The sequence below is a fragment of the Vibrio sp. KUL80 genome (assembly GCF_059725495.1).
On record NZ_AP045841.1, the window covers coordinates 2,534,386 to 3,457,131 of the forward strand.

At 47.2% G+C, this 922,746-nt stretch carries 809 protein-coding genes, 59 tRNA genes, 19 rRNA genes, 2 other RNA genes, 8 pseudogenes, 3 riboswitches and 1 other annotated feature (2 of these 901 cut by a window edge); of the genes and pseudogenes, 333 read left to right on the forward strand and 564 right to left on the reverse strand.

The features are described 5' to 3' along the window. Together AC6I8U_RS11635 and AC6I8U_RS11640 are read right to left on the reverse strand one after the other, a co-directional pair. Positions 1-437 carry the 5' end (the start) of an iron-containing alcohol dehydrogenase gene (locus tag AC6I8U_RS11635; protein ID WP_498016973.1) on the reverse strand. 739 nt of this gene lie to the left of the window's left edge, so only the first 437 of its 1,176 coding nucleotides appear in the window; it begins with the start codon at positions 435-437; the stop codon falls past the left edge of the window. A 121-nt stretch (positions 438-558) separates the two neighbouring features. Further along, positions 559-1,020 (reverse strand): Lrp/AsnC family transcriptional regulator, encoded by a 462-nt coding sequence (locus tag AC6I8U_RS11640; RefSeq protein ID WP_234494204.1) that lies wholly within the window; start codon positions 1,018-1,020, stop codon positions 559-561. Positions 1,021-1,143: 123 nt separating this feature from the next. Here AC6I8U_RS11640 and AC6I8U_RS11645 point away from each other — a divergent pair, with 123 nt between their 5' ends. Continuing rightward, entirely contained in the window at positions 1,144-2,214 is a 1,071-nt protein-coding gene (locus AC6I8U_RS11645) for a PLP-dependent cysteine synthase family protein (RefSeq protein ID WP_498016974.1), read from the forward strand. A 49-nt stretch (positions 2,215-2,263) separates the two neighbouring features. Here the strand turns inward: AC6I8U_RS11645 and AC6I8U_RS11650 are convergent, their stop codons facing one another. Both AC6I8U_RS11650 and AC6I8U_RS11655 read right to left on the reverse strand, forming a co-directional pair. After that, positions 2,264-3,358, reverse strand: coding sequence for a methyl-accepting chemotaxis protein (locus tag AC6I8U_RS11650; protein ID WP_498016975.1), 1,095 nt, complete (start codon positions 3,356-3,358; stop codon positions 2,264-2,266). Positions 3,359-3,760: 402 nt separating this feature from the next. Continuing rightward, on the reverse strand, positions 3,761-4,099 hold the full coding sequence (locus AC6I8U_RS11655; RefSeq protein WP_042474195.1) for a Grx4 family monothiol glutaredoxin: 339 nt from the start codon (positions 4,097-4,099) through the stop codon (positions 3,761-3,763). Positions 4,100-4,397: 298 nt separating this feature from the next. Between AC6I8U_RS11655 and sodB the strand changes: the two genes are divergently transcribed. The 3 genes from sodB to AC6I8U_RS11670 all read left to right on the forward strand — a co-directional run bounded on the left by sodB (position 4,398) and on the right by AC6I8U_RS11670 (position 6,482). Further along, on the forward strand, positions 4,398-4,982 hold the full coding sequence (gene sodB / locus AC6I8U_RS11660; protein ID WP_042499104.1) for a superoxide dismutase [Fe]: 585 nt from the start codon (positions 4,398-4,400) through the stop codon (positions 4,980-4,982). Positions 4,983-5,094: 112 nt separating this feature from the next. Then, a complete protein-coding gene (locus AC6I8U_RS11665; protein WP_498016976.1) occupies positions 5,095-5,598 on the forward strand; it encodes a VC2046/SO_2500 family protein in 504 nt (167 codons plus the stop codon). A gap of 209 nt (positions 5,599-5,807) precedes the next feature. Then, entirely contained in the window at positions 5,808-6,482 is a 675-nt protein-coding gene (locus tag AC6I8U_RS11670) for an SDR family oxidoreductase (protein WP_498016977.1), read from the forward strand. Positions 6,483-6,610: 128 nt separating this feature from the next. Here the strand turns inward: AC6I8U_RS11670 and adhE are convergent, their stop codons facing one another. Beyond that, the gene (gene adhE, locus AC6I8U_RS11675; protein ID WP_498016978.1) at positions 6,611-9,310 is read right to left on the reverse strand and encodes a bifunctional acetaldehyde-CoA/alcohol dehydrogenase; all 2,700 of its coding nucleotides are present in this window, start codon (positions 9,308-9,310) and stop codon (positions 6,611-6,613) included. A 656-nt stretch (positions 9,311-9,966) separates the two neighbouring features. On the opposite strand from adhE, the gene AC6I8U_RS11680 reads away from it, so the two are divergent. Together AC6I8U_RS11680 and AC6I8U_RS11685 are read left to right on the forward strand one after the other, a co-directional pair. Then, positions 9,967-10,605: a YchE family NAAT transporter gene (locus AC6I8U_RS11680; protein WP_042474190.1), complete on the forward strand. Its 639-nt coding sequence runs from the start codon at positions 9,967-9,969 to the stop codon at positions 10,603-10,605. Between the two features lie 186 nt (positions 10,606-10,791). Beyond that, positions 10,792-11,646 carry an ion transporter gene (locus AC6I8U_RS11685; RefSeq protein WP_498016979.1) on the forward strand — a complete coding sequence of 285 codons (855 nt, stop codon included), beginning with the start codon at positions 10,792-10,794 and terminating at the stop codon, positions 11,644-11,646. 58 nt (positions 11,647-11,704) lie between these two features. Here the strand turns inward: AC6I8U_RS11685 and asd (AC6I8U_RS11690) are convergent, their stop codons facing one another. The 4 genes from asd (AC6I8U_RS11690) to yejK form a co-directional block, all read right to left on the reverse strand. After that, entirely contained in the window at positions 11,705-12,823 is a 1,119-nt protein-coding gene (asd, locus tag AC6I8U_RS11690) for an aspartate-semialdehyde dehydrogenase (RefSeq protein ID WP_234494210.1), read from the reverse strand. A 175-nt stretch (positions 12,824-12,998) separates the two neighbouring features. After that, positions 12,999-14,201, reverse strand: coding sequence for a chemotaxis protein (locus tag AC6I8U_RS11695; RefSeq protein ID WP_498016980.1), 1,203 nt, complete (start codon positions 14,199-14,201; stop codon positions 12,999-13,001). Positions 14,202-14,317: 116 nt separating this feature from the next. Continuing rightward, positions 14,318-15,673 (reverse strand): Hpt domain-containing protein, encoded by a 1,356-nt coding sequence (locus AC6I8U_RS11700; RefSeq protein ID WP_498016981.1) that lies wholly within the window; start codon positions 15,671-15,673, stop codon positions 14,318-14,320. A 107-nt stretch (positions 15,674-15,780) separates the two neighbouring features. Next, on the reverse strand, positions 15,781-16,779 hold the full coding sequence (yejK, locus tag AC6I8U_RS11705) for a nucleoid-associated protein YejK (protein WP_042474175.1): 999 nt from the start codon (positions 16,777-16,779) through the stop codon (positions 15,781-15,783). Positions 16,780-16,863: 84 nt separating this feature from the next. Between yejK and AC6I8U_RS11710 the strand changes: the two genes are divergently transcribed. From AC6I8U_RS11710 to AC6I8U_RS11730, 5 genes are all read left to right on the forward strand, one after another. Beyond that, the gene (locus tag AC6I8U_RS11710; protein WP_042474173.1) at positions 16,864-17,091 is read left to right on the forward strand and encodes a YejL family protein; all 228 of its coding nucleotides are present in this window, start codon (positions 16,864-16,866) and stop codon (positions 17,089-17,091) included. 29 nt (positions 17,092-17,120) lie between these two features. Beyond that, positions 17,121-18,941, forward strand: a complete 1,821-nt coding sequence (locus AC6I8U_RS11715; protein WP_498016982.1) for a DUF3413 domain-containing protein — start codon at positions 17,121-17,123, stop codon at positions 18,939-18,941. A gap of 65 nt (positions 18,942-19,006) precedes the next feature. Continuing rightward, a tRNA-Pro gene (locus tag AC6I8U_RS11720) sits at positions 19,007-19,083 on the forward strand. 160 nt (positions 19,084-19,243) lie between these two features. After that, a tRNA-Ser gene (locus AC6I8U_RS11725) sits at positions 19,244-19,334 on the forward strand. Between the two features lie 111 nt (positions 19,335-19,445). Beyond that, the gene (locus AC6I8U_RS11730) at positions 19,446-19,940 is read left to right on the forward strand and encodes a peptidylprolyl isomerase (protein WP_498016983.1); all 495 of its coding nucleotides are present in this window, start codon (positions 19,446-19,448) and stop codon (positions 19,938-19,940) included. Positions 19,941-19,987: 47 nt separating this feature from the next. Here the strand turns inward: AC6I8U_RS11730 and AC6I8U_RS11735 are convergent, their stop codons facing one another. The 3 genes from AC6I8U_RS11735 to AC6I8U_RS11745 all read right to left on the reverse strand — a co-directional run bounded on the left by AC6I8U_RS11735 (position 19,988) and on the right by AC6I8U_RS11745 (position 21,705). Next, positions 19,988-20,191, reverse strand: coding sequence for a DUF2986 domain-containing protein (locus AC6I8U_RS11735; RefSeq protein ID WP_234494215.1), 204 nt, complete (start codon positions 20,189-20,191; stop codon positions 19,988-19,990). A gap of 102 nt (positions 20,192-20,293) precedes the next feature. Beyond that, the gene (locus tag AC6I8U_RS11740; protein WP_498016984.1) at positions 20,294-20,791 is read right to left on the reverse strand and encodes an NUDIX domain-containing protein; all 498 of its coding nucleotides are present in this window, start codon (positions 20,789-20,791) and stop codon (positions 20,294-20,296) included. After that, a complete protein-coding gene (locus AC6I8U_RS11745) occupies positions 20,788-21,705 on the reverse strand; it encodes a histone deacetylase family protein (protein ID WP_498016985.1) in 918 nt (305 codons plus the stop codon). The genes AC6I8U_RS11740 and AC6I8U_RS11745 overlap by 4 nt, the downstream gene beginning before the upstream one ends. Before the next feature lie 69 nt (positions 21,706-21,774). Here AC6I8U_RS11745 and AC6I8U_RS11750 point away from each other — a divergent pair, with 69 nt between their 5' ends. Next, positions 21,775-22,461 (forward strand): SDR family oxidoreductase, encoded by a 687-nt coding sequence (locus AC6I8U_RS11750; protein ID WP_498016986.1) that lies wholly within the window; start codon positions 21,775-21,777, stop codon positions 22,459-22,461. Between the two features lie 19 nt (positions 22,462-22,480). Here the strand turns inward: AC6I8U_RS11750 and AC6I8U_RS11755 are convergent, their stop codons facing one another. From AC6I8U_RS11755 to AC6I8U_RS11765, 3 genes are all read right to left on the reverse strand, one after another. After that, positions 22,481-24,430: a DNA topoisomerase III gene (locus tag AC6I8U_RS11755; protein WP_498016987.1), complete on the reverse strand. Its 1,950-nt coding sequence runs from the start codon at positions 24,428-24,430 to the stop codon at positions 22,481-22,483. Between the two features lie 119 nt (positions 24,431-24,549). Then, positions 24,550-25,098: an NAD(P)H nitroreductase gene (locus tag AC6I8U_RS11760; protein WP_498016988.1), complete on the reverse strand. Its 549-nt coding sequence runs from the start codon at positions 25,096-25,098 to the stop codon at positions 24,550-24,552. Between the two features lie 128 nt (positions 25,099-25,226). Next, positions 25,227-27,230, reverse strand: coding sequence for a 2,4-dienoyl-CoA reductase FMN-binding domain-containing protein (locus AC6I8U_RS11765; RefSeq protein WP_498018357.1), 2,004 nt, complete (start codon positions 27,228-27,230; stop codon positions 25,227-25,229). Positions 27,231-27,527: 297 nt separating this feature from the next. Between AC6I8U_RS11765 and sppA the strand changes: the two genes are divergently transcribed. Both sppA and ansA read left to right on the forward strand, forming a co-directional pair. Continuing rightward, positions 27,528-29,381 carry a signal peptide peptidase SppA gene (gene sppA / locus AC6I8U_RS11770; protein WP_498016989.1) on the forward strand — a complete coding sequence of 618 codons (1,854 nt, stop codon included), beginning with the start codon at positions 27,528-27,530 and terminating at the stop codon, positions 29,379-29,381. A gap of 110 nt (positions 29,382-29,491) precedes the next feature. After that, on the forward strand, positions 29,492-30,505 hold the full coding sequence (ansA, locus tag AC6I8U_RS11775; RefSeq protein WP_498016990.1) for an asparaginase: 1,014 nt from the start codon (positions 29,492-29,494) through the stop codon (positions 30,503-30,505). 106 nt (positions 30,506-30,611) lie between these two features. On the opposite strand, the gene AC6I8U_RS11780 is transcribed toward ansA, so the two are convergent. The 7 genes from AC6I8U_RS11780 to AC6I8U_RS11810 all read right to left on the reverse strand — a co-directional run bounded on the left by AC6I8U_RS11780 (position 30,612) and on the right by AC6I8U_RS11810 (position 39,820). Continuing rightward, entirely contained in the window at positions 30,612-31,079 is a 468-nt protein-coding gene (locus AC6I8U_RS11780) for a low molecular weight protein-tyrosine-phosphatase (RefSeq protein ID WP_498016991.1), read from the reverse strand. Positions 31,080-31,257: 178 nt separating this feature from the next. Continuing rightward, positions 31,258-32,064, reverse strand: coding sequence for an endonuclease/exonuclease/phosphatase family protein (locus AC6I8U_RS11785; protein ID WP_498016992.1), 807 nt, complete (start codon positions 32,062-32,064; stop codon positions 31,258-31,260). A gap of 86 nt (positions 32,065-32,150) precedes the next feature. Continuing rightward, entirely contained in the window at positions 32,151-33,779 is a 1,629-nt protein-coding gene (locus AC6I8U_RS11790) for a PTS transporter subunit IIBC (protein WP_498016993.1), read from the reverse strand. Between the two features lie 59 nt (positions 33,780-33,838). Beyond that, entirely contained in the window at positions 33,839-35,572 is a 1,734-nt protein-coding gene (locus tag AC6I8U_RS11795; RefSeq protein ID WP_498016994.1) for a glycoside hydrolase family 13 protein, read from the reverse strand. A gap of 99 nt (positions 35,573-35,671) precedes the next feature. Next, positions 35,672-36,637: a LacI family DNA-binding transcriptional regulator gene (locus AC6I8U_RS11800; RefSeq protein WP_498016995.1), complete on the reverse strand. Its 966-nt coding sequence runs from the start codon at positions 36,635-36,637 to the stop codon at positions 35,672-35,674. Positions 36,638-36,851: 214 nt separating this feature from the next. Beyond that, complete coding sequence (locus tag AC6I8U_RS11805; RefSeq protein WP_498016996.1) at positions 36,852-38,165, reverse strand: DUF1501 domain-containing protein; 1,314 nt, start codon at positions 38,163-38,165, stop codon at positions 36,852-36,854. After that, positions 38,162-39,820 carry a DUF1800 domain-containing protein gene (locus AC6I8U_RS11810; protein WP_498016997.1) on the reverse strand — a complete coding sequence of 553 codons (1,659 nt, stop codon included), beginning with the start codon at positions 39,818-39,820 and terminating at the stop codon, positions 38,162-38,164. Before AC6I8U_RS11810 ends, AC6I8U_RS11805 begins: the two co-directional genes overlap by 4 nt. Positions 39,821-40,125: 305 nt before the next feature. On the opposite strand from AC6I8U_RS11810, the gene AC6I8U_RS11815 reads away from it, so the two are divergent. From AC6I8U_RS11815 to AC6I8U_RS11830, 4 genes are all read left to right on the forward strand, one after another. Beyond that, the gene (locus AC6I8U_RS11815; RefSeq protein WP_498016998.1) at positions 40,126-41,073 is read left to right on the forward strand and encodes an IS30 family transposase; all 948 of its coding nucleotides are present in this window, start codon (positions 40,126-40,128) and stop codon (positions 41,071-41,073) included. A gap of 29 nt (positions 41,074-41,102) precedes the next feature. Further along, positions 41,103-41,567 carry an arginine repressor gene (locus tag AC6I8U_RS11820; protein ID WP_498018358.1) on the forward strand — a complete coding sequence of 155 codons (465 nt, stop codon included), beginning with the start codon at positions 41,103-41,105 and terminating at the stop codon, positions 41,565-41,567. 118 nt (positions 41,568-41,685) lie between these two features. Further along, complete coding sequence (gene cobO / locus AC6I8U_RS11825) at positions 41,686-42,294, forward strand: cob(I)yrinic acid a,c-diamide adenosyltransferase (RefSeq protein ID WP_042474070.1); 609 nt, start codon at positions 41,686-41,688, stop codon at positions 42,292-42,294. A 154-nt stretch (positions 42,295-42,448) separates the two neighbouring features. After that, complete coding sequence (locus AC6I8U_RS11830) at positions 42,449-42,715, forward strand: hypothetical protein (protein ID WP_394152541.1); 267 nt, start codon at positions 42,449-42,451, stop codon at positions 42,713-42,715. A gap of 106 nt (positions 42,716-42,821) precedes the next feature. Here the strand turns inward: AC6I8U_RS11830 and AC6I8U_RS11835 are convergent, their stop codons facing one another. From AC6I8U_RS11835 to apbC, 3 genes are all read right to left on the reverse strand, one after another. Beyond that, on the reverse strand, positions 42,822-44,915 hold the full coding sequence (locus AC6I8U_RS11835; protein WP_498016999.1) for an AsmA family protein: 2,094 nt from the start codon (positions 44,913-44,915) through the stop codon (positions 42,822-42,824). A gap of 148 nt (positions 44,916-45,063) precedes the next feature. After that, positions 45,064-45,705, reverse strand: a complete 642-nt coding sequence (udk, locus tag AC6I8U_RS11840; protein ID WP_042474065.1) for a uridine kinase — start codon at positions 45,703-45,705, stop codon at positions 45,064-45,066. Between the two features lie 190 nt (positions 45,706-45,895). After that, a complete protein-coding gene (gene apbC / locus AC6I8U_RS11845) occupies positions 45,896-46,972 on the reverse strand; it encodes an iron-sulfur cluster carrier protein ApbC (protein ID WP_498017000.1) in 1,077 nt (358 codons plus the stop codon). Positions 46,973-47,149: 177 nt separating this feature from the next. Between apbC and metG the strand changes: the two genes are divergently transcribed. From metG to AC6I8U_RS11860, 3 genes are all read left to right on the forward strand, one after another. Then, the gene (metG, locus tag AC6I8U_RS11850) at positions 47,150-49,210 is read left to right on the forward strand and encodes a methionine--tRNA ligase (RefSeq protein WP_498017001.1); all 2,061 of its coding nucleotides are present in this window, start codon (positions 47,150-47,152) and stop codon (positions 49,208-49,210) included. A gap of 206 nt (positions 49,211-49,416) precedes the next feature. After that, the gene (locus AC6I8U_RS11855) at positions 49,417-50,223 is read left to right on the forward strand and encodes a hypothetical protein (RefSeq protein ID WP_498017002.1); all 807 of its coding nucleotides are present in this window, start codon (positions 49,417-49,419) and stop codon (positions 50,221-50,223) included. A 104-nt stretch (positions 50,224-50,327) separates the two neighbouring features. Continuing rightward, on the forward strand, positions 50,328-51,116 hold the full coding sequence (locus tag AC6I8U_RS11860) for a hypothetical protein (protein ID WP_498017003.1): 789 nt from the start codon (positions 50,328-50,330) through the stop codon (positions 51,114-51,116). Between the two features lie 27 nt (positions 51,117-51,143). Here the strand turns inward: AC6I8U_RS11860 and fadR are convergent, their stop codons facing one another. Continuing rightward, positions 51,144-51,983: a fatty acid metabolism transcriptional regulator FadR gene (fadR, locus tag AC6I8U_RS11865; RefSeq protein ID WP_498017004.1), complete on the reverse strand. Its 840-nt coding sequence runs from the start codon at positions 51,981-51,983 to the stop codon at positions 51,144-51,146. Between the two features lie 688 nt (positions 51,984-52,671). On the opposite strand from fadR, the gene nhaB reads away from it, so the two are divergent. Together nhaB and dsbB are read left to right on the forward strand one after the other, a co-directional pair. Continuing rightward, positions 52,672-54,264: a Na(+)/H(+) antiporter NhaB gene (gene nhaB, locus AC6I8U_RS11870; protein ID WP_498017005.1), complete on the forward strand. Its 1,593-nt coding sequence runs from the start codon at positions 52,672-52,674 to the stop codon at positions 54,262-54,264. A gap of 80 nt (positions 54,265-54,344) precedes the next feature. Further along, positions 54,345-54,887, forward strand: a complete 543-nt coding sequence (gene dsbB / locus AC6I8U_RS11875; protein ID WP_498017006.1) for a disulfide bond formation protein DsbB — start codon at positions 54,345-54,347, stop codon at positions 54,885-54,887. A gap of 323 nt (positions 54,888-55,210) precedes the next feature. Here the strand turns inward: dsbB and AC6I8U_RS11880 are convergent, their stop codons facing one another. After that, the gene (locus tag AC6I8U_RS11880) at positions 55,211-55,813 is read right to left on the reverse strand and encodes a YecA/YgfB family protein (protein WP_498017007.1); all 603 of its coding nucleotides are present in this window, start codon (positions 55,811-55,813) and stop codon (positions 55,211-55,213) included. Between the two features lie 123 nt (positions 55,814-55,936). Here AC6I8U_RS11880 and dusC point away from each other — a divergent pair, with 123 nt between their 5' ends. Next, positions 55,937-56,899 carry a tRNA dihydrouridine(16) synthase DusC gene (dusC, locus tag AC6I8U_RS11885; protein WP_498017008.1) on the forward strand — a complete coding sequence of 321 codons (963 nt, stop codon included), beginning with the start codon at positions 55,937-55,939 and terminating at the stop codon, positions 56,897-56,899. Between the two features lie 9 nt (positions 56,900-56,908). Here the strand turns inward: dusC and malZ are convergent, their stop codons facing one another. The 4 genes from malZ to AC6I8U_RS11905 all read right to left on the reverse strand — a co-directional run bounded on the left by malZ (position 56,909) and on the right by AC6I8U_RS11905 (position 61,672). Next, complete coding sequence (malZ, locus tag AC6I8U_RS11890) at positions 56,909-58,741, reverse strand: maltodextrin glucosidase (RefSeq protein WP_498017009.1); 1,833 nt, start codon at positions 58,739-58,741, stop codon at positions 56,909-56,911. A 151-nt stretch (positions 58,742-58,892) separates the two neighbouring features. Further along, positions 58,893-59,687 carry an ABC transporter ATP-binding protein gene (locus AC6I8U_RS11895; protein ID WP_042474051.1) on the reverse strand — a complete coding sequence of 265 codons (795 nt, stop codon included), beginning with the start codon at positions 59,685-59,687 and terminating at the stop codon, positions 58,893-58,895. Further along, a complete protein-coding gene (locus tag AC6I8U_RS11900; protein ID WP_042474049.1) occupies positions 59,684-60,625 on the reverse strand; it encodes an ABC transporter permease in 942 nt (313 codons plus the stop codon). Before AC6I8U_RS11900 ends, AC6I8U_RS11895 begins: the two co-directional genes overlap by 4 nt. Before the next feature lie 81 nt (positions 60,626-60,706). Continuing rightward, positions 60,707-61,672: an ABC transporter substrate-binding protein gene (locus tag AC6I8U_RS11905; protein ID WP_234494262.1), complete on the reverse strand. Its 966-nt coding sequence runs from the start codon at positions 61,670-61,672 to the stop codon at positions 60,707-60,709. A gap of 396 nt (positions 61,673-62,068) precedes the next feature. Here AC6I8U_RS11905 and AC6I8U_RS11910 point away from each other — a divergent pair, with 396 nt between their 5' ends. Then, positions 62,069-63,163 carry a PQQ-dependent sugar dehydrogenase gene (locus tag AC6I8U_RS11910; RefSeq protein WP_498017010.1) on the forward strand — a complete coding sequence of 365 codons (1,095 nt, stop codon included), beginning with the start codon at positions 62,069-62,071 and terminating at the stop codon, positions 63,161-63,163. 125 nt (positions 63,164-63,288) lie between these two features. On the opposite strand, the gene yfbV is transcribed toward AC6I8U_RS11910, so the two are convergent. Further along, on the reverse strand, positions 63,289-63,741 hold the full coding sequence (gene yfbV / locus AC6I8U_RS11915; protein WP_234494264.1) for a terminus macrodomain insulation protein YfbV: 453 nt from the start codon (positions 63,739-63,741) through the stop codon (positions 63,289-63,291). A gap of 335 nt (positions 63,742-64,076) precedes the next feature. On the opposite strand from yfbV, the gene AC6I8U_RS11920 reads away from it, so the two are divergent. Then, positions 64,077-65,273, forward strand: coding sequence for an acetate kinase (locus AC6I8U_RS11920; RefSeq protein WP_006070029.1), 1,197 nt, complete (start codon positions 64,077-64,079; stop codon positions 65,271-65,273). 131 nt (positions 65,274-65,404) lie between these two features. Continuing rightward, positions 65,405-67,549, forward strand: a complete 2,145-nt coding sequence (pta, locus tag AC6I8U_RS11925; protein ID WP_234494265.1) for a phosphate acetyltransferase — start codon at positions 65,405-65,407, stop codon at positions 67,547-67,549. A 73-nt stretch (positions 67,550-67,622) separates the two neighbouring features. Here pta and AC6I8U_RS11930 read toward each other — a convergent pair whose 3' ends face one another. Continuing rightward, positions 67,623-68,795, reverse strand: a complete 1,173-nt coding sequence (locus AC6I8U_RS11930) for a BamA/TamA family outer membrane protein (protein ID WP_498017011.1) — start codon at positions 68,793-68,795, stop codon at positions 67,623-67,625. Between the two features lie 229 nt (positions 68,796-69,024). Continuing rightward, positions 69,025-69,906 (reverse strand): Tim44 domain-containing protein, encoded by an 882-nt coding sequence (locus tag AC6I8U_RS11935; protein ID WP_498017012.1) that lies wholly within the window; start codon positions 69,904-69,906, stop codon positions 69,025-69,027. A gap of 343 nt (positions 69,907-70,249) precedes the next feature. On the opposite strand from AC6I8U_RS11935, the gene AC6I8U_RS11940 reads away from it, so the two are divergent. From AC6I8U_RS11940 to AC6I8U_RS11950, 3 genes are all read left to right on the forward strand, one after another. Further along, positions 70,250-70,840 (forward strand): TetR/AcrR family transcriptional regulator, encoded by a 591-nt coding sequence (locus AC6I8U_RS11940; RefSeq protein ID WP_498017013.1) that lies wholly within the window; start codon positions 70,250-70,252, stop codon positions 70,838-70,840. A 15-nt stretch (positions 70,841-70,855) separates the two neighbouring features. Next, the gene (locus AC6I8U_RS11945; protein ID WP_498017014.1) at positions 70,856-72,730 is read left to right on the forward strand and encodes an MFS transporter; all 1,875 of its coding nucleotides are present in this window, start codon (positions 70,856-70,858) and stop codon (positions 72,728-72,730) included. A gap of 139 nt (positions 72,731-72,869) precedes the next feature. Beyond that, a complete protein-coding gene (locus AC6I8U_RS11950; RefSeq protein WP_498017015.1) occupies positions 72,870-73,796 on the forward strand; it encodes a YeiH family protein in 927 nt (308 codons plus the stop codon). Positions 73,797-73,806: 10 nt separating this feature from the next. Here AC6I8U_RS11950 and AC6I8U_RS11955 read toward each other — a convergent pair whose 3' ends face one another. The 7 genes from AC6I8U_RS11955 to AC6I8U_RS11985 all read right to left on the reverse strand — a co-directional run bounded on the left by AC6I8U_RS11955 (position 73,807) and on the right by AC6I8U_RS11985 (position 81,417). Beyond that, positions 73,807-74,016, reverse strand: a complete 210-nt coding sequence (locus tag AC6I8U_RS11955) for a hypothetical protein (protein WP_498017016.1) — start codon at positions 74,014-74,016, stop codon at positions 73,807-73,809. A gap of 71 nt (positions 74,017-74,087) precedes the next feature. After that, complete coding sequence (gene menE / locus AC6I8U_RS11960) at positions 74,088-75,509, reverse strand: o-succinylbenzoate--CoA ligase (protein WP_498017017.1); 1,422 nt, start codon at positions 75,507-75,509, stop codon at positions 74,088-74,090. After that, entirely contained in the window at positions 75,509-76,513 is a 1,005-nt protein-coding gene (menC, locus tag AC6I8U_RS11965) for an o-succinylbenzoate synthase (protein ID WP_498017018.1), read from the reverse strand. The genes menE and menC overlap by 1 nt, the downstream gene beginning before the upstream one ends. A 176-nt stretch (positions 76,514-76,689) precedes the next feature. After that, positions 76,690-77,556 (reverse strand): 1,4-dihydroxy-2-naphthoyl-CoA synthase, encoded by an 867-nt coding sequence (menB, locus tag AC6I8U_RS11970; protein ID WP_128649945.1) that lies wholly within the window; start codon positions 77,554-77,556, stop codon positions 76,690-76,692. A gap of 12 nt (positions 77,557-77,568) precedes the next feature. Next, the gene (menH, locus tag AC6I8U_RS11975) at positions 77,569-78,408 is read right to left on the reverse strand and encodes a 2-succinyl-6-hydroxy-2,4-cyclohexadiene-1-carboxylate synthase (RefSeq protein WP_498017019.1); all 840 of its coding nucleotides are present in this window, start codon (positions 78,406-78,408) and stop codon (positions 77,569-77,571) included. A 1-nt stretch (position 78,409) separates the two neighbouring features. Then, on the reverse strand, positions 78,410-80,113 hold the full coding sequence (gene menD, locus AC6I8U_RS11980) for a 2-succinyl-5-enolpyruvyl-6-hydroxy-3-cyclohexene-1-carboxylic-acid synthase (RefSeq protein ID WP_498017020.1): 1,704 nt from the start codon (positions 80,111-80,113) through the stop codon (positions 78,410-78,412). Beyond that, positions 80,110-81,417 (reverse strand): isochorismate synthase, encoded by a 1,308-nt coding sequence (locus AC6I8U_RS11985; protein ID WP_498017021.1) that lies wholly within the window; start codon positions 81,415-81,417, stop codon positions 80,110-80,112. Before AC6I8U_RS11985 ends, menD begins: the two co-directional genes overlap by 4 nt. 228 nt (positions 81,418-81,645) lie before the next feature. Here AC6I8U_RS11985 and AC6I8U_RS11990 point away from each other — a divergent pair, with 228 nt between their 5' ends. The 3 genes from AC6I8U_RS11990 (at position 81,646) to AC6I8U_RS12000 (ending at position 84,894) form a co-directional block, all read left to right on the forward strand. Continuing rightward, positions 81,646-82,860, forward strand: a complete 1,215-nt coding sequence (locus AC6I8U_RS11990) for a pyridoxal phosphate-dependent aminotransferase (RefSeq protein ID WP_234494276.1) — start codon at positions 81,646-81,648, stop codon at positions 82,858-82,860. A gap of 81 nt (positions 82,861-82,941) precedes the next feature. Continuing rightward, a complete protein-coding gene (yfbR, locus tag AC6I8U_RS11995; RefSeq protein WP_234494277.1) occupies positions 82,942-83,526 on the forward strand; it encodes a 5'-deoxynucleotidase in 585 nt (194 codons plus the stop codon). 15 nt (positions 83,527-83,541) lie between these two features. Beyond that, positions 83,542-84,894, forward strand: a complete 1,353-nt coding sequence (locus tag AC6I8U_RS12000) for an anti-phage deoxyguanosine triphosphatase (RefSeq protein ID WP_498017022.1) — start codon at positions 83,542-83,544, stop codon at positions 84,892-84,894. Positions 84,895-84,935: 41 nt separating this feature from the next. On the opposite strand, the gene AC6I8U_RS12005 is transcribed toward AC6I8U_RS12000, so the two are convergent. Beyond that, entirely contained in the window at positions 84,936-85,547 is a 612-nt protein-coding gene (locus AC6I8U_RS12005; RefSeq protein WP_498017023.1) for a tRNA-uridine aminocarboxypropyltransferase, read from the reverse strand. Here AC6I8U_RS12005 and rrtA point away from each other — a divergent pair. Further along, complete coding sequence (rrtA, locus tag AC6I8U_RS12010) at positions 85,546-86,088, forward strand: rhombosortase (RefSeq protein ID WP_498017024.1); 543 nt, start codon at positions 85,546-85,548, stop codon at positions 86,086-86,088. The two genes, AC6I8U_RS12005 and rrtA, sit on opposite strands and share 2 nt — an antisense overlap. Before the next feature lie 31 nt (positions 86,089-86,119). Here rrtA and AC6I8U_RS12015 read toward each other — a convergent pair whose 3' ends face one another. From AC6I8U_RS12015 to tig, 7 genes are all read right to left on the reverse strand, one after another. Then, positions 86,120-86,413 (reverse strand): ComEA family DNA-binding protein, encoded by a 294-nt coding sequence (locus AC6I8U_RS12015; protein ID WP_252013739.1) that lies wholly within the window; start codon positions 86,411-86,413, stop codon positions 86,120-86,122. Between the two features lie 175 nt (positions 86,414-86,588). Then, a complete protein-coding gene (gene ppiD / locus AC6I8U_RS12020) occupies positions 86,589-88,448 on the reverse strand; it encodes a peptidylprolyl isomerase (protein WP_498017025.1) in 1,860 nt (619 codons plus the stop codon). 185 nt (positions 88,449-88,633) lie between these two features. Beyond that, a complete protein-coding gene (locus tag AC6I8U_RS12025; protein WP_006075676.1) occupies positions 88,634-88,906 on the reverse strand; it encodes an HU family DNA-binding protein in 273 nt (90 codons plus the stop codon). A gap of 194 nt (positions 88,907-89,100) precedes the next feature. Then, entirely contained in the window at positions 89,101-91,452 is a 2,352-nt protein-coding gene (gene lon / locus AC6I8U_RS12030) for an endopeptidase La (protein WP_252013737.1), read from the reverse strand. Positions 91,453-91,569: 117 nt separating this feature from the next. After that, positions 91,570-92,850: an ATP-dependent protease ATP-binding subunit ClpX gene (gene clpX, locus AC6I8U_RS12035; RefSeq protein WP_042474030.1), complete on the reverse strand. Its 1,281-nt coding sequence runs from the start codon at positions 92,848-92,850 to the stop codon at positions 91,570-91,572. A 123-nt stretch (positions 92,851-92,973) separates the two neighbouring features. Beyond that, a complete protein-coding gene (clpP, locus tag AC6I8U_RS12040) occupies positions 92,974-93,597 on the reverse strand; it encodes an ATP-dependent Clp endopeptidase proteolytic subunit ClpP (RefSeq protein WP_042474027.1) in 624 nt (207 codons plus the stop codon). Between the two features lie 105 nt (positions 93,598-93,702). Next, positions 93,703-95,007 (reverse strand): trigger factor, encoded by a 1,305-nt coding sequence (gene tig / locus AC6I8U_RS12045; RefSeq protein ID WP_234494284.1) that lies wholly within the window; start codon positions 95,005-95,007, stop codon positions 93,703-93,705. 550 nt (positions 95,008-95,557) lie between these two features. Between tig and AC6I8U_RS12050 the strand changes: the two genes are divergently transcribed. The 3 genes from AC6I8U_RS12050 (at position 95,558) to AC6I8U_RS12060 (ending at position 98,977) form a co-directional block, all read left to right on the forward strand. Then, on the forward strand, positions 95,558-97,363 hold the full coding sequence (locus AC6I8U_RS12050) for a sensor histidine kinase (protein ID WP_498017026.1): 1,806 nt from the start codon (positions 95,558-95,560) through the stop codon (positions 97,361-97,363). Continuing rightward, complete coding sequence (locus tag AC6I8U_RS12055; RefSeq protein ID WP_498017027.1) at positions 97,360-98,703, forward strand: sigma-54-dependent transcriptional regulator; 1,344 nt, start codon at positions 97,360-97,362, stop codon at positions 98,701-98,703. Before AC6I8U_RS12050 ends, AC6I8U_RS12055 begins: the two co-directional genes overlap by 4 nt. Before the next feature lie 88 nt (positions 98,704-98,791). Further along, positions 98,792-98,977, forward strand: coding sequence for a hypothetical protein (locus tag AC6I8U_RS12060; RefSeq protein WP_234494287.1), 186 nt, complete (start codon positions 98,792-98,794; stop codon positions 98,975-98,977). Between the two features lie 18 nt (positions 98,978-98,995). Here AC6I8U_RS12060 and AC6I8U_RS12065 read toward each other — a convergent pair whose 3' ends face one another. From AC6I8U_RS12065 to fdhF, 11 genes are all read right to left on the reverse strand, one after another. After that, positions 98,996-100,357 (reverse strand): TRAP transporter large permease, encoded by a 1,362-nt coding sequence (locus AC6I8U_RS12065; protein WP_234494288.1) that lies wholly within the window; start codon positions 100,355-100,357, stop codon positions 98,996-98,998. A 2-nt stretch (positions 100,358-100,359) separates the two neighbouring features. Continuing rightward, a complete protein-coding gene (locus tag AC6I8U_RS12070; RefSeq protein WP_498017028.1) occupies positions 100,360-101,013 on the reverse strand; it encodes a TRAP transporter small permease in 654 nt (217 codons plus the stop codon). Between the two features lie 75 nt (positions 101,014-101,088). Continuing rightward, positions 101,089-102,087 (reverse strand): TRAP transporter substrate-binding protein, encoded by a 999-nt coding sequence (locus AC6I8U_RS12075; RefSeq protein ID WP_446569356.1) that lies wholly within the window; start codon positions 102,085-102,087, stop codon positions 101,089-101,091. Positions 102,088-102,372: 285 nt separating this feature from the next. Next, entirely contained in the window at positions 102,373-103,485 is a 1,113-nt protein-coding gene (locus AC6I8U_RS12080; protein WP_498017029.1) for an ABC transporter ATP-binding protein, read from the reverse strand. Positions 103,486-103,490: 5 nt separating this feature from the next. After that, entirely contained in the window at positions 103,491-104,348 is an 858-nt protein-coding gene (locus AC6I8U_RS12085; protein WP_042474016.1) for a carbohydrate ABC transporter permease, read from the reverse strand. After that, positions 104,345-105,274, reverse strand: a complete 930-nt coding sequence (locus tag AC6I8U_RS12090) for a carbohydrate ABC transporter permease (protein WP_252013732.1) — start codon at positions 105,272-105,274, stop codon at positions 104,345-104,347. Before AC6I8U_RS12090 ends, AC6I8U_RS12085 begins: the two co-directional genes overlap by 4 nt. Before the next feature lie 118 nt (positions 105,275-105,392). Beyond that, a complete protein-coding gene (locus AC6I8U_RS12095) occupies positions 105,393-106,646 on the reverse strand; it encodes an ABC transporter substrate-binding protein (protein ID WP_498017030.1) in 1,254 nt (417 codons plus the stop codon). A 139-nt stretch (positions 106,647-106,785) separates the two neighbouring features. After that, a complete protein-coding gene (locus AC6I8U_RS12100) occupies positions 106,786-108,240 on the reverse strand; it encodes an ATP-binding protein (RefSeq protein WP_498017031.1) in 1,455 nt (484 codons plus the stop codon). A gap of 3 nt (positions 108,241-108,243) precedes the next feature. Then, complete coding sequence (locus AC6I8U_RS12105) at positions 108,244-108,972, reverse strand: response regulator (RefSeq protein ID WP_128649172.1); 729 nt, start codon at positions 108,970-108,972, stop codon at positions 108,244-108,246. Positions 108,973-109,120: 148 nt separating this feature from the next. Continuing rightward, entirely contained in the window at positions 109,121-110,593 is a 1,473-nt protein-coding gene (locus AC6I8U_RS12110) for a protein adenylyltransferase SelO (RefSeq protein ID WP_498017032.1), read from the reverse strand. Positions 110,594-111,309: 716 nt separating this feature from the next. Beyond that, the gene (gene fdhF, locus AC6I8U_RS12115; RefSeq protein WP_498017033.1) at positions 111,310-115,425 is read right to left on the reverse strand and encodes a formate dehydrogenase subunit alpha; all 4,116 of its coding nucleotides are present in this window, start codon (positions 115,423-115,425) and stop codon (positions 111,310-111,312) included. 462 nt (positions 115,426-115,887) lie between these two features. On the opposite strand from fdhF, the gene AC6I8U_RS12120 reads away from it, so the two are divergent. From AC6I8U_RS12120 to AC6I8U_RS12130, 3 genes and pseudogenes are all read left to right on the forward strand, one after another. Continuing rightward, positions 115,888-116,301, forward strand: coding sequence for a hypothetical protein (locus AC6I8U_RS12120; protein WP_498017034.1), 414 nt, complete (start codon positions 115,888-115,890; stop codon positions 116,299-116,301). Positions 116,302-116,605: 304 nt separating this feature from the next. Beyond that, a complete protein-coding gene (locus AC6I8U_RS12125; RefSeq protein WP_498016788.1) occupies positions 116,606-117,988 on the forward strand; it encodes an IS4 family transposase in 1,383 nt (460 codons plus the stop codon). A 354-nt stretch (positions 117,989-118,342) separates the two neighbouring features. After that, positions 118,343-119,726 (forward strand): annotated as a pseudogene (locus AC6I8U_RS12130) (IS4 family transposase). Between the two features lie 639 nt (positions 119,727-120,365). Here the strand turns inward: AC6I8U_RS12130 and AC6I8U_RS12135 are convergent. Then, positions 120,366-120,442: transfer RNA gene (locus tag AC6I8U_RS12135), tRNA-Pro, on the reverse strand. A 257-nt stretch (positions 120,443-120,699) separates the two neighbouring features. Here AC6I8U_RS12135 and AC6I8U_RS12140 point away from each other — a divergent pair. From AC6I8U_RS12140 to rluF, 3 genes are all read left to right on the forward strand, one after another. After that, positions 120,700-120,840 (forward strand): DUF3149 domain-containing protein, encoded by a 141-nt coding sequence (locus AC6I8U_RS12140; protein WP_042473952.1) that lies wholly within the window; start codon positions 120,700-120,702, stop codon positions 120,838-120,840. Positions 120,841-120,980: 140 nt separating this feature from the next. Next, positions 120,981-121,562 carry a DNA endonuclease SmrA gene (gene smrA / locus AC6I8U_RS12145; protein ID WP_042473948.1) on the forward strand — a complete coding sequence of 194 codons (582 nt, stop codon included), beginning with the start codon at positions 120,981-120,983 and terminating at the stop codon, positions 121,560-121,562. A 71-nt stretch (positions 121,563-121,633) separates the two neighbouring features. Then, a complete protein-coding gene (gene rluF, locus AC6I8U_RS12150; RefSeq protein ID WP_042473946.1) occupies positions 121,634-122,731 on the forward strand; it encodes a 23S rRNA pseudouridine(2604) synthase RluF in 1,098 nt (365 codons plus the stop codon). Between the two features lie 18 nt (positions 122,732-122,749). On the opposite strand, the gene ybaK is transcribed toward rluF, so the two are convergent. The 8 genes from ybaK to hemA form a co-directional block, all read right to left on the reverse strand. Further along, a complete protein-coding gene (gene ybaK, locus AC6I8U_RS12155) occupies positions 122,750-123,226 on the reverse strand; it encodes a Cys-tRNA(Pro) deacylase (protein WP_042473943.1) in 477 nt (158 codons plus the stop codon). A 115-nt stretch (positions 123,227-123,341) separates the two neighbouring features. Continuing rightward, on the reverse strand, positions 123,342-125,006 hold the full coding sequence (ushA, locus tag AC6I8U_RS12160) for a bifunctional UDP-sugar hydrolase/5'-nucleotidase UshA (RefSeq protein ID WP_498017035.1): 1,665 nt from the start codon (positions 125,004-125,006) through the stop codon (positions 123,342-123,344). A 373-nt stretch (positions 125,007-125,379) separates the two neighbouring features. Further along, entirely contained in the window at positions 125,380-126,231 is an 852-nt protein-coding gene (kdsA, locus tag AC6I8U_RS12165; protein WP_234494329.1) for a 3-deoxy-8-phosphooctulonate synthase, read from the reverse strand. A gap of 17 nt (positions 126,232-126,248) precedes the next feature. Then, a complete protein-coding gene (locus AC6I8U_RS12170; protein ID WP_234494330.1) occupies positions 126,249-127,058 on the reverse strand; it encodes a SirB1 family protein in 810 nt (269 codons plus the stop codon). Between the two features lie 3 nt (positions 127,059-127,061). Continuing rightward, a complete protein-coding gene (locus AC6I8U_RS12175; RefSeq protein ID WP_234494331.1) occupies positions 127,062-127,445 on the reverse strand; it encodes a SirB2 family protein in 384 nt (127 codons plus the stop codon). 30 nt (positions 127,446-127,475) lie between these two features. Then, positions 127,476-128,330, reverse strand: a complete 855-nt coding sequence (gene prmC, locus AC6I8U_RS12180; protein ID WP_498017036.1) for a peptide chain release factor N(5)-glutamine methyltransferase — start codon at positions 128,328-128,330, stop codon at positions 127,476-127,478. Positions 128,331-128,333: 3 nt separating this feature from the next. After that, complete coding sequence (prfA, locus tag AC6I8U_RS12185; RefSeq protein ID WP_252013726.1) at positions 128,334-129,422, reverse strand: peptide chain release factor 1; 1,089 nt, start codon at positions 129,420-129,422, stop codon at positions 128,334-128,336. A 26-nt stretch (positions 129,423-129,448) separates the two neighbouring features. Further along, on the reverse strand, positions 129,449-130,708 hold the full coding sequence (gene hemA / locus AC6I8U_RS12190; protein ID WP_498017037.1) for a glutamyl-tRNA reductase: 1,260 nt from the start codon (positions 130,706-130,708) through the stop codon (positions 129,449-129,451). Between the two features lie 172 nt (positions 130,709-130,880). On the opposite strand from hemA, the gene lolB reads away from it, so the two are divergent. The 25 genes from lolB to AC6I8U_RS12315 all read left to right on the forward strand — a co-directional run bounded on the left by lolB (position 130,881) and on the right by AC6I8U_RS12315 (position 139,375). Continuing rightward, a complete protein-coding gene (lolB, locus tag AC6I8U_RS12195; RefSeq protein ID WP_498017038.1) occupies positions 130,881-131,501 on the forward strand; it encodes a lipoprotein insertase outer membrane protein LolB in 621 nt (206 codons plus the stop codon). An 11-nt stretch (positions 131,502-131,512) separates the two neighbouring features. Continuing rightward, complete coding sequence (ispE, locus tag AC6I8U_RS12200) at positions 131,513-132,385, forward strand: 4-(cytidine 5'-diphospho)-2-C-methyl-D-erythritol kinase (RefSeq protein ID WP_498018359.1); 873 nt, start codon at positions 131,513-131,515, stop codon at positions 132,383-132,385. A 27-nt stretch (positions 132,386-132,412) separates the two neighbouring features. Further along, positions 132,413-133,363, forward strand: a complete 951-nt coding sequence (locus AC6I8U_RS12205) for a ribose-phosphate pyrophosphokinase (protein WP_042473932.1) — start codon at positions 132,413-132,415, stop codon at positions 133,361-133,363. A gap of 120 nt (positions 133,364-133,483) precedes the next feature. Beyond that, on the forward strand, positions 133,484-134,074 hold the full coding sequence (gene pth / locus AC6I8U_RS12210; RefSeq protein WP_234494335.1) for an aminoacyl-tRNA hydrolase: 591 nt from the start codon (positions 133,484-133,486) through the stop codon (positions 134,072-134,074). A gap of 11 nt (positions 134,075-134,085) precedes the next feature. Next, positions 134,086-135,177, forward strand: coding sequence for a redox-regulated ATPase YchF (gene ychF, locus AC6I8U_RS12215; protein ID WP_042473930.1), 1,092 nt, complete (start codon positions 134,086-134,088; stop codon positions 135,175-135,177). 293 nt (positions 135,178-135,470) lie between these two features. After that, positions 135,471-135,547, forward strand: a tRNA-Met gene (locus AC6I8U_RS12220). Between the two features lie 38 nt (positions 135,548-135,585). Next, a tRNA-Leu gene (locus tag AC6I8U_RS12225) sits at positions 135,586-135,670 on the forward strand. Between the two features lie 33 nt (positions 135,671-135,703). Beyond that, positions 135,704-135,778: transfer RNA gene (locus tag AC6I8U_RS12230), tRNA-Gln, on the forward strand. Between the two features lie 80 nt (positions 135,779-135,858). Beyond that, a tRNA-Met gene (locus AC6I8U_RS12235) sits at positions 135,859-135,935 on the forward strand. Between the two features lie 98 nt (positions 135,936-136,033). Further along, positions 136,034-136,118, forward strand: a tRNA-Leu gene (locus tag AC6I8U_RS12240). A gap of 36 nt (positions 136,119-136,154) precedes the next feature. Beyond that, positions 136,155-136,229 (forward strand) — tRNA-Gln (locus tag AC6I8U_RS12245). Positions 136,230-136,314: 85 nt separating this feature from the next. Then, positions 136,315-136,399, forward strand: a tRNA-Leu gene (locus AC6I8U_RS12250). A gap of 36 nt (positions 136,400-136,435) precedes the next feature. Next, positions 136,436-136,510 (forward strand) — tRNA-Gln (locus tag AC6I8U_RS12255). A gap of 85 nt (positions 136,511-136,595) precedes the next feature. After that, a tRNA-Leu gene (locus AC6I8U_RS12260) sits at positions 136,596-136,680 on the forward strand. A 36-nt stretch (positions 136,681-136,716) separates the two neighbouring features. After that, positions 136,717-136,791, forward strand: a tRNA-Gln gene (locus AC6I8U_RS12265). Positions 136,792-136,874: 83 nt separating this feature from the next. After that, positions 136,875-136,959: transfer RNA gene (locus AC6I8U_RS12270), tRNA-Leu, on the forward strand. 36 nt (positions 136,960-136,995) lie between these two features. Then, positions 136,996-137,070, forward strand: a tRNA-Gln gene (locus AC6I8U_RS12275). 86 nt (positions 137,071-137,156) lie between these two features. Further along, positions 137,157-137,241 (forward strand) — tRNA-Leu (locus AC6I8U_RS12280). A 40-nt stretch (positions 137,242-137,281) separates the two neighbouring features. After that, positions 137,282-137,358 (forward strand) — tRNA-Met (locus AC6I8U_RS12285). Positions 137,359-137,441: 83 nt separating this feature from the next. After that, positions 137,442-137,526: transfer RNA gene (locus AC6I8U_RS12290), tRNA-Leu, on the forward strand. A 36-nt stretch (positions 137,527-137,562) separates the two neighbouring features. Then, positions 137,563-137,637: transfer RNA gene (locus AC6I8U_RS12295), tRNA-Gln, on the forward strand. Positions 137,638-137,799: 162 nt separating this feature from the next. After that, positions 137,800-137,884, forward strand: a tRNA-Leu gene (locus AC6I8U_RS12300). Positions 137,885-137,922: 38 nt separating this feature from the next. Next, positions 137,923-137,999: transfer RNA gene (locus AC6I8U_RS12305), tRNA-Met, on the forward strand. 79 nt (positions 138,000-138,078) lie between these two features. Further along, positions 138,079-138,163 (forward strand) — tRNA-Leu (locus AC6I8U_RS12310). A gap of 189 nt (positions 138,164-138,352) precedes the next feature. Next, positions 138,353-139,375 (forward strand): lactonase family protein, encoded by a 1,023-nt coding sequence (locus AC6I8U_RS12315; RefSeq protein ID WP_498017039.1) that lies wholly within the window; start codon positions 138,353-138,355, stop codon positions 139,373-139,375. A gap of 6 nt (positions 139,376-139,381) precedes the next feature. Here the strand turns inward: AC6I8U_RS12315 and AC6I8U_RS12320 are convergent, their stop codons facing one another. Continuing rightward, on the reverse strand, positions 139,382-140,536 hold the full coding sequence (locus AC6I8U_RS12320; protein WP_498017040.1) for a 2-octaprenyl-3-methyl-6-methoxy-1,4-benzoquinol hydroxylase: 1,155 nt from the start codon (positions 140,534-140,536) through the stop codon (positions 139,382-139,384). A 265-nt stretch (positions 140,537-140,801) separates the two neighbouring features. Here AC6I8U_RS12320 and miaB point away from each other — a divergent pair, with 265 nt between their 5' ends. From miaB to crr, 9 genes are all read left to right on the forward strand, one after another. Beyond that, the gene (miaB, locus tag AC6I8U_RS12325) at positions 140,802-142,226 is read left to right on the forward strand and encodes a tRNA (N6-isopentenyl adenosine(37)-C2)-methylthiotransferase MiaB (protein WP_128647824.1); all 1,425 of its coding nucleotides are present in this window, start codon (positions 140,802-140,804) and stop codon (positions 142,224-142,226) included. A gap of 116 nt (positions 142,227-142,342) precedes the next feature. Further along, positions 142,343-143,437 (forward strand): PhoH family protein, encoded by a 1,095-nt coding sequence (locus tag AC6I8U_RS12330; RefSeq protein ID WP_042476536.1) that lies wholly within the window; start codon positions 142,343-142,345, stop codon positions 143,435-143,437. Then, entirely contained in the window at positions 143,437-143,901 is a 465-nt protein-coding gene (gene ybeY / locus AC6I8U_RS12335) for an rRNA maturation RNase YbeY (RefSeq protein WP_234494338.1), read from the forward strand. Before AC6I8U_RS12330 ends, ybeY begins: the two co-directional genes overlap by 1 nt. 97 nt (positions 143,902-143,998) lie before the next feature. After that, positions 143,999-144,895: a CNNM family magnesium/cobalt transport protein CorC gene (corC, locus tag AC6I8U_RS12340; protein WP_042476534.1), complete on the forward strand. Its 897-nt coding sequence runs from the start codon at positions 143,999-144,001 to the stop codon at positions 144,893-144,895. Positions 144,896-144,942: 47 nt separating this feature from the next. Then, the gene (gene lnt, locus AC6I8U_RS12345; protein WP_498017041.1) at positions 144,943-146,448 is read left to right on the forward strand and encodes an apolipoprotein N-acyltransferase; all 1,506 of its coding nucleotides are present in this window, start codon (positions 144,943-144,945) and stop codon (positions 146,446-146,448) included. A 193-nt stretch (positions 146,449-146,641) separates the two neighbouring features. Continuing rightward, positions 146,642-147,610 (forward strand): cysteine synthase A, encoded by a 969-nt coding sequence (cysK, locus tag AC6I8U_RS12350; RefSeq protein WP_042476530.1) that lies wholly within the window; start codon positions 146,642-146,644, stop codon positions 147,608-147,610. Between the two features lie 298 nt (positions 147,611-147,908). Next, on the forward strand, positions 147,909-148,166 hold the full coding sequence (locus AC6I8U_RS12355; protein WP_042476528.1) for an HPr family phosphocarrier protein: 258 nt from the start codon (positions 147,909-147,911) through the stop codon (positions 148,164-148,166). Positions 148,167-148,302: 136 nt separating this feature from the next. Then, on the forward strand, positions 148,303-150,030 hold the full coding sequence (gene ptsI, locus AC6I8U_RS12360) for a phosphoenolpyruvate-protein phosphotransferase PtsI (protein ID WP_042476525.1): 1,728 nt from the start codon (positions 148,303-148,305) through the stop codon (positions 150,028-150,030). 41 nt (positions 150,031-150,071) lie between these two features. Next, a complete protein-coding gene (gene crr / locus AC6I8U_RS12365) occupies positions 150,072-150,581 on the forward strand; it encodes a PTS glucose transporter subunit IIA (RefSeq protein ID WP_042476521.1) in 510 nt (169 codons plus the stop codon). 247 nt (positions 150,582-150,828) lie between these two features. Here crr and yfcE read toward each other — a convergent pair whose 3' ends face one another. From yfcE to AC6I8U_RS12390, 5 genes are all read right to left on the reverse strand, one after another. Further along, entirely contained in the window at positions 150,829-151,374 is a 546-nt protein-coding gene (gene yfcE, locus AC6I8U_RS12370; protein ID WP_234494340.1) for a phosphodiesterase, read from the reverse strand. Positions 151,375-151,436: 62 nt separating this feature from the next. After that, a complete protein-coding gene (locus AC6I8U_RS12375; protein WP_042476516.1) occupies positions 151,437-151,841 on the reverse strand; it encodes a CBS domain-containing protein in 405 nt (134 codons plus the stop codon). Next, complete coding sequence (locus tag AC6I8U_RS12380; protein ID WP_128647826.1) at positions 151,838-152,188, reverse strand: P-II family nitrogen regulator; 351 nt, start codon at positions 152,186-152,188, stop codon at positions 151,838-151,840. The genes AC6I8U_RS12375 and AC6I8U_RS12380 overlap by 4 nt, the downstream gene beginning before the upstream one ends. Continuing rightward, positions 152,178-153,020: a DUF1538 domain-containing protein gene (locus AC6I8U_RS12385; protein ID WP_498017042.1), complete on the reverse strand. Its 843-nt coding sequence runs from the start codon at positions 153,018-153,020 to the stop codon at positions 152,178-152,180. Before AC6I8U_RS12385 ends, AC6I8U_RS12380 begins: the two co-directional genes overlap by 11 nt. Further along, positions 153,017-153,751 (reverse strand): DUF1538 family protein, encoded by a 735-nt coding sequence (locus AC6I8U_RS12390; protein ID WP_498017043.1) that lies wholly within the window; start codon positions 153,749-153,751, stop codon positions 153,017-153,019. Before AC6I8U_RS12390 ends, AC6I8U_RS12385 begins: the two co-directional genes overlap by 4 nt. Positions 153,752-154,025: 274 nt before the next feature. Between AC6I8U_RS12390 and AC6I8U_RS12395 the strand changes: the two genes are divergently transcribed. From AC6I8U_RS12395 to AC6I8U_RS12415, 5 genes are all read left to right on the forward strand, one after another. Beyond that, a complete protein-coding gene (locus AC6I8U_RS12395) occupies positions 154,026-154,940 on the forward strand; it encodes a TIGR01777 family oxidoreductase (RefSeq protein ID WP_498017044.1) in 915 nt (304 codons plus the stop codon). A gap of 65 nt (positions 154,941-155,005) precedes the next feature. Then, a complete protein-coding gene (locus tag AC6I8U_RS12400) occupies positions 155,006-155,833 on the forward strand; it encodes an SDR family oxidoreductase (protein WP_498017045.1) in 828 nt (275 codons plus the stop codon). Positions 155,834-156,202: 369 nt separating this feature from the next. Further along, the gene (locus AC6I8U_RS12405; protein ID WP_498017046.1) at positions 156,203-157,057 is read left to right on the forward strand and encodes a co-chaperone YbbN; all 855 of its coding nucleotides are present in this window, start codon (positions 156,203-156,205) and stop codon (positions 157,055-157,057) included. 204 nt (positions 157,058-157,261) lie between these two features. Beyond that, complete coding sequence (locus tag AC6I8U_RS12410; protein ID WP_446569021.1) at positions 157,262-158,197, forward strand: SPFH domain-containing protein; 936 nt, start codon at positions 157,262-157,264, stop codon at positions 158,195-158,197. Next, a complete protein-coding gene (locus AC6I8U_RS12415; RefSeq protein WP_498017047.1) occupies positions 158,194-158,646 on the forward strand; it encodes an NfeD family protein in 453 nt (150 codons plus the stop codon). The genes AC6I8U_RS12410 and AC6I8U_RS12415 overlap by 4 nt, the downstream gene beginning before the upstream one ends. A gap of 33 nt (positions 158,647-158,679) precedes the next feature. On the opposite strand, the gene AC6I8U_RS12420 is transcribed toward AC6I8U_RS12415, so the two are convergent. From AC6I8U_RS12420 to AC6I8U_RS12440, 5 genes are all read right to left on the reverse strand, one after another. Then, a complete protein-coding gene (locus tag AC6I8U_RS12420) occupies positions 158,680-159,000 on the reverse strand; it encodes a hypothetical protein (RefSeq protein ID WP_234494347.1) in 321 nt (106 codons plus the stop codon). Positions 159,001-159,074: 74 nt separating this feature from the next. Further along, on the reverse strand, positions 159,075-160,271 hold the full coding sequence (locus AC6I8U_RS12425) for a DEAD/DEAH box helicase (RefSeq protein ID WP_498017048.1): 1,197 nt from the start codon (positions 160,269-160,271) through the stop codon (positions 159,075-159,077). A gap of 79 nt (positions 160,272-160,350) precedes the next feature. Next, positions 160,351-161,232 (reverse strand): hypothetical protein, encoded by an 882-nt coding sequence (locus AC6I8U_RS12430; protein WP_498017049.1) that lies wholly within the window; start codon positions 161,230-161,232, stop codon positions 160,351-160,353. Continuing rightward, positions 161,222-161,845 (reverse strand): DUF1007 family protein, encoded by a 624-nt coding sequence (locus AC6I8U_RS12435; RefSeq protein ID WP_498017050.1) that lies wholly within the window; start codon positions 161,843-161,845, stop codon positions 161,222-161,224. Before AC6I8U_RS12435 ends, AC6I8U_RS12430 begins: the two co-directional genes overlap by 11 nt. A gap of 253 nt (positions 161,846-162,098) precedes the next feature. After that, positions 162,099-162,175: transfer RNA gene (locus tag AC6I8U_RS12440), tRNA-Arg, on the reverse strand. Between the two features lie 205 nt (positions 162,176-162,380). Here AC6I8U_RS12440 and folD point away from each other — a divergent pair. Both folD and AC6I8U_RS12450 read left to right on the forward strand, forming a co-directional pair. Next, positions 162,381-163,244 carry a bifunctional methylenetetrahydrofolate dehydrogenase/methenyltetrahydrofolate cyclohydrolase FolD gene (gene folD, locus AC6I8U_RS12445; RefSeq protein ID WP_234494354.1) on the forward strand — a complete coding sequence of 288 codons (864 nt, stop codon included), beginning with the start codon at positions 162,381-162,383 and terminating at the stop codon, positions 163,242-163,244. A gap of 221 nt (positions 163,245-163,465) precedes the next feature. After that, complete coding sequence (locus tag AC6I8U_RS12450) at positions 163,466-163,717, forward strand: HPr family phosphocarrier protein (protein ID WP_234494355.1); 252 nt, start codon at positions 163,466-163,468, stop codon at positions 163,715-163,717. Positions 163,718-163,797: 80 nt separating this feature from the next. Here the strand turns inward: AC6I8U_RS12450 and AC6I8U_RS12455 are convergent, their stop codons facing one another. Next, positions 163,798-164,775 (reverse strand): lytic murein transglycosylase, encoded by a 978-nt coding sequence (locus AC6I8U_RS12455; RefSeq protein WP_498017051.1) that lies wholly within the window; start codon positions 164,773-164,775, stop codon positions 163,798-163,800. Positions 164,776-164,799: 24 nt separating this feature from the next. After that, complete coding sequence (locus AC6I8U_RS12460) at positions 164,800-165,075, reverse strand: YcgL domain-containing protein (protein ID WP_042476452.1); 276 nt, start codon at positions 165,073-165,075, stop codon at positions 164,800-164,802. Between the two features lie 216 nt (positions 165,076-165,291). On the opposite strand from AC6I8U_RS12460, the gene minC reads away from it, so the two are divergent. Genes minC through minE form a run of 3 tightly spaced genes read left to right on the forward strand, consistent with a single transcriptional unit; the run spans position 165,292 to position 167,054 of the window. Beyond that, the gene (gene minC / locus AC6I8U_RS12465) at positions 165,292-165,954 is read left to right on the forward strand and encodes a septum site-determining protein MinC (protein ID WP_446569027.1); all 663 of its coding nucleotides are present in this window, start codon (positions 165,292-165,294) and stop codon (positions 165,952-165,954) included. A 20-nt stretch (positions 165,955-165,974) separates the two neighbouring features. Next, positions 165,975-166,787 carry a septum site-determining protein MinD gene (gene minD / locus AC6I8U_RS12470; RefSeq protein WP_042476445.1) on the forward strand — a complete coding sequence of 271 codons (813 nt, stop codon included), beginning with the start codon at positions 165,975-165,977 and terminating at the stop codon, positions 166,785-166,787. A gap of 3 nt (positions 166,788-166,790) precedes the next feature. Then, positions 166,791-167,054 carry a cell division topological specificity factor MinE gene (gene minE, locus AC6I8U_RS12475; protein WP_042476441.1) on the forward strand — a complete coding sequence of 88 codons (264 nt, stop codon included), beginning with the start codon at positions 166,791-166,793 and terminating at the stop codon, positions 167,052-167,054. 45 nt (positions 167,055-167,099) lie between these two features. Here minE and rnd read toward each other — a convergent pair whose 3' ends face one another. The 7 genes from rnd to yoaA all read right to left on the reverse strand — a co-directional run bounded on the left by rnd (position 167,100) and on the right by yoaA (position 174,659). Then, positions 167,100-168,221: a ribonuclease D gene (gene rnd, locus AC6I8U_RS12480; protein WP_234494358.1), complete on the reverse strand. Its 1,122-nt coding sequence runs from the start codon at positions 168,219-168,221 to the stop codon at positions 167,100-167,102. 72 nt (positions 168,222-168,293) lie between these two features. Then, positions 168,294-169,994, reverse strand: coding sequence for a long-chain-fatty-acid--CoA ligase FadD (fadD, locus tag AC6I8U_RS12485; protein WP_252013706.1), 1,701 nt, complete (start codon positions 169,992-169,994; stop codon positions 168,294-168,296). 166 nt (positions 169,995-170,160) lie between these two features. Further along, entirely contained in the window at positions 170,161-171,027 is an 867-nt protein-coding gene (locus AC6I8U_RS12490) for an alpha/beta fold hydrolase (protein WP_498017052.1), read from the reverse strand. 2 nt (positions 171,028-171,029) lie between these two features. Next, the gene (locus AC6I8U_RS12495) at positions 171,030-171,584 is read right to left on the reverse strand and encodes a Slp family lipoprotein (RefSeq protein ID WP_498017053.1); all 555 of its coding nucleotides are present in this window, start codon (positions 171,582-171,584) and stop codon (positions 171,030-171,032) included. Between the two features lie 55 nt (positions 171,585-171,639). Continuing rightward, on the reverse strand, positions 171,640-171,957 hold the full coding sequence (locus AC6I8U_RS12500) for a chromosome partitioning protein ParA (RefSeq protein WP_498017054.1): 318 nt from the start codon (positions 171,955-171,957) through the stop codon (positions 171,640-171,642). Between the two features lie 41 nt (positions 171,958-171,998). Then, complete coding sequence (gene tsaB / locus AC6I8U_RS12505; RefSeq protein WP_234494361.1) at positions 171,999-172,700, reverse strand: tRNA (adenosine(37)-N6)-threonylcarbamoyltransferase complex dimerization subunit type 1 TsaB; 702 nt, start codon at positions 172,698-172,700, stop codon at positions 171,999-172,001. Beyond that, positions 172,701-174,659: a DNA repair helicase YoaA gene (gene yoaA, locus AC6I8U_RS12510; protein ID WP_498017055.1), complete on the reverse strand. Its 1,959-nt coding sequence runs from the start codon at positions 174,657-174,659 to the stop codon at positions 172,701-172,703. It abuts the gene before it with no gap. A 340-nt stretch (positions 174,660-174,999) separates the two neighbouring features. On the opposite strand from yoaA, the gene purU reads away from it, so the two are divergent. Then, positions 175,000-175,833, forward strand: a complete 834-nt coding sequence (gene purU, locus AC6I8U_RS12515; protein WP_234494363.1) for a formyltetrahydrofolate deformylase — start codon at positions 175,000-175,002, stop codon at positions 175,831-175,833. An 80-nt stretch (positions 175,834-175,913) separates the two neighbouring features. On the opposite strand, the gene AC6I8U_RS12520 is transcribed toward purU, so the two are convergent. Both AC6I8U_RS12520 and AC6I8U_RS12525 read right to left on the reverse strand, forming a co-directional pair. Further along, positions 175,914-176,735, reverse strand: coding sequence for a hypothetical protein (locus tag AC6I8U_RS12520; RefSeq protein ID WP_498017056.1), 822 nt, complete (start codon positions 176,733-176,735; stop codon positions 175,914-175,916). Between the two features lie 146 nt (positions 176,736-176,881). Continuing rightward, positions 176,882-177,478 (reverse strand): VOC family protein, encoded by a 597-nt coding sequence (locus AC6I8U_RS12525; protein ID WP_498017057.1) that lies wholly within the window; start codon positions 177,476-177,478, stop codon positions 176,882-176,884. Positions 177,479-177,653: 175 nt separating this feature from the next. On the opposite strand from AC6I8U_RS12525, the gene argS reads away from it, so the two are divergent. Together argS and AC6I8U_RS12535 are read left to right on the forward strand one after the other, a co-directional pair. Beyond that, positions 177,654-179,387, forward strand: coding sequence for an arginine--tRNA ligase (argS, locus tag AC6I8U_RS12530; protein WP_498017058.1), 1,734 nt, complete (start codon positions 177,654-177,656; stop codon positions 179,385-179,387). An 87-nt stretch (positions 179,388-179,474) separates the two neighbouring features. Next, entirely contained in the window at positions 179,475-179,903 is a 429-nt protein-coding gene (locus tag AC6I8U_RS12535) for an HIT domain-containing protein (protein WP_498017059.1), read from the forward strand. 62 nt (positions 179,904-179,965) lie between these two features. On the opposite strand, the gene AC6I8U_RS12540 is transcribed toward AC6I8U_RS12535, so the two are convergent. The 3 genes from AC6I8U_RS12540 to AC6I8U_RS12550 are packed head-to-tail and all read right to left on the reverse strand — an operon-like array spanning position 179,966 to position 182,690. Continuing rightward, the gene (locus AC6I8U_RS12540) at positions 179,966-180,196 is read right to left on the reverse strand and encodes a FeoC-like transcriptional regulator (protein ID WP_128647838.1); all 231 of its coding nucleotides are present in this window, start codon (positions 180,194-180,196) and stop codon (positions 179,966-179,968) included. After that, a complete protein-coding gene (feoB, locus tag AC6I8U_RS12545; RefSeq protein WP_498017060.1) occupies positions 180,193-182,463 on the reverse strand; it encodes a Fe(2+) transporter permease subunit FeoB in 2,271 nt (756 codons plus the stop codon). Before feoB ends, AC6I8U_RS12540 begins: the two co-directional genes overlap by 4 nt. Continuing rightward, positions 182,463-182,690, reverse strand: a complete 228-nt coding sequence (locus tag AC6I8U_RS12550) for a FeoA family protein (RefSeq protein WP_498017061.1) — start codon at positions 182,688-182,690, stop codon at positions 182,463-182,465. The genes feoB and AC6I8U_RS12550 overlap by 1 nt, the downstream gene beginning before the upstream one ends. 557 nt (positions 182,691-183,247) lie before the next feature. On the opposite strand from AC6I8U_RS12550, the gene AC6I8U_RS12555 reads away from it, so the two are divergent. Genes AC6I8U_RS12555 through AC6I8U_RS12565 form a run of 3 tightly spaced genes read left to right on the forward strand, consistent with a single transcriptional unit; the run spans position 183,248 to position 185,618 of the window. Further along, on the forward strand, positions 183,248-183,994 hold the full coding sequence (locus AC6I8U_RS12555; protein ID WP_498018360.1) for a 5-oxoprolinase subunit PxpA: 747 nt from the start codon (positions 183,248-183,250) through the stop codon (positions 183,992-183,994). Further along, on the forward strand, positions 183,991-184,686 hold the full coding sequence (gene pxpB / locus AC6I8U_RS12560) for a 5-oxoprolinase subunit PxpB (protein WP_498017062.1): 696 nt from the start codon (positions 183,991-183,993) through the stop codon (positions 184,684-184,686). The genes AC6I8U_RS12555 and pxpB overlap by 4 nt, the downstream gene beginning before the upstream one ends. Further along, on the forward strand, positions 184,674-185,618 hold the full coding sequence (locus tag AC6I8U_RS12565; RefSeq protein WP_498017063.1) for a 5-oxoprolinase subunit C family protein: 945 nt from the start codon (positions 184,674-184,676) through the stop codon (positions 185,616-185,618). Before pxpB ends, AC6I8U_RS12565 begins: the two co-directional genes overlap by 13 nt. Before the next feature lie 16 nt (positions 185,619-185,634). Here the strand turns inward: AC6I8U_RS12565 and AC6I8U_RS12570 are convergent, their stop codons facing one another. Further along, positions 185,635-189,093, reverse strand: coding sequence for a helix-turn-helix domain-containing protein (locus AC6I8U_RS12570; protein ID WP_498017064.1), 3,459 nt, complete (start codon positions 189,091-189,093; stop codon positions 185,635-185,637). A gap of 178 nt (positions 189,094-189,271) precedes the next feature. Beyond that, complete coding sequence (gene znuA, locus AC6I8U_RS12575; RefSeq protein WP_498017065.1) at positions 189,272-190,156, reverse strand: zinc ABC transporter substrate-binding protein ZnuA; 885 nt, start codon at positions 190,154-190,156, stop codon at positions 189,272-189,274. A gap of 80 nt (positions 190,157-190,236) precedes the next feature. On the opposite strand from znuA, the gene znuC reads away from it, so the two are divergent. Both znuC and znuB read left to right on the forward strand, forming a co-directional pair. Further along, complete coding sequence (znuC, locus tag AC6I8U_RS12580) at positions 190,237-191,025, forward strand: zinc ABC transporter ATP-binding protein ZnuC (protein WP_234494374.1); 789 nt, start codon at positions 190,237-190,239, stop codon at positions 191,023-191,025. After that, a complete protein-coding gene (gene znuB / locus AC6I8U_RS12585) occupies positions 191,018-191,803 on the forward strand; it encodes a zinc ABC transporter permease subunit ZnuB (protein WP_498017066.1) in 786 nt (261 codons plus the stop codon). Before znuC ends, znuB begins: the two co-directional genes overlap by 8 nt. 96 nt (positions 191,804-191,899) lie before the next feature. Here the strand turns inward: znuB and sucD are convergent, their stop codons facing one another. From sucD to sdhC, 8 genes are all read right to left on the reverse strand, one after another. Continuing rightward, entirely contained in the window at positions 191,900-192,772 is an 873-nt protein-coding gene (gene sucD, locus AC6I8U_RS12590) for a succinate--CoA ligase subunit alpha (RefSeq protein WP_042476406.1), read from the reverse strand. After that, positions 192,772-193,938: an ADP-forming succinate--CoA ligase subunit beta gene (gene sucC / locus AC6I8U_RS12595; protein WP_042476405.1), complete on the reverse strand. Its 1,167-nt coding sequence runs from the start codon at positions 193,936-193,938 to the stop codon at positions 192,772-192,774. Before sucC ends, sucD begins: the two co-directional genes overlap by 1 nt. 185 nt (positions 193,939-194,123) lie before the next feature. Then, a complete protein-coding gene (gene odhB / locus AC6I8U_RS12600) occupies positions 194,124-195,329 on the reverse strand; it encodes a 2-oxoglutarate dehydrogenase complex dihydrolipoyllysine-residue succinyltransferase (protein ID WP_498017067.1) in 1,206 nt (401 codons plus the stop codon). A gap of 28 nt (positions 195,330-195,357) precedes the next feature. After that, positions 195,358-198,165: a 2-oxoglutarate dehydrogenase E1 component gene (gene sucA / locus AC6I8U_RS12605; RefSeq protein WP_234494378.1), complete on the reverse strand. Its 2,808-nt coding sequence runs from the start codon at positions 198,163-198,165 to the stop codon at positions 195,358-195,360. Positions 198,166-198,264: 99 nt separating this feature from the next. Beyond that, a complete protein-coding gene (locus AC6I8U_RS12610) occupies positions 198,265-198,975 on the reverse strand; it encodes a succinate dehydrogenase iron-sulfur subunit (RefSeq protein WP_042476400.1) in 711 nt (236 codons plus the stop codon). 15 nt (positions 198,976-198,990) lie between these two features. Further along, on the reverse strand, positions 198,991-200,757 hold the full coding sequence (gene sdhA, locus AC6I8U_RS12615; protein WP_498017068.1) for a succinate dehydrogenase flavoprotein subunit: 1,767 nt from the start codon (positions 200,755-200,757) through the stop codon (positions 198,991-198,993). Then, positions 200,758-201,105: a succinate dehydrogenase, hydrophobic membrane anchor protein gene (gene sdhD / locus AC6I8U_RS12620; RefSeq protein ID WP_042476398.1), complete on the reverse strand. Its 348-nt coding sequence runs from the start codon at positions 201,103-201,105 to the stop codon at positions 200,758-200,760. Further along, the gene (gene sdhC / locus AC6I8U_RS12625; RefSeq protein WP_042476396.1) at positions 201,099-201,491 is read right to left on the reverse strand and encodes a succinate dehydrogenase cytochrome b556 subunit; all 393 of its coding nucleotides are present in this window, start codon (positions 201,489-201,491) and stop codon (positions 201,099-201,101) included. Before sdhC ends, sdhD begins: the two co-directional genes overlap by 7 nt. Positions 201,492-201,885: 394 nt before the next feature. On the opposite strand from sdhC, the gene AC6I8U_RS12630 reads away from it, so the two are divergent. Then, positions 201,886-203,175 carry a citrate synthase gene (locus AC6I8U_RS12630; protein ID WP_042476393.1) on the forward strand — a complete coding sequence of 430 codons (1,290 nt, stop codon included), beginning with the start codon at positions 201,886-201,888 and terminating at the stop codon, positions 203,173-203,175. Between the two features lie 63 nt (positions 203,176-203,238). Here AC6I8U_RS12630 and AC6I8U_RS12635 read toward each other — a convergent pair whose 3' ends face one another. Further along, positions 203,239-203,997 (reverse strand): Nif3-like dinuclear metal center hexameric protein, encoded by a 759-nt coding sequence (locus AC6I8U_RS12635; RefSeq protein WP_498017069.1) that lies wholly within the window; start codon positions 203,995-203,997, stop codon positions 203,239-203,241. An 84-nt stretch (positions 203,998-204,081) separates the two neighbouring features. On the opposite strand from AC6I8U_RS12635, the gene AC6I8U_RS12640 reads away from it, so the two are divergent. Further along, the gene (locus tag AC6I8U_RS12640) at positions 204,082-204,852 is read left to right on the forward strand and encodes a DUF1853 family protein (protein WP_498017070.1); all 771 of its coding nucleotides are present in this window, start codon (positions 204,082-204,084) and stop codon (positions 204,850-204,852) included. A gap of 14 nt (positions 204,853-204,866) precedes the next feature. Here the strand turns inward: AC6I8U_RS12640 and AC6I8U_RS12645 are convergent, their stop codons facing one another. The 21 genes from AC6I8U_RS12645 to rpsB all read right to left on the reverse strand — a co-directional run bounded on the left by AC6I8U_RS12645 (position 204,867) and on the right by rpsB (position 227,655). Beyond that, positions 204,867-205,715 (reverse strand): endonuclease/exonuclease/phosphatase family protein, encoded by an 849-nt coding sequence (locus AC6I8U_RS12645; RefSeq protein WP_498017071.1) that lies wholly within the window; start codon positions 205,713-205,715, stop codon positions 204,867-204,869. Positions 205,716-205,780: 65 nt separating this feature from the next. Further along, positions 205,781-206,119: a nitrogen regulatory protein P-II gene (gene glnB, locus AC6I8U_RS12650; protein WP_042476388.1), complete on the reverse strand. Its 339-nt coding sequence runs from the start codon at positions 206,117-206,119 to the stop codon at positions 205,781-205,783. Positions 206,120-206,287: 168 nt separating this feature from the next. Next, the gene (locus AC6I8U_RS12655) at positions 206,288-206,599 is read right to left on the reverse strand and encodes a c-type cytochrome (protein ID WP_234494383.1); all 312 of its coding nucleotides are present in this window, start codon (positions 206,597-206,599) and stop codon (positions 206,288-206,290) included. A 120-nt stretch (positions 206,600-206,719) separates the two neighbouring features. Beyond that, positions 206,720-208,039, reverse strand: a complete 1,320-nt coding sequence (gene tilS / locus AC6I8U_RS12660) for a tRNA lysidine(34) synthetase TilS (RefSeq protein ID WP_498017072.1) — start codon at positions 208,037-208,039, stop codon at positions 206,720-206,722. Between the two features lie 82 nt (positions 208,040-208,121). Next, entirely contained in the window at positions 208,122-209,081 is a 960-nt protein-coding gene (accA, locus tag AC6I8U_RS12665; protein ID WP_498017073.1) for an acetyl-CoA carboxylase carboxyl transferase subunit alpha, read from the reverse strand. Positions 209,082-209,130: 49 nt separating this feature from the next. Continuing rightward, on the reverse strand, positions 209,131-212,610 hold the full coding sequence (gene dnaE, locus AC6I8U_RS12670; protein ID WP_498017074.1) for a DNA polymerase III subunit alpha: 3,480 nt from the start codon (positions 212,608-212,610) through the stop codon (positions 209,131-209,133). 81 nt (positions 212,611-212,691) lie between these two features. After that, on the reverse strand, positions 212,692-213,318 hold the full coding sequence (gene rnhB / locus AC6I8U_RS12675) for a ribonuclease HII (RefSeq protein WP_128647850.1): 627 nt from the start codon (positions 213,316-213,318) through the stop codon (positions 212,692-212,694). After that, positions 213,315-214,457 carry a lipid-A-disaccharide synthase gene (gene lpxB, locus AC6I8U_RS12680; protein ID WP_498017075.1) on the reverse strand — a complete coding sequence of 381 codons (1,143 nt, stop codon included), beginning with the start codon at positions 214,455-214,457 and terminating at the stop codon, positions 213,315-213,317. Before lpxB ends, rnhB begins: the two co-directional genes overlap by 4 nt. A gap of 96 nt (positions 214,458-214,553) precedes the next feature. Further along, positions 214,554-215,342 (reverse strand): acyl-ACP--UDP-N-acetylglucosamine O-acyltransferase, encoded by a 789-nt coding sequence (lpxA, locus tag AC6I8U_RS12685; protein ID WP_446569058.1) that lies wholly within the window; start codon positions 215,340-215,342, stop codon positions 214,554-214,556. A gap of 1 nt (position 215,343) precedes the next feature. Then, positions 215,344-215,775 carry a 3-hydroxyacyl-ACP dehydratase FabZ gene (gene fabZ / locus AC6I8U_RS12690; RefSeq protein ID WP_394153572.1) on the reverse strand — a complete coding sequence of 144 codons (432 nt, stop codon included), beginning with the start codon at positions 215,773-215,775 and terminating at the stop codon, positions 215,344-215,346. A 177-nt stretch (positions 215,776-215,952) separates the two neighbouring features. Next, on the reverse strand, positions 215,953-216,984 hold the full coding sequence (gene lpxD, locus AC6I8U_RS12695; RefSeq protein ID WP_498017076.1) for a UDP-3-O-(3-hydroxymyristoyl)glucosamine N-acyltransferase: 1,032 nt from the start codon (positions 216,982-216,984) through the stop codon (positions 215,953-215,955). A 22-nt stretch (positions 216,985-217,006) separates the two neighbouring features. Next, complete coding sequence (locus AC6I8U_RS12700) at positions 217,007-217,507, reverse strand: OmpH family outer membrane protein (RefSeq protein ID WP_128647935.1); 501 nt, start codon at positions 217,505-217,507, stop codon at positions 217,007-217,009. Positions 217,508-217,578: 71 nt separating this feature from the next. Beyond that, positions 217,579-220,017: an outer membrane protein assembly factor BamA gene (bamA, locus tag AC6I8U_RS12705; RefSeq protein ID WP_498017077.1), complete on the reverse strand. Its 2,439-nt coding sequence runs from the start codon at positions 220,015-220,017 to the stop codon at positions 217,579-217,581. A 47-nt stretch (positions 220,018-220,064) separates the two neighbouring features. Beyond that, on the reverse strand, positions 220,065-221,423 hold the full coding sequence (gene rseP, locus AC6I8U_RS12710) for a sigma E protease regulator RseP (RefSeq protein ID WP_498017078.1): 1,359 nt from the start codon (positions 221,421-221,423) through the stop codon (positions 220,065-220,067). 39 nt (positions 221,424-221,462) lie between these two features. After that, complete coding sequence (gene ispC, locus AC6I8U_RS12715) at positions 221,463-222,662, reverse strand: 1-deoxy-D-xylulose-5-phosphate reductoisomerase (RefSeq protein WP_498017079.1); 1,200 nt, start codon at positions 222,660-222,662, stop codon at positions 221,463-221,465. Positions 222,663-222,721: 59 nt separating this feature from the next. Further along, on the reverse strand, positions 222,722-223,564 hold the full coding sequence (locus AC6I8U_RS12720) for a phosphatidate cytidylyltransferase (protein WP_498017080.1): 843 nt from the start codon (positions 223,562-223,564) through the stop codon (positions 222,722-222,724). Between the two features lie 12 nt (positions 223,565-223,576). Next, positions 223,577-224,332, reverse strand: coding sequence for an undecaprenyl pyrophosphate synthase (gene uppS, locus AC6I8U_RS12725; RefSeq protein ID WP_042476358.1), 756 nt, complete (start codon positions 224,330-224,332; stop codon positions 223,577-223,579). 94 nt (positions 224,333-224,426) lie between these two features. Next, positions 224,427-224,984 carry a ribosome recycling factor gene (gene frr, locus AC6I8U_RS12730; protein ID WP_042476355.1) on the reverse strand — a complete coding sequence of 186 codons (558 nt, stop codon included), beginning with the start codon at positions 224,982-224,984 and terminating at the stop codon, positions 224,427-224,429. A gap of 83 nt (positions 224,985-225,067) precedes the next feature. After that, positions 225,068-225,799, reverse strand: coding sequence for a UMP kinase (gene pyrH / locus AC6I8U_RS12735; RefSeq protein WP_042476351.1), 732 nt, complete (start codon positions 225,797-225,799; stop codon positions 225,068-225,070). 153 nt (positions 225,800-225,952) lie between these two features. Next, positions 225,953-226,795 (reverse strand): translation elongation factor Ts, encoded by an 843-nt coding sequence (gene tsf / locus AC6I8U_RS12740; protein ID WP_128647854.1) that lies wholly within the window; start codon positions 226,793-226,795, stop codon positions 225,953-225,955. Between the two features lie 128 nt (positions 226,796-226,923). Then, complete coding sequence (gene rpsB / locus AC6I8U_RS12745) at positions 226,924-227,655, reverse strand: 30S ribosomal protein S2 (protein WP_006072474.1); 732 nt, start codon at positions 227,653-227,655, stop codon at positions 226,924-226,926. 385 nt (positions 227,656-228,040) lie between these two features. On the opposite strand from rpsB, the gene map reads away from it, so the two are divergent. The 3 genes from map (at position 228,041) to AC6I8U_RS12760 (ending at position 232,223) form a co-directional block, all read left to right on the forward strand. Beyond that, on the forward strand, positions 228,041-228,919 hold the full coding sequence (gene map, locus AC6I8U_RS12750; protein ID WP_128647855.1) for a type I methionyl aminopeptidase: 879 nt from the start codon (positions 228,041-228,043) through the stop codon (positions 228,917-228,919). Between the two features lie 116 nt (positions 228,920-229,035). Continuing rightward, the gene (gene glnD / locus AC6I8U_RS12755) at positions 229,036-231,660 is read left to right on the forward strand and encodes a bifunctional uridylyltransferase/uridylyl-removing protein GlnD (protein WP_498017081.1); all 2,625 of its coding nucleotides are present in this window, start codon (positions 229,036-229,038) and stop codon (positions 231,658-231,660) included. Between the two features lie 179 nt (positions 231,661-231,839). Beyond that, positions 231,840-232,223 (forward strand): DUF3461 family protein, encoded by a 384-nt coding sequence (locus AC6I8U_RS12760; protein WP_234494395.1) that lies wholly within the window; start codon positions 231,840-231,842, stop codon positions 232,221-232,223. 122 nt (positions 232,224-232,345) lie between these two features. On the opposite strand, the gene AC6I8U_RS12765 is transcribed toward AC6I8U_RS12760, so the two are convergent. Both AC6I8U_RS12765 and AC6I8U_RS12770 read right to left on the reverse strand, forming a co-directional pair. Further along, positions 232,346-233,783, reverse strand: a protein-coding gene (locus tag AC6I8U_RS12765; protein WP_498017082.1) for an IS1182 family transposase whose coding sequence is annotated in 2 segments (ribosomal slippage) — positions 232,346-232,510 and positions 232,512-233,783 — 1,437 coding nt in all. Because the reading frame shifts where the segments join, the coding sequence is not laid out codon by codon here. Between the two features lie 140 nt (positions 233,784-233,923). Further along, a complete protein-coding gene (locus AC6I8U_RS12770) occupies positions 233,924-235,510 on the reverse strand; it encodes an AbgT family transporter (protein ID WP_234494396.1) in 1,587 nt (528 codons plus the stop codon). 368 nt (positions 235,511-235,878) lie between these two features. Here AC6I8U_RS12770 and tsaA point away from each other — a divergent pair, with 368 nt between their 5' ends. The 4 genes from tsaA to AC6I8U_RS12790 all read left to right on the forward strand — a co-directional run bounded on the left by tsaA (position 235,879) and on the right by AC6I8U_RS12790 (position 240,630). Further along, positions 235,879-236,577, forward strand: coding sequence for a tRNA (N6-threonylcarbamoyladenosine(37)-N6)-methyltransferase TrmO (tsaA, locus tag AC6I8U_RS12775; RefSeq protein ID WP_498017083.1), 699 nt, complete (start codon positions 235,879-235,881; stop codon positions 236,575-236,577). A gap of 148 nt (positions 236,578-236,725) precedes the next feature. After that, positions 236,726-238,441 carry a proline--tRNA ligase gene (locus tag AC6I8U_RS12780; RefSeq protein WP_498017084.1) on the forward strand — a complete coding sequence of 572 codons (1,716 nt, stop codon included), beginning with the start codon at positions 236,726-236,728 and terminating at the stop codon, positions 238,439-238,441. A gap of 291 nt (positions 238,442-238,732) precedes the next feature. Further along, entirely contained in the window at positions 238,733-239,788 is a 1,056-nt protein-coding gene (locus tag AC6I8U_RS12785) for a glycosyltransferase family 9 protein (protein WP_498017085.1), read from the forward strand. A gap of 161 nt (positions 239,789-239,949) precedes the next feature. Then, positions 239,950-240,630, forward strand: coding sequence for a tellurite resistance TerB family protein (locus AC6I8U_RS12790; RefSeq protein WP_498017086.1), 681 nt, complete (start codon positions 239,950-239,952; stop codon positions 240,628-240,630). Between the two features lie 61 nt (positions 240,631-240,691). Here AC6I8U_RS12790 and AC6I8U_RS12795 read toward each other — a convergent pair whose 3' ends face one another. Both AC6I8U_RS12795 and purL read right to left on the reverse strand, forming a co-directional pair. Next, positions 240,692-240,949, reverse strand: a complete 258-nt coding sequence (locus tag AC6I8U_RS12795) for a DUF3622 domain-containing protein (RefSeq protein WP_042476333.1) — start codon at positions 240,947-240,949, stop codon at positions 240,692-240,694. 193 nt (positions 240,950-241,142) lie between these two features. Then, positions 241,143-245,042: a phosphoribosylformylglycinamidine synthase gene (gene purL, locus AC6I8U_RS12800; protein ID WP_498017087.1), complete on the reverse strand. Its 3,900-nt coding sequence runs from the start codon at positions 245,040-245,042 to the stop codon at positions 241,143-241,145. A 296-nt stretch (positions 245,043-245,338) separates the two neighbouring features. Here purL and mltF point away from each other — a divergent pair, with 296 nt between their 5' ends. Both mltF and AC6I8U_RS12810 read left to right on the forward strand, forming a co-directional pair. Continuing rightward, positions 245,339-246,913 carry a membrane-bound lytic murein transglycosylase MltF gene (gene mltF, locus AC6I8U_RS12805; RefSeq protein ID WP_498017088.1) on the forward strand — a complete coding sequence of 525 codons (1,575 nt, stop codon included), beginning with the start codon at positions 245,339-245,341 and terminating at the stop codon, positions 246,911-246,913. Positions 246,914-247,218: 305 nt separating this feature from the next. Continuing rightward, positions 247,219-247,356, forward strand: a complete 138-nt coding sequence (locus AC6I8U_RS12810) for a hypothetical protein (RefSeq protein WP_197058801.1) — start codon at positions 247,219-247,221, stop codon at positions 247,354-247,356. Positions 247,357-247,502: 146 nt separating this feature from the next. On the opposite strand, the gene tadA is transcribed toward AC6I8U_RS12810, so the two are convergent. Beyond that, positions 247,503-248,045, reverse strand: coding sequence for a tRNA adenosine(34) deaminase TadA (gene tadA / locus AC6I8U_RS12815; protein WP_128647858.1), 543 nt, complete (start codon positions 248,043-248,045; stop codon positions 247,503-247,505). Continuing rightward, positions 248,035-248,922 carry a LysR family transcriptional regulator gene (locus tag AC6I8U_RS12820; RefSeq protein WP_234494405.1) on the reverse strand — a complete coding sequence of 296 codons (888 nt, stop codon included), beginning with the start codon at positions 248,920-248,922 and terminating at the stop codon, positions 248,035-248,037. Before AC6I8U_RS12820 ends, tadA begins: the two co-directional genes overlap by 11 nt. Positions 248,923-249,104: 182 nt before the next feature. Between AC6I8U_RS12820 and AC6I8U_RS12825 the strand changes: the two genes are divergently transcribed. Both AC6I8U_RS12825 and fghA read left to right on the forward strand, forming a co-directional pair. Then, complete coding sequence (locus AC6I8U_RS12825) at positions 249,105-250,229, forward strand: S-(hydroxymethyl)glutathione dehydrogenase/class III alcohol dehydrogenase (RefSeq protein ID WP_128647859.1); 1,125 nt, start codon at positions 249,105-249,107, stop codon at positions 250,227-250,229. A 53-nt stretch (positions 250,230-250,282) separates the two neighbouring features. Then, the gene (gene fghA / locus AC6I8U_RS12830) at positions 250,283-251,128 is read left to right on the forward strand and encodes an S-formylglutathione hydrolase (protein ID WP_498017089.1); all 846 of its coding nucleotides are present in this window, start codon (positions 250,283-250,285) and stop codon (positions 251,126-251,128) included. A gap of 94 nt (positions 251,129-251,222) precedes the next feature. Here the strand turns inward: fghA and AC6I8U_RS12835 are convergent, their stop codons facing one another. From AC6I8U_RS12835 to AC6I8U_RS12855, 5 genes are all read right to left on the reverse strand, one after another. Beyond that, positions 251,223-252,782, reverse strand: coding sequence for an AbgT family transporter (locus AC6I8U_RS12835; protein ID WP_498017090.1), 1,560 nt, complete (start codon positions 252,780-252,782; stop codon positions 251,223-251,225). Between the two features lie 412 nt (positions 252,783-253,194). Beyond that, a complete protein-coding gene (locus AC6I8U_RS12840; protein ID WP_498017091.1) occupies positions 253,195-253,605 on the reverse strand; it encodes a type IV pilus modification PilV family protein in 411 nt (136 codons plus the stop codon). Then, positions 253,595-254,842: a hypothetical protein gene (locus tag AC6I8U_RS12845; RefSeq protein WP_498017092.1), complete on the reverse strand. Its 1,248-nt coding sequence runs from the start codon at positions 254,840-254,842 to the stop codon at positions 253,595-253,597. Before AC6I8U_RS12845 ends, AC6I8U_RS12840 begins: the two co-directional genes overlap by 11 nt. Then, on the reverse strand, positions 254,839-255,480 hold the full coding sequence (locus AC6I8U_RS12850) for a PilW family protein (protein WP_498017093.1): 642 nt from the start codon (positions 255,478-255,480) through the stop codon (positions 254,839-254,841). The genes AC6I8U_RS12845 and AC6I8U_RS12850 overlap by 4 nt, the downstream gene beginning before the upstream one ends. Beyond that, a complete protein-coding gene (locus AC6I8U_RS12855; protein WP_498017094.1) occupies positions 255,449-255,961 on the reverse strand; it encodes a GspH/FimT family pseudopilin in 513 nt (170 codons plus the stop codon). The genes AC6I8U_RS12850 and AC6I8U_RS12855 overlap by 32 nt, the downstream gene beginning before the upstream one ends. A 150-nt stretch (positions 255,962-256,111) precedes the next feature. Here AC6I8U_RS12855 and AC6I8U_RS12860 point away from each other — a divergent pair, with 150 nt between their 5' ends. After that, positions 256,112-256,492 (forward strand): type IV pilin protein, encoded by a 381-nt coding sequence (locus tag AC6I8U_RS12860; protein WP_498017095.1) that lies wholly within the window; start codon positions 256,112-256,114, stop codon positions 256,490-256,492. A gap of 95 nt (positions 256,493-256,587) precedes the next feature. On the opposite strand, the gene dnaJ is transcribed toward AC6I8U_RS12860, so the two are convergent. The 5 genes and pseudogenes from dnaJ to grpE form a co-directional block, all read right to left on the reverse strand. After that, entirely contained in the window at positions 256,588-257,730 is a 1,143-nt protein-coding gene (gene dnaJ, locus AC6I8U_RS12865) for a molecular chaperone DnaJ (RefSeq protein ID WP_042476312.1), read from the reverse strand. A gap of 304 nt (positions 257,731-258,034) precedes the next feature. Next, positions 258,035-259,948: a molecular chaperone DnaK gene (gene dnaK, locus AC6I8U_RS12870; protein ID WP_112478604.1), complete on the reverse strand. Its 1,914-nt coding sequence runs from the start codon at positions 259,946-259,948 to the stop codon at positions 258,035-258,037. Positions 259,949-260,285: 337 nt separating this feature from the next. Continuing rightward, a pseudogene (locus AC6I8U_RS12875) lies at positions 260,286-261,724 on the reverse strand (IS1182 family transposase). Between the two features lie 127 nt (positions 261,725-261,851). Beyond that, positions 261,852-263,132: a dicarboxylate/amino acid:cation symporter gene (locus tag AC6I8U_RS12880; RefSeq protein ID WP_234494414.1), complete on the reverse strand. Its 1,281-nt coding sequence runs from the start codon at positions 263,130-263,132 to the stop codon at positions 261,852-261,854. A gap of 273 nt (positions 263,133-263,405) precedes the next feature. Further along, positions 263,406-264,014 (reverse strand): nucleotide exchange factor GrpE, encoded by a 609-nt coding sequence (gene grpE / locus AC6I8U_RS12885; RefSeq protein ID WP_042476307.1) that lies wholly within the window; start codon positions 264,012-264,014, stop codon positions 263,406-263,408. A 155-nt stretch (positions 264,015-264,169) separates the two neighbouring features. On the opposite strand from grpE, the gene nadK reads away from it, so the two are divergent. The 3 genes from nadK to bamE all read left to right on the forward strand — a co-directional run bounded on the left by nadK (position 264,170) and on the right by bamE (position 267,438). Beyond that, positions 264,170-265,054, forward strand: coding sequence for an NAD(+) kinase (gene nadK, locus AC6I8U_RS12890; protein ID WP_042476304.1), 885 nt, complete (start codon positions 264,170-264,172; stop codon positions 265,052-265,054). A gap of 189 nt (positions 265,055-265,243) precedes the next feature. Then, the gene (gene recN / locus AC6I8U_RS12895; RefSeq protein ID WP_498017096.1) at positions 265,244-266,908 is read left to right on the forward strand and encodes a DNA repair protein RecN; all 1,665 of its coding nucleotides are present in this window, start codon (positions 265,244-265,246) and stop codon (positions 266,906-266,908) included. A gap of 170 nt (positions 266,909-267,078) precedes the next feature. After that, positions 267,079-267,438, forward strand: coding sequence for an outer membrane protein assembly factor BamE (gene bamE / locus AC6I8U_RS12900; protein WP_128647870.1), 360 nt, complete (start codon positions 267,079-267,081; stop codon positions 267,436-267,438). Between the two features lie 64 nt (positions 267,439-267,502). On the opposite strand, the gene AC6I8U_RS12905 is transcribed toward bamE, so the two are convergent. Together AC6I8U_RS12905 and AC6I8U_RS12910 are read right to left on the reverse strand one after the other, a co-directional pair. Then, the gene (locus tag AC6I8U_RS12905; RefSeq protein ID WP_234494417.1) at positions 267,503-267,868 is read right to left on the reverse strand and encodes an RnfH family protein; all 366 of its coding nucleotides are present in this window, start codon (positions 267,866-267,868) and stop codon (positions 267,503-267,505) included. Then, positions 267,858-268,298, reverse strand: coding sequence for an SRPBCC family protein (locus AC6I8U_RS12910; RefSeq protein ID WP_042476294.1), 441 nt, complete (start codon positions 268,296-268,298; stop codon positions 267,858-267,860). Before AC6I8U_RS12910 ends, AC6I8U_RS12905 begins: the two co-directional genes overlap by 11 nt. 175 nt (positions 268,299-268,473) lie before the next feature. On the opposite strand from AC6I8U_RS12910, the gene smpB reads away from it, so the two are divergent. From smpB to AC6I8U_RS12950, 8 genes are all read left to right on the forward strand, one after another. Next, positions 268,474-268,959, forward strand: coding sequence for an SsrA-binding protein SmpB (gene smpB / locus AC6I8U_RS12915; RefSeq protein ID WP_112460957.1), 486 nt, complete (start codon positions 268,474-268,476; stop codon positions 268,957-268,959). 68 nt (positions 268,960-269,027) lie between these two features. Continuing rightward, positions 269,028-269,394: a transfer-messenger RNA gene (gene ssrA, locus AC6I8U_RS12920) on the forward strand. Between the two features lie 96 nt (positions 269,395-269,490). After that, entirely contained in the window at positions 269,491-270,807 is a 1,317-nt protein-coding gene (locus AC6I8U_RS12925; protein WP_498017097.1) for a tyrosine-type recombinase/integrase, read from the forward strand. Between the two features lie 408 nt (positions 270,808-271,215). Beyond that, entirely contained in the window at positions 271,216-272,352 is a 1,137-nt protein-coding gene (locus AC6I8U_RS12930; protein WP_498017098.1) for a site-specific integrase, read from the forward strand. A 153-nt stretch (positions 272,353-272,505) separates the two neighbouring features. After that, entirely contained in the window at positions 272,506-273,561 is a 1,056-nt protein-coding gene (locus AC6I8U_RS12935) for a helicase RepA family protein (protein WP_498017099.1), read from the forward strand. Positions 273,562-273,835: 274 nt separating this feature from the next. Beyond that, positions 273,836-275,380 carry a type I restriction-modification system subunit M gene (locus AC6I8U_RS12940; RefSeq protein WP_498017100.1) on the forward strand — a complete coding sequence of 515 codons (1,545 nt, stop codon included), beginning with the start codon at positions 273,836-273,838 and terminating at the stop codon, positions 275,378-275,380. Between the two features lie 14 nt (positions 275,381-275,394). Further along, positions 275,395-276,651, forward strand: coding sequence for a restriction endonuclease subunit S (locus tag AC6I8U_RS12945; RefSeq protein ID WP_498017101.1), 1,257 nt, complete (start codon positions 275,395-275,397; stop codon positions 276,649-276,651). 36 nt (positions 276,652-276,687) lie between these two features. After that, positions 276,688-279,621: a type I restriction endonuclease subunit R gene (locus AC6I8U_RS12950; RefSeq protein ID WP_498017102.1), complete on the forward strand. Its 2,934-nt coding sequence runs from the start codon at positions 276,688-276,690 to the stop codon at positions 279,619-279,621. Positions 279,622-279,692: 71 nt separating this feature from the next. On the opposite strand, the gene AC6I8U_RS12955 is transcribed toward AC6I8U_RS12950, so the two are convergent. After that, positions 279,693-280,028 (reverse strand): hypothetical protein, encoded by a 336-nt coding sequence (locus AC6I8U_RS12955; RefSeq protein ID WP_498017103.1) that lies wholly within the window; start codon positions 280,026-280,028, stop codon positions 279,693-279,695. 200 nt (positions 280,029-280,228) lie between these two features. Here AC6I8U_RS12955 and AC6I8U_RS12960 point away from each other — a divergent pair, with 200 nt between their 5' ends. Both AC6I8U_RS12960 and AC6I8U_RS12965 read left to right on the forward strand, forming a co-directional pair. Continuing rightward, positions 280,229-281,062 (forward strand): hypothetical protein, encoded by an 834-nt coding sequence (locus AC6I8U_RS12960; RefSeq protein WP_498017104.1) that lies wholly within the window; start codon positions 280,229-280,231, stop codon positions 281,060-281,062. A 350-nt stretch (positions 281,063-281,412) separates the two neighbouring features. After that, positions 281,413-282,607: pseudogene (locus AC6I8U_RS12965) on the forward strand (ISL3 family transposase). 21 nt (positions 282,608-282,628) lie between these two features. Here AC6I8U_RS12965 and AC6I8U_RS12970 read toward each other — a convergent pair. Further along, positions 282,629-283,702: a threonine aldolase family protein gene (locus AC6I8U_RS12970; protein ID WP_498017105.1), complete on the reverse strand. Its 1,074-nt coding sequence runs from the start codon at positions 283,700-283,702 to the stop codon at positions 282,629-282,631. A gap of 54 nt (positions 283,703-283,756) precedes the next feature. Further along, positions 283,757-284,266, reverse strand: coding sequence for a GNAT family N-acetyltransferase (locus AC6I8U_RS12975; protein WP_042476282.1), 510 nt, complete (start codon positions 284,264-284,266; stop codon positions 283,757-283,759). A 253-nt stretch (positions 284,267-284,519) separates the two neighbouring features. Then, positions 284,520-284,664, forward strand: a riboswitch (FMN riboswitch). A gap of 216 nt (positions 284,665-284,880) precedes the next feature. Between AC6I8U_RS12975 and ribB the strand changes: the two genes are divergently transcribed. Then, positions 284,881-285,543, forward strand: coding sequence for a 3,4-dihydroxy-2-butanone-4-phosphate synthase (gene ribB, locus AC6I8U_RS12980; RefSeq protein ID WP_252013658.1), 663 nt, complete (start codon positions 284,881-284,883; stop codon positions 285,541-285,543). Positions 285,544-285,699: 156 nt separating this feature from the next. Here ribB and AC6I8U_RS12985 read toward each other — a convergent pair whose 3' ends face one another. After that, positions 285,700-288,222 (reverse strand): glycosyl hydrolase family 18 protein, encoded by a 2,523-nt coding sequence (locus AC6I8U_RS12985; protein ID WP_498017106.1) that lies wholly within the window; start codon positions 288,220-288,222, stop codon positions 285,700-285,702. Positions 288,223-288,632: 410 nt separating this feature from the next. After that, positions 288,633-288,734: riboswitch (TPP riboswitch) on the forward strand. 66 nt (positions 288,735-288,800) lie between these two features. Between AC6I8U_RS12985 and thiD the strand changes: the two genes are divergently transcribed. The 6 genes from thiD to AC6I8U_RS13015 all read left to right on the forward strand — a co-directional run bounded on the left by thiD (position 288,801) and on the right by AC6I8U_RS13015 (position 294,723). Continuing rightward, positions 288,801-289,628: a bifunctional hydroxymethylpyrimidine kinase/phosphomethylpyrimidine kinase gene (thiD, locus tag AC6I8U_RS12990; RefSeq protein WP_498018361.1), complete on the forward strand. Its 828-nt coding sequence runs from the start codon at positions 288,801-288,803 to the stop codon at positions 289,626-289,628. Between the two features lie 5 nt (positions 289,629-289,633). After that, entirely contained in the window at positions 289,634-290,428 is a 795-nt protein-coding gene (locus AC6I8U_RS12995; RefSeq protein ID WP_128647899.1) for an ABC transporter ATP-binding protein, read from the forward strand. Next, positions 290,412-291,209, forward strand: a complete 798-nt coding sequence (locus AC6I8U_RS13000) for an ABC transporter permease (protein ID WP_498017107.1) — start codon at positions 290,412-290,414, stop codon at positions 291,207-291,209. Before AC6I8U_RS12995 ends, AC6I8U_RS13000 begins: the two co-directional genes overlap by 17 nt. Positions 291,210-291,226: 17 nt before the next feature. Next, positions 291,227-292,174, forward strand: coding sequence for an ABC transporter substrate-binding protein (locus AC6I8U_RS13005; RefSeq protein WP_498017108.1), 948 nt, complete (start codon positions 291,227-291,229; stop codon positions 292,172-292,174). Between the two features lie 8 nt (positions 292,175-292,182). Further along, entirely contained in the window at positions 292,183-292,845 is a 663-nt protein-coding gene (gene tenA, locus AC6I8U_RS13010) for a thiaminase II (protein WP_498017109.1), read from the forward strand. 330 nt (positions 292,846-293,175) lie between these two features. Next, positions 293,176-294,723 (forward strand): alanine/glycine:cation symporter family protein, encoded by a 1,548-nt coding sequence (locus AC6I8U_RS13015; protein WP_498017110.1) that lies wholly within the window; start codon positions 293,176-293,178, stop codon positions 294,721-294,723. Between the two features lie 137 nt (positions 294,724-294,860). On the opposite strand, the gene AC6I8U_RS13020 is transcribed toward AC6I8U_RS13015, so the two are convergent. The 3 genes from AC6I8U_RS13020 to guaB form a co-directional block, all read right to left on the reverse strand. Continuing rightward, positions 294,861-295,454 carry an acetate uptake transporter gene (locus tag AC6I8U_RS13020; RefSeq protein WP_128647903.1) on the reverse strand — a complete coding sequence of 198 codons (594 nt, stop codon included), beginning with the start codon at positions 295,452-295,454 and terminating at the stop codon, positions 294,861-294,863. A gap of 225 nt (positions 295,455-295,679) precedes the next feature. Beyond that, on the reverse strand, positions 295,680-297,233 hold the full coding sequence (gene guaA, locus AC6I8U_RS13025) for a glutamine-hydrolyzing GMP synthase (protein ID WP_498017111.1): 1,554 nt from the start codon (positions 297,231-297,233) through the stop codon (positions 295,680-295,682). 152 nt (positions 297,234-297,385) lie between these two features. Then, a complete protein-coding gene (guaB, locus tag AC6I8U_RS13030; RefSeq protein ID WP_234496115.1) occupies positions 297,386-298,849 on the reverse strand; it encodes an IMP dehydrogenase in 1,464 nt (487 codons plus the stop codon). A 207-nt stretch (positions 298,850-299,056) separates the two neighbouring features. Here guaB and xseA point away from each other — a divergent pair, with 207 nt between their 5' ends. Then, positions 299,057-300,433 carry an exodeoxyribonuclease VII large subunit gene (xseA, locus tag AC6I8U_RS13035; protein ID WP_498017112.1) on the forward strand — a complete coding sequence of 459 codons (1,377 nt, stop codon included), beginning with the start codon at positions 299,057-299,059 and terminating at the stop codon, positions 300,431-300,433. Positions 300,434-300,454: 21 nt separating this feature from the next. On the opposite strand, the gene AC6I8U_RS13040 is transcribed toward xseA, so the two are convergent. The 22 genes and pseudogenes from AC6I8U_RS13040 to trmJ all read right to left on the reverse strand — a co-directional run bounded on the left by AC6I8U_RS13040 (position 300,455) and on the right by trmJ (position 321,875). After that, positions 300,455-300,685 (reverse strand): zinc ribbon domain-containing protein, encoded by a 231-nt coding sequence (locus AC6I8U_RS13040; protein ID WP_498017113.1) that lies wholly within the window; start codon positions 300,683-300,685, stop codon positions 300,455-300,457. A gap of 35 nt (positions 300,686-300,720) precedes the next feature. Beyond that, on the reverse strand, positions 300,721-301,785 hold the full coding sequence (locus tag AC6I8U_RS13045) for a sensor domain-containing diguanylate cyclase (protein WP_234494432.1): 1,065 nt from the start codon (positions 301,783-301,785) through the stop codon (positions 300,721-300,723). A 359-nt stretch (positions 301,786-302,144) separates the two neighbouring features. Then, complete coding sequence (locus tag AC6I8U_RS13050; protein ID WP_498017114.1) at positions 302,145-303,008, reverse strand: alanyl-tRNA editing protein; 864 nt, start codon at positions 303,006-303,008, stop codon at positions 302,145-302,147. A 91-nt stretch (positions 303,009-303,099) separates the two neighbouring features. After that, positions 303,100-304,587 (reverse strand): ribosome biogenesis GTPase Der, encoded by a 1,488-nt coding sequence (gene der / locus AC6I8U_RS13055; RefSeq protein ID WP_498017115.1) that lies wholly within the window; start codon positions 304,585-304,587, stop codon positions 303,100-303,102. Positions 304,588-304,761: 174 nt separating this feature from the next. Then, positions 304,762-305,919 (reverse strand): outer membrane protein assembly factor BamB, encoded by a 1,158-nt coding sequence (bamB, locus tag AC6I8U_RS13060; protein ID WP_498017116.1) that lies wholly within the window; start codon positions 305,917-305,919, stop codon positions 304,762-304,764. Positions 305,920-305,931: 12 nt separating this feature from the next. Then, complete coding sequence (locus AC6I8U_RS13065) at positions 305,932-306,546, reverse strand: YfgM family protein (protein WP_128647907.1); 615 nt, start codon at positions 306,544-306,546, stop codon at positions 305,932-305,934. A gap of 78 nt (positions 306,547-306,624) precedes the next feature. Beyond that, the gene (gene hisS, locus AC6I8U_RS13070) at positions 306,625-307,893 is read right to left on the reverse strand and encodes a histidine--tRNA ligase (RefSeq protein ID WP_498017117.1); all 1,269 of its coding nucleotides are present in this window, start codon (positions 307,891-307,893) and stop codon (positions 306,625-306,627) included. Positions 307,894-307,919: 26 nt separating this feature from the next. Beyond that, positions 307,920-309,044, reverse strand: coding sequence for a flavodoxin-dependent (E)-4-hydroxy-3-methylbut-2-enyl-diphosphate synthase (gene ispG / locus AC6I8U_RS13075; protein ID WP_234494438.1), 1,125 nt, complete (start codon positions 309,042-309,044; stop codon positions 307,920-307,922). Between the two features lie 8 nt (positions 309,045-309,052). Next, complete coding sequence (rodZ, locus tag AC6I8U_RS13080) at positions 309,053-310,006, reverse strand: cytoskeleton protein RodZ (RefSeq protein WP_252013609.1); 954 nt, start codon at positions 310,004-310,006, stop codon at positions 309,053-309,055. A 540-nt stretch (positions 310,007-310,546) separates the two neighbouring features. Then, complete coding sequence (gene rlmN / locus AC6I8U_RS13085; protein ID WP_498017118.1) at positions 310,547-311,674, reverse strand: dual-specificity RNA methyltransferase RlmN; 1,128 nt, start codon at positions 311,672-311,674, stop codon at positions 310,547-310,549. Between the two features lie 247 nt (positions 311,675-311,921). Beyond that, positions 311,922-313,358: pseudogene (locus AC6I8U_RS13090) on the reverse strand (IS1182 family transposase). Between the two features lie 116 nt (positions 313,359-313,474). After that, complete coding sequence (gene ndk / locus AC6I8U_RS13095; protein WP_042476257.1) at positions 313,475-313,900, reverse strand: nucleoside-diphosphate kinase; 426 nt, start codon at positions 313,898-313,900, stop codon at positions 313,475-313,477. A 52-nt stretch (positions 313,901-313,952) separates the two neighbouring features. Next, a complete protein-coding gene (gene pepB, locus AC6I8U_RS13100; RefSeq protein WP_498017119.1) occupies positions 313,953-315,248 on the reverse strand; it encodes an aminopeptidase PepB in 1,296 nt (431 codons plus the stop codon). 203 nt (positions 315,249-315,451) lie between these two features. Then, on the reverse strand, positions 315,452-315,652 hold the full coding sequence (gene iscX / locus AC6I8U_RS13105) for a Fe-S cluster assembly protein IscX (protein ID WP_042476251.1): 201 nt from the start codon (positions 315,650-315,652) through the stop codon (positions 315,452-315,454). Positions 315,653-315,667: 15 nt separating this feature from the next. Then, the gene (fdx, locus tag AC6I8U_RS13110; RefSeq protein ID WP_006072576.1) at positions 315,668-316,006 is read right to left on the reverse strand and encodes an ISC system 2Fe-2S type ferredoxin; all 339 of its coding nucleotides are present in this window, start codon (positions 316,004-316,006) and stop codon (positions 315,668-315,670) included. Positions 316,007-316,024: 18 nt separating this feature from the next. Next, positions 316,025-317,875 (reverse strand): Fe-S protein assembly chaperone HscA, encoded by a 1,851-nt coding sequence (gene hscA / locus AC6I8U_RS13115; protein ID WP_498017120.1) that lies wholly within the window; start codon positions 317,873-317,875, stop codon positions 316,025-316,027. 23 nt (positions 317,876-317,898) lie between these two features. Next, positions 317,899-318,414: a co-chaperone HscB gene (gene hscB, locus AC6I8U_RS13120; RefSeq protein WP_128647911.1), complete on the reverse strand. Its 516-nt coding sequence runs from the start codon at positions 318,412-318,414 to the stop codon at positions 317,899-317,901. 56 nt (positions 318,415-318,470) lie between these two features. Continuing rightward, the gene (gene iscA, locus AC6I8U_RS13125; RefSeq protein WP_112460982.1) at positions 318,471-318,794 is read right to left on the reverse strand and encodes an iron-sulfur cluster assembly protein IscA; all 324 of its coding nucleotides are present in this window, start codon (positions 318,792-318,794) and stop codon (positions 318,471-318,473) included. A 74-nt stretch (positions 318,795-318,868) separates the two neighbouring features. Next, positions 318,869-319,249 carry a Fe-S cluster assembly scaffold IscU gene (gene iscU / locus AC6I8U_RS13130; protein WP_042500728.1) on the reverse strand — a complete coding sequence of 127 codons (381 nt, stop codon included), beginning with the start codon at positions 319,247-319,249 and terminating at the stop codon, positions 318,869-318,871. A gap of 33 nt (positions 319,250-319,282) precedes the next feature. After that, positions 319,283-320,497 carry an IscS subfamily cysteine desulfurase gene (locus AC6I8U_RS13135; protein ID WP_498017121.1) on the reverse strand — a complete coding sequence of 405 codons (1,215 nt, stop codon included), beginning with the start codon at positions 320,495-320,497 and terminating at the stop codon, positions 319,283-319,285. 28 nt (positions 320,498-320,525) lie between these two features. Further along, positions 320,526-321,032, reverse strand: a complete 507-nt coding sequence (gene iscR / locus AC6I8U_RS13140; RefSeq protein ID WP_042476234.1) for a Fe-S cluster assembly transcriptional regulator IscR — start codon at positions 321,030-321,032, stop codon at positions 320,526-320,528. Positions 321,033-321,143: 111 nt separating this feature from the next. Beyond that, positions 321,144-321,875 (reverse strand): tRNA (cytosine(32)/uridine(32)-2'-O)-methyltransferase TrmJ, encoded by a 732-nt coding sequence (trmJ, locus tag AC6I8U_RS13145; protein WP_498018362.1) that lies wholly within the window; start codon positions 321,873-321,875, stop codon positions 321,144-321,146. 177 nt (positions 321,876-322,052) lie between these two features. On the opposite strand from trmJ, the gene suhB reads away from it, so the two are divergent. Together suhB and AC6I8U_RS13155 are read left to right on the forward strand one after the other, a co-directional pair. Continuing rightward, positions 322,053-322,856 (forward strand): inositol-1-monophosphatase, encoded by an 804-nt coding sequence (gene suhB, locus AC6I8U_RS13150; protein WP_042476232.1) that lies wholly within the window; start codon positions 322,053-322,055, stop codon positions 322,854-322,856. 183 nt (positions 322,857-323,039) lie between these two features. Further along, positions 323,040-324,233, forward strand: a complete 1,194-nt coding sequence (locus AC6I8U_RS13155) for an ISL3 family transposase (RefSeq protein WP_498016666.1) — start codon at positions 323,040-323,042, stop codon at positions 324,231-324,233. A 704-nt stretch (positions 324,234-324,937) separates the two neighbouring features. Here AC6I8U_RS13155 and AC6I8U_RS13160 read toward each other — a convergent pair. The 11 genes from AC6I8U_RS13160 to queA all read right to left on the reverse strand — a co-directional run bounded on the left by AC6I8U_RS13160 (position 324,938) and on the right by queA (position 339,490). Beyond that, a complete protein-coding gene (locus AC6I8U_RS13160; protein ID WP_498017122.1) occupies positions 324,938-325,804 on the reverse strand; it encodes a hypothetical protein in 867 nt (288 codons plus the stop codon). 437 nt (positions 325,805-326,241) lie between these two features. After that, complete coding sequence (locus AC6I8U_RS13165) at positions 326,242-328,407, reverse strand: AAA family ATPase (RefSeq protein WP_498017123.1); 2,166 nt, start codon at positions 328,405-328,407, stop codon at positions 326,242-326,244. Continuing rightward, the gene (locus tag AC6I8U_RS13170; protein ID WP_498017124.1) at positions 328,404-328,841 is read right to left on the reverse strand and encodes a VPA1267 family protein; all 438 of its coding nucleotides are present in this window, start codon (positions 328,839-328,841) and stop codon (positions 328,404-328,406) included. The genes AC6I8U_RS13165 and AC6I8U_RS13170 overlap by 4 nt, the downstream gene beginning before the upstream one ends. Continuing rightward, positions 328,841-329,518: a gamma-mobile-trio protein GmtX gene (gmtX, locus tag AC6I8U_RS13175; RefSeq protein ID WP_498017125.1), complete on the reverse strand. Its 678-nt coding sequence runs from the start codon at positions 329,516-329,518 to the stop codon at positions 328,841-328,843. Before gmtX ends, AC6I8U_RS13170 begins: the two co-directional genes overlap by 1 nt. Then, the gene (gmtZ, locus tag AC6I8U_RS13180; protein ID WP_498017126.1) at positions 329,518-332,148 is read right to left on the reverse strand and encodes a gamma-mobile-trio integrase GmtZ; all 2,631 of its coding nucleotides are present in this window, start codon (positions 332,146-332,148) and stop codon (positions 329,518-329,520) included. The genes gmtX and gmtZ overlap by 1 nt, the downstream gene beginning before the upstream one ends. After that, complete coding sequence (gmtY, locus tag AC6I8U_RS13185; RefSeq protein WP_332395989.1) at positions 332,148-333,605, reverse strand: gamma-mobile-trio recombinase GmtY; 1,458 nt, start codon at positions 333,603-333,605, stop codon at positions 332,148-332,150. The genes gmtZ and gmtY overlap by 1 nt, the downstream gene beginning before the upstream one ends. A 170-nt stretch (positions 333,606-333,775) precedes the next feature. Continuing rightward, the gene (secF, locus tag AC6I8U_RS13190) at positions 333,776-334,723 is read right to left on the reverse strand and encodes a protein translocase subunit SecF (protein WP_042476228.1); all 948 of its coding nucleotides are present in this window, start codon (positions 334,721-334,723) and stop codon (positions 333,776-333,778) included. A gap of 9 nt (positions 334,724-334,732) precedes the next feature. Beyond that, positions 334,733-336,589 carry a protein translocase subunit SecD gene (gene secD / locus AC6I8U_RS13195; protein WP_267967693.1) on the reverse strand — a complete coding sequence of 619 codons (1,857 nt, stop codon included), beginning with the start codon at positions 336,587-336,589 and terminating at the stop codon, positions 334,733-334,735. Positions 336,590-336,609: 20 nt separating this feature from the next. Continuing rightward, positions 336,610-336,939, reverse strand: a complete 330-nt coding sequence (gene yajC, locus AC6I8U_RS13200) for a preprotein translocase subunit YajC (protein WP_042476222.1) — start codon at positions 336,937-336,939, stop codon at positions 336,610-336,612. A 169-nt stretch (positions 336,940-337,108) separates the two neighbouring features. Further along, the gene (tgt, locus tag AC6I8U_RS13205; RefSeq protein WP_394153387.1) at positions 337,109-338,254 is read right to left on the reverse strand and encodes a tRNA guanosine(34) transglycosylase Tgt; all 1,146 of its coding nucleotides are present in this window, start codon (positions 338,252-338,254) and stop codon (positions 337,109-337,111) included. Positions 338,255-338,437: 183 nt separating this feature from the next. After that, a complete protein-coding gene (gene queA / locus AC6I8U_RS13210) occupies positions 338,438-339,490 on the reverse strand; it encodes a tRNA preQ1(34) S-adenosylmethionine ribosyltransferase-isomerase QueA (RefSeq protein WP_498017127.1) in 1,053 nt (350 codons plus the stop codon). A gap of 255 nt (positions 339,491-339,745) precedes the next feature. Here queA and AC6I8U_RS13215 point away from each other — a divergent pair, with 255 nt between their 5' ends. Beyond that, positions 339,746-340,216 (forward strand): CBS domain-containing protein, encoded by a 471-nt coding sequence (locus AC6I8U_RS13215; protein WP_498017128.1) that lies wholly within the window; start codon positions 339,746-339,748, stop codon positions 340,214-340,216. 657 nt (positions 340,217-340,873) lie between these two features. On the opposite strand, the gene AC6I8U_RS13220 is transcribed toward AC6I8U_RS13215, so the two are convergent. Further along, positions 340,874-341,779 (reverse strand): hydrogen peroxide-inducible genes activator, encoded by a 906-nt coding sequence (locus AC6I8U_RS13220; protein WP_498017129.1) that lies wholly within the window; start codon positions 341,777-341,779, stop codon positions 340,874-340,876. Positions 341,780-341,966: 187 nt separating this feature from the next. Between AC6I8U_RS13220 and AC6I8U_RS13225 the strand changes: the two genes are divergently transcribed. From AC6I8U_RS13225 to AC6I8U_RS13245, 5 genes are all read left to right on the forward strand, one after another. Beyond that, complete coding sequence (locus AC6I8U_RS13225; RefSeq protein WP_498017130.1) at positions 341,967-342,575, forward strand: peroxiredoxin; 609 nt, start codon at positions 341,967-341,969, stop codon at positions 342,573-342,575. Positions 342,576-342,766: 191 nt separating this feature from the next. After that, the gene (locus AC6I8U_RS13230) at positions 342,767-343,516 is read left to right on the forward strand and encodes a copper homeostasis protein CutC (RefSeq protein ID WP_498017131.1); all 750 of its coding nucleotides are present in this window, start codon (positions 342,767-342,769) and stop codon (positions 343,514-343,516) included. Positions 343,517-343,547: 31 nt separating this feature from the next. Beyond that, positions 343,548-344,336 (forward strand): polyphosphate kinase 2, encoded by a 789-nt coding sequence (ppk2, locus tag AC6I8U_RS13235; protein WP_498017132.1) that lies wholly within the window; start codon positions 343,548-343,550, stop codon positions 344,334-344,336. Further along, positions 344,329-345,270: a LysR family transcriptional regulator gene (locus AC6I8U_RS13240; protein ID WP_498017133.1), complete on the forward strand. Its 942-nt coding sequence runs from the start codon at positions 344,329-344,331 to the stop codon at positions 345,268-345,270. The genes ppk2 and AC6I8U_RS13240 overlap by 8 nt, the downstream gene beginning before the upstream one ends. Before the next feature lie 90 nt (positions 345,271-345,360). Next, positions 345,361-345,849 (forward strand): hypothetical protein, encoded by a 489-nt coding sequence (locus AC6I8U_RS13245; protein ID WP_498017134.1) that lies wholly within the window; start codon positions 345,361-345,363, stop codon positions 345,847-345,849. 5 nt (positions 345,850-345,854) lie between these two features. On the opposite strand, the gene phoU is transcribed toward AC6I8U_RS13245, so the two are convergent. From phoU to AC6I8U_RS13265, 4 genes are read right to left on the reverse strand one after another with little or no spacing between them, the layout of a single operon-like run. Beyond that, the gene (gene phoU / locus AC6I8U_RS13250) at positions 345,855-346,550 is read right to left on the reverse strand and encodes a phosphate signaling complex protein PhoU (protein WP_128647928.1); all 696 of its coding nucleotides are present in this window, start codon (positions 346,548-346,550) and stop codon (positions 345,855-345,857) included. Between the two features lie 38 nt (positions 346,551-346,588). Next, complete coding sequence (pstB, locus tag AC6I8U_RS13255) at positions 346,589-347,407, reverse strand: phosphate ABC transporter ATP-binding protein PstB (RefSeq protein WP_234494455.1); 819 nt, start codon at positions 347,405-347,407, stop codon at positions 346,589-346,591. 2 nt (positions 347,408-347,409) lie between these two features. Further along, positions 347,410-349,056, reverse strand: coding sequence for a phosphate ABC transporter permease PstA (pstA, locus tag AC6I8U_RS13260; protein ID WP_498017135.1), 1,647 nt, complete (start codon positions 349,054-349,056; stop codon positions 347,410-347,412). Positions 349,057-349,076: 20 nt separating this feature from the next. Continuing rightward, positions 349,077-351,245 (reverse strand): ABC transporter permease subunit, encoded by a 2,169-nt coding sequence (locus AC6I8U_RS13265; protein ID WP_498017136.1) that lies wholly within the window; start codon positions 351,243-351,245, stop codon positions 349,077-349,079. Between the two features lie 285 nt (positions 351,246-351,530). Here AC6I8U_RS13265 and ppk1 point away from each other — a divergent pair, with 285 nt between their 5' ends. Next, positions 351,531-353,660, forward strand: a complete 2,130-nt coding sequence (ppk1, locus tag AC6I8U_RS13270; protein WP_498017137.1) for a polyphosphate kinase 1 — start codon at positions 351,531-351,533, stop codon at positions 353,658-353,660. Then, entirely contained in the window at positions 353,617-355,152 is a 1,536-nt protein-coding gene (gene ppx, locus AC6I8U_RS13275; protein WP_498017138.1) for an exopolyphosphatase, read from the forward strand. The genes ppk1 and ppx overlap by 44 nt, the downstream gene beginning before the upstream one ends. A gap of 57 nt (positions 355,153-355,209) precedes the next feature. On the opposite strand, the gene AC6I8U_RS13280 is transcribed toward ppx, so the two are convergent. The 3 genes from AC6I8U_RS13280 to phoB are packed head-to-tail and all read right to left on the reverse strand — an operon-like array spanning position 355,210 to position 358,182. Continuing rightward, positions 355,210-356,175 carry a PstS family phosphate ABC transporter substrate-binding protein gene (locus AC6I8U_RS13280; RefSeq protein ID WP_498017139.1) on the reverse strand — a complete coding sequence of 322 codons (966 nt, stop codon included), beginning with the start codon at positions 356,173-356,175 and terminating at the stop codon, positions 355,210-355,212. After that, entirely contained in the window at positions 356,175-357,473 is a 1,299-nt protein-coding gene (phoR, locus tag AC6I8U_RS13285) for a phosphate regulon sensor histidine kinase PhoR (protein ID WP_234494461.1), read from the reverse strand. The genes AC6I8U_RS13280 and phoR overlap by 1 nt, the downstream gene beginning before the upstream one ends. 19 nt (positions 357,474-357,492) lie before the next feature. Beyond that, on the reverse strand, positions 357,493-358,182 hold the full coding sequence (gene phoB, locus AC6I8U_RS13290; RefSeq protein WP_042476161.1) for a phosphate regulon transcriptional regulator PhoB: 690 nt from the start codon (positions 358,180-358,182) through the stop codon (positions 357,493-357,495). A 194-nt stretch (positions 358,183-358,376) separates the two neighbouring features. Here phoB and rdgC point away from each other — a divergent pair, with 194 nt between their 5' ends. The 3 genes from rdgC to AC6I8U_RS13305 all read left to right on the forward strand — a co-directional run bounded on the left by rdgC (position 358,377) and on the right by AC6I8U_RS13305 (position 361,087). Continuing rightward, positions 358,377-359,285, forward strand: coding sequence for a recombination-associated protein RdgC (rdgC, locus tag AC6I8U_RS13295; RefSeq protein WP_042476158.1), 909 nt, complete (start codon positions 358,377-358,379; stop codon positions 359,283-359,285). Positions 359,286-359,447: 162 nt separating this feature from the next. Next, positions 359,448-360,830 carry a prephenate-dependent tRNA uridine(34) hydroxylase TrhP gene (gene trhP, locus AC6I8U_RS13300; RefSeq protein ID WP_234494462.1) on the forward strand — a complete coding sequence of 461 codons (1,383 nt, stop codon included), beginning with the start codon at positions 359,448-359,450 and terminating at the stop codon, positions 360,828-360,830. A gap of 2 nt (positions 360,831-360,832) precedes the next feature. Beyond that, positions 360,833-361,087: a YfhL family 4Fe-4S dicluster ferredoxin gene (locus tag AC6I8U_RS13305; RefSeq protein ID WP_103881245.1), complete on the forward strand. Its 255-nt coding sequence runs from the start codon at positions 360,833-360,835 to the stop codon at positions 361,085-361,087. Positions 361,088-361,121: 34 nt separating this feature from the next. On the opposite strand, the gene AC6I8U_RS13310 is transcribed toward AC6I8U_RS13305, so the two are convergent. The 12 genes from AC6I8U_RS13310 to rluD form a co-directional block, all read right to left on the reverse strand. Next, on the reverse strand, positions 361,122-361,430 hold the full coding sequence (locus AC6I8U_RS13310; RefSeq protein ID WP_042476155.1) for a hypothetical protein: 309 nt from the start codon (positions 361,428-361,430) through the stop codon (positions 361,122-361,124). Between the two features lie 179 nt (positions 361,431-361,609). After that, positions 361,610-361,945: a DUF1904 domain-containing protein gene (locus AC6I8U_RS13315; RefSeq protein WP_498017140.1), complete on the reverse strand. Its 336-nt coding sequence runs from the start codon at positions 361,943-361,945 to the stop codon at positions 361,610-361,612. A gap of 221 nt (positions 361,946-362,166) precedes the next feature. Continuing rightward, a tRNA-Trp gene (locus AC6I8U_RS13320) sits at positions 362,167-362,243 on the reverse strand. Between the two features lie 101 nt (positions 362,244-362,344). Beyond that, positions 362,345-362,421: transfer RNA gene (locus AC6I8U_RS13325), tRNA-Asp, on the reverse strand. A 40-nt stretch (positions 362,422-362,461) separates the two neighbouring features. Next, positions 362,462-362,577, reverse strand: a 5S ribosomal RNA gene (rrf, locus tag AC6I8U_RS13330). A gap of 129 nt (positions 362,578-362,706) precedes the next feature. Beyond that, positions 362,707-365,595: ribosomal RNA gene (locus tag AC6I8U_RS13335) — 23S ribosomal RNA — on the reverse strand. A gap of 292 nt (positions 365,596-365,887) precedes the next feature. Beyond that, positions 365,888-365,963, reverse strand: a tRNA-Ala gene (locus AC6I8U_RS13340). Positions 365,964-366,005: 42 nt separating this feature from the next. After that, positions 366,006-366,082: transfer RNA gene (locus AC6I8U_RS13345), tRNA-Ile, on the reverse strand. Between the two features lie 66 nt (positions 366,083-366,148). Beyond that, a 16S ribosomal RNA gene (locus tag AC6I8U_RS13350) occupies positions 366,149-367,699 on the reverse strand. Together the 16S, 23S and 5S rRNA genes with 4 tRNA genes alongside form the textbook arrangement of a ribosomal RNA operon. Positions 367,700-368,240: 541 nt before the next feature. After that, on the reverse strand, positions 368,241-370,814 hold the full coding sequence (clpB, locus tag AC6I8U_RS13355) for an ATP-dependent chaperone ClpB (RefSeq protein WP_498017141.1): 2,574 nt from the start codon (positions 370,812-370,814) through the stop codon (positions 368,241-368,243). An 84-nt stretch (positions 370,815-370,898) separates the two neighbouring features. Then, positions 370,899-371,627 (reverse strand): peptidoglycan editing factor PgeF, encoded by a 729-nt coding sequence (gene pgeF / locus AC6I8U_RS13360; RefSeq protein ID WP_252013583.1) that lies wholly within the window; start codon positions 371,625-371,627, stop codon positions 370,899-370,901. Further along, positions 371,627-372,601 (reverse strand): 23S rRNA pseudouridine(1911/1915/1917) synthase RluD, encoded by a 975-nt coding sequence (rluD, locus tag AC6I8U_RS13365; protein ID WP_234494465.1) that lies wholly within the window; start codon positions 372,599-372,601, stop codon positions 371,627-371,629. Before rluD ends, pgeF begins: the two co-directional genes overlap by 1 nt. Before the next feature lie 130 nt (positions 372,602-372,731). Here rluD and bamD point away from each other — a divergent pair, with 130 nt between their 5' ends. The 4 genes from bamD to pheA all read left to right on the forward strand — a co-directional run bounded on the left by bamD (position 372,732) and on the right by pheA (position 377,117). Beyond that, on the forward strand, positions 372,732-373,457 hold the full coding sequence (bamD, locus tag AC6I8U_RS13370) for an outer membrane protein assembly factor BamD (protein ID WP_498017142.1): 726 nt from the start codon (positions 372,732-372,734) through the stop codon (positions 373,455-373,457). Positions 373,458-373,570: 113 nt separating this feature from the next. After that, entirely contained in the window at positions 373,571-375,034 is a 1,464-nt protein-coding gene (locus AC6I8U_RS13375; RefSeq protein ID WP_498017143.1) for an MltF family protein, read from the forward strand. 287 nt (positions 375,035-375,321) lie between these two features. Next, positions 375,322-375,654 (forward strand): ribosome hibernation-promoting factor, HPF/YfiA family, encoded by a 333-nt coding sequence (gene hpf / locus AC6I8U_RS13380; RefSeq protein WP_042476100.1) that lies wholly within the window; start codon positions 375,322-375,324, stop codon positions 375,652-375,654. A 139-nt stretch (positions 375,655-375,793) separates the two neighbouring features. Next, positions 375,794-375,915, forward strand: a sequence feature (Phe leader region). Positions 375,916-375,926: 11 nt separating this feature from the next. Beyond that, entirely contained in the window at positions 375,927-377,117 is a 1,191-nt protein-coding gene (gene pheA, locus AC6I8U_RS13385; RefSeq protein WP_252013548.1) for a prephenate dehydratase, read from the forward strand. Between the two features lie 57 nt (positions 377,118-377,174). On the opposite strand, the gene AC6I8U_RS13390 is transcribed toward pheA, so the two are convergent. Beyond that, entirely contained in the window at positions 377,175-377,834 is a 660-nt protein-coding gene (locus AC6I8U_RS13390) for a YiaD family glycine zipper/OmpA-like lipoprotein (RefSeq protein ID WP_042476135.1), read from the reverse strand. A 191-nt stretch (positions 377,835-378,025) separates the two neighbouring features. Between AC6I8U_RS13390 and yjjX the strand changes: the two genes are divergently transcribed. Further along, entirely contained in the window at positions 378,026-378,541 is a 516-nt protein-coding gene (gene yjjX / locus AC6I8U_RS13395) for an inosine/xanthosine triphosphatase (protein ID WP_042476096.1), read from the forward strand. Between the two features lie 45 nt (positions 378,542-378,586). Here the strand turns inward: yjjX and trpR are convergent, their stop codons facing one another. Continuing rightward, positions 378,587-378,874, reverse strand: a complete 288-nt coding sequence (gene trpR / locus AC6I8U_RS13400) for a trp operon repressor (protein ID WP_042476094.1) — start codon at positions 378,872-378,874, stop codon at positions 378,587-378,589. A 72-nt stretch (positions 378,875-378,946) separates the two neighbouring features. Beyond that, positions 378,947-380,905, reverse strand: a complete 1,959-nt coding sequence (gene sltY / locus AC6I8U_RS13405; protein WP_498017144.1) for a murein transglycosylase — start codon at positions 380,903-380,905, stop codon at positions 378,947-378,949. A gap of 290 nt (positions 380,906-381,195) precedes the next feature. On the opposite strand from sltY, the gene ettA reads away from it, so the two are divergent. Together ettA and AC6I8U_RS13415 are read left to right on the forward strand one after the other, a co-directional pair. Then, positions 381,196-382,863, forward strand: a complete 1,668-nt coding sequence (ettA, locus tag AC6I8U_RS13410; RefSeq protein ID WP_042503057.1) for an energy-dependent translational throttle protein EttA — start codon at positions 381,196-381,198, stop codon at positions 382,861-382,863. A 148-nt stretch (positions 382,864-383,011) separates the two neighbouring features. Then, the gene (locus AC6I8U_RS13415; protein WP_498017145.1) at positions 383,012-384,019 is read left to right on the forward strand and encodes a M23 family metallopeptidase; all 1,008 of its coding nucleotides are present in this window, start codon (positions 383,012-383,014) and stop codon (positions 384,017-384,019) included. A gap of 59 nt (positions 384,020-384,078) precedes the next feature. Here the strand turns inward: AC6I8U_RS13415 and tyrA are convergent, their stop codons facing one another. Both tyrA and AC6I8U_RS13425 read right to left on the reverse strand, forming a co-directional pair. Beyond that, on the reverse strand, positions 384,079-385,206 hold the full coding sequence (gene tyrA / locus AC6I8U_RS13420) for a bifunctional chorismate mutase/prephenate dehydrogenase (protein ID WP_498017146.1): 1,128 nt from the start codon (positions 385,204-385,206) through the stop codon (positions 384,079-384,081). A gap of 8 nt (positions 385,207-385,214) precedes the next feature. Continuing rightward, the gene (locus AC6I8U_RS13425; protein ID WP_042476071.1) at positions 385,215-386,288 is read right to left on the reverse strand and encodes a 3-deoxy-7-phosphoheptulonate synthase; all 1,074 of its coding nucleotides are present in this window, start codon (positions 386,286-386,288) and stop codon (positions 385,215-385,217) included. Positions 386,289-386,537: 249 nt separating this feature from the next. Here AC6I8U_RS13425 and AC6I8U_RS13430 point away from each other — a divergent pair, with 249 nt between their 5' ends. After that, complete coding sequence (locus AC6I8U_RS13430) at positions 386,538-388,241, forward strand: LytS/YhcK type 5TM receptor domain-containing protein (RefSeq protein ID WP_498017147.1); 1,704 nt, start codon at positions 386,538-386,540, stop codon at positions 388,239-388,241. After that, entirely contained in the window at positions 388,238-388,963 is a 726-nt protein-coding gene (gene btsR, locus AC6I8U_RS13435; protein ID WP_042476068.1) for a two-component system response regulator BtsR, read from the forward strand. The genes AC6I8U_RS13430 and btsR overlap by 4 nt, the downstream gene beginning before the upstream one ends. Positions 388,964-389,018: 55 nt before the next feature. Here the strand turns inward: btsR and nagZ are convergent, their stop codons facing one another. Next, complete coding sequence (gene nagZ / locus AC6I8U_RS13440) at positions 389,019-390,002, reverse strand: beta-N-acetylhexosaminidase (RefSeq protein ID WP_128647991.1); 984 nt, start codon at positions 390,000-390,002, stop codon at positions 389,019-389,021. A gap of 102 nt (positions 390,003-390,104) precedes the next feature. Here nagZ and AC6I8U_RS13445 point away from each other — a divergent pair, with 102 nt between their 5' ends. Then, complete coding sequence (locus tag AC6I8U_RS13445) at positions 390,105-391,223, forward strand: anhydro-N-acetylmuramic acid kinase (protein ID WP_498018363.1); 1,119 nt, start codon at positions 390,105-390,107, stop codon at positions 391,221-391,223. Between the two features lie 8 nt (positions 391,224-391,231). Continuing rightward, positions 391,232-392,161 carry an N-acetylmuramic acid 6-phosphate etherase gene (gene murQ, locus AC6I8U_RS13450; protein ID WP_498017148.1) on the forward strand — a complete coding sequence of 310 codons (930 nt, stop codon included), beginning with the start codon at positions 391,232-391,234 and terminating at the stop codon, positions 392,159-392,161. 95 nt (positions 392,162-392,256) lie between these two features. Here murQ and AC6I8U_RS13455 read toward each other — a convergent pair whose 3' ends face one another. After that, on the reverse strand, positions 392,257-392,613 hold the full coding sequence (locus AC6I8U_RS13455; RefSeq protein WP_234496120.1) for a DUF2799 domain-containing protein: 357 nt from the start codon (positions 392,611-392,613) through the stop codon (positions 392,257-392,259). A 275-nt stretch (positions 392,614-392,888) separates the two neighbouring features. On the opposite strand from AC6I8U_RS13455, the gene AC6I8U_RS13460 reads away from it, so the two are divergent. Continuing rightward, a complete protein-coding gene (locus AC6I8U_RS13460) occupies positions 392,889-394,373 on the forward strand; it encodes a carbon starvation CstA family protein (protein WP_252013526.1) in 1,485 nt (494 codons plus the stop codon). Positions 394,374-394,462: 89 nt separating this feature from the next. Here AC6I8U_RS13460 and AC6I8U_RS13465 read toward each other — a convergent pair whose 3' ends face one another. From AC6I8U_RS13465 to thrA, 4 genes are all read right to left on the reverse strand, one after another. After that, positions 394,463-395,302, reverse strand: coding sequence for an arylamine N-acetyltransferase family protein (locus tag AC6I8U_RS13465; RefSeq protein WP_498017149.1), 840 nt, complete (start codon positions 395,300-395,302; stop codon positions 394,463-394,465). A gap of 133 nt (positions 395,303-395,435) precedes the next feature. Further along, positions 395,436-396,716 carry a threonine synthase gene (thrC, locus tag AC6I8U_RS13470; RefSeq protein WP_498017150.1) on the reverse strand — a complete coding sequence of 427 codons (1,281 nt, stop codon included), beginning with the start codon at positions 396,714-396,716 and terminating at the stop codon, positions 395,436-395,438. Further along, positions 396,713-397,675, reverse strand: coding sequence for a homoserine kinase (gene thrB, locus AC6I8U_RS13475; protein WP_498017151.1), 963 nt, complete (start codon positions 397,673-397,675; stop codon positions 396,713-396,715). The genes thrC and thrB overlap by 4 nt, the downstream gene beginning before the upstream one ends. A gap of 1 nt (position 397,676) precedes the next feature. Then, positions 397,677-400,136 (reverse strand): bifunctional aspartate kinase/homoserine dehydrogenase I, encoded by a 2,460-nt coding sequence (gene thrA, locus AC6I8U_RS13480; RefSeq protein WP_234494486.1) that lies wholly within the window; start codon positions 400,134-400,136, stop codon positions 397,677-397,679. Between the two features lie 421 nt (positions 400,137-400,557). Between thrA and AC6I8U_RS13485 the strand changes: the two genes are divergently transcribed. After that, positions 400,558-401,031 (forward strand): ribonuclease regulator, encoded by a 474-nt coding sequence (locus AC6I8U_RS13485; RefSeq protein ID WP_498017152.1) that lies wholly within the window; start codon positions 400,558-400,560, stop codon positions 401,029-401,031. A gap of 18 nt (positions 401,032-401,049) precedes the next feature. Here the strand turns inward: AC6I8U_RS13485 and AC6I8U_RS13490 are convergent, their stop codons facing one another. Continuing rightward, on the reverse strand, positions 401,050-401,532 hold the full coding sequence (locus AC6I8U_RS13490) for a putative 4-hydroxy-4-methyl-2-oxoglutarate aldolase (protein WP_498017153.1): 483 nt from the start codon (positions 401,530-401,532) through the stop codon (positions 401,050-401,052). A 97-nt stretch (positions 401,533-401,629) separates the two neighbouring features. Beyond that, a complete protein-coding gene (locus AC6I8U_RS13495; protein WP_252013520.1) occupies positions 401,630-402,022 on the reverse strand; it encodes a DUF3293 domain-containing protein in 393 nt (130 codons plus the stop codon). A 329-nt stretch (positions 402,023-402,351) separates the two neighbouring features. Here AC6I8U_RS13495 and arcA point away from each other — a divergent pair, with 329 nt between their 5' ends. Further along, positions 402,352-403,068, forward strand: a complete 717-nt coding sequence (gene arcA / locus AC6I8U_RS13500) for a two-component system response regulator ArcA (RefSeq protein WP_234494490.1) — start codon at positions 402,352-402,354, stop codon at positions 403,066-403,068. Between the two features lie 69 nt (positions 403,069-403,137). Here arcA and AC6I8U_RS13505 read toward each other — a convergent pair whose 3' ends face one another. The 3 genes from AC6I8U_RS13505 to mnmL form a co-directional block, all read right to left on the reverse strand. Next, positions 403,138-403,608 carry a hypothetical protein gene (locus tag AC6I8U_RS13505; RefSeq protein WP_234494491.1) on the reverse strand — a complete coding sequence of 157 codons (471 nt, stop codon included), beginning with the start codon at positions 403,606-403,608 and terminating at the stop codon, positions 403,138-403,140. After that, on the reverse strand, positions 403,608-405,956 hold the full coding sequence (gene arcB, locus AC6I8U_RS13510; protein ID WP_498017154.1) for an aerobic respiration two-component sensor histidine kinase ArcB: 2,349 nt from the start codon (positions 405,954-405,956) through the stop codon (positions 403,608-403,610). Before arcB ends, AC6I8U_RS13505 begins: the two co-directional genes overlap by 1 nt. A gap of 68 nt (positions 405,957-406,024) precedes the next feature. After that, a complete protein-coding gene (mnmL, locus tag AC6I8U_RS13515) occupies positions 406,025-406,963 on the reverse strand; it encodes a tRNA modification radical SAM protein MnmL/YtqA (protein ID WP_252013518.1) in 939 nt (312 codons plus the stop codon). Positions 406,964-407,490: 527 nt separating this feature from the next. Here mnmL and gltB (AC6I8U_RS13520) point away from each other — a divergent pair. The 11 genes from gltB (AC6I8U_RS13520) to AC6I8U_RS13570 all read left to right on the forward strand — a co-directional run bounded on the left by gltB (AC6I8U_RS13520) (position 407,491) and on the right by AC6I8U_RS13570 (position 426,251). Beyond that, positions 407,491-412,038 carry a glutamate synthase large subunit gene (gltB, locus tag AC6I8U_RS13520; RefSeq protein WP_498017155.1) on the forward strand — a complete coding sequence of 1,516 codons (4,548 nt, stop codon included), beginning with the start codon at positions 407,491-407,493 and terminating at the stop codon, positions 412,036-412,038. Beyond that, positions 412,038-413,507: a glutamate synthase subunit beta gene (locus tag AC6I8U_RS13525; RefSeq protein ID WP_498017156.1), complete on the forward strand. Its 1,470-nt coding sequence runs from the start codon at positions 412,038-412,040 to the stop codon at positions 413,505-413,507. Before gltB (AC6I8U_RS13520) ends, AC6I8U_RS13525 begins: the two co-directional genes overlap by 1 nt. Positions 413,508-413,913: 406 nt before the next feature. Next, positions 413,914-418,377, forward strand: a complete 4,464-nt coding sequence (gene gltB / locus AC6I8U_RS13530) for a glutamate synthase large subunit (RefSeq protein ID WP_498017157.1) — start codon at positions 413,914-413,916, stop codon at positions 418,375-418,377. An 18-nt stretch (positions 418,378-418,395) separates the two neighbouring features. After that, complete coding sequence (locus AC6I8U_RS13535; protein ID WP_234494496.1) at positions 418,396-419,808, forward strand: FAD-dependent oxidoreductase; 1,413 nt, start codon at positions 418,396-418,398, stop codon at positions 419,806-419,808. Between the two features lie 58 nt (positions 419,809-419,866). Beyond that, complete coding sequence (locus AC6I8U_RS13540; RefSeq protein ID WP_498017158.1) at positions 419,867-420,307, forward strand: DUF1499 domain-containing protein; 441 nt, start codon at positions 419,867-419,869, stop codon at positions 420,305-420,307. Positions 420,308-420,393: 86 nt separating this feature from the next. Then, positions 420,394-421,089 carry a 5'-methylthioadenosine/S-adenosylhomocysteine nucleosidase gene (gene mtnN, locus AC6I8U_RS13545; protein ID WP_128647980.1) on the forward strand — a complete coding sequence of 232 codons (696 nt, stop codon included), beginning with the start codon at positions 420,394-420,396 and terminating at the stop codon, positions 421,087-421,089. A gap of 43 nt (positions 421,090-421,132) precedes the next feature. Then, positions 421,133-422,086, forward strand: a complete 954-nt coding sequence (locus AC6I8U_RS13550; protein ID WP_498017159.1) for a cobalamin biosynthesis family protein — start codon at positions 421,133-421,135, stop codon at positions 422,084-422,086. 3 nt (positions 422,087-422,089) lie between these two features. After that, positions 422,090-422,929: a vitamin B12 ABC transporter substrate-binding protein BtuF gene (gene btuF, locus AC6I8U_RS13555; RefSeq protein WP_498017160.1), complete on the forward strand. Its 840-nt coding sequence runs from the start codon at positions 422,090-422,092 to the stop codon at positions 422,927-422,929. Between the two features lie 102 nt (positions 422,930-423,031). Further along, on the forward strand, positions 423,032-423,649 hold the full coding sequence (locus tag AC6I8U_RS13560; protein ID WP_234494498.1) for a TRIC cation channel family protein: 618 nt from the start codon (positions 423,032-423,034) through the stop codon (positions 423,647-423,649). A gap of 118 nt (positions 423,650-423,767) precedes the next feature. Beyond that, positions 423,768-425,309, forward strand: a complete 1,542-nt coding sequence (modF, locus tag AC6I8U_RS13565) for a molybdate ABC transporter ATP-binding protein ModF (RefSeq protein WP_498017161.1) — start codon at positions 423,768-423,770, stop codon at positions 425,307-425,309. Between the two features lie 75 nt (positions 425,310-425,384). Next, the gene (locus AC6I8U_RS13570; RefSeq protein ID WP_498017162.1) at positions 425,385-426,251 is read left to right on the forward strand and encodes a LysR family transcriptional regulator; all 867 of its coding nucleotides are present in this window, start codon (positions 425,385-425,387) and stop codon (positions 426,249-426,251) included. On the opposite strand, the gene AC6I8U_RS13575 is transcribed toward AC6I8U_RS13570, so the two are convergent. The 22 genes from AC6I8U_RS13575 to rsmI all read right to left on the reverse strand — a co-directional run bounded on the left by AC6I8U_RS13575 (position 426,181) and on the right by rsmI (position 454,984). Then, positions 426,181-426,960, reverse strand: a complete 780-nt coding sequence (locus AC6I8U_RS13575; RefSeq protein ID WP_234494501.1) for a TSUP family transporter — start codon at positions 426,958-426,960, stop codon at positions 426,181-426,183. The two genes, AC6I8U_RS13570 and AC6I8U_RS13575, sit on opposite strands and share 71 nt — an antisense overlap. 192 nt (positions 426,961-427,152) lie before the next feature. Beyond that, complete coding sequence (carB, locus tag AC6I8U_RS13580; protein ID WP_498017163.1) at positions 427,153-430,377, reverse strand: carbamoyl-phosphate synthase large subunit; 3,225 nt, start codon at positions 430,375-430,377, stop codon at positions 427,153-427,155. 16 nt (positions 430,378-430,393) lie between these two features. Beyond that, positions 430,394-431,533, reverse strand: a complete 1,140-nt coding sequence (carA, locus tag AC6I8U_RS13585; RefSeq protein WP_112459856.1) for a glutamine-hydrolyzing carbamoyl-phosphate synthase small subunit — start codon at positions 431,531-431,533, stop codon at positions 430,394-430,396. Between the two features lie 544 nt (positions 431,534-432,077). After that, on the reverse strand, positions 432,078-432,887 hold the full coding sequence (gene dapB, locus AC6I8U_RS13590; RefSeq protein WP_498017164.1) for a 4-hydroxy-tetrahydrodipicolinate reductase: 810 nt from the start codon (positions 432,885-432,887) through the stop codon (positions 432,078-432,080). A 76-nt stretch (positions 432,888-432,963) separates the two neighbouring features. Then, on the reverse strand, positions 432,964-433,362 hold the full coding sequence (mutT, locus tag AC6I8U_RS13595) for an 8-oxo-dGTP diphosphatase MutT (protein ID WP_498017165.1): 399 nt from the start codon (positions 433,360-433,362) through the stop codon (positions 432,964-432,966). 124 nt (positions 433,363-433,486) lie between these two features. Next, positions 433,487-436,219, reverse strand: coding sequence for a preprotein translocase subunit SecA (gene secA / locus AC6I8U_RS13600; RefSeq protein WP_234494504.1), 2,733 nt, complete (start codon positions 436,217-436,219; stop codon positions 433,487-433,489). 529 nt (positions 436,220-436,748) lie between these two features. Beyond that, entirely contained in the window at positions 436,749-437,666 is a 918-nt protein-coding gene (lpxC, locus tag AC6I8U_RS13605; protein ID WP_042476021.1) for a UDP-3-O-acyl-N-acetylglucosamine deacetylase, read from the reverse strand. Between the two features lie 98 nt (positions 437,667-437,764). Continuing rightward, on the reverse strand, positions 437,765-438,991 hold the full coding sequence (gene ftsZ / locus AC6I8U_RS13610; RefSeq protein ID WP_042476019.1) for a cell division protein FtsZ: 1,227 nt from the start codon (positions 438,989-438,991) through the stop codon (positions 437,765-437,767). A gap of 29 nt (positions 438,992-439,020) precedes the next feature. Beyond that, a complete protein-coding gene (gene ftsA / locus AC6I8U_RS13615) occupies positions 439,021-440,283 on the reverse strand; it encodes a cell division protein FtsA (RefSeq protein WP_042476016.1) in 1,263 nt (420 codons plus the stop codon). Positions 440,284-440,398: 115 nt separating this feature from the next. Next, positions 440,399-441,148: a cell division protein FtsQ/DivIB gene (locus AC6I8U_RS13620; RefSeq protein ID WP_498018364.1), complete on the reverse strand. Its 750-nt coding sequence runs from the start codon at positions 441,146-441,148 to the stop codon at positions 440,399-440,401. A 284-nt stretch (positions 441,149-441,432) separates the two neighbouring features. Beyond that, a complete protein-coding gene (murC, locus tag AC6I8U_RS13625; protein WP_234494505.1) occupies positions 441,433-442,893 on the reverse strand; it encodes a UDP-N-acetylmuramate--L-alanine ligase in 1,461 nt (486 codons plus the stop codon). Positions 442,894-442,910: 17 nt separating this feature from the next. Continuing rightward, a complete protein-coding gene (gene murG / locus AC6I8U_RS13630) occupies positions 442,911-443,972 on the reverse strand; it encodes an undecaprenyldiphospho-muramoylpentapeptide beta-N-acetylglucosaminyltransferase (protein WP_498017166.1) in 1,062 nt (353 codons plus the stop codon). After that, complete coding sequence (gene ftsW / locus AC6I8U_RS13635) at positions 443,959-445,185, reverse strand: cell division protein FtsW (protein ID WP_286036896.1); 1,227 nt, start codon at positions 445,183-445,185, stop codon at positions 443,959-443,961. Before ftsW ends, murG begins: the two co-directional genes overlap by 14 nt. Positions 445,186-445,200: 15 nt before the next feature. After that, complete coding sequence (gene murD, locus AC6I8U_RS13640; RefSeq protein WP_498017167.1) at positions 445,201-446,529, reverse strand: UDP-N-acetylmuramoyl-L-alanine--D-glutamate ligase; 1,329 nt, start codon at positions 446,527-446,529, stop codon at positions 445,201-445,203. 21 nt (positions 446,530-446,550) lie between these two features. Next, positions 446,551-447,633, reverse strand: a complete 1,083-nt coding sequence (mraY, locus tag AC6I8U_RS13645; RefSeq protein ID WP_128647974.1) for a phospho-N-acetylmuramoyl-pentapeptide-transferase — start codon at positions 447,631-447,633, stop codon at positions 446,551-446,553. Next, positions 447,630-448,994: a UDP-N-acetylmuramoyl-tripeptide--D-alanyl-D-alanine ligase gene (locus tag AC6I8U_RS13650; RefSeq protein ID WP_498017168.1), complete on the reverse strand. Its 1,365-nt coding sequence runs from the start codon at positions 448,992-448,994 to the stop codon at positions 447,630-447,632. The genes mraY and AC6I8U_RS13650 overlap by 4 nt, the downstream gene beginning before the upstream one ends. Continuing rightward, positions 448,991-450,490 (reverse strand): UDP-N-acetylmuramoyl-L-alanyl-D-glutamate--2,6-diaminopimelate ligase, encoded by a 1,500-nt coding sequence (gene murE, locus AC6I8U_RS13655; RefSeq protein ID WP_498017169.1) that lies wholly within the window; start codon positions 450,488-450,490, stop codon positions 448,991-448,993. The genes AC6I8U_RS13650 and murE overlap by 4 nt, the downstream gene beginning before the upstream one ends. 10 nt (positions 450,491-450,500) lie before the next feature. Beyond that, positions 450,501-452,237 (reverse strand): penicillin-binding transpeptidase domain-containing protein, encoded by a 1,737-nt coding sequence (locus AC6I8U_RS13660; RefSeq protein ID WP_498017170.1) that lies wholly within the window; start codon positions 452,235-452,237, stop codon positions 450,501-450,503. Next, positions 452,234-452,554 carry a cell division protein FtsL gene (ftsL, locus tag AC6I8U_RS13665; RefSeq protein WP_042475995.1) on the reverse strand — a complete coding sequence of 107 codons (321 nt, stop codon included), beginning with the start codon at positions 452,552-452,554 and terminating at the stop codon, positions 452,234-452,236. The genes AC6I8U_RS13660 and ftsL overlap by 4 nt, the downstream gene beginning before the upstream one ends. An 11-nt stretch (positions 452,555-452,565) precedes the next feature. Continuing rightward, positions 452,566-453,516, reverse strand: a complete 951-nt coding sequence (gene rsmH / locus AC6I8U_RS13670; RefSeq protein ID WP_234494511.1) for a 16S rRNA (cytosine(1402)-N(4))-methyltransferase RsmH — start codon at positions 453,514-453,516, stop codon at positions 452,566-452,568. A 152-nt stretch (positions 453,517-453,668) separates the two neighbouring features. Next, positions 453,669-454,075, reverse strand: an RNA gene (rnpB, locus tag AC6I8U_RS13675) — RNase P RNA component class A. A 45-nt stretch (positions 454,076-454,120) separates the two neighbouring features. Next, complete coding sequence (gene rsmI / locus AC6I8U_RS13680) at positions 454,121-454,984, reverse strand: 16S rRNA (cytidine(1402)-2'-O)-methyltransferase (protein ID WP_498017171.1); 864 nt, start codon at positions 454,982-454,984, stop codon at positions 454,121-454,123. Between the two features lie 62 nt (positions 454,985-455,046). On the opposite strand from rsmI, the gene AC6I8U_RS13685 reads away from it, so the two are divergent. From AC6I8U_RS13685 to AC6I8U_RS13700, 4 genes are read left to right on the forward strand one after another with little or no spacing between them, the layout of a single operon-like run. Next, on the forward strand, positions 455,047-456,948 hold the full coding sequence (locus tag AC6I8U_RS13685; protein ID WP_498017172.1) for a penicillin-binding protein activator: 1,902 nt from the start codon (positions 455,047-455,049) through the stop codon (positions 456,946-456,948). After that, a complete protein-coding gene (locus tag AC6I8U_RS13690; RefSeq protein WP_042475983.1) occupies positions 456,911-457,300 on the forward strand; it encodes a YraN family protein in 390 nt (129 codons plus the stop codon). Before AC6I8U_RS13685 ends, AC6I8U_RS13690 begins: the two co-directional genes overlap by 38 nt. A gap of 2 nt (positions 457,301-457,302) precedes the next feature. Continuing rightward, the gene (locus tag AC6I8U_RS13695; protein WP_234494514.1) at positions 457,303-457,893 is read left to right on the forward strand and encodes a phosphoheptose isomerase; all 591 of its coding nucleotides are present in this window, start codon (positions 457,303-457,305) and stop codon (positions 457,891-457,893) included. A 10-nt stretch (positions 457,894-457,903) separates the two neighbouring features. Further along, positions 457,904-458,599, forward strand: a complete 696-nt coding sequence (locus AC6I8U_RS13700; RefSeq protein WP_498018365.1) for a BON domain-containing protein — start codon at positions 457,904-457,906, stop codon at positions 458,597-458,599. Between the two features lie 81 nt (positions 458,600-458,680). On the opposite strand, the gene ilvN is transcribed toward AC6I8U_RS13700, so the two are convergent. The 5 genes from ilvN to erpA all read right to left on the reverse strand — a co-directional run bounded on the left by ilvN (position 458,681) and on the right by erpA (position 466,234). Beyond that, positions 458,681-459,175, reverse strand: coding sequence for an acetolactate synthase small subunit (gene ilvN, locus AC6I8U_RS13705; RefSeq protein WP_006072691.1), 495 nt, complete (start codon positions 459,173-459,175; stop codon positions 458,681-458,683). A 1-nt stretch (position 459,176) separates the two neighbouring features. Beyond that, positions 459,177-460,913: an acetolactate synthase 3 large subunit gene (locus AC6I8U_RS13710; protein WP_252013440.1), complete on the reverse strand. Its 1,737-nt coding sequence runs from the start codon at positions 460,911-460,913 to the stop codon at positions 459,177-459,179. Positions 460,914-461,333: 420 nt separating this feature from the next. Further along, complete coding sequence (locus AC6I8U_RS13715; protein ID WP_498017173.1) at positions 461,334-464,495, reverse strand: efflux RND transporter permease subunit; 3,162 nt, start codon at positions 464,493-464,495, stop codon at positions 461,334-461,336. An 8-nt stretch (positions 464,496-464,503) separates the two neighbouring features. After that, entirely contained in the window at positions 464,504-465,610 is a 1,107-nt protein-coding gene (locus AC6I8U_RS13720) for an efflux RND transporter periplasmic adaptor subunit (protein ID WP_498017174.1), read from the reverse strand. 282 nt (positions 465,611-465,892) lie between these two features. Beyond that, positions 465,893-466,234 carry an iron-sulfur cluster insertion protein ErpA gene (gene erpA, locus AC6I8U_RS13725; protein WP_042475971.1) on the reverse strand — a complete coding sequence of 114 codons (342 nt, stop codon included), beginning with the start codon at positions 466,232-466,234 and terminating at the stop codon, positions 465,893-465,895. Between the two features lie 315 nt (positions 466,235-466,549). Here erpA and hemL point away from each other — a divergent pair, with 315 nt between their 5' ends. The 5 genes from hemL to AC6I8U_RS13750 all read left to right on the forward strand — a co-directional run bounded on the left by hemL (position 466,550) and on the right by AC6I8U_RS13750 (position 475,269). Then, on the forward strand, positions 466,550-467,842 hold the full coding sequence (gene hemL / locus AC6I8U_RS13730; protein ID WP_128648001.1) for a glutamate-1-semialdehyde 2,1-aminomutase: 1,293 nt from the start codon (positions 466,550-466,552) through the stop codon (positions 467,840-467,842). A 153-nt stretch (positions 467,843-467,995) separates the two neighbouring features. After that, positions 467,996-469,189: an ISL3 family transposase gene (locus AC6I8U_RS13735; RefSeq protein ID WP_498016666.1), complete on the forward strand. Its 1,194-nt coding sequence runs from the start codon at positions 467,996-467,998 to the stop codon at positions 469,187-469,189. A 294-nt stretch (positions 469,190-469,483) separates the two neighbouring features. After that, positions 469,484-470,557, forward strand: a complete 1,074-nt coding sequence (locus AC6I8U_RS13740) for an AI-2E family transporter (protein ID WP_394153071.1) — start codon at positions 469,484-469,486, stop codon at positions 470,555-470,557. A 66-nt stretch (positions 470,558-470,623) separates the two neighbouring features. Further along, positions 470,624-471,646: a 16S rRNA (guanine(1207)-N(2))-methyltransferase RsmC gene (rsmC, locus tag AC6I8U_RS13745; RefSeq protein ID WP_498017175.1), complete on the forward strand. Its 1,023-nt coding sequence runs from the start codon at positions 470,624-470,626 to the stop codon at positions 471,644-471,646. 236 nt (positions 471,647-471,882) lie between these two features. Beyond that, a complete protein-coding gene (locus AC6I8U_RS13750) occupies positions 471,883-475,269 on the forward strand; it encodes a hybrid sensor histidine kinase/response regulator (protein ID WP_498017176.1) in 3,387 nt (1,128 codons plus the stop codon). 151 nt (positions 475,270-475,420) lie between these two features. On the opposite strand, the gene acnB is transcribed toward AC6I8U_RS13750, so the two are convergent. From acnB to hrpB, 4 genes are all read right to left on the reverse strand, one after another. Beyond that, complete coding sequence (gene acnB, locus AC6I8U_RS13755) at positions 475,421-478,018, reverse strand: bifunctional aconitate hydratase 2/2-methylisocitrate dehydratase (protein WP_498017177.1); 2,598 nt, start codon at positions 478,016-478,018, stop codon at positions 475,421-475,423. A 318-nt stretch (positions 478,019-478,336) separates the two neighbouring features. After that, positions 478,337-480,655: a patatin-like phospholipase family protein gene (locus AC6I8U_RS13760; RefSeq protein ID WP_498017178.1), complete on the reverse strand. Its 2,319-nt coding sequence runs from the start codon at positions 480,653-480,655 to the stop codon at positions 478,337-478,339. A 76-nt stretch (positions 480,656-480,731) separates the two neighbouring features. Next, positions 480,732-483,122 carry a penicillin-binding protein 1B gene (gene mrcB, locus AC6I8U_RS13765; protein ID WP_498017179.1) on the reverse strand — a complete coding sequence of 797 codons (2,391 nt, stop codon included), beginning with the start codon at positions 483,120-483,122 and terminating at the stop codon, positions 480,732-480,734. Beyond that, positions 483,119-485,581 carry an ATP-dependent helicase HrpB gene (gene hrpB / locus AC6I8U_RS13770; RefSeq protein ID WP_498017180.1) on the reverse strand — a complete coding sequence of 821 codons (2,463 nt, stop codon included), beginning with the start codon at positions 485,579-485,581 and terminating at the stop codon, positions 483,119-483,121. Before hrpB ends, mrcB begins: the two co-directional genes overlap by 4 nt. Positions 485,582-485,637: 56 nt before the next feature. On the opposite strand from hrpB, the gene sfsA reads away from it, so the two are divergent. The 7 genes from sfsA to panC all read left to right on the forward strand — a co-directional run bounded on the left by sfsA (position 485,638) and on the right by panC (position 491,526). After that, positions 485,638-486,354, forward strand: coding sequence for a DNA/RNA nuclease SfsA (sfsA, locus tag AC6I8U_RS13775; RefSeq protein ID WP_498017181.1), 717 nt, complete (start codon positions 485,638-485,640; stop codon positions 486,352-486,354). Between the two features lie 125 nt (positions 486,355-486,479). After that, complete coding sequence (gene dksA, locus AC6I8U_RS13780; RefSeq protein ID WP_042475961.1) at positions 486,480-486,926, forward strand: RNA polymerase-binding protein DksA; 447 nt, start codon at positions 486,480-486,482, stop codon at positions 486,924-486,926. 63 nt (positions 486,927-486,989) lie between these two features. Then, positions 486,990-487,877, forward strand: coding sequence for a tRNA glutamyl-Q(34) synthetase GluQRS (gene gluQRS / locus AC6I8U_RS13785; RefSeq protein ID WP_498017182.1), 888 nt, complete (start codon positions 486,990-486,992; stop codon positions 487,875-487,877). 87 nt (positions 487,878-487,964) lie between these two features. Then, complete coding sequence (gene pcnB / locus AC6I8U_RS13790; protein WP_042475958.1) at positions 487,965-489,320, forward strand: polynucleotide adenylyltransferase PcnB; 1,356 nt, start codon at positions 487,965-487,967, stop codon at positions 489,318-489,320. Further along, positions 489,320-489,805 (forward strand): 2-amino-4-hydroxy-6-hydroxymethyldihydropteridine diphosphokinase, encoded by a 486-nt coding sequence (folK, locus tag AC6I8U_RS13795; RefSeq protein WP_042475955.1) that lies wholly within the window; start codon positions 489,320-489,322, stop codon positions 489,803-489,805. The genes pcnB and folK overlap by 1 nt, the downstream gene beginning before the upstream one ends. Positions 489,806-489,829: 24 nt before the next feature. Then, positions 489,830-490,624: a 3-methyl-2-oxobutanoate hydroxymethyltransferase gene (gene panB / locus AC6I8U_RS13800; RefSeq protein ID WP_234494526.1), complete on the forward strand. Its 795-nt coding sequence runs from the start codon at positions 489,830-489,832 to the stop codon at positions 490,622-490,624. A gap of 8 nt (positions 490,625-490,632) precedes the next feature. Continuing rightward, a complete protein-coding gene (gene panC / locus AC6I8U_RS13805) occupies positions 490,633-491,526 on the forward strand; it encodes a pantoate--beta-alanine ligase (protein WP_498017183.1) in 894 nt (297 codons plus the stop codon). 95 nt (positions 491,527-491,621) lie between these two features. Here the strand turns inward: panC and AC6I8U_RS13810 are convergent, their stop codons facing one another. Further along, entirely contained in the window at positions 491,622-492,878 is a 1,257-nt protein-coding gene (locus tag AC6I8U_RS13810; protein WP_446569562.1) for a methyl-accepting chemotaxis protein, read from the reverse strand. A 134-nt stretch (positions 492,879-493,012) separates the two neighbouring features. On the opposite strand from AC6I8U_RS13810, the gene AC6I8U_RS13815 reads away from it, so the two are divergent. Beyond that, a complete protein-coding gene (locus AC6I8U_RS13815; protein WP_234494529.1) occupies positions 493,013-493,783 on the forward strand; it encodes a potassium channel family protein in 771 nt (256 codons plus the stop codon). Between the two features lie 32 nt (positions 493,784-493,815). Here AC6I8U_RS13815 and AC6I8U_RS13820 read toward each other — a convergent pair whose 3' ends face one another. Further along, complete coding sequence (locus tag AC6I8U_RS13820) at positions 493,816-495,333, reverse strand: CYTH and CHAD domain-containing protein (RefSeq protein WP_498017184.1); 1,518 nt, start codon at positions 495,331-495,333, stop codon at positions 493,816-493,818. Between the two features lie 206 nt (positions 495,334-495,539). On the opposite strand from AC6I8U_RS13820, the gene AC6I8U_RS13825 reads away from it, so the two are divergent. The 3 genes from AC6I8U_RS13825 (at position 495,540) to AC6I8U_RS13835 (ending at position 498,439) form a co-directional block, all read left to right on the forward strand. Further along, the gene (locus AC6I8U_RS13825; RefSeq protein ID WP_042475951.1) at positions 495,540-496,220 is read left to right on the forward strand and encodes a TIGR00153 family protein; all 681 of its coding nucleotides are present in this window, start codon (positions 495,540-495,542) and stop codon (positions 496,218-496,220) included. 124 nt (positions 496,221-496,344) lie between these two features. After that, a complete protein-coding gene (locus AC6I8U_RS13830; protein ID WP_234494531.1) occupies positions 496,345-497,607 on the forward strand; it encodes an inorganic phosphate transporter in 1,263 nt (420 codons plus the stop codon). A gap of 220 nt (positions 497,608-497,827) precedes the next feature. Beyond that, positions 497,828-498,439 carry a TIGR04211 family SH3 domain-containing protein gene (locus AC6I8U_RS13835; protein WP_042475948.1) on the forward strand — a complete coding sequence of 204 codons (612 nt, stop codon included), beginning with the start codon at positions 497,828-497,830 and terminating at the stop codon, positions 498,437-498,439. Positions 498,440-498,508: 69 nt separating this feature from the next. On the opposite strand, the gene rpoS is transcribed toward AC6I8U_RS13835, so the two are convergent. From rpoS to AC6I8U_RS13880, 9 genes are all read right to left on the reverse strand, one after another. Beyond that, complete coding sequence (rpoS, locus tag AC6I8U_RS13840; protein WP_498017185.1) at positions 498,509-499,492, reverse strand: RNA polymerase sigma factor RpoS; 984 nt, start codon at positions 499,490-499,492, stop codon at positions 498,509-498,511. A 118-nt stretch (positions 499,493-499,610) separates the two neighbouring features. Continuing rightward, positions 499,611-500,570: a murein hydrolase activator NlpD gene (gene nlpD, locus AC6I8U_RS13845; protein ID WP_394152951.1), complete on the reverse strand. Its 960-nt coding sequence runs from the start codon at positions 500,568-500,570 to the stop codon at positions 499,611-499,613. A 12-nt stretch (positions 500,571-500,582) separates the two neighbouring features. Then, positions 500,583-501,206 (reverse strand): protein-L-isoaspartate(D-aspartate) O-methyltransferase, encoded by a 624-nt coding sequence (locus tag AC6I8U_RS13850; protein ID WP_042475946.1) that lies wholly within the window; start codon positions 501,204-501,206, stop codon positions 500,583-500,585. A gap of 3 nt (positions 501,207-501,209) precedes the next feature. Next, positions 501,210-501,971 carry a 5'/3'-nucleotidase SurE gene (gene surE / locus AC6I8U_RS13855; RefSeq protein ID WP_446569558.1) on the reverse strand — a complete coding sequence of 254 codons (762 nt, stop codon included), beginning with the start codon at positions 501,969-501,971 and terminating at the stop codon, positions 501,210-501,212. Between the two features lie 5 nt (positions 501,972-501,976). Then, positions 501,977-502,954, reverse strand: coding sequence for a tRNA pseudouridine(13) synthase TruD (truD, locus tag AC6I8U_RS13860; protein WP_498017186.1), 978 nt, complete (start codon positions 502,952-502,954; stop codon positions 501,977-501,979). 12 nt (positions 502,955-502,966) lie between these two features. Continuing rightward, a complete protein-coding gene (gene ispF / locus AC6I8U_RS13865) occupies positions 502,967-503,446 on the reverse strand; it encodes a 2-C-methyl-D-erythritol 2,4-cyclodiphosphate synthase (RefSeq protein WP_498017187.1) in 480 nt (159 codons plus the stop codon). Beyond that, positions 503,443-504,153 carry a 2-C-methyl-D-erythritol 4-phosphate cytidylyltransferase gene (gene ispD, locus AC6I8U_RS13870; RefSeq protein ID WP_498017188.1) on the reverse strand — a complete coding sequence of 237 codons (711 nt, stop codon included), beginning with the start codon at positions 504,151-504,153 and terminating at the stop codon, positions 503,443-503,445. Before ispD ends, ispF begins: the two co-directional genes overlap by 4 nt. Continuing rightward, positions 504,150-504,431, reverse strand: a complete 282-nt coding sequence (gene ftsB / locus AC6I8U_RS13875; protein ID WP_128647962.1) for a cell division protein FtsB — start codon at positions 504,429-504,431, stop codon at positions 504,150-504,152. Before ftsB ends, ispD begins: the two co-directional genes overlap by 4 nt. Positions 504,432-504,549: 118 nt before the next feature. Then, a complete protein-coding gene (locus AC6I8U_RS13880) occupies positions 504,550-505,200 on the reverse strand; it encodes a PilZ domain-containing protein (protein ID WP_498017189.1) in 651 nt (216 codons plus the stop codon). Positions 505,201-505,419: 219 nt separating this feature from the next. Here AC6I8U_RS13880 and AC6I8U_RS13885 point away from each other — a divergent pair, with 219 nt between their 5' ends. The 3 genes from AC6I8U_RS13885 (at position 505,420) to AC6I8U_RS13895 (ending at position 510,547) form a co-directional block, all read left to right on the forward strand. Next, positions 505,420-507,531: a TonB-dependent siderophore receptor gene (locus AC6I8U_RS13885; RefSeq protein ID WP_498017190.1), complete on the forward strand. Its 2,112-nt coding sequence runs from the start codon at positions 505,420-505,422 to the stop codon at positions 507,529-507,531. A 179-nt stretch (positions 507,532-507,710) separates the two neighbouring features. Next, on the forward strand, positions 507,711-509,468 hold the full coding sequence (locus AC6I8U_RS13890) for a bifunctional lysophospholipid acyltransferase family protein/GNAT family N-acetyltransferase (RefSeq protein WP_498017191.1): 1,758 nt from the start codon (positions 507,711-507,713) through the stop codon (positions 509,466-509,468). 164 nt (positions 509,469-509,632) lie between these two features. Then, entirely contained in the window at positions 509,633-510,547 is a 915-nt protein-coding gene (locus tag AC6I8U_RS13895; RefSeq protein ID WP_498017192.1) for a GGDEF domain-containing protein, read from the forward strand. A 65-nt stretch (positions 510,548-510,612) separates the two neighbouring features. Here the strand turns inward: AC6I8U_RS13895 and arsB are convergent, their stop codons facing one another. From arsB to AC6I8U_RS13925, 6 genes are all read right to left on the reverse strand, one after another. Next, positions 510,613-511,668, reverse strand: a complete 1,056-nt coding sequence (gene arsB / locus AC6I8U_RS13900; RefSeq protein WP_252013384.1) for an ACR3 family arsenite efflux transporter — start codon at positions 511,666-511,668, stop codon at positions 510,613-510,615. A 98-nt stretch (positions 511,669-511,766) separates the two neighbouring features. Beyond that, a complete protein-coding gene (locus AC6I8U_RS13905; protein ID WP_446569607.1) occupies positions 511,767-512,075 on the reverse strand; it encodes an ArsR/SmtB family transcription factor in 309 nt (102 codons plus the stop codon). Between the two features lie 127 nt (positions 512,076-512,202). Then, positions 512,203-513,423, reverse strand: coding sequence for an organoarsenical effux MFS transporter ArsJ (gene arsJ / locus AC6I8U_RS13910; protein WP_498017193.1), 1,221 nt, complete (start codon positions 513,421-513,423; stop codon positions 512,203-512,205). A gap of 93 nt (positions 513,424-513,516) precedes the next feature. Continuing rightward, positions 513,517-514,011 carry a cyclin-dependent kinase inhibitor 3 family protein gene (locus AC6I8U_RS13915; RefSeq protein ID WP_498018366.1) on the reverse strand — a complete coding sequence of 165 codons (495 nt, stop codon included), beginning with the start codon at positions 514,009-514,011 and terminating at the stop codon, positions 513,517-513,519. A 2-nt stretch (positions 514,012-514,013) separates the two neighbouring features. Next, positions 514,014-515,018, reverse strand: a complete 1,005-nt coding sequence (locus tag AC6I8U_RS13920; RefSeq protein ID WP_498017194.1) for an ArsJ-associated glyceraldehyde-3-phosphate dehydrogenase — start codon at positions 515,016-515,018, stop codon at positions 514,014-514,016. 47 nt (positions 515,019-515,065) lie between these two features. Then, positions 515,066-515,395 carry a metalloregulator ArsR/SmtB family transcription factor gene (locus AC6I8U_RS13925; protein ID WP_128647956.1) on the reverse strand — a complete coding sequence of 110 codons (330 nt, stop codon included), beginning with the start codon at positions 515,393-515,395 and terminating at the stop codon, positions 515,066-515,068. Between the two features lie 215 nt (positions 515,396-515,610). Between AC6I8U_RS13925 and AC6I8U_RS13930 the strand changes: the two genes are divergently transcribed. Then, complete coding sequence (locus AC6I8U_RS13930; protein ID WP_498017195.1) at positions 515,611-516,360, forward strand: metalloregulator ArsR/SmtB family transcription factor; 750 nt, start codon at positions 515,611-515,613, stop codon at positions 516,358-516,360. Positions 516,361-516,375: 15 nt separating this feature from the next. On the opposite strand, the gene AC6I8U_RS13935 is transcribed toward AC6I8U_RS13930, so the two are convergent. Further along, entirely contained in the window at positions 516,376-517,044 is a 669-nt protein-coding gene (locus AC6I8U_RS13935) for an HAD-IA family hydrolase (protein WP_498017196.1), read from the reverse strand. 533 nt (positions 517,045-517,577) lie between these two features. Here AC6I8U_RS13935 and pykF point away from each other — a divergent pair. The 3 genes from pykF (at position 517,578) to AC6I8U_RS13950 (ending at position 521,268) form a co-directional block, all read left to right on the forward strand. Then, positions 517,578-518,990, forward strand: coding sequence for a pyruvate kinase PykF (gene pykF / locus AC6I8U_RS13940; protein ID WP_042475922.1), 1,413 nt, complete (start codon positions 517,578-517,580; stop codon positions 518,988-518,990). A 136-nt stretch (positions 518,991-519,126) separates the two neighbouring features. Further along, entirely contained in the window at positions 519,127-520,440 is a 1,314-nt protein-coding gene (locus AC6I8U_RS13945; RefSeq protein WP_498017197.1) for an IS4 family transposase, read from the forward strand. A 144-nt stretch (positions 520,441-520,584) separates the two neighbouring features. Beyond that, positions 520,585-521,268 (forward strand): GntR family transcriptional regulator, encoded by a 684-nt coding sequence (locus tag AC6I8U_RS13950; protein ID WP_498018367.1) that lies wholly within the window; start codon positions 520,585-520,587, stop codon positions 521,266-521,268. Positions 521,269-521,932: 664 nt separating this feature from the next. Here the strand turns inward: AC6I8U_RS13950 and AC6I8U_RS13955 are convergent. The 9 genes from AC6I8U_RS13955 to zapE all read right to left on the reverse strand — a co-directional run bounded on the left by AC6I8U_RS13955 (position 521,933) and on the right by zapE (position 529,482). Next, the gene (locus AC6I8U_RS13955) at positions 521,933-522,946 is read right to left on the reverse strand and encodes an IS110 family RNA-guided transposase (protein WP_498017198.1); all 1,014 of its coding nucleotides are present in this window, start codon (positions 522,944-522,946) and stop codon (positions 521,933-521,935) included. Positions 522,947-523,041: 95 nt separating this feature from the next. Next, on the reverse strand, positions 523,042-523,530 hold the full coding sequence (gene sspB, locus AC6I8U_RS13960; RefSeq protein WP_234494547.1) for a ClpXP protease specificity-enhancing factor: 489 nt from the start codon (positions 523,528-523,530) through the stop codon (positions 523,042-523,044). Between the two features lie 24 nt (positions 523,531-523,554). After that, positions 523,555-524,190 (reverse strand): stringent starvation protein SspA, encoded by a 636-nt coding sequence (gene sspA / locus AC6I8U_RS13965; protein WP_042475917.1) that lies wholly within the window; start codon positions 524,188-524,190, stop codon positions 523,555-523,557. A gap of 86 nt (positions 524,191-524,276) precedes the next feature. Next, the gene (locus AC6I8U_RS13970; protein ID WP_234494548.1) at positions 524,277-525,014 is read right to left on the reverse strand and encodes a cytochrome c1; all 738 of its coding nucleotides are present in this window, start codon (positions 525,012-525,014) and stop codon (positions 524,277-524,279) included. Next, positions 525,011-526,276 (reverse strand): cytochrome b, encoded by a 1,266-nt coding sequence (locus tag AC6I8U_RS13975; RefSeq protein ID WP_042475912.1) that lies wholly within the window; start codon positions 526,274-526,276, stop codon positions 525,011-525,013. Before AC6I8U_RS13975 ends, AC6I8U_RS13970 begins: the two co-directional genes overlap by 4 nt. Then, positions 526,276-526,866 carry a ubiquinol-cytochrome c reductase iron-sulfur subunit gene (petA, locus tag AC6I8U_RS13980; RefSeq protein ID WP_234494549.1) on the reverse strand — a complete coding sequence of 197 codons (591 nt, stop codon included), beginning with the start codon at positions 526,864-526,866 and terminating at the stop codon, positions 526,276-526,278. Before petA ends, AC6I8U_RS13975 begins: the two co-directional genes overlap by 1 nt. 464 nt (positions 526,867-527,330) lie before the next feature. Beyond that, positions 527,331-527,723 (reverse strand): 30S ribosomal protein S9, encoded by a 393-nt coding sequence (rpsI, locus tag AC6I8U_RS13985; RefSeq protein WP_042475909.1) that lies wholly within the window; start codon positions 527,721-527,723, stop codon positions 527,331-527,333. Between the two features lie 15 nt (positions 527,724-527,738). Beyond that, complete coding sequence (gene rplM, locus AC6I8U_RS13990) at positions 527,739-528,167, reverse strand: 50S ribosomal protein L13 (RefSeq protein ID WP_234494550.1); 429 nt, start codon at positions 528,165-528,167, stop codon at positions 527,739-527,741. 211 nt (positions 528,168-528,378) lie between these two features. Beyond that, positions 528,379-529,482 carry a cell division protein ZapE gene (zapE, locus tag AC6I8U_RS13995; protein WP_498017199.1) on the reverse strand — a complete coding sequence of 368 codons (1,104 nt, stop codon included), beginning with the start codon at positions 529,480-529,482 and terminating at the stop codon, positions 528,379-528,381. A 141-nt stretch (positions 529,483-529,623) separates the two neighbouring features. Here zapE and zapG point away from each other — a divergent pair, with 141 nt between their 5' ends. The 3 genes from zapG (at position 529,624) to degS (ending at position 532,881) form a co-directional block, all read left to right on the forward strand. After that, positions 529,624-530,100, forward strand: coding sequence for a Z-ring associated protein ZapG (zapG, locus tag AC6I8U_RS14000; protein WP_252013366.1), 477 nt, complete (start codon positions 529,624-529,626; stop codon positions 530,098-530,100). A gap of 116 nt (positions 530,101-530,216) precedes the next feature. Continuing rightward, positions 530,217-531,584, forward strand: a complete 1,368-nt coding sequence (locus AC6I8U_RS14005) for a Do family serine endopeptidase (protein WP_498018368.1) — start codon at positions 530,217-530,219, stop codon at positions 531,582-531,584. Between the two features lie 232 nt (positions 531,585-531,816). Then, entirely contained in the window at positions 531,817-532,881 is a 1,065-nt protein-coding gene (degS, locus tag AC6I8U_RS14010; RefSeq protein ID WP_498017200.1) for an outer membrane-stress sensor serine endopeptidase DegS, read from the forward strand. Between the two features lie 68 nt (positions 532,882-532,949). On the opposite strand, the gene parC is transcribed toward degS, so the two are convergent. From parC to nudF, 6 genes are all read right to left on the reverse strand, one after another. Beyond that, on the reverse strand, positions 532,950-535,226 hold the full coding sequence (gene parC / locus AC6I8U_RS14015) for a DNA topoisomerase IV subunit A (RefSeq protein WP_498017201.1): 2,277 nt from the start codon (positions 535,224-535,226) through the stop codon (positions 532,950-532,952). A gap of 2 nt (positions 535,227-535,228) precedes the next feature. Then, positions 535,229-537,109 carry a DNA topoisomerase IV subunit B gene (gene parE / locus AC6I8U_RS14020; RefSeq protein WP_042475898.1) on the reverse strand — a complete coding sequence of 627 codons (1,881 nt, stop codon included), beginning with the start codon at positions 537,107-537,109 and terminating at the stop codon, positions 535,229-535,231. A gap of 222 nt (positions 537,110-537,331) precedes the next feature. Beyond that, positions 537,332-537,919 carry an esterase YqiA gene (yqiA, locus tag AC6I8U_RS14025; RefSeq protein ID WP_498017202.1) on the reverse strand — a complete coding sequence of 196 codons (588 nt, stop codon included), beginning with the start codon at positions 537,917-537,919 and terminating at the stop codon, positions 537,332-537,334. Further along, entirely contained in the window at positions 537,919-538,743 is an 825-nt protein-coding gene (gene cpdA / locus AC6I8U_RS14030; RefSeq protein WP_498017203.1) for a 3',5'-cyclic-AMP phosphodiesterase, read from the reverse strand. The genes yqiA and cpdA overlap by 1 nt, the downstream gene beginning before the upstream one ends. Positions 538,744-538,774: 31 nt before the next feature. Beyond that, entirely contained in the window at positions 538,775-539,221 is a 447-nt protein-coding gene (locus tag AC6I8U_RS14035; protein ID WP_042475892.1) for a DUF1249 family protein, read from the reverse strand. Between the two features lie 12 nt (positions 539,222-539,233). Next, the gene (nudF, locus tag AC6I8U_RS14040) at positions 539,234-539,857 is read right to left on the reverse strand and encodes an ADP-ribose diphosphatase (RefSeq protein WP_394152911.1); all 624 of its coding nucleotides are present in this window, start codon (positions 539,855-539,857) and stop codon (positions 539,234-539,236) included. Positions 539,858-540,093: 236 nt separating this feature from the next. Between nudF and tolC the strand changes: the two genes are divergently transcribed. Continuing rightward, entirely contained in the window at positions 540,094-541,413 is a 1,320-nt protein-coding gene (gene tolC / locus AC6I8U_RS14045) for an outer membrane channel protein TolC (RefSeq protein ID WP_234494561.1), read from the forward strand. Positions 541,414-541,492: 79 nt separating this feature from the next. On the opposite strand, the gene hldE is transcribed toward tolC, so the two are convergent. From hldE to AC6I8U_RS14070, 5 genes are all read right to left on the reverse strand, one after another. Then, a complete protein-coding gene (hldE, locus tag AC6I8U_RS14050; RefSeq protein WP_042475885.1) occupies positions 541,493-542,923 on the reverse strand; it encodes a bifunctional D-glycero-beta-D-manno-heptose-7-phosphate kinase/D-glycero-beta-D-manno-heptose 1-phosphate adenylyltransferase HldE in 1,431 nt (476 codons plus the stop codon). Between the two features lie 154 nt (positions 542,924-543,077). Continuing rightward, a complete protein-coding gene (gene glnE / locus AC6I8U_RS14055) occupies positions 543,078-545,933 on the reverse strand; it encodes a bifunctional [glutamate--ammonia ligase]-adenylyl-L-tyrosine phosphorylase/[glutamate--ammonia-ligase] adenylyltransferase (protein WP_498017204.1) in 2,856 nt (951 codons plus the stop codon). Positions 545,934-546,049: 116 nt separating this feature from the next. Beyond that, positions 546,050-546,820: an ABC transporter permease gene (locus AC6I8U_RS14060; RefSeq protein WP_042476118.1), complete on the reverse strand. Its 771-nt coding sequence runs from the start codon at positions 546,818-546,820 to the stop codon at positions 546,050-546,052. A gap of 5 nt (positions 546,821-546,825) precedes the next feature. Next, the gene (locus tag AC6I8U_RS14065; protein ID WP_042475882.1) at positions 546,826-547,746 is read right to left on the reverse strand and encodes an ABC transporter ATP-binding protein; all 921 of its coding nucleotides are present in this window, start codon (positions 547,744-547,746) and stop codon (positions 546,826-546,828) included. Positions 547,747-547,934: 188 nt separating this feature from the next. Then, positions 547,935-549,581, reverse strand: coding sequence for a SulP family inorganic anion transporter (locus AC6I8U_RS14070; RefSeq protein ID WP_498017205.1), 1,647 nt, complete (start codon positions 549,579-549,581; stop codon positions 547,935-547,937). A 234-nt stretch (positions 549,582-549,815) separates the two neighbouring features. Here AC6I8U_RS14070 and can point away from each other — a divergent pair, with 234 nt between their 5' ends. Then, positions 549,816-550,475, forward strand: coding sequence for a carbonate dehydratase (can, locus tag AC6I8U_RS14075; RefSeq protein ID WP_394152899.1), 660 nt, complete (start codon positions 549,816-549,818; stop codon positions 550,473-550,475). Between the two features lie 79 nt (positions 550,476-550,554). Here the strand turns inward: can and hpt are convergent, their stop codons facing one another. Continuing rightward, complete coding sequence (gene hpt, locus AC6I8U_RS14080; RefSeq protein ID WP_042475879.1) at positions 550,555-551,085, reverse strand: hypoxanthine phosphoribosyltransferase; 531 nt, start codon at positions 551,083-551,085, stop codon at positions 550,555-550,557. 524 nt (positions 551,086-551,609) lie between these two features. Between hpt and AC6I8U_RS14085 the strand changes: the two genes are divergently transcribed. Continuing rightward, positions 551,610-552,230: a LuxR/HapR/OpaR family quorum-sensing transcriptional regulator gene (locus tag AC6I8U_RS14085; RefSeq protein WP_042475876.1), complete on the forward strand. Its 621-nt coding sequence runs from the start codon at positions 551,610-551,612 to the stop codon at positions 552,228-552,230. Between the two features lie 76 nt (positions 552,231-552,306). Here AC6I8U_RS14085 and lpdA read toward each other — a convergent pair whose 3' ends face one another. The 5 genes from lpdA to ampD all read right to left on the reverse strand — a co-directional run bounded on the left by lpdA (position 552,307) and on the right by ampD (position 560,436). Further along, positions 552,307-553,734 carry a dihydrolipoyl dehydrogenase gene (lpdA, locus tag AC6I8U_RS14090; RefSeq protein WP_042475873.1) on the reverse strand — a complete coding sequence of 476 codons (1,428 nt, stop codon included), beginning with the start codon at positions 553,732-553,734 and terminating at the stop codon, positions 552,307-552,309. A 278-nt stretch (positions 553,735-554,012) separates the two neighbouring features. Beyond that, a complete protein-coding gene (gene aceF / locus AC6I8U_RS14095) occupies positions 554,013-555,926 on the reverse strand; it encodes a pyruvate dehydrogenase complex dihydrolipoyllysine-residue acetyltransferase (RefSeq protein WP_498017206.1) in 1,914 nt (637 codons plus the stop codon). Between the two features lie 30 nt (positions 555,927-555,956). After that, positions 555,957-558,620 (reverse strand): pyruvate dehydrogenase (acetyl-transferring), homodimeric type, encoded by a 2,664-nt coding sequence (gene aceE / locus AC6I8U_RS14100; protein WP_234494570.1) that lies wholly within the window; start codon positions 558,618-558,620, stop codon positions 555,957-555,959. Between the two features lie 56 nt (positions 558,621-558,676). Next, on the reverse strand, positions 558,677-559,444 hold the full coding sequence (gene pdhR, locus AC6I8U_RS14105; protein WP_042475867.1) for a pyruvate dehydrogenase complex transcriptional repressor PdhR: 768 nt from the start codon (positions 559,442-559,444) through the stop codon (positions 558,677-558,679). 410 nt (positions 559,445-559,854) lie between these two features. Then, a complete protein-coding gene (gene ampD / locus AC6I8U_RS14110) occupies positions 559,855-560,436 on the reverse strand; it encodes a 1,6-anhydro-N-acetylmuramyl-L-alanine amidase AmpD (RefSeq protein ID WP_498017207.1) in 582 nt (193 codons plus the stop codon). 134 nt (positions 560,437-560,570) lie between these two features. Here ampD and nadC point away from each other — a divergent pair, with 134 nt between their 5' ends. From nadC to yacG, 8 genes are all read left to right on the forward strand, one after another. Next, positions 560,571-561,461 (forward strand): carboxylating nicotinate-nucleotide diphosphorylase, encoded by an 891-nt coding sequence (gene nadC, locus AC6I8U_RS14115; RefSeq protein ID WP_234494573.1) that lies wholly within the window; start codon positions 560,571-560,573, stop codon positions 561,459-561,461. 257 nt (positions 561,462-561,718) lie between these two features. Further along, positions 561,719-562,150 (forward strand): pilin, encoded by a 432-nt coding sequence (locus tag AC6I8U_RS14120; RefSeq protein WP_234494575.1) that lies wholly within the window; start codon positions 561,719-561,721, stop codon positions 562,148-562,150. A gap of 2 nt (positions 562,151-562,152) precedes the next feature. Continuing rightward, complete coding sequence (gene pilB, locus AC6I8U_RS14125; protein WP_498017208.1) at positions 562,153-563,844, forward strand: type IV-A pilus assembly ATPase PilB; 1,692 nt, start codon at positions 562,153-562,155, stop codon at positions 563,842-563,844. Positions 563,845-563,856: 12 nt separating this feature from the next. Continuing rightward, entirely contained in the window at positions 563,857-565,083 is a 1,227-nt protein-coding gene (locus AC6I8U_RS14130) for a type II secretion system F family protein (RefSeq protein WP_498018369.1), read from the forward strand. A 42-nt stretch (positions 565,084-565,125) separates the two neighbouring features. Further along, entirely contained in the window at positions 565,126-565,998 is an 873-nt protein-coding gene (locus tag AC6I8U_RS14135) for a prepilin peptidase (protein ID WP_498017209.1), read from the forward strand. Continuing rightward, positions 565,998-566,606 (forward strand): dephospho-CoA kinase, encoded by a 609-nt coding sequence (gene coaE / locus AC6I8U_RS14140; protein WP_498017210.1) that lies wholly within the window; start codon positions 565,998-566,000, stop codon positions 566,604-566,606. The genes AC6I8U_RS14135 and coaE overlap by 1 nt, the downstream gene beginning before the upstream one ends. A gap of 31 nt (positions 566,607-566,637) precedes the next feature. Then, the gene (gene zapD / locus AC6I8U_RS14145) at positions 566,638-567,378 is read left to right on the forward strand and encodes a cell division protein ZapD (RefSeq protein ID WP_234494579.1); all 741 of its coding nucleotides are present in this window, start codon (positions 566,638-566,640) and stop codon (positions 567,376-567,378) included. Positions 567,379-567,414: 36 nt separating this feature from the next. Then, the gene (gene yacG / locus AC6I8U_RS14150; protein WP_498017211.1) at positions 567,415-567,609 is read left to right on the forward strand and encodes a DNA gyrase inhibitor YacG; all 195 of its coding nucleotides are present in this window, start codon (positions 567,415-567,417) and stop codon (positions 567,607-567,609) included. Between the two features lie 110 nt (positions 567,610-567,719). Here yacG and rplS read toward each other — a convergent pair whose 3' ends face one another. The 5 genes from rplS to ffh all read right to left on the reverse strand — a co-directional run bounded on the left by rplS (position 567,720) and on the right by ffh (position 571,351). Further along, positions 567,720-568,073, reverse strand: coding sequence for a 50S ribosomal protein L19 (gene rplS, locus AC6I8U_RS14155; protein WP_112478814.1), 354 nt, complete (start codon positions 568,071-568,073; stop codon positions 567,720-567,722). Between the two features lie 42 nt (positions 568,074-568,115). Then, positions 568,116-568,865: a tRNA (guanosine(37)-N1)-methyltransferase TrmD gene (trmD, locus tag AC6I8U_RS14160; protein WP_234494581.1), complete on the reverse strand. Its 750-nt coding sequence runs from the start codon at positions 568,863-568,865 to the stop codon at positions 568,116-568,118. Positions 568,866-568,900: 35 nt separating this feature from the next. Continuing rightward, a complete protein-coding gene (rimM, locus tag AC6I8U_RS14165) occupies positions 568,901-569,431 on the reverse strand; it encodes a ribosome maturation factor RimM (RefSeq protein ID WP_042476112.1) in 531 nt (176 codons plus the stop codon). Between the two features lie 46 nt (positions 569,432-569,477). Further along, a complete protein-coding gene (gene rpsP, locus AC6I8U_RS14170; RefSeq protein ID WP_042475851.1) occupies positions 569,478-569,726 on the reverse strand; it encodes a 30S ribosomal protein S16 in 249 nt (82 codons plus the stop codon). Between the two features lie 239 nt (positions 569,727-569,965). Then, complete coding sequence (gene ffh, locus AC6I8U_RS14175; RefSeq protein WP_042475848.1) at positions 569,966-571,351, reverse strand: signal recognition particle protein; 1,386 nt, start codon at positions 571,349-571,351, stop codon at positions 569,966-569,968. 173 nt (positions 571,352-571,524) lie between these two features. Between ffh and AC6I8U_RS14180 the strand changes: the two genes are divergently transcribed. Both AC6I8U_RS14180 and AC6I8U_RS14185 read left to right on the forward strand, forming a co-directional pair. After that, entirely contained in the window at positions 571,525-572,319 is a 795-nt protein-coding gene (locus tag AC6I8U_RS14180) for a cytochrome C assembly family protein (protein ID WP_128647936.1), read from the forward strand. A 97-nt stretch (positions 572,320-572,416) separates the two neighbouring features. Further along, positions 572,417-573,685: an HlyC/CorC family transporter gene (locus AC6I8U_RS14185; RefSeq protein ID WP_042475840.1), complete on the forward strand. Its 1,269-nt coding sequence runs from the start codon at positions 572,417-572,419 to the stop codon at positions 573,683-573,685. A gap of 63 nt (positions 573,686-573,748) precedes the next feature. Here the strand turns inward: AC6I8U_RS14185 and metH are convergent, their stop codons facing one another. After that, complete coding sequence (metH, locus tag AC6I8U_RS14190; protein WP_498018370.1) at positions 573,749-577,402, reverse strand: methionine synthase; 3,654 nt, start codon at positions 577,400-577,402, stop codon at positions 573,749-573,751. 343 nt (positions 577,403-577,745) lie between these two features. Between metH and AC6I8U_RS14195 the strand changes: the two genes are divergently transcribed. Then, positions 577,746-579,068 (forward strand): cation:proton antiporter, encoded by a 1,323-nt coding sequence (locus tag AC6I8U_RS14195; RefSeq protein ID WP_498017212.1) that lies wholly within the window; start codon positions 577,746-577,748, stop codon positions 579,066-579,068. Between the two features lie 127 nt (positions 579,069-579,195). Here the strand turns inward: AC6I8U_RS14195 and AC6I8U_RS14200 are convergent. The 7 genes from AC6I8U_RS14200 to mutY form a co-directional block, all read right to left on the reverse strand. Further along, positions 579,196-579,271: transfer RNA gene (locus AC6I8U_RS14200), tRNA-Asn, on the reverse strand. A gap of 52 nt (positions 579,272-579,323) precedes the next feature. Continuing rightward, a tRNA-Phe gene (locus tag AC6I8U_RS14205) sits at positions 579,324-579,399 on the reverse strand. A gap of 7 nt (positions 579,400-579,406) precedes the next feature. Then, positions 579,407-579,482, reverse strand: a tRNA-Thr gene (locus AC6I8U_RS14210). A gap of 56 nt (positions 579,483-579,538) precedes the next feature. Continuing rightward, positions 579,539-579,614: transfer RNA gene (locus AC6I8U_RS14215), tRNA-Phe, on the reverse strand. Between the two features lie 125 nt (positions 579,615-579,739). Further along, positions 579,740-580,876 carry a membrane-bound lytic murein transglycosylase MltC gene (gene mltC, locus AC6I8U_RS14220; RefSeq protein ID WP_042476109.1) on the reverse strand — a complete coding sequence of 379 codons (1,137 nt, stop codon included), beginning with the start codon at positions 580,874-580,876 and terminating at the stop codon, positions 579,740-579,742. A 56-nt stretch (positions 580,877-580,932) separates the two neighbouring features. Then, on the reverse strand, positions 580,933-581,205 hold the full coding sequence (locus AC6I8U_RS14225; RefSeq protein WP_042475836.1) for an oxidative damage protection protein: 273 nt from the start codon (positions 581,203-581,205) through the stop codon (positions 580,933-580,935). A gap of 14 nt (positions 581,206-581,219) precedes the next feature. Then, positions 581,220-582,311 (reverse strand): A/G-specific adenine glycosylase, encoded by a 1,092-nt coding sequence (gene mutY / locus AC6I8U_RS14230; RefSeq protein ID WP_498017213.1) that lies wholly within the window; start codon positions 582,309-582,311, stop codon positions 581,220-581,222. A gap of 108 nt (positions 582,312-582,419) precedes the next feature. Here mutY and trmB point away from each other — a divergent pair, with 108 nt between their 5' ends. Together trmB and glsB are read left to right on the forward strand one after the other, a co-directional pair. Further along, positions 582,420-583,139 (forward strand): tRNA (guanosine(46)-N7)-methyltransferase TrmB, encoded by a 720-nt coding sequence (trmB, locus tag AC6I8U_RS14235; RefSeq protein WP_042475833.1) that lies wholly within the window; start codon positions 582,420-582,422, stop codon positions 583,137-583,139. Between the two features lie 79 nt (positions 583,140-583,218). After that, positions 583,219-584,139, forward strand: coding sequence for a glutaminase B (gene glsB / locus AC6I8U_RS14240; RefSeq protein WP_042475829.1), 921 nt, complete (start codon positions 583,219-583,221; stop codon positions 584,137-584,139). Positions 584,140-584,207: 68 nt separating this feature from the next. Here glsB and hemW read toward each other — a convergent pair whose 3' ends face one another. From hemW to AC6I8U_RS14275, 7 genes are read right to left on the reverse strand one after another with little or no spacing between them, the layout of a single operon-like run. Then, positions 584,208-585,377, reverse strand: a complete 1,170-nt coding sequence (gene hemW / locus AC6I8U_RS14245) for a radical SAM family heme chaperone HemW (RefSeq protein ID WP_498017214.1) — start codon at positions 585,375-585,377, stop codon at positions 584,208-584,210. Between the two features lie 3 nt (positions 585,378-585,380). Further along, positions 585,381-585,983, reverse strand: coding sequence for an XTP/dITP diphosphatase (locus tag AC6I8U_RS14250; RefSeq protein ID WP_252013321.1), 603 nt, complete (start codon positions 585,981-585,983; stop codon positions 585,381-585,383). A gap of 15 nt (positions 585,984-585,998) precedes the next feature. After that, entirely contained in the window at positions 585,999-586,430 is a 432-nt protein-coding gene (locus AC6I8U_RS14255; RefSeq protein ID WP_234494589.1) for a DUF4426 domain-containing protein, read from the reverse strand. 24 nt (positions 586,431-586,454) lie between these two features. Further along, the gene (gene yggU, locus AC6I8U_RS14260; RefSeq protein WP_042475818.1) at positions 586,455-586,742 is read right to left on the reverse strand and encodes a DUF167 family protein YggU; all 288 of its coding nucleotides are present in this window, start codon (positions 586,740-586,742) and stop codon (positions 586,455-586,457) included. Then, positions 586,742-587,299: a YggT family protein gene (locus tag AC6I8U_RS14265; protein WP_128650533.1), complete on the reverse strand. Its 558-nt coding sequence runs from the start codon at positions 587,297-587,299 to the stop codon at positions 586,742-586,744. The genes yggU and AC6I8U_RS14265 overlap by 1 nt, the downstream gene beginning before the upstream one ends. A gap of 31 nt (positions 587,300-587,330) precedes the next feature. Further along, positions 587,331-588,149 carry a pyrroline-5-carboxylate reductase gene (proC, locus tag AC6I8U_RS14270; RefSeq protein ID WP_498017215.1) on the reverse strand — a complete coding sequence of 273 codons (819 nt, stop codon included), beginning with the start codon at positions 588,147-588,149 and terminating at the stop codon, positions 587,331-587,333. 38 nt (positions 588,150-588,187) lie between these two features. Further along, entirely contained in the window at positions 588,188-588,898 is a 711-nt protein-coding gene (locus tag AC6I8U_RS14275; protein WP_042475812.1) for a YggS family pyridoxal phosphate-dependent enzyme, read from the reverse strand. 25 nt (positions 588,899-588,923) lie between these two features. Here AC6I8U_RS14275 and AC6I8U_RS14280 point away from each other — a divergent pair, with 25 nt between their 5' ends. Both AC6I8U_RS14280 and AC6I8U_RS14285 read left to right on the forward strand, forming a co-directional pair. Beyond that, positions 588,924-589,964, forward strand: a complete 1,041-nt coding sequence (locus AC6I8U_RS14280) for a type IV pilus twitching motility protein PilT (protein WP_498017216.1) — start codon at positions 588,924-588,926, stop codon at positions 589,962-589,964. Positions 589,965-589,982: 18 nt separating this feature from the next. Further along, a complete protein-coding gene (locus AC6I8U_RS14285; protein ID WP_498018371.1) occupies positions 589,983-591,083 on the forward strand; it encodes a PilT/PilU family type 4a pilus ATPase in 1,101 nt (366 codons plus the stop codon). A 60-nt stretch (positions 591,084-591,143) separates the two neighbouring features. Here AC6I8U_RS14285 and AC6I8U_RS14290 read toward each other — a convergent pair. From AC6I8U_RS14290 to dusA, 21 genes are all read right to left on the reverse strand, one after another. Continuing rightward, positions 591,144-591,219: transfer RNA gene (locus AC6I8U_RS14290), tRNA-Asn, on the reverse strand. Positions 591,220-591,238: 19 nt separating this feature from the next. Then, positions 591,239-591,314: transfer RNA gene (locus AC6I8U_RS14295), tRNA-Thr, on the reverse strand. A 32-nt stretch (positions 591,315-591,346) separates the two neighbouring features. Continuing rightward, positions 591,347-591,422 (reverse strand) — tRNA-Asn (locus AC6I8U_RS14300). Between the two features lie 18 nt (positions 591,423-591,440). Beyond that, positions 591,441-591,516, reverse strand: a tRNA-Thr gene (locus AC6I8U_RS14305). A 56-nt stretch (positions 591,517-591,572) separates the two neighbouring features. Then, a tRNA-Phe gene (locus AC6I8U_RS14310) sits at positions 591,573-591,648 on the reverse strand. 231 nt (positions 591,649-591,879) lie between these two features. Further along, positions 591,880-593,502, reverse strand: coding sequence for a methyl-accepting chemotaxis protein (locus AC6I8U_RS14315; RefSeq protein WP_498017217.1), 1,623 nt, complete (start codon positions 593,500-593,502; stop codon positions 591,880-591,882). Between the two features lie 436 nt (positions 593,503-593,938). Next, positions 593,939-594,015 (reverse strand) — tRNA-Asp (locus AC6I8U_RS14320). Positions 594,016-594,055: 40 nt separating this feature from the next. Beyond that, positions 594,056-594,171: ribosomal RNA gene (rrf, locus tag AC6I8U_RS14325) — 5S ribosomal RNA — on the reverse strand. 126 nt (positions 594,172-594,297) lie between these two features. Beyond that, positions 594,298-597,189: ribosomal RNA gene (locus tag AC6I8U_RS14330) — 23S ribosomal RNA — on the reverse strand. A gap of 271 nt (positions 597,190-597,460) precedes the next feature. After that, positions 597,461-597,536, reverse strand: a tRNA-Ala gene (locus tag AC6I8U_RS14335). A gap of 40 nt (positions 597,537-597,576) precedes the next feature. Next, positions 597,577-597,653 (reverse strand) — tRNA-Ile (locus AC6I8U_RS14340). A gap of 67 nt (positions 597,654-597,720) precedes the next feature. Continuing rightward, positions 597,721-599,274, reverse strand: a 16S ribosomal RNA gene (locus tag AC6I8U_RS14345). A gap of 353 nt (positions 599,275-599,627) precedes the next feature. Beyond that, a 5S ribosomal RNA gene (rrf, locus tag AC6I8U_RS14350) occupies positions 599,628-599,743 on the reverse strand. Positions 599,744-599,870: 127 nt separating this feature from the next. Continuing rightward, positions 599,871-602,760 (reverse strand): 23S ribosomal RNA (locus AC6I8U_RS14355). A 386-nt stretch (positions 602,761-603,146) separates the two neighbouring features. Then, positions 603,147-604,714: ribosomal RNA gene (locus AC6I8U_RS14360) — 16S ribosomal RNA — on the reverse strand. A gap of 566 nt (positions 604,715-605,280) precedes the next feature. Then, entirely contained in the window at positions 605,281-606,114 is an 834-nt protein-coding gene (locus AC6I8U_RS14365) for a phosphoadenylyl-sulfate reductase (RefSeq protein ID WP_498017218.1), read from the reverse strand. Further along, positions 606,107-607,840 carry an assimilatory sulfite reductase (NADPH) hemoprotein subunit gene (cysI, locus tag AC6I8U_RS14370; protein ID WP_042478736.1) on the reverse strand — a complete coding sequence of 578 codons (1,734 nt, stop codon included), beginning with the start codon at positions 607,838-607,840 and terminating at the stop codon, positions 606,107-606,109. The genes AC6I8U_RS14365 and cysI overlap by 8 nt, the downstream gene beginning before the upstream one ends. Next, positions 607,840-609,714, reverse strand: coding sequence for an assimilatory sulfite reductase (NADPH) flavoprotein subunit (locus AC6I8U_RS14375; RefSeq protein WP_498017219.1), 1,875 nt, complete (start codon positions 609,712-609,714; stop codon positions 607,840-607,842). Before AC6I8U_RS14375 ends, cysI begins: the two co-directional genes overlap by 1 nt. 98 nt (positions 609,715-609,812) lie before the next feature. Then, complete coding sequence (locus AC6I8U_RS14380) at positions 609,813-610,043, reverse strand: thymidylate kinase (protein ID WP_498017220.1); 231 nt, start codon at positions 610,041-610,043, stop codon at positions 609,813-609,815. A 98-nt stretch (positions 610,044-610,141) separates the two neighbouring features. Next, the gene (locus tag AC6I8U_RS14385) at positions 610,142-610,351 is read right to left on the reverse strand and encodes an envelope stress response protein PspG (protein ID WP_042478737.1); all 210 of its coding nucleotides are present in this window, start codon (positions 610,349-610,351) and stop codon (positions 610,142-610,144) included. Positions 610,352-610,520: 169 nt separating this feature from the next. Beyond that, on the reverse strand, positions 610,521-611,525 hold the full coding sequence (gene dusA, locus AC6I8U_RS14390) for a tRNA dihydrouridine(20/20a) synthase DusA (RefSeq protein WP_252013278.1): 1,005 nt from the start codon (positions 611,523-611,525) through the stop codon (positions 610,521-610,523). Positions 611,526-611,636: 111 nt separating this feature from the next. Here dusA and AC6I8U_RS14395 point away from each other — a divergent pair, with 111 nt between their 5' ends. The 4 genes from AC6I8U_RS14395 (at position 611,637) to AC6I8U_RS14410 (ending at position 614,212) form a co-directional block, all read left to right on the forward strand. Next, positions 611,637-612,701, forward strand: coding sequence for a site-specific integrase (locus AC6I8U_RS14395; RefSeq protein ID WP_498017221.1), 1,065 nt, complete (start codon positions 611,637-611,639; stop codon positions 612,699-612,701). Between the two features lie 493 nt (positions 612,702-613,194). After that, the gene (locus AC6I8U_RS14400) at positions 613,195-613,332 is read left to right on the forward strand and encodes a hypothetical protein (protein WP_498017222.1); all 138 of its coding nucleotides are present in this window, start codon (positions 613,195-613,197) and stop codon (positions 613,330-613,332) included. Next, positions 613,313-613,741 carry a hypothetical protein gene (locus AC6I8U_RS14405; protein WP_498017223.1) on the forward strand — a complete coding sequence of 143 codons (429 nt, stop codon included), beginning with the start codon at positions 613,313-613,315 and terminating at the stop codon, positions 613,739-613,741. The genes AC6I8U_RS14400 and AC6I8U_RS14405 overlap by 20 nt, the downstream gene beginning before the upstream one ends. A 21-nt stretch (positions 613,742-613,762) precedes the next feature. Beyond that, on the forward strand, positions 613,763-614,212 hold the full coding sequence (locus AC6I8U_RS14410; RefSeq protein ID WP_498017224.1) for a type II toxin-antitoxin system YafO family toxin: 450 nt from the start codon (positions 613,763-613,765) through the stop codon (positions 614,210-614,212). A 185-nt stretch (positions 614,213-614,397) separates the two neighbouring features. On the opposite strand, the gene AC6I8U_RS14415 is transcribed toward AC6I8U_RS14410, so the two are convergent. From AC6I8U_RS14415 to AC6I8U_RS14505, 19 genes and pseudogenes are all read right to left on the reverse strand, one after another. After that, positions 614,398-614,601, reverse strand: a complete 204-nt coding sequence (locus AC6I8U_RS14415) for a hypothetical protein (protein ID WP_498017225.1) — start codon at positions 614,599-614,601, stop codon at positions 614,398-614,400. Positions 614,602-614,698: 97 nt separating this feature from the next. After that, the gene (locus AC6I8U_RS14420) at positions 614,699-615,178 is read right to left on the reverse strand and encodes a structural protein (protein ID WP_498017226.1); all 480 of its coding nucleotides are present in this window, start codon (positions 615,176-615,178) and stop codon (positions 614,699-614,701) included. A gap of 5 nt (positions 615,179-615,183) precedes the next feature. Next, positions 615,184-615,915, reverse strand: coding sequence for a hypothetical protein (locus AC6I8U_RS14425; RefSeq protein WP_498017227.1), 732 nt, complete (start codon positions 615,913-615,915; stop codon positions 615,184-615,186). A 2-nt stretch (positions 615,916-615,917) separates the two neighbouring features. Further along, positions 615,918-616,637, reverse strand: a complete 720-nt coding sequence (locus tag AC6I8U_RS14430) for a hypothetical protein (RefSeq protein WP_498017228.1) — start codon at positions 616,635-616,637, stop codon at positions 615,918-615,920. After that, complete coding sequence (locus tag AC6I8U_RS14435; protein ID WP_498017229.1) at positions 616,634-617,152, reverse strand: chemotaxis protein; 519 nt, start codon at positions 617,150-617,152, stop codon at positions 616,634-616,636. The genes AC6I8U_RS14430 and AC6I8U_RS14435 overlap by 4 nt, the downstream gene beginning before the upstream one ends. A 3-nt stretch (positions 617,153-617,155) precedes the next feature. After that, complete coding sequence (locus AC6I8U_RS14440) at positions 617,156-617,530, reverse strand: DNAase (protein WP_498017230.1); 375 nt, start codon at positions 617,528-617,530, stop codon at positions 617,156-617,158. Continuing rightward, positions 617,527-617,718 carry a hypothetical protein gene (locus tag AC6I8U_RS14445; RefSeq protein ID WP_338163419.1) on the reverse strand — a complete coding sequence of 64 codons (192 nt, stop codon included), beginning with the start codon at positions 617,716-617,718 and terminating at the stop codon, positions 617,527-617,529. The genes AC6I8U_RS14440 and AC6I8U_RS14445 overlap by 4 nt, the downstream gene beginning before the upstream one ends. A 1-nt stretch (position 617,719) precedes the next feature. Next, positions 617,720-617,845 (reverse strand): hypothetical protein, encoded by a 126-nt coding sequence (locus tag AC6I8U_RS14450; protein ID WP_498017231.1) that lies wholly within the window; start codon positions 617,843-617,845, stop codon positions 617,720-617,722. Then, a complete protein-coding gene (locus AC6I8U_RS14455) occupies positions 617,845-618,180 on the reverse strand; it encodes a hypothetical protein (RefSeq protein ID WP_353497231.1) in 336 nt (111 codons plus the stop codon). Before AC6I8U_RS14455 ends, AC6I8U_RS14450 begins: the two co-directional genes overlap by 1 nt. A gap of 11 nt (positions 618,181-618,191) precedes the next feature. After that, on the reverse strand, positions 618,192-619,025 hold the full coding sequence (locus AC6I8U_RS14460) for a major capsid protein P2 (protein WP_446568006.1): 834 nt from the start codon (positions 619,023-619,025) through the stop codon (positions 618,192-618,194). A 3-nt stretch (positions 619,026-619,028) separates the two neighbouring features. Further along, on the reverse strand, positions 619,029-619,157 hold the full coding sequence (locus AC6I8U_RS14465) for a hypothetical protein (protein WP_498017232.1): 129 nt from the start codon (positions 619,155-619,157) through the stop codon (positions 619,029-619,031). 125 nt (positions 619,158-619,282) lie between these two features. Then, positions 619,283-620,031, reverse strand: a pseudogene (locus AC6I8U_RS14470) (hypothetical protein). After that, positions 620,006-620,443 (reverse strand): hypothetical protein, encoded by a 438-nt coding sequence (locus tag AC6I8U_RS14475; RefSeq protein WP_498017233.1) that lies wholly within the window; start codon positions 620,441-620,443, stop codon positions 620,006-620,008. Before AC6I8U_RS14475 ends, AC6I8U_RS14470 begins: the two are co-directional and overlap by 26 nt. Then, positions 620,436-620,966 carry a hypothetical protein gene (locus AC6I8U_RS14480; RefSeq protein ID WP_498017234.1) on the reverse strand — a complete coding sequence of 177 codons (531 nt, stop codon included), beginning with the start codon at positions 620,964-620,966 and terminating at the stop codon, positions 620,436-620,438. The genes AC6I8U_RS14475 and AC6I8U_RS14480 overlap by 8 nt, the downstream gene beginning before the upstream one ends. Next, positions 620,959-621,267, reverse strand: a complete 309-nt coding sequence (locus AC6I8U_RS14485; RefSeq protein ID WP_498017235.1) for a hypothetical protein — start codon at positions 621,265-621,267, stop codon at positions 620,959-620,961. Before AC6I8U_RS14485 ends, AC6I8U_RS14480 begins: the two co-directional genes overlap by 8 nt. A 73-nt stretch (positions 621,268-621,340) precedes the next feature. Further along, positions 621,341-623,233, reverse strand: a complete 1,893-nt coding sequence (locus AC6I8U_RS14490; RefSeq protein WP_498017236.1) for a replication endonuclease — start codon at positions 623,231-623,233, stop codon at positions 621,341-621,343. Positions 623,234-623,236: 3 nt separating this feature from the next. Continuing rightward, positions 623,237-623,416: a hypothetical protein gene (locus tag AC6I8U_RS14495; protein ID WP_479290741.1), complete on the reverse strand. Its 180-nt coding sequence runs from the start codon at positions 623,414-623,416 to the stop codon at positions 623,237-623,239. 1 nt (position 623,417) lies between these two features. Further along, positions 623,418-623,600: a hypothetical protein gene (locus tag AC6I8U_RS14500; protein ID WP_498017237.1), complete on the reverse strand. Its 183-nt coding sequence runs from the start codon at positions 623,598-623,600 to the stop codon at positions 623,418-623,420. Further along, a complete protein-coding gene (locus AC6I8U_RS14505; RefSeq protein ID WP_498017238.1) occupies positions 623,597-623,860 on the reverse strand; it encodes a pyocin activator PrtN family protein in 264 nt (87 codons plus the stop codon). Before AC6I8U_RS14505 ends, AC6I8U_RS14500 begins: the two co-directional genes overlap by 4 nt. Before the next feature lie 133 nt (positions 623,861-623,993). Here AC6I8U_RS14505 and AC6I8U_RS14510 point away from each other — a divergent pair, with 133 nt between their 5' ends. From AC6I8U_RS14510 to AC6I8U_RS14530, 5 genes are all read left to right on the forward strand, one after another. Then, positions 623,994-624,599 (forward strand): S24 family peptidase, encoded by a 606-nt coding sequence (locus tag AC6I8U_RS14510; protein ID WP_498017239.1) that lies wholly within the window; start codon positions 623,994-623,996, stop codon positions 624,597-624,599. Between the two features lie 2 nt (positions 624,600-624,601). Beyond that, positions 624,602-625,417 (forward strand): FRG domain-containing protein, encoded by an 816-nt coding sequence (locus AC6I8U_RS14515; protein ID WP_498017240.1) that lies wholly within the window; start codon positions 624,602-624,604, stop codon positions 625,415-625,417. Between the two features lie 363 nt (positions 625,418-625,780). Continuing rightward, the gene (locus AC6I8U_RS14520; protein ID WP_498017241.1) at positions 625,781-626,083 is read left to right on the forward strand and encodes a hypothetical protein; all 303 of its coding nucleotides are present in this window, start codon (positions 625,781-625,783) and stop codon (positions 626,081-626,083) included. A 1,548-nt stretch (positions 626,084-627,631) separates the two neighbouring features. After that, on the forward strand, positions 627,632-628,084 hold the full coding sequence (zur, locus tag AC6I8U_RS14525) for a zinc uptake transcriptional repressor Zur (protein ID WP_394154643.1): 453 nt from the start codon (positions 627,632-627,634) through the stop codon (positions 628,082-628,084). An 8-nt stretch (positions 628,085-628,092) separates the two neighbouring features. Beyond that, on the forward strand, positions 628,093-628,554 hold the full coding sequence (locus tag AC6I8U_RS14530; RefSeq protein ID WP_234494614.1) for a chemotaxis protein CheX: 462 nt from the start codon (positions 628,093-628,095) through the stop codon (positions 628,552-628,554). A gap of 72 nt (positions 628,555-628,626) precedes the next feature. Here the strand turns inward: AC6I8U_RS14530 and pmbA are convergent, their stop codons facing one another. After that, positions 628,627-629,970, reverse strand: a complete 1,344-nt coding sequence (gene pmbA, locus AC6I8U_RS14535) for a metalloprotease PmbA (protein WP_498017242.1) — start codon at positions 629,968-629,970, stop codon at positions 628,627-628,629. Positions 629,971-630,087: 117 nt separating this feature from the next. Here pmbA and yjgA point away from each other — a divergent pair, with 117 nt between their 5' ends. Then, positions 630,088-630,615, forward strand: coding sequence for a ribosome biogenesis factor YjgA (gene yjgA / locus AC6I8U_RS14540; protein WP_498017243.1), 528 nt, complete (start codon positions 630,088-630,090; stop codon positions 630,613-630,615). 60 nt (positions 630,616-630,675) lie between these two features. Here yjgA and thiQ read toward each other — a convergent pair whose 3' ends face one another. The 5 genes from thiQ to mpl all read right to left on the reverse strand — a co-directional run bounded on the left by thiQ (position 630,676) and on the right by mpl (position 636,432). Then, positions 630,676-631,380, reverse strand: coding sequence for a thiamine ABC transporter ATP-binding protein (gene thiQ / locus AC6I8U_RS14545; protein WP_498017244.1), 705 nt, complete (start codon positions 631,378-631,380; stop codon positions 630,676-630,678). Continuing rightward, positions 631,364-632,998: a thiamine/thiamine pyrophosphate ABC transporter permease gene (gene thiP / locus AC6I8U_RS14550; RefSeq protein ID WP_498017245.1), complete on the reverse strand. Its 1,635-nt coding sequence runs from the start codon at positions 632,996-632,998 to the stop codon at positions 631,364-631,366. The genes thiQ and thiP overlap by 17 nt, the downstream gene beginning before the upstream one ends. A 125-nt stretch (positions 632,999-633,123) precedes the next feature. Next, positions 633,124-634,107 carry a thiamine ABC transporter substrate binding subunit gene (gene thiB / locus AC6I8U_RS14555; RefSeq protein WP_498018372.1) on the reverse strand — a complete coding sequence of 328 codons (984 nt, stop codon included), beginning with the start codon at positions 634,105-634,107 and terminating at the stop codon, positions 633,124-633,126. 355 nt (positions 634,108-634,462) lie between these two features. Further along, on the reverse strand, positions 634,463-635,083 hold the full coding sequence (locus tag AC6I8U_RS14560; RefSeq protein ID WP_498017246.1) for a flavin prenyltransferase UbiX: 621 nt from the start codon (positions 635,081-635,083) through the stop codon (positions 634,463-634,465). Continuing rightward, a complete protein-coding gene (mpl, locus tag AC6I8U_RS14565) occupies positions 635,083-636,432 on the reverse strand; it encodes a UDP-N-acetylmuramate:L-alanyl-gamma-D-glutamyl-meso-diaminopimelate ligase (protein WP_498017247.1) in 1,350 nt (449 codons plus the stop codon). The genes AC6I8U_RS14560 and mpl overlap by 1 nt, the downstream gene beginning before the upstream one ends. A 284-nt stretch (positions 636,433-636,716) precedes the next feature. On the opposite strand from mpl, the gene fbp reads away from it, so the two are divergent. Together fbp and ppa are read left to right on the forward strand one after the other, a co-directional pair. Further along, the gene (fbp, locus tag AC6I8U_RS14570; protein WP_234494623.1) at positions 636,717-637,730 is read left to right on the forward strand and encodes a class 1 fructose-bisphosphatase; all 1,014 of its coding nucleotides are present in this window, start codon (positions 636,717-636,719) and stop codon (positions 637,728-637,730) included. Positions 637,731-637,865: 135 nt separating this feature from the next. Continuing rightward, positions 637,866-638,396, forward strand: coding sequence for an inorganic diphosphatase (gene ppa / locus AC6I8U_RS14575; protein ID WP_128649142.1), 531 nt, complete (start codon positions 637,866-637,868; stop codon positions 638,394-638,396). Between the two features lie 88 nt (positions 638,397-638,484). Here ppa and AC6I8U_RS14580 read toward each other — a convergent pair whose 3' ends face one another. The 4 genes from AC6I8U_RS14580 to tamA all read right to left on the reverse strand — a co-directional run bounded on the left by AC6I8U_RS14580 (position 638,485) and on the right by tamA (position 644,772). Continuing rightward, positions 638,485-638,844, reverse strand: coding sequence for a DUF2799 domain-containing protein (locus AC6I8U_RS14580; RefSeq protein WP_498017248.1), 360 nt, complete (start codon positions 638,842-638,844; stop codon positions 638,485-638,487). Between the two features lie 12 nt (positions 638,845-638,856). After that, positions 638,857-639,222 (reverse strand): DUF2799 domain-containing protein, encoded by a 366-nt coding sequence (locus tag AC6I8U_RS14585; protein WP_498017249.1) that lies wholly within the window; start codon positions 639,220-639,222, stop codon positions 638,857-638,859. Positions 639,223-639,298: 76 nt separating this feature from the next. Beyond that, the gene (tamB, locus tag AC6I8U_RS14590) at positions 639,299-643,057 is read right to left on the reverse strand and encodes an autotransporter assembly complex protein TamB (protein WP_498017250.1); all 3,759 of its coding nucleotides are present in this window, start codon (positions 643,055-643,057) and stop codon (positions 639,299-639,301) included. Beyond that, positions 643,054-644,772 carry an autotransporter assembly complex protein TamA gene (gene tamA / locus AC6I8U_RS14595; protein WP_498017251.1) on the reverse strand — a complete coding sequence of 573 codons (1,719 nt, stop codon included), beginning with the start codon at positions 644,770-644,772 and terminating at the stop codon, positions 643,054-643,056. The genes tamB and tamA overlap by 4 nt, the downstream gene beginning before the upstream one ends. Before the next feature lie 167 nt (positions 644,773-644,939). Here tamA and msrA point away from each other — a divergent pair, with 167 nt between their 5' ends. Continuing rightward, a complete protein-coding gene (msrA, locus tag AC6I8U_RS14600; protein WP_498017252.1) occupies positions 644,940-645,566 on the forward strand; it encodes a peptide-methionine (S)-S-oxide reductase MsrA in 627 nt (208 codons plus the stop codon). A 49-nt stretch (positions 645,567-645,615) separates the two neighbouring features. On the opposite strand, the gene AC6I8U_RS14605 is transcribed toward msrA, so the two are convergent. Beyond that, complete coding sequence (locus AC6I8U_RS14605; protein WP_042478719.1) at positions 645,616-645,816, reverse strand: DUF1107 domain-containing protein; 201 nt, start codon at positions 645,814-645,816, stop codon at positions 645,616-645,618. Positions 645,817-646,097: 281 nt separating this feature from the next. Between AC6I8U_RS14605 and AC6I8U_RS14610 the strand changes: the two genes are divergently transcribed. Beyond that, positions 646,098-646,649 carry a YtfJ family protein gene (locus AC6I8U_RS14610; RefSeq protein ID WP_252013206.1) on the forward strand — a complete coding sequence of 184 codons (552 nt, stop codon included), beginning with the start codon at positions 646,098-646,100 and terminating at the stop codon, positions 646,647-646,649. 121 nt (positions 646,650-646,770) lie between these two features. On the opposite strand, the pseudogene AC6I8U_RS14615 reads toward AC6I8U_RS14610, so the two are convergent. Next, positions 646,771-648,207 (reverse strand): annotated as a pseudogene (locus AC6I8U_RS14615) (IS1182 family transposase). Between the two features lie 297 nt (positions 648,208-648,504). Here AC6I8U_RS14615 and zrgA point away from each other — a divergent pair. The 5 genes from zrgA to AC6I8U_RS14640 all read left to right on the forward strand — a co-directional run bounded on the left by zrgA (position 648,505) and on the right by AC6I8U_RS14640 (position 652,962). Continuing rightward, the gene (gene zrgA, locus AC6I8U_RS14620; RefSeq protein WP_498017253.1) at positions 648,505-649,152 is read left to right on the forward strand and encodes a zinc uptake protein ZrgA; all 648 of its coding nucleotides are present in this window, start codon (positions 648,505-648,507) and stop codon (positions 649,150-649,152) included. 56 nt (positions 649,153-649,208) lie between these two features. Continuing rightward, on the forward strand, positions 649,209-649,898 hold the full coding sequence (locus AC6I8U_RS14625; protein WP_234494632.1) for an ABC transporter ATP-binding protein: 690 nt from the start codon (positions 649,209-649,211) through the stop codon (positions 649,896-649,898). Then, positions 649,895-651,154, forward strand: coding sequence for an ABC transporter permease (locus AC6I8U_RS14630; protein WP_498017254.1), 1,260 nt, complete (start codon positions 649,895-649,897; stop codon positions 651,152-651,154). The genes AC6I8U_RS14625 and AC6I8U_RS14630 overlap by 4 nt, the downstream gene beginning before the upstream one ends. Before the next feature lie 43 nt (positions 651,155-651,197). Further along, a complete protein-coding gene (locus AC6I8U_RS14635; protein WP_498018373.1) occupies positions 651,198-651,695 on the forward strand; it encodes a DUF3299 domain-containing protein in 498 nt (165 codons plus the stop codon). Positions 651,696-652,059: 364 nt separating this feature from the next. Further along, positions 652,060-652,962, forward strand: coding sequence for a TIGR03899 family protein (locus AC6I8U_RS14640; protein ID WP_498017255.1), 903 nt, complete (start codon positions 652,060-652,062; stop codon positions 652,960-652,962). 13 nt (positions 652,963-652,975) lie between these two features. On the opposite strand, the gene cysC is transcribed toward AC6I8U_RS14640, so the two are convergent. The 5 genes from cysC to cobA form a co-directional block, all read right to left on the reverse strand. After that, on the reverse strand, positions 652,976-653,608 hold the full coding sequence (cysC, locus tag AC6I8U_RS14645) for an adenylyl-sulfate kinase (RefSeq protein ID WP_498017256.1): 633 nt from the start codon (positions 653,606-653,608) through the stop codon (positions 652,976-652,978). A gap of 22 nt (positions 653,609-653,630) precedes the next feature. Beyond that, positions 653,631-655,355 carry an SLC13 family permease gene (locus AC6I8U_RS14650; protein ID WP_498017257.1) on the reverse strand — a complete coding sequence of 575 codons (1,725 nt, stop codon included), beginning with the start codon at positions 655,353-655,355 and terminating at the stop codon, positions 653,631-653,633. A 79-nt stretch (positions 655,356-655,434) separates the two neighbouring features. Then, positions 655,435-656,847 carry a sulfate adenylyltransferase subunit CysN gene (cysN, locus tag AC6I8U_RS14655; protein WP_498017258.1) on the reverse strand — a complete coding sequence of 471 codons (1,413 nt, stop codon included), beginning with the start codon at positions 656,845-656,847 and terminating at the stop codon, positions 655,435-655,437. Between the two features lie 18 nt (positions 656,848-656,865). Next, positions 656,866-657,774, reverse strand: coding sequence for a sulfate adenylyltransferase subunit CysD (gene cysD / locus AC6I8U_RS14660; RefSeq protein ID WP_042478708.1), 909 nt, complete (start codon positions 657,772-657,774; stop codon positions 656,866-656,868). An 83-nt stretch (positions 657,775-657,857) separates the two neighbouring features. Next, positions 657,858-658,733 carry a uroporphyrinogen-III C-methyltransferase gene (gene cobA / locus AC6I8U_RS14665; RefSeq protein WP_498017259.1) on the reverse strand — a complete coding sequence of 292 codons (876 nt, stop codon included), beginning with the start codon at positions 658,731-658,733 and terminating at the stop codon, positions 657,858-657,860. 319 nt (positions 658,734-659,052) lie between these two features. Between cobA and cpdB the strand changes: the two genes are divergently transcribed. Both cpdB and AC6I8U_RS14675 read left to right on the forward strand, forming a co-directional pair. Next, positions 659,053-661,014 (forward strand): 2',3'-cyclic-nucleotide 2'-phosphodiesterase, encoded by a 1,962-nt coding sequence (gene cpdB / locus AC6I8U_RS14670; RefSeq protein WP_498017260.1) that lies wholly within the window; start codon positions 659,053-659,055, stop codon positions 661,012-661,014. 114 nt (positions 661,015-661,128) lie between these two features. Continuing rightward, positions 661,129-661,581, forward strand: coding sequence for a GNAT family N-acetyltransferase (locus tag AC6I8U_RS14675; RefSeq protein ID WP_498017261.1), 453 nt, complete (start codon positions 661,129-661,131; stop codon positions 661,579-661,581). A 33-nt stretch (positions 661,582-661,614) separates the two neighbouring features. On the opposite strand, the gene AC6I8U_RS14680 is transcribed toward AC6I8U_RS14675, so the two are convergent. Then, entirely contained in the window at positions 661,615-662,211 is a 597-nt protein-coding gene (locus AC6I8U_RS14680) for a LysM-like peptidoglycan-binding domain-containing protein (protein ID WP_252014634.1), read from the reverse strand. Positions 662,212-662,422: 211 nt separating this feature from the next. Between AC6I8U_RS14680 and bamJ the strand changes: the two genes are divergently transcribed. Both bamJ and AC6I8U_RS14690 read left to right on the forward strand, forming a co-directional pair. Beyond that, the gene (gene bamJ, locus AC6I8U_RS14685) at positions 662,423-663,046 is read left to right on the forward strand and encodes a BamJ family beta-barrel-assembly machinery protein (protein ID WP_042478697.1); all 624 of its coding nucleotides are present in this window, start codon (positions 662,423-662,425) and stop codon (positions 663,044-663,046) included. 94 nt (positions 663,047-663,140) lie between these two features. Next, positions 663,141-663,608 carry a DUF2780 domain-containing protein gene (locus tag AC6I8U_RS14690; RefSeq protein WP_498017262.1) on the forward strand — a complete coding sequence of 156 codons (468 nt, stop codon included), beginning with the start codon at positions 663,141-663,143 and terminating at the stop codon, positions 663,606-663,608. Positions 663,609-663,708: 100 nt separating this feature from the next. Here AC6I8U_RS14690 and rplQ read toward each other — a convergent pair whose 3' ends face one another. The 39 genes from rplQ to fkpA form a co-directional block, all read right to left on the reverse strand. Continuing rightward, positions 663,709-664,095 carry a 50S ribosomal protein L17 gene (rplQ, locus tag AC6I8U_RS14695; protein WP_031493230.1) on the reverse strand — a complete coding sequence of 129 codons (387 nt, stop codon included), beginning with the start codon at positions 664,093-664,095 and terminating at the stop codon, positions 663,709-663,711. A gap of 26 nt (positions 664,096-664,121) precedes the next feature. Further along, the gene (locus AC6I8U_RS14700) at positions 664,122-665,114 is read right to left on the reverse strand and encodes a DNA-directed RNA polymerase subunit alpha (protein ID WP_042478691.1); all 993 of its coding nucleotides are present in this window, start codon (positions 665,112-665,114) and stop codon (positions 664,122-664,124) included. A gap of 24 nt (positions 665,115-665,138) precedes the next feature. After that, positions 665,139-665,759, reverse strand: a complete 621-nt coding sequence (gene rpsD / locus AC6I8U_RS14705; RefSeq protein ID WP_042478689.1) for a 30S ribosomal protein S4 — start codon at positions 665,757-665,759, stop codon at positions 665,139-665,141. A 27-nt stretch (positions 665,760-665,786) separates the two neighbouring features. Beyond that, positions 665,787-666,176, reverse strand: a complete 390-nt coding sequence (gene rpsK, locus AC6I8U_RS14710; RefSeq protein ID WP_001118870.1) for a 30S ribosomal protein S11 — start codon at positions 666,174-666,176, stop codon at positions 665,787-665,789. Between the two features lie 18 nt (positions 666,177-666,194). Next, the gene (gene rpsM / locus AC6I8U_RS14715; protein WP_005450559.1) at positions 666,195-666,551 is read right to left on the reverse strand and encodes a 30S ribosomal protein S13; all 357 of its coding nucleotides are present in this window, start codon (positions 666,549-666,551) and stop codon (positions 666,195-666,197) included. A gap of 148 nt (positions 666,552-666,699) precedes the next feature. Beyond that, positions 666,700-666,816 carry a 50S ribosomal protein L36 gene (gene rpmJ / locus AC6I8U_RS14720; protein ID WP_042478686.1) on the reverse strand — a complete coding sequence of 39 codons (117 nt, stop codon included), beginning with the start codon at positions 666,814-666,816 and terminating at the stop codon, positions 666,700-666,702. A gap of 39 nt (positions 666,817-666,855) precedes the next feature. Further along, the gene (gene secY, locus AC6I8U_RS14725) at positions 666,856-668,190 is read right to left on the reverse strand and encodes a preprotein translocase subunit SecY (RefSeq protein ID WP_234494643.1); all 1,335 of its coding nucleotides are present in this window, start codon (positions 668,188-668,190) and stop codon (positions 666,856-666,858) included. Between the two features lie 20 nt (positions 668,191-668,210). Continuing rightward, positions 668,211-668,645 (reverse strand): 50S ribosomal protein L15, encoded by a 435-nt coding sequence (gene rplO / locus AC6I8U_RS14730; RefSeq protein WP_498017263.1) that lies wholly within the window; start codon positions 668,643-668,645, stop codon positions 668,211-668,213. Between the two features lie 5 nt (positions 668,646-668,650). Continuing rightward, complete coding sequence (rpmD, locus tag AC6I8U_RS14735) at positions 668,651-668,827, reverse strand: 50S ribosomal protein L30 (RefSeq protein WP_004410429.1); 177 nt, start codon at positions 668,825-668,827, stop codon at positions 668,651-668,653. Positions 668,828-668,834: 7 nt separating this feature from the next. After that, a complete protein-coding gene (gene rpsE / locus AC6I8U_RS14740; protein ID WP_042478682.1) occupies positions 668,835-669,335 on the reverse strand; it encodes a 30S ribosomal protein S5 in 501 nt (166 codons plus the stop codon). A gap of 14 nt (positions 669,336-669,349) precedes the next feature. Beyond that, on the reverse strand, positions 669,350-669,703 hold the full coding sequence (rplR, locus tag AC6I8U_RS14745) for a 50S ribosomal protein L18 (protein ID WP_038228845.1): 354 nt from the start codon (positions 669,701-669,703) through the stop codon (positions 669,350-669,352). 9 nt (positions 669,704-669,712) lie between these two features. Further along, positions 669,713-670,246: a 50S ribosomal protein L6 gene (gene rplF / locus AC6I8U_RS14750; RefSeq protein ID WP_042478679.1), complete on the reverse strand. Its 534-nt coding sequence runs from the start codon at positions 670,244-670,246 to the stop codon at positions 669,713-669,715. 12 nt (positions 670,247-670,258) lie between these two features. Then, complete coding sequence (rpsH, locus tag AC6I8U_RS14755) at positions 670,259-670,651, reverse strand: 30S ribosomal protein S8 (RefSeq protein WP_006075574.1); 393 nt, start codon at positions 670,649-670,651, stop codon at positions 670,259-670,261. A 29-nt stretch (positions 670,652-670,680) separates the two neighbouring features. Next, entirely contained in the window at positions 670,681-670,986 is a 306-nt protein-coding gene (gene rpsN, locus AC6I8U_RS14760; RefSeq protein ID WP_004398460.1) for a 30S ribosomal protein S14, read from the reverse strand. A gap of 17 nt (positions 670,987-671,003) precedes the next feature. Further along, positions 671,004-671,543 (reverse strand): 50S ribosomal protein L5, encoded by a 540-nt coding sequence (gene rplE / locus AC6I8U_RS14765; protein WP_006075572.1) that lies wholly within the window; start codon positions 671,541-671,543, stop codon positions 671,004-671,006. Positions 671,544-671,567: 24 nt separating this feature from the next. Beyond that, the gene (gene rplX, locus AC6I8U_RS14770) at positions 671,568-671,885 is read right to left on the reverse strand and encodes a 50S ribosomal protein L24 (protein WP_042478676.1); all 318 of its coding nucleotides are present in this window, start codon (positions 671,883-671,885) and stop codon (positions 671,568-671,570) included. A gap of 11 nt (positions 671,886-671,896) precedes the next feature. Beyond that, the gene (rplN, locus tag AC6I8U_RS14775; RefSeq protein WP_006075569.1) at positions 671,897-672,268 is read right to left on the reverse strand and encodes a 50S ribosomal protein L14; all 372 of its coding nucleotides are present in this window, start codon (positions 672,266-672,268) and stop codon (positions 671,897-671,899) included. Positions 672,269-672,428: 160 nt separating this feature from the next. After that, positions 672,429-672,683, reverse strand: a complete 255-nt coding sequence (rpsQ, locus tag AC6I8U_RS14780) for a 30S ribosomal protein S17 (RefSeq protein ID WP_042478674.1) — start codon at positions 672,681-672,683, stop codon at positions 672,429-672,431. Beyond that, on the reverse strand, positions 672,683-672,874 hold the full coding sequence (rpmC, locus tag AC6I8U_RS14785) for a 50S ribosomal protein L29 (RefSeq protein WP_004736737.1): 192 nt from the start codon (positions 672,872-672,874) through the stop codon (positions 672,683-672,685). Before rpmC ends, rpsQ begins: the two co-directional genes overlap by 1 nt. Further along, the gene (rplP, locus tag AC6I8U_RS14790) at positions 672,874-673,284 is read right to left on the reverse strand and encodes a 50S ribosomal protein L16 (RefSeq protein ID WP_006075723.1); all 411 of its coding nucleotides are present in this window, start codon (positions 673,282-673,284) and stop codon (positions 672,874-672,876) included. Before rplP ends, rpmC begins: the two co-directional genes overlap by 1 nt. A gap of 11 nt (positions 673,285-673,295) precedes the next feature. Continuing rightward, the gene (rpsC, locus tag AC6I8U_RS14795) at positions 673,296-673,994 is read right to left on the reverse strand and encodes a 30S ribosomal protein S3 (RefSeq protein ID WP_112481252.1); all 699 of its coding nucleotides are present in this window, start codon (positions 673,992-673,994) and stop codon (positions 673,296-673,298) included. 16 nt (positions 673,995-674,010) lie between these two features. Continuing rightward, positions 674,011-674,343, reverse strand: a complete 333-nt coding sequence (rplV, locus tag AC6I8U_RS14800) for a 50S ribosomal protein L22 (protein WP_042478670.1) — start codon at positions 674,341-674,343, stop codon at positions 674,011-674,013. Between the two features lie 10 nt (positions 674,344-674,353). Next, the gene (gene rpsS, locus AC6I8U_RS14805) at positions 674,354-674,632 is read right to left on the reverse strand and encodes a 30S ribosomal protein S19 (protein ID WP_031495622.1); all 279 of its coding nucleotides are present in this window, start codon (positions 674,630-674,632) and stop codon (positions 674,354-674,356) included. Between the two features lie 19 nt (positions 674,633-674,651). Further along, a complete protein-coding gene (gene rplB / locus AC6I8U_RS14810) occupies positions 674,652-675,476 on the reverse strand; it encodes a 50S ribosomal protein L2 (protein ID WP_042478666.1) in 825 nt (274 codons plus the stop codon). A 15-nt stretch (positions 675,477-675,491) separates the two neighbouring features. Then, positions 675,492-675,794, reverse strand: coding sequence for a 50S ribosomal protein L23 (rplW, locus tag AC6I8U_RS14815; protein ID WP_042478664.1), 303 nt, complete (start codon positions 675,792-675,794; stop codon positions 675,492-675,494). Next, the gene (gene rplD / locus AC6I8U_RS14820) at positions 675,791-676,393 is read right to left on the reverse strand and encodes a 50S ribosomal protein L4 (protein WP_042478663.1); all 603 of its coding nucleotides are present in this window, start codon (positions 676,391-676,393) and stop codon (positions 675,791-675,793) included. The genes rplW and rplD overlap by 4 nt, the downstream gene beginning before the upstream one ends. A gap of 16 nt (positions 676,394-676,409) precedes the next feature. Continuing rightward, the gene (gene rplC / locus AC6I8U_RS14825) at positions 676,410-677,039 is read right to left on the reverse strand and encodes a 50S ribosomal protein L3 (RefSeq protein WP_234494644.1); all 630 of its coding nucleotides are present in this window, start codon (positions 677,037-677,039) and stop codon (positions 676,410-676,412) included. Positions 677,040-677,053: 14 nt separating this feature from the next. Then, entirely contained in the window at positions 677,054-677,365 is a 312-nt protein-coding gene (gene rpsJ / locus AC6I8U_RS14830) for a 30S ribosomal protein S10 (RefSeq protein WP_031495630.1), read from the reverse strand. A 372-nt stretch (positions 677,366-677,737) separates the two neighbouring features. Then, a complete protein-coding gene (gene bfr, locus AC6I8U_RS14835; protein ID WP_042478657.1) occupies positions 677,738-678,214 on the reverse strand; it encodes a bacterioferritin in 477 nt (158 codons plus the stop codon). A gap of 81 nt (positions 678,215-678,295) precedes the next feature. After that, positions 678,296-678,484, reverse strand: a complete 189-nt coding sequence (locus tag AC6I8U_RS14840; RefSeq protein WP_498017264.1) for a (2Fe-2S)-binding protein — start codon at positions 678,482-678,484, stop codon at positions 678,296-678,298. A gap of 184 nt (positions 678,485-678,668) precedes the next feature. Beyond that, positions 678,669-679,853, reverse strand: coding sequence for an elongation factor Tu (gene tuf, locus AC6I8U_RS14845; protein ID WP_234494646.1), 1,185 nt, complete (start codon positions 679,851-679,853; stop codon positions 678,669-678,671). A gap of 123 nt (positions 679,854-679,976) precedes the next feature. Next, on the reverse strand, positions 679,977-682,073 hold the full coding sequence (gene fusA, locus AC6I8U_RS14850; RefSeq protein ID WP_038224544.1) for an elongation factor G: 2,097 nt from the start codon (positions 682,071-682,073) through the stop codon (positions 679,977-679,979). A gap of 77 nt (positions 682,074-682,150) precedes the next feature. Next, complete coding sequence (gene rpsG, locus AC6I8U_RS14855) at positions 682,151-682,621, reverse strand: 30S ribosomal protein S7 (protein WP_042478937.1); 471 nt, start codon at positions 682,619-682,621, stop codon at positions 682,151-682,153. A gap of 99 nt (positions 682,622-682,720) precedes the next feature. Further along, positions 682,721-683,095 carry a 30S ribosomal protein S12 gene (gene rpsL, locus AC6I8U_RS14860; protein WP_004399892.1) on the reverse strand — a complete coding sequence of 125 codons (375 nt, stop codon included), beginning with the start codon at positions 683,093-683,095 and terminating at the stop codon, positions 682,721-682,723. Positions 683,096-683,270: 175 nt separating this feature from the next. Further along, a complete protein-coding gene (locus AC6I8U_RS14865; RefSeq protein WP_042478939.1) occupies positions 683,271-683,534 on the reverse strand; it encodes a DsrH/TusB family sulfur metabolism protein in 264 nt (87 codons plus the stop codon). 7 nt (positions 683,535-683,541) lie between these two features. Further along, positions 683,542-683,898, reverse strand: a complete 357-nt coding sequence (gene tusC / locus AC6I8U_RS14870) for a sulfurtransferase complex subunit TusC (RefSeq protein WP_042478941.1) — start codon at positions 683,896-683,898, stop codon at positions 683,542-683,544. Further along, positions 683,895-684,290 carry a sulfurtransferase complex subunit TusD gene (tusD, locus tag AC6I8U_RS14875; RefSeq protein WP_498017265.1) on the reverse strand — a complete coding sequence of 132 codons (396 nt, stop codon included), beginning with the start codon at positions 684,288-684,290 and terminating at the stop codon, positions 683,895-683,897. The genes tusC and tusD overlap by 4 nt, the downstream gene beginning before the upstream one ends. Then, complete coding sequence (locus AC6I8U_RS14880) at positions 684,291-684,965, reverse strand: helix-turn-helix transcriptional regulator (protein WP_042478957.1); 675 nt, start codon at positions 684,963-684,965, stop codon at positions 684,291-684,293. It lies immediately after the preceding gene. A gap of 223 nt (positions 684,966-685,188) precedes the next feature. Beyond that, a complete protein-coding gene (gene fkpA, locus AC6I8U_RS14885) occupies positions 685,189-685,977 on the reverse strand; it encodes an FKBP-type peptidyl-prolyl cis-trans isomerase (RefSeq protein ID WP_128650077.1) in 789 nt (262 codons plus the stop codon). Between the two features lie 168 nt (positions 685,978-686,145). Here fkpA and AC6I8U_RS14890 point away from each other — a divergent pair, with 168 nt between their 5' ends. Both AC6I8U_RS14890 and AC6I8U_RS14895 read left to right on the forward strand, forming a co-directional pair. Beyond that, positions 686,146-687,126: a WD40 repeat domain-containing protein gene (locus AC6I8U_RS14890; RefSeq protein ID WP_498018374.1), complete on the forward strand. Its 981-nt coding sequence runs from the start codon at positions 686,146-686,148 to the stop codon at positions 687,124-687,126. 4 nt (positions 687,127-687,130) lie between these two features. Next, on the forward strand, positions 687,131-687,358 hold the full coding sequence (locus AC6I8U_RS14895; RefSeq protein ID WP_042478959.1) for a SlyX family protein: 228 nt from the start codon (positions 687,131-687,133) through the stop codon (positions 687,356-687,358). Between the two features lie 73 nt (positions 687,359-687,431). Here AC6I8U_RS14895 and rlmB read toward each other — a convergent pair whose 3' ends face one another. The 13 genes from rlmB to tsaE all read right to left on the reverse strand — a co-directional run bounded on the left by rlmB (position 687,432) and on the right by tsaE (position 702,560). After that, positions 687,432-688,169 (reverse strand): 23S rRNA (guanosine(2251)-2'-O)-methyltransferase RlmB, encoded by a 738-nt coding sequence (gene rlmB, locus AC6I8U_RS14900; protein WP_042478943.1) that lies wholly within the window; start codon positions 688,167-688,169, stop codon positions 687,432-687,434. A gap of 18 nt (positions 688,170-688,187) precedes the next feature. Further along, a complete protein-coding gene (gene rnr, locus AC6I8U_RS14905) occupies positions 688,188-690,668 on the reverse strand; it encodes a ribonuclease R (protein WP_498017266.1) in 2,481 nt (826 codons plus the stop codon). A 104-nt stretch (positions 690,669-690,772) separates the two neighbouring features. Then, on the reverse strand, positions 690,773-691,375 hold the full coding sequence (motX, locus tag AC6I8U_RS14910; protein WP_252014632.1) for a flagellar protein MotX: 603 nt from the start codon (positions 691,373-691,375) through the stop codon (positions 690,773-690,775). Between the two features lie 281 nt (positions 691,376-691,656). Next, on the reverse strand, positions 691,657-692,973 hold the full coding sequence (locus tag AC6I8U_RS14915; RefSeq protein ID WP_234494653.1) for an adenylosuccinate synthase: 1,317 nt from the start codon (positions 692,971-692,973) through the stop codon (positions 691,657-691,659). A 133-nt stretch (positions 692,974-693,106) separates the two neighbouring features. Continuing rightward, positions 693,107-693,295: a DUF2065 domain-containing protein gene (locus tag AC6I8U_RS14920; protein WP_498017267.1), complete on the reverse strand. Its 189-nt coding sequence runs from the start codon at positions 693,293-693,295 to the stop codon at positions 693,107-693,109. 60 nt (positions 693,296-693,355) lie between these two features. Then, positions 693,356-694,339, reverse strand: coding sequence for a protease modulator HflC (gene hflC, locus AC6I8U_RS14925; protein WP_498017268.1), 984 nt, complete (start codon positions 694,337-694,339; stop codon positions 693,356-693,358). A 2-nt stretch (positions 694,340-694,341) separates the two neighbouring features. Next, the gene (gene hflK / locus AC6I8U_RS14930; protein ID WP_498017269.1) at positions 694,342-695,556 is read right to left on the reverse strand and encodes an FtsH protease activity modulator HflK; all 1,215 of its coding nucleotides are present in this window, start codon (positions 695,554-695,556) and stop codon (positions 694,342-694,344) included. Between the two features lie 45 nt (positions 695,557-695,601). After that, a complete protein-coding gene (gene hflX / locus AC6I8U_RS14935; protein WP_128650082.1) occupies positions 695,602-696,891 on the reverse strand; it encodes a ribosome rescue GTPase HflX in 1,290 nt (429 codons plus the stop codon). 44 nt (positions 696,892-696,935) lie between these two features. Then, positions 696,936-697,199: an RNA chaperone Hfq gene (hfq, locus tag AC6I8U_RS14940; protein ID WP_042478951.1), complete on the reverse strand. Its 264-nt coding sequence runs from the start codon at positions 697,197-697,199 to the stop codon at positions 696,936-696,938. A gap of 188 nt (positions 697,200-697,387) precedes the next feature. Then, a complete protein-coding gene (miaA, locus tag AC6I8U_RS14945; RefSeq protein ID WP_234494658.1) occupies positions 697,388-698,335 on the reverse strand; it encodes a tRNA (adenosine(37)-N6)-dimethylallyltransferase MiaA in 948 nt (315 codons plus the stop codon). Next, complete coding sequence (gene mutL, locus AC6I8U_RS14950) at positions 698,332-700,350, reverse strand: DNA mismatch repair endonuclease MutL (protein WP_498017270.1); 2,019 nt, start codon at positions 700,348-700,350, stop codon at positions 698,332-698,334. Before mutL ends, miaA begins: the two co-directional genes overlap by 4 nt. A 33-nt stretch (positions 700,351-700,383) precedes the next feature. Beyond that, positions 700,384-702,075 (reverse strand): LysM peptidoglycan-binding domain-containing protein, encoded by a 1,692-nt coding sequence (locus tag AC6I8U_RS14955; RefSeq protein ID WP_498018375.1) that lies wholly within the window; start codon positions 702,073-702,075, stop codon positions 700,384-700,386. A gap of 20 nt (positions 702,076-702,095) precedes the next feature. Then, entirely contained in the window at positions 702,096-702,560 is a 465-nt protein-coding gene (gene tsaE / locus AC6I8U_RS14960; RefSeq protein ID WP_252013171.1) for a tRNA (adenosine(37)-N6)-threonylcarbamoyltransferase complex ATPase subunit type 1 TsaE, read from the reverse strand. Between the two features lie 270 nt (positions 702,561-702,830). On the opposite strand from tsaE, the gene queG reads away from it, so the two are divergent. After that, complete coding sequence (gene queG, locus AC6I8U_RS14965; protein ID WP_498018376.1) at positions 702,831-703,958, forward strand: tRNA epoxyqueuosine(34) reductase QueG; 1,128 nt, start codon at positions 702,831-702,833, stop codon at positions 703,956-703,958. A 714-nt stretch (positions 703,959-704,672) separates the two neighbouring features. Here the strand turns inward: queG and AC6I8U_RS14970 are convergent. From AC6I8U_RS14970 to orn, 14 genes are all read right to left on the reverse strand, one after another. Then, positions 704,673-704,748: transfer RNA gene (locus tag AC6I8U_RS14970), tRNA-Gly, on the reverse strand. 99 nt (positions 704,749-704,847) lie between these two features. Beyond that, positions 704,848-704,923, reverse strand: a tRNA-Gly gene (locus tag AC6I8U_RS14975). Between the two features lie 37 nt (positions 704,924-704,960). Then, positions 704,961-705,036: transfer RNA gene (locus AC6I8U_RS14980), tRNA-Gly, on the reverse strand. Positions 705,037-705,054: 18 nt separating this feature from the next. Continuing rightward, positions 705,055-705,131, reverse strand: a tRNA-Met gene (locus tag AC6I8U_RS14985). A gap of 42 nt (positions 705,132-705,173) precedes the next feature. After that, positions 705,174-705,249 (reverse strand) — tRNA-Gly (locus AC6I8U_RS14990). An 18-nt stretch (positions 705,250-705,267) separates the two neighbouring features. Beyond that, positions 705,268-705,344 (reverse strand) — tRNA-Met (locus tag AC6I8U_RS14995). Positions 705,345-705,386: 42 nt separating this feature from the next. Then, positions 705,387-705,462 (reverse strand) — tRNA-Gly (locus AC6I8U_RS15000). 18 nt (positions 705,463-705,480) lie between these two features. After that, positions 705,481-705,557 (reverse strand) — tRNA-Met (locus AC6I8U_RS15005). Between the two features lie 42 nt (positions 705,558-705,599). Next, positions 705,600-705,675, reverse strand: a tRNA-Gly gene (locus AC6I8U_RS15010). An 18-nt stretch (positions 705,676-705,693) separates the two neighbouring features. Further along, positions 705,694-705,770, reverse strand: a tRNA-Met gene (locus tag AC6I8U_RS15015). Between the two features lie 42 nt (positions 705,771-705,812). Further along, positions 705,813-705,888, reverse strand: a tRNA-Gly gene (locus AC6I8U_RS15020). A 19-nt stretch (positions 705,889-705,907) separates the two neighbouring features. Then, positions 705,908-705,984, reverse strand: a tRNA-Met gene (locus tag AC6I8U_RS15025). Positions 705,985-706,027: 43 nt separating this feature from the next. Continuing rightward, positions 706,028-706,103 (reverse strand) — tRNA-Gly (locus tag AC6I8U_RS15030). A gap of 175 nt (positions 706,104-706,278) precedes the next feature. Further along, positions 706,279-706,824, reverse strand: a complete 546-nt coding sequence (gene orn / locus AC6I8U_RS15035; RefSeq protein WP_042478877.1) for an oligoribonuclease — start codon at positions 706,822-706,824, stop codon at positions 706,279-706,281. A gap of 99 nt (positions 706,825-706,923) precedes the next feature. Between orn and rsgA the strand changes: the two genes are divergently transcribed. Then, positions 706,924-707,979, forward strand: a complete 1,056-nt coding sequence (gene rsgA, locus AC6I8U_RS15040; protein ID WP_234494664.1) for a small ribosomal subunit biogenesis GTPase RsgA — start codon at positions 706,924-706,926, stop codon at positions 707,977-707,979. Positions 707,980-708,112: 133 nt separating this feature from the next. Further along, positions 708,113-709,018 carry an archaetidylserine decarboxylase gene (asd, locus tag AC6I8U_RS15045; RefSeq protein WP_498017271.1) on the forward strand — a complete coding sequence of 302 codons (906 nt, stop codon included), beginning with the start codon at positions 708,113-708,115 and terminating at the stop codon, positions 709,016-709,018. 58 nt (positions 709,019-709,076) lie between these two features. Here the strand turns inward: asd (AC6I8U_RS15045) and tnpA are convergent. After that, positions 709,077-709,522, reverse strand: a pseudogene (tnpA, locus tag AC6I8U_RS15050) (IS200/IS605 family transposase). Positions 709,523-709,858: 336 nt separating this feature from the next. On the opposite strand from tnpA, the gene AC6I8U_RS15055 reads away from it, so the two are divergent. After that, entirely contained in the window at positions 709,859-711,274 is a 1,416-nt protein-coding gene (locus AC6I8U_RS15055) for an SLC13 family permease (RefSeq protein WP_498017272.1), read from the forward strand. 151 nt (positions 711,275-711,425) lie between these two features. Then, positions 711,426-712,340, forward strand: a complete 915-nt coding sequence (locus tag AC6I8U_RS15060; protein WP_498017273.1) for a DMT family transporter — start codon at positions 711,426-711,428, stop codon at positions 712,338-712,340. A gap of 9 nt (positions 712,341-712,349) precedes the next feature. On the opposite strand, the gene epmA is transcribed toward AC6I8U_RS15060, so the two are convergent. Next, the gene (epmA, locus tag AC6I8U_RS15065) at positions 712,350-713,321 is read right to left on the reverse strand and encodes an elongation factor P--(R)-beta-lysine ligase (protein ID WP_498018377.1); all 972 of its coding nucleotides are present in this window, start codon (positions 713,319-713,321) and stop codon (positions 712,350-712,352) included. 250 nt (positions 713,322-713,571) lie between these two features. Here epmA and frdA point away from each other — a divergent pair, with 250 nt between their 5' ends. Genes frdA through frdD form a run of 4 tightly spaced genes read left to right on the forward strand, consistent with a single transcriptional unit; the run spans position 713,572 to position 716,893 of the window. Next, on the forward strand, positions 713,572-715,395 hold the full coding sequence (gene frdA / locus AC6I8U_RS15070; RefSeq protein ID WP_498017274.1) for a fumarate reductase (quinol) flavoprotein subunit: 1,824 nt from the start codon (positions 713,572-713,574) through the stop codon (positions 715,393-715,395). Further along, a complete protein-coding gene (locus tag AC6I8U_RS15075) occupies positions 715,395-716,135 on the forward strand; it encodes a succinate dehydrogenase/fumarate reductase iron-sulfur subunit (protein ID WP_498017275.1) in 741 nt (246 codons plus the stop codon). Before frdA ends, AC6I8U_RS15075 begins: the two co-directional genes overlap by 1 nt. A 1-nt stretch (position 716,136) precedes the next feature. Then, positions 716,137-716,520, forward strand: a complete 384-nt coding sequence (gene frdC, locus AC6I8U_RS15080) for a fumarate reductase subunit FrdC (protein WP_234494670.1) — start codon at positions 716,137-716,139, stop codon at positions 716,518-716,520. Positions 716,521-716,530: 10 nt separating this feature from the next. Next, positions 716,531-716,893, forward strand: a complete 363-nt coding sequence (gene frdD / locus AC6I8U_RS15085) for a fumarate reductase subunit FrdD (RefSeq protein WP_394154060.1) — start codon at positions 716,531-716,533, stop codon at positions 716,891-716,893. Positions 716,894-716,960: 67 nt separating this feature from the next. On the opposite strand, the gene AC6I8U_RS15090 is transcribed toward frdD, so the two are convergent. Then, a complete protein-coding gene (locus tag AC6I8U_RS15090; protein WP_446569839.1) occupies positions 716,961-718,376 on the reverse strand; it encodes an SPFH domain-containing protein in 1,416 nt (471 codons plus the stop codon). A gap of 290 nt (positions 718,377-718,666) precedes the next feature. Between AC6I8U_RS15090 and AC6I8U_RS15095 the strand changes: the two genes are divergently transcribed. Beyond that, on the forward strand, positions 718,667-719,362 hold the full coding sequence (locus AC6I8U_RS15095; RefSeq protein WP_252013160.1) for a VV20781 family protein: 696 nt from the start codon (positions 718,667-718,669) through the stop codon (positions 719,360-719,362). Positions 719,363-719,515: 153 nt separating this feature from the next. Further along, positions 719,516-720,829 carry an IS4 family transposase gene (locus tag AC6I8U_RS15100; protein WP_498017197.1) on the forward strand — a complete coding sequence of 438 codons (1,314 nt, stop codon included), beginning with the start codon at positions 719,516-719,518 and terminating at the stop codon, positions 720,827-720,829. 66 nt (positions 720,830-720,895) lie between these two features. On the opposite strand, the gene efp is transcribed toward AC6I8U_RS15100, so the two are convergent. Further along, positions 720,896-721,462, reverse strand: coding sequence for an elongation factor P (gene efp / locus AC6I8U_RS15105; RefSeq protein ID WP_042478865.1), 567 nt, complete (start codon positions 721,460-721,462; stop codon positions 720,896-720,898). 33 nt (positions 721,463-721,495) lie between these two features. Here efp and epmB point away from each other — a divergent pair, with 33 nt between their 5' ends. Together epmB and AC6I8U_RS15115 are read left to right on the forward strand one after the other, a co-directional pair. Continuing rightward, entirely contained in the window at positions 721,496-722,518 is a 1,023-nt protein-coding gene (gene epmB / locus AC6I8U_RS15110) for an EF-P beta-lysylation protein EpmB (protein WP_498017276.1), read from the forward strand. Between the two features lie 101 nt (positions 722,519-722,619). After that, positions 722,620-723,078, forward strand: a complete 459-nt coding sequence (locus tag AC6I8U_RS15115; protein WP_042478882.1) for an MgtC/SapB family protein — start codon at positions 722,620-722,622, stop codon at positions 723,076-723,078. Between the two features lie 57 nt (positions 723,079-723,135). Here the strand turns inward: AC6I8U_RS15115 and AC6I8U_RS15120 are convergent, their stop codons facing one another. The 3 genes from AC6I8U_RS15120 to AC6I8U_RS15130 all read right to left on the reverse strand — a co-directional run bounded on the left by AC6I8U_RS15120 (position 723,136) and on the right by AC6I8U_RS15130 (position 725,883). Further along, positions 723,136-723,699, reverse strand: a complete 564-nt coding sequence (locus AC6I8U_RS15120) for a VC2662 family protein (protein ID WP_234494676.1) — start codon at positions 723,697-723,699, stop codon at positions 723,136-723,138. Between the two features lie 187 nt (positions 723,700-723,886). Continuing rightward, positions 723,887-725,524 (reverse strand): chaperonin GroEL, encoded by a 1,638-nt coding sequence (gene groL / locus AC6I8U_RS15125; protein WP_234494677.1) that lies wholly within the window; start codon positions 725,522-725,524, stop codon positions 723,887-723,889. Between the two features lie 68 nt (positions 725,525-725,592). Next, positions 725,593-725,883 carry a co-chaperone GroES gene (locus tag AC6I8U_RS15130; RefSeq protein ID WP_031493033.1) on the reverse strand — a complete coding sequence of 97 codons (291 nt, stop codon included), beginning with the start codon at positions 725,881-725,883 and terminating at the stop codon, positions 725,593-725,595. Between the two features lie 232 nt (positions 725,884-726,115). Here AC6I8U_RS15130 and AC6I8U_RS15135 point away from each other — a divergent pair, with 232 nt between their 5' ends. Continuing rightward, positions 726,116-727,462 carry an MATE family efflux transporter gene (locus tag AC6I8U_RS15135; RefSeq protein ID WP_234494679.1) on the forward strand — a complete coding sequence of 449 codons (1,347 nt, stop codon included), beginning with the start codon at positions 726,116-726,118 and terminating at the stop codon, positions 727,460-727,462. Positions 727,463-727,515: 53 nt separating this feature from the next. On the opposite strand, the gene cysE is transcribed toward AC6I8U_RS15135, so the two are convergent. The 4 genes from cysE to AC6I8U_RS15155 form a co-directional block, all read right to left on the reverse strand. Next, complete coding sequence (gene cysE / locus AC6I8U_RS15140; protein WP_042478859.1) at positions 727,516-728,337, reverse strand: serine O-acetyltransferase; 822 nt, start codon at positions 728,335-728,337, stop codon at positions 727,516-727,518. Positions 728,338-728,377: 40 nt separating this feature from the next. Further along, positions 728,378-729,400 carry an NAD(P)H-dependent glycerol-3-phosphate dehydrogenase gene (gpsA, locus tag AC6I8U_RS15145; RefSeq protein WP_446569844.1) on the reverse strand — a complete coding sequence of 341 codons (1,023 nt, stop codon included), beginning with the start codon at positions 729,398-729,400 and terminating at the stop codon, positions 728,378-728,380. A gap of 189 nt (positions 729,401-729,589) precedes the next feature. Beyond that, positions 729,590-730,057, reverse strand: coding sequence for a protein-export chaperone SecB (secB, locus tag AC6I8U_RS15150; RefSeq protein ID WP_042478856.1), 468 nt, complete (start codon positions 730,055-730,057; stop codon positions 729,590-729,592). A gap of 157 nt (positions 730,058-730,214) precedes the next feature. Then, complete coding sequence (locus AC6I8U_RS15155) at positions 730,215-730,649, reverse strand: rhodanese-like domain-containing protein (RefSeq protein WP_498017277.1); 435 nt, start codon at positions 730,647-730,649, stop codon at positions 730,215-730,217. Between the two features lie 410 nt (positions 730,650-731,059). Between AC6I8U_RS15155 and gpmM the strand changes: the two genes are divergently transcribed. Next, entirely contained in the window at positions 731,060-732,592 is a 1,533-nt protein-coding gene (gpmM, locus tag AC6I8U_RS15160; RefSeq protein WP_498017278.1) for a 2,3-bisphosphoglycerate-independent phosphoglycerate mutase, read from the forward strand. Between the two features lie 197 nt (positions 732,593-732,789). Further along, the gene (locus tag AC6I8U_RS15165) at positions 732,790-733,920 is read left to right on the forward strand and encodes a murein hydrolase activator EnvC family protein (RefSeq protein ID WP_252013149.1); all 1,131 of its coding nucleotides are present in this window, start codon (positions 732,790-732,792) and stop codon (positions 733,918-733,920) included. 14 nt (positions 733,921-733,934) lie between these two features. Here AC6I8U_RS15165 and AC6I8U_RS15170 read toward each other — a convergent pair whose 3' ends face one another. The 3 genes from AC6I8U_RS15170 to zapB all read right to left on the reverse strand — a co-directional run bounded on the left by AC6I8U_RS15170 (position 733,935) and on the right by zapB (position 736,096). After that, positions 733,935-734,909, reverse strand: a complete 975-nt coding sequence (locus tag AC6I8U_RS15170) for a DHH family phosphoesterase (protein ID WP_498018378.1) — start codon at positions 734,907-734,909, stop codon at positions 733,935-733,937. 103 nt (positions 734,910-735,012) lie between these two features. Then, on the reverse strand, positions 735,013-735,657 hold the full coding sequence (locus tag AC6I8U_RS15175) for a TetR/AcrR family transcriptional regulator (RefSeq protein ID WP_128649666.1): 645 nt from the start codon (positions 735,655-735,657) through the stop codon (positions 735,013-735,015). A gap of 196 nt (positions 735,658-735,853) precedes the next feature. Beyond that, the gene (gene zapB / locus AC6I8U_RS15180) at positions 735,854-736,096 is read right to left on the reverse strand and encodes a cell division protein ZapB (protein WP_042478850.1); all 243 of its coding nucleotides are present in this window, start codon (positions 736,094-736,096) and stop codon (positions 735,854-735,856) included. A 325-nt stretch (positions 736,097-736,421) separates the two neighbouring features. On the opposite strand from zapB, the gene glpX reads away from it, so the two are divergent. The 3 genes from glpX (at position 736,422) to AC6I8U_RS15195 (ending at position 738,660) form a co-directional block, all read left to right on the forward strand. Next, positions 736,422-737,429: a class II fructose-bisphosphatase gene (glpX, locus tag AC6I8U_RS15185; protein ID WP_042478847.1), complete on the forward strand. Its 1,008-nt coding sequence runs from the start codon at positions 736,422-736,424 to the stop codon at positions 737,427-737,429. Positions 737,430-737,596: 167 nt separating this feature from the next. Then, positions 737,597-738,217, forward strand: a complete 621-nt coding sequence (locus AC6I8U_RS15190) for a helix-turn-helix transcriptional regulator (RefSeq protein ID WP_498017279.1) — start codon at positions 737,597-737,599, stop codon at positions 738,215-738,217. 113 nt (positions 738,218-738,330) lie between these two features. Further along, positions 738,331-738,660, forward strand: a complete 330-nt coding sequence (locus AC6I8U_RS15195) for a DUF3135 domain-containing protein (protein ID WP_498017280.1) — start codon at positions 738,331-738,333, stop codon at positions 738,658-738,660. A 79-nt stretch (positions 738,661-738,739) separates the two neighbouring features. Here the strand turns inward: AC6I8U_RS15195 and AC6I8U_RS15200 are convergent, their stop codons facing one another. After that, positions 738,740-739,165, reverse strand: coding sequence for a DUF805 domain-containing protein (locus AC6I8U_RS15200; protein WP_042478839.1), 426 nt, complete (start codon positions 739,163-739,165; stop codon positions 738,740-738,742). A gap of 15 nt (positions 739,166-739,180) precedes the next feature. Next, positions 739,181-739,528, reverse strand: a complete 348-nt coding sequence (locus AC6I8U_RS15205) for a 5-carboxymethyl-2-hydroxymuconate Delta-isomerase (protein WP_446569850.1) — start codon at positions 739,526-739,528, stop codon at positions 739,181-739,183. 254 nt (positions 739,529-739,782) lie between these two features. On the opposite strand from AC6I8U_RS15205, the gene tpiA reads away from it, so the two are divergent. Further along, on the forward strand, positions 739,783-740,556 hold the full coding sequence (gene tpiA, locus AC6I8U_RS15210; RefSeq protein WP_498017281.1) for a triose-phosphate isomerase: 774 nt from the start codon (positions 739,783-739,785) through the stop codon (positions 740,554-740,556). 142 nt (positions 740,557-740,698) lie between these two features. On the opposite strand, the gene pfkA is transcribed toward tpiA, so the two are convergent. From pfkA to AC6I8U_RS15225, 3 genes are all read right to left on the reverse strand, one after another. Continuing rightward, on the reverse strand, positions 740,699-741,661 hold the full coding sequence (gene pfkA, locus AC6I8U_RS15215; RefSeq protein WP_498017282.1) for a 6-phosphofructokinase: 963 nt from the start codon (positions 741,659-741,661) through the stop codon (positions 740,699-740,701). Positions 741,662-741,951: 290 nt separating this feature from the next. After that, positions 741,952-742,860, reverse strand: a complete 909-nt coding sequence (gene fieF, locus AC6I8U_RS15220; protein WP_498017283.1) for a CDF family cation-efflux transporter FieF — start codon at positions 742,858-742,860, stop codon at positions 741,952-741,954. Between the two features lie 208 nt (positions 742,861-743,068). Continuing rightward, on the reverse strand, positions 743,069-743,590 hold the full coding sequence (locus tag AC6I8U_RS15225; RefSeq protein ID WP_498017284.1) for a CpxP family protein: 522 nt from the start codon (positions 743,588-743,590) through the stop codon (positions 743,069-743,071). Positions 743,591-743,759: 169 nt separating this feature from the next. Between AC6I8U_RS15225 and AC6I8U_RS15230 the strand changes: the two genes are divergently transcribed. From AC6I8U_RS15230 to trmL, 4 genes are all read left to right on the forward strand, one after another. After that, on the forward strand, positions 743,760-744,443 hold the full coding sequence (locus tag AC6I8U_RS15230; RefSeq protein ID WP_042478828.1) for a response regulator: 684 nt from the start codon (positions 743,760-743,762) through the stop codon (positions 744,441-744,443). A gap of 2 nt (positions 744,444-744,445) precedes the next feature. Then, positions 744,446-745,831, forward strand: a complete 1,386-nt coding sequence (gene cpxA, locus AC6I8U_RS15235) for an envelope stress sensor histidine kinase CpxA (protein ID WP_498017285.1) — start codon at positions 744,446-744,448, stop codon at positions 745,829-745,831. An 85-nt stretch (positions 745,832-745,916) separates the two neighbouring features. Continuing rightward, positions 745,917-747,041 carry a M14 family metallopeptidase gene (locus AC6I8U_RS15240; RefSeq protein WP_498017286.1) on the forward strand — a complete coding sequence of 375 codons (1,125 nt, stop codon included), beginning with the start codon at positions 745,917-745,919 and terminating at the stop codon, positions 747,039-747,041. Between the two features lie 237 nt (positions 747,042-747,278). Then, positions 747,279-747,755: a tRNA (uridine(34)/cytosine(34)/5-carboxymethylaminomethyluridine(34)-2'-O)-methyltransferase TrmL gene (gene trmL, locus AC6I8U_RS15245; RefSeq protein ID WP_128648823.1), complete on the forward strand. Its 477-nt coding sequence runs from the start codon at positions 747,279-747,281 to the stop codon at positions 747,753-747,755. Positions 747,756-747,853: 98 nt separating this feature from the next. Here trmL and rpmG read toward each other — a convergent pair whose 3' ends face one another. The 3 genes from rpmG to radC all read right to left on the reverse strand — a co-directional run bounded on the left by rpmG (position 747,854) and on the right by radC (position 749,245). Next, complete coding sequence (gene rpmG, locus AC6I8U_RS15250; protein WP_002535344.1) at positions 747,854-748,021, reverse strand: 50S ribosomal protein L33; 168 nt, start codon at positions 748,019-748,021, stop codon at positions 747,854-747,856. A gap of 13 nt (positions 748,022-748,034) precedes the next feature. Further along, positions 748,035-748,271 (reverse strand): 50S ribosomal protein L28, encoded by a 237-nt coding sequence (gene rpmB, locus AC6I8U_RS15255; protein WP_004728407.1) that lies wholly within the window; start codon positions 748,269-748,271, stop codon positions 748,035-748,037. 299 nt (positions 748,272-748,570) lie between these two features. Beyond that, the gene (radC, locus tag AC6I8U_RS15260) at positions 748,571-749,245 is read right to left on the reverse strand and encodes a RadC family protein (RefSeq protein WP_128648822.1); all 675 of its coding nucleotides are present in this window, start codon (positions 749,243-749,245) and stop codon (positions 748,571-748,573) included. A gap of 207 nt (positions 749,246-749,452) precedes the next feature. Between radC and coaBC the strand changes: the two genes are divergently transcribed. From coaBC to lpxM, 4 genes are all read left to right on the forward strand, one after another. Then, entirely contained in the window at positions 749,453-750,661 is a 1,209-nt protein-coding gene (gene coaBC / locus AC6I8U_RS15265) for a bifunctional phosphopantothenoylcysteine decarboxylase/phosphopantothenate--cysteine ligase CoaBC (protein ID WP_042478648.1), read from the forward strand. A 205-nt stretch (positions 750,662-750,866) separates the two neighbouring features. Further along, positions 750,867-751,457, forward strand: a complete 591-nt coding sequence (gene slmA, locus AC6I8U_RS15270; RefSeq protein WP_042478631.1) for a nucleoid occlusion factor SlmA — start codon at positions 750,867-750,869, stop codon at positions 751,455-751,457. Positions 751,458-751,462: 5 nt separating this feature from the next. Continuing rightward, the gene (locus AC6I8U_RS15275; protein ID WP_252013127.1) at positions 751,463-752,404 is read left to right on the forward strand and encodes a Kdo(2)-lipid IV(A) acyltransferase; all 942 of its coding nucleotides are present in this window, start codon (positions 751,463-751,465) and stop codon (positions 752,402-752,404) included. A 12-nt stretch (positions 752,405-752,416) separates the two neighbouring features. Next, positions 752,417-753,373 (forward strand): lauroyl-Kdo(2)-lipid IV(A) myristoyltransferase, encoded by a 957-nt coding sequence (gene lpxM / locus AC6I8U_RS15280; RefSeq protein ID WP_498017287.1) that lies wholly within the window; start codon positions 752,417-752,419, stop codon positions 753,371-753,373. A 73-nt stretch (positions 753,374-753,446) separates the two neighbouring features. On the opposite strand, the gene mutM is transcribed toward lpxM, so the two are convergent. The 3 genes from mutM to AC6I8U_RS15295 are packed head-to-tail and all read right to left on the reverse strand — an operon-like array spanning position 753,447 to position 755,301. Beyond that, positions 753,447-754,256: a bifunctional DNA-formamidopyrimidine glycosylase/DNA-(apurinic or apyrimidinic site) lyase gene (mutM, locus tag AC6I8U_RS15285; protein WP_498017288.1), complete on the reverse strand. Its 810-nt coding sequence runs from the start codon at positions 754,254-754,256 to the stop codon at positions 753,447-753,449. A 35-nt stretch (positions 754,257-754,291) separates the two neighbouring features. Then, positions 754,292-754,789, reverse strand: a complete 498-nt coding sequence (locus AC6I8U_RS15290; protein WP_498017289.1) for a hypothetical protein — start codon at positions 754,787-754,789, stop codon at positions 754,292-754,294. Continuing rightward, positions 754,789-755,301: an FxsA family protein gene (locus tag AC6I8U_RS15295; RefSeq protein ID WP_042478624.1), complete on the reverse strand. Its 513-nt coding sequence runs from the start codon at positions 755,299-755,301 to the stop codon at positions 754,789-754,791. Before AC6I8U_RS15295 ends, AC6I8U_RS15290 begins: the two co-directional genes overlap by 1 nt. Before the next feature lie 352 nt (positions 755,302-755,653). Between AC6I8U_RS15295 and aspA the strand changes: the two genes are divergently transcribed. The 4 genes from aspA (at position 755,654) to AC6I8U_RS15315 (ending at position 761,298) form a co-directional block, all read left to right on the forward strand. Continuing rightward, a complete protein-coding gene (gene aspA, locus AC6I8U_RS15300) occupies positions 755,654-757,105 on the forward strand; it encodes an aspartate ammonia-lyase (protein ID WP_394154021.1) in 1,452 nt (483 codons plus the stop codon). A gap of 136 nt (positions 757,106-757,241) precedes the next feature. Beyond that, on the forward strand, positions 757,242-758,552 hold the full coding sequence (locus AC6I8U_RS15305; RefSeq protein ID WP_234494695.1) for an anaerobic C4-dicarboxylate transporter: 1,311 nt from the start codon (positions 757,242-757,244) through the stop codon (positions 758,550-758,552). Between the two features lie 138 nt (positions 758,553-758,690). After that, positions 758,691-760,523 (forward strand): protein-disulfide reductase DsbD, encoded by a 1,833-nt coding sequence (locus AC6I8U_RS15310; protein WP_498017290.1) that lies wholly within the window; start codon positions 758,691-758,693, stop codon positions 760,521-760,523. A gap of 145 nt (positions 760,524-760,668) precedes the next feature. Then, positions 760,669-761,298: a response regulator transcription factor gene (locus tag AC6I8U_RS15315; protein WP_128648817.1), complete on the forward strand. Its 630-nt coding sequence runs from the start codon at positions 760,669-760,671 to the stop codon at positions 761,296-761,298. Here the strand turns inward: AC6I8U_RS15315 and AC6I8U_RS15320 are convergent. Then, complete coding sequence (locus AC6I8U_RS15320; RefSeq protein ID WP_446569862.1) at positions 761,295-763,040, reverse strand: potassium/proton antiporter; 1,746 nt, start codon at positions 763,038-763,040, stop codon at positions 761,295-761,297. The two genes, AC6I8U_RS15315 and AC6I8U_RS15320, sit on opposite strands and share 4 nt — an antisense overlap. A gap of 337 nt (positions 763,041-763,377) precedes the next feature. On the opposite strand from AC6I8U_RS15320, the gene AC6I8U_RS15325 reads away from it, so the two are divergent. Further along, a complete protein-coding gene (locus tag AC6I8U_RS15325; RefSeq protein ID WP_042478618.1) occupies positions 763,378-763,644 on the forward strand; it encodes a DUF4212 domain-containing protein in 267 nt (88 codons plus the stop codon). Positions 763,645-763,656: 12 nt separating this feature from the next. Further along, complete coding sequence (locus AC6I8U_RS15330; protein ID WP_234494700.1) at positions 763,657-765,360, forward strand: sodium:solute symporter family protein; 1,704 nt, start codon at positions 763,657-763,659, stop codon at positions 765,358-765,360. Positions 765,361-765,445: 85 nt separating this feature from the next. Here the strand turns inward: AC6I8U_RS15330 and AC6I8U_RS15335 are convergent, their stop codons facing one another. The 3 genes from AC6I8U_RS15335 to AC6I8U_RS15345 form a co-directional block, all read right to left on the reverse strand. Beyond that, positions 765,446-765,784 (reverse strand): DUF3316 domain-containing protein, encoded by a 339-nt coding sequence (locus tag AC6I8U_RS15335; protein ID WP_234494701.1) that lies wholly within the window; start codon positions 765,782-765,784, stop codon positions 765,446-765,448. Positions 765,785-766,266: 482 nt separating this feature from the next. Then, on the reverse strand, positions 766,267-769,695 hold the full coding sequence (locus tag AC6I8U_RS15340; protein ID WP_498017291.1) for a hybrid sensor histidine kinase/response regulator: 3,429 nt from the start codon (positions 769,693-769,695) through the stop codon (positions 766,267-766,269). Positions 769,696-769,765: 70 nt separating this feature from the next. Continuing rightward, positions 769,766-770,953: a 3-phenylpropionate MFS transporter gene (locus tag AC6I8U_RS15345; RefSeq protein WP_498017292.1), complete on the reverse strand. Its 1,188-nt coding sequence runs from the start codon at positions 770,951-770,953 to the stop codon at positions 769,766-769,768. Positions 770,954-771,170: 217 nt separating this feature from the next. On the opposite strand from AC6I8U_RS15345, the gene AC6I8U_RS15350 reads away from it, so the two are divergent. The 9 genes from AC6I8U_RS15350 to fis all read left to right on the forward strand — a co-directional run bounded on the left by AC6I8U_RS15350 (position 771,171) and on the right by fis (position 780,842). After that, positions 771,171-772,991 carry a DUF294 nucleotidyltransferase-like domain-containing protein gene (locus AC6I8U_RS15350; protein ID WP_498017293.1) on the forward strand — a complete coding sequence of 607 codons (1,821 nt, stop codon included), beginning with the start codon at positions 771,171-771,173 and terminating at the stop codon, positions 772,989-772,991. Between the two features lie 13 nt (positions 772,992-773,004). Continuing rightward, a complete protein-coding gene (locus AC6I8U_RS15355) occupies positions 773,005-773,631 on the forward strand; it encodes a 3'-5' exonuclease (RefSeq protein ID WP_042478645.1) in 627 nt (208 codons plus the stop codon). Between the two features lie 176 nt (positions 773,632-773,807). Continuing rightward, complete coding sequence (gene acs, locus AC6I8U_RS15360) at positions 773,808-775,757, forward strand: acetate--CoA ligase (protein ID WP_498017294.1); 1,950 nt, start codon at positions 773,808-773,810, stop codon at positions 775,755-775,757. A 278-nt stretch (positions 775,758-776,035) separates the two neighbouring features. After that, positions 776,036-776,485 (forward strand): type II 3-dehydroquinate dehydratase, encoded by a 450-nt coding sequence (gene aroQ / locus AC6I8U_RS15365; protein WP_498017295.1) that lies wholly within the window; start codon positions 776,036-776,038, stop codon positions 776,483-776,485. A 59-nt stretch (positions 776,486-776,544) separates the two neighbouring features. Continuing rightward, positions 776,545-777,009: an acetyl-CoA carboxylase biotin carboxyl carrier protein gene (accB, locus tag AC6I8U_RS15370; protein ID WP_128648816.1), complete on the forward strand. Its 465-nt coding sequence runs from the start codon at positions 776,545-776,547 to the stop codon at positions 777,007-777,009. 14 nt (positions 777,010-777,023) lie between these two features. Beyond that, positions 777,024-778,367 carry an acetyl-CoA carboxylase biotin carboxylase subunit gene (accC, locus tag AC6I8U_RS15375; protein ID WP_234494709.1) on the forward strand — a complete coding sequence of 448 codons (1,344 nt, stop codon included), beginning with the start codon at positions 777,024-777,026 and terminating at the stop codon, positions 778,365-778,367. 104 nt (positions 778,368-778,471) lie between these two features. Then, a complete protein-coding gene (gene prmA, locus AC6I8U_RS15380; RefSeq protein WP_234494710.1) occupies positions 778,472-779,353 on the forward strand; it encodes a 50S ribosomal protein L11 methyltransferase in 882 nt (293 codons plus the stop codon). Positions 779,354-779,553: 200 nt separating this feature from the next. After that, complete coding sequence (gene dusB / locus AC6I8U_RS15385; protein WP_394154001.1) at positions 779,554-780,522, forward strand: tRNA dihydrouridine synthase DusB; 969 nt, start codon at positions 779,554-779,556, stop codon at positions 780,520-780,522. A 23-nt stretch (positions 780,523-780,545) separates the two neighbouring features. After that, positions 780,546-780,842 (forward strand): DNA-binding transcriptional regulator Fis, encoded by a 297-nt coding sequence (gene fis / locus AC6I8U_RS15390; RefSeq protein WP_042478607.1) that lies wholly within the window; start codon positions 780,546-780,548, stop codon positions 780,840-780,842. Positions 780,843-781,128: 286 nt separating this feature from the next. On the opposite strand, the gene AC6I8U_RS15395 is transcribed toward fis, so the two are convergent. From AC6I8U_RS15395 to AC6I8U_RS15440, 10 genes are all read right to left on the reverse strand, one after another. After that, a complete protein-coding gene (locus AC6I8U_RS15395; protein ID WP_498017296.1) occupies positions 781,129-781,350 on the reverse strand; it encodes a hypothetical protein in 222 nt (73 codons plus the stop codon). A 261-nt stretch (positions 781,351-781,611) separates the two neighbouring features. Further along, positions 781,612-782,193: a hypothetical protein gene (locus AC6I8U_RS15400; RefSeq protein ID WP_498017297.1), complete on the reverse strand. Its 582-nt coding sequence runs from the start codon at positions 782,191-782,193 to the stop codon at positions 781,612-781,614. Continuing rightward, positions 782,190-782,486, reverse strand: a complete 297-nt coding sequence (locus AC6I8U_RS15405) for a hypothetical protein (protein WP_498017298.1) — start codon at positions 782,484-782,486, stop codon at positions 782,190-782,192. The genes AC6I8U_RS15400 and AC6I8U_RS15405 overlap by 4 nt, the downstream gene beginning before the upstream one ends. Then, positions 782,473-782,892, reverse strand: a complete 420-nt coding sequence (locus tag AC6I8U_RS15410) for a DUF5681 domain-containing protein (protein WP_498017299.1) — start codon at positions 782,890-782,892, stop codon at positions 782,473-782,475. Before AC6I8U_RS15410 ends, AC6I8U_RS15405 begins: the two co-directional genes overlap by 14 nt. 778 nt (positions 782,893-783,670) lie before the next feature. Then, positions 783,671-784,054, reverse strand: coding sequence for a hypothetical protein (locus tag AC6I8U_RS15415; RefSeq protein WP_498017300.1), 384 nt, complete (start codon positions 784,052-784,054; stop codon positions 783,671-783,673). Between the two features lie 229 nt (positions 784,055-784,283). After that, a complete protein-coding gene (locus tag AC6I8U_RS15420) occupies positions 784,284-786,053 on the reverse strand; it encodes a DUF5906 domain-containing protein (RefSeq protein WP_498017301.1) in 1,770 nt (589 codons plus the stop codon). 83 nt (positions 786,054-786,136) lie between these two features. Beyond that, a complete protein-coding gene (locus AC6I8U_RS15425) occupies positions 786,137-786,718 on the reverse strand; it encodes a hypothetical protein (protein WP_498017302.1) in 582 nt (193 codons plus the stop codon). Continuing rightward, complete coding sequence (locus AC6I8U_RS15430; protein WP_498017303.1) at positions 786,715-786,915, reverse strand: helix-turn-helix transcriptional regulator; 201 nt, start codon at positions 786,913-786,915, stop codon at positions 786,715-786,717. Before AC6I8U_RS15430 ends, AC6I8U_RS15425 begins: the two co-directional genes overlap by 4 nt. Positions 786,916-786,957: 42 nt before the next feature. After that, on the reverse strand, positions 786,958-787,755 hold the full coding sequence (locus AC6I8U_RS15435) for a hypothetical protein (protein WP_498017304.1): 798 nt from the start codon (positions 787,753-787,755) through the stop codon (positions 786,958-786,960). Beyond that, positions 787,755-788,957: a tyrosine-type recombinase/integrase gene (locus AC6I8U_RS15440; RefSeq protein WP_498017305.1), complete on the reverse strand. Its 1,203-nt coding sequence runs from the start codon at positions 788,955-788,957 to the stop codon at positions 787,755-787,757. The genes AC6I8U_RS15435 and AC6I8U_RS15440 overlap by 1 nt, the downstream gene beginning before the upstream one ends. Before the next feature lie 577 nt (positions 788,958-789,534). Between AC6I8U_RS15440 and AC6I8U_RS15445 the strand changes: the two genes are divergently transcribed. Further along, positions 789,535-791,178: a methyl-accepting chemotaxis protein gene (locus tag AC6I8U_RS15445; protein ID WP_498017306.1), complete on the forward strand. Its 1,644-nt coding sequence runs from the start codon at positions 789,535-789,537 to the stop codon at positions 791,176-791,178. 40 nt (positions 791,179-791,218) lie between these two features. Here AC6I8U_RS15445 and zntR read toward each other — a convergent pair whose 3' ends face one another. After that, a complete protein-coding gene (zntR, locus tag AC6I8U_RS15450; RefSeq protein WP_042478606.1) occupies positions 791,219-791,626 on the reverse strand; it encodes a Zn(2+)-responsive transcriptional regulator in 408 nt (135 codons plus the stop codon). Between the two features lie 291 nt (positions 791,627-791,917). Here zntR and purH point away from each other — a divergent pair, with 291 nt between their 5' ends. Both purH and purD read left to right on the forward strand, forming a co-directional pair. Beyond that, entirely contained in the window at positions 791,918-793,510 is a 1,593-nt protein-coding gene (gene purH, locus AC6I8U_RS15455) for a bifunctional phosphoribosylaminoimidazolecarboxamide formyltransferase/IMP cyclohydrolase (RefSeq protein ID WP_498017307.1), read from the forward strand. A 119-nt stretch (positions 793,511-793,629) separates the two neighbouring features. Continuing rightward, a complete protein-coding gene (gene purD / locus AC6I8U_RS15460; RefSeq protein ID WP_498017308.1) occupies positions 793,630-794,916 on the forward strand; it encodes a phosphoribosylamine--glycine ligase in 1,287 nt (428 codons plus the stop codon). A 60-nt stretch (positions 794,917-794,976) separates the two neighbouring features. Here purD and AC6I8U_RS15465 read toward each other — a convergent pair whose 3' ends face one another. Both AC6I8U_RS15465 and hupA read right to left on the reverse strand, forming a co-directional pair. Then, complete coding sequence (locus AC6I8U_RS15465) at positions 794,977-795,663, reverse strand: DUF1481 domain-containing protein (RefSeq protein ID WP_042478602.1); 687 nt, start codon at positions 795,661-795,663, stop codon at positions 794,977-794,979. 211 nt (positions 795,664-795,874) lie between these two features. Beyond that, positions 795,875-796,147 carry a nucleoid-associated protein HU-alpha gene (hupA, locus tag AC6I8U_RS15470; protein WP_042478600.1) on the reverse strand — a complete coding sequence of 91 codons (273 nt, stop codon included), beginning with the start codon at positions 796,145-796,147 and terminating at the stop codon, positions 795,875-795,877. A 316-nt stretch (positions 796,148-796,463) separates the two neighbouring features. On the opposite strand from hupA, the gene AC6I8U_RS15475 reads away from it, so the two are divergent. Next, positions 796,464-797,618, forward strand: coding sequence for a CNNM domain-containing protein (locus AC6I8U_RS15475; protein ID WP_234494719.1), 1,155 nt, complete (start codon positions 796,464-796,466; stop codon positions 797,616-797,618). 90 nt (positions 797,619-797,708) lie between these two features. Here AC6I8U_RS15475 and AC6I8U_RS15480 read toward each other — a convergent pair whose 3' ends face one another. Continuing rightward, on the reverse strand, positions 797,709-799,598 hold the full coding sequence (locus AC6I8U_RS15480; protein WP_498017309.1) for an ATP-dependent zinc protease family protein: 1,890 nt from the start codon (positions 799,596-799,598) through the stop codon (positions 797,709-797,711). A 273-nt stretch (positions 799,599-799,871) separates the two neighbouring features. Between AC6I8U_RS15480 and AC6I8U_RS15485 the strand changes: the two genes are divergently transcribed. Beyond that, entirely contained in the window at positions 799,872-802,190 is a 2,319-nt protein-coding gene (locus AC6I8U_RS15485; RefSeq protein ID WP_498017310.1) for a Tex family protein, read from the forward strand. 96 nt (positions 802,191-802,286) lie between these two features. Here AC6I8U_RS15485 and AC6I8U_RS15490 read toward each other — a convergent pair whose 3' ends face one another. Then, the gene (locus AC6I8U_RS15490) at positions 802,287-802,736 is read right to left on the reverse strand and encodes an ATP-dependent Lon protease (RefSeq protein WP_234494722.1); all 450 of its coding nucleotides are present in this window, start codon (positions 802,734-802,736) and stop codon (positions 802,287-802,289) included. Positions 802,737-802,871: 135 nt separating this feature from the next. Beyond that, positions 802,872-803,642, reverse strand: coding sequence for a pimeloyl-ACP methyl ester esterase BioH (gene bioH, locus AC6I8U_RS15495; RefSeq protein ID WP_498017311.1), 771 nt, complete (start codon positions 803,640-803,642; stop codon positions 802,872-802,874). An 82-nt stretch (positions 803,643-803,724) separates the two neighbouring features. On the opposite strand from bioH, the gene AC6I8U_RS15500 reads away from it, so the two are divergent. The 4 genes from AC6I8U_RS15500 (at position 803,725) to cysQ (ending at position 806,680) form a co-directional block, all read left to right on the forward strand. Beyond that, positions 803,725-804,417, forward strand: a complete 693-nt coding sequence (locus AC6I8U_RS15500) for a ComF family protein (RefSeq protein ID WP_498017312.1) — start codon at positions 803,725-803,727, stop codon at positions 804,415-804,417. Positions 804,418-804,484: 67 nt separating this feature from the next. Then, on the forward strand, positions 804,485-805,111 hold the full coding sequence (gene nfuA / locus AC6I8U_RS15505; protein ID WP_156111134.1) for a Fe-S biogenesis protein NfuA: 627 nt from the start codon (positions 804,485-804,487) through the stop codon (positions 805,109-805,111). Positions 805,112-805,293: 182 nt separating this feature from the next. Then, positions 805,294-805,851, forward strand: coding sequence for an ADP compounds hydrolase NudE (gene nudE, locus AC6I8U_RS15510; protein WP_234494725.1), 558 nt, complete (start codon positions 805,294-805,296; stop codon positions 805,849-805,851). Position 805,852: 1 nt separating this feature from the next. Then, on the forward strand, positions 805,853-806,680 hold the full coding sequence (gene cysQ, locus AC6I8U_RS15515; RefSeq protein ID WP_498017313.1) for a 3'(2'),5'-bisphosphate nucleotidase CysQ: 828 nt from the start codon (positions 805,853-805,855) through the stop codon (positions 806,678-806,680). A gap of 79 nt (positions 806,681-806,759) precedes the next feature. Here the strand turns inward: cysQ and AC6I8U_RS15520 are convergent, their stop codons facing one another. From AC6I8U_RS15520 to gspC, 12 genes are all read right to left on the reverse strand, one after another. After that, on the reverse strand, positions 806,760-807,518 hold the full coding sequence (locus tag AC6I8U_RS15520; protein ID WP_446569893.1) for a type II secretion system protein N: 759 nt from the start codon (positions 807,516-807,518) through the stop codon (positions 806,760-806,762). 3 nt (positions 807,519-807,521) lie between these two features. Continuing rightward, positions 807,522-808,016 (reverse strand): type II secretion system protein M, encoded by a 495-nt coding sequence (locus AC6I8U_RS15525; RefSeq protein WP_128648810.1) that lies wholly within the window; start codon positions 808,014-808,016, stop codon positions 807,522-807,524. A gap of 6 nt (positions 808,017-808,022) precedes the next feature. Beyond that, positions 808,023-809,255, reverse strand: a complete 1,233-nt coding sequence (gspL, locus tag AC6I8U_RS15530; RefSeq protein WP_498017314.1) for a type II secretion system protein GspL — start codon at positions 809,253-809,255, stop codon at positions 808,023-808,025. Beyond that, positions 809,224-810,237 carry a type II secretion system minor pseudopilin GspK gene (gene gspK, locus AC6I8U_RS15535; RefSeq protein ID WP_498018379.1) on the reverse strand — a complete coding sequence of 338 codons (1,014 nt, stop codon included), beginning with the start codon at positions 810,235-810,237 and terminating at the stop codon, positions 809,224-809,226. The genes gspL and gspK overlap by 32 nt, the downstream gene beginning before the upstream one ends. Before the next feature lie 8 nt (positions 810,238-810,245). Beyond that, positions 810,246-810,950, reverse strand: coding sequence for a type II secretion system minor pseudopilin GspJ (gene gspJ, locus AC6I8U_RS15540; protein ID WP_498017315.1), 705 nt, complete (start codon positions 810,948-810,950; stop codon positions 810,246-810,248). Then, positions 810,937-811,293: a type II secretion system minor pseudopilin GspI gene (gene gspI, locus AC6I8U_RS15545; RefSeq protein ID WP_081936222.1), complete on the reverse strand. Its 357-nt coding sequence runs from the start codon at positions 811,291-811,293 to the stop codon at positions 810,937-810,939. Before gspI ends, gspJ begins: the two co-directional genes overlap by 14 nt. Beyond that, positions 811,277-811,879: a type II secretion system minor pseudopilin GspH gene (gspH, locus tag AC6I8U_RS15550; RefSeq protein WP_128648807.1), complete on the reverse strand. Its 603-nt coding sequence runs from the start codon at positions 811,877-811,879 to the stop codon at positions 811,277-811,279. The genes gspI and gspH overlap by 17 nt, the downstream gene beginning before the upstream one ends. Before the next feature lie 48 nt (positions 811,880-811,927). Then, a complete protein-coding gene (gene gspG / locus AC6I8U_RS15555) occupies positions 811,928-812,371 on the reverse strand; it encodes a type II secretion system major pseudopilin GspG (RefSeq protein ID WP_128648806.1) in 444 nt (147 codons plus the stop codon). A gap of 62 nt (positions 812,372-812,433) precedes the next feature. Next, a complete protein-coding gene (gene gspF / locus AC6I8U_RS15560) occupies positions 812,434-813,666 on the reverse strand; it encodes a type II secretion system inner membrane protein GspF (RefSeq protein ID WP_498017316.1) in 1,233 nt (410 codons plus the stop codon). A gap of 1 nt (position 813,667) precedes the next feature. After that, on the reverse strand, positions 813,668-815,161 hold the full coding sequence (gspE, locus tag AC6I8U_RS15565) for a type II secretion system ATPase GspE (protein WP_498017317.1): 1,494 nt from the start codon (positions 815,159-815,161) through the stop codon (positions 813,668-813,670). 2 nt (positions 815,162-815,163) lie between these two features. Further along, complete coding sequence (gene gspD / locus AC6I8U_RS15570; RefSeq protein ID WP_498017318.1) at positions 815,164-817,188, reverse strand: type II secretion system secretin GspD; 2,025 nt, start codon at positions 817,186-817,188, stop codon at positions 815,164-815,166. Between the two features lie 31 nt (positions 817,189-817,219). After that, positions 817,220-818,146 carry a type II secretion system protein GspC gene (gspC, locus tag AC6I8U_RS15575; RefSeq protein WP_498017319.1) on the reverse strand — a complete coding sequence of 309 codons (927 nt, stop codon included), beginning with the start codon at positions 818,144-818,146 and terminating at the stop codon, positions 817,220-817,222. Between the two features lie 262 nt (positions 818,147-818,408). On the opposite strand from gspC, the gene hslR reads away from it, so the two are divergent. From hslR to AC6I8U_RS15595, 4 genes are all read left to right on the forward strand, one after another. Continuing rightward, on the forward strand, positions 818,409-818,795 hold the full coding sequence (hslR, locus tag AC6I8U_RS15580; protein ID WP_042478583.1) for a ribosome-associated heat shock protein Hsp15: 387 nt from the start codon (positions 818,409-818,411) through the stop codon (positions 818,793-818,795). Positions 818,796-818,810: 15 nt separating this feature from the next. Then, entirely contained in the window at positions 818,811-819,692 is an 882-nt protein-coding gene (gene hslO / locus AC6I8U_RS15585; RefSeq protein ID WP_498017320.1) for an Hsp33 family molecular chaperone HslO, read from the forward strand. Positions 819,693-820,039: 347 nt separating this feature from the next. Further along, the gene (gene pckA / locus AC6I8U_RS15590) at positions 820,040-821,668 is read left to right on the forward strand and encodes a phosphoenolpyruvate carboxykinase (ATP) (RefSeq protein ID WP_042478579.1); all 1,629 of its coding nucleotides are present in this window, start codon (positions 820,040-820,042) and stop codon (positions 821,666-821,668) included. A 109-nt stretch (positions 821,669-821,777) separates the two neighbouring features. Then, complete coding sequence (locus tag AC6I8U_RS15595) at positions 821,778-823,670, forward strand: AsmA family protein (protein WP_498017321.1); 1,893 nt, start codon at positions 821,778-821,780, stop codon at positions 823,668-823,670. A 35-nt stretch (positions 823,671-823,705) separates the two neighbouring features. Here AC6I8U_RS15595 and AC6I8U_RS15600 read toward each other — a convergent pair whose 3' ends face one another. From AC6I8U_RS15600 to AC6I8U_RS15700, 21 genes are all read right to left on the reverse strand, one after another. Continuing rightward, positions 823,706-824,626, reverse strand: coding sequence for a bifunctional GNAT family N-acetyltransferase/hotdog fold thioesterase (locus AC6I8U_RS15600; protein WP_234494736.1), 921 nt, complete (start codon positions 824,624-824,626; stop codon positions 823,706-823,708). A 38-nt stretch (positions 824,627-824,664) separates the two neighbouring features. Then, positions 824,665-825,099: a D-aminoacyl-tRNA deacylase gene (gene dtd, locus AC6I8U_RS15605; protein WP_042478575.1), complete on the reverse strand. Its 435-nt coding sequence runs from the start codon at positions 825,097-825,099 to the stop codon at positions 824,665-824,667. Beyond that, positions 825,071-826,006 carry a virulence factor BrkB family protein gene (locus tag AC6I8U_RS15610; RefSeq protein WP_498017322.1) on the reverse strand — a complete coding sequence of 312 codons (936 nt, stop codon included), beginning with the start codon at positions 826,004-826,006 and terminating at the stop codon, positions 825,071-825,073. The genes dtd and AC6I8U_RS15610 overlap by 29 nt, the downstream gene beginning before the upstream one ends. Before the next feature lie 7 nt (positions 826,007-826,013). Then, complete coding sequence (locus AC6I8U_RS15615; protein ID WP_498017323.1) at positions 826,014-826,598, reverse strand: AAA family ATPase; 585 nt, start codon at positions 826,596-826,598, stop codon at positions 826,014-826,016. Positions 826,599-826,885: 287 nt separating this feature from the next. After that, positions 826,886-827,001, reverse strand: a 5S ribosomal RNA gene (gene rrf / locus AC6I8U_RS15620). Positions 827,002-827,048: 47 nt separating this feature from the next. Next, positions 827,049-827,124: transfer RNA gene (locus tag AC6I8U_RS15625), tRNA-Thr, on the reverse strand. A gap of 63 nt (positions 827,125-827,187) precedes the next feature. Beyond that, positions 827,188-827,303 (reverse strand): 5S ribosomal RNA (rrf, locus tag AC6I8U_RS15630). 130 nt (positions 827,304-827,433) lie between these two features. Next, positions 827,434-830,323: ribosomal RNA gene (locus tag AC6I8U_RS15635) — 23S ribosomal RNA — on the reverse strand. A 276-nt stretch (positions 830,324-830,599) separates the two neighbouring features. Beyond that, a tRNA-Ala gene (locus AC6I8U_RS15640) sits at positions 830,600-830,675 on the reverse strand. A 40-nt stretch (positions 830,676-830,715) separates the two neighbouring features. Further along, a tRNA-Ile gene (locus tag AC6I8U_RS15645) sits at positions 830,716-830,792 on the reverse strand. A gap of 66 nt (positions 830,793-830,858) precedes the next feature. Then, positions 830,859-832,411 (reverse strand): 16S ribosomal RNA (locus AC6I8U_RS15650). Positions 832,412-832,730: 319 nt separating this feature from the next. After that, positions 832,731-832,846: ribosomal RNA gene (gene rrf / locus AC6I8U_RS15655) — 5S ribosomal RNA — on the reverse strand. 129 nt (positions 832,847-832,975) lie between these two features. Beyond that, a 23S ribosomal RNA gene (locus AC6I8U_RS15660) occupies positions 832,976-835,864 on the reverse strand. A gap of 312 nt (positions 835,865-836,176) precedes the next feature. Continuing rightward, positions 836,177-836,252: transfer RNA gene (locus AC6I8U_RS15665), tRNA-Val, on the reverse strand. A 30-nt stretch (positions 836,253-836,282) separates the two neighbouring features. Continuing rightward, positions 836,283-836,358 (reverse strand) — tRNA-Lys (locus tag AC6I8U_RS15670). 2 nt (positions 836,359-836,360) lie between these two features. Next, a tRNA-Glu gene (locus AC6I8U_RS15675) sits at positions 836,361-836,436 on the reverse strand. A 123-nt stretch (positions 836,437-836,559) separates the two neighbouring features. Continuing rightward, positions 836,560-838,110: ribosomal RNA gene (locus tag AC6I8U_RS15680) — 16S ribosomal RNA — on the reverse strand. Between the two features lie 335 nt (positions 838,111-838,445). Then, positions 838,446-838,561, reverse strand: a 5S ribosomal RNA gene (rrf, locus tag AC6I8U_RS15685). Positions 838,562-838,690: 129 nt separating this feature from the next. Then, positions 838,691-841,581 (reverse strand): 23S ribosomal RNA (locus tag AC6I8U_RS15690). A gap of 288 nt (positions 841,582-841,869) precedes the next feature. Beyond that, positions 841,870-841,945, reverse strand: a tRNA-Glu gene (locus AC6I8U_RS15695). Positions 841,946-842,009: 64 nt separating this feature from the next. Continuing rightward, positions 842,010-843,560 (reverse strand): 16S ribosomal RNA (locus AC6I8U_RS15700). A 556-nt stretch (positions 843,561-844,116) separates the two neighbouring features. On the opposite strand from AC6I8U_RS15700, the gene AC6I8U_RS15705 reads away from it, so the two are divergent. Beyond that, a complete protein-coding gene (locus AC6I8U_RS15705; protein ID WP_128648374.1) occupies positions 844,117-844,569 on the forward strand; it encodes an RNA recognition motif domain-containing protein in 453 nt (150 codons plus the stop codon). Here the strand turns inward: AC6I8U_RS15705 and murI are convergent. From murI to AC6I8U_RS15720, 3 genes are all read right to left on the reverse strand, one after another. Continuing rightward, entirely contained in the window at positions 844,526-845,323 is a 798-nt protein-coding gene (gene murI / locus AC6I8U_RS15710) for a glutamate racemase (RefSeq protein ID WP_498017324.1), read from the reverse strand. The two genes, AC6I8U_RS15705 and murI, sit on opposite strands and share 44 nt — an antisense overlap. An 80-nt stretch (positions 845,324-845,403) precedes the next feature. Further along, positions 845,404-846,063, reverse strand: a complete 660-nt coding sequence (locus AC6I8U_RS15715) for a Dph6-related ATP pyrophosphatase (protein ID WP_498017325.1) — start codon at positions 846,061-846,063, stop codon at positions 845,404-845,406. A 68-nt stretch (positions 846,064-846,131) separates the two neighbouring features. Next, the gene (locus tag AC6I8U_RS15720; RefSeq protein ID WP_498017326.1) at positions 846,132-847,970 is read right to left on the reverse strand and encodes a TonB-dependent receptor domain-containing protein; all 1,839 of its coding nucleotides are present in this window, start codon (positions 847,968-847,970) and stop codon (positions 846,132-846,134) included. Between the two features lie 55 nt (positions 847,971-848,025). Then, a riboswitch (cobalamin riboswitch) is annotated at positions 848,026-848,235 on the reverse strand. A 155-nt stretch (positions 848,236-848,390) separates the two neighbouring features. Here AC6I8U_RS15720 and trmA point away from each other — a divergent pair. Continuing rightward, the gene (gene trmA / locus AC6I8U_RS15725; protein WP_128648371.1) at positions 848,391-849,500 is read left to right on the forward strand and encodes a tRNA (uridine(54)-C5)-methyltransferase TrmA; all 1,110 of its coding nucleotides are present in this window, start codon (positions 848,391-848,393) and stop codon (positions 849,498-849,500) included. Between the two features lie 67 nt (positions 849,501-849,567). On the opposite strand, the gene AC6I8U_RS15730 is transcribed toward trmA, so the two are convergent. Both AC6I8U_RS15730 and fabR read right to left on the reverse strand, forming a co-directional pair. Next, positions 849,568-849,939 carry a YijD family membrane protein gene (locus AC6I8U_RS15730; protein ID WP_498017327.1) on the reverse strand — a complete coding sequence of 124 codons (372 nt, stop codon included), beginning with the start codon at positions 849,937-849,939 and terminating at the stop codon, positions 849,568-849,570. Next, positions 849,939-850,580, reverse strand: a complete 642-nt coding sequence (gene fabR, locus AC6I8U_RS15735; RefSeq protein ID WP_252013052.1) for an HTH-type transcriptional repressor FabR — start codon at positions 850,578-850,580, stop codon at positions 849,939-849,941. The genes AC6I8U_RS15730 and fabR overlap by 1 nt, the downstream gene beginning before the upstream one ends. A gap of 382 nt (positions 850,581-850,962) precedes the next feature. Here fabR and sthA point away from each other — a divergent pair, with 382 nt between their 5' ends. Then, positions 850,963-852,363 (forward strand): Si-specific NAD(P)(+) transhydrogenase, encoded by a 1,401-nt coding sequence (gene sthA / locus AC6I8U_RS15740; protein WP_234494745.1) that lies wholly within the window; start codon positions 850,963-850,965, stop codon positions 852,361-852,363. 66 nt (positions 852,364-852,429) lie between these two features. On the opposite strand, the gene dinF is transcribed toward sthA, so the two are convergent. Next, entirely contained in the window at positions 852,430-853,776 is a 1,347-nt protein-coding gene (dinF, locus tag AC6I8U_RS15745; protein ID WP_498017328.1) for an MATE family efflux transporter DinF, read from the reverse strand. A 97-nt stretch (positions 853,777-853,873) separates the two neighbouring features. Beyond that, entirely contained in the window at positions 853,874-854,686 is an 813-nt protein-coding gene (locus AC6I8U_RS15750; RefSeq protein ID WP_052413025.1) for a class I SAM-dependent methyltransferase, read from the reverse strand. Between the two features lie 591 nt (positions 854,687-855,277). Between AC6I8U_RS15750 and AC6I8U_RS15755 the strand changes: the two genes are divergently transcribed. Next, positions 855,278-855,421, forward strand: a complete 144-nt coding sequence (locus AC6I8U_RS15755) for a hypothetical protein (RefSeq protein WP_498017329.1) — start codon at positions 855,278-855,280, stop codon at positions 855,419-855,421. 21 nt (positions 855,422-855,442) lie between these two features. Here AC6I8U_RS15755 and AC6I8U_RS15760 read toward each other — a convergent pair whose 3' ends face one another. Continuing rightward, positions 855,443-856,060 (reverse strand): c-type cytochrome, encoded by a 618-nt coding sequence (locus AC6I8U_RS15760; RefSeq protein ID WP_252013047.1) that lies wholly within the window; start codon positions 856,058-856,060, stop codon positions 855,443-855,445. Between the two features lie 195 nt (positions 856,061-856,255). Here AC6I8U_RS15760 and yihA point away from each other — a divergent pair, with 195 nt between their 5' ends. Continuing rightward, entirely contained in the window at positions 856,256-856,915 is a 660-nt protein-coding gene (gene yihA, locus AC6I8U_RS15765) for a ribosome biogenesis GTP-binding protein YihA/YsxC (RefSeq protein WP_197058828.1), read from the forward strand. A gap of 435 nt (positions 856,916-857,350) precedes the next feature. Here the strand turns inward: yihA and spfP are convergent, their stop codons facing one another. From spfP to hemB, 3 genes are all read right to left on the reverse strand, one after another. Next, positions 857,351-857,398: a small protein SpfP gene (gene spfP, locus AC6I8U_RS15770; protein ID WP_438356636.1), complete on the reverse strand. Its 48-nt coding sequence runs from the start codon at positions 857,396-857,398 to the stop codon at positions 857,351-857,353. 193 nt (positions 857,399-857,591) lie between these two features. Next, complete coding sequence (gene polA / locus AC6I8U_RS15775; protein ID WP_498017330.1) at positions 857,592-860,381, reverse strand: DNA polymerase I; 2,790 nt, start codon at positions 860,379-860,381, stop codon at positions 857,592-857,594. Between the two features lie 675 nt (positions 860,382-861,056). After that, a complete protein-coding gene (gene hemB, locus AC6I8U_RS15780) occupies positions 861,057-862,079 on the reverse strand; it encodes a porphobilinogen synthase (RefSeq protein ID WP_446569941.1) in 1,023 nt (340 codons plus the stop codon). Between the two features lie 132 nt (positions 862,080-862,211). On the opposite strand from hemB, the gene AC6I8U_RS15785 reads away from it, so the two are divergent. Beyond that, positions 862,212-862,973, forward strand: coding sequence for a TatD family hydrolase (locus AC6I8U_RS15785; protein ID WP_498017331.1), 762 nt, complete (start codon positions 862,212-862,214; stop codon positions 862,971-862,973). Positions 862,974-863,319: 346 nt separating this feature from the next. Here the strand turns inward: AC6I8U_RS15785 and tatC are convergent, their stop codons facing one another. The 15 genes from tatC to AC6I8U_RS15860 form a co-directional block, all read right to left on the reverse strand. After that, entirely contained in the window at positions 863,320-864,066 is a 747-nt protein-coding gene (gene tatC / locus AC6I8U_RS15790) for a twin-arginine translocase subunit TatC (RefSeq protein ID WP_128648368.1), read from the reverse strand. 71 nt (positions 864,067-864,137) lie between these two features. Then, positions 864,138-864,542 (reverse strand): Sec-independent protein translocase protein TatB, encoded by a 405-nt coding sequence (gene tatB / locus AC6I8U_RS15795; RefSeq protein WP_252013043.1) that lies wholly within the window; start codon positions 864,540-864,542, stop codon positions 864,138-864,140. 3 nt (positions 864,543-864,545) lie between these two features. Then, positions 864,546-864,794 carry a Sec-independent protein translocase subunit TatA gene (gene tatA, locus AC6I8U_RS15800; protein WP_042477892.1) on the reverse strand — a complete coding sequence of 83 codons (249 nt, stop codon included), beginning with the start codon at positions 864,792-864,794 and terminating at the stop codon, positions 864,546-864,548. 55 nt (positions 864,795-864,849) lie between these two features. Beyond that, positions 864,850-866,484, reverse strand: a complete 1,635-nt coding sequence (gene ubiB, locus AC6I8U_RS15805; RefSeq protein ID WP_252013042.1) for a ubiquinone biosynthesis regulatory protein kinase UbiB — start codon at positions 866,482-866,484, stop codon at positions 864,850-864,852. Beyond that, positions 866,481-867,113 (reverse strand): ubiquinone biosynthesis accessory factor UbiJ, encoded by a 633-nt coding sequence (locus AC6I8U_RS15810; protein ID WP_498017332.1) that lies wholly within the window; start codon positions 867,111-867,113, stop codon positions 866,481-866,483. Before AC6I8U_RS15810 ends, ubiB begins: the two co-directional genes overlap by 4 nt. Positions 867,114-867,123: 10 nt before the next feature. Next, positions 867,124-867,906 (reverse strand): bifunctional demethylmenaquinone methyltransferase/2-methoxy-6-polyprenyl-1,4-benzoquinol methylase UbiE, encoded by a 783-nt coding sequence (gene ubiE / locus AC6I8U_RS15815; RefSeq protein ID WP_042477886.1) that lies wholly within the window; start codon positions 867,904-867,906, stop codon positions 867,124-867,126. Positions 867,907-867,951: 45 nt separating this feature from the next. Beyond that, positions 867,952-869,466: a DNA recombination protein RmuC gene (rmuC, locus tag AC6I8U_RS15820; RefSeq protein ID WP_498017333.1), complete on the reverse strand. Its 1,515-nt coding sequence runs from the start codon at positions 869,464-869,466 to the stop codon at positions 867,952-867,954. A gap of 67 nt (positions 869,467-869,533) precedes the next feature. After that, a complete protein-coding gene (gene fliJ / locus AC6I8U_RS15825; protein WP_252013039.1) occupies positions 869,534-869,965 on the reverse strand; it encodes a flagellar export protein FliJ in 432 nt (143 codons plus the stop codon). Positions 869,966-870,022: 57 nt separating this feature from the next. Further along, positions 870,023-871,372, reverse strand: a complete 1,350-nt coding sequence (gene fliI, locus AC6I8U_RS15830; protein ID WP_498017334.1) for a flagellar protein export ATPase FliI — start codon at positions 871,370-871,372, stop codon at positions 870,023-870,025. Continuing rightward, positions 871,365-872,114: a flagellar assembly protein FliH gene (gene fliH / locus AC6I8U_RS15835; protein ID WP_498017335.1), complete on the reverse strand. Its 750-nt coding sequence runs from the start codon at positions 872,112-872,114 to the stop codon at positions 871,365-871,367. The genes fliI and fliH overlap by 8 nt, the downstream gene beginning before the upstream one ends. 2 nt (positions 872,115-872,116) lie before the next feature. After that, a complete protein-coding gene (locus AC6I8U_RS15840; protein ID WP_394153835.1) occupies positions 872,117-873,133 on the reverse strand; it encodes a flagellar motor switch protein FliG in 1,017 nt (338 codons plus the stop codon). Continuing rightward, the gene (gene fliF, locus AC6I8U_RS15845) at positions 873,099-874,844 is read right to left on the reverse strand and encodes a flagellar basal-body MS-ring/collar protein FliF (protein WP_498017336.1); all 1,746 of its coding nucleotides are present in this window, start codon (positions 874,842-874,844) and stop codon (positions 873,099-873,101) included. Before fliF ends, AC6I8U_RS15840 begins: the two co-directional genes overlap by 35 nt. A 3-nt stretch (positions 874,845-874,847) precedes the next feature. After that, entirely contained in the window at positions 874,848-875,204 is a 357-nt protein-coding gene (gene fliE, locus AC6I8U_RS15850; protein ID WP_042477870.1) for a flagellar hook-basal body complex protein FliE, read from the reverse strand. 12 nt (positions 875,205-875,216) lie between these two features. Next, positions 875,217-876,560, reverse strand: coding sequence for a sigma-54-dependent transcriptional regulator (locus AC6I8U_RS15855; RefSeq protein WP_498017337.1), 1,344 nt, complete (start codon positions 876,558-876,560; stop codon positions 875,217-875,219). Beyond that, entirely contained in the window at positions 876,561-877,376 is an 816-nt protein-coding gene (locus AC6I8U_RS15860) for a MotY family protein (protein WP_252013034.1), read from the reverse strand. Positions 877,377-877,943: 567 nt separating this feature from the next. Between AC6I8U_RS15860 and AC6I8U_RS15865 the strand changes: the two genes are divergently transcribed. From AC6I8U_RS15865 to AC6I8U_RS15950, 18 genes are all read left to right on the forward strand, one after another. After that, positions 877,944-878,762 carry a FliM/FliN family flagellar motor switch protein gene (locus tag AC6I8U_RS15865; RefSeq protein WP_498017338.1) on the forward strand — a complete coding sequence of 273 codons (819 nt, stop codon included), beginning with the start codon at positions 877,944-877,946 and terminating at the stop codon, positions 878,760-878,762. Then, complete coding sequence (gene fliN, locus AC6I8U_RS15870; RefSeq protein WP_498017339.1) at positions 878,759-879,130, forward strand: flagellar motor switch protein FliN; 372 nt, start codon at positions 878,759-878,761, stop codon at positions 879,128-879,130. Before AC6I8U_RS15865 ends, fliN begins: the two co-directional genes overlap by 4 nt. Before the next feature lie 6 nt (positions 879,131-879,136). Then, positions 879,137-879,925, forward strand: a complete 789-nt coding sequence (fliP, locus tag AC6I8U_RS15875; RefSeq protein ID WP_498017340.1) for a flagellar type III secretion system pore protein FliP — start codon at positions 879,137-879,139, stop codon at positions 879,923-879,925. Between the two features lie 9 nt (positions 879,926-879,934). Continuing rightward, a complete protein-coding gene (gene fliQ / locus AC6I8U_RS15880) occupies positions 879,935-880,204 on the forward strand; it encodes a flagellar biosynthesis protein FliQ (protein WP_234494777.1) in 270 nt (89 codons plus the stop codon). Then, positions 880,204-880,980, forward strand: coding sequence for a flagellar biosynthetic protein FliR (fliR, locus tag AC6I8U_RS15885; protein WP_498017341.1), 777 nt, complete (start codon positions 880,204-880,206; stop codon positions 880,978-880,980). The genes fliQ and fliR overlap by 1 nt, the downstream gene beginning before the upstream one ends. After that, a complete protein-coding gene (flhB, locus tag AC6I8U_RS15890) occupies positions 880,977-882,104 on the forward strand; it encodes a flagellar biosynthesis protein FlhB (RefSeq protein WP_446569928.1) in 1,128 nt (375 codons plus the stop codon). Before fliR ends, flhB begins: the two co-directional genes overlap by 4 nt. A gap of 36 nt (positions 882,105-882,140) precedes the next feature. Next, positions 882,141-884,234 (forward strand): flagellar biosynthesis protein FlhA, encoded by a 2,094-nt coding sequence (flhA, locus tag AC6I8U_RS15895; protein ID WP_234494782.1) that lies wholly within the window; start codon positions 882,141-882,143, stop codon positions 884,232-884,234. 40 nt (positions 884,235-884,274) lie between these two features. Then, the gene (locus tag AC6I8U_RS15900; RefSeq protein ID WP_498017342.1) at positions 884,275-885,243 is read left to right on the forward strand and encodes a diguanylate phosphodiesterase; all 969 of its coding nucleotides are present in this window, start codon (positions 884,275-884,277) and stop codon (positions 885,241-885,243) included. Positions 885,244-885,417: 174 nt separating this feature from the next. After that, positions 885,418-886,269 (forward strand): lateral flagellin LafA, encoded by an 852-nt coding sequence (lafA, locus tag AC6I8U_RS15905; protein WP_498017343.1) that lies wholly within the window; start codon positions 885,418-885,420, stop codon positions 886,267-886,269. Between the two features lie 418 nt (positions 886,270-886,687). Beyond that, positions 886,688-888,022, forward strand: a complete 1,335-nt coding sequence (gene fliD, locus AC6I8U_RS15910) for a flagellar filament capping protein FliD (protein ID WP_498017344.1) — start codon at positions 886,688-886,690, stop codon at positions 888,020-888,022. A gap of 18 nt (positions 888,023-888,040) precedes the next feature. Then, a complete protein-coding gene (gene fliS, locus AC6I8U_RS15915; protein ID WP_234494787.1) occupies positions 888,041-888,427 on the forward strand; it encodes a flagellar export chaperone FliS in 387 nt (128 codons plus the stop codon). Continuing rightward, complete coding sequence (locus tag AC6I8U_RS15920) at positions 888,411-888,722, forward strand: LafD (RefSeq protein ID WP_234494788.1); 312 nt, start codon at positions 888,411-888,413, stop codon at positions 888,720-888,722. The genes fliS and AC6I8U_RS15920 overlap by 17 nt, the downstream gene beginning before the upstream one ends. A gap of 4 nt (positions 888,723-888,726) precedes the next feature. Beyond that, a complete protein-coding gene (locus AC6I8U_RS15925; RefSeq protein ID WP_498017345.1) occupies positions 888,727-889,800 on the forward strand; it encodes a flagellar hook-length control protein FliK in 1,074 nt (357 codons plus the stop codon). Between the two features lie 18 nt (positions 889,801-889,818). Next, positions 889,819-890,295: a flagellar basal body-associated FliL family protein gene (locus tag AC6I8U_RS15930; protein WP_498017346.1), complete on the forward strand. Its 477-nt coding sequence runs from the start codon at positions 889,819-889,821 to the stop codon at positions 890,293-890,295. A gap of 8 nt (positions 890,296-890,303) precedes the next feature. Then, complete coding sequence (locus AC6I8U_RS15935; protein WP_042477850.1) at positions 890,304-891,032, forward strand: FliA/WhiG family RNA polymerase sigma factor; 729 nt, start codon at positions 890,304-890,306, stop codon at positions 891,030-891,032. Between the two features lie 9 nt (positions 891,033-891,041). Next, a complete protein-coding gene (gene motA / locus AC6I8U_RS15940; RefSeq protein WP_042477846.1) occupies positions 891,042-891,899 on the forward strand; it encodes a flagellar motor stator protein MotA in 858 nt (285 codons plus the stop codon). Further along, positions 891,899-892,894 carry a flagellar motor protein MotB gene (locus tag AC6I8U_RS15945; protein ID WP_252013028.1) on the forward strand — a complete coding sequence of 332 codons (996 nt, stop codon included), beginning with the start codon at positions 891,899-891,901 and terminating at the stop codon, positions 892,892-892,894. The genes motA and AC6I8U_RS15945 overlap by 1 nt, the downstream gene beginning before the upstream one ends. Positions 892,895-892,987: 93 nt before the next feature. Further along, positions 892,988-893,290 (forward strand): hypothetical protein, encoded by a 303-nt coding sequence (locus tag AC6I8U_RS15950; RefSeq protein WP_128648354.1) that lies wholly within the window; start codon positions 892,988-892,990, stop codon positions 893,288-893,290. Between the two features lie 96 nt (positions 893,291-893,386). On the opposite strand, the gene AC6I8U_RS15955 is transcribed toward AC6I8U_RS15950, so the two are convergent. The 14 genes from AC6I8U_RS15955 to flgB form a co-directional block, all read right to left on the reverse strand. After that, positions 893,387-894,214, reverse strand: a complete 828-nt coding sequence (locus AC6I8U_RS15955) for a hypothetical protein (protein WP_498017347.1) — start codon at positions 894,212-894,214, stop codon at positions 893,387-893,389. Between the two features lie 18 nt (positions 894,215-894,232). After that, on the reverse strand, positions 894,233-894,535 hold the full coding sequence (locus tag AC6I8U_RS15960) for a hypothetical protein (RefSeq protein ID WP_498017348.1): 303 nt from the start codon (positions 894,533-894,535) through the stop codon (positions 894,233-894,235). 290 nt (positions 894,536-894,825) lie between these two features. Beyond that, positions 894,826-895,860 (reverse strand): flagellin, encoded by a 1,035-nt coding sequence (locus AC6I8U_RS15965; protein ID WP_498017349.1) that lies wholly within the window; start codon positions 895,858-895,860, stop codon positions 894,826-894,828. Positions 895,861-895,904: 44 nt separating this feature from the next. Then, entirely contained in the window at positions 895,905-896,807 is a 903-nt protein-coding gene (gene flgL, locus AC6I8U_RS15970) for a flagellar hook-associated protein FlgL (RefSeq protein WP_234494795.1), read from the reverse strand. A gap of 9 nt (positions 896,808-896,816) precedes the next feature. Beyond that, positions 896,817-898,190, reverse strand: a complete 1,374-nt coding sequence (gene flgK, locus AC6I8U_RS15975) for a flagellar hook-associated protein FlgK (RefSeq protein ID WP_234494796.1) — start codon at positions 898,188-898,190, stop codon at positions 896,817-896,819. 5 nt (positions 898,191-898,195) lie between these two features. Further along, positions 898,196-898,750, reverse strand: coding sequence for a rod-binding protein (locus tag AC6I8U_RS15980; RefSeq protein WP_128648351.1), 555 nt, complete (start codon positions 898,748-898,750; stop codon positions 898,196-898,198). A 9-nt stretch (positions 898,751-898,759) separates the two neighbouring features. After that, positions 898,760-899,848, reverse strand: a complete 1,089-nt coding sequence (locus tag AC6I8U_RS15985; protein WP_234496144.1) for a flagellar basal body P-ring protein FlgI — start codon at positions 899,846-899,848, stop codon at positions 898,760-898,762. A 44-nt stretch (positions 899,849-899,892) separates the two neighbouring features. After that, positions 899,893-900,600, reverse strand: a complete 708-nt coding sequence (gene flgH, locus AC6I8U_RS15990) for a flagellar basal body L-ring protein FlgH (RefSeq protein WP_042477837.1) — start codon at positions 900,598-900,600, stop codon at positions 899,893-899,895. Positions 900,601-900,647: 47 nt separating this feature from the next. Beyond that, positions 900,648-901,433 carry a flagellar basal-body rod protein FlgG gene (flgG, locus tag AC6I8U_RS15995; protein ID WP_252013022.1) on the reverse strand — a complete coding sequence of 262 codons (786 nt, stop codon included), beginning with the start codon at positions 901,431-901,433 and terminating at the stop codon, positions 900,648-900,650. Positions 901,434-901,454: 21 nt separating this feature from the next. After that, entirely contained in the window at positions 901,455-902,186 is a 732-nt protein-coding gene (locus AC6I8U_RS16000) for a flagellar basal body rod protein FlgF (protein ID WP_042477831.1), read from the reverse strand. 11 nt (positions 902,187-902,197) lie between these two features. Next, on the reverse strand, positions 902,198-903,394 hold the full coding sequence (gene flgE, locus AC6I8U_RS16005) for a flagellar hook protein FlgE (protein ID WP_446569917.1): 1,197 nt from the start codon (positions 903,392-903,394) through the stop codon (positions 902,198-902,200). Between the two features lie 45 nt (positions 903,395-903,439). Beyond that, positions 903,440-904,117 (reverse strand): flagellar hook assembly protein FlgD, encoded by a 678-nt coding sequence (flgD, locus tag AC6I8U_RS16010; RefSeq protein WP_498017350.1) that lies wholly within the window; start codon positions 904,115-904,117, stop codon positions 903,440-903,442. Further along, complete coding sequence (flgC, locus tag AC6I8U_RS16015) at positions 904,117-904,551, reverse strand: flagellar basal body rod protein FlgC (RefSeq protein WP_042477826.1); 435 nt, start codon at positions 904,549-904,551, stop codon at positions 904,117-904,119. Before flgC ends, flgD begins: the two co-directional genes overlap by 1 nt. 2 nt (positions 904,552-904,553) lie before the next feature. Continuing rightward, entirely contained in the window at positions 904,554-904,916 is a 363-nt protein-coding gene (gene flgB, locus AC6I8U_RS16020) for a flagellar basal body rod protein FlgB (RefSeq protein ID WP_042477824.1), read from the reverse strand. A 204-nt stretch (positions 904,917-905,120) separates the two neighbouring features. Here flgB and flgA point away from each other — a divergent pair, with 204 nt between their 5' ends. The 6 genes from flgA (at position 905,121) to AC6I8U_RS16050 (ending at position 909,982) form a co-directional block, all read left to right on the forward strand. Next, positions 905,121-905,771, forward strand: coding sequence for a flagellar basal body P-ring formation chaperone FlgA (flgA, locus tag AC6I8U_RS16025; RefSeq protein WP_498017351.1), 651 nt, complete (start codon positions 905,121-905,123; stop codon positions 905,769-905,771). A gap of 161 nt (positions 905,772-905,932) precedes the next feature. Next, a complete protein-coding gene (gene flgM / locus AC6I8U_RS16030) occupies positions 905,933-906,217 on the forward strand; it encodes a flagellar biosynthesis anti-sigma factor FlgM (RefSeq protein WP_042477817.1) in 285 nt (94 codons plus the stop codon). Between the two features lie 30 nt (positions 906,218-906,247). Beyond that, entirely contained in the window at positions 906,248-906,691 is a 444-nt protein-coding gene (locus AC6I8U_RS16035; protein WP_042477816.1) for a flagellar protein FlgN, read from the forward strand. Then, entirely contained in the window at positions 906,675-907,391 is a 717-nt protein-coding gene (locus AC6I8U_RS16040) for a lytic transglycosylase domain-containing protein (RefSeq protein ID WP_498017352.1), read from the forward strand. Before AC6I8U_RS16035 ends, AC6I8U_RS16040 begins: the two co-directional genes overlap by 17 nt. 104 nt (positions 907,392-907,495) lie before the next feature. Then, positions 907,496-908,392, forward strand: coding sequence for a DMT family transporter (locus tag AC6I8U_RS16045; protein WP_498017353.1), 897 nt, complete (start codon positions 907,496-907,498; stop codon positions 908,390-908,392). A 318-nt stretch (positions 908,393-908,710) separates the two neighbouring features. Beyond that, positions 908,711-909,982, forward strand: a complete 1,272-nt coding sequence (locus AC6I8U_RS16050) for an NRAMP family divalent metal transporter (RefSeq protein WP_498017354.1) — start codon at positions 908,711-908,713, stop codon at positions 909,980-909,982. Between the two features lie 79 nt (positions 909,983-910,061). Here the strand turns inward: AC6I8U_RS16050 and AC6I8U_RS16055 are convergent, their stop codons facing one another. Beyond that, positions 910,062-911,639 carry a PTS transporter subunit EIIC gene (locus AC6I8U_RS16055; protein WP_252013014.1) on the reverse strand — a complete coding sequence of 526 codons (1,578 nt, stop codon included), beginning with the start codon at positions 911,637-911,639 and terminating at the stop codon, positions 910,062-910,064. A gap of 174 nt (positions 911,640-911,813) precedes the next feature. Here AC6I8U_RS16055 and AC6I8U_RS16060 point away from each other — a divergent pair, with 174 nt between their 5' ends. From AC6I8U_RS16060 to AC6I8U_RS16070, 3 genes are all read left to right on the forward strand, one after another. Further along, positions 911,814-912,542: a GntR family transcriptional regulator gene (locus tag AC6I8U_RS16060; RefSeq protein ID WP_052413449.1), complete on the forward strand. Its 729-nt coding sequence runs from the start codon at positions 911,814-911,816 to the stop codon at positions 912,540-912,542. A 157-nt stretch (positions 912,543-912,699) separates the two neighbouring features. Next, entirely contained in the window at positions 912,700-914,034 is a 1,335-nt protein-coding gene (locus AC6I8U_RS16065; RefSeq protein ID WP_042502015.1) for a 6-phospho-alpha-glucosidase, read from the forward strand. Between the two features lie 38 nt (positions 914,035-914,072). Beyond that, positions 914,073-915,056: an aldo/keto reductase gene (locus AC6I8U_RS16070; protein ID WP_498017355.1), complete on the forward strand. Its 984-nt coding sequence runs from the start codon at positions 914,073-914,075 to the stop codon at positions 915,054-915,056. A 94-nt stretch (positions 915,057-915,150) separates the two neighbouring features. Here AC6I8U_RS16070 and AC6I8U_RS16075 read toward each other — a convergent pair whose 3' ends face one another. From AC6I8U_RS16075 to ftnA, 3 genes are all read right to left on the reverse strand, one after another. Next, a complete protein-coding gene (locus tag AC6I8U_RS16075; RefSeq protein ID WP_498017356.1) occupies positions 915,151-916,338 on the reverse strand; it encodes a BaiN/RdsA family NAD(P)/FAD-dependent oxidoreductase in 1,188 nt (395 codons plus the stop codon). A gap of 197 nt (positions 916,339-916,535) precedes the next feature. Then, positions 916,536-916,859, reverse strand: coding sequence for a universal stress protein UspB (gene uspB / locus AC6I8U_RS16080; protein ID WP_042477798.1), 324 nt, complete (start codon positions 916,857-916,859; stop codon positions 916,536-916,538). 69 nt (positions 916,860-916,928) lie between these two features. Next, positions 916,929-917,456 (reverse strand): non-heme ferritin, encoded by a 528-nt coding sequence (ftnA, locus tag AC6I8U_RS16085; protein WP_234494811.1) that lies wholly within the window; start codon positions 917,454-917,456, stop codon positions 916,929-916,931. 312 nt (positions 917,457-917,768) lie between these two features. Here ftnA and AC6I8U_RS16090 point away from each other — a divergent pair, with 312 nt between their 5' ends. Then, on the forward strand, positions 917,769-918,194 hold the full coding sequence (locus AC6I8U_RS16090) for a universal stress protein (RefSeq protein ID WP_042477795.1): 426 nt from the start codon (positions 917,769-917,771) through the stop codon (positions 918,192-918,194). A gap of 103 nt (positions 918,195-918,297) precedes the next feature. Further along, entirely contained in the window at positions 918,298-919,176 is an 879-nt protein-coding gene (locus AC6I8U_RS16095) for a carboxylate/amino acid/amine transporter (RefSeq protein ID WP_498017357.1), read from the forward strand. Between the two features lie 24 nt (positions 919,177-919,200). Here the strand turns inward: AC6I8U_RS16095 and AC6I8U_RS16100 are convergent, their stop codons facing one another. Next, on the reverse strand, positions 919,201-919,728 hold the full coding sequence (locus tag AC6I8U_RS16100; RefSeq protein ID WP_498017358.1) for a hypothetical protein: 528 nt from the start codon (positions 919,726-919,728) through the stop codon (positions 919,201-919,203). Between the two features lie 135 nt (positions 919,729-919,863). Next, positions 919,864-920,661 (reverse strand): class I SAM-dependent methyltransferase, encoded by a 798-nt coding sequence (locus AC6I8U_RS16105; protein ID WP_446569904.1) that lies wholly within the window; start codon positions 920,659-920,661, stop codon positions 919,864-919,866. A gap of 171 nt (positions 920,662-920,832) precedes the next feature. On the opposite strand from AC6I8U_RS16105, the gene asnC reads away from it, so the two are divergent. Then, complete coding sequence (asnC, locus tag AC6I8U_RS16110; RefSeq protein ID WP_042502002.1) at positions 920,833-921,294, forward strand: transcriptional regulator AsnC; 462 nt, start codon at positions 920,833-920,835, stop codon at positions 921,292-921,294. Positions 921,295-921,431: 137 nt separating this feature from the next. Here the strand turns inward: asnC and AC6I8U_RS16115 are convergent. Continuing rightward, a pseudogene (locus AC6I8U_RS16115) lies at positions 921,432-922,746 on the reverse strand (IS1182 family transposase); it runs 160 nt beyond the window's last position.

A 922,746-nucleotide genomic window follows, 5' to 3' on the forward strand; every position in this document is an offset into this window, starting at 1 on the left:
ATCAAGGGCATAATCGGGCGATGAATTTTGAGAAGGCCGGGAAGCTTCGCCACGTCTTTTTTGGTTTTAACGCTTCCAGCGATGGCTTTAGCACAATCAATCGGCGAGCCTCCACCAAACGCGATAACCCCATCACAGCCGTTGGCTTGATACTGTTTAACGCCTGCTCGCACAGTCGCGTAGTCGGGATCAGGCTTTACCTCATCAAAAATGGATGCATTAATGCCAGCGTTCTCCAATGACGCCAACATACCATCCAACAAACCAAGACCGAGCAACACCTTGTCCGTGACGACAAGCGGTTTTGATACTGAGTATTGCTGGCAATATTTGGCTACATCAAGCACCTTCCCCTGCCCAACAATACATTCAGGCTTAGGCACCGGTACCATTTTGATAAAGGGCTTTTTAACCGACACCAATACTTGATGCAACATAAACACTCCTTGTGTGTAGCCAGCAATCTCAGTCCATGAACTCATGTAGTTACACTAGGTTATAGAGTGATTACTCGGCGCTGGCAAGGTTACGTGGCTTAAGTTGAGAACTACTACCAAATCAACGTATTGGCAGTGCTGTGGTGTATTTTAGTGGCTCCATCGCAAAGGTAGATGTCACATTGGATAGCCCATCGATGCTATTGACGAGCTTTTTGTAGAACTCATCGAAACACTTCATATCTTTCACCAACACCTTCATCATGTAATCGTACTCACCCGCCATTCGATAGAACTCCATCACTTCGGGGAACAAAGACACCGTCTCGACAAAGGCTTTATACCACTCATGAGAGTGATTGGTGGTTTTTATCTGTACGAACGCCGTGAATGATAAACCCAGCTTTTCTGGGTCCAGCAACGCAACCCGTTTATCGATCACGCCGCTCTCTTCAAGCTTCTTAAGTCGCTTCCAACAAGGTGTGGTGGTGAGGTTAACCGCTTCGGCTAACTCGTTTAGCGACAAGGTCCCATCTTGTTGCAGCAGGGACAGTAGCTTCTTATCTGTACTATCTATATCCAAAATAGCTCCAATGTAGAAAAATTTTCTACCAACTAGCGAAATTGAAGTAAATATAGCAAAGTTTTTCTCTCTATCTGTAGGTAAATTATCACCATGCCAATCACAAAGTAGGAAACCAAGACGATGTGTACTGATCACCAATGGATTAACAACGCTGTTCGCAAAATTGAAGCTGACTTCCAGCGCTCGGCAGATACTCACCTGATCAAACTTGATCTCCCTATTATTGAAGGGATCGACGTTTATCTAAAAGACGAAAGCACACATCCAACTGGCTCACTAAAACACCGCCTAGCCCGCTCGCTATTTTTATATGCGATCTGTAATGGCTGGATTGGTCCTGAGACCACTGTGATTGAATCATCATCAGGCAGCACTGCCGTATCAGAAGCCTACTTTGCTCGTCTGCTTGGCTTACCCTTTATTGCAGTGATGCCAAAGTGCACAGCACGCAAGAAAATTGAACAGATTGAATTCTATGGTGGTAAAGCACATCTAGTAGACCGCTCTGATCAGATTTACGCGGAATCTCGCCGATTGGCTGAAGAGCTAAATGGCCACTACATGGATCAATTTACCTACGCTGAGCGTGCTACGGATTGGCGTGGTAACAACAACATTGCAAACTCTATCTTTAGCCAAATGGAGCTCGAAGATCATCCGATTCCATCTTGGGTGGTAATGAGTCCTGGTACAGGCGGTACGTCGGCTACAATTGGCCGCTTTATTCGCTATCAAAAGCACGATACTAAGCTATGCGTTGTAGACCCAGAGAACTCTGTTTTCCATGACTACTTCAAGACAGGTAACGCACAGATTACCGGTGATTGTGGCAGCAAGATAGAAGGTATTGGTCGCCCTCGCGTTGAACCAAGCTTTATTCCAGGCGTGGTTGATGAGATGCGTACCATCCCAGATGCGGCAAGTATTGCAACCATCCATTGGCTGGAAAAAACGCTAGGTCGCAAGGTGGGTGCATCGACAGGTACTAACCTATACGGTGTGTTGCAGCTGGCAAGCGAGATGAAAAGACGTGGCGAAACTGGCTCTATTGTCACTTTGCTGTGTGATAGTGGTGAGCGCTACCTAGATACTTACTACAACAGTGAGTGGATTAATAACAATATCGGGGATTTGCAACCATACCTAGACATGCTCGAAGTGTTCGAAGCAACAGGTGAGCTTGCAGAGTAACTAACCTCAGTTGGCAGGGAGTGATAATTCACTCCCTTTTTTCCGCCTGTTATTTTTGCGCGTATGAGGTTTTCACTTTCTCTTGCGCCGTTGCGATGTAGGATACGAGATCACGATACGCCATATCCATTTGGTCAATCATGTCCGAATCGTTACTGCCTTGCGCTACTAGCCTCAATCCATCATGCAGTGCCGTCGCCTTAACGTAGAAATACTCTAAAGGCCCACCAGGGGATGCAAGCTGCTGTGTCTCTTCATGACTCGCTATCACTTGACCAAAAATGGTTTCACTTTCAGCAAGCTCAAGCAAACTCGCATCATAGTCTGCCCCAATAAGCTTGGAGTGCGCCGTTGCCCACATATTCGTGTACTGCGCGATAGCACTGGACGCGTAGATATCGACCGTAGTGGTATAGATGACGTCGACCGTGTCAGAAGAAAGAGACAAAATGGACTGGGTATCTTGAACTATGTCCGAAGCACCTTTGGAAGCTTCGGCAACTTGTGACGAGACCAATTCGATATTCTCGCCCGCCTTGTTGGTACTTCCTTCTATACGCTCGACCAATCCCGAGATCTCACTCGCCGCTTCATTCGCACGCCCAGCCAGTGAACGAACCTCGTCTGCGACCACAGCGAACCCACGACCGTGCTCTCCTGCCCTTGCCGCTTCAATAGCAGCATTAAGCGCAAGTAAGTTGGTTTGTTCTGAAATTTGATGAATGATACTGATAAACTGAGTGATATCCCCTGTCAGCACTTGTAGTGCCGCCACCGTCTCTTTGCTCGCATTAGAAGATTGCGAGACCTGATCGAGCGATTGATACATCTCTTCAAGCTGCTGCTGTGTCGCGTCAAACACACCAAGGTTCGCCTGAAGCTGATCACTTTGATGGATGAGCTGATTATTCGCCTGTTCAATATTGCTCGTCGCACCCACCAGCTGGGAAGTAACAGAGCTCAAAAACAGTCGAGAGCGCTGTTTCTGTTTATCTAGTTGCGCTTCTAGTTTTCGTATTTGTTGCTCTTTGTGAGCTAACTCTTGCTGCAACTGCTCGACTTGGCAAGCGAAGGTGTCTTTCTGTTCGGATTCAGATAGCAATTGCTGTTGGAGTTGAGTGAGTTGTTTTTTGGATGCAAACATATGACCACTTATCTTTTACTGCTTTCTTTATCGTTATTGTTTTCTAACGGTAGCATTGGTGAGGGAAATATAAATGGCTTGAAGGGTAAGTTGTGATGAGGGGTATCTGGTATCACCCTATTAGGGTATGGACTTGGGGTGGTTTGGTGGAGTGCTTTTAGGTGTGGGGAACGGAATTTGGGGGATTGGTGGGTGGTTTGGGTTTCGCGTTTACCCCCTCTAGCTCCCCCTTATAAAGGGGGAGAACAACATGCTAGCTCCTATCGTCGCATCGCCTATTTAAATAAGTGAAGCGCGGTGAGCTTTTGTTCCTCCCCTTGCAAGCGGGGCGCGTAGCCGGGAGGCTAGGAGGGGTCAAGCGAAGCGTGCTTTAAGCTCTTGAGAGCTCAACAAGAAGAAGACTTAAGCGTCTCCTTCCTCCGCATTGCGTGCCGCGGCTTCTTTAATGATTGGCTGAAGTTCGCCTTTTTGGAACATCTCTACGATGATGTCACAGCCGCCGATTAGCTCGCCTTCAACCCATAGTTGAGGGAAAGTTGGCCATTGAGCGTACTTTGGTAGCTCTGCGCGGATGTCTGGGTTTTGTAGGATGTCTACATAAGCAAATTTTTCGCCACAAGCCATTAGTGCCTGAGCTGCTTGTGAAGAAAAGCCACAGCTCGGCAATTTAGGTGAACCTTTCATGTAAAGAAGAATTGTGTTCTCTTCAATTTGCTGTTTGATTTTATCGATCGTTTCCATTGCTTCCTCGAAATGCTTGTACTGCGAATGTGTTCACATTCTAGCGAATCGTCACAGAATAAAAAGCACAATAATATTGTGGTTATACTATTGTAGCTAAGATGTGATGCACGCTACCTAAACCCTAGCTATCAAGGGCTAAGTAAACAAAACATCACAATTAATTTATCACCAGCTCTTTTAATAAAGTAAAAACTTGCTAAAATAGCAAGCAGTCAGTCAACACACGACTCAATAAAAAATATACTTGGAAGCAATCAGGGTAAAAACCCGCTAATAATCAATGGAGAAGCGAGCAATGGCATTCGAACTACCAGCACTTCCTTATGCGAAAGACGCTCTAGAACCACACATCTCAGCAGAAACACTAGATTTCCACCACGGTAAGCACCACAACACTTACGTTGTTAAGCTAAACGGTCTTATCCCTGGCACTGAGTTTGAAGGTAAAACACTTGAAGAAATCGTTAAGACGTCTTCTGGTGGTGTATTCAACAACGCTGCTCAAATCTGGAACCACACGTTCTACTGGCACTGTCTAGCGCCTAACGCTGGCGGCGAGCCAACTGGTGCAGTTGCAGACGCAATCAACGCTGCATTCGGTTCATTCGAAGAGTTCAAAGCGAAGTTCACTGATTCTGCAATCAACAACTTCGGTTCATCTTGGACTTGGCTAGTTAAGAAAGCTGACGGTTCTCTAGACATCGTTAACACTTCTAACGCAGCAACACCACTAACAGAAGAAGGTGTGACTCCGCTACTAACAGTAGACCTATGGGAACACGCCTACTACATCGATTACCGTAACGTTCGTCCAGACTACATGAATGGCTTCTGGGCGCTAGTTAACTGGGCATTCGTAGAAGAAAACCTAGCTAAGTAATCCGCTCCTTACCGAGTTTTTCTTAAAGACCTGTTAATACAGGTCTTTTTTTATTTTATCTCTAAAGCTCTCTAGGCCCCTGCCGATAAAGTCTCTGTAACGAGAGGACTTTATGCAAATTCATCATTTAGACAAAGCCAATTTAATCAACGAGCTACAGTGTGGTACGTCGCTTAATCGCGCCGTAGAGCAAGGTAGACGCGCGGACTTTGCGTTGATGTTGTCTATGTTTTCTCAAGACTCTCGTGAAACCTCAGTGACTGAGGATGTTGATACCAAAATTACTGATGAAGCAATATTGAGAAAACGCTTCGACGTCCCTACCGCACAAAAACTGCAAGGCGAACTTGATGACTACGAGGTCTCTGCCAGCATCGCTAAGCAGTTTCATGATGGCGGCCTACCTAGCGCGAAGCTGCAGCACTATAGCCGACCAGAGCCACTCAACTATGCCCCTGTGGATACTCACGGCCTTGCCGAAGAGGTATACCACAACCTTTCTGGTCATACTCGCCGTCAGCTTGGTCAAAAGTCTGCTCCGAAACCTACAATAGATACTCTATATAACCAGTTATCCACCGCGCATCGTAAGGACGGATTGTCTATCCACCTTTAACCCCTATTTTTAGGTGGTTTCTAATGTAACGCTGTCCAGTTTTTCCGTACAGAGTGTGATTTATCGCTAAAATAACGGTTTGATATTTTTCCTATCCACAAAAACTTGAAGTTATTCACATTTGACTCACAGTTTTTCTACCAAGTTATTACTTCAGGGGAATGGCATTTCGCCAAACTGTATCCGAAACCGGCACTTTCGGGGTAACTATGATCATTAAAAATTCGGTAGTTTTGATTACATCTGCTGGTACCAGCTTAGGTGCAATGATTGCACTGCATTTCGCACGCCTTGGTGCAAACCTGGTGCTTTGCGATAAAGACAACAATGCGCTCAGCGCCACATTCCGGCGTTGCCAAGAAGTCACAGAGCTCGTCACTAAGGTTCACATTACCGACATGACACCCAGCTCGATAGAAAGCATTTTCGATGACATAGAAGCCCATGTCGGCAGACCACCCAATGTCTTGGTTAATCACTGGACATCACTACCGAAACAATCACTGACCGATGTCAGTGATAGCAACAAGTTTATCAACCAATTTTCGCTGCTCGCGTCCAGTCTCTTTTTATTTGGGCAGGTTGCTGCAGACAGGATGTCAGAAAAGCACTCAGGCGTTATCGTCAATGTGGTCGCTCAAGAGCCTGAGCAGTGCTTTACCGATTTAGACAACACCTCTTCTATTGTCACTGGCTTTACCAAAAGCTGGGCTCGTGAACTCAAGCCACGCAATATTCGTGTCGGTGGCGTGATTCCGGTTAGCTCTCATGGCTATCACATTGATGCTAACTGGTCGCGGATCCAGGATGAATTAACAAGAACGACCGAATACATTGTCAGCAATGACTACTTCAGTGGTCGCGTGGTAAGTGCAGAGGCATAGTGGGCGTAAAAGCGTAATCATCACTCCTTTTTCTGAATCAAACGCATAAAAAAAGCCCCTTCATTTCTGAAGGGGCTTTACTAATTTTCCCGAATTAGATTTCGTGCTAGCGAAAATCTACTACTGAATTAAGCTTCAGCTTTCTCTTTTTTAGCTTTAGCAGCTGGCTTCGCTTCTTGGTCTGCTTTCTTCTTGATAACAGTTGTACCTTCGAAAGTTTCGCCTTCAACGAATGCGTTACCGTAGTAAGCCGCTTTCAGAACTTCTTTAAGCTCAGAGATTAGTGGGTAACGTGGGTTCGCACCAGTACATTGGTCATCGAACGCTTCAACCGCTAGCTCATCAAGCTTCGCTAGGAAGTCAGACTCAGCAACACCTGCAGCTTGGATAGAAGTTGGGATGTCTAGGTCTTTCTTAAGCTCTTCCAACCATGCTAGTAGACGTTCAATCTTCTGAGCAGTACGGTCACCAGCTTGGCTTAGGCCTAGGTGGTCAGCGACTTCAGCGTAACGACGACGTGCTTGTGGACGGTCGTATTGAGAGAACGCAGTTTGCTTAGTTGGGTTGTCGTTTGCGTTGTAACGAACAACGTTAGAGATTAGTAGTGCGTTCGCCAGACCGTGTGGTAGGTGGAACTCAGCACCAATCTTGTGAGCCATTGAGTGACAAACACCTAGGAATGCGTTCGCAAATGCTACACCAGCGATAGTTGCCGCGTTGTGTACTTTTTCACGAGCGATTGGGTCATTTGCACCGTTCGCGTAGCTTGAAGGTAGGTACTCTTTCAGCATCTTAAGTGCTTGTAGAGCCTGACCGTCAGAGTATTCGTTCGCTAGAACTGATACGTAAGCTTCTAGAGCGTGAGTGACTGCATCGTAACCACCAAATGCTGTTAGAGACTTAGGCATGTTCATAACAAGGTTCGCGTCAACGATAGCCATGTTAGGAGTTAGTTCGTAGTCAGCTAGTGGGTACTTAGCACCAGTCTCGTCGTCTGTAACAACTGCGAATGGAGTAACTTCAGAACCAGTACCAGATGTTGTAGTGATACATACAAGCTCAGCTTTTTGACCCATTTTAGGGAACTTGTAGATACGTTTACGGATGTCCATAAAGCGCATTGCAAGCTCTTCGAAGTGAGTTTCTGGGTGCTCGTACATTACCCACATGATCTTAGCAGCATCCATCGGAGAACCACCACCTAGAGCGATGATTACGTCTGGTTGGAAGCTTTGCATTGCTTCAGCACCTTTCTTAACAACAGATAGCGTTGGATCCGCTTCTACATCGAAGAAAGTTTGAACTTCCATGCCTTGAGCTTTAAGAAGCTTCACTACTTCGTCGCTGTAACCGTTGTTGAATAGGAAACGGTCAGTTACTAGGAATACGCGCTTCTTACCTTCTAGGTCGCTCATTGCGATTGGAAGGCTGCCACGACGGAAGTAGATAGACTTAGGTAGTTTGTGCCACAACATGTTTTCAGCTCGCTTCGCTACAGTTTTCTTGTTGATTAGGTGCTTAGGACCTACGTTCTCAGAGATAGAGTTACCACCCCAAGAACCACAACCTAGAGTTAGAGAAGGCGCTACGTTGAAGTTGTAAAGGTCACCGATACCACCGTGAGTAGTTGGGATGTTTACAAGGATACGTGCAGTCTTCATCTTGTCACCGAAGTAACGGATGCGGTCAGCGTTAACGTCTTGGTTTGTGTACAGACCAGATGTGTGACCGATACCACCGATTTCAACCATAGTTACCGCTTGAGCAACAGCGTCTTCGAAATCGTCAGCGCGGAATAGACCTAGAGTTGGAGATAGTTTCTCGTGAGCAAATGCGTCGTCGTAAGAAACTTTACCTAGACCTTCACCAACTAGAACTTTAGTGTCAGCTGGAACTTTAACACCTGCCATCTCAGCGATTGCTGGAGCTGGTTGACCTACGATCTTAGCGTTTAGGTTACCGTCGATTAGAAGAACTTTACGTACTTTCTCAGCTTCAGCTTTGCTTAGAACGTATGCTTTGTGAGAAGCGAAACGCTCTTTAACTTCGTCGTATACAGAGTCAACAACGATTGCAGCCTGCTCAGAAGCACAAACTACGCCGTTATCGAACGTTTTAGACATAAGGATAGAAGCTACTGCACGTTTGATGTCAGCAGTTTCGTCGATAACTACAGGAACGTTACCTGCACCTACACCGATTGCTGGCTTACCAGAAGAGTATGCTGCTTTAACCATGCCTGGACCACCAGTTGCAAGGATAAGAGCGATGTCGTCGTGCTTCATAAGAGCGTTAGAAAGCTCTACAGATGGTTGGTCGATCCAACCGATGATGTCTTTTGGAGCACCTGCTGCTACTGCTGCATCTAGAACTAGTTTAGCTGCATCGTTAGTAGAGTTCTTCGCACGTGGGTGTGGCGAGAAGATGATACCGTTACGAGTCTTCAAAGAGATTAGAGATTTGAAGATTGCAGTAGAAGTTGGGTTAGTTGTTGGTACGATACCGCAGATGATGCCTACAGGCTCAGCGATAGTCATAGTGCCTAGGTTGTCGTCTTCTTCAAGAATGCCACAAGTTTGCTCGTCTTTGTACTTGTTGTAGATGAACTCAGACGCGAAGTGGTTCTTGATAACTTTGTCTTCAACGATACCCATTCCAGACTCTTCAACCGCTTGTTGTGCAAGAGGAATACGAGCTTGGTTAGCTGCTAGAGATGCTGCGCGGAAAATCTTGTCTACTTGCTCTTGCGAGTAAGTTGCAAATTCTGCTTGTGCCGCTTTGACGCGTGCAACCATTGCATCTAGTTCAGCCATATTTGTTACAGGCATAAGGAATCTCCTAAAATAAAAAAACTAAAAACTTTTTAGTAAGTTAGCTACTTCTGCTAATGAATCACTTAACAACAGAACAACTCTACTTAGTAAACTGCTTTCAGAGCTGAGTATAATCTTTCACGCTGTGAAAAAAATTGACTCAGATCAGATCTGAAAAGTAATTTACCTACATAGTAGTAACCCCAAAGGGTTGCGCGACGTAACCTGTTGTTTTAATTGATGTTACCCAAGTAAAATACCAAGCTCAAAAAAGCACCATTCAGTATTTTTTTTTCATAACACCTAACAATTGTGTAAAAAAGTTTCACTTTTGTACGCCAAAGACAAGTAAAACGTCACCCTCGTGCTACTAAGTATATGTAGATGACATTACTTTCTTTCAACCCATGACGTAAAAATAATCAAAACAAGACATGAGCAACATTTTTGCAACGCAAAGGTATGTTACCTCGGTTGTGGCACGAACTTTTCCTTCATAATCTATTCATATTTGCACACCAGACCTCCCACTTCATATCTACGAACTATTTGTCTTAAATAGCCATCAATTTTTAGTCGATTATCCCGCTGCAATGTCGTACATTACCCGCACTTTTTACTTGGACATAAATGCATAGCATTACGTCCTACTCCTTCATCGAGATAAGTCTATGAGTAGCATCGAATTTGCAATCTATTTGCAGTTTTTCCTTGGTTTGGTCGCTGCGGTAAACCCGGTTGGGATCATGCCTGTGTTTGTGTCTTTGACGGGCCATATGTCACCCGAGGACAAGAACAAAACGGCCGCCACAGCGAACATTGCGGTTGCAGTGATCCTTATTACGTCATTATTGGCAGGTCAGATCCTGTTAGATATGTTCAGCATCTCTTTAGACTCGTTCCGCGTAGCGGGTGGATTGCTGCTGCTTAGTATCGCTTTCTCGATGATGTCGGGTAAGTTGGGTGAGGATAAGCAGAACAAACAAGAAAAGTCAGAGTACGTAAGTAAAGAGCAAATCGGTGTTGTACCCCTTGCGATGCCGCTTATGGCTGGCCCTGGTGCTATCAGTTCGACGATTGTTTATGGCGCTCGCTACCCAGGCATGGTCGAAACGGTTGGTATCATTATTAGTATCATCGTCTTTGCTCTATGCTCATGGCTACTTTATCGCTCTGCACCGCTCATCGTTCGTTTCCTTGGGCAAACGGGTATCAACGTGATCACGCGTATCATGGGTCTGATCCTTGGTGCATTGGGTATTGAGTTTATGGCGAATGGCCTAAAAGCACTTTTCCCTGGTCTCGCTTAACTGACCTAGCCTTTCCCTGACATCTTTGCCCCTCTCAAGCACCTTGTTACCATGGTGCTTGAACTTCTCTGCTCTTTACTGGCACTCTCCCTTGCCATAAACGAAACGACTCTTGCCCTAGCAAAACTGCCCCTTGCCGCGTCTTGGGTATATACTAGCCATATTGAAGACTTATAAACTCTTGCTATGGAAAACAACCGCTTAAAGCACAAGCTGTACATTATCATCTTTGGTCATCACACCCGTGCAGGTCGAATTTTTGATATTACTCTTATCATCGCGATCTTAATATCGCTGGCTGTACTAGTGCTGCACTCTATTGAAGGGCTATCCGGCGAGTGGGATAACACCTTTGTCCTCCTGGAGTATTTCTTTACGGCCTTGTTTACCATTGAGTACCTGGTACGCCTATATTGCTCGCCAAAGCCAAAGGCTTACGCCACCAGCTTCTACGGCGTCGTCGACCTACTGTCGATTCTTCCGACCTACCTAGCGCTACTATTCCCGTCAGCCACTTTTATGGGGGTGATACGACTGCTTCGCGTCATGCGCATATTTCGCATCCTTAAACTGGTTCGGTATCTGCAAGACTCGAATATTTTGCTTCGTTCACTGCTGATGTCGCGTCGTAAGATCTTGGTCTTTTTTAGCACGGTTGCGATATTGGTGACGATATTTGGCTCGCTTATCTATGTTATAGAAGGACCAGAGAATGGGTTTACCAGCATCCCACAAAGTATCTACTGGGCAATTGTGACCATTACGACGGTTGGCTACGGAGATTTAGTACCAAGTACACCGCTTGGTAAAGGACTCGCCTCGCTGACAATGCTGCTCGGCTACTCCATTCTTGCCGTCCCTACGGGAATCATTACGGCAGAACTAGGCCAAGAAATGAAGACCCATAGAAGCTTGGTGAAGTGTCCAAACTGTTCAAAGTCGGGGCATGAAAGTGATGCGCTGCATTGCAAGCATTGCGGTAGTGAGTTGGCGACGCCTGACAAAAGAATTGTTGACGTCGATTCTGAAGATTTAAAATAGCAGAAACTAAAAAGCCCTCTTAAGAGGGCTTTTTCAAACTTGGATGAATGAGAGAAAATTAACCTTTCTTCTCAGCCAAGATAATGCGCAGTGTACGACGTAGTGGCTCTGCCGCACCCCACAGTAGCTGGTCACCGACGGTAAAGGCATTGAGGAAGTCGTTACCCATCGCCATTTTTCTTAGACGACCAACCGGGATAGACATAGTGCCGGTTACTTTTGCAGGCGTCAGCTCTTGAGCCGTGATATCGCGATCGTTTGGAATCACTTTCACCCAGTCGTTGTGCGTTGCGATGATTTCTTCGATTTCATCCATAGGCACGTCTTGCTTAAGCTTGATGGTCAGAGCCTGTGCGTGACAACGCATTGCGCCGATTCGAACACATGTGCCATCGATAGCAATTGGGCTATCTTGCAAACCAAGGATCTTGTTTGCTTCAACGCCAGCTTTCCATTCCTCTTTACTTTGACCGTTTTCACGCTTCACATCGATCCACGGAATGAGTGAGCCTGCTAGAGGTACACCAAATTGATCGGTTGGGAACGAAGATGAACGGATGGTCTCAGCCACTTTGCGATCAATATCTAGAATAGAGCTCGCTGGATTTGCCAGTTCAGAAGTCACACAATCATTTACTACGCCCATTTGAGAGATAAGTTCGCGCATGTTTTTCGCACCTGCGCCCGAAGCCGCTTGGTACGTCATTGCGCTCATCCATTCAACAAGACCTTTCTCGTATAGACCACCCAAGCCAAGAAGCATCAAGCTAACGGTACAGTTGCCGCCAACAAAGGTGTTGGTACCCTTGATAAGACCGTCTTGAATTTGACCAAGGTTCACTGGGTCCAAGGTAATGATTGAATCTTTGTCCATACGGAGAGTAGAAGCAGCATCAATCCAATAACCTTTCCAGCCAGCTTGGCGAAGTGCTGGGTACACTTTCTCAGTGTAGCTACCACCTTGACAGGTAATCACGGCGTCCAGTTGTTTTAGGCTTTCAATATCAAAAGCGTCTTGTAGAAGTCCGGCATCTTTACCAAAGTTTGGCGCTGGAATACCAATTTGAGACGTGCTGTAGAAAACGGGTTCGATGACATCAAAGTCTTTTTCTTCGACCATGCGTTGCATCAGAACAGAACCCACCATGCCACGCCAACCGACTAAACCTACTCTCATTGAATTACTCTCCGTGTGAATTTAAATAAAGGCTCCCCCATCTATAAAATTTTCCGAGCCATAACACAAGAGCAAATTCACATATTGATGAAGTTTTTTTCACAAACCCAACCAGTTATTGCGATTTTTACAGTCGCTATATAGCAAAAAGGCTCCGTTGGGAGCCTTTTCATTATTAGTCTGCTATTTTCCGTTCTTTCTTCACTTGAGCCCGCTTACCCAAGGCGTAACCTAATCCTAGAGGAGCAAAGAAGATCACTAAAATGAATAAGATAAAGTAAACAATCGTACTTTTAATTAACTGAATCAGCTTTTCTACAGCAAGAGTCAGTACATCCTGTGAAATCTTATCTAGGTCCTGAGCAAACAACTCGCGCTCACTATTCACAATGACCGCGATCTCTTTGCGCTCTCGCTCTATCATCTTGATCAGCTCTTCACGCTCTCGAGCAACCATGTCATCTAGTGCTTGGCGCTCGGCACTAAGTTGTGTCAACTTATCTTGTGTTTTCACGTCGAGATCATTGAGCAGTGGCTGAAGTTCAATCGCCATCTTTTGCGCGAGATCGCGCATGTATTCTGGATTGTTCTCGACAAAATCACGAAACGCTTCCGCGCTCACTTGAAAGCTCTGAATCGCACCACGGATGTCATCGCCATTCACATTACTGTTAAGCGCTATCAGTTGAGCCTTCCAAGTCATCAGCTTTGGTGTTTGCTCAGACATTAACGACAGGCGATCTGAAACGTCTGACAATGCTTCAGGCATAGTTCCCAGTGTGGTGGTCACCTCACTCTCATCAATTCCTTGAGCCTTCAACCATTCACGATACGCAGGGATACGAGCAAACATCAGATTTTCAAAAGGATGCAACGCTGCAAACTTCTGTACGAATTCTTTGGTGGTTGAATAGCTGTCAGACTTGAATAACGACTTGGCTAGCTGATCAATCTCGGTGCTGAGCTTGATTGCGGTTTGAGTAGCTTCTTCGGTAATAAACATAGATTTACCCGGACCAGACACGAAGAACTGTTCCATTTGCAGAGTAAACACCCAGGTATCGATCAGTCCTGCTGCAGGTGAAACCTGATAGGCAGACTGTTGTAGCCCCTCTTCCGCATGAATTTTCCAAAGTAGAATATGGGATTGATTCATCACATCTGTTTCATCGTACTTTGAGGATAGAGAATCAGCGGTCATTTCAACTTGAGTGAAGAACTCACGGCTGAATTCACGCGTCATCAAACGCATGTTGAGCTCTTGTTTTGTCAAAGGCGTCGTCTGGCTATCAAGCTGGATCTCCAATAACGAACAGCCAGAAACCAAGGTGACAAAGAAAAGAAGTAATGCACTGCGTAAGCGATGCAGATGTTTCATTGGAGACCTCAACGTCAGATAATTGCTCGGGTATATTACCGCCACTATAAATGAGCTACGTAAAATTCACGTTAACTATTGATATTTATAGTCTAAATTTGGCGAATTACTAAGCGTTATTGCTGACTCTGTGTTGAGATGTAGTCTTCTGCCGACAATATGGCCATACTCAAGCATCGCTCAAGCTCGCTGATGGCATCAGGTTCCAAAGACTGAGTATCTTTGAGCTGCTGCTCTGCGACAATGGCGCTTTGTCGCAGTTCTTCAGCAAAAATACTGCCTGATACGCCTTTTAACGTATGAGCTACGCGCGTTGCCTTCTCGATGTCTGAATCCACCAGGTCGCGTAACTTTTCCGCATCCTTCCTGTGTTCCGAAACGAAAACCCCAAGCAAAAGCAGCATAGACTCTTGGTCGCCATCCAACGTACTCAACATATTTTCAAACTGAATTGACGATACCGAGGTTTCTTTTTTCGCTTGTTCCGTCGACTGCTCTGACTTAACCACGGCCAATGTTGGTGGCTCTAAGTCATCGGTTTGGGCTTCACCTGATGGGACTTCTCTGTGATCCAGTTGATGATCAGGTTGTTTTGTACCACTCACTGAAGATTTGGTGTTCTGGGGTTCATCCGCAGCTGTGGATTGAGCGTTGCCCGCGGGCAGTTCGTCTTGGTAAGAGACTAGTTCTGACTCATTATCAGCTCTAGCAACGCGCCCTCCACTCAGGCTCAGTGAAAATAAACATAGTATCGCCACTAAGCTTGCCAGTGAGATAAATAATACCTGCCCACTGACTAAGCGCTCCGACTGCAGCTCTCTTAAAGACAGTTCGGTCATCACGGGATGATTAACAACACGCTCAACCAAAAATTCGGTGTTTGCAGACTGTGAAAGTAATACTGAAGCTTGTGAGTTCAGCTCAAGAAGATGGATACGGTCTGTGCTTGGCAGTCGGTAGGCTTCTCTTTGGATATCTTCTAGCTTCAAATAAACTTGTCGGGGTTCAACGGATTCGTTGAATAAGGTATCCAATACTACGGCCGATAAACGATTGCTCAGCGATAGTGCGGGGTCACTAAGATCTTGAGGTTTGTCGTTGATACTAGTGATAAAAGTATCCATTCGCGCTTCATCGCGAGCCAACAACTGCGCCTGTTCTACAAAACGCTCTAGCAGATAGACAGTATGGGAGACATCCGATAATAAATCCGACTGGGTGAGAGACTTTAATTGAACCGTTTGGGCGTGAATGAGCTGAATTTCTAGCTCTAGCTGCTCAGAAAAGCGGGCTCGGTATGGTTGAGCAAGGAACAGGGTTTGACGAAGTTTATCGATACTAAAGGTTATTTCGTCAATTAAGTGCGTTATTTTCTCTTCTTGAGATGAAACATAAACAACACTCGCGACTGCGATAGACCACAACAGTACAATGGCAACAGCAATACCATTAAGACGCTTGAATAGATTCAACAATCGGTCCCTCTCGACACAAAGCTAGGCTTTTCCTTTACCCTATATAGTTTTAGCACAAAGACGTCACCAGCAAAAAAGCGCTACAAAGTAGCGCTTTTAACGAATTAACGATTTCTAGTGAGTTGGTCTTTTAAGTTAGGTGGTGTGCCTTTAATCGTCAACGTATCTGTATCTGGATCGTAGAACACGCGCTCGCCTAACAACAGACTATCAAAGCTTAGATTTAGACCACCGCCAGCACCGACAAATTTAGTGAGTTTACGAACGGTCGAGCGATCGGCTGGGAAGCTCTCTTCTAGCTCATAACCTTGCTCTTGAGTGTAATCCAAAAAGCTTGCACCTTCATTGCTTGGTAACTCTCCAGATAACTCTTTGATTTGAACTTCATCACCAGATTTCAGCTGGTCATTACAGTAATCATAAACTTGCTTTTTGTAGTTTACCGTTTCGTCTTTGTCCAACTGTGCATCGGCACAATAGTCTTCGACCGCTTGCATCAGTATCGAGTTTTGCTGTTTGGTATCTAAGCCTACTTCGGCTTGCAAGAAGTCTAAAAAGAAATCAGCAACCTTACGACCAACACGTCCTTTAATGTAGGTCAAATAACGATTAGAGCTCTTATCAAGGTCATAGCTTGTCAGGTCGATACGTGCCGCGATATCCATTTTGGCAATATCGAGGTAATCAATAGAACCAATGTTCAAACCTTCAGTTACTTGCAAACTGTTGTAAGAAGGCAATAAACCAATGAACAGATAATCTGTAGCCAGAGACTGATATTGAGCCATCACTAAAGTGCCCGCTTCGGCAAATGGGTACTTCGCCAGTTCGGTCTTTAATCGCTCTGCGCTCTGCTGAGAAAAGCTATAGAAATCTTTCTCGCCTTTGAGCAGTTCACTTAGCCAAATTTGGAAATCACTTTCGCTCGTGAAGGAACCAAACCCTTTTCCTGCTTTCGAATTGAAGACACGATGCAGTTCAGCGACTAGAGTTTCAGTAGAACTGTCATTTTGAAGCATCTCTTGGCGATACTGAACGACAAGCTCTTCCTGCTCATTTATTGCTAACTGGTGTAAAATTACGTTAGATAGGTTCAAACTCATTGTGAATTTATCATGGTTGCTGTTTCGTTTGTGATGCAGAGTAGGGTATCATAAGCCGCTTTCATTATCATTAGCAGAGTCTTTATGCCAATTACATCTAAATATACCGATCAACAAGTTGAAGACATCCTTGCCGAAGTTGCCGCTGTTCTAGACAAACACGGTGCGAGCGCAGAACTTTCTTTGATGATCGCAGGGAATATCGCAACCAATGTCTTAAATCAAAACGTTGCTCCTTCACAACGCCAAGCAATTGCGGAAAAATTCTCTAAGGCTCTGATTTCATCCCTAGAAACAAAAGACCAACACTAAAATTTAAGAACGGATAGACTGAACGGCAGATGGTAGATAGCGGAAATTCATACGGAGAAAGAGTGTCTCGCCTAGTAGGCTGGGGACACTGGTTTGCGTTTTTTAATATTATCGCGGCGATGCTCATCGGTACGCGTTATATTGCTGCCTCGCCGTGGCCCGACACTTTGTTTGGGCAAGTCTATCTGCTCGCCTCATGGATTGGTCACTTCGGATTTTTAGTTTTTGCGCTGTACCTCTTGGTGCTCTTCCCGCTCACCTTTATTGTACCGTCGCGAAAACTGTTTAGATTACTCGCCGTCTGTTTTGCCACCTTTGGTTTGACTGTCCTACTTATAGACACGCAAGCCTATCAAACGATAAATCTCCACCTATCACCTGTCGTTTGGGATCTCTTATTCAGCGATGATACGAGTCCGATCAGCTCCGATCTTCAGCACTTATTTATCGTGTTGCCACCTATATTCCTAGCGCAGTTAGCGCTCGCTGAATGGGTGTGGCGCAAACAACGTAAACTGTCTCACAAGCACGTCGGGCGCCCAATTGCTGCACTTTTCTTCGTCTGCTTTATCGCAAGCCATATGATCTTCATGTGGGCGGATGCATTTTTCTATAACCCGATCACTGTTCAGAAAGCGAACTTTCCTCTATCGTATCCAATGACGGCTAAATCCTTTATGGAAAAACACGGTCTATTAGATAGAGACGAATACCTTCAAAAGCTTAGAGACAATGAAGGTGCTGCCGACCTCGTTAGTTACCCTTTAACTGAAATCGAGTTCAACCGTCGCTCTGAAAACCTCAATGTACTCGTGGTTAGTATCAACAATTTGCGTGCCGACATGCTCAACCCGCAAAACATGCCGGTTGCATACGGTTTTGCGTTGAACAATCAAAACTTTGTGAATCATTACAGTTCGAGTAACGATGATTTTGGTGCGTTTGGATTGATGTACGGTCTGCCGAGCAGTTATGCCAGCAGCATCAAAGCTCAGGGCTCTGAGCCGCTGATGATGTCCATTCTAGCGAATCAAGGCTATCGCTTTGAGCTTTTCAGTGGCGATAACTTCGAAGATGACCTTTATAGCGAAACCATCTTCAGAAAATTCCCAATGGCCGACTTAACCGCAACCGAGTCGGAGACACTTGATAGAAGCATTTCTGATAATGCGGCTATTGAGCAGTGGAGTGATGCCATCATTAATGGCTCAAACAAACCATGGTTTAGTTTCATAGAACTGACTACGGTAGACAACTTCAGTGACTACCAACCAGACTCTGATGCACTGACTGCTGAACAGCGTTTTGTTAGTGCTTACTCTGCCGCCGCCGCAGCAGCAGACGCTGAGTTTGGCAAGATTCTACAAACTCTAGTCGACCAAAACCTAATGAGTAACACCGTGGTCATCCTAACGTCGAATCACGGTACAGAGTTCAACGAAACGAAGACACGTAGCTGGGGATCAAACACCAACTATAGTCAGTATCAGTTGCGCGTACCTATGGTCATCCACTGGCCTGGGAAACTGGCCGCTGATTATACCCATATGACAAGTCATTTGGATTTGGCAGCGACAATAATGGAAGACTTAAGTGGTGTTTCGACCAGCGCGAAAAACTACAGTAGCGGTCGTAACCTGTTTGATGAACGTAAGCGTAAATGGATCATTGCTGGCGATACTCGCGAACTCGCCCTAATAACCAGTAAAGAGACAACCGTTGTCGATAAATTTGGTAACTATAGCCTTTACGATGAAAACTACGATCGCATTAGAGATAAGAACCCCAAGCTACCTATCTTGATGCAAGGCTTTACTGAGCTGCAGCGTTTCTACTCAAAGAGTCAGTAAATCAAGCAGTTAAACGTGATATAAACCCTTGACCAGCAAAACACTCTGGTTTAGATTGATCCCATCGGACTGTAGCGCAGCTTGGTAGCGCACCGTCATGGGGTGTCGGGGGTCGCTGGTTCAAATCCAGTCAGTCCGACCATATTTCAGCCCCAAGAGAAATCTTGGGGCTTTTTACTACTCATATGTGTAGTTTTTAGACACCCAAACCATTAATTTGCCTCAACTGCTTATAATTAAAGCAAACAGTAAAATTAAGGGTTTACAAACAGTGAGATGCCCATTATTATGCGCATCAACACGGAGAGATGGCTGAGTGGTCGAAAGCACCGGTCTTGAAAACCGGCAACCGTTAATAGCGGTTCTAGGGTTCAAATCCCTATCTCTCCGCCACATTCGAAGAAGCCGCTGATTATTCAGCGGCTTTTTTCATTTCTAGCCCTTCAATACCTAGTTCTTGAAACCTGCTACAATCAGCTACAACCCCACCTCAGAGAACATACAATGATTATCTTAACCACCACCTATGGCGACATCGAAATTGAGCTAAACATGGAACGAGCACCAGTGAGTTCAAAGAACTTTCTCCGTTATTGTGAAGAGGGATTCTATGAAGGCACGATTTTCCATCGCGTGATTGACGGCTTTATGATTCAGGGTGGTGGTCACACTGAAGATATGACCGAAAAGGATACTCACGCTCCCATTGCCAATGAAGCAAATCGCGGACTAAAAAACACGACGGGCACTATTGCTTTCGCTCGCACCGACGCCCCTCATTCGGCCACAGCACAGTTCTTTATTAACCTTGAGGACAACGACTTTTTAGACCATACCGCGAAAACCAACAACGGTTGGGGCTACGCTGTATTCGGAAAAGTGACATCTGGCATGGATATCGTCAATAACATAGGGAAAGCCATGACAGGCATTAAGAAGGGTCATGAAGACGTGCCGCTTGATACCATCAAGATAGAAAAGGTCACTATCGTCGATTAAGTTGACGAGGTCGGTCTCAATAGCACCGCCCAGATACAGTAAAGGCGCTACTCAGTAGCGCCTTTTTCATTCTGTTCATCGTTTGTCGGTTGAGCATCAGCAACCAACTCTGGGCTCGATGCCTCTTCTGCTTCCATTTTGGCACGCTCAGCCTTCGAGATATAACGCGGCTTGTTGCTCTTCTGCTTTTTCGCATTGGCTTTCTTGGCTTTGGCTTTCAAGATCTGATTGATCTTCTTTTTCCTGTTCATATCGGGCTCTTCATGGTCTAGCAGGTCAACTTTGGCTGCGCATCATAGCGCTCTACGCTGTATTTATCCATAGTGGCGTAGCTTTGTAGCCGATTCAGTGAGTCACTCGTTACCGTCAAGACGGTTGAGGCTCTCACCTTCGCCTTGAACATAACTACCTAAATGCTTGGCGTAATGACCCTTTTCAATGATTGGCAGCACCTCTTCACAAAGATTGGCTGGAAAGGTTTTATACTCAGAGAGCTTTTCGATAGGTAGCCAGACGACTTCCTGAATATACTCCTCATCGTTTAAACCTTGCAGATTCTGCAAGTTGGCGTCACCTGTCCAATCTGTAATGTGATAAAAGAGCTCGACATGGTAGCGCTCGGCGGAGGTTTCATAAAACTCCCGAACGCAAATGAGCTCACCCACCTCAACATCCAGATTGGTCTCTTCTTTAAATTCTCGCTTCAAGCCCTGCTTGGTACTGACATCACCCTTTTCAAAACCACCGCCCGGGGGAATCCAATACTCGCCTGAGTAAGGGTCTTGAACTCGCAGCATCAAAACACAATTATCTTTAACTGCTATCCCTGCAGCACGAATGCGATGTTTCATGGAATCTCCTTAAGTTGGGCTGCTGCCTCGATCAGTGAATAATGAATCGGTACTAAATCAGCATGTTGACTGCGATAACCTCCCCCTATCACACACGCAATCGGAATGCCTCGTCGGTAGCAGGTCGACAGCATCCAACTATCACGCGCTTTAATACCCTCGAGACTCACCTCCAGAAAACCAAGCTCATCATCTTGGTGAATGTCTACACCAGCATCAAATATGACGATATCAGGTTGATGGAGATCGAGTGCAAGCTGGACCACTTGTTGAAAGCCCTCTAAAAATTCTTTGTCTTTCGTTCCTCGTGAGAATGGGACATCAAAATCAGAATTCGGTTTGCGCGCAGGGAAGTTCTTATCACAGTGTAATGACAGCGTTACGATATTTGGATTGTCGTTCATCAGGGAGGCTGTGCCATCTCCGTGGTGAACGTCACTATCAACAATTAGTACCTTATCCGCTCCTCGCGTGAGGGCATGTCGTGCAGCAACCGCTAGGTCATTAAACAAGCAAAAGCCACTGCCATAATTAAAATGAGCGTGGTGATAGCCTCCGCTCAAATGGATGGCAATGCCTTGTTCAAATGCTTTTTCGACCGTCAACATCGTGCCGCCCGTAGAGGTCAACGTGCGTTCTATCAGCCGCTCACTCCAAGGAAAGCCAATACGGCGCATTTTCGCTGCTGGCAGCGTCCCTAGTACTAAATCATCGGTATAGTCACCACAGTGGGTCTGTTTAATTGTTTCGGCGCTCACAGCACTTGGCTTGAAGAACTGAAAGGGTGACCACGATGTCTCGGGGTATGCCTCTAATATCGCCTTATACAACAATTCATACTTACGAATTGGATAGCGGTGCCCTTCGGGGAGATCGAGCGCTGAGTAAATAGGGTGATAGATCAATGGAATCAAAGTATTCTATTCTCAATTAAACGTCTGAATTAAAAAGGTCACGCGTCATACTAGCGCTAGGAGAGCAACATGAAAACCGTATTCATTACTGGAGCCAATCGTGGTATCGGTCTCGCCCTGACGAAAAAGTATTTAGAGTCTGGGTATCAAGTCCACGCCACCTATCGAAGTCCTAGTGACGCCCTTGAGCTTCTCTCATTAGAAGTCAGCGAATCTCACCTATCGACTTACACGCTGGATGTAACCCATTACGAGGCTGTCGCAAAATTAGCGCAAACGCTACCTGACCTCGATATTTTTATAAACAATGCTGGCTACTACGGTCCGAAAGGCTATGGGTTTGGAAACACGGACTTAGATGAATGGCGCAAAGTACTTGAGATCAACACAATAGCGCCACTTAAATTGGTTGAGCTACTTTATCCCAAGCTTCAAAACTCACCCACTAAGATGATTGCTTGCCTCTCGTCAAAGGTAGGAAGCATGACAGAAAACACCTCAGGTGGCGGCTATATCTATCGCTCTTCAAAAGCAGCACTTAACTCGGTAGTGAAGAGCCTGAGCAATGACCTATCCTCGCAAGGGTTTACCGTTTTAGCGCTGCATCCAGGCTGGGTACAGACCGAAATGGGCGGACCCAACGCGCTGATCTCAACGACAACCTCCGCGCAAGGGCTGTTTAACGTTATCCGCCAAGCCTCTATCGCTGATTCAGGACGCTTTCTTAACTATGATGGGGCGGAGCTACCTTGGTAACTAACCACCAAATCTAATGTTACTTACTACGTCGCTTTGCGGTTCCACCCGCACTGCGGCGTTTTTTGTACTTTTTAAATGCGGGTTTTTCGACTTTCGGCAAATTCCTTAACGACTCAGGAACGGGGCCCGTTTTAACTTGATTCATTAATTGATCAAGCTTGCCGTTAAGCTCCGACATAAACGGACCATATGACTGCGTCTTCTCCGCCATACCTTGCAGCTGAAATTCCCAATGAGCCGTCATATCTGGGTACGTTGATTCATCTGGCAGGGCGTGAATAAGTCCGCGACCTGCAGGCGTGCTGAGTACTGACTTCCCTTGGCGTTTCAATAGCTGACGTTTGAACAGTGTATCTAAGATGCCTGCGCGCGTGGCTTCTGTGCCAATACCATCGGTGTCGCGAAGGATTTTCTTAAGGGATTTATCTTCAACGAAACGACTGATGCCTGTCATCGCTTGTAGCAGAGTTGCCTCAGTGAAATGTCTTGGTGGCTCGGTTTTCTTCTCACCAATCTCACCTTCACGACAAGTGAGAACCGTACCGACTTCTAACGGCGGAACCGCATCGACACCCTCTTCTTGGTCATTGGCACTATTGCCTAACAACGCACGCCAGCCAGGCTCTTGAAGACGCTTACCTTTAGCCACAAATTGCCCACCCTGAATGTCAAATTCCAGCATCGCTTCTGCATAGACGGCAGGCGGGTAAAACTGCATCACGTATTGTCTCGCGATCAGACCGTAAACCTTTTCCTCAAACCCAGACAATACCATGCTGGTTTTCTTTGGCGTGGGGATGATCGCGTGGTGCGCGTCGACTTTGCTGTCATTCCAAGCCTTGGATTTACGACTGCTATCTGCGTTATCTACTGCCGAGGCGTATTCTTTGCTGTTGTTCTTTATTGCTGCGAGCACGTCATTCGCTTGGTAGAAGTGATCTTTAGGAAGGTAGCGGTTATCGGAGCGTGGATAGGTGATGAGCTTGTGTTTCTCATACAATGCCTGACAGACATCCAATACCTGTTGAGCACTCATGTTGTAGCGCTTTGCGGCGTCAATCTGCAGCGCTGACAGAGAATACGGTAAGGGGGCATTTTGCTTCGTCGACTTGTGTTCCGACTTAACCACTTTAGCGGATTGACCTTTAATACGCTCAGCCACGTTCTCGACCAATTTGCGATTGAGTACGCGACCTTCCTCATCCTGCCACGGTTTACACGCCTCACTTGGACGCCATTTAGCTCGAATATCAAAAGCAGGACCGGTGTCTTGATATGGGATCAATGCATGCAACGTGAAATAGTCTTTAGGAATGAAGTTTTCGATTTCTTCATCACGGCGAACCACTAACCCCAGAACTGGCGTTTGAACTCGGCCAACAGAGAGTACGCCTTGGTAACCCGCTTTTTGACCCAATAAGGTGTATGCGCGAGACATGTTCATTCCATACAACCAATCGGCGCGAGAGCGTGCAAGCGCAGACACTGAGAGAGGAATAAACTCTCTGTTCATTCTCATCCCGTTGAGCGCCTTTTTTACCGCAGGCAAGTTCAAGTCGCTGATAAGAAGTCGCTGCGCTGACTCTTTTTTGGCTTTTGAGACCTTACAGTAATCAATAACCTCATCCACCAGCAGCTGCCCTTCTCTATCTGGGTCACCTGCATTAACTATTGTGGTTGCGGTCTTGAGCAGCTTTTTCACCGCTGTAAGCTGCTTAGAAGCGCTCTTTCGAGGACGCAGTTGCCATTGCTGAGGAACAATAGGCAGGTCCGCTAAATTCCACTTTTTGTAACGCTCATCGTAAGCATCTGGCTCAACTTGTTCCAACAAGTGACCAATGCACCAGGTCACTACGTCACCATTGCCACATTGGATAAAACCATCGCCTTTCTTCTGAGGATTAGGTAATGCAGCCGCAATAGCTCGGCCGAGGCTAGGTTTTTCTGCAATAAAGAGACGTGTCATAGATGTGGCGGTTTCTAGAAATAATAAAGGTAAGCTTAACTAAGCTTACCTTTGAGAATCAAGAAAAAACTGTATAAATAGCCAGTTAGTTTTGGGGCCCCTTCTAAGAAGGTATCGCTTTAAAGAAAGTGAACGAATTTACCTAGTTCTCGCTCGGGTACTTTCATTGGTGTGCAGCCAGGGGTGCCAACGTAGAGGAAACCGACGATCTGATCTTGCCCCTCCAACTTAAATGCCTGACGAACATGATCATCAAACATCCACTTGCCTGAGCGCCAAAACGCTTGAAAGCCCTGAGCAACGGCAGCCATCTGCATCGCCTGTACCGCACACCCGGCTGAAAGATACTGCTCCATTGCAGGTACTTTGTCGTGTGGCGTCACCTTAGCGATCACTGTGATAACGAGTGGCGCTCGAAACGGCGCTTTTTGAGCCTTATCAATCACCGCTTGCTCACTGCCTGCGAGTGTGGCGGCTTCGCTCAGGATATTGGCGAGTTTTTGTCTGCCTTCCCCTTGTGCTAATACAAAACGCCAAGGCGTGAGACCAGCATGGTCTGGGGCACGTAGCCCCGCTTTAATGATATTTTCTAGAGCGACCCCTTCTGGCGCGGGGTCTGAAAGTTTGGCAATTGAACGTCGGTTGAGCAACAGGTCTAAAGCATCCATAACGCGTCCCTCTTATGGTTATTATCTTGTCGTTATAATAACAAAGTGTTAACGTCTACGCACTTACAATGAGAACCGATCTCAATTAGTGACCTGTTGCCTCTTCCGAAAATAGCTTAAATGAGACACTACAGCTTGGCTGCCAGCTCCACACCTTGGCGAATTGCGCGCACTGCATCAAGCTCACCAGCATAGTCAGCTCCTCCAATGACGTGCAGTTTTTCACCGAAATCTGGCCACTCATTTTCAAACGGCTTGACGGATTCTTGTCCCGCACATATCACTACCTTGTCCGCCGGAATCAATTTCGACTCTCCTTTGACGGTAATGTGTAGACCCTTGTCATCGATCTTGTCATAAGACACACCACCAAGTAGATGCACACCCCGTTTTTCAAGCGTCTTCTTGTGTATCCAGCCCGTTGTCTTACCAGGACCTTTACCGACTCGCCCTTCTTTACGCTGCATCACCCACACGTTAGTACTGGTCGTTGAATCTGGGAACGGATACAGCCCACCAGGGTGTTCAAGGTTTTTATCGATACCCCATTCGTATAACCAGTCATCCAGAGTCTGACCTTGGGGCTCGGTAATCATACTTGCGATATCAATACCAATACCACCAGCGCCCATAATAGCGACATTTTCGCCTAGATACGTCTTGTCACGAATCACTGTTTGATAGTCGATAACCTTATCTTTATTGTCGATACCTTCCATTTTAGGCATTCTCGGTTTCACACCGGTCGCCATCACGACTTCATCGTATTCTTTCAGCAGATCAGCGGTGGCTTCGGTCTCTAGGTGGAGCTTAACGCCAGTTTGGGCGATACGGTTGGCGAAGTAGCGAATCGTTTCTCTAAACTCTTCTTTACCTGGTATCTGCATGGCAAGTCGGAACTGACCACCAATGCGATCATTCTTCTCGAATAGGTCAACCGAATGCCCCTTCTCAGCCAGTGTGGTTGCACAAGCGAGTCCCGCAGGCCCTGCCCCAACAACTGCAATGTTTTTGCTGTTCACCGTCTTTTTAATAATCAAGTCGGTCTCGTAACACGCTTGTGGGTTGACTAAACAGGTCGCTCGCTTGCCTTTAAAGGCGTTGTCCAAACACGCTTGGTTACAACCGATACACGTATTAATGAAATGCGCCTCACCCTGCTCGGCTTTGGCAACAAAATGTGGATCGGCCAAGAACGGTCTCGCCATAGAAACCATATCGGCATGACCGGATGAAAGTATGCGCTCGGCTTCATCGGGGGTGTTGATTCGGTTAGTCGTAATAACAGGGATAGAAAGGTGCGGGCGAATCTTCTCTGTCACCCACGTAAAGGCGCCGCGCGGCACTTGGGTTGCAATTGTTGGAACCTTCGCTTCGTGCCAACCAATGCCGGTGTTGATTATGGTCACGCCTGCTTGCTCTAGTGCTTTACCGAGCTGCACCACCTCTTCAAAAGTACTACCTTGCTCAACTAAGTCCAGCATGGAAAGGCGGAAAATAATAATGAAATCTTCACCCACGGCAGCACGCACGGCTTTGACTATCTCGAGCGGTAAGCGAATACGGTTGTCGTAGCTGCCACCCCATTCATCATAACGGACGTTTGTGCGCTGGCAGATGAATTGGTTGATGAAATAGCCTTCCGAGCCCATGATTTCCACACCGTCGTAGCCCGCCTCTCTTGCGAGAGCAGCGCTGTTAGCGTAAGCATCAATGGTTTTCCAGATCTGGCGACTGCTCATTTCACTTGGAGCAAAAGGGGTAATCGGTGATTTAATCTTGGAAGCACTTTGTGAAAATGGATGATAGCCATAGCGACCTGCGTGAAGGATTTGCAGTGCTATCTTACCGCCATGCTTATGAACTGCTTCTGTCACCACTTTGTGTGCTTTGGCATGTTTCGGCTTACTAAATTCTGCCGCAAATGGTGCAAGTCGACCGCGAAGGTTAGGCGCAAAACCGCCTGTTACTATCAGCCCAACTCCACCTTTTGCACGCTCTTCATAGAATGCAGCGAGCTTATGTAAACCTTCTTTGTGCTCTTCGAGACCAGTGTGCATTGATCCCATAAGTACTCGGTTCTTGAGTTGAGTGAATCCTAAATCCAGTGGCTTAAGTAAGTTCGGGTACATGGCTGACATCACTTCCATTGTTTTTGTTGTGGTCTGACCAGAATATTATGGAAAGGTTAAAAAATCAAACTAGCGTTTACATTCTGACAACATAAGCAGAAAAACTTTCTGAATCTTTGAACTTCATCTAGTATGTTAAGTCTCTAATTTATATTCACTTAACCCCTCGCTGATAGATATCGGCAACTTACACGTACAATTACACTATTCATACAGCGAATTATTAACCTCAGCGCTACACTAGTAATTGATGTTTAGGGAAATGAACACTCACCTGACGTGTGATGTGGAGAGACAATGAAAAAAGTATTCCGTTTTATAGGTATGATTTTCAAAGGCATATGGAAGTTAATTAACTTCACTAGACTTGCCATTGTGAATCTGTTTTTCTTCGCCATGATCGCTGTGTTTTACTTTGCTTTGACGCAAAGCGACGCACCTGCAAAAGTCGAAACCAAAGCGTCTGCGTTGGTTATGAATCTATCTGGACCAATAGTTGAGCAAAGCACCTACGTTAACCCGATGGATTCGTTTACGGGTTCGCTGTTTGGGCAAGATCTTCCTAAAGAAAATGTGCTGTTCGATGTTGTCGATACCATTCGTCACGCGTCGCAAGATGAGAAAGTGACCGGACTGGTGCTATCACTCCGTGACATGCCAGAAACCAGCCTGACGAAACTGCGTTACATCGCTAAAGCGATCAACGAATTCAAAGCAACCGGTAAACCCGTGTATGCCTACGGCGCGTTCTACAACCAAAGCCAATACTATCTGGCGAGCTATGCAGACAAAGTCTATCTGGCGCCAGATGGCGCAGTGTTAGTCAAAGGCTACAGCGCATACTCTATGTACTTTAAGACGCTTCTCGAAAAGCTCGACGTAACGACTCATGTTTTTCGTGTCGGAACCTACAAATCTGCTGTCGAGCCTTTCCTTCGTGACGATATGTCTGAAGACGCTAAAGCCAATGCAACTCGTTGGGTTGGGCAGCTATGGGGAGCCTATGTCGATGATGTTTCAACCAATCGTGAAATTGACCCAGGTGTGCTAACGCCGAGCATGGATGATTTCTTGGCGTCACTCAAAAACGTAGATGGTGATCTAGCGGCGCTATCTAAAGAGATGGGGTTGGTTGATGAGCTCGCGACTAAGCAGCAAGTTAACGAAGCTATGGTCGAAGAATTCGGCAGCGACGGTGACGGCGGCTTCAACGCAGTGGGTTACTATGAATACCTCGCGTCAGTACCTTTTGATTTTCCTGACAATCCAGATAGCCAAGTAGCCGTTGTTGTTGCAAGCGGGTCAATTATGGATGGTGAGCAGCCACGCGGCACCATAGGTGGTGACACAACAGCAGCGCTTCTCAAACAAGCCCGTGAGGATGACAGTGTAAAATCTGTGGTACTTCGCGTTGATAGCCCGGGGGGCAGCGCATTTGCGTCCGAAGTGATTCGTAACGAAGTTCAGGCACTAAAAGACGCCGGCAAACCTGTCGTCGTTTCGATGTCAAGTGTGGCAGCATCTGGTGGTTATTGGATCTCCATGAGTGCATCGCAAATCATGGCACAGCCAACCACGATTACGGGCTCGATCGGTATCTTTAGCGTCATAACCACCTTCGAAAAAGGTCTCAACAATATTGGCGTCAATACTGATGGTGTCGGTACGACGCCATTCTCCGGCGTAGGGATCACTCGAGGCATCAATGAAGGCGCTTCACAAGCCTTCCAAATGGGTATCGAGCATGGTTACAAACGCTTTATCTCACTAGTGTCTGATAATCGCGATATGTCCGTGACAGAAGTCGATGATGTAGCGCAGGGCCGAGTATGGACAGGACAAGACGCACTTGACCACGGTCTTATTGATAAGATTGGCGACTTTGACGATGCGGTTGCGCTTGCGGCCGAGTTAGCAAGCTTAGAGCAATACGATGTGATGTTTGTTGAAGAGCCACTAAGCCCGGCACAACAATTTGTGCAAGACTTGATGAAGCAAGTACATGTGAGTTTGGGACTTGATATCTCTTCTTGGATCCCACAAAGCTTATTGCCTGTGGCAAACGAGCTTAAGCAACATGCTTCGCTCATGGAGAGCTTCAATGACCCGAAAGGTCACTACGTGCTGTGCCTGACTTGTAACGTCCAGTAGAGGCCTCATTAGCAAAACCGTGATTCAGAGCCACCGATTGGTGGCTCTTTTATTTGTTTTGGTTATAATCGCCCCCACCTGTTCCCCCGACTAACAAAGTGATGTCTGTCATGACGAGAAAACACATCTATATCGCCTACACTGGCGGCACAATCGGCATGCAAAAGTCCGATCATGGCTACATTCCGGTAGCTGGATTTATGGAAAAACAATTGGCGAGCATGCCAGAGTTCCATCGACCAGAAATGCCAGAGTTTACTATCCATGAGTACGAGCCGCTGATCGACTCATCTGATATGACGCCTGCAGATTGGCAACAAATCGCCGATGATATTCGCGACAACTACGACAGGTATGATGGTTTTGTGATTCTGCATGGTACAGACACGATGGCGTATACAGCGTCGGCACTCTCTTTCATGTTGGAGAACTTAGGTAAGCCTGTGATTGTGACAGGCTCACAGATCCCACTCGCGGAGCTGCGCTCAGATGGTCAGGCTAACCTTTTGAATGCCCTGCACATTGCGGCGAACTACCCAATCAATGAAGTCACTTTGTTCTTCAACAATCAGCTGATGCGCGGTAACCGCAGCACTAAATCACACGCTGATGGCTTCAACGCGTTCACGTCACCAAATCTACCACCATTGCTTGAAGCGGGTATTAACATTCAGCTAAGCAGTGGCGTTGAAATCAATAAACCACCGGAAGGTGAGTTTAAGGTGCATGATATTACGCCTCAGCCGATTGGTGTCATCACCATGTACCCTGGTATCTCCCATGAGGTTATTCGCAACACCCTGCTTCAGCCAGTTAATGCGATGATTCTATTGACCTTCGGTGTCGGCAACGCGCCGCAAAATCCTGAGCTGCTTGGTCATCTTAAAGAAGCATCTGAGCGCGGTGTTATCGTGGTAAACCTGACTCAGTGTCTCGCGGGCAAGGTCAACATGGGCGGTTATGCGACAGGCTGTGCACTTGCTGACGCGGGTGTAATCAGCGGCTTCGATATGACCCCAGAGGCGGCCCTAGCGAAACTGCACTACTTACTGAGCCAAAACCTTAGCTACGAAGAAGTTAAGTCTCAAATGCTTGAAGTTCTTCGTGGTGAGATGAGCAAATAGCCTACTCGACACTAACGTTTTTATTGGCTGCGTGTATATCTGCACGTAGCCAACACCCTCTCGTTCTGAGACTTCAAAATTAAGTTATGCGTCTAGTAATACTCACCTAAGCTAGCTTGGCAAGAACACTATCCGATGCGTCCTCAATCAAGTCCAACACCAACTCAAACCCTTGGTCCCCGCCGTAATAAGGATCTGGAATCTCTTTGTAGCTAGACGATCCATGACTAAGAAATAGAGAGAGTTTGTGCTGTAAATGGCGAGGACAACGTTGCTTTAAATCAGCCAAGTTATCTTTGTCAGCCGCTAAAATCATATCGAAATCTTCAAAGTCATCATCCGTAACCTGCCTTGCTCGGATGCCAGCAAACGAGTAACCGCGTGCCTCTCCTGCTTTTTTAGCTCTGGAATCTGGCGGATTGCCTTGGTGATAACCGATGGTACCCGCTGAATCAATTTCGACGTCAATACCGGCTTGCTCTGCTCGAGCACGCAATACGGCTTCACCTGTCGGGGAGCGACAGATGTTGCCCATGCATACAACTAGAATCGATGGTTTCTTTTTATTATTCATATAGTTAGCACCTAAATTCGGCCAATTACCACATCAAAGATACAAGAAATTTTAGTCGATAAATCAGGTGCTTGTCAGGTTAATTATCTTGAAGAGCAATAAGTAATCACCAAACGGACTCTTGGGGTTTGGCCGGTTGTAGAATGTGGATTTATAAGCTGCGATAAGTTAATAAACATTAAGTAATGTCTACTTCCATCAGAACCCCAAAGTGATCCGACACAACCGGATAAAAATCGCCATTAAAAATCACCTGATGCTGCTTTACCACTACTGGTTGATTACTAAAAACCAAATCAATCCGAAGCGCTTGGCTATTTTTTTCCCAACCATCAATATTTTTAATTACTGTGGTTCCAGCATCTTTAATTTCAGCTATTTCATAACAATCTATCAATCCGCGCTGTAAAACATAATCATAACCTTCATTGCGTATATGGCTTGGGTTGTTGAAATCACCTAATAGAAAGCTCAATTCTGTGGTTAATGTTGCATTGATTCGTTTGAACTGATCCTCAAATGAGTTCTCTGAGTCATTCCACCAGCCGCAATGACAATTATAAAGATTGAAATCACCTTGTTGGGAAGTGACCTTAATACGCACTGCTCGTCTATGTTTCCAATAGTTCACGTCATAGTTATCGCTTAGGTCAATGACCTCATGTTCGATAATCGGCAGTCGCGTCAAGAACGCCAGTCCCTCGTGATATACGTCATAACTTTGATGAACGAAATCCCATGTAAGTTGGTAGTGATAACCGTATTCCATGAGCTTTTTCTGTAACAAGTAACCATAGTTATCAGCGAGCACAGTGTGATTGGTTAATATATTGGCATCAACAGCCGGGCTGTCTTGATGTTGATTCACTTCTTGTAATGCAACGACATCGCACCCTTGCTCGATAATGGCTTGCGCTACCACATCCAACTTTTCTAGCTGTTTCTCTTCTTGCCAACTATGGGTATTTAGCGTCATTAACTTCATTTATTATTCACTTATTTATTTGGAGTGAGTTAAACGCAGCGCAAGGCTGCGTTTTTCAAGGTTACTCTATCTAAATAGAGAAATAACTACGCTGGTTGTGCTGAAAACTTCGCAACCAATCTAGATTTAATGACATCCACTCCAGGACCATAAATAACTTGTACTCCTTGCTCTTTAATTACAGCGCCAAGTGCTCCCGTCGGCTTCCATAACTCATATTCGGCAACCAACTGTGGATCATTAACTGTAACGCGCAAGCGAGTCATACAAGCATCAATCTCAGCAATATTGGTACGGCCACCTAAATTCTTAATGATAGTTTCCATCTTCTCATCGTCTGACATGGATTCCGAACTGTCATCGAGGTAGTTACCCATGCGTCCCGGTGTTGGCAATTTAAGTTTGACAATAAGCACACGGAATAATCCATAGTTAACACCAAAGAAAACAATAGAAACCAATGCGAAACGAACCAAGTCACCACCGATGCCCGCTGAAGCCATCATAGGTATACGAGTGACTAATTCAATCAAACCAAAGGCATGTACACGTAGGTCCATCACATCTACTAACGCAAATGCAACCCCTGTTAACACCGCATGCGCAACATACAAAACAGGAGCAATAAACATAAACATGAATTCAATAGGCTCTGTTACACCAGTTAATAACACAGCAAGACACGCAGATAAAAACATTGGCTTGTATTGTTCGCGCTTATCGCTATCAACACAGTGATACATGGCAAGGCCAATACCAATCAATGAAGACGCTGCGATAATAACTTGGCCCGCCTTAAAACGTGCTGGATGTACCGTATCTAGTAGATGTTGGTAAGCTATCGGATCGCTTAATTTAAGATTATTTAGATCGCTCACCCAAGCAAGCCATAATGGGTCTTGACCATAAACACTTGAGCCCGCATTCGTCCCAGTCAAAAGCTCATAAGTACCACCCAACTCGGTGTAGTTCATTGGAATAGTTAACGTGTGGTGTAAACCAAATGGCAATAATAAACGCTCTAACGTACCATATAAGAAAGGAGCAGTGATCGGTGCTGTATCTTTAGAGGTTGCAATCCATTGACCAAAATCATTAAGTGCACCTTGAATTAAAGGCCATACGATTGATAAAGCAAACGCAATAATCATCGAATAGAAAATAACGACAAAAGGTACAAAACGCTTACCGTTGAAAAATGCTAATGCTTGAGGCAAACGAGCGAAGTCATGATAGCGGTTAAATAAGTTGGCACCTAAATAACCAGACATAATACCGATAAACACACCCATATTTAGAGCAGGAGCACCCAAAATATTTGTGAAGAATTGAGAGACAGGTAACTCAGAACCAAATAGGCTCATCACAACCGCCTCTGGATCACTGAGCATAGCGTTATCCACGCCCAATATAACACCAGTGATACGGTTGATTAAGATGAAAGCAATCAGAGCAGCAAATGCGCCCCCTGCTCGTTCTTTAGCCCATGAACCACCGATAGCGACAGCAAATAATAGGTGAAGGTTAACGATGACGCCCCAACCTATGTTTTCCATAATAGCGCCTAGTGTTTCAATGGCGCCAACACCACCGGCATACATTGCGACAACTTTACCGAGTGATATCATGATACCCGCGGCTGGCATCACCGCGATAACAACGATCAGGGACTTCCCGAATCGTTGCCAAAAATCAAACGACAGTAACTTACTCATAAATGATTCCTTGTTTTAAATGCAGGGTAGCTTTATAAAGGCCCTGCGATAAATATAAATTAGTGTTTTCTTACAAATATATATGCAGCATAAGCGGGAGCAATTTTCGTCGCTATAAAATCTGAACGAGCGTGTTCATTGTTGATATTCTGATTATCAAGTACTAACTCGCCTAATTGCGAGCAGTCGATATCAACGACGTTCTCTTGTGGACTTAAATTGGTAATAATGCTCCATGTCATATCTTGAGCTACACGTTGATAAGCATAAATACTAGGATCGTTAGGTAGCAGCAATTGATAACGGCCAACCACTAAGCTTTCATTTGACTTACGCAGCGCAATCAACTGCTTATAGAAACTCAAAATCGAATTTGGATCTTTCTGTTGTTGCTCAACGTTGATATCTGCGCGCTGTTGATTGACCCAGAACCAAGGTTGCACCTCAGAAAAACCGCCAAAATCTTGGTCATTCCATTGCATTGGCAAGCGACTGTGATCGCGGGATACTTGATTTAACAGGGCTAGGATATCTGTATCGCTTTGACCTTGTTGAGATAGCTTTTGAATTAAGTTTCTAGCAGACACATCATTAAATTCATCAAGAGAAGTAAACTGATGATTTACCATACCAATCTCTTGGCCCTGATAAATAAACGGAGTCCCTTTCATCAAGAAATAACAACTCGCTAATGCGGTAGCACTGGCATACCTAGAGTTAGGGTCGGCAAAAGTATCAACACTACGAGCTTGATCGTGGTTTTCTAGATAAAGCGCATTCCAACCTTTACCTTCTAATGCATCTTGCCAACGCGATAAAATGCGTTTGAACTCAACCAGATCTAAACGCTCGTTGCTTTTTTCTTCCGACCATAGCTTCATGTGTTCAAACTGAAAAATCATGTTGAAAACACCACCTTCATCGTGCTCGGTCGCTTCGGCAACCCAAGGTAATGCGTTATCGGCAGTAACGCCATTGGCCTCACCCACTGTCACAATGTCAAAGGGATCAAACGCCTGCTCTTTTAACTCATGCAGATGCTTTTCAATACCTGCCACATTCATATGATAATCAAACGAGGAGACATACTTTTCACCCTTTGGATTGGGTAAAGAAGGTAAACCTGGTTGTTTCTGTATATGACTAATGGCATCCACACGGAAACCATCAATGCCGCGCTCCAACCACCATTGAATCATTTTAAATAGTGCTTGCTTAACTTCAGGATTTTCCCAATTCAGATCAGGTTGTTTTTTAGAAAATAGGTGCAAGTAGTACTGTGCAGTTTTTTTATCATATTCCCATGCACTGCCATGAAAAATACTTTCCCAGTTGTTTGGGTCGCAAGTCGGTTTTTCAGCGGTAGCCTCACAACCATCACGCCAAATGTACCAATCGCGCTTAGGGCTATTTTTGTTATCTCGAGATTCGATGAACCATGGATGTTCATCACTGGTGTGGTTGATCACTAAATCCATAATGATGCGAATGCCACGCGTATGAGCAGCAGCGATCAGTCTATCCACATCCTCGAGGGTTCCAAAGTCAGGATGAATCGCTTGGTAGTCACTAATGTCGTAGCCGTTATCATCATTCGGTGATGCATAGAATGGGCAAATCCATATTAAATCAATGCCCAAATCAGCTAGGTAATCCAGCTTAGCAATGATTCCATTGATATCACCAATACCGTCTTGGTTCGTATCATAAAAGCTACGGGGATAAATTTGGTAGGCGGTCGCTTTTTTCCACCACTCGAGTGGGCTTGAATGTATGTTATTGGCGCAAATCATCAATGTTAGGCTATGTGTTATCGATAACACATGAGGTTAAATGTATTATGTTTAGACTCAATATAATTTCAAAGAAACTGTGAGATACCCCTCATAACCTCAAGAGAACTGTGAACTCTCTCTCATTTTCAAATCAAATGTGCCTTCAACGGAACTGAAATCGCGCTTTATCAGCTTTTTGACAGCTTGGTAGCCCACTTCATAGTAGTTAAAAGCCACAGTAGTGAGACTCGGGACCAGCAGATCGCTGTAGTCGTAGTCGCCCATGCCTACAATCCATACGTTATGACCAATCTTGAGTTGCTGTTCTTTGGCGCGACGATATAAACGAATGGCAATATTATCGGTGGCGCAAAAGTAGACATGATTGGGTTGTAAGTGAATTGCCTGGTAGTCGGCTTTTTCCTCAGAGTTAGCTAAGGCTTGCAGTGAAAAGTTTAACTCGGGTACGGTGTCAGTAATGGTGGCTTGCATCGACTTAGTTCGGCTAGAAAGCATACGCTCATCGTAAATATAATTTACGGCTACCAGCGGTGCTTGCTGCTGTTTTAATTGAGTAATGGTTTGAGAGACGAGTGCTTTAATAGCAGCATGATCGGGGTAGTATAAACAACAATGATGGGGGGAGTTTTTGCCAATAAATAACACATTATCTAAGGTTCGATAAAAAGTCTCTTCAACACTGTGTTTTGAAGCGATAATAATCGTGCCCAGTGCATTCAAGCCGTTAAACTCTCTCACAGCTTGGCATTCTGACTCATGATTAAACCCTGTGGAATGAAACAGCATTCGTACTTGTGATTCATTGGCAGCAGCCAGCGCCCCTTTGATCACTAAACTCGTCGTATATGACTCAATACGAGGCGCGACGAAACCAATAATATTGGATTGGCTACGAATAGAGCGAGCAAATATATTAGGTGTGTAATGATTATCTTTGACGATAGCTTCAATTTTAAGGCGGTTCTCAGCCGAGACATAACCGCCATTAAAGTAACGTGACACAGTCATTGTCGAAATTCCAAGCTGTCTTGAAATCTCAGCCATTGTCATCTTTTTACTCATTACATACTTCCTTCAATAATGCACTATTGTCATACACCAAAGTGACCTCAAGATACAGGATTCAGAGTGGAGTCACTTCGGCATAGTATCCAATATATTGACTTACAATACAGTAAATAAAACTGGGTGTGGGGATGAGTGCGCGATTTTTACTCACAAGATTCGGGCCTGCATGCAAGACTACGGAGCGAGCATACCTAACACAAGCTAGCGCTCATGACTTCAAAAAGCCTAAATCCTGAACCGTGAAGTTAGCGAGGTTTGGAAAGATATAGTCCATCGAGCTTTGTCTAGTTACTCCCATCCACTTAGCAATCGTCGCTCCAATCTGCTCAACAGACGTCGTCGGTATCATTCGCCCTTTATTAAAATCATTCTCTCCATCAAGGATGAGTGATGGCCACTGCCCATATAACTGGCCGCCATTTAGTGCGCCGCCCATTACAAGGTGATTGCTGGCCCAGCCATGGTCAGTACCAGTACCGTTGCTCGCTAGGCGTCGTCCGAAATCGGACATTGTCATCGTTGTGACTTTATCACCAAGCCCTGCGGCTTCGATTGATTGATTGAACGCTGCTAACGATTGGCTTAATGCGCTCATTAGCTGGGCGTGGTCTTCCAATTGGTTGGCGTGAGTGTCAAAGCCACCGAAGCCGACAAAATAGACTTGTTTTTGGTGCCCAAGTTGGTCGCTCGATTTAATCAATCTTGCGACCGTATGTAATTGCTGACTCAAAGAGATATCTGGGAAATGCTCCTCTTCAGGAACAGACTCAATGGCAGCCGCTAACTGATCTCGTATTGAAATGGAATCACCCTTAACTCGATCAAACTCTCGACCAAATGCCGTCAATGGGGAGAGACTCATCACCTGATCAAAACTCTTACGCCGCTGTGCATTGCTCACTGCGTTTACCTTTGGCAAAGATGAAGCATTAATGAGGTTTGCACTCTGAACGCTACCGTTGAGTAGCTGAGCATAACCATTGAGACTAAACGTTGGACTAATCTCATCAGAATCACTACTAAGCACATCCATCAACCGTCCGGCCCAGCCAAGTGTTGTCGTACTGCCCGACCAGCCCCGCTGCCATTCTGTTTGCTGTGAGTTGTGTGAGAACAAAAACGGAGGCATAGCATGTGTACCGTCTTTCAAACCTTCTTTTGTCGAAGGCTCAATCAACACGCCACTGTTGGCGATGGGAATGATTTTTCCACTATTAAACAGGCTTTGAATCTCGCTCATCGATGGGTGTAATCCCAGTGCCAAGCTAGAGCCAGTACTTAATGACAACGGCAATAGAGAAGCTTGCGGAATAGCAATAGCAGGACGAGCGGTCGCGTACTCGTCATAGTGCGCGTTATCGCTCGGCACCAACATGTTAAAGCCATCATTGCCGCCAAATAAAAACACACAAACCAGAGCCTTATAATCACTGTCTGGCAGAGCATGAGCAGTGCCAGTTCCCAACATCGAAACAAGTGGAGTCGACGCCATAGCCGCTAACAGTTGACGACGTGAAATCATTGGGCAAGCTCCTCAATATGAAATTCTTGACTGGTTACGACGGTGTAAAGAGCATTACGAACCTTCAAGCTTTGTTGCGTATCACGAAGATCTTCCAGCCCTTCTAGGACAATCGCTTTAAGTGGCTCGCTCATTCTTTGAGAAAGCAGTCGCCTTTCAATCTCTTCAATCAATGCTTCATGGTCATTGGCTATCGCTTCTAGCGGTGCGGTATTAATGACAATGCGCGCCGGATTATCCTCGCCATTGTAATTTGTCCTGCCCGTTGCCGACCAAAGCTGGTTGTTAGTAAGGATGAAGTTGTTCCAACTCAATATCTCAAATTCAGGTGCTACATCATTCGCATCCGCTATCTCCCCGTTCGGGGCATAATCTGGCGAGAAAAAATTGAACACACTTGGAGAGCCGAGCGGCGACTGCCCATACGCTCCAAAGGTGTTAATCGAGTTGTGAAAACGTCCAGAAGGATCAGCAGATTTCGCCTCGAGAGCTCGGAAAAAATTGGTCATCGCAATTAGAGGCTCTTTCATCTTAACGGGCGAACGGTCGCCTCCATTCAGCGCCTCATCATCCGTAAGAATCCCGCGAACTACCGTTTTAAGATCGCCTCTCACGCCGCTACCATTATCGTCAAATAGCGCACTCACTCTTGCGACATAAGCGGGAGACGGATTAGATGTCACTAACCTTTGGATAAGATGGCGACTGATAAATGGGCCTGTGTTTGGATGGTTTAGCAACATATCCATGGCCTGCGCCATATCTTGTTCGGCGGTCTGCCCTTGAGCAAACACCTCTCCCATCACCACTTTTTCCTCAAAATCATGACGTTCTGGATACGCCACCATTGGCAAAAGCCAGTTGCCATCTTTAGAGCCCCAATTAGGCTGGTTTTTCTCAGCGATGTGCCAGCCGGTAAACACTCGAGCCAGATTCTCAATATCATCCTGCGAGTACGTTGGAATCAACTGCCCTTGGTTATCAAGCTTCTCAGAGCCATCTGGGTTTAGCTCATACAGGCCGATACTAAACAGTTGCATCACTTCACGGGCGTAGTTTTCATCTGGGTAGCGATTACTCTCTGGGTCTGCCTTTTGATTTGCCATCATCGACAAATAATCCCCCATGGCAGCGTGCAGAGTCACCGATTCAATCAACTCTCGATAATTCGCAAATGCGTGTGTGATGAGCATGTCGTAATAATCGGTCATCTCCAAAACACGGCCATTCAAGCTGGCGCCATATCGCGAAATCACGAAGATCTCACTAAGGGCGAACGCAACTCGTTGCCTGAGTTGATCGGGGGCATTTAAGCTAAGATCCCACCATACCGACACGCGGTCAGATTGGTTGTAACTGTCTCGCCCATCCTCAAGTGGATACTGTTTAAGACGGGTTAAATGCAGGCTTGGAGCCATAGCAAACTGCTTATCAAGCCATCTTGAGTAGCCAAGATCGGCTAATTCTTGATAGGAGTTAGGCTTAGGTCCAAACGTAGAGCGATAGAGGATGTCGTAACGCTGATCTTGTGTTAATGGATTGGGCTCAGGAGAAAGACCTCCAGACTCCCCCTCTCCACCACATGCAGAGAGTAATGAAAGTGTGAGTAAACAGAGGCTCGATTTAAATGCGTGACGCTTTATCAGGGGAAACAACTCAAAGGCCTTACTACGACTGAAGATTTAATCGAACACTAGCGAAAAACACCAGGTGCAGCAATCTAGCCTCCGATAAACTGTGTCACGGGTTCAAATTAGCACTTTAGCCATTGTGTTTCTCTATCATTTTTGCTGATCCATTATCACTGTGTCTTTTGTTGGATTCATCGTCAATGTTGAAGAAATAAACTTAACGGCCCGATTTCAGATAATAAGTGCGACATTCATGGGAAGGTGTAGAAGAGGAAGCCAACTGCTGAAAGTGGTACGCTCTTCTCGCCAAAGAAACAAGCAGTACTACCATGAATTATCAGAAGTTGACCGAGGGCAGAAGATACCAGATTTCTGCTCTTTTGGAACGGGGAATTTCAGTTTCTGAAATAGCTAAAACAGTTCAGTGCCACCGCTCAACGGTTTATCGAGAGCTTAAAAGAGGTCGTAAAAGCAACCATTACTGTCCAAGCACGGCACAGATGCTGTCCATTACGAGACGAAGAGCTGCGCTTAAATACCGAATACCAAAGGAGCGAGTTGACTTTATTCGTCTTCTTCTAGAGGCGGATTGGAGTCCAGAGCAGATTTCGAGTGTATTGACGAAAGCTGGCGCAGCAGTCAGCCATGAGTGGATTTATCGTTTTGTTGCTAGCGACAAGCGCTCAGGCGGTAAATTATATCGTCACTTGAGACAAGGCCATAAGCGGTATCGTCGTGGTAAAAAAGAGAAAGCTCCAGCGATTAAGAATGCCGTTTCAATTGATGACAGACCAAGCATTGTTGACAGCAGAGAGCGGTTTGGTGACTGGGAAATTGACACTGTTCTCGGGAAGCATGGCACAGGCGCAATGGTGACTATTTTAGAGCGCAAAACACGGTTGTACTTGGTAAAGAAAGTACCATCTAAGTCAGCCGATGATGTTACCCAGGCCACAATAGATCTACTGATGCCTTACAAGGAGCATGTGCATACTATCACCGCAGATAACGGGCGAGAGTTCGCTGGTCATGAAGCCATCGCGAAAGCGCTCAAGGCAGATGTGTACTTTGCTCACCCCTACAGCTCTTGGGAGCGAGGTGCTAATGAAAATGCGAACGGCCTTCTAAGGCAATATGTGAAGAAAGGAACCGACCTATCGACGGTGACAGACAGTGATATAGAGTTCGCCCTATCGCGGATAAATTATCGACCAAGAAAGTGTCTAGGCTTCAAACAGCCAGCCATAATATTTAACAAAATGGCTTTGGCTGCTTGATATTGGAGAGTGTCGCACTTCGCCGTTGAATTCGGGGCGTTTCTGTCGATGACCACAAGCTCACCGAAGTCTGTAAAAAGCTTCTGCAACAGCAAAGCTTCACCACCCAAAATAAACTGAGACAAGCCTTGGTCGATCTCGGCTACACAGGTATCAGTCAATCCACTGTCTCGAGGCTCTTGGCTCATCTAGGCGTAGTAAAGATGCAAAACGCGTGTGGCAAAAAAGCCTACTGCCTAACCGCAGAGAGTACCTCTGTCCGCGTGGACTCATCCATATCTTCACAGATTGAGCTCATTACCAACAATCAATCACTGGTCGTCATTAAGACCCATCCAGGTAGCGCTCAGCTCATCGCACGTTTAATAGATATCAACCCACACGCTGATATCTTAGCCACGATAGGCGGCAATGATACGATCTTGGTGGTACCCAAACATGTCAAAGACGTCGACCGCTGTGAGCAAGTGGTACGAGCTCGATTAGGCGCTTAAACATAAGCTCTAGTGCATTAATCAAAACGGGGTATTTCCTTAGGAATTATCCCGTTTTTTTCTGCCATGATTGCTTTATGATGGTGGGCATACACTTCGAATAACAAAGGGAATGCCCATGTCACTGTCGGAAGACGCTAAACAGCAACGCCACAAAGAACGTCAGCAAAAAGTGAAAGAGAATGTTGATAAAAAAATCGCGAATGCGCAGGTAGAAAAAGGGCTGCTACTGGTCATTACTGGCAATGGTAAAGGAAAGTCGACCTCAGGCTTTGGCACAGTGGCACGCGCGGTCGGTCACGGCAAGAAATGCGCTGTGGCACAATTTATCAAAGGCACATGGGATAACGGCGAACGTAACCTGCTCGAAAAGCTAGGCGTAGAATTTCAGGTGATGGCAACCGGCTTTACTTGGGAGACACAAAATAAAGCCGCCGACACCGAAGCCGCACAAGGCGTTTGGCAAGAGTGTAAACGTATGCTGCAAGATGAATCTATCGACGTGGTGCTGTTTGATGAGCTGACCTACATGGTGAGCTATGGCTACATCGAACTGGATGAGGTTGTTGAAGCACTTAACAATCGCCCTAACATGCAGTCCGTGATCATCACTGGACGCGCAGCACATCGCACGCTTATTGATATGGCAGACACAGTATCAGAAGTGAAAAATATCAAACATGCTTTCGAGTCTGGCGTAAAGGCGCTGAAAGGCGTCGACTGGTAAATCTCGAGCTACCGCTTATGGGTGACGCTCTTGAGACCGGATTATCGAAAGTCACCCATACAGGGTACATTTCACTCAACTCTCTACATGACATTAGGTTGCGTTTCGTTTAATTTAAACATTAATGCAACACAACCTTAACATGGAGAGTTTTATGGAAAGTTGTACTCTAGCACTGTGGATGCGTACGAATGAGCATGAGTTCGTCCTAGGATGGGGCCCAATTCAAAGCTTACAAGAGTCCAAGACTTGCTGGGAATCCATTCGCGAAACAAGCGGTGACTCTAGCTACTCGTTAACCCTTCGCAAGCCGTGTGGTGCTGTCGATTCAAAGAATATAGATATGGCAGCTGCATCTGTACTCATTGAATCTTGGGGCGCTATCAAAGAAGAAGAGCAAGATCTCGATTTGCATTGGTAGTTTGCCTGGCAATTTGGATTGGTAATGAGTGGAGACACTCGGAATGTAAAAAAGCCAGCCTCTACAGGCTGGCTTTATCATTCTAATTGCAACAGGGTTACTTACATCAGTTAAACAAACCTTTTAGCAGGCCGTCTACCGCCTTTTTGGTTTTCTCATCTTTAATGCCTAGTCGCTCTGTGGCGCGTTCAACTTCTTTCTTCGCTTTCTCTTTTAATACATCGTCAAACACCAGCGCGAACTGAGGCTGAGCCCATGGACCCGTTATCTTGATAGGGATCGTCACGTCACGAAGCTCGTCAATAGATTGACCACCCTGCCCTTCTAGCGTGCCAACAACTGAAGTACGTACTAAGAAGTCTGCTGTTTCGTTAACGTAGTTTGCTGAGCCCTCACCTTGAATACGAAGCAGTGGTGATTCTGCCGTCATGTCTTTGGTCGATACGACGCCGTTTGCTAGATTGAGCGTCGCCTTCATTGCACTGAAATCCGTTTTTTGTGGGCCTTGTTTACCGTCTAAAGACTGACCTTTAAAGCGCGCATAATTCTCACGAATCATCTGCGCAACGTTAATGCCATTTACCGCACCATCAGCAAAGTTAATCTTCACCGTACCGGATAGATTTTTCTTCATTGCGGTTGGAGCAAGCCCCTTACCTTTAACATTGACATCAATGTTGCCCGTGCCTTCTAGCTTATCGTTGTCAGCGACATCTTTGAGCAAAGGTTGAACCTTGACGCCTTTAATACGCTTAACCGCGCTGTAAGTCGCTGGAGACTGGCGCGCATCTAGCTTACCTTTTGCCGTAATAGAACCGCTGTAGAGCTCTGAGCTAAATGATGTCAGCTCAGCCACACCGCGATTGACAGAAAAGTCAGCGGTTACCTTTTGCATGTGGGCGTTCGCTGCTTTGAATTTGTCGATGGTGATCTTACCTTTCACATCCAGACCTTTGAGCGCGCTTAGGTCTGGTTCCACCTCGCTCGCCGATGGTTTAGATGCGCCACCCGTTTGCTCACCACCCGTTGAAGCGGTTTTATCTGCAGGCTGATTCAAACCTAAAAACTCATCCAGGTCGATATTCGGGCTGTGAAGAGAGAAACGTACTTTAGGGATATCGGCTAACTGAACGGTCGCTTTGCCGTCTAGCTCAATCTTGTTCACCGTGAGTTTATTTAGAACAAAATCAAGAAAGCTCTTGTTCATATCAAAGCTTAGATCCGACGCCATAGTGACTTTCATCGGAGACTGCGGCAGCGCTGCGCCTTCAAGCGTCGAGTCCAAAGACAAGCCGCTCAACGTAACCATGCTTATTGCTTTATCAACTGTGAACGTTGTGCCGCCTTTAGCATCAAAGGTTAGCTCGGCTGCATTGCCTTTCATTGAGAAATCAATGGCGTTTGGCTTATCAAACTCAAAGGTTGCCAACTTAAGCTGTGCTTGCTGAATTTGATTCGCCGCATCTTGGTAGGTCGCATCAAACTCAATGTTCTTCAATGCGTACTCTGCAAAGCCTTGAGCCAGTTTAAAATCAGCCGTACCTTTGGCAGTAAACTGCTGATCATTGTTTTGACCTTTCATTTCAAAATTCGCAGTGGTCCACTGATCAATTGCGAACTCAGAAACATTTAAGCCCACATCATAGAGCTTAGTGAATGTACCTGTTTGGGCGTTAGACATCTCAAGCAGCGCATTTGAAACTGTCACGCCCGATAGAGATATCTGCCATCCGTCTGTGGCTGAAGCCGTCGAATCAGCTGGCGCATCGGATGTGGTTGTCGGCTCTGCTGCCGCTTCCGTTTGCGGCGCTGCAGTAAGTGAGTCTAGGTTAGAGCGACCATCTTTAAGTGTTTCTAAATGAACCTGTGCACCATCTAGAGTAATAGAGCCAATCTCAAGCGTTTTATCAAGCAGCGGCATAACCGCGACGCTCACACCAACTTGGCTAACGCTGAACAAATTTGGGTTTTGGAAGCCTTGCGGGTTCTTCAAGCTTGTTTGCCCAAGCTCTAGCCCCACCGATGGGAAGAATTGCCAGCTAATATCACCGCTGATCTCAAGATCAAGTCCGGTTTGGTTTTTGACTTGCTCTGCGAGCATAGGTTTGAACTGATTAGGATTCACAAACATCACCAGCGCAGCGACACCTAACACTATTACCAATACAGGTATGGCAAGAATGAGGAGGAGTTTTTTCATTAGCAACTTCCCTGAAAACAAAAAGTGGCACATAAAGTGCCACTAATCTATTAAAAAATAAAGCAATTTAAATGCGGTTCGAGCACCCATTGAGTATAGAACATTCTTACCGCGTTTCGTGTATGTTTTCGACTAGATAATGTCAGAATTACGCACGAAGTAGCTTAGCGATGTGCGCTTTTAGCACATCGATCGCGATACGGTTTTTACCGCCGCGAGGAACAATAATGTCGGCGTGTTGCTTTGATGGTTCAATGAACTGCATGAACATTGGACGCACAGTAGACTGGTACTGCTGCAAAACAGATTCCATCGTACGACCGCGCTCTTCTACATCGCGCTTCACACGACGAAGTAGACAGATATCAAGCGGTGTATCCATAAATACTGTCGCGTGCATCAATTTACGCAGGCGTGGGTCGGTCAGCAGCAAGATGCCTTCCAGGATGATCACCTTCTTTGGTGTCATAGTCGCGGTATTTTCCGTACGCGTGTGCTCTGTGTAGCTATATTCTGGTACTTCTACCGCTTCACCTTGAATCAACTGCTCTAGGTGTTCGCAAAGCAGATCATGATCAAGTGCATTTGGGTGGTCGTAGTTAGTTTTTACGCGCTCTTCCATGCTCAAATGACTTTGGTCATTGTAGTAACAATCTTCCGTGATGACACCGATTTGGTGGTCGCCTACCTTTTCACGTAGTTCGTTATAGATAGTGCTCGCAATGAGGCTTTTTCCAGAAGCAGAAGCGCCAGCGATACCGACGATGACACATTGATTATTATCAGACATTCTTTGCACCTAGTACATATATGGTGGTGAGGACAAAACCGCGTAATTATATGGACATCATTCATTAGATACTAGTCGATATCTCACTTATTTGACCTCCAATTTTGCCTTCGCTCAAAGAATGGAGAAATGCAATCGATTACCCACTAGCGCCGCGTTTTAAACATAGCCAACACATGTCATATCATGGCTATTCCACCATCTTGAACATGATCGAGTCTGGTTTGGCTTTACCGCTCCAAAATAGATCCGAACACACTCGCTCTGCGAGTTCTTGATAGATAATCGCATGTTCACTTTCTGGTTTTGACACTACGGTCGGCGCACCATTATCAATCGACTCACGAATGTCGATATGCAGAGGCACTTGGCCAAGAAGATTTAATCCGAACTTAGACGCCATCCACTCTGCGCCACCAGCGCCAAAGATATGCTCTTTCGAGCCGCATTGGCTGCAAATGTGATAGCTCATGTTCTCCACGATACCCACCACTGGTACCGAGACTTTCTCGAACATAGCAGCACCTTTAATCGCATCAGCAAGGGCAAGGTCTTGTGGTGTGGTCACAATCAGCGCCCCGGTCACAGGAATTTGCTGAGATAAGGTTAGCTGAATATCCCCCGTACCCGGTGGCATGTCGATGACTAGGTAATCCAGATCTGGCCATTCTGTTTCATTGAGAAGCTGAGCTAAAGCCTTGGACGCCATTGGGCCGCGCCATATCGCCGCGTCATCGGTACTCATTAAATAGCCAATAGATTGAGTGTAAATGCCATGAGCTGGTACAGGCTGCATCCACTTACCATCACGAACGTCTGGGTGTGCATCAATCTGGCCGAGCATAATAGGAATTGAAGGACCATAGACATCCGCATCCAAGATGCCCACTTTGGCACCCAACTTACTGATGGCCAGTGCCAAGTTCACCGCCGTGGTTGACTTACCAACGCCGCCTTTCGCTGACGTCACCGCAATGACGTTTTTGACGCCTTTTATCTCTGTCGCAACCGTGGTTTCCAGTGACTTAGTATTGACAGACACAGAGTAAGAAAATTTAGCAACCTCGCCACTGCTTTGTTTCGCGTCAATCCAGTTTGCTAGAGCTTCTCGTGCTGAGAGATTGGCAAATGGTAAGGCAATTTGAAACTCTCCAGAGGCGGCAACCTTAACCACATCAGGGACTTCGCTCCACCCCAACTTAATGTTTGAGTGCGTGAACTCCCCCAGCCATTGGCAAAAATCTTGTTTCGATTCAAACGTGCGCATCTTGCTTTCCTTATTATTGTTAGTCTTTCGCTAATCTTTCTAAGATTAGCACTCACTTAGCTGAACCAGAACCCTAAAAAAGTTGGGGAGATTGATACTGGATACCTTGGAGTCATGCCACGCATCATGTAGTATTAGCCAATATTTTTACTCTGAATAAAGAAAGCGAAACAAAGTATGGCAACCGATCCAAGAAAAATGTTGGTCACTTGTGCACTACCGTACGCTAACGGCTCTATCCACTTAGGTCATATGCTTGAGCATATCCAAGCGGATATTTGGGTGCGCTACCAACGTCTACGTGGCAACGTAGTAAACTTCATTTGTGCTGATGATGCTCACGGCACACCAATCATGCTGAAAGCGCAGCAGATGGGGATCACGCCTGAAGAAATGATCGCAGCGGTTAGCGAAGAGCACCAAAAAGACTTCGCTGGCTTTGATATCAGCTTTGATAACTATCACAGCACACACTCAGAAGAGAACCGTGAGCTTGCGTCTCACATCTATCTAGAGCTGAAAAAGAACGGCTTTATCTCTAGCCGTACCATTTCTCAGCTATTTGATCCTGAGAAAGAAATGTTCCTACCGGACCGTTTTGTAAAAGGTACTTGCCCGAACTGTAAGTCAGAAGACCAGTACGGTGACAACTGCGATAACTGTGGTGCAACGTACAGCCCAACTGAACTTATCAACCCTCAGTCTGCAGTATCTGGTGCTACACCGGTAATGAAAGATTCTGAGCACTTCTTCTTTGACTTGCCTCAGTTTGAAAGCATGCTTCAAGAGTGGACTCGCTCTGGCTCGCTTCAATCTGAAACCGCGAACAAGATGCAAGAGTGGTTCGAGTCAGGTCTACAACAGTGGGATATCTCTCGTGATGCACCTTACTTCGGATTCGAAATCCCAGGCGAGAAGAATAAGTTCTTCTACGTATGGCTAGATGCACCGGTTGGTTACATGGCGTCATTCAAGAACCTATGTGGCAAACGCGACGATCTAGATTTCGACGAGTACTGGAAGAAAGACAGCTCAACGGAGCTTTACCACTTCATCGGTAAAGACATCGTATATTTCCACAGCCTATTCTGGCCAGCCATGCTTGAAGGTGCAGGTTTCCGTAAGCCAAACAACGTGTTCGTGCACGGCTATGTCACTGTAAATGGTGCGAAGATGTCTAAGTCTAAGGGCACCTTCATCAAGGCAGCAACCTACCTTGACCACCTAGATCCTGAGTGTCTGCGTTACTATTACGCTGCTAAGCTGAACAGCCGTATCGACGATCTAGACCTTAACCTTGAAGACTTCACGCAGCGTGTCAACGCTGACGTTGTTAACAAGATTGTTAACCTAGCTTCTCGTAACGCTGGTTTCATCACTAAGCGTTTTGAAGGCAAGCTTTCTGACAACTTCGCAGAGCCAGAGCTATACGACGAATTCGTTGCTGCTGCGGACCGCATTGCAGAGCTTTACGAGTCTCGTGAGTTTGGTCGTGCAATCCGTGAGATCACGGCGCTAGCTGACAAAGCGAACCAATATGTTGATGAGAAAGCACCTTGGGTTGTTGCTAAAGAAGAAGGCAAAGACCAAGAGCTTCAAGACATCTGTTCAGTCGGTATCAACCTATTCCGCGTTCTGATGACTTACCTGAAACCGGTCATGCCAGCATTGGCTGCACGCACCGAAGCGTTCCTAAACGAAACGCTAACTTGGGAAGGCATTGCAGCGCCGCTAACTGGCCATGAAATCACTAAGTTCAAGGCGCTGTTTAACCGTATCGATCCTAAGAAGGTGGAAGCGATGATCGAAGCTTCTAAGGAAGATGCAGCAGCAGAAGTAGCAGCGAAGGAAAAAGCAGAAGCTGAGAAGAACAAAGCAAGCCAAACTGAGCTTGATAAAGATCCTATCGCTGATGAGATCGAGTTTGACGACTTTGCTAAGGTGGATATGCGTATTGCACGTATCATCTCTTGTGAAGAGGTGCCAAAAGCAAACAAGCTACTTAAGTTCCAACTAGACATCGGTGGCGAAACTCGCCAAGTGTTCTCTGGCATCAAGTCTGCATACAAGCCTGAAGAGCTAGAAGGCAAGCTAACGGTTATGGTAGCGAACCTCAAGCCTCGTAAGATGAAGTTTGGTATGTCTGAGGGCATGATCCTAGCAGCTGGCCCTGGTGGCAGTGACCTATGGATCCTAGAGCCACACGAAGGCGCTCAGCCAGGTATGCGCGTCATGTAGTTGACCGTTTTATCGCTAGACTAAAGCCAGCATTTTTGCTGGCTTTTTTTGTGACCAAACTCACAAATAAAGTGCAATTGCACCATGAGCAAGCAGTTCCTTATACCCAAAAAGTATTAACCTATTGTTTTATAAGCACATTCAATATTGGCACTCGCCTTGCTCTGATTGAAGTGAGAGCGATAAACGACGTAAAGGAGGTCGTTATGTTTGTGTTGATATCTCTAGTCCTATCATCATGTATTTTGGCTGCTATCTATCACTACGCAAAATTGACAGAGGCAAAAGTAGAACGTAAGTATCAACTTGTGGTGCATTTACGTGAGCTAGTCACTTTGATTCGACAACATCGCATGGCCACACACTATCAGCTGATGTTTGACCAAAAGAAAGTAAAGCAGTTAGAAAAAATCGAAATTGCTATGGAGGAGTACTGCCTTAAACTGGTCGATGTCGCTCATTTTGACAATAAGCCCTTGTACCGAGTATTGCATAGCAACGTTAGGCTTCTTACCCGTTCATGGAAAAAGCACAGTGTTAGTAAGAATCAGATTGTGCATGGGAAACTCATTCGACAAACGCTATTTCTTGTCGACGAGATCTTCATGGCCTGGCTCATAGATGTCGATCGCGAAGAGCTTCAGCTAGAATATCGCAATGTCTGGCAAGGCGTGATTGACTCATTAGATTGCCTTACACAGTTACGTATCTGTATCGATGGTGCTGATAGCGAACTCGGTAAACAGCGAATCCTGCATTACTGTAAGCAGATGCACAGAAAAGTGAATCACCTAAGTCTGGTTGGCCCTCTCTCGGTGCCATCACCCATGTACAGTACTACGATCACTAAGATTGAAGAGCTGATTTCGCACCCGGAAACGTCGTTAGATAAAGAGTTTTTGTATCAGCTTACTTCTGAGTTATCAGAGCTTATCTTTACTACCTACGATGGATTGGTGAGTGAAATTGCAAGAGACCTCTATCAACCTGTACCAAGTATTATAACAGTCTAATTATGTCACTTACCTTTCATAATCAATAAGTAAGGTAACCAGAAAAAAGAATTAACCCAAGTAACTTAGTGTTTATAGTGCTTGAGTTTCGCAGGGAGGCGAGAATGAATTATCCAAGAGCAAAAACCTCAAAAACAGTACGCCGCATGTTTAGCACTGCCTCTTTTCGTGGTGTCAGCGATGAGTGCTACTACCAACGCTTAGCAGACCTACGAAAGCTGATTGCATTACTTAGGCTCCATCGAGAAGCCACACACTACAGCTTGCTGTTTGGACACAATAACCAGCACCAACTGGCATCTGCACAATCTCAGTTGGTCACGCTTTTAGAAAGCAAAGCGATGGGCAAGCTAGTGGGCTTTGGCGATATAAAGGCTTCAGTGTCGCTACAGCTAAGGAGTTGGAATCAGCAAAGTGTCAGAGACAATCAGTTGGTCCACAGTCAGTTGATTCGAGATGCGCTGATCCTCGTTCAAGATACGATATCTTCTTGGGCTAAAGCGGACGGACAGACTCATTTGCTGGTGACGCAGCGCAAAAGCTGGCAAATGATTGTGCCCTATATGGATACATTGACCACTCTAAGGCTGCACATTGCGACACTTGAAGCCCAAGAGAGTCAAACGGCTATCCATTCACTGTGTCATCAACTCACGCATCAATTATCAGAGCTGTATGTCAGTCAAGATCTAAGCCTACAACAGCATTTGCATGACGGCTTATTACAGCTTCTCTCACAAGTCGACAACCACCAATCACTCGACGAACTGAAAGAGAGACTCTATCGCATCACCTCACAGCTTTCGGAGCTTATTTTCCACTGCTACGATAGAACGGTAACAACGGTTGCTCAGTCGGTTTACTCAACCTTACCCAAGATTGCTGTGGCATAAAAAAACCGCCTTTCGGCGGTTATTTAATTAGCTATCGTCTTCGGTAAAGTTTGTTGGCAGTGTGGTCTTCATCTGATTCCAGATTTGACCACTCTCCATACCATACTGACGAATCACATTTGGTAATCTGTCACGATCACCCGTTTGGCATAGCTCTAACAAGTCTTTGTAGAAGTTAAGCGCCAGAGTACGTGCCTCAGGATTCGAGAAGTAGTAAGAGCCCACACGATCATAGAGCTTCTTGAGACCGTTGAAGATCAAACCATAGATTTGGTTGCCAGAATGGAATGCCAAACGCTGGAACAACGAGTAATCGTAAAAGTTAAACGTTTGAGCAATCAGTGCTGATTGGCGAGCGCCTTCGTCTTTTTCACCATCATCTTTTACGTGCTGCTTCAACTTATCTGCATAAGGTGAAGACTCGATAAACGCATCCCAAGACTCAGCATTAAGCAAGCTTTCACAAGATTCAATGATACCTTCGATAGTACGCTCTGAATTCTCTTTATTGGCTTTAAATGCGTAACGCATAAAGATTGGGCTGATGTTTGTGCGCGCCGCAAGCAAGTCTTCAACAATTGAAGTCGCGTTATCAGCATCTAACGTCATTAACGTATCAAGGATATGCAGACCTGAGGTCTCCATAAATTGGTTTACTTTCGTTGGTTTACCGTGCTGGATAGTTAGCCATCCATCACGAGCCAAACGTTGCAACACCTCACGAAGTGTTGTTCGTGTTACCCCAATTAGTTCTGACAGCTCACGCTCAGCTGGGAGAATTGAGCCTGGAGGGAAACGGCCGTTCCAGATGCTCTCAATTATATACTTTTCAGCGAACCCTGCTGGGCTCTTCGCCTTAATTACCATTATGGGGTGTTTCCAATTTCATTTTATTCGTAGTTGTATGGAACTCATCATACCACTACTTCAAGATTTTGGTAAACCTACACTACTTATCTATGTAACAATAACAATATAGAGTAATAACTCTATTGTAGCATTTCGCGCATCGTAACCATTTATGGGTAGAAGATATAAATATTACGGAATAATTTACCTTTCCCTAACATGACAAGCTACTGAATGGTATGTTAAATGAGTCAAATATAAGACTCGACTATCAATAAGATATTTCCGATCATTTGGTCAGAATAACCCTAAAAAACATGCTTTTTTGGCTGTTCCGAATAACATATCATCCTCGTGCGACACTTTACGAAAAGTATGCGTAAGATCAAAAGAGCAATCATTGATTTCATTGATGCTTGCTTCATTTCATATAGATCGCATTTTTGACAAAAAATACATTTCAAACTGTTTCAGAAGGTGATTTTTGTTGACTAAATCTTACTGAGGAGTAGAGTTTCGGGCGAAGCAAGGAGTGCTTAGCAGCTAAGGGACTTGGCAAGTGAACATCCTTCGACGCCGTGTTAGTAGTGTGTGAAATTTGTTCGTTTTCTAAGTTTTTTAATTCTGCTGATTTATTTGGAAGCCCACTCAAATACTCTTCGTACCCTTTGCTACTGTCGATTAATAACAACATAAGAGTATTCCCATGCCGATGTCCCTTGGAAATGCATTTATCAAGAACTTTCTTGGTAAGGCACCCGATTGGTATAAACTAGCGATCATCGCTTTCCTGATTATCAACCCGATCGTTTTCTTCTTAGTTAACCCGTTCGTTGCAGGTTGGCTACTGGTCGTAGAATTCATCTTCACTCTTGCAATGGCGCTCAAATGCTACCCGTTGCAACCCGGAGGTCTACTTGCGATTCAAGCCGTTGCGATAGGAATGACCAGTCCAGAAATGGTGATGCACGAGCTCATCAATAACATTGAAGTGTTATTGCTGTTGGTCTTTATGGTTGCTGGTATCTACTTTATGAAGCAGCTTCTGCTGTTCATTTTCACCAAGATACTTCTCGGCATTCGTTCTAAAGCTATCCTGTCATTGGCATTCTGTATTGCAGCAGCGTTCCTATCTGCTTTCTTAGATGCTCTGACTGTTATTGCCGTTGTTATCAGCGTATCCGTTGGCTTCTACTCGATTTACCACAAAGTTGCTTCGGGTAAGAACTACGGTTCATCTCACGACCATACTCAAGACGGTGAGATCACTGACCTAACTCGTGATGACCTAGAAGATTACCGTGCATTCCTGCGTTCACTTCTGATGCATGCTGGTGTCGGTACAGCACTTGGCGGTGTAATGACTATGGTGGGTGAGCCGCAAAATCTTATCATTGCAGGTCAAGCCGGTTGGGAGTTTGGTGAGTTCATCATTCGTATGTTGCCTGTGACTGGTCCCGTTCTAATCTGTGGTCTGGCTACCTGTCTCATGGTAGAGAAGCTAGGAGTGTTCGGCTACGGTGCTAAACTTCCTGAGAACGTTCGTCAGATTCTGGTTGAGTTCGACCGTGAAGAGCGTAAATCTCGTACTAAACAAGATGTAGCGAAACTTTTGATTCAGGGCGCTATCGCGGTTTGGCTTATAGTTGCACTGGCGATGCACTTGGCAGCAGTAGGTCTAATCGGTCTATCTGTAATCGTTCTAGCGACGGCATTTACTGGTGTTATTGAAGAGCACTCAATGGGTAAGGCATTTGAAGAAGCGCTACCGTTTACCGCTCTACTCGCTGTTTTCTTCTCGATTGTTGCTGTTATTGTTGACCAAGGTCTGTTTAAGCCAATTATCGACGCTGTACTTCACATCGAAGACAAGGGCACACAGCTGGCGTTGTTCTATATTGCTAACGGCGTACTGTCTATGGTGTCAGATAACGTATTCGTCGGCACCGTATACATTAACGAAGTGAAGACTGCGCTTATCGAAGGCATTATCACTCGTGACCAGTTCGACCTTCTGGGCGTAGCGATCAACACCGGTACTAACTTACCTTCAGTTGCAACGCCAAACGGTCAAGCCGCATTCCTATTCTTGCTTACATCGGCATTAGCTCCGCTTATTCGTCTATCTTATGGCCGAATGGTTATCATGGCACTGCCGTACACTATCGTGCTATCTATCGTAGGTCTGCTTGGCATCATCTATCTTGTTGAGCCTATGACAGCATGGTTCTACGACGCTGGCTGGATTGTTAAGCACACTGGCGAAGTAGTTGGGAGCGCTATCTCATCTGGGCACTAATTTTTAGTTGATTGTGAAACTAATCCACGTTAAAAAGCTCTGAGTATTCAGAGCTTTTTTATTTCAACAAGGATGTGACAGTGACACTTCTATCCAACATCAAAGCATTTTCTAAGACGCGACTGTCTTGGGGCTTGCTACTTCTCTCCGTTATTTTTTTCGAACTGAGCGCTCTCTTCTTCCAGCATGTAATGCAGCTCGCACCATGCGTGATGTGTATTTATGAGCGTGTCGCGATGTTTGGCATTGGTGGCGCTGCACTTATTGGCATTATCAACCCTAAGAATACGCTGATTCGCTGGCTAGGCCTTGGTGCTTGGGGTGCTTCGTCGATTAAAGGGCTGACCTTGTCACTAGAGCATGTGGACTACCAGTTTAATCCTTCTCCGTTTAAAACATGCGACCTGTTTGTGACCTTCCCTGATTGGGCACCACTCAACGAATGGGCTCCGTGGCTGTTTGAAGCGTATGGTGATTGTTCTAAGGTTGTGTGGCAGTTCTTGTCGCTGTCTATGCCACAGTGGTTGGTTGTTATCTTTGCAGGTAACTTAGTGGCGTTGGCTGTTATTGTGATTTCTCAAGGTACGAAAGTGTCATCGGCTAGAAATCGTGGGTTTCAATAATACGGCGATGCGACAAAGGAGCTAGCCTGTGGTTCTCCCCTTAGGAGAGGGGGAGCTAGAGGGGGTATCTGTGGTGAATCTAAAATGATTGTTGAGTCTGATTTATCCTTGGAGTTCGCACCCAAGCCAATCAACCGAACACCTCAACTCCTGCGCATTTACCCCTCCCAGCCTCCCCTTAGTAAGGGGAGGAGCTAAAGGCTTGCTCACGCGCCGCTTACTAAAACAGGCGATGCGACGATAGGAGCTAGCCTACGGTTCTCCCCCTAAGATAGGGGGAGCTAGAGGGGGTACTTTCGGTGAGCTCGCAGCGTGTCGCTTAACTATTTCCCACAACACTTCTTAAACTTATTCCCACTCCCGCAAGGACAAGCATCATTGCGCCCTACCCCTTTGAACGGATTAACCGTCTGCGATTGATGACCCACCATCATTTCATCCGCCGCCATAGCAACTTCATTAACCATCGCATCCAATTGCGGTGCTAGATCAGCGTAAGTTGGCAGTTGTTCAAAGCCCGCATCGCGCATCTGTGCATGTGTCTGCTCTTCATCCATCGCTAACATTAACGTGGTTAGTAGCGCTTGAAGCATGCGCTCCGTGCCATCTGACAGCGCTTTGCCTTGCCACTGCTCCTCAACAACGGGCCAAACGGTCATAAAGCCCTCAGCAAAATCGGCTGCATACTCTTGGTTATCATCAAGCAGTGCCAAAAGAGCGTATTGATTGGTTTTGAGCAGAACGTATTGCGCATGAAGGTGCTCTACCACCCAAGACTCTTGCTCTTGGGTATAATCACTCACCACTGAAGATAGCCAAGCCTCAGGCTTTAGTGGCTCGGTCGCGAAGTTAGCCGCTAGGATTGCGCCTTCGATAAACGCGCTAGATTCGCCTGCCCAGTCTGCAGGAAGCTCGATGAATTTCATTTGCTCATTTACACTAATCAAAATTTGCCGCAAGTATATTTACCTCGTGTACGAAACACAATGGTCGATTCTTTGTTCTATAACGGGTAGAATCCCCGCTCCCTGATTATGACGAGAACTGGTATGCGTGTTGTTTTGGGCCCGATGGAGGGTGTGTTAGATCATTTAATGCGAGAAATTCTTACCGAGATCAATGACTACGATCTGTGCGTAACGGAATTCGTTCGCGTTGTTGACCAGGCGCTACCCGATCACGTGTTCTACCGCTTATGTCCCGAGCTCGCTCAAGGCTCTATGACTAAGTCAGGTACGCCAGTCCATATTCAGTTGCTCGGACAAGACCCTCACTGGATGGCAGAGAACGCCGTTAAGGCCGCGTCACTTGGCGCGCGAGGCATCGACCTTAACTTTGGCTGCCCTGCCAAACTTGTCAACAAGAGCAAAGGTGGTGCAGCGCTGCTTCAACACCCAAAGCTCATTCACAATGTTGTCAAAGCGTGCCGTGACGCGGTGGACCCGTCTATCCCCGTCACAGCGAAAATTCGCTTAGGCTGGGAAAACCCAGAGGACTGCTTTGAGATCGTTGATGCCATCGAGCAAGCAGGTGCTAACGAGCTTACCGTGCACGCGCGTACTAAAACTGGTGGCTACAAGGCGAGTGAAATCAAGTGGGAATACATCAACGAGATCCGCAAAAAGACCACTCTACCTTTGATTGCCAATGGTGAGATTTGGAACTTTGCCGATGGGCAACGCTGTATTGAAACGACAGGTGTTGATTCGTTGATGGTTTGTCGAGGTGCGTTTAACGTGCCAAACCTTGGTAATGTAGTGAAGCACAATCACACTGCAATGCCATGGCACGAAGTGGTGGAGCTCCTTCTGGTTTATTCCACTTACGAGATCAAGGGTGATAAAGGGCTTTACTATCCTAATCGCGTTAAACAGTGGTTCTCATATCTTCGTCAGCAGTATCCAGAGGCGGCGGAGCTATTTCGTGAGATCCGTACCTTCAACAAAGCCGCGCCTATTGTTGAACATATTAAACATTACCGCGACAAGGTCTTGGCGACCCTGCCGCAATAACGCTTTGTCTTATCGACGTAGCAGAATTGAACCTTCCGCTGCTATGTCGATATCAAGCTTCCCATCGATAACCTCAGCGTGCTGACCACTCAATGGACACACAAACGACGCGCTCTCAATTCCTAACTTCCAAATCGGCAGCGTTAGCTTTTTGCTCTCAGCGCTCAAGTTGAAACCACTTAGCACAACATCATCACCAAACTGTCTCGCAAAGACCAAGCTCTCTTTGTCCACATGCATCGGGACAAAACTGCCCTTTTGTAGTGCCAAAGAATCTTTTCTCAACGCAATAAGCTTTTTGCAGTAAGGAAGCCATTGGCTTGTCTCTACTCGCTCCCACGGGAAGCAGCGGCGGTTATCAGGGTCGTGCGTGCCCTCTAGACCCACTTCGACACCGTAATAGAGGCAAGGCGTACCCACGTAAGTCATGAGTAGCTGCATCGCAATAGCAAATCGCTCGCTGTTACTTTCAAGCGTAGTCAGGAAGCGTTCTGTGTCATGGCTATCAAGTTGGTTGAGCTGAGCAAGTTGATTGCTCCAAGGCACCTTGGCGGCGGCCTCTTGCAGCCAATTCAGAAACTCCACACAATCTATTTGGATTGGGTCAAACGCAATATCTTTACCTGCAAGTAACGCGCGCACAGGATGCGCAAAGCCATAGTAATTCATCGCGCCATCTTCTTGATCTCCTTGAAGCCATTGGGTCGCTTCAAAGAAGTGCTCGCCCAGCATGTAGGAGTCAGGATTCACCGACTTCATCGACGCTCGAAACTCACTGACGTAGTGCGCATTGTTCGTCGCACCTTCGCCTTCTCCCAGCATATGGATGACATCAAATCGCCAACCATCAATGCCATAAGGCGGTTTGAGCCAGTGCTTGATTACCGAGTTTTCATCCTGATAGATATGGCTTTTGACTTCTTGATTGTGGAAGTTAAGTACAGGAAGAGTATCTATACCTTTCCATCCTACATAGCGCTTAGAGTCCCCTTCAAAGAAGTAATAATCACGATGGGGGCTCTGAGAAGATGTGTAGGCTCCGTTATGCTCGCCACTGATGTCAAACCAAGGGTGCGACACCGATGTGTGATTGAGCACGGCATCGAGTACGACTTTCATGCCTCTTTGATGAAGGTTTTCTGTGAGTGATGCGAACTGCTGGTTGGTACCGAGTTTTGGATCGACGGAATAATAATCGACGGTGTCATACTTGTGGTTGCTGTATGACGTAAAAATTGGATTCAGGTACAAGGTCGTAATACCCAACTCCTGAAGGTAGTCGAGCTTAGCCTCGATACCCGCTAGGTCGCCGCCATAAAATTCAACCGCACCTGAGTCACCGTGTGTGCCAACGGGTTCACCCCACTGTTTTTTTATCGACTCACGTTTTCGGTTTGGGTATTGGTACTCACCGCTTTCAACTCCGATACTTGGATCGCCGTTATTAAAGCGGTCAGGGAAGATTTGGTAGAAGACTTGCTCAGAGACCCACTCTGGCGGCTGGTGTACTCGATTAAACTTGAAGTGATATTCGCGACCAGGCATGCGACTTTGGACGCCGCTTGCATCCAACCAGCGCTGACTCGTTGAGGTTAGTGCTTTGAACACATAATAGGTCACGTCCTTGTCGGCACTTAGCGGCAAGGTCGCTTGCCAAATCTCAAGCTCACCTTTGGCGCCAGACTTAGACATATCTATTAGATATTCTTCGTTGTCAGGCTCATGACGAAGCTTAATCTGCTCGAAAGCGCCTTTTTCAGCAAACACGCTCACGGTAAGTTGGTCACCTTGCCTAACCAAGCCATCTTGGGTTTGTGGGTGATAAAGAAATGGTTGGGTCATTATGATTCTTCTATAAAAGGGAACGAGGTACAGTAATTGTAGAAGAATCACATAGATAAAAAATCCCCCTTCAAATTGAAGAGGGATCACGGTTTGTAGGCGTAGCTAACGGTAAGAGTCAGGCTGAGCACAACCTAGTTTCAATGAGTGACTAACTCAGAAGCAAGCTATCATCAGCGAGTTCCTCACCGCGCACTTTAGAGAACATCTCGAGTAAGTCGGGTACCTGCATATTGGCGCGCTGCTCCCCTTCTACATCAAGCACAATCTCGCCTTGGTGCAGCATCACTGTTCGGTCACCACAGGCCAACGCATCTTTCATGGAATGCGTCACCATCATAACTGTCAGGTTAAACTCCTTGATCACCTTTTTAGTGAGATCGATAACGAACGCGGCCATGCGCGGATCGAGCGCAGCTGTATGCTCATCCAATAGCAGCAGTTTACTATCGGACAAAGTGGCCATCACCAAACTCACGGCTTGGCGCTGTCCGCCGGACAACAAACCAATATTGTCGCCCAATCGATCTTCTAAACCTAAGCCAAGAATGCTGATGCGCTCTTGAAACAGCTTACGGCGTTTACTGGATAGCGACAGACTCCAGCCGCGCTTCTTTCCTCGCATGTACGCCAGTGCCATATTCTCTTCAATCGAAAGGTCGCCACATGTACCAGCGAGGGGGTCCTGAAACACTCGTGCACACTGATTCGCTCGCTGATCAACGGTTTGTCGAGTCACGTCCATATCATCAATTAGCACACGACCACCAACCATAGGCGTTTCACCAGTAACCGCACCTAGTAACGTCGATTTGCCAGCTCCGTTCGAGCCTATCACCGTCAAAAACTGATGCTCTGGCACTTCAAGATTTACCCCTTTCAGTGCTCGATTCTCTAGGATAGTCCCCGGATTGAAGGTGACTTGAATATCTTCTAATCGAATCATGCTGTATTCCCCGTGTTGCCTGATTGAGAGACCGCTTTACTCTTAGCAGGCTTAACGACCTTTTTTGCTTTGAGGTTTCCTTTTATCTTCGGTGCGATAAGCGCGGCTGCGACTAGTACCGCTGTAACTAAGTTAAGATCGGAAGCTTGAAGACCAAACATTCCAGTACTCAACGCGAAGGCAACAGCAAGTCGATACAACACGGAACCGACAATAACCGCCGTGACCGCAACCCAGATCTTTCGCCCAGGAATTAAGGTTTGACCCAAAATAACCGCCGCAAGGCCAACCACTATGGTACCCACACCAGAAGTCACATCAGCGAAGCTGTTGGTCTGTGCGAACAAAGCGCCTGCAAACCCCACAAAGCCATTCGACAAGGCCAAGCAAAAATAGGTATAAAACGAGGTACTGGCACCCTGTGCTTTCACCATTCGAGCATTAACACCTGTCGCACGAAGACCTAGACCAAAATCACTATTAAGCAGCCTAACGACAAACCATGCAGAGATTAGAACAAGGACGCCAACCACTAAAGGTCGGACATACATCGCATCGCCCATCATCTCGAAAGGCGTGAGAATGGTATCTTCTCCCAGCAGCGCCATATTGGGTCTGCCCATAATTCGAATATTGATGGAGAACGCTGCAATCATGGTCAAAATAGACGCCAGCAAGTGAAGAATGCCACAGCGCACGGCGAGAAAAGCCGTTACCCAACCTGTTGCCGCACCCGCGACAATGGCCATTGCCGTTGCGACCCAAGGGTTAATGCCCGCGACAATTGCCGTCGCCGCAACAGCAGCCCCCATTGGAAAGCTGCCATCAACACTCAGATCGGGGAAGTCGAGGACTCGAAAGGTAAGGTAGACACCCAAAGCAACCAGTCCGTAGATAAGACCAATTTCAAGGGCTCCAAAAAATGCAAAAGCAGACATAACAACTCCTCTGCTGTTTAACAAATGAAGGCTCAATAAAAAAGCTGGACCCAGGGGTCCAGCTAAATCTTGATACCAGCGTTACTTGACGTCAGTTGCGCGGTCCATGACCGTTTTAGGAATCGCAAGTCCCAGTTTTTTCGCAGCCGTCGCGTTGATAACTAAGTCAGAACCTTTCGCCACCTTCACATCAATCTTACCAGGGTCTTCACCTTCTAAGATTTTCGCGACGTAATCCGCTGTTTGAACGCCGATTTGGTAGTAGTCAAAGCCAAGGCTTGCCACTGCGCCACGCTCAACGTAAGACGTTGCAGCACCAAACACAGGTGTTTTAGCTTGGTTTGCTGACACGATCATGCCTTCAATAGCACTTGCTACTGTGTTGTCGATCAAAGCGTAGATGATGTCTGATTTCGCTGCGATCGCTTGTGTTGCTGTCTGTACATCAGCACTCTTTAGCGCTGTTGCTTCTACCAGCTCAATACCACGTTTCTCAGTGCTTTCTTTCAGAAGCTTCATCAAACTCACTGCGTTCGCTTCACCTGGGTTATAAACCACACCAATGCTTTTCACATCAGGCATAATTTCTTGAATTAACTCAACGTGTTGGTCTACAGGTGATAGATCAGAAAGACCCGTAACGTTTTTGCCTGGCTGCTCAAGCTTTTTCACCAGCTTAGCGCCGACAGGATCTGTCACTGCGGTAAACACAACTGGGATATCACGAGTTGCCGAGACCAACGCTTGCGCCGTTGGTGTTGCAATACCGACAAGTACATCAGGGCGCTCACCGACATATTGACGTGCTATCTGCACGGCAATCGCTGGGTTACCTTGTGCCGTTTTATAATCAAAATCTAGGTTCTTTCCTTGCTCGTAGCCTTTCGCTTTCAAACCATCGACCAAGCCTTGGCGAGTTGCATCCAATGCCGGGTGCTCAACAATTTGAGATACCGCGACTTTTGCGGTTTTCGCCATAATGCTGGCAGACGATAGTAGCGCCACACCGGTTAATGCTGCAGTGACAATTAACTTGCTTGCTTTCATCTTAACTCCTTGATTAAGCAGCCCTGATTCGTCCTTTTAGAAGACTCATCAATCGGGGAATGAGGTGTAATTTGTAATTTACACTTTGATTGTTATTTTTTAACTTCCTGTTACTTCTACCAGTTAGCCAACCAAAATGAAAGATGTTATTAACATCCACGTTAGATAAACGTGCTATTCGTATCCTTTCGCAACCAACATTTAAACAAATGCGTACAAACAGCGATACATGCGACTAATATTTACTCAAAAACCAGCGTAATCCATTTTTGACAAAAGTGAAGCTTTGTGAATGCATTTCTGTGAAAGATGTCTATATTCATACAGATAGCGTAATCGTTGCGCATACTTGTTACGTATCACAACCATCTAGCTTTGACTCCAAGGAAGAGAGACATGCGACAGTTAATCCTTATTCCACTCCTTTTCTTCATCGCGCTTTCAGGGCAGGCACGTGAGTTTGAAGGCAGCCAACTGGAAAAAATCACCACCGTTAATGGCGTACCTTGGTCGATTGTGCATTTAGATGACAACACACTTCTCGTGGCACTTCGAGACGGTAACTTGCTATTAGTCGATACCGTTAAAAACACGCAATCAAAGGTGGCTGGAGTACCAAAGGTATATGCATCTGGTCAAGGTGGGCTAATGGATATACACCCAAGCCCTACTGAAGCTAACGTGTACTACTTCACCTACGCGAAACCCGTTGGAAAAGGCGGAGCACCCACCCTGGCTAAAGCGACGTTGGATGGTTCCAACCTGTCTGATTGGCAAGATCTGTTTACCAGCAACGTCTCCGTCTCCTCTGGCAGACACTTTGGGAGTCGCATTGCATTTGATGACAAGGGATTGGTCTACATGACTATTGGCGACTCTGGAGATAGAGATACCGCCCAACAAACGGATAATCACGCAGGCACTATCGTGCGTCTCAACCCAGATGGCTCGATTCCTACGGACAACCCATTTGTGGACAAAGAAGAGTTCCAACCGGAGATCTATTCCTACGGTCATCGCAATCCTCAAGGTATTGTATTTGACAGCGAAAGGCAGCAGTTATGGTCGATAGAGCACGGCCCAAGAGGCGGTGATGAGCTCAACCTTATCAAAGCAGGCTTGAACTATGGATGGCCAATCACGTCTCATGGGAAGGAGTACTGGGGTCCTATCAACGCCGGTGACGCGCAAGAAAAAGAAGGGATCGAATCACCAAAGAAAGTCTACATCCCTTCAATTGCGCCTGGTTCACTGCACTTATACCAAGGCGAGGAATTTCCAAGACTTAACGGCATTTTGTTGATTGGTGCACTAAAACTCACCCACATCAACATTCTCGATGTGAATGAAACAGGCCAGGTGCTGGAAGAGCGCCGCTACTATGAAGACTTAGGAGAGCGCGTTCGAGATATCACCACCGATAGCCAAGGAAATGTTTGGTTTAGTACCGATAGTGGGGCCATATACAAAATTAGTCGAGCCTTTCAGTAACAACATTGGGATCGTTCGGAAGGATACCCATTGACACAAGGCTCTTCAGTTACTCAAGGCATAGGCAAGACATGAAAAAGCCCAGCTCGATGAGCTGGGCTTTGTCGTTCCGTTCAGATGAGTCCTTAGAACCAGCGGTCAAAATCGCTGCGGTCTAACTGACGAAAAGCACGGTTCAGCGTCATCGCCAGTTCTTTGTACTTGGGTTTTGCCTTAACAGGCTCCATCGCACAACCAGATTCAACAATTTTTTGGTGAAGCTCTCGATACCAAGATGCGAGTGCCGGTGGAAGCTGTGTGTTGTAACGATTCCCCAGCCACCACATACCCTGAACCGGCATGCTAATAGCGAATAAAGCAATCACGATTGCTTGTGGCAAAGCATGAGCGTTATTGAAGGCCATTTGCGTCAGCACACTGATCGCTGCAACCGCTGGCATGACTTTTATACCGAAGCGCGTCGCCTTTATGATGCGCTGTTCTGGAAACAAGGGAGTCAGTTCCTTGCGCATCGGCCAAAGTTCCATGTACTTTTGACCATTTTTTATACTCTGAGTCAGACTTGCTCTCTCGCTCATAGCTAACCTCACTAAAAAAAAGTTGAACTATTCAACTAAATCAGCAAAATATTGACGGAAGTTAATATTCTTTCAAATTTATTTTGTTATCTTCTGTCATTATCGTTATTCTTTGCGAATCCTCAATCTCATTGTTGTCTTTATTTACAAATAAGGCAACCGTCGAGATGACCGTCGCAAGGACGCTAATGTGGTTTTCTTGGGAAAATCGCATATTATTATACGGCAATTGATGATTTTATGACCAAGAGTGATAGGCGTTTTTCGTCGCCTCTCAGTCTTGAGATACGTTTACATCCTTGATCCCCGATCAGATAAAATACAGGTAACCTCTAATGTCTAAGCTGGTTTTAGTTTTAAACTGCGGCAGTTCTTCTCTTAAGTTCGCCATCGTTGATGCAGAAAACGGTGATGAGCACCTAACAGGTCTTGCAGAATGTCTTCACCTTCCAGAAGCTCGTATCAAGTGGAAACTTGACGGAAAACACGAAGCTCAACTAGGTGACGGCGCTGCTCACGAAGAAGCACTAGCGTTCATGGTAGAAACTATCCTTGCTTCTAAGCCTGAGCTAAAAGCAAACCTAGGCGCTATCGGTCACCGTATCGTTCACGGTGGTGAGCAATTCACATCTTCTGCACTAATTACAGACGATGTACTCAAAGGTATCGAAGACTCTGCAACATTCGCACCTCTTCACAACCCTGCTCACATCATCGGTATCGAAGCGGCGAAGCACAACTTCCCAGAGCTTAAAAACGTAGCGGTATTTGACACTGCGTTCCACCAAACTATGCCTCAAGAGTCTTACCTATACGCTCTACCGTACAACCTGTACAAAGAGCACGGCATCCGTCGTTACGGCATGCACGGTACTTCTCACCTATTCATCGCACGTGAAGCAGCTGAGCTACTTGGTAAGCCAGCTAACGAACTGAACATCATCAACTGCCACCTAGGCAACGGTGCTTCTGTTTGTGCTATCAAAAACGGTGAATCTGTAGACACTTCTATGGGTCTAACTCCGCTTGAAGGTCTTGTAATGGGTACTCGTTGTGGTGACATCGACCCTGCTATCATCTTCCACCTACACGACGCTCTTGGCTACTCTGTTGAACAAATCAACAACATGCTAACGAAAGAGTCTGGTCTTCTAGGTCTAACTGAAGTGACTTCTGACTGTCGTTTCGTTGAAGACAACTACGGTGAAAAAGAAGAAGCAACACGTGCAATGGACGTGTTCTGCCACCGCCTAGCTAAATACGTAGCTGGCTACACTGCATCTCTTGACGGTCGTCTAGATGCTATCGTGTTCACTGGTGGTATCGGTGAAAACTCTGCACCAATCCGCGAGATGGTTCTAAACCGTCTAGGCGTATTCGGCATCGAAGTTGACGGTGAAGCTAACCTTAAAGCTCGATTCGGCGGCGAAGGTACTATCACTGCAGCAAGCAGCCGCATCCCAGCAATGGTTATCTCTACTAACGAAGAGCTAGTCATCGCTGAAGACACTGCACGTCTAGCAGGTCTTTAATTTCAAAACTGGCTAACCTAGGTTAGCCAGTTTTCATATTGGGCTCAGTGAAACATTTGCTTGCGCTTTTTTTGCAATTCATCGAACCACTGAGTTTCTTCCCCCTATATATAGTTTGAGGTACTCAAAGAATGTCCCGTACTATTATGCTTGTACCTACTAGCGCTGGTGTCGGTCTTACTAGTGTTAGCATGGGTGTCCTGCGTGCAATGGAGCGTAAGGGTGTAAACGTATCGTTTTACAAACCTGTTGCTCAGCCTCGCCATGGTGGCGACCAGCCAGATCTAACTTCTTCTATCGTCGGTAACAGCAGCGACATGAAAGTGGGTCAACCACTTCCTATGTCAGAAGCAGAAACCCTGATTGGTAACGAGAAGCTAGACGTGCTTCTAGAAACTATCGTTGAGCGTTACAACCAAATCAACAAAGATGCGGACGTGACTCTTATCGAAGGTCTTGTACCAACTCGTAAGCACCCGTTTGCAAATGCAATCAACGAAGAGATCGCTAAGACACTTGGCGCAGAAATCGTATTCGTTGCAACGCCAGGTACAGACAACCCGAGCCAGCTTAAAGAGCGTATCGAAGTTGCATGTTCTAACTACGGCGGCACTAAGAACAAGAAGATCTCTGGCGTTATCATCAACAAACTGAATGCCCCAGTTGATGAAGCAGGTCGTACTCGTCCAGATCTTTCTGAAATCTTTGACGATGCAGACACAGCTCAGCAAGCTAACCTTGAAGTCATGCAAATCTTCAACACTAGCCCAATTCGTGTTCTAGGCTGCGTGCCTTGGAAGATCGACTTGATTGCGACTCGTGCTGTCGACATGGCAGAGCACCTAAACGCTGAAATCATCAACGAAGGTGACATTGCTAAACGTCGTATCAAGAGCATCACGTTCTGTGCACGTTCACTACCTAACATGATCGAGCACTTCAAGCCTGGCTCTCTACTAGTAACTTCAGCGGATCGTCCAGACGTTATCGTTGCAGCAGCACTAGCAGCGATGAACGGTGTTGAAATCGGCGCTATCCTACTAACAGGTGGCTACGACGTACCAGCAGAGATCACTGACCTAATCAAGCCTGCGCTAGACACTGGTCTACCAATCTTCAAGGCACAAGGTAACACTTGGCAAACGTCTCTAAACCTACAGAGCTTCAGCCTTGAAGTTCCTGCAGACGATAAAGAGCGTATCGAGTTCGTTAACGAGCACGTTGCTGGTCACATCGACGGTCCTTGGATTGACTCTCTACTTGAAGGCACTGTTGGCGGTCGTAAGCTTAGCCCACCAGCATTCCGTTACCAGCTAACTGAGCTTGCTCGCAAAGCTGGCAAGCGTATCGTTCTTCCTGAAGGTGACGAGCCACGTACAGTTAAAGCTGCAGCTATCTGTGCTGAGCGCGGTATCGCGGAATGTGTGCTTCTTGGTAACCCTGAAGAAATCAAACGTGTTGCTGCTCAGCAAGGCGTTGAACTAGGTGCTGGCGTTACTATCATCGATTCTGATGCAGTACGTGAAAACTACGTTGCTCGCTTGGTTGAGCTACGTGGCGCGAAAGGTATGACTGAGGTTGTTGCTCGTGAGAAGCTACAAGATTCTGTATACCTAGGCACTATGATGCTTGAAGCGAACGAAGTTGACGGTCTAGTATCAGGCGCTGTTCACACAACAGCGAACACTATCGTTCCTCCGTTCCAAATCATCAAGACTGCTCCAGGTACATCTATCGTATCTTCAATCTTCTTCATGCTTCTGCCTGATCAAGTATTGGTATACGGTGACTGTGCGATCAACCCAGATCCAACGGCTGAGCAACTTGCTGAAATCGCTATCCAGTCTGCAGATTCTGCAGCAGCGTTTGGTATTGAACCACGCGTTGCAATGATCTCTTACTCTACTGGTGAGTCTGGTAAGGGTGCTGACGTAGATAAAGTACGTGAAGCAACGAAACTGGCTCAAGAGAAGCGTCCAGATCTTATCATTGACGGTCCTCTACAGTACGATGCGGCAATCATGGAGAACGTAGCGGCTTCTAAAGCACCTAACTCTCCAGTTGCAGGTAAAGCGACAGTATTTGTATTCCCAGACCTAAACACTGGTAACACAACATACAAAGCGGTACAGCGTTCAGCAGACCTAGTCTCTATCGGTCCAATGCTGCAAGGTATGCGCAAGCCAGTTAACGACCTGTCTCGTGGCGCACTAGTAGACGACATCGTTTACACAGTTGCACTGACTGCGATTCAATCTGGTCAAGAGCAAAACTAATTTTGTTCTAGCTGAATGACAAAAGCCTCCGAATGGAGGCTTTTTTAATGCGTTGAAGATGGCTATTGCTTTGTTAGAACACTTCGTTGACATGGAAGTAGAAGGTACCGCCGTGCTCGCCGTAGCCGATGTCAGCACGGACATTGACCTTGTCTTTAATCTTGAATCTAAAGCCGGTACCAGCACTTGCCAAGGTGTTATCCCAGAGCCCAGAAACATTTTCCGATACGGTGCCAGCAGCACCCCAGAACACAACCCCAACACGCCAGTAAACAGGAAGACGATACTCAACCTGCCCCATCATCATCTGGTTATCACGATAGCGACCGAGGACATAACCACGCATCGCATCTGCTCCACCAAGATCAGGTAATTGATTCCAAGGCACATTACCTGAGGTTAGGTTGGCTTGTACCTGCCATGCCAACAAGCCCGGCACTGGTGCTAGTGAATGATATTGCGACGCCTTGAGAGAGTACTTACCAAAGTTTTCAGAATTGGTCGCATCATGGTACAAGCCCAAATCGGCTTGCAGCAAGGTGCCCTTCGTTGCATTGGTGACATTATCTCGAGTATCAAAAACATTCGACACAAAAACACCGTAGCTAGTGTTATCAGTGAGCTCATCCGCTAAGTAATCACTATTTTGATCTTCGAATGTCTTGTTGTGAGGCCTCACTGATTTTATATTACCGCCAAAACCCAAGAAGTAGTCGCCAGTCACTCGTGTCAACCATGTCGGTTTTATATCAACCACCTGCTCGTTGAAGTTAATCTTGTTACCGTCTTGCTGACCGTTTTCATACCCTTGCCCGTAATACACCGCCGCATCATCAAAGACCTTGATATCGGTGTAGACTCGGTTATCGCCCCCATTGTAGAAGTGCTTATTACTGAACGTAATACCTATTGACCCGTTAGAAGAAGCGTAGGGATTAATCACCATCGATGACGGCTGACCAGCCCCATCACTAGGGTCGCCATATAGACCAACGTACAAAAGGCCAAGCCCCAGTCCTTGCTCTGGCGTATAGAACACCGCAGGAATGTAACTCGAGTTCAGCCCCTTCTCCTTTTCGTACTCTGACTCCGCACCAAACACACCAAGAAAGCTATCCAGTTTGTCCGTAGTCGAGTTGGGCGTATGTTCGAACAAAGGCTCAATATGATCATCTGCGATTGCGGAGACAGACAGACAAGCACTGCAGCCCATCGCAAGTAGAGTGTGCGCAAGTTTGGTATGCATGGATATAAGTAACTGAGGTCAATAATAAAGGCTGGGATTATAGAGGAAAAGCGTGACAAATGAGCATATTCAAATGTAAAAAAACTGCAGATTTTCATCTGCAGTTTTTTAATCATAACTTATCATTTACGTCATTCCCACGTAAGCGGGAATCTAGGTTGAGGCTTGGTGGTCACTGTGAGTCACTCCCTGCCTTCGCAAGCGCGCGGCTAATGGGATGACGAAATCGTTAACCTTGAATGCCAACAATCAACCATGGGGCATTTGGAACCGTCAAGTCACGCTCTAGGTGCCAAATGTCTTCGATATCTTCTTCAATGTTTTCTACCGCATCGCGATAACGACCAGAGAATTGTAGGCTTAGCTGCGCCTTATTCGCATCGTAGTCTGCTCGAACCACCTCAGCATCGACATACATTACATCGGTATGTTGCTCGCCTTCTAGCTTAGCACGCTCGCTGATTAGGTCTTGTAACAGGCTTGGCGACACATATTCTTCGATAGTATGTAGCTCGTTATGGTTCCAAGCACCCTGAAGGATATGGTAATGCTCACGCGCACCATTCAAGAATGCTGCTTGATCAAAGCCCGGTGGATAGTTATGAGGTACGTCGCTGTGACCTGCCGCACCAAAACCACCCGTCGATGCCGCGGATGCTGGCTGTTCAAAGTTTTGGAAGTTCGAAGGCTGCTCAAATTGCTGACGCGAGTTGCCGCCGAAGGCTGGTTGCTGTCGCTGCTGATTCATACTGCCCTGCTTAGCGCCAAGCATGCCTCGCATAAACTTAAAGATCACAAACGCAATCAGACCGAAGATCAAGATGTCCATGAAATTGATGCCTTCAAATGCGCCACCAAAGAATGCCGCAAGCAAGCCACCCGCCAATAGGCCGCCTAAGATACCACCCATCAGACCTTTCTTACTGCTTCCAGCTTTGTTTTGATCCTGACGACTGATGTTATTCGTGTTTTGTTGCTGTTGCTTTGGTGCAGGAGCGGTTTTAAAGCTCTTACCAAATGATTTACCGCCACCGAATTTCTTTGCTTCGGCTACCGGATTCACCGCAACTGCTAGTACTAGCAGCGCGACGAAAGAAAATAAACGTTTCATTCTAGACCTTTAATTATATTGTTACGTCACATCGTAAGTCCTATTACGACTTATACCCAAGCAAATCTCGCTGAACCAGCATTTGGGGCTACTTGGGTATATTACGCATCATATACTGAGCTTAGCATTAAAGAAATGTTTCTGAAGCTCCGACATGTTTCAGGATATTGCACGTTTGTTACGGAATACACAATACCAATCTGATTATTTTGTCATCAGCTCAGATTGCCGACGATCATCTCAAAAGTTAGCTGAAACCTTGAAACGCAACGCTTCATTTGTTGACGCTACAAGGTCCCACCACTAAAATAACGAACCGTGTTCAATTAAGAATCCACCAACCATGGCCCGCAGAAACGATCATACTAGGGAAGAGCTCATAGACCTGACGCTCACAACAGTCAGGGACTACCTTACAGAGAACTCCTACCATTCACTTAGCCTTCGCAAGATTGCTACGATGATCGGCTATGTGCCGAGCACTCTGGTTAATATTTTTGGCAGTTACAATTTACTGTTATTGCACGCTGTTGCTCGTACCCTTGATGAACTTTCTCAAGAAGCAAAAGACGTTGTTGATCAAGCGCAAAACACCGAAGAAGCACTGTACGCACTAGCAAGCTGCTATCATGATTTTGCTAAGAAGTATCCGTATCGTTGGCAGCTTATATTCGAACACAACATGAATGGAGACGCGCTGCCAGAATGGCAATCACAGCGAATTGACGGCATGACCGGCATGCTTGAACACCTTCTCTCTGTTTATCGTCCAGAAAAGTCATCGACCGATGTCATTAAAGCCAGCCGCGTGTTGTGGGCAGGTGTTCATGGTATTACGCTATTAAGTGTGGACGATAAATTCTTCGCGTCCGAGCCCGTTGATGGCAACGAGCTCATCAAAGACCTCATCTCAAACTATTTAAAAAGCTGGTAACAAAAAGGAAAGGTAATGCCCAACACCAAAACCGCGTCTTTGCTCTCTGAAAGGCGCTTTATGCCCTACTTTGTTACCCAGTTTTTCGGCGCATTCAACGACAACATTTTTAAAAACGTACTACTTCTATTCGTTGCGTTTGCTGGCCCGCAAGTTCTGCCTATCTCAAGCAACTTGTTTATCAACCTCGCCGCAGGCTTGTTTATTCTCCCGTTTTTCCTATTTTCTGCATCAGCTGGGGTGCTGGCCGATAAATACGAAAAGTCGTGGTTTATTCGCAAAGTAAAACTCGCTGAGATCGGCATCATGTGCCTGGGCGCAATTGGCTTTGTCACTGAAAGCTATGGCATTTTGCTGCTACTCCTATTTTTGATGGGAACCCAGTCCGCTTTCTTCGGTCCAGTTAAGTACGCTCTACTCCCTCAGCAGCTAAAACCCAATGAGCTATTGTCTGGTAATGCTCTAGTAGAAACTGGTACCTTTCTCGCTATCTTACTCGGTACGTTAGGTGCGGGGATAATTGCTTCAGCTGAACATGCCAAATACTTAGCAGCAGGAAGCGTGATCTTGTTTGCTATCGCGGGTTATATTTCTAGCCGCTCGATTCCAGAAGCGCCTGCAGCCGATCCTGAATTGAAGTTTCGCTGGCAGCCAGTAAAACAAACCAAGCAAACCCTTAAGATAGCGCACCAAGATCGGGTGGTGTTCCAGAGCATTATGGCGATCAGCTGGTTTTGGTTTCTGGGCGCGGCTTACCTAACCCAGTTCCCGAACTTTACCAAGATCCATTTGATGGGTAATGAAGCTGCGGTTTCTTTCCTCCTGGCTCTCTTCTCTGTCGGTATCGCGCTCGGCTCTATGCTGTGTGACAAAATGTCGAAAAACCGTATTGATGTTGGCATCGTACCTATTGGCAGCATTGGCATTACTATTTTTGGCGCACTTATGGCGTTCTCCGTGCCAGAAGCGCTTCCGCAGTTTGAGTCGTTTAACGAGTTTATTTCCTACTCTGCGCTTTGGCCTGTATTTGGTTACCTTCTCGCATTAGGCGCTTCAGGCGGTTTGTTTATTGTTCCTCTGTACGCCTTGATGCAGCAAGAAGCGAAACCAAACGAACGTGCTCGAGTCATTGCTGCGCTTAACATATACAACTCACTGTTTATGGTAGGTAGTGCCGTGCTGGGCATTGTCGGACTATCGATACTTGAACTCACCATCGTTGAGTTGTTCCTAGTACTCTCTGCACTTAACTTCTTGATGGCGACCTATCTATTCTTGCAAGCACCTATCTTTGTGGTTCGCTTTCTGATCTGGATTTTAACCACCATCATGTACCGCATCTCGCATAAGAACTTGCATCACCTGCCTGAAAAAGGCGGCGCATTGATCGTGTGTAATCATGTAAGTTACATGGATGCGTTGGTTATGAGTGCAGCAAGCCCGCGCTTAATTCGCTTTGTAATGGAAGAAGATTACGCCAACTATAAACCTGTCCGTCGCTTCCTCAAGCGCGCTGGTGTCATCCCTATTTCAGCCAAGCGCAAAGGCTCTATTCGTCGCGCATTTGGCGAGATTGAACAAGCGCTTTCTGAAGGTGAAATCGTCTGCATCTTCCCTGAAGGACGTCTCACTGCAGATGGTGAAATGAATGAATTTATGCGCGGTATTGATCTTGTGCTTAAGCGGTCACCGGTACCTGTTATCCCAATGGCACTAAAAGGACTCTGGGGTAGCTACTTCAGTCGCCACAAAGGTCGTGCTTGTAAAGGTTTCCCTACTCGATTTAGAGCAAAGCTCGAGCTCGAAGCAGGCGATCCAGTTCAGCCAGAAAACGCCACCAGTCAGGCAATGTTTGATAAAGTCGCCCAACTTCGCGGTGATTATCGCTAAGACTCGCTCTTGTTTTAACGGGCGTTAATAAAAACTAAACGCCCGTTAAATTTTACTGTGTTTTACTGACCCTTGTCCCTCGATACAATCCACGTCTAAGCTGGACTTAGCTCTCAATGTCTTTTTAGTAAGGTACTTAATGTTATCCCTGTTGCGTTCTTATCCTCTGTTCTTCCTTGCGTTAATTGCGTGTCTTACGCCGTGGATAAGCTCACCTTTGGCATTGATTCTAGGTTTTCTACTCACCACGTTCAACTTGGTGCCACACACACTGCCTATCGCTAAGTACACAAAAAAACTACTCGCATACTCCATTGTGGGTCTGGGTTTTGGCATACATTTAGATCAGGCAATGAAGGCAACAAGCGATGGTATCGGCATCATCATAGCCACCATCATTGGTACCTTAGTCATCGGCTGGTTTCTTGCTAAAAGAATGGGATTGGACAAACATACGGGTTATCTGATTTCATCAGGCACGGCTATTTGTGGTGGTAGCGCAATTGCTGCAGTCGCACCGGCCATAGATGCAGACGATGAAAAGATCGCTATCGCACTGGCGACCGTGTTCGTTCTCAATTCTGTCGCGCTCTTTGTTTTCCCGGTGATTGGACACGCTTTAGCGCTCGATCAGCACACTTTTGGAACTTGGGCAGCAATCGCTATCCATGATACGTCTTCTGTGGTTGGTGCCGCTTCTGCCTACGGTGAGGAAGCACTCACAACGGCAACCACGCTCAAGCTCGCGCGCGCATTATGGATTATTCCTGTCGCGTTAGTTAGCGCACTACTATTTAGAAGCAAGAGCAAAAAGATCACCATTCCCTACTTCATTCTTTTCTACTGTGTTGCGATCTTAGTAAGTGATTACTTACCGCAGTTCGAGGTTGCTTATCAAAGCATTTTTGCAGTGTCTAAAAAGTTACTGGTGGTGTGTTTGTTCTTGATTGGTAGCAGTATTTCAATTGAGAGGTTAAAACAGGCTGGCAGCAAACCTATGCTGTTTGGTGTGACGCTTTGGTTGCTGATTTCAGTATCATCACTTAGCTGGTTATTGATGGCTTAAAGCCGTCGCGTTAAGGATCGCAATGCTCTATTTGTGGTTTGTTATTAGACTGTAGTTTCTTACTCGGCGACACCGAATCAGCGTTAGCTTTCTTATAGTTAAGGTACAGAGATACCGTCAAAACAAACGCCGTCAATTCGGCTAATGCTTGTATCAGTCCATCAGACGTCAATGCTAACCCTATTTGCAATCCAATTGCGACAATTAAAAGCTTGTTCATTCCCTACGCTCACTCAACCCTAATGGAGCTATTATGGTGAGCGCTGGCAGGAATGAAAATTCCGATTTGGACTATGAAATAACAATAAAATCCGACTGAGCAGACCTTAACCAGGTCTTCACGGCTTTTCTAGAGACTTTAATCCCCGATGAAAGCAGATGTCCCGGCATCTGAACATAGCTAATTGGATGTTTGAACTTAGGTAAGTGAGGTCGCAAAATGTCATTCATTGCGGTCACCGTAGGTAAACTGTCAGACTGGACTACAGCAATACATCGAGTTCCAAACTCCGTGTCCTCCACGGGAACAACGATGCTTTGCGAAATATCACTCAATTGATTGAGCACTGCTTCCACCTCCTCACAGTGGACATTTTCGCCACCAGAGATAAACAGGTTATCAGCACGCCCAACTACAACGAGCTCGCCTTGCTCGTTCCAACGTCCCAAGTCCTTAGTATCAAACCATCCATCCACTAACTCTAGTTGGCGAAGCGCTCCTTGGACGTAATAGCCCGCGGCTAAGGTATCCCCTGCCACATAGATACGCTCACTCTCCACCTTAATCGCACGTCTTGGCAGCAAGTAGCCTGAAGATGGATGACTATCGACTCGTTTTGCCGTCACCGTCGAAGCGGTCTCTGTCATGCCGTATCCCATCCACGCTTCGATGCCTTGCAATTGCGCTTGTTTGATCAGCTCATTCGGTATGTGACTGCCTCCAAGCAGCACACGCTTTAGTTTGGTGTCCCACTTATTATCAACGATACGCTTTAGTTGAGTAGATACCAATGAGGCATGCGTCACCTTAGCAATATCACTAGCAAAGTCGCCAGACGCTATACGCAGCCCGCCACCAGTGACGAGCCAGCGCCAAAGGATAGCTAATCCCGAAACATGAAACATAGGCAGGCTGAGGAGCCAGGTATCACTGCTCGAATATTGGAACTTCTCCAGCAGCCCCTCTGCTGAGGCGACATGATGGTCAGCAGAATGTACAACCGCTTTAGGCTGACCTGTCGAGCCGGACGTAAAGACGATCGATGCGATCGGTGTGCCAGCTGGAAGATCTTTGACTGACCCTTGCGATGAGCTTTGCTCCGCTTCACCTCTGTCAATACTATGCAGCGAGTATTCATCGGCGTTTGAAGAGCTGTCAGTTCCACCCCAAACACAGGCACTTTCTGTCGGCGGATACAGAGTGTCAAACTTAGCGGTTAGCTGTTCCAGCGGTTGATTGGCGACGAGTGCAGGCACGGCGCCATACTGCAAGCAAGCAAGGTATCTGAGGACTAGGCTAAGTTCTGAACGTCCAGAAAGGCAGACTACCTTACCCACGTGGACATTTTGATATCGAAGTGTCGAAACCAGTCCATCGATTCGTTTTGCAAGGTCGAGCCAAGTAATGGATTCAGTAGCGGTGGTAATGGCAATCTTATTGGGCGCATACCGCGCCCACTTCTCGCAAAGATTCACAAAGGTCGTGTTAGACATTAAGCCGTCGCATGCCCATGAGATTGCCAATATAAAGTTTGCTCAGACAAGGTTTTGACTGGCAATAAACATCCCGGCCAAGGCGTTTCAAGTTGAGCACCAAACAATTGCATGGTATCTAGACCGGGCGTTTCATCAGGCACTTGCCAATGTGACAGCCGAGCCAATTGCCCCAACCCAACGCTCGACTCAAGACTTGAGCTAATCACAACTTTGATGGCATGGCTGTTGGCTTCTTCAATCAAACGAATACACTTTTGCACGCTACCAACCAAGGTTGGTTTGATGATCAGAGCTTTGACACCCGTCAGATGTTTAACTGAAAAATCAGGCTCACGTACGGCTGCCTGAAGGGTTTCATCCCAAGCTATGGCGATACCCGTATCAATGGCGAAGGAAACACTGTCTCCGGGGCTCTGGCACGGCTCTTCAATAAATGCGATGCGCTGCCTTAGAGACGGTGATATGTATTTAGCGAACTGCTTGGCTTTATCCAAAGTCCAAGCTCGATTGGCATCAAGCCTTAGGGTTAGATCTGGAATCGACTCTAGGAACAGGCTAACAATCATTCCGTCACGAATCGCTTCATACAAGCCGACTTTGATCTTAGCGACTTTCTTACCTTGCATGTTGTTGAGAATTGGAATGAGCTCGTCAGGATCGCCGCTGCATAGCGGCGCAGCACCATAGTTACCTTCGCTAGGTAGGCTGCCTTCGAGTTCCAACAATGCTGCCGACATACCGAACGCAACTGACGGTACGCATTGTTCGACATTGAGCTGTTGCTGATTGACCCACAGCTCGAGCTGCTCTTGAGCTTGCACGCCAGCGGTTTCTAATGATTCTTGACTAAATCCAGGAAGAGGCGCGATTTCTCCCAACGCCGTTTTGCCGCTGTCGCAAAGTTCGACAATCCAGCCCTCTCGGTTGGTAAGTTTTTGATCGCGAAGAATAACACCACTGTCCATAGGCAGACTGTAGCGGTAGAGTTTTGCTTGTCTCATGTTTGTTTCCCACTTCATAAGAAGTTATCACTACCACAGATCTAAATGTGTGGCAGTGAACAATACACCGTATTTAGGCTCGATTTTGCATTAAGAGTTCCAAACAATTGTTGCTCAAAAATGTTGCAAAATGTCACCTTGGTTTGCAGCACAATGAGAGTGCTGCAAACCCTTAATTACGGGTTTCTTGGGAACTTATCGAAGTCTGGGCGACGCTTCTCATTGAAAGCATTACGACCCTCTTGACCCTCTTCGGTCATATAGAACATCATGGTCGCATTACCCGCCAACTCCTGAAGACCTGCTTGGCCATCACAGTCTGCGTTGAGCGCAGCTTTCAGGCAGCGCAGCGCCATAGGGCTGTGTTGCAGCACTTCACGACACCAACGCACTGTCTCTTTTTCTAGGTCTTCGAGAGGCACAACTGTGTTGACTAGCCCCATATCGACAGCTTCTTGCGCATCATAGAAACGGCATAGGAACCAAATTTCACGAGCCTTCTTCTGACCTACAATGCGAGCCATATACGACGCGCCCCAGCCGCCATCAAACGAGCCTACTTTAGGGCCAGTTTGACCAAACTGAGCATTCTCTGCTGCGATAGTTAGATCGCACATCATGTGCAGAACGTGACCGCCACCAACAGCCCAACCCGCTACGGATGCAATCACAGGCTTAGGGCAGGTACGGATTTGACGTTGGAAGTCCAAAACGTTGAGGTGGTGAGTACCAGAATCATCTTGGTAACCGCCATAGTCACCACGAACGCTTTGATCACCACCTGAGCAGAACGCCTTCTCACCAAGACCAGTAAGAATGATAACGCCCACGCCTTCGTCATAGCGTGCATCTGCCAACGCCTTAATCATTTCATTGACAGTTCTTGGCGTAAACGCATTGTGTACTTGCGGGCGAGCGATCGTGATTTTTGCAATGCCATCTTTAGATTTGTGATATTTGATCTCTTCAAAATCACCCGTTACATCGGCCCAATCTACGGGTGCGTAAAGCTCTTCTTCTGTTAATCCAACGGTTTTAGCCATGATCTATTCCAATTATTTTATTAAGCCTAAGCTCTTTTGTTCTAGATAGTTACGCAGCTTTGAAGCAAAAGCTTCAGGCTGCTCTTTATGTACATTATGGCCCGCATTGGCAATCACCTCGGTTTGGAGATTGCTCTCTTTTGCAAGCTCAGTAAATTTGTGGTCAAGCGCCCCGCAGATATACAGCGGGACTCTGCCTTGATCAAACGACAAGGCCTGCACTTGAGGTAGCAAGTAAGGCTGTTTGGCTAGGGAGGTTGCTAGCAGCATGTCACTTAATGCACTCCCAAGGTTAACACTACGCTTGGCAATCAAAAGTTGTCTTTGCTCATGGTTTAGTGAGGAAAACACCGGCTGTCGATACCAGTCGGTCAAAACTGCTGCAATCTCTTCATCTCGAAAGCGCTCAGCCCATTGACTATCGTTATCTAGGCGAGCTGAGCGAAGACTCTCTGTTTCTAGACCAAAATTACCACCTTCAATGACTAATCCATTAATATTTAACAAATTAAAATCATCAGCGTTCGAGTGACAATCGGTCATTAGGTACATCGCCAAACGTGCACCCAGCGAATAACCGACCAAACATACCGACACTGTAGTGCCAAGTTTCTGTGCTTCAATACAGTTTAGTATTGTCGCACGAATCATTTTGCAAACTTGGTCAAAACTTTCACCTTTGATGGCACAACTTTTCCCATGCCCTGGAAGGTCAATCATCAAGCGAGAGTAATCAGGAAGTCGTTCAGATACGGCTAACCAGTCATCCCCAGATCCCAGAAAGCCATGTATAAACACCAGAAGGCGCGTGCTTTCTTCAGACTTCGCTGGGGAAAAATGACTTGCTAGCATGTTACTGCGCCACCGATTGGCTCAGCTCACGTATAAGAGTGCTCACTTCGTGAGGGTCTGTGGTTACTTCTAGCAAAAGCGCACCAACGCCCTGTTCAAGGTGGGTAGACAAAGCTTGGCTAAGTTCAGTTGAAGACGCTGGTACCGCATATTGCAATCCAAACTGCTTTGCGGCGTGTTCAAATCGATAGCCATGAGGCATTCGGTAGCACTGCTTTTTGTGCTCTGCGGGTGCAGGCAAAATGTCAAATATCGCACCACCATCATTGTTGGTTACCACAATGATCGATGGCGTACTAACATTCGAAAACAGGGCGAGCGAATTCAGATCGTAAAGCAGTGATGTGTCACCGATATAAAGCACCAATGGGCCTTGGATACCACGCTGCACCCCAGCCGCCGTTGCGACAAGACCATCAATACCGGAAGCGCCTCGATTAGTAAACGTCTCAATCGATGGAACACCTGTCACCATATCCACCAGCCTAACGATCAGGCTGTTGCCGATAAACAATGCGGTATCTTTCGGTAATTGCTCTATTGTTCTCGCGACATCAAACTCTGTAATGTGAGGTCGCTGTGGTACGTTCTCCAATACGCTATGAGAGGCCAAAGCAAGCATATCCGCCCACCCCTTGTGGCTACTATTGGAAATCACACTCGACGCAGACTCTAACCAGCTTTGGATATCTGCATGAATAAAGCTCACCCTCAAATGACTCGGATTCAGCCTATCGAGATAAGGCAACACAACCAAGTAATCGCATCGCTCCGACACTTGCCTATCAACCCAAGCCAAAAGACGTTTCGATACTAATCTAGACCCAAATTGGACGATCAAGTCAGTTTCGCTCAGTTTTTGGCTAAGCTTTGCGTTTTGAAGCCACATATCGTAGCACTGCCATTTATCATGAGTGCCTGACTGCGGGTCGAACAACACCGGCCATCCCAACAGCACGCCCAACGCTTTGGCTTTTTCAGCCTCCGCCAAGGTGACATTGCCGACTATGATGGTTCCTTTGTGTGAACCAAGATTAAGCGCCGTAATGTCTTCCACATCGATTCTGCTAGGTGATGGTACTGAATAGGTGACGTAACACTGTTCACTATTCAACCAGACATCAATTGCCGATAAATAGTCATGGAACGCTGATTTGTCCTCTCCGCCATACAAAGGCTCTGGGAAAGGACAATTAATATGAATGCTCGAGCCTTTCTGCTTTTGCTCAGCAAACGCGTGATCCACGGAGGTCAAAAGCCATGAAAGCGGGACCTGCGTACTTGGGGAAGGTAAATTAAGCGCATAGGTGACATGCTGAGAAAAGATCCCCGATTGCTCGATAGCTTGATTGGCGCCGCAACCAACCAGCTCAACGGGTCTATCTGACGTAAGCAGAACCAGCGGCTCTTTGGTGAGCTTTGATTCTGCAACCGCAGGCAACAAGTTCGCCACAGCGGTTCCCGAAGTCACGATAACCGCAACCGGAGTGCGCGTCGATTTGGCTAGCCCCAGCGCCAAAAAACCTAAACCTCTCTCGTCAAAATGAGTATGCACAGTCATATCAGGATGAGCGACCGCTTCAAGCGTGAGCGGCGTAGACCGTGAACCTGGCGCGATGCAGATGTGTCTTACACCTTGTCGATAGCATTCTTCTATTAAAACTTGAGTCCAAACCCGATTCAAAGCCGCCTGGTTGAGACTCATGATGCGACCCCTAGCGATGGATTGTCTGAAATAAGGCTCAATAAAGTAGACATCTTCTTATCGAGCTCTTGCCATTCATGAGCCGCAACGGACCCCGGAACAATGCCAGCGCCCGCAAAGAGCTGAACTTCATCTTTCATCAGCAGCGCACTGCGAATCGCGACGCAAAACTCGGCTTTTTCATGACTCAAATAGCCGACGGAACCGGCATACCAACCACGTGCAAAGGGTTCATTCTCTTGGATATAAGCCAGTGCTTCGCTGCGCGGCAAGCCCGCTACCGCAGCCGTTGGTTGCAGAGCTTGCAGCAGTTGAACCGCATTGATGCCCTTACTAAGCTGAGCGACAATATTTCGTTTAAGATGCTGCACTTTTCGAAGACGAACTAGGCGAAGTTCCTTCTCTAGATGCACCTCACTCGAATGTGGAGCAAGGCTCTGCAAGATGTCATCGACCACATATTGGTTCTCATTGATGTTCTTAAGATCTTGGGTCAACCAATTTGCAAGCTCCATATCTTGCGCGGCATTGTCACCACGACCGATGGTCCCCGCTAGGGCTTCAGTCTCAAGTTGCTGGCCAACACGGCGATATAAGCGCTCTGGTGTGGAACCTACAAATGCAAGTTCCTTTGATAACGCCATGAGAAAGTGAAAGCTATGGTGGTTTTCACGATAACTTGCTTTGAGAAGCTGTGCCGGTGAGATAGGGTCTTTGATGTCAATGGTGGTTTTGCGCGCTAACACCACTTTCTTGAATCTGTCCTCTTCAATCCCCGTTAACACATCATCGACCAGCTCATGCCACTGCTGCTCGTTTGGCGTATGTGTCATGCCAACAATAGAAGTTGCCAGGGGTGGCAGCTCTGTCACGTCCGCCATCAATTGCTTGAGCGCACCGATCGCCTTGTCGACACTCATACTGATGTTGACCGCGATGCGCCAAGAGGTGTCAAAACGGATTAACTCGACTTGAGGAAGAAAGAAGAAAGCCGACATACAGCGCCTGTTTTTATCGGTGTGCCCATCAAATGAGCGACCACCCCAAACACGTTGGTTGTCCGCGAGAATGGCGTAGGCAGGAGACGCTTCTGAGAAAGTGTGCAACTGACCAAGCGCAACGACCTCTTCACGCGTATCACGTGACTGCCAATAGAACTTTGGAAAGTGAGGTTGAGCTTCTAGCCAATCAATGCAATGAAATTTCGGATGACCCTGTATTTCTTGCTCAATGCGCTTGCAACCTTGTGGTGCCTTTTCGAGCTTGCTGATAAGCTGAGCGATAGCCGTTGTTAACTGAGACAAATCAACCTCATAACCTTAAAATTTGTTTCTATATACACGAAATACTCTATTTCTACCAAACGCATAGATCAAGCAACAAGCCGTTTTATTGCTCGCAATGTTAACCTGCTCAGTACAACCCTATTCATACCGTCTCTTTATTTTCCACTTTTTGCAGATTTATATTCTTTCAAATGCCAATTTGGTGTAATTTAGTAAAGAAATTATCGAATTTTTAGGAATATAACAATGAAAAATATCGGGATGTCGTCAAAACTCGATAATGTCTGCTATGACATTAGGGGACCTGTACTCAAACATGCTAAACGCATGGAGGAAGAGGGACATAAAATACTGAAACTCAATATCGGTAATCCCGCCCCATTTGGTTTTGACGCCCCTGATGAAATTTTAGTCGATGTCATCAGAAACCTACCGACTTCTCAAGGTTATTGCGATTCCAAAGGTATATACTCCGCTCGAAAAGCGGTAGTTCAACATTACCAACGCAAAGGCATTCGCAGTCTAGACGTCGAAGATGTTTACATCGGTAATGGTGTATCTGAGCTTATTGTAATGGCGATGCAAGCACTGTTAAACAACGGGGATGAAATGTTAGTTCCCGCTCCTGATTATCCACTTTGGACGGCAGCGGTATCCTTGTCTGGCGGTAACCCGGTTCACTACCTGTGTGATGAAGAAGCGGATTGGTATCCAGACCTGGATGACATCAAGAAGAAGATCACACCGAAAACACGTGGCATCGTGCTTATCAACCCGAACAATCCAACGGGCGCAGTATACAGTCGCGACTTTCTTCTCGAAGTAATTGAGATTGCTCGCCAACATAAGCTGATCATTTTTGCCGATGAGATCTACGATAAGGTTCTCTATGACGGAGCAACGCACACCTCTGTCGCGACCTTGACGGAAGATGTGCTGGTTGTGACCTTTAATGGTCTTTCAAAATCTTACCGCGTGTGTGGGTTCCGCGGCGGTTGGATGTTCATGACCGGCCCTAAAGAGTACGCCACGGGCTATATTGCAGGTCTAGAGATGCTTGCTTCAATGCGTTTATGCGCCAATGTGCCGATGCAGCATGCCATTCAAACTGCTCTTGGTGGTTATCAGAGTATTAATGAACTCATATTACCTGGCGGTCGCCTACTTGAGCAGCGTGATAAGGCCTATGATCTAATCACACAGATACCAGGAATTTCTTGTGTGAAGCCTAAAGGGGCGATGTACCTGTTCCCGAAAATTGATACCAAGATGTACAACATCAAGGATGACCAAAAAATGGTGCTCGATTTCCTTAAACAGGAAAAAGTACTGTTGGTTCAGGGGACTGGCTTCAACTGGCCGAAACCGGATCACTTCAGAATCGTCACGCTTCCTCATGTGGAAGATCTTGAAATGGCCATCGGTCGATTTGAAAAATTCCTGTCTACCTACAGCCAGTAACTCTTTCATATTTCAGCCATAAAGCCTATTCTTAATACGCGCCAAACTGTCACTCTGGCGCGTATTAAGGGGATTTGCTGTATGAAAGAAAGTCATTTTTTCGCTCACCTTGCTCGCATGAAGCTGATCCAGCGTTGGCCACTTATGCGCTCTGTCTCTACTGAAAACATCTCAGAACATAGCCTCCAAGTTGCCTTCGTCGCCCATGCACTAGCCATCATCAAAAATAAGAAATTTGGCGGCAATACCAATCCAGAGCGTATTGCAATCTTAGCCATGTATCATGACACCAGTGAAGTATTGACTGGAGACCTCCCTACTCCGGTTAAGTACTACAACCCTGAAATAGCGAAAGAATACAAAAAGATAGAAGCGGCAGCCGAGCAAAAGTTGTTATCGCTTCTCCCTGAAGAATTTCAAGAAGACTTTCGACCTTTCCTGATTTCTGATGCCGCATACGAAGAGGATACGCAGATCGTCAAGCAGGCGGATTCTATCTGTGCTTACCTTAAGTGTCTTGAAGAGCTGAGCGCGGGTAACCACGAATACGCGCTAGCAAAAAAGCGTTTGGACCAGACCTTGCAGGAGCGAAAAACGCCAGAAATGGATTACTTTCTGAATACGTTTGCTCCTAGCTTTGAATTATCGCTGGATGAAATCAGCTAGTACTCAGGAGAGAGCATGAATCACAAAAATCCCTTGCTAAGTGCAGCCACTCTTGAGCAACTGGATGTCTGGCAAGCAAGACACAGTGATGAACACAAGCTGAGAAGAAACGATCACCGCGATCCATTCCAGCGTGATAGGGCGAGAATACTCCATTCAGCCGCGTTTCGTCGCCTGCAGGCTAAAACCCAGGTCCATGGCACTGGGGTGAATGACTTTCATCGAACTCGACTTACTCACTCTCTTGAAGCGGCTCAAATTGGCTCAGGAATAGTGGCGCAATTACGACAAAAACAGCCCGAATTCGATGCATTGTTACCATGTGACGCCCTGATTGAAGCGCTCTGTTTAGCGCATGACATTGGTCATCCTCCCTATGGGCACGGTGGGGAAGTCGCGCTTAATTACATGATGCGAGAGTACGGTGGCTTTGAGGGTAATGCACAAACATTTCGGATCGTCACTCAACTCGAACCCTATACGGAATCACACGGGATGAACTTAACCAGGAGAACCTTGTTAGGCCTGTTGAAGTACCCCGCCCCACTCAGCCGTACTTGTTCTGACAAACTGCCTCAACCGGTCGCCCATCAGCGTCAGCTTAAAGCCAAAGACTGGTCGCCAGCCAAGGGCATCTACGACAAAGATGACGCTCAATTCGATTGGGTACTGCAACCATTAACGCCATCCGATAAAGCGCTGTTTCAAACCATGCGCCCCGGAAAAACATCGCCAAATGGCCACCGCAAGACACAATTTAAGTCTCTTGATTGTTCGATCATGGAGCTTGCTGATGACATCGCCTACGGTGTGCACGATCTTGAAGATGCCATTGTACTTGAGCTCGTCAATAAAGAGCGTTGGCAACTGAGTGCTGCAGAGGCATTAAAGAAACTAGAGCCCAACTGGTTAACCGAGAACATCGATTCCATTTCTGAACTGCTGTTTTCTGGTAAGCACTATGAACGTAAAGATGCCATTGGCGGCATTGTAAACGCACTTTTGACCAGCATTGAAGTAAGAGCTGTCGCTAACAATCAATTCGAGAGCCCGCTGCTTGCCTACAACGCCTACCTTGAGGAAGGTATGGCCGCAGTGCTTGACGTTCTTAAGCAGTTCGTCAGCGACTATGTGATTCAGGTACCACGGGTACAAATCTTCGAGTACAAAGGCCAGCAAATCATAATGGATTTGTTTGAGGCCTTCAGCGCTGACCCAGAACGACTATTACCGGAGTCGACGTGTAACTTATGGAAAAAAGCGTGCGGTCAACACGATGATGGTATGCGCGTTATCGCCGATTATATCTCGGCAATGACAGATGGTTATGCTCAAAAGATGCATCAACAGTTGTTTGCTGCAAGCTAGTTTTCTATCGCCTTATTATTATCGCGCTGTTTTTGAACACGCTATTTTTGAACACAATAGTTCCGCTCGAAAACGCCTTCTGGCATGTTTTTGATTTGAAAGCCAATCATCTCATTAAATGTATTAACAAGGGGGGTAAAGTCGATGTTGGGCTCAATCGTTTCAAGTAAGTGAAACCCAGCCTCTACGGTCGATAGCGCATTGCTCGACGGTGCTTTGCGAATACGGTAATCACCAATTAGATCATCGGCCAGCTTTACCAAAGGCAATGAATGTAGGTTGGTAGACAGCTTCCACATTTTAAATGCCTTTTTCCATGTACCGTCCAGTAATATCACTCTAAGAGGCTTGCTCTCACTATCATCAGCTAGAGCCTCTGCCGGCAGTGCTCCTTCACCGGGGTAAAGCACGACGGTACGATAATCTTTGTCATCAATTAAGGCATTTAATTCAGTGTGTTGACTGAAATCCTCTCCAACAAATAAAAAGGCATTGCCAAGAGACAGAGACAAAATTCGAGCGGTGCCTAAGGGGCGTTTTTCTTCGCTAGTATGCTGCAAAATGATCAATTGTGTGTCACAGTGGATGGGCTCTATCCACTGACATATACACGCCCGCTTTGCTTTGAGGCATTTTGGACAATACCGAGACATGAACACTTCTTTCGTCATAAGGCTATCGCTGTTTAGTTTTCTCTGCGCTTTGCTTCAACTGCCCACGCTTCAAGAGTGGGTTGAATGGAATAAACTAGCCATCTATTCAGGCCAGTGGTGGCGGATAGTAACAGGAAACTTCTCCCACACCAACTTAGCACACCTTGCAATGAACCTAGCCGGTCTTTGGGTTATTTGTTACCTGTTTCGTCCTAGATGGCGCACCCTAGTCGCCGTCGTTTTAGCCAGTGCCACTATCATAGGTACAGGACTGTTGATGACGTCTTTAGGTCAATATCTTGGCCTGTCCGGTGTACTGCATGCCGTCTTCGCCTTCTGGGCGTTGAAAGAAGCCTTAGAAGGAAGGCGATCCAGTTGGTTACTCGTCATAGGTGGGGTTGCTAAGGTAGGTTGGGAGTCGATTTATGGTGCCTCCGTCGCCACCGCAGCACTAATAGAAGCCAATGTGGCGACCCAAGCACATGCTATTGGATTAATAGCAGGCTTGGGTCTTGCACTTTACTACCACTATCGTAGATAAAGTGCATCTCCGATATAGTGAACTGAAGCCGCTATAGAATAATACGGTCGCGATTCTTCTCGACCGTCGCAGCACCAATGCCTTTCACCTGAGTGAGATCGTCGGCAGATTTGAACTTGCCGTTGGCTTCTCGATAATCCACTATCTTTTGTGCCTTATCGATTCCAATCCCTTTGAGAAGCTCTGCAAGCTCTTCTGGCTCCGCTTGGTTGATATTCACAGTTATCTCTATCCCTTCTAACTTATCACCTTCAGAGGCCCAAAGAGAGCCTATAGGAGCGACGAGCAAAGCGATAGCAAGCCAGATTGACGTAATTAGTTTCATGATAATCCCTATTTGTTTGGTGTTCGAGTGAGCCAAGTTAAGGGATAAGTGTGAGAGAGGAAGTCATTGGAGCAGAAACTATAACGGACTGCAAAAGCAGTCCGTTATTATTTGATTATCAGTTACATTCTTATGTGAACGCACCAACATCTATGCGGCGATTACCGCTCACCTATTACTGAGCGTCTAGGAAGTACTCGATCTCAGTATTACTGCGCAAAATCGCGATAACTGAAGTCAGATCTTTTTGAGTGGCTTCACGCGCCATTTGTGCACCGATTTGCTCGTTGTAAGCATTGTCGTAATCAGACGCTACTTTGCTCAGCTCTACGACCACAATATTACCTTGCATGTCTTTGGTTTGAGCAAAGGTTGCTGCACCTTCTTCAGGTTTAGACATAGCAAATACAGTACCTGCTAGTGGTGAGCTGCGGTCGATTGTTTCTAGCTCGCCAAACACTAGGTTATTTGCATCTAGAGTATCTGTCTTGCCTTCTTTTAGGTCATTAACCAGTTGAACACCAAGCTCCATTGCCGCTTGTTCGCCTTTCACTTTCGCTAGCTGTGTTTCAACCTGTTCTTTCACTTCTTCTAAAGGAAGAACCGTTTGATCACGAACGTCGTCAACACGAACCACAATGATGTGCTCAGGTGCGATTTCCATTGCCTCTGAGTTAAGACCATCTTCTTTCACTTCAGGTGATTCTAGTGCTTGCATAACGGCAGGCGATCTTAGGATCTCAGGTGCGTCAACTTGAGAGATGAAGTCCGTTGTGACGACTTTTTGGTTTACAGCTTTTGCTGCATCATCCAAAGAGTCTGGGTATTCAAAGGCAACTTTCTCTAGCTCATTTTGAAGGCTGTAGAACTCATCAATCGCTACCTGGTCACGCAGTTCTGCGATGATTTCGTCTTTCACTTCTGCAAGAGGCTTAGACTCAGAAGCTTTTACCGCATCCAGTTTGATGATGTGGTAGCCAAAGTCAGATTTCACTAGACCCGTGCGGTCACCAACATTAGCAAGCGAAAATGCCGCTTCTTCAAATGCTGGGTCCATGACATCACGCTCAATCCAGCCTAGGGAGCCACCTTCTTCAGAGCTACCAATGTCTTCAGATTTCTCTTTCGCGACTGTAGCAAAATCGGCACCCGCATTTAGCTCGTCAAGAATAGCTTGAGCTTTCGCTTCATCGTCACCTTGAACTAGGATATGGCTGACTTCACGCTGTTCAGACGTTGAGTACTTGTCTAGGTGCTCATCGTAGTACTGCTGTACATCCGCATCGGTGACTTCAACACTGTCTTTCAGCGCTTGCGCAGATAGCTCGATGTACGACACTTTTACTTGCTCTGGGCGAGTAAATTGAACCGGGTTTTCATCGTAATACTGTTGAATCTCTTCTTCAGTAATCGTCGCTTTGTTAGCGAACTCCTCAAGAGAAAGAGTCAGCGTTTTGATATCACGCGTTTGAGTTAACAGCTTGCCTTGAGATTCAATTTCACTTGGAAGTGTAAACTCACTGCCTTGCAGTGCACTTAGCAGTTGGTTACGAACTAGGTCACGGCGAAGGTACTCAGCAAAGCTGTCTGCGCTGAAGCCAGCACGGCGAAGCGTTGCTTGATAAATTTCTGGGTCGAACTTGCCATCGTTTTGGAACTGAGGCATTTCTAGCATCATAGTACGAATTTGAGCATCGCTAATACGAAGGCCCAAAGACTCTGCATGTTGCTCAAGAAGGACATCGTCAATCATGCGGTCCAGAACAGACTTACGGAAAGAAGCGACATAGCTTGGATCGCTAAGTAGAGTCGAGAAGTACTCGCCCATTTGCGATTGCATACGATTACGCTCGTTTTGATACGCTTGCTCAAACTCGCCACGACCGATCTCAACATTACCCACTTTTGCAGCTGTGTTGCCAATACCGCCTGCGATATAGCTGCCTACACCTGCAAACACAAAAGACAGAATAATGAGTCCTAGGATAATTTTAACCGCGATGCTATTCACGCCTTCGCGAATTCGCTCCATCATAATTTTATTACTCTCCAGATAGGAAGGGTTATCTTCTACTGCTTGGGATAATATCAGAAAAAGAAATGCGCATCAGTAAGATGCGCATATTTAAAAAAGGTTCGACTTTTTTTGTCGATTAAGCTTGTTGAAAGCTTAATTTTTGTGCAGTTAATGCAAGGTTTGCGACTAACTGCAACAAAAGATTAGTTACAAGCGTCTTTAAGCGCTTTACCTGCTTTGAATGCAGGAACTTTAGCTTCAGAGATTTGGATCTCTTCACCAGTTTTTGGGTTACGACCAGTACGCGCTGCACGAGTACGAACGCTGAATGTACCAAAGCCAACTAGAGCCACTTGATCACCTTCTTCTAGAGTAGTGCTCACTGCTTCGATGAAAGCGTCTAGTGCACGGCCAGCTGAAGCTTTAGATAGATCTGCGTTCTCTGCGATTTTTTCCACTAATTGTGTTTTATTCACTGTGTTTCCCCTTTCTGTTACCAGATTATTATTTTTAAAAGGTAACGTTAGTTCCATTCTCGTAGTTAAAGACTCCAAGCCTTGTCTATCAAGGGCTTCGGAGTTACATAGCTAAAGTTAGTGCCACAAAAAAACGCTGACAAGCTTTTTTTACCTATCAGCGTATTTCTTTTACCTAAATTTGGGGCACATCACTATTTTACAGGTTCAAACGCCGCTCCAAGCGGTGCTCGCTCTAGTGCTACCTCAAGAACTTCGTCAATCCATTGAACTGGAATCACTTTTAGATCCGCGATAACGTTGTCAGGAATCTCTTCCAGATCACGCTCGTTATCTTTAGGAATCAACACAGTTTTGATACCACCACGGTGCGCTGCTAACAGTTTTTCCTTCAAACCACCGATTGGAAGCACCTCACCACGCAGAGTAATTTCACCTGTCATGGCCACCTCAGCTTTTACTGGGTTGCCAGTCAGACTAGAAACAAGCGCAGTACACATCGCGATACCCGCACTTGGGCCATCTTTTGGTGTTGCACCTTCAGGTACGTGAACGTGGATATCACGCTTCTCGTAAAAGTCCGTGTTAATACCAAGTTTTTCAGCGCGCGAACGTACCACCGTCATTGCCGCCTGAATCGACTCTTGCATAACGTCGCCAAGTGAACCCGTTTGCGTCAGCTTACCTTTACCCACCATCGCTTCTGTTTCGATAGTCAGTAGGTCGCCGCCCACTTCTGTCCATGCAAGGCCTGTCACCTGACCAATGCGGTTGCTGTCATCAGCTTTACCGTAGTCAAAGCGCTGTACGCCAAGGTATTCTTTCAGATTGTCTTGGTTAACCGTCACTTTCTTCAGTTCTGGGTCAAGCAGGATGTTCTTCACAGCTTTACGACAGATCTTCGAGATTTCACGCTCTAGGCTACGTACGCCCGCTTCACGAGTGTAGTAACGGATGATGCCGATGATCGCTGAGTCTTCAATTTCAATCTCGTGCGCTTTCAGGCCATTGCGTTGTACCTGTTTAGAAACAAGGTGACGCTTCGCAATGTTTAGCTTTTCATCTTCGGTGTAGCCCGACAGACGAATCACTTCCATACGGTCCAAAAGTGGGCCCGGAATGTTCATCGAGTTCGATGTCGCCACAAACATCACATCCGAGAGATCGTAGTCGACCTCTAGGTAGTGGTCGTTAAATGCATTGTTCTGCTCTGGGTCTAGAACCTCAAGCAGTGCAGAAGACGGATCGCCACGCATGTCCGATGACATCTTATCGATCTCATCAAGTAGGAATAGCGGGTTCTTAACGCCTACCTTAGACATCTTCTGGATAAGCTTACCTGGCATCGAACCAATGTAAGTACGACGGTGACCACGGATTTCCGCTTCATCACGTACGCCGCCTAGTGCCATACGCACGTACTTACGGCCCGTTGCTGCCGCAATCGAGCGACCAAGAGAGGTTTTACCCACACCTGGAGGACCAACAAGACATAAGATAGGACCTTTCAGCTTATTGATGCGGTTTTGCACGGCTAAGTACTCAAGGATGCGCTCTTTGACACGCTCCAGACCATAGTGGTCTTCGTTCAGTACTTCTTCAGCTTTCGCTAGGTTTTTCTTAACCTTAGAGCGCTTCGCCCACGGTACACCTACCATCCAATCGATGTAGCTGCGTACCACAGTGGCTTCAGCGGACATTGGAGACATCATCTTAAGCTTTTGAAGCTCTTGCTCTGTCTTCTCTTTCGCTTCCGCTGGCATTTTCGATTCTTCGATTTTTGCTTTTAGCGTCTCGAACTCATCCGGCGCATCATCAAGGTCACCCAACTCTTTTTGGATAGCCTTCATTTGCTCGTTGAGGTAGTACTCGCGCTGTGATTTCTCCATCTGCTTCTTAACGCGACCACGGATTCGTTTCTCAACTTGTAATAAGTCAATCTCCGACTCCATTTGCCCCATTAGGAATTCAAGACGCTCTGTCACATCCAGCAATTCAAGCACTTGTTGCTTGTCAGCGAGTTTCAACGGCATGTGCGCAGCGATAGTGTCGGCAAGACGGGCTGCTTCATCGATACCACCTAGAGAGGTCAGTACCTCTGGTGGGATTTTTTTGTTCAGCTTGATGAAGCCTTCAAATTGGTCAATGGCACTGCGCACAATGACTTCTTCTTCGCGCTCTTCAAGCTCTGGAGTAATTAGGAATTCTGCATCCGCAACGAAAAAGTCTTCATCACGGTAACTGCTGATGTTTGCTCGCTGTTGACCCTCAACAAGCACCTTCACTGTACCGTCAGGAAGTTTTAGTAGCTGCAGGATCGTAGCAACAGTACCCGTGGTATACAGGTCATCAATGGTTGGCTCTTCAGTATCTGCTTCTTTTTGAGCTACTAGGAGTACTTGTTTGTCATTGTCCATCGCTGCTTCTAAACAGCTGATCGACTTTTCGCGGCCAACAAACAAAGGAATCACCATGTGTGGGTATACCACAACGTCGCGCAGAGGCAATACCGGGATTTCTATACGCTCGGAACGTTCCAAGTTCATATTATTCTCTCTTCCGCTTAGTATTATTTTCAGTATATGGGGGCGTATTCGTTGGATTCAATAAAGAAATAAAAAAAGGAGGTAATGATTACCTCCTTTTTGAGTGAACTTGGCAAATTACTCTGCGCTTGCCACTTGATTGTCGTTGTTGGTGTAGATAAGTAGCGGTTCTGACTCACCATTTATCACACTTTCGTCGATAACCACCTTGCTTACATCTGTTGCCGATGGAAGCTCATACATGGTCTCAAGAAGCACACCTTCAAGAATTGAACGCAGACCACGAGCACCTGTTTTACGCTCCATCGCTTTAGCGGCGATCGCACGCAGTGCATCTTCGCGGAACTCAAGTTCAACACCTTCAAGCTCGAACAAGGCACCGTACTGCTTAGTAAGGGCGTTTTTAGGCTCGTTCAAGATTTGAATCAGCGCGTCTTCATCCAGCTCAGTCAATGTTGTCGTGACTGGAAGACGGCCGATGAACTCAGGGATAAGGCCGTATTTAACCAAATCTTCTGGCTCAACTTGAGTGAACAACTCACCAACGGTTTTGGTTTCGTCTTTAGAGCGAACTTCCGCACCAAAGCCAATACCAGTTCCCGTTGCTACACGCTGGTCAATCACTTTATCTAGACCAGCAAATGCACCGCCACAGATAAATAGGATCTTAGATGTGTCCACTTGCAAGAACTCTTGCTGTGGATGCTTACGACCACCTTGAGGTGGAACAGAAGCAATCGTACCTTCAACCAGTTTTAGCAGTGCTTGCTGCACACCTTCACCGGATACATCGCGCGTAATTGATGGGTTTTCTGCTTTGCGTGAGATCTTGTCGATTTCATCGATATAAACGATACCACGCTCTGCTTTTGCTACGTCGTAGTCGCACTTTTGCAGCAGTTTCTGAATGATGTTTTCTACGTCTTCACCAACATAACCGGCTTCGGTTAGTGTCGTTGCGTCGGCCATAGTGAATGGAACATCAAGGAAACGAGCAAGCGTCTCAGCAAGTAGCGTTTTACCACTACCTGTTGGACCGATAAGGAGGATGTTACTCTTACCGAGTTCAACACCGTCTGCCGTAGTATCACCATTGCGCAAGCGCTTATAGTGGTTGTATACGGCAACAGAGAGAACTTTCTTCGCATAGTCTTGGCCGATTACGTAATCGTCTAGGTGCGCGCGAATGTCTCTTGGCGTTGGCAACGCTTCAGATTCCTTCTTCGGCAGCACATCTTTGATCTCTTCGCGGATAATGTCGTTGCACAAGTCAACGCATTCATCGCAAATGTAAACAGACGGACCTGCGATTAGCTTGCGAACTTCGTGCTGACTTTTGCCACAGAAAGAGCAGTACAATAGTTTACCACTACCGCCCTCTTTGCTTTTATCTGTCATTCGCTAACCTCTTAGCCTTTACTTTCTATGTTTTGAGTGTATATCACTTTAGACTATATTGCGCCCGAGAATTCACTTTTCAAGGGCTGCAATCCAGTCTTATTTCACTCAAACGATGACGGGTTAACCGCGGTGGGTCAAAACTTCGTCGATAATACCGTATTCAGCTGCTTGAGCCGCTGACATGAAGTTGTCACGGTCAGTATCTTTTTCAACAACTTCGAGTGGTTGACCTGAGTGCTCAGCAAGAAGTTTGTTTAGCTTCTCTTTGATGGTCAGGATTTCTTGCGCGTGAATTTGAATATCAGATGCTTGACCTTGGAAGCCGCCTAGCGGTTGGTGAATCATCACGCGAGAGTTTGGCAGCGCAAAGCGTTTACCTGGAGCACCACCAGCAAGTAGGAAGGCACCCATTGAACATGCTTGACCAGTACACAGTGTGCTGACGTTAGGTTTGATGAACTGCATGGTGTCGTAGATAGACATACCCGCTGTTACACTGCCACCTGGTGAGTTGATGTAGAGGAAAATATCTTTGTCAGGATTTTCTGATTCTAGGAAAAGCATTTGGGCGACGATAAGATTCGCCATGTTGTCTTCCACTTGACCAGTCAAGAAAATGATTCGTTCTTTTAGTAGTCGCGAATAAATATCGTAAGAGCGTTCGCCGCGGGAAGTTTGTTCAACCACCATAGGTACTAGCGCGTTCATAATTGGCGACATTGCATTTTTTTCTTGGTAGCTCATATTCTTATGTCCCTAAAATAAATGGCCCGGATGATAAACATCATACGGACCATTGTTAGCAGAGAAGTCGACTCTAAGTCAACCTTCTATACAAGATATTGCTTATTAAGCTGCAGGCTGCTGGTTCATTAGCTCGTTGAAGCTAACTTCTTTGTCAGAAACCTGTGCTTTAGCTAGGATCGCGTCGATCGCTTGCTCTTCTAGTGCAACGTTGCGCATGTTGTTCATCATTTGCTCGTTTTGCTCGTAGTAAGCGATAACTTCTGATGGATCTTCATATGCAGTTGCCATTTCAGAGATAAGCTCTTTCACTTTCTCATCGCTAGCTTCTAGCTCTTCAGACTTGATCACTTCACCTAGAAGAAGACCAACAACTACGCGACGCTTAGCTTGCTCTTCGAATAGCTCACGTGGAAGCTGAGCTGCTGCTTCTGGGTTGCCGCCGAAACGCTGTGCAGCTTGCTGACGTAGAGCACCGATCTCTTGATCGATTAGTGCAGCAGGAACGTCGATGTCGTTCTCTTTAACTAGACCGTCAAGAGCTTGCTCTTTGATACGGTTCTTGATTGCTTGCTTAAGCTCACGCTCCATGTTCTTACGAACTTCAGCTTTAAGAGCGTCAACGCCGCCTTCAGCTACACCGAACTTAGCAACGAACTCGTCGTTGATTTCTGGTAGTTCTTGAGCTTCAACTTTGTTCACTTTGATTAGGAACTTAGCTGCTTTACCTTTTAGGTTCTCAGCGTGGTAATCTTCTGGGAAGTTTACGTCGATTTCGAATTCCATACCCGCAGTCTTACCTTGGATACCGTCTTCAAAACCTGGGATCATGCGACCAGCGCCCATTTCTAGTGGGAAGTTCTCAGCTTTACCGCCTTCGAACTCTTCACCGTCGATAGAACCAGTGAAGTCGATTGTTACACGCTTGCCGTCTTCAGCTGCTTCTTCAACTTCAGTCCAAGCTGCTTGCTGCTTACGTAGAGTTTCGATCATCTCTTCAACGTCTGCGTCTTGTACTTCAGTCGTTGGTTTTTCAACTACAACGTTCTCTAGACCCTTAAGTTCAACTTCTGGGTAAACTTCGAAAGTTGCAGTGAATACTAGATCTTTACCAGCTTCGTTCTCAACAGGAGCGAAAGTTGGTGCGCCTGCTGGATTGATTTTTTCAGAAACGATTGCTTCGATGAAGTGACGTTGCATAACTTCACCCATCACGTCTTGACGTACTGCTTGGCCGTACATTTTAGCAACCATCTTCATTGGCACTTTGCCTTTACGGAAACCATCGAAACGACGGTTTTTCGCGATGTTGCGTAGTTCAGCTGTCACTGCGTCTTCGATGTTAGCAGCAGGAACAGTAATGTTTAGACGGCGCTCTAGGCCCTCTAGAGTTTCAACAGTAACTTGCATTGTATAAACCTCAGTTTGGCTCAGTGTTGGCTGAGCGTATGAGCGTCAATATCACGAGGATACTTCCGCTTCATCCTTGTTAGTACCAAACGTACTTCTTTAAAATGAGCATCGATAACCAGTCAATTGTGCCTTATACAGCACTTTGCTCTGGATATCGGACTAATGAGTGACGTCTTCTTTAGCACTGAACATGTCAGTTAGAACATGTTAGTTAAAAGGCATCTCTGATTAGTCTCAGGACAAAATTTCAGACGCGACATTCTAGCGATCTCCACCTACCCTGTCGAGTCGAACTCGGGTCAATCGACGCTTTTGTCGCTAAATACTCAAAGAAAAGGGAAATCAGTGCTGATTTCTCCTAAGTCCACATTGAAATGGGGACAATATCGACTTTTTCAAGAGATTGAAGGGCTTTTTTTGGTGAAAGACGAAAAAAGAGATCTTGCTCCTGTTTTGCTGGTCTTCCACCTCTCAGTTCTTATAACTTTTTCGCCACAATTTCCTTATATTAGTTAACCTATAGATATCGAGCTGTAGAGGTGCTGTCATGCGATTAAAACGGATTTTAGTGAGCTTTATTGCACTGTTTGTTTTTATCTCTGCGACAGCCGGTCACTGGTATTGGCGTCACAGCTTTGAAGCGATGCAATTGCAACACCAAAACTGGCTCAATCGCTTTGTCGAGACCATAGATAGTAAGCTTGATAAGTATCGTCATATTCCTCAGCTTCTATCGCAAGACAAGGAGTTGGTCGACGCTCTGCAAGCACCTAACAACTCCGCGCAGATTGAAGTGACCAATCGCTATCTTCAACAAGCCAATACCATCATCCTTGCCTCTGATACTTATCTATTGGATCGCTATGGCAATACGATCGCCTCGAGTAACTGGAATCTTCCCCATTCGTTTGTCGGCAAGAATTTTGCGTTCCGACCCTACTTTCAAAATGCAATTGAGGGTAAACAGAGTGCTTACTTTGCGCTCGGCTCGACATCAGGACAAAGAGGCTACTACTACTCGTTCCCTGTGACCTATGCCGCTGACCACATAGGCGTGGTTGTAGTTAAAATGGATCTCTCGTCAATCGAGCGCAGCTGGCAAAGTGATAACAGCATTTATGTTGCCACCGATAACAATCAGATCGTTTTCATGTCGAGTGATGCCGATTGGCTTTTTACCAGTCTCTCCGATATTGATTCTGAAACACTAACGTCAATACGTGACTCTCGACAGTACCTGCAAACCGATATCAAAAGCCTTGGCTTTCAAGGTGACTTGCTCGCTTCATCTACGTTGCTCACTAACCCAAAAGGGAATATTTTTACCAAACAGTATTTGGCTACCCAACGTGACTCCGGCATCCCAAACCTTATACTTCGCGTGCTAACGCCGCTATCCGCGCTCTATATTGACCTCTTCAGCTTTATTAGCGTCATAGCTCTGGTGTTTATTTCCCTTTATCTCGTCGTCGCGCTGGCAGAAAACCGTCGCTATCGCCATCGACAAATCGAGCAACTACAAGCAGAAGCTAAGCAAAAACTTGAGTTTCTCGTCATGGAAAGAACCGCGGAATTGCATGTGGAGATTGATGAACGAGTCAAAACAGAGAAAGCACTTCGCCAAGCCCAGGATGAACTTATTCAAGCAGCAAAACTCGCGGTGTTAGGACAGATGTCAGCCAGTATCAGTCACGAGTTGAACAACCCTCTCGCTGCAATAAGAAGCTTTGCAGAAAACGGTCAACGTTTTATCGATAAACACAAGGTCGAACGTGCCAAAGACAACCTGAATCGTATCGTCGCCCTGACCGAACGAATGGCGAAAATTAGCCAACAGCTCAAATCTTTTGCCAGACGAAGCGACGCAAATGAGCTCAGCGAAGTCAAATTGGCACCGGTACTGTTCTCAACCATTGAGCTCATACAGCCTCAGCTTAAGAGCCACCAAGTTAAGCTCGATTGTGTCATTGATCAGCAAGATATTCTCGTTGTCATTAACCCTATTCAGCTTGAGCAGGTGCTTATAAACCTAATGACCAACGCGACGCAAGCGATGGAGAACAGCCCTAAAAAGCAGTTAAATCTCAGTGTAGAAACGACAAATCAGACCGTTGTAATCCACGTCGATGATTCCGGTCCTGGACTTCAGAATTACTCAGAGGAGAATCTGTTTGAGCCTTTCTACACCACGAAGGAAAACGGTTTGGGGTTAGGACTCTCTATCTCTCAGCAAATCATTCAAAACCTGCATGGAAAAATCCATGTCACTCAATCCTCTTTAGGGGGCGCTCGCTTTAGTGTCGAACTACCGATAACCGACTCAGCACTGACGCCCACAAGGAAGCCTGTATGAGCCAAGTTTTTTTTATAGATGATGAATCCGACATTCGAATCGCCTTGGAACAAAGTTTCGAGCTTGCCGATATCGATGCCAAATTCTTTGCTAATGTCGAAGATGCGCTCCTCTGCCTCAAACAAGAGACACCACTCGCCATTATTTCAGATATCCGATTACCTGGTTTATCTGGGTTAGATCTGCTCAACACAATCAGCCACCACTATACGGGAATCCCGGTGATCCTCATTACCGGGCATGGCGATATATCTATGGCGGTTCAGGCCATTCAAGATGGCGCTTACGACTTTATTGAAAAACCTTTCTCGGCAGAGCGCCTTATCGAAATCACCGAACGTGCCATCGAAAAGCGCCAGCTAACCTTAGAAAACGAGCATTTGAAACGCTCTTTAAAAGCGAGTCAAACGCTGGGGCCAAGAATAATTGGCGACACGGCCGTGATTCAAAACCTGCGAGAAACCATCTCTGCGGTTGCGGACACTCATGCCGATATACTGCTGTTTGGAGAAACGGGTACGGGTAAAGAGTTAGTAGCACGTTCACTTCACGAACAAAGCACTCGAAAAGACGCCAATTTTGTCGCTGTGAACTGCGGCGCGGTTCCTGAGAACCTTATCGAAAGTGAGCTGTATGGCCATGAAAAGGGGGCATTTACTGGCGCAGAAACAACCCGTGTAGGTAAATTTGAGCATGCTCAAGGGGGCACTCTGTTTCTCGATGAGATAGAGTCCATGCCGATGCAAGCTCAGATCCGTCTGCTACGCGTCCTGCAAGAGCGTTCAATCGAACGTGTGGGTTCGAATACGCTAATCCCTCTTGATATTCGCGTCATTGCGGCAACCAAGACCGACCTAAACCAAGCGTCACTGGAAGGCGATTTTAGACAAGACCTCTATTACCGACTCAACATTGTCACGCTGGATCTCCCACCATTAAGAGAGCGTAAAGACGATATCGCCGCCCTATTTCACCACTTTCAGCTAGTGGCCGCTTCCCGCTATGGAAAGACTGCAAATGCGCTTAGACCACAGGAATTAAGTCAGCTAATTAGCCATGATTGGCCGGGCAATGTGAGGGAGCTACGAAACTGCGCCGAGCGTTTTGTCTTGCTGGGTAAGATTCAAGCGGGCGATCACGCTCACGACTCGAAAGACACGGGGCAAACCCTTGCAGAGCAGGTAGGGCTATTTGAGAAAAATGTCATTGAACAGGCTCTGATTGAAACCAACGGCAGCATCAAAGAAACCATGGAAAAACTCAATGTCCCGAGAAAAACTCTCTACGATAAAATGCAGAAATATCAGCTTATTAAGGAATCCTACAAAAGTAATCCCTAAAATAAACTAGAACTGTGATTGAGATCTCCTAGACTTATAAATGTAAACACAATGTTGCATAACAACTTTGGAAAGAGGGAGAGATCTGATGGGCGAAAAAACCAAGGTGCCCTTCATTTCAGACACTGTTGAGATTGATGGTATTTTTTACGTTGAGCAGCGTGTTGAAGTTGGGGACAGACGCAAACAAAAAGCGAAGCGCGTATTCTACGAAAGACGCTTCCAGCCCGACCCGAGGGCACAACATGGGAAACATATTGATGAGGAGGTCTAACGACCTCCTCTTTTTTTGTTACTTGGTAATAATTTCTGGTCCCATCAAGGTCGTTGGCAGCCAAGTCGACACCCAAGGTACATAAGTCACGATGATCAAGAATAAGAACATCACACCCACCCATGGCAAAGCAGCTTTGACCACACCCATCATCGACATCTTAGCGACACCAGCCGTCACAAACAGGTTAAGCCCAACGGGCGGCGTAATCATGCCTATCTCCATGTTTACTACCATCATGATGCCGAGGTGAATTGGATCAATCCCAAGCGCAATCGCAATTGGGAAAACCAACGGTGCGACAATGATAAGTAGACCAGACGGCTCCATAAACTGACCACCGATTAGCAGCAACACGTTAACCACAATTAGGAAGGTGATCGGTCCCAAACCCGCAGAAAGCATCGATTCAGTGATCATCTGAGGGATACGCTCTTCAGTCAGGACATGCTTGAGAATCAATGCGTTTGCAATGATAAACAGCAGCATAATAGTGAGCTTGCCTGCTTCAAACAGTGTGTGCTTGGTATCTTTGTGCACAAACGTCTCAAAGACTTTGATTAGAGCCGGTTTCTTGTTTTCCTTGTCGGCAAACGGCCCCATATCCTTATAGATGAAGTTGGCGATCAAAAATGAGTAGACCGCTGCTACCGCTGCCGCTTCCGTCGGCGTAAATACCCCGCCATAGATCCCTCCAAGGATAATCACCACCAGCAGCAAACCCCAGCTTGCTTCACGAGCAGAATCGAAGACCTCTTTCCAGCCTACAAATGGCTGCTTTGGAAGACCTTTTACTTTGGCAGCAATATAAATGGCAATCATCAGCATCAACCCAGCAAGCAAGCCGGGAATGACACCACCAAGGAACATGCGACCTACCGAAACGTCAGTTGCTGCCGCATAGACCACCATAACGATCGATGGCGGAATAAGAATGCCTAACGTCCCTGCATTACAGATAACGCCAGCGGCAAACTCTTTGGTATAACCGTTCTTAATCATACCTGCGATAACGATACTACCGATGGCGACCACCGTCGCTGGCGACGAGCCAGACAGAGCAGCAAACATCATACAAGCCACCACCGATGCCATCGCCAATCCACCTCGGAACCAGCCAACCATGGCAATCGCAAAACGGATAATTCGCTTCGCCACACCACCTGTCGACATGAAACTGGATGCCAATATAAAGAATGGAATCGCAAGCAGTGTGTAGTGCCCAGCAAAGGCATTAAATAGAGTTTGAGCAACCGAGGCCAGTGAAGCATCAGAGTGCATCAACAAAAACAGAATGCTTGATAGGCCAAGAGACACCGCAATCGGCACGCCGATAAGCATAAAGCCTATCACCATTAGAAAGAGTAATAGAATATCCATGCTTATTTATCCTTGTCCTTAACGTTATCGAATGCGTTGTCTTGCATCTCCGCTTTCAATGCTTCCAAATCCTCTTCAGCTTCATGACCTGCAATTAAGCGATCCAGCTTTCCAGTAAAGATTTGATAGGCCGCCTGAGCAAATCGAAAAGTCAGGAGAGCCATACCAATAGGAAGCGCCATGTAAGGAATAAATCGCGGCATTTTTTCGTAACGCTCACCCTCATTGAGCCAGTCCGCTAGAAACTGGAGCATTTCCGGCATAGGAATATCGTCGGTTTCATACCAAGCTCTGTCGGTGACAAACGGATACCAGTAGTTCCATGAACCAATAAGCAACAGGACTGAAAACGTCAGACAGGCTAAAACAGAGAGAATGGCAAAGAGCTTACGGTTGTTTTCCGAAACCATGTTGATCACGACATCAACACCGATATGAAAGTGTTTCTTTACACCATAAGAAGCGCCGACGAGCACCATCCAGGCAAACATAAAAACGGTAAGTTCGAGTGCCCATAAAATATTGTCGTTAAACACATAACGAGAGATAACATTGGCAAATGTTAACAGTGTCATCGCACCTAAAAAGAACGCAATCAGCGTTTCTTCAAAGGCATCGGTAACCTTGCCAATACGAGAGATAAAAGACTGTTCCATGTGATACATCGCTTTTGTAATAATTGGGACAGGGAAGATGACCTCACTTTCGTGAGGTCATGGACTGCTTAATAGTTATTGTTGGTTAGACGCAAGTGCTGCTTCGATGAGATCAGAGCCGATGTCCTTCTCAAACTTCTTCCACACTGGCTGAAGAGCTTCTACCCATTGCTGGCGCTGCTCCGGCGTCAAAGTACGCACCACACCACCAGACTCTACGATGTTGTTTTTGTTTGCTAGGTTTACTTTGGTCGACTCAGCATTACGAGTCTCAGTGACTTCTTTGAGAATCAAAGCAAACTGGTCACGCGTATCTTCTGGCATGCCATCCCAGAACTCACGAGATGTCACGACGAGGTAATCAAGGATGCCGTGGTTGGTTTCTGTCACACCGTCTTGTACTTCGAAGAATTTCTTACCGTAGATATTTGACCAAGTGTTCTCCTGACCATCGATAACCTTAGTTTGCAGACCGCCATACACCTCTTTGAACGACATCTTCTGAGGGTTAGCACCAAGCTGCTCAAACTGTGCAACCAGTACGTCTGATGCTTGAACACGGAACTTCAAATCTTTCGCGTCACCCGGTACTAGCAGTGGCTTGTTCGCCGACATCTGCTTCATACCGTTGTGCCAAAACGCTAGACCTTGGAGGCCACGACGCTTCATCGCATTCTTCAGTTTTTCACCCGACTCTGAGTTTTGGAAACGATCGACTGCTTCCACGTTTTCAAACAAGAATGGCAAATCAAAGATGCGGTATTTCTTAGTAAACTTCTCGAATTTAGAAAGTGAAGGAGCGGCAAGTTGAACATCGCCGTTCAAAAGGGCTTCGAGAACTTTGTTGTCATCGTACAGTGTTGAGTTAGGGAATACCTGCATACACGCTTTACCGTTCATTTCAGTATTCACGCGCTCTTCGAGCAGTGATGCTGCGATGCCTTTCGGGTGTTTGTCTGTATTCGTTACATGACTGAACTTAATAACAATTTCACCAGGGTCACAGTTCGCGGCAGCATTGAAGCTAACAAGTGCAAGAGCAGAGACAGACAGTAGGGATAGAGGCTTTAACATTATTATTCTCCTTTGGATTAATGCAGTCCCATCTATGGGTACTGATGGGCATTAAAGGAGCAATAAGGGTGCCAAGGTTAGATAACTTATATTTTTCAATAACATAGATCATATCTAGCAATGCACGAACGCTTCTGTCGTATGACAATGGGTGGAAAATGACACATTGGGATTTGAGGAATTGGTGGGAAATGACCAAGTATCAAAAAAAGAGCTGACCCACTCTAGCTCCCCCGGCTCTGAGGGATCAGCTCTCAAAATGCGAAGCAGTAATACCTCACATCCCTACACTAATAACCTCTCCTCGGTCCCAGCATCAAAAAACACCGCCTTAGACATATCAAAATAGAGTGGTGCGACCTGCCCTACAGAGGCATCAAACTCAGGAGATAAGCGACACGCCACCTCTTGTTCATTGACCTTAACCATCGCAATCACATCAGGGCCTGTTGGCTCAAGCACTTCCAATTTAAGGCTGACTTGAGTCGCAACGGCCGTCTCTTCTTCGAGCTTTTCCGTGATGTGTTCAGGACGCAGACCAATCACAATCTCATTGCCGTCTTGTGGACGTAATGAGTCAGGCAGTGCGACAACGTGCTGCTGATTGTCGCCAGAGACCACACGAATAATCGGCTTGTCGTTCTCATCTAAATCAACACGAGTCTTAATGAAGTTCATCGACGGAGAGCCCATAAATCCTGCGACAAACATGTTGTTTGGCTCGTTATAGATCTCTTTTGGTGTACCCAATTGCTGCAACTCACCATCCTTCATAACTGCGATGCGATCTGCGAGCGTCATCGCTTCGATTTGATCATGCGTTACATACACAATCGTTGTGTTTAACTGCTGATGTAGACGCTTTATCTGATGGCGCATCTCGACACGCAACTTCGCATCCAGGTTAGATAATGGCTCATCAAACAAGTAGAGCTTAGGACGGCGTGCGAGCGCTCGGCCCATCGCGACCCTCTGCCTCTGACCACCCGAAAGCTGCGATGGTTTGCGGTCAAGAAGGTGGTCGATTTGTAGCATCTCAGCAACGCGATTAACTTCCGCATCGATCTGCTCCTGTGGCATCTTGCGGATCTTTAATCCGAAGGCAATATTGCCACGCACTGTCATATTTGGGTAAAGAGCATAGGATTGAAACACCATAGCAATATCGCGATCTTTCGGCTGCACTTGAGCCACATCGCGACCATCAATCACAATCTCACCTGCGCTGATATCCTCAAGACCCGCGATGGTGTTCATCAAGGTTGATTTACCGCAGCCGGATGGCCCTACAAGAATAAGGAACTCACCAGAATCGATACTGATATCGATACCTTTAAGGGTTTCGTTGTCCGCATTGCGATAGGTTTTGCGGATCTGTTTAAGTTCTAAAGCTGCCATGTTGATTATCCTTTTACTGAACCCGCAGTGAGACCGCGAACAAAATACTTCCCTGCCAGTACGTAGACCACCAGCGTTGGCAACGCAGCGATGATCGCAGCGGCCATATCAACGTTGTACTCTTTGACACCAGTACTCGTGTTGACCAAGTTGTTGAGCGCCACCGTTATTGGCTGCGTCTCAGAGCCTGAATAGACGACCCCGAACAAGAAGTCATTCCAAATTGAGGTGAACTGCCAAATCACTGTCACCATAATGATAGGTGTTGAGAGTGGCAGCAGAATTTTAAAGAAGATAGTGAAAAAGCCTGCGCCATCCAATTTGGCTGCTTTGACGAGTTCATCTGGCACCGCAATGTAGAAGTTACGGAAGAACAGAGTCGTAAACGCCATACCATAGATAACGTGTACCGCCACCAAACCTGCGGTTGTGTTCGCGAGACCCAGTTTGCCGAGTAGCGCGGCCATTGGTAGCAAGATAACTTGGAATGGGATGAAGCATCCAAACAGCAGCAGGCTGAAAAACAGATCAGAGCCTCGAAACTTCCACTTAGTGATAACGTAGCCGTTAAAGGCACCAAGTAGTGTCGAGATAGCCACAGCAGGAATCACCATTTGGAATGAGTTCCAAAAGTAACTCTTTACCCCTTCACATTTCACACCAGTACAAGCGCTGCTCCAAGCTTTGCTCCATGCATCGAACACCCACTCCGTGGGCAGTGACATTAGGTTGCCCGCTTTAATGTCAGGCAGTGTCTTAAATGAGGTAATGACCATGACAAACAGCGGCATTAGATATACCAAGCAGAAGAAGGTCAGCGCCGAGTAGATAAAGAGTCTAGAAAGATTCATCGACGTATTCATGATTTCTTCTCCCTAAGCTCTGAGTACAAGTACGGAACCAAAATTGCCAATATCCCCGCTAGCATCATCATCGCACTGGCTGCACCAAGACCGATCTGGCCACGGGTAAATGAATGCGCGTACATGAACAGAGCTGGTAAGTCAGAAGAGTAACCCGGTCCGCCTGCCGTCATCGCCGTCACCAAGTCAAAGCTCTTAATGGCGATATGAGAAGTGATAATGACTGCACTAAAGAACACAGGGCGCAGACAAGGTAAAATGATTTTCCAATAGATGGTTGGCAAGCTTGCCCCATCAATTTGCGCCGCCTTAATGATTGACGAATCGATACCGCGAAGACCCGCTAAGAACATCGCCATGACAAAGCCCGATGACTGCCACACTGCCGCTATTACAAGCGTGTAGACCGCCATATCGGAGTTCACCAGCCAGTCAAACTTAAAGTTTTCGAATCCCCAGTCATGCATCAGCTTTTCGATGCCCAGACCTGGGTTTAAGATCCATTTCCATGCCGTACCCGTCACGATGAAAGAGAGCGCCATAGGATAGAGATAAATCGTACGTATCGCGCCCTCTTGGCGGATATTCTGATCGAGCAATATTGCCAGCCCTACACCAAGGACAATCGCAATAAGCATAAACAGCACCCCGAAGATGCCAAGGTTGGTGATTGAGGTGATCCATCGGTCATTGTCCATCAGCTTCTCATATTGAGCAAAGCCGACGAAATTAAACGACGGAAGAAAACGCGAGTTGGTCAATGAGACCGCCGCGGTCCAAAAAATAAACCCGTAGATACACACTACAGTGACGAGCATGGTCGGTGCCATGACAATCTTAGGTAGCCAATGTTGAAGGCGATCTACTAAGCTGAGTTTTGGCGCGGACTGCTTATTTGAGTCTTGTGCATTCAAAGCCTGCTCCATAACCTTTCCTTACTAATAACTGCTTTCGGAATTGAGCAAGCGTTAAGGGTGCAAGGCACCGCTCTCTCCCTTTTACAGGGAGAGAGTCAGCTATAACGCTTGATTTAGGAGGAAGTGACTAGATAGCCGCTTTGACAGCTTTCGCCAGTTTCTGTGCCGCTTCTTTTGGATCCGCGTTTGGATCATTAAAGAAGTTAGTGACCACGTCATAGATAGCGCCTTGCGCATAACTGGTGGTCGACATGCCGTGCGCCATACTTGGCACTAGGTCGCCCGTTTTCGCTGTCGCTTTGAAGCTCGCCATTGAGTCCAGTGCACATTGGTCAAACGCGCTCATGTCCATATCGGTACGAACTGGGATTGAGCCCTTGTTGAGGTTGAATACTTCTTGGAACTCCTTATCCAAGATGGTTGCTGCCAGTGCTTTTTGCGCAGCGACGTTAGTTTCATCTTTGATTTCAAAGAAAGCGAAGCTATCTACGTTGTGTGTGAACTGTCCATCTGTACCAGGCGCTGGTGCACAGATATAGTCTTTACCCGGAACCTTACCTGCTGCGGTAAATTCACCTTTGGCCCAGTCCCCCATGATTTGCATCGCCGCTTCACCATTGATAACCATAGACGTGGCAACGTTCCAATCACGACCTGGCGAGTTCGCATCAATGTAGTCATGGACTTTTTGGAACTTAGTGAACACTTCTACCATCTTGTCGCCAGATAGCGTGTCCATATCTAGGTCTACAAACGCTTTGCGATAGTCATCTGAACCTAGCACATCGAGAGCAATCGCTTCAAATACGGTTGCGTCTTGCCATGGCTGACCACCGTGAGCGAGAGGGATAAAACCTGCTGCTTTGATTTTTTCTGCTGCAGCGAAGAAATCATCCAAGGTCTTTGGCACTTCTACGCCCGCTTTTTTCAATACTTCTGGGTTCGCCCAAAGCCAGTTAACACGGTGTACGTTGACGGGTACCGCAACATACTCACCATTAAACTTCATGACGTCTGTGACCATGCTAGGGACACTAGCATCCCATCCACCTGACTGTGCAACGTCGTCTAGGTTAGTCAAAAAGCCAAGGCCGCCCCATTCTTGAATATCGTGACCTTTAATTTGAGCCGCTGAAGGTGGGTTACCTGATACAGCGCGCGTCTTAAGTACTGTCATCGCACTTTCACCGCCACCGCCTGCTACCGCAAAGTCTTTCCATGAGTGACCTTGCTCTTCTAGCATCGCTTTCAGTTCTTGTACGGATTTCGCCTCACCACCAGAGGTCCACCAGTGAAGGACTTCCACTTCACCTGCACTAGACAGTGAAGGTAGCGTGGCTGCAGCGAGGGATAGAGTCAGTAGGGTTTTATTCATTTTCATTGTTATCTTCCATGTATTGGATTAGACAAAAGGCCATTCTTGCCCCTGTTCGATACACAGTGTAGAAAAAACCAGCAACACTCACTGCAACAAACTGTTAACGCAAGGTAACAAGGATGTTACATTGTGAAATCTATCACTAAGCCTCTAAATTAGGCGGAATATAGATCTTCACTTCTAAACCACCTTGCTCGGCATTTTGTAGCACAAGGTCTCCGCCCAGGCCGTGCAAGATACTGCGGCAGATCCCTAAACCTAAACCGTGGCCATCTTTATCATTTGCAAGGCGCGTATAAGGCTCAAAAACCGCTTCCAATTGAGATTCTGGAATGCCGTTACCTTTGTCTAGAATTGTGACAATGATCCATGTCGGGTTCTCTTCAATGGATACAAACGCATGCTTGCCATACTTGACGGCATTGTCGATAAGGTTGGTCAGCACACGTTTAATGGCCAGTGGTTTAAGCACAACTGGCTCCATCGGTAGCGCCGTAAAGCTCACTTGCGTATGCACTTGATTGTAGGTTTCAGAGAGGTTTCGAATCATCTCATTAAGGTCAACAAAGTCGTTGTTTTCATGCAAATCCGTATCTCGAACACACTGCAGCGCACCTTTAACCATCATTTCTAGATCATCGAGATCTTGGTTGAACTTGTCGCGCTTGGCATCATCGTCAAGCAGCTCTGCGCGCAGCCGTAATCGAGTAATGGGTGTTTTTAAGTCATGAGAGATGGAAGAAAATAAATGTTCTCTATCAGACACATACTTTCGAATCCGGGTTTGCATGCGATTAAATGCTCGCGTCGCGGTGACGAGCTCCGTCGCCCCTTCCTCTTTGAGCGGCGACTGGTCAATGTCCATACTCATCTCATTCGCGGCTTTAGCAAGCCGCCTTAAAGGCTTAACCTGAGCACGAACCAGCAAGAAAGTTAACACCAGCAATAGCGAAGTAAAGATCACCAAAAAGACCAATTGGTCCTGAGAGAAAATCCGGTCATCTAGCTGCATGTAAGGCGACGGTAATAGCGCCGCCACGTAAATCCATTCTCCCTCTTTGAGCTTGAGCTGGACCACGAGAATCGGAGGGTCAAGAGGTCCTAGGGTCAACGTATGGTGAGCCCATGATCTTGGCAAGTCATTGAGAAAGATATCGTTCTTAAGCAGTCTTAAGTTTTCAGCCTTCGAGAAATCGACCTTCACCGCTTCAATCGTTGGCAACTTCTCTTTTAAAACCCGAGTAACAGATTGCATCGACGCTAGCTTGAGCGGCGTGTCAGGAATCGGATCGACAATCAGCTCTTCACTGTTAAAGGAGACGAAGAAGCGCGTTCCCCCCATATTGCGAATTTGGTCTAAAACGATATGTCGGTACTTAATCGGCAACCTTTGAAAAAAGGTCACCGTGGAGGCAAACATAGTCGCCATACTGGCTGAGGTATCACGAATACCAGAGAGTTCATCCTGCTTGGTTTTCTGATACCAAATTGCAGTAAGAACACCCTGAGAGCAAAAAACCGCCAGTAAAGTCAGTAGTAGCGTGCGGGCTACCAAGGAGTTAGGGCTCAATCGCTTGAACCAGCGTGTTCTAGACATGAATTATTGACCGTATTCGACCGGCACAGAAAGAATGTAGCCGTTACCACGCATGGTTTTAATGTAGTGAGGATACGTTTTACTGGTGCCCAGTCTGTTGCGAATTCGACTCAACTGAACATCGATTCCTCGCTCATAAGGCAGCGCTTCACGACCTCGGGTAGCAAAAGAAATCGTATCCCTATCAAGGATTTCATTCGGACGCGACAAAAATAGCATCAACAGCGCAAAGTCACTTCCAGACAAGTCATGACTGCGCCCATTAACCTTATTCGTCATACGGTGTGCAATCGTATCTAAATGCCAGTCACCAAAATCGATGGTGCGAGGTGGTGTATCATCGTGTTTATCTTCATGGATATGCGCACGGCGCAATAGTGCCTTAATGCGAGCCATCAATTGTCTCGGGCTAAATGGCTTAGCAATATAGTCATCGGCCCCTATCTCTAGACCAATGATTTGATCAGTTTCATCGGACACCGCAGTCAACATGATGATAGGTACTTGCGAATCGCGCCTAACACGCTGACAAAGGGTAAACCCATCATCACCTGGCAACATCACATCGAGCAGGATAAGATCTGGGTATCCTTTAGCTTTTATGAATAGCTCCATCTCCACGCCATCTTCAGCCCCCGACACTTCAAAGCCCGCCTTAGTTAGGTACTCTTCGAGCAATAGGCGGATTTCTTCGTCATCATCAACCACTAGAATGTGCGTCTTAGCCTGCATTATGTTCCCTTAAGTCTGCACTGCGATCCCTACAGTGTAAGGGTTTTGACGGGGAGTTATTATTGATTCGTTTATAAATTTTGCTACTTAGCTCTGCGTGAGGTCACAAAAATGACATGGAAATGACCAAATGAGCATTTGTCACCCACTAGGACGAGCAACTGATTGCCATCTTTTTACCCCAGTCGGGTGGTAACTTAGCGAGGTAGTCGTATTCTGGCTGTTCATCATAAGGGGCTTTGAGCACATCAGAGAGCCTATGGACCAACGAAAAATCCCCTTGCTCTGCGAGTTCAATAGCTTGTTGCGCCAAATAATTTCTCAGTATGTACTTAGGGTTCACCTCGCGCATTTTTTCGCAGCGCTCAGATGCGGAAAGTGTCTCTTTTTCGCAGCGCTGCAAATACTGGTTCAGCCACATCACCGCTTTATTTCGATCAACGAGCTTTTGATCAACGAATAAGTCAACAAGCGCAGAAGTGCCATCAGAATCGAGACAAGACAGCACTCTGAAAAAACGGGTATAGTCGACTTTGGCCGTTTCCATCAAATCGAAACTCTCACTAAAAAAAGCACCATCTTCAGGCTGTTTGGTGAATAAGCCAAACTTAGCGCGCATCTGAGCACTGTATTGGCTCTGAAGTCGCGGAGTAAATTTCTCAAGGGTTGAGTCCAAGTCGGCACGTTCGATAAGGGGTGTTAACGCCTGCGCTAGCGCGGTCAAATTCCAAAGCGCAATCGAGGGCTGATTATTAAACGCATAACGCCCTTGGTAATCGGAATGATTGCAGATATACCCAGGCTCATAATCGTCCAAAAAGCCAAACGGTCCATAATCAAACGTCTGACCGAGAATCGACATGTTGTCGGTATTCATCACCCCATGAGCAAACCCTTTAGTCTGCCAATGCGCAACCATGTCAGCGGTAAGCTGCACGATGTTTTCAAACATGGTTAGATAAGGTTTTTCGGAAGTTTCACAGTCAGGGAAATGCCACTCGATGACCCTATCTGCCAACTGTTTGAGCTGGTCATACTGCTCGGTATAAAAGAAATGCTCAAAATGCCCGAACCTAATGTGTGACTCTGCAAGGCGCAATAACAAGGCCCCCTGCTCAACTCTCTCTCGATACACAGGAGTATCGCTCACCATCATGCCCAGTGCACGTGTTGTCGGTACGCCCAGCCCTGCCATCGCTTCGCTGCAAAGGTACTCGCGGATCGTCGAACGCAGCACAGCACGCCCATCTCCCATGCGAGAGTATGGTGTTTGTCCTGCTCCCTTTAGGTGAAGATCGAACACAACACCTTCCAACGACACCAACTCACCCAGAAGTAGCCCCCGACCATCACCCAAATCTGGGTTGTAGATACCAAACTGGTGCCCTGCGTATTTCATCGCTAACGGCTTAAACGCGTCATGAGAGACAGTGCCAGAGAGCGCATCTAGTAAACACGCAGATTCAGGTGCGTCATGACTGAATCCAAACTGTTCAGCCAACGGTTGATTCCAGCTCACCCATCTCAGATTGTCTAGTGGTGTTGGCGCCACGAACTGATAGAAGCCAGCAGGTAACGTCGCATAGCGGTGAGTGATGGTGATTTGATCGAGCAGCGGCATATCAGTCTCATTACGTGAGCACAAAGACAGTTGATATGAGTATAGAGGTTAGGAAAATTTAAAAAAGAAACGAAAAGTGTGGGTATTGCGAAAGATTTTGAAATTTAGGACTTTGAGGTTTTGCCTAGAGGAACGCCCATTTGCGAAGATTGTTAATTGCAAAAAATGCATTGAATCGAAGCGTTTGGGCTGTCCCCTAAGAAGTACTGTTATTAGAGCATCGCTAGAACTGCGATCACTGTACCTAGAGAGAAAAGGCAAGTGCGACTAATAACGCCAAGGTTGGTAGGTTGAATCATTTCTTGATGCATAGGCAATATCTCCTTTTTATTACACTACGATTACAATGTAGGACGAAATGGGTGTTTTTACAACACATATCGCACTATTCTTTGAAATTGAGCCAAGTTTTTTCACCAAAAGAACCTCAAAGCTAGCTTAACATTAATCTGAGAGCATCTATGAACGTAACAGCCTGAGCAAAAAACTGCTTTAAATGTTAAGTAGAAACAAGGGTTACAGATTCATCTAAACGATCAATGCTAGAACGCATTTCTAAACGCTAAGACGTCATACTAAAACATAGGAATTTGTCCAACTCGAGGCCAGATAAGTCTAAACATACGTTAATGCACATTTTCTATATCAAATAGAAAAAAAAAGAGGCAAGCCAAATAGCTTACCTCCTGTCGATACTCCTAAAGCGTAGAGCAAATTTAATGAGCCATCTGAGTGACCTTCTCAAGCCGCACTGCAGATACTTTAAACTCTGGGATCTTCGCGTGCGGGTCAGTTGCTGTATTGGTCAGCTTATTCGCAGCCGATTCAGCAAAGTGGAACGGCACAAACACAACGCCCTGCTGCATCCGTTTGGTAACAAAGGCAGGTGCGGAAATCTCACCACGTCGCGACACCAACTTCACATCCTGACCATTGGTCACACCTATCATTTCAGCATCCTCGACGCTGATCATAATGCGTGGTCCAGCAAGGTTATCCAGCCCTTTGGTTTTGCGCGTCATAGTTCCTGTATGGAACTGCTCGAGTAATCGACCCGTGGTAAGAATCATTGGGAACTCGTCATCGGGAAGCTCAGCCGCATATTCAAATGGAATTGGAGCCATCGCCCCTTTACCGCGGATAAACTGGTCCTTATGCATAATGCGAGTACCGAAAGGCTTCACATCGTTACATGGCCACTGCAAACCGTTTTTACCAATCGACTGCCAACGAATACCGCTGTATTGCGGCGTAACATCGGCAATTTCCTCGGTGATCTCTTGCACCGTTTGGTACTGCCAGTCGCCGCCCATTGCATTGGCAATAGACTGAATAATACGCCAGTCCTCTTTTGCTTCACCCGGTGCTTGCACCGCAGGAACCAAGCGCTGTACGCGTCTCTCGGTGTTCGTGAAGTGCCCTGCTTTTTCCGCAAACGAGTAGGACGGTAACACCACATCCGCGAGCTCAGCCGTTTCGGTTAAGAAGATGTCCTGAACCACGAGGAAGTCTAGGGATTTCAATCCATGAACGGCGTGCGCCTGATCTGGGTCACTGAGTACTGGGTTCTCACCCATCACGTAAAGCGCTTTGATATCACCGTCGCAAGCGCCATCGATGATTTCAGTCAGTGTCTTACCACGCTCTTTAGGCAGAGTGTCTGAATTCCAAGCTTTGGCAAACTTTGCCTGCACGACTGGATTGGTCACCTTTTGATAGCCAGGGTAATCGGTCGGCAAGGCACCCATATCGCAAGAGCCCTGAACATTGGATTGACCGCGAAGCGGATTAATACCGCCACCTTCAACGCCCACGTTACCACACAGCATTTGCAGGTTGGCAATCGAGCGCACATTATCATGTCCAGTAGTGTGCTGAGTGATCCCCATTGAGTAATAGACTGATGTCACCTTCGAGGTACCAATCAACTCGGCGAGGCGCTCAATATCAAACTCAGCAACCCCAGTGACAAGTGCTGCATTGCGTGGGCTGTAGGCATCTTTACGTATCTCTTTAACGAACTCATCGTAACCTTCGGTGCGATCATTGATGTACTGGCTATCGTGCCAGCCATTTTTATCAATCACATGCATGATGGCATTGAGTAGCATGACATCTGTGCCAGGGCGATGGCGTACATAGAGCTCGGCATGATCAGCCATATCAATACGTTTTGGATCGGCAACAATCAGGCGCGCGCCCTTCGTCACCGCCTGCTTAATATGTGAAGCGATAATTGGATGCGCAGCGCTGGTGTCTGACCCAATGATAAAGATAACGTCAGAATGGGCAATGCTCGGAATATCATTGGTCATTGCACCGCTACCAAAGGAGGCTTCTAGCCCAGTCACCGTTGATGAGTGACAAAGCCTCGCACAATGGTCGATATTGTTGGTACCAATCTCTCTTCTAAATAGCTTTTGGAATGCGTAGTTATCTTCATTCGTCGTTTTCGCTGAAGAGAAGCCAGCAAGACTGTCACTGCCATACATAGACTTAATTTTGTTTAGCTTATCGGCGACATAGCTAACGGCTTCATCCCACGAGGCAGGCACTAACTCACCCGACTTACGGATAAGAGGCGTGGTCAGCCTCTCTTCGCTGTGTATAAAGTCAAAACCGAAGCGTCCCTTCACGCAAAGCATACCTTGGTTGACGGGTGAGGTTTTATCTCCCTTCACGTAGCGGATTTTGTTGTTGGCAGCATCAACATAGAGCTCAACTCGACAACCAACTCCGCAGTAAGTACAGATAGTTTTCACCGGCGTCAGCATTTCTACGCGGCTATGTGACTTATCGCGCTTATCGGCAAGTGCCCCTGTTGGGCACACCTGAACACAGGCGCCACACTGCACACAGTTACTGTCACCCATAGTCGCTCCATCTGGGAACGATGGGCGGTGCGAAGATTCAGAGAAGTTGAGAATGCCATGCACCGACTCGGTTTGACAGGCATGAACACACGAGCCACAGCTAATACAGCGGTTAGCGTCGAAGACAATGAACTCACTGGATTTATCGACTGGGAACATCTTGCGTTCTTCAGTATTAATCTCTCGATAATCGACCTGATATTCTGTAGCATAATCTCGGAGATCGCACTGAGTGTTGGCTTGGCAACCACACTCTAGACAGCGCGCAGCTTCGGCAATAGCATCCGAATCTGTCATCCCAAGCTCAACTTCTTGGTAGCTAGACTGACAAAGTTCTACATCAAGATGATCCGCTTTTGCTCGTGATTTCGCACGCTCTTGTAGGTATTCAGTTTGACGAACCTCAGTAAGACGCTCTGCCTTGCGGCTATTGAACGGCGCTGGCTCAGGTTTAAAGTGCCCTTCGAGAATATAGCGCTCAATAGCATCCGCCGCTTTCTTGCCGTCGGCAATCGCTTCAATGGCCGTAGCAGGACCACGTCTAAAATCACCAATACTGTAGACGTTGTAGCCATGGTGCATGGAGTCGTTGTCAGCAGACGCTGTACCCCAATCAGTCAGTGGCAGCGATTGTATTGCAGATTTTAGAAACTCGGTATCAGGCTTTTGTGATAGCGCTGAGATTACCGTATCAAACTCAATGGTCTCGGTTTCGCCGGTTGATACCGGACGACGACGGCCTGAGCTATCAGGCTCACCTAGAGCCATGATCTCCAACTCAATCGACTGAACACGACCTGTCGAGTCAGCATGGTTGGCTTTCGGGTTGGTTAAGAATTTAAATTTGACGCCTTCTAGCTCAGCAGCTTCAATCTCATGCAGTTCGGCTGGCATCTCGTTGCGAGTACGACGATAAATGATAGTCGTGTCGGCCCCTTCACGAACCGCAGTTCGCGCGCAGTCGATCGCCGTATTACCGCCGCCAATGATGGCGACTTTTTTGCCAATGCTAAAGTGCCTCTCGGTCATATGATCTTTGAGAAAATCAACACCCAGAATACACCCTTCCAGATCAGAGCCGGGATATGGCATGTTCACCGCTTTGGTCGCGCCAACGGCCAAACATACCGCTTCATAATTCTCAGTCAATTCATCGAGAGAAACGTCTTGGCCAAGAAGCGTATTGGTATGAATACGCATCCCGCCGCGACACATAAGTTCAATTTCTTTATCGAGAATGTCTTTTGGTAAGCGGTACTCAGGAATGCCATAGCGCAACCAACCACCAGCTTGCGGCATTGATTCAAAGACATCGACAGCAAAGCCTTGGTAACTCAGGTAGTAACCGCAAGCCAGACCACCGGGACCCGCACCGACAATCGCAACACGATGCCCGTTGTACGGCAGTTTTGGTGGTTCAAACTGCTCGGCCAGTGACAAATCAATATCTGCTGCGTGACGTTTGAGCTGGCGAATCGCTAGAGGCTCATCTACCAAGCTTCGTCGGCACTCATGCTCACAAAACGCAGGACAAACACGACCAATCGAGATTGGCATCGGCAGCGTATCTTTAATCACTTTGACGGCTTGATGATGATCAGCCTGAGCGATGTGGTGTAAGTAGGTTTGAATATCGACGTTAGCAGGGCAAGCCACTTTACATGGCGCTTCACAGTCAGCATTGTGGTCAGCGAAAATCTTATTGAGGGCTTCTCGTCGCAGATTATTAAGCTGAGCGGACTCGGTCACTATCGTCATCCCATCTTGGATCTGAGTCTCACAGGCTTTGACCACGCCTTCACCAACGACTTCAACGACGCACATGTCGCAAGACTGCTTCTCAGCATGCTTACTGATTGAGCAGAGCGATGGGACCTCAACTTTAATATCTTTGGCCACATCAAGGATGCTTTTGCGCTCTCTTAGAAGATACGTTTGACCATTGATAATTACATTCATAGAGCTATCTCTTTTTAGACAGATGACACATAACCCACTGATCTTACGCGTTGATTTGACATGGCATTTGACCATGTATGAATGGGCACCTATTAATCATACAAATTACAATTAATCATACAAATAGACCAAAGTCTATGATTTTAAATAGGAACCTATACGGCAAGTACAACGAGCCATCAGCAAGTAAGCTGCATGTGTGACTCGTGTCACAGTGGTAGAACAAATCTAAATTGAGAAATTTTGACGCTCTCAGGGGGTCCCCCGATTGGGAGATTTACAAATAGGAGCAAAACTGACCTCAGTATAACCCTACTCAAACAAAGGTCAAATAAACCCACTAAATGTGTGACAATAGAACATCAGAGTGTCTTTATCGATGGCGTAAAATGGTAAATGGCGCCGCTCCACAATTGATACCTTAGCCCTGTCAGCAAGAACAACTCCAAGAGGAATCAATTTATGAAAATGCTTAAAGATATCGCTATCAGCTCTGTTATCACGACTATCGTATTGTTGCTACTCAACGCTTCTTGGGATTGGGTTTTCATCGCGAGCTTGGAAGTGGCGGTACTCGCCTCGGTGGTCCTTGCGAGTATGCTGAAAGGGGCTATCTCACTAGAGAAAGTGATGGCATCGCACTTTCTAACCCATAAAACATTACCAAAACTGAAACGAGGTGTTTCGTCATACATTATTTTGGTGGGCTCTAAGTTTGTCGCCATGGCTGTTATTGCCGTTCTGTTTGGTCAGCATGTTGCATTTACAGGTGCGTTTGGTGGTGTGGTTGCTTTTTTCGCAATTATCTTTGCTGTGCTGGGTGTGGAAGGTGTTATTGGTAAGGTAATGGCGCGCCGTGAGGTTGTTGCAGCTTAAGCTTATAGCGTCACATCGCCTATTTTTAGTCATCGCCGCGCAGTGGGCTTTTTGCTCCCCCCCTTACCAAGGGGAGGCTGGGAGGGGTGAATGCGGTGAACTGTCAACGCGCTTGGAACGAAAGTGAACGTATTGCTCAGAGAAAGGCACTGAAACCATTAATCGCTTTGAATTAACCGCATTTTACCCCCTCTAGCTCCTGTCTTTCATACACAAATAGCGCAAGTTAATCCTTGCGCTATTTTATTAAACTTATTGATTTAACTGCGATCTAAACGATATCTAAAACAACACGGATATCGACATGTTCATCACAGATACTGCAAAATGGGCCAAAGCCACTTTTAATGATGCTCAGCTTGGTGACCCACGACGTACCCGTCGGCTTGTTTCTCTTGCGAGCTCAATAGCCAGCCATATAGGGAAATCTGTGTTGCAATCTCTCTCTAATCCAGCCGATATTGAAGCCGCTTATCGGTTCATTCGAAACGAAGACATCAAAGCAGACGACATTGCAGAAGCAGGTTTCTCTGCGACTGCTGAGTCTGCGAAAGGCTTAGGGACATTGCTTGCCCTTGAAGACACAACCTCGTTAAGCTTTACCCACAAAACTGTATCTAAAGAGCTAGGGCACACGACTCGTTACGAGAAATCGAAAGGTTTTCAAGCTCACTCAGTGTTGCTTTTTTCTCCTAAGCAACACCATGTTGTGGGCTTGATTGAACAGCACCGCTGGACCCGAAATTTAGCTGAGAAAGGAAAAAGTGAAACGCAGCCCAAGCGTCCATATAAAGAGAAAGAAAGCTATAAATGGGAACAAGCCTCTCGCAAAGTAGCAGAACGACTGGGCGATACAATGGAGCACGTCATTTCTGTATGTGATAGAGAAGCAGATCTGTATGAGTACCTGACGTATAAAACAGAAAATAATCAGAGATTTATTGTTCGCTCCATGCAGGCTCGTTGTATAGAGGAGTCAGACGATAAACTCTACTCTTTCGGTTCTTCGCTTAAAAGTGCAGGTGAGCGAACGGTTCCAGTGATGCAGAGAGGTGGGCGAAAAGCACGAGAAGCGATATGTGATATTCGCTACGCACCTGTGACGCTCAAAGTTCCATCGACCAAGAAGGGAGAGCCGGTTCAACTTAATTACGTAAGTTGCATTGAACAAGGTAATAGCAAGGGGTTGTGCTGGCATATTCTGACTTCTGAACCTGTGAGAACCAAAAAACAAGCCATCACCATCCTAGAATATTACGAGCGACGCTGGTTAATTGAAGACTTCCATAAGTCGTGGAAGACAGGAGGAACTCAAGTTGAAAACCTACGTATGCAAAGCAGAGCCAATCTAGAGAAAATGATTGTTTTACTTAGCTTTATAGCATGCCGAATTCAGCAACTTCGATACTTGGGTTTAGAAAAAGATAGAGCTAAGAAAGTGAGTTGCGAACAGATACTAAGCCCCAAGGCTTGGAAATTACTTTGGTTAAAAAGAGAGAAAAAACGTCTCCCAAAGAAGCCACCACACTTACACTGGGCATACCTCAATCTGGGGAAACTGGCCAACTGGCATGACACTAAGCGAACTGGCCGAGTTGGATGGGAACGACTCTGGGAAGGTTGGTTTAGACTGCAAGATATTGTTGAGGGGTATGATCTAGCAAAGTCTCTTGATCCAGACTTGTGATCAAGAGACAGCTCTAGCTCCCCCTATATTAGGGGGAGAACCAAGGCTAGCTCCTATCGTCGCATCGCCTATTTATAGTTAGCGGAGCGCTGCAAGCGTTGTGCTCCTCCCCTTACTAAGGGGAGGCTGGGAGGGGTGAATGCGGTGAACTGTCAATGAGCTCGGAACCAAAGTGAACTTATTGCTCAGAGAAAAGTACTGAAAACATCACTCGCTTTAACTTCATCGCATTTTACCCCCTCTAGCTCCTGTCTTTCATACACAAATAGCGCAAGGTTAATCCTTGCGCTATTTTATTAAACTTATTGATTTAACTGCGATCTAAACGATATCTAAAACAACACGGATATCGACATGTTCATCACAGATACTGCAAAATGGGCCAAAGCCACTTTTAATGATGCTCAGCTTGGTGACCCACGACGTACCCGTCGGCTTGTTTCTCTTGCGAGCTCAATAGCCAGCCATATAGGGAAATCTGTGTTGCAATCTCTCTCTAATCCAGCCGATATTGAAGCCGCTTATCGGTTCATTCGAAACGAAGACATCAAAGCAGACGACATTGCAGAAGCAGGTTTCTCTGCGACTGCTGAGTCTGCGAAAGGCTTAGGGACATTGCTTGCCCTTGAAGACACAACCTCGTTAAGCTTTACCCACAAAACTGTATCTAAAGAGCTAGGGCACACGACTCGTTACGAGAAATCGAAAGGTTTTCAAGCTCACTCAGTGTTGCTTTTTTCTCCTAAGCAACACCATGTTGTGGGCTTGATTGAACAGCACCGCTGGACCCGAAATATAGCTGAGAAAGGAAAAAGTGAAACGCAGCCCAAGCGTCCATATAAAGAGAAAGAAAGCTATAAATGGGAACAAGCCTCTCGCAAAGTAGCAGAACGACTGGGCGATACAATGGAGCACGTCATTTCTGTCTGTGATAGAGAAGCAGATCTGTATGAGTACCTGACGTATAAAACAGAAAATAATCAGAGATTTATTGTTCGCTCCATGCAGGCTCGTTGTATAGAGGAGTCAGACGATAAACTCTACTCTTTCGGTTCTTCGCTTAAAAGTGCAGGTGAGCGAACGGTTCCAGTGATGCAGAGAGGTGGGCGAAAAGCACGAGAAGCGATATGTGATATTCGCTACGCACCTGTGACGCTCAAAGTTCCATCGACCAAGAAGGGAGAGCCGGTTCAACTTAATTACGTAAGTTGCATTGAACAAGGTAATAGCAAGGGGTTGTGCTGGCATATTCTGACTTCTGAACCTGTGAGAACCAAAAAAACAAGCCATCACCATCCTAGAATATTACGAGCGACGCTGGTTAATTGAAGACTTCCATAAGTCGTGGAAGACAGGAGGAACTCAAGTTGAAAACCTACGTATGCAAAGCAGAGCCAATCTAGAGAAAATGATTGTTTTACTTAGCTTTATAGCATGCCGAATTCAGCAACTTCGATACTTGGGTTTAGAAAAAGATAGAGCTAAGAAAGTGAGTTGCGAACAGATACTAAGCCCCAAGGCTTGGAAATTACTTTGGTTAAAAAGAGAGAAAAAACGTCTCCCAAAGAAGCCACCACACTTACACTGGGCATACCTCAATCTGGGGAAACTGGCCAACTGGCATGACACTAAGCGAACTGGCCGAGTTGGATGGGAACGACTCTGGGAAGGTTGGTTTAGACTGCAAGATATTGTTGAGGGGTATGATCTAGCAAAGTCTCTTGATCCAGACTTGTGATCAAGAGACAGCTCTAGCTCCCCCTATATTGGGGGAGAACCGTAGGATAGCTCTTAGCGTCGCATCGCCTATTTTATAACTAGCGCAGCGAGCGTTGTGCTCCTCCCCTTGCTAAGGGGAGGCTGGGAGGGGTGAATGCGGTGAACTGTCAATGAGCTCGGAACCAAAGTGAACTTATTGCTCAGAGAAAAGTACTGAAAACATCACTCGCTTTAACTTCATCGCATTTTACCCACTCTAACTCCCCCTACATTAGGAGGAGAACCGTAGGCTAGCTCCTAGCGTCGCATCGCCTATTTTTAGTCATAGTCGCGTAGTGGGCTTTTTGCTCCTCCCCTTACCAAGGGGAGGCTGGGGAGGGGTGAATGCGGTGAAATGTCAACGCGCTCGAAGCAACAGTGAGCTTATTGCTCAGAGAAAGGCACTGAAACCATTAATCGCTTTGAATTAACCGCATTTTACCCCCTCTAACTCCCCCTATATTAGGAGAAGAACCGTAGGCTAGCTCCTATCGTCGCATCGCCTATTTTATAACTGGCGCAGCGCAGTGAGCGTTGTACAAACCGGGCACATCATTTACAGAATTACTTTTCGCCAAAACGCAAAAAGCCTCGCTATTAAGCGAGGCTTTTCTAAAAGTGGTCGGTGAAGAGGGATTCGAACCCCCGACCCTCTGGTCCCAAACCAGATGCGCTACCAAGCTGCGCTATTCACCGAGATTGCTGATTGGCTTATTGCCCGTCAACGGATGCGTATATTACTGATAATTCTCAGGCGCGCAAGGCTTTTGTGGCATCTTTTTTCCAAAACAGCTCTGTTTGCTCATCAACTAGCCAGAAGCACGAAAAATGTGACCGTATACACACACTCACATACAGGTTATTAACACTCCGAGTACAATTGATCCAGATCAGTGTTCACTTTTAAACCAACCGTTAACGTAACCCTGTCATCACTACTTTTTGGAGGAAACATGGATTTTTGGCTTGATCTCCTATTTGGTAATGCAGTAGGCCTCTCTTCAATGATCGTTATCTTTGGAGCGTTTGGTTTAATGCTGTTTTACGGTGCTTTCTTCATTTATAAGGTAATGAATGACAAATCTCCTCACTAGAATCGCTTAGCTTCTATTTTTGAATAGAAAACTGCTATGCACCGGAGTGGATCGCCTGTTCACTCCGGTTTTTTATTGCTCTCACTTTTTGCTCGACTTCGTATATACTCCAAATAAATTGGCTTATTCGAGATGCAGTTATGTCTCAAGACGATGATCTAGACCTATTTCAACAAATGATGGGCGATGTAAAGCCTATTCAAAACGACACCGTCGAATTAAAAAAGTCCCACCAAGTATCTGACTCGCAACTGGCAAAACGTCAGGCTGCGCTGTGGCTCTCTGAACAAGATCCTGAATACCTCTCTATCGATTTCGCCCCTATGGTGAAGCCCGATGACATCATAGAGTTCAAACGTGACGGCGTTCAGGAAGGGGTTTACCGGAAACTTCGACTAGGTAAATATCCTCTACAGGCGAAACTCGACTTACACCGCCGCACTCTCAAAGAAGCGCGAGATGAAGTCATTAAGTTCTTGCAGCAATGCATGCGAATGGATATTCGAACCGTCATCATAGTCCATGGTCGTGGTGAACGTTCTAATCCGCCTGCTTTGATGAAAAGTTACTTGGCTAACTGGCTGACTCAGATTAAGGATGTACAGTGTGTTCACAGTGCTCAACGCTTCCATGGCGGTAGTGGCGCTGTCTATGTCATGCTTAGAAAGAGCCAAGAGAAGAAGCTTGAAAACCGCGAACGTCATCAAAAACGCATGAGTTAAGTGACTTAACGCCAAGTTGGGTATAAAATACGCGACCTTTAAATCAGACCAACATAGAGTGATTACTTCGCATGTCGAACTCTGCTGACGGAAAACGTCTCAACAAATACATCAGTGAAACGGGCTTTTGCTCGCGTCGTGAAGCGGATAGGCTCATTGAGCAACAACGCGTGACGATTAACGGCAAGGTGCCAGAAATGGGCACTAAGGTTATGCCGGGTGATAATGTTGAGATTGATGGCAAGCCAGTTCGCAGTAAAGAGAAACCAATCTATATCGCTCTGAATAAGCCGACAGGCATCACGTGTACGACAGAGCGTGACGTCCCTGGAAACATCGTTGACTTCGTCGGCCACCACAAGCGCATCTTTCCTATCGGTCGCCTGGATAAGCCATCTGATGGTCTTATTTTCTTGACCAATGACGGCGATATCGTCAATAAGATCCTGCGCGCTGGTAATAACCACGAGAAAGAGTACGTGGTTCGTGTCGATAAGCCAATCACCAAGGACTTCATCAAGAAAATGGGTGCTGGTGTCGCTATCTTGGATACAGTGACTCTGCCGTGTAAGGTCGAGCAAGAAACCAAGTTCTCATTTCGTATTACGCTAACGCAGGGGCTTAACCGTCAGATCCGTCGTATGTGTGAAGCTTTGGGTTATGACGTCCTTAAGCTGCGCCGTGTGCGCATCATGAACATCTCAATCGATGGGATCCCGAACGGAAAATGGCGCTACCTCTCCGATGAAGAAGTTGCCGAGATCCTGCGTATGTGTGAAGGCTCTGTCAGCACCGAAGAAGCCTCTCGTAAAGATGCAAAAGGTCGCCACATCACTAAAGCAACGGATGCAAAACTGCATGATGCGCGCCGCGAGGCCAAACGTGACAAAGAGCGTGAAGGTAAGCGCGACAAGATGAAGACCTATTCTGGTCATGGCGCGGATGAGTACCGTCGTGGTCCTAGCAAACGTCGCCACTCAGACTCTGAGAATGGTCGTAATGAGGGCAGCCGAGGTGGCAAGCCTGGTCAGCGTAAGCCAAACCAATCAGGTAATAAGTCTCGCCCTTCAAAGCCAAATAACAAGCGACCAGTGAACCCTAAAGCAGGACAGTCTGATTCGGGGCAACGTAAGCCGCGTGTCGGTGGAACCCTATCTCTGAAAAAGTAAGCGGCATAATAACCGCTGTTAGGCCTCACAGAGATTAACAAACTTAGCTCGAGTTAGCGCTGCCAAATCGGATGGTGCTAGCTCAATCTCCAATCCCCTTTTGCCCGCACTCACACACATGGTATCGCGGTCTTGTGCCGTGCTATGAATAAACGTTGGCAGTGCTTTTTTCTGCCCTAGTGGACTAATGCCTCCAAGCACGTATCCCGTCGTCTTCTGAGCAATGTCTTTGTCTGCCATGTCTGCTTTTTTGCCACCAGCCGCTTTGGCTGCAAGTTTCAGATTCAGTTTTTCTTCAACAGGTATGACGGCAACCGCTAGGTTTTTGGGCTCACCGTTAATGGCGAACAGCAGCGTTTTGAAGACACTTTCTGGATCTTGCCCTAACGCCTCGACCGCTTCCAGTCCATAGCTTTCATGGCGTGGGTCATGATCATATTGATGCACGGTGTGGGTGATTTTCTTCTTCTTTGCCAGATTGATTGCTGGTGTCATTGCCTACTCCAAAATGCACGACGTGGCGAGTCTATGCTTACTCGGCTTACTCGCAAAACAAAAAAACGGTGCCAATTGGCACCGCTCTATTTATCGAATAAAAACCCGTTAATGTCTAGTTCTTATAGACAATTTCGCCTTTAGGCTGGTACTTATTCACATCGATTGGGCTATTTGCTTCTAGGTAGTCTTTCAATACTTCAGCATCGACGAAGCCCGTGTTTACGTGGCCAGGGTGACCTGTTAGTTTCGGATAGCCGTCACCGCCAGCAGCGTTAAAGCTCGGTACCGTGAAGCGGTAAGTGGCTTTCGGGTCAAGTGCTTTGCCGTTGATAACCACGTCAGATACTTGGTCCTTATCGACAGTCATTGAAATACCGGCGAACTGCGCATAGGCACCAGAATCAACAGGTTTGGTTGCGACAACATTCAGATAATCAAGAACTTCTGCACCTGTCATGTCAGTGTAGGTGATGATGTTGCCAAATGGCTGAACAATCAGCACGTCTTTGTACGTCACATCGCCTTCTGCGATTGAGTCACGTACACCGCCTGAGTTCATCACAGCGAAATCGGCTTTAGCACGCTCCATGTGAGCAGTACCAATTAGACGACCTAGATTGGTTTGGCTAAAGCGAACCACATTACGGTCGCCTTCCAGCTTGCCATTGGTTTCACCAATCTTAGCACCGAGTTGCTCCTGACCTTTCTCTTGGAATGGAGTCAAGAACGCCAGCAGTTCTGCATCTTGCTTGATCTCATCTTCAACAAGAACACGCTGTTTCTTACCGTCAACTTTTACTTTCTTCTTCAGGTTCACTGGAATAAGGTCGTAGCTCACCATATTCAGCTCACCATTTTTGAACTCATAGTCGGCACGACCGACATACTTGCCCCACTCGTACGCTTGAACAATCCAAGTACCATTTTGGATATCTGGTTTACACTCGTCGCTTGGCTTGAAGTTCTTCTTCACGACGTTTGGACCTTCCATACATACAGGCTCTTGAGAGTGACCACCAACGATCATATCGAGGTCGCCTTCGTTCAAGTAGCGAGCAAGCGCAACGTCACCCGGTGCGTTCACACCACGCTGACCGTTCTCGTAGTGACCCATGTGAGTTACCGCGAAAATAAGATCGGGTTTTTCTGTTTCTTTAAGCTCTGCAATCAGTTTTTTAGCTTCTACTTTCGGATCGCGGAACTCAATACCACCGATGTACTCAGGATTGCCGATTTTTGCCGTGTCTTCAGTCGTTAGACCGATAACCGCAATCTTAATGCCTTGCTTATCAAACATGTGGTAAGCATCGAACAAACGCTCACCAGTTTTCTTGTCATAGATATTGGCAGACAGCATTGGGAAGTTCGCCCACTCTTTCTGCTTAAACAGGACTTCCAGCGGGTTATCGAACTCATGGTTACCCAATGCCATTGCATCGTAACCAATCATGCTCATGCCTTTAAAGTCCGGTTCTGCATCCTGAAGGTCAGACTCAGGAACACCCGTATTGATATCACCACCTGACAGCAGTAATACGCTACCACCTTCCGCTTCTACATCAGCACGAATCTGGTCGATCAGCGTTTTACGCGCTGCCATACCATACTCACCGTATTTGTTTTGCCAGAAGCGACCGTGATGGTCATTGGTATGAAGAATCGTTAGCTTATAACTCTCATCAGCATTCCATTCTTGCTCTGGTTGAGTTGCGCATCCTGCTAATGACGCGATGATAGCCGCGCTTAGCACGGACTTAAACATAAGGCTTTTTTTCATTGTCATACCTTTAATTTTTTGGGAACCACTGCCTTGAGCATATTGGGTTTGCTCATATTTTGCCGATCTATTGTGTTGTAAGACTACGAAAAACATCGACAAAATTTGCGTTAGTTTAAAGTAAGCGTTTAAACATAACATTACGATTTCACTTTTATGTAATCTATATCACAAGTTGATATACATCAGCTGGCATTATTATCAGTAATGTAATTACGCGCTATGAAACTGTAATAGATAGCAGAAGAATAGTGGTAGGTATTCAATGGCTGGAAGGTGTTTTTTCTGCGAAGAAACGATTGCTCAACACAAATAGTGAACATAAAAAAGCCAGCTGAATTCAAGCTGGCTTTTGACTAGGTAACGTTAGAACCTATTTGATATCGATGTGCTCAAAGCCTTTAATCAGGTCATCGAGTGCCTTCATCTGCGCTAGGAATGGTTCTAGTTTATCCAATGGTAATGCAGAAGGGCCGTCACATAGTGCTTTATCTGGATTTGGGTGAGCCTCAATAAACAGACCTGCAATGCCAGTCGCCAAACCCGCTTTAGCAAGTTCTACAGTCTGCTCGCGGCGACCGCCAGAAGCTGCACCTGAAGGATCACGCATCTGAAGCGAGTGAGTCACGTCAAAAATGATTGGGCTGCCATTTGATGCTTTTTTCATTACACCGAAACCAAGCATATCAACCACTAGGTTATCGTAGCCATGGCATGAGCCACGCTCACACAGAATAATGTTGTCGTTGCCACATTCTGCAAACTTATCAACGATGTTGCCAACTTGACCTGGGCTCATGAACTGAGGCTTCTTAACGTTAATAACCGCACCCGTTTTAGCCATCGCCTCAACAAGGTCAGTTTGACGAGCTAGGAACGCAGGTAGCTGAATAACATCAACCACATCCGCTACTGGCTGTGCTTGCGCTTCGGTATGAACATCGGTAATGATTTTCACGCCAAACGTATCTTTTAGCTCTTGGAAGATTTTCATACCTTCTTCCAAGCCTGGGCCTCGGTAAGAATGAACTGAGCTACGGTTCGCCTTATCGAAAGACGCTTTGAAAACGTAAGGAATGCCAAGTTTCTCAGTAACCTTCACATAGTGCTCACAGATCTGCATCGCAAGATCGCGTGATTCCAATACGTTCATACCCGCGAACAGCGTAAAAGGCTTGTCGTTCGCGACTGGGATATCACCCACGTGTACAGTTTTCATTTCCATGTTGTTATTCTCTGAGTTTAGTGAAGAGTCACAGGGGTGCGGCTGATAGCTGACACCTGCGTTTTCAATAATTCGATAGCTGGGTCATCGGGACATTGATCGATAAAGTACTGAAAATCGCTCGCCGCTATTTGATGGCAATCCAGCTGTTGGTAAATATAGCCACGATCGCGGATTTCATAAGGATCGTCTGGAACAAAGGTTAATGCAAGATCAGTACAACGCAGCGCGAGCGTGTACTTTTCTTCACGCAATAGCGCGCTCTTAAGCAGCGCCAACCAGCGACCAATTACCGTTGGGTTATCGACCGTTTCTAGGTGTTTAGCCTCTAGCTTTGCCAAAGGACCTTCATGGCCAATTAGCCAAGCTTGCAGGCGCTTTTTACTGACGTATTCACCATCATAAGGATTGATGTATACCGGCGCTTCATTTGGCCAACAAACCTTGACTAAAAATTGCGTTGGGAACGTCACCGCTTCCAGCGGCAAGCCAAGCTTGTGACCAAGGTAGAGCAAGATAGAACCTAGGCTAACAGGTACACCCTTTCGACGCTCAAGCACCTTATCAATGAAGGCGTTATCCGACGAGAAGTACTCGTCGTGGTCACCTTTAAATTGCCATTCGGTGTAAAACAATCTTAGTAGCGAGTCGAGTCGCTGCTTATCATTTCTTTCATGGAACAGCTGTTGCTCAGCTTCTTCTGCAAGCCTAGCCAATTCTAGTTCGGCCCAATGCTGATCCGTTTCTGGATCCACTGCTTTGTTTAAGATCAGTGCACCTTCTGCTAACTCAATCGCATCAAAATCTTCATCAAACAGTTCAATCATGGTTTACCCCATAAGGAATGGCGTTTTCAGCATGGCAATCTTCGCAGCCATCATGAGCCATCCCAGCGCGCCAAAGAAGGCACACGTTCTTAATAATTTGTTCTTTGCTAGCTTTATAGTGAAAAAGGCCAAGGCAAAGTAAGCCAGTATGCAGGTCACCTTTTCCGTCATCCACGGTGCTGCGTCCGTGAAAGGAACAAACCCTGTGTATGCAATCAAGCCAAAGCCTGACAACAACAAAAGAGAGTCATTAATGTGTGGGAAACGCTTTAGAAATGGCAGGTTCACTTTTGGTGAATTTGCCATGAGCAACCCGTATCGCACAGTTAACAAGGCGACAGAAATCGCTATCGTCAAAAGGTGAAAATGCTTTAATCCTTCATACATGTTGGCGTCTCTCTTACTTTCTTTTCGTTATTATTGGTGCCACTTTCCAAGTGTCACTCTATCATTGCTTGCGTAGTCTTTCTCTGTGATGACCTCGGTAAAGCCGTTCGTTTCTAGTATGTTTCTAACCGCCTCACCTTGTTCAAACCCGTGTTCGAACAACAACCAGCCACCATCAAGCAAGTAATTGGGTGCTTGTGCACTTATGGTTTCTATATCGGCCAAGCCGTTATTTTCTGCAACCAAAGCTGACGACGGTTCAAAACGAACATCCCCTTGAGAAAGATGGGGGTCATTTTCGTCAATATAAGGGGGGTTAGAGACAATAATGGCGAACTTGTGAGCTGCATCAATCGGCTCAAACCAGCTTCCTTGGGAAAAACTTGCATTGGAAATATCAAGCTTCTTAGCATTACCTGTCGCCAACTCCACCGCATGCTCTTGGTAATCAACACCTTTTACGCGGCGTTTTGGCAGTTCAGAAGCTAAGGCCAACGCGATTGCGCCGGTTCCCGTCCCTAAATCCAACAGGTCTCCGTCAATCTGCATCGCTTTATCCAATGCCAATTCAACAAGACGCTCGGTATCAGGTCTTGGAATCAATGTGCTTGGAGCAACGTTAAGTGATAGGGACCAGAACTCTCGTTCGCCTAGAATGTAGGCAACGGGCTCGCCTTTGGTTCTTCGAGACAACAGCTCATCGAACACAATTTGCTCTGACTCGGTCAGCGGTTTCTCTGGCCACGTCATGAGGTAGCTGCGAGGCTTACCTAACGCGTGACAAAGCAGCACTGCGGCATCAAGGCTTGGTGAATCGCTGCTGGTCTCAGAAAGAACAAGCGATGCTCGTTTGAGCACCGCTTCTATCGACATATCTAACGACATGAATTAGTTGTTCTCTGCAAGCGCTGCGAGCTGGTCAGCTTGGTGCTCTTGAAGTACTGGGTCGATAAGGCTTGCCAAATCACCTTCCATTACTTCGTTCAAACGGTAGAGCGTTAAGTTGATACGGTGGTCCGATACGCGGCCTTGCGGGTAGTTGTAAGTACGAATACGGTCACTACGGTCACCAGAACCTAGTAGGTTACGACGAGCATCCGAAACTTCAGCTGCGCGGCGTGCTTCTTCTGCTTGCACAATACGTGCTGCTAGCACAGCCATCGCTTTCGCTTTGTTCTTATGCTGTGAACGCTCATCCTGACACTCTACCACAGTACCTGTTGGCAAGTGAGTAATACGAATTGCAGAATCCGTGGTGTTAACGTGCTGACCACCCGCGCCAGATGCACGGAAGGTATCGATCTTAAGATCTGCGGCTTTGATTTCTGGTAGGTCGGCTTCTGGGATCTCAGGCATGACAGCAACAGTACATGCTGACGTATGTACACGGCCTTGAGACTCAGTTTCTGGGACACGTTGTACGCGGTGACCACCAGATTCGAACTTCATTGTACCGTAGACAGCATCACCCGATACTTTTGCGATCATCTCTTTGTAACCGCCTTGCTCAGACTCGTTGCAGCTCATTACCTCAACGCGCCAGCCTTTCTTCTCGGCAAATTTAGAGTACATACGGAAAAGGTTGCCCGCGAAGATACCCGCTTCGTCGCCACCCGCGCCAGCACGGATTTCTAGGAAACAGTTGCGCTCATCGTTTGGATCTTTTGGTAGCAGAAGAATTTGTAGCTCATCTGCCAGGTTTTCGATCGACGCTTTCGCTTCTTTGATCTCTTCTTGAGCCATTTCGCGCATCTCAGCGTCGTCTTCTTTTGCCATCTCCTCCGCAGCTTCAAGATCGTCTTGCGCTTGCTGGTAGGCTTGGAAACACTTCGTCACTTCTTCAAGCTGAGAGTACTCTTTAGAAAGAGCGCGGAACTTATCTTGGTCACCGATAACACCAGGGTCACCAAGTAGATGTTGAACTTCTTCGTAGCGTTCAACCAGAGTTTCCAATTTTACTAAAATGGAGGCTTTCATAATTGCGTCTTTTCTCGGGGTGAGGCTTATTTCGTTTGGTCTAAACCCAAACTCTGTCTGATAACCGTGAGTTTCGCAGGATCACCCTGCTCTGCGGCATCTTGCAGCGCTATGGTCGGCGCATGAATAAGCTTGTTTGTTAATTTATTACTGAGCTCTAGCAGCACTTTCTCTGGGTCTCCCCCTGCGGCTAGCGCTTGTAAGCTTTTAGATAGTATATCTTGTCTGGTGTCATTCGCCTGTTTGCGATACTGCCGAATGCTATCAACGGCCTGCAGAGAACGCATCCAAGACATAAACTGCGCGCTCTCTTCACTTACGATGGCTTCCGCTTGAATCGCTTCTACTTTTCTCTGTTCGATATTGCTATCAACAATAGACTGCAAATCATCAACAGTATAAAGGTAGGCATCGTTGAGTTCGCCAACTTGCGATTCAATATCGCGCGGCACGGCAATGTCGATAAGAAGCATAGGTTGATAGCGACGCTTCTTAATCGCAGTTTCAACCATACCCTTACCAATAATCGGTAATGGACTCGCCGTAGAGCTGATCACAATGTCGGCTTTTGGCAACACTTCCGGAATATCATTAAGTGCAATCACCTCAGCACCAAACTGAGAAGCCAACACTTCAGCTCGCTCTTTGGTACGGTTGGCAACGATCATCTTCTTGCACCCTTGCCCTTCTAAGTGCTTAGCTACCAGTTCAATTGTCTCGCCTGCGCCCACAAGCAGAACCGTGGACTCAGCTAACGACTCAAAAATCTGTCTCGCAAGTGTGGTAGCGGCATAGGCAACAGAAACCGCACTGCTACCAATTTCCGTTTCGGTACGTACTCGCTTAGCTACAGAGAACGTCTTTTGAAACAGCTTCTCTATGCCACCTTCTACCGACTGGTGATCACGAGCATCACTGTACGCCTGTTTTACCTGCCCTAGGATTTGCGGCTCGCCCAATACTAGCGAGTCAAGACCACAGGAGACGCGCATCAAGTGCTTGATAGCGGCCTGCTCTTCATAGACATAGAGTGATGGTTTGAGCTCTTCAGCAGGTACGTCGTGAAAACGAACCAACCAATCGATCAATTGCGACTTATTGGTATCGCCAGTGTCACAATAGATTTCGGTACGGTTACAGGTCGAGAGAATCACTGAACCATTGACTTTGGTATTGTCTCTCAGCTCATTCAGTGCTCGGTCGAGTTTTTCAGGTGGAAACGCCACCTTCTCTCTCAGATCCACTGACGCTGTATTGTGGTTAATACCAATAGCAAGCAATGACATGTAACGCGAATTCTCTGATACGGATTTGACAAATAGGGCAGAATTTTACTTGATGGCACCATTTATTGAAAGTCTCTGACCAATATGTTTTCCTGAGTTTGTGGGATTGATGCTATAGTCTTTCAATATTGTATTGAATTTGAACAATAATCCATCACGTAAGTAGTTTCCTATGACCAGACTTTATCGTCGCTTCTTTTATACGTTCACAGCACTATTTTTGATTGGTTGTAGTACCTTGCCACCCGAGCCTCACAGTGTGGAATGGCAAGCTCACCGCCAACAACTTGAATCACTGAATCAATATACCGCCAATGGCAAGCTCGGTTATATTTCTCCTGAACAGCGCCAAACGCTCAATTTCCATTGGACGTATTCCGCCAATTTAACCCAAGTGCGTTTAACCACTTTTTTAGGTCAGACGGTGTTTAACCTCACCTCAACACCCAACGGTGCGTTTATCGAAACCTATGATGACCAGAAACTCTCCGGTCAAGACGCCAATCTACTGATCTATCAGCTGACTGGGCTCAATATCCCTATCGAGCAACTCGCAGGTTGGCTCATCGGCCTTCCGACAAATGCGGACACTTATCAGCTGAATGACCTTAATACAGTGGCAAGCCTTTCCAAAGAACTCAACCAGAAGACTTGGGCGCTTAATTACACTGAATATAGAGCATTCAATGTCGAAGACACCGAGCGCACACTGCCAATGCCAACTCGAATGCAATTGGTGCAAGACGACACTAAGCTAAACCTCGTTGTATCTAAATGGACCATCAAACAGTGACCGAACGCAACATGATCACCGAAACCACCACGTGGCCAAGCCCAGCCAAGCTCAACCTATTTCTATACATAACAGGCAGACAGCCTAATGGTTACCACGAACTGCAAACCTTATTTCAGTTTATTGACCTATGTGACTCATTAGAGATCACGGCGAACAACAGCGGTGAGATCACCTTGTCTCCCGACATTGAAGGTGTCGCAACGCAAGATAACTTAATCTGGAAGGCCGCTACCGCCCTTCAAGCCAAGGCAGAGTGCCTTTTTGGGGCACACATTAAGCTGGATAAAATACTGCCAATGGGAGGAGGTATCGGCGGTGGTTCCTCTAATGCGGCTACGGTGCTTGTCGCGCTCAACTTTTTATGGCAAACCGGCTTAAACAGCGACGAACTCGCTGAGATAGGCCTTGCGCTTGGCGCGGATGTGCCTGTGTTTGTGCGTGGATTCGCCGCATTTGCAGAAGGTGTTGGTGAGAAGCTATCTCCTGCTGACCCAGTTGAGAATTGGTACCTGGTCGTAAAACCAAAAGTCAGCATCGCAACTGTCGATATCTTTACTCATCCCGATCTTACAAGAAATACGCCAAAGCGAGAGCTAGCAACGCTTTTAGAGATCCCTCACGTAAACGATTGCGAAAAAATTGTACGAATGCTCTATCCAGAGGTTGATAACCAACTTTCTTGGCTGCTACAATACGCGCCGTCAAGATTGACGGGGACAGGATCTTGTGTGTTTTCCGAGTTTAATAGCAAAGAAAATGCCGAGAAAGTCCTTGAAATGCTTCCTGACACCGTCTCCGCTTTTGTGGCGAAAGGGTGCAACCGCTCTCCTTTGTTAGAGACCCTGGCTAACTATGAATTAGCCCATTTACAATCTGTTTAAACTGGACGCAACCCTGAGGTTTCCACCGTGCCTGATATGAAGCTATTTGCTGGTAACGCAACACCTGAACTAGCCCAACGTATTGCTGACCGTCTATACATCTCTCTAGGAGATGCTACTGTTGACCGTTTCTCTGACGGCGAAGTCGCTGTTCAAATCAACGAAAACGTTCGTGGTAGTGATGTATTCATCATTCAGTCAACTTGTGCGCCAACTAACGACAACCTAATGGAGTTAGTGGTAATGATTGATGCAATGCGCCGCGCTTCAGCAGGCCGTATTACTGCTGTTATTCCTTACTTTGGTTACGCTCGTCAAGACCGTCGTGTACGTTCTGCACGTGTACCAATCACTGCAAAAGTTGTTGCAGACTTCCTTTCAAACGTTGGCGTTGACCGCGTTCTTACTATCGACCTACACGCAGAGCAGATTCAAGGCTTCTTCGATGTACCTGTAGATAACATCTTCGGTACTCCAGTGCTTCTTGAAGACATGGCTGAGCGTGGTCTTGAGGATCCAGTTGTTGTTTCTCCTGACCTTGGTGGTGTTGTTCGTGCTCGTGCTACTGCTAAAGCACTAGGCGATATCGATATCGCAATCGTCGACAAGCGTCGTCCACGTGCTAACGTATCTGAAGTGATGAACCTAATCGGTGATGTTGAAGGTCGCGACTGTGTGATCGTTGATGACATGATCGATACTGGTGGCACGCTATGTAAAGCTGCAGAAGCGCTTAAAGAGCGCGGTGCTAAGCGTGTATTCGCTTACGCAACTCACGCAGTATTCTCTGGTAACGCAGCGAAGAACATCAAGAACTCTGTTCTAGACCAAGTTATCGTGACTGACTCTATCACGCTATCTAAAGAGATGGCTGCGACTGGTAAAGTTACTCAGCTAACTCTATCTAGCATGCTTGCTGAAGCGATTCGTCGCATCAGCAACGAAGAGTCTATCTCTGCGATGTTTACTTCAAAGTAATCCTCGTCTAGAAATGAAAAAACCACTTCCTATCGAAGTGGTTTTTTTGTATTCACATTTTTTGTGCCAATTTAGTGTGCTATCATACCGCGCTTTTGAGATTCAAGAGAGATCTTAACGTTGACTCAGCAGATAAAATTGCTTGTAGGCCTTGCCAACCCTGGACCTGAATACGCTCGCACGCGTCACAATGCCGGTGCTTGGGTGGTAGAGGAACTCGCTCGTATCCACAATGTCACTTTGAAAAACGAACCAAAGTTCTTCGGTCTCACAGGACGAATTCTGGTGAATGGCAGTGACTTAAGACTGTTAATCCCGACCACATTTATGAACCTATCTGGCAAGGCTATCGCTGCATTGGCGAAGTTTTACCAGATCAAACCTGAAGAGATCATGGTCGCTCACGATGAGCTAGACTTACCTCCAGGCGTTGCCAAGTTCAAAAAAGCGGGCGGTCACGGCGGTCATAATGGTTTAAAAGACACCATTAGCAAGCTGGGCAACAATAAAGAATTTTATCGTCTAAGGATTGGCATTGGCCACCCTGGACACAAAGACAAAGTAGCAGGTTATGTACTCGGTAAAGCACCAGCAAAAGAGCAAGAATGCCTTGATGCTGTTGTCGATGAATCCGTACGCAGTCTCGACATCTTACTCAAAGATGGCCTGACAAAAGCACAAAATCGCTTACACACCTTCAAAGCTGAATAAGGTTTACAATCATGGGTTTTAAATGTGGCATCGTTGGTCTACCAAACGTAGGTAAGTCAACTCTGTTTAACGCACTGACTAAAGCTGGTATCGAAGCAGCAAACTTCCCGTTCTGTACTATCGAACCAAACACAGGCGTGGTACCTGTGCCAGATCTACGCCTAGACGCGCTGGCGAAAATTGTTAATCCACAAAAGATCCTTCCAACAACTATGGAATTTGTGGACATCGCTGGTCTTGTTGCTGGTGCTTCTAAAGGTGAAGGCCTAGGTAACAAATTCCTGGCTAACATCCGTGAAACTGACGCTATCGGTCACGTAGTTCGCTGTTTTGAGAACGAAAACATCGTTCACGTTGCGGGTAAAGTATCGCCAATCGAAGATATCGAAGTGATCAACCTAGAGCTTGCGCTGGCTGACCTAGATTCTTGTGAGCGCGCAATTCAGCGCAACGCTAAGAAAGCAAAAGGCGGCGACAAAGACGCTAAGTTCGAGCTAACAGTACTTGAAAAACTACTGCCGGTTCTTACTGAAGGTGGCATGGCACGTACTGTTGATCTTGCGAAAGAAGAGCTAGCAGCTGTTGGTTATCTAAACTTCCTGACTCTTAAGCCAACCATGTACATCGCAAACGTGAATGAAGATGGTTTTGAAAACAACCCTTACCTTGATGCAGTGCGTGAGTACGCAGAGAAAGAAAACAACGTGGTTGTTGCGGTTTGCGCATCTATCGAATCTGAGCTTTCTGAGCTAGACGACGAAGATCGCGAAGAGTTCCTAGCAGACATGGGCATTGAAGAGCCAGGTCTTAACCGAGTAATCCGCTCTGGTTATGAGCTTCTAACGCTACAAACCTACTTCACTGCTGGCGTTAAAGAAGTGCGTGCATGGACTATCCCTGTTGGTGCAACTGCGCCGCAAGCGGCAGGTAAGATCCACACTGACTTCGAAAAAGGCTTTATCCGCGCAGAAGTCGTTGGTTATGACGACTTCATCCAGTACAACGGCGAGTCTGGTGCAAAAGATGCAGGTAAATGGCGTCTAGAAGGTAAAGAATACATCGTTAAAGATGGTGATGTAGTTCACTTCCGCTTCAACGTATAATTACGACGCACTCGTTATTGTTTAAAAAGCCAGCAACTGCTGGCTTTTGTTGTTTTACAAGGTCTATCAACTCACAATAAACGCCTACTACAAAGCAAATAGACCCTCGCGAAATCGGCAATTATCTAGCAGATTTAGATCAGAAACAGAGCGGTTTGATTAAAAAAAGCTCGAACGGCACTTTTTCGCTAATTTCTTCGCAAAATAAGTTGACGCATCAGATTCAACTCCGCATAATGCGCCCCGTTCTCAGCGATAAGGCAACTTTCAAAGAGAATCAACAATATGGAAATGGCTACGTAGCTCAGCTGGTTAGAGCACATCACTCATAATGATGGGGTCACAGGTTCGAATCCCGTCGTAGCCACCATTTCCTAAATGCTCTTTTTAGAGTCTTTAGGAAATAATGCGGAAGTGGCGGAATTGGTAGACGCACCAGATTTAGGTTCTGGCGCCGCAAGGTGTGAGAGTTCAAGTCTCTCCTTCCGCACCATTATTGTTGAACAACGTTTTCGTTGTTATCTGCAGGGCTATCGCCAAGCGGTAAGGCAGCGGCTTTTGATGCCGCCATTCCCTGGTTCGAATCCAGGTAGCCCTGCCACTTTTAAAGTGGCAAGTTTTTTTGAAAAAAACCTTGGCACATGAGACGAGTTTGTATTATATTCTCTCGCTCTCAAGAGTGGCTACGTAGCTCAGCTGGTTAGAGCACATCACTCATAATGATGGGGTCACAGGTTCGAATCCCGTCGTAGCCACCATTTATTACAACTTGCAGGTTCGCCTTCAAGTACAACGTTAAGATTGAGTTTTACCAATTACTCTCTTAACTATAAATTCTCTTAGAAATAAGAGCGTTGCGGAAGTGGCGGAATTGGTAGACGCACCAGATTTAGGTTCTGGCGCCGCAAGGTGTGAGAGTTCAAGTCTCTCCTTCCGCACCATCTTTTAGATAATAACGTTTATTCGTTGTTTTCTGCAGGGCTATCGCCAAGCGGTAAGGCAGCGGCTTTTGATGCCGCCATTCCCTGGTTCGAATCCAGGTAGCCCTGCCACTATTTAAGTGGCTCTGATTTAAAATCAGGTTACAACGTTAAGATTGAGTTTTACCAATTACTCTCTTAACTACAGAGTTTTGTTGCGGAAGTGGCGGAATTGGTAGACGCACCAGATTTAGGTTCTGGCGCCGCAAGGTGTGAGAGTTCAAGTCTCTCCTTCCGCACCATCTTTTAGATAATAACGTTTACTCGTTGTTTTCTGCAGGGCTATCGCCAAGCGGTAAGGCAGCGGCTTTTGATGCCGCCATTCCCTGGTTCGAATCCAGGTAGCCCTGCCACTATTTAAGTGGCTCTGATTTAAAATCAGGTTACAACGTTAAGATTGAGTTTTACCAATTACTCTCTTAACTACAGAGTTTTGTTGCGGAAGTGGCGGAATTGGTAGACGCACCAGATTTAGGTTCTGGCGCCGCAAGGTGTGAGAGTTCAAGTCTCTCCTTCCGCACCATCTTTTAGATAATAACGTTTACTCGTTGTTTTCTGCAGGGCTATCGCCAAGCGGTAAGGCAGCGGCTTTTGATGCCGCCATTCCCTGGTTCGAATCCAGGTAGCCCTGCCACTATTTAAGTGGCTCTGACATTGTTCAGGTTACAACGTTAAGATTGAGTTTTACCAATTACTCTCTTAACTATAAGTTTTGTTGCGGAAGTGGCGGAATTGGTAGACGCACCAGATTTAGGTTCTGGCGCCGCAAGGTGTGAGAGTTCAAGTCTCTCCTTCCGCACCATCTTTTAGATAATAACGTTTATTCGTTGTTTTCTGCAGGGCTATCGCCAAGCGGTAAGGCAGCGGCTTTTGATGCCGCCATTCCCTGGTTCGAATCCAGGTAGCCCTGCCACTATTTAAGTGGCTCTGATTAAAAAATCAGGTTACAACGTTAAGATCGAGTTTTACCAATTACTCTCTTAACTACAAAGTTTTGTTGCGGAAGTGGCGGAATTGGTAGACGCACCAGATTTAGGTTCTGGCGCCGCAAGGTGTGAGAGTTCAAGTCTCTCCTTCCGCACCATCTTTCTTTTTGAAAGAACAATAAGGCGAAAGCCTCGAGTGGCTACGTAGCTCAGCTGGTTAGAGCACATCACTCATAATGATGGGGTCACAGGTTCGAATCCCGTCGTAGCCACCATTTATTACAACTTGTAGGCTCGCCTTCAAGTACAACGTTAAGATCGAGTTTTACCGATTACTCTCTTAACTATAAGTTTTGTTGCGGAAGTGGCGGAATTGGTAGACGCACCAGATTTAGGTTCTGGCGCCGCAAGGTGTGAGAGTTCAAGTCTCTCCTTCCGCACCATCTTTTAGATAATAACGTTTACTCGTTGTTTTCTGCAGGGCTATCGCCAAGCGGTAAGGCAGCGGCTTTTGATGCCGCCATTCCCTGGTTCGAATCCAGGTAGCCCTGCCACTATTTAAAGTGGCGCGATAGAGAAGCGGCTTTTGATGCCCCATCTATTGTCTCTGGTTCGGCTCTAGTTAGCCCACCACTATTTAAGTGGCTCTGACATTGTTCAGGTTACAACGTTAAGATTGAGTTTTACCAATTACTCTCTTAACCATAAGTTTTGTTGCGGAAGTGGCGGAATTGGTAGACGCACCAGATTTAGGTTCTGGCGCCGCAAGGTGTGAGAGTTCAAGTCTCTCCTTCCGCACCATCTTTCTTTTGAAAGAATAAATGGCGAAAGCCTCGAGTGGCTACGTAGCTCAGTTGGTTAGAGCACATCACTCATAATGATGGGGTCACAGGTTCGAATCCCGTCGTAGCCACCATTTATTTTGTAAGTTATACTTACGACACAACGTTGAGATTGAGTTTTACCAATTACTCTCTTAACTATAAAGATTTGTTGCGGAAGTGGCGGAATTGGTAGACGCACCAGATTTAGGTTCTGGCGCCGCAAGGTGTGAGAGTTCAAGTCTCTCCTTCCGCACCATTACAAGAAAGGCTCGTCATTTGACGAGCCTTTTTTCTTGCCAATTGTTCGCTCTTTTTCTATCGCGAGCCGTCTAGTCCCTGTAGAGTCATATGTTTCGCAACACTCCTCACAGATTTCTCTCCTGATACTACCTTTATTGCACAACCCCAGAGATGCTTAGCAAACCTGTTACTCTTGGGAATCAAAGTGAAATCTTTACCTTTCAATATCCTCGTTGGTCAATACTCAGATCCTCACCATTTGGGCTTTTGTGCCTTAACACTGACGTCAGATGGTCAACTGGCCCAGCAGACTAAGCTTACGAATATTTGTGATGCCTCTTATCTCGTAAAAACCGATTCTGGTATTTATGTAGTCTCTGAACAATATCAGCAAGATGGTGCCGCGCTTTACTTCGTTAGCCACCAGGGAGCTATTCTTCAACGGATCGCGCTCGAGGGAGATGCTCCCTGTCACATTGCAATATCAAAAGACCTAAACTTGATTGCCGTTGCCCATTACGGTACAGGTAATTTCGAACTGTTCCGACTCACTTCAAACGGCATGATTGAGGACAGAATCTCCATTATCACCAATAAAGGCCACGGTCCGCACCCTGATAGACAGTTAGCTCCTCACGGGCACCAAGTCGCGTTTATACCAAACTGCTCTGTGTTCATGACGGTGGACCTTGGTATCGACATGCTCACGTTTTATGAGCAGCACAATGAGGAACTTGAGGAGCTGCAACGACTAGAGTTGCCACCAGGTTCGGGACCAAGGCATACCGCCTTTAGCTGCGATGGTAGAATTGGATTTGTCCTATGTGAACTCGATGAATCATTAGTAGTGATTCGACGAAATAGGGATAAGCGATGGGAGGTAATTGCAAACCAAGCAGGCTTTCCAGAACACAAATGTCATGGGGCAGCCGCAGCGATAAAACTCTCTGCCGATCAGCGCTACCTTTACCTTACAAGTCGAGGAGAGTCGATAATTTCCTGGTTTGACGTCTCCGAACCAACGAACCCTGTCTACCAAGGTCACGTCAGCTCTGGTGGCGATTTCCCGCGAGACCTCTCACTTTCTTCCGATGGTAAGTGGCTGATTACTGCTAACCAGCGCTCGCACAGTGTGGGCCTGTTTAGTTTGAATCACGAAACAGGCCAGCCAACACTTGTATCAAAGATCGAGAATATCGCTGCGCCTGCATGTATTGTGATGGACTGATTCTCGCTACTTAAGGCCAATCGCGTACTTCAGCACCTGTTGTTTTATCGGGCCAGAGTGCTCTGCAATCTTGAGCAGAGCATTTCGAACAAAAGCAATGGGGGGGAGAGTGTTGCTAAAGCCTTTGTAGAAGACATCCATCCCTGTTTGCATCAACAAGTTATCAGGGCGACGCAATCGCTCGTAACGAACTAGCGCTTCATCATTGACGCCCTTTGACTCAAAACACTCAAGCAGTGTCTCGACATCTTTAAAGCCAAGATTCACTCCCTGCCCAGCAAGCGGGTTAATCGTATGTGCCGCATCACCGACAATCACACAACCCTGTTTGTGGTAATGCTGTGCATGGCGACGAGTCAGTGGGAATGAACCATGCTGTAGCACCTTTATTGACCCAAGCTCTTTAGGGAAATGCGTGATTATTTCTTGCTCTAATTGAGCAGCGGTCATGGCTTTTAGCTGCCTAATGCGCTTAGGAGAATCATACCAAACTAACGACCCCTGATTGCCACACAACGGCAGAAACGATCGAGGTCCTGAAGTGGTAAACCATTGCCAGGTGATATCTTGCTGCGGCAGCTCCGTCTCGACATTAATCAACATGCACTCTTGACGGTAATCCCACGCAGTAATTCCGATTCCCGCCGCACTACGAACTCGTGAATTCGCACCGTCAGCACCCACCACTAAGCCTGCATTAAGAACGCGTCCGGACTCCAACGTAATGGTGGAATTGTTTGGGCTAAGTTCTAAACTCTCAACGCCATCTCCTTCAATGACTTTGAGGTTATCGAAGCGCTCGAATTGTGCCCAAAGCCCTAGCTGTATGAGACGATTCTCTACAATGTAGCCAAGCTGAGGCAGAGCAAGCACCTTGGCATTGAATCGAATACGACAGGTATCCGCTTCCCACGTTTCTAGCCGCGCATACGGACAGACGCGCATCGCCTGTATCGCCTGCCAGGCATCTAAGGACTCTAATAAGTCGACTGAGCGGTGAGAAATAGCTGAGACACGCAAATCCATTGGTTGACTGGAATCAAACGTCTTGGGTGTAAACTTCTCTATCACAGCGACGGAGCGCCCCTGCTTAGCAAGACCAAGAGCCAACGCTGCGCCGACCATGCCACCGCCTACTACTGCTATTTCAAACTGTTCCATCGTCTTATTACTGTCTTAAAATCAATATGTTCTCATTGTACGTAGCCACATACGAAAGCGCGAGTATTTTCCCGACCAAATCCCTGCTTTTGTGAGGGCTAATATCGCCTCGCAACAATTGAAATATAAGCTCTCAAAGAGTTTTTCCCCTACCCCTAGTCAGGCGGTTTTTAAAGCAGTACAATACGCCGCTTACCGCCGAGATGGTGGCTATAATTTGAACAATAGTTCAGCATAAGATTTACATAACTGACGAGCGATAGTGATGAGTAAGAAACTGCTAATTAAAACCTGGGGCTGCCAGATGAACGAATACGATTCATCAAAAATGGCCGATCTGCTTAATGCTGCAAATGGCTATGAGCTAACTGAAGAGCCAGAGGAAGCAGACGTACTACTATTGAACACTTGTTCGATCCGTGAAAAAGCGCAAGAAAAAGTGTTCCACCAACTTGGTCGTTGGAAAACGCTTAAAGACAAAAAAGAAGGCGTTGTGATCGGTGTTGGTGGCTGCGTAGCGACTCAAGAAGGTGACCATATCCGCGAACGTGCACCGTTCGTTGACGTTATTTTTGGTCCACAGACTTTGCACCGTCTGCCTGAGATGATCAAGCAATCTCAAAGCGACGAAGCACCAGTAATGGATATTTCGTTCCCAGAGATCGAGAAATTCGACCGCCTGCCTGAGCCTCGTGCTGAAGGTGCGACTGCTTTCGTTTCTATTATGGAAGGCTGCTCAAAATACTGTACTTACTGCGTAGTACCATACACTCGCGGTGAAGAAGTTAGCCGTCCAATGGATGACGTTCTATTCGAAATTGCCCAGCTTGCCGAGCAAGGCGTTCGTGAAGTAAACCTGCTAGGTCAAAACGTAAACGCATACCGTGGTCCAATGCACGATGGCGACATCTGCTCATTCGCAGAGCTGCTTCGTCTCGTTGCTTCTATCGATGGTATCGATCGTATTCGTTTCACAACGAGCCACCCGCTAGAATTTACTGACGACATCATTGCGGTATACGAAGACACGCCAGAGCTTGTTAGCTTCCTGCATCTTCCTGTACAGAGTGGTTCAGACCGCATCCTAACGATGATGAAACGTCCACACACAGCAATCGAATACAAATCAATTATTCGCAAGCTGCGTAAAGCACGTCCTGATATTCAAATCAGCTCGGACTTTATCGTTGGCTTCCCTGGTGAGACAGACAAAGACTTCCAAGACACTATGAAGCTTATCAAAGATGTCGATTTCGATATGAGCTTCAGCTTCATCTTCTCACCACGTCCAGGTACGCCAGCGGCAGATTACCCATGTGATCTTCCAGAGCAAACCAAAAAAGACCGCTTGTACGAGCTACAGCAAACTGTTAACACACAAGCGATGCGCTACTCTCGTCTAATGCTAGACACTGAGCAACGCGTTCTTGTTGAGGGACCATCTAAGAAGAACCTAATGGAGCTTCGTGCGCGTACTGAAAACAACCGCGTAGTAAACTTCGAAGGTGGCGCTGAGCTGATCGGCCAGTTTGTTGACGTGAAAATTACCGATGTATTTGCGAACTCTCTACGTGGTGAGATCGTAAGAACAGAAAAAGACATGGATCTTCGCACCGTAATTTCACCAACTCAGATGATGGCGAAAACCAAGCGCGAAGATGAGCTAGGTGTGGCTACCTTTACGCCTTAACGCCTATACCCACACCACGCCAATGTGCTATTTTGGAGTGAAGTGGGAACAAATGTGGAGCCCGGTCCCAATCGGGCTCCAATCATCGCCCTTTAAGGGCAAAATGCGAGGCAACATTGAGTAATCAAATCGTAACTCTAGAAATCAATCTAGAACCTTCAGACAACCGCCGTCTGTCCAGCTTGTGCGGTCCTTTCGATGACAACATCAAACACTTAGAGCGCCGTTTAGGTGTCGAAATCAACCACAGAAGTAACTACTTCACGATTGTGGGTAAGCCACATACCAGTGCCGCTGCACTCGACATCATTAAGTCTCTATACGTAGATACTGCGCCTGTTCGTGGTCAGATCCCAGATATCGAGCCTGAACAAATTCATCTAGCCGTAAAAGAATCTGGCGTCCTTGAGCAAAATACCGAATCTGAAATTGCTCACGGTAAAGAAGTTTTCGTGAAAACGAAAAAAGGCATCATCAAGCCACGTACGCCAAACCAAGCTCAATACCTAGTTAACATGGTGACTCATGATATTAGCTTCGGTATCGGTCCTGCGGGTACAGGTAAGACTTACCTAGCGGTAGCGGCTGCAGTTGATGCACTAGAGCGCCAAGAGATCCGTCGAATCCTGTTGACTCGCCCAGCAGTAGAAGCTGGTGAGAAACTGGGGTTCCTGCCGGGCGACTTAAGCCAAAAAGTCGACCCATATCTGCGCCCTCTTTATGATGCGCTGTTTGAAATGCTTGGCTTTGAGCGCGTTGAGAAGCTGATTGAGCGCAACGTGATTGAAGTCGCGCCACTGGCTTACATGCGCGGTCGTACTCTTAACGACGCGTTTATTATTCTTGATGAGAGCCAAAACACCACGGTTGAACAGATGAAGATGTTCTTGACCCGTATTGGTTTTAACTCTCGTGCGGTAATCACTGGTGACGTGACCCAGATTGACTTACCTCGCGGCGCAAAATCAGGCCTTCGCCATGCGATCGAAGTGCTTAACGAAGTGGATGAAATCAGCTTCAACTTCTTCCAATCTGACGACGTAGTACGCCACCCTGTGGTTGCGCGTATCGTTAACGCGTATGAGAAGTGGGAAGCCGCTGATGCCAAAGCGCGTAAAGAGATTGAACGCAAGCGTCGTGAAGAGCGTGAAGCTGCGCAAGCTCTACTAGACAAAGCGGCTAGCACAACTTCACCTGCGGAAAGTAAATAATGAGCATCGAACTTGATCTCCAACTCGCTGTCGAATCGGAACAAGGTCTGCCAAGTGCTGAAGACTTTCAGCGCTGGCTAGACAAAACCATTATTCCGTTTCAGAAGGAAGCAGAGCTCACCATTCGCATTGTTGACGAGCAGGAAAGTCACCAACTCAATCATGAGTACCGTGGTAAAGATAAGCCTACGAATGTACTGTCATTTCCATTCGAGGCCCCTCCAGGCATCGAGATGAGTCTGCTTGGCGACATGATTATTTGCCGCCAAGTGGTCGAAAAAGAGGCGATTGAGCAATCTAAGCCTTTGACAGCACACTGGGCACATATGGTTGTACATGGCAGTCTTCATCTGCTAGGTTATGATCATATTGAGGATGAAGAAGCCGAAGAAATGGAAGCTTTGGAAACCGAAATTATGCAAGAAATGGGCTTTGAAGACCCGTATCTCGCTGAAAAGGAGTAGCGGTAAAGCGTTTCTATCGGTACTTGCGATGAAACGTTAATTTACCTCTACGCATGTGCGCTATCACACATCTGATAGCATTCTGAATTGAGAAGTCATGAACGAAGAGTCTTCTCCCTCTCAGCCAGAGGGAAAAAGTAAAAAATCTGAAGGTCCGAGTAGGAAGTCCTTCTTAGAGCGCCTAGGTCAAATTTTTCAAGGTGAGCCAAAAGATCGCCAAGAGCTTGTGGATGTTATCCGCGACTCTGAAGAAAACGACCTCATTGACCACGACACCCGAGACATGCTCGAAGGCGTCATGGAAATTTCTGAAATGCGTGTACGTGACATTATGTTGCCACGTTCGCAAATGGTCACTATCGAGCGTTCCGACGACCTCGATAAGCTGATTGCTTTGATGACAGATGCTCAGCATTCACGTTATCCAGTTATCAGTGAAGACAAAGACCATGTAGAAGGCATCCTCTTAGCTAAGGACCTCCTCCGTTACTTGGGCTCTGACAGCGCCCCATTTGATATTGAAGAAGTGATCCGCCCTGCCGTTGTGGTTCCAGAAAGTAAGCGTGTAGACCGCCTACTGAAAGAGTTCCGCGAAGAGCGTTATCACATGGCCATCGTCGTTGACGAGTTCGGTGGAGTATCCGGTCTTGTGACCATTGAAGATATTCTCGAAGAAATCGTTGGTGAGATCGAAGACGAATTCGATGACGATGACGAGCTCGATATCAGAAAACTGAGTAAGCACACATTCGCTGTGAAAGCGCTCACCACTATCGAAGAGTTCAACGATACCTTTGGCTCTAACTTTAGTGATGAGGAAGTGGATACCGTTGGTGGCTTAGTCATGACTGCATTTGGTCATTTGCCGACTCGTGGTGAAGTGGTCGAAATCGAAAACTATAACTTTAAGGTGACTGCGGCGGATAATCGTCGTGTGGTTCAGGTCCAAGTAACTATCCCTGACCAAGAAACAGCCTCAAGTGTTGAAGAGTAATCTCGAATACCAAGCTTGAGCTCACCGAATAAGTGAGAAAAACATAAATGAAGAAAAGTCTTCGACTACTGCGGCCCATTGGGGCCGCTTTTGTTGGCGCAAGCACTACCCTCGCCTTCGCACCATATCAACTATGGCCCCTCGCCATTTTAAGTCCATTCCTGCTTATGATGCTCATCCGTGGAAGAAGTGCAAAAAGCGCTCTCTGGACCGGCTATGCATGGGGATTGGGACAATTTGCAACAGGCATCAGTTGGGTTCATGTCAGTATCGACACCTTCGGTGGCATGCCAAAAATAGCTAGCCTATTTCTAATGGCGCTACTCGTTGGTTACCTGTCTATTTACTCGGCTCTTTTCGCATGGTCTCTTAATCGCTTCTTCCCAAGTGACAGTAAGACACGCTATTTCATTGCCGCCCCAGCACTATGGTTGATTTTCGATTGGGCGCGCGGCTGGGTAATGACTGGCTTCCCTTGGTTATGGCTTGGTTACAGCCAGATAGACTCCCCGCTTGCAAGCTTCGCACCGATCGGCGGTGTTGAGCTAATCACCGCCTTATTGATCGTCATGGCAGGAAGCCTAACGTTTCTCACGGTCACCAAGCAATGGCAGCTCATCATCATTCCTATGGTGGTGTTTGCGACCGGATTCGGTCTCAGAAACTATGAATGGGTCGTACCTGATGCATCTAGAACCAAGACAGTGGCTCTGATTCAAGGGAATGTTGACCAAGCACTAAAATGGTTACCAAGTCATCGCTGGCCTACCATTATGAAGTACACCGATCTCAGCAGAGAAAACTGGGATGCCGACATTATCATTTGGCCTGAAGCGGCAATCCCTGCGATGGAGTTCGAGTTGCCATCATTTTTGAGCAACCTAGACTCCGCCGCTAAGATGAACGACTCTGCGATCATCACTGGGGTTATCAATAAAACGGAAACCGACCAGTACTACAACAGTATTCTTGTCGTTGGCCAGACGCCATATGGTGATTATGAAATGGATCTGGATGAGCGCTACCACAAGCATCATCTACTACCGTTTGGTGAGTTTGTACCTTTTGGCGACATTCTTCGACCAATCGCACCTTTCTTTAACCTGCCTATGTCATCCTTTAGCCGTGGCGCTTATGTGCAGCCTAATATTGTCGCCAACGGAATGCATATGGTGGCGGCTTTATGCTATGAGATCATCTTTGGTGAACAAGTTAGACAGAACGTGACTTCTGAAACCGACTATCTGTTAACACTGTCAAACGACGCGTGGTTTGGTCGCTCGATAGGACCGCTACAGCATATGGAAATTGCTCGAATGCGTGCTCTTGAGCTTGGCCTACCTCTGATTCGTTCAACAAACAATGGCGTCACTGCAGTAACGGACCACAAAGGTACGATCACCGCAGAGATCCCTCAGTTCGAAACGGCAGTACTTCGTACAGACGTTACACCTACTGACGGCACTACCTGGTATCGCGAAGTAGGCACTTGGCCTCTGTATATCTGGGTAACCTTCTGTTTAGCTTTTGGTTTCATAAGACGCAAAGCGTAAGTTAATACCCAACCACCAGTCGCTCAAACGACTGGTGGTCTATCCGTTTTGATCCCTTCCCATGTAACGTCTGCTCACTGCTGATGAACTTTCTTCCATAATATATAACTATTTGGTTCTTTTCCCTTGCCAAACAAAATCATATTCTTAACTGGTAATCAATAACCACGATGGTTGAATGAAGGAACATAAAATGAGCAAGATTTACGAAGATAATTCACTGACAATTGGTAACACCCCTCTAGTTCGTCTTAACAAAGTAAGTAACGGCAACGTGCTTGCAAAAGTTGAAGCCCGTAACCCAAGCTTCAGTGTTAAGTGCCGTATCGGTGCAAACATGATCTGGGAAGCAGAGAAAGACGGTCGTCTAAAGCCTGGAGTCGAGCTAGTTGAGCCAACCAGTGGTAACACAGGTATTGCTCTTGCTTTCGTTGCAGCTGCTCGTGGTTACAAGCTAACGCTAACCATGCCAGAGTCTATGAGTCTTGAGCGTCGTAAACTTCTTAAAGCGCTAGGTGCAAACCTTGAGCTAACAGAAGCGGCGAAAGGCATGAAAGGCGCTATCGCTAAAGCAGAAGAAATTGTTGCTTCTAACCCAGAAAAATTCCTACTGCTTCAACAATTCAACAACCCTGCTAACCCTGCTATCCACGAAAAAACAACAGGTCCAGAGATCTGGGATGCAACTGATGGTGAAGTAGACGTATTCGTAGCCGGTGTTGGTACAGGTGGTACTATCACAGGTACTAGTCGCTACATTAAAGGCGAGAAAGGTAAAGCTATCGTTTCTGTTGCTGTTGAGCCTGCAGAATCGCCAGTTATCACACAAGCACTTGCTGGTGAAGAAATCCAACCGGCACCGCACAAAATCCAGGGTATCGGCGCAGGCTTTATCCCAGAAAACTTGGATCTTGAGCTTCTAGACCGTGTTGAACAGGTTACTTCAGAAGAAGCGATCGAAATGGCACGTCGCCTAATGGAAGAGGAAGGTATCCTTGCTGGTATCTCATCTGGCGCAGCGGTTGTAGCAGCTAACAGACTGGCTGAACTACCTGAATTTAAAGGAAAAACAATCGTAACTGTACTACCAAGCTCAGGTGAGCGTTACCTAAGTTCAGCATTGTTCGCAGGCATATTTACTGACAAAGAGATTCAGCAGTAATATGTAGCTAAATCAATTTTTACACGAAAAAAGCCCCTTTAAGGGGCTTTTTTGTTGAATCTCTGTCAGCCTTTGGTAATATCAGGACAGTTTTATTTTAAGCCAAAAAATAAATAGGCTAAATACTGAATGACGTAGTACATGCATACAGCGAAGACTGCAATCATGTCCTACAATTCTAGTCCGACACAATTCTTAACGGTTACGACCTTCGCACTATAGCGGGGCATAACATTTAGCGATAAGGTTTGTTTGGTCTAGGAACTAAACAGAAAATAAATCAATTGGGGTATAAAAAATGTACGAGAAGCAAGTAGAAATCACAGCAGAAAACGGCCTTCACACTCGTCCGGCTGCACAGTTCGTTAAAGAAGCTAAAGCATTTGACGCTGACATCACTGTGACTACTAACGGCAAAAGCGCTAGCGCGAAAAGCCTGTTCAAACTACAAACTCTAGGTCTAGTTAAAGGCACTACTATCACAATCGCTGCTGAAGGCCCACAAGCTCAACAAGCAGTTGACCACCTAGTAGCTCTAATCCCTGAGCTTCACTAATAGTCCAGTTCTCCTTAAAGCCATTTTGTGAAAACAGAATGGCTTTATTGGAAATAGCTCAGGCTATCAGCTACACATTATAAGTAGCTAAAAACTATCCAATCTTTAATACACTAGACCATATAAAGGTAAAGCTATGATTTCAGGCATCCTAGCATCTCCTGGTATTGCTATTGGTAAAGCACTACTACTTCAAGAAGACGAGATTGTTCTAAACACGTCGACCATTTCAGACGACCAAGTTGAAGCAGAAGTTGCGCGTTTTTTCGACGCACGCAACAAATCTGCACAACAGCTAGAAGTTGTTAAGCAGAAAGCGCTTGAGACTTTTGGTGAAGAGAAAGAGGCTATCTTTGAAGGCCACATCATGCTTCTTGAAGATGAAGAGCTAGAAGAAGAAATCCTAGCACTAATCAAGAAAGACAAACTATCTGCAGACAATGCGATTCACACAGTAATTGAAGAGCAAGCGACTGCACTAGAATCTCTGGATGATGAATACCTTAAAGAGCGTGCAACTGATATCCGTGATATCGGTACTCGTTTCGTTAAGAACGCACTAGGCATCAACATCGTTTCACTAGGTGACATCGATGAAGAGGTTATTCTAGTTGCATACGACCTAACGCCATCTGAAACAGCGCAAATCAACCTTGATTACGTACTAGGTTTCGCATGTGATATCGGCGGTCGTACTTCGCACACTTCTATCATGGCGCGTTCACTAGAACTTCCTGCGATTGTTGGTACTAACGACATCACTAAGAAAGTGAACAACGGCGACATGTTGGTTCTTGATGCAATGAACAACAAGATCATTGTTAACCCAACTCAAGCTGAGATTGATGAAGCTAAAGCGGTACGTGAAGCGTTCCTTGCTGAAAAAGCAGAACTAGCAAAACTTAAAGACCTACCAGCAGAAACTCTAGACGGCCACCGTGTAGAAGTTTGCGGTAACATCGGTACAGTAAAAGACTGCGATGGCATCAACCGTAACGGCGGTGAAGGTGTTGGTCTGTATCGTACAGAATTCCTATTCATGGACCGCACTGCTCTTCCTACTGAAGAAGAACAGTACCAAGCTTACAAAGAAGTTGCGGAAGCAATGAATGGTCACGCGGTAATTATCCGTACTATGGATATAGGTGGTGATAAAGACCTACCATACCTAGACCTACCTCAAGAAATGAACCCGTTCCTAGGCTGGCGTGCAGTACGTATCAGCTTGGACCGTCGTGAAATTCTTCGTGACCAGTTACGTGGTATCCTACGTGCATCAGCACACGGTAAGCTACGTATCATGTTCCCAATGATCATCTCTGTTGAAGAGATTCGTGAGCTGAAAGCTGCAATCGAAGAGTACAAAGCAGAACTTCGTGCTGAAGGTCTAGCATTTGACGAAAATATCGAAATCGGTGTAATGGTTGAAACGCCTGCTGCGGCAGCGATTGCCCATCACCTAGCTAAAGAAGTTTCGTTCTTTAGTATTGGTACTAACGACTTAACTCAGTATACTCTAGCTGTAGACCGTGGTAATGAGCTGATTTCTCACCTATACAACCCACTATCACCTGCTGTACTTACAGTAATCAAGCAAGTGATTGATGCTTCTCACAAAGAAGGCAAGTGGACTGGTATGTGTGGTGAGCTTGCTGGTGACGAACGTGCGACTCTACTTCTACTAGGTATGGGCCTAGACGAGTTTAGTATGAGCGGTATTTCGATTCCTAAGGTTAAGAAAGTTATCCGTAACGCTAACTTCGCAGAAGTAAAAGCAATGGCTGATGAAGCGCTAGAAATGGCGACTGCTGCAGAAATTGAGGCACACGTCGAAAAATTTATCGCAGAAAAGACAAACAGCTAATATAATTGACTGGATTAAAATCAAACCTTTAGGAGCACGACATGGGTCTGTTTGACAAACTGAAGAAGCTAGTATCTGACGACAGCGCTGACACTGGTGCAATCGAAATCATCGCACCTCTTTCTGGTGAAATTGTAAACATCGAAGATGTGCCAGATGTAGTATTCGCTGAGAAAATCGTTGGTGACGGTATTGCAATCAAGCCAGCTGGCGACAAGATGGTAGCTCCTGTAAACGGTACTATCGGTAAGATCTTCGAAACGAACCACGCGTTCTCAATCGAATCTGACGACGGCATCGAGCTATTTGTTCACTTCGGTATCGACACAGTTGAACTGAAAGGCGAAGGCTTCAAGCGTATCGCTGAAGAAGGTCAAACTGTTAAAGCTGGCGACACTATCATTGAATTCGATCTAGCTCTTCTAGAAGAGAAAGCGAAATCAACGCTAACGCCTGTAGTTATCTCTAACATGGACGAAATCAAAGAGCTTAACAAGCTTGCTGGTGCCGTGACTGTTGGCGAAACACCTGTACTACGCGTAACTAAGTAATTAGTTAACTCGAAGTAGAAAAAACGCAGCTTATCCGCTGCGTTTTTTTATGTCTGTCATTTGGCTTTCAATCGTCAAAAAATAAGTCCGTCGTCATCTTCACACACGTGAAGATCTTTTACAGCGCGTAGCTAGCAATCCAATAGAGACTATGTCGCGTAAATGTATTTCACCACGCGCTATGTGAGATCCCCTTTTTCAAGGGGATGACTCGTTACTTGGGAATGGTTTGAGACAAAGAAGAGAGTTACAACTCGATAGACGCTAGCACTTCACCATCAAAGGTTTGAACACTGAGTCTATTATCCTCTAATAGACCAAAGCTCGCTGCAAACTCATTACGAGGGAAGGTAATAGAGCCTGGATTGAAAATGATCTGCTCTCCTTGCCATTCAGCAACTGGAATGTGCGTATGACCGTGAGCAATCACATCCCCTTTTTTTAATGCAGGTCGTTTATCACTATTGTACAAGTGGCCGTGCGTTAGGAACAAACGTTGACCCGTTGGCAGCATGACCCAGGCATAGTCGCTCATCATCGGAAACTCAAGCAGCATTTGATCCACTTCACTGTCGCAGTTGCCACGTACTGCAATGATATCTTGCTTGTATGCATTGAGAAGCTCGGCCACTTTAGGCGGGTTGTAGCTACTCGGCACAGGATTTCTTGGTCCGTGGTTTAGTACATCACCCAAAATTACAAGATGATCAGCACCTGAGCGACGGTATTGCTCCAGCACTTGCTCGGTGGCTTCTTGGCTGCCATGTAAGTCCGATGCAAAGAACAGTTTCATTGATATATCTCCAACACTTTCTATGTGGCTATTGTATCGAACTTAGTGGCCAAGGTGCAGGGCTAATCTAAACCAAGCATACCGTTCACTACGATGTTATTGTAACTAACCATACCAATGACCCGTCCATCTTCTATGACGGGGGCCCGACTTATTCCAAAGCGTTCAAATAGCCTTGCGCAGTACTTAACATTCATATCGGGGTCCACACACAATGCTGGTTTGGTCATAATTTCATAGATATTAGTACGCTGAGGAGAGCGGTTACGAGCCAACACTTTTTTGGCGATGTCATTCATCAAAACAATGCCAAACTCATCATCGTCATTGCGCTTTTCAACCACCAGCGCCTTAACTCTATGCTCTTTCGCAAGCACGATACCATCGTGTACGGTCTTTACTCCATCGACCATTACATACGTATTGGCCATTACATCGCGTACGCTAACTTTTTTTTGCTGACTCATAGTTCGTCCTCCACGACTTTGGTCAATGTCTCTACTTGATGAGCGACACCCACTGCATCCTCTATGTCTATCTGCACCGCTATCCCCTGCCCTGAGGTTTGATCAAACTCGCCAACTTGGCTAATGGTTTCCAAGATATGGCGAGATAGATGCTCTTCAACAACAAACAGCACCACATCCTTTTGCACCTCTAAAGTGAGCCCGAAAAAGGTTTGCTTCTTGTTAAGGCCTTCACCTCTCGCATTGTTGATCACTGTTGCACCGGTCGCACCAGCCTCTCGGGCGGCGTCCAATACCTTTTCCGTCTTGCTATCTTCTACAAATGCAAGGATCAGTTTAAAGCGCATTTTTCTTCTCCTTAGAGGGGATTGGGTGTTTGGCTGTTTGTTCCTCGTTGAAGTTCTGACTGACAGAGGAACGCGCCGTTAAATACTGAGTGAGCTGGGCATAGGCCATCACTGAGATGATTGGAAACAAGCTGGCAAATGCGATAAGCCCAAAACCGTCTATCATGGGATTTCTACCCGGTACAGTCGAGGCAAGACCAAGGCCCAAAGCAGTCACCAATGGCACAGTCACGGTTGAGGTCGTCACGCCGCCCGAGTCGTAAGCGAGCGGTACAATAAACTTTGGAGCATAATAGGTTTGAATAACGACCAGTATGTAGCCTGCAATGATGTAGTAATGGATTGGGTCACCGACAACGATACGATAGCTGCCAAGTGAGATGCCAACAGCGACACCCAATGCAACTGCGATTCTCAGACCGTTTACTGAGATCGCCCCTGCAGACACTTGGTTGGCTTTTATCGCAACCGCAAGAAGAGAGGGCTCGGCAATGGTGGTACTAAAACCAATACAAAATGCAAAGAGATATACCCAGTAGTAGTCGATCCACTCAAGTGAGTCTCCTATCGTCACTCTCACTTGGTTCAAAAAATCAGGGGCGGTAAGCTGCATCGCCATCGTCTCCCCCAGCGGAAACAGTGCTAGCTCTAATCCGACGAGAAATAAACTCAAGCCCACAATCACATAGCCAAACCCAATCATTACCTTGAGCGGATTAGCAATAGGCTTTTTAAGGATGGCAAACTGAAACCCGAAGATAATCACCATAATTGGCGTGACGTCTCTTATGGTCATCAGCAAAGTATAAAAAAACTCCCACACAAAGCTCATACCATCACCATCCCATAGATCATCACAAACATCATAGGAAGCAAGGAGGCGAAGGCGATTAAGCCAAATCCATCGAGCATGGGGTTTCGACCTTTAATGGTGCTCGCAAGCCCGACACCGAGCGCCGTTACCAAAGGAACAGTAATGGTTGATGTTGTCACCCCACCAGAGTCATACGCCACGCCGATAATGTACTCCGGTGCAAACCATGTCAGGATAACCACCCCAATATAGCCACCTATGATGAGCCTATGAATAGGCCACCCTTTTAGAATGCGCAGAACACCAAGAACGATGGCCAAGCCAACGGACACCGCGACCGATAAGCGCAAACCGTCAGCATAGTTTTGCATTGATTCTTCGGTCATCGCGATGATGCCGCCCTCTGCGGCCACCTCTGCCGCCTCTGCAGAGACAGCGGTCAAAGCCGGCTCTGCGATAGTAGTGCCGAAGCCCAAACAGAAAGAAAACACCATCAACCAAAACACACTCCCCTTGCGAGCAAAAGATTGCGCCATGGTCTCGCCAATAGGAAATAGCCCCATCTCAAGGCCGAATACAAAAAACGTCAGCCCCAACACCACTAGAAGCAGACCAAACAAAATTGAGAGTACATTAGGGAGAGGCTCTTGAAGCACGACAAGCTGGAAAAACAGAACGACTAGGACGATGGGCATAAGGTCCTTAAAGCTATTTATCATAGCGCCAAGGAGTGATTTCAGACCTTGCATGGTGCACCTCCCTTATCCAGCTTTCACTAATATAATCATGGCAAAGATAAATGTAAGAAAATGTGACACATGTGACACTGTCGACGCTCTTCTTTACCGAATCACGTTTTTGTGAACCAAACACGCTGTACTACATATATAACTGGGCCAAATAGGCCAAAATACGCAGGATAGATCAGTTAGTTAATTCCCTGATTCGTTGCTATATTTAAACCCAAATGCCCGAGATGAGGCGTATCGTGTGTAGCCGTTCGCTACCGGAAGAGGAGAGACAATGAAGCTGTTATTAACCGGCGGGACCGGCTTTATCGGACGAGAGTTACTCAAGCATCTCACCACCCATAGTGTGACTCTGCTTACCCGCGACATTGCCTCAGCCAAACGTACGCTAAACCACACTGACCTTGGCAACATTGACTACATAGAATCTCTCGACATCTATCACGATCTCAACGAGTTTGATGCCGTTATCAACTTGGCAGGTGAACCTATTGCCGATAAACGCTGGAGTGCAGAGCAAAAGAAGCGAATTTGCGATAGCCGCTGGAAGGTTACTGAGAAGATTGTTGAGTTAATCCACGCTAGCACGAAACCCCCATCCACCTTCATCAGTGGGTCTGCAGTTGGGTACTATGGTGACCAACAAGACCACCCGTTTGATGAAAGCTTAAAAGTACATCAAGACAACTTTGCTCATACCGTTTGTGACCGATGGGAAGAAATAGCGATGCGCGCCCAGTCTGATCAAACTCGCGTCTGTATCCTAAGAACCGGAGTGGTACTCGGAGATGGTGGCGGAGCGCTGGCAAAAATGATGCTGCCATATAAGCTAGGCGTTGGTGGCCCCATTGGCGATGGTTCTCAGTATATGCCCTGGATCCACCTTCTTGATATGGTGCGTGGTATCGTGTTCTTGTTAGAAACTGATCATGCCGTAGGTCCTTATAATCTCTGTGCTCCTCATGCGGTGTCTAACGCCACATTCAGTAAAACCCTTGCTAGTACACTTGGCAGACCTCATTTTCTCATGACTCCAAAATGGGCATTGAAACTGGCCATGGGTGAATCTTCTTGCTTGCTGTTTGACAGCGTACGAGCCAAACCCAAAAAGTTAACGGAGATGGGCTTTAACTTCTCCTTTCCCCACATTGATACCGCATTAAAAAACATAGTCAGTAACGCACGGTAATGCTTGCTACTCCCCATGAACTGTCGGTAAGGTAGATAGAAATAAATCATAGGGTTAGCTTAGTAATGGCAAAGTCAGTTCTTATCACGGGATGCTCAAGTGGCATCGGTTATGTCGCTGCGCACGCGCTGAAAAAGCATGGATATCAAGTCATCGCCTCTTGTCGAAAAGATGCCGATGTCGCGCGCCTTCAGCAAGAAGGTTTAACCTGTATCCAGCTTGATCTTGCCGATCCTAAAAGTATTAAACTTGCTGTACAGAAAACCCTCGCTCTCACAGAAGGAAAGCTTTACGGTCTTTTCAACAATGGTGCATATGGACAGCCTGGCGCACTAGAAGACCTACCTACCGAGGCGCTGCGAGCTCAATTTGAAGCCAATGTGTTCGGCTGGCATGAACTCACCAAGCAAATACTACCTATTATGCGAGCTCAGGGCGAAGGGCGCATCATCCAGAATAGTTCGGTATTAGGCTTTGCCGCCATGAAATATCGCGGCGCATATAATGCTTCAAAGTTTGCTCTCGAGGGTTGGACAGATACGCTTCGACTCGAGTTGTATCAAACTGGAATCCATATCACTTTGATTGAGCCCGGCCCTATCGAAACGCAATTTAGAGCCAATGCAAAGCGCGCCTTTCTTGAATGGATTAATGTCGAAACAAGCGCTCATCGGGCACAGTACGAGCAGCAACTCAGCCGCTTATCGGCAGATGCATCTGGCAATCAATTCGTGCTGCCGCCAGAGTCTTGTATTCCACCATTGCTGCATGCACTTGAGTCAAACACACCAAAGCTTCGTTATCGTGTGACCACGCCAACAAAAGTATTTGCCGTACTAAAACGGATCCTTCCAAGCAAGTGGTTAGATCCTATTCTGCGAAAAGCCGCATAAAAAATGATCATTTGTAATTTTAGTGTCACAAACAAACATTATATTGTTCACCGTGGTTAAACCACATAGCGCATCAAAGCCCTACTTTACTTGATGCCCGCAATAAATGACTCACAGCATTCACGTGGATTACAACGAAAATGACGCTAAATCAGCTTAACTGGTTAGCTGTGGGGGTTACACTAGCTTACTTCGTAATGTTCTAGACACCTTTGCTTGCTACCGTTCTGGAATCCATTAACGCCGCGTTCTCGGACGCGGCGTTTTGGCATCTAAAATCCCCGTTTCTCACCGCATAACCTTGAATTTTCTGTCATTGATACCAATCTTGAAAGGATAACGATAGAAATCACCAACAAGGAACACTCAATGCAACCTGCGACCATTGTGGACTTAAACGAACAGAACTTTCGCCAAGTATTAGAAGGCTCAATGACCGCTCCCGTGCTCATCCATTTCTGGGCACCAATGAGTGAAGAAAGCGCTCAGCTTATCCCATCGCTTAAAGCGCTCACCGAGCAATACGCAGGCGCTTTTACCCTAGCACTACTTAACTGTGAAGAGCAGCAAGCCATTGCCGGTCAGTTTGGTGTACAAGCGCTACCAACGATCGCTCTGTTTGTGAACGGCCAACCTGTTGATGGCCTTGGTGGTCCTCAGCCAATTGAGGCAGTGCAGGCAATGCTCGCTAAGCACCTACCCAGCGAAGATGAGTTAAATGCACGAAAAGCACTGGAGTTATCTCAGCAAGGTGAATACGAAGCCGCGATTAACCTTCTTAGCAGCTTATCTGATGAATACAAGCAAAAAGGTGAAATCAAACTAGCCCTTGCTCAGTGTTTACTGGAAACCAATCAATTTGATCTAGCGGAAGCGGTACTGAACACCATTCCAATGGAGTACAAAGATAATTTCTATAAGAGTTTGATGGCCAAACTTGAGCTACATAAACAAGCAGCAGACAGCCCAGAGATCCAATCTCTTGAAGCGGCTCTAAAAGCCACCCCTGAAGACCTTAAGATCCTTGCTGAGCTCGCCTTACAGTATCACCAAGTGAACCGTGACGAAGAAGCGCTTGAGCTTATGTGGACACCACTGTGCCGCGACCTAAACGCCCTTGACGGCGATCTTAAAAAGTCATTTATGGATATCTTATCGGCTTTAGGTCAGGGCAACCCAATTGCTGCGAAATACCGCCGTCAGCTGTATTCACTACTCTACTAGCCGCTCATTATTTCATCTTTCATAGAAGGGACCTTTGGGTCCCTTTTCTCATATTGGCATGACCAACACTGGTTAACCTTGCGTATAAACTGCTGATACATTTGATAATTATCAATCGCAAAAATACACTTCATTACACATAAATGTCTCAACTAAACTGTATACTATTGAGAAGAAGTACATTTTTAATACAGGGAAATTGTCATGGCTATTGATGCAATGATCACCATTGGCGGGTTTATACTCGTTGCCGTTGTCTTTATCGTCGCAGGTGTAAAAACCGTTCCGCAAGGTAACAACTGGACCGTAGAGCGATTTGGACGCTACACCCATACCCTCAAACCAGGCTTAAACCTCATCATTCCCTTCATCGACAGTGTGGGTAACAAAGTCAACATGATGGAGCGAGTACTGGACATTCCACCGCAAGAAGTCATCTCACGGGACAATGCGAATGTCGTGATTGATGCCGTCTGTTTCGTCCAAGTTGTCGATGCTCCAAAAGCGGCTTATGAAGTCAACGACCTAGAGCATGCGATCCGCAACCTTACCCTAACCAACATGCGTACCGTGCTTGGCTCTATGGAGCTCGATGAAATGCTCAGCCAACGCGATTCAATTAATACAAAACTGCTATCCATAGTCGATGAAGCAACTAACCCTTGGGGTGTGAAGGTAACCCGTATTGAAATCCGCGACGTTCAGCCACCAGCAGACCTAACAGCAGCGATGAATGCGCAGATGAAAGCCGAGCGTAACAAACGTGCTGAGATCCTTGAAGCTGAAGGGGTTCGTCAAGCAGAGATCCTTCGCGCTGAAGGTCAGAAACAAGCGGAGATCCTCAAGGCAGAAGGTGACAAGCAGGCAGCTATACTTCAAGCAGAGGCTCGCGAACGTGCCGCCGAGGCCGAGGCAAGGGCAACGGAAATGGTATCGAATGCGATTGCACAAGGTGACATGCAGGCGGTCAACTACTTCGTAGCTCAAGGCTATACCGATGCGCTGAAATCTATCGGGCAAGCTGAAAATGGCAAGATCATTATGCTACCACTAGAGGCGACAGGGCTAATGGGATCCATTGCTGGCGTTGCCGAAATGTTTAATCAGTCCAAGGCAAGCAACAAAGAGGATAAAGCGTGATTGAATTACTCAGCCAAGTTAACTACTGGCACTGGTTAGCACTAGGATTACTTCTGCTTTGCAGTGAACTGCTTGGCACGGCTGGGTATATGTTGTGGCTTGGTATCTCCGCGATGCTGGTTGGTATCGTGTTGACGTTTGTTCCTATCAGCTGGCAGCTACAATGGGTGAGCTTTGGTGTATTCTCTCTCGCACTCACCTGGCTCTGGTGGCGTAAGCAGCACAAGGTCGATAAACGCTCCGATCAACAGCGAGACCTTAACCAAAAAGACAAACAGCTTCTCGGTCAAACGACCATTTTAGAAGAAGATATCAACCGCGGAAAATGCCGTATCAAACTTGGCGACACCTCGTGGTCAGCATACAGTGACCAGCCTTTGCCCTCGGGCACTATGGTCAAAGTGATAGATGTTGATGGCATCACACTACTCATTGAGAAAGTCGACTAACCGCTTTTAAGAGCTCCTAGTATCTGGGAGCTCTTACTCTATAAGCGTATAGGAATACGTTTTACCTTTGGCTTTGAGACTACTCAAAGTTTGTCCCACACAACTATTTTTCGTGCTTTTGCTCGCTGCAGACACCAACCCTTTTCTATCCAGTTTAACAAACTGCTTCCCGTCGCTACTGCGATAGTAGACACTTTTATTCTCATTCTGATATTCGACAGAAAGGGTTAAAGCACCCGGGCGATATGGCTGACCGACCTCGCACACTATGATGTCAGGAAAGCCTTCAAACACGTCAGCAAAACTGAATTGTGATGCGCTACAAAGAGCGAAAATGGTGAGAAATCGTCGCACATATCCTCCGCTGTTTACATGGAATAACAATAACCTAGTAAACAGCGGTGAAAAGTCTTCTCTTTTGGAAGGAATTAATCTTGCTTTGGCTCGCGCTTGTGTTTCGGCACATAGTTCAGAATAGAAATAGGTACCGGTTTTCTCGGGATGAAACCCTCAATCTCAACGCGCTCCAGAAGGTGTCCTAGTCGACTTTCAATCATACATAGATTCTTGAAGTTATCTTTAGACACCAGAGAAACAGCTTCACCTGCAGCATCAGCGCGACCGGTACGACCGATTCGATGCACATACTCATCGGCAGGATACGGTAGATCATAGTTGATAACGACCGGCAGGTTCTCAATATCAATACCGCGAGCGGCAACACCCGTTGCGACTAAGTATTGGATCTCTCCTGCTTTAAACGACTCAATCAGTTGTTGACGAACCTTCTGATTACGCCCACTGTGGAAAGCTTCCGCTGCAATGCCGCGTTTCTCTAGTTGGCTAACAAGTTTGGCCGCACCATGTTTAGTCTCGATAAAAATCAACGCCTGCTTCCAATCGTTAGTTTGCAACATGTGGCTAAGTAACGAAGACTTCATATCTTTATCGACAGTCACGATCCACTGCTTAATGTTGCTTTTCGAGGCACTATGCTTTGTAATCGAAATCTCTTCCGGATCGCGAATCGCCGATCTCGCTAACTCTCTAACTGGATTCGAGAGCGTGGCAGAGAACAAAAGGTTCTGTGCGTCTTCTGGTACGCGAGCGATGATTTTGTTGATCGCATCGATAAAGCCCATATCAAGCATCTTATCGGCTTCATCCAGCACTAAAACTTGCAGCTCATCAAAATGAATAGCGCGCTGACCGTAAAGGTCAATCAAACGACCCGGCGTGGCCACAACAATATCCACACCATCAATCAAAGCTTGCTTCTGCGGCGCGTAATCAACACCACCAAACATGGCCATCGACTTAAGTGGTAAATGTTGTGCGTAAGCCTCAATGCTTTGATTAACCTGCAGTGCGAGTTCACGGGTTGGAGTGAGGATAATCGCACGCGCGCGTTTCTTACGCTGCGTTTCACCTTGGCTCAGCATTTCAAGAATCGGCAAAACGAAGCTTGCGGTTTTACCCGTACCAGTTTGCGCCGCCGCAATCAGGTTTTCACCTTTTAGGACAATCGGGATCGCTTTCGTTTGAATCGTGGTTGGCTTTTGGTAGCCAAGCGATGCTACTGCATCAAGAATAGGTTGGCTTAAGCCGAGTTTAGAAAAAGACATCACGAGTTCTCTTTATCAAGATGAAGACCCGCGCATTCTATAGAGCTTGAGATTGATGCACAATGTTATTGACACTTAATCACAATATCGGCGAGATCTGCAGATGACCCGTGGTCCAAAATACCCATCCTACCAGTAAATAAAATGTCGCCAGCAAAACTCGTTTGCCTGCATAGCGCCAGAAACAGCGCTGCGGAGCTTGTGTCGATACAGAAAAACGCTCAGAGGAGTAATCCAGCACTTTGCGACTGGTAAAGACCACGACGACTAAAGCGAGAAAGCTTCCTAAAAAACTGCAAACAACAAGTGCTGCGGCCAAGCTCCAATCAAACCAAAGCAACGTAAATAGCGCGATGAGCGACGTGCTGGTGCACGGTCTAAGTCCATACAAGAAAAGCCCTACTCGTGACGACTGTTCGCTAGGCGTACTGGTGGCCTCCTTCGCATTAGAGCGAAGCCACTGCTTTATCAATGCCACGATGAGCAATACGAGTAAGTACCCACCAAATAACATCATGGCAACGCCAACCCATTGATTGATTGAAGATACGTAGCCGAGTGACTGCCGATAGCCTAACGATAATACTTGGTTCGCGGCAATTACGACGCCAGCAGTGACCACACCTTGCATCACATTAAGTAGCAAGCAAGTCCCGACAATCTTTGACTTGCTGATCGACTCTGCTGATACAAGAAAAACTACTGCGCTTTTTCCATGCCCTGGACCAAGGGAATGAACAAAACCGTACACAAAAGTAAACAAACACGTCAGTACTAGAGCCGTTCTGTCGCCTGTATCAATAAGATCGAAATAGTCAGATAGGCCTGAAAGCAACGTTCTTTGAGTAGTGACTAGGTACTGCCTGATAACATTCAGCTCGTTCACAACACTGACCACCACAATCAGTGCCAGTGTGACAGCAACAAAAAATCCCCAACGCTGCTTAAAGCTACGATCCACAGGACAGACTCACTCTTTGGCTAAAGTGGCTACCGAGATCATCATCACCAACATCATCTACCCCAAGCGACATGGCATAATCAATAATGTCTTGCGAAGGTGTTGGTGTGATTAACTCATATTGACAGTGTGGATTGAGGGTTTCTCCTAAAGAAATAGTCGATCTATTTTGCCAAGAAATATCGATGTAATAAGTGTTATCAAACACTTGGATATCCAACTCTTCTTTGGTCAAATCTACGTTTCTTGATAACGGCAGGGTAAAGTTCAGCACCATTCGCCGCCCTTGCCTGCTCAGCGAATACACTTCGGGAAGTCGAAACTTAAGAGGTGCGTTGTCCGCATACAAATAGGTAAAGTAGTGAGTATTCAACAGATTCCGCATCAATCTTAACGCTTCTTTGTGAGCACTCTCCTCATTATCAAAAACCGAGAAATCCCCATCAAGCGCATACGCACTTGAGAATGGGTCAAAGGTCCACGTCATCGTCAAACTCTCCACTTCAGTGCCGTCACCGTTTACCTTCAGTTCATTGCCGATCCATGAATGTGGGTGTGAGTGAGAGGAGACAGAGAAAAGCACAAGGAGCAGTAAAGAAAAATTGCGCCGCATAGAATGAATCTCTTGAAATTAGAGCAGTGCTGTCATGTAAGCACTAAGATAATCACAACAATTATTATGTTATATCATTTCAACTATAACGGTGAAACATTGATATTGTCAGAAGATGCTAATCAGTTCTTAAAACAATAGGATTCAGACCAACGTACGAAGACTAAACGACAAATACGCGATAGTAGCTCTGTTTTGAACTAGTAATGAGGTCGACTTGAGAAAGTCTAAAAGAGAATAAAGAGGGAGAGAATGGCACGCCCTGTAGGATTCGAACCTACGACCACATCCTTAGAAGGGACGTGCTCTATCCAGCTGAGCTAAGGGCGCGCTACAGGGAAAGGATTATACGAGTTAGGAGAGGTAAATCAATGGCTTTATTGCCTAGAGCGGTTTAAACGCCCAAAAAAAAATCAACATATCAGAAAAAGACGAAAAACCCACCGATGCAAACGTTTGCGTTGTAGCTTTTGAAATAGTTTTCTGGGACAATGCACACAAAAATAACAGTCAATTAACTTTCTCAAGGAAAATTATGTCTGCTCAAAACATTGATGGGAAACTCATTTCTCAAACTGTACGCTCAGAAGTTGCCGCTCGTGTTAAAGCGAGAACGGATGCAGGGCTTCGAGCGCCGGGGTTAGCGGTTGTATTAGTGGGTGAAGACCCAGCCTCGCAAGTTTATGTGGGTAGCAAACGCCGTGCGTGTGAAGAAGTTGGTTTTGTGTCTAAGTCGTATGACTTGCCTGCTAGCGCAACAGAAGAACAGCTTCTGAGCCTTGTTGACGAACTGAATAATGACCCTGAAGTCGATGGTATCTTGGTACAGCTACCATTGCCTGCAGGTATCGACACGACGCATGTACTAGAGCGCATCATTCCAGAAAAAGATGTCGATGGCTTCCACCCTTATAATGTGGGTCGACTAGCGCAGCGCATTCCTAAGCTACGATCGTGCACACCGAAAGGCATTATCACTCTCCTTGATCGTTACAACATTCAACTTCGTGGTAAACACGCTGTGATTGTGGGTGCATCGAACATTGTTGGTCGCCCTATGACGCTAGAGCTATTACTGGCTGGCTGCACAACGACCACATGCCACCGATTCACTAAAGACCTCGAAAGCCATGTACGCCAAGCTGACGTGGTCGTTGTCGCAGTGGGTAAACCAAACTTTGTTCCTGGTCACTGGATCAAGAAAGGCGCTGTTGTGGTTGATGTAGGTATCAACCGTTTGGAAAATGGTACCTTGGTTGGCGACGTTGAGTACGATGTAGCAAAAGAAAACGCGAGCTTCATTACTCCAGTTCCTGGTGGTGTTGGCCCAATGACGGTAGCGAGTCTGATTGAGAATACTATGATTGCTTGTGAGCAATTCCATACCGCTAAAAAGTAATCTTATTGAGTAAGGGAGTTCGCTCCCTTACTATTCGCCCGCCCCTTGTCGCACACTCTTTCCTCTTTACAATCATACAGATAACGTTAACCCCCTCTCATTTTGTACTGATACTTTCTTACCTATTAGCAACTTTACTTCTTCGTCACAGATTTCAAACCGCTTGTTCGGTACAAACAACCTCAGAAGCGAATCAATCGAATAACGAGGAGATGTACCCCATGTATAAGAAAAACGCATTGATCACAGCAGAGAGCGGCTTACACACAAGGCCGGCAGCGCAGTTCGTTAAAGAAGCAAAAAAATACTCAGAAGATATCGAGATCGTCTCTAAGGGTAAGACGGCTACGGCTAAAAATTTGTTCAAGTTGCAGACATTGCAGCTTGTTAAAGGCACAGAAGTGACGGTACAGTCATCCAACAGGCAAGCCGTTGATGAACTGGCAAGCTTCTTAGAGAAAGTGACCGGCTAGCAGATAGTAAAACTAAGCGCCCATGCACGCGGCCTGAGTGCATGGGCGCTTTTTCATTTTATGTACAATGAGAGAGAGCGTTAATCCATCGCGATTCGGTCAGCAAGGTGGCTGACAGCCAAAGCGAAGTAATACGAACGATTCCACTTCATCAACACGTTATAGTTGTTATACACCAAATAAACTCGACCATTCTCGTCATCAGGCATAATAAGCCAAGCTTTAATGTCTTCATCAAGCTGAGGCAGTGGGCGACCATCGTATCTTGTCACACCGAGCTTGCTCCACTCTTGTAAGAACTTGCCTTTTTCAGGGTCGCGCCCCTGAAGCTCAGGAGAAAACCCTTTAGGAACTTTGACTTGTCGTCCCCAAGTGTATTGATCATCCCAGCCAGATTTCGCTAAGTAGTTAGCGGTTGACGCGAAGACATCGGCTTCGCTGTCCCAGATGTCTTTCTTGCCATCGCCATTCCCATCAGCAGCAAAGTTCAGGAACGAACTCGGCATGAACTGGCTTTGCCCCATTGCGCCAGCCCAAGACCCTTTCATGTCTTTAGGTGCAATATGACCTTGTTCTAGAATGGTCAGCGCAGCTAGAGCCTCACTGCGGAAGAAGGCTTCTCTTCGTCCTTCATACGCCATGGTTGATAGCGCATCGATCACTCGATAGTTACCAGTAAAGCGACCAAAGTTACTTTCAACGCCCCACAATGCGACGATAAAGCGCGGCTGGACGCCATATTCGTCACCAATGCGTTTCAGCTCAGCGTAATGTTTGTTGTGAAGCTCTTTCGCTTGCTTCACTTTCCAATCCGGCACCGCTCTTGGTATGTACTCATCCAAAGTCAGTCTTTTCTCAGGCTGGTTACGGTCGGCTTTCACCGCTCTGGGCTTATATTCCACACCAGCAAAGGCCTCTGTTAAGATTTGCTCAGAGATTCCTTGCTCTCGAGCCTCTTGCTTGAGACCCGCGACATATTCCTCGAAGGATTCCTTTTGTTGCGCGACTGCGCTTGTGGCTAGGCTTGCCCCTAGCATCACTGACAATATCTTTTTCACCGTGCCCTCCCCTGAGCAGTCGGATTATTTCTGTTGAGCTTTCTGCTCTTTGTATTTATCCAGTAAGTTTTCTGGCGGTGGTGGTAATTGTAAGAAAAAGCCCTCTTCGTTAATCGACGTTTTGACCTTCTCAACATCGACCAACGCCAGTGTACGGCCAGCAAGGTTAACCACCATGACAAACTGAGGTCTGCCAAACATGTCCATCAACGCTTCTGGTACTGGAGTGAAGTCGTCTTTCTTTGCGATGTACAGGTATGCCCCGTCTTTTTTAGTGCTTTTATAGATTGAACAAAGCATGGTTGTATCTCTTATCGTTACGTATCTTCTCAAGTAGAAGAAATAATTCGGTTAGTTTATGGAAAATTGAGAGTTAATTATCCATTTGAGAGCAAGATAGCTTGCTGTATCTAATGTTGAAATATAACATGATTATTCCCAAGTAACCTCTAGATACGGTTACATTGGCATAACCTAATCAACAGCAATGTCATTGGCACAAGGATTTGATCATCAATGTCTCAATCCCCAGATCTGAAAGGCAGTAGCTTCACCTTATCGGTGTTGCATCTTTCTGACAACGATGTTTCCAAAGCAGTTCAATTTTTACAACAAAAAGTCTCTCAAGCCCCGACATTTTTCGCCTCGGCACCCGTGGTGATCAATGTTAGTCAGGTAGATGGCGATATTAACTTTATCGACCTAAAACTGGGCGTAGAAGAGATAGGTATGATTCCCGTTGGCGTTACCGGCTGCCAAGATAAGCGCCTGCAAAACCTTGCGTCTGAAGCAGGGTTTGCGGTCATGACGGCCAGTAAAGCACCTTCTCAAGCCCCCGCCAAAATGGAACCAACCAAAATTGTCCGCAACCCAGTTCGCTCTGGGCAACAAATCTATGCCAAAAACAGTGACCTTGTCATATTAAGCCATGTGAGTGCGGGCGCCGAAGTTATCGCCGATGGCACCATTCATATCCATGGCACATTACGAGGCAGAGCAATCGCAGGGGCGAGTGGCTCACGCGATGCAAAAATTCTCTGCAACGACTTACAAGCTGAACTAGTCTCCATAGCAGGAAACTACTGGCTCAGCGATCAGATTGAACGTGAATACTGGGGTAAAAAGGTGCTATTCGGTATGACCGATGACCAACTCGATTTCGAGATCCTCACGATTTAGAATTTAAAGGAAAACAATTAATGGCACGCATTATTGTGGTAACGTCGGGTAAAGGCGGCGTAGGTAAGACGACCTCGAGCGCGGCAATCGCGTCAGGACTGGCACTAAAAGGCAAGAAAACGGCCGTTATCGACTTCGATATTGGTCTTCGTAACCTAGACCTTATCATGGGTTGTGAGCGTCGCGTGGTTTACGATTTCGTCAATGTTATTAACGGCGAAGCAACGCTAAATCAAGCACTTATCAAAGATAAGCGTACTGATAATCTGTTCATCCTACCTGCCTCACAAACTCGTGATAAAGATGCGCTGACCAAAGATGGTGTACGTCGCGTATTGGACGACCTCGACGAAATGGGTTTTGACTTCGTAATCTGTGATTCACCTGCGGGTATTGAGCAAGGTGCATTGATGGCGCTGTACTTCGCGGACGAAGCGATTGTAACTACCAACCCAGAAGTCTCGTCGGTTCGCGACTCAGACCGCATTCTTGGCATCTTAGACTCGAAGTCTCGCCGCGCTGAAGAAGGCAAAGAGCCGGTTAAACAGCACCTATTGTTGACTCGTTACAATCCAGCTCGAGTAACACAAGGCGAAATGCTGTCTGTCGAAGACGTGGAAGAGATCCTACACATTTCACTGCTTGGTGTTATTCCAGAAAGCCAAGCGGTACTCAATGCCTCTAACAAAGGTGTGCCAGTCATTTTTGATGATGAGTCTGATGCAGGTATGGCGTACTCAGACACCGTTGATCGTCTACTCGGTGAGCAAGTCGACTTCCGCTTCTTAACAGAGCAGAAGAAAGGTATCTTCAAACGTCTATTCGGGGGGTAAGCTATGTCTCTACTTGAGTTTTTCCGCCCACAGAAGAAGACCTCAGCAAACCTAGCCAAAGAACGTTTGCAAATCATCGTTGCAGAAAGACGCAGTGAAGGCTCGCCTTCTCCGTCTTACTTACCGCAATTAAAGGAAGATATCCTTAAAGTGATCGCGAAATATGTCGATGTTGATCCGTCTATGGTGGATCTGTCGTTCGAACACAAAGACGATGATATTTCGGTTCTTGAGCTCAACGTACAGCTTCCAGAAGACGAAAAGTAATTCAAAAAAGGCTCGCAATCGCGAGCCTTTTACATTTAGCTTGATTTAAACATCCATAACCTGGTCTAGCTGACGACCAAACAGCTCTAGACGCCACCCTTGCATCACATCCGGAAGCTTGGCTGGATCGCGCTGATGTTTCCAAACCCAAGAAAGGTATTGGTTAAGCTGCTTTTTGGACGCTAAAAACTCTGTGGCTAAGCCGCTGTGCTGAGCCGCCTTCTTCACTTCGTCTTTCAGCTTTTTAAACACTTGCTTGTAGCTTGGGAAATCCATCAAGCGTTCAATTTTCTCTGGATAATCTTCTTCTGGCGTTTGCTGCGCACGCTTGACGATAGCGGCAATACGTTCACCATGACGACGAATAGCTCTAGGGTCGATGCCCTCTTGTTCCATCTGTTTTGGCTTTTTCAGGCCATGACGTGCAACCGTCCAAAGCTCTTGTTCTTTGATAATGAAGTTCAAAGCTAAGTCACGTTTAAGTGCTTCATTGAAGCGCCATGTCGCCAGAGGCTTGAGTACAGCTAGCTGCTTTCGTTTAAGCTGCCACGCACCTTTGATATCTAGATAGGCTTTCTCAGGGTTTGGAGTTTTGCCGCGCTTTTGCATCAGCAAATCGGACTCTTGCTGAGCCGCTTCCCACCACTCTTTGGCTTCCACTTTAGCAAACAGCTTAAAGTACAGCGGCCACAGGTAGTACACGTCTGCCGCAGCGTAATCGAGCTGCTTGTCGGTCAGTGGACGAGCTACCCAATCGGCACGCGATTCACTCTTATCAAGCTCAACATCGAGATACTCTTGAACAAGAGTAGCAAAGCCCGTTGATAAACCGTGACCAAGAAATGCGGCCATGATCTGCGTATCCACCATTGGGTATGGCATGCAATCGAAGCTGTTCGCGAACACCTCAAGGTCTTCGCCGCAAGCATGAAGAACCTTTAATACTGACGTGTCCTTCAAGAGCTCGATGAAAGGGGTGAAATCACTGATAGTAAGTGGGTCAATAAGTGACAACTGTTCGCCGTCATAAAGCTGAATCAATCCAAGCTTTGGGTAGTAAGTACGAATGCGCACAAACTCAGTGTCCAACATCACGACATCGGATTCACGAGCCTTGCTGCATACCGACTCTAGCTCGGCAAACTCTGTTACTATTTGGAATTCCACTCAATCTCTCTTTATAAAAAATGCCAGCTTTGCGGGCTGGCATTTTAGCACTGATTGTAATCAAACGTTAACTTAAACTGTCTTCTCTGAGGTTTTCATCAGTTTTGCATCGTTTTCTTCGCGCAACACGCGGCGTAGAATCTTACCAACGTTGGTTTTTGGCAGATCTTCTCTAAATTCAACGCGTTTCGGGATCTTATAGCCCGTCAAGTGTTGACGACAATGCTCGATGACCTCTTCTTTAGTCAGAGAGTTATCCTTTTTAACGATGAAGATCTTAACGATCTCACCCGAGGCTTCGTTCGCCTCACCAATCGCTGCGACCTCGAGTACCTTGTCATTCAAGGCAACAACGTCTTCAATTTCATTTGGATAAACATTGAAGCCCGACACCAAGATCATATCTTTCTTGCGGTCGACGATATGCAAAAATCCCTCGTCGTCGAACTCAACGATATCACCTGTTGATAGCCAACCTTCTTGGTTAATCACCTCTTTGGTCGCTTCCGCACGCTGCCAGTAGCCTTGCATCACCTGAGGACCACGAACCTGGAGTTCACCTTTACCATCGCCCTCAACTGGATTGCCTTCTTCATCGACAATACGTACTTCTGTAGAAGGAACAGGAAGACCAATTGACCCGTTATATTCAACCAAATCATGCGGATAAGCGGCAACGAGAGGCGAACACTCCGTTAGACCATAACCTTCTAAAAGCAAACAGCCTGTGGTTTTTTTCCACTGCTCAGCGACAGCACGTTGAACCGCCATACCACCGCCTACGGCCAGTCTTAATCCACGGAAGTCCAACTCATGGAAATCTTCATTGTTAAGCAGAGCATTGAACAGAGTGTTTACCCCGGTTATCGCAGTGAACGGGTATTTTTGTAGCTCTTTCACAAAACCTGGAATGTCACGTGGGTTGGTAATCAGCAGGTTTTGACCACCCATTTCAATGAACAGCAGACAGTTAACCGTAAGTGCAAATACGTGATAGAGCGGCAACGCGGTGACCACAAACTCACGTCCTTCGTGCAATACTGGCGCATACATGCCCTTCGCCTGCATCACGTTAGCAATCATGTTGCGGTGAGTCAGGATCGCGCCTTTAGCGACGCCTGTCGTACCACCGGTATATTGCAAAAACGCAATATCATCACCCGTCATAAAAGGCTTAACGTATTGCAGGCGACGACCTTTATGGAGAGCCTTCTTAAAAGAAATCGCTCCTGGTAAGTCGTACTTAGGCACCATGCCTTTCACGTACTTCACAACAAAATCAACAATCGTGCCTTTCGCTGTTGGCAGCATTTGTCCAAGGCTTGTCAGCACCACGTGCTTGATCGGCGTCTTATCTACAACTTGCTCTAGAGTGTTAGCAAAGTTTGACACGATAACGATGGCTTTCGCATCTGCGTCATTCAGCTGATGCTCGAGCTCACGAGGGGTATAAAGTGGGTTAACGTTGACCGCAATAAGGCCGGCTCTAAGTACACCAAATAGCGCTATTGGGTATTGCAGCAAGTTTGGCATCATAATCGCGACGCGATCGCCTTTTTGCAACTTGAGTTCATTTTGCAGGTACGCCGCAAACGCTCGGCTACGCTCTTCCAACTTACGGAACGTCATGACTGAGCCCATGTTCACAAACGCAGGTTGGTCTGCAAATTTATGAACCGACTGTTCGAACATCTCAACTAGAGAAGGGTACTGATCCGGATTGATGTGCTCAGGCACGTCACTTGGGTATCGAGAAAGCCAAGGTTTATCCACAATTCTACTCCTTGCGTGTAAGGTCACTCTTCCGTTTCATAGCCGTAGGCAGATTTCAGTGTTGTTTTAAAATATTGTTAACACTTTATGGGACTATGAATGTTTTATTATTCCTGCTATTACAACACAGCAGACCAGTTAGCGCACGAAAGACTCAAACACTTGTTTAATTTTTGTTAACTAGTCCAAGTATTAATTCAAATACGCTTTCTGGCGACTCAAGATGACAATGATGGTCACCCGCCACCCACTCAATTTGTGCTTTGGGCAACATCGCTAAACGCTCTTTATGTTGAAGATAGGCATAACCGCGCTCGCCCAAAATCACCAAATGAGGTGTTTGAATAGCATCGACGATCGCTTGAGCATTCTGCTCCGCCATTCGGTAGACAGACTCGCATTTGAGCTTGCTGTCATGACGCCAATACCATTTACCCTGCTCACAACGAAGATCGCGCTCTACGATCGGCAACACAGCAGACTCGGAGAGTTTTGTTGCTCTGATCCGCATGTTAATCGCGTCTTGTTTCGAAGGAATGGCTTTCGCGGTTTTACCACGCCAGCGCTCGCGGCTTTCAATGCCTTTTCTTAAGCGTTCAGCACTTAGCTGAGGTGATTCAGATAAAGGGATATGCGCTTCGATTTGAACTAAACCTGAGACTTTTTCAGGAAAGGCAGCACTATAGCAACTTGCGATCAATGCACCAAGTGAATGCCCCACTAGAAACACATCGACTGCGTGAAGTTTAATCAATATGCGGTGAAGATCATCAATATAGTCGTGAAAGTTATAGAAATGATGAGGACTCTTGTGGGAAGAGTGTCCATGCCCAGGTAAGTCAATGGCGACAACACGCCAATCGGGCGATTGTTTCTCAATCAGCGCAAGTAAAGCATGAAAACTGGCCGCATTGTCCATCCAACCATGAATAAAAACGACCGTCTTGGCGGTCGTTTTTGAGGCTTCGCGTTCAAGGTAGGCAATCGTCCTGTCGTCTATCTTGAGCGATTTTTCTTTAAAGGTGGAATCCAATCCTATTTAACCTCTTTGATCACTCGACCAGTGCTAGGTCCGCTGTGGTAATAGAAACCATCGCAATAGTAACCCCAGCATGACCCATAGCTGCCAAAGTCGCGATTGATGATTAAGCGCTCTTCAACTCGCCATAGATAATTACCATAGGCATTAATAACCGGGAAGTCACCTTCATACTCACCAATGCGACCGCGCTCCATGCCATCTTTGTAACCACCAAAGGTGACTAAACGCCCTTGCGCGTAGGTGATAGGGTCAACAAACCCGTCTACATAGGCAATGAAGCGTCCATTTGGCTCTTCACTAATATCTGGCTTGCCATACTTGTCAATAGGTAGGTTAACAACTTCGATTCGCGTTCTATCGGCGAGATTTTTTACCGTGTCTATCACTCCACCCAAACGCACTTCGGCCTTGTCATTGGTATCAAGAACACCTTGATAAGTGGCAACCACGTTCTCGTTGTTGGTCGCTAAGGTGTCAGGAAGGCTGCCACAGGCACTCAAAATGGCACTTAACGCCACAATACTACTGAGTTTCAGGAGTGTTTTCATAAATGGGGATACCTTAATTAAAGCAAGTTACAGTTAAAGCAAATAACTCTTATTATCATATATAGATATCGACACCAAGCAACTGTTCGAGTTCCTCTCTTTTGGCTCGATTCATAACACTCATATACTCTTCCAGAGCCTTTTTCGATCGACCCTCCGGGAGATCATACTGAACCTGAGCCTTTGCCATGTCAGCATCGGATAAATGCTTTACTGAATGCGCGACTGCTTGCGCCACTTTCGTGACCTGCGTCGATTGATTGGTTGACTGCGAAGATTGAGATGTAGACGCTTTCGACACTGCCTTTTTTGCATTGGCTTTCTGTGTCTTGCGCTGATTGGGTATGGAAGGTAAGCCGTTAATCGAGACCATAATCAAGTTGGGCTAGCGCTGTGGACTAGCCCTCTCCTTCGTTACTCTCTGCCTGGCAGCTTTTTCCATGCGACAGTATCACGCAAATAAACTGGGCTAGCTTCTTCAGCTGGGACTGTGTTGCCCTTTGCTAACTCGAACTGAGCGAGATACGCAATATCCTGTGCCTCTGGGTAGAGAACCTCTGAAGCTTGAGTGGTGATCGCCAGTGTTGATAGTGGTTCTGAGTATGCATCCCAACCTGTACCAGCGGTTGTCCATGTATGCTCGTCTGCCACGATATTTTCGACAAGAACACTCGGCGGAATGACTTGCTCTTGATCGACCTCTTGCCAGTCTCCTGACTCTAGACGCTCAAAACGACCCCAATACACTTCGTTCATACGTGCATCAATAGCACTCGCTACGTTAGTTGCTTGAGCGATACGATATGCCCCTTGCGCCATCGCTTTTAGTGTCGAAATGCCGATCATCGGCAGATCAGCACCGAAGCCCAAACCTTGTGCGATACCAATACAAATACGCACACCGGTAAAGCTACCTGGACCGCGTGCAAACGCAAGCGCATCAAGATCAGTCAAGGTTAGATCTGCCTCTTTCAGCAGTTCATCTACCATTGGCAGTACTTTCTTAGTGTGGTCGCGCGGCGCGAGTTCACTGCGTGAGTATGTCTTGTCGCCAACTAGGAGCGCTACTGAGCAATTTTCTGTTGCGGTATCGATAGCTAAGATTTTGTAAGTCATTTATTTCTCAATTTGTTCTTCTGCTGCGCTCGGTGCTTCGCCTTGCGCTAAAAACGTTTTAATCACGCCCAAGTCTCGAGTGCGAGGAATCGGCGGGAGACTGGATAAGAAGGTCGCTCCATAGTCTCTGGTCACTAATCGGTTATCGCAAATAATCAGTGCGCCACGATCTTTTTGATCGCGTATCAAACGTCCAACACCCTGCTTGAGCGTAATCACCGCATCGGGGATCTGAACCTGCTGAAAAGGGTCTCCCCCTTGCAGCTTACAATCCTCGATCCGCGCTTTAAGCAACGGATCATCCGGAGCGGTAAACGGTAATTTGTCGATGATAACACAGCTCAAGGTGTCACCTCTAACATCTATTCCTTCCCAGAACGCCCCTGTTGCCACCAGCAAGGCGTTCCCAAGCTCCATAAACTCAGCCAGGGTTTTCTGCTTACTGGTTTCCCCCTGCAATAACACTGGAACTGATAGTGTCTCTCGGAACTTCTCCCCAAGCTCTCGCATCATGCTGTGCGACGTGCACAAGAAGAAACAGCGCCCTTGGTTTTGCTCAATGACAGGGGTAAGCATTCTTACCAGCTTATCAGCCAGACCATTACTGTTGGGCTCTGGCAAGTAACGAGGCACACAGAGTCTTGCTTGGCTTGGATAATCAAACGGACTTGGTAATGAAAACTGCTGTTTGGGCACCAAGCCCAATCGAGAGGTGAAGTGACCAAAATCATCCGATACAGCGAGTGTGGCGGAGGTAAATATCCAAGCGCCCCCTTTCATCTCAACCTGCTCATGAAACTTATCGGCCACCGTTAAAGGGGTGATATGTAAACTGAAATGGCGCGGTGATGTGTCATACCAGTAGGAGTAGCCGGTAATCGTCACATCACAGACTCGCTCGATTCTGCCCTTTACGAGGTTAGCGCGCTCAAATGCAGTATCGAGAAGTTGACTACGGCCAAGGGCAAGCTTGAGTACATCAATGACGAAGTCCAGGGCATCTGTGAGCCTTTCCATCTCACGCTTAATATTCGGCGAAGCGATTGCATCTCGCCAGTTACCGCGAAAACCAGTATCACCAAGCACAATTCGCATATCCATCGCAGCTTGAGACAAACGTTCCCCTGCTTTTTGCAGTTGACGCATATCTCTCGCTTCAGTGCGATAGCCAATCTCAATGTCCTTACACAGGTCTTGGATCTGTCGGCTAGAGATAGATTGGCCAAAGTACTGGCTGGCAATATCAGGGATCTGGTGAGCTTCATCGAAGATAAACACGTCAGCTTCTGGTATCAGTTCACCAAAACCAGTCTCTTTGATCGCCAAGTCCGCCATAAACAAGTGATGGTTCACGACCACAACGTCGGAATCGAGCGCTCGCCTTCTCGCCTTGAGTACGAAGCAATCCTCGTAACTCGGACACTCTTTACCTAAGCAATTGTCATTGGTTGAGGTAATGGTCGGAATGATTGGGCTGTCTTCAGCAATGGCATCGCACTCACCTAAATCGCCTGACTTGGTCTCCGAGGACCAGGTTCGCACTTTAACCAGCTGGGAAAGCAGATCAGTTTGCGTTTCAGTCGTGTGGCTTTCGACCATTTGTCGACTCAGCCTATCCAAACACAAATAGTTGGAACGACCTTTCAGCAGTGACACTTTTCCATGAAAGCCCAAAGCTTCAACCATCAAAGGCAGATCTCGGTGGAACAGCTGCTCCTGCAGGTTTTTCGAGCCGGTACTGATGATCGTCTTTTTTCCACTCAGTAACGCAGGAACGAGATAAGCAAATGTCTTACCCGTGCCCGTGCCCGCCTCGACAACCAGCTGCGTTTGATGCTCAATAGCTTCATCAACGGCATTCGCCATGTCCAGCTGCGGTTGGCGTGGTTGAAATCCCGGTATGACCTGCCCTAGCGCACCATCAGAGGCAAACGCTTTGGTGATTGTTCGTGAACCCATTTGGTACCACTGCTAATAAAGAATGGGGGTAGTATACCCAAACCACCAGCAGTTAAAAAACCGATTTGATAGGGGTTAGGGCTGCTAGATTGCATCGAAATCTGGCTTGCTAGAGCCTTTGTCACTAGCGCGGCAGACTTCTTTTGTTGAAACCTTGCTCAGAATAGATTAATAATGTCGGTTATATTGCGTACAACCTTAATAACACGCAGCAAAGATTAAATCCTCGAGTGAGCAAACCTCCAATGCCTTTCATTGAGTTGCATAATCACTGACACACCAAATAAATAGTTTGAGTGACCACGAGGTATGAATGACATTTTCACGGAAGCAGTAAATCATGGAAAAGAAGACCTTATTGACGCATTGCAACGATGCGCCAGGTTTGATCTCAAAGATCACTAACATCTGTTACAAGCACCAGCTAAACATTATTCACAACAACGAATTTGTGGATAACACCAGCGGTCATTTCTTTATGCGTACCGAGCTTGAAGGTTACTTCAATGACGAGACCTTCTTAGCAGACCTAGACCACGCCCTTCCTGAAGGCACTAAACGCAGACTGGTTGATTCATCTCGCAAACGCATCGTGATCTTAGTGACCAAAGAGGCACATTGTCTTGGTGATATCCTGATGAAAAACTTCGATGGCAGCCTAGACGTCGAGATTGCAGCAGTTATCGGCAACTACGACATACTTCAAGGACTAACAGAGAAGTTTGATATTCCTTATCACTGTGTGTCTCACGAAGGTCTTAGCCGCGAAGAGCACGAAGCAAAAATGTTGGAAGCCATTGATCAATATGAAGCAGACTACCTAGTGTTAGCTAAGTACATGCGCGTACTGACGCCGACTTTCGTTGAGAAGTACCATCACAAGATCATTAACATCCACCACAGCTTCTTGCCTGCTTTTATCGGCGCGAAACCTTATCAGCAAGCGTATGATCGCGGCGTTAAGATCATTGGTGCGACCGCGCACTTTGTTACCAACGATTTGGATGAAGGTCCGATCATTAAGCAAGACGTTATTCCTGTCGACCACAACTTCAGCGCTGCTGATATGGCACAAGCGGGTCGTGACGTAGAGAAGAATGTCTTATCTAAAGCGCTTAATAAAGTAGTCAATGACCACGTATTCGTCTACGGAAACAAGACAGTGATTTTGTAATTACCTATCTGATTTCATTAGATTAAAAAGCCCTTCTCATCTCAGTGTGAAGGGCTTTTTCTCTTTCATAGCGTCGACATTTACTGGTAGGTGTCACCTTTCGAATAATCCACCCGATAGCCCAAATCATCAAGCATCCCCAATGTCACCGGACCTATCAGGTTGCCATTTGCCATCAACTCTGCACTCATGTCTGGCACTGGGCGACCATTCTTATCGTAGCGTTTTTTATCTTCACTCCACTTAGAGTCGTAAAGATGCCCACCGTCATCACTGATTGGCAGCTCACGATAATCCACATCATATTGCTCATTAAACCGCTTCACCGCTTGGCTATCGCGCACCATAAACACCTTACCGAGCTGTCCGTCGTGACGTGTGTAGTCCATGGAATACGCACCGATGCCAAACACGTGCCCCATTTCATGCAGAATATTGGCATTGAACTCCACCTGTTCAAACCCAGGTTCGTAGGTGTGGCTGCCAATAAATACCGAGCCTTCGGTTGGGATTAAACGCCAATTAACGTCAATTTCAGCCTCTGGCCCCGCCATACCGTTGGCGTTATCCATGGGAACCACGTAGAAGTCAATGTCTAGGCTGTGCTGCTCGACCCCATCCACAGCAAGAATGACCTCTAGCCAGCGTTTTGATGCGGACAAATAGGGCTGAATGCGTGAATCGGTCCACTTGGCTAGCTTGCCGTCGTGAAGTGTTAGCTGATTGCAGAAGTTGAGGTTAAGTGTGAGGTGATCATTGGTGATACTGCGAGATGCTTTGACATCACATTGAGGGTTGTCGAAGTCAAACTCTTTGGCATGAGTAGCCATTGGCAGGCAAGACAACATCGCCGCAATACCAATAAGCCTTGTATTATCACCAACCACCTTGTTTAGATTCACGCGTCGTTTCCTTACAATCTGAATACATTCTTCAATTGTAGCTTGCCGACGCGCGTTCATTGGTATGAAGGTGTCTTTACCGTGTTTAACTGTTAACCACGCAAGTAACCTTTTTCACTAGGTTGTCAGATTAAGAGCGGAGTCACTTATTCGTGCTCTGAAGCGACGATGTTTTTCAAACTGTGAGGGTGGAGCTTGATGCAGATGTTATTGAATTTAAACGCGACCGTTGGGTTAGCCAGACGCTCACCTTCTCCTTTCGGACTCGATAACTTCACCTTTACGCCTTGTTGTTTCGCTTGCTCAAGCTGACGCTCAAGGTGCGGAAACAGCTTATAGAGATCTTGCAAAAAAGCCTCAGCGGTCAGCGCATTTGATGGCACCACAAATTCAACATGTTCCCAATCCTCTACTGGGTGTGTTTTACCAATCGCAGGGTAAGGCAATTCTAGACATTCAATTGACCAGCCATGACTTTGAACAGCGTTATCGAACTCAAGCACGATAATTGGACGACCGTTGATCTGCGCCTCAGAGATCACTTTCCCATATTCTAACCATGCTTGATGCGCCGCTTTTGCTAGCTCAGCATCGTTAATACGCAAAGCAATATGATCCGCCTGATAAGCAGATAAATCGATAGCTAACAGGCTGCATAAAGCCTGAATATTATCCAGAAAATCATCGATTTTATTCAACATTGCAGAAGGCACTAGACCTTTTTCTATCAGGGTTTGTTGCATTTTTTCGTGCTCACTTTGATCATCAAACGCCAAATAGTAGCAGGATTGAGCTAGAATCAGAAAAAATACAAACTTTCCCCCTAGGTCAGCGGCGTTAAAGTTGCTATTATGTGCGCCAATTTACTAGATTAAATCCAATTCCAAGAATTGAAGCCAAGTTTTGAAGGAAATGCGTGTGAATATCCAAGCACTGATCAACGACAAAGTATCTCAGGCTCTAGAAGCCGCTGGCGCACCTGCAGGCAGTCCTGCGGCTGTTCGCCAATCTGCAAAGCCACAGTTTGGTGACTACCAAGCAAACGGTGTAATGGGCGTTGCTAAGAAGTTGGGTACTAATCCACGAGAATTCGCGCAAAAAGTTCTGGATGTTTTGGACCTAGATGGAATTGCAAGCAAAACAGAAATTGCTGGTCCTGGCTTTATCAACATCTTCCTAAGTGAAAAGTTCCTAGCACAGCAAGCAGACGAGGCTCTAGCTGACTCTCGCTTGGGTGTGGCTTCTCAAGAGCAGCAAACGATCGTTGCTGACTACTCAGCGCCAAACGTGGCTAAAGAAATGCACGTTGGTCACCTGCGCTCAACCATCATCGGTGATGCGGTTGTTCGCACGCTAGAGTTTTTGGGTCACAAGGTGATTCGTGCAAACCATATCGGTGACTGGGGTACTCAGTTCGGTATGCTTATCGCAAACCTAGAGCGCGTACAACAAGAGTCTGGTGAAGTCTCTATGGAACTTTCTGACCTTGAAGCGTTTTACCGTGAGTCTAAAAAACTGTATGACGAAGATGCAGAGTTTGCCGAACGCGCACGTGGCTATGTTGTAAAACTTCAAGGTGGCGATGAGTTCTGTGGCGAGATGTGGAAGAAACTGGTTGACGTCACTATGATTCAAAACCAGCGTAACTACGACCGTCTAAACGTATCACTAACTCGCGATGACGTAATGGGCGAAAGCATGTACAACGACATGCTGCCAGGTATTGTTCAAGACCTGAAAGAAAAAGGTCTTGCAGTAGAAGATGACGGCGCGCAAGTTGTATTCCTTGATGAGTACAAGAACAAAGATGGTGAGCCAATGGGCGTTATCATCCAGAAGCGTGACGGCGGCTTCCTTTACACCACTACGGATATCGCTTGTGCTAAGTACCGCTACGAGCAGCTAGGCGCAGATCGCGTGCTTTACTTCATCGACTCACGTCAGCATCAGCACCTGCAACAGGCTTGGACAATTGTTCGTAAAGCTGGCTACGTGCCAGAGTCAACAACGCTTGAGCACCACGCATTCGGTATGATGCTAGGTAAAGATGGCCGTCCATTTAAGACACGTGCTGGCGGCACTGTTCGTCTCGCAGACCTTCTAGATGAAGCGGTTGAGCGTGCAAACACGCTTATCGAGTCTAAGAACCCTGAACTTGCAAGCGAAGAGAAAGCAAACATCGCGAACACAGTTGCAATGGCAGCGGTTAAGTACGCAGATCTTTCTAAGCACCGTACTACTGACTACGTGTTTGACTGGGACAACATGCTTGCATTTGAAGGCAACACAGCACCATACATGCAGTATGCGTATACACGCGTAGCGTCTGTATTTGCTAAAGCTGGTGTGTCGATGGATGAGCTTACTGGCGACATCAAGATCACTGACGAAAAAGAGAAAGCACTGGTTGCTAAGCTTCTACAATTTGAAGAAGCGGTTGAGTCAGTGGCTCGTGAAGGTCAGCCTCACATCATGTGTAGCTACCTATTCGAACTAGCAGGTCAATTCTCTAGCTTCTACGAAGCGTGCCCAATCCTAGTTGCCGAAGACGAAGCGGTGAAGCAAAGCCGTCTACGTCTTGCAGCCCTAACTGCTAAGACTATCAAACAAGGTCTTGAGCTATTGGGTATCGAGACACTAGAAAGAATGTAATTTGTTGAATTACCATTCATAATAGAAGGCGAGATGCGAGAGCACCTCGCCTTTTTTGTCCCTTTTATTTCGACATGAGCGCCTACCATGAGCTTTGAACTGCACCCACAACTAACAAAAGACACGAGCCTACTTGGTGAATTTCCATTGAGTCTGGCGCTACTACACAAAGATGACTCGGTTCCTTGGGTTATCTTGGTGCCTAAGAAAGCAGACTTAACTGAGCTGCATCACCTGCCAATGCATGAGCAGCAACAGTTTCTACTCGAGTCAGAGGTGGTCAACCGTGCTCTAGAGGCCCTGTTTACCCCCGATAAACTCAATTTTGGCGCTCTGGGTAATATGGTGCCGCAGCTTCACGTTCATCATATTGCGCGCTTTAAGAATGATATCGCGTGGCCCGGACCACTATGGGGAAGCACCAAGGGTGAGTATCGCAGTGATGAAGACCAACACAGCTTGGTTCAACGTATTCAGTCGCAGCTAGCGGAAAGCGAACTTTTTCAAAGCGCATGATTGACGAACAGCTGGTGGTTCAAGAAAAGAAAAGCTCCGACAAAATCGGAGCTTTTTCGTGACTACATTTTAACACTCAGCGATAAAGCATCAGCTTGATTCACATGATATCGCACGCGAATCACCTGGCCCTTCTTATCGCAATCTTCCGTCCTTGAAAGCTTTCCTTTCCGAATCCAGACCGCAAGCATGGCATCAACTCCGTCTTCGCTGAGCGAGAACTGCTTCGCTAGCTCTTGTCGGTTTGCGGCTGGGTTCGCTTCAATATACGCTTTCAACTCCGATAGAATCATGCCGTTTGCATCTCCATTTGTGCCTGCTTTTTGCCTTGGTTCTTAAGCAGTTTCCACACAAATGCGCACATCGCTAAGATTGCAACGATCCACACAGCACTCGACATCGGGTGAAGAGCAAAGTGTGTGACTTGGTAGTACAGCGTCGCACCACCGTAGGCAAGTCCCATGGTCCATACTGCAATAAAACGCGCGTACTTCTGTCCAAACTCTTTCACGTAAGCGCCCATAGCTGCAACACAAGGGGTGTAGAGCAAGATAAAGATCAAGTAAGCAAACGCTGCGTTACTGGTCACGAAGTAGCCTTTAAGGTTACCAAAGATAGAGCTATCTACCTCTTGGTCTTCTGCTACTGCTGACGAATCAGACAGATCACCGACATCGACACCCAGTGGGTCTGAGTAGCTGAGATCCGCTAGGTTCGCAGGAATAGATTCAACGGCTTCTTGAAGGCTACCCAGTAGATCATATTCACCCTCTTCACCCTCACTAGAGGTGTAGAGGCTGTTTAGCGTACCGACCACCGCTTCTTTAGCGAAGATACCCGTGATAATACCTACTGTTGCTGGCCAGTTGTCTTGCTGAACACCCATAGGTGCGAAAACAGGGGTGACCACTTGCGCTGCTTTTGACAGTACTGAGTTCTCGCTATCTTGGTTACCGAAGCTACCATCTGTACCCACAGAGTTTAGGAAGCTAAGAATGGTCACAACTACAACGATGGTTTTACCGGCACCGAGTACAAAGCGCTTTAGCTTCTGCCAGGTCTTAATCATCACATTCTGGAAAGTTGGTAGCTCATAGTCAGGCATTTCCATCACTAGGCTATCGCTGGAGCCCGGGTAAATCGTGTGCTTTAACACCAAGCCAGTAAAGACGGCTGCAACAATACCTAAAAGGTAAAGAGCAAATACCACGTTCTGACCGCTCTCTGGGAAGAATGCAGCCGCAAACAGAGCGTATACAGGCAGTCTCGCGCCACATGACATAAACGGTGCCATAGAAGCGGCGAGTTTACGCTCACGCTCTTGATCCAGCGTACGTGTCGCCATAATTGAAGGCACGTTACAACCAAAGCCAAGCACAAGAGGCACAAACGCTTTGCCTGGCAGACCAATTTTCTGCATGACTTTATCAAGTACAAACGCCGCTCGTGACATATAGCCTGAGCTCTCTAGTACCGCCAAGAACAGATAAAGCGCAGCGATCACGGGAATAAAAGTCGCCACGGTTTGGATACCGCCACCGACACCATCGGCGATCAAAGTAACAAGCCAAACTGGAAGGTGGTCATCAAGAAGGTAGTGCCCGCCATCAACAAGAAGTGCGCCAACGCCGATATCAAAGAAGTCGATGAAAGCACTGCCAATGTTAATGGAGAACATGAACATGAGATACATGACCACGAAGAAGAAAGGCACACCAACCCATTTATTGAGGATGAAGCCATCTACTTTTTCGGTAAAGCTTCGGCTCAGTTTACCCTCGCTGCGGCGAAGCTTTTTACACTGCTCATGCAAGAAGGTGTACTTGGTATCCGCCACTTGAAGGTCAATGTCGATCTCTGCTTGGTTTGATGCCAGCTCGATCTCATCTCTCTGCTCTGAGGTGAGTGAGTTCAGCACCATAACATCATTTTCTAGCGCTCGAATCGCCAAAGCGCGAGAGCTCACTGACTCACCAGCAAAGGCCGGATCAACTTTTGCGATCGCCTGTTCCATTTCAGAGCCATAGTTAATCGCAAGTGCATCGAGAGTAAGACCTTGCACAACCGTTTTATGCAAACGCTCTTTCAGGGCTCTTACCTGATCTTTATCCGTCGCAGAAAGCGTAAGCACTGGGCAGCCAAGTGCTTTTTCTAAGCCAGCGACATCCAGCTTGATACGTTCGCGCTTTAACGCATCCATTTTGTTAAGCACAACGACCATTGGACGACCAAGTTCACGAAGCTGCAGCGTCATGTACAGACTGCGCTCGAGGCTTGTTGCGTCGACAACATTGATAATAAGGTCTGCTGGATGAGTCAGTACCGCACGAGAAGCAATAGACTCATCGATACTGTTGCCATCATTTCCACTATCTAGGGCATAGATACCAGGTAGATCCGTTAGCTGAAATTGGTCACCGGCATGGCTGTATTGACCCGTTTTCTTTTCAACCGTCACGCCAGCCCAGTTACCGACTTGCTGCTTAGCACCTGTTAGGCCATTGAATAGCGTTGTTTTACCACTATTAGGATTACCAACAGTAAGGATGGTGTAGTTCATCACAATGACTCCACTTCTATTGATTGAGCAATATTGTTGCGAACCGCTAGTGACACGCCACGCACTTCGATCTGCAATGGGTCGCCCATAGGAGCACGACGAATCACCTTTACTTCGGTGTTTGGTAACAATCCCATTACCATCAATTTTTTACGGACGTCACTCGATAGCCCAGTTAGTGCAGCAATCTTGCCACTGCTTCCGATGTTCAAATCAGCAAGTTTCATTCAATTCACCCAAACTATGATTGGTAATGAGAAATATTAACATTAACGGTCATTTTATAGTTGCAAGCTTATTTTGCGCATTGCGCTACGTCAATTTAGGCCGGATTGCAAACGTATTATTTGTCAAAATATGTCCGTCAATTACGTCAAAATGTCATCTCAAAAACTTTTATCGTGACAAAACAATGACAGCCACAAAAACTAAATTTAAATAAAAGTGTATATTTTCAACAAGTTAAATGTACCCGAGAAAACTGTCGCAATCTTCATGGTAACTTGCCGTTATTTTTATAAGGAAATTAAGTCGAGTTATTTATAGTTAATACCAACAGAGCAACCTGCTCCTGTTAATCGAAATTCCAGAGGTGATGTGGGCGACCACATCACTCCGGCAGCAAGCGAAGGTGTCATTGACACCCGCGGTATGGTCCCCCGGCTATGCCGCGATTTTTTTTGTCTGCTATCTAATACCTCACAAACCTACCGTCCGCGAATTGTAAAAACACACACACCACTTCATAATTTAACTATCTCTGATAAAAGGAAATTATCCTATGATGAAGTTAAATGGAGACGTTGGTGAAAGCTTTGGTCAATGGAGTATGGGATGTGACAGCGAACTGATCCCGCTTCTCGACATGGCAAACATCGCTTGTGGCTTTCATGCATCCGACCCCGACCACATGTCGCAAACCGTTAAACTTTGCAAAGCAAATGACGTCACCATAGGAGCACATCCGGGGTATCCAGATTTACAGGGATTTGGCAGGCGCAGTCTTGCCATGGCTGGTGAGTCCATTACTCACTCTATCCTGTATCAGGTAGGTGCGTTACAAGCGGTTACAAAGCATCATCAAAGCTGTGTCGAGTACATAAAACCTCATGGCGCGCTTTATAACGATATGATGGCATCTGCTTCTGTATTTGATGCTGTGTTGCAGGCCGCTCATACGCTAGAGTTGCCTTTGATGATATTAGACACCGCAGAAGCGAACACTTATCGCTCTCTTGCTGACGAGGTGGGAGTTGCTTTGATTATGGAGGCGTTTGCCGATCGTCGGTATCTGAGCTCTGGTCGCCTTGCGCCTCGTCAGCTCGACAACGCCGTCCTTCACCAGCCTGACGAAATATTGTCACAAGCTGATGCTTTTCTGTCACAGCGCCCAATCACCACCATAGAAGGTGAGTCATTACTTCTAGCGCCAGATACACTTTGCGTCCACGGTGATAACCAAGCGTCTATAAAAGTAGCAAGTCAGTTAAAACAGCGTATCGCTCAGACTGAAGCTAAGGCTAAATCATGAAGACGCCGTCTATAGAGCAAGTGAGTGAATCGGCACTGATGTTAACCTTTGCTAGCCGTATAGATACGTCCCTTCCTACGAAAATTGCCAGTATCGCCAATCAGCTAGAGCAAGCGTTTTCAGGCTCAATTACCAACTGCACCCCCTCCTACACAACGCTTCTTATTGAGTTTCATCCGATTCGCGGCTCTGCCAACCAGATCATTCAGTTCGTAGAGGGAATTTCTGCCAAAGATGAGATTGATGAGGACACGTTAGGTGAGCCTATTATGTTGCCCACTTATTATGGTGAAGAAGTTGCTCCAGATTTGCTCGCACTAGAAGCCTCGCTGTCGTTATCTCGACAAGATATAGTCATGTACCACACCAGTACGGTTTACTCAGTGTGTGCGATTGGTTTTGCCCCTGGCTTTGCATTTCTGGCAGAGTTGCCCGAGCAGATACGGGCACCAATACACGTCACACCCCGCTCGTTTGTGCCAAAAGGCAGTGTCGGTATCGCAAACAACCAAACCGCCGTCTATCCCAACGACACTCCGGGAGGATGGCAAATTATTGGCAATTGTCCTTTACCCCTGTTTAATCAAGCGTCACCAGATCAATCACTTCTAAAAGTCGGTGACAGAGTGCAATTCCATGCCATTAGTAAACAGAAGTTTTTGTCGCTAGGAGGGCGCTTATGGGACGCCTAATTGTCATCAATGATAATCATCATATAACGACTCAAGACTTAGGCCGGTTTGGAGCCAGTAAATACGGACTCACTCAAGGTGGCGCCGCAGACCTTCATGCTCACTGTTGGGGACAAAAACTACTGGGTAACACCATGTCTAGCACCAGCCTCGAAATATTATTGGGGCGTGCCAAATTCCGAGCCGAGGGTGATATGATCCTTGTTCTCACTGGCGCAGATTGCAACGCCGAGATACTGACAGGGAGCACAGACAGTAGAAGAGTCGTCAATTGGCATCCATTTGGCCTCAGAGATGGACAAGAGTTGCATTTATCGATCCCGAGAGCGGGTTGCCGAACCTATATCTCTACAAGCGGTGGATTCGATGTCGCAACCTTTATGGGAAGCACATCGACCGTCGAGCGCGATGGGGTCGGTGGTATCAAAGCAGGTTTGCCATTAGCTAATGGAGATTCGCTAAAGTCAGTCGACAGCGATTCATCCATTCCTTCCGATAACATCCCCAGAACGGCAATGCCCAATTACGAAGGCCTGCGTACACTTCGTATTATCCCTAGCTTTCAATATCACCAATTGGATAGGCGTCTTCTGCAAAGAGTTCTGCAACAACCTTACAGCGTCAGTCCGAACAGCAACAGAATGGGAGTTAGACTACAAGCAAGCCTTGAGTCAGAGCCAGTAAATACTCACTCACTCATTTCTGAAGGTATTGTCTGTGGTGCTGTACAGATCCCACCCGACGGCAATCCTATTGTCATGTTAAGCGACCATCAAACGCTTGGCGGGTATCCAAAACTTGGTGTAGTCGCATTTCGCGATCTTTCCGTTGCGGCTCAATTAAGACCTGGAGATGCTGTACGTTTACGCCTTACTAACCTCCCACTGGAGAGACTGAAGCAGCGTGCATTTTATCGCTACTTTAATCTGTAACAAGGTCACTCAATACCTAGCTCTCGGTCACGTCCATCATGGCAAACTTAGATGGTGGAAGGCCAAAGTAGACCTTAAAGCGCTGCGAGAAGTACGATGGATCATTAAAGCCACACGCAAAGGCAACGTCCGACACCTTCTCTCCCTGCAGAAGCATCTCACAGGCTTTTTCCATGCGAACATCCGTTAAATAATCGGTAAAGGTACTGTTAAACTGCGATTTAAAGCGGCGCTGGAAGCTCCTTTCTGACAAGAATAGAGCTTTAGATACAGACGCAGTACTAAAGTCCGGGTCATTAAACTGCTCCGATACTAGTCGAGTAACTTGGCGCTTCCACTGCTCATGCTTGTCGACTTTTATTTCAACAGGCTGCTTCGAAGCCTCCACTCCGAGTATCGGTTTTCCAACTGTACGCTCTGAGATATCGCCAGAACCACTGTCTCGCTTGTCTTCTGGAGAGAGCATCCAACGAAGTGTTAAACGATTCGTGCTTCCTCTTTCGACGGGCTTTAACTCCCCACCTGAGCGATGAATATGAGCAGGGAGGCTCGAAGGGCTAAAATCGAGCTGACTCTCCTTTCCGTCAAACGATTGAGTGGAGGCCTGTTCGTTGTAGTTAGGCAAAGGTAAACCATTGTCTTCGAAAATAACATTGAGTTTGGTTAGTTCATCATCAACCGTCACCTTAAGCACCTGACCTCGAACCATTCTTCGAAGTGCATTAGCGATGACAGAGTTGAAGATGATGTCGAGATTACACGTATCGAGAACTACACGCTCACAGCTCGCTTTGACCACGAGTTCGACTTTTATGCCGTAGCTATCCAGCTCTTTTTTCCACGCATCGACGGTAAACTTGAGGATACTAACCACAGAGCAAACAACAGGTGATGTACTCTCCTCATCAAAAATAGCCTTGATGTTGTCAAGTCCATCATAATCTGGCGTTTTACTCTTTGACCAGTTAGGGATCTGCTCAAGCTTAAACTGAGCACTATGTTGGGCCGCTTGCTCCACCAGCTCTTGCAGCAATAGTTGTCGGATTTTGAAAGCCTTACGCAACTGCTGATTATTACCAACCAATACTCGACTCTGGTGCTGAAGCTGCTCAGTTTTTAAGGCGACTTGTGTCTTCAACGAGCGGTTCATAAACCGAATCCGTCTTGAGCGCCAATAGATAATGCCAGCAATAAGCAGTATGGATGCTAGCCCTAGGACGGAATAGAACATGCCCGTCATGTACCAAGGAGTACGTACTAAATAACTGAAGCGTATAGGAAGACTCTGCTCTTGCGCACCTAGTACGGCCACTTCAAGGGAGTGGATACCTGGCGTTGGCTTATCAATGTTTAGTTGGAAGCCTTGCATCATTTGCCAATCGGTATCCGGTGTTCGGTATACCAAACTTTGGCCTTGATTAGACGGCCACAAGCTCAATTGCAATGCAATGCTATCGCCATAATCAACGTCGTGGACCGCCTCCTGAATGTCACCCAAGCTGATGGGTTCGTTATTCACCGATACTTGCGAGACTAAAACCTTAGGGGTTGGCGCAGGGTTATCTAGCAGTTTGTTGGGAGAAAACTCTACGATGCCATATCGTGAACCTAAAACGACGCGATCACTGTATGAGCTATAAGCACAGCTACCGTTAATAAATTCATTGCTTATCACACCATAAGGCGCACTTAGGTGTCTGACTATCTGCCCATTATCATTGTATGCGGTGAGTCCCGCAGAGCTAATAAGCCAAAACGCATTATCACTTCGAGTAATACAAACAGGTCTAGTGCTATCCTGAAAAAGCTCCAGTCGAGAAAATAACTGATGCTCAGTATCATAGCGAAACGCACCATAGCTGCTAGCAGCCCAGATACTATTGTCATGCGCAACCATTTCGGTGACGCTTCCAAATGGCTCACTTTCACCAATATAACGACTTCGACCTTGCTCAATGATATAGAGCCCGTGATCCGTGCCAATGAGGGCCCTATCCTTCCCAAGTGCATTTATCTCGGTCACCTTTGCGGGTAAGTGACCACTCACAACCCATTCTTGCCCATAGTCTTTTGCAGAGCGAGTTTCGATGTCGATACTGAAAAGATGAAGACCGTCACTGACCCACAATACGTGACCACTCCCTAAAGCAACATGTTCGACCTGAGCCGGGAGGTTTTCTACGGTTTGATTCATTGCTGTAATTTGGTAAGCCCCAAGCTCTACATGCATGAGCCCTCGGTCTGTGGCCAACCAAAGCTCTTGCTCGCGCTGTGCAAGTGAGGTCACTGCGCCCCAAAATACCATCGCTGACTCACCCTGCTCATCAACGGAGTAGAGCGCGCTTCCGGTAATGACCCAATATCCTCCAAGCGGATTATCCATCACCTCCAGCTTTGGCTCTAAGCGATTCAGGTTTTCATCAATCGTTACCGAGCTACGTTTAAAAAGCGAACCATATTCAGAAAAATAACGGACACCGTTATTCGTCGCGATCCACATACCGAGTTCACCGTCCGCGACAAGGGCATAGATCTTCTCACCAGCAAGACCAAATTCATCGTGAGGGTTAAATTTGACTCGTTTAATTTCCTGAGACGCTTTGTCCAGAAGGTACAGTCCCTGCTCCGTTCCTACCCAAAAATGTGTCGCGGAGCTCTCAAGTGCAAGTACATGTTGACCTAGTGGAAAGAACTGTCGTTCGCCATTGTTATCTAATGGCAAAGTCTCAACACCGGAGTGGTAGCCTATGACAAGCGTATTCGACTGGGGCTCGACAAGTAACCGAGAGACTTGTCCACGATGTGTTTTCCCCACGTAGCTCAAACTATCGTTTTGCCAACGATAGAGCCCAACATTGGTTCCTATGTACCAACCATCTGAAGTGTCTATCGCTGCGGTCACCGAAACGCCAACACCACCATAAAAGCGCTCAAACGCCTTGATCTCAATGGATTCAAATCGAGAGTTTGAATCACTACCAAGATAGAGGTGTTGGTCGGTCGCAAACCAAATGTGTTCACCACCATTTCCAAGCGATTGAATATGCTCAGTCAGCTTAGTGGTATAAACCTTCTCGACGTTACCAAACGGCTTTTTAGAAAAAAGCTTGTTTGCCTTTGCATACCAAAACTGCCCCTCAAAAAAAGTGACGTCATTATATTCGAACGCGAGATTCTCTAACTCAATAAATCGAGTACCATCGTAAAAGCGCACACGACTATGGACGTCAATGGACCAAAGCCCTCCCTCAACCCCCGGAAACAACTGTTTAGCAGCTAGGAACTGCCCATTGGTTTGTAATGACAAAGGATAAAAAACAGGAGGAAGCTCTTTCGCTTTTAGGCTTAATGGACATAGCAAAAGCAAAGCGGTGAACAAACAAGTAAATATCGAGCGAGCAGACACCGTTTGACTACCCGCTCTTTTATGCGAGGTAGTAGGCGAGCTAAGTGTTTGCAGCAAGGATAGAGTCAAAGCCAAACCAGTTAATTTGCGACGATAATTATCGTAAATCTACTGGATTTGGCTTTGTTAGGAAAGGAAAAGCGTGACTTCAGTCGCCTAAATGGCTAAATGATCACAGGTAAAACTTAATTAAACGCCCATTTTGTGGAACGGCACTCACATTATGTGCAATGTCATTTGTCGGCTTTTACTGACTTAGACACCCTGCATAGCTATCTGCAACTGCCTTTAAGAAGGTGAAGTAGCTGCCTTTTTTCACCTCAATATCAGTACCTAATGGGTCGAGCTGACCAATATGCGTGCCCGTCCCGCGTGTCAATGACTCAACAACCGCAGGGGTAAATTGAGGCTCAGAGAACACGCATTTTACATTCTGCTCGCGCAGCGTTGTCTTAATTGAGATCAGTGTCTTAGCGCCAGGCTTACGTTCAGGGCTAACAGTAAAATGTCCGAGGTTGTTGAGCTTAAAGAATTCCTCGTAGTATCCGTACGCATCATGGAAAACGTAGTAGCCTTCACTACGAACCGGCTCAAGTTGTGCCTTCACTTCATCAATCGTTTTATCTAGACTAGCTTCAAACTGCGCCAACTTTTGTTGGTAAGCTTCGGTATTATCAGCGTCAAGCTCTTGAAGCTTGGTCGAGATTGCACGCGCAACCTGTCGGCTCTGCTCAGGGCCTAACCATACATGAGGATCATAGCTACCGTGATGATGACCTTCATGCCCATGGTCATGCTCATCTTCGCCAAATTCACGCAGCGATAGCCCGTCAATCGCTTCAATTTTTACCGTATTAGGCTGCCCTTCCAGAGACTTTGATAAGAAGCTCTCAAGATCGTTACCAAACCAAACCACAAGTTCACTGCTACGTAATTTCTTCACGTCAGAAGGTTTGAGTGCATAATCATGAGGAGAGGCGTTGGCATTCAATATTGAAGACGTAGATTGCCCATCGAGGATAAGCTCCTGAGAAATCATCTCAAATGGTTTAATACTGTTTAGCACTTCAAAAGCTTGCGATTTAAGCGGAAGCAGTGTAGTAAGTGCCACAATTGGAATGTAACGATGCATAGGGCTTCAAAATCCTTCTAGCTAGTAATGGCTCGAAATGTTACATTATAACACGTATCAATTGCAAATGAGTTCTATTTATGTCCGAACTGATTAAACTGGACCGCGTTAGTGTTGAGTTCAGCAAGAGAAAGGTTCTAGATAATATTAGCCTAACGATAAATCGTGGTGAAATTCTCACTCTAATAGGTCCTAATGGTGCCGGAAAGTCTACGCTGGTAAAGGTCATACTGGGTCTTCAAAATCGCTACAAGGGCCATATTACGCGCGATAAAAAACTCAAGATTGGTTATGTTCCTCAGAAGCTCAAACTCAATGATTCACTTCCGCTTAATGTGGAGCGCTTTCTGGCATTAGCCGGTAAGTACAGTGTTCAAGAAAGGCTCGATGCTCTAAAGCTTGTCGGAGCTGAACACCTAATTAAGAACAACATGCATCAACTCTCTGGTGGTGAGAACCAGCGCGTATTGCTCGCACGTGCGCTCTTGCAACGACCTGATATATTGGTCCTTGATGAGCCTGCGCAAGGTGTTGATGTGCAGGGTCAGATCGACCTCTACGAACTCATCGATTCGATACGTCATCGATTTAATTGTGCCGTGTTTATGGTGTCGCACGACCTTCATCTGGTGATGGCAAAGTCCGATAACGTTATCTGTCTGCACCACCACATTTGTTGCCAAGGTGCGCCACAAACGGTCAGACAGCACCCTTCTTACATTGCATTGTTTGGTAGTGCTACGCAAGAAACACTGGCCTTCTATCAACATCAGCACCTACATCACCACCACGACCTGTCAGGTGAACCAGTGCAAGGTGACGCCACACAATGTTCACACCATGATCACGGACACGCCCATCATGATTGAGTTTTTACTTCCTTCGATTATTGCCGGTATTGGCATTGCTTTGATTGCTGGTCCACTTGGTTCCTTCGTGGTTTGGCGCAGAATGGCTTACTTTGGCGATACGCTTGCCCATGCCTCACTAATGGGTTTAGCTCTTGGCTTTCTGTTCAACATTAATCTCTATCTCGCGCTCGTCATTTGCTGTATGGCGTTAGCTATCGTTTTGGTGACGCTGCAAAAGCAGAAACTGGTTGCGACAGATACTCTGCTTGGGATACTCGCACATAGTGCGCTCTCGCTCGGTTTGGTTGCCGTAAGCTTTTTGGATAATGTTCGCGTCGATTTGATGAGCTACCTTTTTGGTGACCTGCTTGCTGTCTCGCCGACCGATCTTTTCTACATTTATGCTGGAGTCGCGGTGATTGGCTTGTTGCTGTTCATTTTTTGGCGGCCACTTCTGTCAACGACTGTGAATGAAGATCTCGCTGCCGTTGAAGGCGTCAACGTCGATTTAATGCGCTTAATCATTATGTTAATGGTGGGTCTGGTTATCGCTATCGGAATGAAGTTTGTTGGCGCACTGATTATGACATCACTACTCATCATTCCCGCAGCCACCGCTCGCAAGTTTACTGTGACACCAGAGCAAATGGCTGTTACCGCATCTATCATTGGTATCATCTCTGTCTTTTGTGGCCTTAGCCTCTCTTGGTTCTACGATACACCCGCAGGGCCATCAGTGGTGATCAGTGCTGCAGGGTTCTTCTTACTGGCTCAGCTCGCGCCCTCAAGAGCCTAACGTTCGACGGATTCTTAGGTTTACACGTAGTTTAGATACTAGAAACAAAAAAGCTCTAGCGAATCGCTAGAGCTTTGTATTTTTAACAACTAGGCATTACCAACCGGTGATCTCACGAAGACCTTTACCAATGTCAGCAAGGCTCTTAACCGTCTTAACACCCGCAGCTTCTAGTGCTGCAAACTTGTCTTCTGCGGTACCTTTACCACCAGAGATAATCGCACCAGCGTGACCCATACGTTTACCAGGAGGCGCTGTAACACCTGCAATATAAGAGACAACCGGCTTAGTGACGTTCTCTTTGATAAACGCCGCAGCTTCTTCTTCAGCAGTACCGCCGATCTCACCGATCATAACGATAGCTTCAGTCTCTGGATCTTGTTCAAACAGCTTCAGGATATCAATGAAGTTTGAACCTGGGATTGGGTCACCACCGATACCAACACAGGTAGACTGACCAAAGCCTTCGTCAGTTGTCTGCTTAACCGCTTCGTACGTAAGCGTACCTGAACGAGATACGATACCCACTTTACCTTTCTTGTGGATATGGCCTGGCATGATACCGATCTTACACTCATCAGGAGTGATAACGCCTGGACAGTTTGGACCAATCATCACAACGCCCGCTTCATCTAGACGTACTTTAACGTCAAGTAGATCAAGCGTTGGAATGCCTTCAGTGATGGTTACGATAAGCTTGATACCAGCATCAATCGCTTCAAGAATCGCATCTTTGCAGAACGGAGCTGGTACGTAGATAACTGATGCCGTTGCACCAGTTACTTCAACCGCTTCGCGTACTGTGTTAAATACAGGAAGACCTAGATGAGTTTGACCACCTTTGCCTGGAGAAACACCGCCAACCATTTGTGTGCCGTAAGCAATAGCTTGCTCTGAGTGGAACGTACCTTGACCACCAGTGAAGCCTTGGCAGATAACTTTTGTATCTTTATTAATTAGTACAGACATTATTTGCCCTCCGCTGCAGCAACTACTTTTTCCGCTGCTTCTGTTAGCGAGCTTGCAGCAATGATATTCAGACCACTTTCCGCGAGTTTTTGTGAGCCGAGAGGCGCATTGTTACCCTCTAGACGAACCACTACTGGTACTTCAACACCCACTTCTTCAACTGCACCGATGATGCCATCCGCGATAAGGTCACAACGTACGATACCACCGAAGATGTTAACCAGAACTGCTTTCACGTTGCTGTCAGATAGGATGATCTTAAACGCTTCGGTTACGCGTTCTTTTGTCGCACCACCACCTACATCAAGGAAGTTAGCTGGCTGACCGCCGTGTAGGTTTACGATGTCCATGGTACCCATTGCAAGACCCGCACCGTTAACCATACAGCCGATGTTGCCATCAAGTGCTACGTAGTTAAGCTCCCATTGAGCCGCGTGTGCTTCACGCTCATCTTCTTGCGAAGGATCGTGCATTTCACGAAGCTTAGGCTGACGGTAAAGTGCATTTGAATCGATGTTGATCTTGCCATCAAGACATAGAAGGTTGCCTTCGCCAGTGATAACCAGTGGGTTAATTTCTAGCAATGCAAGGTCGTATTGAGCAAACATGTTGCCCAGACCCATGAAGATTTTTACGAACTGCTTGATTTGGTCGCCTTCAAGACCAAGCTTGAACGCAAGCTCACGACCTTGGTAAGCCTGTGGACCCACTAATGGATCAATCGCAGCTTTATGAATAAGCTCTGGCGTTTCTTCCGCCACTTTTTCAATCTCAACGCCACCTTCAGTTGATGCCATAAACACGATACGACGTGTAGCACGGTCAACAACGGCACCAAGATACAGCTCATTGGCGATGTTAGACGCTTCTTCAACTAGGATCTTAGTCACTGGTTGACCATTTGCGTCTGTTTGATAAGTCACTAGGTTCTTACCAAGCCACTTCTGAGCGAATTCTTTAACACCATCTTTGGTGTCATGAAGCTCCACGCCGCCCGCTTTACCGCGGCCACCAGCGTGAACCTGACATTTAACTACTTTCTTTTCAGTACTGATACGACCAGCAGCTTCGAATGCTTCTTGTGGGGTGTCACATGCGTAGCCTTCTGGTACAGGCAATCCGAATTCTGCAAACAGCTGTTTGGCTTGATATTCATGCAAATTCATTGTGCGATTCCATTTGTTATATCCCTGAGGGATTTTATATTTCCATATACCGATTATCGGTAATACGTCTGTAGGAGTACTCGTTAGAGCCGCCTCTTCGGGGCTTACTAAGGAGCTAGACGTTGAGCTAGTCTAGCTCCATTTATTTTGGACGTCTATACATCCAAAATAAAAACAACGCTTAACTATACATCCAGTAGCAAGCGTGCTGGATCTTCCAGTAGTTCCTTGATAGTCACCAAGAAACCTACTGACTCACGACCATCGATTAAACGGTGGTCATAAGAAAGCGCTAAATACATCATCGGCAGGATCTCTACCTTGCCATCAACAGCCATCGGACGGTCTTGAATCTTGTGCATACCCAAGATTGCCGCTTGTGGTGGGTTGATGATAGGCGTAGACATTAGTGAGCCAAACACACCGCCGTTAGTGATGGTGAAGTTACCACCCGTCAACTCTTCAACCGTTAGTTTGCCGTCACGACCTTTGATCGCTAGCTCTTTAATACCTTTCTCGATATCAGCAAAGCCTAGTGAATCACAGTCTTTTAGTACTGGTGTCACAAGACCACGTGGCGTTGAAACTGCCATGCTGATGTCAAAGTAGTTGTGATAAACGATGTCATCACCGTCGATAGATGCGTTCACTTCTGGGTAGCGTTTTAGCGCTTCCGTTACGGCCTTCACGTAGAAAGACATAAAGCCTAGACGAGTGCCGTGGCGCTCTTCAAACTGGTCTTTGTACTGCTTACGAAGATCCATAATTGGCTTCATGTTCACTTCGTTAAACGTCGTCAGCATCGCGGTGCTGTTCTTCGCTTCAAGCAGACGCTCCGCTACACGTTTACGTAGGCGAGTCATAGGTACACGTTTTTGGCTACGAGCCAATACAGGTGCTACCGCTGCCTCAGCCTCAGCTTTAGGTGCGTTCTTCGCTGTAGCCAGATGCGCTTCGATGTCTTCACGCGTAATACGACCGCCAACACCAGTGCCTTTTACATCCTCAGCTCTGAGGTCGTTCTCTGCAAGAAGACGACGAACGGCTGGGCTCAGAGCGTCATTAGACTCTTCCGTTAGCGCCGCTTTGTGACGCTTGTCTGGAGAAGCTTCTGTTGATTCAGTGGTATCTGTGGTTGGTTCACCAGCGACTGCACCAGGCTTAAGCTTGGCAATCAGCTGCTTAGATAGAACCGTTGCGCCTTCTTCTTCAATAATCTCTTCAAGAACACCGTCTTCAGGTGCAGGGACTTCAAGAACCACTTTATCGGTTTCGATATCAACGATAACTTCATCACGCGCTACCGCTTCGCCTGGTTTCTTGTGCCAAGTCGCGACTGTCGCGTCTGCAACTGATTCAGGTAAGTCTGGAACCAGAATTTCAATTGTCATATCTGTTTCTTCCTTTTTCTTCTAGTTCTTAATCTAGGGTCAACGCGTCAGAAATTAACGCTTTCTGTTGTTTCAAGTGTACCGACATATAACCAACCGCCGGAGATGCTGATGCTGGACGACCAGCGTATTTCAAGTCAGCGCCAGCAGGGATAGCTGCACGGAAATTGTGTTGACTTGAATACCAAGCACCTTGGTTTTGAGGCTCTTCCTGACACCAAACGAAATCTTGAGCATTGGTGTATTCAGCAATCTTGGCTTTTACATCATCCAGTGGGAATGGATATAGCTGTTCAATACGAACAATCGCCACATCTTCTTGCTCGTTGCTACGACGTTGCTCTAGCAAGTCGAAATAGACTTTACCGGAGCAGAATACAACGCGCTTGACGTTTTCTGGCTTAAGCTCATCGACTTCACCGATCGCAGGTTCAAACGTACCCTCTGCCAAATCTTCAATGCTAGACGTACACAATGGGTGTCTTAGCAGTGACTTAGGTGACATGACGATAAGCGGACGACGCATTGGACGAACGACCTGACGGCGAATCATGTGATAAACCTGAGCTGGCGTTGATGGAATCACCACCTGCATGTTTTGTTCAGCACATAATTGAAGGTAACGCTCTAGACGAGCCGAAGAGTGCTCTGGACCTTGACCTTCATAACCGTGCGGCAACAGCATTGTCAGACCGCACAGACGACCCCACTTTTGCTCACCAGACGAAATAAATTGGTCGATAACAACTTGAGCACCGTTGGCGAAATCACCAAACTGTGCTTCCCAAATCGTGAGACCACTTGGCTCTGCTGTTGCATAGCCATACTCAAATGCCAGTACCGCTTCTTCCGATAGAACCGAGTCAAATACCTGGAATGGACCCTGTTTATCGTGAAGGTTAGCAAGTGGAATGTAGGTACTTGCATCTTCTTGGTTGTGCAGCACTGAGTGACGGTGGAAGAACGTACCACGACCAGAATCCTGACCTGAAATACGGATGCGCTTACCATCATCGAGCAGCGTTGCATACGCCAACGTCTCTGCCATACCCCAGTCGATCATCTTCTCGCCACTCATCATGGCAGCACGATCGTTGTAGAGCTTGTTGACTCGACTTTGGAGCTTATGGCTATCTGGATATTGACCAAGCTTCTGACCAAGCGCAACTAGGCGCTCAGTACCGACCTGACCACCCCATTCTTCGTCCCAATCTCGACCAAGATACGGAGACCAGTCAACAGAGTGAAGTGCCATTGGGCGCCACTCTTTACAAACCACTTCACCACGATCCAGCGCGTCACGGTACTCATTGATCATCTGCGTTGCAGTTTCAATGTCACTCTCTTCACGCTCGATCAGGACATCCGCATACAGCTTACGCGGTGTTGGGTGCTTTTTGATCTTCTGGTACATCAGTGGCTGAGTAGCGTTCGGCTCATCAGCTTCGTTGTGACCATGACGACGATAACAAACTAGGTCAATAACCACGTCTTTCGCGAACTCGTTGCGGAAATCTAAAGCAATCTGAGTAACAAATGCCACCGCTTCTGGATCATCTGCGTTAACGTGGAAAATCGGCGCCTGAACCATTTTCGCGATATCGGTACAGTACATCGTTGAACGAGTATCGCGCGGATTAGAGGTCGTAAAGCCAACTTGGTTATTCACTACGATGCGAATAGTACCGCCAACTTTAAAGCCACGTGCTTGCGACATGTTAAAGGTTTCTTGTACGACACCTTGACCCGCAATCGCAGAGTCGCCGTGAATCGTAATAGGCAGAACCATACCGCCATCTTTATCGCCTAAGCGATCTTGACGAGCACGAACTGAACCAATAACAACCGGGTTAACGATTTCAAGGTGAGATGGGTTGAATGCTAATGCTAAATGCACATCTCCACCTGGCGTCGCGAAGTCAGCAGAGAAACCTTGGTGGTACTTAACATCACCTGTACCCCATGTTTCATCGTGCTTACCAGCAAACTCATCGAAAAGGTCTTGAGGTTTTTTACCCAAGACGTTAACCAACATGTTCAAACGACCACGGTGCGCCATACCAATGACCACTTCACGCATGCCTTGGCTACCAGCATGTCGAATCAGTTCTTTTGTCATTGGGATTAGAGCATCACCACCCTCTAGCGAGAAACGCTTAGCACCTGGGAATTTAGCACCAAGATAGCGCTCTAGACCTTCAGCGGCGGTAAGTTCTGCTAAGAAAGTGTGTTTATGTTCGGAATCAAAGGAGGGTTGACCAACAACCGACTCTAGACGTTGCTGAATCCAACGTTTTTGAGCAGTGTTCGTCATGTGCATGTATTCTGCACCGATAGAGCCACAGTAGGTTTTTTGCAGCGCCTTGTGAAGATCACGTAACGTCATGCTCTCTTGCCCGATAGCAAAAGAGCCCACATTGAACGTTTCGTCTAAGTCATCTTCGGTGAGTGAATGGAACGCAGGCTCCAATTCATCAACAGTTGGACGTTTCCATAAACCAAGTGGGTCCAGATTAGCAGCTTGATGCCCGCGGAAGCGGTAAGCATTGATAAGCTGTAGAACCTTTACTTGTTTTGCATCGACCTCGGGGTCACTTACTTGAGCACTTGAATGCTTTGTTTCTTGAGCGAGTCGTCGGAAGTAATCACGGACACGTGAGTGCGGTTGTTCAACCACATCAGGCTGCACAGGCAACCCATCAAATACACGTTTCCACTCCTCACTTACCTGTTCGGGATCACTTAGATACAGTTCGTAGAGGTCTTCTACGTACGTTGCATTGGCGCCTGCCAAGTGTGAAGACTCGAGCCATGCCTTCATCACACTATTGTGCATATTTTCCCTTAACCAGTAGTTTTCACGTATGCATCGGTCTACGCCGAGCTATAAGAAGCCGACTCTCCAGGGCGTCGAGTCGGCAATTTTTATTTGTTATTACACCGAACGATTCACAAGCATTGACTTGATATGGCCAATCGCTTTCGTCGGGTTTAGTCCCTTAGGACATACACTGACACAGTTCATAATGCCGTGACAACGGAAAACGCTAAATGCATCATCAAGATTTGATAAGCGTTCATCTGTTGCCGTATCACGACTGTCAATCAGCCAGCGATACGCCGCGAGAAGACCTGCAGGTCCAATGAACTTGTCTGGGTTCCACCAGAATGATGGGCAAGAAGTCGTACAACACGCACACATGATGCACTCATAGAGACCATCAAGGTGTGCTCGTTCTTCTGGCATTTGCAGGTTTTCACGCGATGGTGGCACATTTCCATCAGAAATGAGAAATGGCTTAACTTTCGCGTAGTTATCATAAAACTGAGTCATGTCGACAATCAAGTCTCGAACGACCGGAAGTCCCGGTAACGGACGAATGACTATCTTGCCACCCTCAAGCGCTGATAATGGTGTGATACAAGCAAGGCCGTTCTTACCATTCATGTTCAGACCGTCGGAGCCACAAACCCCCTCACGGCATGAACGACGAAAAGCGATCGTTGGGTCTTGCTCTTTCAGCAAAATCAGAGCATCAAGTACCATCATGTCCGACCCTTCATCCACCTCTAGGGTGTAGTCTTTCATGTATGGCTTGTTATCTACATCCGGATTGTAACGGTAAAGAGAGAAATTAAGTTTCATAGTCGTGTCCTCCCTTTAGTACGTACGTGCTTTCGGCGGGAAAGCTTCACGGTGAACAGGCGTCATATTGACATCACGCTTCGACATCTGCTCAGTTTCAGGGTTATAGATAGAGTGACATAGCCACTGCTCATCATCACGCTCTGGGAAGTCAAAGCGAGCATGAGCGCCGCGACTCTCGGTACGATAGTTTGCCGCTACCGCCGTAGAGAACGCTGTCTCCATCAGGTTATCAAGCTCTAGACACTCAACGCGCTGGGTGTTGAATTCTTTCGACTTGTCAGCAAGGTGTGCTTCTTTAAGACGCTCACGAATCACTTTCAGCTCTTCTAGACCCGTTGCCATCGCATCACCTTCGCGGAATACCGAGAAGCTGTTTTGCATACAAGTCTGCAGGTCTTTACGGATTTGAGCTGGATCTTCGCCTGATGCACTGTTTTCCCAGCGCATAGTACGAGCAAGAGATGCCTCGATGTCAGATTCAGTTGCAGGGCGTGCCTCTGTTTGTGCTGCCAATGTCTCACCAAGGTGTAGACCCGTCGCGCGACCAAATACCACAAGGTCAAGCAGCGAGTTACCACCCAAGCGGTTAGCGCCGTGAACCGATACTGATGCAATTTCACCACAAGCGAATAGACCTTGAACCTCAAGATCGTTACCTGATGCGTCTTGCTTAATCGCTTGACCAGAAACTTGAGTTGGTACGCCACCCATCATGTAGTGACAAGTTGGAATAACTGGAATTGGTTCTTTCACCGGATCGACGTGTGCGAAGGTACGAGAAAGCTCACAGATACCTGGTAGACGAGACTCAAGTACGTCTTTACCTAGGTGGTCCATCTTCAGCTTGATGTGTGGACCCCAAGGACCATCACAGCCGCGACCTTCTCGGATTTCGATCATCATTGAACGAGCCACAACGTCTCGACCCGCCAGGTCTTTCGCGTTCGGTGCATAGCGCTCCATGAAACGCTCACCATCTTTATTAAGAAGATAACCACCCTCACCACGACAGCCTTCTGTTACAAGTACACCTGCGCCAGCGATACCCGTTGGGTGGAACTGCCACATTTCCATGTCTTGCATTGGAACGCCAGCACGAAGTGCCATGCCAACACCATCACCTGTATTAATGTGTGCGTTGGTTGTTGAAGCGTAGATACGACCTGCACCACCCGTTGCAAGGATGGTCGCTTTCGATTTGAAGTAACAAATCTCACCAGTTTCCATACACAGAGCAGTACAACCCAACACCGCTCCATCTTGGTTCTTAACAAGATCCAACGCATACCACTCTGAGAAGATAGTGGTCTTGTGTTTGATGTTTTGCTGGTAAAGCGTATGAAGTAGAGCGTGACCAGTACGGTCAGCAGCCGCTGCGGTACGAGCCGCTTGCTCACCACCAAACTCTTTAGACTGACCACCAAATGGACGTTGATAAATCGAACCATTATCAAAACGAGAGAAAGGAAGACCCATTTTCTCTAGTTCGATAACCGACTTAGGACCATTTTTACACATGTACTCGATAGCGTCTTGGTCACCGATATAATCTGAACCCTTAACAGTGTCATACATATGCCACTGCCAATCGTCTTTATGAGAGTTACCAAGCGCGACTGTAATACCGCCTTGGGCAGATACAGTATGCGAACGAGTAGGAAAAACCTTAGATAGCAAAGCACAAGAAAGACCTTGCTCTGAAATTTGCAGTGCGGCACGCATACCTGCACCACCAGCGCCGATTACTACGGCATCAAACTCACGAACTGGAATAGACACTTACGCACCCCACAGAATAAAGAAACCAGAGAAGAAATAACCAAGCAGTACCGCAACAAACGTCAGTTGCAGTGCGCCACGTAGTAGCGTGTGCTTGATGTAGTCTGTAAGAACTTGCCATAGACCGATCCAGGCATGAATTAGCACTGAGGCTAACGCAAGCATGGTGAACACCTTAGTGAAAGTGCCACCGAAGAAGTTGGTCCACGATACGTAGGAAATATCCCCTGCAAACGCGCAGAAGCTCACGAGATAAATTGTGTACAAGGTCATAATGATGGCGGTCGCACGAATTAATAGAAAATCGTGTACGCCGTTACGACCAAAAGTTGAAACGTTGCTTACCATACCAATACTCCAGCCAGCAGTGACAGAACACCTGTCACGATGAAGGCAACCTTGGCACTCTTCGCGCCCGATTCGAGCTCTTCAAAGTAACCTAGGTCCATAATCAAGTGGCGAACACCACCCACGATGTGATACGCAAGTGCTGTCAAAATGCCCCAAAGGATAAATTTGACGAAGAAACCGTCGACAATGTCGGCTGCCTCCGCAAACCCAATCGGGGATGAGAGTGACTTGGCTAGTAACCAAAGGAGAATACCGATCGACACAAACGTAATCACACCTGACACACGGTGCAGGATGGAAGCGATTGCGGTGATCGGAAAGCGGATTGTCTGTAAATCTAAATTAACAGGTCTGGACTTTCTTTCTTTCACGGGCTTGCTCACTCAGCTCCATTGAGCATTTATTGTTATGAATAATTTTTGGTCTCTAAGCCTCAAAAGTTAACATAAAGTTAACAATAATTTCGTGTTACAAGGGAGATAATTGTAACGATAATGTTAACAGACGAGAATTCAAATCGACCTCACTTCGGTTTGCATCCTCGAGTTTACAAGGTTTTGACCAACAATTTCACCGAAACTATACGGTTGGCAACATTCTAATACAATTGGTGTAACAAAATATGCTACACAGAACAGATTTTTAACCATTTTTCTATAAAAAATCATAACAAGTGCACACAAAACCGTATAAAAATTGACTTTGCCCACGAAGCGAAGTAAAAAATTGGCACACAAACATCCTGGACGGATTAAATAATAAACAAAGGAGATTGTTATGGCAGATAAGAAAGCGACCCTTCATATTGAAGGTCAAGCGCCAATCGAGCTGCCGATTATGGAAGGTTCTATCGGACCAGAAGTAGTCGATGTTCGTAAACTTGGAGCCAATGGTTACTTTACATTTGACCCGGGTTTTCTTGCCACTGCATCCTGTGAATCTCAAATCACTTATATCGACGGCGGTAAAGGTGTCCTGTTGCACCGTGGTTTCCCTATCGATCAGTTAGCTAACAACGCAGACTACCTAGAGGTTTGCTACATTCTTCTCGTTGGTGAAGCCCCTACACGCGAAGAATACGAAAGCTTTAAACAAATCGTGACCCGTCACACCATGGTTCATGAGCAAATTGCGAGTTTCTTCCACGGTTTCCGTCGCGACGCTCACCCAATGGCCGTAATGTGTGGTGTGGTTGGTGCTCTTGCCGCCTTCTACCACGATTCTCTCGATATCAACAACGACTCACACCGTGAAATTGCAGCTTACCGCTTGATTTCTAAGATGCCTACGCTTGCAGCAATGTGTTACAAGTATTCTATCGGTCAACCATTCATCTACCCACGTAACGACCTAACCTACGCGGAAAACTTCCTACACATGATGTTCGCTAACCCATGTGAAGAGTATGAAGTTAACCCAATCGTTGCACGCGCAATGGATAAGATCTTTACGCTGCACGCAGACCACGAGCAAAATGCGTCTACGTCGACTGTACGTCTTGCTGGTTCGTCAGGTGCTAACCCATTCGCATGTATTGCGGCTGGTATTGCCTCTCTATGGGGTCCTGCTCACGGCGGTGCTAACGAAGCGTGTCTTCGTATGCTTGAGGAGATTGGCTCTGTAGATAAGATCCCTGAGTACATCGAGCGCGCGAAAGACAAAGATGACCCATTCCGACTAATGGGCTTCGGTCACCGTGTTTACAAAAACTACGACCCACGTGCGACAGTTATGCGTGAAGCATGTCACGACGTACTTAAAGAGCTTAACATTCAAGATCCTCTATTGGATGTTGCAATGGAGCTTGAACGTATTGCTCTGTCTGACGAGTACTTCGTTGAGAAGAAACTGTATCCAAACGTAGATTTCTACTCAGGTATCATCCTTAAAGCGATTGGTATCCCAGTCTCTATGTTCACAGTAATCTTCGCGATGTCTCGCACAGTAGGTTGGATTGCTCACTGGAATGAAATGCACAGCGATCCAGGCAACCGTATCGGTCGTCCACGTCAGCTTTACACTGGTGAAGCAATGCGTGACTTTAAACCGCTACACGAACGCGAATAACGATAAACACAACATCAAAAGCAAAAGAGCAGCCTAGGCTGCTCTTTTTTTGTTTGCTCGCCGTTAAACCGGATTATCGATATCCTTAAACTCAACCTCGAGTCCATGCTCTTTAGCCAACCATTCACCCAACGCCTTAATGCCATAGCGCTCGGTTGCATGATGTCCTGCAGCGAAATAGTGAATATTGAGTTCGCGTGCTGTGTAGGTCGTGCGCTCAGAGATCTCTCCCGAAATAAACGCATCCAAGCCTTTTGACGCAGCAAGCTCAATGTAATCTTGACCACCACCTGTACACCAACCAACGGTTTCAATCAGCTTATCCGCCATATCTGGAGCGATATGCAAAGGTTCACGATTCAACGTCTTTGCAATCTTTGCGGCAAAGTCAGCCCCCGTCACTGGCGTCGCCAGTTTGCCGAACATAGCCACAGATTGTGGGTGCCCTTCAAGACCATCAATGACTTCAATATCAAGCAGCTCGGCTAATCTTGCGTTATTACCAAGCTCAGGGTGGATATCAAGCGGAAGGTGATAACCAAACAAGTTCACGTCGTTCTTGATCAGAGTGCGAATTCGCTTACCTTTCATCCCACGAATCGGCTCAGGTTCACCTTTCCAGAAATAACCATGATGTACTAACACAGCATCCGCTTCTACGCTCACCGCATAATCGATAAGCGCTTGAGAGGCCGTTACACCAGTGATCACTTTTTTGATTTCACTCGCACCTTCAACTTGAAGTCCGTTAGGGCTGTAATCTTTAATTAATTGCGGCGATAGTTTTTCATTGAGGATAGCTTCAAGCTTTAAGTTATTCATGGCACTTCCTGAGCAAATTCTTGATTTCCGTGGTTATAGCAATTTACTCTAGCAATGTCGAAAGGAAAACGTAAAGAATACGCCATGCAATCAATTAGGGACTTCATCACTTGGATAAGCGAAAGCCAAAGCCTCATCACAGGACACGAAAGCGTGGCAGAGCGTTTCCCAAAGTCATCGAGTATTTCAAGCACACAGGACGACTCTGAGTACCAAGGTAACCCTAGACTCGGTTTTCTTTATCAGGAACTCTGCAGACGCTTGTTCGAGCAGAGCAAACAACACAATGTGTTTGCGGAAGAGATACAACTGCAGCAAGATGGGCGAACCTTAGGCGCCATCGATTTCCTTATTGAGAAAAGAGGTGAACCAAGGCTTGAACACTGGGAAGTCGCGATTAAATTCTATTTGCTCAAAGACGGTCTTTGGTATGGTCCGAACGCTACAGATAGGCTGGATAAAAAGCTAAGCCGTATGCTCGACCATCAACTTAAGATGTCGGATACCCCCGCGTTCAAATCGCAGTACCCTGACCTACTCAGCCCATCTCAACACCTACTGATGCAAGGTCGACTCCATATCAACCCATTTGAGCAAGAGGACGTGCCAACAGAGTGCGTGGGACTGCGCATCAATCCACAGCGGATCACTGGTTACTGGTGTTACCAATCTCAGTTTCACCGCATTAATGAACCTGTGTTCAGATTGGAGAAACCACTTTGGGCGACTGGAAAACGTCAACGCGGTGACAGCGATTCTGTATCGGCTCTCCCAAAGCACTTTATTCACTGCCAAGCCGAGAGTGGTCAATTCTGGTTTATTGTCCCTGATGACTGGCCGCAAAGCAGTATGTAAAAAGTTGATATCGTCTACTGAGACAAAACAAACTCAGCCAGCATTGGATTATGATCCGACGCGTCACTTTCAGGGGTGCTCATCGCCTCTAACGACATGCCTCGATAGAAGATATGATCGAGTGGCAGTCCGGTAACAAAGCGTTTTCGATGATCAGGGCTAAACTTGACCTCTTTGATTTGATAGTTGCGAAGGACATTTTTTAGTACTTCCATTCGTGATTCGCTCCAACTGTTGAAGTCACCTGCGATGAGTAAGGGGCCGGAGTGAGATTCAAGCACTTGCTTAAACGAGTCCAGTTGTTGCTTATACTCTTGCGTCCCTAAGGTAAAGTTCACTGAGTGCAGGTTAAGCGCTATCAAAGTCTGTCCATTAGAGAGCTTATATTCTGCATAGAGACCGGATTTAGGGAGTTGCAGCCAAGGTTCAACCTGAAGGTTTGCACAGGCGACTTTTGGCATGGCACGGCTCAAGTTTAAAACTCCACTTGAAACATCAAATGCTTTAAATGCGCTGACCTGATTACTTCCCCACTCCGAGCGCTGTAGCCAATCGAGGAACTGATCATCAAGGCTTGCCTCTTGAAGTAACACCAACTGTCTGTCTTGGGAGCGCTCTGTAAGCTCTGAGAGAAGGTTATCTCTGTTTTGCTTATACACATTCCACACCAACACATTAAGTCGCCCTGCGTCATCAAGCGCCTCTGGCGTGGGATTGTGATAACACTTTAACTCGGTATCAACCTGCGCGCCGCGCACGGTGGTGATTTCTGGCGTATCTGAGACCGTAAACACCGCTTGAAACCCACCAACCGCCATACCAAGCGCAGCCAATGCACCGACTAAAAGCCACTTTAACTTCATTGCTCACCCTAAGAGTAAAAAAGGAGTAGTTGCCTACTCCTTTTAATGTTAGTGCTAAACGCGTTTTAGATCGCGTCTTCGTCTTCTTCGCCAGTGCGGATACGAACAACACGCTCGATATCAGTGATGAAGATTTTGCCATCTCCAATCTTGCCGGTTTGAGCCGTTTCAATGATGGTCTCAACACACTGGTCAGCCACATCACCCGCAACAACAATCTCGAGTTTCACTTTTGGTAAGAAATCGACCATGTACTCAGCGCCTCGATAAAGCTCAGTGTGGCCTTTCTGGCGACCAAAACCTTTCACTTCAGAAACGGTCATACCTGTAATGCCCACTTCAGCCAGTGCTTCGCGCACATCATCAAGTTTGAATGGTTTGATAATCGCTTCGATCTTTTTCATGTTCTTCCCTTACATCAATTTTGTTAGCGACATTATCTGGTAGGTCGCATCAACAATCAACGAAAACAAAAAGCCCGAAGCGTAGCTTCGAGCTTTGTGTCAAACATTCTTGCAACCGACTGAGTCGTTGCGTTGTTTCTAGCTTACGTTCGGAACGATAAGTGGTCGTTACTTCAAGCTAGCGTAGTATGCGGCTAGGTTAGCAATGTCCTCATCACTAAGCATCGATGCTTGAGCTTGCATGACTGCTGCCAAACCACCATTGCGCTCTTTGTTTTTATACGCCTTGATGGACGTCACTAGGTACTGCTCATTTTGTCCTTTAAGGTTTGGGTAACCAGGGATAACCGCAATCCCATCAGCACCATGACACGCTGCGCAAACCGCTGCTTTCGCTTTACCCGCGGCGATGTCACCTGCCATTGCTGGTCCACTCAGTAACCCCACTACTGCGATTGCTCCAATCATCAATTTTTTCATTGCTTTACCTTGTACTTTTTATCAATGTTAGTCAGAAAGCAGTGCATCCATCACACAAATTGAACAGTTCTAACCGCTTCCTGCGTTTTATTATCTTTACGATTGTGACATGAAAAAGGGTCATTTGTCCCAGACAAGTTCACAATCTGAGCCGTAAAAATCCTTATCTACAAACAGGTTACCGACGGCAACCACAATGCCGTTCATCATCAGGATTGGCGTGCGGCGACGTTGCCAACTTGGCACCTGATATTCTTGAAACAGCTTCTTTAACTTGCGAGAGCCAGAGCGTCCATGGGGATGGGCGCTCAGTCCTTCAGGGTTGAACGTAACGCTCAAAGCCCCGGTGAGTTTAGCGCATTCTAGCGTCATCGTGCTGTCGCCTGAACGACCACTTTTTAAACTTAAGATCCCTAAATCATCTGGCAAAGCTAACGGCTCCTCCAATGTCAGGGCATGTGTCCAACTCGTCACATCAGCTAGCTTCGCAATCCAATAAAGGTAGCCACGAAATCGGCGGACTACTCCGCCGGACAATTCTATCTGAGGGTTGGCATCAACCCTAGCTAACGCGACTTCCTGCCAAAGTTTTTGTAGCTGAACTTCACTAGGCAAAACTGTCACTTGAGATTCTAACCACATACGCAATAGCTGGTCGCGTTTTAGCTCTGAAAAGTGATTTAACGCCTCTACCTTGATACCCATAAAGCTATTAAGGCAGGAATCAAGCTCCGGCTTTAGCAGCTCTTCTAGTAACCGCTCTTGCTTGGCACATAGCCTTGCACTGCGATTCACCGCCTTGGAAAAGCTAGGCCAACGAGAACTGAGCAAAGGCATGACCTCATGTCGCAAAAAGTTTCTATCAAAGCGGGTATCTTGATTGCTTTCATCCTCAAGCCATTGCAGCGCTTCATCATTGGCAAACTGTTCAATGTCCTGACGTTGCGCACCAAGAAGAGGTCGAACAAGAGTGCCCTTACCGAAAGGCATACAGGCCGCCATTGATGATAGCCCCTTAGGTCCGCTGCCACGCTTAACGGCAAGCAGAAAAGTTTCGGCTTGATCATCCAAATGCTGCCCGGTGATCAGAACGTCGTCATGCGTCATATGTTGATTGATAGCCTGATAACGAGCATGACGCGCCTGCTGCTCAATGCTATCACCACTATTGAGGTTCAGTTGTACATGCTCTGCAACAAACTCAACCTTTTCTTCTTTCGCCCACTGCTTGCATAGCGCTAGCCAATGGTCAGCTTTGTCGCTCAACCCATGATGAACGTGAACTGCGACAATCGAAGTAGATGGGTAGCATGTACGATACTCAACGGCCAGTCTCAGCAATACTCGGGAGTCAACGCCGCCACTGAATCCGACAACAATGCGCCCTCCATCAGGAAGATAACGGAGCATAGATTCGGTGAACTGTTGACGTAGCGACATTGGTATTTCCTAGATAGCGTAGGGACTCAAAATACAAAAAAGGCGAGCATAATGCTCGCCTTATTATATAAATCAATTTCGTTTAGCAGTAGCCATAACTCATCAATCGTTGATAGCGACGCTCAAGAAGGTGCTCTTCTTCTAGCTGATCGAGCTCTTCTAGCTGGCGAAGCAGGGTTGCTTTCATGTTTTCAGCCATTTGGATCGCATCTCGGTGTGCGCCACCAAGCGGCTCTTCGATGATCTCGTCAATAAGCTCAAGCTCTTTAAGGCGCGGCGCAATAAGACCCATCGCCTCTGCTGCTTGTGGTGCTTTATCCGAATCACGCCACAAGATAGACGCACAGCCTTCAGGAGAAATTACTGAGTACGTTGAGTACTGAAGCATGTTCACGTAATCGCCCACACCGATAGCGAGTGCACCACCAGAACCGCCTTCACCGACAACGTTACAGATAACTGGCACCTTCAAACCCGCCATCACTTTAAGGTTCATCGCGATAGCTTCAGACTGACCACGTTCTTCAGCGCCAACACCTGGATATGCACCCGCCGTGTCAATAAAGGTAATGATTGGCATGTTGAAACGTTCCGCCATGCGCATCAGACGAAGCGCTTTGCGGTAGCCTTCTGGCTTAGGCATGCCGAAGTTACGTTTTACTTTTTCTTTGGTTTCACGACCCTTCTGGTGACCAATGACCATCACTGGACGTCCTTCTAGGCGAGCCATACCACCCACGATCGCTTTGTCGTCTGCAAAAGCGCGATCACCAGCAAGCTCATCGAATTCCGTAAATACGTGCTCAATGTAGTCCAATGTATATGGACGTTGTGGGTGACGAGCGAGCTGTGCTACTTGCCACGCACCAAGATCACTAAAGATTTTTTTCTTAAGCTCTAAGCTTTTCTTCTCTAGTTGTTCAATTTCTTTATCTAAGTCAATTGCGCTGTCACCACCGTGACGAGATACATCACGTAGTGCTTCAATTTTTGCTTCTAGTTCGGCAATTGGCTTTTCAAATTCAAGAAAGTTCAAGCTCATCTATGAATCCTTTTCGATTCTGCTCTGGGACTAAAGTCCCAAAGCTATATTAGTTAAATTCGAGTTCTACCTGGTCTTTACCAAGTAACTGCTGTAATTCTTCTAGCAGCGTATCATTTGGTGTAACACGCCATTCTGTACCCAGCGTAAGTTTTGCTCGTGCATTCGAACGCTGATAGTAAATATTGACCGGCACAGTCCCCGCTTTATGAGGGGTAAGTATTTCCATAAAGCGCTGATAAAAGCGCTCATCAATTTGTTGCTCTAACAAAGAGATGGATAATCCTCGCGTAAATTTCTCGCGAGCGCTACCAAGATCTAAAACTTCGCGGGCAGACATTTTAAGTCCACCATTGAAGTCATCAAAGCTGACCTGTCCAGAAACGACCACTATTTTATCTTTTTCTAACAATTCAGCATATTTATCTAGTGCATCTGAGAACAACATCACTTCCATACGACCACTTCGGTCGTCCAAAGTCATAATTCCGATGCGTGTGCCACGTTTCGTAGTCATCACACGAGCAGCGATCACCAGACCCGCAACCGTCAGCGATTGATCACGACGTGTTGGCGTGGCGTCTTTTAATCGACAACTTGTATACTTAGTTAGTTCCTTGAGGTAGGCGTTAATTGGGTGCCCGGTCAAATAAAGACCCAACGTCTCCCTTTCGCCCTCCAGCCAAACCTTTTCTGGCCAAGCAGGAACCTGAGTATATTTGTTCTCGACTTCTTCTGGAGCATCGGTCAAGACGCCAAACATATCGCCCTGCCCAAAAGCTTCAGCTTGGTGATGTTGACTCGCCGCCTTCACGGCATCATTTAGTGATGCCATAAGTGCCGCTCGGTGTGGCCCCAGTTTATCAAGCGCCCCCGCCATAATGAGTTTTTCAATCACTCGCTTGTTCACTTTTTTAAGGTCAATGCGAGCGCAAAAATCAAACAAGTCACGGAAATAGCCATCTTTGTTTCTGGCTTCGATAATGGCATCAATAGGGCCTTCACCAACCCCTTTGATCGCGCCGATTCCGTAAACTATCGCCCCTTCATCATTGACATTAAATCGGAACAAACCAGCGTTGATATCTGGTGGCAATACCTTGAGCTTCATGCGGAAGCACTCATCAACAAGGCCAACGACTTTCTCGGTGTTATCCATATCCGCGGTCATTACCGCTGCCATAAACTCAGCTGGATAGTGTGTCTTTAGCCATAGCGTTTGATAAGAAACCAGAGCATAGGCTGCCGAGTGCGATTTGTTAAAACCGTACCCTGCAAACTTCTCTACCAAGTCGAAGATCTTCATCGCCAGTTCGCCGTCGACGCCATTCTTAATGGCCCCTTCTTCGAACACGGCACGCTGCTTGGCCATCTCTTCAGGTTTTTTCTTACCCATCGCACGACGCAGCATGTCTGCGCCGCCTAGCGTATAACCCGCTAGGATCTGCGCGATCTGCATCACCTGCTCTTGATAAAGGATGATGCCATAGGTTGGCTCAAGCGTCTCTTTTAGCGATTCATGCTGCCAGGTTTCATCCGGATAGGAGACCGCCTCTCGTCCGTGTTTACGGTCGATAAAGTTATCTACCATGCCCGATTGAAGCGGCCCCGGACGGAACAGGGCTACCAGTGCGATAATATCTTCAAAACAGTCCGGCTGAAGGCGTTTGATAAGCTCCTTCATACCTCGAGATTCCAGCTGGAATACCGCGGTGGTTTCTGAATTTTGTAGCAGTTGGAAAGATGGCTGATCGTCGAGTGGAATGGACTCGATACGAACCGGCTCTTTACCTTCTCTCTCTAAACGTGGGTTGATAAGCCCCAATGCCCAATCAATGATGGTTAACGTTCTCAGGCCCAAAAAGTCAAACTTAACCAGACCCGCGGTTTCCACATCGTTTTTATCAAACTGTGTAACTGGGAAATGGCCCTCTGAATCTGCGTAGATCGGCGCAAAATCCGTGATCGTGGTTGGTGAGATTACAACACCACCCGCGTGCTTACCGGCGTTACGTGTACAACCCTCTAGGATTCGACACATGTCGATAAGGTCACGAACCTCTTCATCGTTGTCATATAACTGCGGTAGAGCGGGCTCTACATCAAACGCCTTTTGTAGCGTCATACCAGGATCGCCCGGAATAAGCTTCGAGATACGATCGACAAAGCCAAATGGGTGACCAAGTACGCGACCTACATCGCGAATAACCGCCTTGGCAGCCATGGTACCGAATGTGATGATCTGAGATACCGCATCACGACCATACATTTCTGCTACGTGATCAATAACTTGGTCACGTTTATCCATACAGAAGTCGACATCGAAATCGGGCATGGAAACACGCTCAGGGTTCAAGAAGCGCTCGAATAGCAGATCGTATTCTAGAGGATCAAGGTCGGTGATTTTCAGCGCATACGCAACCAAAGAGCCGGCACCCGAACCACGACCAGGACCTACAGGGATCGCATTATCTTTCGACCACTGGATGAATTCCATTACGATCAAGAAATAGCCAGGAAAGCCCATTTGGTTGATAACGTCGAGCTCTACTTGTAAGCGCTCATCATACTCCGGTCGGCGCTCAAGACGGACCTGCTCATCAGGGAATAGGAACTCTAAACGCTCTTCTAGACCTTCTCGAGACTTCATCACCAAGAAGTCTGTCTCTTCCATACCCTCTGTTGGGAACGCGGGTAGGAAGTACTCTCCCAGCCTGACCGTGACATTACATCGCTTGGCTATCTCGACAGAGTTTTGCAGTGCTTCTGGAATATCAGCGAATAGCTCGCACATCTCTTCTTCACTACGCAAATACTGCTGGTCACTGTAGCGTTTAGGGCGACGTGGATCATCGAGCGTATACCCATCGTGAATCGCGACTCGGATCTCGTGAGCGTCGAACAGTTCTTTATCGACAAACACAACCTCGTTAGTTGCCACAACAGGTAGCTCTAGCTCTTCGGCTAACTCAATCGCAAAATGCAGGTAACTTTCTTCGTCTGAACGTCCCGTACGGATTAACTCGAGGTAGTAGCGATCTGGAAAGTGGGTCTGATAGAAAGCTGCACACTGCTTGGCAAGCGCTTGGTTGCCTTTGAGTAGGGCTTTACCAACCTCACCTTCTTTGGCACCCGACAGGACAATCAATCCCTCTGAAAGCTCTGCAAGCCACGCCTTGTCAATCACAGGTTGATGCTGTACGTGTCCTCGAAGATAGGCTTTTGAGATCAGCAGCGTTAGGTTGTTGTAGCCCTTGTTATCCGCAGCCAGCACAGTAATACGAGTCAGCTCTTCGCCAAACTCGTCTGACTGCATGGAAAAGTCGGCCCCAATCAGTGGCTTAATACCCGAGGAATGAGCATTGCCATAAAACTTTACGAGACCACAAAGGTTAGTGAAGTCGGTCAATGCCATAGCTGGCATACCCATCTCCGCTACCTTCTTCACTAGTGGCGGTACTTTGGAAAGCCCATCCACCATTGAGAAGTCACTGTGAACACGTAAGTGTATAAACTTGGGGTCTGACATAATGAATCCTAAATCGTCACGACATTCTAATGGCTATATCTGAAGCCACTAGCCTTTCAATAGCGTTAATCTTTAATACTGTTAGTCTTCTAAACCTAGGGCGCGCTTTACTGGCTTAAAGCTTTTTCGATGCTGAGCAATAACGCCATGCTGCTCAATCGCTTCAAAGTGCGCCTTGGTCGGGTATCCTTTGTGCTTAGCAAATCCAAATTCCGGATGCTCTTTATCGAGCTCTTCCATTTCTTGGTCACGCACTACCTTGGCGATGATAGAGGCAGCACTGATTTCCGCGACGCGAAGATCGCCTTTCACCACAGCCTGTGCGTCCATCGGAAGCGCCGGCGTTCGGTTGCCATCGATAAGCACGAGATCTGGTGTAGCACTCAGCCCAGCGACCGCTCGCTGCATCGCAACCATGGTAGCTTGAAGGATATTAAGCTGATCAATTTCTTCCGGTGAACAGCGACCCACAGACCAAGCTAACGCTTTCTCTTTTATCTCTGGATAGAGCGCGAGACGTTTTTTCTCTGACAGCTTCTTAGAGTCGTTGAGACCTTCTATCGGATTGTTAGGGTCAAGTATAACGGCAGCAGTGACTACGTCACCAACCAAGGGACCACGTCCTACTTCATCCACACCAGCTACTGCAAGGTAACCTTGAGGATATTCAAAAGGAGGTAACTCTACTGGTGTTTTCTTTTTGGTCATAATCTATCAATCAATTTAAGTACGGCGTCGGCGGCCTGTTTATCCGCATCTTTGCGGATCCAATGATGCATTTCGGTGAACTTTTCAATCATATCGCGATTGTCGCCACTCAGCAGTCGCGTCAGCTCAGCGTGCAGGTTCTCAGGTGTGCAGGCTTCGAGTAGGAACTCTTTGACTATCTCGTCGTCCGCCAAAATATTAGGTAAAGAGACATACTTAGTCTTAACCAGACGCTTTGCCAAAAATGCGGTGATGGCATTCATCTTGTAACCAACAACCATAGGTCTCTTGAGTAACATGCACTCTAATGCCACCGTACCAGACGCCAGCAACACCGCATCGGAGGCTGCAATCACATTACGGGCCGTGTCTTGAACAATATGAAAATCTAACTCTGGGGCATATTGCTGCCAAGCATCAATAAACTGCTGTTTACGTTTATCATTTACGGCTGCAACGACAAAGCCGAGTGTCGGATCATCCTTGCTGAGCTTTAAGCAGGTCTCGATAAATGGCTGCGAGAGCATTTTGAGCTCATTACCACGACTACCCGGTAGCACAGCGAGCCATTTTCTATCTTTATCAAGTCCCAGCAGCTCTTGAGCTGCCCCTTTATCAGACTCCAAAGGAATCGCATCGGCAAGGGTGTGACCAACAAACTCACACGGTACGTTGAACTTGTCATAAAACGCTTTTTCAAACGGCAGAAATGCTAACACTAAGTTCGTCGCTTCAGCGATGCCGTAGATGCGCTTTTGCCGCCAAGCCCACACAGAAGGGCTGACGTAATGTACTGTTTTAGTGCCTGCTTTTTTCAGGTCCAACTCAAGTCTTAAGTTGAAATCAGGGGCATCAATCCCGACAAATACATCGACCGGATTCTCAGTAAAGTACTTCACCAACTCAGCCTTAACATGCAGCAGTCTTCTTAGCCTACCCAAGACCTCCACAAGCCCCATCACAGCTAGCTCTTCCATATCGAATAGAGACTCGCAGCCCTGGGCAATCATCTTTGGTCCGCCAATACCGACAAACTCAGCATCCGGGTAGCGCACTTTAAGAGCCTTGATAAAGCCCTCGCCAAGCGTATCACCAGAAAGTTCGCCAGCGACGATGCCGATGCGTAATGGTCGTTCCATTGATAGTCCCTATTTGCGATAAGTTTATGGTTTTCTTAAAACAGAAAAAGACCGCCAGTCCAACTGGCGATCTTTTAAGCTTGCTGAGATGCTGAGCTAGCGAATAATGCCACGCTCTGACGTTTCCAAGATCTCAATGAAGCGTCCAACAGAGGCCCATTCTTGCGCCATCTCTTCCAGTACCGGCTTCACTTCGGCTAAGGTCTTACCCGAGCGATAAATCTCTTTGTAAGCTTTCTGCAATGCGCGAAGCTCTGGCTTCTCAAAGCCATTACGCTTTAGGCCAACAAGGTTTAGACCAAACGGCGTAGCATGGTTGCCTTGTGCTAAAACATAAGGTGGCACATCTTGAACGACAGCAGAACAACCGCCTACATAGGCGTATGCGCCGACCGTGCAGAATGGGTGAATCGCTGATAGAGCCATCACGCCAGCATAATCGCCAACGGTAACATGCCCACCAAGGATTGCATTGTTGCCAATATGAGTGTGATTACCAACGATCACGTCATGAGCGATGTGCGCGTTGACACACAGCAGGTTGTCGTCACCAACAACAGTCTGTGTTTTGTCCTGCGTGGTGCCACGATGGATCTGTACACTCTCACGGATCACGTTGCGGTCACCCACAATTACACGTGTATCTTCGCCGCCATACTTCTTATCTTGGTTTTCTTCACCGATAATCGCTTGCGGGAACACTCGGTTGTCATTGCCAATCGTCGTGTTACCTTTAATCACGACGTGCGACATAATTTCATTGTTTTCACCGATGGTGACGTCACCCGCAATGTAGGTAAATGGTCCTACCGTGGTGTTCGCACCAATAGTGACGTTACCTTCGATAACGGCACTTGGGTGTATCTTTGCAGACTCATGAATCATATTAAAACTCTCTACGAGCACATTTCAGTTCAGCAGAACAAACAATCTCACCATCAACTTTCGCCACACCGTTAAACGCAGCAATACCGCGGCGCTCTTTGACGAACTCCACTTCGATAATGAGTTGATCACCAGGCACTACTGGCTTACGGAATTTCGCTTTGTCGACACTTGCAAAGTAGTAAAGCTCATTGTCTTTTGGTGCACCAAAAGATTTAAACGCTAAAAGGCCGGTTGCTTGCGCCATCGCTTCTAGGATTAATACACCAGGGAAGACCGGCAGCTGTGGAAAGTGACCTGTGAATTGTGGTTCGTTCACCGAAACATTCTTGATAGCGGTCAGATACTTTTCTTCTTGATAATCGGTCACACGATCGATAAGCAGAAACGGATAGCGATGTGGCAGAAGTTCCTGAATCTCAGTGATGTTCATTGTTTTAGTATCGGTGCTCAAAGTAAAAATCCTATATCAATTCTTTTCTAGTCTAGGGGCATTATATACCCAAATACCCCACAGTGTCAGTTAGGGAGCCAAGCTCGACCTGAACCAAGTTCACGCACATAAAAAGACTCGCTTAAAGCGAGCCTTTTTTGTTTAAGCGACTGAGGATTAGTCCTCTTGTTGCTCGAGCAGTTTCTCGACTGCTTTTAGGCGCTTGTTCATCTCATCAATGCGATGAACACGAGTTGCGGTCTTACGCCACTCTTTATTGGTTTGAAGCGGTATACCTGACGAGTAGATACCTTTCTCTGGTAAGCTGCGCATAACCATGCCCATTCCCGTCACGATAACACCATCGGCGATTTCAATGTGGCCGTTAAGAACACTTGCTCCACCGATTTGGCAGTATTTACCAATCTTCGTACTACCAGCGACGATAGTACCACCAGCCATCGCTGTGCCATATCCGATGTGCACGTTGTGTGCAATCTGCATCTGGTTATCGATGATGACATTGTCTTCGATAATCGTATCGTCGAGTGCACCACGGTCGATAGTTGTACAGGCACCAATTTCTACTCGATTGCCAATTCTTACTGTACCAAGCTGAGGGATCTTAACCCACTCACCTTTTTCATTGGCATAACCGAAGCCGTCAGAGCCAATCACTGTGCTTGATTGAACAAGGCAGTCAGTTCCCATCACAACATCATGGTAGATGGCAACGTTCGCCCAAAGCTTAGTGTTCGCACCAAGCTTTGCGCCTTTACCGATAAAGCAGCCTGCACCAATAACAACGTTGTCGCCTAGCTCAGCACCGGCTTCAATAACAGCGTTAGCACCGATAGAGACATTGCTACCTAATTTTGCTTCCGGTGATACTACAGCGCTTGCTGCAATGCCCGCAGAAGCCGGACTAGGTGTACTATCTAATGCTTGAGCAACTTTCGCGTAAGCCACATAAGGGTCAGCAACCACTAAAGCATTCGTTTTACAATGCTCTAATTCCGTTGCCTTCACCATTACTGCTGAAGCTTTACACTCTCCGAGGTGCTTTGCGTACTTAACGTTGGTTAAGAACGTAATTTCACCTTCACCTGCGCGATCCATTGGGGCAACTGTGCGAATCGAGACATTCCCGTCACCGTGTAGTTCACCACCAGTGATCTCAGCAAGCTGTGCTAACGTCAATGCTGTCATGTTATTCCTACTAGCTAACTAATTACTTAAGAGTGTCGATAACTTTGCTTGAGATGTTGAACTCTTCTTTCGCATAACCCACCGCTTGAATGTCGATGATCATGTCGTAGCCTTCTTTCTCAGCCACTTTCTCAACAGCTTGTTGGATAGTTTGGAAAAGCTTTTGCTTCTCTTCTGCTTCACGACGCTGGCTCTCTTTCTCTAGAGCTTGCCCCTTGATCTTGTATTTGCTGTCTAGCTGACCAATTTCAATACGTAGTTTCTCTACTTCTTCAGTGCCCAGTAGCTCGCCATCGCGCTGAAGTTTTTCCATTTTCTTAGTCGCTTCTGCTTGGATAGCTTGAAGCTCTGCCGCTTTGTCTTTGAACTCGTTTTGCAGTTTCTGAAGCGTAGCTTCACGTTGTGGAAGCGCTTGGAAAACTTGTAGCGTGTTCACGTAGCCAATTTTCTGAGCCGCTTCTGCTGCTGTTGCAAACATTGAAGAGGTAAGGATAACTAGGCCAAGACCAGCCGCTTTCATCATATTTTTCAAGGTCGATTCCTCTGTTTAAAAATCTTGTATTTACTTAAGCTGTGGGGCGATGCCCCACAGAATTAGAATGTGTTACCAATCGTGAAGGTAAAGGCTTCTGTTTTATCGCCTTCAAACTTCTTAACTGGCGTCGCTAATGAGAAGACCAACGGTCCCATTGGCGACATCCATTGGAGTGCCACACCTACCGATGCACGGTAGTTAGATGGGTCCGAATAGTCGTAGTAATATTGTTTACCCGGCATGTTTGGATCTGGGGATACATAAGTAAACTCGGTATCCCATAGGCTTGCCGCATCAAAGAACACACTGGTTCGAATTTGATTTCGGAACTCATCCGATGCAAATGGTGTTGGAACAATTAGCTCCACACTCGCTAGTGCTACCGCGTTACCACCCACCGATTGTTCTGTCGCTGAGTAACACGGGTTGTTACCGCCGACGTTACCACAACCACCGCCGTTTGGATCGTTATAAACCGCTTTCGGACCTACCGAGTTCTGACGGAAGCCTCGCAGTGTTGAGAAACCACCGACATAGAAGTTCTCGTAGAACGGCAACAGGTTGTCATTACCGTTGGTTTGACCATAACCGTTACCGTAGCCTAAACGACCCTTCAACAATAACGTAAAGTTGTGGCTTTGTGTAATCGGAAAGTACTGCCTAATGTCGTATTGTGTCTTAAAGTATTGAACATCCGAACCAGGTACTGTCACTTTTCCGTAAAGTTTTTGATGGTTGCCCGCTGTAGGGAAACGACCACGGTTAAGATTGTTACGAGTCCATGCTGCTGTCAGATGGAAATCATCGGTAATCAAGTTACCTTCTGCATCTCGGTTCTTCTCCTGAGCTTGCAGGAATTTTTCAATCTGAACGTATTCTTTGATGTTACCCAGACGGCTATGGGTATAGCCACCACCGAACTCAAGATAGTTAAGTTCGTCGACCGGGAAGCCCCACGTCAACGTACCGCCGTAGCTTTGGTCGGTATAGTCGATGATGCCCGCTTTAGACGCTTCGAACTCGTTGTAGAAGATCTGACCACCCAAACTGACGCCGTCTAGGTTCCAGTATGGGTCACGATAATCTAGAGTAATGTTCTTTTGGTATTTGTTGGTCATAGCACTGATACCAACGCGGTCACCTGAACCTGCGAAGTTATCTTGTTGAAGGCCGACCTGGAAGCTGATACCCGATTCGGTACCATAGCCGACACCAAAGTTAACACTACCCGAGTTAGCTTCTTTTACGTCATAGACCAAATCCACTTGGTCATCAGAACCAGGAACGCGGACAGTTTGTACGTCTACGGTCTCAAAGAAACCCAGTCGGTTCAGACGGTTTTTACCCGTTTCGATGGACTTAGAGTTCAGCCAGCTCGATTCCATCTGACGCATTTCTCGACGAAGTACTTCATCTTTTGTCGAGTTGTTGCCAGTAAAGCGAATGTCACGCACATAGATACGATTTCCCGCTTCCACATTGATAACTAGCGATACTTCATTGGTTTCGTCGTTAAACTCTGGGATCGTTCTTACCTGAGGATACGCATAGCCGGACTCACCCAGCACTCGCTTAATGTTCTCTTCCAGCGCGGTTACACTAGAGCCATTATAGGTATCGCCCGCAGCAAACGGCACCATGCCTTCAAACTCAGCTTGCTTACCAATCAACTGACCACGGAAATTCACGTCTTTGACGGTGTAAGCTTCACCCTCGTCGATACCTAGGGTGATGTACACACCTTTTTTATCTGGAGAGATAGAAACCTGAGTCGTGTCGACCTTAAATTTCAGATAACCACGGTCTAGGTAGAATGACTTCAAGGCTTCAATATCACCGGCCAGTACCTGTTTCTGGTACTTGTCATCGGCCAAGAAGTTCCACCAAGCGACATCCACATTGAGGTTGAAGCGAGACAGTAGTTCTTCGTCAGCAAAGACGGTGTTGCCAATAAAGTTAATCTGCTTAATTTTCGCAGACACACCTTCTGTAAAGACAAACTTCAAGTCAGCACGGTTACGTGGAAGTGGTGTGACAACGGCTTGTACTTTTGCGTTGTATTTACCCACACTGTAGTAAAAGTCCTCTAGACCTTTTTCTATGTTACTCAAGGTCGTTCTATCAAGTGCTTCACCTACCACGACGCCTGACGCATCAAGGTTTTGTTGCAGTTGTTCTTCCTTGATAGCCTTGTTGCCCGAGAATGAAATGCTTGCAATGGTTGGGCGCTCTTTCACTCGAACGACTAACGCATCGTTATCTCGAAGGACTTTAATGTCTTCAAAGTTGCCAGACTGGTACAAAGCGTTGATGATTTCGGAAATATCTTTACCGTCAACGGTATCACCAATACGTACAGGCATCTTCAATAGCGCCGCACCCAGTGCAACCCTTTGCAATCCCTCTATACGAATGTCCTGTACAACAAAATCCTCAGCCCCATTCGCCGACACACTTGTCGCCAGTAGAGATGCGAATAAAATATGCTTAATCGCCATACCTGCTCTAATTATTCCTTGCTAATACTGCTGCCTGAATTCTGATATCAAAGGCGTGTAAAATCATTAAAAATTGCTATCAGCATTAATGAGAAGATGATGGCACCTCCCACTCGATAGCCCATTTCTTGTACTTTTTCTGGGACTGGTCGTCTAATCACTGCCTCTACAGCGAAGAACATCAAATGACCGCCATCTAACATTGGTAACGGTACTAAGTTGATTATCCCTAGGTTGACACTAATCAGCGCCAAGAAACCTAAGAAGTAGACCAAACCATAATCTGCCGTCGTTCCCGCACCTTTCGCGATCGAGATCGGTCCACTCAGATTATTTAGCCCCACATCGCCAACAATCAGCTTTTTAAGCATCGTCATTGTCAGCTCAATAATTTGTCCTGTTTTTACGATGGCCTTACCCACCGCTTCTACCGGTCCATATTGAAGCTCAAATCGATAATCCGCTGGCCATTCGCCCAGCTCTGGAGCAATGCCCGCAAACCCTATATTGCTCCCATCAGCCAACTCGCGAGAGCCAGGGACTAGGGTGATTGAAACACTCTCCCCCGCTCGATTAACCGTCATTGGTAGTGGGGTATTTGCACTGCCTTGAATCGCTTCGACAACCTGGTTCCAACTTTCAACAGCGACACCGTCAATCTGAGTGATGGTATCGCCTACAAGAAGACCAGCCTGTGCACCTGCACCATCCGCACTGACGTTAACCAGCGTCATCTTTATCTCAGGAGAGAAAGGAACAAAACCAAGCGTCCCCATAGCAGACTCTGTTTCTGGATTAAAGTTCCACGTTTGAAGATCAAGTGTTAACTTTTTGTCCATTCCTATTTGGCTTTCTGATGACACTGTGATCGTCATCTGACTATCACCAATATGAGAAACCAAACCGAGGTTTACCGACTCCCAGTCTAGAGTTTGTTTACCATCAACAGACAGAATCTGCATGCCTGGCTCTAAACCCGCTTGAGCGGCTATTGAGCTTGGAGTCACCTCTCCCACCACAGGCTTAACCGCAGGTACACCGATAAGAAATACCAACCAGTATGCGAATACGGCAAAGAAGAAATTGAATGCTGGACCCGCTCCTACAATAGCGGTTCTTTTCCATAGAGGCTTTTTATCGAAAGCATACTTGTGATCTACCTCAGAGACTTCATCGACTCGACTGTCGAGCATCTTGACATAGCCGCCTAGGGGGATCATTGAAATGCTGTATTCGGTGCCGTCTCTACCAACCTTAGACCAGATTGACTTACCAAAACCAATCGAGAACTTTTCAACATAAACGCCACAACGTCGAGCAACCCAAAAGTGCCCAAATTCATGAACGGCGACAAGAATGCCTAATGCGACAATAAAGGACGCCAGATTCCACAAAATATCAGTCATAGCTATATCTCAAAAAGAGGTCTGTTAAAGAGTCTTGTATTAATACGAACGCACTATTTCTTGCGCATAACTTCGAGCCATTCTATCTACCTCAAGAATAGTTTCCAAGTTATCCAATTGCTTAAATTCGTTTGATGCGCATACTTTCGACATAACACGCTCATTTACTGAGCTTATCTCGGTAAATCGAATTTTTTCCGATAAGAAGGCTTCTACCGCAATCTCATTGGCCGCATTAATCGCTGTGGTGGCATGTTGCCCTTCAAAACACGCTTCCATCGCCAATGCTAGACAAGGATAACGAGAGTAGTCTGGTTCAAGGAACGTCAGCTCACCCACTTTAGTGAAATCAAGTGGTGCAACGCCTGCCGGAATACGGTCTGGATAGGACATGGAATACGCAATCGGTGTCGCCATATCAGGCTGCCCCATCTGCGCCAGCACTGAGCCGTCGTTGTACTGCACCATTGAATGAATGACCGATTGCGGATGGATGATCACCTTTAGTTGGTCTTTCGAGGTGTTAAAAAGCCAGCGAGCTTCGATAAACTCTAGCCCTTTGTTCATCATGGTCGCAGAGTCTACTGAAATCTTCGGCCCCATCGACCAGTTAGGGTGTGCAATCGCCTGAGCTGGTGTTTTACTCGCTAATTCTGCGATATCGGTATATCGGAAAGGACCGCCGGAACCTGTCAGTAAGATATGATTGATGCCAGAATCTGCTAATTGGCAATGCCCAAGGTTAGTTTGAATATCGGTAGGCAGACACTGAAAGATAGCATTGTGTTCGCTATCGACGGGTAGCAAAGAAGCATTGTGTTCACGCACAGCATCAATGAACAATTGGCCTGACATCACCAAGGCTTCTTTGTTCGCCAACAGAACTCGTTTACCTGCCTTAACAGCTGCCAAGGTAGGAAGCAATCCAGCCGCACCCACGATAGCAGCCATGACCATATCAACGTCACTGGCGCTTGATACGTCACACATAGCTTGTGGACCTGAAAGCACTTGAGTTTTCGAACCCGATACAAGTAGCGCTTTGAGTCTCTTGGCGTCAGCCTCGTCATTTAGAACTGCAAATTGTGGTTGCCACACCGCGCATAGCTCAGCCATTTTAGTGACATTTTTGCCACCAACGAGCGCGTAGATATTGAAAGCAGAAGGGTTTTCCGAAACGACTTTTAAAGTGCTCGCTCCGATAGAGCCAGTTGCACCTAAAATGGTAAGATTTTGCATGCTAAAACAACCACTTTTAAACCAAAGAGAGAGTGACAACTCACTCTCTCTTTAGCAGATTAAAACACGAGATATAGGAGGGCAAATACAGGGAAAGCTGCTGTTAAGCTATCAACGCGATCAAGCACCCCTCCATGACCAGGTATGATGTTGCTGCTGTCTTTGATCTTTGAGACACGCTTAAACATACTTTCTACCAAATCGCCTAAAACAGAAATCACGACTGTTGCTAACGTAATGATAGCCATCGCAGCGAAACTGGTAAACTGAATGTCAAAGATAACGGATGCGCCCCAAGCCACGATAAGCGCAGCGGCTATGCCACCCAATAACCCTTCAATCGTTTTATTAGGGCTGACATTAGGTGCCATCTTGCGTTTACCGAAGCTTTTGCCTGCGAAGTAAGCGCCGCTATCTGCAGCCCAAACGATCAAACAGACGAACAAAACGAGTTTAGAGCCGTAGTAAGCATCAATGTGGTAGTGCTGCCCGCGGAGAATCACGATGCTCCATAAAAACGGGACCAAAGTCAGAATGCCAAAGGCATGTCTCAACAAACTAGAGCCATCCCAGAGAGACGAAGATTTAGGATAAGTCATCGCTAGAGCACTAGCTATAATCCACCAACCAAACCCAACCCCTAATATAGCGATATGTGAGGGTGCAACTGTGTTTAAAGAGATAACATCAAAAGGGACGACAAGAAGTGACAGTGCTACAGCAGCACCAGTTGGTACCATTCCCAAGATACGCGATTGATTTTGAGTGAACTGCGCCCACTCCCATACACCAACCATAGTAATCGCTGAGACGAGACCTATGAACCACAACAGTGGTAAAGAAAAGATCCCCCAAACCACCAGCGGCGCTAGGATTAGGGCGGTAATAATTCGTTGTTTCAAATTAAATCGTCCTTAATTGGCTTCCATTAACGCTTTGACTTGTTCTCCGGTACATCCGAAGCGTCGCTCTCGGTTAATAAACCAGGTAATCGCTTTAACGAGAGTATCCTCGTTAAATTCCGGCCAGTACTCATCCATAAAGTACATTTCCGCGTAAGCCATTTGCCAAAGCATAAAGTTACTAATGCGGCACTCACCACTGGTACGGATCAAGAGATCAACGTCAGGTAGGTCCGACATAGTGACATGTTGGCTGATCATGTCTTCCGTAATATCAGAAGCATTAAGCTCACCCGTCTCAACTAGCTTAGCCAGTTGTTTGGTGGCCTGTAGGATATCCCACTTTCCGCCATAGTTTGCTGCTACGTTGACCACAGTACCGGTATTGTTAGCCGTTAATGCTTCCGCTTCGGCAATTTTGCGCTGCAATCGCTCATTGAAGCGAGTTTTGTCGCCAATGATACGTAGTCTTAAATTATTCTTGTGGAGTTTTTTAATTTCACTTGATAGAACCGTAATAAACAGCTCCATCAATAAGCCAACTTCGTCTTCAGGACGGCGCCAGTTCTCGCTGCTGAATGCAAACAAGGTGACCGCTTTTATATTAAGCTTTGCCGCTGCTGAAATCGTCTTACGAACCGCTGAAACCCCTTTTTTGTGCCCGAATACGCGCGGCTTTCCTTTGGACTTAGCCCAACGGCCATTACCATCCATGATGATCGCGATATGTTTTGGAAGGGCGTCGTTGAAGGTGTCTGAGTTCTGCATAAAAGAATGTAGTTATAATTGGGACGGACAGAGTAGCATAAAAAAACGCTGTGCTGTCAGCACAGCGTCTTAACAAGAGTCAATCGATGAAAAATTAGACTTCCATCAACTCTTTTTCTTTCGCTGCTAGTAGCTCATCTACGTTCTTAACAGCAGCGTCAGTGATTTTCTGAATTTCGTCTTGTGCTTTACGATCTTCGTCTTCAGAAATCTCTTTGTCTTTTAGTAGCGCTTTTAGCTCACCATTAGCGTCACGACGGATGTTACGAATAGCAACACGACCACCTTCCGCTTCACCACGAACGATCTTAACTAGGTCTTTACGACGCTCTTCTGTTAGTGGTGGAAGTGGTACACGGATAACCGTACCTGCAGACATAGGGTTTAGACCTAGGTCAGACATCATGATCGCTTTTTCAACTTTAGGAGCAAGCTCTTTGTCGAATACAGTGATCGCTAGTGTACGTGCATCTTCAGCGATAACGTTCGCAACCTGGTTAAGAGGCGTTGGCGCACCGTAGTACTCAACAGAAAGACCTTGAAGAAGGCTTGGGTGTGCACGACCGGTACGGATCTTAGTTAGGTTGTTTTTTAGTGCTTCAACACTTTTTGCCATGCGCTCTTGAGCGTCTTGTTGGATTTCGTTAATCACAATATCACCTTAAATAATAGTAACCTGAAAGCTGTTGTGCTTTCAGGCTATGTCCTTCGATAATTCTGGTTAAGAGTGTACTCTTATTCTGCGTCGCTGATAAGCGTGCCTTCTGCTTCACCCATCACAACTCGGCGAAGTGCACCTGGCTTGTTCATGTTAAATACACGAATTGGCATCTTGTGATCACGTGCCAATGTGAATGCAGCCAAGTCCATTACTTTCAGCTCTTTTTCTAGAACTGAGTTGTACGAAAGCTTATCACATAATACTGCATCTGGGTTAGCTACTGGATCGGCAGTAAATACGCCATCAACCTTGGTTGCTTTAAGAACCACATCAGCTTCGATTTCGATACCACGTAGACACGCAGCAGAGTCTGTAGTGAAGAATGGGTTACCAGTACCTGCAGAGAAGATAACTACGCGACCTTGACGAAGTTCGCGAATCGCATCAGCCCAGTTGTAATCGTCACATACACCTTTCAGTGGGATAGCTGACATGACACGAGCATTTACATAAGCGCGGTGCAGAGCATCACGCATTGCTAGACCATTCATTACAGTCGCAAGCATACCCATGTGGTCACCAACAACACGGTTCATGCCAGCTTCAGCAAGACCCGCACCACGGAATAGGTTACCACCACCAATTACAACACCAACTTGAACACCCAGTTCTACTAGTTCTTTTACTTCTTGAGCCATACGATCCAAGATTTTAGGGTCGATACCAAAGCCTTCTTCGCCTTGTAGAGCCTCGCCACTAAGTTTTAACAGAATACGTTGATAAGCAGGTTTTGGGTTCGTTGTCATGGAGTATACCTTCCAAAGAGTTATCGATTAACGGTCATGGGTTGAGACTAGTATAGGAATCCCAACTCATGACGATTAAAAAATAACGGCTAGCCTAGTCGTAAAAAGACCGCAGCCAAGGCCACGGTCTCTTCATTAACAAATCGTCAAGGATTAACCTTTCTGAGCTGCTGCTACTTCATCAGCGAAGCTCATTTCTTCGCCTTTGTCGATGCCTTCACCAACTTCTAGACGAACGAATGTCGCTACAGATGCGCCACGCTCTTTCAGGATTTCACCAACAGATTTCTTAGGTTCCATTACGAATGGTTGACCTGTTAGAGAGATTTCGCCAGTGAATTTCTTCATGCGGCCAATAACCATCTTCTCTGCGATTTCAGCTGGTTTGCCTTCGTTCATAGCGATTTCAACTTGAACAGCTTTCTCTTTCTCAACTACGTCTGCAGGTACGTCTTCTGGGTTAACGAACTCTGGACGAGAAGCAGCAACGTGCATAGCAACGTGCTTAAGAGTTTCTGCGTCGCCTTCACCAGCAACAACAACACCGATCTTCTCACCGTGACGGTAAGCAGCGATTGCAGCACCTTCAACGTACTGTACGCGACGGATGTTGATGTTCTCACCGATTTTAGCAACAAGAGCAACACGCTCTTCTTCGAACTTAGCAACTAGCTCTTCAGCAGTTGCTTTAGTTGCTAGTGCGTCAACAGCAACTTTCTCTGCGAATGCAGTGAAGTTAGCATCTTTAGCAACGAAGTCAGTTTGGCAGTTAACTTCAAGAAGAGCAGCAACGCCGTTTTCTTCTTTGATGATGATCGCGCCTTCAGCAGCGATGTTACCAGCTTTCTTAGCAGCTTTAGCAGCGCCAGACTTACGCATGTTTTCGATAGCAACTTCGATGTCGCCGTTAGTTTCAACAAGCGCTTTCTTACATTCCATCATGCCTGCGCCAGTACGGTCGCGCAGTTCTTTAACTAGAGCAGCAGTAACAGCCATTCTCTATTCCTCGATTGATTCTAATTAGGGTAAAAATCAGGGGCACATATGCGGCCCCTGATCTAACTATAACTCAGTTTATATGAAGACTCTGTGTCTACCAAAACTAAGTGTGGCTAAAGCCGCAATTATTCAGCTTCTTCTACGAAACCGTCTTTGTCAGCTACAGCAGCAACATCTTTGTTACGACCTTCTTTAACCGCGTCTGCAGCAGCGTTTAGGTAAAGCTGTACTGCACGGATTGCGTCGTCGTTACCTGGGATAACGTAGTCAACGCCGTCTGGGTTAGAGTTAGTATCAACAACAGCAAATACTGGGATACCTAGGTTGTTTGCTTCTTTAACAGCGATGTGCTCGTGATCAGCGTCGATTACGAATAGAGCGTCTGGTAGGCCGCCCATGTTCTTGATACCACCAAGAGACTTCTCTAGCTTCTCCATTTCGCGAGTGCGCATTAGAGCTTCTTTCTTAGTTAGTTTCTCGAAAGTACCGTCTTGAGCTTGTGCTTCGAAATCTTTTAGACGCTTGATAGACTGACGAACAGTTTTGTAGTTCGTTAGCATACCGCCCAACCAACGGTTGTTCACGTAGAACTGGTCAGCGTTGATTGCAGCTTCTTTAACAGCTTCAGATGCAGCGCGCTTAGTACCAACGAAAAGAACTTTACCTTTCTTCTCACCGATTTTAGCTAGCTCAGCTAGTGCATCGTTGAACATTGGTACAGTTTTTTCTAGGTTGATGATGTGTACGCGGTTACGAGCACCAAAGATGAATGGCTTCATTTTTGGGTTCCAGTAACGAGTCTGGTGACCGAAGTGAACACCAGCTTTAAGCATATCGCGCATTGATACAGTTGCCATTTTAAATTCCTCTATGGGGTTAGGCCTCCACATTTCCCATGGTTCCGACTTGGTATGAATGATTACTCAAGCACCCCGGAACATGTGACGAAATGTGTGTGGATTTAAATTAAAGTATGTTGATGCACAACCTAACTCGCCGCCCTTTCTAAAAAGAGTGAAGAGACTAAGTCCTGTCATCGGCGCGCTTTATACCATATTTAAGGGGTCGATTTCCAGAAAAATCGCAAGAAATGTACAAAGTGACAGCGATTCAATAGGTGAACTCTTAGCAAACCCAAACTACACTGAGTAACGTATCAACAGGGAAGTGAGAGTTATTCTTGTTGCGCTTAATCTCGCCACTGATAGAATAACGCGTCAATTTAAAATACAGAGAACACAGATGTCTATCAAAATCAAAACTGAAGCTGAAATCGAAAGAATGCGAATCGCAGGTAAGCTTGCAGCAGAGCTTTTAGAAATGATCGAACCTCATGTAAAAGAAGGGGTCACGACTGAGGAGCTAGATAGAATTTGTGCTGAGTACACTCGTGAGAAAGGTGCGTATTCTGCGCCGCTTGATTACCACGGTTACCCTAAATCAATCTGTACTTCTATCAATCATATCGTTTGTCACGGCATCCCAGCTGAAAAAGACGAAATGGGCACGACGGGTAAGCTGAAGCCTGCAGTACTCAAAAATGGCGACATCGTAAACGTGGACGTGACGGTTATTATTCCTAATGATGAGAATGCGTCTTTAGATACTCGCCCAGAAGGCTACCACGGTGACACATCGAAAATGTTCCTGGTTGGTGACGTGTCTCCTGCAGACAAGCGATTAGTTATGGTAGCTCAAGAAGCGCTGTACCTAGGTATGAAGACCGTTAAGCCTGGCTCTACCGTTGGTGCTATCGGTACCGAGATCGAGAAGTTCATCAAAGCCAACAACAAAAAGAACCCACGTAACAAGTTCTCTATCGTGAAAGATTTCTGTGGTCACGGCATTGGTTCTGAGTTCCATGAAGAGCCGCAAGTGGTTCACTACAAAAACAACGACCGCCGCGTTCTAAAAGAAGGCATGGTGTTCACTATCGAGCCTATGATCAACGCGGGTAAGTTCGGCTGCAGCATCGATGCAGAGGATGACTGGACGGTTTACACAGGTGATGGCAAAAATTCAGCTCAGTGGGAGCACACCATTGTCGTGACTAAGACAGGTTGTGAGGTACTCACACTGCGCAGCGACGAGACCATTCCTCGTCATATGAACAACCTATAATCCTCCTCTCTGAACGTTTCTAAAAATATCCCCAACTCCTGGGGATATTTTTTTATCCGCCCTATTTTGGTATAACCCTTGTTAGTGACTTTTTTTTGCTTGCACGGATTGCACACATGACTTTTCAAAGCCCAACAACGCTTAATGATGATCAGTTGACCATTCAAGAGTTGAAAACACAGCTCGAGGCGTTCTCGAACCATCAAAAGCACGAATTTTTAAATCACCACCCCATCACCGATTTGGTACTTGGTCGTTCTGATTACATCGATCAGCTACTTCGTCGACTCTGGTCTGCATCAGAGCTCTCTAATCAAACCTATCTATCTTTGGTAGCGGTAGGTGGATATGGCCGTGGCGAGCTTCACCCTCTGTCTGATATCGACATCTTAGTGGTATCGCGTAAAAAAATACCCGCCGCACTCGAGAGCACCATTAGTGAGTTTATTACCTTATTATGGGATCTTAGATTAGAAGTCGGTCATGCCGTTAGAACCGTCGATGAATGTATTGAGATCGGCAAATCAGATTTAACCGTCGCCACCAATTTGCAAGAAGCGCGACTTCTTTGCGGTAGCGAAGATACCTTCTCACAGCTAAAAGCCCAAATTGACTCAGATAGCTTTTGGCCTTCAGAGACGTTTTACAGTGCGAAGATTGAAGAGCAGCGCGCACGTCACGCCAAGTATCATGACACCACTTACAACCTTGAGCCAGACATCAAGTCGACGCCAGGCGGATTGCGTGACATTCACACGCTGAGCTGGGTCGCACGCAGTCACTTTGGTGCAACTTCCCTGTATGAAATGAGCCGTTTCGGTTTCCTTACCGATGCCGAATATCGTGAGCTGGTCGAATGTCAGAACTTTCTATGGCGAGTTCGTTTCGCCCTGCACATCGAGCTAAGACGATACGACAATCGACTCATGTTCGCGCATCAAGCACAAGTTGCTGAAAACTTAGGTTTTGTTGGCGAAGGAAATGTCGCAGTCGAGACCATGATGAAAGAGTTTTATCGCACCTTAAGGCGTGTCGCTGAGCTCAATAAGATGCTGTTAAAACTGTTCGACCAGGCCATCATCAATAAAGGTCAAATCCAACAAGCAGAAATCATCAATGACGACTTTCAACGTCGCGGCAAACTTATCGAGGCAAGAAAGCCAGCCCTGTTTCAGGCTCGTCCAGAAACCATTCTCGATATGTTTATTCATATTGCTAACGACTCAAGCATTGAAGGTGTCAGCCCTGCGACGCTGAGGCAGCTACGCACAGCAAGGCGCAGATTGAACAAGTTCTTGCACACCATCCCAGAAGCTAGAGAAAAGTTCATGGATTTGGTCCGTCATCCAAATGCCCTTCACCGAGCATTTCGTTTGATGCACAAACTTGGCGTACTCGCCGCCTACTTACCACAGTGGAGCCAGATCGTTGGTCAGATGCAATTCGACCTGTTCCATGTTTATACGGTTGATGAGCACAGTGTGCGCCTTCTCAACCATATTCACACCTACAGCCTAGAAGAAAGCTACAGCAAGCACCCTATTTGTTGTGAGGTGTACCCTCGAATGCAGAAGAAGGAGCTGCTGATCTTAGCCGCTATCTTCCATGATATCGGTAAAGGGCGTGGTGGAGACCACTCTGAAATCGGAGCAACTGAAGCTTACGACTTCTGTATGGAACATGGCTTATCAAAACCAGAAGCGAAGCTCGTTTCTTGGTTGGTACAGAACCACCTACTCATGTCGGTGACAGCTCAGCGCCGTGATATCTATGACCCAGATGTCATTATTGAGTTTGCTAAAAAAGTTCGTGATGAAGAGTACCTCGAGTACCTTGTCTGCCTCACCGTAGCCGATATCTGTGCAACCAACCCTGAGCTTTGGAACAGTTGGAAACGTACGCTACTAGCCGAGCTATTCTATTCAACTCAGCGAGTCCTGCGACGAGGTCTCGAGAACCCTGTTGACGTGCGTGACCGTATTCGTCATAACCAACAGCTCGCCTCAGCCCTGCTTCGTAAACAAGGGTTTGCGGCGCGTGAAATCGAAGTACTGTGGCAGCGCTTTAAAGCCGATTACTTCCTGCGCCACACCCATAAGCAGATAGCATGGCATAGCGAACATATCCTCAATCTTGACGATCCTACCAAGCCACTGGTACTCATGAGTAAAAATGCCACTCGTGGTGGCACAGAAGTCTTCGTCTATAGCAAGGACCAACCCGCCCTATTCGCAACTGTGGTCGCTGAGCTGGATAGACGAAACTTTAACGTTCATGATGCACAGATCATGACCAGCAAAGATGGTTATGTGCTGGATACCTTTATGGTGCTGGATCAGCATGGTGATGCGATAGATGCAAGTCGTCACCCTGCCGTTATCAAGCACTTAGTCCACGTTCTACAAGATGGACGACCAACCAAGATTAAGACAAGGCGAGCGCCGCGTAACCTCAAGCACTTTAACGTCAAGACTCAAGTTGATTTCTTGCCAACCAAGAGCAAGAAACGCACCCTCATGGAACTCGTTGCCCTTGACGCGCCAGGTCTACTCGCGAAAGTGGGTGCAACGTTCGCTCAGCTGAACCTTAGTATTCATGCCGCTAAAATCACCACGATTGGTGAACGAGCGGAAGATCTGTTTATCTTAACGGGTGAAAACGGTGGCCGTTTAACTGAAGACGAACAAGCAGTGTTGAAGCAAAAACTGCAGGAGAATATTTCAGAGCAAATCACTAGCTAACCATTAATATACAGTGGATAAATTCAGGTTATTTACCACCTCTAGCTAGTTACCATAAAGGAGAACGCTATTTAGGCGATCTCCTCCACAATTATCCCTAAACTGTCCTCAAATCAGCTATCTACCCCTTACATTGCCTGCTACAGTTGTAAAGAAACACACAACCAAAGAGGTCATCTATGTACCCAAACCTCACAGGGTTAGGCATCCAAGATCCTAAACAAATCGAGCGTTATTCCCTACGTCAAGAAGCGCATAAGGATGTGTTGAAAATCTACTTTCGTAAGCAAAAAGGTGAGCTGTTTGCGAAAAGTGTCAAATTCAAATATCCAAGGCAAGTTAAAAGCGTTCGCACCAATAGCAGTAGCCAAAATTACAAAGAAGTCACTGAAATTAACCGTAACCTTACCCTAGTCATAGATGAACTAAACCGTCTGACCAAACCTATCGAAGCAACAGAAGTCGACGTCAAACAGAAGATTCTTTCCGATTTACGTCATCTAGAGAAAGTCGTGTCGAGTAAGATTGCTGAAATTGAAGCAGACTTAGAAAAACTCAAATAGCGACCATTCCCAACTCAAAAAAAATGCTCCCATTTGGGAGCATTCAGATTGCTGACGAACCCCGCTTTTCAAGCGGGGTTCTTTTTCTGAGCGGCCATAGGCCGCGATCGCGATATTTTTTGTTAGATAGCGCTCTGAAGTGAGTTGAGCCTAAACCGGCATACAGAGGCCAGTATTTGACGTATTTCTGCCCTATTTAAGCCCATTTTTCGCAGATAGCTCACCACCAACGCTATCTTCTTGATGTTTTGAGCGGCAGCGGCTAACCAACATTGCATCTGCACTTTTTGCGAGACCACGGTAGCGCGCGTAACGGTGACCATGGTGTTGTTTTGCATCGGCGAAGCTTCGTTCTACCGTTTCACTTCGCCTCCGATACGTCTTTTTTCCGTAGCAAGAGAGTCGCATTTGATTGGCTCGCTCCACCGCCTCGCTGTAGAGGTGACGCGTTATGACCTTCTGCATGTTTTCACTCTTGGTGCAGTCGTCCCGAACGGGGCAAAACGCACATTGCTTCGGGTCGGAAGCGTATGAGCGATAGCCTGCGCGTGTTGTGGTTTTATAGACGAGCTCCTGCCCTTCTGGACAGCGATAGGTATCGGTCTCTTTTTGGTATTTGAAGTCTTTCTTCTTAAATTTGTTCTTAGTTCTTGATGGGCGGCGATACCCGAACACACCTAATAGACTGCGGCGCTCGAGTGATTCAGCAACAGGCGCTGTGAAGTAACCTGCATCGATACCAACTGCGATGGGGTTGAGGTTGAACTGCTCTAGCGTGTGGTCGAGACGACGGATATAGGGCTGTGAGTCATTCACATTCCCCGGTGTTGCGTATGTGTCTATGATTATACCGTGCTTGCCATCCACGGTTCGGTGGTCAAGATAGAAGAAGCCTTGAGGCTTATTGTCCCGGGTCATGAAGCCACTTTCAGGGTCGGTGGTGCTGACTTTGGTGTTTTTGACGTCTGTCTTTGGTGGCGTCTCCTTGAATGGATTTTTACCTTCGGCTTCTCGGTCTGCGGCCACATCTTCATTCAGCATATCAAGATAAGCGCCTGCACTAACTGGGCGCAGACGATTCATGTGCTTGTTCTTGTTAGCATTGGCTTTAAGGTGTGTACTGTCAGTGAAGAGCTCCTGTCCTGCGACTAAGCCTTTCTCCATCGCTTGAAGCACTATGTTATTGAAGATGCGCTCAAAGACTTCAGTACCATTGAAGCGTCGAATTCGGTTCTGGCTTAACGTCGAAGCATGGATAACTTTTTCGGTCAGTGACATTCGCAAGAACCAACGATAGGCGACGTTCACTTCAATTTCTTTGACCAGTTGGCGCTCACTTTTGATGCCGAATAGGTAGCCAAGCAGAATGATTTTGAATAAACGAACAGGGTCTACGGGCGGGCGGCCGTTATCTTTGCAGTATAGATGTGCCACTTCGTCTCTGATGAATTCAAAGTCGATGGCATTATCAATTTTTCGTACGAGATGATTTTGTGGAACAAGCTGTTCCATAGTGACCATTTCAAGTTCGTATTGCTGAGGAGAAGGTTCTTGAAGCATATCGGAGTATCCATATTTCGATACTCCTATTAGATCAAAGGTCTGGCTCGAAAGCTAGACCTTTGTCAGCAGTCTGAATGCTCCCATTTGGGAGCATTTTTCATATCAATAATTGAGATAAAATCTTAGGCGTACTGGCGTTATGGAACGTAGTACGTCGCAGCACCTGGGCCTACTGGAAGACCAAACAGGAATACCCATACATAGAACAGAATACTCCAACCTACGATAAAACAGATTGAGTAAGGCAGCATAGTCGCGATTAGCGTACCGATACCTAGGTTCTTCATGTAACGGGTCGCTACCGCAAGGATAAGACCGAAGTAGCTCATCATTGGTGTGATGATGTTCGTGGTTGAGTCACCGATACGGTAAGCCGCCTGAATGGTCTCAGGAGCGTAACCCACTAGCATCAGCATTGGCACGAAGATAGGTGCGGTTACCGCCCACTGTGCCGATGCAGAGCCAATCATCAGGTTGATGAAGCCACACATTAGGATAAATGCGAAGAACAGTGCAGGACCAGTCAGGCCGATAGTCTGTAGGAAGTCTGCACCCGCTACTGCGAATACTTGACCGAAGTTAGTCCACTTAAAGAAGGCAACAAATTGAGCTGCGAAGAACACCAGCACAATGTACATGCCCATCGAAGACATAGACTTCGACATTGCATCAATCACATCGCGGTCATTCTTCATTGAACCCGTTACTTTACCGTAAACAAAGCCAGGGATTGCAAAGAATACAAAGATGAAGGCTACGATACTCTTAAGGAATGGAGAGCCCGCAACTTGACCGTCAGCAGTACGTAGAACGCCGTTCTCTGGAACAACTGTTGATGCGATAATTGCGCTCACTAGTAGAACCGCAATACCCGCCATTTTCAGGCCTTTCTTCTCAACCGCAGTCAGAGAACCCATGCTGTCGTTCGACAGGTCTTCAGCTGCTTCTTCATCGTTGTATTTGCCAAGTTTTGGCTCAACGATTTTCTCAGTTACGAATGCACCGGTAATCGCAATGAAGAACGTCGAAATGAACATGAAGTACCAGTTTGACTCTGGGCCTACTGTGTACGTTGGGTCGATCATTTGCGCCGCTGTTTCAGTGATACCTGAAAGCAGTGGGTCAACCGTACCGATAAGTAGGTTTGCAGAGTAACCACCAGATACACCAGCAAACGCAGCAGCAAGACCTGCTAGAGGGTGACGTCCTAAAGAGTGGAACAGCATCGCTGCCAACGGAATAAGTACGACGTAACCTAGCTCTGAAGCTGTGTTAGAAATGATACCAGCGAATACGACTGTCACTGTTACCATGCGCTTAGACGCGCCCATAACCAGACCACGCATCGCCGCTGAAAGCATACCTGAGTGCTCAGCGATCGCGACACCAAGCATGGCAACCAATACCGTGCCAAGCGGTGCAAAACCAGTAAAGTTTGTCACTAGGTTGGTAACAATTAACTGTAAGCCTTCAGCATTAAGAAGACTCACTACTTCGATCATACCGTTCGCGGCACGGCCGGCTGCACCTTCAGGGCGAGGATCAGCAACAGCAACATCGAAGTATCCAGCGATGCCAGACATGACAAGAATAGCTAGACAGAAAATCGCAAATAATGTGATTGGGTGGGGTAATAGGTTCCCCAAGTACTCAACACCGTCAAGAAAACGGGTAAATAGAGGCTTTTTTGGCTTGTTGTGTTTCAATGTGGCAGATGAACTCATCTGTCCCCTCCTTTTTTATATTGTCCTAGCTGTTAACAAAGTCTTGTAATGCAGATGACACTCATCGGTCTTAGTTCTGACAACTTTGTAAAAAGCAGGCGCAGGGTACGTGAGCCAGCTCAATAATAAAAGCCAAAAATGTTGCCAATTGTAAATCTTGCACAATTTTCACCCATTGTGTTAGCAACTATACAATGACTTATATTGATCTAAATATAAAATAACCTATAACATTCTTGTGACATATTCATCTTTTTTACCAGTTCACAACCAATTAGGGCTAAAAAAACCTCAATCGATCATCAATTGAAAAAAAACGTCGCTTCTGAAATGATGAATATTGAATAATGTGAACTAGGACTCAGTAAATGAGCTACTCTCTGCACCCGATTGGCACTATCCACTCTCCCTATAAAGAGAAGTTTGCCGTACCAAGACAGCCCAGATTGGTGCCAAGTGCCACCGCTTCCATTGCCTTACAAGGCGATATAAATTGCTTAGAGGCGGTTAGAGGCCTTGAACAGTTTTCGCATCTATGGCTGTTATTTCTGTTTGACCAAAATCTCGAGGCAGGCTGGAAACCAACGGTCAGACCGCCACGTCTCGGTGGCAACGAGCGCATTGGTGTACTAGCAAGTCGCGCGACCTTTCGCCCTAATGGAATCGGAATGTCTGCAGTTGAGTTTCGAGGGGTAAGACAGAAAGGCCAGCAGGTGTTTATTGATGTCGGCAGCGTCGATTTGGTCGATGGCACCCCTATTATTGATATCAAGCCTTACATTCCCTACTCCGATTCCGTCACCGGTGCAAAAGGGGGATACGCGGAATCCGAGCCGGAAGCGACCGAAGTGACATTCTCAGACTCTGCACTCGAGGCTTTATCACAAACGTCAGAGGGTCAACACAAGCAGCAAATCATCCGTGAGGTGCTGGCGCAAGACCCAAGGCCTGCCTATAAAAAAGGCAAGCATGATGACAAAGAGTATGGCGTGAGATTGTTTGACTGGAACGTAAAGTTCAAAGCACTGAGCGATCATATTGTCGTCACCGCGATTGAAGCCCTCTGAATACTGAATCCTGAGTGTTTATCGATGAAAATCATTTGGTAGAAAGTCATTTGGTAGAAAGCCATTTGGCTGATATCATAAGCGGCTTAACTCAATTTGGGCATCTCTGCCCAGATTTACTATCAACATGATGAACGGATACCCATAAATGCGTACCAGTAACTATCTTCTTTCTACTCTGAAGGAGACACCAAACGACGCAGAAGTTGTAAGTCACCAGCTCATGCTGCGTGCAGGTATGATTCGTAAGCTAGCTTCAGGTCTATACACTTGGCTACCTACGGGTCTACGTGTTCTGCGTAAAGTCGAAAACATCGTTCGCCAAGAGATCGATAATGCAGGTGCAGTTGAGACTTTGATGCCCGTAGTGCAGCCGTTTGAACTATGGGAAGAGACAGGCCGATCTGAAAAGATGGGTGATGAGCTTCTTCGCTTCACTGACCGTCATGAGCGTCCGTTTGTACTTAGCCCAACAGCAGAAGAAGTGATCACTAGCCTTGTTCGTAACGAAGTTAACTCGTACAAACAGCTACCACTTAATCTGTACCAAATCCAAACTAAATTCCGTGATGAGCGCCGCCCACGCTTTGGTGTGATGCGTGCACGTGAATTCTCTATGATGGATGCGTACAGCTTCGACATCGACAAAGAAGGCTTAGAGAAATCTTACGAAGCGATGCACGATGCTTACTGCAAAGCGTTTGACCGTATGGGTCTAGACTACCGTCCAGTGCTCGCTGATACTGGTGCTATCGGTGGTAACGGCTCACACGAGTTCCACGTATTGGCAGAAAGCGGTGAAGACCTTATCGCCTTCTCTTCTGAGTCTGACTACGCTGCAAACATCGAAAAAGCAGAAGCATTAGCACCTACTGCAGAGCTTGCCGCTCCAACTCAAGAGATGACAATGGTTGATACGCCAAATGCGAAAACCATTGCTGAACTTGTTGAGCAGTTCGATCTACCAATCGAGAAAACAGTTAAGACGCTATTTGTTAAGGCATCTGATGAAATCGAAGCGCCACTTGTTGGCCTTATCATCCGTGGTGACCACGAGCTTAACGAAATCAAAGCCGAGAAAATTGCTGAAGTTGCCTCTCCTCTAGAAATGGCAACTGAAGAAGAAATTCGCGCGGCGATTGGTGCAGGCCCTGGTTCACTAGGCCCTGTTGGTCTTGAACTGCCATTCATCGTTGACCGCTCGGTTGCAGTAATGAGCGACTTTGGCGCTGGCGCTAACATTGATGACAAGCACTACTTTGGCATCAACTGGGGTCGTGACGTTGAACTGGGTAAAGTAGAAGACCTACGCAACGTTGTTGAAGGCGATCCAAGCCCATGTGGTCAAGGTACTATCCTGCTTAAGCGTGGTATCGAAGTGGGTCACATCTTCCAACTTGGTAAGAACTATTCAGAGAAGATGAACTGTGGCGTGCTTGGTCCTGACGGTAAGAACGTTATCCTAGAGATGGGTTGTTACGGTATCGGTGTTTCTCGTGTGGTAGCTGCGGCTATTGAACAGAACAACGATAAGTACGGCATCATCTGGCCAGACGCTATCGCTCCATTCCAGGTTGCGATCGTACCAATGAACATGCACAAGTCTGAGCGCGTTAAAGAAGCAGCAGAGAAGCTATACGCAGAACTGACTGCAGCGGGTATCGAAGTGCTATTTGACGATCGTAAAGAGCGTCCAGGTGTGATGTTCTCTGATATGGAACTTGTTGGTGTTCCTCATACTGTGGTTATTGGTGACCGCAGCATGGACGAAGGTAACTTCGAATACAAGAACCGCCGTACTGGTGACAAAACGCCAGTGGCTATCGAAGACATCGTCGCACATGTTAAGGCTCAATTAGCTTAATACCTACGCGCTTTATCTCGCTAGTTTAAGAGGCCGCTTTGCGGCCTCTTTCTTTTACTACAGAAACTCTACGTACTGTTTCCCCTTCCTCATTCATCTCACTTATAACCGTTAAATTCACTCGTGCATTTACAAAGAATCCATCCGCGCTCGAAAAACCTATAAATACACTTAATTACACCTATATACATAAGCCATACAACGGCATGAAAAATGCTGACAAAACCACTCATAAGCGATATTCTTTCTGCAATTTTATTGTCAATTTTCTCATATCAGACCTATTTCAGAATGAAAGCTTTAAAAACTCGCTTAAGACAGTTCGATCATTGGCGTCGTGGCTGGATGTCAAACCTCGAACCAACGCTTTATCGATTGATCAACAATAACCGCCTAAGCCAAGAAGCCTTAGTCGAAAAGCCGGATGTGAAATCGATTCTGATTGTTCGCAACAATAAGCGCATCGGTAACATGTACTTCCTGATACCATTTGTGCGTCAAATGCGCGCCCAGTACCCAGATGCAAAGCTCACTCTGATGCTGAATCAACCTTGGCAAGGCGAGGTTTTTGCCAATATGGGCGTTGATGAGATTGTCTATTCTCACTTCTCATTTAAAGAAATCGTCAGCTGTTTAAAGTCGGTATTCACATTGAGAAAAAACGACTACGACCTAATTGTTGCGCCCTATCGCTCAACGGGTGATGCAGTTCTTGTTTCGGTGTTGGCAGGTAAAAACAAAATCGCCGAGCATCACCTTGGAAGTGATGTTGCCTTTACTCATACCTTCCAAAAAGACGATGACCTTCACCATACCGCGCTGACAAGCTTGTACCTCATCAAGGCGCTCGGCAATACGCTTATCTTGCCACTTGCTCATCAGATTGAGCTTAGCCAAGAAGAAATTACAGCAGGGCAAGACGCAATGGCGGGGTTGTATTCCGGTGAAGATAGAGTTTGTGCGTTTTTCCGTGGTGCCCGCGGTGCCAAGCAGCTTTCCAATGCCGAATGGACAGACATTCTAAATAAGTTTGAGCAAGAATCGGAACGCCCAATTAAATGGGTAGAGATCCTTAGCCCAGATATCACATCGCCTCTGAAGCCAGACTATGCCACTTACTCAAATAAAAACATGCGTATCTTGGCTAGTTTTCTGAAAAATACTGATGGCTTTATTTGCTGTGATACCGGTCCTCTGCACTTAGCCGACGCAGCAGATGTGAAGTGCTACGGTCTGTATAATAAGACCGATCCTCGCACATTCGGTGTCATTGGTGCTCAGAGTGTCAACATCACTGATTTCAACACGCCAAGCAAAGGGCATAATGAATTGGTTGAGGCTCTATAAGGGACTCACATGAGTATCTTTTGAGACTCTCTTGGTCAATCCAATCTGAATAGCACCTAATAAAGGTGCTATTCGCCCCACTCTTCTTCATATTCTGTTCATCTTCACTCTCTTACTATGACGCTATACCCGAGTAGCCCGATAGGACCGAGGAGAAAGAAATGAACTTAAAAGCCTTACTTAATCAAGCCCTTAGTTCCGATATAGTCAGTCAAGCCACGCAGAAAGCGAGCCAATCATCGTCAAGTATCGGTCAGACATTAGGTGACAAGAAAACACTTGGTGCTTTCGGTGCTGGCGCCGTGGGTGGTGGATTGCTTGGTATGCTGATGGGCTCTAAGAAAACAAAAAAGATGGGTAAAACTGCCCTTGGAGTCGGTGGTGCTGCCGCCCTTGGCGCACTCGCATACAAGCTCTATAACGACTACAACAAAGATAGCAACCAGCCCTCGGGCTCCGATCCAACATTGTCGTCACCAGCAGGCTTTTCTCAATCTAGTCAACATGATGAATCTGTGCTCAAAGCCATGATTGCAGCGGCTAAAGCCGATGGTCATATTGATGAACAAGAAATGGCAAAGATTGAACAAGCATTAACACAAATTGATGCCGATAATTCTGTTCAGCAATTGATTCAAGCTGAGATAGCTAAGCCACTTGATCCGGCCGAAATTGCTCGACTTGCGGTATCACCAGAGCACGCAACGGAAATCTATTTAGCAAGCCTGTTAGTCGCCGATGAGCAGAATTTTATGGAAAAGGCGTATTTGAAAGAGTTGGCAACCCAGCTTGGGTTAGAGGATGGGTTGGTCGAGCAACTAAACGCTCAGGTAAGTCGGTAGTATTGAATCGATAATGCGTTCCTAGGGTTTACCCTAGGAACCACCATCAGAGCGAACGAGATTACTCTTCGTTTTCTGCTGCCGCCGCTGCTGCTTTCGCTGCGCGTGCTTCCGCTTTACGCTCATTGCGCTTTGCTTGGTTTTCGATAAAACCAGCGAGCTCTTTCTCCGCCCACGCTTGAGCCAACTCTTGGCTCTCAAAGCCCATCTCACGCTTAGACACAACCGTGCGACGAGAAGTCACTTGACGAATGATCTCTGCAGACCAGCCGTTACGCTTTTCCGTTAAACGGAAAGTAAATTTTTTATTTTCAGACATTTATGTATTTCCTAAAGACTTTGTTAAGGGATATTCCAGCAATGTAATGCTGGCCATCCCTAAGCCAGCGCGGTATTAGAACACAAATCGAGCGCTGACGCTCAGAGTTTTTATAAGAAAAAGTCCCCAGTGTTTCCACTGAGGACTTCATTAACTATTGGGTTGTAACCTTTGAGGCAGTTGCCTTGGTCGATTACTTACCAACGTTCACGCGAGCGTTGCGGAACATGCGCATCCAAGCACTGTCTTCACCCCAAGACTCTGGCGCCCAAGAGTTAGCAACCGTACGGAATACACGCTCTGGGTGCGGCATCATAATCGTCACACGACCATCACGAGTCGTTAGACCTGTGATTGCGTTTGGTGAACCGTTCGGGTTGTTTGGATATTGCTGCGTTGGGTTACCGTTGTTATCAACGTAACGCACTGCTACCGTACCTGAAGCTTCAATCGCATTTAGGTGGTCAGTGTCGCGAACCTCTACGCGGCCTTCGCCGTGAGAAACTGCGATTGGCATACGAGAACCTTCCATGCCATCGAAGAAGATAGAGTCAGACTTCTGAACTTCTACTAAGCTAAAGCGAGCTTCAAAACGCTCAGATTCGTTACGAACGAAGCGTGGCCATAGGTCTGCTCCTGGGATCAGCTCTTTTAGGTTCGATAGCATCTGACAGCCGTTACACACACCTAGTGAGAAGGTGTCTTCACGGTGGAAGAAGTTCTGGAACTGGTCACGTGCTTGGTCGTTGAACAGGATAGACTTCGCCCAACCTTCACCCGCACCTAGAACGTCACCGTAAGAGAAGCCACCACAAGCCACAAGACCTTGGTACTCTTCTAGAACCGCTTGACCTGTCAGGATGTCGCTCATGTGGATGTCTGTTGCTTCAAAGCCAGCACGGTCAAACGCTGCTGCCATTTCAACGTGAGAGTTAACACCCTGCTCACGAAGAATTGCCATCTTAGGCTTAACGCCCGTCGCGATGTATGGCGCTGCAACGTCTTCTTTAACGTCGAAGCTCAGTTTCACGTTCAGACCTGGGTCAGAGTTATCTTTCTTCGCTTCGTGCTCCTGGTCTGCACACGCAGAGTTGTCACGTAGAGACTGCATCTTGTGCGTAGTTTCCGCCCAGATAGTACGTAGCTCTGTACGAGAGCGCTCAATAACAACCGCATCACCAGAAGTGATAACGAAGTCGTCAGACGCTTCAACGCTGCCGATTACGTGAGAACATGCTTCTAGGCCGTTAGACGCTAGTACTGCTTTCACTGCTTCTAGGTCGTCATTCTTAACCTGAACAACAGCACCTAGCTCTTCGTTAAATAGCGCTGCTAATGCATCTTCGCCTAGGCTGGCAATATCTGCTTTCACACCACAATGACCCGCAAATGCCATCTCAGCAAGCGTAACGAATAGACCGCCATCGCCTTTATCGTGGTAAGCCACAAGCTTGTCATCACGAACTAGCGTTTGCATCGCATCGAAGAAGCCTTTTAGCTGCTCTGCGTTATCGACGTCTGCTGGCTTATCACCAAGCTGCTTGTAAACCTGTGCCAATGCCGTTGCACCTAGACGGTTCTTACCGTTACCTAGGTCAACAAGAACAAGAGACGACTCGCCTTTGTCAGTGCGAAGCTGCGGCGTGACCGTCTTACGAACGTCTTCCACACGGCCAAATGCAGTGATTACCAGTGAAAGTGGCGACGTGACTTCTTTGTCTTCACCGTTCTCGTTCCACTTGGTCTTCATCGACATTGAGTCTTTACCTACTGGAATCGTTAGACCCAGTGCTGGACATAGTTCTTCACCTACCGCTTTCACCGCTTCGTAAAGACCTGCGTCTTCACCTGGGTGACCCGCTGGAGACATCCAGTTAGCTGACAGCTTGATGCGCTTGATATCGCCAATGTCTGTCGCTGCGATGTTAGTTAGAGACTCACCTACCGCTAGACGAGCAGACGCGCCAAAGTCTAGTAGAGCAACTGGTGTGCGCTCACCCATAGACATCGCTTCACCGTGGTAAGTATCGTAGCTCGCTGCGGTTACTGCGCAGTTTGCTACCGGAACCTGCCAAGGACCCACCATCTGGTCACGAGCAACCAGGCCTGTCACCGTGCGGTCACCGATGGTGATTAGGAATGTTTTCTCTGCAACTGTTGGTAGACGAAGAACGCGGTCAACCGCATCGTTCATTTCAATGCCTTCGCGAGAGATCGCAGGGCTGTCTACTTTCAGTGTTTTCGCATCACGGTGCATCTTCGGCGTTTTGCCAAGAAGGATGTCCATCGGCATGTCGATTGGCGTGTTGTCGAAGTGTGAATCTTCAAGTTTCAGTTCACGCTCTTCTGTTGCCACACCCACTACTGCGTAAGGTGCGCGCTCACGCTTACAGATAGCATCGAATGCTTCCATGTTCTCTGGCGCTACCGCCATTACATAGCGTTCTTGAGATTCGTTACACCAGATCTCAAGTGGGCTCATGCCTGGCTCATCGTTTGGTACGTCACGAAGCTGGAAGATACCGCCGCGCTCACCATCATCAACAAGCTCAGGAAGTGCGTTTGAGATACCGCCCGCGCCCACATCGTGGATAAATGCGATTGGGTTGTCTTCACCTAGCTGCCAGCAGCGGTCGATAACTTCTTGACAGCGACGTTCCATCTCTGGGTTTTCACGCTGTACTGACGCAAAGTCTAGGTCTTCAGCAGACTGACCAGATGCCATAGAAGACGCTGCGCCGCCACCAAGACCGATGTTCATTGCAGGACCACCCAGTACGATTAGGCTTGCACCTACTGGGATCTCTTTCTTCTGAACGTGCTCGTCACGGATGTTACCCATACCACCAGCAATCATGATTGGCTTGTGGTAACCACGTACTTCTTCACCTGCGTGAGATGTAACTTTCTCTTCGTAAGTACGGAAGTAACCAAGCAGGTTTGGACGACCAAATTCGTTATTGAACGCCGCGCCGCCTAGTGGACCTTCTAGCATGATATCTAGGGCGTTAACGATACGGCCTGGCTTACCAAAGTCGGTTTCCCAAGGCTGTTCGAAGCCAGGAATGCGAAGGTTAGACGTTGTGAAACCAACAAGACCTGCTTTTGGCTTACCGCCAATACCTGTTGCGCCTTCGTCACGGATTTCACCGCCACTACCTGTCGATGCACCCGGCCATGGAGAAATCGCGGTTGGGTGGTTGTGTGTTTCCACCTTCATTAGGATGTGCGCTTTCTCGTGGTTGTAGCCGTATTGACGTGTTTTTGGATCTGGGAAGAAACGACCCACTTCAGAGCCTTCCATAACCGCTGCATTATCTTTGTATGCAGACAGAACGTGGTCTGGTGTCGTTTCGAATGTGTTTTTGATCATCTTGAACAGCGACTTGTCTTGCTTAACGCCGTCGATAGTCCAATCTGCGTTGAAGATCTTGTGACGACAGTGCTCAGAGTTCGCCTGTGCAAACATCATCAGCTCGATGTCTGTTGGGTTGCGCTCTAGCTTAGTCACAAAGCTTTCAACTAGGTAATCAATTTCATCTTCTGCAAGTGCAAGACCAAGCGTCACGTTCGCTTCTTCTAGTGCTTTGCGACCGCCTGTTAGTAGATCAACATCAGCAACTGGTGCTGGCTCTGCGACTTGGAACAGCGCTGCCGCTGATTCGAAGTCAGAGAAAACCACTTCCATCATGCGGTCGTGGATCACTGCTTTAAGCTCAACAAGTTGAAGCTCAGTCAGTTCGCTTGATGTCTCTACATAGTAAGCAGTACCGCGCTCTAGACGAGTCACTTTGTCTAGGCCACAATTGTTCGCAATATCCGTAGATTTAGAAGACCATGGCGAGATGGTGCCAGGGCGAGGTGTCACTAGTAGCAGTGTGCCTGTTGGCTCGTGCTCTTCGATAGTTGGACCGTAAGTCAGCAACTTCTCTAATTTTTCAACTTCAGACTCATCCAGGTCTGCCGTTAGGTCGGCAAAGTGGGCAAACTCAGCGTAAATACCTGTTACTGGTAGGTTTAGTTCACGACAAAGCTCTAGTAGCTTGTTAACACGAAACTCAGAAAGAGCTGGGGAACCACGCAAAATTCTCATGTGCTTAGGTCTCTTATGCAGTTGATTTAGGTGAAATTCTTATAAATTCAATCAGTTAATAGTAAAAACTGAACTTATAACGATTTCTCCTACCTTGATGCGGCGGTATTATAGAGGATTTTTTTTTGTGACGTAAGCGTTGGCGCAAACGTTTTCGTCATTTTTTTTTGTTTTGCCGAAATACGCTAGAGATCGGTGATAAAGTGACCACTCTCGGGTGTTTCTGCTATCTCGCTTTGCCAAGGACCTCAGCTTTGGTATAAAGACAGCACTAACGTTGTGAGATCTATGAATTAATGCAAAGTCTTTCTGCTGCTCGCTGGCCTAATCGTCGCTGGTTAAAATTGCTATCTGTGTGCCTTTTCTCAATCGGGTTGGCTGGCTGCCAAATCGATTCTGATCCTAAAAGTGAACTCGAAAACATCAAAGAACGCGGTGTACTTCGCGTAGGTACACTCAATAATCAGCTCTCTTACTATATCGGTCCTGATGGTCCTACTGGCCTCGATTATGAATTAGCCAGACAGTTTGCAGACACGCTGGGCGTTCGTTTAGAGATGAAACCAGCTTATCGCCAAGCGAGCCTATTCCCTGCACTGCAAAAGGGTGAGATTGATATTATTGCGGCTGGGCTTAGTCAATCTCCAGAGCGCATTCAAGGCTTTCGCGCTGGGCCCGCTTACTACTATGTCAGTCAACAGGTTGTCTATAAGAAAGGTCAGTGGCGTCCGCGCAACCTTGAGCAACTCCTTAACAACCAGCAAGAGTTAATCGACCAAGCTGATGGTGAAGAAGTGTTTGCGATTGTCAAAGACTCACACTTTGAAAAGACCATGGCAACGGTGACCGAAGAACATCCAGAGATCCGCTATTACATCGACGCGAATGCTGACGTCAACGACCTGCTGAAACAAGTCTCCGAGGGTAAACTGAAATTCACCATGGCGGACTCTGTTGAGCTGTCTCTGTCACAGCGTATCTACCCTGACCTAGCCCTCGCCTTTGAGATGACAGAAGATCAACCTATCTCTTGGTACATGCGTAAATCAGAAGATGAAAGCCTGTATGCCTTGCTTATTGAGTTCTTTGGGCAACTTAAACAGACAGGGGATCTAGCAAACCTAGAAGAAAAGTATCTAGGTCATATCGGCGTATTTGATTATGTGGATACCCGCGCCTTTATCCGAGCGCTCGATAGTAAGCTACCTAAATGGTCACCACTATTTAAAAAGTACTCCAAAGAGTTTGACTGGCGTTTGATTGCCGCTTTGGCGTACCAAGAGTCACATTGGAATCCAGTCGCAAAATCACCAACCGGTGTACGCGGGATGATGATGCTGACATTACCGACTGCCAAAAGCGTTAACGTGACCAATCGACTCGACCCTGAACAGTCTGTGCGTGGTGGTGTGGAATACCTACGCCGAATTGTTGATCGCGTGCCTGACTCAATCAGTGAGCACGAAAAAATCTGGTTTGCCCTCGCTTCCTACAATGTTGGTTTCGGCCACATGATGGATGCAAGACGCCTAACAAAACGCCAAGGTGGCGATCCTGATGCGTGGGCGGATGTGAAAGATCGTTTACCGCTGCTGCGCCAGAAGAAGTTTTACAGTCAGACTCGCTATGGCTACGCGCGAGGCGATGAAGCCCGCAACTACGTGGAAAACATTCGTCGTTACTATCAAAGCATCATTGGTCATGTCGATAAACAGCTCGCTGCGCAAGCTGAGGAAGAACTCAGTACCGAAGACTTGATCGTGATTCCACCGCTACCACCTGTATCAGGCGCGGTTTCTAGCGCAGAGGCAACCATCAGTGCCGCGCAATCTACAGAAATACCCGCCGTTGGTGGCAATACAGGTCGCTAACTATCACTCTCTTTCAAGTGTGCGAAATCTAGTTCACTTCGCACACTTGAAATCCGACCACTAAGCCCTTACATTACTGTTTGAGACTAGAGGAGACGATCGTCCTGATCCCTCGACTTTTCTCATCTGGCAGGTACGTCCGTACCATCCACAAACTGTGCATACTTTTTCAGCGGCTCTAGTCAAGAGTAGAAAAAGTGTGTGTTGGACTCCGACATCGATCCATTGATAAGGACATCTAGTACGTCATTAAGCGTATAGAGTTAGATCGGAGAGGTTTACCAGTAGTGAAAGGAGGTAGTTTTATGCTTGCAAGGAAACGAAAGCAATCTAAACACCTTAATAAGACGGTGGCAGCAAACCGCCGCAAACGTAAGATGGCTAACAATAAGAAGAAAGTTATTTGGCGTCATCGCGCGTTTATGCAGCTTCTATCTTCATAGATAGCGAGCAGCAACAGCAAAGACAGCAAGCATCTGCGATGCAGATGTTTGCTAAATATCCCACCTAGTTACACCAATCTTCAAAATTCTATCTATTTCAATTCTGGATGCTATTCCAACTCTAGGCGCTGTTTTTAATCTAGGTGCTACTCTGATTCTGAACGCTTGGCTTGTTTCGCTGCTTTAATCTCTTTGCGGCGGCGTTTAAAGAATGCTTGCAACTGATGACGGCACTCTTGCTCCATCAGCCCTGATTCTACATCGGCATAATGATAAGACGCTTGACTCTCAAATAGGTTGAGTACTGTGCCAGCTGCTCCTGCTTTTAAATCTGGCGCACCAAATACCACCCGCTTTACTCGGCTGTGCAGCAAGGCTCCTGCGCACATAGGGCAAGGCTCCAGGGTGACATACAGGGTGGTATCAAGCAGTCGATAGTTTTCTAACACTTGTCCAGCTTTGCGTATCACCTGCATTTCGGCGTGCGCGCTGGCATCGTGAGCACCAATCGACTGATTCCATCCTTCAGCGACCACTTCACCATCTTTGACAAGCACCGCTCCGACGGGGACTTCTCCCTCTTGCTCTGCATGAGAGGCAAGCTCCATTGCACGTTGCATGAAGGCATAGTCTTGTTCGCTGAAAACGTGTTCTGTCGTAGTCGCTGGCAATGTTGGCTTATCGGTCATGAGGCTCCCGGTTTAATGCTTCAGATAAATAGTCGATCAAGGTTCTTATTTTAGACGTTAGCATGCGGTTTTGAGGATAGAGTGCCCAGATACCCTCTTGATCCCCACGGTATGGTGTTAATACTTCCACCAGCTCACCCGTCTCCAAATAAGGCTGCACATAATAGTCGGGAAGCTGCACAATTCCCAATCCTTTTAGTGCGGCATCAACCAGAGCGTAGCCGCTATTGCATTGCACCCTGCCATCAACATGAATCAGTCTTTCTGCCCCTTTGTCTTCAAACCGCCAGTATTTGGTTGACCCGCGAAGGCACTGATGGCGTTTTAATTCCGAAAGTGTATGAGGCTCACCGTGCTTGGCCAGATAGTCTGGACTTGCACAAACGAACATATGTCGATCCAACAGTTTGCGCGCCATCATACTCGAGTCATCAAGCTTCCCTAGCCTTACCGCAAGATCATAACCCTCTTGAACCAGATCCATCTTTTGGTTAGATAACACCAAATCCAACTCAATCTGAGGGTACTGCAGTAGAAACTCATGCATCAGCGGAGCCAATACCTGCTCTCCAAAGGTGACTGGCGCGGTCATCTTAATCCGCCCAGTAGGACTGGCTTGCAGCTGTGTGATAGCGAGCTCCGCTAACATGAGCCCTTCTACAAGTGGCTTACAGTGCTGATAGTAGGTTGCCCCAACTTCTGTGACCGAGACCTTTCTGGTCGTACGTACAAACAACTTCACCGCTAACTTATCTTCTAACGCAGTGACTCTGCGGCTGATATTGGCAACAGAGGTCGAAAGTCGCTCTGCAGCAGCCGTAAAACTCTGCGTCTCTACGACCGCAACAAACTCATTAATACCTTCCCAGTTCGCCATAGACCAATCTCACTATTACAAATCAGTAATAGTGTATTTCAAATTCTCGTAATTATCATTTTTTAAGAAACAAATATACTGCTTGTCATTCGATGCAAACGGAATGAAGTGAACTAACCTTATTGAGTTAGCCGTTTGTGTTCTTACGTAAAGATTCGTGACCTTGAAGGAAAGGAAAAACCATGACTGAACAATTTATCAAATCACGCGCAGCTGTCGCTTGGGGTCCAAACCAACCACTAAAAATGGAAGAAGTCGACGTCATGCTGCCAAAGGCAGGTGAAGTACTGGTGAAAATCGTGGCGACTGGTGTTTGCCACACTGATGCATTTACCCTCTCCGGTGACGATCCAGAAGGCATCTTCCCTAGTATTCTTGGTCACGAGGGTGGCGGTATTGTTGAGATGGTTGGTGAAGGCGTAACGAGTGTTGAGGTGGGTGACCATGTTATCCCTCTGTACACAGCAGAATGTGGCGAATGTAAATTCTGTAAGTCGGGTAAAACTAACCTGTGCCAGGCGGTTCGTGAAACCCAAGGTAAAGGTCTAATGCCAGATGGTACGACTCGCTTCTACAAAGATGGTCAGCCAATTTACCACTACATGGGCTGCTCGACCTTCTCGGAATACACTGTTCTTCCAGAGATCTCACTGGCTAAAGTGAACAAAGAAGCCCCACTTGAAGAAGTATGTCTCCTTGGCTGCGGCGTAACGACAGGTATGGGCGCAGTACTGAACACAGCCAAAGTTGAGAAAGGCGATACCGTCGCGATCTTCGGTCTTGGTGGCATTGGCCTGTCTGCCATTATCGGTGCACGTATGGCTGGCGCGAGCAAGATCATCGGTATCGATATCAACGAAAGCAAATTCGAGCTTGCTCAACAACTTGGCGCAACAGACGTGATTAACCCACAGAAGTTTGATAAGCCAATTCAAGAAGTGATCATCGAGATGACCGATGGTGGTGTTGATTACTCGTTCGAGTGTATCGGTAACGTCAACGTGATGCGTCAAGCACTAGAGTGCTGCCACAAAGGTTGGGGTGAGTCTGTCATCATTGGTGTTGCAGGTGCAGGTCAAGAGATCTCCACTCGTCCATTCCAACTTGTTACTGGCCGCGTATGGCGTGGTAGTGCATTTGGTGGCGTTAAAGGTCGCAGTGAGCTTCCAGAGATCGTTGAACGCTACATGGCAGGTGAGTTTGGGCTACAAGAGTTTATCACTCACACTATGCCTCTTGATGAGATCAACGAAGCGTTCGAGCTTATGCACAAAGGCGAAAGTATCCGCAGCGTAATTCACTACTAAGATCCAGCTTAGGGCTCTTTATACAGAGCCCTTCTTTCATTTAGGTTGATAGAATGACAATAGAAAACCTCAGCCAAGCAAAAGTATTTGGCGGCTGGCATAAGCAATACCAACATACCTCAAGCGCTCTAAATTGCTCGATGCGCTTTGCAATTTACTTACCGCCAGAGGCGAGTGCCGACAATCCAGTTCCAGTGCTTTATTGGCTATCAGGCTTAACCTGTACAGATGAGAATTTCATGCAAAAAGCAGGCGCGTTTCGCGCTGCTGCTAAGCTTGGTATTGCCATCGTTGCACCGGATACAAGTCCTCGTGGAGAAGGCGTGCCAGATGACCCAGACGGTGCCTACGATTTTGGTCTCGGTGCTGGCTTCTATGTGAATGCCACTCAAGCTCCTTGGGATGAACACTATCAGATGTACAGCTACATCGTAGAGGAATTGCCAAAGCTAGTCGAAGAGCACTTCCCTGTAACTAGCGTTCGCTCTATCTCTGGACATAGTATGGGTGGACACGGCGCACTGACTATTGGTCTTAAGAACAGTGACCGCTACCGTTCTATCTCTGCATTTAGTCCGATCAGCAATCCAATGAACTGCCCTTGGGGCCAAAAAGCGCTGAGCCATTATCTAGGTAGCAACACCGAGGATTGGAAACAGTACGACAGTGTTGAGTTACTGAAGGCTGCACAAGCCACACTGCCTATCCTAGTCGATCAAGGTGAGGATGACGGCTTCTTGCAAGAGCAACTCAAGCCTGAACTGCTACTAGCGGCGGCGGAAAGCTCAGGCAGTGATGTAAAACTTCGCATGCAGCCAGGCTACGATCACAGCTACTTCTTTATCCAAAGCTTCATCGATGATCACTTACGCTTTCACGCCGGATTCTTAAAAGACTAGTTTTCAGCTTGAGAAACTAAAACCGAGAGCGACAAAACAAAAAGCCCGCCAAGGCAATCATACCTGGCGGGCTTTTTTAGTCTCTTATTACAACTTACATAGTGTAAGTGTATGGCGCTTGGATACCTAGTGGGATACCTAGAGCCCAGTAAGCTAGCAAGAAGATAGTCCAACCAATCAGCATTGCGATTGAGAATGGCATCATTAGAGAAGCTAGCGTACCGATACCAGTAGACTTCACGTAGCGTTGGCAGTAAACCACCACCAGTGGGAAGAATACCATTAGAGGTGAGATGATGTTCGATACAGAGTCACCAACACGGTAAGCTGCTTGAGATAGCTCAGGAGAGATACCAACAGCCATTAGCATTGGAACTAGGATTGGACCAATCAGTGCCCACTTCGCTGATGCAGAGCCAACCAGTAGGTTAACAAATGCAGTTAGCAGAATCATACCAACGATCGTTGCCTGACCTGGCAGGTTCATCGCTTTCAGACCTTCTGCACCGTAAAGTGCCAGCATAGTACCGATGTTTGACTGACCAAACGCCGCAAGGAACTGTGCACAGAAGAACGACATTACAATGTATGCGCCCATGGTAGACATGGTCGTACCCATCGCTTTAATAACATCGTCACTGTTCTTAAACGTGCCAGATACACGACCGTATACGTAGCCAGGGATGATAAACAGGATGAAGATAAGTGGAACGATAGACTGCATTAGTGGTGCAGAGAACGCTGTGATCTCACCTTCTGGAGAGCGAAGTGCTGATGATTCTGGAATGATTGCAGCAATAAGCAGTGCAATACCCGCCATCATAGCCCAACCTGCCGCGCGGAACGCTTTAGATTCAGTTTCAGTGAACGTACCTAGATCTGGTGCTTCTTCTGCATCTTCATCAATTGGCGTGTTCGCTAGGCGTGGCTCAATGATTTTCTCAGTAACATACCAACCGATAGCAACGATGATCACAGAAGAGAGACCTGTGAAGAAGATGTTTGCTAGTGGGTTAACAATGTATTCTGGGTCTAGAACCTGCGCAGATGTTTGCGTGAAACCAGCAAGTAGTGGGTCAATACCAGATGGGATGAAGTTTGCAGAGAAGCCGCCTGATACACCAGCAAACGCTGCTGCAATACCCGCAAGTGGGTGACGACCTGCCGCGTGGAAAATGATACCACCTAGAGGAATAACTAGAACATAGCCTGCATCCGCTGCTGTGTGAGAAACGATAGCAACAAGAATCAGCATAGGTGTTAGAAGTTTCGCTGGCGTGAAGTTCAGCATCTTCTTAAGACCAGTAGTGATGAAGCCTGAAGAATCAGCAACACCAACACCTAGCATCGCAACCAATACGATACCTAGAGGCGCAAAACCTGTGAAGGTTGTGACCATGTTAGCAAGGAAACTAGCCAGAGCTTGACCCGTTAGAAGGTTAGTTACTTCTAATGGCGCGTCTGTACGTGGGTTAATCAGGTCGAAACTGACATTTGATAAAAGTGCTGATGCAACCCAAACAATAACGAGAGCCCAGAAAAATAAGATAGCAGGATCTGGGATCTTGTTACCCGCTTTCTCAATAAAGTTTAAAAAGCGATCCATTCCAGTCGGCTTTGGAGGTGGCGCTTGATTAATCGATTGGTTACTCATGGTAACTCCGTGTGTGTGATGTTGTTATTTGTGAATCTCAAGGCAAGTTTCACTGTGACATAAAATCTGCGTGACCATTCTATTTAAAAAACATGAAAAGAGTAGATAATTTGGAACTTTTTCCATATTTGTAGACTTATTTTGCAAAAATTACCGATTATCATAACATTTAACCAACAACAATTAGCACAATAGCAAAACAATTATCTAACTAGCACGCAAAATGCCCGATGATATAAAGATAGCTTATAATTTAACCGCATTCTAAAAGCTGAGGCTGTGTATCACTTGGCAAGCGCTATTGGTAAGAGGGTAATGTGCAATGAAAACAGATAGTTGATATTAGAAATCGCACAGAGAGAACGATTCCAATAATTCGAAGGTCTGACAACCCGTTGCGATGCTCTGAATGTTAATCAAATTCACTAAAACGAGAGATCTGCGTCGTTAACGATAGGTTTTGTGATTGCCCTAGCCTATCGCTCCAAGACACATTCACGACAACGGTTTTGACATTCCCATCCATGGTGACTGCGGGTACTGTCCAGGTCAGAAAATAGGGAGCGCGTAGCTCTGAGCCATCAATAATATCGGCGTCAAAGTCTGCGACAACCATAGAGGAGTCTGCGCTGTTTGCGCCTCGAGTACGAAACCACTCCAACTTTGCCTCTGCCAAACCAAGAGCCTGAATACTGCTGTAGGCATAATCGGAGCGCTGTTCGATGAAGGTTTGCATTTTGACCAGTCCTAGCGCTCCGACTCCAACGAGACACATGGCAATCATCACCTCCATTAAACTAAAACCACGCTGATTAGAAGTCACGCCATGCTCCCTTTTTCCAGGTAAATAGAGAGGTGGTGGCTTGTGCTTGGCGAATGACATCTCGATTGTAGTGAAAGGAAAGTGAATCTCTAAATAGAGAAACATGGCTTGAGTCGGGGTAATCAAAAAAGACACCACCAGTGATGCTAAAACTTCCGCCCTGGTAATACGCGGCTAAACCATAGTCATCAGGAAAATGAGCCACCGCGCTATCCGCTAGATCGAGCGTTTTCCAGGCTTCTTCAGATGGTGAAAAGTCATAATTAAAATGAAAAACCACGCCATCGAGCGTCGCTGCGCCTTGAAGCGCAAAAAGCCCATCATGTACGACTAGAGTGATTGCTTTTTTCTTCAGTCCTGTAGGGTTGAGTGCCGACTTTATTGCGGCAAGCTCTGTAGAAGAGATAACGCATGAACCTTCAACCCAGAGTTTTCGTGCATCCGCCTCGAGCTGCTCAATGAGCGCTGCACCACAGTTTTTTGCCCCAAGCTCCTCTCCTGTTAAATCAATAATATGGAAATCCCCACTGTCTCTCACAGAATCATGATACTGAGGCTCGACACCGAAAAAATCCTTGAAGATGTTAAGCTCCGAATCTTTCTTGAAATCACTTAACAGGCATTGAGGCTGCGAGTCAGACGAACAACTGCCATTCACTATTGTTTTCTCAACACAGTCTTTCTCATTGTGCACAAAGTCCTGATAAGGCAAATTGCCATGAACGACACCACTATTGGTAATCGATGCGTTAGCGGTAAATCGTCCACCAAACCTCACAGCCGTACAATCCCACTTTCCATCTTCAAGTTTTGAGCCAGGGTCCGGTGTGGTGATATTCACAGCACTCTTTGCCACAAAGCTTCCACTACTTTGCAGCGCACCAGACTGCAGGTTGGAGCTTGAAGGGATAAAACGTCGACTCACCACATGAGACCCCGCTTTAGCAGAAAGGATGATCTCTTGCGTCGATTCGTCCAAAGTAAAACTAGGGACAATCTCTATACCAGCATCGCATGTGGTTACGCTCTCTGGCATCGTTAATGTTGGGATAAACTGTGCTACCCCACATTCAACTCCCCCTTCAGCCTGCCAGTAGGCTTTTCTCGACTCGACTTCATTTTGCGCACGTTTTATCTCGTAGAGTGCAGCTCTATAAGCGCCCATTGTGACAATGAGTCCAACGACCAGTAACAGCCCTGTAGTCATTAGGGTGACGACTCCCGACTGCTTCATCATTGCCCATTCCTCACTAAAAACTGTCGAGTGAGCGTGCTGGAAATGTCCTCGTTTTGTCGTAGCTGCGCTTCGATGGTCATATCAATAAACTGATGGGAGGCGTTATCACTCGCGACTAAATGGCTCTGTAAGGAAAACGAAGCAACATGAATGAGGTTTGGCTCAAATATGGACGTGCAACCAGAAGCTTGTGAGAATGACGTCGCCTTAGCGCCACTGGCAACACTGGTTTTCTCTCGGCATATCGCTAGCCTTCCCCTTTGCCAGTCGTGTTGCCAAACCACGTTTTCCAGCGGTGCCTGACCTCTATCATCTCGATACGCATATTGAGCAACTGAGCCACTCTGAGAGATAAAAATGGTTCCTGATGACCCCAAAGCCACTAAGCTCTCATCTTTGACGCCATCGTGGCCTGCTCGAATCATGTCGTTTTGAATCCGCCTTGCCGTGGTTGCCAACGCTTGATTCAAAAGCAGCAGTTGAGATCGCTGCGAAGCGTGATTTTGCACGGAAACATAGAGGGAACCGACAAGGGATATCAGCAGAATGCCTACCGCTGATGCAACCAGCATCTCAATAAGAGCAATGCCTTTTTGCCTTCTCACCTTAGCAAGCCCCCAAACCAAACTCAGCGCCATGTTGACAGGCACGTACCCGACCAGAGCTCGCATCTGTCACGATTTTGGCGAAGCCCTCACTCTGGGGATAAGGTTTTATAGTGATATTGCCCGCCGCTCGAACCGCACCTGTAATGTGGTCAATCTTAAGTTGCTCTCCATTGAAGTTGACCTCTAGCGTAACGCCGTCAAAGGGCACGCCAGAGAGCGTAAACAACCTATCCGTATCTGCACTGTTTAAGCTCTCGCTGTTGGCTACAACGGCGCTCCAATCACCATTTGAAGCGCCCTCAGGTAACCCTTCAAAATGCAGCCAAAGCGGTTGATTGCGCAGTATGGATTCTGCTTGTGTCTGCACAATGATGCCGTAGAGTTCTAAAACTGCTCGCTCTACTTTGTTAGCCTTAGCGGTATTGGTAAACGCTGGCACCATTGCCATTAAAATAATGCCAGAGACAACGATGGTGATGATCAATTCTAAAAAGGTAAAGCCGCGAACCATTTCCCAAATACCTATGAAACAAATAACAAACAATCCGATCTACTTGCCTTAATCCTAGCAGCGGGCAAAACTGGAAAAGTCTTTTAAAATAGGCAGTTGGATTGACTTAATAGAATGCGATGCAAACAAGGTAATCACAGGCAACTAGGTTTGACACTGATCGAGTTATTGATCGCCTTAACCATACTAGGGATCTTAACCTCAATCGCTTATCCCAATTATCACCAACACATTAGGGAAAGCTATAGATTGGTAGCCCTAGGTGACCTGCTGGAGATGCAGCTCGAGTTAGAGCGTACTTACAATGCAGGCTATCAGTTTGAAGCTGTGATTTCTGGAGGGGTTTGTTCGGTGTGCGAGTCGTCACTCGATCGTTACCAATTTGAGGTTGTCAGCAGTGCCGCAGCGACTTACACCATCAAAGCCATCGCACAAGCGACGACGCGACAAACCGACGATACCTGCCTTGATGCTGATAAGGCAATGACCATCGACTCCAAAGGCAATGTATCACCTATCGATTGCTGGTAGCGCACACCATTACTTTATTCGTGCCCGAAATGTAAACAGCCCGCGATAACTTGAGTTATCGCGGGCTGTTGATTAAATCATAAACGAGTTAAGAGCTAGCTCGTTAGATCATCAAAAAACTTCTTCACACCATTGAAGAAACCTTCTGACTTAGGCTTGTGCGTGTTCGCTGCTTCACCGCCACATGACTCTTCAAACTCATGCAGTAGCTCTTTCTGACGTGCGCTTAGCTTAACAGGCGTCTCTACCACCAGCTTAACGATGAGGTCACCCACTCCGCCGCCACGAACGCCTTTCACGCCTTTGCCACGCATGCGGAACATACGACCTGTCTGGGTCTCTTCTGGCACTTTCAGGCTTACACGACCGTCTAGTGTTGGAACTTCCACTTCGCCGCCCAGTGCTGCTTGAGCAAAGCTCACTGGCACTTCACAGTATAGGTTGTTGCCTTCACGCTCAAAGATGTGGTGCTCTTTCACGTGTACTTGTACATACAAGTCACCTGCTGGTGCACCATGCTCTCCCGCTTCGCCTTCGCCAGATAGACGAATACGATCACCAGTATCGACGCCAGCAGGGATCTTAACGTTAAGTGTCTTCGTCTTCTGTACGCGGCCTTGACCATGACAGCTGTTACACGGGTCTTTAATGATCTTACCGGTACCGCTACAAGTCGGACAGGTTTGCTGAACCGCAAAGAAGCCTTGGCGCATTTGAACCTGGCCGTGACCATGACAGGTGCCACACGTTTGAGGTGAAGAGCCTTTCTTCGAGCCAGAGCCGTCACACGTCTCACACTCCACCAGTGTTGGGACTTCAATCTCTTTTGAAATACCGCGAACCGCTTCTTCTAGCGTTAGCTCCATGTTGTATCGCAAGTCTGCACCGCGCTGTGCACGATGGCCACCGCCGCCACGACGACCGCCACCAAAGATATCACCAAATACGTCACCGAAGATGTCACCGAAATCAGCACCGCCGCCGCCGAAGCCGCCGCCACCCATGCCACCTTGTTCAAAGGCTGCGTGACCGTATTGGTCATACGCCGCTTTCTTTTGAGGCTCAGTTAGGATCTCGTACGCTTCTTTTACTTCTTTAAACTTCTCAGCCGCCGTCTCATCACCTTGGTTTCTATCTGGGTGATACTTCATCGCAAGACGTTTATACGCCTTCTTGATGTCGCGCTCTGATGCGTCACGATCAACGCCTAATACTTCGTAAAAATCACGTTTTGACATATTGCTTGTTACCAATTACTTCGACAAACAGCCCGACGCTGTTTGGGGATTGTATCGTTCTAGATAAAGATTGGTGTCCTTATCTAGAGCGACATGACTCTCGTAAACTCACTGTTTACAAATTTGCGGGCGTAAAGGTTACCCCAAACGCCCGCATAAATCACTTTTCGAGAATCCAGTTCACTGAATTCTCTAAGCTAGAAGGCTCAAGCTCAAGGAGATGACGCTCAGTTTACCTACTCTTCTAAGAGAAAGGGCAAATGAGCATCACCGACGCCGAGATTGGGTCTTCTAGCGACGAGAATTATTTTTTCTCGTCTTTTACTTCTTCGAACTCAGCATCAACAACATCGTCGTCTTGCTTAGGCTGTTCGCCAGCTTCAGCGCCTGCACCTTGTGCTTGAGCTTGTTGCTGTGCGATTTCCATTAGCTTCTGAGCTGCTGCCATTAGCGCTTGAACTTTCGCGTCAATCGCTTCTTTGTCTTCACCTTTACGAGCTTCTTCTAGCTCAGTGATTGCCGCTTCGATCTTCTCTTTCTCTTCTGCAGGTAGTGCTTCACCAGCTTCTTCTACTTGCTTACGAGTACCGTGAATCATTTGGTCTGCTTGGTTACGTGCAGTCGCTAGCTCTTCGAACTTCTTGTCCGCTTCTTTGTTAGCTTCTGCTTCTTGTACCATTTTCTCGATGTCTTCATCGCTCAGACCGCCAGACGCTTGGATAGTGATCTTCTGCTCTTTACCTGTCGACTTGTCTTTCGCAGATACGTGTAGGATACCGTCCGCATCTAGGTCGAAAGTCACTTCGATTTGAGGCATACCACGAGGTGCCGCTTGAATGCCTTCTAGGTTGAATTGACCTAGAGACTTGTTGTACATCGCTTGCTTACGCTCACCTTGAAGAACGTGGATGGTTACCGCGCTCTGGTTGTCTTCTGCTGTAGAGAAAACTTGGTTCGCTTTCGTTGGGATAGTGGTGTTCTTCTCAACAAGCTTAGTCATTACGCCGCCCATAGTCTCGATACCTAGAGACAGAGGAGTAACGTCTAGTAGAAGTACGTCTTTCACATCACCCGCTAGTACACCACCTTGAACTGCAGCACCCATTGCTACTGCTTCGTCTGGGTTCACGTCACGGCGAGCTTCTTTACCGAAGAACTCAGCCACTTTCGCTTGAACCATAGGCATACGAGTTTGACCACCAACTAGGATTACGTCGTTGATGTCGCTTACTGATAGGTCAGCATCTGCTAGAGCAACTTTTAGTGGCTCAAGAGAACGTTGTACTAGGTCTTCAACTAGAGATTCTAGTTTCGCACGAGTCACTTTTACGTTCATGTGCTTAGGACCAGTTGCATCTGCAGTCACGTAAGGTAGGTTTACGTCCGTTTGAGAAGTAGAAGAAAGCTCGATTTTCGCTTTTTCTGCTGCTTCTTTAACACGCTGCATTGCTAGTGGGTCGTTCTTAAGATCGATGCCTTGCTCTTTCTTGAACTCTTCAACTAGGTAGTTGATCATGCGGTTATCGAAGTCTTCACCACCAAGGTGCGTGTCACCGTTAGTTGCTAGAACTTCAAATGTTTTCTCACCTTCAACTTCGTCAATCTCGATGATAGAGATATCGAATGTACCACCACCAAGGTCGTAAACTGCGATAGTGCGGTCGCCGCCTTTCTTGTCAAGACCGTAAGCAAGTGCCGCTGCTGTTGGTTCGTTGATGATACGTTTAACTTCTAGACCTGCGATACGACCAGCATCTTTCGTTGCTTGACGCTGTGCATCGTTAAAGTAAGCAGGAACTGTGATAACTGCGCCAGTGACTTCCTCACCTAGGAAATCTTCAGCAGTTTTCTTCATCTTCTTAAGTACTTCAGCAGATACTTGAGGAGCAGCCATTTGCTGGCCTTTTGCTTCTACCCATGCATCACCGTTGTCAGCCTTAACGATTTTGTAAGGCATGATTTCGATGTCACGCTGAACTTCTTCGTCTTCAAAACGACGACCGATAAGACGCTTAATAGCAAATAGCGTGTTCTCTGGGTTTGTAACTGCTTGACGTTTTGCAGGTTGACCAACTAGCGTCTCGCCATCTGTGTAAGCGATAACCGATGCGGTTGTACGCTCACCTTCAGCATTTTCGATTACGCGTGGTTTGTCGCCGTCTAGAACAGCAACACAAGAGTTAGTAGTACCTAAGTCAATACCAATGATTTTACCCATCAGGCTATCTCCGAATAATTCTATTGTTTCGTTTGCTGCCTCAGTGTGAGGCTGAGAGCCGACAAATTGTCCGCTCGCAATAGGTTTGTTTTCTGTATGACCCTTAGATAAGGGCGTCAAAATGCTTTTCAAGGGAAAAAGTGAAAAAATTTTAAGTTTTTTCTTCTCCGATGGGGCATCACCGCCTACCTTGGACGTTATTCAAGCTACGCCAAGTGTTTGAGAAATAAAAAAGCGGAGCCAAATGGGCTCCGCTTCAGATTGCTGACGAACCCCGCTTTTTCAAGCGGGGTTCTTTTTTCTGAGCGGCCATAGGCCGCGATCGCGATATTTTTTGTTAGATAGCGCTCTGAAGTGAGTTGAGCCTAAACCGGCATACAGAGGCCAGTATTTGACGTATTTCTGCCCTATTTAAGCCCATTTTTTCGCAGATAGCTCACCACCAACGCTATCTTCTTGATGTTTTGAGCGGCAGCGGCTAACCAACATTGCATCTGCACTTTTGCGAGACCACGGTAGCGCGCGTAACGGTGACCATGGTGTTGTTTTGCATCGGCGAAGCTTCGTTCTACCGTTTCACTTCGCCTCCGATACGTCTTTTTCCGTAGCAAGAGAGTCGCATTTGATTGGCTCGCTCCACCGCCTCGCTGTAGAGGTGACGCGTTATGACCTTCTGCATGTTTTCACTCTTGGTGCAGTCGTCCCGAACGGGGCAAAACGCACATTGCTTCGGGTCGGAAGCGTATGAGCGATAGCCTGCGCGTGTTGTGGTTTTATAGACGAGCTCCTGCCCTTCTGGACAGCGATAGGTATCGGTCTCTTTTTTGGTATTTGAAGTCTTTCTTCTTAAATTTGTTCTTAGTTCTTGATGGGCGGCGATACCCGAACACACCTAATAGACTGCGGCGCTCGAGTGATTCAGCAACAGGCGCTGTGAAGTAACCTGCATCGATACCAACTGCGATGGGGTTGAGGTTGAACTGCTCTAGCGTGTGGTCGAGACGACGGATATAGGGCTGTGAGTCATTCACATTCCCCGGTGTTGCGTATGTGTCTATGATTATACCGTGCTTGCCATCCACGGTTCGGTGGTCAAGATAGAAGAAGCCTTGAGGCTTATTGTCCCGGGTCATGAAGCCACTTTCAGGGTCGGTGGTGCTGACTTTGGTGTTTTTGACGTCTGTCTTTGGTGGCGTCTCCTTGAATGGATTTTTACCTTCGGCTTCTCGGTCTGCGGCCACATCTTCATTCAGCATATCAAGATAAGCGCCTGCACTAACTGGGCGCAGACGATTCATGTGCTTGTTCTTGTTAGCATTGGCTTTAAGGTGTGTACTGTCAGTGAAGAGCTCCTGTCCTGCGACTAAGCCTTTCTCCATCGCTTGAAGCACTATGTTATTGAAGATGCGCTCAAAGACTTCAGTACCATTGAAGCGTCGAATTCGGTTCTGGCTTAACGTCGAAGCATGGATAACTTTTTCGGTCAGTGACATTCGCAAGAACCAACGATAGGCGACGTTCACTTCAATTTCTTTGACCAGTTGGCGCTCACTTTTGATGCCGAATAGGTAGCCAAGCAGAATGATTTTGAATAAACGAACAGGGTCTACGGGCGGGCGGCCGTTATCTTTTGCAGTATAGATGTGCCACTTCGTCTCTGATGAATTCAAAGTCGATGGCATTATCAATTTTTCGTACGAGATGATTTTGTGGAACAAGCTGTTCCATAGTGACCATTTCAAGTTCGTATTGCTGAGGAGAAGGTTCTTGAAGCATATCGGAGTATCCATATTTCGATACTCCTATTAGATCAAAGGTCTGGCTCGAAAGCTAGACCTTTGTCAGCAGTCTGAAGCGGAGCCAAATGGGCTCCGCTTTTCTTCTCTAATGATTTTTTTGGCGATTAAGCACGACTCTCAGCGAGTGTCGCTTCGCTCTCTTGAGCTTCTGGCGCACCAAGCTCGCCTTCGCTACCCGCTACAATCGTGTTCACGGCGGTATCACCTACTACGTTAGAGCTTGTACAGAACATATCGTTAATACGGTCAACGGCAGCAACAATCGCCAAACCCTCTGGTGGCAAACCTAGTTGATGAAGGATAACACCAATCATCACGACACCACCGCCTGGGACGCCACCAGCACCGATAGAAAGAAGCAATACTGTAAAGCCTAGAGTAAACAGATCGCCCATTTGGATTGGCTGACCAAAGGCATTGGCAATGAAAATCGTCGCGATAGCGATGTAGATAGAAGCGCCTGCCATGTTCATGGTCGCGCCCAGTGGAACACCAAAACCTGCTACAGATTTAGAGACACCAATCTTGTCTGTCAGAGTGCGCATAGTTACAGGAATCGTCGCGTTAGAGCTTGCTGTTGATAGTGAGAACAGCACCTGCTCACGAGTCGCGCGAATAAACTGTGCTGGCGTCATCTTAGTTGTTGCGCCGACCATGATTGGGTACACAACGAAGATCCATAGCACAAGGATACCAACCACCAAGGCAACATAACCAGCTACGGATGCCAATGTATTAGCATTTAGCGTTGCGCCAAGCTGAATCATAAGTGCGAATACACCGTACGGAGCTAGGCTCATGACAAGACCGATTAGCTTCATCATCACGTCATTAGCGACTTTGAATGCATTGATTGCCGGACCACCTTTCTTATCCAGGGCTTGGATCGCCAGACCTGTTAGGATCGCCATAAAGATAATTTGTAGCATGTCGCCATTTGCAAACGCTTGAATTGGGTTGCTTGGGACAATGTTCGTGATCATCGAGAAGATGTCTGGTGTCGTGGTAGAGGTGATCTCCACCGCTTCTGCAACCGTGCCGCCTAAGTTAGCACCAGCACCTGGTTGAACAATCATACCAATCGCTAGAGCAAAGGTGATCGCAATAACGGTGTTAAGAATATAAAGCGCAAAAGTTTTGCCGCCAAGGCGACCGAAAGAGTTGATGTCTTTAAGTTCTACAATACCGCATACGATAGATACGTAGACCAGCGGTACAACTAAAAGCTTGATGAGTGAGACAAACATGCCGCCAACGCCTTCTGCCAAACCTAATAGGTATTGGTCAAAAATGCTAACACCTGCGAACAAGTATTGAATCGCCGTACCAATCAAAAGGCCAGCAAATAGACCTATAAAGATCTTTTGGGATAGTGATTTATTCATTCATAAACTCCAGAATGTTGTGTTTAGTCCCTGCGTTTTTATAGTTATTTGCTTTCTTATTTATAGAAAGCTCAGGGGATATTACAGATCTAAAGCCAGAATGAAAGCATAAATTTTACATTTCGTTATCCAAATTTTAAAGTTTACAACTCTGTTTTTATGAGAAAGACTAGATTATTAAACCAAAAAAAATGAAGCCCATAAGGCTTCATTTTATAGATTTGGGAAAATTGCTGGGATAAACCTCTAGTGTCAACCCCTAGAAACTTTCTGTTATTTTGACACCATAACCATAGCTGGTCGGATGACGCGTCCGTTGAGTTCATAACCCTTTTGCATAACAAACATGACGGTGTTTGGCTCGTGGTCAGCACTTTCCTGAATAGACATCGCTTGGTGTTGTTCAGGATTAAACGCTTCACCTTCTGGGTTGATCTCTTTAAGGCCGAACTTAGCCACAACATCAACAAACGTCTTGTGCGTCATTTCAACGCCCTCAACGATCGGCTTAACCACTTCGTTTTCTGCATCTGCCGCTGCGATAGCACGCTCAAGGTTATCAATCACTGGCAATAGTTCTTCAGCAAACTTGTTAAGCGCGTACTTACGAGCTTTATCAATTTCTTGCTCTGTACGACGACGCATGTTCTCAACGTCAGCTTTCGCACGAAGAACAGAATCTTGCTGCTCTTTTACTTTCGCTTCGCTAGATAGCAGGGCTGCTTCTAGCTGAGCAATTTTAGCTTCTTGAATGTCTTGCTCGGATTCTTCGTTCCATTCCACGTCAGCGTCAGAACCAACCACTTCTGCATCTTCCTGTTTTGCTTCCGCTTCTTGGGTGTTTAGCTCTTCTTGATTTACCTTGTTTTCTTCGTTGCTCATGGTCTCTCCGGAATACTCGATTCAAGGCAATGCATAATACGACTCACCCACAATTCTTAGGAACAAAATCGCACCAAACACTGCATATATACATACTTTGGGTATATTATGGGGATGAAGATTTGTGATTCAAGCACTAATAGTTTGGAAGTGATATGAAAAAACCTTTTGAGGTGATCGCCATCATAGGCAAACCTCGAGCCCAACAAGCCATTCAAACCCATAAAGAGTTGTTTCAATGGCTAACCTCTAAAGGCTATAAGGTCTTGGTGGATGACAGGTTAATCGACATTCTGGTCGATATTCCAAGACAACATTTTTTCAGCCTAGTGCGAATTGGTCGCGAAGCAGATCTCGCTATTGTTGTTGGTGGCGATGGAAACATGCTTGGTGCTGCCAGAGTACTATCGCGTTTTGACGTTGCTGTTATCGGCGTTAACCGCGGCAACCTCGGCTTCCTAACGGATCTTAACCCTGAGGGATTTGAGACGGCGTTAGAAGCGGTACTTCAGGGTGAATACTTGGAGGAGAAACGCTTCTTGCTCGAAGCAGAGATCCACAGGCACGGTCAAATCAAAAGCCACAACGCCGCCTTAAATGAGGCAGTCCTCCACCCCGGACAAGTGGCGCACATGATTGAGTTTGAGGTCTATATCGACGACTCCTTTGCTTTCAGCTTGCGCTCTGATGGTCTCATCGTATCAACACCAACAGGGTCTACCGCGTATTCCCTCTCAGGTGGTGGTCCAATCCTATCTTCTCAGCTCAATGCCATCTCTTTGGTGCCCATGTTCCCACATACGCTATCGAGCCGCCCGCTTGTAGTTGATGGAAATTGTCGCATAAAGCTCGTTGTCTCTCCTGACAACCGAGGAACGCAAGAGGTGAGCTGTGATGGACAAATCTCGCTGCCCGTCTCTCCTGGTGACGAGATTCACATCTATCAGAGCCCAAACATACTCAAGCTCATCCATCCTAAGGACTATAGCTATTACCATGTTCTCAGGAACAAGCTCGGTTGGTCTAGTAAACTGTTTTAGAACAATCATATAGATAGCCTCAACATCACCGTTGAGGCTTTTTTTCTTCTTCTCGACGTCCTTTCTGCTCAAAAAACTTACAACAGTGCGTCGTGTCACATAAAAATTTACCTGTACAACTTTACTGTATAAAGAAACAGTATATACTGAATTTACATACAGTAATGTTCATTTAAACAGGTAATTAAAATGCTGTCTCATCTAAGTGTTAATAATTTTGCTATCGTAAAATCGCTGCAGTTAGAACTTTGTACAGGTATGACAACCATCACTGGCGAAACTGGCGCAGGTAAATCCATTGCGATAGATGCTCTCGGTCTTTGTCTTGGCGGCAGAGCGGATGCGGGTGCGGTCCGCGCCGGTGAAGACAAAACCGAGGTTACCGCTGCATTTGCGATTGAGAATAACCAGCAAGCAACGCGCTGGCTCGAAGACAATGACCTGTTTGATGGCACTGAATGTATTTTGCGCCGCACGATTACCAAAGAAGGACGCTCACGCGCCTTTATCAATGGCAGCCCGGTCCCCTTGTCGCAGCTTAAAGCATTGGGACAACTGCTCATCAATATTCACGGTCAACATGCCCACCATCAGCTGATGAAAAGTGACTACCAGTTGAGTCTGCTCGATCAATACGCAGGACATACAGCACTGCTCAAGCAAGTCCGCTCCAAATACCAAACTTGGAGAAGCGCCGACATTGCTCTCAATCAGTTAAAAGAAAACAGCGCCAATAACTTAGCTCAGCTTCAGCTTCTTGAATATCAAATCAAGGAACTCAATGAACTTGCTATCGGTGAAGAAGAGTTTCCTGAGCTTGAACAAGAACATAAGCGTCTATCAAACAGCGGTGAGCTTGCCGTCACCTGCCAGCAAGCAATCGACATTATTTATGAAGGCGATGAAGTCAACGCACTGGCTATGCTTCAAACGGCGAGTAGTAAACTTTTGCAACTTGCTGAGCTAGATTCAAGTCTAGCTCCACTACCTAACATGATTGAAGAAGCGATCATTCAAATTGAAGAGGCCAATACTGAGCTTCGAAACTATTTAGACAAAATTGATGTCGACCCCGAGCGCATGGCTTATGTTGAGGAGCGTTTTTCCAAAATCATGTCTCTCGCCCGTAAGCATCATGTTATGCCCGAGGAGCTCTATCAGCATCATCAAGATCTGCTGGCACAAATTGAGGCTCTTGATTGCTCTGATGAGAAACTCGCAGAGATGGAACAAGAAGTTGCCGCCCACTTTGAAGCCTATGTAAGAGCCAGTGAAAAGCTCAATAAGTCACGCGGGCGCTATGCAAAAGAGCTTAATAAGCTTATTTCTCAAAGTATGCATGAGCTTAGTATGGAGAAAGCGAAGTTCGCTATTGAAGTCTCCTTCCAGCCTGAGCACCCTTCTCCAACCGGTATGGATAACGTCGTGTTCCTAGTGTCGACCAACCCAGGTCAACCGATGCAGCCTATTGCCAAAGTGGCGTCAGGTGGTGAGCTTTCACGAATCTCTCTTGCAATTCAGGTTATTACCGCACAAAAAGTCGATACGCCGAGTCTTATTTTTGATGAAGTGGATGTGGGTATCAGCGGCCCTACCGCAGCGGTCGTGGGTAAAATGCTACGCAAGCTTGGTGAGTCGACTCAAGTACTGTGTGTTACCCACCTGCCACAGGTTGCGGGTCACGGTCATCAGCAACTGTTTGTTACTAAAACTACAAAAGCCAACAAGACAGAAACGAACATGCTTAACTTGAATGAGCAGGAACGCATCAGTGAATTGGCTCGTTTGCTTGGTGGCAGCCAAATCACCGACTCAACACTGGCCAATGCTAAGGAGCTACTGATCGCAGCATGATTACGTTAGGTGGAGATAGTTCCCTAAACCGGGAAAATTAACCAAGGATTGCTGCTCAACTCATAAAACGAGCGCCAATAGCCCTATCTAGAGCAGACAAGTTTTTACTTCTGGCTCATCCTTGTTTATTATCTTTGCAGTTTCAAAAATCGACGTTGTAAATTAGAGCTATGCAATTAAAGAAGTGGTTACTTGCATTACCACTAGCACTTAGTGTGCTGACAGGATGTTCAGTAATAGAAAAAATCGTTTATCGCATTGACATCAACCAAGGCAACTTCGTTGAGCAAAATGCGGTAGACCAACTGCGCTATGGCATGACTAAAGAACAAGTTCGCTTCGTTCTAGGCTCGCCTATGCTGATTGAAAATGGTTATCCAAATACGTGGTACTACATCTACCACGCGACCAAAGGTCACGATGACCCGGTTCAACAAAACCTTATCGTCAACTTTGATGGCAGTGGCACACTCGCAGCGATTTCAGGAGACTATGAGGCGAGCGACAACTTTTTCGACGCGCTCAACTAACCTTATTGGATTCACAAAAGCTCGCCTAGGCGAGCTTTTTTAATGTTCAGAAAGTAGTAATTTCTTAGCTTGTCTCAGAATCTTTCTTCCGAAGCGGAGATGGCTTTCCGCCCGTGACTGGATCGGCTTTGCCTGAGTTCTTCGCCTGTTCTGCGCGTTTACGTCTGATCTCTTTAGGGTCGGCAAGCAATGGACGATAAATCTCGATTCGATCCTTATCTCTGACCGTCGCATCAAGTTTAACATTTCGACTAAACACGCCGACTTTGTTTTCAGACAGGTCTATCTCTGGGTAAACCGCTAGAACCCCCGACTTTTGAATGATCTCTTCTACCGTCGATTCGTGGTTTACCACCAACTGAAAAACACGCTGCTCTTGAGGCAATGCATAAACCACCTCAACGTGGATTAGCTGCGAATCAGCACTCATAGGTGTAAACCTCTTTGGCACGCTTAGTAAACGCGTTGACCATGTTGCTCGTTACATCGTGGAAGATCTTTCCAAAAGCGAGTTCAATCATTTTGCTCGAAAACTCAAACTCAAGCTTAAGCTCAACTTTGCAGGCTTGATCATCAAGTGGAATGAAAGACCAAACGCCCTTAAGCATCTTAAAAGGACCGTCAACCAGCTCCATCAAGATTTCGCTTCCATGCACTAAAGTATTCGCGGTAGTAAATGTTTTACTGATCCCTGCCTTAGAGACGTCAACCGACGCAACCATCGCTGAGTTGGTCGCCTCTAATACTCGAGAACCTGAACAGCCCGGCAAAAAATCAGGATAACTGGCGACATCATTGACCAAGTTAAACATTTGATCAGCACTAAACATCACGAGTGCTGAGCGAGTCACTTGTTGCATAAAAACTCCCCAAACTAAAAGGTTGCCTCCGATTCTACTGTTAAGCAGCTGTTAGCTCAAGTCGCACGCTCACACCCTACTAGAATAGGGAGGTAACGCAAGCTCACACAAAACAAAACCTTGGCGAATAAAACCCTTTCCTTAACACAAAAACAAGCCGTATAATGACGCCACTATGGTAAAGAAGAATTCAAAGAATAAAGCGGGTAGCAATACCATCGCTCAGAACAAGAAAGCTCGCCACGAATTTCACATTCAGGACGAGATCGAAGCTGGTATCGAGCTACAAGGCTGGGAAGTTAAATCCCTACGCTCAGGCAAAGCCAATATCGCTGAGAGCTACGTTTTCCTACGTGATGGCCAAGCTTACATCAGCGGCATGTCAATCATTCCGCTTAACCAAGCATCAACTCACATTGTTGCGGAGCCAACACGCGTGCGCAAACTGCTCTTGCACCGCCGCGAACTGGACAAGCTTATTGGTCTCGTTAACCGTGACGGCATGACGCTAGTTGCTACGACTATGTATTGGTCGCGCTCTTGGGCTAAGATCAAAGTAGGCGTCGCGAAAGGTAAAAAGCTTCACGACAAACGTGCTGATTTAAAAGAAAAAGATTGGGCACGTGATAAAGCGCGAATCATGAAGAGTAATTTGCGCTAAAACTGACCAGTTAAACTCCGCAGTGCTAGACAGGCTAAGCTTTTCTGGTAACATGCGAAGAACACTTTGGGGCTGATTTAGGATTCGACAGGAATTTTGCAGTCTGAGGTGCATGCCGTGGGGCGGTTGGCCACGTAAAAAGCCGCAAAAAAATAGTCGCAAACGACGAAAACTACGCACTAGCAGCTTAATAACCTGCTCAGAGCTCTCTCGCCCTAGCTTCCGCACGTAAGACGGGGACCAACGAGAGATCAAACCCAAACGCGCTAGCCCGGATTTTCCCACCTGAGAGATGAACGGCGAATTATAATTCAGGTTAGCCATTAACTAGCGTGTCGGTTCGCAGGTTGGTGGTGAATTTAAAGATCGACTAAGCATGTAGTACCAATGATGAATGGTTTCTGGACGCGGGTTCAACTCCCGCCAGCTCCACCAAACGTTTGGAAAGGGCGGTAAGTCACTGATTTACCGCCTTTTTTGTATCTAGAACTTCGATATTAGGCTGTTTGTACTACATTTTGGTACTAAAACATGCGCTATTTATCTATCTCAAAATCTGGCATTTGGCAGTTTCGCTATCAGATCCCCTCTGAACATCGACACTTATTTAATGGGCTTCGAGAACTCAAACGTTCGCTCAAGACAGCAGACAGGAATAGGGCAATTGTCTTAGCGCTAGAGCTTGAGCTGGAGGTTCGTCGCACCATTGCCTCACCAACTGCGACTAAAGCATCGAGCCAAATAAAACCCATCTTCCAAGACACAGAAAAACCATCGACGACTCCAAAGCAAGCGGAGCCACTATCCCCAGAAAAGATACTAGAGCGCTTTTGTCTCTATAAAGCTCAGCATATATCGCCAAAAGCAGTTGGAATGCTTAAAGCTAAATGCCAAACCGTTCTAGACTTAGTTGGAAAAACTAACCTCCAGACTATTCGTCGACGTGATGCAGAGGATGCAGTGCAGCTCTTGCGGCAATACCCAGTTAATATGAAGAAAAAGAATGAGTTCATAAATGTATCTGCAAGACAGGCCATTGAACTCAATCAAAGCCTCAACATGCCGACCCTTAGTGAAGAATCCATAAAAGATTATTGTCAAAAAACGTCTGGGTTCTTTGAATGGTGTCATTTAAACGAATTTACTGATATCAACCCGTTTAAAGCAATTCGCTTCCGCAAGCAACGCAAAGATAGCGAAGCGAAGAATGCATACACAACGGCTGACTTGCAAAAAATCTTTAGTACCGAGATCCACACTAAGCGACGATTCAAACACGCTTACTACTATTGGCTTCCTCTCTTAGCTTACTTTACAGGTGCGAGGCTTAACGAGCTTTGCCAACTCTACAAAACCGACATTTACCAGCAAGGCGGAATTTGGGTGATTCAGATTGATGACAATTACGAGGGACAGAAACTCAAAAGCTTGACAAGTCGCCGTATCATTCCAGTTCATCGACAACTACTAGAGCTTGGATTTATTGATTATCTATCTTCATTTGAACATGAGCGCGTATTCCCAGAACTAAAAAACTCTCGCGATGGGTTTGGCAGCGCTGCTTCCAAGTGGTACGGGCGATTTAAAACCAAGCTTGGTTTTGGCAGAGGTCATGACTTTCACTCCTTCCGCCACACTGTCGCCACACAGCTCAAACGCGAGCAAGTCTCCCACGTTACGGCAGGATCGATACTTGGTCATGCATCGAATAACATTACCTACGATCGTTATGGTAAAGAGCTGTCAGTATCTCATTTACACGAAGTAATTAACCTCATTCAACCTATTGATTACTTATTGAAAAGGTCTGAAGGTACCAAAACCTTTAAATCACTGTGGCTAACTTGAATTAAAGTTCGCCATAGAGGCGTCAACTGCCAAACCCTTGAATCACTCTGTGGCTAACTTGAATTAAAGTTCGCCTTCGCACACTAAAGGTATGTTTTGCTTTATTCAGCTTAATTCTACTACTGGTTTACGCATAAAAACTTACCCCACATACAAAAAAATATATCAGTAAAAGTTTGCATGACTAGCTGTTTTGGGCGTGAATCCACGCCCATTAAAAAAAACTTCATTCGCTGAAAAAAGGTGAGATTTTAAAATAAAGCCAAACTAATCATGAGTTTAAAAAAACTTTGACTATTAGCATCCTAATCGAGTATGACTTTATGTGAGTGACAAAATATTCGCTATTCCGGCGTGAGCCTTCCCTTTAGATTGAATGGAAACTTACGGACTACACAGGAAAGTTCCATGAATCATTCAACAACCACAAATCGTCAACACCAAAGCGTTAACCCAAACATTGCGGCGCTAGGACTTCAGCGCCCTACTCCCAAAAGCCATAAGATAATCGAGGTCATCACATCTTTTGAGATCCTTGCTCGATATACTAAATCTCGCCATAAAGTGAAAAGTTCTAGTACGAAAACCATAGATGGAGACCATCGTATCCTAACTAAAATTCTGCATTTTTGTGATTTCACCGATCTAAATGAACTCGACCGCGAGGGAGCAGAATGCATCAGCGAAGCACTCACTTTACTTCCGAAAAATTCTGAGGCTCGAAAAGAGCTAAAGGGACTAACTGGCTTTGACCTCATTGTCGCAAACCAAGCATTGAAAAAACCTTATGAGGTCATCAGCTACTCGACCAAAAAAGGATATGTCCAAAAGTTTTCTAGTTTCTTGAACTGGGCTCAAAGCCATGGCCATGTTAATGACAACGTATTCTATAAACTAAGAATAGGTAAAGACCTTACGGAAAAACAACGCTTTCCTTTTTGTGAGGAACATCTCAACAAGATATTTTCGATGCGAGACTATACGGAGCATAAGTACTACCACCCGTACTACTATTGGATCCCCCTAATGCTGCGTTACAGCGGATTAAGACTCAACGAAGCATGCCAGCTTGAGGCCGCAGATATTCAAGAAGTTGATGGGGTTGATTGTATCTTGGTGCGTCAAGAGTTTGATGGTCAGCGAGTAAAGACCCAATCATCGTTCCGCGTTGTACCTATTCACAATGAATTGAAAAGTAAAGGGTTCTTGTCTTTTGTAAAACAAAAAAAGAATGGTCGCCTATTTCCCGAACTACCTCTAGTCAAAGGATACTACTCAAACAATGCTTCTAAGTGGTTTGCTCGTCGTCGTGAAAAACTAGGCTTGGGTAAGGGTCTTGATGCTCACTCATTTCGTCACACATTCATCAACGAGTTAAAGCAAAAAGGTGTATCCAAGGAGATCGTTGAATGCATCGTAGGTCACTTACATAACTCTGAATCATTCGACAGGTATAGCTACCAATACAGCCCAGCGATACTCGCGCCTATTGTAAACATGATCGATACATCACATACAGCTTCTGTACTTCCTTACATGCACTAGAAACCATTAACCATCGCTCAACCCCATATTGGAAAGCCGAGTGAACCTTTCGCCTGCACTTTGGGAAGGTTCACCATTCTCAAACAATACCTGCACTCTCACCTAGTTACATGATCTCTATGAGAGTTAGCACTCAAAAGAAAGCAAAACAAAATGAACATAGCAAATACTTCTAATTCTCTCGATTCACTAGCCATAAAGTATGGAAACCTTGCCTTTTTCTGCGGCTCCGATGGTTTCGACTCCCCTCAAAGCTGGCTTGTAAAAGACTTTTTCCCTACGTCCTCTTTTGGCGTTATCTATGGTAAATCAAGTTCATTGAAGAGCTTCCTAGCTATTGATATCGCATACCACATTGCTACAGGGGCCAGATGGCAAGGCAAGTTAGTAAGCGAAGGTATTGTTGTCTACATTGCTGCTGAGGGTCAGCAGGGTATTTCTCGTCGAATTAAAGCAGTAGAGAATGTCCATGGTAATAAAGCTGTGAACATAAAAGTACACCCCAAAAGCGTGCACTTTTCAGAGAAAAGCTCCCGATTAGAACTCATTGAGGCACTTAAGGATATGGAATGCCGTGAAAATGCAAAAATCAAGCTTATCGTTGTTGATACACTTTCTCGATGCTTCACTGGAGATGAAAATCAGGTATCAGCAATGCAAGATTTCGTACGAGGTTGCGATAAAGTCCGCAATGAAATCGATGCTAGCATCATGTGTATTCATCACACAGGTAAGGACGAATCCAAAGGCTCTCGTGGAAGCTCAGCTCTAATCGGGGCATGTGACTATGAGTTTCAACTAAAGCGCAATGGAAAGACAAAATTCAGTACTTTTATTAATAACAAACAGAAAGATGCTGAGGTAACTCCAGACTATAGCTTTGAATTTGAAACCATTGACTTAGGCATAGTCTGTGAAGAGAACGAGCCAATAACCTCATTGGCAATCGTTAATCCGGCGACAGTCAAGAACCAAACTGACGGAAAAAATAGCCCAGTATTAACAGTGCTACGTGAAGAGTTTGGTGGTTGTTGTACAAGGGAAGAGTTACGCATGAAATGCTTCCCCCCTCAAAAAAACGTAAAGAAGAACACTCTTGATACTCGTTACAAGCGAGCTTTGGATGAGTTACGCAACGAGGGCTTTATCGTGATTAACCAGTTAGGTTCAAGAGGACACGCGGATGATGAAATCACAATTATCCATTGATTCCAATACCGTCGAATAATCGCAACTATGCCCCAATGACAAATGACGCACTTATATAAGTGCGTCATTTGTCATTGGGGTGCTCATACTGTATTGGCTCATGCAGCTTCAACTCACTACAACCTATCCCTCATCTACCACCCCAGCCCAAAAATCTGGTGCTTTGTTATGAATAGTTTTAGCTATACCAACTTGTGTGGTATTCGACGACAAAAACCTCGATTTTGGGTAAGATATGGGCAATTAGCATCATAACCAAATCCATAGGCATATAATGGTTCAACAACACCAACAAGAATTACAAAAACAGCTCTGGAACATCGCCAACACACTACGTGGCAATATGTCGGCAGACGACTTTCGTGATTACATTCTGGGGCTTATCTTCTACAAGTATCTCTCAGACAAGCTAAACCGCTACTGTGATGAGTTGCTTGCCGAAGATGACATTACCTTTGTTGGAGCTGTTGATGATAAAGAGCTGCTCAATGACCTTCGTGAAGAATGTGTTGAAAACCTTGGCTACTTTATTGCGCCTAAACAGCTTTTCTCAAGCCTAGCGAGGCGTGGCGAGAAACAAGAGTTCATTATTGACGAGCTTGATCGCACTCTTGCTGATATTGAGCAGTCCACCACAGCGGCGGACTCTGCCGATGACTTCAATGGTTTGTTTGAAGAGTTAGACCTTAACTCAAGTAAGCTAGGGAAAAACCCTGACGCACGTAATAAGCTAATCAGTCAGGTCTTAGTTCACTTAGATAACATCGACTTCCACCTAGAAAATACCGAGATTGATTTACTGGGCGATGCCTACGAATACCTTATCGGTCAGTTTGCCTCAGGTGCGGGTAAAAAAGCGGGTGAGTTCTATACACCGCAACAGGTCAGTAAGATCCTCGCTAAGCTTGTTACCCTAGATGGCAACGTCAAATCCGTATATGACCCTACTTGTGGATCAGGCTCATTGCTTCTGCGTGTTGCTCGTGAAGTCGGCAGCCACAACCTTGAGTTTTGTGGTCAGGAGCAAAACCCAAGCACTTATAACCTAGCTCGTATGAACATGCTGATGCACGGCGTGCGTTACGATAAGTTCGACATTAAAAACGATGACACCCTGGAGCACCCAATGCACCTAGAACAACGTTTTGATGCTGTGGTAGCTAACCCTCCGTTTTCTGCGAATTGGAGTGCTAACGAACTGCACTTAAACAGTGAACGCTTCGCTGACTACGGCAAGCTTGCTCCTAAGAGCAAAGCTGATTTTGCTTTTGTTCTGCACATGATCCACCAGTTAAATGAAACAGGCACATTGGCGGTGGTTGTCCCTCATGGAATTTTATTCCGTGGTGCGGCAGAAGGTCATATCCGTAAGCACCTTATTGAGAAAAAAAATTACCTAGATGCCGTGATAGGCTTACCATCCGCAATATTTTTTGGTACTGGAATTCCAACCTGTATATTGATATTCAAAAAGAATCGAAAAGCTTCAGACGATGTACTGTTTATTGATGCATCAGATAGTTTTGAAAAGATCAAAGGTCAAAACTACCTGCGAAACAATGATGTAAACAGAATTGTAGAAACATACAGTAAACGAGTGTCTGTTGAAAAATTCTCCTACAAAGCTCAACTTACTGAAATTGCCGAAAACGACTACAACCTAAATATTCCTCGATATGTTGATACATTCGAGGATGAAGAACCTGTAGATCTTAAACTGGTTGTGAAGGATTTAAGTGAAATAAAAAGTCAAATGAATGCTGTTGATAGTGAAATCCAACAGTTTTGTTTAGAGCTAGATATAAAATCCCCATTCTAAGAGGCATTGGAATAATGAGTAATATGCCTAAATTAAGGTTTTCTTCTTTTAACGACACATGGAAAAAGCACTCTATCTCTGAAGTGCTAGAGGTCATTGAGAGACCTCTTAAAATGCTAGATGATGAAAAATACTCTTTAGTCACAGTTAAACGACGAAATGAAGGTATTGTTCGTCGAGATTTTCTATACGGTAAAGAAATCAAAGTTAAGAATCAGTTCATCGTAAAAGAGAAGGACTTATTAATATCCAAGCGCCAGATCGTTCATGGTGCCATTGGTATAGTTCCAGCACAGCTAGATGGTTCAATAGTATCTAATGAGTATCATGCTTATCATACAAAAGACGGTTTTGACCTCGCTTACTTCAACTATCTAGCTAAACGCCCAAACCTGAAAAAATCACTTTTTTTATCTAGTGATGGTGTCGATATTGAAAAGCTGTTATTCAAAAACAACACGTGGTTTAAGTGGCAGTTTCATTTTCCAACCCTAGCAGAACAACAAAAAATAGCTTCGTTCTTATCAAAGGTCGATAAGAAGATCTCTCTACTCACCAAGAAAAAGGACAAGCTCGCCGAGTACAAAAAAGGGGTAATGCAGCAGTTGTTCAATGGCAAGTGGGAAGAGTATGACGGGCAGCTAACTTTTATCCCACCGACACTACGCTTCAAAGCCGATGATGGTAGCGAGTTTCCTGATTGGGAAGAGAAGAAGTTGGGCTCCTTGGCTGACTTGACATCCAGTAAGAGGGTATATCTTTCTGATTACTCAGAAGATGGTGTTCCATTCTTTCGTGGTAAAGAAATTTCAGAGATTCGCAAGGGAATCATTCCTGACGATGTTCTATATATTACTCGTGAGGCTTTTGAAGAGTTTAAGAGTAAGTATGGAGCACCTGTAGAAGGTGACATCCTTGTCACCGCCGTTGGCACTTTAGCCAATATTTTAAGAGTCTCTGGCGAGTTTGAATTCTATTTCAAGGATGGAAACTTGATCTGGTTAAGAAAGCCTAGATGTGATTCGAAGTTCTTATCTATCCTGATGGAAGCAAACAAGCATGAACTGTTAAAAACAGCTATTGGCTCTAACCAAAAAGCCTTAACAATAGTAGAGCTAAAGAAAATTGTCTTCAAAATGCCATCATTGGAAGAACAGCAGAAAATTACGATGTTCTTATCTTCACTTGAGGAAAAAGTAAGGCTAGCTAACTCTGAGCTTGAGAAAGCTAGAGAGTGGAAGAATGGCTTATTACAGCAAATGTTCGTGTAGTTAGAGCCGTCAGTTGGATTTATAAATAGAAGAATTATGAGCACACAATCAGAAGCACAACTTGAAAAAGAGCTAATCGATCAGCTTATCGCTGCCGATTTCAAACCTGTTGATATTGGCAATGCTGAGGAGTTAAAGGCGAACCTCAAAACTCAGCTTGAGAAAGCCAACGGCGTAACGCTAACAGAGCGTGAGTTTGAAAGTGTGCTCATCAAGCTAGAAAAGGGCAACATCTTTGATAAATCCAAGCGCTTGAAAGGCAAGGTGGATGTCACTCGTGAAGACGGTACAACTGATTATCTGACTTTATTGTTTGATCATGCCAGCAAGAACCACTTCCAAGTAACCAATCAGATCACCATTCAAGGGACGTACGAGAACCGCTACGACGTCACTATCTTGGTGAATGGTTTACCGCTGATTCAAATTGAACTAAAACGTCGAGGCATTGAGCTAGCGGAAGCATTCAATCAAATTAAGCGTTATGACAAACATACCTATGGTGCGCAAGGTGGGCTGTTCAACTATGTACAGTTGTTTGTTATCTCTAACGGCGTCAACACCAAATACTTTTCTAACAACCGTGAGCTTTCATTTAAGCAGACTTTCCACTGGACGGACGTTGATAATAACAAGATTAACTCACTGCCTCAGTTTGCGGATTCTTTCTTAAATCAACCGCATCTGACTAAGATGCTCAGCCGTTACATCGTACAGAACGAGTCAGGTAAGTTTTTGATGGTGCTGCGCCCCTATCAATTCTATGCAGTAGAAGCGATCGTTAATCAGGTTAAAACCAACAATAATCACGGTTATATTTGGCACACGACAGGTAGTGGTAAGACGCTGACCAGCTTCAAAACCGCTCAGATCCTCTCTACGCTTGAAGATGTGGATAGAGTGGTTTTCGTGGTCGACCGTAAAGACCTCGATTACCAAACTGCCAAAGAGTTTGATGCTTTTTTGAGAGGCAGTGTCGACAGTACGGGAGATACCAAAAGCCTTCTGAATCAGTTCCTCGGTTCACGACCTGTGCCGAAGAGAGCACTAAACACGAAAGATAGTAGTGCCAACGATGGTGAAGAGCTACCGCAAGTTGCTGAGTATGCGCCTATATACAGCAATAAAGTAAATCGCATCAACAAACTGACTATCACTACGATTCAAAAGCTTAATAATTTGATCACTAAACCTCGCTTTAAAGGGCAAGTAGAGCACTTACGCCAAGAACGTGTGATCTTTATCTTTGATGAATGTCACCGCTCCCAATTTGGTGAAACGCACCAAAACATCGTCGACTTCTTCGAAAAAGCACAACTGTTTGGTTTTACGGGGACACCTATCTTCGCTGACAATGCGACCGCTAAAAAAGTGGAAGGAAAAGGGACGCAGAAGCGAACTACAAAAGATCTGTTTGGTGAGCGTCTTCATAGCTATGTGATTGTTGATGCGATCAAAGATGACAACGTGCTGCCGTTTGCCATTGAATATTACGGTAAGCTGAAACATAAAAACGACAGCATGGATGTCGATGTAAGTAGTATCGATGTCGCCGAGTTTCTTAGCTCTCCAAAGCGCATTAAACAAGTTTGTGAGCACATAATTGGTATCCACAGTCATAAGACAAAACGTAAGTTTAACGCTATGCTGTGTGTGGCAAGTGTGCCTGATCTCATCACCTACTACGATACCTTCAAAGCACTCAAAGAAGAGGGTAAACATAAGCTCAATATCGGCACCATCTTTAGCTATGGCGTAAATGAGGAAGAAGAGTTCGAGGGTGAGGTCAATGTTAAAGGCTTAGCGGAAGCCAATGCTAAAGTGCATAGCCGAGATAAACTGGACGCTTACATCGAAGACTATAATCAGCAGTTTGGTACAAGCTACTCAACCCAAGATACAGACAGTTTCTATAACTACTACAAGGATCTATCGAACCGCACCAAGAACGGTGAAGTGGATATCTTGCTCGTAGTCAATATGTTCCTCACGGGGTTTGACGCTCCCGGTTTGAATACCATCTATGTCGATAAAAACCTTAAGTACCACGGCTTGGTGCAAGCCTTCTCCCGTACTAACCGCCTAAATGGCACGGTGAAGTCGCATGGTAATGTCATGTGTTACCGCAACCTCAAACCACAAGCGGACGAGGCGTTTACGCTGTTCTCAAATAAACAGCCAATCGAGTTTATTGAAGTACCAGATCTTAACGGGCTGACGGAAGATTTTTCTAAAGCGCTTGAAGCACTGAAAGCAATTGCTCCTGATGTGCAAAGTGTCGATGACTTGCCTGACGAAGACATGCAAGCAGGTTTTATTAAGCAGTTCCGCATCTTGATGCGTTTAAAGAACCAGCTAGAGACTTTTAGTGACTTCGACATTGAGGCACTTGGCATATCTGAGCAAGAATTCGTTGACTACGCCTCTAAATACAGCGATTTAGCCCGTGAACTCAAGAAAGGGCCTACTGATAAAGAATCTATCCTAGCGGACATCGATTTTGAGCTAGAGCTACTTCAAAGAGATGAAGTCAACGTTAGTTATATCCGTCACTTACTAATGACCATGTTCGAAGAGTCTTGTGATGAAGCCAAAGAGAAGAAGCGCCAAGTTATCGCTAACTTACTAGCAACTGAACCGACATTGCACAGTAAGCGCTCTCTCATTGAAGGTTTTATTGAGAAGAGTATGCAAGGCTTAGTGCAAGGTGCTGAGTTTGATGAGTACATCGAAGAGCAGAAGCAAAAAGAGCTAAGCCAGATAGCAGAAGAAGAGAAGCTTGACACTGATAAGTTCAGCGAAATGGTGACGAACATTGAGAACGGCATGAGTGTAGACAGCTTGAAATCTGATGATATTGCCCAGCTAACAACTGAGAAGATGACTTTTAGGACACGCCGCACAATCCTGCCTCGTATCACAGAGCGGTTAAAAGGGTTCGCTTCAACCTTTATCGAAGGCTTTCATTAATAAACGATAGCCTGTCGAGAAACCAAATAGTCTGGAGGACTAACTCTCCTTCAGACTATTGCATCAACCAATCAGCTTCTATAGGGAGGGATTGCTAACATAACTTGCTTAGCTATCACCTCTACGACTTCGCCTGCATGTTTCTTCTTCGTTGCCATTATAGCGTTAGGGTTTGAACTATTGAGGTAGTCATTGCCCTCCCCTTCTACTGCGTCCTCCAATGCCATTGCATCTATACAGTATTCTGTAAGTTTGATAACCCATTGGTATCGACTTGAGTTTTTTTCGATATCTTGATTAGTTAAAAACGCAGCTTCAATGCACAAGTTGATAACTAAATCTTCTATCGTAATTTGTCGGCATTCTTCCAGCTTTACAGCCAGTGCTATTGGAGAATTATGATTCATAGTTTTTCTTGAAGTTTAATAACCTAAATCATGAACTACAAATGAAGGGTAGTTAAGAAGGGAAGCCCCTTCTTACCAGCGGACAACAACGGAACGAAGTGGGTTGTCCTATCTGGAACCAAGCATCGGATATACAGGGTAATTACTGGTTGTTTGTAATCACTGAATTTAGTTTTTAAGCTTATAGAAAACATACCTATATGCTTAAAAACTGGACGGTGACTACACAACCCGTACGCCTCGCTAGCGACGGCGTGTTAATAAGGGAGCGTTATTATTTAAACCCGAAGCACGTGAACCACAAACACACTGAAGCACTCATCTCCCTTTTCGGTTGCACCGAAACATCAAACCGGATAGCAATTTCTGGTGAGCAGTTTCGACTTAACCAACAGCTCTACAACCGTCGCGGTGGACGACCTCTTGCGACCTATGCTATGGAATATTGCCTCACGCTACCAAAAGGCTACCGACCTACTAAAAGTCAGTGGCAATCTATTGTCAAAGAATGCGCATTAGCTTTAGCAAAACTGTGTCGACTCAACAAATCTGAGTTTACCCAATACAGACAACAAATTAGAGCAGTGTTGCATCAGCAAGAACAGCAAGGCAATAAAGGTAGTGGCGACCATGTACATTTAATGATTGGTAAGGTTGTCGGCAATCGTGTCCTCACTGAACTACAACAGAAAAAAGCTACAAAAGTCATTAAACAGACATTCAACCTTGCAGTGTTGCAACATGTCGGCATCGACTACCGGAGCTATGACCCAATTGAAAAGGAGAAAGGACGCAGGCTATCAACTTGGCAATACCAACACCAAAAAGCCACTGAAGCCCTTGAAATTGAAAAACTCATCAAGCGAATGCAAACTCAGTTTGAAAAGTGGGCAAACGCAAAAGAAGAGCAAAATGAGCGACAAATTCGACGCCAGCAAAACAGGCTACTAAAAAGCTATGAACAATTGAAGCAGCGTTCACTTAGTGCATCGCAGCTAGAAAGGATTAACAGCGTCAAACGTCAGATTAAATGATCTAAGTATCATAAACATCGGTTCAACTCCCTAGCGAGGAGCTGAACTGGCGTCCATATTTTTAATGTATGCGCCTAGAGGTTGATACTAACTTCATATGGTACTAAGATGCGGTACTAAAGGGTTTTCCTCAAAAAACACAAACACCCTAACACATTGAAGTCATTGATTTTTAAAGGACTTGGAGGCGACTCCCGCCAGCTCCACCAAACGTTTGGAAAGGGCGATAACTCTATGAGTTATCGCCCTTTTTGTTGGTTCATCGCGGATTAGCGGGGACTTAAAACAAAAACGGTAGTAAGTGATAAGGTTACATCGCCAAACACAACCTTGCACAAACTACCGTTTTCATGCCGAATAATACTTTCCTATCATCGTTCTGGGAAGGCTTTCATGTCGTAAAGTCTGTACAAACGTCTTCTCTTATCACGATTACTCTCAAACCCAGTACGACTGCTCGATGTGCATGTGGGCAACATGTTCAAGCCATACATGATTATCAGTGGCGCACCATTAAGGAAGCGATGATTCTTGGCGTACCTGTCGAGCTGCACCTACAAACAAGGCGTATCAAGTGCCCTGACTGCGGTATCAAAACCGAATCTATTTCTTGGCTTGAACCTTTTTGCCCGTCTTACTAACCGCTTGCGTAGTTATATTGAACAGTTGCTGCCTCTTCTCCCTATCAAACATATTTCCCAAATGACGGGTGTTCATTGGCATACCGTCAAGGAGATAGATAAGCGCCGGCTGCAAAATGTAGTGCCAGAGGTTAACTGGGCGGAGCTGCGACAGCTTGTTATGGATGAGTTTGCCCTCTTCAAGGGACATCGTTATGCCACTGTTATCGCGGATGCAAAGACGCATCAAGTACTTTGGATAGGCGTCGGACGCAGCCGAAAAGATATCCGTCCTTTTTTCGAGTTACTCGGTAAGCATGGCCAGAACATAGAAGCGGTTGCGATGGATATGAATACGGCTTTCGACCTCGAAGTGCAGCAGCATTGTCCTAACGCCCGCATTGTGTACGACTTATTCCATGTAGTCGCCAAATTTGGACGAGAAGTGATGGATAGAGTCAGAGTTGACCAAGCTAATCGACTTAAACAAGACAGGAAAGCACGTCAATGGATTAAACGTTCACGCTGGGTTCTCCTCAAAAACAGAGGCAATTTAGACAGTAAGCAGGAGAGTTATCTAAATGAGATACTGAGTATGAACAAGGACTTAATGGTGACGTATTTACTTGGCTCTCAGCTTAAAGAGTTATGGCGGTGCCAGTCAGAGAGCGAAGCGGAAGGCTTGTGGGACATATGGTGGGAGCAAGTTCAAGAAAGCGGGATCAAACCACTAATGGACTTCGCGAGAAAGCTCAAACCGTACCTTCATGGCATAGTTGCTTCTGCAAGGTACCCACTCAACACCTGTACGCTAGAAGGGATAAACAACAAGATAAAGTTAATCAAACGAATGGGCTACGGTTACCGAGATATCGATTACTTCTTTCTAAAGATAAAAGCGGCTTTCCCCGGAAAGCCGCGATGAACCTTTTTGTTTTATATTCGATTAAGAAGATTCATTGCATCCGTCGTTAATGAGAGTGAGGTACTTTATTAAATCCTCATCTGGCATTTCCAACAGCCTGTCTCCCACATACCATTCTATGTAACTTTGATCCGCTAGCATGCCTTGTTGAGGGTTGCCTATCCAAAGGCTGTGTTCTTTTGCCAATCGATCTCTGAGCGATATTGCTTGGTCTTGGCTAATGGGGAGATGGATGTGCAGCATGTTCGCTTGAGGCTGCTTAGGGTTTGGAGTGATGTTTGGAAACGCATCGAGCAATGCGTAAACCTGCTTTGTGCGCTTAAACAGTTGAGGCATCACGGCAATTCTCTCATCAATCTGCATCGCCGCCGCAACGACATAAGGGGTTCTATGGTAAACGCTGCCACCTTGTCTGTGCATCCATACGGCGGCTTTTTCAATAAAGGATTGCTCGCCGAGCAGCAATGCTCCGCCTAGCCCACCAATGCCTTTATAGAGAGAGACGTAGGCAGAGTTAAATCCTTTGGCAATATCTGAATAGTCTTTTCCATAATAGGCGGCCGATTCCCAAAGCCTTGCACCGTCCATATGAAGATGAATGTCATTTTGCTGGCAGTAACGCTTGATTGAATCAAGCTCTTCATAGCTAGGTAGCTGTCCACCGATTTCTCTCATCGGCAGCTCATACAATACCGCACCTAACTTATCCTGGATCTTTTCTAAATCCGGTAAGCTCCACGGAGTATAAGGCTTACCAACCGGAAGCAAACAAAAGCGATCTTGTAGCTGGTAACCTTGGTTTTCATGAATATAGATATGGCTCGATGGGTGCATGGCGACGTTGCGGCACTGTTTCATTTCGCAAGCTATCTGCAACGCTGTCGGCTGAGTCATGGTGCCTGTCACCACAAAAAGACCGGCCTCGAAACCCAGCATGGCGGCCACTTTTTTCTCGAACGACTGAATTAAGTCCCCTTCACCATATCGGTCATGTTCGATGTTGTGCTGCTGACACCAGTCTGCTATTCGGGCAAACATGTCAGCAGGTGAATACTCTTTGTTGCCCGGCAGTGAAATCCGACATTGTTGCTGCATTACTCTTCCCTATCATTTGTTCTACTATGAATTAGAGTACCACCAGCAATGCAATTAATAACAGCGCTCTAAACGAATCACACTCATATCGTCAGAAGGCTCATGGTTAAGGTCAACTTGATTCAAGCCAAGTCGTTTACATACCGCTACTGCCGCCGTGTTACCCGCACGGGTTTCAGCAAATATACAACGTGTACCAAACTGTTCGATGCCGTAACTAATGAGCTCAGACATCGCCTCTACAGCCAAACCTCGCCCTTGTCTGTCGACTGCAAGACCGAACCCGATAGACGCCTGATTGTCGGACTCTAGACGAAACGCCACGGTGCCAATAACTTGGTGACTCTCTTTGCCTTCGATAACGAGCTGAAATTTGGTGCGTGGCACCTGATGCGCTTGTTCAACAAACATCTCGAGTAAATGAGCATTAAACTCTGGTGAACATTCTTCTTTAGGGTAAAAGGTTTGGTACTTAGGGTGAGAGGTCATTTGAAGCCAGGCTTCGATGTCTCCGAGGTCAAAATCTCTTAAGATAAGCCTTTCCGTTTCTAGATTGAGCGCCATTTTTTTCTCTTTGTTCGTTCGACGTACTTCGTCATTCCAGTGAGTGTTGAGAATAGTAGCTCACACTTGGTTATGCGAATGTAAATTATCAAATCACACTGTGACGCAAACCTAAAAATCCCCTGCAACGCTAAAAGTTGTTGAGAATTCACTCACAACATCCCTTCAGCTGTGCTCAACACGTCTTAATCCGCATTTTTTGGTTTCCAAGTGATTGGATTATCGTTACCATTTAAATGTCGTAACGACACAAATCTATTCTCAGGGCGGGGCGAAATTCCCCACCGGCGGTAAGTCATCATGATAAGCCCGCGAGCGCCTGATACTGAGTATCAGGGTCAGCAGATCTGGTGAGAATCCAGAGCCGACGGTTATAGTCCGGATGGGAGAGGATAAGTATTATCGAGACACTTGGACACCTTATGGAAAAGTGTCGGTGCTTTGTGCGCCATTTTCGATAGAGCAACACGATAATTTTCGGCACTCATTGAGTGGCGACGGCTTTCGTGTGGCTTGGCTATACCTTTTGGAATCAATAGTTTTATCAAATAGATAGACTAGTGCTTCCCCATATCTATGCCCTGATTCTGGTACTAATATTTAGGAGTATTACCATGAATCAGAACCAAACCTCACTACTGGCCGAATTTGGCACACCTCTAGAGCGAGTTGAAATTGCTCTACAAGCACTGCGCGAAGGTCGCGGCGTACTGCTTCTCGATGATGAGGATCGTGAAAACGAAGGCGATATCATCTATTCCGTTGATCATCTTACAAATCAGCAAATGGCACTGATGATCCGCGAGTGCAGCGGTATTGTTTGTCTGTGTATCACTGATGAACAAGCTCAGCAGTTGGATTTACCACCAATGGTAGAGAACAACAACAGCGCAAACCAAACCGCGTTCACTGTCTCTATTGAAGCGAAAGTTGGCGTCACAACAGGCGTATCGGCAGCCGATCGCGTGACGACAATCAAAACAGCTTGTCAGCCAGGTGCACGCCCAGAAGACTTAGCGCGCCCGGGTCATGTATTCCCACTACGAGCGAGAAAAGGCGGTGTACTTACTCGCCGCGGACATACAGAAGGCACCATCGATTTGATGCAGATGGCTGGTCTCTCTCCATTTGGCGTGCTTTGTGAGGTAACAAACCCTGACGGTACTATGGCCAAAGCACCTGAGATTGTTGAATTCGGTAAGCAGCACAGCATGCCTGTTTTAACGATTGAGGACATGGTGCAATATCGACTTGCTGGTGCAGAGCAATCTGCATAAGCGAATAAATAAAATACGAAGCCGCTCAATAAGAGCGGCTTTTTGTAAGCGCCATCATAGCTCGCTTCGTGTATCTCTAGAGAGGTGTCGATCTGCTACGAATACACTCTACAAGTATGATGGCTAATCTAAATGCTCAGTTCGAACCTTAATACTCTATTGGCACGCACCAAGGTCTTTCCAGACTCCCCATTGGCCAGATTTAGTGGGTTCATCACCTTGGGTCCACCATTTAGCCGAATAGCGATGACCTTGGTAGATAACTTCCGCACCACCGTTGTATACCGCTGACGCATCCCATGTATCTGCGCAAACGACACTGCCACCATCCGCTTTCACTGTGACGACATGAGATTTGCTAGTGCTTAGAGCGCCATCACTCACCGTTACCGAAATCGTGAAGTCCGTGTCTACCGATACGCTCGGCGCAACGAAGCTAAGCGTGCTGCCTTGAGTTGCTACAGACAACTCTGCCGGCGCTTGCCACGTGAACGTGAGAGGATCGCTTTCTGCATCTGTCGATCCCGACGCATCCAACACAACTGAGTCATTTGCGCTTGCCACTGCTGGACCATTCACTACGGCAACCGGTGCGGTATTGGTAGGCGTTGTGCTCGTTGGGTTAACGGTCACTGTTGCCGTCGATGTCCCTGTCGCACCTTCATTATCAGTGACCGTTAACGTAAAGCTATATTGCTCGCTAACCGTAACCTCACCAACAGTAACACTAAGTTGCGCCGTGTTATCACCCGCTACCACCACAGGTTGTCCCGCGGTTTGTGACCAAGCGTAACTGACTATTGAGCCATCACTATCACGGGATGCACTACCATCAAGGACCAGGGTTGCAGGACCGACGACCGTTTGATTGCCACCAGCATTGGCTGTTGGAGCTCGGTTTACTGGTGTGCCGCCCGCTAAACCTTCATGCATCGCATTAAGAATGTCACCGTTATCAGCGTCAATCTCCCATGAGAACAGTCCCGCAAAGCCTTGTGCTCGAACATACTGACCTTTCGCGATGACAGAGCGAGCATCATCAAACGTCACGAGCTCACCGGTTGAACGATTCCACACGTACGGAGCCTCTGCTAGCTCATCATAGCCATACTCAAATCCGTTGATGCCAGTATTGTTTGGGCCAATCATAAATGACTTCAAACCTTTATAATCAATCACACCATCTTCCCACACACCTTGCGCTGTTGAGCCTTTAAGCTTGCCTGTTGCCACGCCTGTCATAGGGTCAGAGGGATCGGACAGAGTATCTGGCATCACCCCTTCCCAACCACGACCGTACATTGCAGCGCCAACCACTAACTTGTTCGCGGGAACACCTTTCGCGAGAAGAAGCTGAATACCATTATCTGTGGTGTATGCAGGTCCTTTATACGGGACACCCTCGGCGTCCACACCCGTTCCATCACATTGACCAGCGCTCATGAAGTTTCCGCAATAGAGCGCCGCTTGATGACCGGGTACGTTGTTCCAACCACCATAGAAGTCATAGGTCATCGCGAAGATGTAATCCATATGAGGCACAGCATCAGCATAGTTCACATCTTCAATCTTGTCATAACCGACACCAACCGCGGATGTCAGTTCATATGTACGGCCAGTCTCGACGGTTAGCTCATCTAGCATGATTCGAAGTTCTTGCATTAATGCTGCATAAGCATCACCGTCTTTCAAAGGATCGCCAAGGTCGGGAGCGGCCCCTTGCCCACCTGGGTATTCCCAATCAATATCCACACCATCGTAGAACTTCCACGTCTGTAGGAAGCGTTTAACGGACGCAACAAATACATCTCGATTCGCTTTATCAGTAAAGCTGTAGAAAGGGTCTGAAAGGGTCCAGCCACCGATTGAAGGAAGGATTTTGAGATCGGGATTGCGCTGTTTGAGTGCCATGAGCATTGCGTAATTACCTTTGATAGGTGAACTGTACTCATGCCCCGCTTGTGGGAAACTCTTTTGATAGGCCGCCCACGGATCGTGGATAACCACTTCATAATCGGGCATTCCCTGACACGCTGTTTGAAGCGCATTGAAGCTGTTACCACCAACCGATTTAACCGACTCGTTTGGACCACAAATAGGAATAAAACCATAGATAATATGGGTTAGGTTATCGACGGGAATATTGTCCACGGTAAAGTCGCGACCGTAGATCCCCCACTCGACAAAATACGTCCCGACGACGGTATTTGGATCTGTATTGAAGGTCTTATTGTTAGGGTCAACGTTCATGGTGAGCGGCGCTAGGTGTGCACCATCAGTATCGGCAACAACCAGCTCAGCTGGCGCGCTACGGCTACACCCAGTAGCATCACACGCTTCCACCTCAACCTGGTAGCGACCTCCTTTCTCATACGTAAAGTTAGCTAAGGTTTGACTGCCCGAGATAGGACCGGTTGCAACCTTAACTCCATCAAAATAGATGTTGTAGGTGTCACCGGTTGTGCCACTCCATTGGTTAAATTGAATACCGATATCAGCGGCATCTTTATACTGCACCATCTGGTTGTAACCAGAGGTGGTCTCCATCGCGAGCTGAATCTTTGAAAATTGTAGATTGTTTGATCCGTAGACATCGATAGACGGCGCAGCAGGAGCAGCCATGACGCTTTGACTCACTGCCAATGCGACCCCTGATAAGCCTAATAATAGTTTTTTCATTGCCATTCTCTTTCCTTGAAAGACGAAAAATTTCCTGCTCACAACTGTTTACAAGCTAAAAAGCGGGTCAAAAGTTCAATAACTTAAGATGTATTAAAAAGTTGTGAACATCGGTATTTATTAATAGGCAGATGTGTTCATTTTTTGTGCAAAAATAAAACTCACTTCGAGTCACCACTCAAAATTAGATCCTTTGTCTCAGGCATTTTCATCAACTCTTCAACCCTGTGCCCAGAATTTTTCACTCATTTAGAAGATCAGGTAAGTCATAAACGCCAAACACATCCAGCGAGCAGATAGCTACACCACCTACACATAAGGGGGATGAATAACAATACATAAGCCACATAAATAACCGAAGCTGATCCGTTATTACTGGAAAAGTGACCACGCTTGTATGACAATGAGCCTCACATTAGTCGGGGGGCATTTATGCTGAGATCACCATTGTGGTGAGACCCGTTGAACCTGATTCAGTTAGCACTGGCGTAGGGAACTGATAGACAATGCAAAAAGACTCACTACCCAAGGTGTCTTTGGCAGGGCTATGGCTGTTCCTTCGCAGAAAAGGAGCATTTATGGTCACAGCATCGCAACACACCCCAACCGTATTAACCATTGCCGGCTCAGATTCTGGCGGTGGTGCTGGTATTCAAGCGGATATTAAAGCGATTTCAGCCACAGGTTCTTACGCCTGCTCAGTCATTACAGCACTTACCGCTCAAAACACTCAAGGTGTAACAGGCATACTTGGCATTGACCCAGACTTCGTCAAAGCACAGCTTGATGCGGTCTTTAGCGACTTGAACGTTGTCGCTGTCAAAATCGGCATGCTGGCAGATGCCAATATCATTGGCGCTGTCGCCGAAAAACTGCGAGAGTACCAACCGCAATACATCGTTCTTGATCCGGTCATGGTTGCCACCAGCGGAGACCTTCTTCTTGAAAGTAGTGCCATTGATGCACTCAAAACACAGTTGCTACCATTAGCGACCGTGATTACTCCGAACCTGCCAGAGGGCGCAGCACTATTAGGTTGTGATGTCCCACAATCTCAACAGGATATGGAAGCACTGATCGACGCACTGCGTGCTTTGGACACCCCTGCTATTTTGCTAAAAGGTGGGCACTTAGAGTCAGAGCAAAACAGTAATGATCTGTTGATCACTAATAGCGATGTTCAGTTCTTTAATACCACTCGGATCGCGACAAATAATACCCATGGTACGGGCTGCACCTTAAGCTCAGCGATCGCGTCCTTCCTAGCAAAGGGGAACGAACTGAGTGACGCAGTAAAACTGGGTAAAGACTATATTACCCAAGCGATAGCGCATGCTGATGAGCTTAAGATCGGTAAAGGTCACGGCCCCGTCCACCACTTCTACGCCCTTAATAAAGACACCTAAGACCAATGACGCCAATTCGTATTCAAGGAGCGACCCTTAGGTATTTGGGCGATAGCAGCGCAATATTCTCAGGGTTAGAAGTGAGATTTGAACCGGCTACATGGACGGCCATTCTTGGTCCAAGTGGCTGTGGAAAATCGACGTTGCTACGCTACATAGCCGGGTTGCTCACTGATAAGGTCGAGTTTTCAGCAATAGAGTTTTCCCCACCACTTGACGTGCTAGCCGATCAGGTTGCCTACATGGCGCAGCAAGATCTGCTAATGCCATGGCTATCCGTGCTCGATAATGTGTGCCTAGCCTCTCGCTTAAATGGCAAGAAAGTGGACGCGCGGACTCTTCAAAAAGCACTGTCACTGCTGGAGAAAGTGGGGCTAGCGGATAAAGCCGCTTCAAACCCCAATGATCTATCTGGTGGCCAAAGGCAACGTGTCGCATTAGCTCGCACCTTAATGCAAGATAAGTCCGTCGTGTTGATGGATGAGCCTTTTTCAGCGCTCGATGCCGTCACGCGCTACAAGCTACAAGCGCTCGCAGCTAACCTACTCAAAGACAAAACTGTGCTGCTGATTACCCATGATCCGCAAGAGGCGCTTCGTTTGGGTGAGCAGATCCTAGTCATGAATGGTAAGCCCGCGCGACTGCACAGCATTACTCCACCAAAGCAAGGAATACCTCGTGATATAGACGGCGAGTTCGCGGCTATTCAACAATCCATACTCGAGCACTTAGCTGGGAGTCACACAGAAAAACTCGATGTCGCTGAACGGCAAGGAGGCTCCCATGACGCCACTCGCTGAGGTTGCGAATCGAAGCCAAAAACAAGCGTCAAAGCAAGGTTTAAGCGCCATGATGCGCGTGATCATTAGCTTGGTGATTATCTTGGCTATCTGGAAGAGCATTGTGGTTGTATTCGATATGCCAAGCTTTATCCTCCCTGCGCCAGAGGCGGTATTTATAAAGCTTTTCGAACGCCATGATGTGTTGCTCAAGCATACCTGGGTGACTAGCCAAGAGATATTACTGGGTCTGTTACTTGGACTGTCTATGGGGCTTTTCTTTGCTCTGCAGATGCTGCTGTTTCAGCCAGTAAAACGCTGGCTACTGCCGATTCTTATTACTAGCCAAGCGATCCCTGTATTCGCACTGGCACCCATTCTGATGCTTTGGTTAGGGTATGGCATTGCCTCTAAAGTTGTCATGGCTGCACTGATTATCTTTTTTCCGGTAACCACCTGCTGTTATGACGGATTGCGAAATACGCCGACGGGCTATTTAGATCTCTCACAAACAATGGGCGCAAATCGCTGGCGTCAGCTTTGGCATATCCGCTTGCCAGCATCTTTGCCTGTACTAGCATCGGGCATTCGTGTTGCTGTGGTTGTCGCACCGATTGGCGCCGTTGCCGGCGAATGGGTGGGTTCAAGTGAAGGGCTTGGCTACCTCATGCTGCAAACCAATGCTCGCATGCTCATCGACGAGATGTTTGCAGCCCTGTTTATTTTGGCGGCTGTATCTGTCTCTCTCTACTTCATTACAGATTGGGCGCTAAGACGCCTTATCCCATGGGAAAATAACTAAATTCAAAAGGAAAAAGTATGAAATCCACGACAACTAAAGTCATCGCAGCGCTGCTCACTGCTATGACGACATTCGCAGCAAGCGCTGCCGATAAGTCGATAACGCTGATGCTTGACTGGTTCGTGAACCCTAATCACGGCCCCATCGTCATTGCTCATGAGCGTGGCTACTTTGAAGAGCAAGGGCTAGAAGTCAACATCCAAGAGCCTGCCGATCCGAGTACACCAGCTAAGCTGGTTGCAACAGGCAAGGTGGACATGGCGGTTTCGTATCAAACCAGCCTAACGATTGATGTTGCGGCAGGTTTGCCTCTTATTCGCAGTGCAACGCTCATTGCTACCCCTCTGAACACCATGATGGTATTGGATAATGGCAAGATCAATTCTCTCGCGGATCTCAAAGGCAAAAAGATCGGTATCGCTATTGCAGGTAATGAAGAAGCGACCATAGGCACGATGCTGCAAACCGAAGGCGTCGCGTACAAAGATGTGCAAATCATCAACGTTGGCTGGGCACTGTCATCGTCATTAGCGTCAGGTAAGGTTGATGCCATTTGGGGCGGTCTGCGTAACTTCGAAACAAACCAACTAGAGCTCGAGGGCTTCAAACCAAAGGCCTTCTTCCCTGAAGAGCATGGCGTTCCGACCTATGAAGAACTGGTTTTTGTTGCTAATGCAAAGACTCATGACAAAGAGGCCATCGCTAAATTCAACCGTGCTATCGAGAAAGCGACAACCTACATCGTCAATCACCCTCAAGAATCTTGGACCCAGTTTGTGGCTTACGCGCCAGACACGCTAAACAACGAGCTTAACAAACGAGCATGGCGCGACACGCTAACACGATTTGCGCTGCGTCCATCTGCTATCGACGCTGCTAAGTATGATGCCTTCACAGACTTCATGTACCAGCACAAGATCATCTCGAGTAAACCAGCAGCAGAGACCATGGTACCTGTACTGTAGGAGCAATTATGAACCATCAAGACCTTATCAATGCCTGCCAAAAAGAATGGCAAGGCTATACCGAACATGAATTTGTACAGCAACTTGCTAAAGGTCAGCTTGAGCAAAAAGCGTATTTGCACTACCTAAAGCAGGACTTTCTGTTTCTAAAGCAATATGCCCGCGCTTACGCCTTGGCGATCTATAAATCCAAAACACTGACTCAAATGCGTGAGGCAGTACCTAGTGTGGCTGCCCTACTTGAGTCTGAGATAGGTCATCATGTTTCATATTGTAGCCAGTGGGGCATTACTGAAGCTGACATGGAAGCGGAAACAGAAGACTTTGGTACCGTGGCGTATACCCGCTATGTACTCGATGCCGGCATGACCGGCGAGCTTGTTGACCTGTATGCGGCTTTGGCACCTTGCGCTATCGGCTATGCCGTGATCGGTAAAGCGCTCATCGAGTCACCCACTACAGTATTAGAAGACAACCCATATCGCAGCTGGATAGAGCTTTATGCCGGTGAAGATTTTCAATCAGGCGTTCAGGTGAGTATTGAGCGTTTGGACACCTTACTCAAAGACATTGAGCTCGACAGCCCGAGAGGCCAAGAGCTCATACATGTGTTTAAAACAGCAACAAGAATGGAAATTGCCTTTTGGCAGCAAGGTCTTGATACAAAATAACGCGACGATGCCGACCTCTTGGTCGGCTTTTTTTTCTCTCGTAACCGCTCATTTAACAAACAAAAATCACATCCTCAACCCGCATTTCGGATTTTGTGCCCAAAGTCACGCGTTAACACAATATTTACAACTGAGTTTAACATTAGCAACAAAGTTAGGTAGGATATCGACTCGTGTTTGGTATGTTCAAACACCTCGCGCTCTCTTTCATCATGCTTTTCGTGCAAGCAAGGACGATTGATAAAGGATGAGCATCAACAAGTGATGTCGAACAATCAGACCATGAGTCGCTGAGCTTCGACCTCATCCCCAGCTTTACAGGGAAGAACTATGCAGTCTTTAGTTGATTTTTTAAACGGGATTATCTGGAGTCCCGCTCTTATTTATTTATGTCTTGGTGCAGGCCTTTTCTATTCCATTCTTACTCGATTTGTACAAGTCCGTCATTTCTTCGAAATGTGGCGTCTACTGCTATCTGGTAAGAGCTCTGAAAAAGGTATTTCATCGTTCCAGGCGCTTGCCGTTTCACTATCTGGCCGTGTTGGTACAGGTAACATTGCAGGTGTGGCTGCGGCTATCGGTTTCGGTGGTCCTGGCGCTGTTTTCTGGATGTGGATGGTTGCCTTCTTTGGTGCAGCGACGGCCTACATCGAATCGACACTCGCGCAAATCTATAAAGAAGAAGATCGTGGCGAGTTCCGTGGTGGTCCAGCTTACTACATTGAAAAAGCTATGGGCCAAAAGTGGTACGCGTGGATTTTTGCTATCGCGACTATCTTTGCGTGTGGTGTCCTACTTCCGGGTGTTCAATCGAACAGTATCGGTAACGCAGTAGAGACCGCATTTGGCTCTGGTGCGATGATTGACACAGCGATTGGTACTATCAGTTTTGCAAAAATTTTCACTGGCGCTGTTATCTCTATCATCCTAGCCTTCATCATCTTCGGCGGTGTTAAGCGTATTGCGCATTTCACGCAAATTGTTGTTCCTTTCATGGCGCTTGCATACATCATCATCGCGTTTGTGATCATTCTTCTGAACATCGGTGAAGTGCCACGTATCGTGGGTATGATTATCGGCGATGCCTTTACACCTATGGCGGGCTTTGGTGCCGCAATTGGTTGGGGTGTTAAGCGTGGTGTTTACTCAAACGAAGCAGGTCAAGGTACCGGCCCTCACGCAGCGGCAGCAGCGAACGTTGATCACCCTGCGCAGCAAGGTCTGGTTCAATCTTTCTCTATCTACATTGATACCTTGCTTGTTTGTTCGGCAACGGCATTTATGATTCTTATCACTGGCGCGTACAACGTGCACGGTCCTGAGAGTACATTCCTAGTTCAAAACCTCGCTGAAACCGTTGGCGCTAATGGCCCTGCATTCACTCAGTTAGCGATTGAAAGTACGATGCCAGGTGTGGGTAAACTGTTCATTGCATTCGCACTGTTCTTCTTCGCCTTTACCACTATTCTTGCTTACTACTACATTGCAGAAACCAATATTGCTTACATTCGTCGTACCTTTAAGGTAAATGGCCTGATGTTCCTATTGAAGCTGGTTCTGATTACCTCGGTGTTCTACGGTACGGTCAAAGCCGCGAACCTAGCTTGGGCGATGGGTGATGTGGGTGTAGGTCTCATGGCTTGGCTAAACATTGTTGGTATCTTGATTATCTTCTTCATTGCTAAACCAGCTATCGTGGCACTTAAAGACTACGAGAAGCAGCAAAAAGAAGGGGTTGAAGAATATACGTTTAACCCGGTCGCACTTGGTATCAAGAACGCAGATTACTGGGAAGGTCGATACGAGCGCAAGACAGGTAAAAAGCCTGAAGCGGCTCAAGAGGCGGATTCTGGGTCGACTCAGACGCAGACGTCGTAATGAGCTGGCGATCGCTTTGGGTAGATCCCTGCCTACGCAGGGATGACTCAAATAGCCAATAATTTATATGAAAAGAAAAAGGGGTAGCTTAGCTACCCCTTTTGTCATTCACTGTTCCCGAATGAATGAAACTTGAATTATGCCGCCACTTCTTGCGCAGAAGTTACTGGCGCTTTTTTCTCACCGATAGGCAAAATAGTGCGGCCGTACTCGTTATTCAGCACTTGAGCCATTGCGAAGTAAATCGCGCTAGCGCCACAGAAAATGCCTTCAAAGCCAGCGATGGTACCGATCAGTTCACTGCCGAAGAAATCACGGGCAGCCAGCAAGAAGAACAGAATGGTCAATGAACCAAATACAACTTGCTTAGCCACTGGGTAGCAAAGTGAACCGATAAACATGAAACCAGTAAATACGCCCCAAAGCAGTAAGTACCAGCCCATAAACTTCGCCGGACTTGCAGGAAGACCCATGTAAGGCATAACAATAATGCCTACCAGCGTCAGCCAGAATAGACCGTACGAAGTGAAAGCCGTGGTGCCAAATGTGTCACCACGTTTAAAGCACATCATGCCAACAAACACTTGGCTTAGACCGCCATAGAAAATACCCATCGCTAGGATCATCGAATCAATCGGGAAGAAACCTGCGTTGTGGATGTTAAGTAGAATGGTCGTCATACCAAAACCCATAAGGCCAAGCGGCGCTGGGTTAGCGAGTTTGTTAGACATTGTCAAAGAGCCCTAAATTCAAAATTAGTTACAAAAATTGTAGGAAAATTTTAATTCAAAATGTAAATGTTGAGCAGACCCATTATTTGCAATCTAAGTTTTACCGATTGCATATTCGTATTCAGTCTTTTCCGACACGCGTAAAAAAAGCCGACATAACGTCGGCTTTTTACAATCTAACTTATCTCAAAGAGGTTACTTATCGAAGAGAATAGTTATCGAGGGTTATTCCCACTCGATAGTCGCTGGTGGCTTACCAGAGATATCGTAAACAACGCGAGAGATACCGTCTACTTCGTTGATGATACGGTTAGAAACCTTACCTAGGAAGTCGTATGGTAGGTGCGCCCAGTGAGCGGTCATAAAGTCGATAGTCTCAACCGCACGTAGAGAAACAACCCAGTCGTACTTACGGCCATCGCCCATTACACCTACAGAGCGAACTGGTAGGAATACCGTGAACGCCTGAGATACTTTGTGATAAAGGTCTGCATTGTGCAGCTCTTCAATGAAGATAGCATCGGCACGACGCAGTAGATCACAGTACTCTTTCTTGATCTCGCCAAGAACACGAACACCTAGACCTGGACCTGGGAATGGGTGACGATAAAGCATATTGTATGGAAGACCTAGCTCTAGACCGATCTTACGTACTTCGTCTTTGAATAGCTCGCGAAGCGGCTCAACAAGACCCATTTCCATATCATCAGGAAGACCGCCCACGTTGTGGTGCGATTTGATGACGTGTGCTTTACCTGTTTTCGATGCTGCAGATTCAATAACGTCTGGGTAGATAGTACCCTGAGCTAGCCACTTCGCGTTTTCTAGCTTCTTCGACTCTTCGTCGAATACGTCTACGAATACGTGACCGATAGTCTTACGCTTCTCTTCTGGATCAGACTTGCCTTCAAGTGCTGCAAGGAAACGCTCTTCTGCATCTACCTTGATGATGTTTAGGCCGAACTTGTCGCCAAACATCTCCATCACTTGCTGGCCTTCGTTTAGACGAAGAAGACCGTTGTCTACGAATACACAGGTCAGCTTGTCGCCGATAGCGCGGTGAACAAGCATCGCTACCACTGATGAGTCAACACCGCCAGACAGACCAAGAATCACTTCATCGTCGCCTACTTGCTCTTTAATGCGAGCAACCGCGTCTTCGATGATAGAACCTGGCGTCCATAGACGCTCACAGCCACAAGCACCAAGAACGAAGTTCTCTAGCATTTGCAGGCCTTGCTTAGTGTGCGTTACTTCAGGGTGGAACTGAACACCGTAGTATTTCTTCTCTTCGTTTGCCATTGCTGCGTACGGACAGGTATCCGTCTCACCAACTTTTACGAAGTCTGCCGGGATTTCAACAACTTTGTCGCCGTGGCTCATCCAAACATCTTGAGTATCTTCAAGATCTTTAAAGATTGCAGAGTCACCAGATACTTTAACTTGTGCGTAGCCAAATTCACGCTCGTTAGAGCCCGCTACTTTACCGCCAAGCTGCTCAGCCATGGTCTGCATGCCGTAGCACACACCAAGAACTGGAACACCTGAATCAAATACGTACTGAGGAGCACGTGGAGAGTTGTCTTCCGTAACGCTTTCTGGACCACCAGATAGGATGATACCGTCTGGGTTGAATTCACGAATATCCGCTTCTTCTACGTCCCAGCTCCATAGTTCACAGTAAACACCGATTTCACGAACACGACGTGCTACTAGCTGTGTGTATTGAGAACCGAAGTCTAGAATCAGAATTCGTTGGTCATGAATATTTTTCGTCATTTTGGGCAATCTTATCAGCTAAGTGTTGAAAACGGAGGCGAGTTTACCCGCCTCTCATCTTTGCTTCAAGGAAAAAAGCAAACGTTTACGTAGGATTTATTTGACTACGTTGTCGTTATTAACCTAAGTGGCTAATTAACCTGAGCGATTAATTAACCCAAACGGTAGTTAGGTGCTTCCTTGGTGATTTGAACGTCGTGTACGTGAGATTCGTTTAGACCCGCACCAGAGATGCGAACGAATTCTGCTTTAGTACGCATGTCTTCGATAGTTGCAGAGCCAGTTAGACCCATGCTTGAACGAAGACCACCCATTTGCTGGTGAACGATCTCTTTTAGGCGACCTTTGTAAGCGATACGACCTTCGATACCCTCTGGAACCAGCTTGTCAGCCGCGTTGTCAGATTGGAAGTAACGGTCAGAAGAGCCTTGAGACATTGCGCCAAGAGAACCCATGCCACGGTAAGCTTTGTATGAACGACCTTGGTAAAGGATAACTTCACCTGGTGCTTCTTCAGTACCAGCGAACATTGAGCCAACCATGACACAAGATGCGCCAGCTACGATCGCTTTACAGATATCACCTGAGAAACGGATACCGCCGTCAGCGATAACTGGGATGCCATACTCTTCAGCTGCCGCTGCCGCGTCTGAAATCGCTGTGATTTGAGGTACACCAACACCCGTTACGATACGAGTTGTACAGATTGAACCAGGGCCGATACCTACTTTAACTGCGCTTACGCCAGCTTCAATCAGTGCTTTAGCACCTGCAGCTGTCGCTACGTTGCCGCCAATGATGTCGAGATCTGGGTAGGCTGCGCGAGTTTCGCGGATACGGTTTAGAACACCTTCAGAGTGACCGTGTGAAGAGTCGATTAGTAGAACGTCAACACCAGCTTCAACAAGCGCTTTAACGCGTTCTTCGTTGCCAGCGCCAGCACCCACTGCAGCACCAACGCGTAGACGACCTTGCGCATCTTTACATGCGTTAGGCTTACGTTCTGCTTTGTGGAAATCTTTTGCTGTGATCATACCGGTAAGTTGGAACTCGTCGTTTACAACCAGTACCTTCTCAACACGTGCGCGGTGCATCTCTTCTTGTACTTCTTCACGAGAAGCACCTTCTTTAACAGAGGCTAGGCGCTCTTTTGGCGTCATTACTGCTTCTACTTTCTTAGAAAGGTCAGTAACAAAGCGAACATCACGACCAGTGATGATGCCTACAAGCTCGTTGTTTTCAGCAACAACAGGGAAACCAGCGAAGCCGTGCTTATCAGTCAGCGCTACCACGTCAGCGATAGATGCATCAGGGCTAACCGTTACTGGGTTAGTCACCACGCCTGCTTCAAAGATTTTTACTAGACGAACCTGCTCAGCTTGTTGCTCAATAGACATGTTCTTGTGGATAAAGCCAATGCCACCTTCTTGGGCTAGCGCGATCGCAAGACGCGCTTCTGTCACTGTGTCCATAGACGCAGAGATCATTGGAATATTCAGAGTGATATTCTTGGTCAGCCGAGTGCGAAGATCAGCTGTGTTTGGGAGAACGGTGGAGTGAGCTGGAACGAGTAGTACATCATCGAACGTCAGCGCTTCTTTGGCAATTCTTAGCATTTGCAATATCTCACAATAGAGGAGTTTAAAGGATAATCCGCCCTTATCGTTTCGCATAATAAGGTCATTTGGATTAGATATTGCGGTGGGATTATACGCCCGACGAAATCGCTTGGCTACACATTTTTCTATTTTTTATTTGCATTTACCCCCTTGATATGTATTATATTGCCGCTAATTTCCATACTCACGTCTTTGAGATTAGCTGTGTCCCTATCCCCGCGATCTACTTCTCATTCATCTTCTTCCAATCAGAACATTTACACGGTCTCTCGTCTGAATTCCGAAGTACGTTTATTGCTAGAAAATGAAATGGGGATTGTCTGGTTAGTCGGTGAAATCTCTAACTTTTCCGCACCTGTATCCGGCCATTGGTACCTCACGCTAAAAGACTCTCGCGCTCAAGTTAAGTGCGCTATGTTTCGTGGTAATAATCGCCGAGTCACCTTTAAGCCAGCTAATGGCAATCAGGTATTGGTAAAGGCGCGTCTCTCGTTGTACGAGCCGCGTGGTGATTATCAGCTGATCATTGAATCAATGCAGCCCGAGGGCGATGGAAGATTGCAGCAAGAGTTCGAGAAGCTAAAGATGTCTCTCGCAGCTGAAGGCTTGTTCTCACAGTCTTTAAAGCAACCTCTCCCCTCTCATCCTAAACGTGTAGGTATCATCACCTCCAAAACTGGCGCCGCTCTGTTCGATATTCTCGATGTACTGAAAAGACGCGACCCATCACTGCCTGTCGTTATCTATCCGACAACAGTGCAAGGTGATGCGGCAGCGATTGAGATTGCGCAGGCAATTGGACGCGCCAACAGCCGTAACGAGTGTGATGTATTGATAGTGGGTCGAGGTGGCGGCTCGCTGGAAGATCTTTGGTGTTTTAACCATGAGATCGTAGCAAGGACCATCGCGGCTAGCCAAATTCCAATCATTAGTGCGGTCGGGCATGAAATCGACGTCACCATAGCGGACTACGTTGCCGACGTGCGAGCGCCAACACCGAGTGCTGCGGCTGAGCTTGTCAGCAATGACACCTCACACAAGCATGAATCACTTAAGGGGCGTGAGCAAAGGCTGCGTAATGTAATGCAGATCTATCTAGCGCAGCAAAAGCAGCACTTATCTGTGCTAACACAAGCACTCAACAGCCATCATCCAAAGCACCAGCTTCAGAGGCAGAGCCAGCTTCTTGATGAGTTTGAGTTCCGTTTGAGCTCAGCAATTAAGCAGCGCCTATCTCAAGAGACACTGCGCCTGAGCAATAAACAACACAGGTTAATGACACTCTCACCAGCTCGCCAGCTCGACCGACAAACCAATCGATTAGATCAGCTACAAGCCAGGCTCAAGCAAGCCATGCAGAAACAGCTCGATAGCGCTAAACATCAATTCGCCGTTACCGTAGGTAAATTGGACACAGTCAGCCCACTGGCGACGTTGCAGCGCGGTTACTCTATCACCCAAGATGCGCGCGGACAGGTCATCACCGACGCTCAGAGTGTTGAAGTCGGCAGTACCATTACCACCAAACTCGACAATGGCATTATCGAATCTCAGGTCACCAGCATAAAAGATCACAGCTAGACGACAGCTGCCATCTAGCTTCTATACAAGGCTCTCAAAGACAAACTTAACGCGTGACTTAGACTTCAGCTCATTACAGCTATTACAAAAATAGCTCGCTGAGCCACACGCTTGAAGTTTCTCCAGCTCTGCTTCGCAGTCAGGGCAAAAACCAATCTTTTTGAAATGGACTTGGCATTGCCCGCAGTGATACTGCCCATCCCATTCAAGCTCTGAGTGGCACTTAGGGCACTGGTTTTGTTGAGTCGTCATGACTTACCTATATTAGAAAGTGATAATATTAACTATCATACGACTTTCTTTTCTGGGTTCGCATTGATATCAATCAAGCTCGGAGAAGCACTACGTAGAGGTACTGCACGCTTATTTCGACGCTTAACCTTGTACATTTCGCTGTCTGCTTGGCGGATTAACTTATCCATTGGCAGATCTGAACAGCACTGTTTGGTCGCAAATCCGACGCTGACAGAGATATTGGTATCATTCAGTGTTACGGGTTTGTTCAGCTCATCGCTCAATGTTTGATAAAAAGCGACGGCGCCGTCTTCATCAGGGAAGCAGCAAAACGCCAAAAACTCATCACCGCCATAACGTCCAAGCACGGCTTGTTCAGGCAAAAGATGTTTAAGCTGCTCAGAAACAGCTACAAGTACTTTGTCACCAAAGCAGTGACCATATTCATCATTCACCTGCTTGAACTTGTCGATATCAACAAAAAAGCAGCCGAGAATATTGCCATCAAAGCAGTGACTCTGCTCAACTCTTTCCAATAGAGCACGTCTATTCAAGCAGTGAGTAAGCGGATCCATCTGGGCTTGAAAGGTAAGCTTATCCTCAAGAGCGTACTTCTCAAGCGCAACCGAATACACGGCAGACATGGATTCGAGTATCTCAATCTCAATCGCGAGCGGGGTAGAACACCTCTCGTCGTAGAGAGCGAATGTCCCTAAGCATTGCTCTTGAGTCGAGATGACAGGTACCGACCAGCAAGCTTTCACATTCGCAGAGGCGGCAAGCTCAAGAAACGGCGTCCAGTTGGCGTGTTTAGTTACATCGTCAACAATCACAGAGCGTTTCAAGTAGGCAGCAGCCCCACAAGATCCCACTCGCTCACCAATTTCTATCCCGTCAATAGCTTGGTTATACATAATAGGTAGCTTAGGGGCGGCTACCGTGAACAGGCAGTTTGTCGATTCATCCAACGATAAAATAGAAACTCGTTTTCTAGGAAATAGTCGCTCTGTAAGATCAACTATCCTTTCCACTAATTGGGTTTGGGGTAACCCTAGCGCGAGCTCTTTTAATAAATTATTCATGCCCTTATGGGCATCTATTAGCAAGTCTTTATTCATAGTTCGCGTCTTTTAATTTGCTACCATACGGCTCTAACTCTAAAGCTGTTGGCATTCTGTTTATTATGCGCTCGCGGCACATACTAACACAGGGCGCAAATAGATGAACTATTGACCAAAGGAATATTTGTACGTAATTTGAACCAGTACACCCTGGAACGGCAAAAAACACGATCTTTTCTAGATCATCCCCAAAAGCTAGCTTGATCAGCGATCTGCTTAAAAAAGAACATTTATATAACCACACACCGAAAGCATAAGTTACATGTGCTGTTTTTCGATTTTTAGCAGATTTAAATATCACAAAGACCAAAATAAACCAGCCTAATTGAAATTTAATAAAAAGATCGTTTTTCTAATTATCGACTTACATGGGTGTGCATTTCGATATAATTGGCATCGATAGCTCGCAGTTCAACGTTTAATCGCTTCAGACTGCTTGTTGTTGTAACATGCGTGCCACCACAAGGCATGACAACATCCACCCCGTCCAATCTACAATGCCAGTAACGAGAGCTGGTGAGGTAAGGACCTTCAAGCTGCATCTCTACTGCTGAACCCTCGCTAAGCCATAGATTAAGCTGTTGGTTAACCCTAGACTCTATCTCTTTAAGCTCTTCAAGTACCTGAGCTGTGTTAAGACCACGCTTTTTGAGCGTTTTGCCTAAGCGATAGTTATCAAAGCAAGCATCTGGCGATACAAAGCTCTGCTCCTGTGCATAGCTATTAAAATCATAGTGCCCTAGCCCATCTTTACGATCGGCGTCTTTTCTCCAATACGCTTCGGCAAGAACCTTGTTGAGCGCCAATGACGCTATATGACCGGCGCTGTGGCCACGGCTTAAGCTATCTTGATACTCCTTGTCTACCGACAGGGAAACCGTCTCACCTTCTGATAATACGGCTTGTTTAGCAATGCGATGCACCACGACAAATACCCAACCATCGGTATCTCGTTTTACTGGGATGGACTGCGCGACAAAGAGCTTTCCGGTTTCGAGCTCAACAGCACCAACTAAACAGTCTGTAACTGAATACGATTCTGTGCTTGTTGATAACGTTCCCCTGTCTGCTGGGTGATCAGGCCAGATATGGCTAACAGGATGGAATGGCGTGTCTTTCACCACCACATCGCAATGTTCTTCATGATGGTTGACGAGTTGGATTTGGCTATTTAGTTGCCAGGTTTGATTGCAGAAGTGCACTTTACTAGCGGTGATCATCTGTTTTCCTTTCATCGTGGTGTTTCACACCATTGAAGTTCAGACCATAAAAAAGCGCCCTCTTATTGAGAGGGCGCTGTTTAGCTTATTCTTATTTCTTCGGACGACCTTTCATCATACTCATCAAGCGCTTACGCTTGCGCTCTTGAGAAAGTGTCATCTTACTCGTTTTACCCTCGAACGGGTTGTCGCTGCTCTGGAAGTTGATACGGATTGGTGTTCCCATAATTTCCAGTGAACGACGATAGTAGTTCATGAGGTAACGCTTGTATGAATCTGGCAGCTCGTTCACTAGGTTACCGTGAACAACAACGATTGGTGGGTTATAACCACCCGCGTGCGCATACTTGAGCTTCACGCGGCGACCACGAACCATCGGTGGCTGGTGATCTTCTGTTGCCATTTTCATGATACGAGTCAGTACAGAGGTACCCACACGTGTCGTCGCTGACTTATACGCTTCTTGAACAGACTCGAACAAGTGACCCACACCAGTACCGTGTAGCGCCGAGATGAAGTGAATGCGAGCAAAGTCTACAAAGCCTAGACGACGGTCTAGCTCTTTCTTAACCTGCTCTTTCACGTCTGTATCCAAACCATCCCACTTATTCACAGCAAGTACAATTGAGCGACCTGCGTTAAGGGCAAAGCCTAACAAGCTAAGATCTTGGTCTGAGATATTCTCGCGAGCATCAATTACAACCAATACTACGTTGGAATCTTCAATGGCTTTCAGCGTTTGAACCACGGAGAACTTTTCTACCGTCTCGTTGATACGCTTACGACGACGTACACCCGCTGTATCAATCAGAACATATTCACGACCATCACGCTCCATTGGGATGTAGATAGAATCACGTGTCGTACCTGGCATGTCATACACCACCACGCGCTCCTCGCCGAGGATACGGTTAGTTAGAGTCGATTTACCAACGTTTGGACGACCGATGATAGCCAGTTTAATTGGCTGATCTTGAAGACGCTTGTACTCTTCTTCTGCTTCTTCTTCGGTGTAGTCGAGTTTCTCTTCTTCCGCATCCTCAAACATGGTCAAATCTTCGATTTCACCTTCAGCTTCTGATAGGTGTTCAAAGAAAGGATCCAAGGCGCGGTCTAGAAGAGCAGTAACACCACGACCGTGAGCCGCAGCGATGTGATACATGTTTTCAACACCTAGCTGCCAAAACTCAGCGCTTGCAGCGTCAGCATCAATGCCATCTACCTTGTTGACCACAAGGAAAGCTGGCTTTTCAATTTTACGTAGGTGGTTAGCGATCGCTTCATCCGCAACCGTCAAACCCGCACGACCATCTACAAGGAATAGTACTACGTCAGCTTCTTCAATCGCAGCTAACGATTGTTCCGCCATTTTGGTTTCTACACCTTCTTCAGTGCCATCAATACCGCCGGTATCGATAACAATGAACTCATTCTCACCCAGTTGAGCTTGACCATATTTACGGTCGCGCGTTAGTCCCGGAAAATCCGCTACCAAAGCATCACGCGTACGCGTCAGTCTATTAAACAGTGTCGACTTACCCACATTCGGGCGTCCAACTAGGGCAACAACAGGTAACATATTAACCTCTACAATTATTTCTTATTGTAGTTATAGGTAAAAATGCTCTCGTTTTCCTATAACCACAACGTATTCTATCTATCCGAGCTCGAAAAGATCCTTTTGCTTCGCAGCAATAAAACGGCTCCTAACTGAAAATCAGCCAGGAGCCGTTTGTGAATTATATCACGCTTTCTAGTTAATGGTGAGTTTCTTTATTTCACCATCACGAGTAACGATCACATAGCCACCAGGGACTAAAGTCGGTCCAACCGACATACCGCTGTCATTCATGAGTTGCTGTGCCACAAACTCACCGGTTGCACGGTCAATCCAGTGAAGATAACCAAGGCTATCCCCTACTACAACGTATCCGTCAACAATAACAGGCGCCGTAAGTTGGCGGTTTTCTAGTAGATTGTTTTCCCAAAGCTCGGTACCACTTCGAGCATCGACAGCAATTACATGATCCGTTTCTGAAATCAGGAACAAGCTACGATTGTCTGTCGCCATATCCGTCGCTGATGAGTAATTACGCTTCCAGATTGGGTTACCCGAGCGAAGGTCGATGGAAATCAGCTGACCGTTAAAGCCCACAGTGTAAAGCGTACCACCTAGAATAATTGGCGAGGCATCAACATCCACCAAACGGTCGATCTCGGTAGCACCCTTAGGCGTGCCCACTGGTTGTTGCCAGATCAACTGACCACGCTCGACAATCGCTGCCGCTAGACGACCATTCGCCGTACCCCAGAAAACACCACCGGAAACCGTCGCAGGCGCACTATCGCCGCGCAGCGTTAGGTTTGGTACATCAGTACTGATCGCCCAACGCTCTTCACCACTGGTTTGCTCAAGCGCAGCAAGCACGCCTTGACTGGTGTGAACCATAATCAGGCTAGCGTCAGCAACCGGCTTCGCCAGTACCTCACCGTTTACCTCTGCGCGCCAAAGCTCTTCACCAGATTCTACATCAAGAGCAATGACTTCACCGTTTTCACTGCCGATATATAGCTTTTGATAAGCGGCTGCAATACCACCAGATAGGCGAGCCGTTACTTCACCTTTGATTTCGGTTTGCCAGATGGTTTTACCCGTTTCTGGATCCATGGCTTTCACTACGCCATCGCGGCTCGCAACAAACAGTTTGTCGTAAGCGTAAACTGGTGAAAGCTTAGAGAAGTACTGACCTACGCCATTACCTATGCTTGAAGACCACTCTGTACTTGGAGTGAACTCACTTTGCACAACGGGTAGTGGCGCCATCACTATGGTGTCTTCTTCACTCGAACACCCTGCAAGTACACCTAATACCGAGATAGAAAGTAATACCTTTTTAACGAGTCTATTCATCGGCTATAGCCCTTACTTGGCAAGATCATCCAGCTTGATTTGTAGCGCTTGGCTCGCATCTTGTGCTTGCTGAGCTTGTGTATAAGCCGTGTAGGCAGCATCACGATCGCCTTCACGGATAGCAATATCGCCACGAAGCTCTGCAACTCGACCAGCCCATGCTGCATCCGTAATTTTATCGAGTTCCGCACGTGCGCCATCGTTATTACCCGACTCTGCCATTAGGCGTGCAACGCGATAAGTCACTAGCGGTGCAATCGCTGGATCTTTGGTGTTGCTCTGTGCCCACTGAAGCTGCGTTAGTGCATCTTCAAGGTTACCTGCTTCTACCTGCGCTTTAGCCAATTGCATCGCAGCAAGTACCGCATATTCACTCTCTTTGCTCGAATCGATGAAGGCTTGTACATCAGCACTTGCGTCAACACCGCTTACTACCATCGACTCAACAGCTTTACTGTATTGCTCTGATGCAGCTTCTTGAGCCTGGACCACGGAATCTTGATAATAACGCCAGCCAAATAAACCACCTAGACCAACAACAACGCCAAGAACCACGGCTTTCCCGTTTTCCTTCCACCAGTCTTTGATCGCTTCAACTTGTTGTTCTTCAGAATCGTAGAGTTCCACTTCCTGTCCTCTTAAAAGAAATCATTACCTAAATTAATAGGCAGCCCAAAATTGCTGCCTATCAACTTGGATTTAAACTTAAATAATATTTGCTAATTTAGCGGCTAACTCAGTTTGAGCAATAGTTTCTTGCTCTCCGCCCTGCAAATCTTTGACCACGACCGTATTCTCAGCAACTTCGTTCTCACCAAGCACAAGAGCATATACCGCCCCTACTTTGTCTGCGCGCTTGAATTGTTTCTTGAAGTTACCGCCACCAAAGTGGTTCATCACACGAATACCAGGGATCGCTTCACGCAGGTTTTCAGCAAGCTTCATACCTGCCATCATGGTGCCTTCGCCCGCTGTCACGACATAAGCGTCTACGCTGCGACGAACGTCTGTTAGCTCTAATGTTTCCATCATGAGCACAAGACGTTCTAGGCCCATAGCAAAACCCACGGCTGGTGTTGGTTTACCACCAAGCTGCTCAACAAGGCCATCGTAACGACCACCGCCACATACAGTACCTTGAGCACCTAGGCTTTCAGTGATCCATTCGAAAACAGTGCGGTTGTAGTAATCAAGACCACGAACCAAACGTTGGTTAACCGTATATTCGATACCCGCAGCATCAAGAAGTTCACAAAGGCCTGCAAAATGCGCTTTTGATTCTTCGTCTAGATAATCAGATAGCTCTGGCGCATCCACCAAGATCGCTTGTACATCTTGGTTTTTACTGTCCAAGACACGTAGCGGGTTAGTATGCATACGACGCTTGCTGTCTTCATCCAGCACATCAATGTGTTGTTCTAGGTGAGCAATCAGGGCTGTGCGGTAGTTAGCGCGCGCATCTAGTGAACCAATAGAGTTCAGTTCTAGACGAACGTGCTTGTCGATACCCAGCTCACGCCATAGACGTGCTGTCATCATGATAAGTTCAGCATCTACATCTGGACCGTTTAGACCGAATACTTCCACACCACATTGGTGGAACTGACGGTAGCGACCTTTTTGCGGACGCTCGTGACGGAACATTGGACCCATGTACCACAGGCGCTGCTCTTGGTTATAAAGCAGACCATTTTCAATACCAGCACGTACACAGCCTGCCGTGCCCTCAGGGCGCAGTGTTAGGCTATCGCCGTTGCGGTCTTCAAAGGTGTACATTTCTTTCTCAACTACGTCGGTCACTTCACCGATAGCGCGGCTGAATAGATGTGTCATCTCAACGATTGGCATACGTACTTCGTTGTAGCCATATGCGCTGACCACATGCTTCACTGTATTCTCAACTTTTTGCCAAAGTGGAGATTGTGTTGGGAGGCAGTCGTTCATGCCTCGGATTGCTTGAATAGTTTTTGCCACAGTTTAATACCGTATTGTCGTTGAGATTACTTGTCTTCTACTTCATTTACTTCGATGCGATTTGCTGTATCTAGCATCGATGCTTTCGCTCGAATTTTTGCTTCAAGCTGATTAACGAGATCATCGTTATCAAAGCGCTCTTTCTGACGTTTGCCGTCTTCATAGAAAGCACTCTTCTTATTGCTACCCGCGAGACCTAGATGAGACACTTCCGCCTCGCCTGGACCATTGACCACACAACCAATGATAGACACATCCATTGGTGTAATGACATCTTCTAAACGCTCTTCAAGTGCGTTTACTGTGCCAATTACATCGAATTCTTGACGAGAGCAGCTTGGGCAAGCGATAAAGTTGATACCACGAGAACGAATGCGCAACGATTTCAAAATATCGAAACCCACTTTGATCTCTTCAACTGGATTGGCAGCCAAAGAGATACGCAGCGTATCACCGATACCTTCTGCTAAAAGCATACCCAAGCCAACCGATGATTTAACCGAGCCTGCGCGAGCGCCGCCCGCCTCAGTAATACCAAGGTGAAGAGGTTGGTCGATTTTCTTCGCAAGTAGACGGTAGGAGTCAACAGCCAGGAATACATCGGACGCCTTAACGCTGACTTTAAACTGATCAAAGTTCAAACGATCTAGAATATCCACATGGCGCATTGCCGATTCAACTAACGCCTCTGGCGTTGGTTCGCCGTATTTCATCTGGATATCTTTTTCCAGAGAGCCGCCATTTACACCAATTCGAATTGGGATATTTTTATCACGTGCACAATCGACGACCGAACGGATACGAGCTTCGTTACCTATGTTGCCTGGGTTGATGCGCAAACAGTCTACGCCGTACTCCGCAACTTTTAGCGCAATACGGTAATCGAAATGAATATCCGCTACGAGAGGAATCGAAACCTGTTTCTTGATCTCACGGAATGCTTCAGCCGCATCCATGGTAGGAACCGAAACGCGAACAATGTCTGCGCCTACGTTTTCCAAAGCTTTGATTTGAGCAACGGTCGCGGCGACATCGGTCGTGCGCGTGTTGGTCATTGACTGAACGGCGATAGGTGCGCCATCGCCGATAGGTACATCGCCCACATAAATACGCGTAGAGGGACGACGTTTAATTGGTGATTCGTGATGCATAGTGTTTTCTAAGGTAAGGTGAATCGAGCTACTTTGCCTGAAGTATACCCAGAAAGGTCGACAGGTTCACTCGCAAATGTCATAGAAACCTTCTCTGGTGCACCTAAAATGATTTTAAATGGTGCTTTTCCATTGAGATCTACGCTATCACCCGCTTTCTTAATGCCTGTAGATACCGTTTTACCGTCTGCATCTTTCACTTGGATCCAGCAATCACCAGAAAACGACAGAGTCAGATTTGTCAGTCCTGCTGGCACCTCTGGAGCCACAGGTGCTTCTTCAACTACTGCTGGCTCAGACTCTTCGACGACGACCGCAGCTTCGGCTTCTGCTGGAGCGGCATCCTCGACGACGTCCTGAGCTTCAACTTCTGGCTGTGCCGGAGTTTCAACAATGGCTGATACATCAAGCGTTTTGACTTCTGGCTCAGGCGCTAGCTCAGTTTCCAATGCGGCTACTTTCTCACTTGCCGTTTCTTCAACAGCGAATGCAGGGTCATTGGATGAGGTATCTGCGATTTCAGAAAGCGTATCTTTCTGCTGGTTTTGCAGCCACCACACAGATGAGATACCAATGATGACAATAAAGATGCCCCATGTGAGCTTCATAATACGACTATCATGTTTCTCTTTATTGGTCTTTTTGGAAAAGCTTTGCATTGGCTGTTCGTGGTGTTGAGCGGCGCTGTGGTTTTCAATGGTTCCCAACACCTCTTGCTCATCAATTCCGACAGCTTTCGCGTAGGATCGCAAATAGCCACGCGTAAAGGTGGCGACCTGCTCTCCGTCAAAATCGTTTGACTCAATTTTCTGAATGATCGCGACACGTAAACGCAATCTATCCGCAATCTGCTTTTGCGTCAGCCCTAAGGCTTCACGCTTTTGTTTTAAAATGGTTCCCGCAAGCTCAACGTCTTGTGCTTGATGTACTTGTTCTGTGGCGTTATTTTGCTCAGTACTCATTGATATTGTACTTCTTATTGGTTGTTACTTTGACCTAACACGCTTAGTTCGTTTTTTTATCGGTGGTCATGGTCATTAGTTTGGTAAATCGCTTGCACTAGCTGTTTGATACAGCATAGTCCCAAATTGCCAACTACGGCACTTATAATCTATGTAAAGCGCTCGATTTTATTGTGATTTCATACCAACTTATCGGATTAAGCCGGTTTCATCTCGATTGGAACTGCCCATCATAGTCGATTCTCCGCACGAGTTAAAACGCCCCAAGGGAAATCCGCGTAAATAGTGACAATTTTGATTAAAAATTAACACTACTCATATCATTTTGGCGGCATTTCGTAGTATTTGATTAACGATAACTATATTTGTTCCGTTATTCTTCAATTATTTATCGAGGAAATGTGGGAAAGATCAGAGTTTTGATGCACGAATACATTCATTCAACGCCAAACTCGGAAGTACCCGCTGATTTTCACTACAAAATGTGCAAAAACGACAAAGCCAAGTCGAAACTTGGCCTTGTGTTCATCAAGATACGAATTATACCGCTTTGACTGGAATCGCCTGCTGACCCTTTTGAGCCGCAATCTGCTGAGTACGTTTGGTTCTATCAATAACGTCACCAACCAACTGTCCACACGCTGCATCGATATCATCACCGCGAGTCTTACGAACTGTCACGGTATAGTCGTACTTCATTAGCGTTTTCATGAAGCGGTCAATACGCGAGTTACTCGGTTTTTTGTACGGAGAACCTGGATACGGGTTAAACGGAATCAGGTTAATCTTCGCTGGTGTATCTTTAAGAAGCTCAGCCAGTTCACGAGCGTGGTCCATATCGTCGTTAACATGGTCTAGCAATACATATTCAACCGTTACTTTACCGCGGTTCGCGTTAGAAGATGCGATGTAACGACGAACAGATGCTAAGAAGTCTTGAATATCCCAGCGATCGTTAATTGGCATGATTTCGCTACGAAGCTTATCGTTTGGCGCGTGTAGAGAAATCGCTAGCGCAACGTCAATTTGACCTGTCATCTGGTCAAGGCCAGAAACCACACCCGACGTTGATACAGTTACGCGACGCTTAGACAAACCAAAGCCCAGATCATCAAGCATCAGCTCAAGCGCTGGCATCAAGTTTTTCATGTTGAGCAGCGGCTCACCCATACCCATCATTACGACGTTAGTGATTGGGCGACGACCCGTTTCTTTCTCAAGACCGATCTCACGAGCTGCGCGCCATACCTGACCGATGATTTCCGACACTTTAAGGTTACGGTTAAAGCCTTGCTGAGCCGTTGAGCAGAACTTACATTCCAGTGCACACCCCACCTGCGAAGAAACACACAGCGTCGCGCGATCATCATCAGGAATATAAACGGTTTCTACGTCCTGATCGCCAACACGCATCGCCCATTTAATCGTGCCATCAGAAGAGTGCTGAGCTTCTGATACCGTTGGTGCTTTAATTTCTGCCAAACGAATCAGCTTTTCACGTAGCTTCTTATTGATGTTGGTCATCTTCTCGAAGTCGTCGACACCAAAATGATAGATCCACTTCATAACTTGATCAGCGCGGAAGGCTTTTTCGCCCAGTTCCTCTTGGAAAAACTGACGCATACCCTTGCGATCAAAATCGAGTAGATTGACTTTTTGTGTGGTCATGGTGCCTCTTCGATGACGGTAATTGGTGTTAAGGGCGCGAATTGTACAGGCTTTAGCCCCTTACAACAAGCGTTACAAAACCCTAAAATATTAAGGTATTCATTTCTAAGTGAACATTTTTTGCACAACAAAAGTGACGGGTAATAAAAAAGGAGGCTATGCCTCCTTCAGATTGCTGACGAACCCCGCTTTTTCAAGCGGGGTTCTTTTTTCTGAGCGGCCATAGGCCGCGATCGCGATATTTTTGTTAGATAGCGCTCTGAAGTGAGTTGAGCCTAAACCGGCATACAGAGGCCAGTATTTGACGTATTTCTGCCCTATTTAAGCCCATTTTTCGCAGATAGCTCACCACCAACGCTATCTTCTTGATGTTTTGAGCGGCAGCGGCTAACCAACATTGCATCTGCACTTTTGCGAGACCACGGTAGCGCGCGTAACGGTGACCATGGTGTTGTTTTGCATCGGCGAAGCTTCGTTCTACCGTTTCACTTCGCCTCCGATACGTCTTTTTCCGTAGCAAGAGAGTCGCATTTGATTGGCTCGCTCCACCGCCTCGCTGTAGAGGTGACGCGTTATGACCTTCTGCATGTTTTCACTCTTGGTGCAGTCGTCCCGAACGGGGCAAAACGCACATTGCTTCGGGTCGGAAGCGTATGAGCGATAGCCTGCGCGTGTTGTGGTTTTATAGACGAGCTCCTGCCCTTCTGGACAGCGATAGGTATCGGTCTCTTTTTTGGTATTTGAAGTCTTTCTTCTTAAATTTGTTCTTAGTTCTTGATGGGCGGCGATACCCGAACACACCTAATAGACTGCGGCGCTCGAGTGATTCAGCAACAGGCGCTGTGAAGTAACCTGCATCGATACCAACTGCGATGGGGTTGAGGTTGAACTGCTCTAGCGTGTGGTCGAGACGACGGATATAGGGCTGTGAGTCATTCACATTCCCCGGTGTTGCGTATGTGTCTATGATTATACCGTGCTTGCCATCCACGGTTCGGTGGTCAAGATAGAAGAAGCCTTGAGGCTTATTGTCCCGGGTCATGAAGCCACTTTCAGGGTCGGTGGTGCTGACTTTGGTGTTTTTGACGTCTGTCTTTGGTGGCGTCTCCTTGAATGGATTTTTACCTTCGGCTTCTCGGTCTGCGGCCACATCTTCATTCAGCATATCAAGATAAGCGCCTGCACTAACTGGGCGCAGACGATTCATGTGCTTGTTCTTGTTAGCATTGGCTTTAAGGTGTGTACTGTCAGTGAAGAGCTCCTGTCCTGCGACTAAGCCTTTCTCCATCGCTTGAAGCACTATGTTATTGAAGATGCGCTCAAAGACTTCAGTACCATTGAAGCGTCGAATTCGGTTCTGGCTTAACGTCGAAGCATGGATAACTTTTTCGGTCAGTGACATTCGCAAGAACCAACGATAGGCGACGTTCACTTCAATTTCTTTGACCAGTTGGCGCTCACTTTTGATGCCGAATAGGTAGCCAAGCAGAATGATTTTGAATAAACGAACAGGGTCTACGGGCGGGCGGCCGTTATCTTTGCAGTATAGATGTGCCACTTCGTCTCTGATGAATTCAAAGTCGATGGCATTATCAATTTTTCGTACGAGATGATTTTGTGGAACAAGCTGTTCCATAGTGACCATTTCAAGTTCGTATTGCTGAGGAGAAGGTTCTTGAAGCATATCGGAGTATCCATATTTCGATACTCCTATTAGATCAAAGGTCTGGCTCGAAAGCTAGACCTTTGTCAGCAGTCTGAAGGAGGCTATGCCTCCTTTTTACTCACAACTGCACTCAATTAACGAGGACAAATTTCTGACTGTGGAAAGAAAAACTCAATCTCACGTGCTGCTGACTCTGGGCTGTCTGAACCGTGTACAGAGTTGTGGCGCATGCTTAGCGCGTAATCTGCGCGGATAGTGCCACACGCAGCTTCTTCTGGATTAGTTTTACCCATTAGTTCACGGTAGCGACAAATTGCATCTTCACCTTCCAGTACTTGAACCATGATAGGGCCAGACGTCATGAATGCACGAAGATCATCGAAAAACGGTTTACCTTCATGCTCAGCGTAAAAGCCTTTTGCTTGCTCATCGGTAAGATGAACCATCTTAGCTGCGATGATAGACAAACCTGCTTTTTCGATACGGTGATAGATTTCACCAATCAAATTACGCTTAACTGCATCCGGTTTAACGATAGAGAATGTTCTTTCTAGGGCCATTAGTGTTCCTTTTCTTTCGTGTTGTTCTTTTATTAGTAATAATTCTCTTGAATTACTTGTCAGCCTGCTCCGTTAGCAAACGAGCGAGTGTGCGCACACCCATACCCGTCGCGCCTGCAGACCATTTGTCGGTTCCTGACTTACGGTAAGTACCTGCACAATCGAAGTGCAACCAACCTTTCTTATAGTCTTCCACAAAGTAAGACAAGAATGCAGCCGCTGTACTTGCGCCCGGAGAGTAGTCACCACTGCTGATGTTCGACAAATCAGCGAAGTTCGATGGCAACATGCCGCGATGGAAGTCCGCCAATGGCAGAGGCCATAGACCTTCTTTCTCTTGATTTGCATTAGTCAGTGCTTGATGCGTTAGCTCATCATCAAATGACATGATGGCGTGGTAATCGTTGCCAAGCGCGTTTTTGGCTGCGCCAGTAAGCGTCGCGCAGTCGATGATAAGCTCTGGATTTTGCTCACTTGCGTAGATAAGACCGTCAGCAAGAACCAAACGACCTTCCGCATCAGTATTCATGATCTCAACCGTCTTACCATTTTTATAGGTAATCACATCACCTAGCTTAAGCGCGCGACCCGATACCATGTTTTCAGCACAGCAAAGGATCAGTTTTACGCGCTTGTTTAGGCCACGCATGATAGCAAGACCTAGACCGCCAGTAATGGTGCCCGCGCCGCCCATATCTGCTTTCATCGCCGTCATAAAGTTCGATGGCTTTAGGCTGTAACCGCCGGAATCAAAGGTAATACCCTTACCCACTAAACAAGCAAATACTGGCGCGTTTTCATCGCCAGTTGGATTGTAGTCCAGTTGCAGCATCGCAGAGGTGCGCTCAGAGCCACGACCAACAGCAAAAATGCCTTCCCAACCTTCGGTAAGTAGATCTTTGTCTTTAACGATGCGGTAAGTCACATGCTCTGGAGCCGCTGACTTAATGAATTCTGCCGCCATAGTAGCAAGCTGGCGCGGCGCAACTTCTTCAGCGCTTTTATTGATGATGTCACGCGTCCAGTCAGATGCTTTGATGCGAGCGTCTAACTCTTTCTTATCTTGCTCGTTTAGCTCAGCTAGCTCAACTTGAGTGCTTTTCTTAGAGTTACGGTAACCTTGGTAAAACGCCCAAGAAGACTCTAAATCCCAACCCTCGCCTGCAAGTGTGGCGTTTGAAATGCCTTGTGAATCTAACTTGCGGGCCGCGCGTTGAATCGCGCCAAGATCGTGACCTTCACCGATGTGGATCGTCGCACCTTTCTCTGAGAAAGAAATGATAGCCTTTTCGCCCCATTGTGGCGCTGCCGCTTCTTGGCTAATAAATACCGACATTGTGCTAGACATGGTCTCTCCTTGTCTTAAATCTAATTATTGCAGCTTGCCTGTTGCAGTTCGGCTGCTGTGTCGCATTCTATATATCAAATGATGTTATCACTATGTAGAGACAATACCAATGACTGCACCATGGGAATTAATAACAATGTAACATGGTGCGACAAAAAAACGGGCCAAAGGCCCGTTTTTGTATAACTAACTAGTAAGTCTGTTTAATCGTACTCATCCATCCAGCATAAAATCACAGCTTCGAGGATTTTTTCGTTGGAGCGATTTGGATCGTCGTCAAAATCTTCCAAGTCTGTAATCCATTTATGCAAGTCGGTGAAACGAACCGTTTTCGGGTCAGTTTCTGGAAATTGATCGCACAGCTCGATAGCGATATCACGAGAATCAGTCCATTTTAAGCTCATGAATCCTCCAGTTAATTAGTGATCTTCAGATGCGTGGTTGAGTGTGTATTTTGGAATTTCTACCACAAGATCTTCATCTGCAACAACCGCTTGGCAACCTAGACGCGACTCAGGCTCTAGACCCCATGCTTTATCCAACATATCGTCTTCAAGTTCTTCACTCTCTTCTAGTGAATCAAAGCCTTCACGGATGATGACGTGACAAGTGGTACATGCACACGACTTTTCACAAGCGTGCTCAATTCCAATACCGTTCTTTAGCGCTACGTCTAATACAGTTTCGCCTTCATTTGCCTCTAATACTGCCCCTTCTGGGCAGAGATCTTCATGGGGCAGAACAACAATTTTTGGCATGACTACTTAGTCCTCGATCTAAATGTTATCAACTGATTGGCCCGCCAATGCTTCACGGATGGATTTGTCCATTCGACGTGATGCAAACTCTTGGCTCGCCTTATCAGTGTCTTTAATACCTTGTTCAATAGCATCGGCATCATCGCCATTGCGAAGTTCAATCAGAGCTTCAATCGCTTTAACCAATGCCTGTTTTTCTTCTTCGTTTAGAAGTGCATCGCCGTCCGCTTGCATCGCGGCGATCAGACCTTCGATAACACGGTCGGCCTCTACGCGTTGCTCGGCCAGAGCACGCGCTAGCATGTCATCTTTGGCGTATGTCATCGAGTCTTTGAGCATGTTGGTGACTTCGTCATCGCTAAGACCATAAGATGGTTTCACCTGAATTTCTGACTGAACGCCCGTGCTCTTTTCCATCGCGGTAACAGACAGTAGACCGTCAGCATCGACTTGATACGTCACACGGATATGAGCTGCACCCGCCGCCATTGGAGGAATGCCTTTTAGTGAAAAACGAGCCAATGAACGGCAGTCGTCCACCATCTCACGCTCACCTTGCACTACGTGCACGGACATCGCCGTTTGGCCGTCTTTGAACGTAGTGAATTCTTGAGCGCGTGCCACTGGAATCGTGGTGTTGCGTGGAACGATCTTCTCGACCAAACCACCCATAGTTTCAATACCCAATGACAATGGAAGAACATCCAACAGCAGCATCTCAGAATCAGGCTTATTACCTGCAAGAATGTCCGCTTGAATCGCTGCACCAATCGCGACCACTTCGTCTGGGTTGATGCTTGTCAGTGGTGTTTTACCAAAGAAGTCACCAACCATTTCGCGAACCAATGGTGTGCGAGTCGAACCGCCAACCATGACAACTTCTAGAACGTCTTCCGCATCGACTTCCGCATCTTTCAATGCACGGCGACATGAAAGCAGTGTCTTCTTCACAAGTGGGCGAATTAGGTCTTCAAACTCTGCTTTCGTCAGTTCACCCTGCCAGCCAAGAACGTTAACAGTCGCAACGTCATTTTGGCTCAGATCGATTTTCGCTTGTGTTGCTGCATCGAGCAGTTCACGTTGCTCATGAGCGTTAAGCTCAGACTTGCCTGCTTGTTGCTGCAAGTAGTCGGCAACGAGGTGGTCAAAGTCATCGCCACCCAGTGCGGAATCACCGCCAGTTGCCAGCACTTCAAATACACCGCGAGATAAACGTAGGATAGAGATATCGAAGGTACCACCACCTAAATCGTAAACCGCAATTACGCCTTCTTGACCACTATCTAGACCATAAGCAATGGCTGCTGCAGTCGGCTCATTAAGAAGACGCAAAACATGCATACCCGCTAGGTTTGCTGCATCTTTGGTGCCTTGACGCTGGGCATCATCGAAATACGCTGGAACCGTAATCACCACGCCAGCTAATTCGCCACCAAGTGACTCTTCTGCGCGTTTACCAAGCGTTTTAAGAATGTCAGAAGAAACTTGAATCGGGTTCTTTGCGCCGCCTGCGGTTTGCAGAACAGGTAAACCATTATCACTTTCTGTCAGTGAGTATGGCATTGACGGATAACGAGCCTGAACGTCTGCCAGTGAGCGGCCGAGTAGACGCTTCACAGAAATGATTGTGTTAACGGGATCGAGGGCTGCGTTGTCACGAGCGTCAATACCGACAGTGATACTGTCATCTGCATAGCGAACCGCTGATGGGAGGATCTTATTACCGTTGGCATCTGGTAATGTCGCGGCTTCACCACTTCTTACTGTCGCGACGAGGGAGTTAGTCGTGCCTAGGTCAATACCCACAGCCAGTTTATGTTCGTGTGGCGCGGAGCTTTGGCCCGGCTCTGCGATTTGAAGTAATGCCATTCAAATATCCTTGGGAGCTTCCATTAACCAAGCAGCTTATCTTCTAGCTGTTCTATTTCACTTTGCAACTTGGCGATAAATTTTAGTTTTCTAACGCTATCAGCAGCGACTGGCCATTCGGCTTGCGAAAGCTGATCTTCTAACTCTGATAGCTGTACCTTGAACATTTTGCTGACCTTGGCTTCAAAGTCAAAAAGTTCTGATTCGGGGTCGCTTGAAGACGCGAGATCTTCCAATTCTTCTCGAAGTTCCATCTGCTCCATTAAGAACAGTGGATCTTGCAATGTTTGCTGCTCAGCGCGAATATCGACACCGTTTTCGGCCAATAAGTATTCGGCGCGAGAGATAGGCTTTTTCAGCACTTCGTAGGCATCATTGATTTGCGCTGCCTTTTGAACTGCAAGTAGGCGGTCGCGCTCAGAGGCAGTGGCAAAGTTGTCTGGGTGAAAGCGTTTTTGCAGTTCTCGGAACTGAGAAGAAAGAAGGCTACCGTCCAGCTGAAACTGAACAGGTAGCCCAAATAATTCGAAATGGTTCATAGCATTGACTCGCAATTAATGAGCTTGGCTGATATCACAGCCAAGCTCGTCAAAGGTTAAACATTAAAGCTTTCACCACAACCACACTCGCCTTTCGCATTCGGGTTGTTGAACTCAAAACCTTCGTTCAAGCCTTCTTTTACATAATCGAGCTCTGTGCCATCGAGATAAACCAAGCTCTTAGCATCGATGATCACTTTCACGCCTGAATGCTCAAACACTGAATCACCATCATCCAGTTCATCAACGAACTCAAGAACGTAAGCCATGCCAGAGCAACCCGTGGTTTTTACACCTAGGCGTAATCCAATACCTTTGCCGCGATTATCTAAAAATGTCTTAACTCGGCTCGCTGCTGCGTCTGTCATTGAGATGGCCATACTACAACCTTTGTTCGTTTCTCTTGATGATACTGTGTCTTAATAAAGCTAAAGGGCTTGGTTATCCAAGCAGTTTAGTCGTGCTTCTTCTTGTAGTCTGCAACCGCTGCTTTGATTGCGTCTTCAGCAAGAATTGAGCAGTGAACTTTCACTGGTGGCAACTCTAGCTCTTCTGCAATTTCAGAGTTCTTGATCGCGGCAGCTTCGTCAATAGACTTGCCTTTCACCCATTCTGTAACCAGTGAGCTTGATGCGATTGCTGAACCACAGCCGTAGGTCTTGAACTTAGCATCTTCGATGATACCTTCTGGTGTCACCTTGATCTGAAGTTTCATTACGTCACCACAAGCTGGTGCGCCAACCATACCACTACCCACAGCCGGATCATTCTTATCAAATGAACCTACGTTGCGTGGGTTCTCATAGTGGTCAATTACTTTTTCACTATACGCCATAATAACTTCCTCGAATCCTCTACTTCCGTGAGATTAGTGGTGTGCCCACTCAACCGTGTCTAGGTCAATCCCTTCTTTATACATATCCCATAGAGGAGACATGTCACGTAATTTGTTTACTGCTGTTCTGATCTGCTCAATCGCAAAGTCGATGTCTTCTTTAGTGGTGAAACGACCAAATGAGAAGCGAACCGAGCTGTGTGCAAGCTCATCGTTTAGGCCAAGTGCACGAAGCACGTATGAAGGCTCTAGACTTGCTGATGTACATGCAGAACCAGAAGATACTGCTAGGTCCTTAAGCGACATCAGTAGCGACTCACCTTCAACAAACGCAAAGCTTACGTTTAGGTTGTGTGGAACGCGCTGCTCTAGGTCACCATTCACTGTTACAGCTTCAAGATCTTTAACGCCGTTCAGCAGACGGTCACGCAATGCTTTTGCGTGGTCGTAGTCTTTCTGCATGTCTTGCTTAGCAACGGCAAAGGCTTCGCCCATACCCACGATTTGGTGAGTTGGTAGTGTGCCAGAGCGGAAACCACGCTCATGACCGCCGCCGTGCATTTGCGCTTCTAGACGGATACGTGGCTTACGACGTACGTAAAGCGCACCGATACCTTTCGGGCCGTATACTTTGTGAGCAGACAGTGAAATCAGGTCCACTTTCATTTCTTGAACGTCGATTGGCAGTTTGCCTGCAGATTGCGCCGCATCTACGTGGAATACGATTTTCTTGCTACGGCAAAGCTCGCCAATAGCTGTAATGTCTTGAACAACACCAATTTCGTTGTTCACGTGCATGATTGACACAAGTACTGTGTCTTCACGCATTGCCGCTTCTAGTTTAGCAAGGTCAACAATACCGTTTGACTCCGGCTCAAGGTAGGTCACTTCGAAGCCTTCACGCTCAAGCTGACGGCATGGGTCAAGAACCGCTTTGTGCTCTGTCTTAACCGTGATGATGTGCTTACCTTTCTTGCTGTAGAAGTGCGCTGCACCTTTAATAGCAAGGTTGTCAGACTCAGTCGCGCCCGACGTGAACACAATTTCACGAGGATCAGCGTTTAGCAAGTCAGCGATCTGCTCACGAGCGTTGTCTACTGCTTCTTCTGCTTGCCAGCCAAAACGGTGAGAACGTGACGCAGGGTTACCAAAGGTACCATCCATTGTCATGTATTGAACCATTTTTTCTGCAACCCTTGGATCGACAGGGCAAGTGGCAGAGTAGTCTAGATAAATAGGCAGTTTCATTCTTTACTCCAATGTATAAGCGACACTACTACGAGCGAACATTGATTCCGATGGGTGCGGTGCTTGTACTTTTTCTTGAGAACCCATGATTTACCGCGAGATCTACGTCTTGTCGGTCTGAAATTTCTAATACTTCGTTATCTACCATCAACTCACCGAGAGTGATGTTGTTTAGGAAGTCACTGATTCGAGAGCTTAAATCTCTCCACAGTGTATGTGTGAGGCAACGTGTACCACCTTGGCAATCTCCTTTGCCAGCGCATTTTGTTGCATCAACGGACTCATCAACTGCAGCGATAACAGTACCGATAGAAATCTCATTGGCTTCTGCACCTAAGCGGTAACCACCACCTGGACCACGAACACTCGCTACCAAACCTGCTTTACGCAGTTTAGAGAACAGTTGTTCTAGATAAGACAAAGAGATACCTTGACGTTCAGAGATGTCAGCTAGAGGTACTGGGCTTTGCTGTGAGTGCAGTGCGACATCAAGCATCGCTGTTACTGCATATCTTCCTTTTGATGTAAGTCTCATATCACACTATCCACATTGATTATGTGGCATAAATATTTTCATACCTGAGTATTTTAGTCAAGTATTTAATTGACTAAAATACTCAGGTATTTAACCCAACAAAAGAAATGGTTATTTTTTAACCCCAATTGCTTTTTCAACGGAGGTTAAAATGCCGCGCAATGTATTGATTTCCGTCGCTTCAGGACGTGCTCGACTAAACATTCTTCGTAGCTTATTCATCACAAGGCCCGGCTTTTCCTTAGAGATAAACTGGGTATCAGTGATGACTTTTTCAAGGTGCTGGTAGAATAATTCCAGTTCTTTGTGACGTGGATAATCGACTTCACTTGGCTCTGAATACTGCTGAGCTTCTCGCTCTAGATACGCGACTCTGACTTCATAGCTAAGTGTTTGCACGGCCATAGCAAGGTTGAGTGAGCTATATTCTGGGTTTGCAGGAATACACGTATGGTAATGACACAGCTGTAGCTCGTCATTGGTTAAACCGGTGCGCTCGCGCCCAAACACCAAAGCAACCGCGTGCTTTTCGCCCTCAATCGCAAACTTCTTGCCGCACTCACGTGGCTCAATCATCGGCCAATCTAGAGTACGCGAGCGCGCACTTGAACCAACTACCAGGCCGCACTCTTCTACCGCTTCTTCTAGAGTCGAAACGATTTTTGCACCTAATGCTATATCACTGGCCCCCGCTGCCAACGCAACCGCCTGAGAATCTACCTCACATTGAGGGTCCACAAGCACCATCTGGCTTAGTCCCATCACCTTCATCGCTCGAGCTGCCGAGCCGATATTTCCAGAATGAGAAGTCCCAACCAGGACGATTTTTACGTTGTCTAGCATTGTCACGTTGCACTCATTTTACACAATCGCAGAATGGTAACATAAACTTGACTAAAGTAGTCAGGATCTTTCTATTCATAAAATTAACAGCACAAAAAATAACCACTTCCCTTTTGCTAAATCTTTGGTATACTTCGCGCCGCTTTTTGTTCTTTAACATCCGTTGGGAAAATTCGTATGCATCCAATGCTAAACATCGCTATACGCGCTGCGCGTAAAGCGGGCAACCATATTGCTAAATCACTAGAAAACACTGACAAGATTGAGTCAGTACAGAAAGGCACTAATGACTTCGTTACTAACGTAGACAAAGAAGCCGAAGCAATCATCATCAGCACTATCCAAGCTTCATACCCAGACCACAGCATCATTGCTGAAGAGGGTGGCCTAATTGAAGGTAAAGATAGCGACGTACAATGGATCATCGACCCACTGGATGGCACCACTAACTTCGTTCAAGGCATTCCTACTTTCTCTGTGTCTATTGCAGTTCGCATCAAAGGCAAAACAGAAGTAGCGTGTGTTTACGACCCAATGGTTAACGAGCTTTTCACTGCACAACGCGGTGCTGGCGCTCAGCTTAACAATGCACGTATCCGTGTAAAACAGCTTAAAGATATCAAAGGTACTGTTATCGGTACTGGCTTCCCATTCAAGCAGAAGCAACACTCTGAAAGCTACTTCAAGATCATGTCTTCAATGTTTGTTGAGTGCTCTGACTTCCGTCGTGCTGGCTCTGCAGCTCTAGACCTATGTTACGTAGCAGCTGGTCGTCTAGACGGTTACTTCGAGCTTGGTCTAAAACCATGGGACATGGCGGCAGGCGAACTGATTGCTCGTGAAGCTGGCGCTATCGTAACTGACTTCTCTGGCGGTACAGAGTACATGAAGTCTGGTAACGTTGTGGCTTCAAGTGCACGCGGCGTAAAAGCGATGCTAAAACACATCCGTGAAAACGGTAACGAAGCTATCCTTAAGTAATTCTTTACAGCTTAATATAGTTCTGTAAAAGAAAGCACAGCCCGTCACAGCTGAATTTGAAATCCCGACCTCTGGTCGGGATTTTTTTTGGTTCATCGCGGATTAGCGGGGACTTAAAACAAAAACGGTAGTAAGTGATAAGGTTACATCGCCAAACACAACCTTGCACAAACTACCGTTTTCATGCCGAATAATACTTTCCTATCATCGTTCTGGGAAGGCTTTCATGTCGTAAAGTCTGTACAAACGTCTTCTCTTATCACGATTACTCTCAAACCCAGTACGACTGCTCGATGTGCATGTGGGCAACATGTTCAAGCCATACATGATTATCAGTGGCGCACCATTAAGGAAGCGATGATTCTTGGCGTACCTGTCGAGCTGCACCTACAAACAAGGCGTATCAAGTGCCCTGACTGCGGTATCAAAACCGAATCTATTTCTTGGCTTGAACCTTTTGCCCGTCTTACTAACCGCTTGCGTAGTTATATTGAACAGTTGCTGCCTCTTCTCCCTATCAAACATATTTCCCAAATGACGGGTGTTCATTGGCATACCGTCAAGGAGATAGATAAGCGCCGGCTGCAAAATGTAGTGCCAGAGGTTAACTGGGCGGAGCTGCGACAGCTTGTTATGGATGAGTTTGCCCTCTTCAAGGGACATCGTTATGCCACTGTTATCGCGGATGCAAAGACGCATCAAGTACTTTGGATAGGCGTCGGACGCAGCCGAAAAGATATCCGTCCTTTTTTCGAGTTACTCGGTAAGCATGGCCAGAACATAGAAGCGGTTGCGATGGATATGAATACGGCTTTCGACCTCGAAGTGCAGCAGCATTGTCCTAACGCCCGCATTGTGTACGACTTATTCCATGTAGTCGCCAAATTTGGACGAGAAGTGATGGATAGAGTCAGAGTTGACCAAGCTAATCGACTTAAACAAGACAGGAAAGCACGTCAATGGATTAAACGTTCACGCTGGGTTCTCCTCAAAAACAGAGGCAATTTAGACAGTAAGCAGGAGAGTTATCTAAATGAGATACTGAGTATGAACAAGGACTTAATGGTGACGTATTTACTTGGCTCTCAGCTTAAAGAGTTATGGCGGTGCCAGTCAGAGAGCGAAGCGGAAGGCTTGTGGGACATATGGTGGGAGCAAGTTCAAGAAAGCGGGATCAAACCACTAATGGACTTCGCGAGAAAGCTCAAACCGTACCTTCATGGCATAGTTGCTTCTGCAAGGTACCCACTCAACACCTGTACGCTAGAAGGGATAAACAACAAGATAAAGTTAATCAAACGAATGGGCTACGGTTACCGAGATATCGATTACTTCTTTCTAAAGATAAAAGCGGCTTTCCCCGGAAAGCCGCGATGAACCTTTTTTTTGCTTTTTGACAAGCTGCCTACTAATGCTAAAAGCCACAAAATTATCTGTCATCTTCACGAAAGTGAAGATCTCCTAAAGCGCGTAGCCAACTGAAAAACAATGACTAAGTTACGTAAATAGTGTTCTCATCGCGCTGAATGAGATCCCCTTTTTCAAGGGGATGACTCAACCTGAGGTATTACCCTGCCTGAGGGATGACAGCCTCGAATCTACTCGATAATGACACGCAAAAGAAAAGCCACTTGAATAGGGTATACAGTAAAAAATATGTCTATTTGCGTGTGAGTGAGTGACAGCCCTTTACTGGCAATGCTTCTTTTGGGTCTATAAAGCGTACATACTATGTATAATGGTGTGTACGCTTTTTTATCCCTGAAGGCTTAGCAAGGCGATGGTCTCACTGCGTGAAGACCATCACCCTGCCATAAGGGTATTTAAGGGAATGATGGTAAAGTAAAATAATAAAGCCACTCCTGACGCTCGCACAGCTCACTACTCGCTAGGCATTTATGATTTTTCTTGACCATCCGCTGAAACACGTTTTGGGACAATTCCGTGTTATATGTGTTGCTAAATTAGCATTTATCGGATTACTTGACGTATGGCAAACACTCTAATGTAGTGGCTAGATTCACTTGACTACTACAATATGACTCACAAGACTAGCGCCCAAGGGCGCTAGTCATTACTTATTAGTTTTCGATGTTTAGAGCATCGAATGGCTGGCCTGGAGGGTTTTGCTGGCTGTACATTGTCTTAAACACACGTTCAGCATTTTTACCCCATGCGCCATTGAAACCAAAGCCAGAGAAATGATTATACATACCCATAGCATGAGCAAACTCATGATGTGTAACGTCCTGCCCTGCTCTCTGACTACAATTGACACTACCATTATTGGCACCACTTACACTATCGATGTTTACCCAAGTAAATTTATGGTCTCGCCCCCATTTTTTAGCAGGGTACTTAATTCCATAGTCAGCGACAGATACTATATGCGAAGTCATGGAGTACGAGAATGGGCCAACAGACACACCACCAGAGCTACAATACCCTTGACCAAATGGATCACCAATCGCAGTTCCTTGGCTAAGGATAAAACCCCAATCGGTTGACAAATGAGATAAATCAACATTTTCTGGATCTGAGATGTCGATATCAACAGAGCCACGCCTATCAAAAATCTGATATCCAACCAGATCTTCGAAGTAGTCCATCGAGCGAGAGAAACGAGAGTCTTCGCTATCCCTGAAATATACTGGGATAAGTTCGCCTTCAACAAAACGCGTTAAAGCAGGGTTAGTTGGAGCAGCGTGTCCATCTTCAAAACAGTAGATTCCAGAACCACAAAAATCTGTATTGGTCATAGTTGACCATGTGTTTCCACTCGAATTTTCCTCGCAAAGACCACCTTCAGCCTGATTCGAGCATTTTACCGCTAGTCCAACTTGTTCATTGGTATAGTTACCAGCACCGTCACCTTCAGAAGAATCGCCTTCGCTGCCACAACCCACTAGCAACATGCCTGTTGCTGCAGCTAAAACAAAATTTTTCATTATATTTATCCTTTTACCTATGACGTTGATTTCATAAATCTTGAATTATCTGGACTATACTGCCTTACTCAACACACATCTACTATTCTCTTGAAAATAAAACAATAAAATTCAATCACTTAAATATAATTTAACTTTTTGGAAGGGTTGAAAACTAAATAACAACATTATTGTTAATGAAGGGTGTGTTAGTTGCTAAAGTAAATCTCCTTGTATTTGATTAATCACCACCCACATAAGCTACAATCCTAATCCACTAGCCTTATTGAGTGCGCGGTTATGTTAGAGCTAACTAATCGAAAAGTGGCGTTAGGTCAACATGGTAAATTACTAGTTATGGCTGCTTACCTAGGACTCTACCGTTAGAAAAAGTAAGCTTGTACGGCATACTTATCATGGTTCTAGCAAGGTTTGGGGCAAAAACGAGTTTGAAACTGCTAACCCAGCAGCTCTTTCAGATAGCTATTCCGCTTGTGAGAGTGACTAGGTGCCTCAGTGATCTGCTTCATGTCATCACTACTACCAACGATATGGATTTCACTTTCAGCTCTCGTGATTGCCGTATAGAGCCATGCTCTATCTACTATTCTTCCATTTTGCAGAGCGATGATGATGCGTGGAAACTGTGACCCTTGAGCTTTATGTAGGGTGATTGTGTAACCCAACTCCATGCAGTCGAGAACGGATTGTGTTATCTCGACCTTTTCACCTGTATCTAGCGTCACTTCACCGTAACTATCACCAGAAGGTTTGGCGTTGGTTAGCATACCAAGTGAGCCGTTCTGAATGCCTTTGTCGTAATGATTCTGCGTGAATAACACCGCATCATTGAGGCGAAGTGGCAAAAAGAACTTATCACCATTGATTTCGAACTCAAGGCTAGTGCTATCTGGGTTAACGGCTTGTTGGGTGAGTTTATTGATTTCTGATACGAGTGCCTTGGTTGGAGCCATGACGCGACTGTTTTCAGGACACTGTTGGTAAAGCTCACAACAGACTTTGGCAATGTCTGTTTTACTGGTTTCGTGAAAGTGTATTGCTCCCGTACTTAATCGATCAGGCATCACACCTTGATTGATGAGCTTTGAGTATTCGGGGATACCCGTTGAACCTTCCTGTCTCTTGACGATATCTAACATCGTATTAGCCACCGTTTTTGCTTCAACGATGTCTGCCAACACCTTGCCGCAGCCGATGGGTGGGAGTTGGTCGGGGTCGCCAGTGAAAATCAATCGTACAGAGGGGTGAGTGTGATTCACAAGACGATACATGGTTGGCAAGTCAATCATGCTTGCCTCATCAATCACCAGTAGGTGGTTTGTTTTCTCGATACTGGGTTCTATGGGGTCTTCACGCAGCAACTTGGCAATGGTTGAGGTAACAAAACCGATGGACTCATGAAGCCTCATTGCAGCACGACCGCTGAGCGCAACGGCGTGTATTTCAAATCCAAGTTGATGGTAAGCCCTGAGAGCTGTTCTGAGTACCGTTGTCTTGCCTGTTCCTGCACCGCCAGTAATACAGCTTACCGAATTATCCAGACACGTTGTTACGGCTTCGATTTGTTTACTGGTTAGGTCGTAGGGAAGCTCCGCTGCCGCAGAGCAATACGCAGCATTGGCGTTTTCATCAAACAAATCATTTCGCTTAATCAGTGTATTTAGCCGTTTGGCAACGACACTTTCCATCAGAAGTTGCGCCGTTGGATGGTAGGTTCCTGTGTCGGGATTTAAAATGTACTGGGCTTTATCATGACCTGATTGGAACGCTTGAGTGACCAATCCTTTGACTTTCAGTAATTTGTTGAGATAAGGGCGTACATTGGCATGAGTGGTATAGGTGTGACCTTTTTCAATCTCCTTGCGAATCGCCATTTCCAGAGCAGCGCTGAGCCTTCTTGGATCATCCTGAGCTACATCGGTCTTAAAATCCGTTACCTTGATAATACCTTCAATGGCACTGAACGAAAGACCAAAGCCCAGCAGAGCATAAGGATTGTCCTTAATTACCTCTATGGTGGCTTCTCCGTGATGCTTGAGCAGCCGTTGCTGCACACTGGCGGGGATGTTGTGCTCACTCATCCAATTGCAATGTGCCAGATTTTTATATTTGGCGTACCCCTTAAAGAGCGCTTCCACTGAATCTTCACTCAAAATCGATGTCAGACGCTTTCTGGACTCTGGGGTGTCATTTCTTAGTGTGGCATGGAAGTCTTTACCCAAGAGCTGCCAGAGCGCTCTAGCTTTGCTTTCGCCAATCCCCTTGAAGTCACTTTCTCTGGCGATAAAGCGTATCAGTTGTTCCCGTGTTTCGGGTAAAGTGCATTCAATATGCTTGGGTGATTCATAAGTGTGCTGCTGCATTACATAATCACCCATCTCCATATCTTCTATCTGGCGAGCACCTTTGACTGACCAATGCTGACCTAGCGTTGGAAGCACAGGGATGCTATTGGGGTCGGCTTTGATGGTGACGTAATACTTCCCACTATTGGTTTTGTAAGAGTCTTTTGCCAGCGGTACACCGCTGAATATCACCATCTTGGTCGAGCGATAAGGGATACTGGTGACACGCATTTGGTCTTCATGCAAAACAGGATTCATCGTGGCATCAATCCCATTTCGGATAAGGTTTCAGACAGTTCACCGAAGCGCTCAAGTCGTTTTTCAAGCTCCCTGACCCTGGTTTTCAATTCAATGTTCTCAGCTTCTAATGACGACACCCGTTTCGAATCGAGCAGCTTACGATTCGCTGTATTGTCGTAGGCTTTGGGCTTATCCCCATTCTTCTTAGCAGCATCGGTCAACGGTGGTAAGACTCCTTTGCCGCGCAGCTCATCTTCTAAGGCTTTGAGTGCTTTCTTAAGGGCAGGATTTTGGTTTAACGCCGATTTGCCGCAACCAATTCCTTTTGCTACTTCGATTCGATTAAGCTGACCTCGGAATACGATTTGTTTAAACTCATCGTCCGTCTGCGTGGCTTTCCAGACCTCAAAAGCCTCAAGGTTTTGTTGCGCTTTCTGCTGCCCATTTGCCATTAGTCATCTACCTCACCCAATAGCTTGCGAAGCCCTGTGACAAAGCCTCTAGGGAAGACTTCGCTGTTGTATTCCATGTCTTTCACCTGACCCGCCTGAGTAGTTTGCCAGTCGTTCTTTTCCATACATTCATCAGAAATGGCATACGCTAAGGCTCTTTTTTCTGAATCGGTGAGCACCCCCGATAGGGATGGTAGCACTTCCACGCTTGGTTCTGCGGTGGTATCAAACTGGCGTACAGGGCGTTTGTCGATGGTAATATTGGCGTGCTGCTTGAGCAAATTCACCTCTTTTCGGTAACGGTTACGCTCGGCAATGATTTGACCAAACAAGGCGCGTACCGCAGGGTCTGGGATGCGCTCTAACAGTTTATTGTCCGCAGGGATGGATTTAGACCGTGAGGTGTTCGATAGCGGTTTTTTGGTACTGGTATTGTACTTTGCCGCCCATGCTTCGATGAGTGTTCGGTAGTGCTTGTTACGGGTAGCACGCAAAGCCTCATAAGCCAATCCGCCATTTTCGGCAGAAACTCGTCCAATTTGCGTGATGGAGAAGTCACGCTGACCTGATTCTGCATAGGCTTTCAGCGTGTCGTTGAGCTTATCGAGGTTTTGCTGGGTGCGAGGCACTTTGCCTTCTTTTAAGTCAGCCAGAATGACATCTATATCGAGTTCCATTAATCCTCCAATAAGTTCGGTAGTGCGATACCATCTAGATGAATGGCTTTATCAGTCAGTGCATGTATACCCTGAGAGAACAGTTTGTTATCAGTCAGGTATTCACCCGCTTCGATGTAGTTTGCCACTTTGCGGTAGCCTTCGAGCTTGTCGTCAGGGTCAGCGATTTTTGCCATTTGGCGCAGCATGGCGTTGGCGGCGATGAGTTGTTGTTTGTCGTCCATTTCCATGAAAATCGGCTCAAAGCCTTTTTTCATTAGCACACGACTGAGTTGGCGTGAACGCTTTTCAATAGCAGGGGTTTTACGTAGTTCGTCCTGCAAATCAGGGTAGAATTCTGCATCGTCACAAATCAGGGATAGGTGCAGCAACTCAGAGTCGGTTTCGATAAACTTCAAGGCATGGCTGACATCTTGCTCAGATCCAACCGCAATCAGTTTATCTTTTGTGTCGTCCTCATTTCTGGCTTCTTCGACACGAATGATTTTGTTGATAAGCTCAAAACACGCTATCCAGTCTTTTGCGTACTCATCGGTTTCGACTTGCTGTTTTTCATAGCGACGCTGTAGAGTTTGCAGTTCGTCGTGCTTGATGAACGGCTTACCTTGCTCTTCACAAAAGAATTGTTCGTCTTTAAGGGCTTCCAGTTCACCCTCAATTTCCACAGAGAGGTTAGCCGCTTGATGCGCTTTGTAACTCAGTTGATTGAAGTGGGCATTGAGTGGCTTAAGATAATAAGCTTCGGTAATAAACCAGCGGCAGCGGATACAGTTTTCAGGGCCATGTGGCACACTGGCATAAACGCGATTTGCGGCGACTTTTGAATCATTAATCGGCTTACCACCGTTCCAACACCCGCCAAGGGTACTGACTTCATCCGATTTTACAGTGTTACCGCCAACTAGACACCATCCACACGAGCGCTCTTCCCAGCCTATCGGGTTGCGGTTAGCCAAGGCTGCCTGAATGCTGTCATCGCTGTGATACACCATCTTGCATTGAATTTGCTCCATCGAGGCGTCTTTAAGGAAGTTGCGTGTTGATTGGGGTGATTTGGCTTCCAGTTGAGCTTCGGCTTCACTCATCTTTTCTGCCATGACAGATGGGGTGATTTTGTTGTAGTAGATGGTCATCAACAGGCGCGTATGTCCCGCCAATAACTTAGAAATTACAGGCAATGGCAATTGCGTGTCCATCGTATACGCTGTGATGAGCGAAACACGCAAACTGTGTAAGGGAAAGAGTGTGGAAACCTTATGCCTTTCTCGCGTACCTTCTGGGTAATCCACAACCAGTTTTAAGCGCTCGCCGTTATCTAAGGTGTTGCCTTGCTCTGCGAGTTGGTTTTCTAGCTTCAATAAGAGTTGATACCAGAAAGAATTTGTCGCTGTGTTCGGAATTGGTTTGTGCCTATCCTTACCTTTAGACGAGGCATCACGAAACAAAAAGGCAATTTCACCCATACTTTCTAGTTGTTTATCCGACTTCTTGTGCTTAGTGTGTTTGTTCAGCAGTGTTGTGCAGTCGGTGGGCTTTGCTATCGGATTATACTTTTCTTGCCAGTTACGCAGTTTTTCCAACCAGTACAACACTTCCTCGTTTTGCCAAGGGATGATGTAGCCTCGCTCTAGTTCGTCTTTGTTCTGGTCGGCGGTTTTGTTGGTGTTGATGTACAGACCTGTTGAATACAGCCCTGTCATGGTGTCGTGGATTCGGCGGAAGATGCCTTTTCCGAAGGGGCGCTTTTCACTACCAATCGCAAAATCATGCTCGTTGTTCACTATCCATTGACCTTGCTCATAGCGCCATGTATCCGCTTCACCGCTGTCCAGCATACGCACCTGATAGGTACGCAGTGGTAGGTGGAGCTTCATGAAAATTACCATCGCTTTGACAGGCGACCAGATTTGGTGGAGGGTGATTACTTTCCCTTTGCGAGTCATTTCTTTGGTGCGCCACACACAATCAGGGTCGGACTTATCAATCAGTTCAGGTTCAACTTCAAACCAGTCGCCTGCTGCCTGCTGCGCCCATGCCCAGTCTTTGAAGTGGCGAAAGTGATACCCCGCAAGCATGGATTCATCGCCCTTGAGGTTTTGCTCAATGAAGGTCAGTTCCGCTTTGTCGGGCAGCGGACAAAGAATTTTGCGTAAATCCTGAATGTAACGATACGGCAGAGGGTTGCGCACAGTTTCTGTATCAGAACCTTGCACTCTGATTTTACTGAGAGGGTTTTGAACCAATGAGATTAGCTTTCCATGGTCATTTTCCTCGGAGAACACTTTTTCGATAACAAAATCGATGAAGTCGGTGGGATAGTTCACAGCTTTTTGCACATTACTCGAGTGGTTTAGTCTTGTCCTCGCAGCCTTTTCAAGTTCTTCGCTATTACATAAATGCCCTTTATACCCGCTAAAAAATAGAGCCACATCTGTGGCGTACTGAGCATATTCTTTAATGTACACCTCAAAGAAAATGTTTAAAGCATCACACTTATGGTTTACACCAGTATTTTGTATAGCCATCCATTCTGACGCTAACTCTTGCCATTGTTGCCACTCAGCACCGAGTGTGGTGAGCATCCAAGAAAAGGTTAAATCTGATGAACGTCCGTCATGTATTCTCGCCATTACTTACCTTTCAATTTAGGATGTTTGCCTGTGAAGTAACCCTGTGGGTCTATGTCATCAAAGCCATGCTCGACCAGCGCTTTCCAGTCCAGAGCTTTTACTTTGGATTCAGGGTTCGCCAGTTGCAGTGTGGCTTGGGTGAGTTCATCAGAGATTTCCTGCTGACCTTTGCCTGTGTAGGGGATTTGTGAGTCTAGGGACTTGTGGTGCATACAGCGTCGAATCACCAACGGGTTCAGTCCTGAGCGCTCAAGTCGTCTACCGTAGTTGTGTCGATGTCCATGTGGGTCTAAGCCTTCTGCTTTGTTCGGCTCTAAACCAATGCGCTTCAAACCGTTGGCGTAGTTATCATGGAAAGCGTTGATGGTGTAAGGGTTGCCGAAGGCACTGTGGTGAAAAGAAATAAACGCATAAGGGTGGTGGCAGTCTATGCTGGCGCGGTACTTTTGATAGTTTTTCCAAAGTGACATAAACACTTTACCGTAGTCGGTTGGGAACCACTGAACCTGTATGTAGCTATCTTTATGGTCAACTACACGGTTTTTCCAACCAAGATGTGCTGTGCCTTTCATGCGCTGGCGAGGTATACGCGCATACTTTTCTTTTAAGTACGTCTCTCTATTTTGATTTTTAGAACGAACTTCAGGGTCATTTGGCGCTTTGCCATCGACTTCATTGTAAATTCGAACGATAGCACTATCTGGGTTATAGGGATCTTCAAACACATCTGTGACCCAAGGCGCTATAGCCTCACTTTCCCGTAACCCGCCGCCGTGCATCAGTAGGAGTATTAATTTGTCCCTAAGTGCCACTCGTGGGTCGCTTGCACCACCAATGCCATTCATATAAAAGTCTTCCCAATGCTTTTCAGGAAAGGCTATAGCGTCATCTTCGGTTTTAGTGAGTGGTGTGCGCCCCTTAATGGTTCGAGCCTTACGGATGGTTTTATTGACGGTTTTATCTTCGATATGACCGAGGAAATCATTTTGGTTTTTTCGATACCATGCAGCGTAATTCAATCGCTGCTCATGAGGGGTAGCATCACGCAAAGGGTTCATCGACGCAGTGCCTTGCTTATTTGCCAACCAATCGGTGAATGCCGTTAGTCGGTGAATATGTTTATTGACATTACTGGTCGAACTGGGCACCCAATACAAACCTGATGGGTCAAGTCCATCTTCACCAATCGTTCCTGTATACAACCGCTTAGAAAAGGTCTGAAAGAGCAACTTCGGATCATCAAACAGTCCTCTATTTGCTTCCATATAATCCAGCAACAAGGATACTGCTTGAAGAAATCCATTCATGACGGAGTTACTCACCCCGTCCGCCTCTAGTTTGAGTAGGTAGTCCGTGACCGTACCTAACTCTCCTTGCTCAGTTAGCAAGATAGGCAGTTGGCTTTTGATGCCCGTATTGTCCTCTACAATCGTCGCTCTGACTTTTACTGATGACAAATCATGCCTTCCTTATACATATTGTACACACCATTGACTATATACCTATAGTGTTAGTTGTGCAATAAAAAGGCAGATTTCTCTGCCTTAATACACAATATACACCCTTTAAGTTACTATATATAACATTCGAGTGGCTTTATCAATGTCATCTGATCCAACAATCTGCCTTACGGCATCTCATCAAACTCAGCACCTTCTTTTTCAATCTGTGGTGGCATTAGGTGCTCTTTCTGGATACCCAGTTTCAGAGCTAGCGCAGATGCTACGTAGATAGAAGAGTAAGTACCGACCGTGATACCTAGTAGCAATGCAGTCGCAAAGCCATGGATCATTGCACCACCTTGAGTGAATAGTGCGATAACTACGAACAAGGTAGTACCGGACGTAATCAAGGTACGGCTTAGCGTTTGCGTGATTGAGCTGTTCATGATGTCAGCTGGCTCACCTTTACGCATCTTGCGGAAGTTCTCACGGATACGGTCAAATACAACGATGGTATCGTTGAGTGAGTAACCGACAACCGTTAGAAGTGCTGCCACAATGGTTAAATCAACCTCAATCTGCATAAGCGAGAATACGCCTAGTGTGATGATAACGTCGTGCGCGAGCGCGAGTACCGCACCTGCTGCTAAACGCCACTCAAATCGTACCGATACGTAGATCAAGATACAGATAAGCGACACTAGAATCGCAAGACCGCCTGCCTCTGTGAGCTCATCACCCACGTTAGGACCAACGAACTCAATACGACGCATTTCAACGTCTTCGCCCGTACCCACACGAATCGCATCAAGGATCTGGTTGCCAAGCGCTTCAGCTTGAACATCATCACGAGGACGCAGGCGAACCATAACGTCACGTGCCGAACCGAAGTTCTGCACTGTCGCATCGCCGAAGCCTTTCGCATCTAGTGCTGAGCGTACTTCCTCAAGGTTTGCAGGCTGTTCAAAGCCTACCTCGATAAGTGTACCGCCAGTGAAGTCTAGACCCCAGTTAAGCCACTTAGTCGACAGCGTAAAAATAGCCGCGCCGATCATCACAATAGATAGAACGAACGCAACTTTTGACCAACGCATAAAGTCGATCGTTTTGTCTGCTTTCATTATCTGAAACATAACTAACCCTTAGATCGACAGTTTGTTGATACGCTTACCGCCATAAACTAGGTTCACGATACAACGTGTGCCTATGATGGCTGTAAACATAGAAGTAAGAATACCGATAGACAGTGTTACCGCGAAGCCTTTGATCGCACCTGTACCGACAGCAAACAGAATGATAGCTGTGATCAAGGTCGTGATGTTCGCATCGGCGATAGTACTGAAGGCGTTAGCGTAGCCTTGGTGAATCGCTTGCTGAGGGTTACGCCCCTCTTTGAGCTCTTCACGTATACGCTCAAATATCAGAACGTTCGCATCCACCGCCATACCTACAGTCAGTACAATACCTGCGATACCTGGTAGCGTCATTGTCGCACCTGGAATCATCGACATGACACCAACGATAAGAACGATGTTCGCCATCAATGCCATATTGGCAAATAGACCAAATCGACGGTAGTAAACCAGCGTAAATAGCATCACGGCAATCATACCTGTGATACACGCTTTGATACCCATATCGATGTTTTGCTGACCCATTGATGGACCGATAGTACGCTCTTCAACAATAGAAATCGGCGCAATCAGAGCACCTGCACGAAGCAGTAGCGCTAGGTTGTGCGCTTCAGCGGCAGAGTCGATACCTGTGATACGGAAGTTACGACCAAGTGCAGACTGAATCGTCGCTTGGTTGATCACTTCTTCATGCTTATCAAGGATAACCTTGCCTTCTGGCGTGCGTTTGCCACTGTCTTTGTACTCAGCGAAAACCGTTGCCATTAGCTTACCGATGTTCTGACGAGAGAACGCCGCCATCTTGTTACCACCCTCGCTGTCTAACGAGATGTTAACCTGTGGGCGACCATATTCATCAGCACTCGAACTCGCATCAGTGATGCTAGCACCGCCTAGAATAACGCGCTTCTTAAGAACAACTGGACGACCGTCACGATCGAGCTTGATCTCGCTACCCGCTGGTGCGCGACCACTTGCTGCCGCCGCTAAGTCAGCCGAACTGTCTACTTCGCGGAACTCTAGAGTTGCTGTTGCGCCCAAAATTTCTTTCGCGCGTGCCGTATCTTGAACACCCGGTAGCTCAACCACGATGCGACTCGCACCTTGACGTTGAACCAATGGCTCTGCCACGCCTAGTTCGTTTACACGATTACGTAGGATAGTGATGTTCTGCTCAACTGCGTAGTTACGGATTTCTTGTAGGCGAGTTTCTTTGAAACGAGCAACAAGGGCAAAACGGCCGTTCGAGTCAGAATCAGTGAAGTCCATGTCTGGGTATTTTGCTTCCAGCACAGTTTTCGCCTGTGCAAGTTGCTCAGCATCACGGAGCAGTACTTCTACGCCATCACTACCCGAAGGGCGGATAGAGCGGTAACGAATGCGCTCTTCACGAAGATCACTTCTAAAGCCTTCTTCTTGCTGACCGACAAGTTTTTCCATCGCCGCATCCATATCCACTTCCATCAAGAAGTGAACACCGCCACGAAGGTCAAGACCTAGCTTCATTGGCGCAGCGCCAATCGCTTCAAGCCAGTTAGGAGTCGCAGGGGCAAGGTTAAGTGCCACGATTGAATCTTTGCCTAACGCTTCGCTGATAATATCGCGAGCGCTGATCTGAGTATCCGTGTCTGTAAAACGAACAAGAATGGAGCCATTTTCTAGAGCAATGGACTTACGGGAGAGTTGCTCTTCATCAAGAGCTTTAGTGACAGTATCCAGCGTCGACATATCAACAGAGGCGCCACGCGCCCCTGTAATTTGAATAGCCGGATCTTCACCGTATAGATTGGGAAGTGCGTATAACGCCGCTGCCGCAATGGCGAATATCACCATCAGGTACTTCCACAAAGGGTAACGATTTAGCACAGCGAGATCCTATAGCTGTTTTATAGAGACTTCAGCGTACCTTTTGGTAGCACTGCAGTAACGAAGTCTTTCTTGATAACTACTTCATTGTTGTCGTTAAGTGCGATTGCAATGTAGTCGTTATCTTCAGCGATTTTAGTGATTTTACCAATTAGGCCGCCGTTAGTTAGGACTTCGTCGCCCTTACCCATAGAAGCCATTAGGTTTTTGTGCTCTTTTGCACGCTTAGATTGTGGGCGGTAAATCATGAAGTAAAAAATTACCGCGAACATGCCTAGCATGATTAGCATTTCGAAACCGCCACCTTGTGGTGCTGCTTCAGCTGCGTGAGCTGCAGAAATCAAACTCATCGGAGAACATCCTCTTTAATGTAAATACATATCCAAAATTGGGCTATCCCCATATCTTTTCAAGAAGCAAACGGTAACTCAATGTTTCTTATTCGCTTAAAGGCACAAAAAGTGTGACCCAGAGCTAGGATTTGTTACCTATTGCAGGGATAGCCGACTATTTAGCCAACTATTGAGCGTCGACCTTCATATCTAGTGGTGGCACTTCGCGGTTGCGACGTGCGTAAAACTCTTCCACAAACTGCTCAAAACGGTCTTCATCAATCGCTTTACGGATGCTTTCCATTAACATTTGATAGTGACGTAGGTTGTGAATCGTGTTGAGACGAGCACCCAAGATTTCGTTACAGCGATCTAGGTGATGTAGATACGCTTTCGAGTAATTCTGACAGGTGTAGCAATCACAGTTCTCGTCTAGTGGACCTGTGTCTGTTTTGTTTGTTGCGTTACGAATCTTAATCACGCCACCAGTTACGAACAGGTGTCCGTTACGTGCATTACGTGTTGGCATTACGCAGTCGAACATGTCGATACCACGGCGAACACCTTCGACCAAATCTTCTGGTTTACCTACGCCCATTAGGTAGCGCGGTTTATCTTCAGGAAGTTTAGGTGTGGTGAACTCAAGAACGCGGTGCATCTCTTCTTTTGGCTCACCAACAGCAAGACCACCAACCGCATAGCCATCAAAGCCAATGTCAGTCAAACCTTTCACCGATACTTCGCGCAGGTCTTCGTAAACACTACCTTGAACGATACCAAATAGAGAGTTCTCGTTGTCTAGCTTGTCGAAGTGATCGCGAGAGCGCTGTGCCCAACGCAGAGACATTTCCATCGACTTCTTCGCTTCTGCGTGAGTCGCTGGGTATGGCGTACACTCGTCAAAGATCATGACCACATCAGAGCCAAGATCTTTTTGGATTTCCATCGATTTCTCTGCATCCATGAAAATACGGTCACCGTTTACTGGGTTACGGAAGTGTACACCCTCTTCAGTGATCTTACGGATATCGCCAAGGCTGAATACTTGGAAACCGCCTGAATCGGTCAAGATAGGACCATGCCAGTTCATGAAGTCGTGCAGGTCACCGTGCAACTTCATAATCTCTTGACCAGGGCGTAGCCATAAATGGAAAGTGTTACCTAGAAGAATTTCAGCACCCGTGCCTTTTACTTCTTCAGGTGTCATACCTTTCACCGTACCGTAGGTACCTACAGGCATAAATGCCGGTGTTTGCACCGTACCACGTTCAAACGTTAACTGACCACGGCGTGCGTGACCATCTTTTTTCTTAAGTTCGTATTGTAATTTCACGAAGCCTCCAAATTGCCAGAGACACAGTCTGACACAATCTTAAAACGCACTAACAAGCGTAGCTTGTCGCACTTGAATCCGCTCACTCTACATCAACTCGTCAAGCGAGCGGCTTTGGTGTTCCTTACCGTATTCCACTGAGTCCTTGAGTGAAATAAAAAGCTTACTAATTACTGGCGTCAGTTATGCCGTTTTCTTGGTAATGAACATCGCATCACCATAGCTAAAGAAACGGTATTTTTGCTCTACTGCATGCTTGTAGGCATTCATGACATTGTCATAGCCTGCAAACGCACTGACCAACATGATCAGCGTCGATTCTGGTAGGTGGAAGTTTGTCACGAGACAATCCACCAGCTGATATTCATAGCCAGGGAAGATGAAAATCTCAGTATCACCAAAGAAAGGCACTAACTCGGTACCATTTTTCAGTGCATCTTGCGCTGCACTCTCGAGTGAACGTACTGAGGTGGTACCCACAGCAATGATTCGGCCGCCGTTTGCTTTAGTCTCTGCAATCGCATCCACCACGTCTTGAGGCACTTCGACATATTCAGCATGCATATGGTGGTCATGGATGTTTTCAACGCGAACGGGCTGGAATGTACCTGCGCCAACGTGAAGTGTCACATACGCAAAGTTGGCACCTTTTGCTTTAATCTGCTCGAGAACACCATCATCAAAATGAAGACCCGCAGTCGGCGCGGCAACCGCACCTGGTTTCTCGTTGTAAACCGTTTGGTAGCGCTCTTTGTCTGCATCTTCGTCTGGACGATCGATATAAGGTGGTAGTGGCATGTGGCCAACGTCGTTTAGGATCTCAAGCACCGTCTTTTCAGACTGCATTTCAATCTCAAACAATGCATCATGACGCGCCGTCATGATCGCTTGGTATTCGTCGTTTTCACCCAAAAATAGTTCGGTGCCTGGTTTTGGTGATTTTGAGCAACGTACGTGCGCTAGAACGCGCTTGTCATCAAGCATACGCTCTATCAGTACTTCTAGCTTACCGCCAGAAGCTTTGCGACCGAACATACGAGCTGGGATAACACGCGTGTTATTGAACACAAGAAGGTCACCAGGCTGAACTTGGCTGACGATATCCGTGAAGTTTCCATCTACAACTTCCCCCGTGTTACCGGTCAATTGAAGCAGTCGGCTTGAGCTGCGCTCTGCCTTTGGGTAACGAGCAATCAGCTCATCAGGTAATTCGAAGTGAAAATCTGAAACTTGCATAACACCAATCTTCTTTATTAAGCGACTAAAACGGCGAAAAAATTCGCAGCCGCATAGTATAAAGTGACCCCGTGGAATAGCAAGCTGAACCGATGTTTGTCGCCCTTCTGAGCCCAAATTAACCAAGGCAAACTTAACCACTTTGTCAATAGGGATATTTTGTGAGTTGAACGGCAAAAAACGACGGTAATCTCAGATTTAATCGGTGAAAAAATCTATAGTTAAAATAGACAAACAGAACGAGTTGGAGGCCATATGATTAAGGTCCAAGACATGATGACTCGCAACCCTCACACCCTATTGCGGTCTCACTCATTAGCCGACGCCAAACACACGATGGAAGCGCTCGATATTCGCCATATTCCTATCGTCGATGCAGAACGTCATTTGCTGGGTATTGTTTCACAACGAGACGTGCTAGCGGCGCAAGAATCGATCTTGCAGAAAATCCCTAGCGATCAATCCTACACACTCTCCACACCTCTTAGTGAAGTCATGCGCACCAACATCATGACCGCTGAACCGCGAGCTGGCTTAAAAGAAAGCGCGTTATACATGCAAAAGCACAAAGTTGGCTGTTTGCCAGTAGTGCATAACAAACAGCTGGTCGGCATCATTACCGACAGTGACTTTGTTGCTATCGCGATCAATCTTCTTGAACTTCAGGAAGATAGCGAGCCAGAAGAAATTCAATCTGAAAATGAGAGTCAGGGCGTCAACCTTTAAGATTTGCAACATCAGTAAAAAAGAAGCGGCTTGCGCCGCTCAAATCTACCGACAATCAGCGGTCGTTATCGACCACGTGGGGCAGTGCTCAAAACAGGTTTAGTGGAGTTTTCATTTGTAGCTTTCAAACAACAGGTGATGAACGATTGTTCAAAATAACTGGCATATTTCTAAGTACATACTTTGATGGCTCAGTATACAAAGTAGCGGCTTAATATTGCCTCAAAAACCTCAAAACCATGCAGTTACATTACCTAACCCACTTTAGAGTTACAACTCTAAAGTGGGCATTTTTGGTATTTCGACAGTTTGTTCTATTGGCTATAAAGAGCCTCGATCAACCTGAATTAGGTTATAGTTACGTAATTAAATTACGAAACCTGCGAACCCAAGAAACTGATTCAAACTAGCGTAAGGCAAGCTAAATCCTCTTCTCCCCACAGGTACGTATAGTTTTTCAATACGGCCGGAGCTTTTTCTAAATATCACAATGTAAAATTGACAAGGTGAAGTCCCCGAAATGACTGAAAACTAATTCGAAGTACACGCTGAAGTCTGAACAGAAAAAATTCGCGGAACTAGTTATTAATACTAAAAAAGGCACCTTGATTGGTGCCTTTCACTAGTGCTCTAAGGTTTCGTTTTGCGAATGTCGACTTACAGCAACTCCGAGACAACGTCTGCTAGCTGTAAGAAAGAGTCTCGTCTTGAGGAGCTTGGACGCCATACGAGTCCAATATCTCGGTGCGCTTGCTGACCAGGAGGCTCAATCACGATCAAATTTTGATTTTCCAACAGACCATGTTCTATTGCCATTTGAGGGATAAAGGTGGTACCGAGACCATTGGCAACCATCTGGACCAAGGTATGCAAACTGGTCGCACTGAACGGGTTAATCTTCTCTTTGTCAGTAAGCTTACACGCTGAAACCGCATGCTCCGTAAGACAGTGCTCGTTTTCTAGTAAGAACACAGATTCGTCGGGCAAGTCATCATATTTGATTGGGACGCGGATGTTGTCAGCCTGATTGCGACTGATCACCATCTTAAACGGGTCATGCCCCACAATGCAGCTTTCCATCGTGCCAATATCCATCGGGAGTGCAAGGATCAGTACATCCAGTTCACCATGGCGCAGCGCCGCAAGTAAGTTGGCTGTCGTGTCTTCTCTAAGTAGAAGGTTAAGCTGAGGATAGCGCGCATTAATTTCCTGAACCAAATCACACAACAAAAACGGCGCGATAGTCGGAATACAACCAAGCTTAAGCTGGCCTTGCATGACGTCGCCCTGGCAAAGACTACCTAATTCAATAAGATCCTGTCCCTTTGCCAACAGCTCACGTCCCTGGGACACCACCATCTCACCCGCTTGAGTAAACACAAGCGGACTTTTCTTGTCTTTCTTTTCGTAAAGAGGACAACCGATGAGTTCTTCGAGATTTTGAATACCCTTACTCAGTGTCGATTGACTGACGAAACAACGTTCAGCTGCTTCACTAAAGTGTCGGGTTTCATGAAGGGTAACCAGGTAATGAAGCTGCTTTAAACTTGGCCATTTGTTCATGGTAACTGCCTGTTTTGGGACCAGAATCAAAAAAGGAATAAGCCCTATGGCTTCATCGCTTTTTTCGATGGAATTAATCTATTAATTTCGCTTTTTTCAATACTACAATGTGTACTATAGTTTGTCTCGCACAAACACGGACCAAACCGAAAAGGTTTGAAATAAACTCTATTTAGGAGCAAAAAAAATGGTACTAGTTGGTCGTCAAGCCCCAGACTTTACTGCAGCAGCTGTTCTAGGTAACGGTGATATCGTTGAGAACTTCAACTTCGCTGAGTTCACAAAAGGTAAGAAAGCAGTTGTATTCTTCTACCCACTAGACTTCACTTTCGTTTGCCCATCTGAGCTGATTGCATTCGACAACCGTCTTGCTGATTTCCAAGCTAAAGGTTGTGAAGTTATCGGTATTTCTATCGATTCTCAGTTCTCTCACAACGCATGGCGTAACACTGCTATCGAAGAAGGCGGTATCGGTCAAGTGAAATACCCACTTGTTGCAGACGTTAAACACGAAATCTGCAAAGCGTACGATGTTGAGCACCCAGAAGCAGGCGTTGCTTTCCGTGGTTCTTTCCTAATCGACGAAGACGGTCTAGTACGTCACCAAGTAGTTAACGACCTACCACTTGGTCGTAACATCGACGAAATGCTACGCATGGTTGACGCTCTTAACTTCCACCAGAAGCACGGCGAAGTTTGCCCTGCACAATGGGAAGAAGGTAAAGCAGGTATGGACGCATCTCCAAAAGGTGTTGCAGCGTTCTTATCTGAGCACGCAGAAGACCTTTCTAAGTAATTCGAGCCTTCACCCTGCGCTCAATCAGGGTTGATGGTTGGACATATATAAAGCGGAAAACGCACGCCAATCATTGAAGAAGAAACGAGTTAGCCAAAAAACAAAGCCCGAGTCACCGACTCGGGCTTTTTCTGTTTCCAGAACCGATTGTCAGAGATATATTGAAAGCAGTATTTCTACTGAGAATCACAATGAGTTACCAACTTGAAGTCTGTATCGACAATATCGAGTCACTCGCTTACGCCATCACCGGCGGAGCAACTCGTATTGAGTTATGCTCCTCACTTGCCCTAGGCGGTTTAACCCCTAATGCAGGACTTATCAAACAAGCGGTTCAATCTTCTTCCATCCCTATTTACGTCATGATTAGGCCTCGCCAAGGTGATTTCCTTTATGACTGTGACGATGTGGAAATCATGGCAGAAGACATTCGCACCGCTGCCAAATATGGTGCGAGTGGCGTCGTCCTTGGTCTTCTCGACAAAGAGGGACATGTTGATATGCCACACTCCATTCGACTGGTTAAACTCGCCCGTGAGCTTGATTTAGGCGTCACGTTTCACCGTGCATTCGATCAATGCCGGCATCCAGAGCAAGCATTAGAGGATGTCATTGCACTCGGTTGTGAGCGAATACTTACTTCTGGACTGGCAGCGAGCGCGTCTGAGGGGGTAGCAACCTTGAGCGCCATGGTGCAACAAGCAGAAGGCAGGATCGCTATCATGGCTGGCGCCGGAGTATCTTCAGATAATGTAGCTTCTATTATTGCCTCTAGCGGAGTCAACGAAGTGCACCTCTCTGGCAAGTCGACTCGTCAAAGTAAGATGCATTATATTGCCGACGATGCCAAGATGGGGGCGAGCGATATCGACGATTTTGCGATTCCTATTACCAGTAGCGAGAAGATTCGCGCTGTCACTAAGGTGCTAAACTCACTGTAAACACCTAGGTTATTCAAGGAGAAGGATTTCTATGGGAAAAAAGAACAAGATGGATAAAAAGCTCTATGAAACCGAGCTGGCTAGGTTACAGATTGAGTTGGTAAAGCTGCAAGAGTGGGTAAAGCACGAGGGCTTAAAAGTTGTCGTTGTTTTTGAAGGTCGAGACGCCGCTGGTAAAGGCGGCGTTATCAAGCGTATTACTGAAAAACTCAACCCACGAATTTGCCGTGTTACTGCCCTGCCTGCACCAACGGAAAAAGAGAAAACACAGTGGTATTTTCAGCGCTACGTAGCTCACCTACCGTCAGCAGGGGAAATCGTGCTGTTTGACCGTAGTTGGTATAATCGTGCCGGCGTAGAGAAAGTCATGGGCTTTTGTACCGAAGAGCAGTATCAAGAGTTTCTGCGCTCTTGCCCAGAGTTTGAACGCATGTTGGTGCGCTCTGGCATTATCTTACTTAAGTACTGGTTTTCGGTTTCCGATGAAGAGCAAGAGAAGCGTTTTCTGGAGCGAGTCAACACCCCCATCAAGCGCTGGAAATTCAGCCCTATGGATTTAGAATCTCGTAACTGCTGGGCTGAATATTCGGAAGCCAAAGACACCATGTTCTCGTATACCGATACTAAACAGTGTCCATGGTGGGTGGTCCCCTCTGATGATAAGAAGCGAGCTCGATTAAACTGTATCAGTCATTTGCTCAGTCAGATTGAATACCAAGAAGTCAGCTATCCAGACATCACACTGCCTGAATTAAACAAAGACGGCTACATGCGAACGCCGATCGAAGAGCAATCTTTCGTCCCCGATAATTATGAATGATTCGACCAATCTTTTTTACAAAGCTGATCTCAACTTACTGAGAACATTCCGCATATTGCTGCACGAGCGCAATATGCGAAAAACCGCTGAACGACTTTTTGTCACTCAACCCGCGGTCAGTCAGGCGCTGCAAAAGCTACGAGCAATCTTTGACGATGAACTCTTCGTTAAGGTTCAAGGTGGTCTTGACCCTACTCCGTTTGCTCTTCAACTGGAAGACAAAATCGCACCTTATCTTGATGGATTAGAAACTGCCCTCAATAACCTAAATGAGTTTGAGCCTTCCGAGCTGAGCGGAACCATTAAAATCGCCCTCGCCCCTATTGTGATAGCGTCTTTGGCGGGAGGGTTATTTACGGAGATTCGCCAACAAGCACCAAACGTTAATCTCGAGCTGCTTAGCTGGAGTCAAACCACCGCAGAGCAAATACGCAGTGGTGAAGTTTTTTACGGCGTGCATTACGATCTCGAAAACCTATCGAAAGAGTTAGCGCGAGACAAGATCTTCGACTTAGAGGGTCGCATCATCGTCAGAAAAGAACACCCGATTAAGAAGTCAGTTATTACGCCTTTAGACTCTGTCGGCTATGAACTCACCTCGCTCATCTCTCCTGGATGGAATGACCACTTTAGTTACGCAAGTCATATTCTCGAACGTCAGGGGTATACACCTAAGGTCGGCTTTCGCTCAGAAATGCTGCTCGCACTTATCGATGTGATTGAGTCTACGGATATGCTCCTGCCCCACTCCAATCTATTCCCGATACACAACTACCCAAACTTAAGATCACTTAAGGTGGAAGTCGACAATCAGACTTACACCAAAAGCCTATTTGGTTATGTCCACAATAAGAATCGCCACTCTCCCAAAACAAAGTGGATTGAGTCGATCATCAAACGAAAGCTTCCTCTCTATACCGATAAGCATCGCTAATAAACGCTATTAGCGACGCTTTTTAGTCACCAATCAGCAAAGCCGCTACCATCGGCGCACTTTCCTGTTTGTCTGTGATTAGGTATTACTATGAAAAAGCTACTACTTCCACTCTGTGCCGTGTTATCGATGGGTGCTCAAGCGCAGAGTATTCATGTGTCACCCGATGTCAAAATCGGCGTATTCAATGGAGCAGGGATACAGCTTGGCGTTGCGGATGCATTAGGAATGGATGCGGTCTATTTCAGTTATGCCCACAAATACTACGACACTGACCGCTACGATGAGACAATCAACTCATATCGTCTCGGTTTACAGCACATGTTTGGCGACCGAGAAAACTATGGTCTTCAGGCAGAGATTGGAGTAGCCAATTATCGAGGTGAGAAACGCACCAATAGTGAGCTTTCACACCGAGATGCAAACGGACTTAGCATCAGTGCAGGGTATGTCTATATGCTGAATCCAAGCTTTGGTCTGAGAACGGGGTTTGACTACGACGTGTTTGGTGCGAGCAACACCTTTATCTCAATGGGCTCACACTTTTCACTCAACTTTGGTGTGGTTGGGCGCTTCTAACTTAGCTACAGAATGTCGTTTATCGCTTTCTCATCAAGGTGGCGTACGTCCTTGCCCTTAACGAAGTAGATGATGTACTCACAAATGTTCTGACAGCGGTCACCGACACGCTCTATCGCTCTTGCTGACCACATGACCTGAAGGATATTTGGGATATTCTTTGGGTCTTCCATCATGTAAGTCATCAACTGACGAATTACAGCTTCATACTCAGCATCCAGCTTATCATCTAACTTGTACACCTCTGCTGCCGCATCCACATCCATACGAGCAAAGGCGTCCAATACCTGATGCAACATTGCAATCGCTTGGCGGCACAGCGGCTCTAAGGAGACGTGAAACTTTTGATGCTTCGTCGATGGTTGCTCAATAGCAACATAAGCGATGCGTGTGGCAACATCACCAATACGCTCTAGATCGGTAATGGTTTTGATGATCGCCATAACCAAACGAAGATCTTTCGCCGTCGGCTGTCGCTTAGCGATGATACGAGTACAGGCTTCATCGATAGATACCTCCATCGCATTCACCTTATGGTCATCGCGTACCACTTTGCGGGCGAGCTCAATATCGTCTTTGTGCAATGCTTGCATCGCAAACGACAACTGCTGTTCCACTAAGCCTCCCATGGTCAAAACATGGGTACGAATAGACTCAAGCTCGGCATTAAACTGACCTGAGATGTGACGACCAAAATGCATGTGTGAAGGTTTCCTGTTTTAAACTAAGGCTAGTCTCATTAGCCGTATCGACCAGTGATGTAGTCTTCCGTTTGTTTTTCAATCGGTGAAGTAAATATAGTATCTGTATCCGCGTACTCTACCAGTTTTCCTAAATGAATAAACGCAGTATGGTCACTAACGCGCGCGGCTTGCTGCATATTATGGGTAACGATCACAACCGTATACTTGGTTTTCAGATCGTTAATCAGCTCTTCAATGGTCAGGGTAGAAATAGGATCGAGCGCCGAGGTCGGCTCATCAAGGAGCAAAACCTCTGGCTCAATGGCGATGGCTCGCGCGATGACCAAGCGTTGCTGCTGACCACCAGAGAGTCCAAACGCATTTTCGTGAAGACGGTCTTTTACTTCATCCCATAGCGCTGCTGCACGCAGTGAACGCTCTACAGCATCGTCGAGATTACGGCTGTTCTTCACCCCTTGCAGCCTAAGACCATAGACGACGTTCTCATAGATCGACTTAGGGAAGGGGTTGGGCCTTTGGAACACCATGCCTACGCGGCGACGCAATGTCGCCACATCGACTTTAGGGTGATAAACATTACCACCATGCAACTTCACCTTGCCCTCTACAGTGCAGCCTTCGATCAAATCATTCATTCGATTGATGCAACGCAGAAGGGTCGACTTGCCACATCCTGAAGGACCGATAAACGCAGTGACCTGCCCTTTAGGAATACGCATCGACACATTATCTAGCGCCTGCTTATCGCCATAGTACAGATTCAAGTTTTCAATGGCGATGGCGGTTTGATCATCGCTAAGGTTGTTCACATCTAAAGGCGTTGGATAGCCCAAAGTTTGGTTGATAGAAAACATGCTTAATCTTGTCCTAATGTGCGATATTTTTCGCGCAGGTTATTTCGTATTGCTATTGCGGTTAAGTTTAGCCCAACGACAACGGTCACCAGCAAGAAAGAGGTAGCGTAAACCAATGGCCTTGCCGCCTCAATATTAGACGTCTGAAAACCGACATCATAGATATGAAAACCCAAATGCATAAATTTGCGTTCAAGGTGCAAGAACGGGAACTGAGAATCCACCGGTAAGCTGGAAGCCAGTTTCACAACACCCACCAGCATGAGAGGTGCTACCTCGCCTGCGGCTCTCGCAACCGCCAAAATAAGCCCAGTGATAATCGCAGGGCTTGCCATAGGCAAAACGATACGCCAGAGCGTTTCAGATTGGGTTGCGCCCAACGCAAGCGATCCATGTCGGGCCGATAGCGGAATTCGATTCAAACCTTCTTCTGTGGCAACAATCACCACAGGTAGCGTGAGAATGGCGAGCGTCAATGACGACCACAACAGCCCTGGCGTACCAAATGTAGGTGCAGGCAAGCGCTCAGCGTAAAACAATGAGTCTATCGAGCCACCTATGGTGTAAACAAAAAAGCCTAAGCCGAAAACACCATAAACAATAGAAGGTACACCAGCAAGGTTAATAACCCCGACCCGTATCATCCGAGTGAGTAGGTTATTTTCGGCATATTCATGTAGATAGACCGCAACCAAGACACCAAGCGGCATCACCATGACCGACATGATAATTACCAGCAATACGGTGCCGAAGATCGCGGGGAACACACCACCTTCAGAGTTCGACTCACGTGGCTCATCGGAAAGAAACTTCCATACCTGTCCCCCCCAATGAGATAGCTTATCTGGGTAGTTCATTTGGTTGGGGTACCAGAAATCGAGCACTCGGTTAAGTCCAATCTCTAAACGCTCGCCGCGCATATCTTCAACGACCAAAACCTTACTCGCTAGCTCAGCACGCAGTTCATCAAGCTCAACTTCCGTTTGGCTCAATTGCTGGCGGATAATCGCATTTTGCTGCTGATAGCGCTCACTTAGTTCATCGGTGAGCACACCGTTGAGTTTATCTCGACGCTGCTTAAGACGCAGAGCCTCAAGCTGATGGTTCAGGCCTTTGAGCCTTCTCTCGATAATGGCGTCGATTTGATCTCTGGTCATTTCAATCTGGCTAAGCTCTATTCTGAGCAAGCTTTCCAGCGACGTATCAACCTCACCCTGCGGACCTTTTAGAGCCAGAATTCGTCCGAAAAAATCACCGCCACGCGTACGCTCAATAACCACTAAGTCGCTCGGGGTTTGCTGCTGATGAAGCTCGGAGGAAAGCAGCGAGACAAAATCAATACCGTAAAGATCTCGGTTAGCTATCTTGATGCTATAGCGCTCTACCTTTCCGGCTTCTAAAGCCTCTTGAGGCAGCAGTTCGTTCGCATTCGGGATATTGTAAGTCGGCACCCAAGTCTTCGAGTACACCTGACCGATTAACGCTGAGCCGTTATCATCTTGCCATTGATATAAGGGAGCCGGCCAGAAATAGGTAAGGCCGCGCCAACCAATGAGCAGCAGTAGTCCCAATACGGAAATCAGACTGATACTTACCGCGCCCCCTGTTAGCCAAACCCAAGGCGCACCAGATTTGAGCCACTTAAACATAGCGGGGCTCCTTTCGATGACTACAGCGCACTGTATTTCTCCCTGAGTCTTTGTCTCACCCACTCAGCTAGCGAGTTCACAACAAAAGTAAAACTAAACAAGATCAAAGCGATTAAGAACAACAAGCGATAATGACTGCTGCCCACTTCCGACTCTGGCAACTCAACCGCCATGGTAGCCGACAAGGTTCGCATACCCTCAAAGATGTTCCAGTCGAGTATCGGTGTATTACCTGTCGCCATTAATACAATCATGGTTTCACCCACAGCGCGGCCCAACCCCATCATCACCGCAGAGAAAATACCTGGACTGGCGGTAAGTAGCACAACATAAATCAAAGTCTGCCACTGGGTTGCGCCGAGCGCTAGAGAGCCGTCCGAAAGGTGTTTGGGCACGGAGAAAATCGCATCCTCAGCGATAGTGAAAATGGTTGGGATCACAGCAAACCCCATCGCAAAGCCAACGACCAGGGCGTTTCTCTGGTCAAAATCAATGCCATGCTGAGCTAAGAATACCCGCGCATCGCCGTTAAAGAACATCACTTCCATATCACTTGAGAAGGTCATCGCAAGATAGATAGCGGTGATGATCACCGGAATCAGAGTAAACGGATGAAGTCCGCTCGGTAACTTAGAGGTGTAGGCTCTAGGGATCGCATACCATACTGCGCCAGTAAGCAGCGATAGCAGGGGCAACGCCACCAGCAGAAGAAGGATTGCTGGAAGGTGTGTTTCGACAATAGGCGCAAACCACAACCCTGCCAAAAAACCGATAATAACCGTGGGCAGAGCTTCCATCAACTCGATGGTAGGCTTGACGACCTTGCGCATTTTAGACGACATAAAATACGCTGTATAAATGGCACCAAATACAGCAATCGGCACTGAGAACAACATCGCAAACATTGCCGCTTTAATGGTTCCAAAAGCGATAGGCACTAGGCTGTACTTACCCTCAAAATCGTCAGATGCAGCGGTAGTTTGCCAGATAAATTCAGGCTCTGGATAACTCTCGTACCACACCTTTTGCCACAGCGCGCTGAATGAAATCTCTTTGTGATCGTTAGGGATGAACGCGGTAAAAGTGTGCTCTCCGGTAACCAACAACGCATGATCATTGTTATTCGAAATAGCGAATGTCTTTAGCTCACCTTTAGGCAGCTGGCTCTCCGTCACTAACTTTTCACTGGTGGTATATAGGGTTTGGAAACGACCATCATCCAATACAACTGCAAAGCCTTTACTCATAGTCTCTGGAATTAACGCAACAATATCCGCATCAAACTGAAAGGAGCGGACTGGCGTCAACGTTCGTTCGCCATTAACCAAAACATCAAACCATTGCCATACCTGCTGATTGTCGTATTGAACCAACAAGGAGTAGGCACCCGACAACAATTGGATATGCGTCGCTTGAGCCCCATTTGGCGTTGATAGATCGATGATCTCACGAACGTTTAGAGCCTGCGGCTCGCGGTTGATAACCGCTAAGCTATTCCCCGCTTTTACATAGATGGTCTTCGCGTCTGGGGTGACTAAGATATCACTCGCATCTTCAATAGGGCCGAGTGTTGAGAAAGAGCTGAATTCTGCATCCGTCGCAGTATCACGTATATCAAGATGCACAAACCCTTGGTTATCAACTGAAGCAATGGCCTTGATTTGCTTAGTAACAACGGCATTGATTAAAGCAGGTTCATTGATCGTAAACCAATCTTTTTCAGTAGGCGTTTCAATGAGGAGTTTGGCGTCCCCATTACTCGGGTCAACCTGAAATTTTGGATTAATTGCCGTCCATTGCAGCGCATCATTTTTTATCAGCAATGTCTTCGAATCTGAAGATTGCACCGACACACCTTGTCCAAGGTATTGGGAGGACGTTTGTGAACCCGAGACCAGTGACTGCTCAACAATAGTCCCGTCACGATAGAAGTAAGCCGCATGCTTACCACCGTCGCTGACTATACTTAACTCAGATCCTGATTGGATATTGACAGCTTGGCTACGCTCATGCCACGTCACTTCATTCTCTGAAAACAGCGGCAAAGTCACAAAGGCGAGGTAAACGAAGATAAAGATCAAACCTGCCAGCACACTCAATCCACCAAATGAAACGATCCAACGCACGAGGCGATCTTTAATCAGACGTTTTCTGTCTTTGGTATGTAGTGAAAATTTGGCCGTTGCCATAGTTTACGTTCGTTCTCTTTGATGCAGTATGAGTGTTTGAGGCGTTTGCCACCAAGGGATGGAGGCTAATGAACAGCATGCACGAATTGCCTCAACATAATATGTCGTTCAGATGACAGTTATATTACATAGCATCTAACGTGCTGAAAATAATGAATTGTGCCGCGTTGCACGCTTTTTGAAATAAAAATGTCATATACAATCTCTAAGGTTCACGATCAGATTAGTCTTACATCCCACTCATCAGCAACTTAAGGTGAGTGAAAAGTGTCGGTGGTTGAGTGTATGAGCGCAGAAAAACTGTATATCGAGAAAGAGCTAAGTTGGTTATCTTTCAATGAACGAGTCTTGCAAGAGGCGGCGGATAAAACCGTTCCGTTAATTGAGCGAATCCGTTTTCTAGGGATCTTCTCCAATAACCTCGATGAGTTCTACAAAGTACGCTTCTCAGATGTAAAACGCAGAATATTGATCAATCAAGACCGTGGTGTGAACGACAACTCAAAACACCTGCTCGGTAAGATGCAGAGCAAAGCACTAAAACTGAACCTGCGCTTTGATGAGCTCTACAACGAACTCATTCTTGAAATGGCACGTCGCCGTATCTTCCTTGTCAACGAAACCCAGCTCAACGAAACGCAGCAGAAGTGGGTCAAGAAATACTTCATGAAGGAAGTGCTTCCTCACATTACCCCACTTATGCTCAAAGATGATATCGACGTACTGCAATTCCTAAAGGACGAGTACGCCTATATTGTTGTGGACATGAAGAAAGACGAGACGTCTAAATACGCGATCTTGGAGATCCCAACCGATCACCTTCCGCGCTTCGTCATGGTCCCAGAGCAAAAAGGCAAACGCCGTAAAACCATCATATTGCTCGATAACATTATTCGATACTGCTTAGACGATATTTTCCGTGGCTTCTTCGATTACGATGAACTTAGTGGCTATGCCATGAAGATGACCCGAGATGCAGAATACGACCTGAGCCATGAGGTAGAACACAGCCTGCTCGAGCAGATGTCTGAAGGGGTTAGCCAGCGCTTAACCGCGATGCCCGTAAGATTTGTGTATGAACGAGAGATGCCTGAAGCCATGCTAACGACCCTGTGCGACAAGCTTGGTATCTCCAACTACGACAGCTTGATTCCTGGTGGTCGTTATCACAACTTCAAAGACTTTATTGGCTTCCCAAATGTGGGCCGCGAGTATCTAGAAAACAAACCGCTGCCACCAATGCGCAGTGCTGACTTTGATGGTTACGACAACACCTTTGATGCGATTCGCGCTCAAGATATTCTGCTCTATTACCCATACCATACCTTTGAACACATCACTGAGTTTGTACGCCAAGCATCGTTCGATCCTAAGGTCTTGAGTATTAAAATTAATATCTACCGTGTCGCGAAGGATTCTCGCCTCATGAACTCGCTAATCGATGCGGTTCACAATGGCAAGAGCGTCACGGTAGTGGTGGAGCTTCAAGCTCGATTTGATGAAGAAGCCAATATTGAATGGTCAAAGGTACTCACTGAAAATGGGGTACATGTTATCTTTGGTGCGCCGGGCTTAAAAATCCACTCCAAGCTACTACTCATTAGTCGCCGTGAAAACGAAGAAATCGTTCGCTATGCCCACGTCGGTACTGGTAACTTCCACGAAAAAACCGCACGCATCTACACCGACTTCTCGCTACTAACAGCCGATCAAGAGATCACCGATGAAGTCCGCAATGTCTTTGGCTACATCGAGAACCCATACCGCCCAGTGAGATTCAATCACTTAATCGTTTCTCCGCGTAACTCTCGTAAACAATTGTACCGACTCATCGATACGGAGATAGCTAACGCTAAAGCCGGCAAAAAGGCAGCACTGACACTCAAAGTGAACAACCTTGTCGACAAAGGGTTAGTGAACAAGCTTTACGGGGCGAGCAACGCTGGTGTCAAAATCAATATGATCATTCGCGGCATGTGCTCTTTGGTACCGGGAGTGGAAGGCGTCAGTGATAACATCAAAATTATCAGCATCGTAGATCGCTTTTTGGAACACCCTCGCGTTATCATTACCCACAATGATGGCGACCCACAGGTATACATTTCCTCAGCGGACTGGATGACTCGAAACATCGATCACCGTATTGAGGTGGCAGCACCTGTGCGTGACGAACGCTTAAAACAGCGCATTATCGATATCGTCAATATTCACTTTACCGACACGGTGAAGGCGCGTTGGCTAGATAAAGAGATGAGCAATACCTATGTCCCACGCGGTAATCGCAAGAAAGTTCGTTCACAAATTGCTATTTACGACTATCTTAAACAGGTAGAGAAGCAAACAAGAAAAAACAAAGAACAACTAGAGCAGTATGAGTCAAACCAAGGACACGAACACGATAGACCAGACGAATAATGAAGTCGTAGCCAAGGATGTGGCCGCTATAGACCTCGGGTCAAATAGCTTCCACATGGTGGTTGCAAAGGTCGTTGGACAAGATCTTCAACTCGTCAGTCGACACAAGCAGCGCGTGCGCATGGCATCGGGATTAGATGCCGAAGGGAATCTAGACAATGCGGCGATTGAGCGAGGACTCGAGTGCCTCGCTATGTTCGCAGAGCGTCTACAAGGCTTTGAGGTGGATAACGTCCGCATTGCGGCTACACATACCCTGAGAATCGCTAACAACGCTCATATCTTTCTACAGCGCGCTCGAGAGGTACTCCCCTTTCCTATCGAGGTCATTCCCGGCGAAGAAGAAGCACGTTTGATCTACACAGGCGTGGCGCACACCCAAACTGAGTCGAATTCTAAACTTGTGGTCGATATCGGTGGCGGTAGTACCGAGCTCATCATCGGTAAAGCCTTTGAACCTGTATTGCTAAACAGCACACAGATGGGCTGCGTTAGCTACACCAATAAGTTTTTTGCTAACGGCAAGCTCTCATCGAAAAACTTCACTAAAGCCATCTTGTCCGCAAGGCAACGTTTGGAAGCCCTCTCTCCCCGCTACAAGAAAAAAGGCTGGGAGGTTGCTCTTGGCTCATCGGGCACCATTAAGGCAATCAAAGAGGTTCTTGTCGGGCTAGGGAATGAAGATGGCATCATCACCAATAAGCGCCTTTATAAGCTCATCGACAAACTCTGCGAGTTTGACTCCATCGACGATATTGCACTCTCAGGACTAACCATTGAGCGTAAACCTGTGTTTGCCGCGGGCGTGGCGATACTGACGGCGATATTTGAAAGCCTTAAAATCCGTGAGATGCATTTCTCACCTGGGGCACTGCGTGAAGGGCTACTCTACGAGATGGAAGAGCACTTCCAGCGCTCTGACATTCGCATGCGCACCACCGAAAACCTGGCAGCCAAACACTTTGTCGACCTTGAGCATGCAGCGAAAGTGCGTGGGCAGGCAAACGAGTTCTTGAGTCAAACCTGTGAAGCATTGGGGCTTAAAAAGAAAAGTGAGTTATTCAGCCTGCTTGAGTGGAGCGCCCTGCTGCATGAAGTAGGATTAAGTATCAGCTATCAAGCGTTTCATCGACATTCGAGCTACATTCTTAATCACACCACGATGCCGGGATTCAATAGTGAGCAGCAACTGGTGCTAGCGACCTTAGCCCGTTTTCAGCGCAAATCCCTAAAGCTGCAAGAGCTTCCCGAATTCACGCTGTTTAAGAAAAAACACATCTTGGGCTTGATTCGCATACTGCGCCTATCGATCTTGGTTAATGGACAGCGAAATGAAGAGCTGCTTCCACTTACGCTAAGCATCGAAGAAGATAAATGGCTGTTAAGCAGTGAACAAGATGACTGGCTGGAGCAAAACAAGCTGCTTCAGGCAGATCTGCAAACCGAGCAAGCTTATTGGGAAGCTGCTGGCTGGCAACTCGAGGTCCAGTAAAAAGCGGCGCACTAATGCGCCGCTTTTTTATCATTAACTGTCCCAAACATTGATTCTCTAGTCTAAGCTAAGCCCAATTTTAGCAAGCTCACCTTGTGCAAACTCTCTACTGACTGGAACATAGCCATCCTTCAAGACAATTTGCTGCCCTTCCCTCGAATAGATGTATCGAATGTAGGCTTCTTCAATAGGAGCGAGGTCGCGATTGGGGTCTTTGTTGACGTACACATACAAAAAACGAGACAACGGATAGCTTCCAGATTGCACGTTTTCTTGAGTCGGCAATACGTATTGGTCACCATGATTGGCAATCGGCACTAATTTGGCACCAGACACCTGATAACCAATCCCCGAGTAACCAATAGTGTTAATCGATGACGCAACAGATTGAACCACAGACGCTGAACCCGGCTGCTCATTTACGTTACGTCTAAAGTCGCCTCCGCAAAGTGCCTTATCCTTAAAGTAACCATATGTTCCTGAGACAGAGTTTCGACCAAAGATTTGGATGGCTCTTTCACTCCAGGGAGTCTCGATACCAAGTTGCTGCCAAGTTCTTAGATATTCAATACCACCACAGCGGAGCGTCGATGAGAAAATCGCATCTAATTGCTTGAAGTTAAGACCCTCAATAGGGTTATCGGTGTGAACGAACAAACCAATGGCATCAATCGCCACGCGCAGTGCCGTTGGCTTGTAGCCGTACTGACGCTCAAACGCCTCGACCTCTTTGGCACGCATTTTTCGGCTCATAGGTCCAAACTGAGCCGTACCCTCGGCTAAAGCTGGCGGAGCCGTAGAAGAGCCAGATGCCTGAATCTGTGGGTTTACGTTGGGATAGATATTCTTAAACTCTTCCAGCCAGAGCGTAGTCATGCCTGATAGCGTGTCAGAGCCCACTGAAGAGAGGTTTCCCGATACACCTGAGAGTTTGCTGTATTTAGGCAGGTCGTCGGCAAAAGCACTCCCTGCGACGAGAGCGCAGAGAGCAACAAGCGTTGGAACGCGCTTTAACAGTCTCATTATTGAACGACCAAACGTTCAGGAAGGATGAATGAGAACTTACTACCCACGCCAACCTCGGACTGTATTTCTAAGTGTGAGTCATGGTGTGAGAGTGCGTGTTTTACAATCGCAAGCCCGAGTCCACTGCCCCCTGTATCACGAGAGCGCGCTTTATCTACTCGGTAGAATCGTTCCGTCAGTCTATGAAGGTGCTGCGCTTCAATACCGTCTCCAGTATCTTCAACTTCTAGGTGAGCACCCTGCGATGATTGATACCAACGGACTTTTACGTTCGCACCTGGCGGCGTGTATTTCACCGCGTTATAGACCAGGTTTGAAATCGCACTGCGCAGCTGATCATCATCGGCAAAGACACGCAGGCTATTATCAACGTCAAAACTGATCTTATGTCCTTCTTCACCACTGAGACTTACCGCTTCTTTTTCAAGCACTTCCAGCATAGCAGGCACATTCACGACTTCATCCAACTCATGCATAGGCGCCGCTTCAATCTTAGATAGCGTAAGCAGCTGATTGACCAAGCTGTTCATACGGTTGAGCTGCTCAGTCATCACACCATGAGCTTTGGTCCACATAGGTCCCACGACCATATCCGGATCTTCTGTCATCTCAAGATAACCCTGAAGTACGGTCATTGGTGTACGCAGCTCATGAGAGACGTTGGCAAAGAAGTTACGACGCATACCTTCAAGCTGCTTAAGCTGACTAACGTCACGAACCACCATCAGGTGTTCACCCTCAGTGTATGGCACGATACGAAGCTCAAGCATGCGCTCTACGTTTAGTGGAGAACGCATTTCTAGAGGCTCTGAGAAATCTTGTTTGTTCAGGTACTTGATAAAGTCTGGCGTGCGGATCAGGTTCGAAATCGGCTGCCCTGAATCATCCGGCCAACGGAAACCTAGAAGGTGTTGAGCTAACTTGTTACACCAAACGATGTTGCCTTCGCTGCGAAATACGACAACGGCATCGGGTAAGGATTCTGCACCATTCTTAAAACGGCGAATCAGGTTAGTAAGCTCTTTTCGTTTGCGGCGCTGCCTTTGCTGAAGGCGATAAATGCCATTGAACAATGACTCCCAGTTACCAGTGCCTGATGGTGGTGTAAGACGTTTTTCATCCCACAGCCAAGCAGACAAACGCAACTGATTATGTAGATGCCACATCAACTGCAAAACCGTAGCAACCAAAAGCAGCCACGGCATGTATCCAAATATCCACCCGACGACGATCCATGGGGTGTAAAAAAAAGCCAGCTCCCAGGCCAGCTTTTTCCAGGTTAACCTTTCAACCATTTACCTCTCCAGTTCGATGCTAGCCCTTGGTTGAGAATCGGTAGCCAGCGCCTCGAACGGTTTGAATCAATTTATCATGACCTGCTGATTCAAGAGCTTTACGTAGACGACGAATATGAACGTCGACAGTACGGTCTTCAACGTAAACGTTCGTGCCCCATACGTTGTTGAGTAGTTGCTCACGGCTGTATACACGCTCTTGGTGTGTCATGAAGAAATGGAGCATCTTGAACTCGGTTGGTCCCATGTCCAGAGGCTGTTCATTGGCAGTCACCCGGTGAGACACAGGGTCAAGCTTAAGACCTTGAACATCAATCACATCTTCAAGTGCTGTTGGCGTCACACGACGAATTACCGCTTTGAGGCGAGCAACCAGCTCTTTTGGCGAGAATGGTTTAGTGATGTAGTCATCGGCGCCAACTTCTAGGCCGCGTACTTTATCTTCTTCTTCGCCACGTGCTGTTAGCATCACAACAGGAATGTTGCGAGTCAGCTCTTCGCGCTTCATGTGTTTGATAAAGTTAATGCCCGAACCGCCAGGTAACATCCAGTCAAGTAGCACAAGATCTGGGTAAGGTTCAGCCAGTTTGTTAACTGCTGTATCGTAATCTTCAGCTTCAACAGCTTGGTAGCCTTTCTGCTCTAGTACGAAACACAGCATTTCGCGAATTGGTGCTTCATCCTCAACAACCAGGATCCTTCTAGACATATCTGAATAACCTTTTGGAATCTAATCAACTTCATGCATTATCAAGAATTATTATGACACTTTTGTGACCATTGAAAACAATTTTTAATATAACTTTCGCACAAGATCTATTGCGATAATCGAGATTTAAGCTAGGACAATTTAAGGAAAATTGCCTATCATGTGCAGCTATCTATTCTAAAGGTGAGAGTAATATGTGGTTTAAAAACTGTTTGGTCTATCGATTCAACAAGGAACTCGAGTTTAATGCAGATAAGCTAGAGCAGCAGCTTGAAGAGTTTCGCTTTACTCCTTGTGGTAGCCAAGACAAACAGAAGTTTGGTTGGGTCACGGCATTGGGTAAACATGGCGATATGATGACCCATGTTTCTGAAAACCGAATTCTACTGTGCGCGAAAAAAGAAGAGAAGATGCTACCAGCGTCGGTTATCAAAGACTCTCTGGCTAGCAAGGTAGAAGCACTTGAAACTCAAGAAGGTCGCCCTCTCAAGAAGAAAGAGAAAGACGATCTTAAAGACGAAATCATCATTGATCTTCTGCCACGCGCGTTTAGCCGCAGTAATCTTACTCACCTGCTTATCATGCCAAAAGAAGGCTTTGTGATTGTTGATGCCAGCAGCTACAAGAAAGCTGAAGATGTGATTGCACTGCTACGTAAAACAATGGGTAGCCTACCGGTTATCCCGGCATTCCCAGAGCAGCCTATTGAAAATACGCTGACAGAATGGGTAAAAACCAGCGAAGCACCAACCGGCTTCAACCTTCTTGATGAAGCGGAGTTGAAATCAGTTCTTGAAGATGGCGGCGTTATCCGTTGTAAGAAACAAGAACTGTCTAGCGACGAGATCTTGGGTCACATTGAAGCCAACAAGTTTGTGACTAAGCTGGCGCTTAACTGGCAAGATCGTATCGAATTTGTCTTGGCTGATGATGGCAGCATTAAACGCTTGAAGTTTAGCGACGAGTTGAAGGATCAAAACGATGATATCCCACGTGAAGACGCTGCAGCTCGTATCGACGCAGACTTCTCACTTCTATGTGGTGAATTTGGTGCCTTCTTGCCTAACCTGTATGACGCACTAGGCGGTCTACCTAAGCAATAACCCCTTCTTTACTGAGCTCGCTGCTCAACCTTACCCACACTTCTAGAGCAGCGAGCTTGATTCAAAACTTGGAAATCTTCCCATACTAGCGTAAAATTTGCGCCCCTTAGTGCCATTAGGTGGCACAACACTGACTTGTAATCAGATTAGAGATATAAAGCAATGTTTACTCCAGAACTTCTGTCACCAGCTGGCAGCCTCAAGAACATGCGTTATGCATTCGCGTACGGCGCAGATGCAGTATACGCAGGTCAACCTCGCTACAGCCTTCGTGTTCGTAACAACGAGTTCAACCACGAAAACCTAAAAATCGGTATCGATGAAGCACACGCTCAAGGTAAAAAGCTGTATGTGGTATGCAACATTCAACCACACAACTCAAAGCTAAAGACGTTCATCCGCGATCTAAAGCCTGTGGTAGAAATGGGCCCTGACGCCCTCATCATGTCTGACCCAGGTCTTATCATGATGGTTCGTGAAGCATTCCCAGAAATGCCAATTCACCTGTCTGTACAGGCGAACGCGGTAAACTGGGCGACGGTTAAGTTCTGGGCGGCGAATGGCGTTGAGCGCGTTATCGTGTCTCGTGAGCTATCACTGGAAGAGATTGAAGAGATCCGTGAACATTGCCCTGAAACTGAACTAGAAGTATTCGTACACGGCGCACTTTGCATGGCGTACTCTGGTCGCTGCCTGCTGTCTGGCTACATCAACAAGCGCGATCCAAACCAAGGTACATGTACTAATGCATGTCGTTGGGAATACAAAGTTGAAAAAGCAACAGAAAACGATGCTGGTCAAATCGTAGAAGAGTTCACACCTGAGGCTCAGCCTGTTGAAGTTGTTGACGAACGTCCTGAGACAACTATCGGTCGTGGCAAACCAACTGATGAAGTTGTACTGCTTTCTGAAAGCCACCGTCCAGAAGACAAAATGGCAGCATTTGAAGACGAGCATGGCACATATATCATGAACTCAAAAGACCTACGTGCAGTTCAGCATGTGGAGCGCTTGACGAAGATGGGTGTTCACTCGCTTAAGATTGAAGGTCGTACTAAGTCTTTCTATTACTGTGCACGTACTGCACAGGTTTATCGTAAAGCGATCGACGATGCCGTTGCAGGCAAACCATTCGATGAGTCGCTAATGGGTACGCTAGAGAGCCTAGCTCACCGTGGTTACACCGAAGGCTTCCTGCGTCGTCACACACACGACAGCTACCAAAACTACGACTACGGCTATTCTGTATCTGACTCACAACAGTTTGTTGGTGAGTTTACCGGTAAGCGTCGCGGTCACTTAGCGGAAGTGGAAGTGAAGAACAAGTTTATCGTTGGTGACAGCCTCGAACTAATGACACCAAAAGGCAACGTTGTCTTCAACCTAGAAGTGATGGAAAACCGCAAGTCAGAAAGCATCGATGACGCAAAAGGTAACGGCCACTTTGTCTTTATTCCAGTACCAGAGGAATTGGATCTGGACTACGCACTACTGATGCGTAACCTAAACTCAGGACAAGATACACGTAACCCAACGGGTAAGTAACGATGGCGCTGCTCATTACCGACAAGTGCATTAACTGCGATATGTGCGACCCAGAGTGCCCTAACGGTGCCATTTCTATGGGAAGTGAGATCTTCGAGATCGACCCAGATCTGTGCACGGAGTGTAAAGGTCACTATGAGAAGCCTACTTGTCAATCGGTATGCCCGATCACGAAATGCATCATCACCGACCCAAATCATGTGGAAACGGATGAAGAGTTGCTAGAGAAGTTTGTGATTATTCAAGGCATGGCCTAAAGCACAAAAAAGCCTCCCAATGGAGGCTTTTTTATTACCCAGACTTTTCGATTGGGAACACATTGCAGTACAGCTCTTTCTCGTACTGGATCTCCAGCTTTTTACGCCAATTTTCAGCAGAGTTGACGGGAATTAAATAGAATTTCTCTCTGCTCGTATCGGTCACAAAGGCAATGCCATGCTGCATCAGTTCGTAGTGGATGTCATTCACAAACCCCAGCGTGAAACTCTGCCTACCGGATAGTTGATTAATGTCTTCTCTGGTCAGGATCACTCCGCTTTTTTCAGAAGCAAACCTCTCTCTTAGCCATCGGGCAAACTGCCTTGATGATATCATTGTCATAACAGTATTCCTTACCCTAACGATTGGGGAACACCCCCTTTCAAAGCAGCAGAACAGTCCTAAGCAAGACAACAATAAAACCTAGAAAACAACGACTAATCCGCTGAAGTACCAATAACAATAGTCAACATCAAGGAACTTCTCCAGTCGCATTTATGAGAGCAGCCTAATTCGATGGTTTAGCCGTAGTGATTACCGTTGTCGTAATAACTATTTGGCTCTAAAGCGACAAAAATTACTGCCACATCTCGCTCTTTACCAAGTACAGAACGCACTTGATTGGTTATAACGCTTGCGACCTTATCTTTGACTTCTTGCCCACGGTCGAACCATAGCACCTCGACAAAAGGATACGCATGACTCTGCTGAGCATCAAAGAAGAAGGTGGAACTGATATGTTCAATCGTAAAATCCTCTCTAGGGCAATCCATTAGAGGCTGAAGCTCATCGACAAGTGGGCTTGAAAGCGTTTTAACCATCTCTTCTTCAAGAGCTCTAAAGCGTAAGTGAGGCATAATCATATCCATTTCAGTAGTGATGGAAATGAGTATATCAGTGAACTGCGAAGTTGGAGAATATAGAAATTCGAAAACGAAAAAGGCCCTGACCTAAGTCAGAGCCTTTGAATATGGCAGGGATGGAGAGATTTGACCGGGCTGGCGACCCAGCTCCCAACACATCGCTTTGGAAAAGCGAAAACAAAAAAGGCTCCGACCTAAGTCAGAGCCTTTGAATATGGCAGGGGTGGAGAGATTCGAACTCCCAACACGCGGATTTGGAATCCGCTGCTCTGCCAATTGGAGCTACACCCCTATCTTCGTTTTTAATGAGACGACTCTCAAATAAGTGGCGGAATGGCCGGGCTTGCGCTCAAGCGGGACTCATTCGACCGAAGGTCGAAACCTTCAAATAAGTGGCGGAGTGGACGGGACTCGAACCCGCGACCCCCGGCGTGACAGGCCGGTATTCTAACCAACTGAACTACCACTCCGCAGTGGCATACTCGCTAATGCAAGTGTCCAAAATTTAAAGCCTGGCGATGTCCTACTCTCACATGGGGAAGCCCCACACTACCATCGGCGCTATTGCGTTTCACTTCTGAGTTCGGCATGGAGTCAGGTGGGTCCACAACGCTATGGTCGCCAAGCAAATTCTGCTTTGGTTTTCAGCTTTTCAAAAAAGCTAAAAGCCAAAATATCTGGAAAACTGATTTTAAAAGCTCTGAACTCACATTCAATGTTCTACTTTGAGTCCATCAAAACCCTTTGGGTGTTGTATGGTTAAGCCTCACGGGCAATTAGTACAGGTTAGCTCAACGCCTCACAACGCTTACACACCCTGCCTATCAACGTTCTAGTCTCGAACAACCCTTTAGGACACTTAAAGTGCCAGGGAAGACTCATCTCAGGGCTCGCTTCCCGCTTAGATGCTTTCAGCGGTTATCGATTCCGAACTTAGCTACCGGGCAATGCGTCTGGCGACACAACCCGAACACCAGAGGTTCGTCCACTCCGGTCCTCTCGTACTAGGAGCAGCCCCCTTCAATCTTCCAACGCCCACGGCAGATAGGGACCGAACTGTCTCACGACGTTCTAAACCCAGCTCGCGTACCACTTTAAATGGCGAACAGCCATACCCTTGGGACCGACTTCAGCCCCAGGATGTGATGAGCCGACATCGAGGTGCCAAACACCGCCGTCGATATGAACTCTTGGGCGGTATCAGCCTGTTATCCCCGGAGTACCTTTTATCCGTTGAGCGATGGCCCTTCCATTCAGAACCACCGGATCACTATGACCTGCTTTCGCACCTGCTCGAATTGTCATTCTCGCAGTCAAGCGGGCTTATGCCATTGCACTAACCTCACGATGTCCAACCGTGATTAGCCCACCTTCGTGCTCCTCCGTTACTCTTTGGGAGGAGACCGCCCCAGTCAAACTACCCACCAGGCACTGTCCGCAGCCCCGATAAGGGGCCGACGTTAGAACATCAACACTACAAGGGTGGTATTTCAAGGACGGCTCCACTAATACTGGCGTACTAGTTTCAAAGCCTCCCACCTATCCTACACATGTAGGGTCAATGTTCAGTGCCAAGCTGTAGTAAAGGTTCACGGGGTCTTTCCGTCTAGCCGCGGGTACACTGCATCTTCACAGCGATTTCAATTTCACTGAGTCTCGGGTGGAGACAGCGTGGCCATCATTACGCCATTCGTGCAGGTCGGAACTTACCCGACAAGGAATTTCGCTACCTTAGGACCGTTATAGTTACGGCCGCCGTTTACCGGGGCTTCGATCAAGAGCTTCGACCGAAGTCTAACCCCATCAATTAACCTTCCGGCACCGGGCAGGCGTCACACCGTATACGTCATCTTACGATTTTGCACAGTGCTGTGTTTTTAATAAACAGTTGCAGCCACCTGGTATCTGCGACTCCCCATAGCTCCATCCGCAAGGGACTTCACCGCGAGGAGCGTACCTTCTCCCGAAGTTACGGTACCATTTTGCCTAGTTCCTTCACCCGAGTTCTCTCAAGCGCCTTGGTATTCTCTACCCGACCACCTGTGTCGGTTTGGGGTACGATTCCTTACAATCTGAAGCTTAGAGGCTTTTCCTGGAAGCATGGCATCAATGACTTCACTACCGTAGTAGCTCGACATCGTGTCTCAGCCTTAAAGAGAGCCGGATTTACCTAACTCTCAAGCCTACGCACTTGAACCTGGACAACCGTCGCCAGGCCCACCTAGCCTTCTCCGTCCCCCCATCGCAATTGTAAGAAGTACGGGAATATTAACCCGTTTCCCATCGACTACGCCTTTCGGCCTCGCCTTAGGGGTCGACTCACCCTGCCCCGATTAACGTTGGACAGGAACCCTTGGTCTTCCGGCGAGGAGGTTTTTCACCCCCTTTATCGTTACTCATGTCAGCATTCGCACTTCTGATACCTCCAGCAGACCTTACAATCCACCTTCAACGGCTTACAGAACGCTCCCCTACCCAATATACAAAGTATATTGCCGCAGCTTCGGTTTATAGCTTAGCCCCGTTACATCTTCCGCGCAGGCCGACTCGACTAGTGAGCTATTACGCTTTCTTTAAATGATGGCTGCTTCTAAGCCAACATCCTAGCTGTCTAAGCCTTCCCACATCGTTTCCCACTTAGCTATAATTTGGGACCTTAGCTGGCGGTCTGGGTTGTTTCCCTCTCCACGACGGACGTTAGCACCCGCCGTGTGTCTCCCGGATAGTACTTACTGGTATTCGGAGTTTGCAAAGGGTTGGTAAGTCGGGATGACCCCCTAGCCTTAACAGTGCTCTACCCCCAGTAGTATTCGTCCGAGGCTCTACCTAAATAGATTTCGGGGGAGAACCAGCTATCTCCAGGTTTGATTGGCCTTTCACCCCTAGCCACAAGTCATCCGCTAATTTTTCAACATTAGTCGGTTCGGTCCTCCAGTTGATGTTACTCAACCTTCAACCTGCCCATGGCTAGATCACCTGGTTTCGGGTCTATATCCAGAGACTGAACGCCCAGTTAAGACTCGGTTTCCCTACGGCTCCCCTAAACGGTTAACCTTGCCACTGAATATAAGTCGCTGACCCATTATACAAAAGGTACGCAGTCACACCACGAAGGTGCTCCTACTGCTTGTACGTACACGGTTTCAGGTTCTATTTCACTCCCCTCACAGGGGTTCTTTTCGCCTTTCCCTCACGGTACTGGTTCACTATCGGTCAGTCAGTAGTATTTAGCCTTGGAGGATGGTCCCCCCATATTCAGACAGGATATCACGTGTCCCGCCCTACTCGATTTCACTGATGATGAGATGTCGGTTACGGGGCTATCACCCTGTATCGCGGCACTTTCCAGAGCCTTCACCTGTCTCATTAAAAGCTTAAGGGCTAATCCAATTTCGCTCGCCGCTACTTTCGGAATCTCGGTTGATTTCTCTTCCTCGGGGTACTTAGATGTTTCAGTTCCCCCGGTTCGCCTCGCTGAGCTATGTATTCACTCAGCGATACCTGCTTATGCAGGTGGGTTTCCCCATTCAGGAATCCCAGACTCAAAGGTTATTACTACCTAATCTGGGCTTATCGCAAGTTATTACGCCTTTCATCGCCTCTGACTGCCAAGGCATCCACCGTGTACGCTTAGTCACTTAACCATACAACCCCAAAGGGTCTTTCTATTTGTCTTCACTTTTGAAAAGTGAAAACAAACTGTCAAACAACCAAAGTTGTCTGCAATTTTTATACATGATGCAGACTCGATTTTGCCGGACTCAAATTCCAAGAACACTTGAATGTGTGTTGGTACCTACATCTTTCGATATAGGATTTGAGAACTTTTAATTGAATAACATTAATCAAATGTTATTCGTCAGCTTTCCAAATTTTTAAAGAGCTTGATTCATAAAGAACCATTTTTAAGAACACTTAAGCAAATGCGCTTAAAGATGGTGGAGCTAAGCAGGATCGAACTGCTGACCTCCTGCGTGCAAGGCAGGCGCTCTCCCAGCTGAGCTATAGCCCCATCAGTGTGTGATGCTTACCGCCAATCATCTGGGAGGAAGATTGGTGGGTCTGAGTGGACTTGAACCACCGACCTCTCGCTTATCAGGCGAACGCTCTAACCACCTGAGCTACAGACCCAAGCATCGTCTTTAATTCATAAACCTAATCAATCTGTGTGAACACTCATCGCAATAATCTTTCGTATAAGGAGGTGATCCAGCCCCAGGTTCCCCTAGGGCTACCTTGTTACGACTTCACCCCAGTCATGAACCACAAAGTGGTGAGCGTCCTCCCGAAGGTTAAACTACCCACTTCTTTTGCAGCCCACTCCCATGGTGTGACGGGCGGTGTGTACAAGGCCCGGGAACGTATTCACCGTGGCATTCTGATCCACGATTACTAGCGATTCCGACTTCATGGAGTCGAGTTGCAGACTCAATCCGGACTACGACGCACTTTTTGGGATTCGCTCACTTTCGCAAGTTGGCCGCCCTCTGTATGCGCCATTGTAGCACGTGTGTAGCCCTACTCGTAAGGGCCATGATGACTTGACGTCGTCCCCACCTTCCTCCGGTTTATCACCGGCAGTCTCCCTGGAGTTCCCACCCGAAGTGCTGGCAAACAAGGATAAGGGTTGCGCTCGTTGCGGGACTTAACCCAACATTTCACAACACGAGCTGACGACAGCCATGCAGCACCTGTCTCAGAGTTCCCGAAGGCACCAAAGCATCTCTGCTAAGTTCTCTGGATGTCAAGAGTAGGTAAGGTTCTTCGCGTTGCATCGAATTAAACCACATGCTCCACCGCTTGTGCGGGCCCCCGTCAATTCATTTGAGTTTTAATCTTGCGACCGTACTCCCCAGGCGGTCTACTTAACGCGTTAGCTCCGAAAGCCACGGCTCAAGGCCACAACCTCCAAGTAGACATCGTTTACGGCGTGGACTACCAGGGTATCTAATCCTGTTTGCTCCCCACGCTTTCGCATCTGAGTGTCAGTATCTGTCCAGGGGGCCGCCTTCGCCACCGGTATTCCTTCAGATCTCTACGCATTTCACCGCTACACCTGAAATTCTACCCCCCTCTACAGTACTCTAGTCAGCCAGTTTCAAATGCAGTTCCGAGGTTGAGCCCCGGGCTTTCACATCTGACTTAACTAACCACCTGCATGCGCTTTACGCCCAGTAATTCCGATTAACGCTCGCACCCTCCGTATTACCGCGGCTGCTGGCACGGAGTTAGCCGGTGCTTCTTCTGTCGCTAACGTCAAACGATGCAGCTATTAACTACACCGCCTTCCTCACGACTGAAAGTGCTTTACAACCCGAAGGCCTTCTTCACACACGCGGCATGGCTGCATCAGGCTTGCGCCCATTGTGCAATATTCCCCACTGCTGCCTCCCGTAGGAGTCTGGACCGTGTCTCAGTTCCAGTGTGGCTGATCATCCTCTCAGACCAGCTAGGGATCGTCGCCTTGGTGAGCCATTACCTCACCAACTAGCTAATCCCACCTGGGCATATCCTGACGCGAGAGGCCCGAAGGTCCCCCTCTTTGAGCCGAAGCTATTATGCGGTATTAGCCATCGTTTCCAATGGTTATCCCCCACATCAGGGCAATTTCCCAGGCATTACTCACCCGTCCGCCGCTCGACGCCGTTAACGTTCCCCGAAGGTTCAGTTAACTCGTTTCCGCTCGACTTGCATGTGTTAGGCCTGCCGCCAGCGTTCAATCTGAGCCATGATCAAACTCTTCAATTTAAGATTTTGTTCGGCTCAATGAATACTGAACATTACATAAAAGTAATGTTTGAATTGACTGTGCTCTTATTGGTTTTCACTTTTGAAAAAGTAAAACAAAACAGCTCAAGGCTGCTTCCCAACTCGAATGGTCACTTCGTTTCATTGAAACCTAATTTGATACCGAGGTATCTAATTTGATTATCATCAACGAGTGCCCACACAGATTGATAGGTTTAAATTGTTAAAGAACTTGTTTCGAAGCTTGCTTCAAAACGGACGGTCATTTTAGCGAGATAAGCTTTAGTGTCAACCACTTTTTTCAACTTAATTTGCTTTGCTTCCTTAGAAGCATTTGACCTTCTGACTCGTTAGAGATTTATCTCTCTGTTCCCGTGTCAGCGAGGTGGCATTATAGAGATCGCCATTCACTTGGCAAGCGCTAATTTGCATTAAATTCGCTTTTTCTTTCTGTTCGTACACAAAAGAATCAGAACGCCCAAAAAAGACACAAAAAAGGGGAGTAACCCTCCCCTTTACACGATTGTTCGCTAGTATTTAGCTACTGTCCTACCGCAATTTTATCGTTATTGACGATAAGTTTGACGGGTTTGCTTGGATCCACCTTGCCAGCGAGTATTTCTTTCGCAAGTGGATTCTCAATACTTTGTTGAATGGCGCGTTTTAAAGGTCTTGCACCATACACAGGGTCGTAACCCACTTTCGCAATGTAATCGAGCGCTGCATCTGCAACAACCAAAGAGTAACCACTGTCTTCCATTCGCTTGCCTAAACGCTCAAGTTGTATGTTCGCAATCGACTTGATGTGTTGCTGACCTAGCGGATGGAAAACTACGCTCTCATCGACACGGTTTAAGAACTCAGGCCTAAAGTGCGACGTCACAACATCCATTACTTCACGCTTGATCCCTTCATAATCGAGAACTTGGAAATTCTCTTGGATTCTAGATGAACCCAAGTTAGACGTCATGATGACAACGGTGTTTCTGAAATCGACCGTGCGCCCTTGACCATCAGTAAGACGACCATCATCCAATACTTGAAGGAGAATGTTGAACACATCCGGGTGTGCCTTTTCTACCTCATCCAGCAAAATTACCGAATATGGCTTACGTCTAACCGCTTCAGTTAGGTAGCCGCCTTCTTCATAGCCAACATAACCCGGAGGCGCACCGACTAAGCGAGCCACTGAATGTTTCTCCATAAACTCTGACATGTCGATGCGCACCATGGCATCTTCACTATCAAACATGAAATTCGCTAGCGTCTTACATAGCTCGGTTTTACCAACACCTGTTGGACCCAAGAATAAGAACGAACCAATAGGTTTGTTAGGATCAGCAAGACCTGCTCGGCTACGACGGATCGCATCCGATACCACTTCTACCGCTTCTGCTTGACCAATGACACGCTTATGCAGCACTTCTTCCATACGGAGTAGTTTGTCTTTCTCCGCTTCCAACATCTTAGAGACTGGAATACCCGTTTGCTTCGACAATACTTCCGCGATTTCCGCATCCGTAACCTTGTTACGAAGCAGACTCATCTCCTGCATTTCAGCTTGTGTGGCAAGATCGAGCTGCTTTTCTAATTCTGGAATACGACCATACTGGAGCTCAGACATTCGATTTAGATCGCCCGCTCGTCTAGCAACATCCATATCCAGTCGTGCTTGCTCAAGCTCCGCTTTTATATGTTGTGTGCCAGATAATGCCGCCTTTTCTGCGTTCCAGACTTCTTCGAGCTCTGCGTATTCGCGCTCTTTGGAATCTAACTCTTCATTGAGTACCGAAAGTCGCTTACTACTCGCATCGTCCGACTCATTTTTCAAAGCCTGCTGCTCTATTTTGAGCTGAATGATTTTACGTTCGAGCTTATCGAGCGATTCAGGTTTCGAATCGATCTGCAGACGAATACTTGATGCAGCTTCATCAATAAGGTCAATGGCCTTATCTGGCAACTGTCTATCTGTCACATAGCGATGAGAAAGACTTGCCGCCGCGACGATGGCCGGATCGGTAATCTCTACGTGGTGATGAAGCTCATAACGTTCTTTAAGTCCGCGCAGAATCGCCACGGTGTCTTCGACACTTGGTTCATCCACCAGCACCTTTTGAAAACGTCGCTCTAGCGCTGCGTCTTTCTCTATATATTGGCGGTATTCATCCAAAGTGGTGGCGCCAACACAATGAAGCTCACCGCGAGCAAGCGCCGGTTTGAGCATATTGCCCGCATCCATAGAGCCTTCGCCTTTACCCGCGCCAACCATGGTATGCAATTCATCGATAAACAGGATGATGTTGCCTTCTTCTTTGGCAAGCTCGCTAAGTACCGACTTCAATCGCTCTTCGAACTCACCTCGGTATTTAGCACCAGCGACTAAAGAACCCATATCAAGGGACAATACACGACGACCGCGCAAACCCTCTGGCACTTCGTTATTTATAATGCGCTGAGCCAAGCCTTCTACGATGGCGGTTTTACCCACACCAGGCTCGCCGATAATGACCGGGTTATTCTTGGTACGACGTTGCAGAACCTGAATCGTGCGACGAATCTCATCATCACGACCAATGACAGGGTCAAGCTTGCCTTGCTCTGCACGCTCCGTGAGGTCGATGGTAAACTTCTCTAGTGCTTGGCGCTTCTCTTCAGCATTCGGGTCATCAACTTTTTGACCACCACGAATCTGCTCGATCGCTTGGTTAATCTTAGCTTCCGTTAACCCTTGCTCTTTAAGCAACTGTCCCAAGGGGCCTTTGTCTTCAATCGCAGCAAGTAAGAAGATTTCAGATGAGATATACGCATCTTGGCGCTTCTGAGCGACCTTATCGCAAAGGTTAAATACTTGCCCCATTGAGCTGGAGAGCTGAACATCACCACCTACGCCGGTTACCTTTGGCAATTTATCCAATAATTCAGCGAGTTTTGAACGCAGATGGACAACGTCTACATTTAGCATGGTTAGCAATGGACGAATCGAGCTGCCTTCTTGATTGAGCAGCGCGACCATGAGGTGAACAGGTTCAATGTACTGATGATCTCGTCCTAAAGCTAAAGACTGAGCATCGGAAATAGCGACTTGGAATTTGCTAGTAAATCGATCTAAGCGCACAGCAACCCCCCTTAATTACATACGGCTTGATATGCAAATAAGATGGTTACTCAGGTGGAGGATTTCAAGAGACGGGAGCGAAAATCAGGCTTTGATCCAAATAAAGCTTGCCATACGACCAGTTTGCCCATCACGTCGATAAGAATAGAAGCGTGTCGAGTCTTGGAAGGTACACAGTCCACTTTGAGTAACGCTATCGACCCCTAGAGATTTAAGCTTTATCTCAGCGATTAGCGCCAAATCAGCTAACCATTTGCCAGATGTAGGGTGCGGTTTGAATGCGATTGCGTATTCAGGGTGATTGGTGCAAAACGCGTCTCGGACATCTTCTCCCACTTCAAAAGCATCAAACCCGATTGCAGGTCCAATCCATGCTTGCAGCTCAGACTCGAAGAGAGACACGGCATTTTCAACAATACCATCTGCCAGCCCACGCCACCCCGCATGAACGGCGGAAACCGCAGTACCATCTTTTGCAGCAAGTAAAATAGGCAAGCAATCTGCGGTCATCGCGCTGAGAACAACACCTGGGACAGTAGTGAAGCTCGCATCGGCATCGACAACCGTGTCAGTTGGCGCATCAATCTTAGCAACCACAGTAGAGTGGGTTTGATTAAGCCAAACTGGGGCAGATGGCATGTTCGCTAAGGAAGCCAGTTGAAGTCTGTTTGCTTCAACATCTGCTGGATTGTCTCCAACATGCATTCCTAGGTTCAACCCAGAAAACGGCGACTTAGATACGCCGCCTTCACGAGTTGACGTCACCGAACTCACATTCGATGCAGACTGCCAGTTTGGCTTAAGAGTCGACATTAATAGTCTTCTTCTTTATTTAGCTTGGTATCTTCACGAAGTGCTTCGGCCATCGCTACCATATCGTCAGGTACTGGCGCGTGGAACTCCATCTCTTCACCTGTCACTGGATGAGCAAATTTCAGCATCACAGCGTGCAGTGCTTGACGATCAAAGCTACGGATCATATCGGTCAGTTCTTCACTAGCGCCACGAGGAATGCGAGCTCGACCACCATAAGCCGTATCACCCAATAGTGGGTGTTGCAGGTAAGACATATGAACACGGATCTGGTGCGTACGACCTGTTTCTAGGCGCAGACGGATACGAGTGTGTTCACGGAAGTGTTCCGCAACACGGTAGTGAGTGATTGCAGGTTTACCTAGCTCATTCACCGCCATCAGCGTACGTTTGGTCGAGTGACGACCAATTGGCTTATCAACCATACCACCAGCCGTCATTTTACCGATAGCAATCGCTTCATACTCACGAGTAATGTTGCGTTTTTGCAGAGCACGAACCAAACGCGTTTGCGATGGAACGGTCTTCGCCACCACCATCAAACCTGTGGTGTCTTTATCGAGACGGTGAACGATACCTGCACGTGGTACTTCCGCGATAGCTGGGTAGTGATGCAAAAGCGCATTCAGAACCGTGCCATCTGGTGTCCCTGCTCCAGGATGGACAACGAAATCTCTTGGCTTATTGATAACAATAATGTCATCATCCTCGTATACGATGTTTAGAGGAATATCTTGCGCTTCGAAGCGTTCTTCATCTTCTAGTTCAGCTTGAACGGTAATCAACTCACCGCCCATCACTTTAGTGCGAGGCTTGGTCACCACGACACCGTTAACCGCGATTTTCCCGTCTAGCAGCCATTCTTTTAGGCGCGAACGAGAAAAATCTGCGAAGAGTTCAGCTACAGCTTGGTCTAAACGTTGACCTAACTGGCTGTCTTTTACTGTATTTGTTAATTCAATCTGCTGAGCCATATCGAACTTTTTAAAAAACCTTGGGACTAATACCACGAGTGTGGATAATATAGCCCATCATTGTATCTGTTACTGGCAAGAAAAGTAATGGAAGCGGAAAAATATTTACGTCAAGGAAAATCGTTCTCGTATGAAACTAATTAAACTAACAGGCTTGCTTTCTGTAGCTTTGTTGTTTGGTTGTGCTGACAAAGAAGTCACCGTCCCAGATGTCCCGCCGTCTCAGTTGTATTCTGAAGCTCAAGAGTCACTGCAAGGTGGTAACTGGACATCCGCTATCGAGCGTCTTGAAGCGCTGGATTCTCGCTACCCATTTGGTGCTTATACCGAACAGGTTCAGTTAGACCTTATCTATGCATACTATAAGAATGATGACTTGGCGCTTGCGTTAGCCACTATCGAGCGTTTCTCTCGCCTAAACCCAACTCATGAGCGTTCTGACTGGGTTCTGTATATGCGTGGTCTAAGTCATATGGCGCAAGATCGTAACTTTATGCATGACATCTTCCGTATTGATCGTTCAGACCGAGACCCTGAACCAGTTAAAGCGGCATTTGCAGACTTCGATCGCCTACTCAAGCGTTATCCAAACAGTGCTTATGCCGAAGATGCACAAAAGCGAATGGTGGCTTTAAAGAACCGCCTAGCAAACTATGACCTAGCGACGGCCGATTTCTACTTGCGTCGTGAAGCTTGGATTGCCGCGATCAATCGTACTCAAGAGCTGCAGAAAACGTATCCAGATACAGAAGCGGCTCGCAAGTCTCTGAGCATTCAGAAGAAAGCTTACGAGCAACTTGGCATGCAAGAGCAGGTCGAACGTACAGAAAAACTTATTGAGCTGAACCCTCTATAAGTTTCAAAGAGACTCAACTAAAGCGCTGTCGTATCAGCGCTTTTTTTGTGCCCAAATTGGCGAAAAGGCGTTTTCATTTATATATTTACCTTTAACACAATAATAAAAAGGTGATGGAAGTGAAGGCGCTGTTACTGAGTTTAGCCATCGTATTGTTCTCACTCCCACTGCGAGCATTAGAACTTACGCCATTAAGCAACACCCCCTACACAGGGGATCTAGATACCCTTGCGGAAAAACGAGTAATACGAGTGCTCGTGTCCGCCGATCTTGGGTTTTATTACATTGAAAAAGGCCTACCGAGAGGTATCGGCGCAGAGCAGCTATACCACTTTGAAAAGCACTTCAAAAAGAAGTACCCCAAAGTGAAGCTACAAGTCATTCCAGTCCCTCGTGATGACCTGATTCCAGCCCTAGTAAACGGATATGGTGACCTGATTGTCGCAAATCTCACAGTGACACCTGGGCGTGAGCAAGTGATCCAGTTCAGTACCCCTATCCTTGATAACATCAATGAGCTCATTATTACCAGTGACGACTACCCAGCGCTGAGCAGCCTTGAAGATCTGAGCGGTAAAGAAGTTTGGGTGAGAGCGAGTTCAAGCTACTTTGAGAGCTTACAAAAGCTCAACCGGGAACTGACCGATGAAGGGCAGGCACCTGTATTGGTGCAATATCTCGAAGAGACGCTTCAAGATTACGAACTCATTGAAATGGTGAAACAAGGCTATGTAAAGGCGACTGTGCTCGATAGCCATAAGGCCTTCTTCTGGAACAAAACCTTTGATGATCTAAATATACACAGTGAACTACCACTTCGTGAGGGCGGTCAGATTGCTTGGGCAATGCGCAAAGACTCTCCCAAACTAACCGCACAAGTGGACGCCTATATCAAAACGGCTAAAGGCGGCACCTTACTCGGTAACGTTATCTACAATAAGTATCTTGAGAACACATCATGGTTTGCTAAGGCTCTAGATCCTAATAACATCCAGCAGCTTGAAAAGCTCATTACCCTCTTCAAAAAATACGCAGATCAGTATGACTTCGACTTCTTAATGATCGCCGCTCAAGCATTCCAAGAATCTAAGCTCAATCAGAATAAAGTCTCCCCAAAAGGCGCAGTTGGCATTATGCAGGTACTACCAAGTACCGCGAGAGACCAGAACGTCAACATAAAGAACATCAACAACATAGAGAATAACGTCCACGCAGGGGTCAAATACATGCGCTTTATTCGCGATCGATATTTCAGCGATGATGCGATCAGTGACGACGACAAAGTGTATTTAACGCTCGCCGCCTACAATGCGGGGCCGGGGAATATCTCGAGAATGCGTCGCCTCGCAGAGAAACACGGCTACGATCCCAACAAATGGTTTGGCAATGTAGAGCTAATGGCACGACGTAATATCAGTTCAGAGCCCGTTACCTATGTCGCGAACATCAACCGATACTTTGTCATCTACAAGCAACTAGAGTCATTACAGGAGATCAGAGACGAACAACAAGCTCTTAATCAGGACATTGAGTTTTATAGAATATTGGGAGAAAAGGAGGAGACATCGACTGAGTGATGAAGATCACACTTTAGTTCTGAACACTAATTAGCCAGCCGCTTTCTTAGGGTCGTACTAAGTCGCCAAAAATGGGAAATTTTCAGAACGCTACTCTATCCAAATTAATGACTTTTCACGGAAAGAAAAGGCTTTTTTACACTCGACAGCACAAAGTTTTGCGATAGATCACATTTAGATTTGGAAGCGAAAAACCCTCGCATAAGGGTGATCTGGATCACATTCTTTTCAGTCTGGATAAGTAATCTGGAGTTAACCCATGAGGGATGCAACAGAGGAAAAAACATATGAGAGTAAACATCACTGGTAAAAACATTGAGATCACCTCTGCAATCCGTGAGCATATTGAGAGCAAATTTAAGAAGTTAGAAAAATGGCAAGTGGACATTATTAGTTGCCAAACTGCTTTCAACGAAGAGCCAAACAAACAAATGAAATTCGAAGCGTCCATTACGGTACCCAAAGGCAAACTTGTCGCTTCCGCTACTCATGAAGATTTATACGCTGCCGTTAACGAGGTAGAACAGAAACTGGAACGTCAGCTAAACAAACTAAGACACAAACCTGAAGCTCGTCGCACAGAGAAGCCTGAGCTCGCAGAAGCAGAAGAAATCGAATAATACGGTCGTCTTACCGCATAGCGATTCAATTTAGTCACAAAAAAATAGCGCCTTAGGGCGCTATTTTTTTGCTTGACGCTCTAAGCTCCCTTGCTTATTGTGGGGCTTAGCCAACAAAAATGATTAAGCAACGATTTATGCGCCCAAGTATTCTGTTCTTTTTTGACTTCTTTTTTCTCCACTAGGCTTGGAGGCTTCTTCGTTTTCGAAAGAAAAGTCAAAAACGAACGGAAAGCCTCCCAAACGGGAGGCTTTTTTATAAGGACTATTTGATGACCGACACCAACTATTCACTAGATGACATTCGCCTGAGACTGAATGAACTTGATGACCAGCTACTGCAACTTCTATCTGAGCGCCGTAAGCTCAGCATTGAAGTAGCAAAAAGCAAAGTAGAGACATCTAAACCCGTTCGTGATGCTGCTCGTGAACAGCAACTGCTTGTTAAGTTAATCAATAACGGTAAAGACAAGTACGAACTCGATGCCCCGTACATCACTAAGATCTTTCATACCATCATTGAAGACTCAGTGTTGCTGCAGCAGGTTTACTTGCAGAATCTAGCGAATCCAGATCAAAGCCGAAAGCCCGTCGCTCGAGTAGCGTTTCTTGGCGCAAAGGGCTCTTATTCCCACCTTGCAAGCCGAGACTACTTCTCTCGCAAGAACACAGAACTGGTAGAACTTAACTGCGACCAATTCAAAGAAGTCATCAAAACGGTTGAATCTGGCCATGCAGATTATGGTGTGCTGCCAATCGAGAACACTAGTTCAGGTTCTATCAATGAAGTATTTGATCTGCTTCAGCACACGACTTTGCATATCGTCGGCGAGATCACTCAGCCTATCGAACACTGCTTGGTGGCGACGAAAGAGATTCGTCTTGAGAACATCAAGACACTATACTCACACCCTCAGCCGCACCAGCAATGCAGTGAGTTCTTGAGCCGTCTGAAAGGCGTGACTCTTGAGTCCTGTGCAAGCACGGCTGATGCGATGCAAAAAGTACAAGAGCTAAATCGAGACGACGTTGCGGCTATCGGTCACGCAGCAAGCGGTAAGCTCTATGGTTTACAGTCGATTCAAGGCAACATTGCCAATCAAACAGAGAACCACACTCGCTTTATTATTGTGGCGAGAAAGCCAGTGGAAGTGTCGGCTCAGATCCCAGCGAAGACAACTTTCATCATGGCAACCTCACAAGAGGCTGGCTCACTGGTTGAAACCTTGCTGGTCCTTCAACGCTATGGCATCAATATGACCAAGCTTGAATCTCGTCCAATCATGGGCAACCCTTGGGAAGAGATGTTTTATGTCGATGTCGAAGGACATAAAGATTCTGAGGCGATGAAGAACGCAGTCGATGAGTTAGTGAAGATAACGAAGCACTTAAAAGTATTGGGCTGCTACCCTATCGATAACGTCAAACCTGTTATTCCAGATCTTGCTGACAACAAAGAATAAAACCAAAAATCCCTAGGCATGACCTAGGGATTTTTTTATCTATGTTCGATACACCGCTTACGTCAGCGGTAGAATCTTAATCTCTACACGTCGGTTGCATTGACGCCCTTCTGTCGTTGAGTTGCTACAGATAGGGAAACGCTCACCCATTCCTCGAGCGACAGCACGACCTGGGGCAACATTTTGGCTTACCAAGAATGCGCGTACCTGCTCAGCACGCTTTTCAGATAACTGCTGATTGTAATCGGCGCTACCCGTACTGTCGGTATAACCATCGATGACAAGGCTTGTATCTGGGTATTCAACTAAGATGCGCGCTACACCTTTAAGCGTGTTGTGAATGTTACTATCTAAAGCGTGCGAGTTACTCGCAAAACCAATGCCATTTTCTAGACGAAGAACCAATTGATTGTCGCCTGTGCGCTCCACTTGCACCCCAGAGTTTAGTAGCTCTTGGCGTAGCGCTTTTTCTTGCTGATCAAAGTAGTAACCAGCACCGCCACCGATTGCCGCACCACTCGCTGCACCCAGAAGAATACCCTTGCTATCGCCACCAGAGGCAATACCCACAGCGGTTCCCGCAATCGCACCGATCACGGCACCTTTGGTCGCTGAGTTAGTCTCATATTCACCCGTTGTGGCATTTTGACGCTGCGTCGCTTGGCATCCTGCCAGCGTCATAATTCCTAAAGCCACCACTACTTGTTTTAATTTCATATCCATTGTCTCTTGTTGAAGTTTCTGACTACAAATAACAGAACATCATACTATAAAAATTATATTGATTCCTAGTTGGACCCTGAATCGGTCACAACCAAGGTTAGGGATATTGAAGATTTAAATGACATGAATAGGGAAGATTTACGTTAGAATTAGGTTCTTACGTTTTATACATGGATAAGTCAGTCATGAAAAAGGTCGTTATTGCCTCATTAAACCCAGCCAAAATCAATGCTGTTAAAAGCGCGTTTGAATCGGCTTTCCCAAACCAAACATTTGAATTTGAGGGTGTTAGCGTACCAAGCGGTGTGGCGGATCAGCCTATGGATAACGAGGAAACCCATCGCGGTGCTGTAAACCGAGTTAATAATGCCAAACAGGCTAAACAAGGCGGTGACTTTTATGTGGGTATTGAGGCTGGATTGGATGGCGGCTGTACCTTTGCGTGGATGGTGATTGAATCACAAGGACTAGTTGGTGAGTCCAGAAGCGCGAGCTTGATGCTGCCACCGGCTGTAGTTGAGCAGCTATCGCCAACGGTAGAACTTGGCGATGTCATGGATAAAACGTTTGGCACCGACAACATCAAACAAAAAGGCGGCGCCATTGCGCTGTTGACTCAGCACCAGCTCACTCGCAGTTCGGTTTACCATCAAGCCTTGATTTTGGCGCTGATCCCTTTCGTGAATCCAGACCATTTCTAGCCGCACGTTACGCTAGTGCCAATGAGCGAGACCCGATAGGTCTCGCTATTTTAACAGCAAGTCACTCAATGCGTTCTTCTCTGCATCTTCAAGGCGCTTCACCTCTGCACTACCTCGAGTAATGGTCGCAACACCCACCCCTAACATCTGGCTAATTTGACGCTGAGATAAGTCCCCTTTTAGTAGCTCACATAAGATGTTAACGCGAGCAGTGACCGCTTCACGCTCATCTGGCGTTAACAGCATCGTCATGAGCTGCGCTTGTTGCTCTGTGCTTTGCGAACGTTGAATCAGGTCGAGAACTTGTTGCCAATCTTGATATTGAGGTTCCATGAATCATTCCATTAGAGACTTCCAATACTCCATTCTAACCCCAAGCTCACGCCAATTCCTAGTGTACGGTAACTAGTACCGCTTATTCGCCTCTGCGTCGGTAAGGAAACTTCCTTGAACACCCATCAAATCACGATAATAGACTTGGAACATCAGAATGTTCTGGACGTATCCTCGGGTCTCTCGAAACGGTATCGCCTCAATAAACGCGATGGCATCTAGGTTGCCATCAGAAGCTGCTCGCCAGCGCTTCACGCGGTTCGGTCCGGCATTATAAGCAGCGAGCGCAAAGATACGGTTATTGTCATAGTTACCCAAAAGCTCGTTGAGGTAATGTGAACCTATCTCAATATTTTTATTCACTTGATACAGTTCACTGGTTCGCTTATAGGCAATTTTGTGCTTTTTCGCGGTGTATTTAGCAGTAGCGGGCATGATTTGCATGACTCCACGAGCACCAACAGGAGAGCGGGCTTCCACATCCATCGCACTTTCTTGTCTCGCCAAAGACATCAGAAGATCGGTATCTAAGTCCAACTTCTCCCCATAGAAGTTAAACCACCATTGGTGAGCAGTCGGGAAACGAAGACTCATGTTATCCCACATCTTGGCTGATATGGTCGCCACCACGGTAAGGTGATGCCAACGCTTCTGTCCAGCATAGGCCGCGAGCATCTCTTTCTCTGACTTAGAAACATTAGAAAGTAGATAGCGCCACTCAGATTTCGCTGCTGCAATCTTATCGCGCTTAATAAGCTCTTCGATGCGAATCAAGCTACTCTGATAAGGTGCAACCACTTTGCTATCAAATGTGGTCGTCGAAATCGGATAAACAATCGAATGTTTTAAATGCGTGGCTGCGGCTGCACTGTAAAAGTTGCGCTGGCCAACGATAGACTCTAGTCTCTTCTCGCCTTGTGCTTTATCGCCATTGCTTATCTCTGCTCGGGCTAGCCAATACTGCCAACGGCTGGTTTGTTTTGTTTTGTCGCTCAGTTTATCTATCCACTGAGTCAACCCTTTCCAATCCGCTTGTTGCACAGCTAGTCGAGCGCGACGCTCTAGGTAACCATCATTGCTCGATGTCGCTAAAACCCCATCTCGCCATTTTGCTTCGCTGTCTGTGTCTGTGGTTATAAAGCGCATCGCCACGTAATCATTCATCGACTGTTTCAGCTCTGGCGTCAATTTGCTGTTTTTATTGAGCTTCGAGAGTGCGCTGCGCGCTTGCTCTTTATCGCTACGCGCGAGTTTTTGCAGTGCCGACTCCGTCAGTAAACTGCGATTTGGTTCAGGGAAGTTACCTGCGGCAAACGTAGCTACGTTTTTTGGTGACTTGAACAGGGCTTGGACCTGCTTACCTTGCTGCTTTCCTTTTGAGGTTTTCAGCTGCTTATTGAGATAGTTAATTAAGGAGCCATTGCGGCTTTTAAACGCCAGCGTCATTCGCTCGAGAATCAAATCGTCTGTGCGCAGCCCTGCCTTATTCCATGAATCGAACAAGGGATCGCAAGCGCTATCGACGCTATCGCCACTTTTCCATAAGTTTGCCGCACCTTCATACGCGGCTTTGCTGTCGCCTGTTTTTAGCTGCGCATAATGGTAATGACACTGATAGCGCTCCCCATTGGGATAACTGGTTTGAAATGCCAGTAGATCATCCCAACGTTTCTGCCTCGCCAACTGGTCGATAAACGGCGCACGGATACGCGAAGAGAAAGGGAACGCCTGATGCGTTTCTATAAACTGATTCACCTCGGAGACCGATTTGTCTTTCAACTGCAGAGAAAAAACTCGGTAATCGACATAAGGCGTTAATGGGTAGTCCGCAATTTGAGCGCGGATCTTGTTGTAGCCACTGATGTCTTTTTTATCGATGAGATCTTGAGCTTTGTCATACGTATCTCGCTGACGTTCAAGTTTTGTTTCAGAGGCTTGGGCGGTGCCCATAAAAACTGGTAAAGCCAGTGATACGATAGCTCCGTATGCTGTTGCTAGTAACGGCTTTGAGTATCGTCGTTTGAAATCCATGTAACCATTCCTTCGATGCTGTGAATGTTGACCATTAGAGATATTGTTATTGTTTTCCTGACGACCGTGTCAGCTGTCATTTAATGCATGGTCAAACTTCAATTTAAGACCAATTGAGTCAACTTTCCAATGGCTTTGTTATTAAGAATTTGTTTCTGGCTATTTGATACGCACTATCCCTTCGAAGCGTTTCAATCGATGCATGCTTTCTTAGAAGTAAAATTGAAAGGATTCCGCTCGGTGGTGTAAAATAGGAACTTTATTGACTTCAAAATTAGGAACGATCGGCAATGGCTGAATACGTCTATACTATGTCGCGTGTGAGCAAAGTGGTGCCACCAAAGCGACAAATCCTTAAGGACATTTCTCTAAGCTTCTTCCCTGGCGCGAAAATCGGTGTACTTGGTCTTAACGGCGCAGGTAAATCAACGCTTCTACGCATCATGGCAGGTATTGATACTGACATCGATGGTGAAGCACGCCCACAACCAGGTCTAAACGTAGGTTACCTACCTCAGGAGCCAGTACTAGACGAATCAAAAACGGTTCGCGAAATCGTTGAAGAAGCCGTTGCTGACGTTGCAGGTGCGATGAAGCGTCTTGACGAAGTTTACGCAGCTTACGCAGAACCAGATGCGGACTTTGATGCGCTAGCAAAAGAGCAAGGTGAACTAGAAGCGCTGATTCAAGCGAAAGAAGGTCACAACCTAGAAAACGCTCTAGAGCGTGCTGCAGATGCACTTCGTCTTCCTGAGTGGGATGCGAAGATCCAACACCTTTCTGGTGGTGAACGTCGCCGTGTTGCTATCTGTCGCCTACTGCTTGAGAAGCCAGACATGCTGCTTCTTGACGAACCAACCAACCACTTGGATGCTGAATCTGTAGCTTGGCTAGAGCGCTTCCTTGTTGATTACACTGGCACCGTTGTGGCGATTACCCACGACCGTTACTTCCTAGATAACGCAGCCGGTTGGATCCTAGAACTTGACCGTGGTGAAGGTATTCCATGGGAAGGTAACTACACCTCTTGGCTTGAGCAAAAAGATGCGCGTCTGCAACAAGAAGCGTCTCAAGAGAAAGCTCGTCAAAAGACCATCGAGAAAGAACTTGAGTGGGTTCGTCAAAACCCTAAAGGTCGCCAAGCGAAGTCTAAAGCACGTATGGCACGCTTTGAAGAGCTGCAAAGCGGCGATCACCAGAAGCGTAACGAGACCAACGAGCTGTTCATCCCGCCAGGTGAGCGTCTAGGTGACAAAGTTCTTGAAGTGAACAACCTAACTAAGTCTTTTGACGGCCGCGTGCTTATCGACGACCTATCGTTCAGCATTCCTAAGGGTGCTATCGTGGGTATTATCGGTGCCAACGGTGCAGGTAAATCAACGCTATTCAAGATGCTAAGCGGCACTGAACAGCCTGACTCAGGTACGATCGATCTAGGTGAAACCGTTAAGCTGGCGTCTGTTGAGCAGTTCCGTGACTCAATGAACGACACCAACACAGTATTCCAAGAGATCTCTGAAGGCGCTGACATCATCAAGATCAACAACTTTGAGATCCCAGCTCGTGCTTACTGCTCGCGCTTTAACTTCAAAGGCAGCGACCAACAGAAGATCATCGGTGAGCTATCTGGTGGTGAGCGTAACCGTGTACACCTTGCTAAGCTTCTTAAAGCTGGCGGTAACATGCTACTACTCGATGAGCCAACCAACGACCTTGACGTTGAAACACTGCGTGCACTAGAAGAAGCACTTCTAGAGTTCCCTGGCTGTGCCATGGTTATCTCGCACGACCGTTGGTTCCTTGACCGTATCGCGACTCACATCATCGACTACCGTGATGAAGGTCAGGTTAACTTCTACGAAGGTAACTACACCGAGTACATGGAATGGTTGAAGAAAACGCTTGGTCCTGAAGCCGCTGAACCACACCGTATCAAATACAAGCGTATCTCAAAATAAGCAACTGATTTACAGATAAACTTGTTTTTTTTCCATAGGGCGCTAATAATAGCGCCCTATTTTTTTGTGATTTTGTGCCACAAATTAGCGAAATTAACTGAAAATTCACGTTATTTTATAGACAGACTGTCACCTACGAACCGTTACTATGCCCAATAAGATTCGCGTTGTTATACCAACACAACAAGGAAAGAAGAAAACGCTGCGCCTTGGAAAAAAGCGCACCTACACAGCTATCTTACTAGCTGCGGCTTTCCCTGTTGGCTTAGGGTTAGTTGGGTATTCGTATCAGCAGTCACAGCTAGAACTGACCTCAACAGAGGGATCGTTAGCAAGTCTGCACCAAGAAAAAGCTATGCTCGAGGCAAAGTTAGAAGAGCAAGTGAATGAAATGCACGACCTCTCTCAAGAGCTTGAGGAAAAACGTGATTCATTACAGCTTCTCGGTAAGCGTGTGAACGATGTTGAAGCGGTACTTGGTCTTGTCGATGAAGAGCAGTATGACAATGAGATGCCATTAGAAGAGCGCATCGACGCTGCAGCTATTGACTCAGCTGTGCGCGCCACCATGCTAAGACTCATCCCCAACGATAGTCCAATGACTTACCAGCGCATCTCTTCCTCTTATGGCAGACGCACGCACCCTATTACTGGTAAGCGTCACGTGCATAGTGGTATCGACCTAACCTGTAAAACTGGCGAGCAAATCTTAGCGCCTGCCGACGGTGTGGTTGAAACCGTGAGACCAAGTCGCCAAGGCTATGGTAACTACCTCACCGTCCGTCATGCTTTTGGTTTCATGAGCTCTTACGCTCACCTGCACAAATTCAAAGCTAAGAGCGGTCAGTTTGTTAGCAAAGGCGATGTGCTTGCTACCTGTGGCAACAGCGGCACTTCAACAGGCCCGCACCTTCACTACGAGATCCGCTTCTTGGGCCGCACGCTAAACCCTCAGTACTTTATCGATTGGAGTCCAGAAAACTTCGATTATGTCTTTGAAAAAGAGAAGAAAGTGCAATGGGCACCGTTGATTGAGTTGGTAAGCAGCGTAGTTAAGCTGCAGATCAACCTGACGAATGCGCCTTATGTTGATTCGTCGATTAAGACGGCGGGCAATGAAGAAGTCGACACTATTAATACCGAACAAACCAACTAAAAAACGCAGCTAAACAGCTGCGTTTTTTCTATCTTATCTAACTAAATCTAATTGGTTACTTAACCGCGATGAATAGCGTCATTCGCTTGTTTCAGAAGGTTTTGACTCTCAGACATAAACTGCTGTGAGTAATCACCAAACCAATCGCTCACCTCATTAAACTCAGTGACAAACTTCGCTTTATCTTTGCTATCGAGTAGCGCCAACGCTTCGCCAAACTGCTTATGGAAACACTTGATCATCTCGATGTTTTCCTCTGATGACATAATGATGTCGCCGTACAGCGTTGGGTCTTGAGCAAACAGTCTGCCAACCATCGCTAGCTCGAGACGGTAGATCGGTGAGCTCAATTTCACTAGCGTATCAAGGTCTGGGTTTTGCTGACTCAGATGGCGACCGTAGGCGAACGAGGTGAAGTGGCGTAGCGCCTGGATCAATGTCATGCCTTTGTCGTGTTGCTCAGCAGAGATCTGGCACAGACTCGCGCCCCAAATCTTGAACTGTTCGAGTAGCCATTGGTATTCAGCTTCTTGTCTGCCATCGCAGTAAACAATAACCTGCTTAGCAAGACTTGGTACGTCAGGGCCAAACATTGGGTGCAGACCAACAACCGGACCTTGGTGCACGTTCATCATGGCATTAAGTGGCTTGGACTTGATGGACGTTAGATCACACAGGATGCAGTCTTCCGGTAGGTTTCCAAGCTTCTCAATCACACCTACTGTCAAGTGAATTGGCACCGTTACCACCACAAGACCAGCGTTGTCTAAGATCTCATCAGCGCGATCCCAATCTTGGCTACCGAGCACTTTGACTTGATAGCCAGACAAGGTAAACATGCGACCAAACAAGCCACCTAATTGCCCTTTACCACCAACAATAACGACTGAGCGCAATTCTGGGTTAAGGCACTTAAAGCCAGAGTCTTTCTCACTAGCATAAGACTCACGCATGGTGCGGCGCAGGATGTCCTCGATTAACTGAGGTGGCACACCCTTTTTTGCTGCTTCTTCACGGCGAGAGGCCAGCATGGCTGCTTCTCTGTCAGGGGCATAAATAGGTAAGCCGTGTCGGCTCTTTACTTCACCAACTTGCTCCACAAGAGATAGACGCTTTGCCAAAAGCTCAAGCATCTGCTTATCAACGTCATCGATTTGGTCACGCAATGCGTTCAGTTCAGCAGCCATGGATGTCATTATTCCTTAATACGATTTTCCAAGAATGGGACGAGCTCAGTATGAGCATGACGTAATAGTGCCTCAGTTGAATCCCAATTGATACACGCATCGGTGATAGACACGCCGTATTGCATTTCATTAAGCGGAATATCTGAGCTTTGGTTGCCTTCGTTAAGGTGACTTTCAATCATCAAGCCGATAATCGACTTGTTGCCTTCGCGGATCTGGTGAATCACATCCTCAGCAACGAGAGGCTGACGACGGTAGTCTTTGCGAGAGTTAGCGTGGCTACAATCGACCATCAATGATGCATCTAGGTTCGATTTGGCAAGCTCTTGCTCACACTCAGTCACAGACACTGAATCGTAGTTGGTTTGTTTGCCGCCACGAAGAATTACGTGACCGTTAGCGTTACCTTGCGTCGTCAATAGCGCTACCTGCCCCTCACGGTTAATACCCATGAAGCGGTGGCTTGAAGACGCCGCTTGCATCGCATTGATTGCTGTCGCTAGGCTGCCGTCGGTGCCGTTTTTAAAGCCGATAGGCATCGATAGACCACTTGCCATTTCACGGTGAGTTTGTGATTCTGTAGTACGAGCACCGATCGCTGCCCATGAGAACGTATCCGCCAGGTACTGCGGGCTGATTGGGTCTAGCGCTTCTGTTGCCAGAGGGATTTCCATCTCTGCTAGCTCTACCAGCAGCTGACGACCTACGTGCAGGCCGTGCTCGATGTCGAATGTCCCATCGAGTTGTGGGTCGTTGATAAGACCTTTCCAGCCCACTGTGGTACGCGGCTTTTCAAAGTACACTCGCATAACAATATATAGCTGATCACTCAGTTGCTCCGAGAGTGCTTTAAGACGTTTAGCGTATTCCTTTGCTGCATCAACGTCATGAATAGAACAAGGACCACATACAACCAACAGGCGATGGTCTTTTTTATGGATGATGTTAGCGATGGTCTCACGAGAGTCTTGAATAAACTTACGCGCTTTTTCGCTCAGTGGTAGCTTTTGTTTTAGTTGCTCTGGGGTAATCAGTACCTGTTCGTCGCTGATATTAATATTACTGAGTTCGCTCTTTTTCATCTCATCACCTGTAAATTTATTTTTACACCGAACTTTTATCAATTCCATGTCCGGCTAAGCTTTAACTGGTAATATACATAGATAAAAAACACATGCAAGCGTAAACTTAAAAAAACACTCAATGTAAAAATAAATTTACATCTAATTACTTGCTTATCATCGCCCCCCAATAAACATACTTCGACACCGCCCCCTCCTCTTTGTTACGACATGAGTTACAATAGAAGCATCAAGGTTGAGGTGGTACCCATGGACTTAATTATCTCTTTGCTGCAACAGATGTGTGTGTATCTGATGCTAGCTTATATGCTCAGTAAGACACCTCTGTTCCTCCCGCTGTTTAGCGTTACAAACCGCTTGAGCCACAAGTTCAGTATCTATGTGCTGTTCTCCTCATTCTGCATTCTCGGCACATACTTTGGTCTTCAGATCGATGATGCGATAGCAAATACACGTGCGATTGGTGCCGTGATGGGCGGTTTGTTTGGTGGACCCGTTGTCGGCTTTGCGGTTGGATTTACTGGTGGCATGCACCGCTATACGTTAGGTGGTTTTACTGATGTCGCTTGTGCGATCTCCACCACAGCAGAAGGGGTGATTGGCGGTATTATGCACCTCTACTTCCTCCAAAAAGGTAGGAAAGAACAGCTGTTTAATCCCATGGTGGTGTTCTATGTGACCTTTGTAGCGGAAGTGGTCCAGATGTTGATCATCTTGATTGTCGCCAAACCTTTTGACCAAGCTTATACGCTGGTTTCTAACATCGCAGCACCAATGATCATTGCGAATTCAGTCGGTGCAGCGCTGTTTATGAGCATACTTCAAGACCGCAAAACCATCTTTGAAGAATACTCAGCAACCTTTTCTCGGCGAGCGTTAAACATCGCAGAACGTTCGGTGGGTATTTTGGTCCATGGGTTTAACTCCAACAATGCGAGTAAGATTGCCCGTATCATTTACGAAGAAACCAATGTCGGTGCTGTTGCCATCACTGACCGCGAAAAAATCTTGGCCTTCGTTGGTATAGGCGCGGATCATCATAAGCTTAACCGCCCCATTTCATCGCAAAGTACGCTAGACTCGATGAACAATAACGACATTATCTACCTCGATGGCAAAGAAAACCCGTATCAGTGCTCTATCTCGAAAGATTGCAAACTCGGCTCAGCGCTTATCATCCCGCTGCGTACAGGGGATGAAGTTATTGGCACCATTAAGCTGTACGAACCGAAGCGGAAGCTGTTTTCAACCATCAATATGTCGATGGCAGAAGGCATAGCTCAGCTACTCTCTAGCCAGATCCTGCATGGCGATTACATCCATAAGCAGACCTTGCTAAACCAAGCTGAGATTAAGCTTCTACACGCGCAAGTGAATCCGCATTTTTTGTTTAACGCGCTCAATACCATTAGCGCGATTACCAGACGCGATCCGGACAAGGCACGCAGTTTGATTCAGCATTTGTCGCAGTTCTTCCGTAGTAACCTTAAGCAGAATATTGAGACGGTGACGCTTAAAGAAGAGCTGGCGCACGTCAATGCTTACCTCACAATAGAGAAAGCGAGATTTACTGACCGATTGGAGGTAGATATCGATATTTCACCCGATTTACTCGAGCAAGCTGTACCGAGCTTTACCTTACAACCTCTGGTCGAAAACGCCATCAAACATGGCATATCCAATCTTATTGAAGGGGGCACTATTCGAATCTTTAGTGAACCCTGTGAACAAGGCTATCGACTCACTGTTGAGGATAACGCGGGCACCTACTTACCTCCTGAGCCGGATCATCAAGGACTGGGGATGCAGATAGTGGATAAACGCTTGCGTAATCAATTTGGGCGTGACTCAGCGCTAAAAATTGAAGTTGAAACACAACGCCACACGCGAATGAGCTTTATTATTCCAGCGCCCGCAAATTCAGACGATAAAAGGACGGCTATCGCCTCATGACACGACTAACCGCATTAGTGATTGATGATGAATTGTTTGCTCGTGAGGAGCTTATTGAGCTTTTGGCTGAGTTTGAACAGATTGAGGTGATTGACCAAGCTAGCAACGCCATTGAAGGTTTAAAGAAAATCAATCTACATAAACCTGATGTGGTTTTTCTCGATATCCAGATGCCACAAATCACAGGTATTGAGCTTTTGGGCATGCTTGACCCTGACACTATGCCAAATGTGGTCTTCGTGACCGCCTATGACCAATATGCGATTCAAGCGTTTGAAGACAATGCGTTTGATTACCTGCTTAAGCCTGTTGACCCTTGCCGCTTAGGAAAAACCATTAAGCGCCTCAATAAGCGCGACACCACTCAAACCGAGAACTTTGATACTCTAGCACCAGCCACGCTAGACCAAATTCCTTGCGTTGGTCACAACCGCATCGTCATCATAGCCACTAAGGATGTGGAGTTTGCCTACAGTGACCTTTCAGGTGTGCATGTACAAACCGCGACTCAAAAAGCGACATCGCAGTTGACGCTCAAAGTGATTGAAGATAAGACGTCACTCATTCGCTGTCATCGTCAGTTTTTGGTGAATGTAAAGGCGATTAAAGAGATCAAACTGCTAGAGAATGGACTGGCGGAAATCATTACTCAAAGTGATCATCCAATACCTGTGAGTCGCCGGTATTTGAAATCGTTGAAAGAGACGTTGGGGTTTCACTGATATCCTGATTACATACAAAAACAGCGAGCTAAGCTCGCTGTTTTTGTACCTATCTCTAACCTTCCAGCGCCGACAGCACCTTACTATTCGCCGCTTTCCACTGAGCACTTTTCTTCAGCTCTTCTAGGTCAAAGTTTTTCTTTCTCAACATACGGCTTGCCTGCTTCACTTTGGTAATTGGCAGGTTATCCAACACCTCAATCGTCGAGTTTCGGTTATTACACATCAAGAGCGTATCGCAGCCCGCATCGAGTGCCTGCTGTGCACGAGCTGCTGGGCCGCCCATAATCGCAGCGCCTTCCATTGATAGATCATCAGAGAACACAATGCCATTAAAACCAAGCTGTTTGCGCAGCACGTCTTTTAGCCAATAGCTTGAGCCACTCGCTGGCTTGTCATCATAGTGAGGAAAAACCACGTGTGCCGGCATCATGGCATCGAGTACGCCGGCTTTGATATGAGCCTGGAAGATGCGCATATCGTCTTCAAAAATAGAGTCTCGATTATCTACTGGCGTCTCAAGGTGCGAGTCCGCGGTTACGCCGCCGTGTCCCGGAAAGTGCTTACCGGTTGTCGCCATGCCTGCAGACTTCATGCCCGCCATAAAGGCGGTGGTGTACTGCACAATCGTCTGGAAGTTGTCACCAAAAGCGCGATTACCAATCGCTTTGCTTTGCTCACCTTGGTCAAGTACCGGCGCGAAGCTCAAATCAATATCATGAGCAATCAGCTCGGCAGCCATCAACCAACCTGCTTGATGAGCCAACGCCTCGTCTTTAAGCTTGGCGTAACGAGCGGCAGGAGGAAGCAAAGTAAAGCCATCACGAAAGCGCTGTACGCGCCCACCCTCTTGATCAACACCAATCACTATGGGTTTCTTTGCCGCTTGACGGATTTGTCGATTGAGTTCAATCAGTTGCTCGGAGTCGTGGTAGTTTCTAGCAAATAGAATTAAACCACCTACGGTTGGGTGCTCCAAAATTTCACGATCTTCAGCAGTCAGCTCGTAGCCTGCCACATCAATCCATAGCGGTCCCATAATTGCTCCTCTGCAAAATTATTATCAAATGGGCATCCCCAGAGGTTATTCCTATTGTTTTTGATTTACAATAAAGCTGAGTAAAAACGGAGTAAGTTTATGATGTCAAAGGAAGCGCTGTATATTGGTATCATGTCAGGCACGAGTCTGGACGGTGTCGACACTGCGATTGTTGCCATTAAGGATAAACAAATTCGCTTGCTAGATAATGATTTTCTAAGTTATCCCGACACACTCAAACGTGATGTTTTGGCTATATGCCAAGGGCAAGCCACCAGCCTAAAATCCATAGGTGAGCTCGACCATAAGCTGGGAATACTCTACGCTAACGCCGTTGAGTCTTTGCTGGCCAAGTCGAGCTATAACGCCTCTGACATCAAGGCGATTGGCAACCATGGTCAAACCGTCTTTCATCAGCCTGACGGCGACATCCCGTTTACGACTCAACTAGGCGACAATAACCTTGTTGCGACGCTCACGGGCATTGATACCATCGGTGACTTCAGACGCAAAGACATGGCTCTAGGCGGTCAAGGTGCACCCTTGGTTCCTGCATTTCATCGTTACCTATTCGGCGACAGCGAATCGACGCAAGTTATTCTCAATATCGGCGGCATTGCCAATGTGTCTGTGCTTCAGCCTAACGGCGATGTGATCGGGTTTGATACCGGTCCCGGTAATGTGCTTTTGGATCATTGGTGTACTCAAGCTTTTGGGCAAGCTTTTGATAAGGACGCTCAACTGGCCAATCAGGGTATGGTTCACCATGAACTATTAGCCCAGATGCTGACAGACCCTTACCTAACGCGAAGCGCACCCAAGAGCACTGGGCGCGAGTACTATCATGGGCAATGGCTCGATACTCAGCGCGCTGCCATCAAACCGGGCATGAGCGATCATGACCTACTGCGCACCCTAACTGAATTTACTGCCATAACTGTCGCGGATGCCATCAAGCCTTACGGCATCGGCAACAGCCCCAAACTGCTAGTGTGTGGTGGGGGCGCTAACAACCCGATTATCATGAGCCGCCTAAGCGAGCTGCTGACCAACTGGCACGTTGACTCTACCGATAGCGAAGCAATCAACGGTGACTATATGGAGTCAATGGCATTTGCTTGGCTGGCTCACTGTTTCGTTAATAAAATGCCAAGCAACCTGCCTTCGGTCACTGGCGCAAGCAAAGCCGTACCGCTGGGCGTGTTCTACCCCGCTAACTAGGACCCATTATGACAAACGACGCTTTACTTAATGCGCTCTCCCAGCTTGTATCTGAAGGACGCAACCCAGAAACCATGGACATCGATTTGCTATCGTCTGAGCAGATATTGGTACGCATGAATCAGCAAGACAGCCTCGTTCCTTTGGCGGTTGAAAAGGTCATCCCAGACATTGCCAAGGCGGTTGATGCCATTACTGATGCTTTCAAACAGGGTGGGCGCCTTCTCTATGTCGGAGCAGGTACCAGTGGTCGACTTGGCGTACTGGATGCTTCTGAGTGTCCACCAACCTTTGGCACTGATCCTGACATGGTGGTGGGAATTATTGCCGGTGGCAAAGATGCGATGTTTAAGGCGAAAGAAGGGGCGGAAGACGATCCTGTACTCGGCGCTCAAGATCTCAAAGATATCGCCCTCTCAAATAAAGATGTCGTTGTAGGTATCGCCGCAAGTGGTCGAACGCCTTATGTTATCGGAGCCTTGGAATACACTAACGAGGTAGGCGCGACGTCCGTCGCACTATCTTGTAATCCAGCCTCTGACATAGCCAACATTGCAAACATTGCGATTAGCCCAGTTGTGGGCCCTGAAGCACTCACAGGTTCCACTCGCCTAAAGTCAGGGACAGCACAAAAACTGGTACTGAACATGCTCACGACTGCGAGCATGATTCGATTAGGAAAAAGCTACCAAAACTTAATGGTGGACGTAAAAGCCACCAACGCAAAGTTAGTAGCCCGAGCGACACGAATTGTCATGCAAGCCACAGAATGCCATAAAGAGGTGGCCTCTAAAGCACTCAAAGAAACGAACTATGACGTGAAGTTATCCATTTTGATGATTCTCACCGGCTTAGAGAAAGCGGCTGCCGAAAAGCAGCTTATGCAGCAAGAAGGCTTTCTGCGTCGAGCTGTGGATGGCGATAACAGCAGCCAATAACTCGCGCTTTAGTCCGATTGACCGATTAGTAAACGCAAAAGGGTTAGCATGTCGCTAACCCTTTTATTGTTCATTGATCTAATGAAGCTGCGATATTAAAAACCGCTTTGCTGAGAATAGTCAGTCCAGCCGCGCTGCCACTCCATTCGAAAACGTTGAGCTTCCGGTAAACCTTCACACGCACCGGTATAATATTGCCCAGACAAACCAATCTGATACGCAAAATCTGCATCGCAGAACTCAATAAGGCCGCGCTGATAACCCGCGTCATACTCTGAATGTACCGCTTCACCAAGCTTATTTAAATCGGAATAGCTTCGCGATAGCTGACCTCTCACGCCATCTTGATAACCGATCTGATCCCAGCTTCCTTCTTTAGCAAGATCGTCCACACCCTTAGCACAGCCAAATGCTAGTAAGCTGGTCGCAACGATGATTAGCGCTCTCATGATTTCCCTTTATGGTCGAAAAATGTCTTGCGACAACAATGCCAGTTCTGAAGCCGTTTTACCACTCTTGCTCAGTGAAAGTGACTCGCTTCACGCTTTTATTCTGCCACTCACCGCCTAAATCCGACCGCTTAGCCAACGACAAAACCACTTAACCTAGCTATTGACCACTTAATCATCTATTCCGCCACTAACCGAATAAGGCGATGTCGTGCTAATTCATCATTTTTATAATGGTTACCAGAAATTAATGTCATCACAAACTAGGGATAACAGTTATGTTGTGGTTTTTAACTTGTGTTGCAGCCTTGATCGGCGGCTACTTTATCTACGGGGCTTTCATTGAGAAGGTCTTTGGTATTAACGAAAAACGTCAAACACCTGCTCATACCAAAGCAGATGGCGTTGACTACGTTCCAATGTCAACCAAGAAAGTTTACTTGGTTCAGCTACTCAACATTGCGGGTGTAGGTCCAATCTTCGGTCCTATTATGGGTGCACTGTACGGTCCTGCAGCGATGCTTTGGATTGTTATCGGTTGTATCTTCGCTGGTGCAGTTCACGATTACTTCTCTGGTATGTTATCAGTGCGTAATGGTGGTGCATCAGTACCAACGATCACCGGTCGTTACTTAGGCAATGGCGCCAAACACTTTATGAACATTTTTGCCATCGTCCTATTGCTACTGGTTGGTGTGGTTTTCGTTTCAGCGCCTGCTGGCATGATTACTAACCTAGTGAACGACCAAATGGACATGTCGATGAGCATGACCACTATGGTAGTGATTATTTTCGCGTACTACATCATCGCGACCATTGTACCTGTTGATAAAATCATCGGTCGTTTCTACCCACTGTTCGGCGCGCTGCTTATCTTCATGTCTGTTGGCCTTATCACAGCGGTGGCACTGTCAAGCGAGCACCAAATCATGGGCGGCTTTGAAATCAGTGACATGTTTACCAACATGAACCCAAATGACCTGCCACTTTGGCCTGCTCTATTCATCACTATCGCTTGTGGTGCTATCTCTGGCTTCCACGCGACTCAGTCTCCTCTGATGGCTCGCTGCATGGAAAATGAAAAGAATGGTCGCTTCGTATTCTACGGTGCAATGATTGGTGAAGGTGTTATCGCACTTATCTGGTGTGCACTAGCGCTATCTTTCTTCGGCTCTATCGACTCTCTAGCAGAAGCAGTGAAGAACGGCGGTCCTGGTAACGTAGTTTACAGCGCGTCATTCGGTCTACTGGGTGTCTTTGGTGGTGTGCTTGCGTTCCTAGGTGTGGTTATCCTACCGATTACTTCTGGTGACACAGCGTTCCGTTCAAGCCGTCTTATCCTTGCTGAATACTTCAACATGGAGCAGAAGACACTGCGCAACCGCCTAATGATGGCTATCCCACTGTTCGTTATCGGTGGCATCCTGACTCAGGTTGATTTCGGTGTTATCTGGCGTTACTTCGGCTTCGCTAACCAAACCACGGCAGTAATGATGCTTTGGACTGCGTCGGCTTACCTACTACGTCACAACAAGCTTCACTGGGTAACAACGGTACCTGCAGTGTTCATGACAACGGTAGTGATTACCTTCATCCTGAACAACGCTACGCTAGGCTTCGGTCTACCGATGCAGCTATCAACAATCCTTGGTATCGTATCTTCACTTTCTATCGCGGGTTACGTGATTAAGAAATCAAAAGGCAAAGGTGAGACTGACCTAGCCGATGAAGAGAAACCAACAGGTAAAACAGAGACAGCGTAAGTTATCCCTATTGCGCTAACACTCTAACGAAAAGCCCCTTAACATCACGTTAAGGGGCTTTTTATTATCAGCGCCAGTTTGCGCCCAGCTTAAATGGTCTTGTTGAACAGCCGCTTCAGAATCGCAGCCTGTTGAGGCGCCCCTACTTCGATGCCCAGTTCTCGCGCTATCACAGCAAAGTATTCATGCTCTTCGAGCTCAATTACCGACACCTCCTCTTCACCAACTCTGCATCTCAATACCCTATCGAGCAAAGTGACGCTGCCTTTTTGATTCGCTAGAGCTGCGGTGAGAGATTGAGTAAAGACGGTATTCGCGCTTGTGGATGTATAGTGGTTGGCATACTCGATATCTCCCTGCCCAGCAAATGCCATATCGAGGCTATAAAGATCCATCCACCCATCTTCATTACGTCTTTGCAACAGGTAGCCATAGTCTTCAACTTCTACGAATCGAAACAGCTGGAAATCAGCGTGCTGCTCTACATCAACAACAAGTTTTATTGGCGCTCTGGGGGTGTGGGAGCCAAAACCGACATCCACTATCCAGCGTTCTTCATCTATGGTGACCAGCGTCACTTGATGACTTCGGCCTGAAGGCGTATCACCAAGATGCACTCGAGCAAGCTTAGGCTCAGCTTGAAAGCCCAGATGAGTAAGAGCATCGAGAAACAGCCCGTTAACCTCAAAGCAATAGCCGCCTCGTGGATGACTCACCAGTTTTTCAAAACGTGCTTCTTGCATGAGGCTAATGGCACCGCCAGCAAACACATCGAAGTTTTCAAACGGAATAGCTTGATGCTGCGCCTTTTGCAGTAAAGCCAGACACACAGAATCTGCCACAAACTCGGTGGTCACGTTTCCATTATCAACGCCAGGCAGCGCCAAGCCGATTTTATCTAAGTACTGTTTCAACTGAAGTGGTGACATGCTTATTCCTGTAATTGGCTATCTAACTTTTTAAAATGTAAGCCAGCTTAATACCTTAGGTTAACTTGAGGTCAAGATAAAAAAATGCCCAAGCTGTCTACTAGCTTGGGCATTGATATTTTCGCTATTCGAGTTACTGAACTCGGCGCAATACTGCTTTTAGTGCATCGAAGTCATTATCAAGGTCTTCTGATAACAGCTCCATTGCAGCGTGTTTTGCGAGTGGTCCTGGAAGCTCGATGTCTGACTCAAGTATATCGTCCACGACCTCTTTAAACTTCGCAGGGTGAGCAGTACACAAGAATAGACCCGTTTCGCCTTCTTGAAGTTGCTCGTTCAATAGTCGGTACGCGATAGCGCCGTGTGGCTCACATAGGTAGCCTTGGGCGTTGAGATCACGTACAGATTCCGCACTTTGCTCATCCGTCACCATGCCTTTGCCTAGCGTATCCAGCCCCCAGTCTTTGATTTGGCATAGCTCTTCGATACGTGGCCAGTTGTTTGGCTGGCTTACGTCCATCGCGTTTGAAGTTGTCGCAACCGTTGGTTTAGGATCCCACTCACCCGTTTCTAGGTAGCGAGGCACCGTATCGTTAGCATTGGTTGCCGCAATGAAGCGTTTGATAGGAAGACCCAGTGCTTTCGCCAATAGACCTGCCGTTAGGTTACCAAAGTTACCACTTGGAACCGATACAACTAGGTTCTCACGCTCTTGTTTAGACATCTGAGATGCCGCTTCGAAGTAGTAACAGATCTGCGCCATCAGACGGCTGATGTTGATTGAGTTCGCCGAGTTAAGGCCAATTTCTTCACGCAGTGCTGCATCGTCAAAGGCTTGCTTAACCAGTGCCTGACAGGCATCGAAGTCGCCATTGATTGCTACTGTATGGATGTTCTTGCCTAGTGTGCAGAATAGTTTTTCCTGCAGCGGGCTAATCTTGCCTTTTGGATAAAGGATAACAACATTAATGTCTTCCATGCCGTAAAACGCATGTGCAACCGCCGCACCCGTATCACCTGAAGTCGCAGTAAGGATGGTGATCTTGCCACCATCAGAGACTGCCGCCAAAGACTGAGCCATAAAGCGACCACCGAAGTCTTTAAACGCCAGCGTTGGACCATGGAAAAGCTCAAGCGCGTACACGCCATCTTTAACTTGATTGATAGGCGCTGGGAATTGGAATGCATTGTCGACCAACTCATTGACTTTTTCAGCTGGAAGCTCATCACCGATCAGCGCAGACAAAATCTTTGCGCTACGCGTGACAAAGTCTTCAGCCAATAGTGCGTCTACATCATCGAACTTTGGCAGCTCAGATGGAAAAAATAGACCTTGGTTGCGACCTAAGCCTTGGCGAACGGCTTGGCCAAACGAGACTTGCTCGTCGTTCTCTTTGATGTTGTACAGCTTCATAGCTTACTTCCTGTTACCTTCGAGCCTTGCTTGTCCAGACGACAAACATGGACGAATCCTTCGTTATTTTGTACGTAATTCTCTTCTAGCCAGCGAGCCACTCTGTCCGCGACATCTTTGTCTTTGCATATGCTAAAGAGCGTCGGGCCGCTGCCTGAAATTCCTGTTGCTAGTGCACCCGCTGTCGCAGCGTATTCACGAGCTTTGCTAAACCCTGGTAGTAGCTTAGCGCGATAAGGTTCGGCGATGACATCTTTGATCATCTTCGCAGCCAACTCAGGTTGATTAGAGTGGCAAGCGTGGATGAACCCAGCTAAGTGACGACCATGAGCAATGATATCTTGTCTGCGATATTGAGATGGTAGGATCTCACGCGCTTCTGCAGTCGACACCTTGATGCCTGGATAAGCCATAACCCAGTACCATTCGTCGAAACATGGTACTTCTTGGCTGATGATACCAAGCTCTTCAAGCATCAACTGCACGCCACCTAGGTAGCAAGGTGCCACATTGTCATAATGGATGCCACCAGAAATTTGCCCTTCCATCTCACCCATTAGCGCAAGAAGCTCAGTTTCATTCAGTGGCTTACCGTGGAACTGATTCAAAGCATCGAGCGCAGCAACAATCGAGCAAGCGCTAGAACCCAGTCCAGAACCAATTGGCATATTCTTCTCAAGCGTCATGTAGACTGGCTTGAGTGCCACACCTTTTTTGTCTAGCTCACGAGCATAAACCTTCCAGCAATCGTAAACGATATTCTCTTTTGGATCGCTTGGCAGCTTATCAACAAAGCTGCCTTTGGTGGCAAGGTCGAACGGCTTATCGCCCAGTCTTACCTCAACACAATCGCCAAGCAGGGTACCATCAACAGGTGATACCGCTGCGCCCAACACATCAAAGCCAACGCTTACATTGCCAATCGAGGCAGGCGCATAAACGACAACGCTATCACTCATCTTATACTCCTAGTTTCCAGCCTAACGTACGCATCACGTCAGAGAAGACGCCCGCAGCCGTCACTTCTGTACCTGCGCCGTAGCCGCGAAGTACCAGTGGGATTGGCTGATAGTAACGGCTGTAGAAGGCCAGTGCGTTCTCACCGTCTTTGATCTTAAACATCGGGTCGTTTTCATCGACAGCTGCAATACGAACGCGACACTTACCATCGGCGATCTCACCGACATAACGAAGTACTTTGCCCTCTTTCGCAGCGTTTTCTACCAACTCGCTGAAATAAGCATCTGCTTCTGGCAGACGAGCCATAAACTCATCGATAGAACCAGAATCGTCAAAGCCAGGTGGTAGGGCTTGGTCAACCTCAACATCTTCTAGCTCCAGCGCCATGCCAGCTTCACGAGCGAGAATAAGTAGCTTACGCGCGACATCCATACCAGAGAGATCGTCACGTGGGTCCGGCTCAGTAAAGCCTTTATCCTTGGCTACATTGGTTGCTTGGCTCAACGTTAGTCCTTCATCCAACTTACCGAAGATGAATGATAGAGAGCCAGACAGGATGCCGTTGAACTTCTCAAGTTCATCACCCGCAGCAATCAGGTTCTGCAAGTTTTCGATAACCGGTAGACCTGCACCTACTGTTGTTTCATACATCAGCTTACGGCGAGAGCTGCGAGCCACGTCGCGAAGCTGATGATAGTAAGACATGCTTGCTGTATTCGCCTTCTTGTTTGGCGTCACTACGTGGAAGCCAGCGGCTAGGAATTCAGCGTATTGATTCGCGATGTCTTCGCTAGACGTACAATCAACCAACACTGGGTTAATGATGTGATTGCGCTGTACCAGTGCAGCAAGACCCGCAACAGTGAATCGCTCACTCACATCACCCATACGGTCACGCCATTGCTCTAGCGGAAGACCATTACCATCAAGCAGCACACCTTTACTATTTGCTAGACCACATACGCGGATGACGATGCCTTTTTCAGCCAGTTTCGCTTGCTGTCTTTGGATCTGATCCACCAGCTCACCACCGACGCCGCCAACACCAACCACAAACACATCAAGGAAGTGCTTAGAGTTAAATAGGTTCTCATGACAGGCTTTGATGGCTTCAGAGATTTTATCTTCAGGGATAACGGCTGAGATAGCTCGCTCAGAAGAGCCCTGTGCAATCGCAACGATATTCACATTAACTTCTGCCAGTGATGAGAAGAATTGAGAGGCAACGCCGCGAGAAGTACGCATACCATCACCGACTAGCGTTACGATAGCAACGTCGTCCATAAACTCTACAGGCTCTAGCAGACCATTTTTAAGCTCAAGTTCGAACGCTTCACTAAGCGCACGTTCAGCCTCTAGCTTGTCTTCTTCTTCGATACAGAAACTGATGCTGTACTCAGATGAAGATTGAGTAATGAGAACAATAGAGACACCTGCCGATGACATCGCGCCAAATACGCGGCTTGCCATACCTACCATGCCCTTCATACCAGGACCTGATACGTTCACCATGATGAGGTTAGAAAGCGTAGTGATACCTTTGATTGGCAGATTGTCTTCGCCTGTGTCCTGACCGATTAGCGTACCGGCACCTTGTGGGTTAAAGGAGTTCTTAATCAGACATGGGATATGGAATTGGGCAATAGGAGCAATGGTTTTCGGGTGAAGAACCGAAGCACCAAAGTAAGAAAGCTCCATCGCTTCTTGATAGCTTAGCGATTTCAGAAGGCGCGCATCATCAACCAATCGAGGGTCACAGTTATAAACACCATCAACGTCAGTCCAAATCTCACAGCAATCTGCTCGCAAGCACGCAGCAAGTACAGCGGCAGAGTAGTCTGAGCCATTACGGCCTAACGTTACCAGTTCCCCTTTCGCATTACCTGCTGTAAAGCCAGGCATGATGTGTACAACACCTTCAGCAAGCGGGTTAGCTTGGAAGTTTTGCGTAGAGACCTCAACATCCACCATAGCTTCTAGATGATCGCCGTTGGCAAATAGGTACTTCACAGGATCAATAAGATCAGCGGCTTGGCCTTTCGCGACAAGCACAGCCTTCATAAGCTGAATTGAGATGCGCTCACCTTTAGAGATGATGCGAGCGTTCACATGATCTGGGCATGTGCCCAACAGGCGAATACCATGGACAAACTGATGTAATTGGAACAGCGATGTTTTGACTTGGTTATCAAAATCCGTGCTGTCGATATTCGGGAGGACTTTCTTAATATCCGAGAACAACTCATTGAATGAGGTTTCTAGCTCAGAGATTTGCAGTTCAACTTCATTGTTTTTCAGTGCAGTTTCAATAACTGCCACTAACTTGTTTGTGGTTTTACCCGGTGCCGATAGCACCACAGCTAGATCTTCTTGCTGGGCATTATTAGCGATGATGTCCGCCGCTCTTAAGAAACGGTCTGCATCTGCTAACGATGAGCCTCCAAATTTTAGTACTCGCATCCTTTCCTCCCGAAATACTCAAAACAGGTAAAAAAAAGGCCCGTATCTTGGTGATACAGGCCTTGTTTTTGAATTTCTTTCGTCTACCAGCCTGCCCCAACGATAATGTCGGTAATAATAATGGTGGTGGTCATTACTACGTGCTGGCGATTAAACATAATAGGTTGTGCTTCAATTTCTGTTATGTGCTTACCCATACGTGTACCGCATTTGTTGGCGATTAGTCAATCAAAATTTGTACTTTTGTTGCTTATCGTGCGATTTTTTCTCAAAAGCATAGAAACGAATAATGTCGCATTTATATGCAGTTAGGATCTTTATACATAACTAAATGCTATATAGTTTTACAACTTTTTGCTTAGATTCTGTGCTTTAATTAGAAATCAATAAACTATAAAAACAACAACCAAGGAGTGGTGCTATGAAAGCAGTGTCTTTATACGCTTTGCCGTTTCTGTTGTTTTGTGGTTCTTCTCTTGCGGTAGAGCTTCCAGCGCTCCCATCTCAACACAACCAATCGCCTCATAATTTCTTTATGTCTTCGGGTAGCAAGTCTAGCACTGCAGACTCATTTGACGTTTGGAATATTGACAGTGGTTACTCGTATTCGGTATTTGATTCGCTCGACGTTTACATCGGTGCGCGCCTTAACAACTCAGAATTGTCCAATGACAGCGGTTTTTTGAGTGGTGTGAATTATCAGGTTTCAGATCGTATCTCGGTGAAAAGTACGCTGCGTGGTTATCAATATGAAGAGAATAATGAGACTCAAGGCGGCATGGCGGCTGAGATTTCAAGCCGAATGAGACTAACCGAAAACCTAGACGTTCACGCGACCTTTGATTTTGAAAAGGTACAACAGGGCGTAGAGGTCGGTCTAGGTTTCCGTTTCTAATCCAGTGTTACTGCAACACTAAAATTCCAGCTTTTCTTTGCTTACCAGCACACCATTCCAGTCAGAATAGATATAGTGACCAGGTTGAACAATCTGATTGTTCATCGTCAGCGTGACATTCACCTGACCCGCGCCACGTTTTTCTGTCTTAAATGGGCAAGCTGCAAGCGCTTTTACGCCAAGATCCATTTCAGACATGGCTGCCACATCGCGAATAGCGCCATTCACGATTACGCCTTCCCAGCCATTTTCAATAGCCATGATCGCCAACTGATCTCCAAGCAGTGCTTTGGCGCAAGAACCATTGCCATCAACAAAGAGTACTTTCCCTTTTCCATCGTGTCCGAGCACTTCACGCACCATTGAGTTGTCGTGATAGCAACGAACCGTCACTATCTTTCCCCAAAAGGCGGCGCGTTGTCCAAAGTTTTGCAGTGGTAAGTTCAGCAGCATCACTTTGTCTTCGTGTTGGTCACAAATATCAGGTGTGATATCTCTCATGTTTCCTCCGTGATATAGCTCAGTAGCCACAAAAAAGTGCCTGTGTCTTTAAAGAGCATGTAAAGTAAAATCCGTTTCCACTTGCCCAGTCAGGGTGCTAGTCGCACACATACTGACTCAACAAGCCTAAATTCTGTTGTGTTCGGTTCTCATCACAGGAGACCAAAAACAGTACACCATTTTCTACCCAATAAATGGCATTTTGCTCATATTTTTGCGCTAACTCACAGGCTTGCAATAAGGTGATATCAACCGAAAAGCTCGCTTCAACCCAGTCAAAGCTTGGGTCACCGACGTTAACACGCCCATAGTGAAACCCTTGTAAGTCTTGCTCTAGCATTCGGTTTTTTATGCAGTTAGCTTCGTCTGAAAGCTTTTGGCTTCTGGGGTTGCAAGCCGTAATGATGGCGTAACTGCTGCATTCCCACCTACTGAGAAAACGCATCGCAATGTTTGAATAGGCACGCCAGAGTCGTGCATCAATACTCATACTATCCAAATTTTAGCCTCTGCCCAATACTATTAATATTTGTTACAAAGCGGCTATTGATTTAAATCAACAAACTGCAAGGAATTAACATTTGACCATTGTTAGCATGCTGTTAACATTATAGAATTCGCCTCAATGACATAGCAGAATAATAAGAGATTAAAGGGATTTCTCGTTTTTTGGCAACATCATGGATGGCGACGTAACACGTAACTGTTTCGATGATGGTGAGTAAAACCTCCAAGAAACATTACCTATATGTTAACTTTTTGCCTAGAATTTATTCTACTAGCGACAGAATTATCACAAGTTTAATTTAGGTACCGCCGATGCAAAGCCCGCAGATTCTTATTGTTGAAGATGAGCAAGTAACCCGTAACACCCTAAAAAGCATTTTTGAAGCAGAAGGATATGCTGTTTTCGAGGCCAGCGACGGTCAAGAAATGCACCAGGTGCTATCAGAAAACTCTGTAAACCTAGTTATCATGGATATCAACCTTCCTGGTAAGAATGGTCTACTTCTAGCGCGTGAACTACGTGAGCAAGCAAACGTTGCTCTAATGTTCCTAACAGGTCGTGACAACGAAGTAGATAAAATTCTTGGTCTAGAGATTGGTGCTGATGACTACATCACTAAACCATTCAACCCACGCGAACTGACTATCCGCGCTCGCAACCTGCTAACTCGCTCAATGAGCAACAATGCAGCGACTGAAGAAAAGCGTAGCGTAGAGAAGTACGAGTTCAACGGTTGGGTTCTAGACATCAACAGTCGTTCTCTAGTGAGCCCTAGCGGCGACAGCTACAAGCTGCCACGCTCTGAGTTCCGTGCTCTACTGCACTTCTGTGAGAACCCAGGCAAGATCCAAACTCGTGCGGATCTTCTTAAGAAGATGACGGGTCGTGAGCTCAAGCCACATGACCGTACCGTAGACGTAACTATCCGTCGTATTCGTAAGCACTTTGAATCAGTGTCTGGTACGCCAGAAATCATTGCAACGATTCACGGTGAAGGTTACCGCTTCTGTGGTGATCTAGAAGAGTAATTCACTCTTTCTTAGCCAAATAAAGAGGGACGCATCACGCGTCCCTTTTTTCATCTGCGGTGAGGCAAATCAGTAAACCGTGTCGATGTTCACCTGTTTGCTCACCAACCAAGTTTTGTTTTCACCATCGATAAGCTGCACGGCCACATCGACAGGCTTGGTGATGTTCACCTCTAGCTGCCAGTTAAAGGCGACTTCCCATTGACTCTCTGAATGGTTACGAAGCTCAAAGTCACTGCCTTCGAATTCCCATGTCATATCGCCTTGCTTAAGCACAACCATAGACACATCCATATCAGCCGGAAGTTGGTTATCCGTACTCAGGTTCAAGGCTCCATAAAGGTTTTGCTCTTTCACCAACGCCGATGTCTCACCAATTTTTGGCATCATATCAATCCATAGGTTCGAATTGAGGCTAACAGTTTGCTGCTCGACCATCGCTGTATTGCTCGACGCCCACATAGCTGAGTCGGTTGCAGGAGATGATGCACAGCCCGCTAACGCAATAGAGAGTGCAAGTGCGGTAACAACTTTTTTCATTATGATTCCTTACTTTCCAACCACGATTTTAGTATCTGAATATCATTTTGATATTCGTTTTTAATCTCTTCAACCCAATCTTCGATATTTTCCCACCATGCAGGCAGTTCTGGGGATTGAGCTTTTTGTGCAATAGACTGAATGCGCTTCAAACCGATAGACCCGGCTGCACCTTTGATCTTGTGCGCCTCAGAGGCAATACCTGGCTGGTCTTTGGCGGTCATGTTTGAGTCTAGGATCTCAATGTAGCCTGGCATCATATCTTCGAACATAGTGATGCTATCAAGCACGGGTTTACTGCCAACAATATCGACATATGACTCCAGCATGTCTAAATCTAACAAACGAGTAAATACTTCATTATTGATGTTCGATTCCACTGCAACCTCCTGCGGTGTTTCCTCTGTTTGCTCTTCCTCACCATGGAATTTATTAATGACTTCCGTCAGTGCTTTCACACTAAGCGGCTTACTAATGGCATCATCCATTCCCTTGGTAAGATATTCTTGTTTGTCCTTAAGAACGTTCGCTGTTAGTGCCACCAATGGCGGTAGGGTTTGATAGCGCTCTCTGAAACCTTGGGCAACATCAAATCCAGTCATATCCGGCAGTTGTATATCGAGTAGCGCAAGATCGTAATCACCCGGTTTGAAGTCAGCCAACGCCTCCTCTCCACTCATCGCCACTTCTACCGTGTGCCCCAAACTCTCGAGTAGAGAGCGAGCAACGGTAATATTAAGCTCGATGTCCTCAAGCAAGAAAATACGCAGACTGCCTTGGCGTTTCACTTCAACCGGTGCTAATTGCACCTCGTCCGCGCAAGGCACGTTGATCGTAACAGTAAAGGTGCTCCCAAAGCCTTCTTCACTGTCGACGGTGATATCGCCGTCCATCATTTTGATCAGTTGTTTGGATACAGCAAGACCGATACCGGTTCCCACCGCGTGTAAGTTGTCTTTGCCCGATTTCACTTGGTAGTACATAGCAAAGATCTTATCGAGCTCTTTTTGCGGTATACCGATACCAGTATCTTCAATCTCTATGGTGATATGGGCGTGATTGTCTTCGACATCGGCGCTGACCGTCATCACTACGCCGCCTTGCTTGGTGAACTTCATTGCGTTACTCACCAGGTTCCAGATAACCTGACGCAGTCGCGTAGCATCGACGACTACCCCTTCAGGTAGATCCGTGAGTCGTTCCAGATCAAAGCGCAGCCCTTTTTGCTCGGCCATCAATCCAGAGATACTCTCGAGCTCGGCGACGAAATCTTCGAAATTTAGTGGTTCGGGGAAGAGCTCGAGCTTGCGCCTATCAAACTTATCCATATCGATAATGTCGTTAAAGATATGACCCAGAGTAATCGCACTGACATTGATGGTCTGTAGCTGCTTGCGCTGCTCGTGGTTAAGCTGTCCATCCAGCAGCATACGACTCAAGCCAACAATGCCGTTAAGTGGCGTTCGCAGTTCGTGGCTGATGGTAGAGATAAAGGTTGTCTTATCTCGACTCGCTTTCTCCAGCGACTCTGCGTGACGCTTACGTTCCGTAATGTCACGACCAAAGCCAACCAAGCCTAAGTGACGGCCATCTTTACTATAAAACGGCACCTTACGAAGCTCGTAGAAACATTTTTTACCGTCTGGATACTCAAGCCACTGCTCATAGGTGAGGGCTTGGTTATCACCCATTACCTTATGATCGGTCTCCACGACTTGTTTGGCAATCTCTTCTGAATAGACATCCCAAGGCGTAAGGCCAACTAAGTCTTGCTCTTTACGCCCCGTAAGCACTTCCATTGCTTTGTTACAGCCAGAAAACACCCCTTCAGCATTACGATAGTAAATAAGGTCTGGAGAGGCATCGATAAACGAGCGCAGCAAAGCCGTACGCTCTGCCAGCTCTAGTTGAGTACGTTCACGTTGAAAGACTTCGTTTTCAAGATCTTTCATCGCCTCTTCACGAGCTTCCTCGGCTTTTTGCCTCTCTTCGATCTCTTGGTTGAGCTTGCGGATGTTTTGCTGAAGCTTGTGGTTAAGATCTTGGTCGCGTGAACGCATTTCTTTGAGTTTGGAAACCATCTTAGCAAGGCGCTGACGAGACTCTTCGAGTTGGTCGACCACTACTGAGAGAAAATACACCGCCCAAGGGGTAATCAATAAACCAAAAAACACTGAGCGAACAATATCGATATCATCGACACGCCCATTTAGAACAAGGGTGATACCAACCTGAACGACAACGGCCAGTGCGACTAGCGCCAACGCCAATATAATAGAGAAGCGAACAATACCGAGTCTCACCAACAGGTCGACATAGTATTGCGCGAGATTTTTGATGGGTTTCATTCAGCACTCCGTGCGTTACAACTGGGCTAAGTCTATCACTAAGCCCAAGTTTGCACACGGAAGGCGAATTATTTGAGAACAGGTTTGTGATAAATAAACGGATTCTCAGTCAACGCGCCCTGAGCACCTTGTGCCGTCAGAGTTCGACCAAGCTCAGTCATCGCCAGCCAGCGGTTTTCACACCACAATGGAGACAACAAAGTTGGACGTCGCGCAGATGACGAAACTCGGTGATACACAATCTCAGCAGGCGTTCTACGAATCATTTCACTGGCGACATCGAGATAAAACTCCAATGTTGGTGCTTCCAAACGCCCCGCTCGCCACGCTTTTGCCATAGTGCTCCCCTCAACAATATGAAGACCATGCAGCTTGATACCATCAGTACCTGTCGCAAGTACCTTCTCTAGGGTCTCAAGGTTGTCTTGTTTGGTTTCATTCGGAAGGCCGACAATTAAGTGCGTACACACCTTAATGCCAAGTGCGCGAGCGCGTTTAGTAATCTCGTCGTAAACCGCAAAGTCGTGACCACGATTGATACGCTTAAGTGTTTGATCGTTAGCAGTTTGCAAGCCAAGTTCGAGCCAGATTTCATAGCCCTGCTCTACATAGCCCGCTAACAATTCAAGAACGGAATCCGGCACACAGTCAGGGCGCGTGCCCACACACAGACCGACGATGTCGGCGTACTTAAGCGCTTCTTCATACATGTTCTTCAGTACTTGCACTTCGGCATAGGTGCTGGTGTAAGCCTGAAAATACGCCAGATATTTCTTGGCACGTTTGACCTCACCCGCTCGGTCAGTCAATTGCTCGTGGATAGACTGGATCTGGGTCTCTTCGCTTGCGAAAGAGGCCACGTTGCAGAATGTGCATCCGCCACGGCCAATGGTGCCATCGCGGTTTGGGCAGCTAAAGCCGCCGTGCAGGGTTAGTTTGTGAACCTTTTCTCCATATCGACGCTGAAGATCTTGTCCAATGGTGTTCACCAACTCATGTAATTGCATTGCTCAAAAAACCTACTAATAAGAATGAATCTCACTCTAATTCGTGAAACTTAATTACATCCCTGCAAAAGAAAACCATGAATAGTAGCAACGAGCCTGTGAACAGCGCTTAACCAAAATCAATAAATATGCATAAAAACAAGCAAAAAACCGCAAATGTTGCGGTTATGTTATGGAATATATTCAAAACAAGATAAAAAAAATGTGTAACAGACGTAAGTTTCGTTGGAATTACACAGAACAAAATTGTAGGATACTTACACAATTCTGCTGTATTTGCCGTTTTTATTACAGCATGAATTAGTAGATAAAAGGTCGATATTCTACTCCCACCAACAGATTCCACTAGATTGTGGAACGTAGACATTGAATATCACCACGGAATGTTTTTCTCGCAACACATTTCCTGCGAGATGCAGAATGGACTCGAACACTGCCCCCTCTGGCAGTCAAGAATCAAAATTACAAAGGACAAGACGCAATCGCACACTCTAGTTGCGTCTAGATTTAACTGGAAGGAAGTATCTATGGTAGATAGAGAGCAGAATACACAGGGTCTGTATACTCCAGAATTGGAGCATGACGCTTGTGGTATCGGTTTTGTTGCTCACCTAAAAAACCGTAAATCTCACGAAGTAGTGACTCAAGCCCTGGATATGCTAGCGCGTATGGAACACCGTGGCGGTCAAGGTTGTGACCCATGCAGCGGTGATGGTGCAGGTATCCTACTTCAAAAGCCACACGAGTTTCTGTTAGAAGAGAGCGTGAAGCTTGGCATTAAACTGCCATCTTTCGAGAAGTACGGTGTTGGTGTGGTGCTATTCCCTAAAGACGAGCACAAACGCGCGCAATGTCGTGACATCCTAGAACGCAATGCTAAGCGTCTAGACCTAGAAGTCATTGGCTACCGTGTACTGCCAACCGACAACTCAATGATCGGTGCAGACCCACTCAGCACTGAGCCACAATTTGAGCACGTTTTTGTAACTGGCGGCCCTGGTTGTACGCCAGAAGAGCTTGAGCGCAAACTGTACGTTCTTCGTAACTACACAGTTCGTGTCTGTCTAGAAAGCGTGTCAAATATTGGCGATGACTTCTACATCAACTCCATGTCTTACAAGACACTTGTCTACAAGGGTCAGCTAACGACAGAGCAAGTACCTCAGTACTTCTTAGATCTACAAAATCCAACGATGGTGACGGCTCTGGCTCTCGTTCACTCTCGTTTCTCTACCAATACTTTCCCGAAATGGCGCCTAGCGCAGCCTTTCCGTTACATTGCCCACAACGGTGAAATCAACACAGTTCGCGGTAACTTGAACTGGATGAAGGCACGTGAAGCGATCATCGAATCTGACTTGTTCACTCAAGCAGAAATCGACATGCTGCTCCCTATCTGTCAAGAAGGTAGCTCGGATTCATCAAACTTCGACATGGCACTTGAGCTCCTAGTTCTGTCTGGTCGCAGCCTGCCACATGCACTGATGATGATGATCCCTGAAGCATGGCAAGAAAACAAAAACATGGATCCAACCCGTCGTGCGTTCTACCAGTACCACGCGAACGTTATGGAACCATGGGATGGCCCAGCATCAGTGTGTTTCACTGACGGTGTTCAGGTAGGTGCAACGCTTGACCGTAACGGTCTGCGTCCATCTCGTTATACTGTGACCAAAGATGACTTCCTAGTGATGGCATCGGAATCTGGTGTTGTCGACATTGAACCAGAGAACGTAGAGTTCCGTGGTCGTCTACAGCCAGGCCGTATCTTTGTTGCTGACCTAGAACAAGGTCGCATCATCTCTGATGAAGAAGTGAAAGATGGCATCGCAAGTGCTCAGCCATACCAGAAATGGGTGGAAGAGAACCTGCTTAGCCTGAAGAAACTTCCAGATGCGAGCAACGAATTCAGCCAACCTTCTCCAGAGAAGCTACTGCACAAACAGCAAGCGTTTGGTGTTAGCTCAGAAGAAGTGAACGAAATCATCGTACCTATGGCGAAAGATGGCAAAGAGCCACTCTCTGCAATGGGTGCTGACTGGCCACTAGCGATCCTTTCGCATCAGTCACAACATCTATCTAACTACTTTAAGCAGCTGTTTGCTCAGGTTACCAACCCGCCAATCGATCCGATTCGTGAGCGTATGGTAATGTCTCTGAACACTTACCTAGGTAAGGATCAGAACCTACTGACTGAGTCTCCAGAGCACTGTCAAAAAGTTGAGCTTGAGTCTCCAGTTCTGTCTAACTCTGAACTTGAGAAGCTACGTGCTATCGATAATGAGCACCTGCAAGCGAAAACTCTGGATATCGTATTCCAAGCAAGTGAAGACGAAGGCAAGCTAGAGCGTGCACTGAAACGTATCTGTCAGTACGCAGAAGACGCGGTTATCGATGGTTACTCAATCATCTTGCTAACTGACCGTGCTATCAACTCTAACCACGCAGCTATCCCAGCAATGTTGGCGGTCGGTGCCGTTCACCACCACCTAATCCGCAAGGGCTTGCGTGCTAAGTGTGACATCGTGGTAGAAACGGGTGACGCACGTGAAACGCACCACTTTGCAACACTAGTGGGCTACGGTGCGAACGCTGTGAACCCATACCTAGTTATCGAAACTATGGTAGAGCTACAGCGTACTAAGAAGCTTGACCCAGAAACCAGCATCTCTGAGCTGTTCGAGAATTACCGTAAGTCTATCAACGGCGGTCTTCTGAAGATCTTCTCGAAGATGGGTATCTCAACGCTGCAGTCTTACCACGGTGCACAGATCTTTGAAGCGCTTGGTATCAGCAAATCTGTCGTAGAGAAATACTTCACGGGTACGGTTTCTCGTATCCAAGGTCTAACCATTGATGACATCGCAAAAGAAGTACTGATCCGTCACCGTGTTGGCTTCCCAACGCGTGAGATCCCAGTACAAGTTCTTGATGTTGGTGGTGTTTACCAATGGAAACAGCGTGGTGAGAAGCACCTGTTCAACCCAGAAACTATCTCGCTACTGCAACAGTCAACTCGCAACAAAGACTACGCTCAGTTTAAGCAATACGCGAAAGCGGTTGATGACCAAGGCGACAACGCAGCAACACTGCGCAGCCAGCTAGACTTTGTTAAGAACCCAGCAGGTTCGATTCCTCTAGAAGAAGTTGAGCCAATTGAAAGCATCCTTAAGCGTTTCGCAACAGGTGCAATGTCGTTCGGTTCTATCTCGTACGAAGCTCACTCTACTCTAGCTGTCGCGATGAACCGCATTGGCGCGAAGTCGAACTCAGGTGAAGGTGGTGAAGACCCAGCTCGTTTCGAGCGTAAAGAGAACGGTGACTGGGAACGCTCTGCTATCAAGCAGGTTGCATCCGGCCGCTTTGGTGTGACTTCTTACTACCTAACTAACTCTGAAGAAATTCAGATCAAGATGGCGCAGGGTGCGAAGCCAGGCGAAGGTGGTCAGCTACCAGGTGATAAAGTCGATGACTGGATCGGTGCGACTCGTCACTCAACTCCAGGGGTTGGTCTGATTTCTCCACCGCCACACCACGATATCTACTCAATCGAAGATTTGGCTCAGCTGATCTACGACTTGAAGAATGCCAACCGTGCTGGTCGCGTCAACGTGAAACTGGTATCGGAAGCAGGCGTTGGTACTATCGCCTCAGGTGTAGCGAAAGCGAAAGCAGACGTGGTCCTTATTGCTGGTTTCGATGGTGGTACCGGTGCATCACCAATGTCTTCTATTCGCCACACTGGTCTTCCTTGGGAGCTAGGTTTGGCAGAAACACACCAAACGCTTCTGAAGAACGGCCTACGTAACCGTATCGTGGTTCAATCTGATGGTCAGATGAAAACGCCACGAGACCTTGCCGTTGCGACTCTGCTAGGTGCTGAGGAATGGGGTGTGGCAACAGCCGCTCTGGTTGTTGAAGGCTGTATCATGATGCGTAAGTGTCACAAGAACACCTGTCCTGTCGGTATCGCAACACAAAACAAAACGCTACGTGAGCGCTTTGATGGCCGCGTAGAAGACGTTGTTACCTTCTTCCAATACATGGCTGAAGGCCTACGTGAAGTCATGGCTGAGCTTGGCTTCCGCACTATCGATGAGATGGTGGGTCAATCTCAGAAACTGAAGATCCGCGACGACATCGCTCACTGGAAATACAAGAACCTCGACCTATCGCCAGTTCTACACATCGAACAAGCGCGTGAAGAAGACGGTGTTTACAACCAGACCGAGCAAAACCATAACCTAGAAGAGGTTCTGGACCGTAAGTTAATTCAAGCGGCTATCCCAGCACTTGAGAAGGGTGAAGCCGTTAACGCTGAATTCCCAATCATCAACACGGATCGCTCTGCAGGTACCATGCTGTCGAACGAAATCTCTAAAGTGTACAAAGACCAAGGTCTACCACAGCCAATGAACGTCAAGTTTAACGGCAGCGCTGGTCAGTCATTCGGTGCTTTCCTTGCTAAGGGCGTGAAGTTCGAAGTGGAAGGTGATGCGAACGATTACTGGGGTAAAGGTCTCTCTGGCGGTACGCTAGTACTGTACCCAGATGCGAAATCAAGCATCGTTGCAGAAGACAACATCGTTGTTGGTAACGTTTGTTTCTATGGTGCAACGTCGGGTGAATCATACATCCGCGGTATGGCCGGTGAGCGCTTCTGTGTTCGTAACTCTGGCGCGAAAGTTGTGGTTGAAGGCGTGGGTGACCACGGCTGTGAATACATGACTGGCGGTGTGGCGGTTATCCTTGGTTCAACAGGTCGTAACTTTGCTGCTGGTATGAGTGGTGGTGTGGCGTATGTTTGGGATAAAGCAGGTGACTTTGAAACCAAGCTAAACCCAGAATTGGTCGACCTAGATCCAATCGAACAAGAAGATCGCGAACTACTACTAGACATGCTGACTAAGCATGTGGAGTTCACAGGAAGTGAAGTCGCTCAGTCGTTCTTAGACAACTTTGAAGCCAGCCTTGCATCACTAGTGAAAGTAATGCCACGTGACTACAAAGCCGTGCTACTAAAGCGCAAAGCAGAAGCTGAGCAAGCTCAAACGGAAGAAGTGGAGGCAGTATAATGGGTAAGCCTACTGGATTTTTAGAACATGGTCGCGAGCTTCCAGGGAAGCTCGACCCAGCGGTTCGTATTGAAAACAACAAAGAGTTCGTTCTTAACGAAGAGTTTGGCGATAAGATCAATACTCAGGCTTCTCGTTGTATGGATTGTGGCGTACCTTTCTGCCACAACGGTTGCCCAATCGGCAACATCATCCCTGAGTTTAACGATGCTGTGTATCGTGACAGCTGGGAAGAAGCTTGGCGCATCCTAAGCACAACCAACAACTTCCCAGAGTTTACAGGTCGTGTGTGTCCTGCTCCGTGTGAAAGTGCCTGTGTACTTGGTATTAACCAAGACCCAATCACCATCTGTAACATTGAGAAGACCATTGTTGAAACGGCTTACCGTGAAGGCTACGCGAAACCTAAAACGCCGCGCTCTCGCACCGGTAAAACTGTCGCTATCATCGGCTCAGGTCCTGCAGGTCTATCTGCAGCTGAGCAGCTGAACAGCGCAGGTCACTCGGTAACCGTATTCGAGCGTGATGAGAAAGTCGGTGGTCTCCTGCGCTTTGGTATTCCTGACTTCAAACTAGGCATGGACATCATTGACCGTAAAATCAACCTAATGGCTGAAGCGGGCATTGAGTTCAAGGTTAACCAACACATTGGTGTTGATGTGAACGCGCAGCAGCTTCGTCAAGAGTTTGATGTGGTACTGCTAACCGGCGGCTCTACTGTTCCTCGCGACCTACCGGTTCCAGGACGTGAGCTAAAAGGCGTTCACTTTGCGATGGAGTTCCTAGCGCAAAACAACCGCCGTGCTAACGACATGGATCTTAAAGGTGAAGAAATTCACGCTAAAGATAAGCATGTTGTGGTTATCGGTGGTGGTGATACAGGCTCTGACTGTGTGGGCACCTCGAACCGTCATAAAGCCGCAAGCGTTACTCAGGTAGAAATCATGCCGATTCCACCAGAAAAACGTCCTGCTAACATGCCATGGCCGCAATACCCGATGATCATGAAGACCACAACTTCTCACGAAGAAGGCTGTGACCGTCATTGGAACATCTTGACCAAAGAGTTTATCGGTAACGATGAGGGCCAAGTAACGGGACTTCGTATTGCAGATATCGTTTGGAAAGACGCCGCTCCAGGTGAGCGCCCAAGCTTTGAAGAAGTTGCTGGCTCTGAGCGCGTAATCCCATGCGACATGGCGTTCCTAGCAATGGGCTTCCTACACCCAGAACCAACGGGTGTTCTAGCTCAGCTTGATATCAAACTGGATGAGCGTGGTAATGTTGCTGCGGAAAACTTCCAGACTAACCAACAAGGTGTATTTGCTGCAGGTGACATGCGCACAGGCCAATCTCTGGTCGTACGCTGTATCAACGAAGGTCGCGAGTGTGCGCGTGCCATCGATGAGTACCTAATGGGCAACACAAACCTTGAAGCGAAAGCAGATTCATTAATGCTTTCAGCTTAAAGGCAGACTGTCTAGTTACACGGATAAGTAACTAACAGCATTCCTTCCGAATTTGGCCAGCTTATGCTGGCCTTTTTTATCCCCCATAATCCCTTATCATGTAGCGCAAAAGTCTAGTGCTACTGGCGATGCGCCTCCTTAAATTTGTTAACCTTCTCACTTTTTGCGAGACAAGCCTTTGTTCTTCAAGCAGATAATTCGTTTGATTTTCCGCAACATACACAACAAATTCCTGAAAACTTGACCTTTATTGCCATAACCTATACGTTGTGAAGTTCGTGAAAATAAAATAGATGCAAATTGTTAACGATTAACGACTAAAAATTTGACTCAAATAACAACAAAAAGTCATTAAAAAGCATTAATTTACTGTCAGGATGACAGCAAGCTCAAAGGGAGAAAGGCAATGGCTCTTTACGATCCAAGTCTTGTAAAAGACAACTGTGGATTTGGCCTTATTGCGCATATGCAAGGTCAACCAAGCCACAAACTGGTTCGCACCGCAATCTCAGCACTGGACCGCATGACTCACCGCGGCGGCATCAACTCAGATGGAAAAACAGGCGATGGTTGTGGTTTATTACTTCAAAAACCCGATTCTTATTTCCGGCTTATTGCAGAAGAAAACGAGTGGAACCTAGGTAAACAATATGCCGTCGGCATGATGTTCCTATCCAAAGACCCGGTTAAAGCCCAATCTGCAAAAGACATCATCAACCAAGAATTGTCTCAAGAAACTCTGACGATAGCTGGCTGGCGTGATGTGCCAACCAATGAAGACGTACTCGGTCCTATCGCACTCAGTTCATTACCAAATATCGTCCAAGTTTTCATCTCTGCACCAGCAGGTTGGCGCGAACAAGATGTAGAAAGACGCCTTTACATCGCCAAGCGCCGTATTGAAAAACGCATCACTGAAGACGAAGATTTCTACATCTGTAGTTTGTCGACTCAGGTGATCGTCTACAAAGGTCTGTGTATGCCGGCCGATCTGCCGCGATTTTACCTCGATCTTGCTGATCTTCGCATGGAATCATCGATCTGTTTGTTCCACCAGCGCTTTTCTACCAACACACAACCACGTTGGCCATTGGCACAGCCGTTCCGCTACTTAGCGCACAATGGTGAGATTAATACCATTGAAGGCAATCGCCAATGGGCGAAAGCTCGCGCCTACAAATTTGCATCACCGCTGCTCCCTGATCTGCAAACGGCAGCTCCATTTGTTAACGAGACCGGCTCAGACTCTTCGAGCCTAGATAATATGCTCGACCTATTCCTATCTGGTGGTATGGATATCTTCCGAGCGATGCGAATGCTGGTTCCACCAGCATGGCAAAACCACCCTGACATGGACCCAGACCTTCGTGCCTTCTACGACTTTAACTCCAAACACATGGAGCCTTGGGATGGTCCGGCTGGTATCGTGCTCTCAGACGGTCGCTATGCCGCCTGTAACCTTGACCGCAATGGCCTGCGCCCAGCACGTTATGTGATTACCAAAGACAACCTTATTACGCTTGCATCTGAGGTTGGTATCTGGGATTACGCTCCAGATGAAGTGGCAGAGAAAGGACGCGTCGGTCCTGGTGAGCTGCTCGTCGTCGATACTCAAGAAGGCGAGCTGTGGCACTCCGATGACATCGACAATGATCTCAAAAGCCGCCACCCATATCGTGAGTGGATGGAAAACAACGTACATAAGCTCACGCCATTTAGTGCGCTGACTGACGATCAGGTCGGTGAACGTAGCTTCGATGAGACTCTGCTCAAGACCTACCAAAAACAATTCGCCATGACCAACGAAGAAACCGACCAGGTGCTTCGTGTGCTCGGCGATATGAGCCAAGAAGCCGTTGGCTCTATGGGTGACGATACACCGATGGCGGTACTGTCTTCAAAAGAGCGTTTGGTAACGGACTACTTCCGCCAGAAATTTGCTCAGGTAACAAACCCGCCTATCGACCCACTGCGTGAAAAACATGTGATGTCGCTTGCGACCAGTGTCGGTCAGGAAATGAACGTATTCTGTGAGACCGACGGACACGCCTATCGTGTGACCTTCGACTCACCTGTACTGCTTTACTCTGACATGCAGCAGCTACTCGAACTGAGCGACAAGCACTATCGCAATACGATCCTCGATATTAACTACGATCCAAACGAGAAAGATCTCAAGCAAGCCCTACTCGATCTCTGCGATCAAGCAGAATCCGTTGTTAAAGAAGGGACGGTTCTTGTAGTACTTTCGGATCGCGCGCTCGTGAAAGGCAAGCTGCCTATTCCTGCAGCGATGGCAGTTGGCGCGGTGCAAACACGATTGATTGACGCCAACCTTCGCTGTGATGCCAATATCATTGTCGAGACCGCAACCGCGCGTGACCCACATCAGTTTGCTGTACTAATGGGCTTTGGTGCGACGGCTGTCTACCCTTACCTAGCCTATGAAGCGCTAGGTAAACTCGTCGATGACGGGGCAATTGATAAAAGCTACCGCGACGTGATGCAAAACTATCAATACGGCATCAACAAGGGTCTTTACAAGATCATGTCGAAGATGGGGATCTCGACCATCGCGTCCTATCGATGTTCACAACTGTTTGAAGCCGTTGGTCTGCACACCGACGTGGTCGACTTATGCTTTAAAGGCGTCACCACGCGTATCCAGGGCGCAAGCTTTGACGACTTCCAACAAGACTTGTATAACCTTTCTCGCAAGGCGTGGGCAAAACGTAAAGCCGTTGAACACGGCGGTCTACTCAAATACGTTCACGATGGTGAGTACCATGCGTACAACCCTGATGTCGTAGGTACACTGCAGCAAGCCGTTAAATCCGGTGATGCCGCAGATTATAAATCCTACGCCAAGCAAGTGAACGACCGCCCTACTGCGATGCTGCGTGACTTGATGAAGCTGAAAAAAGCGGACCAAGCACTACCGCTCGAACAGATTGAGGCTAATACTGAGCTATTTAAACGCTTTGACTCAGCCGCGATGTCCATTGGGGCATTGAGCCCAGAGGCGCATGAAGCACTTGCCATGGCAATGAACAAGCTTGGCGGCTACTCCAACTCTGGTGAAGGTGGTGAAGATCCACGTCGCTTTGGTACCAACCGTAACTCTCGCATTAAGCAGATAGCGTCTGGCCGTTTTGGGGTGACACCACACTACCTCACTAATGCCGACGTCCTGCAAATCAAGGTCGCTCAAGGCGCAAAACCAGGTGAAGGCGGACAGCTTCCTGGGCATAAGGTGACAGCCGAAATTGCTAAGCTGCGTCACTCGGTGCAAGGGGTGACACTCATCTCCCCTCCTCCGCATCACGATATCTACTCCATCGAAGATTTAGCGCAGCTTATCTTCGATTTGAAGCAGGTTAACCCAGATGCCCTGGTATCGGTAAAACTGGTTTCTGAGCCGGGTGTTGGCACGATTGCTACCGGCGTTGCCAAAGCTTATGCCGACCTCATTACCATCTCTGGTTACGATGGCGGTACGGCGGCAAGCCCACTGACATCGGTCAAGTACGCAGGCTGTCCTTGGGAACTCGGTCTTGCCGAAACCCAGCAGGCACTGGTTGCCAATAACCTTCGTCATAAGATCCGACTCCAAGTCGATGGCGGTCTAAAAACCGGATTAGACGTTGTGAAAGCAGCCATTCTTGGCGCAGAGAGCTTCGGTTTCGGTACTGCGCCTATGGTCGCAATGGGTTGTAAGTTCCTGAGAATTTGTCACCTCAATAACTGCGCAACAGGCGTTGCAACGCAAGACGAAACGCTGCGTAAAGAGTACTTCAAGGGCTTACCTGAAATGGTGGTCAACTACTTCACTGGGCTTGCAGATGAAGTGCGCGAACTGCTCGCTAAGTTAGGGGTAGAAAAGCTCACCGACCTAATCGGTCGAACGGATTTATTGGAAGCCGTAGAGGGCATGACGGCGAAGCAATCCAAGCTTGATCTGTCGAGTATCCTCGAAACGCCAGTATCGCCGCTATCTCATCCTCTGTATTGGACTGAGCCCAATCAGCCGTTTGACAAAGCGGAGCTTAACCAAAAGATTATCGAAGAAACCGAAGCTGCAGTAGAAAGCAGAGCCGGTGGTAGCTTCTACTTCGATGTAAGAAACACCGACCGCTCTGTGGGCGCAAGACTCTCTGGTAGCGTTGCTAAGCGCTATGGCAACCAAGGTATGGCGACGAGTCCAATCAAACTGTATCTCGATGGTACTGCAGGCCAATCACTCGGCGTTTGGAATGCTGGCGGCGTAGAAATATACCTAACGGGCGACGCCAATGACTATGTTGGCAAGGGCATGGCTGGCGGTAAGTTGGTTATCAAGCCTCACGTGGGTACCACCTTCGCTTGCAATGACGCCACCATCGTTGGTAACACCTGCCTCTACGGCGCGACAGGCGGTAAGCTCTTTGCTGCAGGTACCGCAGGGGAACGCTTTGGAGTGCGCAACTCCGGCACCATTGCTGTGATTGAAGGAGCTGGTGACAATGCCTGTGAGTATATGACTGGAGGTATCGTCGCGATTCTTGGCGCGACTGGCGTTAACTTTGGTGCGGGTATGACAGGTGGTTTTGCCTACGTCATGGATAGCAATGAGGACTTTAAAGGTCGCGTCAACACGGAATCGGTAGAAGCGATTTCGCTGTCTGATTTGTATATCCATCAAGAGCATCTACGCGGACTTATCGCTGAGCACCTAGAAGAGACAGGCTCAGTGCACGCCGAAAACATTCTGGCGAACTTCGATGAATGGATTCCGAAGTTCTATCTCGTCAAGCCAAAGGCTGCGGATCTTCGCACCTTACTTGGTCACCAAAGCCGAAGCGCTGCAGAGCTGCGCGTTCAAGCACAGTAGTTGGAAGGAGCCAGAATAATGAGCCAGAACGTATACCAATTTATTGATGTGAACCGCGTCGACCCAGCTAAAAAGCCGATTAAGGTTCGCAAAATCGAGTTCGTGGAAATCTACGAACCCTTTACCAAGCAGCAGGCGACAGCTCAGGCCGATCGCTGCCTCGACTGCGGTAACCCATACTGTGAATGGAAATGCCCAGTTCACAACTACATCCCACAATGGCTAAAGCTAGCCAACGAGGGACGTATCATAGAAGCGGCTGAACTCTCACATCAAACCAACAGCTTGCCAGAGGTCTGTGGTCGAGTGTGTCCGCAAGATCGCCTGTGTGAGGGGTCATGTACACTAAACGACGACTTCGGTGCGGTCACTATCGGCAATATCGAAAAGTACATCACCGACAAAGCGTTCGAGATGGGCTGGAAGCCAGACATGTCTCACGTGGAATGGACGGATAAGAAAGTGGCCATTATTGGCGCGGGACCAGCAGGTCTTGCCGCTGCCGATATTCTAGCACGTAATGGTGTTAAGCCCGTCGTCTTTGATCGTTATCCCGAGATTGGAGGTCTACTCACCTTTGGTATTCCCTCTTTCAAACTAGAGAAAGACGTCATGATAAACCGCCGCCGCATCTTTACTGAGATGGGGGTTGAGTTCCAGCTCAACACAGAAGTCGGCAAAGACGTTGAGATGGCGACGTTAATTGAAGAGTATGACGCCGTTTTCCTTGGTGTAGGGACCTACAAAAATATGCGAGCGGGCCTCGAGAACGAGAACGCACCTGGCGTCTTTGATGCCCTACCGTTTCTTATCTCAAACACCTACAAGGTCATGGAGCTTGATGGTGAGCAACCGTTCATTGATATGAAAGGTAAGAAGGTCGTAGTACTCGGTGGTGGCGATACGGCGATGGACTGTGTTCGCACCTCTATTCGTCAAAGTGCGAGTAGTGTGGTTTGTGCCTATCGCCGAGACGAAGCCAACATGCCAGGGTCCAGACGTGAGGTGAAAAATGCCCGTGAAGAAGGGGTTAACTTTATGTTTAACCTTCAGCCACTGGGCATTGAGGTTGATGCCAATGGTAATGCCTGCGGCGTTAAAGTTGTAAAAACCGCTCTGGGTGAACCCGATGAAGCCGGTCGCCGCCGTCCAGAACCCGTAGAAGGCAGCGAACATGTACTGGAAGCCGACGCGGTGATCATGGCATTCGGGTTCCAGCCACATCAGATGTCTTGGCTAGAACCTTATGGCGTTGACCTTGACCAATGGGGTCGCATTAAAGCGCCTGTATCTCAAGAGTTTATGTATCAAACCACCAATGAGAAGATCTTCGCCGGAGGTGACGCGGTACGTGGCTCTGATTTGGTTGTTACCGCCATTGACGAGGGACGCAAAGCGGCAGAAGGCATACTAGACTTCTTAGATGTATAGAGTGAAAACAACAATACGTTAAGCCCAGCTCTGCTGGGCTTTTGTTTAAGGGAACATCATGACCAAAGCCAAGCTATTAACGCTTTCCTCCATCGTTTTTCTTACGGCCTGCGGAGCTGGCTACAAAACCACAACGGACCGCACTGACGAGCCATGTGGAGACAGTCCTCGCTGCGTCTCTACCCAAGATAGCCGTGAAGAATTTAATCTCGCCCCTTTCAAACTCGCCCCCAATACCAACATCAACCAAATCGAAACCGTCGCTTTAAGCTTCGATAATGCAGAGGTTTCCGCCATTGATGACAACTACCTACGGGTTGAATACACCTCCAGCGTGTTCCGTTATGTTGATGATATGGAGGTAAAAATCCAAGATGGGGAACTGAGAGTTCGCTCTGAGGCACGCATCGGCTACTACGATTTTGATGTCAATCGGAAGCGGGTTGAAGCCTTTCGCGCTAAGCTCATCGAAACTGGATTGATCATCGCAAATCCCTAATTGCTCAATCTCGCAAAGGTTGGGAAGCGAGGCGACTGTTGCTATACTGCACGCCAAAATACGTTTTCCAACTTGAGAGAATCTCTATGAAAATCGGCGTAATCGGCGCAATGGAACAAGAAGTTTCCATCCTAAAAGCAGCACTTACTAACCTAGAAGAAACCAAAAAAGGCGGTTGTACCTTCTTTACGGGTCAACTTCACAATGTTGATATAGTGCTACTTCAATCAGGTATCGGTAAAGTAGCCGCTGCAGTGGGCACGACGATTCTTCTTAGCGATTACCAACCAGATGTTGTGATTAACACAGGCTCTGCAGGTGGCTTTGAGTCTTCTCTTAACCTAGGTGATGTGGTTATCTCGACTGAAGTTCGTCACCACGATGCTGACGTGACAGCATTTGGCTACGAGATTGGTCAGATGGCAGGTCAACCAGCGGCATTCACTGCTGACCAAAAGCTAATGGATGTGGCAGAGAAAGCACTCGCACAAATGGAAGACAAGCATGCGGTACGCGGTTTGATCTGTACTGGTGATGAGTTCGTTTGCCGCCCAGAGCGTCAAGCATTCATCCGTGAGAACTTCCCTGGTGTTATCGCTGTAGAAATGGAAGCGTCTGCTATTGCGCAAACATGTCACCAATTCAACACACCATTTGTTGTGGTTCGTGCCATTTCTGATGTTGCAGATAAAGAATCACCAATGAGCTTTGAAGAGTTCCTACCTTTAGCGGCGCAAAGCTCGTCTGAAATGGTAGTTAAAATGGTTGAACTGCTTAAATAAGCAGACGTTCTTGCCAAGAACTTAACGTACAAGGACGACGTCAATGAGCTCTTTTTTCGAGAGTTTATATGCCAATGGTGCACTCCTAACTCTGTGGGGTGCACTTTTGTTTCATCTACTCATTCCTATCCCACCAGCGGCGCACCCAGTGCGATTTTGGCAACTCTTGCTCACCAATATCGCCCAAAAGGTGAATCAGCCTAACGCCTCGAGTCAGCAGCAAAGACTCTCTGGCTCACTTGCTCTGCTTTTACTAACCTTGCCCACACTCGCTGTACTCATAGCACTGCAATCTTTGGTGTGGAAAGCGGAATTTTATCAACTGGCGCTTTTGCTGCTTGCCGTTGAGTGGCGTGGTAACGAGTTATTTGCTCGACGTTTTATCGACGCACTCGCCAAGGAAGACAAACACACTGCCCGGCATTTGCTTTCATCTCGAGTCAATCGAGACACCGCCTCTCTGTCATTGCTAGGACTTGGCAAAGCGGGCGCTGAAAGCGTCATCATGGGATATGCTAGAAACGTCATTGGCGTCTTGTTTTGGTACGGCGTCGCAGGGGGTATTGGCGCACTGATGTATCGACTATGCGCGGAGATTGCACGCAATTGGAGTCCGCATAAACCCGGCTATGCCACCTTTGGCAAGCCCGCTGCGTGGTTGTTTATGGTGGTCGATTATGTGCCGCAAAAACTCTTCTCTCTTACTGTACTACTTGGTATGTCAGCTAAAGCCGTTCAACAAACGCTTAGCCAAGCCAAAGCATGGGCCAATTCAGCGACGAGCTGGCTTATCTGTGGCTATGCCAACCGTTTTGAATTAGCGCTGGGTGGTCCCGCTATTTATGGGGATGAGAAATTACAACGAGCACGCATTGGTGGAAAAATCGCACCTGCGGCTATTCATATCGCTCAAGTTCAGAAACACCTAGCTTGGCGAATCTATATTTGGCTGATGCTGCAAAGCGCAGCGATGTTCATCATCTATCAAGGGTTGTAACTCATGAATAACACGTATGTTGGGCTACTCGCTCTGCTTGCCAGCGGTTCATCGCTCGCCTCGCCAATGGCGAACACCGACATCGAGCGCATTGTCAGCCTTGCGCCACATACCACCGAGCTTGCCTACGCCGCAGGACTTGGTGATAAGTTGGTGGCGGTAAGCGAATACAGCGACTACCCAGAAGCAGCTCAAAAGCTTGAGCGTGTTGCAAACTATCAAGGCATTAAGCTAGAGCGAATCGTGGCCTTGGAGCCCGATCTTATCTTGGCGTGGCCAACAGGGAACCCAGCTAGAGAGTTAGAGAAACTTGAGCAGCTTGGCTTCAACCTTTATTACTCTAAAGCAAAATCACTCGATGGCATTGCCAATAATCTCGAGGCGCTTAGCCAATACGCGGATAATTCCAAAGTAGGTCTAGATGCCGCGCAGCAGTTTCGTGAAGCGCTTGCCAAACTCAAACAGAAATACGACACCAAGCAGAAAGTTCGCTATTTCTACCAGCTCAGTGAGAAGCCGATTATTACGCTTTCTGATGGTAACTGGCCAAGTGAGGTGTTTGAGTTTTGTGGTGGAGAAAACATCTTTGCCAGCAGCAAGGCACCCTATCCTCAAGTCAGTCCCGAACAGGTGATCGTGCGCCAACCTGAAGCTATCTTCACCTCAGAGCACGCCATGGCAAACGGCAATATGTGGCAAAAATGGCAGCAAGAACTGCCTGCAGTTGAGAATGAGCATATCTGGGCCCTCAAGTCAGATTGGCTTAACCGCCCAACACCTAGGACCTTACTCGCTGTCACTCAAGTGTGTGAACATCTTGATTGGGTACGAACCCAAAAATAATGAGAGCTCGATCACATTCAGGTAAGATTCGCTATCCGCAAACGTTAAATCCCGTAAAATTAGCGCACTTTCCTATTACTTTTCTTCAGTGAGAATATAGCTGTGGATTCCATGCTCTATTTAGTCGACCTATTTGGTACGGCAGTGTTTGCAATATCGGGAGTGATACTTGCAGGAAGACTTAGGATGGATCCTTTTGGTGTCATGGTACTTGGCAGTGTTACCGCCATCGGTGGTGGAACCATTCGCGATATGGCGCTAGGTGCAACACCTGTTTTTTGGATAACGGATACCACCTATATCTGGGTGATTATCGTGACCTGTATTGCCACTATGATGCTGGTCAGGCATCCAAGGAGACTACCTTGGTATGTATTGCCAGTATGTGATGCAATAGGTCTCGCGGTATTTGTCGGCATTGGTGTTGAAAAAGCACTGATGTTCCAGGATTCGTATTTGATTGCCGTCATCATGGGCGTATTAACGGGTTGTGGCGGTGGCATTATTCGTGACGTTCTTGCCCGAGAAGTTCCGATGGTATTAAGACGTGAAGTGTACGCAACGGCTTGTATTATTGGCGGTACCTTTCATGTAGGGGCTCTAATGATGGGCGCATCAACGGGCAGCGCCTTCCTGTGCTGTGTCGTCGCTACGTTGGTGATTCGACTGGGTGCAATTCGCTGGCATCTTTCGCTACCCACCTTTGCACTCGACAAATAGATTCAAGATTTGATGACTGGAGAATGTCATTTCTCCCGTCATCCTCTTCATTTTTCCCTGTTGCTTTAGTATGTTGGTTAAAACCTACTCGCTTATGCATTCGGACAGGGAAACGTCTATGGATATTACATTTGATCATGTCTCGCTAAATCACCCACTTTCATTGTCGATTCTAGATTGGACAATCCGCTCTGGTGAGCATTGGGCTGTGTTCGAAACCCATGGCAATGTCGGCAGTTTGCTTGGCGATCTACTGTGTAATGAACTCACTCCTGACTCTGGCACCGTTTGCCAACCGCACACTCGAATCGCACAGGTTTCTCTTGCCGAGCAACAAAGGCTGCTTGAGCTCGAAAACGCTAATGACGACACCGACTTCCTTGACCGTATCGATTATGGTCGCACCGTCTACCAACTAGTCTCTGAGTTTTCAGATAACCCTGAGGTAATTGAACAGCTTATTCAAGAGCTCGACCTACTTCACTTAAAAGATAGAGGCTTCAAACAACTCTCCACTGGCGAGACGCGGCGCGTAATGCTTGCCAGAGCACTTGCTTGTGCACCAAAGGTACTTATCCTTGATGAACCATTTGTCGGTCTTGATAAGTTGCATCGTAAAATGCTCGCCGATTATCTGCGTGATCTGTCACTTCACGTTCAATTGGTGGTCATCACCTCACGTGAAGATGAAGTGCCAACGTGGATGTCTCACGTGGCCATGTTCGAGAATGGCGAACTCAAAGAACAGCTAAGTTACAACCAATGGCGTGAGCACCCAATTATTTCGCAGTTACTTGCACAGTCTTCACAGCAAAGCGAGCAGTGGTTAGCCTTAATTCGCAAGCATCAACACAGTGCAAAATTTACTGATCCTCTAGTGAAGATCACAGACGGTAACGTTGAGTACGTCGACCAAAAAATCTTCTCTGGTGTCAACTGGCAAATCAACAATGGCGAGCACTGGCAAGTCCGTGGTCCAAATGGCTGCGGCAAAAGCACCTTGCTTGGGATGATTTTTGGTGATCACCCTCAGTGCTACAGCAATGACATCGAGATTTATGGAATCAAACGAGGCAGCGGAGAAACTATCTGGGATATCAAGCAGCACACAGGCATGGTCTCTTCGTCGCTACATTTACAGTATCGAGTCAACTGCAGTGCTCGTGATGTCTTATTGTCTGGATTCTTTGACTCTATCGGTCTCTATGACAAGCCCAGTCAGAAACAAATTGAGGCAGCAAATGAATGGCTGACACTACTGCATATGTCCGAGCTGCGAGACACCTCCTTTAAGTCTCTAGAGTATAGCCAGCAGAGGCTGTTGCTTATCGCGCGCGCCATCATCAAGCAGCCAACCATACTTATCTTAGATGAGCCATACCAGGGTTTAGATTTCCTTGGTCGTAAACTAGTGATGAACGCACTCGAGCTGATCGCCAAAGAAAACCTGAGCCAGCTTCTTTACGTCTCACACTACGTCGAAGATGAGCTAAGCAGCATTCAACATTTTGTCGACTTCGTCCCTGCAGAAGGACAAGAAGAAGGTTATAAGGTGGTTATCAGTACGCCCATTCAGCAAACGGCGAGCGATAACAAAACGAATGACAAAGCGGGCGCCGAAGACAATGTGAAAACGAAGTCTCTGTGCCGAGAAGAATAGCGAAATGCCTGTCGGCATTTCGTTTGCAGCATGCTAGTCTTTAACTATTGATTCCATTCTTTCATCAAAAGACACATGCTTCTAGAGGGTATTGAAACACTGCTTGTGCTCGCGCAAGAAAAGACGATGGGCAGAGCCGGAAGTCGGCTTTATATCAGTCAGTCAGCGGTGAGCAAGCGTATCGCTAACCTAGAAAAGCGGCTAGGAAAGACCCTGATTGAACCTGAAGGTCGGCAGATTAAACTCACCGCAGAAGCTGAGGCACTGATTGAACGCGTCGGTCCGAGTTTAAATGAGCTAAGAGGGCTTATCGCCGAAGAGCAAAACGTTGAGAAGCAATCTATTTTGCGACTCGATTGCTCTGAGACGCTGGTTGCAGGCTACTTGAGTGAAGTGATGCCGCAACTGTTGGCGCAAGATAGCTTTCTGACCGTCACGACCAATCATACTCCCCGAATAGTCGAGCACGTCAAATCAGGAGAAGCGGCTGTCGGTTTATGTGCCGGACACCTGAACTCACGGCTTGGACTTATCGCCACGCATCTCTTTGACGAGCCCTTTAAGGTCGTCAGCAAGCAGCCGCTAATCCACCCTCCTACTAGTGTGATTACCAATGACTTGAATAATCCCGCCAACACTTATCAAGCAGGGTTATTGCAGCAGGCTGGAATTTCACCCAGCATGCAGATGGACTCGTATACCGCCGCCGCTCAACTGGCGATTCGAGGAGTTTCACCAGCACTTGTGCCACTGTCTATTATCAAAACACTGCACATCAGCGAGGCTTTATGTTTCGACTTTGAGTTTTTGACTGCACTGACGCGTCCAGTTCACGTTATTTATAGACCGAGTGCGCTTAAACAAGCTCGCCTTAAAACAGTGATTGAAACCATTGAGGATGCTGTTCCCAAAGTAGCTTTAATGCCATCACCATCGACATAATCACCACCAATGGGCGGATAAACTTCTTACCTTTAGATACCACGACCTTAGCGCCCATCCTTGCCCCCAAGAAGCCACCAGCAGCCATCACCAATCCAATCTCCCATACAGGCAGACCAGCGATAATAAAGAAGATTAAGGCAGCTAGGTTCGAGGTAAAGTTAAGCACCTTGGTACGTGCAGTCGCGTGCACAATTGATAACTGAGCAATAGCCACAAAGCAGATAGTAAAAATAGAACCCGTGCCTGGACCGAAGAAACCATCGTAAAAGCCGACACCGGTGCCAACAGAAAACGCAAACAAGGTTTCTGACATCTTTGGCTTGCCTCCACCTTCTCCGGCTTGCGGCGCCAGTAAGAAATAGAGCGAGATACCAAGTAGCAGCACAGGAATCAAGCTCGTCAGCACCCCTGCATCAATATACTGAACCAACTCAGCTCCGATAGCAGAGCCGACAAAGGTACAGGCTATCGCGAGACGCATATCTTTAAGATCGACAATACCATTACGAACGAAATACCAGGTCGCAGAGAAACTGCCGAACGAGCTCTGCAGCTTATTCGTTGCGAGTGCCTGTGTCGGTGGCACGCCAGCAGAGAGTAGTGCGGGTAGAGTCAACAGTCCTCCTCCACCAGCCATAGCATCAATAAAACCAGCCAAGCCAGCGACAAAAAACAGTAAAACAAGAATGTCGTAAGTTACGTCCATGTGGGAAGCTCAAAAGAAATTTTGTGAAATTGTATCCAGCAGCGCTGCTAAAACTAGCGAAACCACCGATACAAACCTATTCCAGGTTGGAATCATTTATTGGGCAGGTAAAAAAAGCCCGCTCAAATGAGCGGGCAATGAGGTTGTCTAGGAGGTGATAACTCACCTCTCTATTCTTATTGTGTTACGCGATTAAGCGTTTTTGATCTGTTCGTGCAGCTCTTGTACTGACGTTACTGATACTTTCGCATCAGCAGTGTGAGCCATACACGTTGCAAACGCTGCGTTTAGCGTTGTTGTGTAGTTCACTTTCTCAGCCAGAGCGCCGCGACGTAGAACTTTTGAGTCTTCAATCGATTGACGACCTGCAGTCGTGTTCACGATGTAGGTGTACTCGTTGTTCTTGATGCGGTCTAGGATATGTGGACGGCCTTCGTGTACCTTGTTCACAAGACGCGGGTTGATGCCCGCTTCACCTAGGATTACCGCTGTACCGTGTGTTGCATCTAACTGGTAACCAAGCTTAGTTAGCTTAGAGGCTAGGTCAACAACACGTTGCTTGTCGCCTTCGCGAACAGACAGTAGTGCGCGGCCGCCTTCTGGGTAAACATTGCCACAACCAAGTTCTGCTTTCGAGTAAGCTTCTGCGAACGTTGCGCCAACACCCATAACTTCACCAGTAGAGCGCATTTCTGGGCCTAGTAGTGGGTCAACACCTGGGAACTTGTTGAACGGCAGTACGACTTCTTTCACAGAGTAGTATGGTGGGATGATCTCTTTGGTAAAGCCTTGAGACTCTAGAGATTGACCTGCCATTACGCGCGCTGCGATTTTCGCAAGCGGTGCACCTGTTGCTTTAGAAACAAACGGTACTGTGCGAGCTGCACGTGGGTTTACTTCGATTAGGTAAACCTTGTTGTTCTTAACCGCAAACTGAGTGTTCATTAGACCGCGTACACCCAACTCGAACGCTAGCTTCTCAACTTGCTCACGCATCACATCTTGGATTTCTGCGCTTAGTGTGTAAGCCGGAAGTGAACATGCTGAGTCACCTGAGTGAACACCTGCTTGCTCGATGTGCTCCATGATACCGCCGATAACCACACGTTCGCCGTCACAGATAGCGTCGATATCTACTTCTACTGCGTCGTCAAGGAAGCTATCTAGAAGTACTGGTGATTCGTTAGACACGCTTACGGCTTCGTTGAAGTAGCGACGTAGGTCTTGCTCGTCGTATACGATTTCCATCGCACGACCACCTAGTACGTATGAAGGACGTACAACTAATGGGAAGCCGATTTCACGAGACTTATCAACTGCTTGTTCAAGCGTGGTTACTGTTGCGTTTTCTGGTTGTAGTAGGCCTAGACGGTCTACAGCAACTTGGAAGCGCTCACGGTCTTCTGCACGGTCGATAGCGTCTGGGCTAGTACCAATGATTGGCACGCCAGCTGCTTCAAGAGCACGAGCTAGTTTCAGTGGAGTTTGGCCACCGTACTGAACGATAACACCTTTTGGCTTCTCAACACGTACGATTGACAGTACATCTTCAAGCGTTACAGGTTCGAAGTACAGACGGTCTGACGTGTCGTAGTCCGTTGATACTGTCTCTGGGTTACAGTTAACCATGATGGTTTCGTAACCGTCTTCACGCAGTGCAAGAGACGCGTGTACACAGCAGTAGTCAAATTCGATACCTTGACCGATACGGTTAGGACCACCGCCCAGAACCATGATCTTGTCTTTGTCTGTTGGCTGCGCTTCACACTCTTCATCGTAAGATGAGTACATGTAAGCTGTGTCAGATGAGAATTCTGCCGCACAGGTATCAACGCGCTTGTAAACAGGGTGAATCTCGTACTGGTCACGTAGACGACGGATTTCGCTTTCAGACACACCTAGTAGAGTCGATAGGCGAGCATCCGCGAAGCCTTTGCGCTTCATCTTGCGAAGTACGTCTTCAGTAAGACCCGCAAAACCGCCTGCTTTTACTTCGTTCTCTAGTTTCACAATCTCTTCGATTTGAACTAGGAACCAACGGTCGATTTGCGTTAGGTTGAATACACCATCCACAGACAGACCTGCACGGAATGCGTCTGCGATGTACCAGATACGCTCCGCACCCGCTTCTTTCAGCTCGTGACGGATTTTAGATAGTGCGTCTGGAGAGTCTAGGTCAACCATCTCGTCAAAGCCGTTCGCGCCAACTTCTAGGCCACGAAGTGCTTTTTGTAGAGATTCTTGTTGGTTACGACCAATCGCCATTACCTCACCAACTGACTTCATCTGAGTCGTTAGACGGTCATTAGCGCCCGCGAACTTCTCAAAGTTGAAGCGAGGGATCTTAGTCACAACGTAGTCGATTGTTGGTTCGAACGATGCTGGTGTTGCGCCGCCCGTGATGTCGTTCATTAGCTCGTCTAGAGTAAAGCCAACCGCTAGCTTCGCAGCAATCTTCGCGATTGGGAAACCTGTTGCTTTAGATGCTAGAGCAGAAGAACGAGATACACGTGGGTTCATCTCGATGATAACCATACGGCCATCTTTCGGGTTGATACCAAACTGAACGTTTGAACCACCAGTTTCTACACCGATTTCACGCAGTACCGCTAGAGAAGCGTTACGCATCAATTGGTATTCTTTGTCCGTCAGCGTTTGCGCTGGCGCCACTGTGATTGAGTCACCAGTGTGGATACCCATAGGGTCGAAGTTTTCAATCGCACAAACGATGATACAGTTGTCCGCTTTGTCACGAACCACTTCCATCTCGTACTCTTTCCAACCGATTAGCGACTCATCGATAAGAAGCTCGTTAGTTGGAGAAAGGTCTAGACCGCGGCGACAGATTTCTTCGAACTCTTCTTTGTTGTACGCGATACCGCCACCGGTACCACCCATAGTGAAAGAAGGGCGAATGATACAAGGGAAGCCAACCATATCAAGAACCGCGTACGCTTCTTCCATAGACTTCGCCGTGTCAGCACGTGGACACTCTAAGCCGATTGACTTCATCGCTTTATCGAAGCGAGAACGGTCTTCTGCTTTATCGATAGCGTCAGCCGTTGCACCGATCATCTCTACACCGAACTCAGCAAGTACGCCGTGTTTTTCTAGGTCTAGAGCACAGTTAAGTGCAGTCTGACCACCCATAGTAGGCAGTACTGCATCTGGGCGCTCTTTCTCGATGATGTTACGAACCACTTCCCACTGGATAGGCTCGATGTAAGTTGCATCTGCCATGTCTGGGTCAGTCATGATAGTTGCTGGGTTCGAGTTCACAAGGATAACTCGGTAACCTTCTTCGCGCAGTGCTTTACACGCTTGAGCACCTGAGTAGTCAAACTCACAAGCCTGACCGATAACGATTGGGCCAGCACCAAGAATTAGAATACTTTTTAAGTCAGTACGTTTTGGCATTCTCAACTACTCCGAATTACGCTTTGTGTTCTTTGATTAGGTCGATGAAGTGGTCAAACAATGGCGCTGCATCGTGTGGACCTGGGCTCGCTTCAGGGTGACCCTGGAAGCTGAACGCTGGCTTATCTGTACGGTGGATACCTTGAAGTGTGCCGTCGAACAGAGATTTGTGCGTTGCACGTAGGTTCTCTGGAAGCGTCTCTTCATCCGCAGCAAAGCCGTGGTTCTGTGAAGTAATCATTACTACGTCACGGTCTAGGTCTTTAACTGGGTGGTTTGCACCGTGGTGGCCAAACTTCATCTTCACTGTTTGCGCACCAGACGCTAGAGCCAAGATTTGGTGACCAAGGCAGATACCGAAGATTGGTAGGCCTTTGTCTAGGAATACTTTTGTTGCTTCGATAGCGTAAGTACATGGCGCTGGGTCACCAGGGCCGTTTGATAGGAATACGCCATCCGGGTTAAGTGCAAGCACGTCTTCAGCAGAAGTTTGCGCAGGAACCACTGTTAGGCGGCAGCCGCGGTCTACAAGCATGCGTAGGATGTTGCGTTTTGCACCGAAGTCGTAAGCAACAACGTGATATGGCAGCTCGCTGTCGTCTTTCGCTTCAGGAAGGCCACCCTCAAGTGTCCACGAACCCTGTTTCCATTGATACGTTTCTTGCGTTGTTACTTCTTTCGCAAGGTCCATACCTTTCAAGCCAGGGAACTCTTTTGCTTTCGCCAGCGCTAGCGCTTCGTCTAGGTTATCACCAGCAACGATACAGCCGTTTTGTGCACCTTTTTCACGTAGAAGACGAGTCAGCTTACGTGTATCGATATCTGCGATACCAACGATGTTTTGAGACTTAAGGTAGTCTGAAAGTGACTGTTCATTACGGAAGTTAGAAGCGATAAGAGGAAGATCGCGGATCACAAGGCCTTGTGCGTGGATTGCTGAAGACTCTTCGTCTTCTTTATTAGTACCAGTATTGCCAATATGAGGGTAAGTAAGAGTGACAATCTGTTGAGAATAGGAAGGATCAGTGAGGATTTCTTGGTACCCCGTCATCGAGGTATTAAAAACAACTTCACCAACGGATAAACCATCTGCTCCAATGGAAACACCGCGGAACACTGTCCCATCTTCTAGGACTAACAGTGCTGATTTACTCAAGACAACCTCCAGAATAAAAATGCATAAATTTTAAATTAAATTGCAAATCTGCCTTCCTCTTCGCCATAAATAAGCGGTTTCAGGTAGTTCAGACAAATTGGCGGTATTCTAATGATGCCGACGATTTGTGTCAACAAGCATGGAAAAATAAATTCACTTTTTATAGTCACTAACGAATTTTTTGCTTAAAAGCGCCAAAAATGCACTTTTGCCATGCCAATTTCAACGAGTTATCGACTAGCATAGTTTTTCTTCATTGAAACAACCCGTGACCACATCAAAAACTCAACAAGTATTTGCGCAAACGATGGCCAAATTCAGATAACAATGAAAAATAGCCACTTAAAGAAAAAAATCACCTTAAACCCACAAAAATACATATAAAAAAGCACTAATTCGTTTACTTTGCACCCATTCACACTCTTTCACCAACTCTTCTCACGTAATGACATTGGTTATAAGTTCCAGAATATTTATGTAGTTCATCGCATCAAGTAGCTGACGATTTTTAGGTATAAAAAAAGCGCCTTGAAGGCGCTCTTTATTAAATGCTATCCAATCCGAGTACTTCGGTCATGGTATAGAAACCAGCAGGCTTATCATTGAGCCATACCGCAGCTTTAACCGCACCATTGGCAAAGGTCATTCTATCGGTGGCCTTGTGTGTGATCTCAACACGCTCACCAATATCGGCAAACATTGCAGTGTGCTCACCAATGATGTCACCAGCGCGAATCGTCGCAAAGCCAATTTCATCACGAGTTCGCTCACCCGTAATGCCTTCACGAGCGTAGACCGCCACATCATTAAGCTCATTACCCATCGCGCCCGCGATCGCCTCACCCATACCAATTGCTGTGCCAGAAGGCGCATCAACTTTATGGCGGTGGTGTGCTTCTACGATTTCGATATCACAGTAGTCACCCATGACCTTCGCTGCTTTCTCTAGCAGTTTAAATACTAGGTTTACACCAACGCTGTAGTTTGGTGCCATGACAACCGGAACCACCTTAGCCGCTTCATCGATGAGCTCTTTCTCTTCTTCGCTGAAGCCTGTGGTACCAATAACCATTTTTTTACCATGCTGTTTGCACAGCTCTAGATTCGCAAGGGTACTTTTCGGTGCAGTAAAGTCGATAATCACATCAAAGTCTTCAATCGACTTGGTTAAATCATCGACCAGCGCGACATCAAAGCGCCCTTCACCACATAGTTCACCAACATCAACGCCAACGAGTGAAGACTCTGGGCGCTCTGAGCCCGCTCCCACGGTCGCTTGTTTGTTGTGAAATGTTGCTTTTACTAGGTTGCGACCCATACGGCCCGCTGCTCCTGCAATCGCAATTCTTACCATTGCGCTATTCTCCGTTGTTTTGTGTTGCTACCAATGTAACGTAAAGCAATTAGGGCTGCTAGCACAGTTACCAATTTTAACGGTATTTTTCGATGACTTTGTTCAAGATAGGCACGTTGGCTTCAGGGAAGCGGTAGTCTGCCAATTCATTGATACTGACCCAGCGTCCTTCCTGCCCTTCTTTACCAAAAGGCACACCTTCAAAACCGGTTACTGAGATGAAATCGAACTCTAACGACTTCTCAGGGTAATCATGCAGAAGATGTTCGAAAAGCATCTGCTCGGTCACTTTGATATCAATCTCTTCATACAGTTCACGAGCAATGGCTTGTTGAATCGTTTCACCTGCTTCAACCTTGCCACCTGGGAACTCCCAGAAGCCGCCTTTGTGTAGGTTATCGGGTCTCTTGGTAATGTAGATTTGAGACTTATCTTGGTTAAAGATAATGGCGGCGACAATATGAACTCGCTTCACTTCCTTTCCTCACTGTTATTGTTGTTTTCACTATTCTAATCAGGCTCACGCTATCTGCGCGGACTTATAACGTTAGCATAAAAAAAGAGCCGCTTAATGCGACTCTTTTCTTCAATACCGTGGTTTAGTTGATTTTACCGTGGCATTGCTTGTACTTCTTACCGCTACCACATGGGCAAGGCTCGTTACGACCAACTTTACGCTCTTCGCGTACCATAGGTTGTGCTGAACCTTCTTGCTCTTGTTCAGAGTTATCCGCCAATTGGTTCTCTGCGTTCGCGTGTTGAGCTTGTGCTTTTGCTGCCGCAGCTTCAGCTTGAGCTTGACGCTGAGCTTCCATACGCTCCACTTCTTCTTGCTGCTGTACGCGTACTTTAGAAAGAATGGTGATGACATCAATCTTCAAAGAATCTAGCAATTGCTCGAACAGCTCAAACGACTCACGCTTGTACTCTTGTTTCGGGTTCTTCTGTGCGTAGCCACGAAGGTGGATACCTTGACGTAGGTGATCCATCGCCGCTAGGTGCTCTTTCCAAAGCGTATCTAGCGTTTGTAGCATCACTGATTTTTCGAAGTTACGCAGTACTTGAGCACCAACGGTCTCTTCTTTCTCTTTGTAGATAGTGACAGCAGTATCAAGGATCTTCTCGCGAAGTGCTTCTTCATAAAGCTTATCGTCTTCTTCCAACCAAGACTTGATCGCCAGATCAAGGTCAAAGTCATTCTTGAGACGCTCTTGAAGACCTTCGATATCCCACATATCTTCAAGCGACTGTGGTGGGATGTATTCATCGATAACAGAAGTAAAGACGTCAGCGCGGTTTTGCTCTAGCATCTCGCTAATGTCATCAGCGGTCATTAGTTCATCACGCAGCTCGTAGACCACTTTACGTTGATCGTTCGCCACGTCATCAAACTCAAGCAGCTGTTTACGGATGTCGAAGTTGCGACCTTCCACTTTACGCTGTGCTTTCTCGATTGAGCGAGACAGCATCTTACTTTCAATCGCTTCGCCTTCTTCCATACCGCTCTGGATAAGACTCGCCATACGATCAGAAGTAAAGATACGAAGTAGTTGGTCTTCCATTGATAGGTAGAAGCGAGAAGAACCCGCGTCACCCTGACGACCAGAACGACCACGAAGCTGGTTATCGATACGACGAGATTCGTGACGCTCAGTACCGATGATGTGCAGACCACCGGCTTCTAGCACTTGATCATGAATCACTTTCCACTCAGCTTTAATAGCGTCGATCTGCTCTTGAGATGGGTTATCTAGCTGCTCAACCTTCGACTGCCAGCTACCACCCAACACGATATCGGTACCACGACCTGCCATGTTAGTTGCGATGGTCACCGCGCCTGGCGTACCCGCTTCAGCAACGATTTCCGCTTCACGTTCGTGGAATTTCGCGTTAAGTACGTTGTGCTTGATCTTCGCTTGCTTCAGAGCGTTTGATAGCAACTCTGATTTTTCAATCGATACAGTGCCAACCAGAATAGGCTGACCATTTGCCGCTCGCTCTTTGATATCTTCGATGATGGCGTTAAATTTTTCCATCTCTGTACGATAAACCACATCCGGCATATCGTTACGTACCATAGGCTTGTTGGTTGGGATAACCACAGTCTCTAGGCCGTAAATAGATTGGAATTCGAATGCTTCAGTATCAGCAGTACCTGTCATGCCCGACAGTTTGTCGTATAGACGGAAGTAATTCTGGAAGGTAATCGATGCCAGCGTCTGGTTTTCATTCTGGATCTTAACGCCTTCTTTAGCTTCAACCGCTTGGTGAAGACCTTCAGACCAACGACGACCAGGCATAGTACGACCCGTGTGCTCATCAACGATAACCACTTCGCCTTGCTCGTTAACGATATAGTCAACGTTCTTCTCAAACAGCACGTGAGCACGCAGTGCAGCATTAACGTGGTGCAATAGGCTAATGTTAGTTGGTGAATACAGTGTATCGCCTTCTTCCATCAGACCGTTTTTGATTAGCAATTCTTCAACGTACTCTTGACCAGTCTCTGTTAGGTGAACCTGCTTAGATTTCTCATCAACCGTATAGTGACCGTCACCGCGGTACTCTTCAGAATCTTCTTGCTCTTGCTGTTCAAGATTCGGGATTAGGGTGTTGATGCGAGTGTAAAGATCAGAGCTGTCTTCTGCTGGACCAGAGATAATGAGCGGGGTACGTGCTTCATCGATAAGGATGGAGTCCACTTCATCGACAACAGCGAAGAAACGTTCGCGTTGAACTCGGTCTTCAACACGGAAGGCCATGTTGTCACGAAGATAGTCGAAGCCGAACTCGTTGTTCGTACCGTATAGAATATCCGCTTGATAAGCTTCTTTCTTCTCTTGAGGGTGCATGTTTGGTACGTTGATACCCACCGTCATGCCTAGGAATTCGAATAGTGCGCGGTTAGTTTCCGCATCACGCTTAGCAAGATAGTCGTTCACCGTTACGATGTGAACACCTTTGCCTGGTAGAGCGTTCAAGTAGGCTGGAAGTGTTGCAGTCAGCGTTTTACCTTCACCGGTACGCATCTCTGCAATTTGGCCTGAGTTAAGAACCATACCACCGATAAGCTGAACATCGAAGTGACGCATGCCGAACACACGCTTAGATGCTTCACGAACAGTTGCAAACGCTTCTGGTAGGATTTGGTCTAGATTCTCACCTTTGTCCAAACGCTCACGAAACTCAACCGTCTTTGCTTTTAGTTCTTCATCAGACAACGCTTCGAACTGCGGCTCGTAGTTATTGATCTGTTTTACGATTTTTCTTAGTCGACGCAGTGTTCTGTCGTTGCGACTACCAATGACCTTTGTCAGTAGGTTAGTAATCATTGTGTTTTTGTTCTCTCTACCATTAGATCATTTCGACCTATTAAAATTGCCTTCCGTCTCTACTAAGGCCAAGCGACCTAACTGAGATAAAATCTATACCAACTGATATTGAGTTCAAGCGGCTAGAATTCAAGGCAGACATGCTAATTAATGGCACATAGTTTAAGGAATTTTTGACCCAACAACCAAGCATCTATCGAAACTAACCGCAATTAGTTTGATGTGTTTGGAAGTTTTGGGGTATTGAAGGGATGAAAGTACACCATTCTTGCTAAAAAGTATGACAGCAATACGAGATAAGCAGAGCTAAAAGTGAAAACTTATACTCCACGAAATAAGGGCTGTGGTGGTATTAGCGAAAACAGAAAGAAAAAAGGATCGAAGAGATCGGCAGATGATCGTCCATTCAAGAGATAAGATCTTTTTTGAGATGGCAACTTTTTGCCACAGTGCTAATGATGCTAAAAACGACAGATACAAAAAAGTCAGGCATGAAGCCTGACTTTTTCTAAATTCTATATTGACGTTATTACGCCATTACCATGCTAGGGTCTGCAAACGCGACTGGAGAACCTGCTTGCTCTTCAAACGTTGCCCATTCCCACGCTTCTTGGTCTGCCAGTACCGCGCGAAGCAGTTGGTTGTTTAGACCGTGACCTGACTTATAAGCTGCAAACTCACCAATAATGGCATGACCAGCCATATACAAGTCACCGATTGCATCCAGTACTTTGTGTGTTACGAATTCATTTTCGAATCGTAGACCTTCTTCGTTAAGGATACGGTAATCATCCAAAACGATAGCATTGTCGAAGCTACCACCCAAAACTAGGTTTTGTGATTGTAGGTATTCGATATCACGCATGAAGCCGAAAGTACGTGCTCGAGAGATTTCTTTTACAAAACCTTGTGATGAGAAATCAAACAGTAGACGCTGTTCGTCAGCATCGATGGCTGGGTGATTAAACTCAATCTCGAAGTCCATTCTGAAACCATTGTAAGGGCGAAGTTCAGCCCACTTATCGCCATCTTCGAAGCGAACAGGTTTCTTGATACGAATGAATCGTTTTGGTGCATTCTGAGTTTCAATGCCCGCTTGTTGTAGCAGGTATACGAATGGGCTTGCGCTACCATCCATGATTGGAATCTCAGGTGCATCAACCTCTACGATGATGTTATCGATGCCCATGCCAGCTAGTGCAGCATTGAGGTGCTCAACCGTAGAAATACGGATGCCTTCATCGTTAACAAGCGCAGTACAAAGCATAGTGTCACGTACAGAAAGAGGATCCGCAGGAAAATCCACAGGCGGATTCACGTCAGTACGACGGTATACAACACCAGTATTCGCAGCCGCAGGACGCAAAGTTAGTGTTACTTTACGACCAGAGTGAAGGCCCACTCCTACAGTAGTCACTATTTCTTTAAGCGTACGTTGTCTGATCATCTACAAACCTCTTAATCTACGCTACATATCACGGTTGATTATGTAACCAACCGCGAATCCTACCAGAAATTTGAGCTATGTCAAATTCACGCAGATTATCAATCTGCTTGACGACGCAAAAATGCTGGAATGTCTAAGTAGCCACTTTCCTTCTCAGGCTTAGGTGCAGCGCTGGTATTGCCGCTCGACACAGGTGCTGAGCTAGCAGTATTCGGCGTGTTTACCTCAACCTTTTCCTGATTATTTACAGGCAAAGATTGTGCCACTTTGTCCTCTACTTTCGCAGCTGGCGCTTGAGTTGGCTGTTGAGGCTGACTTGCAGTCACTGGCGTTTTGCCACCTGCGACTAGCGTAATATCTGGCTTACGCTCATTACCGATACCCGTTGCAACCACAGTCACGCGAATTTCGTCGCTCATGTCTGGGTCTAGAGAGGTACCAATAACAACCGTTGCATTGTCAGAAGCAAAAGCTTTTACTGTGTTACCCACTGTCTCAAATTCGTCTAGACGCATATCAAGACCCGCGGTGATGTTAACAAGCACACCGCGCGCACCGGCAAGATCAATATCTTCTAGAAGTGGACTAGAGATTGCCATCTCTGCCGCTTCTTCTGCACGATCTTCACCTTTGGCAACACCGCTACCCATCATTGCATGACCCATTTCCGACATCACGGTACGAACGTCCGCAAAGTCGACGTTAATCATGCCAGGGCGAGTAATTAGCTCTGCGATACCTTGAACCGCATTCTTAAGTACGTCATTTGCGCTTGCAAACGCTTCTAGAAGCGTTACACCACGACCAAGTACTTTAAGAAGCTTCTCGTTTGGAATCGTGATCAAAGAGTCAACATGCTTTGAAAGCTCTTCGATACCTTGCTCAGCGAATAACAGTCGCTTCTTACCTTCAAAGCTAAATGGCTTAGTCACCACCGCTACAGTAAGAATGCCTAGCTCTTTCGCTACTTCAGCAATTACTGGAGCTGCACCGGTTCCGGTACCGCCGCCCATACCAGCTGCGATAAACACCATATCGGCACCAGTAATGCTTTCTTTAATTCTTTCTTTGTCTTCAAGAGCTGCATCACGTCCAACTTGAGGGTTTGCACCTGCACCCAAGCCTTTTGTGATATCGCCGCCAATTTGAATAACGTGGTTGATGCTCGTTTTGCGCAATGCTTGAGCATCGGTGTTAACACTAATGAAATCAACCCCTTCGATTGATTCACGAACCATGTGTTCTACAGCGTTACCACCGCCACCGCCTACGCCTACTACTTTAATGACAGCTTCGTCAGACATTTCCATCATCGGTTCAAACATTTGTTATCTCCGTTTTCCTGCAACTCAGGTTAAAACTCTTTTTGTATCCAATTACGCAACTTTCCAAAGATTGTCGACACCGATTGACGCTTTGGTTCGTTATAATCATTGTCGTCATTAATCTGACTGTCTCTTGCGTAATGAAGTAATCCAACGGCCGTAGAATGATACGGCTCTTTTACATAGTCCGTTAGGCCACTCACCTCTAAAGGCTTACCTACCCGAACCTGATTGCGGAATACGCGCTCTGCACACTCCACAACCCCTTCAATTTGTGCTGCACCGCCGGTTAAGACAACGCCTGCTGCGAGATGGTGTTTTACACCGCTCTCTCTTAGTTTAGCTTGAACATTATCAATGGTTTGATTTACAAGTCCCATTAATTCTGTATAGCGTGGTTCTATTACTTCTGCCAGTGTTTGACGCTGAAGACTGCGCGATGGACGACCACCAACGCTCGGCACATTGACCGTATCGTCTTTACTTACTAGTTCGCTTAACGCACAACCATACTTTACTTTTATCTCTTCTGCATCACTTAGTGGTGTACCAAATGCAAATGCGATATCGCTCGTCACGGCATTACCTGCATAAGAGAAGACTTCAGTATGTCTCAATGCGCCACCAGTCCAAATGGAGATATCCATCGTGCCTGCACCAATATCGACCACACAGACACCAAGCTCACGCTCGTCTTCTGTAATAACCGCATTGCTTGAGGCAAGACCAGAGAACACTAGCTGTTCCACTTTCAAGCCGCAGCGCTCTACCGCTTTAATGATGTTTCTTGCCATATCATTGTGACAAGAAATCAAGTGGACACTGACTTCCATACGAACCCCAGACAGACCAAGCGGGTTTTTTATCCCTTCTTGATAGTCTATGGTAAATTCCTGAGGAATCACATGCAGTATGCGCTGTTCATCACCGATTTTTATGGATTTCGCGGTATGAATCGCCCGATCCATATCATCCTGTGACACTTCCTCTTCAGAAATGGTTCCCATGCCTTTTTCAATTCGGCTTGCAATATGCTTACCAGAAAGAGAGATAAAGACGTTGCTGATTTGGCATTCCGCCATGAGCTCAGCTTGATCGACAGCACGTTGCACGGACTTGACCACTGACTCAAGGTCGTTAACGCCACCTTTGTCCATTCCGCGAGAAGGACTAGAACCTGCACCAATGATATTTACCTGCCCGTCTGGTAATACTTCACCGACTAAAGCAGATACGGTCGCAGTGCCAATATCAAGACCGACAATAATATTGTCATCCGTGGTCTTCGTCATCTGTACTCTCTTATGTTTCGCTATCTCAATTCCCAGAGAACAACTCGCTTGGGTTGTCCAATTCCTAACTGAACTTAAGTATCGATACGCAAGGCTTATCGATACATAAAACCAGTCACCCTGTTGTATTCGCTTTTGAAGCTTCGCTGCTAGGTACTTCTTCGACTGGGAACCAGCCAACCGCTGCCCCGGTGTCATAGCGCAAGTCAATGTAGCTAATCTGCGATACTTTCTCGCCTAGTTCGCGATACAGAGACATAAATCGCTGTAAACGTTCGTCTAAGGCGTCTTTACCCAACTCCAAGCGGATTCCATTATCAAGAATCACTTGCCAAGCACGGCGCTCGTTCAATACCAGAGAAGAGATCGCCAATCCTAGCTCAGACAATTTCGCGTTACTATCGCGGTAGGTATCAAGAACGTAACGCTCGGTCCCTTCAGGACCATAGAGTTTTACTTTCTGTTCTTCGATAACCGACACATCGCCACTAAACACAACGCCATGAATATCCAGCATATCAATGCCATTCCAGATAGCACTTGCCTGATACTCAGTGAGAAATACCTTCACGGTATCCGGCCACTGTTTACGAACCGATGCTTGCGATACCCATGGAATTTGCTCAACACTTTGTTGGAGCACATCAATGTCCTGCGACATGAATGTGCCAATATGCTCAAGACCCGCAAACGCGTGCTGAACATCTTTGGCTGTCACATGGGTTAGATCACCCTGAAGCACTATTTTCGATAAGGGAAGGCGCTGGTCGTCCCACATCCAGCTAATGGTGGAATAAAGTGTTGAACCGATGACTGCGATCACTGCAAATAAAAAAATCGCCCCGATCCCGTGTTTTGAAAACAAGGAAGCTCGACGCGTTAGCTCTACACTGCTGTCTGAAGTTTCAGTCAAACTCTTTGGTCCCTTATTAACTTCTCTTCGCCTTTCCTTAAGATAGTGGAATAAGAGTCTAATCTAATGATGTTAACCTTAGGATTATACTAATCAATATCAAACTATCAAACACTCAACCCAAGAAAACTGGGCTTTTGCGCACTGAAACAACAAAAAAGTTCGAATGGGCGATCAATTCTCTATATCGCTCAATCGAACTCATAAATTATCAGTCAATCTCGAAAATCGACGTATCAGCTATTTTTCATCACTTGGATGTTCAGTTTCATCTGCTCCAGCTGCTTGGCTACTTTACCAATATCACCCGCCCCTTGCGTCAAGACAAGGTCGCCGTCTTGCAAGAGATTGGATAAAACTGATGGTAAACCACTCATTTCTGGAACAAAAACTGGATCTAGCTTACCACGAGTACGAATAGTACGACACAGTGAGCGTCCATCTGCACCCGCTATTGGGGCTTCGCCTGCGGAGTAAACATCCAGCATCACTAACACATCAACCTGTTCAAGCACATTCGCAAAGTCGTCATACAGGTCACGGGTACGGCTATAACGGTGCGGCTGGAACACCATCACTAAGCGCTTATCTGACCAACCATTGCGTGCTGCTTTGATTGTGACATCGACTTCGGTTGGGTGATGACCATAATCATCGACCAACATGACGTTACCATTACCAGTTTCAAACTCACCGAGGTGCTCGAAGCGACGCCCAGTACCCTCAGTACCGAGCATGGCTTTCACAATCGCTTCATCACTGATGTTGTCTTCTGTCGCCACCGCTATCGCAGCGGATGCATTCAGCGCATTGTGTTTACCCGGAATATTCAGGGTAATCTCAAGGTTTTCTCGGCCTTTTCTGACAACGGTAAACTTACCTTGCTGTCCTTCTTGGCGATAATTCTCGATACGAACATCCGCGTCATCGGAGAAACCGTAGGTGATAACTTGACGACTCACACTTGGAATCAGCTCACGTACCACAGGATCATCAACACACATTACCGCCTGACCGTAGAATGGTAGGTTATGTAAGAAGTCGATAAAGGTCTGCTTAAGCGTATCGAAATCACCGCCATAGGTATCCATATGATCGGCTTCGATATTAGTAACAATGCTCACCATTGGCTGAAGGTGCAAGAATGATGCATCACTTTCATCAGCCTCGGCGATGAGAATACGGCTAGAGCCTAGACGCGCATTGGTACCTGCGCTTTTCACTAGACCACCATTCACGAACGTCGGATCCATGCCCGCTTCTGAGTAAATTTGTGTCACTAGAGCTGTGGTTGTGGTTTTGCCATGTGTACCTGCAACTGCAATACCATGTCTAAAACGCATCAGCTCAGCAAGCATCTCAGCACGACGAACCACTGGAATGCGCGATTCTTTTGCAGCTACTAACTCTGGGTTTTCAGGGTCAATTGCCGTAGAGACAACAACAACGCTAGCCAGATCAATGTTACTTGCAGCGTGGCCAATGAAAATCGTTGCGCCCTTTTGTTGTAGGCGCGCAGTCACAGCATTTTCAGCCAGATCGGAACCTGTGATCTGGTAGCCTTCATTAAGAAGTACTTCAGCAATACCGCTCATGCCGGCGCCACCGATACCAACAAAGTGAATGCACTTGACTCGTCTCATCTCTGGTATCAAGGCACGGATCTGCGCTAAATCTGGAGTTTGTTGCTGTGTCATGGGTTCGTCTCGTTAATCTATTTCGTTAATTCAATAATTTCATTTGCGACGCGCGTATCGGCGTCTAACTTAGCTGCACCTCGTGCATTGATTGCCAAGTCTTTTAGCTGAGCTCTGTCTAATGTGCGTATCTGCTCGGTCAGTTTTTCTACCGTGAGCTCTGGCTGTTCAATCATGTAGGCGGCATTGCAATCGACAAGGTGGTCACCATTGAGCGCTTGCTGACGGTCTTTGTGCATAAATGGAATAAAAATCGCGCCCACTCCCACCGCAGCTAATTCAGAAACGGTAAGCGCTCCTGAACGACAGACTACCAGGTCTGCCCACTGATATGCCTCGGAGACGTCATCGATAAACTCCGTTACCTCAGCACTATCGACCTGATGTTGCTGATAGAGCTCAGAGACCTCTTGCTGGCTTCCTTTGCCCGCCTGATGGCGAATGGTGTAGCCACTTCCTAGCGCTGCCATCACAGGTGGCAATGTGTGATTAAGAATGCGAGCCCCTTGGCTGCCCCCCATGACAAGGATTCGAATATCGCCTTCGCGACCATCGAGTCTTGTATCTGGCGACTCAATATCCACCAAGTCTTGGCGTACTGGGTTTCCGACCACCTCTGCATTAGGAAAAGCGCCTGGGAAGGCTTGGAATACCTTTTTGGCAATCTTAGATAGCCACTGATTGGTCAGCCCCGCTACCCCGTTTTGCTCATGAAGTACGACAGGAATACCCATTGTCCAAGCTGCCACACCACCTGGGCCACTGACATACCCTCCCATGCCCAATACCGCATCGGGTTTCCAGCGTTTTAGGTGCTGACGGGCCTGCAAGATAGCACTGAAGATCTGAAATGGTGCCTTAATAAGCTTAGCAATGCCTTGGCCTCTAAGACCCTTCACCTTGATGAAATCAATCTCTATGCCATGTTTAGGCACTAGATCGGCTTCCATTCGGTCTGCCGTGCCAAGCCAGCGGATTTCCCACCCTTGCTCTTGTAAGCGTTTTGCTACTGCAAGACCTGGAAAAACGTGACCGCCAGTACCACCAGCCATCACCATTAAACGTTTATTCTTTGTCATTTTGAGTCTGTTTTTTATCTGTTTCGGGCTTACTTTTCTGAGGCGGCTCTGGAGCAACGTCAGGCAGCAAACGGCATTCATGATCGACACGCAGCAATATAGAAACGGCGACCGACATAATAATCAAACTGGAGCCACCGTAACTGATCAATGGCAGGGTCAAACCCTTGGTTGGCACCATACCCGCAGCAGCACCAACGTTAACTAAGGTTTGAAACGCAAACCAGATACCGATAGCGAAGCATAAATAGCCGCCAAAGAACTGCTGCTTTTCAAACGCTCGCTTACCGATGTAGAGTGCCTTTATCACCAGAGCAAATACCAGCATTAGCACCAAGACAACGCCAATAAACCCGAGCTCTTCCGCCAATACCGCGAATACAAAGTCAGTATGCGCCTCAGGGAGGTACTCGAGTTTTTGAACTGAGTTACCAAGCCCTTGCCCCATCCAGTTACCACGCCCGAACGCCATCAAGGATTGAGTCAACTGATAGCCACTGCCGAACGGGTCTTCCCAAGGGTCGAGAAACGAGGTTACGCGCCTAACACGATAGGGCTCGACCAGAATCAAAGCAATCACCGCGCTGACACCAGCGACAAAGAGAGCGATGAACTGGGATAGCTTAGCTCCAGCGATGAACAGCAGTCCGAACAGGGTGACCAGCATAACTACAACCGTACCTAGATCGGGTTGTCCAAGCAGCAAAATTGCAAATGTGGTAAACACCATAATAGGTTTAATAAAGCCGCCAAAAAACGACTGACGCACCTCATCTTGCTTTCTGACCAAATAGCCGGACATAAAGATAAACAGCGATAGCTTCGCGACTTCGGCGGGCTGCAGGTTAAACAGCCCTAGTGGGATCCAGCGAGAGGCACCATTCACCGATTTACCGACGACGAGCACGACAATCAATAGGAAAATGGATAGTGCGAGCAGATAACTGCTGTATTTAAACCATTTGGCGATCGGAACTTGCAGCACCACTGAAGAAGTTCCAAGCGCGAGAACTAAAAAGATCGCATGACGGAACATAAAATGGAATGGTTGGTCGGTGAGTCTCGAACTGATCGGAAACGATGCCGATGTCACCATCACAAGCCCTGTCACCATCAACGCAAACGCCAGCCAAACCAATTGACGGTCATAGAGCGCTTCAGGTGCGCTGTGGGTCATCCAACCCACGGTGCGTTGTCGAAGTTGATGAAACATAGTGACAGGTCCGTGTTAACTAACTTGTGTCGAGTATTGCTGAGCTAATTGAGTGAAATGATCGCCACGAGCCATAAAGTTGGCAAACTGATCAAAGCTAGCACAAGCCGGCGATAGCATGACCATATCACCCTGCTGTAACTGTGGCGTGATCTCAGCCAAGATATCGTCTATCGAGGCATATTGCACCGCGCTATCGTGAAGTGGCACAAACTCATGCCCATCGCGACCAAAACAGCACAGCTTCACGTTAAGCGCTGCTAACGGTGCCGCTAATTCGGAAAAATCGGCCCCTTTGCCTACGCCACCGACCAGCAGGTATAGAGTGCCTTCCAGTGACAGCCCCGACAACGCAGCGAGTGTGCTTGCTACATTGGTCGCTTTTGAATCATTGACCCATTTCACGCCACTGTTGTCAGCAACAACCTGACAGCGATGGCTCAAGCCACGGTACGCTTTTAAGCACTCTAACGCTTGTTGATAGTCTACGCCTGCGAGCTTAAGTAATCCGCACGCCACCAATGCATTAGACCAGTTGTGCTTGCCCACAATGCTAAGCTCGTCAGTAGCAATGATGAGCTCACCGTTATCAACAAGCCATGTGCGCCCATCTAGATCTTGCATGCCAAATTGCGTCGAATCAAAGCCGAACGTTGTCAAAGTAGCATCAGACTCTAGAGGGTAAGTGTCCGGTTCATCTCGGTTCACCAATGCATTATCAGCATGCATGAAGATCCTGCGTTTAGCCTCTGCGTAATCGTCCATCCCCTCGTATCTATCCATATGATCTTCAGACAGATTCAAGAAGGTTGATACTGTGGTATTAAGCGACGAGGTCGTTTCCAACTGAAAACTCGAAAGCTCAAGGACATAAAGGTCCGCATCTAGCTCTAACAAATCGAGAGCAGGAACACCAATGTTGCCGCCGACACCAACGGTTAAGCCCGTCGCCTTAGCCATCTCACCAGTGAGGTCCGTAACCGTACTTTTGCCGTTAGAGCCTGTTATGGCGATAACGGGTTTGGAATTCGCCCACGCAAACAGCTCGATATCCCCAACGACACGTACACCGCTTTGCAGTGCTTGATCAATTTCTGGCGTCGCCAGCGCAATGCCTGGATTGCATACCACTAAATCAGCGCTTAATAGCCACTCAGGTTCAAAGCTTCCAGTATGCAAGGCTACGTCAGTCGGCAGCTGCTCCGCTCCAGGTGGATTATCGCGACTATCCATAACCTTGATAGCGATGTTTGGGTGATGTTTTCGAATGTGATTAACGACTGAGAGCCCGGTAATACCGAGCCCTACTACGACGACATTGTTAATATCTTGCCAGCGTTCCATCAACGGGGTCCCTATCTGAGATTAACGTACTTTCAGTGTGGCTAGACCAATCAGAACCAGCACAATAGAGATAATCCAGAAGCGAACGATAACACGCGGCTCTGGCCAACCTTTGAGTTCATAGTGGTGATGGATAGGCGCCATACGGAAGATGCGCTGACCACGAAGTTTGTATGAACCAACCTGAAGGATTACCGACAGTGTTTCCATCACGAACACGCCGCCCATGATGACCAACACAAACTCTTGACGCACAAGAACCGCGATCACACCCAGTGCACCACCAAGCGCCAATGAGCCGACATCACCCATAAACACCTGTGCTGGATAGGTGTTAAACCATAGGAAACCTAGGCCTGCACCAACCATTGCCGTACAAACCACAACTAGCTCAGAGGTATACGGGATATACGGGATATGCAAATAATTGGCGAAGTTCACGTTACCGGTTGCCCAGGCAATAACAGCGAAACCTGCCGCAACCAATACGGTTGGCATGATCGCTAAGCCATCGAGACCATCGGTGAGGTTAACCGCATTACTGGTACCAACAATCACGAAGTAGGTAAAGACAATGTAGAACAGTCCCATTTGTGGCATGACGTCTTTAAAGAATGGCACCACAAGTTGCGTAGCTGCCGTATCTTGACCGTGAGCGTATAGCGCAAAAGCAACAACCAAAGCAATCAAAGACTGCCAGAAGTACTTCCAACGAGCGATCAGACCATCGGTGTTCTTACGCACTACTTTGCGATAATCATCAACAAAGCCGACGGCACCATAGCCTAGCAGTACCGCTAGAACGGCCCAAACATATGGGTTACTCAGATCAGACCAAAGCAGCACGGTGACAGAAATCGCAAATAGGATCATCACACCACCCATGGTTGGCGTGCCACGTTTACTAAAGTGCGACTCTGGACCTTCGTTACGAACAACTTGTCCAATTTGCAGCATTTGCAGACGGGCAATCATTTTGGGTCCCATCCACAAAGAAATTCCAAGAGCAGTTAATACACTGACAATGGCTCTGAATGACAAATATTCAAACAGACGAAAAAAAGAAAAGTATGGCTGTAGTAACTCTGCAAGCCAAATGATCATGTGTATTTCTCCTTCAGTGCATTGGCGATATTGAACATGCCTGCACTTAGCGCCCCTTTAACTAACAAAGTATGAGGGGTCTGGTTTAACTGTACTAATGTTCGCTCGATATATTCGAGCATGCTGTCGTGACTTTCAAAATGCTGTCCACTGCATAAGTCACTAATCACTTTTGCATCCTCACCATAGGTCAAAACGTGCTCAAAAGCGAAAGGAGCAGCATGTTCACCGACTTCTTTGTGAAGTGCAAGGCTTTCATGCCCTAATTCGGCCATGTTACCCAAAATCAACCAACGCTGTGTTTGGGTAAACTGCCCGAGAAGATCGACGGCGGCTTTCATTGCAGGCACGCTGGCATTGTAGCTGTCGTCAATCAAGGTAATGGTGTCGTTAAGTTTTTCAACGTCAACGCGACGTTTCACTTTACTCAGTGATTGCAAACCGCTCTGGATCTGCTCATGCGTAGCGCCAACTTGCGTTGCTAACGCGGCTGCGGCAACCGCATTAGCCACGTTATGCTCACCAATCATAGTTAACTCTACTGAAACCGAACCCGTTGGTGTATGAAGTGTAAACAGCGGACTTCCGAGCGATGACATGGTGATGTCAGAGGCATAATAGTCTGCGTTAACATTCTGTTTGGAAAAAGTAACCACACGTTTGTCAGCCAGCACCTCATTCCAATAGTCACCACCATTGCTGTCAAGGTTGACCAAGGCGATACCACCCTTAGAAAGTCCTTGATAGATTTCACCTTTGGCTTGCTTTACGCCATCAATAGAACCAAAGCCTTCAAGGTGTGCCTCGGCAACATTATTGACAATAGCGACATCCGGTTGAGTCAGCGCCGTCGTGTAAGCAATTTCACCGATGTGGTTTGCACCGAGCTCGATAACCGAGAACTCATCTTGAGGCGTATTGCGAAGTAAGGTGAGTGGCACTCCGATGTCGTTGTTAAAGTTACCTGCCGTGTAGAGCACCTGCCCTTTACTCGACAAGATGCTGGCAATCATTTCTTTAACTGTGGTTTTGCCACAACTTCCCGTGATAGCAAGGGTCTTGGTTTGGCAACGCTTATGAACTTCTGCGCCAAGCTGCCCTAATGCGCGCTTACTGTCGGTGACCACGATTTGCGCCACTGAGACATCGAGCTCTCTTTCAACTATCAGTGCCGCTGCACCTTTATCCACCGCTTGCTTCGCAAAATCATGAGCATCAAAGCGATCACCAACCAGTGCGATGAATAGCGCGCCGGCTTCGATCGCTCGCGTGTCTGTGGTGACATCCGTGATATGGACCGATTCACCGACTAGCTGACCATCGACGATGGCTGCGATATCCGTTAACGAAAGTTCAATCATAATGTGAGTCCTAGTAACTGCGCTGCGGTTTCTCTGTCTGAGTAGTGAACGGAGTCAGTGCCAATCACCTGATAATCTTCGTGACCTTTACCAGCAAGCAGAATAATGTCTGAGGCGGTCGCATTTCGCACCGCCAACTGCGCGGCCTCAAAACGAGAATGTTCAACGTAAGCGCGGCTCGGCTCACGCATTCCCGCCAGCATGTCCTCAACAATCGCTTTAGGATCTTCGCTGCGGGGATTGTCATCACTTAAAATCACTTTATCCGCTAATTGCTCTGCGATAGACGCCATCATTGGGCGTTTACCTTTATCTCGGTCACCGCCACATCCAGCGATCACCCAAAGCTGTCCTTCACAATGCACTCTTAGCGCCTGCAATGCCTTTTCGAGCGCATCTGGTGTATGCGCATAATCCACTACAATTTTGGGCTTATCTAACGCTTGGAAAAGCTCCATGCGACCCAACACAGGCTGAAGTTTACAGGCAGTTTCGGTAAGCGCTTGTTTCTCAAAGCCAAGGACCAGGAGCGCTGCGAACGCCAGTAACACATTACTAGCATTAAACTGACCAATAAGCGGCGCATCAAGTTTACCGCTGCCAAAGTAGCCATCAAATTCTATCGAGATGCCGCCATCACTGTAATGCACCGATGTCGCCCATAGCCCTTTTTCGCTGAGCTGATGACCTTCGACAGAAACGGCAATCGCATCACTGCGCTCAGAAAGCCAGCGACGGCCAACCTCATCATCGACGTTCAGCACGGCGTGCTCGCAATGATGCCCCGTAAAAAGTAGCTTTTTCGCCTCTTCATAGCCTTGCATCGTGCCATGGTAATCCAGATGGTCGCGACTAAGGTTAGTAAAAATACCCAGAGAGAAAGGAACCGCCGCTACGCGCCTCTGGACCAAACCATGGGACGAGACCTCCATTGCCGTGTATTGCGCACCTTGGCTATCCAACTGGGATAGAGTGCGCTGGACGTCAATCGCGCTGCCAGTGGTATTTTTCGCTTCTTGCAGATCGCTTAAGAAACCATTGCCCGTGGTGCCCATGATGGCGGCTTTCTCGCCAAGCAGTTCAATCCACTGCGCAATAAGCTGAGTGATCGTCGTCTTACCATTGGTGCCCGTAACACCAATGACTCGCTGCTGGTACTGATAAAGACGCGCTGCGATCACCGATAGCAAGCTGTCGAGCTGATAGATATGAACAACAGGTACATCGTGAACGTAACTGATTTCGCCATGTTTGTGCTCTGCATCTGCCTGCGCAATAACAGACTTGGCGCCAGATTGAACTGCACGCTCGATAAACAAGCGACCATCGACAGTGTGACCGATAATCGCCACAAAGGTATCACCTTGTTCAATCGCACGACTATCAAGTCCCAAGTTAGACACCTTGATTGTGCCCAGAGAACTATCTGTCATCAGCTTATTGCTGTCATCAAGCCATGGTTTTAATAGCTTTGCCAATGTCAAAGAGGTCAACATTGCTTCTCACCTATTGCTGAAATTGGTTTTCGTCGGGAGCGACATTCAGTATCTGTAGCGCTCCTTTCATGATTTCGGAAAATACCGGCCCCGCTACGGCACCGCCATAATATTGGTCACCTTGTGGTTCATTGATGACCACAACCAAGGCAATGCGTGGGTCGCTCACTGGGGCAACACCTGAGGTGATCGCTACATACTCATCGCTATAGCCACCCGCAGCCGCCTTTCTTGATGTACCGGTTTTTGCAGCAACTCGATAGCCGGGCACGGCTGCTCTCGTTGCCGTACCTCCCGGCTGCGTTACCGCTTCGAGCATATGCAAAACCGACATCGCGTCGTCGTGATCAATGACCTGCTTTGACAGGTCTTGCTGGTTATTTTCAATAATATGTACAGGCTGGTATAAGCCACCATTGCCCAGCGTCGCATAAGCATGAGCGAGCTGAAGAGGCGTAATGGAGATGCCGTAGCCAAACGCTAGAGTCGCGATTTCAAACTGCGACCAGCGGCGTCGATTAGGGAAGATACCAGTGGTTTCACCGACGAGGTTCAGGCCAGAGAGTTGGCCATAGCCGATTGAACTATACATGCCGAGTAGCGCCTCTAGTGGCATGTCTAACGCCAATTTAGCGACACCGATGTTACTCGACTTTTGCAGAATCTTAGCGAGGTTCGCTTTGCCAACCTTTGAGGTATCGCGTACGCGACTGCCACCAATTTGCATGATGCCATTGCCAGTATCGATAATGGTATTTTCATCGGCAATCCCAGCCTCTAAAGCCGCTAGCACCACAAATGGCTTCACAGTAGAACCTGGCTCCATAGCGTCGGTGATCACTCGGTTACGCATGGTAAATGATTGGCGAGAAGAGCGGTTATTCGGGTTGTACGATGGGGCATTGACCATGGCTAGCACGCCACCCGTTTTCACGTCTATGATGACGGCGCTGCCAGACGTCGCACGATAATCGGCTACCGCTTGCTTAACAGCACGATAAGCGATCGCCTGAAGTCTTTGGTCGACAGTCAGTTCGAGCGGCTTGCCTTCCTCTCTATCTTCCAGAGATATATTTTCTACCACTCGCCCGTAACGGTCTTTACGAATAATGCGCTTGCCAGCTTCACCCGTCAGCCACTTGTCGTAACTGCGCTCCACCCCTTCAAGGCCATGCCCATCAATACCTGTTACGCCGACCAAGTGAGCACTAACCTCACCCGCTGGGTAGTAACGTCTTGACTCGGCTTTCAGTCCAACACCGGAGAGTTTCAGCTCTTTAATGTACTTTGCCATTGCAGGGCTTACTTGGCGTTGCAGGTAGATAAATCGGCGGGTTTTGTTTTTATTGATTTTAGCGATCAAGTCATCTCGGTCGAGGCCGAGAACATCAGCAAGGGCATGCCAGCGGTCAAGCTGTTTTAGACCATCGTCTTTGAAAATGGTAGCGGGATCGGCCCAGACGGCCTGCACAGGTACACTAACCGCCAGTGGCTCACCGTTTCTATCTGAGATGATGCCGCGCGCAGACGGCAGCGCTTTAACACGCACAGAGCGTAAATCGCCCTGCTTAATCAGGTTGTCAGGCTCGATAACTTGGATGTAGCCGATACGCACGATAAGCGCGGCAAAGATAAGAAGCACGCCACCCATAATAAGGCGAAAACGCCACGCAATGAGCTCTGGCTGGGTAGCTGCTTGCTGAGATTGTTTCTTGTTGGAAGACTTAACGACTTTTTTGCCTTTCATTTCAGGGAAACCACTACTTCCTTGTCTGCGTCTGGGCGCGTCATATCTAACTCTTGTTTCGCCATAGCCTGCACTCGGCTATGCTCTGAAAGCGCATTTTCTTCAAGTAAGAGGTTACGCCACTCGTTATCAAGCCGCTCACGCTCCTGAAGCGCAAGATCTTTTTCATTAATGGCTTCACGCGTGTGATGGGTTGCAAATACCACCCCCATCGCTGTTGCGAATATCATCAAGAAGACCATGAGCGGTATACGCCCTACCGTGATGATATCTAAGGCAATCAGTTTCGCGAGATTATGAGTCGGCTGGTTAGACATCCCGTCATCCGTTACAGTTTTTCCGCCACACGAAGTACAGAGCTGCGTGAGCGAGTGTTCATTTCCACTTCTTGATCAGAAGGCTTGAGCGCCTTACCGATTGTTTTAAGGTTAGCGCTGCCAAGTGCACGAATTTGGTCTTCCGTCATTGGAATACCATGTGGCACCTGTGGACCCTTACTCTCTTTGCGCATAAAGTGCTTAACCATGCGATCTTCTAGCGAGTGAAAGCTGATCACTGACAGTCGCCCCTGTGGAGCAAGAATGCTTGCCGCCCCTTTAAGCGCGGTGTCGATCTCTTCAAGTTCGCTATTGATATAAATGCGAAATGCTTGGAATGCACGCGTTGCCGGATGCTTCTTCTCTTTGAAGCTCTTTGGCGCAGCTTCTGAAATCAACTTCGCTAGCTGACTCGTGCGCGTCAGCGGCTCTTTCTCTTCGTCTTCACGATGAGCAACAATCGCTTTTGCGATGCGGCGAGCGTGCTTGTCTTCACCAAACTCACGAATCACCCAAGTAATGTCATCAAGGTCAGCTTGCGCCAACCACTCAGACACTGGCATACCGGACGTTGGATCCATACGCATATCCAATGGACCATCTTTCATAAAGCTAAAGCCACGTTCTGCGTCATCAAGCTGAGGTGAAGAGACGCCAAGGTCGAGCAACACACCATCGACTTTCCCTACTAGGTCATAGCGCTCTGCGTACTCGGCCATGCCAGAGAAGGGACCATGGATAATGGTAAAGCGAGGATCGTCGATCTTTTTTGCTTCTTCGATAGCCGTCGGATCGCGGTCAATACTGAATAGGCGACCGTTGTCACCCAATTGTGAAAGAATCTGACGACTGTGACCACCACGACCAAACGTTCCATCAATGTAAGTTCCATCCGGTTTGATCGCTAGACCATCAATGGATTCGTGAAGTAGTACCGAAATGTGTTGAAAGGATTCGCTCATGGGTGATCTCGAGAGTTGCTTGGGCAAAGATGACAAGTTTACTGATTTACTGCAGTAACGTCATCTGGTTAAGTTCAGCCTATCGTAAAGATAGGTGATAAAAAAGCAAAAAACCCATCACAAAATCAATTTGTAATGGGTTTTTCTATAATAGGTGAAGTTGACCTGTAAGCCGGGTTCTGTATCCGCCGAAGCGGTGATAGCCATTCGTCTAGGCCAGCAATCGCTCACTGGCTCGAGCAACCTACCCGCCCCCTTACGCGAGCCACGCAATGTGGGGGCCTATTTGGTCTTGCTCCGGGTGGAGTTTACCTTGCAACGAACTATTGCTAGTCGCCCGGTGCGCTCTTACCGCACCCTTTCACCCTTACCTGTGCTCCTTCCGAAGAAATGGAGCCATCGGCGGTCTTCTCTCTGCTGCACTTGTCGTAGGCTTTCGCCCCCCAGGCGTTACCTGGCACCCTGCTCTGTGGAGCCCGGACTTTCCTCCCCTCCGTCAGTCTCCCCCAAGACAAGCTCAAGGGGACGTCAACGAAGCAGCGACTATCCGGTCAACTTCAGGGCGCGGATTGTAGCGAAGCGAGCAAGATTACTCAATGTTTTTCTAGGATAAGTTTTCCAAACCCCATTTATAGAGGGCGTTCTTCTTGAGGTTATAGATCTCAGCCGTCGCAGCAGCGGCTTTCTTTAACGGCAGTTCTTTGACCAAAATTGCCAAGGTACGCGTCGCGTCATCAGGCAGTTCTTCATTCACTGGCTCTCTGTGTCCATGAATCAGCAGCACCATCTCGCCGCGCTTACGGTTTTCATCTTCTTCAATCCATTCAATCAGTTCACCTAGTGGCAAACCTTGAATCGTTTCGTAAGTTTTAGTGAGTTCACGAGCCAATACCACCTCACGTTCAGGACCAAGCACGTCCAGCATATCAGCAAGAGATTCAGTGATTCGGTGCGGTGATTCATAGAAGATGCAAGTACGCTCAACCTTGGCGATCTCCATAAATTTATCTTTGCGCCCTTTGCTCTTCGCTGGCAAAAAGCCCTCAAAACTAAAGCGATCAGATGGCAGACCAGAGGCACTCAGCGCCGTGATCACCGCACATGCACCAGGTAATGGCACAACTTTAACGCCTGCTTGACGACATTGAGAGACCAAATGATACCCTGGGTCACTAATTAGCGGAGTCCCTGCATCAGAAACCAATGCAATAGATTCCCCCGCTAGAAGTTTATCGACTAAAACTTGCGCTTTTTGCTGCTCATTGTGATCATGCAGCGCAAATGTTCTAGTTTGAATATTGAAGTGAGACAGAAGCTTGCCTGTGTGGCGCGTATCTTCAGCAGCAATAATGTCGACGCTATTAAGCACATCTAGCGCTCTTTGTGTGATATCACCGAGATTTCCGATCGGTGTCGGTACAATAAAGAGCGTTGGTTGCTCAATATAAGTAGTTTTGTTGCTTGTCATTTGTTTACCAGCACTTCAACGATTAATATAATGATTTTACACGAATAGTGATTAAAGAGCTCATGGCAATGATGAACCCAAAGAGAAATAGTGTAACACGCCTACTGACTCCAATTGCATTGGCTTTGACCATTGCCGCTTGTTCTTCCCAGCCAAGCGCCCCTGCGAGCGTAGACATCACCCTTGCACCGACAGCCTCATCAGAGACTTATCTGATGCGCGCGGACGCCGATCAAGGTGGATTTGCCAATGAGTGGTTAATTTTAGCGCTTAAGGCTTCTATCCAAGAAGGTAACTACGAGCAAGCTCAAAGGCTCTCTAATCGCTTAGCGAAACAAAATCTAACAACTATTCAGCAAGCTGAATGGCAACTTGCTCGAGCTGAGCTAAACCTTGCTCAAGGTAAAGCGCAAGATGCTTACCTACAGCTTAACTTCCCTGTTGAGTGGCCACTGGCCCAGCAACAGTGGCAGCGCTACTACCAACTTCGCGCGCAAAGCCTAGCGGCGATGGGCGACTACTTCGAGGCAAGCCGTGAGCTGATCGCGATGTCAGGCTTCGCTCCACGTGACCAGCAAGAAGCCATTAATGCCGATATCTGGAACAATCTAAACCAGTACTCTGCTCAAGAGCTTTCAACATTGGTTGCTGAGCCGAAAGAAGAAGTGCTTGATGGATGGTTGCAATTAGCGACGTACATGAAAGCAATGGGCAGCTCTCTGCCTCAGCTTCAGAACACCTTGCAGAACTGGCTGACGGAAAACCCAACTCACCCAGCGGCTGTCTACACACCGCAAAGCATCTACGACATACTAAACCTCGAGATTTCTTCACCGCACAGTACTGCGCTTCTGTTGCCACTGTCTGGCAAGTACGCAAAACAAGCTGCGCTGGTCCGTGATGGATTTATGATGGCGATGATGGATGACGAAGTGCGCGATCCAGAAGCCATCTTCACTGTCATCGATACTAACGAAGCGACACCGAGTGACATCAAAGCGAAACTTGTCGCCAATGGCGTCGATTTCATCGTTGGTCCGCTTGTAAAAGAGAATGTTGAAAAGCTTCAGCAGGCTCAGCAGAACTCAGAAACACCGATTCCAGCACTTGCGCTCAATATCCCAAACGATATCGAACCATCTCAAATGATGTGTTACTTAACACTGTCACCCGAGCAAGAAGTTGCACAGGCAGCACAACATTTAGCAAAGAATGACTATTCATTCCCGCTAATCATTGCACCTCAAGGCAATCTAGGTAACCGCGTCGCGAAAGCATTTGAGGAAGAATGGTCCAAAGTGAGTGACAACAAGGTTGCGGTCGCACAATATGCGAACCGTGCTCAGCTCCAGAAAACCATTAACAATGTGTTTGGTCTTCAAGAAAGTCAGCAGCGTATCGCACAGATGGAAGCGCTAACAGGGATGAAGCTTGAGAATCAACCGCGTAGCCGCCGTGATGTCGATTCGGTCTACATTGTCGCGAATAACGCCGATCTTACTTTGATCAAACCGTTTATCGAAGTGGCGATTAACCCAGATGCACCACAGCCTAAGCTGTTTGCAGACTCTCACAGCCACAGCGAGAAGCGCCAGTACGAAGACCTCACTGGTGTGGTATACAGTGATATTCCGCTGCTCGTTAATGAAGATTCTGAGCTTGATGCTCAAATGAACAAGTTCTGGCCTAAGAGCTCAAATGCAGAGAAGCGCCTCCAAGCGCTTGGCATGGACGCGTACACGCTAACGAAAGAGCTACCGCAACTAAAAGCGGTTGAGGGCTACTCAGTAGATGGTCAAACTGGCGTGCTTACGCTTGACCAAAGCTGTATCGTACAGCGCCAAATTTCATGGGGCGTATACGGCGAAACCAAACCAGCTGCTGAGCAAGAAGCGACAGCAGAACCCGCTCAGGATGAGAGTACCGATGACATTGCTGCCCTGGAACAAACCGTCAGCGAGTAAGCGTGCCGTCGGCAAAAACTATGAGGAACTCGCCAAAGACTACCTTGGTCGACAAGGTCTAGTTCCTCTTACTGACAACTTCACGGTAAAATGTGGCGAAGTCGACCTCATCATGCGCGACAAGTCGAGCATTGTCTTCATTGAAGTTAAGTATCGACGCAATCAAAACTATGGCACGGCCCAAGAGATGGTGACACGTGCCAAAGCCAAAAAGATTGAGAAAGCAGCGACGCTGTGGCTACTCAAAAATGGCTTATCACCCTATGACACCGAATTTCGATTTGATGTGGTTGCCATCCATGAACAAGGCAATGATATCAACTGGATAAAAAACGCGATCACTCAAGGATAACCATGCGCGATAGCATCAAAGAAAGTTTTACTGAAAGCATTCAAATTCAAATAGCAGCGGCAGAAGCCCTGCCAGACGTCATCACTCACGCAGCCCAGGCCATGGTTGCAACGCTGCTGAATGGCAACAAGATCCTATGCTGCGGCAATGGTGGGTCGGCCTCCAACGCGCAGCAGTTCGTGTCGTGCCTCCTTAACCGCTTCGAAACAGAGCGTCCTAGCCTTCCGGCAATGACACTGACGGCAGACAACACCACCATGACAGCGGTTGCAAACGACTATAACTTTGAAGATATCTTTGCCAAGCAAGTGCGCGCATTTGGACAGACTGACGATATCCTGCTTGCTATCTCTACCAGCGGAAACAGCAAGAATGTCATCAAAGCGATGGAAGCGGCGGTTACACGTGGAATGACCATCATCGCCTTCACAGGTAAAGATGGCGGCGAAATGGCAGGTCTGCTCGGAGAGAATGATGTGGAAATTCGAATTCCTTCACACCGCACGGCGCGCATTCATGAGGTTCACATGGTGACTTTGCACTGTTTGTGTGACCTTATTGACCAAGTTCTATTCCCGTCTCACGAAGAGTAATAGCATGAAGATGTATAAAGCGATCGCGCTCCTAATGGTGAGTGTCATGATGTCAGGTTGCGCTGGCTTATTTGTCGCTGGCGCAGCAACAACGGTTAACCTAGTCACCGACACACGCAGCGCAAAAGAGATTTGGAACGACAGCGCCCTTGAGTCTGAAGTGGCTGGCATGGGCAATAAAGCCCCTTACGTGGGCAATGTTCGAGTCGTTGCTAGCTCACAGCGCGGCACGGTTGTGCTAATGGGTCAGGCGAACACTGAGGCTCTGAGCAGTCAACTTGAAAGCCAAGTGAAGGGATTGAGCGGTGTCAAACGTGTCTACAACCAGATTCGCATCAAACAACCACTGAGCTTCACCCAAATCAGCAATGACAGCTGGCTAACGACCAAGGTTAAGTCGGCACTGCTTACTGATCAGAGACTTAACGGCGTAAAAGTCAAAGTCATTACCGAAGACAGCGAAGTTTTCTTGCTAGGCTATGTATCTAAAGAGCACGCCGATATTGCTACTGAACTTGCTCGCAACGTATCGGGTGTAAAGCAGGTTATTCGAGCATTCCAATTCAGTGAGCAACAAGAGAAGCTCAATACAGAAGCAGAGGCTGAACCGGCACAAGTTGAAGAAGCGCCTCAACCTCAAGAAGAGGAAGAAGAGATGCGACCTATCATCGAAGAGCCAGCGCCATTTGTTGAGATTGAAGGCTAATCGATAACCCTAAGTTAGAAAACGAGTTAGATAACAAAAAAGCCAGTCCTGAGACTGGCTTTTTTCATGCTACTAGAAGCGTTATGGCTTTAGCGCTCGTTCACCACGAGCAATACCGACAATACCGCTTCGAGCCACCTCAACGACATCAGTAACCTCAGACAAAGCTGAGACAAACGCATCGAGTTTTTCCGCCGTACCAGCAAGCTGCACCGTATACTGAGATGCCGTTACATCAACGATCTGACCACGGAAGATGTCTGCCGTGCGTTTCACTTCTGCACGAGCAAAGCCACTTGCCTTAACCTTCACCATCATCAGCTCACGCTCGATGTGGTCAAACTCCGTCACTTCTTGCACTTTCAAAACATCAATAAGCTTATGAAGCTGCTTCTGGATCTGCTCAAGCTCCATTTCATCCGACTCAGTGGTGATATTGAGTCGCGATAGTGTCTCGTCATCGGTCGGCGACACGTTCAAAGATTCGATGTTGTAACCACGCTGAGAGAATAAGCCAACAACGCGAGACAGTGCGCCAGGTTGGTTTTCCATTAGTAGCGAAATGATATGTCTCATATTAGGTTCTCTCCGTCTTGCTTAGCCACATCTTGTGCATGCCTTCCCCTTTGATTTGCATAGGGTAAACGTGCTCGGTCTCGTCAACATTGATATCAACGAAGACTAGGCGGTCTTTCATTTCTAATGCTTTTTTCAGACCTGATTCCAGTTCACTTGGGTTCGAGATTCGAATACCAACGTGTCCATACGCTTCTGCAATCGCAGCGAAATCAGGAACAGAGTCCATATATGAGTTAGAGTGACGCCCTTGATAAATAATATCTTGCCACTGTTTCACCATCCCTAAAAAACGGTTGTTTAGGTTGATGATCTTAACTGGAACGTCGTATTGCATTGCCGTAGACAGCTCTTGAATATTCATCTGAATACTGCCATCACCTGTCACACACACGACCTCTTCATCTGGGTAGGCAAATTTAACCCCCATAGCTGCAGGGAAGCCAAAGCCCATCGTGCCCAGACCACCAGAATTAATCCAACGGCGTGGCTTGTTAAACGGATAGTAGAGTGCCGCGAACATTTGGTGCTGACCGACATCGGAAGCAACAAACGCGTCTCCACCCGTCAGCTTGTGAAGTACTTCAATAACTTGTTGTGGCTTAATGCGCTCTTCTGAGGTTTCATAGCCAAGACAGTTTCGCTCTTTCCATCCCGCAATATCATCCCACCACGAGTTGAGTGCCGCTTCATCGTTCGTGCCACCCTGCTCGACAAGCAGTTTGAGCATGGTCTCTAGTACCACATCTGCAGAGCCTACTATAGGTAAGTCTGCGCGCACGTTTTTCGAGATAGACGATGGGTCGATATCAATATGAACAACCTTAGCGTCAGGGCAGTACTTATCTAGATTGTTGGTGGTTCGGTCATCAAAACGAACCCCCACGCCGAAAATTAGGTCGGCATTATGCATTGCTAGGTTTGCTTCGTATGTACCGTGCATACCTAGCATGCCTAAAGAATTCTTATGTGTGCCAGGGAAGGCGCCCAGCCCCATCAAGGTACTCACTACTGGCAGGTTCAAGGTTTCTGCCAACTTGACGATGTGTTGGTCCGCTTCAGACATGATGGCGCCGCCACCCACGTAAAGAACCGGCTTTTTCGCCTCTAAGATCGCCTTAAGTGCTTTTTTGATCTGCCCTTTGTGCCCAGATAGTGTCGGGTTATAAGAGCGCATCTTGATCGCTTCTGGATACTCGTAAGGGAACTTAATCTGCGGATTCATCACATCCTTTGGAATATCCACAACAACCGGTCCTGGACGACCCGTTGAGGCGATATAAAAGGCTTTTTTCAGTGTCTCTGGGATATCTTCCGCACGCTGCAATAGGAAGCTGTGCTTAACCACAGGGCGTGATACACCAACCATGTCACACTCTTGAAATGCATCGTTACCAATAAGGTTGTTTGGTACGTTACCAGACAGCACAACCATAGGGATCGAGTCCATATAGGCGGTTGCGATACCCGTGATCGTATTGGTCGCACCTGGACCAGAACACACAAGTACTACACCTGGTTTACCTGTGGCACGCGCATAGCCATCGGCCATATGTGTTGCGGCTTGTTCATGACGAACGAGAACGTGTTGGATGTTTTCGCGCTTTTCGTGTAGCGCATCGTAGATATCGAGAACGGAACCACCTGGGTAGCCAAAGATCTGTTGTACACCCTCGTCAATCAAAGATTGCACGATCATCTCTGCACCAGATAGCATTTCTGGGGTTGAATCTGCCATATTGTCTCCTTACCAGTTACCTCAACAATTAGGTCCTTGCTGAGCTGGCATTACATAGTTAGGTCTTATTCGTAGCCTAAATCGAAATTACTCACTTTCGGCTATGTCACATAGCTTGTCATAACAAGCAGTATGTTTACGCAACAACTTTAACGCTTTATTTGCATCAGGTCTAACCCGACAAACATCGCAAAAAACACACTTCCCTCTGAAATAGCCTAATCGCCATCATTTGTTACAGAGCGAAGCCAAGACACAACCAAACCATCGACATAACCTAGTAAATTCAGAGTAAAATTCTAGATAACAAATCAAAATATGGCACAAACCTATCAGCTGTCCTGATTATTTACTTGAAACGACTCTTGCAAGCCAATAAAAAAGCCCCATCTCATAAATCGAAAATGGGGCTTTGGAAGCTTAGGCTGCCTTAACGGGCTTTTTTTCAGGTTTTGACCTCAACTTTAGCAGTGTTCGCCTGAGTATTGAGGGCTTCTTTTCCTGCTGCTCAGTTCGACCTAGCATCAGCAAACACGGCGTCAGAACCAGTGTCAGTACTGTCGCAAATGCCAATCCACCCGCAACCGCCGTTGCAAGTTGAGACCACCACTGAGTGCTCGGTGCGCCAAACTCTATCTTTTGATTGATCAAGTCAACGTTCATCTCTAGCACCATAGGCATCAAACCGAGTATGGTGGTCACAGTGGTCAAAAGCACCGGACGTAAACGCTGCACCCCAGTACGTAGAATCGCATCGCGCTTCTCAAGACCACGCTTAATAAGCTGGTTATAGGTATCAATCAAAACAATGTTGTTGTTGACCACAATCCCCGCCAGAGCGATCACACCAATACCAGACATGATGATGCCGAATGGACGCTGGAACACCAACAGGCCTGCAAACACCCCGACTGTTGAGAAGATAACCGCACTCAAAATAAGCAAGGCTTGGTAGAAGCTGTTGAACTGAGTTATCAAGATAAGCGCCATCACAGCTAACGCGACCATAAAGGCACTTTGCAAAAACTCAGAAGAATTTTTCTGCTCTTCATTTTGCCCTTTGATCTTGAACTCAACACCGTTCGGTAACGCGATACCATTAAGCTGCTCAATAAACCCTGGCAGCTCAACCGCAAGGTTATAGCCTTCTGCCATATCCGCTTGAACACTAATGATACGAATACCATCGAGACGATTAATCGTATCTTGTTTCGGCTCTGGCGTGATCTGGGCGAAGTTGGTAATAGGTACCAATCCAGCTGGCGTTTTCACTCTCAGCTCATCAAACCGCCCTATGTCACGATGCTCTTCTGGGAAGCGCACCAAAATATCCACTTCTTCTGTGGAGTCATCAGGAAGGTAATCACCAATCTTTAGACCATTAGTCACAAACTGAACTGTGTTACCCACCAAGGTAGCATCGGCTGCAAAGCGCGCAGCATCATCGCGGCTTATGTCTATCTGCCAATCAATACCCGGTTTATTAGAGGTATCGCTGATATTGGTCAGCTTGTCATTACCATCAGCCCAGCGGCGAACGGTTTTAGCGGCTTCATCTAAACCCTCTGGGAACCGAGCGGACAGCTCAATCACTAGGTCATGTTCAACCGGAGGACCCGCGTCAGGGAACTTATATTCAATCTCGACCCCAGCAAATTGGTCGGTGGTCTGTTTAAGCTCCTCAATGATGGCATTCACTTTACGGCGATATTGCCAATCCACTGGCGTTATCTGAATGACACCGATCTCATCCTTGCCGCCTGTTTTGGTATAGACGCTTTCAAACTCATCATGCCCAAGCATCACCTTCTCAACCACACGCATCACTTCGTCTTTCTCATTGATAGACAAATCACCGTGTGAACGCACTTTAACGTTAAAGTACGGAGGGTCCACTTCTGGGAAGAACTCTGCCCCTAGGCCTGCCTTGTTGTAGGCAAAGCCCACGCCAATCGCCATGGCAATTGCCAACAATAGAATTTTTAGTGGATGACCCAGAGCAATATTCAGTGTGTGGTAATAGAGTTTGGTGATCCCGGTGGCTTTATCAAACTGTCCCTCATGCAGTGCCACCATCTTGGTTTGCTGCGCTTTAGAGACATATTGAGGCTTACCAATAAGACCGCCCAAAACTGGCACAAACAGCAGCGCCATAACAAGGGATGCTGTTAGCGTGGCAATCAAGGTCATTGGTAGGTACTTCATGAACTCGCCGGTAATATCAGGCCAGAATAGCAATGGGGCAAACGCTGCCAACGTCGTAGCTGTCGAGGCGGTGATCGGCCACGCCATTCGCTTAGCCGCATCTCGATACGCCTCTTTTCGTGGTGTGCCCTCTTGCATTCGCCTATCCGCAAACTCGGTAACCACGATTGCGCCGTCCACCAACATACCTACGGCCATAATAAGAGAGAACAGCACTATGATGTTGACGGTGAGACCAAATACCGACAGCACTAAGAGGCCAGTTAAGAAGGAACCCGGAATCGAGATCCCAACCAATAGAGCAGTTCGAACGCCAAGGATCGCGATAATCACGATAACAACGAGAATAATGGCGGAAAGGATATTGTTTTGCAGATCATTGAGCATGATCTTTACATCTTTTGATTCATCTTTGGTGAACTTCACCTGCAGGTTATTCGGCCACTCATCTCTCAGTTGAGCCTGTCTCAACACCTCTTTGACCAAAGTCACCGTTTCGATGATGTTCTCGCCTGCTCGCTTTTTCACATCCAAGACAACAGCTGAGCGGCCATCAAGACGGGCAAAGCTGTCTGGGTCACGAAACGCTCTGCGCACAGCTGCCACGTCACCAAAGGTAATAACCTGCTTGCCATCAACCTTAACAGGCAGCTCCAACACATCTTTTAAGCTATTGAAGACTGAGGGAACTTTCACTGAGAAGCGCCCATAACCTGTATCAACAAAGCCCGCTGCTACGACACGGTTGTTTAGCGCAATCAGGTTATAGATATCCCCTTGATCGAGCCCGTAGCTCTCCATCAACAGCGGATCGACCACGATCTCAACGATGTCTTCGCGATCACCGGCAATATCCACCTCGAGAACCTGTCGGTAACTCTCCAATTTATCACGAAGCTGTCTCGCTAATTGCACTATGGTCCTCTCGGGAACAGTACCGTATAGCACGACAGACAGCACCGGCTGTTGAGAGGCAAAGGTCACTTCGTTAACCGTTGGCTCGTCGCTGTCTTCTGGCAGCTTAGGTTTGGCTAGATCAACCGCATCTCTGACGTCAGCCATAGCCTTGGTAAGATCAACGCCAACATTGAATTCTAGGGTGACAGAGCCGTGACCTTCTGATGCCACCGCCGTCATCTCCTTTACGCCTTCAATAGAACGAAGCTCTTTTTCTAGCGGCCTGACAAGAAGTCGCTCAGCATCATCAGGCGATATTCCTTGGTGTCCAACAGAAACGTAGATGATCGGTATCGTAATATCCGGACTCGATTCTTTAGGAATCGTGTTATAGGTCACCACACCGGCAATCAGGATCATGACCAGGAGAGTAAGCATGGTTCGGGCGCGAGACAGCGCCGCATCAATCAATGAATACATGCTGCCTCCTACTGCTGCTCAGCGATTTGATTCGCCTCGTCCACACTAATGGCTTCCACTTCATCACCGTGCCTAACAAATCCCTGCCCGAGAACGATGATATCGCTGGTATCGCCAAGACCGGTGAGCCAAACACCATCTTGCTCAGCTTTAACAAGCTGGATTGGCACAAAATCAACGCGATTGTTCTTGAGGGTTTTCACGCCCAAATTGCCCGTCTCATCAAGCGCAAGCATGGCTGGAGTGATCTTGATTGCCATTTGCTGGTCAAGTGCTAGTTCCACCTCAGCACTCACTCCAGCAGGGATACGTTGATTTGGATTCGGCACAGCGATTTCGATAGGGAAGGTATTGGTCGAGACGGAAGAAACACGCGATATGTAGCGCAAAGTACCCGTCACCTCTTCACCGCCGATAAATCGAATCTTAGAGCTTTGATTAGTACTTAATTTTTGAATGTGACGCTCGCTCACATCCGCTTCAATGACCAAGGTTTCTAAATCAATGAGAGTCGCAACCGGATCCCCGATGCCGACGAAATCACCGAGCTCAATCGATAAGTGATCAACGATACCGGTAAACGGCGCGGTCACCGTGGTGTTTCTTAATGCTAATCGAGCAGCACTGACCATTGCTTTCGCTTCGGTCAGATTGGCTGCTGCGGTTGAGTAGGCAACCTCTCCTTGAAGGCCTCGGCTCTTTAGCGATTTTGACGCGTTAAACTCTTGTTGTCTAACGTTTAGCATCGCTTGAGCACGCTCAAGCTGAATGTTCAAATCACCCTTGTCTATTTGGGCAATGGCTTGTCCCGCTTTTACACTGTCGCCTTTTTTCACATTAAGCTTGATGATTTTTCCCGCAATTTCAGCGCCCAGTTTAGCGGTGCGATCGGGGGCCGTTCGACCGTACAAATCGATCTTCTTTTCTATGTTTTCAGCAGTAAATTCTTGATAGACCACACGGGCTAGCGGAATGGTTTGTTCTTTTTTCTGAGGAGGTGCTTCTTCCGCCTTTAGCACACCGAGACCAAGCCAAATAGACAAAGCGATCACGCAAACCAAAGAGATTAGCCAAGGACGTCTTGATAGAAAGCTGCCACTTTGAGTGGTTGCCATAGTAATTTCCTTATTATTGTATTCCGACACTAACGTTGTTTAGTGAAATCAGTGACTTTGTACGTATAAAGGTCACTGTTGGTTCTAAAAAACAATTAGCAATCAATCGTTAAACGATATCCTACTGTTTAACGCGCTAAGCTGACTACTGTCGCAATTTTAACAAAACGAGAAGCGGTAATTGCAGACGGTTTTGCTACGAGTCTCGCATTTTTTATCCGATTGACGATTTGTAGAGACAAAAAAAGGCGAACCTAAAGTTCGCCTTTCTAACCACACTAATTAGACACTGAAGGATGCACCGCATCCACACGTCGTTGTGGCATTTGGGTTATTCACGAAGAAACGTGAACCCTCAAGACCTTCTGTATAGTCCACCGTGCCACCTACAAGGTATTGTAGACTCATTGGGTCAACGACTAGCGTTACACCACATTTTTCGATGGTAGTATCACCATCGTTAACGCTTTCATCAAATGTGAAACCGTATTGAAAACCACTACAGCCACCACCGGTGATGTAAACACGAAGCTTAAGCTCTGGGTTTTCTTCTTCTGCGATCAGCGCTTGTACGCGCGTTGCCGCGGCATCAGAAAAATTTAATGGAATAGCTACATCACTCACGGGAACCTCTCTTGCTACTCAATCGCAACCGCCTTTCACTAACAGTGATCTAAAACGAACACTACTAGCAAACCAACCTTGCGACGACTCAACAGCACTCGATACTTAGTCGAGTATCATTGTCTTTTGTAAAGTTATTGGTTTCGATTATCTAATACCTGAGTGCTTCGTTCAAGTATTAGACAAACTCAAATTAATAGAGATGTACCCAAAACTCGTATCAATATAAGAAAATGTGCTCAAAACACTTCTCGATTCCGTTTGGAGATGTACAATGCTGCACACTTGGTCCGAACAAGCAAAGAGGAACTTTCCATGACCAAATCAGCTGAGCTGTATGAAAAAGCGCAACAGACCATCCCTGGTGGTGTTAACTCTCCGGTTCGTGCCTTTAACGGCGTAGGTGGTTCACCTATCTTCGTTGAACGTGCCGATGGTCCATTGATTTTTGATGCTGATGGTAAAGCGTATATCGACTACGTAGGTTCATGGGGTCCAATGATCCTTGGTCACAACCATGCTGTAATTCGCGATGCGGTTATCGATGCAGCTCAACGTGGCCTTAGCTTCGGTGCCCCAACTGAAATGGAAATCAATATGGCGGAGCTCGTTCGCAAGCTAGTACCTTCAATGGAACAGCTTCGTATGGTGAGCTCGGGTACAGAAGCAACAATGAGTGCTATCCGCCTAGCTCGTGGCTACACAGGTCGCGACAAAATCATGAAGTTTGAAGGTTGTTATCATGGTCACGCTGATAGCCTGTTGGTAAAAGCGGGCTCTGGTGCGTTAACACTTGGTCAACCTAGCTCTCCAGGTGTGCCTGCCGATTTTGCAAAATACACCCTGACAGCTCGCTTCAACGATCTTGAATCAGTAAAAGCGCTGTTTGAAGCAAACAAGGGCGAGATTGCCTGCATCATCGTTGAACCGGTTGCGGGCAACATGAACTGCATCCCACCAGTTGAAGGCTTCCACGAAGGCCTACGTCAGATCTGTGACGAGGAAGGCGCACTGCTTATCTTTGATGAGGTAATGACAGGTTTCCGCGTTGCTCAAGGCGGCGCTCAAGCTTACTACAACATCAAGCCGGATCTAACGACGCTTGGCAAAGTAATCGGTGGTGGTATGCCGGTAGGTGCGTTTGGTGGTCGTAAAGAAGTAATGCAACACATTGCGCCAACGGGCCCTGTTTACCAAGCAGGTACACTATCGGGCAACCCAATCGCTATGGCGGCGGGTTACGCTTGTTTGACGCTATTGTCTGAAGAAGGCAACGAAAAGCGTCTGGCTCAAAAAACCAAGCAACTTGCTGATGGTTTCAAATCTTTGGCAGACAAACACGGTATCCCGTTGGTTGTGAACCAGGTGGGCGGCATGTTTGGCTTCTTCTTTACTGAGCAAGAGACTATTACTTGCTACGAAGATGTCGCGAAATGCGATATCGAACGCTTCAAGCGCTTCTTCCACCTAATGTTGGACCATGGTGTTTATCTAGCACCTTCAGCGTTTGAAGCCAGCTTCACCTCATTAGCTCATGGTTCAAAAGAGATCGATGCAACGCTGGAAGCCGCTGACCGCTGCTTCGCTATGCTGGCGCAAGAAGCATAATCTCAAGCTGGATGCTAATTGATTAATGGAAAGGGCTTAACAATTCAGCCCTTTTTTATGGTTCATCGCGGATTAGCGGGGACTTAAAACAAAAACGGTAGTAAGTGATAAGGTTACATCGCCAAACACAACCTTGCACAAACTACCGTTTTCATGCCGAATAATACTTTCCTATCATCGTTCTGGGAAGGCTTTCATGTCGTAAAGTCTGTACAAACGTCTTCTCTTATCACGATTACTCTCAAACCCAGTACGACTGCTCGATGTGCATGTGGGCAACATGTTCAAGCCATACATGATTATCAGTGGCGCACCATTAAGGAAGCGATGATTCTTGGCGTACCTGTCGAGCTGCACCTACAAACAAGGCGTATCAAGTGCCCTGACTGCGGTATCAAAACCGAATCTATTTCTTGGCTTGAACCTTTTGCCCGTCTTACTAACCGCTTGCGTAGTTATATTGAACAGTTGCTGCCTCTTCTCCCTATCAAACATATTTCCCAAATGACGGGTGTTCATTGGCATACCGTCAAGGAGATAGATAAGCGCCGGCTGCAAAATGTAGTGCCAGAGGTTAACTGGGCGGAGCTGCGACAGCTTGTTATGGATGAGTTTGCCCTCTTCAAGGGACATCGTTATGCCACTGTTATCGCGGATGCAAAGACGCATCAAGTACTTTGGATAGGCGTCGGACGCAGCCGAAAAGATATCCGTCCTTTTTTCGAGTTACTCGGTAAGCATGGCCAGAACATAGAAGCGGTTGCGATGGATATGAATACGGCTTTCGACCTCGAAGTGCAGCAGCATTGTCCTAACGCCCGCATTGTGTACGACTTATTCCATGTAGTCGCCAAATTTGGACGAGAAGTGATGGATAGAGTCAGAGTTGACCAAGCTAATCGACTTAAACAAGACAGGAAAGCACGTCAATGGATTAAACGTTCACGCTGGGTTCTCCTCAAAAACAGAGGCAATTTAGACAGTAAGCAGGAGAGTTATCTAAATGAGATACTGAGTATGAACAAGGACTTAATGGTGACGTATTTACTTGGCTCTCAGCTTAAAGAGTTATGGCGGTGCCAGTCAGAGAGCGAAGCGGAAGGCTTGTGGGACATATGGTGGGAGCAAGTTCAAGAAAGCGGGATCAAACCACTAATGGACTTCGCGAGAAAGCTCAAACCGTACCTTCATGGCATAGTTGCTTCTGCAAGGTACCCACTCAACACCTGTACGCTAGAAGGGATAAACAACAAGATAAAGTTAATCAAACGAATGGGCTACGGTTACCGAGATATCGATTACTTCTTTCTAAAGATAAAAGCGGCTTTCCCCGGAAAGCCGCGATGAACCTTTTTTATCCCTGCCAGTTGAGAGCCGCCAATAATACCAACAGCCCAATTGTGATTGTAAACCATGGTAAAGGGCGTCTTTTTTTCTTACTCTGTTCACAGTTTTTTTCACCGCTACAACAGCCCATAACCCACTCCTTTCTCGTCAATTCTGACACTATTTTAAATTGATCACTCAAAGATTTACGTCCATTATATGACCAACACTGCGTATGTCTGTCGGCTTTTGTCGAACGCACAACGACATAACGCTAAACACGTCCAGTGAAAAGGAAACTCTGTGAACAACAAAATGAACGTGACGGCCAGCCACTGGGTGCTCGTCGTAGCCCTGCTATTTGCCGCGTTTGCCTGCTATCTTTTGGTGGAGCCTTACATCAACTCCATTGTCATGGCCTTTATCTTGTCACTGTTGATGTTTCCAATCCATGAGTGGATCGAGCGTAAGCTGCCGAAACACAAAAACATCGTTGCCTTGCTCTCCTGTATCGTATTGACCTTTATTATCGTCATGCCGCTCATGCTGGTATTTAGCGCCATCGTTCAACAAGGCTCCGTGTTCTCCCAGAACATGTATCAATGGGTGACTGGCGGAGGCATTCAAGAAGTTATCGCCCACCCTTGGGTTGTGACTGGTCTTGATTTTGTTAACGAGTACCTGCCTTTTGATGCTATCAATCCGCAAGATATTGCTCAGAAAGCCGCTGAGTTTGCGACTTCACTAGGCTCAAATTTAGTCGCGATGAGCGCCAAGATCTTAGGGGACGCAACCAACTTCCTGATGAACTTCTTCTTGATGTTGTTTGTTTTGTTCTTCCTTCTGCGCGATCACGACAAGATCATCGCCGCGATTCGTCATATTTTGCCATTTTCTCGCAGCCAAGAAGATCGCCTACTCAACGAGATCGAAAAAGTGTCAAAGTCTGCGGTTATGGGCTCATTCTTAACCGCGATTGCTCAGGGTGCGGCTGGCGGATTTGGTATGTGGATGGCTGGTTTCCCCGGTTTGTTTTGGGGCACTATGATGGGCTTCGCATCATTCATTCCGGTCGTAGGTACTGCGCTTATCTGGATCCCGGCGACGGCGTATTTGCTTATTACCGGTGACACTGGTTGGGGACTATTCTTAGCTATCTGGAGTATCGCCGTTGTCGGCTCTATCGATAATGTGCTGCGCCCACTGCTCATGCAAGGCAGTGCCGGCATGAACACCCTAATGATTTTCTTCTCACTGCTGGGTGGTATCCATCTATTTGGTCTTATCGGTCTGATATACGGCCCGCTTATCTTTGCGATTACCATGGTACTGTTCAACATGTACGAAGAGGAGTTTAAAGAATTCCTCGACGGGCAAGATAGAAGCTAGAGTCTTTTTTCAGGGAGGGGTTTGTGAGAGAATCGCCTCCCTTTTTATTTCGAGAGAAACATCGCCATGGCAAGCTACATCGCACCCAGTCAAATCGCAGAACGACAACTAGAGTATTTTGCAGACAAACGTGTATTGGTCATTGGCGAGATTGAAGACAGCTTTCCAATTGAACTGAGTCGTCACTGCGACAAGGTGACGGTTTTTACCAGCAACTACATTACCTATCGCTCCCTACAATCATCATCAAAAATCCGCACCCTATTCGGTGCATCACTTCCTGATGATATTGATGCAGATATGATCTTGCTGTACTGGCCAAAAGCGAAAGCTGAGGCACAAATGCTGCTGCACATGTCGCTGGCTGCGCTCGGCAAAGAGACAGAGATCGTCGTCGTTGGTGAAAATCGCTCTGGGGTAAAGAGCATTGAAAAGATGTTTGCTTCTTATGGTCCTATCAACAAGTACGACTCTGCAAGACGCTGCTCCTTCTATTGGGGTGTATGCCACGAAACGCCTGCAGCGTTTGACCTACATAGCCAATTCAAGACCTATGATGTCGAACTTAACGGTGTTGAGATAAAGGTTAAAAGCCTGCCAGGTGTATTTAGCCATGGTGAATTTGATCACGGCACCCAATTGCTGCTCAATAACCTACCAGAGCTAAAAGGCAAAGTCCTCGACTTTGGTTGCGGTGCCGGCATTATCGGCGCTTACATGGGAATTAAAAACCCAGACATCAAGCTAAACCTGTGTGATATCAATGCCTTTGCTATTGAGTCAAGCAAAAAAACCCTAGAGGCGAATGGTTTATCCGGCGAGGTGTTCGCCTCTGACGTCTACTCCGACACAGGCAAGGGCTATGACTTCATCGTCAGTAACCCACCTTTTCATGCGGGCCTAGACACCAGCTACTCAGCAACCGAAACCCTCTTGGCTGACGCACCTAACCAGCTAAATAATCAAGGCCAGCTTTGGATTGTTGCCAACAGTTTCCTAAAGTATCCACCTATCATTGAGCAGCATTTCGGCAACTGTGAAACGGTTGAAAAAAATCGCAAGTTCGCCATTTATCACGCAGCAAAATAAGCACTTTACAGCATATTGTCTTCTACCACTTGGTGACATCTTTTGGATCCAAGTGGTGCATTAAATACGCGTTTCATCACCACACACCCCCATTTTTCCTACAACCGTAACCACCCATACACATTTTTGTGTGCCTCAACACGCTTTGCCTGTCACTTACTTGCCAACAAAAATTAAGTCGATAGATTAGTTAGGTTAAGAGTATCTTATTGATAATGTGAGAGTGCATAACCCCTATGTTGAAGTTGCGTCGCAAACAGAAGTTCAAACGGTTGCAAAATACCTTGATGATGGCGTTTTTGGTGTTAAGTATTACGCCGCTGACGATCATCGCTTTGTTCTTCCTAAACGCACACAGCCAAGATCTCCGCGATCAAAGCACCTCTCATCTAGTGTCACTGCGCGACACCAAACAACAACAGCTACTCAACTATTTCCAAGCACAAGAATCTGAAGCCATGGGGTTTGTTCGCTCTGAGCTTGCCTATGCTAGTGGTGGACGCTTCTATGGCCTGGTCAATGCATTTCAACGTCTTGGTGACGATGTAGAGCAAGCAAGAAAGCATGCCCAGGAGCGCTATATTCAAGGCTCTGGTGATAAAATCAAAACCGCGATTCTCCCAGATTCCAGCAGTTTTGTTGGTAGTGAGCGCTACCGACTGTTGCACAAACGTTATCATCGAGCTTTTATGGAGCACCTAAAGCGTTCCGATTTTGACGACATCATTTTAGTGGACCTGTCAGGTAACGTGACCTACTCGGTATACAAATACGACTACTTTGGTACCAATCTAGAAACCGGTGATTTTTCGACGCAGGTATTAGGTGAAACCTTCAAGCGCCTCAAGTCAGAGGTCAGCAGCAAACGCAAAGAAAATGAAGAATACACGCCTGTCATTGTCTCGGATTTTGCTCGCTACAATGACAAACAATACGCTTGGATCGGCGCGCCTATCATACAGCAAGGCTATCTTCACAGTTATGCCATGTTCCGCTTGCCGATAAGTGGCATCACCAAACTCGTCACTGACGGCACACCAGCAGACATTGATATTCTTTTAGTTGGTAGCGATCACTCGGCGAAATTACTCGGACTCACGCAAGAAACTATCGCCAACAGTGACAAAGTCATCGCCATGGCGCTATCAGGCATCTCGGATGTCAGCAGCTATCAAAGTGCCCTAGGTGAAGATTACTTTGCCGCATTCACTCCTATTGCGCTGGGCACAACACATTGGGCGTTAGTTGTCGAAACGCCAGAAGCCATTGCGTTTGCCAGCGTAAAGCAGCTTGAAACCTTATTTGTGATCGCTATGCTCACCGCCATCGTTGTGGTGGTTGCTGCCTCGCACTACCTGTCTAACTTCATTACCTCACCACTTCTCAAGCTAACATGGGCAGCGGAGCGTGCCTCTGGTGGCGATCTCGAGCCTTCCATCATTAGCCTAGAGCGCGGTGACGAAATTGGTCGTCTGGCATTGAGCTTTGAGAGAATGAGACGCTCAATTAAAGACAAAATTGAGCTGATTAAGAGTCAAAACCAAGAGCTCGAACAGAGCCTTGCCATCATCAAGAAACAAAATGAGGAGTTGCAGGTTGCTGACAAACTAAAAGATGAGTTCCTAGCCACTACCTCTCATGAACTTCGAACCCCACTGCACGGCATGATAGGCATCGCTGAGGCAATGATCTCTGGTGCGAATGGACCTATCGGGGCGAATCACAAGTACCAGCTAGACATTATCGTCAACAGCGGACAGCGCCTCGCAAGCTTAGTCGACGATCTTCTCGATTATCACAAAATGCGTTATGGCAGCCTGGATATAGAGCGCTCTGCGCTTAGCCTAACCAGCACCACGCAGCTGGTCATCGAACTTTCTAACCACCTGCTCGGTGATAAAAAAATCCGCATAATCAACCAGGTACTAGAGCCCCTTCCTTATGTATCGGCGGATCCACAACGTTTGGAACAGGTACTGTATAACCTACTCGGCAATGCCATTAAATACACCAACGAGGGTAAGATCGTTCTCTCTGCCACGGCCATGAACGACCACATTCGCGTTCAGGTCGTCGATACAGGTCAAGGCATTCCTGCCCAGCAACTTGAACACATTTTTGAGCCACTCGTTCAAGCTGGGCACGATTCAGGTCACTATCGTCAAGGCGCAGGCCTAGGGCTCTCTATCAGTCGTCAATTAATTGAACTGATGGGCGGCTCACTCTACGTGAGTAGTCAACCGCATGTTGGCACGACTTTTAGCTTCACGCTTCCTCTTGCGACCCAAGAAGAAATTGAAAAACAATCTCAAACGAACAGCGTCAGTCACTTTCAGATCGCGGAATCCACAGAGTTGCAGCTCGAAGAGGAAGAAGTACTGCCAGAGAACCCTGATGGTCCGGTGCTGCTTATCGCCGATGATGAGCCGGTTAACCTTCGAATCCTCGAGAGCTTCTTGAGGCTTGAGGGCTATCAAGTCAGGCTTGCAAAAGACGGCATAGAGGCCTTAGAGCAGATTGAAAAAGAGAAACCAGAGCTACTGCTTCTCGATATTATGATGCCAGGAATGAGTGGCTTTGAAGTGTGTGAAGCCGTGCGAGAGAAATATGATCATGCCGCCCTGCCCGTTATTATGCTGACCGCACTTAACCAACCAGAGGATAGAGTGCGCGGTTTCGAGCTCGGCGCCAATGACTATTTAGCGAAACCGTTCAGCAAGCCAGAGCTCGCAGCCCGTATCGCGGCGCATCTGCAAGCCAGTAAAGCCGAGGAGCGTCGCGCCGAAAACCAAACCCTTAAATACGAGCTCAAACAGCGAGCATTAGTGGAGGCAAGTCTACTCGAGACACAAGGCCGTTTAATAGAACAGCTTGATAATGCGCCTGAAGCCATCTTGTGTATTCGCGAAGATTTAAAGGTACAGTTTGCTAACCAAAGCGCGGCTCGATTATTCAAGCGTACCATCGAGCAACTGAAACGAGCCAGCATTGAAGAGTTGATTGCACCTAAGTTTATCCACCTCAATCAAGAACATTACTTTGGCGAAATCGACGCCTTCGTCGACGATGTACGTCAGCATATCAATGCCGATGTTCTTACTCTACCGCAAGGTTCAGGTCTGAAAAGTATCTATATCTTCGAGCAGGGACAATCCCTTGATGCAAGCAGAGTGAAGAACCTAGAGACCGCCATCGATGCACTTTCTACTTACGCTATTGAAGGCGATAAAGCTAAACTCAGAGAGCTCAAAGAACTTGGTGGCGAGTTTACTCGCTTGGCAGATAAGGCTGAGGGCGAAGAAAAATCTCGCCCAGAAATCATGCGTGAAGTCCTTGTTGAGACCATGACAAGTTCACTAAGTTACTGGGAAGAGGTGACGGGACAGTCCAAGTTTGCTTTTGCAGAGCAAAGTGGTCTTTGGCGCGTCTATCTTGATAGAAGCACACTGCAAACTAGAACACTCGACAAGTATTTAAGGCTAGAAACCTTGCCGAAGACACCGAGGTGGCGCACGGTACTCAGCTCGGTAGAGTACATTCTAGAGCACTGCCACAAGCAAGGGCCTGAGCGAGATTACATCATTAGCCTACGAGACAAGCTGCAGCGATTACTCACCAGCTAGTGAAGCTCTCCATCGGCCTCCTAAGCAGCCTTAGAACAGGCCATAAAGAGTAAAACAGATAATAAAGCATAGAGCAGACAATAAAAAACCACGGTTAGTACCGTGGTTTTTTTGTGCCTAAACAAGGCTCAATGAAGAGCCTCATTGACCGTTATGCAGGCTCTTGGAAAATGACAGTATCTGCTTTTTCCGTGTACTCAGCCATACGGTGGAAGTTTAGGTAACGGTAGGTATCCGCTGCCGTCGGGTCAATCTGCTTCATGTACTCTAGGTATTCTTCCTTCGTTGGGATCTTACCAAGAATCGCACCCACTGAAGAAAGCTCAGCCGACGCTAGATAGACATTCGCACCAGTACCCAAACGGTTCGGGAAGTTACGTGTCGAAGTCGACATTACCGTCGCTTCGTCCGCTACACGAGCCTGGTTACCCATACATAGTGAACAGCCCGGAGTTTCAATACGAACCCCAGCACGGCCAAAGATACCGTAGTAGCCTTCTGCTGTGAGCTGGTCACGGTCCATCTTCGTTGGTGGCGCAACCCATAGACGAGTATCAAGCTGACCGTTGTACTTCTCAAGAAGCTTACCGGCAGCACGGAAGTGGCCGATGTTCGTCATACATGAACCAATGAATACTTCACTGATTTCAGTACCTTGAACTTCAGATAGCAGACGAGCGTCATCTGGGTCGTTTGGCGCACACAGAATTGGTTCTGTTACGTCTGCCAAGTCGATTTCAATCACGTGAGCGTATTCTGCATCGCCATCAGCTGTCATTAGCTCTGGGTTTGCTAGCCACTCTTCCATGCCAGTGATACGGCGCTCAATCGTACGGCGGTCGCCGTAGCCTTCAGCAATCATCCACTTAAGCATAGTGATGTTCGAGTTCAGGTACTCAGAGATAGAGTCTTGAGATAGCTTAACGGTACAACCCGCGGCACTACGCTCAGCTGATGCGTCAGAAAGCTCAAATGCTTGCTCAACCGTTAGGTGCTCAACACCTTCAATCTCTAGAATACGACCAGAGAATTCGTTGATCTTACCCGCCTTCTCAACCGTCAACAGGCCTTGCTTGATTCCGTAGTAAGGGATGGCATGAACAAGGTCACGTAGCGTGATACCCGGCTGCATCTCACCTTTAAAGCGAACCAAGATAGACTCAGGCATATCCAGTGGCATAACGCCTGTCGCCGCAGCAAACGCAACTAGGCCAGAGCCTGCAGGGAAAGAGATACCTAGAGGGAAACGCGTATGAGAGTCACCACCTGTACCTACTGTATCTGGCAGTAGCATGCGGTTTAGCCATGAGTGGATAACACCATCACCTGGACGAAGTGATACACCCGCACGGTTCATAATGAAATCAGGCAACGTATGGTGCGTGTTCACATCAACCGGTTTTGGATACGCAGACGTGTGACAGAATGACTGCATGACAAGGTCAGCTGAGAAGCCAAGACACGCCAGGTCTTTTAGCTCATCTCGCGTCATTGGGCCGGTTGTATCTTGAGAGCCAACCGTTGTCATCTTAGGCTCACAGTATGTACCCGGACGAATGCCTTCAACGCCACATGCTTTACCCACCATCTTCTGAGCAAGCGTATAGCCTTTACCTGTATCTTCAGCAGCCACAGGAAGACGGAACACCTCAGAAGGAGCAAGGCCTAGAGATTGACGCGCTTTGTCTGTTAGACCGCGGCCGATGATAAGTGGAATACGACCACCAGCACGGACTTCATCAATCAGTACGTCTGTTTTTAGACCGAACTCAGCCAGTGTTTCACCAGTTGCGTGGTCGCAAACTTTGCCTTCGTATGGGTAAACATCAATCACATCACCCATGTTCAGTTTCGTCACGTCAACTTCGATAGGTAGCGCGCCTGCATCTTCCATTGTATTGAAGAAAATAGGTGCAATCTTACCGCCAAGTACGTAACCGCCAGCGCGTTTGTTTGGTACGTTAGGGATATCATCACCCATGAACCAAAGCACAGAGTTTGTTGCTGATTTACGAGATGAGCCAGTACCCACAACGTCACCCACGTAAACTAGCTGGTGACCTTTCTCTTTTAGCGCTTCGATCTGTTTGATTGGACCAATTGAGCCTGGTTGATCCGGGTCAATGCCATCGCGAGCGTTTTTAAGCATCGCTAACGCGTGCACAGGGATATCTGGGCGCGACCATGCATCTGGTGCTGGGGATAGATCATCGGTGTTTGTCTCACCCGTTACCTTGAAGACAGTAAGCGTGATCTTTTCTTGAAGCTCAGGTTTCGATAAGAACCATTCCGCTTCAGCCCAAGACGTTAGCACCTGCTTCGCATAAGCATTGCCAGCTTTTGCTTTCTCTTCGACATCGTAGAAGGCATCAAACATGAGCAGTGTGTGTGATAGGGCTTTAACCGCGATAGGGGCGAGCTCTGCATCATCAAGCAATGACACAAGAGATTCGATATTGTAACCGCCTTGCATCGTACCCAGCAGTTCAGCTGCTTTTTCACGGCTCACTAGAGGTGATTCCACTTCACCTTTGGTAATGGCCGTCAGAAAGCCGGCTTTAACGTAAGCAGCTTCATCAACACCTGGTGGGATACGATTCTCTAGGAGGTCGAGGATAAACTCTTCTTCACCTTGAGGTGGGTTCTTTAGTAATTCAACAAGTCCTGCAACTTGTTCAGCGTCTAAGGGTCTAGGAACAACTCCTTCGGCAGCACGCTCTTCGACGTGTTTACGGTAGGCTTCAAGCACGACTTTTTTCCTCTCATTGCGGTCCCTCCTTATAATTAGAATTCGGAGTGGACATCCTTGGAAACTTGGCTCTCCCTTGCCATTGGTCGTCTTCAACTAATTGAATCAACAGCGCCAGAGAGGCCAAACTGTGGGGCGAAGGATATCAAATTTAACGTTAAATTAAAATCTTCCCATTTTGACCAACATTGCAAGTTTGAGTAAAAATCAACGATTTCTGACTAAACTAGCAGCGAGTTAGCGTCAAAATGACCCTTCATTTTTAGCATTTATATTCAACATAACCCTGAGTGATGACCGACTCTAGAATCATAAAAATTAGTAAGCAGCGCCAATAATCAGGTAGAAGGAGCGCAGTCCTGTCTCAACCTGTCCATAAGAGAGCATGATTGGACCAACGGGTGAGTCAATCCCTGCAAACAGCGAACCTGCCAAGTACAATGGCGCGTTAGATAGACTTTTATCGCCATCCCACACCCCGCCATATTCCGCTGATGCACCCAGATATACCGGCGATTGGAACATACCAAAGTCGTTATCGAACCAACGATATCGATAGACGACACTGCCAAACACCTTGTTTTGACCAATCAAGCTGTTTCGAGGAATACCCGACATGTTCAAGAAGCCGCCTAACTCTCGAGGACTCACCGGTAACGAGTCATTCTCAGTTTCAATCATACCCGCGTCAAACGAGCCAACAAAGGTATTACGCCCTGTGGTATGAGCATATTTCGTTTGGATGCTAATCTCTTGTGCGTGGTCTGAAAACTCTGATATTCCCGCATTTATGTTTTGTTCGCCACTATCGCGAGAGTGCAGATACTCAAGGTCTACATACCAACCTTTTGTCGGCAAACTAAAGTCATCAAGCGTATCAAGGCGGTAGTTTACAAATAACCCGCGACGGTCAAAATCAAACTTGCCAGCCGATGGTAATGGAGAAACAAAAGACTCCCCTTTAGTGAACCGTGCTCCAACCTTAAATTCTTGCCACAAAGTGGGTTGATAGCCAGCGGCTACCTCTCCTTGCCACTCTCGATAAGTAACAGGAATGAAATCTGCACTGCCCTCTAGCGCCGGAGTCACGCACTCCTCTTCCGTTTCATTCACCTGACAAAGCACGCTTCGCTTATCACTGTTGTACTTAACACCTGCTAACCAAAAGAAATCTTGATTGAGCATAAACGGAGAATAAAGCTCTGCTTCAACGCGTTTATCAGTGCCGAAGTCGGCATTGACGCGCAACTCTGCACCACGATCATTCAGGTCGGTAAAGTTGGTAGACACACCGATAGAGTAAAAACTGTTAGCGTTAAAGTCCTCTTCTAGGTAGAAACGGAAGTCCATGTAGTTTGGTCCCCACGACTTCTCTTTGACGTTAACGATTAGGTTGGTTTCCCCTTCCACCTCTTTGTACTGATAGGTAATAAGTTCAAAGCGATCCAGCGCATAGAGCTCTTCGATACGTTGTTCAATTTCGTCGGTTTCCAACTGCTCGCCAGCGGCAAGCCCCAAGCGCGTGGTGATGAGCTCGTCGCTATAATGGCTTTGGTTATTGATCACTATCTTGTCGACAACGTTCTCGTCACCATAAACCAGCTCTCTTCGTGCCGCTTGCTTGTCATCGATATATCTTTGATAGTTAGCACCATTGACAGACAAAGCTCTGAGTTGCTGTTCATTTTGATAAGCTGCTTGATAACCCAGCTCATAAGCGTCTGGCATTGACGAGAAATCCGTTGTGGCAATCTGACCCACCGTTGGGTGTAGATAGATATCTCCCTCTTCCAGAGCCTGCATCTGTTCTTCAGTGCTTCGACGCACCAGATAGTTTGATAGCTGCTCACCTACGGTAAAGAAACTGCTGAAGTCTTCTCGCGTTTTGTAGTCACTGCTGATATCCACGGCAATGATAATATCGGCGCCCATCTCTTTAGCGAGTTCGACCGGCATGTTATTGGTCACGCCGCCATCGACCAAGAGATAATCACCTAGCTCATAGGGTGGTAACGCGCCAGGAACGGACATACTCGCCATCATGGCATCAACAAGGTAACCGTCGCCCAACACAACAGGCTCTAGTTTTAGAATATCCGTCGCGACGGAGCGGTAAGGAATCGCCAGCTCATCAAAGGATTCAAATGCAGGAAGGTTGCCTGTGGTCTTACGCAAGATACGCAGCATATTTTGGCCTTGCACCACGCCTTTAGGAGCTTCGATAGAGCCAAAGTGTAAACCGAGATCGGTGCGGATTTGGTATCGGTCTTCCGCTTCTTTATCGCGAACCCGACGCTGACTTCGACTCACTCGATCTCGATAGCCATTGTTCCAATCGACTGTGTAAATAAAGCTCTCGATCTCTTCCGCACTCATCCCTGTGGCGTACAGTCCGCCTACATAAGCACCCATGCTGGTACCCGTGAGGATATCGACGGGGATTTGCATCTCTTCAAGCGCTTTTAAGACGCCAATATGTGCCGCGCCTTTGGCACCACCGCCAGCGAGCACGACACCTATCTTAGGTCTATCCTGAGAGTTCAATGCAGACTCAGTTGAGTCTTGAGCTGCGGCCATTCCACTGCAAGAAAAGGCCACGACGGCTACCAGCCAATGAGTTAGGCGTTTCACATTCATCCCTAAAAGCGCTTTGTTATTATGGTTAATATATCAATATATTAGCCGTTCTCAGAATAATTAACACTAGTCCAATTTACCAATCAAATAGATTTTTGATCCACTGTTTGGGCTGATTATCACAAGAGGCCTTGAGCTGTCCGCCTTCATCCCATACAGGCAATTGGTATTCATTATGACAATCGAGCTGCAATGCCCCATCACTCTGCTTAGCGAAGCCGATCATGCTGATATCCTTGGGCCAAGGCAGCACCAGCTTTTCTGGAATACGCGCAGCAAGATAATCGGAGTACACCCGTAGTGCGCCACTCGAACCGGTAAGCTTGGTCGACTTGTTATCATCACGCCCAACCCAGATCGTCGTCACTTCACGCCCATCGACACCCACAAACCAGCTATCACGCGTGTCATTACTGGTGCCCGTTTTACCCGCAAGGGCAGCCCATGCAAACTGACTATTAAGATAGCGGCCAGTCCCTTCTGCAACCCCTTTTTTCATCGCAAAAGTAGTCAGCCAAGCCGCTTGCTGAGGCACCTTCTGTTGTGCTTTTGGTAGCGAGCGATAGATGACATCACCCTCAACCGAAACGACAGAACGTAAGGTGGATAGCTCAGCCTGTCGACCCGAGTTAGACAGCGTTTGGAACATCTGCGCTACTTGGTAAGGCGTCAGCGATAGGGACCCTAAGAACATTGAAGGAACAGGGCGAATTTCATTCGCATCGACACCCAAGCGAACAAGGGTGTCCGATACATTTTTGATGCCCAGTGCCATACCTAAGCGCACCGTCGGTACGTTGAGTGATTTTGCTAACGCTTCGTAAAGCGGTACATCGCCTCGGAACTTACGGTCGTAGTTTCTTGGCTGCCAAACGTTGCCTTTACTTCCTTTTAGGGTGATTGGCGTGTCCTGGAGGGTACTCGCGAGATCATAAGCCTCCGGCTGCTCTAGAGCCGTGAGATAAACAGCGGGTTTGACTAGGGAACCAATCGGCCTGCTGGCATTGAGCGCTCGGTTAAATCCGCTGTAACCCGTACGTTTACCACCCACCATAGCACGGATTTCACCGGTGTTACGGTCAACCGCAACTGCCGCCGCTTCGAGCCCTTTGCCCGATGTCTTTTCAAGCTGCGGGATACGTTTGGCGATGGCTTTCTCAAGTTTGTCTTGCGATACGGGATCAAGTGACGTGTATATACGAACGCCTTTCGACGACGTCATCTTGTCACCCACTTTACTGCGCAGTTCACGCTTTAGCTGTTGGAAGTACGCAGGCTGACGACTGGCAATTTGTGGGTTCTTTTGCAAATCAAGATCGCGCGAGGCAGCCATTTCAAATTCACGCCCCGTAAGCATGCCTTGGTCCATCATCAGTCGTAGCACAAGGTCACGACGCTGCTTGGCGCGCTCTGGGTGACGAATTGGGTTGTAATAAGATGGCCCTTTGACCATACCCACCAGCATAGCAAGCTGGTCAATACGTAAGTCTTGCAATGGCTGACCAAAATAGAGACGCGAGGCGAGACCAAAGCCATGAATCGCTTCACCGCGACTTTGACCAAGGTACACCTCATTGAGATAGGCTTCTAAGATCCTGTCTTTGCTGTAGCGGTAATCCAAAATCAGCGCAATCAGCACCTCACGGACCTTACGCCATAATGTACGCTCACTGGTCAAAAATAAGTTTTTGGCTAACTGCTGGGTTAGCGTACTGCCACCTTGAACGGTTCTGCCTGCACGAATATTGGCGAAGAAAGCACGGGCGATTGCCGTCGGTGAAACACCATCGTGCTGATAAAAGTCTCTATCTTCGGTGGCAATTAATGCATCGATCATGACCTCAGGAAACTGATCTCGTCTCAAGAAAAGTCGCTGCTCATCCGCTTGTTTCTCGAGCATACCCAACATCTTAGGTTCGATACGCAGAAAGCCAAGATCACCCTTTTTATCTAGTGATTGGATGCGCGTCAGCGTGCCATCATTAAAATAAAGCATGACATGGCGATCAGGCTCAGGGCCATCAGCAAACTCAAAAGGGCGACGAATGAGTTCGACTTTACTGGAAGACGACGAATACTCTCCGGGATGACGCGGCTGAGACACTTTTCGATAACTGAGGACGTCCAACTCATTACGCAGTTGTTGGACTGTGATCTCATCACCCACCGATAGGTTGAGCACTCGGGCATAGACTACCGTTGGCAGCTCGAACAACTCACCCTCGAAGCGCTCTTTCACCACTTGGTCCAGATAGTAAAGCACCGCCCCCATAGCGACGACACCGACTAACGCAAGCTTCCAGCCAATAGAGAACAGACGCTTACCCCAGCCGACCTTACGTTTGCCACGCGTCGATTTACGCTTGGGACGTCGTGTGCTCGTTTTACGTTTGGTCGCTGGCTTAGCCGCGCTCTTTTTAGGCGCTGGTTTCTTTCCCGCTGCTGCTAACTTATTTCTTGTTATCATGAATCTAATTGTCTTTTGGTTTTACTGGTGGCTTGATGATTCATTGGGTCATCTGGCCATGGGTGCTTGGGATAGCGCCCCTTCATTTCTTTCTGTACTTGCTTATAAGCACCCTGCCAAAACGCGGCAAGATCTCGAGTAATTTGCAGTGGTCTTTGTGCTGGAGAAAGCAGCTCCAATACAATGGGTTGCGTCCCTTTTGCTATCGTTGGTGACACTTTTTCACCAAACATCTCTTGAAGCTTCACGGATAAAGTTGGCGCCTCACCAACCTGATAGCGGATCTTCTTACGATTTCCGGACGCCACGGTTAGATGTGTTGGTAACCATTCATCGAGTTGCTTCGCTTTCTCCCAGCCGAGTAAGGCTTCTAAGGCGGCGACAACATCCACTTTTTTTAGCTGCTTAGCATTGGTTACGCCATGCATAAATGGCAGTAACCATTCATCCAGATTCGCCAACAAATCTTTTGAAGACATGGCTGGCCATTCGTCATTCTCTAGCCATAGTGCGGCGCATTGCACACGTTGAGTTAGCTCCTCGGCTTTATCAGTCCAACTCAACACACTCAACCCTTTACGTTGAACGTAACTGAGCAATGCTTGTGAAATATCCGCATCTTCAGGAACTGTGGTTTCTTTACTTTCCACCACGAGAGACCCAATGCGACGCTGCTCACTGGCGACAACGCGCCCTTTGTTATCGTCCCATTCCACTAGGGTTGCCTCATCGACCATCTCAGGCAACAGAGTATTGATCTGCTCAAAAGTGACCGGAGCCGCTTTGAAGATGGCGCTGCTGCCCTGCCCTGTTCTCATCAAATCCACTGCCACTAGCATGGTTTCATCCGACAAGCGATGCTGTTGATCCACAGAAGCACCATGACCATTGGCAAGCACATAGAGGCCTGACTGCTTGCGAGCTAAGGCTATTCTATCTGGGAATGCCAACGCTGCGACAACGCCAAGTAAAGATTCGTCAACTTCATTAACATTAAAGCGACAAGAAAAGCGTGATGATAAGGTTTTCGCTCGCTGTTTCAGAGCGTTGTTTCGTGGGTGTCTCGCTTGTTGCCAGCGGTGCAAAGATTGGCGAAGGTCGACTTCATTACGCTCTGGCTCTTCAATCAAAGCGCATAATGCAACCGCGCTCTTCAAGGCTTGCTCACCAATGAGGTTCGCTTGGAGCAACATACTTGCCATTCGAGGCTCAACGCCTAACTGATAGGCTTCATTGCCAAGCGCTGTGGCTTTCCCCGTGTCATCGATAAGCTTTAGCGCAATCAGTAGCGACTTTGCTTGCTCAAGATGAGTAAATTTAGGTTCATCGATCCACGCGAGATCACTTGCCTCATGACAACCCCAGCGGATCAATTCGAGCTGAAGCGAAGCGAGATCACTTCGCAATATCTCTGGCGTGCTCTGTTCAGGCTGTGCCTGAAACTGACTTTCACTGTAAAGACGGACACACAAACCTGGCTCAGTCCTTCCTGCACGACCCGCTCGCTGAATAGCGGACGATTGAGCGATGCGTCCTTGCTCTAGCTTTGATATTCCGGTCTTTAGATCGAACCAAGCCTGATTTTCTAAACCAGAATCCACCACAAGGCGGATACCTTCAATGGTCAACGAGGTCTCGGCGATGTTGGTCGCGAGTACGACTTTACGCTCTCCTGCCTTGGCTGGCTGCATCGCAGCCTGCTGCGTTGCAAAGTCTAACTGACCGTAGAGTGGGCAAACTGTGGCATCTAGGTTGGCCTTTTGCAGCAGTTCTTGTACGCGCTTTATTGCCCCGACTCCGGGAAGAAACGCCAGCAGGGAGCCGGACTCACGAATAAGTAAGCGCTCTATCTGCTTGGCCATAAAATCGGGCAGATAATCATTTTGCGACATGGGCTGATAATCTATGTCGACCGGATACGTGCGCCCCTCTGATTGAATAAACTGAGCGGTTGGTAACACCCGAATAAGGTCATCTGGATCCAGCGTGGCTGACATGACGACGATCTTAAGATCTTCTCGCAGTGCCTCTTGGCTCTCTAGAGCAAAGGCTAACGCGGTATCAGCATGTAAACTGCGCTCATGAAACTCATCAAAAATGATCATATCGATGCCCGTCAGTTCAGGATCATCTTGCAGCATTCGCGTCAATATGCCTTCGGTGACCACTTCAAGCTTGGTGCTTTCACTCACTTTAGACTCACCACGGACTCGATAACCCACCTGCTTACCGACGGGCTCTCCCAGTTGGGCTGCGACATACATTGCGATGTTTCGCGCCGCTATCCGACGAGGCTCAAGCATAACGATCTTACCCGGGATAATACCCGACTGAACCAACTTGAGGGGAAAGTGTGTCGACTTACCCGCACCTGTGGCCGCTTTTAAGATGATTTGATCCGATGTGCGAATAGCTTCAAAGAGCTCTGGCAACACGTGTTCGATGGGCAATTGTGACAACGCAATGACCTTATGATGTAATGAGGCTCATCATTCTAATAAAAAACGGCCTCAAAATGCACTTCGAACCACCTTTAGAATCGGGGAAGTTAGTTCAGCGCTATAAACGCTTCCTCGCGGACATTACTTTACCTGATAACAAAGAAATCACGATTCACTGTGCCAATACAGGCGCGATGACAGGTTGTGCGGAGCCTGACTCAACCGTCTGGTACTCCACTTCAGATAACCCCAAACGAAAATACCCCAACAGTTGGGAGCTTACCGAGACCAAAGCTGGGCACACCATTTGTGTGAATACCGCCCGCGCTAACACATTAGTTGTCGAAGCAATACAAAAAAACGTTGTAAAAGAGCTAATTGGTTACCAAACTTTACGAACAGAGGTGAAATACGGTCAAGAAAACAGCAGAGTCGATATTTTATTGCAAGATAGTGATCGCGCAGATTGCTACATCGAAGTAAAAAGTGTCACACTGCTGGATGAAGGCAATACGGGACAAGGGTATTTTCCAGATGCTAAGACCACTCGCGGTCAAAAGCACTTGAGAGAGCTCACAGAAATGGTTCAATCAGGACATCGAGCCGTATTATTTTTCGCTGTTTTGCATTCAGGGATTGAAAAAGTGTCGGCGGCACACCATATAGATGCGAAATATTCACAATTACTTGAGCAAGCAAGACAAGCTGGGGTTGAAGTGATTTGTTACAAAGCGGCTTTTTCTGACAATGAAATGGCGCTGACATCGGCGTTGGATTTCATTCAAAAGTGATGTCACTTCACATAGAGAAGAACTTTAACAAACTTCGTTTGCCACCAGCATTTGTTTTTGCTATAGATACCCGCCTTAAAATTAACTGTTCGCACAGTTGACTAGGTGTAAGTAGGAGATGCTGCATGCCAGAAACTAAGAAAAAAGCGCTAGGCATCCTAGCCATTGCAGGTGTTGATCCATACCAAGAAAAAGCTGGTGAAGAATACATGTCACAAGCTCAGTTGGATCACTTTACAAAAATTTTGAGCGCTTGGCGCAACCAACTTAGGGAAGAAGTTGATCGAACTGTGCACCACATGCAAGACGAAGCAGCTAACTTTCCTGATCCAGTTGATAGAGCTTCTCAAGAAGAAGAATTCAGCTTAGAGCTACGCAACCGTGACCGTGAGCGTCGTTTGATCAAGAAGATTGAAAAGACGCTAAACAAGATTGAAGAAGACGATTTTGGTTTCTGTGAATCTTGTGGTATCGAAATCGGTATCCGTCGCTTAGAAGCCCGTCCTACTGCCGATTTATGTATCGACTGTAAGACACTTGCAGAAATCAAAGAAAGACAGATGCAAGGCTAACAAACGAGAAAAAGGGAGCAAACGCTCCCTTTTTTGATCCACCCTTCACACACGAAAAGCACTATGTATATTGGTCGATTCGCGCCCTCTCCTTCGGGTCCCCTACACTTTGGTTCCTTAATTGCCGCACTGGGTAGCTATTTTCAAGCTCGATCTCAGAATGGTCGATGGCTGGTCAGGATTGAAGATATCGATCCGCCGCGAGAAGTGGAAGGTGCAGCAGAGCTGATATTAAAAACACTGCAAGCCTATCAGCTGCATTGGGATGGTGAGGTGCTATACCAAAGTCAGCGCTTGGATGCCTACCAAGAACAAATCGATCACTGGCTAGCCAGTGGACAAGCTTATTTGTGTGAGTGCACGAGAAAACAGATCAAAGCTACGGGCGGCTTTTATCAAGGAACATGTCGTGATAAGCAGCTAACCACTGCCGACGGTTGTGCCGTTCGCCTTACCATGGACTACCCCGTCTCGTCTTTTGTCGATGAGAAGCATGGTCAGCTGGATATCCCAGAGCAGCTCGCTCAGGAAGATTTTATTATCAAACGTCGAGATGGCTTATTTGCGTACAATCTCGCTGTCGTGTTGGATGACATCTACCAAGGGGTTACCGAGATCGTTCGCGGCGCAGACCTTATTGAGCCCACAGGGCGTCAAATCAGCCTATACAAAACCCTAGGTGCGGAGCCTGTGACCTATCTTCATCTACCGCTCGCGATCGATGACAACGGTAATAAGCTATCAAAACAGAACCACGCAACGGCTATCGATTTGGATAACCCCAAACCGACACTTCTCAATGCGATGCGCTTTCTTGGTTTCGATGTGCAGACTGAAATAGCCACGAAAGAAATCGCCGATATCATCCAATGGGGTGTGGAAAATTGGCGACTATCTCAGCTTCCTAAGCAGCTCAAAATCAAACCGCCATTCTCAAATGACGCTCTCTAGGCTAGAATAAGCGGCAAATTTCATGCGTCAGGCACGAAATAGGGCTAAAAAGCACTCTATTTCGCGAACCTTAATTGCGTTAATACTATGAATAAAAAAGAAAATTCTCAAAAAGCTCATCATGTATATAGTGACATCTCATTACACGTCCATACACGTGATGAACACAACATCTCGCGCAAGCAGATCAGCGATAATGCGTTAAAAGTCCTATACCGCTTAAACGGTGCAGGCTATGACGCATATTTAGTTGGCGGTGGCGTGCGCGATCTGCTGCTTGGAGAACAACCTAAAGATTTCGATATAGCCACTAACGCGACGCCAGAGCAAATTAAAAAACTGTTCAGAAACTGTCGACTGATTGGTCGCCGTTTTCGACTCGCTCACATCATGTTTGGGCGGGATATTATCGAGGTTGCTACCTTCCGAGGTCACCACCAAGAGCAAGAAAAGAACGTTTCTCAGCAGAGCAAAGAAGGCATGCTGCTGCGCGACAATGTCTATGGCAGCATTGATGAAGACGCAGAACGTCGTGACTTCACCATCAACGCAATGTACTACAACATCGGTGACTACTCGATCCACGATTACGCAGGTGGTGTCGAAGACCTCAATGACCGACTTATTCGTCTCATTGGCGACCCAGATGTGCGCTACCGCGAAGACCCAGTCCGTATGCTTCGTGCGATTCGTTTCGCTGCTAAGCTGGATTTCGACATTGAGGAAGATACCGCAGCGCCAATCGAAGACTTGGCGCCGCTGCTGCGCGATATTCCTTCTGCGCGTTTGTACGAAGAAGCACTCAAACTGCTTCAATCGGGTTATGGTCTGGAGACCTACCACTTAATGCGCGAGTACAACCTGTTCCAGCAGTTGTTCCCTCTAATCGCTCCTCACTTCACAGAAGACTACTCGTCACAAACCGAGCAAGTTCTTGATCTCGTGTTGGATGCAACGGACGAGCGTATCGAAGAAGGCAAACGCGTTAATCCAGCCTTCATGTTTGCCGCTATGTTGTGGTATCCAATGATGGAAAGCGCCAAAGAGCTCATGTCGCGCGGCCTATCAGAGTACGACGCAATGATGGAAGCGAGTAATATCATACTGGATGAACAGGTGAAATCGACTGCCATTCCGCGCCGTCATACCGCGACTATTCGCGAAATCTGGCAGCTACAGCTGCGTCTTCCACGTCGCTCAGGCAAACGCGCATACCGCTTGATGGAGCTAAACAAGTTCCGTGCTGGCTTCGATTTCCTTGAAATGCGCGGAGAAATTGAAGGCGGCGAAGTGGCACTGCTGGCAAAATGGTGGGGCACATTCCAATCTGCGGGACGTAATATGCGTCAAGCGATGGTGAATGATATCGGTGGCTCTAGCTCACGCTCCGGTTCGCGTCGCAGACGCACGCCAAAGGCGAAAAACGCCAAGAGTGCTGAATAATGACCATCTGCTACATTGCTATCGGCAGTAACCTGTCCGACCCAGTCTCACAAGCCAAAGTGGCGATTGAGGCACTTAAAACACTTCCTAAGAGCGAGCTTCTGGCTTGCTCTTCACTTTACAGCAGCACTCCGATGGGGCCGCAAGACCAGCCTGATTACATCAATGCTGTTGCAAAGATTTCAACCGAATTAACGCCACTGGAACTGCTTGATTGCACCCAAACGATCGAACTGGAACAGGGGCGTGTCCGTAAAGATGAGAGGTGGGGCCCAAGAACCCTAGATCTCGACATCATTCTTTATGGCAATGAGGTGATCGATTCCGAGCGCTTAACCGTTCCTCATTACGGGATGAAACAACGCGAGTTTGTTCTCTATCCGCTTATGGAAATCGCACCAAATTTACAACTCCCTGATGGGACTGAGCTCACTACCCTCATCGATAGTGTTGACCGTAATGGACTCAGAGTTTGGCAATCCTAGCCAATCCCCTAATAAGGATTAAAAATGAAAAAAATCAACATTAACGACCTCGTTAAGTGGAAAAGCGAAGGTCGCAAATTTGCAACTTCAACGGCATACGATGCCAGTTTTGCAGCTTTGTTTGAAAGCCAAGAAATGCCTGTAATTTTGGTCGGCGATTCACTCGGCATGGTACTGCAAGGTCACAACGATACCTTGCCTGTTACTGTCGATGATATTGCTTACCACACGCGCGCTGTGCGCGCAGGCAGCCCGAATTGCCTATTGATGGCTGACATGCCATTCATGAGCTATGCGACACCACAGCAAGCGTGTGAAAGCGCTGCAGCGCTGATGCGCGCAGGTGCAAACATGGTGAAGCTAGAGGGTGGTGACTGGCTAGTTGATACGGTAAGAATGTTAACTGAGCGCGCAGTACCTGTCTGTGCTCACCTGGGTCTTACGCCTCAAAGCGTTAATATCTTCGGTGGCTATAAGGTGCAAGGTCGCGATCAGAAAAATGCGGATAAGATGGTTCGTGACGCACTCGCTCTACAAGAAGCAGGCGCACAAATTATCCTTCTTGAATGCGTACCTGCCGAGCTAGCAGCGCGCATCACAGAAGTGCTAGACGTTCCAGTCATCGGTATTGGTGCTGGTAATGGTACCGACGGTCAAATCCTTGTGATGCACGACATGTTTGGCATTTCAGCTAATTACATGCCTAAATTCTCAAAGAACTTTTTGGCAGAAACAGGCGATATGCGCAGCGCCGTTGCTAAATATATCGCGGATGTGGAGAGCGGCGCTTTCCCAGACGACGCTCATACGATTGCCTAGGGGGAATCATGCAAACTTTCGCTGATATTGCTGAACTTAGAGAGCAGATTGCTCAGCTAAAACGTGAACAACGCCGTATCGCGTTTGTTCCGACCATGGGTAACCTTCATGAAGGTCACTTAACGCTGATGCGTAAAGCTCGAGAGAACGCAGATGTGGTTGTGGCGAGTATTTTTGTTAACCCAATGCAGTTTGAGCGCGCAGATGACCTCAACAACTATCCGCGCACGCTGGAAGATGACCTGAGTAAGCTGACCGCTGAAGGGGTTGATTTGGTGTTCACGCCAACACCAGAAATCATGTACCCGAACGGTCTAGATAAGCAAACCTTCGTTGAGGTACCTGGCATCTCGCAAATGCTTGAAGGGGCATCTCGCCCAGGACACTTTAGAGGTGTTGCGACTATCGTGACGAAGCTGTTCAATATTGTGCAGCCAGATGTCGCGTGTTTTGGTGAAAAAGACTACCAGCAGCTCGCACTGATTCGTCAGATGGTGAACGACCTCGCCATGAATATCGAGATCATTGGCGTACCGACGGTACGTGAAATGGATGGTCTTGCTATGAGCTCTCGCAATGGCTACCTCACAATGGATGAACGCCAACGTGCACCCGTGCTTGCGAAAACCATGCGTTGGATGAATAGTGCCATCCGTGGTGGTCGTGACGACTATGCATCCATCATCGAAGATGCCAGTGACCAGCTTCGTGCCGCGGGTTTGCAACCCGATGAGATCTTCATCCGTGATGCTCACACCCTTCAGGCTATCAGCGACAGTTCTACCCACGCGGTCATTTTGATGTCTGCTTTCTTGGGTAAAGCGCGCCTTATTGACAATCAAGTACTCGAACTGGCTCAAACGCAGGTTGAACCAGAAACGAGTGGCGAAGAGAATCAATAAACACTCAGCTAAAAAAAAGCGGCTCACTTACACCAAGTGAGCCGCTTTTTTATTGAAGCGTCTATAAAAATCTAACGTCAAAAATCTAACGTCGCTTAAACATTGAAAGACTGGATCTTGTTATCGAGCTCAGCCGCGTTGTTTTGCATCATCTCAGATGTTTCGAGTAGCTCAGTGACCACCACAACCGATGCCTCTACCAACTCACGTACATTAGTTAGGTTTTGGTTCATCTCTTCAGCAACACTGCTTTGCTGCCCCGCTGCAGTAGCGATTTGGAAATTCATATCATTAATCTGGTTAACCTGGCTTACGATGCCATCAAGCTCAGTACCCGCATTCGTCACAAGCTCTACGCCATCCGCGGCTTCAACCACACTCTTCTCCATCAGCTCTACCGCTGAATTGGCGCTCGATTGTAGCTGAGAGATCATCTCTTGGATTTCGACTGTCGCTTGCTGGGTACGCTGTGCAAGGTTACGTACCTCATCCGCTACCACAGCAAAACCACGTCCAGCTTCACCCGCTCGAGCCGCCTCAATCGCTGCATTCAGTGCAAGTAAGTTAGTCTGCTCTGAAATGCCTTGAATGGTGCCAACCACGCTACCAATCGACTCCACGCGCTCTTCTACCTGGTTTACCGCCGCCGCAGAAGCTGAGATGTCGTTCGATAACTCGCTCATCTTAGTTACAGTGCCCTGTACAAAGCGCTGCCCCGTCTCTGCTTGGCCCGAAGCCTGCTCGGTTAGTTGCGAGGCGTTATTCGCGTGGTCTGCAACGGTTTGAACCGTCGAGCTCATTTCGCTCATCGCAGTAGCCAGTTGGTCGATCTCTTGGAACTCTTCTTGAGATGACTCTTTGGTCTCAGACATGCTTAGCGTCATTACTTCAGTGAGCGTCGCCAGCTCTTGAGAGGTTGCCACTTGAGTTTTGATGATGTCTTGAAGCTGTGCACGCGTTCGTTCTAACTCACGAGCCACATCACCGTACTCATCTTTACAGTCCATGATTACCGGAACAGTAAGATCTTTATCTGCCATTCGCTTGATGGCGTCACTTAGGTAATTAGTCTGCTTAAGCATGGTTTTTGCTGCAAACATCAGCAGTGCCACAAACAGAACAATCATCAAGGCAGTTTGCCATACGACCTGAACTAGATAAGCTTCGTAGTGTTGCTGGGCAATCGCTTCGTTCTGGGTTGCGGCAAGAAGAGAGTCGTAAAATGTGCTTGCATCCCACAACTGCTTACCAACAAGCAGTACGGTACTAAAAATCATCAACATCAACATCTTAGGAACTAAGCGAACATCGGTGATGAGTCGCTCCCAAGGTTTAAATGCCAGTGTGGTCATTATCCGTTCTCCATTAATTATTATATAGTTAGGGAATCTTTCTCTAACTGAATGCCATTTTCACTTGCCTGCATGCCAAAAGCCGTAGGGGGGAATGTGAATCATGAGACCAAGTTATTTATTTCGAGCCTCGTATGAAAGCAAATGATACCAAAACTGAAACTAAGCCTCTGAGCTTATTGTCACTGTTCCTCTCTTTTATGGCGCTATTTGTGATCTCAGCCTTATTGTTTGCTCCCATCAACGAGGATGAGCGTACTGTTCTTATCGGCCTCGACTTTATAATCTGTAGCTTATTTATTCTGCAACTTGTTGTGGATCTGATCCGCTCCACAGATCGAGTGCAATTTTTGAAAACCCACTGGATCGACTTCCTAGCCAGCCTGCCGATGATCGAGCCACTAAGATATGCCCGCGTCTTTCATATTTTTCGTGTGGTACTAGTGATTCGCTCTGGTGAGGCCTTATTAAGACAACTCGCTCGTAATAAACATGAAACGACGATCGCGTCGATCCTTTTGCTACTCGTGCTGCTCATTACCGTTGGGGCTGGGCTGATTATGTGGGCTGAGAGCGGCGATCCCGATGCCAACATTCAACATATTGGCGACGCCGTTTGGTGGGCTTTTGTCACGGTATCAACGGTCGGTTATGGCGACCACTACCCGGTTACAATCGTAGGTAAGTTCTTGGCAGGTATCATTATTATCTGTGGTGTGGGTATGTTTGGTATGACGTCGGGCTTGATTACCTCACTGCTCTCTTCACCCAGTTCTATGGATGAGAGACGCTCCAAACACAAAGAGGTCATGCTACAGAAGGTGCTTAACCAACAAGAAGTGATTTTGCATAAGCTTGAGAAGATGGAGCAAAAAATAGAATCACTCGAGCAAGATAAAAAATAGGGAGGCGTATTGCCTCCCTACTCTCAACCGAACTAATTTTGCCAGTATGGCTCTGCCTCAATACTGATCTGCCTGGTCTGCTCCATAGCGTGTAAGATTGAGCTTTCCTGACGACGCAACCAGCGCTCTAGCTGCTCGCGCTCTTCGCCCTCAAGTTTATCAACAAGCTTCTCTAACAATTCCAGCATCTGTAAATCATCAATACCCTGCAGCAAGTCTGCCCACGGCAAACGGAAGTTATTGCGCTCTTCCATGCTGTACAGGCTTGCAAAACCAACGCCGGTATATAAGTTGCGCATCAAACGATACTGCTGGTCGATGTACTCTTGACGAGACAGTAGCTTCTCTGGTGGAAACGCTTCAATGAGCTCAGCCCAAGTACGAGCGAGCTGTTTCACTGAGAATGGCTTAATGTCTTGAGACATTTTTTCACGCGCCTTGTCATCCAAGAATGGCTGCCAGCCTCTCGAAAGGATCCAGCGGCTAAGATCCAGCAACAAGCCTGCGTAACGCCCTGAGTGAATGAGCTTTAGCATCTCTTCACGCTCAGGCAACTCTTGCTCCATCTCTTTAAGCTCAGCAACAAGAAACTTTCTTGCGTCTAGCTTTCTCAAAATGTGGCCTTTGTCTTCCAGCAAGGTCTCAAAGTGATCGTAGCTTTTTAGCCACTGCAACTCTTGCTCTAGCCATTTCAATTCTTGTCTCAAAATGGCGCTTGCGCGTCGCGGTACAATTCCACCGTAAACCGTCAGGACCTGGCGAATAAAGCTGAGCGCATGGCTGATCTCTTGCAAGGCCTCAATCGACTCATGCTCAACATAAATCTGCTCGTGATAATGCCAATGTGCCAGCGCATGCTCTAAGGAGTGAATAAAGCAGCTTTCAACACTATCTGTCGCAACAGTATCCACCAAATCCATGGTCTTGACTGGGTCGCCATCATAGTTAGCTGCCAGTCTATAGCCGCGCGCCGCTTTACTTAGGTTACCAAGTCGAATGCCACCACTTTCACACAGTTCACGAGCCAGAGTGAACAAGGCATCCGTTTGCCCAGATTTTAGCTCGAGCTCGACTTCACAAATTGGGTAGGTTCTATCACCCGAAGAGACAACACCCTGATCAAATGCAACCTCAACCTGACTGCCATCAGTCATACCGATTAACCACTGCTCACGAGTGAAGTCAGTAGCAAATATTGGTAACAATTCTGATTGTAACGTCGCGACATCTTTCCCTTCGGGATAGATATCGGTAGGGTGAAGTGTTAAGTCTGGGATGTTAGAACTGTGTTCAGCGTTATATTCTGGACGTTGGTGCAGACCAGCCACAACGCGTCCTGCTGTCTTTACAGTCTGTACAAAAACATCGTCAAAGCGACGAATTCTGAGACCAATATCGTGTTGGCGCAGCCAGTTATCTGGCGTGTCGAAGTAAGTGTTTCCTAACTCACGACAACTGTGCTGAAGTACTTTTGTTTCAGCAATCTTGCTAAGCAAAGTTTCTGAAAATTCTGGAGAAACAAAAAACTTCAGTTCTATCTCGGTTTCCATAGTTTTACCTTTCGGGGGTACTGACAACAGGATATGAGCAATCGTACTAATCAGCAAGTGACAAATATCACCCAAATGATGATCTAAAACAGTTTAAATCGGCGTTTTAATGGGTTACCATGCGCGCCTTTATAGCCATCGCTCAACATTTCACCATGATATTGGTGTATGTTTATTTCAGGTTATATTAATTAGGTTGAACAACCATGCCAGTAAATACAATTATGGGGTTATTTGCAAAGTCCCCTATTAAGCCTTTGCAGCGCCACGTTGTGTGCGTAACAGAATGTTGCTCTCACCTTATCAACTTCTTTGAGACAAGCTCAAAGGGTGATTGGGAAAAAGCAGCGGAGATCCGTGCGCAGATTTCTCACTTAGAGAAAGAAGCCGACGTTTTGAAGCGTGAGATCCGTCTTAAACTACCACGCGGCCTGTTCTTGCCAGTAGACCGTAGCGATATGCTAGAGCTACTGACACAGCAAGATAAGCTTGCCAACCTTGCCAAAGACATTGCCGGTCGTGTTTACGGTCGCCAACTTGTCATTCCTGCGCCACTTCAAGAAAACTTCATCGCTTACGTGAAGCGTTGTCTTGATGCAGCCAACCAAGCTCAGAACGTTATCAATGAGCTGGATGAACTGCTAGAGACAGGCTTTAAAGGCCGTGAGGTGACTCTGGTTGCAGAGATGATTCACCAACTCGATGTCATCGAAGATGATACCGATGCCATGCAAATCCAGCTTCGTCAGCAACTGATGGCGATTGAGCAAGACATGAACCCTATCGACGTTATGTTCTTGTACAAAATTCTTGAATGGGTCGGCGGTATTGCAGATCAAGCTCAGCGCGTAGGCGCTCGTCTTGAACTCATGCTGTCTAGGTCTTAAACACACGTTAACTAAGTAACAAAGAGCGAAGAAGTATTAGGCGTTGAGCACAGACAATGCTTAAGATATTGCCCTGCGCCCGACTTTTGCTCCGCTTGTTATGAAACAAAACTAGGTTATTACAATGGATATTCTTGCAAACTACGGCACTATCCTGATTCTTGTTGCGGCGATGTTCGGTTTCCTTATGGCGATCGGTATCGGTGCAAACGATGTTGCCAATGCAATGGGTACTTCTGTTGGCTCTAAAGCTCTAACAGTTAAGCAAGCTATCATCATCGCGATGATCTTCGAATTCGCCGGCGCATACCTTGCTGGCGGTGAGGTAACAGACACTATCCGTAAGGGTGTGATTGAGACCTCTCTGTTTGCTCACCAGCCAGACGTTCTTGTGTTCGGTATGATGTCGTCACTCTTGGCGGCAGGTACATGGCTATTGCTCGCGTCATACATGGGCTGGCCGGTATCTACGACTCACTCTATCATCGGTGCGATCATCGGTTTCGCTTGTGTGTCTGTCGGCACTGAAGCCGTAGACTGGGGTTCAGTAAAAGGCATCGTGGGTAGCTGGGTCATCACTCCGGTGATTTCAGGTTTCTTCGCTTACGTTATCTTCATCAGTGCACAACGACTGATCTTTGATACTGAAAAACCGCTATTCAACGCAAAACGCTTCGTTCCGGTTTACATGTTCATCACCACTATGGTTATCGCACTGGTCACTATCAAGAAAGGTCTTAAGCATGTTGGCTTGCACCTTGAAGGTATGGAAGCGTGGGCGTGGGCAGCGGGCGTTTCGTCTCTGGTTATGATTGGTGGTTACATCTACATTCAGCGTAAGTTTGCAGACCGTGAAGAAGACCATGGCTTCAGTGGCGTAGAAGGTATCTTCAGCGTACTTATGGTTATCACAGCTTGTGCGATGGCATTTGCACACGGTTCAAACGACGTAGCGAACGCGATTGGTCCACTATCTGCTGTTGTGTCTACGGTTGAGCACATGGGTGAAATCACAGCGAAGAGCACCATCGCATGGTGGATTCTACCTCTAGGTGGTATCGGTATTGTTGTGGGTCTTGCGACTATGGGTCACAAAGTAATGGCTACTGTAGGTACAGGTATTACAGAGCTAACTCCAAGCCGCGGTTTCGCAGCACAGCTCGCAACAGCGTGTACTGTAGTATTAGCCTCTGGTACTGGTCTGCCAATCTCTACAACACAAACTCTAGTTGGTGCGGTATTGGGTGTTGGTTTCGCTCGTGGTATCGCAGCACTTAACCTAGGCGTTGTACGTAACATCGTAGCTTCGTGGGTCGTGACTCTGCCTGCTGGTGCATTGCTAGCAGTGGTATTCTACTACGCGATGCAAGCGGTATTTGGCGCATAAGCCAAAGCAAAACAAAAGTCAGGGAGATGTGAAGCTCACGTCATATTTGACTCAAATTCAAATAAAGGGAGGCTAAGCCTCCCTTCTTTGTTGCACCCACTTAAGAAACTTCATACTATTTGGGCATTCTTAAAAGTTTACAATTTGAGAGTGCGTCACAGCCCTGCTGCTAGCGCTACTTTCTTCATCATTCCCCATTGATACACTTAAGGGACTTACTGTGAAAAAACTGATCTGCATGATCATGGTGTCGTTACTCGCTGCTCCTGCGGCGTTGGCTCAAGATCGTTATATTGCCGACAAGCTATTTACCTACCTACATTCTGGGCCAAGCGCTCAGTACCGTATTATTGGTAGCATCAACGCAGGTGACAAGGTTCAGCTGCTATCGTCTAACCGTGAGACAGGTTACTCACAGGTCCAAGACAGCCGCGGTCGTAAAGGCTGGGTAGAATCTAAATTTGTCACTACTCAAGAAAGCATGGCGGTTAGATTGCCTCGTCTTGAGAAAGAACTGACGCAAGTGAAATCTCAGCTATCGAGCGCACGCGAAACAGCAGACAGTGAGAAAGGCGGCCTAGTCAGCTCGCTAGAAGCACGCAACAAGCAGATCGCTGAGCTTGAGCAAAACTACTCAGACATCAGTGAACAGCTCACCTCTTCTCAAACAGAAATCCGTGAGCTACGCGCTAAGCTAGACACACAAAAAGAAGACCTACTGCTTCGCTACTTCATGTACGGCGGCGGTGTAGCCGGTGCTGGTCTTCTATTCGGTCTGATTCTTCCGCATCTGATTCCGCGTCGTAAGAAAAGCCCGAATGGCTGGGCGTAATACGCTAACGCCATCAACACACAAAAAAACCGCCTTATAGGCGGTTTTTTTGTGTCGTTTGAATCGATTCTAATCGTCATCGAAGTTGAACAAAGACTCCATATTCAAACCCTGTTTCACTAGGATATCGCGCAACCTGCGAAGCCCTTCCACTTGGATCTGACGAACACGTTCACGAGTGAGGTTGATCTCTCTGCCAACCTCTTCAAGTGTCGATGGCTCGTAACCAAGAAGACCAAACCTTCGAGCCAGCACCTCTTTTTGTTTAGGATTTAGCTCATCTAACCAATGAATAAGTGATGATTTAATGTCATCGTCTTGGGTTGATACTTCTGGATCAGAATGGGTTGAATCAGGAATGATATCCAGTAGCGCCTTTTCACCATCTCCACCAATTGGCGTATCCACTGAGCTAATGCGCTCATTGAGGCGAAGCATTTTAGATACATCGCTGACCGGCTTATCAAGTTTTTGAGCGATCTCTTCAGCGGTCGGCTCATGGTCAAGCTTTTGCGACAGTTCACGAGCCGTACGAAGGTAAATATTCAGCTCTTTGACGACGTGAATTGGCAAACGAATGGTGCGCGTCTGATTCATCAAAGCACGTTCAATAGTTTGGCGGATCCACCAGGTCGCATAGGTTGAGAATCGGAAGCCACGTTCAGGGTCAAACTTCTCTACAGCACGGATCAAACCTAGATTGCCCTCTTCGATGAGATCAAGGAGTGCAAGGCCACGGTTGCTGTAGCGTCGAGAGATTTTCACAACGAGACGAAGGTTACTTTCGATCATACGTTTACGTGCAGCTTCATCTCCTTTGAGTGCACGTCTTGCATAAAGAACTTCTTCTTCAGCGGTAAGTAGTGGTGAGAAGCCAATTTCCCCTAGATAGAGCTGGGTCGCATCCAGGCTTTTGGCCGAGGCATCGTACAGGTCTTTCTCTTCGGATTCTGAGTTGGAATCGTCATTGGTCAATGTTGACTGCACAACATCAACGGATTCGTTTTCAATGTCGAAGTTTTCGTTCTTGGTTACTGCATTGCTGATACTCATAGCGCCTCCCCCTGGCGAGCTAGCAAGACATGACAACTCAACTATGTCGCTAACTTTCTCTGATTACGTCAATCAAATTGCAAGTAGCTTTTCGTACGTTGTAAACGTTATACGGCAGTTACGGCAAGTAGCGTTTAGGGTTTACCGATTTGCCTTGATATCGAATTTCAAAGTGCAGTCTTACGCTGTTGGTTCCGGAGCTTCCCATCGTAGCGATTTTTTGTCCGGCTTTGACACTTTGTCCTTCTGAGACCAATAGCCTATCGTTGTGTGCATATGCGCTTAAGTAGCTGTCGTTATGTTTGACGATAACGAGGTTTCCATAACCACGAAGTGCATTGCCCGAGTAAACCACAGTTCCTTTTGCAGTGGCGACAATGTCTTGGCCACGCTGGCCAGCAATGTCTATCCCTTTGTTTCCTTGGTCCCCTGCAGAAAAGTTCTTTATTACACGTCCCTTTGTTGGCCAGACCCAGCTGGAGACTTTGGCATTCGAGCTAGGCGGAGGTGTTGGCTTAGCTTTTGCTGTCTGCTGTGGCTTTGCTTGCGGCTTAGCGGTCTGTTTTGCCGTATTGGGTTTCGTGTTATTAACATTTTGTTTACCTTTAGACTCACCATACTCCTTTGTTTTGCTTTGATCAACCTTCTTTGCAGCCGTTTTTTGACTATTTTGTGTTGATGAGCTACTCGCTTTTGGAGCCGGGGTTGAGGCTGCTTTTGTGCTGCTTGAACTCGCTGCAGCCGTTGCTGCAGAAGCGGTCGCGACGTCGCCAGCCCCAGAACCACCAAATGCAGGTGGCGCATAGGCTTGACGCCACAAGTTGAGGCGTTGCCCCGGATGAATAGTATAAGGTGATTGAAGATTATTGAGTCTAATCAGGTCTTTAACATCTTTATCAGTGACGTAGGAGATAAAATAGAGGGTGTCACCTTTCTGGACTTCGTAGTAGCTACCTCGATAGCTGCCACGGGAGACATTATCGTACTTGCCTCCCAAATTTGAGACAGGCGCAGGCGAGTGCCCAGCACACCCGATGAGTGCACTAGACAGAAAAACAACGGAAACCACTGCTTTCATTCGGCTTTGCATTTACGCCAATTCACCTGCTACGAGAGGAACAAACCTCACCAATTCAACAACTTCGGTACTAAAACTATCACCTTTACGGGTGATTTTTAATAATTGTTGCTCATTATCGCCGACTGGGATCACTAAACGTCCACCATCATTGAGCTGCGACAACAAGGCTTGGGGAACTTCGGAAGCAGCCGCGGTAACGATAATGGCATCGAATGGACCTTTTGCTTGCCAGCCCTGCCAACCATCACCATGCTTGGTGGAAACATTGTATATATCAAGGCGCTTCAATCGGCGTTTAGCTTCCCATTGCAGCGCTTTAATTCTTTCCACCGAGTAAACATGATCCACAAGCTGTGCGAGTACCGCCGTCTGATAGCCAGATCCCGTGCCGATTTCGAGTACGCGTGTCTCTCTTTCAAGATCCAGTAGTTCTGTCATCTTAGCGACAATATAAGGCTGCGAAATCGTCTGACCGGCACCGATAGGTAAGGCATTATTGTCGTAAGCTTGGTGAAGCATAGCCTGAGAAACGAACTGTTCTCTAGGTACAGCTAAAATGGCATCGAGCACCGATACGCTGCTCACTCCATGAGATCGGATAAACTCCACTAATTTTGCTGCTTGTGGGTTCATTAGTTACTCTCTCCCTGATACCCAACGTTCCATTGCGCCAATTGACTCATGAGCAGTTAAATCGACCTGCAAAGGTGTGATCGAGATATGCCCCTGTTCAATTGCATAAAAGTCGGTACCTATTCCAGCGTCTTGCTCCTTGCCAGGAGGTCCCAACCAATAGATATCATGACCACGCGGGTCTTGTTGTTTGATCATGCTCTCTGCATGATGTCGAGCGCCCAATCGTGTCACAGACACCTCACCAAGATCTGCAAGGGCACAATCTGGGATATTAATGTTCAGTAGTCGATTAGTAGGAACGCGCGTCGCTAAATGCCTTTCGACAAATTGACGAGCGATGATCGCTGCCGCTTTAAAATGCTGCTTACCAACCAAGCTGAATGCGATTGATTGTACACCTAGAAAGTGACCTTCCATTGCTGCAGCAACAGTTCCAGAGTAGAGCACATCATCACCTAGGTTCGCACCATGGTTGATCCCAGATAACACCAAGTCAGGCATATCATCTTTCATCAACTCATTAAGGGCAAAGTGCACACAATCTGTCGGTGTGCCCTGCACTGAGTAGACTTTGGGCTCGATCTGATTGACTCGCAGAGGCTGCTCAAGAGTCAAAGAGTTTGAGGCGCCGGAACGATTACGATCTGGCGCAACAATAGTGACATCAGCTATCTGAGCAAGTTCCGCTGCTAAGGTGCGAATACCCTCGGCATGCACACCATCATCATTACTGATGAGAACTTTTATTCTTTTACTATCCATGAAACCTAGAATTGCCTTTCTACTTCTTCTACGTTTGCCAACTCTCTCAAGATTGATGTCGCAAAGCTTCCTGAATCAAGGGAGAAAGAGAGCGTTACGGCTTGTCCATCTGAGTCACTGTTTAGTGCCTTTGGTTTGAGCACAATCGCTCGTCGGTCGTGACGCATGCGATTACCGCGGATCAGAGCCATCAGATCGGGTTCGCCGTCAACAATGCTTTGCTCAAGCGCCATCGCCGCATCTTGTGTTGGTAGCGCATTATCGCCTGCCAATGCTGCTGTGATCAGCCCGGTTTCATCCAGAATGTCACCAGGTAACTCTGAGTTAAAACAACCATGCTCAAGTCGCTTAGAAACGATTTGGTTAAAGATCCAAGAACGGGCAGCTGACAGATACAAGCTACGCTTGTTCTGATTACGGGTGCGAACATTCTCACGTCCCCAGCGCTTTGCTTCGGTAACGTTGTTGCCATCGCGACCAAAACGCTGTTGACCAAAATAGTTTGGCACGCCTGCCTCAGACACTTTGGCGACTCTTTCCATTAAGCCTTCAACATCAGACACTTCTGTAAGGCGAATTTCAAACTCGTTACCAGCAAGGTCACCAGGGCGCAGCTTTTTGTTGTGCCAATCTGTTGCCACTATTTCAATACTAGGATATTGAGCAAGAAACGCTGAAAAGTCAGGAACATTCTTCTTAGGCAAATGGACACTGAGCCATTGCTCGGTAATCGCATGACGATCTTTTAAACCTGCCCAGCCGATATCTTTAGACTTAACGCCACATACCTTAGCAAGTTCATTGGCGACAAAGCTGGTGTTTTCACCATTTTTGCGCACCCGAAGCATTAAGTGTTCACCTTCGCCAGCAAACTCAAAACCAAGTACTTCTTTGACAATAAAGTCTTCGTTGCTGGCTTTGAATTTAGCGCTAACCGCTGGTTTCCCGTGTAGGTAGTTCAGTTCGTTGAGAACATCCGTCATGATATCTGCCTTTTAAGACGTTACTTTGTTGATCAGTACCACAGCTTCTGTGGCAATACCTTCTTTACGTCCTGTAAAACCAAGTCTTTCCGTAGTGGTCGCCTTAACATTGACGTTACCAATATCTGTCTCTAGGTCTTGAGCGATGACCTGACACATGGATTCAATATGTGGTGCCATTTTCGGCGCTTGTGCCATGATGGTGATGTCCGCATTGACTAACTCGTAGCCTTTCGCTTTTACCTTACTGTAAACATCACGTAGCAGAGCGCGACTGTCCGCGCCTTTCCACTCTTCATCGGTGTCTGGGAAGTGACGACCGATATCACCCGCAGCGATAGCGCCCAGCAAGGCATCACACAATGCGTGTAATGCCACATCACCATCTGAGTGAGCAATCAAGCCTTGCTCATAAGGAATCGAAACACCACCAATGATGACAGGTCCTTCACCACCAAACTTATGTACATCAAAGCCATGACCTATTCTCATTGTTCTGGTTCCTTATTTTTAAGATAGAACTCCGCCAGAGCGAGATCCTCTGGTCGAGTAATTTTAATGTTGTCACTGCGACCTTCCACCAGCAATGGCGCTAACCCTGTCCACTCTACAGCAGACGCTTCATCGGTAATGGTGACCCCTTCCGATAGTGCATTGCTCAGTGCACTGTGCAGCAGTTCCACTTTAAACATCTGTGGCGTAAGTGCATGCCAAAGACCCGCTCTATCCACCGTATGATCAATGCCTTTGGCACCGTTTGCGCGTTTCATCGTGTCTTTCACTGGCGCAGCAAGGATTCCACCCACAGGGTGCGTGCTCACTTCATAAATGAGTTTGCTGATATCTTCGTGCGTGATACAAGGTCTCGCCGCATCGTGCACTAGACACCAAGCATTAGGCACACGCTGCTTCACATAGTCTATTGCAGATAAAACTGAATCAGCACGCTCACCACCGCCCGGCACTCTGATGACGGGTTTCTCTGAGATAAACGACAGCCCTTCAAAGTAAGGGTCATTATCACTGATTGCGACAATCACACTCTCGATACTTTGATGCGACAATAGGCGCTCAATAGTATGCTCAAGAATGGTCTGCTCGTGGATTTTTAGATATTGCTTGGGAATATCCGCTTGCATTCGACTACCGACACCTGCTGCAGGCACGATAGCAATGATTGGATGATGTTCAGGGATCATTGGTTGTCCTCACCTATGATTCGGTAGAAAGTCTCTCCTTGCTGAATCATTCCGAGCTCATGCCTAGCGCGCTCTTCGATAGCATCCAGTCCCTGTCTGAGATCGTCTATTTCAGCAAACATCTCGTCGTTGCGGGTTTGAAGGTTACCATTCACTTGCTGCTGGACATGAATTTCTGCGTCTACTTGGTTAAAGTCAACGATGCCATTTTTTCCAAACCAGAGAGTGTACTGAAGCCAAGAAAACACCACAAACAAGACAAGTGTAAAGATACGCATAAGTCGGAACATTCCATTGAGAAATTCTGCTCTTTATATAGCACAGTTTACACTTTGAAATAAGCGAAGAAAAAGCATTGTTGTTATGTAGAAGTCAAAGTAAGCACACACTCGCTTTTTAACTCACATTCAATGACAGCTCCGCGAGTGTGGTTTTTAAGCGATTAGACATTAAGACTTGTTGATTGAACTGAATGCCAAGTAGCGTGCCTTTGCCTTGCTTCTTCACCGTCACCACCTCAAAGCTTATTCCAGCCGGTAGGAATTGGTTCAATGGACACTCGACTTTGAGAGCTAATCCTTTACAGAAATCATGTGGTCCTTCGATATACACACCACAACCCGCCAATGAGAAATCAACCATTTTGCCCTCTACAGCAGACTGGCCAAAAGAGAGATTGCAGGGCACGGACAGCTTGTAGCGAGAGTGCTCCCTGATGGGCTTAGAGACAAAATCAGAAGGCGCCGCCAAGAACAGATGCTGACACGGCTCATCCGCCCGCGAAATAAAGCGTGAACGAAACGCGATAACATGACCAAAACTTGAGTCTGAGAGTCCCCGAACGACAAGATCACCGTCTGTCAGCTCTCCGAGAGCCTCTGAACCAACCTGAGAGACATCAACAATTAGAAAGGCGGAAGGTTTGAAGCCGATAAGGGTTGCGGCGATCCCTTTAATCTGCTGATTATCTGCGGATGAAAGACTCAATTTCATCCCTGGTTTCAAGAAACGGTAACACTTATTTTGTTCTTCTAGTCCCCACTCCATTGATAGAACTCCTTTCACTAACAACAAGTTAATTACACTCCATTTACCATTGTTATGCAATCACTCCCTTGTATAAACAGGCGATACAATTGCTTACATTTGTATTTATTGCTAATGATAATAAATAACATTAGCATTCATATCGCCATTTCAACTATTGGCATAACTCTCTAATAATAAAACCGTTTGTCTCGGATACTCGAGCAAGGAAAGCCCAGAATGAAATTCAAAGTGACCACACTTTGTAGTGCAGTGGTACTCGCACTCCATACCGCCCCAACCTTCGCAAATGACGCACCTAATACAGTAGATGAAACGCTTGTTGTTCACGCTCAAGCCTTCGATGACTACAAAGTGGATAGTGCAACCGGCGCGATGCGAACTGACACCACTATGTTGGAAACGCCTCAATCCGTTAACGTTATTCCTGAAATTGTGCTTGATGAGCAGCTTGCAACCACGCTAGGTGAAGCGCTGCAAAATGATGCAAGTGTCAATGCAGGTTCTCAAAAGTGGAATCGCGAAGAATTCTATATTCGTGGCTTTGAGCTTTCATCAACCAACGGCTACCTTCGAAACGGGCATTCTTTGTTTACACACTACATGCTGCCTATCGAGACACTGGATCGCATCGAAGTGATCAAAGGACCATCAAGTCTACTTTATGGTAACTCTGCACCTGGCGGCATGATCAACATGGTTTCAAAGAAACCGACAGCGAAGCCTATGGTGAATGTAGGAACAGACTTCGATCACCTAGGTAGCACACGCTATCACATTGATGCATCAGGCAAGTTAAATGAATCTGGTACGTTGCGCGGGCGCACCGTTCTTGTAAAGCAAGATGCAGTAGAGACCCGTCGCTATTCCAATGGCGAGCAAAGAGAGCGCGATCGCTTCTTGGGATACGGCGTGATTGAAGCCGATCTTGCGGATTGGGGCTTGCTGTCTGTTAACTACGAAAAGACTAACGATCGTGCACCTATCGACTCTGGATCATGGTTGGACATGCAAGGCAATCGCATTGGTGATCGTGACATGATCCGCGATGCACACTGGTCATTTATCGATAATGATGTGGAGAACTGGGGCGCGGATTTAGACCTATACATCAACTCTCAGTGGCGCGCTAATCTGAGCTATAACTCACAGCACATGAAGCGCCACCGCTACGATTCTCTGCCAACGCCGACTGCGGATACCATCGTGGATGGCAGCTACATACTAAAACCGTTTGATCGTCACGATACATGGAAGACTCAAGCATTCCACGCAGACCTTCACGGTGAGTTCACAGCATTAAGTGTCGATCACCAAGTGCTTCTTGGCGTTAATGGCCAGTTTTATGATTACGCCCAGCTTCGAGTATCAGGAGACGCTATCGATGTGAATCCTGGTGACATCCCGAGTAACCCGGGCTTAGATTACAACAACGACAAAACGGTCTATGAGAGCAGCAACCATTTCTATGGTTTCTACGCTCAAGATTTAATCACCTTTAATGACCAGTGGCAGGCACTTGTTGGAGGTCGTTATGATCAATATTTTGCTGATGGAACCAACCCAGCAACCGGTGACATTGTTAAAGGCGCTAATGATAGCCAAGCGTTTTCACCAAAAGTCGGCGTTATCTATCACCCAAGTTACTCTGGCAGTATCTATGCAAACTACTCTGAGAGCTTCAACCCTGTAAGCAACGTTGTAAATGACGATGGTTCGGTCACCGAACGTACCCCGGAAAAGAGCCGACAGTATGAATTAGGCACAAAGTGGGAACTGATGGATAACCGCTTGCTTCTAACGGGTGCTGTATTCGATATAGAAAAACTAAACATCAGCATCGAAGAAAATGGCATTACGACTCAAAATGGTAACCAGTTGCATCGCGGTGCAGAAGCTGGAGCACAAGGTCAACTGTCAGAGCAATGGTTTGTAATGGCGTCAGGTATGTACCTAGATGCGAAATACAACAATCACGACTTGTACCAAGACAAAACGCCAGCCAACGTTCCTGAATGGTCAGGTTCAGTATGGACGCGTTATGCATGGACTGAAGCGACCGCATTCAATATTGGTCTTTTCTACCAAGGTGAACGCTGGGCAGACAATGCCAATACCGTTCAATTAGATGGTTATGCTCGTGTTGATACCGGCGCATCACATAAGATCGCCAGCGATTACGTCACTTGGGACTTCCGCTTTAATATCGAAAACTTGTTCGACACGGAATACGTGTCTGGCACCGGCGGCAGCACCAGCAACAATGTTGTCACAGACGTGCACTACGGCAACGAGCGTCGCTTCAAACTATCCGTTAATGCAACCTTCTAACCCGCATTAACCCCAACACCTCTAAGAGCGCTTCGGCGCTCTTTTTTATTGCCAGCTGTCTATTTCGTCACCAGTCTGACATCAATACGTCATCCATCCTCCATCTCTCTTACGCAATTTTGACACATAGGCGTCATACCCTTTTAACGACAATAAATGGAATTCGCCCAGAGGATGTTATGGAAACCACCAGCCCTTTTCGCTTGCCAAGAAAGACCCCTTTAGGAATTGCAGAGAACGTTGCCGAGTGGGCCACTGGCCTGTCGGTGCTTGACCAGTTATATGCTCAGCGCCCTGCTGGCTGTGATACCGAGTCCTTCTTGCGTTTTTCATTAGAGATTTTGGGGATCGACTACCACGTTGTGTCGGGCAGTCGTGACAACATTCCACATACAGGCTCAACCCTGATCGTCGCAAACCATCCGCTCGGCTGTGTTGAAGGCGTCATACTCGCGGAGTTACTGCTGCAAGTTCGCAAAGACGTGAAAATACTGGCAAACGAGTTCCTTAAACTCGTCCCGGAGCTAGAACCGCTATTTATTGGTGTCGATGTCTTTGATGGTGCGAATGCTCACCGCTCCAACACCCGTGCGCTAAGACAAGCTAACCAACACCTTGAACAAGGCGGAGCCTTGCTGGTTTTTCCTGCTGGAGAAGTGTCTCAACTGGTTGATAGCAAAGCACTTCGCTTAGAAGATAAAGAGTGGAGTCGTTCTGTCAGTACCCTGATAAAGAAAAACAAGGCGCTCACCGTACCTGTTCATATAGGCGGGCTGAACTCAAAGCGTTTCTATCTAGCAGGAAAGGTACATCCTATGCTACGTACTGCTATGTTGGGTCGAGAGCTTTTAAACAAAAAAAATCGCCCTATCGGCATCTCGATTGGCGAAGCCATCAAATACAAAGAGGTAAACACTCTCGATAACCGACAGTTAGTCAACTACCTGAGGCTCAATACCTACCTATTGGGCAGGGATCAGACCGAGCGAAACGTCTCTGATTCAGACACCTCCAACTACCAAGCCATCGCTCCTGCTGTTCATGTCAGTGATTTACTCGAAGATATAGAGCAGTTACCAGCGGAGCATCATTTACTGTCCAGTGGTGAATTTGAGGTTTACTGTACGACCATCGACCATATCCCATCGGTGATGCACGAGATTGGACGCATGCGAGAGAGCAATTTCCGCCAAGTCGGAGAAGGGACAGGGCAGTCGCTCGATATCGATCAGTTTGATAAGGACTATCATCACCTATTTGTGTGGGATAAAGAGAAGCACAAACTTGTGGGCGCCTACCGCCTAGGTTTAGTGGATAAACTGCTTGAACAACACGGAATCCAAGGCTTGTATTCAAGAACCTTGTTCCAATACGACCAACCTTTTCTTGATACCATGGGCAAGTCTATTGAGATGGGTCGAAGCGTCATTGCCTTTGAATATCAAAAGAGCATGAGCGCACTGCTATTGCTTTGGAAAGGCATTGCTGAGTTCGTACATCGACATTCGGAATACTCTCACCTGTTTGGTCCGGTCAGTATCAGCAGTGACTACAGTGAGGTAGCAAGACAGCTTCTAGCGGATACCATGACGCTGCATCACTACGACAGCGAGAGTGCAAAACATGTCATTGCTCCAAATCCTCCAAAGCTGGAAGATACACCAAGCTGGAATACCCACCTGCTTTCTGCCCTGGCTGACATGCAACTTCTATCGCGCGTAATTTCTCGACTGGATGAAGGCAAAGGGGTGCCCGTGTTGCTGAGGCAATATCTAAGCCTTAATGGCAAGCTCGTCAGTTTTAACGTCGACCCTGATTTCAACAATGCGCTCGATGGACTTATTGTGGTGGATCTAAGGCGCGTGCCTCTCAAGTCTTTGTCTCGTTATATGGGTAGTGAACATGCCAAACAGTATCTCGCTCTTCACAATAGCTAATCGGTAACTAATTGATAAGTTAACTATTTAAAAAGCAGCTTCGGCTGCTTTTTGTGGTTTCACCTGTCTCACACCTGAGAAAAAAGGCAAACACTGTCAGCAAAACCCTACAAATTGATATGCATCACAGTCCTTATGTATGGCGCATGATAGAAACAGCAAAAATGATAACTACCTCAACCACTTCCATTCGTAAGCCACGATTTGGTCTTGTGGGCTATAGTGGGATTTTTGCAGTGACAGATTTGACGTATCAGCAAGCGACGGCGCTTTTTCGCCATTTCCCTGGTTTTCTTTCTATCAGGAATGCGCAACATCAATATGTGTATATCAATGATAAGTTCACTGTTTGGCTACGTCAGTACTCTGATGTTGACCCTATTGGTCTTAACGCTGATCAGCTTTCAAAACGAGTCCCGAGTAATGTTGGAGAGATGCTCAGAGAGTGTCACGACGCCAGTTTGGAATATCTAGGAGCAGGACAATGTGCACCCAAGATCATCAAGTTCACCAGTTTAGATAAGGTGTCTTACTTCAACGTCCTAAAATTTAAGGTCCTCATTGATGGTGAACCTTATATTTACACCACCAGTTTCGATGTCACCGATTTGCATCACGAAGCCAAGTTCTTCGAGAAAAAAGCCTATACCGACCCCTTAACCAAGCTCCACAATCTCGCTTATCTGAGCTCAGTGCATTGGCAATACGGTTACTGCGTGGTGATAGATCTAGATAACTTCAAGCAGGTAAACGACACTTCTGGCCATAGCGAGGGGGATATTGTACTGATGCGCTTTGCGCGCTGCCTGAAACAGGCTTTTGCCGCTCAGGACATCTTGGTGCGCTATGGTGGCGATGAATTTGTCGTACTGACCCACCATCAAGACGAAGTCATGTTGCACTTAGCGCTTGAGAAGTTATCTGCCTTGTTTGAAAAGAACTTCGTAAACTATCCGATGCTATGCCACAGTGTGGGCTATACCCCTTTCCGTACCAGCCTGCGAGGAACCCTCAAGAAAGCGGATCTCGCCATGTACAAAGCAAAACACAACAAACGAAGTACGCTTGAACAGTCATAAAAAAACGGAGCCACTTGGCTCCGTTTTCAGTTTGATCGCTCTGTCGTCAGGTTCTGTACAGGACGCTAAGAGGAGTAGCGCGCTTTCATCTTTAAGGTGAAGTTGACCAAGGCAATCAATACTGGCACTTCAATAAGAGGACCAATAACCCCCGCAAACGCCTCTGGTGAGTTCAAACCAAATACGGCAATAGCAACGGCGATGGCTAACTCAAAGTTATTACCTGTCGCGGTGTACGCAATTGAAGCATTCTTATCAAATGGCACGCCCATTTTCTTCGCAACAAAGAAGCTCACGAAGAACATCAAGAAGAAATAAATAGTCAAAGGTATCGCAACACGAACCACCTGCATTGGCAGTTCTACAATCATCTCACCTTTTAGGCTAAACATAAGTACAATCGTCGCCAGCAACGCGATCAAAGTAATAGGCGAAACTGCTGGGATAAACGTTTCGTTGTACCACTGCTCACCTTTCTTAGCGACTAAGATCTTACGGCTTAAGAATCCTGCCAAAAACGGAATACCAAGATAAATCATGACACTCTCGGCAATCTCTCCCATTGAGATATCAACGACTTGACCTTGAAAGCCAAATTTAGGTGGCAGAACGGTAATGAATAGCCATGCCAAGAAGCTGTACGTCACGATTTGAAATACACTGTTGAGCGCGACAAGCGCTGCCCCGTACTCTTTGTTACCACCACCGATATCATTCCACACTAATACCATAGCGATACAACGCGCGAGACCAATCAGAATAACGCCAGTCATCAGGCTAGGCTCATCACCCAAGAAAGTCAGTGCCAGCACAAACATCAAGATTGGGCCCACTAACCAGTTCATGACCAAAGAAAGAGTAACGGCCTGCTTATCTTGCAGCACTTTGCCCATCAAACCATAGTTGACCTTGGCAAGCGGTGGATACATCATCAAAATAAGACCAATCGCTAGTGGGACGTTGGTACTGCCAACCGTCATTGACTCATTCAAGCCTTCGATTTGGCTTGGAAACGCGACACCCAATAGAACACCAACACCCATGGCTAAAAAGATCCACAGGGTCAGAAATCTATCTAAAAAGCCCAGTTTTTTCGGTTGCTCAATCGCTAATTCAGACATGTTAACTCTCCAATATCGTTAATCGTCGAATAACGATAAACAAGTGGTAATAAAAGCCGGCATCGCCGACTTAATGATAATCAGGGCTCTTAGCCAGCTTAATCAAATGTGGATAAGCTCAGCGAAGAAAACTCATCTAATGCTTCGCGCTGTATGCGATAGCAGACTTTAGGTGGCGTTGATTCTGCACTAATAAATCCTGCGACCTTCAAAATACGCAAGTGTTCAGAGACCGTTGACTGAGCAAGACCTAACTGCGACACAAGGTCGCTATTCAAACACCCACCAGCGCGCTCCAAATCGGACAGAATACGTAAAATCCGAATACGTGCAGGGTGTGACAACGCTTTTGCTTGTGCAGCTAACCTCTTCTCTTGAGATAACTGCTGCTCAGAGGCGACAAACATATCAGGATTTTCAACGCTACAACTGGTCACACTCTTTCCCCATCGTCTTTTGACGATAAATGTACGCCTGAAACAAAAAAGAGTCAATCGTCTTTTAACGATTGACTCTTTTTAATGAATATTCACTTTATCCTGCGATGGCTTTTGGCGCACCCGGCAAACGAATTGAGATGATGGTCGTTAGCACTAAGAACGCAAACGACACCCACATACAAGCTGCGAGCCCCGCCACTTGAAACACCCAACCAGACAACACAGTACCGATCAAACGCCCCATCGCGTTAGCCATGTAATAGAAGCCAACGTCCATCGACACGCCATCGCCTTTTGCATAGCTCACAATCAGATAACTGTGCAAAGATGAGTTAACCGCGAAGATAGCGCCAAAAATCAATAGCCCCACAACAATAACCACTTGTGGGTACCACTGCATCTGAACACAGTAAGCGATGATACCCGTCACCACGGCTAATGCCAGCGCCCACCACATGGCAGCACTGCCATCTGGTACTCTACCCTGCGCCTTGCCGGTAATCTTTGGGGCTATGCCTTGAACAAAGCCATAAGCGATGACCCATAGCGCTAGGAATCCACCGACTAAGGTATGATCCCAACCAAAGATGGAACCAAGATAGATGGGCAAAGCGACAACAAACCAAACATCACGCGCACCAAACAGGAACATACGCGCAGCGGATAAGATATTGATGCTCTCTGATTTGGAGAAGATCTGCTTAAACTTAGGCTTGGCTTTTGCCTTGCCCATATCGCTTTCTAAGCTGATAACGCTGCCAATGAACACCAGTGTCAACACCGCCGCCATTGCCGCTACGGCATACTGAAAGCCTAATACCGACAGCAACAAACCACCGATAAAGAAACCTGCACCTTTCAGTGCATTCTTAGAGCCGGTAAGAATCGCAACCCATTTGTAAAGCGCCCCTTGCTGCTCATCAGGCACCAAGGTCTTGATGGCACTTTTCGCACTCATCTTATTCAGATCCTTAGCAATACCTGACAGCGCTTGGGCCGCCATGACCCATGGAATGGTTAGCCAAGCACTCGGAACGGCCAGCATTAGCAATGCAAAAATCTGCATCCCAAGCCCGATATTCATGGTGCGATTAAGCCCTAAACGTGCTCCTAGCCAGCCGCCAATGAGATTGGTGACCACGCCGAAGAACTCATAGAACAGGAACAGGGATGCGATGGCGAGCGAGCTGTATCCGAGATCGTGGAAATAAAGCACCACCAACATTCGCAATGCACCATCGGTAATGGTGAAATTCCAGTAGTTAAAGGTCACCAACATATACTGGCGAACGCTTTTGCTAAGGTTAGACAACATAATTCTTCTGCCTAATAACAGGGACAAGTGTTCAGAAATAGAAGCCCTCATCAGAGGGCTTCTATTTAGGTTTACTCACTACGAGTGCTGCGCCTAGAACGTCGCGGCAAGCTTTTCTACATAGTCAATTTGAGGCTGCTTAGTGAAAGCGCCAGGGCGTAGTGCCTGAACTTCACGGCGAATCGTCTCAAGATCCCAGCCTTTCTCAAGCAGAAGGTTTGCCGCAAGAAGACCAGTACGACCAGAGCCGCCCATACAATGCATAGCAATTTTCTCTCCCGCTTCAAGCGCTTGATGAAGCTCTGGTGAGATTGCTTTCCAGCCTGCTGCAAACTCAGAACCAGGCGCGCGATCATCTTCAATTGGCGTTTGGAACCATTTGATGCCCAGCGCCTTTGCTTTTTCTCCAAGCTCAGCGACGCCTGCTTCTGTCATCTCGTGATTATCCAAAGCCGTCACGATTACCGTGACACCTTGCTCTTTAAGTTGCGCCAATGAGTCGTCTAATGACGCCTCTTTGGTACCCGGACAAGGCGTTAGCACTAGCGCAGCGTTATCTACGTTTAGTTCCCATGTTGGATGCATCAACATTACCCCGCTAGACCGACCTTACGAACCAATTCTGCTGTGCGTGTTGCATAGCCCATTTCATTGTCATACCACGCGTAGATTTTCACCATACGAGAGCCAACGACCATAGTAGATTGCGCGTCAACGATGGTTGAGCGTTGGTCACCACGGTAATCGATAGACACAAGCGGACGCTCTTCAAAACCAAGGATGCCTTTTAGCTCGCCTTGTGATGCTTCTTTAAGAAGTGCGTTAACTTCTTCAGCCGTGGTATCGCGTTTTACATCAAAGATGATGTCGGTGAGTGACGCGTTCGCTAGTGGTACACGCACTGCGTGGCCGTTGATCTTGCCTTTTAGCCCAGGGAAGATCTCAACGATAGCCGTTGCACTACCCGTCGTGGTTGGGATAAGGCTCATACCACATGCGCGTGCACGGCGCAGATCTTTGTGCGGCGCATCAAGGATAGTCTGCGTATTCGTTAGGTCATGAATAGTTGTGAACGATGATTGCTCGATACCTAGTTTCTCGTGAATCACTTTCACAACAGGCGCGATGCAGTTGGTTGTACAAGATGCCGCCGTCACGATACGGTGCGCTTCTGCATCAAAGATTTCGTCATTCACACCAACAACGATGTTAGCAATGCCTTCTTCTTTTACAGGCGCTGACACCACAACACGCTTAACGCCTTGGTCTAGGTATTTATTTAGGAATTCAGTTTTACGGTGCACACCTGTTGCTTCAATCACAACATCACAGCCAGACCAATCGATCGCGTCGATATCGCGCTCTTGAGTCGTTTTAATGCGCTTACCGTTCACCACAAGCTCATCGCCTTCAACGGCTACACCGTGATGCCAAGTTCCTTGCACTGAATCGAACTCCAATAAGTGACCTAGTGTGGTTGCGTCACCGGCAACATCATTAATCAAAACAAACTCAAGTTCGTCCCAATCAAATGCTGCGCGAAGCGCCAAACGGCCAATTCGACCAAATCCGTTAATGCCTACTTTAATCGCCATAACTTAATCTCTTAATTACGAAAAATATTCGGTTGTACCGTCAAGCTTTAAGCATCGTTCGATGATGACACAAGCTCGTTAAAGTTTAATTGATAAGCACTTTGCAAACAGTTCGACTGTTCAAGCCCTTTCAATGTTCGATAGAGCCAACCAGGCAATCCTTCAGCTAAGCTGTAAAAGACGTGCTGCCCTTGCCTCGTATCCTTGAGCACACCTGCTTGTCTAAGCATAGCTAAATGTCTCGATACTTTAGGCTGGCTCTCTCCCAATGCCTCCACCAGATCGTTGACACAGACCGAGCCGTTGGCCGACACCCAAAGCAGGGTTCGAATACGGGTTTCATCAGACATCAATTTGAAAAACTCATGTGGAAGCATCTTTAAGTACTCATATATGGATATGCGTATATATTAAAAAATATCATGGCCGAGTCAAGGATCTTTTTTGAAGTGTCATAAAAGCTTCATACTGAATATAGCCGATACTGGTTAAAACGATTGAGAGGCAACAGAGGGATACAATGCTTTCATTCGCACCGATAAGCTTTCATAATATCGTGTGCGCTAATACAAGCCGATTTGATGAGGACACCATGACAAAAAAAATACTCTTTGTTTGCAGAGGAAACTCGGCACGCTCGCAGCTCGCAGAGGCGATCGTCAACAGAGATTATGCGGATCAATACCAAGCATTTAGCGCTGGTAGCAATCCAAGTCATGTCGACAATAGAACGTTAACAACACTCAAAGAATCTGGTTTTGATTGCGAGGCTCTGCGCTCAAAGTCGGTAGAAGAGTTCGACGGACAGCATTTTGACTATGTCATCACGCTATGTTCATCAGCGCACAAAGAATGCGGAGTATTTGAAAACAGCCAAGAGAGCCTGTTTTGGGATCTCCCCTCTCCCACCTCTTTATCGGAGACTTCTTTTGACGCCTCTTTATATGATCTGTACAAGCGAATCGAACTGTTTGTCGCCGTGCACAGTGACAGTAATGATTTAGATTTTGACCCACTGGTGATTCATAAGTGTCTGAGCGATCAAACAAGGCTTCTTATCACCTTGATGATATTTACCGAAGTGGAGCTCAGTGTGGGTGAGTTGTGCGACGCATTGCAAGAATCTCAGCCAAAGATCTCTAGAGCGCTCGGCGTACTTCGAAACTGTGGGATAGTTAGCGATAGACGCCGAGGACAATGGGCGTTTTATTCCATCTCAGATAAGCTACCGCTGTGGGCTATCGACATACTGGATGCATCTGTTGTTAGCATGCGTAGCAAATTACTCGCCGCTAATCAGTTACTCAACCAATCTGCCAATCGCCCAGACAAGCACAACTAACCTATGCTTTGAAGCTCATTGAACAAAGGCTAGTAACTGCCTCATATCGGAGATGTAGTGTAGGTAAGGGCTATCGACTTCAATCTTTTTATGAGGCTCTGCATGTGAGAAATACAAGGTGGTGACTTGTGCTCCTATGCCCGCTTGAACACCGACAAGAGAGTCATCAATAAATAGACACTCTTCTGCTCTCACTTGCATTTTATCCATGACGAAGTGCAGAAGTTTCGGATCTGGCTTCCAGGCATGGGCGTCCAATGCGCTGTACACCGTACCCTCGAAATAGTGGTCGAGTTTTGTCAGCGGTAAGGTAAACGCCATCTTTTCGTGAGGGGCATTTGACGCTATGCATATGGCAATATTGTTGGCTTTAAGCACATCCAAAACCTCATAAACACCATCGATGACCGTGAGCTTCTCAGTGAACAGCTCCTGACAGCGCTGACGATAATGGCGAACAAGTCCTGTTAAGCTGTCATCACTAAGCAATGAGCTATCAGCGATAAGCTCGCCAAAGATCTTTTCAAGCTTTACCCCTTGGAACTGATCTTTCACCTTCTCATAATCAACATTAACGCCAACGCTCTCTAGTACTTCGACGATTGCCTGTATACATAAACGTTCGCTATCGATTAGCGTGCCGTCACAATCAAAAATCACACATTTGATGCGGTTTGAAGCCATATTTTACTACACCTCACGATTCCAACTGGCTCTTTTTGAACAGTAAACAGCCATACTGAGTACACAATATCACCAGCAATGAGCCTCTTCAATGGACAGGATTCTGTACCGTATTGGTAACCATTTTGAAAAAAAGTTACCAAATGGTGTCGATTCATCCGGTTTATTTATTTTGATCCAAAAATTAAATCTTAAGCGCCGAAACCTTGCTCTAAAACAAGTTATGCACAGTGAAATCCGATCAATTCGGTGGTAGAATTCGTGCCCGAAAAGAAAATAAATTACAGAATTAGTGGTTATTTTTTTGTAATCTTACTGAATTATCTTAGTGAGAGCCCAAAAAAGTGGCCTAGAAAGCGCCTCAATCAGTCATAAAATGACTAAACTTGATGAAAGACTTTCATTTCTAGAAGAAGCGAAACTAGAGAAAAGATTGATAGCTCATGTGAATTATTTGTGGGCATCCCTAGCCTTCTAGAGAGACTAATACTAACTTTCAAATTGCAATTATATTTACTCGGAGAGTATCTTCCATGAAAAAGACCAAAATCGTATGTACGATCGGCCCTAAAACTGAGTCTGTAGAGAAACTGACTGAGCTAGTAAACGCAGGCATGAACGTGATGCGCCTAAACTTCTCTCACGGTAACTTCGAAGAGCACGCGAACCGCATCTCTAACTTCCGTGAAGTAATGGCAAACGTTGGCAAGCAACTAGCAATTCTTCTAGACACTAAAGGTCCAGAAATTCGTACTATCAAACTAGAAGGCGGCAATGACGTTGATCTAGTAGCTGGTCAAGAATTTACTTTCACTACTGACGCTTCTGTAGTTGGTAACAAGGACGTTGTAGCGGTAACTTACCTAGGTTTCGCTAAAGACCTATCTGCTGGTAACACTATCCTAGTAGACGACGGCCTAATCGAAATGGAAGTTATCTCAACAACTGAAACTGAAGTTAAGTGTAAAGTTCTTAACAACGGTGCTCTAGGTGAGAACAAAGGTGTTAACCTACCAGGCGTTTCTGTACAGCTTCCAGCGCTTTCTGAAAAAGACAAAGCTGACCTGAAATTTGGTTGTGAGCAAGGCGTTGACTTCGTTGCTGCTTCTTTCATCCGTAAAGCTGCAGACGTTAAAGAAATCCGTGACCTTCTTGACGCAAACGGCGGCGAGAGCATCCACATCATCTCTAAGATCGAAAACCAAGAAGGCGTTGATAACTTCGACGAGATCCTAGAGCTTTCTGACGGTATCATGGTTGCTCGTGGCGACCTTGGTGTTGAAATCCCAGCTGAAGAAGTAATCTTCGCTCAGAAGATGATGATTGAGAAGTGTAACCGTGCTCGTAAGACAGTTATCACTGCAACTCAAATGCTTGACTCTATGATTCAAAACCCACGTCCAACTCGTGCAGAAGCGGGTGACGTTGCAAACGCAATCATGGACGGTACAGATGCAGTAATGCTTTCTGGCGAAACAGCGAAAGGTAAATACCCTGTTGAAGCGGTAACTATCATGGCTCAAATCGCTAACCGTACTGACGGCGCACTAAAAGCTGAACTAGGTTCTCGTCTAGACAGCCCACGTCTACGTATCACTGAAGCAGTATGTAAAGGTGCAGTAGACACAGCTGAGAAGCTAGCTGCTCCACTAATCATCGTTGCTACTGAAGGTGGTAAGTCTGCACGTTCTGTACGTAAATACTTCCCAACAGCAAGCATCGTTGCACTAACAACTAACGCTAAGACAGCTGCACAGCTAGTTCTTACTAAAGGTGTTCGTCCAGTTCTTGTTGACTCAATCGACAGCACTGATGAATTCTACAAAAACGGTAAAGAGTACGCTCTAGAATCTGGTTTTGGTAAGAAAGGCGACATCGTAGTTATGGTTTCTGGTGCACTAGTAGCATCTGGTACAACGAACACAGCATCTGTTCACGTACTATAATTCCGACGAGTTATACAAAATATCTATAAAAAGAGGGCTTCGGCCTAATGCCGATCAGTTAACAACTAAATGATCGGTTGAACGATCCATTCAAAGTGTCAAAATCCGAGTGTATTCAATGCACTCGGATTTTTTTATGTTTTTAAGACAGGCTCTTAACCAAGTTCATCAATTCTCTGCAGAGCAACTTTCGGGTTTATCTGATCTGCTTTCGCCAGAACTCATTTCCCAATGTTTGGAAGATACAGGGATTACGACTATTCGTAGACGAAGATTGCCAATGGAAATGATGGTTTGGAGTGTTGTTGGGATGTCTTTGTATCGCCATTTGTCCATGGAGAAAGTCGTCTCGAAGCTGGATATTCTTCTCCCAGGTAAGAAGCCATTTGTTGCTCCGAGTGCAGTAATCCAAGCAAGACAAAGGCTGGGCTCCGATGTCATGAAATCGGTTTTTACTCAAACGCAGAAGCTCTGGAATGACAAAACGCCCCATCCAGACTGGCATGGTTTAACACTGCATGCGGTCGACGGTGTAGTCTGGCGAACTCCTGATACTAAAGACAATGACGAACGCTTCAGTCGAACTCGGAATCAAAAATGCTCGTCCGAATACCCTCAGGTTCGAATGGTCTGCCATATGGAACTGACAAGTCATCTTCTGAATAGTGCATCTTTCGACTCCACATCAAAGAGCGAAGTGGACTTAACTACGGAGCTCATCGTTCACTCTCCCGACCATAGCCTAACTATCTTCGATAGAGGTTTTTATGCTCTAGGTCTATTACACCGCTGGCAAACAACAGGGGTAGACAGACATTGGCTTATTCCAATGCGTAAAGGGGCCCAATACACAATGCTCCGCAAATTAGGGCGTGGGCAAGAGTTGGTCGAATTAAAGCTATCCCCTCAAGCTAGGAAAAAGTGGCACGACGCACCGGAAACACTGGAAGCTCGATTGATAACTAAGACTATTAAGGGTAAAGAGGTACGGTTGTTGACCTCGATGACTGACCCTTTACGCTACCCAGGAAAAGACATCTCGGAGCTATATAGCCATCGATGGGAGATAGAGTTGGGCTATCGAGAAATGAAACAATATATGCTCCAAAACAACCTGACCCTAAGAAGTAAAAAGCCCGAGTTAATAGAACAAGAACTGTGGGGTATGCTGTTGGCCTATAACCTACTGCGGTTCTTGATGTGCCAAATGGCCTACGACCAAAATAAGGTAATGCCTTACCAGATAGGCTTTAAACAAGCCTCGTTGTTCTTAATAGGACAGTTACAACTCCTTCCTGCCGTCGCACCCGGAAGAATCCCGGAGGTGATGAACTATATCCTAGATATGGCTGAGAGTTTTACGTTGCCAGAAAGGCGGGATAGAAGCTATCCAAGAGCAGTAAAAAGAAGGCCCAGTCGCTATGCGACTAGACCTTCTAAAAGGTGTTAGATGCTTCTTAACTTACAAGCATTAGGGCTTCGGCCCTCTTTTTTTTATAATTGCCTTGCCCATTTTTTCAACACGCTGTACTATCAAAAACAGGTTTACAACATGGCATACCGCCATAGTTTTCCAACTATTGTTTTTAAAGTTATGAGGTGCATCGTGTCTAGCCCAACATTGACAGACAAGGTCGCAAAATTGATCTGTCAGGACATTCTTTCTGGAGAACTTAAGCCAAACCAAAAACTGGTAGTAGCAGAGCTTAAAGAAAAGTATAACGTCGGAGCCTCTCCGATAAGAGAAGCACTCATACAGCTTTCTTGGATTAAATACGTCAAGCTTGAGCCGCAAAAAGGCTGCTGGGTCGCTCCAATCTCGAAACTGGAGTTATATGATCTTTATGAGAGTCTTAAGGTGGTGTCTTCTGTGCTGCTTGAGAAGTCTATTCAGCAAGGAAATGAAGGCTGGGAGCTAGAGATCCTAACCGAGTTCCACAAGCTATCTCGATTCAAATTCCAAGGTGATAACTTTAATTGGGTTGAGTGGGAAGAGCGTCAAGAAGCTTTCTATAGTTCACTACTTAGTGGATGCTTTTCAAAGAACATGCTCGATTTCTTCAACGATATCATTCGCCAAGTTAAGCGCTACCGTCGCGTTTCATTAAGCCACTCGCCTAAGCCATTTGCTGAGCTATTTAATCTTGAAGAGCACGAAAAGATGATGAAGCTGACACTCGACAAAGACCTAGACGGCGCTCGTCAGCAGCTTACTCAATACCTCTCCGATATGATGAAGGATATCGAATCAACAGTAAATGAGATTGAAATGAAATAAAAAAATCGGGGCTAGCCCCGATTTTTACCATCCAAAGAATTCTTTGTGATGTGTGTTGAGTAGCAGCACCATAGGCAAAAAGTATAATGCGCTCAACTTAATACCCAAAACGACTAATGCGCCGATGGTAAGCCTTACCAAAAAGTGATTGTACATAACAAACCTCTATCACCTAACTCATTGACATACAAGATGATCTTGTCCAATCAAAGCAGAATTCCATTCTAGAGGAAGGGAAAAATGTGTACTAAAAAGTGTGACCTTTCTCCAAGATGCCTAGTTTACTGATTACACTAAGATGGTCAAGTTTTAATCAGCATTAGACTAAAGTCTAATACAGTGGCACGTCTTTTACACGTCTCAGAATAAAGAAGAGATCAACTCAAGGTAGGATAGCGAGGAAGGTGTACCCTTGTTACGCATTAAAATGTATGGTCCGCCCCGTTATTGCAACTACAATTTAGTAATAACGGAGTTGGTTTGCGCTATGTATTCGGAGTCCACGTTGGGAACACTAACTTCCCCGCTCCACGATGATATCCGCGCCAGATTATCCTTAAAAAAAGCCGAAAGCATTAAATGCTATTTTTTGTGACAGGTTACTAATCTGGCCGATTGACCGTTTTTGTCATCACGTTCATTGGCGTTGCAAACTTGGTTATGGCTATGCAGCCTGAAAAGCTTGGCGGTGATACAACACCACCCAAGCTATTCTCGCCAGCTTGTTGGCAAGTGCTACTAAAACCACATTAAAAGGTTTCGTTGCTCGAAGATTCACTAACCAATCTCCAAACACCTTTCCTGTTGTTTCTATCCTAGAAAGTACGGCCCGAGCGCCATGAATAAATAGAGTCCTTAGGTGTTTATTCCCTCGTTTACTCATGCCTAACAGCTTAGACTTTCCCCCTGTTGAGAATTGTCTAGGAACTAACCCAAGCCATGCTGCCATCTCTCGCCCTCCATCGAAATTAGAAGCGGAACTGATGTTCGCTACGCACAACGTTGCCGTTAAATCACCGACCCCTGGGATGGTCTTCAGCAACTCTGCGCTTTCATTACTTATAGCGATGCTTTTCAACTTTTGGTCTTGCTCAGAGACTCGGTCATTTAAGTACTTGTAGTGTTCATGAATCGAGAGAAGTTCAGCAATAAGACTTTGTGGCAATTCAACATCTTGTTCCGCTAACCATTGAAACAGTGTTTTCATCTTCGCATGCCCTCTAGGGAAGCTGAGTCCAAATTCGAGTAGCAATGCACCAATACGACTCATACATGCGGTTCGTTCTTTCACATAGCCTTCTCGTACACGATGAATAGCAGAAATAACTTGAGCTTCTTCTGATTTAACCGAGACAAATCTCATGGTTGGTCGACTGGCGGCTTCGGCTATCGCAGCTGCGTCGATGAAGTCATTCTTATTGCCTTTGACGTAAGGCTTTACATATTGAGGTGGGATGAGACGAACTCGATGCCCAAAGGCTTGGCACTTTCTTGCGAGCCAGTGAGCACCACCGCAGGCTTCGAAAGCAATCGTTGTGTGTTCGAGTGAGGATAAGAAACGCAGGAGTTGGCTTCGATTAAACTTACGGCGAATAACTTCCTTGCCAGAATAATTATTACCTACTGCATGAAAGCAGTGCTTACCTAAATCGATACCTAAAATGTGGATGGTAGACATATGGTTCACCTCGTTCTGAGAGCCTACTCTAAGCGTAGGGGCTTAAGAGTGAGGCGGACCATATAATTAAGCCGCATATTAAATGCGGCTTTTTGTTATTTGACTACTCGAAGACTTGGTCGCCCTTTTGGTTTAGGCGGTTCATCGTCTCCGTTAGGCTCTTCATTGGTTTGCTCTGGCTGTTCCGTCTCAGCGGCAACAGACAAGCCTGTTGTCACTTCCGGCTGAGAGATGTCTTCTTCTTCAATAGAAAGATAAGCATCTTCAGGCTCAAACATAGTTCCAGCACCGTTTTCACGAGCATAGATAGCTTGTACAGAGTACAGCGGAGCAATCACTGAGTGCGGTTTGCCACCAAAACGAGCGTGAAACGTAATCGCTTCGTTGCCCAGTTCCAGTTGTCCAACCGCTCTAGGAGCAATGTTAAGAATGATCTGACCATCTTGGACAAACTCCAAAGGAACTCGAACACCCGGCATGTTTGCATCAACAACAATATGCGGTGTTAGATCATTTTCAACAAGCCAATCATAAAATGCACGAAGCATATATGGTCGGCGAGGTGTCATTTTTTCAATATCCATCGTCTCAGGAGAAACCTATAAGGACTAGCGAACCAAACGCATCTCACGCTCAGCTTCTGTTAGAGAAGCTAGGAATGAATCACGTTCAAATACACGGTTCATGTACACTTTGATCTCTTTTGAGCCAGGACCAACTAGCTCGATACCCATTTCAGGTAGACGCCACAATAGTGGTGCTAGGTAGCAATCAATTAGGCTAAACTCTTCGCTCATGAAGTACTCATACTCAGCAAAAATAGGTGCTAGAGTCAGTAGGTCATTGCGAAGTTTATTGCGAGCCGCTTCTGCTTCTTCAGCAGAGCCTTTCATTACTTTCTCAGCAAGTGAGTACCAGTTACGCTCAATACGATAAATCATCAGGCGGCTGTTACCACGAGCTACAGGGTATACTGGCATTAGCGGTGGATGCGGGAAACGCTCATCAAGGTATTCCATGATGATCTTAGAATCGTAAAGGGCTAGCTCACGATCGACCAAAGTTGGCACTGTCTTGTATGGGTTTAGTTCAGCAAGCTCAGCTGGGATGTTTACATCATCCACTAACTCGACTTCAACACTAACCCCTTTTTCCGCTAGAACGATTCGAACCTGGTGGCTATATAAATCAGTAGCACTGGAAAAAAGAGTCATCACAGAACGTTTATTGGCAGCTACAGCCATGGAGCCCTCCGGGATACTTACAAAAAACAATGGAGGCTGTGCCTCCATTGTGAACAAATTGGAATTAACGCGCTATGATAGCACAATTAGTGAACATCGCGCCAATACTCTTTCTTAAGCAGCACAACGACGATAGTAAAGATGACTAGGAACGCCATCACCCACCAACCTAGCGCATGGCGCTCAAGCTTCACTGGGTCACCTGAGTATTCAAGGAAGTTGACGAGGTCGCGTACTGCATCGTCATACTCACTTGAGCTCAGCTCACCACGACCATCGGTTTGAGTGCCAACAATCACTTGTACTTCCTCACCATCAACGATCTTAGTCTCGAAGATTGGTGTCGGGATACCTTGCAGCTCTTCAAGAACATGCGGCATACCCACATTCGGGAAGGTGGTGTTGTTCACGCCAAACGGACGACTTGGGTCGACATAGAAAGTACGTAGGTATGTGTATAGCCAGTCTACGCCGCGAACACGAGCAACCAAGGTTAGATCCGGTGGCGCTGCACCAAACCAAGCCGCTGCTTGTTTCTGAGGCATAGAGTTAACCATCAAATCACCGATCTTAGCTTCTGGGTCGAACACTAGGTTCTCTTTTGCAAGATCAACCGGGATACCCAAGTCAGTCGCCACACGCTCATAGCGTTGATACTGCGTCGAGTGACATGCAAAGCAGTAGTTCATAAACAGCTTGGCACCGTTTTGAAGCGACGCTTTGTCCGTCAAATCATTGTTTGCTTTATCAAGATTTACATTGCCACCAGCCGCTAGTGCTAGAGATGGCAGCAATGCGAAAAGTACTACAATCCACTTTTTCATTTGAATGTCACCCTCTCTGGCAATGGCTTGGTGTTCTCATTTTTACTGTAGAAGAACAGCAGAACGAAGAACATGAAGTAACCTAAACTGAAGATCTGAGCCAGTAGCGTGTACGTCGGCGTCGCTGGTAGCGCACCAAGGATACCCAAAGCAATAAAGCTAATGGTGAACTGGATGATGTTGATTAGGTGAATCTTACTTCTGTAGCGATAAGAGCGAACTTTACAGCGATCGAACCAAGGAAGTAGGAATAGGAACACAATCGATAGACCCATTGCTACCACACCCAATAGCTTGTCCGGAACCGCACGCAGAATCGCGTAGAACGGCGTGAAGTACCATACCGGAGCAATGTGCTCAGGGGTCTTCAGCGGGTTCGCTGCTTCAAAGTTAGGTGGCTCAAGGAAGTAACCGCCCATCTCTGGGTTAAAGAACAACACATAACAGAACAGGAAGAAGAAGCCAGCCACACCAACAAGATCTTTCACCGTACCGTAAGGATGGAAAGGAATCGAATCAATGATGTCGTATTTCTTACTGTAGTAATCGTGGAACTTGAACTGCGTCTTGTAGTCGTCGCCCATGCTGCCTTTAGGAAGCTTAGTCTCAATACCATCAGGGTTGTTTGAGCCTACTTCGTGTAGAGCGAGTACGTGCAAGACAACAAGAAGTAGCAGCACGATTGGCAGAGCAATCACGTGAAGCGCGAAGAAGCGGTTAAGCGTTGCACCAGAGATAATGTAATCACCACGGATCCAAAGCGTTAGGTCATCACCGATAACGGGAATAGCACCAAAGAGCGAGATGATTACCTGTGCACCCCAGTAAGACATTTGTCCCCAAGGTAGTAGGTATCCCATAAATGCTTCTGCCATCAACACAAGGAAGATCAGCATGCCGAATACCCACAGCAGCTCACGCGGCTTCTGGTAAGAACCGTAGATAAGACCACGGAACATGTGAAGGTAGACAACAACGAAGAAGGCCGAGGCGCCCGTTGAGTGCATATAGCGGAGTAGCCATCCGTATTCCACATCACGCATGATGTATTCAACAGAGGCAAATGCACCTTCGCCAGAAGGTACGTAGTTCATTGTTAGCCAAATACCCGTTAGGATTTGGTTAACCAGCACTAGCATGGCTAGTGAGCCAAACAGATACCAAAAGTTGAAGTTTTTTGGCATTGGGTATTCGGATAGATGCTTTTTATAAGCATTCATCGCGGGTAGACGTTTTTCTACCCAATCAAGTAACACTTGCATTATGCATCCCCCTCATCAACACCAATAAGGATTCTGGTATCGCTCAAGTACATGTGTTTAGGAATGACAAGGTTGAGTGGCGCTGGTACGTTTTGGAAAACACGACCAGCCATATCAAACTTAGAACCATGACACGGGCAGAAGAAACCAGACTTCACACCTTGGACTTGTTCACTAAAGGAATCAGCAAGATAGGTAGGCGAACAACCTAGGTGGGTACAGAAACCAACGGCAACAAAGTACTCCGGTTTAATGGAGCGGTACACGTTTTGTGCATACTCTGGCTGTTGTTCTTCAGCGGAGTCTGGGTCACGTAGCTGATTGGCAAGGTTGCTTAGGTTGTCCACAACAGATTGCGCGCGACGCACAACCCATACCGGCTTACCCTGCCATTCAACACGAACCATTTGACCTTCTTCAAGCTTGCTGACGTCCACTTCAACAGGGGCACCAGCAGCTTTTGCTTTGGCACTTGGGTTCCAAGATTTAATAAAAGGAACGGCGACTGCAGCTGCTCCCAAACCACCGACAACCGCAGTTGTCGCAGTAAGGAAACGCCTGCGACCGTTATTTAAAGGCGCATTGCTCATCCAACATTTCTCCCATTTGCTCCTTTGGGTCAACACTGAGCGAATCCAAGTTGCTCTTTTAGATGGAATAACCCATTGGGGAACCATTCCTTGGGCTATTTTCCTTCAAATTGAACGAGCCAATAGTACTAATTATTTTGGCTACTTGAGTCTGCTCAGACATCGATTCCGACCAGTAGAGCATGGCTAACAAAATACGAATTTTAGTTGTATTTATTTGATAGCAAATGATAAAGAAAACCCTACTTTTTGACAAGATAAAGCTACCTTTTCGTAACATCTATAGCAGGAAATCGCTTGCTAGTTCACAAAAGGAGGGAAAAGGAGAGAGTGAAGATCAGAGTTTCTGAATTTAATGAGGTTATTGGACGTATAAATACAAAAAAGCCCAGCCGAAGCTGAGCTTTTTGATTCCACGTTCCAGCATAAAACTGGAAAGCATAATTTTCCCGGTAAGGAGAAAATTAACGCTTAGAGAACTGTGGACGACGACGTGCTTTACGTAGACCAACTTTCTTACGTTCAACGCAACGAGCGTCACGCGTAACGTAGCCAGCTGCACGTAGAGCAGGACGTAGAGTCTCATCGTATTCCATTAGCGCGCGAGTGATACCGTGACGGATAGCACCTGCTTGACCAGAAATACCGCCACCTTTTACAGTAACGAATAGGTCTAGCTTCTCAGTTAGTTCAGTTAGCTCAAGAGGCTGACGAACTACCATGCAAGAAGTTTCGCGACCGAAGTAAGTTTCTAGTTCACGCTTGTTAACTACGATATTGCCAGTGCCTGGTTTGATGAAAACACGAGCAGCTGAGCTTTTGCGACGGCCAGTGCCGTAGTATTGATTCTCTGCCATTTTCGAAATCCCCGATTAGATGTCTAGTACTTGTGGTTGTTGAGCAACATGGTTGTGCTCAGCGCCAGCGTAAACTTTAAGCTTACGGTACATAGCACGGCCTAGAGGACCACGTGGTAGCATACCTTTAACCGCTAGCTCAAGAGCCATTTCAGGCTTACGATCGATCAGCTTTTCAAAAGTGATTGATTTTAGGCCGCCTGGGAACTCAGAGTGACGGTAGTAAACTTTGTTCTTAGCCTTGTTACCAGTTACAGTAACTTTCTCAGCGTTAACAACGATGATGTAATCACCAGTGTCAGTGTGCGGAGTGTATTCAGCTTTGTGTTTGCCACGTAGGCGAGATGCAATTTCACTTGCTAGACGGCCAAGAGTTTTACCTTCAGCGTCTACAACGTACCAGTCGCGTTTTACAGTTTCTGGTTTAGCAACGAAAGTTTTCATGCTAATAATAACCCGTTAATTAAATTTACACTTAAGGAGCTTTCGCTCCCACTGTCTAAGAGCCCATACATCACCCCTTCGAGTGTTGAAACTCTCGGCATCGTTCCTCAAAAAGTTTGAAGAAACTCGCCTGCAGTAACGGTGGGTCGCAGGATTATAGAGAAGCTCGAGGAAAAAATCATCTATTTTTTGGACAAATTTACCAAAAACATCAAGGTAGATGCTCTGAAGCTAAATAGTCATGGCTTTGCATCTCTGTAAGTCGCGAGATACAGCGCTTGAACTCAAACTCCAATTGACCTTGGGTGTACAGCTCTTCCAGTGGTACCTCTGAAGAAATAATGAGTTTTACCCGTCTTTCATAGAATTCATCCACTAAAGCAATAAACCGCCTTGCAGCATCATCTAGCTTGGCATCCATCTGCTTAACATCGGCTAACAGCACTGTGTGGTAGATTCGAGACATCTCAATGTAGTCATTTTGACTGCGCATGGTCTGGCAAAGCTGCGCGAAACTGGCAAATAAGACGTCATCGGCAGCGGCAAAGACTTCAATATCGCGATGATTGATATCAATACTTGCTTCGTGAACGCGATCATCCACCACCAGTTGATTGAAGTAACGCTCTAGGTTTTGGTTTGCGGCTTCATCTAATGGGAAATGATAGATTTCGGCCTGTTCCAGGGTTCGAAGCCGATAATCGATACCACTATCTACATTCAGCACCACACATTGACTCTGAATAAGGGTAATTGCAGGCATGAATCGAGCGCGCTGCAGGCCATTACGATACAGGTCTTCAGGAGGGATGTTAGAGGTAGCGACCAGTACAACACCACGCTTAAAGAGTGCTTGTAACAGCGTCGCTAAGATCATGGCGTCCGTTATGTCCGAAACAAAAAACTCATCAAAACAGATAATCTTCGCTTCAGCTTCAAACCTATCGGCAACTTTCTCAAGTGGGTTTTCCACATCACCAAGCTGTTTGAGTTCATCGTGAACTCGATACATAAAGCGGTGAAAGTGGACACGCATCTTTTTCGTGGTCGGTAAGCTATCGAAAAACGCATCCATCAAGTAGGTTTTACCGCGCCCTACTCCTCCCCAAAAATAGAGACCTTGCGGTGGCGTCGCTTCTTCAGGCTTCTTACCTAGCAGTTTTTGCATCATTGATAGCGCAGGCGCTTCAAACTGTAAGTAATCGTTAAACTGATGATGCAACCTATCTAAGGCTTCCACAGCAGCCCGCTGGGCTGGGTCTGCTTGAAAACCATTCATTTTTATATCATGTTCGTATCTTTCTATGGGCGTCATGGATTACTCGCAACACTGATCCAAGGGCTGGAGAGCACGTATTTTTGCTTTATTGGCTCTAAATCTCATAGTAACATGGCTAAACGACGTGTGTAACCGCTTGGTAACGCGCATGTTAATAATCATTATAAAGGAGCTGTTATGCCTTGGATATATGCCATTGTCGGCTTGCTAGTTGGTGCTATTCTCGGAATCGTAATTTCCCGACTAACTACTCCACAATACAAGAAGCAAAAGACGCTACAAAAAGACCTTGAATCCGCAAAGTTTGCGCTTGAGCAGCAACGTCAAGAACTCTCAGACCACTTTGCTCAAACCGCAGAGATGCTTGATACACTGGGTAAGGATTACACAAAACTGTATCAACACATGGCAAAGACCTCGACTGAGCTGATGCCTAACTTGCCAGAGCAAGACAATCCTTTCGTTAAGAAGATTGCCGAGCATAATGTGGAAACCATCGAAGCCAACGCTGAGGTTGAGCATCCACCGAAAGATTATGTTAACGGTGCGACTGGACTTCTTACTGAAGAAAAGAAAGAAGTCGTTGAAGCGCCCGAAGCTGTCGGGCAAGAATCTGTTGTACAAGAACCCATGACAACAGCAAAAGCGTCTTAGTAGACAAGTTACCACGGCCAGTAATTGGATAAATTACTGGCCGTTTTTACATTCAGGATGAACTTTACAACTTTCGTTGAGTCATAAACCTTACTGATCCAAAGAGGAGTTTTATGATGAAAAAACCAGTACTTGCATTAACTGTCCTTTCGTTAAGTCTGAGTGCAATCATCGCCCCACTACCTGCAACCGCTGCATTACCGCTGTCCGTAAACGGCGAACAGCTCCCTAGTCTAGCCCCTATGCTGGAAAAGGTGACACCCGCTGTCGTCAGTATTGCAGTGGAGGGTACACAAGTTTCTCGACAGCAATTGCCAGAGCAGTTTCGCTTCTTCTTCGGCCCTGACTTCCCAACCGAACAGCTTCAAGAGCGACCGTTTAGAGGTCTCGGCTCTGGTGTCGTTGTCGATGCGGACAAAGGCTATATTGTCACTAACTACCACGTGATTAATGGTGCGGAAGAGATTCGTATCAAACTTGGCGATGGACGTGAGTTCGATGCTGAGCTGGTTGGCGGCGATGAAATGTCAGACGTCGCGCTGCTAAAGGTCGATGGTGCCAAGAACCTCACCGAAATTAAGGTCGCGGACTCTGACGAACTTCGCGTCGGTGACTTTACCGTTGCAATTGGTAACCCATTTGGACTCGGTCAAACAGTTACCTCAGGTATCGTTTCAGCCCTTGGGCGCAGCGGGCTCAACCTAGAAAACTTTGAAAACTTCATTCAAACAGATGCTGCGATCAACAGTGGTAACTCTGGTGGCGCGTTGGTGAACCTTAATGGTGAGCTCATCGGCATCAACACTGCGATTCTTGGTCCTAACGGTGGTAACGTGGGGATTGGCTTTGCGATTCCATCTAACATGATGAAAAACCTCACAGACCAGATCATTGAGTTTGGCGAAGTGAAACGCGGCATGTTAGGTGTACAAGGTGGAGAAGTCACCTCTGAACTCGCGGAGGCGCTGGGTTACAACTCCAGTAAAGGTGCATTCGTTAGCCAAGTCATTCCTGATAGCGCTGCGGACAAAGCGGGCCTTGAAGCCGGTGACATCATTGTCTCTGTTAACGGTAAGAAGATCTCTACCTTTAGCGAGCTTAGAGCAAAAGTCGCCACCTTAGGTGCTGGTAAAACCGTTAAACTTGGTATCGTTCGCGACGGCAAAGAGAAGTCCTACGATGTGACATTATCAGAGGCAGCGAAGACCATCACCAAAGCCGACAAACTTCACGAAGGCTTAACAGGTGCAGAGTTTGCCAACACCGACAGCAGCGACCCAGTTGAGGGCGTCAAAGTGAAATCTGTCGAGGAAGGCTCACCGGCGGCTCAATATGAGTTGCAACAAGGTGACATTATCATCGGTGTTAACCGCGCTCGAGTGAAAAACGTGGGTGAACTGCGTAAGATCCTAGAGAAGAAACCTGATGTACTTGCTCTAAACATACAGCGTGGTGAGAGGACCATTTACCTCGTTGTGCGTTAACGACAAATAGACTGAGTTAATTTTGTGTCATAGAGCAGCCGAATAGAGGCTGCTCTTTTATTATCTGCAGCAGAAATGATATCCTTTGCACCACAGCTGTGCTTATCAGAACTTTTTCGGTTAGTATCAAAAAATTATCTCGTTTTGACTCTCAGATAATACTAAGTTAAGAAGGTAACCGTTTGCGAATTCCGACATAGCAGCTCAAATTCCGATTCAACTAGAGGGAACAATGCTGAACTTTCTCATCCGCTCTGTATCTATGGGTCTCATTACAGCGCTACTCGTGCTACTTGCGGTTCCTTCCCTCAGACAAAACATCATACCGAATAATCTCGCTTCTCAACCTGAGTATGATACGACCGAACAGATCTCATTTAACCAAGCAGTCCGTAAAGCGGCCCCTGCCGTGGTCAATATCTACAGTCGTCAGTATAAAGAGAGTGACCGCACAACACTCGCGACTCAAGGATTGGGTTCAGGGGTTATTGTCAGCGACAAAGGGTACATCATTACCAACTATCACGTTGTCGCTAACGCAGACCAAATCATCGTCGCGCTGCAAGATGGACGCGTGGCAGCGGCCCAGCTAGTTGGTAAAGACCAACGTACTGATATCGCTGTGTTGCGAATAGAAGGTGGCAACCTGCCCGTTATCCCGCTAAACCCAAGTTACTCGCCTAAGGTAGGCGATGTGGTTCTCGCCATTGGTAATCCCTACAACCTCGGGCAAACGACCACATTTGGCATCATATCGGCAACAGGTCGCTCTTCGATTAGTGCAGGTGGCATTCAAGCCTTTATCCAGACTGATGCCGCGATCAACCAGGGCAACTCCGGTGGCGCTTTAGTTAATACACGTGGTGAACTGGTTGGCATCAATACCGCTTCATTCCAGCAAGCCACTGACCTTGAGACCTACGGCATTTCTTTCGCTATTCCCTATCCGCTCGCAAGCAAGATTATGGAAAAGATCATAGCGGATGGACGTGTGATTCGTGGTTACATCGGGGTTGATGGGCAAGACATTAATTCTGTGACGGCTCGCCTGCTAGGAAACGAGCATATTGGTGGCATTATCGTACTGGGCCTAGACCCCGAAGGACCTGCAGCAAAAGCGGGTATTCAAGTCCAGGATATTATCTTGATGATTGATGGCAATAAGCTTAACGGACGTCAGGGTGTGCTCGATTTGGTTACCGATTTAAGACCGGGTACCACAGTAGAAGCCAAGCTGCTTCGTGATGGTAAAGAGATTACCTTACCGATCACGGTAGGCGAAGACAGCCGAGAATAAGCCGCGTATAAAGCTATAACCATAAAAAAACCTCCGACAAGTCGGAGGTTTTTTATTACCTACTGAATTTATTCTTCAGTCGGCGTCTCTTGTGCGTCATTGCCTTCAACTTCAATACGCGTCACACGCTGCAGACCCCTTGGTAGCAGGCCGCCACGACGACCGCGCTCGCCTCGGAAGTTATCTAGGTCACTTGGTTTCAACCCTAACTTACGCTTACCGGCATACAAGGTGATTGATGTACCTTGAGGCAGCGCCATCAGATGCGAAACAAACTCTTCGCGCGCCTTAGCCTTCGCTGACGGAATATTGATAATCTTGTTACCCTTGCCCTTGCCAAGCTGTGGCAAGTCTTTAATTGGGAACAGCAGCATTCGACCTTGGTTAGTAATCGCCAAAATCTCATCGGACTCAAGATCGCCAACCATTGCAGGTGTCATGACTTCCGCCGCTTGAGGCAAGGTTACTAACGCCTTACCGCTGCGGTTTTTCGACAATAAGTCACTGCCTTTACAAACAAAACCGTAGCCCGCGTCTGAGCCGACCAACCAAAGCTGGCTCTCTTCACCCATCACGACCTGACGAATACTTGAGCCCGCATTAATGTTTAGTCGACCTGTAATTGGTTCGCCTTGGCTACGTGCTGACGGTAGAGAGTGTGACTCGAGCGAGTAGCTTCGGCCATCGCTTCCGAGGAAGACCGCTGGCTGATTACTCTTACCTCGTGCTGAGGCAAGGTACTTATCACCCGCTTTATAGTTGAGACCACTCGCATCGACATCATGACCTTTAGCGTGGCGAATCCAGCCTTTTTCAGACAGAACAACCGTGATTGGTTCACTTGGTACCAAGTCACGCTCAGTCATCGCTTTCGCTTCTGCACGCTCAACGATTGGAGAGCGACGGTCATCACCGTATTTATCCGCGTCCGCTTGAATTTCTTTCTTAAGTAGCGTGTTCATACGACGCTCAGAGCCAAGCAGCTTCTCTAGCTTCTCGCGCTCTTTCTCAAGCTCTTCCTGCTCACCACGGATCTTCATTTCTTCCAGCTTAGCCAGGTGGCGAAGCTTGGTATCTAAGATCGCATCCGCTTGAATGTCCGTGATACCAAAGCGCGACATCAACACCGCTTTTGGTTCATCCTCAGTACGGATGATTTCAATCACTTCATCTAGGTTTAGGTAAGCAACCAACAAACCTTCAAGGATGTGCAAACGAGCAAGGATCTTGTCTAGGCGATATTGAAGACGCTTGCGTACGGTCTCACGGCGATACTCAATCCATTCCGTTAAGATCTGCAGCAGACCTTTCACTTGCGGACGGTTATCGAGGCCAATCATGTTGAGGTTTACGCGGAAGTTCTTCTCAAGATCGGTCGATGCGAACAAGTGGTTCATTAACTGATCACAATCGATACGGTTTGAGCGCGGTACCACGACGATACGCGTTGGGTTTTCGTGATCCGACTCATCGCGCAAGTCATCTACCATTGGCAGTTTCTTGGCACGCATTTGGTTAGCAATCTGCTCAAGCAGCTTAGCGCCAGACACCTGATGTGGCAGCGCTGTGATGACAATCTCAGAGCCTTCCTTATGCCACACTGCACGCATTTTCACACTGCCGCGACCGGTACGATAGATTTTCTCGAGGTCGGCTTGCGGTGAGATGATTTCAGCTTCCGTTGGATAGTCAGGTCCCTTCACAAACTCCATGACCTCGGCAAGCTCAGATTTTGGCTTATCGATAAGATGGATCGTTGCGTCGGCAATTTCACGAACGTTGTGCGGCGGAATATCTGTTGCCATACCAACGGCGATACCGGTGATGCCATTCAGCAAGATATGCGGCAATCGTGCAGGTAGGATCTTCGGCTCTTTCATGGTGCCGTCGAAGTTTGGCTGCCACTCGACCGTGCCTTGACCTAACTCACCTAACAGTACTTCAGCAAACTTAGACAGTTTTGCTTCGGTATAACGCATCGCAGCGAACGATTTCGGATCATCCGGCGCACCCCAGTTACCTTGACCATCCACCAGCGGATAACGGTAAGAGAATGGCTGGGCCATTAGTACCATGGCTTCATAACAGGCTGAGTCACCGTGTGGATGATATTTACCCAACACGTCACCAACGGTACGTGCCGATTTTTTGTACTTCGCCGATGCGGACAGACCCAGCTCAGACATCGCATAGATAATGCGGCGCTGAACAGGTTTTAGACCATCGCCGATATAAGGCAATGCACGATCCATAATCACGTACATTGAGTAATTCAGATAGGCGTCTTCAGTGAACTTTCGCAGAGGCAGCTGTTCTACGCCATCAAAAGACATTTCAGTCGACATTGTTATACCTCAGCCATGTCACCGTTGTTTTGTAGCCAGCTACGACGATCGTCCGCACGCTTTTTACCAAGCAGCATATCCATCATTTCATTGGTAGCTTCGTCATCATCAATGGTCAGTTGCACCAAACGGCGTGTATTCGGGTCCATCGTGGTTTCGCGCAGTTGAAGCGGGTTCATCTCACCTAGACCTTTGAATCGCTGAACGTTGATCTTTGCTTTCTTCTTACTAAGACGCTCTAGAATGCCATCTTTCTCGTCATCATCGAGGGCGTAAAACACCTCTTTACCACAGTCAATTCGATACAGAGGAGGCATCGCCACATAGACGTGACCAGCAGCAACCAGTGAGCGGAAATGCTTAGTAAATAGGGCACAAAGCAGCGTGGCAATATGCAGACCATCCGAGTCCGCATCGGCAAGGATACAGACTTTACCGTAGCGAAGACCTTCAAGGTTTTCGGTATCAGGGTCAATGCCAAGCGCCACGGAGATATCATGCACTTCTTGTGATGCAAGCACTTGGTCAGCCGAGACTTCCCAGGTATTAAGGATTTTACCGCGCAGTGGCATCACCGCTTGGAACTCACGATCACGCGCCTGTTTGGCACTACCACCCGCCGAGTCACCCTCCACGAAGAAGATTTCTGTACGGTTAAGATCTTGCTGTGAACAATCGGTCAGCTTACCTGGCAGTGCAGGACCTGAAGCGACCTTCTTACGAACCACCTTTTTACTGGCACGCATTCGGCGGTGGGCATTAGCAATACAGACTTCAGCAAGCTGCTCAGCAAGTTGAGGTTTTTCGTTTAGCCACAGGCTGAACGCATCTTTAACCACACCGGAGACAAATGCTGCGCATTGGCGAGACGAGAGGCGCTCTTTGGTTTGACCCGCGAACTGCGGATCTTGCATCTTAATAGACAAGACATACGAGCAACGCTCAAAAACATCATCACCGGTAAGCTTAACGCCACGAGGCAGCAAGTTACGGAACTCACAAAACTCACGCATCGCATCGAGCAAGCCCTGACGCAGACCATTTACGTGGGTACCACCCTGAGCAGTCGGGATCAAGTTTACGTAGCTTTCGGTGATCATCTCACCACCTTCAGGCTGCCAAATGACCGCCCAAGTTGCCGCTTCCGTTTCCGCTGAGAATTCACCGGTAAACGGTGCTTCAGGCAGTACGGCATAACCTTTGACGCCTTCCGCTAGATAGTCTTTTAGACCATCTTCGTAATACCACTTGTAGTCTTTACCGTTCACTTTGTCGCTGAAGGTGATTTCTAATCCAGGACAAAGAACCGCTTTCGCTCTGAGGTTGTTAACCAGTCGAGTAACAGAGAAGTTAGCAGAATCGAAGTAGCTCGCATCTGGCCAGAAGTGAACACTAGTACCGCGATTACGTCGACCACAAGTGCCAGTGACCGTCAGCTCTTGAACCTTATTACCGTTCTCGAACGCCATCTCATACACTTGCCCGTCACGACGTACGGCAACTTCAACGCGCTTGGACAATGCGTTTACTACAGAGATACCAACACCGTGCAAACCGCCCGAGAATTGATAGTTCTTGTTCGAGAACTTACCACCAGCGTGCAACTTACAGAAAATCAGTTCAACACCCGAGATCTTTTCTTCAGGGTGAATATCGACGGGCATACCACGACCATCATCGATAACTTCTAACGATTGGTCGGCATGCAGAATGACTTGTACCTTAGAGGCATGTCCGGCTAGCGCTTCATCGACACTGTTATCGATAACTTCTTGGCCCAAATGGTTTGGGCGCGCTGTATCCGTATACATCCCTGGTCGGCGACGTACTGGCTCAAGACCATTGAGAACCTCAATGGCTCCAGCATTATATTGTTCTGTCATAATACGGAAATTTTACTCAAAATAATGATTGATACTTAGCAGCAAAAATAGTGTGCGATGGAAGATCGCAGTTCGCTCGGTGAATTGATACACAGTTCCGAGACTTACGCGCAAGTACAGACGTATCATAGTCTGGCTCAACGCCAGTGTTGTCAAGTTTCACGCAGAAGTTGGGGGGAAAATTATGACTGTCTCCTCAAGCGGAGACGAAAAAAGCATCGCTTACAGGGATAAGAAGCGGATTATCTGTTCAGGGAATCGCTCGAAGCCCACAAAGCTATGATCGCCATTTTCTTCAACAGTTTGCTTACTTTCACGATACTTACTCACCGCCTGGCGATAATCTAGCACCTCGTCACCCTCTTGCTGCAGTAGCCAAAAATCCTGTGGCGAAGTTAGCTCATTCACCTCTAGCGCTTTGAGTTCATCAATATGCTTCGCTTCGAGAAAGTAACGTTCATGTGTATAAGGGTTCTGCTGCTCACCAAGGTAATCCAACAACAGTTCATAAGGCTTTACGGCTGGGTTAATCAACACCGCTTTAAACCCATATAGATTATTTAGCCAAGTCGAAAGGTAGCCACCTAAAGAGCTGCCCACAAGCGCAATTTGGTACTCGCTTTTATGCTCTTCGATCAGTTGCTGCAGATACTCCGCTGCTTGCTGGGGAAAGCAAGGCATTTGCGGCACCACTACTTTAATATCAGGTCGATGCTCGCGACAGTAGTCCATCATAACTTGCGCCTTGAATGACTGTGGCGAGCTGTTAAACCCATGAATATAAAGTAGTAGTGGCTTTTTGATACTCATTAGTAGCCTTCCGCATTAAAATCAGGACGGAATGAACCATGTGGTAAGCGTTTGACCTCTGTATTCACCGTACCATCTGCGCAAAGCTCGAGCTCACGCCAGCCTGGTGCACGGGTATCAAGCGCAAACTCATTCGAGTTAGGCTTGAACTGCACACAGGTCGAAGGGGTTGCAAGCACTCGAACGCCCTCTCGAATCACATCCATCTCTTGATGGATATGACCACACAATACAGCACGCACATTGTCATGCTTATCCACTACCTGCCAAAACTCGTGCGCATCTTTCAAAGAGTGCTGATCGAGCCACGCACTGTTGACTAACAGCGGATGATGATGCAGTAAGACCAAGGTGTGTCGGTTGGCATGCTCTGTGAGTTTACGCTCCAAGAAATCCAACTGACTGTCACTAAGTCGACCATGTGGGACACCGACTACTTGAGAGTCCAACAATAAAACCTGCCAATGCGCTCCTAAAAGCGCATGGGTGACATCCTGAATGAGCGGTGTGCTTACGACACTGTTCATACACGGTTTGTAATCATGGTTTCCTGGTAGCCAAAAGCAAGGCAATCCCAAAGGCTCTATACCCGCGACAAACTTTTGGTATGACGCTTCGGTATGATCTTGAGAAATATCACCGGTGGCGAGCAGCGCTTCAAACTGAGTTCCTTGTTGAATCACCTCAGCCACAACGGCATGAAAACTGTCTTGGGTATTAACACTCAGCAAGCAACCATCATGAGGCGCAAACAGATGCGTGTCCGTTAATTGCAGCAACCTAACGCTACTTAACTGAGATTCATCACTGGGTGTTGTCTTCAAAATATTAAAAACCTGAACTTATAATTCTTCGTTAGCTACGATACATAATCGGAGCTCGACTAATGCCATTTTTTAAGCAAAACGTCAGCCAATCACTCAAAAACTGATTAAACTGAAACTTTTCATCCTTCTGATGCATTTTTGCATTGGGATAATCGTATCGTGCTTGAACTCGAGAAGCGTTTTCGCAATCACAGACTTCTGCAACCTTCGCATCGTGATAAAGCCTCACGGTCATTTTAGGCAAAGGAAAAACAGGAAGCTCATCATCTTGGAAAATTTCAACCAATGTTGTGTACTTCGTCACTTCTCTCACCTCTAACTGATAGGTGAGCGATCCCGCTTGATAACAGCGCACATCCCCGACTTCTGGAGCGGTTGGAATAAGACGATTCAGCTTTGCATAGTTCGTCTCATATATGCGCATTAGCTCTGCTAGATCAACATGATACGAATTAGTATCGACAACACGAGCCATAAAAAATTCCCTCTACCATTGCTGTTTTAGCTTTTGATAGTTTAGTTGTAACCATTGTAGAGCGATGATGGACGCACCGTTTTCAATCTCGCCGCTCTCTATCATTTGATAGGCTTGCTCTCGAGATACGACACTGACACGAATATCTTCTCCCTCACTCTCTAAACCATGAACACCAGACGCTTGAGTCGCATCAACCTGGCCGACGAAAACCGAAATTCTCTCATTGCACCCACCCGAAGAAGGGTAGTATCGCGTGATTGGCACGAGATTCTTTACATCGACGCCCGCTTCTTCGACCGCTTCTCGACAAACGAGCTCTTCAATACTCTCTTGCTTATCGACAATACCGGCAACAATTTCCATCTGCCATGGGCTTTCATGTTCTAGAGCCCCAACCCGAATCTGTTCGATTAGGACCACTTGGTCACGAACGGGGTCGTAGGGAAGCATTGCTGCGGCTTCACCGCGAACAAACATTTCTCTGTCAATCACTGAACTCCAGCCGCCTTCAAAACGTTTATGCTTGAAGCGAAACTGCACCATTTCAAAAAAGCCTTTAAAAACGGTCTCTTTTGACACAATGTCGACATCATCGGGCGTATACTTATCACCAGACGGTAGTGCGTTTCTCATAGCGGACCTCAAGTTACAGTGAATCTTATAGTTTACTCAAGGAATACAACGACTACCAAGGACGCGGTTCAATTTTTTACGTAAAAATTCAAAATAAATTTGATTCTGGTTAATTATTTGTCTCAATTTTTGGTGAGGATGCGTAAAAAAGTGCAAAGTTTCGAGTGAATTACGGTCATTTTAAGTTAAACTGTGAATCATACCTTTATTAGTATTACTAGGCAGGATTAGGACAAATGAAAAAACTGCTTCCACTCTTTATTACAGCTGCATTAGGAAGCGTAAGTGCAGCAACATGGGCCGACTCCCTAACAGAGATCTACGATCAAGCTAAACAAAACGATCCTCAGTTGCTTCGTGCAGCCGCTCAGCGTGATCGTGCATTTGAAGCGATCAATTCTGCTCGTGCAACGCTATTACCACAGATCAACCTTACTGCAGGTCTTGATTTCACTGCATCAGACTTTGATCCTCAAGATAGTACCAACCTAACTGCCGGTGTGGGCTTTTCTCAAGAGCTATACAACCGTGCTAGCTGGATCACTCTGGACACTGCAGAAAAAACAGCGCGTCAAGCAGACTCGCAATATGCAGCAGCTCAACAAGACCTAATCCTTCGTACTGCGCAAGCGTACTTTGAAGTGCTGCGTTCAAAAGACAACCTAGAATCTGTTCGTGCTAACAAAGCAGCGGTTGCTCGTCAGCTAGAGCAAACTAAGCAGCGTTTTGAGGTTGGTCTATCAGCGATTACCGACGTACATGATGCTCAAGCTCAGTATGACCGAGTGTTGGCAGATGAGGTTGTGGCAGAAAACAACCTGTTAAACCAATACGAAGCACTGCGTGAGATCACCGGCCAAGAACACACGAATATTGATATTCTTGATACTGACCGCTTCTCAGCAGCGCGCCCAGAGCAAAGTGTGACTTTCTTCCTAGAGGAAGCGCAGTCGAAAAACTTAGATCTACTATCGGCACGTATCGGACAAGATATTGCTAAAGACAACATTACATTAGCAAGCTCTGGTCACCTACCTACGCTAACACTAGACGGTGGTTATGGATACGATAGCGAGCGTAACAGTAACAACAGCCGTTATGGCGGTCCATCAGAGAATATCAATGCATTCAATGCTGGTATCAACCTGTCTGTGCCTCTATACACTGGTGGTAACATTACTTCGCAAACCAAACAAGCAGAGTTCGCTTACGTTGAAGCAAGTGAGCAACTAGAGCAAACTTACCGCTCTGTGGTTCGTAATGTTCGTGCGAATAACAACAACATCAACTCGTCAATCGGTGCAATTCGCGCGTTTGAGCAAACCGTTATCTCTGCTGAGTCAGCACTAGAGGCAACCAAAGCCGGTTTTGATGTGGGTACGCGTACTATCGTTGACGTACTAGAAGCGACACAGGCGCTTTACGATGCAGAAAGTAACTTGTCTGATGCTCGCTACGATTACATTGTCAGCGTACTTAACCTACGCCAATCAGTAGGTACTCTATCTGAGCAAGATATCGTAGACATCAATGCAGGTCTTAAGAAAGACAACTAATTGATACGATTGAATTAAAAAGGGACGCTATCGCGTCCCTTTTTGTTATCTGTGTCACTGGCAATAAGTAAGAGGCGCTTTACCCCTTACCACCTTTAATCGCTTCGATGATTTCCGTCGTTGAACAGCCATCTTCAAAGTTAAGTACTTTGACTTCGCCACCAGCGGCAATCACTTCTTTACCACCCGCAATATCTTCTGGTTTGTAGTCACCACCTTTAACAAGCAGAGACGGCAATACTTCTGAGATCAAACGGCGCGGTGTCTCTTCAGAGAAAGGCACCACCCAGTCAACAGCACCAAGACCAGCCAATACCGCCATACGGCGATCTGTTGGGTTAACAGGGCGACCAGGGCCTTTCAGCTCACGCACTGATTCGTCTGTGTTTACAGCAACGATCAAGCGATCACCAAGCTCTGCGGCGTGATTGAGATAGGATACGTGACCTGCGTGTAAGATATCGAAGCAGCCATTGGTCATAACTACCTTCTCACCTTTTGCGCGCGCTTTAGCAACAGCTTCGATAAGTGCTTGCTCAGTGATCACACCGTAATCTGTATCTTGGCTGCCGTGTACGGCTTCCGCGAGTTCAATCGTTGAAAGCGTTGAGGTACCCAGTTTACCAACCACAACACCCGCAGCAGCATTTGCCAGCGCACACGCTTCATCAAGTGGTTTACCCGCCGCAACAGAGGCAGCGAGTACAGAGATAACCGTATCACCAGCACCCGTTACGTCGTACACTTCTTTTGCTTGCGTTGGCAGATGGAAAGGTTCTTGATCGCGACGCAGTAGCGTCATACCGTGCTCACTGCGAGTCACAAGTAGCGCTTCAAAGTCGAATTTCTCGATCAGTGCATGACCCTTTTCAATCAGCTCTTCTTCATTTTTTACTTTACCAACAACATGTTCAAACTCGGCCATGTTTGGGGTAAGCAGAGTCGCACCACGATAACGCTCAAAGTCTGCACCTTTAGGATCGATAAACACTGGAACACCAGCGGCTTTTGCCTTCTGGATATAGCTTTGAACATGCTCAAGGGCACCCTTGGCATAATCGGAAAGGATCACAGAGCGCACGTTTGGCAGTGCTTGTTCCATCTTAGCAAGCACTAACTCAGGATCGGTGTTTTCGAATTTGTCTTCAAAGTCTAGACGGATCAACTGTTGACCACGACTCAACACACGCAACTTAGTGATCGTCGGATAGTCTGGAAGCGCAACAAAGTCACACTTTACCTTAAGAGACGTCAGAGTCTCTGTCAGTACTTTTGCTGGCTCATCCATACCAACCAAGCCGATGGTATGAGCGTGACCACCCAGTGACGCGATGTTCATTGCCACGTTAGCCGCACCGCCAGGGCGTTCTTCGTTGTTTTCTACTTTCACTACAGGTACAGGCGCTTCTGGTGAAATTCGTCCTGTCGGTCCATACCAGTAGCGGTCAAGCATGACATCGCCGACAATCAATACGCCAGAATCACTGTAATTCGGTAGGATGGGTTTCATTTCTTCACTCCAATTGAGTATGAGAAGGCGCCGCTGCCCCTTCTCATTCATTATCTATTTATGGCTTTTTCTGACTAAGCCTTTGATGGGATAGTAGCACAACTCTTGGTTTCACTACTAAAACATGGCGTTTTACTCAAAGACATTGATTCAATTATTTTGAACCTAGCCAGGCATTCCAAGCCTGAACCACAATCGCCTTTTCGGATTCAAACTTATCCTCTGCCACATCGGCCTCGAGATTCAGTAAGTTTCGGTGATGGATTTCATCACGCAGCGTGGTATAAGCCTGCGTTAACGCCATTGCTTGCTCTTCTTCCATGACGCCTTGTGCCATCATCGACTCAAAAATACGCACGTTGTCTGACCATCGTGTAAGCTTAGGCTTTTCGTGGCTAAATTGTAGAACGAGATACTGAGCCAAAAACTCAATATCTGTGATTCCACCAGGGTCCTGCTTGAGCATAAAGCGCCCAGCTTTCTTACCGCCTAGGTGGTCACGCATTTTTACACGCATATCGACGACTTGACCTATGAGCGTCTCTTTGTCGCGAACTTTACATAGAATGTCATTGCGCGTCCCACTAAAGGCCTGCTCAAGGGCCTGATCGCCATAGATCATGCGCGCTCTTACCAAGGCTTGATGCTCCCAAGTCCACGCATCGTTGTGTTGATACTCATCAAACGCATCGGTTGGGCTCACCAAAAGACCCGAAGCGCCTGAAGGACGAAGTCGAGTATCCACTTCATAGAGAATACCCGACGCCGTTCTCGTTGAGAAAATATGGATAATTCTCTGCGCTAGCCTCAGATAGAACTGACGACCGTCGATCTCTTTCTTACCATCGGTATACACACTAACAGGGCAATCGTGCATAAAGACGATATCAAGATCCGAGTTGTAGCCTAGCTCCCAGCCTCCGACTTTCCCGTAGCCAATCACAGCAAAGCCTTTGCTGCCGCGATCTTTGAGGTGAGTAGGCTCTCCATATTTCGCCGCCATTTGCTGCCAGGCCTGGTTGATCCCAGCTTCCACGATGGCTTCCGCCAGATAGGTCAAGTGATCGCTCACCTTCATGACGGGTAGCACGCCTGCAATGTCTGCGGCAGCAATCCGTAAAATACAGGTCTGTTTGAATTGTCTTAGCGCCTCCATCTGCTGCTCCATATCCTCTTCAGGAATACGGGCTAGATAGTCACGTAGCTCCGTCTTATAAGATTCAAGCGGGACTGGATTATAGAGATGGGCCGGATCAAGCAGCTCATCAAGCAAGATAGGATAACGCCCAAGTTGCTCGGAGATCATTGGACTCGCCGTACACAAGCGAACTAACTGAGTTAACGCCGCAGGGTGCTCATCAAGTAGCTCTAAGTAGGTGGTGCGAGTGACGATACGGTGCAGAACATGCAGTACTCGTGGCAAGCCAAACTCCGCATCTTTGTTACTGTAAATCGCACTGAAGATCTTTGGCATCAGCCTATTGAGAACCTCACGACCTCGAGGGCCCAGTGTTTTCTTGGCAAGATCGGCTTTAAACTGAAGGATCACATTTTGCTTTTCTTCGGGATTTTCCACTTGAAGATCGTGCTCAAGGATATGCGCAATCACACCCTCACGCCCAGCCATGTCCCAAAGCTCATGGAAGTGCTTGGCAATAGGATCCGCCTCTTCGTCATCTTCTTCTTCACCGATCAAGTTAGCGAAGACATGGTGAACATTGAGCATGTGCTGCTCAGTCTGCTTGAGCATGGTATCCCACGATTCAAACCCCATTGCAAAGGCAAGTTTCAATTGCTCACTTTGACAATCTGGTAGCGTCTGGGTCTGTTTATCCGCCATAGCCTGCAATAAATTCTCTTGGCGACGTAAGAAACGATACGCCTGTTGCAGATGCTCAACTTCCTTTGCATCAAGCAGCTTGAGGGTGTTTATCGCCTCGAGTGTCTCCAAGAGACCGCGACCACGTAAGCTTGGTTCACGTCCCCCACGAATGAGCTGGAACACTTGCGCGATAAACTCCACCTCACGAATGCCACCTGCACCGAGTTTGATATTGTTGCCCAAGCCACGACGACGGACTTCGCTGCTGATCATCGATTTCATTCGGCGCAGTGACTGAATCGCACTAAAGTCGATATAACGGCGGAACACAAACGGTCGCAGCATTTGACGAAGCTCTTGATACTCAGGGTACATTTCTCTACCCATGACTCGCGCTTTGACCATGGCATAGCGCTCCCAATCACGCCCCTGCTCTTGGTAATAGTCTTCTAGCGCTGCATAGCTCATCACGAGCGGGCCACTCTCTCCAAAAGGTCTCAAACGCATATCGACGCGATAACAAAAACCATCAAAGGTTTGCTGGTCAAGCGCTTTAATGATGCGCTGGCCAAGACGAGTAAAGAACTGGGCGTTGGCAATCGATCGTCTTGCTCCTTGCGTCTCGCCATTTTCTGGGTAAGTAAAGATGAGATCGATATCCGAAGAAAAATTGAGCTCACCACCACCAAGCTTACCCATACCAATAATCAGCATTGGTTGAGCCTCGCCCGCACTATTGCAAGGCGTCCCCCACTCCTGGCAACACGCTTTATATTGCCATTGGTAGGTTTCAAAAATCATCGCCTCTGCCAACATAGAGAGATGGCTAAGGCTTTCATCTAGAGTCCAATCATTTAAGAAATCACGCCATGCGATGTACGCCATCTCACGATTACGAAATCGGCGCAGCACGCGATGACCATCGGCTTCTACAGCACACGATTCCAACTCGCTGGCAAGGCGATCACGATAATGCTCTTCGCGACTTGTGTGGGTAAGCATCTCTGGAAAAGATTGGAACAGCGCCTCATCTTTTTGCAATGCGTCTTTTACAAACTGACTCATCGCGACAACTTGCTTGAGTTGAGCTTGCTGTTGTTCAGACCATTGAGAAAAATCAGTATAAGTTTCTTGTAGCTGTGTGAACGCCTGTTGAGCGCTTTGTTGTAATTCTGCGGGCAGTTGCATTTGTCGTCCTTGTCTCGACTCATAACAAAAGTGGCGGCCTAGGCCACCACTTATCGTTGACTTGCTGCTAGTCTCTGGTCACTAAGATAATTAACCAAAGCCTCTCGCAATCTCGCTTAGCTTCTTAGGCCAATACCTTTTGTTACCAGATGGTGGGCTACTCCATAAAGTACCACGATAAACACCAAGAGTACGCCAAAAGATGTCACAATCCCCACATCCGACACACCAAGAAAACCGTAACGAAATGCATTGACCATGTAGACGATAGGATTGATCTTGGACACGCCTTGCCAAAACTCAGGAAGCAGACTTATCGAATAGAACACACCACCCAGATAAGTCAGAGGCGTCAGCACAAACGTTGGAATAATCGAAATATCATCGAAGGTCTTCGCAAAAACGGCATTGATAAGCCCCCCCAACGAAAAAACCACTGAGGTTAAAAATACTGTCGCAATGATAATGCCCCAGTGCTCTACTTGCAGGTCCACAAAGAACAAGGACACCAAAGTTACGATGGCGCCAACCAACAGACCACGAACCACGCCCCCCATAACGAAGCCAGCGATAATAATATAGTTCGGTACAGGTGCGACCAAGAGCTCTTCTATGTTGCGCTGAAACTTAGCACTAAAGAATGACGAAGCCACATTCGAGTAGGAGTTAGTGATGACCGACATCATGATCAGACCCGGCACAATGTACTCCATGTAGCTAAAGCCATTCATCTCGCCGATGCGAGAGCCAATCAAGCTACCAAAGATAATAAAGTATAGGGTCATTGTGATTGCAGGTGGCACCAGTGTTTGAACCCAAATGCGCGTAAAGCGATTAATTTCTTTGGTAAGCAGGCTCTTAAACGCTGTCCAATACAAGCCGTACATATTCATTATTTCGTCTCCGCCTGTTCACGAACAATAGAGACAAACAGCTCTTCAAGTCGGTTCGCTTTGTTTCTCATAGATAGCACCTTGATGCCGGCAGCCGATAGCTGAGTGAAGATGTGATTGAGACCTTGCGTCTTTTCAATCTCTATCTCCAACGACCCGTTGACGACCTGCTGTGCATTGACGCCTTCTAACTCAGGCACTGGCACATCCGCTTCAATATCGAGAATGAAGGTTTCTACGTGTAGCTTGTTCAGCAGTGCTTTCATTGAGGTATTCTCGATCAATTCACCACGCTGAATGATGCCGATGTTTCGACAAAGTAGCTCCGCCTCTTCGAGATAGTGCGTCGTCAAAATAATGGTAATGCCTTGACGGTTGATCTCTTTAAGAAAGTCCCACATTGAGCGGCGCAGTTCGATATCCACACCGGCGGTCGGCTCATCAAGAATAAGCAGCTTGGGCTCATGCATTAACGCACGTGCAATCATCAAACGACGCTTCATGCCTCCAGAGAGGTTGCGAGCGCGTTCACTACGTTTCTCCCAAAGATCGAGCTGCGACAGGTATTTCTCAGCGCGCTGCTTCGCCACATCTTTAGGAACGCCATAGTAGCCAGCTTGCTGGAGCACGATTTGCTCAACGGTTTCAAACTGATTGAAATTGAACTCTTGTGGCACCAAGCCCAATTGCTGTTTCGCCAACTCCAATTCTTTGTCGATATCGTGCCCGAATACCGTCACCTTGCCGGAAGTCTTATTTACTAGCGATGTGATAATGCCAATCGTCGTTGACTTACCTGCCCCATTGGGCCCCAAGAGAGCATAAAAGTCCCCTTGTTCCACCGTTAAACTGACACCTTTGAGTGCTTCAAAGCCACCAGCGTATGTTTTTCTGAGCTGCTCTATTTCTAACGCGACCATACCTGACCATACCTACCGCTAAGATCTGACTCATCGGAAAGTTTGATATTTCCAATGATGTCGAAAAGTTATCTGATGGTACTACACATGATGTTGAAATCACCACTTTTCAAGTCAATTAGAAAAAATGAATATAAAAAAGCGAGTGCTGATAACAACACTCGCTAATGATCAGTTTTACAAGTAGCTTAAGATGTGGCTGTACATGCAGCCTCTAGGGCTTTTTCCCGCTCTATATAGATATTGTCATCAGGCACCAAATCGATAACATGGAACTTGTCCAACTGCTGTTTTATTTTGCTATGTGGACACAACAGATACACGTGACAATGGGCATCTTTTGCATCTTTAATCGCATTCTCTAGAGCTAGACCAACGGTCACATCAATCATAGGTACGTCCGTCAAATCGAGGATCATTGCCTGATAATCTGAAATACTTGAGTGCTGCCTAGAGATCGCTTTCGATACACTGAAGATCATAGGACCAGACAGGTAGAAAAACAGCACTTTCCCTTGCGCCTGTTCCAATAGTCCGCGTTCGCTATCGGTTAATGGCACATCATCGTCATCCGCATCACTGATCGCCTTCACTTGCCTTGCTTGCTCGCGGCTCAATCGTTCAATGATAATGATGTTGGAGATAAAAACGCCAAGCCCTACTGCCACGATAAGATCAACAAACACAGTCAACAGCATAACGCCATACATGATCGCCATACCCGGGATGCTGACTTTGTGGGCGCGCTGAATAAAACTCCAGTCAAGAATATTAAAGCCAACGTATACCGCAATACCTGCCAATACCGCCATAGGAATAGGTTCGGTTAACCCACTTGCCACCAGCACCACAAGTGCCAAAACGAGCGCACGCACCACGCCAGACAGCGGAGATCGCGCACCAACCTGGATATTCGTAACCGTCCCCATCGTCGCGCCAGCACCAGGAAGCGCGCCAAAGAGACCTGCAACTAAGTTCGCCAAGCCTTGCCCACGCAACTCTTTATCTGAGTCGTGCTCTTTACGAGTCAAAGAGTCACCAATAACCGCCGTTAACAAGGTATCGATACAACCCAGAGTACCAAGCACTAGCGCATCGATGATCATTTCAGTGAACATTTCTGCGTTGAAATGAGGTATTACGAGAGAAGGAAGACCAGCAGGGATCTCACCAATGCGTCTTATCGTCCCATCGTCAAAAAACAGCACTGACAACAATGTCACGGCAACCAGTGCCACCAGTTGTGGCGGTACGTGCTGACGATACTTTTTAGGAAGTAGGAACAAAATCGCTAAGGTAAGTGCGCCAAGAAACAGCTCAGCGAAATCCACATTTGATAGCAGCTCTGGGATTGCGGTAAGCGTACCGACTACGCCTCCTGTTGGCGCGGCTTGTCCAAGTAAAGGTGCCAACTGAAGTATGATTAGAATGACCCCTATCCCCGACATAAAGCCAGAGACAACACTATAAGGCATGAGGGTGACGTATTTACCCAACTTCAGTGTGCCGAGCAATATTTGAAACACGCCCGCCATCATGACTACGGTGAACGTCATGGCTAATCCTGTTTCAGGATATTTCGCCATCATACTGGTCAATACCGCAGTCATGATTACGGTCATAGGACCTGTGGGTTCGGAAATCAATGTGGAGGAGCCACCAAACAAAGCAGCAAATAGCCCCACCATGATTGCGCCCCACAGCCCGGCTTCTGCCCCAGCTCCCGAGGCAACACCAAACGCCAGCGCGAGTGGTAAGGAGATGATCGCTGTGGTGACACCGCCAAACACATCCCCTTTTAGGTTAATATCTTCAAATCGACGTCCTAACTTCATTACTATCCCTGAGAAATAACCAAAAAATTGATTTAGGTTAACAAATGTGACGCCGAGTTAATATTTATTAAATTAAGTTTAAAATTCATAACTTATAAACCAATTGTCACTAAATCGTTAACTAATTGATTTTAGGCGCATGAACACGTCAGATGAGTACATTTTGACACCTTTTTTGCGAGATTCGATTTGTAACATTGTGTATAGTGTGGCGAATCATTGAAGGGAAGTACCATGCCGGAAATCAAACAACTTTTTGACAACAACTCAAAGTGGTCTCAGGAGATCAAATCTGAACGCCCTGAGTATTTCGCCCAACTTGAAGAGGGCCAAAGCCCTGGCTTTTTGTGGATCGGTTGTTCAGATAGCCGCGTCCCAGCTGAGCGACTGACTGGATTGTACTCTGGTGAGCTTTTCGTTCACCGTAACGTTGCCAACCAAGTTATTCACACCGACCTTAACTGCTTGTCTGTCGTTCAATATGCCGTTGATGTACTCAAGGTTAAGCACATTATTGTGTGTGGGCACTATGGGTGTGGTGGCGTTAACGCCGCGATCGATAACCCACAACTTGGACTGATCAATAACTGGCTGCTCCATATTCGCGATTTATACCTAAAGCACAGAAATTGGTTAGGCGAACTGCCTCGTGAGATGTGGGGTGATAAGCTGTGTGAGATAAACGTTGCTGAGCAGGTTTACAACCTCGGTAACTCCACCATCATGCAGAATGCGTGGGAGCGTGGACAAGATGTCGAAGTACACGGTGTCGTGTATGGCATCGGCGATGGTAAGTTGCAAGACTTGGGTGTTCGCTGCTCAAGCAGAGAAAGCCTTGAGGTCAACTATCAAGCTGCCATGGCGAAGATTCTAAGTACTGAAGTGAGCAAGTAACTCTAAAGTACAAACGCCACAAAATAGCAAAATGCCCACCTCATTGAGGTGGGCATTTATAAATCTGCCTAAAAAGGACTTACTCTTGAGGGACGACTTTACCAATGTAAGGTAGGTGACGATATTTCTGAGCATAATCGATACCCACACCCACAACGAACTCATCTGGGATTTCGAAGCCGATCCACTTAACATCGACATCCACTTCGCGACGAGATGGCTTATCAAGCAAGGTACAGATCTCAATCGACTTTGGCTCACGTAGAGACAGGATCTCTTTGACCTTGTTTAGCGTGTTGCCTGTATCAATAATATCTTCGACAAGCAGAATGTCTTTGCCTTTGATATCGTCATCAAGATCTTTAAGGATACGTACATCGCGAGAGCTTTCCATGGTGTTACCGTAGCTAGAGGCTGTCATAAAGTCCACGCAATGTGTCAAGTCGATGGCGCGAGCTAGGTCTGCCATAAATACAAACGAACCACGAAGCAAACCAACCATCACTAGGTCTTCGCTGCCTTTATAGTGTTCAGTGATCGCTTTACCCAACGCTTGTACGCGCTCATGAACTTCTTGCTCAGAGATCATGACTTCTACTGTATGTTTCATATCTATCTCGATGTTAGTAGGTTGATATAACAAACGTGGCCTCAGCCATGCGTCGCCTCATACAGTATAAAACATCAGAGACCCGCTGCTAAAACAGCACCACCTTGCCAATTAGCGCGCCATAGTATCACTTTCTTACACATGATAAAAATCGAGTACATGGGAATTTTTCAGTCGTTAATCCCCTCTTCTACTATTCAACTGTTAACGGCTTCTGTTGAAAGGAGTGGTTAATTTCACTGCAAAATGTGATATGCAGGTAATTTACTCGTAATTATCATAATTATCAGTGTATGACTATTGACCATCAACATATGCACCATTACACTTATCTGGAATTAGAAAAATAAGAGCAGTGGATTTCCATTTTGGAAATAACCTAACTCGCCCTTTAGATTGACACGGTGACGTTAGGTTTATGTTGTTTTCCGCTTTGCGAGATAGCTGACTCTAAATAAAGCAGGGTGAAAAGGTAGATTCAAAAAGGATCACCAGCCCTAACTAACGTTGGCAAGGAAAATAATATGGACTCAATCGTAAAAAGACCTAGGACACGCCTGTCTCCGCAAAAGCGAAAGCTGCAGCTCATGGAGATAGCATTAGAAGTATTTGCAAAGCGCGGTATTGGGCGCGGCGGACATGCTGACATCGCAGAGATCGCTCAGGTATCTGTCGCTACAGTGTTTAACTACTTCCCTACTCGTGAAGATTTGGTGGACGAAGTACTTAATCACGTCGTTTGTCAGTATTCCAACTTTCTCTCGAATACCATCGACCTCGATGTCAATATCAAGGACAACCTGACGAATATCCTAGATAGCGTCGTGGATATGGTGATTGAGGATTGTCACTGGAATAAAGTGTGGTTTGAATGGAGCACGTCTACTCGCGATGAGGTATGGCCGCTGTTTGTAAGCTCAAACAAGACTAGCCAAGCTCTAGTAGAAAATATGTTTATCAGAGCTATCGAACGTGGTGAAGTCTGCCCGCATCATAACCCTAAACACCTAACAAGCTTGTTCCACGGTCTTTGCTATTCGCTCTTCGTAGAAGCAATGCGCAATAACGATAGCGATGCGGTGAAATCATTGACGGATTGCTACATGGATATGGTGTGCATCTATAATAATGGCGACGCACACTAAGATTCGTCGATACAAAGCAAATCGAACACAAAAAAACGGCCAGTATCTCTACTGGCCGTTTTTCTTTATTCAGAAATTACTTCTTTTTCTTCGCTTTTGCATTTGGAAGGTCAGTGATTGTGCCTTCAAATACTTCTGCCGCAAGACCAACAGACTCGTGAAGCGTTGGGTGAGCGTGGATAGTCAGAGCGATATCTTCTGCATCACAGCCCATCTCGATCGCTAGACCGATTTCACCAAGCAGTTCACCACCGTTAGTACCAACGATAGCACCACCAATAACACGGTGAGACTCTTTGTCGAAGATAAGCTTAGTCATACCGTCAGCACAGTCAGACGCGATTGCACGACCTGATGCTGCCCATGGGAATGTCGCCACTTCGTAGTTGATGCCTTCTGCTTTCGCTTCTTTTTCTGTCTTACCAACCCATGCAACTTCTGGCTCAGTGTAAGCAATTGAAGGAATAACTTTCGGGTCAAAGTAGTGCTTCTTACCAGAGATAACCTCTGCCGCTACGTGACCTTCATGCACACCTTTGTGAGCAAGCATTGGCTGACCAACGATGTCGCCGATAGCGTGAATGTGTGGAACGTTAGTACGCATCTGCTTATCAACATTGATAAAGCCGCGCTCATCCACTTCAATACCCGCTTTCTCTGCATCAAGAAGCTTACCGTTTGGCACACGACCGATAGCAACAAGAACGGCATCGTAGCGCTCGGCATCAGCAGGAGCTTTCTTGCCTTCCATTGAAACGTAGATACCGTCTTCTTTCGCTTCAACTGCCGTTACTTTGGTCTCAAGCATCAAGTTGAACTTGTTTTTAATGCGCTTGGTGTAGACTTTAACCATATCTTTATCCGCTGCAGGGATAAGCTGGTCAAACATCTCAACCACATCAACTTGAGAGCCTAGAGAGTGATAAACCGTTGCCATCTCAAGACCGATGATACCACCACCCATGATAAGCAGTTTTCCTGGTACTTCTTTCAGCTCAAGAGCGTCAGTTGAGTCCCAGATACGTGGATCTTCGTGTGGAATAAATGGCAGTTTGATAGGGCGAGAGCCCGCAGCGATGATAGCGTTGTCAAACGTTACTGTTGTTGACTCGCCTTCACCTTCAACAAGGATAGAGTTAGGACCAGTGAACTTACCGTAACCATTAACGATGTTAACTTTACGCATCTTAGCCATACCGCCAAGACCACCGGTTAGCTGGTTTACAACCTTCTCTTTCCAGATACGGATCTTGTTGATGTCTGTTTGTGGCTCACCGAAAACAACACCATGTTCAGCCATTGCTTTAGCTTCTTCGATAACTTTTGAAACGTGAAGAAGTGCTTTAGATGGGATACAACCCACATTCAGACAGACACCACCTAGGGTGCTATAACGTTCGATAAGTACCGTTTCAAGACCTAGGTCTGCACAACGGAATGCGGCAGAGTAACCAGCAGGACCAGAACCAAGTACAACAACTTGGGCTTTAATTTCTTTGCTCATTTTGACCTCTTGTAGTCATTATCCCTAACAGGCTGAGTGGGTATTGATTTTCTTTTTTATAAACTTCGCTTTGACGCCTAATGACAACGTTTATAGCGTAATGAGTTTAAATATTTATGATTTCAGACCGCCAACATTTTACAGAGATGTTAACGGTGTGAAAAGTAAATCAATTTAGCCTGTGAGCTAGACAACAATTCAATGGGAATTGTTGTATGAATTTGGTTTTTTACCCCTCTAGCTTCCCGGTTGGGGGAAGCTAGAGGGATCAAACTGCCTTAAAGTACCAAGCGACGAATATCGCTCAAGCAGCTGTTTAGATAAGTAATGAAACGTGCACCTTCCGCACCGTCAATCACACGGTGATCGTACGACAGTGAAAGTGGTAGCTGTAGGCGCGGCTCAAATTCTTTACCGTTCCATACTGGCTTCATTTCAGACTTAGACACACCAAGGATACCAACTTCAGGTGCATTTACGATAGGAGTAAATGCAGTACCACCGATGCCGCCTAGGCTTGAGATAGTGAAACAGCCACCTTGCATATCTGCAGCCGTTAGCTTGCCGGCACGTGCTTTCTTCGAGATAACCATTAGCTCTTCAGATAGCTCGTAGATACCCTTCTTGTTTACGTCCTTGAATACAGGAACAACAAGACCGTTTGGCGTATCCACTGCGATGCCAACGTTCACGTACTTCTTAAGAATGATGCTCTCGCCATCTTCTGATAGAGAAGAGTTAAACGCAGGGAAGGCTTCAAGTGCTTTCGCAACAGCTTTCATGATGAACACAAGTGGCGTGATCTTCATACCTGAATCTTTCTTCGCTTCGATAGCGTTTTGCTCTTTACGGAACGCTTCTAGCGCTGTGATATCCGCGTTATCCCACTGTGTAACGTGCGGGATCATTACCCAGTTACGATGTAGGTTAGCACCAGAGATCTTCTTGATCTTAGAAAGCTTCTGAACTTCAGTCTCACCAAACTTGCTGAAGTCAACCTTCGGCCAAGGTAGCAGACCAAGAGCTGAGCCGTCACCGCCTTTGCCAGATGCTGCGGCACCAGACTCAAGACGCTTAAGTGCATCTTTAACGTAAGCTTGAACGTCTTCTTTCAGTACGCGGCTCTTACGACCTGTACCTTTTACTTTCGCTAGGTTAACACCAAACTCACGAGCCAGACGACGAACAACTGGAGACGCGTGTGCGTACTCGTGGTTCTCTTGGAAGTCGTTAGCTTGTGGTGCTGCATCCGCTTTCGCTGCTGGAGCCGGAGCCGCCGCAGGTGCTGCTGGAGTCGCTGCTTGTGCAGGTGCTGCAACAGGTGCAGGCGCTGCGCCCTCTACAACGAATGTCATAATCAGCGAGCCAGTCGTGACTTTATCGCCAGCTGCAATCTTGATTTCTTTAACTGTGCCAGCGAATGGTGCTGGTACTTCCATAGAAGCTTTGTCGCCTTCTACAGTGATAAGAGATTGCTCTTCTTCCACTGTATCGCCAACCGCTACCATTACTTCAGTAACTTCAACTTCGTCACCGCCGATATCTGGTACGTTTACTTCTTTTTCAGCTGCGGCCGGCGCTCCGGATGCTGCAGGAGCCGCTGCAGGTGCTGCAGAAGTTTCTGCTACTGGAGCTGCCGCACCCGAACCTGCAGTTTCAAATACCATGACAAGAGAACCAGTTGTTACTGAATCACCTTCAGCAATCTTGATCTCTTTAACCGTACCTGCAAATGGTGCTGGTACTTCCATAGAAGCTTTGTCGCCTTCTACAGTTAGAAGAGATTGCTCTTCTTCCACTGCATCGCCAACTTTAACCATGATTTCAGTAACTTCTACTTCGTCACCACCGATGTCTGGAACGTGAACTTCTTTCAGTTCTGCTGCCGCTGCTGCTGGAGCTGGAGCCGCTGCTGGAGCCGCTTCAGCCGCAGGAGCAGGTGCAGCAGCTGCTGCTGCACCTTCGGCTTCGAAAATCATAATTAGAGAACCCGTAGTAACAGAATCGCCTTCCGCTACTTTGATTTCTTTAACAATACCTGCTTGAGACGCTGGAACTTCCATAGAAGCCTTGTCGCCTTCAACAGTGATTAGAGACTGCTCTTCTTCCACCTTGTCGCCAACGCTTACAAGAATCTCAGTAACTTCAACCTCATCCGCACCGATATCAGGTACATTAATTTCGATTGCCATTGCTTATTTACCTTCTAATTAAGCGCTGTATTAAGCGTAAAGTGGGTTAGTTTTTTCAGTGTCGATGTTGAACTTAGCAATTGCTTCAGTCACAACAGACTTCTCAACATCACCGCGCTTCGCTAGTTCAGTTAGCGCTGCAACTACCACGTAGCCTGCGTTAACTTCGAAGTGACGACGTAGGTTCTCACGGCTGTCTGAACGGCCGTAACCATCTGTACCAAGTACTTTGTAAGACTCAGTAGGCATGAATGCGCGAACTTGCTCAGAGTAGTTCTTCATGTAGTCAGTCGCCGCGATTGCTGGCTCAGTACCCATTACTTGTGCAATGTAAGGGACTTTCGCTTCTGCTTCTGGGTGAAGCATGTTGTAGCGCTCTGCGTCTTGACCGTCACGAGTTAGCTCGTTGAACGATGTTACAGAGAATACGTCAGAGGCAATGCCGTACTCTTCGCTTAGGATAGTCGCTGCTTTACGTACTTCGTTCATGATAGTACCAGAGCCCATTAGCTGAACTTTAGACTTGTCACCTGCGTAAGACTCAAGCTTGTAGATACCCTTACGGATGCCCTCTTCGGCGCCTTCTGGCATTGCTGGCATTGCGTAGTTTTCGTTCATCACTGTTAGGTAGTAGAACACGTTCTCTTGGTTCTCACCGTACATGCGACGGATACCGTCTTGCATGATTACCGCAACTTCGTAAGCGAACGTTGGGTCGTAAGAGATACAGTTAGGAACCGTGTTCGCCATGATGTGCGAGTGACCATCTTCGTGCTGTAGACCTTCACCGTTTAGCGTTGTACGACCAGCCGTTGCACCTAGTAGGAAACCGCGAGCTTGTTGGTCACCAGCCATCCATGCCATATCACCTACACGTTGGAAACCAAACATTGAGTAGTAGATGTAGAACGGAATCATTGGCAGGTCGTTAGTGCTGTATGATGTTGCCGCTGCAACCCAAGAAGCCATTGAGCCTAGCTCGTTGATACCTTCTTGTAGAACCTGACCAGAGGTTGCTTCTTTGTAGTAAGAAACGATGCCTTTATCTTCTGGCGTGTATTCCTGACCGTGCGGGTTGTAGATACCGATCTGACGGAATAGACCTTCCATACCAAACGTACGAGCTTCATCACAGATGATAGGAACAACGTTCTTACCAATGTTCTTGTTCTTAAGCAGGATATTAAGCGTACGAACGTATGCCATCGTCGTTGAGATATCACGCTTCTGCTCGCTTAGTAGCGGCGCAAACTCTTCTAGCTCTGGCACTTTGAATTCTTGAGTAAACTTAGGTAGACGCTGTGGCGTGTAACCTTTTAGAGCTTTACGACGAGCGTGCAGGTATTCATATTCCGCGCTACCTTCTTCAAGTTTCAGGTATGGAAGCTCTGCTACTTTTTCATCAGTTAGAATGTCTTGAAGACCTAGACGATCACGTAGATGTAGAACGTGAGTCATGTCCATCTTCTTAACTTGGTGTGCGATGTTCTTACCTTCAGCCGCTTCACCCATGCCGTAACCTTTAACTGTCTTAGCTAGGATTACTGTTGGACGACCTTTAGTCTCTGCCGCGTTCTTGTATGCTGCATACAGCTTAGAAGAATCATGACCACCACGCTTAAGCGCGAAGATTTCGTCATCAGTCATGTCCGCAACAAGTGCAGCTGTTTCTGGGTACTTACCAAAGAAGTGCTCACGTACGTATGCACCATCTTTCGATTTAAATGTTTGGTAGTCACCGTCTACAGTTTCGTTCATTAGCTGTAGAAGTTTACCTGACGTGTCTTTCGCCAGTAGTGCATCCCAGTTGTTACCCCAGATAACCTTAACAACGTTCCAGCCAGCACCTTTGAATAGACCTTCAAGCTCTTGAATGATGCTACCGTTACCCATTACAGGACCATCTAGGCGCTGAAGGTTACAGTTGATTAGGAAACATAGATTGTCTAGTTTCTCACGCGCAGCGAAAGAAAGTGAACCACGTGATTCTGGCTCATCCATCTCACCGTCACCTAGGAAGGCATAAACACGCTGAGCTGAAGTGTCTTTAAGGCCGCGACCATTTAGGTACTTAAGGAAACGCGCTTGGTAGATCGCAGAGATTGGACCTAGACCCATAGATACTGTTGGGAACTGCCAGAACTCAGGCATCAGTTTAGGGTGTGGGTATGAAGGAATACCTTTACCGTCTACTTCTTGACGGAAGTTATCTAGCTGCTCTTCAGTCAGACGACCTTCTACGAATGCACGAGAGTAGATACCTGGTGAGATGTGACCTTGATAGTAAACTAGATCGCCACCGTCAGTCTCGTTAGGAGCACGGAAGAAGTGGTTGAAGCACACTTCATAAAATGCTGCTGCAGACTGGTAAGAAGCCATGTGACCACCAAGGTCTAGGTCTTTCTTAGAAGCACGCAATACGATCATGATTGCGTTCCAGCGAATAATCGAACGAATACGACGCTCAAGCGTTGTATCACCAGGGTAAGCTGGCTCTTGTGCTGCTGGAATAGTATTAATGTAGTTAGTGTTGATGCCTGTTGGCATATCAACGCCATCTAAACGAGCTTTCTCTAGAACGGTTTCTAGTAGAAATTGTGCACGTTCTACACCTTCTTCACGAACAACGGATTCAAGTGCTTGAAGCCAATCTTGAGTTTCCAGTGCATCTACGTCATGCTTCATGTCAGACATGGCGATCTATCCTTCTGTTGGTTGGATCTACTTAATTAAAGTAAGCGTTTCTAGTTTTAAGAATCACTATCTTGTTGAATTCGTCTCAAAGAGCGCTCACGACGAGACGCTTCTCGAGTCAAATCTAACAATGTTTCTTCGATGTAAGCTAAATGCGAATGCGACATCTCACGCGCCTTTTCTGGCTGACCAGCGACGATCGCTTCAACGATATTAGCTCGGTGTTTACTGACTTTCTCCACCACCTCGGATCGGCGATGTAATAGCTCTAAATTCTGTAGAACATTTTGCTCAAGTAACGGTGCTAGGCTTCGAACAATGTGCAGCAACACAACGTTATGTGCAGCTTCTGTTAGTGCCACAAGAAATGCCATGACTGCAGAAGCTTCAGCCTCAACGTCGCCGGACTCTTGTGCTGTGCGAATATTGCCTAAACACGCTTCAATCTGAGCAAAATCTTCATCGGTGCCACGCAATGCAGCGAAGTAAGCAGAGATACCTTCCATAGCATGACGAGCCTCAAGCAAATCTAGCTGAGTCTCGTTGTGAGAAGATAGGAGGTCTAACAAGGGATCAGAGAAACTTTTCCAGATGTTCTCGCTAACGAACGTGCCACCGCCTTGACGACGGGTAAGAAGCTTCTTCGCTTCAAGTCGCTGAATTGCCTCTCGAATAGAAGGTCGAGAAACATCAAATTGCTTTGCCAGCTCACGTTCAGGTGGAAGCTGCTGCCCTGCTGAAAGCGTTCCTTCAACAATCAAGCGTTCCAATTCTTGCTCGATAACATCCGAAAGTTTCGGCTGACGGATCCTTTGATAAGCCATAACTATTATTCTTTTATTCTTCTACTTTCTAGAGCTGTTAATTGGTATTACCAATTTATAAGTTGGGGTAAAAATTAACACATTTAAAACACCAATGTCTAGTGAAAAATTGATTCACATCATAGAACCGGCCTTGCGTTAACCGTTATGAAACATTTATAGATTAAAACATCAACACCCTTGGTCAGACCAATTACATACGAGAAACTTATCGGGTAAATGACGTGCTATGAAAACCCTTAAAAATCAATAAGAAAGGAGTTTATTTGTCAGACAAGGGAAATTGACCAATATCAAGTAAAGAAGGAATAACCAGTGCTCTGGTTATTTATAATTTGAATAACAAAATAAATCGTGATGCTGAAAAAGCACCACGAATTCTGCTCAAATGGGTAGGAGTGAATCTTTTATTACAATGTATTTTTGAAACGCGACCAGTCAAAAACTAGACCTGGATCGCTCTTTCTTAACGGCGCTATGTATTGATGACCAGTGATACGCTCGCGAGTGATCTGTGGATACCTTACCATTAGCGATTGTGTAAGACGTTGTAAACTCGCATATTGAGCGTCGGTGTAAGAAACATAATCGGTTCCTTCTAGCTCTATCCCAATCGAATAATCGTTACACCTTGCACGCCCCGCAAAACTCGAAACACCAGCATGCCAAGCGCGGGCACTGAAGGGAACAAACTGCACTACCTCCCCGTCACGGCGTATCAAACAGTGTGCGGAGACTTTCATCTTTTCAATCACCTTAAAAAAGGGATGACTCGATGCATCGAGCTGTCCGAGAAAGAAATCTTCTATATAGGGGCCGCCAAATTGTGCCGGTGGCAGGCTGATATTATGCACCACCAGCAGCGACACATCCTCTTCGTCTGGCCTCGCATCAAAGTGGGTGGATACCACGCGTCGCGCAGCTTGATACCAACCTTGTTCATTTATCTCAGAAAAACCCTGAAAGCTATAAGGTCTATCTTGGTTTTGCATATATTTTGAGCCTATCTACATCGCTATCGCTTTGATTTTATCCGACAGCCAATAAAATGCGAGATTTGATGCTGAAATTCCACACAAGCAGGAGTATCATGCCCACTTTGTTCCCCCACTAGACACGTTAAGCGATGAAAAACACACACAACAGCCAAGAACGTCTTGAATATCTAAAGCAGCAACTCCCTTCAGAAATTACTCGTGCCGTGGCAGACACGCTACGTGAAGACTTAGGTGGGACACTGGATGTGAGCGCAGACATCACGGCGAGCCTTATCCCGGCTGAGACTCAAAACGTCGCGACGATCATCACTCGTGAGCATGGTGTGTTCTGTGGTCAAATGTGGGCAGACGAAGTATTCAAACAGCTTGGTGGCGAAGTCCGCATTGAATGGCACGTTCAAGACGGTGACAAAGTAGAGCCAAACCAAGTGCTGTGCACCCTAACAGGCCCTGCACGCATTTTGCTCACTGGTGAGCGTAACGCGATGAACTTCATCCAAACGCTATCTGGCTGCGCGACTGTTACCGCTGAGTACGCAGAGAAAATCGCGCACACGCAGTGTCGTCTACTAGACACACGCAAAACGATTCCTGGTCTTCGCAGTGCACTAAAATACGCAGTCGCCTGTGGCGGTGGTTACAACCATCGTATTGGTGTCTTCGACGCTTACCTTATTAAAGAGAATCACATTATCGCTTGCGGTGGCATCACTAAAGCCATCGAGACGGCGAAACAGCTAAACCCAGGAAAACCTGTCGAAGTCGAGACTGAATCTCTAGAAGAGCTACAACAAGCCATAGATGCTGGCGCTGATATTATCATGCTCGATAACTTTACGACGGATATGATGCGTCAAGCGGTAGAGCTGAATGCAGGACGCGCTGCGCTTGAGAACTCGGGCAACGTAACCATGGAAACCATCGCTGAGTTTGCGGAAACAGGCGTTGATTACATCTCGGTTGGCGCTCTGACCAAACATCTTAAAGCGATGGACTTATCGATGAGATTCAAAGACTAACCCCGTCATTCTTATCATTGCAGTAAAAAGCGAAGCCATGAGCTTCGCTTTTTTGTGTTCCCCTATCCGACGATTTTCCCTCTTAATCAACCGCGCTAGTCCTTATCCTTCAGAGTCAGTCGCACCCAAAATGCAACGACATGCAATGGGCCTTCATTTTTTAGAACCTGTTCTAGGGCGTTAACCCATTAACTTTATTGGGTTAAATCTCAGGAGTATGTTCGCTATGTGCAACTAATTTAGTTAAGGGAATACAAATGAACAGAGCAAACAAGCAACAAGGTTTTACCTTGATTGAGTTAATGATTGTCGTCGCGGTGATCGGGGTACTGGCTGCAGTGGCACTACCTACTTACCAAAACTATATTGCAAAAAGTGAAACATCGTCTGCCCTTGCAACTTTGTCTGCATTAAGAACGCCTATTGAAACGGAAACCTTATCAAATGGTCAGTTTCCGAATCCAGCAAGTGCCGCAAGCTATGGCATTCCACAATCCTATGCTCTAGGAACTATTACCTTGACGGGTAACAGCGGAGCTGCTGGCACCATTCGCGTAAGTTTTGAGACCGGAAAATCAAGCCCTAAGGTCGCTGGAAATACCCTAGACCTTGTGAGAACTGTCGAAGGAAGCTGGAGCTGCCAAGCAGCAAATATTGATAGTGAATTGCTTCCAAAAGGCTGTAACTAGCTTTGAGCATAAGTAGGCTGCCTAGCGTTCTTGCTGAAGCTCAAATTATTTCAGAGAGTCAAAAAGATCGTCTAATAGAATGCACCCAATCAAGTATGGAGTCTGTTCCATCAATCATTGTGGAATTGGGCTGGCTGACAGCCCAAGACTTAACTTCGGCTTTAGAGAAACTATTTGCTCTGCCCGTTGCGCAACTGCATAATTACGACTACATCGAGCTTTGTCGAACAGCAGGGTTACGCGAGCTAATCGTAAAAAACCATGCAATTCCGCTCAAGCAAAGTAGCCACACCCTCTCTATCGCAATATCAGACCCGAGCATTGTCGAGTTAGAAAACGATTTTCGTTTTGCGACCGGACTACAGATAGAGCTCGTCATCTGTGATTGCCTTGATATCACATCGGCCATTAAGCGTCTTTATGGCGAAAACCATAAGGGCATCAATCCTAGCTTTAGAGAGCTCACTTCTGAAGCGCTAAGCAACCTAGTCTCAATCAGCGATTCAGAGCTCGAGAACGTCGAAGACCTCTCCCAAGATGACTCTCCTGTAAGTCGCTTTATCCATCAGGTATTGACGGATGCCGTGCGCAAGAAAGCCTCGGATATTCATTTCGAACCTTATGAGTACTCTTATCGAATACGGCTACGCTGTGATGGCATTTTGATAGAGACTCACCAGCCTGCGACGCAGCTTAGTCGTCGATTGGCAGCTCGAATTAAGATCTTGGCTAAACTCGATATCGCCGAAAGGCGTTTACCGCAAGACGGTCGATTGAAACTGAAACTCTCTGAAGCAGCCTCTATCGACATGCGCGTTTCAACCCTACCCACAATGTGGGGTGAGAAAATCGTGTTAAGACTTTTGGACGCCGATGCCACCCAGCTCAACATTGATCAGCTAGGTTATACCGAGCAACAAAAATCACTCTATCTGACCGCATTAGAAAAGCCCCAAGGTATGATCCTAATGACAGGTCCCACAGGCAGTGGAAAAACCGTTTCTCTATACACGGGTCTTAGTATTCTCAATACTGATGAACGCAATATTTCTACTGCTGAAGACCCGGTTGAGATTCATCTTGAGGGTATCAATCAAGTTCAGATCAACCCAAAGATCGGCTTTGATTTCTCTACCGCCCTTCGTTCCTTTTTAAGACAAGATCCCGATATTGTCATGCTCGGCGAAATCCGAGATATCGAAACCGCCGAAATTGCGGTCAAAGCCGCTCAAACGGGCCACCTTGTGTTATCTACACTGCACACCAACTCGGCCGCAGAGACCGTCATTAGGCTCAAAAACATGGGTGTCGACGCTATCAACCTGTCGTCCTCTCTATCATTGATCATTGCTCAGCGCTTAGCGCGAAAGCTGTGTGAGTGTTGTAAAATACCAGACCCCATGTCTCCTCAACTTCGTCGCTCTCTCGACATTCCCGGCGAGTTAATGGTCTACCAAGCTAACGAGCAAGGCTGTAATCATTGCAATAATGGTTATCTCGGTAGGACCGGCATCTATGAGGTAATGTCGTTTACCCATGAACTCGCCAGCACGATAGTTGCTAGCGCAAGCCTAAATGAAATAGAAGCGATTGCTAAGGCTCAGGGAATGAAGACGCTAAAGCAATCTGGTGTGGAAAAGCTAATCGCTGGTATTACTAGCTACAGCGAGTTGCAACGCGTGCTCTACTTTTAGTATCGGGAGAATATAGTGGGTAAGACTGAGCCAACACTAAGCGCATTCCACTGGAAGGGAGTGAACAACCAAGGTAAAAAAGTCTCTGGACAAACGCTCGCCATCACCGAGATGGAAGCTAGAACGTCGCTAAAACAGCAGCATATCCAAGTCCGCAAGATAAAACGCCGTAGCCTCTCTACTTGGACAAGACTGACTCAACGCATCAATAGTAAGGACATTACGGTACTCACTCGACAACTGGCAACCATGCTCAGCACTGGAATACCTATTGTCCACGCCATTAAGCTCATCGCAGACAATCAAGCTAAAGCCGAAATGAAGTCTGTACTATCTCAAATCAGTAAAGGGCTTGAGGCAGGCACACCGATATCACGAGTCATGCAAGTCGCTAGCCGCTATTTTGACAGCTTTTACGTTGATATGGTCGCTACAGGAGAAAACTCAGGGAATCTCGCAGGGGTATTTGAACGCTTGGCCGATTATCGGGAAAAACAAGAAATGCTACGTTCAAAAGTAGTAAAAGCCCTTATCTATCCAGTGATAATTCTTTTGGCCTCACTCGGAGTTACCTATCTCATGCTAACCACGGTAGTACCTGAGTTTGAATCCATGTTTCGCGGCTTTAATGCTTCACTGCCATGGTTTACGGTTCAAGTCCTTAATCTATCAAGATGGTTTCAGGAAAATGGATTCTTAGTAGTTAACCTAATCATTATTAGCACCCTAGGGCTAAAAGTCGCGAGGCAACGAAGTTTCGCCATTCGTCTATCAACCAGCCGTTTAGCCCTTACTGTTCCTATTGTCGGACAGGTGATCACCAAGGCTTCCATTGCTAAGTTTAGCCGCACACTCTCTACTAGCTTTAGTGCAGGTATCCCAATCTTATCGAGCATCCAAACCAGTGCAAAGACGGCGGATAACCTTTTCTACCAGCAGGTCATCACATCTATCCATTCTGATATCGTTGCAGGTGTTCCAATCCACTTAGCGATGCGGCAAGCCAATGCTTTCCCAGAAATGGTGTTGCAGATGGTGATGATAGGTGAAGAGTCTGGCACATTGGATGATATGTTGAATCGCGTTGCATCCATCTACGAAGCAGAAGTCGACAACACGGTGGATAACCTCGGTAAGATTCTCGAGCCTTTTATCATTGTCTTTTTGGGAACCCTAGTCGGTGGACTTGTGGTCGCAATGTACCTTCCCATCTTTAACTTAATGACAGTAATAGGCTAACATAGACATTAACTTATTGATTTATTGCCAGTGTACCCCTAAATGGACGTGTTGATTTTTTATCCTTGGTTGTTCGTTGTCTTCGCCACCATTTTTGGTTTGATTATGGGCAGCTTTCTCAACGTCGTGATCCATCGCTTGCCTATTATGATGGAACGCGGTTGGCGAGAGGAATGTGCCGAGGCTTTTCCAGAGTACAAAATCACGCCCCCAGAGGGACAGTACAATCTCAGCGTGCCACGCAGTGCTTGCCCTAAGTGTAAGACGCCAATTCGCATCCTAGATAACATCCCCGTGTTGAGCTGGCTGATCCTAAAAGGTCGCTGTCGCTACTGCGATAACAAGATAAGCAGTCGGTATCCGTTAGTTGAACTGCTCACCGCCGCAATGTGTGGAATCGTCGCATGGTACTTGGGATTTAGCTGGTACAGTATTGCGCTTATTGGTATGACCTTGGTACTCATCAGTGCGACATTTATCGACCTTGATACTATGTTGCTCCCAGATCAACTCACTGTGCCACTGCTTTGGGTTGGGGTTGCATTAGCCTTGTTGGGTATCTCTCCTGTCTCACTTCAGGATTCTGTTATTGGCGCCATCGCGGGTTATCTATGCCTTTGGTCTGTGTACTGGCTGTTCAAGCTAGCAACAGGTAAAGAAGGGATGGGTTATGGTGACTTTAAACTGCTCGCAGCTCTCGGCGCATGGTTAGGCTGGCAGTATCTTCCTATGATTATTCTACTTTCTTCTGTTGTAGGCGTTGTGTTTGGTCTCATTCAGCTTAGAATGCAGAGCAAAGGCATCGATACGGCGTTCCCATTTGGCCCTTACCTTGCCATTGCTGGCTGGGTCAGCGCGCTGTGGGGCAGCCAGATTACGTATGCCTATCTTGCGATAACGACAGGAGTGTATTAATGGGGTTTGTTGTTGGTTTAACCGGTGGAATCGCAAGCGGCAAGACCACGGTAGCAAATTTGTTTCGTGATGAGTTTGGAATTGAACTTGTCGATGCCGATGTGGTCGCAAGAGATGTGGTTGATATCGGTTCTGAGGGATTAGCAGCGCTAGAGACACACTTTGGCGCAGATATTTTGCAACCAGATGGCTCGCTCAACCGAGCTGAATTACGGGCACGTATCTTTGCGAATGATGAAGAGAAAACTTGGGTGAACAACCTACTTCATCCAATGATTCGAGAGCAAATGCTAACAAGGCTTCAAGCCTCGACAAGTCCGTACACATTACTTGTTGTGCCACTGCTGATTGAGAACAACCTTCAAGGTATGGTGGACAGAGTGTTGGTTGTCGATGTTAATGCCCAGACACAAATTAACCGAACAATGACACGTGACGGGGTGCCCGAGGAACAGGTGCGTTCTATACTCAAAGCACAAGTCGATAGAGACACACGGCTAATGCATGCTGATGATGTGATTGATAATAATACTGACAACGCTCAACTTTTGCCCCAAGTCACACAATTGCACCAAAAGTACCTAGCATTATGCGGTAAAAATCGGTGAAAATAGCATGGAAGCGTTTAAAGGCTAGCAGATGATCACAAATAGATTCGAACACCCTCTTAATGAAAAAACAAGAATTTACCTAAGAGTTGAATCTCTACTGAGACAGCTACAACATTCCTCGTCTTTTTCAGATAGCAACCAGCACCAAATCTTCTTCAAATCCATATTTGATTTATTGGAGATCTTCGAACAGATCCAGCTAAAAAGTGAGTTGGCGAAAGATCTTGAGAAGCAGAGACAAACCTACCGTGCTTGGCTGAATGTCGATGATGTTGACCAAGAAATGCTGGGCTCTATTCTTCGTGACCTCGATGGTGTCCATCGCGAGTTGATGGCGGCTGAACGATTTGGACAATCTTTCAAAGAGGACAGATTCTTAAGCACCATTCGCCAACGATTTGGCTTGCCAGGTGGTTCATGCTGCTTTGATCTTCCAACTCTGCACTATTGGTTACACCTACCGCTCGACAAACGAATGCACGATGCGGAAAAATGGCTAAGTTCACTCAAGCCATTAATGGATGCCCTACACATGTGGCTCAAACTAACGCGCGAAACAGGTCGCTTTAAACCACAGATTGCGCGAGCGGGATTTTTCCAAAGTGACGCCGAAGAAGCCAATATCTTGCGACTCAATATTCCTATGCACTATGGCGTGTATCCAATGGTATCTGGGCATAAAAACCGTTTTTCAGTGAAGTTTATTGCCTTTGAGTCGGGGCAAGCCTACCCTAACGATATCGAATTTGAATTAGCGGTTTGTAGCTAGTTCACCTGTACCTAATAGTCGCACTCAGGAACCATTATGAGTAAACCAACCGTTGTCCCATGCCCACAATGTCAAAAAGAGGTGGTATGGGGTGAAGAAAGCCCATTTCGTCCATTCTGCTCTAAGCAGTGCCAAATGATTGATTTTGGTGAGTGGGCGGATGAAGAAAACACCATTCCGGGCGCACCAGATATGTCAGACAGCGATGGCTGGTCGGAAGACAATTACTAATACTGAGAGCCTCCATCGGAGGCTCTTTTTTTATACCTGCACTTCGCAGGCATAAAAAAAGCGGAGTCCGAGGACTCCGCTTAATCTTTGAGAACGCTAGTAAAATAGCATTACTTCTTAGCAAGTTTCTCTTTGATACGAGCAGACTTACCAGAACGCTCACGTAGGTAGTACAGCTTGGCACGACGTACTGCACCACGGCGTTTAACTTCGATGCTATCAACCATTGGAGAGTGAGTTTGGAACGTACGCTCAACACCTTCGCCGTTCGAGATCTTACGAACAGTGAAAGCAGAGTGAAGACCACGGTTACGGATAGCGATTACAACGCCTTCGTAAGCCTGTAGACGCTCACGGTCACCTTCTTTTACTTTAACCTGAACTACAACAGTGTCACCTGGTGCAAATTTAGGTAGGTCTGATTTCATTTGCTCTTCTTCAAGAGCCTTGATGATGTTACTCATGTTCTTAAATTCCTAGAATAAACTGATACTAAATTAAATAGGTTACTTGCTGTTATTTCGAGTCTCTTTAATGAACTCGGCAAGTAATTGTTCCTGTTCGTCAGTCAGAGCTAGGTTTTCCAGGAGCTCCGGTCTTCTTAGCCAAGTACGGCCTAACGACTGCTGTAGTCGCCAGCGACGAATGTCCTTGTGGTTGCCAGACTTGAGGACACTTGGTACCTCTAAATCGTCTAGAACTTCAGGGCGCGTATAGTGTGGACAATCTAGTAAGCCATTTGCAAAAGAATCTTCTTCTGCTGAAGCAAAATCGCCTAGTACTCCCGGAACAAACCGTGAGACTGAGTCGATTAGCGTCATGGCTGGGATTTCCCCACCTGTCATCACAAAATCTCCGATTGACCATTCTTCGTCAACCTCAGTTTGGATGATGCGCTCATCTACCCCTTCGTAGCGTCCACAAATCAACACAAGGTTGTCGTTTTTCGCTAGTTCTTCTACCCCAGTCTGGTCGAGCTTACGACCTTGAGGAGAAAGGTAAATGACTTTCGTCTTACCCGGTGATGCCTGTTTGGCTGCGTGAATGGCATCGCGCAATGGCTGAACCATCATCAACATGCCAGGACCACCACCGTAAGGTCTATCATCGACAGTGCGATGTTTGTCGTGAGTGAAATCACGAGGATTCCATGTCTCAATCGACAGTAAACCTTTTTTAACCGCTTGACCTGTTACTCCATAATCAGTAACGCTGCGGAACATGTCTGGAAACAGGCTAATTACGCCAACCCACATCTGTTCTCTCGCTCTATTGAGTTACTAAAAATGAATTAGAATCCAGGATCCCAGTCAACTTCGATCCGTTGAGCTTCGCGATCAACTTTCTTGATCACTTGCTCTTCAAGGTACGGTACCAACCGTTCCTTTTGCCCAAAAGCATCTTTCAGATTTGCTTTCACAACCAAAACATCGTTCGAACCAGTTTCCATGATGTCAGTTACTTCCCCTAGGTCATAACCTTTCGTGGTCACTACTTTCATACCGAACAATTCGCGCCAGTAGAATTCATCTTCTGACAGCTCTGGTAGCACAGCTGGGTCGATTGCAATCTCGAAGTTGGTCAGTAGGTGAGCTTCTTCACGAACCTCAAGACCTTCTAGCTTACACACCATACCTTTGTTATGGCGCTTCCAACTTTCAACTTTGTACTCTACCCATTCACCCTTTTGGTTAATATACCAAGGGCTGTAATCGAAAATACTTTCAGGATTGTCTGTGTAGGTAAACACCTTAAGCCATCCGCGAATGCCGTAAGTAGAACCAAATTTACCTACAACAATTCTTTCGTCTTGATTGCTCATTGTGTCTTTACCTTTCATCGACGACATACTGCTTACTTAACTAGAATTAAGCCGCTTTTTGAGCGTCTTTAACTAGCTTAGCAACGCGGTCAGAAACTGTTGCGCCTTGACCAACCCAGTGGTTAACGCGCTCTAGGTCTAGACGTAGACCTTCTTCTTGACCTTTAGCAGTTGGGTTAAAGAAACCCACTTTCTCGATGAAACGGCCAGTTGCTGCATTGCGGCTGTCCGCTACTACGATTTGATAGAATGGACGCTTCTTAGCGCCGTGACGTGCCAAACGAATGGTAACCATATCGTCCTCTTTGCTTTCTCAATAATAAAAATGACCTCAGAAATGTTTCTCAAATGAGCAACCTGAGGTCTCGTGCCAAAATAAAGCCTCGGAATTTTACTCTTATTCCGAGGCATTGCAAGGGGTTTAGCTATTTTTTCACCAGTTTTTGGGCTCTGGTGAAGATGTGAGCTGGGTAACAGTTTGAAAGATCAATGAGTTGCTTTCAGTCGCTCTGTTACCCTTCGCGAATTGCGAGATTATCGGCCAAACGGATTGCCACCGCCACCCATACCGCCCATGCCACCCATCATGCCCTGCATATTACGCATCATGCCGCGCATGCCACCTTTCTGCATCTTCTTCATCATCTTCTGCATTTGGGTGAATTGCTTAAGCAGGCGGTTCACATCTTGTACCTGAGTACCAGAACCTGCCGCGATACGTTTTTTGCGAGAGCCTTTGATAAGCTCAGGACGCTGACGCTCTTTCATTGTCATCGAGTTGATGATGGCTTCCATCTGCTTGAACATCTTGTCGTCAACTTTATCTTTGACGTTGTCAGGTAGGTTTGACATGCCTGGAAGTTTATCCATCATGCCCATCATGCCGCCCATGTTCTGCATCTGACCAAGCTGTTCGCGGAAGTCTTCAAGGTCAAAACCTTTCTTCTCCTTGAACTTCTTCGCCATCTTCTCAGCTTTCTCTGTATCGACATTACGCTGAAGGTCTTCGATAAGAGAAAGAACGTCACCCATACCAAGGATACGTGAAGCCACGCGGTCTGGGTGGAACGGTTCTAGAGCGTCAGTCTTCTCACCTACACCCAAGAACTTAATTGGTTTACCTGTGATATGGCGAACTGAAAGCGCCGCACCACCACGTGCATCACCATCCACCTTAGTCAGGATCACACCTGTTAGTGGCAGTGCATCACCGAAGGCTTTCGCTGTATTCGCCGCATCTTGACCTGTCATGGCGTCAACCACGAACAGGGTTTCAACTGGGTTGATTGCTGTATGAAGCTGCTGGATTTCATCCATCATTTCGTGGTCAACCGCTAGGCGACCTGCGGTATCGACAATCAATACGTCGTAGAATTTCTTCTTAGCGTGGTCGATAGCAGCATTAGCAATGTCGATTGGCTTTTGATCGGCTGTCGATGGGAAGAAGTCCACACCCACATCACCGGCTAGTGTTTCAAGCTGCTTGATTGCCGCTGGACGGTATACGTCGGCAGACACAACCAGTACTTTCTTTTTCTCGCGCTCGTTTAGAAGCTTAGAGAGCTTGCCCACACTAGTGGTTTTACCTGCACCTTGTAGACCCGCCATAAGAATGACAGCTGGCGGCTGCGCAGCAAGATCAAGCGCTTCGTTCGATTCACCCATAACTTGCTCAAGCTCAGCTTGAACAATCTTGATGAACTCCTGACCTGGCGTGAGTGATTTAGACACCTCAACACCAACAGCGCGCTCTTTAACACCTTTGATAAACTCACGAACAACGGGCAGAGCAACGTCCGCCTCAAGTAGCGCCATGCGGACTTCGCGCAGCGTGTCTTTGATGTTGTCTTCGGTCAGACGACCTTTACCGCTGATATTCTTCAGCGTTTTGGATAGACGATCCGTTAAATTCTCAAACATTTCTTTCTCTTCGCTTCAAACTGGCGATCAATTGCAGTGAGTATACCTTAGCCAGCAGTGAGAGTCATATCTAACAAGATCAAATACGAGTCAATAGTTTTTACATCTGGCGTAGCCCAATAGGACGATGCAGGGTATAATTCGGGCTCTAAGCAATCGATTTTTTAGGAAAAATGGACAGTTTAATCGCAATTGCGGCCGCTATTCTTTATAGCTTGGCCATCGCAACAATCATCCCAGGCTTGGTCAATCAGGTCGGGATCCGTACGAAAACTGTTCTGGTTAGTGCTGTTTTAGCGCTGACTTTTCACGCGGTGTTACTCAGCGATCTCATCTTTAGTGGTGCAGGTCAAAACCTCAGTATTCTGAATGTCGCTTCTTTAATTAGCTTCATCATCTCGCTATTTATGAGCGTGGCTATGGTGAAAACACGTATTTGGTTTTTGCTTCCTGTTGTCTACAGCTTTGCTGCAATCAACTTATCAGCAGCGACCTTTGTACCAACGGCTTTCATCACTCATCTAGAGCACAACCCAAAGCTACTGATTCATATCTCGCTAGCGCTTTTCTCATACTCAACGCTATCGATTGGCGCACTCTATGCCATTCAACTAGCTTGGCTTGATCACAAACTGAAGAATAAAAAAGCGCTCACCATCAACCCTAACCTTCCTCCATTAATGATGGTGGAAAGACAACTTTTCAAGATCATCTTGATTGGTACTGGGCTATTAACCGCTACCTTGGTCACAGGTTTTGTCTTTGTGCAGGATATGTTTGCACAAGGAAAAGCTCACAAAGGTGTGTTGTCGTTTATGGCGTGGGTTATCTACACCGTGCTTCTATGGGGTCACTATCAAAAGGGCTGGCGCGGCAAAAAAGTCACTTGGTTTGCAGTTGCTGGGGCCACACTTCTCACACTCGCTTACTTTGGCAGCCGCTTTGTAAGAGAGATCATCTTGAACTAGGCGACTTCATCAACGCTCTACGACCAAAGGCGCGTTGACAATAAGGTTTAAGTAGTTCATAAATTAACCAGCTATTAACTAAAGGAATTCTAGGGCATTGGACGACATTTCGACCGGTATTTTATTTGCAATCCTTGCAGGTCTAATTGTAATTTCCGGCTATTTCTCGGGCTCAGAGACAGGGATGATGTCTTTGAACCGATACAGACTTAAACACTTATCCAAAACAGGCCATAAAGGCGCAAAGCGTGTTGAGAAACTGCTTAGCCGCCCCGACCGACTCATCGGCCTGATCCTTATCGGTAATAACCTAGTTAATATACTGGCGTCTGCAATCGCTACGGTACTTGGTCTGCGTTTGTTCGGTGACCTCGGTGTCGCGATCGCGACAGGTGCACTGACTATGATTATCTTGGTGTTCGCAGAAGTAACACCAAAAACGCTCGCCGCTCTTTATCCTGAGCGCGTTTCGTTTATGAGTAGTATCGTGCTCACCATCTTGATGAAGCTGCTCTCGCCTCTTGTTATCCTGGTCAACTTCATTACCAACGGTTTTATCCGCCTGCTTGGACTTCGTGTCGACCATAACGATGAAGATCACTTGAGTTCAGAAGAGCTGCGAACAGTGGTAAACGAAGCGGGCTCGCTGATCCCTCGCCGCCACCAAGATATGTTGATTTCGATCCTCGACCTTGAGCACGTGACCGTAAACGACATCATGATTCCACGTAACGAGATCACCGGCATCAATATCAACGATGACTGGAAATCGATTGTTCGTCAGCTAACGCACTCGCCTCATGGCAGAGTGGTGCTGTATCGAGATCAAATCGATGAAGTCGTTGGCATGTTGAGACTACGTGAATCATATCGTCTGATGCTTGAGAAAAACGAGTTCACAAAAGAGACCCTGCTGCGAAGTGCAGACGAAGTTTACTTCATCCCTGAAGGGACACCTCTCAACGTGCAGATGCTTAAGTTCCAACGCAATAAAGAGCGTATCGGTCTTATCGTTGATGAGTATGGTGATATCAATGGGCTCGTGACTCTCGAAGATATTCTGGAAGAGATCGTGGGCGAGTTTACCACCTCAATGGCGCCTACTCTGTCTGACGAAATTACGCCTCAAGGCGATGGCAGTTTCCTTATTGAGGGCAGTGCTAACATTCGAGACATCAATAAAGGACTTAAGTGGACACTCCCAACTGACGGCCCGCGCACCTTAAACGGTTTGATTCTAGAGTACTTAGAGGACATCCCTGAAAGCCACCTAAGCGTGCAGGTCGCTGACCATCCGATGGAAATAGTAGAGCTTGAGGAAAACCGCATTAAGATGGTGAAGGTTTTCCCAAAGACAAAACGCTAATCTGAATTGAATACCCAAGAAAAAACGGCACCTTTCGGTGCCGTTTTGCGTTTTAATCTATGACTAGTTGATGTTAGGACCAAGCCACTTTTCAGCTTCTTCCAAGCTCCAACCTTTTCGGTCCGCGTAGCTATCAACTTGGTCTTGCTGAATCTGAGCAATAGCAAAGTAGCGAGAGTCAGGGTGCGAGAAGTACCAACCCGATACCGACGCGCCCGGCCACATCGCGTAGCTAGTGGTCAGCGACATACCAATCGTCTCTTCGACATTAAGCATCTCCCATAACGAGCCTTTCTCTGTGTGCTCTGGACACGCTGGGTAGCCAGGTGCAGGGCGAATACCCTGGTATTTCTCACGGATAAGGTCGTCGTTCGACAACGCTTCATCCGCAGAGTAGCCCCAGATTTCTCTACGCACTTTCTCGTGCAGGTACTCAGCAAAAGCTTCAGCTAATCGGTCAGCGACCGCTTGGATCATGATGGCATTGTAATCATCACCTTGCGCCTTGTATTCATCGGCAAGTTCACGCTCGCCAATGCCGCCGGTTACCGCGAAGGCACCAATCCAATCTTGCTTACCGCTCTCTTTCGGCGCAATGTAGTCCGATAGACAGTAGTTAAAGCCTTTTGGTTTTTCAGTTTGCTGGCGAAGGTTATGAAGGACAGTGCGAACTTCACTGCGTGTTTCATCGGTATAAACTTCGATGTCGTCACCCACAGACGCTGCAGGGAACAGTGCACACATGCCTGCTGCTTTTAACAACCCTTCTCGTTCCACGCGATCGAGTAGGTCGTTAGCGTCTTTGTACAAACGCTTCGCCTCTTCACCTACTTCTTCGTGCTCTAGAATGGCTGGGTATTTGCCCACCAGCGACCACGTCATAAAGAATGGTGTCCAGTCGATGTAATTACGCAGTGTCGCAACATCGAAATCTTCAAACACGTGCACGCCTGGCTTAGCCGGTTTTGGCGGCGTGTAATTCTGCCAGTCGATATCGACCTTGTTTTCACGCGCTTTTTCCAATGTGACTGGCTTAGTGCGTGGTTTCTTGCGGTTATGCTGATCACGAACACGCTCGTAATCAATATCTAGCTTCTCAACAAACGCAGGCTTTAGTTCGTTAGAAAGTAGCGAAGTACACACACCCACTGCACGTGATGCGTTGTTGACATAAACCACAGGCTCGCTGTAGTTCTGCTCAATCTTAACCGCAGTGTGTGCTTTGGATGTCGTCGCGCCGCCAATCAATAGCGGCAGGTCGAAGCCTTGACGCTCCATCTCTTTGGCGACGTGAACCATCTCATCAAGTGATGGCGTAATAAGGCCTGACAGACCAATGATGTCGACGTTCTCTTCTTTAGCAACTTTAAGGATCTTCTCACAAGGCACCATGACGCCAAGGTCGATGATCTCGTAGTTGTTACACTGCAAAACCACGCCAACGATATTCTTACCGATGTCGTGCACATCACCTTTAACAGTCGCAAGAAGGATCTTACCGTTGCTCGAGCCCGCTTGCTTGGACGCATTGATAAATGGTTCAAGGTGCGCCACGGCCTGCTTCATCACACGCGCCGATTTTACTACCTGAGGAAGGAACATCTTACCTTCACCAAATAGGTCACCGACCACGTTCATACCATCCATTAAAGGACCTTCAATCACCTCGAGAGGTTTTGAGGCATTGACGCGCGCTTCTTCGGTATCCTCGACGATGAACTCGGTGATACCTTTCACAAGCGCATGCTCTAAACGCTTCTCTACTGGCCATGTACGCCACTCTAGTGCACTGGCATCATCTTCTTTACCAACGCCTTTGTTTGCGTATTCAGCGGCAATATCAAGCAGACGCTCGGTTCCATCATCACGACGGTTGAGTACCACATCCTCTACAGCCTCACGCAGCTTGTCTGGAACGTTATCGTAGATCTCAAGCTGACCGGCATTAACGATACCCATGTCCATACCATTCTTAAAACAGTGGTAAAGGAACACAGCATGAATCGCTTCACGAACATAGTTGTTACCACGGAACGAGAAGGAAACATTCGATACACCACCAGAGATCATCGCATGCGGTAGGTCACGTTTAATGTCTGCTACTGCTTCGATAAAGTCGACTGCGTAGTTATTGTGCTCTTCAATACCTGTCGCTACCGCGAAGATATTCGGGTCAAAGATGATGTCTTCTGGTGGGAAGCCAACTTCATCAACAAGAATACGATAGGCATTGGTACAGATTTCTAGCTTACGCTCGCGAGTTTCCGCCTGCCCCACTTCGTCAAACGCCATCACGATAACGGCTGCGCCATAACGGCGGATCAGCTTCGCTTGCTCAACGAACTTCTCTTTACCTTCTTTAAGAGAGATGGAGTTAACAATACCTTTGCCTTGGATACACTTAAGACCCGCTTCGATGACTTCCCACTTTGAGGAATCCACCATGATAGGCACTTTGGAGATCTCAGGCTCAGAGGCACACAGATTTAGGAATCGAACCATACAGGCTTCAGCATCTAGCATGCCTTCATCCATGTTGATATCGATGATCTGCGCGCCATTTTCAACTTGCTGACGAGCCACTTCTAATGCTTCGTCATACAGCTCTTCTTTGATAAGGCGCTTAAAGCGTGCAGAGCCTGTCACGTTGGTACGCTCACCCACGTTAATGAATAGCGATTCTTTCTCAATAGTAAGAGGCTCTAGACCAGATAGCCGACAAGCGACAGGGAGCTCAGGCAGTGGACGAGGAGTCACACCCTCGACAGCCTGTGCCATCTGGCGAATGTGTTCAGGCGTCGTACCACAACAGCCACCCACTAGGTTTAGGAAGCCGCTTCGTGCCCATTCACCGATGTGCTCAGCCATGTCTTCAGGAGAGAGGTCGTATTCACCAAAGGCATTCGGTAGACCGGCATTCGGGTGCGCAGAGACAAAACCTTCGGAGATGCGAGACATCTCTTCAACATATTGTCTTAACTCATCAGGTCCAAGAGCACAGTTGAGACCGAAAGAGATTGGCTTCACGTGGCGCAATGCGTTGTAGAAAGCTTCGGTAGTTTGCCCTGAAAGGGTACGACCAGACGCATCGGTAATGGTGCCTGAGATCATCACTGGAAGCTCGATACCTAGCTCTTCAAACACGGATTCAACCGCGAACGAACAAGCTTTGGCATTCAGCGTATCGAAAATGGTTTCAATAAGGATTAGGTCACTGCCGCCGCGAATCAGTGCACGAGTGGATTCAGAGTAGGCTTCCACCAGCTCATCAAAGCTAACATTACGGTAGCCCGGATCATTTACGTCTGGGGAGATAGAACACGTACGGTTGGTTGGACCAAGAACACCGGCAACATAGCGAGGTCGCTCTGGCGTTTTAGCTGTCCACTCATCGGCAGCAATTCTGGCAAGTCTAGCGGCTTCGTAGTTGATTTCCTCACTCAGTGATTCCATCTCGTAATCTGCCATAGCGATCGTGGTAGCGTTGAAGGTGTTGGTTTCAAGAATGTCCGCACCCGCTTCTAGGTAGGCGCTATGGATCTCTTTAATCAGGTCTGGCTGAGTTAATACTAAAAGGTCATTGTTGCCTTTAAGATCACACTGCCAATCTGCAAAACGCTCGCCGCGATAGTCCTCTTCCTCAAGTTTGTATCCTTGGATCATGGTGCCCATACCACCATCGATCAAAAGAATACGCTGCTTGAGCTGATTTTCTATCTGAGTTTTTTTGCTAAGAGCTTTCTTGCCTTCAACGTACTTACTGCTTCCCACGATACTGCCTCATTCCTTGCTAATGCTGTCATCGTATCACAGATTTTTTAGAAATCTAGACGTCTAAAAAATCTTTACTGATTTGTTATCCCCTCAAATTATCGGACTCTCGGAACAGAAACAAGTTGTTCGTTGTCTACTCACTCGACTGAGTGAATAAAAAACAACAACATCGCGTAACTCGCCCTAATCTATAAGTGCGAAGAATAAATTCACAAATAGTGATTGATATTCACAAGTGAGAAGAACAAAATCCCATTAACATTTATTTACATATCTAGGTGAAGTGATGTCCGTCTATCAGACTTTATGCTTTTTGTCCGCAGCAGCCATGTTAATTGCTCTAATAAATAGCAAGATAGGTAAGATGCAAACCACCATTGCGATTACTGCCGGCGCTATGATGCTATCACTGCTCATCTTAATTGCAGGCCAAAATGATTGGTTTCAGTTAACCGAACTCGCGACCGAAACCGTCGCTGATATCGATTTTGAAGACTTCCTACTCCAAGGGATCCTCGGCTTCCTGCTGTTTGCCGGTGGTTTAGGTATCAAACTGCCCCACCTTAAAGATCAAAAATGGGAAATTACCGTCCTCGCCTTAGGCGCGACGCTATTCTCTACCTTCTTTATCGGGTTTGTGCTGTATGGCTTCTGTTTACTGATTGGCCTTCAATTTGATCTTATCTACTGCTTGCTATTCGGCGCCTTGATCTCTCCTACCGACCCTATCGCCGTTCTTGCGATCGTTAAAAAGTTGGATGCGCCACAACGTGTATCAACGCAAGTAGAAGGAGAATCCCTATTTAACGATGGTTTTGGTCTGGTTATCTTTGTCACCCTGTTTACGATTGCATTCGGCACAGAGGCACCAACGGTAGGCAGTGTAACGGCTCTGTTCTTACAAGAAGCCATTGGCGGGATTGTTTATGGCTTTGTTCTAGGTCTGGTATTCCACTATCTGATTAGCTCGACAGACGATCACTCAATGGAGCTGCTACTAACGATAGGTATACCAACCGCAGGCTATGCGTTTGCAGAGTTCCTACATGTATCTGGACCATTATCTATGGTCGTTTCCGGCATTATGATTGGCAACTGGACACGTTACATTGGCTTTTCAAAACAGTCAGAAGAACACCTCGACCACTTCTGGGAGCTTGTAGACGAATTCTTAAATGGTGTGCTGTTCCTACTCATCGGTATGTCGATGCTTCTATTCCAATTCCATCAAGAAGACTGGATCATGATGGCCGTTTCAGTACCGCTTGTACTTTGTGCGCGTTATTTGAGTGTAGCGCTGGCCTACCTGGGCTTTAAGCGCTATCGCCGCTATAACCCTTGGTCAGTGCGTATTTTAACGTGGGGTGGCTTACGCGGCGGTCTTGCGCTGGCAATGGCACTCTCTATCCCGTCCGGTATCTGGGTGATTGAGGATAAGCTCATCGATGTTAAAGAGATCATCATGGTCATGACCTACTCGGTTGTGGTGTTCTCCATCTTGATTCAAGGTTCAACCATTACCCCTATGATTGAGAAGGCTAAGTTAGCTGAGAAAGAGATGGAAAAAGAAACGCAGCATGAAAGCGAGATAAAAGCTCAGCAGGATTAGCAGCAAGTTGAATCTAAATAGCCTCGCAGAATTTGCGGGGCTTTTTTATGACTTTACAGAATGGACTAAAAATTTGGGAATTTAAAATGCAAAAAGGCCGTATCTTTCGATACGGCCTTTTTTAAAGTGGCTCCCCCTGCGGGACTCGAACCTGCGACATACGGATTAACAGTCCGCCGTTCTACCAACTGAACTAAGGGGGAATTATTTGTGTAAGCTAGGTCGTAAGACCATTATCAGCTTTACACTAAATAATGGTGCCTCGAGGCGGAGTCGAACCACCGACACGCGGATTTTCAATCCGCTGCTCTACCAACTGAGCTATCGAGGCAAATAAATGGTGCCGACTACCGGAATCGAACTGGTGACCTACTGATTACAAGTCAGTTGCTCTACCTACTGAGCTAAGTCGGCGACACTTTATTTGTTATTGCTCGTGTTTCTGTTAACAACACCAACAATCTAAATTGTGGTGCCCGGAGGCGGAATCGAACCACCGACACGAGGATTTTCAATCCTCTGCTCTACCGACTGAGCTATCCGGGCAACGGGGCGCTATTAAACGGATTTTCGGTCCTCCCGTCAACGCTTTTTTGAAAAAAACTTTAAAAAAGCGTTCAAGCGCTGCATTTTTCAGCGGATCGTATTTGTTTTAGGCAAATTTGGCAAAATTAGCCTTTTCCAGCATTAAAATCTTTTTTGAATTTAGTCACTTTCTCTAGATAACGACGAGCTTCAGCATTTGGGTGCTTTTTAGTCAGTGCCCAATAAACCTGATTAGGCTGGAGTGAATTGAGATCATTCATCGCCCGTTTTCGGTCTGTACGATGGAATGTATTCAATACGCCACCTGTGCCACCGTTGTACGCCGATATCATGCTGTATTCAAGCGACAGTGGGTGGCGCACATCTCGAAGGTAACGGTTTTTTAGAATGTAGAAGTAGGCCGTGCCGGTATCGATATTCTGCTCTGGATTAAACAAGTACTCAGGGGTTGGCTCACCCGGCTTGTTCTTCACGAGCTTAAACACATCTCGCCCAGCTGTTTTCGGCACCACCTGCATCAAGCCATAGGCATTCGCCCAGCTCACAGCATACGGGTTAAAACTACTCTCGGTTTTGATAATGGCGTAAATCAGATCTTCTGGAATATCGTAACGCTTTGATGCGCGGCGAACGATATCTGAATATTGGTAACTTCGCTGCTGAAAGTGGTCAGCAACCATAGGGATCTCGACGTAATATGCCTTCTTGTAATCAACATTCTTAGTCTTGAGCTTGTTCGCGATCAGATAGTCAGCAAAGCGATTGGCACGCCAAGTCCATTGAATCGGCTTCTTTTCCTGGTCTACAACCTGATTGTACAAAAATGGCTGACCTTCGAGCGTAATTCCTTTTGATGAGAACAAATCAACACTCGATGGATCATCTGGTGTAAGCAGCGTCGTCACGATCGCTGTTTTGAGGTGCTTTTCAGGCTCTGTCGGTGATACGGTCTCTATGGTAATCAAACCCTTGCTGAAGTTAACCTCAGCACGGCTCAAATAGTTATCTATGTATTTAACGTAGTTACTCTTGCCTGCAACCTTAATCTCGCGGCTACCCCAACGCTTCTCGATGTTGCCGTTAAAGCTGCTGATAAGCGCATCCAGTGCAGCAACATCTTTAACGTACTGGCCTGGCAGTTGAGCCAAATTCTTAGCAAAGCGGTTAGTTGGTTCGTAGTTCACATCATAGATCTTTTCGATGAACTCACGGCTACAACCGAGCAATAACAGCGGCGTTAAAAAATAGATTAACTTCTTCATAGGTACCATTTAAAAACACCACCCGTGAGGTGGTGCTTGATTCATTCCTTGGTCAATTACTCAGATGGTGGCGTGTAGCCGTCGATAATGACGTCTTTTCCTTCAAACAAGAAGTTAACCATCTCAGCTTCAAGCAGCTTACGATGTTCAGGATCCATCATATTCAGCTTCTTTTCATTGATCAGCATCGTCTGCTTAGATTGCCACTCCGCCCACGCTTCTTTAGAAATATTATCGAAGATACGCTTACCCAGTTCACCTGGGTACAGTTGAAAGTCTAGGCCTTCAGCATCTTTCTGTAGACGAGCACAAAAAACCATACGGCTCATAATGTTATCCTCAATTAATGTCGTTGTAAGGTGTCAATCAACTGCTTCACTGGTGCAGCCAGTCCCACCTTTTCTGGTTGGGTAATGTTATACCAAAGACCTTTAGACTCTTCCATCATCATTGTCGGAAGCTGGTTCAGCGTCACGACGATTGGGGTGATATCCAAGTGATAATGACTAAAGGTATGTCTAAACGCTATCTCAACGTCTTTTGAGGCTACCATGGCTTCACGAATGCCTAACCCCTCGAGTACTGGCTCAATATCCGCTGTTGGGCTTTCAGGAAAACAAAACAGCCCTCCCCAAATCCCCGTCTGCGGGCGCTGAGCAAGCCACAGCTCTTGGTTGTGCTTAACAATCACAAACCAGGTCTCTTTCTCTGGCTTTTGTTTCTTAGGCTTTTTGCCTGGATAGTCGAGGGGATTTCCTTGCCTGTTCGCCGTACACAATGACTCAATAGGACACAGTGTGCACTTAGGTTTGCTCCGCGTGCAGACCATCGCCCCCATATCCATCATGGCCTGATTATACTTATCAGTATCAACTTTAGGCGTATGCTGCTCAGCAATCTCCCACAACTGGTCCTCTACTTTTTTCTGCCCAGGCCAGCCTTCCACTGCAAAACTGCGAGCCAAGGTGCGCTTGACGTTCCCATCAAGAATCGCATGTGGCAATTTATGAACCGAGGACAGCACTGCAGCGGCGGTTGAGCGGCCAACACCCGGCAATGCATTCATCTCTTCTAAGGTTAATGGAAATTCACCCCCATATTGTTCTACGACCACTTTGGCGGCTTTATGAAGGTTGCGTGCTCTTGCGTAGTAGCCAAGGCCAGTCCAAAGGTGCAATACCTCATCTTGTGGCGCGTTCGCTAAGGATTCAACTGTTGGGAAATGTTCTAGAAAGCGCTCGTAGTACGGTATTACGGTCGCGACTTGGGTTTGCTGAAGCATGATCTCAGACAGCCACACCTTATAAGCGGTTTTGTCTTGCTGCCATGGCAACTGTTTACGACCAAATTTGTCGTACCAGTCTAATATTGAGCGTGCAAAAGGCGTCACAATGTTTCTCTTCTCTCTTATAATTTGCCGGAAATTGCACCACACTTAGTAACAGAAGTAAAACCGCGTGAATTTCTGATCCAATAATGCTTGCTTGATGGCAAATTCTTTGGATAATTCCCGCTCTGATTATTGAATGAACAGGCTAAACCAATGAGTGAAGTGACTACTAACGAATACACTGAAGATGGCAAACTGATTCGCAAAGTTCGCAGTTTTGTTCGTCGCGAAGGACGTCTAACAAAAGGCCAAGAGGCGGCGATGGAAGCGTGCTGGCCAACGATGGGTATTGATTATCAAGAGTCACTACTCGACTGGGAACAGGTGTTTGGCAACAACAACCCTGTTGTTCTAGAGATCGGTTTCGGTATGGGCGCTTCACTGGTTGAAATGGCAAAGAACGCACCAGAAAAGAACTTCATTGGTATTGAAGTACACAGCCCAGGCGTTGGCGCTTGTCTTTCATCTGCGCGCGATGCAGGTGTCACTAACCTACGTGTAATGTGTCACGATGCGGTTGAAGTGTTTGCCAACATGATCCCTGAAGGCAGCCTAAGCACGCTGCAACTGTTCTTCCCAGACCCATGGCACAAAAAGCGTCACCACAAGCGCCGTATTGTTCAGCTAGATTTTGCAGAAATGGTAAGAACTAAACTTATCCCTGAGTCTGGTATTTTCCACATGGCAACAGACTGGGAGAACTACGCTGAACACATGGTAGAGGTGATGAACGAAGCACCTGGCTTTGAAAACATTGCTACCGATGGCGATTTCGTACCGCGCCCAGAAGAGCGTCCACTGACTAAGTTCGAAGCTCGTGGTCACCGTCTAGGTCACGGTGTTTGGGATATCAAATACCGTCGCACTGCGTAAGCACACTGCGAAACTTTATTAATGAAAAGCCAACCTACCGTTGGCTTTTTTTAGCGCTAATGTTGGGAGAACAATAACCATGAAACCAACAAAACAGATCCTTTCTACCATTTTAAGCGAAGTAAAACCGCTGATTGGACAAGGCAAAGTCGCGGACTATATTCCTGCTCTTGCCAATGTGCCAAGCAACAAATTAGGTATCGCGGTCTACACCAACGAAGGTGAGGTCATCACCGCTGGCGATGCTGAAGAGAGCTTCTCTATTCAATCGATCTCGAAAGCCCTGAGCCTTACGCTTGCTATGATGCTGTATAAGCCAGAAGAAATCTGGCAACGCGTTGGCAAAGAGCCATCAGGTCAAGCTTTTAACTCGCTAATCCAGCTTGAAATGGAACAAGGTATTCCTCGTAATCCATTCATCAATGCTGGCGCTATTGTGGTGGCTGATTTGCTGCAGAGCCGCCTGTCAGCCCCCAGACAGCGCTTATTGGAGTTTGTGCGCGTGTTATCTGGCGATAGCCATATTGTCTATGACAAGATTGTTGCAGCCTCTGAGATGATGCACAGCGACAGAAATGCCGCTATCGCTTATCTGATGCGCTCTTTTGGTAACTTCAATAATGATGTTATCCCAGTACTCAACAACTACTTCCATGCCTGCGCGCTTAAAATGAGCTGTGTCGATCTCGCTAAGACTTTTAGTTACCTTGCCAACCAAGGACAGTCGGTCAATACCAAAAAGCAGATCATCACACCGACTCAAACCAAGCAGCTCAATGCCCTTCTTGCAACCTGTGGACTGTATGATGGTGCGGGCGAGTTCGCTTACCGAGTAGGCATGCCAGGCAAATCTGGCGTTGGTGGCGGGATCATCGCTATCGTCCCAGGTGAAATGACGATTGCCGTATGGTCACCAGAACTCGACAAGTCGGGCAACTCACTTGCCGGCACTCGTGCTTTAGAGATGCTATCGGAACGAATTGGTCGCTCGATTTTCTAAGTATTGAAATGAAAGAAGCTGGTATCCACCAGCTTCTTATTTTACCTACAGTAATGCGAACTTATCGACTACTCGAGTTCAAATTGCTCCAGCACATCATTTAGAAATAGCTTTCCTTTATCCGTCACAATCCAGCTGTGCTCCAAATCATCGATGTAGCCATTTTCGATGCAATAGTTCATTGGGGTTCGTATCGCATCTAACGGCAAACCTGTGCGTTCTGTGAACTCAGATTTTGGACACGCTTCGAGTAGACGTAGTCGGTTGATAAAGAACTCAAACGGTCTTTCATCAGCTTCGACATGAGTTTCAGAATCCAAATACGGTTTCAGCATATTCAGATACCCTCGCGGATGCTTCACCTTGGTGGTGCGAACAATTCGCCCATCTTCAAAGCTCAGCTTACCGTGAGCACCACAACCAATACCAAGGTAGTCACCGAATCGCCAGTAGTTAAGGTTATGCTGACACTGGTAATCAGGCTTACTGTAGCCCGACACCTCATATTGCTGATAACCCGCTTCCTCGAGCATCTTATGTCCCTGCTCGTAGATATCCCAAAGATCATCATCATCAGGCAAGGTTGGCGGCTTTGAGTAGAACAGCGTATTTGGCTCGATAGTCAACTGATACCAAGACAAATGTGGTGGCGCTAGGTCAATGGCTTGCTGCAAGTCGCCCAGTGCATCACTGACAGACTGCTCAGGAAGTCCGTGCATCAAATCTAGGTTAAAGCTGTTTAAGCCAATGGTGTGCGCTAGCTTTGCAGCATTGATTGCTTCACTTTCACCGTGAATACGACCGAGTCGCTCAAGCTTTTGCTGCTGAAAACTCTGCACTCCGATTGAAATACGAGTTACCCCGCCAGTTTGATAACGCTTAAACCTCGCAGCCTCGATTGTCCCTGGGTTCGCTTCCATGGTGATTTCGATATCATCACGAAATGGAATGCGCTGCCTTACTCCATCTAGCAGTTCCTGAATCAACTCAGGAGCAATGAGGCTTGGCGTTCCACCACCAATAAAGATCGAGTGCAGTGAACGCTCATCATCAACCAGTTCATAGCGGGCAATATCAGCGTCCAAGTCTTCTAAAAGCGCAGTAATGTATGCCTGCTGTGGTATCTCACCCTTTTGCGCATGAGAGTTAAAATCACAGTAAGGGCACTTCTGCACACACCATGGTATATGAATGTAGAGACTAAGCGGTGGCGGCGTTATCGCAGAGAGAGTGGACATGAGTTATAGACCTTGCGCCTTGATAGTAGCGAATAACTCCTTCAACGCCTTACCACGGTGAGACAGCTGCTTTTTGCGCACTGGTTCAAGCTCTGCAGATGCACAGTTTTCTTCAGGGACAAAAAAGATTGGATCATAACCAAAGCCATTCTCACCACTTGCCTCAGTTAAGATGCGCCCTTCCCACTTTCCATGACAAACAATCGGAGTAGGATCGGCGGCGTGTCGCATCAATACCAACACACAATGGAAACGTGCTGTTCTTTGCTCTTCAGGGACACCTTGCATCTCGCTCAGTACTTTCTCTAGGTTGAGCTTATCTGTCGCCCCTTCACCATAGTAACGAGCAGAGTAAATACCAGGCGCACCTTTCAGGTAATCAATCTCTAGACCAGAATCGTCGGCAATGGCTGCAAGACCCGTTTCCTGAGCAGCATGGCGCGCCTTAATAATGGCGTTTTCGATAAACGTAGTACCCGTTTCTTCAACGTCAGAAACCTGATACTCACTTTGAGCGTGAACCTCAAAACCAAAATCAGACAGCAAGTCAGCCATCTCTTTTACTTTGCCTTGGTTTCCTGTCGCTAGGACGATTTTTTTGTTCATGGGGATGTCTCGAGATTATTGTTCAACATAGAGTTTCTGGCTAAAGGAAATAGGACCACGCCCTTTGTTTCCTGCGTCAATATCAATCGTGAACTTGTAGGTATCTTCGTTTACGATAGGAAATTGAGCGAGGTAGTATATCGCATCTCCCTCTTTAATTTCCTTAAACTCGAGCGTTCTCGTTTGACCGATGAGGTTTTTTGCAGAACCTTCAATCCCAACCGCCATTGCAGGTTTGCCAGCACTTGCTCTATCTAACACACTCACATTCACCGTAGCGGTAAATTCATTTCGCTTGAGACCATAGCTGCGAGCAATTTGCGGCGTCATGAAGGTTGAGTTAAACACCACATAGTGCACCTCGGCATCCTTGATGGTTTTAAACTGTCCAGCTTGTGCTAGACCACTCGCGAGTATTGCAAAGATGAATAACAACGATTTTTTCATCCTATCTCTCCTTGTAAAAAGCCCTCATAAGAGGGCTTGGAATTCGTTCGGGATCTGAGTTGGCGCGACAATCCGCAATTGCTTATGCCGTCCCAATTCCCCCTTCTCTATCACTACCTGACCTTTAGCTACTTTAAACTGCTTCGCCAAGTATTTGCTCAGGTGGGCATTCGCCTTGCCATCGACAGGAGGAGCTGTAATTGCAACTTTAAACTCATCGCCATGCTCCCCCACCAATTTGTCTCGGCTTGCTTTAGGCTGTACGTAGATACGCAGGATAAGATCGTCACCGACCCTAACAACCGCTGGCATTATAGTCGGTACCAGATTGGGCCAATCAAATCACCCATCAGGAAGTTAGCAAACTGCAGCAAGATAAACAGTACTAACACACTGAGGTCAAATCCGCCCATCGCAGGAATAATGCGGCGAATTGGTGCCAACATAGGCTCAGTTAGTTGATGAAACACATACTCGATTGGGCTACGACCTTGGCTAACCCAGCTCAGGATAGCGCGGATCAAAAGCACCCAGAACAATAGACCGCCAGCAGCTTTTAGTAACGACAAGCCACCCCAAATAAAGAAGCCTGCATCTAGGCTAATGTTGCCACCCGACGAAACCAGAACCAACGCGACAAACTTACCCACGCTGAGTAGATAAGCAAATAGAACCGTTGCCATATCGATACTGCCGATCGATGGAATAACACGACGCAGCGGCGCTACCACTGGCTGGGTCGCTTTGACGATAAATTGAGAGAATGGGTTGTAAAAATCAGCGCGAGCGGCTTGCAGCCAGATACGCAAAATAACGACCATGATATAGAGATCAAACAAGGTCGAGACTAAAAAACTCATTGAATTCATATAAAGCCCTTACGAATTATCATTATTGGGATTAGAACAGTTTTTCCATTTCTTCTGCACGCGTTACTGCCGCTTGCATCGCTTTGGCTACAATGCCACGAATATCACTTTCTTCAAAGGTGCGCACGGCTTCTGCTGTGGTTCCACCTTTAGAGGTAACCTGCTGACGAAGCGTCGCAAGATCCGTTTCAGGGTTCTCAACAACCATAGTGGCGGCACCCAACGCCGTTTGCTGAACCAGCATACGAGCCGTCTCGGAATCAAAACCACTCTCTATCGCCTGCTGTTGAATCGCTTCCATAAACAAAAAGAAGTAGGCTGGCGCACTGCCTGCTGCTGCTATCACATCGTTAATACCGGATTCTTGCTCGACCCAGCATACCTCGCCAACAGCTTGCATTAAATCACCCGCAAACTGCTTATCGGTTTTTGGTGTTACTGAAGAAGCAAAAAGACCACTCATACCCTTACCAACCAGCGATGGCGTGTTTGGCATCACTCGAATCAGATTTAGCTCGCAGCCAAACATCTGCTGCATCCTTGCTACGTTGATGCCCGCAGCAATAGAGATCACTAACTTACCACTAAAATCGATGCCTTGAAGCGGTTTTGCGACCTCTTCCATCAACTGAGGCTTCACTGCCATAACGATAACGTCAGCCTGCTCCGCAGCGGCAACATTATCTGTGGTTACCTGCACACCAAAGTCTTGCTGCATTGCAATGAGCTTTGCTTCGCTGCGATTGGTCGCAGTAATAGAATTAGGCTCGTAGCCACTTGCGACGAGTCCAGCCACAATTGAGCGCGTCATATTACCCGCGCCAATAAACGCGACTTTTCTTTGTTCCATGAATCTGTTCCTAAATGAAAGCTTGTGAGCGGCGCTAACTAAGCTTTGTTACTGTAATCTCTTGCGCCAAATATAGCGGTACCAATACGAACTATGGTACTTCCCGCTTCAATCGCAGCTTCCATGTCGCCACTCATGCCCATCGACAGAGTATCAACACTTGGGTATTTCTGTGCCAATTTCGCTTTAACTTCAGCAAGTCCCTTAAACGCAGCTAACTGTGACTCGTAGTCGCTAACATTTTCCGGAATTGACATCACTCCTCTTAACGTGAGGTTTGGCAGCTCAGATATCAACTGCGCAAGTTCAAAGACTTGCTCATCATTGACTCCAGACTTACTGGTTTCACCACTTGTGTTCACCTGAATAAGCACTTGTATCGGCGACATATTTTCCGGTCTTTGATCACTTAAGCGCTGAGCAATTTTAGCTCTATCAATGGTATGAACCCAGTCAAAATGCTCCGCAACAGGGCGGGTTTTATTGGATTGAATCGGACCGATAAAGTGCCATTCGATATCGAGATCAGAGTGTTGTTCTCTGAACAGCGCTACCTTAGACACACCTTCTTGCACATAGTTTTCACCAAACATACGCTGCCCAGATTGGCACGCTTCTAAGATGGCTTCCACAGGCTTGGTTTTGCTTACCGCGAGCAATTGCACCTCACCTTGCACTCTCCCGCATTTTTGCTCCGTAGCCGCAATTTGCGAGTTGATAATTTGTATATTGTTCTGAATGCTAGTCATAGATATAAAGTCAAAAGGAAAATGAATGGATATCACCGAGTTACTAGACTTCAGTGTAAAGCATAATGCATCAGATCTACACCTTTCTGCTGGGGTTTCCCCTATGGTTAGAATTGATGGTGAAGTCAGAAAACTGGAGATACCATCACTCGAACATTCTGATGTGCACCGGCTCATCTTTGACATCATGAATGACAAGCAGCGCAGTGAATATGATGAACATCTAGAAATCGACTTCTCCTTTGAACTCCCGAATATTGGTCGCTTTCGCGTTAATGCATTCAATCAATCTCGCGGTTGTGCTGCCGTGTTTCGAAATATACCCACATCCCCTCCAACACTCGAAGAGATTGACGCCCCAAGAAAGTTTGCTGAATTAGCGAACCTCGAAAATGGATTAGTGCTTGTAACAGGTCCTACGGGCTCAGGAAAATCCACCACGCTTGCAGCAATGGTAAATCACATCAACGAGTTTCAAAACAAGCACATCCTTACTATTGAAGACCCCATTGAATTTGTGCATCGCAATAAGAAATGCCTAGTCAATCAACGAGAAGTACACCGAGATACCCATAGCTTTAAAGCAGCCCTCAGATCGGCGCTTAGAGAAGATCCTGACATCATCCTAGTAGGTGAATTGAGAGACCATGAAACCATCAGTCTCGCCCTGACCGCGGCCGAGACAGGGCACTTAGTGTTCGGCACGATGCACACGAATTCCGCTGCAAAGTCTATTGACCGAATCATTGACGTTTTCCCGGCACAGGAGAAAGGTATGGTCCGCTCTATGCTGTCTGAATCATTGAGAGCCGTGATTGCCCAAACACTGCTAAAGCGCCTCGGTGGTGGCCGAGTGGCATGTCACGAGATTATGATGGGAACCCCTGCGATCAGGAATCTAATACGTGAAGACAAGGTAGCTCAAATGTTTTCGATCATTCAAACAGGCGCAGCGCACGGCATGCAAACGATGGAGCAGAATGCTCAGCAACTCTTATCACAAGGGTTAGTCGATGTTGAGGAGATAAATAAAAGAGTCTTCATACAACAACCGATGCCTATGTAGGTCATGTCTATGGATACGATGGATAATATTTTGAAACAGATGCTAGAGTGTAGGGCGTCTGATCTCTATTTAACCGCGGATGCCCCTGTCTTATTCCGAGTGGATGGCGATCTAAAACCGCAAGGTTCACCCCTGCATCACCACGATATTCACGCACTACTACAAGAGGTAATGGATAGCCCGAGTTATCAAGATTACCAAGCAAGTAAAGAAGCAAATTTTGCCATTGTTAAGACTTATGGGCGCTTCCGTGTGAGTGCGTTCTTTCAAAGAGAGCTGCCAGGTGCGGTCATAAGACGTATCGAAACTCACATTCCCAGTTTTGAAGAACTCGCACTTCCTGATGTAGTACAAGATCTTGCTATCGCTAAGCGTGGACTAGTGCTGATCGTTGGAGGAACTGGCTCTGGTAAGTCTACAACCATGGCGGCAATGACAGGTTACAGGAACCGCCACCGCAGTGGACATATTCTGACGGTGGAGGACCCTATCGAGTTCGTCCACCAACATCAAAAGTGTATTGTTACTCAGAGGGAAGTAGGACTAGACACTGAAAGCTACGATATCGCACTCAAAAACTCTCTTCGACAAGCACCAGATATGATCGTCATTGGCGAGATTCGTAACCGTTCAACCATGGAGTACGCAATGGCTTTTGCCGAAACGGGTCACCTATGTATGGCAACACTACATGCGAACAACGCTAATCAAGCCTTAGAGAGGATACTTCACTTAGTGCCAAAAGAGCGTAAGGAGCAGTTCCTGTTTGATCTCTCAGCGAACCTCAGAGGTATTGTCGCTCAGCAGCTTATTAGAGATAAACATGCACAAGGTAGGCATGGGGTTTTTGAGGTTATGCTGAGCAGTCCAAGAATCTCAGACCTTATCCGCAAAGGCGCGCTGCACGAGCTCAAAGCAGCAATGACGAAAAGTAATGATGTTGGAATGCAAACATTTGATCAGGCGCTATATCAATTGGTTAGGGCAGGAAAGATCAATCAAGAAGACGCTTTGCACAGTGCAGACTCTCAAAATGATCTCAGGCTAATGCTAAAGATTCAAGAAAGTGAATCTCAAGAGAAAAATCCGCTTAGGGGGATTAAGATTGATATGAGTTAGTGTCAGCGTTGCGATTTCAAATGCAAAAAAGCCGCATCTTTCGATGCGGCTTTTTTAAAGTGGCTCCCCCTGCGGGACTCGAACCTGCGACATACGGATTAACAGTCCGCCGTTCTACCAACTGAACTAAGGGGGAATTGCTTTTAGCAATAAAGTGGTGCCGACTACCGGAATCGAACTGGTGACCTACTGATTACAAGTCAGTTGCTCTACCTACTGAGCTAAGTCGGCACTTAAAGCAAGCTTTCGCTTACTTTTGAAAGTGGCTCCCCCTGCGGGACTCGAACCTGCGACATACGGATTAACAGTCCGCCGTTCTACCAACTGAACTAAGGGGGAATTACTTTAAGTAATAAATGGTGCCGACTACCGGAATCGAACTGGTGACCTACTGATTACAAGTCAGTTGCTCTACCTACTGAGCTAAGTCGGCGACACTTTATTTGTTATTGCTCGTACTAATTGTCTTAGCACCAACAATCTAAATTGTGGTGCCCGGAGGCGGAATCGAACCACCGACACGAGGATTTTCAATCCTCTGCTCTACCGACTGAGCTATCCGGGCGACGAGGTGTATTAAACGGTTTTTCGGTCTTTAGGTCAACACTAAATTGCAAAAAAAATATCGTTTGTTGCTTTTATATACTCAGCGTTCTATTTTTATTCGTTTGGTGCTCAAAAACAAGCCCTAGCAGTGTGTCAGCCATTTGTAGACCACGTTATTGCTAGGCTCGAGATAGTTCTTAAGCACCAAAAAAGTATCTATTTTAACGCCTACAACTCGCTGTGTTTTGCATTATGCCACCTCAAAACGAGCTACTTTCGAACTTAAGTCTTCAGAAAGCTGGTTCAGAGTTTGTGTTGAACGCTTGGTTTCGTCCACAACACCTCTTAACTCGCTACCACTATGTTCAATCATATTGATACGCTGCGAGATATCATCACTAACCTCAGTCTGCTCTGCCGCAGCTGTCGCTATCTGCAGGCTCTTTTCTGTAATAGCCTCAAGACTCAAAACAACCTCCTGTAACGCTTGTGAAGCTGTTTGTGACTCCGATACGGTTGCTTGGCTTGTCTCTGCACATAGCAAGATGCTTTGAATGGCATTCTGAGAGCCTGATTGCAGGTTTCCAATCATCTCCTGAATCTCTTTCGTACTTTGCTGCGTGCGGCCTGCAAGGTTTCGAACCTCATCGGCAACTACCGCAAATCCTCTTCCCTGTTCTCCTGCGCGTGCTGCCTCTATCGCAGCATTCAGTGCTAGCAAGTTAGTTTGTTCTGCGATATCGCCTATCACATCGAGAACACGCGCAATGTTATGCACGTCGCTATCTAGGTCGGAGACTGCTGCGCTAGCTCCCTCCAACTGCGTAGCCAGGCCTTCGATATTAGAGACGGTTGCAAGAATGAGTTCACTCACCTGTTGGCTCTGCTTATCAGCCTCATCAGTGCTAAGTGCTGCATCTGTTGCCGACTGAGCAACGTGAGAAGCCGAAGACGCCATTTCGGTCATCGCTGTGGCTATCATTTCAGTACTTTGCTGCTGAGACGATGTAAGAGATGCAATTACCGATGAGCGAGAGTCTGCATCGGATAATTGTGTTGTGATCGAAGCCGTTACCTTCTCGATGCTAGAAAGTAATGCAGCTAGCGATAAGTTCATCGTTTGCACCGAATGAAAGATACTGCCTTCTATCGCCCTATGCTCAAAATGAGTCTTTAGCTTACCATCAGCAACATCTCTTACAGCCTTAAGTACATCAGAAGGCTCACCACCAAGAATAGAAGTCATTCGACTCAGAGAAATCAATAGTAGACCAACGATGGCGACTATGATGAGCAAACAAAATGAGAGCTGCCATTTAGCGGTTGACCAAAAACGTTCGTTCACCTCATTAAAACCAATCCCAGTACCTACAACCCAGTTCCAATGTGGCGTTCGCTCAGCAATTGAAAGTTTGTCCTCTACAGAGCCGTCAGGAAGAGCTTGTGACCAATGATATTCAATCAGAGCCCCTGTAGTGTTACCAAGCTTACTTAGGATAATATCCGCAACGCTGCGACCGCCGCTGTCTTTGAAATCGTGGAAGCTAGTACCATGTAGTTGAGGATCCAGTGGTGCAGCAATAAAAGTCATCTGCTCATCGGCAACATACACATACTCATTGTCTTTATACACATTGTTTCTGAGTATACGGGTTGCGATTGCTTTTGCTTCTGACTCAGCGAGTGTGCCGTCCTGAGCAAGCTTTTCTAGCTCAACGATCGTTGAGTAAGTGCTGGTAAAGATCTCAGTTACCCTAGCCTTGTTATCACTATTACTGGCGACACGCAGGGACCAAAGCCCCGAAATAGCAACTGCTACTACGGCTATTAGGATAATTAGCGATAATAAATATGTCTGATTTTTTAACTTCATTTTCTAGCTCAGATACCGTTAACGTACGAAATATTGCATTTTAATGAAGAATACATGACAGCGATATCTTTAAAAGTAGAGCTAACCAAAATTATGACCATGGTTAAATTTGCGAGAAAAATTAAGTTTAAATCTAAAGAATCAATGCAAACGGTCGGGTACTAAATTAGAAATAGAAGTGCGCTAAACAAGTATGAGAGCAACTGGGGCAACTGAATACTAGAGACGGAACACTTTTAATGAAGAACTAAAGAAGGCTTTGAGACAGTTTGGAATCTTACAAACGTAAAAAAGCCTCGTCGTTAGACGAGGCTTCTTAATAAGTGGCGGAATGGCGGGGGGTGCCATCAACCGGGACTCGACTCCCTTGAAAAGGGAGCAACCAAATCTTAGATAATAAAAAACCCGACGCTTTCGCATCGGGTTTTCTAATAAGTGGCGGAGTGGACGGGACTCGAACCCGCGACCCCCGGCGTGACAGGCCGGTATTCTAACCAACTGAACTACCACTCCGCAGTGGCATACTCGCTAATGCAAGTGTCCAAAATTTAAAGCCTGGCGATGTCCTACTCTCACATGGGGAAGCCCCACACTACCATCGGCGCTATTGCGTTTCACTTCTGAGTTCGGCATGGAATCAGGTGGGTCCACAACGCTATGGTCGCCAAGCAAATTCTGCTTTGGTTTTCAGCTTTTCAAAAAAGCTAAAAGCCAAAATATCTGGAAAGCTGTTATGTGTTCTCACACATTCAATTCGTTCTTGCTTTGAGTCCATCAAAACCCTTTGGGTGTTGTATGGTTAAGCCTCACGGGCAATTAGTACAGGTTAGCTCAACGCCTCACAACGCTTACACACCCTGCCTATCAACGTTCTAGTCTCGAACAACCCTTTAGGACGCTTAAAGCGCCAGGGAAGACTCATCTCAGGGCTCGCTTCCCGCTTAGATGCTTTCAGCGGTTATCGATTCCGAACTTAGCTACCGGGCAATGCGTCTGGCGACACAACCCGAACACCAGAGGTTCGTCCACTCCGGTCCTCTCGTACTAGGAGCAGCCCCCTTCAATCTTCCAACGCCCACGGCAGATAGGGACCGAACTGTCTCACGACGTTCTAAACCCAGCTCGCGTACCACTTTAAATGGCGAACAGCCATACCCTTGGGACCGACTTCAGCCCCAGGATGTGATGAGCCGACATCGAGGTGCCAAACACCGCCGTCGATATGAACTCTTGGGCGGTATCAGCCTGTTATCCCCGGAGTACCTTTTTATCCGTTGAGCGATGGCCCTTCCATTCAGAACCACCGGATCACTATGACCTGCTTTCGCACCTGCTCGAATTGTCATTCTCGCAGTCAAGCGGGCTTATGCCATTGCACTAACCTCACGATGTCCAACCGTGATTAGCCCACCTTCGTGCTCCTCCGTTACTCTTTGGGAGGAGACCGCCCCAGTCAAACTACCCACCAGGCACTGTCCGCAGCCCCGATAAGGGGCCAACGTTAGAACATCAACACTACAAGGGTGGTATTTCAAGGACGGCTCCACGAATACTGGCGTACTCGTTTCAAAGCCTCCCACCTATCCTACACATGTAGGGTCAATGTTCAGTGCCAAGCTGTAGTAAAGGTTCACGGGGTCTTTCCGTCTAGCCGCGGGTACACTGCATCTTCACAGCGATTTCAATTTCACTGAGTCTCGGGTGGAGACAGCGTGGCCATCATTACGCCATTCGTGCAGGTCGGAACTTACCCGACAAGGAATTTCGCTACCTTAGGACCGTTATAGTTACGGCCGCCGTTTACCGGGGCTTCGATCAAGAGCTTCGACCGAAGTCTAACCCCATCAATTAACCTTCCGGCACCGGGCAGGCGTCACACCGTATACGTCATCTTACGATTTTGCACAGTGCTGTGTTTTTAATAAACAGTTGCAGCCACCTGGTATCTGCGACTCCCCATAGCTCCATCCGCAAGGGACTTCACCGCGAGGAGCGTACCTTCTCCCGAAGTTACGGTACCATTTTGCCTAGTTCCTTCACCCGAGTTCTCTCAAGCGCCTTGGTATTCTCTACCCGACCACCTGTGTCGGTTTGGGGTACGATTCCTTACAATCTGAAGCTTAGAGGCTTTTCCTGGAAGCATGGCATCAATGACTTCACTACCGTAGTAGCTCGACATCGTGTCTCAGCCTTAAAGAGAGCCGGATTTACCTAACTCTCAAGCCTACGCACTTGAACCTGGACAACCGTCGCCAGGCCCACCTAGCCTTCTCCGTCCCCCCATCGCAATTGTAAGAAGTACGGGAATATTAACCCGTTTCCCATCGACTACGCCTTTCGGCCTCGCCTTAGGGGTCGACTCACCCTGCCCCGATTAACGTTGGACAGGAACCCTTGGTCTTCCGGCGAGGAGGTTTTTCACCCCCTTTATCGTTACTCATGTCAGCATTCGCACTTCTGATACCTCCAGCAAACCTTACAGTTCACCTTCAACGGCTTACAGAACGCTCCCCTACCCAATATACAAAGTATATTGCCGCAGCTTCGGTTTATAGCTTAGCCCCGTTACATCTTCCGCGCAGGCCGACTCGACTAGTGAGCTATTACGCTTTCTTTAAATGATGGCTGCTTCTAAGCCAACATCCTAGCTGTCTAAGCCTTCCCACATCGTTTCCCACTTAGCTATAATTTGGGACCTTAGCTGGCGGTCTGGGTTGTTTCCCTCTCCACGACGGACGTTAGCACTCGCCGTGTGTCTCCCGGATAGTACTTACTGGTATTCGGAGTTTGCAAAGGGTTGGTAAGTCGGGATGACCCCCTAGCCTTAACAGTGCTCTACCCCCCAGTAGTATTCGTCCGAGGCTCTACCTAAATAGATTTCGGGGGAGAACCAGCTATCTCCAGGTTTGATTGGCCTTTCACCCCTAGCCACAAGTCATCCGCTAATTTTTCAACATTAGTCGGTTCGGTCCTCCAGTTGATGTTACTCAACCTTCAACCTGCCCATGGCTAGATCACCTGGTTTCGGGTCTATATCCAGAGACTGAACGCCCAGTTAAGACTCGGTTTCCCTACGGCTCCCCTAAACGGTTAACCTTGCCACTGAATATAAGTCGCTGACCCATTATACAAAAGGTACGCAGTCACACCACGAAGGTGCTCCTACTGCTTGTACGTACACGGTTTCAGGTTCTATTTCACTCCCCTCACAGGGGTTCTTTTCGCCTTTCCCTCACGGTACTGGTTCACTATCGGTCAGTCAGTAGTATTTAGCCTTGGAGGATGGTCCCCCCATATTCAGACAGGATATCACGTGTCCCGCCCTACTCGATTTCACTGATGATGAGATGTCGGTTACGGGGCTATCACCCTGTATCGCGGCACTTTCCAGAGCCTTCACCTGTCTCATTAAAAACTTAAGGGCTAATCCAATTTCGCTCGCCGCTACTTTCGGAATCTCGGTTGATTTCTCTTCCTCGGGGTACTTAGATGTTTCCAGTTCCCCCGGTTCGCCTCGCTGAGCTATGTATTCACTCAGCGATACCTGCTTATGCAGGTGGGTTTCCCCATTCAGGAATCTCAGACTCACAGGTTATTACTACCTAATCTGAGCTTATCGCAAGTTATTACGCCTTTCATCGCCTCTGACTGCCAAGGCATCCACCGTGTACGCTTAGTCACTTAACCATACAACCCCAAAGGGTCTTTGTTACGTAACCAAAGTTGTCTGCAATTTTTATACATGATGCAGACTCGATTTTGCCGGACTCAAATTCCAAGAACACTTGAATGTGTGTTGGTACCTACATCTTTCGATATAGGATTTGAGAACTTTTAATTGAATAACATTAATCAAATGTTATTCGTCAGCTTTCCAAATTGTTAAAGAGCTTGATTCATAAAGAACCATTTTTAAGAACACTTAAGACTTTCTATTAAAAAGAAATGTGCTTAAAGATGGTGGAGCTAAGCAGGATCGAACTGCTGACCTCCTGCGTGCAAGGCAGGCGCTCTCCCAGCTGAGCTATAGCCCCATCAGTGTGATGCTTACCGCCAATCATCTGGGAGGAAGATTGGTGGGTCTGAGTGGACTTGAACCACCGACCTCTCGCTTATCAGGCGAACGCTCTAACCACCTGAGCTACAGACCCAAGCATCGTCTTTAATTCATAAACCGTATCAATCTGTGTGAACACTCATCGCAATAATCTATTCGTATAAGGAGGTGATCCAGCCCCAGGTTCCCCTAGGGCTACCTTGTTACGACTTCACCCCAGTCATGAACCACAAAGTGGTGAGCGTCCTCCCGAAGGTTAAACTACCCACTTCTTTTGCAGCCCACTCCCATGGTGTGACGGGCGGTGTGTACAAGGCCCGGGAACGTATTCACCGTGGCATTCTGATCCACGATTACTAGCGATTCCGACTTCATGGAGTCGAGTTGCAGACTCCAATCCGGACTACGACGCACTTTTTGGGATTCGCTCACTTTCGCAAGTTGGCCGCCCTCTGTATGCGCCATTGTAGCACGTGTGTAGCCCTACTCGTAAGGGCCATGATGACTTGACGTCGTCCCCACCTTCCTCCGGTTTATCACCGGCAGTCTCCCTGGAGTTCCCACCCGAAGTGCTGGCAAACAAGGATAAGGGTTGCGCTCGTTGCGGGACTTAACCCAACATTTCACAACACGAGCTGACGACAGCCATGCAGCACCTGTCTCTCAGTTCCCGAAGGCACAAGACTGTCTCCAGTCTCTTCTGAGGATGTCAAGAGTAGGTAAGGTTCTTCGCGTTGCATCGAATTAAACCACATGCTCCACCGCTTGTGCGGGCCCCCGTCAATTCATTTGAGTTTTAATCTTGCGACCGTACTCCCCAGGCGGTCTACTTAACGCGTTAGCTCCGAAAGCCACGGCTCAAGGCCACAACCTCCAAGTAGACATCGTTTACGGCGTGGACTACCAGGGTATCTAATCCTGTTTGCTCCCCACGCTTTCGCATCTGAGTGTCAGTATCTGTCCAGGGGGCCGCCTTCGCCACCGGTATTCCTTCAGATCTCTACGCATTTCACCGCTACACCTGAAATTCTACCCCCCCTCTACAGTACTCTAGTCAGCCAGTTTCAAATGCAGTTCCGAGGTTGAGCCCCGGGCTTTCACATCTGACTTAACTAACCACCTGCATGCGCTTTACGCCCAGTAATTCCGATTAACGCTCGCACCCTCCGTATTACCGCGGCTGCTGGCACGGAGTTAGCCGGTGCTTCTTCTGCAGCTAACGTCAAACGAGCACGCTATTAACGTACCCGCCTTCCTCACTGCTGAAAGTGCTTTTACAACCCGAAGGCCTTCTTCACACACGCGGCATGGCTGCATCAGGCTTGCGCCCATTGTGCAATATTCCCCACTGCTGCCTCCCGTAGGAGTCTGGACCGTGTCTCAGTTCCAGTGTGGCTGATCATCCTCTCAGACCAGCTAGGGATCGTCGCCTTGGTGAGCCATTACCTCACCAACTAGCTAATCCCACCTGGGCATATCCTGACGCGAGAGGCCCGAAGGTCCCCCTCTTTGAGCCGAAGCTATTATGCGGTATTAGCCATCGTTTCCAATGGTTATCCCCCACATCAGGGCAATTTCCCAGGCATTACTCACCCGTCCGCCGCTCGACGCCGTTAACGTTCCCCGAAGGTTCAGTTAACTCGTTTCCGCTCGACTTGCATGTGTTAGGCCTGCCGCCAGCGTTCAATCTGAGCCATGATCAAACTCTTCAATTTAAGATTTTGTCGGCTCAATGAATACTGAACATTACATAAAGTAATGTTTGAATTGACTGTGCTGAATCTTTCGATTCAATGGTCACTTCGTTTCATTGAAACCTAATTTGATACCGAGGTATCTAATTTGATTATCATCAACGAGTGCCCACACAGATTGATAGGTTTATATTGTTAAAGAGCTTTGCTTTCAGTGCCTTAGCACTTAAGCAGGACGCGTATAATACGCTTTCCACTTTGAAAGTCAACATAAAACTCTAAGAAAATCTCTTAAAACTTTATGGTGACCCGTCTACTTAAAGACAAGTCGAACCTTTTGTCTTCACTTTTCAAAAAAGTGAAAATAAATAGGAGCCTGGCGATGTCCTACTCTCACATGGGGAAGCCCCACACTACCATCGGCGCTATTGCGTTTCACTTCTGAGTTCGGCATGGAGTCAGGTGGGTCCACAACGCTATGGTCGCCAAGCAAATTCTGTTTTGCCTTCAGATTTTCTGAAAATCTGAAAACAATAAATCCGGAAAACTGATTTTAAAAGTCTAAATACACATTCAAAGTTCTTGCTTTGAGTCCATCAAAACCCTTTGGGTGTTGTATGGTTAAGCCTCACGGGCAATTAGTACAGGTTAGCTCAACGCCTCACAACGCTTACACACCCTGCCTATCAACGTTCTAGTCTCGAACAACCCTTTAGGACACTTAAAGTGCCAGGGAAGACTCATCTCAGGGCTCGCTTCCCGCTTAGATGCTTTCAGCGGTTATCGATTCCGAACTTAGCTACCGGGCAATGCGTCTGGCGACACAACCCGAACACCAGAGGTTCGTCCACTCCGGTCCTCTCGTACTAGGAGCAGCCCCCTTCAATCTTCCAACGCCCACGGCAGATAGGGACCGAACTGTCTCACGACGTTCTAAACCCAGCTCGCGTACCACTTTAAATGGCGAACAGCCATACCCTTGGGACCGACTTCAGCCCCAGGATGTGATGAGCCGACATCGAGGTGCCAAACACCGCCGTCGATATGAACTCTTGGGCGGTATCAGCCTGTTATCCCCGGAGTACCTTTTATCCGTTGAGCGATGGCCCTTCCATTCAGAACCACCGGATCACTATGACCTGCTTTCGCACCTGCTCGAATTGTCATTCTCGCAGTCAAGCGGGCTTATGCCATTGCACTAACCTCACGATGTCCAACCGTGATTAGCCCACCTTCGTGCTCCTCCGTTACTCTTTGGGAGGAGACCGCCCCAGTCAAACTACCCACCAGGCACTGTCCGCAGCCCCGATAAGGGGCCAACGTTAGAACATCAACACTACAAGGGTGGTATTTCAAGGACGGCTCCACGAATACTGGCGTACTCGTTTCAAAGCCTCCCACCTATCCTACACATGTAGGGTCAATGTTCAGTGCCAAGCTGTAGTAAAGGTTCACGGGGTCTTTCCGTCTAGCCGCGGGTACACTGCATCTTCACAGCGATTTCAATTTCACTGAGTCTCGGGTGGAGACAGCGTGGCCATCATTACGCCATTCGTGCAGGTCGGAACTTACCCGACAAGGAATTTCGCTACCTTAGGACCGTTATAGTTACGGCCGCCGTTTACCGGGGCTTCGATCAAGAGCTTCGACCGAAGTCTAACCCCATCAATTAACCTTCCGGCACCGGGCAGGCGTCACACCGTATACGTCATCTTACGATTTTGCACAGTGCTGTGTTTTTAATAAACAGTTGCAGCCACCTGGTATCTGCGACTCCCCATAGCTCCATCCGCAAGGGACTTCACCGCGAGGAGCGTACCTTCTCCCGAAGTTACGGTACCATTTTGCCTAGTTCCTTCACCCGAGTTCTCTCAAGCGCCTTGGTATTCTCTACCCGACCACCTGTGTCGGTTTGGGGTACGATTCCTTACAATCTGAAGCTTAGAGGCTTTTCCTGGAAGCATGGCATCAATGACTTCACTACCGTAGTAGCTCGACATCGTGTCTCAGCCTTAAAAAGAGCCGGATTTACCTAACTCTTAAGCCTACGCACTTGAACCTGGACAACCGTCGCCAGGCCCACCTAGCCTTCTCCGTCCCCCCATCGCAATTGTAAGAAGTACGGGAATATTAACCCGTTTCCCATCGACTACGCCTTTCGGCCTCGCCTTAGGGGTCGACTCACCCTGCCCCGATTAACGTTGGACAGGAACCCTTGGTCTTCCGGCGAGGAGGTTTTTCACCCCCTTTATCGTTACTCATGTCAGCATTCGCACTTCTGATACCTCCAGCAGACCTTACAATCCACCTTCAACGGCTTACAGAACGCTCCCCTACCCAATATACAAAAGTATATTGCCGCAGCTTCGGTTTATAGCTTAGCCCCGTTACATCTTCCGCGCAGGCCGACTCGACTAGTGAGCTATTACGCTTTCTTTAAATGATGGCTGCTTCTAAGCCAACATCCTAGCTGTCTAAGCCTTCCCACATCGTTTCCCACTTAGCTATAATTTGGGACCTTAGCTGGCGGTCTGGGTTGTTTCCCTCTCCACGACGGACGTTAGCACCCGCCGTGTGTCTCCCGGATAGTACTTACTGGTATTCGGAGTTTGCAAAGGGTTGGTAAGTCGGGATGACCCCCTAGCCTTAACAGTGCTCTACCCCCAGTAGTATTCGTCCGAGGCTCTACCTAAATAGATTTCGGGGAGAACCAGCTATCTCCAGGTTTGATTGGCCTTTCACCCCTAGCCACAAGTCATCCGCTAATTTTTCAACATTAGTCGGTTCGGTCCTCCAGTTGATGTTACTCAACCTTCAACCTGCCCATGGCTAGATCACCTGGTTTCGGGTCTATATCCAGAGACTGAACGCCCAGTTAAGACTCGGTTTCCCTACGGCTCCCCTAAACGGTTAACCTTGCCACTGAATATAAGTCGCTGACCCATTATACAAAAGGTACGCAGTCACACCACGAAGGTGCTCCTACTGCTTGTACGTACACGGTTTCAGGTTCTATTTCACTCCCCTCACAGGGGTTCTTTTCGCCTTTCCCTCACGGTACTGGTTCACTATCGGTCAGTCAGTAGTATTTAGCCTTGGAGGATGGTCCCCCCATATTCAGACAGGATATCACGTGTCCCGCCCTACTCGATTTCACTGATGATGAGATGTCGGTTACGGGGCTATCACCCTGTATCGCGGCACTTTCCAGAGCCTTCACCTGTCTCATTAAAAGCTTAAGGGCTAATCCAATTTCGCTCGCCGCTACTTTCGGAATCTCGGTTGATTTCTCTTCCTCGGGGTACTTAGATGTTTCAGTTCCCCCGGTTCGCCTCGCTGAGCTATGTATTCACTCAGCGATACCTGCTTATGCAGGTGGGTTTCCCCCATTCAGGAATTCCAGACTCACAGGTTATTACTACCTAATCTGGACTTATCGCAAGTTATTACGCCTTTCATCGCCTCTGACTGCCAAGGCATCCACCGTGTACGCTTAGTCACTTAACCATACAACCCCAAAGAGTTTCAGATGAAATCTTGAGATTGTGCATTTGCTTTCACTTTTGAAAAGTGAAGACAAACTGGTAAACAACCAAAGTTGTCTGCATTTTTATACATGTGCAGACTCGATTTTGCCGGACTCAAATATGAATCACTTTCGTGATTCCCAAGAACACTTGAATGTGTGTTGGTACCTACATCTTTCGATATAGGATTTGAGAACTTTTAATTGAATAACATTAATCAAATGTTATTCGTCAGCTTTCCAAATTGTTAAAGAGCTTAAAGCAAAAAGCTTTAATCAATGACTAAACATTAATTAAAGCTCTTTCGTCTTTATTAATAAAAACCTAATCAATCTGTGTGAACACTCATCGCAATAATCTTTCGTATAAGGAGGTGATCCAGCCCCAGGTTCCCCTAGGGCTACCTTGTTACGACTTCACCCCAGTCATGAACCACAAAGTGGTGAGCGTCCTCCCGAAGGTTAAACTACCCACTTCTTTTGCAGCCCACTCCCATGGTGTGACGGGCGGTGTGTACAAGGCCCGGGAACGTATTCACCGTGGCATTCTGATCCACGATTACTAGCGATTCCGACTTCATGGAGTCGAGTTGCAGACTCCAATCCGGACTACGACGCACTTTTTGGGATTCGCTCACTTTCGCAAGTTGGCCGCCCTCTGTATGCGCCATTGTAGCACGTGTGTAGCCCTACTCGTAAGGGCCATGATGACTTGACGTCGTCCCCACCTTCCTCCGGTTTATCACCGGCAGTCTCCCTGGAGTTCCCACCCGAAGTGCTGGCAAACAAGGATAAGGGTTGCGCTCGTTGCGGGACTTAACCCAACATTTCACAACACGAGCTGACGACAGCCATGCAGCACCTGTCTCAGAGTTCCCGAAGGCACCAAAGCATCTCTGCTAAGTTCTCTGGATGTCAAGAGTAGGTAAGGTTCTTCGCGTTGCATCGAATTAAACCACATGCTCCACCGCTTGTGCGGGCCCCCGTCAATTCATTTGAGTTTTAATCTTGCGACCGTACTCCCCAGGCGGTCTACTTAACGCGTTAGCTCCGAAAGCCACGGCTCAAGGCCACAACCTCCAAGTAGACATCGTTTACGGCGTGGACTACCAGGGTATCTAATCCTGTTTGCTCCCCACGCTTTCGCATCTGAGTGTCAGTATCTGTCCAGGGGGCCGCCTTCGCCACCGGTATTCCTTCAGATCTCTACGCATTTCACCGCTACACCTGAAATTCTACCCCCCTCTACAGTACTCTAGTCAGCCAGTTTCAAATGCAGTTCCGAGGTTGAGCCCCGGGCTTTCACATCTGACTTAACTAACCACCTGCATGCGCTTTACGCCCAGTAATTCCGATTAACGCTCGCACCCTCCGTATTACCGCGGCTGCTGGCACGGAGTTAGCCGGTGCTTCTTCTGCAGCTAACGTCAAACGAGCACGCTATTAACGTACCCGCCTTCCTCACTGCTGAAAGTGCTTTTACAACCCGAAGGCCTTCTTCACACACGCGGCATGGCTGCATCAGGCTTGCGCCCATTGTGCAATATTCCCCACTGCTGCCTCCCGTAGGAGTCTGGACCGTGTCTCAGTTCCAGTGTGGCTGATCATCCTCTCAGACCAGCTAGGGATCGTCGCCTTGGTGAGCCATTACCTCACCAACTAGCTAATCCCACCTGGGCATATCCTGACGCGAGAGGCCTAAAAGGTCCCCCTCTTTGAGACCAATTCCGAAGAACCGGGCTATTATGCGGTATTAGCCATCGTTTCCAATGGTTATCCCCCACATCAGGGCAATTTCCCAGGCATTACTCACCCGTCCGCCGCTCGACGCCGTTAACGTTTCCCGAAGGTTCAGTTAACTCGTTTCCGCTCGACTTGCATGTGTTAGGCCTGCCGCCAGCGTTCAATCTGAGCCATGATCAAACTCTTCAATTTAAGATTTTGTCGGCTCAATGAATACTGAACATTACATAAAGTAATGTTTGAATTGACTGTGCTGAATCTTTCGATTCAATGGTCACTTCGTTTCATTGAAACCTAATTTGATACCGAGGTATCTAATTTGATTATCATCAACGAGTGCCCACACAGATTGATAGGTTTAAATTTTTAAAGAACATTCTCTTCAGAACTCTGCGTTTCGCTTTCCGTTTGAAGAGGCGGCTATTCTAGCGAGATGATTCTCAGTGTCAAACACTTTTTTCTAATTATTTTTGATTTTTTCAAATCTAACTAGAAGACCATCTTGTAAGCTGAATGCCTTACTGACTATCGCCTCGAACCCTTGTGGGCTCTGCCGTGTCAGTGGAAGCGCATTATAGAGAGCCTCATCACATTAGCAAGCCTTTTTTTAGAAAAAATACAAAAATAACGCCTAACCGCGTCTTTTTCATTCAAAGCCCTATTTATTCAACTTTATCCTAGTAATGACTACAAGTTATCCACAGAGTTATTAAAAAAGGAGGGCAAAGCCCTCCTTTTTGTAATGATGTGAATAGCGGTTAAATACCAGAACCGTCTGTCTCACCGTCGTCTTCGTGTAAACCACACTCACGTTTTAGACCATTAAAGCGAGTTTCCTCTTCTTTCATACCTGGTTCCCACTTCACTGTAGAGTGAGTATCACCTAAAGATAGGTAACCCGCTTCTTTAAGAGGGTGGTAACTCAAACCGTGCTCTTCTATATAGCTATCAACTTGATCGTTATTCCAATCGATGATTGGCAAGAACTTAAAACGGCCATTTTGAATCGCCAGTACCGGCAAGTTAGCTCGACTCTCTGACTGCTCACGTCGTAGGCCAGAAAACCAAGTGTGAACATCCAACTCTTCGAGTGCCCTTTTCATTGGCTCTACTTTATTAAGCTGGTTGTATTGTTTAAGTCCATCGAGCCCTTTTTCCCATAACTTACCGTAGCGAGCCTCTTGCCAAGCTGGCGAGATGTTCGCTTTATAGATATGTAGATTCAGATCTAACTGCTTCTGAAGCTTATCTATGAACTGATACGTTTCTGGAAATAGATAACCGGTATCCGTGAGCACTACAGGAACGTCTGCTTTTACGCTTGTCACCAAGTGAAGCATAACCGCCGCTTGAACCCCGAAGCTTGAACTTAGGATATGCCCACCTGGCAAATTCTCTAACGCCCACTCAACTCTCTGCTTCGCAGTCAATAGCTCAAGCTGACCATTTAGCTCTGCTAGCTTTAAAATCTGCTCGGTTTTAGTCAGTGACAGCAGCTCTTGAAGCTCTAGCGCTTTTGACTGATCTTGCGCGATTTCGCTAACTGAGCCTTGTTTAGCTGCTTGTTTCTGGGAAATAACGTCTCTAGGCATAGAAGTCCCTTTTCGATACTTTGACCTCTTCTATAATCCCTGCGCGGATAACGAAGTCACCAAATGCTTCACCTTCATTACGCTGCTCCGCCCACTGACCTACTAAAGCATCAATCTCTTCTAGGATTTGCGCATCCGTAATGTTCTCTTTGTACATCTTAGGTACACGAGTACCTGCTTTGTTGCCGCCTAAGTGCAGGTTGTATCGGCCCGGCGCTTTACCAACCAAACCAATTTCTGCCAACATCGCTCGACCACAACCATTTGGACATCCGGTGATCCTCAAGATGATGCTCTCATCACTTGGGATCTGGTGTTTATCCAGAATGCTCTCTACATCAGTAACAAAGCTTGGTAGGAAACGTTCCGCTTCTGCCATTGCAAGAGGACAAGTTGGGAAAGCCACACACGCCATCGAGTTTTTGCGCTGCTCAGATACCGCATCGTCCATCAGACCATGTTCACGAGCGATCTTCTCAATCTTTGCTTTGTTTGACTTAGATACCTTGGCGACAATCAGGTTTTGGTTTGCCGTCATCCTAAAGTCGCCTTTGTGGATCTTAGCGATCTCAGCAACACCAGTTTTAAGAGGCTTACCAGGGAAGTCGAGCAGTCGACCATTCTCAATGAATAGTGCTAAGTGGTATTTACCATCGATACCCTCAACCCAACCAATTCTGTCACCACGCTCAGTAAACTCGTATGGGCGGCTTTGCTCGAAGCTAATACCGGCACGTTTTTCAACTTCTGCTTTAAATACATCAATGCCAACACGGTCAAGTGTGTACTTAGTCTTGGCATTCTTACGATTTGAACGGTTCCCCCAGTCACGCTGAGTCGTCACAACCGCTGCTGCTACATCTAGCGTTTTCTCCAGAGGAACAAAACCAAAGTCATCGGCACGTCTTGGGTACGTCGACGTATCACCGTGAGTCATGGCGAGACCACCGCCAACAAGAACATTGAAACCCACCAGCTTGCCGTTATCAGCAATCGCTACGAAGTTCAGATCATTGGCGTGCACGTCCACATCATTTTGCGGTGGGATCACGACTGTCGTTTTGAACTTACGTGGTAAGTAGTTCTTACCCAGAATAGGTTCGTCTTCCTCAGTGCTTTCTACTTTTTCACCATCAAGCCAAATCTCTGCATACGCTTTGGTTTTCGGAAGCAAATGCTCACTGATCTTTTTCGCCCACTCGTAGGCTTCTTGATGTAACTCTGATTCCACAGGGTTAGTCGTACATAACACGTTACGGTTTACGTCACCGGCTGTCGCAATAGAATCAATACCGATAGAGTTCAGCGTTTGGTGCATTAGCTTGATATTTGGTTTTAACACGCCATGAAACTGGAACGTTTGACGCGTCGTTAAACGAATACTTCCATACAGCGAATGATCAGTCGCAAACTTGTCGATAGCTAACCATTGCTTAGGCGTGATAATACCGCCCGGCATACGCGCGCGAAGCATCACGTTGTGTAGAGGTTCTAGTTTTTGCTTAGCTCGCTCGTTACGGATATCACGGTCATCTTGCTGATACATACCGTGGAAGCGAATGAGCTGGAAGTTGTCGGCGGTAAATCCACCTGTAATACGATCTTGAAGATCGTTCTCAATGGTTCCGCGCAGTAGGTTACTCTGCCCTTTTAGACGCTCGTTATCAGACAACGGCCCCAACTCTTCACCCAACACTTCTTGAATAGTGGCTGATTGCTTGCTCATTAGTACACATCCTTCTGATAACGTTTTGCTTTTCTTAGTTCGTTGACAAATTCTTCTGCCTGGTCAGCTTCTTTTCCACTATGCACCTTAACGATCTCAATCAGGGCATTGTGAACATCTTTGGCCATATGGTTGGCATCGCCACATACATAAATGTGGGCACCTTCCTGTAACCATTGCCATACCTGCTCACCTTGTTCTAGCAATCGATGCTGAACATACACCTTCTCATGCTGGTCACGGCTAAAGGCCACATCCAATCGGTTTAGCACACCTGACTTCAGGTACTTTTGCCATTCCACTTGATATAGGAAATCTTGAGTAAACGTGCGGTCGCCAAAGAACAACCAGTTTTTGCCGCTGTCGCCTTGGTTATCACGCTCTTGAATGAAGCTTCTAAATGGCGCAATACCCGTACCAGGACCCACCATAATCACTGGCGTGTCACCATTTTCTGGTAGCTTGAAGTTATTGTTGTGCTCAACGAATACTTTAACTTCACCACCTTCTTCTAATCCACGAGATAGGAAGTAAGATGCACCACCAAATCGGCTTTCTTCACCGGCTTGATACTCAACAAGTCCAACCGTTAGATGAACTTCTTCATCCACTTCTTCTTGGCTGGATGCGATAGAATAGAGACGTGGGGTTAAACGGCGTAGTAGACCCAGTAATTGCTCGGCCTCTAGTTTTGCTTTCTTCTCTTTAAAGACATCAATCACTTGAGTATTCGAAGCATACTCGCGAAGCTTGTCTTTATCTGCTGCGAGTTTCTCAAGCTTTTTACTGCCTGAAATCTCTGCGTATTGCGCTACTTGCTGAGGGTTTGCCGCAGTGATCTCATAATGCTTAATCAGCGCAGAGCGTAAAGATAGGCTCTCCCCATCGACATCCACACTTTCAATACCTGATAGACCGACTTGAGCAAGAAGTGCATCCACCAGCTCACTGCTGTTCTCGAACCACACACCCAGCGCATCGCCCGGCTTGTAAGTGATGCCAGAGCCTTCAAGATCAATCTCGATATGGCGAACGTCTTTACCAGAATCACGACCCGTGATCTTTTGGCTAGTCAATAGTGTTGCGGTATATGGATTTTTCTTGGTGTAGTTAACCGTAGCGGCTGCAGTTGCAACAGGCAGCGTCACAACATCTGCCGCTTGAGAGGCAAGATCTTCTTTAATGACCTCTAGCGCTTTCGCTCGCCACTCACCTGCTGGCGCATCGTAATCAACGTCACAGTCGATACGATCAATGAATGAGGTAGCCCCTAACTTACCTAAGTACTCATCAAAATCTTTACCTGTTTGGCAGAAGAACTCATAGCTAGAGTCGCCTAAGCCAATAACACCATACTTAAGGTTCGGAAGTTTTGGCGCTTTCTTAGATTGAAGGAACTCATGCAGCTCAATCGCGTTATCAGGCGCTTCGCCCTCACCGTTTGTAGAGGCAACAACGATGACGTGTGTCTCTTTCGCTAAGTTTTTACCTTTGTAGTCACTTGCATCAAATAGCTCAACATCGATACCAAGCGCAGAAGCTTCTTCTTTTAGCTCCTCAGCAACCCCTTTGGCGTTACCTGTTTGAGAAGCAAAGATAATGGTCAGCTTGCCTGCTGGTACGGCTGCCGCTGATGTACTTACTGCGCTGGCAACTGGAGTAAGCGCTGATGGTGCACCCGCCTGGCTCAATCCCCAAAAATACCCGCTTACCCATGCAAGCTGGTTTGAAGAAAGGTTCGTTGATGCTTGTTGTAGTTGTGATAGCTGCTGATCGTTAAGTGGAGCAGCTAGGCTTGGTAATTCTTGAGAATTGTTATTACCGTTCGGCGACTGTTTTACGTTTGAAGACATTGTCACGACATCCCTAATCATTGCGTGACGATAGATTAACCAACCACCTTAATAACAAGAAAGAATAGATATGAATGTTTTATAACTTTTTGGAAGAAGAGGTTCGTTTGGTAGGGAGGCTATTTAGCCTCAATACGAACCTCAGTGAAGCCTACGGCTAGCGCGGATTTAGACGCTTTGTCGAGATCATTGTACTGACACTCGGCGCCGTGAATATCCGTCAGCATAACGAAACCGCCTTGCTTGTGGCGAAACTCAACGATCCAACCGCCTTCGGATTCAGCGGGTTCAATGATCGCTTCTGCCAGTAAATTTTGATGGAATAAATACTTCAATTCCGTAATTGTCATGGCTCCCTCCAGAAATCCTATAATGACCGACGCCCTTGGTCATATAGATAACTATAGCAATTGTGCTTATCCCTGTAGGGTTATTTGTGATCAGTTTGTTAATTTGTGGGCGCCATTACCTTTTTATAGATCCAAATAGCTATAAGGAACGCAATAATGTAAGGCAAGAGATTTAAAACAACCCCAACCATGCCCAACAGAAACATCACCGCGAACGACACCACAATCGCCATTGTCACAGTGACAAACGTAACGCCTGTCATGACAAGAGTTGCAAGAAATACCAAAACGAAAATTAGTTCAAACATAACCTCTCCCATTTCGTTGCTAGTTTAAGTCTTTTGAATTACTCAAATAGATTGCAGGAAGCGTTCCAACTTTTAGATTCTTTAAAAATCATATAGATAGCTAGAAACAAAAACTCCGACTCGCTATTGCAGAGTCGGAGTTGGTATTTATCGCCAAATGATTGGTAAATTACACATCCAGTTCAGATGGGATTTTTGCTAGTGCTGTTTCAAGCACTTCAATGCCAGCACCTTTCTTATGTGCATTTTCACTGATGTAACGACGCCACTGCCTTGCGCCTGGCATTGCTTGGAACAAGCCAATCATATGACGAGATATATGACCAAGGTACGAGCCATTAGAAAGCTGACGCTCAATGTACGGATACATCTCTTCAACGACTTGCTTGCGCTTTTTCACTGGAGTGTCTAAACCAAAGATAAGCTGGTCAACCTGGGCGAGGATGTAAGGGTTCTGATACGCCTCACGACCAATCATCACGCCATCAAGGTGTTGCAAGTGCTCTAGAGATTCTTCTAGTGTTTTAACGCCGCCATTCACTGCCACATTTAAGTGCGGGAAGTCTTTCTTAATTTGGTAAGCGCGAGGGTAATCCAACGGTGGTATCTCACGGTTCTCTTTAGGGCTCAAGCCACTTAGCCAAGCTTTACGTGCGTGAATGGTAAACTGATCAACACCGCCCTTCTCAGATACCGTAGAGACAAACTTAGTCAAAAACTCATACGAGTCTTGATCATCGATACCAATACGAGTTTTTACCGTCACTGGAATATCAGCCACTTCACGCATCGCTGCCACGCACTCAGCCACTAAATCTGGTTCAGCCATCAGGCATGCACCAAAACGACCATTCTGTACGCGATCTGATGGACAACCTACGTTTAGGTTTACTTCATCATAGCCACGCTCCGCTGCGAGCTTTGCACAGGTTGCCAAATCAGCAGGGTTTGAACCACCTAGCTGAAGTGCCACTGGGTGCTCTTCTTCGTTATACGCGAGAAAATCACCTTTACCATGAATGATCGCACCTGTTGTTACCATCTCGGTGTACAACAAAGTTTGTGATGACAGAAGACGATGGAAGTAACGGCAATGTCTGTCTGTCCAATCGAGCATCGGTGCCACGGATAAGCGGTTTGATTGGAAATTGCTTGTGTTATCTGGCTTGGTCATTGTTTTACCTAATAATTTTACCCATCAAATCCGCTTTGAATATCGTGGAATTTTCCCAAATTTCGCCCTATAGTACCCCTTACAGTACCCCTCAAAGAGTAGGACGACGGAATGGCTTCACTCTCAATCGAAAAGCGGCAACTTAAAAACGGTGAATTCCGCTACAAAGCAACAATCATCGTCAAGAAAAAGCAGGCAATCATACACAGAGAGTCAAAGACTTTCAAAAAGAAAGAACACGCTCGTACCTACGGCAAGAAACGCCTATCCGACATTGAATTGAACGGCGTAAATAGTACCAAAACAGTCCCCCTTTCGGTACTCCTCGATAAGTTCATGGCAGATAAGGATTTATGGAACAACACGGGGCGAACCAAGCGCTACGTTATAGAAATGCTCAGAGATTGCGATATAGCGCAAATAGACACCAATGAGCTAAAAACTAGCGACCTCATCCAACACTGCAAAAATCGCCGTGGCGCAGGTGCGAAGCCAGCAACTATTTATCATGATATTGCTTACCTACGCTCTGTGATGAAGAAAGCTAATCCCGTATTCAATATTGAAGCAAACTATAAGATCTTTGATGAAGCAGTGCCCGTCCTGACGGATATGCAGCTTATCGGAAAAAGTGAGAAACGAACTCGCCGCCCTACTGGTGAAGAACTCGAAGCGCTAAAACAAGGATTGATTGAGCGTCAAAACGCTAGAGCTAATGGCCAAGCTCGTATCCCGTTTGTCGATATCCTTGAGTTTAGTATTTTGACTTGCATGAGGATCGGTGAAGTTTGTTCTCTGCGTTGGGAAGATATCAACGAAGAACATAAAACTGTGGTTGTGCGTGACCGTAAAGACCCACGCAAGAAACAGGGGAACCATATGATAGTGCCATTACTGGCAGATTCGTTTGATATTGCTATGCGCCAGCCAAAAGAGAGTGAGTTGATTTTTCCTTTTAACTCTCGAAGTGTGACCGCTGGCTTTCAAAGAGTTAGGAACAAACTAGGTATTGAGGATTTGCGCTATCATGATTTGCGCCGTGAAGGGGCTAGCCGTTTGTTTGAGAAAGGCTATTCCATAGAAGAAGTAGCCCAAGTGACAGGGCACCGTAACCTAAATATTCTTTGGCAAGTTTATACTCAACTCTACCCTCACAAACTGCATCACAGGCATTGAATATAAATAACAACATCGCCACAAAAATGCAGCTTATATTCCTTTTTGTTATTTACTGTACATAAAATAGACGTGTAGAATTCAGCGCCTCAAGTAGAACACTGGCAAATTTTTGACTATGATCACATTAATTCAAAAAAACCGGTTGTTTTAAGTACATTTATTATGACTACCAATGAATAAAACACATTTTGTAGTCGTTAATATGCTTGAGGCGTCGCCTTTATCTCTTAGAGCGATTTAAAGGCAATTTTTAAGGTTGACCTTAGGGTCATTATAAAACTTCGTAGAATCGCTTTTGACTGCGTTTTACGCAATTCAGTAACACTAAGCTTGGATTTTCAAAACTATTAAACTAGTTGTAATCTGTAGTTATCAGTGGATAATCACCGACCGAAGTGACATTAGATAGGCAAGGAAAAGCTGTCACCTCTCGAGATTTATAACGTATAAAAAAGCAGAATCGGAGTTAGTCATGAGTAAGGGGCTTGTTATGAGTGCAGTAATTGCAGCGCTCAGTAGTGGAGTGAGTGCATCAGTAGATAATGCTTTTGTCACAACTTCTGCCTTCCGTATGCAAGAAGTTGTAGACTGTTCTGAAGGTGTGTGTAATGGAATCAACGCACGCTGAACAATCGAAAGAAATTATCGAGCAAATTCGACTTCAAACAAAAAAATGGCGTGATCTAGCTTCAAAGGTTGAAGCATCAAACGCTCCTGAGAGTTTTTTTAGTCAAGAGGATGTCAAGTCGCTCCTTAGTGCGGATCTTTATGTTCGCTCTGGTGAGCAGATGCTTCGTTTGCAATATGAAGACCTAGCAAACAGTCTGCCAGAGGGCGATGCAAAATCACAGATTCTTTCAGTATCTAAAGCAATACGAAAGGAAGTTGCTCGTCTGAGAAGTTCAATCTCAAATTTGGTCAAACTAGAGAAACAGTTCAGACCAAGTAAAAAGTCAAACTACGTTGAACAGTTCGATATGAACTCAGAAAGCGTAGCTATGCTAAAAGAAGCTACCCAACGCGCTTATTTTCACTAATAGGTAAGGGGTAGCTAGGGAATGGTTGAAGTCTCGTTTTCAGACCGATTTAAGGAAGAAGTAGTTAAGGGTGGCTACGAACAAGATTTAGATAAGCTTAAAGCTGACCTTACAGCACACCTAACGGGTATTGAAGATGACGAAATGCCCGTTAGTTATTTAGGCAGAACCACTCTATACAATGAGCCAATTCGTGCCTCTGACCAAAACCTTGGTAAAGTGCACGTATGGGACACCACAACAGCTTGGTTTACCAAGCAAAAACAAAAAAACTGGAAACGTGCCGGCTATCATGGCAGTCGCACAAGTGATACCTACTTTGTTTACGCCCAACATCTAGAAGATGAATACAAATACAAGTTTCTCGGTGTCTTATCACCTGGCCATGAAAAGTCACGTCATGGTGGCAATGGTTATGCCTACCTAGAACCACTAATCAAAGAAGCTAAATTATTCCAAGACGAAGAATAGGCGTTACGCAGTGTGATTTTTACTCACACTGCGCACTTCAACTTCCAAATTGCTAACCTTTACCACCAAGTTGGATAGAATCAATCTGGTGTTACGCATGTTTTGCCATAGCATCGCAAGAACTAAAACCTCTGTTGGCTTGAATCCCAACTCGTTCAAGAGGGGCAGTAAAGATACATCCACTATCAACCAACCTTGGCTTCATCTTTAATCATTTCCCACAGACCAACCAAAATCGGTGCAACCACGCCAATCAAGCCCCCCAACTGCACACCTTCAGGCGTCACACTTGCAGTTAATAACTCAGGGTGCCCCGTTGCCAGTGCCACACCCGCACCAATAAGCGCAAGCCCCTTCTTAGTCGATGCCTGTTTTAAATCTATTTTCATTACTGTTACTCCTAGCCGTTGATGCGCTTCCAGATATAAGCGCTGATTAAAGCGGTCAGGATGCCAACCGCTAGACGTTGCATTACTTCTTTTTGGGTCATGCTAGTGCTACCCCTTGCGCTGCATCTTCTAATGAGTAGTAACGCCCGACTTCCATAATCGACATGGAATGCACTAGGCGAGTCATAAACTCATCATCAAAGAGATTGAGCGGCGTAGTGGCACCCACATTGAGGCGACCCGCCACGAATTGCACGTAGTTATCCGTGTCGTTGTTGTCACTCTTTGGCGCAAAGCGGCTGATAATTCCTTGAAGGGTGTTCAGCCCATAAAGGTTTTGGTAGTTGCGAATGAGCTTGGTTGCCGCTCGAAAGCCGTATTTCGAGTGTGAGAAGGTTTCAAACGCTTTATCTTTGGAGGGTGTTACTTTGCCTGTCCAAGCATTGTTACTTATGCGAATGTTGAGCGGGTTGTTGTTACGAATCCCGCGATTGAGTTGTGATTTCACGATGTTTACCCCTTTGGGTGCGCCAATCATCAGCGCACCAACTATCAGAACAATGATGATTAGACGCATGGTGATTACTCTGGCATTGGTGGTGGCGCAATGACTTCAGACCCGACTAGTCGCAACGTTCCCGAATCTTCAAACAAGATATTCGCCGCGTTGAACTTGGTGTCAGCTCCGTCCAAGTCACCGTGCATTTTGATGCCGATTTCAATTGGAAACCCTTCCGAATATCGGTCGAATATTTCCACTATGTCACGAACAAAAACCGTCACGACACACTCGCCTAGAAAAGAGAAAAAGCTATGACCTGTTGAGCCCTCACCAGTCCTAACTAGATGGATTTTTTCATCAAAGATATATATCTCTGACTCCATGATGTAAGAGCTCATCGAACCACGCACAAAACGACTGAGTGACACCTTTTCGGCATCGGCTAAATCGGTTCCGCCGTTTGCCCAATCTATGCGAAATGGAATGTTCAGGCTGAACGTGAGTGCAACCATCGCGGCGGGGTCTTCATCTTTAAACTGCTCAACCAAGCCATTCACCATCACTTTTGTTTCTGGGTCATTCTGGTACTGGTAAAACGCTTTATCTCCCGCCGTATTGGTGCTCGGCATGAGTTTTTTTAACGCAAATTTCTTCTCGTTAAAGCCCGCGCTCATTGATGTGCTGGGGATTGGGGTAACCATAGTTTGTATTAACTCGCTGCTACCGCCGCCACCCAAGCTACTAAGCAAGTCATAAAGAAACTCAATTTTGTTGCGGCTGCTACCCGTTGGTAACGCTGGAAGGTTAGACATGATTAATACTCCAATACCTGCGCTTTATCGGGCGCGGCTCCTGTTAGTGTTAATGTAGCGGCAGTTGGAACCGTGAGCTTTTCGCCTGCCGTAAGCTCAAAGCCGTTAAGACTGATTAGCCCTGCGTTGGTACTGCTGGCTTTGATGATGACGCCATTGCGTGCAGGGTTAGCGGGCACCTCTAGAGGCATTTCTCCGCTCAGTGATGAAAGTGCGCTACCAGAGAGCACCTTGATTGTTTGCCCTGCTGCCAGTTCAACGCTTGGTATAGTGCCAATATCAACCGATTGACCGCTTTTGAGTTGAACGTCAGGCAGGGTTTTGATTTCGACTTGTTGGCCATCTTCAATCTGCACTTTTGGCAGAAAGGACACGCCCACGCTTTGACCTGCTTCAATTTCAACTTTGGGTAACTCGGTTACCCCTACCATTTGACCTGGCAAGAAACTGACTGACGGCATGGTTTGAATATCGAGCTTTTGCCCTTCTACTGGCGGGGTGAAATCACCCACACCATGCTCAAGAGAGAGCGCCCCTTCACCAGAGAGAAGGATTCGGCCTAATGGCTTGCCGTAGCGAAACACCGAGCGATTGGGTAGCGAGAAGCTTTCCCCTGTCTCGTCAATTTGCACCGATAACTTGCCCGAAATCGACTCAACAAAGAGCCAAGTAGAATCAATAGTCAGGGGAATGGGTTGCCCCTTAGTGAGATTTAGGTTCATTTGCCTACCGCCTTAACCAGCACAAAGCCCAGTACCAACACAATCACCGCCATGAGCACCAATTGCTGTTTGTTGAGTACGCTTTGCCCGTTGTCTTGTTTGAACTTCGCAAGCTCGGTGAGCTTGGCAAGGTTCTCGGTGTTTTGAGCCGCTTGGTTACCCGCAAGCCCTGCCATCATTTGCAGGTTTTCGCTATTGGTCGAGCTGAACTCGTTAAGGGCACCCGCCGCGAACTGCAAACTGTTTTCTGTGTTTCGGTCTACCAGCGCCAAAGATTCGCTCATTGCACCACTGGCAAATTCAAATGACTCATCAAGCGCATCACCCGCGAAATCAAGCGAGTGCTGACCTAAATCAAATGCTTTTTCAACACTGCCATGGTCGGTGACCGTGGCGTTAATCGTTGAGCCTTCGACCCCACTTAGTGCAATCCCAAGGTTGTCGCCGCTAATGGCATTTTGACTACTGGTGTTTTTTGTACTGGTGCTATTGCTTGAACTGGAACTGCCGCCCATGCGCTACACCTCCCATCGTAAAAACTGGTGGTCGCCGTGCTCATTGGTTGTCACCTTTCCGAGCCGCTTTAGAAGCCGAGCCACCAACGGAAAATAAGTTTTTGTGGTAATCGCTTTTAATCCGCTGCCTTTCACGTAAGTCGCGAGTTCTCGCGTCGCTTGTACTGCGCCAGTACCGACGACTGCCCACACAAAATAAGAGTCACCAACGACCTCACCCGCTACCGTCAGGTAATAATCTTCACCTTTAATCAAGTAAAGACTCACCGTGTTGTTTGCGATGGCTCGTTGCATCAATTCAAAATCGTCAGGGCAAGCGCGAAATGCCTCACGCAATCGCTCTTGCATACTTTCAGAATGCGTTACCACTTGAATCATTTGAGAACCTTTAAGCCAATTACCGCCAGCACGATAACCGCGACGATGAGCCAAGGACTGACACCCCCGCCCATGTTGATGCCGCCAATAGATTGCCCCGATTGGTTACTGCTGGTTGCGGTAGACGGGCCAGCACTGCCCCCCGTTAAGCCACCGCCACCCGTTAAGCTGGTCATAGCTCCAAACATATCAACCCATCTTCATCCAGATAATCAGCGCTAAAATGACCACGATAAGCCACGCCGATTTGTTAATTTCCTTGGCGGTGAGAAACCCAAGGGTTATCCCCGCCAAACCCAAGTAAAGAATCGGCATCACTTGCCCCCTTTGAGCGCAAAAGCAAAGCCACCGAGTAGCACTAACGCTATCAGCACGATGATTGCCACGGTCTGCCACTGCATACCGCCAGAGGTGGTGTGCACGGGTTGCCCGTTGGGTTGCTGATAGTCGTTATTGTTGGCGCGGTTTTCGTCAGGGCTGGCAGACTTAGCGCGGTCTAACTCGTTATCCATCTTGATACCAAGCCAATCCTCACCAAAGCCGCCAACCACATCTACGGCACCACCCACAAGCTCACCTGCACCCTCTAAGATGCCATCGAACCAACCGCCACCACTTGTGGCGGTTTGCGTCACACTAGGGTTTTCCATCGGTCACCCCCTTACTTTGGTTGTGCGATAACGCCCACTTGCTCAATCGCTTCAATCAGCACGGGCACACTGCCGTGTTGTGATTTATCAAGCTCGAATTGCAATTGCTTCATTGCATTAGTTGGCAAGCGACCCTCAACGCCGAAACCAGTGCGAACAAAGTCAAGGCTGAACCAACCTACGTTTTGCTCAAGACCTGAAATCGCCAAGTCAAAAGCGTTATCCGCCTTGGTGACGTTGATTTCTTCCACGCTGTCACGCAGGACACGAACACGGTCAATAGACGAGTCTTTGAAGTGAACACGCTTGAGTGAAAACAGGGGTGAACGCTCGGCAAAGTCGAACGGGGTGCGACCTGTCGCGCTAGCGAACCAAGTCAGTGAATAGATACGTGGTAGGTAAACACGCTTCGATTGTGCGGCTGTCGTATGAGAACGAGCACGGATACTTGGCGCAGGCGTACCACCCGCTTTTGAGGCAAGCTGGATATACACAAACCAGATTTCACCTTGCAGCGTAACCAGTTCACCAGTACGAACGCCGCCTTTGGTGCGAAGGGTTAAATCCGCAAATGGGATAACGTAGCGACCTTCTTGAGTAAATTGCTTACGGTGTTCTTGAAGGTCAACCAAGTCTTGACCTGTCAGGTTATACACTTCCTTACCGTTCAGCGTGATGCGTACACGCTCAACATCGGCAGGGTCAGTAATATCAGTGACCAGTTCGATGGATTGGTAAGTTGGACCACTCACCAAGCGCAGTGTGGCTTGGTTGCCCCAATTCACACCCTCAACAGGGTCTAAATCGAGTGGGCGCGGGTTAAATGGCGTGTTTAGTAGTTCCATAGCTTAAAACCACCCTGAGTTACCATTGATTTGATCTTTGATAGGCTTGAGCGCGCCTACGTTGTTAATGACTGCCAATGCAATCAACATGACCACGATGGTCATTAGCATTGTTTTGTGCGTTGCTTTCATGTGTTTCCCCTGCTTCACAGCGTTGGAACGGTTAAAGGAGTCATTATCAAATCAGGTGGCGGGGATTTCGTCACTAAGGTTCAACCTATAGGTATAACTTTTAACCTATAGGTTGAAATGAGAGGTTAGCGGTAGTTTCGAGAGAGCCTTTTGCCCGTTTCGCAGTTCAGCGCGCCGCGCTCTAGGTTGCCAATGCCGTCACGAATAATCAGGTATTCGGCAATCGCTTTGCCGATACACTGCTTATTGACCTTGGCACTTTTGAGATCGGCAACTTCGTTAGAATGCACCCCTTTTTGCTTGGCGACCCAATCAGCATCGACGCCAGAGTTCACCGCACCGAGCCACCACACGCTTGATTGGTTTGTGACGGTTTTTGGTACCTCTTGCCCACGCTGAAAAATGGTGTGAACCACATGACCGAACTGGCGACCGCCACGAAGTAATTCACCCGTTTTGCCTTCGAGCTTGCCTGAGGTTTCCGCGCAGCTTGCCAACTCCTCAATCACCACATGCAGTTTAGGTTTATGACCATCGCCAAGCGCCCAAGCAATCGCGCTGAAGGTTTCAAGCTCGGACATACACGCGCCCTTTGCGGGAATGTAAGCCAGCTTAAATGAACACCCCGAACGGCGCCCTTGTACCGCCGCCTTGATAAACTTGGCGGGGTCAGTAAAGCCGTGGCACATTTGCCCGTGAAATTTTGACCTGCGTAGTTTCGGTACGGGTCAAAGAACAGGGCTTGTGACTTCTTGGGCACTAGCCCCATGTATTTCACCGCACTGGTTTTGCCGCTACCCGTGCCGCCAAGGTAAACCGTGTGCTCGGCGTCATGGGATGGGTTGGAGTTAATCGGGTTTACGATGAGAGTCACGCTCGGCCTCCTGCTGCTTTTTCAGTTCAAGGGCAGTGATTTGCTTTTTCGACGCCCACCACAAACCAAGGATTGCCAAGGCAAGGGTCATGATATTCATGTAATCGCCGCATTGGTCGAGCAGTGCCCCGCCGTATTGCTTGGCAACAGGGCGAGCCGCATTCACCACGCTTTGCTTGGCGCGCTCATCAAATTCAAAATCAATATCCTTGAGAATCGACACGGCTTGCTCAACCACCACAAGCCCCGTGGTGACCAGCGCATCAAACGCCTCACTGGTATCCACCTCTGGCTCAACACCTGCCGAGGCTAACGCCCCCTCTTGTGCTGACGGCTCATTGTTGAGGTTGGCAATGTACGCATCCAACTCATCAAGGTTGTCAGCGCTCGTTTCAACGGTTGAGTTACTCATGGCTATCGCCCTCCTCACTCGGTTGTGGTTTGGCTAACATGCGCTTGATGGCAAACATCAACACGACAATGACGCCAAGACAGGCAGCAACCTTGAAGATTTGCGGTTTAAGGTTCCTCTCTGGCGGTGTTGGTTCAACGCTTTCAGTGGTACTAGGCTCGGTTGGTGGCAGCACTTCGGCGGGAGGGGTTACCATAGGCGAAAAACTCTCAACGCTTTCAACACTCGACTCAACGGTTGATTCAACCGACTCTTCAACCGTTAGCTCAACCTTGTCAGATAAGGCTTGGAGCGCATCGGCGGTGTCGGCCATGTTGTCAGTGCAATAGCCGCTCACGGTTTTGCTTATTGAACTGTTGCCGCAGCTAGGGCACTTGTAATAGAGCAAGCCAAGATTGCGACCGTTCTTGACCGTCTCCCCACTATCTATCAAGCGCCCTTCCCCCACCATGTGAACGGTGGCAGTGCTGCTACAAACAGGGCACGGCACATAGCCGCGCACTGGATTTGGCGTTTTACTCATCGGTGGTCGCCTCCTCAATCACCGCATTCAACTGCTTTTCAAGCGCTTGTTTGCGCTGCGCTCGAATAACTCGGTTTGATTTGGCGACGAGTTTTGCTTTGTCGATGAGCTTTGGGTCTAAGCCAAGCATGGAAAGCGGGTCAGCGCCGCCCATAAGGACTTGGGGCGCCAGTGATAAAAGCTCACTCGGTGACAGGTCTTTGACGGTATCAAACGCCGTTTCTAACTCCGCTTCCAGTGCGTCAATGGTGTTAAGGCGCGCAAGCTCGGCTTGGCATTCATCTTTGGTCATGGTTTTCATGGTGTTCCCCTGTCTCTCGACGTTGGTTAAATTGTTGGTAAGGTTGCCCCTGATTCACATCGTTGGCAGTAAGCTAGGTGCCACCTCTGGCGGCGAACTCCTCCCACTCTGGCGAGCCAAACCTATCTAGCTCGTTGAACAGGAAAAAGTTATCAATGATTTGTTGTTGTCTTGGTGGCGAAATTTTCTGCGTACAATTATTGCCACTAGACCAAGGCGCAAGCTCCCGCTTGCTTGAAGAAGCCTCCGACAAGTCGGAAGGCTTTTTGATGAGCTTCCACTCTATCTCATGGGTGAGCACTTCTAGACCGCTTCCACGTAGCCCAATAACACGCGCTGTCATTTCGCCGTATTTGTTCTCTTTGGCTTCTTTCTTGGTGGTAATTGGGCGCATGGATTGAGGCAATCTGTGACCGCCCATGTAATCGAAAAAAGCAGAGAAGAAACCCGCATCAGCCGCACGGCGCGCCTTCTCAAAGGTGCAATATTCTTGCTCGTCGCTAATGCGTCTTAGCTCACGCCAAACGGTGACTGACGGTGTTTTTTGAAATTGAAACTGACGAAAACAGAAGGTGCGCGACCATGAGGTGACATTTTTCACCGTGTCTTGCAGCTTGGCTTTCTTGTTGTCGAGATCCGATAAATTCTCAAGCCCAAAGCCGTCTACGTTCTTAGAAATGTACTTGGCAAGATAAGCCACAGCGCCGCCTTCGGTGCCATCGAGCATCTTAGCCTCAAAGCGCGCTTTCATAGCTCGGTGTTTTGGGTCACCGTTCTTGAAATAAAGCTCATCGCTGTCACGCTGGAATTGGTACTCCTGCAGCATTCTGATAAACACGGGCATTTGCTCAAGCGGCATGAAAAACACGCCGTGCCAATGCGGTGTGCCGTCTTGGTGTGGCTCCACGACTCGCATCCCGTAATAGGTTAAGTTATGGCGCCCCGCCCATGCTCGAAAGCGATTCCAAGACATAGACAACCAAGCGTGAGCACCTTTAGGGGTGCCACCGTCCCAATGGGTGTTTTCAATCCAGTATTCACCGCGTTTGGTCAGTCGGTGAAAACGGCTTGGTGCGGTCATGGTGATAAAAATGGCGGCGTGGTTATTTGAGTCGGCATACTCCTGACAGCCAGCAATGCGGGTCATGAGTTCATGACGACGATTAACAGGGTTGGACTGTGACGACTCATGCACCTGTGACATTTCCACCACATCACCCTCAACGGATTCAATCGCCATGAGTTCTAGCCACTCTCGCTGTCGCTCTTGACGAATCTTGAGCCACTCACACGCCGAAATCGACGCATAAGGGGAGATATGCGGCGATACCATTCCCGCCGCCCTGCGCGCATTCTCAAACGCTGCAATCGTCTGTTTGTCGATAGCTCGGCGCCATACGCCCTCATCAAGCAAACGGGCAAGGATGGAATAAGCCTCATCTTCATCGTTGGCGACTTCAAATTGAGGCATCCAAAGACAAGCCCCAACATATTCATGAATGCGTTTAATCGCATCAAACGCCGTGCCGCCTGTTTTGGCGACAAGTTCAAAGTGAAAACTTGCGCGCCCTGAAAGCTCAGTAGCAAGGCGAGCACGTTTTAACTCTGTGTTGATTGTCCAATATGGCTCTGGCAACACGCCAAGTGCAGACGATGCCGCCGCACTGCGCGACTCAATGAATTGCAATGCGCGCTTAAAGCCGTACTTGCGAAAACGAACCGCTGACGCTTTATCAAGGTAGTTGCGAATGTCATTAGGTAGCTTGAACTTGTTAGCGACTTGATGAGCGAACTCAAACACACGCTCTTTAGGAGTGGCACCACATAGCGGTTGATGCTTTTCCGCTACCATCGCCAAGTGAGGCGCCGTGGCTTGGTTTTTCACCACATACGTTGCAAGCTCCTGACGCAGATTAGTCGGGAGCTTAGTCAACGGGTTATTGGAGGTCTTGCCGATTTTCTGCATTGATTAACGCTTAGTCCAAGTCAGAGGGTTAACGTTGAGTTTGCGAGCTCGTGGGCGGTTCAAGCCAAGCTCAGAGCGTAGCTTTTGAACCATACGCGCTGACTTTTCACTCTTGTCAGGGTCGAAGTTGGCGCACCCCGCCATATCGGGGCACGGCAAATGAATGGGGTCAGATACTTTCATGTTAAGCCTCGACGCTTTCCATGAGTTCAATTGCTTCCTCAAGCTGAACCAAAACACCTGAAAGATAGTTGTCCTCATCAACATCGTTGTAAGGGCACATATGGTCCTCGATAACCTTGTGCAAGAGCTTGGCTTCTGTTGAGTGAGAGAAATCTAGGTTGATACCGTGTAGTGGAGAACTCATAGCGCACCTCCGTTTACTGACTGCCAATCGCTCGTTGCTTCAGCGTGGCGTTGGTCGATGTACGCTGCGAGATCTTCAATTTTGATTAGTGATGGGCTGCGCTCAGAATCGCGCAATTTGAAGGTAGGAACGGGGAAGTCACAAGCCTTAGCTCGCTGCTCTGCCGTTTTGGGTGTGATGCCGAAAAACTCTTGGCATACCTGCTTTAGTTCAACTGTAGGGCTTTCAAATCGCGCCAATAGTGCAAAATTTGTGTTCATATTTCCTCCATGTTGTACACTTGAGGTAACTAAAGTTAATTCGCAACTCCTCAAGTTTCCTCAAAAACGATTTGAGTTAATTATGAGGAATTATTTCTACATTTCAACCTACTTTTGAAGAATTGAGATAATTATGAGTGATTTTGAGTTAAGTTTGAGGAAACTTAAAGAAGTTACGAATACCTCTACAAACGCAGAGCTGGCAAAGGTTTTAGAGATATCACCCAAGACAATCTACACATGGCGAGAGCGCCAAAACATACCTGAAAAAATCTTTCTGAAAGCTAGACAGTTATCACAGAAAGCAACCACATTGCCTATGGGTTACCTAGAACTAAAGTTCTTTGATATTGAGGTCAGCGCTGGACACGGAGCGCTTGTCGAGAAAGAAGAAGAATCAACCGCGATGGTGTTTAGCGAAAAGTTCTTGAGGCAAGACTTGGGCTACAACCCTGCAAACGTGTTCTTAATGCCTGTTCGTGGTGACAGTATGAGCCCCACGTTAAAGAATCAAAGCATCGTAATGGTCAACCGCGTCGACGGCTTCTCTACAGATGGAATTTACGTCTTTAGATACGATGGTCGGTTGATGGTTAAACGGCTCCAGTTCTTACCAAATGGTATTAAGGTCGTGAGTGATAATACGGCTTATGAACCTTGGGAGCTCGGTAAGGAAGATATCAAGAGCGCTGATTTTGAAATCATTGGCGAAGTGGTTTGGTCTGGACAGAGAATGTAAGAATGCGACTAATACACGATACAACAAAAAACATCTTTTGCTCAGAGGAACCTGTCCAAAACATATCTCAATTCATTGAACTGATAGAGCAAGTGGATGACACCCTAGGTAACTCACAGCACTGGTTTAGGGGCGTTACTAATAAAACTTATAATCTTGAACCCACCGCTACCAGAGATGAAAATTGGTCTTATGACCACATGGTAGAAATCACGTATATTCATGAGTTTATACAGCGAGCTCGAAGTGTAACAGACAAGCTCCATGACGAATGGACTTGGTATGCTATCTGCCAACACTATGGAATGCCTACTAGATTACTTGATTGGTCACAGAGCGCTTTGACTTCACTATTTTTCGCCATTGAAGATGACAATGGGCACGATTCGGCAGTATGGATACTAGATCCTCACATGCTCAATGACCTATCCGTCAATAGTGAATTGGTTTTCTGTACAGACAATGTTGCTCAAACAGACTTAGATAGAGAAATTACCAATAAATATAAAGTAGGAGCAGAAAACTTACCGATGTATCCGCTCGCCGTAAGTCCTCCTCATAACGACCGAAGGATTAGCACTCAAAAGGGCTGCTTTACCATTCACGGTAGTCAAAAGGATGCCTTTGATAAATTATCGTTAAAAGCTGAGCAGCCTTTTTTAGCAAGAATTGATATAGATAAAGAAAGAAAAAAGCATATCAGATGTCAGTTAGATACTTTAGGCATTGATACCTTTACTATTTACCCTGATTTAGATGGTCTCGCGAGAGCTATGAAGTGGAATTATTCTCAGAACAGGTTGATTCTCGCACAATAGAAGAATCACTCTTTGGTACCCCTATAGTACCCCTCACTTTATCAGAACGCTTGTCTATCAGCAGTGCACATCCAATCGAGCATGGGAGCGACAGAGAGTCTAGATGATGGGTACATTTTACAATACTCCTTTAGTATCAGCATCTTAAGGCAAATACCACAAAGGGGCATTGCAACATTATCTGTCTTATTTGAGCTTATTTTAGCACCGAGGGACAGATAGGGGACGAAATAGGGGACATGCACTGTCCCCTAAAAATACCATTAAAGGCGGCGGATTATAGCTATCTAAGGACATAGCTTCAATGCTGCTGAGCAAAAGTAAATCACCTCTAAAGCAATCTATCCAACGCTAGAGGTAAACATGGCTACAATCAACATCGAAAAAGTCGCACGTAAATCAGGGGTCAAATATAAAGCCAGAGTAAGAGCTTCACGGCATAACAAGCGAGTATTCGAGAAATCTAAAACATTCGACAAAAAATCCCTCGCACAAGCATGGGCTGACGATGTCGTAAAAGGACTAGAGGACAATGGCATACCATCGATAGACATGCCTAAACAAAGTATCCTCATCGGAGACCTGATTACCTTGTATCTTAACGATCAGATAACTTCAAAAGATCTCGGTCGCTCAAAAGCAGCGGTATTACGCATTCCGCTATAAAACGACAATCATCGTCAAGAAAAAGCAGGCAATCATACACAGAGAGTCAAAGACTTTCAAAAAGAAAGAGCATGTTCGTACCTAAGGTAAGAAACGCCTATCCGACATTGAATGGAACGGCGTAAATAGTACCAAAACAGTCCCCCTTTCGGTACTCCTCGATAAGTTCATGGCGGATAAGGGATTATGGATTATGGATTATGGAGCAATACTGGACGAGTTAAGTGCTATGTAATCAAGATGCGCAGGTACTAAACCTGCAACTATTTATCATGATTTTGCTTACCTCGATTCAGTGATGAAGGAGGCTTAACCCGTGTTGAATATTGAGGGGGAGTTCCGTTGCTTGGGGAAGGCAAATTCTACTAAAGGTAAATGGCCAAAGCCTTTCTTTTAATACTCACCCCAAACTCTATATTTCTAACAGTCCAGTCTACGGAGAATTATTAGCTGACGTAGGACAGTATCGAATAGAAGCTACTGTATACTTGAACTCGCAGAATGAATCAGATTCTTTCACTGATTTTGGTTGGCAATATGGTACGGAACAGGACTTTCGATTCTAAGATAGCTTTGTTGCTACGCTTGAGTATCGCTCAGTGATGATCGATCTTGATGACACTTTGAATACATGTGAGGCTGCTTTAATTGAAGGGTCGTCGTTACCCATCAAAATTTCTATATGTAGCCTAATTTACTAGGCTACTTTCGAACAACAACCAAGTAACTGTAAATCAGGCATTTAAAAAGCGACTAGTAGGAAGCAACTAAACGTCACTTCAATCACCAAGCAATAAACTATCCCCTTATATGGTTACATTGCTTCGCTATGTGTCTTCACATATGAAGCAAATCCTATTTGCCTAAAAGATCCTCACTGACATTAACACTACCATAAAGCTTGAAATCTAAGCCCAGAGTACTTGAAAGATACTGCTTTTTAGCGCATTGGAAAGTCGGTTTGAATTGGATAAAGAAGGTAAAAAAATGCCAGCTATTGGGAGACAATAACTGGCCAACTAGATTGCCTGTAATAGGAGTCCCTTGCCCACTGAAGTAGACTGAAAACCCTCAACTTTGTAAGGTTTAATTTAAGGTAACTAAAGCGGCATGGCCATGCTGAATTGTGCCTTCTCTCATGGTTATTTTTGCATAAGCATCTGACATTAAATGAGTTAGGAATTAACACAACTTCAGACTAACAAACAAAAAAACGCCAGTTATTGGGAGACAATAACTGGCAAAAAGATCGCTGCAATAGGAGTTCCCTACCAACATAAGAGTTGGCTAGAAAGACCCTCAACTCCATAAGGGGTAACTTAATATTATAAAAATGCCGAATATTAACTATGCTGAGTTATGCCTTGTTTCAGGCTAATTTTTGCCGAGCAATAAAGCTCTTAGGTAATCGTTTAATAAGTCTTGCCAGTTGTATTTAAGTGTTGGGGGAGGGCAACCAGGAACGGCGGCAAAAGAAACGATTTTGAGTAACGATCTCTTCCTTAATTTAGTATAAAATGCACAGAAGTCGCTAAGATAGGTGGACATGTGGATCAGAAGCTAATCAAACAACTAGAAGATATTTGCTCGGCACGAGGAGTTCGTTTAACACCTCAGCGAAAGCGTGTGTATGAACTCATTTGTGAAAGTAACAAGGCGTCTAGTGCTTATGAATTACTTGACCTGTTAAAAGTGAGTGAACCACAAGCGAAACCGCCAACAGTCTATCGCGCTTTAGACTTCCTTTTAGAACAAGGATTTATCCACCGAGTTGAATCTACCAACAGTTTTGTCTCTTGCTGTTCATTTGGTGAGCATAAACACTACTCGCATCTGCTGATTTGTGACAAGTGCGGTAATGTCGTTGAACTACAAGATGATATTCTGATAGCCTTGCTTAATAGCAACGTTGAAAAACATGGCTTCCAATTGTCAAACCACGTTATAGAAACTCATGGCACATGCCAGACGTGTTTATCATTGGAAGAGCAGAATAAATAGAAGAAGTTATGCGCGCTGAATTTGTAAATCCGTTTTTAGCCTCACTGATGAACGTGCTAAAAACGATGGCTTCAATGGAGATCAAGCCACTTAAGCCAAGAATTAAAAAAGACGAAATCGCTCGTGGCGACGTCTCTGGTCTAATCGGTATGGTAGGGAATCAAACCCGCGGCTCAATGTCGATTACCTTTGAAGAGGGATTAGCCCTCGAGATCATGCAAAACATGTTAGGGGAAAAACCCCACGGCTTAAACGAAGAAGTCACCGATATGGTGGGTGAAATTACCAACATGGTAACAGGCGGAGCGAAGCGTATCCTCGCGGAAAATGGCTTTGACTTTGATATGGCAACACCCGTAGTCGTTTCAGGCAAAGGACATACCATTCGCCACAAATGCGATGGCGCGATTATCCTCATGCCATTTACCTCTGAATGGGGTAATGCCTTTATTGAGATCTGCTTTGAGTAATGCTCAAAATCGGAATGTTAAAAAGGGCGTCATTGCAAAATGACGCCCTTTTTCTATCTGGTTGTCGAGTGGTTATTCACCTGCGACTTTCATTGACTCAAGCAAGATAGAACCGGTTTGGATCTGTGAGCGAGTTTCGACATCATTGCCTACCGCTACGATCTGTTTGAACATCTGAGCAAGGTTTCCGGCTACGGTAATTTCAGAGACTGGGTACTGGATTTCACCATTCTCAACCCAGAAGCCTGCCGCTCCACGAGAGTAATCACCGGTGACGATGTTCACACCCTGCCCCATTACTTCCGTGACCAATAAACCGGTACCAAGCTGTTTGAGCATGGTATCAAAATCTTGCCCTGTCGATTTCACAAACCAGTTGTGGATACCGCCCGCGTGACCGGTTGGTGTCATCTTCATCTTACGCGCTGCATAGCTTGTTAACAGGTAGGTCGCTAATTTGCCATCGGTAATGATATCCATGTCCTTAGTGGCAACGCCTTCGTTATCAAACGGGCTTGAAGCCAAACCGCGCAGTAGGTGCGGTTTTTCTTGCACCGAGAACCAATCTGGCAGAATCTGTTCGCCCAGTTTATCTAGCAAGAATGATGACTTACGGTAAAGGTTACCGCCACTGATGCCCATCACTAGGTGACCAATCAAACCAGTTGCCACATCGTTGGCAAACAGCACTGGGTATTGACCCGTTTTGACTTTTCTTGGGTCTAGACGCTCAACGGTTTTCTTTGCTGCCTTCTCACCAACAGATTCTGGTGTCCAAAGATCATCACGGTGACGCGCTAGCGTATAGCTGTAATCACGCTCCATATCACCATTTTCACCCTGACCAATCACGCTACAGCTGATACTGTGACGGCTAGAGGTATAACCCGCTAGCAAGCCGTGCGAGTTACCGTAGACTTTTACACCATAATGACTGTCATAGCTGGCACCATCGCTTTGTTTAATCTTATCGCTATATGCCAACGCTGCTTTCTCTGCGGCAATGGCTTTTTGTGCGGCGGTATCCGGGTTAGGCTCATCAGGGTGGAACAAATCGAGATCTGGTATATCCGTTACCATGAGTTCTTTCGGCGCAGGACCTGCGAAAGGGTCTTCTGAGGTGTACTGAGCAATATCCAATGCCGCAGCAACGGTCTGCGCTATCGCCTTCTCACTCAAATCGGAAGTAGAGGCACTGCCTTTTTTCTGTCCGCGGTATACGGTAATGCCAAGTGCACCGTCACTGTTGAATTCTACGTTTTCAACCTCGCACATGCGAGTGGATACGCTAAGACCTGTACTCTTGGTGATCGCAACCTCTGCAGCATCTGCACTTACTGAAGCCATATCTAACGCTTTCGCAACTGCTGCTTCTAGCTCAGCTTTTTGCTGGGCGACTTGCTCTCTTACGTCCATATTTATCTAATTCTTTGCCAATAACTTTGTCTAGAATAACAAGGTTTTCGCATTCTCCCCAGATTTCTTGCTAAAATAGCGGATATTCGTAATGAGATAGTGATATAGGCAGACATCATGGCCCGCAAAAATCAGAAAGCGCCTTGGGAAGAGGAAGAAGAGATCATTTGGGTAAGTAGAACCGAAATGAAAAACGACATGGAAGAGTTACAAAAACTCGGCGAAGAGTTGGTTGATCTAAAACCTGCTGTGTTGGATAAATTCCCACTAAGCGAAGATCTGAGAGAAGCGATCGCAGATGCGCAGCGCTTTAAGAACGAAGCTAAGCGTCGTCAGCTGCAATACATTGGTAAGCTAATGCGCACCGAAGATCCTGAGCCAATTCAAGCCGCTCTTGATCGTGTACGTAACAAGCACTCTCAATCTACTGCAGCTCTGCACAAGCTTGAGCAATTGCGCGACCGCATCATTGCAGAGGGTGATGAGGCAATTGCAGTAGCAATGGAGCTTTACCCTGAGCTTGACCGTCAGCGCTTGCGTCAACTTGCTCGTCAAGCAAACAAAGAGAAAAAAGCCGGGAAGCCAGCAAAAGCATTCCGTGAAATCTTCCAGATGCTGAAGCATGAAGAAGAGCAAGAGTTCTAAACGTTAGGCTCATCGTGATATCAAAAAGGCAACGGAGTGATTCGTTGCCTTTTTGTTTGCCTAATGCGCAGCTTGTACAAATGCCGCTAATGCTTGGTTAGGGTGCGTTGAGGTTAATTCTTCTATCTCCCCGATTACCTCGATTTTACCATTGGCAAGATAGGCAAAACGATTGGCAATAGCACGCGCGTCACTAAGATGATGCGTCACCATAATCACCGTTGCCTGTTTTTCTGTTGCCAAGTCTTGCACCACTGTCAGCATCTCTTTGCGAAGGATGGGGTCAAGAGCGGAAAAAGGCTCATCCAAAAGCCAAATAGGATGCGGCTGCACAAAACAGCGCGCAAGGGCGACTCGCTGTTTTTGACCACCTGAGAGCTCTGAGGGTAAGCGAGTTAACATCTCCCCTAACCCTACCTTTTCTGCTGCACTGACCACCGTAGCTTTATCAGAACTAGTGAGCTTAAGTGCTGAGTTCAGCCCTAAACCAATGTTGTCGAACACCGTCAAATGGTCGAAAAGGTTGTGCTCTTGAAATAACATAGAGAGGGGCCTTTCATGAGGCTGCAAAGACGTAATACCCCGCCCCTCGACCTCAATATCGCCAGATTCTGGCTGACAAAAGCCAGAGACCAAAGCCAATAGTGTTGACTTGCCAGCCCCGCTTGGACCAATAAGGGAAACAATATCGCCGCGTTGTACCTCGAGCGAGAAATGAAACCAATCACTGTGGTAACGATAGGCGACGTTATTTAGATTCAGCATGACGAGAGCTTTCCTGACGTTTAGTTTGAGATGTGACGGTATGGGAGAACGAGGCTCGATTCAATGAGTCGGTGAGTGAAAAAATACCAATGCTGAAAGCAAATAGTACCAGTGACACCACCGCTGCGGCTTCAAGCTGGTAGCTACCCATCAACTGATAAAGGTAAAGCGGTAAGGTGTTAAAATCTTGGCTGCCAAACAGTGCAATAACGGTAAGGTCACCTATAGACAAAATGAAACTGATGGCAAAAGCATGCAGTATCGGTGCACGAATAGCACGCCATTCCATCAACCAGAACCGACGTAATCCTTGCATGCCTAAGCTCTGCCACAATGGATAGTACTGAGTCGCAATACGCTGCATCGGTTGATTTAGGGTTTTGATCACATAAGGTAGTGCCATCAGGGCATTAACCAGCACCACGATGCCAAACGCCAAGCTAAATACGTTCGTCATGCCTCGCAGCATCAAGAAGGTTGCTGTACTGAGCACTAAGGCGGGTGTGACTAAGATAATGGTACCAATGAGCTCAATGCCATCGGCGCGGCGCGGCTGAGACTTGAGCCTGAGCACACGGGTGGTCGAGAGCAAGATAACGCCCACCAGCAGCGAGATACACGCTGCAAGTATAGCCACTTGAATAGACGTGCTGACGGCACTCCAAAAGCGTGGGTCGCTAAGCACGCCCGTCAACTTTGAGTTCAATCCACTAAGCACAATAGCGAGTATAGGAGGGATAACGAGCATTAGGGTTGCCATGATCCAAATGCTATCCCAACTCTTTTTCAGCAGCGTGTCTTTGGGCTGTAGGCTTGGTTTAGTGCGAAAATTACTCTTACCCGATACCTGTTTGCTAAAGCGTCCCACCAGCATCACTAAAGCGGCGCATATGCCCATCTGCCACAGCGCTAGCACGGCGCCAGTCTGTAAATCAAAATCAAACTTTATCGCTTGATAGATGGCAAGCTCGATGGTGGTCGCCTGTGGACCTCCCCCCAACGCCATTACCGTGGCAAAGCTGGTAAAGCACAGCATGAAGACCAACCCAATGACATGGGGAAGATGCGATTTGAGCCTTGGCCACTCCACTAAACGAAAACATTGCCAACTGTTCATACCAAGATGAAGCGCCAGTTTACGCTGCTCTTCCGGAACGCCTTCGATGGTCAGTAACAACAGACGTGTAGCAAAGGGAAGATTAAAGAAAACGTGCGCTAGGAGAATTCCGTTTAGCCCATAGATGGAAAAAAGCGCCGAGCCATCATTCAACCACCTTGAAATGATGCCTTGATTGCCATAGATGGCAACAATACCAAACACACCGACCAGAACCGGCATCACTAAAGTGGTAGCAAACAACTTGAGCAGCCACTCTCGTCCCCAAAAATGGCGACGGGAGAAAGCATGAGCGACAGGCACGGCTAGCCCCACGCTCAATAGCGTAGACAGGCTTGCTTGCCAAAAACTAAACTTGGCAACGTGCTGATAATACGGGTCAGTAAAGAGAAGACCGATATTACTAATCGAAGAGTATGACAGCAGTGTCCACAGGGACGCTGATACATACACAGCGATAAATAAGGCGACCACTAAGCCAGCTTTAGGGGTTTGAATCACAGTTACCTCAATGGAAAGTGGATGCCTGAAAAGTCACTCTAGAAATAGTGAAAACAACATCATCGATTAGTGAAAATCGCTCACCCTCTATACCTGTGCACGGAGGGTGAACGTATTTCTGGGCGTTACTTGATCAGCGCAGCTTGCCACTCACGAATCCAAGCTTTGCGATTGCTTGCGACTTCATCTGGTAAGAACGACAGAGCTTTCGCTGGAACAGTTAGGTTTTCAAACCCTTCTGGCAGCTTACTATCTACAACAGGGTACATCCAGTTTCCAGTTGGGATGTTGGATTGGAAGCCGTCCGATACAATGAACTGCATAAACTCATCGGCGAGTTTATGGTTTTTACTGCCCGCTACTTTCGCTGCAACTTCAACCTGAGTGTAGTGCCCTTCAGCAAAGTCAGCCGCGACAAAGCGATTATCTTGTTCAGCAATAATGTGATAAGCCGGCGATGTGGTGTACGACAATACAAGATCCGACTCGCCCTCTAGGAACATCGAATAAGCTTCTGACCAACCCTTAGTCACCGTCACGGTTTTCTTCGCTAGCTGCTGCCATGCCGCACTAGAATCGTCACCGTAGACCGACTTCATCCAAAGCAATAAACCTTGTCCTGGTGTGGAGGTGCGAGGGTCTTGGTAGATAACCTTTAGGTCATCACGCTGCTCGACCAGTTCCTTGAGGCTCTTAGGTGGGTTAGTCACTTTCTCTTTGTTGTACACAAACGCGAAATAACCGTAGTCAAACGGGACAAAAATATCATTGCTCCAACCGTTTGGTAGTGACACGGAAGACAAGTCTGCGTTGTGCTTCTCGAGCAAGCCTGATTTCTTCGCTTCACTCATCAAGTTGTTGTCCAACCCCAGCACCACATCGGCTTGTGAGCTACTGCCTTCTAGACGCAGTCGATTAAGGATCGAGACACCATCGTCAAGGGCAACAAAGTTTAGATCACAGCCACATTGTGCTTCGAATGCTTTCTCAATCGCAGGACCAGGTCCCCAGTCAGAAGCAAATGAATCATAGGTGTAGACCGTCAGCGTATCGGCTGCGGCAAGATGAGAGGTCGCAAGAAGTGCGGTCGCTAGAGCGACTTTGGTGATTGAGTGGTTTTTCACTGGTTCTGTCCTTAGTTATTGTTGTCAGATCCAGAAAAAATGTCGGAACGTTCTATAGCAACAAAAAACTATTGAACGCGATGCGATGGACAGAAATAACAGTCACCAGACACCATGATTCAAACCAAGTGAACATGCTCAGTGAGTATTGCAGCCTCATCCCTACGCCAGCATTATCTGGATCAGGGCTGTTCTCGAAAGTACGCGGGTATCAGGCTTCGCCTTCTCTCAGCACCACTGCTAGTGCACCCCGTGAGTTACAACCTTTTGCAGGCGAATTGTAACCTTTTCGTCACAGATTCGCCAAATCTATCCTTAATTTCAGTTAGCCCACACTCAATTATCGTTGGTCATATCCCCAGCGAGGCACAAGGCTTTGCTCAAGCCCCATATGGTCCAACACGCGAGCAACAATAAAGTCCACCAAGTCATCAATAGACTGAGGCTGATGATAAAAGCCAGGCGCCGCAGGCATAATCGTCACGCCCATCTGTGACAGCTTGTGCATGTTTTCCAGATGAATGGTCGAAAATGGCGTTTCACGCACCACCAAAAGAAGCTGACCTTTCTCTTTGATCACCACATCCGCTGCACGCTCGATCAGATTATCCGACATGCCATGCGCAATTGCCGCCACACTGCCCGCAGAGCAAGGACAAACGATCATTTGCTTAGGCGCCGCTGAGCCTGATGCGACAGGAGAGAACCAATCCTCTTTACCACAAACAACCAGCCTCTCTGGGTCGCACTTAAGGCGCTCGACTAGGGCTTTGTGTGCCGCATCTGGACCACTTGGCAGCTTGATATCGTGCTCGGTCGCCAACACCACGCGAGCCGCGGAAGAGATAAGAAGATAGACGGTGTAATCTTGAGCAAGCAAACATTCAAGCAAGCGCATGCCATAGGGCGCGCCTGACGCGCCAGTGAATGCAAGAGTAATGGCTTTGTCTGCCGGTTTCATTAGGCAAGTGCCTCCAGTAATTTCTGATGAATGCCACCAAAACCGCCGTTACTCATGACGAGGATTTGATCACCCGCTTGAGCCTGAGCCGCAATCATTGCGACCAGTGAATCGATATCATCACTGACGCGAGCAGGCTGGGTGCAAGAGTCAGCAATGTCTTGCACGGACCACTCAATGCTATCTGGCTGGAACAAGAAGACTTGGTCGGCTTTGGTTAAAGATTGCGCCAACGTCTCTTTGTGCACGCCGCGCTTCATGGTTGCGCTGCGCGGCTCTAATACCGCAAAGATTCGCTTATCGCCGACCTTGTTACGAAGCCCATCTAATGTGAGTTCAATGGCTGTTGGATGATGAGCAAAGTCATCATAGACCGTCACTTGATTGACTTCACCTTTTAGCTCTAAGCGTCGCTTGGTATTGATGAATTTACCCAGCGCTTCGCAAGCGAGATCCGGTGTTACCCCAACATGTCTCGCCCCAGCGATGGCCATTAGCGCATTATCCACATTGTGATCGCCAACCAGATCCCAGTTGACCTCTCCCACCTTTTCGCCGTGCAAGTAGACCTCAAAGTGTGAGCCATCGATATTTAGTTTATTCGCATGCCAGTCAGCATCAAGGCCGGTGTGCTCGACCTCACTCCAGCAGCCACGCCCCAATACATCCACCAAGGCTTTATCGGCTTTCGGCGCCATAATGCGACCGTTACCTGGCACGGTTCTCACTAAGTGGTGGAACTGGCGCTTGATCGCCTCAAGATCATCGAAGATGTCCGCATGATCAAACTCTAGATTATTCATGATCAAGGTGCGTGGGTGGTAGTGTACAAACTTAGAACGCTTGTCGAAAAAAGCACTGTCGTACTCATCCGCTTCGACGACAAAGAACATCGACTCACCTAGCCTTGCCGACTGACCAAAGTTCCCTAACACCCCGCCAACCAAGAAGCCCGGTTGATAACCGCAGCCTTCTAATATCCAGCTCAGCATACTGGACGTAGTGGTCTTGCCATGAGTCCCTGATACCGCCAATACCCAGCGGTCATGCAGTAAGAACTCTTGCAGCCACTGTGGACCTGAGGTGTATCGAAGGTTGTGATTAAGTACATACTCAACGCAAGGATTGCCACGACTCATTGCATTACCAATAACAACAAGGTCTGGTGCCGGGTTAAGCTGCGATGGGTCGAAGCCCTCGATGATCTCGATACCCTCAGATTCCAATAAGGTGCTCATTGGGGGATAGACGTTGGCATCACTGCCCGTCACTCGATGTCCTAACTGCTGCGCCAAAACGGCGGCGCCACCCATAAAGGTGCCGCAGATACCAAGGATATGAATATGCATAACTTGCTCTCTTAATCTTTGTTGCGTATTAGTTTACGCCATTGTCGCTATATATACCCAAAGCGCGTGTTAAAAGCGAGAAAGTTAGTGGTTAGACAAATAAATGTGACATTCATCATACAAATTAACACTCTGTAGTCTTACTTCATTACCATTAAAAAGTTCTGCCCCCTACAATAACCATGTGTGTAGATGAATACCCCCAAACTCGCGCAATCGTTTGACTGCGCGTCACTCCACGCACATACCCCCAAGAAAATAAGCAAAAAAGTTAAGGATATAACATGTCTGATATGCGCACCCTTGGCGAATTCATTGTTGAGAAGCAACATGATTTCCCCCACGCTAGCGGTGATCTCTCCTCTCTTTTGTCTTCTATTAGACTTGCTGCAAAAATTGTTAACCGCGAAATCAACAAGGCCGGTCTTGTTGATATCACTGGTGCTGTTGGCACAGACAATGTTCAAGGCGAAGCTCAACAAAAACTTGATGTCTATGCGAACGATAAGTTCAAAGCAGCGCTAGAAGCGCGTGACCAAGTTTGTGGTGTCGCGAGTGAAGAAGAAGATGAGGCAGTCGCGTTCAATAAAGAACTCAACAAGAACGCTAAGTATGTTGTGTTGATGGATCCTCTAGATGGTTCGTCAAACATCGATGTTAACGTATCGGTTGGTACTATCTTCTCCATTTACCGTCGAATCTCTCCGGTAGGCACTCCACCTACTCAAGAAGACTTCCTACAGCCTGGTAACAAACAAGTTGCCGCAGGTTACGTCGTCTACGGTTCATCAACCATGTTGGTATATACAACCGGTAAAGGCGTTAACGGCTTCACCTATGACCCATCGATCGGCAGCTTCTGTCTGTCTCATGAGAATATGATGATCCCTGAAGATGGCACTATCTACTCGATCAACGAAGGGAACTACATCCGTTTCCCTATGGGTGTGAAGAAGTACATCAAGTACTGTCAGGAAAATGTGCCAGAAGATAAGCGTCCGTATACGTCACGCTACATCGGTTCATTGGTGTCCGATTTCCACCGCAACCTGCTAAAAGGCGGCATCTACCTGTACCCAAGTACACAGAGTCATCCAAGCGGTAAACTGCGTCTACTTTACGAGTGCAACCCTATGGCATTCATTATGGAGCAAGCAGGCGGTATCGCTTCAGATGGTGAACAGCGCATCATGGATATCAAGCCTACTGAGCTCCACCAGCGCGTGCCATTCTTTGTCGGCTCTAAACGAATGGTCGAAAAAGTCGAATCATTCCTCGAAGAGTATAAAGACCAATAACTTCGAAGTGCCTCTCATTAGAGGCACTTTTTGTTTTAAAAGTAAGCAAGTATACTGACCTGTAAACGATTCGTGTTTCAGCCCCACATTCCTTACGTCAAAGGGAATGATGTATAAAGAAAAAGGAAAGTCAAAATGAGCTTAAACAATGTACCAGCGGGTAAGTCGCTGCCTGATGATATCTATGTAGTAATCGAAATTCCTGCCAACGCAGACCCTATCAAGTACGAAGTAGATAAAGATTCTGGCGCAGTATTTGTCGATCGTTTCATGTCTGCCCCTATGTTCTACCCATGTAACTATGGTTACGTTAACCATACACTCTCTTTGGATGGAGATCCGGTAGACGTATTGGTTCCAACGCCTTATCCATTGATGCCAGGCTCAGTGATTCGATGCCGCCCTGTTGGCGTCTTGAAGATGACTGATGAGTCAGGTGAAGACGCAAAAGTGTTTGCAGTGCCACACAGCAAGCTTTCAAAAGAGTATGACCATATTCAAGACGTCGGTGATATCCCAGAGTTACTAAAAGCTCAAATCACGCAGTTCTTTGAGCGCTACAAAGAGCTCGAAGCGGGTAAGTGGGTGAAAGTGGACGGTTGGGCTGACGTGCAAGCCGCTCGTGATGAGATTCAATCTTCATACGACCGCGCGCAAGGTAAGTAATCGAAGCGGTAATTAATCGAAGCAAATAGCATTTAAAAAGCTCTCGGTTTAACGCTCGAGAGCTTTTTTGTAGATGACGCTTTACAACTCAGTAGAGGCTTCGGCCCCGTGAGGCTTTGCCGTTGTTGTACCAGGTACGAAACGTCGGTCGTAACTCATCACAAATGCCGCGATAGAGCTCGCCTTTCTTACCCAGAATCTTGGGGTCTTGCTTACAGTACTCTGCTCTTCCTTGCTCGTACCCATCAGAATACGCACTGTAGATCTCATTCGTCACTGAAACCGTTGCCGATGCCGCTAGCTCTTGCTTGGTTTGTTTGACATAACCAACCAGCGCTTCCTCTTTGCCATATTGACACCAATCGCTCGGCTCGTCGCTTGCCGGCCCTGAAGACTGCGCACAAGCGACCAACAGCAACAAGGTTAGGGATGCCTTTAACAGTCTCATATCTCCCTCTTATCAACGTCGAGCGCGGGCATTCTTACCACGCCAATATTCTTCGGCATAACGTCTATCTAAGTCATTACAAATGCCGTAGTAGATCTTTCCTTGGTGCCCAAGAATGAACGGGTCCTGCTTACAATATTCATTCTTTCCAGATTGATAGCCCGATTGATACCTTTTGAAATTATCATCGCTGATATTCGGTACTTTTTTGGCAAGTTCATTCTGGCTTTCAATAATGTAGCCTTTCATCGCCCACTGGTAACCAAACTCTTGCCAGTTTTGTTGGTCACCTTGTGTCGGCGGCTTGAGCTGCACGCAAGCGGATGCGAGCACCAATGTACTCAGTAGTAATAAGTGTCTTTGCATTTTCTTTGGCATAGAACCTCCTATTCACTTATCTAGTACGAGATAGTCTTGTCTTTGCATCAACTCACCGCTCTTCGTTCGAACTCTGTTAGTCGACCTCAAACTGATACAAGAAGGTCACCGAACTGTACAAGCCCGATACTGCTTCTACGTAAAAATCTTCGATGATTCGATAGCGCACCGTAAACTCACCGAGTGAGTTGAAGATACCTACGCCATATTTAACCTGAAGCCCAGGCAATACATAACCACTGACCGTTACCTGTGAGTCATCACCTGTGCCCGCGGTGTCTAGTTGTAGGTCTTGTACACCGAATGCCTGACCAATATCACCCACCACCTTACCGCTACGAGCTAGACTCAAGCCAATCAAGGTCGTCGTGAGCGCGTTGCCCCCCGTCTCACCATCAATATCCTGACCTCTAAGTAGATAGGACAGCGCGTTCGCCTGTGGCATTGTCGGGTCAGAGAAGATCTCGATCGTGGGCTCCGTCGCCAATCCAGAGACTTTGACCCCTGCTTTAACATCGTCAGCCGTCGTGTCTGGATTTCGAATCGCGGTAATGTTGACGTATGGCTGATCCACAGGTCCCGTCATCAAGATCTTACCCTCTTCGATAAGAAGGTCTTGACCAAATGAGCTATAAGAACCATCAACAATGTTCACTTCACCTTGGACAAATGGGCCTTGGTCTTTTTGCGAAACGTGTAATTTACCGCGCAAGCCGCCCTTTAGACCGAATGCGGATATAGTGAAGTCATTACCTATCGTTATCGAGACGTCGGTTTCGATATTAAATGGCACTGCCGCCTCTTCATCGATAGGGGTCATATCGGGGTTAAGTAGAACCTGATCGCTTGAGACCGCGACCGCACTTTGTGGCAGCTCCTCAACCAGAATTCGTCCCCATGGCAAACCGATAGAGCCCGTTACCTTGGCTAGATTAGGGTTGGCCTCTATGGTCATATCAGGCACAACTTTAACTCTCACCATAGGTGGCACATCAACATTGAGCTCGTCTGCAAACACTCTAAGTTTAGTACGCCAAGCCTTAAGATCTTGCCAGTTACCATCACCCGCTAGTTTTAGCTCACCGTCAGAGGTTTGAATCTGGGCATCGAGCAGCGCATCGTAGCCACTAAAATCAATGTCTACCTGGCCCGAATCGACTTGGATTGGCGAGATATCACCTTGCAGAGAGAGATCGGAAACTGAGAACTGACCAAATAATTGCGGGTGCAGTGCGTCACCTTTGATCTTAATGTCGGCAGCAAGGTTCGCTTTCAGCTTGTTGAACTCACCAACGATAGGTTGCAAAAAGTCTAAATTAAACGTCGATAGGTTAAGCTCGCCGTCGATGGTCTTATTTTCTGCCAATACATTCGGCAAGGTTACTTTACCCGACAGGTCGCCGTTGTCTGTAACATCGATTAGCCAACTGGCATCAAGCTTGTCTTCGGCAAGGTTTGCTTTCACGCTCACCTGTTCCCAGCCCAAAACCAATGGCGTTTCTAAGCTCTGTGTGACAGTGCCTTTTGGTAGTGCCACATCCAGTTTCACTTCTGGTGATGCATCAGGAGCCCACTTTGCCCACGCGGTAATATTAGCACTGCCATCGATGACCGTATTTTCCGGAATGTAAGCTTTGATCTGATCAAAGTTAAAATTCTTGATCGTAACAAGCGCCTCACCCGACTGTCCCGCCTCAATATCTTTCTCTAAACACAGTCTAGAGTCAGCTTGTGCCCAGCAGTGAGCAGCAACATTGGCAACCTGTTTATCAATATCAACCTTGATGGCGACGGGCTCTGTTAGGTCTAACGGCCCTTGTTCCGTTTCAATATGAACGTCAGCCAACTCTCCTGCCCATGTAAGGCTCGGCTTCTCTGTCAATGCTCCACTGACAGCAAGCTTAATCGAAGCAAGCTTGGAGACCACATCGAGTGTCAATGTATGCGCTGCCTGCGTCCCAGAAAGTGTCATGTTTGCAGAGTCGACCGTCTGATCCTGATACTGTAGTCCACTCGCGTTCAAACGAATATCAGCCTGTGCTTGCTCAATCGGCAGAGGTTTAGCGGTTCCCACTAAAGAAAGCTGCTCAAGACTTGCCTCTTGTTTCCACTGAACCTTTTCGATGCGAAGATCAGTAGCAATATCGGGCTCTTGCATCGCACCTTTGAGCTCAACATTACCTCTCAATATGCCAGATAAATCGGGGACAGATTTCTCTAGATCAGAAAAATCGATATCGACCGTCATATCCCAGGTTTTGTCTAACTTACCCTGTGCATTGAGCTTATTCGGTCCGTGAGCGATGGAGAGCCCCTGAGTATCAACCTTAAACTCACCAGAGCCAGTCTCATCTGACGCCTCGACTTGCCCCTTGATATCAATAGGGTAGTCACGCAAGATACCGACCACATCGAGCGTCGGCACCGCTGCTTGCCATCCACCCGCATCTGTTAGAGAGCCAGAAGTCACGATATGCCCACTGATATTTCCTTCCGCATCTGGCCACTGTAGCCCTGGCTGAATATTAGTGAGATTAATATCCCCCTGCCAATTCACCGGCGCTGCCCAGTTAGCCATCACTTGACCTGACACATTACCACCTAGGCTATCAATCGACAGTTTGCTCAAATCTATTTGTTCGAGGTCGCCTTTACCGACAAGATCAACAGCAACATCCGGAATCTCTTTACCGGACGCCGAAGCTTTTAAGCTCACATCATAGCCATCGAGTGACCCTTTAGCCACCAATGATTCAACGGTAACTTGATAGTCTGATTCGCCCGTGAAAGGCCAAGTCGCCTTGGCGCTGGTAATGGTGGCATCAAACGGTAAAGTCGGCTCTAAAGGCTTCAATTGCCCTTTGAGAAGCCCCTCGATAACACCCGTAAACTCACCGTCCAGGGTGAGCTCTTCGACACTACCATTTGCTTTAAGCGACAGTTTTTGACCTGCTAAATCAGTTTGTTTTAGATGAGCATTGAGCAACAAATCGAGGGGATATCCCTGATTAAGAGTAATATCACCGTTAAGTGAGGCATCAACAATCGGCATCTCAAGCTCAAGATTCGTCACGCGGACATCGTGCTCACCTGCCCGACCTATGAGCTTCAAACGATCCACGATAACAGGCTCTTGCTGCTCCAATTTAAAATCGACAATCTCGAGACCCGCAATGTTAACAAACAGCGGGATCAGCACCTCGGGAAGCTCTATGGCTTGAGGCTTATCGTCTGTCTTTGGTGGTGTTGGTTCTGGCTCGCTTTCTGATTCTGGAAGCCTTACGATAGGTGTCACTAAACGAGTATCGCCCACCGTTAAGTTAGAGCCAGTCATGGCAAGTGAGGTGGTAAAACTATCCCAACTCACCTTCGTCCCAAGAATATCCAGCTTGATGTCATCAAAACTGACCCGACCAATCGCAACAGGGACTGGCAGACTGATCTTGGTCAGAGGTTCACTTGGCTCTGGCGATGGCTCACTCGGAGCGACCTCTGGCATTTTGAAATCCAACCCCTGAATCGCCAATTCGTTCACACACACTCTCGGGTCAGACAGGCAATTGAGATCCACGGCCAAAGTTAATGATTTTGCGTCTAAGTCGATAAATAGACTTTCATCGACAAACTTCACATCATTGAGGGTAAATCTGGGGAATAGAGCACCTTGTGTCTCACCAACCTCAAGTTGTGGTAGTGCCTTGTTAACACCCCACAACACGGTATTAAGACCTGCATTGGTAAACAGCGCGAAACCAATCGTTGCGATGATAAGCAAGATTAAAGTGACAAGGCCAATAGAACACCATTTGGTGACACGCCAAACTTTCGACATCATAGTTCTGGCCCTAAGCTAAAGTGAATTCGCCATTCGGCTTGTGGTTTGTTATCGAGTCCGCGTGCATAGTCAAATTTGACGGGGCCAACTGGTGACACCCAACGCACACCGAAGCCTGCGCCTCGTTTCCATTCTGGATCATCATCAAAGGCATCACCCACATCAAAGAAGGTTGCTCCCCACCAGTTACCCGTGATTCGATATTGATATTCTAGGGTACTGGTTGCGATGTATTGACCACCCGTTTTATTTCCTGCGTCATCCACTGGTGAGATACTTTCGTAGTCATAACCCCTAACACTGTTATCACCACCAGCGAAGAAGCGCAAAGAGGGTGACAGTTTAGACGGTTCCGCCGCTATGTTGGCACCCACATCGACCTTGAATAAGCCTCTATGGTTTTCACCGAGACTCGAAATCCAAGTCGAGGTACCTCGAAGCCTGAATACAGAGGTTTCCGATAGTGCTCGCTCATCCCCTACCTCAAACATAATGGTTTGCTTGTTACCGCTCATAATAAGCGGCCCACTACCACGAGTGACCACTCGTGAGTAGGATAGGCCTGGCAACACGAACTGACCTAGCTCACCCTGCGCGTTAAACTCATAATTTTCAACAAGGTAACGAATATAGGCGGTACGATGCCAACCACTATCTAGCACCCAGTGCCTCTCGAAGGCTAGGTTCGACTCCAAGGTTTTTTTATCACTACGGTTAACGTTTTTTAGACCGTATTGAATGACGTAGTAATCTTTGAGCACATCATCGAGAGGGATTTTATAACTTGCCGTTACCTGTTGCTCTGGAATCGACAAGTCTAAGCTGGTATCAAAACTATGCCCATGCTCATTGAGCCAAGGCTTCTTCCACTTAAACTTGAGCTTAGCGCCAACATCCGTTGAATAGCCCAAACCCGTTTCAAACTGATTTCGCACTTGCGGTGCCAGTGACACCTTCATCGGCAGCTCACGCCCTTTACCTACTTGAGAGAGATCAGGCTCAACAAACACCGATGAAAACCATTCAGTATTAGAAAGATTCTGGTTGTGCTGCCCCACTTTACTCACTTGATAATCGTCACCAATCTCGTAGGGCTGTAGTGATTGCACCTTTTGGATATCAATCTGGCTGCCAGTAATCGTAGATTTGCCAAATTGATAGCGTATACCGCTGTCGTAATGCAATCGGACAATTGCCTGATTGAGCTTCGGAATAACTTCAAGTCGGCTTACCTTGTAAGCACCATCAAAATAGCCCTTTTGCAAAGCCAAGTTGCGAATACCTGATCTAAGACTATCGTATTGATTATGGTTGAGGGTGCGACCTTCTTTTAGTGGTGAAAGTCTAATGAGACGCATAAAGTCTTCATCATCTTTCGCTTCTCCAGAGATTTGAACATCAACCAGTTTGATTCTGGTTGGCGGTCCTGGCTCAACATTGACCGTAAGCCGATCGCCTTGGTCACTCACGACAAAGTCAATCGTCGGGTTGTAATGACCCAACGCATTCATCGCTTCTTCAATCTCTCTGGTCAATCGAGACTGGAATCTGAGTGATGTGGAATACTCACTAGTAGGAATAGCCGAAACATACGCATCAACATTGTCCCGAAGTGACCCGCTAAGTCCTGAAATGTCCAAAGAAACACGTTCTTCGGCGAATACCAAAGTCGGTGCTAGGATCAGTAATAGCGGTGGTAAAAGTCTCTTTATCATGCTTTATTGTGGGGCTGTGATGCGTTTGTTTTTGTTGTTACGTAGAATGATAACTCTGATCGATTTAGATGTCTTCAAGCAACAATCAAACAGATGCTATATCGGTGTTATATTTTAGTTTTCAGGCGCTTCGCACTTGAAATAATAGTCTAGAAAAGGAACTGACGATGGGTAAAAAAGAAATGATTTCCTCCGACCAAGCACTACCTGGCCGAGATGTAGCAATTGCCATCATGGAGCCTCATTTTGTTAATCAGTCAGACCTCAACGCTGAACTCAATCAAAATGAAGAAAGTATCGTTCTAGGCCTAGGTTGCTTTTGGGGGGCTGAGCGTTTGCTCTGGCAATTGCCTGGGGTGATATCAACCTCTGTAGGTTATTCAGGCGGCTTTACACCCAACCCTACGTATGAAGAGGTATGCAGTGGTTTAACTGGCCACACAGAAGTCGTTCGAGTTGTGTTCGACACAACTAAGACTTCTTTACAGGAGATTTTACGCACCTTCTGGGAAAAGCACGACCCAACGCAAGGGATGCGACAGGGCAACGATATTGGCACTCAGTACCGCTCTGCAATCTATACTGCGAGCCAAGAACAAGACCAGATAGCAAGACAAACCCAGCAACAATATCAGCAAGCGTTAGGGTCGCAAGGGATCACTACAGAGATCTTACCGCTTGGAGAGTACTACTTTGCTGAAATCTACCACCAACAGTACCTGGCTAAAAATCCAAATGGTTACTGCGGAATTGGTGGCACCGGCATATGTTTTCCTCCAGAGCTAAACCCGTAGACACGAAAAAGCCCTCGCAATGCGAGGGCTTGAAGAATTCTTTTGTCAGTTAGAGTGCTAGTGCAGCAATCTCGACATTAATCTCTTTGAAGGCGACAAGCTTTTGCCTGTCTGCAACTTCAGGTAACAACACCTTACCGTTGTCGAATCGGAACAAACCAATACCAGCAATGAAGAACTGCCCCTTAAATAACGTCTTTACAAACTTCGCGATCTGACGCGGACGGTAAACCGTAAACTTACGCAACATAACCTAACCTCAATATCCGTTTGAGTACATCCTAGTGTTACTCGCATCTTGCGAGTGAACTCGCAATATATTTTGCGATCGATTGAAATTATACGCTAAATTTCTTGAGACACAAACAAAAGTTAACAACTTTGCAACAAACTATAAATTGCTGTTATGCTTGAAATGATTTTATCAAGTGAGGGACATTTCTTGGTCAAATCAACACAATTAAAGTTGTGGCATATCGTAAGTTCACCTAAGGTATGCCGCCCAATATTAAAGTAACGGAAACTATTACAATGAAACTAAAGCCTCTCCTCACCCTAGCAGTGCTGTTTATGCCTGCACTTGCTATGGCAACTAACCTCCAAGTAGGCAGTAATGCTCGCTCCGTATCGGTAAAAGATCACGGTGAGCTAATTCTCAACAACGATGCCATCAGCTATCAAGCATGGAGCAGTGGCGATATGCTTGGCAAAGTGCGCGTCATCCAAGCTATCGCGGGTCGCAGTAGCTCTAAAGAAATGAACGCGCCACTCATGGCGGCAATCACCGCTGCTGACTTTCCAAAAGAAAGCTACCAAACCACCACCGTCATTAACCAAGATGATGCTATGTGGGGTACAAGCTCATTTGTTAAATCATCAGCTGAAGACAGCAAGAAAGAGTTCCCATGGTCCTCGATGGTACTCGACAAGCACGGTCTCGTTGCGAACGCTTGGCAGCTAGCTGAAGAAAGCTCAGCAATCATCGTTCAAGACAAGCAAGGCAAGATTCTGTATGTCAAAGAGGGTGCACTAAGCGATGCGGATATCCAGCAAGTGCTTAGCCTGGTCACCGACAACATCTAACCAGTGATAAAATATTCTAAAAGGGAGCCTAAATGGCTCCTCAGATTGCTGACGAACCCCGCTTTTTCAAGCGGGGTTCTTTTTTCTGAGCGGCCATAGGCCGCGATCGCGATATTTTTTGTTAGATAGCGCTCTGAAGTGAGTTGAGCCTAAACCGGCATACAGAGGCCAGTATTTGACGTATTTCTGCCCTATTTAAGCCCATTTTTCGCAGATAGCTCACCACCAACGCTATCTTCTTGATGTTTTGAGCGGCAGCGGCTAACCAACATTGCATCTGCACTTTTGCGAGACCACGGTAGCGCGCGTAACGGTGACCATGGTGTTGTTTTGCATCGGCGAAGCTTCGTTCTACCGTTTCACTTCGCCTCCGATACGTCTTTTTCCGTAGCAAGAGAGTCGCATTTGATTGGCTCGCTCCACCGCCTCGCTGTAGAGGTGACGCGTTATGACCTTCTGCATGTTTTCACTCTTGGTGCAGTCGTCCCGAACGGGGCAAAACGCACATTGCTTCGGGTCGGAAGCGTATGAGCGATAGCCTGCGCGTGTTGTGGTTTTATAGACGAGCTCCTGCCCTTCTGGACAGCGATAGGTATCGGTCTCTTTTTTGGTATTTGAAGTCTTTCTTCTTAAATTTGTTCTTAGTTCTTGATGGGCGGCGATACCCGAACACACCTAATAGACTGCGGCGCTCGAGTGATTCAGCAACAGGCGCTGTGAAGTAACCTGCATCGATACCAACTGCGATGGGGTTGAGGTTGAACTGCTCTAGCGTGTGGTCGAGACGACGGATATAGGGCTGTGAGTCATTCACATTCCCCGGTGTTGCGTATGTGTCTATGATTATACCGTGCTTGCCATCCACGGTTCGGTGGTCAAGATAGAAGAAGCCTTGAGGCTTATTGTCCCGGGTCATGAAGCCACTTTCAGGGTCGGTGGTGCTGACTTTGGTGTTTTTGACGTCTGTCTTTGGTGGCGTCTCCTTGAATGGATTTTTACCTTCGGCTTCTCGGTCTGCGGCCACATCTTCATTCAGCATATCAAGATAAGCGCCTGCACTAACTGGGCGCAGACGATTCATGTGCTTGTTCTTGTTAGCATTGGCTTTAAGGTGTGTACTGTCAGTGAAGAGCTCCTGTCCTGCGACTAAGCCTTTCTCCATCGCTTGAAGCACTATGTTATTGAAGATGCGCTCAAAGACTTCAGTACCATTGAAGCGTCGAATTCGGTTCTGGCTTAACGTCGAAGCATGGATAACTTTTTCGGTCAGTGACATTCGCAAGAACCAACGATAGGCGACGTTCACTTCAATTTCTTTGACCAGTTGGCGCTCACTTTTGATGCCGAATAGGTAGCCAAGCAGAATGATTTTGAATAAACGAACAGGGTCTACGGGCGGGCGGCCGTTATCTTTGCAGTATAGATGTGCCACTTCGTCTCTGATGAATTCAAAGTCGATGGCATTATCAATTTTTCGTACGAGATGATTTTGTGGAACAAGCTGTTCCATAGTGACCATTTCAAGTTCGTATTGCTGAGGAGAAGGTTCTTGAAGCATATCGGAGTATCCATATTTCGATACTCCTATTAGATCAAAGGTCTGGCTCGAAAGCTAGACCTTTGTCAGCAGTCTGGGGAGCCTAAATGGCTCCTTTTTTTGTTGTTCTGAAAGAGAAACCACGAACCCGATGTTGTTTCTTCTGGAAAATATCTTCGTTTGTTATAACATAACAAACCACAGTTAAACGAGAACAAGTCGCATCGTTCTCGAGGGAGACCTCTGCACCCGGCGATTTATGCGCATCTTTACCGGCATTGGTATCCAATACTTTTACATCGTTATTAAGGATTAATCATGAAACTAAAGATGACACTCTTAGCTGGTCTCGTTGTATCGCAATTCGCGGTTGCCGATGATCACTTCCGTCAACACGACGCCCATGTGCACGGCCACGTAGAATTTAATATTGCTCAAGATGGTCAAGATCTTTTAGTGGAAATTACTGCACCGGGTGCTGATGTTGTAGGTTTTGAGCATGCTCCTAAAACGGATGCCGAGAAAGCGGCAATGGCTGATGCAAAAGCAAAACTGAACAATGTTGATAGCATCCTTACCATTCCAGCAACAGCAAGCTGTAAGCTAGTAGAAGCGCATGTCGAAAATACGCTAGAGAAAGGCGAGCACCACGACGAGCATGATCACCATGATGAGCACAAAGATCATGATGATCATAAAGGTCACGACCATCACGATGATCACAAAGGCCATGACCATGACCATGACCACGAAGGTCACGAGCATCATGACGACCATCATGATGGCCATGGTGAGTTCTCAGTTCAATACCAATTCTCTTGTGAAGATGTAGCTAAAGTGACTCAAATTGATACACAATGGTTTACACACTTCCCTTCAACTGAGAAAGTATCAGTGAACCTGCTAACGGATAGCGCACAATCGGCAACGGAACTGACTTCGGGTAATACGACAATTAAATTCTAATTCGTCCACCCTTCAGGTCTCACCCCGAGACCTGAAGGTGATTTCCAGAGGACACTATGGCTAGCGTAATCGAACTCAAAGACGTCACCTTCAAGTGGCAACCAGATCAACCCCCAACTCTCGACATTCCATCGCTCACCATAGAACAAGGTGAACATCTATTTTTAAAAGGCCCTAGTGGCTGCGGTAAGTCCACATTGCTCGGCTTACTAACGGGTATTAATACCCCGACGACTGGCGATGTTATCTCACTCAACCAATCACTCAAGACACTGTCTGCCAGCGCGCGCGACAAGTTTCGCGCTGACCATATTGGTTATATTTTTCAGCAATTTAACTTACTTCCCTACCTCTCTGTCATCGATAATGTCACGCTGCCTTGTGAGTTTTCTAGCGTACGAAAAGATAAGGTGAGCGGCTCTTTACACCAAGAAGCTAAACGCATTCTCGACCATCTAAGACTGCCTGAAAAACTACTCAGCAAGCCCGTTATCGAGTTAAGTATTGGTCAGCAACAACGTGTCGCCGCCGCGCGGGCCTTAATCGGTCAGCCAGAGTTTCTGATTGCAGACGAGCCAACATCCGCACTCGACCATGACAACCGAGAAGCCTTCATTGAGCTACTGATGGAACAGGCTAATGCGGCGCATTCCACCTTGATTTTTGTTAGCCATGATCCAACGCTTGAGTCCTTATTTAAAAGAACTGAAAACCTTCAAGATATTAATCAAGTGAGGCCACTATGAGCATCACACTTAAGCTGGCTTGGAAAAGCCTGCTCAACCGCAAAACAACCGCCCTACTGACCATACTTACTGTGGCAATCTCTGTCATCCTCTTGATGGGCGTAGAACGAATTCGTACCCAAGCAAAAAGCAGCTTTGCCAATACTATCTCTGGGACCGATTTGATTGTCGGTGGACGCTCTGGTCAAGTGAACCTTCTTCTCTATTCTGTATTTCGTATTGGCAATGCGACCAATAACATCGACTGGAAGAGCTTTGAAGAGTTTAGTAATCACCGCTCTGTAGATTGGGCTATACCTATTTCGCTCGGAGACTCACATAGAAGCTTTCGAGTAATGGGCACCAACCATAGCTACTTCGAGCACTACCAGTACGGCCAGAAACAGCACCTGTCTCTTGCCAAAGGTGAAGAATTTGATGGACTATTTGAGACCGTCATTGGCTCCGATGTCGCAAAGTCTTTGGGTTATGACATTGGTACTGAAATCATTATTGCGCACGGGATCAGCGATGTCGGCTTTAGCCGCCATGAGAATACGCCTTTTAAAGTGGTCGGTATTCTCGCGCCAACGGGCACGCCTGTGGACAAAACGGTGCACGTCTCTTTAGAAGCAATAGAAGCGATACACGTTGGGTGGGAATCGGGGGCTAACCTTGGTAATGAGCCGAGTAAAGAGCAACTGTTGCAGATGGATTTCCAACCTAAGCAAATCACCGCCATGTTGATTGGCTTAAAAAGCAAGATCCAAACCTTCGCACTTCAGAGGCAAATTAATACCTACAAACAGGAACCACTCAGTGCTATCTTACCAGGCGTTGCGCTTCACGAGTTGTGGGGCATGATGAGTGTGGCAGAGACCGCTCTGCTTATTGTCTCAGTCTTTGTAGTCATTGCCGGACTCATGGGAATGCTCTCTAGCCTATTAACTAGCTTACAAGAACGTCGCCGAGAGATGGCTATTTTACGTGCGATGGGGGCAAGACCACGACATGTCTTTACCCTACTGGTCAGCGAAGCCACCGTACTCACCAGTATCGGCATCGTTTGCGGTATTGGTGGCATGTATGCGATGCTGGCGATTGCCGCGCCCATCATCACGGCAAATTATGGTATCAATATAGCGTTATCTGGTATCACATCGCACGAATGGATGTTGCTTGGATTTGTACAGCTCGCCGGGGTTATTATTGGTTTCTTCCCAGCGCTAAGAGCCTACCGACAGTCATTAAGCGATGGGATGACTATCCGAATTTAGTGAGATTTAAATGAAAACAGTTAAAAACCTGTTCTGTGGTCTAATGCTTTCGCTGATGGTGTTAGTGCCTCAGCTAACAATGGCCCAAGAAGAGTCCAATGTATTAACTCTAGACTGGATAGATTTGATTCCAGAAAGTGAGCGAAACCAGTTTGATGCCATGGGCATGCCAGCGATCGATCACTCAGGCGGTGTCATGGAGCAGTCCAAGGTTGGTACGGTTCGCCAAGAGCTCAACGGCAGTCAGGTTAAAATACCTGGGTTTGTTATTCCGCTTGAGGGCGATGAAAACTCAGTAACCGAGTTTTTATTGGTCCCTTACTTCGGTGCTTGTATTCACGTGCCTCCTCCGCCTCCTAACCAGATCATCTACGTGGAGTTTGAAGAGGGTGCACCTGTACACCGTCTATGGGATGTTATCTACGTAGTCGGAACATTGAAGACCGAAACTATCGATTCTGAGCTTGCGCAAACGGGCTACCTAATCGAAGGGGTTGATATTGAAGATTACGATGATGGGTATTATGACGGAGACGAGTAATGGATACTCGTCTCGACAAACCCTGATAGGTAATGATTAACGAAAGGTTGCTAGGCTGCGTTAGCCGATAAGCGTCGAGAGATAGCCTAGCACCCCAATATAAACACACAGCAACAACGCGATTGAGACGTGTTTCTTAGCTCTATTTTCTCCAGAGTGCCTCATAACGTCCTCCTTCATTTTTAACCTAGAATTTAACAAAGTTTTATCATTTATCCCAGGATTTTTTACAACACGCTTTGGATCACACCAAAAGCGGACATCAGCTCACACAAATTACTCTGGTTTTTGCAGAAGATTCCCGCTAAATTGAAGCTCTATTGCATAATAATCCTTCGTTTTCGCTTTGTACTGAGTGTCGGTAATGAGTCATCACCCTGTTGAGAGCCAGCTAGCTAGCCAAGAACCCCATTCATCCAATGAACAGGGGCAAAAAAAAGCCCACCATATGAAAGACAGTGCAAGTCGCCTCAGAGCCATCGCTGAATCTCATTATTTAGATGCACTCATACGAGAAGAAACCCCAAGCCAATCCTTGTTTGAAAGAGCAATGCTGCGCGAGAAGCAAGGCAAAGAACAGCGCCAAAAAAACCTAGAACAGATCATCAAAGCCGCAATGGCAGCATGCAAAAATGAAGTTGCGGGCGAGCCTGATTTTGACTGGCTGGTGCGGTATTTTGATATGGCGAAAGAGATCCATAACTCATCGATGCAAAAGCTTTGGGCGCAAGTGCTCAAGCGTGAGATCACCAATCCTGGCGCTACCTCGATGAAGGCGCTGAAAACTCTCAGAGACATGACGCCAAAAGAGGCACAAACGCTGCAGCGCGCCGCCTCCCTAGCGTGCAGTTTTGGCACCGACACCAGTCGTAAGCTGCTACTTGGTATCAAGCATCAAACGGGCTTGTTCAGCTTTTCTCGCCGCGAGAGCGTTGATGAGTTAAGCCTTGGGGAATATCAGCTCCCCTACTCTAGCATCTTGCTGTTGGTGGAGCTTGGCGTGTTATTAGCGACAGAATTGGAATCGGGAGAAATAGCCAGAGAAGCCCCTTTAAAGCTCGGCTATCAGGGTCATGACATGATGCTTACGGCGAAAGGGAAAGGCATTACGCTAACCTACTACCGCTTCACGCCAACAGGCAACGAGCTCTGCCAATTGCTCGGTCATCGCTCTAACGCCCAATATCAAGAGCAGCTCATAGAGCTGCTCAATCGAAAGTTTGTGGTTAAAGGAGACGTGCCAACCTCATTCCATCACAAGGTCTAGCCACGATAAGGGTTTAACGAATCACCTGATTAGCCGCTAATATCGATAGACATTGTTCCACCAGCTCAGCGACAGCGTGATCGCCGGCTTTAAGATGGATCTCAGCCTTAAGCGGCGCTTCGTATTCGGAGTCAATACCCGTGAAGTTAGGGATTTCACCGGCACGTGCTTTTTTGTATAGACCCTTGGGATCTCGAGACTCACACACCTCAAGGCTGGCATCTACAAACACTTCCATAAACTCGCCCTCAGGCAGCAGCTCACGCACCAATGCACGTTCGGCGCGATGTGGTGAGATGAAAGCAGATAGAACAATAAGACCCGCGTCAGCCATCAGCTTAGCTAACTCGCCCACGCGGCGAATATTCTCTCGGCGATCTTGCTCAGAGAAGCCTAAATCACGACACAGACCGTGTCGCACGTTGTCACCATCTAACAAGTAGGTGTGATAGCCACGACTGGCCAGTTCAGTTTCTAACGCGCCCGCTACCGTCGATTTACCCGCCCCAGATAAACCAGTAAACCAAAGTACCACAGGCTTTTGTTTTTTAAGATCGGCGCGCTCTGATTTGGTGACCACATGTTGGTGCCAAATGACATTGTCGTCTTTTTCGATAGTCTCAGAGGCTTGTACAGTATTCGACATAACTCGTCCTTAGGTAACGCCGTTAAAAGGGAAAAAAGTATGGGATCAAGGCCAACACCAGTACCGAGTAAACGATAGAGATAGGAATGCCAATCCGCATGTAATCTTTAAGTTGATAGTTTCCAACGCTATACACCAATAGGTTGGTTTGATACCCGTAAGGGGAGACAAAGCTCGCGCTCGCGCCAAACAGCACCGCCATGATAAAAGGCATAGGATCGACGCCATAGGCGACAGACATGCTGTATCCAATCGGAAACGCGAGTGCGGCAGCCGCATTATTGGTCACCAGCTCAGTCAGTAAAAGCGTCACTAAGTAAGTAGCCACTAACGCTCCAAATACTCCCCAACCGTTGAACATCTCGATGAACATATCCCCCATACGCTCTGAGAGACCGGTCGAAATCATCAGCTGCGCAATAGAGAGTGCAGAGCCAACAATCACCACAATATCCGTAGGAAAACGGCGACGAAGCTCGCCAAGGTTCACAATACCAAACGCCAAAACGGCAATGAGGTACAGGGCCAAACCTTTAATGATGGGTAACACGTTAGTAAGTGCTAACGCAATCACAGCGACAAACCCAAGCAGAACATAGCTAGACTTTGCGAGGTCGAGTTTAGCGCTCGAATCTAGGTCATTGACCAAGACAAATTCTTTGCGATGTTGGCGGCGAAGCGATTCAAAACGCTTACCCGGTGCCAACACAAGCGTATCGCCCGCTTGCAAAATGATATTGCCCAATCCGCCTTCGAGACGTTCATGTCCACGGCGAACCGCAACGACGACCGCATCAAAACGATCCCGAAATTGACTCGACTTTAGTGTGGTATTGCAAAACGTCGCGGATGAGCTAACAACGACTTCCAGCAAGTTCTGGCCATTTAGGTGATGCTGACCAAAGAAGGTTAAACCGGTGATTTCTTGCAGAGTCGCAACGCTTTCTACATCACCACAAAACAGCAGTCGGTCTTTCGCTTCAAGAACAAAATCAGGCCCGACTGACGCCAGCGTCTCGCCGCCTCTAACCACTTCTGCTAAGAACAGCTTACGCAGCGCTCTTAAATTATTTTCAGCGATGCTGCGCCCAACTAGCGGCGAGCCAGGCTCGACTCTCGCCTCCAAGAAGTAAGGTAAATCATCTTGGTTAGTATCGTCATAGTTTGGCAGCAAATAGCTCAGTGGAATAAGCACCAAAACGCCACCAATAAGCACACTCAAACCAATCCAAGTCGGCTCGAAGAATCCAAGGCTTGGCAAACCTACGTCTTCAACAAAGCTGTTGATAATCAGGTTGGTCGAGGTACCGATTAAGGTTAGTGTGCCACCTAAAATCGCTGCATAAGATAGTGGAATCAGAAGCTTAGAAGGTGCGTGACGTTGATTACGTTTTATCGCGCCAATAAGTGAGACCACAACAGCCGTATTATTGGTGAACGAAGAAAGTAGTGCGGTTGATATGCCAAGTTTCGCAACCACCGCGCCCAAACGCCCTGTGGCAATCGAGCGGCTAACCCAACTAATAAGGCGCGTTTTCTCCAAGGCTGCCGACGATAAGATCAGTAGCACCAAGGTCAATAGCGATGAATTAGTATAGTTACTGGCAACTGCATTGATGTCTATCATGCCAGCAATAAACGCCAAAAACGCAGCGCCCGCAAAAATGAGGCTCGGTTTAATCTGGGTAGCTATCAAGCACGTGATGATAGACATCAGCAAAGCTAGCACCACTCCTTGTTCCCACATGACCTCGTTCCTTATTCACTGCGTCGCTACGTTGTATAATTGGGCACAGTTAAACACTAGAGCCCTTTCTTTGATGTGGTTATATTTTTGCGTCCCACTCTGGGAAGTGTTTCATGATGAGCGCTTTCAATTCGTTCTCGAATGCCCCCATACGCTCTTGTGGTGAACGTTGCTCCTCAGCCAGAGCTTCACGAACCAGACCTGCACCGACCGTTACATTGGTCAAACGGTCAATCACGATAAAGCCGCCCGTATCTTGAACCGAGTCATAGCTATCCACTGCTACTGCTTCTGTAAGTGACCACTCACATAAACCAATACCGTTCAGTGGCAATGACTCTGACTCAAAGGACTTGAGCGAGTTGATATCGTACTGATGACGAATCGCGTCTAATTGTCCCTGCGTTTTCTTACCAGCAATCTTGATGTCATAACTGCGACCTGCAGCTAGAGGTTCATCTGTCATCCAAACCACATCTGCAAGCAAGCGATTCGATGATGCGACTCGCGACTCTTGCTTAACAATCAAATCACCACGACTGATATCAATCTCATCCGTCAGCGTTAGTGTCACAGCTTGACCGGCGAATGCACGAGGCAAGTCACCATCAAACGTCACAATGCGCTCTACCTTGGACGTTTTGCCTGAAGGTAGCGCCTTGATTTCATCACCAACGCGGATCTCACCAGAGCCAATCGTGCCAGCAAAACCTCGGAAATCGAGATTTGGACGGTTGACATACTGCACAGGGAAACGGAATTCACCTTGCTGTTTGCCTTGGTCGATATCTACTTTCTCAAGCAAGTCGAGCAAAGGTTCACCTTGGTACCAGCTCATCTTGTCACTGAGATCCACCACATTGTCACCCTCAAGCGCAGAGATCGGGATCATTTGAATATCGATGTCTTTGCCTAGGTTTTCCGAGAATGTTAGGTACTCATCACGGATTTCTTCATAGCGCTGCTGTGAATAATCAACCAAGTCCATTTTGTTTACGGCCACGATAAAGTGTTTAAGACCAAGCAGGCTGGAAATAAACGAGTGACGACGAGTTTGGTCGAGTACACCTTTACGTGCATCAATTAAGATCACCGCGAGATCACAGGTCGATGCACCTGTAGCCATGTTACGCGTGTACTGCTCGTGCCCTGGTGTATCGGCAATGATGAACTTACGTTTCTGGGTCGAGAAGTAGCGGTATGCTACGTCAATCGTGATACCTTGTTCACGCTCTGCCTGCAAGCCATCTACCAGCAATGCCAAGTCTGGCTTTTCACCTGTGGTACCCACACGCTGGCTGTCAGAGTGTACGGCCGCTAGTTGATCTTCATAAATTTGCTTTGAGTCGTGGAGCAAGCGACCAATTAAGGTACTTTTGCCATCATCCACTGAGCCACACGTTAAGAATCGAAGTAACGATTTGTACTGGTGCTGACTCAGGTAACCTTCAATACCGAGTTCGGCAAGTTGTGCTTCTACTGCGCTGTTCATAATCTGTTCCTTCGATCCTTAAAAGTATCCTTGACGTTTCTTAAGCTCCATCGATCCTGACTGATCGTGGTCGATCGCTCGTCCTTGTCGCTCACTAGACGTTGCAACGAGCATTTCTTCGATAATTCCCGTGAGCGTGGTGGCTTCCGATTCGATAGCACCGGTTAATGGATAGCAGCCAAGTGTTCTAAAGCGCACGCTCTTATGCTCAACCGTTTCATCCGGGCCAATCTCCATGCGCTCGTCATCCACCATGATCAACATGCCATCGCGCTCTACTACAGGGCGAGGCGCCGCAAGGTATAATGGAACGATTTCAATACCTTCTAGCAGGATGTATTGCCAGATATCGAGCTCAGTCCAGTTAGAGAGAGGGAAGACACGAATGCTCTCACCCTTGTTAATTTGACCGTTATAGGTTTTCCAAAGCTCTGGACGCTGGTTCTTTGGATCCCATGTATGGTTTTTGTCGCGGAATGAGTAAACACGCTCTTTGGCACGAGATTTCTCTTCATCACGACGTGCACCACCAAATGCGGCATCAAAACCATATTTGTTGAGCGCCTGCTTGAGACCTTGGGTCTTCATAATGTCAGTGTGTTTCGATGAACCGTGCACAAATGGGCTACATCCCATAGCTAGACCCTCTGGGTTCTTGTGCACCAAAAGCTCGAATCCGTAGTTCTTTGCTGTACGGTCGCGAAATTCAATCATCTCTTTGAACTTCCAGTCTGTATCGACGTGCAGCAATGGGAACGGGATTTTGCCTGGATAAAACGCTTTGCGCGCAAGGTGCAGCATCACCGAAGAGTCTTTACCGATAGAGTACATCATGACGGGATTATCAAATTCCGCCGCGACCTCGCGGATAATATGGATGCTTTCCGCTTCCAGCTGTTTAAGGTGTGTGAGTCTTTCTTGGTCCATGAGTTGTGCTTCCTTTGTTCATGTTGACGTGACTTGGCCAACACACGACTGATTTAGAATGAAAACAGGCTTTACGCTTTGGTTTAAGCCCTAATACTTTGTAATGCTTCAACTTGGCTTGGTGTTGCACTTCCTTTACCAAACCAAGAGAGTTCATCGGCCAAAGACACCACCTCACCAACCACAATGAGCGATGGTGATTGAGCCTCTTTTGCCATGTCAGGTAATGTTGCAAGTGTGCCGCGAAGCACCTTTTGGGTTGCTTGTGTCCCACGCTCGATAATCGCGACAGGCACATTTTGACTGCGACCATGCTTAATTAGCTGAGATTGAATGTACTCTGATTTCATCAACCCCATATAGATAACTAAGGTCTGGTTGCCACGAGCCAGCGTCGACCAATCCATATCGTCGCTATCAGGCTTAAGGTGACCGGTGACAAACAGCGCCGACTGCGCGTAATCACGGTGCGTTAGAGGTATGCCTGCGTATGCTGTTGCACCCGCTGCTGCGGTAATACCAGGGACGACTTGGAATCGGATACCAGCTTCAGCTAATACCTGTAGCTCTTCGCCACCACGACCAAACACAAATGGATCGCCGCCTTTGATGCGCACAACCTTGTGACCGCTCTCGGCAAACTCCACAAGAAGCTGATTGGTTTTTTCTTGAGGCACGCTGTGGTGACCTGCTCGCTTGCCAACACAGACCAAAATGGTGCTGTCCGGAACGAGAGCCATGATTTCTTCAGACACAAGGTAGTCGTAAAGTACAACATCGGCTTGCTGTAGTAGGTTTAAGGCTTTAAGAGTGAGAAGTTCAGGATCACCGGGCCCTGCACCAATAAGGGCTACCTCACCTTTGCTGAGCTGAGACTTAGGGAGCTTCGGCTTATCTTGGCTGCTAACCAGAGTTGGAGTGGCTACCTTGCCCTGCTGGTTAGTTGTAGTTGGGTTCATAATGACAATCCTTCGCTTATCGAATGATGGCATTATGACCACTCGCCTATATTACTTGAAATTCTAAAATTTCATTTTTTATTCCAAAAGTCACTAAAGGAATCATTTTCTTAGCGATTGAGTTCAAAATTTGAACGCATTTGATATCTAAAACCTGAATCGATTCTAGTCTTAAAGATAAAGCTGGGATGCGCCTATCAGAACCCCAACAGGCATCAGTCGCAGATCACATTTTTACGTTAATAGAAACATTTCTTACATAACAAATTGATACACTTGGCAAGTTTTTGAATCACCCTCTAATGTGAAGGATATGAAGATGAAAGTGGCAGTCAAACCTATTTCTATCGCTGTTCTAGGCGGCATGCTTGTGATGGCAGGCCCAGCGATGGCAGACGAGATCAAACTTCGAATTATCGAAACAACCGATATTCATACTAACGTCATGGACTATGACTACTACAAAGATAAACCGTCTCAAAAAATCGGTCTGACTCGTGCTGCTACTTTGGTTAAAGAAGCTCGTGGCGAAGTCATCAACAGTGTTTTAGTCGATAACGGTGACCTCATTCAGGGTAGCCCTATGGGCGACTACATGGCATCGAAAGGCATTAAGCCTGGCGAGATCCATCCAGTTTATAAGGCAATGAACCAACTGGATTATGATGTTGGTAATATTGGTAACCACGAGTTCAACTATGGACTAGAGTTCCTCAACACCACAATTGAGGGAGCAAACTTTCCGTACATTAGCGCTAACGTTTTTGACAAAAAAACGGGAGAGCACTATTTCAAGCCTTACCTAATCAAGACTCACACATTTAAAGATACCGACGGAAACATGCACGACGTTAAAGTCGGTTACATTGGCTTTGTACCACCTCAAATCATGGTCTGGGATAAAAAGAACCTAGAGGGTAAAGTGTTTGCAGAAGACATCAAAGAAACGGCTGAGAAGCTCGTTCCTCAGATGAAAAAAGAAGGTGCGGATATTATCGTCGCGATCCCACATTCTGGTGTCTCTAGCGATCCATACAAAGCAGGCGCAGAAAACTCAACGTATTACTTGTCTGAAGTTGAAGGGATCGACGCAATCGCATTTGGTCACTCTCACGCCGTCTTCCCGGGTAAAGGATTTGATAACATCCAAGGCGTCGATAACGAAAAAGGCACCATCAATGGCGTAGCCGCTGTGATGCCAGGCCGATGGGGCAGCCACGTCGGTGTCATGGATCTGGTACTAGAACAAGATGGCGACAGCTGGAAAGTCGCTGATGCGCAAACAGAGGCTCGCCCTATTTTCGATGCTGTTAACAAGAAATCTCTCGCGGAAGCAGACAAAGGCATCGTAGATGCAGTGAAGGGCGATCACAGTGCGACGCGTGACTTCGTGAACCAACCTATCGGCAAAGCTAACGACGTCATGTACAGCTTCTTGGCACTTGTTCAGGACGACCCTACCGTTCAAATAGTAAACCTTGCACAGAAAGACTACGTTGAAACTATGATTCAAGGCGATCCAGATCTTGATGGTCTACCTGTTCTTTCTGCTGCCGCACCTTTTAAAGCGGGCGGTCGTAAAAACGACCCTGCAAACTTTACCGAGGTTGAATCAGGTCAGCTAACATTCCGTAACGCGGCGGACTTGTATCTGTACCCGAACACACTTGTGGCACTGAAAGTCACGGGTAAAGAAGTGAAAGAGTGGCTAGAGTGCTCGGCAGGACAGTTTAAACAAGTCGATGCGAACTCAGATAAGCCTCAGGCACTGATCGACTGGGATGGCTTCCGTACCTATAACTTCGACGTCATGGATGGCGTTGAATACCAAATCGATGTGACGCAACCAGCGCGCTATGACGGTGACTGTAAGCTATTAAACGAAAACAGCGAGCGTATCGTCGGCCTGACCTATCAAGGTAAGCCTATCGATATGAAGCAAACCTTCATTATTGCGACAAACAACTACCGTGCCTACAGCAACAAGTTTCCAGGCACAGGTAGCGACTTTATCGCTTTTGACTCTCCAGATGAAAACCGTTCTATCGTAGCGAACTACATCTCGAAAGTGAGCAAAGAGAAGGGTGAAGTAACACCAAGTGCAGACAACAACTGGTCGTTCGCGCCAATTACGACAGACGTCGCGCTAGATGTTCGATTTGAAACCTCACCATCAGACAAAGCGGCACAGTTCATCAATGACAAAGGTCAGTACCCAATGAAGAAGGTCGCGACCGATGAAGTGGGCTTTGCGGTATACCAAATCGACTTGAAGAAGTAACCGATAGCTTAGAGAAACTAGCCACGCTGTATGCGTGGCTTTTTTATTGGACTCGGTTTAGTCTACAGCTATAAATAAATGTTCGCTTTAAACCGTTAAAAAGAGAAATGAATCATGACAATCTGGAAGACTAAAACTTTCTCTGAGCTCACTACCATTGAACTGTATGAGTTACTCAAATTGCGTGTCGACGTATTTGTGGTTGAGCAAACCTGTCCTTATCCAGAGCTGGATAACAAAGACCAAGCAGAAGGTGTGCATCACTTACTGGGTTATGAAGACAATGAGCTGATAGCTTGTGCCCGCTTGCTGCCCAAAGGGACGACTTACGACCAAGTCAGCATAGGGCGCGTAGCAACCAAACAGACCCATCGAGGCGGCGGATTAGGGCATGACTTATTGGTTGAAGCGAAACGCGAGTGTCAAGGTCTGTGGCCGAATGAGAGCATCCAAATTGGCGCACAGTCGCATCTGCAGGACTACTATTCCAAACATGGCTTCAGTGTCTGCTCAGAAGAGTATCTAGAAGACGACATTCCTCATATTGATATGAGGTTATTGAAATAATTAAGGGGCGAATTCGCCCCTTTTGCATCCATTCTATTTACTGCGGCCAAAGCCTCCATCAGAGAGACGGAAGAACATGATCGATTGGTCGCCCCGCTCTATCTGCAAAATATCTAGGCTCCCCTCTTGGTTGAACTTAAAGCGTATCAACTGACCTTGTTTAATCCGGCTGAGTGGCTTGTCACTGCCTTCTATGCGGGCAAGGGCGTTTAAATCCGCCATAGGTAGCTGATTGGTTCGAAAGACGCGCGCTAGCGTGTCACCCTTTTTAACAGTGTACTCTCTCCAATCCGTCTCCACCAACTCTTCTACGTTGGCTTGGGAAGGCTGTTCACTTAGCGAGGCGGTATTGACGCTCACGGCGACACGTTGATTTGCTGGCGTTACCTGAGGTGTGTCTGCTTTTTGACTCGGCAGAAACAAAAGTACGATGACAATTGGGACGAGGACGCTCAAAATTCTTCGGTGCAGGCGCGGTAATTGAGTCCAAAGTCCTTTTGCCTTATCTCGAATTTCGGACAGTCGAGAGGTATCAATCTTCTTAAGGCGAGAGAAGTCGAGCGCTTGCCACTTATCTTTCAGCACTTGAACGTGGTCAACTTTTTGCTTTTTACGGTGACGACGATTCATTCCCATTTATCTCCTACTACACAACCGTCTCAGTTTAAGAAAACCTGCGTTGAGAGTATAGAAAAATCGCAGGTGTCCTATTTTATAACCGCCTAATGTCACAAGTTTAACAACGAATGCGAATTAATTGGTAAAAGTTAGTTAGAGCGTTTCGGTTTGTAGCCAGAACTGGTATTCTTTCGTCTTCATTCGAATAGCAAGAGAGACCGTCATGTCTGACGTGAAATTAGAAACTGTAGAACAGAAAGCAAGCTATGGTATTGGTCTGCAAATGGGCCAACAGCTTGCAGGTAGCGGCCTTGAAGGTCTAAACGTAGACGCAATCGCTAAAGGCATTGCAACTGCACTTACTGGTGACATGCCAGAAATCGAAATCGACGAAATCAACAACGCACTGCAAGAGCTACACACTCGCGCAGAAGCAGTTCGTCAAGAAGCAGCAAAAGCTGCAGCAGCTGACGGTGAAGCGTTCCTAAAAGACAACGCACTTCGCCCAGAAGTAACAGTTCTTGAGTCTGGTCTTCAATACGAAGTTATCACTGAAGGTACTGGCGAAATCCCATCTGCAGACAAAACTGTACGTGTTCACTACCACGGTGAACTAACAGACGGTACTGTATTCGACAGCTCTGTATCTCGCGGTCAACCAGCTGAGTTCCCTGTAACTGGCGTAATTAAAGGTTGGGTTGAAGCACTTCAACTAATGCCTGTAGGTTCTAAGTGGAAACTATACATCCCTCAAGACCTAGCATACGGTGAACGTGGCGCAGGCGCAGCGATTCCTCCGTTTGCAGCACTAGTATTCGAAGTTGAGCTACTAGACATCATCGCTTAATCTCAGCTCTGATACGCTATTTTTAAAAGCAGTGACTCGTCACTGCTTTTTTATTGTCTAATCTTAACGGGTATACAATAAAATGGACGGTATCATGAGAACAATTCTAGCCCTTTCTACGGCACTATTAATTTCAGTTCCTACCCACGCGGCACTTAATCTCTCTGGTGTATCCGCAGACGACGCAAACAGCTTACTCTCTAGTGCAAACTCTATGATGGAAGCGAAAGACTCACCAGTCGTGAATGACCTGGTAAATGACCTATCTATCTCGCCGGAACAAGCTACAACAGGTGTAGGTGCACTACTGTCACTTGCGCAAAGCTCATTAGGTTCTGAGCAGCAGAGTGAACTCACCTCACTCATCCCAGGCATGGATTCGCTGACGAGTAGCGGTCTTTTATCTTCAATACAGGATATGGATAGTGTGAAGAGCGCATTCTCATCAGTGGGTCTCGACCCTACAATGGTTTCACAATTCGCGCCAGTAGTGTTGGATTACCTAGGTTCGCAGGGAGCGAGCTCTGGGTTGATGGACTCTCTGACTTCCTTGTGGCAGTAAAAGGAATCACAGCCGTAATCACAGATCAATAACACGAATTTCAGATAGCAAAAAGCCGAGCATAAATGCTCGGCTTTTTTAGTTCTACGAACTTTACTGATTACTCAGCAGCAGCTTCTTCAGATGCTTCTGGGCGATCAACTAGCTCAATGTAAGCCATTGGAGCTTTATCGCCAGCACGGAAGCCAGCTTTTAGGATACGAGTGTAACCGCCCTGACGAGCAGCAAAACGTGGACCTAGTTCGTTGAATAGTTTCGCAACTACTTCGTTATCACGAGTACGTGCAAATGCTAGACGACGGTTAGCAACACTGTCAGTCTTAGCTAGTGTAATCAAAGGCTCAACTACGCGACGTAGCTCTTTTGCTTTAGGCAATGTAGTCTTGATTACTTCATGACGTACAAGAGAGCTAGCCATATTGCTGAACATCGCTTTGCGATGGCTGCTGTTGCGGTTGAGTTGACGACCACTCTTACGATGGCGCATGACCTAATCCTTCTAACTAGTATCGATTAATCTTCAGCGATAGACGCTGGTGGCCAGTTTTCTAGGCGCATGCCCAGAGAAAGACCACGTGATGCAAGTACGTCTTTAATCTCAGTAAGAGATTTTTTACCAAGGTTTGGCGTTTTAAGTAGCTCAACCTCAGTACGCTGTACAAGATCACCGATGTAGTGAATCGCTTCTGCTTTTAGACAGTTAGCAGAGCGAACTGTTAGTTCAAGATCGTCTACAGGACGCAGTAGAATAGGATCGAACTCCGGCTTCTCTTCCTTCTCCTCAGGAACACGTACATCACGAAGATCTACGAACGCATCCAATTGCTCAGCTAGAATAGTAGCTGCGCGACGGATAGCTTCCTCAGGTTCTAGAGTACCGTTCGTTTCCATATCGATAACGAGCTTGTCTAGGTCAGTACGTTGCTCAACACGTGCCGCTTCTACAGCGTAGGCAATTTTGTCTACTGGGCTGTAAGTTGCGTCAACTAGCAAACGACCGATTGGACGCTCATCTTCTTCAGTATGGATACGAGCTGAAGCTGGAACATAACCACGACCACGTTCAACTTTGATTCGCATAGAAATCTCAGCGTTGTCATCAGTTAGGTGACAAATAACGTGTTCTGGGTTAGCGATCTCTACATCACCATCATGGGTGATGTCACCTGCAACAACAGGGCCTGAGCCTGATTTGTTTAGTGTAATAAACACTTCATCTTTGCCTTCAGCAACGCGAACAGCAAGACCTTTCAGGTTAAGAAGAATCTCAAGGATATCTTCTTGTACACCTTCTTTAGTGCTGTACTCGTGCAGAACGCCTTCGATTTCAACTTCAGTCACTGCACAACCTGGCATTGACGAAAGCAAAATACGGCGAAGCGCATTACCTAGAGTGTGACCAAAGCCACGCTCTAATGGCTCAAGAGTTACTTTTGCGTGTGTCGTGCTAACTTGTTCGATGTCAACAAGACGTGGCTTAAGAAATTCTGTTACAGAACCCTGCATTGTGTCCTCTCTTTAGTTTAAACCTTACTTAGAGTAAAGCTCGACGATCAAGTGTTCGTTAATGTCAGCAGATAGATCTGAACGCTCAGGCATACGCTTGAATGTACCTTCCATCTTGCCAGCATCTACTTCAATCCAAGTTGGTTTTTCGCGTTGTTCAGCAACTTCTAGAGCCGCTTTAATACGAGCTTGCTGTTTAGCTTTCTCGCGGATAGAAACAACGTCGTTAGCCGTAATTTTGAATGAAGGAACGTTTACAACATTACCGTTAACTAGGATAGCTTTGTGGCTAACTAGCTGACGTGCTTCTGCGCGAGTTGCACCAAAGCCCATGCGGTAAACTACGTTATCTAGACGACCTTCAAGAAGCTGAAGTAGGTTTTCACCAGTGTTGCCTTTAAGGCGAGCTGCTTCTTTGTAGTAGTTACGGAATTGTTTTTCTAGAACGCCGTAGATACGACGAACTTTTTGCTTCTCACGAAGCTGAACGCCATACTCAGATAGACGACCGCGACGAGCGCCGTGTACACCTGGTGCGTTATCGATTTTACACTTGGTATCGATCGCGCGTACGCCTGACTTAAGGAATAAGTCTGTACCTTCGCGACGGCTAAGCTTCAGCTTAGGACCCAAATATCTTGCCATGATTCTTCTCCAATTATCCTAGAAACGTTATACGCGACGTTTCTTAGGTGGACGACAACCGTTATGAGGGATTGGTGTCGCGTCAACGATGTTCGTGATGCGGAAACCAGCAGCGTTCAGTGCACGAACAGTAGATTCGCGACCTGGACCTGGACCCTTAACCATAACTTCCAAGTTCTTTAGACCGTATTCTTTAGCCATTTCAGCACAACGCTCAGCAGCAACCTGTGCAGCGAACGGAGTAGACTTACGAGAACCACGGAAACCTGAACCACCTGCAGTAGCCCATGCTAGAGCGTTACCTTGACGGTCAGTAATGGTTACGATTGTGTTATTGAAAGAAGCATGGATGTGCGCAACGCCATCTGCAACTTGCTTGCGTACGCGCTTACGAGCGCGAGTTGGTTGTTTAGCCATTGTACTCTACCTTCCCGATTATTTCTTGATCGGCTTACGCGGACCCTTACGGGTGCGAGCGTTGGTTTTAGTACGCTGTCCACGTAGTGGTAGACTGCGACGATGACGAAGACCACGGTAACAGCCAAGGTCCATAAGACGCTTGATGTTCATTGATACTTCACGACGTAGATCACCTTCTACAGTGTACTTAGCTACACCATCACGCAGTTGATCGATCTGCTCTTCAGTTAGTTCACTGATCTTAACATCTTCAGCAATACCCACTTCAGCTAGGATAGCTTGAGAGCGAGTTTTACCGATGCCGTAGATCGCAGTTAGTGCGATTACAGCGTGTTTCTGATCAGGAATGTTAATGCCTGCTATACGGGCCATTATTCACTCCTAGTGTTTCTTAAAAAGAATAGCCGCAGCAAAGCCCGTTATGGATACGCTGCGGAGTGCTACTTCTTTTGCACGCAAAAGGTAGGCCGAGGAATATACTCGACCATACCTTATATTTCAAGTAAAAATTTCTGCTTAATTAGCCTTGGCGCTGCTTGTGCTTTGGCTCACTGCTACAGATAACACGCACAACACCGTTGCGCTTGATAACTTTACAGTTACGGCAGATTTTTTTAACGGAAGCACGAACTTTCATTGCTAAACTCCGTAGATGAAATCTGAAACTACCGCCGAATTAACGGCCGTAACCTTTCAGATTTGCTTTCTTCAACACAGAATCATACTGTTGTGACATCAGATGAGTCTGTACCTGTGCCATAAAGTCCATAATTACTACCACTACGATAAGTAGTGAAGTACCGCCGAAGTAGAAACGTACGTTCCACGCGACCATCATGAACTCGGGAATCAGACAGATAAAGGTAATATATAGAGCACCCGCTAGGGTTAGTCTAGTCATTACTTTATCGATGTATTTCGCTGTCTGCTCACCTGGGCGGATGCCGGGTACGAATGCACCTGACTTCTTCAAGTTATCTGCTGTTTCACGCGGATTGAAAACAAGAGCCGTGTAGAAGAAACAGAAGAAAATAATCGCTGCTGCATAAAGCATTACATACAACGGTTGACCTGGGCTAAGAGCCAATGACACGTCAGTTAACCAACCGAACGCGCTGCTCTCACCATTCTGACCAAACCACTGAGCCAGTGTTCCTGGGAACAGGATAATGCTTGAAGCAAAAATTGCTGGAATAACACCTGCCATGTTGATTTTCAACGGTAGGTGTGTGCTTTGTGCTGCGAAAACCTTACGGCCTTGTTGGCGCTTAGCGTAGTTAACGACGATACGACGTTGACCACGTTCCATAAACACCACAAAGTAAATCACAGCGAAAGCAAGTACAGCAATCAACAACAGAAGAAGTACGTGCAGTTCACCTTGACGCGCTTGCTCGATTGTTTGACCGATTGCCGAAGGCAATCCAGCAACAATACCTGCAAATATTAGAATGGAAATACCATTACCAATTCCACGCTCTGTAATTTGTTCACCTAACCACATTAGGAACATGGTACCAGTTACTAAACTTACGGTTGCAATTAGCGTAAACATGGTTTGGTCGATAACGACCAGATTATTGACCATGTTTGGAAGGCCAGTTGCGATACCTATTGCCTGGAATGTTGCAAGTACAAGCGTACCATAACGCGTATATTGGCTAATCTTACGACGCCCTGCCTCACCCTCTTTCTTGAGTTCGGCTAACGCTGGATGAACTACCGTTAGCAACTGGACAACAATCGACGCCGAAATATACGGCATGATGCCCAGTGCTAAAATAGATGCACGCTCTAATGCACCACCGGAGAACATGTTAAACATTTCTACGATGGTACCTTTTTGCTGTTCGAACAAATCGGCAAGTACAGCTGCGTCAATACCAGGGATCGGCACAAAAGAGCCGGCGCGGAACACTAAAAGTGCGCCTATCACGAATAAAAGTCTAGACTTAAGTTCGTTTAAGCCATTCTTTGCACTACTAAAATCTTGTCCTGGTTTCTTAGCCATCTGTACCTCATCCCTCGAGATTATTCCTCGATTTTACCGCCTGCAGCTTCGATTGCAGCTTTAGCGCCTTTAGTCACGCGTAGACCTTTAACAGTCACAGCTTTGTTGATTTCACCTGAAAGAACAACTTTAACAAATTCGATGTTCTTAGTGATAACGTTAGCTGCTTTAAGGCTGCTTAGGTCAACAACGTCACCAGTTACTTTCGCTAGCTCAGCTAGACGAACTTCAGCAGACACTAGGCTCTTACGAGAAGTGAAACCGAACTTAGGTAGACGCTGTTTCAAAGGCATTTGACCGCCTTCAAAACCTGGACGAACACTGCCGCCAGAACGTGATTTTTGACCTTTGTGACCACGGCCACCAGTTTTACCTAGGCCAGAACCGATACCACGACCTACGCGCTTCTTAGAAGGCTTAGAACCCGCAGCCGGTGATAGAGTATTCAAACGCATTCTGATTACTCCTCAACTTTAACCATGTAGTAAACCTTGTTGATCATACCGCGAACGCACGGAGTATCTTCAAGTTCTACTGTGTGGTTGATTTTACGAAGGCCAAGACCTTTAAGACACGCTTTGTGCTTAGGTAGGCGACCAATTGAGCTCTTAGTTTGAGTTACTTTGATAGTTGCCATGGTGTTCTTACTCCGAAATAGATTCAACAGTTAGACCACGTTTAGCAGCAACCATTTCTGGTGACTTCATGCTACCTAGAGCGTCGATCGTTGCACGAACGATGTTGATAGGGTTCGTAGAACCGTATGCTTTAGATAGTACGTTGTGTACACCTGCAACTTCTAGTACTGCACGCATCGCACCACCTGCGATAACACCCGTACCTTCTGCTGCTGGCTGCATGTAAACTTTAGAGCCAGAGTGGCGACCTTTCACCGGGTGGTGAAGAGTGCCTTCGTTAAGCGCGATCGTAGTCATGTTACGACGTGCTTTTTCCATTGCTTTTTGAATCGCAGCAGGTACTTCACGAGCTTTGCCGTAACCGAAACCTACACGACCGTTACCGTCACCAACTACTGTTAGTGCAGTGAAGCTCATGATTCGACCACCTTTAACCGTCTTAGAAACACGGTTAACGGCGATTAGCTTTTCTTGCAAATCACTAGCTTGTTGTTGTTCTTTAGCCATCTTCCAACCCTACCTTAGAATTTCAGACCAGCTTCGCGAGCAGATTCTGCTAGCGCCGCTACTCGACCGTGGTATTGGAAACCAGAACGATCGAATGCAACAGCAGATACGCCTTTCTCAAGCGCGCGCTCAGCAACAGCTTTACCTACTGCTTTAGCTGCATCGATGTTACCAGTACTCTTAACTTCTTCACGAATTGCTTTTTCTACCGTAGAAGCGGCTGCGATTACTTCAGAGCCGTTCGCTGCGATTACTTGAGCGTAAACGTGACGAGGAGTACGGTGTACTACTAGGCGAGTTGCACCCAGTTCTGCAATCTTACGACGTGCACGTGTAGCACGACGGATGCGAGATGCTTTCTTATCCATAGTGTTACCTTACTTCTTCTTAGCTTCTTTAGTACGCACATTTTCATCTGCGTAACGAACACCTTTACCTTTGTAAGGCTCAGGCTCACGGTAAGAACGAATGTCAGCTGCAACTTGACCAACTAGTTGCTTATCACAACCAGTAATGATGATCTCAGTTTGGCTTGGACATTCAGCTTTAATACCCGCTGGCAACTCGTGCTCAACTGGGTGAGAGAAGCCTAGTGTTAGACCTACAGCGTTGCCTTTGATAGCAGCACGGTAACCAACACCTTTAAGAGTTAGCTTCTTAGTAAAGCCTTCAGTAACACCAACAACCATGTTGTTAACTAGTGCACGTGCAGTACCTGCCTGTGCCCATGCGTTAGCAACACCGTCGCGAGGACCGAAAGTAAGGTTGTTCTCTTCTTGCGCAATAACTACAGCGTTGTTTAGAACGCGAGTTAGTTCGCCTTTAGCGCCTTTAACAGTCACTTCTTGACCGTTAAGTTTCACCTCTACGCCAGCTGGAATAGCGACAGGTGCCTTAGCAACACGAGACATAATCTACTCCTATTAAGCTACGTAACAGATGATTTCACCGCCAAGACCTGCTTTACGAGCAGCGCGGTCTGACATCAGACCCTTGGAAGTAGAAACAACAGCAATACCCAAACCGCCCATCACAGTTGGTAGCGAGTCTTTGTTTTTGTAGACACGCAGACCAGGACGTGAAACACGTTTGATTTGCTCAATTACAGGTTTCGCTTGGAAGTACTTAAGAGTAACTTCTAGCTCTGGTTTTGCTTCGCCTTCAACAGCGAAGTCAACGATGTAACCTTCAGCTTTCAGTAGTGCAGCAATTGCAACTTTAAGCTTTGAAGAAGGCATTTTAACAGCAACTTTGTTTGCTGCTTGACCGTTACGAATGCGGGTCAGCATATCCGAAATCGGATCTTGCATGCTCATACGATTTACTCCAAATGATTAAGTGGCAATTACCAGCTAGCCTTACGAAGTCCAGGAATCTCGCCTTTCATGCAAGCTTCACGAACTTTGATACGGCTTAGACCGAACTTACGTAGGTAACCGTGTGGACGACCAGTTTGGTTACAACGGTTGCGCTGACGTGATGCACTTGAATCACGTGGAAGAGATTGCAGCTTAAGAACTGCATTCCAACGATCTTCTTCAGATGCGTTTACATCGCTGATGATAGCTTTTAGAGCTGAGCGCTTTTCAGCAAACTTAGCTACTAGCTTCGCGCGTTTTGCTTCGCGCGCTTTCATTGATTGTTTAGCCATAACAGTAACCCTTCACCTTACTTACGGAATGGGAAGTTAAAGGCAGCCAGCAGAGCTCGGCCTTCCTCATCGTTTGCAGCAGACGTCGTAATAGTGATGTCTAGGCCACGAACACGGTCTACTTTATCGTAGTCGATTTCCGGGAAGATGATTTGCTCGCGAACGCCCATGCTGTAGTTACCGCGTCCGTCAAAAGACTTAGCGCTAACGCCACGGAAGTCACGTACACGTGGAAGTGCGATAGAGATTAAACGCTCTAAAAATTCCCACATACGTTCGCCACGCAAGGTTACTTTACAACCAATTGGGTAGCCTTCACGAATTTTGAAACCTGCAACAGATTTACGCGCTTTAGTGATAAGAGGCTTTTGACCAGAGATCGTTGCCATATCAGCTGCTGCGTTTTCTAGCAGTTTCTTATCGTTGATTGCTTCACCAACGCCCATGTTTAGGGTGATTTTCTCAATCCTAGGGACTTGCATGACGCTTGAGTAGTTGAATTGTTTGGTCAATTCAGCAACTACAGACGACTTGTAGTAATCATGCAGTTTCGCCATAGTAGAACTCCAAATTACTTTCTATTAGTTAGAAACAGTTTCGCCGTTAGACTTGAAGAAACGAACTTTCTTGCCATCTTCGATACGGAAACCGATGCGGTCAGCTTTACCAGTAGCCGCGTTAAAGATTGCAACGTTAGAAGCGTCAATTGCTGCTTCTTGCTCAACGATGCCACCTTGTTGACCTAGAGCCGGTTGTGGCTTTTGGTGCTTCTTAACAAGGTTGATACCTTCAACGATAACTTTACCAGTTGCTAGAACCTTAGTTACTTTACCTTTCTTGCCTTTATCTTTACCAGCAAGAACGATTACTTCGTCATTACGACGGATTTTAGCTGCCATTTTATAGCTCCTTACAGTACTTCAGGTGCTAGTGAAACAATTTTCATGAATTTCGCGTTACGAAGTTCACGAGTCACTGGACCAAAGATACGTGTGCCGACTGGTTGCTCAGTAGTGTCGTTCAACAATACACAAGCATTACGGTCGAAGCGAATGACAGAACCGTCTGGACGACGTACGCCTTTACGGGTGCGAACTACTACCGCCTTCAGAACATCACCTTTTTTAACTTTACCGCGAGGAATTGCTTCTTTCACAGTAACTTTGATGATGTCGCCGATGTGTGCGTAACGACGGTGTGAGCCACCCAGAACCTTAATACACATTACCTTGCGCGCGCCAGAGTTATCTGCTGCGTCAAGTGTACTTTGCATTTGGATCATTGTTAGTGCTCCGCTAAATATTAAAAACTAGACCCTCTCGGGTCGGGCTGCCTCTTTAAAGGGACGCGAATTGTACCACCCTTTTTTGTGATTGGGTAGACAAAAAATAAGCGGCCCCAAAAATAATTTGGAGCCGCTTGATTTCGCTATAGAAAAACGATTAAATTTTCGCTTTTTCTACGATGCTTACCAAAGTCCAAGACTTAGTCTTAGACAGTGGACGGCACTCACGAACTTCAACAGTGTCGCCAATGCCACACTCGTTGTTTTCGTCATGTGCGTGTAGTTTAGTCGTACGCTTTACGAATTTACCGTAAATTGGGTGTTTAACCATGCGTTCGATTGCAACAACAATAGACTTGTCGCCTTTGTTGCTAATTACACGACCTAGTTGAGTACGGATTTGTTCGCTCATTATGCGCCTGCCTTCTCAGTCAAAACAGTTTTCACACGTGCGATATCACGGCGTACAGCTTTTAGAGTATGAGTTTGCTGAAGCTGACCAGTTGCAGCTTGCATGCGCAAGTTGAACTGTTCACGTAGCAAATTCAAAAGCTCAGCGTTAAGCTCTTCAACGTTTTTTTCGCGTAGATCTTGTGCTTTCATCACATCACCTGCTTAGTTACAAATGTAGTTTTGAACGGCAGTTTGCGAGCCGCTAGGCGGAACGCTTCACGTGCCAACTCTTCAGGTACACCGTCCATTTCGTACATAACCTTACCAGGTTGGATTTGGGCTACCCAGTACTCAACGTTACCTTTACCCTTACCTTGACGAACTTCTAGTGGTTTTTCTGTGATAGGCTTGTCTGGGAATACACGAATCCAGATTTTACCTTGACGCTTAACGTGACGCGTCATTGCACGACGAGCCGCTTCGATCTGACGAGCAGTAAGACGACCACGACCAACAGCCTTAAGACCGAATGTGCCGAAGCTTACGTCTGTACCTTTAGCTAGACCACGGTTGCGACCAGTCTGAACCTTACGGAACTTAGTACGTTTAGGTTGTAGCATCTGTCGACTCCTTACTTACGGCCTTTGCGCTGCTTCTTAGGCTTATCGCCTTTTGGCTCTACAGCGTTAGCTGCTGGCATACCGCCTAGAATCTCACCTTTGAAGATCCAAACTTTAATGCCGATCACACCGTATTGAGTGTGAGCCGAAGAAGTTGCGTAATCAATGTCAGCACGTAGAGTGTGTAGAGGCACACGGCCTTCACGGTACCACTCAGAACGTGCGATTTCAGCGCCGCCTAGACGACCACTTACTTCCACTTTGATACCTTTAGCGCCAAGACGCATAGCATTTTGTACCGCACGCTTCATAGCACGACGGAACATAACACGACGCTCAAGTTGAGACGCGATGCTATCAGCCACAAGTTGGCCGTCTAGCTCAGGCTTACGTACTTCAGCGATGTTAATTTGCGCTGGTACACCTGCGATTTTAGCTACAGCTGCGCGTAGCTTCTCAACGTCTTCACCTTTCTTACCGATAACAACGCCAGGACGAGCAGTGTGAATAGTCACACGGATGCTCTTAGCTGGACGCTCGATAACGATACGTGAAAGAGACGCTTTTGCTAGTTCCTTAGTAAGGAACTGACGTACCTTGAAGTCGCCGTCTAGGTTGTCAGCGAAATCTTTGGTGTTAGCAAACCATGTAGCATTCCAAGGCTTAACGATGCCAAGACGAATACCATTAGGATGTACTTTCTGACCCATTGCTTATCTCCTAGTCTTAAGCGTCTGCAACAACAACAGTGATGTGGCAAGAACGCTTCAAGATACGGTCGGCACGGCCTTTAGCACGAGGCATAATACGCTTCATGATAGGGCCTTCATCTACGAAGATTTTTGCGACTGAAAGATCGTCGATATCTGCACCTTCGTTGTGTTCCGCATTCGCGATTGCTGATTCAAGAACTTTCTTAACTAGTTCAGCAGCTTTTTTGTTGCTGAAAGTTAGTAGTTCAAGAGCTTGATCCACGCTTTTACCGCGGATTTGGTCTGCAACTAAGCGAGCTTTCTGTGGAGAAATACGAGCAAAGTTATGTTTAGCGATAGCTTCCATCATCTACTCCTTATTTCTTCTTAGCTTTCTTATCCGCAGCGTGGCCACGGTAAGTGCGAGTTGGTGCAAATTCACCCAGTTTATGACCGATCATTTCTTCGGTAACGAAAACTGGTACGTGCTGACGACCATTATGGACAGCGATGGTCAAACCAATCATTGATGGGATGATCATTGAACGACGGGACCAAGTCTTAACAGGCTTTTTGTCTCCGCTTTCCACCGCTTTCTCTACCTTCTTCAGCAAGTGTAGGTCAATAAAAGGACCTTTCTTGAGAGAACGTGGCATGGCGATTCCTCTTTATAGATTACTTGTTACGACGACGTACGATGTACTTGTCAGTGCGCTTGTTCTTACGAGTCTTAAAGCCTTTAGTTGGCTGACCCCAAGGAGATACTGGGTGACGGCCACCAGAAGTACGACCTTCACCACCACCGTGTGGGTGGTCTACCGGGTTCATTACCACACCGCGAACGGTTGGACGAACACCGCGCCAGCGGCTAGCACCAGCTTTACCTAGTTCACGTAGCATGTGCTCAGCATTACCAACTTCACCGATTGTTGCACGGCCTTCTGATAGTACTTTGCGCATTTCGCCAGAACGTAGGCGTAGAGTTACATATGCACCATCGCGAGCGATGATTTGTGCGTATGCACCTGCAGAACGAGCAATTTGTGCACCTTTACCAGGCTTAAGTTCAACACAGTGTACTGTAGAACCTACTGGGATGTTGCGCATCGGCAGAGTGTTACCTGCTTTGATAGGCGCATCAACACCAGACTGGATAGAGTCACCCGCTTGGATGCCTTTTGGTGCAATGATGTAGCGACGCTCACCGTCTGCGTACAGAACTAGAGCGATGTTTGCGCTACGGTTTGGATCGTATTCTAGGCGCTCAACTTTCGCTGGGATGCCATCTTTAGTACGTTTGAAGTCAACCAAACGGTAGTGATGTTTGTGACCACCACCAATGTGACGTACTGTGATACGACCGTTGTTGTTACGACCACCGTTCTTAGAGTTTTTCTCTAGAAGTGGAGCGTAAGGCTTACCTTTGTGAAGGTCAGCGTTAACAACTTTAACTACGTGACGACGACCAGGGGAAGTCGGCTTACATTTAACAATAGCCATTGTTTAACTCTCCTGTTATTCCGCACCGCCAACGAAGTCAAGATCTTGACCTTCCGCCAGAGTCACATACGCCTTCTTAACGTCGCTGCGGCGACCTTGACGTAGACCTTGACGCTTAGTCTTACCCTTAAGAACAAGAGTATTTACAGTCTTAACTTCAACTTCAAATAGCTTTTCTACAGCTGCTTTGATCTCTTTCTTAGTTGCATCTTTAGCTACTTTGAAAACGATAGTGTTCGCTTTCTCAGCTGCCATAGTTGCTTTTTCAGAGATGTGCGGAGCACGTAGAACTTTTAGGATACGCTCTTCAGTGATCATGCTAGCATCTCCTCAACTTGTTTAACTGCAGCAGCAGTAATAACAACTTTGTCGAACGCGATTAGAGAAACTGGGTCAATACCAGCTACGTCACGTGCGTCAACTTTGTATAGGTTACGAGCAGCTAGGAATAGATTCTCATCTACTTCGCTAGTCACGATTAGCGCATCTGTAAGCTCAAGCTCTTTAAGCTTAGCTACAAGCTCTTTAGTTTTTGGAGCTTCTACAGAGAAGTTATCAACAACGATTAGACGCTCTTGACGAACTAGCTCAGAAAGAATGCTCTTCATAGCACCGCGGTACATTTTCTTGTTAACTTTTTGGCTGTGATCTTGTGGTTTCGCAGCAAAAGTAACACCACCTGTACGCCAGATTGGGCTACGAATTGTACCAGCACGTGCACGGCCAGTACCTTTTTGACGCCATGGCTTAGCGCCACCGCCAGATACTTCAGAACGAGTCTTTTGAGCGCGAGTACCTTGACGAGCACCTGCTGCATACGCAACAACTACTTGGTGTACTAGAGCTTCGTTGAAGTCACGTCCGAAAGTAGTCTCGGAAACAGTTAGTGCATCAGCACCTTTAACCATCAATTCCATTACTTACTCCTAGACGTTAAGCTTTAATAGCTGGTTTAACGATCACGTTGCCGCCTGTTGAGCCTGGTACTGCACCTTTGATAAGAAGCAGATTGCGCTCAGCGTCAACACGTACGATCTCTAGGTTTTGAGTCGTTACACGCTCAGCACCCATGTGACCTGCCATTTTTTTGCCTTTAAATACGCGACCTGGAGTTTGGCACTGACCAATTGAACCCGGAGCACGGTGAGACAAAGAGTTACCGTGAGTAGCATCTTGAGTAGAGAAGTTCCAACGCTTAACAGCGCCTTGGAAACCTTTACCTTTAGAAGTACCAGTAACGTCTACTTTTTTAACGTCGTTGAATAGTTCTACGTTTAGCTCAGCGCCAACTTCAAACTCTTCGCCGTTTTCCAAACGGAATTCCCAAAGACCGCGACCTGCTTCAACACCTGCTTTCGCAAAGTGGCCAGCTTCTGGCTTAGAAACACGACTAGCTTTCTTAGCACCTGCAGTTACCTGGATTGCTGCATAACCGTCTGCTTCAAGTGTACGTACTTGAGTTACACGGTTCGCTTCAACCTCAACAACTGTTACAGGGATAGAAACGCCTTCTTCGGTAAAAATGCGGGTCATACCCACTTTACGTCCGACTAGACCAATCATTCTTCTAATCTCCCTTAACCTAGGCTGATTTGAACATCAACGCCAGCAGCAAGATCAAGACGCATTAGAGCGTCAACAGTTTTGTCTGTTGGCTCAACGATGTCGATCAAACGCTTGTGAGTACGGATTTCGTACTGGTCACGTGCATCTTTGTTGACGTGTGGAGAGATAAGAACAGTGAAACGCTCTTTACGAGTAGGTAGTGGAATTGGACCACGAACCTGTGCGCCGGTACGCTTAGCTGTTTCAACGATTTCCGCAGTTGACTGGTCGATTAGTTTATAATCGAAAGCCTTTAGGCGGATACGAATACGTTGGTTCTGCATGAGACAGAGCTCCAATAATTAAAAATTACACAAACAATATCGCCACTCATACTCGCGAAGGCGAGAGAATGCCGATTGATTTATGTGAAACCGTAGCACTCTAATTGAGCGCATTGTCAGCTAATTTTCGATTCACTCATCTGCTAAGCAGAGAGTCAATTGTATTAACCGCGAACATAAGCTGAGTCTACGTTACTAAGCACCTTGCCGAGGCAATTTGCTTACTCCTCTTTGCTCATTGGTTCACAACTGAACTAAGTCAGTGGGCGGTATTATACAGATCACAAAACGGGATGCAATAGGTGGGGGAAAATTAAACGAATTTTGTTTTAAGGCCTAGTGGCTTGATACTAGGCCCTAGATTTTAGTGTCCTACTCTTCATCGACAAACTGAGCTTGTAGGTAGTTTTCGATCCCTACTTTCTCGATGAGTCCAAGTTGAGTTTCGAGCCAATCAACGTGTTCCTCTTCATCATTTAAGATGTCCTGGAATAAGTCTCGAGACACAAAGTCTCGTGTATCTTCAGCGTAGGCAATAGCATCCTTTAAGTCAGGGATTGCTATCATTTCCAGTTTTAAATCACATTCGAGCATCTCTTTGGTGTCTTCACCAATCATCAGTTTCCCTAGATCTTGGAGATTAGGAAGCCCTTCGAGAAACAAGATACGCTCTATGAGATGGTCAGCATGTTTCATCTCATCGATAGATTCGTGATATTCCTTATCAGCTAGGTGCTTTAAGCCCCAGTCTTTGTACATTCTTGCGTGTAGGAAGTATTGATTGATAGCAACGAGTTCGTTGCCGAGAATTTTGTTGAGATGTTGAATGATGATTGGATCGCCTTTCATGACAAAGCCCTCCTCTTTGGCTCACTATTAACTGTAGAACCAATTGGGGAGGTGTCAAAGCAACCTGGCGAAGGTTTTGGGTTAGCTTACTTTTGCAAGCTGCAACGCCTGTGTTTCACTTAGGATTTCTTTTGCTTGTTTGACGCATTTACCACATTGAGAGCCAAGAGACGTGCACTTTCTGATAGTACGCATATCACTGATGCCCTCTTCTAGAGCAAGCTTACGCAATTTTTTATCAGAGATGCCGTGGCATAAACAAACAAACATAAAACAACCTTTCACAATTCACGGAGTAGAATATAAACGAGAATTGTTAGCATTACCAGTGCTATTTTTACCTAAATTTACGTAGTTTGGCTAAGTCTATGAACAGGCTTTAGATTTATTTTCAAATAAAAAAAGAGGAGCCTAAGCTCCTCTTTTCGCGTTTATTGCGATTATCAACTAAATATTAGTCGAAGATCTTAGCAACAACACCAGCACCTACTGTACGGCCACCTTCACGGATAGCGAAACGTAGGCCTTCATCCATAGCGATTGGAGCGATTAGCTCAACCTTCATTTGGATGTTGTCGCCAGGCATTACCATTTCTACGCCGTCTGGTAGAGAGATGTCACCAGTTACGTCAGTTGTACGGAAGTAGAACTGTGGACGGTAGCCTTTGAAGAACGGAGTATGACGGCCGCCTTCGTCTTTAGAAAGTACGTATACTTCAGACTCGAACTTAGTGTGTGGGTTGATTGAGCCAGGAGCTGCAAGAACTTGACCACGTTCAACTTCGTCACGCTTAGTACCACGTAGAAGTGCACCAACGTTCTCACCAGCACGACCTTCGTCAAGAAGCTTACGGAACATCTCAACACCAGTACAAGTAGTCGTTGTAGTCTCTTTGATACCTACGATTTCTACTTCGTCACCTACGCGCAGGATACCACGCTCGATACGACCAGTTACAACAGTACCACGACCTTGGATCGAGAATACGTCTTCGATTGGTAGTAGGAATGGTTGGTCTACTGCACGCTCTGGCTCTGGGATGTAAGAGTCTAGTGCTTCAGCAAGCTCAACGATTTTGTCTTCCCACTGCTTCTCGCCGTTTAGAGCGCCTAGTGCAGAACCTTGGATAACTGGTAGGTCATCACCTGGGAATTCGTACTCAGATAGAAGTTCACGAACTTCCATTTCTACTAGCTCTAGAAGCTCTTCATCGTCAACCATGTCACATTTGTTCATGAATACGATGATGTATGGGATACCAACCTGACGGCCTAGTAGGATGTGCTCACGAGTCTGAGGCATTGGGCCGTCAGTTGCAGCAACAACTAGGATACCACCGTCCATCTGTGCAGCACCAGTGATCATGTTCTTAACATAATCCGCGTGTCCTGGACAGTCTACGTGTGCGTAGTGACGAGTTGGAGTGTCGTACTCAACGTGAGAAGTTGCGATTGTGATACCGCGCTCACGCTCTTCTGGAGCGTTATCGATAGATGCGAAGTCTTTCGCTTCACCGCCGTACACTTTAGCTAGAGTAGTACAGATTGCAGCAGTTAGAGTTGTTTTACCGTGGTCAACGTGGCCGATAGTACCAACGTTAACGTGCGGTTTAGTACGTTCAAATTTTTCTTTAGACACGATCGTGTTCCTTCCTAGTTATGATTCGCCCCGAGAACGAATTTTGTCGGGGCGCGCCAGAATTTGCTATTTTATGCGTCAATTTTACTCAACGCAACAGATTCATTACTAAACAATAGCTGATTAGCTGCGCTGTGCAATAATCGCATCAGCCACATTCTTCGGAGTCTCAGCGTATTCGCTAAATTCCATCGAATATGACGCACGACCTTGGGTCGCACTACGCAAGTCAGTTGCGTAACCAAACATCTCAGAGAGCGGTACTTGTGCACGGATGATCTTAAGACCAGCGTGGCCGTCATCCATACCTTCGATCATGCCGCGGCGACGGTTAAGGTCACCAACAACATCACCCATCCAATCTTCTGGAGTCGTTACTTCAACCTTCATCATTGGCTCAAGCAGAACAGGTTGTGCTTCAAGCGCACCTTTTCTGAAGGCCATCGAGCCGGCGATCTTAAACGCCATCTCGCTAGAGTCGACATCATGGTAAGAGCCATCGTACAGTGTTGCTTTGACATCCAGTACAGGATAGCCAGCAAGAACACCGTTGTTCATCTGCTCTTCGATACCTTTCGATACCGAGCTGATGTATTCCTTAGGAACCACACCACCCACGATCTCGTCAACGAACACAAACCCTTCACCCGCTTCAGATGGTTCAAGCTTAAGCCATACGTGACCATATTGACCACGACCACCTGATTGGCGAACAAATTTGCCTTCAACTTCTGTGCTGCCGCGAATCGTTTCGCGATAAGCAACCTGAGGTTTACCCACGTTACAATCAACACTGAATTCACGCTTCATACGGTCAACGATGATGTCTAGGTGAAGCTCACCCATACCTGAAATTAGCGTTTGGCCAGTTTCGTCATCGGTTTCCACACGGAACGACGGGTCTTCTGCTGCCAGTTTACCTAGCGCAATTCCCATTTTCTCTTGGTCAGCTTGAGAGCGAGGCTCTACCGCGATCTGAATAACTGGCTCAGGGAATTCCATGCGCTCTAGAATCACTTTGTGGTTCTGGTCACACAGGGTATCACCTGTCGTTACGTCTTTCAGACCAATCGCTGCTGCAATGTCACCCGCACGAACTTCTTTTACTTCTTCGCGCTTGTTCGAGTGCATCTGAACGATACGGCCAAAGCGTTCACGCTTTTGCTTCACTGAGTTATAAACGGCATCACCCGAGTTTACGACACCTGAGTAAACGCGCATAAACGCAAGGGTGCCTACAAACGGGTCAGTTGCAATCTTAAATGCAAGTGCAGCGAATGGTTCGTTGTCGTCAGCATGACGCTCTACTTCGTTCTCATCATCGTCGATACCTTTGATCGCAGGTACGTCTACTGGAGAAGGAAGGTATTCGATAACCGCGTCTAGTACCGCTTGCACACCTTTGTTCTTAAATGCACTACCACATGTTGCGAGTACAATTTCGTTATTTAGTGTACGAGTACGTAGACCCGCCTTGATTTCAGCTTCCGTTAGTTCGCCTTCTTCAAGGTATTTATCCATTAACTCTTCGCTTGCTTCTGCAGCGGCTTCAACCATGTTGTTGCGCCACTCTTCAGCTTCATCTTGCAGTTCTGCTGGAATCTCTTCGTAAGTGAAGGTCATGCCTTGATCGGCATCGTTCCAGTTGATTGCTTTCATCTTGATAAGGTCGATGACACCTTTGAACTCATCTTCTGCACCAATATTTAATTGGATTGGAACTGGGTTCGCACCAAGACGATTTTTAATTTGGTCCACAACGCGTAGGAAGTCTGCGCCTGCACGGTCCATCTTGTTCACAAATACCATACGTGGAACGTGATATTTATCAGCTTGACGCCATACAGTTTCAGACTGAGGTTCAACACCTGATGAGCCACAGAATACAACCACTGCACCATCAAGCACACGCAAAGAACGCTCTACTTCGATAGTAAAGTCAACGTGTCCAGGGGTATCAATGATGTTTACGCGATGATCTTGGAATTGTGCTTCCATACCACGCCAGAAGGTAGTAGTCGCAGCAGATGTGATAGTGATACCACGCTCTTGCTCCTGCTCCATCCAGTCCATGGTTGCAGCACCATCGTGAACTTCGCCGATTTTGTGAGAAAGGCCAGTGTAGAACAGAATACGCTCACTTGTGGTTGTTTTACCTGCATCTACGTGAGCAACGATACCGATATTACGATAGCGCTCAATAGGAGTTTTACGAGCCACGATTGTATCCTCTTACTAAGGTTAACCTTAGAGTATAGAAAAGTGCTGCGAGAGAACCTCGCAGCACTGAAAAGGTATTACCAGCGGTAATGAGCAAACGCTTTGTTAGCGTCAGCCATGCGGTGAACGTCTTCACGTTTCTTAACCGCAGTACCTTTGTTCTCAGACGCGTCTAGCATTTCAGCAGCTAGGCGTTGAGCCATAGATTTTTCACCACGCTTACGCGCAGCTTCAACCAACCAACGCATAGCAAGTGCGTTACGGCGAACCGGACGAACTTCTACAGGTACTTGGTAAGTTGAACCACCTACACGGCGAGATTTAACCTCTACCGCTGGGCGAACATTTTCAAGAGCTTCTTCAAATACAGCTAAGTGGTCTTTGCCAGACTTCTCAGCCATAGTTTCTAGTGCACCGTAAACGATTTTTTCAGCAGTTGATTTCTTACCGTCAACCATTACGATGTTTACAAATTTTGCCAGCAGCTCAGATTTGAACTTTGGATCTGGAAGGATCTTACGCTGACCAATTACGCGACGACGTGGCATGGATATTCTCCGTTGTCTTCTTCAGGTTATCCAAAACTTTACAGTTTCTTCAAAAATTAAAAATTAATTTAGTGTTTGGCCTTACTTAACGGGGAACCATTAAGACTTAGGACGCTTCACACCGTACTTAGAACGACCTTGTTTACGGTCATTTACGCCAGCACAGTCAAGTGCGCCGCGAACAGTGTGGTAACGTACACCCGGAAGGTCTTTAACACGACCGCCACGGATTAGAACAACTGAGTGCTCTTGAAGGTTGTGACCTTCACCGCCGATGTACGAAGTTACTTCGAAGCCGTTCGTTAGACGAACACGACATACTTTACGAAGTGCTGAGTTAGGTTTTTTAGGTGTAGTAGTGTAAACACGAGTACATACACCACGTTTTTGTGGGCACGCTTCTAGTGCAGGCACGTTGCTTTTAACAACTTGCTTTGCACGAGGCTTACGTACCAACTGGTTAATAGTTGCCATTAACTAGCTCCTGATTTACTTGAAAGTAAGCTTTGTGAAAAATCTAGCCCCAATCACCAATGGCAATTAGGGACGCAAAATTCTATGCAGCAGTGAGAGGTGTGTCAAGAAATATACAGATCTTTTTTGGAATATGCGTATCGCAGTATCGGTAACTAAGACATAAGAAAGAAGGTTAATCCCAAGTCGTGCTGGCGACGTGACGTTCTGTCAGCTCAACAAAGCCTTTAAAATCGGTCACTTGCAACGCTTGTCCATTATCCTTGGCCAAGCCACGCGCATCCATATCTTGTTCTAGAAAGTAGCACTGCCACTCTTGCGTCGTATCAATACTAACTACTAAGTAACACGCACTCTCAACAAAAAGGACATCATCCCCTTTTTGCAGGTACGCCTTAGCCTGTTGATAGCCTACTTCGCTTTTAATAATGTGCAGCATGGTAATCCTAGAAGGTTAATACTTTATGACATTGATTGAGTTCATCAGCAATCGCGGACGCAGAGACAACTTGAGCAGAGATAAGCAACTCTTCTTCTGTTAAGCGATAACGCTCTAGGCTTTGCTCACAGACAAACACTTGCTCAATGTCGTAAAGATCCATCAGTTTGAATGCACTGATGTAGTCTCTAGATAGAATAGAGCGAGTCTCCTGCCCTTTCCGCAGCTGATTCACACCGTTTCCGACAAAGAACACTTTGATGTCTTCTGTAAACGCGGACGTCGCGAGCAGCGCATCCAAGCCTTCTCTACCCGCAGCACTCGCATGCGGTAGTGAGCTAAATACAAAAGCTAATGTTGTCAAAACTGCACCACCCTATCTTGGGTTAGCATCGCACTGGCAAGACTGCCTAGCCCTGCTTGCTCGAAGCCGCTGGCTAGGTTGTCGGCATCTCTTTGATGCTGCGACGCCTCATCACTCCCTAGCACGCCACGGCGTAATGAAGCTGCGACACAGGTTTCCAAACGAACGCCGTGTTCATTCGAAAGCGCTTGCCAAGCAGAGACCAAGTCGAATTCATCATTCGCTGGCACCGTTAGGCTCGATGCGTTGTGAACACCATCTTGGTAAAAAAAGACACTGACAAGCTTATGCCCTTTCGCGATCAGCGCGTTGGCAAATTGATAAGCATTGCGCGCTGACTGACTTCCATACACTGAGCCATTTACCACTAGACTGTAGGTCAAAGCAGACAATTACTCGTCCTCTGTCTTACGCTGACGAATATACAGGTAAACGGTGTGTTTCGAGATATTCAATCTATCGGCAACGCGGTTAATGGCATCTTTGATATCGAAGATCCCCTTGTCATAGAGCTCCATAACAATCTGACGATTCTTAGTGTTGTTAGACACTGACTTGTCGGCATTGATATCTTCAATCGTACGCTCCACCGTTTGGTCGACAAGCTCTTCTACATCACTCGCGAAGTTAACCGATGAAGCCGCATCTTTGGCATCTTGTGTCGGCATAAAGGATTGAAGAATCTGTGAGAACGGCGCATCTAGGTTGACGTTGATACACAGCAGACCAATCACTCGGTTATCACCATTGCGGATAGCAATAGTAATCGACTTCATCAATACGCCACCTTTAGCGCGAGTGAAGTAAGAGCGAGAGAAATTACGCTCAGAGCCTTCAATATCTTTCAGCATTTTAAGCGCTAAGTCGGTGATCGGTGAGCCCACCTGACGCCCCGTGTTCTCGCCGTTAGCGATCTTTACTGCTGACGTGTTCAACGACTCAAGTGAGTGCAAAACGATTTCACAGAATGGTCCGATCAAGCTCGCAAGCCCATCTACCACCGCTTCATAGGATTGTAAGATGATTTTGTCGTGCTCGCTAAATGGTGCCACGTCAACCGACTCCATCTCAAGCAATTCATCTGGGTTAGAAATTTCAGTCACTGTAGTTGGACCCTAACGATACTTAAAAAAATTACCGTAAGTTTATCAGAAAATTTGAGAGCTACCTCTATGTATGTATCCAACAAGTGATTTAGGGCAAAAAAAGTGCTGTTTTTTCTTGCACCTGAAATAAACCGCAATAAAAAAGGCTCACCGTAGTGAGCCTTTTGTCATGCCATATCAAGCATTATTGCGTTGCTTGAGCGTCATCGCCTTCGATTTTCAGTAGTTCAACTTCAAATACTAGCGTTGAGTTAGCAGGGATAGTCGGAGTATCTTGCTCACCGTATGCTAGCTCTGGCGGGATAACGAACTTGTACTTAGAACCCACAGTCATCAGCTGAACGCCTTCCGTCCAACCAGGGATAACGCGGTTAAGTGGGAATGTTGCTGGCTCACCACGATCGTAAGAGCTATCGAACTGAGTGCCGTCGATAAGCGTGCCTTTGTAATGAACCTGAACGGTGTCCGTCTCTTTAGGCTTGTCACCAGTACCTTCTGTTTCTACTTGGTAAAGTAGACCAGATTCCGTCGCTGTTACGCCTTCTTGTTTCGCAAACTCAGTGCGGAAATCATCACCCGCCTTCATTGCAGCTGCTGCTTTCTCTTCAGCTTGCTTTTGCATCGTTTCCGCAACGCGCTTGTCTAGCCCTTCTAGCGCCGCACGGATCTCGTCTTCACTTAGCTCAGCATTACCAGCAAACGCCTGCTCGATACCTTTAAGTACCAGCTCTTTCTTAAGCTCAATACCAAACTCTGCTGGTTTCTCGATGCTTGTGCTTAGGTAGTTAGCAAAAGACACACCGATTGCGTAAGCCGCTTTGTCATCTTCTGTTTTAAAGTGAACCGCTTTACCTGTTTCAGCTTGTACTTGCTCTTGCGCTGCTGGCTCAACTTTTGGTTCTTCTTCTTTTTGACAACCGACTGCCAACATAACTGTCGCAGCAAGTAGCGACACTTTAAATAGTGATTTCATTTATTTCTCCAATGATGGACATTCTTGTAGACTTAATACCTAGCCATGCTTTAAGAATAACGTTCAGCAAGCATGCATAACTAACTAAATCTAGTAACTATTTCCTAGTAGCTCAAACTATAAATATACTAGCTTAAACTCAATACTCAACGTGGAATAACAGTAATGATGCGAATAATATCTCATTCTGTGCTGTGGTTAATTGTCATCAGCCTGTTAAATGGTTGCCTATTCTCCACAGACTCAGAAAAACGTTGGGACCTAGCGCTTGAAGGCTCGACCGCAATGGCACTGAGCCGAGACGCGAGATTCGCACTCCTCTATTCCAAACAGCAACACCTACAGCTTTGGGATCTCGAACAAAATAAGATCCTAGCTCGCTTGGGTATTCAAGACCCTGACGAAAACATTATTTCCCTTATTCGCTTTAGCGACAATGGACGCTTTGCCGTCACTGCCACCCAAACCAATTTCGCTATTTGGGACCTAGCTTGGTCTCAATCAACGGGGCTTTGGTCGATCTCAGATGGATTAATTCAAGACATCGCACTCGGTAATTCTGGTGACGAAGTCCTTGTTGGTCTGAGCAATGGTAAAGCAATATTTATCGATTTAGTCACTGGAAGGCGGCTAGAGTTCCTTGCGCACGTAGAAAAAGTTAATTCCGTGTCGCTATCGCCTAACGGTAAATACGCACTATCTGGAGGCAATGACCATAACGCCTATTTTTGGAGTACGGAATCTGGTCAGATATTACACCGTTTTGAACATCAGCAACGTGTTGGAACGGTCGAGCTACAGAGAGATGGGTTATTTGCGCTCACCTCTGATACAGGTAATGACGCGATTATTTGGGATTTAACATCGGGTGAGCAGGTTAGTCAGCTCAGTACCTGGACCCGACAACTGATCTTTTCCTCGGCCCGCTTTTCTGATGATGGTAAGCGATTAGTCACTGGCTCTCCCTCTTCACGTCTCATGGTGTGGGATAGTAAGACCGGAAAACGACTTGAGGGGTTCGAAGTGGAATTGCTAAAAGATGTTCGTCCGCCACGAGGAGTAGTGTATGATGCCGCCTTTGAGAGCAACCAGCGCGTGCTTTCTGCCTCGTCAGCTGGTGTCATCCAAGCTTGGAAAATTAGTGAGTAACCTTATGAGCAATAAAGAGATTCAAGCTCTCGAAGAGAGAATCAATGATATGGAGTGCAAAATGGCATTCCAAGAGCAGACCATCGAAGAACTCAATGATGCGTTGACTCAGCAACAGCTGCTGATCAGTAAAATGCAAGACCAGATGAAATATGTCGTTGGTAAGGTAAAAAACATGGATACCTCAAATCTGGCGGATCCATCAGAAGAGACACCACCGCCCCACTATTAAGCAACTGTGTCATCAGATAGAAAAAACAAAGCCCCAGTTTCTTGCTGGGGCTTTTGTCGTTCTAGCATATTGATTACAGTGCGCGTTGGCGAACCGCTTCAAAAAGGCAAATACCTGATGCTACCGATACGTTTAAGCTCGATACCGCACCAGCCATTGGGATCTTGATAAGGTCATCACAGGTTTCACGAGTCAGGCGGCGCATACCATCACCCTCTGCACCCATGACCACCGCTAGAGAGCCAGACAGCTTCGCTTGATAAATATCGTGCGTCGCTTCACCGGCCGTTCCAACAATCCAGATGCCTTTCTCTTGCAGCGCGCGCATTGTACGTGCCAAGTTGGTTACTCGGATAAGAGGAACGGTCTCAGCAGCGCCACACGCTACCTTGCTAACCGTCGCAGTCATTGGTGCAGAACGGTCTTTCGGTACAATCACCGCCGCCACACCCGCAGCATCCGCGTTACGCAGACATGCGCCAAGGTTATGCGGATCAGTAACGCCATCTAAAATAAGCAGTAACGGCTGTTCATGCTGCGCTAATACATCATCGAGATCGTTTTCGTTGAGCTGCTTAGCCGGTTTTACCTTAGCGATGATGCCTTGGTGATTCGCACCGCTGGCTTTGTCATCCAGTGTTTTGCGGTTCATTTGCTGAATCGACACACCAATTTGGTTGAGTTCGTTCAACAGCGGCATCAAGCGATCGTCTTGACGCCCTTTTAGTACATAGGCTTCCACAAAGCGCACTGGATCTTTTTCAAGAACCGCTTTAATCGCGTGGATACCGTAAATAAATTCATTACTCATGGAATAATCCTGAATTCGTTATTTCTTCGCTTTACTACGAGCCTTATTTTGGCGCGCCTTATTCTTGCGTGATTTGGTGGCTTTGGACTTCTTGCGCTTATGAGGAAGCACATCCTCTTCTTGTCCATCTGGGCGTTTGGTGGCTTCGACCATCGGCTTCGCTGCTTTCGGGCTGCGCTTGCCTCTGACCTCAGCGACACGCTGTTTCGCTTTGGCTTTTTTCTTTTCAGCTTCAGCCATGCGTTTCTTCGCCGTCTTTCCTTTGCCGCGTAGCTTACGACTTGTTTCGACTAATTCAAAGTCTATTTGCTTATCATCGAGGTTAACCGACAGAACTTTCACTTTAACGGCGTCGCCCAAACGGTAAATCGCACCGAAGCTTTCACCGATAAGCCTTTGACCAATAGGGTCAAATTGATAGTAGTCGTTCACCAGTGACGAAATATGCACTAGGCCATCGATGTGCAGCTCTGTTAAGCGCACGAAGAAGCCAAAACCCGTCACGTTGGCAATCACGCCATCAAGGACTTCACCTACGTGGTCTTGCATGTACTCACACTTGAGCCAATCGGCCACATCACGGGTTGCGTCATCGGCGCGACGCTCGGTCATAGAACACTGCTCACCGTAGTAATCCATATCGTCAAACGAGTAATGGTAACCACCGGTTGGCGTCCAGCGGTCAGTATTGCGGCCTTCTTGTTTGGCAATGAGGTACTTAATTGCTCGGTGCAGAAGCAAATCTGGGTAACGACGAATAGGCGAGGTAAAGTGCGCATAGCGTTTTAGCGCCAAACCAAAGTGCCCGGCGTTATCCGCATTATAGACTGCCTGTTTCATAGAACGCAGCAGCATGGTTTGAATCAGCTCTTTATCTTGGCGCTCACCAATCTTTTTAATCAGCTCAGCATAGTCGGTCGGTGATGGCTCAAGACCGCCAGATAGATCAAGACCTAACTCACCAAGGAAATCTCTGAAACCTTGCAGTCTCTCTTCACCGGGAGTTTCGTGCACTCGGTATAGAGCTGGCTCTTTGGCTTTTTCTACCAAAGAAGCAGAAGCGATGTTCGCCAGAATCATACACTCTTCAATGATCTTGTGTGCATCATTGCGAACCACAGGTTCGATGCGGTCGATCTTACGGTCAGCATTGAAAATGAACTTAGTTTCAACCGTTTCAAACTCAATCGCACCACGATTATCACGGGCACCCTTGAGCACTTTATACATGTTGTGCAGCTCATGAAGGTGAGGAACCACAGCGCTGTAGCGCTCACGAAGCTCTTCGTTACCCTCGAGAATGTCGCTCACCTTGTTGTAAGTCAGACGCGCATGGGAGTTCATTACCGCTTCGTAATGTTTGTAACCTGAAAGCTTGCCTGTCTCAGAGATGGTCATTTCACACACCATACACAAGCGATCCACTTGTGGGTTGAGTGAACAAAGGCCATTAGAGAGCACCTCTGGAAGCATAGGCACGACCTGAGACGGGAAGTAAACCGAGTTACCGCGCACGATAGCTTCTTTGTCGAGTGGTGTATCTGGGCGAACGTAGTAGCTAACATCCGCAATGGCGACCCATAAACGCCAACCACCGCTTTTCTTACGCTCACAGTAAACGGCATCGTCGAAGTCTCGAGCATCTTCACCATCGATTGTGACTAGAGGCAGGTCACGAAGATCAACGCGCCCTTCCTTGGCTTCTTCTGGGACAAACTCACCAAATTGCTTGACCTGCTTGTCGACTACTTCAGGCCATTCATGAGGAATTTGATGTGTGCGGATCGCGATTTGCGTCTCCATACCTGGTGCCATGTTCTCACCGAGTACTTCCACCACTTGTCCCATCATGCCACGCGAGCGGCTGCCACGGTCAGTTACTTCAACAACGACCACATTACCCATACGGGCACCACCACGATGCTCATTAGGGATCAAGATGTCTTGGCTGATGCGAGAATCATCGGCAACCACGTAGGCATAGCCATATTCCATAAAGAAACGACCGACGACTTGGGTTTTTCGCTCTTCTAAAACGCGAACCAAGCGGCCTTCTTTTCGGCCACGCTTATCGGTACCCGATGGTTGAACCAATACGAAATCGCCATGTAGCAAGGTGCGCATTTGATGATGTGGTAGCAGCACATCATTATCTTTATTCATGCTCCCTTCAGGTCGAACCCAGCCATGACCATCTTTATGGCCGATGACATAGCCTTTGATCATTTCTAGCTTGTCTGGGAGCGCATAACACTGACGTCGAGTAAACACCAACTGCCCATCACGCTCCATTGCGCGCAAGCGACGGCGCAATCCTTCATACTGCTCTTCACCAGATAGGCCCAATGCTTCGAACAGGTCGTTTCTGTTCATGGGTACGTTAACACTTTCTAGGAAATCAGAGATGAACTCTCGGCTTGGGATGGGATTCTCGTAGTTCTCAGACTCTCTTGCTGCAAAAGGGTCGTCAACTTTTATATCGCTAGGCTTGTTCGACATAGTCTGACCTATATTTTAGGAGGGATAGGTCGATTATAACTGACGCAGCAGATAAGCTACAGAATTGCTTTACCTTTCTGCATCAGATTTAGTGGATTTAACGGTTACCAAAAGGTCGAACGACGCTTTGCTCGTGCAATGATGTTTTCCGGCATGCGCTGCTCTAGACCGCGCCTTAGCATAGAGATACGTTTGTGCTTACGACCGTCCGGTGTGACCGAGTTGTAAAGCCAACGGTAAGCATCTTCATAATCAAGCGGGCTGCCGTAATCTCGCAGTAGCAGTTCAGCAAGTTGAATCCTCGCATCAATGTTGCCCATCGACGCTGCCTCACGGAAATACGGGATAGCTCGCTCTTTGTCTTGCTGAACAAAAGTGCCTTTTGAGTAGTAGCGACCAAGTTGTTCAAGGGCAACAGGCAAACCTTGATGAGCGGCGTTCTCCATATAATAGAGCCCAAGCTCAACATCTTGAGGAACACAAACGCCCCATGCCAGCATGTCCCCATAAAGAAACTCATAAGATGGCAGACTGATACGTGTGGCACGAGCCATGATGTCTTCGACAAGCTGACAATTATCTTCTTTCACGCGGGCTAGGTGTCGGTTCTCTTCAATCAAACCGATCAGCTCATCCTCGGAGTAAATAGGGATAGGCGCACCCACTTCTTTACTGTGCACTGCTTTTACAGGGCCGAGTAGCGCCATGCAAACAAGTGCTGCCAGTTTGTGTCGCTTAATCACTAATCCTGCTCCTCATGCTTAGAAACTGCCATCCACCAATAACTTGTCATTGGTCTCATTTTTATCGGCAGTCATCCGCCACGCTTTAGAAAAAACGGCAATATTTTGCCACTTTTCTTTCATCGAGTCGAAGCAACGTCAAATACTTGGCACAAGATCACACTAGGTGACTAAATAAAGGCCAAAACAGCAGGTACAAAAAAGCCAGCGACATGTCGCTGGCTCTCAATACTTACAAGGCTAAATTAAGACTCAAATGGGTGAATCTTGATGATAGTCTCGTTACGGTCAGGACCAGTAGAGATGATGTCTACTGGTACACCTGTTAGGTCTTCGATACGCTTGATGTAATCTAGAGCGGCTTGAGGCAGCTGCTCGATAGATGTTGCACCAAATGTCGTTTCAGACCAGCCTGGCATTGTTTCGTAGATTGGCGTTGCTTGCTCGAATGACTCAGCAGCCATTGGAGAAACTTCTAGGATAGAGCCATCTTTCATCTTGTAACCAGTACAGATTTTTAGCTCTTCTAGGCCATCTAGTACGTCTAGTTTAGTTAGACAGAAACCAGAGATAGAGTTAATTTGGATAGCACGGCGCATTGCCACGGCATCAAACCAACCAGTACGACGTAGACGACCTGTTGTAGCGCCAAACTCGTGACCAACTGTACCTAGGTGCTTACCGATTGGATCTTGCTTGTCTACACCGTCGTATAGCTCAGTTGGGAATGGACCCGAACCTACACGAGTACAGTAAGCTTTAGTGATACCAAGGATGTAACCGATGTGACGAGGACCGAAACCAGAACCTGCCGCAACACCACCTGCTGTCGTGTTAGAAGAAGTTACGTACGGGTAAGTACCGTGGTCGATATCTAGAAGCGTACCTTGAGCACCTTCGAACATGATCTTATCGCCACGCTTGCGCGCTGCGTCAAGTTCGTCAGTTACGTCGATAACCATAGAAGTGAGTAGGTCAGCGTAACCCATGCACTGCTCTAGTACGTCTTCGTAACTTACTGTTTCAGCTTTGTAGAAGTGCTCTAGTTGGAAGTTGTGGAACTCCATCACTTCTTTTAGCTTCTCAGCAAAGACTTCTTTGTCAAACAGGTCGCCAACACGTAGGCCGCGACGAGCAACTTTGTCTTCGTACGCAGGACCGATACCACGACCTGTTGTACCAATCGCTTTTTTACCACGAGCGATTTCACGCGCTTGGTCGATAGCGATGTGGTAAGGAAGAATTAGAGGACAAGCTTCAGAAACGAAAAGACGCTCACGAACTGGAATGCCGCGCTCTTCAAGAGGCTTCATTTCTTTAATTAATGCTTCAGGAGATAGAACAACACCGTTACCGATAATGCACTTGATGTTATCGCGAAGAATACCTGATGGAATCAAATGAAGAACGGTTTTTTCACCGTCAATGACTAGAGTGTGACCTGCATTGTGACCGCCTTGGTAGCGAACCACGTATTTTGCATCTTCAGTTAAAAGGTCTACGATTTTACCTTTACCTTCGTCACCCCATTGGGTGCCCAGAACGACTACGTTATTTCCCATCTTTCCAATCTGATTGCTAGTTAAAAAAGGATTCTAGCACCGAAATCACAATTATGCAGTCATTTTTTAAGCATAAAAATGTCACAAAGGGGTAAGTCCCTGATGCTGACTAATAAAAAGTCAAATATTGCGGCTAATTTAACAACATAAACGTGATCACTGCCCCTGCGACGACAAGGCAGCCACCGACTCTACGAATCTGCTCGTCTGGTTGCTGAGCAAGCTGCAGCACCATATTACGCCACCCTTTTGGTGCCAATAACGGTCCCAGTCCTTCAATAATCAAAACCAAACCAAGAGCCACCCACAATGATTGAGACATATTTTTTCTCCAAAAAGATAGGGCTCCCTGAGGAGCCCTATTGTACAGTTTGTTTCTCTATTACTTCGCAGCCGGTGTGCCGTTCATGTCATTCATGTAACGGAAGAACTCGCTCTTAGGATCCAGAACGAGGATATCGCTCTTGTCCGCAAAAGAGGTCTTGTAGGCAGATAGTGAGCGTAAGAAACTAAAGAACTCAGGGTCTTTGCTGTAAGCATCAGAGTAGATAGCCGCAGCTTCTGCATCCGCACCACCTCGTGTTACACGCGCTGTTCTGTCCGCTTCCGCTAGTAGTGTTGCCACTTCTAGTTCTGCTTGTGCACGAATAACTTCAGCCTTCTCACGACCTTGAGAACGGTGCTTACGAGCAACCGACTCACGTTCTGCTCTCATACGACGGTAGATCGATTCACTGATTTCATCAGGTAGGTTGATTTTCTTGATACGGAAATCCACCACTCGAACCCCTAAGTCGGTCATTGCGCTTTCACGTGTATCTCTCAATACGTTGCTCATGACCTTGTCGCGCTCACCATCAATTTCTAGTGCTTGGCGTGCCGCTTCTGTTGTGACTTCTTCACTGTCCGCACTGTCTGGAAGTACATCGGTGTTACGAGGTCCAGAAACGATTTGCTTGATTTCACGCGAACCGATTTCAGAACGAAGTACGTCCGTCACCTTACGCTCTAGAAGCGCTTGTGCTGTTAACGCGTCACCGCCACCTGTTGCTAGATAGTATTGACGGAAATCTTCAATCTTCCATTTGACGTAAGTGTTAATGATTACGTCTTTTTTCTCAGACGTAACGAAACGGTCTCCGCGTCCATCCATTGTTTGAATACGCGCGTCTAGTGTTTTCACGCGGTCAAACAGTGGCATTTTAAAATGCAGGCCCGGCTCATAAATACGAGACACTTGGTTATCATCAGAAAGAACACGACCAAATCGAATTACGATGCCACGCTCACCCTCAGGGATCACAAACAAGGACATCAGCATCAATGCTAAGGCAACGACTAATACTGGTATCATCAATTTACGCATTATTAGTATCTCCCTTGACGAGTCGAGTTGTTACGAGACGTGTTGTCGTTTGACGAAGTGCTGCTAGATGAAGGATCTAGTTGAATCTCTTCATAAGCCGACGTTTCTTTTGGCTTACGAGATTTCGATGCACCTTCCTGACCTGCTAGCTTGTCAATTGGCAGATACAGCAAGTTGCCGCTAGATTCAGAGTCAATCAACACCTTAGACGTGTTCGAATACACCTCTTCCATTGTGTCGAGGTATAGACGGTTACGCGTTACGTCTGGAGCGGTTTGGTATTCAGGTAACAGTTTCTCGAACTGAGCCACTTGACCCAATGCTTCGTTAACAATTCGCTCAGAATAACCTTGCGCTTCTTTCTTCAAACGCTCAGAGCGACCTGTCGCTTTAGGAATGATTTCGTTTTTGTACGCTTCCGCTTCACGGATGAAACGCTCTTCATCCTCACGCGCTGCAATCGCGTCATCAAACGCATCTTTAACTTGCTCAGGCGGACGTGCCGACTGGAAGTTGACGTCTACGATCGAGAGACCCATGTCGTAGTTGTCGATGATTTCGTTCAATGTTTCTTGTGTGCTCTGACGGATTTGCTGACGACCACTGGTCAAAATGCTGTCCATTAAAGAGTCACCAATTACCGCACGAAGCGCAGAGTCAGTTGCCTGGCTCAAGCTATCGTCAGCGTTAGTAACCACAAACAGGTATTTATACGGATCAGAAACGCGGTACTGAACGTCCATTGAGACGGAAACTACGTTTTCATCTTTAGTCAGCATCGTTCCCGACGCTCTCAGAGAGCGAATCGCTTGAACGTTAACTGGTTCATATTCGTCGATAAAGCGAGGACGCCAGTTAAGACCAGGATCGACAATGCGATCGAACTTACCTAGACGGAGCACGACGCCGCGCTCACCTTCGCTAATGGTGTAGAAGCCAGAAAAGAACCAAATGACAACCGCGATCAACGCAATCACGCCGAAGCCAATTGCACTACCACCGCCGCCAATTGATGGGCCACCGCCACCACGCTTGCCAAACTTACCACCGATTTTTTGACTCAGCTTGTTAAAGACTTCATCTAAATCAGGCGGTCCTTGATCACGACCACCGTTGTTACGGTCGCCTTGATTACGGTCTCCGCGATTGTTGTTCCCCCAAGGGTCCTTATCGCGGCCGTTGTTTCCATTATTATTACCAGGCTCATTCCACGCCATTAGGAAGCTCCATCATTTAGTATGACGTTATACTGTAGCAGTCCTTTAAGTAACTATAAAGTCACCTAAAACTGCCCCTTCTCTTTTTTCAAGTCTAGACCAATCTACTTGTTGCATCCGAATATCAATCAACAAGTTACCTTCTGAATCATACTCTTCTCGTTGAATACAATTCATCTGGAAAAATGTACTACGAAAACGCCCCTGAAATTGCGGCGGAATTCTCAGTTGATACTGAACCATTTGGCTTGCTAAACGCTCTGTGAGCGCTTCAAACAACAGTTCGATGCCTTGCCCTTCCATGGCAGAGACCCAAACGGTTCTCGGAATACCTTCGTCGTCACGTTCTATACGTGGACGCTGGCCATCTAGATTATCTATCTTGTTCATTACTACTAGTGTTGGTACCTCATCGGCATCAATTTCTTCTAGCACGTCATGAACAGCTTGAATATTCTCACGAAAACGCTCATCACTAGCATCGACAACATGTAACAAAATGTCAGCTTCCTGCGTTTCTTGCAGTGTTGCCTTAAATGCCGCGACCAAATCATGCGGAAGATGGCGAATAAATCCTACCGTGTCCGCTAAAATTGCCGAACCAACGTCCGCCAATTCTATTTTTCTCAATGTGGGGTCTAGAGTTGCGAATAACTGGTCAGCTGCATACACCCCAGCTTCAGTAATGCGGTTAAACAAGGTTGACTTGCCCGCATTGGTATAACCCACGAGGGAAATAGTGGGAATTTCGGCTCTATTTCGGGCTCGTCTGCCTTGTTCACGCTGTTTGGCAACTTTCTCTAAGCGACGCAAGATCGCTTTGATGCGGTCACGCAGCAATCGGCGGTCAGTTTCAAGCTGAGTTTCACCGGGACCACGTAGACCGATACCACCTTTCTGCCTCTCAAGGTGCGTCCAACCACGGATCAATCTTGTCGAGATATGACGTAGCTGTGCGAGCTCAACCTGCAACTTACCCTCGTGGGTACGTGCGCGCTGGGCAAAAATGTCGAGGATTAAACCAGTGCGGTCCAACACTCGACATTTACACAGACTTTCTAGGTTACGCTCTTGGGCAGGAGAAAGGGCATGATTGAAGATCACGATATCAGCACCAGTCAATTGAACCGTTTGTGCAATTTCCTGAGCTTTACCTTCCCCAACATAGTATTTGGGGTGAGGGGATTGTCTGCTACCCGTTACGGTCTGTAACGCGTTAACACCTGCAGAAGAGACCAGCATTTCAAATTCGCTAAGATCTTCCCACTCACCTTCTTGCGTGAAGTTGATATGAACAAGTACAGCCTGTTCACCCGATTCGTAACGGTCAAACAAGCGACCAACTCCTATTTAAGTATCTGTTTTTATTTATCTGGGTATTAATCGTCAGATTTCTCTTGTTGACGGTCACCACCAGAACGCTCACCACTGTGATGGCTAACAGCACGTGCTGGTACTACCGTTGAAATCGCATGCTTATAAACCATTTGGTTTACAGTATTTTTCAGAAGGATCACAAACTGATCAAACGATTCAATCTGACCTTGAAGCTTGATGCCGTTTACAAGGTAGATCGAAACAGGAATACGCTCGCGACGTAGTGCATTTAGGAATGGGTCTTGAAGAGATTGCCCCTTAGCCATTTTTATTTTCCTTATATTAGTATTGTAGTTTTAATTATTTAGCTATTGGTGCACTGCAATTTGGTGCTGCCTTTGCATCTGAGCTAAACCAATGAAATACCCCTTAGTTTTATAATCATAGAACAACAATCGTCTTTGAAAACAAAACTCAGTTCCTTTTTGGGTATTTGTACGCAAAAGCGACCACATTATACACAGTTAATACCATCAGATGCTATGGCGTCTGTGAGAGTTTTCATTGAATCCTCAATGTGTTCGCTATCGAGCCAAACCAAATCATCCCAACTCCTTAACCAGGTGATTTGTCGCTTGGCCAATTGTCGAGTCGCACAGATTCCGCGGAAAATCGCGTCGTCTAACGTACTCTCTCCATCTAAGTATTCCCACATCTGTCTGTAGCCGACACAACGGATCGACGGCAGATCTGGGTGAAGATCTTCTCGAGCATATAACGCTTTGACTTCATCTTCAAAGCCTGCTTTTATCATTTTCTCGAAGCGCAATTCAATGCGTTTATGTAACAAAGCGCGATCTTTGGGCGCTACCGCAAATTGTTTGACGCGAAACGGCAAAGGCTCCCCTTTGGTTTCAGTCAATTCTGTCAGAGACTTACCTGAGATTCGATAAACCTCAAGTGCGCGTGACAAACGCTGCGGATCGTTTGGATGAATCCTCTCTGCTGAGACAGGATCTATCTCTTTAAGTTCATTATGAAGTGCTTGCCAACCCTTTTCTTGCGCCTCTTTGTCGATTTGCGCTCGAATGTCTGGATTAGCAGCAGGTAACGGCGATAGTCCTTGAAGCAAGGCTTTGAAATACAACATGGTCCCGCCCACCAATAGCGGTATCTTGCCTTCAGCATGGATCTTGGCAATCTCATTTAATGCATCGCGGCGAAAATCAGCCGCAGAGTAGGCCTCTGACGGGTCTAATATATCGATAAGACGATGAGGCGCTAGCGCAAGCTCCTGCGCATCCGGCTTCGCGGTACCGATATCCATACCTTTGTAAATCAGCGCAGAATCGACGCTGATGATCTCCACAGGATACTGCTGACGAAGACGAATCGCTAACTCCGTCTTACCAGAGGCAGTAGGACCCATTAAAAACAGAACGAGTGGTAATTGTTGATTCATGATGAAAACGCTGCAATTGTGGCCGTAAAATCGACAGGGCGGACAAATTTAGGGTCGCTCAAAGGTAGCTTACCGTCGTAAAGCTGCTCTAGATTACCGAGTATCTGAACAGACTCAGATAAAGTGTAGCTACTTTTCACTTGCAGCACTTTTTTGGTTAGCCAAAGGCTCAAACGGCTCTTGCTAATGTCTTGCTGCTCAAGGGTCGCCAAGTATGACAGCATTTCATCAATTAACAATTGCAAATTTTGCTGACGAAGTGGCGACGGAACCCCCATCACCATAAGCGTCTGTTTGTTTCGAACCTTGATGTCGATACCAAACGCCAAAAGTAAGTCGACCTGAGCCTCTGCAAGCTCTCTTTGTTGATCCGTCACCTTAAGTGATAAAGGCACTAATAGAGGCTGCATCTTCAGGGGCTCAGCTTTCGGATCAAGCTGGGCAAATAATCGATAAAACTCGGCGCGGCGAAGGGAAACTAGGGCACAACAAGGCTCTGCTTTCACTAACACGTATGTGGGATCAGCCATAGCAATGGCTTTACCAACGCGCTCTACCACAACGTCATTGTTCGCATCCTCACGCTCTACCGCTTGCTCCATGTCATTCTCAGTCACAGGCGCTGGAAAATCTGGTGTCTGCATCAATTCTTGATAGACACGCACCTCTTCTGCGCTCGGGGCCTTTTCCGGCACTCGCGCACCAGACTTCGTGCTGTTTCGCTGTGGTGTTGAACTTGGCGTCCACTCATTGCGAGGGTTCGCCTCTGCCACTCCCTCGTCTCTGCGATGTGATTTTGAAGAATAGTCGCTGTCGCGGTTAGGCTGATAATCCGATCGCCCAGGGTAAGCGGGAATACTCTCTACTGCCTGAATCAGTGATTCAGACACAGTGTGTGTGTCGCTCTTTTCTGGGCGATTAGCATCGGTAGCATTATCAAGCTCTGAGGCAGCGGGTTTTGCCTCCGCCTCAAAATGATTAAATGCAGAGGTTGATGCCACCGGCGCTTCAATAGACTTCGCTTGTACCAAGGCATCACTGAGCGCTTGATAGATAAAGTCGTGTACCAACCTTGCTTGATGGAAGCGCACTTCATGCTTTGCTGGGTGTACATTGACATCAACCTGATGCGGGTCAATCTCAATGAACAAGACGTACGCAGCATACTGCTCAGGCGCTAAACTGGTTTCGTAGCTCTGGCGAATAGCATGGTTGATGAGTTTATCTTTCATCATGCGCCCATTCACATAGCAATATTGAAGATCGCTTTGAGCCCTAGCCCCTTCCGGGGTAGTGATCCAACCATGAAGCTTTAGGTCATTGTGCTCTAACTCGATTTTCAACATGTGACGAACAAATGGTGCACCACAAACGGCCGCAATTCGCTTCTCCATTTGCGCATCATTTTTCGCAGCACGATATTGCCTAATGAGCTTGCCGTTATGCTTTAAATTGATAGAGACATCGAAACGGCTCAACGCAATTCGCTTTAGTAGCTCATCGATATGGTTGAACTCGGTTTTTTCTGTACGAAGAAACTTGCGACGCGCCGGAGTATTAAAAAACAGATCTAGCACTTCAAGTGTGGTACCAATCGGGTGGGCGGCAGGTTTAAGCTTCACCGCCATATCACGACCTTCGGCATAGGCGCTCCATGCCTGCTCTTGAGTCGCAGGGCGAGAAGTCAGAGTCAGCCGTGCCACCGAGCTGATACTTGCTAAAGCCTCGCCGCGAAAGCCGAGACTCATAATAGCTTCGAGATCATCGAGCGTATGGATTTTCGAGGTGGCATGTCGACTGAGCGCCAACTGAAGCTCGTCTTTTGGGATACCTTTACCGTTATCCCGGACTCGAATCAGCTTGGCGCCGCCTTTTTCAATGTCGATATCGATTCGGGTCGCACCAGAGTCTAGGCTATTCTCGACCAGCTCTTTGACTACCGAGGCTGGCCTTTCAACCACCTCACCTGCTGCGATTTGGTTTGCCAGTCGAGCAGGTAGAATCTTTATCGTCACTCTGTTTCTCCGAATGAATCTGTCTAGATGAAATTACTTATGTGGAATCAACAACACTTGCCCAACAGCGAGCGAGTCTGAACGCAGCTTATTGGCATCGCGGATGCTCTTAACGCTCACCCCGTATTGCGACGCTATCTTGCCGAGATACTCTCCGCGCTTCACTGTGTGTTTGCGAAGTGGGAGATCCTTGAGGCTGACAGTGATCTTGAGCTTTTGACCCAACTTAAGCACGTCAGATTTTAAGTTGTTCTCACGCTTGATATCGGCGACCGACACTTTGTACTTGTTGGCAACCTTACCAAGATAATCCCCCTTGACTACGGTATGAGTCACGGTCTTGGTTTCCACAGTATTCACTTTATTACTGACTTTGACAGGCGCGCTGCTGCCAGGAATTACCAGGGTTTGACCAACCGCCAATGACGTACTCTTCAGGTTATTCGCACTCTTAATTGCCGATACTGAAGAGCCATACTTCTGAGCGATCACTGATAGAGACTCGCCACGCTTCACTGTGTGCTTGCGCTGTTGTTCACGATTAGCGAACAAAGTACCTTCAGGCGGATTTGCTTCAAAATATTGAACAATCGCTTTCGCCAATGCGCGTGCGAGTTTGTCTTGGTGGCTGCGAGTGGTCAGAAGACGCTCTTCAGCCGGATTAGAAATAAAGCCTGTTTCAACCAGAACCGATGGAATATCCGGCGACTTCAATACCGCAAGACTGGCATTGACTGGTTCTTTCTTGTGTAAGTGTGCAACTTTACCCATCTCTCGCAGTATCTTGGTCGCCACCTTGTAGCCCTCTTTCTGAGAGTGGCTAAACTGAAGATCGAGTAGAGTTTGGCTGACATTTCTATCATTGGTGTTCTTGGCGAGCACTTCCCCTGCACCGCCCAGAAGCTCTGATTGTTGCTCATGGTTTTCTACCCAACGAGCAATCTCTGTATTTGCTCGGCGAGTATTGAGAACAAACACCGACGCTCCGCGAGGCTGAGGCGTTCTAAATGCATCGGCGTGAACCGACACCAGTAAGTGAGCACCATTTTTACGAGCAATCTCAGAGCGTTTGTTGAGGTTTACGAAATAATCTCCGCGGCGCGTAAGCACGGCCTTCATCCCAGGGATCGCGTCAATTTGTGCGGCCAGCTTCTTAGACACGCTCAAGGTGACATGCTTTTCGTATTTCTTCGTTGGACCAATTGAGCCTGGGTCCTCACCGCCATGGCCTGCATCAATGGCAACAACAATGTCGGCATTGCCACGCAATTGCGACGCATCACGGCTCACTTCGGTTTTACTGCTTGGTGTGCTGACAGCAGGTTGGCTGGTCGCCTTCCCGTGAGGTAAATCAATCACCAATCGGTGGCCATACTGACCACCCGGCGTCGGGTTTAGCTTAAATATCTGTGGCGTCGAAGACTTCTTTAACTCAAAGACCAGCCTGTAGGTTCCCTTATTAGGCGGAGAACTTTTGCGAATTTTGCTAAGGACAGGGCTATCCGATACCCCTATCGGCAGCTTGGTATTGAGTGAGGTGTTTTTTAAATCAACCACGATTCGAGAAGGCCCCGTCAACGAGAAGTAGCTGTAATCCGCTTCAGACTTGAGGTCGATAACGACTCGAGTCTCGTCTGGAGATGGCCAAACACGAATACCCTCTAATGCATTTGCAAGAGTGACGGCAGGAAACAGTAAGCATAACGGCAGCATGACTCTCATCATGCTGCTAAGAAAACGACTGATCAATTTAACTCCAACTGACTAATTAACTCTCTTCCATAATCGCTATTTGCCGTGAAGGCGATCTCTCTCGCTTCTCCTACATAACGTATTTCGATATCCAGATCAGCAGAAGGCAAAATACCCTGGCCTTTCTCCGGCCATTCGACCAGACAAATGGCATCGTCTGAGAAGTAATCACGGATGCCCATAAATTCTAGCTCTTCGGGATCCGCGAGACGATAAAGGTCAAAGTGGTAGACATTCCAACCATCAAGCTCATAGGGCTCAACTAGCGTATAGGTTGGGCTTTTCACATTACCTTTGTGGCCCAAGCTTTGAATAAAGCCACGACTGAATGTGGTTTTCCCCGCACCAAGGTCACCGTGCAAATAGATCGTTGTCTGTTTTGAACAGAGATTAGCCAGTTTAGTTCCAATTAAAATGGTTTCTGATTCATTAGCTAAGGAAAATTTTTTAGTACTCATCACATTTTTCTCTGAGTGGTGCCTTTGAGAGCCGAAATAGTAAACTGTGTCGCTTTTCACAGACAAGTGATCTTCTGTAAGTAATCAGAAAATTTACCATTATTTTCAATTTAACCCTACTGTGAAAGTACAAAATAGTCGCCGAAAGTTTGTACAAGGCAATAAAGCACCGAGCAATCCACAATGGATCATTGCTTTTTTGCCGCTCATACTTGGGTAGCATTGGTTTTGAGTATAGAATACGCGTCCTTTTCTACTTGGGTAATCGTGATGGACTTAAACAAGCTGGCTAGCGACATTAAAGTTTGGGCACAGGAACTCGGATTTCAAAAAGCCGGTATCAGCGATATCGACCTTCGAGATCAGGAGACTGTACTCAAAAGTTGGTTAGAAGCGGGCTATCACGGTGATATGGCTTGGATGGAAACGCATCAAGATCTGCGAATCCATCCTGACAAACTGCATCCCAACACGTGCAGAATCATCAGCGTTCGCATGGATTACCTACCAGAAGATGCAGGCTTCGCTACTAACCTAGAAGACAAACATTCGGGTTATATCAGTCGCTACGCGCTTGGGCGTGACTATCACAAGCTTATCCGCAACAAACTTAAGAAACTTGGTCAACGTATCGAGCAAGAGGTCTCTGAACTGGGCTATCGACCATTTGTCGACTCGGCACCTGTCCTCGAACGACCAATTGCTGAAAAAGCAGGATTAGGTTGGACAGGAAAACACTCCCTATTACTCGATAAAGACGCGGGTTCTTGGTTCTTTCTTGGTGAGCTGTTTATAGACCTGCCGCTACCAGTAGATGCGCCTGTTGAGAATCAATGCGGTAAATGCTCAGCCTGTGTGACATCATGCCCCACCAACGCCATTCTTGATAATGGTGTCATTGATGCGAGGCGCTGTATTTCTTACCTAACTATCGAATATAAAGGCGTGATTCCGGAATCATTGCGCTCTGCAATGGGCAACCGTATCTATGGTTGTGACGACTGCCAACTTGTTTGTCCTTGGAACCGCTTTGCCGATCTGGGTCAGCAACCAGACTTTCAAAGACGCCCTGCTTTTAATGACACCGACCTTGCCACTCTACTTACATGGGATGAAGCCACGTTTCTAAAATATATGGAAGGCTCAGCGATTCGAAGAATTGGTCATGAGCAGTGGCAGAGAAACCTCATCATAGCGATAGGCAACGCCCCTTATTCCGAGCGATATATTGAGGCACTAGCATCGATTCAAGGTCAATCAGAGCTTCTTGATGAACATATTGTGTGGGCGCGTAAGCAACTACTCGACCAACTGCCTGGTTCAGTCGACTCCCAGCTCGCGACGAAAAACCAACGATTGATTCGTATCGTGAGAAAGGGATTGCCCCGCGACGCCTAGCCGCCAATGGCTGCAAAAAAATCAAATTAATTTTCTTGACTAACATCCCAAAATTCGATTTGTGGAAAAACTACATTTTCATCGACAGTTAGTCGTTGAGAAATCAGGTTAAACACAGATTCAATATATGACCAGGATCAAAAAAACGTCACTTGCTGATCATTTTACTGTCAAGTAAAAAGTAAAAACAAAATGACATATCCAATTAAAAACAATCACTTACACGTGTGAATTTAATTTTCTATAACACCACTGTCATGTAAAGATCTTTCAAGTTTCACTATTTAAACAGTCTCAAAAACAATTTATCAACCAACTTATCCACAGAATAATAATGTGGATAACTCTGTTAATTTAAGTGTAACTGACCTGCAGCTAAGGCAATTGCCTACTGCGATAGCGGTGTGTAGAAAATAGAATACACAGCAATATTTTCGATGACGTAATCAGTACAAATCGAAAACTAATAAGCGTTAAATTTTAGGGAGTGATGCTTCTCAGCATTAGGAAAGAGCGTGCGGTTGTGGGACTAAGTTTCTCAACTTTGTTATAACCGCGTCTTAAACCATTTCGGGGGAGAAATGGGGCGACGTGACCGACCAGGGCGCGAGGTTCAAGCCTAATAGGCGTGTCCGTCAACCGTGGTTAGAAACACTCTGTTAATAGAGCTAGTGCCGCATTTTGTCACCGTTAAGTACGATGAAGACTATCTATTGGAGCGACACACGAGGTTCGAACTCGTGACCTCAACCTTGGCAAGGTTGCGCTCTACCAACTGAGCTAGTGTCGCATTTTGTCATTGTTAAGCACAATGAGAGCTATAAAATTGGAGCGACGCGACCAGCTTGGGCACGAGGTTCCTCGTGTGCTGCTTCGTCTTTCCTGAATTTGGAGCGACACACGAGGTTCGAACTCGTGACCTCAACCTTGGCAAGGTTGCGCTCTACCAACTGAGCTAGTGTCGCATTTTGTCACCGTTAAGTACGATGAAGACTATTTATTTGGAGCGACACACGAGGTTCGAACTCGTGACCTCAACCTTGGCAAGGTTGCGCTCTACCAACTGAGCTAGTGTCGCATGTTCTCATAAGAGAATTGGTTGCGGGGGCCGGATTTGAACCGACGACCTTCGGGTTATGAGCCCGACGAGCTACCAAGCTGCTCCACCCCGCGTCCGTATTGTCTCACCGTTAAGCACGATGACAGCTATCAATTTGGAGCGACACACGAGGTTCGAACTCGTGACCTCAACCTTGGCAAGGTTGCGCTCTACCAACTGAGCTAGTGTCGCATGTTCTCATAAGAGAATTGGTTGCGGGGGCCGGATTTGAACCGACGACCTTCGGGTTATGAGCCCGACGAGCTACCAAGCTGCTCCACCCCGCGTCCGTATTGTCTCACCGTTAAGCACGATGACAGCTATCAATTTGGAGCGACACACGAGGTTCGAACTCGTGACCTCAACCTTGGCAAGGTTGCGCTCTACCAACTGAGCTAGTGTCGCATGTTCTCATAAGAGAATTGGTTGCGGGGGCCGGATTTGAACCGACGACCTTCGGGTTATGAGCCCGACGAGCTACCAAGCTGCTCCACCCCGCGTCCGTATTGTCTCACCGTTAAGCACGATGACAGCTATCAATTTGGAGCGACACACGAGGTTCGAACTCGTGACCTCAACCTTGGCAAGGTTGCGCTCTACCAACTGAGCTAGTGTCGCATGTTCTCATAAGAGAATTGGTTGCGGGGGCCGGATTTGAACCGACGACCTTCGGGTTATGAGCCCGACGAGCTACCAAGCTGCTCCACCCCGCGTCCGTATTGTCTCACCGTTAAGCACGATGACAGCTATCAATTTGGAGCGACACACGAGGTTCGAACTCGTGACCTCAACCTTGGCAAGGTTGCGCTCTACCAACTGAGCTAGTGTCGCATGTTCTCATAAAGAGAATTGGTTGCGGGGGCCGGATTTGAACCGACGACCTTCGGGTTATGAGCCCGACGAGCTACCAAGCTGCTCCACCCCGCGTCCGTAATCATCATTTAAGGCATGATGAAAGCGCCTATCAAACTGGAGCGACACACGAGGTTCGAACTCGTGACCTCAACCTTGGCAAGGTTGCGCTCTACCAACTGAGCTAGTGTCGCATTGAACGTCTTTCGTCGTTCAGGGCTGCGAATTATAAGAGCATTTTTTTGTGATGCAAGTCCTTATCAGCAAAAAAATGATCTTTTTTCCCGTTTGATGAAAAAGCACACAATTTTGCGATAACTTCTTATCTTTCGCAGCCCAAAGTCATTGTTTTTAACAAGTATTCAACGATCAAATAGTGAAAATGGTTTCACGATAGAACTTAAGCTCAGCGATCGATTCTCGAATATCATCAAGCGCTAGGTGCGTACCCTGTTTAGTAAAGCCATCAAGCACCTCAGGCTTCCAGCGACGGGTCAGCTCTTTAATCGTGCTGACATCGACGTAACGGTAATGGAAGTACTCTTCAAGTTCTGGCATGTGTTTATACAAGAAACGACGATCTTGACCGATACTGTTGCCGCAAATAGGCGACTTACCTTTTGGTACCCACTTTTCCAAAAACGCGATAGTTTCACGGATCGCACTCTCCTCATCGTGGTCGCTTGCTTGAACACGAGCCACCAACCCACTTGCTGTGTGAGTATTGGTGCACCAGTCATCCATCTTCGCTAGTTCACTTTCTGGTTGATGGATGGCGATTACCGGTCCTTCAGCCAAGATATTCAACTCACTATCGGTCACAATGCTCGCGATCTCGATGATTTTGTGTGTCTCAGGATCCAGCCCGGTCATCTCCAGATCAACCCAGATCAAATTGTCATCGCTGAAAGACATAACGCCCTCGTCTATTTGTTTTCTGTCAAAAGAGGTACTATACCGAAATTAAATTCAGTAACCAAAATGGTTTGATGCGAATCGCATCAATGAAATATCGTGGCGAAAAAGAAAAAACTGACCAAAGGTCAAGTGCGTCGTGTACGCAGCAACCAAAAGAAGAAACTAGCAAAAGAAGAAACCATCCAGTGGGATGAGACCATGCTTGGCAATGTCAAGCAGGGGCTAGTGATCACTCGATTCGGTCAACATGCTGATATCGAAGATCTTGAAACCAAAGAAATCCATCGCTGCAACTTGCGTCGTGGCATTGAATCCTTGGTGTCTGGCGACCGCGTGAAATGGCGCATTGGTCTCGAATCCATGCACGGCATCTCAGGTGTCGTCGAGGCCGTTGAACCAAGAAGCTCGATGCTGACGCGCCCAGATTACTACGACGGCCTCAAGCCCGTCGCCGCTAACGTTGATCAAATGGTTATTGTGTCAGCAGTAGTACCAGAGCTTTCACTGAATATCATCGACCGCTACCTTATCGCCTCGGAAACACTTCAGATTGCTCCATTAGTCGTGCTAAACAAGATTGACCTACTTCCAGAAGAGAGTCGCGACGAGTTTTACCAGCTGTTGGAAGTGTATAAAAACATCGGCTACAAGGTGCTACTCGTCAGTAAAGAATCTGGTGAAGGCATTGCGGAGCTTGAAGCTCACCTCAAAGACAAAATCAACATCTTCGTTGGTCAGTCTGGCGTAGGTAAATCTAGCTTGGTCAACGCACTCATGCCAGAGCTTGATGTGGAAGAAGGCGCGGTTTCTGAAAACTCAGGCCTAGGTCAGCACACCACGACAGCCGCTAGACTTTATCACTTCCCTTCCGGTGGTGATTTGATCGATTCTCCAGGGGTTCGTGAGTTTGGTTTGTGGCACTTAGAGCCAAGCGAAGTCACGGAAGCCTTTGTTGAATTCAGACCTTATCTGGGTGGATGTAAGTTCCGCGATTGCAAACACTTAGACGACCCTGGCTGTATTTTGCGTGAAGCAGTGGAAGATGGAAAAATCGATCCGGTTCGATTTGATAACTATCACCGCATCATTGATAGTATGGCAGAAGGCAAAGCCAACCGTCAGTACTCACGGAACAAGAAAGCCGATCTGTAATTCACGATAAGACTCGGACTGGTTTAACACTCTGTCCGTGTACTTGTCACAATTTGCTGACATTTGAAGCGATTTCCATTAGTATCTCGCGCCCTGAAGTAATATCAATCAATTAACGTTGGAATTTTAGACAATGGATAAGATTAAAGTTGGACTGCAATACTGGATACCTCAACACGGGCTAACGCGCCTAGTAGGTAAGCTGGCATCAGCAAAAGCTGGCGGTCTAACAACAGCGATCATTCGTTGGTTTATCAAGCAATATAACGTCAACATGGATGAAGCGCTGCACAGCGATCCAAAGCACTTCAAAACGTTTAACGAGTTTTTTGTTCGTGAGTTAAAGCCGGGTATGCGTCCTATCGCCGAGGGCGAGTCAGTGATCGCTCACCCAGCGGATGCGTGTGTGAGCCAGTTTGGACCTATCACCGACGGTAAGCTTATCCAAGCGAAAAACCATGACTACACCGCTCAAGAACTACTAGGTGGCAACCCAGAGCTTGCAGCCGAGTTCGCTGAAGGTGAGTTTGCGACTCTGTACTTATCGCCTCGCGATTACCACCGTGTTCACATGCCATGTGACGGTACGCTGCGCCAGATGATTTACGTGCCAGGCGACTTGTTCTCTGTAAACCCACTAACGGCTGAGAACGTACCCAATCTGTTTGCTCGCAATGAGCGAGTGGTATGTATCTTCGATACCGAGTTTGGTCCTATGGCACAAGTACTGGTTGGAGCAACCATCGTAGGTGCTATCGAGCTCATCTGGGCCGGTACGGTAACGCCACCACGTGGTAATACCGTTTACACTTGGGACTACCCTGCTGAAGGCGACAAAGCGGTTGTACTCAAGAAAGGCGAGGAAATGGGCCGCTTCAAGCTTGGCTCTACCGTCATCAACCTGTTTGCTAAAGACGCCATTCGTTTTGATGAGACTATGGCCAACAATACGCCGACGGTAATGGGCACACCTTACGCACACGCAGTGAAACCAGAAGCTGAAACTGATTCTGATAGCGAGTCAGAAAGCGAAGCTTAGTAAAAATCCACCTGCTGAGCAGGTGGCTTTGAATGGCCCCCTAGAAGGGGGCTAACTTTTAGTTACTCAACCCTAGATGCATCTGACGCTCTTCTTCTTCCTTTCCCACACGATCTTGATGCCTGACATATCTTCGGATTATTTCCTCGTTCATTCCTACCGAATCAACAAAATAGCCACGCTGCCAAAACTTATTGCCCCATAACTTTGCTTTCTTAAATACGGAAATTTGTTGAACAGCCTTATCGCTGTCCGTCCTTTAACAAATCCCATATACTTTGAAATACTCAAACTTGGTGGCATTCTCACAACTAAGTGGACGTGATCTACTTGAACGTTCAACTCTACAACCTTGCAGTTTTTCATGTTGCTGTAGATATAGATACTTCGGTACAGCTCTTTGCCCAAGTTACCCTTGAGTATTTTGAGTCGGTACTTCGGCGTCCAAACTATGTGGTACTGGCACCTGTAATATACGTGCGAAACGGATTCATATCTGCTCATGTTCTTTTTCTCCTTGATTTGCTGGTTACAAACTTGGATATCTTGAACATGAGCGTCCTTCGGGCAAAGCCCTAATGGACGATCACCACCTTCCTAGAAGGTGGTTTAGGGTTAGAAAACAACATAAAACGGCGCTAAGGCGCCGTTTTTATTGGCAAAAAGATCGTGCTACCCGCCGCTTTCCTTGCTCAAATACCGACGCGATTTTTGATACAAAGCAAAACACCATTCAAATCTTCCCTCGACTTTTCAAAACTTTAACGCCAGTCTAAGACCAAACGACGTTTATATTTTAACCTAGGTGGCAGTCTAACTTTTAACCCTGGTGCCGCGCCTATGCCGAAGATGAATCGCGGGACACTAATCAGGCTGCTGATCTGCTTCTTAGTGCCCCTTGGCGTCTTAATGATGCCAATTGATTGGATTCCAATCGATGACCTCACGTTGATCCAACACCGTCTGTTGGCAATATTCTTGCTCGCAGCCCTACTTTGGGTACTGGAGCCTGTCCCTGTTTTTGCTACCTCCATTCTGATTATTGCGCTTGAGCTCGTGATGATTTCAGATAAAGGGCTACATCTATTCCGTACACCACCAGCCGGTCACGATATTGGTGAGTTATTGGTGTATACCGATATCTTTAGCGCATTTTCTTCGCCGATAATCATCCTCTTCATGGGTGGTTTTGCTCTGGCTATTGCGGCTTCCAAATATGAATTGGACAACAACTTAGCCCGAGTGCTTTTACGCCCTTTTGGTGACCAACCCAAATTCATCATGCTTGGATTGATGCTGATTACTGCCGTGTTCTCGATGTTTATGTCTAACACGGCAACGACCGTCATGATGCTGGCTCTGCTTGGCCCCATCGTCGCCTCCGCCCCTAAAGGGGACCTAGGCATCAAGGCGCTGGTCCTCTGTATTCCGATTGCCGCCAATACTGGTGGCATTGCAACGCCAATAGGCACACCACCTAACGCTATCGCCTTGCAATACTTAACTGGTGAGAACACGATCGACTTCTTGCAATGGATGATGATGGGTCTCCCCTTCGTGATCATCCAACTCACTATCGCTTGGTTCCTACTGCAAAAGCTATTTCCATCCTCAGAAGGAAAGATGGTGCTCAAGCTCGAAGGCAAATTCCAACGCAATTGGCGAGCCATGGTCGTGTATGCCACATTTGCAGCGACTATTTTGCTGTGGATGACCACTAAGCTTCACGGTATGAACACCTATGTCGTATCCATTATTCCGCTCGCCGTGTTCACCCTGACGGGCATCATGGGCAAAGAGGAACTCAAGCTGATTAACTGGGATGTACTCTGGCTAGTTGCGGGTGGTATTGCGATCGGTATTGGTTTGGATAAAACGGGACTCGCAGAAGCGCTCGCTCATGCCATCGATTATGAATCTTTGTCTCCATTTGCCGTAGTGATTACCTTGTCTGTAGTCTGCTGGTTAATGGCAAACTTCATGTCTAATACCGCAACCGCTAACTTGCTCATGCCGATTGCCGCAGCGATTGGGGCATCAATGGAAAGCTTAGCAGCAATTGGTGGCTTGCAAGGTTTACTCGTTGTGGTCGCATTCTCCGCATCACTTGGCATGATATTACCAGTTTCGACACCGCCTAACTCTCTCGCCTATTCGACAGGGCTTATTGAGAGTAAAGACATGGCGAAGACAGGGCTTATCATCGGTATCATTGGCCTGCTTATCGTCTACGCGGCAATGCTAATCCTGACCTAGGCATCCCGCTACATTCAAACCAGAAGTCCTCTCGCTAACGTGAGAGGATTTCAATTGCACTTTCTCACACCTCATAGTAAAACCTAGTTAAATCATTAATTAATCACTTATGCCCGCGTCGTCGGGTATCAAACATGCACTAGGGATAGCAATGGGATTTGAATGGCTGGCTCTTATCGCCGCATTTTTGTGGGCGGTCTCAAGTATTATTTCAGTCAAGCCAGCTAAACACCTTGGTTCGTTTTCTTATAGCCGTTGGAGAATGGGCTGTACCGCATTCATACTCTCTTCGATGGCGGCGATAACAGGTGGCTGGACAAGCGTCGAGTCGGTACACATCACCCCAATGATGCTGTCTGGTCTTATCGGTATCTTTATCGGTGATACCGCTCTGTTTGCTTGCTTAAATCGAATGGGACCGAGGCAGGCTGGGCTTCTGTTCTCCTGTCATGCAGTATTTTCAGCGGTACTAGGCTACTTCTTGTTCTCAGAAACTATGTCACCACTCGAACTGCTTGGTTCCGCTCTGGTGTTCTCTGGTGTCGCCACAGCGATTTTCTTTGGTCGTAAGAGCTCTAACAAACAGATTGGCTCACAAAACAACAAAGCATCCGAGCTTGAAACCATCAAAGGTAATGTTTGGTTTGGCGTTGGACTCGGTATTACCGCGGCACTGTGTCAAGCATTAGGTGGCATTATTGCCAAGCCTGTCATGCAGACCGAGATTGACCCTGTCGCCGCTTCTGCTATTCGCATGATCACAGCATTCATCGCTCACAGTCTGTTCCTATTTACAGGTGCCAGACACGCCAAAAGCCTCAACCCTATCAACTGGTCTATCTTTGGCATTACAGCGCTGAATGGCTTCTTAGCCATGGCTGTTGGGATGACGTTGATTCTGTTTGCATTGCAAACGGGGAATGTGGGAATGGTCGCCTTACTGTCATCGACCACACCCATTATGGTTCTGCCGCTACTGTGGATTTATACCAAGCAGAGACCAAACAAATACGCTTGGCTGGGTGCCGCCCTTGCCGTCGCAGGTACCAGCATTTTAGTCAGCTAGCCCAGTTAGTTAAGCTCGAGGAAATGGAAACGCCACAACCTCATCAATATGAGTCGCCCCTAGGGCCAACATAATCAGTCTATCAATACCTAATGCCACACCAGCACATGCGGGCAGACCTGATTTCAGCGCTTCAATCAAGTGATAATCAATGGGTTGAGGTGCAAGCCCCATCTTCTCGCGCTTTCGGTTATCGTCTTTAAAGCGCGCCAATTGTTCATCCGGGTTATCCAGCTCATGAAAACCATTGGCTAGTTCGATTCCCTTAAAATACACCTCAAAGCGATCCGCGACACGTTCGTCATTTGGGTTCACCTTAGCGAGCGCCGCTTGCGATGCGGGAAAGTCGTAAACGAACGCGGGGACTTGTTTACCGATTTTCGTTTCAACTCCCATACTAAAGAGCAATTGAAGCAAGGTATCGCGATCTTCTTCTTGATCAGCAATATCACTCAGCCCCAAAGGAGCCGCAGCCTCTTTCAGAGATGACATATCGGCAGTTAGAGGGCAGACGCCAAGCTGTGAAATAAACGCCTGTTGATAGGTCATACGCTCGGCTTTAGCACAGTTAAGTACCATCATGAGTAAGTCGTCCATCTCATCCATTAACTGATGATGATCAAACCCCACACGATACCATTCGAGCATAGTGAACTCAGGATTGTGGTAACGCCCACTCTCTTCGTTGCGAAAAGCTTTGTTAATCTGATAAATCGATCCACTGCCAGCAGCGAGTAATCGCTTCATATGAAATTCAGGGCTCGTCATAAAGTAAAGCTGACGTCCATCCGCGTAGCCCGGGCCAACAAACTCGGTTTTAAAGGTATGCAAATGCACATCGGTCACCGTTGCATGGCTCATTGCAGGGGTATCGACTTCCATTACCTCTCTTGACAGAAAGAAGCTACGAATCGCCTGTATCAGCTCGGCACGCTTTTTAAGTAAAGCCATAGAGGCTGTGGGCTGCCACTGGTTGGTAATCATTATCATGCTCATTAGTTAATGTTATTAATTATTGTAAGTGCGCACTCAAAAGTTCTCAATCACAAGTGATATTAATCACACATCATAGAAATACTATGCCTCGCAGTGCATTACCGAAGCAAAAACCTAACTCAGTCAATTTTTTTGCCATCTCGCTTATCTACACTGATTTCCTAAATAAAAAAGCTTTCAAGTCTTTAACTATAACTCGCGAGCAAAACTCGCTCTTACACACTGGAGGATAACTGTGAAAACAATTACCACAGATATCGCAGTCATCGGCGCAGGCGGCGCTGGTCTTCGTACTGCCATTGCAGCAGCAGAAGCTAACCCAGAAATGGAAGTAGCTCTGATCTCTAAAGTCTACCCTATGCGTTCACATACCGTGGCGGCTGAAGGTGGTTCTGCGGCTGTAATTAAGGATGAAGATAGCCTAGATAACCACTTCAACGATACCGTTGGCGGTGGTGACTGGCTTTGTGAACAGGATGTTGTTGAATATTTCGTTGAAAATGCCACACGTGAAATGATCCAGATGGAGCAATGGGGTTGTCCATGGAGCCGTAAAGAAAACGGTGAAGTGAACGTCCGTCGTTTCGGTGGTATGAAGGTAGAACGCACATGGTTTGCGGCGGATAAAACCGGCTTCCATATGCTACATACGCTGTTCCAAACGTCGATGAAGTACGAGCAAATCAAACGATTTGATGAGTACTTTGTGGTAGACCTACTTGTGGTTGAAGGCGAGGTTCAGGGCCTGATTGCAATTCATATGTCTGAAGGTGAACTGGTCACTATCAAGGCAAAATCAGTTGTCCTAGCAACCGGCGGCGCGGGTCGTGTGTATCACTGTAATACGAACGGCGGCATCGTGACTGGCGACGGCATGGCGATGGCGTATCGTCACGGCGTTCCACTGCGTGATATGGAGTTTGTTCAATACCACCCAACAGGTCTGCCTGGTACCGGCATTCTAATGACCGAAGGTTGTCGTGGTGAAGGCGGTATCATCGTCAACAAGAACGGCTACCGTTACCTACAAGACTATGGCATGGGCCCTGAAACACCGGTTGGCGAGCCGAAAAACAAATACATGGAACTCGGTCCTCGTGACAAGGTTTCTCAAGCATTCTGGCATGAGCAGCAAAAAGGCAACACCATCAAGCACCCACTGGGCGATGTGGTTCACCTTGATCTTCGCCACCTTGGTGAAGAGTATCTGCAAGAGCGTCTACCGTTTATCTGTGAGCTCGCAAAAGCGTACGTCAACGTTGACCCTGCAAAAGAGCCAATCCCAATTCGTCCAACCGTGCACTACACCATGGGTGGTATCGAAACCAACGGAACTTGTGAAACTCGTATCCAAGGTCTATTCGCTGTGGGTGAGTGTGCGTCTGTCGGTCTTCACGGTGCAAACCGCCTAGGTTCTAACTCTCTCGCTGAGTTTGTGGTCTTCGGCCGTGTTGCTGGTGAGCAAGCGGTTGAGCGCGCTAAAGCGTTCAAGGGCTGGGATGACAGCGCTATCGAAGAGCAAGTGAAGGCAGTAGAAGCACGCATTGCAGCGCTAATGAATCAAGAAGGCGATGAAAACTGGGCTGAAATCCGCACTGAAATGGGTCACACCATGGAAGCAGGCTGCGGTATCTACCGCCAAGAAGATCTAATGCAAGCGACACTTGAGAAGATTGCCGAGCTTAAACAGCGCTATAAGAAAATCAGCATCAAAGACAAAGGCAAAGTGTTCAACACAGACCTTCTGTACGCCATTGAAGTGGGTTACGGCCTAGAAGTTGCGGAAGCCATGGTTCACTCTGCAATCTTGCGTAAAGAGTCTCGTGGTGCGCACCAGCGTCTTGATGACGGTTGTACTGAACGTGATGATGAGAACTACCTAAAACACTCGCTAGCTTTCTTTAATGAAGACAGTGCACCAAGCATTGACTACAGCAACGTCACCATCACTAAGTCGCAGCCTAAAGCGCGTCTATACGGTGAAGCCGCTGAAAAAGCGGCAGCAGAAGAAGCGGCGAAGCAAGCCAACAAAGATCAAAATGCGGAGGAGCAAGCATAATGTCAGCAAACCGTATTCAGAAAGTGGAAATCCTGCGCTACGACCCAGAGAAAGACGCAGAGCCGTATTTCCAAACCTTCGAAGTACCGTTCGATGAGACCATGTCTGTGCTCGATGCGATTGGTTACATCAAAGACCACCTAGACAAAGATCTGTCTTACCGCTGGTCTTGTCGTATGGCGATTTGTGGCTCTTGCGGCATCATGGTGAACGGCGTGCCAAAACTGGCATGTAAGAGCTTCCTTCGTGATCATCAAAATGGTCTGAAGATTGAGCCTCTTGCGAACTTCCCAATCGAGAAAGACTTGATTGTCGACATGACGCCGTTTATCGAGCGCCTAGAAGCCATCAAGCCATACATCATTGGTAACGACCGTAAGCCAGAAGATGGCACTAACATCCAAACACCTGATCAAATGGCGAAATACAAGCAATTTGCTGGTTGTATCAACTGTGGTCTTTGCTACGCGGCATGTCCTCAGTTTGGTCTAAACCCTGAGTTCATCGGTCCTGCGGCACTGACACTGGCACATCGTTATAACCTCGACAGCCGTGACAATGGTGCGGCTGAACGTATGAAGATGATCAACGGTGAGAACGGTGCATGGGGCTGTACGTTTGTGGGCTACTGCTCTGAGGTTTGTCCGAAGAACGTTGACCCTGCCGCGGCAGTAAACCAAGGCAAAGTGGCGTCTTCACAAGACTTCGTTATTGCCATGCTAAAACCACAGGAGGCATAGAATGAGTAACAGAAAACCTTATGTTCGTGAAATGAAGCGAACTTGGTGGAAAGATCACCCATTTTATCGCTTCTACATGCTACGTGAAGCCACTGTACTGCCACTGATCCTCTTCACTATCTTCCTGACATTTGGTCTAGGTTCGCTAGTGAAAGGCCCAGAAGCTTGGCAAGGCTGGCTAGACTTTATGGCTAACCCAGTGGTTATCGCGATCAACATCGTGGCGCTTGCGGGAAGCCTGTTCCACGCGCAAACCTTCTTCAGCATGATGCCGCAGGTAATGCCAATCAAACTGAAAGGCAAGCCAGTTGAGAAGAAGACCATTGTTCTTGCTCAGTGGGCGGCGGTTGCGGCTATCTCACTAGTTGTTCTCATCATTGTATAAGGAGTGAATCGTGATTAATCAAAACCCAAAACGCTCTGACGAACCAGTATGGTGGGGACTGTTTGGTGCCGGTGGTACATGGTTTGCCATGATCACCCCTGTGACGGTACTTGTGCTAGGCATCTTAGTACCAATGGGCATTATCAGCCCAGAGGCGATGAGCTATGAGCGTGTGGCTGATTTTGCTACCAGCATCATCGGTGCGCTGTTTATTATCGCTACCCTAGCACTGCCAATGTGGCATGCAATGCACCGCCTACATCATGGCATGCACGACCTTAAGATCCATGCGGGTGTGGTTGGCAAGATTGCTTGTTACTTCTTTGCAGCGCTTATCAGTGCACTGTCGATTATCTTCATTTTCATGATCTAATCGCTCAGTGAAGAAAAGGTCGATGAGCAGTTAAGCTCATCGGCCTTTTTTATGTCTTGCGTTAAGACTACTGCTCAGCGGCCAATTGCTTAGTCTGGTTCATCAGCCCTAGAGCGCCAAAACCGGTAATCACATCTAGGTTGGTCGTCAAACCTTGCTCTTGTCCACCACCAATGTAGTTTTGCGGCATTTGCACCTGGAAGTTAGTTAAGTTGTTGTAGAGCGAATTCGCCACATCTCGATTGAGCTCAGCCAGGTACACCTCGTGATTGGCCCCCAACGCGGCGTATTTTGCTTTCAGTACCTCCGCTTCTGCGCGACCTTTCTCCAAAATCGCCTTAGCTTCAAACTCTGCTGACAACGCATTGGCTTTTTGAATCGCTAGGTTAGCCTCTGCAATGGCTAGCTCTTTCTCTTTATCTACCTCAGCCAGACGCTTAGTTTTCTCAACTTCTACGATTTCCCGCTCGGCAATTTGTCTAGCAACTTCAACTTCTTTTTGCTGCGAAATGATCGCCAACTCTTTCTGACGCTGCGCATCTTGAACTTCACGCGTACGTTGGATCTCTTTACGCAGTTGCTCCGTTTCGGCTTGAGCCTTTGACGTTTCTTGCTCTTGGATTGCGCGAATACGATCGGCAACCAAACGCTTTTTGTCGGCAAGTAACTGATCAAGCTGCTTTTCCGGTTGTGGGTCACCAATCGTAACCTGAGTTACCTGAATACCGTATTGCTGCAACGGGTTATCTTGACGTATCGGCTGACCCGTAGAGTCTGCAACGGGCACCGTTTTCCAGACTAACTGTTTAGTTCTCTGCAATTGATTGGCATTCGATTGATCTACCCCAACAGGAGCCAGATCCATCTCCTCCACTTCAACCTGTCTACGCTCTGTCAGGTAAATACCTTCACGCAACTGATCGCCAAGCTTAGACTTGAACTGGTTGAGACCACCTTGGAAAAACTCTTCACCCGTGTATTGGGTCGCGGTTATCACGGTTACATTGCGCGCATTTTTGACCAGAAGCGCATCAATTAAGTTGCTGTTATTTCGAAATTCTCGGTGCATTTTCTTCATTGCTTCCGGATCGTTACTCAGCTTAAAGCGAAATGTGACCGGTATTTGACCTATGTAGGTATCGGCAAATCTCACCTGAACCGGATCTTGTGCTTGAAGTCGCTGATACAAGTTCTCTTCGATGCTATTGCCAAAAGAGACCGTGATGACTTGATCATACTTAGTGATCTTTGATAGGAACGGCATTCGAAAATGAATCCCCGGCTCTGTAAAGACATCCAACTCGCCCGTTAGGTTATTCTGATGGACGTAGCTGTAACCTGCATCCGTCATTAACACGGAACTGTTCACCGTTAGCCCCACTGCCAGAATCGGCAGTGCATAGACCATGGCTTTGATCCCATTGTGTAGCCATTTACGACGTTCAGTTATCTTCAGACTCTCTCCTATTCCACGACTTTCCATGTGTATCTCCTGTTTGTTGTCGTTGCGAAAATTTGACTTCAAAATATGCAACCAATTGACAACACAATTAATGTATCAAAATGTTAACTGATGTAAAAATCGAATAATTCGCTTATATAACAAGGAATGGCCGAAGTAATTAGCAATTGAGAAAGTTGCGAGCCAGTAGACGCCATATGGACTCAGTGAACATTCGTGTGACACGGTAGGCGCGTGTACATACCCATACATTGTTACCGACACTCTATCGATAAAATCATCAGCGATTTATAACAACAAGAGATGTAACAATGAAAAAGTCTATTTGCGCACTACTGATTTCCAGTGCGCTGTTTGGGTGCGGTTCTACTGTCATGATGAAAAAATCGGAAGCGGTGGCTGCACAGCCTGAGCTACTGCTCAAGACCGACGGATCTTTCTGGGGATTTGGCCCAGAAGGCACCTTCGATATCGCGGGACGCTACCACGGTAAGTACTCCCGTAGCGCATCAACCAGTTCTTGGTTCAACACCATCAATACTAAAGATGGTGAAATGGTCGCTGAAGTCACACGCAATGATAACGGCGAAACCTGGACCCTAGTTTGTAGTGGCGGTGGTACCAGTGTTGATATTGGTAGCTTCTCATTTGGTGGCAATGACCCGTACATCTGCCAAATCAGTGAGCAAGGGGCTAACATTGGCGAGTATAAGATGGAACGCAAGTCTGAAGCGATCAGTCTCTCTACCGCAAAAAAAGAGCACGGTTTTATCCGCCTTGGCAGCACACATTTCAATGTCGCTTCGGTACACGATGGTGAAGGTCTAATGATGAGCGTTGATAATCCACTTGGTTATAGCTTTAGTCGTGGCAGCGTAGAGGTTGCTGCGGCGCAAACTAATGGCAGTATCACACTGCAAACCCTCTCTGGATTACCAGAAGCAGAAATGGACACCTTGGCATTAGGCACCGTCGCCAGTGCTCTGAGCTGGCGACCAGAAGAGTAATCCCCCCAAAACTCAAATAGTCAGCGCTCAGTTGCCAATACAAAAAAGGTCGCCCTTGGGCGTAATGCCGATCAGTTAACAACTAAATGATCGGTTGAACGATCCATTCAAAGTGTCAAAATCCGAGTGTATTCAATGCACTCGGATTTTTTTATGTTTTTAAGACAGGCTCTTAACCAAGTTCATCAATTCTCTGCAGAGCAACTTTCGGGTTTATCTGATCTGCTTTCGCCAGAACTCATTTCCCAATGTTTGGAAGATACAGGGATTACGACTATTCGTAGACGAAGATTGCCAATGGAAATGATGGTTTGGAGTGTTGTTGGGATGTCTTTGTATCGCCATTTGTCCATGGAGAAAGTCGTCTCGAAGCTGGATATTCTTCTCCCAGGTAAGAAGCCATTTGTTGCTCCGAGTGCAGTAATCCAAGCAAGACAAAGGCTGGGCTCCGATGTCATGAAATCGGTTTTTACTCAAACGCAGAAGCTCTGGAATGACAAAACGCCCCATCCAGACTGGCATGGTTTAACACTGCATGCGGTCGACGGTGTAGTCTGGCGAACTCCTGATACTAAAGACAATGACGAACGCTTCAGTCGAACTCGGAATCAAAAATGCTCGTCCGAATACCCTCAGGTTCGAATGGTCTGCCATATGGAACTGACAAGTCATCTTCTGAATAGTGCATCTTTCGACTCCACATCAAAGAGCGAAGTGGACTTAACTACGGAGCTCATCGTTCACTCTCCCGACCATAGCCTAACTATCTTCGATAGAGGTTTTTATGCTCTAGGTCTATTACACCGCTGGCAAACAACAGGGGTAGACAGACATTGGCTTATTCCAATGCGTAAAGGGGCCCAATACACAATGCTCCGCAAATTAGGGCGTGGGCAAGAGTTGGTCGAATTAAAGCTATCCCCTCAAGCTAGGAAAAAGTGGCACGACGCACCGGAAACACTGGAAGCTCGATTGATAACTAAGACTATTAAGGGTAAAGAGGTACGGTTGTTGACCTCGATGACTGACCCTTTACGCTACCCAGGAAAAGACATCTCGGAGCTATATAGCCATCGATGGGAGATAGAGTTGGGCTATCGAGAAATGAAACAATATATGCTCCAAAACAACCTGACCCTAAGAAGTAAAAAGCCCGAGTTAATAGAACAAGAACTGTGGGGTATGCTGTTGGCCTATAACCTACTGCGGTTCTTGATGTGCCAAATGGCCTACGACCAAAATAAGGTAATGCCTTACCAGATAGGCTTTAAACAAGCCTCGTTGTTCTTAATAGGACAGTTACAACTCCTTCCTGCCGTCGCACCCGGAAGAATCCCGGAGGTGATGAACTATATCCTAGATATGGCTGAGAGTTTTACGTTGCCAGAAAGGCGGGATAGAAGCTATCCAAGAGCAGTAAAAAGAAGGCCCAGTCGCTATGCGACTAGACCTTCTAAAAGGTGTTAGATGCTTCTTAACTTACAAGCATTACGCCCTTGGGCGACCTTTCAAATTCTTAAGTATCTCTATTGATTACTTAACGCGACCTACGTATTCCGCAGTACGAGTATCAACTTTGATCACTTCACCAATCTGGATAAATAGCGGTACACGTACCACAGCGCCAGTTGTTAGTGTTGCAGGCTTACCACCAGTACCTTGTGTATCACCTTTCAGACCTGGATCCGTTTCTGTTACTTCTAGCTCAACAAAGTTAGGCGGAGTCACAGTAATTGGGTTACCATTCCAGAGAGTAATCATACAAGTGTTGTTTTCTACCAACCATTTCGCGTTGTCGCCAACCGCTTTAACGTCTGCAGCGATTTGTTCGAATGTTTCGCTGTTCATAAAGTGGTAGAATTCACCATCTGTGTATAGGTAATCTAGGTCGATATCCATCACGTCAGCAACTTCAACAGTTTCGCCAGACTTGAAGGTTTTCTCTAGAACTTTACCAGACAGTAGCTTACGAATTTTAACGCGGTTGAACGCTTGACCTTTACCTGGCTTCACGTATTCATTTTCTAGAATTACGCAAGGCTCGTTGTCCAGCATTAGTTTAAGACCGCCTTTAAATTCATTGGTGCTAACAGTAGCCATTGTATCCTCTTAGTGTTCTTCGAGTTAAATTTAATGTCGCCTATCATAACCCGAAATCTTGTTTCTGTTGAGCAAAACTGGCTCAAACAGCTATCGAATGCGATCTCAGACCCTTACAAACTGCTTGAGCAGTTAGAAATTGAGGCGACCCCTTGGGAAAACGGACTCAAAGCAAGACGCTTATTTCCCATGCGCGTTCCTCAAAGCTTTGTCGATCGCATGGAAAAAGGCAACCCGTACGATCCTTTGCTTAGACAGGTGCTGCCTCTTAGCCAAGAGTTTGAAGTCCACGATGGCTATTCAGAAGACCCACTCGAAGAGCAAGATAATGCTGTACCCGGTCTGCTCCACAAATACCACAATCGCGCTTTATTGATTGTCAAAGGTGGCTGCGCCGTGAACTGTCGCTACTGCTTTCGCCGCCATTTCCCCTACGATGAAAATAAGGGCGGCAAAGCAAACTGGCAACAAGCACTCGACTACATCGCTGACAAGCCGGAGATTGATGAGCTCATCTTATCTGGTGGCGATCCATTGATGGCCAAAGATAGTGAACTTCTTTGGCTGATTGAGCGTGCTGAACAGATCCCACACCTTAAAACGCTTCGAATTCATTCTCGCCTTCCGGTCGTGATACCAGCGCGAATTACCGCTCAGCTTTGTAACTTGCTAGCAAATACGCGTCTCAACACTGTGCTGGTCACTCATATCAACCATGTCAACGAGATAGATAATGAGCTCAAGCTAGCGATGGCGCGTATCAAAGCTAGCGGTACAACACTTCTCAACCAAGGTGTACTGCTCAGAGGGGTCAACGATAGCGTGGAAGCTCAATTCGAGCTTAGTCACGCCCTGTTTGGCGCAGGAATTCTGCCCTATTACCTGCATGTACTCGATAAGGTACAAGGTGCGGCGCATTTCTACATCAGTGATGAACAAGCGAAAGCGATCATCCAAGGGTTGATCACTCGAGTATCTGGCTACCTTGTTCCCAAGCTCACGCGAGAAGAAGGCGGCAAGGCGAGTAAAACGCCGCTTGATCTGCATCTCGAGTAATTTTTTCCGTCTCGACAAAATGATTTTGTTCGATCAGGCGGTCTTTTAGTCAGATACTGCGCTTTTTAGGAGGCAATGTGGAACTGACAGAATTACTCGATATGGGACCTTTCTCATGGCAAGCCTTAGGAGCATGCGTCCTCAATGGTGCCTTGGTGGGACTTGAGCGCCAAACTCGCGGTAAACCCGTGGGCATTCGCACTGCAATCTTAATCGTCTCAGGGACTTACCTGTTCATGTCTATGGCCGTGTCTCTATCTCCCAACACATTGGACCAAGCCCGAGTCTTAGGACAGATCATCACAGGTGTCGGTTTTCTTGGCGCCGGCGTCATGATGACGCAAGACGGCAAGATACACGGGGTGACCTCTGCTGCTGTGATTTGGGTACTCGCCGGTTTAGGTATGATGATTGGTTTAGGGCATCACAAAGAATCCGTGATCCTAACTGTACTCGCCTTAACGGTGCTTTTGGGGGTGGACAAGATTGAAAGTAGCTTTAAGAGCCTGCGACGTGGCGTTCACCAAACTATGCAAAACCGCAACCGAATGAGAAAGTAAAAAGCCCTGCGTATGCAGGGCTTTATCGAATTCTAACGCTCTAAATCAGAGTCTGAATTACTTCGCAAAGTTGATGATTGGGAAGCACTTCAAGAAGCCGTTGTCCGCACAGTTGATAAGACCGATCTGTACGCCGTCAATGTTATTTGTCTTGTTGAAAAGACCAAACTGGAAGTTAGACTTGTTTGAGAAGCTTGCGATACCAACATCTGCCATTGTATAGCCTTCAGAGTAGTTCACCGCACTCCAGTTAAGACCTTTCACATCGTTAGTGACGTTCACTGCTGCAAGGTTAACACCTGTCGTTTTACCTGTGTTCCAGTTGAAGATACCTAGAGACGCACCTTTCATTTCTTGCGTTACTTTAGAAGCACCAAAGAATAGACCGAAGTTCACACCCGTTGTACGCTGAGTTTCAGACATACCTAGTACAGAGAAGTCTACACCTTTAACTTCGTTCACTTGACCGTGAAGAACCGCAAGACGTACACCGCCAACTGCATTTGCATCAGGTGCGTTGAAACCGTTTAGTGATGAGAACATCACTGGGGTGCTTTCTGCTAGCGCCAATGGTGATGCCATTGCTGCTGCCACTGCTAGTACTGCTACTGCCTTTTTCATATTAGTCTCCACTGACTATTATTGTTATCAACTGATAAGTGTAGACGATGCTAGAGGCGGCAACCATAGGTATTGTCAGGGAAATGTCATATTCATTAACACTTACGATTAAGCATTAACCAATAATGGAACGGACATAAAAAAAGCCGAAGGTTTCCCTTCGGCTTTGTAAGAATCGTCTGATGGATTACATCATACCTGGCATGCCGCCCATTCCGCCCATGTCAGGCATTGCTGGTGCGTCTTTTTGAGGTACGTCAGTTACCATCGCTTCTGTTGTGATCATAAGACCTGCAACCGATGCTGCGAACTGAAGTGCAGAGCGAGTTACTTTTGTTGGATCTAGGATACCCATTGCGATCATGTCGCCGTACTCACCTGTTGCTGCGTTGTAGCCGTAGCTGCCTTCGCCTGCTTTCACGTTGTTTGCAACCACAGACTCTTCGTCACCTGCGTTTGCAGTGATTTGACGAATTGGCGCTTCCATAGCGCGAAGTGCAACGCGGATACCCACATTTTGCTCTTCGTTAGCACCTTCAAGACCCGCCACTTTTGACGCCGCGCGGATAAGTGCAACACCACCACCAGCTACTACACCTTCTTCAACCGCTGCGCGAGTTGCGTGTAGTGCATCTTCAACGCGGTCTTTCTTCTCTTTCATCTCAACTTCAGTTGCTGCGCCAACTTTGATTACCGCAACACCGCCAGCTAGCTTAGCTACGCGCTCTTGAAGTTTCTCTTTGTCGTAGTCAGACGTCGCTTCTTCGATTTGTTGACGAATTTGAGTTACACGGCCTTGAATCATTGCTTCTTCACCCACGCCATCGATGATAGTCGTGTTTTCTTTAGTGATAGAAACGCGCTTCGCTTGACCTAGGTCTTCTAGCGTCACTTTCTCAAGGTCTAGACCGACTTCTTCAGAGATCACAGTACCAGCCGTTAGGATTGCGATATCTTGAAGCATAGACTTACGACGGTCACCGAAACCAGGCGCTTTAACAGCCGCTACTTTCACGATGCCGCGCATATTGTTCACAACAAGCGTTGCTAGTGCTTCACCTTCTACGTCTTCTGCAATGATAAGCAGTGGACGAGATGCTTTAGCAACCGCTTCTAGTGTTGGAAGTAGCTCACGGATGTTTGATACTTTCTTGTCGATAAGCAGGATGAATGGGCTCTCTAGCTCAACAGAACCTGCTTCTTGGTTGTTGATGAAGTACGGAGATAGGTAACCGCGGTCGAACTGCATACCTTCAACCACGTCTAGCTCGTCTTGTAGAGCCTGACCTTCTTCAACCGTGATAACACCATCACGACCTACTTTTTCCATTGCTTCAGCAATGATGTTACCTACGCTCTCATCAGAGTTCGCAGAAATAGTACCAACCTGAGCAATCGCTTTAGTGTCTTCACAAGGAACAGACAGCGCTTTTAGCTCTTCAACCGCAGCAACAACAGCTTTGTCGATACCGCGCTTAAGATCCATTGGGTTCATGCCAGCAGCAACCGCTTTTAGGCCTTCGTTTACGATAGCCTGTGCAAGAACTGTTGCCGTTGTTGTACCGTCACCAGCAGCATCGTTCGCTTGAGAGGCTACTTCTTTAACCATTTGCGCGCCCATGTTTTGGAACTTGTCTTCAAGCTCGATTTCGCGCGCTACAGATACACCATCTTTAGTGATAGTTGGTGCACCGAAAGATTTGTCTAGAACTACATTACGGCCTTTAGGACCTAATGTTACTTTTACTGCATCCGCTAGAACGTTTACACCTTCTAGCATTTTAACTCGTGCGTCGTTACCAAACTTAACGTCTTTAGCAGCCATTGTTATTTCCTTATCTAAATTCAGTGGATAGCTTGTTTAGAGTAAAAAATTACTCAACGTCTACTTAATTATTCAACGATAGCCATGATGTCATTTTCAGACATGATCAGAACTTCTTTACCGTCGATCTTTTCTGTCTTAGTGCCGTAGCCTTCAGCAAAGATCACCGTATCACCTACTTTCACGTCTAGCGGCTGTACCGTACCGTTTTCTAGGATGCGGCCTTTGCCCACAGCCAAAACTGTACCACGTGTTGATTTTTCTGCCGCAGAACCAGTTAAAACGATGCCACCAGCAGATTTAGATTCAACTTCTTGGCGCTCAACGATAACTCGGTCGTGTAGAGGACGGATATTCATCGGTCGATTCTCCTGATTATTTTCCATTTAGCTTATAGGGTTGCCTTCAAGGCCTTGTGTTGAATATGTTGGGGGCGTTTTTGGCGATCCCAAGGGGAGGATGCCAAAAAATTGTGACAAAAATAACGAAATTTAAGATTGGCATGGGAAAGCTAAGCTGCGGCGAGTCGGTTGTCGCGCCAACTGGTTAATTACTGTATTCTAGCGTCCTGTTTACCAAGCTTAGAATGCCATGCAAGACAAACACGGCCTGCTCTCCGCGCCGATATCCAAAGTGCTTAGAAATATGACCGTGCCTATGGTCTTTGGCATGGTGGCAATACTGGCATTCAACCTTGTCGACACCTTCTTCATTTCGCTATTAGGCACCGAAGCCCTCGCGGCCATCAGCTTTACTTTTCCTGTGACCTTTGGCGTTAACTGCATCACCATGGGCATTGGTATGGGATTGTCCACCAATATCGGGCGCTTGCTGGGTCAGGGCAATACGCAGCACGCGGCGCGTTTCTCCACCCATGGCTTGTTGCTTGCCGTGGTTTTGGTCATGTTAGCCTCCACCTTAGGTCTTTACACCATAGAACCACTATTCAAACTACTGGGTGCCAGCGACGACATTATCCCGCTGATCCGAGAGTACATGGTGATCTGGTACTTCACTGTACCACTGTTGGTGATACCTATGGCGGGTAACAGCGCCATTCGAGCCACCGGCGATACCAAAACGCCAGCTAAGATCATGATGCTGTCTGGCTTTATTAATGGCCTGCTCGACCCACTGCTGATTTTTGGTATCGGTCCATTCCCTGAGCTCGGCATTCAAGGTGCGGCGATTGCGAGTGGTATCGCTTGGCTAGGTGCGCTGACTGGCTCGCTGTATGTACTCACCAAGCGAGAAAAACTCCTTGGCCAGCTCAAACCTTCGCAGCTTTGGCAAGATTGGATTGCGATTCTACGTATTGGCATGCCTTCTGGTTTGTCGACGGCGATGTCGCCCATCTCAGGGGCAATCTTAATGAAGATGCTCTCTGTTCATGGTACGGCCGCCGTGGCAGCCTATGGGGCAGCGCAGCGTGTTGAGTCGATTCTTATATTAGTTCTGATATCACTCAGCTCAGCCCTAACGCCATTTATGTCGCAAAACTTTGGCGCCAAGCAAGCCGACCGCAGCTTTGCAGGACTGTTCCTCAGCATGCGCTTTTCGCTGTTATTTCAATTGCTGGTCTTTGTAATGATGGTGCCGCTCAGCATCCCAATCTCAGCGTTGTTCTCTCAAGAGCAAGCGGTGCGAGATATCCTTTGGCACTACCTACTCGTCGTGCCATTTAGCTACGGCTTTCAGGGCATCATTATGATGCTTGGAAGTGGAATGAATGCGCTGCATGAGCCCAACAAAGCATTTATGTGGAGTGCCATGAGGCTGTTTGTGTTTACGCTTCCAGCCGCCGCTCTGGGTAGCATGCTGTATGGTGTCGAGGGGATGTTTATTGGTGTGGCTTTGGGTAATGTCATTGGTGGTGTGCTTGCCTACTTGTATGCACTGTCGGTGAGGCGAAAGCATTTGCCTTCATTGGCCAAATAGACAAAAAGCCAAGGCATTGCCTTGGCTTTTTAGCATTCTGCATCAGTTATCGGTTAGATACCATCACCGCCCATAAAGGTCTGTGACTTACCATTAAACTGCTGGTCCATGTCCAGAGATGGCTTATCTGTCTTAGGCCTACCAACAATTTTCGCGGGTACACCCGCAGCTGTTGTATGTGGAGGCACAGGCTGAAGCACCACTGAGCAAGAGCCAATCTTGGCACCTTTACCCACTTCGATATTGCCGAGGATCTTAGCACCAGCACCAATCATCACGCCTTCGCGAATCTTAGGATGTCGGTCACCACACTCTTTACCCGTACCGCCCAGTGTAACGTTTTGTAGGATAGAGACATCATTCTCCACCACTGCCGTTTCACCAATAACGATGCCCGTCGCATGGTCAAGCATGATGCCTTTGCCGATACGCGCTGCCGGATGAATATCCACCTGACACGCCACTGAGATCTGGTTTTGAAGGTACGTCGCCAAAGCGTTACGCCCCTGAGACCAGAGCCAGTTTGCGACTCGATAGCCTTGCAGGGCGTGATAGCCTTTTAGGTATAGAAGCGGCATTGAGTACATGGATACCGCAGGATCTCGATTCACTGTTGCACAAATGTCACACGCCGCTGCGTCGGTAATGCTCGGGTCAGCATTAAACGCTTGCTCAACCACTTCACGCACAGCCATAGCCGGCATTGACGCTGTCTTTAGCTTGTTAGCAAGGATGTAGCTTAGCGCTGCTCCAAAGCTTTCATGATTAATTATGGTGGCATGATAGAAGCTAGCCAGCATCGGCTCTTGTTCCGCTGATTCACGGGCTTCTCTTACAATGCACTCCCAGACATTTTGTTTTTCACAGTGTTTCATTTTCGGTCCTACGATGGATACTCAATCATCCGTCGAGCGATTATTGCTGCTCGGCTTTTTTATCCCTAGCGAGTAGATCTTGCGCTGCAAGGCGCGCGTCTTTCCCTTGATACAATACTTGATAGATTTGGTCAACAATTGGCATCTCTACACCCATGCGTTGAGACAACAACCACACCTCTTTGGTATTGCGATAGCCTTCCACTACCTGACCAATTTCGGTTTGTGCGGTATCGACATCCTTACCTTCACCCAGCGCAAGACCAAAGCGACGGTTGCGCGATTGGTTATCGGTACACGTCAATACCAAATCGCCCAGGCCCGCCATCCCCATAAAGGTATCAGGCTTAGCGCCGAGCGCTGCACCCAGGCGAGTCATCTCCGCGAGACCACGAGTGATGAGAGCGGTACGAGCATTGGCACCAAAGCCAATGCCATCCGACATACCCGCGCCAATCGCGATGACGTTCTTCACGGCGCCGCCAAGCTGCATACCAGTGAAGTCATCGTTGGCATAGACGCGGAATGTTTTGCTGCAGTGGATCTTTTCTTGTAGATCCGCCACAAACTGCGCATCTGGAGAGGCAACGGCGATCGCCGTCGGTAGGCCAGCTGCCAGCTCTTTAGCAAAGGTTGGGCCTGATAGTACCGCCAGCGGGTAATTCTCACCAATGATGTCGTGTGCTACATCTTTAAGTAAGCGTCCTGTCTCCGGCTCAAGCCCTTTCGTTGCCCAGCAGATACGACTGTCTTCTCTAAGGTGTGGCTTAATGCTGTTGAGCACAATACCAAACACATGGCTTGGGACCACAACCAGTAAGTCACGACTCGCCTGAACCGCTTTTTGCAGATCCGATTCAACAATCAAAGACTCTGGAAACTCAATGCCAGGCAAGAACTCATGGTTTGCACGATCGGCTTCTAGTTTTGCCATGTGTTCAGGTTCGTGTCCCCAAATCACCACATTCGCACCGTTTCTCGCTAGCGAAATCGCAAGCGACGTGCCATAAGAGCCAGCACCAATAACGGTCATTGCGATTTCTTTTCCATATGCGTTATTCATAACACCACCTAATTTGTCGGTATGATTATGTTTCTTTGTTATACCCAAGTGACCCTAAAAGCGGTGATCTCTCGAGATGACTTGGGTATAAGTCTAAACCTGTATAAGCAAATAAAAAATGCACATCGCGGTGCGCTGTGCATTTTCATTACATAGACTCGTTAACGCAGAATCACTCTGCGAAGGAGATTAAGCTTCCGCTTGACCTTCTTGCTGAGCTTGCTGCTGTAGGTAGTTCATGAACAGTGCGTCAAAGTTAACTGGCGCTAGGTTCAGTTGAGGGAACGTACCTTTCATCGTTAGGCTTGAGATAGTCTCACGAGCGTACGGGAATAGGATGTTCGGGCAGAATGCACCTAGGCAATGTGCAAGTTGACCTGCTTCCATTTGCTCTGCAGTGAAGATACCACCTTGTTGTACTTCACATAGGAATGCAGTTTCTTCTGCGTTTTTCACTGTCACTGTCAGGCGAAGAACAACTTCGTATACGCCTTGACCTAGTTCACGGCTTTGAGTGTCAAGATCTAGCTTAACATCAGGGTTCCAGTCTTTCTGGAACATATCTGGCGAGTTTGGCGCCTCAAATGATACGTCTTTTAGAAAGATACGTTGGATTGAGAAGTTTTGTTGTGCTTCTTGTGGAGCTGCTTCAGCCATGATGATTTCCTTAAATACGTCTAAATTTGTCAAAACGTTAATGAGTTTTCTTGCAGACTAGCCGAGCCAATGTTTGATGACTAGGCGAGCCGTGAATTCCGTGGCATTTATCACATCCCTTAGTCATAACTGCCGCGAAATCACTCAAAATTCTGTGTTACTTCTTGCCTTTGATCAGCGGTAGGTTTGCTTCGCTCCAAGCCACTAGACCATTTTTCAGCAAGTAAACCTTTTCAAACCCTGCTTTTGCAAGCAAGTTCGCGCTCTCTTGCGCCGTTTGACCAGTCTTACATACCACAATGATTGGGGCTGATTTGTGGTTTTCAAGGCTGCCGAAAGAACCCGCTTTGATATCTGAAGGTAAAACGTGAAGTGCGTCAGTAATGTGACCACGTTTGAATTCGTCTTTTGAACGAATATCCACCACGATGCCATTCTCACGGTTCATCATGTGTGTGACTTGTGCTGCAGAGACTTCTTTATATGCTGCGTTCGCTGATTTAAAGATGTTAGCGATCAGAGCAACAAATAGTGCAACCCACACTAGCGACATGATCATGTTTTCTTGAAAAAATTCTAAATACTCTTGCATAGCTTGCGCTCTTAGATAGTTGAACATTAAATCAGTCGAGGAGTATAGCGGCTTAGCCTCGCCGTGGCGAGAGGGGAAAATGTTTCGAGCGGAGAATTGGGATCCTTCTCCTCGCCTTGCCTGGCAATGGCGGCACTAGACACTATTGCAGAGATAGAAAAAACCGATTAGTCAAAGCGACTGAACAAGGCGTATTAATAGAGATAAAGCCGAGGTATCTCACGAAAATAACGTCTATGATTACCTCACAAAGAACATAAACAGACGAATTAGCTAGATAAAACTGTAACCCAGCAACGGTAATCACAAACATTATTTGATCTGCCACTACAGTTATGGGTAAAAAGTGTAGTAAAATTACGCTAATTTGTTTTCTGTAAAGTTACTATCGATTTGACGAGGTTATAACTATGTCAGCTAAGAAGCCAATGGCTCTAGTGATTCTTGACGGTTGGGGTTACCGTGAAGACAACGCAAGCAACGCAATCAACAACGCAAAAACTCCAGTAATGGATGGCTTGTGGGCAAACAACCCACGTACTCTTATTTCGGCTTCTGGTATGGACGTAGGTCTACCAGACGGTCAAATGGGTAACTCAGAAGTAGGTCACACTAACATCGGCGCTGGTCGTGTTGTTTATCAAGACCTAACTCGCATCACTAAATCAATCGCTGACGGTGAGTTCTCTCAGAACGAAGCGCTTGTTGCCGCTATCGACAAAGCAGTTGCAGCAGGTAAAGCTGTACACCTTATGGGTCTTATGTCTCCAGGTGGTGTTCACTCTCACGAAGACCACATTTACGCAGCTGTGAAAATGGCAGCAGAGCGTGGCGCTGAGAAAATCTACCTACACTGCTTCCTAGACGGCCGTGATACACCGCCTCGTAGCGCTGAAGGTTCACTAAAGCGTTTCGACGAGCTATTTGCTGAGCTTGGTAAAGGCCGCGTAGCGTCTCTAATCGGTCGTTACTACGCAATGGATCGTGATAACAACTGGGACCGCGTACAAGTTGCTTACGACCTACTGACTCAAGGTAAAGCTGAGTTCACTTACGACAATGCAGTTGCAGGTCTTGAAGCAGCTTACGCTCGTGAAGAGAACGATGAGTTCGTTAAAGCAACGGCTATCAAAGCTGAAGGTCAAGAAGACGCAGCGATCCAAGATGGTGACGCAGTTATTTTCATGAACTACCGTGCTGACCGTGCACGTCAAATCACTCGTACGTTCGTACCTGAGTTTGATGGCTTTGAGCGCGCAGTATTCCCAGCGATCAACTTCGTCATGCTAACGCAATACGCAGCTGACATCCCACTATCTATCGCTTTCCCACCAGCGTCTCTTGAGAACACATACGGTGAGTGGCTATCGAAAGCAGGTAAGACTCAGCTACGTATCTCTGAAACAGAGAAATACGCACACGTGACGTTCTTCTTCAACGGTGGTGTTGAGAACGAGTTTGACGGCGAGGAGCGTCAGCTCGTTGCTTCTCCAAAAGTAGCGACTTACGACCTACAGCCAGAAATGAGCTCTGAAGAGCTAACAGAGAAGATGGTTGCGGCTATCAAGTCTGGTAAGTACGACACTATCATCTGTAACTATCCAAACGCAGACATGGTTGGTCACACAGGTGTTTACGAAGCTGCTGAGCAAGCTATCGAAGCTCTTGATGCGAGCGTTGGCAAAGTCGTAGACGCGATCAAAGAAGTGGGCGGTCAAATGCTGATCACGGCTGACCACGGTAACGCAGAGATGATGGTAGACCCAGTGACTGGCGGTACGCACACTGCTCACACTAACCTACCAGTACCTCTAATCTACGTAGGTGACAAAGCGGTTGAGTTCAAAGAAGGCGGTAAACTGTCTGACCTTGCACCAACTATGCTAGCGATGACTGACATGGAAATTCCAGCAGAGATGTCTGGTGAGGTCCTAGTTAAGTAATTGCCTTTCGCAGTCATGAAAAACGCCGATGTTTCTACATCGGCGTTTTTGTTTGCTTGCGCCTAAGGTGCCATGTGTGGATATAATGGCAACATCACTTTAGAGGTGCGGATTGCGAACAGCTATAGTGAACTATCAATCAGTTATGATTACTATTGAATGAGCAAACTCTTGTCGCTGCGTGTAGTGGAATTAGGATGAAACCAAACAGAATTAGGCTTTTTACCCCTCGTTTGTCTGCACTGGTCGTGTGTTTAGGGCTCGCATTACCAAGCGCCCATAGCCTTGCAAACCAAAATGAACTCACAGGTGTAAAAAGCGAGATAAGTCGTCAGCAAAAATCACTATCTGCACAGCAAAAAGAGCTCGATACGCTGCAAAAATCACTGCGTGAGCAAGAGATTGGCATTTCTAATGTCGAGAAAGAAATCAAAGCGACAACGGCAGCGCTTGCTCAAGCCAACCGCAACCTAGATGGGTTTCATAGCCAAGTTGAGGCATTGACACAGCAAAAAGAGCAGCAACAAAAGGTGCTCGCTGAACTGGTACAAACCTACTACATCACCAAGCAAAATAACTCCGCGTCCGGTGTGCTAAGCACAGACCCTGACCAAGACCGTATCAGTCAATACTATCAGCATCTAGCGAAGGCCCGCGCCGAAACACTGGAACAACTTGCCGAGACCGAACGCAAGCTAGCGGAAAGTGAGCGAGCATTGGAGCTTGAGCGCAATCAGATCGCTCAGCTTTTAGAGCAACAAAAAGCCAAGCGTGACACCTTAGCTAAGAATCGAAGCAGCCGACAAAGCACGGTAAGCAAAATTCGCCGCAGTATCTCCAGCGATAAAAATTACCTCGCGGAACTGCAGCGCAATGAAACTAGGCTAAAAGCCGAAATTGCTAAGGCAGCGAAGCGCAACCAAGTACCGATGGATGGTCTTGCTCGTCAAAAAGGTCGTCTTCCATGGCCAGTAAAAGGCAAGGTGCTTCATAGCTTTGGTACCAAACAAACCGGACAAGTCAACTGGAAAGGCATGGTCATCGCTGCCAACTATGGCGACTCGGTTAAGTCAGTTTACTCTGGAACCGTGGTATTCGCCGACTATCTGCGCGGCTATGGACTCGTAGTTCTGCTCGACCATGGTAAAGGCGATATGACGTTATATGGCTACAACCAAACCCTGCTAAAGAAAGAGGGTGATAAGGTCGCGGCTGGCGAAACTATTGCTCTTGCCGGCGATACTGGTGGTCAAGACAGCTCATCCCTCTACTTTGAGATCCGTCGTAATAGTAAAGTCCAAAACCCGAAAAGCTGGTTAAAGCGCTAGCTCAGTACCGCTACTCATTGTGATGAGTAGCGTGCCGTTGCAATCTTAATCAGCCTTTCTAGCTCGCTCTCTGGCATACCGTTAATGCCGCCTGCCGCTTCTCTGCCACCACCGGTGGCAAACTGACTGCAAATCTCCCCTGCCCCTTGCTTATTATTGAGTGGCGCTCTCACCGATACGGTATAGCATGGCTCTCCCGACGCATCGCTTCTTGGCACTAATGAGATATGCGCTTGATTAGGGGATTGATTGGCAAGTCTATTAATCCAGGTACCCGACATTCGTCTCGCTGCCGCACTATCCGGCAGCAAGACCACTTTAAGCACCGCTGAATCATGGCGTGTCTGCGCAGCGCTCAGCGCTGCTTCGTCCTGTGCAAAGGCCGCTTTGAGTACATGATATGGGGAGCGGTGATCACCAATACACTCAAAAGGATCATGGTAGGCCAAAAGCTGCTGATACAAATCAACCGGATTAAAATGCAGGTCTTCGAGGCTTTCACCGTAGCCGTTGTAATTGATCAGCGTACCCAGCTCGTTAAGTAAGCGGCGCTGCTCATCACTTAACCCTAAAGTCGATGCCAATGCCTCAGCACTTGCCAGCATGTTGTCGCCATACGCAGCAGCAACAGCCCATAACCTAAATTGGCCTTGGAGCAACTTGTCGACAATCAGTGCCGTACAGGTATTCGCATCCAGGTCAATATGGGCATCAAGGTATTGGCTATTTGGAATGGAAGATGCTTTGTGATGGTCAATATAAGTAGTTGGAACATGATGATCCAAAAGCTTCTCGATCGCGGCTTGATTTTTATCCATCGAGATATCGAGCACCGTCACTGAGCTAGCCTGCTCGGGGGGCACCTGCTGCAACAGAGCGATATCACGTTTAATGCCCGAGATAAGTTGGCTCTCTATTGGCTGCGCTAAACGTAATTGCAGTAAGGCAAGTATGCCGTCGGCATCGCCATTGAATACATCGTAATGCACCTTCACACTCTTCCTTTAATGCGGGGATAGAAACCACAAACCCTACTTGTTAAGTAGGGTTTGGACAATACGAATTGGCTATATATCATGCCGTTAGCGACAGTTAGCTTGTTGGGCTACCCATCATGCGAACGCCATCTTCTAGCAATGTTAGTTGCTCTTTACCTTTATCGGTCGCCAGAGGCTTAACCACATGGATCATTTGTAGCATGCCTTGTTGAATCACCTCTTCGGTGATTTTAGTACGTGGTGACATCGCTGACTGATAGCTTAGCCAACCCACTGCCATCATGTGCAGGGTTGTGACCAGTGACTTGAGCTCTTTATCGTTGATGGTGAGCAAATCTAGCTCTACAAATGCCTTGAGAATGTTGACCAAGTTGCCCTGCAAGCGCTCTTGAACCTCGATGTACTCTTCATGCAGCTTTGGGTCTCGCTGCAAAATCTCTGGCAGATTGGCATAGAAGAAGCGGTATTTCCACATCAGAGTGAAGATAGAATCCAGGTAATGTTTCAGCAGTGCTAGGCTCTCTTGCTGGCCTTGGACTGGGGTAAAACGCTCGATGAGTTCTTGCGAGTAAAGCGCAAAAATCTCGCGAACGATTTCTTGTTTGTTTCGGAAATGGTAGTAGAGATTGCCCGGGCTAATCTCAATGTGCGCCGCAATATGGTTGGTTGTCACGTTGCGCTCGCCATCAGTATTGAACAAGTCGAGGGCGGCATAGACTATTTTGTCACGTGTTTTCATTCTAACTTTTCCTTTCCCTAGTTAGAGTTAGTATACGTGCTCAACTTGTACACGAAAAGTCAAGAGACGGTGAGTTACACTGGTTAGACCAAACAACACCCGTATTTCGCATATTCACCACGTGATCCATTCATGGTGAGAAAACAAAAAAGCACCCAATGCAGGGTGCTTTCAATATTCTCGAAGGAGCGAAAACTTACTCTACTTCGTCCATTTTACCTAGTAGGTTGCGAATGCGCTCTTGCCATTGGCTATGCTCGCGCTGCATCTGCTCTGTCTTCTGCTCTAGCTCTACACGGCTGCTGCGTAGCTCTTCAGCTTGGTTCGCTAGCTGTGCTTTCTCTTCTTTCAATTCCTCTACTTCCATTTGAAGAAGAGCGATTGTGTCAACTGCAGTTTGAATTTTTGCTTCTAGTTGTTCCAGTACTTCAAAAGACATCTCGGCCTACCCTTGTTTAATCCTGTGAAATGAAAATGCTTCATTCTATATACCCTATAGTGCCCCATTCTACTCAGCCTAGAGAAGATAGACACGTCCTATATTGCAGATTTTTCACTATTCGGTCAAAAAAGCGCCGTAAACTGACCTGCCGTTTACTAAAAAACGTTATTCAATAATGGCTTTGGCTTTGCAAGCTCTACACCATCTACGATTTTAACGACAAGATCGCCACCAAACAGATAAAAAGGCAAACGTTTCCCTTCTGATATGCTAGAATTCGCGCCGTAAATCATTTGTCATTTTTCATTAAATTGGAGTCAGTATGAAGCGCGATTTAGCAATGGCTTTTTCACGAGTTACCGAAGGTGCCGCACTAGCAGGTTATAAGTGGCTAGGACGAGGCGACAAAAATGCTGCCGATGGTGCAGCGGTGGAGGTCATGCGCAGCCTACTGAACAAGACCGATATCGAAGGTGAAATCGTTATTGGTGAGGGTGAAATCGACGATGCACCTATGCTGTACATTGGTGAGCACGTGGGTATCGGTGGCGATGCGGTAGATATCGCTGTTGACCCAATTGAAGGCACACGTATGACGGCGATGGGTCAGTCTAACGCGCTAGCCGTTCTTGCTGCGGGCGAGAAAGGCAGCTTCTTGAAAGCTCCGGATATGTACATGGAGAAGCTGGTTGTGGGTCCTGGCGCTAAAGGCGTCATTGACCTTAACAAGCCACTCAAAGAAAACCTAAACAACATCGCAGCCGCGCTGGGCAAAACCCTTGATACTCTCGTAGTGACCACGCTAGCAAAACCACGTCACGATCAGGTTATCGCTGAGATGCAAGCAATGGGTGTTCGCGTGTTCGCAGTGCCAGATGGTGATGTAGCGGCATCGATTCTCACGTGTATGCCAGACAGTGAAGTAGACGTAATGTACTGCATCGGTGGCGCGCCAGAGGGTGTGGTTTCTGCAGCGGTAATTCGCGCGCTTGATGGTGACATGAACGGTCGTCTGCTGCCTCGTCACGCAGTAAAAGGCGATACCGAAGAAAACCGTAAAGCAGGACAAGACGAGCTTGAGCGCTGCGCGGAAATGGGCGTTGAAGCGAATGTCGTGCTGCGTATGGAAGATATGGCACGTAGCGACAATGTCGTATTCTCGGCAACGGGCATCACAAAGGGTGACCTACTTGAGGGCATCACTCGTCAAGGCAACATCGCGACAACAGAAACCCTGCTGATCCGTGGGCGCTGTCGTACCATTCGACGCATCAAGTCTACGCACTACCTAGAGCGTAAAGACCCAGAGATCCGCGATATCATCCTTTAATCGAGTTCGCGATAGAAAAGCGCTGATCTTCATCAGCGCTTTTTTTATTTGGTTAGACGTCATTTATCCATACGCAACATTGTAAATAATTTGCTTTATTAACCTTATCCGCCATAATACCTCGACTATCTTTACCTTAAGGCTGAACAAACAGAACGGATGCACTGATGAAAGCCACTGATCACATCATAGACATCATAAAACGCGAGGGAGCCGTCACCGCAAAACGTATTGCGGAGCGTTTGGGCATCACGACCATGGGGGCAAGGCAGCACCTCCAAAGCCTTGAAGAGGATGGATTGTTGCGATTCGAAGACGTCAAAGTCAAAGTGGGTCGCCCGAATAGACATTGGTCCTTGACCGCTCAAGGTCATGCGCGCTTTTCCGACCGCCATAGCGACCTCACCATTCAGTTTATTGACGCCATTGAGAATGTGTTTGGCAGTGAGGGGCTTGAGAAAGTCTCCAAAGAACGCGAGTTCAACACTCTCACAACCTACCAACCGCACTTTGATCAACTACCCGACTTGCAAAGCAAGGTTCAGAAATTGACTGAATTGCGCGAGAAAGATGGCTACATGGCAGAGCTTGAGCAAACCGATGATGGGTTTGTGCTCATCGAGAATCACTGCCCTATTTGCAAAGCGGCTTCTCGCTGCGAAGCGCTATGTCAATCTGAGCTCAATGTATTTCAAGCCTTGGTTGGCAGCGATGTCAACGTCGAGCGCGATGAGCATATCGTTAAAGGCGCCAGACGATGCGTCTACAAGTTTCACGCAAAACATTGATCCCAACCTACGTGTCTCAACTCTGAGACACGTCATGCATTTAAGTTTGTCTTTTCTCATTAAGTCCTACGCTATGAATATGGTTCGATAACGTTAGGCATAGGAAGGCAAACATGGCAGAGCCGATTTCACTCCCCTCTTTTGAGGAGCTAGCAGTGATGGCAAAAGAAGACCCAGAGAAGCTCAGCCAGCTGCGACATCAACTGTGTGAGCAATTTATCGAGAGCTGCTCGAGTGACATGCAACCAAGACTGCATGCCCAGCAATCGCACATTGAGCGAGTGCTACAGCGCGCCAAAAACCCTATCCACGCCAATGTGCTGTTGAGAGAAGAGCTCCACAAGCAGATCGTTAAATTTTCAGAGGCGCTGCATGGCAACCTCCCATCGCCAAAACAAACGGCCGATGTGTTGCCATTTCGCCGCGATGAGGAGTGGCGCTGAACCAGCCCGTACGCAAAAATAGTCGCGAACGAAAAAGGGAAGCCAATGCTTCCCTTTTCTCACACGATTCGTAAGCGCATTACTTGGGCTCATCACCGTATTGGTTAGGACCTTCTGTGCCTTTAAGAAAACCACACTCCACTAAAATCCATGCACCACACGCTAGGGCTGAAAACGACAACAAACTTTGCACCATCGACGGCTGAGCGGCTGTCGCAGGGTCTAACGTCGGTAAACTCATGCGACCAAACACCAATGGCAAGTTAAGCAATAGCCACCAATTAGATTTATTGCGGTCATGCCAACGCTTCGCCGTGATAGCTAGGTCAGGGATAAGCAGCATCAGCAATAGCAAGGGCAACAAAAACTGCATCACATTAGGGAATAGAAAATTAAGCCCCTGTGCAACAATCATAATGGCTAAGTAGTAACAGACATTCCACATCCAGAATGTCTTACGACCAATGCGTCCATTGAATGAAAACAGTAACGATTTTAACGGCATCAAATCACTCTCGTATTAATTGGTAATCTTTTGAAAGCAGGTCTTGTCCATATCGCGAATGTTCACTGTTAAGCTCTTAATATGGCTCGCCTGCTCTCTTAACACGTCCATCAGCTTTCTTGAAAGCTCGCGTTTTTGCTCATCTGTCCTTCCAGATAATAGCTCAAAGCTGATGTGCACAAAATCTTCGCTGTCACCATACTCGCCAATCAACCAGTTGTGGCTGCGCAGGGAACGCGACTTAACGGAATCAGCGTCAAACAGTCCGCAGTTCAGCGTCACTCGGTGTAGGTCTTCCAATAACCCTTGTACATTCAACCTTTCATCGGCTGTATTCGAATATTCTAGAACCAGATTCGGCATACGACTTCCCTTTGTTGTGACCAATAGGCGACAAGGTATAGCAAGCCGCGAGTAAAATTCCGAGAAGTATTCTATTATTCTGTTTACTGGATCACTTGGGCGCGCCATTCTAGGCAATTGTTAGGATAAGATACCAAAGCGATAAAGAAATGACCCCAATCATGATCTACATGAATTAATCTGTTATATTCTTTCGTAATCACGTTTATTTTTTACATTCGTTTTTTACAAACACTGATTTTGGAGAAAATCTCATGCGTCAACCTGTAGTTATGGGTAACTGGAAACTCAACGGCAGCAAAGCAATGGTAACTGAGCTGCTAACTGGTCTAAACGCTGAACTTGAAGGCGTAACTGGTGTAGACGTGGCGGTAGCTCCACCAGCACTATACATCGATCTAGCTGAGCGTGTAATCGCAGAAGGCGGCAACAAGATCATCCTTGGTGCACAAAACACAGACCTAAACAACAGCGGTGCTTTCACTGGCGACATGTCTCCAGAAATGCTGAAAGACTTCGGTGCGACTCACATCATCATCGGTCACTCTGAGCGTCGTGAGTACCACAACGAATCAGACGAGTTCATCGCTAAGAAATTCGCATTCCTAAAAGAGAACGGCCTGAAGCCAGTTTTCTGTATCGGTGAATCTGAAGCGCAAAACGAAGCAGGCGAAACTGAAGCAGTTTGTGCACGTCAAATCAACGCAGTGATCGACGCTTACGGTGTTGAAGCACTTAACGACGCTATCATCGCATACGAGCCAATCTGGGCTATCGGTACTGGTAAAGCAGCAACTGCAGAAGATGCACAGCGCATCCACGCTTCTATCCGCGCTCTAATCGCAGAGAAAAACGCAGCAGTCGCTGAGCAAGTAATCATCCAATACGGTGGTTCTGTTAAGCCAGAGAACGCGGAAGCTTACTTCTCACAACCAGACATCGACGGTGCTCTAGTTGGTGGTGCATCTCTAGATGCTAAGAGCTTCGCAGCTATCGCTAAAGCAGCGGCGGCAGCTAAAGCTAAGTAATCTCTATTGATTACCAAAAAGCCGGTTCTTGGGGAGCCGGCTTTTTTGTGCCTGCTCGCTAGGCATACTACTCCGAGCTCGTGCATAAAAAAAGCCGCTGCAAATGCAGCGGCTTTTCACGATTATTTCGGTGCGAGTTCGATTAGAACAGCTCTTCAGCTACCTTGAATAGGTCATCACGTACTGGACGCTTCATGTTCTCAATCGCATCAATGATGTCGTGGTGAACAAGCTGCTCTTTCTGGATACCAACACAACGGCCACCGTGACCTTCTAGAAGAAGATGAACTGCGTAGTTACCCATGCGAGATGCTAGAACACGGTCGAACGCCGTTGGACGACCACCACGCTGAATATGACCAAGTACCGTTGCGCGAGTCTCACGACCTGTTGCGTCTTCGATCTCTTTTGCTAGCTCATTGGCATCCATCATTAGCTCAGTAAGTGCAATGATTGCGTGCTTCTTACCTTTAGCAATACCGTCTTGGATGTTGCTGATAAGCTGGTCTTTATTCAGACCCGTTTCTGGAGTAATGATGTACTCACAGCCACCAGCGATTGCAGACATCAGGGTTAGGTCACCACAGTGACGACCCATGATTTCTACGATAGAGATACGTTGGTGAGACGATGATGTGTCACGCAGACGGTCGATCGCGTCGATAACTGTGTTAAGTGCTGTTAGGTAACCGATCGTGTAGTCAGTACCTGCGATGTCGTTATCGATAGTGCCTGGAAGACCGATACATGGGTAACCCATCTCAGTTAGCTTTTTCGCCCCCATGTAAGAGCCGTCACCACCAACAACTACGAGTGCATCGATGCCGTGCTTCTTAAGGTTCTCGATCGCTTTTTCACGAACTTCCACTTCTTTAAACTCAGGGAAACGTGCAGAACCTAGGAATGTACCACCACGGTTGATCACGTCAGAAACGCTTGAACGATCAAGTGGCTTGATACGGTCTTCGTAAAGACCAAGGTAGCCGTCGAATACGCCGTACACTTCCAAGCCCTCTGACAGAGCAGTACGAACCACGCCGCGTACCGCAGCATTCATACCAGGTGCGTCACCACCACTTGTCAAAACACCAATTTTCTTAATCATGCTCACCCTCGATTTGGCAATCTAATTTTAAACTTTAAGTAGGTCGCATAAATCTGCGCCCCACGGAAATCTTGTTGTTATCGTTACTCTTTGTCAGCGCGTTCCCCAAAACATCACTGACGTAACTTTATTACTTATGTAAGAGTATTACAGTTTATACTGGCTCTTACGTTGATTCACATCAGAATCGCACTTTTTTATCACGCGCATTGATAATAGACAATTGAATTTAACATTGCCATGTCTACTCAGCCTCACCCCATCGTGCTGCTTGCTCTACGCCCCGTGCGTTAAAAGTCTTGTTTCTTCTGTTCCGCCTCTTCATGCAACACCACTGAATACGGGTCTTGGTGGATAATGACATCCGCGCCCGGGAATGCTTCTATCACTTTGTCTTCTGCAAGATCGGCAATGCGATGCGCTTCTATCAGTGGTAAATGATCATCCAGCTCTAAGTGTAACTGAATGAAACGAACCGGCCCGGACATGCGCGTTCTCAGCTGATGAACACCAATCACCCCTTCTACGTCATTACAGACCTGACGAATCACAACCAGCTCTTCTTCTGGTAGCTGACGGTCCAAAAGCGATTGAACCGCTTCATAAGCCATCTTAATCGCACTCACTAGAATGAAGACGCCAATCGCAACTGCGAACACAGAGTCAGCCTGACCAATGCCATACCAGCTCAGTCCCAGCGCCACCATAATTGCAACATTCATATATAGGTCGGTTTGATAATGCAAAGAATCTGCGGCAATGGCCTGACTGCCGGTCTTTTTCACTACGTATTTTTGAAAAGCTACCAAACCCGATGTGAGAACCAATGCGAATAAACTGACATAGATGCCAAGCTCAGGAGAATTAAGCTCATGGGGTCTAAAGAAGCGGTCAATACCATTAAGAATGAGGAAGCAGGCAGAGCCAGTGATAAACATTGACTGCGCCAACGCGGCTAGGGATTCGGCTTTGCCATGCCCAAAGGTATGCTCTTTGTCTGCCGGTTGCAGTGAGTATCGAACCACCACTAAGTTAATAACTGAAGCGGCAATATCAAGTAGGGAGTCAATTAAAGAGGCGAGTAAGCTGACCGAGCCTGTCACCCACCAGGTGATCACCTTTGCTATCAGCAAAATGGTCGCTATCGTCGTTGCAGCCCATGCTGCGGTTGTCACCAGTTTCGCGTAGTTATCCTTCATGCGCTAAGTGTTAGGTCCTTGGGTTATTTCTAAACACAAAGCAAGTATACCGATTATTGATGACAAAAATAGAAAAAAGCGACCAAATTTGGTCGCAACAGATAGTGACAAAAGTGAATGAGAAAAAGTCACTATAAGGGAAATTCACAATCATCAGGTCGCAGGACCCAAAGAAAAGCCATCGCGAACCGCGATGGCTATCAGACGATTACTCTTCAGCAAATTTCTCTGCGCGCTTCTCCATTTTCGCGAAGCATTTTTCCATACGCTCTTGAGACAGTTCTTTAAACTTCACTTTTTGCTCTGGCGTTAGAATGCTCATCATCTCATGTTGCTTCTCTAGCTTTTTCACGCGACGCTCAGCTTGTTTTTCAACCATTTCCGTTGCTAGAGCATTTGCGGCTTCTACATCAAAGGTATCGGCCAATACCAAATCTTGCATTTTTTGCTGGCGAGCCTGCATTTCCGCTTTCTTAGCAGCAAAATCACCACCAAACTTCTGTTTCATCTGCTGCTTGTTGCTTTCGCGAAGCTGCTTCATCTGCTCTTTCTGAGTGTCAGTTAAGTCAAGTTCACGGAACATGCGCTTACCGTCGAAGCCACCGCACATACCCTCACCGCCTTTACCGTGATGACCACCTTTACCACCACCGTATGCGAGTGCGCTTGCTGAGCCTAGAGCGAGTGGAAGAACTGTTGCAGCGATAACCAATTTTTTTGAAAGTTTCATAATCTTTACCCTTATGTGATTCATACCATGGCTGCCTCTGCAGCGCTTGAGTATAGAATAGGGGCTAGCGCGTAAAGCAACGTACAGCGAGCGTAAAGAATCGTAAAGATCGCTTTTTTGGGACATTAACGCTTTATTATTACAGGGCACAATAGATTCTGAGGTAGATATGGCACACATTCTTCTTATCGATGACGACACTGAACTCACCAGCTTATTAAAAGATATTCTCAGCTATGAGGGCTTTGATGTTTCCGAAGCTAACGATGGTTTCGCAGGTCTAGAAGCGATGAGCGAAGAGATCGATTTGGTATTGATGGATGTGATGATGCCGCGCCTAAATGGCATGGACACACTCAAAAAGCTGCGTGAAACCTGGGAAACGCCGGTATTAATGCTCACCGCGAAGGGCGAAGAGATCGACCGTGTCATTGGTTTAGAGCTTGGCGCTGACGACTACTTACCAAAGCCCTTCAGTGATCGGGAGCTCTTAGCACGTATCAAAGCAATACTCAGACGCACCTCCAACAAATCCGAGACCAATACCTCTGACGGTGTGCGTTTCGACGATATTGAGGTTTTCCCAGCAAGACAAGAAGCAACCTGTCAGGGTAACTTGCTCGATCTCACTACAACCGAGTTCGCGCTGCTGCATTACTTTGTGCAAAAACCTGGGGAGACCTTAACCAAAGAAGCGCTCAGTCTTGATGTGCTCGGCAAGCGACTATCTGCGTTTGACCGCGCTGTCGATATGCACGTATCGAACCTAAGAAAAAAACTTCCCGAGAAATTAGACGGCAAGCCTAGAATCAAGACCCTTCGTGGTCGCGGCTACTTGCTAGTGAAGGAATAATCATGAAACTGCCCAAGATCACCAGCCTGTATGGTCGTATTTTCGCCATCTTTTGGTTCACCATGTTGTTGGTGCTGATTGCGGTACTGGCACTCCCTCACCTTGATCCTCGGGTAGCAAAAGAGGTCTCCGGAGAAACACTTGGGCAGATGACCAACGTTCGCGACAGAATTGAGCGCGAATTTGCTGGTGAGAACAACATTGGGCGTATCGTCTACAAGATTGACAAATCTGAACGACAGCACAATAAAGACCATAAATCCAAAGGACCGAGTTTCTTTATTGTCGACCAAGAAGGCAACATCCTGAGCACGCAGAAGCGCACAGACTTCAAAGAACGTATGCTCAAAAACTTCATCACCTCGGTTGACGCCTTCGACACGCCAATGCAAAAGCTCTACGGGCGCTATATGCTTGTAGGACCCATGCCTATCGAGCTAGCGAATCAGGATTACTATCTCTATATCGGACTGCGCTGGACGCAGCCACCACCGTTTCTGCTCCGTATGTTTGATAAGCCATTCCAGCTTTTACTCGTAGTGATGGCGGTCAGTACACCGCTACTACTGTGGCTTGCCTGGGCGCTTAGCCAGCCTGCAAGACGCCTTGAGCGCGCCGCTAAGCGGGTCGCCAATGGAGAGTTCAAGCCAGATCCAGACCTAGAAACCGGTACGACGGAATTTCGACAAGCCGGTCAGAGCTTTAACCAAATGGTGCTGGCCGTAAATCAAATGATTTCAGGTCAGCAGCGGCTGCTCTCTGATATCTCTCACGAGCTTCGTTCACCACTTACGCGCCTTAGAATGGCGACAGGCCTCGCGACGCGTAAGCAAGGAGAAAGTGCAGAGCTTACACGTATTGATACCGAGGCGCAGCGCTTGGAGCAGATGATAGGTGAACTGCTCGAGCTATCGCGCATGAGCACTGACAGTCACGTCACGCGCGAAAGCCAACCAGCAAGCAGCCTATGGGAAGAGATCTTCAGTGACGCTCAGTTTGAAGCAGAACAAGTGGGTAAAGCGCTGCACTTCTCCGAGATACCTGACGTTTCCATTGTCGGTAACCCGAAGCTTCTAATGAGCGCTATCGAGAATATCGTTCGTAACGCCATTCGCTATAGCGAATCAGAGATCAACATCGCCGTCTATCAGCAATCAGAGATGCTAAACATCATCGTAGAGGATGATGGCCCTGGTGTGCCTGATGACGAGCTTGAAGATATCTTTAGACCTTTCTATCGCGTCTCTACCGCACGCGATCGTGACTCTGGGGGTACGGGTCTTGGTCTGGCGATCACGCAAAGCGCTATCGTTCAACACAGTGGACAAATTAACGCCTCACGCAGTGATCTCGGTGGCTTAAAAATGCACGTTGAATTGCCGCTATAAAATCAGCAATTCAGCGATATTGATTCTACACTCTTTGTGGTAGCCTCTCGGCTCATGCTCAACATAGAATAAGAGAATCAAGCAGATGAAGATCTTCAGTAATTTCGAGAGTGGCAACATTGAGGTTGTCAGCATTGAAAACAGAGACGATATCCAGCTAAAAATACAAAACGACAACCAGTCTGAGTTCTATCAATGGTTTCACTTCCGACTAGAAACTCAGGCTGAACAGTCTCACACCATTAAGATCCTTGACCTCGCTAAGTCTGCCTACCCTGAAGGTTGGAAGGGCTATGACGTCGTTGCTTCTTACGACCGAGAAGAGTGGTTCCGCATCCCATCCGAGTTCGATGGTGATACCTTGAGCTTTCACGTCCTTCCTGAGCGTGGGTCGATGTACTTTGCCTACTTTGCACCGTACTCCTACGACCGTCACCTAGACCTTCTACACATGGCGCAAACCGAGCACCACTGCACTTTAGAGACCCTAGGCCACACGCTAGATAACAATGACATGTCTCTACTGACCTTTGGTGAGCCAGAGGAAGGTAAGAAGAATATCTGGGTTATCGCGCGTCAGCATCCTGGAGAGACCATGGCTGAGTGGTTTATGGAAGGCCTTATTCAGCGCCTTGTCGATGAAACCGACACCACGGCGCAAGCGCTGCTAGAAAAAGCCGTGCTTTACGTGGTGCCAAACATGAACCCTGATGGCGCGAATCGTGGCCACCTGCGCACGAATGCGGTTGGTGTAAACCTAAACCGTGAATGGCAGTCACCTTCGATGGAGAAAAGTCCAGAGGTGTTCCTAGTACGTGAGAAGATGCTGCAAACAGGCGTCGATATGTTCTTAGATATCCACGGCGATGAAGCGATCCCCTACAACTTTGCAGCCGGCTCTGAAGGCATCCCTTCTTACGACGAGCGTCACGCAGGGCTTGAGAATGCGTTCAAACAAGCGCTACTCACCATTACTCCTGAGTTCCAAGACGACTACGGCTATGATAAAGATGAGCCGGGCAAGGCTAACCTGACCGTTGGCTCAAACTGGGTAGCAGAGCAGTTCCGCTGCCTGTCATACACCATTGAAATGCCGTTTAAGGATAATAATAACTACCCAGATCCTTTGTATGGCTGGTCGCCTGAGCGCAGTATTCAGTTTGGTCATGATATGGTGGCGGCAACGCTGGCGGTGACGGATAAGCTTTGATCTCGAAAGACACTAATTGAATGTCTTGCCATTCCTGTGCAGACAGGAATCTAGTTGAGGCTTGATGCACGCTTTAGGTAGATCCCCGCCTGCGCGGGGATGACGATAATTTTGGGGATGACGAAAGTTTAATTGGAAGTGATGGTTACCTTAGGGACGGCATAGCTATCTAAGATGACGTTTTTTTTGCTCTTCGGGTATACTCATTCCATTATTTAGTATGAGTCGACACCCAATATGTTTGATATCGCCCTCTACGAGCCAGAAATTGCTCCTAATACCGGAAACATCATCCGACTTTGTGCCAACTGTGGTGCAAACCTACACCTTATCGAACCGCTTGGTTTTGATTTAGAAGAGAAGAAGGTCCGCCGTGCCGGTCTTGACTATCATGACCTTGCTCGTGTAAAGCGCCACAAAGACTACGCAGCGTTTCTTGCTTATCTTGAAGAGAACAATCCGAGCTATCGCTTATTTGCTTGTACAACAAAAACCACTGGCCATCACACGGATGCGAAATACCAGCAAGGTGATGTATTGCTATTTGGACCAGAAACCCGCGGTCTGCCCGCAGAAGTGATTGAAAGCCTGCCAATGGAACAGCGTATTCGTATTCCTATGATGCCAGATGCGCGCAGCCTAAACCTATCCAATGCGGTAGCGATTATTGCCTATGAAGCGTGGCGACAGTTTGGTTTTGAAGGGGCGGTTTAAGCCCTTTTTAGCGACAGCGTTAACCTAGCCTGATTTTCAGGCAATAAAAAACCCAGCCGAGGCTGGGTTTTCAATACTTACAAGCAGATGCTTATCAATTACTTGATTTTAGCTTCTTTGTACATAACGTGTTGGCGAACAACTGGATCAAACTTTTTGATCTCAAATTTGCCTGGCATGTTACGCTTGTTCTTGTCAGTTGTGTAGAAGTGACCAGTACCTGCAGAAGATACTAGACGAATTTTCTCACGAATGCCTTTAGCCATTGCTTAATTCCTCTTATACGTTCTCGCCACGAGCGCGGATATCAACAAGAACAGCATCGATGCCTTTCTTATCAATAATACGCATACCCTTAGCGGTTAGACGTAGTTTAACAAAGCGTTTTTCGCTTTCTACCCAGAAACGATGAGTTTGTAGGTTCGGCAGAAAACGACGCTTGGTAGCATTTCGTGCGTGTGAACGGTTGTTACCCGTTACAGGACGCTTACCAGTTACTTGGCATACTCGGGACATGAATGTCTTCTCCAAATCGTTTCAGCTCGATATCAACCTTGGTGGCCGAACCTCAATTATAAGAGGCCATAACCATTATGGAGTACCCATACAAGGCTATCAAAGGTCGCGCATTATACTAACTTGACATGCATTGCTCAAGACCCGAACAGATCCTTTTTTAAGGATTTGCTGATCTTTTTCACTTTGAGCTGATGTTGGTTGATAATTTAGTGCGCGAATCATAGCAGAAAATCACCAAAACAAAAGCTCTGTCTCACAGTTATTACAATAAAAAACGCTTTCTACTGTTTCAAAAGCTAAATCCAGCCTCTTTCAGCAAAAGAGGTCACCTCTCCATCGCCAATAACAAAGTGGTCTAGGATACGAATATCGACCAATCCCAGTGCATCGCTGAGCCGTCTTGTGATCCTTCGGTCTGCTTGGCTAGGCTCTGAGATACCTGAAGGATGATTATGAGCCAGTATTAATGCCGCTGCATTATGCTGCAGAGCGCGCTTAACCACCTCACGCGGATAGACCGATGCGGCATCAATGGTTCCCTCAAACATCACTTCATCTGAAATCACCCGATTTTGATTATCGAGAAACAGAACATAGAAGGCTTCTCGCTGACGGTCACGCAATATAGACATCAGATAAAGCTTGGTCTGTTCCGGACTATTGAGGCTATCACCACGTTTAAGCGTTTCTGACAAATAGCGCTGACTCATCTCTAATACCGCTTGAAGCTGCACGAACTTCGCAAGCCCTAACCCCTTGTGATGACAAAACTCCTCTTTCGATGCCGAGAATAGGGCTCGTAGTGAACCAAACTCAGTCAAAAGCCTGTCTGCGAGCTGAATGACATTCAACCCCTTGGTTCCGGTTCGTAGAAATATCGCCAGCAACTCGGCATCAGAAAGCGCTTGGCTGCCACGCATCAAAAGCTTCTCTCGTGGCATAGAGTCATTGGGAAGCTGTTTAATAGTCATATATAGAAGAAAACAGAAATAGGTGCCGTGTTATTGCCTAATACAGAAAGAGCGAAAAGTGCCTAAAAGACAAGCTGGGAGTCTTCCCTCTTTATTATGTAATTGTGTTGTCTGATAGCGTTCGAGAAATCATGGCATGAATGGCAGCAGTAGCGAGGGAGCATGGCTTTTGCTATCTTAGCCGCAGAAAAATGTAAGGAGCAAGCTATGCAAACGTTAGCGGGTAAGAAAATACTACTTGGCATCAGTGGTGGCATCGCCGCCTACAAATGTGCGGAACTCACCAGGCGTCTCATCGAGCGCGGTGCTGAGGTACAAGTGGTGATGACCAAAGCTGCAAAGGAGTTTATCACGCCACTCACCATGCAGGCGGTGTCGGGCAGACCCGTCTCAGATAGCTTGCTCGATCCTGCCGCAGAAGCCTCCATGGGACACATTGAGCTGGCGAAATGGGCCGATCTTGTCTTGCTTGCTCCAGCGACCGCTGACCTTATTGGACGCATGAGCGCTGGCATGGGTAACGATTTGCTAACGACACTCGTCCTAGCCACCGATGCCCCGATTGCCGTCTCTCCGGCCATGAACCAGCAGATGTACCGCAATGTCGCGACACAAGAAAACATCGCAACCCTTGCCCGTCGAGGCATGATGGTGTGGGGACCAGCTGCAGGCGAACAGGCTTGTGGCGACGTCGGTCCTGGCCGAATGCTGGAGCCAATGCAACTTGTCGAGCGCTGTGAGCAGTTCTTTGGACCAAAACCATTGACGGGTAAATCCGTTGTGATTACAGCAGGCCCAACTCGTGAAGCCATTGACCCAGTGCGCTACATCTCTAACCATAGCTCAGGAAAAATGGGCTTCGCACTTGCCGAGGCTGCGAGCCAACTTGGCGCACAAGTCACGCTGATTGCAGGCCCAGTTTCACTATCCACACCAGCCAACGTGGAACGTATTGATGTCGTCAGTGCTGAGCAGATGCATAAAGCCGCACTTGAAGCGGCAACCAAGCACGACATCTTTATTGGCTGTGCGGCTGTTGCCGACTATCGCCCTGTCGATGTGGCTACTCAAAAAATCAAGAAAACGGCCGACAACAATGATATGCAGATCGTGATGGTGAAAAATCCAGACATCATTGCTGATGTGGCGTCCCTTACTCAGCATCGCCCTTTCACCGTCGGTTTTGCCGCAGAAACGCAAGATGTAGAGACTTACGCGTTAGGTAAGCTAGCACGTAAGAATCTGGATATGATTTGCGCAAATGATGTCTCAGTGGAAGGTCAAGGCTTTAACAGTGACTCAAATGCGATTACCGTGTACTGGCAAGGCGGTCAGCAAGCCCTTGGTAGCGCGAAGAAAACCGAACTAGGTCGCGCTATTCTAGAGTGCATTTCAGCTAAGCTAGCCAGCGCTTAATCCCTATGGGTCCCGTACGATGTCAAACGGACATCGTGCAAACCCCACCCTATGCTCGCCAGCCCTGCGAGATAGATTGTTACACACTTCAACCATTTAGCATGTTGAACTGTGTAGATAAAACGCGCTTGGGTACACTAACAGATTCACTAATGGGCGTTATCGTGCTGATTTAGGCATGCAGTAATCAAAAGGAATAGGATTTATGTCCGCTACGAGAAAGTCGAACCGAAAAGAGGAGATCCTTCAGGCTCTTGCTCAGATGCTAGAGTCCAACGAAGGCACATCTCGCATCACGACCGCAAAGCTTGCAAAGCAAGTGGGTGTGTCTGAAGCGGCACTCTATCGTCATTTTCCAAGCAAAGCGCGAATGTTTGAAGGGCTCATCGAGTTTATCGAAGAATCGCTCATGTCTCGCATCAATCGTATCTTAGATGAAGAAAAAGACACCCTGACCCGCATTCGTATGGTGTTGCAACTAATTTTGGCGTTTTCTGAGCGTAATCCAGGTTTGAGTCGCATTCTCTCTGGCCATGCTCTAATGTTTGAGAATGAACGATTACGTGACCGAATTAATCAGCTTTATGAAAGAATTGAGACATCTTTGCGTCAAATCTTGCGCGAGCGCAAAATTCGTGAAGGCAAGAGTTTCCCAGTCGATGAAAAGATCCTTGCCGCCCAATTACTGGGGCAAGTCGAAGGCAGTTTAAATCGCTTCGTGCGTTCTGATTTTAAATACACTCCAACGTCCACCTTTGACGAGTACTGGTCGTTGCTAAAACTACAATTGCAATAACGCTAATGAAAATAGATAAAAAACCTGACTTCACACTCTCACTGCTGCATCCAAAGCACTGGGGAGTATGGATAGGCTTTGGTTTGCTGGCGCTTATCGTCAACCTTCTACCTTATGCTGTGCTTTACAAAATGGGGCGCGGCCTAGGTAAGTTCGGTATGCGCTTTGGTGGCAAACGCGCGCAAATCGCTCGCCGCAACTTAGAGCTGGCGTTTCCCGAGAAGACTGAGCAAGAGATTGACGCTTTCGTCGAAGAGAACTTCAAAAACTCTGGTATGGCCCTGATTGAAACGGGCATTACTTGGTTTTGGCCTACATGGCGCTTTAAACGTATTCTTATTGCCAAAGACATCAGTGCCATAGAGCAGCACGAAGCGAACGGTAAAGGGGTGCTACTTTGTTGTGTCCATGCGCTCAACCTAGAGATCACTGCGCGTGCGTTTGCTGTGCTTGGTCTTCCGGGTTACGGTGCTTATCGTCCTCACAGCAACCCCGCTTACGAGTTCATCCAGTATCGCGGTCGCACCCGTAATGGCAACAAGCTTATCTATCGCACCGATCTAAAATCTATGATCCGTGTCATGCGCCAGGGTCACCGACTCTTCTACTTACCCGATCAAGACTACGGTCACAACAAGTCAGTCTTCGTCCCGTTTTTTGCTGTAGAAGAAGCTTGTACTACGACAGGGACCAGTATTTTGGCTTACACCAGTAAATGTGCCATAGTGCCGGGCTCTGGCTTTAGAAATGCCGACGGTAAATATGAGATCATGGCTGATATCTCTATCGAAGATGAATATCCAAAGAAAGATGAAGTAGCGGCTGCGGCGCTGATGAACTCATACGTAGAGAAAATCATTCTGCGCGCGCCAGAGCAATGGTTATGGATGCACAAGCGATTCAAATCTCTGCCTGATCACACCAAAACTAACTCTCGCTACCTGTAACGAGTAGGCATTATGAGCAATCAAGAACACATCGATAAGAACCTCTATGACCCTCGTTTCCAGTGGGCGTTTTTACACCCTAAGCATTGGGGAACCTGGCTAGGTATTCTCCTTGCGGTCTTTCTAGCTTTTGTTCCCGCTAAACCTAGAGACCGCTTTGCACGCTATATTTCTGGCATCATAGTCAACAAGAATGGTCGCGTGGTAAGGCGCACTCGACTTAACTTAGTTAAGTGCTTTCCAGAAAAGAGCGAGCAAGAGATTCAACACATTGTCGAAGAGACATTTGCCAAAGCGGGTCAATACCTGTTTGGCTATTCAGAGTTTTTGGTGCGCTCGACCAAGCACAACCAAATGCGCGGAGTGATGATTGGCGAAGAAAACCTAATGCCACTGCTTGAGGCAGGTGAGAATGTCATCATCCTAGCGCCACATGCTTGGGCCGTCGACTATCCGGCGGTTATGCTCGCTGCGCAAGGGCACAAAGTCGCGACCATCATGAAGCCGCAGAACAACCCTATCGGTGACTGGCTGATGCACGTCCAGCGTATGCAATATGGCGGTCGAATCTTTGCTCGCAGTGCTGGAGTCAAACCTTTTGTGCGCTCGATTAAAGATGGCTACATCGGCTACTGGCTTCCAGATGAAGACCACGGTCCACAAAACTCGGTATTTGTTCCCTTTTTTGCCGCCGAAAAGGCAACCTTAAAGGGGTTCGGTAAGATGTCGCGATTGTCGCGCGCTAAAGTGGTACCAGTGCTGCCCGCTTACAACGACCAAACCAGCAAATACGAGGTGCATATTCTTCCTGCCATCGACAATTTCCCAACTGGCGATGAAGAGCAGGATGCACGCGCAATGAACAAAGCGATTGAAGATTTGCTGCGTGATAAGCCAGAGCAGTACATGTGGAACTTATATCTGTTTGAAACTCAGCGAGATGGTAAACGTATCTACGATAACCACTAGAGAGTTTCGCTTTCAGGTACTAAAAAAGCGCTTGCCGATAAGACAAGCGCTTTTTTATCGTCATCACCCACCATTAACTCTGGCAAGCATCGCAGAAGAAGGTATTTCTCTGGCCAATCTTCATCTCTTTGATTTCATTACCACAAAGGCGACAAGGCTCGCCAGAGCGACCGTATACTTGAAGCTCCTGGGCGAAGTATCCTGGTTTTCCATCCGTCTGAGAGAAATCTTTCAGCGTCGTTCCGCCTTGCGCTATGGCCTGTTCAAGCACTAACTTAATTTCAGACACCAGTCGCTCCCATTGTTCAGGGGTGATCTTATGGCTTGGTGTGGTTGGAAGAATTCCAGCACTATATAGAGATTCACATGCGTAAATATTCCCAACGCCGACCACATTGGCGTTGTTCATGATGAAGGTTTTGATCGCAACACGCTTATTCTTAGCGCGCTCGCTCATCCACTCGGCATTAAATTCATCCGTCAAAGGTTCCGGGCCACAGTTGTCCAAAAGCTCATGAGACTCTCCCGGTGCACACCATAACCAAGCCCCAAAACGGCGCGGATCGTTATAGCGCATCACTTTGCCGTTGCTGAGCACCAGATCGACGTGATCATGCTTTTCTGGGGTTGGCGGGTTATCAAGCACGCGCAAGCTCCCTGACATGCCTAGATGAACAATGGCCGTCCCCGTCGGAGTATCAATGAGCAAGTATTTCGCGCGTCGGCGTATCGATATGATGGGCTGACCATGCAGTTCATGGATAGCCTCGGGGATCCACCAGCGAAGCTGTCGCTGACGGACCACAATTTCTTTGATGGTCTCTTCGAGAAGATGGGGGCTGATGCCCAGACGAGAGACTTCTACTTCTGGTAACTCTGGCATAATTCACACACTGTGTTGCCGATTCACTCTATGGATTACTGAGTGCGCTCTGGCAAAAGTTGATTATTGTCGAAGCTGACTGCCACCCATTGGCTATCAAAGGTGCTAAGTAGCCAAAATTTGTTGAGCGGGTAGGCGGTGACTCGCTGCGGCTCTTCAATATCTTGATACCATACTTCAATCGTCATCGACGTCTCAAACGCTGGTCGCAGCTTTTGATAGGTCTCCGTATCCACCGGAGTACCTCGGATTCCGCGCCAGCGCTCTATCACATTCGAGGCTTGCGCATCCCACTTTTCAGGAATCGCTCGCCATACACCGTTTTGCAGATAAAACTGGATCCCTGCGTAATTAATTTCTATGGGATCCGCGGTAGGGTCTAATACATACCCTTGTCCCATATGAGCGCTAGGTTCCAGTAGGTACTGCTTAATCAAAGTCGGCGCCGACACCATCAACATAAAAAAGGTGATGGCGACAATAAGTACCGTGTTCCAGCGACGACGAGTTAGCCTGAGACGATTAAAAAACATTAGTTCAGCTTATTACGGTCATCATCATCTTTGCGTTCAAACTCACCCTCAAAGGTATTGCCACCCTGCTGGTCACCACGGCGAGAATCAAAGGGGCCTTGCTGAAATGGGTCTTGATGAAAACCGCCTTGTTGGTGGAAACCACCTGACATGGTTTTCACCACCATTTTGCTCATTAGATATTTGGCAATCGCGGCTCTTGGTGCAGGAAGTAGCACCAGCATCCCCATTGCGTCAGTCATAAAGCCAGGAGTAAGCAAGAGCACGCCAGATACGGCCAGCATCACGCCTTCGACAATCTGCTGCGCCGGCATTTCACCTTGCTGTAGACGGTTTTGCACTGACATCAGGGTTTGCAAGCCCTGACTGCGAACCAAAGACGCACCCACCACGGCAGTGAGCAACACTAGACCGATGGTCGTCCAAAGCCCTAAAAAGCCACCCACCTGAATAAATAGTCCGATTTCAATGATCGGTACAAAAATAAATAGTAATAACAGTATCGGAAACACGCTGTCCTCCTTGGTTTGCTGTCAGTTTACGCCTACCCTTATCTAAACCACAAATAAATTACTCAGATTCAACCGTTAATCGCACAAAATTAGTTTTTCAAACTATAAATAACCTCAGTAATTCCATTAATTTTTTTGAGGGAAATCGCATCTCACGATGACTTTGATAACTTGTGCAATAATTCGGTGAAAAAGGTGATCTGGCTACTATTTTTATGTGCCACTTTGAGTAATATGTACCCCATAAGTCAGGACGTAATAACTAGCCAATTATTCTGGCGAATGGATTCTTAAAACAGATTTGGCAAATAAACTGTAAATAACGCAGAACTATTCTCTAAGGATCCAAAATATGGCGACAACTACCCTTGAGCACAATGTTGCTTCTCAAGCCACTCGTATTGAAGAAGATCTATTAGGTCAACGTCATGTCCCGGCCGATGCTTACTACGGCATCCACACGCTTCGCGCTATCGAAAACTTTAATATCTCAAATGTGACCATTTCTGATGTGCCCGACTTTGTTCGTGGTATGGTCATGACCAAGAAAGCCGCGGCGTTAGCAAACAAAGAGTTAGGTGTAATCCCTAAAGATATCGCACAATTTATCATCCAAGCCTGTGACGTTATTTTGGAAACAGGCAAGTGCATGGATCAATTCCCTTCAGATGTGTTCCAAGGCGGCGCGGGTACGTCGGTTAACATGAACACCAATGAAGTCATTGCCAACGTGGCACTAGAACTGATGGGCAAAGAGAAAGGCCAGTATGAGTTCATCAACCCAAATGACCACGTTAACAAGAGCCAATCAACAAACTGTGCTTACCCGACGGGTTTCCGTATCGCGGTTTACAACAGCGTACAAAAGCTTATCGATGCCATTGAATATCTAAAAGGCGCGTTTGAAGCGAAGAGCCAAGAGTTCTCTACTGTTCTAAAAATGGGTCGTACTCAGCTGCAAGATGCGGTACCTATGACCGTTGGCCAAGAGTTCCACGCTTGGGCAGTGACGCTAAACGAAGAAATTCGTGCACTCGAATACACATCAAAACTACTGCTAGAAGTGAACATCGGTGCGACGGCTATCGGCACGGGTCTAAACGCAGCGCATGGCTACCAAGAACTTGCGGTTAAACACCTATCTGAAGTGACGGGTCTTGAGTGTGTGCCAGCCGAAGACCTTATCGAAGCGACGTCTGACTGTGGCGCGTATGTAATGACTCACGGTGCACTTAAGCGCCTTGCGGTGAAACTGTCTAAGATCTGTAACGACCTGCGTCTGCTTTCTTCTGGTCCACGTGCGGGGCTTAACGAGCTTAACCTCCCTGAGCTGCAAGCGGGCTCGTCAATCATGCCAGCGAAAGTGAATCCAGTGGTTCCTGAGGTCGTCAACCAGGTGTGCTTTAAGGTGCTAGGTAACGACAATACGGTCTCGTTTGCCGCTGAGGGTGGTCAGCTTCAGCTTAACGTTATGGAGCCAGTGATTGCGCAAAGCATGTTCGAGTCACTGGATATTCTTAAAAACGCCTGTATCAACCTAAGAGACAAGTGCATCGATGGCATCACCGTCAACAAAGAGGTGTGTGAAAGCTACGTGTACAACTCTATCGGTATCGTGACTTACCTAAACCCATACATTGGCCACCACGAGGGTGATATCGTTGGTAAGATCTGTGCTGAAACAGGTAAGAGCGTCAAAGAAGTGGTACTTGAGCGTGGGCTTCTATCAGAAGAAGAATTAGATGACATTTTCTCTGTAGACAATCTGATGAAACCTCAGTATAAAGCCAAGCGCTACGAGTAATGACATTCAAAGGCTTCCCTTTTAAGGGAAGCCTTTTTAGTAACTTATTCTCATTTATCGAAATTATACCCCTTATACATTTTACTAGGTCCCCCTGTGACACTCAGGACAGGGACAAACGCAAAAAGGATTGATTATGGTTGCTATAGAGCTTGCCGTCGTACTGCTGTTTATTTATTTAGGCGCACGTATTGGCGGTATCGGCATTGGTTTAGCCGGCGGTGCTGGTGTAATTGCCCTATCACTGGTACTCGGCGTACCAACCAGTCAAGCCTACATCCCTGTTGATGTAATCTTGATCATCATGTCAGTGATCACCGCGATTGCGGCAATGCAAGTTGCTGGCGGTATGGACTGGTTAGTACAAATTGCTGAAGATTTCCTTCGTAAACATCCAGAAAGAATTACCTTTTACGCACCCATCGTGACTTTCTTGATGACCCTGATGGCAGGTACCGGTCATACCGCGTTCTCTACCCTACCCGTTATTGCCGAAGTTGCGAAAGGTCAAGGCGTGCGCCCTTCTCGTCCGCTTTCTATCGCCGTCGTTGCCTCGCAAATCGCGATCACTGCATCCCCTATTTCAGCAGCCGTCGTGGCGTTTGCTGCGATGCTAGCACCAATGGGCGTTGACTACCTAACACTGCTCGCGGTGTGCATTCCTACCACATTCATTGCTTGTATGGTCGGTGCATTTGTTGCCAACTTTATGGGTAGCGAACTAAAAGACGACCCAGTCTATCAAGAACGTCTAGCGCAAGGTCTGATCAAGCTAAGCGACGCAAAAGAGCGTAACATCCTGCCGACAGCGAAAACAGCGACGTACATTTTCCTCGCGGCTATCGGTTTTGTTGTGTGCTACGCCGCGGCTATCTCAGGCTCAATCGGCCTTATCGAAGATCCTGCTCTGGGTCGAAACGAAGCCATCATGACCGTCATGCTTGCTGCGGCAGCAGCGATTACCCTGGTCACTAAGATTGATGCATCGAAAATCCCGTCAGCGGCGACATTCCGCTCTGGTATGACCGCGTGTGTTTGTGTGCTTGGTGTGGCATGGCTAGGCTCGACGTTTGTTAACGCTCACGTAGACGGTATTAAAGAGCTTGCTGGTGCGTTACTCGAAGATTACCCATGGATGCTTGCTATGGTGCTATTCTTCGCGTCAATGCTGCTTTACTCGCAAGGTGCAACGACGGTTGCGCTTATGCCAGCGGCTTTAGCTATCGGTGTTGCGCCGCTAACCGCAGTGGCCTCTTTTGCTGCAGTAAGTGCCCTGTTTGTATTGCCAACCTACCCAACCCTGCTGGCTGCGGTTGAAATGGATGACACAGGTTCAACGCGAATCGGTAACTATGTATTCAACCACCCATTCTTCATTCCGGGTGTAACGACTATTGCTACGGCAGTGGCGCTTGGATTCGCGTTTGGCGGTCTATTGATCGGCTAAACTCAGTTGCAACTCGCAATATCATTAAAGAGCGGCTTTTAAGCTGCTCTTTTTTTATCTCAGATGAAACATTTGACGCTATCTTCCTGTCTTAACTTCATATAACCTCAATATATTGTTTTGGCTTGGTTGCGTTTTATGACTCGGATATTCACACATCTATTACTGCTCTCTCTATTTACCGTCTCTCTACCAAGCTGGGCGTTGTTTGGTGACAGTAGTTCAAACTCCGCTTTTGCACCGAGCTCACCGAACACGTTCGTGCCGGTAGATGAAGCCTTTCCGATGAACGCCTACCAACAAGGCGATCGTGTATTCATCGATTGGCAAGTAAAACAAGACTACTACCTCTATCAGCAGCGCCTATCGTTCAGTGGCGAAAACGTCACATTGGGTGATATCACGATGGAAGATGGCGAGCCCTATAATGATGAGTTTTTCGGCGACGTAAACATCTATACTCAACCGCTGTTCGTGGAAGTACCGCTAACTGCATATCAAGATGGCGCGAGATTGATTGTTCAATACCAAGGCTGTGCGAAAGCGGGGTTTTGCTATCCGCCTGAGACTCGCATCATCGATATCACACCATTTAGCTTTGATGCCGCTCAAGAGATACAAACGACATCACAATCTATTGCGCCTGCACCTAAAAACTCCAACGCTCAGCCGAAACAAAGTACCCCTGAATCGGGTTCAGCCGCCCCATCTAATGGCGACCTAACCGATAAACTGGCACAGAACTGGTGGACACCTGCGTTATTCTTGTTGCTTGGTATCGGACTGGCGTTTACACCTTGTGTGCTCCCAATGTACCCGATTTTGACCAGCATCGTGCTTGGCGGTGGTAAACGCAGTCACAAACAGGCGCTTGTTCTTTCATTGGTGTACGTACAGGGTATGGCGCTCACATATACCTTACTAGGGCTGGTGGTTGCGTCTGCGGGTATGCAGTTTCAAGCAGCGATGCAGCACCCTTATGTGTTGATCGGGTTGAGTGCACTCTTTGTTGCGCTGTCGCTCTCTATGTTTGGCCTGTATACGCTTCAGCTACCAAGCGGGGTGCAGACTTGGCTCAATAATCTCAGCAATAAGCAACAGGGCGGTAACTTGTTCGGTGTCTTTGCCATGGGCGCGATATCAGGGTTAGTGTGCTCACCTTGCACCACGGCGCCGCTATCGGGAGCACTGCTTTACGTCGCGCAAAGTGGTGATTTGTTGACGGGCGGTATTGCTCTGTATGCGCTTGCGTTGGGTATGGGCATTCCGCTTATCGCAGCGGCGGTGTTTGGTAATAAATTGCTACCGAAAGCGGGTAACTGGATGGAGCGTGTCAAAGTGTTGTTTGGCTTTGTTCTGCTCGCTGCCCCGATTTTCCTGCTTGAGCGCTTACTACCCGAATTTTGGAGCAGTGTACTGTGGTCTGGACTCGGGATTGCTGCCTTTAGCTGGCTCTACCATCAGAAGAACGCGTTGCCTTTTGGAGGCTGGAAACAGAGCTGCGTGGGTATTATTGCCATATTAGGCTTGTTTGCTTCAGCGCAGCCACTGCTCAATCACTGGCTTGGCAATCCTAGCGGTGCTGAAGCTTCAAAGGTCTCGATTAGCTTTGTTCAAATCAACAACACGACCGAGCTACAAGCAGAATTGGACAAAGCGAAACTGGCGGGTAAGCCAGTGATGTTAGATTTTTATGCGGACTGGTGTGTTGCCTGCAAAGAGTTTGAGAAATACACCTTCCACGCTCCTAATGTTGAGCCTGTGTTGAGTGATTTTGTCCTGCTGCAAGCAGATGTGACTCGTAATCAGCCACAGGATATAGAGCTACTTAAGTCAATGGACGTGTTAGGTCTACCCACTATTGAGTTTTGGGATGCACAAGGTAACCCCATTCCTCATGCTCGCTTAACCGGTTTTGTTGGTGCCGATGATTTTCTGCAGCACCTCACTCAACATGCGCTCATCCAATAGTGAGCAGGTCGATTTGTGAAGCGGTTGTTTACAGAGTCATAGCTAAAAAGTCGATTCTGCTCAGAGTTTTGTATTGATTTAATTGTCCAAACATCAGACTGAATCAATAATAGCATTAACACTTTCGCAAAATAATTGAGACACTATGGAACCGAGCTATACCATCATTATCGCCGATGACCATCCACTGTTTAGAAATGCACTATTTCAGTCTGTCCATATGGCGATAAGTGGCGCGAACTTGCTGGAAGCTGACTCGCTGGAGTCGTTACTCAGCTTGCTCGAGAAAAGCGAAGAGCCTGATCTTATTTTGTTGGACCTCAAGATGCCGGGGGCCAACGGCATGTCTGGACTGATTCACCTACGTGCCGACTATCCTGATATTCCTATCGTCGTCATTTCTGCCAGCGAAGAGCCCAGCATTGTCTCACAGGTCAAAATGCACGGTGCCTTTGGGTTTATTCCAAAATCAAGCGATATGCGCGCTTTGATCAGTGCGCTAAACCAAGTGCTCGAAGGCGAACCCTACTTCCCTGCAGAGCTTCTTGTCGACAGCAACGAAAGTAATGATCTTGCAGAGAAAATTGCCACCCTCACTCCACAACAATACAAAGTACTGGGCATGCTGTCAGACGGTCTCCTTAACAAGCAGATTGCGTACGATCTCAATGTCTCAGAAGCGACTATCAAAGCGCACATGACGGCGATTTTCCGCAAATTAGGGGTTAAAAACCGCACTCAAGCGGTGATCTTGCTGCAAGAGTTCCACAATTAGTGGCCCTCTTGTGCCTCTTCAGATTTCGGTAGACATAGGCCCAACTTCACCACCTCGTGATCGTCAATGTCTGCCACAACCCAAGTGATATCGTGCCACTCAAAGCTATCACCTAAAACTGGATACATTCCAAGCTCCTGGTCAACTAGCTCTTTCAGCGACATCTTGCCATTTTCCTCTGTATCCAACTCGATACCATAGTACTCGCTAACGTTAGCCACCGATTGAGTCACATCTAAGAAGAAATCACCGAAGAAACGGACCGCTTCTTCCGACTCTGGCGCCTCACTAAACAGCGCACTCAAGCTATCTAGGTCTTGGTCTTGACCTAACACACACAGAGTGTCATACGCTTCCAACACAGTACTACCCGATGGGTGAAGCAGTTTGTCATCTCTAAATAGCGCAGTAATTCGCGTACCTTCTGGCATCGACAATTTTCTTAGAGGTTCACCCACACACCACTTTTCTGGTTTAAGCTTGTAGACAAACATCTCCCATTCACTGGCAGGGAAGATCTCAACCCCAGTGCGATAAACAGGTGTAGGTTTGGGAGGAAGTGTGACTTGAGCCAACCCTGCCACCTTCATCAAACTGCCGCCCTGTACAATCAAGGAAACCATAACTACGAAGAAGGCGATATTAAAATAGAGCTGTGCATTCTCAAGCCCTGCCATCATAGGGAATACCGCTAAGATAATAGGAACGGCACCGCGAAGACCCACCCACGAGACGAACCAACGCTCTTTGGTGGTAAACGCCCTAAAGGGCAATAGACCTATCCAAACCGATAATGGGCGCGCAAAAAGAATCATGCCAAAGGCGAGTATTAACGCTGGTAGCGCAATTTCCATCAGCGTAGATGGCGTTACTAGCAAGCCAAGAACTAAGAACATCACAATTTGGCTGAGCCATGTCATACCGTCTAATACATTGAGAATGGCGTGGCGACCACGAGTTGGTCGGTTACCTATAAACAAACCCACAAGGTAGATAGATAAAATTCCACTGCCCCCTAACATGCCAGAGAAGGCAAACAGAGCGACACCACCACTTAATACCAAGATCGAGTACAGACCATCGGCTAACTGGACACGATTAACCAAGCTCCATAACAACCAACCACCAGCAAACCCAACTACCGTTCCAACTCCAAACTGCATCAAGAAACTCTTGAGCAGGAAACTCGCCCCCATATCAGCATTGGGGTTACCAAGCACAGCAATCAGGGTTACGGTTAAAAAGACCGCCATTGGGTCGTTGGTACCTGACTCTATCTCAAGTGTTGAGCCGACACGTTCATTGAGGCTTTGGCCTTTTAGCAATGAAAACACCGCTGCCGCGTCGGTAGAGCCGACAATTGCCCCCACCAAAATGCCTTGCATTAAGGTTAAGTCGAACAACCAAGCCGCCATCAGTCCAGTAAGGGTCGCAGTGAGCGCCACACCTACGGTGGCTAATGAAAGTGAGGGCCAAAATGCAACTTTAAAGCTGGCGACTTTGGTGCGCATTCCCCCATCAAGAAGAATGACCGCAAGGGCGAGGTTACTCACAAGGTAGGTTAACGAGTAGTCATCAAAAGCGATGCCACCTGGGCCGTCTTCGCCAGCTAGCATGCCAACAAAGAGGAAAATAACGAGAATAGGAACGCCGATTCGGGAAGAAACTTGTGAAAACAGAACACTCAAAGCAATGAGTACCGCCCCCGTTAAAAACAGTTGATTAATGGTGACTGCGTCCAATTCTTTCCCCCTGTACAAAACCGTATGTTGCGCAACTAAAACTATACCAAACAATTTCCTGTATGAGTGGGTTTGATGGTATTCAATCGCCTGTTTATCGGAAAATAGTTGTTAAATTTTAAGACTCTTATCTTAAAACCCATCCCAATCTTAGACCTTTGGCTAATTTAACATCAGATTAACATCACACTTTTCCACCCAAACCACTTTAAGCGCCTGTATCTATGGAGCTTTCTTGTTTTCTACAGTCGACTAAAGTTGCACTGAGTTCTTGCCTTCACCCTGCTACCTTATAAAGCGTAACAATACGTTAACACACACGATAAAGGAGAAGGCCATGGCGTTCGAATCATCAGAACAAGCTCAAGCCTATTGGAAGGAAAATCTAGGAATCATGGGTTCGCTACTCGCAATCTGGTTCCTTGTGTCTTACGGTGCAGGCATCCTATTTGTTGACGCACTTAATGCAATCCAGTTTGGTGGTTTCAAACTCGGCTTCTGGTTTGCACAGCAAGGGTCAATCTACACCTTTGTTGCTCTGATCTTTGTTTATGTTGCTCGCATGAATGCGCTCGACAAGAAATACAACGTACAGGAAGACTAAGAGGCATTTAAAATGGATATTCAAACTTGGACGTTTATTCTTGTCGGCATTACCTTTGCGCTCTACATCGGCATCGCGATCTGGGCTCGTGCTGGCTCAACCAGTGAGTTCTATGTTGCAGGTGGTGGTGTTCACCCTGTGGCAAACGGCATGGCAACAGCGGCTGACTGGATGTCGGCAGCATCTTTCATTTCAATGGCAGGTATCATCTCATTCATCGGTTACGATGGTGCGGTATACCTTATGGGCTGGACTGGCGGTTACGTACTTCTTGCACTTTGCTTAGCCCCTTATCTACGTAAGTTCGGTAAGTTCACCGTGCCAGATTTCATTGGCGATCGTTACTACTCAAAAACAGCGCGTATGGTAGCGGTATTCTGTGCCATCTTCGTTTCCTTTACCTATGTAGCAGGTCAGATGCGTGGTGTAGGTGTTGTATTCTCACGCTTCCTAGAGGTAGACATCAACCTTGGTATCGTTATCGGTATGGCCATCGTATTCTTCTACGCAGTAATGGGTGGAATGAAAGGGATTACCTATACTCAGGTGGCTCAATATTGCGTACTGATCTTCGCTTTCTTGGTACCAGCGGTATTTACATCGCTAATGATGACAGGCTCGGTACTGCCACAGGTTGGTTTTGGTTCGACGCTGACAGGGTCAGAAACCTACTTGCTCGATAAACTCGATGGACTGACTGAGGAGCTCGGCTTTACCGCCTATACCGACGGCTCTAAGAGTATGGTTGACGTCTTCTTCATCTGTGCGGCGCTAATGGTGGGTACAGCTGGTCTACCACACGTTATTATTCGCTTTTTCACTGTACCTCGCGTAAAAGATGCACGTATTTCAGCAGGTTGGGCACTCGTCTTTATCTCGCTTCTTTACACAACTGCACCAGCAGTCGCAGCGTTCGCTCGCGTTAACATGATCGACACCATCAATGGTCCAGACATGAAAGGCGTACAAGCAGAAGAGGCACCAAGCTGGTATAAGAACTGGGAAAGCACAGGTCTTGTTGGTTGGGAAGATAAAAATGGCGATGGTCGTATGTTCTACTCAGGCGATGAGCGCAATGAGATGAAGATCAACCGCGATATCATCGTATTGGCTTCTCCAGAGCTTGCTCAACTCCCTAACTGGGTTGTTGCACTACTTGCAGCAGGTGGCTTGGCCGCAGCACTATCAACAGCAGCAGGTCTACTATTGGTTATCTCGACGGCGGTCTCTCATGACCTGCTCAAAAAAGGCTTTAAACCCGATATGACCGATAAGCAGGAGCTCATGTACGCTCGGATAGGCGCCGCCGCCGCGGTTATCGGTGCCGGTTACTTAGGCATCAACCCACCAGGCTTCGTGGCTCAGGTTGTTGCATTCGCCTTCGGTCTGGCAGCCGCATCCTTCTTCCCTGCTATTATCCTGGGTATCTTCTATAAGAAGATGAACAAAGAGGGTGCTATCGCAGGTATGCTTTCAGGTATCTTGTTTACTGCGGCTTACATCATCTACTTCAAGTTCATCAACCCTGCGGCAAGCACACCAGACAATTGGTTGTTTGGCATCAGCCCAGAAGGTATTGGTACGCTTGGTATGTGTCTAAACTTCACGGTATCCATTGTGGTTAACAAGTTTACGGCCGAAGTACCGAAAGATGTGCAAGATATGGTGGAATCGATTCGCTATCCGAAAGGCGCTGGCGCGGCTCACGACCACTAATCTACAAGCAAGAACCTTATCCACACGTAATAACAAAGGCCGCTGCAGATGCAGCGGCCTTTTTTCGTGCTAGCGAAATCAAATATTAGTCATAACGAGAGAAACGATACTCTACGTCAACAACGCCTTGGTACATGGTTGCACCGTTGTCACCAGGCATAGTGTTGTATGACACATCTTTGTCGTAGATTTCGATACTGTTGTGGTCAAGGCTTTTCAAAGGAGTGCGCAACACAAACGCCAACTCATGTGACGGCTTAGAAGAAAGCTGTTCCGAGATACGGTTCGCTTCTGCCATCGCTTCTGCCTTAGTTTCAAAGAACTCGGTGTGCACGCCACCGTTTCCGTATAAGTTGTCTGCATTTGCAAAGGCTAAAGCCGGAGCCATTGCAAGGATAGCTGCAAGTGGTAGTAGTTTTTTCATAATGACACCTCATCAAGTAGCACCGTTAAGTGCTCAACATTCGGTGAACGTACAACGACCTAACGCTCAACCAACTCCCTCTTTACTACGGAGGGATACCTAAAAAGTATTAAAAGAAAATCAAATTTAAATGATACTAGTAACAATTAGCATTTTGCTTTGGTATCACTTTTTGTTTTCATTTGATACTCATCTCTTACCCAATACGACCTGACACAGGTCACATTAATTTCAAAAAATTGCACTTTTTTTCAGCATTTTTCGAAAGAGTACTGATTTATAACGAATTAATTTCAGCGATGCGTTGACAGAAATCCCGCCAAGGCTGTGAGTGTTGCTATTCGTTAGTTGATGTCACAAAGAATAACTGGAACGACGTAAAGGGTCTGTCAAGCGAGGTAAAGGTCAGGTGATATTGAGTAAAGACATGGAAAGAACACTAACATCGAAATGACAAATGCTTTCCCATGCCTTATTGATCGCTAGGATTGATTGAGTATCGAACGCAGTTTAAGTGGCTTAACAGGTTTAGCAATAAAGGCAAAGCCATTGGATTTAATGCCCTCGAGCATAGACTCTGTTCTATCGGCACTAATGATGACGCCTTTAAACGAGTCACCCACGCGTAAACGAAATTGCTGCAGGACTTCTAATCCCGTTCGCCCATTGTCGAGTCGATAGTCAGATAAGATGACGTCAGGCTCCCAACCTTGATCCAAATGTTTAAGACTGCCCACTAGATCCAATGCTGTGCGGACGTCACACCCCCAACGCTCTAACAAGGTCTCCATTCCGACCAAAATATCAGGCTCATTATCAACGCACAGTACTTTAAGATGCTTAAGTCCAGCGTCACTCGATGCCGCGATTTTTTCTGCAACAGGCGCTACCTCGCTCGCCAAATCAAGCGTTATGGAGAACACGCTGCCGCGATCCGGCCACGAACGCATCGAGATTTGATGATTGAGCACTCTCGCAATGCCTCGAGAAATGGCGAGCCCCAACCCCAGCCCCCTATCCGCTCGAGCTTGGTCTACACGGGTAAACTCATTGAAAATCTCTTTCTGCTTATCTTCTGGAATCCCGATCCCATCATCCCAAACATCAATTCGTACTCGACCATTGATCCTTCTCGCCCCGAGAAGCACCTTGCCTTCTGGGTTGTAGCGAAACGCGTTAGTGAGAAAGTTCTGTAGCACGCGACGCAGTAACTTGGGGTCAGACTTGACGATAAGTGAGCTTGAAACGACTGAAAAATCAATATTCTGCCCTTTTGATATGGCACTGAACTCGGCTTTTAAGTTGTTGAATACTTCTGATAGCTGAAAGCCACGTACGTTGGTCTGTAGCTTGCCAGACTCCAATCTCGATATATCGAGCAAATCGCCGATCAACTCTTCTGCCGCGCCCAACGCACTCTCAATGTGACCGGAGAGTTTACGGGTTTCATCATCCTTACTCGCCTCAGAAAGGGAGGATGCGAACAGTCGCGCTGCATTGAGTGGCTGCATGAGGTCGTGACTCACCGCAGCCAAAAAGCGCATTTTAGACTGAGATTCAGATTCTGACTTTCGGGTAGCCAAGACTAAGCGCTGGTTAAGCTGTTCAAGCTCATGAGTTCTCTCAACCACTCGCTCTTCTAGACGTTCATTAGCATCTCGCAGCGCAGATTCGGCTTCTCGGAACACCGTAATATCGGTAAAGCTCATCACAAACCCTCCGCCTGGCATGGGGTTGCCTTGCACCTCAATGACACTGCCATCCGCTCTCACTCGCGACGAGGTATGTGGTGAGCCTTGTTCGAGATAATAAATACGCTTGCGCACATGTTCGTTTGGATCGCCAGGACCACATAGCCCTTGCTCAGCATTGTGACGAATCACGTCCGCAATGGGCCTACCAACTTGAATCAGCCCTGGAGGAAAGGTAAACAGCTCTAGATATCGCCGGTTCCATGCGACCAAGCGTAGTTGCTTATCAACAACCGCAATACCCTGCCCGATGTGCTCGATGGCGCCTTGTAATAACCCTCGGCTAAAGTGGTACAGCTCGGAGGCTTCATCAACAATCGTCGCGACTTCCTCGAGCTGCATGTTACGCCCTTGCAGCGCAGAGGTAAGAACCAGTTTCGCCGACGATGCACCAAAAACCCCAGCCAACACACGCTCGGTATGTCGAATCAGCTCTGCGGTCGCTTGCTGGTTCGGCAGGGGTTGGCTTTCTTGCTGCTTCCAGTACTGACGAAATGCACTGCGAACCCGCGTTCGCCCGACAAATCGGGAGGCCAGCATCTCTAGTTCTGCTACTGTGACTCGACTTTGGTAGAGACTCAGGTTTTCACTTTCAGGCAGAGGTGTACCGACAAAAGAGGCTGACTGTAAACGCTCAGTCAGGCTGGAACGCGTCGCAAGAGAGATGACGACAAAGCAGATGGCGTTTAACACCACACTTATCAACATCCCCCAATCCGAGCTCGCAATGCCCCAGGAAGAGAGCAGATCTGGTGGCGTAATCATCCATATCAAAAGGTTACTGCTCGCATCACCAGCTAAAAGACCGGTTTCACTCATCAGTGTGATAAGCCAAATGGCAAAACCAACAAACAGCCCGACATAGACCCCTTTACGGTTGCCAAGTCGCCAGTACATTCCGCCGATCAGAGCGGGGGCAAACTGGGTAATTGCCGAGAATGACAAGAAGCCAATTGCCGAGAGTGAGTGGATCGTATCGAGCGCCTGATAAAATAGCCAAGCACCGAACAACAGCAAACAGATCAAGGCTCGACGGATAACCAATAACAAGCCTGATAGATGGCGGTGCGAGCGATGAGCGAGCTTAATTCGACGCAAAAGTAGTGGCATCACAAGATCATTCGACATCATAATCGCCAGCGCGATCGTGGAGACAATCACCATGCCACTCGCAGCAGACGTGCCTCCCAAGTATGCTAGCAAGGCAATGTTATTGGCTTCAGCGAACTTGGGAATGCTAATGACAAACGTATCTGGCGATGTGCCCATCAGCAGCCCTTGCCCTACCCAAGCAATAGGAAGCACAAATAGCCCCATCAGCACCAAGTAAACTGGGAATAACCATCGAGCCGTATGCAGATCTTGGGCGCGCTCATTTTCAACCACCATAGTATGGAACTGCCTTGGCAGACAGACGATCGCCATCATGGTGAGTCCTGTGTGTATCAGCAAGGTTGGGACATTGGGGGATTGGTAGGTGCTTGACGCCAATTCGGCGAGATGAATATCTGGTCGGTCCCATGCAAGGTAAAGAATAAACACACCGACGACCAAGAACGCCACCAGCTTGACGATGGACTCAAACGCGACCGCCATCATCATACCGCGGTGATGCTCGGTATTATCGATGTGTCGAGTGCCAAACAGCATGGTAAAGATTGCCAAAGCGCCAACGACAAACCATGAGATGTGTTTATCTTGATACCCAAGCTCACTGGCAAGATCAGGGGCGACAACCTCGAGCCCCATGGTGATGCCGCGCAGTTGCAAGGCGATGTAAGGCAATATCCCTGCCACGGCTATCAAGGTCACAACGACGGCAAGCCCTTGAGACTTGCCGTATCGCGCGGCTATAAAGTCAGCGATGGAGGTGATGTGCTCGCGCTTGGCGATAAGAATAAGGCGGGCAATAACGCGCCAGCCTAATGTAAAGACGATGATTGGGGCTAAGTAGATGGGCAAGAATGCCCAAGGATTTGCGCTCGCTTGTCCGACCGTTCCGTAGAAAGTCCAGGATGTACAGTAAACAGCAATCGATAGACTGTAGACCCAAGGTCGCCAGTTGGAGAGCCATTTTTTCTGCCTATCGCCGTACCACGCTATTAGAAATAGTATGCCCAAATAGGCCAGTGACACGGGGACGACGATCCATCCTTGCATATGTGATATCCCTTTAAATTTGTTAACTATTATTTAAAGGGTTATCAGCATTTTTCTCAAATGTCGCCAATCAATTCTGTGGCTCAGGCTGAGGTTTTTCCGCGATATCTTGCGCGCCTTTTCGACTCGGCTCAACTTTGATAAACAGCGCCAGTAGCCCCATGACAGCCATACCCCAGAATACGTTGGCTCCCCAATTCTCGTAGCCCCAGCCGCTGACTGCCATCATCAGCGCAATAAACGCCCCCAACGGAATCGCATTGTAGAGCGCTTGCAGCGCCACCATCTTGTTCGGCTCAGACTTCTGGATATATTGGATCGCGGCAATATGAGCAATGGCAAAGGTCACGCCATGCAACAATTGAATCACAACCAGCGCTGCAACCGCAGTTGTCGATGCCGTCAGTCCCCAACGAACCATGACGCCCACAGAAGAAATGACAAACAAGGTGCGCAGTGACCAGCCAGCAAACCATTTCTTACTAAAGGCAAACAGCATGACTTCTGATACGACACCTAGACTCCAAAGATAACCGATCAAGCTTTCTGGATGCCCCGCCTCTTTCCAATAGATAGAACTAAAACTGTAGTAAGCGGCGTGGCTACCTTGGATAAGGGCTATCAATGCCAGAAAGCGAATCACTTCGGTATCTTTGAGCAGCGCACTCAACTTAGGTCTCACGGTATCTTCTTCGCTCTGCGAAACCGGCATAGTGGCTGGGTTTCTCATCACCAGAAGCATAGAAATCACGAAACCAGCGATTGCCGTATAGACGATCATGTTGGCGCCAAATTGAGAGGCTAAATAACCAACCACCGAAGAGCCTGCAATAAAGGCAACCGAGCCCCATAATCTAGTGCGACCATAATCGAGCATATTGCGGTTCGCATAGTGGTTCGCGGCGGCGTCCGATAGGGGAACAACAGGACCAAAGCTAAGGTTAAACAGCACAGTCACCAATGCCAGCATGGCAAAACTCGGACCCGCGGCGAGGTGCGCAGCAAGGAAAATCGTACAGGCTAACGTCGCCCAGCGAAGCGCAGGCAGCAGGCTCTCTGCTTTATGGATCCTAGGCGTGATGATCAGGTTGGCAACGCAGCGCGTCGCAAAGCCTAACCCCATCAATAGGCCCACATCCGCTGCCGACACCCCTTGGTCTTCAAACCAAAGTGCCCAAAACGGAAGATAAACACCGTAAGAAAAGAAGAAACCAAATAAGTACTGGGAGACCCAAGCAAAAGGGGTTGGCGTTATCATGCAAATTAACCTAACTACAGCAGAACGGACAGAACAGAGGAAACGGCGCCATTATGCTACGAGTCTGCGCTCATAAAAAGGGAATTAATGAGTGAACGAATTTTCCCTTATTTGCTTGGCACCTAAATCTCAGTTGCTCTACGACTAAAGTCGTCTGGAGCTTAGCCACGAATTTGCCAGACTATTGCCATGATGTGGGAAAATGGAGCTTACTGGTATGCCTGATAAATTTAATATGTCGTCCCCCCCTTTCGACAGACTCAGTGAGCCTCAACAGAATCAGCTCCGCTCCGCCTTAGACGTTGCTTACTATCGAGATAAAGACACCATTGTTAAAGCGGGAGCCGAAGCGGACCAGCTCTACATCATCATCAAGGGCTCAGTTGAAGAGCGCGATACTGAGCGCAAAGAGGTCTACGCCCACTATACCTACGATGACATGTTTGATGTACGTGCGCTTCTGAGTGGTGCGGTAAAACATGACTATGTGGCGCTCGAAGACACCCTAGTGTATCTGCTCCCCAAAGATGTCTTTGTCACCCTTTACCACAGCAATGGGCAGTTTGCGGCCTACTTTGATACCAGCTTGGCAACACGCCAACAACTTATTGAAGAAGCGCAGAAGCAACAAAATCTTGGTGAATTTATTCTGACTAAGGTCGATGAAGAGATCTACCATCCACCCTTAATCCTGCCAGCAAGCATGCCCATTACGGAGGTCACTCAAGCCCTATTAAATCAAGGTGTCGACGCGGCTTTGATTGAGCTCGATGAGAGTGACCCAAGACTTGCCGCGCACACATCCCGTTATGGTATTGTCACTCGAACCAATATGTTGCATGCCGTAGTGCTCGAACAGCTCGCTGCCAATACCGCTATTGGCGACATCGCCACTTACCCGGTTCACCAAGTCGAAAAACATGAGTTCCTCTTTAACGCCATGGTCACCATGACGCGTCAAAGAGTAAAACGTCTAATGGTCTGCGAAGGAAAAGAAGCAGTTGGGATGCTGGACATGACCCAGATACTGAGCGCGTTTTCTACCCACTCTCATGTGCTATCTCTTAGCATCGCGCGGGCAAATAGCATTGATGAGCTCGCCCTAGCCTCCAATCGCCAGCAGCAATTGGTCGACAGTCTCGTGACCAACGGCATCCGAACTCGCTTCATGATGGAACTGGTTTCCGCAGTGAATGAACAGATCATTGAGCGCGCCTTTGAGCTTGTTGTCCCGCCAGCCATGCATAATCACTGCTGTTTAATCGTGATGGGGTCTGAAGGTCGAGGCGAGCAGATCCTGAAAACCGACCAAGATAATGCGCTGATATTAGAGCAAGGATTAGAGTGGCCGAATCAGCAAGGCGTCCTTAATGAACTCAACCATACTCTTGCCCGGCTCGGCTACCCACTTTGCCCCGGCAACGTCATGGTTAGCAACCCTCACTGGGTCCGGACAACAACTGAATGGCAGCAACATATCGAAAAGCTTGTCGCCAATGCAAACAGTGAAAGTGTCATGGAAATCGCCATCCTTGCCGACGCTCGGGCTGTTGCAGGGAACCTCGAACTACTTGCGCCTGTAAAACAGCACTTGCAGCAGCAAATGGAAGGACAAGAGCTGATTTTGACCGAGTTCACTCGCCCAGCGCTGAACTTTGCGGTACCCCTGACCCTGTTTGGTAATGTAAAAAGCTCCAAGCAAGGGGTAGATCTAAAACAAGGGGGGATCTTCCCTATTGTTCACGGCGTTCGAGCGCTAAGCATGGAATACGCCATCGATGCCACTAACACCTTTGATCGCATCGACCAGTTGGTGACTAAACGAGTATTAGAGCAAGAAACCGCAGAGAACCTAGCGGAGGCACTGAAGCATTTTTTCAAGCTCAGATTACAACAACAGCTGTCGCATCACGATATGAGTAATGCCATTCAATTAGACGCGCTTGAACGCCCTGAACGCGACCTGTTACGTCATGGGCTGCACGTGGTGAAAAAGTTTAAGCAGTGGCTTGGCTACCACTACCAGATTCGTCATTGATAGTGATCTTGCTATGAATATTCTGACCAAAGCCTACTGGCGCTATCAAACCAAAGGGAGTGATTATCAAAGCCTCTTCACTCGCCCAGTGCCAAATGAGTTTGTTTCACTCGATTGTGAAACCACCAGCCTCGATCCGAATGTGGCGGACATTGTGACCATTGCCGCCACAAAGATTATTGATAACCGCATTATCACCAGCGCTCCGTTTGAGGTCAGACTCTCTGCGCCAAAGTCTTTGGATGAAGACTCTATCAAGATCCACCATATCAGACACGACGACCTCAAGCATGGCATCAGTGAAAAGCAAGCTATTCAAGCGCTGATAAAATTCATCGGTAACCGGCCACTGGTGGGCTACCACATTCGTTATGACAAAAAGATCCTCGACCGTGCCTGCAAAAAGCACCTCGGCTTTCCCCTGCCTAATGCCTTGATTGAAGTGAGCCAAATCTATAACGACCAGCTGCTTAAAATGCTGCCCAATGGCTACTTTGATCTGAGTCTTGAAGCCATCTGTCGCCATTTACAAATACCCAATTACCACAAACACGATGCGCTCGAAGATGCCAAAGCGGCAGCGATGGTTTACCTAAAGCTGACTCGTGGTTCACTGCCACCGTTTCGACCTCAGAGCTAGTTTCACCCGAACTGCGACCCACATCTCATTACCAACCTTCGTTAACCCACTAATTTAGCTTAACTTTTCACCAATACGCCTAAAGTCTAATTGCTCATTGCCTCGAACTAGCCGAGAGTTAATACACGATCTAGTTCAGCCCTAGCCCGCTAAGCTCAATTCAAAGGAGAGAAGCAATGAGTGAAGTTCATGTTTATCCGATAAAAGAAAACATTAAAACCAACACACATGCGGATAACGACACTTATCTATCTATGTATCAACAGTCCGTCTCAGACCCTGAAGGATTCTGGGGAGAGCACGGCAAAATCGTTGATTGGATTAAGCCATTCACTAAAGTCAAACACACCTCTTTTGACACTGGCCATGTCGACATTCGCTGGTTTGAAGATGGCACACTCAACGTCTCAGCAAACTGTATCGACCGACACCTAGCAGAGCGTGGTGATGACGTCGCAATCATTTGGGAAGGCGACGATCCTGCTGACGATAAAACCCTCACCTTCAATGAACTGCACAAAGAAGTGTGTAAGTTCTCTAACGCGCTAAAAGCACAAGGCGTCAACAAGGGTGATGTGGTCTGTCTATACATGCCGATGGTTCCAGAAGCGGCAGTCGCAATGCTCGCTTGTACACGTATCGGTGCTGTCCATACCGTTGTCTTCGGTGGCTTCTCTCCTGAAGCACTGTCAGGTCGTATTATCGATTCAGACGCAAAAGTAGTGATTACCGCAGATGAAGGTGTACGTGGTGGCCGTGCAGTACCTTTGAAAAAGAACGTTGACGAGGCACTGACTAACCCAGAAGTGAAAACCATTTCCAAGGTTATGGTCCTTAAGCGCACGGGTGGCGATGTGGCTTGGCATGAGCATCGTGATGTGTGGTGGCATGAAGCAACCGAAAATGCCTCTGAAGTTTGTCCACCAGAAGAAATGAGCGCAGAAGACCCGCTATTCATCCTTTATACTTCTGGCTCAACAGGTAAACCAAAAGGCGTTCTGCACACCACGGGGGGTTACCTCGTTTACGCCACCATGACCTTTAAATATGTCTTCGACTATCAGCCAGGCGAAACCTTCTGGTGTACCGCTGATGTAGGCTGGATTACCGGTCACACCTACCTCATCTATGGTCCACTCGCCAATGGTGCGAAGACTATTTTGTTTGAAGGCGTACCTAACTACCCAGATACCAGCCGTATGAGTGAAGTCGTCGACAAGCACCAAGTCAACATCCTCTATACTGCACCGACTGCGATTCGTGCGCTAATGGCGAAGGGCGATGAAGCGGTCAAAGGCACCACTCGCGACAGCCTACGCATCATGGGCTCAGTTGGCGAACCAATTAACCCAGAAGCCTGGGAATGGTATTACAAAACTATCGGTAACGAGCAATCACCTATCGTCGACACCTGGTGGCAGACAGAAACAGGCGGTATCTTGATTACTCCACTACCGGGAGCCACAGAGCTCAAACCAGGTTCGGCAACTCGCCCATTCTTCGGCGTGCAACCTGCGCTAGTCGACAACATGGGGAATATTGTCGATGGCGCGACCGAAGGCAACTTAGTCATTCTGGACTCTTGGCCGGGTCAAATGCGTACCGTTTATGGGGACCACGACCGCTTTGAGCAAACCTACTTCTCGACCTTTAAAGGCATGTACTTCACGGGTGACGGTGCTCGCCGTGATGAAGATGGTTACTACTGGATTACCGGCCGTGTTGATGACGTACTTAACGTTTCAGGCCACCGTATGGGGACCGCAGAGATTGAATCTGCGCTGGTTGCTTTCGATAAGATTGCTGAAGCCGCAATCGTAGGTATTCCACACGACATCAAAGGTCAGGCTATCTACGCCTACATCACGCTAAATGATGGCGAGTTCCCATCGGCTGAGCTGCATAAAGAGGTGAAAGATTGGGTTCGTAAAGAGATCGGTCCAATCGCCACGCCAGATGTCCTGCACTGGACGGACTCACTACCTAAGACTCGCTCTGGTAAAATCATGCGTCGAATTCTACGTAAGATCGCCACCGGCGACACCAGCAATTTAGGTGATACGTCAACGCTTGCTGATCCGAGCGTCGTCGATAAGTTGATTGCAGAGAAAGCCGAGCTGGTTTAGTGCATCTCTGTGACAATCTGATAACAAGCCGTCCCTTCTGGGGCGGCTTTTTTGTTTCAGCTTTTTTCAGCTGGCTGTCAAAATGTGCTCTGTGTTGCAATTTTTCTGACAGAGCACAGGAGATTAGACCAGTAAATTGCTGCTAAATGTTGTGAATTAGCTATAATCTTGGTCAATTTTTAAAAATATGAGCTTGGCGAGCTTCTCAGCCGCTCCTGTTTTTATGTAAACTTGGGATAAACCCCGTTTATTTCACGTTAACCGAAGATGGCGACAATATGACAGCAAAGTCTCGAATTCTAGTTTTAAATGGTCCAAATCTTAATCTGTTAGGAGTAAGAGAGCCGGGACATTACGGCAGTGAAACACTCTCACAAATTGTTGATAACCTAGAAAAGCAGGCTGCTCAGGCAGATATCGAGCTGTCCCACCTTCAATCTAACCGTGAATATGAGCTCATTGAGGCGATACACGCAGCATTTGGGAATACCGATTTTATTATCATTAACCCAGCGGCGTTCACCCATACCAGTGTTGCACTGCGTGATGCATTACTAGGGGTCTCAATTCCGTTTATCGAAGTGCACTTATCAAACGTTCATGCCCGAGAACCATTCCGTCATCACTCTTATCTGTCCGATGTGGCACAAGGTGTGATCTGCGGATTGGGTTCGCAAGGCTATGAATTTGCGCTTTCAGCCGCCATTAAGGCGCTAAAAGCAACATAACCAAATACTCTACGGCTTAATGTAAAGCCGTCTTACTCACAAGACAAAGAGAAAGAAACATGGATATTCGTAAAATCAAAAAGCTAATTGAACTGGTTGAAGAGTCTGGCATCGCTGAACTAGAGATCTCAGAAGGTGAAGAGTCAGTACGCATCAGTCGCAGCGGTCCTGCTGCTGCAGCTCCAGCACCAATTCAATACGCAGCAGCACCTGCTCCAGTAGCAGCGCCGGCAGCAGCTCCAGCCGCGGCACCAGTTGCAGCTGAAGAAGCAGCACCTGCAGCACCAGCTGGTCACCAGGTTCTTTCTCCAATGGTTGGTAGCTTCTACCGTGCGCCAAGCCCAGATGCAAAACCATTTGTTGAAGTTGGTCAATCTGTTAGCGCTGGCGACACTATCTGTATCGTTGAAGCAATGAAGATGATGAACCAGATTGAAGCAGACAAGTCAGGCGTTATCACTGCAATCCTAGTAGAAGATGGTCAAGCTGTAGAATTCGATCAACCGCTAGTTATCATCGAATAAGCGGGGCTTTGACTATGTTAGATAAAGTCGTTATCGCAAACCGAGGTGAGATTGCACTTCGTATTTTGCGCGCTTGTAAAGAGCTAGGTATCAAGACGGTGGCTGTTCACTCAACAGCGGACCGCGACCTAAAGCACGTACTACTTGCTGATGAAGCCATCTGTATTGGTCCAGCACGTGGTATCGACAGCTACCTAAATATCCCACGTATCATTTCAGCTGCTGAAGTAACAGGTGCTGTGGCGATCCACCCAGGTTACGGTTTCTTGTCCGAGAACGCTGATTTTGCTGAGCAAGTTGAGCGCTCTGGATTCATCTTCATCGGTCCTAAAGCAGACACGATTCGCATGATGGGCGATAAAGTATCGGCTATCACGGCAATGAAAAAAGCAGGCGTACCATGTGTACCTGGCTCTGACGGCCCACTGGACGATGACGAAGCGAAAAACAAAGCGCACGCGAAGCGCATTGGCTACCCAGTTATCATCAAAGCCTCTGGTGGCGGTGGTGGTCGCGGTATGCGTGTGGTTCGCAGTGAAGCCGAGTTGGTCGAATCCATTGCCATGACACGTGCAGAAGCAAAAGCTGCCTTCAACAACGACATCGTTTACATGGAGAAATTCCTAGAAAACCCTCGTCACGTTGAAGTTCAGGTTATCGCAGACGGTCAAGGCGGCGCTATCCACCTTGGCGAACGTGACTGTTCAATGCAGCGTCGTCACCAAAAGGTCGTTGAAGAAGCACCAGCACCAGGCATCACTGAAGAGATGCGTAAGTACATCGGTGAACGTTGTACACGTGCATGTATCGAAATCGGTTACCGAGGCGCAGGTACGTTTGAGTTCCTATACGAAAACGGTGAGTTCTACTTCATCGAAATGAACACGCGTATTCAGGTAGAGCATCCAGTAACAGAGATGGTGACTGGCGTTGACCTAATCAAAGAGCAGCTTCGTGTTGCAGCAGGTCAACCACTGTCATTCACTCAAGATGACATAAAACTGCGTGGCCATGCGATCGAATGTCGTATCAACGCGGAAGACCCTGAGCGCTTCCTTCCATGTCCAGGTACCATCGAACGCTTCCACGCGCCGGGCGGTATGGGCGTTCGTTGGGAATCGCACATCTACACGGGCTACACAGTACCACCTCATTACGATTCAATGATCGGTAAGCTGATCACGTTCGGTGAGAACCGCGATGTAGCGATTGCTCGTATGAAGAATGCACTGGGCGAGATGTTCATTGAAGGCATCAAGACCAACATTCCTCTACAAGAATCCATCATGAATGATGAAAACTTCCAACACGGCGGTGCCAACATTCATTACCTAGAGAAGAAGCTTGGCATGAGCTAATCGCTTCTCTATTGATAAAAACCCGCCACGGCGGGTTTTTTTATGCCGAGCGTCAGTGAATCTGCTACACTCTGCGCAAAATTCATCTTGCTAGGACCCAACTTATGCCTTGGATTCAAATTAAACTCAACGCGACCAATGAAAATGCAGAGCAAATCGGCGATATGCTGATGGAAGAAACGGGCGCATTGTCTGTCACGTTCCTCGATGCGCATGATACGCCTGTATTTGAACCGTTGCCTGGTGAGACGCGTTTGTGGGGCGATACTGATATCGTTGCGCTATACGACGCCGAAGCGGACACTCAGTGGGTGGTTGAGACAATTAAAGGCAGCAATATGCTACCGGAAGGCTTTGCCCACAAGGTCGAGCAGCTAGAAGACAAGGACTGGGAACGTGAGTGGATGGAAAACTTCCACCCAATGAAATTTGGTGAGCGCCTCTGGATCTGCCCTAGCTGGCGTGATGTTCCAGAGCCCGATGCGGTGAATGTGATGCTTGACCCAGGTCTTGCATTCGGTACCGGAACACACCCAACCACGGCACTATGTCTTGAGTGGCTAGAGTCACTAGATCTTGCCGGTAAAACAGTTATCGACTTTGGTTGTGGTTCCGGGATCCTAGCCATTGCCGCGATCAAACTTGGCGCTGCGAAAGTGATCGGGATCGACATTGATCCTCAAGCACTTATTGCGTCGAAAGACAACGCACAGCGCAATGGCGTTGCCGATCAACTAGAGCTTTTCCTACCTCAAGACCAACCAGAAGGTCTGATTGCCGACGTTGTGGTGGCGAACATCCTTGCCGGTCCTTTACGTGACCTTTCCGGCATCATTAAAGGTCTAGTAAAACCAGGTGGTGAGCTCGCCATGTCTGGCGTTTTGGATACTCAAGCTGAAGATGTCGCCAACTACTATCGCGATGAGATGAGCATTGACCCTATCGTTGAACTTAACGAGTGGTGTCGTATCTCGGGCAAAAAATAACCATTCTCGTTTAAATCGCGGTGTTTTAGGGGGCTAAAATACCGCGATTTTTGCCCTAAAAAGAATAGTTTTAAGACTAAGCGCCTGAAAATGCGACAATTTGCAGAAACAAATTGTAAATGCTCAAATATTAGTCTTTTCACGCACCGAAAAAATGCGTAAAATGCGCGCCCTTGCTTGTGTAAACCTGTGGCGCTGTTTTGAAAATCGGACAATACCAACTTAAGAACAACCTGATTGTCGCACCTATGGCGGGTGTTACTGATAGGCCGTTCCGTGAGTTGTGCCTTCGTTACGGTGCGGGTATGGCCGTCAGTGAAATGATGTCGTCTAACCCAAAACTGTGGAAAACAGCCAAGTCACAGCAGCGCATGGTGCACGAGGGCGAATCAGGTATTCGTTCGGTGCAGATTGCAGGAGCCGATCCAACGCTTATGGCGGAAGCGGCACAGTTCAGTGTTGAAAACGGTGCGCAAATCATCGACATCAATATGGGCTGCCCTGCTAAGAAAGTGAATAAAAAGCTGGCGGGTTCAGCACTGCTTAAGTACCCAGATATCATCGAAGATATCCTACGTACCGTAGTCGATGCCGTCGATGTCCCTGTGACATTAAAAACCCGTACAGGTTGGGATACAGACAACAAAAACTGTGTCCAAATTGCAAAACTAGCCGAAGACTGCGGCATACAGGCGCTCGCCCTTCATGGTCGAACGCGTACCTGCATGTACAAAGGCGAGGCAGAATACGACAGCATCAAAGCGGTAAAAGAAGCTGTCTCTATACCGGTTATCGCTAACGGTGATATCGATAGCCCAGAGAAAGCGAAATATGTACTGGATTACACCGGTGCAGACGCTTTGATGATTGGACGTCCGGCCCAAGGACGGCCATGGATTTTCGAGGAAATCCAACACTATTTGGAAAACGGCACACTGATGCCTGAGCGCCCGACTTCGGACGTGCAGGATATCTTGCTTGGTCATGTTCAAGCACTTCACCAGTTTTATGGTGAATTCTTAGGTCCACGCATCGCGCGTAAGCATGTTGGCTGGTACCTAAAAGAACATGAGCAGGCGGGTGAGTTCCGCCGTACCTTCAACGCGATTGATGCTGCTAATGAACAGCTCGACGCATTGCAAGGTTATTTTGACAACGTTGCATCATAATTACGAGAAGAGCTAAACCGATTATGTTCGAACAAAATTTGACTTCAGAACCATTGACAGTTACTACAGTAACATCTTCAGACCAAATCACTCAGAAGCCACTACGTGACTCTGTAAAAGCGTCTCTAAAGAACTACCTTGCTCAATTAAATGGTCAAGACGTCACTGAATTGTATGAACTAGTTCTAGCGGAAGTTGAACAGCCGCTACTAGACACCATCATGCAGTACACTCGCGGTAACCAAACTCGCGCAGCAACTATGATGGGTATCAACCGCGGTACTCTTCGTAAGAAGCTTAAGAAATACGGCATGAACTAAAGATTCTTCTTTAAGTTATTGTTTGTAAAGGGCTTGTCATTTACTTGATGAGCCTTTTTACTTTTCAAACCCACAGCAATACCCACACAACAAAAAACACTCTCCATGACTCACCCAAAAATAAATCATGTGAAGCTAAAAAAAATATGTGGAGAAAAAAACGCAAAAAAGTCAGAACACTTAGGGCGTTAGGACAAAACCTTGATTTTAAAGGGTTTTTAGGTGACCTAAGTTAGCCACCTGTCCTAAGTTGGTTAGGACACTAGTTAGGACACATTAAGATTTGTTAAGAAACTAGCTGTTCCATTTCCTTCCGAGTTTCTTTGTAATCGTCCCTTAGTTGTTTGTAGTGATCGGGAACTGAGGTCTTTATCCCTACAGCGCCGTGTTTGTTTAGCCAGCATCTAGGGCGGTTCTGCATATCAAAACTTGCTGCTATTGCCTCAATGAGCCTTAACACGTCTGCTTCCTGTTCAGCCGTACAACCTTGAATTTGAATAGCCTTCATAACCTCACCCCTTTTTTGCTAGGACAACACCAAACGCCAGCCCTACAACGAAATAACTAATACAGGCATTCACGAATAGTAAATCTTGATAAGTCATTGCTTTGGCTCCTTCTCTTTGGCTTGCTGCTCTGTTTGACGTTTTAGAAGCCCTTCCTGTAGCCGTATAAAGCGTTTAAGCATGGTCTTTGTTTTCATTGGAACAATCCCCTTACTATCAAGTGATGGGGCTTACATCGCGCCCCACACTCAATTTAAGCGCCATTAATAAGCCACATAACCGAAGCTATAAGGAAGTGATAACCATAGGTTGTTTTGCATGGTCTGCTCTTGCGTCATTTGGGTGATTGATAGCTTGGTTGCTTCAATCTCTTGGTCTAGTGTGCCTATTGCGATCTCTTTGGCTTTTTCTTCTGCTCGCTTGGCTGCGCTGTTGTAATTCATGTTCTTGGCAATTTCTTCAAGCGCCTTAAGCTCACTGAAACTTTCTGAGGTGCTAATCATAGTTTCCACACCATTACCGGCGATAATGCGCATCTGTAGTGCTGAGGAAATCTTTAGCTTCTCTAACTCATCAATACCGCTTTCAGCCTTGCTCAATGCCTTGTCGCGCTCGGCTTCCAGTGCCTTAAGTTCTTTCTGTTTCTCATCAATGAACGGTGTAAGGTCGTATTTAGGCGCAATCTCTGCCGCCTTTGCTACGAACTCATCAAACAAAGCTTGTACTTGGGGAACCGCTTCATTAACTGCCGCGCTATAACGCTCCGCTTCATCCCTAGCTTCAATTGGTAGTGTTTGTTTGCTTACTTGAAAATCATGTGTTGATAGTTTGAATACATTGCTCATAGCTTGCCGCCTTCTAGTAGGTTGTTTAGGTCCAGATTGTGATCGCCTGTTGCTGGCGTGTTGGTGGTTTCCTTGCTGTCTGTTTTACCTTCGAGCATGGCATTGAGATTTAGATTGTGATCGCTCACCTTGATAGGTTCCTCAACCCCTAAGCGCCTGTTAACGTAAACGCCCAAAAGCGCCTTCATCGTTCCTGCGTCTTCGCTTGGGTTCAACTCAGCAACGCAATTAAGAATTTGCTCGTTGCTCATCTTGTTAGCCATATCGTGAATGGCTTGATTAACGTGGTTCATTTTCTACCGCCTTTTCTAGTTTGTTTATGCGCTCTAGTAGCTCATCTACTTGAACAATCTTCATAACTGAATGTATTGAATCAATCAGCCCTTTCCCCACATCTGCGGATAACTCACCGTTAGCAATGGCACTTAAAACGCTCCGCGCCTGTGTGCTTGGTGATGTGTTATCAAGCTCGAATACTGCGCTAGGTGTAATTGGCTTTAATGCAGGATATAACCTGGAAGCAATGGCATTTACCGCGCTCATATCGCCACTCTTAGCCAAGCTAACAACGTGTTTCCAGAATTCCTGCTCACCATCACTAAACTCAGATTCAAGCGCCTTGATAAGTGCCGTTCTTTTGTTTAGCGCTCCTTTAGGTCTGCCGTTTTTATTCCCTGACTGCCCTTTAACCCAAGTCATACATGCCCCCATGCCTTTCGCCTTTCTTGAATGTCACTGTTTTCACCTTGTAATTAACAACACAAGGTTATTTTACCATCAATGATAGTCTTGACCTATTAATTTATTTGAATTGATAGCCATGAGCTTTCAACCTCAAGAATACTTAAGATTTTGGCGTAATAGATATTGGGTCACTTAGGAGGGGAAAGGTCAGGTTTTGTCAGGTTTGACTTACGATTACTCAGGATTTACTTAACACGCGCGTGTACTGGTGCAAAAATTCCCCCGTGATTTCATTAGGAATTGTTAGGATTGCCGTTTTTTTTACTAGCACCGAAAAATTAAGGGGTAAAATTATTTTACTTGAGGATGCCAGCGCAATGCGGACGCATACCAAACGCACGACTCGTGACGGTACATACACATCTTTTGTATGTAGTGTGTAGCAGATTGCTAGCAAGTCGCTATCGAGTGGTATCCCACTGGGTTTTGTGGGTTCGGTTGGGTTAGACCTGCCAATTTTGGCAACTCACACCGTTGGTGGATGCTTATGGGGAAAGGCAGATTTTAAATCGGGCTTAGTTGGGGAAAACTTTTCCCTAGGTAGTGCGCTTTCAAATGCTTAACTTGGGTTAAATATTAGAACGATTAAACAATTAGATATGCGGTTGCTAACCGTAAATCTATGGCTATGGTTTAATTGAGATTTGAAGTTTAGCGGCTACACTGCTTTTTCACTTAACAATACTTAACCCGTTTTAAACCCGTAAAGTACCTTTAGATAGTAAAACTTTTACTACCCCTTTATCTGCCTGAAAGCATCAGCAAAGCCTTGAAACCTTAGTTCCATTACTGACACGCCCTGCTTTCTAGCCTCTGCCCGTTCAGCTAGTAGTCGTGCCGCTCTGTCATTTCTCCATTGCTGGCGAACTTCCGCGTTTTCTACGTGATAGTAGCATTTGCGCTTTCGTTTGATTCTGTAGGCCGGGTCTTCCATCCACTGGGTGAAGCCAATCAATAACCCATCAGCTTCAAGTCGTTTTATCGCTCTCGATGTAGCTGGTTGAGTCGCCCCAATGTCCTTGGCTATGTAGGTCACGCACTCGCTACAATCTTCATCATCACGGTAAAGCATGTAATCAAGTATCGCCTTTTGTGTTTTCCCGTATCCTTTGCTCATATCACGCCCTTTTAAGTGGTATGTATATATTATACCGCTTATAAGTCCTGTTCATAACGAAGGTTTCGTCATGGCTAAAACTTACCGTAATTGGGTTCTAATGTGGGTTTAGAATTAAAACCTTGACACCAATTCAACCCAATATCAATTAATAACAATAACTTATAGACATTGATTTGTTCATCAACGATTATCAGATACAAAAAACCGCCCTTTCGAGCGGCCTTTCTTAGTTGTATTCGTAATGACTACTGAATAGCGTTTCCATTTCTTCCAGTGGCTTGGTTCTGTAGCAGTTTAACCGCGCCCCGTTAATAGACTTCTTGCCGCCATCACTTAAACCGATTACTTTCTTTAAGTAGATCCCAAGCTTATTGGGGCTACATCGGTCATAGCCTTGAACGTTCATCTTGTCGCAATAGTCTATGTAAGCATCAAAAAAGCTGTTCTTTGGTATGGTCTGCGCATTGTCGAGATCGTATGAAACATTTCCATCAATAAGAGAACCGTCATCAAGTAGCGATTTAAGCCATGCACCCTCACTAGGTAATGACTCCATGATCTGCTGTTGTGTAGCCGCTGTCTTTGGTGCTTTGCTCAAGTTGTACGGTTCAATGTCGTAGTTCTTCAAGAAGTTGAACAATTGTCCCATTGCTTCATCTGATTTAATGTCACGGTAAAGCTGTGAGAAATATTCCTTGTTCTGCTTAACTTCATCGGAAACTTCGAGCACAAAGAAACGTCTTTCATCTTGAGTCTGTGGAACCGCCCAATCATTGTTAGTACACATCATAAAGCGGTGATAACTATCGACCTCAATAGCGTCCTTGCCCTTTGCTTCAATAGTGACAGTGCTCTCTGTTATTAGCGTTCTTAGCTTACCAGCGTCCTTTGCTGAACCACTCCAAAAAGCTTCCTCAATCGTCACAAATAGCTTGTTTGCTAAGTGGCTATTGAATGCCCCAAGTAAGTGTTTACCGTCCTGTACGCGCATAGCGTGTTGACCAAGTAGCCTTTCAAGCAAAATAGACACTGTACTTTTACCAGTGCCTCTAGCTTCTGATTTAAGAACCACACAAACACCGCTCTTTTCTTCTGGTTTTTGTACTATGTGTGCCATCCAAGCTAGAAGATATTGAAAGTGCTCTACATCACCGCCACAGATTATATAGCGCAAATGAGCCATGATATTGTCTAGCTTGTTGTCTCCCTCCACGGCATCAACCGCAAAGCCTGACCACATATTTAAGAATCGACTTCCTGCCCTATTGGATGGGTCAAACACGACACCGTGATAAGTCCTGCGATCATGGTCTTTCATCCACAAGTCAAAGCAGTTTGCGTACTTAACCTTGTCGTCTGCCATGTGTGGAAAGTTTAGGTTTGCGTAGAATGAGCGCTTTTGTGGTACTGCTGAGAACACATATCCAACATTATCTTTATGGTCGGCCACTCTCTCACAAATTAACGTCTTTGAACCGTGTAGAACCACTGAGTGACTTGAGTTAAAAGTATTAACGATAGTCTCCCTGTTTTCCTCAAGGTGTTCCCCGTCAGCTTTTCGGCAAAGGTCTAGCAAGGCATCATAAGCCAGTGGGGAATCGTCATTGCTAACTAAGTGGAGGTAAGTTGGTTTGGTGGTGTCGGTGGTGAACCTTTTAATTGCGTCAGATACTAAGCTGACATTTGGCTCACGCTTGCGGCCTGTTAGGTTCTCTATCGCGTCAGACTCTTTGTCTGCGTCCGTAGCTGTATAGCCATCGCTTAACATCATGCAATGAATGTCATCAGCGATTTGCTTATTGTTCGGTTGGCTTGTAGGTGTTTGGTAAAGCTCTTTGAATGTGGCAATGATTCGCTTGTTGCTACCATCTGCGATCAAAGCCAAATCAATGTTTTCAGCATCACCAAAAGAGATAGGCATTTCGTGACAAATGGCGTCAGCTAATGCCTTTTCAAGTCGGTAAGACTCGTCTTTTTTACGTGCGGTTTGTGCCATATTGCTATAAACTCTTTTCTATGGGCTGGCGGTCATTCTTTGGTCGGATACACCACCAGCCAGTTTTAAGAAGGGTTCTAGGTTTAATGCTTAGAGCCTTTTTTTATGCTCTGATCATACTTCGTTATAAGTTGACCTAGTTCACCTATGAATTGCGCTTTGTGCTTTGTTGGTAGTTTCAATTTACGATTAATGATGCGTGCAAATAACTTGTTATGGTTCGGGTATTCAACGAGAAGGCGGTCAAACTTGCGATTCTCAGCAATAGCCTTATCACGGAAAACTAGCGTTCTAACCTCACGACAAACACCCTTTGCGCCTTCATTGGTCTTGAGTAGCTCCAACTGACCACGCTCTATATAGCAAAGCTGTCGTTTGGTCTTGTTGCCGTTCCTGTTAATGCTTTCAATCTTTGCTCGTTGAATTGGTAGATGGTGTTTTCTGTATAGGTCGTTAGCTCTAGATAGTAAGGCCACGTCCTCAACATCTGCAATCCCTGCGCCTTCGTTGGCTATCGTGTATCCTGCGACCATCACAGCAAGGGTAGCGGCTTCTTTAGGGCTGAACGTTTCCACCTTTTCAAGCATATACTTGCTGTTGGTGAACTGGTCTTTCAGGTAGCTTTTTGTTAGATGCTCATCAGCAAACAAATCTTCTAGTTTCATGCCTGCCCCCTTTCTTTCATCCATTGTTCAACATCGGATTGAAGCCAGCCAATAGTTCGCCCTGTCTCGGTTCTTAGAGGTTGAGGAAACTTACCACTTTTTACATTTGCCCATACTGTTTTGTATGAACGATTCAACAGGGTGCAAACATCCCCATAGGTAAGTAAACGTCTTGATACTATTTCTAAGTTGCTCATATAACCTTCCTTTTTGTCTTAATTGAGGTTGTATGATAAACCTTAAAAAAATCGCCCTCGCTCGGTTAGGCGATTTTGATTATCTTTTTTTACGAATTTGCTGTAGTACTTGCACATGTTAGCCAGGACTTTTTCATATGGCATTTTGTCGCTCACTTTTTGCCTTGGCTCGATAAGCTTTTCTTTCAGTAGATAATCTATAACATGCCTGTCCTTAGGTTCTTTACCGTTTCTCGTTAGCTCTTTTTTAGCCTTGTCGAACTCAGTTCGCAGTTCATCTCTTGCATCTGCTGCCTCCTCACTTCGTGAGCGCGAGCCACTCTTTAAATTCCCACAGCTTTTTTCTCTTATTAAAACATCGTCCTCGTTCAACAGATAAACCAAGTTCGCTCTTAACTGACCTAGCTTCAAGCACGTTGCTACAATATTGTTGACACTTAAATTTGTTGTTTCATTCTTAACTGCCAAACGTGCATTGCTAACCAAACTCAGACCTTCTGCCGCGAGTTGAGCCATTCTATTTGATGGGAAATTTAGCTCTAAATACCTAGTAAGGTGCTTTGGAACAACACTCTTTTCAATGCCCTGCTCTCTGCTCAAAAGATTTCCATTCTCATCAATAAACACCATCAAATCTGTAGGTGATTCACAGCGCTCTAGAACTGATTTGAAAACACTTTCGTATTCATCAATAAGTGACTCTGCGTTCCATGCTGAATTACAAAGGTCTACAAATCTATCCAAGTTATCACCAGCAACAACGGACCTCTTAGTGATGAGTTTGCTTGTCTTACCTTTTGGAGTCTCATACTTGATTGTTTCTGTCTTTTCGTTGGTCATTATCTAATCCCTACAATGTTAAGTTGAAATTCCGTTTCGTTGAGTTTTGACGTCCACACATCGAGTGCTACACGTTTCTTTTCTATGTGCTGAGAGCGGTTATAAACTGCCATTACACCACCAAGGGCGTGACCTAGTAGCTGCTCTACAACATATGGCTCTATCTCTATGTCGTTTAGTATCGTTGTGAATGTTCTTCTCAGGTCGTGAAGCGTCCACGGCTCTTTATGGTTTAGCTTCTTCGATAGGTTTCTACCATATGACGACACCGCTTCTGGTCTTTTAAGCTCACCCAAGATGTAGTCATTCTTTGACTGTGCAATAAGCGCTTCAATATGATGCTTTATCGCATCTGGTATAGGTCGTTTAATCTCTTGGCCTGTTTTGCTGTTAGCTTTTGGAGTTGTCCAAATCATTTCTTTTAAATCCCATTCATCAACCTTTGAGAGCCTTAGTTCTTGAGTGCGGCAACCAAATACTATTAATAAGCTAATGAGGTTTCTGTAGTACCAGTTTGATTTAACATCTTGAGTCCAGTGCCAAACGTCCATAAGTTCACGCCATGATAAAACACGGTCTTTCTTTTCTTGGTGTTCGCCTATGTCAGCAATGTTGAGATCGTCTAGTGCCGTTGAGTAGGCATATTGTCGATTTCTACAATACTTGAGTGCTTGCTTTGCGTTCTGGAGGATATATCCACTAGCCTTTGGTGCTGCTCTGTGGTGTGTACCGTTGGTGATGTCGTCAAACACCTTAACCCAATGGCGCGTTTCGCAGTTCTCTAAAGGTAGGTTTCCAATGTGTGGGAATACATGCTTTTCAAATTGAGAGCGGTGCTTTTCGTGGTTTGCTCGGTTCTTGGCTGCGTAGTTGTCAAGCCAGTACGTGATAGCATCCTTAACGGTCACAGCTTCAAGGATTTTCGTTTTGGCTAGTTGGCGCATTAACTTTGGGTCGTGACCATCGGCTAGTAGCTTGCGACACTTGAGAGCCTCCGCTCGTGCCTCTGCTAGTCCAATTACTGGATAAGCTCCTAGTGTTAAGTCTTGAGGTTTTCCGTTGTACCTGTAGCGATACACAAAAGATAGTTTACCTGTCTTGCGGTGGTACACGGTCAGTCCGTCACGGTCAGCAATCTTAATCGGTGCTTTGTCGTGCTTCTTACCGTTCAGTGCTTTTAGCTTTGAGTCTGTCAGTGCCATGTCCTAACCCTGTCCTAATGGTGTCCTAAGTTAAAAGGCAAGTTAGGACAGTTTAAGTTGTTGTATTTATTAACTTTATCCTAATTGTCCTAAGTGTCCTAAGTTAAAATGAGTTTAGAAATAATTTTTGCAGACCAATAGTTAAACCCGCAAATAAACCCACACTTAACTCTATACAAACTAAGATACAATTAGATAAGACAAGACACAACACAGCCATTAAGCCATGATTTACAAGGCATTAGTAAAACTAAGTCTAGATTTGACGGGATAGAATGAGATAGCGAAACCGAAAATACGGCATGAACTAATTCGCCTTTAGCGAACGTATTTGACATTAAAGGGCCTGAAGTACGCTTCAGGCCCTTTTCTTATTCTCCCTCCCAGCATTCAACCGCTTTCCACCACCCAACTGACTTCATATTGCGCCTAGCAACTTTGTGATCTGACGTAAAATTAGACGATAGTGGAATAGAGTCCGTGATCAGCATGGCGTAAGGTATTGTTATAACAACAATATAAAACCTTTAATAAACGCTAGGTAATATCTGCCCTTTTAAGAAAAGGAGTTCTTAAGATGACTACCCCGTTGCTGCGCAATACCTCTATTCAACACCGCTTGTTTGTGCTTATCGCACTGGTTTCTGCTGCCCTGTTTGTGCCATTGGTGTTGGCACTGCTGGATTATCAGAACTCGCTGATGGAAAACAAGCAAAGTAAGACCCAACATCTGGTTCAAACGGCCTACACCCTCGTGGAGCACTACCACCAACAATATAGCTCTGGCCAACTGACGCTAGAGCAAGCTCAGTCTGAAGCGTCAAAGGCCGTTCAAAGCCTTCGCTATGATGCTAACGACTATTTTTGGATCAACGATCTCCAACCTGCGATGGTTATGCACCCCATGAAACCCGCGCTCAATGGGCAAGATCTCAGCCAAGTTGCCGATCCAAATGGCAAAAGACTGTTTGTTGACATGGTGAATCTCGCGAAACAGCAGCAATCAGGGCTTGTAAACTACATGTGGCCCAAACCGGGCTCAGACGCGCCGGTAGAGAAAGTGTCCTATATTAAGCTGTTTAAGCCATGGGGCTGGGTTATCGGCTCTGGTGTCTATGTCGATGACGTCGAAGCATTGACCTGGCAGGCCACCAAGAAAGTGTTGATGAGTGTGGTCGTAGCACTCGCTGTGATGCTTGTGCTTGCTTATCTTATTGGTCGCAGCATCGTTCAACCCTGCCGTGACACACGCGACGCATTGAACGACATTGCCAGCGGTGATGGCGATCTCTCCAAAACCCTTCCAGAAACAGGGACGGACGAGCTCAGCCAAATCGCATCCGCGTTTAACCGCTTTACTCACAAGCTAGAGAACACGATTAAAGAGATTAAGCCGGTCACCGAGAACATTACCCAAGCCGCCGTGTCATTGAATCAAGTCGCCCAAAATGGCGCTGCCCAGTCTGAGCAGCAGCAACAAGCCGTCGATACTGTTGCCTCGGCCATGAACCAGTTGCACGCCAGCAACCAAGAGGTCGCTCATTCTGCGCAGCAAGCCGCGAGTGCCGCTAAGATGGCGAGTGAACAAGGCCAGCAAGGCAGTCGCGTGATTGAACTCGCGACGCAGCACATGCAATCGCTATCCGAACTATTAACCACCACGGATAGCAGCATTCAGATCCTCGCCAACGACACGCAAGAAGTCAGCTCAGTGCTAGAGGTTATTCGAGGAGTCGCAGAGCAAACCAATCTACTTGCTTTGAACGCCGCAATCGAAGCTGCTCGCGCCGGTGAACAAGGACGTGGATTTGCCGTGGTAGCAGACGAGGTAAGAACCTTAGCCACCCGCACTCAAAGCAGCACCGACGAAATTGAACAGATCATCCAGAAGCTTCAAAGCCAAGCGGCAGAAGTAAGCCAATCGATGATTCACACTCAGCAGCAATCAGTTGAAACCTTATCTGAGGTTGCGAATGCCAAACTCGCATTGGATGAGATTGATGCGCAGGTCAATGAGATTGTATCACTCAATGAGCAAATCGCGGAGGCAAGCGCTCAGCAGACTCAAGCGACCGATGAGATCAGTCAGAACGTGACGCAAATTGCAGACCACGGCAGTCAATCAGCGAAAGAAGCTCAGAATCTGGCGAAAGCCAGCGAGCAGTTGATGGAAAATGGTCACACGCTTAGCCAAGGCATTGGCGCATTCAAAGTATCTTAAACAGCGGGAATAAAATTGAGAGGAGTCGCTCAGGCTCCTCTTATTCTTTGTTGGACTCCAAGGCTGCTAGTATCGAGCAGTGGCTCGCATCGTGTTCATGCCCGCAGCAGGCATCATTGATTTTTTTCAGCGCTTCGCGGATCCGTGTCAGCTCGGCAATTTTGTCATCAATCGTTGCCAGCTTAGCGCTAGTGATAGACTTAACCTCCGCACAGCTATGCTCAGTGGCTTCAAGCTTGATGCCAAGCAGTTCTTTAATCTCATCTAAGCTCAGCCCTAAGGATTTCGCCTTGAGGATAAAGCTCACCTGTTGCTGACTCTGCTCATTGTAGAGACGATATCCCGATTCGCTGCGCCCTGCCGGCTCAATAAGTTGGTTTTTCTCGTAAAAACGCAACGTATCCGCAGTGACTTTGCAGCGTTTTGCTAACTCACCTATTTGAAACATAACCGTTTAAATTAACCTCTTTGTTACAAAAGTGTTCTTTAATAGGCTTTTTTGCACTTTTTTTGCCTATGCCAAACGATTGCGCGAGCTTTTTTGTAATAGATTGGTTAGAATACGCGCCATCGCCATCCCGGTGGAAAGATTCCAAGGGTATTTACCCAACAGACGACTGGGTCGACTCAATCATGAAAGACCTCGTCCTGTTTGGCAACTATCTTTAAATCCGCAGGCCAAACCAATCGTTTGCCCTGTACACAGCAACACAATCTGTGACTTTGAGGAAACAGAAGCATGAGTAACGCTCGTCCAATTCGCCGCGCTTTAATCAGCGTATCTGACAAAACTGGTATCGTTGAATTCGCACAAGCACTAGCACAACGCGGTGTTGATATCCTTTCTACTGGTGGTACTGCTCGCCTACTTGCTGAGCAAGGTATCGCGGTAACTGAAGTATCTGACTACACTGGCTTCCCAGAGATGATGGATGGTCGTGTTAAGACGCTACACCCGAAAGTACACGGTGGTGTGCTAGGTCGTCGCGGTCAAGATGACGAAGTGATGGCAACTCACGGCATCAACCCAATCGATATGGTTGTGGTTAACCTATACCCATTTGCTGCGACTGTAGCAAAAGAAGGCTGCACACTAGAAGACGCGGTTGAGAACATCGATATCGGTGGTCCAACTATGGTTCGCTCTGCAGCGAAAAACCACAAAGACGTGACTATCGTTGTTAACGCACACGACTACGACCGCGTTATTGCTGAAATGGACGCAAACGACAAATCTCTGACTCTAGAGACACGTTTCGACCTAGCTATTGCAGCGTTTGAGCACACGGCATCTTACGACGGCATGATCGCGAACTACTTCGGCACTATGGTTCCATCATACGGTGAGAACAAAGAGGGTGATGAAGAGTCTAAATTCCCACGCACGTTCAACCAACAGTTCGTGAAGAAGCAAGACATGCGCTACGGTGAGAACAGCCACCAAGACGCGGCATTCTACGTAGAAGCAAACCCAGAAGAAGCGTCGGTATCGACTGCTCGCCAGATTCAAGGTAAAGCCCTGTCTTACAACAACATCGCTGACACTGACGCAGCACTTGAGTGTGTGAAAGAGTTTGATGAGCCAGCTTGTGTTATCGTTAAGCACGCTAACCCATGTGGTGTTGCACTAGGTAAAGACATCCTTGAAGCGTATGACCGCGCTTACAAAACTGACCCAACGTCAGCGTTTGGCGGCATCATCGCATTCAACCAAGAGCTAAATGCAGAAACAGCGAAAGCGATTGTTGAGCGTCAGTTCGTTGAAGTGATTATCGCACCTTCTGTTTCTGAGGAAGCAGTAGAAGTGGTTGCGGCTAAGAAAAACGTTCGCCTACTAGAGTGTGGCGAGTGGACAACTAAGACGACTGGTTTTGACGTTAAGCGCGTTAACGGTGGTCTTCTGGTTCAAGACCGCGACCAAGGTATGGTATCGCTTGATGACCTTAAAGTGGTTTCTAAGCGCCAACCAACAGAAGAAGAGCTGAAAGACGCGCTATTCTGCTGGAAAGTAGCTAAGTATGTTAAATCAAACGCGATCGTTTACTCGAAAGGCGACATGACTATTGGTGTGGGCGCTGGTCAAATGAGCCGCGTGTACTCAGCGAAAATTGCTGGCATCAAGGCTGCTGACGAAGGTCTACAGGTTGAAGGCTGCGTAATGGCATCAGATGCGTTCTTCCCGTTCCGTGATGGCATTGACGCTGCTGCAGAAGCTGGCATCAAGTGCGTTATCCAACCAGGTGGCTCTATGCGTGATGACGAAGTTATCGCAGCGGCTGACGAGCATGGCATGGCGATGATCTTTACAGGCATGCGCCACTTCCGTCACTAATTCGTTTTTGGTTCTCCCCCTTGCTAAGGGGGAGTTAGAGGGGGTCAGTTTGCGAGACCGCGATTTACCCCTCCCAGCCTCCCCTTATTAAGGGGAGGAGCAAAATCAAAGGATATATTATGAACGTTCTAATTATTGGTGCTGGTGGTCGTGAGCACGCTCTGGGTTGGAAAGTGGCTCAGAATCCAAATGTTGAAACGGTTTTCGTCGCACCTGGTAACGCAGGTACTGCGCTTGAACCTAAGCTAGAAAACGTTGCGATTGACGTTGAAGACATTCAAGGTCTGGTTGCGTTTGCAAAAGAGAAGAACATCGAGCTAACGATTGTTGGTCCTGAAGCACCGCTTGTGATTGGCGTTGTTGATGCATTCCAAGAAGCCGGTCTAGCTATCTTTGGTCCGACTCAAGCTGCCGCTCAGCTAGAAGGCTCAAAAGCATTCACCAAAGACTTCCTAGCTCGTCACGCTATCCCGACTGGCGCTTACGCGAACTTCACTGAAATCGAGCCAGCACTGGCTTACGTTCGCGAGCAAGGCGCTCCGATCGTAGTTAAAGCTGACGGCCTTGCGGCTGGTAAAGGTGTGATCGTTGCGATGACGCTAGAAGAAGCAGAAGACGCAATCAAAGACATGCTGGCTGGCAACGCATTTGGCGACGCGGGCAGCCGTGTAGTTATCGAAGAGTTCCTAGATGGCGAAGAAGCAAGCTTCATCGTGATGGTTGATGGCGAAAACGTATTGCCAATGGCAACCAGCCAAGACCATAAACGTGTTGGTGATAAGGACACAGGTCCTAACACTGGCGGTATGGGCGCTTACTCTCCGGCTCCAGTCGTTACTCAAGAAATCCACAACCGCATCATGGAAGAGGTTATCTATCCAACGGTTCGCGGCATGGCTTCTGAAGGTAACCCATACACAGGTTTCCTGTATGCAGGTCTGATGATCGACAAAGACGGCACACCTAAAGTAATCGAATACAACTGCCGTTTCGGTGACCCAGAAACACAACCTATCATGATGCGCATGCAATCAGACATGGTTGAGCTTTGCCAAGCTGCCATCGACAAGAAGCTAGACCAAGTTGAGTCTAAGTGGGATCCACGCGCTTCTATCGGTATCGTTCTAGCGGCAGGCGGTTACCCAGCGTCTTACAACAAGGGTGATGTTATCTCTGGTCTACCAACGACTGAAGTGGAAGGCGAGAAGGTATTCCATGCAGGTACGGCTGACAAAGACGGCAATGTTGTGACTAACGGTGGTCGTGTACTCTGTGCGACTGCACTGGGCAACACCGTATCTGAAGCTCAAACGCGCGCGTATGAGCTGACTAAGAAGATCAGCTGGGACGGCATGTTCCACCGCAACGACATCGGCTATCGTGCAATTGCTCGCGAGCAAAAGTAACCGAGCCTAGCTCATATTGAAAAGGGTGCCGATTGGCACCCTTTTTTTGTTCAACACTCGTTAGATTAACTCTGGCTTCGGAATACAGTCTTTTGAACCTTCGGCGAGCATCAGCAGTTGCTCTACTCTAGCGCCTGTTAGTCGCGTGCTTCCCAGAAAAGCCACATAGCTTTCAACCTCAGCTAAGCGCTTGACCACAAAATTCGGTAAGCTCTCCTCAAACTTGATATCGCTAAACTCGATGCCATTACAGGTTTCTAGAGTTTCACCATCCCAATGCCCTTGAACGAGCTCTAGACCATCACTGTCTTGCTCTTTCACACGCTCAACGAGCAGTGAGGCTTCTCTTTGATAGTTCTCAAGCTGAGCTTTCTTGACCGGTAAGACCTTACCGTTGCGGCGATACTGCTGATAGATAGCTTCACCATCTTTATTGAAACGCACGTGAATACGGTAGGTCACCTCACCAGTCTCTATCTCGTTTTGCACCCCTTCGCGCACAAACTCACGTAATGTGTCGCCTTCCCATCGATAGTTGGATTGATACCAACCATAGTCGTTCATGTTGACGTAATCAGCAGCACTGTATGGCCGCGTCAGCTTTTCGGTGTACCAATAGAAACTCGTCGCATCACCAAGGGTTTGCCCGCCCGTATAGTTCGAGAATTGATTGAGACTAGGCGATGGCGTTGAGGAACAGCCAATCAAGGTGGCTGCGAGAAGTGAAACCAACAGTGTTTTTTTCATAATTTGTTAGACACCTCGTGTGAACGCAAGATATGGAAAATGACTCTCCTGCAGAAGTAGGACAGTAAATAGCGAATCGCGTTCAGTCAATTGTAGCTCTTTAGTGAGGAGACAGATGGGTAACCGCGCTGGCGCTCAACACGCTTAACAATCCATCACAGGTAGGGAGTAGAGAGAACAGCACCGACGCTGGGCGTCGGTGCTGTAGAAATTATTTAACTGCGTCTTTTAGCGCTTTACCAGCTACGAATGCTGGAACGTTCGCTGCAGCGATTTGGATCTCATCACCAGTCTTTGGGTTACGACCAGTACGAGCTGCACGGTGGTTTACTTTGAACGTACCAAAACCAATTAGTTGAACTTGGTCACCTTCAGTTAGCGCTTCAGATACGCCTGAAAGCGTCGCTTCTAGCGCTGCTTTAGCTTGTGCTTTTGATAGGTCAGCTTTTTCAGCGATAAAGTCGATTAATTGGGTCTTGTTCATTAGGTTTCCCTTCTTCATGTTATCGAGTTAAAGCCCACTCTAAATCATAAAGCCCCCATCTGGCAAAGGTTTGTAGCCGTTCTTTGTCGCTTATGACGTAGATTTAACCGTTTTATGAGCATTAACTCACAATTTGTTACCCAAAGATTGAGTTTGAAACCTTGTAAATTATTGCATAAAGTCCCATAAATGCTCTGCGGCTCAACCGATAAGCCTGATAAATCGGTCTGTCGCTACTGTTTTTAAGCACTCACCAACAATGCACAGGCTCATTTGCAGCAAAGTTAGGTTGATGTGTGCACTTACTAGGAAATGAATGTTTCTCTTATCGGTTTATATCGCTGTCGCCATTGGTGTGTCGTTTATCTGTTCGGTATTGGAGGCGGTACTACTGAGTATTACCCCAAGCTATCTCGCTCAGCTAAGACAACAGGGGCACCCTGCGGCAGAAAAACTGTCCAAGCTAAAAGCAGAACTTGACCGACCGCTGGCGTCTATCCTGACCCTAAACACCATCGCCCATACTATTGGTGCGGCGAGTGCTGGTGCTCAAGCGGCGAAGGTTTTCGGTAGCCAATGGCTAGGTGTGTTCTCTGCCGTACTTACCTTGGGTATCTTGGTGTTGTCAGAAATTGTCCCTAAAACCATTGGTGCGACCTACTGGCGCCAATTAGCGCCAGTGTCAGCAACTGTGCTGCGTTGGATGGTATGGGCATTGACGCCATTCGTATGGTTCTCGGAGCAAATCACTAAACGCCTAGCGCGTGGTCATGAAACGCCGAAGATGCGTGATGAGCTATCAGCGATGGCCATGCTAGCAAAAGAGAGTGGTGAGTTTGCTGAGGGTGAGTCGAACATCTTGAATAACATCCTCAACATTCAAGACATTCCAGTGACTCAGGTAATGACGCCTCGTCCGGTGGTATTCCGCGTACCCGCTGAGATGACCATCAATGAGTTTTTGACTGAGCACAAAGATACGCCGTTCTCACGCCCATTGGTGTATAGCCAGCAGAAAGACAATATTCTAGGCTTTGTACACCGCTTAGAGCTGTTTAAGCTTCAACAACAAGGCAGCGGCGAGAAGCAACTAGGATCGGTGATGCGCCCAATCCAGGTGTTGTTTAACACCATCATGTTGCCGAAAGCGTTTGAACAGATGATGGCGGCACGTCTGCAGATTGCCATGATTGTCGACGAGTACGGTACCATTCAAGGCATTATCACTCTGGAAGACATCTTCGAGCACTTATTAGGGCAAGAGATTGTCGATGAGGCGGACAAAACCACCGACATGCAAGAGTTGGCTTATCAGCGCTGGGAAAACTGGAAAGAAAAGCACAGCATCGTAGATAACTCTGACGATGATGACGAAGAAGCACCAGTAGAGAAACCAGAGTCAACAATCGCCTCGGACGAGTCTGAAGAAGCAAAGCAAGAGCAAGACACGAAAGACAAAAAAGAGTCTTAAGCCCGCTTAATCAAATAATGCTCAAACAAAAATGGCTGCGAACTTCGCAGCCATTTTTTTATCAGTGACACTTTTTTCATCAGTGATGAGTTAGTGACTGCCAATCTCATTGCCAAGCAAGAAGTTCTCATCACTGCTTACTACCACGCCATACTTAAGGAAATTCTTACCTAAGATCATGCTATAGTGAAAGCGAGAGCGGTCTTGCAGATTGACACGAATGGTTTTCTCAACATCACCTAGCTTCACGCGCATATTCACCACAGGGCGAACATTCGCTTTCTCACCCGCTTTAGCTCGGATGCGCATGACATCGACCACCTCACGAGTAAACTCTTGCTTCATGTCCATATCATTGGTGTAGGTAAAGGTGACCATCTTCTTGCCATCTTTTTCGAACTGCTTGATGTTGGTCGCGTTCATTGAGCTAACATCCGCGCCGGTATCAAGTTTAACTGGGAAGGTTAACCCCTCAACAGTGGCGTTCTCGATGTGACCCGCAGTAAACACCGGGTAGGCATCAAGCAGGTTTTCACTGCGTGAATTGACTAAAACGCCACCCTTGGTCGCCTTTTTGCCAATGATGAAATATGGCTCTTCACCCTCATCACTGTCGAGCGCCTCCAAAGCAAACTCAACGGTCACATCGCGATCGCCGACGATAAACTCGCCATCAACCACAGGTCTTACCGTATCGCCTACCTTGATGCGACGTAGAATGGTTTTACGGATCTTTTCTTCATTACCTAAGTCACTCGACAGGTAATACTCCACTTTATCTCGACCTTTAGCTTCAATGATCTCAAAGCTGCTGACTTTGAGTAGTGGTGTACTGACCGCAAACGACGGCTCCGCATTAAGCTGGTAACCATCTAGAATCAAACTCTCAGTTGGGGAGACCACCAGCGGCTTATCTTTCATACGTTGAGCAAAACTTTGCTTTTTCTTCTCTAGCTTGCCTTTAGCGCCGGTATCAACCACAAAATTCTTGTTGAGGGTGTTCAGGCCCAAACGCAGCTGAGTGCTCTGCTTAGAGCGATCTTTCAAATAGACCTGAATCGTACCCTCAAAATCTTTGCCACCCTTGAATGGTACAAAGATCATCGGATATTCATTACCTGAGACCGACAGCATCTTCACCAATGGATAGGTTACACGCTTCTGAGCTGCCTCTTTACCGACGAGATCGAAGCTGACTGTGTTGGCTTTCTTGTCGATCTCAATATTCTGCGCATTGAGGATACTGTAGTTATTTTTCAGCGAGATACTAACGTCAACTGGCACATCATCAATAGAGCCAGACTCGCGGCGACCAATCACTTGCGCGTCTTTTTGCTCTTGTAAGTAGTCATAACCCGCCATTACCCAAGCGTTGTTGGCCAAGAAGGTTTTACCAATCAGAATTGGCGCACTGAATCCGCTACGGTCAGTCAGATTGACCTCAGTTTCGACGGTTTTGCCGGCGATGGTCATAGGCAGAGTGATAACCGGGCGATAGATAGGTGTTGAACTCGTACGGCTACGAATCACACTGGTGCGCGTTAAAGGGCGCTCCATTTCAATCTTTTCACCGGTGTAAGGGTGTCTAAGCGTGAACGTCACAACACCTTGGAAGTTACGCTCATCGTTATCAAACTCTTCAAGCCACCAGTCACTCGCTGAGCCACCGTACTCATCCACGATAGTCTGCATCAGCTTTTCACCACTAAGCCCTTGGTATTTTGGGTTATTACTGATGACTTTGATGTTTTCAGCGTGCATCGATGTAGTGTCTGCACCCGTGTCAATCTTACCGACAAATGGGATGCCTTCTAGCGCGTCAATATCTTGGTAGTAAACACTTTCAACGCGCCCGAGGACGATTTTATCTTCAATAGATAAAACTGGCGCCTGTGTAGTAGAGAGATCTGGTGCAGCCATAGCCCACCCGCTTGTCATTGTGGCAAGAATTAACGCCAACTTAGTTGCTGTAGTTTTCATTTTAATACATCCATTCATCGACTGACTCTGAATAAGCATGAGTCCCTAAGACAACGGTCGACTCACATCGTTTACCGACTCCTTTAAACTTTACAGAAAACCAACGGAATATCCACGTGATTATCAATAAATTAGCAAACCCTCGCTAAATTTCACCCTTTAGTGAAACATAAAAATAACCCAGTAATTGCAAATCGGCGCTCACGCCCCTATATCCTATGGATATCAAGGAGTACAAAGCACTCCCCAACACAACCACAAGAGAATACACGGATGAGCCAAGCTATCTGTCAACTGATTGCTAAAGAGCTGAATGTCAGCCATAAGCAAGTTGAAGCCGCTGTTACCCTGATTGATGACGGCAACACCGTCCCATTTATCGCTCGCTATCGAAAAGAAGTCACGGGAGGTCTTGATGATACCCAGTTGCGTACCCTCGACTCTCGCCTAAGCTATCTACGTGAACTTGATGATCGCCGTCAAACGATTCTTAAATCCATCGACGATCAAGGCAAACTGACCGACGAACTGCGTGTGGACATTGAAAGCGCTGACAACAAAACTCGCCTAGAAGATCTCTATCTACCCTACAAACCAAAGCGCCGCACCAAAGGTCAGATTGCGATAGAAGCAGGCCTCGAGCCACTCGCGGATCTGCTCTGGACTGAGCCAAACAATGAGCCGGAGAGCGCCGCGTCTAACTACATCGATGCAGAAAAAGGGATCGCGGACAGTAAAGCGGCGCTGGATGGTGCTCGTGCCATCGTCATGGAGCGCATTGCCGAAGATGCCGACCTACTAGAGAAGGTCCGTCAGTACCTCAACCGACATGCAGAGCTGCGCGCTCGCGTGGTATCTGGAAAAGAAAACGAAGGCGAGAAGTTCAAAGACTACTTTGAACATGATGAGCCAATGAGCAAGGTTCCCTCACACCGAGCACTCGCCATGCTGCGCGGTCGTAACGAGGGCTATTTACAGCTTTCCGTTAACGCTGATCCTGCAAACGAAGAGGGAGCTCGCGAGTCATACTGCGAAACCCTGATCGCTGAACATTATGGTATTCATCTCAGTCAGGCGCCTGCCGATGCATGGCGCAAGCAAGTAATTAGCTGGGCATGGCGCATCAAGGTATCGATGCACATGGAAACCGAACTGATGGGCGCACTAAAAGAGCGTGCTGAAGTCGATGCCATCACGGTATTCGCCACTAACCTGAAAGATCTGTTGATGGCGGCACCAGCAGGTCCAAAAGCCACCTTAGGTCTTGACCCAGGTTTGCGCACTGGCTGTAAAGTGGCCGTTGTGGATGCCACAGGTAAAGTTCTCGCAACCGATACCATCTACCCGCACGCCCCGCAAAAACAGTACGATAAAGCGGCACACGTGGTAGAGCAGTTGGTGCGTCGCTTCAACGTGGACTTGATCGCCATCGGTAACGGTACAGCTTCTCGCGAGACTGACAGCTTTGCCGCCGACGTCATCAAGCGCGGCAACCTCAGTGTGCAAAAGATCATTGTAAGCGAAGCGGGTGCCTCAGTGTATTCAGCGTCAGAACTCGCAGCAAAAGAGTTCCCGAATATGGACGTGTCACTGCGCGGCGCCGTGTCTATCGCAAGGCGTCTACAAGACCCATTGGCAGAGCTTGTGAAGATTGATCCTAAATCAATTGGTGTCGGTCAATACCAGCACGACGTCAGCCAAACTATGCTGGCGAAACGCCTTGATGCGGTCGTCGAAGACTGTGTAAACGCCGTTGGCGTGGATGTGAATACCGCTTCGGCTGCCCTACTAACGCGTGTGGCAGGTTTGTCTTCGACGCTTGCTCAGAACATTGTCGACTACCGTGATGAGAACGGTCGCTTCGAAGCACGCACCACTCTTAAGAAGGTCGCACGTCTTGGTCCAAAAGCCTTCGAGCAGTGTGCAGGTTTCCTACGTATTATGGATGGCAAGAACCCACTTGATGCTTCATCGGTGCACCCAGAAGCGTACCCTGTGGTTAAAACGATTGCTGAAAAGACAGGTCGCGCGCTCAAGTCTATCATTGGTGATACGGCATTTCTTCGAACCGTTAATGCGGTCGATTACACCGATGACACATTCGGTTTACCAACCGTCACAGACATCATCCGCGAGCTTGATAAGCCTGGTCGTGACCCGCGCCCAGAGTTCAAAACGGCAACCTTCGCGGAAGGCGTCAACACTATCAATGATCTCGAACCGGGCATGGTACTGGAAGGCGTGGTCTCTAACGTCGCAAATTTCGGTGCCTTTGTCGATATTGGTGTTCACCAAGATGGTCTGGTCCACATTTCAGCGCTTACCGATAAGTTTGTTGCCGATCCACGTGAAGTGGTGAAAGCGGGCGATATCGTTAAGGTGAAAGTGATGGAAGTAGACGCCAATCGTAAGCGCATCGGTCTATCCATGCGCTTGTCCGATGAACCTGGTGCGGACAACCGTCCCGCTCGCGGAGGTAAAACCGCTCGCGACAACCGCGGGTCTCAGCGTCAGCGCGCACCAAGACAAGAATCAGGCAACAGTGCGATGGGCGGTGCATTTGCAGCGGCCTTTGCCAAAGCCAAGAAATAGCGCTCTGGCTAATAACACAGGCTGAAAACGCAAAAGAGCACCTATCTAGGTGCTCTTTTAGTATTCATCAAAAGCTATCTCACTCACTGCTAAACACTACCCAACGGCAATGATGTCCGACGGCGTATTTGGGGCAACCGAGTGGCCATAATGATATCGGATCACGGTACGACGCTTCGCCATTCTCCCTTCCATCAACGCTGCCTGCATGATTTTAGGAGGTAAGCGAAATCGCATCGCATAGCCTTTTCCTTGCGACTCGCTATAGGTATTTAGTGATAGCAGATGAAACAAGCGCTCTATGGGGTCTTCGTTGTCAGACACGTCTTCTTCGGTGTCATACTCAGGATGCTCTGCGGGATCCCAAGCTGTGCGCTTGCGCCGTTTTTCCTCTTCGTTGATGCGACGCTCGGCATTGGTGCGCGCCAATTCCACGGTAGGGACTATCGGCTCTCGCACTTTGTTGTCACGCGCTGCTTGCTCCGTCTGGGGATTCACAGATGGAGCGATAACTGGAGCACTAACACTGTTGGGCGACACTATCATCGGTCACTCTCCTCTGCTGTGAGTGATTAACGCCAAAACCTCAACAACTAAACGGGATTGATTTTCAATCCTCTGATTACTTTATCGGAAAAACGGCTCCAAGCTTTACCGATTTGTGTAAAAAAACATGCAAATTTAGACGCGTAACCCAATGACTCTTGTGACAAACTCGTCTGTCTCTGTGATAAATGGTGCGTGAGAAGACTGGGTAAAAATATGACTCTGATGAGTCGACATTTGCGCATCTAGCTGTTTTACAATTCGTACCGGAACCAATCCATCCAAACGTCCATACCAACGATGGACTGGCATCGACAATTGCGACAACTGCGGGCGATAATCTAAGTTATCTAACCACTCTAGCCCCAACATAAGGGCGCTTGGGCACGGCATAGGTCTGGAGAGTACCGCTTGCTTGAGCAGCTTAATATCTTGACGCGCGCTCGGACTCCCCATGGCTTGAAGCGCCATAAAGCGTTCGATCGTGAGCTCAAAGTCATTACTGAGCTGTGCCATAAACGCGCTGAGTACGTCTTTCTTGATACCGCGCCACTGTTCTCCTTCCGAAAACTTGGGCGAGCTCGCCAGTGTCACCAGCTGACTGACTCTCGATGGGTAAAAATGGGCGATATGGGTAGCAATCAAACCACCTAGCGACCAACCCAACCAAATAGCGTGCTCAGGAGCTTCGTCTAGTAGCATGTCAGCAAGTTCTTGCATCGACTGATAGGACACTTGATGGCTGAGTCCATAACCGGGCAGATCGACGGTATGCACTGTAAAGTGTTTGGCTAGTTCACGGCTACATGCTGACCAAACCGCACCGTTCATCCCCCAGCCATGCACTAGCACAAGATCCGGTCCTTGTCCTTCAGTCTGCCAATGGACTTTTGCTACTTCACTCACACGCTCTCCTACTCATTTGGTTCTTTTTCTGTTTCGATTTGCTCCATGCTAAAGGGAATCCCCTTCACGTCAACTCAGACCAATGCGATTTATCACTCAACTACCCAAATTGTGTCATCTATGTGGGCTCACCATCGAACGCTCTCTCGGTCATAACCTATGGTGTCACCACTGCCAGCCTTTGTTTAACTTTCATCAACATCGATGCCAACAATGCGGACTCACATTTGAGAGCAGTGCAAGCATCTGTGGTGAATGTCTTAAGACACCGCCACCGTGGGACAAAATGGTATGCCTTGGTGATTACCAGCACCCTCTGTCGCACTTTATAAAGCGCATCAAAAATAACAAGCAGCCTAGCATAGTTAAGCCGCTAACCCAGATGCTGAGTAAAGAAATAGACCACCCTGCCCCGTTACTGATATCTGTGCCCATGCTGTTTCACCATGAGTTTTTACGAGGATTTAATCTGAGTGAAATGATATCAACCGGCATCGCTAACCAGTTCTCTGGCTCAGAGTGTGCGCATCACATCTTTCGTAAGCACCGCCATACGCGTGTTCAAAAGGATCTTAACCGAGAAGAAAGGCTCCACAATGTGCGCCGAGCATTTTCGCTTAAGCGAGTACCCAGTTTGAAACATGCGGCAATAATTGATGATGTGGTCACAACCGGTGCAACGGTTCGTCATTTAAGTGAATTATTACTTGAAGTAGGCGTAGAAAAAATTGATATTTACTGTTTATGCCGCACCCCAAAGTCATCCTACGGATGATTCGTTAGCCAGATTGCGCATAGGATATGCAAATTATTTTTTGGCATCTACTCGTGACAGGAGTAGAATGGGGGTAATAACCTACAAACTTACTCAGGTATTCGTCGTGTCAAATCCAATTACTATTACAGAAAGTGCGCAAAGTCACTTCGCCAAACTGCTGGCTCAACAGCCAGAGGGTACGAACATCCGTGTTTTTGTCGTTAACCCAGGCACTCAAAACGCAGAGTGTGGCGTGTCATACTGCCCACCTGAAGCGGTTGAGTCTAACGACACCGAATTCAAGTACGAAGCGCTATCTGCTTATGTTGACGAACTCTCTCTACCGTTTCTAGAAGACGCAGAGATCGACTTCGTGACGGACAAAATGGGCTCACAACTCACCCTCAAAGCACCAAACGCGAAGATGCGTAAAGTCTCTGATGATGCGCCACTGATGGAGCGTGTTGAGTACGCTATTCAAACACAGGTTAACCCACAACTTGCTGGTCACGGTGGTCACGTAAGCTTGATGGAAATTACCGATGAGGGCATCGCAATTGTCCAGTTCGGTGGTGGTTGCAACGGCTGTTCAATGGTGGATGTCACGCTAAAAGAAGGCATCGAGAAGCAATTGCTTCAGGAGTTCTCTGGCGAGCTAACCGCCGTACGAGACATGACTGAGCACGATCGTGGCGAACATTCCTATTACTGATCGCTGCAACCGCTAATTGCAAACCAGTATTTGAATCAGAGCGCCGAGGTAATCCTTTGCGCTCTTTTTTTTAAGCGTTCCATTTGGCGCGCGACTATTTCCTATATATATTAATGACAAACAGACTATTCGTACCATAGGCTCACACGACTTCGTTATGGTACTAGCCAAGGAGAAAGCCCATGCCGTCCAAAAAAGGACCTGAGATCTTAGCCCAAAAGACCGTTGCCGAATCTAGGCTATTCAAAATTGAGGCATTAGACTTAGCGTTTTCCAATGGCACCAAACGAACTTACGAGCGCATGAAACCGAGTGGTCGCAACGCCGTGATGATGGTGCCTATTACCGAGCATGGTGACATCTTATTGGTTCGTGAATATGCAGCGGGTACTGAGCGCTATGAGCTTGGCTTCCCGAAAGGGCTTATCGACCTTGGCGAAAGTCCAGAGCAAGCCGCCGTTCGTGAGCTGAAAGAAGAAATTGGCTTTGGTGCCAACACACTCACCCCTCTCAAAGAGGTCATTTTGGCTCCTTCTTATTTTTCGAGCCGCATGACGCTATTCGTTGCTCAAGATCTCTTCCCTGAGCAGCTCGAGGGTGATGAACCAGAACCTCTAGAAATCGTGAAATGGCCGTTAGCCCAAGCCGATGAGCTACTCACCCATCTCGACTTCTCTGAGGCTCGCAGTATAACCGCATTGTTATTGATGCTAAGAATGAAGTCAGAATTGGGGTTGTAACGTGACAACAAGACACTTAGATCTATCGCACCATCTTCCTGATGTCATCGACATCGCGCGTCAAGCCGGGCAGCTTATTCTCGATATCTATGAGAATAAAGAGTACGAGGCTTACACCAAAAACGATGACACTCCGGTAACCAGTGCTGACTTAGCGGCGCACAAGCTGATTGTCGAAAAGCTCTCGAGCCTGACACCAGACATCCCAGTCCTTTCCGAAGAGGCCGCGGATATCAGCCTTGAGCAGCGTTCTCAATGGGATACGTATTGGCTCGTGGACCCACTTGATGGCACACAAGAGTTCATCGCACGTAGTGGCGATTTCGCCACCATTATCGCTCTGGTCAGCAACAATAAGCCGATAATGGGAGTCGTGTACGCGCCAGTATCAGGCGTGACCTATCACGCTTATGAAGGCAAAGGTGCGTGGAAAATACCAAGCCTGGGTGAGAGCTTGCGTATTAAGGTGCTCAAGCACGAGCTACCCAACCAATCTATCGCTATTGCAATAAGCCGTCGCCAAAATATCAACCGCATCACTCAGCGTATGAGCTCGGCATGGAATTATGACTTGGTTCCCCTGGGCTCTGCGGCCCTTAAAGCCTGCTTAGTTGCAGAGGGGGCTGTAGATTGCTATCTGCGCTTAGGACCAACAGGTGAGTGGGATACTGCCGCGACGCAGTGCATCGTCGAAGAAGCCGGTGGCACCATTCTCGATACCGAACTTCAACCACTCTCTTACAATGAAAGAGAGACTTTGGAGAATCCAAACTTTATTGTGATAGGCGATCGAGACTTACCTTGGGACCAGATTCTCATCCAACAATAGGTAGCGTCAGTTGCTAAATGAACATTAAAAAAGGAGGCTATGCCTCCTTTTTTAATGTTCTACCTTCTATCACAACGCACTAGAAGCGACCTTGATAGTTAAACGAGTAACGCCCCTGCCCATCTGGATTGCCTAGCCAGCTCAACTGCTGACGCATACCGTTTGGGAACTCATCTTCAGGTTTAAACCACGCCTCAGATTGATACTGACGATTGGGGGTCACACTGGCTGAAAACTCGCTCGACACTTGATTGCTGCTTTGACTACCTTTTGCCGACAGCACACTCTCGCTACATGACAAATCTACAATAGTCGGACCGAGACCAAGACTACCAATCGGTGATTCTATATACCCAGCATTCCACGATAAGCTGCCATCTCCGCTCGCACACCAAGGTGAGGCGTAGTTTAGCGATTTAATCGCCAGCTCTAACTGGCCACCCGCTTTGATCGGGACTGGCACCGGCGCATATTGCACGACGGTATCTGCTGGAATCGACGCGAGGACATTCTCTAAATAAGCCCCAGACATACCGACACCTAAGTTACCGCGCCCAGACAAACCTAAAGCACTGCCTCGACCAAAACGCACAGCGTATTCAGGAGAGAGTGTCATCAGGCTCGACCAACTGAACTGCCACGACACATCACCAATAGAATAGTTTTGTACTCGCACATTTTGTGCGCTGCCCTGCCAAATAGTGCCTGTTGTACCATCAAGCGCCAGCTCTCGCGGCATTGGGGCGTAACTCAATACTATGCTGGCAGGAAGATGATAAATCGCACTCGCTACGAATACGGTGGTACCTAATAAACCGTACTTGATGACCTTCTTGATCACTTAGCCACCCCTCGTAAATTGCAGTCGGTTTACCTCTATGACACCGCTTTGATCTGCTTTATCGATATCTAGAATCTCAACCGTCACACCATGGTTGTCTTGCAAATAAAACAGCCAGTTGACGAAAAACTCGAATGGGATCGGTTTAATCCAAACCTGAAGCTGGTCGTTACGAGGCTGCATACGAATCAGTTCAATACTGAAGCGGTTAGTCGATGAGGTAATCACTCGGTTGAGAGGCTCTTTTGATACCACGACACCACCCGCTTGTCTTTGCTGGGAGATATCATCTGCCTTTTGCTTTACCCAACTGAGCAGTTGACGCTCCGACTGAATGCGTGACTGAGCCATCTCGGTGCGCTGTGCAAAGGGAGCCAGAATGCCCCAATAAATGATGCCGAGCACAGTGACCAGCGAACAAGCGATCACTAAGCGCTGCTCTCGCTGGCTAATGCTCAGCCACCAGCTTTGAAGATTAAGTAATAGTCCTTTCATCACGCCCTACTTCTTCTTAAGTACAAAGTTACCCATGACCACTTCGCCATTACGGTTGAGTGGACCTTGCGTTACTTCAAATTGCGTTTCTAGCTTCACTCGCGCGGCTTCAAAACTATCAAAATCGCGGCTGGTCACATTCATGCGAACTTCATTGCGGTTTCCATCAAAGGTGAAGCTCTGGACCTGCATACCATTCACCTGTCCCACGGTATCGGGCAGTTTCGATAGCCACTCCAATACCGACTCACTGGACAAATCACTTCCGCCTAGACGCTTAAGCTCATCATCCATCTGTCGCTTAAGGTAACTCACCGTTGGAATACGTTGTTTATCTGGCAGTACCGCTCTGAAAATTCGCTCACTTTCAGCTCGGTAGGCGGCCGCTTGAGATTCGTACTGGTTCACCAGCACAACTTGCTGCGCAACGAGTGCTACAACAAGAATGGAGGCAGCAATAGCGACTTTTCGCCAAACCTTCCAATGTCTTAAAAAGGATGCCTTCGGTTTAAAGTCACCCGTCATTAGATTGGCACCACTCTCTACGGTACCTTTCGACAACAATGCCATTGCAGGCTCTGGCGGCATACTGTGCCAGTCAATATGCTCAGAGCTCTCAGCGAAGGATGTCGGGACGGGAGAGTAGCTCTCTATCGCGACTTTGCTCTCATCTTCACTCTCCGACACCAGCAAATAATCGGAATCGATCACCGCGTCCATCCAGCCTTCATCAACGACTAGACCGCGCTGGTTCGCCGTACGAAACAGCCATTGACCATCAAGGTGGATAGCACTGACCTGCTCCGTTTGAGGCAAAGCGAGCACATCAGGGATAACCTTTTTGACTTCGATTCCCTGCTCAGCAAAGCTTTGAATAACATGCGCCAGATATTGACGGTCTACCGCTGCAATAGACGCACTGCCACCCTGCTTGCTAAATATGGTGAAATGCAGCTCATCGACGTCCTGAGCAATATCGTCTTCGACAAGAAATGGCAGCATAGTCTCGAACTGACGTGCACCACCCTGCGGGATCTCGACATCAGCAAAGTGCACGTCCTGTCCACTTAGCATCAATAGCGTAACACGCTGCTGTGCATACTCTTTAATGTCAGCGAGCTGGTCGAGGTTGTTAAGCTCTCCGCTGGCTATCACTTCTTGCTGACTAGTTGACCATACAGCCCAATGTATTTGGCTATCTGGTTGGCTATTCAGGCGAACGGTTAAGAACTCGCTCACTAAATCCTCCAAATCGACGACGGACTACCGTCACTTCCTGTCTATCTTGACTAAAAAACAGGCTGCGCAGTCGCATTCGCGACTCTCCAACGACAACCTGTGTGTCCATTTCAAAATAGGCGCTGTCTACAGCAAGATACTGTTGGGCTTGCTGTTTAGTGTTGCTGTCTACACTGGCCATTTGAGACTCGGCCATAAACTTATCAATACCTGACCAACCGTCAAAAGGACGGTTTTCGATCAGCTGTCTCGCATTCTCTACCGATAGACTCGGCGCAAACAGTGCTGACAGCAGCTCCGCTTGCTCCACGACTATCGTGTTTACATTTAGGCGCCAATCTGCGGTAGGTAGCGCACATACAACGGGCGATATGTTCAACATGGCGTCACCGCTCATCTGGTTAATCGCCCTCAGCTCTGTACTGTCGGCGACGAATCCATTGGGGGCAACATAGCTCGGTGACAAGGACTCATAGTAGCTATCCCCCACACCGGATACCGACCTTACGCTGGTCTCTTTATTAACAAACTCCCACGTTGAGTCTGCGACCTGTTCCGCTTGGTAATTTTCCACACCACTTTCTTCAAGCAGCTTTTGGAAAAAGCGCACCAGAAACGGCTTAGTGGCACTGTTTGTCGCGGGCTGAACCGTAGAGAGCGCATTGATATTAAAGCACGCCTGCATATCACGGATATAGCCAGTCGCCTCGCCGTAATCAAGTGGATACGTCCGCTCTTCAATCGCCCATGGCTGGTTGAGGTTAACGCTGTCCTTATTGTCTTTATAACTCTCTTTTATGGCCACCGATGCCAGGGCTTCAACGCCAATCGCATACCAATACGCTTGCTGATAATTTACCTGATTTGACGCACGAGTAAATTGGCTAAATAGGCGCTCTGACATCGTTGCAGCGATTGAAACCATAATGGCAAGTAACAGCAGAATCACAATCAACGCGACCCCTTTTTGGGATTTAGCCATCACTCTTCTCATGAGTTACCGCCTTGAGCGCTGCCTTGATTATTACCTTGGTTATTGCCACCCGAATTACCGTTGTTGTTACTTCCACCTGATGAAGCATTTAAGGTGCCCGCTGGGGTTAGGTAAATTCGGCTAATTTCGTCATAGTCTTCAAAGCGGATCTTTACCTCAATGGCAAGCGGCAGCGTTAACTCAGTCTGCCATTCGTTAGCCCAGGACTCACCGTTGTAAAAACGCATATCGAACGACTCGACCTTGGTAAATATCGGCAAGGCAACCGGCTCTTCACCCACCGTCGTATCTGGGTAGCGCCACCACAGTCGTTCAAGCTTACCTTCTTGCAATCGGTAGCCTATCTTCGCCACTTCTCCGCGAGGAAATTGGTTCTGTGGATTCAGCCAGCCCAAGCGAGCAAACAGCAATCCTCGTCCTTCTGATTCCAACAATCCCTCTTGCCAAAGCATCAAACGAGTGAGGGGCTCTTCCCCTTCATGGCGAAACTGCCTAAGCGCTAACTGCTTGAAGTCACTATCTAAATAGACAAAGCCACGCTGAATCTCTTGCAATCTGGCACTTCGTGCTTGCGACAGTTCATTGCTGCGCTGAACTTGGTTTACCACTTGGTAAGCCGCAACACTTAAACTGGCGAATATCGCGATGGCCACCAGCACCTCAATCAAGGTAAAGCCTTTAGCACGGTTACTTATCGACATAACTTCTCACCGTAACAATCGGGCTCGCTTTAGCATCCGTGGCGACACTGACATCAAAAGCGGATAACAAGTTATCCGCTGTCTCAATTGGCTGAACACTCCAATACCACTCACGACCAGCCAGCGTCTCTTTGCCTTTTTTCGCCTTGAGTTCTGAGGTATCCAACATGACCTTCGCCATTTGGTTATCAACCACCATGCTCGCAAACGCTTTCTCTTCCAAGTAGCTTAGCGTATTGATGTGTTGACTGACCGAACGAATAATAGAGATCGCAGCAGTAGCAAAAATGGCCATTGCTATCAGCACCTCTAGTAAGGTCATGCCTCTAACGCTCTTTTTCATTCCAATCTTTCACATCCATTAGCGCAAGGTGTCCGCTCTCTTCTACCTCAACATACCAAGTTTGATCTTGCTGAGCCCGATTAACGGGTGCTAAGACAAACACCCCTGCGGTAATCTCCCCACTGGAGAGAATGAATACTTGTGGCGGCTTTTCTTGTTTCTTCTCTTTTTCGACATCCGCAAACATATCTTCATCGAATAGAGAGCCAGGCTCAAAAAGTCGATCATCATTGCCCCAGATACCTGTGCTCAAATCGAGCTTAATCGACAACGCCTCAGGCAAGGTCGTTTCTTCAGGGATCTTACTCAACGAGACCCGTTGCCAACCGTCTTGTTTGAGCTCCAAGAACACATACTGTTTTTTAGCCTCATCAACACGTATACCAAAATCTTTGCCAGCTAACATGGCTTCTTCATTAAAGAGTTGAAGTCTTTGGTATAGGCGCTGCGCTTGTTGTTTGGTTTCGTCACTCTGGCTTTGTGGCAGGGTTGAAATAACCGCCACGGCACTGACCGACAGCAGCACCAACACCAGCATAATTTCTAATAGGGTAAAACCACCTTGATGGCGCTTGCGAAATAACATGAGGGTTCACTTTGGATTAAAGAGGGGCAGATGCCCCTCAATACGAAATTACTGGAAGTCTTGAATGTTCCAGTTGCCGATATCAGCGGCAGGGCCTTCACCACCTTCTTGACCGTCCGCACCCAGCGTGAAGATATCGATCGTGCCTTTATCGCCTGGGCTTAGGTATTGATATTCGTTGCCCCATGGATCGGCAGGAAGACGACGAATATAGCCACCATCGCGGTAGTTACGTGGCTCAGGGTTGCTAGGCTTAGTTACCAATGCCTCTAGACCTTGGTCAGTCGTCGGGTAAACGCTGTTATCCAACTTGTACATGTCCAGCGCGTTTTCAAGAGCTACAATATCGGTTACGGCTTTTTGTTGGTCCGCTTTCTCTTTGTTACCCAACAAGTTAGGCACAACGAAGCTCGCCAAAATCCCCAAAATAACAACCACTACCATTACCTCTAGCAGGGTAAAGCCGGATTGTTTTTTCATTCTTTTTTTCATCTCTAACTCCAAATAAAGCATCCTCAAAATTGAGGATAATAGTAACCGTCCGCCTGGTTAGATTAACCAGACATCAAATTGTTCATTTCCAATATTGGCATTAAGGTCGCCATCACAATAAACAGCACTAACCCAGCCATCACCGCGATCAACGCGGGAGTAAAAATACCAAGCGCGATGTTCACCGTAGACTCAAAGCTTTGGTCTTGGTTATCAGCGGCGCGAGTCAACATACTCTCTAACTCACCACTTTGTTCACCACTGGCAATCATATGCAGCATCATAGGTGGGAACAGCTTGGTTTGCTCAAGCGCTTTGCGAAGGCTGGCACCTTCTCGCACGTTATCGGCAGCGGTCGACACCTGCTTCTTAGCAAAGTGGTTGGTCATCACATCCACGGAGACCTTCATTCCCTCTAGGATAGGAATGGCACTGGAGGTACAAATTGCCAGAGTGCGAGCAAAGCGCGAGGTGTTAAGGCCTCGAGCGATCTTACCAATCAATGGGAAACCCAGAACCTTAGTATCCCAACTCATTCGAATTGAGGGCTTACTCAGCGCCACTTTAATCAGATAAAAAGTGACAACAAAGCCGCCTAATAACATCAGCCCCCATTGCTGGATAAAGTCACTCGATGATAAGAGAAATTGCGTCGATGCGGGTAACTCTTGTCCCATCTGTACAAACTGACCGACAATCTTAGGCACCACGGCAGCAAGCAGAAATGCCACAATCGCGACCGCAAATACCACCAGCACAACAGGGTAGATCATCGCTTGCTGCAGTTTGGAGCGCATTTTTTGTCGATTCTCAGCATAATCAGCCAACCGCTCCAAGATAGAATCTAGGTGCCCTGACTTCTCCCCTGCCGCGACCATAGAGCGAAACAGTTCATCAAAAACGTGTGGGTAGTCAGCTAAGCTGTCTGACAGGGTATAACCTTCAGTAACCTTTGAGCGGATTGCTGCCAACATGGTTCTAATACGGGGTTTCTCCGATTGCTCAGACACCGCTTTTAGGCATTCCTCAAGCGGCATGCCCGATTGTACCAAGGTCGACAACTGTCTGGTTATGAGTGCCAAATCAGGTGTGCTCAAACCTCGTTTAAACATCGGCTTGGCATTGCTACTTCCCGATGAGCCAGATTGAGCCTTGCCTTTCGCCTCAACAATATCAACCGGCATCAAGCCTTGCTCTTTTAGGCGTTGGCGTGCCTGACGAGCGTTATCGCCCTCAATGAGCCCTTTGACTTGTTTGCCCTTTGCATTGAGAGCTTTGTATTCAAACGCTGCCAAGTTACGCTTCCTTCGTCACACGCATGACTTCTTCTAGCGAGGTCACGCCAAGTTTTACCTTGTGGAAGCCATCATCACGAATACTTGGAGTATGAGAGCGTATGGCTTTTTCAATCGCCTGCTCACCGGCTTCATCATGGATAAGTGACTGCACGGTATCGTCAACCATCAACAGTTCGTGAATGCCAGTTCGTCCACGGTAACCTTTGTGGTTACAGTGCTCACAGCCCACCGCTTTATGTAGCGTCAGTGGCTGCGCTTCCGTTAGACCAAACAGTTGCTTGGTGGCCGAGTCAGCTTCGTAAGGCTCTTTACAATCATTACAAAGGGTTCGTACCAATCGCTGAGCAAGAACGCCCAACAAAGATGACGAGATAAGGAATGGCTCAATACCCATATCACGCATACGCGTAATCGCACCAACTGCAGTGTTAGTATGAAGCGTCGACATCACCAAGTGACCCGTTAAGGACGCTTGCACCGCAATCTGCGCCGTTTCTAAATCACGGATCTCACCAACCATCACCACGTCTGGGTCCTGACGCAAAATCGCACGCAGCCCACGAGCGAACGTCATATCAACCTTTGGGTTCACCTGTGTCTGTCCAATACCATCGATATCAAATTCGATAGGATCTTCTACGGTCAGTATGTTGCGCTCGTTACTGTTGATCTCTTGCAAGCCCGCATACAGGGTGGTCGATTTACCTGAACCCGTAGGACCAGTGACTAGGATAATGCCGTGCGGACGTTGGATAAGGTGTCTGAAGTTCTCATGATTCTCAGGCGTCATACCTAAACTATGCAGATCCAAGCGTGTAGCGTTTTTATCGAGAAGACGCATCACCACACGCTCACCGTGTGACGACGGCATAGTCGACACACGTACATCCACCGCTCGGCCACCGATACGTAGCGAGATACGACCATCTTGAGGAACACGCTTTTCAGCGATATCCAGCTTCGCCATAACTTTAACGCGTGAGACCAAAAGCGGCGCTAGCTTACGACTTGGCGCGAGTACATCACGCAATACGCCATCAATTCTAAAGCGAATCGACAGCACTTTTTCGAAGGTTTCGATGTGAATATCCGACGCCCCCTCTTTAATCGCTTCACCAAGCATGGCGTTGATAAGCTTGATAATCGGTGCATCATCGTCAGACTCAAGTAGGTCTTCGTCTTGAGGGAGCTCTTCCGCCAACGAGAAGAAGTCATCGCTGTCTGCACCGATGTCTTCCATCAATTGACGCGCTTCAGATGAGTCACGCTGATAAGCTTGAGTCAGTTTGGCATCGAACTCACTGGATGGTAGAGAGTGCAGCTCGAAGGGTCTACGAAAGACCCTTTTCACTTCTTGCAATGCGTTGAGAGCAAGCGGCTCAACATAGTAGAGCACCGACTGCTCTTCATGTGCTTCAAACACCACTTTAAAGCGATTAGCAAAACTAAACGGCAGGCGGTTTGCCAAAGGGCGATGCTCTAAGCTTTCCATAGTTAGTTCGCTTCTACTTGATCGATAAAGGCTTGAATCTCTGAAGGATAACGATCGGTTTCGTTAAACTCAGGTAGTACCGGAATAAAGCCATCGTCCATTAATTTCAGACCCTTGTCTGCTTTAAACAACTGCTCAGCACGAATGTAGTTGTACTTACGCTGAGTAATACCATCTGAGGTCATGCCATCACGAATGATGGTTGGCTTGATAAACACCATTAGGTTCTTTTTCTCAACGGTGGTCGATGTAGAGGTAAACAGGCGACCTAGGTAAGGAATGTCACCCAGGAACGGAACTTTGGATTCACTCTCTGCAGCACGCTCGTCAATCAAACCACCAAGCACAAGCATCTGACCATCTTGGATCATCACAGAGGTATTCAACTGACGCTTGGCAAAGCGCACGTCTACCGCACCGTTGGCACCCAGTACGTTCGATACTTCTTGCTCAATGTTGAGCTGTACTGAGTTACCTTCGTTGATCTGCGGCACAACCTTCAGCTTGATGCCCACTTCTTTTCGATCAACAGTCTGGAACGGGTTGCTGTTGTTTGAGCCTGCGGTTGAGCCCGTCAAGACCGGCACCTCTTCACCGACAATAAACGAGGCTTCACCGTTATCCATGACGGTAATACTTGGCGATGACAGAATGTTTGAGTTGGATTGACTCGATACTGCGGTAATTAACGCGGTCCAGTCACCCAAGGCAATACCGACAGCGGCACCTTGAACACCACCCAAGGCACTGGCAAGTGCCGTATAGTCTCCACTTTCGGTAATTTCTCGCGTTTGAGGTGTCCCGTTAACGTCAGTGTAACTCTCGGTTCTTTTCTGATCTTTGGCTTCTTCCATACCGACCATAACACTGCCGATAGACGCACCAGTGTTACTAAACTGAACCACACCACCGTTGGATAGCGAGCCCCATTGAACGCCTAGGTTGGCGCCATCGACATCCGCAAGTTCGACAATCAGCGCTTCAATCAACACCTGTGCACGACGAATATCGAGCTGCGAAATAACCTCAAGCAGCGCTTTCATAATATCTGGCGGCGCAGTAAGTACTAACGCATTGGTATCTGGATGAGCGGCAATCATGACTTCTGTGCGGTTCGCGCTCGAGCCTGACTTTGAGCCCGCTTGCTTTTCCTTTTGCAGGTTGTCTGATACGCCCTTGAGCACATCAACGAGATCTTCAGCTTTCGCGTATTTTAGGTATTGAACGCGGTTGTTACCCTTGGTCGCCATCTCAATATCAAGCTGACCAATCAGACGACGTAGACGCTGACGAACTTTTGGGTCACCTGAAATAAGAATGGAGTTAGTACGCTCATCCGCCACCAAATTAGGTTGGAGCAGAGCCGGGGTATTCTTTGCGTCGGTGGTTTTGTTTAGCGCATCGACAATACGCACCATTTCAGCCGCGGATGCGTTTTTAAGCTCAACGACTTCTACCTCTTTGTCGCCTGCTTGGTCAACGCGACGAATGATATCCGCCAGACGGTTAACAACTGCAGCACGACCTGTAATGAGGATGATGTTTGCTGGGTCGTAGTGGACTACGTTACCTGCCCCAGCATTATCATTTAGCTGTCTTAGTAGTGGTGATAGTTCACGTACCGAAACGTTCTTCACCGCCACAACGCGCGTTACTACCGTATCACCGGCCGTAATGTCGGTATCGCCAACGACTGGGATTGCCGATGTCTTCGCGTCTTTTGCCTTAATCACTTTTAGAATGCCGTTGTCCATCTCAACAACGGCAAAGCCATATACCTCAAGTACATTTAGGAAAAAGCTGTAATACTGCTCTTCATTGAGGACGTCGTAGCTGCGCACGTCGACCTTGCCACGTACTGACGGATCAACGATGATGGTCTTGTCGAGGTTTCGCCCGACAATATTGATAAACTCATGAAGGTCAGTGCCTTTAAAACTGGCGCTAAATTCATTGGCTGATACCGCTGGGACAGCCAATAGGCTCCCCATCAATAACCAGGTACTTGTTTTAAGCCAACTTTTCACTTAATGCTCCCTTGTAATACTGTCCACATGACTAAAATTGGATAAAGATGTCATGTTGCTGTCCATCGCGCTCAACGGTGAGGTTTAATTCTGTCAGTTCAGTGATGGATTGATAAATCTGTCCCATAGCCGCAGGGTCGGTCAGGTCTGCACCGTTAAGTGCTACTGCGATATCGCCATTTTGTAGACCAACCGAGTTAAATAACTCAGGATCTCGTCCTGGGCTCACTCGATATCCCTTCACCTGTCCGTCACGCTTTACTTGAGAAAGCCTAACGTACTGAAATATTTGCTGTGGGTCTTGAGTAATTGTGTTACGAATCGCTGCTAGCTTTTCTTCTGCATCTACTGGGTTGTTACCAACCACATTGGATGCTGCTGCTTGAGGTCGTTGATTTAACTCAAGCTTTTTATATTCGAGTCCTTCAAGCATAACGGTCTCGTCACGACCTGCGTTGGAGATGATAATACGATCAATTAATACCGCATTGATGGTTGCTCGAGTGCCATCAATTTGCTCACCAATACCATAGGTGCCTTGCTTACCACGATTAGCCACTACTGCTAAGCTTAGGTCAGGATTAGAACTCACGACAGAACCCACCAGCACCACATTCAAACGACTTTTTGGCGCATCGGTCACGACAGGGGCTTGTACCACTTTTTGTTCTCGGCTGTAAGCACCAAAGATATTGGCGTTATTAATATCTGAAGATTGCAGCTTGGTGGTTTGTGATGAGTTTGCAGTGCTTACTGCCGCTGGCGGAGCCCAACGCGTCACAGAATGAGATTGGGGAAACAACTGCCATAACAACGCACCCGCGATCCAACAAGAGATCACAAGTAACACTAACGTCAGAAGTAAACTGATTTGAGGCTGATACTGCGTGCAACGTCTTAAGAGTGAGGTCAAAGAGGCAGCGGAGACACTGTTCGCCGATATAGATAATCCTTTCACTCTCTAACTTCCTGCTTGGTAATGAACTTTCCAGTTATTCACTATGTTATAAATCCAATGATATAAGCAACTTTTGCTTCCTGCCAACCGACAGAATATAGCATAACTAGTATTACAGTAATGCGAATACGTGTTTGGGGTTGAATTTTTTAGACCCAAGCACCATTTAGTACACCAATAGCAAGATAAAAGTATCACTAGTTCCGTACGGTAAGTCATGACTGACTTTTTGCCGTCACTTACTTAGAAAGTAGGATTCACGATGAGTTCCGAGAATAATTCTGTTCGATTGGATAAATGGCTGTGGGCCGCTCGCTTCTATAAAACCAGAAGTATCGCGCGAAATATGGTCGATGGTGGCAAAGTCCACTACAATGGACAGCGCTCGAAGCCGAGTAAAATAGTGGAATTGGGAGCTGTCATCGCTCTACGCCAGGGTAACGAAGAGAAGACCGTGGTCATTGAGCGTATTTCAGATCAACGCCGAGGTGCACCGGAAGCCCAGACTCTCTATAGCGAAACTTCTGAGAGTATCGCAAAGCGAGAAGACAACGCGTTGAAGAGAAAACTGCACGCACACAACCCAAGTCCTGAACGTCGACCTGACAAAAAGCAGCGTCGCGATATCATTAAATTTAAACACCAATAAGCTGGAGCTTCCTCAATGGCTAACAACATACTTAACCGCTACCTTTTTGAAGAACTGTCTGTGCGCGGCGAACTCGTGCAAATGGATACAGCTTATCAAGAAATTCTATCAAGCAAGGAATACCCTGCGCCGCTACAAAAGCTGCTGGGTGACCTGCTGGTATCAACAAGTCTACTTACAGCGACACTGAAGTTTGAAGGTTCGATTACCATGCAACTTCAAGGTGATGGTCCAGTATCGCTAGCAGTTATCAATGGCGATCACAACCAGAAACTCCGTGGCGTTGCACGCTGGGAAGGTGACATTGCTGATGATGCAACTATCCACAACATGATGGGCAAGGGCTACCTTGTGATTACGATTACTCCGGACAAGGGTGAACGTTATCAAGGTGTCGTCGGCCTAGAAGGCGATAACCTATCTGAGGTACTAGAAGGCTACTTCGAGCGCTCTGAACAGCTTAAGACGCGCCTCTGGATCCGCACTAGTGAGTTTGAAGGCAAGCCTCACGCTGCAGGCATGATGTTGCAGGTAATGCCTGACGGCACTGGTACACCAGAAGACTTCGAGCACCTTGAGCAGCTAACAGACACCATCAAAGATGAAGAGCTATTCGGCCTAGATGCGAATACCTTATTGTACCGCCTATACAACCAAGACAAGGTTCAAGTGTTCGAGCCGAAAGAGGTTGAATTCTTCTGTGGCTGCTCGCGCGAGCGCAGTGCCAATGCGATTGTGACTGTTGCACAAGAAGAGATCTTCGAGATCATTGCTGAAGAAGGTCAAGTGGCGCTTCATTGCGACTACTGTGGCACGACTTACGCGTTCGATGAAGCCGAAGTCAAAGCGCTTTACGCGGAAGCAAATTCAGACGCAGGTGACAAGACGATCCATTAATCGTCACTGAGTTCTAGTTCATAAAGCCAGATCGCTAGCGATCTGGCTTTTTTTGTTCTTTTTATTTAACAGAATTGCAAAAAACATGAACAGAGCATCTAACCAAATACGTAAATGATGTGTTACATTTGATCTAGCGCAAAGGTTTGCTTCGAGGAGAAATTAGCCCAAATTCAATATGTGATAGAACACTTAAAACCATCAATAACTGATGACTAATTTTTGAACTACCTCCCTGTTTTATCGGATATCCGTTGCTAGCATGGAGTTCAAAATAAAAAACAAAATAACAAATAAACAATTACTACAATTTTAAAATCCCTACAAAAATCCAATAAGGAGCACCTATGACCGTTATGGACATTAACAAGGCTGCACAAATCGATCTTACCAAGTACGGAATCACTGGCGTAACTGACATCGTTCGCAACCCAAGCTACGAACAGTTATTTGAAGAGGAAACTCGCGAAGGTCTGGAAGGCTACGAAAAAGGCGTAGTCACTGAGCTTGGCGCCGTTGCTGTAGATACGGGAATCTTTACTGGACGCTCTCCTAAAGACAAATTTATCGTTAAAGACGCGACTACAGAAGAACACATGTGGTGGACAAACGATAAAGTCAAAAACGACAACAAACCTATGTCCCAAGAGGCATGGAATGACCTTAAAACGCTTGTCACTGGTCAACTATCCAATAAACGTCTATTCGTGATCGACGGATTCTGCGGTACCAACCCAGATACACGTCTATGTATCCGAATCATCACAGAAGTCGCTTGGCAGGCTCACTTCGTGAAAAACATGTTCATTCGTCCAACCGAAGAAGAACTCGCAACCTTCGAGCCAGACTTCGTGGTTATGAATGGTGCGAAGTGCACGAACCAGAAATGGCAAGAGCACGGTTTGAATTCTGAAAACTTCACAGCATTTAACCTAACCGAAAGAATGCAGCTTATCGGCGGAACATGGTACGGCGGCGAGATGAAGAAAGGTATGTTCGCGATGATGAACTACTTCTTGCCACTGCGTGATATCGCATCGATGCACTGTTCTGCAAACATGGGTCAAGAAGGCGACGTTGCTATCTTCTTCGGCTTGTCAGGCACCGGTAAGACAACACTTTCAACCGATCCTAAACGCGCACTTATCGGTGACGATGAGCACGGTTGGGATGACGATGGTGTGTTTAACTTCGAAGGCGGTTGCTACGCGAAAACAATCAACCTATCTAAAGAAGCTGAGCCAGACATCTATAACGCTATCCGCCGCGACGCATTGCTAGAGAACGTAACGGTTCGCAACGACGGCTCTATCGATTTTGATGACGGCTCGAAGACAGAGAACACCCGCGTCTCTTATCCACTTCACCACATCGAGAATATCGTTAAGCCGGTATCAAAAGGTGGTCACGCGAATAAAGTGATCTTCCTTTCTGCTGATGCATTCGGCGTGCTACCTCCGGTTTCTAAACTGACGCCAGAGCAAACCAAGTACCACTTCCTATCAGGCTTCACTGCGAAACTAGCCGGTACTGAGCGTGGTATTACAGAGCCAACACCAACCTTCTCTGCGTGTTTCGGTGCGGCGTTCTTGACGCTTCACCCAACTAAGTACGCTGAAGTGTTAGTTAAGCGCATGGAAGCTGCAGGTGCTGAAGCTTACTTGGTTAACACTGGCTGGAATGGCACAGGCAAACGTATCTCTATCCAAGATACACGTGGCATTATCGATGCGATCCTAGATGGCTCTATCGAGAAAGCAGAAACTAAGAACATTCCTGTGTTCAACCTAGAAGTTCCAACTTCACTTCCAGGTGTCGACCCTGCGATCCTAGATCCTCGTGAAACTTACGTTGACCCGCTTCAGTGGGAAAGCAAAGCAGCAGATCTTGCCCAGCGCTTTATCAACAACTTCGATAAGTACACGGATAACGACGAAGGTAAGTCATTGGTAGCAGCGGGTCCTCAGCTCGACTAATACTTGGATAGATATCCAACTTTTTAATACCAGCCCCTCAATTAGAGGGGCTTTTTTACGCTATACGCGCTAAATTATTGTTTATGTTGAAAGCTTGGACATACGTTTCGTGGTAAGAAAGATTGTTGCGCTGTTTGTCGCCATATTGGCACTGGGTCTATTGACCATATTGATCGTGTTCGGTCTACTGCATACCCAATATGCAAAACCGATGGTGGTCTACACCCTAGATAAAGGACTCGGCATTCACGTTAAAAGCGAATCGATTCAATACCATTATCCAAATCAGGTCACTTTCCAGAACGCTAGATTTGAGCTTCCTGATCACCAGCCCGTCGAAGTCGCTAAGCTTTCCGTCTGGCTATCTACTCAGCTCTCTACCAAACAGCCAGTCACTATTTATGAGCTTTTGATCGACGGCGCATCATTATCCGCATCACAGACACCATCAATAACGCTGCTAAAACAATGGCAGATCGAGAATATCGCACTCGATCATATTGATTACAGCCATGGCGAGATGATCATCAACGATCTTCGACTACAGCTAAGCGGCATCGAGCTTGGCGATAGTGTCATAACAAGCAAAGGAAACGTGCAGCTTCAAGCCTCTCAGTTCTACTATCAAGGCTCTTCGCTGCGAAACCTATTAGTCGATGGGGAGTTGGATGGCGATAACAGCAAAATACTCGGAGCCTCGTTTACATGGAATAAATCCAGTATCTCGACACAAGCACAAATACAAAATGGACGTTGGTCACTGGTCAATACCACAATAGATCGATTGGACTTAGATGCCACAGCCCAAGATGATCCATTACTTTCAATTCTTAAGGAGCACGTGGGTCATATCAATAGCTTAGATATTCTCAACTCAACGCTAAGCAATAATGATATGACCGTCGACAACATCAGCGCTTCTTTAGAGAATATTGATTTGGATAAATCGCTTTGGAAACAATCCGAAGCCTATATCTCTGTTGATGCAGACCAACTCATATGGCGCGGCTTTGAGTTCATCGAACCAACTCTAGAGGTTTACGCAAATGAAGAGCGAATAGAGGTTGCGGACCTCGACACCCAACTAGAGCAGGGTCGCATCCAGCTTTCCGGCTACGTGAAGCCCAATGAAATAAAGCTCGATAAACTTGAAGTAGATGGCGTTAAATACATTCAAGAGGGAGACAAGCCTTCTCTATTAGACCTGTTTGCAGATGTGAGCATTGATGATCTCAAATCCGTCGCCATTGATCGCGTTGCTATCAACCGCTCACAATGGATTCAGCTTTCGACAAAGCCATTTTGGCAAGTCACTGGATTTAATATGGAAGCTTCTGACTTACTGCTAAAAAGAGACTATCAATGGGGGCTATGGCAGGGCAAAGCAACAGCATCGGCTAATAGCGCCAGTATTGATAAGATACTGGCTAACCAGGTCATCATGGAGACAGAAAGCAAAGAAGGAAAATGGCAGTTAAACCGTCTCTTCATCCCATTCGAGCAAGGCTACTTTACCTCGACGGCAAGTTTAGATTTTGGTGCACCGAGTCAGCCTCTCGCAGTTAATGCGAAAGCATTTTCCCTCCCTCTCGCATTGACACATTACTTGTTTGATTCTGATGAAATTCAGCTTACAGGTACCGCGGATTTAGACCTCAATATCAGCGCCCTTATCGCAGATAACCTATCTCTTTCGCAGACGCTGTCAGGCAGCCTAAGCAGTAGCTTTTATAACACTGAAATCCAAACCCGACATTCGGAGCAGCCTCAAATACTAGAGGTTACGCCGCTCAAGATGACGGCTGACAGAGGGGTAATAGCGTTGGAGTCTCTCGAAATATCCGGAGTGGGCATAGAGGGCTCTGCAGGCGATTCAATAGACCTTCATTCACAATCGATGCAAGCCGTCACCATTAAGCTAGCCGAGACTTGCAAAGCCGAATACGAACTACACATACTGACCGGAGAGGTGGTCTCCTCTCCTTTAGACGCCTGCCCTTAAACAAAACCCCTATCTATAAGATAGGGGTTTTTCTACTAGCTCGATAGCAGCTTGTCTTGGTAGTTGGGTAACAGCATATAGGTCCCAACGAACTCCACCGCGGGGCTATCACCACTATAGATGGTGACATTGATGACGATACGTGCCTTTTTACCTGCGGCAAGCCTATCCAAGTCACCACTAATCCCATCAAGAGACGTAACAGAAACCGGACTAGACTCCACTGGGTGTTTGTAGCGAATACGGCTGTCTGCCAGAACAATATCGGCAACCAATCCGCGCTCACGCATAAGCAGCCATGTCATTCCCCATCCAGTTAGGGTTGCTAGGGTAAATGCCGAACCGGCAAACATGGTGTTATGAGGGTTCAGATTAGGGTTCAGCTGAGCACTACACTCAAAGCGATAGCCTGTGTACTGATTGATCTTGATGCCCATCTTGTCGCTGATTGGGATCTGTTGCTCCCAGCGGTCTTGCAACTCGGCGCACCATTCCGGACGTCGTAGCACTTTTGCAAGCGGATCAAGTTGTTTGACCATCTGTTGGTGACGGACCGGGCCTTTCTGATCGTTAAGCTCTCCCTGACTACTAAACCCATTGGTCTCGTAAAAGGAGATAGCATCCTCTCGAGCGTTACAAACAAGTCTCTTTACGCCCTCTTGACGAGCAAAAGACTCTAGCGCAACGAGCACTAAAGACCCCATACCCTTATTACGGCGGCTATTTTTAACCGCCATGTAGCGGATCTGACCTTCGTTGTCTGGGGTAATGTACAAGCGACCGATTGCCATGGGTCTTCCTCGACCATCGACAATCATGCGGTGATGACTCATTTCATCATACTCATCGCGCTCCGAACCCACAGGCAAACGCCACGGCTCTCGCAGCATTTGCCAACGGAAGTGGTAATACTTGGCGAGTTGATTCTCAGTCTTTGGAGTAATGAGTTTAAACATAGATATCCTTTCGCATGTAAACCTAAAGCGTTACTCGTTTATACCTGCAACCAAAAAGTTACGGGACCATCATTCACTAGAGACACCTTCATATCCGCGGCAAATTGACCACGCTCTGTAGGGAGTATCTCTAGGCAACGATCCGAAAAATAGTCGTAAAGGCGCTCTGCATCAGCTGGATGCGCACCTCTTGAGAAGCCCGCTCGAGTACCTTTCTTTGTATCGGCTGGAAGCGTAAATTGCGATACCACTAAGACGCTACCACCAACATCCTTCACACTCAGATTCATCTTGCCGGCGTCATCTTCAAAAACACGGTAAGTGGTGACACGCTCAACTAGGCGCTTCGCCTTAGCTTCGTCATCTTCCTTCTCTACGCCAAGTAGCACTAATAAGCCCTTGCCGATCTCACCAACTACTTCGCCGTCTACTTTGACAGAGGACTCACTCACTCTCTGTATCAGTGCTATCACTTAGTCGTTCCTTATTGGTGAATTCTTTTTGATTGGCTGTCGATTGTAACATGGTGCACTTTGGTCGCCAGTGTTCTTTCTCTCCAAGTGCTGCGGTAAACTCAGCACCAATTAGCACGATGAACCAGCACAGATAGATCCACAAAAACAGGATTGGAATTGCCGCAATAGCCCCATAGATAAGCTGATAAGACGGAAACTGAGTAATGTAATATGCGAAGCCCTTCTTACTGATTTCAAACAGCAGCGTGGCAATCACAGCACCTATTAAGGCATGACTTAGATAGACCTTTTTATTCGGTACCAACATGTAAAGCCCGGTAAATGCTAACATCGCTAGGAACGCAGGGAGCCAGTTAATGAAGAAGCTAAACGCTCCACTTAGGATTTGGTGTTCAAGTATCTTTAATGACGTAACATAGGAGGTACCAACAATGCTGGCACCCACCAAAATAGGCCCAAGAGTCAGAATCATCCAATACATCGAGAATGAAAATACCCGGCGACGTTTCTTTTTGACTCGCCAGATATAGTTAAGGTTGTTATCGATATTGGAGATAAGCGTCACTGCAGCGACAAACAAAAACGCACTACCAATCGCCGTCATCCTTCCGGTATTAGAGACGAATTCAGTTAATGCACCATAGACCGCATCCCCGGCTGCTGGTACAAAATGTTGAATAATGAAGTTCTGTAGTGTCTCGCCAACATTAGCAAAGATAGGAAAAGACGATAGTACCGACAGCAATACCGTCAGCATAGGAACGATGGAAAGCAGGGTAATATAAGCAAGATAACCCGCATTCACGTTGACCCTATCGTGAACCATGCGCTGCACGAGATAGCGAACAAAGCTTACTAAGATAGAGATTGGCTGAATAAGTTGTTGGGGGATTTTGTCGCGCATGTTCAATCTAGCACTCCTTGCTAACTTGTGTTGCGATAACGTCAGTTGTGAGCTGATTCTTACACAGATTCAAAACGAACTCGACTCGCTTAGCAACCGACATTAAAGGGACGTCAACAACACTATATCCCAAGCCATGATAAGTATCGCAAAGTGATTCGTGAATGCTTAGAGCTTCTTCGAAGGGATACGGGCGTATATCGTCTTGAACATAGGTCTCTGAAGCAGGCTTACAAAAGAGGACGACCCTTTGATAACCTTTAGTCGCCTCGCTGCCAATAGTTTCTGACACCGGCAAGTCCCCAAATGATAGATAGGCGCAGACATCAGGAATGGCGCGGTCAACAAAGCTTAATTGTTCAGACAGCTGTGCTTTGTTTCGCTGAACTAGCATTTGTTCAAAACACATATCCGCAAATAACCCAAGCTGCTGCCAAGGCAATACGCCACCGTCAATCTTAGACTGCTCTTCTATGAGTAATCGCGGGATCTCTGGATATACTTCGTAGCCTTGGTTTCCTAAAGCCTCTAAAAGAGTCGTTTTTCCTGACCCAGGACCACCTGAGATAATAAAGGGTAATGTCGCACTCATAATACATAGCTAATTCAGTAACATGATTAAAGTTTAACTTAAACCGTCAAGGTATTGTGAGTCAGAGTGGAAATAGTAGAGGAGTAATTGAATAAATAAGAAAATATGCGGATACGAAAACGCCCCAGCAAATGCTGAGGCGTGGAAATAAAGCTTGGCGATGTCCTACTCTCACATGGGCGGTGCGGCGATCCGCAAGACACACTCTACCTTTCTTATTGAGACATCAAATCTACAAACGACAGATATGAAGACGCCCCAGCTTATGCTGAGGCGTGGAAATAAAAGTCTGGCGATGTCCTACTCTCACATGGGGAAGCCCCACACTACCATCGGCGCTATTGCGTTTCACTTCTGAGTTCGGCATGGAATCAGGTGGGTCCACAATGCTATGGTCGCCAAACAAAATCTTGCTTGGTGCACCTTGCTCTGCAAGATGACTCTAAATACTGGTGCTGATACCCAGACTCGAACTGGGGACCTCATCCTTACCAAGGATGCGCTCTACCACCTGAGCTATATCAGCATAGTGGTTGTCCTTCAGGACTAAAAAAGCCCGTCTTTTCAAACGGGCTCTTTAAAATTCAAAGCCTGGCGATGTCCTACTCTCACATGGGGAAGCCCCACACTACCATCGGCGCTATTGCGTTTCACTTCTGAGTTCGGCATGGAGTCAGGTGGGTCCACAACGCTATGGTCGCCAAGCAAATTCTGCTTTGGTTTTCAGCTTTTTCAAAAAAGCTAAAAGCCAAAATATCTGGAAAGCTGTTAATGCGTTCTCATACACATTCAATTCGTTCTTGCTTTGAGTCCATCAAAACCCTTTGGGTGTTGTATGGTTAAGCCTCACGGGCAATTAGTACAGGTTAGCTCAACGCCTCACAACGCTTACACACCCTGCCTATCAACGTTCTAGTCTCGAACAACCCTTTAGGACACTTAAAGTGCCAGGGAAGACTCATCTCAGGGCTCGCTTCCCGCTTAGATGCTTTCAGCGGTTATCGATTCCGAACTTAGCTACCGGGCAATGCGTCTGGCGACACAACCCGAACACCAGAGGTTCGTCCACTCCGGTCCTCTCGTACTAGGAGCAGCCCCCTTCAATCTTCCAACGCCCACGGCAGATAGGGACCGAACTGTCTCACGACGTTCTAAACCCAGCTCGCGTACCACTTTAAATGGCGAACAGCCATACCCTTGGGACCGACTTCAGCCCCAGGATGTGATGAGCCGACATCGAGGTGCCAAACACCGCCGTCGATATGAACTCTTGGGCGGTATCAGCCTGTTATCCCCGGAGTACCTTTTATCCGTTGAGCGATGGCCCTTCCATTCAGAACCACCGGATCACTATGACCTGCTTTCGCACCTGCTCGAATTGTCATTCTCGCAGTCAAGCGGGCTTATGCCATTGCACTAACCTCACGATGTCCAACCGTGATTAGCCCACCTTCGTGCTCCTCCGTTACTCTTTGGGAGGAGACCGCCCCAGTCAAACTACCCACCAGGCACTGTCCTCATCCCCGATTAGGGGACTAAGTTAGAACATCAACACTACAAGGGTGGTATTTCAAGGACGGCTCCACTAATACTGGCGTACTAGTTTCAAAGCCTCCCACCTATCCTACACATGTAGGGTCAATGTTCAGTGCCAAGCTGTAGTAAAGGTTCACGGGGTCTTTCCGTCTAGCCGCGGGTACACTGCATCTTCACAGCGATTTCAATTTCACTGAGTCTCGGGTGGAGACAGCGTGGCCATCATTACGCCATTCGTGCAGGTCGGAACTTACCCGACAAGGAATTTCGCTACCTTAGGACCGTTATAGTTACGGCCGCCGTTTACCGGGGCTTCGATCAAGAGCTTCGACCTAAGTCTAACCCCATCAATTAACCTTCCGGCACCGGGCAGGCGTCACACCGTATACGTCATCTTACGATTTTGCACAGTGCTGTGTTTTTAATAAACAGTTGCAGCCACCTGGTATCTGCGACTCCCCATAGCTCCATCCGCAAGGGACTTCACCGCGAGGAGCGTACCTTCTCCCGAAGTTACGGTACCATTTTGCCTAGTTCCTTCACCCGAGTTCTCTCAAGCGCCTTGGTATTCTCTACCCGACCACCTGTGTCGGTTTGGGGTACGATTCCTTACAATCTGAAGCTTAGAGGCTTTTCCTGGAAGCATGGCATCAATGACTTCACTACCGTAGTAGCTCGACATCGTGTCTCAGCCTTAAAAAAGAGCCGGATTTACCTAACTCTTAAGCCTACGCACTTGAACCTGGACAACCGTCGCCAGGCCCACCTAGCCTTCTCCGTCCCCCCATCGCAATTGTAAGAAGTACGGGAATATTAACCCGTTTCCCATCGACTACGCCTTTCGGCCTCGCCTTAGGGTCGACTCACCCCTGCCCCGATTAACGTTGGACAGGAACCCTTGGTCTTCCGGCGAGGAGGTTTTTCACCCCTTTATCGTTACTCATGTCAGCATTCGCACTTCTGATACCTCCAGCAGACCTTACAATCCACCTTCAACGGCTTACAGAACGCTCCCCTACCCAATATACAAAGTATATTGCCGCAGCTTCGGTTTATAGCTTAGCCCCGTTACATCTTCCGCGCAGGCCGACTCGACTAGTGAGCTATTACGCTTTCTTTAAATGATGGCTGCTTCTAAGCCAACATCCTAGCTGTCTAAGCCTTCCCACATCGTTTCCCACTTAGCTATAATTTGGGACCTTAGCTGGCGGTCTGGGTTGTTTCCCTCTCCACGACGGACGTTAGCACCCGCCGTGTGTCTCCCGGATAGTACTTACTGGTATTCGGAGTTTGCAAAGGGTTGGTAAGTCGGGATGACCCCCTAGCCTTAACAGTGCTCTACCCCCAGTAGTATTCGTCCGAGGCTCTACCTAAATAGATTTCGGGGGAGAACCAGCTATCTCCAGGTTTGATTGGCCTTTCACCCCTAGCCACAAGTCATCCGCTAATTTTTCAACATTAGTCGGTTCGGTCCTCCAGTTGATGTTACTCAACCTTCAACCTGCCCATGGCTAGATCACCTGGTTTCGGGTCTATATCCAGAGACTGAACGCCCAGTTAAGACTCGGTTTCCCTACGGCTCCCCTAAACGGTTAACCTTGCCACTGAATATAAGTCGCTGACCCATTATACAAAAGGTACGCAGTCACACCACGAAGGTGCTCCTACTGCTTGTACGTACACGGTTTCAGGTTCTATTTCACTCCCCTCACAGGGGGTTCTTTTCGCCTTTCCCTCACGGTACTGGTTCACTATCGGTCAGTCAGTAGTATTTAGCCTTGGAGGATGGTCCCCCCATATTCAGACAGGATATCACGTGTCCCGCCCTACTCGATTTCACTGATGATGAGATGTCGGTTACGGGGCTATCACCCTGTATCGCGGCACTTTCCAGAGCCTTCACCTGTCTCATTAAAAGCTTAAGGGCTAATCCAATTTCGCTCGCCGCTACTTTCGGAATCTCGGTTGATTTCTCTTCCTCGGGGTACTTAGATGTTTCAGTTCCCCCGGTTCGCCTCGCTGAGCTATGTATTCACTCAGCGATACCTACTTATGTAGGTGGGTTTCCCCATTCAGGAATCTCAGACTCACAGGTTATTACTACCTAATCTGAGCTTATCGCAAGTTATTACGCCTTTCATCGCCTCTGACTGCCAAGGCATCCACCGTGTACGCTTAGTCACTTAACCATACAACCCCAAAGGGTCTTTGTTACGTAACCAAAGTTGTCTGCAATTTTTATACATGATGCAGACTCGATTTTGCCGGACTCAAATATGAATCACTTTCGTGATTCCCAAGAACACTTGAATGTGTGTTGGTACCTACATCTTTCGATATAGGATTTGAGAACTTTTAATAGATAACAATCAATCAAATTGTTATCTGTCAGCTTTCCAAATTTTTAAAGAGCTTGATTCATAAAGAACCATTTTTAAGAACACTTAAGCAAATGCGCTTAAAGATGGTGGAGCTAAGCAGGATCGAACTGCTGACCTCCTGCGTGCAAGGCAGGCGCTCTCCCAGCTGAGCTATAGCCCCATCAGTGTGATGCTTACCGCCAATCATCTGGGAGGAAGATTGGTGGGTCTGAGTGGACTTGAACCACCGACCTCTCGCTTATCAGGCGAACGCTCTAACCACCTGAGCTACAGACCCAAGCATCGTCTTTAATTCATAAACCGTATCAATCTGTGTGAACACTCATCGCAATAATCTTTCGTATAAGGAGGTGATCCAGCCCCAGGTTCCCCTAGGGCTACCTTGTTACGACTTCACCCCAGTCATGAACCACAAAGTGGTGAGCGTCCTCCCGAAGGTTAAACTACCCACTTCTTTTGCAGCCCACTCCCATGGTGTGACGGGCGGTGTGTACAAGGCCCGGGAACGTATTCACCGTGGCATTCTGATCCACGATTACTAGCGATTCCGACTTCATGGAGTCGAGTTGCAGACTCCAATCCGGACTACGACGCACTTTTTGGGATTCGCTCACTTTCGCAAGTTGGCCGCCCTCTGTATGCGCCATTGTAGCACGTGTGTAGCCCTACTCGTAAGGGCCATGATGACTTGACGTCGTCCCCACCTTCCTCCGGTTTATCACCGGCAGTCTCCCTGGAGTTCCCACCCGAAGTGCTGGCAAACAAGGATAAGGGGTTGCGCTCGTTGCGGGACTTAACCCAACATTTCACAACACGAGCTGACGACAGCCATGCAGCACCTGTCTCTCAGTTCCCGAAGGCACAAGACTGTCTCCAGTCTCTTCTGAGGATGTCAAGAGTAGGTAAGGTTCTTCGCGTTGCATCGAATTAAACCACATGCTCCACCGCTTGTGCGGGCCCCCGTCAATTCATTTGAGTTTTAATCTTGCGACCGTACTCCCCAGGCGGTCTACTTAACGCGTTAGCTCCGAAAGCCACGGCTCAAGGCCACAACCTCCAAGTAGACATCGTTTACGGCGTGGACTACCAGGGTATCTAATCCTGTTTGCTCCCCACGCTTTCGCATCTGAGTGTCAGTATCTGTCCAGGGGGCCGCCTTCGCCACCGGTATTCCTTCAGATCTCTACGCATTTCACCGCTACACCTGAAATTCTACCCCCCTCTACAGTACTCTAGTCAGCCAGTTTCAAATGCAGTTCCGAGGTTGAGCCCCGGGCTTTCACATCTGACTTAACTAACCACCTGCATGCGCTTTACGCCCAGTAATTCCGATTAACGCTCGCACCCTCCGTATTACCGCGGCTGCTGGCACGGAGTTAGCCGGTGCTTCTTCTGCAGCTAACGTCAAATGATGCCGCTATTAACGACACCACCTTCCTCACTGCTGAAAGTGCTTTACAACCCGAAGGCCTTCTTCACACACGCGGCATGGCTGCATCAGGCTTGCGCCCATTGTGCAATATTCCCCACTGCTGCCTCCCGTAGGAGTCTGGACCGTGTCTCAGTTCCAGTGTGGCTGATCATCCTCTCAGACCAGCTAGGGATCGTCGCCTTGGTGAGCCATTACCTCACCAACTAGCTAATCCCACCTGGGCATATCCTGACGCGAGAGGCCCGAAGGTCCCCCTCTTTGAGCCGAAGCTATTATGCGGTATTAGCCATCGTTTCCAATGGTTATCCCCCACATCAGGGCAATTTCCCAGGCATTACTCACCCGTCCGCCGCTCGACGCCGTTAACGTTCCCCGAAGGTTCAGTTAACTCGTTTCCGCTCGACTTGCATGTGTTAGGCCTGCCGCCAGCGTTCAATCTGAGCCATGATCAAACTCTTCAATTTAAGATTTTGTTCGGCTCAATGAATACTGAACATTACATAAAGTAATGTTTGAATTGACTGTGCTGAATCTTTCGATTCAATGGTCACTTCGTTTCATTGAAACCTAATTTGATACCGAGGTATCTAATTTGATTATCATCAACGAGTGCCCACACAGATTGATAGGTTTATATTGTTAAAGAGCTTTGCTTTCAGTGCCTTAGCACTTAAGCAGGACGCGTATAATACGCTTTCCACTTTGAAAGTCAACATAAAACTCTAAGAAAATCTCTTAAAACTTTATGGTGACCCGTCTACTTAAAGACAAGTCGAAATTAAAGCCTGGCGATGTCCTACTCTCACATGGGGAAGCCCCACACTACCATCGGCGCTATTGCGTTTCACTTCTGAGTTCGGCATGGAATCAGGTGGGTCCACAACGCTATGGTCGCCAAGCAAATTCTGCTTTGGTTTTCAGCTTTTCAAAAAAGCTAAAAGCCAAAATATCTGGAAAGCTGTTAATGCGTTCTCATACACATTCAATTCGTTCTTGCTTTGAGTCCATCAAAACCCTTTGGGTGTTGTATGGTTAAGCCTCACGGGCAATTAGTACAGGTTAGCTCAACGCCTCACAACGCTTACACACCCTGCCTATCAACGTTCTAGTCTCGAACAACCCTTTAGGACACTTAAAGTGCCAGGGAAGACTCATCTCAGGGCTCGCTTCCCGCTTAGATGCTTTCAGCGGTTATCGATTCCGAACTTAGCTACCGGGCAATGCGTCTGGCGACACAACCCGAACACCAGAGGTTCGTCCACTCCGGTCCTCTCGTACTAGGAGCAGCCCCCTTCAATCTTCCAACGCCCACGGCAGATAGGGACCGAACTGTCTCACGACGTTCTAAACCCAGCTCGCGTACCACTTTAAATGGCGAACAGCCATACCCTTGGGACCGACTTCAGCCCCAGGATGTGATGAGCCGACATCGAGGTGCCAAACACCGCCGTCGATATGAACTCTTGGGCGGTATCAGCCTGTTATCCCCGGAGTACCTTTTATCCGTTGAGCGATGGCCCTTCCATTCAGAACCACCGGATCACTATGACCTGCTTTCGCACCTGCTCGAATTGTCATTCTCGCAGTCAAGCGGGCTTATGCCATTGCACTAACCTCACGATGTCCAACCGTGATTAGCCCACCTTCGTGCTCCTCCGTTACTCTTTGGGAGGAGACCGCCCCAGTCAAACTACCCACCAGGCACTGTCCTCATCCCCGATTAGGGGGACCAAGTTAGAACATCAACACTACAAGGGTGGTATTTCAAGGACGGCTCCACTAATACTGGCGTACTAGTTTCAAAGCCTCCCACCTATCCTACACATGTAGGGTCAATGTTCAGTGCCAAGCTGTAGTAAAGGTTCACGGGGTCTTTCCGTCTAGCCGCGGGTACACTGCATCTTCACAGCGATTTCAATTTCACTGAGTCTCGGGTGGAGACAGCGTGGCCATCATTACGCCATTCGTGCAGGTCGGAACTTACCCGACAAGGAATTTCGCTACCTTAGGACCGTTATAGTTACGGCCGCCGTTTACCGGGGCTTCGATCAAGAGCTTCGACCTAAGTCTAACCCCATCAATTAACCTTCCGGCACCGGGCAGGCGTCACACCGTATACGTCATCTTACGATTTTGCACAGTGCTGTGTTTTTAATAAACAGTTGCAGCCACCTGGTATCTGCGACTCCCCATAGCTCCATCCGCAAGGGACTTCACCGCGAGGAGCGTACCTTCTCCCGAAGTTACGGTACCATTTTGCCTAGTTCCTTCACCCGAGTTCTCTCAAGCGCCTTGGTATTCTCTACCCGACCACCTGTGTCGGTTTGGGGTACGATTCCTTACAATCTGAAGCTTAGAGGCTTTTCCTGGAAGCATGGCATCAATGACTTCACTACCGTAGTAGCTCGACATCGTGTCTCAGCCTTAAAGAGAGCCGGATTTACCTAACTCTCAAGCCTACGCACTTGAACCTGGACAACCGTCGCCAGGCCCACCTAGCCTTCTCCGTCCCCCCATCGCAATTGTAAGAAGTACGGGAATATTAACCCGTTTCCCATCGACTACGCCTTTCGGCCTCGCCTTAGGGGTCGACTCACCCTGCCCCGATTAACGTTGGACAGGAACCCTTGGTCTTCCGGCGAGGAGGTTTTTCACCCCCTTTATCGTTACTCATGTCAGCATTCGCACTTCTGATACCTCCAGCAGACCTTACAATCCACCTTCAACGGCTTACAGAACGCTCCCCTACCCAATATACAAAGTATATTGCCGCAGCTTCGGTTTATAGCTTAGCCCCGTTACATCTTCCGCGCAGGCCGACTCGACTAGTGAGCTATTACGCTTTCTTTAAATGATGGCTGCTTCTAAGCCAACATCCTAGCTGTCTAAGCCTTCCCACATCGTTTCCCACTTAGCTATAATTTGGGACCTTAGCTGGCGGTCTGGGTTGTTTCCCTCTCCACGACGGACGTTAGCACCCGCCGTGTGTCTCCCGGATAGTACTTACTGGTATTCGGAGTTTGCAAAGGGTTGGTAAGTCGGGATGACCCCCTAGCCTTAACAGTGCTCTACCCCCAGTAGTATTCGTCCGAGGCTCTACCTAAATAGATTTCGGGGAGAACCAGCTATCTCCAGGTTTGATTGGCCTTTCACCCCTAGCCACAAGTCATCCGCTAATTTTTCAACATTAGTCGGTTCGGTCCTCCAGTTGATGTTACTCAACCTTCAACCTGCCCATGGCTAGATCACCTGGTTTCGGGTCTATATCCAGAGACTGAACGCCCAGTTAAGACTCGGTTTCCCTACGGCTCCCCTAAACGGTTAACCTTGCCACTGAATATAAGTCGCTGACCCATTATACAAAAGGTACGCAGTCACACCACGAAGGTGCTCCTACTGCTTGTACGTACACGGTTTCAGGTTCTATTTCACTCCCCTCACAGGGGTTCTTTTCGCCTTTCCCTCACGGTACTGGTTCACTATCGGTCAGTCAGTAGTATTTAGCCTTGGAGGATGGTCCCCCCATATTCAGACAGGATATCACGTGTCCCGCCCTACTCGATTTCACTGATGATGAGATGTCGGTTACGGGGCTATCACCCTGTATCGCGGCACTTTCCAGAGCCTTCACCTGTCTCATTAAAAGCTTAAGGGCTAATCCAATTTCGCTCGCCGCTACTTTCGGAATCTCGGTTGATTTCTCTTCCTCGGGGTACTTAGATGTTTCAGTTCCCCCGGTTCGCCTCGCTGAGCTATGTATTCACTCAGCGATACCTACTTATGCAGGTGGGTTTCCCCATTCAGGAATCCCAGACTCACAGGTTATTACTACCTAATCTGGGCTTATCGCAAGTTATTACGCCTTTCATCGCCTCTGACTGCCAAGGCATCCACCGTGTACGCTTAGTCACTTAACCATACAACCCCAAAGGGTCTTTGTTACGTAACCAAAGTTGTCTGCATTTTTATACATGTGCAGACTCGATTTTGCCGGACTCAAATTCCAAGAACACTTGAATGTGTGTTGGTACCTAAATGATTAAATCATCTAGGATTTGAGAACTTTTAATTGAATAAGAATAATCAATTCTTATTCGTCAGCTTTCCAAATTTTTAAAGAGCAATGCAAACTTAATGCATTTTCTAAAGAATCTCAGCGTCAAAAATCCCAACCACGTACGTTTTAATGAAGTGGTTTGGAAAATCTTAATCCAAAATTACTTAGAGAATGGTGGGCGATACCGGGCTCGAACCAGTGACCCCCTCCTTGTAAGGGAGGTGCTCTCCCAACTGAGCTAATCGCCCACATAAGTTTTGATTCTTCGTGGAGAAGAATGGTGGGTCGTGCAGGATTCGAACCTGCGACCAATTGATTAAAAGTCAACTGCTCTACCAACTGAGCTAACGACCCAATGGTATCCCGTAGGGGAGTCGAACCCCTGTTACCGCCGTGAAAGGGCGGTGTCCTAGGCCTCTAGACGAACGGGACACTAAGCAGTAAGTGTTGGGCACTTACTATTTTCTGCTTTCGCTTTTCAGCAAAAACAAAATCTCTTTATCTTTACAAACCTAATCAATCTGTGTGAACACTCATCGCAATAATCTATTCGTATAAGGAGGTGATCCAGCCCCAGGTTCCCCTAGGGCTACCTTGTTACGACTTCACCCCAGTCATGAACCACAAAGTGGTGAGCGTCCTCCCGAAGGTTAAACTACCCACTTCTTTTGCAGCCCACTCCCATGGTGTGACGGGCGGTGTGTACAAGGCCCGGGAACGTATTCACCGTGGCATTCTGATCCACGATTACTAGCGATTCCGACTTCATGGAGTCGAGTTGCAGACTCAATCCGGACTACGACGCACTTTTTGGGATTCGCTCACTTTCGCAAGTTGGCCGCCCTCTGTATGCGCCATTGTAGCACGTGTGTAGCCCTACTCGTAAGGGCCATGATGACTTGACGTCGTCCCCACCTTCCTCCGGTTTATCACCGGCAGTCTCCCTGGAGTTCCCACCCGAAGTGCTGGCAAACAAGGATAAGGGTTGCGCTCGTTGCGGGACTTAACCCAACATTTCACAACACGAGCTGACGACAGCCATGCAGCACCTGTCTCTCAGTTCCCGAAGGCACAAGACTGTCTCCAGTCTCTTCTGAGGATGTCAAGAGTAGGTAAGGTTCTTCGCGTTGCATCGAATTAAACCACATGCTCCACCGCTTGTGCGGGCCCCCGTCAATTCATTTGAGTTTTAATCTTGCGACCGTACTCCCCAGGCGGTCTACTTAACGCGTTAGCTCCGAAAGCCACGGCTCAAGGCCACAACCTCCAAGTAGACATCGTTTACGGCGTGGACTACCAGGGTATCTAATCCTGTTTGCTCCCCACGCTTTCGCATCTGAGTGTCAGTATCTGTCCAGGGGGCCGCCTTCGCCACCGGTATTCCTTCAGATCTCTACGCATTTCACCGCTACACCTGAAATTCTACCCCCCTCTACAGTACTCTAGTCAGCCAGTTTCAAATGCAGTTCCGAGGTTGAGCCCCGGGCTTTCACATCTGACTTAACTAACCACCTGCATGCGCTTTACGCCCAGTAATTCCGATTAACGCTCGCACCCTCCGTATTACCGCGGCTGCTGGCACGGAGTTAGCCGGTGCTTCTTCTGTCGCTAACGTCAAACGAGCACGCTATTAACGTACCCGCCTTCCTCACGACTGAAAGTGCTTTACAACCCGAAGGCCTTCTTCACACACGCGGCATGGCTGCATCAGGCTTGCGCCCATTGTGCAATATTCCCCACTGCTGCCTCCCGTAGGAGTCTGGACCGTGTCTCAGTTCCAGTGTGGCTGATCATCCTCTCAGACCAGCTAGGGATCGTCGCCTTGGTGAGCCATTACCTCACCAACTAGCTAATCCCACCTGGGCATATCCTGACGCGAGAGGCCCGAAGGTCCCCCTCTTTGAGCCGAAGCTATTATGCGGTATTAGCCATCGTTTCCAATGGTTATCCCCCACATCAGGGCAATTTCCCAGGCATTACTCACCCGTCCGCCGCTCGACGCCGTTAACGTTCCCCGAAGGTTCAGTTAACTCGTTTCCGCTCGACTTGCATGTGTTAGGCCTGCCGCCAGCGTTCAATCTGAGCCATGATCAAACTCTTCAATTTAAGATTTTGTCGGCTCAATGAATACTGAACATTACATAAAGTAATGTTTGAATTGACTGTGCCAAGTCCAAAGACTTGAATTGGTCACTCAGTTCATTGAAACCAATTTGAAACCGAAGTTTCTAATTTGATTATCATCAACGAGTGCCCACACAGATTGATAGGTTTATATTGTTAAAGAGCAATTCTCTAAAAAGAGAGAGCTTTCAGCACCTTAAGTGCCTCAGCGAGGTGCGTATAATACGCTTCCCACTTTGAAAGTCAACATAAAACTCTAAGAAAATCTCTTAAAACTTTATGGTGACCCGTCTACTTAAAGACAAGTCGAAATTAAAGCCTGGCGATGTCCTACTCTCACATGGGGAAGCCCCACACTACCATCGGCGCTATTGCGTTTCACTTCTGAGTTCGGCATGGAGTCAGGTGGGTCCACAACGCTATGGTCGCCAAGCAAATTCTGCTTTGGTTTTCAGCTTTTCAAAAAAGCTAAAAGCCAAAATATCTGGAAAGCTGTTAATGCGTTCTCATACACATTCAATTCGTTCTTGCTTTGAGTCCATCAAAACCCTTTGGGTGTTGTATGGTTAAGCCTCACGGGCAATTAGTACAGGTTAGCTCAACGCCTCACAACGCTTACACACCCTGCCTATCAACGTTCTAGTCTCGAACAACCCTTTAGGACACTTAAAGTGCCAGGGAAGACTCATCTCAGGGCTCGCTTCCCGCTTAGATGCTTTCAGCGGTTATCGATTCCGAACTTAGCTACCGGGCAATGCGTCTGGCGACACAACCCGAACACCAGAGGTTCGTCCACTCCGGTCCTCTCGTACTAGGAGCAGCCCCCTTCAATCTTCCAACGCCCACGGCAGATAGGGACCGAACTGTCTCACGACGTTCTAAACCCAGCTCGCGTACCACTTTAAATGGCGAACAGCCATACCCTTGGGACCGACTTCAGCCCCAGGATGTGATGAGCCGACATCGAGGTGCCAAACACCGCCGTCGATATGAACTCTTGGGCGGTATCAGCCTGTTATCCCCGGAGTACCTTTTATCCGTTGAGCGATGGCCCTTCCATTCAGAACCACCGGATCACTATGACCTGCTTTCGCACCTGCTCGAATTGTCATTCTCGCAGTCAAGCGGGCTTATGCCATTGCACTAACCTCACGATGTCCAACCGTGATTAGCCCACCTTCGTGCTCCTCCGTTACTCTTTGGGAGGAGACCGCCCCAGTCAAACTACCCACCAGGCACTGTCCTCATCCCCGATTAGGGGACCAAGTTAGAACATCAACACTACAAGGGTGGTATTTCAAGGACGGCTCCACTAATACTGGCGTACTAGTTTCAAAGCCTCCCACCTATCCTACACATGTAGGGTCAATGTTCAGTGCCAAGCTGTAGTAAAGGTTCACGGGGTCTTTCCGTCTAGCCGCGGGTACACTGCATCTTCACAGCGATTTCAATTTCACTGAGTCTCGGGTGGAGACAGCGTGGCCATCATTACGCCATTCGTGCAGGTCGGAACTTACCCGACAAGGAATTTCGCTACCTTAGGACCGTTATAGTTACGGCCGCCGTTTACCGGGGCTTCGATCAAGAGCTTCGACCTAAGTCTAACCCCATCAATTAACCTTCCGGCACCGGGCAGGCGTCACACCGTATACGTCATCTTACGATTTTGCACAGTGCTGTGTTTTTAATAAACAGTTGCAGCCACCTGGTATCTGCGACTCCCCATAGCTCCATCCGCAAGGGACTTCACCGCGAGGAGCGTACCTTCTCCCGAAGTTACGGTACCATTTTGCCTAGTTCCTTCACCCGAGTTCTCTCAAGCGCCTTGGTATTCTCTACCCGACCACCTGTGTCGGTTTGGGGTACGATTCCTTACAATCTGAAGCTTAGAGGCTTTTCCTGGAAGCATGGCATCAATGACTTCACTACCGTAGTAGCTCGACGTCGTGTCTCAGCCTTAAAGAGAGCCGGATTTACCTAACTCTCAAGCCTACGCACTTGAACCTGGACAACCGTCGCCAGGCCCACCTAGCCTTCTCCGTCCCCCCATCGCAATTGTAAGAAGTACGGGAATATTAACCCGTTTCCCATCGACTACGCCTTTCGGCCTCGCCTTAGGGGTCGACTCACCCTGCCCCGATTAACGTTGGACAGGAACCCTTGGTCTTCCGGCGAGGAGGTTTTTCACCCCCCTTTATCGTTACTCATGTCAGCATTCGCACTTCTGATACCTCCAGCAGACCTTACAATCCACCTTCAACGGCTTACAGAACGCTCCCCTACCCAATATACAAAGTATATTGCCGCAGCTTCGGTTTATAGCTTAGCCCCGTTACATCTTCCGCGCAGGCCGACTCGACTAGTGAGCTATTACGCTTTCTTTAAATGATGGCTGCTTCTAAGCCAACATCCTAGCTGTCTAAGCCTTCCCACATCGTTTCCCACTTAGCTATAATTTGGGACCTTAGCTGGCGGTCTGGGTTGTTTCCCTCTCCACGACGGACGTTAGCACCCGCCGTGTGTCTCCCGGATAGTACTTACTGGTATTCGGAGTTTGCAAAGGGTTGGTAAGTCGGGATGACCCCCTAGCCTTAACAGTGCTCTACCCCCAGTAGTATTCGTCCGAGGCTCTACCTAAATAGATTTCGGGGAGAACCAGCTATCTCCAGGTTTGATTGGCCTTTCACCCCTAGCCACAAGTCATCCGCTAATTTTTCAACATTAGTCGGTTCGGTCCTCCAGTTGATGTTACTCAACCTTCAACCTGCCCATGGCTAGATCACCTGGTTTCGGGTCTATATCCAGAGACTGAACGCCCAGTTAAGACTCGGTTTCCCCTACGGCTCCCCTAAACGGTTAACCTTGCCACTGAATATAAGTCGCTGACCCATTATACAAAAGGTACGCAGTCACACCACGAAGGTGCTCCTACTGCTTGTACGTACACGGTTTCAGGTTCTATTTCACTCCCCTCACAGGGGTTCTTTTCGCCTTTCCCTCACGGTACTGGTTCACTATCGGTCAGTCAGTAGTATTTAGCCTTGGAGGATGGTCCCCCCATATTCAGACAGGATATCACGTGTCCCGCCCTACTCGATTTCACTGATGATGAGATGTCGGTTACGGGGCTATCACCCTGTATCGCGGCACTTTCCAGAGCCTTCACCTGTCTCATTAAAAGCTTAAGGGCTAATCCAATTTCGCTCGCCGCTACTTTCGGAATCTCGGTTGATTTCTCTTCCTCGGGGTACTTAGATGTTTCAGTTCCCCCGGTTCGCCTCGCTGAGCTATGTATTCACTCAGCGATACCTGCTTATGCAGGTGGGTTTCCCCCATTCAGGAATTCCAGACTCACAGGTTATTACTACCTAATCTGGACTTATCGCAAGTTATTACGCCTTTCATCGCCTCTGACTGCCAAGGCATCCACCGTGTACGCTTAGTCACTTAACCATACAACCCCAAAGGGTCTTTGTTACGTAACCAAAGTTGTCTGCAATTTTTATACATGATGCAGACTCGATTTTGCCGGACTCAAATATGAATTACTTTCGTAATTCCCAAGAACACTTGAATGTGTGTTGGTACCTAAATGATTAAATCATCTAGGATTTGAGAACTTTTAATAGATAACAATCAATCAAATTGTTATCTGTCAGCTTTCCAAATTTTTAAAGAGCTAATCACTTCGTAATGAAGTAACCATTTTTAAGAATTCTCAATAGAGAAAACACTTAAAGATGGTATCCCGTAGGGGAGTCGAACCCCTGTTACCGCCGTGAAAGGGCGGTGTCCTAGGCCTCTAGACGAACGGGACACGGTGTCTTAAATCTATAAACCAATCAATCTGTGTGAACACTCATCGCAATAATCTATTCGTATAAGGAGGTGATCCAGCCCCAGGTTCCCCTAGGGCTACCTTGTTACGACTTCACCCCAGTCATGAACCACAAAGTGGTGAGCGTCCTCCCGAAGGTTAAACTACCCACTTCTTTTGCAGCCCACTCCCATGGTGTGACGGGCGGTGTGTACAAGGCCCGGGAACGTATTCACCGTGGCATTCTGATCCACGATTACTAGCGATTCCGACTTCATGGAGTCGAGTTGCAGACTCAATCCGGACTACGACGCACTTTTTGGGATTCGCTCACTTTCGCAAGTTGGCCGCCCTCTGTATGCGCCATTGTAGCACGTGTGTAGCCCTACTCGTAAGGGCCATGATGACTTGACGTCGTCCCCACCTTCCTCCGGTTTATCACCGGCAGTCTCCCTGGAGTTCCCACCCGAAGTGCTGGCAAACAAGGATAAGGGTTGCGCTCGTTGCGGGACTTAACCCAACATTTCACAACACGAGCTGACGACAGCCATGCAGCACCTGTCTCTCAGTTCCCGAAGGCACAAGACTGTCTCCAGTCTCTTCTGAGGATGTCAAGAGTAGGTAAGGTTCTTCGCGTTGCATCGAATTAAACCACATGCTCCACCGCTTGTGCGGGCCCCCGTCAATTCATTTGAGTTTTAATCTTGCGACCGTACTCCCCAGGCGGTCTACTTAACGCGTTAGCTCCGAAAGCCACGGCTCAAGGCCACAACCTCCAAGTAGACATCGTTTACGGCGTGGACTACCAGGGTATCTAATCCTGTTTGCTCCCCACGCTTTCGCATCTGAGTGTCAGTATCTGTCCAGGGGGCCGCCTTCGCCACCGGTATTCCTTCAGATCTCTACGCATTTCACCGCTACACCTGAAATTCTACCCCCCTCTACAGTACTCTAGTCAGCCAGTTTCAAATGCAGTTCCGAGGTTGAGCCCCGGGCTTTCACATCTGACTTAACTAACCACCTGCATGCGCTTTACGCCCAGTAATTCCGATTAACGCTCGCACCCTCCGTATTACCGCGGCTGCTGGCACGGAGTTAGCCGGTGCTTCTTCTGCAGCTAACGTCAAATGATGCCGCTATTAACGACACCACCTTCCTCACTGCTGAAAGTGCTTTACAACCCGAAGGCCTTCTTCACACACGCGGCATGGCTGCATCAGGCTTGCGCCCATTGTGCAATATTCCCCACTGCTGCCTCCCGTAGGAGTCTGGACCGTGTCTCAGTTCCAGTGTGGCTGATCATCCTCTCAGACCAGCTAGGGATCGTCGCCTTGGTGAGCCATTACCTCACCAACTAGCTAATCCCACCTGGGCATATCCTGACGCGAGAGGCCCGAAGGTCCCCCTCTTTGAGCCGAAGCTATTATGCGGTATTAGCCATCGTTTCCAATGGTTATCCCCCACATCAGGGCAATTTCCCAGGCATTACTCACCCGTCCGCCGCTCGACGCCGTTAACGTTCCCCGAAGGTTCAGTTAACTCGTTTCCGCTCGACTTGCATGTGTTAGGCCTGCCGCCAGCGTTCAATCTGAGCCATGATCAAACTCTTCAATTTAAGATTTTGTTCGGCTCAATGAATACTGAACATTACATAAAGTAATGTTTGAATTGACTGTGCTGAATCTTTCGATTCAATGGTCACTTCGTTTCATTGAAACCTAATTTGATACCGAGGTATCTAATTTGATTATCATCAACGAGTGCCCACACAGATTGATAGGTCTATATTTTTAAAGAACATTTTCTAACTCTCGAGCCGCTTCGCGTCTCGTCGTTAGGGGTGCGTATCTTACGCTTCCCGTTTTGAGAGTCAAGCGTTTTTTCAAACTTTCTTTTATCTCTCAACCGACGCTGCTTTGTGACTTTCGTCTCACTCCGTGTCGGTGAGGCGGCATTATAGAGATCACTCCATCGATGACAAGTGTTTTTTCCAAATTAATTTCCGTTCGTTCAAAAAGCCATCAAAGACCGCGTTTCTTGATAAAAATTCAACATTTGAAATACATCACACCAATTAATTGGAAAAATAACCCTCAACTACGTAATATTCTTGTATCTATTTGTTAACGATAGATGTCATTATTCGTCAATAAGATAAGTAGTACTTTAATATGGACTCCAATAAATCTCTTTTTCTGGTTATAGCTATCGCTATTTTGGGCGGTATTGTGTTTTCACAGTTCGCCGACATTCCACCAGCTGTTGCTTTCGTTCTTGGTGTAGTAGCCACATTTTTCGTTGTTAAGTTTTCATCTGCTGCGCCTTCTACCTCAACAGACTCATCTCAATCTACTAAAACGCTTTATGTGGGTAATCTTCCATACAAAGCGAATGAATCCCATGTGAAGGAGTTATTTGCTGAGCACGGTGAAGTTTTTGCTGTAAGGCTAATGAAGGATAAGCGCACAGGTAAGCGCCGTGGGTTTGGTTTTGTTGTAATGGCCAGCTCCGATGCTGAGGGTGCAATCGAAGCGCTCAATGAAAAGGATTATATGCAGCGTACTTTAAAGGTTCGTATTGCTAACGATCCGAAACATCCAGAGTCATCAGTTGAACAGGACTAAAGCCAAGCTGCTTTAACGTAATATTTAGTGCTTCTTCTTGATAAGGGGAAGCACTACTAAACACCTCTCTTCTTCCGTAACCTTTCTCTCGCTCTCTTATTTTAAGCAAGCTTTCTACTCTGCGTGCGATCGCTGAACCTGAATCCACCAACTCAACGTTGCCACCAAGAACTATAGATATCTCTTGTTTGATTAACGGGAAGTGGGTGCACCCTAAAACGGCAACGTCGATATTACCAATCAAAGGACTTAGTATCTCTCTAAGTTGCTCAAGATCGATCGTTTGATTTCTTAGTTTCTTTTCCGCCATATCGACAAGCTGGCTATTACCAAGAAGCTTAACATCTTTGTCGTCTGCAAAATCCCGAATTAAGTCGTGTGTATACTGGCGCGTGATTGTCGCTGGAGTGGCAATGAGCCCAACCGCTTTTTTCGATAGTAATGAAGCGGGTTTGATCGCCGGGACAACTCCGACAACTGGAATACTCAGTAACTCTCGCAAGTGCGGGAGCACTATCGTACTCGCGGTATTACAGGCGATAACCACGATATCGATGGATTCACGAACCATCATTTTTCTAACCAAGCGACACGTTCTGTCCACTAGCACATCTGGTGCCAACTCGCCATAAGGGTAGGCTTCGTTGTCAAAGAGATAAAAGTAGTTTTCGCTGGGTAATAGTGAGGCGATCTCTTGAAACACCGAGAGACCACCAACACCAGAATCGAACATTAGGATGTTTTTTCTATTCATCGTTATCGTATTAAGCTTATGTTGCCCGTTCGAACACATGATACTTCACTACTGAATAGACGGTAAACCTGTCATGAGCTCTAAGATGCGACTTCGTATCTAAGGTGGCTAAAGCGCTGTGCTGTTTCTACTGAGTGAGATTGAATCTCTATAGGGTGGCTAAAGTACTTCGAGTTACAAACTAGAGTGTGAAACTCACCATCCTCGCCACATGGGTCAACATCCGTTGGCAATCCATCAATCAGTTCACGTGAATATCGTTTTCCGCAAAGTGATTCTGAGAGTACATTTCTATCTACAGTGACCAGAACGGTTTCGATTCCCCTATCTAGAATTTCGTTTGCCAAATCATGGCTGTCTTCACCCACTAGTGGGAACACCGCTTCTAGTCCCGCAGGTTCGACATAGCTGCGCCGATACTCCACGATCCCATTGCAGAACATATCGCCAAACGCAATGCCCTCTACGTTCAAGCCAGACGCGTTTACGCCCTCTATAACGAGTGACTGATACACGTCATTAGCGGGGAACACTTCCGGCAGTTCGATAGTCACCAAAGGCATGCCTAATCTATCGGCTTGCATTTGGACTACGTCTAGAGGAGTTACCTGGAAAGGGACTTCGCCTTTAACATGGGTAGTATATAAACCAACAACATTATAGTCGGATGATTCCATTAGGCGTTCGAAGGTAAGAGTGGAATCTTTGCCAGAGGACCAGCTGATGATGACGTTTTTCATGGAGAATTCCTGCAAACGAAAAATAAAGCCACTGGTGTAGTGGCTTTATAACAAATGATTATACCAAGTTAGAAATTAACTGTAGCCAACGCAAAGAACGTTCGGCCCGGCGAACTATACCCTTTCGCAGTCTCGTACTCTTCGTCTAACAAGTTGTCGACTCTTGCTCTTAGCGCAACATTATCAGCTATCCAGTAAGACACCGCGGCATCCCACAACCCGGTTGCTGGAAGGTAATCTTCTGAAGTTGGATTTGCGGTCGGCAAGTCTAAGCGCTTGCCTGTGTATAGGTAAGTCAGAGATAAATCAAAGTCTCCGATATTAGCTTCACCAATCCACTTATAGTTTTCCTTAGCCCTTCTTGCTAGCTGCGTACCATTGTCATCTTTATGATCTTTGTACTCAGCAATCACCGTGTGATGAACTGGTCCTGTGTTAAAACGACCCTCCAACTCTACACCTTTAATATCTGCGTCAATGTTATAGGTTTTACCCCAAGGGTTACCAGGCACTGAATACCAAATGTTTAGGTTGTTCACTTTATTGTGGTAAGCAGAAAGTTTCCAATCCAGGAAACCAGTCAAACCTGCGAAGCCAAATTCGATGTTACGTGAATCTTCCGGTTGTAAATCAGGATTGGTAGTCAAGCTGTTATAACTAGGAGCTTTAAATGCGGTTCCCGCGCTCGCATATGCTTGATAATTCGACGTAAAGCGATATTGACCTGCTAGTGACCACGTCGTGTAGTTATCATATTTATCATGCTTATCGTGTCTCACATTTGCCTCAGCAGAAAACTTATCATAATCCGCTCTACCAGAAACGTAAGCACCGATGTTTTCACGACTCTCTCCAGCTAAAGCATGAGCACTTCCCCAACTCATTGCGCCATCTGCCAGTTCTTCTTTGCGATAGTCTAAGCCGCCACCAAGAGAATACTGCTGGGTAATTCGATATAGGTTGGACCATTGCGCATTGAGTGCACTGGTGTCGAGAATAGTATCTGCATTACTCTCACCAACAGACTCCAAATAATCTTTTTTTTCTACTTTAGCGTAGCTCAACGTCAAGAATGACTTATAAGCTTCGGTTTGATAGTCAACACGACCCGCCAAGTTCTGATTATCTGTCGCACCCTTTTTTTTAGCTCCTGATGAATTGTAATCCGTCAAACTGTCAAACCAACGATAGTCGACTAGAGCACTCCAGTTACTATTAAAATCGTGTTTATAACCCAGATGCATGTTACGACTTTCATATCCGTACTTAGTACCATCCTGAGCTGACTTAAAGTCATAACCGTCATTCTGCTCATACCCACCAGCTATTTGAATATGGCCGTTATCATTCATCTTCGTTTTAGCAGTGAAGTTCGCCTCGCGACCGTCATGACTTGCCGCTCCGATATTAATCTGCTTCCGCTCTCTGTTATCGTTGGTGCGAGTAATGATATTAATAACCCCACCAATGGCATCAGAACCATAAATGGCAGCACTCGGACCGCGAATCACTTCAACCTGTTCAACGAGACCAATAGGGAAATGATTAATTGATAACCCCGTGGTATCACTGCTGTAACGCACTCCATCAACTAATACTAGAGTTTGGTTGCTGTTCGTACCTCGTAGATATACTGAGGTAGCTTGCCCCCTGCCACCGTTTTGAGCAATTTCGATACCCGGCAATCGACGTAATACGTCAGATAAGCTCTTTGCCTGCGAAACTTCAATCTCTTGACGAGTTACTACACTCACTGGCGCAATAACTTTATCCTCAGCCTGTTCAAATCGGTTTGCAGTGACCACCATAGTTTCGTCACTATTAACGGTGCTGTCTTGAGCCAGTGAAAAAGAAGCATAAGAAGAGAGCGATGCAGCCACTGCTATCGCCAAAAATGATTTGTTCATTAGTTATGTTGTCCTAAATCGCGTAAGTCCTTACGACTCGAGCATTCCATTTATTACATCGAGTCGATTGCTGGCAGGTATTCGGACTTTAGAGCCTTGGGATAATGCCTATCCCCGCCTACTAACTCGACTTCCCGTCTGATCAACAGTGTCTTCTTGAGGGTTCGTTCTCTATTACCGCTGCGCGTCAGTTCTGGAGTTACACCAGATTCCCTTTTCAGTGAGAGTCCTTGTTGATTCTCACACCAGCTAGGGACGCATGTTATTAACTGATTGATTATTTGTCCATAACGGATTGAACTAAGCTATAAATGCGCGGTTAGAATACGAGACAATTCGGGGAAACACTGGACAACGACGGGAGATTGAATAAAATCTGCCCTCCTTTTAGATAACTCATTACGACGATAGGCAATTACCATGGCAAATCTCGACTTCACACCAGAAGGCTATCAAGTTCAACTTGAAGAAAAATCTCAACGTTTGATCGATATGATGGCGCCGTATTCTGCACCTGAACTCGAAGTATTTACTTCACCAGAAAAGCACTATCGCATGCGTGCCGAATTCCGCGTATGGCACGAGGGTGACGACATGTACTACATCATGTTTAACCAAGAGACTCGTGAGAAATACCGTGTTGATCAGTTCCCAGCCGCTAGCCGTCTTATCAACGACCTAATGCCGCTACTGATGGACGCCATGAAAGGTAATGAGGTTCTGAGAAAGAAACTGTTCCAGGTTGATTTCCTATCGACAATGAGCGGCGAAATCCTTGTGTCTCTTCTTTACCATCGCCAACTTGATGATGCATGGAAAGAACAAGCGCAAGCATTGAAGCAGCGCCTGAATGATGAGGGCTTTAAGCTGAATCTAATTGGGCGTGCGCGCAAGATGAAGATTGTGATGGACCAAGACTATGTCGTAGAAACACTGCATGTAAATGGTCAGCCATACCACTATCAGCAAGTAGAGAACAGCTTCACTCAGCCAAACGGTCCGGTCGCACAAAAGATGCTGGAATGGGCCGTCGACTGTACTCAAGACAGCAAGGGTGACCTACTCGAGCTTTATTGCGGTAACGGTAACTTCTCATTGGCGCTGGCGCAAAACTTCGAACGAGTACTAGCGACTGAGTTAGCAAAACCATCGGTAGAGTCAGCACAATACAACATTGCAGCGAACAAGATTGATAACGTACAGATCATTCGTATGTCAGCAGAAGAGTTCACTGAAGCAATGGAAGGTAAGCGTGAGTTTCGACGTCTGCAACAACAAAACGTTGATCTGAAGAGTTACAACTGCAACACGATTTTTGTTGATCCACCACGCGCAGGCATGGATATCGATACCTGTAAGATGGTTCAAGGCTATGAGCGTATTCTATATATCTCTTGTAACCCAGAAACCCTAAAAGACAACCTAGATGTGTTAGGTGAAACTCACCACATCACACGCTTTGCACTGTTTGACCAGTTCCCGTTCACTCATCATATTGAAGCGGGTGTTTTACTAGAGCGTAAAGCCTAAGTATCAAGCCTCCGATACAAAAAAACGAGCCATTCGCGGCTCGTTTTTTATTACCCAAGAAGCACTCTTATGCTTCTTTGAGGATGTAACCCATCTTTTTGCCAATCCAAAACAGCAATACTAACACCACCATGATGGCGAAGAAGTTGGAACCGGCATCTGGATACTGCGCCTTAGTAAAGGCAGAATGACCAAATGCGCCCACAAAGAAAGCCGCTAGACCGACTAGTGGGAAATCTTCTGGGATTGGGTTTTTAAGATACTCTTGATAAAGAGCTTGCACTGACAGCACAAGTGCAATCAGTGGGAAAACTGAGAACGCCACTTCGCTGATGGTCAGCCAAGACAACATTGCATTACCACACATACCTGCAATAAGCGCGAGTACTAGGGTTTTCTTACCGCTGTCGCGGTTTTCGGAGGACACTTCATTGGACATTAGTTCGACCCTTCTTTTTGACGGTTTCTTTCACGTTCTTTGCGATACCAGTGTGCACCTTTGGCCACTATCCTAAGTTGGACAATTAACCTCTCCGCCAGTTCATATCTTTCTTTTTTGCTGAGGTCTAATGCCTCTGCTCCTGAACTGAACACGAGAACGACAGAAGCCTCTGCTTGTGCAAATGCCTCGTCGCGGTCCATACCTGTGCTAACCAAATACTCGGTTAACTCAGCCGAAAAATGTTGGATCTCTCGGGCCACCGCGGCACGAAAATCGAAAGAGGTTCCAGAGCGTTCGCGTAGCAATAAGCGGAACACGTTGGGACTGCTTTCTATAAACTCCATAAACGTCTCGACCGAAGTACGGATCACACTGCCTTCTTTGACAATACGTTGGCGCGCTTGTCTCATTAACTGCCTGAGCAGCAGCCCCCCTTCATCTACCATGGTCAATCCAAGCTCATCCATATCTTTAAAGTGACGATAGAAAGAGGTTGGAGCGATACCGGCTTCGCGCGCGACTTCACGTAAGCTCAAGTTCGAAAAACTGCGATCAGCACTCAATTGGCTAAAAGCAGCATCGATCAATGAACGACGCGTTTTTTCTTTTTGTTGTGCACGAATACCCATTGATTTCATGTATAACCTAGATGCTCTTGTTGGTTACCATCGATGACGGCAATTGAGGGAGTGCTTGTAATATAGCGCGAATAGTCACTTTGTATAAGTGTGTGAATAGCGATTTTTATCAAAAACGCTTACGCATCTCAATTCATTAACCTATGGCTCTACTCGAGTAAGTGTCACTACTTTACATACATCAAACGTTTATCCGATGCTAAGCCTCAATAAAACTGCGTGATCTTTCACACTCTATTCATGCAGTAATATTTACCTAAGTTAATAATCCGTTAAAATTTCGCCATTGTTAGTGTAAGAACCCTAAGCATCGTTGGCATGGCTAGAAGCCTTGATGGTTTATCTAAGAGCCAAACGGTGTGGAAAACAACGAGGATACTATATGAGTCGCTCCAAACATTTTGATGCCATCGTGATAGGCAGTGGTCCGGGTGGTGAAGGTGCTGCTATGGGGCTGACTAAAGCTGGCCTAAACGTCGCGATCATCGAAAAAGAGAGCAGCGTTGGTGGTGGGTGTACACACTGGGGAACCATCCCTTCTAAAGCTTTGCGTCATGCGGTTAGCCGCATCATTGAGTTCAACAGCAACCCTCTATTTTGCGGCAATAACACCAGTCTGCATTCAACGTTTTCCAATATTCTAGGGCACGCTAAAACTGTCATCGATAAACAGACTAGATTGCGCCAAGGTTTCTACGACCGCAATGAATGTACCCTACTTTACGGCACTGCGCGCTTCGTTAGCGAGAATAGTCTAGAGGTGACCAAGTCAGATGGCACTGTCGATACGTATTCTGCAGACAAGTTTGTTATCGCAACAGGTTCAAGACCTTACCGCCCAGCAGATGTCGACTTTAACCATCCACGCATCTATGACAGCGACTCAATTTTGTCACTTGAGCACGATCCAAGACACATCATCATCTATGGGGCTGGTGTGATTGGTTGTGAATACGCGTCGATTTTCCGTGGTTTAGATGTGAAAACCGATCTTATCAACACGCGTGAACGTCTCTTAGCGTTTCTAGACAATGAGATGTCGGACTCTCTGTCTTATCACTTCTGGAACAGTGGCATGATGATTCGTAATGACGAAACTTACGCCAAGATTGAGGGCACTGAAGATGGCGTGATTATCCATCTGAACTCCGGCAAGAAGATGCGTGCCGACTGCCTACTGTATGCCAACGGTCGTACCGGTAATACCGATGCGCTTAACCTAGACGCGGTGGGTCTGATTGCTGACTCTCGTGGGCAGCTTAAAGTCGATACGAATTATCAAACCGAAGTGTCTCATATCTACGCAGTAGGGGATGTGATTGGCTACCCTAGCCTAGCAAGCGCGGCGTATGACCAAGGTCGATTTGTTGCACAGGCGATTACGCGTGGCGAAGCTGAAGGTAAATTGATTGAAGATATCCCAACAGGTATCTACACCATTCCAGAGATCAGCTCAGTCGGTAAAACCGAACAAGAGTTAACGGAAGCCAAAATTCCTTATGAGGTAGGTCGCTCTTCGTTCAAACATCTCGCGCGCGCACAGATTGCAGGCAAAGATGTCGGAAGCTTGAAGATCCTATTCCATAGAGAGACGAAAGAAATCCTAGGTATTCACTGTTTTGGTGAGCGCGCCGCGGAGATCATTCACATCGGCCAAGCTATCATGGAACAGAAAGGTGAAGCAAATACCATCGAGTATTTTGTGAATACCACCTTCAACTACCCAACCATGGCAGAGGCATATCGTGTTGCTGCGCTTAACGGCTTAAACCGATTGTTCTGAGTCCATTAGTGACTTGTACCAAAAACGATAAAGGCGACAGTAAGTCGCCTTTATTCTTTGAGAATCCTAACTCACCAAAAACCGGTTGCCCTTCCATTGACGCCAAAATATCACGCCTAGCCCCACTCCGCGCATTCCCATAAAGGTCAGCATCGCCAGCCAAAGTGCATGATTGCCTAAACTGCTCGCGGCAAAGAAAACGCCAAAGAAGCAACACGTCGCGACAAACATACTGTTTCTCATATCCTTGCCCTTTGTGGCGCCAATAAAAATGCCATCAAATAGAAAGCACCACATCGACACTAGCGGCATAGCAATTAACCAGGGCAAATAGTGTCCAGCCTCTATCTGAACGCTCTCTATTGAGGTAATCATGGTAATAAGCCCTTGCCCTAACGCGCCAAAAACCAAGGTCAACACTAGGCAGATCACGACACTCCAGAAGAAGGTAGCCACGAGCGAGTCAACAAGCTCACTTCGGCTCTTCGCGCCAATCGCTTTTCCAACCATCGCTTCCATGGCGTAAGCAAAACCATCCATCCCATAGGAAATGATCATCAGAAAGCTCATGAGTACCGCATTGGCTGCCACGATATCGTCTCCAAATGCAGCACCCTGGAAGGTCATGAAACTAAATGTGGCTTGCAAGCACAGTGAGCGTAGGAAAATGTCTCGATTGAGCTTTACGAAACGACCAATGCCTCGGCTGACTTCCGAAACCAAACTCAGTAGCTTAGGAAGATTTCGCTGACGCCAGGTTCGCATGACGCACCAAAGACCAAACGCACACCCCGAGTAATCGGCAATCACTGACGCGAGTGCCGCACCTTCCACTTTCCATCCCAACCCAATGACAAACAATACATCGAGGCCAATGTTGACCACATTAGTAATGATCACCATCCACATTGGTGCCTTCGCGTTTTGGGTGCCAAGTAGCCAACCAAGCAGTACAAAATTCATCAGTGCTGCCGGTGCGCTCCATGCACGAATGGCGAAGTACTGGTAGCCGTAGTGCTTTACTTCTTCACTCGCCGAGCTCAGCGAAAAAATCAGATCAGCAATAAAGGTATGCAGGAGCAAAAATACCAGCGCGAATCCAAGCGCCATCACGCTACCTTGTAAAAAGACCAAACCTAGAGAGCGATTATCCTCAGCACCAAAACACTGAGCGGTGAGACCTGTTGTGGACATTCGCAAAAATCCGAGCAACCAAAATGTCACACTGATCATCGTGCTGCCAAGCGCCACACCACCGAGGTACCACGAGTGTTCAAGGTGGCCAATTACAGCGGCATCAACTAGTCCAAGCAGAGGGACGGTGATATTAGATAGCACCATAGGTATCGCGAGTAGGAGAACTCGACGATGCAAGGGTAGATTGGAAAGTATGGCGATAGATTGTTGAAACACAGACACTCCAGCTTGGCACAGTTTCAACTGGTAAAGCCACAGCAGAAACAAAGGGTTGAGCCGCTATAGTATCGTTATTTAATGACAGGTTCTGCCTTTACCATTCGATATTGACAATGTTTGGTGTGAGGCGATGTCGATACAAAGGCAATTTAGCCAGAACCCGCTGCCAGCGAGACCAACGCTGACAGTGCTGGTCAATAGGAGACAATAGAGAGGCCTTGTAGGTCCACGGCAACCAGTTGGTAAGCTTTTGAACGGGCTTTCGAAGTCCATGTTGGTAGGACTCACATCCCATCTTCTTTCCTAGGTGACTGCCAGTAAGGTCACCGGCCAGTACGAGACAGGCCTGTGCATGCTGAAAGTGACAACCAATGGCTTGAATGAAGTGCGCGATACGATTTTCTCGTCGCTCTAATAGCGCTTGTTCACAAACGACTAGGATGGGTCTATCGGACGGAATAGAAAGTGAGTTGAGCCAACCCATATCATCGATGGAACCGATGGTCAGAGCGTAACGCTCGCTTTTGTGGAACAGTCGCTGACGCCATACCAGATGCTCATTGGTATCCACCTCTACCCAATGACATCTGCCATTATCAAGACGGTAAAAACGAGTATCGAGACGAGCACCTACATTGATCACCCAACCCTCAGGGTTGGTTTCCAAAAAGCGCTTCACTTGTAAGTCACACAGCTGAGTCAAGGTAGCGTGCAAGAGCTGACTTTGATCAACATTACCGGTCAGGCAATCAGGCGCTAATTGGCAGCGACGACAGGCATGAGCAGCAATAGGGTCATAAATAATACCGTCATCGAGAAGACTTTCTCTGCTTCGATACCACAGTGGCCGTAGTAACTTGGTTGGCACATCCAAGTGCTCCGTTTGACGACTCATACGATTATTCATGATCACCCCCATCCTCAGTGCCTAGATGATAATCGCTCGCAACAACTTTAGCAAGGCAAATGCTATTGATTATCATTTAATACCAAGCTCTAGACGTAAAAAAAGCGACAGGCTGACCTGTCGCTTTCCATCACCATAGGGGTGAAACTGTTGGCATTCATTGAACGCCTCACAAATATCCATTTGTTATTTGTGCTTCCACTGCTAATTCTTGTTTGTCATCATCCTGATGCGTTTTCACATTCCCTAGCAAAACCATTTGCTCGAGTTCTTCCTAAACCCTGTCCGTTTGTTTTCTCGTCCTGAGAATAGTTGACCATCCTTATCTGCCCACACTCCTAGTGCGAACGACATCCTTTTAATTTTATTGGCAACCCTTACCAAACTTCCTTGAAGACCATCTTGGTCTGAAATCCTTGTGTCGTCATCCTGTCGACAAGGAACAATTTACCCTAGCCTCGATTGAAAACAACCAAGGTTTAGACTTTTTCTAGTCACTTACAAATGGAAATAGTTAAAAATATTTATTTTCATATAGTTAGAGCTAGCTTGCGGATAATCTGCGATCGCAAGTATGGCAAATGTCTCACAATGCGCTTAGGCAACTCGCCAATGTCTCACCTTGCTTACTTGAAGAGCGATGAGAGCCAGATCACCAAAAACGACAATGCCCCTTCAGAAGAAGAGGCATCGCTTGCTCGGTTTGGCGTTAGAGAAACTATTTTGGGCTGCTAAGTTATGCAACGTGGATTGTTATTAGTGAAGGCCGCCGACGTATTTTGACAGTGTGTCGATGTCTTCATCGTTAAGTTTCTTAGCGATATCACGCATCATAGCGTTCATATCGTTCGCTCGGTCGCCACTGCGGAATTTTTCTAGCTGCGACTTCACGTATTCTGCGTGCTGCCCTGAAATTTTAGGGAAGCCAGACAGCTCTGTACCGTTACCACGTGGGCCGTGACATGCGATACACGCTGTAATACCACGTTCTGCGTCACCAGCCATGTACAGTACCTTGCCCTGATCTACAACGTTCTCAGGCGTGCTGTTTGGAGCGATTGGCATAGACGCATAGTAGGCAGCCAAATCCGCCATATCTTGCTCAGATAGAGGCATAGCCATGCCACTCATCACAGGATCATAGCGACCTTGCTTGCCATTGCTTGTCATACCAAGCTTTAGATCTTTCAGTTGTTTTTCAATGTAGTTTGCGTGCTGTCCTGCGATGCTTGGGTACATCGTTAGCTGACTGTTACCGTCTGCTCCATGACACGCTACACACGTTTGGGATTTTGCTTTACCAGCTTCAATATCGCCTTGGGCCCATACTGAGCAGCTGACTACAAGACTCAAGATTAGCGCTAATTTTTTCATGACATTCCATTATAATTATCAAGCTTCCAGTACCACTATACGCCTCGCAAAACCCTACAGATTGGTGTCAAAGGGACAAAATAAGGTAACGCGGGCAATTAATACCGATCATGGTACAATGTGTGGCCATATGCCGAGCACGGTTATTTTACACAATTTCACAAAAAAGTAATCAATCGACTACACAAAGTCGAGATGGAGTTAACAGTGAGCGTAAAAATTCATTATCAAAACACGCATTTCATAACAAGTGCACCCGATATTCGTCACTTGCCAGAGGATGAAGGGATCGAAATTGCGTTTGCAGGACGCTCCAATGCTGGTAAATCCAGTTCACTGAACCGACTAACTAACCAAAGAGCCCTGGCAAAAACCAGTAAAACTCCAGGTCGTACGCAGCTTATTAACCTTTTCAAGGTTGATGAAGGCTGTCATATCGTCGATCTTCCTGGATACGGCTTTGCTCAAGTACCTCTTGAGATGAAAAAGAAGTGGCAGAAGTCACTAGGTGAATACCTACAGAAGCGCCAGTGCTTAAAAGGCGTGGTTGTTCTGATGGATATTCGTCACCCAATGAAAGATCTCGATCAACAATTGATCCAGTGGGCAGTTGAATCGGGTATCCCTGTACAAGTGCTACTAACTAAAGCTGACAAGCTAAAAAGTGGCGCACGTAAAGCACAAGTATTGAAGATTCGTGAAGCGTCTTTGGCGTTTGGTGGCGACGTGCAAGTTGATGCGTTTTCATCTTTGAAAGGCATTGGTGTTGACCAACTACGCAACAAACTGGACACATGGTTTGCACCTGCTTTTGCGCACTTAGAACAACTTGAAGAAGGTGATAGCGAGGAGTAACTCACTGCTAATTCAGCGTCTTAAAGAGCTGAACAGAAGCCTTCCTTAGAAACAAAACGCCCCGCCATCCTGGCAGGGCAATGGGAGAGAGAAGATTTAGTATTATTGTTTGTCCAAAGCATCTACGAAGCCTGCAAACAATGCAATCGCCTACCACGCAAAGTGTGAGCTAGACTTCTCTCCACCAACGACATCTTCCCACATAGAATTCAAACTATTTCTTATTTTTCATAGCATTAGGATTCATTACACCTAACCGCGGCCACGCTTGATTCAACCTGATAATTATACAAAGTGTGAAGGTCGTTTAATTACAGAATGGTGTTGTGATTTTTCGTAATGACGGGACGTCTTTGAGAGGAATTAAGGACGTTTGGGAATTTTCTTTGCCACAAGAAAAAACGCCCCAGTCAAATACTGACTGGGGCGGCTGAATCAGCCTAATCCAATAACGTGAAACAAAAGGTCTGAAAGATAGAACATCTTACCTCTGTACCCTACGCGTTCTAATGTACAACAACTGATCAGAAAATGAAACTATTTTTGTAGTTTTTTTTCATGACATTTTTGTTAACAGACATAAGTCTTTTAGATGCATAAACTTTTTTAACGGCAAAAAAAAGCCAGCGAGTGTGCGCTGGCTCATGTTAATTTGGTCATTTAGCTCAAATTATGACTAATGCGCCTCGTCCCAGTTCTCTCCGTGACCAGCTTCAGCAACAAGCGGTACGTCTAGTTCTGCTGCAGATTCCATCAATTTTTGTATTTTACTTTCAATTTCGCTTAAAGATGACGATTCGACTTCAAATACCAGTTCATCGTGAACCTGCATCAGAAGCTTAACCTTGCCGTCACCTTCTGCCTGAATCCACTCATCCACCAACAGCATCGCTTTTTTAATGATGTCTGCGGCCGTCCCTTGCATCGGTGCATTGATAGCAGCTCGCTCTGCCGCTTTACGACGCATACCATTTCGGGACTTAATCTCAGGTAGGTGTAGACGACGACCATAGATCGTTTCGACGTAACCTTTCTCGGTCGCGAGTGCACGGGTATCTTCCATGTACTGCATCACACCCGGATAACGCTCAAAATAGGTATCCATATACTGCTGAGCTTCACCACGAGGAATGCCTAACTGCTTAGACAGACCAAATGCGCTCATGCCATAGATCAAACCAAAGTTCACCGCTTTCGCTCGGCGACGCTGCTCACTCGTTACTTGCTCAATGTCGACACCAATGATCTCAGCCGCCGTTGCAGCGTGAATGTCTTTGCCTTGCTGGAAGGCATCCAACAGCGCTTTATCGCCTGACAGGTGAGCCATGATTCGAAGTTCAATCTGCGAGTAATCGACGGCCAAGATCTTCCAACCATGCGGAGCGACAAATGCCTGACGAATACGGCGGCCTTCTTCGTTACGGATTGGAATGTTCTGCAGGTTTGGATCGGTAGACGATAGACGACCTGTCGCCGTTACCGCTTGGTGATACGACGTATGAACGCGACCCGTTTCTGGGTTGATCATCTTCGGTAGTTTATCTGTGTAAGTCGACTTCAGCTTCGCCAGACCACGGTACTCAAGGATAAGCTTAGGTAGCGGGTAATCCAGTGCGAGTTCTTGCAGCACTTCTTCGTTCGTCGACGGGGCACCTGATGGTGTTTTCTTCAATACAGGCAGACCCATTTTTTCGAAGAAGATGGCCTGCAGCTGCTTCGGAGAGCTTAGGTTGAATTCTTCGCCGGCAATCTCAAAGGCTTTTTGCTCAAGTTCATCAAGACGCGCTGCAATTTCTTGCGACTGAGCGCCTAGCAACATGTCATCGATCAGCACACCCGTTCTCTCAATGCGAGACAGTACAGGCACGAGTGGAACTTCAATCTCTTGATAAACGCGATTAAGTGCTTCGTTCTTTTCCAACTCCGCATTAATGCGTTGATGCAGACGCAGAGTCACATCGGCATCTTCCGCTGCATAAGGAGACGCTTGGTCCATCTCGATTTGGTTGAAAGTGAGCTGTGATTTACCTTTACCAGCAATCTGCTCAAACGAGATGCAGCTGTGTTGCAAAAAGCGCAACGCTAAGCTGTCCATATCGTGTTTTCCACCAACACTGTTGTAAACATAAGACGCCAACATGGTGTCGTACTTGATGCCTTTGAGCTCGATACCATAACGTGCAATCACACTGGCATCATATTTAAGGTTTTGCCCGACTTTCAGAACGTTTTCATCTTCAAGCAGTGGCTTCAGTTGCTCCAATACCCAAGCTCGATCAAGCTGCTCTGGCGCCCCCATATAGTCGTGAGCGACTGGCAAGTACGCCGCTACACCCTCTTCGGTAGCAAAAGACAAACCGATAAGGTTAGCGACCATGTAATCTAAGCTATCCGTCTCAGTATCAAATGCGATGACCTCTGCCGACTTTAGCTTTTCAAGCCAGGCATTAAAGCTTTCTTCTGTCAGAATAGTCTCGTATTGGCTACGATCAATCTTGACCGCTGACGTGTCCATCGTAGGGGCATCATCATTACCTGAGGTACGTTTTGCTGCGCTCTCAACCGCTTGCACTTCACCAGTGCCGCCTTCAAGTAGCTCATTTAGCCAAGATTTGAACGTCAATTGACCGTAAAGCTTAGTCAGCTCATCGACGTTTGGTTTCTCTTTCACTAGTGAGTCATGAGTGCAATCAAGCTCAACATCCAGTTTGATGGTCGCTAAGTCATACGACAACAATGCGTTTTCTTTGTTCTCGGTAAGCTTCTTCGCCATGGTTTTCGAACCACGGAAGCCAAGAGGGGCGATATCATCGAGTCTATCGTAAAGGTCTTTAATGCCGCCGATGCCCTGCAATAGTGCTGTCGCTGTTTTATCACCAACGCCCGGTACACCTGGGATGTTATCGACTTTATCACCCATTAATGCCAGATAGTCGATGATAAGCTCAGGTGGAATCCCAAACTTCTCCACCACGCCTTCTCGGTCCATAACAACATTGGTCATGGTGTTAATCAGGGTGACGTTATCGTCAACTAGCTGAGCCATATCTTTATCACCCGTACTAATTAGCACTGGCATGCCTGCTTTTGAGGCTTCATGTGCGAGCGTACCGATCACATCATCGGCTTCTACTCCAGGTACACAAATCAATGGCAGACCCATTGCACGAATCACGTTATGCAGAGGTTCAATCTGACAACGAAGGTCATCGGGCATTGGTGGACGGTTTGCCTTGTACTCTGGGTACATATCAGCACGGAATGTTTTGCCCTTGGCATCAAACACAACCGCGATACGGTCGGAGGCAAACTGACGCATCATGCTTCGCAGCATGTTAACAACACCATATACCGCATTAGTTGGGATTTCGCCGTTACTCATCGTTTCTGGATAAGCATGAAAAGCTCGGTAAAGATAAGAAGAACCATCGATAAGAATCAGTGGGTTGTCTGGTATTTGCGCCATGTTTAGTCGTCCAAAATTTTGGGTAGTGATCCATAAGAATGCCACGACTAGCACAACGATGCTACGACCTTTCACTGTCTATATAGACAGTTGCACTTTGTCAGGCAATCGATTTCCAGCCCAGCCTGTGGATAAATCTGTTTATAGGTTTATTTTATTAAAAGATAAAGTTATACAGAAGCAACAAAAAATATCCGTAACACACTGTAAATAAACGAATAAATATTAGATCTACGCACTTTTGCTTGATCCTTACCGGATCATGCAATGTGGAAAACCTAATTTTGCGATTGAACTGGGCTTTAGGATTATATTCTAGTCAGAGTGACCATTTAATCCTCAAACTGTAGATAGAAAAAAAGCGACACCTAAGGTGTCGCCTAGCAATAATAGGAGGAGGTTATCTCGATTATCGAGTACGGCTAACCAACCAAAAAGCTATAAATACACTGGAAGCAATGTGAGCAATGTCGTGTCAAAAAGAATTGAGTTTCGCAAGAGGTCGACACCCAGTGGGTTCCGATTGCTTAACCTTTTTCCTTAGGACGAGTTAATAGTAATCATTCTCATTTATTGCGTCAACCACTAATTGAGAATTTTTCTCATTTATTTTAGAAGACAAATTTCGCGCACAAAAAAGCCGACGATACGTCGGCTCTCTCAGCGTTTATTTGACTAGGCTTCATCGTCATCTTGCGACAACCACTCCGCCACGTCTTTTGCAAAGTAAGTCAAAATACCATCGGCGCCCGCTCGCTTGAAACAAAGCAGAGACTCAAGCACAGTTTCACGCTCTTTTAGCCAACCATTCTGAATAGCGGCTTTGTGCATCGCGTACTCACCTGATACTTGGTATGCAAACGTCGGTACCTGTAATTCACTCTTAACACGGCGAACGATATCAAGGTAAGGCATGCCCGGCTTCACCATGACCATGTCGGCACCTTCATTGATGTCCATCGCCACTTCGTGTAGAGCTTCATCGCTGTTCGCAGGATCCATCTGGTAGTTTTTCTTGTTACCACCTTTTAGGTTCGATGCCGAACCGACTGCATCACGGAAAGGACCATAATAGTTTGACGCATACTTAGCGGAATACGCCATGATCTGAGTATGAACATGCCCGGCTTCTTCCAGAGCCTCACGGATACGGCCAATACGACCATCCATCATATCTGATGGCGCCACAACGTCTGCACCAGCCTCAGCATGGGACAAGGCTTGCTTGATCAAGACTTCGGTTGTCTCGTCATTTTGTACGTAACCATCTTCATCAATAATGCCATCTTGTCCGTGTGTCGTGAATGGGTCCAACGCCACATCGGTGATCACACCCATTTGCGGAACATTTTCCTTCAAAGAGCGCACTGCTCGTTGAACGAGACCTTCTGGGTTATAGGCCTCTGCTGCACAGATGCTTTTCGCATCCTGATTCACCACTGGGAACAGCGCAATCGCAGGCACGCCCAGTTTTGCTAGGTACTCGGCTTCCTCTAGCATCAAATCAATAGAAAGACGTTCAATACCAGGCATAGATTCCACCGTTTCACGACGGTTTTTACCCATAAGAATGAACATTGGATAGATCAAATCATCCACAGATACCTTGTTCTCTGCCATCAAACGTCGGCTGAAATCATGTTTGCGCATACGGCGCATACGGCGCGCTGGGAATTGACCTTGAATCGATACAGACACCTTTCTCTCCTTGTCTGGAAAAATGCGAAAATCAAGCATATCACTCTGGCTTGTTCATGCTAGTAGTAAAATTGGAAAATGCTAAACCACAAACGATATACTTAGCGTATTACTCAACGAATGTAGCTTGTCATGATAGATACACACGCCCATATTTACGCCACCGAATTCGACCAAGATCGCGACGATGTGGTCAAGCGAGCAATAGCGGTTGGCATCGAGCACATATTGCTGCCAAACATCGATCTTGAATCCATAGAGCCAATGCTGGCAACAGAGGCGGCTTACCCAGATATCTGCCGTTCAATGATGGGATTGCACCCGTGCTATGTCGATGCCAACGTCGATGCGACACTCAGCACCATTCACTCTTGGTTCGATAAGCATAACTTTATCGCAGTGGGTGAGATTGGTATCGACTTGTACTGGGATAAAACCTATCGCAAAGAGCAAGAGCACGCGTTTGTCACCCAGCTTAATTGGGCGAAAGAGATGGACTTACCTGTCGTGATCCATACCCGTGACTCCATTGAAGAAACGTTAGCCTTACTCAAGACTGAACAAAATGGCGACCTACGCGGTGTTTTCCACTGTTTTGGAGGCAGTATCGAAGAGGCTAAAGCTATCAATGAGTTAGGTTTTCACCTTGGGCTTGGCGGCGTGTCGACCTTTAAAAACTCAGGCATGGACAAGGTGATTCCAGAGCTCGATATGACCAAGGTTATCCTTGAAACCGATTGCCCTTATCTCGCTCCAGTGCCTAATCGCGGAAAACGCAACGAGCCCGCTTACACCGAGTTGGTGCTAAACCGTATTGCTGACGTACGAGGCATCAGTACTAAAGAAGTGGCAGAGATAACAACAAACAATGCAAAATCACTGTTTTCATTGTGATTTTGCAGGTTTCGTTACCCATTATGTGAGTTAGATCTGATTTACCAGTCGCTTACCGCCCATCAGTTAACGTAGAATATGCACCAAATTTATATGCCACTAGTAGTAAATGATATGTGGCACGGTTCACGCATTTTCTATCACGGAGGTCCGGTATGTGCCAGCACGGAAATATGCTGCAACGCCAACATCGCACATTTTGGCAAAAGCTCATGGGTATTAAAGAAATCTATGTCTGCTCGGAATGCGGATACGTCCTCAAGATTCGATAACCTCCTATCTCTCTAGCACACATACAAAAATAGCGGCCTAAGCCGCTATTTTTTATCTCATCAAATTGATGACACTACTCTTCTTCCTCGTCGACTTCTTCTTTTCGTGTGTAGAAACGCGCAAAGAACAAGCCCACTTCAAACAGCAAGCACATCGGAATCGCTAGCAACGTCTGAGAAATAAGATCAGGAGGGGTCAATAGCATACCCACAACAAACGCCCCCACGACAATGTAAGGACGCTTTTGCTTCAGGCTGTCGACATCTGTCGCACCTGTCCAGCACAACAGGATAATGGCTACAGGTACCTCAAAGGCAATACCAAACGCTAAAAACAGCGCTAAAACAAAGTCTAGATAACTGGATATATCCGTTGCAAACTCGACTCCGCCTAACGATATTGCCGTGAAAAAGCCAAACACCAGTGGGAATACCACAAAGTACGCAAAGGCAACACCGCAATAGAAAAGCAAAGAGCTCGAGAACATCAGCGGCATGACCAGCCTTTTCTCGTGCTTGTATAAGCCTGGCGCAACAAATGCCCATACCTGATACAAAATAAACGGCACCGCAATGAATACTGAGGCGATCAACGTCAGTTTAAGAGGGGTAAAGAAAGGCGATGCTACGTCGGTTGCGATCATTGTCGCTCCCTCCGGTAGCCTCTCTACTAGCGGCTTGGAAACAAAATCATAAATATCGCCAGAGAAGTACACCAGAGCCAAAAATACCACTAACACCGCAACAATAGCGCGCAGGAGTCGGTTTCTTAGCTCTAGCAGATGACTAATCAAAGGCTGTGTCTGTTCGACGGACGGCATGAAAACCTCGAATAAAATAAGTGACCACCAGCGCGATCACTTTCGATATACAAATAGACAAGGGCTGATAATCAGCCCTTATTCAGATCTTTCTCTGGAGACTCACTCTCAGCAGGTTTCATCGTCTCTGAGCTCTCTGTCACTTGCGGACTCGGCTCAGAGTCTGTTGCCTTCGACTTATCGGTCGCGTAAGGACGCGTCACGTCTTGTGCAGCCTGCTTCAATTCTTCTACCGAACTTTTAAGCTCAGGCGAAAGGTCTTCCATGCCCATTTTCTCAGCTTTTCGCAGATTCTCTTGAAGCTCTTGGACTTTAAGTTCATGCGAAAGCTCATCTTTGACATTATTTGCCATCGCCTTCGCAGAGCTGATAAAACGAGAAACACTTCGGATAGCAGTCGGCAAGCGCTCTGGTCCCAGAACCACTAAGCCAACCACAGAGATGAGTACCAGTTCCCAAAAACCGATATCAAACACGAATTATGCCTGCTCTTTGTCTTTCTTTGTTTCAGTAGAAGCGTCTGTCTTTTGTTGCTCAATGTTCTTAGGTTCAAAATCTGCGTCTTTTTTGTCAGATTTTGCCGTCGGCTCATCTTCGCTCATTGCTTTCTTAAAGCCCTTGACTGCCCCACCTAGGTCGCCGCCAATGCCACGCAGTTTTTTCGTTCCAAACAGCAGAATAACGATTACTGCAATGATAAGAAGTTGCCAAATACTAATACCGCCCATTCTTTCTACCTCGGGTCTTGATTAACAAATTTATGATTTAATGCGAGTTTATCGCTTAACGTCTGTAAGTACGCCAACTTAACAGCCAAAATGTGATACCACCAACGCCTGATGCAACAGACAACTGGTGATAAGGGCTATCCAGCAGTATGGCGGAGCATACGATTAAAGTTGCGCCAACGCCAAACAAAAATTTACCTGTACCATGTTGCCGTTTTGTTTCACGATATCCTTGATACAAACTATCCATACGCTGATTCATAGCCTTACCTTGTTTGAGGCTATCGTACAGCAACTCTGGAAGCTCAGGCAATTTTTCTGCCCAAAACGGCGCGCGTTCTTTGATACCATTAATGACGGCTTGCGGTCCTACCTGATTCGCCATCCAGTTCTCGAGAAACGGTTTCGCTGTCTCCCATAAGTCTAGTTGCGGATAGAGCTGTCTGCCTAAACCCTCTACATACAGCAAAGTTTTTTGCAGCAGCACCAGCTGAGGCTGCACTTCCATATTAAATCGACGTGCCGTATTGAACAGGTTCAATAGCACATGACCAAAGGAAATTTCGCACAAAGGCTTAGCGAAGATCGGCTCACACACCATGCGAATGGCGAATTCAAACTCATCGACATTGGTATCCATTGGCACCCAACCCGAGTCAACGTGCAGCTCAGCGACTTTGCGATAGTCTCGGTTGAAGAACGCCAAAAAGTTTTCTGCTAAATAGCGTTTATCTTCGCTGTTGAGCGTGCCGACGATGCCGCAATCAAGACCAATCCATAGCGGGTTTTCAGGATGCTCGTAGCTGACAAATACATTGCCGGGGTGCATATCCGCATGGAAGAAGCTATCGCGAAATACCTGGGTGAAGAAAACGCTCACACCACGCTCAGCTAACAGCTTCATGTTGGTGCCATTCGCTTCTAGGGTTGGAATATCCGATACCTGAATGCCATAAATGCGTTCCGACACCATTAGTGTCTCACTGCTAAAGTCAGGAAGCACTTCTGGAACGTACAGCTCTTCACTGCCTTCGAAGTTGCGGCGCAATTGAATCGCATTTGCCGCTTCGCGTCTCAGATCTAGCTCATCTAATAGCGTTTTTTCGTACTCACGCACCACTTCGACGGGTTTGAGTCGGCGCGCATCAGGTAAGGCTTTAGAGACAATGCGAGCCATGCGATACATCAGCTTCAGATCGGCATCAATAACAGGACGGATATCAGGGCGTATCACCTTGAGTACCACCTCCTGCCCTGTCTCTTTGAGCTTGGCAGTATGAACCTGCGCGATGGATGCCGATGCTAATGGCTCGATGTCAAAATCATCAAACCAGTTTTCAATTGGACCACCGAGCGCCTTCTCCATTTGCGTTTTAGCCAACTCACCGTCAAACGGTGACACTTGGTCTTGCAGCAGCGCTAGTTGGTCAGCGATATGGGGAGGAAACAGGTCGCGGCGCGTTGACATCATCTGACCAAACTTGATCCATACCGGACCAAGTTCTTGCAATGCTAGACGAAGTCGCTCACCAAGTGGTTTGTCTGGATGTTGATTCTTCATCCAAAACAGTGAGCGCCTCGCTAATAGTGGCGCTTTGGTCAACTGATGAGTTGGCATCAACTCATCTAGGCCATACTCAAGTTGAACCTTAACGATGTGATAGAGGCGCTTTATTTCACTCGGGGTCATACACGCTCCGAGTCTGGTTGGCCATCGACCGACGCCAGCAAAGCGTCCAAACGGGCATTCAGTCGCTCAGTTTGGCTGCGCACATCATCCACATCGTCACAAAACGCTGCGACGGCAAGCGGTGGCGGTGCAATTTTCCACTCTTCTGTCAGTACCTGACCAAAATGGTCTTGATGCTTGGCAGCTTGCGAAGCAAAAAAGCCAAACAGGTTTTTGGCACCTTGTACTGCCGTATGAGCGACAACATCGCCCGTCACGCGCGACATCCACTCTTCAATGTCTGGCTTACAATCGGTAAGCAACGCCGAAAACTTTTGCGCCAACTGAATATCACCCTCAAGCTCAAGCTTATCTTTCTTGATGAGTTTGGTGATATTAGCTTGCTCTTTGAGCTCAGGCAGAACCGACAAATTGAGCGACAGATAACAGTCGGGTTCACCCTCGTAGTTAGCCAATACATCAAGCTGATTGCTAAACACAAAGGTGAGCGATTTATTGAATTCACGCAGATGAATTTGAATCACCTGACCTTTTAGGCGTGCAACGCGGTTAACCAGCGCTTCATCGTCTTTAATCAGAGTATTGAGTGTGGTTTCCACCACAGCCGTCACTAATGGATCAAAAGGCATGATTCAGTCCTTAGAATTTGTATCCACGGTGTAGGGCAACAATACCACCGGTTAGGTTGTAATATTTGGTTTGCTCAAAGCCAGCGTCTTGCATCATGCCTTCCAGCGTATCTTGGTCTGGGTGCATGCGGATTGATTCGGCTAAGTAGCGATAGCTCTCGGCATCGTTGGCCACTAGCTCACCCATCTTAGGTAGCAGGTGAAAAGAGTACGCATCGTACACTTTAGAGAGAGGCTCGATAATTGGCTTCGAGAACTCCAGAACCAATAGGCGACCACCAGGCTTAAGCACGCGGAACATAGAGCGCAGTGCTTTGTCTTTGTCCGTCACATTACGAAGACAGAAACTGATTGTGATGCAGTCAAAGTAATCGTCTGGGAATGGCAGCTCTTCAGCGTTAGCTTGAACATAGTGAACGTTACCAACAATGCCAGTATCACGCAGCTTATCGCGACCCACGTTGAGCATTGAGTTGTTGATGTCGGCAAGCACCACGTGCCCTTTATCGCCAACAATACGAGAAAACTTAGCGGTCAAATCACCAGTACCGCCACCTAGGTCTAGAATACGCTGACCTGGTCGTGCACCACTGCAATCAATAGTGAAACGCTTCCATAGGCGGTGAACACCACCAGACATCAAATCGTTCATGATGTCGTATTTTGCTGCCACCGAGTGAAACACTTCCGCTACGCGCGTTACTTTTTCTTGTTTCGCAACAGTTTCGAAGCCGAAGTGCGTGGTGTCGTCTTGTTGATTTACTTGATTCGATTGCACAGTACTTTCCGTCATTATTCTTCCTCTTGGGCAGCGCTACTTCTCCGTCGCCGCAGACGGTCAGTTTACTTTATCCATGTCTGGTTGTCTTTCCACCAAAGCATCATTTTGTGCAATTTCTGTGAGCGAGGGAGAAATCGAGCGCTTCACCTCAACCCCAAGCTGTTTAAAGCTTTCCGCCTGACGAATCACATTACCGCGACCCGTCGCTAACTTGTTCATCGCCCCTTGGTAACTTTGGTTGGCTTTATCCAATGCGCCGCCCAAACCTTCCATGTCATCCACGAAGAGGCGCAGCTTGTCGTAGAGCTTGCTGGCTTTGTCTGCGATCACTTGAGCATTTTGGTTTTGTCTATCGTTACGCCATAGGTTGTCGATGGTACGCAGCGCCACCAGCAGTGTGGTTGGGCTAACCAAAATAATGTTGCTCTCCATTGCCTCTTTCACCAAGCTCGGGTCAGCTTGAATCGCCACTTGGAATGCGGGCTCTACGGGGATGAACATCAAGACGTAATCGAGGGAGCGAATGCCCTTGAGTTGGTGGTAATCTTTTTGCGACAGCCCGCGAATGTGGTTACGAAGCGCCAATAAGTGATCACTCAGCGCGCGATCGCGCTCGGCATCGGTTTCAGCATTGAAATAGCGCTCGTAGGCAACCAACACCATCTTCGAATCGATCACCACCTGCTTTTCTTGTGGCAAATGGACGATCACATCGGGCTGATAACGCTTACCCGCTTCGTTTTGCAAACTCACCTGCGTTTGATACTCGTGTCCTTCGCGAAGCCCCGACTCTGCCAATACGCGCGCCAAGACCACCTCACCCCAGTTGCCTTGTTGTTTGTTGTCGCCTTTCAGAGCTTGCGTCAGGTTCATCGCTTCTTTAGTCATCTGATCATTAAGACGTTGGAGGTTTTTCAGCTCATGCACCAGCGTATGTCGCTCTTTTGCCTCTTGACTAAAACTATCGTTGACCTGCTTTTTAAAGCCCTCAAGCTGCTCTTTGAGTGGGGATAGAATCCCCTCTAGGCTTTGACGGTTTTGCGCATCAACTTTGGCGGTTTTCGCTTCAAACACTTGATTAGCAAGACGCTCAAACTGCTCTTTAAGGCGTAACTCAGATTGCTGCAGCAGCTCTAGCTTCTCTTGATCCGAGCGCTGTTGTTGCTGATACGCGGCGAGCTGCTCGCGTAACTGCGCCTCAGATTGCGCACGCTGCTGCTTAACCTGCTCAAGCTCGGTAGCGTACTGCTGACGCTCTTGCTTCACAGCCTCGAAATAGCGCAGCTTTTCCATTGCTGCCATCACCTTGCCGTGCGCTTGCTTGAGCTCAAATGCCGACTTGTCACGCTCATCATCCAGCTCATCGAGTTCTTGTTTGGCATCAGACAACTCTTGCTGCATGCGCGCGATTTGCTGCTCTAGTGCCGTCGTCTCGAGCTGTGCTTTGTGTTCCGCTAAGGCTTCTATTTGACGAGATTTAAAATGCAACACCGCAGCGGCAGAAAAGCCAACCACAGTGCTAAGTGAAGTGATTGAAAGTAGGAGGGTTTGATTATCAATAATCCATTGCATTGTTTACTTGCCATCAGCCTTAGTTATTAAGCTAATGGTAATTTATACTGGATAAATGTCCAGATATTTACAGGGAGCGGCGCTTGAAGCGGGCGTTGATGATGTCCTCTATTAGCTTTTGTTCGCGCTTTGCTTTTTCATAGCTCTGCTTTTTGTTCCAGCGCTCTAATACCTGCTCAAGCCCTTGAACGCGAGCCGCTTTTTGCTGTAGCTGCTTTTGTACCGACTGACACTGAGCCTCCATCACGGCTTGCTCTTGCTGATGGTGCACCAACATCTTTTGTAGCATCTGATCCGCCAAGTTAAGGTTCATCAGCCCCACACTGCAGGTTTTCGTTGCCCCTTGATAGTTGCGAGATTTCAGCTCTGAAAGCGCTTCTAGCTGTGCACAGAGATGCTCACTCTGATGGCGCATGGATTCGAGCTGAGCGCCGATCTGATCGCGCCTTAGCTCCTCGACTTGGGTCATCTTACCGACTGCGCGGATCTTGCTTTCCATTGCACTGCTTCCTTATTCGCGACATACGTACTAACGACTCACATATCGCGCCATTGTTTATTGCGCTTGCTGAGCCTGAAACAGCTGAGCAAGCTCGGTTAAACTGCTGGTTAAGTTCACCGCCTCATTCGCGCCTTGCAACAAATACCCTTTAAGCTGCGGATGCATGGCAACCGCTCGGTCTAACTCAGGGTCTTGTCCCGGCTGGTAGCCACCTAGCGGTAGAAGTTCTTTAACCTGAAGGTAGCTCGAATAAAGCTGTCTAAACTGATTTGCGATCGTGGAGTGCGCCTCTGGCGTGCAGCCAGACATACAGCGACTGATAGAAGCACTGATATCAATGGCAGGATAGTGCCCTTGCTCTGCCAATTGACGAGACAGCACCACATGCCCATCCAAGATCGCCCGCGCCGAATCCACCACAGGGTCTTGTTGGTCATCCCCTTCTGCTAACACGGTGTAGATAGCGGTAAGACTGCCATCTGGATGTTCACTGTTACCCGCGCGTTCCAAAAGCTGCGGCAACACACTAAACACGGAAGGCGGATAACCCCTTGAGGCAGGTGGCTCACCTAAAGCCAAGGCAATCTCACGCTGCGCCATCGCATAGCGAGTGAGTGAATCCATCAGCAGCAGCACATCGTTACCCTTGTCGCGAAAATACTCAGCGACGCGATGACACAGCAGTGTGGCACGCAGTCTCATCAGTGGTGACTCATCGGCAGGCGCCGCGATAATGATTGCCTTGCGGCGCATCTCTTCGGTCAGATTGCGCTCGATAAACTCTCGAACTTCTCGACCGCGTTCGCCAATCAAACCGACCACGATGACATCGGCTTCGGTGTTTTGTGTAATCATGCCCATCAGCACACTTTTACCAACACCACTGCCTGCCATTAAACCGATGCGCTGCCCTTTGCCCACGGTTAGTAAACCGTTGATTGCGCGCACCCCCACATCAAGCGGTGTGTCCACTGGGCGTCTTTTTAAAGGGTTAATCGATTTAGGCTCTAGCGAGACACGCTCGCCGCCTTTTAACCTAGGTCCATCATCCAGAGCCTCACCTAGCCCGTTAACCACACGACCAAGCCAGTGATTACCAAGGTTCACTGAGCTGTCGCCATCCAGCGGCACTACCTTGGCACCTGCAAACAAGCCACCAAGACGTCGCACGGGCATTAGGTAGGCAATGTTATGGTCGAAACCAACTACTTGAGCCTCAATCATGTCGCCTTCGTCGGTCTCTACTAAGCAACGCTGCTCAAGCTTAAATCGGCAACCGACCGCTTGTAGCATTAAGCCATTCACCTTGACCAAGCGTCCCGTCACTCGAGCCACGGGCACGGTATCAAGTGATGCTATCGCATCAAACAATCTATCTTTGAGCAGCGGCGACACATTAGACATTGCGATCCTCGGAGTCGTTAGCAATCACTTCATCAAGCAAGTGCTCTTTAACGGCGTCCATGCACGACTCCAATCGAGAGTCGCAGCTTGCGTCTGCTTCGGCTTCCTCGGTCACAAGCTGACAGCCACCCACAGGCAAATCGGCTTTCGCAACCAGCTTCCAGCCCGCGACAAGTTCCGGATTAATATGCGTGATGCGCTCTAGGTCTTGAGGGTTTAAGAACACGGTGACCTTTTCCGTCTTACCCGGCATGGCTTCTAACGTTTCATCCACCAGCGCGAGAATTTGTTGCGGCATCAGAGTCAGTTCAGCTCGAATCACTTGTTGCGCCACTTTCTGCACTAACTCACAGATCACATGACGCTGTTGCTGCTCTTTTTCCTCTTGCCACCGCGACAATGCCACATAGATATCGTTGACGGGTTTGACCGCATCGACAAACGTCTGCTTACCCGTTTGCTCACCAGAAACGAAACCTTGTTGAAAGCCCTCTTTTTGGCCCTCAGCAATGCCTTGCTGTTTGCCTTGTTCAATCCCTTGATTAAAGCCTTCGCGGTGACCACGCTCCAATCCTTGTTGAAACCCTTCTTCTAAGCGCTCTTGGATATCCATTTGTGTTGGCGCATCATCCCAATTGAGGTCCGCGGCCAGTTCATCACTCGCAGAAGGCTGTGCTACCGGAGGAAAACGGTGCTGGCGATAGCCAGTTGCAGGTAAGGAAAATATCTTAGTCCGCGTCATGATTACTCCACCGTTTGCTCTTGGTATAGCGTGAGCTCAATCTCACCCGCTTCCGACATCTCTTTGATAATCTGCATGATTTCATTACGTGCACGCTCGACCGTACTCAATGGCACCGCGCCGCGAAGCTGCATATCATCTTCTAGCGCTTTCACCATACGCTGCGGCATCGACGCCTTAATAGCTTGCTGCAAGGTGATCTCTGCGCCTTTAAGAGCCACAGACCAAAGCTCGACAGGTACCTGTTGTACCAAGGCGTCCATGGTGTCTTCGCGCTGTCTACCAAGCACCATAAAGTCAAACATATTCTCTTCAATCTCGCTGACCACGTTTTCATCGTGCAACTTCAGCATTTCCATCAACATAGCTCGGTCGCCAGAGAAGCGGTTGATGATATCGGCAACCTGCTTCACCCCTGACATAGGTGCACTTTGACTCACCGAGACTTGCTCAATGCAGCGCTCGATCAACTCGTTCAGATCACCGACGACTTGATGGTCGATGTCTTGCAGCGTTGCGATTCGATATAAAAGCTCATCGTGATAATCCGACGGCAGATGATTGAGTACTTCTGACGAGGTTTCTGGTGGCAAATAGGCCAAGAAAATTGCCTGCATCTGAGGATGTTCACTGGCAACAAATCGGGCTAGCACTTCAGCTTCTACCCATTGCAGCCTCTGCATGTTGTTGCGAATCTCATCACCATACAGGTTGTTCAACAGCCCTTTCGCAAGGTCGTTGCCCAAGGCTTTGCGAAGTGTATTCGACAAGTACTCTTTCGAGGCTCCGCGGATGCCACTGTGCTGTCTAAAATCCTCAAAGAAGTGTTGAATAACATTCTTCGCGCTATCACTTTTAATGCCGCTAAGCTTGGCCATTGCTTTAGTGACGCGTTGAGTCTCATCACGAGAGAAGTGGCGTAATACTTGCGCAGCGGCGTCCTCACCCATTCCGAGTAACACCAATGCCGTGCGTTCGACGTGACTAAGCGTTGCTGGCGTTGACTGTGCTGTTTTCATTGACGTTTACCCATTGTTTAAGGACTTCCGCGACGCGCTCTGGCTCTTCGGTCGCAATAAGCTGTAGATGTTTCAATTGCAGTTCTAGCGGCGAACCTGGTGGTGGCAACATGTCGCTGCTCGCATCCAGACCCGACGATGTCGACTCGATACCACGCTCAGTCAGTTTGCGGTTCAGGCGCTCTTCGCGCTCACGCTCTTCACGGGTTTGAATGTTTTCTTGGTACTCTTCTTCCTGAGGGTCTGCAAACTCTAGCTCTTGACCACGCTGGTCAGCGCCAGTTAAGTGCATGATAAGTGGACGTAGTACGAAGAAGATCATCGCCATACCTAGCATGCCACCTATGATGTAGCGTAGCGGCTGCTGAACCGTCGGGTCTTGCCACCAAGGCATCGCCGGTGGCGCTTCAATCTCGATTGGCGTGAAGTTAAAGCTCATTAGACTGAGGCTATCGCCGCGCGCCGCTGAGATACCCACAGCATCGGTGATCATCGTTGAGATCTGCGCGCGCTCTTCTGGTGTCCACGCAGTGCCATTAGGTGCTGCAGTCTCATTAAGTAGCACCGAGACACTTAGCTTATCGATTTGTCCCTGCTGGTACTGAGTACGGCGAATACTGCTGCCAACAGCATACTGACGATTAAGCTCACTGCGTGCATTGGTGTTTTGGCTGTCGTTAGTTGGCACTTCACCGGTAACCGGTGGCTGGTTGCTTAATGAACCTGGGATACCAAGCGCAATCTTATCGACGGTGTTGTTTTGGATGCTGTGCTCATTACGAACCACAGGATTGGAGTCGAGGATCTCTTTAGTCTCTTCCACCTGACTAAAGTCCATGTCGGCGGCAACTTGCACTCGGAAGTTACTTGGACCCACAATCGGCGTCAGCATGTCGGCTGCACGCTGAATGATCTGCTTCTCTACATTCTTTTGATATTCCAGATATTTGGCATTCACTTTACCTGTTGCTGCAGAAGCCACATCGGCACTTAGTAGACGCCCATATTGGTCTATCACAGAAACGAACTCTGACTTCATGCCAGTGACACTGCCGACAACCAAATTGATGATCGCTTCGACCTGATCTGGCTTAAGGTCTTCGCCAGGTTTCAGCTCAATCATTACTGAAGCAGAAGGGTCTTCTCCCTGCTGGCGCACAAACAAGGTTTGTCTTGGAATCGCAAGGTGGACACGAGCATTTGAAATCGCATTCAAAGAGATGATGGTGCGAACCAACTCACCCTCTAGACCGTGTCGATAGCGCGCATTTTCCATAAATTGGCTGGTGCCGAGTGAGCTGTCTTCTTTTAATGAGTCCAGACCCGTTGGCAATTGTGCTTTAACGCCTTTTGCCGCCAGAAGCATACGAATTTTGGCAACTTGACCCTCTGCCACCAGTACTTGACCGTTCTGCTCTTGCAGTCGGTAGGCAATGCCTTCTGACTCCAACACAGACACAATTTCACCGATATCAAAGCGCTCTTGCTGACTGTAAAGAGGGCGATAGCTTTGCGAAGAACTCCACAGCGCAACCACTATGATGGCCGCCACAATCGCCGCAAGAACCGCAGACAAGACTAAGTTGCGCTGTGAGCTAGACCAAAGCTGTTTAAGCTTCGCCTGAACATCGTTCATGTTATTAGGTGTCGACTTGGGTGCGACATCAATGGGACCTGGGGTCGCCGCTGTTTGAGGTGCTAATTCTGACATGTTCTACACCGGCATCTTCATTACATCTTCAAACGACGCAACAACCTTGTTACGCACCTGCATCAGCGCCGAGAACGACAAGCTGGCTTTCTGACTGGCAATCATGGCACCGACCAGGTCATCACTTTGACCCGTTTCTACCGCAGTCATTTTTTGTGATGCTGTAGATTGATGCTGGTTAACCATATCGAGCACGTTTTTCATCGCCCCAGAAAACGCCATTGGAGGGTTCACCTGATTCACATCCATCGGGTTGTTCGCCACTAAGAAGTCAGGTTGTACCTGCTGCTGCATGTTTTGCATTTTGGTGAGCATCAATTGCTCTGCTGATACCGCATTATTGATTGGTTGCATCGCCATCTAAATTCTCCTTTATGCAGCCGAGCCGATGGCTGACTGTAGATCAATTCCTTGCTCACGCATTGCGGCCAACTTGTAGCGTAGTGCGCGTGTGGTTACCCCTAGGGCATCCGCCGTTTTTGTTCGGTTACCGCCAAATTGGCGCAGTTTCTCGAGAATAAATTGGAACTCCGCCTGCTTTTTCACCTCAACATGTCCCATTCCTTGCGCTTTGTGTGTCACAACGTTAGCGGTAGGAAGCTCAACAGGAAGCATCAGGTCTTGAGCGGTAATGTAGTCGCCATGGCGCATTACAAGCGCGCGCTGAATAACGTTCTCAAGTTCACGAATATTGCCGGGCCAGTGGTAATGACACAGCGCCTGCTCTGCATCGGCAGAAAGATGACAGTTGCTGTGCTCTTTGTATTTGTTGATAAAGAATTGGCTGATTGGCAGGATGTCATCTTTACGATCACGCAGTGGCGGCCAGTGCAGCGGCAACACATCGAGGCGGTAGTAGAGATCTTCACGGAATGTGCCTTTGCGAACTTCTTCGCGCAGATCTTTGTTGGTCGCAGCGATCACACGAATATCTAGGGCGATCGCCTTGTGACTTCCTACTCGCTCAACTTCACGCTCTTGCAGTACTCGCAATAGCTTAGCTTGGACCGCTGGCGACATCTCACCAATCTCATCAAGTAAAATCGTGCCGCCATTCGCCTCTTCAAACTTACCCGACTGAGAGCCCGTCGCGCCCGTGAACGCGCCTTTCACATGACCAAACAGCACAGCTTCAAGCATGGATTCTGGAATCGCTGCACAGTTCACGGCAACAAAAGGCTGTGAGCCACGTGGGGATTGGTCGTGTACATAGCGCGCCAACACTTCTTTACCCGTACCCGACTCCCCAGTGATCAATACGCTTGCACTAGTACATGCGGCTCGATGCGCCAATTGTAGAACCTGTTTGCTGCGCCAAGACTCTGCCACGATGTTCGCCATTGGCTTCTCAAGCGCCTCGACACGTTGAATAAGATTGATAAGCTGCGTCGCTTCAAAGGGACGCAATAGGTAATCGGTCGCACCCGCCTTCATGGCTTCGGCAGCAAGCACACTTTGGTCTTGCTCGACAATCGCGATAGCCACGCCCGGATTCGATTTGCGTTGGTGACAAGCAATCCATTCACGCACGCTCATGTCAGGGAGTGCCGAGCTAATTAAGCTGATTGCCGCTTTGTCATACAGTAACGCAGCTCGTCCTGTTTTTACGTGGGTGACCTGGAAACCTTGCTCTGTGAGCAGGTCGATGATGGGGTTCGCATTATTCTCACACGGTTCGACGAAGAGAATGTCCTTATGCTTAAGCTGAGTTGGCATTTATTGCACCTCTGTCTTCGTATCCGTTGAAGACGCTGAATTTGAAGATGTGTGTCTCACCACTCTCACGGTGACACGACGGTTTTTCGCTTGACCAAATTCGGTTTCATTGCTGCTCACTGGGTAACGAGCGCCATGGGCACGCACCTCAACCAAAGATTTTGGTGCGCCTAACTCAATCAAAGTACTAGCAACATCATCTGCTCGAACGCGCGACATCTGCAGGTTGCTTGTGGTTGAGCCTACGTTGTCGGTATGGCCATCAATTAACACTCGAGATACCGCTTGATCTGCGTTGATATAGCTCACCAAGGAAGCCAAGGTGCGCCTCTGATCGCCGGAGACCACGCGCTGACCAAACTCAAAGTTCAGTACCACATCGCGTGCTTGTTGGTAGTTCATTTCAGGTAAGGCAACACGGCAGGCATTAAACGAGACAAAAGCCGATTCAATTCGTGTAGAAGGCAAAACATAGGCGTCACTGTGCGTGTGCTCATCAGACATGGCACTGACTCTTACCCAGGCACCTTTGGTCACGGCTGCAAGCAATGATTCAATGCCGACATCAAAAATGGCGTAGCCTTTGGTGGTTTTAGCCGCTTCATCAACCACGCTGTGTTGCGCAGGAGAATGCCATGGTGCCGTTAATTGAAACAGCTGCGCATGTTGAATAGGCTGGTTGGGTAAATATAGAACGGCGGAAAGCGGATTATTTGGTTCCGCATGGAAGTAAAACTTCCCCATGTTATTTGGCAAATTATGTTCAAGACGACACTCAAATTCATCTTGCTTTGCCTGCCAATTAACTAAATCCATAGGAATATTAACTTCATTACCAAATGAGACTTTAGTCCCAAAAATAAAGGCAATAAAAACCAATATTGGAAACAGTTTATTAACAAACGTAATCGCGGACTGTATTTTACATTCTTCTGACCTACTTAAACTAGCCAATAATAAGTAAGTTCGATTTTTAACTGACGCAGAATTCATATTGCCATCCAATGAAAGCTCTTGTTACTGACATATGTAAACCTAGTTTCACATGAACACCAGTCAAAAAACCGCTAAACATAGTGCTTATAAAACATAAATTTAGGTAAATCACTCATTCTGATGTTGCTAGCCAACTAGATATATCGGCTATTTACCAGACGATATATTCGCCCGGATATAATAATTATTGAATTAAGCTACCTGCATTTATTTTATATTTAAAGATGGTTTATTAAGTGAAAACAAACATATGAACCAAGTTCACAAATTTACGTTCAAGAGCTAAAAACAACTAAAAAAACCAGAGTAGACTGACGAAAAATAACAATGTTAACCAATTAATTCTGCTTAACATCCAGCAGAACAGTCGCAGGCTATGAGATAGGTATGAGTGAACAAACTTTGAGTAAACGAGAATCTGTTCAAGCGCTAAATGTTGAATTATTAGGCAAGCCGATTCATATCATCAAAAATAAGCTTGAGTCGATTATTAATAGCTCCCAGCAATATTTATCAACGGAATTACAGGCGTGGCTCAAAACCCCCTCCGTTCAGGTCGAACTGACCGATATCCAACTGGAAACTCTGGGAAGCAACGTGCTGGATAGCCGCAATAGCGCAGCGCAAAAGCACAGTGACAAGGGGGCTCTTTACGTAAGCATCGAACCCGTCATGTTGATGCGACTGTCTGACGAATTTTACGGCGCAGGGGTTGAGCGCAGTCAAACTGAATTAACCAATAGTGATATCCGCTTACTGCAGCGAATCACCAAACACATCGCAGGCTGGATAGCACCCGAGGATGCATGGCAACCCCAAGAGATGGATGCATTGTCAGGCATAGGGATCATCGCAACCCTTACCGTTCAAATGCACGACAAAGTGGCACCACTTTCTATTGTCCTCGACAGTGAACTGATTCAAACCTTAGTTAGCGAACTAGAGCTGACCGCAAACCCAGAGCTTGCTGGCGAGTTTTGCCAGGCTCTGCACACTACACCCGTCAAACTCGATGTTCAGCTCAGCAAGAATGTTATGCCACTCACTCAGGTGTTAACGCTCAAGCCAGACGACATCCTACCTATCGAATTACTAAACCATGCCCCAGTAAAAATCGGCAAGCAAACGCTGTTTACGGGTCGTGTGGCCGAGCAAGACGGCCAGTTGGTATTGATTTTAAACGAAGATAAGGAAAACCACCGATGAGCGACTCGCAAGATCAGACGGCTTTTCACAGCAACGACTTACAGTTCGATGATTTTGAGCTAGAGGACTTCGATGCGGACGTACCTGCGGCTGCCACAACAGCGGCAGCAACACGCAATTTGGATTTTTTCAAGAACATACCGGTTACCGTGACACTGGAAGTCGCCAGCAAAGAAATTGCCCTGGGTGACTTAATGACCGCAGGTGAAGGCAGCATCATTGAGTTAGATAAGCTCAACGGTGAGCCATTAGATGTCAAAGTGAACGGCTCTCTCATGGGGCACGCTGAAGTTGTTGTCGTCAACGACAAGTACGGACTCCGCTTAATCGACGTCGTGGAATCCGCTCTCACGTCTATGGGGCAGTAGTCAGTTATGTTGGCTTCAAGCACGCTGGAAAGATGGCTCCCCAAAACACTGAGTCGTAGCACCATAGTCATCATTGGTCTGGTGCTTTTGCTTGGCAGTCAAATGGCGTGGGCAGACAACGGATTAACGTTTCTTACCGTCAATGATGGGCAGTCAGAGCAGGAGTACAGCGTCAAGCTGCAAATCTTGCTACTGATGACAGCGTTAAGCTTTTTACCCGCCTTCTTGCTGATGGCCACCAGTTTTACGCGCATTATCGTTGTGCTGGCGATTCTGCGTCAGGCACTGGGTCTGCAGCAGAGCCCACCGAACCGAGTGCTGATTGGTATCGCCTTGTGTTTGAGCATTCTTATCATGCGCCCAGTCTGGAGCGACGTCTATGAGAATGCATTCCTGCCTTACGACCAAGGTGAGATCACCTTAATGCAAGCCTTCTCAACCGCAGAAAAGCCGGTGAGAAACTTTATGTTGGCACAAACGCAGCAAAACTCCCTAGAGCAGATGCTGAGGATCGCCAATGAGCCGGTTGACTCCAACGTCGACGACATCTCATTTGCCATCGTGCTTCCAGCGTTTGTCATCAGTGAACTTAAGACCGCGTTTCAGATCGGCTTTATGCTGTTTATCCCGTTTCTGATCATCGACCTGGTAGTAGCAAGCGTGTTGATGGCTATGGGTATGATGATGCTATCGCCATTGATCGTCTCGCTACCGTTTAAGTTGGTCGTCTTTGTGTTGGTCGATGGTTGGGCGATGACCGTTGGCACGCTTTCAGCCAGTTTTAGTACTGGATAAGGACACGCGATGACCCCTGAAATGACAGTGGCGCTGTTCTCCAATGCCGTCTGGCTGATCATCAATATCGTTATGGTACTCGTGGTCCCGGGCCTTCTAGTGGGCTTGGTCATTGCCGTATTTCAAGCCGCGACTCAAATCCAAGAGCAAACACTGAGTTTCTTACCCAAACTTTTGGCGACCCTGCTGATGGTGATCTTTGCGGGTCACTGGATGCTTAGAAAAATCATGGAGTTATTCGACTACTTGTTCCACAACATTCCAGGGATGATTGGTTGATGCAGATAACGTTCGCCGAGATTTCACAATGGTTAGGCCAATTATGGTGGCCCTTTTTCAGGATTGGGGCCGCCTTTTTGGCCATGCCATTTTTCGGTGACGCTTTGATTCCCGTGTGGGTTCGTGCACTGCTCGCTCTATCTATCGTGGTCATTACCGCGCCATTAATGCCCGCTATGCCTGCCGTTGACCTGTTTTCCATGACCTCTCTGTTTCTGGCTTTCGAGCAAGCAATGTGGGGGCTTTTCTTCGGCCTTATCCTGCACTTTTTCTTTAATATCTTTACCATGCTGGGGCAGATTGTTTCGCTGCAAATGGGTCTTGGTATGGCCATCATGAATGACCCAGTGAATGGACTGTCGGTTGCCATACTCGGTCGTATTTTCTTGCTGTTGTGTACCCTACTGTTCTTAGCACTCGAGGGGCACCTTCTGGTTATCGATATCCTGGTGCAAAGCTTTGTGGTGTGGCCGGTGGGCTCTGGGCTTTTGGTACTCTCGCTCGACAACATCATCTCGCTGTTTGGTTGGATGTTTGCCTCAGCGCTTGCATTAGCACTGCCAGCCATCGTCTCTATGCTGCTGGCCAATATTAGCTTTGGTGTGATGAATCGCGCCGCACCCAGCTTGAACGTTTACGCACTGGGTTTTCCTATGACCATGCTACTCGGTCTGTTCAGTATCTTGATTACGGTTAGCGGCATACCTAGTCGCTACACCGCATTGGTGCACGAGACACTCTCGCACCTCAACCAGTTTATGGTGGGCGGCGCATGAGTGAACAGTCGAGTCAGGACAAAACCGAGAAAGCCTCACCCCAAAAAATTAAAAAGGCCAGACAAGAAGGTCAGATCCCGCGAGCAAAAGAGTTCACGACAGCGGTGCTATTTCTGATCGTGGCGATGTTTTTCTATAGCCAACTTCACTGGATTTGGCAGCACATCTCTGGGGTGTTCCACTTCAATATGTCACTCACTCGCCAAGACTTAGAAAATCCACAACAAATGCTGGAGCAACTCGGTCAAAGCCTCGCGATCATCATCGAGCTCTTACTGCCAATGTTTGCGGTCATCATCATAGCGTCGGTTGGCAGCAGTCTGATCTTAGGGGGCTGGATGTTTCGCCCTGCCAACATACAACCTAAGCTCAGCAAGCTTAACCCCTTGTCAGGCATCAAGCGCATGTTCTCGACACGCTCCTTGGTTGAGCTGATCAAGTCGTCACTCAAGGTCGCCGTCATCTTTGCGCTGCTTTATACCTATCTCGACAGCAACTTCTCACAGCTGTTAGGCATGCAGCAGTTGACCTTGAATCAGGGTATTACACTGGTCATGACCATACTGTTCGAAGGCCTGCTTCTAATGGGAGTGGCGCTGCTTATCTTTGGTGTGATTGATATCCCTTACCAGCGTTGGGAGCACCTAAAACAGCTCAAGATGACCAAGCAAGAGCTTAAAGAAGAGTACAAAAACAACGAAGGTCGACCTGAGGTCAAACAGCGCATTCGCCAAATTCAGCAGCAGTTTGCTCGTCGCAAGATTGACCAAGCCGTTCCCAAAGCTGACGTGGTCATCACCAACCCAACCCATTATGCGGTGGCGCTCAAGTACGACACCAGTTTGTCGGAGGCCCCCTTTGTGGTTGCCAAAGGCATCGATGAGACCGCAATGCACATTCAGCGCATTGCACGAGAAAACAATGTGGAAGTCCTCAACTCACCACCGCTGACTCGTGCCATTTACCACACCACCGCCATCGAGCAGGCCGTACCGAGCCAGCTCTATATCGCGGTCGCGCACATTTTAACTTACGTCATGCAGCTCAAAGCGTTTCGACGTGGCAGTGGGGATAAACCCATGCCGCTGCCAACATTTACCATCCCTAAGCATTTGCAGCATTGATTGGCTTAGGACACTTGCAACAACGAAGGAACACATATGTTGAATCGTCTTACTCAACTTAGACGCTCAGGAAAAGGATACATTGGCATACCAATCGTGCTGCTGATGATTTTGGCGATGGTGATTTTGCCACTGCCGCCTTTACTGCTTGATGCCTTGTTTACCTTTAACATCGTGCTGGCAATATTGGTGTTATTGGTCAGTACCACGGCAAAGCGTCCACTCGATTTCTCGGTGTTCCCAACCATCTTGCTCATCGCTACCCTAATGCGCCTGACGCTCAACGTTGCCTCGACGCGTATCGTACTGCTAGAGGGTCACAATGGCGGAGATGCCGCCGGTAAGGTCATTCAAGCCTTCGGTGAGGTTGTGATAGGCGGCAACTATGTCGTAGGTATGGTGATTTTCGTCATCTTGATGATCATTAACTTCGTGGTGATCACCAAAGGTGGCGAGCGTATTTCCGAGGTTTCAGCCCGCTTTACCCTCGATGCCCTACCCGGCAAGCAAATGGCTATCGATGCGGATCTCAACGCCGGTCTTATCGACCAAGAAGCGGCACGAACCCGACGTAAAGAGGTTGCCAACGAAGCAGACTTCCACGGTTCGATGGATGGTGCCTCCAAGTTTGTCCGTGGCGACGCCATTGCAGGCTTAATGATCCTCTTCATCAACATCATTGGTGGTATCAGCATCGGTGTGTTTGAGCACGGTTTGCCCGCTTCCGAAGCCTTTAAAACCTACGCCCTACTTACTATAGGTGACGGTCTGGTTGCTCAGATCCCATCGCTATTATTGGCGACCGCCGCGGCGATCATCGTGACGCGTATTAACGACAGCGATAGCGACATGGCTGACACCATGCAGAAACAGCTGTTAGCGACACCAGCGACCCTATTTACCGTTGCCGGCATCATGTTGATCATTGGCCTTGTACCTGGCATGCCGCATTTGGCGTTCTTTACCTTCTCTGCGGTGCTCGCCTTCGCGGGTTGGAAACAATCCAAAAAGCCCATCGAAGACCCACAGCTTGATGAAGTTGAAGCCATCTCCAACGCGATGCAAAACGACAATGAGCAGCCACTGTCATGGGATGATATTCCTCATGTGCAAAGCCTATCATTGGCTTTGGGTTACCGCTTGGTCCACCTAGTCAACAAGGAGCAAGGCGCTCCGGTTTTGCAGCGTATTCGTGGGGTTCGCAAAAACCTCTCGGAGCAAGTCGGATTTCTTCTGCCCGAGGTACGCATTCGTGACAACCTGAGTCTGAAACCAAACCAATACACGGTGTCGCTCAATGGAGAAGTGATTGAAGAGGGCTTTATTGAACCCGATCGCTTGATGGCCATCGCGGTAGGTGAAACCTACGGTGAAGTCGACGGTATTCTAGGGAGCGATCCTGCCTACCATCTTCCTGCGGTATGGATTGAACACAACGATAAGGCCAAAGCGCTGAACATGGGCTACCAAGTGGTCGATGACGCCACTGTGATTGCGACTCACATCAGCAAAGTGATGAAGACCCACCTTGCTGAGCTGTTCACACACGATGATGTGGATGCCATGAACCTGCGCTTGACCCAACAAGCGCCCAAACTCGCAGAAGCACTTGGTGCAGCTTTAAACCCTGCACAGCAGTTAAAGGTGTACAGACAACTGCTTTTGGATCAGGTACCACTGAAAGATATTCGCACCATTGCCAACACTATGCTGGAATCGGCAGAAAACACCAAAGAGCCGATTCTGCTTGCCTCAGATGTACGCTGTGCACTGCGCCGAACGCTGGTGAATTTGGTGGCAGGACAGCGCAAAGAGCTGAATGTGTACGCACTCTCTGACGAACTAGAGCAGATGCTGATGCAATCGCTGCACCAAGCTCAGGCGAATGGCAATGTGATACTCGATAGCTTCCCAATTGAGCCAAACATTTTGAGCCAGTTCCAACAGAACCTACCGCTGATACAACAGCAGCTTAAGCAGCAAGGACTTGCACCGATTCTCTTGGTGATGCCGCAGCTGAGACCGTTGATCGCGCGCTATGCTCGCACCTTCTCGCAAGGGTTGGCGGTTCTGTCATACAACGAAATCCCCGAAAGCAAACAAATAAACGTGGTAGGAAACCTTGGATAATTTAAGTAGCTACAGGGCCCAGTTTCTCTATGTGCTGCGCATGATAGAGGACAATGCGGTCACCGAAGACGATGAAAAGCTCGCGCAATTGATGGCAGCAGACGAAGTGTGTCATGCCTGCCAACCAATTCGACACTGCAACAGCGATGAGATTCAGTACCAATACATCACGCTGCGCTATGGTGAGAAAAAAGACCACAGCGTGTTCGCGCTGGACATTTCTGATACCGTGCGCGCGGCTCTAGACTTATTTGCGCTCTACCTTGCAGTCAGGCAGACCCAATTTGAGCTGGAAACCTTCCATCCTGACTTACTCAATAATCTGGTGTTCTCGATGAACGCTTGCACCTTATTGCGTCCAGAGGGAAAACACTTCATCGACCAGCTTGCTCAGCACTACAAGCGACCGATGTCGATGTTGATCCCAAGCCTGCACCTAACCCAAGGCGAAGCGACCAACCCAGCAAGTAAGGCGCTGCTTGAGCATTTAGAAGACCGATTCCACAGCGTGTGTTTTGATGTGCATCTTCCCGTGAGTAATCTCGATTACCTCACGCCCTTTGCACCGCAAATCATCAAGATATCCAACTCGCTGGATAGTCAGGATGAAAAACGCACCCTACTTCCGGTGATCCGCTACATTAAGCGATGTAAAGCCACGCTAATCGCCGGTCGAGTCACCAGTCAGAACACCTTATCGCAATATAAGATGCTCGGCGCTAAGTACTACTTTGGTTATGTCACCGATGTGCCCATCCCAGTGCACTTTAAAGGCTTTGAAGATCCCAAGGCAGAAATGCGTCAGAAGCAGCGCGAGCGCGCTAAAGAAGAGCAAGCCGCCGAGCAGCAAGCATTGGCGGAACAACAACTCGCTTTAGAACAAGCGGAGCGAGACAAGCAACAAGCGCTGCTCGATGCCAGTATCGATAACATGTATCAGTCGGCGAAAACGGAATATGTCGACGAAGAGATCGCCGCCATCGTCAAACAGGTCGATGAGAATCCGTAAGCAGAAATGGGGCATTAGCCCCATTTTCTTTGAAGCGGCATCACAGTTTTCTTCCTATTTTCAATAATTTCCAGTTTTTTTTCATTTCCAGTTAATTTTCAAAATCAACTTACCGCCTCTAGTTAGTGAGCGGGGCGATAGTCCCACATTGAGACAAATCTAGGAGAATTCACAATGGCTCTATCAATGCACACTAACTACGCTTCGCTAGTTACTCAAGGAAACCTAAACAAAACAAACGACCTTCTAAGCACAGCAATGGAGCGTCTAAGTACAGGTTACCGTATCAATTCAGCTGCAGATGACGCTGCAGGCCTTCAAATTGCCAACCGTCTAGAAGCTCAAACTCGTGGTATGGGTGTTGCGATGCGTAACTCGCAAGATGCTATCTCTTACATGCAAACAGCTGAAGGTGCGCTGGATGAGATGACTAGCATCTCATACCGTATGAAAGACTTAGCAACTCAAGCTGCAAACGGCATCAATACGGCGGACGAATTGGCTGCTCTAGATTCAGAATATCAAGAGCTAGCAACTGAGGGGGCACGTATTCTTGCAGAAACCTCTTATGGTGCTGGTGTTAAAATGCTAGATGGCTCTGCTGGCTCTATCTCTGATGCTGCAGGTGTTACCTTCCAAATTGGTGCTAACAACTCAGCGGGCGAGCGCTTAACAGTGTCTATCGGTACAGAAGTGACAGCTCTTAACACTTTCTTCGGTGCGGCAGGTGACCTTACTTCTCAAGCAAATGCTCAAACAGCAATCTCAGCTAACGATCAAGTTCTTAAAGATGTAGGCTCAGCACGTGCGACTATGGGTGCTAACATCAACCGTCTAGAGCACACTATTAGCAACCTACAGAATATCTCTGAAAACACTTCTGCAGCGAAAGGTCGTATTATGGATGCGGACTTTGCCGTTGAGTCGTCTAACATGACTAAGAACCAAATGCTGATGCAAGCGGGTACAACTGTACTATCGCAAACTAACCAGCTACCTGGCATGGCAATGTCTCTACTTCGCTAATTGATAGCAAGCATTTTCGATAGTTGGAGGAGATTCTACCAGCCTACTCCAGCTATCGAAGATATGATGAATTATCCTTCGTTAACGATTCATCCGTCCTTTGAACCTCCTTCGGGAGGTTTTTCTTTTTAAGCTAACAAACGAATTCGGAATGCAGATCTCAATTCGCTAACCGACTTAAAGCAATTATTAACGTTGCCCTTCTCTTTGTCGCCTTAACCCTCTGAGTAATCGATATTTTTCGGGTGGAAATGCGGAACTAGAACCAAGGAACATCTCCTTCCGCCGCCACACCAATAGCATCATAAGCTAATGATTTTTATAAGTTTAGATCATGGCATACATCTTGATTTAAACCACCAAGATGATTTCGCCACTCGCATCAAATCTGCGAGCAGCAAGATTAAGGAGCACTCCAATGAGTTCGTTAGATCCAATTACCATGGCCACCCAGCTTGCCACGTATGATATCCAGCCATTTCAGCAGCGTTATCAAATGCAAGCAGATAAATATCAGGCGCAGATCTCTGCGCTAGGAAAGGTTGAAGCCGCATTAAGAGAGTTCCGCACCGCTGTGACCAATATGAACAGCAGCAGCTCAAACATAATTAAAAATTCAGCCACTATTTCTCAAGAAGGTTACTTATCCGCAACGGCTAACGCTAATGCGCTATCAGGCAGCTATCAGGTTTTTGTTGAACAAATTGCTACCGCTCACCAGATGATGACTGACATGCCGGCTGATCTAGAGTCAACGACAGAGATCCCTACTACTGGCACATTAGATTTCACCGTCAATGGTGAAACCATGACAATTGACCTCTCTACCCTTGATACCGATGGAGATGGTAAAGCTACGATGACGGATCTCGTATCTGCTATCAACAATAATCCCGATAACATTGGAGTTAACGCAACCTTAGTGCGCTCTAATGGTCAGACACATTTTATGTTATCAAGCACCGAAACAGGTGTGGCGAATACTATTAACGTATCAGCTTCAGGGACTGGTGCTGCCTGGTTTGAAGACGCGTTTACCAATAGCAACGACATCAGTTCACCACAAGATGCGGTCATCTGGCTCGGTGGTCAGGGTGGCTTGAAGCTCGAGAACAGTAGTAACACCTTTACAGGGGTGATTGATGGTGTCGATCTTACCGTAAGCCAAGCACAAAAAGCAGGGGAACAGCCGCTAACTCTGAATATTGGTCCCGACCAAGAAGCGACAAAAGAGCAAATCAATACCTTTATCGACGCTTACAACAACTTGGTCACCCTTATGGATGAGCATTCGTCAATTGGCGGGGAAAACAGCGCTCGAGGTGTACTTGCTAGTGATTCGACCCTTCGTTCGATTGACAGTCAACTCACCAACATCGTTCGCGGTGAGTACAACGGTATGCGTCTGAGCCAGATCGGTATCGACATCGATCGTAATGGAAAAATGACACTGGATTCCACAAAGTTCGAAGAAGCACAGAAGAATAATAGTGCAGCACTGGAAGCAATGTTCAATGGCGACGGAAATCTTTTGGACTCCATTGACACTATGGTTGACCCCTTCTTGAAATCAACCACTGGCCTGTTTAAGACACGTAAAGACAATCTTCAACAAAACATTTCTCGCATCGACGATAAGCAAGCGTCCTTAGATCGCAAATACGACATGGCGTATAGCCGCTATCTCGCGCAGTTCACCCAAATGAATACCTTAATGACACAAATGAACCAAACCATGAGCATGTTTGGTTAAGGCTAGGAGTACAAATTTATGCTAATGGATTCAGGTTACGACTCATATCAACAAGTAGACCTTGACGCGCAAGCAGCGGCAGCCAACCCACACCAACTCGTGGTGATGCTTATCGATGGACTTCTTAATGAAATCGAGCGCGTTCGCGGTCATATGACAGAAGGTCGCTTAGAGCAAAAAGGACAAGGTATCAGCAAATGCATGAACATCCTTGTCGGTCTGGATAGCGCACTCGATGACGAAAATGGCGGCGAGATAGCCGCAAACCTTCATCAACTTTACGACTTTTGCCAAGCCGAGCTGTATCAAGCAAGCGTCAATAACGACGTTGAGAAGCTAGAGAATGTGGAAAAGGTCATGGCTCACATCAAAGAAGGATGGCAGAACTTTGGCCAACACGCATAAGGTTTCCCCAGAGCGGTTTCGCCACCTTAGCCAGTGCATGAGGGTGGCAGCAAAAACTGAGGATTGGCAGTCACTTAAGCGATACGACGGGCAGCTTCGTGAGCTTTTGGACACCCATAGGCCTTTCCTTAAAGACCCGCGACTGGCACCCGAAATTGAACGTGCACGCAAGGCGCATCTTAGCGCTTATGAGGCGTTATCCGTTGCCACCAGCAAGCTGAAAAAGAAGCTAGACAGCAACGACGCTGAGAAAGAGCGAGCGATGGCATACCAACTGGCGATGACCTTGGAGTAATGGAATGTTAGTGACCAACCAGACAGGCAATCTCTCTGCCGCAAAGCAAGGTGAAGGAAGTGGACCAGCCAGTATTAATCCCTCTCACGTTCCTAACGAGGGAGGCGCTGCGCTGCAAACGACACGTGGGTTTGGTTCACTCATCCCGTCGACTGAGCGCGAGCAGAGATTAGGCCAACATGAACAAGAAGGCGAGTCATTGGCTGAAATGTTATCTGACGCCCTCCAGCAGGAACCCTTATCAGGTGAGCTAGTCGGCTTTGTCAGAACGCCCGATCAAGCGTTCGGTGCTGCTGGTGCAACAAATGCGGCCATTAACGGCGAGCAATTGGGCGCCGCGACGAACCCTATGATAACGAGAGCGATAGACAGTGAGCGCATGTCGTTTAATCAGCTTGCTCAGCTCAATGCGAACTCGACCACTTCTAACGCAACGAGAGAAGGCGCTGCTTCCGCACTTTTGCAAACAACAACATCGTTATCTTCAGAGACAACAAGCAAATCTTTAGCAAGCGACATTGCCAGTCTATTAAGTGCGAGTCAGTCTCAAAGCAGTGCCAATAGCGCTTTGGCAGGCGCACAGTCTGCTGCGCCTCAAACGCAAGCGACCTCAACAACCATGGCAAATGTCACGACAACTGAGTGGGCACCCGTTCGTATTGACCCACAAGCAGGCAAGTGGGGTGAGCAGATGCTTCAGGTTCTGCACGACCGCGTGACCTTACAAGCCCAGCAAAACCTGCAAGAAGCGCGTATTCGCTTAGACCCACCCGATCTTGGCAAGCTTGATCTGATGGTGCGGGTGGAAGGCGACAAGCTCAGCGTTCAACTGAATGCCAATGTGGCCGCAACGCGTGAGGCTCTAATCCAGGTGTCAGAACGACTGCGTGCAGAGCTACAAAACCAGAGCTTGATGCATGTGGATGTGCAGATTGGTAGTGGCGATAAACAAGAGTCTGACGCCCACCCATCACATGACCAGAGCGCCACTATTTTTGCCAATCAACGTCATGATGCCGAACACGACGCAGCCATGACCCTCTCAACGGATGAACACTGGCTTAACACCCAGGTGTAACGGCTTTAGGAAAACAGCATGAATAAAAAATACCTTGTTTCACTCTTCGCCGCCTGCATTACGACCAGTGCTTTGGTCTCGGCGGCGACGGTTTATGGCACCATGTGGTACTTCAGCAATCAACCGACGGTGAATGCTAGCGAGTTCTCACTATTTAACTCAGAGCCAAAGCGCAGCGCCGATCCAACGTTTCATGCATTAGATAATGTGATTGTCAGCGTTCGCGGCAAAAAACAGACCCACTTTGTGATGCTAGAACTGGCATTGGAAACGCGTCATCCAGAGCGTCTAGAGTTTGCCCGCGACTATATGCCCAAAGTTCGCCACGCGATGCTGAATCTGTTTAGCCAAAAGCGCTATGAAGATCTGCATGGCGCTGAAGCACTGGAGCAGCTCCAACAAGAAGTGAAAGCATCGGTGCTAACCGCCTATGCTGATACCCAGCTTAAGCGCGATATCGACGATGTTCTGCTGACGAAATTTGTTATTCAGTAGGAGCTGCCATGCTGGATATGAATCATTCTGAAAGCTACGGAGTGGTCGACGAAGTCTCGACGCCCACCAACCGTATCGATGAAAATCGCTTGCTTAGTCAGCATCAAATCTTGGTTAAGCGCGTCGTCAACCAACTGCGTAATCACGCCACCACCCATTGCAGCATTGAAGACATGCAACAAATCGGGCTGATTGGATTACTCGAAGCCGGTCGTCGTTATGGCAACATTGACGACCCTAACTTCCCCGCTTTTGCCGTGTGTCGTATTCGTGGCTCGATTTTAGACGAGCTGCGACGGCTCGATTGGCGCTCACGCAAAACCCGTCAGCAGGCGCACGAGCTTAACGATGTCACGCGCGATCTGACCAAGAGTCTCAAGCGAACACCGACCGAACAAGAGATCATACGCGCCCTTGGTACCGATCAGCAGGATTATCACGCCAGACTCAACGCCACCATGGCGGCGGAAATGCAGAGCCTCGACCAATTAATTGAAAGTGGTCTCGAGGGGACGGTGGATTCTGACTACGACGGCATGAATCATGAACATATCCGCCGCAGCCTTGAAAAAGCGCTCGACAAACTCCCTAAACGTGAGCAGCTACTGCTCACCCTGTTTTATCAACACGACTTGAACTTACACGAGATTGCTTTAGTGCTCGAACTGACACCGCCGAGGATATGTCAGCTGCACAAACAAGCGCTCAAGCAGCTCAACCAACTACTGTCTTCTTAGGAGTCCACTATGCAAAAGTTTACTGGCGCAATCATCATATTGATGTGTGTCTTCGGCGGATACGTCTGGGCCGGAGGCAGTCTAATGGCCATTTGGCAGCCGGCAGAAATGCTGATCATTGTCGGCGCAACCCTGGGCTCATTGATCATAGGTAACCCGCCTCAAGTATTGAAAGAGATGCGCAGCCAACTGCGCGCTATCGTATCGCCTCCCAAAGATGAACGTGAGTTCTACATGGAGCTTATGGCACTGCTGCAAGTGCTACTTGAGACCGTGCGCAGCGGCGGCTTCAAGGCGCTCGATAAGCACATTGAAAACCCAGAGCAGAGCGATATTTTTGCTCGCTACCCACGTGTTAGCCGTGACTATCGCCTAGTTTCTTTCATTACCGACAATTTACGTTTAATGGCAATGGGACAAATGTCGCCTCATGAGTTAGAGGGACTACTAGAGCAAGAAATTGAAGCCATCGAGGCTGATTACATGCAGCCGGCTCGCTCTATGCAACGTACAGCGGAAGCCATGCCAGGCTTCGGTATCTTGGCCGCGGTTGGTGGCATCATCATTACGATGTCCGCAATTGATGGCTCGATCGCCATGATTGGCTATCACGTTGCCGCCGCTCTAGTAGGCACATTTATCGGTATTTTCGGTTGTTACTGCTGTTTAGACCCAGCAAGTAACGCCATGGCTCAACGTGTTAAACGCAACATGTCCGCCTTCGACTGCACTCGCGCAACCTTGGTTGCGTATGTAGCGAAGAAGCCGACATTGCTGGCGATTGACGCAGGCCGCAAGCACATTCAGCTAGACATTAAACCGACCTTTAACCAAATGGAGGTGTGGCTCGCTGAACAGGAGGGATAATGCAAAAACATGAGCAAGTAGTCTTCAAACGCGCCAGTCGCAGTCATCACCATGAATCTCATGGCGGTGCGTGGAAGGTGGCGTTTGCCGACTTTATGATTGCCTTGATGGCATTGTTCCTCGTACTTTGGGTCATGCAGGTCGTCGATAAAGAAGAGCGCAAAGCGATTGTTGCTCATCTGCAAATGGCGAGCGTGTTTGACCAGAGTACCGGTAATCTTTTCGATACCTCGCAAAGTATTTCTCCTATCGACCTAGCTACGGATTCGTCCGTAGCTAGTCGTCACGACTCAGTCCACACAGTGAGCTCTTTTTTTCAGGGCGATCGCGAAGGGCCGGAGTCAGACTCTCTCATCGATGGCACCTTTGATACCCAAGAACGCTTGGCTGCGCTTGCGCAGGTGATCAATGACATGGTGCGCCAAATCAACGCTGAGGGAAATGTCGACGTCACCGTCACCCCGCAAGGGCTGCGCATTGTGCTGCAAGATGACTACAAGCAAAACATGTTTCGTCGCGGCGGCTCAACCTTAACCCCGTTCTTTGAAGACTTATTGCTCGCGCTAGCGCCCGTATTTGAGCGCGTTGAAAATCCAATGATCATTAGTGGTCACACGGATTCGACACAGTATCGTCAAACTTTCTCAAGTAAGTCTAACTGGGAGCTTTCATCGTCGAGAGCTAACACCGCAAGGCACACCCTAGTGTCTGGGGGCATGCCTGAAAAGCGTGTTCTACAAGTCACGGGAATGTCGGATCGCGCCCTACTGAACCATTCAGAGCCGTCATCGAGTGAAAACCGTCGCATCGAGCTGTTTATCTTGACCACTCCAGCGGCTGAAGTGATCAGCACCCTGTTTGGTCAACAGCCAAATAACGAACTCGAAAAGGCGCGAGAAAAGGCGAAGTTCAACCAACCGGTATTCCGAACCGATACTATCCGTTTCGATACCGACACTGCGCCAAGCTCCACCACCGACGCCCAAGCGCTTTAACTTGCACCTCTCTTTGGGTGTTCTATCCTTGAAGTAGAACACCCTTGATATGTCGAAAGTTTCTTATTGAGCACCGAATCAGTAGAGTGTGTTATGCGACGAACTATTCCCCACATGCCAACGAAGGCAAACAAAGCTCCAGACGGACTACAGAAGGCATTTCTGTGGCTAATCATTGTTGATTATGCGCTACTTGCCCTGTTCCTGAGCCAGCTCACCACACTGTCGCTCAGAGGCGGCACCTTCATCAGTTTGCTTCTGGTGGTATACAACATACTGCTGACGTTTATGTGCTTTCGCCGAACCCATCGTCAAGACGCTTATATTATCTATCCGACAATATCGGCTACGCTGCTGGCGTTTGTTTGCTTTTTGTACTTCTTCTTTTTGGTATAAAAAGAACCTTCAATTGTTAATCAAAGCAAGTAGAAAGGGAAAGGAAATACAATTGGAAAAGACAAAAAAAGGGCGACTAAGCCGCCCTATCTAATTCTATTTCTGATTCAGTTTTTGATGAATCCGTTTAACGTTGAGATCTCTTTTGACTGAAGCAGCCGATACTTTAGACATCTGACTAGCAGCCGAAGGTTCAAATTTGACCAATTTCATTGAATAGTCATACTCTCCCCACGCAATCAAACCTAGTCCTTTACACGCTATCTCACCATTGGTACCAACTAAACAATCTGTCACACTAGAGCCGTCATCCAAGTTGAACGTACTCAAACGAGCCCCATATTGATACTCGTTAGTATATGAGTACTTTTCACCAACTTCTCTGTCTTCATTAGTCGTTTCTAACAGCTCTTCTTCAAAGAATCTGACCATAAGGCTTCCGAGTAAGTAGCTTGTTTGCGGTACGGTTAGCTCTGTTTCTCGAAACGTTTCAACGGTCACTTTTTCTTCAGAAGTTTCATTTCCATCTGGATCAATCTGCACGAAATCATATGTAAGTGTTGAAGTATATGTACCATCACCGTTTTCTACCACCTGGTAGACAGAACTTTCGACCCAACTACCATCATCAACCTTCCAATAATTTCTATAAGTAACTACTTGTTCAGTTTCTTCAATTACAAGCTTTTGGTTTGCTTGATTAAGAAAAGTATATGTACCACTCTGACTAGAAAAGTAATCACTTATCTCAATTTGGTTTTTCTGGGCATACTCCAGACCTACAAGATTACCATTATTATCGATAACCGTCTGACCGTTAATTTGAATTTCACCTTCCACATTCAAAATAGCATCACCCGATGCAAAAGCCGATGTCGCACCTAACACTGACGACAGTGCCACTACTAGTAGTTTTTTATTCATTGTTACATCCATATATTATTATTTTATTGTTAGTTTTCCTGAGACAACCAATTTTTCCGCTATATCACCACTGTCTTCATTACTTGAAGATAGAGAAAATACAGCCTTGTCTTGTTCGTTCTTCGCGACAGATATAATGACATCTTCTGTAGAAGACACCTCAATCTGACTGAACTGTGCACCATCACTGTCCTCGACAATAGATGCTCTTTTCTTAAACTCATCCCCGCTCTGACTGACAGAGTCGACGGACGAACTATCGCCATCGCCTCCACAGCCCGAGAGAAGTAAGCTCAAACTTGCTAGAAGCAAATATTTCACGCACTCTCCTTATCTATATGGTTTAATGCAGTGATATTTATATCAGAGGCTTACAACATCATTGCAACCAATTGATTACAAATGAGACTCACATCAACAACCGTTCAGTTTTTTATTTAAACTCATAAATAAAAACCTAAAAATATGATTAGTTATAAAATTAAATGCTAGAAGCAAAATATCACCTGTCGAAAAATTAATTATTTCAATATATCAATAATACCCCATACATAAGTAATATTTATTTAATAACCGAAAGCTTATGGCATTGAAAATATATTACTTCATTGCTATTTAAGTAATGCCACTACTGTATGTCTGCGAACATTCGCTTGGGCATTAAGAGCTTGGAACGTGGTAGTAAAGTCTTGGGAGAGTTGATTAAAGCTTGAGAGCTGTTGATTGACCTGCTCGGTTGAAGGGAGGTTGGATTGACTCTGGATTCGCGTCATTTGCGTATCCAGTTGGGATTGGAACTGTCTGGCTTCGTTTAAGCTCAGCTGAGCTTGTTTGAGGTGCTGGTTAACCTTAGCGATGGACTGTATGATACCGTCGCGTGAGCCAAGGTCGAATTTAAGCTCTGCCATACCGTCTGGCTCAGCTTGGATAGAGAAGGTGTTAGCTTGCCCGGCAGGGAAGCGGTGCCCTTCACCCGTAACACGCACGTGCTGCTGCATCGCTGCGTATGCCGACTCATGGACTTCAAATACGATGCTGCCATCGTTGGCAAGAGATGCGCGCATCCCCATAGGAATCACACTGCGGTCGAGCTGTTTCACCGTGCGCTGTCCATCCGATAAACCATCAAACTGCAACATAACGGAGCCGCCGCTCGGAAAATCTAGACGCACCTGCTCTGCACGTTCACTCATGCGGTGTACGTTCAAACCAGGAATAGAGAATCGTCTGACATCGGCGGTGTCGAGCTTTAGATGCAGCTCGTTATCGACCACTCGTTTACCATCAAAGCGCGCTTGATTCAGCGTGGCTTCAATCATGTTCTTAGAACGGGCAAGCTTGTCAGTAGTTTGCGGTGATGCACCGTGTGATAGTGCTTGAGTTAACTGCTTTTTCACTTGAGTGAGCTCTTTACCCACACCTTGTAGCGCCTTAGTCGCAATTTGAACTGAGGTCGCGTGCTGCTGACCTTGGGTCAATAGCACGCCAGAAAGTGAATACGCCGAAGCGATTTCCGCTTGTGGTTTAAGCAGATGTTTTGATAAGGAAGTGGCGGTATCAGAAGCCTGGGAGGGAGCAATACTCGTGGTGCCCTGCCCTGTGAGCTTAATACTATGCGGCCTAACTTCAACCGTACTTACTGCCATACCATCATTCCTTGAAACGTGTTACCTAAGACCTAAAGCGACCGCTAGATGCGGTCGAATAAAGAGAGATCATTTATCTTCATATAACTGGCCTGCGTTGCTTGCAGCGCAGCCATGTAGTTGCTCAGCCGAACTGAGGCTTCACCATAGTCGAGGGCGGAGACATCACTGGTCACCTTGTCGACAAATAGCTTATTTTCCACATGCGCACCATCCATCAAATCGAGGTTGTTGTGGCGTCCACCGATTTGAGTCATCGCACCCAGAACGTTACCTAAGGTATCATCAATGGCGTTGAGGCTAGCTTCAACTTCATTTTGAAAATTTGGACTCGGGCTCTTAAATTCAGCAATCAAACGATCGATTTGATTCAATACGTTATCGCCTCCACCCAAATCGAGAATTTCTTGAGCCGTGGTGTTGGACTCCATGGTCACCCCTTTTGCCACGGTCACAACACGCTTGTCGCTGTTGCCATCTAGGGAATAGACACCGCCACCCGCATCAGAAATAGCTGGCGTATCGGTTTTAGTACCCGAGAACAGATAGTGCCCTTCTTCGTCTTGCGCATTAAACGACGACTGCACCGATTCGCGTAAGCTCTCAAGCTCAGAAATCATGCCTAAGCGGTCTTCATCCGTTAAGGTGCCATTCGCCCCCCAGAGCACCAACTCACGCATGCTTTTCAGACTCTCGTTAACCGAATCCAGGTGCACCTCTTGGCTCGATAGCGTGGTTTTCACATTGGCGATATTGCGCTGATACTGAGAAATCGCCGCGCCTTCACGGTCAAGGTTGAGCAGCTTAATGGACGCCATTGGGTCGTCAGATAATTTAGTGAGTCGATCACCTGTGGCCATTTGCTGCATCACTTTACCAAGCCCTGCGTTATTGATTTGCAGGCTTTGCAGCATCATCTGGCTAAATTGAGTATCACTGATTCTCATGGTCTCTCCTTAAAATAGCTGCAATACAGAGTCAAACAGCTGATTCGCTGTGCTGATCACTTTCATATTGGCATTATGGGCATTGGCAAAGGTCATTAGGTTTGCCGCCTCTTCGTCACTGTTTACGGCACTGACGTTGTCGCGCGCTGCAACCGCCTGATCCGACATCGCTTTTTTCGCCTGATAATCAGACTCTGCTTGTCGTGCTTTAATGGCTGTTTCACCGACCATAGCGGTAAACGCATCATTTAAGGACAGCGAGCCAAGTCCTGAGATCGCCACTGGCTTATTGCTGATAGCAATCAAATCCTTGAGATTGTCACTGTTACCCGGATTACCGTCGGCAGAAAATGCCAGCTCATCGGCGGTAATATTGGTGATATCTAAGCTTGCGGCTGGGTTCGCTGGATCATAGGTAAATAGCGGCGCACCTGGGTTACCATTTAGATCTAAACCCGCAGCGAGCACGGCATTAAATTCATCGGCAACACTACGTGCCATGTCATCTATAGCTTGTTGATTAGGTACAAGTACATCAACTTGGTAGTCATGAAGTGCGCCTAGCTTGCCGCCAATATCTCCTTTTGCTGCAAAGGTTTGATTACCAAATTCAATGTGCAGATCTGCAAGGTACGGGTCACTTGGGTCTGGAATTGCCTTAATCACGCTCGAGTCCGAGCCCATCACAAGTGGCTGACCTGACGCCAAGGACACTTGCACGCTGCCATCCGGTTGGTCGGTGGTTTTCACCGCCATAATGGTCGACAGCTCTCCAATGAGCGCATCACGAGTATCCATAAGCTGAGAGGCGTTGCCTCCGGTGCCTTGCATCTCAACGATCTGCTTGTTTACTTGAGCAATGTTCGCCATCAAGCTGTTGGCATGAGACAGCGCAGCATTGCGCTGATCGTGTACATCTTTATGCTGATTGTGCAGCGATTCGGTGAGCGTGTTGAATCGGCGCGCTAAGGCTTCTGACTCGTTGATCACTTGCTGACGCAGCGGCGTCGATTCTGGCTTAGTCGTCGCATCATTGAGCGAGGCAAACAGACTATCGAGTCCTGCAGACAAGCTAAAGCCATCTGCGCCCAGCATGTTTTCTAGTTGGCTCATGGCCGACAAGTATCCCGCCGAATAATTGGCTTCACTGGCTGTCGACCAGGTTTGTTTCACTAGGTATTGGTCTGTCACACGGCGTATGCTGGTGACTTCGACCCCCATGCCTGGTGAGTTGAAATCGTATTTTCCGCCCGCCACCGAAGACATCAAGGCTTGCTGGCGGCTGTATCCTGGGGTGTTCACGTTAGCAACGTTTTGCGCCGTGACATCGAGTGCCACGCGGTTGGCATTCATGCCTGAAAGCGCGATATTAATAAGGCTCATTGCAGTTAACGCTCCGTGATTTTCATTAGAGGCTGAGAGAAGGCCATGGTCATGGCAGCCTCACGAGGAGACTGAAGATTAAAGGCGGCGGAAGTGGACTCGTCGTTAACTGACAAAGACGCGTTTTTATCACCCAATGCATGAGTTTGTGATTTGCCTTCCATGTCATTGGCTGAGCCCATGGCTTGCACGCGCGCGGCATCAAACTGCACCTCTTGATTAGAGCTTGCACTTTGGGCTGGTCCCAATTGCTTAACCAACATATCGGCGATACCCGAGTTTTGTTTCTTCGCCAGCTCGATAGAGAGCTGACCATCGTGCATATCGCGAAATACCCCATGCTGCTGGGAAGAAAAAGGACTATCTTCATCGGCAAGCACATCGCTACTGCTGCGCATCTGTCTGAGCACCATCTGCAAAAACATGGCTTCAAACTGACCTGCCACCTCTTTTAGTGCTTCTGGGCTATCATTGCTGTGTCTGATGTTAGTCAGCGCAGCGTTGTCGTGATACAGCATACTGTTGACACGAGTCGTGTCGTTCATGGCATCTATTTTCATCATCGCCTCCTAGATCACTACCAACTCAGCATTCAGTGCACCTGCTTCATGCAGGGCTTGCAGAATGGACATCAAATCGGTTGGTGTTGCGCCTAAGCTATTGACAGCGTTTACTATCGTGTTCAGCTCCGTCCCTTCCGGCCAGATCACCATTTGCGCTTGGTCTTCGTTAATGTCGATCTTGGTCTGGTCGACAACCACGGTATCGCCATCAGCGAACGCGTTTGGCTGACTAACTCGCTGTGACTCACTGATAGCCACAGTAAGGTTACCGTGACTGACTGCCGCCTCGGTGACTTTGACATTCTTACCGACTACAACGGTGCCGGTGCGCGAGTTGAACACGATACGAGCTGGCTTACGCCCCTCAACAACACTCATCTCTTCAAGCATCGACATCATGGTGACACGTTGCTGGCTGTCTTTCGGTGCACGCATATCAACACGTACCTTGTTGACCGCAATCGCGACCTCAGGGCCAAAGGTGCTGTTGATTTCACGGGCGATGTTCTTCGCTGTGGTGAAGCTTGCCTTACGAAGGTTCAGCGTGATTTGTGGACGCGAGTTAAAGTCCGATGGGATTTCACGCTCCAGTGTTGCCCCATTGGGTACGCGACCCGCGGTTGGCGTATTTACCGCAATCTTAGAGCCGCTGCGCCCTTCAGCAGAAACGCCGCCCACAACCACATTACCTTGTGCAACCGCATACACCTCGCCATCAACACCGCGCAGCGGTGTGAGTAGCAATGTACCGCCACGTAAGCTCTTAGCATCACCAATCGATGACACCACGATATCCAGCATTTGACCCGGGCCTGCCATTGGATCAACAGAGGCCGTCACGCTCACCGATGCCACATTACGCAGCTTAGGGTTAGCGTCATCACCAATCTGCACACCGAATTGACGCAGCATGTTAGTAATGGATTGTGCCGTGAACTTCACCTGGTTTCGATCACCCTGACCATCAAGACCCACGACCAAGCCATAACCCACCAATTGGTTAGTGCGCACACCTTGCACATCGACAAGGTCCATAATCGGAATTTCCACTTCAGCGTGAGCGGACGGCATCAAGATAATCGCCGATGCGGTCATCAATGCCGTGAAAAAAGTATCAAGAAAACGACGAGTGTTAAGCATTAAAACGGCATCCATGGGCTAGTAAAGAACTGCGTTAACCAACCAGCTGAGTTGCTGTCGGCTAAGGCTCCGCGTCCTGAGTAGGTAATGCGAGCATCACCAATTCGATGAGAGAACACTTGGTTGTAGCGGTCGACGTCATCGGCTCTGACGATTCCTGTCACACGAATGAACTCATCCCCTTGGTTAAGACGAATCCATTTTTCGCCGCTGACTTTCAGTACGCCGTTAGGCATGACTTCATGGACAGTGACCGTGATAGCCCCTTCAAGCTTATTGCCCTGAGAGCTCGCTGCGCTGCCATCAAAGGCTCGGCTTCCACTGATACCAACGGCGGTTTCATTTAACGTTTTTCCGCCTACGGTCGCCGCGCCAAAGTCGACATTGGAAGACTTACCAAACTTGGTGTCGGCTTTCTTGCTTGATTGGGTTTCTTCTACAAGAAGAATCGTTAGCACATCGCCGACGCGATAAGCGCGGCGATCTTGAAATAACGTGAGGTTATATTGGTGACGATACAAACTGCCATTGGTCGCCTCTGGCAACGCATAACTAAGCTCTGGTGGCGCGTACTTCTGCTCGTCTGGCTCTGGCGGCACAAACTCAGGTCTAGAGGCACACCCTGCCAATACCAGCAAGCTCAGCAGCGCTATTCTTCTCAGAAGAACGGTGCTTCGCGTCAAAAGGCTTCGAGAAAACCATTTCATGTCACAACTTCCTTTCACGTTATTTCCCGCTAACTTAACCGACCGAATTACACGGCTTGGGCAACAAACTTAAGCATGTCATCGGCAGCCGACACGACCTTGGCGTTCATCTCGTAGGCACGTTGAGTGGTGATCATGTCCACCATCTCTTCCACGACTTGCACGTTGGAGCCCTCCAACGCGCCCTGTTTAATGCTGCCCGCACCTTCTTCACCAGCGATGAGTTCTTCCGCCTGACCGCTCGCTTCCGTTTCTTTAAACAGGTTGCCACCAATCGCCTCTAGGCCAGCGGGGTTAATAAACTTAGCCAACGTTATCTGACCAAGCTCTTGCGGAGCCGGACCATCTGCCGTTGTCGTGGTGACCGTGCCATCCACACCAACCGATAGCGTCAACGCGTTATCTGGGATCTGGATTTGTGGCTCAAGAGGCAAGCCCTGACTGTTGACCATCAAGCCCTCGGAGTTGACATGAAACTGGCCGTTGCGGGTATACATGATTTGACCGTCAGAGTTTTCAATCTGGAAGAAGCCTTGCCCCATAACCGCAAGATCCAATTCTTGCCCTGTGTTCTGTGCACTCCCCTGAGTGAAGACTTTCTGTGTACCGACAACACGAACACCACTACCAAGCTGCACACCGGTTGGCAGCTGATTCACTTGGTCTACTTGTGCGCCCGGTTGGCGCTGAATGCTGTAGAACAGGTCTTCGAAGACCACTCGGTCACGCTTAAAACCGACCGTATTAACGTTGGCTAGGTTGTTTGAGATTGCCGTCATTTTCGTGTCTTGGGCGGCCATCCCTGTTTTACTGACCCATAATGCTGAATGCATGGTTTACTCCTTTAAACGCGACTAGCTCGCGCTCATTAATTTATTTCCTGATTGCGCTAGGGTTTCTGCGGTTTTCATCATGCGGATCTGCATTTCGAAGTTGCGCGTTAGCGACATCACACTGAGCAGTTCATCGATCGCAGACACGTTACTGCTTTCGATGTGCTCTGGGGCAAGGTTAACGGTGGCATCGGCAGCAAAAGGCTGACCATCCAAGCTGTGTAGCAGGCTGTCGCTCTCTTTTTGCAGTTGGGTAATGTCCGGCTTCACCAGCTTTAATGTGCCAACTTCCACCTCTGCACCGCCACCAGGAGGGATCACCGAGACACGTCCACGCTCACTGATTTCCACCTTCTGAAATTCCGGTAGCACCATAGGTCCGTTATCACCGACAACCGCAAAGCCGTTGATGGTCATTGCGCCGAGGTCATCAACCTTAATGTTACCGGCACGCGTGTATGCCTCGTTGCCTGCTGGCGTTTGCACACTGATGTAGCCCTCGCCCATGATGGCGATATCCAGTGGACGACCCGTTTTAACGACGTCTCCAGAATCAAAACGAGTTGCTGCTGAGTTGGTGACCACCATAGTGCGACCATCAAAACCAGAGCCTTGCAGTGGAACGCTGTTTACGCGTTCCATATCCGCGCGAAAGCCCGCGGTGTCGGCATTCGATAGGTTGTTGGAGCGAACGTGCTGAGCTTTAAGTACTCGGCTGGCCCCCGTTGTCGCAGTAAATAGCAAGCTATCCATAGGTTAGATTCCTATACCGCGTTAAACAGAGCTTGAGTCAGCTTGTCAGATGTAGAGATTGTCTTCGCATTCGCCTGATAGTTGCGCTGGGCGGTCATCAGGTTCACGAGCTCAGAGGTCAAGTCCACATTAGAACCCTCTAGTGCACCAGGGGTGAGATCGCCCAAAACGCCGGTACCTGGTGTACCAACTACGGGTGCGCCTGAACTAAAGCTCTGTGTCCAGGCGGTACCATTGGTTTTGGCAAGACCTTGAGGGTTGGCGAAGTTAGCCAGTACGACCTGACCTTGAAGCTGAGATTGACCGTTGGTGTATGTTGCGAACACCATGCCGTTGTTCTCAACGCGAACACCCGCAAGTTCACCGGATGTGTAGCCATTTGGGCTATTGGTGCTAACACCAAACGAAGCGCCAAATTGGGTGCTGCCAGCTAGGCTAATATCGATGCTCATTGGGTTGGCACCGGCCGCAGGGAAGCTGATATTCGTCGTACCTGTTGGCGAGTTTAGTGTGCCGTCTGGGTTAAAGGTGACAGGAACCGTTGAAACAGGTGTGGTACCACCATCGACTTGAACGTTCACTTCCCAAGTGTTGTCCGCTGTTTTCGTGAAGTACTGCGTTACTGTATGAGAGTTACCAAGCGAGTCGTACACCTTAGAGGTGTAAGATGAGTTGAATGAGTCTGGGTTATTTGGGTCAAAAGGCGTGACCGTTTGATCGATGGCTGTCGCACTTGCATCAAAGTTGGCGACGAAATCCAATTTGTCGGTGGCTTTTGCCGCTAACGAAGAGGTGCTGATCTTGATGTCGCCAACCGCTCCGTCAAGCAGATTGTTATTGCTATCGACACCGTAGCCCTGAAGCTTAGCGCCAGTGTTACCCACTACAAAGTTGTCTTTGTCAGTACCAAACACACCCGAACGGGTGTAAAGCGTCTGCCCCATCAAGTCTTTCGTCACGAAGAAACCATTGCCATTGATGGCAAGATCCATCGCACGGCCCGTACCAGAGACTGAACCATTCTTATCGAAGTTTTGCGAGATAGATGCTACCTCAACACCGCCTGGCTGCATGCCATTGTAAACCGCAGAGAATTCGGTGCGCGCCTCTTTAAAACCGTAGGTCGACGCGTTAGCAATGTTGTGGCTGATGGTGTTTAGCTGAGTATTCGTGGCGTCCAAGCCGCTTAAAGCAATATTAAAACTCATGATGTCCTCTTTATTCTGATAGTTTTGTTGGTTTTACACTCGGCGCTAAGCACCAAACTGACTGATTTGATAGAAAGGCACGTTACCGACACCCGCGACGTTGACCATGGCGGCGCCGCCACTACTTGGAATACGAACCTGCTGCACTTCACCAGCCAACATCACTGATGGTGATGCTTGTCCTTCTTGTACCTCTACCGAAACGCTGTACTTACCAGGTTTGAGCCCCAACTCTTCTGGGTCGATAGAAAAATCCACATCCCCAGCCGGATGAGCACCCAGTGGCACCTTGGTTTTTTGCCCAAACTCATCTTCGACGACTAAGGTCACTTGGCTTGATGAATGTGCTAGCTCTACACGACCTTTCTGAGCGCCGTCACTGAGCTCAAATTCGTTACCATTGACGTAGACGGTTTGACCAACCAAGCCTGCCGTCGACAGCACCTGCATGTTGTCGAGTAGCACCATGCTGTTTTGCATCAGCATCGACATGTTCTCGGTACTTTGAACCTGAGAGAACTGTGCTAGCTGACTGACATACTCAGTACCATCGAGTGGGTTGAGTGGGTCTTGGTTTTGAATCTGCGCCACCATCAAGGTGATAAATTCATTTTGAAGTGAGCTGGCACTATTAGAATCTTGAGGATTTGCCGACACGCCTGCATTCGCTTGCTGGCTAACCGGAGTGTCCGTATCCAATGCGTTGAACTGTGGAATACTCATTAGCTACCCTGCCCTAAACGAAGCAGGCCCTGCTGCATACTTTTCACATTCGACAACACTTCTACATTGGTTTCGAAGCTGCGAGTGGCCGACATCATGTCCGCCATTTCAGAAACCACATCGACACCCGGGTAGTAGACATAACCCTCTTCGTTTGCCAACGGGTTATTCGGTTCAAAGCGCTGTTCAGCCTGAGCGCTGCCTTGTACCACATCGACAATGCGAACCTCGGCATTGGGATACACACCCTGCTGGCTCGCCAGTTGTGTTTGGCTATACACAGTGGCAAACACTGGTTTAAGGGGTTTATAGGCATCATCTGGATTGGCCGATACCGCATCAGCGTTGGCCAGGTTACTGGCTACCGTATTAAGTCGAACGGTCTGCGCGGTCATCGCAGAGCCAGCAATGGAATAGATATCAGTAAATGACATGATTAACGTCCCTCAATCGCTTTCGCCAGCCCATTAAACTTCATGTTCATGAATGTCAGGCTGGTTTGAAAATCCATGTTGTTTTGAGTGAATTTGGCTTGCTCAACACCCAGCTCAACCGTATTGCCATCCTTGCTGTTCTGGTACGGCACCGAATACTGGGTAGCGATATCCAATTTAGGCGTAGCGGTATGCACACCATTGGCGCTAGCTTGCTGCATCACTGTGGTAAAACTCAGGTCCTTAGCTAGGTACCCAGGCGTATCGACATTTGCTAAGTTACTTGCAAGCACCTTGGTTCTTTGGACTCGAAAATTCAGTGCTTCTGGATGTACACCTAATGCACTGTCAAAACTGATTGCCATGTCTCTGTCCTTAAATGGGCGATAGTCACAAAGAAAGAACAAGATACATGCCAACTTTTAAAGCCAATAAAAACAATGAATTACACAAAACAAAGGAAGCGGAACTTCCGATTTACGGAAGCGAGAGACAGGATGGGGAAGTGGATTTTGGGCTCGTTTTTGAGCCTTTTACTCAGTAATCATGCCTTAGCGAACGAGCTCAAAATGACTCAAATGAGTATTGAGCAAGTTGTGCGACAAGCACTGAATTCCGAACTAGAACAGCTAGCTGCGGCGCATCACTGGGACCACTACGAGGCAAGGCTAGTGATATTGGTTCCAGAGTCAGCAAAACATCTCAATCGCTGCCTTTCACCGCTCATTACGAGCAGTCGCGATCACCAAACACTGCCTGTTGGCAACCTTAAACGCAGCGTCAGCTGTGAGGATGGCAGCAATGACTGGCGCATCAATGTCAGCATCCGAGCCACGTTGTCGCTACCTGTGGCCGTTGCCAGCACCACGCTCAATCGACATGACAACATCGACTCTCGCTCGATACGCCTAGAAACTCGAACCCTATCGCGGGCGACCTCGTTTGTTACCGACCTCTCCACATTGCAGGGTAAGCAAGTCACGCGACGCATGCGCACTGGTCAAATCATCGATAGCAAATTTGTTAGTAGCCCTCCGTTAGTCGAAAAGGGAAATGAAGTGGTCATCATCGCCGAAAGAGATGGGTTCAATGCGACAACCAAAGGGATTGCGCTGGAAACCGGCGCGTCAGGAGAGCAAATAAAGGTGCAAAACAGCCAATCTAAAAAAGTCATTCGGGCGGTCGTGTCTGGTTTGAACCAGGTTCACACTCAATTTTAAATTTCTGACTCAAGGTAACATTTTTCAATCAATGCGCTCGAAATGTCATAGGGCATTGAGATAGAAAAAAAAGAGCAACAAATTTAGCTGGGCAGATTTAATACTGATGCTCGCTTTGTCGCCCTATACTGTTATCGACATATTGATAGGACAGCAACACAATGAAAATCGACAAAGTGGCCGGCGGACATGTCCCACAAACCAACTTCAATCAGTCTAAGACTCAAACGCCTGAAGCACCGGCACGTAAGACCGTTTCACAAGCCGCATTCAATGCAAATACAGCAGCACTAGACAAGGCACAAGCTGAGCTTGCTGCAATGCCAAACGTCGATATGGCGAAAGTGGAAGCGGTACGAAATGCACTCGCAAACGGTGAGCTTGGACTGGATGTCAAAGCCCTTTCGCAAGCTGTGATGCGTTTCCATACCGGTCACGAGTCCTAAGCGAACCACCCATTTAGTGGAGTAATCAAGATGGCCACCTCGAAAACCGAGCTCGTGCAGAACTTTGTCGTTAGCATTTCTGAAGACATCAAACTGTATCGCAAGCTGCTCTCATTGCTGCAGCACCAAAAAGCCCTGTATCTAAAATTCGATGGTGAGTCACTAAGTCACAACATAAGCAAACAGCTGCCAGTACTTAAGCAGCTTGGCCACAATGCCAGCCAGCGTAGTCGGCTTCTTAGTCAGCTAAATTTGCCCTGCTCGGAACAAGGGGTTGAGCGTTTAGTCAGAGCACTACCTATCAAGCTGTCTGACAATGTCCGCAAACAGTGGCAGATCCTTGAATCACTCATTAAAGAGTGCCAAAAATACAACCAAGAGAATGGACAAAGCTCCGCGGCTTTTCATGAACTATTGGGAGAGCTGACCGGGCGAGAGCAACACAGTTATGAGGAACATGCACGCTCGCTGTAGAGTCAGCTCGAGAGTCAGTCACTGGCTGCTTTGGTTAGTGATTGGTTTGCTGTGCATCTGGCACACCCAAAGTGATGCCAAACCTGCTCAATCTGATGTGGCACCGCATATTGCCACGCTCAAGCCGTATCAAAATCATATCATTAAGAAGTTTGAAGAGTTCAGCCCACTGGTGGATGAGATATTCAAGCAGCTTAAACAAAAATCGCTACCAGACAGTTTAGTCCTGGTCCCCATGCTCGAGTCCTCCTATAACCCCAAAGCCGTCTCTCCTGCCAAAGCCGCCGGGCTTTGGCAACTGATGCCAGCCACCGCCACACGCTTTGGGTTAACCGTAGACCAAAACCTCGACCAGCGCTTTGAGATTGAGCCGAGTACTCGTGCTGCGATGCAGTATCTGTCGTTTCTGTATCGCAAGTTTGATGGTGACATCAACCTCACTTTAGCGGCTTACAATGCGGGTGAAGGACGAGTTCAACGCGCCATCAACAGAGCAGGCAGTCGAGAATTTACCAAGCTGACCTTACCCAATGAAACCGTCCATTATGTGCGCCGCTTTTATGCTCTCATGACGCTGGTTGACATCTCATCTCTCAAGCGTGATCGCGTCGATACCCTATGGCTGTTCGCCAGTGAGACATCATGGCAACAAGCGCCGTTAATTGACCTGACGCCTCTACCGCCACTTATCTCTCTCTAGTCTTGTGTGACCAGCAATCATAATCTGACATTTGTGGGTTTTCAGAATGCCATTCACTGGTAAGATGCTGGCATTGTTCACTCCATCCCAACGCTAACATCTCAATGCATAACGAACGCAAAGCCCTGCTATTTGGGTTATCCGCCGTCTTATTGTGGTCTACCGTCGCAACCGCATTTAAGCTCACACTGGCTGAATTCACGCCCGCTCAAATGGTCGCGGCTGCTTCTGTCGCCTCAACGATCGCTCTGATTATTGTGTGCGCGATGAAAGGGACACTTTCTCAGCTAAAAACAACCTTTATATCAAACCCTTGGTACTACTTGTTGCTTGGGCTAATTAACCCGTTCGCCTACTATCTCATTCTATTTAAGGCCTACGATCTACTGCCAGCCTCCCAAGCTCAACCCATTAACTACAGCTGGGCCATTACACTGACCTTAATGGCTGCCGTGTTCCTAAAGCAGAAAATCCGTCCGCAAGATTGGTTTGCGTGTGCCTTGGGGTATCTCGGTGTGGTGGTTATCGCCACTAAGGGCGATGTATTGGGACTTCAATTTGATAGCCCTGCTGGTGTGGCACTCGCCCTGCTCTCCACACTATTGTGGGCAGGTTATTGGATCCTAAACACCAAAAACACGGCCGATCCAGTTATCGGTGTACTACTTGGCTTTTTGGTTGCTCTGCCCTTTGCGTTTGGTGTTGCCATCTACGAGGGCGCCACATGGTCTAACATCACGCTGAAAGGCTGGCTTGCGGTTAGTTACGTCGGACTGTTTGAGATGGGGATTACTTTTGTCCTTTGGCTTAGCGCACTAAAGCTAACTCAAAACACTGCGCGTATCAGCAATCTTATTTTTGCCTCGCCGTTCATCTCACTCATGCTGCTGGCCACAATCATCGGCGAAGAGATCCATCCCTCTACATTGATAGGTTTAGTGCTTATTGTCATTGGTCTCATCGTTCAACAGCTAAAAAGAAAGCCTCAGCCACAGGAATAGCTGACAACATCGCAAAACCCAACACTTAGCGTCGCGAGAGCTCACTCTCGCGACACTTTCCGATATTTTTTCCTACTCTTTTTCCTTTGCCTTCAATGATGATGCTTTAATTACACCCACATTATCAGCATAAAACACTACCTTTTATCGACCGTTCAGACATACCGACCAATCATTGATTAATTTCGTCGCTTCTTGCATTGCATCCTGCTGAAATTTCTGTAGAAATGGAGGGGTCGGAAATAATTTTTTATCGTTTCGTAAACTATTTTTTACAGCGACTTTATTACGGATAATAATCATAAAAGGACTCGTGTCATGGATACCTCTATCCCTTCTGAGCCAGCATCACGCCCTGGCCTTTCCCATTTAGTGCGCTCTCTTGGCCCTGGCATTATGATGGCTGCCGCAGCAGTCGGTGGCTCTCATCTTGTCGCCTCAACAAAGGCGGGTGCCATCTATGGCTGGCAGCTCGCTGCGCTGATCTTGCTCGTTAACCTGTTTAAATACCCATTCTTTAGAGCAGGAGTGCAATATACCGTTGGTACGGGTAATAGCCTGATTCAAGGTTATGAAGGATTGGGTCGCGGCTACCTATGGGTGTTTACGCTACTTACCGTCGTTTCCGCTGTCGTGAACACAGCAGCTCTACTGTTGTTTAGTGCCAGCTTGCTTGGTTACTTCCTACCGTTCGAACTCTCATCACTTGTGTTATGCGGCATCGTACTCGCAACATGCGTCGGTATTTTGTTTGCGGGTCACTATAAAGCGCTCGACGGGCTCTCGAAAGCCATTATGGCGACGCTGACCGTTGCCACCGTCACAGCCGTCATTATTGCGGCATCAAATGGCAGTGTTGCACCGGCAGATTACCAAGCGCCATCACCTTGGACCATCGCCGCTATCGGCTTCATTGTTGTGACCATGGGCTGGATGCCAGCGCCTATCGAGATCTCCAGCATCACATCTATGTGGCTGAAGAGCCAGTGTAAAAAGCAGAAGGTAACCGCTGAATCAGCGCTGTTCGATTTTAACGTCGGTTATATCGGTACGGCTTTATTAGCCTTGGTGTTCGTTGCACTTGGTGCACTGGTGATCCACGGTTCTGGAACAGAGCTGTCTGCATCAGGTGTAGGGTTCTCACATCAATTGGTGGGCATGTATGCGTCAACGATTGGTGAATGGTCGCGCTACCTCATTGCTGTCATCGCCTTTTTCTGTATCTTTGGTAGCACGATTACTGTAATTGATGGCTACTCGCGCGCAATTGCTGAGTCACAACGCCTGCTTCAGAACAAAACCGAAGAGAACCCGAAATCCTACCAAGCATGGGTCATTGTGGTGTCTATTGCGGCTATCTCGATTATCGCTTTCTTCGCTAAAGCACTGATGCCAATGCTCGACTTTGCGATGATCATGGCATTTGTCACCACGCCGGTGTTTGCACTGCTTAACTATATTCTGGTATCAAAAGCCACGCTGCCACCAGTGTTGCAAATGGGCAGCCGTCTAAAAGCGCTGTCGATTGTAGGTCTGATTTATCTATTTGGATTCTTAGCCGTATTCGTTTGGTGGAAGTGGTTGATGTAGCGACATCACTCGCTTTAAATCGAAAGGCCTAGGTATGATCACCTAGGCCTTTTAGTAGAGAGAGGAAAATATAGCCTTACTACGCCATGGCTTCTAAAAACTCATTCACTTCTTGGCGCACCGACGCTACGTGGCTTCCAAAAATGATTTGAATGTTTTGTCCCTTGTTCACCAAACCCATTGGGTTCGACTCTTGGATTTTCGCCTCATCCACTAATGATGGGTCACGAATTTCGACGCGTAATCGGGTGTAGCAGTTTTGCACATCGATGATGTTGTTTTTACCACCTAGGCCTTCAATGATAGCAACCGAGTTAAACTCACCGACTGCACTATCAATCGCCGCCGTCTTGTTGCGATTCTTGTAGTCGTCTTTGGTTTGTAGCTTCATTTCCGCTTCACCACGACCAATGGTTTTCAGGTTAAGGTGCGTGATCAGCGCGCGGAACACAAAGTAGTACACGGCGAGCTGAACCAGACCAATCGCCACGTACATCGGCCAATCGGTTTTATCGGTACCTAGTGGGATGTTGTAAACGATGAAGTCGATAAGACCACCTTTACCTACCGCCACGACATCCAGCAGAGACAACACAGCCATAAATAGGCCAGTTAGGATAGCGTGCACAACAAACAGGATTGGCGCGACGAAAAGGAATGAGAATTCAATCGGCTCAGTAACACCCACCAAAATAGAAGACAGCACTGCAGGGAACACAATCGCTTTCACTTTTTCGCGCTTGTCTTGGTCAGCACAGTGGTACATGGCTAGACCCGCACCCGTCAAACCGAAGATTTTTACTAGGCTGCGTGAATCAAACACGATTGAGCTAGAAAGACGCGTCGTCTCTGGGTCACCAATTTCAGCAAGGAAGATGTTCTCGATGCCGCAGTAGTTTTGACCTGCCACCATGGCACAACCACCAAGATCAGAGAAGTGCATTGGCACCCAAAGCAGGTGGTGAAGACCAGTTGGAATAAGGATACGCTCTAGGAAACCGTACACGCCAACGCCCATAGAACCTGCGCCGCGAATGCTCTCGCCAAAGCCGAAGATAGCATGCTGAACCGGTGGCCAGATGTGGGTGAACAGAATACCAAGGCCAATCGCAACCGGGATCATGATAATCAGTACCAGACGAGATTCACCGTATAGTGATAGTGCGCCCTTAAGTACCTTTTGGCTGTATTTGTTGTGGAAGTAAGCGTTAACAATACCGATCAGCATACCAACGAAGATACCCGTATCGACCACTTGCAAACCAAGAATGCTCGCCTGACCGGTGCCCCCCAAGTCACCATCTAGTAGCAGACCATTGAACTTCATATAGGTATGCATGGTGTAAAGGTAAATGAAGTAGATGATCAGCGCGTTAAAGCCAGCAAGGTGCTTGTCTTTTTTCGCAAGCCCCATCGAAATACCGACAGCAAAGATGATATGCAGGTTAATAAGAACGCTCAGCGTCGACCAAACCAACACTTCCCCCATCCCTTTAAAGAAAGGGGCATCTAAGAAAGGCAGTACTTCGACAATGCCAGGGTTGGTTGTTGCCGCTCCGATAGCAATCACAAAACCCACTAGTGGAAGGACATATATCGGTGCCAGCATGGCGCGCGATAAGTCACTCATATAAGTGGTTATAGCTTCTTTGTTCATTATTGATGTTCCTAAATACGCTATTAATTATTTTATTTCTGCAAATCACTTTATTCAGAAAAGAAGTCATAACAACTTTGTTGTACCTAGAATGTGATGAATGACCTAATATAGAACCAATTTATTATGTTATTGTGATATTGATATAACCAATAATTTTTTGGAAATGACATCGTGCTATACGTAAAAGTATTAGAGAGCTTAAAAGAGAAGATCAACGCGGATGTGTACTGCGTTGGCTCAGCATTACCGACAGAAAAGCAGTTAATTGAAGAGTACCAAGTCAGCCGCATCACCATTCGCAAGGCAGTGGATGAACTGGTTAAACTCAAGCTGGTCGAAAAGCGCCGTGGGTCTGGTACCTATGTACTGGAAAAGCAATATTCGCATCAGCTTAATAGTTTGGCCGGTACCTCTGAAATTCTGACTCACAACAATAAGACCGTGAAGTATCAAGTGACGCAATTTTTGATGAGTAGTGATAATGCACCCGTCCATAAACTCCTAGGACTCAAACCCAATGAGCCCTTGTATTATATACGTCGAGTGAAGTTTATTGATGACCAGCCAAGGATTGTCGAAGACAGCTATATGCCAGTTGCACTGTTTCCCGACCTCAATATCTCTACGTTACAGAAATCGAAATTCGATTATGTCGAACATGAGAAAGGAATGCTGATACAAGGCAGTCGCCAAGAGTTCACCGCCGTCGACTCTGATGAGGAGATCATGGCCCTACTTGGAATGGAGAAAAGCCACCCAATCATGAACCTGCGCTCAATATCCAACCTCGAAGATGGGCGTTATTTTGATTATACCGAGGCTTGGTTTCACCCTAACGCTCACAAGCTGGCTATCTACTTATCTCGTAAAAGAGGGCATAGAAAACCCGTATTTCCATAACCAATCCCAACTATTGTTTGAATACGATCACACATTAAAGGTATTTAATTTGTCACATCACAACAAATCCATAGGATAAGACCTATTAAAGATAGGTTATAAATTACATGACCTTTTAAACATCCGAACAGCATTCAAAAACAAATTGGAGTTGGTTATGACCAAACAACCACAAATCATCGCAATCGCAGGCGGCGGCTCAACATACACTGCCGGTATCGTTAAAGCTCTTCTAATGAAAGGGGATGACTTCCCTATCGCGGAAATCCGCATGTACGACATCGATGCACAGCGCCAAGACAACGTTGCAGTATTGGTGGACTACGTGGTCAAAACTCATGCTCCACACGTGAAACTGACAGTGACGACGGAACCGGAAGTGGCTTTCTCTCACGCTGACTTCGTGTTTGCTCAAATCCGCGTAGGTCAGTACAAGATGCGTGAAACCGACGAGAAGATCCCACTTCGTCACGGCTGTGTAGGCCAAGAGACTTGTGGCGCTGGCGGTCTGGCTTACGGCATGCGTACTATCTTCCCAATGATTGAACTTATCGATCATATGGAGCGCTTTGCTAAAGAGTCTTGCTGGATGCTGAACTACTCAAACCCAGCGGCGATTGTGGCTGATGCAGTTCACCGCCTACGTCCAAACGCTCGCGTACTTAACATCTGTGATATGCCAGTGGCAATTGAGCGTAACCTATCAAACATCCTTGGTGTGAATCGTTATGATCTCGACGTTGAGTACTTCGGTCTGAACCACTACGGCTGGTTTACGTCTATCAAGGTTGATGGCGAAGAGAAAATCCCATTCCTTCGTAACCACATCCAAAAATTCGGCATGTTGACTGAAGAAGAAGTGGAGAACGCGTGTCACTCTGAACCTTCTTGGATCAAGACCTTCAAGAACACTCAGCCACTAATGCAGATGTTCCCAGAGTACGTGCCAAACACTTACCTTCAATACTACCTAATGGCTGACGATATCGTGGCTCAGTCTAACCCAGAGCACACTCGTGCTAACGAGGTTATGGAAGGTCGTGAGAAGAAGATGTTTGAAGCAATTGAGCAAATCAAAGCATCAGATGGCAACGTAGAAGGTAAGTTCCACGTTGGCGTGCACGGTGAGTTTATTGCAGACGTAGCGATGTCTATGGCTTATGACCTACGCCAGAAGTGGCTAGTGATCATTCCTAACAACGGCATCATCAAGGGCTTACCAGATGACGCGATGGTGGAAGTGCCTGCGCTACTCGGCCGCGATAAAGTTTACCCAATCCAAGTGGGTGAAGTGCCACACTTCTACCAAGGCATGCTGCAGCAACAACTAATGTCTGAGAAGTGCTTGGTTGATGCTGCAATTGAAGGCTCTTACGACAAAGCGCTACAAGCCTTTGCGCTTAATAAGACCATTCCATCAGCGAAAGTGGCGAAGCTTATCCTTGATGACATGATTGAGGCGAACAAAGAGTACTGGCCGGAACTTAAGTAATCCAATCCCGACCCTTGAATGAGAAAACAAGAGAACGAATGATGAAAAACAAACAAATCAAAGATCTTAATGCCTCAGCGGTGGGTTTTGGCTGCTGGGCAATCGGCGGGACTTGGAACAACGTCTCTGACAATGAATCCATCAACGCAATCAAAGCGGCGATCGACAATGGCATCAACTTTTTCGATGTTGCACCGGTTTACGGTAAAGGTCATGCGGAAACGGTACTCGGCCAAGCGCTGAAAACCGAGTCTCGCGAAAACATTATCATCGCGACCAAATGCGGTCTGCCATGGTCTCAAGATGAGCGTAAAAAGACCCGTAAAGATCTGACAAAAGAGAGCATCTTCAAAGAGATTGATGACTCCCTAACGCGTCTGCAAACTGAATACATCGACCTGTACCAAGTGCACTGGCCAGATCCAAACACGCCAATCTCAGAAACCGCAGAGGCACTAGCTGAGCTTAAACGACAAGGCAAAATTCGCCACGTTGGCGTGTCGAACTACTCGCTCGATATGACGCGTGAAATGATGGCAGGTGTTGAAGTAGCTACGTTCCAAGGTCTCTACAACCTACTTGAGCAAAACCCAGAGCACTACCACAACATTCCATTGCAGTACCGTGCACGTGAAGAAGCACTGCCATTCTGTAAAGAGCACGACATGAAATACCTGCCGTACTCACCACTAATGCAGGGTCTGCTGACGGGTACGTTAAAGCGCTCTGGTAACTGGGATGAAAACGACGACCGTCGCAACAACCCTAAACTCAATGGCGAAGCGTTTGAACCATACTTCAACTGTGTGGAAGAGCTTAAAGTGCTGGCCAAAGAAGCCAACATTCCGCTTTCGCACCTAGCGATCCACTGGCTTGTCGCGCAAGAAGAAGTTGGGCCTGTGATTGCTGGCGCACACACGGTAGAGCAAGTACGCGATAACGCGGCATTCATGCAGTCGACATCGAGCACTGAGCTGCTGGCGCGTGCGGAAGCGATTGTGGCGAAGTGGCAACTTAACTAACTCGCATGCAACATCAGTTGGCTTAAAAACGACAAAAGCCGCATCCTAGGATGCGGCTTTTTGCATTTGATTCACGATTGCTGTGTTGGAACAATTATACGTGCTGACCCGCTACAAATCCTGATGACCAGCACCACTGGAAGTTATAGCCACCCAGCCAACCCGTCACGTCCATCACCTCACCGATAAAGTACAAGCCTTCGATAGACTTACACTCCATGGTTTTAGAAGAAAGATGGTTGGTGTTGACACCACCTAGCGTCACTTCTGCGGTGCGATAGCCTTCGGTGCCATTGGGTGCAATGGTCCAGTTTTCTAGAGATTCGCGAATCGCCACCAGCTCTTTCGGGTTGTATTGCTTAAGCGGTTTATCTGCAAAGACTTTGCGCTCAATCAGCACTTCGACCAAACGCTTTGGCAATACTCGTGCTAGGGTATTTTTCAGGCTTTGATTGGGGTGTTTCTCTAGCGAGCGCGTCAACAGCTCTTCGATATCGGCCTCTGGCACTAGATTTACCGACACGTTTTGTCCCGGCCTCCAGAAGGATGAGATCTGCAGCACCGATGGGCCAGACAATCCACGGTGAGTAAATAGCAGTGCTTCTTTGAAGAGCGTGCCATCATTCGCGGTGATTTCCGCTGGGATCGCGATACCAGATAGCTCAGCAAAGTCTTCTTTGTCTTCTTTGTGCAGCGTAAACGGCACCAGACCCGCAGTCGTCGGCACGACTTCAAGACCAAACTGCTCGGCAATCTTATAGCCAAACGGAGTCGCGCCCAGTTTTGGCATTGAAAGGCCGCCTGTGGCCACAACTAAAGAATCACATTCAATCGTGTCAGTATCGGCGTGTAATGAGAAGCCTTGATCGGTTTTCTCAATGCTGTGCACATCCGTTTGGTAGCGGAACTGAATGTTTGGTGATTCACACTCAGAAAGCATCATCTTAACGATATCTTTCGCTGACTCTAAGCAGAACAGCTGTCCATGGTCGCGCTCTTCAAACTCAATGCCGTACTTACTCACCAGCGAGATGAAATCCCAGTTGGTGTACTGCGACAGCGCCGACTTTACGAAGTGCGGGTTTTGACACAGGTAGTTATTTGCCGACACATCGTAGTTGGTGAAATTACACTTGCCACCGCCAGAGATCAGGATTTTTCGACCCGGTTTTTTGGCGTGATCAAGCACCAGCACGCGACGACCTCGCTTGCCCGCTTCTGCTGCGCACATCAAACCCGCTGCGCCTGCACCAATAATTACCACATCAACTTTCTGATTCATCACGGTTTTCCGACAAAATTTGAATAAAAAAAGGATGTGCGTATTGCACATCCCTTCAACAATCTGGCGCTATTCTAGCGGCTTCATCGACTAAAGCCAACTCTTCCAACCTCGTACAGACCGTCGAAGTCGGAGACTGACACCAAGCGCGTCGTGACACTCTATGCCACAACGTTGGTTATGACTGCTTCACTCGTCTAGAGCAAGAAACCCGCAAACAGGGTGACGCCGATAAGCGCGACACAGAGCACAAACAGCTCACGAACGCGATCGCATTTACCCGTAAACACCGGATCATGGTGGTGATGGTATTCTTTGCTTTTGAGATAGTGATACAGCCGCACTTGTTTAGACATGTTGCCGTGTGTGGTGAAGAAGCCACGTCCGTCGACTTGTTGATACAAGAGCGGATGCGCCTCACGCATGATGAATATAAGTGCGCGTAGTGCTGTCAGATACCTCGCCATATTGACTGAGGTAATGAGCATCAATGCTAGTAGAATAGTGTCTCCACTGATCATCTTTTCCTCCCTACATCTTCCAAGACACCCAAGAGAAAAAGACGATCAAACGGCTTTTAATCGCTGATGTTAACCAGCAGGGGCGTCCATAATGGAAGAAGAACCCTCTTTCGCTAATGTCGCTAAGTCCTTGTCGATGAAGAACAGCGCCTGTCCATTCTCACCTACGAGTTCTAGCTTATCTAAGATCCCTTTAAACAATTTTTCTTCTTCATGTTGCTCCGCAACATACCACTGAAGGAAGTTAAAGGTTGAGTAGTCTTGTGCTGTGAACGCGACATGAGCCAGTTTGTTGATTCTCTCAGTAATCATTTGCTCATGCTTATAGGTTTCACGGAACACATCGCCAAGACTTTCGAAGTCGTGTCGTGGCGCTTCAATGCTACCTAAAATTGGTAAAGCACCTGTCTCACTGACGTAAGTGAACAGTCTATGCATGTGTTGCATTTCTTCGTCCGCGTGCTTACGAAGAAATTCAGCCGCACCTTCGAATCCTCTATCTTCACACCAAGCACTCATTTGTAAGTATAGATTGGATGAAAAGAATTCGAGGTTAATTTGCTCGTTCAGGTGTTGAACCATCGATGGAGAAAGCATTTACGACTCCTAATTTCGTAACTGGAATTAACGCCACTATAACATAACTAATTGAGGAGTCTTCTGATCTCATACCCAAACTTGGTAACAACGGTGTACTCAACCTTTACTATGAGTCTAGAAAACTTTGGCGACTTTGCTCACAATTTATCGTCTTGTAGTTGAGAAAATTATTGAGAAACAAACCTTCGCACTGGGTCACGTTACGGCACAGTTTTATAGCCATGACGGCTGATTTGAGATCACATCAACATAATTTTCGGGCGCTAAATGCTATGTTTTTACTAGGACTAACGTCAGGAGGAGTGCGTTATGAGTTACAAACATATTATGGTCGCATTAGATCTCTCAGAAGAAAGCAAAATGCTCATAGACAAAGCGGTCTCACTCGCGAAACCACTGGATGCAGAGGTGTCTTTTATTCATATCGATGTCAATTATGCCGAGCTATATACCGGCTTGATTGATCTGAATATGGCTGAGACGCAACATCAGGCCATGGAAGCCTCGATGACGCAATTACGAGATTTTGCAGAGTACGCCAACTACCCGATCAAACATTCGTTGGTTGGCAGTGGTGATTTAAGCAATGAGCTGCGCGATACTATCGGTGAATACAATGTCGATTTGGTGGTGTGTGGTCACCATCAGGACTTTTGGAGCAAAATCCTGTCGTCTACCAGACAGCTTATCAACACCTCACCCGTCGACATGTTGGTCGTGCCAATCAAAGACTAAAAATAGCAAAAGGCTTCTTCGGAAGCCTTTTTTGATCGGATCTCTCATCGTGACGAAAAGTGTTACACTGACTGTATTTGTTATTAAATGATAATTGTTAACTATGGGTTATCTCTATTCTGTTACCCTGCTTTGGGCTTTTTCTTTCAGCCTAATTGGGGTTTATCTCGCGGGTCAGGTCGACTCTTGGTTTTCGGTATTAATGCGCGTTGTCCTGGCGGCACTTGTCTTTTTACCGTTCACTAAGTTCAAGCAAGTTCCCAACAAGCTCAAAGCCAAACTGATGGCGATTGGTGGTATCCAGCTAGGACTGATGTACTGCTTCTACTATCAATCATTCTTGCTGCTGTCGGTACCGGAAGTACTGCTGTTTACCGTATTCACACCGATCTACGTCACCTTGTTCTATGACTTGCTCAAAGGTCGCTTTTCGCCATGGTATTTGGTGACGGCGGCAATAGCGGTCGCTGGCGCGGCCTTCATCAAGTTTGCTGGCATTAATGAAAACTTCTTGATGGGCTTCTTGGTCGTGCAAGGCGCGAACCTCTGTTTTGCCATCGGTCAGGTGGGTTACAAATACGTGATGGAGCAAGAGCAAGTAGAGTTGCCGCAGCATAGCGTATTCGGTTATTTCTACATTGGCGCGACTGTGGTTGCGACCATCGCATTCTCGATTTTTGGTAGCTTCGATAAGATGCCGACGACGGGTGTGCAGTGGGGCGTGCTTATCTACCTGGGCACGATCGCTTCTGGGTTGGGTTACTTTATCTGGAACAAAGGCGCGACAATGGTCAACGCTGGCGCACTGGCGGTGATGAATAACCTTCTGGTGCCAGCGGGGCTTATCGTTAACATTGTGATTTGGAATCGCGATGTGGACTTGGTGAAACTGTCGATTGGTGGTGGGATTATCTTGCTATCACTGGTGGTGAACGAGCTTTGGGTCAAACCAAAGGCAGAAGCCCAACTGGCAAACAGCTAGGCTTCGCTCAATATAAAGATCTTATTAGTGCAGCTGTTCTGGCTGCACTTTCATTACCTGCTTTTCAACCGTGGCTGCCGCTAACTGGTACTTGTGCTCCAGCTTGCTCTGCTTACGCAACAACTTCTGACTTTTCTTCAGTACTTTACGCAATTTCTTCTGTGCCTTTTTCTGCGCTTTGAGTGCTTTTTTCGCACGCTTCAGCGACTTCTTATCGATTGTATCTAGGCTTAACTCTTCGGCCATTTGAACATCGATCGCTGATTTAGGCTCAGCTTTATTGGCCGTCTTGGTGAGTTTCGGCGTGGTCGTGGTTGGCAGTGCTTCAGCCAACACGCCGCATTGCTGCTGTTCAGTCAGAGGCTTGCTCTGACAAGATGCTGGCGGGATGGCAGCCGGTTTGCAAAGGGTGGATTTATCGGCAGATGAACGTGAGCAAGAGCGGCACAGGAACTTAGGTTCTGCGACCAAACGATGGATGTCACCAAGGTTGTCACTGATGTCGCGACGATTCAACTTGCACAAACGCTTCTTTCCAACAGATACGGTCATACTACTCAATCTCCAACTAACCACAACGAAAATAGGAATGATTCTTAGTTAGATATAACGTCAATTGGCAGCAGTTGCAAGTAACTTGCTCCAGTTACACCAGAGCAAGTTACTCAAAAAACATATAGGAAAGGACTAACTCATTGATGCGTTGACATAAACATCGAAACGATTTTTTTTGGTCTCAATTGCCATTGTCGGCTTTTTCTCATCCAGCCACTCAGCGTAGTCTGGACGTTTGACCACAACGCGTTTTGCCGCAAGCTTGAGCGCCGGCTCCAGCAGCCCATCTGCATCGGTATCTGCGCCAACCAAAGATTGGAAAACACGCATCTCTTTTTTCACCAGCGCCGATTTCTTTTTGTTCTCTGGATGCGGATACATAGGGTCTAAATACACCACATCTGGCTTGATAAAGGCGTTGTCATCGGCAAGTTCACCCAAGGCATCCAATTCACCTAAAGCAACTAAGCTCGACGCATGCAGCAGCGACATACGCTCACTCACCCACTCGCCAATTTCAGAGTCTTGTTTGGCGCGCTCAAGGCCATCATCAAGCAATGCGGCGACCACAGGATGGCGCTCTACCATCTGCACCTTGCAGCCAAGAGATGCGAGCACAAAGGCATCGCGACCTAGACCCGCAGTACCATCAAGCACCGTTGGTGTCGCCCCTTTGTTTAGCCCCGCCGCTTTGGCGATAGCTTGACCTTTACCACCACCAAACTTGCGTCTGTGCGCCACCGCGCCACCAGCAAGGTCGACATAAATCGCACCCAATTTCGGCTCATCCAGCTTACGAAGCTCAAGTCTTTGTTCGGTCAGCACCAATGCAAATTCGGAATCGTCAGACGCCACCAATCCCCAACGCTCAGCAAGTTGCTGAAGCTCTGGTTGACGTGGTTGATGTTCGCAAATGAGTTGAATGTGCAAAGTGACGCTCCGAAAAAAGGCAATGGGCGCCAGTGTACCTCAAGTCGATAGCGCGACCAATAAGCGTGATCGACACAAAGACGGCTGCGCAAAAATAGTGGTAAGCTTGTGCACCAATAAAACGGCACGTGTTCAGCGATGTCGCCCTCTCACTCAGACAAAGGATTCGATATGCACGGCACCAACAATCTCGACGATCTGGATAAAGCAATCCTCAAAACCTTGATGGAAGATGCCCGTCGCCCATATGCCGAGATGGCAAAACAGTTTGATGTCAGCCCAGCGACAATTCACGTGCGTATCGAAAAGATGAAAGCGGCCGGGATCATCGAGGGTACTGAGGTGGTAGTGAACACCAAAAAGCTCGGCTATGACGTGTGCTGCTTTATCGGTATCAACCTCTACGCGGCGCGTGACTATCACTCGGCACTGGAAAAACTCAACGCCTTGGATGAAGTGGTCGAGGCTTATTACACCACTGGTGCGTACAACATCTTCGTGAAGTTGATGTGCCGCTCGATTGAAGAGCTGCAGCACGTGCTGATCGATAAGTTGCAGGCAATTGAAGAGGTTCAGTCGACGGAGACGTTGATTTCGTTGCAGAATCCGATTAGTCGCAATGTGAATCCGTAGGGTTGGTGTGCGCTTTGAGAAGATTCCTGCCTGCGTAGGCAGCGGTCTACTTTAAGGCGACACCAAACCCAAAAAAGGCGCTCATTAGAGCGCCTCAGATTGATGACGAACCCCACTTTTTAAAGTGGGGTTCTTTTTTATGAGCGACCGTAGGTCGCGATCGCGATATTTTTTGTCAAGTAACCTGTGGGGCGTTAGTGTTCTTAAGTTGGCGTACATAAGCGAGGATTTGCGATATTTCACTTCGATTTAGGCCGAGTTTACGCAGATAGTTCACCACCAACGCTATCTTTTTGATGTTTTGAGCAGTTGCCGCCAACCAGCACTGTATCTGTACCTTGGCTAGGCCACGGAAGCGAGCATAACGATGACCATGATGCTGTTTTGCATCGGCGAAGCTTCTTTCTACCGTTTCACTTCTACGCCTGTAGGTCTTCTTTCCATAAGCGGAGACTCGCATCACGTTCGCTCTATCCATGGCCTCCGTATAGATATGCCTTGTAACGACCTTCTTCATGTTTTTACTTTGAGTACATTCATCACGCATTGGGCAGAACACGCATTCTTTAGGGTCTGAGTGATACTCTCGATAAGCGTCGCGTGATGTTGTCTTGTAAATAAGTTCTTGTCCGTTAGGACAACGATAGCTGTCTTTTTCTTTGTTATAGATGAAGTGCTTCTTCTTGAAGGCATTCTTTGTTCGTGATGGTCGGCGATAGCCGAACACACCAAGTATCCCTCTGCGCTCAAGGGATTCTGCGACAGGGGCAGTGAAGTAACCGGCATCAAGGCCAACGGCGATAGGATTGAGATTAAACTGTTCAAGTGTGTAGTCGAGGCGGTGGATATAAGGTTGGGAGTCATTGATATTCCCCGCGGTCGCGTGGGTATCAACGATGATGCCATGCTGACCATCGACCGTGCGGTGGTCGAGATAGAAGAACCCTTGCGGCTTGTTGTCGCGGGTCATGAAGCCACTTTCTGGGTCAGTCGTACTGCTCTTCGTATTCTTGGTCTTCTGCTCAGAAGGTCGTTCTTTTAGCGGTTTCTTTCCTTCTTTTTCTCGGTCTAGTACCACGTCTTCATCTAACATGTCTAAATAGGCACTAGCTCGAACCGCCGTTTGTTTATTGGTGTACTTGTTTTTGTTCGCGTTAGCTTTGAGGTGAGTGCTGTCAGTAAAAAGCTCTTGTCCAGCGACTAAGCCTTTCGCCATGGCTTGTTGAACGATGTTAATAAAGATACGTTCGAAGACATCCGTACCATTAAAGCGACGGATACGGTTTTGGCTGAGTGTCGAAGCATGGATGACTTTTTCGGTGAGAGACATGCGTAGGAACCAGCGATACGCGACATTCACTTCGATTTCTTTGACAAGTTGACGCTCACTTTTTACGCCGAAGATGTAGCCCAGTAGGATAATTTTGAATAAGCGGACAGGGTCTACAGGCG

Coding starts and splice junctions, on each gene's coding strand:
- AC6I8U_RS11645 (WP_498016974.1), top strand. CDS start 1,144: ATGTGTACTGATCACCAATGGATTAACAACGCTGTTCGCAAAATTGAA.
- AC6I8U_RS11650 (WP_498016975.1), bottom strand. CDS start 3,358: ATGTTTGCATCCAAAAAACAACTCACTCAACTCCAACAGCAATTGCTA.
- AC6I8U_RS11655 (WP_042474195.1), bottom strand. CDS start 4,099: ATGGAAACGATCGATAAAATCAAACAGCAAATTGAAGAGAACACAATT.
- sodB (WP_042499104.1), top strand. CDS start 4,398: ATGGCATTCGAACTACCAGCACTTCCTTATGCGAAAGACGCTCTAGAA.
- AC6I8U_RS11665 (WP_498016976.1), top strand. CDS start 5,095: ATGCAAATTCATCATTTAGACAAAGCCAATTTAATCAACGAGCTACAG.
- AC6I8U_RS11670 (WP_498016977.1), top strand. CDS start 5,808: ATGATCATTAAAAATTCGGTAGTTTTGATTACATCTGCTGGTACCAGC.
- adhE (WP_498016978.1), bottom strand. CDS start 9,310: ATGCCTGTAACAAATATGGCTGAACTAGATGCAATGGTTGCACGCGTC.
- AC6I8U_RS11680 (WP_042474190.1), top strand. CDS start 9,967: ATGAGTAGCATCGAATTTGCAATCTATTTGCAGTTTTTCCTTGGTTTG.
- AC6I8U_RS11685 (WP_498016979.1), top strand. CDS start 10,792: ATGGAAAACAACCGCTTAAAGCACAAGCTGTACATTATCATCTTTGGT.
- asd (WP_234494210.1), bottom strand. CDS start 12,823: ATGAGAGTAGGTTTAGTCGGTTGGCGTGGCATGGTGGGTTCTGTTCTG.
- AC6I8U_RS11695 (WP_498016980.1), bottom strand. CDS start 14,201: ATGAAACATCTGCATCGCTTACGCAGTGCATTACTTCTTTTCTTTGTC.
- yejK (WP_042474175.1), bottom strand. CDS start 16,779: ATGAGTTTGAACCTATCTAACGTAATTTTACACCAGTTAGCAATAAAT.
- AC6I8U_RS11710 (WP_042474173.1), top strand. CDS start 16,864: ATGCCAATTACATCTAAATATACCGATCAACAAGTTGAAGACATCCTT.
- AC6I8U_RS11715 (WP_498016982.1), top strand. CDS start 17,121: ATGGTAGATAGCGGAAATTCATACGGAGAAAGAGTGTCTCGCCTAGTA.
- AC6I8U_RS11730 (WP_498016983.1), top strand. CDS start 19,446: ATGATTATCTTAACCACCACCTATGGCGACATCGAAATTGAGCTAAAC.
- AC6I8U_RS11735 (WP_234494215.1), bottom strand. CDS start 20,191: ATGAACAGGAAAAAGAAGATCAATCAGATCTTGAAAGCCAAAGCCAAG.
- AC6I8U_RS11740 (WP_498016984.1), bottom strand. CDS start 20,791: ATGAAACATCGCATTCGTGCTGCAGGGATAGCAGTTAAAGATAATTGT.
- AC6I8U_RS11750 (WP_498016986.1), top strand. CDS start 21,775: ATGAAAACCGTATTCATTACTGGAGCCAATCGTGGTATCGGTCTCGCC.
- AC6I8U_RS11755 (WP_498016987.1), bottom strand. CDS start 24,430: ATGACACGTCTCTTTATTGCAGAAAAACCTAGCCTCGGCCGAGCTATT.
- AC6I8U_RS11760 (WP_498016988.1), bottom strand. CDS start 25,098: ATGGATGCTTTAGACCTGTTGCTCAACCGACGTTCAATTGCCAAACTT.
- AC6I8U_RS11765 (WP_498018357.1), bottom strand. CDS start 27,230: ATGTACCCGAACTTACTTAAGCCACTGGATTTAGGATTCACTCAACTC.
- sppA (WP_498016989.1), top strand. CDS start 27,528: ATGAAAAAAGTATTCCGTTTTATAGGTATGATTTTCAAAGGCATATGG.
- ansA (WP_498016990.1), top strand. CDS start 29,492: ATGACGAGAAAACACATCTATATCGCCTACACTGGCGGCACAATCGGC.
- AC6I8U_RS11780 (WP_498016991.1), bottom strand. CDS start 31,079: ATGAATAATAAAAAGAAACCATCGATTCTAGTTGTATGCATGGGCAAC.
- AC6I8U_RS11785 (WP_498016992.1), bottom strand. CDS start 32,064: ATGAAGTTAATGACGCTAAATACCCATAGTTGGCAAGAAGAGAAACAG.
- AC6I8U_RS11790 (WP_498016993.1), bottom strand. CDS start 33,779: ATGAGTAAGTTACTGTCGTTTGATTTTTGGCAACGATTCGGGAAGTCC.
- AC6I8U_RS11795 (WP_498016994.1), bottom strand. CDS start 35,572: ATGATTTGCGCCAATAACATACATTCAAGCCCACTCGAGTGGTGGAAA.
- AC6I8U_RS11800 (WP_498016995.1), bottom strand. CDS start 36,637: ATGAGTAAAAAGATGACAATGGCTGAGATTTCAAGACAGCTTGGAATT.
- AC6I8U_RS11805 (WP_498016996.1), bottom strand. CDS start 38,165: ATGATTTCACGTCGTCAACTGTTAGCGGCTATGGCGTCGACTCCACTT.
- AC6I8U_RS11815 (WP_498016998.1), top strand. CDS start 40,126: ATGAATTATCAGAAGTTGACCGAGGGCAGAAGATACCAGATTTCTGCT.
- cobO (WP_042474070.1), top strand. CDS start 41,686: ATGTCACTGTCGGAAGACGCTAAACAGCAACGCCACAAAGAACGTCAG.
- AC6I8U_RS11830 (WP_394152541.1), top strand. CDS start 42,449: ATGGAAAGTTGTACTCTAGCACTGTGGATGCGTACGAATGAGCATGAG.
- AC6I8U_RS11835 (WP_498016999.1), bottom strand. CDS start 44,915: ATGAAAAAACTCCTCCTCATTCTTGCCATACCTGTATTGGTAATAGTG.
- udk (WP_042474065.1), bottom strand. CDS start 45,705: ATGTCTGATAATAATCAATGTGTCATCGTCGGTATCGCTGGCGCTTCT.
- apbC (WP_498017000.1), bottom strand. CDS start 46,972: ATGCGCACGTTTGAATCGAAACAAGATTTTTGCCAATGGCTGGGGGAG.
- metG (WP_498017001.1), top strand. CDS start 47,150: ATGGCAACCGATCCAAGAAAAATGTTGGTCACTTGTGCACTACCGTAC.
- AC6I8U_RS11855 (WP_498017002.1), top strand. CDS start 49,417: ATGTTTGTGTTGATATCTCTAGTCCTATCATCATGTATTTTGGCTGCT.
- AC6I8U_RS11860 (WP_498017003.1), top strand. CDS start 50,328: ATGAATTATCCAAGAGCAAAAACCTCAAAAACAGTACGCCGCATGTTT.
- fadR (WP_498017004.1), bottom strand. CDS start 51,983: ATGGTAATTAAGGCGAAGAGCCCAGCAGGGTTCGCTGAAAAGTATATA.
- nhaB (WP_498017005.1), top strand. CDS start 52,672: ATGCCGATGTCCCTTGGAAATGCATTTATCAAGAACTTTCTTGGTAAG.
- AC6I8U_RS11880 (WP_498017007.1), bottom strand. CDS start 55,813: ATGAAATTCATCGAGCTTCCTGCAGACTGGGCAGGCGAATCTAGCGCG.
- dusC (WP_498017008.1), top strand. CDS start 55,937: ATGCGTGTTGTTTTGGGCCCGATGGAGGGTGTGTTAGATCATTTAATG.
- malZ (WP_498017009.1), bottom strand. CDS start 58,741: ATGACCCAACCATTTCTTTATCACCCACAAACCCAAGATGGCTTGGTT.
- AC6I8U_RS11895 (WP_042474051.1), bottom strand. CDS start 59,687: ATGATTCGATTAGAAGATATTCAAGTCACCTTCAATCCGGGGACTATC.
- AC6I8U_RS11900 (WP_042474049.1), bottom strand. CDS start 60,625: ATGTCTGCTTTTGCATTTTTTGGAGCCCTTGAAATTGGTCTTATCTAC.
- AC6I8U_RS11905 (WP_234494262.1), bottom strand. CDS start 61,672: ATGAAAGCAAGCAAGTTAATTGTCACTGCAGCATTAACCGGTGTGGCG.
- AC6I8U_RS11910 (WP_498017010.1), top strand. CDS start 62,069: ATGCGACAGTTAATCCTTATTCCACTCCTTTTCTTCATCGCGCTTTCA.
- yfbV (WP_234494264.1), bottom strand. CDS start 63,741: ATGAGCGAGAGAGCAAGTCTGACTCAGAGTATAAAAAATGGTCAAAAG.
- AC6I8U_RS11920 (WP_006070029.1), top strand. CDS start 64,077: ATGTCTAAGCTGGTTTTAGTTTTAAACTGCGGCAGTTCTTCTCTTAAG.
- pta (WP_234494265.1), top strand. CDS start 65,405: ATGTCCCGTACTATTATGCTTGTACCTACTAGCGCTGGTGTCGGTCTT.
- AC6I8U_RS11930 (WP_498017011.1), bottom strand. CDS start 68,795: ATGCATACCAAACTTGCGCACACTCTACTTGCGATGGGCTGCAGTGCT.
- AC6I8U_RS11935 (WP_498017012.1), bottom strand. CDS start 69,906: ATGAAACGTTTATTTTCTTTCGTCGCGCTGCTAGTACTAGCAGTTGCG.
- AC6I8U_RS11940 (WP_498017013.1), top strand. CDS start 70,250: ATGGCCCGCAGAAACGATCATACTAGGGAAGAGCTCATAGACCTGACG.
- AC6I8U_RS11945 (WP_498017014.1), top strand. CDS start 70,856: ATGCCCAACACCAAAACCGCGTCTTTGCTCTCTGAAAGGCGCTTTATG.
- AC6I8U_RS11950 (WP_498017015.1), top strand. CDS start 72,870: ATGTTATCCCTGTTGCGTTCTTATCCTCTGTTCTTCCTTGCGTTAATT.
- AC6I8U_RS11955 (WP_498017016.1), bottom strand. CDS start 74,016: ATGAACAAGCTTTTAATTGTCGCAATTGGATTGCAAATAGGGTTAGCA.
- menE (WP_498017017.1), bottom strand. CDS start 75,509: ATGTCTAACACGACCTTTGTGAATCTTTGCGAGAAGTGGGCGCGGTAT.
- menC (WP_498017018.1), bottom strand. CDS start 76,513: ATGAGACAAGCAAAACTCTACCGCTACAGTCTGCCTATGGACAGTGGT.
- menB (WP_128649945.1), bottom strand. CDS start 77,556: ATGGCTAAAACCGTTGGATTAACAGAAGAAGAGCTTTACGCACCCGTA.
- menH (WP_498017019.1), bottom strand. CDS start 78,408: ATGCTAGCAAGTCATTTTTCCCCAGCGAAGTCTGAAGAAAGCACGCGC.
- menD (WP_498017020.1), bottom strand. CDS start 80,113: ATGAGTCTCAACCAGGCGGCTTTGAATCGGGTTTGGACTCAAGTTTTA.
- AC6I8U_RS11990 (WP_234494276.1), top strand. CDS start 81,646: ATGAAAAATATCGGGATGTCGTCAAAACTCGATAATGTCTGCTATGAC.
- yfbR (WP_234494277.1), top strand. CDS start 82,942: ATGAAAGAAAGTCATTTTTTCGCTCACCTTGCTCGCATGAAGCTGATC.
- AC6I8U_RS12000 (WP_498017022.1), top strand. CDS start 83,542: ATGAATCACAAAAATCCCTTGCTAAGTGCAGCCACTCTTGAGCAACTG.
- rrtA (WP_498017024.1), top strand. CDS start 85,546: ATGAACACTTCTTTCGTCATAAGGCTATCGCTGTTTAGTTTTCTCTGC.
- AC6I8U_RS12005 (WP_498017023.1), bottom strand. CDS start 85,547: ATGTCTCGGTATTGTCCAAAATGCCTCAAAGCAAAGCGGGCGTGTATA.
- AC6I8U_RS12015 (WP_252013739.1), bottom strand. CDS start 86,413: ATGAAACTAATTACGTCAATCTGGCTTGCTATCGCTTTGCTCGTCGCT.
- ppiD (WP_498017025.1), bottom strand. CDS start 88,448: ATGATGGAGCGAATTCGCGAAGGCGTGAATAGCATCGCGGTTAAAATT.
- lon (WP_252013737.1), bottom strand. CDS start 91,452: ATGAACTTGGAACGTTCCGAGCGTATAGAAATCCCGGTATTGCCTCTG.
- clpX (WP_042474030.1), bottom strand. CDS start 92,850: ATGACAGATAAAAGCAAAGAGGGCGGTAGTGGTAAACTATTGTACTGC.
- clpP (WP_042474027.1), bottom strand. CDS start 93,597: ATGAGCTACCAAGAAAAAAATGCAATGTCGCCAATTATGAACGCGCTA.
- tig (WP_234494284.1), bottom strand. CDS start 95,007: ATGCAAGTTACTGTTGAAACTCTAGAGGGCCTAGAGCGCCGTCTAAAC.
- AC6I8U_RS12050 (WP_498017026.1), top strand. CDS start 95,558: ATGCGATTAAAACGGATTTTAGTGAGCTTTATTGCACTGTTTGTTTTT.
- AC6I8U_RS12055 (WP_498017027.1), top strand. CDS start 97,360: ATGAGCCAAGTTTTTTTTATAGATGATGAATCCGACATTCGAATCGCC.
- AC6I8U_RS12060 (WP_234494287.1), top strand. CDS start 98,792: ATGGGCGAAAAAACCAAGGTGCCCTTCATTTCAGACACTGTTGAGATT.
- AC6I8U_RS12065 (WP_234494288.1), bottom strand. CDS start 100,357: ATGGATATTCTATTACTCTTTCTAATGGTGATAGGCTTTATGCTTATC.
- AC6I8U_RS12070 (WP_498017028.1), bottom strand. CDS start 101,013: ATGGAACAGTCTTTTATCTCTCGTATTGGCAAGGTTACCGATGCCTTT.
- AC6I8U_RS12075 (WP_446569356.1), bottom strand. CDS start 102,087: ATGTTAAAGCCTCTATCCCTACTGTCTGTCTCTGCTCTTGCACTTGTT.
- AC6I8U_RS12080 (WP_498017029.1), bottom strand. CDS start 103,485: ATGGCAGCTTTAGAACTTAAACAGATCCGCAAAACCTATCGCAATGCG.
- AC6I8U_RS12085 (WP_042474016.1), bottom strand. CDS start 104,348: ATGAATACGTCGATGAATCTTTCTAGACTCTTTATCTACTCGGCGCTG.
- AC6I8U_RS12090 (WP_252013732.1), bottom strand. CDS start 105,274: ATGGAGCAGGCTTTGAATGCACAAGACTCAAATAAGCAGTCCGCGCCA.
- AC6I8U_RS12095 (WP_498017030.1), bottom strand. CDS start 106,646: ATGAAAATGAATAAAACCCTACTGACTCTATCCCTCGCTGCAGCCACG.
- AC6I8U_RS12100 (WP_498017031.1), bottom strand. CDS start 108,240: ATGTCTAGAACACGCTGGTTCAAGCGATTGAGCCCTAACTCCTTGGTA.
- AC6I8U_RS12105 (WP_128649172.1), bottom strand. CDS start 108,972: ATGCAGGCTAAGACGCACATTCTAGTGGTTGATGATGACGAAGAAATC.
- AC6I8U_RS12110 (WP_498017032.1), bottom strand. CDS start 110,593: ATGCCGCTGCTCGATCAAATCACCATCACTCACCGCTATGCGACGTTA.
- fdhF (WP_498017033.1), bottom strand. CDS start 115,425: ATGAATGTAATTATCAATGGTCAAACGTATCTTCTAAGAGAGCGCAAA.
- AC6I8U_RS12120 (WP_498017034.1), top strand. CDS start 115,888: ATGAAAATGCTTAAAGATATCGCTATCAGCTCTGTTATCACGACTATC.
- AC6I8U_RS12125 (WP_498016788.1), top strand. CDS start 116,606: ATGTTCATCACAGATACTGCAAAATGGGCCAAAGCCACTTTTAATGAT.
- AC6I8U_RS12140 (WP_042473952.1), top strand. CDS start 120,700: ATGGATTTTTGGCTTGATCTCCTATTTGGTAATGCAGTAGGCCTCTCT.
- smrA (WP_042473948.1), top strand. CDS start 120,981: ATGTCTCAAGACGATGATCTAGACCTATTTCAACAAATGATGGGCGAT.
- rluF (WP_042473946.1), top strand. CDS start 121,634: ATGTCGAACTCTGCTGACGGAAAACGTCTCAACAAATACATCAGTGAA.
- ybaK (WP_042473943.1), bottom strand. CDS start 123,226: ATGACACCAGCAATCAATCTGGCAAAGAAGAAGAAAATCACCCACACC.
- ushA (WP_498017035.1), bottom strand. CDS start 125,006: ATGAAAAAAAGCCTTATGTTTAAGTCCGTGCTAAGCGCGGCTATCATC.
- kdsA (WP_234494329.1), bottom strand. CDS start 126,231: ATGGAAATGAAAACTGTACACGTGGGTGATATCCCAGTCGCGAACGAC.
- AC6I8U_RS12170 (WP_234494330.1), bottom strand. CDS start 127,058: ATGATTGAACTGTTTGATGAAGATTTTGATGCGATTGAGTTAGCAGAA.
- AC6I8U_RS12175 (WP_234494331.1), bottom strand. CDS start 127,445: ATGTATGAAGGATTAAAGCATTTTCACCTTTTGACGATAGCGATTTCT.
- prmC (WP_498017036.1), bottom strand. CDS start 128,330: ATGTCGTTAGATATGTCGATAGAAGCGGTGCTCAAACGAGCATCGCTT.
- prfA (WP_252013726.1), bottom strand. CDS start 129,422: ATGAAAGCCTCCATTTTAGTAAAATTGGAAACTCTGGTTGAACGCTAC.
- hemA (WP_498017037.1), bottom strand. CDS start 130,708: ATGTCATTGCTTGCTATTGGTATTAACCACAATACAGCGTCAGTGGAT.
- lolB (WP_498017038.1), top strand. CDS start 130,881: ATGACCAGACTTTATCGTCGCTTCTTTTATACGTTCACAGCACTATTT.
- ispE (WP_498018359.1), top strand. CDS start 131,513: ATGATCACCGAAACCACCACGTGGCCAAGCCCAGCCAAGCTCAACCTA.
- ychF (WP_042473930.1), top strand. CDS start 134,086: ATGGGTTTTAAATGTGGCATCGTTGGTCTACCAAACGTAGGTAAGTCA.
- AC6I8U_RS12320 (WP_498017040.1), bottom strand. CDS start 140,536: ATGGAACAGTTTGAAATAGCAGTAGTAGGCGGTGGCATGGTCGGCGCA.
- miaB (WP_128647824.1), top strand. CDS start 140,802: ATGAGTAAGAAACTGCTAATTAAAACCTGGGGCTGCCAGATGAACGAA.
- ybeY (WP_234494338.1), top strand. CDS start 143,437: ATGAGCATCGAACTTGATCTCCAACTCGCTGTCGAATCGGAACAAGGT.
- corC (WP_042476534.1), top strand. CDS start 143,999: ATGAACGAAGAGTCTTCTCCCTCTCAGCCAGAGGGAAAAAGTAAAAAA.
- lnt (WP_498017041.1), top strand. CDS start 144,943: ATGAAGAAAAGTCTTCGACTACTGCGGCCCATTGGGGCCGCTTTTGTT.
- cysK (WP_042476530.1), top strand. CDS start 146,642: ATGAGCAAGATTTACGAAGATAATTCACTGACAATTGGTAACACCCCT.
- AC6I8U_RS12355 (WP_042476528.1), top strand. CDS start 147,909: ATGTACGAGAAGCAAGTAGAAATCACAGCAGAAAACGGCCTTCACACT.
- ptsI (WP_042476525.1), top strand. CDS start 148,303: ATGATTTCAGGCATCCTAGCATCTCCTGGTATTGCTATTGGTAAAGCA.
- crr (WP_042476521.1), top strand. CDS start 150,072: ATGGGTCTGTTTGACAAACTGAAGAAGCTAGTATCTGACGACAGCGCT.
- yfcE (WP_234494340.1), bottom strand. CDS start 151,374: ATGAAACTGTTCTTTGCATCGGACTTACATGGCAGCCAAGAAGCCACC.
- AC6I8U_RS12375 (WP_042476516.1), bottom strand. CDS start 151,841: ATGAGTCAGCAAAAAAAAGTTAGCGTACGCGATGTAATGGCCAATACG.
- AC6I8U_RS12380 (WP_128647826.1), bottom strand. CDS start 152,188: ATGCGCTTTAAACTGATCCTTGCATTTGTAGAAGATAGCAAGACGGAA.
- AC6I8U_RS12385 (WP_498017042.1), bottom strand. CDS start 153,020: ATGAGCTTTGTGTGGGAGTTTTTTTATACTTTGCTGATGACCATAAGA.
- AC6I8U_RS12390 (WP_498017043.1), bottom strand. CDS start 153,751: ATGCAAGGTCTGAAATCACTCCTTGGCGCTATGATAAATAGCTTTAAG.
- AC6I8U_RS12395 (WP_498017044.1), top strand. CDS start 154,026: ATGAAGCTGTTATTAACCGGCGGGACCGGCTTTATCGGACGAGAGTTA.
- AC6I8U_RS12400 (WP_498017045.1), top strand. CDS start 155,006: ATGGCAAAGTCAGTTCTTATCACGGGATGCTCAAGTGGCATCGGTTAT.
- AC6I8U_RS12405 (WP_498017046.1), top strand. CDS start 156,203: ATGCAACCTGCGACCATTGTGGACTTAAACGAACAGAACTTTCGCCAA.
- AC6I8U_RS12410 (WP_446569021.1), top strand. CDS start 157,262: ATGGCTATTGATGCAATGATCACCATTGGCGGGTTTATACTCGTTGCC.
- AC6I8U_RS12425 (WP_498017048.1), bottom strand. CDS start 160,271: ATGTCTTTTTCTAAACTCGGCTTAAGCCAACCTATTCTTGATGCAGTA.
- AC6I8U_RS12435 (WP_498017050.1), bottom strand. CDS start 161,845: ATGCGGCGCAATTTTTCTTTACTGCTCCTTGTGCTTTTCTCTGTCTCC.
- folD (WP_234494354.1), top strand. CDS start 162,381: ATGTCTGCTCAAAACATTGATGGGAAACTCATTTCTCAAACTGTACGC.
- AC6I8U_RS12450 (WP_234494355.1), top strand. CDS start 163,466: ATGTATAAGAAAAACGCATTGATCACAGCAGAGAGCGGCTTACACACA.
- AC6I8U_RS12460 (WP_042476452.1), bottom strand. CDS start 165,075: ATGCTTTGTTCAATCTATAAAAGCACTAAAAAAGACGGGGCATACCTG.
- minC (WP_446569027.1), top strand. CDS start 165,292: ATGTCTCAATCCCCAGATCTGAAAGGCAGTAGCTTCACCTTATCGGTG.
- minD (WP_042476445.1), top strand. CDS start 165,975: ATGGCACGCATTATTGTGGTAACGTCGGGTAAAGGCGGCGTAGGTAAG.
- minE (WP_042476441.1), top strand. CDS start 166,791: ATGTCTCTACTTGAGTTTTTCCGCCCACAGAAGAAGACCTCAGCAAAC.
- AC6I8U_RS12495 (WP_498017053.1), bottom strand. CDS start 171,584: ATGAAAACACTCCTGAAACTCAGTAGTATTGTGGCGTTAAGTGCCATT.
- AC6I8U_RS12500 (WP_498017054.1), bottom strand. CDS start 171,957: ATGGTCTCGATTAACGGCTTACCTTCCATACCCAATCAGCGCAAGACA.
- tsaB (WP_234494361.1), bottom strand. CDS start 172,700: ATGACTTACAAAATCTTAGCTATCGATACCGCAACAGAAAATTGCTCA.
- yoaA (WP_498017055.1), bottom strand. CDS start 174,659: ATGGGTTCACGAACAATCACCAAAGCGTTTGCCTCTGATGGTGCGCTA.
- purU (WP_234494363.1), top strand. CDS start 175,000: ATGGAAAAGAAGACCTTATTGACGCATTGCAACGATGCGCCAGGTTTG.
- AC6I8U_RS12525 (WP_498017057.1), bottom strand. CDS start 177,478: ATGCAACAAACCCTGATAGAAAAAGGTCTAGTGCCTTCTGCAATGTTG.
- AC6I8U_RS12535 (WP_498017059.1), top strand. CDS start 179,475: ATGAGCTTTGAACTGCACCCACAACTAACAAAAGACACGAGCCTACTT.
- AC6I8U_RS12540 (WP_128647838.1), bottom strand. CDS start 180,196: ATGATTCTATCGGAGTTGAAAGCGTATATTGAAGCGAACCCAGCCGCA.
- feoB (WP_498017060.1), bottom strand. CDS start 182,463: ATGAACTACACCATCCTTACTGTTGGTAATCCTAATAGTGGTAAAACA.
- AC6I8U_RS12550 (WP_498017061.1), bottom strand. CDS start 182,690: ATGAAACTTGCTGATTTGAACATCGGAAGCAGTGGCAAGATTGCTGCA.
- AC6I8U_RS12555 (WP_498018360.1), top strand. CDS start 183,248: ATGAAGTTAAATGGAGACGTTGGTGAAAGCTTTGGTCAATGGAGTATG.
- pxpB (WP_498017062.1), top strand. CDS start 183,991: ATGAAGACGCCGTCTATAGAGCAAGTGAGTGAATCGGCACTGATGTTA.
- AC6I8U_RS12565 (WP_498017063.1), top strand. CDS start 184,674: ATGGGACGCCTAATTGTCATCAATGATAATCATCATATAACGACTCAA.
- znuA (WP_498017065.1), bottom strand. CDS start 190,156: ATGCATCGTTACATTCCAATTGTGGCACTTACTACACTGCTTCCGCTT.
- znuC (WP_234494374.1), top strand. CDS start 190,237: ATGTCCGAACTGATTAAACTGGACCGCGTTAGTGTTGAGTTCAGCAAG.
- znuB (WP_498017066.1), top strand. CDS start 191,018: ATGATTGAGTTTTTACTTCCTTCGATTATTGCCGGTATTGGCATTGCT.
- sucD (WP_042476406.1), bottom strand. CDS start 192,772: ATGTCTGTACTAATTAATAAAGATACAAAAGTTATCTGCCAAGGCTTC.
- sucC (WP_042476405.1), bottom strand. CDS start 193,938: ATGAATTTGCATGAATATCAAGCCAAACAGCTGTTTGCAGAATTCGGA.
- odhB (WP_498017067.1), bottom strand. CDS start 195,329: ATGACAATTGAAATTCTGGTTCCAGACTTACCTGAATCAGTTGCAGAC.
- sucA (WP_234494378.1), bottom strand. CDS start 198,165: ATGCACAATAGTGTGATGAAGGCATGGCTCGAGTCTTCACACTTGGCA.
- AC6I8U_RS12610 (WP_042476400.1), bottom strand. CDS start 198,975: ATGAAACTTAATTTCTCTCTTTACCGTTACAATCCGGATGTAGATAAC.
- sdhD (WP_042476398.1), bottom strand. CDS start 201,105: ATGGTAAGCAACGTTTCAACTTTTGGTCGTAACGGCGTACACGATTTT.
- AC6I8U_RS12630 (WP_042476393.1), top strand. CDS start 201,886: ATGGCAGATAAGAAAGCGACCCTTCATATTGAAGGTCAAGCGCCAATC.
- AC6I8U_RS12635 (WP_498017069.1), bottom strand. CDS start 203,997: ATGAATAACTTAAAGCTTGAAGCTATCCTCAATGAAAAACTATCGCCG.
- AC6I8U_RS12640 (WP_498017070.1), top strand. CDS start 204,082: ATGCAATCAATTAGGGACTTCATCACTTGGATAAGCGAAAGCCAAAGC.
- AC6I8U_RS12645 (WP_498017071.1), bottom strand. CDS start 205,715: ATGAAGTTAAAGTGGCTTTTAGTCGGTGCATTGGCTGCGCTTGGTATG.
- glnB (WP_042476388.1), bottom strand. CDS start 206,119: ATGAAAAAGATCGAAGCGATTATCAAACCATTCAAACTTGATGATGTG.
- AC6I8U_RS12655 (WP_234494383.1), bottom strand. CDS start 206,599: ATGAAAAAATTGATGATTGGAGCAATCGCAGTAGTGGGGTTACTGAGT.
- tilS (WP_498017072.1), bottom strand. CDS start 208,039: ATGTCGCTACGTCAACAGTTCACCGAATCTATGCTCCGTTATCTTCCT.
- accA (WP_498017073.1), bottom strand. CDS start 209,081: ATGAGCTTGAACTTTCTTGAATTTGAAAAGCCAATTGCCGAACTAGAA.
- dnaE (WP_498017074.1), bottom strand. CDS start 212,610: ATGTCAGACCCCAAGTTTATACACTTACGTGTTCACAGTGACTTCTCA.
- rnhB (WP_128647850.1), bottom strand. CDS start 213,318: ATGACCAAAAAGAAAACACCAGTAGAGTTACCTCCTTTTGAATATCCT.
- lpxB (WP_498017075.1), bottom strand. CDS start 214,457: ATGGAACGACCATTACGCATCGGCATCGTCGCTGGCGAACTTTCTGGT.
- lpxA (WP_446569058.1), bottom strand. CDS start 215,342: ATGATTCATGAGTCTGCAAAGATACACCCAAGTGCCGTTATCGAAGGT.
- fabZ (WP_394153572.1), bottom strand. CDS start 215,775: ATGAACATCACTGAGATTCAGGAACTTCTGCCACATCGCTATCCGTTT.
- lpxD (WP_498017076.1), bottom strand. CDS start 216,984: ATGACAGCATTGACGTTAGCACAGCTTGCTGAGATCACTGGTGGTGAA.
- AC6I8U_RS12700 (WP_128647935.1), bottom strand. CDS start 217,507: ATGATGAAAGCGGCTGGTCTTGGCCTAGTTATCCTTACCTCTTCAATG.
- bamA (WP_498017077.1), bottom strand. CDS start 220,017: ATGGCGATTAAGCATATTTTATTCGCATCTCTACTGGCGACAAGTGTG.
- rseP (WP_498017078.1), bottom strand. CDS start 221,423: ATGACTGATATTTTGTGGAATCTGGCGTCCTTTATTGTCGCATTAGGC.
- ispC (WP_498017079.1), bottom strand. CDS start 222,662: ATGCAAAATCTTACCATTTTAGGTGCAACTGGCTCTATCGGAGCGAGC.
- uppS (WP_042476358.1), bottom strand. CDS start 224,332: ATGCAGAACTCAGACACCTTCAACGACGCCCTTCCAAAACATATCGCG.
- pyrH (WP_042476351.1), bottom strand. CDS start 225,799: ATGACAACGAACCCAAAACCTGCTTATCAACGTATTCTGTTAAAACTT.
- tsf (WP_128647854.1), bottom strand. CDS start 226,795: ATGGCTGTTACTGCTGCTCTAGTTAAAGAACTGCGCGACCGTACTGGC.
- rpsB (WP_006072474.1), bottom strand. CDS start 227,655: ATGGCAACTGTATCAATGCGCGATATGCTTAAAGCTGGTGTTCACTTC.
- map (WP_128647855.1), top strand. CDS start 228,041: ATGTCTATCAAAATCAAAACTGAAGCTGAAATCGAAAGAATGCGAATC.
- glnD (WP_498017081.1), top strand. CDS start 229,036: ATGACTTTTCAAAGCCCAACAACGCTTAATGATGATCAGTTGACCATT.
- AC6I8U_RS12760 (WP_234494395.1), top strand. CDS start 231,840: ATGTACCCAAACCTCACAGGGTTAGGCATCCAAGATCCTAAACAAATC.
- AC6I8U_RS12770 (WP_234494396.1), bottom strand. CDS start 235,510: ATGAGTTCATCTGCCACATTGAAACACAACAAGCCAAAAAAGCCTCTA.
- tsaA (WP_498017083.1), top strand. CDS start 235,879: ATGAGCTACTCTCTGCACCCGATTGGCACTATCCACTCTCCCTATAAA.
- AC6I8U_RS12780 (WP_498017084.1), top strand. CDS start 236,726: ATGCGTACCAGTAACTATCTTCTTTCTACTCTGAAGGAGACACCAAAC.
- AC6I8U_RS12785 (WP_498017085.1), top strand. CDS start 238,733: ATGAAAGCTTTAAAAACTCGCTTAAGACAGTTCGATCATTGGCGTCGT.
- AC6I8U_RS12790 (WP_498017086.1), top strand. CDS start 239,950: ATGAACTTAAAAGCCTTACTTAATCAAGCCCTTAGTTCCGATATAGTC.
- AC6I8U_RS12795 (WP_042476333.1), bottom strand. CDS start 240,949: ATGTCTGAAAATAAAAAATTTACTTTCCGTTTAACGGAAAAGCGTAAC.
- purL (WP_498017087.1), bottom strand. CDS start 245,042: ATGAGAATTTTGCGTGGTTCCCCAGCTCTTTCTGAGTTTCGTGTTAAC.
- mltF (WP_498017088.1), top strand. CDS start 245,339: ATGCAAAGTCTTTCTGCTGCTCGCTGGCCTAATCGTCGCTGGTTAAAA.
- AC6I8U_RS12810 (WP_197058801.1), top strand. CDS start 247,219: ATGCTTGCAAGGAAACGAAAGCAATCTAAACACCTTAATAAGACGGTG.
- tadA (WP_128647858.1), bottom strand. CDS start 248,045: ATGACCGATAAGCCAACATTGCCAGCGACTACGACAGAACACGTTTTC.
- AC6I8U_RS12820 (WP_234494405.1), bottom strand. CDS start 248,922: ATGGCGAACTGGGAAGGTATTAATGAGTTTGTTGCGGTCGTAGAGACG.
- AC6I8U_RS12825 (WP_128647859.1), top strand. CDS start 249,105: ATGACTGAACAATTTATCAAATCACGCGCAGCTGTCGCTTGGGGTCCA.
- fghA (WP_498017089.1), top strand. CDS start 250,283: ATGACAATAGAAAACCTCAGCCAAGCAAAAGTATTTGGCGGCTGGCAT.
- AC6I8U_RS12835 (WP_498017090.1), bottom strand. CDS start 252,782: ATGAGTAACCAATCGATTAATCAAGCGCCACCTCCAAAGCCGACTGGA.
- AC6I8U_RS12845 (WP_498017092.1), bottom strand. CDS start 254,842: ATGATGAAGCAGTCGGGAGTCGTCACCCTAATGACTACAGGGCTGTTA.
- AC6I8U_RS12850 (WP_498017093.1), bottom strand. CDS start 255,480: ATGGCGCTGAGTTTGGTTTGGGGGCTTGCTAAGGTGAGAAGGCAAAAA.
- AC6I8U_RS12855 (WP_498017094.1), bottom strand. CDS start 255,961: ATGGTTCGCGGCTTTACCTTTTTAGAATTGATCATCACCATCGTTGTC.
- dnaJ (WP_042476312.1), bottom strand. CDS start 257,730: ATGTCAAAACGTGATTTTTACGAAGTATTAGGCGTTGATCGTGACGCA.
- dnaK (WP_112478604.1), bottom strand. CDS start 259,948: ATGGGTAAAATCATTGGTATTGACTTAGGTACTACTAACTCTTGTGTT.
- AC6I8U_RS12880 (WP_234494414.1), bottom strand. CDS start 263,132: ATGAATAAATCACTATCCCAAAAGATCTTTATAGGTCTATTTGCTGGC.
- grpE (WP_042476307.1), bottom strand. CDS start 264,014: ATGAGCAACGAAGAAAACAAGGTAAATCAAGAAGAGCTAAACACCCAA.
- nadK (WP_042476304.1), top strand. CDS start 264,170: ATGAAAAAACCTTTTGAGGTGATCGCCATCATAGGCAAACCTCGAGCC.
- recN (WP_498017096.1), top strand. CDS start 265,244: ATGCTGTCTCATCTAAGTGTTAATAATTTTGCTATCGTAAAATCGCTG.
- bamE (WP_128647870.1), top strand. CDS start 267,079: ATGCAATTAAAGAAGTGGTTACTTGCATTACCACTAGCACTTAGTGTG.
- AC6I8U_RS12905 (WP_234494417.1), bottom strand. CDS start 267,868: ATGAGTGCTGATTCGCAGCTAATCCACGTTGAGGTGGTTTATGCATTG.
- AC6I8U_RS12910 (WP_042476294.1), bottom strand. CDS start 268,298: ATGCAACAAGTGACTCGCTCAGCACTCGTGATGTTTAGTGCTGATCAA.
- smpB (WP_112460957.1), top strand. CDS start 268,474: ATGGTAAAGAAGAATTCAAAGAATAAAGCGGGTAGCAATACCATCGCT.
- AC6I8U_RS12925 (WP_498017097.1), top strand. CDS start 269,491: ATGCGCTATTTATCTATCTCAAAATCTGGCATTTGGCAGTTTCGCTAT.
- AC6I8U_RS12930 (WP_498017098.1), top strand. CDS start 271,216: ATGAATCATTCAACAACCACAAATCGTCAACACCAAAGCGTTAACCCA.
- AC6I8U_RS12935 (WP_498017099.1), top strand. CDS start 272,506: ATGAACATAGCAAATACTTCTAATTCTCTCGATTCACTAGCCATAAAG.
- AC6I8U_RS12940 (WP_498017100.1), top strand. CDS start 273,836: ATGGTTCAACAACACCAACAAGAATTACAAAAACAGCTCTGGAACATC.
- AC6I8U_RS12945 (WP_498017101.1), top strand. CDS start 275,395: ATGAGTAATATGCCTAAATTAAGGTTTTCTTCTTTTAACGACACATGG.
- AC6I8U_RS12950 (WP_498017102.1), top strand. CDS start 276,688: ATGAGCACACAATCAGAAGCACAACTTGAAAAAGAGCTAATCGATCAG.
- AC6I8U_RS12955 (WP_498017103.1), bottom strand. CDS start 280,028: ATGAATCATAATTCTCCAATAGCACTGGCTGTAAAGCTGGAAGAATGC.
- AC6I8U_RS12960 (WP_498017104.1), top strand. CDS start 280,229: ATGCTTAAAAACTGGACGGTGACTACACAACCCGTACGCCTCGCTAGC.
- AC6I8U_RS12970 (WP_498017105.1), bottom strand. CDS start 283,702: ATGCAGCAACAATGTCGGATTTCACTGCCGGGCAACAAAGAGTATTCA.
- AC6I8U_RS12975 (WP_042476282.1), bottom strand. CDS start 284,266: ATGGCGCTCAATCTAGAAACGGAAAGGCTTATCTTAAGAGATTTTGAC.
- ribB (WP_252013658.1), top strand. CDS start 284,881: ATGAATCAGAACCAAACCTCACTACTGGCCGAATTTGGCACACCTCTA.
- AC6I8U_RS12985 (WP_498017106.1), bottom strand. CDS start 288,222: ATGAAAAAACTATTATTAGGCTTATCAGGGGTCGCATTGGCAGTGAGT.
- thiD (WP_498018361.1), top strand. CDS start 288,801: ATGGTCACAGCATCGCAACACACCCCAACCGTATTAACCATTGCCGGC.
- AC6I8U_RS12995 (WP_128647899.1), top strand. CDS start 289,634: ATGACGCCAATTCGTATTCAAGGAGCGACCCTTAGGTATTTGGGCGAT.
- AC6I8U_RS13000 (WP_498017107.1), top strand. CDS start 290,412: ATGACGCCACTCGCTGAGGTTGCGAATCGAAGCCAAAAACAAGCGTCA.
- AC6I8U_RS13005 (WP_498017108.1), top strand. CDS start 291,227: ATGAAATCCACGACAACTAAAGTCATCGCAGCGCTGCTCACTGCTATG.
- tenA (WP_498017109.1), top strand. CDS start 292,183: ATGAACCATCAAGACCTTATCAATGCCTGCCAAAAAGAATGGCAAGGC.
- AC6I8U_RS13015 (WP_498017110.1), top strand. CDS start 293,176: ATGCAGTCTTTAGTTGATTTTTTAAACGGGATTATCTGGAGTCCCGCT.
- AC6I8U_RS13020 (WP_128647903.1), bottom strand. CDS start 295,454: ATGTCTAACAAACTCGCTAACCCAGCGCCGCTTGGCCTTATGGGTTTT.
- guaA (WP_498017111.1), bottom strand. CDS start 297,233: ATGACGAAAAATATTCATGACCAACGAATTCTGATTCTAGACTTCGGT.
- guaB (WP_234496115.1), bottom strand. CDS start 298,849: ATGCTAAGAATTGCCAAAGAAGCGCTGACGTTCGATGATGTACTACTC.
- AC6I8U_RS13040 (WP_498017113.1), bottom strand. CDS start 300,685: ATGACGACTCAACAAAACCAGTGCCCTAAGTGCCACTCAGAGCTTGAA.
- AC6I8U_RS13045 (WP_234494432.1), bottom strand. CDS start 301,785: ATGAATAAAGACTTGCTAATAGATGCCCATAAGGGCATGAATAATTTA.
- AC6I8U_RS13050 (WP_498017114.1), bottom strand. CDS start 303,008: ATGATCACCGCTAGTAAAGTGCACTTCTGCAATCAAACCTGGCAACTA.
- der (WP_498017115.1), bottom strand. CDS start 304,587: ATGTTACCTGTTGTTGCCCTAGTTGGACGCCCGAATGTGGGTAAGTCG.
- bamB (WP_498017116.1), bottom strand. CDS start 305,919: ATGAATAGACTCGTTAAAAAGGTATTACTTTCTATCTCGGTATTAGGT.
- ispG (WP_234494438.1), bottom strand. CDS start 309,044: ATGCATCACGAATCACCAATTAAACGTCGTCCCTCTACGCGTATTTAT.
- rodZ (WP_252013609.1), bottom strand. CDS start 310,006: ATGAGTACTGAGCAAAATAACGCCACAGAACAAGTACATCAAGCACAA.
- rlmN (WP_498017118.1), bottom strand. CDS start 311,674: ATGACCACACAAAAAGTCAATCTACTCGATTTTGATCGCAAGGGTATG.
- ndk (WP_042476257.1), bottom strand. CDS start 313,900: ATGGCCCTAGAAAGAACATTCTCTATCGTTAAACCGGATGCAGTTAAG.
- pepB (WP_498017119.1), bottom strand. CDS start 315,248: ATGTCTAGCACAATGTCGGTATTTATTAGCCAAGAAGCGGCAGCGCCA.
- iscX (WP_042476251.1), bottom strand. CDS start 315,652: ATGAGCTTAAAATGGACTGATTCTCGTGATATCGCTATCGAGCTGTGC.
- fdx (WP_006072576.1), bottom strand. CDS start 316,006: ATGCCAAAAATTGTTGTTCTGCCCCATGAAGATCTCTGCCCAGAAGGG.
- hscA (WP_498017120.1), bottom strand. CDS start 317,875: ATGGCATTACTTCAAATCGCAGAGCCGGGCCAAAGCTCCGCGCCACAC.
- hscB (WP_128647911.1), bottom strand. CDS start 318,414: ATGAACCATTTCGAATTATTTGGGCTACCTGTTCAGTTTCAGCTGGAC.
- iscA (WP_112460982.1), bottom strand. CDS start 318,794: ATGGCCATCTCAATGACAGACGCAGCAGCGAGCCGAGTTAAGACATTT.
- iscU (WP_042500728.1), bottom strand. CDS start 319,249: ATGGCGTATAGTGAAAAAGTAATTGACCACTATGAGAACCCACGCAAC.
- AC6I8U_RS13135 (WP_498017121.1), bottom strand. CDS start 320,497: ATGAAACTGCCTATTTATCTAGACTACTCTGCCACTTGCCCTGTCGAT.
- iscR (WP_042476234.1), bottom strand. CDS start 321,032: ATGAGACTTACATCAAAAGGAAGATATGCAGTAACAGCGATGCTTGAT.
- trmJ (WP_498018362.1), bottom strand. CDS start 321,875: ATGCTAGACAACGTAAAAATCGTCCTGGTTGGGACTTCTCATTCTGGA.
- suhB (WP_042476232.1), top strand. CDS start 322,053: ATGCATCCAATGCTAAACATCGCTATACGCGCTGCGCGTAAAGCGGGC.
- AC6I8U_RS13155 (WP_498016666.1), top strand. CDS start 323,040: ATGCCGAATAATACTTTCCTATCATCGTTCTGGGAAGGCTTTCATGTC.
- AC6I8U_RS13160 (WP_498017122.1), bottom strand. CDS start 325,804: ATGAAAAATTTTGTTTTAGCTGCAGCAACAGGCATGTTGCTAGTGGGT.
- AC6I8U_RS13165 (WP_498017123.1), bottom strand. CDS start 328,407: ATGAATCCTGTTTTGCATGAAGACCAAATGCGTGTCACCAGTATCCCT.
- AC6I8U_RS13170 (WP_498017124.1), bottom strand. CDS start 328,841: ATGGCAAATGGGCAGCAGAAAGCGCAACAAAACCTTGAGGCTTTTGAG.
- gmtX (WP_498017125.1), bottom strand. CDS start 329,518: ATGGAACTCGATATAGATGTCATTCTGGCTGACTTAAAAGAAGGCAAA.
- gmtZ (WP_498017126.1), bottom strand. CDS start 332,148: ATGGCGAGAATACATGACGGACGTTCATCAGATTTAACCTTTTCTTGG.
- secF (WP_042476228.1), bottom strand. CDS start 334,723: ATGTTTCAGATAATGAAAGCAGACAAAACGATCGACTTTATGCGTTGG.
- yajC (WP_042476222.1), bottom strand. CDS start 336,939: ATGAGTTTGATTTCTGCAGCTCACGCAGCTGAAGCAGCACCACAAGGT.
- queA (WP_498017127.1), bottom strand. CDS start 339,490: ATGCAAGTTTCAGATTTTCACTTCGAATTACCTGATGAGCTGATTGCT.
- AC6I8U_RS13215 (WP_498017128.1), top strand. CDS start 339,746: ATGATTAAGGTCCAAGACATGATGACTCGCAACCCTCACACCCTATTG.
- AC6I8U_RS13220 (WP_498017129.1), bottom strand. CDS start 341,779: ATGAACAAATGGCCAAGTTTAAAGCAGCTTCATTACCTGGTTACCCTT.
- AC6I8U_RS13225 (WP_498017130.1), top strand. CDS start 341,967: ATGGTACTAGTTGGTCGTCAAGCCCCAGACTTTACTGCAGCAGCTGTT.
- AC6I8U_RS13230 (WP_498017131.1), top strand. CDS start 342,767: ATGAGTTACCAACTTGAAGTCTGTATCGACAATATCGAGTCACTCGCT.
- ppk2 (WP_498017132.1), top strand. CDS start 343,548: ATGGGAAAAAAGAACAAGATGGATAAAAAGCTCTATGAAACCGAGCTG.
- AC6I8U_RS13240 (WP_498017133.1), top strand. CDS start 344,329: ATGAATGATTCGACCAATCTTTTTTACAAAGCTGATCTCAACTTACTG.
- AC6I8U_RS13245 (WP_498017134.1), top strand. CDS start 345,361: ATGAAAAAGCTACTACTTCCACTCTGTGCCGTGTTATCGATGGGTGCT.
- phoU (WP_128647928.1), bottom strand. CDS start 346,550: ATGCATTTTGGTCGTCACATCTCAGGTCAGTTTAATGCCGAGCTTGAG.
- pstB (WP_234494455.1), bottom strand. CDS start 347,407: ATGTTTTCTATCAACCAAACTTTGGGCTATCCAACGCCTTTAGATGTG.
- pstA (WP_498017135.1), bottom strand. CDS start 349,056: ATGTTTAAGTGGCTCAAATCTGGTGCGCCTTGGGTTTGGCTAACAGGG.
- AC6I8U_RS13265 (WP_498017136.1), bottom strand. CDS start 351,245: ATGGCAACGGCCAAATTTTCACTACATACCAAAGACAGAAAACGTCTG.
- ppk1 (WP_498017137.1), top strand. CDS start 351,531: ATGAGCGCAGAAAAACTGTATATCGAGAAAGAGCTAAGTTGGTTATCT.
- ppx (WP_498017138.1), top strand. CDS start 353,617: ATGAGTCAAACCAAGGACACGAACACGATAGACCAGACGAATAATGAA.
- AC6I8U_RS13280 (WP_498017139.1), bottom strand. CDS start 356,175: ATGAGACTGTTAAAGCGCGTTCCAACGCTTGTTGCTCTCTGCGCTCTC.
- phoR (WP_234494461.1), bottom strand. CDS start 357,473: ATGGTTGAAAGGTTAACCTGGAAAAAGCTGGCCTGGGAGCTGGCTTTT.
- phoB (WP_042476161.1), bottom strand. CDS start 358,182: ATGTCTAGAAGGATCCTGGTTGTTGAGGATGAAGCACCAATTCGCGAA.
- rdgC (WP_042476158.1), top strand. CDS start 358,377: ATGTGGTTTAAAAACTGTTTGGTCTATCGATTCAACAAGGAACTCGAG.
- trhP (WP_234494462.1), top strand. CDS start 359,448: ATGTTTACTCCAGAACTTCTGTCACCAGCTGGCAGCCTCAAGAACATG.
- AC6I8U_RS13305 (WP_103881245.1), top strand. CDS start 360,833: ATGGCGCTGCTCATTACCGACAAGTGCATTAACTGCGATATGTGCGAC.
- AC6I8U_RS13310 (WP_042476155.1), bottom strand. CDS start 361,430: ATGACAATGATATCATCAAGGCAGTTTGCCCGATGGCTAAGAGAGAGG.
- AC6I8U_RS13315 (WP_498017140.1), bottom strand. CDS start 361,945: ATGCCTCACTTACGCTTTAGAGCTCTTGAAGAAGAGATGGTTAAAACG.
- pgeF (WP_252013583.1), bottom strand. CDS start 371,627: ATGTCGACTCTTAAGCCAAACTGGCAGTCTGCATCGAATGTGAGTTCG.
- rluD (WP_234494465.1), bottom strand. CDS start 372,601: ATGGCTCAGCAGATTGAATTAACAAATACAGTAAAAGACAGCCAGTTA.
- bamD (WP_498017142.1), top strand. CDS start 372,732: ATGAAACTAATTAAACTAACAGGCTTGCTTTCTGTAGCTTTGTTGTTT.
- AC6I8U_RS13375 (WP_498017143.1), top strand. CDS start 373,571: ATGGAAGTGAAGGCGCTGTTACTGAGTTTAGCCATCGTATTGTTCTCA.
- hpf (WP_042476100.1), top strand. CDS start 375,322: ATGAGAGTAAACATCACTGGTAAAAACATTGAGATCACCTCTGCAATC.
- pheA (WP_252013548.1), top strand. CDS start 375,927: ATGACCGACACCAACTATTCACTAGATGACATTCGCCTGAGACTGAAT.
- AC6I8U_RS13390 (WP_042476135.1), bottom strand. CDS start 377,834: ATGAAATTAAAACAAGTAGTGGTGGCTTTAGGAATTATGACGCTGGCA.
- yjjX (WP_042476096.1), top strand. CDS start 378,026: ATGAAAAAGGTCGTTATTGCCTCATTAAACCCAGCCAAAATCAATGCT.
- trpR (WP_042476094.1), bottom strand. CDS start 378,874: ATGGAACCTCAATATCAAGATTGGCAACAAGTTCTCGACCTGATTCAA.
- sltY (WP_498017144.1), bottom strand. CDS start 380,905: ATGGATTTCAAACGACGATACTCAAAGCCGTTACTAGCAACAGCATAC.
- ettA (WP_042503057.1), top strand. CDS start 381,196: ATGGCTGAATACGTCTATACTATGTCGCGTGTGAGCAAAGTGGTGCCA.
- AC6I8U_RS13415 (WP_498017145.1), top strand. CDS start 383,012: ATGCCCAATAAGATTCGCGTTGTTATACCAACACAACAAGGAAAGAAG.
- tyrA (WP_498017146.1), bottom strand. CDS start 385,206: ATGGCTGCTGAACTGAACGCATTGCGTGACCAAATCGATGACGTTGAT.
- AC6I8U_RS13425 (WP_042476071.1), bottom strand. CDS start 386,288: ATGAAAAAGAGCGAACTCAGTAATATTAATATCAGCGACGAACAGGTA.
- AC6I8U_RS13430 (WP_498017147.1), top strand. CDS start 386,538: ATGGACTTAATTATCTCTTTGCTGCAACAGATGTGTGTGTATCTGATG.
- btsR (WP_042476068.1), top strand. CDS start 388,238: ATGACACGACTAACCGCATTAGTGATTGATGATGAATTGTTTGCTCGT.
- nagZ (WP_128647991.1), bottom strand. CDS start 390,002: ATGGGACCGCTATGGATTGATGTGGCAGGCTACGAGCTGACTGCTGAA.
- AC6I8U_RS13445 (WP_498018363.1), top strand. CDS start 390,105: ATGTCAAAGGAAGCGCTGTATATTGGTATCATGTCAGGCACGAGTCTG.
- murQ (WP_498017148.1), top strand. CDS start 391,232: ATGACAAACGACGCTTTACTTAATGCGCTCTCCCAGCTTGTATCTGAA.
- AC6I8U_RS13460 (WP_252013526.1), top strand. CDS start 392,889: ATGTTGTGGTTTTTAACTTGTGTTGCAGCCTTGATCGGCGGCTACTTT.
- AC6I8U_RS13465 (WP_498017149.1), bottom strand. CDS start 395,302: ATGTCACCACTTCAGTTGAAACAGTACTTAGATAAAATCGGCTTGGCG.
- thrC (WP_498017150.1), bottom strand. CDS start 396,716: ATGAAGCTGTACAACATCAAAGAGAACGACGAGCAAGTCTCGTTTGGC.
- thrB (WP_498017151.1), bottom strand. CDS start 397,675: ATGAGTGATAGCGTTGTCGTTTATGCGCCTGCCTCGATTGGCAATGTA.
- thrA (WP_234494486.1), bottom strand. CDS start 400,136: ATGCGAGTACTAAAATTTGGAGGCTCATCGTTAGCAGATGCAGACCGT.
- AC6I8U_RS13485 (WP_498017152.1), top strand. CDS start 400,558: ATGAAAGCAGTGTCTTTATACGCTTTGCCGTTTCTGTTGTTTTGTGGT.
- AC6I8U_RS13490 (WP_498017153.1), bottom strand. CDS start 401,532: ATGAGAGATATCACACCTGATATTTGTGACCAACACGAAGACAAAGTG.
- AC6I8U_RS13495 (WP_252013520.1), bottom strand. CDS start 402,022: ATGAGTATTGATGCACGACTCTGGCGTGCCTATTCAAACATTGCGATG.
- arcA (WP_234494490.1), top strand. CDS start 402,352: ATGCAAAGCCCGCAGATTCTTATTGTTGAAGATGAGCAAGTAACCCGT.
- AC6I8U_RS13505 (WP_234494491.1), bottom strand. CDS start 403,608: ATGAAAAAAGTTGTTACCGCACTTGCACTCTCTATTGCGTTAGCGGGC.
- arcB (WP_498017154.1), bottom strand. CDS start 405,956: ATGAAACCCATCAAAAATCTCGCGCAATACTATGTCGACCTGTTGGTG.
- mnmL (WP_252013518.1), bottom strand. CDS start 406,963: ATGCAATTACATGAGTTGGTGAACACCATTGGACAAGATCTTCAGCGT.
- gltB (WP_498017155.1), top strand. CDS start 407,491: ATGGTAGATAGAGAGCAGAATACACAGGGTCTGTATACTCCAGAATTG.
- AC6I8U_RS13525 (WP_498017156.1), top strand. CDS start 412,038: ATGGGTAAGCCTACTGGATTTTTAGAACATGGTCGCGAGCTTCCAGGG.
- gltB (WP_498017157.1), top strand. CDS start 413,914: ATGGCTCTTTACGATCCAAGTCTTGTAAAAGACAACTGTGGATTTGGC.
- AC6I8U_RS13535 (WP_234494496.1), top strand. CDS start 418,396: ATGAGCCAGAACGTATACCAATTTATTGATGTGAACCGCGTCGACCCA.
- AC6I8U_RS13540 (WP_498017158.1), top strand. CDS start 419,867: ATGACCAAAGCCAAGCTATTAACGCTTTCCTCCATCGTTTTTCTTACG.
- mtnN (WP_128647980.1), top strand. CDS start 420,394: ATGAAAATCGGCGTAATCGGCGCAATGGAACAAGAAGTTTCCATCCTA.
- AC6I8U_RS13550 (WP_498017159.1), top strand. CDS start 421,133: ATGAGCTCTTTTTTCGAGAGTTTATATGCCAATGGTGCACTCCTAACT.
- btuF (WP_498017160.1), top strand. CDS start 422,090: ATGAATAACACGTATGTTGGGCTACTCGCTCTGCTTGCCAGCGGTTCA.
- modF (WP_498017161.1), top strand. CDS start 423,768: ATGGATATTACATTTGATCATGTCTCGCTAAATCACCCACTTTCATTG.
- AC6I8U_RS13570 (WP_498017162.1), top strand. CDS start 425,385: ATGCTTCTAGAGGGTATTGAAACACTGCTTGTGCTCGCGCAAGAAAAG.
- AC6I8U_RS13575 (WP_234494501.1), bottom strand. CDS start 426,960: ATGGACGTAACTTACGACATTCTTGTTTTACTGTTTTTTGTCGCTGGC.
- carB (WP_498017163.1), bottom strand. CDS start 430,377: ATGCCAAAACGTACTGACTTAAAAAGTATTCTAATTCTTGGTGCTGGC.
- dapB (WP_498017164.1), bottom strand. CDS start 432,887: ATGGTAAGAATTGCGATTGCAGGAGCAGCGGGCCGTATGGGTCGCAAC.
- secA (WP_234494504.1), bottom strand. CDS start 436,219: ATGATTACTAACCTACTGACAAAGGTCATTGGTAGTCGCAACGACAGA.
- lpxC (WP_042476021.1), bottom strand. CDS start 437,666: ATGATCAGACAACGTACGCTTAAAGAAATAGTGACTACTGTAGGAGTG.
- ftsZ (WP_042476019.1), bottom strand. CDS start 438,991: ATGTTTGAACCGATGATGGAAATGTCTGACGAAGCTGTCATTAAAGTA.
- ftsA (WP_042476016.1), bottom strand. CDS start 440,283: ATGACGAAGACCACGGATGACAATATTATTGTCGGTCTTGATATTGGC.
- murC (WP_234494505.1), bottom strand. CDS start 442,893: ATGACACAGCAACAAACTCCAGATTTAGCGCAGATCCGTGCCTTGATA.
- murG (WP_498017166.1), bottom strand. CDS start 443,972: ATGACAAAGAATAAACGTTTAATGGTGATGGCTGGTGGTACTGGCGGT.
- ftsW (WP_286036896.1), bottom strand. CDS start 445,185: ATGTTTCATCAACTTCGACAACGCACCGTGGGTTGGATGACCCACAGC.
- murD (WP_498017167.1), bottom strand. CDS start 446,529: ATGGAACGCTGGCAAGATATTAACAATGTCGTCGTAGTAGGGCTCGGT.
- mraY (WP_128647974.1), bottom strand. CDS start 447,633: ATGATCATTTGGCTTGCAGAGTTACTACAGCCATACTTTTCTTTTTTT.
- AC6I8U_RS13650 (WP_498017168.1), bottom strand. CDS start 448,994: ATGATTGAACTTTCGTTAACGGATATCGCAGCCATCGTCGATGGTCAG.
- murE (WP_498017169.1), bottom strand. CDS start 450,490: ATGTTGACCTCTTTGACATTGGCAAAGCTATTAAAACCATGGCTTGAT.
- AC6I8U_RS13660 (WP_498017170.1), bottom strand. CDS start 452,237: ATGAAAGGCAAAAAAGTCGTTAAGTCTTCCAACAAGAAACAATCTCAG.
- ftsL (WP_042475995.1), bottom strand. CDS start 452,554: ATGTCTAACCAGCCGACTCATAATCTCGCGAAACTGATTGCCTTAGAT.
- rsmH (WP_234494511.1), bottom strand. CDS start 453,516: ATGAGCGAATCCTTTCAACACATTTCGGTACTACTTCACGAATCCATT.
- rsmI (WP_498017171.1), bottom strand. CDS start 454,984: ATGACAAGCAACAAAACTACTTATATTGAGCAACCAACGCTCTTTATT.
- AC6I8U_RS13685 (WP_498017172.1), top strand. CDS start 455,047: ATGGCAATGATGAACCCAAAGAGAAATAGTGTAACACGCCTACTGACT.
- AC6I8U_RS13690 (WP_042475983.1), top strand. CDS start 456,911: ATGACATTGCTGCCCTGGAACAAACCGTCAGCGAGTAAGCGTGCCGTC.
- AC6I8U_RS13695 (WP_234494514.1), top strand. CDS start 457,303: ATGCGCGATAGCATCAAAGAAAGTTTTACTGAAAGCATTCAAATTCAA.
- AC6I8U_RS13700 (WP_498018365.1), top strand. CDS start 457,904: ATGTATAAAGCGATCGCGCTCCTAATGGTGAGTGTCATGATGTCAGGT.
- ilvN (WP_006072691.1), bottom strand. CDS start 459,175: ATGAGACATATCATTTCGCTACTAATGGAAAACCAACCTGGCGCACTG.
- AC6I8U_RS13710 (WP_252013440.1), bottom strand. CDS start 460,913: ATGGCAGATTCAACCCCAGAAATGCTATCTGGTGCAGAGATGATCGTG.
- AC6I8U_RS13715 (WP_498017173.1), bottom strand. CDS start 464,495: ATGTATTCATTGATTGATGCGGCGCTGTCTCGCGCCCGAACCATGCTT.
- AC6I8U_RS13720 (WP_498017174.1), bottom strand. CDS start 465,610: ATGGCAACCACTCAAAGTGGCAGCTTTCTATCAAGACGTCCTTGGCTA.
- hemL (WP_128648001.1), top strand. CDS start 466,550: ATGACCAAATCAGCTGAGCTGTATGAAAAAGCGCAACAGACCATCCCT.
- AC6I8U_RS13735 (WP_498016666.1), top strand. CDS start 467,996: ATGCCGAATAATACTTTCCTATCATCGTTCTGGGAAGGCTTTCATGTC.
- AC6I8U_RS13740 (WP_394153071.1), top strand. CDS start 469,484: ATGAACGTGACGGCCAGCCACTGGGTGCTCGTCGTAGCCCTGCTATTT.
- rsmC (WP_498017175.1), top strand. CDS start 470,624: ATGGCAAGCTACATCGCACCCAGTCAAATCGCAGAACGACAACTAGAG.
- AC6I8U_RS13750 (WP_498017176.1), top strand. CDS start 471,883: ATGTTGAAGTTGCGTCGCAAACAGAAGTTCAAACGGTTGCAAAATACC.
- AC6I8U_RS13760 (WP_498017178.1), bottom strand. CDS start 480,655: ATGAATGTGAAACGCCTAACTCATTGGCTGGTAGCCGTCGTGGCCTTT.
- mrcB (WP_498017179.1), bottom strand. CDS start 483,122: ATGATAACAAGAAATAAGTTAGCAGCAGCGGGAAAGAAACCAGCGCCT.
- sfsA (WP_498017181.1), top strand. CDS start 485,638: ATGCACTTCGAACCACCTTTAGAATCGGGGAAGTTAGTTCAGCGCTAT.
- dksA (WP_042475961.1), top strand. CDS start 486,480: ATGCCAGAAACTAAGAAAAAAGCGCTAGGCATCCTAGCCATTGCAGGT.
- gluQRS (WP_498017182.1), top strand. CDS start 486,990: ATGTATATTGGTCGATTCGCGCCCTCTCCTTCGGGTCCCCTACACTTT.
- pcnB (WP_042475958.1), top strand. CDS start 487,965: ATGAATAAAAAAGAAAATTCTCAAAAAGCTCATCATGTATATAGTGAC.
- folK (WP_042475955.1), top strand. CDS start 489,320: ATGACCATCTGCTACATTGCTATCGGCAGTAACCTGTCCGACCCAGTC.
- panB (WP_234494526.1), top strand. CDS start 489,830: ATGAAAAAAATCAACATTAACGACCTCGTTAAGTGGAAAAGCGAAGGT.
- panC (WP_498017183.1), top strand. CDS start 490,633: ATGCAAACTTTCGCTGATATTGCTGAACTTAGAGAGCAGATTGCTCAG.
- AC6I8U_RS13810 (WP_446569562.1), bottom strand. CDS start 492,878: ATGACCACACTGGCATTTAAACCTTGGGAGCGACTCATCACCGATGTT.
- AC6I8U_RS13815 (WP_234494529.1), top strand. CDS start 493,013: ATGAAAGCAAATGATACCAAAACTGAAACTAAGCCTCTGAGCTTATTG.
- AC6I8U_RS13820 (WP_498017184.1), bottom strand. CDS start 495,333: ATGGAAACCGAGATAGAACTGAAGTTTTTTGTTTCTCCAGAATTTTCA.
- AC6I8U_RS13825 (WP_042475951.1), top strand. CDS start 495,540: ATGCCAGTAAATACAATTATGGGGTTATTTGCAAAGTCCCCTATTAAG.
- AC6I8U_RS13830 (WP_234494531.1), top strand. CDS start 496,345: ATGGATATTCTTGCAAACTACGGCACTATCCTGATTCTTGTTGCGGCG.
- rpoS (WP_498017185.1), bottom strand. CDS start 499,492: ATGAGTATCAGCAATGCAGTAACCAAGAACGAAAACTTCGACATTGAA.
- nlpD (WP_394152951.1), bottom strand. CDS start 500,570: ATGAAAGCAGTGGTTTCCGTTGTTTTTCTGTCTAGTGCACTCATCGGG.
- AC6I8U_RS13850 (WP_042475946.1), bottom strand. CDS start 501,206: ATGAACCCACAAGCAGCAAAATTAGTGGAGTTTATCCGATCTCATGGA.
- surE (WP_446569558.1), bottom strand. CDS start 501,971: ATGGATAGTAAAAGAATAAAAGTTCTCATCAGTAATGATGATGGTGTG.
- truD (WP_498017186.1), bottom strand. CDS start 502,954: ATGACGGATGTTCTCAACGAACTGAACTACCTACACGGGAAACCAGCG.
- ispF (WP_498017187.1), bottom strand. CDS start 503,446: ATGAGAATAGGTCATGGCTTTGATGTACATAAGTTTGGTGGTGAAGGA.
- ispD (WP_498017188.1), bottom strand. CDS start 504,153: ATGATCCCTGAACATCATCCAATCATTGCTATCGTGCCTGCAGCAGGT.
- ftsB (WP_128647962.1), bottom strand. CDS start 504,431: ATGCGTATCTTTACACTTGTCTTGTTTGTGGTGTTTTCTTGGCTTCAG.
- AC6I8U_RS13880 (WP_498017189.1), bottom strand. CDS start 505,200: ATGGAGTGGGGACTAGAAGAACAAAATAAGTGTTACCGTTTCTTGAAA.
- AC6I8U_RS13885 (WP_498017190.1), top strand. CDS start 505,420: ATGAAATTCAAAGTGACCACACTTTGTAGTGCAGTGGTACTCGCACTC.
- AC6I8U_RS13890 (WP_498017191.1), top strand. CDS start 507,711: ATGGAAACCACCAGCCCTTTTCGCTTGCCAAGAAAGACCCCTTTAGGA.
- AC6I8U_RS13895 (WP_498017192.1), top strand. CDS start 509,633: ATGATAACTACCTCAACCACTTCCATTCGTAAGCCACGATTTGGTCTT.
- arsB (WP_252013384.1), bottom strand. CDS start 511,668: ATGTCTGAATTAGCGATTGAGCAACCGAAAAAACTGGGCTTTTTAGAT.
- AC6I8U_RS13905 (WP_446569607.1), bottom strand. CDS start 512,075: ATGTTTGTCGCCTCTGAGCAGCAGTTATCTCAAGAGAAGAGGTTAGCT.
- arsJ (WP_498017193.1), bottom strand. CDS start 513,423: ATGTTGTCTAACCTTAGCAAAAGCGTTCGCCAGTATATGTTGGTGACC.
- AC6I8U_RS13920 (WP_498017194.1), bottom strand. CDS start 515,018: ATGGCGATTAAAGTAGGCATTAACGGATTTGGTCGAATTGGCCGTTTG.
- AC6I8U_RS13925 (WP_128647956.1), bottom strand. CDS start 515,395: ATGCTTCCACATGAGTTTTTCAAATTGATGTCTGATGAAACCCGTATT.
- AC6I8U_RS13930 (WP_498017195.1), top strand. CDS start 515,611: ATGACAAAAAAAATACTCTTTGTTTGCAGAGGAAACTCGGCACGCTCG.
- AC6I8U_RS13935 (WP_498017196.1), bottom strand. CDS start 517,044: ATGGCTTCAAACCGCATCAAATGTGTGATTTTTGATTGTGACGGCACG.
- pykF (WP_042475922.1), top strand. CDS start 517,578: ATGAAAAAGACCAAAATCGTATGTACGATCGGCCCTAAAACTGAGTCT.
- AC6I8U_RS13945 (WP_498017197.1), top strand. CDS start 519,127: ATGTTTTTAAGACAGGCTCTTAACCAAGTTCATCAATTCTCTGCAGAG.
- AC6I8U_RS13950 (WP_498018367.1), top strand. CDS start 520,585: ATGAGGTGCATCGTGTCTAGCCCAACATTGACAGACAAGGTCGCAAAA.
- AC6I8U_RS13955 (WP_498017198.1), bottom strand. CDS start 522,946: ATGTCTACCATCCACATTTTAGGTATCGATTTAGGTAAGCACTGCTTT.
- sspB (WP_234494547.1), bottom strand. CDS start 523,530: ATGGATATTGAAAAAATGACACCTCGCCGACCATATATGCTTCGTGCA.
- sspA (WP_042475917.1), bottom strand. CDS start 524,190: ATGGCTGTAGCTGCCAATAAACGTTCTGTGATGACTCTTTTTTCCAGT.
- AC6I8U_RS13970 (WP_234494548.1), bottom strand. CDS start 525,014: ATGAAAAAGTGGATTGTAGTACTTTTCGCATTGCTGCCATCTCTAGCA.
- AC6I8U_RS13975 (WP_042475912.1), bottom strand. CDS start 526,276: ATGCAAGTGTTACTTGATTGGGTAGAAAAACGTCTACCCGCGATGAAT.
- petA (WP_234494549.1), bottom strand. CDS start 526,866: ATGAGCAATGCGCCTTTAAATAACGGTCGCAGGCGTTTCCTTACTGCG.
- rpsI (WP_042475909.1), bottom strand. CDS start 527,723: ATGGCAGAGAATCAATACTACGGCACTGGCCGTCGCAAAAGCTCAGCT.
- rplM (WP_234494550.1), bottom strand. CDS start 528,167: ATGAAAACTTTCGTTGCTAAACCAGAAACTGTAAAACGCGACTGGTAC.
- zapE (WP_498017199.1), bottom strand. CDS start 529,482: ATGACGCCCATAGAAAGATACGAACATGATATAAAAATGAATGGTTTT.
- zapG (WP_252013366.1), top strand. CDS start 529,624: ATGCCTTGGATATATGCCATTGTCGGCTTGCTAGTTGGTGCTATTCTC.
- AC6I8U_RS14005 (WP_498018368.1), top strand. CDS start 530,217: ATGAAAAAACCAGTACTTGCATTAACTGTCCTTTCGTTAAGTCTGAGT.
- degS (WP_498017200.1), top strand. CDS start 531,817: ATGCTGAACTTTCTCATCCGCTCTGTATCTATGGGTCTCATTACAGCG.
- parC (WP_498017201.1), bottom strand. CDS start 535,226: ATGTCGACTGAAATGTCTTTTGATGGCGTAGAACAGCTGCCTCTGCGA.
- parE (WP_042475898.1), bottom strand. CDS start 537,109: ATGACAGAACAATATAATGCTGGAGCCATTGAGGTTCTCAATGGTCTT.
- yqiA (WP_498017202.1), bottom strand. CDS start 537,919: ATGAGTATCAAAAAGCCACTACTACTTTATATTCATGGGTTTAACAGC.
- AC6I8U_RS14035 (WP_042475892.1), bottom strand. CDS start 539,221: ATGGCTCGTGTTGTCGATACTAATTCGTATCATGTTGATCTAGCAGAG.
- nudF (WP_394152911.1), bottom strand. CDS start 539,857: ATGAGAAACGCACTACCGTCTGGTGATAAGTATACGCCCGATGATGTC.
- tolC (WP_234494561.1), top strand. CDS start 540,094: ATGAAAAAACTGCTTCCACTCTTTATTACAGCTGCATTAGGAAGCGTA.
- hldE (WP_042475885.1), bottom strand. CDS start 542,923: ATGAAACCCATCCTACCGAATTACAGTGATTCTGGCGTATTGATTGTC.
- glnE (WP_498017204.1), bottom strand. CDS start 545,933: ATGCAACTGCCCGCAGAATTACAACAAAGCGCTCAACAGGCGTTCACA.
- AC6I8U_RS14060 (WP_042476118.1), bottom strand. CDS start 546,820: ATGTACGGCTTGTATTGGACAGCGTTTAAGAGCCTGCTTACCAAAGAA.
- AC6I8U_RS14065 (WP_042475882.1), bottom strand. CDS start 547,746: ATGGTCGCGTTAGAAATAGAGCAGCTCAGAAAAACATACGCTGGTGGC.
- AC6I8U_RS14070 (WP_498017205.1), bottom strand. CDS start 549,581: ATGAAGTTAGGACGTCGATTTGAAGATATTAACCTAAAAGGGGATGTG.
- can (WP_394152899.1), top strand. CDS start 549,816: ATGCCGGAAATCAAACAACTTTTTGACAACAACTCAAAGTGGTCTCAG.
- hpt (WP_042475879.1), bottom strand. CDS start 551,085: ATGAAACATACAGTAGAAGTCATGATCTCTGAGCAAGAAGTTCATGAG.
- AC6I8U_RS14085 (WP_042475876.1), top strand. CDS start 551,610: ATGGACTCAATCGTAAAAAGACCTAGGACACGCCTGTCTCCGCAAAAG.
- lpdA (WP_042475873.1), bottom strand. CDS start 553,734: ATGAGCAAAGAAATTAAAGCCCAAGTTGTTGTACTTGGTTCTGGTCCT.
- aceF (WP_498017206.1), bottom strand. CDS start 555,926: ATGGCAATCGAAATTAATGTACCTGATATCGGTGCGGATGAGGTTGAA.
- aceE (WP_234494570.1), bottom strand. CDS start 558,620: ATGTCTGACATGAAGCATGACGTAGATGCACTGGAAACTCAAGATTGG.
- pdhR (WP_042475867.1), bottom strand. CDS start 559,444: ATGGCTTATCAAAGGATCCGTCAGCCGAAACTTTCGGATGTTATCGAG.
- ampD (WP_498017207.1), bottom strand. CDS start 560,436: ATGCAAAACCAAGATAGACCTTATAGCTTTCAGGGTTTTTCTGAGATA.
- nadC (WP_234494573.1), top strand. CDS start 560,571: ATGAAAAACACACACAACAGCCAAGAACGTCTTGAATATCTAAAGCAG.
- AC6I8U_RS14120 (WP_234494575.1), top strand. CDS start 561,719: ATGAACAGAGCAAACAAGCAACAAGGTTTTACCTTGATTGAGTTAATG.
- AC6I8U_RS14135 (WP_498017209.1), top strand. CDS start 565,126: ATGGACGTGTTGATTTTTTATCCTTGGTTGTTCGTTGTCTTCGCCACC.
- coaE (WP_498017210.1), top strand. CDS start 565,998: ATGGGGTTTGTTGTTGGTTTAACCGGTGGAATCGCAAGCGGCAAGACC.
- zapD (WP_234494579.1), top strand. CDS start 566,638: ATGATCACAAATAGATTCGAACACCCTCTTAATGAAAAAACAAGAATT.
- yacG (WP_498017211.1), top strand. CDS start 567,415: ATGAGTAAACCAACCGTTGTCCCATGCCCACAATGTCAAAAAGAGGTG.
- rplS (WP_112478814.1), bottom strand. CDS start 568,073: ATGAGTAACATCATCAAGGCTCTTGAAGAAGAGCAAATGAAATCAGAC.
- trmD (WP_234494581.1), bottom strand. CDS start 568,865: ATGTGGGTTGGCGTAATTAGCCTGTTTCCAGACATGTTCCGCAGCGTT.
- rimM (WP_042476112.1), bottom strand. CDS start 569,431: ATGAGCAATCAAGACGAAAGAATTGTTGTAGGTAAATTTGGTTCTACT.
- rpsP (WP_042475851.1), bottom strand. CDS start 569,726: ATGGTTACCATTCGTTTGGCACGTCACGGCGCTAAGAAGCGTCCATTC.
- ffh (WP_042475848.1), bottom strand. CDS start 571,351: ATGTTTGAGAATTTAACGGATCGTCTATCCAAAACGCTGAAGAATATC.
- AC6I8U_RS14180 (WP_128647936.1), top strand. CDS start 571,525: ATGGACAGTTTAATCGCAATTGCGGCCGCTATTCTTTATAGCTTGGCC.
- AC6I8U_RS14195 (WP_498017212.1), top strand. CDS start 577,746: ATGTCCGTCTATCAGACTTTATGCTTTTTGTCCGCAGCAGCCATGTTA.
- mltC (WP_042476109.1), bottom strand. CDS start 580,876: ATGAAGAAGTTAATCTATTTTTTAACGCCGCTGTTATTGCTCGGTTGT.
- AC6I8U_RS14225 (WP_042475836.1), bottom strand. CDS start 581,205: ATGAGCCGTATGGTTTTTTGTGCTCGTCTACAGAAAGATGCTGAAGGC.
- trmB (WP_042475833.1), top strand. CDS start 582,420: ATGAGTGAAGTGACTACTAACGAATACACTGAAGATGGCAAACTGATT.
- glsB (WP_042475829.1), top strand. CDS start 583,219: ATGAAACCAACAAAACAGATCCTTTCTACCATTTTAAGCGAAGTAAAA.
- hemW (WP_498017214.1), bottom strand. CDS start 585,377: ATGTCCACTCTCTCTGCGATAACGCCGCCACCGCTTAGTCTCTACATT.
- AC6I8U_RS14250 (WP_252013321.1), bottom strand. CDS start 585,983: ATGAACAAAAAAATCGTCCTAGCGACAGGAAACCAAGGCAAAGTAAAA.
- AC6I8U_RS14255 (WP_234494589.1), bottom strand. CDS start 586,430: ATGAAAAAATCGTTGTTATTCATCTTTGCAATACTCGCGAGTGGTCTA.
- yggU (WP_042475818.1), bottom strand. CDS start 586,742: ATGCCAGCGGTTGTTAGGGTCGGTGACGATCTTATCCTGCGTATCTAC.
- AC6I8U_RS14265 (WP_128650533.1), bottom strand. CDS start 587,299: ATGAATTCAATGAGTTTTTTAGTCTCGACCTTGTTTGATCTCTATATC.
- proC (WP_498017215.1), bottom strand. CDS start 588,149: ATGGAACAAAGAAAAGTCGCGTTTATTGGCGCGGGTAATATGACGCGC.
- AC6I8U_RS14275 (WP_042475812.1), bottom strand. CDS start 588,898: ATGACTAGCATTCAGAACAATATACAAATTATCAACTCGCAAATTGCG.
- AC6I8U_RS14280 (WP_498017216.1), top strand. CDS start 588,924: ATGGATATCACCGAGTTACTAGACTTCAGTGTAAAGCATAATGCATCA.
- AC6I8U_RS14285 (WP_498018371.1), top strand. CDS start 589,983: ATGGATAATATTTTGAAACAGATGCTAGAGTGTAGGGCGTCTGATCTC.
- AC6I8U_RS14315 (WP_498017217.1), bottom strand. CDS start 593,502: ATGAAGTTAAAAAATCAGACATATTTATTATCGCTAATTATCCTAATA.
- AC6I8U_RS14365 (WP_498017218.1), bottom strand. CDS start 606,114: ATGCCTAGAGACGTTATTTCCCAGAAACAAGCAGCTAAACAAGGCTCA.
- cysI (WP_042478736.1), bottom strand. CDS start 607,840: ATGAGCAAGCAATCAGCCACTATTCAAGAAGTGTTGGGTGAAGAGTTG.
- AC6I8U_RS14375 (WP_498017219.1), bottom strand. CDS start 609,714: ATGATTAGGGATGTCGTGACAATGTCTTCAAACGTAAAACAGTCGCCG.
- AC6I8U_RS14380 (WP_498017220.1), bottom strand. CDS start 610,043: ATGACAATTACGGAATTGAAGTATTTATTCCATCAAAATTTACTGGCA.
- AC6I8U_RS14385 (WP_042478737.1), bottom strand. CDS start 610,351: ATGTTTGAACTAATTTTCGTTTTGGTATTTCTTGCAACTCTTGTCATG.
- dusA (WP_252013278.1), bottom strand. CDS start 611,525: ATGACCAAGCCAGATAACACAAGCAATTTCCAATCAAACCGCTTATCC.
- AC6I8U_RS14395 (WP_498017221.1), top strand. CDS start 611,637: ATGGCTTCACTCTCAATCGAAAAGCGGCAACTTAAAAACGGTGAATTC.
- AC6I8U_RS14400 (WP_498017222.1), top strand. CDS start 613,195: ATGAGTGCAGTAATTGCAGCGCTCAGTAGTGGAGTGAGTGCATCAGTA.
- AC6I8U_RS14405 (WP_498017223.1), top strand. CDS start 613,313: ATGGAATCAACGCACGCTGAACAATCGAAAGAAATTATCGAGCAAATT.
- AC6I8U_RS14410 (WP_498017224.1), top strand. CDS start 613,763: ATGGTTGAAGTCTCGTTTTCAGACCGATTTAAGGAAGAAGTAGTTAAG.
- AC6I8U_RS14415 (WP_498017225.1), bottom strand. CDS start 614,601: ATGAAAATAGATTTAAAACAGGCATCGACTAAGAAGGGGCTTGCGCTT.
- AC6I8U_RS14420 (WP_498017226.1), bottom strand. CDS start 615,178: ATGCGTCTAATCATCATTGTTCTGATAGTTGGTGCGCTGATGATTGGC.
- AC6I8U_RS14425 (WP_498017227.1), bottom strand. CDS start 615,915: ATGTCTAACCTTCCAGCGTTACCAACGGGTAGCAGCCGCAACAAAATT.
- AC6I8U_RS14430 (WP_498017228.1), bottom strand. CDS start 616,637: ATGAACCTAAATCTCACTAAGGGGCAACCCATTCCCCTGACTATTGAT.
- AC6I8U_RS14435 (WP_498017229.1), bottom strand. CDS start 617,152: ATGGGCGGCAGTTCCAGTTCAAGCAATAGCACCAGTACAAAAAACACC.
- AC6I8U_RS14440 (WP_498017230.1), bottom strand. CDS start 617,530: ATGATTCAAGTGGTAACGCATTCTGAAAGTATGCAAGAGCGATTGCGT.
- AC6I8U_RS14445 (WP_338163419.1), bottom strand. CDS start 617,718: ATGTTTGGAGCTATGACCAGCTTAACGGGTGGCGGTGGCTTAACGGGG.
- AC6I8U_RS14450 (WP_498017231.1), bottom strand. CDS start 617,845: ATGCCGATTCTTTACTTGGGTTTGGCGGGGATAACCCTTGGGTTTCTC.
- AC6I8U_RS14455 (WP_353497231.1), bottom strand. CDS start 618,180: ATGGAAAACCCTAGTGTGACGCAAACCGCCACAAGTGGTGGCGGTTGG.
- AC6I8U_RS14460 (WP_446568006.1), bottom strand. CDS start 619,025: ATGGAACTACTAAACACGCCATTTAACCCGCGCCCACTCGATTTAGAC.
- AC6I8U_RS14465 (WP_498017232.1), bottom strand. CDS start 619,157: ATGAAAGCAACGCACAAAACAATGCTAATGACCATCGTGGTCATGTTG.
- AC6I8U_RS14475 (WP_498017233.1), bottom strand. CDS start 620,443: ATGAGTAACTCAACCGTTGAAACGAGCGCTGACAACCTTGATGAGTTG.
- AC6I8U_RS14480 (WP_498017234.1), bottom strand. CDS start 620,966: ATGAGTAAAACGCCAAATCCAGTGCGCGGCTATGTGCCGTGCCCTGTT.
- AC6I8U_RS14485 (WP_498017235.1), bottom strand. CDS start 621,267: ATGAAAACCATGACCAAAGATGAATGCCAAGCCGAGCTTGCGCGCCTT.
- AC6I8U_RS14490 (WP_498017236.1), bottom strand. CDS start 623,233: ATGCAGAAAATCGGCAAGACCTCCAATAACCCGTTGACTAAGCTCCCG.
- AC6I8U_RS14495 (WP_479290741.1), bottom strand. CDS start 623,416: ATGAAAGTATCTGACCCCATTCATTTGCCGTGCCCCGATATGGCGGGG.
- AC6I8U_RS14500 (WP_498017237.1), bottom strand. CDS start 623,600: ATGAGTTCTCCACTACACGGTATCAACCTAGATTTCTCTCACTCAACA.
- AC6I8U_RS14505 (WP_498017238.1), bottom strand. CDS start 623,860: ATGAACACAAATTTTGCACTATTGGCGCGATTTGAAAGCCCTACAGTT.
- AC6I8U_RS14510 (WP_498017239.1), top strand. CDS start 623,994: ATGAGTGATTTTGAGTTAAGTTTGAGGAAACTTAAAGAAGTTACGAAT.
- AC6I8U_RS14515 (WP_498017240.1), top strand. CDS start 624,602: ATGCGACTAATACACGATACAACAAAAAACATCTTTTGCTCAGAGGAA.
- AC6I8U_RS14520 (WP_498017241.1), top strand. CDS start 625,781: ATGGCTACAATCAACATCGAAAAAGTCGCACGTAAATCAGGGGTCAAA.
- AC6I8U_RS14530 (WP_234494614.1), top strand. CDS start 628,093: ATGCGCGCTGAATTTGTAAATCCGTTTTTAGCCTCACTGATGAACGTG.
- pmbA (WP_498017242.1), bottom strand. CDS start 629,970: ATGGACGTAAGAGAGCAAGTCGCCCAGCAAAAAGCTGAGCTAGAAGCA.
- yjgA (WP_498017243.1), top strand. CDS start 630,088: ATGGCCCGCAAAAATCAGAAAGCGCCTTGGGAAGAGGAAGAAGAGATC.
- thiQ (WP_498017244.1), bottom strand. CDS start 631,380: ATGCTGAATCTAAATAACGTCGCCTATCGTTACCACAGTGATTGGTTT.
- AC6I8U_RS14560 (WP_498017246.1), bottom strand. CDS start 635,083: ATGAAACCGGCAGACAAAGCCATTACTCTTGCATTCACTGGCGCGTCA.
- mpl (WP_498017247.1), bottom strand. CDS start 636,432: ATGCATATTCATATCCTTGGTATCTGCGGCACCTTTATGGGTGGCGCC.
- fbp (WP_234494623.1), top strand. CDS start 636,717: ATGTCTGATATGCGCACCCTTGGCGAATTCATTGTTGAGAAGCAACAT.
- ppa (WP_128649142.1), top strand. CDS start 637,866: ATGAGCTTAAACAATGTACCAGCGGGTAAGTCGCTGCCTGATGATATC.
- AC6I8U_RS14580 (WP_498017248.1), bottom strand. CDS start 638,844: ATGAGACTGTTAAAGGCATCCCTAACCTTGTTGCTGTTGGTCGCTTGT.
- AC6I8U_RS14585 (WP_498017249.1), bottom strand. CDS start 639,222: ATGCCAAAGAAAATGCAAAGACACTTATTACTACTGAGTACATTGGTG.
- tamB (WP_498017250.1), bottom strand. CDS start 643,057: ATGATGTCGAAAGTTTGGCGTGTCACCAAATGGTGTTCTATTGGCCTT.
- tamA (WP_498017251.1), bottom strand. CDS start 644,772: ATGATAAAGAGACTTTTACCACCGCTATTACTGATCCTAGCACCGACT.
- msrA (WP_498017252.1), top strand. CDS start 644,940: ATGGGTAAAAAAGAAATGATTTCCTCCGACCAAGCACTACCTGGCCGA.
- AC6I8U_RS14605 (WP_042478719.1), bottom strand. CDS start 645,816: ATGTTGCGTAAGTTTACGGTTTACCGTCCGCGTCAGATCGCGAAGTTT.
- AC6I8U_RS14610 (WP_252013206.1), top strand. CDS start 646,098: ATGAAACTAAAGCCTCTCCTCACCCTAGCAGTGCTGTTTATGCCTGCA.
- zrgA (WP_498017253.1), top strand. CDS start 648,505: ATGAAACTAAAGATGACACTCTTAGCTGGTCTCGTTGTATCGCAATTC.
- AC6I8U_RS14625 (WP_234494632.1), top strand. CDS start 649,209: ATGGCTAGCGTAATCGAACTCAAAGACGTCACCTTCAAGTGGCAACCA.
- AC6I8U_RS14630 (WP_498017254.1), top strand. CDS start 649,895: ATGAGCATCACACTTAAGCTGGCTTGGAAAAGCCTGCTCAACCGCAAA.
- AC6I8U_RS14635 (WP_498018373.1), top strand. CDS start 651,198: ATGCTTTCGCTGATGGTGTTAGTGCCTCAGCTAACAATGGCCCAAGAA.
- AC6I8U_RS14640 (WP_498017255.1), top strand. CDS start 652,060: ATGAGTCATCACCCTGTTGAGAGCCAGCTAGCTAGCCAAGAACCCCAT.
- cysC (WP_498017256.1), bottom strand. CDS start 653,608: ATGTCGAATACTGTACAAGCCTCTGAGACTATCGAAAAAGACGACAAT.
- AC6I8U_RS14650 (WP_498017257.1), bottom strand. CDS start 655,355: ATGTGGGAACAAGGAGTGGTGCTAGCTTTGCTGATGTCTATCATCACG.
- cysN (WP_498017258.1), bottom strand. CDS start 656,847: ATGAACAGCGCAGTAGAAGCACAACTTGCCGAACTCGGTATTGAAGGT.
- cysD (WP_042478708.1), bottom strand. CDS start 657,774: ATGGACCAAGAAAGACTCACACACCTTAAACAGCTGGAAGCGGAAAGC.
- cobA (WP_498017259.1), bottom strand. CDS start 658,733: ATGAACCCAACTACAACTAACCAGCAGGGCAAGGTAGCCACTCCAACT.
- cpdB (WP_498017260.1), top strand. CDS start 659,053: ATGAAAGTGGCAGTCAAACCTATTTCTATCGCTGTTCTAGGCGGCATG.
- AC6I8U_RS14675 (WP_498017261.1), top strand. CDS start 661,129: ATGACAATCTGGAAGACTAAAACTTTCTCTGAGCTCACTACCATTGAA.
- AC6I8U_RS14680 (WP_252014634.1), bottom strand. CDS start 662,211: ATGAATCGTCGTCACCGTAAAAAGCAAAAAGTTGACCACGTTCAAGTG.
- bamJ (WP_042478697.1), top strand. CDS start 662,423: ATGTCTGACGTGAAATTAGAAACTGTAGAACAGAAAGCAAGCTATGGT.
- AC6I8U_RS14690 (WP_498017262.1), top strand. CDS start 663,141: ATGAGAACAATTCTAGCCCTTTCTACGGCACTATTAATTTCAGTTCCT.
- rplQ (WP_031493230.1), bottom strand. CDS start 664,095: ATGCGCCATCGTAAGAGTGGTCGTCAACTCAACCGCAACAGCAGCCAT.
- AC6I8U_RS14700 (WP_042478691.1), bottom strand. CDS start 665,114: ATGCAGGGTTCTGTAACAGAATTTCTTAAGCCACGTCTTGTTGACATC.
- rpsD (WP_042478689.1), bottom strand. CDS start 665,759: ATGGCAAGATATTTGGGTCCTAAGCTGAAGCTTAGCCGTCGCGAAGGT.
- rpsK (WP_001118870.1), bottom strand. CDS start 666,176: ATGGCTAAACAACCAACTCGCGCTCGTAAGCGCGTACGCAAGCAAGTT.
- rpsM (WP_005450559.1), bottom strand. CDS start 666,551: ATGGCCCGTATAGCAGGCATTAACATTCCTGATCAGAAACACGCTGTA.
- rpmJ (WP_042478686.1), bottom strand. CDS start 666,816: ATGAAAGTTCGTGCTTCCGTTAAAAAAATCTGCCGTAACTGTAAAGTT.
- secY (WP_234494643.1), bottom strand. CDS start 668,190: ATGGCTAAGAAACCAGGACAAGATTTTAGTAGTGCAAAGAATGGCTTA.
- rplO (WP_498017263.1), bottom strand. CDS start 668,645: ATGCGTTTGAATACTCTATCACCGGCTGCGGGTTCTAAGCCTTCTAAG.
- rpmD (WP_004410429.1), bottom strand. CDS start 668,827: ATGGCAACTATCAAAGTAACTCAAACTAAGAGCTCAATTGGTCGCCTA.
- rpsE (WP_042478682.1), bottom strand. CDS start 669,335: ATGGCTAAAGAACAACAACAAGCTAGTGATTTGCAAGAAAAGCTAATC.
- rplR (WP_038228845.1), bottom strand. CDS start 669,703: ATGGATAAGAAAGCATCTCGCATCCGTCGTGCTACACGTGCACGTCGT.
- rplF (WP_042478679.1), bottom strand. CDS start 670,246: ATGTCTCGTGTTGCTAAGGCACCTGTCGCTATTCCAGCTGGCGTAGAG.
- rpsH (WP_006075574.1), bottom strand. CDS start 670,651: ATGAGCATGCAAGATCCGATTTCGGATATGCTGACCCGCATTCGTAAC.
- rpsN (WP_004398460.1), bottom strand. CDS start 670,986: ATGGCTAAACAATCAATGAAAGCGCGCGAAGCAAAACGCGCGAAGCTA.
- rplE (WP_006075572.1), bottom strand. CDS start 671,543: ATGGCGAAACTGCATGATTACTACAAGTCGTCTGTAGTTGCTGAATTG.
- rplX (WP_042478676.1), bottom strand. CDS start 671,885: ATGGCAGCTAAAATCCGTCGTAATGACGAAGTAATCGTTCTTGCTGGT.
- rplN (WP_006075569.1), bottom strand. CDS start 672,268: ATGATCCAAATGCAAAGTACACTTGACGCAGCAGATAACTCTGGCGCG.
- rpsQ (WP_042478674.1), bottom strand. CDS start 672,683: ATGAGCGAACAAATCCGTACTCAACTAGGTCGTGTAATTAGCAACAAA.
- rpmC (WP_004736737.1), bottom strand. CDS start 672,874: ATGAAAGCACAAGATCTACGCGAAAAAAACGTTGAAGAGCTTAACGCT.
- rplP (WP_006075723.1), bottom strand. CDS start 673,284: ATGCTACAACCTAAACGTACTAAGTTCCGTAAGGTTCAGACTGGTCGC.
- rpsC (WP_112481252.1), bottom strand. CDS start 673,994: ATGGGTCAGAAAGTACATCCTAATGGTATTCGTCTTGGCATCGTTAAG.
- rplV (WP_042478670.1), bottom strand. CDS start 674,343: ATGGAAGCTATCGCTAAACATAACTTTGCTCGTATTTCTCCACAGAAA.
- rpsS (WP_031495622.1), bottom strand. CDS start 674,632: ATGCCACGTTCTCTCAAGAAAGGTCCTTTTATTGACCTACACTTGCTG.
- rplB (WP_042478666.1), bottom strand. CDS start 675,476: ATGGCTATTGTTAAATGTAAGCCGACTTCCCCTGGTCGTCGTCACGTA.
- rplW (WP_042478664.1), bottom strand. CDS start 675,794: ATGATCACTGAAGAGCGTATCCTAAAAGTTCTACGTGCTCCGCACATC.
- rplD (WP_042478663.1), bottom strand. CDS start 676,393: ATGGAATTGATGGTTAAAGGTGCTGATGCACTAACTGTTTCCGAGACT.
- rplC (WP_234494644.1), bottom strand. CDS start 677,039: ATGATTGGTCTAGTCGGACGTAAAGTGGGTATGACCCGCATTTTTACC.
- rpsJ (WP_031495630.1), bottom strand. CDS start 677,365: ATGCAGAACCAACGTATTCGTATCCGCCTAAAGGCTTTCGATTATAAA.
- bfr (WP_042478657.1), bottom strand. CDS start 678,214: ATGAAAGGCGATCCAATCATCATTCAACATCTCAACAAAATTCTCGGC.
- AC6I8U_RS14840 (WP_498017264.1), bottom strand. CDS start 678,484: ATGTTTGTTTGTTTATGCCACGGCATCTCTGATAAAAAATTGCGTAAG.
- rpsG (WP_042478937.1), bottom strand. CDS start 682,621: ATGCCACGTCGTCGCGTAATTGGTCAGCGTAAGATCCTTCCAGATCCA.
- rpsL (WP_004399892.1), bottom strand. CDS start 683,095: ATGGCAACTATTAACCAGTTGGTACGTAAGCCTCGTGCAAAGCAAGTT.
- AC6I8U_RS14865 (WP_042478939.1), bottom strand. CDS start 683,534: ATGCTGCACATTATTAAAAGCGAAGTAGGCTATCAACAGGCTAAGGCG.
- AC6I8U_RS14880 (WP_042478957.1), bottom strand. CDS start 684,965: ATGGAGTCGGTTGACGTGGCACCATTTAGCGAGCACGACAAAATCATC.
- fkpA (WP_128650077.1), bottom strand. CDS start 685,977: ATGAAATCACTATTTAAAGTGTCGCTACTTGCTGCGACAGTTATGTTG.
- AC6I8U_RS14890 (WP_498018374.1), top strand. CDS start 686,146: ATGCGAATAATATCTCATTCTGTGCTGTGGTTAATTGTCATCAGCCTG.
- AC6I8U_RS14895 (WP_042478959.1), top strand. CDS start 687,131: ATGAGCAATAAAGAGATTCAAGCTCTCGAAGAGAGAATCAATGATATG.
- rlmB (WP_042478943.1), bottom strand. CDS start 688,169: ATGAGTAATGAATTTATTTACGGTATCCACGCGATTAAAGCGGTTCTT.
- rnr (WP_498017266.1), bottom strand. CDS start 690,668: ATGTCGAACAAGCCTAGCGATATAAAAGTTGACGACCCTTTTGCAGCA.
- motX (WP_252014632.1), bottom strand. CDS start 691,375: ATGGCGCTACTCGGCCCTGTAAAAGCAGTGCACAGTAAAGAAGTGGGT.
- AC6I8U_RS14915 (WP_234494653.1), bottom strand. CDS start 692,973: ATGGGAAATAACGTAGTCGTTCTGGGCACCCAATGGGGTGACGAAGGT.
- AC6I8U_RS14920 (WP_498017267.1), bottom strand. CDS start 693,295: ATGTCTCAATCATTGTGGGTGGCTCTTGGTTTGGTTTTGATTATTGAA.
- hflC (WP_498017268.1), bottom strand. CDS start 694,339: ATGCGTAAATTGATGATACCAGTATTAGTCGTTGCCTTAGCATTGATG.
- hflK (WP_498017269.1), bottom strand. CDS start 695,556: ATGGCGTGGAATGAGCCTGGTAATAATAATGGAAACAACGGCCGCGAT.
- hfq (WP_042478951.1), bottom strand. CDS start 697,199: ATGGCTAAGGGGCAATCTCTTCAAGACCCATTCCTAAATGCACTACGT.
- miaA (WP_234494658.1), bottom strand. CDS start 698,335: ATGAATCAACAATTACCACTCGTTCTGTTTTTAATGGGTCCTACTGCC.
- AC6I8U_RS14955 (WP_498018375.1), bottom strand. CDS start 702,075: ATGATGAGAGTCATGCTGCCGTTATGCTTACTGTTTCCTGCCGTCACT.
- tsaE (WP_252013171.1), bottom strand. CDS start 702,560: ATGAGTACTAAAAAATTTTCCTTAGCTAATGAATCAGAAACCATTTTA.
- queG (WP_498018376.1), top strand. CDS start 702,831: ATGGACTTAAACAAGCTGGCTAGCGACATTAAAGTTTGGGCACAGGAA.
- orn (WP_042478877.1), bottom strand. CDS start 706,824: ATGTCTTTCAGCGATGACAATTTGATCTGGGTTGATCTGGAGATGACC.
- asd (WP_498017271.1), top strand. CDS start 708,113: ATGGATAAGATTAAAGTTGGACTGCAATACTGGATACCTCAACACGGG.
- AC6I8U_RS15055 (WP_498017272.1), top strand. CDS start 709,859: ATGCCGAAGATGAATCGCGGGACACTAATCAGGCTGCTGATCTGCTTC.
- AC6I8U_RS15060 (WP_498017273.1), top strand. CDS start 711,426: ATGGGATTTGAATGGCTGGCTCTTATCGCCGCATTTTTGTGGGCGGTC.
- AC6I8U_RS15075 (WP_498017275.1), top strand. CDS start 715,395: ATGTCAGCAAACCGTATTCAGAAAGTGGAAATCCTGCGCTACGACCCA.
- frdC (WP_234494670.1), top strand. CDS start 716,137: ATGAGTAACAGAAAACCTTATGTTCGTGAAATGAAGCGAACTTGGTGG.
- AC6I8U_RS15090 (WP_446569839.1), bottom strand. CDS start 718,376: ATGGAAAGTCGTGGAATAGGAGAGAGTCTGAAGATAACTGAACGTCGT.
- AC6I8U_RS15095 (WP_252013160.1), top strand. CDS start 718,667: ATGAAAAAGTCTATTTGCGCACTACTGATTTCCAGTGCGCTGTTTGGG.
- AC6I8U_RS15100 (WP_498017197.1), top strand. CDS start 719,516: ATGTTTTTAAGACAGGCTCTTAACCAAGTTCATCAATTCTCTGCAGAG.
- efp (WP_042478865.1), bottom strand. CDS start 721,462: ATGGCTACTGTTAGCACCAATGAATTTAAAGGCGGTCTTAAACTAATG.
- epmB (WP_498017276.1), top strand. CDS start 721,496: ATGTCGCCTATCATAACCCGAAATCTTGTTTCTGTTGAGCAAAACTGG.
- AC6I8U_RS15115 (WP_042478882.1), top strand. CDS start 722,620: ATGGGACCTTTCTCATGGCAAGCCTTAGGAGCATGCGTCCTCAATGGT.
- AC6I8U_RS15120 (WP_234494676.1), bottom strand. CDS start 723,699: ATGAAAAAGGCAGTAGCAGTACTAGCAGTGGCAGCAGCAATGGCATCA.
- groL (WP_234494677.1), bottom strand. CDS start 725,524: ATGGCTGCTAAAGACGTTAAGTTTGGTAACGACGCACGAGTTAAAATG.
- AC6I8U_RS15130 (WP_031493033.1), bottom strand. CDS start 725,883: ATGAATATCCGTCCTCTACACGACCGAGTTATCGTTGAGCGCCAAGAA.
- AC6I8U_RS15135 (WP_234494679.1), top strand. CDS start 726,116: ATGCAAGACAAACACGGCCTGCTCTCCGCGCCGATATCCAAAGTGCTT.
- cysE (WP_042478859.1), bottom strand. CDS start 728,337: ATGAAACACTGTGAAAAACAAAATGTCTGGGAGTGCATTGTAAGAGAA.
- gpsA (WP_446569844.1), bottom strand. CDS start 729,400: ATGAATAACGCATATGGAAAAGAAATCGCAATGACCGTTATTGGTGCT.
- secB (WP_042478856.1), bottom strand. CDS start 730,057: ATGGCTGAAGCAGCTCCACAAGAAGCACAACAAAACTTCTCAATCCAA.
- AC6I8U_RS15155 (WP_498017277.1), bottom strand. CDS start 730,649: ATGCAAGAGTATTTAGAATTTTTTCAAGAAAACATGATCATGTCGCTA.
- gpmM (WP_498017278.1), top strand. CDS start 731,060: ATGTCAGCTAAGAAGCCAATGGCTCTAGTGATTCTTGACGGTTGGGGT.
- AC6I8U_RS15165 (WP_252013149.1), top strand. CDS start 732,790: ATGAAACCAAACAGAATTAGGCTTTTTACCCCTCGTTTGTCTGCACTG.
- AC6I8U_RS15175 (WP_128649666.1), bottom strand. CDS start 735,657: ATGAAAACACGTGACAAAATAGTCTATGCCGCCCTCGACTTGTTCAAT.
- zapB (WP_042478850.1), bottom strand. CDS start 736,096: ATGTCTTTTGAAGTACTGGAACAACTAGAAGCAAAAATTCAAACTGCA.
- glpX (WP_042478847.1), top strand. CDS start 736,422: ATGAAGCGCGATTTAGCAATGGCTTTTTCACGAGTTACCGAAGGTGCC.
- AC6I8U_RS15190 (WP_498017279.1), top strand. CDS start 737,597: ATGAAAGCCACTGATCACATCATAGACATCATAAAACGCGAGGGAGCC.
- AC6I8U_RS15195 (WP_498017280.1), top strand. CDS start 738,331: ATGGCAGAGCCGATTTCACTCCCCTCTTTTGAGGAGCTAGCAGTGATG.
- AC6I8U_RS15200 (WP_042478839.1), bottom strand. CDS start 739,165: ATGCCGTTAAAATCGTTACTGTTTTCATTCAATGGACGCATTGGTCGT.
- AC6I8U_RS15205 (WP_446569850.1), bottom strand. CDS start 739,528: ATGCCGAATCTGGTTCTAGAATATTCGAATACAGCCGATGAAAGGTTG.
- tpiA (WP_498017281.1), top strand. CDS start 739,783: ATGCGTCAACCTGTAGTTATGGGTAACTGGAAACTCAACGGCAGCAAA.
- pfkA (WP_498017282.1), bottom strand. CDS start 741,661: ATGATTAAGAAAATTGGTGTTTTGACAAGTGGTGGTGACGCACCTGGT.
- fieF (WP_498017283.1), bottom strand. CDS start 742,860: ATGAAGGATAACTACGCGAAACTGGTGACAACCGCAGCATGGGCTGCA.
- AC6I8U_RS15225 (WP_498017284.1), bottom strand. CDS start 743,590: ATGAAACTTTCAAAAAAATTGGTTATCGCTGCAACAGTTCTTCCACTC.
- AC6I8U_RS15230 (WP_042478828.1), top strand. CDS start 743,760: ATGGCACACATTCTTCTTATCGATGACGACACTGAACTCACCAGCTTA.
- cpxA (WP_498017285.1), top strand. CDS start 744,446: ATGAAACTGCCCAAGATCACCAGCCTGTATGGTCGTATTTTCGCCATC.
- AC6I8U_RS15240 (WP_498017286.1), top strand. CDS start 745,917: ATGAAGATCTTCAGTAATTTCGAGAGTGGCAACATTGAGGTTGTCAGC.
- trmL (WP_128648823.1), top strand. CDS start 747,279: ATGTTTGATATCGCCCTCTACGAGCCAGAAATTGCTCCTAATACCGGA.
- rpmG (WP_002535344.1), bottom strand. CDS start 748,021: ATGGCTAAAGGCATTCGTGAGAAAATTCGTCTAGTATCTTCTGCAGGT.
- rpmB (WP_004728407.1), bottom strand. CDS start 748,271: ATGTCCCGAGTATGCCAAGTAACTGGTAAGCGTCCTGTAACGGGTAAC.
- radC (WP_128648822.1), bottom strand. CDS start 749,245: ATGACTATTAAACAGCTTCCCAATGACTCTATGCCACGAGAGAAGCTT.
- coaBC (WP_042478648.1), top strand. CDS start 749,453: ATGCAAACGTTAGCGGGTAAGAAAATACTACTTGGCATCAGTGGTGGC.
- slmA (WP_042478631.1), top strand. CDS start 750,867: ATGTCCGCTACGAGAAAGTCGAACCGAAAAGAGGAGATCCTTCAGGCT.
- AC6I8U_RS15275 (WP_252013127.1), top strand. CDS start 751,463: ATGAAAATAGATAAAAAACCTGACTTCACACTCTCACTGCTGCATCCA.
- lpxM (WP_498017287.1), top strand. CDS start 752,417: ATGAGCAATCAAGAACACATCGATAAGAACCTCTATGACCCTCGTTTC.
- mutM (WP_498017288.1), bottom strand. CDS start 754,256: ATGCCAGAGTTACCAGAAGTAGAAGTCTCTCGTCTGGGCATCAGCCCC.
- AC6I8U_RS15290 (WP_498017289.1), bottom strand. CDS start 754,789: ATGTTTTTTAATCGTCTCAGGCTAACTCGTCGTCGCTGGAACACGGTA.
- aspA (WP_394154021.1), top strand. CDS start 755,654: ATGGCGACAACTACCCTTGAGCACAATGTTGCTTCTCAAGCCACTCGT.
- AC6I8U_RS15305 (WP_234494695.1), top strand. CDS start 757,242: ATGGTTGCTATAGAGCTTGCCGTCGTACTGCTGTTTATTTATTTAGGC.
- AC6I8U_RS15310 (WP_498017290.1), top strand. CDS start 758,691: ATGACTCGGATATTCACACATCTATTACTGCTCTCTCTATTTACCGTC.
- AC6I8U_RS15315 (WP_128648817.1), top strand. CDS start 760,669: ATGGAACCGAGCTATACCATCATTATCGCCGATGACCATCCACTGTTT.
- AC6I8U_RS15325 (WP_042478618.1), top strand. CDS start 763,378: ATGGCGTTCGAATCATCAGAACAAGCTCAAGCCTATTGGAAGGAAAAT.
- AC6I8U_RS15330 (WP_234494700.1), top strand. CDS start 763,657: ATGGATATTCAAACTTGGACGTTTATTCTTGTCGGCATTACCTTTGCG.
- AC6I8U_RS15335 (WP_234494701.1), bottom strand. CDS start 765,784: ATGAAAAAACTACTACCACTTGCAGCTATCCTTGCAATGGCTCCGGCT.
- AC6I8U_RS15340 (WP_498017291.1), bottom strand. CDS start 769,695: ATGCAAGGATGGATCGTCGTCCCCGTGTCACTGGCCTATTTGGGCATA.
- AC6I8U_RS15345 (WP_498017292.1), bottom strand. CDS start 770,953: ATGATAACGCCAACCCCTTTTGCTTGGGTCTCCCAGTACTTATTTGGT.
- AC6I8U_RS15350 (WP_498017293.1), top strand. CDS start 771,171: ATGCCTGATAAATTTAATATGTCGTCCCCCCCTTTCGACAGACTCAGT.
- AC6I8U_RS15355 (WP_042478645.1), top strand. CDS start 773,005: ATGAATATTCTGACCAAAGCCTACTGGCGCTATCAAACCAAAGGGAGT.
- acs (WP_498017294.1), top strand. CDS start 773,808: ATGAGTGAAGTTCATGTTTATCCGATAAAAGAAAACATTAAAACCAAC.
- aroQ (WP_498017295.1), top strand. CDS start 776,036: ATGACAGCAAAGTCTCGAATTCTAGTTTTAAATGGTCCAAATCTTAAT.
- accB (WP_128648816.1), top strand. CDS start 776,545: ATGGATATTCGTAAAATCAAAAAGCTAATTGAACTGGTTGAAGAGTCT.
- accC (WP_234494709.1), top strand. CDS start 777,024: ATGTTAGATAAAGTCGTTATCGCAAACCGAGGTGAGATTGCACTTCGT.
- prmA (WP_234494710.1), top strand. CDS start 778,472: ATGCCTTGGATTCAAATTAAACTCAACGCGACCAATGAAAATGCAGAG.
- fis (WP_042478607.1), top strand. CDS start 780,546: ATGTTCGAACAAAATTTGACTTCAGAACCATTGACAGTTACTACAGTA.
- AC6I8U_RS15395 (WP_498017296.1), bottom strand. CDS start 781,350: ATGAAGGCTATTCAAATTCAAGGTTGTACGGCTGAACAGGAAGCAGAC.
- AC6I8U_RS15400 (WP_498017297.1), bottom strand. CDS start 782,193: ATGAGCAATGTATTCAAACTATCAACACATGATTTTCAAGTAAGCAAA.
- AC6I8U_RS15405 (WP_498017298.1), bottom strand. CDS start 782,486: ATGAACCACGTTAATCAAGCCATTCACGATATGGCTAACAAGATGAGC.
- AC6I8U_RS15410 (WP_498017299.1), bottom strand. CDS start 782,892: ATGACTTGGGTTAAAGGGCAGTCAGGGAATAAAAACGGCAGACCTAAA.
- AC6I8U_RS15415 (WP_498017300.1), bottom strand. CDS start 784,054: ATGAGCAAAGGATACGGGAAAACACAAAAGGCGATACTTGATTACATG.
- AC6I8U_RS15420 (WP_498017301.1), bottom strand. CDS start 786,053: ATGGCACAAACCGCACGTAAAAAAGACGAGTCTTACCGACTTGAAAAG.
- AC6I8U_RS15425 (WP_498017302.1), bottom strand. CDS start 786,718: ATGAAACTAGAAGATTTGTTTGCTGATGAGCATCTAACAAAAAGCTAC.
- AC6I8U_RS15430 (WP_498017303.1), bottom strand. CDS start 786,915: ATGAGCAACTTAGAAATAGTATCAAGACGTTTACTTACCTATGGGGAT.
- AC6I8U_RS15435 (WP_498017304.1), bottom strand. CDS start 787,755: ATGACCAACGAAAAGACAGAAACAATCAAGTATGAGACTCCAAAAGGT.
- AC6I8U_RS15440 (WP_498017305.1), bottom strand. CDS start 788,957: ATGGCACTGACAGACTCAAAGCTAAAAGCACTGAACGGTAAGAAGCAC.
- AC6I8U_RS15445 (WP_498017306.1), top strand. CDS start 789,535: ATGACTACCCCGTTGCTGCGCAATACCTCTATTCAACACCGCTTGTTT.
- zntR (WP_042478606.1), bottom strand. CDS start 791,626: ATGTTTCAAATAGGTGAGTTAGCAAAACGCTGCAAAGTCACTGCGGAT.
- purH (WP_498017307.1), top strand. CDS start 791,918: ATGAGTAACGCTCGTCCAATTCGCCGCGCTTTAATCAGCGTATCTGAC.
- purD (WP_498017308.1), top strand. CDS start 793,630: ATGAACGTTCTAATTATTGGTGCTGGTGGTCGTGAGCACGCTCTGGGT.
- AC6I8U_RS15465 (WP_042478602.1), bottom strand. CDS start 795,663: ATGAAAAAAACACTGTTGGTTTCACTTCTCGCAGCCACCTTGATTGGC.
- hupA (WP_042478600.1), bottom strand. CDS start 796,147: ATGAACAAGACCCAATTAATCGACTTTATCGCTGAAAAAGCTGACCTA.
- AC6I8U_RS15475 (WP_234494719.1), top strand. CDS start 796,464: ATGTTTCTCTTATCGGTTTATATCGCTGTCGCCATTGGTGTGTCGTTT.
- AC6I8U_RS15480 (WP_498017309.1), bottom strand. CDS start 799,598: ATGAAAACTACAGCAACTAAGTTGGCGTTAATTCTTGCCACAATGACA.
- AC6I8U_RS15485 (WP_498017310.1), top strand. CDS start 799,872: ATGAGCCAAGCTATCTGTCAACTGATTGCTAAAGAGCTGAATGTCAGC.
- AC6I8U_RS15490 (WP_234494722.1), bottom strand. CDS start 802,736: ATGATAGTGTCGCCCAACAGTGTTAGTGCTCCAGTTATCGCTCCATCT.
- AC6I8U_RS15500 (WP_498017312.1), top strand. CDS start 803,725: ATGCGATTTATCACTCAACTACCCAAATTGTGTCATCTATGTGGGCTC.
- nfuA (WP_156111134.1), top strand. CDS start 804,485: ATGGGGGTAATAACCTACAAACTTACTCAGGTATTCGTCGTGTCAAAT.
- nudE (WP_234494725.1), top strand. CDS start 805,294: ATGCCGTCCAAAAAAGGACCTGAGATCTTAGCCCAAAAGACCGTTGCC.
- AC6I8U_RS15525 (WP_128648810.1), bottom strand. CDS start 808,016: ATGAAAGGACTATTACTTAATCTTCAAAGCTGGTGGCTGAGCATTAGC.
- gspK (WP_498018379.1), bottom strand. CDS start 810,237: ATGGCTAAATCCCAAAAAGGGGTCGCGTTGATTGTGATTCTGCTGTTA.
- gspJ (WP_498017315.1), bottom strand. CDS start 810,950: ATGTCGATAAGTAACCGTGCTAAAGGCTTTACCTTGATTGAGGTGCTG.
- gspI (WP_081936222.1), bottom strand. CDS start 811,293: ATGAAAAAGAGCGTTAGAGGCATGACCTTACTAGAGGTGCTGATAGCA.
- gspH (WP_128648807.1), bottom strand. CDS start 811,879: ATGTTATTTCGCAAGCGCCATCAAGGTGGTTTTACCCTATTAGAAATT.
- gspG (WP_128648806.1), bottom strand. CDS start 812,371: ATGAAAAAAAGAATGAAAAAACAATCCGGCTTTACCCTGCTAGAGGTA.
- gspE (WP_498017317.1), bottom strand. CDS start 815,161: ATGGAAAGCTTAGAGCATCGCCCTTTGGCAAACCGCCTGCCGTTTAGT.
- hslR (WP_042478583.1), top strand. CDS start 818,409: ATGAGTTCCGAGAATAATTCTGTTCGATTGGATAAATGGCTGTGGGCC.
- hslO (WP_498017320.1), top strand. CDS start 818,811: ATGGCTAACAACATACTTAACCGCTACCTTTTTGAAGAACTGTCTGTG.
- pckA (WP_042478579.1), top strand. CDS start 820,040: ATGACCGTTATGGACATTAACAAGGCTGCACAAATCGATCTTACCAAG.
- AC6I8U_RS15600 (WP_234494736.1), bottom strand. CDS start 824,626: ATGTTTAAACTCATTACTCCAAAGACTGAGAATCAACTCGCCAAGTAT.
- AC6I8U_RS15610 (WP_498017322.1), bottom strand. CDS start 826,006: ATGCGCGACAAAATCCCCCAACAACTTATTCAGCCAATCTCTATCTTA.
- AC6I8U_RS15615 (WP_498017323.1), bottom strand. CDS start 826,598: ATGAGTGCGACATTACCCTTTATTATCTCAGGTGGTCCTGGGTCAGGA.
- AC6I8U_RS15705 (WP_128648374.1), top strand. CDS start 844,117: ATGGACTCCAATAAATCTCTTTTTCTGGTTATAGCTATCGCTATTTTG.
- murI (WP_498017324.1), bottom strand. CDS start 845,323: ATGAATAGAAAAAACATCCTAATGTTCGATTCTGGTGTTGGTGGTCTC.
- AC6I8U_RS15715 (WP_498017325.1), bottom strand. CDS start 846,063: ATGAAAAACGTCATCATCAGCTGGTCCTCTGGCAAAGATTCCACTCTT.
- AC6I8U_RS15720 (WP_498017326.1), bottom strand. CDS start 847,970: ATGAACAAATCATTTTTGGCGATAGCAGTGGCTGCATCGCTCTCTTCT.
- trmA (WP_128648371.1), top strand. CDS start 848,391: ATGGCAAATCTCGACTTCACACCAGAAGGCTATCAAGTTCAACTTGAA.
- AC6I8U_RS15730 (WP_498017327.1), bottom strand. CDS start 849,939: ATGTCCAATGAAGTGTCCTCCGAAAACCGCGACAGCGGTAAGAAAACC.
- fabR (WP_252013052.1), bottom strand. CDS start 850,580: ATGAAATCAATGGGTATTCGTGCACAACAAAAAGAAAAAACGCGTCGT.
- sthA (WP_234494745.1), top strand. CDS start 850,963: ATGAGTCGCTCCAAACATTTTGATGCCATCGTGATAGGCAGTGGTCCG.
- AC6I8U_RS15750 (WP_052413025.1), bottom strand. CDS start 854,686: ATGAATAATCGTATGAGTCGTCAAACGGAGCACTTGGATGTGCCAACC.
- AC6I8U_RS15755 (WP_498017329.1), top strand. CDS start 855,278: ATGCGCTTAGGCAACTCGCCAATGTCTCACCTTGCTTACTTGAAGAGC.
- AC6I8U_RS15760 (WP_252013047.1), bottom strand. CDS start 856,060: ATGAAAAAATTAGCGCTAATCTTGAGTCTTGTAGTCAGCTGCTCAGTA.
- yihA (WP_197058828.1), top strand. CDS start 856,256: ATGGAGTTAACAGTGAGCGTAAAAATTCATTATCAAAACACGCATTTC.
- polA (WP_498017330.1), bottom strand. CDS start 860,381: ATGGCGCAAATACCAGACAACCCACTGATTCTTATCGATGGTTCTTCT.
- AC6I8U_RS15785 (WP_498017331.1), top strand. CDS start 862,212: ATGATAGATACACACGCCCATATTTACGCCACCGAATTCGACCAAGAT.
- tatC (WP_128648368.1), bottom strand. CDS start 864,066: ATGCCGTCCGTCGAACAGACACAGCCTTTGATTAGTCATCTGCTAGAG.
- tatA (WP_042477892.1), bottom strand. CDS start 864,794: ATGGGCGGTATTAGTATTTGGCAACTTCTTATCATTGCAGTAATCGTT.
- ubiB (WP_252013042.1), bottom strand. CDS start 866,484: ATGACCCCGAGTGAAATAAAGCGCCTCTATCACATCGTTAAGGTTCAA.
- AC6I8U_RS15810 (WP_498017332.1), bottom strand. CDS start 867,113: ATGCCTTTTGATCCATTAGTGACGGCTGTGGTGGAAACCACACTCAAT.
- ubiE (WP_042477886.1), bottom strand. CDS start 867,906: ATGACGGAAAGTACTGTGCAATCGAATCAAGTAAATCAACAAGACGAC.
- rmuC (WP_498017333.1), bottom strand. CDS start 869,466: ATGCAATGGATTATTGATAATCAAACCCTCCTACTTTCAATCACTTCA.
- fliJ (WP_252013039.1), bottom strand. CDS start 869,965: ATGGAAAGCAAGATCCGCGCAGTCGGTAAGATGACCCAAGTCGAGGAG.
- fliI (WP_498017334.1), bottom strand. CDS start 871,372: ATGTCTAATGTGTCGCCGCTGCTCAAAGATAGATTGTTTGATGCGATA.
- fliH (WP_498017335.1), bottom strand. CDS start 872,114: ATGACGCGGACTAAGATATTTTCCTTACCTGCAACTGGCTATCGCCAG.
- AC6I8U_RS15840 (WP_394153835.1), bottom strand. CDS start 873,133: ATGAAAACAGCACAGTCAACGCCAGCAACGCTTAGTCACGTCGAACGC.
- fliF (WP_498017336.1), bottom strand. CDS start 874,844: ATGTCAGAATTAGCACCTCAAACAGCGGCGACCCCAGGTCCCATTGAT.
- fliE (WP_042477870.1), bottom strand. CDS start 875,204: ATGGCGATGCAACCAATCAATAATGCGGTATCAGCAGAGCAATTGATG.
- AC6I8U_RS15855 (WP_498017337.1), bottom strand. CDS start 876,560: ATGCCAACTCAGCTTAAGCATAAGGACATTCTCTTCGTCGAACCGTGT.
- AC6I8U_RS15860 (WP_252013034.1), bottom strand. CDS start 877,376: ATGGATTTAGTTAATTGGCAGGCAAAGCAAGATGAATTTGAGTGTCGT.
- AC6I8U_RS15865 (WP_498017338.1), top strand. CDS start 877,944: ATGAGTGAACAAACTTTGAGTAAACGAGAATCTGTTCAAGCGCTAAAT.
- fliN (WP_498017339.1), top strand. CDS start 878,759: ATGAGCGACTCGCAAGATCAGACGGCTTTTCACAGCAACGACTTACAG.
- fliP (WP_498017340.1), top strand. CDS start 879,137: ATGTTGGCTTCAAGCACGCTGGAAAGATGGCTCCCCAAAACACTGAGT.
- fliQ (WP_234494777.1), top strand. CDS start 879,935: ATGACCCCTGAAATGACAGTGGCGCTGTTCTCCAATGCCGTCTGGCTG.
- fliR (WP_498017341.1), top strand. CDS start 880,204: ATGCAGATAACGTTCGCCGAGATTTCACAATGGTTAGGCCAATTATGG.
- flhB (WP_446569928.1), top strand. CDS start 880,977: ATGAGTGAACAGTCGAGTCAGGACAAAACCGAGAAAGCCTCACCCCAA.
- flhA (WP_234494782.1), top strand. CDS start 882,141: ATGTTGAATCGTCTTACTCAACTTAGACGCTCAGGAAAAGGATACATT.
- AC6I8U_RS15900 (WP_498017342.1), top strand. CDS start 884,275: ATGATAGAGGACAATGCGGTCACCGAAGACGATGAAAAGCTCGCGCAA.
- lafA (WP_498017343.1), top strand. CDS start 885,418: ATGGCTCTATCAATGCACACTAACTACGCTTCGCTAGTTACTCAAGGA.
- fliD (WP_498017344.1), top strand. CDS start 886,688: ATGAGTTCGTTAGATCCAATTACCATGGCCACCCAGCTTGCCACGTAT.
- fliS (WP_234494787.1), top strand. CDS start 888,041: ATGCTAATGGATTCAGGTTACGACTCATATCAACAAGTAGACCTTGAC.
- AC6I8U_RS15925 (WP_498017345.1), top strand. CDS start 888,727: ATGTTAGTGACCAACCAGACAGGCAATCTCTCTGCCGCAAAGCAAGGT.
- AC6I8U_RS15930 (WP_498017346.1), top strand. CDS start 889,819: ATGAATAAAAAATACCTTGTTTCACTCTTCGCCGCCTGCATTACGACC.
- AC6I8U_RS15935 (WP_042477850.1), top strand. CDS start 890,304: ATGCTGGATATGAATCATTCTGAAAGCTACGGAGTGGTCGACGAAGTC.
- motA (WP_042477846.1), top strand. CDS start 891,042: ATGCAAAAGTTTACTGGCGCAATCATCATATTGATGTGTGTCTTCGGC.
- AC6I8U_RS15945 (WP_252013028.1), top strand. CDS start 891,899: ATGCAAAAACATGAGCAAGTAGTCTTCAAACGCGCCAGTCGCAGTCAT.
- AC6I8U_RS15950 (WP_128648354.1), top strand. CDS start 892,988: ATGCGACGAACTATTCCCCACATGCCAACGAAGGCAAACAAAGCTCCA.
- AC6I8U_RS15955 (WP_498017347.1), bottom strand. CDS start 894,214: ATGAATAAAAAACTACTAGTAGTGGCACTGTCGTCAGTGTTAGGTGCG.
- AC6I8U_RS15965 (WP_498017349.1), bottom strand. CDS start 895,860: ATGGCAGTAAGTACGGTTGAAGTTAGGCCGCATAGTATTAAGCTCACA.
- flgL (WP_234494795.1), bottom strand. CDS start 896,807: ATGAGAATCAGTGATACTCAATTTAGCCAGATGATGCTGCAAAGCCTG.
- flgK (WP_234494796.1), bottom strand. CDS start 898,190: ATGAGCCTTATTAATATCGCGCTTTCAGGCATGAATGCCAACCGCGTG.
- AC6I8U_RS15980 (WP_128648351.1), bottom strand. CDS start 898,750: ATGAAAATAGATGCCATGAACGACACGACTCGTGTCAACAGTATGCTG.
- AC6I8U_RS15985 (WP_234496144.1), bottom strand. CDS start 899,848: ATGACCGCATCGGCGATTATCTTGATGCCGTCCGCTCACGCTGAAGTG.
- flgH (WP_042477837.1), bottom strand. CDS start 900,600: ATGAAATGGTTTTCTCGAAGCCTTTTGACGCGAAGCACCGTTCTTCTG.
- flgG (WP_252013022.1), bottom strand. CDS start 901,433: ATGCATTCAGCATTATGGGTCAGTAAAACAGGGATGGCCGCCCAAGAC.
- AC6I8U_RS16000 (WP_042477831.1), bottom strand. CDS start 902,186: ATGGATAGCTTGCTATTTACTGCGACAACGGGGGCCAGCCGAGTACTT.
- flgE (WP_446569917.1), bottom strand. CDS start 903,394: ATGAGTTTTAATATTGCTTTAAGCGGCTTGGACGCCACGAATACTCAG.
- flgD (WP_498017350.1), bottom strand. CDS start 904,117: ATGAGTATTCCACAGTTCAACGCATTGGATACGGACACTCCGGTTAGC.
- flgC (WP_042477826.1), bottom strand. CDS start 904,551: ATGTCATTTACTGATATCTATTCCATTGCTGGCTCTGCGATGACCGCG.
- flgB (WP_042477824.1), bottom strand. CDS start 904,916: ATGGCAATCAGTTTTGACAGTGCATTAGGTGTACATCCAGAAGCACTG.
- flgA (WP_498017351.1), top strand. CDS start 905,121: ATGACTCAAATGAGTATTGAGCAAGTTGTGCGACAAGCACTGAATTCC.
- flgM (WP_042477817.1), top strand. CDS start 905,933: ATGAAAATCGACAAAGTGGCCGGCGGACATGTCCCACAAACCAACTTC.
- AC6I8U_RS16035 (WP_042477816.1), top strand. CDS start 906,248: ATGGCCACCTCGAAAACCGAGCTCGTGCAGAACTTTGTCGTTAGCATT.
- AC6I8U_RS16040 (WP_498017352.1), top strand. CDS start 906,675: ATGCACGCTCGCTGTAGAGTCAGCTCGAGAGTCAGTCACTGGCTGCTT.
- AC6I8U_RS16045 (WP_498017353.1), top strand. CDS start 907,496: ATGCATAACGAACGCAAAGCCCTGCTATTTGGGTTATCCGCCGTCTTA.
- AC6I8U_RS16050 (WP_498017354.1), top strand. CDS start 908,711: ATGGATACCTCTATCCCTTCTGAGCCAGCATCACGCCCTGGCCTTTCC.
- AC6I8U_RS16055 (WP_252013014.1), bottom strand. CDS start 911,639: ATGAACAAAGAAGCTATAACCACTTATATGAGTGACTTATCGCGCGCC.
- AC6I8U_RS16065 (WP_042502015.1), top strand. CDS start 912,700: ATGACCAAACAACCACAAATCATCGCAATCGCAGGCGGCGGCTCAACA.
- AC6I8U_RS16070 (WP_498017355.1), top strand. CDS start 914,073: ATGATGAAAAACAAACAAATCAAAGATCTTAATGCCTCAGCGGTGGGT.
- AC6I8U_RS16075 (WP_498017356.1), bottom strand. CDS start 916,338: ATGAATCAGAAAGTTGATGTGGTAATTATTGGTGCAGGCGCAGCGGGT.
- uspB (WP_042477798.1), bottom strand. CDS start 916,859: ATGATCAGTGGAGACACTATTCTACTAGCATTGATGCTCATTACCTCA.
- ftnA (WP_234494811.1), bottom strand. CDS start 917,456: ATGCTTTCTCCATCGATGGTTCAACACCTGAACGAGCAAATTAACCTC.
- AC6I8U_RS16090 (WP_042477795.1), top strand. CDS start 917,769: ATGAGTTACAAACATATTATGGTCGCATTAGATCTCTCAGAAGAAAGC.
- AC6I8U_RS16095 (WP_498017357.1), top strand. CDS start 918,298: ATGGGTTATCTCTATTCTGTTACCCTGCTTTGGGCTTTTTCTTTCAGC.
- AC6I8U_RS16100 (WP_498017358.1), bottom strand. CDS start 919,728: ATGACCGTATCTGTTGGAAAGAAGCGTTTGTGCAAGTTGAATCGTCGC.
- asnC (WP_042502002.1), top strand. CDS start 920,833: ATGCACGGCACCAACAATCTCGACGATCTGGATAAAGCAATCCTCAAA.